We start from the raw sequence: 777,094 nt of genomic DNA on the forward strand, positions 1-777,094 counted from the left end.
GCGGGTCACCGGCGACAAGGCGACCTCGGTCAAGCCGGGCGACGTGATCATGCGCATCGACCCGCGGTATTTCCGCCCCGCCGAGGTGGACACACTGCTGGGCGATCCGGCCAAGGCCAAGGCCAAGCTGGGCTGGGTGCCCGAGATCACCACGCAAGAGATGTGCGCCGAGATGGTCGAGGCCGATCTCAAGGTCGCCCGCCGCCACGCGCTGCTGCGCGAGCACGGGCTGGAACTTCCGGTCGCGCTCGAAGGCTGACCCGGTCGCCCTCGAAGGCTGACCGGCGCGCCCGGGCGCGTGGAACGGACGGGACGGCGGAGCGATCCGCCGTCCCTTTTCTTTGCCGGTCCGCCCGGTGGCCGCTCGCATCGGTCCTGCCTGTTGCGCGCGCACGGGGCTGCCTCAAAAACGCCCCACAGCCCCTTGATTCGGAACGCATTCGACCGACACCGCCGCCCCGCGCCTTGCTCTGCCGAAACGGCCCATCGCACCCGGCCCAAGGTCGCGCCGCAACCGCCTGTCGCCGCGGCACAAAGACCACTTCCGGGGCATATCGGCCACCACCGCGCGGCCAGCCGCGCATTTGCGGCCTTCCCGCTTTACCCCGGCTGCCGGCCATGGCCATATCCCCGCGAACCGCAACCGAACGCGCCCCGAAGGGCGCCGTCCGCAACACACCCATGACGACACCTGCCACCAGGACGACCACAACATGACCCGCATCTACATCGCCGGCCATCGCGGCATGGTCGGCGGCGCCATCCTGCGCCGCCTCGAAGCCCGCCGCGACGCCGGCGAGGATCTCGACCTGATCACCCGCACCCATTCCCAGCTCGACCTGACCGACCAGGTCCAGGTGCGCGACTTCATGGCGACCGAAAAGCCCGACGTGGTGATCCTCGCCGCCGCGAAGGTCGGCGGGATCCACGCCAACAACACCTACCCGGCCGAATTCATCTACGAGAACCTGATGATCGAGGCCAATGTCATCCACCAGGCCCATGCCAGCGGCGTGCAGCGCCTGCTGCAGCTGGGATCGTCCTGCATCTATCCCAAGGCCGTGCCGCAGCCGATGAAGGAAGACGCGCTGCTGACCGGTACGCTGGAATCCACCAACGAACCCTACGCGATCTCCAAGATCGCCGGCATCAAGCTGTGCGAAAGCTACAACCGGCAATACGGGCGCGACTATCGCTCTGTCATGCCCACCAACCTCTATGGCCCGGGCGACAATTTCCACCCCGATAACAGCCATGTCATGCCCGCCCTCATGCGCCGCTTCCACGAGGCGAAACGCGACGGGCTGGAAGAGGTCACGATCTGGGGCACCGGCACGCCGCGCCGCGAATTCCTGCATGTGGACGACATGGCCGAGGCGTCTCTCTTCGTGCTGGACCTCGACAAGGCGACCTATGACGCCAATACCGAACCGATGCTGAGCCATATCAACGTCGGCTGCGGCGAGGATGTCTCGATCCTGGAACTGGCGCAGATGGTGGCGAAGGCGACCGGCTTCAAAGGCCGCATCGAAACCGATCCCAGCAAGCCCGACGGCACCAAGCGCAAGCTGATGGATGTCAGCCGACTGGCCGCGATGGGCTGGCGCCCCAGCGTCGGTCTCGAAGAGGGCATCGCCGGGACCTACCAGTGGTTCCTCGACAACATGGACGACGCGCGGCTCTGAACGCCGTCCCCCGCTCCATGCCTCATCCGGCCCGCGCCAGGCCCCGCGCCGCACGGCCACCCCGCATCCTCCCCCGCGGCACATGGCGGGCCGGAGACAGGACCCCGACGACCCGCTCTCCGGTCAGCCACACGCCCGACTTCCGCGCCGCCATCGCGCCGGACAGCGTAGACCTGCAGGACGGTCGGCTCGCCCCGGCCTGACGGGACCCGGCGCGCAAGGGGCCCGAAGGACCGCTGGCTGAAAGGGTCCGCCGAGTATTTGGACAAAGGTGAAGACTGGGCGTGGCGCGTCAAATCCTGAACGGATCGTTAATTCGACGTCGCAACCTCTTGATTTCAAAAGGAGGGAGCAATGTCCCACGCGTGGGACAAATACAGGTCCCCTGCTTCTTCTTGGGCAAAGTACTCCAGAACCCACGCCGCAGCCCGCGCACCAATGGCAGCAGGGCACCGGCTCACTCCATGCTCCCCGGCAGGAACAGCACGATCCCCGGAAAGGCGATCAGCAGGATCAGCCGCAGCACGTCCACCGTCACGAAGGGCAGCACGCCGCGGAAGATCGTCACCAGGCTGACCCGGCGCGCGATCGAGCTGATGACGAAGACGTTCATCCCCACCGGCGGCGTGATCAGGCCCAGCTCGACGGTCATCACGATGATGATCCCGAACCAGACCGGGTCAAAGCCCAGTTCCAGCACCACGGGGAAGACGATGGGCAGCATCAGGATGATCATCGCCATCGCGTCGAGGAAACAGCCCATCACGAAGAACAGCAGCAGGATCAGCGCCAGCGTCCCGTAGCGCCCCGCGCCCAGCTCGGTCAGGAAGGCCGTCAGCTCCTGCGGGACCTGGGTCACCGCCAGGAAGTAACCGAACAGCGTCGCCCCGATCAGAACCGTATAGATCGCGACCGAGGTCCGCAGCGCCTCGACCAGGCTGTCGAGCAGGCTGGTCCAGGTCAGCCGCCCGCGCGCCAGGCCGATCAGCGCGGTCAAAAGCGCACCCGCGGCCGCCGCCTCGGTCGCCGTCACGATGCCGAAGTAGATCGACAGGATCACCGCCACGAACAGCAGGCCCACCGCCCAGATCCCGCGCAACGAGGCCAGCGCCGCGCCCAGCCGGAAGGGCTCGGCCGCCGGCAGATGGCGCCCGTACCAGATCCGGACCGTGGCCAGGTACATCACCACCGCCAGAAGCCCCGGCACGATCCCGGCGATGAACAGCGTGCCGATGTCCGTTTCCGTGATGAACCCGTAGATCGCCAGAACCACCGAGGGCGGGATCAGGATGCCCAGCGTGCCGCCCGCCGCGATGATGCCGGTGGCGGCGGCGTCGGAATAGCCGGCCTCCTTCATCTCGGGATAGGCGATCTTGGTCATCGTCGCCGCCGTCGCCACCGAGGATCCGCAGATCGCCGCAAAGCCCCCGCAGGCTCCGACCGAGGCCAGGCCCAGCCCGCCCCTGAACCCGCCCAGCCAGGCGCGCCCTGCGCGGAACAGTTCGGACGACATGCCGGAATTGGTCGCCAGCACCCCCATAAGGATGAAGAAGGGGATCAGGGTCAGGTTGAAATCGGTGATCGAGGCGATGGGCGATTGCGCCAGCAGGTTCAGCGCCGGGCCCGGCGCCACCACCGCGCCGAAGCCGCCGATGCCCACGATCCCCATGGCGATGCCGATCGGCACCCGCAGCGCCATCAGCGCAAACAGCGCTGCGAAGCCGGACAGGGCGATAAAGTCGTTGCTCATTTCCGCTGGTCTCCCAGCAACTGGTCGTCGATCCCGTCGAACTCGCCCAGGTCCCCGCCCCAGCGAAGGATCCGCCACAGCCGCAGCGTCGTCGTCAGCAGCGCCGCCATCAGCCCCAGCCAGATGCTCAGGAAGAAGGGCCAGTGCGGCAGGCGCAGGTCCATCGTGGCGTCGCCGCCCGACATGGCCGCGTTCACCCGGCCCCAGATCTTCCAGCACATCAGCGCAGTGAAGCCCAGCAGCACCGCCCAGGCAAAGGCGTTGACCCAGGCCCGCGCGCGCGGCCCCAGCGCCTGGGCCAGCAAGTCGACCTTGATATGCGTGCCGTGCCAGGCGACCGACGCCATGCCCCAGGCAATCGCCACGCCAAGGATCAGCCGCGAGAGATCGAACGCATCCGGCAACGGCCGCGCAAAGCCATAGCGTCCGATGGCCGAGGCCACGATCAGCAGCGTCACGAGGCCAAGGATGACCCCGGCGACCCTTTCGATCAGCCGGACAAGGCGCGTGACCGACCGCGCGGCGGACGGCCCGGTGGGTAAGGTGTCAGACATGTGCCGGTCCCCGGGACAGGGCGGGATCCGCCGCGCAGGACATTGTCCCGCGCGGCGTCCCCGCGCGCGCCGATCAATAGGCGGCGTCGTACTTGTCGAGAGCGGCCCTGTAGCCCTCGAGGATGGCATCCGCGTCGCCACCCTTGGCGGCCACGGCCTCCTTCCATTCCTCGATCAGCGGCGCAGCGGCGGCGCGCCAGGCCTCGACCTCTTCGGGCGTCGGCGTGTTGAAGCTCTGGCTCTCGTCCGCCATCAGCTGCGCCTTGGCGGCCATGTCGTCCTCGTGCCAGCCGGCGGCGACCGTTCCGGACCATTCGATCGAGCAATGATCGTCGATCACCGCCTTGTTTTCGTCCGACAGGCCGTCATAGCTGGCCTTGTTCATCACCAGCACCTGCGCCGACAGGTAGAACGGCATGTCCAGGTGCACGGGCACCTCGTCGGTCAGCTTGAAATCGTACATCGCGCCCCAGGGAAAGGTGACCGCCTCGGCGGTGCCCTTCGAAAGCGCCTCGCGCACCTCCGGCGCCGGCACCTGCACCGGCCCGCCGCCCAGCAGCGACACGAAGCGCGCCATGGTGGCGTGCGCCGGGCGGATGTTCTTGCCCTTGATGCCCTCGGGCCCGGTGATGTCCTCCTGCGAATGCAGCGCGCCCGGCGCGTGGGGATGGACAAAGCAGACCTTCACGTCGCCCATCTCCTGCTGGGCGCCATACTCGGCATACCATTCGTGGATCGCCTGCGCGCCCTTGACGCTGTCATCGGCAATGAAGGGCACTTCGGTCAGCGCGTAGATCGGGAAGCGCCCGGCGGTATAGCCCGGGTTCACATAGGCCAGGTCCACGATCCCCTGCGCGGCCATGTCGTAATGGTCCGGCGCCTTGCCCAGCTGCTGCGCCGGGAAGATCTGGACCGCGATGCGCCCGTCCGATGCCTCCTGCACGGACTCGGCCCAGGGATTGATACCCTTGGTGGCCGGCGAGATCGTCGGCGGCACCCAGTGCGACAGGCGCAGGGTCACCTCCTGAGCCTGCAGGGCCAGCGGTGCAAAAGCCGCAAGAATTGCGCCAAGCGCAATGGCATTCCGTGTCATGATGTCCTCCCATGGTGCCGGGTTTTCCCGGTCCTCCTCGGCCGATGGTGGGCGAGCAAGGGTCGAAAATCAACGCCAAAGTCGGTCGTTGCGCTGTGCCCCGGGCCCCGGCCACGGGCGGCCGCGCGGACATGACAGGGCGCCGGGATACATCCCGAAATCTGATCGCACAGCCCTCAGGATTGCCCCACACCACCTGCCGCCGCAGCCGGGCCAAAGTGGCACGCGCTCCAACCTCGCCCAGGCACGGCAGCCGGGGTCATGGACATTGTCGAAGCGCGCTCTTCGGGGAAATTCGTCGGGGGGAGATCTGGAGCGGGTAGCGGGAATCGAACCCGCGCGTTCAGCTTGGGAAGCTGACAGGCTACCATTACATCATACCCGCCGCAGAAAACCCTCTACCCCGGCGGCGCGGCGCGCGCAACTGCAAAGCGGCGCCTCACCTCGCGCTTGGACAAGCTCGCCATACGCACCCACACCCGCAGACCAAGCCCGAAGCGGAACCGAACGAGAAACGCCGGTCATTCCGCTTCCCCATGGCTCAGAAGACTGGCGGTGACGCTATAGATGGACGCAAACTTGCATCAGCGGGCACATACTAAGAATGAATGGCACACTCGACGTGGTGCCCCCCCGATCTCTCTGGAACAAAGCCACAGCACACACCAAAAAACGTCGCGAGTCGCCACCTCGCCTGCAGCCATGGCACATCCGGCGCTACATTAGATCCATAGTGAGACAAGCACTGATGCAGAGAAATCAAACATTTGACATGCTCAGGTTGGTGGCCATCTTCGGTGTTGTTTTTCTGCATCAGAAATTCGATGCGGTGTCCGGCCTGGACGCCAGCTCAATTCTTCGCCTGATGATGCGATGGTCCGTGCCATTCTTTTTCATGCTTACAGGGTTCTTCTTAAGCTCTTACCTTGGCTTCGCAGAAATAAGCATCTCAAGAGTCCGCCGCATCGGAGTTATCACCATTATCGCCAACTTGTTGTTCCTGCCCCTGGCGATTGCAATGAATGGGCTTGGCACTCTCACCATTTCGACCCTGGTGCTAGGGACATGGTTTCACCTATGGTTTCTAAACGCATTAATCCTGAGCCTTATTCTACTCGTTGTCCTGCCATCCCTCGCGCGTCGCCCCTCAGTCATTTCCGCGCTGAGCGTACTTATATTTCTAGCGTATTACCTGGCAGACACCCAGGCGATGTTGGACCCGAATCCCGACTATCAGCTGAATACGGTAATGCGACAATTTTCAGGATTGGCTTTTGTCTGGTTTGGATTCAGCATTGCGCAACTTGAACGCAAATCCTTCAGACCAAGGTTTGCGGCCATCTTGATCGCGGGGGGCGTCCTCTTGGTCGTTGCCGAAGCAATGCTGTGGTCTTCTCTTGGTTACTCAGTCGTTTACAGGCAACTCCCGCTGGGAGCGATTTCAATGACTTTCGGCTTTCTGATCTTGGGCATGTCGCTTCAGAAAAAAGATATTCCAGGGGCTGAAATCGGCCGGGATCAATCTCTGTCAGTCTACATCATCCACCCAATATTTCTGAAGATAGCCGGTATTTTCCTTTCAACCCTGGGAATCGTTGGCAGCAGCGCTTCCTATCTCGCCATTGCATTTGGGTTCGTGGCGTCGGTTTCGTTCTGTATGGCGCTGGATAAAATCTGGCCCTCGGCTGCAAATATACTGCGCGGCCAGCTTCCGGAATTGCACCCCGCCCCGAAAGAAAGGCAAGGACTAAATCAAGCTTGATATTCCTGTGGTCTTGCCTAATCCCGCAGTCAGCGGCCGGCCTGCCCTGCGGCCATGATACGGCACGACCCGCGCCAGCCCCGAGCAGCTCAGTGACAACAAACCGGCCGGGGTCTCCCCCGGCCGACCGCCCCGATCACAGGTGTCACACCGTCTCGGTCAGGATCTCGTTGTAGGTCTCGCGCAGGTCGCGCTTCAGCACCTTTCCGGTCGCATTGCGCGGCAGGGCATCGACAAAGACCACCCGGTCCGGGATCTGCCAATGGGCGATCTTGCCCTCGTAGAAGCCGCGCAGCTCCGCCTCGGTCGGGTCTGCGCCCTCGGCCCGGACCGCCACCAGGATCGGGCGTTCGTCCCATTTCTCGTGGTGCACGCCGACCACGGCCGCATCCGCCAGCTTGGGATGGCCGATGGCGATGTTCTCCAGCTCGACCGAACTGATCCACTCGCCGCCCGACTTGATGATGTCCTTCGACCGGTCGCGGATCGTCAGATAGCCATCGGGGTCCAGCGAGGCCACGTCGCCGGTGTCGAACCAGCCGTCCGTCAGCGTCTCGTCGCGAGTCTTGCGAAAATAGCTGTCCAGCACCCAATGCCCCCGCACGTGCAGCTCGCCCGTGGCCTTGCCGTCGCGCGGCAGCTCGGCGCCATCCTCGCCCACGATCTTCAGGTCCACGCCAAAGGGCGGCCGGCCCTGGCTTTCGCGCAGGCGGTTCTGCTCCTCTTCCGGCAGGTCCAGATGCTTGGCCAGCGGGTGGTTGACAGAGCCCAGCGGGCTCATCTCGGACATGCCCCAGGCGTGCAGTGTGTCGACACCGTAATCCTCGCGGAACTCGGTGATCATCGACGGCGGACAGGCCGAGCCGCCGACGACCGTGCGCTTCAGGCTCTCCAGCGTCGATCCCGCCTGTTTCGCATAGCCCAGCAGGCCCAGCCAGATCGTCGGCACGCCAAGCGCAAGCGTCACCTTCCAGGTGTCGATCAGCTTGACCAGCGCCTCGCCATGCAGATCCGGCCCCGGCAGCACCAGCCGCGAGCCCGACATCGCCGTGGCATAGACCGAGCCCCAGGCGTTCACATGGAACATCGGCACCACCGGCAGCACGATGTCCATCGCGGAAAAGCCGATGCAATCCGGGGTGTTGGAGGCGAAGGCATGCAGCAGCGTGGACCTGTGGGAATACAGCACACCCTTCGGGTTGCCGGTCGTGCCCGAAGTGTAGCACAGGCTGGAGGCGGTGTTCTCGTCCAGCTCCGGCCACTGGAAACCGGCCTCCCCGGTCTCGATGAAGTCGTCGTAGAACAGCAGCCCCTCGACCTGCGCCGCGGCCTCCTCGTCGCACGGGCCCATCAGGATGATATGCTTCAGCCCCTTGAGCTGGTCGCGCAGCTTGACCACCAGCGGCAAGAAGGTCTTGTCGATGAAGAGAACCTGGTCCTCGGCGTGGTCGATGATATAGACCAGCTGTTCGGGAAACAGCCGCGGGTTGATCGTGTGGCAGACGAACCCGGCCCCCGAAGCGCCGTAATAGATCTCCAGGTGCCGCCGGTTGTTCCAGGCGATGGTCGCGACCCGCGCCTGCGGGCCCAGCCCCAGCTTCGTCAGCGCCGCGCCCAGCTTGCGCGCATTGGCGGCAACCTTGCCCCAGGAGGTGACCTCGGTCCCGTCCATGGTGTTGACCGAGACGATCTCGGTGTCGTGGTGGTAGCGCTCCGCGTGATCGATGAGTGTCGAGATCAGCAGCGGCTGGGTCATCATCTGCCCGAGCATGGGTATCCTCCCGTTTCCGGCCCGGCCCCCGCGCAGGTCTCAGCGCAGGCGCCCGGCCCATCCCTCTTGTGTCCGACCGAAGAGTGCCGAGCGGCGCCGGCATTTGCAACTCCGACCCGCACGTCAGTGAACGCCCCAGCCCCCCGGACGGAACGTCACAGGACACGCCCGCGCCCCGGCCGTGGCCTGCCGCATGGCCTGCGACCGTCCCCGCATCTTCTTCTTGGCCCAAATACCTCCCGCCGGAGGCAGCTGCGCTGTCCACAGGCGCCACCGCCGGACGCCTTGCGCGGACGATCACCACCCCCCGAACCGGGCAGGACGCCAGCCCCCGGGGCGCGCACCCCTCTCTTCATCTTTGCAGAAATACCTCCCGCCGGAGGCACCGCGCCCTGCGGGCGCGGTTGCGCCGCCTTCGGCGGCGCCCGGGTGCGGGGCGGGGGCGCGCTGCGCGCGCCCCCGCCCCGCACAACCCCCGCAAAATTCCCCGGCCAACGGCCGGATCGGGACCGCTCAGGTTCCCCCGGCTGCCCCGCCATGCAGATGCACGAACTCCACCAGCGCCGCGGTAGAGCCGTCCTTGCCCTCCGCCGTCTCCTCGCCGTCGACGATCGGGCCCAGCGACGTCGCCAGTTCCTTGCCCAGCTCGACGCCCCACTGGTCGTAAGAGTTGATCCCCAGGATCACCCCCTCGACGAAGACCCGATGCTCGTAGGCGGCGATGATCTGGCCCAGCACGAAGGGCGTCAGCTGCGGGTAGACCAGCGTGACCGACGGCCGGTTGCCCGGGAACACCCTGTGGCGCGCCTGGCGGTCCAGCTCGGCGCCGGAGAACCCCTGCGCCTCCGTCCGCTTGCGCGCCTCGTCCAGCGAGCGGCCCCGCATCAGCGCCTCGGATTGCGCCAGGCAATTGGCCACCAGCAGCCGGTGGTGATGCGCCAGGTCGGGCTCGTGCCCGACGGCGGCCACCATGAACTCGCAGGGGACCACCGCGGTGCCCTGGTGGATCAGCTGGTAGAAGGCATGCTGCCCGTTGGTCCCCGGCGCGCCCCAGACCACAGGGCCCGAGGGCACGTCCAGCGCCACGCCATCCATCGTCACCGACTTGCCGTTCGATTCCATCTCGAGCTGCTGCAGATAGGCGGGCAGCTTGTCCAGCCTCTGGTCATAGGGCAGCACCGCCCGCGTGCCGTAGCCGCAGACCTGGTGGTGCCAGATCCCCACCAGCGCCAGCATCACCGGCAGGTTCTCGGACCATTTCGCCGCCTTGAAATGCACGTCCATCGCCTCGGCCCCACGCAGAAAGGCCTCGAAGGCCTTGCCCCCGATCGCGATCATCAGCGACAGCCCGATCGGCCCCCAGACCGAATAGCGCCCGCCGACCCAGTCGGCGAAACCGAAGACATGCTCGGGCAGCACGCCGAAAGCCGCGGTCTTGTCCTCGGCCGTCGACAGCGCCGCCATCTGCAACGAAGGATCCCCGCCGCCCTCGGTCATCCAGGCCCTGGCGGTGCGCGCGTTGGTCATCGTCTCGATCGTGGTGAAGGTCTTTGACGCGATGATCAGCAGCGTGGTCTTCGGATCGAGGCCCCGCAGCGTGTCGGCGATATGCGCGCCATCCACGTTCGACACGAAGTGACAGCGCGGCCCGTCGGCATAGGGCGACAGGGCCTCCACCGCCATCGCGGGCCCCAGGTCCGAGCCGCCGATCCCGATGTTGACCACGTCGGTGATCCTGCCCCCCGCGCCCGGCTTCTCGCCGGACCGCACGGCTTCGGCAAAGCGCTGCATGTCCACCAGAGTCTCGCGCACCTGGTCCATCACGTCGATCCCGTCGACCATCACCGGCCCACCATCGAGGTTGCGCAGCGCCGTGTGCAGCACCGCACGGCCTTCGGTCTCGTTGATGGGCGTGCCGCCGAACATCGCCGCGCGGCGCCCGGCCAGGTCGACCTGATCGCACAGCGCCACCAGCTCGTCGCGGATCCGGGCCGTGATCTGTGTCTTGGAATAATCCAGCCGCATGTCGCCGGTCGCCGCGCAGAACGTGGCCGCGCGGTCGGGATCCTCGGCGAACAGGTCCAGCATATGACGCTCCGCGCTTCTGGCGCGCAGCTCCACGAGGTAATCGAACATTGACGTCACTCCGCCCAGTGAATGGTCGTACCGCCGAGAATGGCCCGCACGGGCGCTTCTTCAAGCGGAAGCTGGCGCGCCCGGTCCAGGGCCTCGCGCTTGTCGGCCCCGGTGATCACCAGATGGGTCCGCATCGCATCCTGCAGCACCCGCGCGGTCAGGCTGACCCGGACCTCGGGCTGGCTTTCGGGGCGCAGCACGGCCAGCACGGGCGCATTGGGCGCCAGCGCATCGGCCAGCCCCGGCGTGCCCGGAAAGAGAGAGGCGGTATGCATGTCCGCCCCCATCCCCAGCACCACGATATCCAGCGGCAGCAGCGGCGCGATCCGGCTCTCCAGCTCGGCCAGCGCCGTGTCGGGATCCTGCGGTGCGGCGGCCATCGGCACCTGCACGGCGGCCGCGGCCCGGCCGGTCAGCAGCCGTTCGCGGATCAGCTTCGCGTTCGACCGCGGATCGTCCTCGGGCACCCAGCGTTCGTCCGTGGGCAACACCCGCACCCGGTCCCAGTCCAGGTCCACGTCGCAGAGCACGTCGAAGATCGGCCCCGGCGTCGTGCCCCCGGCCACCGCCAGCGACACGACATCCTTCTGCGCCAGCGCCGCGCGCAGCTCCGAGGCCAGCTTGTCGGCTACATCCATCGCGAGGATCTCGCGATCGGGATAGGTTTCCAAAGTCACGGATTGATCCCCCGCCATTCCCGTCCGTTCCGGCGCAGCAGCAGCTCGGCATCCGCCGGACCGGCACTGCCCGAGGCATAGCCCTTAGGCACATCGTTGCGCGATTCCCAGCCCTCGATGATCGGATCGGTCCAGGCCCAGGCCGCCTCGACCTCGTCGCCGCGCATGAAGAGCGTCTGGTTGCCCCGGATCACGTCCATGATCAGCCGCTCGTAGGCATCCGCATGGTGCCCGTCCGGCCCCAGCGCCTCGGCAAAGGTCATGTCCAGCGGCACGTCGATCAGCCGCATGCCGCCGGGCCCCGGCTCCTTGATCGTCACGCCCAGCGTGATCCCCTCGTTCGGCTGCAGCCGGATCGACAGCGTGTTCTGATGCTCGCCCGCCTCGGTGCCGAAGATCGAATGCGGCATCGGCTTGAACATCACGTTGATGACCGACGACCGCGCCTTCAGCCGCTTGCCGGTGCGCAGGTAGAACGGCGTGCCCGCCCACCGCCAGTTCGAGATCGTCGTGCGCAACGCCACGTAGCTTTCGGTGCGCGAGCGCGGATTGCCCACCGCCTCGCGGTAGCTTGGATGACGGCCCTCGTCATCCTCCAGCTCTTCGTACTGGCCGCGCACGATGTGATGCGGCGGCACCGGGTCCAGCGCGCGGATCACCTTCAGCTTCTCGTCGCGCACCGCATCAGGGTCGAACTTGGCCGGCGGCTCCATGGCGATCAGGCACAGAAGCTGCATCAGGTGGTTCTGCACCATGTCGCGCATCGCACCCGAGGTATCGTAATACTCGCCGCGCCCGCCGACGCCCACGGTCTCGGCCACGGTGATCTGGATGTGATCGACGAACTGGCTGTTCCAGAGCGGTTCGAACAGCATGTTGCCGAATCGGATCGCCATCAGGTTCTGCACCGTCTCCTTGCCCAGGTAATGGTCGATCCGGTAGATCTGGCTTTCGTCGAAATAGGACGCCATCGTCCGGTTCAGCGCCCGCGCGGTTTCCAGGTTCTTGCCGAAGGGTTTTTCCACCACGATCCGGCTGGTCGCGTCGGTCAGGCCATGCTGGCTGAGCCGTTCGGCGATATCGGCAAAAAGCGCCGGCGCCACCGAGAAATAGAAGGCGCGCACCACGTCGGGCCGCAGCTTCTCGCCCAGATCGCCCCAGCCGTCTTCGCCGCGCGCGTCGACGGTCACGTAATCCAGACGCTGCAGGAACTCGTCGACCCAGACCCGGTCCTGGCCCGGCGCGAACTCGTCCAGTGCCTCGGCCGCGAAGGCGCGAAAGTCCTCCGTCGACATCTCGCCCCGGGCGGCGCCTATGACGCGGGCCTCTGCCGGCATCTGGCCTGCGTGAAAGCGATGAAAGAGGGCAGGAAGGATCTTGCGACGGGCCAGGTCTCCGGTGCCCCCGAAGATGACCAGGTCGAAAGGATCCACGGGAATGACGCGCGATACCATATGCTTTCTCCCTTTGGCCGCCTTGATACCCGACATGTCCCTGTCGGTCGACATCGCTCGACACCGCTGCGGCCGGTTTTGCTTGGCGCTCGGCACCTGTTAGCGCAATCATGCCCGCAAACAAACCCTTATCACGTCTTTGACAGGGCGCCGGACCATTGCTTTCCAATTCCCGCGGGATAGGTAAGCTGCGCGACAGCCCGAGGAATGAGCACAGACATGAAAGACGGCACGCAGCATCCCGCCAATGCCGGCAAGTTCCGGAACCCCGCACTGACCGCGACCGGCGAGCGCCGCGCCACGGTGGCCCTGTCGCACCCCGAGACCCTGTGGTTCAACACCGGGACGCTCTGCAATATCGCCTGCCAGAATTGCTACATCGAAAGCAGCCCCACCAACGACGCCCTCGTCTACCTGACGGCCGAGGATGTCGCGGCCTTCCTAGGTCAGCTGCGCGATCGGCGCTGGCCGGTGACCGAGATCGGCTTCACCGGGGGCGAGCCCTTCATGAATCCGCAGATGATCGAGATGGCGCACCTTTCGCTGGAGGCCGGCTATCGCGTGCTCATCCTGACCAACGCCATGCGCCCGATGATGCGCCCCGCGATGCGCGACGGCCTGCTGTGGCTGCGTGACCGCTTCGGCGACAGGCTCACCCTGCGAATCTCGCTCGACCATCACGAGCCGCGCCACCACGACGCCGAACGCGGCACCGGTGCCTACGAGCGCACGCTCGACGGCATGGACTGGCTTCGCGACAACGGCTTCACCATGTCCGTCGCCGGCCGCGCGCTCTGGCACGAAAGCGACGATGCGGCCCGGGAAGGCTATGCCGCGCTCTTCGCCGCGCGCGGCTACGACATCGACGCCGCCTCGCCCGCCCAGACCGTGCTCTTCCCCGAGATGGACACCTCCGTCGAGGTCCCCGAGATCACCACCGACTGCTGGTCGATCCTGGGCAAGTCCCCCGACGCGGTGATGTGTGCGTCGTCGCGCATGGTCGTCAAACGTCGTGGCGCCGAACGCCCCGCGGTCCTTGCCTGCACGCTGCTGCCCTACGCGCCCGAATTCGAACTGGGCGAGACCCTGGCCGAGGCGGAATCCGACGTCGCCCTCAACCACCCGCATTGCGCCAAGTTCTGCGTCCTCGGCGGCGCCAGCTGCTCCGCCTGACCGCCCCGAAACCCGCGTTTCAGTTTGTACAAAATGGACAAACCCGGCGCGCGACCTTGTACAAAACGGTCAATCCGGGGCGCCGCCCCCTGCTTCATCTTTGCCCAAATACCTCCGGAGGGTCTGGGGGGCAGCGCCCCCCGGCGGACCCCCACAAGCACGCCGCTCAATGGTAGGTGAATTCCCCCACCACGTTCCGCCATTCGCCGGATTTCATCATCTTGCGATGCGAGAACCGCACCGAATGCAGCGGCCCGTCGATTTCGCGTTGCCAGAACTCGATGAATTCGAACAGCTTCGGGTGATCCGGCGCGACATCGTAGTCCTGCCACACGAAGCTGTTTAGAACATGGATATAATCCGGCATCCGGTAGAAGATTTCCGCCGTGGTCAGCCCGTAGCCTTTCAGCATCATTTCGGTCTCTGTCATCTTGTCTCGCCACCTCGATCTTGTTAGGTGCCGACGAGCTTTCCAGCGCGACATTAACTTTTCAATAAAAACAATGTGTTGGCAGCCAGCCGAGGTGGCTGCCAAATGGGGGCCCCGGCAGCCATTGCACCTTATGTTCCGGGTCTGCTAGAGTGCCGACACAAGATATTGATCCTGCCATAAGATTGGGCACGCGACGTGAGCGATACTCCCGAACCGCCTGAAAACGAAGAGGAAAAGCCGGAACGTCCAGCGTATGACGGACCGTCGATTTCCATCGAGGCCGAGATGCGGGCCTCCTACCTCGACTATGCGATGTCCGTCATCGTCAGCCGCGCGATCCCCGATCTGCGCGACGGGCTGAAGCCGGTGCATCGGCGTATTCTTTATGCAATGGACGAGGTCGGGAACACCCACGACAAGCCCTACCGCAAGTCCTCGCGCCCCGTGGCCGATGCCATGGGCAAGTATCACCCGCACGGGGATTCGGCGATCTACGACGCCCTTGTCCGGATGGCGCAGGACTTCTCGATGTCCCTGCCGCTGCTCGACGGCCAGGGCAACTTCGGCTCCATGGACGGCGATCCACCGGCCGCCTTCCGGTATACCGAGGTCCGCCTCGCCAAGGCCGCACGCGGTCTGCTCGACGATATCGACATGGATACCGTTGATTTCCAAGACAATTATGACGGCAAGGACCGCGAACCCACGGTCCTGCCCGCGCGCTTTCCGAACATGCTGGTCAACGGGGCCGAAGGCATCGCCGTCGGCATGGCCACCCGAATCCCGCCCCACAACCTGGGCGAGGTGATCGACGCCACGCTCGCGATGATCGAGGATCCCGACCTAACCTCGGAACAGCTGATCGACTATATCCCGGCGCCCGATTTCCCGACCGGCGGCCAGATCCTCGGCCGCTCCGGCGCGCGCAAGGCCTATATCGAGGGCCGCGGCAGCGTCATCATACGCGCGAAAACCCATGTGGAAGAGATCCGCAAGGACCGCTACGCCATCATCGTGGACGAGATCCCGTATCAGGTGAACAAGGCCTCGATGATCGAGAAGATCGCCGAAGCCGTGCGCGACAAGCGGATCGAGGGCATAGCCCATGTGCAGGACGAATCCGACCGCGCCGGCGTGCGCGTCGTGATCGAGCTGCGCCGCGACGCGACACCCGACGTGGTGCTGAACCAGCTCTGGCGGTTCTCGCCGATGCAGATGAGCTTCGGCTGCAACATGCTGGCGCTGAACGGGGGCAAGCCGGAACAGCTGACGCTGCGCCGTTTCCTAAGTTCTTTCATCGACTTCCGTGAAGATGTCGTCGCCCGCCGCACCGCCTACCTGCTGCGCAAGGCGCGCGAACGCAGCCATATCCTCTGCGGTCTGGCCGTTGCGGTGTCCAACGTGGACGAGGTCGTCGCGACCATCCGCGCCTCCGCCGATGCGGCCGAAGCGCGCGAGAAGCTGATGACACGCCGCTGGCCCGCCGCCGAGATCGCCAGTTATATCCAGCTGATCGACGATCCGACCCACCGGATGAACGAGGACGGCACATACAACCTGTCGGAAACCCAGGCCCGCGCCATCCTGGACCTGCGCCTGCAGCGCCTGACACAGATCGGCGTGCGCGAGGTCACCGACGAGCTGGAAGAGCTGGCCGCCAAGATCAAGGATTACCTCGACATCCTGGGCAGTCGCGAGCGGATCATGGAGATCATCTCGAACGAACTGACTGAAATCAGGGATCAATTCGCCGTTCCCCGCCGGACCGAGATCATCGACTGGGCCGGCGACATGGAAGACGAGGACCTCATCGAGCGCGAGGACATGGTCGTCACCGTCACCGCCGGCGGCTATATCAAGCGCACGCCGCTGGCCGATTTCCGGGCGCAGAAGCGCGGCGGCAAGGGTGTCTCGGGCGGCGGGCTCAAGGACGAGGACGTGGTGACCACGCTTTTCGTTGCCAACACCCATACGCCGCTTCTGTTCTTCACCACCGACGGCATGGTCTACAAGCTGAAGACCTGGCGCCTGCCGGCCGGCGGGCGGACCTCGCGCGGGAAGGCCATCGTCAACATCCTGCCGATCCCGCAGGGGATCTCCATCGCCGCGATCATGCCGGTCGACCGGGACGAGGACGAATGGGCCGATCTGAACATCGTCTTCGCCACCTCCGGCGGCGATGTGCGGCGTAACGCCTTGTCGGACTTCACCAATGTGATGCGCAACGGCAAGATCGCGATGAAGTTGCCCGAGGGCGTCGAGCTGGTGAATGCCCGCATCGCGTCCGAAGACGAGGACGTGATGCTGGTCACGGATTCGGGACGCGCGATCCGCTTCCGCACCACCGATGTCCGCGTCTTCAAGGGCCGCGATTCCACCGGCGTGCGCGGGATCAGGCTGACGAATGGCGACCGCGTGGTGTCCATGGCTGTCATCCGCCACTTCGAGGCAAGCCCGGACGAACGCGCCGCCTACCTCAAGATGCGCCGCCTGATGGCCGGCGTGGTCGAGGATACCGAGGCCGACGAGGACGGCGGCAATGCCGACAGCCTGCTGCCGCAGGAACGCTATGCCGAGATGTCGGCGTCCGAGAACCTGATCCTGACGATCACCTCCAAGGGGTCGGGCAAGCTCAGTTCCAGCTTCGATTATCCGCTGCGCGGACGGGGCGGCATGGGCGTGCAGGCGATGGACAAGGCGATGCGCGGCGGGCCTCTCGTCGCCGCCTTCCCGGTGGAGATGGACGACCAGATCATGCTCGCCACCTCGCGCGGGCAGTCGATCCGCGTGCCGGTGGACGGCATTTCGTTCCGCTCGCGCAGTGCGGGCGGCGTGAAGGTGTTCAACACCGGTGTCGGCGAAGAAGTCGTCAGCGTGGCCTGGATCGCCGATCAGGGCGAGGACGAGGCCGAAGACGGCGCCTCCGAGGGCGGCGAAGCGTAGCTTTCAGCAAAGGGGCCGCGCGGGGTGTTTCCCGCGCGGCCCCTTGCCGTTCGGGTCCCGCATCTGGTGCTCTCACGGGCGGCATGGGACCCGGTTCCGGATTGTCATCCCACGACACCGGCTGGGTTAATCCTCGCGAAACCTTCCTCTGCCATCCTCGCGCCCCGAACCGGGAGGCCGCGATGAATCTCTACACCTGCTTTATTGACCTGAAGAACGAGGCCAAGGCGCTGAGCTTTGCCATGGCCGTCGAATCCTGGATGTCCCACCTGAAGGAGAAGGGCGTGATCGCCGGCTGGGAGCTTTACCGGCGCAAGCTGAACCTGGCCTCTTCGACGCACCGGGATTTCATGCTCGAGATCGCGGTGAACGACCTGGCGCAGCTCGACCAGGCCTTTCGCATGCTGGGGCAGCAAAGCGACGAGATCGAAACGCTGTACCGCAACGTACACGAACAGATCCTGACAGCGGACTTCGGGTTGTACCGGCCGTTTCCGGATCCGGAGCGCGCGGAACGGATGGCACTACTCTAGGCTCCCTTGCGCGGGCTGAACCTGCGGGAGCCTCCGGCGGGAGGTATTTTTGCAAAGATGAAGACCATCAGGGAGTTTTGCGACACGCTCCTGTCTTCACCTTTGCCCAAATACTCGACCGAAACGGCCCAGCCAGCGGTTGGTCCGCACAGAGCACCGTCCCCGCCGTTGCCGTAGGGTGGGGTTATACCCCACCGCCCGGCTCACAGCCCATAAAGCGCGCCGAACTTGGACTCCAGGTAGTTCAGCAGCGGCCCTTCCGACGGCGCGGCACCACTTGCCCGCGCGATCACGTCGCGCGGCGTGTAAAGGCCGCCGTGGCGCTGGAGGTTCTCCTTCAGCCAGCCGGTGGCGCCCGAGGTGTCGCCGGCGGCAAGCTGGGCGTCGAGATCCGGAACCGCCGCACGCAGGGCTTCGTGCAGGCAACCGGCGTAGACATTGCCAAGGGCGTAGGTCGGGAAATAGCCGAAGAGGCCCACGGACCAGTGCACGTCCTGCAGCATCCCGTTCGACGGCTTGTCCACCGCATAACCGAAATCGGCGGCGAACCGGTCGTTCCAGGCGGCTTCCAGGTCCTTCACCGGAAGATCGCCGGACACCATCGCGCGTTCGAGGTCGAAGCGCAGCATGATGTGCAGATTGTACTGCACCTCGTCCGCCTCGGTCCGGATATAGCCGTTCTGCACCCGGTTCGCCGCCGCATAGAACGCGTCCGGACCGTCCAGGCCCAGATCGCCGAAGGCGCTCTGCACCTGGTCGTACATCCATCCTGTGAAGGCGCGCGACCGGCCAAGCTGGTTCTCGTAGATCCGGCTCTGGCTTTCGTGCACCCCCATCGAGACCCCTTGCCCCAGCGGCGTCAAAGCAAAGGCCGGATCGATGGCCTGCTCGTAAGAGCCGTGCCCGACCTCGTGGATCGTCGAGTAGAAACAGTTGAACGGATCCAGAGGGTTGGTCCGCGTCGTGATCCGCACATCCGCGCCGCTGCCCGAACTGAAGGGATGCACCGCCGTGTCGATCCGGCCGCGGGTGAAATCGTAGCCGAAGGCGCGCGCCAGGGCGTCCGACACCGCCATCTGCAGCGCCGGATCGAAGGTGCCGGTCAGGCCGGCGGGCACAGGCTTGTCCAGGATCGCCGCGCGCAGATCCACCAGCCGGGGCCGCATCGCGTCGAAGATCGCGGCGATCTCGCCGCCAGAGCTGCCCGGTTCGTAATCCTGCACCAGCGCGTCATAGGCATCGCCCCCGGCCGAGAGCGCGGCGGCCTCCTCGCGCCGAAGCCGCACCACCTCTTCCAGCGTCGGCAGGAAGGCGGCGACATCCTCGTTGGCGCGCGCCTCGGCCCAGATGCCCTGCGCCAGAGACGTCAGCCGGGCCAGCGCCTTGGCCAGGTCGGCCGGCACCTTCGTCGCCCTGTCGTAATCGCGCCGGATCTCGCGCAGCTGGGCCTGGCCCACCGCGTCTTCCGGGGCGGCCGAGGCCAGCCAGTCGCCGACCCTGGGGTCGGAGCGGCGGGCGTGCAGGATCGACTCGATCGCCGCCATCTCCTCGCCCCGCTGTTCGGCGGCGCCGCGCGGCATCATCGTCTCCTGGTCCCAGCCCAGCCGCATGGAGATCATCTTCAGCGCCTCGGTCTCGCGCGCGAAGGCCATCAGCTCGTCATAGGCGCTCATGCGCGGGTCTCCTTCAGAGAGGTCGTGATCGGGTAGAGGCTGAGGAACCGGGCGCGCAGGATCGCGACGAAGAGCGCCACGGCCACCAGTTGGTGGATGATCGCCAGCCCGACGGGCGCGGCATAGAGCACGTTCATGATGCCCAGCATGATCTGCACCGCGAGAACCGCGAACACCAGGTTGAAGGCGAAGCGGGTGCGCGGATGGCTGCTGCGCCGGCCCCGCAGCCAGACCACCACGCCGAAGGCCGCCAGCAGGTAGCCCACGATGCGGTGGATGAACTGCACCAGCCCCGGGCTTTCGAAGAAGTTGCGCCAGAGCGGCTCGGCAAAGAAGGCATTGGGCGGAAAGATCTGGCCCGCCATCAGGGGCCAGTCGGTATAGGACCGGCCCGCGTCGATCCCGGCGACCAGCGCGCCGATCAGGATCTGCAGAAAGGCAAAATGCAAAAGCCCCGTGGACAGGCCGTAAAGCTTGCGCTCGGAGATGCGGTGGGCCTGCATCAGATCGCGTTCCGTCCGGCCCAGTTTCATCGCGAACCAGGCCAGCACGCCCAGGATGACAAAGGCCAGGCCCAGATGCACCGCCAGCCGGTAGCTTGCGACCGAGGTCATGCCCTCGCCCAGGGTCACGCCCGACGACACCATCCACCAGCCGATCGCGCCCTGCAGCCCGCCAAGTGCGCCGGGAATGATCAGGCGGCCTTTCCAGCCCTGGGGGATCTTGCCCGTCAGCAGGAACCCGAGATAGCCGATCGCCCAGACCAGCCCGATTACGCGGCCCAGCTGGCGGTGGCCCCATTCCCACCAGTAGATCCGTTTGAAATCATCCAGTTCCATCCACTGGTTCTGGATGTGGAACTGGTCGATCTGCTGGTACTTGTCGAATTCCGCCTGCCAGTCCTCGACCGACATCGGCGGCACGGCCCCGGCGACGGGCGCCCATTCGGTGATCGACAGCCCGCTGTCGGTCAGCCGGGTCAGCCCGCCGACCGCGATCATGGCCACCACCAGGGCAAACAGCACCATGAGCCAGGCCCGCACCAGCCCGCGCGCCCCGCCGCGGCCCCGGTCGATGCCACCGGGGGCGGTTGCGGGGCGGGTCTGCGTTTCGGTGCCGACCTCTTCGAAGAGCTTGCGTTGTCCGGTCATCTTTGCCTCTGATCCGTTTGGCGCGAAGGTAGGGGCCCCCGGGCGCGGCGTCCAGCGGGCACCGTGCCGCCCCGGCCCGCCCTAGTCGCCGCGTTCCTTCCAGCGCACCATCTGCCGCATGATCCCGTGCAGCATCTGCACGTCCGACCGCGTCAGCCGCATCCGGCTCCAGAGGTTGCGCAGCACGATCTTCATGCCCTCGGCCTTTTCGGGCGGATAGTAAAAGCCCGCCTCCTCCAGCCGCTGTTCGTAATGCTCGGCGAGCTTCTCGATCTCGATCGATTGCGCCCAGTCGGCGCCGGCCATCTCGATGCGCTCGTGGTCGATCTCGGTGCTGGCCCGGCGCCATTCATAGCCGGTCAGCAGCACGCATTGCGCCAGGTTGAGCGAAGCGAACTCCGGGTTCACCGGGACCGAGATGATCGCATTGGCCCGCGCGATGTCGTCGTTTTCCAGCCCTGCGCGTTCGGGGCCGAAGAGCACGGCGACCTTTTCACCGGCGGCGATCTTCTCGGCGGCCATGGTCATGGCGCGTTCGGGGCTGACCACCGGCTTGGTCAACCCGCGCGAGCGCGCGGTGGTGGCAAAGACATAGGCGCAATCGCTCACCGCATCGGCGGTGGTCTCGAACAGCCCCGCGTCGTCCAGCAGCCGGCCCGCGCCGGAGGACATCGCCACCGCCTTGGGATTGGGCCAGCCGTCGCGCGGCGCGACCAGCCGCATCCGGTCCAGGCCGAAGTTCCACATCGCCCGCGAGGCGGCACCGATGTTCTCGCCCATCTGGGGGCGGACAAGGACGAAGGCGGGCTGGGGCGTGTCGGAAGGCATGGGATCGGTCCGGTTTGGGGTCGGGCCGTGCTGTACGGGCGCCGGACGACAAGGGCAAGGGGATCGCGCCGTTTCGCAGGGATCCGGGGGCATGCACGGCGCGCGCAAGGCCGGTCGCGCCCGTGGCCTCCGGGGGCGCGGCCGCCCCATGACCGGCCCACGGGGCAGCCCCTGGGTCCCGTGCGTCAGCCGTCCGGGCGTTGCCTCAAGGGTGGCATTTGCTTCCCCTCCACAATCCGTTAAACGGCAGGTCAGACCCGAATGCGATAAAAGCCACATGACCGAGCAGCCGCAGACCTACCTGATCACTCCGCCCAGCCTGGACCCCGATACCTTCCCGGATCAGCTGGCCCGCCTTCTGGATGCCACGCCGGTCGCCTGCGTGCGCCTGGCGCTCGCCACCCGCGACGAGGACGACATCTCGCGCGCGGCCGATGCGTTGCGCCTGACCTGCCATGACCGCGACGTCTGTCTCGTGGTGTCGGATCACCTGCTGCTGAGCCAGAAGCTGGGCCTTGATGGCGTGCACCTGTCCGCGGGCACCCGCGGCGTGCGCGACGCGCGCAAGGCCCTGGGGATCGAGGGCATCGTCGGCAGTTTCTGCGGCACCTCGCGCCATGACGGCATGACCGCGGGCGAGGCCGGCGCCGATTACATCAGCTTTGGCCCCGTCGGCGGCGGCGGGCTGGGCGATGGCGCCCTGGCCGAGATCGAGATCTTCGAATGGTGGTCGCAGATGATCGAACTGCCGGTGGTGGCCGAAGGCGGCCTCGGCCCGGCCGAGATCCGTGCGCTGGCGCCCTATGCCGATTTCTTCGCCTTCGGAGAAGAGGTCTGGTCGACCGAGGATCCGCTGGCCGCGCTGAAGAGCCTGCGCGTGGCGATGGCCGACGGCTAGGCCCCGGCGGCGCTGCGCCGCCGGAGATCCCGCTGTCCCATCCGCAGCGCTAGAGGAACACCCGTTCCACGAACCAGTAGGCGCCGACCAGCGCGATCACCGCCGAGGCCGGGATCGCGATCGCCGTGCGATACCAGGGCTTGTGGCCGAACCACAGACCCACGGCCAGGAAGGCCAGCGCGATCACCGTCAGCTGGCCGAATTCCACGCCGACGTTGAACCCGATCAGCGCCGGAAAGAACTGCCCGCGCGGCAGGCCGAACTCCCCCAGCACGCTGGCAAAGCCCAGCCCGTGCAGCAGGCCGAAGCCGAAAATCACCACCGGCCGCCAGCGCGTGAGATGGCCGAGAAAGATGTTCTCAAGCGCGACATAACAGATCGACGCGGCAATCAGCGGCTCCACGATCGAGGGCGGCACGTTCACCCATCCCAGCGCGCCCAGGGCCAGCGTGACGGTATGCGCCAGCGTGAAGGCCGAGACCTGCCACAACAGCACCCGCGCCGAAGTGCCCAGAAAGAACAGCCCCAGCACGAAAAGGATATGATCCAGCCCCAGCGGCACGATATGTTCGAACCCAACAGGGATGTACTGCGCAAAGACCAGCCAGCCCGAGGCCGCCCCGCCGCCATCGAGCGCGATCGGCGGCGTGCTCCCGCCGCCCTGCACGAGGCCGGTAAAGGGCTCCTCGACCCCAAGCTGCCGCAGCACCAGCGCGCCGGCGCCCGAGGGCCAGTTCAGCACCATTTCGGAGGCCAGCGCCGGGATCTCGCCCCGCACGACCAGTTCGGAGCTGCGCGCAACGCGCGGATCGCCCAGCGGCCCGGCGTTGAAACCGGTGACCTCCAGCGTCACGGGGCCGCCGATATCCACGCCGATCCGCTCGATCCAGGCCTCGGCAAACGGCAGAAACCGCGCCTCCAGGCTGTCCGGTTCCAGCCCGCGCAGATCGTCGTAGACGCCACCGCCCTCGGCCTCGTCCGTGTCCACCAGCCCGTCAAGGTCGATCCCCGCGAGGAAGGCTTCGGCGTTCAGGCGGAAGACCATCGAAAGCTCGGAGCCGTCCACCGTGAAGTCCGCCACGGTCGGGGTGACCTCGTGCGCCCGCGCCACCACGCCCCAGCACAGAAGCATTGACAAAAGCGCCGGCAGAGCCAGCTTGAGGATCGTGATTGATGGAGGTCGCCGCATGTCCCGCCCGCGTCTGATTGTCGTTCTGCTCGCCTGTATGGCAGCCGGTCCGGGCCTTGGCCATGAGTTCTGGATCGAACCGTCGGATTTCACGCCGGACGCCGGCACGCCGGTCACCGCGCAGCTGAAGAACGGTGAAGGGTTCGTCGGCAAGAACCTGATCTACTTCGACCAGCATTTCTCGCGCTTCGACATGATCCGGGACGAGCTGATCCTGCCGGTCGAGGGGCGCGGCGGCGACCTGCCCGCGCTGACCGCGCTGGTGCCCGGCGACGGGCTCTGGGCCATAGTGCACGAAACCACGCCGCGCAGCGTCAAGTACGAGACATGGGAAAAGTTCGCCCGCTTCGCCGAGCACAAGGATTTCCCCGATATCGAGGCCCGCCATGCCGAGCGTGACCTGCCGCGCGACGGGTTCTCGGAAAGCTACACCCGCCACGTCAAGGCTCTGGTCGGCGTCGGCGATGCGCGCGGAGACGATGTCTTCGCCGGGATGGAGACGGAGTTCGTGGCCCTTCTGAACCCCTATGTCGACGACCTGCGGGCCGGGTTGCCCGTGCGGCTCTTCTACCGCGACGAGCCCCGCGCGCAGGCGCAGGTGGAGATCTTCGACCGCGCCCCGGACGGCACGGTCACCGTCACCACGACCCGCACCGACGACAAGGGCCAGGCGCTGATCCCGGTGTCCTCGGGCCATACCTACCTGCTCGACGGGGTTGTGCTGCGCGCGGCCGACCCCGAGGACACCGCCGTGTGGGAGACGCTCTGGGCCGCGCTGACCTTCTCGGTGCCGTAAACCGCTGGTCACCTGTCCTCAACCCTTGGCGGACCAAGGGCTTGCGGGCGCCCCGAAATCCCTTCATGACGGCAGGCATGACGCGCGTTCCGCATCCCGATATCCTTTGCATCGGCTCCGTCCTCTGGGACGTGATCGGCCGCGCGCCCCTGCACATGCGCCAGGGCTCCGACGTGCCGGGCCGGATCACCCGCCTGCCCGGCGGCGTGGCGCTGAACATCGCCATGACGCTGGCCCGCTTCGGCATGCGGCCCGCGCTGCTGTCGGCCGTGGGCCGCGATCCGGAGGGCTGCGAGCTGGTCCAGGCCTGCGAGGGCCTTGGCCTGATGACCGGCCATCTCTACCGGTCCGAGGATCTGCCGACGGACCGCTACATGGCGGTCGAGGGGGCCAACGGCCTGATCGCGGCCATCGCCGATGCGCATTCGCTTGAGACCTCCGGTGACAAGATCCTGCGCCCGCTGCTCGACGGCACGCTCGGCAGCGAGGCCGCCCCCTACCCCGGCCCCATCGCGCTGGACGGCAATCTCACCGTCGGCCTGCTGGACGAGATCTCGCGCCATCGCGCCTTTGCCCGCGCCGACCTTCGCGTGGCCCCGGCCTCACCGGGCAAGGCCGACCGGCTTCTGCCCTTCCTCGGCACCGGCCGCGCGACGCTGTACGTCAACCTCGAAGAGGCCGGGCTGCTGGCGGGGCGGCAGTTCGACAGCTCTCCGCAGGCGGCGCAGCACCTGGTGGAGCGCGGCGCGGCGCGGGTGCTGGTCACCGACGGCGGCAACGCCACCAGCGACGCCGATCCCGACAGTTTTTACACCCAAACCCCGCCCGAGGTGCTGGTGACGCGCGTCACCGGCGCGGGCGATACCTTCATGGCCGCCCATATCGCCGCCGAGGCGCGCGGGCTGACCCGGGCGCAGGCGCTGAGCGAAGCGCTCGGCGCGGCGGCCATCTACGTCTCCGGAGGACACGAGGCATGATCGACATCGTATTCGGCGCCGAGGCCGCCGCCGCCGAGCTGGAAGACCGGCCCATCGTGGCGCTCGAAAGCACCATCATCACCCATGGCATGCCCTCACCCCGCAATGTCGAGGTCGCGCGCGGGGTCGAAGACATCATCCGCGCCTCGGGCGCCACGCCGGCGACCATCGCGGTGATCGAAGGCAAGCTGCACGTGGGCCTCGAGCCGGCCGAGCTGGACTGGCTGGGCACGGCCAAGGACGTGGCCAAGCTGTCGCGCGCCGATCTCGCCGCCTGCCTTGCCACGGGCGGCACCGGGGCCACGACCGTGGCCGCCACCATGATCGCCGCGCGGCAGGCCGGGATCCATGTCTTTGCCACCGGCGGCATCGGCGGGGTCCACAAGGGCGCCGAGACCACCTTCGACATCTCCGCCGACCTGCACGAGCTGGCGCAGACCCCGGTCACCGTGGTCGCCGCCGGCGCCAAGGCGATCCTCGACATTCCCAAGACGCTCGAGGTTCTCGAAACCCTGGGCGTGCCGGTGATCGCCTACGGGCAGGACGATGTCCCGGCCTTCTGGTCGCGCTCCTCGGGCCTGAAGGCGCCGCTGCGCATGGACGACCCCGATGCCATAGCCCGCGCCCACCTGATGCGCGGCGCGCTGGGGATCCCCGGCGGCCAGCTGGTCGCCAACCCGATCCCCGAGGCCGACGCCATCCCCGCCGAGATCCTCGCGCCGATCATCGCCGAGGCCCAGGGCGAGGCCGATGCGCGCGGCATCACCGCCAAGGAGGTCACACCCTTCCTGCTGCAGCGCATCTTCGAGGCGACGCAGGGCAATTCCCTTGAAGCCAATATCGCCCTGGTGGCCAACAACGCCCGGCTCGCGGCCCTGATCGCCCACGCGATAGGCAGGGCGCAAAGGAATTGAATGACGCGGCCCCTGCCCCCATTGTCGCAACGCGGTCGCGTTCCTAGATTAGCTTCGCCTACAATGGGATGCCGATGAAACCACCTTTCGATCCGGATGCCCCGCGCAAGACCGGTCTTTTCTACAGTCTCAGATCATCGTTCCTGACCGGGATCGTCGTCATCGCCCCGATCAGCCTGACGGTGTGGCTGATCTTCGCGGTGGTCAGCTGGTTCGACAAGGTCGTCCTGCCCTTCGTGCCGGGACGGTTGCAGCCGGAAACGCTGATCGGGATCAACTTCTTCGGTCTCGGCGTGGTGATCTTCCTGATCTTCACGATCGTGGTGGGCTGGATCGCCAAGGGGCTGATCGGCCGGTCGCTGATCCGGCAGGCGGAAAACATCGTCGACCGGATGCCGGTCGTGCGCACCGTCTACAACGGGATCAAGCAGATCTCCGAAACGGTCTTTGCCCAGTCGGAACGGTCCTTCGAACAGGCGGTTCTGATCGAATATCCCCGCCGCGGGATCTGGGCCATCGGGTTCATCTCGACCCATGCCAAAGGCGAAATCCTGCGCCGGGCCGGCACCGGCGAACGGATCGTCAGCGTCTTCGTCCCGACAACGCCGAACCCCACCTCGGGCTTCCTGCTCTACTTCCCCGAGGACGACGTGATCGAACTGGACATGTCGGTGGAAGAGGCGGCGAAGCTGGTGATCTCGGCGGGCCTTGTCTATCCCAACGGCAGCAACGAGGGCGAGGACAAGGTCGAACCCGCCGTGCTCCCGCAGCAGCACAGGGTCCGCGAACGCGCCTGACCGCCCTTCCCGCCCGCGCACGCGGTGCCGCGCCAGGACGACGCAAGCGCCCCTTCCGGGCCAGCCGTCAGCTGAACATCTCCACCATGTCCACGCTGCTGCGCGCGCCGATATCGTCGAAATGGCTCTCCAGGAAGGCCTCGGCCGAACTGCGCCCCGCCGCCTTCAGCTGGGCCAGCAGCGGCGGCGTCGGCACCAGCTTGGTCGCCTCCGACAGCATGTTCATCAGCACGTCGTCGGCAATCATGTGCAGGTAGACACGCTGCATCCGCCCCTGCGGCATGGTCCCGTCATCCAGCAGCCGCTGCACGAAGGCAATCGCCCGCATCTCCCGCAGCAGCGAGGTGTTGAACGAAATCTCATTGATCCGGTTCTGGATCTGCTGCGGCGTCACCGGCACCGCGTCCCGCACCAGCGGATTGATGTTGATCACCACGATATCCTGCGGCAGCTCCCGGTCGAACAGCGGAAACAGCGCCGGGTTCCCGGTATAGCCGCCGTCCCAGTAGGCCTCCACCTCGCCGGTCTCGGGGCTCTCGATCTCCACCGCCTTGAAGATCGACGGCAGGCAGGCTGAGGCCAGGATCGCATCGGTCGAGATCTCTTCGCCCGAGAAGATCCGGATCTTGCCGCTGCGCACATTGGTGGCACAGATGTACAGCCTCGGCCCGGCATCCGAACAGACCTTGTCGTAATCGAAGACATCCACGATGGGCCGCAGCGGATTGGTGTAGAAAGGCCCGAAGGCATAGGGCGACACGATCCGCGCCACCGTTTCCCCGAACATGTAGAACGGCGACATCCGCACCGCCCGGGCAATGCCCCGCGGGCTGACGCCTTCCATCCATTGCTCGAAGGCCCGGTCGTTGATCGCCCCCATCCGGCTCCACAGCCAGTCGAGGTTCTCGCGCGCCGCCTCCGGCCCGCCGCGCACCATGCCGGCCTTCAGCGCCGCGCCGTTCAGCGCCCCGGCCGATGTGCCGGAAATCCCCGCGATCTCCACCTCTGGCTCTTCCAGCAACCGGTCCAGCACGCCCCAGGTATAGGCCCCGTGCGCGCCGCCGCCCTGCAGCGCCAGGTTGATCCGCTTCTTCACCGTCATTTCCACCGTCCGATCCGGGCCCGACACCCCTCAAACATTCCGTTGACCGGGCGCCACGGGATCAACGGACCCCACGCCCCTGTCTTCTTCTTGGCCCAAATACCTCCGGGGGAGTCCGCCAGCGGCGGACGGGGGCAGCGCCCCCGCGCGACGGTCCGTCCCGGCTCCGTCCCCCGTCTTTCTGCACCTGCACACATCCTCCACGTCTGTCGCGCAGGCGCAATGAAAATGACCGCGCCGCCCTGCCGCAGGCCGATGACGCATAAGTCACATTGCTGTCGGAATACCTCTGCTAGAAGCAGGCCCTGACAGATCGCGCAGAGCAAGGAGCCAGAGCCATGGCCAAGCCCCCCAAGAAAGAACCCGCCCTCGACTGGCTCGAAGCCGAACTGGCCGATACGCTCGACGAGGATTACGAGCTGGAAATGTCCGAACCCGCCCTGTCGATGGAACTTCGCCGGCTCTACCGAGAGGCGCATCCGCCGACGCTGGAGCGCAAGGATTACTTCGAACAGCTCATCCGCCTGCAATCCGAGCTGATCAAGCTGCAGGACTGGGTCCAGCACACCGGCGAAAAGATCGTGGTGATCTTCGAAGGCCGCGACAGCGCCGGCAAGGGCGGGGTGATCAAGCGCATCACTCAGCGGCTCAACCCGCGCATCGTGCGCACCGTGGCCCTGCCCGCCCCCTCGGACCGCGAAAAGACGCAATGGTACTTCCAGCGCTACGTGCCGCACCTGCCGGCCGCGGGTGAAATCGTGCTCTTCGACCGCTCCTGGTACAACCGGTCCGGCGTGGAACGGGTGATGGGCTTTGCCTCGGAAGACGAGGTGGAACAGTTCTTCAACGACGTGCCCGAATTCGAACGGATGCTGGTGCGCTCGGGCATCCGGCTGGTGAAATACTGGTTCTCGATCACCGATGCCGAACAGCAGCTGCGGTTCCTGATGCGCATCCACGACCCGATGAAGCAATGGAAGCTCTCGCCGATGGACCTGCAAAGCCGCGTCCGCTGGGAGGATTACACCAAGGCCAAGGAAGACACCTTCGCCCGAACCAACATCCCCGAAGCGCCCTGGTACATCGTGCCCGGCAACGACAAGAAACGCGCGCGGCTGAACTGCATCGACCACCTGCTGAGCATGGTGCCCTACGAGCCGGTCGAACACGAGGAGGTCAACCTTCCCGACCGCGTCCACAACGAGGAATACGAGCGCGCGGTGCTGCCGCCGGAGCTTTACGTGCCGTCGAAATACTGACCGCCCCGCAGGCAGCACCCGGCCCCGGCGGACGATGGCCGATACCGGAAATTTCGAATGTCTGGTTGTGGCGCTTTCCGGGCGCGCGCGATAGAGACCCGGAGGCCGGGTCAAAGGCGGTGCCCGGCCCGCCCGCGCGGGCGCCGGAACCGACGCCGGTCACGGGCGCGCGCAGCGTCGATCTGTGCAACCGGAGACACTCGCCCGACAAAAAAAACGCCGGCACAAGGCCGGCGTTCAGTTATTGAGGCAGGTTTCATACAGGCAAGAAACCTATCGAGCAGTGCCTTAGTTATAAGCAATTTCAGGCTCGGATCCAAGCTAAAAGTTTGAAAAGACGTAAATCCGCCCCTAGTCTGAACCCACAATAAAATAAGGGCAGGACGAGATAGTGCACGCAATGCGTCGAGAATTTTTCCAAAAGAACTGCGTCGCACTGGCGCTCGCATGGGGCATACTGGCCCCTGTTACGGCGGCCGGAGAATCGGCCCATGGCATAGCTATGTACGGCGACCCGGCCCTGCCACCTGATTTTGTGTCCCTGCCCTATGCCAACCCCGATGCTCCCAGGGGCGGAACAGTCGTTTTCGCCAATACCGGAGGTTTCGATTCCCTGAATCCCTTCATCCAGAAGGGCACCGTCCCCTGGCAGTCGCGCTTCTGGGGCTACGAATCTCTCATGGGACGATCCTGGGACGAGCCGTTTACCTTGTATGGCCTGCTGGCCGAATCGGTAACCGTGCCCGAGGACCGGTCCTGGGTCGAATTCACGCTGCGTCCAGAGGCCGCGTTCTCGGACGGCAGTCCCGTCACGATCGAGGATGTGATCTGGTCCTACGAAACGCTGGGAACGCAGGGACACCAGCGCTACCGCTCGTTCTGGACCCAGGTCGAGAGCATCGAGGCCACCGGCCCCCGCAGTGTGCGTTTGACGTTCGCCAGCGACAACCGCGAGCTTGCCCTGATCGCCGGCATGCGCCCGATCCTGAAGAAGGCCCAGTTCGAGGGGCGGGATTTCACAACCTCGGGCCTGCACGAGATCCCCATCGGCACCGCGCCCTACGTGGTCACCGATTACGAGGCCGGCCGCTCGGTCACCTATACGCGCAATCCCGATTACTGGGGCAACGACATCGGCTTCCGGCGCGGCACCAACAATTTCGACGAGATGCGGATCGAGTTCTTCGGCGACGGCGTTGCCGCATTCGAAGCCTTCAAGGCCGGAGAGATTTCGGCCGTGCGCGAATACAATGCCGAGCAATGGAACACCGCCTACGATTTCCCGGCGGTCCAGCGCGGCGACGTGGTGAAATCGGAAATCCACGATCAGAAGCCCACCGGGATGACGGGCCTGGTGATGAACACGCGCAAGCCCTTCTTCGACGACTGGCGGGTGCGCGACGCGATGATCCACGCCTTCAACTTCGAGTTCATCAACGAGGCGATCACCGGGGCCGCACAGGACCGGATCACCTCGTATTTCGACAATTCCATCCTCGCCAAGCGCCCCGGCCCCGCCACCGGCCAGGTGAAGGCCTATCTCGAAGCCTGGGCCGGCGATCTGCCTCCCGGCGCGCTCGAGGGCTACGACCTGCCCGTCTCGGACGGCAGCGAACGCAACCGCGCCAATATCCGCGTGGCGCTGAAACAGCTGCAGGACGCAGGCTACACCGTCGAGGGCGGCAAGCTCACCGGCCCCGAAGGGCCCGTGACCTTCGAGATCCTGCTGCAGCAGGCCGACCGCGAGACGCGCACCGCCGTCGACATGTTCCTGCCCGCGCTGGAACGGCTGGGCATCGACGCGCGCGTCACCGTCATCGACGACGCGCAATATACGGAACGCATGCTGAACTTCGATTTCGACATGACCGCGTTCCGCCGCGCGCTGTCGCTGTCGCCGGGCAACGAGCAAAAGCTCTATTGGGGCTCCGAGGGGCGCGACACGCCCGGCTCGCGCAACATGATGGGCCTGGCCAGCCCCGCGGTGGACGGTCTGATCGACCGGATGCTGTCGGTCACGGAGTCGGAGGATTTCACCGCCGCGGTGCGCGCGCTCGACCGGGTGCTGACGGCCGAGCGGCTGGTGATCCCGATCTGGCGCTACGACGTCTCGCGCATCGCCCATGTGAAGGAAATGCACTACCCCGAGCAGCTTCCGATCTATGGCGACGGGCCAGAGTACATGCCGCAGATGTGGTGGTACGAGGAGTAAGCGCCCCAACGGCAGCGCCCCCGACGCCCAGTGTCATGTCCCTGTCATATAGCTGTGACAGGTCTGTTACGTGCCCTGACGTTCTGGTTGACGTTAGGGCGGGCGCTACGTACCCGGAGGTCAATGGAAACAGATGTAGCAGACAGGTTGTCCGCATTGGCCCATGAACGGCGTCTCGACGTCTTTCGGCTGTTGATGCGGCGTTATCCCGATGCCGTCCCCGCGGGCGAGATTGCATCGGCTCTTGGCCTGCGGGCCAACACGACCTCGGTCTACCTCTCGATCCTGCGGCGCGCCGGGCTGATCTCGCAGACGCGGTCGGGGACGTTCCAGCTTTACCAGATCCGGATGGAGTCGGTTCAGGACATGTTCGGCCGGATGCTGGGCGATTGCTGCCGCAACCGGCCCGACCTCTGCCTGCCCGGTCCGACGCAGCGGTCACTTCCCCTGCCCGATCCTACCGCGGAGCGCCCGCTACACGTGCTGTTCCTCTGCACCCACAATTCGGCCCGCTCGATTATCGCAGAGGCGATGCTGCGCGCTGCGGGCCCGCGCTTTCGGGCCCATTCCGCCGGGACAGACCCGGCCGAGGCACCGCATCCCGCCGCGCTCGACCTGCTGAGGCAACACGGGCTCGACACCTCGGGCCTCACCTCGGATCCGGTGGAAAAGATGCTCGATTGCGGGATCGAAATGGACATGGTCATCACGGTCTGCGACGACGCCGCAAATGGCGACGACGTACACTGGCCCGGCGCGCCGCTGCATGCGCATTGGGGCGTCGAGGATCCGCTCGACACCGGGTCCGAGGCAGAGCTGCGCGAGTCCATGGCCCGTGCCTTTGCCCAGATCCACCGCCGGATCACCGCCTTCACCGCGCTGCCGATCGGCACACTGCCTCCGGCCGCGCTGCAGGGCCAGCTGGACGACATCGGCAGGCTCAGGACCCCCGTGACCGCCTGAGCGCAGCGCGCTGAACCTGGGCGCGTGCGCCCCGGGAAGGCCACAATCGCGCCGGCGGGGCGCCCGGAACCCCCATCATGCAGACCACCTCGAACCGTCCAGGCCAGCGCGTCTCGCTCACATTCGGGCCGGAGGCGCCGGTTTGGACGGCGCTGCGCCGATGGTCCGGCGGCCTCGCCCGCGGGTCCGTGCCGGGGATCCGACGAAAACTGTCATGAATCAGTGGAAGATCCTGTCAGGCACCGTGCCGAAGCCTCGTCCGACATGTCATCGTCTCGTGCTTCACCGCAGAATTTGGAACGAGTCACTGATGCACTTGTGGCAGAATGACGCAACCAGTTGACCTTTTGATCAAAAAAACTCTACGTCATTCCCGACCGTCTTCCCGCGTTTCGCGACACCCCCGACACCGAAGGCGTCCGCACCCAGGGGGAAGTGATTTTCCTTGGATTTCAATCCACTGAAACCCACGCCAAGGTTTATCACCAAGCATATTTCAACCCACGCGATACCGCGCCGGACCATACACGTCTTTAGGCGGCAAGCCTTAACTCCACCGGAGCCCACTCTTTTTCTGTTTGAAGCGTGAAACGGTAAAATTTTCTGCGGTGCAGAAGGGGCTTTGCCGCAAAAGGCGACTCGGCGGGACTTTACGGCTCACCGGACGATTGTTAACGTTTCGTTACGGGAGGACGGGAAAATTAAGAAAAAGGGATGCTGCACATGTACTGGTCAGATCTGACCCAGAACTGGTCTCTTTGGTTTTCCAGGTTCAAGGCCCAATTCCCCAACCTGGATGAAGCCTCGATGCCCTTCCTCAAGCTGGATCGCATGCGTTTCGAAGCGCATCTGGCCGAGACCCACGACATGACCTTGCACGAAGCGCGCGAAGCCGTGGATGGTTTCCTGTATATCGAGACACTGGCCCGCGCCGAAGAAAACAAGCCCAGCGTCGAGGCCTGATGCCGCTGAAAGCGCGGGCTGGGCCACCCCGGCCCGCCGCACTGCCTGTCGCCGGCCCGCAATCGTGGGATGGATGGCGGCGTCCTCTCCGGCCGGCCAAGGGGATCTGCCCCGAAGGCCTGCCAGGGAGACGCGGCGCCACAGCGTCCGCGCAAGGCGGTCGATGCATGGGCTGACCCCGGCCGTCCGGCAACAAAGGCTTGTCCCGATACCGTCATCTGCATCGTCGCCGGTCTGCCACAATGTCCGGGCAGCGCGCCGGCGGGATGTCAGGCCAGCGAGGTCACCCAGAGGATGCTGGCGTCTTCCTCGCTGACCGAGATCACGTTGTGCCCCATGGTCGCATCGTAATAGGCGCTGTCGCCGCGACGCATCTCCACGGGGTTGTAGAACTCGGTATACAGCTGGATCACACCGGTCAGGACATAGAGGAACTCCTCGCCGTCATGCCGGACCCAGCCGTCGAATTCCTCCATCGAGCGCGCGCGCACATGGGCGCGGTAGGGCAGCATCCGCTTCTGCGTCAGCTGCTCGGCCAGCAGCTCGTGTTCGTAGGTTGCCGTGGGCGTCTGCGCGCCCTCGCCCGACTTGGTCACCGCCATGCGCCCGTTCACCTGGTCCCGCTGCGGCGGGGTAAACAGCTGCGGCACCGAAATCTCCAGCCCCACGGCCAGCTTCTTCAGCGCGTCGTAGGTCGGCGACATCTGCCCGTTCTCGATCTTCGACAGGGTCGAGCGCGCCAGCCCCGCCTGACCGGCCGCCTGTTCCAGCGTCCAGTTCCGCGCCTTGCGCAGCTCGCGCACGCGGGCGCCCAGGTCCAGCGGTTCGGCGCTGGCGGCCTCTCCGGAGCTGCGGGCGATCCGGATGATGGATTTCGGGTCGATCGGTGGCATGGCGACTTCAATAGGCCGCGCGGGCCGCGCTTGCAACGGCAACGCGACCGGGCTAGCCCATTGGTCCATGTTGTCGATCTTTGATCAGGGGCCGCCGCCGCCCTGCCCCGCGCCGTTCAACTTCGCCGCCCATGTCCTGGGCCGCGCCGATGCGCTGCGTGACAAGACTGCGCTGTCGGTCCTGCGCGCCGACGGGGCGGAAGACTGGAGCTTTGCCGCGCTTGAGGCCGCCGTGCGCGGCACCGGCGCGGGGCTGCTGGCGGCGGGGCTGCGGCCCGGGGACATCGCGCTGATGCGGCTGGGCAATACGGTGGACTTCCCCATCGCCTATCTCGGCGCCATCGCCGCCGGCATCGTGCCGGTGCCGACCTCGTCGCAGCTGACCGGGGACGAGGTGGCGAAGATGGTCGCCGATCTGTCCCCCGCCGCCATCCTGCGCGATCCCTCCGTCGCCTCAACCCCCGGCCCCGCCCCCGGCCCGCGCGAGATCGGGCTGGCCGAGCTGACGGCGATGCGCGACCTCGCCCCCTGCGCCTATGCCATGGGCGATCCCGAGCGGCTGGCCTACATCATCTACACCTCCGGCACCTCGGGCAAACCGCGCGCCGTGATGCATGCCCATCGCGCGATCTGGGCGCGGCAGATGATGATCGACGGATGGTACGAGCTGCACGAGAGTGACCGGCTGCTGCATGCCGGCGCCTTCAACTGGACCTACACGCTGGGCACCGGGCTGATGGACCCCTGGACCATGGGCGCCACCGCGCTGATCCCCGAACCGGGGACCGAAATCACCGACCTGCCCGAGCGTCTGCGCACCCACCGCGCCACGATCTGCGCCGCCGCGCCCGGCGTCTATCGCCGCATCCTCGGCGCACATGAGACGATCGACCTGCCCGACCTGCGCCATGGCCTGTCCGCCGGCGAGAAACTCTCCGAGCCCCTCCGCGCCGCCTGGGCCGAGGCCACCGGCACCCAGCTCTACGAGGCCTACGGCATGTCGGAATGCTCCACCTTCATCTCCTCCTCGCCGTCCGACCCGGCGCCCGCCGGTGCGCTCGGCACGCCGCAGAAGGGGCGCCGCGTGGCGATCCTCGGCGATGACGGCCCGGTCGAGACCGGCCAGCACGGCACAATCGCCATCCACCGCTCGGACCCCGGCCTGATGCTGGGCTACCTCGGCGCGCCCGAGGAGACCGAGGCGCGGTTTCGTGGCGACTGGTTCCTGACCGGTGACCAGGGCGCCATGGACGAGACGGGGCATGTCTCCTACCTCGGGCGCGACGATGACATGATGAACGCTGGCGGCTACCGCGTCTCGCCTCTGGAGGTCGAGGCGGCGCTGTCCCATGCACCCGGGATCACCCAGGTCGCGGTCACCGAGATCGAGATCAAGGCCGACACCCGCATCATCACCGCCTTCTACACCGCGCCCGCCCCGGTGGAGGAGGCCACGCTCAAGGCCTTTGCCCAGGCGCATCTGGCGCGCTACAAGCAACCCAGGGCTTACGTCCACATCGACACGCTGCCGACCGGCGCCAACGGCAAGGTGCTGCGCCGCGCGCTCAAACCCCTGTTCCCGCGAAAGACCCTATGACAACCGACACCACCGACCCGACCCAGCAAAGCGTCAAGCTCGACATCCTCTCGGACCCGATCTGCCCCTGGTGCTATATCGGCAAGGCACGGCTGGACAAGGCTCTGGCCCAGGTGCCGGACCATCCCTTCGTGATCGAGTGGCACCCGTTCCAGCTGAACCCCGACATGCCCGAAGGCGGCATGGACCGGCGCGACTACCTGGAAACGAAGTTCGGCGGCAAGGAGGGCGCGCTTGCCGCCTATGCGCCCATTGTCGAACATGCCGAGGCCGAGGGGCTGGCGATCAATTTCGACGCGATGGAACGCACGCCCAACACGCTGGATGCGCACCGGCTGATCCACTGGGCGGGGATCGAGCAGCGTCAGCAGCAGATGGTCGACGCGCTGTTTCACGCCTATTTCGTCGAGGGCCGCGACATCGGCGACCACGACACGCTGGCCGATATCGCCGACAGCTGCGACATGGACGCCTCTGTCGTCCGGCGCCTGCTGGACAGCGATGCCGATATCGATGCGATCCGGTCCCGCGATGCCCATTCGCGCGAAATGGGCGTGAATTCGGTCCCGACCTTCATCGTCGCCCAGGCCCATGCCGTGCCGGGCGCGCAGCCCACGGACCTCTGGCTCAAGGTGATCGAGGAAATCAGGTCGAGGGCGGCAGAGGCGTGAACCAGGTCAGCGTTCTCACCATGGCGGTCCGGCTGATCTTCGTGATCCTGACCGGCACAGTGTTCTTCCGGTTCGTCGAGGGCTGGGGATGGGTGGACAGCTATTTCTTCACCGTGGTGACGATCTCGACCGTGGGCTACGGCGATCCGGTTCCGGTGACGGACCTGGGCAAGATCGGCGCGACGATCCTGATCTTCGCGGGGCTCGGTGTGTTTGCCCTGTTCATCCAGCAGGTGGCGGCGCAGCACCTGGAACAGGCGGATGCCCATCCGGGGCTTTTCCAGCGGATCCTGATGCACCTGAACGAGAACCGCCGCCAGCGCCGGGCCGGTCGCGGCGGCCGCGACGACACGGGCGACGGCGACGCCTGACGCCTGCCCCCGCCGCGCGGCCGGGCGGACCGGCGTCGGGTCCCGGTGTGGCCAGACTTCCTTCGCCGCGGCGCCCGGGCCATGCGCCTGCTACGCCGCGTATTTTCACAACCCTATGGCTCATTCCCACGGGCTCTGATAGCGGATCGGGGCAACCCCGGAGCCCCCAATGTCCCCCGTCAAAGACATCCCGATGCATCGCACGGAGCTGATCGTTCTGGTCGCCTCGATGTTCGCCTGCGTCGCCTTCTCGATCGATTCCATGCTGCCGGCCCTGCCCGACATGGGCGCGGCGCTTTCGCCCGAGGATCCGAACCGCGCCGGCATGGTTCTCACCGTCTTCGTGCTGGGCCTGGGGATCGGGACCTTCGTGACCGGGCCGCTGTCGGATGCCTTCGGGCGGCGCGTTGTGATCCTGTGCGGTGCGGCGGCCTTCATCGGCGCGGCGGCGCTGGCCTGGCAGGCCGACACGCTCGAGACGCTGCTGGTCGCGCGCCTGATGCAGGGGGTGTCGGCCGCCGGTCCGCGGATCGTCGCGCTGGCGGTGCTGCGCGATGTCTTTTCCGGGCGCGCCATGGCGCAGGTGATGTCGCTGGCGATGATGGTCTTCATGATCGTCCCGGCGATCGCGCCGCTGATGGGCAGCCTTGTCATCGCGGCGCTGGACTGGCACGGGATCTTCCTGGCGTTCATGGCCTTCATGGGCGCGATCATGATCTGGGTCGCGGTCCGCCTGCCCGAGACGCTCGAGGTTGCCGACCGCCGGCCGTTCCGCGCGCCCGTGCTCTGGGCCGCCCTGCTGGAGATGGTGCAGCACCCCACGGTGCGGATCTCGATCCTGGTGCAGGCGCTGTCTATGGGCATCCTGTTTTCCATGCTGACGCTGGTGCAGCCGGTCTATGACCAGGTCTTCGACCGGGCCGGGTCCTTCCCCTACTGGTTCGGCGCCGTCGCCATCGTCGCGGGATCCGCGGCGCTGGTGAACGCGACGCTGGTGATGCGGGTGGGGATGCGGCGCATGGTGACGATCAGCTATTTCGGCCAGATGCTGATCTCGGGCGCGGTGCTGGTCCTGTTCCAGTCCGGGCTGTCGGACACGGCCATCTTCACCGTCTTCGTCGCCTGGCAGGTCAGCGTGTTCTTCATGGCCGGGCTGACCATGGGCAACCTCAACGCCATCGCGATGGAGCCGATGGGCCATATCGCCGGCATGGCCGCCTCGATCATCGGCGGCATCGCCACGGTGCTGGCCGCGCCGATCGCGACGATTGTCGGCCTGACCTTCGACGGCACGCCCAGGCCGCTGGCGCTTGGCATCCTGGTCCTGTCGATCGCGGGCTATGTGCTGATGCTGGCCATGTACCGGGTCGAGGCGCGCCAGACGGCCTGACCACCGGCCCTTTCAGCTGCGCCCGTCGACCGGCCCCGGCCCCCCGGGCCCTGACCGGCATCGCCAATAGGCCGCTCCGCCAAGTCGTGCTATCCTTCCTTCGTGGGATAGGTGAACAATCTGGGGGCTCAGCCATGAAATATTATGACCTCGGCACACATTCCCTGCCGATCTCGACCAGCCGCAGCGAGGCACAGACCTGGTTCGACCGGGGGCTGAACTGGACCTACGGCTTCAACCACGGCGAGGCGATCGCCTGCTACAAGCGGGCCTCCATGCTGGATCCCTCGGCCGCGATGCCCTGGTGGGGCGTCGCCTATGCCGCCGGACCCAATTACAATCTGCCCTGGCACCTGCTCGACCCCGCCGGCCGTGCCCGCGCCCTGGGCGAGGCCCATGCCGCCACGCAGGAGGCGCTGTCGCGCATCGACGGCGCCAGCCCCCTGGAACGCAGCCTGATCGAGGCGCTGCAGGCCCGCTATCCCCAGGCCGACCCGATCGACGATCTCTCGCCCTGGGATCATGCCTTTGCCGACGCCATGCGCGCCGCCTTCGCCGACCACCCCGACAGCCTCGATCTACGCGCGATCTACGTGGAATCCCTGCTGACGCTCACGCCCTGGCAGATGTGGGACCTGCAGACCGGCCAGCCCGCCGAGGGTGCCGCCACGCTGGAGGCGCAGAAGGCGCTGGAAGACGCCTTTGACAGCCATCCCGGCGCCATGGCCCATCCCGGCCTGCTGCACCTCTACGTCCACCTGATGGAGATGTCACCAACCCCGGAAAAGGCCCTGAAGGCCGCCGATGTCCTGCGCCGCCTGATGCCCGACGCCGGGCACCTGGTGCATATGCCGACCCATATCGACATCCTCTGCGGCGATTACCAGAATGTCGTCATCTGGAACGAACAGGCGGTAAAGGCCGACCTGAAGTTCTACCGCAACGAGGGCGCCTTCAACATCTACACCGGCTACCGGCAGCACGATTACCACTTCGTCATCTACGGCGCGATGTTTCTGGGCCAGATCGAACCGGCCCGCGCCGCGCTGAAGGGGCTTGAGGACACCACTCCCGAAGAGATGCTGCGCGTCCCCTCGCCGCCGATGGCGGATTTCTTCGAAAGCTACCTCTCGTTCGAGCCCCACGTGCTGGTCCGCTTCGGCTGCTGGGACGAGGCCATCGCGCTTCAGCCGCCCGCCGATCCCGAGCTTTACTGCACCAAAACCGCCTTCGTGCATTACGCCCGCACCATCGCCTTCGCCGCCACCGGCCGCGTGGCCGAGGCCGAGACGGAGGAGCAGGTGTTCCTCGAGGCCTGCGCCCGCGTGCCCGAGAGCCGGCTGCTGCACAACAACCGCGTCGTCGACCTGCTGGAGATCGCGAAGGAAATGGTCCGCGGCGAGGTCGAGTACCGCAAGGCCAACCACGACGCCGCCTTCGATCACCTGCGCCGCTCCGTCGCGCTGGAGGATGCACTGCCCTATGACGAGCCCTGGGGCTGGATGCAGCCGGCCCGCCACGCGCTTGGCGCGCTGCTGCTCGAACAGGGCCGGCACGACGAGGCCGAGGCGGTCTACCGCGCCGATCTGGGCCTGGGCGGCAGCCTCAGCCGGGCCTCGGTGCATCCCGATAACGTGTGGTCGCTGAAGGGGTTGCACGATTGCCTCAAGGCGCGCGGCGAAACGGTGGAGATCACGCAGATCCGCCAGCGGCTGGACCTGGCGCTGGCGCGGGCGGACCGAGCGGTCGGCGCGTCGTGCTTCTGTGCCCAGGCCGCGATGCGGGCCACGCAACAGGCTGCGGAATAGGCAGGCAACAGGCAGGACCCTCCCGAGCAACCAATTGGGGAGGACACGACATGATCATGCGCATCTTCCAGGTGCAGACCCATCCGGGACAGGAGGAGGCCTTTGCCCGCTTCTTCCACGAAATCGCCATTCCGCTGATGCGGTCGACCGACGGGCTGGTGCACGTGCTGCCCGGCGCGGCGCGGTCCGAAAGCCCGCGCGATTTCAGCTTTGTCATGGTCTGGGAGAGCCTCGAGGCGCTGAAGGCCTTCGCGGGCGAGGATTACACCGCCGCCCATATCGACCCGGCCGAGGCCGACCTGGTCGCGCATCGCACGATCCATCACTACGACCTGGTGCGCTGATCCCGGCGTCCGGGACCGGCCGGCCAAGATTATTCGACGAATAATCTCGGCCCCGCGGCGCCCTTGCCCCCCATGATCAACGGACGGACCCTGCCCGGTCTCAGCTTGCCGGCACCGACTTCTTCTTGCGGAATGTCCCGGCCTTCTCGGCCAGGTCGCGGGCAATGGCGAAGGCGCCCTTGATCTTGTCCGGTTCGGTCTTCCAGTCCCGCCGCACGATGATCTTGTTGTCCTTCACCTTGGCCAGGCCGTTCTGATCCTTGATGAAGTCGACCAAGCCCTGGGGATTGACGAACTTGTCGTTGTGGAACTGGATCGTCGCGCCCTTCGGCCCGCCGTCCAGCTTGGCAATCCCGGCCTTCTTGCACATGGCCTTGATCCGCACCACCAGCAGCAGCGTGTTGACCTCTTTCGGCAGCTTGCCGAACCGGTCGATCAGCTCGGCGGCGAAGCCTTCCAGCTCGACCTTGGTGGTCAGCCCCGACAGGCGGCGATAGAGCCCCAGCCGCACATCCAGATCCGGCACGTAATCCTCTGGAATCAAAACGGAAACGCCAAGGTTGATGTTCGGCGCCCACTGGTCGTCATCCTCGGTCAGCCCCTCCATCTCGCCCGAGCGGATCTTGGCAATCGCCTCCTCCAGCATCGACTGGTACAGTTCATACCCCACGTCGCGCATCTGGCCCGATTGTTCCTCGCCCAGCAGGTTGCCAGCGCCGCGAATATCCAGGTCCTGGCTCGCCAGCGTAAAGCCCGCGCCCAGCGTGTCGAGGCTGCCCAGCACGCGCAGCCGCTTCTCCGCCGTCGTCGTCAGCTTCACGCGCGGCTTTGTCGTCAGGTAGGCATAGGCCCGCGTCTTCGACCGCCCAACGCGCCCCCGGATCTGGTAGAGCTGCGCCAGACCGAACATGTCGGCCCGGTGGATCACCATCGTGTTCGCCGTCGGGATATCGAGGCCGCTTTCCACGATCGTCGTGGCCAGCAGCACGTCGTATTTCCCGTCGTAGAAGGCGTTCATCCGGTCGTCCAGCTCTCCCGCCGCCATCTGCCCGTGGGCGGTGACAACCGTGACCTCGGGCACCTGGTCGCGCAGAAAGGCCTCGATCTCCGGCAGGTCGGAAATCCTTGGCACGACAAAGAAAGACTGCCCGCCGCGATAATGTTCGCGCAGCAGCGCCTCGCGGATCGTCACGCTGTCGAACTCGCTGACATAGGTGCGGATCGCCAGACGGTCGACCGGCGGCGTGCCGATGATCGACAGATCGCGCACCCCCGACAGCGACAGCTGCAGCGTGCGCGGAATCGGCGTCGCCGTCAGCGTCAGTACGTGGATGTCCGAGCGCAGCGCCTTCAGCCGTTCCTTGTGGGTCACGCCGAAATGCTGTTCCTCGTCGATGATCAGCAGGCCGAGGTTCTGGAACCGGATCCCCTTGGCCAGCAACGCATGGGTGCCCACCACGATATCCACGGTGCCATCGGCCATGCCCTTGCGCGTCTCGGCCGCCTCCTTGGCCGAGACAAAGCGCGACAACTGCCTGACCTGCAGCGGAAATCCGCGGAACCGCTCCTTGAAGCCGGCGGCATGCTGGCGCGCCAGAAGCGTGGTCGGCGCGATCACCGCCACCTGCACGCCCGACATCGCCGCGACAAAGGCCGCGCGCATCGCCACCTCGGTCTTGCCGAAACCCACGTCGCCGCAGACCAGCCGGTCCATCGGCTGGCCCGAATTCAGGTCCTCCATCACCTCCGAGATCGCGCGCAGCTGGTCGTCCGTCTCCTGGTACGGGAAACGGGCGCAGAATTCCTCCCAGGCATGCGGCGGCGGATCCATCATCGGCGCCTTGCGCAGGGCCCGTTCGGCGGCCACGCGGATCAGGCGGTCCGCCATCTCGCGGATGCGTTCCTTCAGCCGCGCCTTCTTGGCCTGCCATGCGCCACCGCCAAGCTTGTCCAGCAGGCCCTCTTCATGGCCATAGCGCGACAGCAGCTCGATATTCTCGACCGGCAGGTAAAGCCTTGCATCCTCGGCATATTCCAGCAGCAGGCATTCATGCTGCGCGCCAAGCGCATCGACCACTTCCAGCCCGCGATAGCGCCCGATCCCGTGGTCCACATGCACCACCAGGTCGCCGGGGCTCAGCGATTGCGCCTCGGTCAGAAAGTTCTCGGCCCGGCGGCGTTTCTTCGGCGCCCGGATCAGCCGGTCGCCCAGCACGTCCTGCTCCGAGATCACGGTCATGTCGGGCGTCTCGAACCCGTGTTCCAGCGCCCAGACCGCCAGGTGCAGCCCGCGCTTGCCGATCCGGGTGCCGTTCGGGATCGGGATGACCTCGGCCAGGCCCTCGTCCTCGATCAGCCCGGTCAGCCGCTCGCGCGCGCCCTCGGAATAGGACGCGATGACCACCGGCCCCTTGTCGAGCTTTTTCTTAACATGATCGGCCAAAGCCGCGAAAAGGCTGATGTTTTCCTGCTGCCGCTCGGGCGAGAAGTTCCGCCCGATGCGCCCGCCCGCATCGATCACACCAGGTCCGCTCGCCTGCGCCAGAGGATGGAACTGCAGCACCCTGCGCCCCTCGACCTTCGCCTCCCAGGCATCGTCATCCAGGTACAGCATCTCCGGCGGCGCGGGCTTGTAGACGCTGTCGCGATGCGACCGGTCCTGCAATGCCAGCCGCCGGGTTTCATACTGATCCGCGATCGTCTCCCACCGCGCCAGCCGCGAGGCCGTCACCTGATCGTCCAGCGACACCGTCGCGCCCGGCAGGTAGTCGAACAGCGTCTCCAGCTTTTCGTGGAAGAAGCCCAGCCAATGCTCGATCCCGGCATGCTTGCGCCCCGCCGAAACCGCTTCGTACAGCGGATCGTCCGTCCCCGCCGCGCCAAAGGTCAGACGGTAAGTCTGCCGGAACCGCGTGATCGCCGCCTCGTCCAGGATCACCTCGGACACCGGCGCCAGCTCCACCACCTCCAGCGGCTCGGTCGTGCGCTGGGTCGCCGGATCGAACCGCCGCGCGCCGTCCAGCACGTCGCCAAACAGATCCAGCCGCACCGGCCCGCTGTCGCCCGGCGGGAAGATGTCGATGATCCCGCCGCGCACCGCGTAATCGCCCGGCTCCATCACCGTCGGGCTCTGCGAAAAGCCCATGCGCACCAGGAAGGACCGAAGCGCCTTTTCATCCACGCGCCCTCCGACAACGGCCTTGAACGCCGCCTCGCGCAGCACCTCGCGCGCGGGCACCCTCTGGGTCGCCGCGTTCAGCGTGGTCAGCAGGACGAACCGCTCCGGCATCTGATGCACCAGCGCCGCCAGCGTCGCCATCCGCGCGGCCGAGATATCGGGATTGGGCGAGACCCGGTCATAGGGCAGGCAATCCCACCCCGGAAAGACAAAGACCGGCATGTCCGGCGCAAGGAATTCCAGCGCGGCCCGCGTCGCCGCCAGCCGCTTGTCGTCGCGCGCGACATGCAGAACGGGGCCGCCCAGGCGGCCGACCTCGTCCAGGATCAGCCGGGCATCGAACCCTTCGGGCGCGCCGCCCACCGTGATGTGCTGAGGAGAAGTCATCCTGTCCTGCCGATCGAATGGCGCGCCGGGCTCAGCCGAGCACGCCGATTGTAAGGTTCTGGTACATCCCCCACAGCGCCGTGACGAAGATCGAGAGCGTCCCGATCATCTGGGTATGCAGCCGGTGTCGCAGCAACCGCTTGCACAGCACCTCCCCCATCAGCCCGTCGCGGCGGATGTGCCGCGCGGTCCGCAGGCTCAGCAGTGCCACCACCGACATCGGCAACGCCAGCAGGAACACCGCCTGGGCGAATTCCACCGCGTAGAGGAAGCCCAGCATCGCCAGCCCCGACAGCACGAAACAGCCGAACCCCAGCAGCCACAGCCCCGACACCTCTCCGATATAGAGCAGCCGGTTCACATAGACACGGGCGATCGCGTCCAGGTCCTCTGCCGCCTGCCCGCCCGCACGGCGCGCGCGGACGATCATGTCGTAGGGGATGCCCATCACCCAGTGGCTTGCCGAGGACCAGACCACCGCCAGCACGATCCAGAACCACAGGTTCGAGAACGAGCGCATGTCGATCAGCTCGAAAATTGCCTTGTACCAGTCCACTACCCGATCACACCGTCTGCCTGTTGAACCGCCCGCCCGTCCGGCGCCGCGGCGCGCCTGCCTGGGTAGAGCCCCGTCATGCCACCGCCCATGCCCGAGCGCAAGGCGCGCCCCTGTCGCGCCTCAGGCCCCCGACACCGCCATCTTGCCGCCGCCCGCATTCCATGCGACCCAAGACAGATCCTGACATCCGAGGTCCGCCATGATCCCAACGCTCGCGTCCTTTCCCGCCACCCGCCTGCGCCGCGCCCGCCAGACACCTGCCATTCGCGGCCTGGTGCGGGAAAACACGCTCAAGGCCGAGGATCTGATCTGGCCCGTCTTCGTCCGCGACGGCGAAGGGATCGAAGAGCCGGTCCCCTCCATGCCTGGTGTCGTGCGACATTCGGTCGACCGCGTGGCCGAGGCCGCGCGCCGCGCCTTTGACCTGGGCGTGCCGGCGATCTGCATCTTTCCCTATACCGCGCAAGAGGCGCGGACCGAGGATTGCGCCATGGCCTGGTCGCCCGACAACATCGCCAACCGCGCGATCCGCGCGATCAAGGCTGCCGTGCCCGAGATGGCGGTGATGACGGACGTGGCGCTCGATCCCTACAACATCAATGGCCATGACGGCTTTGTCGTGGACGGGGAAATCGTGAACGACCGCACCGTCGAGGCGCTGGTCAAGATGTCGCTGGCTCAGGCCGATGCCGGCGCGGACATCATCGGCCCGTCGGACATGATGGACGGCCGCATCGGCGCGATCCGCACCGCGCTGGAGGCGGCGGGCCACCAGCGGGTGATGATCCTGTCCTACGCGGCGAAATATGCCTCGGCCTTCTATGGCCCGTTCCGCGATGCGGTGGGGGCGTCGGGGGCGCTGACGGGGGACAAGAACACCTACCAGATGGATCCGGCCAATTCGGACGAGGCCCTGCGCCTGGTGGCCCGCGACCTGTCCGAGGGCGCCGACATGGTCATGGTGAAGCCGGGCCTGCCCTACCTGGACATCTGCCGGCGGGTAAAGGACCAGTTCGGCGCGCCGACCTTCGCCTATCAGGTGTCGGGCGAATACGCGATGATCATGGCCGCGGCCCAGAACGGCTGGATCGACGGCGACAAGGTGATGGTGGAAAGCCTGCTGGCATTCAAGCGCGCAGGCTGCGACGGGATCCTGACCTATTTCGCGCCGAAAGTGGCCCCGCTTCTTTAGGCCCGCGTCTCTGGGCCCGCGTATTGGGATCGTCATCCCGCCCTCTTCTGGCCTGCACATGCCCGGCCCGCACATGCCCGGCCGGCAAGACATCGCGCGCAGCCGCGACGGCGGCTTGGAAAAATTGCGTGACCCGGCCCCGCCTGCGCGGGTCCGACCCAGGCCGATCCTGCCCCGACAAGCGTGAACAGAAGGTTAACCCTCCTTTGTAACGCATTGAAATTCCATCTGCCGCCTGATGTCCCACGCGTGGGACATGCCGACCGGCATGGCCCCGCCTTCCCGATTCGTCGGGTCGTGACACCTTGGGGCCTTCGCGGTATAATCCACGACAAGGCCGGCAAACGGTCAGATCAGGCATATCGAGGCACGACACATGAGCAGCCCCCCCTTCACCCGCGCCACCCGGCGCGGTTTCATCCTTTCCGCGCTCGCTGGGACCGGCCTGACGGCCGCCTGCGGCAACGGCGTCGGCTCCACCGGCGACATCGAGATCGACGCGCGCGTCGACGCGACGCTGAACGAGCTTTATACCCAGTATCCCAACACGATCGAGATCGCCGAGAAATCCGTCGGCATGCTGGTCATGCCGCTGGTGACCGAGGCCAGCTTCTGGGTCGGCGGCGGTTATGGCCGCGGCGCGCTGCGCGTGGGCGGGGCGACGGTGGATTACTATTCCACCGCCAAGGCCAGCGCCGGGGTGCAGTTCGGGGCGCAGCAATATGCCCATGTGCTGTTCTTCATGACCCAGGCCGCGCTGAACGAGTTCCGCCGCTCCGCCGGCTGGACCGTGAGCGCGGATGTCGAATATGTCCTGCTCGACAAGGGCGACGGGCTCTCGGCCGACAGCAACACCCTGCGCGCGCCGATCCTGGCCGCCGTCTTCGGCCGGGCCGGGCTGCTGGTGGGCGCCTCGCTGGAAGGCGCGAAATACACGCGGATCATTCCCTGACCAACCCGCGCCGCGCGGGCTGATGCCGGGGTCGGGGGCGCTGCCCCCGTCCGGCCCTGCGGCCGGACTCCCCCGGAGGTATTTGGCCCAAGAAGAACGAGGGGCGCGCTCAGTCCAGGGCTTTGAGGCGCTTGAAGAGCGAGGACGTGTCCCAGCGGCCGCCGCCCATCTTCTGGACATCCTTGTAGAACTGATCGACCAGCGCCGTGACCGGCAGGCTGGCGGCGATCTCGTCGGCGGTGTCGAGACAGATGCCGAGGTCCTTGCGCATCCAGTCGACCGCGAAGCCGTGGTCGAAATGGTCGTCCAGCATCGTCTCGTAGCGGTTCGACATCTGCCAGGAGCCGGCGGCGCCCTGGCTGATCACCTCGACCACGTCGCGGCCGTCGAGCCCGGCCTTTTCCGCGAAATGCAGCGCCTCGGACAGGCCCTGGACCAGGCCCGCGATGGCGATCTGGTTGCACATCTTGGTCATCTGGCCCGCGCCGCTGTCGCCGATGCGGCGGCAGGTGCGGGCATAGGCGGCAATGATCGGCTCGGCCCGGTCATAGGCGCCCTGGTCGCCGCCGCACATCACCGACAGCACGCCGTTTTCCGCCCCGGCCTGCCCGCCCGAGATCGGAGCGTCGACGAAGCTGATCTGCTTGTCATCCGCCGCCGAATAAAGCTCGCGCGTGACCTTGGCCGAAACCGTCGTGTGATCGACGAAGACCGTTCCGCCGGCCATGCCGGCAAAGGCGCCCTCGTCGCCCAGGCAGACGCCGCGCAGGTCGTCGTCATTGCCCACGCAGGACATCACGAAATCCGCGCCTTCGGCCGCCTGCGCCGGGGTCTGCGCCATGGCGCCGCCATGTTCGGCGACCCAGGCCTCGGCCTTGGCGGCGGTGCGGTTGTAGACCGTTACCTCGTGCCCCTTGGCCTGCAGGTGGCCGGCCATCGGATACCCCATCACGCCAAGCCCCAGAAATGTGACCTTTGCCATCCGCTTTCCCCTCGCTTTGGGCTGTTCTACATTGCCCGGGCACCCTATCAGGCGGGGCGCGGGTTTCAATCCGGAGGACCCTATGGCAACGGTTTTTCGCTGGCTTCTCAGGCTGGCCGGCAGTCTTGTGGTGCTTATCGTGGCGGCAATCGCGATGGTCTATTACCTGGCCTCGCAATCCCTGCCCGATTACGATGACACGGTCGCGGTCGAGGGGCTGTCCGCCCCGGTCGAGATCGTGCGCGACAATGCGAATGTCCCCCATGTCTTCGGCGAGAGCGACGCGGATGTCTTCTTTGGCCTGGGCTATGCCCATGCGCAGGACCGGCTCTGGCAGATGGTCACCATGCGGCGCGTGGTGCAGGGCCGGCTTTCCGAGGTCTTCGGCACGCGGACGGTCGAAACCGACAAGCTGATGCGGCGGCTGGATCTGTATCGGCTGGCCTCGGAGTCGGTGGAGAACCAGGATCCCGGCACGCTGAGCGCGCTCGAGGCCTATGCCGCGGGGGTCAACGCACGGCTGGCCGAGATCAACGACCGCGCCCTGGGCCGCGGCGCGCCCGAGATGTTCCTGTTCCGCTTTCCCGTGGCGCCCTGGCAGCCGGCCGACAGCATCGCCATGGTCAAGCTGATGGCGCTCACGCTGAGCGGACACCTGAGCAACGAGGTGCTGCGCGCGCGCACGGCGCTGATGCTGGACGACCCCGAAAGGCTGCGCGACATCATGCCCGACACGCCCGGCAACGGCACAGCCGCCCTGCCGGAATTCGCCAGCCTCTTCCCCGACCTGCCGCGCTATGCCGCCAATACCGCCGTCGATTACGGGCCGCTCTCGCCCTTCCCGAAAGAGGGGCTGGCCGGGGCGTCGAACGCCTGGTCGGCGGCGCCGAGCCGGTCGGCCTCGGGCGGCACGCTGCTGGCCAACGACCCGCACCTTGGCTTCACCGCGCCCTCCTACTGGTACCTCGCGCGGATCGAGCTGGAGACCGGCGGGGTCATCGGCGGCACCATTCCCGGCATCCCCGCGGTGCTGGTGGGCCGGACCGCGCGGCTGGGCTGGGGGCTGACCTCGTCCTACCTGGACGATCAGGATCTCTATATCGAGAAGCTCAATCCCGAGAACCCCGAGCAATACCTGACGCCTTCTGGCTACAAGCGGTTCGAAACGCGGCCCTCGATCATCCAGATCGCCAACGAGGCCCCGATCACGCTGACCCTGCGCTGGACCGAGAACGGCCCGGTGCTGCCGCCGACGCATTACAACCTCGGCACCGTCACGCCGCCGGGCCATGTGATGGCGCTGGCCTGGACGGCGCTCGACCCCGATGACACGACCCTGTCGGCGGCGATGGGGGTGATGCGCTCCGGATCGGTCGAAGAGGCGATCGCGGCGGCCGAGGGCTATATCGCGCCCTCGCAGAACCTGTCGCTGGCCGACCAGGAGACCATCGCCATGAAGACCATCGGCTGGGCGCCGCGCCGCGATGCGCGCAGCCGCAGCCAGGGGCGGCTGCCGTCCGAAGGCTGGCGGGCCGAGAACCGCTGGCTGGGGCGCGCGCCCTACGCGGCGAACCCGGAATTCGTCAGCCCGCGCGGCGGGATCATCGGCAATACCAACAACAAGACGGTCGAGCGGCCGTTCCCCAACCATATCTCCTTCCTGTGGGGCGACACCCAGCGGATCCACCGCTGGGAACGGCTGATGCAGTCGCGCCAGGTCCATACCCGCGACAGTTTCGTCGAGGCCCAGCTGGACACGATCAGCTTCACCGCGCGGTCGCTTCTGCCGCTGATCGGCGCCGACCTGTGGTTCACCGGCGAGGCCGCGCCGGAGGGCACGCCCGAACGGCAACGGCAGATCGCCCTGTCGCTGCTGGCCGAGTGGAACGGCGAAATGAACGAACACATGCCCGAGCCGCTGATCTACGCGGCCTGGCTGCGCGCCCTGCAGGACCGGCTGATCCATGACGAGCTGGGCCAGCTGGCCGAGGAATTCGACCACGTGCAGCCGATCTTCATCGAGAGGGTCTACCGCGATATCGACGGCGCTTCGGCCTGGTGCAACGTGGTGCAGAGCGCCCCGACAGAGACCTGCACCGACATGGCGCGCATGGCGCTGGACGATGCGCTGGTGTGGATCGGCGACACCTACGGCACCAACCTCGAAACACTGCGCTGGGGCGACGCGCATCAGGCGACCCACGATCACCCGATCCTGGGCGACCTGCCCTTGCTGCGGTATTTCGTGAACGTGCGGCAATCGACCAGCGGTGGCGACAACACGCTGCAGCGCGGCCTGACCTCGGGCAGCGGGCCCGATCCGTTCCAGAACGTGCATGGCGCGGGCTATCGCGGGGTCTATGATTTCGCCGATCCCGACAGTTCGGTCTTCATCATCTCGACCGGGCAATCGGGCCATCCCCTGTCACGCCACTACGACGATCTTGCGCAGCTGTGGCGGCGGGGCGAATACATTCCGATGTCGCTGGACGCGGATCTGGCGCGGGCCGCCGCCGTCGGCATCACGCATCTGGAGCCGCGCTGACCAGGCTCCAGCGGGGTCGCGCGGGGCCGGGACGATCCGGCCGGAGGCGCGGTCGCATCCCCCTGACCGTGTCGTCTCGCGCGGGGTCATCATCAGAACAGAACGGATGGCAGATTGGCGGCACGGTCCCTCGCACGGGGGCCGCGCCGTCCTGATCACAGCGCGGCGTAGCGGCGCGCCTGTTTCTCGGTCCAGCGGACGCGGATGGTGAACCCCTCGTCGGTCTGGTCTTCCGACAGGATGACGTCTTGCTCGAACAGCCATGCCCGGCGGCGCCCGTCCTCGAAGGTCAGGTGCAGTTCGTCCTCGAACCGCCGGCCGACCAGCGCGGTGGCCACGGCCTGAAGCAGCACGTCCAGCCCCTCGCCCGTCAGCGCCGAGATCGGATAGACATGCTCGTCCCGCGCGGCGCGGGCGATGGCGGCCTCCCGGCCGTCCTCGTCCAGCTGGTCGATCTTGTTCCAGACTTCGAACATGGGCCGGTCGTCCGCGACGCCCAGATCGGCGAGTATGGTGGCCACGTCGGCGGCCTGCTCATCCGTCTCTTCATGCGAGATATCGCGGACATGCAGGATCAGGTCGGCGCCCAGGACTTCCTCCAGCGTGGCGCGGAAGGCGGCGACCAGCTCGGTCGGCAGGTCCGAGATGAAGCCCACCGTGTCCGACAGGATCACCTCGGGCCCGTCGGGCAGCGCGACGCGGCGCATAGTGGGATCGAGCGTGGCAAAGAGCATGTCCTTGGCCATCACGTCGGCCCCGGTGAGACGGTTGAACAGCGTGGACTTGCCCGCGTTCGTATAGCCCACCAGCGCGACGATCGGGTACGGCACCTTGGCCCGCGCGGCGCGATGCAGCGTGCGGGTCCTGACGACCTTGTCCAGCTGCCGCTGCAGGCGCACCAGCTGTTCGTCGATGGCGCGGCGGTCGGCCTCGATCTGGGTCTCGCCCGGACCGCCGACAAACCCCAGCCCGCCACGCTGGCGTTCCAGATGGGTCCAGGCGCGGACAAGCCGCGTACGCTGATAGCTCAGCGCCGCCATTTCCACCTGCAACACGCCCTCGCGCGTCGCCGCGCGATCGGAAAAGATTTCAAGGATCAGCCCGGTGCGGTCGAGGATCTTTACCTTCCACTCCCGTTCCAGGTTGCGCTGCTGGACCGGCGACAGCGGGCCGTCGACAAGCACCAGCTCGGCATCGGCCTCCTTGATGCGCTGCTTGAGTTCTTCGACCTTGCCGGTGCCGAACAGCAGCCCGGGATGGGGACGGGCCAGGCGCACGATCTCGGACCCGACCACGTCGAGGTCGGGCAAGGCCCGTGCCAGCGACACGGCCTCCTCCAGCGCGGGCCCGGCGACCCGGCGTTCGGGATCGCTTTTAAGTTCCGGATGGAGGACCCAGGCCCGGGTCTTCCTCCGCTCATGTTCCATCAAGAGGCGTCTTCGCCCTCATAGAGGTTGATCGGCTGTGCCGGCATGATGGTCGAAATCGCGTGCTTGTAAACAAGCTGCGATTGGCCGTCGCGGCGCAAGAGGACGCAGAAGTTGTCAAACCATGTAATAACGCCCTGAAGCTTCACCCCGTTGATCAGGAAAATCGTGACCGGAACCTTGGTCTTGCGGACATGGTTGAGGAATGCGTCCTGCAGATTCTGTCTGTCGGAAGCCATATTGGGAAATACTCGCCCTTGTTCTTGTGTTTCTTATATGCGCTGCAACCTACATACGGCGCTTGCACCGGAGTATGTCTGCGCCATTCGGGAACTTCCACCCCAAAACGGGACCGTGACCGCTCGCATAACCTCGGGTTGCGTCACTTGCGCCACAAATCGGGCGTCAGCAAGGCAATGATGGCCAGCGTTTCCAGCCGCCCGACCACCATCGCGACGCAAAGGACCAGCTTGGCGCCAGGGCCGAAGGCCAGGATGGGAATCTGCACGTCCGAGGCATGTTCGATCAGCGGGCCGGTTGTCGACAGGGTCGCGACCGCCAGCACGATCGCCTCCTCGAACTGGATCCCGTATAGCCCCAGCACCAGGGTGACCGCCGTCAGCGAGATGGCGAACATCATGAAGAAGACCCAGGCGATGAAGGCACCGTTGCTCTGCAAACGGCGCTGGCCGCGCGCCATCGAGGTGACGGAGGACGGGTAGACAAGCCGCTCCATCTCGCGCAGGCCGTTGAGGTAGAGCGCATAGACCCGCAGCAGCTTGACCCCGCCGGCAGTGGTGGCCACCCCGCCGCCGATCATCGCCAGCCCCAGGAGGATGATGCCCGAAGCGCCCAGCCCCGACCAGCTTTCCGAGGTCTGCCAGTCCGTGCTGACAAAGCCTGTCGTGGACAGGTAGGATAGCACCGTGAAGGCCCCGCCCCACAGCGCGCGCAACGCCTCGGCCGGGCGGCCGACCATGTCGATCTCGAAGGCGCCGATCCAGTGCCGCAGGAACAGCAGCAGCGGCACGCCGATCACCAGCAAGGCACCCACCCGGAACTCGGGGTCCTTCAGCAGGTTGCGCGTGCGCCCACCCGACAGCGTGTCGTCGGAGAATGTCAGTCGGCTGAGCGCGAAGATCATGAAGCAGAACATGGCCAGCTCTCCCATCCGCCCCGCGGCCGCCCCGTCAAGCCCGCCGACCGGCGAGATCCCGGAGGTCGCCATCACCGACATGGCATGGATCAGCGCCACCAGAGGCGGCTCTCCGGCGGCCAGCAGCAGCACCATCAGCACGCCGGTCAGCCCGGCGTAGATCGGCAGCAGCGTGCTGCCCACCCGGCGCAGACGCTTGGCCGGATCCGCGCGGGTCATCGCCAGGGTGCCGGGATCGGCGCGCCCCGGCTCGCCCCTCGCGGTGACCTCGAAGCCGCCCAGGCTCATCGGCGCCAGGATCGCGCCGGCCGCCACCCACATCAGCAACCCGCCCAGCCAGGCGACCTCGGCCCGCCACAGATGCAGCGCCGGCGCCAGGCGATCCGGGTCGCCGAAGAGGTCGATGCCGGTGGTCGTCACCGCGCTGACCATATCGAGATAGGCGTTGATGAAGCGGGTGTTCTGCAGCGCGTCATGCACCGGCACCGCCAGGTACAGCGGCAACAGCGCGAAGGTCCCGAACAGCGCCAGCAGCTGGCGCATCTCTTCCCGTTGCGGCCGCACCCGGCCGCGCGCCAGCGAGATCAGCGTGACCACGATCAACCCCAGCGTGCCGGCATAGAAGAAGCTGCGCGCCGAGATGTCGTCGTCCCGCATCGTCGCGAGCAGGGCCGGCGGATACATGGCCGCGGCCGCGATGCCGAAGATCAACAGGAAAAGCGTCACGCGGCTGGGGCCGGCGCGGGCCCGGGATCTTCGCTTGGCCCGCATGTCAGAAAAAGTCGATCGAGACCTGCATCAGCCGCTCGATCTCGGGAACATCATCCGACATTGCAAATATGGTGACCACATCGCCCTCGTCGATCCTGAGCGATCCGGCCGGACGCATCACCTTGTCGCCCTTCATCACCATGCCCACCAGCGCGCCCTCGGGGAAGTCGATGTCGCGCAGGCGCTGGCCGGCCATGGGCGAGGTGCCCATCACCTCGGCCTCGATCACCTCGGCCTCGGCGTCGCCAACCGAATAGACGGCGCGGACCCGGCCATGGCGCACGTGGCGCAGGATCGAGCTGACGGTGGTGGCGCGCGGGTTGATGTAGGCGTCGATGCCCAGCGGCTCCATCAGCGGCGACAGCGTCGGGTCGTTGACCAGAGCGATCGACATGCGCGCGCCCTCGGCCTTGGCGCGCACGGCGGCCAGCATGTTGGTCTTGTCGTCGTCGGTCAGCGAGATCACCGCATCCGCCTGCGCCACGCCGGCCTCGTGCAGCAGCGCCGCATCCAGCCCGTCGCCATGCAGCACGATGGTCCGTTCCAGCGCCTCGGCGGCGATCTCGGCGCGGGCCCTGTCGCGCTCGATCACGCGGGCACGGATCCGCGCCTCGCCCTTTTCCAGCGCGCGGGCCACCGTCAGGCCCACGTTGCCGCCGCCGATGATCACCACGCGGTCCTGCTTGGTCTGCGTCTTGCCCATGACCTCAAGCGTGCGCGGCACGTCGTCCTTGTGGGTGAAGACATAGACCGCATCGCCCGGAAAGATCTGGTCCCCGGCCTCGGGCGCGAACAAAGTGCCTTCGCGCCGGATGCCCACGACGACGGCCCGCAGAGTGGAAAACAGGTCGGTCAGCTGCCGCAGCGGCGTGTTCACGATGGGGCAATCGTCTTCGACCTGCACACCCAGAAGCTGGGCGCGGCCGTCCATGAAGGTCTCGATATCGAAGGTCGCTGGCGCGCGCAGGCGTTTCAGCGCGGCATTCGCAACCTCGCGTTCGGGGCTGATCACCACGTCGATCGGCAGGTGATCGCGGCGATAGAGATCGGAATAGATCGCGTTCAGATAGCTTTGCGCCCTGAGCCGCGCGATCTTGCGGTTGATGGAAAAGACCGAATGCGCCACCTGGCAGGTGACCATGTTGACCTCGTCCGAATGGGTCGCGGCGATGATCATGTCCGCGTCGCGCGCGCCTGCCCGGTCCAGCACGTCGGGATACGAGGCGAAGCCCGCGATCCCCTGCACGTCCAGCGTTTCCGTGGCGCGGCGCACCAGTTCGGGATTGCTGTCGACGACGGTGACATCGTTCAGCTCGCCCGAGAGATGCCGCGCGATCTGCCAGCCCACCTGGCCGGCCCCGCAGATGATGACCTTCATCGGTTTGCCCTCTCCGGCGATGCTGTTGAGATGACCGGAAGTTTCTGCATGGCAGAGCCGGAAACAAGTTTCAATTCAATTGTCACGCCCGGCGAGTTGCGACACTCTGGGCCCATGAAACCGATCCAATCCATTGCCATGCCCCTGGCCCTGCTGGTCGCCGCGGTCGCCTGTTCGCCGCTCTCGACCTACTACAGACCGGGCGTCGAGGTTGCGCGGCTGGAAACGGACACCACCAATTGCCAAGTCACCGCGGCTCAGGAAGTGCCTCCGAACAACCAGATTCGCTCCACCCCGACAGCCTTCTACCCCGGCGTCGCCTATTGCGGCGCCGCGGGCTGCATGTACGGCGACCCGTTCTGGTCCGACAGCTATATCTACACCGTCGACGTGAACGCGCCGCTGCGGCAGAAAGTGATCCAGCAATGCATGCGCGAAAAGGGCTACAGCCCCGTGCGCATCCCGCGCTGCCCCGTCGAGGTCAAGGCGCCGCCGGGGCGCACCACGGTGATGCCGGTGCTGACGCCCAGCTCATGCGCGGTGCGCAACCGCGACGGCAGCTACCAGATCGTCAACGTGGGCTGACGCCCGGGCGACATGTTGCATTCGATGCTTTTTCCGGCCCCCCGATTGGTCGGGGCCGGGTTCTCTTGGCCTATTGTTAAGGATTTGAGGCGAGATTGACCGCGCTCCGACCGGACCCGGGGCGTCTTGTCGAATTATGCATCCTGCAGGGGGCACGCCTTGAAGCACCTGACCATTACGCACAAACTCATCGCCCTGATTTGCGCCATGGCGCTGGTCGTGGCCTGGCTGACCTTCAACATGGTCGACCGCCTCAGCAGCACCGCCTACGACACCCGGCGCGACATGCTGCAGGCACAGGTCGAAAGCGCCCGCTCGATCCTGGAATACTATCACCAGCTGGAACTGGATGGCACGCTCAGCACCGAAGAGGCCCGTGCGAACGCCTTCGCGGCCATCGGGTCCATTCGCTTCGAACCGAACGGCTACATCTTCGGCATTCAGTACGATGGCGTCTACCTGGTCCACCCGATCGAAGCGAAGGTCGGCACGAACCAAATGACCTCGCCCGACGTCTCGCCCGAATTGCGGGCCAACACGCGCTCTCACGTCGAACTCGCCACGAGCGGTGGCGGTCTCAACGAATACGCGACGTCGATGCCGGGGGGCGAACCGGGCAAACTCTACGCCAAGCAGAGCATGATTCTGCCCTTTGACCCGTGGAACATGCTGATTGGTACTGGCGCCTACGTGAACGACATCGAGGCGATGATCGCCCGCGAGAAGCGACAGACCACGATTTTGGGTGCAGGTGCGATCGCTCTGCTGATGGTCGTCGCCATGCTCTTCGGCGCGACGATCACGCGGCCGCTGGCCCGGGTCCGCGCGGCGATCGACTCGGTGGCGCAGGACGACACAAATTACATGATCCCCTACACGACGGGCACGAACGAGACCGCGCGCATCGCGAAGTCCACCAAGGCCCTGCAGGACAAGGTGCGCGAGCGGCTTGCCCTCGAACGCCAGCAGGCAGAGGACCAGGCCGCGCTCGAAGCCGAGCGCCAGAAGAACCACGACCTGCAGAAGGCCGAGGCCGAGCGTCAGGCCCATGTCGTCGCCACGATCCGCACCGCGCTGGAGGCTGTGGCCGATGGCGACCTGACGGTGCGCTGCGCCGATCTGGGCGAGGCGGATGCGGAACTGCGGGCGCACTTCAATTCGGCCATCGGCAAGCTGGAAAGCGCCATGACCGAGGTCACCATCAAGGGCGCCGACATCACCGCCACCAAGGACGAGATCCAGCGCGCCACGATGGAACTCTCGCAGCGCACCGAGCGCCAGGCCGCCAACCTAGAGGAAACCTCGGCCGCCCTGGAAGAACTCTCGACCACCGTGCGCCAGACGGCCGAGGGCGCGCAGGACGCGGCCCGGCGCGTCGTCTCCGTCTCGCAGGAGACCGAGACCTCGGATGCGATCGTCAACGACGCTGTCGCGGCGATGGACCGGATCGAGCAATCGTCGGCCCGGATCGGCAACATCATCGGCGTGATCGAGGATATCGCCTTCCAGACCAACCTGCTGGCTCTGAACGCGGGTGTGGAAGCCGCGCGGGCCGGGGAAAGCGGCAAGGGGTTTGCCGTCGTCGCGCAGGAGGTCCGCGACCTGGCCCAGCGGTCGAGCGCCGCGGCCAAGGACGTCAAGGACCAGATCGGCGAATCCTCGACCCAGGTGGCCAGCGGCGTGCGGCTGGTGGGCGATACCGGCGAGGCGCTGAAGCGGATCTTCGAACAGATCAAGTCGGCCCGCGACATCGTGTCGAGCATCGCCGAAAGCGCCATGGAGCAGGATACGACCCTGCGCTCGCTGGCCGAGACGATCAACGACATGGACACCAACACCCAGCGCAACGCCGCCATGGCCGAGGAGACGACGGCCTCCACCATGGCCCTGGGGTCGGATACCGATGCCCTGATGGCCCTGATCCACCGCTTCCGCGTCTCCGGCCAGGCCACGGCGACCATGGCGCCGGCGGACAACGACTTCCGGATGGCGGGCTGAGTGGGCGGCCGCCGACTGTCACCCGCCGGTGTCTGACGCAACGGTCCGATGGGCTGGCGTCGGAACGGGCAAAGACCCGGACCCGGCGGACATGCGGCCCGTCATCCTGGCAGACCGATTGGCAGACCGACCGGGCTGACACCCCGGTCCGGAGGGCCCCCGGCCCTCCCGCGCGGCGGAGCTTACTCCGCCGCTTCCTGCGCTTCGTCCACGTGAGCCACGCGGGCCCCGGCCTTGTTGGTGGTGACCACGCCCAGCGACTTCAGCTTGCGGTGCAGGGCCGACCGCTCCATCCCGACGAAGGCCGCGGTCCGCGAGATGTTGCCGCCGAAACGGTTGATCTGGGTCAGCAGGTATTCGCGCTCGAAGGCTTCGCGCGCCTCGCGCAGGGGCAGCGCCGCCAGCGCGCCGGACATGACCAGCCGGCCTTCCTCGCCGCCCTTCTCGCCCTCTTCGGGCAATTCGCGCGCCTCGATCGGGCCGGTGCCCTCGCCCAGGATCAGCACCCGTTCCACCAGGTTCTTCAGCTGCCGCACGTTGCCCGGCCAGACCATGGTCTGCATCAGCGCCACCGCCTCTTCGGTCAGTTCGCGCAGCGGCAAACCCTGGGTCTGGTTGCACGAGGCGATGAAATGCTCGGCCAGCACCGGGATATCCTCGCGCCGTTCCTCCAGCGAGGGCACCGCGATCGGCACCACGTTCAGACGATGGTACAGCTCTTGCCGGAAGGTGCCGGTGGCGATCTCGGTTTCCAGATCCCGGTTGGTCGAGGAGATCACGCGCAGGTCCACCCGCACCTTGTCGGTGCCGCCGACGCGCTGGAATTGCTGATCGACCAGCACGCGCAGGATCTTGGATTGCGTGCCCAGCGGCATGTCCGCGACCTCGTCGAAATAGACGACGCCGCCATGCGCTTCTTCCAGCAGGCCGGGTTCGACGCCGCGATCCGCCGTTTCGCGGCCGAACAGCACCTCTTCCATACGCTCCGGCGCGATCGAGGCACAGCTGACCGAGACGAAGGGCGCCCCGGCGCGGTTCGAATTGGCGTGGATGTAGCGCGCGGCGATCTCCTTGCCGCTGCCGGCCGGGCCGGTCAGCATCACGCGGCCATTGGATTTCGTCACCTTGTCCAGCTGGCTCACCAACCCGCGGAAGGCGCCGGACTTGCCGATCATCTCGGCGCTGGTCACCTCGCGCCGCTTCAGCGACGAATTCTCGCGCCGCAGCCGCGACGCTTCCATCGCGCGGCGGATCACCACCAGCAGCTGGTCGATGTTGAACGGCTTCTCGATGAAGTCATAGGCGCCCTGCTTGATCGCGGCGACCGCGATCTCGATGTTGCCATGGCCCGATATGATGACCACCGGCACATCCGGATTGTCGCGCTTGACCGTCTTGAGGATGTCGATCCCGTCCATCCGGCTGTCCTTCAGCCAGATGTCCAGCACCAGCAGCGCGGGCGCCTCGGCGTTGATCTGGGCCATCGCCTCGTCCGAGGTGCCGGCCTTGCGCGTGGAATAGCCTTCGTCTTCGAGGATGTCGGACACCAGTTCACGGATGTCCCGCTCGTCGTCTACGATCAGAATGTCACTCATCTAGGGTCGCCTCTTCTTCCTGTTGGGCTTTTGTCTGGGATGCGGCGACCCCGGTGCCCAGGGGCAACCGGATCACCGCCATGGCGCCGACATGGTCCGACCCGTCAAACGACGGGGCGTCCTGAAGACTCAATGCGCCGCCATGGTCTTCGATAATCTTCTTCACGATGGGCAGGCCAAGGCCCGTGCCTTCGTCGCGGGTGGTCACGTATGGCTCGAAGAGCCGCGCACGGTCTTCTGGCAGGCCGATGCCGTTATCAGCGATCGTCAGCCGGGCAAAGGGCCCTTCGGATTTCAGCGTCACGCGAATTTCCGGGGTCACGCTGCCACCTTTTTTCAGATGAGATTCAATCGCTTCTCCGGCGTTCTTGATAAGGTTCGTCAACGCCTGCGAGATCATCGTGCCATCGAATTCGGCCAACAGCGCCTCCTGCGGCAGATCCGAACGGATGACCACATCGGGCTGCCCCGCCTGCTGCAGGATCACCACGTCGCGCACCGCCTGCACCAGGTCGGCGGCCTGCCGGTCGGGTTCCGGCATCCGCGCAAATTTCGAGAATTCGTCGACGATCCGGCGCAGGTCGTTGGTCTGGCGCACGATCACGTCGGTCATGGATTCCAGCCGCGCGGCCTCTTCCCCGACAATGGGCGAAAACTTGCGCTTGATCCGCTCTGCCGACAGCTGGATCGGGGTCAGCGGGTTCTTGATTTCATGCGCGATGCGGCGGGCCACGTCGCCCCAGGCGGCCATCCGCTGGGCCGAGACCAGATCGGTGACATCATCGAAGGCCACCACGTAGCCTTCAAGCCCGCCATCGCCCGCGCGCCGCGTGGCCATGCGGACCAGAAGATTCTCCTGCCCGTTCTGACGCACCACCTTGACCTCGCCCTGCGTGACCTCCTTCGGGCCCTTGCACAGTTCTTCGAAGAGCGCACCGAATTCCGGAACGGCCACCGACAGGGCCAGCGATTGCTCGTCTCCCGACCAGTCCAGCAGCCGTTCGGCCGAGCGGTTCACGAAGGTCACGCGCCCGCGCGGATCCAGCCCCACGACCCCGGAGGTCACGGAACTCAGCACGGAATCGAACATGCGCCGCCGTTCCTCGATCTGGCGGGTGTTGTCCAGCAGGGTCTGGCGCTGAGCCTTCAGCTGGCGCGTCATCTGGTTGAAATATCGGCCCAGCATGGCGATCTCGTCGTCGCCGCGCTCTTCCGGGACGCGCACGTCCAGGTCGCCCGAACCGACGCGTTGTGCCGCCCCGGTCAGCCGCCCGACCGGCCGGGACAGGCGTTCGGCGAACCACAGACCGGCCCAGACCGCCGCCAGGATCAGGATCAGGGCAAAACCCAGGTACAGCAGCCCGAATTCAAAAAGCACCCTGCCCCGTTCGTTTTCAAGCTGCTGATACAGACGAACCGTCTCCTGCGTCTCGTCCAGAAGGTTCAGGATCTCGCCATCCACGTCGCGGCTGATGTACAGGAACCGGTCCACGAAGGCCGTCAGCGGGATAAGCGCGCGGAATTCGTTGTTGTCCCAATCCTCGATGACCGAAATCCCCTCTTCCGAGGCCTCGATGAACTGCGCGTCGCTCGGCATCTCGAAGTTGAAGAGGTAAGAGCGTTCGCCGCGCGCGCGGATCTCTCCGGTGCCGTCGATCACATAGGCCTCGCGCAGGCCGCGCTGGATCTGCGCCTGCCCGTTGGTCAGCACGGCGCGCAGTTCCCCGTCGATCATGAAGGCCGTGGACCGGCGGGCGCGATCCAGGAAATCGGCCAGCGCCATGGCATCCTGCGCCAGGTCTTCGCGGTGTTCGGCCTCGTAGGCTTCGGCCGCGGCCAGAGATGAGCCCACCACCTGCCGCACCCGATCCGAAAACCAGCCTTCGAGCCCGATATTCACCGTCAGCCCGGCAAAGATCGCGACGGTCACGGTGGGGATCAGCGCCAACAGCGCGAAGGCCGCCGTCAGCCGCAGGTGCAGCCGCGACCCGGCGGAGCGCGCCCGCCGCGCGGCAACCAGCCGCCCGACCTGGCCCAGGACCAGCGCCGCGACGACGATGATATAGACGAGATCGGCCAGCAGGATCGCCCGCAAGGCCGGGGACGAGGCGCCCTCGTCCATGGGGCCCAGCACAAGGTAGGTGGCCAGTGCCAGGACAGGCCCCAGCACCACCAGCCCAAGGGTGGCCGCGTTCTGTGTTCGACGCGCCCGGCTCCAGCGGCCGAGCGTTGCCAGAGTTCTGTGTGACCGGGTTGCCACCCGCTGCCCTCACGAGTTGATGTGCCGCCTCTGGCGACAACCGCCATATGTCGTGGTCTTTTTCCGGTGGTGACACCGGACCGCCACGATCTGTGTCGGTTTTACATCAGTTTGCGCCGGCGTGTCACCTGTATATCCAGATCCGTGATCTTCTTTCTCAGGGTATTTCGGTTGATCCCCAGAAGATCCGCGCATTTCGCCTGGTTTCCGCCGGTCGCATCCAGCGCGATCTCGATCAGCGGCAGTTCGACCTCGCGCAGGATGCGCGCGTAAAGGCCCGGAGGCGGCAGCAGGTTGCCGTGCAGATCGAAATAGCGGCGCAGGTGGCGGGCCACGGCGGCCGAAAGTTTCTCGGTGTTGTTGCCGCCAAGCGCGGGCTCCATCTCGGGCTGGGCGCCCAGGACCACCTCGACCTCGGAGCGGGCGATTTCCTCGGCCCGCGAGGTCAGGACAAGGCGGCGCACAGCGTTTTCCAGCTGACGCACGTTGCCGGGCCAAGAATAGGCGCGGAACAGTTCGGCCGCCTCTTCGGACAGGACGCGTTTGGGCGCGCCCTCGCGTTCGGCCCGGGCCAGGAAATGTTCGGCCAAAAGCGGGATGTCGTCGACCCGCTCGCGCACCGCCGGCACGTGAATCGTGGCGCCCGACAGGCGATAATACAGGTCCTGGCGCATCTTGCCGGCGTCCATCGCCCCGGACAGGTCATGCTGCGAGGTCGCCATGAACCGCGGCGCGTGATCGCCGGGCGAATCCATCATGCGCACGATGCGGGCCTGGATCTCGTCCTCGACATCGCCGATCTCGTCGATCAGAAGCGTACCGCCCTTGACCCGCGCAAGCACCCGTGCCGGACCTTCGAGGTCGCGCAGATCAGCGCCCGTGACGGTGATGAAGGGCATGGTCCGGCGATCGCTGAAGTCGTGAATCGCCCGCGCGATCAAGGACTTGCCCGTCCCGCTTTCGCCGCAGATCAGCACCGGCAGATCGGTGTTCATCACCCGCGCCACCAGTCGGTAGAGCGATTGCATCACCTGCGTGCGCCCCACCAGAGGAAGCTCGTCCGGCCGGTCGACGATCTCGGCGCGCGGCTCGGTCGGGGTGCGGCGCTTCAGCTCCAGCGCCCGCGCGGTGCGTTTCATCAGGTCCGGCAGGTCGAAGGGCTTGGGCAGGTAATCGTAGGCTTCTGCCTCGGCCGCCTGGATCGCGGTCATGATCGTGTTCTGGGCCGAGATCACGATGACCGGCAGCCCCGGCCGGTCCTGGGCGATTTTCGGCAGCATTTCCAGGCCGTTGCCATCCGGCATGACCACGTCCGAAATCACCACGTCGCCTTTGCCCTCGCCCACCCATCGCATCAGCGTGGTCAGCGAGGATGTCGCGTGAACCTTGCATCCGGCCCGGGTCAGGGCCTGGGTCAGAACGGTGCGGATGGTGCGGTCGTCATCTGCGACAAGGACGGTGCCGTCCATGGGGCTGTACTCCTAGTTTTGCTGTTCACGCAGTTCGCGGGGAACGCGCGGCAGGGATATGCGAAAGACCGTCTTGCCGGGCACCGAGGTGACCGAAATCCAGCCGTCGTGATCGGAAATGATCTTGGACACCAGCGCGAGCCCGAGGCCTGTGCCGTTCTCGCGGCCCGACACGAAGGGATCGAAGATGTCGGCCTTGATCTTGTCGGGCAGGCCGGGCCCGTCGTCTATGATCTCCACCTGCAGCGGCAGCGACTGGCCCGAGCCGTCCGAGCGCCGCAGGCGGAAGGAATGTTCGAAGTAGCTGTGGATGCGGATCGTGCCGCCCTTGGGATCGGCCGCCTCCGAGGCGTTCTTGAGCAGGTTCAGCACCACCTGCAGCAACTGGTCGGGGTCGCCGTAGGCCATCGGCAGCGACGGGTCGTAATCCTCGATGATCTTCATGTTCGCCCCGAAGCCCAGCAACGCGGACCGGCGCGCGCGGTCCAGCACGTCGTGGATGTTGACAGGTCGGAAATCCGGAGCGCTGAGGTTGCCGAACTGTTCGACCTGTTCCAGCAGCTTCACGATGCGCCGGCTTTCGGTGACGATTAAGTCCGTTAATTCAAGGTCTTCCGGGGAAAGGTTCATGCTGAGAAGCTGCGCGGCCCCGGTGATGCCCGCCAGCGGGTTCTTGATCTCGTGCGCCAGCATCTCGGCCATGCCGATCGCGGATTTGGCAGCGGATTTCACCGAATGGCTCTGGGTCATGCGACCGGCAAGCTCGCGCGGCGAGATCAGCAGCAGCATGAAACCCGGCCGCCCGACCAGCGGCGCGATCTGCAGCGCGCATTGCAGCGGCGCCTTGTTGCCGGAGCCCACGTCGATGTCGTTGACGAAAAGCGGCGTGCCGTTCAGCCGCGCGCGGTCGAACGCCTCTTCGATCGGCGCGTCGATCATCACCTGGTCCCAGACAGGCGTACCCTTCACCGCCTTGGAGGACGCGTTCAGGAAGCCTTCGGCGGCCGAGTTGATGTCCTCGATCCGGTCATCGGGATCGATGAGGAAGGCCGGCAGCGGGAGCGAGGCCCAGATTTCCGCGTCCTGGCTCATGCCGCCACCTGGTCTTCGGGGGTCAGCGCCCGCCCCAGCAGGCGCAGCACTTCGGCCGGATCCTTTGCCGTCAGCACGGCCCGCCGCGCCGCGGCGTCAGCGGTTCCGGCATGATCCATGTACCAGCCCAGGTGCTTGCGCGCTACGCGCACCCCCAGCTCTGGCCCGTAGAAATCCAGCATCGCTTCGTAATGTTCTGAAACCATGTCCAAAAGTCGGGATCCTTCAGGGATGTCCGGGGCCAGGGCCCCGAACAGGTTGTGAGCAATTTGCGCCAGCAGCCAGGGCTGGCCTTGCGCGCCGCGGCCGATCATGACCCCGGCGGCGCCGGACGCCGTCAGCGCCTGGCGCGCAGTGTCGGATCCGGTGATGTCGCCATTGGCGATGACTGGGACAGAGACCGCCTCGACCACCTCGGCGATGGCCGCCCAGTCGGCGCGGCCCTTGTAGAACTGGCACCGTGTACGGCCATGGATCGTGACCATCTTCACGCCCGCCGCCTCGGCCCGGGCCGCGAGCTGCGGCGCGTTGCGCAGGTCATCGTCCCAGCCCAGCCGCGTCTTCAGCGTGACCGGCACCGCCACGGCCTCGACAACCGCCTCGATCAGGCGCAGCGCGTGGTCGGGCGTCTTCAGCAGGGCCGAGCCGGAATAGCCGTTGGTCACCCGCTTTGCCGGGCAGCCCATGTTGATATCGATCATCACGGCGCCCGAGCCTTCCAGCCAGCGCGCCGCCTCGGCCATCCAGTGCGCCTCGCGCCCGGCGATCTGCACGGCCGTGTTCTCCACGTTCATGCCCAGTTCGGCGCGTTCGCGCATCGCCGCCTTGGCCTGGACCATCTCCTGGCTTGCGACCATTTCACTCACCACCAGCCCCGCGCCGAAGCGCGCGACCAGGTCGCGAAACGGACGATCCGTGATTCCCGCCATCGGAGCGAGAAAGACAGGTGGTGACAATGGCTTGCCTGCGTTGAGAACGGTCACTTGATTAAACCTTGTGCACGTTTTCCCCTGCTATAGAGATTACGGGAAACGCTCAATGTTTCACGCGCCTCCAGCTGCCCGCTTTCGAAGCTATGCCCTAAATTTGAGCACCGGAATGTGAAGATTGCGTCATAGCCCGGCTGGGCCTATGAACGCGGTCGGCCGGAATGGAGGGCCTGACGTGACCAAATGTGCCGCGCTGATCGTCGCTGCCGGACGCGGCACCCGCGCGGGCGGCGGCGTTCCGAAGCAATGGCGCGACCTGGCCGGGCGCCGGGTGATCGACCATACGCTGGCCGCCTTCGCCGCGTCGGATCGTGTCGGGCGGATCTGCCTGGTGCTGCATCCCGACGACATGGGCGAGGCCAAGGCCTTTCGCAAGGCAGGTCACCTGGTGGCCACGGGCGGTGCCAGCCGGTCGGGTTCGGTGAAGGCGGGTCTCGATGCGCTGGCGGTCGGCCCCGACGGCCCGCCGGACCGGGTGCTGATCCACGACGCGGCGCGGCCCTGCGTGAGCCCGGCGCTGATCGCCGCGGTGGCGCAGGCGCTGGACACGGCACAGGGCGCGGCGCCCGCGCTCGAGGTGACGGATGCGCTCTGGACCGGGGCGGAAGGGCGGGTGACGGGAACCCGGGAGCGCGCAGGATTGTTTCGTGCACAGACGCCCCAGGGCTTCCACTTTGCCGCGATCCGCGCGGCGCATCGCACCCACCCTGCCGAGGCGGCCGATGACGTGGAGGTCGCCCGCGCCGCGGGACTGGACGTCCGGATCGTTCCGGGCGAAGAGCGCAACATGAAGGTCACGCGGCCCGAAGATTTCGCGCGGGCCTGTAAACTGCTGGAAGGTCACATGGATATTCGCACGGGCAACGGGTTCGACGTGCATCGCTTCGGACCGGGCGATCACGTGACACTTTGCGGGGTGCGCCTGCCCCACGGCCGCGGGCTGCAGGGGCATTCGGATGCCGATGTCGGAATGCATGCGGTGACCGACGCGATCTACGGCGCGTTGGCGATGGGCGACATCGGGCAGCATTTTCCGCCGACGGATCCGCAGTGGAAGGGCGCCGAAAGCCACATCTTCCTGCGCCACGCGGTGAACCTGGCCGCCGAACACGGCTTCACCATCACCCATGCCGATTGCACGCTGATCTGCGAAAGGCCCAAGATCGGCCCCCATGCGCAGGAGATGCGCACGGTGATGGCCGGGATCATGGGGGTCGGGGTCGACCGGATCTCGGTCAAGGCAACCACCTCCGAGAGGCTGGGCTTCACCGGTCGGGAAGAAGGTATCGCGGCGCTCGCCACCGCGACGCTGGTGCGCACATGAGACAATTGGCACGGCTGATCGCCACCGTCGGCGGGCTGGGATACCTCAAGCCCGCGCCCGGCACCTGGGCGTCGCTGGCGGCGCTGCCGCTGGCCTGGGCGCTGCATGTCTGGGGCGGCTTCCCGTTGCTTGCCGGGGCGACGCTGCTGGCGGCCGTCGGCGGCTACTGGGCATCGTCGGTGATGGTTGGCGAAGACCGGATCAAGGATCCGCCCGAGATCGTCATCGACGAGGTCGCCGGCCAGTGGCTCGCGCTTTGGGCGATCTCCTGCCCGGCCTGGCTGCACGGGATCGAGATCGCCGCGCTCTGGCCAGGCTGGATCTCGGCCTTCGTGCTGTTTCGGTTCTTCGACATCCTGAAACCCGGCCCCATCGGCTGGGCCGACCGGCGCGGAGGCGCCTCGGGCGTAATGATGGACGACCTGTTCGCCGGGATCGCCGCCGGCGCCGGCACCCTGTTGCTTGCCGGGCTGGCGCATGGGATCCTTGGCCTATGACCGTGACAGAGCTTCTTCAGGCCGCGCGCGAGGCCGGCGTGATGATCGCCACCGCCGAAAGCTGCACCGGCGGCATGGTCGTGGCGGCGCTGACCGAGGTGCCCGGCTCCTCCGACGTGGTGGACCGGGGCTTCGTCACCTATTCCAACGCGGCCAAGCAGGACATGCTTGGCGTGCAGCCGGGCACGCTGGCCACCCATGGCGCGGTGTCCGAGGATGTCGCGGCCGAGATGGCGATGGGCGCGCTGATGCGGTCCCAGGCGCGGCTGGCCGTGTCGATCACCGGCATCGCCGGCCCCGGCGGGTCCGAGTTCAAGCCCGAGGGCCGGGTCTGTTTCGGCCTCGCCGTGAAGGACCAGCCGGTGCAGGCGGAAACCGTTGAGTTCGGCGCCCTGGGCCGGGCCAAGGTGCGCGAAGCGGCACGGGATCACGCTCTGGCGCTGCTCGCCTCGGCGCTCAGCCCGCGATAAGCGCACCCAGCTCCGCCGCCGCGACATCCCCCTCGATCGCCCGGCGCAGAGGCGTCAGCCTCTCCTCGCCCAGCAGCGCCCCGGCCTTGGACAGGATCCGGTCGCGCCGCGCCTCGATCGGCAGCGGCGCGTCAAGGTCATGCGCGGCCTCCATCCGGTGGCCATTCTTCAGCACCACCTCCAGCCGCGCCTGCATCTCGGACAGGCCGGCATCCTCCTGCACCCGGATCCGGTCGCGCAGTTCGATCACGCGGGGATCGGCACAGGTCGCGCCCGAGAAGCTCTCAAGCTTCGCCGTGTCGTGGCCCGTGGCCGCCATGGCCAGCGCCACGCGGTAGCTGAACTTTGCGCCCAGCCCGGTGTCCGGCGCCGGCTGGTTGCAGACCGACATCCAGCGCGGATGGGTGTGCACGATCAGATCGGCGATCTCGGGCGCGGCCACGTCGACCTCGCGCAGGGCCTCAAGCGCGGCATGAAGCCCGTGGCAGCAGGCGTGGAACTTGTGGCTGACGCTTTCGAAGATCCAGGTCTCGCCCAGCCCCTCCAGCGCCGGGCCGTGCTGTTCCTGCCCGTGATGCGTGGCGCCAAAGCCGAAGGGCCCGTCCAGCGCAAGCGGATCCGAGGTAAAGCCCCGCGCCACCAGCTGCGCGCTTTCCACCCCGCAGCGTGCCGCCAGCCCGGCGTTCAGCGGCTTGCCCATGGTCCCGAACTGCGCCTTCAGCCCCGCCGCCTGCGTCGCGGCCAGACCCAGCGCCTGCGCCATGGCGCCCTCGTCCAGACCCAGCAGCCGCCCGGCCGCCGCACAAGCGCCGAAGGCCCCGGCCGTGGCGGTCTGGTGAAAGCCCACCTGGTAATGATCGCGCCCCAGCCACAGACCGACGCGGATCGACAGTTCCATGCCCACCAGCGCCGCCTCGATCACCTGCGACAGCTGTGCGCAATGCGCCTCGCCCACGGCCAGCGCGGCGGGAAAGACGGCAACGGACGGATGACCGATATTGGCGAAATGGGTGTCGTCGTAATCCAGCGCATGAGAGGTCGCGCCGTTCAGCCAGGCCGCATCGCGCGGCGGCAGCCCGTGACCATAGCCGAACCCGTGGGCCGCCCCCTGCCCGGCTTCCTCGGCCAGCATGCCTCTCAGCAGCACGGCGACCTCTTCGCCGGTCCCGGCAAGGCCCACGGCGAGCCAGTCGAGCGCGCTCAGACAGGCGACATCAAGAGCGTCGGCAGAGGGGGTCGCGGAAACGGCGAAGCGGGCCAGGGGCGGAACGATGCGAGTCATGGGCAAAGCGTAATCCGCCGCGCCCAGGGGCGGAAGCGCCAAGCGCGTCATCAGCCGCCCAGGATCCAGGGCGCCGCCGCGCGTGGCAGCGCCGGCTGTCCGTCCTCAGCCGTAGAGTTCCTGGGCCCGCCGCTCGAAGGCGCGCACGATCCGCAGCATCGCCTCGTTGAAGACCACCCCGATCAGCCGCTGCAGCACCGCGTTGCGGAACTCGAAATCCACGTGGAAGGACACCTCGCAGCCCTCGCCGGCATCGGCGAAGGCCCAGTTCGACTTCATGTACTTGAACGGCCCGTCCAGGTATTCGGTGTCGATCTTCATGTCCTCGGGCATCAGCGTCACGCGGCTGCCGAACTTCTCGCGGAACACCTTGAAGCTGATGACCAGATCCGCCTCCATGACCTCGACCGTGCCTTCACGATCACGCGACCGGATGCGCGCGGCGGCGCACCAGGGCAGGAATTGCGGATAGGCCTCGACATCCGCCACCAGGTCGTACATCTGCTGCGCCGTATAGGGCAGGCTCCGGGTTTCCGAATGTTTCGGCATGGTTACAGGCTCGGCCTCGTCATCAGGTTGCGGCACTCTCACGGGTGACAGTGGCGCGTGATGTCGTATGCTCAGGACGAAAGATCAAGGGGGCGGAATGACCGACCGGGCTTACGTGATTGACGAAATGATCTCGGCCAAGGCGATTGCCGCCCGGATCGAGGCATTGGCGAAAGAGATCGAAACCACCTATGCCGGCACGCAAAAGCTGGTGGTGGTCGGGCTTTTGCGCGGCTCGTTCATCTTCATCGCCGATCTGGTGCGCGAGCTTGGCCTGCCGGTCGAGGTCGATTTCCTCGAAGTATCGTCCTATGGCGATGCCATGGAATCAAGCCGTGAGGTCCGCATCATCAAGGACCTGCGCGGCCAGATCGAAGGGCGCGATGTGCTTGTGGTCGAGGATATCGTCGACACCGGGCACACGCTGAATCACGTGATGAACCTGCTGCGCTCGCGCCTGCCGGCGCGGCTGATGTCCATCGCCCTTCTCGACAAGCCCTCGCGCCGCGAGGTGGATTTCCGCGCCGACTGGATCGGGTTCGAAATCCCGGACAAGTTCGTCGTGGGCTACGGCATCGACTTTGCCCAGCACAACCGGAACCTCGCCCATATCGGCTCGGTCCGGTTCACCGAATAGGCGATTCGCCCAACTTTTTGCCCCGTCTTTACCGTCATCCCTTCCCGCGCCGGGCTGTTCCGTCCGACAGCCATCACAATCGCGAAGTACCCGTCCGCCCGGTTCCCTGCCCGGACCCTGTAGGTTTATGCTGACCGAAGGGACACCGGAAAGGGTCGCTCCAGTTCGCCATTGCAAGCCAACAAGAGTTTGACATGATTACACTTCTTCGCTGGACGCTCATCCTGGGGCTGATCGTCGGCGCCGCGGCCTTCGTCACAAGACCCCAGCGCGTAGACCCCGGCGTTTACTCCGGACTAACGCCCGACCCCGAGAATGGCGCACTGGTCTTCCACGCCTCCGGCTGCGCCTCCTGCCACACTGACCCGGCCGCCGAAGCCGATGAGCCCGGCGCGCCGCCGGTGCTGTCGGGCGGCTATCGAATCGAAAGCCCCTTCGGCACCTTCGTGGCCCCCAACATCACCCCGTCCGAGGCCGGCATCGCCGGCTGGACCGAGGTCGACCTCGCAAATGCCATGGTGAAAGGCACATCCCCCGGCGGCGCCAATTATTACCCGGCCTTCCCTTACACCACCTACACCCGCATGACGCCGCAGGACGTCGTGGACCTGAAGGCCTATCTCGACACCCTGCCCGCCTCGGACACGGTGGCACCAGAGCACGAGCTGAGCTTCCCCTTCACCCTGCGCCGCGGCCTCGCGCTGTGGAAATGGCTCAACCTCGACGCGGATTGGGTGCTGACCGATGCCGCGACGCCCCAGGTCGAACGCGGCCGCTACCTTGTCGAGGCGATGGGCCATTGCGCCGAATGCCACACGCCGCGCGACGTGACCGGCGGGCTGGACCGCAAGGCCTGGCTGACCGGCGCGCCTAACCCTACGGGACAGGGCCGCATTCCCGGCATCACCCCTGGTCAGCTCGACTGGTCGGAAAGCGACATCGCCTATTACCTCGAAAGCGGCTTCACCCCGGATTACGACAGCGCTGGCGGTGACATGGCGCAGGTGGTGGCCAACCTGGCCCGGATCCCGGCCGAGGATCGCGCCGCCATCGCGGCCTATCTCAAGGCTCTGCCGGCGCCGTAAGCGGCCCGGACAGCTGCGCATAAAGCGCCAGCCCGACAACCATCAGCATCGCCAGTGCCATGGCGATGTTGATCCCGCGCTGGATCCCTGGATCCAGCTCCAGCCGCCGCAGCGTCACCCCGGCCCAAAGCCAGGCCAGGTGGATCGGGATCCAGAGCGCATTGAAAATCAGGAGCTTGACCAGAACCTCCGTCCCCGGCGCCTGCGGCAGGAAGGGAAAGCCGAAGAACAGCGTCGACGACACGACATAGGCCTTCGGATTGATCGGCTGCAGCGCGAGCCCGTTCCAGAAGCCCGGCGCGCGGTCTGCATGGATAAAGGCGATCTTCGATCCCGCCAGCGCGATTTTCAGAGCCAGGTAGAGAAGGTAGGCGGTGGAGGCGAAGACCAGGACGCCCCGCAGCCCCGGCACCGCCAGAACCACCGCGGCCACGCCCGAGATCACCAGCCCCGAGACCAGCGCATTCCCGACGAAGAGCCCGCCGACATAGGCCAGCCCTGCGCGATAGCCGAATCCCGATCCGACCCCGGCGGCCGACAAGACCCCCGGCCCGGGCGTGATGATCAGAAAGAGAACGGCAAGGGCAAATTCGAACACGCAACAAGGCGTAGCAAGTGCCGGTCACACGCGCAATAAATGCCGGTTGCCGCGCGGGCAAGATGCAGGTCGTCTCCCGACCCTCTGCCTTGTGCGGGGTGCGCGGCCGAGGGCCAGCGACGACATGCGCTCTCAGGCGGTGCCCAGCCGGGCCAGCCGCGCCGCGCGCAGCCGTTCGAAATCGTCCCCGGCATGGTAGGACGACCGGGTCAGCGGCGTGGCCGAGACCATCAGGAACCCCTTGCCGAAGGCGGTTTTCTCGTAGGCGGCGAATTCTTCCGGCGTGACGAAACGATCCACCGCATGGTGTTTCGGCGTCGGCTGCAGGTACTGGCCGATGGTCAGGAAATCCACATCCGCCGCGCGCATGTCGTCCATCACCTGGTGCACCTGCGGACGCTCCTCGCCCAGGCCGACCATGATGCCGGATTTGGTGAAGATCGTCGGATCCATCTCTTTCACGCGCTGCAGCAGACGCAGTGAATGGAAATACCGCGCCCCCGGCCGGACCGAGGTATAAAGCCCCGGCACGGTTTCGAGGTTGTGGTTGAAGACATCCGGCTTCGCCTCGACGACGATCTCAAGAACCTCGGGCGCGCATTTCAGAAAATCCGGGGTCAGGATCTCGATCGTGGTCCCGGGCGCGCGATGACGGATGGCGCGGATGGTCTGGGCGAAATGATCGGCGCCGCCATCTTCCAGGTCGTCGCGGTCGACCGAGGTGATGACCACATGGTTCAGCCCCAGCTTCTCGACCGCATGGGCGACCCGCCCCGGTTCGAACACGTCGAGCGTCTCGGGCCGGCCGGTGGCCACGTTGCAGAAGGTACAGCCGCGGGTACAGATTTCGCCCATGATCATCATGGTCGCGTGGCCCTGGTTCCAGCATTCGCCCACGTTCGGGCAGCCGGCTTCCTCGCAGACCGTGGTCAGGCGATTCTCCCGCATGATCTTCGCGGTGTCCTTGTAGCCCTGCCCGACCGGCGCCTTCACGCGGATCCAGGCCGGCTTGCGGGGTTGGGCATTGTCCGGGCGGTGCGCCTTCTCGGGGTGGCGCTGGTCGGGAATTTTCAGGTCGCGCATGTCTTTGACTCCTCCGCCTTCACAGGCGTCAGACACTACCATAATGCACACCTCGGGTTACCGCCAGTGACGCATGGCCGCTATGCAGCCCTTCGCCCCCGACAGCCCGGACGTCTTCCTGGTCTTCTTCTTGGAAAAAATACCTCCGGGGGAGTCCGCCCCGGCGGACGGGGGCAGCGCCCCCATTGACCTGTCCACCCCGCGGGATCAGCCGATCAGGTAGTCCCGGGCGGTCGGCCCCGCATAATGCCGTTTGAGCCTTTGCAGCGCGATCCGCAGCACGATCTTGCCCGACCGCGCCGACCATCCCATGCGTTTCTCGGCCGTCTCAAGCCCTTCGAGCATGCAACAGCAGCGCAGCGCCACGTCGCTCAGCCCCGGGCCCAGTTCCGACAGGGCCTCCTGCACCCGGGCCCAGGCCGCTTCGGGTCCGTTGCCGCCGCCGCGCGGGCCCGGCGCGGGACGGTCCACGCCGGCCGCCAGCAAGGCGTCCCAGTCCTGGGTGACCTGCGGGCCGATCTGGGCCAGTTCGAAATCCTCGCGCAGCCGTTCGCCCGCGCGCACCAGGTCATCGCCCAGGAACGGTTTCCCGTCCTTGTCGCGCCGCCGCGACAGCGCCACCAGCGGGCTTTCCACCGCGCCATAGCGCACCCGTCGGCTGCGCGCGTCAGGCTCGAAGGGGTCGGCCCGGCGCGGCCCCGCAAAGTCCTGTGGCGCCTCGGCAAATCCGGTCTCCAGCGCGTTGCGCGCGCGGTTCGCCGTGTCGGCGAGCATGGAATTCAGCGCCGTGCGCCCGGCCGCCGTGATCATGTAACGCCGCACCCGGCCGCGCCCGGTGCCCGCGATCCAGTCGTTCAGCGCCAGGGCGCCGGCGATCTCGCGATCCACCACGGCGGTGCGCATGCCCGTGCCGGCCTCGGCGTCGCGCACGACGACGGCCTTGTCCATGTCGTCGGCCACGGCCAGCACCGCGCCGGTTTCGCACATCCGGCCCAGCACGCGCCGCGCCTCGTCATGCAGCCGGCGCGGATCGGCCAGACCCGGTGTCCCTTCTTCGTCAAGTCTCAGGTCCCGCGGCCCAAGCCGCACGGCCTGGGCCAGCGCCGCCAGCGCGGCATCGACCAGCGGGTCATCCCGCCGGTGTTCGACCTTCCGGATCTGCCGCAGCACTGTCGAGGCATGCACGCCTTCGTGCCGGGCAAGGTCGCGGATCGGACGGCCTACCTCGGTATGTGCCAGGTAATGGCGGACACCGGACGACACCCAACCGGGTAGGCTGGTCATCCTGTCGTTCGGTCTCCGTGGTCCGTTCGTCATGTCCATTCGTTTCGATGTCCCAAGGTTATCCTCATGGATATCCACAACCTAGAGGTGAAAATCCTTTCGCGGAAGTTAACACCTTCCGACATCGTTCAGCATTGTATCTAAATGATAAACAGAGATAAAACGACCGTTCGCAGGTAAAGCGAACCCCGCAACACCCGCTCAGGTTGTGTAAAGCTTATCCACAAGGCCACCACCGGCCCGACAACAGGAGACGACAGATGCATGACCTTCTGAGCATGGTTACCGCCCTTCGCCGCCCCCGGCTTTTGGTGCGTGCCGCCCGCAGCGGCGCGGCCGAGTACCGGCGCGACCGGCACCTGCAGCGGCTGCTGGGATACGGCACATTGCCCAGGCCGGCGCCGGCGCTGATGAAGCTGATGGATATCGAAAGCGAGCTCGACGGCCAGCGCCGCACGGGCGACACGGCCTATTCGCTTATCCGTCACATCGACGTGCTGATCGCCATGATGGGAGAGGCGCGGCTGATCCGGTCGGCCCAGTCGGGCGAGACGCTCGACGGGGTGCTGTGATCCTCGACGGCGATATTGCCAGGGCCCGGGTCTGCCACGCCGGGCTTCCGCTCACCGCGGATGCCGGTCTTCGTCACCGCCCCGGGCCGGCCGCCTCACGGCCGGCATCCACCGCCCCGGTCCGGGGCTCACCGATCGTGCCGGGCGCACTAAGGCGCCCAGGTACTTGCCGCCTAACGTGCCCGCGCCTTACATGAAGGCGTCGGGCATCGCGGCCTTCTTCTCGGCCACGTAGGCGTCCAGCGCCTCGGCAATCGCCGGGTCCAGCTGCGGCTGCTGGTAGGTCTCCAGCAGCTTGGCCACCCGATCGGTCGCCAGCATCTGGGTATCGCGCGCGCCCGCTTCGTCCCAGGTCTCGAACGGCTTGTAATCCAGAAGCTCGCTCCGCCAGAACGCGCTCTTGAAATTGGCCTGGGTATGGGCGCAGCCCAGGTAGTGACCGCCCGGCCCGACTTCGCGAATCGCATCCATCGCCTGGGCGTTCTCATCGACCGCGATGCCTTCGGCCAGCTTGTGCAGCGCGCCCAACTGATCGGCATCCATCACGAACTTCTCGAAAGAGCTGACCAGCCCGCCCTCGAGCCAGCCGCAGGCATGCAGCATGAAGTTCACCCCGCCCATCAAAGCCGTGTTCAGCGTGTTCGCGGTTTCATAGGCCGCCTGTGCGTCGGGCAGTTTCGACCCGCACAGCGACCCGCCCGAGCGGAACGGCAGGTTCATCCGCCGCGCCAGCTGCCCGGCGCCATAAAGGATATGGCTCGCCTCCGGCGTGCCGAAGGTGGGCGCGCCCGAATTCATGTCGATCGATGTCACGAAGGCCCCGAAGATCACCGGGGCGCCCGGCCTCACCAGCTGCGAATAGGCGATACCGGCCAGCACTTCGGCCAGCACCTGGGTCAGCGTGCCCGCGACCGAGACCGGCGCCATGGCCCCGCCCACGATGAAGGGCGAGACGATGCACGCCTGGTTGTTCTTTGCATAGACCTCGAGCGCGCCCATCATCACGTCGTCGAAGGTCAGCGGCGAGTTGATGTTGATGAGCGAGGTCATCACCGTGTTCTGCTGCACGAAATCGCGACCGAAGAGCACCTCGCACATCTCCACGCTGTCCTGCGCGCGTGACGGTTCGGTGACCGAGCCCATGAAGGGCTTGTCCGACAGGGTCATATGCGCCAGCAGCATGTCGAGGTGACGCTTGTTCACCGGCAGGTCGGTCGGTTCGCACACGGTACCGCCGGAATGGTGCAGCCACTTGGACATGTAGCCCAGCTTCACGAAGGTGCGGAAATCCTCCATCGTGGCATAGCGCCGTCCGCCGGTCGCATCGCGCACGAAGGGCGGGCCGTAGACCGGGGCAAAGACCAGACCCTTGCCGCCGATGACCACGTTCTTTTCCGGATTGCGCGCATGCTGCGTGAAGCTTTGCGGCGCGGTTGCGCACAGCTGACGCGCCAGTCCGCGGGGAATGCGCACGCGCTCGCCCTCCACGTCGGCGCCGGCCTCGCGCCAGCGCTCCAGCGCGGCAGGGTTGTTGACGAAATTCACACCGACCTCGGCCAGGACCGTTTCGGCATTGGCCTCGATGATCTCCAGCGCCTCTTCGGTCAGAATCTCGAAATTGGGGATATTGCGTTCGATATAGCGCGCGGTCTCGATCCGGACGGCGGTCCGTTCCGCCCGTCGGGCCGCACCGCCACCGCCCCTGCCCCTGCGCCGCGCTCCCGTGTCCGACATGATCCCGCACCTCATCTTGCCGCGGGCCCCGATCGGGCCCGGTTCTCTGTTTGTCTAACCGGAGCAGGCGCCCCGTCGCCTCGCATTAGCGTCATGTCCGTCGCGAAAACGACATCGCATCCTGTCACAGGAGGTATTACCCCTATGTAAAGGCGCGCGCGTCAAGTTTCCCTGATCCCGGACCCCAGACCCGGACGCGCCGCGACGCCGCTGCCGGAACGCGTGGCGCATGAGACACCCGCGCCTGGACCCGCAATCGGAGTATTGCGGTCCAGTTTGACCCGACGGCACGCGGCACCCTATGCTTTCGGAGGGCGGCCCAATGCCGCCGGGAAAGACACGCATGACCGCGCCGGATCCCAGTACGCGCAAGACCTTCAGTTCGTCCGAGATCGGCGCCATCGCCCATCTCTACCGGGGCGAGGTGTATCGCAGCACGATCTGGCGCACCCGCCTCGACACCACCACCAACTGGGCCGTGGTGACGCTCGGCGTTGCGCTCTCGATCTCCTTCGCCAGCCCCGACGCCTCGCCCATCCCGCTGGTCCTGGTCGGCGTGCTGATCGTCTTCTTCCTGATCCTGGAGGCCCGCCGCTACCGCTATTTCAACGTCTGGCGCGCCCGGGCCCGTTGGCTGGAAACACATTTCTACGCGCCCATGCTGACCGAGGGCGACCTGCACCTGGAGGAGAACTGGCAGACCGTTCTGGCCAACGACTACCTGCGCCCGCGCTATCACGTGCCGCTCATGGTCGCGATCGGGCGCCGCATCCGGCGCAACTATCTCTGGATCCTGCTGATCCAGAGCCTGGCCTATGTCGGCAAGATCACCGTCCACCCCGAGCCTGCCGAGACGCTCGACACCGTGCTGACCCGTGCCGATGCGGGCCCCGTCCCCGGCGAGGTCATTGCACTCATCGGCGCCATCTACATCCTCAGCTGGAGCGGCATCGCCCTGTGGAGCTGGCTCGACGATCAGCGCCGGTCGAAGGCGCGCGGGCGAAGGCGGGATGATTCGATGGGCTGACTGGCAGGAGCCCCTGGATCCGCCCGATCAGGCTGACGGCCTGGCAACACCGGCGCCGTGTCACCTGGCGGAGCCTTGTGGCTCTGCCGCGCATCGCCCGCGATCTTCCGGACCCTTGCCATCCGGATCGCCGGCGCCACCTTCGCCGCGCTGACGGCGCGCTGAATCTCCGGGCCGCGACCACCGGACCGCAGGCCGGACGCGCCAAGCGTCTTGCGCCGATCCCGCGGCTTGCCTAAAGGCTGGCACATGACCTCACATGATCGCCTTCTCATCATCGACTTCGGCAGCCAGGTGACGCAGCTGATCGCGCGGCGCCTGCGGGAGCTGAACGTCTATTGCGAAATCCATCCCTTCAACTCGGTCGATGCCGCCTTCCTGACGGAGTTCGCCCCCAAGGCGGTCATCCTCTCGGGCGGCCCCGCCTCGGTCTTCGCCGAGGGCGCACCGCGGCCGCCTGAAGAGGTGTTTACCCTGGGCGTGCCGGTCCTGGGCATCTGCTATGGCCAGCAGGTCATGATGCACATGCTGGGCGGCCACGTCGAACGCGGCCACGGCACCGCCGAATTCGGACGCGCCTTCGTCACGCCCAAGGACGACCGGCTGGAGCTGCTGGAAGGCTGGTTCGACGAGGGCCCCGAACAGGTCTGGATGAGCCACGGCGACCATGTCAGCCGCATCGCGCCGGGCTTCGAGGTCTTCGGCACCTCGCCCCACGCGCCCTTCGCGATCACCGCCGACACGTCGCGCAACTTCTTCGCGGTGCAGTTCCACCCCGAGGTGCACCACACCCCGCGCGGCGCCGGGCTTTACGCGAATTTCGTCCGGCTCGCCGGCTTCAAGGGCGACTGGACCATGGGCGCCTACCGCGAGGAAGCGGTGCAGAAGATCCGCGAGCAGGTCGGCGACAAGAAGGTGATTTGCGCATTGTCCGGCGGGGTCGACAGCTCTGTCGCGGCGGTGCTGATCCACGAGGCGATCGGCGATCAGCTGACCTGCGTCTTCGTCGACCACGGGTTGCTGCGGCAGGGCGAGGCCGAAGAGGTCGTGACCATGTTCCGGGACCATTACAACATGGCCCTGATCCACGCGCAGGAGCAGGATCGCTTCATAAACGCGCTCGAGAATGTTTCCGATCCGGAAACAAAGCGTAAGACGATCGGACGCCTCTTCATCGAAGTTTTCGAGTCAAATGCGAATCAAATCGGCGATGTTTCCTTCCTGGCGCAGGGCACATTGTACCCGGATGTGATCGAATCGGTCTCCTTCGCGGGCGGTCCCTCGGTCACGATCAAGTCGCACCACAATGTCGGCGGCCTGCCCGAAAAGATGGGCCTGAAGCTGGTCGAACCCCTGCGCGAGCTGTTCAAGGACGAGGTCCGCGCCCTGGGGCGCGAGCTGGGCCTGCCGGATCATTTCATCGGCCGTCACCCCTTCCCCGGCCCCGGCCTGGCGATCCGCTGCCCCGGCGCGATCACCCGCGACAAGCTGGAAATCCTGCGCAAGGCCGATGCCGTCTATATCGACCAGATCCGCAAGCACGGTCTTTACGACGAGATCTGGCAGGCCTTCGCGGCGCTGCTGCCGGTGCGGACCGTGGGCGTGATGGGCGACGGGCGGACCTATGATTACGCCTGTGCGCTGCGGGCGGTGACCTCGGTCGACGGGATGACGGCGGATTACTACCCCTTCTCCCACGATTTCCTGGGCGAGACCGCCACGCGCATCATCAACGAGGTCCAGGGGATCAACCGCGTGACCTACGACATCACCTCGAAACCTCCGGGCACAATCGAGTGGGAATGACCCGGGCACCGCTGTCCCAAGGGCCAGCCGCCTGAGCACGAGGACATCCACACGCCGACACACCCGCGCCGTCCGCCCCCGGACGGCGTTGGTCTTTCCGCATCGCAGCCGGGCCGCCAGGCCCTTGACCTTTCCGTGAATTCCGCGCCCTCTCCCGCGCGACGGAGGAGCGCATGACCCAGACACCCGACAGACCCGGACGCGCCGCCGTCTGGATGCTTGGCGCGATCGCGTGCTTTTCCTCGATGGCCGTCGCCGGACGCGAGGTCAGCGTGCAGCTCGATACGTTCGAGCTGATGATGTACCGCTCGGGCGTCGGCGTGCTGGTCGTGTCGCTGGTGCTGACGCTCTCGGGCGGTTGGAAAGGTGTCACGACCGACAAGCTTGGGGTGCACCTGATGCGCAACCTGGCGCATTTCACCGGGCAGAACCTGTGGTTCTTCGCCGTGACCGTGATCCCGCTGGCCCAGGTCTTTGCGCTGGAATTCACCCAGCCGATCTGGGTCCTGCTGCTGTCTCCGCTGCTTCTGGGCGAGAGGCTGACGCTGGTGCGCAGCCTGGCGGCGGCGATGGGCTTTGCCGGGATCCTGATCGTCGTGCGCCCGGGGGCGGAATCGCTGAACGCCGGGGTGATCTGCGCGGCCTCGGCGGCCGTCTGTTTCGCCTTCACCACGATCTTCACCAAGCGGCTGACCCGCAGCGCCACGATCGGCTGCATCCTGTTCTGGCTGACGGTGATGCAGCTGGTGATGGGCGTGGTCGCCGCCGGCTTCGACGGGGACATCGCCCTGCCCGACGCCGCCACCGCGCCCTGGGTCGTCCTGGTGGCGCTGGCCGGGCTGATGGCGCATTTCTGCGTCGCCAACGCACTGGCCATCGCGCCGGCCACCTTCGTGATCCCGATCGACTTCGCCCGGGTGCCCACCATCGCCATCGTCGGCATGCTGCTCTACCAGGAGCCGCTGGACGCCTGGGTCTTCGTGGGGGCGATCGTGATCTTCGCGGGCAACTACATCAACCTCCTGGCAGAACGGCGGGCGCGCGCGGGCCGAACCGCAACATAAGTGACAATTTAGGCGCTTACATCACTGAAACGCCTTGGTTTTGCCCGCCTTCTGGTCACCTGTCCCTCAGGCAAACCTGACACAGCCAAGACGACATCCAGGAGAAATTCATGTACCGTGTTCTGCTACTTGCTTCGGCGGGTCTCTGCCTTGCGTCCATCGCCCAGGCCGGCGGCGTCGACCGCTCCGGGCAGAGCATCCTCGCGATCTTCGAAGAGGGCGGCGCAACCGGATCCTATGCCGAGCTGTCCTTCGGCTCCGTCTATCCCGATGTGTCCGGCTCTTACATGGGCTTCGCGACCGGTGGCGTGGCAACGGACTTCGTGATGCCCGGCTTTGCCTTCAAGACCGATATCAACGACCGCATCAGCGTCGCGCTGATCTACGATCAGCCCTGGGGCGCGGCGGTGGACTACGACATCGGCACCGGCTACCCGTTCGAAGGCTCGCACGCGGCGCTCGACAGTTCGGCCCTGAGCGCGATCCTGAAATACGATTTCGACGGCGGGGTCAGCGTTTACGGCGGGCTGCGCGCCCAGTGGGTCAGCGCCGACGTGCTGTTTCCGATCATTTCGGATTACTCCGCCTCGGCGCCGTCGACCACGGCCTTCGGCTACCTGGTCGGCGCGGCCTATGAACGCCCCGAGATCGCGCTGCGCGTGGCGCTCACCTATTTCTCCTCCACCACCCATGATTTCGAGGTGACCGAGAATTCCTCTGTCACCGGCGCCGTGGTCTCGCCCTATGAACAGGTAATGCCCGAGGCGGTGAACCTGGACGCCCAGACCGGCATCGCCGAGGACACGCTGCTGTTCGGGTCGGTCCGATGGGTCAACTGGGCGGATTTCACCATCGCGCCGCCGCTGTTCGACGCGCTCGCAGGCATCCCGCTGGCCGCCTACAACGGCAATTACACCACCTACACGCTGGGCCTGGGCCGCGCGCTCACGGATCAATGGGCCGCCTCCGTGGCGCTGACCTACGAGCCGCAGGCAGGAGGCTATTCCCCGGATCTCGGACCGTTCGACGGGATCTTCGGCGTGACGCTGGGCGCGGAATACACCAACGGTCCGCTCGTGGTGTCGGGCGGGGTGAACATGTCGTGGATCGGCGATGCCCAGACGCTGGTGACCCGGGCACCGGTGGTCACGGCGGCCACCTACGAGAACAACACCTCGATCGGGGTCGGGCTGAAGATCGGCTACAATTTCTAGGCCCGCCCGTCGGACGCCGGCCCTCTGCACGCAGCTTCCTCGACGTCAAGCGAAAACTGCCCTGTGGTCACGCTTGCCTGACGTCAAGTTGACCTGATATTTCCTTCCGTCAACTGGGAGGAAATCATGCAACGTTTACTGGTACTTGCTTCGGCAGGGGTGTTGTCTGCGTCCATCGCTCAGGCGGGCGGGATCGACAGGACCGGTCAGGTCATCACGCCATTGTTCGAAACCGGCGGCGAGACGGGATCCTATGCGGAACTGTCATTCGGGTCAGTCTACCCGAGCGTGTCGGGCTCGGCCCTTGGTATCGGCTCTGGGGACATGGCCGGGCAATACCTGCGGTTCGGAGCGGCCTACAAGACCGACATCAACGACCGGGTGAGCCTGGCGGTCATCTTCGATCAGCCCTATGGCGCGGATGTCGACTACCCGACCGGCACCGGCTATCCCTTTGCCGGATCGACGGCGAGCTTCGACAGCAACGCGATCACCGGCATCCTGCGCTACAAGTTCGACAATGGCATCAGCCTGCATGCCGGCCTGCGCGCGCAGGAGGTCTCGGCCGAGGTGTCGATCCCCAGCCTCGCGGGTTACCGGGGATCGAGCCCCAGTGATGTCGGCTTCGGCTACCTGCTTGGCGCGGCCTATGAGCGGCCCGAGATCGGGCTGCGCGTGGCGCTGACCTATTTCTCGAAGGTCGAGCACGACACCGAGGCCAACGAATTCACTGCGGTGACCGGCAACACGAGCAATCCGACCAGCTTCGAGACACCGCAGGCGGTCAACCTGGACCTGCAGACGGGCATCAACGAGAACACGCTGCTCTTCGGTTCGGCGCGCTGGGTCAACTGGGGCGATTTCACCCTGAACCCGCCGGTCTACGAAAGCATCGTTGGCCTGCCGATCCTCTACTACAACGGCGACTACACCACCTATACCATTGGTGTCGGACGGAAATTCAACGAAAACTGGTCGGGCACCATCGCGCTCAGCTACGAGCCGAGCAATGGCGGCTACACCACCAACCTCGGGCCGCATGACGGGCTCTTCGGGGTGCTGGTGGGGGTGAAATACACCCAGGACCGGATCTCGATCTCGGGCGGCGTGAACATGTCGTGGATCGGCGATGCCGAAACGGTGGTGTCGCGGGACCCCTTCGCCACCTCGTCCTTCACCGACAATACCGCGATCGGTGCGGGCATCCGGATCGGGTACAATTTCTGAGCCCTCTGCGCACGGAACGCGAAAACCGGGTCGCGGCAATGCGGCGATCCGGGCCATTCAAGCGCACCCCTCGGCAATCGGCCGTCCACCCCTGCCCGCGCGTACCGGATCCGGCCTGCCGGGGTCCCCTCCTGTGACAGGCGTCACGCAGAGGCTGCGGCCGGCCCCGCGGGCCGCGTGCATGGTCGACACATGGTCCCGGAGCGCTATTTGCGCTTTGCTGCAGAATCGCGCATGACGGGATCATGACAGTGACAGAGCTCCCCGGGGCGCCGCGCAAGCGGGCGCTTTTCGTCCACCTGCTGACCGCCACCGGAGCGGTCTTTGCCATGCTGGCCATGCTTGCGGCCGTGCAGGCGCAATGGTCGATCATGTTCCTCTGGCTTGTTGTGGCCTTTGCCGTGGACGGGATCGACGGGCCGCTGGCGCGCAAGTACGACGTGAAATCCAACGCCCCGCGCTTCGACGGGGTGCTGCTGGACCTGATCATCGACTATCTCACCTATGTCTTCATCCCGGCCTTCGCGCTGTTCTCCTCGGACCTGCTGCCGGGCTGGACGGGCTGGGCCGCGATCATCGTGGTGACCTTCGCCTCGGCCATGTATTTCGCCGATACGCGGATGAAGACGGATGACAATTCCTTCCACGGATTCCCGGGCTGCTGGAACATGCTGGTCATCGTGCTCTTTGCGCTGAAGCCGGATTTCTGGGTGATCCTGGCGCTGGTCGGCGCCCTGGCGATCGCGATGTTCCTGCCGCTGAAGTTCATCCATCCGGTGCGCACGAAACGCTGGCGCGCCGTGTCGCTGCCGATGGCTCTGGCCTGGACCTTCTTTGCGGGCTGGGCGGCCTGGGTCGATTTTCATCCGCAAAGCTGGGCGCATTGGGGGCTGGTCGTGACCTCGGTCTACCTGGTCTTCGCCGGCATCGCGCAACAGGTCATCCCCGAGCGTCGCGGCTGAGCGGGAACAGACAGGTTCCCTCGCGCGTCGTACCATACTAAAGGACATCCCGCGCGACCTTGGAAGTGGAAAGACAGGCACCGATGATCTACGAAAACGCCGATGAATGGCGGGCCGCCTCGCATAAACGGATCCTCCTTTACGGCATGTCCGGGCTGGGAAAAACCCACCTCAGCCAGATCCTGCGGGACGAGGGCGACTGGTTCCACTATTCCATCGATTACCGCATCGGCACCCGTTACATGGGCGAATACATCGCCGACAATGCCAAGGCCGAGGCGATGAAGGTCCCGTTCCTGCGGGAACTGCTGATGACCGACAGCATCTACATCGGCACCAACATCACCTTCCAGAACCTCAAGCCCGTTGCCGCCTATCTGGGCAAGCCGGGCGATCCCGACAAGGGCGGGGTCGAGATCGAGGAATACCGCCGCCGCCAGGACCAGTTCGAACAGGCCGAGTACAAGGCGCTGATGGACACCGCCTATTTCATCGAGCGGGCCGAGCGGCTGTACGGCTATCCGAATTTCATCTGCGACACCGGCGGGTCGATCTGCGAATGGGTCGATCCCGACGATCCCGAGGATCCGCTGCTGACCGAATTGTCGCAGCAATGCCTGATGATCTGGATCGAAGGGTCCGACGCGCATACCGAAGAGCTTGTCCGGCGTTTCGACCGCGCGCCCAAGCCGATGGCCTACCAGCCCGATTTCCTGGCCCGGATGTGGGCCGCCTATCTGAAGGAATTCGAGGTCGCCGAGGACAAGGTCGACCCCGACAGCTTTATCCGCTGGACCTACGCCAAGGCCCTGGCCCACCGCCAGCCGCGCTATGCCGCGATGGCGCAATGGGGGGTCACTGTTTCAGCAGACGACGTGCGGGGGATCCACAGCGAGGCGCAATTCGAGGAGTTGATCGCCGACGCTCTTGAGAAGAAAGCATCTGGCGGCTAAGCGGGACATTCCGGAAATGTCCAAGGACCTGCCAAATGCCCATCAAGCTGCCCTCCGACCTGCCCGCCTACAACGTGCTGCAGAACGAGGGAGTCATGGTCATGCCGGAAGACAAGGCCGTCCACCAGGACATAAGGCCGATGCGCATCGCGTTGCTGAACCTGATGCCCAAGAAGATCCAGACCGAGACGCAGTTCGCCCGGCTGCTGGGGGCCACCCCCCTGCAGGTGGAGCTGACGCTGATTCGGATGACGGATCACCAGCCGCGCAACACCTCGTCGGAACATATTGATCTCTTTTACGAAACCTTCGCCGAGGTCGCCGAGAGCGGGCAGAAGTTCGACGGGGTGATCATCACCGGCGCCCCCGTTGAACAGCTGGAATACGAAGAGGTCACCTACTGGGACGAACTGAGCACCGTCTTCGACTGGACCCAGACCCATGTGCATTCAACCTTCGGCGTCTGCTGGGGCGCGATGGCGATGATCAACCACTTCCACGGCATCGACAAGCACATGCTCGACGCCAAGGCCTTCGGCTGCTTCCGGCACCAGAACCTGGCGCCCGCCTCGCCTTTCCTGCGCGGCTTTGCCGACGATTTCGTCGTGCCCGTCAGCCGCTGGACCGAAATGCGCCAGGACGAGATCGATCGCGGCGAAGGGCTGATCACGCTGCTGGGCTCGGACCAGGTCGGCCCCTGCCTGGTGCAGGATCCGGGGCGCCGGGCGCTCTATATCTTCAACCACCTGGAATATGACAGCGACACGCTGAAACAGGAATACGACCGCGATGTCGCGGCCGGAGAGCCGATCAACGTGCCCGCCAATTATTACCCCGACGACGATCCGACGCGCCGGCCGCTCAATCGCTGGCGCAGCCACGCGCATCTGCTCTATGGCAACTGGCTGTCCGAGATCTATCTCACGACGCCCTATGACATCTCGCAAATCGGGGTAAGCTCCACCGATCTGCGTATCTAGGGCCGGAGGCTGCCTTGCCCACCTTGTTGCTGATAGTCCTGGGCGGGGCCGTCGTCCTCCATGTGATGGTGCGCTGGCGGGCACGCCGCAACGAGGCCCGGGCCGAGGCCGCCCGCCCGCCCGAGGGGCAATTCCTGGAGGTCGAGGGCGTGAAGGTGCACGCGGTGGTCAGCGGCGCGGGCCCGGACCTGGTGCTGATCCACGGCACGGGCGGCAACTGGCGCGACATGACCCTGTCGCTGGCGCCCCTGCTGGCCGACCGCTACCGCGTCATCGCCATCGACCGTCCCGGGCTCGGCTATACCGGCAAGCCCGACAGCAGCGGCCCCTCCATCGCCGAACAGGCCCGGATCATGGCGGAGGCCGCGCGCCAGCTGGGTGCCGAACGGCCGCTGGTGCTGGGCCATTCCTATGGCGGCACCGTGGCGCTGGCCTGGGCTGTCACCCTGCCCGACCGACTCTCGGCCGTGATCCCGGTCGCAGCCCCTTCGATCCCCTGGGACACCGGGCTTTCCGCGCTGCACAGGGTCAGCTCGCGCCCGCTGGGCAAGGCGCTGGTGGTGCCCATGATCACCGCCTTTGTCACCCCGCGCGCCATCAAGCGCACCGTCGACGCGATCTTCGCTCCGCAACCCGCGCCCGAAGGCTATGCCGAGGCCGTGGGCGCCCGGCTGGCGCTGCGGCGCGCCGCGCTTAAGGCCACCGGCCAGCAACGCGCCGGTCTCCTGGACGAGGTCCGCGCGATGGAGCCGCGCTATGGCGAGATCGCCGTGCCGGTGGAACTGCTGCACGGCACCGCGGACGAGGTCGTCGCCCACGACCACCATTCCGACCAGCTGGCGCCGCGCATTTCCGGGGCCAATTACGTCACGCTGCCCGGGATCGGGCACATGGTGCAGCACGTGGCCCCCGAAGCCGTGGTCGCCGCCGTGGACCGCGCTGCCGCGCGAGCGGGTTTGCGTTAATCGGATTCACATTCCATATAGGGTGGACCATCAGACCCGAGGATCCCCCATGGCCTTGCCCTTCGACGGTGCCATCAGCGCCTTCTACGCCGCCGCCGCCCCTGACGATATCCGCGAGGCGATCAAGGGCGCCGGCAAGAAGGACATCATCGATCCGTCCTATCCCTATGACCGGCGCATGGATGGCGACAGCTATGACGCGGCGCATGAGGCGCTGCAGATCGAGCTGGTCAAGATGCAGGCCTGGGTCAAGGCCACCGGTCAGCGCATCGCCATCGTCTTCGAAGGGCGCGACGCCTCGGGCAAGGGCGGCACCATCAAGCGGTTCCGCGAAAACCTGAACCCGCGCGGGGCGCGCGTGGTGGCTCTGTCGAAACCCTCGGATGCCGAGGCGAGCCAGTGGTATTTCCAGCGCTACATCAGCCAGTTGCCGTCAGGGGGCGAGATCGTCTTCTTCGACCGCTCCTGGTACAATCGCGGCGTGGTCGAGAAGGTCTTCGGCTTTTGCGAAGAGGAAGAGCGCGAACGCTTCTTCCGCCAGGTCGTGCCCTTCGAACAGGCGCTGGTGAACGACGGGATCCGACTGTTCAAGCTTTGGCTCAACGTCGGCCGGGCCGAGCAGCTGCGCCGCTTTCTCGCCCGCGAACAGGACCCGCTGAAGCACTGGAAGCTCAGCCGGATCGACGTGGAGGGGCTGGGGCTGTGGGACGAATATTCCGCCGCCATCCTGGAGACGCTGTCGCGCAGCCACGGTGCGGCCACGCCCTGGACGGTGATCCGCAGCGACGACAAGCGGCGCGCCCGGCTGGCGGCGATCCGGCACGTGCTGGCCGGGCTGGATTACGACGGCAAGGACGCCGGTGCCGTCGGCCTGCCCGACCCCAAGGTCTGCGGCGGTCCGGACCTCTGGGATGCCTAAGAAACGCGGCTATCATCACGGCAACCTGCGCCAGGCGCTGGTCGAGGCCGCGCTCGCCCTGATCGAGGAGAAGGGCCCGACCGGCTTCACCCTGAGCCAGGCCGCGAAGGAGGCGGGCGTGACCCCGGCGGCCGTCTACCGACATTTCGAGGGGCGCGAGGACCTGATCGCCGAGGCCGCGCGCCAGGGCTACGAGATCTTCGCCGATGTGATGCAATACGCCTATGACACCGGCCAGCCCTCGGCGCTGCAGGCCTTCGAGGCGACGGGCCGCGCCTACCTGGCCTTTGCGCGGAAATACCCGGGCCACTACATCGCGATGTTCGAAAGCGGGATCTCGACGAACCGCTCTCCGGGCCTGTCGGCCGCGGCTCGCCGCGCGCGGGACGTGCTGGAGAAGGCCGCCGAGGACCTGTCGCAGCATATCCCGCCCGAACGCCGCCCGCCTCCGTCGATGTTCTCGGCCCATATCTGGGCGATGAGCCACGGGGTGGTGGAGCTTTATGCCCGTGGCCCCGGCGCGCAATCGCCCTTCCCGCCCGAGGACCTGCTGGAAAGCGGCATCGGGATCTACCTGCGTGGCCTGGGGCTGATCCCACCGGACGCCTGAGTACCTTTGCGCAGGACACAGGCCGAAGGCCGCGGCTCGTTGTTGCCTGCGAGGCGGATGCCAGGATCAGCTAGAGCGGCGAGCGCCAGGAATACTTGCGCCGCCCCTTCGCGCCGATCCAGCGCTTGCGCCAGTCGCGGAAGGTCTGGCGCCGCAGCGCCCTGGGCAACCGCGCGACGACTTCGCGGTAATAGGCCGGCACCACCCGCCGCTGCCAGGGCTTGCCCCGCCGCCCGGCGAAATGCACGATCGCCGGATCCTCGCGCGCCGCCTCCAGCTCCGCGCGGGAATAGACCGACTTCAGGTATTCCCAGTCGCGCGACGCGGTGACGTCCTCGGTCTCGAAGATATCCTCCAGCACCACGTAATCGAAGGGCAACCGATAGATCGCATCCGAGGCGATATTGAGGATGTCGAGGTCGAAGAACTTCAGCCGGGGCCCGACCGTCTCGATCACCTCGAAATAGCGCTTCACCGCGCCCGTCTCGCGCATGCGCTTCAGGTTCATCACCATGAAGCCCGAGAAGTATATGGTATCCTTTGTATTTTCCGGGAAATGCCGATGCGTGACATTGTCCGGCGTATTCCCCTCGGCCGCCACCCCGGCCCAATCATAGCCCTCAAGGTCGACCCCATAGGCGCCGCCCAGATCGCGTTTCACCAGCACATCCACGTCCGAATAGATCGCCTTGTCCAGATCGCCCAGCACTTCGGGCGCCAGCAGACGGTAATAGACGATCTCGGTCCAGCTGCCCTTGTTCTTCGGCACGCCGTCGAACCGTTCCGGCGCGATTTCGTGGAAGGTCATGGAATGCCGCGTGCCGGCCACCAGCTCTTCAAGCCCCGCGCGGATGTCGGACGAGAACCCTGGGTGAAAGATGTGGACCGCGTAGACCGTTTCGTCCGCGGCCGAGTCCAGCATCGACAGGATGCTGACCCCCGCGCCCAGCAGGATCCGGTCGTCGAAACAGAACAGAACCGGGATCTCAGTCACAGGCGAGCCCCCGCAGGTTGGCCAGCGAACGTTCGTAAAGCGCCGTCGCCGTCGCATCCATCCCGGCCTGCAGCGCGTCATAGCTTTCGCCATCCATCGCGATCGCCCGCGACATCGCCCCCAGCAAGCCGTCGTCGTCGCCATAGACCAGCGCGTTGGTTGCGTTGAACAGGTTCAGCCGGGCAAAGGACTCCTGCACGATGATCGGCTTGGTGAAGCCATAGGCCAGCTGGAACGCGCCACTGGTGCCGCCGGTCAGGTAGAAACCGTGGTCGGGATTGTCGGCCTGAAAGGAGGTCAGGAGGAAGTCCGCCGCTTCGATCTCGTCGTACATGGCATCAAAGGGCAGCCGGCCCAGGATCTTCACGTGATCGCGCAGCGCCTCGGGCACCGGGTCCTTGCCGGGCTTGCCGATCACCCGGATCTCGAATGCGGTCTCTCCCGCCTCCAGCAGTTTCTCGGCGGTCTCGTAGACCAGCGGCGCATTGCCCCGCTTGGACCGCACCGCGCCGACCATGACAAAGACGGTCCGGCCTTCGGATTTCGGCGTCACCTCGACCCTGCCGAAATCATGCGGGTTCACGACAACCGATTGCGCGCCCTTGTAATCCAGCGTCCGAAGCGTGATCGAGGACGGGTCCCAGACGCCGGCATCCACGCGCGCGCGGGCGTCATGATCCACCATCAACAGCGGTGACGGCAGGTCGGGCCCGAAGACCCGGGCAAGGTCCACGCGCCCGTCGGGCCCATCCGGCAGCTTGCCGGCGGTGGTCACCATCACCCCGGCGGCCCGCCGCAGCTCGGGCCGTTTGACGAATTGCCGGATCTGGCGCTGGCTCAGCCCGCCATGACGGATCCCGGTCCCGTCGAACCGCGAAAACAGCCCCTCGTCCAGCCGCGCCGGCGTCATCAGCACCAGCACCTCGAAGCCGAGATCCCGCAGGTACCGCGCATAACCCGGCACAACCTCGCCATGGCTCTTGGAACAGGGCTCCCAGAGCACGAAGGTGCCCGGCCCGACCTCGGGCCAGGGCGCAAAAAGCCGCTTTACCCCGTCGACGATACTGCTCATGCCGCCCCCTTTCACACGCGTCCGCGCCTGTTGCCGGTGTAGCCCGCCCATGCCCCAAGGGCCAGAGCCCGCACCCGGCCCCGGCTGGGCGTGGCAAGGCGCTGCCCAAAAAGGAAAAGGGCCGCCCGAAGGCAGCCCCAATACAGTTGGTCGTAACCGAAGTCTTAACGCTTCGAGAACTGGAAGCTCCGGCGGGCCTTCGCGCGGCCATACTTCTTCCGTTCCACCACGCGGCTGTCGCGGGTCAGGAAGCCGGCGGCTTTCAGGGCACCGCGCAGCGACGGATCGTACAGCTGCAGCGCCTTCGAGATGCCGTGCTTGACCGCACCGGCCTGGCCCGACAGACCACCGCCCTTGACGGTTGCCATCACGTCGAACTGGCCTTCGACACCGGCGACGGTGAACGGCTGGCGCAGGATCATCTGCAGCACCGGACGGCCGAAATACGCGTTGATTTCCTTGCCGTTGACGGTGACCTTGCCCGAGCCCGGCTTGATCCAGACACGGGCGACCGCATCCTTCCGCTTGCCGGTGGCATAGGACCGGCCCAGGCTGTCGCGCACGGGCTCACGGTTGATTTCTTCCTCGACACCCTGAACGGCGCCGATGTTCTCGGTCACGGCCGCTTCGAGGCCTTCGAGCGATTTGATTTCCTCAGCCATCGATCTCAGCTCCGGGTGTTTTTCTTGTTCATCGCCTTGACGTCGAGCACTTCGGGGCTTTGGGCCTCGTGGGGATGCTCGGCGCCGGCATAGATGCGCAGGTTGGTCATCTGCTGGCGGGACAGGCGGTTGCCCGGCAGCATGCGCTTGACGGCCTGGAAGACCACGCGCTCGGGGTGCGCACCGTCGAGGATCTGCTGCTTGGTGCGGCTTTTGATCCCGCCGGGGTGACCGGTGTGCCAGTAGAAGTGCTCATCGCGCTTCTTGCCGGTCATCTGCACCTTGTCGGCGTTGATGACGATGACGTTGTCGCCCATATCCATGTGCGGGGTGAAAGTCGCCTTGTGCTTGCCGCGCAGGCGCATCGCGACGATCGACGCGAGACGGCCCAGGACCACGCCTTCGGCGTCGATCAGGATCCATTTCTTGTCGATGTCTGCGTGAGTAGCAGAGTAGGTTTTCATTGCAGGACAGCCCTGATTTCTTGATTGGAAAGACCGGCGCCTTTCGGGCCGGTCCGACATTCGATTGCGGGGATATAGGGGAGAAGGACGACCAAGGTCAATAACGCAATTTCCATATTATATAAGCGTTTTCAATGGTTTAAAAATTAGGTATCTATATACCCCATGAAAACGGGGCCCCACGCCCCCGCCGCGCGCCCTTTTCTCAGACTTCGATCCGTTCGGGCGGATTGTCCAGCAGGTCCGCCAGCCGTCGCAGCGCATCCTCGAACTGGCTCAGCGGGATGCCCGCGTTGACGGCAAAGCGCACCGCGTGGGGCGTGTTGACCGAGCGCGGCGCGAAATCCTCGGCCGAACGCAGTTGCACCCCGCGCGCCTCTGCCGCCCGGCAGAAGGCGCCCGCGCGCCAGCCCTTCGGCAGCATCAGCCACAGGAACGCCGCCTCCGGCCGCCAGCGCAGATCGTAGCGACCAAGGATGTTGACCGCGCTGTGCACGTAGCGGCCGACCACATTCGCCATCTCGTCGCCCAGCCTGCGGATCTTCGGATGCGCCAGCAGCAGCGCGGTCAGGTCGGTCAGCGGCGTCGCAAGCCCGAAGAACCCGTATTCCGCCGCCCGCCGCAGCGGGGCCGCGCCTTGCTCCGGCGCCACGGCAAAGCCCACGCGCAGCGCCGGCGTGAGGCTTTTCGAGATCGAGGTCACGTACCATGTCCGCTCGGGCGCGATCATCCGGTAGGACGGCGTCTCGGCCCGCCGGATCTGATAGCAATCGTCCTCGATGATCTGCAGGTCGAGACGCCGGGCGACCTCGGCCAGGGCCTTGCGCCGGTGCAGAGGCGTGTAGATCAGCGTCGGGTTGTGGATCTCGGGCGAGGTACAAAGCACCTGGGCGTCGCAGCCGCGCGCGGCCGCCTCCACCGCCTCTGGGATCAGCCCGTCGCCGTCCATCGCCACCGGGATCACCTCGGCCCGCAGCAATTCGGCGGCACGGCGGAAACCGGGATAGGCCAGTTCCTCGACCAGGACGACCGGGCGGCGGCCGCGCAGCATCGCCTGCAGGATCAGGGAAATCGCGTTCTGTCCGCCATTGGTCAGCACGATGTCCTCCGGCGTGACGGCGCCGATCGGGGCATCCCCCAGCCAGCGCACCACCGCCTCGCGCGCGGGCAGCGATCCGATGCGGCTGGGATAATGCATCAGACCGGAGGGCGGATCCTGTGCCACCTGCCCCAGCAGATCGCGGATCAGCCTGGCCTGCCCGACGCTGGGCAGGTGCGGCGAGAAGAGGTTGACGTCGTCCCCGTCGGATCCGCCGGACCCATGGGCGATCACGTCGATCTCCAGCGCCTGCCAGGCGCGGGCATCGGGATCCATGTCATGGTCCGGGCAGATCGGGTCGTCGGGATGCGGCTCGGCCACGAAGGTGCCGCGCCCGACCTCGCCCCTCAGGATCCCTTCGTCGGTCAGCAGCCCGTAGGCGCGCGACACCGTGCCCGGCGTGATGCCCAGCCGATAGGCCAGCTCCCGCACCGGCGGCAGTTTCGCGCCCGGCTGCAGCACGCCCGAGGCGACCTGGCCGCGGATCTTCTCGGCCACCAGTTCATACTTCGGGCCCTTCACGTCCTTCAGAGGGGCCGACCAAATTGTATCCATGACAATGTTTCTCTGGAGTTGGCAGATATCCAAGCGTACCAATCCAATGTACCCAACACTTGCACATTGTGTCAATACAATTGAAAGGACGAACCAATGACACGCAGCCCCACGACCCGGACCTTGTCGCCGTTTGCCACCAGCCCCCGGCTGCCGCTGACCGCCCTGTTCGCCGTGAAGCTGGCCGCGGTCATCGTCCAGTGGGATCACCGAAAGCGCAGCCGAAACCACCTGTCCCGGCTGGAAGACCACATGCTTGAAGATATCGGCATGACCCGGGCCGAGGCGAGGAAGGAAGCGAGCCGCCCCTTCTGGTTGCCCTGACATATCTCCCCGAGGCCTTCGTCCCGAGGACCTCAACCTGGCCGGGCCCTGCCCGGCCTTTTTTTGTCCACCTGCGCCCCGCATCCCCCTGCCCGCGCCACACGGACCACCGTGGACAGGCAACGCCCCCAGATCTTTCCGTCTTATTCTTGCGCCATACCGGGGCTGAGTGATGCATTATGACCCGAAGCCCCGGCATCCCAGCGGCGCGCGGATTTTTTGGCGCGCGAGGGAAAAAAATTCTTGATTGGTTAAGACATGGGCCTTAGGTGCGGCCCCGTTGCGGAACCGATCCCAACCTCGGAAAACCGGGGGGGCGCTAAGGGACCGCCGGATTGTCATCTACTGGAACGAAGGGGAGCGCCATGACAGACGCCAACCTCTTCCAACTGGGGATCGGTCTGGAGACAGGCGCCCATGAGGAAGATACCGCCCGCGGTGTGACCGCACGCATGCACAACATTCACGTGTCCCACGCGACCGATACGGTCGATATCCGTGGCATCGTGGACGGCGACGCCACGCTTGCGGTCGCCACCCACCCCGCCAACCGCGACATCGGCACCGCCGATCTCGAGGCGCTGGCCGATGCCGACCGCGAAGATCACTTCATCCGCCGCGACGGCGCGGTCTTCGCGGGCACCCATCTGATCATCGAGGTTGTCGATGGCTACGGGCTCGACGACGAGGCCCGCATCCAGCAGGCCTTCCGCGATTGTGTCGATACATGTGGCGCCACGCTGCTGCACATTCACACGCACAAGTTCTCGCCCCAGGGTGTGAGCGGCGTGGCCGTGCTGGCCGAAAGCCACATCTCGGTCCACACCTGGCCCGAGATCGGCTATGGCGCCTTCGACGTCTTCATGTGTGGCGACGCGCAGCCGTGGAAGGCCGTCGACGTGCTGAAAGCAGCCTTCGCCACCCCCGACGTACGGGTGAAGGAGCTGCGCCGCGGTGAAGGCCTCGTGGACGGAGCCGAGGTGGCGGCATGACCAAGTTGATGATGGAAACGCTCTATCCGGAATACGCCCAGGCCCTGTCGATCGACGAGCTGCTTTATGACAGCGAGACCGATCACCAGCGGCTGAAAGTGTTCCAGAACAACCGCTTCGGCCGTGTTCTGACCCTGGATGACGTGGTGCAGACCACCGAGGGCGACAATTTCATCTACCACGAAATGCTTACCCATGTGCCGATCCTGGCGCATGGGGCCGCGAAACGCGTGCTGATCATCGGCGGCGGCGACGGTGGCATGGCGCGGGAAGTCCTGCGCCACGCCTCGGTCGACCATGTCACCATGGTCGAGATCGACGCCGGTGTGGTCGAGTTCTCCAAGACCTACCTGCCGATGCTCAGCCAGGGCGCCTTCGACGACCCGCGACTGAACCTGGTCATCGCCGATGGCGCCGATTTCATGAAGACCCCCGACGGCACCTTCGACGTGATCATCGTCGACAGCACCGACCCGATCGGCCCCGGTGAGGTTCTGTTCACCGATACCTTCTATGGTCACGCCAAGAATGCGCTGACACCAGGCGGTATCCTGGTGACCCAGAACGGCGTGCCCTTCGTCCAGGGGGACGAGCTGACCAACACGCTGCGCGCCTTCAAGGCGCTGTTTGACGACTGGGGCTGCTATCTGGCGACCGTGCCGACCTATGCGGGCGGGCCGATGGCCTTTGGCTGGGCCACCGATGGCGAGGCGCGCAACGTCGACCTCGCCACGCTGGAAGACCGCTTTGCCGCGGCCGGGATTGCCCCGGACTATTACACGCCCGAGGTGCACAAGGCGGCCTTCGCCCTGCCCGGCTACGTGAAGAAACTGCTGCCCTGAGCGACTTTTCCGGTTCCGCACCCGCGCCGGAACCGGGCTCCATCACCTTGAAAATACTCGGCTCTGTCAGCTCATCAGCGCGGCGGCAGAGCCCTCAGGCGGGATCGAATAGGTCATGCTGGCCCGCGCCACCGGCTTGTCGCTGCCCTCGGACGTCATCAGCACATCGCCCACCGCCAGCACCCGGCCCAGCTTCAGCAGACGCCCCTCGGCGATCAGCGCCTGGCCCGCAGCCGGCTTGCGCATGAAATCCATCGCGCAATTCGTCGTCACCGCCAGAGCCGCCTTGCCGATCATCGACAGAACCAGCGCATAGATCGTCACATCCGCCAGCGCGAACATCGCCGGCCCCGACACCGTGCCGCCGGGCCGCAGGTGCCGCTCGCCCGTGTTGAGCCGCATGGTGATCTGCATCGGCGACAGCGCATCCACCGTGAAATCGCCCTTCACCTGCGGAAAGACCTCATCCAGGTAAGCGGCCAGTTCGTCGCGGTTCAGTGCCAGACCCATGCTTTTCCTCTCCCTCGCTCTCGCATAGAGTGCAGGCATGGCACGGGAGGGCCCATATGACAATTCTGGAACGCCGTGACGCTGGGGCCATCGCCCATCTGCGCATGAACGCCCCCGAGAAGCTGAATGCGCTGAGCGAAGAGATGCTGGATGCGCTGCAGGCCGAACTGGACGCGATCCGCGAAGACCGGGCGATCCGCGCGGTGATCCTGTCGGGCGCGGGCAAGGGCTTTTGCGCCGGCCATGATCTGCGCCAGATGCAGGCCGGACGGCAGGCCGAAGATGGCGGCCGCGCCTATTTCACCGAGCTCTTCCAACGCTGCTCGCGCATGATGATGACGATCCGCACTCTGCCGCAGCCGGTCATCGCCCAGGTTCATGGAATCGCCACCGCCGCCGGCTGCCAGCTGGTCGCGACCTGCGACCTGGCCGTCGCCGCCGAGGGCACGCGCTTTGGCGTGAACGGGGTGACGATCGGGCTGTTCTGTTCGACCCCGATGGTCGCGCTTAGCCGCAACATCCCGGCCAAGAAAACATTCGAGATGCTGTCCACCGGCCGCTTCATCGATGCGACCGAGGCGGAAAAGTTCGGATTGATCAACAAGGTCGCACCCAGGGCCGACCTGGAGGCGGAAACCGTCGCCCTGGCCCAGGCGGTCACCGAAAAGCTGGGTGCCGTGGTCTCCATCGGAAAGGAGGCCTTTTACGCCCAGGCGGAAATGGAACTGGCCGAGGCCTATGCCTATACCGGCCAGGTCATGGCCGAGAACATGCTGATGCGCGACACCAACGAAGGCATCAGCGCCTTTCTCGAAAAGCGGACGCCGGACTGGTCACAATAATGCGTTCAACAGGCGAAGCGGAAATGAATTGTTTCCGATTTGGCCGTATCAAATCTGGCAAGTTTACGGCAAAAGAAGGTCAAGGGTGATCGCACCCGTTCGAAGTCACGGGATCGCCGCAGGCCCGCATGTCCCTCCAGCCGGTCTCTCTCCCGGCATGGCGTGAGTGCCGCGGCGATCCTGACTTCCAAGCCCCCCGTTAACAAGATGCGGCAGATCGGATGAGCGCCCCCGGTGTGCCACGCGTCGTGACGGCATGCATGGCATGCGTTGCATCACCCGCGTTGCAAAGCGCCCCGCCCGCGACTACATCCGCCTGCATGACAGACACGTTACACATCGTCGGCGGCGGCATGGCCGGCTCCGAAGCCGCATGGCAGGCCGCCCGGCTTGGCATTCCCGTGGTGCTGCACGAAATGCGCCCCAAGGTCGAAACCTTCGCCCATCGCACCGGTCACCTGGGCGAGATGGTGTGTTCCAATTCCTTCCGCTCGGACGATGACGAACAGAACGCCGTCGGGCTGCTGCACTGGGAAATGCGCGCAGCGGACGGGTTGATCATGACCACCGCCGATGCGCACCGCCTGCCCGCCGGCGGCGCCCTGGCCGTGGACCGCGATCCCTTCGCCGAGAGCGTCACCGCCCGGCTGACCGCGCTCGACAATGTCAGCGTCAGCCACGAGGAAATCACCGAGCTGCCCGACCAGGGCCAGTGGATCATCGCCACCGGCCCTCTGACCTCTGCCGCACTTGGGCAGGCCATCGCGGCCGAGACCGGCACCGACGCGCTGGCCTTCTTCGACGCCATCGCGCCCATCGTCTATGCCGACAGCATCGACATGTCGAAGGCCTGGATGCAGTCGCGCTATGACAAGGGCGAGACCGAGGCCGAGCGCACCGCCTACCTCAACTGCCCGATGGACCGCGACACCTACGAGGCCTTCATCGACGCGCTGCTGGCCGCCGACAAGACCGAGTTCCACGAAGGCGAGGCGACATCCGGCCCCAAACCCACCCCTTATTTCGACGGCTGCCTGCCGATCGAGGTCATGGCCGAACGCGGCCGCGAGACCCTGCGCCACGGGCCGATGAAACCTGTGGGCCTGACCAATCCTCATCAGCCGGACGTGAAGGCCCATGCCATCGTGCAGCTGCGCCGCGACAACAAGCTGGGAACGCTTTTCAATATCGTGGGTTTCCAGACCAAGATGAAATACGGCGCACAAACAGAAGTCTTCCGCATGATCCCGGGGTTGGAGAATGCCAACTTTGCCCGGCTGGGCGGGATTCACCGGAACACCTTCCTCAACAGCCCGACACTTCTGGACAACCAGATGCGCCTGCGGTCGCGGCCGAACATCCGCTTTGCGGGTCAGGTCACCGGGGTCGAAGGTTACGTGGAAAGCGCCGCGATGGGGCTTCTGGCCGGTCGCATGGCCGCGGCAGAGCTGCGCGGCGACAGCATTGCGCCGCCGCCGCCGACCACCGCGTCGGGCGCGCTGATCACCCATATCACCGGCGGGGCCGAGGCGAAGACCTTCCAGCCGATGAACGTGAACTTCGGCCTCTTTCCCCCGGTCGAGGGGCTGCGCGGCGGCCGCCGTGGGCGCAAGGACCGCTACAAGGCCTATACCGACCGCGCCAAGACCGACTGGCAGGGCTGGCTTTCGGCCCTCGCGGTGCCGGCTTGATCCGGCGCCCCTGGCCGCCCCTTCGCTGAACGAGGATTGATCTCTTGCTGTACCTGCTCGCCATCCTGTTGCCGCCTCTGGCGATATTCCTGTCCGGCTGGATCATCACCAGCTTCATCGTGCTGATCATCTGGATTCCGGCGATCATCCTGTCGGGCGGGCTGACCCATCCGATGTTCATCATCCTGGCCTGGCTGATGATCCACCAGTCCAAGGTGCAGCGCGAAGGCTGACACCTGTCTTCCCCCGTGCGATGACAGGCTGATGTTCACCACCCGCTTCGCCCCGTCGCCCACAGGCCCCCTGCACCTGGGCCATGCCTATTCCGCCTGCCTCGCCTCCGACATGGCGGACGCGGCGGGCGGCACCTTCCTGCTGCGGATCGAGGATATCGACACCTCCCGCGCCCGCCCCGAATGGGAGGCGCAGATCTACGATGACCTGCGCTGGCTCGGCCTCGACTGGCCCGAGCCGGTCATGAGACAATCGGAGCGCGGCAGCGCCTACGCGGAGGCCCTGGAACGGCTGGACAATATAGGCCTGACCTATCCCTGCGCCTGCCGCCGCGCCGATATCGAGGCCGCGGCCGGCGCCCCGCAGGAGGGCGTGCCCCGCTTCGGCCCCGATGGCCGGATATACCCCGGGACCTGCCGGCATCGACCGATGTCCGGGCGCACTGACGCGGATGTGATCCGCCTGAACATGGCCCTGGTGGCCGACCGCCTGCCCGATCTCGCTTTCGACGAGACCGGCCCGGCCCATGCCGGATCACATGGCGTGTCCGCCTCCGACCTTGTCACCACCATCGGCGATCCAATTCTGCAACGGCGCGGCATGGGCGGATCCTATCACCTGTCCGTGGTGGTCGATGACGCCGCGCAGGGCATTACCCACGTCATCCGCGGCGAGGACCTGTTCGAAGCGACACCGCTTCACGTGGTGCTGCAGTACCTGCTGGACCTGCCCGTGCCGACCTATCACCACCACCGCCTGATCCGGGACGAGGCCGGCAAGCGCCTGGCCAAGCGCGACGACGCCCGGGCCATCGCGACCTACCGGGCCGAGGGGCTGAGCCCCAGTGACATCCGCGCGAAGATCGGCCTTTAGATCATTGAATTTAATCCAGAATAGGCGTTCGGATCACACCTCCGGCTCCATCAGCTCCACTTCCTGCCCGTCCCGGATCGCGGTATAGAAGCAGCTTCGCCGGTTCGTGTGACAGGCCGGGCCCGTCTGCCGCACCAACACCAGCAGGCAATCGCGGTCGCAATCCACCCGCAGGTCGACCAGCTCCTGCACGTGCCCTGAACTTTCACCCTTGACCCAGAACGCCTGCCGCGAGCGCGACCAGTAGGTCACGCGCCCGGTCTCCAGCGTGCGCTCAACGGATTCGGCGTTCATCCAGGCCATCATCAGGATCTCCCCGCTTGCGGCGTCCTGCGCGATGGCGGGGATCAGCCCGTCCGCGGTGAAGGTCAGACTGTCGGTCGAGAAGGCCATGGCAAACCCCTTGTGCAATTCGGACATCGCGCACTATCTATGGGGAACGCCATCAGAGGAAAAGCGATGTCTGGGGAAAGCGATCTCATCAAGCTCTATTCGGCGCGGATCCTCGACCTTGCGGCGGATATCCCGCACCTGGGCCGGCTGGACAGCCCCGATGCCACGGTCAAGCGCCGCTCGCCGCTGTGCGGGTCGACGGTGACGGTGGATCTGAGCGTCGAGGACGGCCGGATTTCCGATTTCGCGCAGGATGTGAAGGCCTGCGCCCTGGGCCAGGCCGCTGCGGCCGTGGTGGGCGGCGCCGTGATCGGCTGCACCCGGGACCAGATCGAACAGGCGCGCGACCAGCTGAAGGCAATGCTGAAGTCCTCCGGCCCGGTGCCGGATGCGCCTTTCGACGGGCTCGACGTGCTGCTGCCCGCGCGGGATTACAAGAATCGCCACGCCTCGATCCTGCTGTCGCTGGAGGCCACGGCCGAGGCGATGGAAAAGGCCGAACAGGCCAACTGCGCCTGATCCCTGCGGCCCGGGGCCCGGGCCACCACCGGACAGACCACGCCTGGCAAGATGGCCCTCGCCTGCTTTTCGCGGGCCTTTTCCTGTTATCAAACAAAAAAACCGCCGCGCATCCGGGCGGGATGGCGGCGGAAAGTATGCGAGTATCGTGCGGATTGGCGCCGCGCAGGGACAGAGGCAGGCCCTGTGAGGGATGACAGGCGGGCCTCCCTCGGCATCAACGATGGGACAGGATGCAATAGCGGCGCCGGCACGAACGCGCAGGCAGAAACGGGTGTGGTCAGGCGATCAGCGGCAGGTGCAGGCCGACCAGAAGCATCACGACAAGGGCCGTCAGGCCAACGGCGTCCTGTGCCAGCGTGGCCTGGGAGCGCAGGATCGACTTCTTCAGTTCCTTCAACATGGCGATGACCCTCTTGAGACTGGAGATGGGGATTAACGTTTTGTTGACCCTTTGTTCTCATATTGCGCGGCAGCTGTAAAGAACTAAATGAGAACATCCGAGAACAAGGCGGAACAGAGAAGGTGAGACCAGCAGGAACAAACTGAAAACAAAGCAAAAGTCGGCCGGCTGAAATAGGGCGCGAGGGTGGCTTGTGGCCGGCCTCCGGCCAGCGTCTTCCTCATGCCAAAGGCGTTCCGCCCGGACTTGCCCGGCGGATCAGAGGTTTGATTCCGGGAAGACCGGCAGCCTCCTCAGCCAACGGTAATCAGGCGGATCGCCTCGTCCTGCCGCATCAGCCAGAGCAGGATCCGCGCCGCCTGACCGCGAGGGCCGTCCAGCGTCGGATCATCGGCCAGCAGCTTGCGCGCATCCGATTGCGCCACGGCCATCAGTGCCGCCTGCCGTTCCAGATCCGCCACCTGGAACACCGGCAGGCCCGATTGCGCCGTGCCGATCAGGTCGCCGGCGCCGCGCATCTCCAGGTCGGTCTCGGCGATGCGGAACCCGTCCTCGGTCTCGCGCAGGACCTCCAGCCGCTTGCGACCGCTTTCGTTCAGCGGCGCGCGGTAGAGCAGCAGGCAGGTGGAGCTTGCCTCGCCCCGGCCCACCCGGCCGCGCAGCTGGTGCAATTGCGCGAGGCCGAAGATTTCCGCCCGTTCGATCACCATGATCGAGGCGTTGGGCACGTTGACGCCGACCTCGATCACCGTGGTCGCCACCAGAACCCGGGTCCGGCCCCCCTGGAAATCCGCCATGGCCGCGTCCTTTTCGGCCGGCGGCATCTGTCCATGGACCAGCCCCACGACGCCCTCGCCCAGGGCGGCGCGCAGGCGCTTGAACCGGTCCTCGGCAGACGTCAGGTCCATGACCTCGCTTTCCTCGACCAGCGGGCAGACCCAGTAGCATTGCCGCCCCTCGGCCATCGCCCGGCGCAGATGGTCGATCACCTCGTCCATCCGCGCATCGCTCAGCGCGGCGGTGGTGATCGGCTTGCGCCCCGGCGGCTTCTCGTCGAGCAGGCTGACGTCCATGTCGCCATATTGCGCCAGGGCCAGCGAGCGCGGGATCGGCGTTGCCGTCATCACCAGCACATCCGCCGCCAGACCCTTCTTCGACAACTCCAGCCGCTGGCGCACCCCGAACCGGTGCTGTTCATCCACGATCGCAAGGCGCAGATCGGCAAAGGCGACATCGGCCTGGAACACCGCATGGGTGCCAACCAGGATCCCGATCTCGCCCGAGGCCAGCGCCTCCAGCTTGGCGCGCCGCTCCGCACCCTTGTCGCGCCCTGTCAGGATCTCCAGCCGCACACCGGCGCTTTCGGCCAGCGGCTGCAACCCCTCCATGTGCTGCCGCGCAAGGATTTCGGTCGGCGCCATCAACACGCCCTGCCCGCCGGCCTCCACCGCGATCAGCAGCGCGAGGAAGGCGACCAGGGTCTTGCCCGCGCCCACGTCGCCCTGCAGCAGACGGTTCATCCGCTGCGGCCGGGCCAAGTCGGCGGCGATCTCTTCGACCGCGCGGGATTGGGCGCCCGTCGGGTCATAGGGCAGCGCGGCCAGCACCTTCTTCTGCAGGTCCCCCGTGCCACGCGTCTCCAACCCCTTGCGACGCCTCTCCTTTTGACGGGCAAGCGCCAGGGTCAGCTGATGCGCCATCAGCTCGTCGTAGGCCAGCCGCTGGCGCGCGGGCGCCTCGGGCGACAGATCCGTGGGCCGGTCCGGCGCGTGGGCAAGCCGCAATGCCTCGGCCCAATCCGGCCACTCGGCCGCGGCCTTCTGCCCCGGATCGATCCATTCCGGCAAGTCCGGCACCCGCTCCAGCACCGACCGGGTCGCGCGGTACATCACCTTCTGCGTGACACCGGCGGTCAGAGGATAGACCGGCTCGGTTTCGGGAATGTCGCCGGCCTCCTCGACCGGGACGGCGTGATCGGGATGGACCATCTGCGCCATGCCGTCGAACAGTTCGACCTTGCCGGAGACCAACCGCTTCGCGCCGCTGGGCAGGATCCGCTTGAGGTACTCGGGACGCGCGTGGAAGAAAACCAGCTGAAATTCCGTCTCGGCATCCTCGACATGGATCCGATAGGCGCCGGCCCGCGTGCGCCCCGGGCGATGCTCGCCAATCGTGACCTCGACCGTCAGAACCATGGGCAGCTCGGCGCCGTTTATCGTCGCGCGGCGGCGGCGGTCGACCAGGTTGTAAGGCAGGGTGAACAGCAGGTCGCGCGGGCGCTCAACATGCATCTGGCCCATATGCTTGGCGATCTTGGGGCCGACACCGTCCAGTGTCTCCAGCTCGGCAAAAAGCGGAAACAGCTGTTCGGGGCGGCCCTTGACCGGCCCGGTCATCCCGCGCCGACCAGGTCGAGCCAGCCGTCCTCGTCCAGGGTTTCAATGCCCAGATCGGCCGCCTTCTTCGCCTTCGATCCTGCGCCCGGCCCGGCGACCAGCAGGTCGGTCTTGGCACTGACCGATCCGCTGACCTTGGCGCCCAGGGCTTCGGCCCGGGCCTTGGCCTCGGCGCGTGTCATCTTCTCCAGCGTTCCGGTGAAGACGATGGTCTTGCCCGCGATCGGGCTGCCGGTGTCGCGCGCCTCGGGCGGGATCGGGGTCAAATGGGCGAGAAGCCGGTCCATCGCGGCGCGTTCATCCGGGTTCGCAAAGGCGTCCGACAGCGAGAGCGCCATGGTCGGGCCGATCCCGTCGGCGCCGATCAGGTCGGACCAGGCCTCTTTCGCAGCCTCGGGCACGTCGCATTCGGCTTCGGCCTTCGCGCGCGCCTCGGATATCCGGGCGCGACGACCTTCATCCGAGGCTGTCGCGCGTTCCGCTTCGGCCGCGGCATCGGCGGCGCGATGGGCCAGAGCGGCGGGCCGCGCGCTGTCCAGGGCCTGCGCCATCGCCTCCCACGAGAGAAAATGCCGGGCCAGATCCTGCGCGGCGACCTCGCCGACATGGCGGATGCCCAATCCGAAGATCAGACGTGACAGCTGGATTTCCCGTTTATCCTCAATGGCCTGAAAGAGGTTCTTCGCGCTGGCCTCGCCCCAGCCGTCGCGATTGGCAAGCTTGGTCAGATTGGCGCTGTCGCGGCTTTGCAGGGTGAAGATGTCGGCCGGCTCCTTCACCGGCAACTGGTCGTCCGCATAGAAGGCCTCGACCTGCTTGGCGCCCAGCCCCTCGATGTCTAAGGCCGCGCGCGAGACGAAATGTTTCAGTTTCTCAACAGCTTTCGCGGCACAGATCAAGCCGCCCGTGCAGCGGCGGATCGCGTCGCCTTCTTCGCGGACAGCCTCGCTGCCGCAGATCGGGCAGGTTTCCGGGAAGCTGTATGGCTCTGTCCCCTCAGGGCGTTTCGCGAGGTCCACGTCCGCCACTTTCGGGATCACGTCGCCGGCGCGATAGACCTGCACCCAGTCGCCGACGCGGATGTCCTTGCCGCCGCGGATCTCGTTGCCCGAAGCGTCGCGCCCGGCGATGTAATCCTCGTTGTGCAGGGTCGCGTTGGACACGACCACGCCGCCGACGGTCACCGGGGTCAGACGCGCGACCGGGCTGAGCGCGCCGGTGCGGCCAACCTGGATGTCGATCGCCTCGAGCCAGGTCCAGGCAAGCTCGGCCGGGAATTTATGCGCGATGGCCCAGCGGGGCGTGGTGGACCGAAACCCCAGCCGGCCCTGGAGCGAGAGATCGTCGACCTTGTAGACAACCCCGTCGATATCATAGTCGAGCGTCGCGCGCTGCGCCTCGATCTCGCGGTATTGGGCCAGCATCGCATCGGGACCGTCGGCGCTGACGGTAAGGGGATTGGTCGTGAAACCAAGGGCTTGCAGCCGTTCGATGGCGCCCCACTGGGTCTCGGCCAGCGGCTCGGACAGCTCACCCCAGGCATAGGCGAAGAATTTCAGCGGTCGCGCGCGGGTGATCGCGGCATCAAGCTGTCGAAGCGAGCCCGCCGCCGCGTTGCGCGGGTTGGCGAAGGTCTTGGCCCCGGCGGCCTCCTGCCGTTCGTTCAGCGCGGCGAAATCGGCGTGGGACATATAGACCTCGCCCCGCACCTCGAGCACATCCGGCGCGCCCTTCAGCGTCACGGGGATATCGTCGATCGTCTTCGCGTTGGCGGTGACGTTTTCCCCCGTCTCGCCATCGCCCCGCGTGGCCGCCTGGACCAGCTTGCCGCCCTCGTAGCGCAGCGACAGCGACAGACCGTCGATCTTGGGCTCTGCCGTATAGGTCAGCGGCGCATCCGCAGACAGGCCCAGGTACTTGCGGATCGACGTATCGAAATCCGTGATGTCCTCATCGTCGAAGGCATTTGACAGCGACATCATCCGGACGCGGTGCGTGACCTTGGCAAACCCCTCGGCCGGGGCGGCGCCGACCTGGTCGGACGGGCTATCGTCACGCTTGAGCTCCGGGAATCGCTCTTCGATCGCCGCATTGCGCAGCTTCAACGCGTCGTAATCCGCATCGGAGATCTCCGGCGCGTCCTCCTGGTGATAAGCCGCGTTGGCGCGCCCCAGGAGGTCGGCAAGGCGCGCAAGTTCCTCGCGCGCCTCATCTTCGGTCAGCTTCTCGACCGGTGTCCCGTCTTTCATGTCAGCGCCCCCGGACCAGCATCCCGTTTCGGATCGGGTCAAGGTTTAGAGCGCTGTCCGGTCGGGGTCCAGACGTCCGGCGGCCGTGAGTGGTGACTTGCCCCTGAGGACGCCGTCCGCCGGACCGGGCCTCAGGCGCCGACGGCCATTTGCGGGCCGTTCAGCGGGTCTTCCTGAGGGTCGCGCAGCACGTAACCGCGGCCCCACACCGTCTCGATGTAGTTCTCGCCTTCGGTTGCCCGGCTGAGTTTCTTGCGCAGCTTGCAAATGAAGACATCGATGATCTTCAATTCAGGCTCGTCCATGCCGCCGTAGAGATGGTTGAGAAACATTTCCTTTGTCAGGGTCGTGCCCTTCCGAAGGCTCAGCAGCTCAAGCATCTGGTATTCCTTGCCGGTCAGGTGCACGGGCTGGCCGTCGGCCTCCACCGTCTTTGCATCCAGGTTGACCGAGATCTTGCCGGTGCGGATCACCGATTGCGAATGTCCCTTCGACCGGCGGATGATCGCATGAATGCGCGCGACCAGCTCTTCGCGGTGGAACGGTTTCGTCAGGTAATCATCGGCGCCAAAGCCGAAGCCCTTGATCTTGTTCTCGGTATCGTCTTCGCCCGAGAGGATCAGGATCGGCGTTTCGATCCGCGACATCCGCAGCTGGCGCAGCACCTCGTGCCCGTTCATGTCGGGCAGGTTCAGGTCCAGGAGGATCAGATCATAATCATAGAGCTTGGCCAGATCGATCCCTTCCTCCCCCAGATCCGTCGCATAGACGTTGAGGTTGGCATGAGTGAGCATAAGCTCGATACTTTTGGATGTGGTCGGATCGTCTTCAACCAAGAGCACACGCATCAGGGGTCTCCGCAGGGTTTCGTTTCGATTTGAAAGAAGACTGACCAGAAAAGGTTAATCGCACGTTACCATTGACATCATTTTGGCAAAACAACTTAAGGTTGTCTATATTTTTTCAAGGCGGTTGCCTTGAGCGCCTCTTCGCCATGGTTCGCGACCGCCGCCACCCAGGAGAGGAATTCCTCTTCCGAGAGCGCGTAACGCTCGAGCGCGTCCTTCTGGGAAATCAGCCCGTACAACACCCCCCGGACCACCGCCGCCTTGCGCGACGCCACCCAACGCTTGGTACTCTCCGGCGGAAGATCCGCGCGGGTCATGATCGTGCCATCCGGCAATGTCACGGCCCTGGGGCCGTCGACTTTCTTGAGAAACATGGTCTTTACCTTCGCGTGTCCATTGCCGGATATTTCCGCAATGGCGCTTAACGCGTCGTGAAGGCACATCTTGCGAGTGTCTCGGATTTTCCTATATTCTCCGGGTTCACCCCCACGAAGGTACGGATTCCATGGCTCTCGATACGCCGAAAACGAACTCGCTTGGCTTTGCGAAGGCCCCCGCCGACACCCGGGTCGTGGTGGCCATGTCGGGCGGCGTGGACAGCTCGGTCGTGGCGGCCCACCTGGCCGATCAGGGCTATGACGTGGTCGGAGTGACGCTGCAGCTTTACGACCATGGTGCGGCGCTTGCGAAGAAGGGCGCCTGCTGTGCGGGGATCGATATTCACGACGCGCGCCGCGTCGCGGAAGAGCGTGGATTTCCCCACTATGTCCTTGATTATGAAAACATCTTCAAGGACGCGGTGATCGACGAATTCGCCGACAGCTACCTGGGCGGCGCCACGCCGGTGCCCTGCATCCGCTGCAACGAACGGGTGAAGTTCAAGGACCTGCTGGAGACCGCCCGCGACCTCGACGCCGATTGCATGGCGACGGGCCATTACATCCAGCGCAAGGATGGCCCGGATGGCCCGGAACTGCACTCGGCCGAGGATGCCTCGCGCGATCAGTCCTACTTCCTGTTCTCGACCACGCCGGAACAGCTCGAATTCTTGCGATTTCCCCTGGGTCACCTGCCGTCGAAGGACGCCACGCGGGAGATGGCGGCGGAATACGGCCTGTCGGTGGCGGACAAGCCCGACAGCCAGGACATCTGTTTCGTGCCCGATGGCAATTACGCCGCGGTCATCGAAAAGCTGCGCCCGGGCTCGGTCGAACCAGGCGAGATCGTGCATGCGGACGGCCGCGTGCTGGGCACTCATACCGGCGTCATTCACTACACGATCGGCCAGCGGCGGGGGCTTGGCATCGGCGGGCTGTCGGATCCGCTTTACGTGGTCAAGCTTGACGTGGAAAACCGCCAGGTCATTGTCGGCCCGCGCGAGATGCTGTCGACCCGGATCGTCCCGGTGCGAGAGATTAACTGGCTGGGCAACGAGCCCTTCACCTCGCGAGAGGAATGGCACCTGTCGGTCAAGGTCCGCTCCACCCGCCCGCCGCGCGAGGCCGTGGTGCGCCCGCTGAGCGAAACCACCGCCGAGGTCGAGCTGCTCTCGCCCGAGGACGGGGTCAGCCCGGGACAGGCCTGCGTCTTCTACGAGACCGGTGGCAGCCGGATCTTCGGCGGCGGCTGGATCTGGAAAGGCTGAGGGCGGGGCGACACCTCAGCGAGACGGACCGGATACGGGGCGGCGAGCGGCCCCGTCGAACCGCCTCAGACCGCGTCGGTCGGCGTGTCCAGAAGGATATAGAGACCGGCCAGGATCATCGCCAGCGGACCGGCCACGTCGGTCCACCGGCGCCCCTGCAGCCGCGGGGCCAGCTTTTCGGTCAACAGCTCCAGCGACCCTGCCGTCACCGCGATCGCCGCGACGCTGCCCAGCACCGCGGGCAGACGCAGGCGGTCGGCTTCCTCGGCGAACAGCGGCACCAGAACCGCCAGCGTGTCGATCGACAGCAGGATGAAGACAACCAGCGTCGACACGAACGAGACATGCACCGCCGGCGCGTCCTCCCTCCGGCTGCGCGCGACCTTCCAGGCATCCCAGATCCCGTAGCCCAGCACCGGCCAGCCCAGCCAGCCCTCGGCCGGCAGCATCCGGTCGGCGCCCAGCCCCAGTCCCAGGGCCAGCACCACCACCAGCAACAGCGAGGCCGCATAGGCGATCACCACCGGCCGCCGGTCCCCGCCCAGGCTGAGCCCGATGGCGACGGCCATGTTCCCCAGCGAGGTCAGCAGCACCGTCGCGAAGAGCGTGCCGAAGGCGAGCAGCCAGGCCATCAGGCCGCCCCTGGCATCCGCGCCAGCACGGCACGGGCGGCGCGCAGGCCCGGGGCCTCTCCGCCGCGGCCAAGCAGTTCCATGGTCCGGGCCGTGGCCGCGCGCTGGCGTTCCGGCGCGTCCAACACGCCCCGCAGCATCGGCGTGATATGCTCGGCCGTGCAGCGCGGGCCCAGGCATTCCGGTACGACGCGGCTGTCGGTGATCAGGTTCACCAGCGTCACCGTGTCGATCAGCGTCATGCGCGAGACGATCTCCCAGGTCACGCGCGACATGCCGTAGGCGATCGCCATTGGGGTGCCCTGCGCCGCCAGTTCCAGCGAGACGGTGCCCGAGGCCGCCAGCGCGGCGTCGGAGGCGGCAAAAGCCGCGCGCTTCTCGGCTTGCGCCTGCTCCGCGGGCAGGCGGCGGGGGTCGAGGATCAGCGGCGGCTGCGCCCAGTCGGCGGTCAGCGCGCGCAGGCGCTCCGCCTGGGGGCCGGTGGTGGGCAGGATCAGCCGCAACTCCGGACGCTCCGCCAGGATCGGCGCCAGCGCGGCGCCAAAGATCGGGGCATGGCGCGTGACCTCTCCGCCGCGCGAGCCGGGCAGCACCGTCAGCAGCGGCGCATCGCCCAGGTCATGGACGGCGCGGAAGGCGGCGATCTCGGCCGCGCCCGCCACCGGCTCCCCGGCGACCGGGTGGCCCACGAAATCGCAGTCCATGCCGGCGGCCTGCATATAGGGCGGCTCGAACGGAAGCAGCGCCAGCACGTGGTCGATCATCTTCGCCATCTTGGCCGCCCGCTTCGGGCGCCAGGCCCAGACCGAGGGCGCCACGTAATGCACCGTATGCACCGGCACCTGCCTGCGCGCGCGCTTTGCCACGCGCAGGCAGAAATCGGGGCTGTCGATGGTGATCAGAACGTCCGGCATCTCGGCGATCACCGCCTGCGCCGTCTCGTCGATGCGGCGCAGCAGGTGGCGCAGGCCGGGCAGGATCTCGGCGATGCCCATGACGCTCAGTTCCTGCATGGGAAAGCGGCTCTCCAGCCCCTGCCCCTCCATCTCGGGCCCGCCGATGCCGCTGAACCTCACGTCCGGGCGCAGTTGCTTCAGCCCCTGCATCAGCGCGGCACCCAGCCGGTCGCCCGAAGGCTCGCCTGCGATGATGAAGACCCGCATCACCCGCGCTCCCGGACCCAGAGGAACAACCCCTTCGCATCGCAGGCCGCGATCACCCGTTCTTGGTGCAGCACCATGACTCCGCCCGCTTCCAGCACGATGCCGGTCAGCCCCGCCTCGGCCACCGCCTCGACCGTGTCGGGGCCGATGATCGGCAGGTCGGCGCGGCGGTCCTGCGTGGGCTTGGGGGCCTTGAACAGCACGCCGCCCTGCCCGCCATCGGGCCTCTGCCGCAGGCTCTGCAGCATCCAGTCGGTGCCATAGATGCCTTCCAGCGCCAGCGCCTGGCCGCGCCAGACGGCGCAGGCCTGGCCGATGTCGCCCTGGGCCATGGCATTGACGATGGCCTGGCCGCGCGTGGCGTCCTTCTGCGCCCTCTCATCGGGGCGGGCCCGGGTCGGAATGCCGGCCGGCGGCAGCAGGTCCGGCGCGATCTCCTGCGCGGCGCGGACCGCGAAGCCGGCCTGCTCCAGCACGGCGATCGCCGCACGCAAGGCGCCGTCGTCGCTGGAGGCCAGCGCGCGTTTCACCGTGGGCAGATAGGGCATGGTGGCGAAATCGATGGCCAGCGGGTTGATCTGCGGCCGCTTTATTCCCCCGGCAAAGCAGATCTCGGTCACGCCGTCGCGCTTCAGCTGCTTGAGAACGGACCCCAGTTTTTCCAGCCGGAACACCCGGTCCACCTCGACCCCGTCGGGCCGGTGGTCCTGCAGCGACAAGATCAGCGGACGCCTGGCGAGCCGGTCGACCAGCGCTGCCGGCAGCGCGCCCTCTCCGGCGATGATCGCCAGCATGGGTGCCTTACCTCGGCGTGAGGAAGGAGCGGTCGCTGGCGCCGAGGATGAAGTCCACGATCTCGCGCACCTGCTCGGTCTCGAAACTGTCGGACACCTTCTGCGCGCGCTCCTGGAAGCTGCCATCGCCCGAGCCGAGCGCCTTGAAGGCGGCCCGCAGCGCGTGGATGTCCTCGCGCGCGACACCGCGGCGCTTGAGGCCCACAAGGTTCAGCCCCTCGAGCCCGGCGCGTTCGCCCTGGACAAGACCATAGGGGATCACGTCGCGTTCCACGCCGCTCATGCCGCCGATCATGGCGCCATGGCCCACGCGCACGAACTGGTGCAGGGCCGACATGCCGCCGATGATGGCGTCGTCGCCGATGATGCAATGGCCGCCCATGACGGCCTGGTTCACGATGATGACCCGGTTGCCGACCTTGCAATCATGCGCCACGTGGCAGCCCGCCATCAGCAGGCAATCGTCGCCAACCGAGGTCAGCCCGCCCCCACCGGCGGTGCCGGCATTGATCGTGACATGTTCGCGGATCCGGTTGCGCGCGCCGATCTCGACGCGCGTCGTCTCGCCGGAGAATTTCAGGTCCTGCGGGATCTCGCCCAGCACGGCGCCGGAAAAGACCACCGTCTCGGCGCCCACCGTCGTATGACCGGTGACGACCACGTGGCTGCGCAGCTCCACCCCGTCGCCCAGGGTGACATCGGGACCGACATGGCAGAACGGACCGATCCGCACGCCGGAGCCGATCCGGGCGCCTTCCTCGATCACGGCACTCGGGTGAATGTCGGTCATGTCGGTCTCACTTCAGGTCAAGCATGGCGGCGATTTCAGCCTCGGCCGCGACTTCGCCATCGACCATGGCGCGGCCGTGGAAGCGCCACATCTTGCCGCCGGGCTTGCCGCGCAGGGTCTTGATCTCCAGCTCCACGACATCGCCCGGAACGACCTTGCGGCGGAACTTGCACTTATCGATGGACATGAAATAGATCAGCGCCTCGCGGTCGACGAGGTTGCCGCCCACGCCGATCATCACGCCGGCGGTCTGGCCCATCGCCTCGACAAGCGTCACGCCCGGCATGATCGGGGTGCCGGGGAAATGGCCCTGGAAATGCGGTTCGTTGAAAGTGACGTTCTTGATGCCCCGCGCCGAATTGGTGCCGTCGATGTCGACCACCTTGTCCACCAGAAGGAACGGGTAGCGGTGCGGCAGGATACGCTGGATCAGCGAGATATCTGCGGTTTTCAACTCGGCGCTTTCTGCGGTCATGGCGGATTGCTCTTGTTCTTCGTGTCTGGCGGTCTCGTTAGCAAGGGACGCCCGGATGAGCAAGCGCGCTGGACCGCGCAAGGGTCCGCCCTGGCGGTTGGCCGGCCCTATTCAGCCGGTTCCGGGTCACTCTCCGGCTGCGGAACCGGGGCGACATGCAGCGACGGTGTGCCGGGATCCGCGACAGGACCCTGTGCGGGGTCCGGCGCGGGTTCGGGCGGAGCAGGCGGCAGGTCAAGCGGGCCGTCCGGGGCGGCGTCGGCCCCGTCGCCGATGGCGGCGTCGATGCGCTCGATCGCGCGGTCGGTGATGTCGCTGGCGTTGGAGCTGAAAAAGACCGAGCCGCGTTCAAGGATGACGCTGGCCCCGGCCTCGCGCATGAGCTGACCCAGCACCGGGCGCGCGGCGCGCAAGAAGGCCACACGATCGGACTCGGCCCGCTCGGCCAGCGCGCGCGCCTTGGCCTCCTGTTCACGGCGGATGCGCTGGACGCGGGTGTCGAACGCATCGGCCAGAGGGCGGAACTCCTCTGCCGGAAGCTCGGACCGGCGGTCGGTAAGCGCCTGTTCCTGTTCGGTCAGCTGGGCCTCGATGCGGCGGTTCTCGGCGGCCAGTTCGGCGCTCTCGCTCTCGATCTCTTCGGCGACGCGGCGGCCGAAGGCGGACTCTCCGAAGAAACGGTCGGAATCGATGGTCAGGATCGGCACGACCTGCGCGCTGTCCGCCCTCTGCTCCGGGCCCGCCAGCTCCTGCGCGCCAAGTGCGCCGGGCAGAGGCAGAAGCGCCGCCATCGCAATCGCCAGCGTCAGGGCCAGCCTGAGGGCACGACGTGGCGCCGGCCCCGCTGACCGGTCCGCATCGGATCTGACCCCGCCCGGCCGGTCAGGGACCCGGGCAGTGCGTGCTCGGATCATGCCGCCTCCCCGCTCAGAACTGCGCGGAGAGGGTGAAGTTGAAGAACTGGTCCTTGTCGAATTCTTCTTTCACGATCGCCTCGGTAAAGTCGAAGCGCAGCGGACCGATGGCCGTGTCCCACAGGAACGAGAAGCCGATCACGTGGCGGAACGAGCCGCCTTCGCCCACGATGTTCGCGCCCGCGGTGTCGGCATTCGACAGGTTCCACAGGTTGCCGACATCGTAGAACAGGGCGCCGCGCAGGCCGATCTCTTCGGGCAGACCCAGGGGGAACTGCGCCTCGAACCGGGCGACGGCGTAGAAGTTGCCGCCGAGCGCGTCGTCATAGGTGCCGCCGTCCGGATTTGCCGACTGGTCGCGCGGGCCGATACCGGCCGGCTCGAAGCCGCGGAAGACCCGGGGGCCAAGGATGAACCGGTCGAGAGACCGGCTCGCCTCGCCGCTGTTCCAGGTCAGCGCGCCGCCTTCGAAGGCCGCCTGCAGCACGACCTCCTCGCTCAGCACGCGGGTCTGCGCGATCGTGGTCGTGGTGGTCTTGACGTAGGAATTGTCCCCGCCGAGCCCCGCGAACTCCGATCCGATCTCGAACAGCACACCGGCATTCGGGTTCAGACCTGTGCGGCGGGTGTCGTAGCTGTAGGTCAGGCCCACGGCCGAGCTCGTGCGCGACCCCTGCGCGATCTCGCGGCCGATGACCGGGCCGTTGTCCGGCGGATCGCGAGCGATCATCTCGGAATCGTCGTAGGAATAGCTGACATTCAGCCGGCCGTTGTCGCTGATCGGGAAGGTCAGGCCGGTCGAGAAATACAGCGCCTCGGTATCATAGGGCACAAAGCTCGAATCGGTCTCGGCATAAGCGATGTCGAAATCGTAGCGCAGCTCGCGGCCGAGCAGGTAGGGCTCGGAGAAGCCGAAGCTGTAGCGCTGTGCCTCGGTCGCGGTCGAGATGTCCAGCGCCAGACGCTGGCCCCGGCCGAGGAAGTTGTTTTCGCTCAGACCGATGGCCACGCCGACACCGGTGTTGACCGAGTAGGAGCCACCGAGCGACAGCTGGCCGGTGGGCTGTTCCTCGACGTCGACGTCGACGATGACCTGGTCGGGCGCGGTGCCCTCGCGGGTGTTGACCTCGGCCTCGGCGAAAAAGCCAAGCGCGCGGATCCGTTCGGCGGCCTCGCGCACCTCGCGCGGGTTGAAGGGATCGCCCTCGACCACGCGGAAGCGCTGGCGGATGACCCGATCGAGCGTGGTGGTGTTGCCCTCGATGTCGATGCGTTCGACGAAGACGCGGGGGCCGCGCACCAGGGCGAATTCCACGTCCAGCGTCTGGTCCGCGTCGTTGCGGGTGATCCGCGGTTCGACCCTCAGGAAATCGACGCCGCTCTGCACCGCCAGACGTTCCTGCCGCGCGATGGAGCTTTCGATCACCTGCGGCGAATAGACGACGCCCGGCTTCACCTTAAGTGCGCGCTGGTAGGCCGCGGCATCGACGCCCGGCATCTCGGACACGGTCGAGATATTGCCAAAGCGGAACTGCTGCCCCTCCTGCACATTCATGACCAGGAAGAAGGCATCGCGCTGACGAGAGAATTCGACATTGGACGACAGCACCTGGAAATCGACATAGCCCCGCGACAGGTAGAAATCGCGCAGCAGCTGCTGATCGAATTCGATCCGGTCCTGCACCAGCGTGTCGCCGCGCAGGAAGGTGCGCAGAATGTTGGCCTGCTTGGTCTCAAGCACGCCGCGCAGGCGCCGGTCCGAAAAGGCGCGGTTGCCGACGAAGGAGACGCGCTCGATCTCGGTCGTGGTGCCTTCGGAGATTTCGTAAACCAGGTCCACCCGGTTGTCCGAGCGGCGGATGATCCGCGGGGTGACCACGGCGCCGATGCGGCCGGACTGGCTGTAGGCCTCGGCGATGATTGTGGCATCCGCCTCGGCCTGGGCCGGGTCGAAGACGCGGCGTTCATCCGAGGTGACAAGCTCTGCGAGGTCGTCGTCCTTCAGGCGGCGGTTGCCTTCGAAGCTGATGCGGTTGATCGTCGGATATTCCTCGACCCGGATCAGCAGCGTACCGCCCTGGGGCACGAATTCGACCGTCTCGAAGATGCCGCTGTCGATGACGCGACGATAGGCGTCGTTCAGCTGGCCGGCCGACACCGAACTGCCCGGTTCGATCCCTGCATAGGTCAGGATCGTCGAGGTCTGGATACGCTCGTTCCCCTCAACCCGGAAATTGCTGAAACTGTAGTTCTGCGCCTGCGCCGGACCCGGGGATCCAAGTGTCATCACCGCGATCGGGGCCACCATGCAGACGCGAAGCGCAGACGACATATAGAGCCCGTTATATCTCGATACGCGAGATGTACGGGTCACGTTGAACAGCCCCATCAATCCACACCCAGTTCTTGCCTGACATTTCTGACCTGAGTACCGAGATTGATCTGGCTTGTCAAAAGCCGAAAAGACGCGTCGGGCGCTTTGCGCTCGACCTTTGGAAATCGTCAGAATACAGGCATTGGTGCCGCCGGGGGACCAGCGGGCAATCAGCCTGCCCTGTCAGAGCAGGCTGCCCACATAGGCCCCGGCCAGCAGCGCCACGACCAGCGTGACGATGTTGATCAGGCGGTCCCAGTTCAGCGTGAACACAAGGCTGAGGCCATGGTAGGAATGTTGAAGCGTTTGCATCGGTCTTGGTCCCCGGACATCGATGCCGCCGTGCTAGGCATGCATTGTGGCCAAAGAGGGGCAGGTCTTTGGCCATCCGATGCCCCTGCCCGTTGCCGCCTTACGGATGCCAGTTCCCGGATCGGCCACGCCCTGCTGCCCTGACGGGCGCCCCTCCCGGAAGGGGCGCCCAAGTGCATTTTATGGGCAGAACAGGTCGTTCCCCAGCGCGAAGACCATCATCGTCAGAATCACCGCGATGCCCGCGGCCATCATGACCCGCAGCACCCCGTCGCTGGGCGGCCGGCCGGCCACGGCCTCGTAGCCGTAGAATACAAGATGGCCGCCATCGAGCGCCGGGATCGGGAAAAGGTTCAGAAGACCCACCGCCGTCGACAGCACCGCGATGAACCACACGAAATTCTGCGCGCCCTGGCTGGCCATCGCGCCCGAGGTCTCGGCAATGCCGATCGGGCCGGACAGGTTGCAGGTGCTGATCGCGCCGGTGATCATGTGCCACAGCCCCGACAGCGATCCGTCGACGATGCGCAGCGTCTGCGTCACGCCCCCGGCCAGCGCCGCGCCCGGGCCCATCGCCTGGGTCGCCGGATCGAAGGCCATGCCGCCGGAAATGCCGATGCGCCAGTGGGTCACGAAGGCGCCATCCGCCTGCGGCTCGTCCGTGCGCTTGGGCGCCAGGGCGAAATCGCGGATCTCGCCATCGCGCCAGACCTGCAGCAGAAGCGCGCGGCCGTCCGAGCCCTCGACCTCTTCCTTGAGCTGATCGAAGGCGAAGATCGGAGTGCCATCCACCGAGACGATCACGTCCTCGGGCCGCAGCCCGGCGTCATAGGCGGCACTGCGCGGCGCCACCATGTTCACATGCGGCGGAAACAGGAACGGCCCCTCGACCACCTGTTCGTCGCCGTCGCGCAGAACGGTGTACTCCAGCACCTTTTCCAGCGGGATCGTATCGGTGAAGGCGCTCCAGGCCTCGGCATTCTCGAAACCGGGCGCATCCTCGCCTTCGATCTGCAGGACCTCGTCGCCCGGCCGCAGGTCATAGGTGCCGTCGGGCAGATCCAGCAGCTCGCCCACGGTCAGCGGCTCGCGGATCTCGCCCTGCGAGAGCATGATCGCTGCGAAGACCAGGATCGACATGATGAAGTTGAAGACCGGCCCCGCCGCCACCGTCGCCGCGCGCGCCCAAAGCGGCGCGCCATGCATGGTGCGGCGCAATTCCGCCGGGTCGGTCGCGGCCTCGGACATGGCCTCTTCGTCCTTGCCGGAAGCCGCATTGGCATCGCCCAGGAACTTCACGTAGCCGCCGAAGGGCAGCGCTGCGATCTGCCACCGGGTGCCGCGCCGGTCCACCCGGCTCCAGATCACCGGGCCGAAGCCCAGCGAGAAGGTCTCGGCATGGATGCCGGACCAGCGGCCGACGATGTAATGTCCGTATTCATGTACGGCCACGATGACCGAAAGGGCGACCACGAAGGCCAGGATTGTCCAGATGAGCCCCCCGAACTGGGGAATGAGTGTCGTTATGTCCAAGGTCTATCCTGCTCGTTCCGCCATCACGTTCCGGGCGCATTGCCGTGCGAGATGGTCCGTTCGGGTGACGTTATCAAGGGTCATCGCGGCATCGACAACATCCGTGTCCGCGTCAAGCCGGGTCAGGACCTCCTCCACGACCTCTGCCATACCGGTGAAGCTGACGCGTCCCTCTATGAAGTGATCGAGCGCCTGCTCCTTGGCCGCGTTGAACACCGCACCGGCCAGCCCGCCGCGTTCCATCGCCTGCCGCGCCAGTTTCAGCGCCGGATATCGCTCGGGCTCGGGCGTGCGGAAGGACAGCGACCCGATGCGGGCGAGATCCAGACGTTCCACCGGCAGGCCCTGCCGTTCGGGCCAATGCAGCGCGTAGCCGATCGCGTGGCGCATGTCCGCCGGGCCGACATGGGCCATCAGCGCGCCGTCACGGAACCCCACCAGCGCATGGATCATGGATTCGGGGTGGACCACGACCTCGATCATCTCCGGCGGAACTCCAAAGAATTCACGTGTTTCAATGACTTCCATCGCCTTGTTGAACATCGAAGCGCTGTCGATAGTAATGCGCTGCCCCATGTCCCAATTCGGATGGGTGGAGGCCTCGGACAGGCTGGCGCGGCCAAGGTCCTCGATCGGCCAGTCGCGGAAGGCCCCGCCGCTGGCGGTCAGGATGATGCGTTCGACCGCGTCCATATCCTCGCCCCTCAGCGCCTGGAAGATCGCCGAATGCTCGCTGTCCACGGGCAGGATCCGCGCACCGTTGCGGCGGGCCGTCTCAAGGATCAGCCCGCCGGCACAGACCAGCGATTCCTTGTTGGCGAGCGCCAGCGTCGTGCCTGTGCGCAGGGCGGCAAGCCCGGGCGCCAGCCCGGCGGCGCCGACGATGGCCGACATCACCCAGTCCGCCGGCCGCTCCGCCGCCTCGCAGAGGGCGGCGGCCCCGGCCGCGGCCTCGACCCCGGATCCCTCCAGTGCCGCGCGCAGATCGTCCAGACACTCGTCATGGGCGGTGACGGCGATCTCGGCCTTCAGCCGCCGCGCGTCATGGGCCAGCTGCGCGATGTTGCGCCCGCCGGTCAGGGCGACCACGTCATACGCCTCGGGCGCGCGCGCGATAAGATCGATTGTGTTCTGTCCGATGGAGCCGGTGGCTCCGAGTATGCTGACCCGTCTCAAGCGATCCGACCTCTGTTCAGGGACCCGGCGGATATCCTGTCGTCTGCATGACCGCAAGCACCAGGGCCGAGGCGGCGATCATCCCGTCGAACCGGTCGAAGACACCGCCATGACCCGGCAGCAGGTTCGAGGAATCCTTGACCCCGGCGCGGCGTTTCACCGCGCTCTGCGCCAGATCCCCGGCCTGCGAGGCAACCGAGGTCGCCACCGAGAGCACCGCAAGCCAGGCGCCTGCCCCGAGCACGCCCATGAAGGCCAGGCCCACGAACGCCGCCGCGATCCAGCCGGCCGAGGTGCCTGACCAGGTCTTCTTGGGGCTCACCCGCGGCCACAGCTTCGGCCCGCCGATCAGCCGGCCGGCGAAATAGCCCGCGATATCGGTCGCGGCGACCACGCAGATCAGCCAGGCCATCCACATCATCCCGAAGCTGTCGCGGACCGAGCTCATCCCGAAGGAGGCCACGAGGATCAGCAGCAGGAACGGAATGAAGATGCGGCGCTGCTCTGGCAGGGCGAACCAGCCAACGACCACCGGAACCAGAAGCGTGGGCACAACGGCGGCCGCCGGTCCCCAGATCGCGCAGTAGCCGGCCAGCCCCGTGGCCGCGCCGGTCTGCAGGGCAAAGCCGCGCTGGCCCGGCGCCAGCATCGCGGCCAGTTCCCAGGCGATCAACCCGCTGAGGATTGCAACGAAGGTGATGAAGACCCAGCCACCGGCCCAGACCGCGCCCAGACCGACGCAAGCCATCACGAGCCCCGTCGCCACGCGCAGGGCCAGGTCGGACCAGCGCCCCGATCCGCTCACGCCCTTACGGCCCCGAAGCGGCGGTCGCGCGCTCCGTAGTTGCGGCAGAGGCGAGCGAGTTCTTCGGGGCTGAAATCGGGCCAGAGCGTATCGACGAATTCGTATTCGGCATAGGCCGACTGCCAGAGCAGAAAGTTCGAGATCCGCGCCTCGCCGCTGGTGCGGATGACGAGATCGGGATCGGGCAGAACGCGGGTGTCGAGATAGCGCGTCAGCGTCTCCTCGTTGACATCCTCGGGGTCCAGCTGTCCCTGCGCCACGTCGCGGGCCAGCAGCTTGGTGGCGCGCGCCACCTCGTCGCGGCTACCGTAGTTCAGCGCGATGGTCAGGTGGACCTTGTCATTGCTGCGGGTCATCTCTTCCAGCCCGCGCATCAGATCCACCAGCTTGGGATCCAGGCGGTCGCGGTCGCCGATGAAGCGCACGCGCACCCCTTCGGAGTAGAGATCCTTTGTCTCCTTCGCGATGTAGCGGCGAAACAGGCTCATCAGCCCGGCCACCTCGACCTGGGTACGTTTCCAGTTCTCCGTCGAGAAGGCGAAGATCGTCAGGTACTTGACGCCCAGGTCCGGGCAGGCGCGGACCACTTCGCGCACCCGCCGCGCGCCGGCATGGTGCCCGAACAGCCGCGGCCGGCCCCGGGCCTGAGCCCAGCGGCCGTTTCCGTCCATGATGATGGCGACGTGGCGGGGGCCGCCCGTGAGGACGGGCTCCGTCGTCGTATCCGCAGCTGGCGACATCGGCCGGGTCACACCTGCATGATTTCGGCTTGCTTGGTCTCGAGCGCCTCGTCGACCGCAGCGATCATCTTGTTCGTCAGGTCCTGCACTTCGCTCTCCCAGAACTTCTGATCGTCTTCCGACATGCCGTCGGCCTTGGCCTTCTTGATCTGGTCCATGCCGTCGCGGCGCACGTTGCGGATCGAGACGCGGGCGTGTTCGGCATATTGGCCGGCGACCTTGGTCAGATCGCGGCGGCGTTCCTCGTTCAGCTCGGGGATCGGCAGCATGATGATGGTGCCATTGAGCTGGGGGTTGATGCCCAGGCCCGACTCGCGGATCGCCTTTTCCACCTTGCCGACCAGCGACTTGTCCCAGACATTGATGGTAACCATGCGCGGCTCGGGCACGTTCACCGTGCCCACCTGGTTGATCGGGGTGGACGCGCCGTAGGCGTCGACCATCACCGGCTCAAGCATCGAGGCCGAGGCCCGCCCGGTCCGCAGCGATGCGAATTCGGTTCTCAGGTTGGCCATGGCCCCGTCCATGCGGCGCTGTAGATCATCGGTATCGAGTTCGAAATCTTCCGACATGCTGCCCGCTCCTTCCTCGTGTGGCTTTTTGGCGTCTATAGCTGTTTCCGGCAGGGCTTGTATAGGCTTGGCGTTCGCGTCAGCGTTGCACGGCCACCCGCCCCGCCCCGGCGGCAAGCCAGGGTCCGTCCGGGACAGGATTGGCGTGTGCTGGCGAACGCGATCCGGCGACGCCGCAGCCGCGCCCGCCCTGCCGACCAGCGCCATGGGCAGTCATGGGCACAGCGCTGCGAAGCGTCCGGCATCGTGCAGCCAGGGCCCGGCCGGGTCCTTGCCCCCGGGCCCCGCGCGACGGATCAGCCCGCCACCTTCGTGTAGGTCCCTTCACCGGCGAGGATCCCCTTGAACCCGCCCGGCTCGTCCAGCGCGAAGACGATGATCGGCAGATCGTTGTCGCGGGCCAGCGCGAAGGCCGAGGCATCCATGACCTTGAGGTTCTTCAGCAGCGCCTCGTCGTAGGTGATGTTGTCGTAACGCACCGCGTCGGCGTGTTTCTTGGGGTCCTTGTCATAGACCCCGTCGACCTGCTTGCCCATGAAGATCGCCTCGCAGGACATCTCGTTCGCGCGCAGGGTCGCCGCCGTGTCGGTGGTGAAATACGGGTTGCCGGTGCCGGCGGCAAAGATGCAGACCCGCTTCTTTTCCAGGTGGCGCACCGCCCGGCGGCGGATGTAGGGCTCCGCCACCTCGTCCATCCGGATGGCCGAGATCACGCGCGTGTGGATCTGAAGCGCCTCCAGCGCCGCCTGCATCGCCAGCGCGTTCATCACGGTGGCCAGCATGCCCATGTAGTCGGCGGTTGTCCGCTCCATCCCCTGGGCCGAACCCTGCAATCCGCGGAAGATGTTGCCGCCGCCGATCACCATGCAGATCTCGACGCCCATTTCCTGGACCGATTGCACCTCTTCGGCGATGCGGCGCACGGTCGGCGGATGCAGGCCGTAGCCCTGGTCGCCCATCAGCGCCTCACCGGAGATCTTCAGCATGACCCTCCGGTACTTGGCCTTCGGATCGACCGGAGGCTTTCCGGACCCCGCTTTCTGTTGTGTCGCATCTGCGGGTCTGGGAAGGGTCATGTTGCGCTCCGCGTCGGGCCGGGTAAAGTCGCGTGCAAAATGGAGCAATCCGTGCCGAGGATCAATGCGATAGACCGGGCCGTCGCGCAGGACGCGGTCCGGACGTGACCGCCCTGCCCGACATTCCCGAAACTGCCTGCGTTCTGATCGCCGGGCCGACCGCCTCGGGCAAGTCCGCGCTGGCGCTGGAGATCGCGGCAAGTCACGGCGGTGTCGTGATAAATGCCGATGCCAGCCAGGTTTACGGCTGCTGGCGGGTGATCACCGCCCGCCCCTCGGCCGAGGAAGAGGCGCGCGTGCCCCATGCGCTTTACGGCCATGTCGACTGGCGCGAAACCTACTCCGCCGGCGCCTGGCTGCGCGACATCTCGCCTCTTGTCGCGGCTTTCCGCGCCGGCACCGGCCCGCGGCCGATCGTGACCGGGGGCACCGGCCTTTATTTCCGGACCCTGACACGGGGCATGGCCGAGATCCCCCCGACCCCGCCAGAGGTCCGCGCCGAGGGCGACGCCCTGTCCCCCGAGGCGATGATCGCCGCTCTCGACCCGCAGACGCGCGACCGGATCGACCTGCGCAATCCCGCCCGGGTTCAGCGCGCCTGGGAGGTGCAGCGCGCCACCGGCCGGGGCCTCGCCGCCTGGCAGGACGATACCCCGCCCCCGTTGCTGCCGCTGTCCCAGGCCGTTCCCATCGTCGTCGACGCGGACAAGGCGTGGCTCGAGGCGCGCATCCGCCGCCGGTTCGACCTGATGCTGGAGCAGGGCGCGCTGGACGAAGTCCGGGCCATGCGGCCCCATTACGATCCCGCCCTGCCCGCTTTCCGGGCAATCGGCGTGCCCGAGCTTGTCGCGCTGCTGGATGGCGAGATCCCGCTTGACGCGGCGCGCGAACGTGCCAGCGTCGCCACACGCCAGTTTGCCAAACGTCAGCGCACGTGGTTTCGTTCGAACATGTCGGACTGGCACCGCTACCGGCCCGCCGATTGAGGCGGCCCGCCCCGCGCGAGCCGGCCACGCCAGCGCAAAGCAAAACGCAGCCAGACACCGGGACCCATGTTCCACTATACTGCACATGATCCGCCCCATCAGGAGATCGAGGTTCTCAGCCTCGCCCAGCTGGTCCGCGACGGATCCTGGCGGCTGGGGCTGGCGCATGACCGGCCCGATCACCTGCTGATCTGGATCACCCGCGGCCAGGGCGTCGGGCTGATCGACGGCGCCCGGCGGGGGCTGGGGCTGCACAACGCGCTCTTCATTCCCGCCCGCACGCTGTTCTCGCTCGATCTCAACCGGCAGGTCTTTGGCCACGCGGTGGTGATTCCGGAACGCGCCGCACCCTCGCTGCCGGCCGCGCTGCATCACCTGCGTATTCGCGACGCGCAGGCCCAGGCCGACCTGACCGCCCTCTTCGAGGCGATCTGCCGCGAACAGGCCGCCTATCGCCCGCTGCGCCAGGCCGCGATGGCCGCCCATGTCGAGCTGATGTCGATCTGGCTGCAGCGGCAGGTGGAAAGCGGCGCCGACAGCCTGCCGCGGCCCACCGCGGCGCAGCGGCTGTCGCGCGCCTATTGCGCGCGGCTGGTGTCGCACTATGCCTCGGGTGCCAGCCTGACCGAACACGCGACCTTCCTGAACGTGACGTCGGCGCATCTGACCCGGGTCTGCAAGACCGAGATCGGCAAGACCGCAAGCGCGCTTCTGAGCGAACGGCTGCTGCATGCCGCACGGCGCCTTCTGTCGGACACGGACATGCCCGCCAAGGATGTCGCAAGCCATCTTGGATTCGGCAGCGCCGCCTATTTTACCCGTTTCATCCAACATCATACGCAAAGCAGCCCGATCCAGCTGCGGCGCAGCGCGCGGTCCCGGGTGCAATCCGGTTGATGTCGCGATCAGACAGCGGTTATGTCGGTTTTGTGCATTCAACCTTCGGTTTGCTGCATTGACGCATTGGGCAAAACCGTGCCGAATGCCTGTCGAAGGGGCCGGCCCGGACACGCCGGGCCGCCTGGAACGGGACTGAACCAGACGCGCCCCCTGAAGGGCCGCGGATAGATCCGACATATTGTATCGCAGGGAGATACACATGACAGACGAGACCATCACCGGTGACACCGTGCACTGGGCGGCCGAGATGCATGCCGAGGAATACCGCGCAGGACAGCTTAGCCGCCGCGAGTTCCTGACCCGGGCCACGATGTACGGTGTCGGCGCCGCCGCAGCCTATGGCATGATCGGCCTGCCGGCCCCGGCCCGCGCCGAGGCCCACGCCCAGGACGGTGGCACGCTGCGCGTGCAGATGTCGGTCCGGGGGCTGAAGGATCCGCGCGCCTACGACTGGTCCGAGATGTCCAACCAGACCCGCGGCACGCTGGAATACCTCGTCGAATACGAATCCGACGGGACATTCCGCGGCATGCTGCTGGAGGGATGGGAGATCAACGACGACGCCACCGTCTATACGTTGAAGGTGCGCCCCGGCGTGACGTGGAGCAATGGCGACGCGTTCACCGCCGATGACGTCGCGCGCAACATCGCGTTGTGGTGCGACCGCGACATGGAAGGCAATTCGATGGCCGGCCGCTTTGGCACGATCATCGACGAGGACACCGGCAAGGTGATGGATGGCGCGGTCGAGGTGATCGACCCGCTGACGGTGCAGCTGAACCTGCCCAAGCCCGACATTTCGCTGATTGCCGGCATGTCCGACTACCCGGCCGCCGTGGTGCATTCGTCCTTCCAGACCGACGATTTCACCGCCAACATCGGCACCGGCCCCTACCTGATCGAAGAGCTGGAAGTGGGCGTGAAATGCACGCTTGTCCGGAACCCCGATCACACCTGGTGGGGCACCGAGGTCTATGGCGGCCCCTATCTGGACCGGATCGAATACATCGACTTCGGCACCGACCCGTCCTCGTGGCTGGCGGCACTGGAATCCGACGAGGTCGACATGGTTCATGAATCCGTGGGTGAATTCATCGACGTGATGGATGCGCTCGGCTTCGTGAAGTCCGAGGTCGTGACCATGAGTACCCTGGTGATCCGGCCCAACCAGCTGGCCGAGGTCGACGGGATGAAACCCTATGCCGACAAGCGCGTGCGCAAGGCGATCCAGATGGCCGTGGACAATGCCGTCTGCCTGGAACTGGGTTATGGCGACCGCGGCGTGGTGGCCGAGAACCACCATGTCGGCCCGATCCATCCCGAATATGCCGAGCTTCCGCCGCAAACCCCCGATCCCGAGGCCGCCCGCGCGCTGATGGAAGAGGCGGGGATGATGGATTTCGAACACGAGATCATCTCGATCGACGACGACTGGCGCAAGAACACCACCGACGCCGTGGCGGCCCAGCTCCGCGACGCGGGCTTCAACGTCAAGCGGACGGTCCTGCCCGGTTCGACCTTCTGGAACGACTGGACCAAGTACCCGTTCAGCTCGACCAACTGGAACCATCGTCCGCTGGGCGTGCAGATCTGGTCGCTGGCCTATCGCTCGGGCGAGGCCTGGAACGAATTCGGCTGGGAAAACGCGGAATTCGACGCCCTGCTGGAGGAAGCGCTGGCCATCGCCGATGCCGACAAGCGCCGCGAGATCGCAGCAAAAGGCGAGGCGCTGATCCAGGAAGAGGGCGTGACCATCCAGCCCTACTGGCGCTCTCTCTACCGCCACTACCGCGAGGGGCTCGTCGGCACCGAGCAGCACGTGGCCTTCGAACACCATCACTACAAATGGGGCCTCGCAACCTAATCTGAGGTCCGGGGCCGGTCCCAAGGCGGGGCCGGCCTCTTGCTTCACCGGCACTTTCGCAAGTTCCCGGGCCGAGAACGGTCCGGACCAGCCTGACCGAAAGGGGCAAGATGGGGTCCTTCATCCTGCGACGCGTGGGGGTGATGCTGCTGACGGCGCTCTGCCTGACGTTCATCGTCTTCTGCCTCACCAATCTTTACCCGAACCTGGAAAAACTGGCCAAGACCCAGGGCAACTTCCGCATGTCGGACGAGGACGTGGCCCGCTGGCTGGACAACAACGGCTACGGCGGGCCGATGCTGGTGAAGTACGGCGAATGGCTGGGCGCCCTGCCCGGCTGGACCCGCGAGACCGAAGACGGGATGGACGGACGCTGCATCCGCGCCGCCGAGGATCCGACAGAGGCCCCGCGCTTCTGCGGGATCATCCAGGGCTACTGGGGCTATTCCACGGTCTTCAAGGAAGAGGTCGGCGGCATCGTCGCCAAACGGCTGGGGCTGACGGGCATCCTTATGTTCTGGGTGCTGGTGCTGATGGTGCCCTCGGCCCTTCTGATAGGCGTGCTGGCGGGCATGCGCGAGGGCTCGGTCACGGACCGGACGCTGTCGACCTTCTCGATCATCACCACGGCGACGCCGGAATATGTCTCGGGCGTGATCTTCATCGCGGTCTTCACCTCGTCCACCGTGGGCCTGAGATGGTTCAAGGGCACCGCGACCTCGGCGATGGAGAACCCGACCTTCGAGAACTTCTTCCTGCCGGTGCTGACAATCTCGCTTTACGGCATGGGCTATATCGCCCGGATGACCCGCGCCTCGATGGCCGAGGTCATGACGGCGCAATATATCCGCACCGCCCGGCTGAAGGGCGTGAGCTTTCCCAACATCGTGGTGAAACACGCGCTCCGCAACGCGCTGATCGCCCCCTTCACCGTGATCATGCTGCAGGTGCCCTGGCTTCTGAACGGCGTGGTCATCGTCGAGACGCTGTTCAACTACAAGGGCTTCGGCTGGACGCTGGTTCAGGCCGCCGGCAACAACGATATCGAGCTGCTTCTGGGCGTCTCGGTCGTTTCCGTCATCGTGGTGCTTCTGACACAGCTGATCTCGGACATCGGTTATGTCTACCTGAACCCGCGCATCCGGATTTCCTGAGGAGGATGCGCTGATGGAGCCCCTGTCCACCCTGCAGATCGCCCTGCGCATCCTCGGCCAGTTCCTGCCCGTCTGGATCGCTCTGGTCGTGCTCTTCGCCGCCTCGATCCGGTTCAAGCGGAACCTGGGCCTTTACGGCAAGCTCTTCGACAGCGTCATCGGCATGATCGGCCTGGGGCTGGTGATGTTCTGGGTCTTCACCGGGATCTTCGCGGCGATGGACATGATCATCACCCATGGTCCGTTGGACCAGCTTTCGGGGATGAAGAACGAGCCCCCCGGCACGCCCCTGCCCGACCCGGAAGACGGCGCCTATCCCTGGTACCTCCTGGGCGGCGACAACCTGGCCCGCGACGTGTTCTCGCGCATGGTGAAGGGCGCCTGGATCGTGGTGCAGATCGCGCCTCTGGCGACGCTCTTCGCCTTCATGGTCGGCATCACGCTGGGCCTGCCGGCGGGGTATTACGGCGGGCGGCTCGACACGGTGCTGTCCTTCCTCGCCAACCTGATCCTCGCCTTCCCGGTGATCCTGCTGTTCTACCTGCTGGTCACACCCGAGATCGTGGCGACCGGCGTGCCGCAATACATGGCGGTGGTGCTGTTCATCTTCCCGCTGGTCTTCTTCGGCGTGCTGATCAACTCGCGCTACCGGTCGCAGCCGCGGCGGAACATGACGGTGCTGGCGATCGTGCTGATCCCGCTGGTGCTGGCCTACCTGTCGCTGATCAATGCGCAGGGGACCAGGATCGACTTCTGGCCGCTCGATCTCTTCGACGTGCCGGGCGGGATCCTTGTGGTCTTCGTCTCGGTCGTCTTCGTGAACGCGCCCACGGTCTTCCGGATCGTGCGCGGGCTGGCGATGGACATCAAGACCCGCGACTACGTGGCCGCTGCCCAGACCCGTGGCGAGGGGCCCTGGTACATCATGCTGTGGGAGATCCTGCCCAACGCGCGCGGGCCGCTGATCGTCGATTTCTGCCTGCGCATCGGTTACACGACGATCCTTCTGGGAACGCTGGGGTTCTTCGGGCTGGGCCTGCCGCCCGAGAGCCCGGACTGGGGATCGACGATCAACGAGGGGCGGAAGCTGTTGTCGATCTACCTGCATCCCGCCCTGCCCCCGGCCTTTGCGCTGTTGTCGCTGGTGCTGGGGCTGAACCTTCTGGCGGATGGTTTGCGCGAAGAGAGCCTTCGGGATTGATGGCAGCCGCCCGGGGGCTCTGCCCCCGGACCCCCGGAGGTATTTGTGACCAAGAAGAAGAACAGGGAGACAGGAATGGTGAGGCAAGCCTACGACGGGCCCATTCTGGAGATCGACAATCTCTCGATCTCCTTCTTCACCCGGGCGCGCGAGATCCCGGCGGTGATGGATTTCTCGGTCAAGGTGATGCCGGGCGAGGCCGTGGGGCTGGTGGGCGAATCCGGATGCGGCAAGTCCACCGTCGCACTTGGGGTGATGCAGGACCTGGGCAAGAACGGCGAGATCGTTGGTGGGACGATCAAGTTCAAGGGGCGCGACCTGAAGAGCCTGTCGCCGAAGGAGCTTCGGGATATCCGGGGCTCGGAGATCGCGATGATCTACCAAGAGCCGATGGCCAGCCTGAACCCCGCCATGAAGATCGGCCGGCAGCTGATGGAAGTGCCGATGATCCACCAGGGGCTGAGCGCCCGGGCGGCACGGGACCGCGCCTTGCAGGTGGTGACGGATGTCAAGCTGCCGGACCCGGCGCGCATCCTTGACGCATTTCCGCACCAGCTGTCGGGCGGGCAGCAGCAGCGTATCGTCATCGCCATGGCGCTGATGTCCGAACCCTCGCTTCTGATCCTCGATGAGCCGACGACCGCCCTGGATGTGACGGTCGAGGCCGCGGTCGTGGACCTGGTGCGCGAACTGGGCGAGAGATACGGCACCTCGATGCTCTTCATCTCGCACAACCTCGGGCTTGTGCTGGAAACCTGCGACCGGCTCTGCGTCATGTATTCCGGCGAGGCGGTAGAGACCGGATCCATCGAGGACGTGTTCGACCAGATGCGCCATCCCTATACCCAGGCGCTGTTCCGGTCGATCCCGCTGCCCGGCGCGAACAAGACCGCGCGGCCGCTCAAGGCGATCCCGGGCAACTTCCCCCTGCCCCACGAACGCCCGCCGGGCTGCAATTTCGGGCCGCGTTGCGACTACTTCCAGCCCGGGCGCTGCGATGCGTCCGAGGTCCCGATGGCGCGCGTGGCGGGCGACGACCGTCATGCGACGCGCTGCCTGCGGTTCGACGAGATCGACTGGCACGCGCCGGTGCAGGCCAGCGTGCCACAGGACCGGACAGAGCCGGGCGACGTGGTGCTGAAGGTCGGCAAGCTGAAGAAATACTACGAGGTCGCGGCCAACGCGCTTTTCGGGTCATCGGGCGACACGAAGGTGGTCAAGGCGAACGAGACGATCAGCTTCGAGGCGCGCGAATCCGAGACGCTGGCCATTGTCGGCGAATCCGGTTGCGGGAAATCGACCTTCGCCAAGGTGCTCATGGGGCTGGAAACGGCGACGGACGGCGAGATCGTCCTTTACAACCAGGACATCCAGTCGACCCCGATCGAGGCGCGGTCGACCGACACGGTGCGATCGGTGCAGATGGTGTTCCAGAACCCGTTCGACACGCTGAACCCTTCGATGACCGTGGGACGGCAGATCATCCGCGCGCTTGAGGTCTTCCGGATCGGCAGGACCGATGCCGACCGGCGCGAGCGGATGCTGCGGCTGCTGGACCTGGTGAAGCTGCCCCGCGAATTCGCCGACCGGATGCCGCGGCAGCTGTCGGGCGGGCAGAAGCAGCGGGTGGGTATCGCCCGGGCCTTCTCCGGCGGGGCGAAGGTGGTGGTGGCCGACGAGCCGGTCTCGGCGCTGGACGTGAGCGTTCAGGCCGCCGTCACCGACCTGCTGATGGAGATCCAGCGCGAGGAGAAGACCACGCTGCTTTTCATCTCCCACGACCTGTCGATCGTGCGCTACCTGGCAGACCGGGTCATGGTCATGTACCTCGGCCATGTGGTCGAGATGGGCACGACCGACCAGGTCTTCGCGCCGCCCTACCATCCCTATACCGAGGCGCTTCTGTCGGCCGTGCCGATCGCCGACACCTCCGTCCGGAAGGAGCGGATCGTGCTTGAGGGCGACATCCCCTCGGCGATGAACCCGCCGCCGGGCTGCCCGTTCCAGACACGCTGCCGGTGGAAGGCCAGGGTGCCCGGCGGGCTGTGCGAGGCAGAGGTGCCGCCGCTGCGGACCATGGCGGATGGGCACCAGATCAAGTGCCACCTGGCCGAGGCCGAGCTGGCCGGGATGGTGCCGGTCATCAAGGTCGCCGCCGAATGACCGGCGGGATGTCCCACGCGTGGGACAGTCTTCCGGACATTGGGTTTCAAGGGGTTACAGAGGCGCATTAACCTTCGTTTAACCAATCTGCGCCTAGGCTCTGGCAGGGCCGCGACGGATGAGTCGGGGCGGATATCAGAGGAGGATGGCACATCGTGCCGCGCGGGATCGTGCCGTGCGGATCATTGTAGGACCCTGAGGAAGGAGGCATTACCGAGGCACCGCAGAAAGCGCGGCTTATCGGTCGCGCACGGTGCATAGGACAGATCCGTCCCATCGGCAGAGGTCATCGCGCAGGGATCTCAGCCCGATGCAAGGCGCGCAACGGTCCGGAGATACCGGAACGGTGGCAGACGTGCTGCGGCATATGGCGCCGGGCGCGTGACGGCTGGCGCGAAGGCCGGGCGTGAGGGCCGGGTGTGAAGGCTGGGCGTGAAAGCCGGGCGTGAAGGCTGGGCCTGAAAGCCCGGCATGAAGGCTGGGCGTGAAGGCCGGTTTCGTCGGGCGTGATGGCGCCTCGGGCAGCAGGCGCCCCAGGCTGACGCGGGACGGAATGGGGACGGCGTCAGAGCCTTTGTCCGCACGCAGTGGCTGACGAACCCTGATCGACTGACGACGCGCAAGGGACCGGCATTCGGGAGGACTGCCGGCCGGACCAGACGCGGCATGAAAACAGACGCAGCATCAAAACAGATCTACCGTCAAAACAGACGCATCGTCGACGCATGGATCGTCAAAACATGCACTGGCAAAACACGCGCTGGCAAAACATGCACTGGCAAAACATGCACGGTCGAACCCGATGCACCGTCAAAACAGACCTTGCGGACACCACGCGGACATCCGGGGCTCAACACCGGACGACCATAGGGTATTCAACAGGCACCATCCGATCGAGCCCGGCCGCCCTGGAGAGGCGTTCCCGGGCGCGGCTGTCCCGAGACGGACCGGCCATGGTCCGGCGAAGGGGCACATACGAAGGAGCCGGAGTGCCGGGGTTTTCCCTGCACTCCGGCCGGCCCTCGGGGCGTTCCAGTGCTCAGATGTTTTCGTAAAGCCAGACGGCCTCATCTGCAGCGCCAAGAACACCGTCGATATTCGCCGCGACCTCGTTCAGAGCGATGGAGCCGGGCGTGCCCCCATCGATCACCCGAAGGAACTGTGCCCGCATCGGGGCCCAGAGATCGCGGACATATTCCAGTTGCAGCTGCAGATCCGGGTCCGGGAAGGCCACCAGGCCCATCTCCTCGTCTCCGTTCATCAGCCCCTCAAGGGACCGGTCGAACAGCGCGACCGTCACCGCCAGCGACGCGCGCAGGGTCTCGGGTTCGATCCCGGCGGCGATCAGGCAGAATTCCTTTGCCGCGCGCTGGGTCAGCATGCGCTGTCGGCCAGCCACGTTGATCAGCCGCGCCAGTTCGGGGCTGACCCCGCTGCCAGCGTTGGAGGCTTCCAGCGCCTGGACCACGTCATTGGCCGCCTTCACCGTGGACAGCGACCGCATCGCCACCTCGGGGAGCGAGGCCGTATCCTCGCGCGCCCGGCTCAGCGCGGCTTCGTAGCCGGGCCAGACCCGGTCGACCGACGACAGCGCCTCAAGCACGTCGGGACGATCCTCGGCCCGGATTTCGAGGGTTGTATTGCCGTCCCGCAGGCCGGCCAGCGCCGTCGAGAAACTGCGGCGCGCGGCGTCCCACATCGCCTCATGGGCCTCTGCCATCACGTTCTGGGACCGGAAACAGGCCGCGCGGGCCATCCGTTCGGACAGCATGCGCTGCTTGCCTGCAATGTTGATCTTTCGCTTGAGATCCGGCGCGACCTCTGCCGCGTGAACCGAAGACACGCACAAGATCACGCCTAGCACGGCACAGCCGAGCCGGTAGCTGAAACGAACCATGAAAACCCCCACCTTGGTCGATCGCTCGCAAGGATCAGGGTTAGGCGAATCGACTTTTCAATCCGTTAACGCGGGTGGGAAAAATCCGGGAAAGCGGCCAGAAGACCATGAAGAGCACAGCACAACGCATTGGAAAAATGCACTTTCCCAGGGCGTCAGCTGCCCCAGATCTTCTGCACGTAATTTTTCGTTTCCTCGTAGGGCGGGATCCCCTTGTGCTTGGTCACCGCCATGGGCCCGGCATTGTAGGCGGCCAGCGCCAGTTTCCAGTTGCCGAACTTGCGGTATTGCCGCGCCAGATAGCGCGCGCCCCCGTCGAGGTTTTCCGCCGGAACCGTCGGGTCGACCCGCAGCTGCTTTGCGGTCTGCGGCATCAGCTGCGCCAGTCCGATCGCGCCCTTGTGGGACAGCGCCTTGGGGTTCCAGCCGCTTTCCTGCTGCACGAGGTTGAGAAAGATCGCCTCGGGGATGCCGTGCTTGCGCGCGGCGGCCCGGGCCAGGTCATAGAATTCGCCCCGGTAGCTGCCGAAATAGGGCCGCGGCCCGGAACCGCTGTTCGAGGTGATCGTGTCGGGCTGCAGCCGCGTGGAATAGGCATATTGCGAGGCGCCCCGGGTATCGAGCACGCGCGCCTGATTCGCGAAGATCGCGGTCCGGTTCTTGGTGGAGAACACCGGATCCGCCGCGACCGGGCCAGAGGCCCCCGCCAGACCGAGGATCGCGCCGCCAAACGTTGTCGAGATCAGAAGAAATGCGCCGCGCAGGCGCTGCTTCACCGCTGCCGGCGTCCGGCCTGCTGCCGGTTTCGCCGCACCTGCCCGTGCTGCTTCAGCCAAACCCTCGTGCCCCGTCTTTGTTCCGGTGTTGCGCGTCATAATGCACATTTTTCACCGCCGTGCCAGAGAGCGCGGCCCGACCGCCCCTGCGGCGTTGCGCCCGGGCGTCGCGTCGAGGGGCCAATCGCGGCCGCCAGATGCCCCGGTCCGGGCCCCGCCGGACGGGTCGGAAGGGGAAGATACGCCGCGCCCCGAACCCGGTTTCTCTCACCTGCGCGGGGGTGTAACCTCTGCCCGACGCAGCGCCCGGATTCGCCGGACGCGTGAGGCTTGAAAGGACGAGACGCCATGGCCGGCTCAGTGAACAAGGTAATCCTCATCGGCAACCTGGGCCGGGACCCCGAGGTGCGGAATTTCCAGAACGGCGGCAAGGTGTGCAACCTGCGCATCGCCACGTCGGAGACCTGGAAGGATCGCAACACCGGCGAGCGGCGCGAGCGCACGGAATGGCATACGGTGGCCATCTTCTCGGAGCCGCTGGTGCGGGTGGCCGAGCAATATCTGCGCAAGGGGTCGAAGGTGTATATCGAGGGCCAGCTGGAAACCCGGAAATGGCAGGACCAGTCGGGCCAGGACCGTTATTCGACCGAGGTCGTGCTGCGCCCCTTCCGCAGCGAGCTGACCATGCTGGACGGTCGCGGTGAAGGCGGCGGCGGCGGTGGCGGCGGCTCCTACGGGGGTGGCGGATCCTATGGCGGCGGCGGCGATTACGACAGCGGCCCGTCGGACGACCGGTACGGCGGCGGGTCGTCGTCGGGTGGCGGCAGCAGCCGCGGTCCGATCTCGAACGACCTGGACGACGAAATCCCGTTCTGAGACGACAAGGTCCGGACCAGTGAGGGAGTTTCTGGCCCGGACCTGCCTGGTCTTGGCCTGGCGCGTGGAGGTCTCCGCGCCAGGCCGATTGCACCGGGGCCGTGTTCAGTGGGAGGTGAGGGCCCGCAGCCGGTCTTCGGTCAGAACCGAGGGGCCGGTGGTGCGATAGAGCCGCGAGACCTCGAAGGCCCAGCGGATGCTTTTGATGACGCGCGCGATGGCGGGGACGATTCGCGTCGGCGCGGCGGACGGCGCGGCGTGGTAGCCCGGAAGGGAATGTGCCATGGGTCGGATCCTTTGTCGTGTTCCAGGAGCGCCAGGCTGGCGCGATACCTGTAACTAAAGGCCCTGGCGGCATTTTCTCAAATCGTGACTGCGGAAGGCGTGATCGGCTGAGCCTATCACGGTGAGAAGGTACTGCGGGTAAGGGCTATCAAGACGAGCGCCCTGCCCGGTCAGGACCGCAGCGCCCTGGACAGCGCCTTGACCGCGGCGGGGACCGGATCGCGGCGCAGGGTCAGAAGGCCGATGGGGGTGCGGACCTCGGGCTCCGTCAAAGGCAGGCGCAGGATGCCGGGCTCTTCGGCCATGCCATCGGCAAGCATGGCGGGCGCGACCGTGGCCGAGGCGCCGCTGGACACCTGGGCGAGCATCGTCAGCAGGTCGTTGGTTTCCAGCACGGGCGACGGGCGGCTGCCGGTATGGGTATCGAAGACCTCGTCGAGAAAGCGGCGGTTGCGCATGTCCTGGGTCAGGAAACACAGCGGCAGCGCGGCGGCCTCGGTCCAGGTGGCGTGGCCCGAGGCGCGCGGCGCCATGGCCGCGGGGCAGATCAGCACGTAACTTTCCTCGTAGAGCAGCTCGGCCGGGGCCAGGGCGCGGGGGCGTTCGCCTTCAAGATAGCCCACCCCTGCGTCCAGCGAGAAATCCTCGAGCCCGCGATGGATCTGGCCGGTGGACAGCGCGTAGATCCGGATGGCAAGACCGGGATGCTGCGCGCGAAGCCCGGCGGGGACGCGCGCGACGTGGGCCAGCGCCGTGGGAACCACGCCGATGGACAGCGTGCCGGTCAGTTCGCCCCGCGCCGCGTCCAGATCCTGGCGCAGGCCGTCCATGTCCGACACCACGCGGCGGGCCCATTTCAGCACCATGTCGCCTTCGGGCGTGAAGCCCTGGAACCGGTTGCCGCGCTGGACGATGGGCACGCCAAGCGCCAGTTCCATGTTGCGGATCCGGGCCGAGAACGCCGGCTGAGAGATCGCGCAGGCCTCGGCCGCGCGGGCGAAATGGCGATGATGCGCCAGCGCCACCAGCAGTTCCATGTCGCGCAGATCGGCCATGCCCTGCCCCCCTTTGACGCTGTTCACACGGTCCGGCGGCACCTCCCTGCCGCAGGATCCGGGATTTACTCTACCGGCCCTGCCGGGTCCGGCCTATGGTTAACATGGGCCGGGCGGCCTTTGGGGCAAGTACCGGGCGGGCATGGGTAAAATCCGGTCAGTCCCGTGCCGCAAGCGCGTCCTGCAGCAGGCCGCGCACCGTGTCGCGCGGCACGTCCGAGGTAACGAAGGCGTCCCCGATGCCGCGCGCCAGGATGAAGCGCAGCTTGCCGTCGATCACCTTCTTGTCCTGGCCCATCAGCTCCAGCAGGCCATCGGCATCGGGCAGGTCGCCGGGGATGTCCGACAGGTCGGTTGTCATGCCCATGGCCTTCAGATGCGCGCGGACGCGGCTGGGATCCTCTTGCGGGCAAAGGCCAAGGCGCGCGGAGAGCTCGAACGCCAGCGCGCAGCCGATCGCCACGCCCTCGCCGTGCAACAGACGGCCGGAATAGCCCGTCGCGGCCTCCAGCGCATGGCCGAAGGTATGGCCGAGGTTGAGAAGCGCGCGGTCGCCCTGCTCCGTCTCGTCGCGGACGACGATGTCGGCCTTCATCTGGACGGACCGCGCCACCGCCTCGACCCGCGCGGCGGGATCGCCGGCGGCCAGCGCGGGGCCGTTCCTTTCCAGCCAGGCGAAGAAACCGGCGTCGCCCAGCATGCCGTATTTCACCACCTCGCCATAGCCGGCGAGGAAATCGCGCGGCGCCAGTGTCGCCAGCACATCGGTATCGGCCAGCACCAGCGCGGGCTGGTGGAAGGCGCCGACAAGGTTCTTGCCGTGGGACGTGTTGATACCGGTCTTGCCGCCGACCGAGCTGTCGACCTGCGCCAGAAGCGAGGTCGGGACCTGCACGAAGCGGATGCCCCTGCGCAGCACGGCGGCGGCAAAACCGCCAAGGTCACCGATCACGCCGCCGCCGAGCGCGATCAGGATGTCGCGGCGCTCGATCTTCTCGGACAGCATCCAGTCGACGGTCTGCGTCAGGTAGTGCCAGCTTTTCGTGGATTCCCCGGCCGGCAGGGTCAGGGCGACGCTGTCGATCCCCGCGCCCGAGAGCCCGGCGCGGAGCGGGTCCAGATGCAGCCCCGCGACGGTGTCGTCGGTCAGGATCGCCACCCTGGGCCGGTGCAGCAGCGGCGCAATCAGATCGCCCGCGCGGGGCAGCAGGCCGGGGCCGATCCGCACGTCATAGGCGCGGCCCTCCAGCGGGACATGCACCGACGTGCCATCGGTGCCTTGGGTCTGGGTCGTGGTCTCGGTCATGGTGTCCGTCATCGTTGTCTTGGTGAGCCGTGAAAGGCGTGATCCGTGAATGGCCGGTCTGCGGGGACGCATGGGCCGCGTCGCGCCGGAAGGACAGGCGTGGGTCCGCCCGGGCGTGCGGCGCCGCGCCGACTTAGCCGGGTTCCAGCACGTCGGGGCGGACGGCCAGCGCCTCGATGACCCGGTCGGCCATTCCCTCGACCGACACGGTCGCATCCGAGGGGACCGTCAGATCGGCCAGCGCATAGATCGGCACGCGGTCCTCGTAGATCCGCGTCAGCGCGCCGCGCGGATCGGCGGTGCGCAGCAGCGGGCGCGTGTCCTTGTGGCGCACGCGGTTCCACAGCGTGTCGAGATCGGCGTTCAGCCAGACTGACACGCCCAGCTCGGAGATCATCCGGCGGTTGTCTTCGGCCAGGAAGGCCCCGCCCCCGGTCGACAGGATGCCCGAGCGTTCCGACAGCAGACGCGCGATCACCTGGCTTTCCTTGCGACGAAAGAACGGCTCTCCGTCGCGGGCGAAGATTTCGGGAATGGACATGTTGGCGGCCGCCTCGATCTCGGCGTCGCTGTCGGCAAAGGCCACGCCCAGTTTCTGTGCCAGGGCCTTGCCCACCGCGGTCTTGCCGGCGCCCATCATGCCGACCATTACCACGGTTTTCTTCAGCTTTCCCTTGCCCTTCGGCTGTGCAACGGTCACATCAACGTGCTCATTTCCGCTCATGGCCCTTCAATGACGTGAACTTGTGCAAAAGGCCAGTTATAGTTTGCGGAAAAAGACTCGATTGCAGGCAAAGGAACTCCATGGGCCGTCTTCTGAAACTACTTCTCGTCCTGGCGGTGCTGGGATTTGCCGCGTTGACGGTCTACGCGTATATCGGGCCCTATTTCGGGGTGGATTTCTCAGCGCCGCAGGGCGAGGTGCGCAAGCCGGTGACGTTGGATGCGGATTGACGCAGCGCTTGCGCTGATCTCCCTGTCGCTGGTGCCGCTGGCCGGCCCCGCCCCTGCGCAGGAGCCACTGTCGGCCATCGACTGGCTGCGGCGCAACCCGCCGCAGGTGCCTTTGGCCGCCCTGCCCCCGACCTATTTCGCGCCCAGCCCGGGAACGGAACCTCCGGTGACCGACGGGGTTTCGGCCCCCGAAATCGTGGTGACGCCGCTGGAGGACACGCCGGTGGCCGTGGGGCTGGTGCCCAACACGGTGACCGGACTGCCGCCGACGCTTTGGCAGGGCAGCGCGACGCCGGTGCTGGCGCGACTGGTGGCCGATGCGCCGGTCAGCCAGAGCCCGGCGATGCAATCGGTGCTGTACACGCTGATGTTGGCCGAGGCGCAGCCGCCGGCCGACAGCGGCAAGGTGCCGGGGCTGACGCTGGCGATGCTGGACCGGCTGATGGACCTGGGCGCGGTGGAGCCGGCCGAGGCGCTGGCGCGCCGGGCCGGGCCCGCGCGCTCGCCCGAGCTGTTTCACCGGTGGTTCGACGCGACCCTGCTGACCGGGACCGAGGATGCGGCCTGCGCGACGCTGGCGGTCAACCCGCACCTGGCGCCGGATTACGCGGCGCGGGTCTATTGCAGCGCGCGGCGCGGCGACTGGCCGGCGGCGGCGCTGATGCTGGATACGGCGATCGCGCTGGGGGATCTGCCCGAGGCGCGCGGCACGTTGCTCGAGCTTTTCCTGCACGGCGATCTCGACGGTGGCCTGCTGCCGCCGCCAAGCCTGCCGGTCTCGGTCGATCCGCTGGATTTCCGGCTTTACGAGGCGATCGGAGAGCCCCTGCCCGCCCAGGGGCTGCCACGGGCGTTTTCGCATGCGGACCTGCGCGACGTGGCCGGCTGGAAGGCCCAGCTGGAGGCGGCCGAGCGGCTGGCCCGCACCGGGGCGCTGAGCGCGAACCGGTTCCTGGGCATCTATACCGCGCGCGAGCCTGCCGCCTCGGGCGGGATCTGGGACCGGGTGCAGGCCGTGCAGCGGTTCGAAACTGCGCTGAACACCGGCAGCGGCGAGGCGATCGGCAAGACGCTGCGCCCGGCCTGGGACGCGATGCGCGCCGCCGGGACCGAGGTGACCTTTGCCACGCTCTTCGCCGACCGGCTGGCCGCGACCCCACCGTCCAGCCCGGCCGCCCAGGCTCTGGCCTGGCGCATCCGGATGCTGTCCGACAGCTATGAGCGCGCCGCGCGGGATGCGCCCGAAGGATCCGAGGCGGCCTTCCTGGCCGGCATCGCCCGAGGCCGGCCCGAGGCGGGCGCCGGCGCGGGCGACGTGGAGCGCGCCATCGCCGAAGGGTTCTCAGACGCGGCAGAGCTGCCGCGCCAGCTGCGCGATCTGCTGGACCGGGGCGCCCTGGGAGAGATGATCCTGCGCGCCATCGCGCTGTACAAGCAGGGCACCGACGGCAACCCCGATGCGCTCACGGATGCTCTTGCAGCGTTCCGAAGCGTCGGGCTAGAGGACACGGCCCGCCGCGCCGCCCTGCAACTGATGCTTCTGGAGCCCCGCCACCGATGACCGCCCCCTCTTCACCCGCGCTGTGGATCTCTGCCTTTCTGGAGGCCCAGGCCGCCGAGATGGGGGCCGCGACCAACACCCAGCTGGCCTATGCGCGCGACCTGCGCGACGTGGCCGAATGGATGGCCGCGCGGGATATGGATTTCGCCCGGGCGGAACGCCACGACATCGAGGATTACCTTGTCGGCTGCGACGCCCAGGGCCTGTCAAAGGCCACCCGCGCGCGGCGGCTGTCGGCGATCCGGCAGCTTTACCGCTTTGCCTTCGAGGAAGGCTGGCGCGCCGACAATCCGGCGATCCAGATCCGGGGCCCCGGGCGCGACCGCAAGCTGCCGCAGACCCTGGACGTCGACGAGATCGACCGGCTGCTGAATGCCGCCCGCGAGACCGGGCGCACCCGGGCCGACCAGCTGCGCAACACCTGCTTGATGGAACTGCTTTATGCGACCGGAATGCGGGTGAGCGAGCTTGTGTCGCTGCCCGTCTCGTCGGCGCGAGGCGATCCGCGGATGCTGCTGATCCGCGGCAAGGGCGACAAGGAACGCATGGTCCCGCTGTCGCCGCCCGCGCGCGAGGCGCTGCGCGACTGGCTCGACATGCGCGACGCGGCCGAGGACGACGGGCGGACCAAGGGGCGGCCCGGCTCGCCCTTCCTGTTCCCGTCCCGCTCGCGCGACGGTTACCTGACGCGGCACCGGTTCTACCTGCTGATCAAGGAGATCGCCGTCTCGGCCGGGGTATCGCCCGACAAGGTGACGCCGCATACCCTGCGCCATGCCTTCGCCACGCATCTTCTGGCCAACGGCGCCGACCTCCGGTCGATCCAGACGCTGCTGGGCCATGCCGACGTGGCCACGACCGAGATCTACACCCATGTGCTGGACGAACGGCTCAAGGAACTGGTGCTGGAACACCACCCGCTGGCGCGCGACGACGCGGCCAAGGCGTGACACCCTTGAACCGGGCCGGGCGCAGCCCCATAACCACCCGGTAGAAACAAAACGTTCGGGACAATGGAGACAGGTGACACGGTGCTCGACAGCGCATTCTGGCTGACTTCGGGCGGCATTCTTATGCTGCTCGTCTTTTCGGCCTTCTTTTCGGGATCGGAAACCGCGCTGACCGCGGCCTCGCGCGGGAAACTGCGCAGCCAGGCCGACAAGGGATCGCGCGGGGCGCAGAGCGCGCTGGAGATCACCGAGGACAACGAGCGGCTGATCGGCTCGGTCCTGCTGGGCAACAACCTGGTCAACATCCTTGCGACCTCGCTGGCGACGGCGCTGTTCACCTCGCTGTTCGGTGAAAGCGGCGTGGCGCTGGCCACGCTGGTCATGACGCTGATGGTGCTGATCTTCGCCGAGGTGCTGCCCAAGACCTATGCCATCACCAATGCCGAGACCGCCGCCGCGGCCGTGGCGCCGGTGATCCGGCTGGTGATCCTGGTGTTCTCGCCTGTCGTGCAGGCCGTGCGCTTTCTGGTGCGCGGGGTGCTGCGGGTCTTCGGTGTGCGGATCGACCCCGACAGCCATATCCTTGCCGTGCGCGAGGAAATCGCGGGCGCGCTGCACCTGGGCCATTCCGAGGGCGTTGTCGAAAAGGAGGACCGCGACCGGATCCTGGGCGCGCTGGACCTGGGCGACCGTTTCGTCGAGGAGATCATGCTGCACCGGTCGGGCATCGAGATGATCGACGCCTCGGCGGAGCCCGAGGCGATCCTGGAACAGGCGCTGCAAAGCCCTCACACCCGCCTGCCCGTCTACCGCGACGAGCAGGAGAACATCATTGGCGTGATCCATGCCAAGGACCTGAGCCGGGCGATGTACGCGCTGATCGGCGGGCCGTCGGGCAACCGCGGGCAGCTTTCGGATTTCGACGTGACGGCCGTGGCGATCCCGCCCTATTTCGTGCCCGAGACCACGACGCTGGATGACCAGATGCGGGAATTCCTGCGTCTGCGCACCCATTTCGCGCTGGTCGTGGACGAATACGGCAGCCTGCGCGGCCTGATCACGCTGGAGGATATCCTCGAGGAGATCGTGGGCGAGATCACCGACGAGTTCGACACCGAGGTGGAGGCGCAGATCGACAAGTCGGAGGACGGACAATTCCTGATCGACGGATCGATGACAATCCGCGACCTGAACCGCGCGACCGACTGGACCCTGCCGGACGAGGAGGCCAACACCGTCGCGGGCCTGGTGATCCACGAGGCGCAGTCGATCCCGGTGGTGGGCCAGGTGTTCTCTTTCCACGGGTTCCGCTTCGAGGTGATGGGCCGCGACGGGAACCGGGTGACGCAGCTGAAGATCCGGCCGCTCTGACAGGCGGCCTGTGGTGACCGGACGCGGCCCCTTTCCGGGGCCGCTTTTCGTTTGGGGCGCGCGCCTTCGGCGCGATCCGGCGTGGCGAGGCGCCGCCTGCGGCAGCGGGCTGCCGGTGGCGCCCTTCGGGCGGGTGTGCAAGTGGCGCCCTCCGGGCGCGGGCCGGTCCGGATCGGCATCCATGCCGGCACTGTGGCCATTACGCGCAAATCGATCCTGCCGTGTCGCCGGATTGCGCTTCGTCATTGCCGCGCGGCGGGCCACATGCTCTTGTTCCGCATACGGAACATTGCATGACGAGGACAGGACGATGACACCGAAAAGAGCCCTTAGCCCACTTGCGCTGCCCGCTGCGCTGGCGCTGTTTGCGATCCAGGCCTGCGCGCCGGCTGACACGGTCCAGGGCCAGCAGCAGCGGCACGAAGCCGCCTGCATCGGCGGCACGCTGGCCGGCGGCCTGGTCGGCGGCGTTGTCGGCAGCGCCTTTGGCGGCGGCGCGGGCCGCTCGCTGATGACCGCGGTCGGCGCCGGCGCCGGCATGATCGGCGGCAACGCCCTGACCTGCTAAAAGGAGCATTTCGATGCACATGACTTTCTTCCGCGCCCTGCCCGTCGCCTGTCTTGCCGCGCTGGCCTGCGCGACCCTGCCCGCCACGGCACAGATGGCCGAGATCAATTCCGGCCATCTTGCGATGCTCGACGCGGACGGCGACGGCGCCATTTCGAAGCCCGAGTTCGACACGTTCTCGAATTTCGCCTTTGACCAGATGGACACGAACGACAACGGCATGATCTCGGCCTCGGAATACGGGCAGGCGCTGCCGGCCGACGGGTTCGGCGACCTGGATCTCGACAACAGCGGGGATCTTTCGCAGGACGAGTTCAACATGCAGATGTCGAAGGATTTCGCGGCCGCGGATCGCGACGGCAACGGCCTGCTGGACTGACCATGGCGGGCGGCCGGGCCTTGCCACCGGCCGCCTTGCGCACCAGAGCGGACTGGCGGGCCGTCGGTGCCGAGGCTAAGTTGGGATCACGTTCTGACAGGAGATCCCAGATGACGACCCGCCGCCTGTTTCTTGGCCTGGCCCTTGCGCTGGCCGCCCCCGTTCTTGCCCCGCCCGTCCTGGCCGCCGAGCAGCATGGCAGCCGCCGGCTGGAAAACGGTTTGACGGAAATCACCGGCTTTCTTGACCGGGTCGAGACCGAGGCCAACCATTTCCAGCTTATCGTGACCGCCGACGGCGAAAAATGGACCGTCGATTTCCCGGATCCGCCGGCCAACGCCAACGACACGCCCGTCGGGCTGCAGCTGAGCGAGGGGATGGAGCTGACGATTCAGGGGCACCAGGCGCAGGACACCGCCTACCGGATGCGGGCGGATGTGCTGATCATCGACGGAACACCCTACGAATTGTGAGCACTGGCGCTCGCCCTGCGAGGCCCGGGGAGCATACGTACCCCTCTGAAACGACACAGCGGCCCGGGTGATCCGGGCCGCTTTTTCATGTCCGCATATGGACCTGCGTCAGAAGTGGATCGCGCGCCCGTAGGCGTCGAGCACCGACTCGTGCATCATCTCCGACAGCGTCGGGTGCGGGAAGACGGTGTTCATCAGGTCTTCCTCGGTGGTCTCAAGCTGGCGGCCGACCACGTAGCCCTGGATCAGCTCGGTCACCTCGGCGCCGACCATGTGGGCGCCCAGAAGCTCTCCGGTCTTGGCGTCGAAGACGGTCTTGATCATGCCCTCGGGTTCGCCCAGGGCAATGGCCTTGCCGTTGCCGATGAAGGGGAACTTGCCGACCTTGATGTCAAAGCCCAGCTCCTTCGCCTTGGCCTCGGTATAGCCGACCGAGGCGACCTGCGGCTGGCAATAGGTGCAGCCCGCGATGCTTTCGGGTTTCACCGGGTGGGGGTGCTGGCCTGCGATCAGCTCGGCCACCATGACGCCTTCGTGGCTGGCCTTGTGCGCGAGCCACGGCGCGCCGGCAATGTCGCCGATGGCATAGACGCCCTCGACCCCGGTGCGGCAATATTCATCCGTAACCACGTGGGTGCGGTCGACCTTGATGCCGGCCTCTTCCAGGCCCAGCCCCTCGACATTGCCGACGATGCCCACGGCCGAGATGACGGTGTCGAATTCGTGCTTTTCGGTCTTGCCGCCGCTTTCGATATGCGCGGTGACCTTGCCCTTGCCGCGGTCCAGCTGCTTGACGCTGGCCTTCTCCATGATCTTCATGCCCTGCTTCACGAACTGCTTCTTCGCGAAGGCGGCGATCTCGGCGTCCTCGACCGGCAGGATGCGGTCCATCACCTCGACCACGGTCGTGTCGGCGCCCAACGTGTTGTAGAAACTAGCGAATTCGATGCCGATCGCGCCCGACCCGATGACCAGAAGCTTCTTGGGCATGCGCGGCGGAAGAAGCGCGTGCTTGTAGGTCCAGACCAGATCGCCGTCGGCTTCCAGCCCGGGCAGTTCGCGGGCGCGGGCGCCGGTGGCGAGGATGATGCTCTTGGCCGTCAGCTCCTCGGTGCCCTTGTCGGTCTTGACGGTGACCTTGCCCTTCCCGGCAAGCGTCGCCTCGCCCATGATGGCCTCGACCTTGTTCTTCTTGATCAGGTGGCTGACGCCCGAGCTGAGCTGCTTGGCCACCCCGCGCGAGCGTTTGATCACCGCGTCGATGTCATAGCCGATCTTGTCCGCCGAGAGGCCGAAGTCCTTGGCGCGTTCCATCAGGTGGAACACTTCGGCCGAGCGCAGCAGCGCCTTGGTCGGAATGCAGCCCCAGTTGAGGCAGATGCCGCCCATGTGTTCGCGTTCGACGATCACGGTCTTCAGGCCCAGCTGAGCGGCGCGAATGGCCGCGACATAGCCGCCCGGACCTGCCCCGATTACGATGACGTCATAGGATTTCGCGGCCATGTCCTGTCCTCCTGAACCGGTGCACCAGAATTAGTTTAGCATTAAACTATTTGCCGGCACCCATCAATGCCGGCCAACGTGACATTTGTGGCCGTGCCTGAAAACCCCCGGGCGCCCGAAAACTGCGCCGCTTGCGGGCGATGCGTACCGGGACCGGGGCGCGCGCGCCACGGAGCGGGATGCCGGTCTTCTCTGAGTGCATTGCATGGAGCATTGCATGGCGCATTGCGTCCTCCTCCTGCCCGCGTCCCTCTGCGCGACTGCGCCGTTTCCTGCGATCCAGTGCCCCCGCGGCCTCAGGCCAAAGGCGATTCCCGGCGCCATCTTGACCCGGCGACAGGCGCGCTGAAAGGTGAATTTACCTAGTGTGGAGTGTAGGACAATGGCCCGGGTTCTCAAGGTTATCGGCAATCTCATACTGGCGTTGCTGAATGCGACGCTGATCCTCGTCGCGCTCTGCCTCTGGCTGGCGCTGCAGGTCAGCCACAGCGCCGAACGGGTGGTGGACCGCGCCAACGAGGCGGTGGCCCAGATCCACCCCGTCACGGTCGAACTGCAGGGGCTTCAGGACGAAGTCGCCGGGCTGCGCGCCGATCTCGACACGATGGCCACCGGGGCCAGCGACCAGGCGCAGGCCGCGGCGGAGGCGGCGCAGGCGCGGATCGACCAGATGCAGGCGAAGATCGACGCGGTCGAAGAACGGCTGGCCGATCTCAGGACCCTGCCCGACCAGATGTCCGGCGGCATGTCGAGCGATCCCCGCGACGAGATGCTGGAGATGCTTCAGCTGGGTCTGCGCATGATGCAGAACGCGATGCAGTCCGGCAGCCTGCCCCCGGACACGCAACCGGCCGGGGAATGACCCCGGCCAGGACGCTTGTCTGGCAAAGTCGCGGCAGCTGAACCGCCCCCGCGCGCCGGGGGACGGATTTACCCGGCGGCCTGAAGCTCGCGCACGGTGCGGCCGTAGCCGCCTTCGTTCACGTATTCGGATTCGTTGGCCGTGGTCGACCGCGACAGCGCCTCGTTGCGGTAGGGGAAGCGGCCGAACTGGCGGATCACCTGACGATGCGCCCGGGCATGCAGCATGTTGCGCGCGCCGGTCTCGGGCATGCGCTCGGCCAGCAGGCGCACACAGCGTTCCTGGTCGCACAGGCTTTCGGAATGCATCATGGGCACGTAGAAGAACTGGCGCGCGGGCTCGTCGATCTTCATGTCCCAGCCCTTGTTGATGGCCACCTTGGCGGCCGCCAGCGCCGCACGATCGGTCGAGAAGGCCTTGGCCTGCCCCCGGAACATGTTGCGCGGAAACTGGTCCGTCAGGATGATATAGGCCAGCACACCGCTGGGATGGGTCAGCCAGAGCGAATAGGACCCTTCGGCCGCCGATTGCCAGGCTGCGCCGAACCGGTCGCGAATGGTCTCATCCAGCGCGTCGTCCTGTTCGTACCATCCGTCTTCGCCGACCTCGTCCAGCCAAAAGGCCAGGACGTTCTCCGCACCCACCATCGCGACAATCCTCCGTGTTCGCGTAAAACCACTGAATCCAGTTAATGTCTTTCGACTTTGACGCAACAGTCACGATTTGCAACCGAGCTGACATATCCACAGCCCTCAGGCGGCGGCTTCTGTCTCATCCTCGTCTTCTCCGGCCTCGATGACCATTTCCTGTGCAACTTCCATGGCGACCGATGTCAGCGTGGGCGCGACCGAGGCATAAGCGCCGGCCTCGTCCAGCGGCACCGAGGCGCGCTTGGTCGAGCGGTAAGCCGCGTATCCGGACAGCGCCAGCAGCAGGCCGCCGATGAACAGGAAGAACCCCGAGGGCCCGAAGATCGCCGGGCTCATCAGCCAGCCGGTGATCAGCGGCCCGGCGATGGCGCCGCAGCCGTTGATGAAGATCAGGCCGCCGGAGGCGGAGGCCATGTCCTCGTGCGCGAGGTGGTCGTTGGTGTGCGACAGCAGCAGCGAATAGAGCGGATTGGTCATGCCGCCCACGACAAAGGCCGCGCCCAGCAGGATCGGAAACCCTTCCTCGGCCCACATGCCCAGGATCGCGGCACCGCCACCGATCAACCCGCCGATGAAGATCAGCATGCGCCGGTCCATCCGGTCCGACATCCAGCCGATCGGATACTGAAGAAACAGCGCGCCGACATAGAAAGACGCGACGAAGATCGAAATCTGGCCCAGCGTCAGCCCGACGGCGGCCCCGTAGACCGCGCTCATCCCGAAGAGGCCGGAATAGACCCCGCCCAGAAGGAAGATGCCGATACAGCCCAGCGGAGAGCTTTCGAAGAGGCGGCGCAGGGTCATCGGCTTCGATGTCTCGTAGGCCGGGGTCGGCGTGACCGACAGAAGGATCGGCGCGAAGGAGACCGAAACCAGGACCGAGGCGACGATGAAGACCTCGAACCCGGCCGGATCGCCGATCAGCAGGGCCCCCTGGGCCGAGATGATGCCCAGCGTCTGCACGATCATGTAAAGCGACAGCGACTGGCCGCGCGTCTCGTTCGTGGCGGCGTTGTTCAGCCAGCTTTCGGCGGTGACATAGACGCCCGAAAAGCAGAAGCCCACGATGCAGCGCCCCACCGTCCAGGCGATCGGATTGGTGAACACCGGGTAGGGATAGAGGATCATCACCGCCGAGATCAGCGAGGCCAGCGCCGCGAAGACGCGCACATGGCCCACGCGGCGGATCATCTCGGGCGCCAGCCGCGAGCCGCCGAGGAAGCCCAGGAAGTAGCCTGACATGACGAAGGACATCTGGAGCGTCGAGAACCCCTCGATCTCGCCGCGCACGCCAAGCAGCGTGGACTGGATCCCGTTGCCCAGCATCAGAAGCATCATGCCGAGCATCAGCGCCCAGGTGCTGGAGATCACCTTGATCATGGCGGGGCCTTTCCGTTCTTGTCCTTCGGGCCGGCGCGGGGCCGGATCGGTCTGAAGCGCGTTTCGGTGTCCCGGCCGGGATCCCTGCGCATGGTGTCCCCGGTCCAGGTGTCCGGAGGTCGGCGGTTCGGGCCGCCCGGATCGCCGGGCGGGGTGTGGTTTGGGCGAGGGCCGAAGCCCCCGGCCCGGCCGGGCCGTGCTCAGCCCTCGTCTGGGCGATTCGAGGCGTCGCCGTCCGCAGCATGAGCGACATCGGTTAAGTCGCATTTGACGCATGCGTCTTCCCGGTCCGTGTCGGGCACAAGCAGCGACGCGTCGCCGTAGGAGAAGAAGCGGTACCCCTGGGCCACCGCGTGATCGTAGACGGCGCGGATCTCCTCGATCCCGAGGAAGGCGGAAACCAGCATCATCAGCGTGGATTTCGGCAGGTGGAAATTCGTCATCAGCCCGTCGGCCACGCGAAAATCGAAGCCGGGGGTGATGAAGATGTCGGTCTCGCCCAGCCAGGGCGCGATGCGGCCGGTCTCGCGCGCGGCCGTCTCGATCAGGCGCAGCGCGGTGGTGCCCACGGGGATCACCCGGCCGCCGGCGGCGCGGGTGGCGGCGATCTCGGCGGCGGCGTTCTCGCTGACCTCGCCCCATTCGGCATGCATCTTGTGATCGGCGATGTCGTCGACCTTCACCGGCAGGAAGGTGCCGGCGCCCACGTGCAGGGTGACGCGGGTAAACTCGACTCCCATCGCCGCCAGCCTGTCCAGCAGCGGCTGGTCGAAATGCAGCGAGGCGGTGGGCGCCGCGACGGCGCCGGTGCGCGCGGCCCAGACGGTCTGGTAATCCTCGGCATCCTGCGCATCGGCGGGGCGGCGCGCGGCGATATAGGGTGGCAGCGGCATGGCGCCGGCCTGCGCCAGGGCGGCGTCGAAGGCGGCACCGTCAAGGTTGAAGCGCAAATGGCCCTGCCCGTCCCCGACGCCTTCCAGCCGGGCCGAGAGACCGGCGGCAAACTGCACCTCCTCGCCCACACGCAGCTTCTTCAGCGGCTTGATCAGGGCCGACCAGCTGGCATCGGGGCGCGGACCCAGCAGCGTGACTTCGATCTTCGCCTCCGTCGCCCCCTGCGCGCCGTCACGCCGACGCAGCCCCGAAAGCCGCGCGGGGATCACCCGCGTGTCGTTCAGCACCAGCCGGTCGCCGGGCCGCAGCAGGTCGGGCAGGTTGTGGACATGCCGATCCTCGACCCTCAGGTCCCGCGGCCCGGAGGCCGCACCGCGCGCCACCAGCAGACGCGCCGAGGATCGCGGCCTGGCAGGCCGCGTGGCAATCAGCGCCTCGGGGAGGTCGAAATCGAAATCGCTCAGTTTCATGGCGCCGCCCTAGCTGTCCCGCAGGGCCTGCGCAAGCACCCAGCGTCAGCGATCCTCGCCGCTGCGCGGACGAAAGCGCGTGCCGCGCTGCTGCGGCTCGGGCTCGGGCGGGGTCATGCCCTCTGGCAGCGGCTCGGTCCGGCTCTTGCCGACGCTGGGCGCCGGGTCGCGGAACATGTCGCGCAGGAAGCCGGGCGCCAGCGCCGACAGCGGGTTGACCGAGACCTGCGGATCCGAGGCCGGCCCGCGCAGGCGGAAATTGACCCCGATCAGCCCCTCGCCCTTGCGGGTCATGACCGAACCGATCGCATTGAGCATGTAGAGCGGCGACAGCACCCCGCGCAGGTCCAGCGTGGCCGAAGCCAGGTCATAGATCCCGTCCAGCGAGATCCCGATCGACGGCCCCACCGCCGAGGCCGACAGCAGCGTCAGCCGCGTGGGCGTGAGCCGGAAGCGCGCGTCGACCTCGGAGAAGACGATGCCGTTGCCCGACAGCTCGTCCACCAGCCCGACCAGCGAGATCGAGTTGAGCAGCGCGCCGATCCCCGTGCCGTCGCGGACATTGGTGTTGGTCACGCGAAGCGTGCCGTCAAAGCTGCCCTGTCCCTCCGCCGGCTGCAGGGTCAGGGTCAGCGCGCCGCCATAGGCCTGTTTTATGATGCCCGCGTCGCGGAACAGCCCGCCGGCATCGGCCGCCTGGATCTGGAACGCGCTGCGCCCGCCCTGCGGCGCGACCCGGCCCGAAATCGGCGTGCCGCCGTTCATCGCCCCGGTGAACGTACCGCTCAGCCCGCCCTGCGTGGTGAAATCTCCTCTCATCGCGGTCAGCGCCAGTCCCTTGGCAATCTGCAGCCGGTCCAGCGAGACCGACAGCGGCGGCGCGTCGACATTGCCGCCGCCACCGCCTTCGCCGAACTGCGCGCTCGCCAGGTTCAGCGAGCCGCCGTTGATCACCACCGCAGGCGCGCGCCCGGCGCCGCGCCCGCGCAGCTCGGCGCTGACATCCAGCCAGTTGCCCATGCGGAACCGGTCGAACCGGGCGCGGTCCAGCCCGCCGCCCGCCTGCGTCGTGACCGAGCCGGTCAGCGACAGACCGTTGCCGCTGAGCGCCACGCGGTCCAGCACCGGGCGCGGCCCCAGCCTGCCGCGCACCTCGAGCGACCCGGTCGCGCCCTGCGACAGGCGCCAGCCCAGCGGCGGCACCGACAGGCCGATCCCGTCGAGATCGGTGCGCAGCTCCAGCCGCGGCGGCTCCTTCGGGGGCAGGTCCAGCGCCACGTCGCCCCAACCCTCGCCAGTGACATAGCCCGGCGGCAGCGTCACGTTGAAGGTCTCAAGCGCCCGGGTCGACAGCCGCACGCGTCCCTCGACCCGGCCGCCGACCCCGGGCTGGCCCAGCGGCTGGGTCCAGGTGAAGCTGGCCGGGATCCCGCTGATCTGCCCGTCGCCCGAGATCTCCACGTGATCGTTGTCGACGAAAAGGTCGAGATCCTCGGCCGCAAGCTCGTGATCCGGCACCAGCACGGTGCTGCGCGCGTCGGTCACGCGGCCGCTGGCATGGTATTCCATGTCCTCGACCAGGATTTCCGGCTGCATCGGCAGCGCCAGCGTCCCGCTCAGCGCCAGATGACCGGAGGCAAGATCCACCGGCAGCCCCGCCTTGCCCAATACGTTCAGCGGCGGCCGGTCGAGCAGCGACAGCGCCGCGGTCGGCGTGCCCTGCCCCGCGATCCGCAGCACCGCCGGCGTGCTTGGCTTGGCCCGCACATCCGGCACGATGAACGCCGTGCCCGACACATCCATCGCGCCGCCCGCATCCCCCATCACGATGCCCGAGGTCGCCGTCGCCACCAGCCGGTTGTCGACAAAGCTCGCCTCTCCCGCCAGCTCCTGCAACGGCGGCAGATTGGGCGAGAACTGCACCTCGCCTCCGGCGAAATCGAAATCGGCATAGACATTGGGCTCTGCCGCGCCGGGCGCCCCGCGCACCGCCACGTCGACATCCAGAAGCCGACCGGCGCGCACGTTCTTCTCGACCCAGATCCGCGGCTTGACCAGCGCGGCGGTGGGCCAGATCTGCAGCAGCCGCGCGGCCTCGATCTCGGGGATGCGGCCGTTCAGCGCAAAGCGCCAGCCCGCCCCGGTCGCCGCCACGGACCCGTCCAGGTGGATCGGGTTGCCACCGTCGCGGATCAGCGCCTCGCCCAGCGTCAGTTCGAACGGATGCAGCGAAAGCCGGAAATCCGCCTGCGCGCCATCGAGCGAGAGCGGCTCGGGGTAGACCCCGGCGGGGTTCAGCGACAGGTCGGTTGCGCCCACCTGCCCCACCAGCGCCTCCAGCCGGCCCTGGTCCAGCCCTGACAGCCAGGCCTGGCCTTCCAGCGTGCCGCCGCCCCAGCCACTGTCGAAGGACAGCTCCTGGAAGGTCAGCCGCGCATCGGCGGGATCGAAGGAGACATAGGCCCGCGCGCCCTCGAAGGGGACGGGCCGGGTTTGATCGGTGGGCTGCAGAACGCCGGCGCCGATCCGCAGCGTGGCGTTCAGCGGCAGCACGGTGCCATCGTCGGCGGTGCCGCCGCGCAGCGCGCCCGAGATCGGCGCGCGCAGCGGTTCCAGCCAGCCAAGCGCCGGGGCCTGCAACGCGATGTCGCCGGCAGCCATGTCGTTGACCTGGATGCCGAACGCCGCCTCGCGCGTCTCGATGGAACTGTCGTAGCTCGCCTCGAGCGTCGCGGCGTAGCTGCGCCCCGACAGCAGGTTCAGCGCGGCGGCCAGGCTCAGCCGGTCGCCCCGGCGGTGCATCATCAGCCGCCCGTCGTCGACCGTCCAGCTGCGCCCCGACAGCGCATCGTCATAGCGCAGGGTCACGGCGGTCAGCTCGAATTCGGTCAGCGCGTCCAGCGGCGGCTCCAGCAGGCGTTTTTCCCAGGACTCGATCAGCTCGGCGAGGCTTTCGGCCTCCTCCACGATCTCGCCGGTGCCGCCCAGATCCAGCGCCACGCCGCCATCGGCATTGCGCCGGAAACTGGCGCGCGCGCCGGTCAGGGTGATCTTCTTCGGGTTCAGCTGGCCGCGCAGCAACGGACGCATTGCCAGGCTGGCCTCGGCGCTGGACAGGTCCAACAGCACCCGCCCGGCATCGTCGGTGACACGCAGGTCCTCGACCCCGATCCGGGGGCGCCAGCCATGGCGGATCACGAAGTGCATGTCGGCGAAATCGACGCGATATCCGGGCAGCGACCGTTCCACGGTGGCCGAGACCACGTCGCGCATCCAGGCCGGGGCGGACAGCGTCTGGCCCTTGAACATGGCCGCCAGCAGCAGCGCCAGCGCGCCCAAGATCACCAGTCGGCAGATGTGCCGCCAGAGCACGCGCAGGGTCCAGTGGCGGCGCTTGCGCGGGGGCCGTCGCATCCGGCGCGCAGCCCTCTTCTCCGCGCGGGCGGCCTTCGCCTTGGCCCGGGCGTCGTCCACGGGAACCTGGGTCCCGGGGTCCTGAGAATGCGGCATCTGCCCGTCGGCGCCCAATGCCCGGTCCTTTCTGTCCTCCGGTCCCCGACCGGAACGGCACGGCCCGCGCGCCCCTGATCTTGCGCCCGTGATCCTGCACCCGACCATCCGGGCCGGCCCCGGATGCCTGGCCTCTTGCACAGCCACCCGGCCGGGGCTTTACTCCGGCCTGGCCTGTCCCACCTTCCGCCTGCGCTTCGGCCGGCCGAAGACGACAGAGGATAACGACACAAGCAACCCGGAGGTTCCCGATGCTGGACGCAAGCGAGCCCGCACCCGATTTTACCCTGCCCCGTGACGGAGGCGGCACCGTGACCCTGAGCGACCTGCGCGGTGGCAAGGTGGTGCTCTTTTTCTACCCGCGCGATGATACCTCGGGATGCACGAAGGAATCCATCGCGTTTTCCGAAGCGCTGCAGGAGTTTGCCGACGCCGGCGCAAGTGTGTTCGGGATTTCCAAGGACAGCGTGCAGAGCCACGACAAGTTCGTCGCCAAGCACGGGCTGCAGACGGGCATGCTCTCCGACGAGGAGGGCACGACCTGCGAGGATTACGGCGTCTGGAAAGAGAAGAAGATGTACGGCAAGACCTTCATGGGGATCGAACGCTCGACCTTCCTGATCGACGCCGAGGGCAACATCGCCCGCGCCTGGCACAAGGTGAAGGTGCCGGGCCATGTCGAAGAGGTACTGGAGGCGACCCGGGCGCTCTGACCTGTAGTCGCGCCCGGGGCGATCGTTGCGGCGGAGTATTTGTCCAAAGGTGAAGACAGGGCGTGGCCGCGCAGACCATTGGGCGGCCCGTTTTGCCATCCTGCGGATCCGCCATCCGCAAACATAGCCAGGAGGCGCCGGTGTAGCGCCCCGCCCTTGTCTTCTTCTTGGACCCAAATACTCCGGCACCACTTGCGCCACCGGGCGTGACACTTCAGAAGGGGGCGCGCCCCGATCCCGACACGAGGACATCCATGCGCCCCCTGGCCGAACTTGCCACCGAGGTCCTGACCACCGCCGACGGGCGCGAGAAGACCGCGCTTTCCCGCCGCCATGCCGCGGCCTGGTTCGAGGCGCGGGACCTGGGCGAGATGCCGGTGGTGGGCACGGCCCGCCCTCCGCTGCGCCCGGCGCGCCCCGCGCGGCCCGAGCTTCTGGATCCGCGCGATGTGCCGCGGCGCAAGCCGGGGAGCGAGACGGGACGGATCGCGCTGCTGCATGCCGTGGCGCATATCGAACTGAATGCGGTCGACCTGCACTGGGACATCATCGCACGCTTCGGCCACGTGCCGATGCCACCGGGGTTCTACGATGACTGGGTGAAGGCGGCGGACGAGGAATCCAAGCACTTCAACCTGGTCAGCGATTGCCTCGAAGAGCTGGGCAGCCATTACGGCGCCCTGCCCGCCCATGCCGGCATGTGGCGTGCCGCCGAGGACACGGCCGGGGACCTGATGGGCCGGCTGGCAGTGGTGCCCATGGTGCTGGAGGCGCGCGGCCTGGATGTCACGCCGGGCATGATCGAGATTTTCAAGACGGCGAAAGTCGACCACGCGGTCGCTGCCCTGAATACAATTTACGCCGAAGAAGTCGGCCACGTGGCCTATGGCTCGAAATGGTTCCATTTCCTTTGCGGCCGCGAAAACAAGGATCCCAAGGAGGTCTTCCACGACCTGGTGCGGCACTACTTTCACGGTGCCCTCAAGCCTCCGTTCAACGAAGAAAAGCGTGCGGAAGCAGGACTTCCGCCGGATTTCTACTGGCCACTCGCAGAGGAGCCCCCTATCCGAAAGGGGTAATTGAGCACGCTACATCCTGCGGAAGGCGTCGTAAAACAGGCAAGATCTCGCCAATACCGGCTCGAAAGCGCCAATTTCCAGATCGATTAACACAATAATATTGCCGGTCGTCTAAGCGGATTGTATGCACCCGAGACAGGGCAAACCCGCCGGAAAGGCAGGGGCGCCCCCATGGGGATGGGACAGGATAAACAGTTTGCAAAAACGTCTTGCTGTAAAGCTAAACCGTGTCGTCGAGCCATGGTTCCCGGAACGTCGCGTATTTCTGAAATCGGATACCGACACACGGTTCATTCGCCTCCGCCCGGTGACGCAGCTGGCGGCCTACACGGTGGGGGGCACGGTGCTCTGCTGGGCGATCCTGGCGTCGGCCATCGTGGTGATGGACAGCCTCGGCGCCGGCAGCTACCGGGAACAGGCCAAGCGCGATCTCGAAACCTATAGTGAGCGGCTCGATGCGCTGGCGGACCAGCGCGACGCCCGCGCCGACGAGGCGCTCGCCGCCCAGGAACGGTTCAACGCGGCGCTGGTCCAGATCTCTTCGATGCAATCGGAACTGCTCGCCTCCGAAACCCGGCGGCTGGAGCTGGAGACCGGGATCGAGGTGATCCAGTCGACCCTGCGCGACACGATGAAGGACCGCGAGGCGGCGCGCGACCAGCTCGCCACGCTCGAGGCCGAGATGGCCGACGAAAACCGCATGCCGGCGACCGCCGCCGGAGACGGGGCGCCGACCGAGCTTCTGGCCGAGGCGCTGGACCGGACCGCGCGAGAGCGCGACCAGATCCGGGCCGATGCCGCCCAGGCGCTGATCCGTGCCGATGATCTGGAACGCGAGCTGGACCTTCTGCAGGACCGCAACGACCAGATTTTCCGCCAGATCGAAGAAGCCATGTCGATCTCGGTCGAACCGCTGGACAAGATGTTCCGCGCCGCCGGCCTGCCGCCCGAACGCCTGATCGACCAGGTGCGCCGCGGCTATTCCGGCCAGGGTGGCCCACTGACCCCGCTCAGCTTCTCGACCCGGGGAGAGCAGCCCTCTCCGGACGAGATCCGCGCCAACCGCGCCCTGCAGCAGATGGATCAGCTGAACCTCTACCGGATCGCCGCGTCCAAGGCGCCCTTTGCCAGCCCGGTCAAGGATGCCTTTCGCTTCACCAGCGGGTATGGCTATCGCCGCGATCCCAAGACCGGTGGCCGGCGCATGCACAAGGGCGTGGATTTCGCGGCCTCCAGCGGCACGCCGATCTACGCCACCGGCGAAGGTGTCGTGACCGAAGCCGGGTGGTCGTCGGGCTACGGCCGCATGGTCGTCGTGCGCCACGATTTCGGCATCGAGACGCGCTATGCGCATATGTCGAAAATCCGCGCCAAGGTCGGGCAAAGGGTCTCGCGCGGGGACCGGATTGGTGATATGGGAGCTTCCGGACGTGTGACGGGCGTGCATCTGCACTACGAAGTCCGTGTCAACGGGGCACCCGTCAATCCCATGACCTACATCAAGGCTGCGAAAAATGTTTTCTAAGAGCAAAATCAACGAGCCCGGCTCGAAAGCACCCGAAGGCGACAAGCCTGCCCCCGCCGCTTCGCCCGAAATGCCCTCTGCGACACGCCAGGCCGATTACAAGCCGCAGGCGCCCAAGGCCAAGCCGCCCGCATCCGTCCTGTCGTCCGATCTGCACATCACCGGCAACCTCAAGACCAGCGGCGATATCCAGGTCGAAGGCACGGTCGAGGGCGATATCCGCGCCCACCTGCTGACCATCGGCGAGACGGCGACGATCAAGGGCGAGGTCACCGCCGACGATGTCGTCGTGAACGGCCGCATCGTGGGCCGTGTCCGTGGACTGAAGGTTCGCCTGACCGCCACCGCGCGGGTCGAGGGTGACATCATCCACAAGACCATCGCGATCGAGAGCGGCGCGCATTTCGAAGGCTCGGTGCAGCGCCAGGACGATCCGCTCAGCCAGGGCCGCAAGCCCGCCGCCGGTGGCCAGGCCCCCGCAGCAGCCACGGCCGCCGCGCCGAAGACGAGCGAAGGCTGAGGCACTCCGCCGGAAACGACCAGCCTGACCAGGGTTATCCAGGGCGCCTCCACGGGGCGCCCTTTATCCTTGCGCGCCCCGCCCGACCGGCGGCGACATGCAAAAGGCGGATCCCGGGGGACCCGCCTTCGTTACGTCCCGCAGGACCCGACCGGATCAGGCGACCGCGCCCGGGGCCAGGCGGTCGCGGATCGCCTGCGGCACCATCCGGGCCGAGGACACCCGCGGCAGCGGCATCTCGGAGATCACGGCGGGTTCGCCGTAAAGCGACAGGTACTCATCGTAATTGTCGAAGGCTGCGCGGCCGACATAGTCGATGTAGCTCTCTGCCGGGGCGCCGTTGGCAAGGATCACCTCGTGCGCCTCGGTTTCCACGTGATAATAGGTCACCCGGTCCGGCAGGCTTTGCCGCGGCTCCAGCGTGATCGTGACCCCGTTGACCAGGGCACCGGCATTGATCGCCAGCCCGTCGAGGATCAGCGCGTGATCCGGTGTCAGCACCAGGTCGCGATGCGGCAGCCCCTGCCCCAGCGCGCCTTTGGCCACCCGGACCGGGCAGGCGCGGTCTCCGGCGAAACGCGGGCTCAGCACCTGACGGCCGACCCATTTCACCGCCGTTTCGCGCCCGTCGGCGGTCAGCACCGGATCGCCCGGCCGCAGATCTTCCACCGCGCGCGCACCGCTCGGTGTGGCGATCAGCGTGCCGGCACCAAAGCAGATCGGCAGCGGCGCGGCGAAGGGCGGAGGATAATCGCCGTTGCCGCTTTGGGGGAAATCGGGATCGTTGGTGACGCGCATGTCCGACAGGGCGCGAAAGGCCAGCTGTTGCGCGCGCGGGATGTCGATCTCGGTGTCCGTGTCCAGGTTGATCACTTCAATGGTCCGGGGATCGATATGCGGGCTGAACTCCGAATCCTGACCGATGTAGTCGCCGGTGATGATCACCCCGATCTCGACCTCTTCGCCGCCTTCCGTGCCATAGACCGTGAAGGTGATGCTGGTCTCTTCGCCTATGGTCAGCAAATCGTCCGCTCCGAAACTGATATCGAATGGGCTGATCCCTGTTACCGTCTCGGGAAAAGCCCCATCGAGGAAGTCGACCGCATCGACCTCCTGACCATTGGAACCCCGGAAGCCGAGGTTGTCGTAACGTCCTGTTGACATGTTCCGCCCACTTTTTGTTCAACGCAGTTGTCTGTGGTTATGAAAATCCCGACCGGCCGGCCTGATCGGGGACCGTAACCGCGCCAATCTGCGCAACCGGGCCCCGCGCCTGGGAAAAATCCGGGCGTTTGGGTGGGCAAGTGGGGCCCGAACCTTGGCCGGGCGCGGGACTCAGCCTGTCACGGAGCGATCTGAACCGCAAGTTCCACGGCGAAAACCCCGGCGCCGACGAAGACACCAGTCAGGAGCAACCCGAGAAATGCGTTCACAACCGAGAGGACCTTGGCCAGCCCGTGGGTGGGACGGAAATCGCCGTAGCCGACTGTCGTTGCATTGATGAAGGCGTGGTAGATCGCGTCGCCACGGGACCAGCCCTGCAGGCGCCCGATGATCAGGCCGTTGATCACGATCAGGGCCACAAGTGTCAGCAGGATCGGCGACAGCGCCGTCAGGCCCGCCAGCAGATGGTCGAAGAACTCGACCGTATCGGTGACCGCGTCTATCGCGGATGCCTTGAAGGCCTGCTCGTCGTCTTCCATGGCTGCCCGGCTGCGTCTGCCTGTCTCGTGACCCCGGTCGAACGGATCGGCCGGGACAGGGAAAAGCGGCGCGGATCACCCGACCCGCGCCCCTTGGTATCACTCGGTGACGGTGACCGAAACCATGCGGTCGGGCGCGCCGATGACCGCGCCGTTCGACCCTTCGCCGCGCTTGATCGCGTCGACCACGTCCATCCCGTCGGTCACCCGGCCCACCACGGTGTATTGCCCGTTCAGGTGGGGCGCCGGCGCGAACATGATGAAGAACTGGCTGTTGGCCGAATCCGGGTTCTGCGACCGGGCCATGCCGATCACGCCGCGGTCGAAATCCTCGTCCGAGAATTCCGCCGGCAGGTCCGGGTAGTCGGATCCGCCACGGCCGGCCATGCGCATGTCCTGACCTTCCTTGCCGAACTCGACGTCGCCGGTCTGGGCCATGAAGCCCTCGATCACGCGGTGGAAATAGACGCCGTCATAGGCGCCCTCTTCCGCCAGGGTGGTGATCCGCTCGACATGCTGCGGGGCCACGTCGTCGAAGAGCTCGACGGTCACGGTGCCGTTGGCGCCTTCACCGGCGATCTCGATCTCCAGCCCGGTGGCCAGGGCGGGCCCAGCCACCAGCAGGGCCAGGGCGGAGGCGCAGGCAAGCTTACGCATCTGCGGCCACCTTGACGCTGATCATGCGGTCCGGGCTTGCGGGCGGCTCGCCCCGGGTGATCGCGTCGACATGTTCCATCCCCTCGATCACGCGGCCATAGACGGTGTACTGGCCGTTGAGGAAGTGGTTGTCCTTGAAGTTGATGAAGAACTGGCTGTTGGCCGAATTCGGGTTCTGCGAGCGTGCCGCGCCCAGCGTCCCACGGTCATGCGGCAGCTTGGAAAATTCCGCCGGCAGGTCCGGCAGGTCCGAGCCGCCCGTGCCCGCCATGCGCAGGTTGAAGCCGTCTTCCATGTCGCCATGCTTCACGTCGCCGGTCTGGGCCATGAAGCCGTCGATGACGCGGTGAAAGCAGACGTTGTCGTAATGGCCGGCGCGGGCCAGCTCCTTCATCCGCTCGGTATGGGCGGGTGCCACGTCGTTGAGAAGCTCGATGACGACGTTTCCGTCCTTCAGCTCCACGATGATGGTGTTCTCCGGGTCCTTGATCTCGGCCATGGGTCTCTCCTGTCACAGTCGGACCGATACCTAAGCCCCGGGCGAGCGATTGCCAAGCCGGGCATTGACCCCCGCGCCCAGAGCGGTGAACTAGCGCTGATCATCCCGACAGGAGGACCCCATGGCCTGGAAATCCCTCGACGACATGGAACTGAGCGGCAAGCGGGTCCTGACCCGCGTCGACCTGAACGTGCCCATGGACGACGGCCGCGTCACCGACGCCACCCGGATCGACCGCATCGTGCCCACCCTGAAGGACATCGTCGCCGCGGGCGGCACACCCGTCCTGCTGGCGCATTTCGGCCGGCCCAAGGGCGCCGTGGTGCCCGAGATGTCGCTACGCCCGGTGGTGGCGGCGCTTGAGGCCGCCTCGGGCCTGCCCGTGACGTTTGCCGCCGATTGCCGCGGCCCCGCCGCGCAGGCCGCGATCGAGGCGGTCGCGCCCGGCGGCGTGGTGCTGCTGGAAAACACGCGCTTCTACCCGGGCGAAGAGAAGAACGACGCCGACCTGGCGGCGGATTTCGCCGCGCTGGGGGATATCTATTGCAACGATGCCTTCTCTGCCGCCCACCGCGCCCATGCCTCGACCGAGGCGCTGGCGCGCCTTCTGCCCGCCTGCGCCGGCCGGCTGATGCAGGCCGAACTGTCAGCGCTGGAAGCCGCGCTTGGCGATCCGGTGCGCCCGGTGGTGGCCGTGGTCGGTGGCGCGAAAGTGTCGACCAAGCTGGACCTGCTGGGCAACCTGGTGGGCAAGGTCGATCACCTGGTGATCGGTGGCGGCATGGCCAACACCTTCCTCGCCGCCCAGGGCATCGACGTGGGCAAATCGCTGGCCGAACATGACATGACCGGCACCGCGTCCGAGATCATGACCAAGGCCGAGGCCGCGGGATGCGAGATCATCCTGCCCACCGACGTGGTCGTGGCGCGCGAGTTCAAGGCCGGCGCCGAGAACGAGACCGTGCCCGCCTACGCCTGCCCCGCCGACGCGATGATCCTCGATGCCGGGCCGGACACAGTAAAGAAGATCGCCGCCACGCTGGAGAACGCCAAGACGCTGATCTGGAACGGCCCGCTTGGCGCGTTCGAGATCGCGCCCTTCGACGCGGCCACCAACGCCGCAGCACAGACGGCGGCCAAGCTGACCGTGTCCGGCAGCCTGACCTCGGTCGCGGGCGGCGGTGACACCGTCGCGGCGCTGAACCAGGCCGGCGCGGCGGACAGCTTCACCTATATCTCGACCGCCGGCGGCGCCTTCCTGGAATGGATGGAAGGCAAGACCCTGCCCGGCGTCGCGGCGCTCGACGCGGCCTGACCGCGCGCGCACCTGCCGCCCGACACGGCGGCGGGTGCCCCCTTTGCGGGCCGGGGGCTTCGGTCTTTGGTCCCGAAATCCCGTCCCCCGTGGCTTCCGCCCGGCACCGCAATACCGCTCCGGTTAGGAGCATTCGAACGAATCGGGGTACCCTTGCGCCATTCAGACCGGCCCAAGGATCATTTCGTCATGTTCATTCGTTCCAACCCTCGTTTCTCCCGCCCTCATCCCCGCCGCCTCGGCGCAGCCCTGCTGTCGCTCGCGCTTGTCCTGCCTGCGCCGCTTGTCGCGCAGGACAGTGCCGCGCCGGCCGGCCCGGCCGAGCCTTCGCAGACCACGGCGGCAGCGCGCCCGGGGCTCTTCGACATTCTCACCCTCGACCGAATCTCCACCGCCGCGATGCAGATGGTGATGAGCAGCGCGCGGCTCTTTGCCGATATCCGCTATGGCCAGGTCAGCCTTGACCCGCTGGCCGCGCGGATGACGCTGCTTGACCTCGACATCCGCCCCTACCTGCCCGGGCTGCCGCCCGGTGCCTGCATCGTCACCGCCGGCCGTGTCACCATCGCGGGCCAGCCGCTGGACCGGCCCGAGGCGATGCGCCTGCGGATGTCCCTTGACGACATGGAGCTTGGCCTGGGCTGCCTGCCGGCCGAAGCGCGGGCGCTGGTCATGGGCGTCGGGCTCGACCGGCTGACCATGCCGCGCGCCGATATCGGGCTGCGCTATGATTACGCCTCCGGCGGCGCGATCATCGACCTGGCCGGCGATCTCGACAACGTCGCCGCGATCGAGGCCTTCGTGGATGCCGATTACATCAGCTTCCGCGTCGATCCCGCCACCGAAGAGCCGCAGATGGCGCTGGAGCTGAACGCGGCCCATGTCACGCTGGACGACCGGGGCGCCTGGACCATGGCGCAGCGGCTGATGCCGCCCGACATGCGCGCGCCCGAGGCGCTGCAGGCGCTGGTCGCCGGTGCCGTGGCCGAAATGCTGGACGAGGCCAACGGGATTGACGCGGCGCAGCTTTCGGAGGCGCAGCAGCGCTTCGCGGCCGAGGCCGGCGCCGCCGCGCGCGGCTTTGCCGAGGGGAACCGCCGCGTGGTGCTGGCCACCGGCATCGCCCGCCCACCGTTCCGCATCGACGAGGACAGCGCCGCCGAATTCCAGCCGCTCTTCGACGCGCTCGCCCCGGTCGCGGGGCACCATGCGCCCCGGCTCGACCGGGTGATCCCCGTCGCCGAGCTCAGGGCCGCGCTGGAGACGGATGCGCTGCCCGACAACGCGCTGGAATTGGGCCGGGCGATGCTGACCGGCGTGGGCGCGCCGCGCAACCTGACCAGCGGGCTGAACCTGCTCGCCCAGGCCTCGCGCCAGGGCAATGCCGAGGCCGCGTTCCTCGTGGCCGAGGCGCTGGCCGCTGACGACCCCGAAACCGCCTATGGCCACGCCATGCGCGCCGCGGCCGCCGCCTATCCCGGCGCGCTGGCCGTGCTTGACCGGGCCGAGCGCGGGACCCCGTTCGCGCGGATGATGGCCATGCAGGCCGATGCCTCGCCCGCCGGACCCGATCCCGCGCTTTACGGATCGGTTCTGGAGATGCGGCGCGCGGCGCGGGGCTTCCTGACCGGCACCGGGCGATACCGCTCCTACCGCGCGGCCTGGTACTGGGCGGCGATGGCGGCGGCCGCCGGCGATGCCTCGGGTGCCGCGATGCGCGACGAGATCACCGAGCTGATGCGCCTGCGCGGCGACGCCGCGGCCTGGGCCGCCGAGGCCGCCAGCCTCGACAACGGGGTGCTGCGCGACTGGATCGACAAGGACCTGCCCGCGCAGCTGAAATAGCGGGCAGGACCAGTACGTTAGCGCCAACTCAATTGCAACGTCACCGGCGGTCGCCTAGAACCGGGCCAGACCACCACAGGCGGCAACTCCTTTTCCGGCGCATGCGCCGGGAAAAAGACAACAGGCGGACATTTCACATGCCCAATTCCACCCAGACCGACAAGATCTCGAAAGGCCAGGGCTTCATCGCCGCGCTGGACCAGAGCGGCGGCTCCACCCCCAAGGCGCTGCGCCTCTACGGCATCGAGGAAGATGCTTATGGCTCGGAAAGCGAGATGTTCGATCTGATCCACGAGATGCGCGCGCGGATCATCAAGTCGCCCGCCTTCACCGGCGACAAGATCGTCGGCGCGATCCTGTTCGAACAGACCATGGACCGCGAGATCGACGGCACACCCACCGGCCAGTACCTGTGGGAAACATGCGGTGTCGTGCCCTTCCTGAAGGTCGACAAGGGGCTGGCCGATGCCGAGAACGGCGTGAAGCTGATGAAGCCGATCCCCGGCCTCGACGCGCTGCTGGAGCGCGCGGTGGAAAAGGCCATGTTCGGCACCAAGATGCGTTCGGTCGTGGACGCGGCCGATCCGGTGGGGATCAAGGCGATCGTCGACCAGCAGTTCGAGATCGGCAAGGAGATCCTCGCGCACGGGCTGGTGCCGATCCTCGAGCCGGAAGTCACCATCTCGATCCCCGACAAGGCCGAGGCCGAGGAGATGCTGAAGACCGAGATCCTGGCCGGGCTGGACGCCCTGCCCGACGATCAGATCGTCATGCTGAAGCTGACGCTGCCCGAGGTGGCCAACACCTACAAGGTGCTGGTCGATCACCCCAAGGTGCTGAAGGTCGTGGCGCTGTCGGGCGGCTATTCGCGTGACGAGGCCAATGCGAAGCTGGCAGAGAACACCGGCATCATCGCCAGCTTCTCGCGCGCGCTGACCGAGGGGCTTTCGGCGCAGCAGAGCGACGCGGCGTTCGACAAGATGCTGGGCGAGGCGGTGGACAGCATTCACGCCGCGTCGGTGGCCGGCTGACACCTTCGCCGGGAATGCCGCTTTGCGGCATGGCCTCCGGCGGGAGGTATTTTTGCCAAGAAGAAGACAGGGGCGTGCCAGGTACGGCAGGCCCCTTTTTCCTGCCCCGGGGATGGCGTATCGGGCGGGGAGTGCGGTGCGTGGGTCCCTTGCTGGCAAGGGCGCGCGGGCCGATTTTTTGATTCACACGGCGAATCGCCTGTGCAATAGTGATCTAAAGCCCATTCGCAAAACCGGGCACAGAGGCATATGAGCGTATCCCGTAACACCCGTCCGTCCTTCGGCGCGCTGATCTATTTCGCCCTGGCCTTCGCCCTGGGGATCTACTTCACCTTTGCCGCCGTGCAGGGGGATTTCGGGCTGTTCCGACGGGTCGAGATCGCCGCCGAAGCCGAGGCGCTGAGCCAGGATCTCAAGCGCCTGCAAGCCGAGGTGGAGCGGATGGACAACCTGACCCGCCGCCTCTCGGACACCTATCTCGATCTCGACCTGCTGGACGAACAGGCGCGCTCGGTCCTTGGCCTTTTGCGCGCGGACGAGATCGTCATCCGCTGATCCCCTGCCCCGTTTGCCCGGTGAATTGCCTGGCCGCGCCACCTGTTTGCGCGGGCCCCGCGATTGCGGCTGTTGCATGAGCGATGCAGGGAAGTCATGCTTGTCTTTGCCCTTTGCGCGCTAGCTGAAAGGGCGTCACGGCCGGTCGCGGCGGGGGGATGGGACAGAGCGTCAGATTACCCCTCGCCTGTTTCCGGCTTTTACGTTAGAGATAGTTTAACGTTGAACTATTATTCTGCGGAGGGGAGCGCTCGCGATGGCAGCCCGGAGAACCACCAGGAAACCCAACGTATCCGCCGATGAGCTCAAGGCCTTTTACAAGGACATGCTGCTTATCCGCCGATTCGAGGAAAAGGCCGGCCAGCTTTATGGCATGGGTCTCATCGGTGGCTTCTGCCACCTCTATATCGGACAGGAGGCCGTTGTCGTCGGCCTGGAGGCCGCCGCCGAAGAGGGCGACAAGCGGATCACCACCTACCGAGACCACGGTCACATGCTGGCCTGCGGCATGGACCCCAACGGCGTCATGGCCGAGCTGACGGGCCGCGAAGGCGGCTATTCCAGCGGCAAGGGCGGGTCGATGCACATGTTCTCGAAGGAGAAAGACTTCTACGGCGGCCACGGCATCGTCGGCGCCAACGTGCCGCTGGGCGCGGGGCTGGCCTTTGCCGACAAGTACCTGGGCAACGACCGGGTGACGTTCACCTATTTCGGTGACGGCGCCGCCAACCAGGGCCAGGTCTACGAGACCTTCAACATGGCTTCGCTGTGGAAGCTGCCGGTGATCTTCGTGATCGAGAACAACCAGTACGCCATGGGCACCGCGCAGAAGCGCTCGACCTCCTCGGCCGACATCCACACCCGGGGCGAGGCCTTTGGCATCCCCGGCGAGGCGGTCGACGGGATGGATGTGCTGGCGGTGAAGGCCGCGGGCGAGAAGGCGGTGAAGCACTGCCGCTCGGGCGAAGGCCCCTACATCCTCGAGGTGAAGACCTACCGCTACCGCGGCCATTCCATGTCGGACCCGGCCAAGTACCGGACCCGCGAGGAAGTCCAGAAGATCCGCGAGGAGAAGGACGCGATCGAACACGTACGCGACCTGCTTCTGACCGGCGAGCACGCCACCGAAGAGGACCTCAAGGCGATCGACAAGGAAATCAAGTCCGTGGTCAACGCCTCGGCCGATTTCGCCAAGGACAGCCCCGAGCCGCACCCGGACGAGCTTTGGACCGACATCATCACCGATGTCGCACCGCAGAACGCCTGAGGAGGAGACGACAGATGGCAACCGAAATTCTCATGCCCGCCCTCTCCCCCACGATGGAGGAAGGCACGCTGGCGAAGTGGCTGGTGAAGGAAGGCGATACCGTCTCCTCCGGCGATATCCTGGCCGAGATCGAAACCGACAAGGCGACGATGGAATTCGAGGCGGTCGATGAAGGCACCGTCGGCAAGATCCTGATCGAGGAAGGCACCGAGGGCGTGAAGGTCAACACGCCGATCGCCGTGCTGCTGGAAGAGGGTGAGAGCGCGGAGGATATCGACACCGCCTCCAGCGCTCCGGCCCCTGCCCCGGCCGAGGCGGATTCGAAAGAGACCGACGAGGCAAAGCCGGCGCCCGCCGCCGCAGCCGCGCCCAGGGCGCCCGAGCCGGACACCAGCCCGGACTGGCCCGAAGGCACCGAGATGCAGAAGATGACCGTGCGCGAGGCGCTGAACTCGGCCATGGCCGAGGAAATGCGCCGCGACGACACCGTGTTCGTCATGGGCGAGGAAGTCGCCGAGTACCAGGGCGCCTACAAGATCACCCAGAACCTGCTGGACGAATTCGGGTCCAAGCGCGTGATCGATACGCCGATCACCGAACACGGCTTTGCCGGGATCGGCGTCGGCGCCTCCTGGGGCGGCCTGCGCCCGATCGTGGAATTCATGACCTGGAACTTCGCAATGCAGGCGATCGACCAGATCATCAACTCCGCCGCCAAGACGCTTTACATGTCCGGCGGGCAGATGGGCTCTCCCATCGTGTTCCGGGGGCCCAACGGCGCGGCCGCCCGCGTGGGCGCGCAGCACAGCCAGGATTACGCCGCGTGGTACAGCCAGGTGCCCGGTCTGAAGGTCGTCATGCCCTATACGGCGGCCGATGCGAAGGGCCTGCTGAAGACCGCGATCCGCGATCCCAACCCGGTCGTCTTCCTGGAAAACGAGATCCTCTACGGCAAGTCCTTCGACGTGCCGGTGATGGACGATTTCACCATCCCCTTCGGCAAGGCCCGCATCGCGAAGAAGGGCGATGACGTGACCATCGTCAGCTTCGGCATCGGCATGACCCTTGCCATGGAAGCCGCCGAGAAGCTGGCCGAGGACGGGATCGACGCCGAGGTCATCGACCTGCGCACCCTGCGCCCGCTCGACTACGACACGGTGCTCGCCTCGGTGATGAAGACCAACCGCTGCGTGACCGTCGAAGAGGGCTGGCCCGTGGCCTCCATCGGCAACCACCTGTCGGCCACGATCATGGAACGCGCCTTCGACTATCTCGATGCGCCGGTGATCAACTGCACCGGCAAGGACGTGCCCATGCCCTATGCGGCGAACCTGGAAAAGCTGGCGCTCGTGACCACCGACGAGGTGATCGAAGCCGTCAAAAAAGTCACCTATCGGTAAGGAGCAGAACAGATGCCTACCGAAATCCTGATGCCCGCCCTGTCTCCGACCATGGAGGAAGGGACACTGGCCAAGTGGCTCGTCAAGGAAGGCGACACCGTGTCGTCGGGCGACCTGCTGGCCGAGATCGAAACCGACAAGGCGACGATGGAATTCGAAGCCGTCGACGAAGGCACGGTCGGCAAGCTGCTGATCGAGGAAGGCACGGAAGGGGTGAAGGTCAACACCCCCATCGCCGTGCTGCTGGAAGAGGGCGAAAGTGCCGACGACATCGACACGTCGTCCGGCTCCGCCGCGCCAGAGCCCGCGCCTGCCGAGGCGGGCTCGTCAGAGTCCGACAAGGTGACGCCGGCGGCCACGCCCGATGCCAAGCCCGACACGCCAGCCCCCGCCGCGCCCAAGGGGGCGGACGGGTCGCGCATCTTCGCCTCGCCCCTGGCCCGGCGGATCGCGGCAGAGAAGGGTCTGGACCTCGGCTCGGTCAAGGGGTCCGGCCCGCATGGCCGCATCGTGAAGGCCGATGTCGAAGGCGCCTCTGCCGCACCGGCGGCCAAGTCCGAGGCCAAGGCCGACGCGCCCGCACAGGCCGCCACCGCCACGGCCGCGCCTGCCGGCATGTCTTCGGACGCCGTCGCCAAGATGTACGAGGATCGCGAGACCGAAGAGGTCAAGCTGGACGGGATGCGCAAGACCATTGCCGCGCGTCTCACCGAGGCCAAGCAGACCATCCCGCATTTCTACCTGCGCCGCGAGATCCAGCTCGACGCGCTGCTGAAATTCCGCGGCGAGCTGAACGCGCAGCTGGCGGACAAGGGGGTGAAGCTGTCGGTCAACGACTTCATCATCAAGGCCTCGGCGCTCGCGCTGCAGGCGGTGCCGGATGCCAATGCCGTCTGGGCCGGCGACCGGATCATCAAGCTCAAACCCTCGGACGTGGCCGTGGCCGTCGCGATCGAGGGCGGGCTGTTCACCCCGGTCCTGAAGGACGCGCATCAGAAGTCGCTGTCGACGCTGTCGGCCGAGATGAAGGACCTCGCCACACGCGCGCGCGACCGCAAGCTTGCGCCGCATGAATACCAGGGCGGATCTTTCGCGGTGTCGAACCTCGGCATGTTCGGGATCGACAATTTCGACGCGGTCATCAACCCGCCGCATGGCTCGATCCTCGCGGTCGGCGCCGGCGTGAAGAAGCCCGTCGTCGGCAAGGATGGAGAGCTGACCTCGGCCACCGTGATGTCCGTGACGCTCTCGGTCGATCACCGGGTCATCGACGGCGCTCTGGGGGCCGAATTCCTCAAGGCGATCGCCGAGAACCTGGAAAGCCCGCTGATGATGCTGGCCTGACCGGCCCGGCGATCATCCCGAACCAGAGGCGGCCGGCCCAGTGCCGGCCCCCTCACACCACCAGCGCCACGACGAGGCCCGCGGCCAGCCAGGCGAAGGACACCAAGGCCAGCCAGTACAGCACGCGGTCGAACGCGCCCCCATGATGGTGGTGATGGTGCCCTCCTCCGCCGTGGCCCTCATGCCCGCCGCTCTGCTCTGCCGCGCGCCGCTTTGCCTGCCGGATCAGCCAGCCAAAGCCCAGGCTCATCGCCAGAAACCCAATGTTCAGCCAGAAGGTCCGGTCGATGGCGAACCGCTCTGCCGGGTCCATCATCCCCTGCGGCGCCGGTTCCGGGTCCAGCCCGATCCCGGTGAACAGCAGCTGGATCACCAGCGCCGTCACCACCAGCGCCAACAGGAAGACCCCGGCGATATAGAGGGCCATTTTCCAACCGTAGAACCGGGCGTTGACCCGGATCACCGGAAAGACCACGAGGTCCGAGAAGATGAAGGCCATGACCCCGGCCACGCTGACCCCGTTCTGGAACAGGATCCCGGCCAACGGGATGTTCCCCATCGACCCGATGAAGGTGAAAAAGGCCGCAACCGGCCCGATCAGCGCCTGCGCCACCACCTGCAGCAGGGTCGGCCCCGTCTCGGTCCCGGTGCCCGGAAACAGCGTCGCGTAGAACTCCGCAGGCACGAAGGCGGCGATGATCCCGGCCACGGTGAAGCCCACGGTCACGTCCTTCCAGACCATCTGCCATTCCCCGGCATAGCGCTGCGCCATGCGTTCCCACAGGCGCCGGTCCTCCAGCAGATCGCGCGGATCCTCGGCCTCCTCCGGCTCGCCCGCCTCCAGCCGTTCGCGCACCGATTGGATCAGCTTCCGCGGCCCTGTGACCCGGATCAGCAGCCAGGTCACCCCGATCAGGATAACCCCGCCCAGGTATTCGCCCACGACGAAATGCCAGCTTAGAAAGACCGAGATCACGATACCCAGCTCGATCACCAGGTTGGTCGAGGCCAGCAGGAAGGCCATCGAGGCGATGAACCCCGCTCCCTTGGCGAACAGCGACCGCGCCGTTGCCAGCGCGGCAAAGCTGCAGGAGGACGAGATGAAGCCGAAGAATGTCGCCATCCCGATGCTTCTGGGCCCGTCATCGCCCATGTGGCGGCGCATTCGGTCGCGGCTGACGAAAAGCTGGATTGCCGCGCTGATCAGGTAGCCCAAGCAAAAGGCCCAGAAGGCAGTCCAGAAATAGCCGGCGGTGGTCAGGGCGGCGTCGCCCCAGGCATCAAGGAACTTCATAGGGGCCAAACGCACGTATCGCCGGCATGTTCCGGACAGCGGATAACTCACATCGGGGCGTCCGGCACCATTCTTTAATTTCCCGTTAATTTCCCGTTAATTTTGCCGGTTCCGCGCCCTGCCGCTTTGTCGCTTTGTGACCCGGCGTTACCCTGTGGATGTCGCGGCCCCATTTCTTAACGAGTGTCCGAGCGCCAAGTCCCGGTGTCGCGGCCCCTGTTCTCAAGACCCGCATGTCCCTCCATGGCGCCCTGGACGTCTCTCCGCGCAAGGAGGAGCCCGCCATGGCCCGCGCCAAGACCCCGACCAAGTCATCATCCGCCAAGGCCGACGCCGATCCCGTTGCCGGCCATTGCAACGCCCCGCCCCGGCCCCCACGGCCGGTGGAACCGGGGCTGCACCCGAACCGCATGTTCATGGTGCTTCGGCTGGACACCAAATGGGTCAACCACACGGTGCTGCATTACTGCTTTCTCGACACGCCGGCGCTGTGGCGCGGCTCCAATGCCGACAAGGATGTGGTGCGCGACAGCTTTCAGGCCTGGAAGGATCTGCCCATCGGCCTTGATTTCGTCGAGGTCACCGACCCGCGCGAGGCCGAGATCCGCATCGGATTCCAGCAGAATGCCGGGTCGTGGTCCTACCTTGGCCGTGTCGCGATCGATTACATCACCGATCCGGCGGAGCGCACGATGAATTTCGGCTGGGATCTGACCACGCCTTACGGGCGCGACACGGCGATGCACGAAATCGGCCATGCGCTGGGGTTCTCGCATGAACACCAGAACCCCAAGGCCGGCATCGTCTGGGACGAAGAGGCGGTCTATGACTATTTCACCGGTCCGCCGAACAACTGGTCGCGCGAAGAGACCGACACCAACGTGCTGTCGAAACTGCCCAGCTCAGAAACCGACGGGTCGGACTGGGATCCGAATTCGATCATGCACTACCATTTCCAGGCCGGGCTGATCCTGTCGCCCGAAGAATACCGCACCAGCCCCCTGATCCCCGAGCCGGGCCTTTCGGCCACCGACATCGCCACGGCCAAGGCGCTCTATCCCGCACCCGAAAACCCGGATCTGCCCGAACTGCGCCCCTACGAGTCGCATCAGCTGCGGATCGACCCGGGCGAGCAGGTGGATTTCGTGATCCGTCCCGAGTTCTCAAGGGATTACACGATCCAGACCTTCGGACGGATGGACACGGTCATGGTGCTGTTCGAGGACATCAACGGCGAGCCGCACTACGTTCAGGGCGACGACGACAGCGGCTTTTCCCTCAATGCCAAGATCACGCAGCGCCTGTTTCGGGGCCGGACCTACTACATCCGCCTGCGGCTCTATTATGCCGAAGCGCAGGGTGAAGGCGCGCTGATGATGTACTGAGCTCAAAGGAAAACGGGGCGGACCTGGCCGCCCCGTTTCCCAAAAATCCTGTCACGGCGGTCACTTGCCCGCGAACATCTGGTCCATCTTGACCGAAGGCTGATCGCAGCCCGCCTCCCCCACGATCTTCGCCGGAACCCCGGCGACGGTCTTGCAGGGTGGCACGTCGGTCAGAACGACCGACCCCGACGCCACGCGCGAGCAATGGCCGACGGTAATATTGCCCAAGACCTTTGCGCCGGCGCCGATCAGCACGCCGTTCTCGATCTTCGGGTGGCGGTCGCCGTCTTCCTTGCCGGTTCCGCCCAGCGTCACACCATGCAGCAAAGAGACATTGTCGCCCACGCGCGCCGTCTCGCCGATGACGATGGAATGGGCGTGGTCGATCATGATCCCCTTGCCGACCACGGCGGCCGGATGAATGTCGACGCTGAACAGCTCGGACACGCGCATCTGCACGAAATAGGCCAGGTCATAGCGCCCCTGCTGCCACAGCCAGTGGCCGACGCGATAGGCCTGCACCGCCTGGAAGCCCTTGAAGAACAGCACCGGCTGCAGAAGCCGGTGGCAGGCGGGGTCGCGTTCGTAGATCGCGACAAGATCGGCCCGCGCGCTTTCAACCAGCTCGGGCGCCGAGGCATAGGCCTCGTCCGCGATCTCGCGCAGGATCACCATCGACATCTCGTTCGAGCTGAGCTTCGCTGCGAATCGATAGCTCAGCGCCCGGTCGAGGGTCTTGTGGTGAAGGATGCAGGCATGGATCAGGCCGCCCATGATCGGCTCGTCCCGCACCGCCTGGTGCGCATCTTCGGTGATCTGGTCCCAGACGGGGTCGACGCGGGAAATCTTCGTCTTCGGTTCGGCCATGGTGTGCCTCCTCGGGGTTGTCCCTTAGAATAGTCACATAAGGGAGAATTCCCGAAACGCAAATCCGTGATGGCCCCGATCAGGCCTGGAAATGAGACCAAAGTCCCAGGCTTTTTATCATTTCCCGGCTGTGACCCTGCCGCCACGTCGGCGAACGGCCCGGCACCAGGCCCGCCGCGACTCCCGCCACGCGACCGGGCAGCCGGGCAAGGGACGTCAGATCCGCTCGACGTCGTGCTCGATCAGGCAGGACAGGACCGTCTCCATGCAGCGGCAGTAGTCCATGTCGTGGAACCCGGGCTCGGGCGCCAGACGCCGCTTGCGCGCCGCCGACATCAGCGATCCGTTGCCCCAGGCCGGGTGCAGCGTGCCGGTGCGGTTCACGTGGCTCAGCGCCGCGTCGGCCTCGGCGATCATGCGCCGGCACAGCCGCTCGCGGGCCTCGCTCGGCGCAGCCAGCAGGGCGCGGGCCGCGTCGCTTACGTCTCCATGCAGTATAGGTCTCATGTCAGCTCTCCCAGGCTCGCCCGGGCAAAGGGCCCGGGCCCGAACCGTTCCGATAGTTGCGCCACCTCCCAGGTGTCCGCCCCGGCCGCCAGGTCCTCTGCCAGTTCGGCCGCGCCATAGCTCCAGTCGGGGCTTTCGGTGCTGGCCTCACGCAGCACGGCCTGTCCCGCGCGGATGCGAATGCGGTATTTCTCGCTGTCTTCACCCAGCGGCACGTCCTCAAGCTCCCAGCTGTCGCCGTCGATCCGGGTCCGCCGGATCCAGCCAAGCTCCAGCCCGCCGCCCGAGGGCACAGCCGTCAGGTGACAGGGCGCATAGGGCCGCAGCCCGACGCCCTGGAAGGCGGCCACCAGGTGGCGATAGGACGGGTCGTCATAGCCACGCTGGGCCGGTCCGATCCGGTAGTGCCGCGCGTAGCGCCGCGCCGCCGCTGCTAGGTCGATCTGCGCCGGCACACCGTCCATCAGCACGACCCGCGATCCCGCCGGCCAGGCTTGCGGCATCACCCCGTCGGTGCCCAGCTGGCCACGCAGCCGACCTGTCAGCAGGTAAGTATCCGGTCCGACAAGCTGCGCCGCGCGGAACTGGAACAGCTCCCATTGGCCGCCCTCTTCGGTTCCGCTTCCCGCCTGAGGCCCGATGGCCATCAGGTTCGCCCCGTTCAGCAGCGCCGCTTCCGTCTTCGATTCCAAAGCCCCGCCATACAGGCGCACCTGCAACGCCGGACCGTTGTCCCAGATGCCCATCGGGGCGGCGTCAAGCTGGCTTTCGGTGATCCCCACGGTCGCCCGAGACTCGATCACCTGAGTCAGAGAGTACGCCTCATCCGTATCCGAAGCGTAAAGAGCCACCGCCCCCGGCCAGGGATTCGCCGTCACCGCCAGATAGGGCGCATGCGCCACCTCGTCCCCGCGCATCAGCGGCAGGTCGAGGAAGGTGGGCTCCACGGGCATCGGCGGCTGCACCTTGCGGATCCGCGGCAGGGCTTCGGGCCCTTCGGACCGTTCATAGACGCCCGGATCGATCCGCACCGCCTCGATCAGCTGCCGGTCGGTCAGCTCGACCCGGTCGACGCGATAAAGCGCCTCGGTCTCGCCGGCCTCCACCGGCAGGCGCAGCACGTCGCCCGCCCCCAGGGCCAGCGCCGAGGGCGGCAGGGCCAGGCGCAGTGTATCGCGCGCCACCCGCGCCTCGGCCAGCCAGCGTTCGGCCACGGCACGCCCCTCGGCCCGGGTCATCGACATCGGCAGGTCGTTCGACGTCACCGCATGCGTCGCATCGTCGGGCAGCACCGCCTCCTCGGCGACCACATCATAATCCGCCTCGCTCTCGACAAAGCGCAACCTGACGCGCCCGGCCAGCTCCACCTCTGCCTCGCGCGTCTGTTCCAGCCGGCCGGGGATGTCCTGGCTCTCGGCCAGCATGTCATCGGTCACCGGCACAGCCCCGCGCCCGTCGCGCAGCTTGAACTTCAGCACCCCGTCCCGCTCGATCGCGTCGAAGCCGTAGCGCAGCATCAGCGGCTGCAGCGCCGCCCGTGCATCCCCCACATCCTCGACCGCGTAGCCGCGCACGTACCCCCAAAGCTCCGACACGTCATAGGCCGTCAGCCCCGCCTTCCGGCAGATCTCGGCCACGACCGAGGCCAGCGACCGCCCCCCGATCCGCCCCGAGATCCAGTGCCCCCGGCGATAGTTCCACCCGTCCGACCACAGGTCGCCATTGTTGGGGTAGACCGGGAATGGCCGTGTGTCCCAGGACCAGACAAAGCACCGGTCCAGGTCCAGCATGGGCGCACCATATTCCGAAGACACCGGGTTGCGCGCCGGATCCTGCCAGTAGGACAGCATGACCCGCAGGTACTGCATCTGGATCAGCTCGTCGCGCAGCCCGTTGGAGAAATAGGGCAGGCTCGATTCCGAGGATTTCGGATCCAGGAACTTGTTCGGCTGGTTCGTCGCCTTGTTGATCGCGGCACAGCCCAGTTCGGTGAACCAGATCGGCTTCGACTGCGGCACCCAGCCGGTCGGCTGCGCCTGACGCACACCGCCGATACGCTCGTGATGCGGGTTCAGCCACCAGTTCCGCACATCCTTGTAGCGCCAGACCCAGGGCTCGCCATGCGCGCCGTCGCTGATCGGCGTGCGAGCCTGCGCCTTGCGGTCGGCGTCGGATTGGTAAAACCAGTCATAGCCTTCGCCGCCCTCGACATTGCCGCGCAGGTAATCGGGATTGTAGATATACCCGTATTCAGCATCGAGGTGATCCTCGCCATCGCGCCAGTCCGACAGCGGCATGTAATTGTCGATCCCGATGAAATCGATCTCGGGATCGGACCAGAGCGGATCCAGGTGAAAGTACCGGTCCCCGCTGCCATCCTCGGGCTGATAGCCGAAATATTCCGACCAGTCGGCGGCATAGCTGATCTTGGTGTCGGGCCCCAGGATCGCCCGCACCTCGGCCGCAAGCGTCCGCAGCCGGTCGACCACGACAAAGCCGCTTGCCCCCCGGATCTGTGTCAGTGACCGCAGCTCGGATCCGATGCAGAACGCCTCGACACCTCCGGCCGCGGCGCAGAGGCAGGCGTAATGCAGGATGAACCGGCGAAAGCTCCACTCGTCGGGCCCGGTATAGGTGACCTCGCCATCCCCGATGACGAAATCCGACACCTGCGCATCACCGAAAAACGCCGCGACCTCCGCCTCCGCCGCCAACGTCCCGTCCGGAGACCCCGCCTGCCCCGGCGCCGCCGAGAGCGTGATCCGCCCGCGCCAGGGCAGCGGCGGCTGCGACGCGCCGCCGGTCCAGGGATCAGGCAGTGTGTTGCCCTCCATCTGGTCCATCAGGATGAAGGGATAAAACATCACCTTCTGACCCTGGTCGTGCAGGTGCCGGATCCCCTCGACCACCGACTGGTCCGAGGGCGTCCCGCCATAGACCGGCCGGTCGTCGATCCGCGGCAGCAGCAGCGCCTCGAACCGCCCAAGCCCGGACACCAGCCAGGGCATCCCCTCGCCGTCCATCTCCTGCTGTTCGACCTTGGGCTGCAGGTCGCATGTGCCACAGCGCAGATCGTCGCCGAACCAGCAGACCACCATCGACACCATGCCGCAGGCCGGCAGTTCGTCCACCAGCGCCTCGGTCGCATAGGCCATGTCTGTCACGTGCGACACAGCGTTCAGGTTCGCGATGCGCCGCGCCCCGAACTCCGTCTTCAGGTAGACCTGCGAGGTCGCCAGCGCGTATTCGCCCGCCCCCGGGATCATCGCCACCGCCCGCGCCTCGTGCTCGGGGTCGTCGGCATACAGCTCCGCGCCCGGCTGCTCGCCCCTTATCACCTCGAAGGAGAATTGCGGCACCCGGTTGCCGAAGGCCTCCAGCTCCAGGTCCTCCATCACCACGTAAGCCGTGCCGCGATAGGCCGGCACCTGCCCCGCGCCCTCGATCGCCTCCATCACCGGGTCGGGCAGCTGATCCTTCGTGCCGGAATAAACCCGCAGGTTCAGATCCTCGCGCGCGATCTCTTCACCGTCGGCCCAGATCCGCGCGACCCGCTCGATCTCGCCCTCGCAGATCGCCACGGCGAGCGAGACCGAGTAGCTGTATTGCGTCGTCTTCGGCCCCTTCGGCATCCCCTTGCCGCCCCCGGTGGTCGAGGCGCTTTCGGAGAAATCCGAGGCCCAGATCACCTGACCGCCGACCCGCATCCGCCCGTAGACCTGCGTGATCGGCTGGCCCACCGTCGCATTGGTCAGGCGGAACCTGTCCACCTTGCCGGTCTCTACCGGCTCGGCCCCGGCGCCCAGCAGCGACTGGTCGATGACGCGGCCCACGGTGGCCCCCACCGCGCGGCCCAGGATCGTCGTGGACAGTCCCGCGACCGTGCCGCCCAGGGATCCGCCGATGGCGGCCCCGGCCGCCGAGAGAAGGATAGTCGCCATCAGCCACTCCTGTCGGGAAATGCAAACCGCGCCACGATGCGCCGCGCCCAGGGCTGGCTCATCGAGCTTTCGATCACGCCACGCCGGGTGTAGGCGTGGATGAAGCTTTCATGCGGGACCGACACGATCCCCAGGTGCTTGGCCACGGCCCCGCTGCGCATGCGAAAGAGCACCACGTCGCCCGCCTGCTGGGCCCGGCCCGCCCGTGGCACCAGATGCGCCATGGCCGCGGCCCAAAGCCGTTCCTCGCCCTGCGGCTCGGACCAGTCCATCGAATAGGCCGGCACCTGCGCCGGCTCCGGCCCTAGCAGGTCGCGCCAGACGCCCCGGATCAGGCCCAGGCAATCGGTCCCCGCGCCGTTGCACGACGCCTGGTGCCGATACGGCGTGCCGATCCAGCCGCGCGCGATCTCGACCACGCGGCTCATCTGCGGCTGCCCCCGGTATTGGGCCGGGTCGATTTCGGCACCGCCATCACCCAGTCCTCTCCCGGGATGTCCGGAAATCCTTGGAAGTTCAGAAGGTTGTCGAACTTCTCCCGGCAGGTTTCGAACCGCTTGTCGCAGCCCGCCACCAGACGGACCCGGTCGCCCACCGTCACCGGCGCACGCAGCGGCTCCCAGACTTCGATGACCCTCAGGCCATCCTTCACCACGTCCTTCTTGACCGAGGCCCAGAGCCCCTCCGCGTCGCCGTCCAGCACCTCCAGCCGGCCGCCCGCGAACCAGCCCGGGTCAAAGCCGGCAAGCTCCGGCCAGCGGAACAGGCGGGCGTCCTCCTGGTCATCCACCTCGACCTCGGTCGCGAAACCCGGCGCGGTCAGATCGAAACCGCAATTGGCGTCGCCCAGCACGGCGGTACAGGGCTTCTGATAGATCCGCCCCATCGGCCGGTTCAGCGCCGCCGTCAGCCCTCGCAGCTCGGCCGTGAACGCCCCGCCAGACCGCCGGATCTCGCCGATGGAGCCGCGGAACTGCAGCCAGCGCACATCGGGATCGGCCCAGTTCACCAGCCAGGCGCGCAGCTCGGCATCGTCGAACCGGCCCGCCTCGATATCCGCCTCGGTGACGGCCGCATCGCTCAGCGCGCCCATCGCCTCGGTGTTGTCGACCGACAGGCCGGTGCTTTGTTGCAGGGCGCGTGCCGACAGGCCTGTGTCGGCCTTGAAGGTGATCCCCTCGAAGGCCAATTCGCAATCGTGGTCGGTGAAGCCGAAGGTCACCCCGTCCTTGCGCGTCAGAGCCCAGCAGCGGGCCAGCGTGGTCAGCCCGGCCGCCACATGTGCGCGGAACTCTGCCTCCATCCCCGCCATCAGACCCGAACCTCGACCACAGGCACATTGGGCGCCTCACCGGCCTGGAACGTCGCGACCGAGACCTGCACCAGGTCCGTCTCGAACCGCACCGGCACGTCGAATTCGAACCCGGCGGTCACCTCCGCCCCCGCGGCCGGCGCCTGCGCCAGCAGCACCTCGCCGCGCGTCGCGTCCACGGTGAAATCGCTGCCCTCGGTCAGCTCCGCCCCGTCCACGCCGATGCGCACCGTCCCCGCCACCGGTTTCTTGACGGGCCGCGCATAGCTCGACCCGCCCGAGGCATAGGTCTTGACCAGCTGAAACGTATCCCCGGCCCCGTCGCCCGTGCCGATCACCTGGTCGCCGAAGCCCGGCACCGCGCTTGCCGCGCAGGATTTGAAATCGGTCCAGTCCTTCCAGCGGAACCCGTACATCTGGCCCTGCCGCGCCTCGAAAAAGGCGATCACCCGCTCGATATCGTCCAGAGACCGCATCCCCAGCCCGGCGTCGTAGCGCCTGCGGGAATGCGCCCAGGGCGTGTTGCGCTCTTCGAACCCGTTGGCCAGCGTGACGATGTCCGTGCGCCGTTCCGGACCGCCGATGGCACCGAAACTGAGCGAAGCAGGAAAGCGGATCTCGTGGAAATTCATGGGACTGTCCTCCTCACCGGTTGCGGTTGCCACGGCCAAGCGCCCGGCTCAGCTGGCTTGCGATCTGGCCCTGGCTGCGCTGGAAGCCCTGCACATCCGGGGTCTGGATGTTCATCACCACGTTGACCGGCCCGCCGCCGCCGGCGCCGCGCACGCCCAGCTTGCCATCGGGGCCGCGCGCCAGCGGCATGATCGCCTCCGGCCCGGCCTCTCCCATCAGCCCCATGCCGCCGCGCATGGGAAAACCCGTGGGCCCGTTGACCACGCCACCATTGGCAAAGGGTGTCACCCGCCCGCCGCTGAACGCCCCGCCCTTCGCAAAGGGCAGCGCCGCGCTGACAAGCCCGCCGACCGAACTGGCCAGCATGCCACCGAAATGGTCCGTCACCGGCTTCATCGCCGCCGAATAGGTCGTGCGGATCATCGACTGCGCCAGCGTGTTCATCGCGTCCGACAGGTTCTTGCCGTCAAAGATCACCCCGTCGAACGCCCGCCGCAGCCCCTTGGACAAGCCGCGCTCCAGCCCCGCGATGCCCGCGCCGGTGGCGGCGAAGGCCGCGTTGACCCGGCGCAACTCGCTGTCGAAACTCGCCGCCATCCCGGCGGCATTGCTCAGGCTGTCGCCAAGCGCGTCGGCCTGATCGTCAAGTGCTTCGATCCCGTCCAGATCCGCCATTCTCGCATCCCTTCGCATGGTCCGGGTAGGCCGCCAGAAGCGCATCCAGACCCGCACGGTTCAGCGGCTCCGCCGCCCCGGTTTGCCCCAGCATCAGCCGAAGCTCGGCCGGGGTCAGCGCCCAGAACTCGGCCGGTTTCAGGCCCAGCCCCAGCATCCCGGCCCGCATCATCGCGGGCCAGTCAAAGGCCCTCACGTCGTCTCCGGCAGGACGAAGGCCCGGGCCAGAAGCTCTGCCGCCGCCCGCGCTGCCGCCATCGGGCCGCCCTCGATATCGGCCCGCCCCAACGCCTCGGCGCTCAGGTCATGACCGCCCCCGCGCAGCCCCGCCGCCAGCAACGCCAGAACGTCGCGCGCCGAAAACCCTCCGCCTTCGAAGCGCTGCACCAGCTCCACCATGGCGCCCTCACCCAGCGCCTCCTCCAGCTCGGCCAGCGCGCCCAGCGTCAGCTTCATGACGCGCCGCTCGCCATCGACCACCAGGGCCACCTCCCCCGTCCAAGGATTGGCCATGGCTCAGATCGCCGTGAAGCTCAGCGCACCGGCGCTGGCCATCGCCATCTCGTAGGTCGCCTCGCCGTCATGGCTCCCGGCATATTCGATCGAGGTCACCTGGAACGCCCCCTCGACCACGCCGAAATCCGGGATGATGACCTGGAACTCCGGCGTCGAACCATCGAAGAAGATCGCCCGCGCCCGCTCGTCCGTCGTGGCGTCCTTGAACACCCCCGACCCCGACAGCGCCGCCGACCGCACCCCGGCGCCCGCCAACAGCTCGCGCCATCCGCCCTCGCTCTCCAGGCTGGTGACATCCACGCTCTCGGCGTTGAAACTGACCCGCGTGGCCCGCAGCCCCGCCAATGTCTCGAACTGACCGGAGCCGGTCATGTCCACCTTGACCAAAAGGTCCTTGCCGTTCTGGGCAACCATGATGGTGTCTCCCGTTATGCTTGGGGTTGATCGTCTTCCACGCGGGCGCGGAACCTCAGGTCGATCCGGCGGATGCGCCCCGCCGGACCCGTCCGCCGGGCCCTGGCGCGCTCGAACCACAGGCCCACCAGGTGGCCCCGGTCGAGCGCGGGTGCCGCGCCCTCCAGCGCATCGCTCACCGCCGTGGCGACCTCCTTGAGCGCCGCGAAACTGTCGCCTTCGCCCACCACGGACAGGGTGAACCGGTGCAGCGCGCCGCGCCCGCTCTTGTCCGAGCGGTCGCGCACCTCCTCGGGTCCCAGCGCGACGTAGATGTCGGGCACCTGCCCCGGCGGCGGCGCGTCAAAGACCTGCAACCCGATCAGCGCCGTCAGCGCAGCATCGGTCACCAGCGTCTCGTAAACCGCCTTCTGAAGGGCCACGGCCATGCCATAGCTCATGCGGTCACCTCCTCGTCGGCGTAGCAAACCAGGTAGCGGCTGCCGCTGTCGGTCTCGGTCACCGCGCGGATCGCGTAGATACGTTCACCCTCGCGGAACCGCTGGTCCGGGCGCGGCCGCGACGGGCTGCCCACCGGCGCCGCGCGCACCTTGATCTCGTAGCTGCTGCGCGACACCGGCAGCCCGGCGCTCGATCTCTCCCGCCCAGACCGCGCCGTCACCTCGGCCCAAAGCGTGCCCAGAGCCTCCCAGTTGCGCGTCTTGCCGCCCGCGCCATCCGGCACCCGGTCGCGGCTTTCCAGCACCAGCTTGCGGTTCAGCCTCGGCCGGCTCATTGGCCCGCCCCCATGGTCAGCCGCAGCGGGCGATAGCGCTGGATCAGGCTGGTGACCCCAAAGGGCATGCAACCGTCGCTCAGCGAGGTATCGTCGCGGTATTCGTAATAATGCGCGGCCAGCATCAGCACCGCGTGCCGCAGATCCGACGGCAGCCCGGCCCAATCCGCCGACATGCCCGCCGTGAACCGCACCGTGACCGAGCCATAGCCCGGCACGTTGGGCAGTAGCGCGCCACGCGGCCGCAGGATCGGGCGGTGCATGTCCGCCTCGATCCGCACGCGCGTCGTGTCCAGCACCTCCTGGCCGCCATCCGCGTCCAGTGTCCGGATCTCGACGATCGACCCCACCGGCGCCACCGGAAAAGCCTCGCCCATCGGGTTGGCCCATTCATGGATCGTCCAGGCGAAATCCCGTGCAATCAGCGCCTTGCCGGTGCGCGCCTCGATGGCGGAGAGCGCCGCGCGCAGGAAGGTGATCAGCGTCCCGTCCTGCAGGCTGTCATCCTCGAAGCCGGTCCCGACCTTCAGATGCGCCTTGAATTCCTCCACCGGCAAGACCTCGTCGGCAAAGGTGGTTTCCTCGATCAACATCATGCGTTCACTCCGCGCGTTTCGTCCCGTCCCCGGGCCGGCCAGCTCCTGGCCTCATCGCAATATGGCGGGCACGCGCCGCTCCACGCCGCTCGGACGGAGGGAAGCAGCTGGACGACGTGAAGGTCCTGTCCGACACGCACCCGCCGCGGCCGGGCCGGTTCCCCGGCCGCGGCCATCGGCGCCCCTTACGAGGTGCCGAATTTCAGCAGCTTGATCGCGGCAAAGTCCGACACGTCGCCGCCGACACGTTTGGTGGCGAAGAACAGCACATGCGGCTTGGCGCTGAACGGATCGCGCAGGATGCGAAGGTCGGGGCGCTCGGCAATCGTGTAGCCGGCCGCGAAATCCCCGAAGGCGATCGAGAAGCTGTCGGTGGCGATATCGGGCATGTCCTCGGCGATCAGCACGCGGTACCCCAGCAGCCGCGCGGGCTCGCCCGCGGCCAGGCCATCGGCCCACAGGAACCGCCCGTCGCTGTCCTTCAGCTTGCGCACCACGCCGGCGGTCTTCGAATTCATCACGAAGGTGCCGTTCGCGCGGTACTGCGCGCCAAGCGCATAGACCAGCTCGATGATCGCGTCACCGGTGCCCGCGCCACCGGCCACACCGGTCGGCACATAGCCCAGCGATTCCCAGGCCCAGCTGTCATTTGCGACCTTGGGATGGGTCAGCATGCCCTTGGGCTTGTCGTTGCCATCGCCATTGATGAAGGACTGCGCCTCGGCCCGCGAAAACTTGTCGGCGATGCGCGACGCCAGCCAGCCCTCGATGTCGAATGCGCTGTCGTCCAGCAGCCGCTGCGACGCCTTGGGCAGCGCGCTCAGCTCATGCAGCGGAATGACGATCCGGTCGATCGAGGGCGAGGCGCTTTCGGTCACCCCCCCGGTTTCCGAGGTCCAGCCCGCGCCGACATCGGTATGGTCGATCAGCACATCATACGAGGTCGCCTCGACATTGACGACCGTGGCCACCGCGCGCAGCGAGGCGGTCGAGGACAGGACCGACTTAATCGTGTCGGAGGTCGCCGGATCCACCAGGTATCCGCCGTCGCTGTTGACCGCGGTCGACAGCGACTTGCTCTCGAATTCAAGGCCACGCAGCCCGTCATCGTCGCCCGAGCGCAGATAGGCGTCAAAGGCCTTCTTGTGCGGCGCGTCGGCATCGACGGCGCCGGCCAGCTGCGGGCGCGCCGCGATTTGAGATTTACGATCCAGCATGGTCAGTCGCTCTTCCGTCTGTTGCATCTTGGTTTCAATTTCGGCCTGGAAGCCTTTGAATTCGCTCACGAAGCCGGTCACCGCCTGCTTCACCTCGTGAACAAAGGGCGCCTCAATGCGGCCCGTGGCCTGGGCCTCGGTCTTGCTCATCGGCCAGTCCTTCCTCTCAGGTGATGGGTCCGGCGCGTCACCGCCGCGCCAGCTCAAGCCGCGCGCCCTCGAAGGCGGCCGCCAATTCGCGCAAGGTCTCCTCGGCGCCGGGCACATCGCCCTTCGCCGCCACCCGCGCACTGGGCAACATCGGGAAGGTCACCAAAGACACCTCCCAAAGCTCCAGTTCCGTCAGGACCCTCTGGCCCTTGTCGTTCTTCGTGGCGCGCCGCGTGCGATACCCGATCGACAGCCCGTCGATCGCGCCCGCCTCGATCAGCGCCTTGGCCTCGCGCCCCTTCTCGACGCTCTCCAGCAGCCGCCCCGAGACGAACAGCCCCCGGCCGTCCTCGCGCACCTCGTCCCAGACGCCGATCGGCTGGGCCGGATCGTGCTGCCACAGCATCTTCACCGTGCCGCCGCGCGCCTTCAGCGCCGCCAGAGAGGCCGCATAGGCGCCCGTCTCGACCACGTCGTTGCCCTGGTCGGCGGCCCCGAACAGGCTGGCATAGCCCTCGATCCGCAGCCCGTCGCCGGCCTTGTCGTTGATCTCCACGCCTTCGCCGAACCGCGCGAACTTGTGCTCCAGCCCGGTCTCCGGGCCTGCCTCATGTGTCATGATCGTCTCTCCGACTTCAGGGATTTACCGACAGGATCGACTGGAAGGCTTGGGCCAGGATCGCCGCCGCCACGCCGTAGACGGCCAGCCACAGCCGCTTTTCCAGCCGCTCCATCATCTCCTCGATCCGCTCCAGCCGCTGACAGAGCATGTCGTGATGGATCTGGCTGACCTTCTCATGCGCCTGCAGCCGCAGCCCCGGGGCGCAGTCGAACGCCTCGAAGATGCGCCGTTCCTCAGACATCGCCCGCCTCCGGCAGGGCCGGCAGCCCCAGCAATGCGCGCTTCTCGGCGTCGGTCAGGAAATCCGCGTTGTTCACACGCGCCCATTGCGCGTCCCGTTCCGCGGCCAGTGCGGGCACCTGGTCCAGGTCCGGCTTCAGCTCCAGCATCTCGCCGGTGAACCCCGACAGCCAGTCCGCCAGCGCCGCCGCCACCCGCGTCGCCAGCGGCAGCACCGTCAGCCGATAGAACGCCCGGTTGGCCTCCTGGTAATTGGCGTAGGTCGCGTCGCCCTGGATCCCCAGCAGCATCGGCGGCACCCCGAAGGCCAGCGCGATCTCGCGCGCGGCCGCCTCCTTGGTCTTCTGGAACTCCATGTCGCTGGGCGAGAACCCCATCGGCTTCCAGTCCAGCCCGCCTTCCAGCAGCATCGGCCGCCCGGCATTCCGCGCGCCCTGGTGAAAGGTCTCGATCTCGTCGCTCAGCCTGCGGAACTGGTCATCCGCCATCTGCCCCTGCCCGTCGGACCCCTTGTAGACCAGCGCCCCGCTGGGCCGGGCCGCGTTGTCCAGCAGCGATTTCGACCAGCGCGAGGCCGAATTGTGCACATCCACCGCCATCGCCGCCGCCTGCAGCGGAGACAGCCCGTAATGGTCGTCCTGCGGATGGAAGGTCTTGATATGGCAGATATTCGGCTGCCCGGTCACGTCAAAGCGATGCTTGCGGCCCGCCACGCTGTATTCATAGGCCACCGGCCAGCCATCCGCGCCCGGCACCACCGCCATCCGGTCCGAGCGCAGCACGTGCAGCTCCACCGGCTGGCCCTCCTCGCCCGGGACCGCCTCGACATAGGCATTCCCCGACAGCAGCAGCTGGCCAAACAGCGCCTCCATAAGCTCTGCCCGCCCCTGCGCCGCGTTGGGCCGGCGCACCAGCGACAGCACGGGATGCACGTCATAGCGCTTCACCCGGTCCTGCAGCACCAGCGGCAGCGCCGCCGCCGCCTCGGCGATCAGCTTGACCGACCGGAACCCGACGGGGTTGCCGGCAAAGCCCGATTTCGTAAGCGACACGGCATCCCGCGGCGACCAGGCCACGCGGCCCTGGCTGTGCCAGGCCACGATCGGGCCCGCCGCGCTGGCCTTGCGCTCCGGCACGGCCGCCTCGGCCCGGGTGCCTCCGTCGCGACGTAGAAAGTCGAAAACCATGCGAGATGCTCCTTCCTGCGCTCCTGCGCGGCCACCCCCGGACAGGGCCGCCAACCAGGCTCGTGAAGGGTTTTCCCGCAATTTGTGTAAATCTTCCGAAACGCACCGCGCGCCGCCCCCGCAACACCCGACCCCGCCGATTCGCATGCGCCAACGGCCCCGACCGCGCCCCTCACGGACCGCGCACCCGCTGCCAGCCCACAGCAAGCAGAATTCCCCGCACGAACCCGTGGTCCTCGTCTTTCCCGCCAAACCGCGCCGGCCTCCCGCCACGGCCCGCACCCCAAAGCTCACACAGACCGCCGGTGCCCCGCTCGCACCGCCCCCCTGTCTTCACCTTTGGCCAAATACTCCATCCCGCCCCCTCAGCCCTCCGGCCCCCGGGGACAGCGCGCCATCCCCGCCGCGGGCCGTAGGGTGGGGTTTCACCCCACCGCCCCCCAAACAGCAAAACGGCGGCCCGCCTCCGCGCACCGCCGCTCCGTTCTCTTCCTGCGACCGCCCCGGTCAGCCGCTCACAACATCCGCGCCCTGGGCCTCTGGTAGGACGCCGCCGGCTCGATGATCAGCTCGTGCAGCGCCCAGACCAGCGCATCCACCCGGTCGGGAGAGCCGTTCCCCTCGAAGCCCCGCACCGTCATCTGGATCATCTGCTCCTCCAGCCGGTCCAGCCCCGCAACATGCTTCACCCGCCCCTGCTCGTATAGCGCCGCGACCGGCTCCGCCCGGGCGCCCTTGCCCTTGGCCGCATGCACGGTCTTCAGCGGCACCAGCGGGTTCACCTGTCTCAGCACCTCGTCCACCAGCTTGCCGCCCTGGTTCACCTCCGCCACCAGCCGGTCGCCCCCGAACCGCTCCATCGCGCGCAGCGCCGCCTCCGCCCAGCCGGACGGAGACGCCCCCTCCACCGTGCAATCCCCCAGCACATAGGCCCGCCACTCCACCGGCGGCCCCTGCGTCACCGCGCCCACCGCCACGATCCCGCAGGCATCCGCGCCGCCCACCGACGGGTCCAGCGCCACCACCACCCGGTCCAGCTCGGGCACCTGCTCCACATGCGCCGCATCCAGCAGCTTGCCGGTCCACAGCGCGCCATCCACGTCCGGCAGCAGCACGCCGTCCAGCTCCTGCCGCCCCAGCCGCGTGCCCGCGTATCGCGCCCGCACCTCTTCCAAGAACGAGTCGGCCAGGTTGGCCCGGTTCGCCTCGGTCGGCGCATGGGTCACCACGGTCGACGGCGTCTCCAGCAACCGCTTCAGCACCGCCACATTGCGCGGCGTCGTCGTCACGCAGACCCTCGGATCATCCCCCAGCCGCAGCGCGAACTGCAGCATGTCCCAGGTCTCCTCGCCCTTCTTCCACTTCGCCAGCTCGTCCACCCAGGCCCCGTCGAACTGCGGCCCCCGCAGCCCCTCGGGATCATGGGCGGAAAAGGCCTGCGCCACGGCCCCGTTGTGCCAGATCAGCTTGCGTTCACCCGCCTTCCACTCGGGCCGCCGGTCGGGCGGCGAACAGGCCATGATGCCGCTGTCGCCAAAGATCATCACGTCGCGCACCTGGTCGAATGTCTCGCCCACCAGGGCCAGCCGCCGTGCCGGCCCACGGTCGGTGGGCTTCGCGCCCTCAACGCGCGAGCGCACCCATTCCGCCCCGGCCCGGGTCTTGCCCGCGCCCCGGCCGCCCATCACCACCCAGGATCGCCACTGCCCCTCGGGCGGCAGCTGATGCTCCAGCGCCCAGAACTCGAACAGGTAAGGAAGGGCGCAAAGCGCGCCCTCCCCAAGGCTTTCCAGAAATTCAGCTCTCACCGCAGCAGGTGCGGAGGCGACCAAGGCGGCACCCGATCTCAGCTCGAGCGAGGTCAAGGTCGAGCGCATATCCCCCGCGCACGATCCCGGCTTTCCGGTTGCAGATTTCAGCAAGGCTCACCTCCGTTTTCATGCAGTTTCGGGCCAGCTGATCCACCGCCGCGATCTCCTTCGCGCCGGTCCCAAGATCCTGGGTCTCGCCCTCTTCGATCTTCTTGCGCAGCGCCATGGCCGTGCGGCGCAGGTCGCCCAGGCTGTCCTGCAGCGCCTTCAGCAGCTCCGCGGTGCTGTCCGTGTCCTTCGTCAGGTCCTGTTGGGTAATCAGGGTCATTCTCTGCCTCTTGGGGTTTGTTGTTATCGTTGATCCCCGTCCGAACAGGCCGTTGGTCAGAAACGAAAAAACGGCCACCCGGGGTTACCCAGGGGCCGTTTCCGACAGCTTGTCCAGCATGTCACAACTCATAGTTGCGTCCGCGCCCAAAGTCAACGCGTTGCGCAACAGCGGGCTTCAACCGCCCGATAACATTACCAAAACCTGAACAGTCCCGAAGTGGGCCAACAGATCAGTTGTTAGCCCGCTCCGCCTCGATCTCGCGCCAGCGTGCGACGTTGGAATTATGCTCCTCCAGCGTCCGGGCAAAGGCGTGCCCGCCCGACCCGTCGGCCACGAAGAACAGGTAATCCGTGTTGTCGGGATTGGCCGCGGCCTCCAGGCTCGCCATCCCCGGATTCGCGATCGGCGTCGGCGGCAGACCAAGGATCACATATGTATTCCAGGGCGTTACACCTCGAAGTTCACTTTGCCGCAGGCCCCGGCCCAGCACGCCTTCGCCCTTGGTGATCCCGTAGATCACCGTCGGGTCCGTCTGCAGACGCATGCCTTCTTCCAGCCGGTTGACGAAGACGCTGGCCACCTGGCCCCGCTCTTCCGGCACGCCGGTTTCCTTCTCGATGATCGACGCCAGGATCAGCAATTCTTCCGGGCTATCCACCGGAACCGACGGATCGCGCGATTCCCAGGCCGCGCCGACGCGCAACACCTGAACCGCTTCCATCTCGTCCAGAAGCGCCTGACGCTGGGCGCCGTTCACCACTTCGTAACTGTCGGGGGCCAGCGTTCCTTCGTCCGGAACCTCGGCGATGGTGCCTTCCAGCATGTCCATCGCCTTCAGCCCCTCGACGACCTGCCAGCTTGTCGTGCCCTCGGCCACGACCATGCGGTACCGGGTATCGGCTGTGGCGCGGGCGGCGGAATATTCCTGCGGCTGCGTGCCTTCGGTCGGGTCGAACTCGGCCGCCACGACAAAGGCGTTCTCGGCCGTGTCATAGGTCGTCACCTGGGTGGTGATCTGCGTCACGCCGATGCGGAACACCACCTCGGTGCCGCAGGTGCTGGCGCCGCCGCGGGTCACGACATCGACGATATCCTCCATCGAGGCGCCTTCCGGCAGCAGGAAGCTGCCCGCCTTCAGCTGACCGGACTTGCCGGCGTAATCCGCGCCAATCCGGAACAGCTTCTCGCTGGTCACCGCGCCTTCCGCCAGCAGGGTCTCCGACACCCGCGTCATGTTCGAGCCACGCTCCACCCGCAGGCACATCGGGCCGTCCAGCGGGCCCTCGGCCCGGTATTCACCCTGTCCCCAAAGCACCAGCCCGCCCAGCAGGAACAGCGCGATGATCAGCAGGGTCAGGACATTGGACGCAAGGCTGCGCCACATCACGCTGCCTTTCCGAAGATCACGCTGGCATTGGTCCCGCCGAAGCCGAAGGAATTCGACAGCACCACGTTGATCTCGCGCTCGACCTTGGCATTGGGCGCCAGGTCCAGCGGCGTGTCGACGGCGGGGTTGTCCAGATTGATGGTCGGCGGTGCCACCTGGTCGCGCAGCGCCAGGATCGAGAAAATCGCCTCCACGGCGCCGGCAGCGCCCAGCAGGTGGCCGATGGCGGACTTGGTCGAGGACATGGTCACCTTGCCGGCGGCATCGCCCAAGATCCGCTCCACCGCGCCCAGTTCGATCGTGTCGGCCATGGTCGAGGTCCCATGCGCGTTGATGTAGTCGATCGCCCCCGGCTCAAGCTTGGCCGAACGCAGCGCCGCCTTCATGGCGCGCTCTGCCCCGTCGCCGTCCTCGGACGGCGCGGTGATGTGATAGGCGTCGCCCGACAGACCGTATCCCAGCACCTCGGCGTAGATCTTTGCGCCGCGCGCCACGGCGTGGTCGTAATCCTCCAGCACCACCACACCGGCGCCCTCGCCCATGACAAAGCCGTCGCGCTCGCTGTCATAGGGCCGGCTGGCCATCGACGGGGTGTCGCGGTACTTCGTGGACAGCGCCTTGCAGGCGTTGAACCCGGCGATGCCGATCTCGCAGATCGCGGCTTCGGCCCCGCCGGCGATCATCACGTCGGCGTCGCCGTACTGGATCAGCCGCGCGGCATCGCCGATCGCGTGGGTGCCGGTGGCGCAGGCGGTCACGACCGCATGGTTCGGCCCGGTAAAGCCATAACGGATGCTCACCTGGCCCGAGACCAGGTTGATCAGCGCGCCGGGGATGAAGAACGGCGACACGCGCCTGGGGCCGCGGTCGCGCAGCAGGATCGAGGTCTCGGCGATGGACTGCAGTCCGCCGATGCCCGAGCCAATCATCACGCCGGTGCGCTCGCGGTCTTCCCGGTCCTCGGGTTTCCAGCCGGAATCCTCCACCGCCATCACGGCGGCGGCATAGCCGAAGAGGATGAAATCATCGACCTTGCGCTGTTCCTTCGGCTCCATCCAGACATTGGGATCGAACGTATGATCCGACCCGTCTCCGCGCGGCACCTCGCAGGCATAATTCGTCGCCAGGTGCTCTGCGTCGAACCTGGTGATCGTGCCAGCGCCGGATTGTCCGTCCAGCAGACGTGCCCAGCTGGCCTCGACGCCGCTCGCCAGCGGAGTCACCAGACCCAGCCCTGTCACAACCACTCTGCGCATGTCAGCCCTCTTGCCTCACTCTGTCTCTTGTGCGAACCGCTCATACCGCGCCGCCCGGCCCATGAGCAAGGGGAACCGGACCGCGAAACGTTCAGCGCACCGGCGGAGAATTGCGCCTGAGCAGCAGAACCGGCCCGCCGCCGTCCTCGACCACGCGCAGCCGCGCATAGCCCAGCCGCGCCGCCACCGCCGCACCTGCCCCGTCCCCGTCGCGCACGCGCGCCACCAGGGGCCCTGTTATCACCCGGTCGAACCAGTCATGCGCCGCCGTCATCGCCTCCAGCCCAAAACGCTGGTCCAGCATGTCGGGCAGCAGCAGCACCGAAGCCTCGGGATAGGCATCGAAATCCGCGCCGAGGTCGCTGACGGAATAGCGGAAACCCGCCTGCCCGATGATCTGGCGCGTGGTGCGGTCCTCGATCGCCCATTCGCCGAAGCCCGTCATGTGCCAGTGCCCGGCCACCCGCAGGAACACCCCCCAGGCCCGCGACCGGCTGAGCGGCCCGCCCGCGGCATGCCGTCCGACGATGGGCGAGGCCCAGAGATCGGCAAACCGGTCGAAATCCTCAGCGCGCATGGCGCGAAGCGTCAGACGGGAGGTGTTGATGTTGGGTATCGCTCGGATCATGCGGGAAAGGCCTGAAACGCGGGATCAAACGCCCTCAGCCTGTCCGCCTCCCGCGTGGCGCGCAAGGGGACCCCATGCCGCGCCCAAGAAAAATGGCGCCCTCCCGCCCGGGAAAGCGCCACCTCAGGGCCCACGAAGGGGCTTTTGGCCGTTCGGCCGCCGCTTACTGGGCGTCCTTGATGAACTTGACCGCGTCGCCGAAGGTCTGGATGGTTTCGGCGGCGTCGTCCGGGATCTCGATGCCGAACTCTTCTTCGAACGCCATCACCAGTTCCACGGTATCCAGGCTGTCAGCGCCGAGGTCGTCGATGAACGACGCGTTCTCCGTCACCTTCTCCTCTTCGACACCCAGATGCTCAACAACGATCTTCTTAACGCGATCTTCGACGTCGCTCATATCAGTTCCTCATTCCTTCCGGGCCTTTTTGCCCTCATGTGATGCCTGTACCCGACCGGGTGGCCTGTTGTGCCCCCCGTTGTCCGGGAGACGGCTCGTTCCCGGCAGCACCGGGGCGACCAAGGCCGGCCCTTTGCCCGCCGTGGCGAAATGTGCGTGGCCTATAGCATACCAAATGGGGAAGGCAAACGCTTATGCAACCGCCCTTTCCCTCCCCCATGTTTACCCTGATCGGGCCACATTCTGCCCTGAATTGCATGGCATTCCATACGAAAAACGCAAGAGCGGGAAGAGGAAATGTGCTTATGAAATGGGTCTCCGTTCCGCAATCGGGCGAGTTCGATGGAGCAATCCCCGCCGTGGGCGACGACCGGATGCTTCTGCTGCTCATCCTGGGCGCGGTGCTTTTGTTCATGGTCGCACGCCTTGTCCTGTCGCTGCGCACTGCGGCGCGCCCGACGCCTGCGCGACGGTCCCGCAATGGCGCGCAGCCGGCGGCCGGGCTGACCCGCCTCCGGGGGAGCCCCGGCGCATCGCCGCGCCCGACCACCGACCAGCAGACCAATGCCGCGCGATCCGACCCCACGGTGCCGCAGGACAATACCTCGTCCGTCAACCAGCAGATTGCCTACGTGGCCGCGGCCGATTTCGACCGGCAGCGATTGCTCAACCACTCCGAATATCGCCTGTTGCTGCAGCTCGAATCCATACTGCCGCGCGTCGCGCCGGACCACAGGCTCATGGCGCAGGTCAGCTTGCCCGAAGTCATTCGCCCGAGGGGGGATGCCTCCACCAGGGAGTGGAAGCGCGCCTTCCATGCGATCAACGCGAAACGACTGGATTTTGCTGTCTTCGATCGCGGCGGCTACCTCGCCTGCGCGATCGAATTCCAGGGGTCCGGGCATTACCTGGATGCGGAAAAGACCTTTGTCCGGGATGCCGTGAAACGCGAGGCATTGCGCCGCGCCGGCATCCCGCTGATCGAGATCGATCCCTCCTTCAAGGCGGAGGACGTCGAGGCCACCTTGCGCCGCCACTTCAGGGCGGCGCGGGCCTCATAGCATCGCGAGACCGCCGTTCACGTGCAGCGTCGCGCCCGTGACATAGCCCGCCTCGGGGCTGGACAGGTACAGAACACCCGCCGCGATCTCTTCCGGCGTGCCCATGCGGCCCGCGGGCACGTTGGTCAGGATCCCCGAACGCTGGTCGTCGGTCAGCTTGTCGGTCATCGCCGTCTCGATGAACCCCGGCGCCACGGCGTTCACCGTGATCCCGCGCGAGGCGACCTCGTAGGCCAGCGATTTCGACATGCCGATCATGCCCGCCTTGGCGGCGGCGTAATTGCCCTGCCCCGGGTTGCCGGTGGCGCCCACGACCGACGAGATGTTCACGATCCGGCCCCAGCGCGCCTTCATCATGCCGCGCAGCACGCCACGGCACAGCTTGAAGGTCGCGGTCAGGTTCACGTCCAGCACCTGGTTCCACTCGTCGTCCGACATCCGCATGAAGAGGTTGTCGCGGGTGATGCCGGCGTTGTTGACCAGGATATCCACCGCTCCCATGGCGGCGGCGGCGTCCTTTGGCAGCGCGGCCAGCGCCTCGGCATCGCCGAGATTGCAGGGCAGCACGAAGGCGCGCTCACCCAGTTCGGCGGCCAGCGCCTCCAGCGGCTCGGTGCGCGTGCCGGACAGGCCCACATTGGCCCCCGCCCCGTGCAGCGCCTTGGCAATGGCGCCGCCAATGCCACCGGACGCGCCGGTGACCAGCGCGCTCTTCCCCGTCAGATCGAACATGTAAGGATACTCCCTTCGGCCCATGGTGTGCCGGCCCCGCCCGTTGTCACGAGAGGTCGCCGGCCGGGCCAGACTTTCAAGAAACGGCCGCTGCGGCCCGGGTTTCGGCCAGCGCTTCGGCCGCCTTGATCACATCCTCGGGCGCGCCGATGGCACGGGTCGCCAGAGAGCGGTCGATCCGGCGGGCCATGCCGCAAAGCGCCTTGCCCGCGCCCAGTTCCCAGACCTCGGTCACGCCGTCGCCGACCATGTATTCCACGCTTTCACGCCAGCGCACGTTGCCGGTCACCTGGTCGACCAGCAGCGAACAGATCGTCGCCGGGTCGGTCACCGGACGGGCCTCGACATTGGCGACCAGCGGCACCTGCAGCGCGCCGTGCTCCACGGTCGACAGCGCCTCGGCCATGGTGCGGGCGGCGGGTTCCATCAGGTCGCAGTGGAACGGGGCGCTCACGGGCAGCATGACGACGCGCTTGGCGCCCTTGCCCTTGGCGATCTCGCCCGCGCGTTCGACCGCGTCGCGGTGGCCCGAGACGACAACCTGGCTCGGATCGTTGTCATTGGCGGCCGCACAGACCTGGCCTTGCGCGGCCTCGCGCGCGACCTCTTCGACCGCCTCGAAGCCCATGCCCAGGATGGCGGCCATCGCGCCCTCGCCCACCGGCACGGCCGATTGCATCGCCGCGCCGCGGATCCGCAGCAGCCGCGCGGCGTCGGCCACGCTGAACATGCCCGCGGCGGTCAGCGCCGAATACTCGCCCAGCGAATGCCCCGCCACATAAGACGCCCGGCCCACCGGCACGCCTTCGCTTTCCAGCGCGCGCACCGCGGCCATCGAGGTCGCGAAGAGCGCGGGCTGCGCATTCTCGGTCAGGGTCAGGGTGTCCGGGTCGCCCTCCCAGATCAGCGAGCTGAGCTTTTCGCCCAGGGCCTCGTCGACCTCGTCGAAGACGGCTCTGGCCGCCGGATATGCATCGGCGAGGGCCTTGCCCATGCCGACAAACTGGGACCCCTGTCCCGGGAACACGAATGCAAGTTTCATCTACCCTCACCCATCTGAAGATCGCGGCACCATGTAGACCGCGAACCCCCACCGCACAACCCGTGGCAATCCTGCACCGTTTATGTGCGCGGGATGCGATTGCGTGGATGCTGCGCGTGCATAGAAAAGATGTATCACTTCTGCAGCCCCGCCCGCCTGTCCGCAAAGGAGCCCCCATGCCCGCCGCCAACACCGCCCGCAGCTTCGGGTCCGTGACGAAGACCCTGCACTGGCTGACCGCCCTGCTGATCTTCGCCGCCTTCCCGCTTGGGCTGATCGCCCATGACATGTCCGAGGCGATCCTGAACCCCGACATTCCCACCACCGACGCCGAGATCTCCCGCACGATCTTCCTTTTTTCCATGCACAAAACGCTGGGCGTCACCGTGTTCTTCGTGGCGCTGATCCGGATCCTCTGGGCCCTGACGCAGACGCGGCCGGGTCTTCTGAACGGGAACAAGCCGCTGGAATCCGGCCTGGCCGAAACGATACACTGGCTGCTCTACGGCAGTCTCGTGATGGTGCCGCTGTCGGGCTGGATCCACCACGCCGCCACCACCGGATATGCGCCGATCTGGTGGCCCTTCGGCCAGTCGCTGTTCTTCGTGCCCAAGGATCCGCAGGTGTCCGAACTGTGGGGCGGCGTTCACGACGTTCTTACAAAGGTTCTGCTGGTCTCGGTTCTGTTACATATCGCCGGCGCCTTGAAACATCATGTGATCGACAAGGACGCCACGCTGCGCCGGATGCTGCCCGGCCAGGTCGACGCGCCGGTGGCGCCGGGCGCGCATCACGGGATCGTGCCGCCGCTGCTGGCGGTCGTGCTGGCGGTTCTGGCCCTGGTCGGCGGCGGGCTGGCCGGGGTCTATGGCGAGGCTCCCGCGGGCAGCGCCACGGCGGCCAATGCGCCGGCGGCCTCCGCCCCGGCCGAGGCAGGCGCCGCGAACTGGACTGTCCAGGACGGCACGCTCGAGATTACCGTGCGGCAGATGGGCTCGGACGTGACCGGCAGCTTTGCCGACTGGACGGCCGCGATCGCATTCGAGCCGCAGGACGCGCCCGGCCCGGCCGGATCGGTCGAGGTGACCGTCACGATCGCCTCGCTGACCCTGGGCAGCGTCACCTCGCAGGCCATGGGGTCGGAGTATTTCGACGCCGAAACCTACCCCAAAGCCACCTTCACCGCCGAGATCCTGCGGACCGAAACCGGCTATACCGCGCCCGGCACGCTGACGATCCGCGACACGAGCGTTCCCGCAGAGCTGCCCTTCACGCTGGAGATCGAAGGCGACACGGCGCGGATGACCGGCTCCATGCAGGTCGACCGGACGTCCTTCGGCATGGGCGAAGGCGTGGCCGAGAAAACGCTGGGCAACGGTGTCTTCATCGACGTGGCGCTCACCGCCACACGCTCCGACGCCGGGGGCTAAGCCGCCCCGCGAGACCCGCAAGATCCCGACCCCGGTGTCCGTGTCACGGATGCCGGGGTTTTCTTTTCGGCCGGCCCGGCACCGCCCCGGGAGGCGCGGACCCAGTTGCCCGGGCCACCCCTGCCGGCTTACGACGGTGCAGCCACCAGGCCCCGACGATCCGGAAGGACAGAGAACGCATGATTGCCTATGTCACGGTCGGCGCGGATGACATCGCGCGGGCGAAACGCTTCTACGCCACCATCCTGCCCGCCCTCGGCTACGGTCTGCGGGAGGGCCCCGAGGGCCTGAGCTATGCGCTGCCCGTCGCTCCGGGCCAGCGCCCGGCCCTGCCCGACTTCTACGTGAAACCGACCTTCGACGGGCGCCCGGCCTCGGCCGGCAACGGGTCCATGGTCGCCTTCGAGGCGCGCAGCCAGGCGCAGGTCCGCGACCTGCACGCCGCCGCGCTGCGCGCGGGCGGGACCGACGAGGGGCAACCGGGCTTTCGCGCCACTTACGGGCCGCATTTCTACGTCGGCTACCTGCGCGACCCGCAGGGCAACAAGATCGCGCTCTTCTCCAGCGATCCGGCCGAGCCGGGGCGGGACGACCAACGCTGACCGAAGCCGACGCGGGCCCCCTGCATGATATATGTACGAACCATCCCGCACCGGCGGAGGCGCCAAAAGAAAACCGCCGGCCCTTTCGGGACCGGCGGCGCGTCGTGCAATCCTGTCGGCCCCGGATGGGACCGCCGGTGGATCACTCGGCTTTCATCGCCTCGACCGAGATCTCGACCTCGACTTCGTCGCTGACGTAGGGCGCGAACATGCCCAGGTCGTAATCCGAGCGGACCAGCGTGGTGGTGGCGCTGAAGCCGGCCCACTGCTTGCCTTCCATCGGATGCTCGCCCGCCTGGTTCAGCACGGCGTCCAGCACGACCTCCTTGGTCACGCCGTTCAGCGTCAGGTCGCCGGTGATCAGCGCGGTGTTGTCGCCGGTCACCTCGATGCCGGTGGAGGTGAAGGTCACCATGTCCTCGTCGGTCGCACCGAAGAAATCGTCGGACATGAAGTGATCGAACCGGGCTTCCCAGCCGGTGATCATGGACTTGACCGGCATCGACACGGTCACGGAGGAATTCGCCGGATCCTCGGCGTCGTAGTCGATTTCGCCCTCGAAGCCCGAGAACATGCCGTAGCCGGTCGAGAACCCGAGGTGGTTGTAGTGGAACACGATCTGGCTGTGGCTGGAATCAAGCACATAGGCTTCGGGCTCGGCCACGGCCGCGGTTGCAACAGCAGCAAGGAAGCCGGCGGCGAGAAGCGGGGTTTTCATCACGATGTCTCCGTTTAGATCAGTTGAGATCAGAAGCTTGGTACGTGACTGGAATGTGCGATGCGTGGCTATTGCGGCAACTGCACAAATCCCAACAGGGTCTGTGGATCCGCGAACAGCTGCGACCCGATCCGAAGGCAGAAGTCCGCCGTGGCGCAGGACACGTGGCGCCTTCCCGCGGATGCGGCTTAAGGTCTGCGCGGGGCACGCCGACCGGAACGCAAAGCATCATCATGCCCCGAGCAAAGCGCCTCGCCCGGGCCCAAAGCCGGCTCAGGCGGCGCGGATCAGGCGCAGAGCGGTCCGAACTGGTTGCGCAGTTCCCTGAGCATGGCTGGCTCGGGCACCGGCAATGCCAGGAAAGGCGTGCCATCCTCGTTCCACAGCTCGATCTCGCCGGTGGAGATGTAGACCGCGCCGAAACTGTCGTAGGGGCGGCGCAGAACGGTCTCCATCCGGCCATGGGTGTTTCTCCGCGTCACGCGCAGCTCGCGCCGGGCCGGGTCGAAATGCACCTCGGGCTTGGTGTCGTCGTGATTGCGCATCAAAAGCGCCAGGCCGGTGAACAGGAAGAACAGAGAGGCGACAAGCTTCATCACGATGGCATCGGCATCGATCTGCGGATCGGGCAGCACCCACAGCCCGGCCGAGCAGATCACCAGAACCGCGCCCGCGAACTGGAACATCAGACGGGCAATCCCGCTGCCGCTCTCGAAGGTCAGTTTCAGGGGGCGCTGCCGGGCCGAGTGCGCCCGGGGGCGGCTTGGCATGACACGTTTCGTGCCCATGGCCGTGTCAGTGGCGCTCATCGTAAGGAAACTCCTGCACTCCTGTCGGAGCCACATCCTGTGCGCCCCGGAACCGCGGGTTAGCATGTCGTGACTTGGCGGCAACTTTTGGGCGGACACGAGGAATTGGAAAGGCATGGCGCGCAATCGGGACACATGCGACTGCAGCGGCGGCGCACCGGCGACCGACCGGCCCGGCGCGTGACGGGCATTCACGCTTGAACCCTGCCCAGAACCGTGTATGAGGGCACTTCCTCCGCAAGCCAGATGAACCGCGCAGTCTCTCGTGGTGGGACCGCGGAGGTCGCCTGTCCCGCCTTTGAAATGCGCCTCGATACAAACAGGAGTGCACATGCCGCTTTACGAGCATGTCTTCATTTCGCGTCAGGACCTGTCGAACACCCAGGCCGAAGGTCTGATCGAACATTTCGGCGCCGTTCTGAACGACAATGGCGGTCATATCGTCGACCAGGAATACTGGGGCGTTAAGACCATGGCCTACAAGATCAACAAGAACCGCAAGGGCCACTACGCCTTTCTCCGCACCAACGCGCCCGCGCCCGCCATCCAGGAGATGGAACGCCTGATGCGCCTGCACGACGACGTCATGCGCGTTCTGACCATCAAGGTCGACGAACACGCCGAAGGCCCGTCGATCCAGATGCAGAAGCGCGACGAGCGCGACAGCCGCCGCGACCGTCGCTGAGCCCCAGAGAAAGGACCTAAATCATGGCCGCAAAACCGTTTTTCCGCCGTCGCAAGGTCTGCCCCTTCTCGGGCGACAATGCACCCAAGATCGACTACAAGGACACACGCCTCCTGCAGCGCTACATTTCCGAGCGCGGCAAGATCGTGCCGTCGCGGATCACCGCCGTGTCCTCGAAGAAGCAGCGTGAACTGGCCCGTGCGATCAAACGCGCCCGTTTCCTCGCGCTTCTGCCCTACGCCGTGAAGTAAGGAGTACGCATCATGCAAGTCATCCTTCTCGAACGCGTTGCCAAGCTTGGCCAGATGGGCGATGTCGTCGACGTCAAGCCGGGCTATGCGCGCAACTACCTGCTGCTCCAGAAAAAGGCGCTGACCGCGTCCAAGGCCAATATCGCGGCCTTCGAAGAGCAGAAGTCGCAGCTGGAAGCCCGCAACCTGGAAACCCGCAAGGAAGCGGAAGCCCTGGGCGAAAAGCTCGACGGACAGCAGTTCATCGTGATTCGCCAGGCCTCCGACGGCGGCTCGCTCTACGGCTCGGTCACCACGCGTGACGCCGCGGATGCCGCCACCGAAGCCGGCTTCAGCATCGACCGCAAGCAGGTCAACATCCCCACCCCGATCAAGGAGCTGGGTCTGCACGGCGTGACCGTGACCCTGCACCCCGAGGTCGAGGTCACCATGAAGCTCAACGTCGCGCGGTCGCCCGAAGAGGCCGAACTGCAGGCGTCGGGCAAGTCGATCCAGGAGCTGGCCGCCGAAGAGGAAGCCGCTGCCGAATTCGAGATCGCGGAACTGTTCGACGACATCGGCTCGGCCGCGTCCGACGACGACGACCTGGCACCGGTGGCCGAGGCCGTTGGCGCCGAGGTCGACAGCGACGACGACAGCACCACCAGCTGATCCCTCTCGGATCGCAGGTAGGAACACAGGCCGCGCCAGGCAGACTGGCGCGGCCTTTTTCTTTTGCGGTGCCGTTTCCCGGGCAGGGCCGCATGTCCGGCAGGACGCTGCGCGGCACCCGGCCAGGACGGACACCCGAAGCCGGCCGGGCCTGATCCAGATCAATGCTGCCCGCCCATCCTGAACGCATGGTCGCGACCGAGGACCGGCCCCGCCGGGCCCGGCACATCGACCACAGGGCAGCGTCCGGCCCCGGGCCCTGCCGTTTCGGCGTAGGAGTAAATGTCATGGCCACCATGAAAGCCGCAGTTGTCACGGAATTCGGCAAGCCGCTGGAGATTCGCGAGGTTGAGAAGCCCACCGCCGCCCCCGGCAAGATCGTCGTGAAGATCGAGGCTTCGGGCGTCTGCCACACCGACCTTCATGCGGCGTCGGGGGACTGGCCGGTCAAACCCAACCCGCCCTTCATCCCCGGCCATGAAGGCGTCGGCATCGTCGCCGAGGTGGGCGCCGGCGTCACCGCGGTGAAGGAAGGCGACCGCGTCGGCGTGCCCTGGCTGCACACCGCCTGCGGCCATTGCCACCATTGCTGCGGCGGCTGGGAAACGCTTTGCACCGATCAGCAGAACACCGGCTATTCGGTCAATGGCGGCTTCGCAGATTACGTGCTGGCCGACCCGAACTATGTCGGCCACCTGCCCGCCGCGCTGGCTTTCGCGCCCGCCGCGCCGGTGCTCTGCGCCGGGGTGACCGTCTACAAGGGCCTGAAAGAGACCGAGACAAAGCCCGGCCAGACCGTGGCGATCATGGGCATCGGCGGGCTTGGCCACATGGCGGTGCAATATGCCAAGGCGATGGGGATGCACGTGGTGGCCGTCGACATCTCGGACGACAAGCTGGCGCTGGCCCGCAAGCTTGGCGCCGACGAGGTGATCAACGCCGCCAACACCGATCCGGCGGCCGAGGTGCAGAAGGGCGGCGGGGTCGAGGGCGTGCTGGTCACAGCCGTGTCGACCTCCTCCTTCGGCCAGGGACTGGGCATGCTGGCGCGCGGTGGCACGATGAGCCTGGTGGGCCTGCCGCCCGGCGGGTTCGAACTGCCGATCTTCGACGTGGTGCTGACCCGCAAGACCATCCGCGGCTCCATCGTCGGCACGCGCAACGACCTGCACGAGTCGCTCGATTTTGCCGCCGAAGGCAAGGTTGCGGCGCATTTCACGACCGAGCGGCTGGAAGACATCAACTCGATCTTCGACCGCATGAAGGCCGGTGCGATCGACGGCCGCATCGTGATGGAGATCTGAGAATCCCGCCCGGGGCGGTCTCCGCGCCACTCCGGGCACGAAGAAGCTCATGTACTGGCAGCACCCACTCTTACGTTGAACGGAACAACATCGCTCGCCCCTCCCTGCCCCGCGCGGCCCTGTCCCGATCTGCCTCGGCCCTGCCAGCGAGGCCCGCGCCAGCCCGGCTTCGACGCGCGCCGCTCTGTCGCAGAGCCGCGCGCACAATCGGCGGTAGATGCCCTGATTCTGACGCGAACGGGCAGAACCTTGCCGATGCGACAGAGTGGAACGGAACTCCAAGCTAGGCATGGCCGCCAAACCCGGGGTAAGGAAAACCATGACACAGGTGATGCGACCCCTCATACTGGTCCTATTGGCCGTAACCCTGGCCACCACGGGCTGTACAAGCAGCAGAACCGACGAGACGACGTCGGCCAAGCTGCAGTTCGCTGCGGACGAGCCTCCGCTTTACCCCAACGAAACGCCGGAACTGCGTGCCAAGATCAACAAGTGGGCCGATTTCTACGAGGTCCCCCGCGCGTTGGTCCATCGCGTGGTGATCCGCGAAAGCACGCACCGGCCCTGGGCGCGCAACGGCCCCTATTACGGGCTGATGCAGATCCTGCCGGCGACGGCGCGCGGCATGGGCTACAGCGGATCGGCCGACGGGCTGCTGGACGCCGATACCAACCTGGAATACGCGGTGAAATACCTGCGCGGCGCCTGGATGGTCTCGGACGGCACCCATCGCGACGCGGTCGGCTGGTACGCCAAGGGCTATTACTACCAGGCGAAGAAGCTGGGGATGCTGGAAGAAACCGGCGTCCGCTGACCGACCTTCGGGCCAGGCCTTATCCCCCGGATCGCGGCATGGCGCATCGCGCGCCGTGCCAGGTTCCATTGGAAGGCTACGCGCCGACGGGCGAACGGTCGGACAGGGGCATCGCCACATCTTGTGCGGCACCGTTCCGGTTCTGGATATCCTGCGCGCGCAGCGCGCCTGCCCCTTCTACGCGCGAAGTGCGCGGCCCGGCCGTCAGGCCGATTTACCGAACTGCTCGGGCCGGCCGCAGCGATAGCTGCTGATCCGCCAATCGGGATGAGTCGCTTTCCACTCCGCCAGGTGCGGCTGCGCATTCATAAGGCAGGCCATCGGGGTCATTTGTTCCTGGAACAGCAGGCTGTGTTCCTGGCAGACATCGGGGCTCGCCTGCAGGCAGGTCACGAATACGAGTGCGATCATCTTTCAATTCCTTTCAGGGCATCCACTGGATACGGCTTCGCAACGGCGAAACCTTCTGGCTCCTCCCCAAAATCCGGTTGATCGTGCGCACGGTCGTATCGGATCAGGACCCGGCGATGCGCAGGTTCAATCCTGAGTCTCTCTGCTTCGCGGGTTGCAATTTGCATGCTGCAGCGCAGCACGAAAGGCAAAGCCTTCCTGCGCAGGCTTACACGAAAACATCACAATCTGTTTAACGGCGCCTCGATTCTGGGCGCACGACACGGCGCCTCGATTCCGCGCGAATGGCACCAGACCAACAAAAGAAGGGCCGGCGCAATGGCCGGCCCGTTCCGATCTTTCCCCTCAGGTGCAGAAGCCGGGCTTACGCCTCGTCTTCCTCCAGTGCCTCGACGGCTTCTTTCAGCTCGTCCTTGGTCACGTCCTTTTCCGAGATCTGGGCCAGCTCGAAGACATAGTCCACGACCTTGTCCTCGAAGATCGGTGCGCGCAGCTGCTGTTGCATCTGCGGGTTCTGCTGCACGAATTCGAAGAACTGGCGTTCCTGGCCCGGGTACTGGCGCGCCTGCGTCATGATCGCCTGGGTCATCTCGGCATCCGACACCTCGACCTCGGCCTTCTGGCCCAGCTCGGCCAGCAGCAGGCCCAGGCGCACGCGGCGCTCGGCAAGCTTCACATGCTCTTCGGTCGGCTCGATCTCGGGGTGATCATGACCCTCGTGATCTGGGTTTTCCTCGTGCCACAGCTGGTGCGCGATTTGCTTGGCTTCGGCGTCCAGCAGGCTCGGCGGAAGGTCAAACGACACGACATCGTCCAGCGCGTCGAGCAGCTTGCGCTTCAGGACCGAACGCGAAGCGCCGGCATATTCGGCCTCGAGCCGTTCCTTGATCTGGCCTTTCAGCGCCTCGAGATCCTCGGCGCCGAATTTCTTGGCCAGCTCGTCGTTGATCTCGGCCGCCTTGGGCGACTTGACCTCTTTCACGGTGCAGTCAAAGACCGCTTCCTTGCCGGCCAGGTGCGCGGCGCCGTATTCCTCGGGGAAGGTCACGGTCACGGCCTTTTCCTCGCCCGCGGTCACGCCGACCAGCTGCTCCTCGAAGCCGGGGATGAAGCTGCCCGAGCCCAGAACCAGCGGGTAATCCTCGGCCGAGCCGCCTTCGAACGCCTCGTCGTCGACCTTGCCGACGAAGTCGAAGACCACCTGGTCGCCGTCCTCGGCCGCGCCGTCCTTGGCTTCGAAGTCCTGTGCGTTCTCGGCCAGGCTTTCCAGCGCCTCGTTCACCGACTCTTCGTCGGCTTTCACGACCATCTTCTCCAGCGTGATCGTCGACAGGTCGACCTCGGGGATCTGGGGCAGCGCCTCGTAGGTCATCTCGACCTGGACGTCGTCGCCTTCTTTCCAGTCCTCGTTGGTCATCTTGACCTGCGGCTGCAGCGCCGGGCGGTCGCCGCTGTCCTCGAAATGCTGGGACATGGCGCCGTCAATGCTTTCCTGCATGACTTCGCCCAGAAGACGCTGGCCGAACTGGCGCTTGAGCAGCGGCAGCGGCACCTTGCCCTTGCGGAAGCCCTTCATTTCGATGTCGGGCTGGGCCTCGACCAGCTTCTCCATGACCTTCTCGTCCAGCTCGCTGGCGGTCACGGTGATGGCATAGCCGCGTTTCAGCCCCTCGTTCAGCGTCTCGGTAACCTGCATGTCGTCTTTCCCCATGGCTCAATCCCGCGGGGAGCCCCCGCGCGGGCGCGCGAAAATTTGGCACCTTCTATTGGCGCGACCGGGACTGTGCAAGCGACTAACGCGGATTGGCCGGATTTGGGCGCTGAAATCCGCGGGAGACCGGGGTTTGTTAAGGAAATACGGGGAAACGAGGGTATCGGGCCCTGCCCTGAGGCGCCCCGGCGCCCGGCGTTCGCGATATCGCGGGTCATGGCACAGTGCAGGCCATCCCGCCCCGGGCGACAGGTCCGGGCGAGTCCCGCCCCCCGGCCCTATGATCGCGCCGCGCGCACTGCGCGGCAGGACCGCGGCCGTCGCGGTCAGAACCGCCAGCGCGCGCCCAGGATCACCGAGCTGGCGTCCTGGTAGGTCGTCGGGCTGTTGTCCTCGAATCCATAGATCCGGTAGCCGAGATAGGTCTCAAGGTCCCAGTCCTCGACCGTCTGCACCAGGCCCACCCCCCAGGCATCCGACTCCGACCGGGTCGCCCCGTTGGTCAGCGCCATGTCTGAGCCGTGGTAATAATCCACCGCCAGCGCCGTCTGCCCGATCGGCAGCCAGTCGCCCTTGTAGCCAAGCTTGGCATAACTGAAGCTGCCGTCGGTGTCGCGGTTGCCCATGGCAGCCGTGACGGTCACGCCCGAGCCATGCTCCGCCGAGGCGGAGGCGAAGACATCGTTGCGGTCCGGCCGGTCCGGCCGATGCAGGCTTTGATAGCCGAGGCCGGCGCCGATCCGCAGCGGCCCGATGTCACCCTCGTAGCGCAGCGCCACGTCCCAGATGTCGGCATCGGCATTCTCGCTCAGGATGTCCTGCCCGATGGCGGCCGAGGCGGTGAAACCGCCGAAATCCGGCGTCTGGTAACGGAACCGGCCGTAGCGGCCGCCGTCATAGCTGGCATAGGCGTCGGAGAAGGGGATCCCCGTCAGCGCCCCCTGGTCGTCGCGCAGCTGGATCCGGCCGGTGATATCGGTGACCGAGACATAGTTGGTCAGCACCGTTCCGCTGAAATCCACCTGCCCAGCCCCGTCCGAGGCCATGCTGCCCTGTCCCACGAAGACACTGCCGTAATCCGACCGCAGCCGAAGGTCGATCTTGCGGATATCGGTGCGCTGCCAGTCCATCCAGGACCGGTCGCCCTCGTTCAGCTGGCTGAGACCCGAGGTGGAGCGGAAGCCGAGCGCGGTTTCGACGTTGAACGACAGCTCGGTCCCGTTGGCGAAGGCCTGTTCGTACCAGAAGCCGACCCGCGAATTGGAAGCGGTGTTGTCGTCCAGCTCGGAAGTGGTCGCCGCGCCATCGTCGACCGACAGCCACGCCGGGTTCAGCTGGCCATAGCCCCAGACCCTGCCGCCATTTTCATTGGTGAAGATCGGTCCGGCGAGCGCCGCGCCGCCGGTCAGGGAGAGGCCGGCCGCCAGCAGCGGCAAGGAAAAACGGTGGCGCATGGACGCTCCTGTCGGGGTTACGGGTGGCCGGGACAAGACCCTGGGCACCTGGGGGAGTCGGTCTCTGCTTACCGCAGGGACCATGACACAAGCGTTAAGCGAAGGCGTGACATCGCGACGTGTTCCTGCACGTGACGTTGCATCCTGGGCACAAGCGCCCCCCGGGCCCGCCAGGACCGGCAGACTCGTGTCAGCCCCCCAAGGCGGCCCGGGGCCATCTGCTGAACCGGGTCGGCTCGTCATGGGGGACGCAGGCGCAAGGTCCGGAGCAGGCGGCGTTATCCACAGATCGGAGCCCCCCTGTGGACAAGTCCATGACCGCGCGGACCCGGGGCCGCCGATGACAGCCGCTGTCATGCGAGCTTCATAAAACCATCACGAACTCGTTTCGCAATGTGCCTAGGGACGCCGGTCAAGGGGCCACCAACGGGTCCCGCAACCACTTGGAGTCGTCTCATGACCTTTTCCTCGAAAGCTGCGGCTGCCGCCGTGGCCGTCGCGGGCCTCGCCGGCAGCGCGAGCGCACAGACAGAAATCACCTGGTGGCACGCCATGGGCGGGCACCTGGGCGATGTCGTCAACCAGATCGCGACAGAGTTCAACGCCTCGCAATCCGATTACCGGATCACCCCGGTGTTCAAGGGCGGCTACGAAGAGACCCTGACCGCCGGCATCGCCGCCTTCCGCGCGGGCGAGCAGCCCAACATCATGCAGGTCTTCGACGCCGGCGCCGCCACCGTGATCGGTGCCAAGGGCGCCACCGTCCCGGTGCAGACCCTGCTTGAAGACAACGGCGTCGATTTCGACATCGAAGACTACATCTCGGGCGTGCGCTACTTCTATGCCGACACCGACGGCACCATGATCGGCATGCCGTTCAACTCGTCCTCGCCGGTGCTGTACTACAACGCCGACGCGCTGGCCGAGGCCGGTGTCGAGGCCCCCAAGACCTACGAAGAATTCGCCGAGATCGCGCCTGCCCTGAAGGACGCCGGCTATATCCCGATGGTGCAGACGCACCTGCCCTGGGAATTCGTCGAGAACTTCCATTCGCGCCACAACCTGCCCTTCGCCAGCAACGACAACGGCTACGAGGGCGCCAACGGCACCGAGATCCTGATCAACTCGCCCGAGATGGCCATGCACTTCACCAAGGTGAAGGAATGGCTGGACAACGACCTGTTCGGCTTCTTCGGCGTCAGCTGGGACGACAACAAGGCCCAGTTCACCGACGGCAAGGCAGCGATGTACATCGGTTCCTCGGGCGATTTCGGCGGCCTGACCGCCCTGGACCTGCCGTTTGAATGGTCCAACACCTACCTGCCCTACTGGGAAGAAATCACCGCCGAGGGCTACCAGACCTTCATCGGCGGCGCGTCGCTCTTCGCCATGTCCGGCAAATCCGACGAAGAGAACAAGGCCACCGCAGCCTTCTTCGAATTCCTGACCTCGCCCGAAGTCCAGTACATGTGGCACCGCGAAACGGGCTATGTGCCGATCACCAACGCGGCCTACGAGCTGGCGAAGGAAGACGGCCATTACGACCGTTTCCCCGCCGCCGAAACCGGCATCAAGCAGCTTCAGCTGCAATCGGGCGAGAACACCCGCGGCTACCGCATGGGCTTCTACGTCCAGATCCGCGACATCGAGAACCGTGAACTGTCGCGCTTCCTCAATGGCGAGATCACGATCGAACAGGCGCTCTCGACGATCGAGACGGAAGGCAACGAGCTTCTGGCCCGCTTCGCGCAGACCGTGAACTGAGCCCGTTCCCGCTTCACCACCGGCGGCTGCCTCGCGCGGCCGCCGGTTCCCGTTCTTGCAAGACCATAATCGAGGCCGAACCTTGAAACGCGCTGGATTCACCAATCCCTGGCTGCCCGTGCTGCTTCTGCTGCCGCAGCTCGCCATCATCTGCCTGTTCTTCTACTGGCCGGCCTGGCAGGCTCTCAAATCCTCCTTCTTCCTTCAGGACCCCTTCGGCTTCGGCTCGGTCTTCGTGGGCTGGGACAATTACACCCGGTTGTTCCGCAACGAGGAATACCTGCGCATCGCCGGCTTCACGGTGATTTTCTCGGTCCTCGTGACCTTCTTTTCCCTCGCCCTCGCGCTGCTGCTGGCGGTCAAGGCCGACAAGGTGATCCGGGGCGCGAAGACCTATCGCACCCTGCTGATGTGGGTCTATGCCGTGGCGCCGCCCGTCGCGGGCTTTATCACGCTGATCATGTTCAACCAGCGCTGGGGCCCGCTGACCGAATTCTTCGCGCTGTTCGGCTGGGATTTCCGCGTGCGGCTGGATTACACCGACACCGCCATCGCACTTGTCATCGCCTCGGTCTGGAAGCAGATTCCGGTGAACTTCATCTTCTTCCTGTCGGGCCTGCAATCCATCCCGCGCGCGGTGCGCGAGGCGGCCCTGATCGACAACCGCTCGGCCTTTGGCCGGTTCTGGACGGTGACCTTCCCGCTGCTGGCGCCGACGGGCTTCTTCCTGCTGATCATCAACATCACCTACGCGCTTTTCGACACCTTCGGCACGATCGACACGATCCTGCGCAACAACCCCGGCGATAACCCGATCACCCTTGTCTACAAGGTCTATCTCGATGGCTTCCGCGGCCAGGACATGGGCGGATCCTCGGCCCAGTCGGTGATCCTGATGGTGCTCGTCCTGGCGCTGACGATCTTCCAGTTCCGGATGGTCGAACGCCGCATCCATTACACGTGAGGCCGACCATGGCAGACATGACCGACACCCGCGCCATCCCCACGGCCGCCACCCCGCGCAGGCGCCGGCTGCGCTGGGGCGCCATAGCCGATCACGCAGTGCTGATCGCCGGCGCCTTCGTGATGATGGCCCCGCTGCTGATGCTGCTGCAGATGAGCACGGTGCCCGATGCCGAGATCCTGAAATCCGGACCATCCTTGCGGATCGGCGACCAGTTCGGGCCGAACCTGGAAAAGGCGATGTTCGGGTCGATGTCGTTTTCCGGCGAGAACACCGGCCTGTCGATGTTCCGCAACTCGCTGATCCTAGGGCTGGGCTTTGCCCTGGGCAAGATCGTCATCTCGATGATGGCGGCCTATGCGATCGTCTACTTTCGCCTGCGGTTCGCCACGCTGGCCTTCTGGCTGATCTTCACCACCCTGCTGCTGCCGCTCGAGGTGCGCATCCTGCCCTCCTACGAGGTGACGCAGAAGCTGGGCCTGCTGAACAGCTACGGCGGGCTGATCATCCCGCTGATCGCCTCGGCCACGGCCACCTTCTTCTTCCGGCAGTATTTCATGTCGGTCCCAGAAGAGCTGGTCGAGGCCGCGCGGATCGACGGCGCAGGCCCGGTGAAGTTCTTCATCGACATCCTCGTGCCGCTGTCGAAGACCATGATCGCGGCGATCTTCATCATCATGTTCGTCTATGGCTGGAACCAGTACCTGTGGCCGACGATGATCGTCACCGACGAGGGCAAGATGACCCTGGTTCAGGGGATCCGGCAGATCACCCAAGGGCTTGAAGGCAACCACATTCCCGAATTCGGCCGGTCCAACCTTCTGGCGATCCTGGCGGTTCTGCCGCCCGTTCTGGTCGTGATCTTCTTCCAGAGCTGGTTCGTCAAGGGCCTCACCGAAAGCGACAAGTAAGGAGAAACGCACATGGACAAAGTCATGGACAAAGTGATGGGCAACGTGCGTCTGCAGGGGGTCACCAAGACCTATCCCAACGGAACCCTTGCGGTGCATCCCACCAGCATCGACATCGCGGACGGCGAGCTGATCGTGCTGGTCGGTCCCTCGGGCTGCGGCAAGTCCACGCTCTTGCGCATGGTCGCGGGGCTGGAGGAGATCACCGGCGGCACGGTGACGATCGGCGGACGCGCGGTCAACGACCTTGACCCGGCCGAACGCGACATCGCGATGGTGTTCCAGAACTATGCGCTTTACCCGCATATGACGGTCTACAAGAACATGGCCTACGGTCTGAAGAACCGCGGCAAGCCGAAGGCCGAGATCGACGAGAAGGTGCGCGCGGCGGCCGAGATGCTGAACCTGACCGACTATCTCGACCGCAAGCCCTCGCAGCTGTCGGGCGGCCAGCGCCAGCGGGTCGCCATGGGGCGTGCCATCGTGCGCGAACCGGCGCTGTTTCTCTTCGACGAGCCGCTGTCGAACCTGGATGCCAAGCTGCGCAACCAGATGCGGGTCGAGATCCGCGCGCTGCAGAGGCGCATCGGCGTGACCTCGATCTACGTGACCCACGACCAGGTCGAGGCGATGACCATGGCGGACCGGATCGTCGTGCTGAACGGCGGCAGGATCGAGCAGATCGGCACGCCGGCCGAGATCTATCGCCAGCCCGCGTCGACCTTCGTGGCCAGCTTCATGGGCGCGCCGCCGATGAACCTTGTGCCCGCCGATTACAGCGGCAACGGCTCGGTGCGGGTCTGCGGGACCGAGCTGCCCCTGGGGCGGTCGGCCGATTACCGCGGCGCGGTGTCGCTGGGCGTGCGGCCCGAGGACGTGGACCTTGCGACCGGCGCCGGGGACGGGCCCGCCCTGCCCTTCGACCTGCACCTGGTCGAGGAGCTGGGCGCGCACCGGCTGCTGCACGGCAAGGTCCATGCGCATCCCTTCGTGGTGAACGTGCACAATGCCACCGCGCTCTCCGAAGGCCGGATGTACCTGCGGGTGGCGCCCGGGAACCTGCACATGTTCGCCCCCGACAGCGGCCGCAGGATCTGATCGCGACCCCGGTTCAGGCAACCCCGGCGGCACTCCCGCCCCCCGAACCGGCCTGGCTGCGCCAGCCCGCCCCGGGCGTTGGGCCCGGCCGCGCGCCCTTCGGGCGCGCGGTGGTGGCACCCTGTCCAGACCGCTGCGTAGGGTGGGGTTCTACCCTACCGCCCCCTCCAGCCGGGCGCGCAGCGGCGCCATCTCGCCCGCGCGCAGCCGCCCCTCGTGCGGGATGAACAGCCCCCGGACCTCGTGCCCCTCGATCACCGGCCGTCCGTCGATCAGCCCGACATAGCCCAGCCGCAGCGCCTTGGGTCGCCAGTCTTCCAGCCGCAGTTGCAGATCCATCATGTCGCCGTCCCGCGCCGGCGCCGGAAACCGCGCGCCCACGTCCATCAGCCCGATCCCGATCGCCCCCAGCTCCTGACAGAGCGCGGCGTGCCCGCCCGTGAACCGGCGCTGCAGGAAGGAATGGAAGCAGCGGTCGAACCATCTGAAATAATTCGGATAATAGACGATACCGGCCGGATCGCAGTGGCCGAAGCTGATCTCGATCTCCAGGCTGAAATCGGGCGTTGACATGGATGGCTCTCCGGAGGCTTGGCAGGTCTCGCAGCCAAAGACAAACTGCGGGTAAGGTCAAGCGCGCGGCCAGCCGGCGCGGCCCGTCGACGGGCGGGCCGGGCGCCGGCGGCAATGGCAAGACCAGGGCGATTTTCCGAAGCAGACCGGGGTCCTGTCCCTTTGCCTGCGCGGCGCGGGGTCCGGGCCGGGGCGCGGGGAAACGACATTGCGCGAAAGCTTGAGACATGCACTATGATACGAAAAATTGATAATGCGAAAATTGGCCTGAAACGGGCATCAAGGGAGGTATTATGACACGAATTGCAACACTGGCGCTGCTCGCCAGCGTCGCCTCGACCGCCGTTCTGGCCAATGAGGCGAAGATCGGCTTTGTCACCACGCTGACCACCGGAGCCGCCGTCATCGGCAACGACATGAAGAATGCCGTGGACCTGGCGATCGAGCATCTCGACGGCAAGGCCGGCGACACCACGATCGAGGTCATCTTTGGCGACGACGGCTTCGCGCCCGAGACCGGCAAGCAGGTCACCGACAAGCTGGTCAAGCAGGACGACGTGGATTTCGTCGCCGGCTACATCTGGAGCCACGTGCTGCTGGCCTCGCGCAAGACCGTGCTGGATGCGGACAAGTTCCTGATCTCGGCCAATGCCGGACCCAGCCAGATCGCCGGAAAGCTCTGCGATCCCAACTTCTTCTCGACCTCCTGGCAGAACGACCAGACGCCCATGGCCATGGGCGAGGTGCTGAACCGGCAGGGGGTCAAATCGCTCTATGTCATGGCGCCGAACTATGCCGCGGGCAAGGACATGGTCGCCGGCGTCGAACGCACCTTCGAAGGCGAGATCGTCGGCAAGGACCTGACCAAATGGGGCGCCGACGCGCAGCTGGACTTCTCGGCCGAACTGGCCAAGGCGAAGGCCTCCGGCGCCGACGGGATCTTCGTCTTCTACCCCGGGGCCGCCGGCGGGGCCTTCATCCGGCAATACGACCAGGCCGGGCTGAAGGACACGCTGCCGCTCTATTCCGTCTTCACCGTCGATGCGCTGAGCCTGCCCAAGCTGGAGGAGGCCGATTTCCAGGCCGTCCTGGGCAGCCGCACCACCCAGCAATGGGACCCGACGCTGGACAACGCGGCGAACCAGAAATTCGTCACCGATTTCAAGGCGAAATACGGCACCTACCCGTCCTACTACGCGGCGCAATCCTATGATGCGATCATGCTGATCGCCTCGGCGATCGAGGCCGTGGGCGGCGACATGGACGACAAGGACGGCCTGCGCGCGGCGCTGAAGGCCGCCGATTTCGACAGCGTCCGGGGCGAATTCTCCTTCGGCACGAACAACATGCCGGTGCAGGATTTCTACCTGCGCGAGGTGGTCACGGACGACGACGGCACCTGGACCACCAAGGTGGTCGAGACGGTCTACGACAATGCTGTCGATCCCTATGCCGCCGATTGCAAGATGAAGTGAGGCGCAGCCTCGGGGGCCGGCCGGGACGTATCCGGCCGGCCCCTGCATGTCCGCGCCCCGGATTTCCAAACGCCAGCCAGGACCCGCTCCCTTGGACCTGACCCTGTTCACCATCCAGCTTCTGAACGGCCTGCAGCTTGGTCTGCTGCTGTTCCTCGTGGCTTCGGGCCTGACGCTGGTCTTCGGCATTCTCGATTTCGTCAACCTCGCCCATGCCTCGCTCTACATGCTGGGCGCGTTCATCTGCGCGTCGTTCACGCTGTGGCTGGGCAATTTCGTCTGGGGCGTCCTGCTGGCGCTTCCGGTCACGGCGCTGGTCGGGCTGGTGGTCGAACGGGTGGTGGCCCGGCCGCTCTACGCCCGCGACCACCTGGACCAGGTGCTGGCGACCTTCGGCCTGATCCTGGTCATCGACACGGCCGCGCAGCTGATCTGGGGCCCCGCCGGCATCGCCGTGCCCCTGCCTGACTGGCTTGAGGGCCAGGTGCAGATCGGCGCGGTGACCCTGCCGAGCTTCCGTCTGCTGATCATCGGCGCGGGCCTGATGGCCGCGGCCGGGCTGTTCTGGCTGGTCAATTACACGCGGCTGGGGATGCTGATCCGCGCCGGCGCGTCGAACCGCACGATGGTGTCGGCGCTGGGGATCGACATCCAGTCGCTTTTTGCGCTCGTCTTCGCGCTGGGGGCCACGCTGGCGGGGCTTGCCGGCATGCTGATCGCGCCGATCACCGAGGCGTCCATCGGCATGGGCAATTCGGTCATCATCACCGCCTTCGTCGTCATCATCGTGGGCGGCATCGGATCCATGAAGGGCGCTTTCATCGCCGCGCTGATGATCGGGCTGATCGACACGCTGGGGCGGTCCTTCCTCGACGACATCTTCAAGCTGGTCATGTCCACCGAAGCGGCCGAAACCTCGGCGCCGGCAATCTCAGCCATGCTGATCTACATCATCATGGCGGCGGTTCTGGCCTTCAAACCCAGCGGTCTCTTCCCGCCCAAGGTCCGCTAGGATGGCCCGCAAGATCCTGACCGTCGCGGTTCTCGCCGCGCTCGCCGTCCTGCCGCCGGTCTTCTACCTGACGGGCAATGCCTTCTACCTCGACCTCGCCACGCGGCTGGTGATCCTCGGGATCGCGGCCGTGTCGCTGAACCTGATCCTGGGCTTCGGCGGCATGATCTCCTTCGGCCATGCGGCCTTTGTGGGGCTGGGCGCCTATGCCGTGGGGATCCCCGCCTATCACTGGCTTTACTACACCGCCGGAGACTGGGCCGTATCGGGGCTGGCACAGATCCCCATCGCGGTCGCGGTGACGGCGTTGTTTGCCCTGCTCACCGGGCTGATCTGCCTGCGGACGCGGGGCGTCTATTTCATCATGATCACCATGGCCTTCGCGCAGATGGTCTATTACCTCATTGTCTCAATCGAGGAATACGGCGGCGACGACGGGCTGGTGATCGACACGCGCTCGCAGCTGCCCTTCCTCGATCTTGACGATCCGCTGCAGCTTTACGGGCTGGCCTATGTCTCGCTGCTGGTCGCGATGGGGCTGGTGGCGATGATCGTCAAGTCGCGCTTCGGCATGGTCATCCAGGGGGCGAAGGGCAATGACGAACGCATGCGCACGCTGGGGTTCAACACCTATGCCTACCGGCTGACGGCCTACGTGATCTCGGGCGCGATGTGCGGCTATGCGGGCGCGCTTCTGGGCAATTTCACCACCTTCATCTCGCCCGAGATGATGGACTGGACCCGTTCGGGCGAGCTGATGTTCATGGTGATCCTCGGCGGCGCGGGCACCGTGCTGGGCCCGGTTCTGGGCGCCACGGTCTTCATCGTGCTGGAGGAAGTGCTGTCCTCGATCACCATCCACTGGCACCTGCCCTTCGGGCTGATGCTGATCGCCGTGGTGCTCTTCGTGCGCGGCGGGCTGATGGGCCTCTTCGCCGTTCTGTTCGGGGGCCGCAAATGACCGTGCTCGAGGTGACCGGCCTGAACAAGAGCTTCGGCGGCATCAAGGCCACCGACGATCTGACCCTCACGCTGGAACCCGGAGAGCTGCACGCAGTGATCGGGCCCAACGGCGCGGGCAAGACGACGCTGATCTCGCAGCTTTGCGGGCTGCAGTTTCCCGACACCGGCGCGATCCGCTTCCTGGGCCGCGACATCACGCGCATGACGCCGCACCGGCGGGCGCGGATGGGCATGGCGCGGTCGTTCCAGATCACCTCGCTGATCATGGACATGTCGGTGGAGGACAACGTGGCGCTGGCGGTGCAGGCCCGCGCCGGCACGTCCTTCCGCTTCATCCGCCCGGCGCGGCGCATCGCGTCCCTGCGCGAGCCGGCCCGCGCGATGCTGGACCGGGTCGGATTGCTGGACAAGGCGGATCACCCGACCGTGGCGCTCAGCCATGGCGAGCACCGCAGGATGGAGATCGCCATCGCCCTGGCGACACAGGCCCGACTGATGCTGCTGGACGAGCCGATGGCGGGCCTGGGCGGAGAGGACGCGGCCGAGATGGTCGCCTTGCTGCGCTCCATCAAGGGCGACCGCACGATCCTGCTGATCGAACATGACATGGACGCGGTCTTTGCACTGGCGGACCGCATCTCGGTCCTGGTCTATGGCCATATCATCGCCACCGGCGCCCCGGACGAGATCCGCGCCAACGCGGCGGTGCAGCAGGCCTATCTGGGGGAAGACTGATGCTGCAGGTCCGCGATCTGACGGCGCATTACGGCACGTCGCAGGCTCTGTTCGGCATGGATTTCGCGCTGCAGGCGGGTCAGGTCGCGACGCTGCTGGGGCGCAACGGGATGGGCAAGACCACGACGATCCACGCGATCATGGGGATCGTGAAGGCCTCTGGCGGGTCGATTCTGTTCGACGGGCAGGAGCTGGTCGGCCGGCCGTCGTTCCGGACCGCGAACCTTGGCATCGGGCTGGTGCCCGAGGGGCGGCAGATCTTCCCGAACCTGACGCTGATGGAAAACCTCGTGGCGACGGCGTCGAACCACCTTGGTCAGGCCGATCCCTGGAGCGTGGAGAAGGTCTTTGCCCTGTTTCCCGAGCTGGAGACCAGGGTGGGGTCGATGGGCAACCTGCTGTCGGGCGGAGAGCAGCAGATGCTGGCGATCGGGCGGGCGCTGATGACCAATCCGCGGCTGCTGATCCTCGACGAGGCGACCGAGGGGCTGGCGCCATTGGTGCGGCAGAAGATCTGGGCGGCGCTTGCCCGGATCCGGGCCGAGGGGATGTCGATCCTGGTGGTCGACAAGAACCTGGCCGACCTGCTGCGGATCGCCGACCGCCATTTCATCGTGCAGCGCGGCCGCGTCGCCTGGTCGGGCACAAGCCTGGAGCTGCAGGCGGATGCCGCCGTGCGCGCGCAATACCTGGGCTTCTGACCGCCTGCCCGGCCACAGCCGCCCGCCTGCCGTCGCCGCGCGATGGGCCGATGTCGGCGGCCCGGCACGACGGGGCGGCGATCCACGCCTGGAGCCTGCCGATGATTACGGGGCGCCGACCTGGTGCGTCGCACCGGGATCAGGCGAAATCCGCCCGGGATCGCGGCATGAATTCCGTTGAAGGAAGGTCTTTTCTGATCGAAGATGCATCATGCGACCCAGATTGCGCCCCGATTTCCGACGCCTGTCCGCCGCGATCTTTCCGCCCTGTCGCGCCGTCCTTGCTCATACCCCGGTTCCACCCGCGCTGCCTTGCGCGGCGCTGGCCCTGCTGATCCCGGCCACGCCTCTGCGCGGGGCCGCGATCCAATGGCCCGAACCGCTCTTTCAGTCCATCGACCGGCGCCTGCCGGCCACACGGACGCCCTGAGGCCGGCCCATGGCAATTAATGTCGATCTCTGGCTGTGGAACCTGGACCGGCAATTCCAGGACCTCGACGCCCTGGCCCGCCCCCTGACCGAGGCCGAGCGGCGCAGGTCCGAAAGCTTCATCAAGCCGGTGGACCGCGCGCGATTCGTCGCCGCGCGCGGGCGCTTGCGCGAGATCCTGGCCAGCTACGTGGACCGCCCCGCCCATATGCTCGACTTCGAGACAGTCGGCCGGGGCAAGCCGGTGCTGCGCGAGGGGCCGGCGTTCAACCTTTCCCATGCCGGAGGCTGGGCCGCACTGGTCGTGGCCCCCGACGCGCCGCGGCTGCAGATCGGCGTGGACATCGAGGCGATCCGCCCGATCAACCCCGCCGTCGCGGTCCGCAGCTTCTCACTCGTCGAACAGGCCGAGCTGCGCCAGCTGCTGCCTGCGGGCTGGATGCGCGGTTTCTTCAACGGCTGGACCCGGAAGGAAGCGGTGATCAAGGCCACCGGCGACGGGCTGGCCGCCGACCTGCAAAGCTTTGACGTGACGCTGATGCCCGACCTGCCGGCGCGGATGCTGGACAGCCGCGGCCCCCTGCCCGGCGCCGCCAGCTGGCAGATCGTCAACCTCGACACCGGGCCCGGCTTCTGCGGCGCCGTCGCCGCCATTACCCACGGAGACCCCCTGGGCCCCATCGTGCTGCGCCAGGGCCGCCTGCCGCTGCTGGGCACACCGCTGCCCGCCCATGGCGGCGTGGGGTCTCCTTCAGGTTGATCCTGTTCCCGCAAAAGGCGCATTGACTCCGCCGGGATCATCCTCCTATCTGTGCACCATATCCGATTAAAACAATCAGATATACGGATACCGACACAAGGAAGGAACGGCGCACCCCGCGGCGCGCCGAAACTGGGAGATACGCATGTCCACATACCCCCGCCCGGCCCTTTGGGCCATCCTCGCCGCAAGCGTGGCGCTGAGCCCGGCCGCCGTGGCCGCCGAGGGCGAGGTCAACCTCTACTCCTCGCGCCATTACGACACCGATGAGCGGCTTTATTCCGATTTCGAGGAGGCCACCGGCATCACCGTGAACCGGATCGAGGGCAATGCCGACGAGCTGATCGCCCGGCTGGAAGCCGAGGGCCGCAACTCGCCCGCCGACGTGGTGATCACGGTCGATACATCGCGGCTGACCCGCGCCAAGGAGGCCGGCGTGCTGCAACCGATCGAAAGCGAGGTGCTCGAGGCGCGGATCCCCGGCTACCTGCAGGACGAGGACAACCAATGGTTCGGCTTCTCGCAGCGCGCGCGGATCATCTTCTACGACAAGGACGACGTGGAAAACCCGCCCGCCACCTATGCCGACCTGGCCAAGCCTGAATACGAGGGGATGATCTGCATCCGCTCCTCGACCAACGTCTACATGCAGACGCTGCTGGCCGCCATGATCGAGCACATGGGCGAGGAACAGGCCAAGGAATGGGCCACCGGCGTGCTGAACAACTTCGCCCGCGATCCGCAGGGCGGTGACACCGACCAGCTGCGCGGCCTGGTGTCCGGGGAATGCGACATCGTGCTGGGCAATACCTATTACTTCGCCCGCGCGATCCGCACCGATGTCAGCGGCGTGACCGAGGACATCGACCGCATCGGCTGGGTCTTTCCGGACCAGGGCGGCAACGGCGCGCATATGAACCTGTCGGGCGCCGGCGTGGCCGCCCACGCACCCAACCGCGAGAACGCGATTCTCTTCCTGGAATACCTCGCCTCCGACCAGGCGCAGCAGTATTTCTCGGCCGGCAACGACGAATACCCGGCAGTGCCCGGCGTGGGCATCAGCCCCTCGGTCGCGGCGCTGGGCTTCTTCAAGCCCGATGACGTGGATCTCTCGGCCGTGGCCGGCAACCTGGCCGACGCGCAGCGGATCTATAACGAGATCGGCTGGAAGTAAGCCGAACCGGATCAACGAAGGGCGCGCCTGTCACGGGCGCGCCCTTTTTCTTTGCGGAAGGCGCGGGTGGAGAGCCCTGATCGCGGGCAAGGCTCCCGCCCGCCCTCCCCGCCTCGCCCGCGATCCGGCGCAGGTTGCACCGACCGCGCCCGGCCACATCCGCAAGGCGAGCGGCCGGGTCCGTCAGGCCGAAAATCCTCGCCACGCCATATCCGACACAAACTCTCGGGATTGACATACCCGATTACTTCACTCAACCATCGCCCCTGCATGCCGTCCGGTCCCGATCGACCCCGATCCGGTGCGGGCGGCGGAATTGACTGCCATAACAAGGGACAGCCCACATGAACCTCAAGTCGCTCGCCATCCTGGGCACCACGGCGCTGACCGCCATTCCGGCCTGGGCCGCGACCTCGAAAACCGACGTCCTGACCACCTATGCCGATATTGCCCATGCGGGCTACGAAGACAGCTTGACCTCGGCCAAGGCCCTGCAATCCGCCGTCGACGCGCTGATCGCCGAGCCGTCGGCCCAAGCGCTGCAGGCCGCCCGCCAGGCCTGGCTCGAGGCGCGCGTGCCCTACCAGCAGACCGAGGTCTACCGCTTCGGCAACGCGATCGTCGATGACTGGGAAGGCAAGGTGAACGCCTGGCCGCTGGACGAGGGGCTGATCGACTATGTCGACCCGACCTACGGCGGCGCGACCGAGGAAAACGAATACGCCGCCCTCAACGTCATCGCCAACCCGACCTTCACCCTCTCGGGCGAAGAGATCGACGCCACCGACATCACGCCCGAGCTTCTGGAAGGCGCGCTGCACGAGGCCGACGAGGTCGAAAGCAACGTGGCCACCGGCTATCACGCCGTGGAATTCCTGCTGTGGGGCCAGGACCTGAACGGCACCGACTACGGCGCCGGCAACCGCCCCTGGACCGACTATGCGACCGGCGACGATTGCACCAACGGCAATTGCGACCGGCGCGGCGATTACCTGAAGGCGGCGACCGACCTTCTGGTCTCGGACCTGGAGTGGATGACCGCGCAATGGGCCGAAGGCGGCGAGGCGCGCTCGACCGTGCTGTCGGACGAAGACGCAGGGATCTCGGCCATGCTGACCGGCATGGGCTCGCTTTCGTACGGCGAACAGGCCGGCGAGCGGATGAAGCTGGGCGTCATGCTGAACGACCCCGAGGAAGAGCATGACTGTTTCTCGGACAACACGTTCAACAGCCATTTCTATGACGCCATGGGCGTGCGCAACGTCTACCTGGGCAGCTATACCCGCATCGACGGCACCGTCGTGTCGGGCGCGTCGCTGTCCGAGCTGGTGGCCGAGGCCGACCCGGCCGTCGACGAAGAGCTGAAGGCGAAGCTGGACGCGACGATGATCGAGATGTCCGAGATGAAGACCGCGGCCGAGGCCGGGTTTTCCTATGACATGATGCTGGCGCGCGGCAACGACGCGGGCGAGGCGCTGATCATGGGCGCGGTGAATGCGCTGGTCGACCAGACCGCCTCGATCGAACGTGCGGTGTCGGCCCTGGGGGCCAACCAGATCGACTTCGAAGGCTCCGACAGCCTCGACAACCCCGACGCGGTGTTCCAGTAACGCCGGACCGCGGGCGGCTCCTCCCCGGGCCGTCCGCCAGGCGGGCCCATCGCACGCATATCCGTCGCAGGACGTTGCGTGCGCCCGGCCCGCCTCGCCTTTTTCGCGGGTGCTCCACGAGCCCTTGGCCTCTGGCCGGTGATCATGTCCCGAAAGAAGGGCAGGCATCGCGAGGTCATCGTGGAGAAACCTTCCGAGCAGCACCGGATGGGCCGGTCCTTGCCGTCGTGCCCCGGCCCATCCGCGTTGCGCAGGGGCTTTGCCGGGGCGAGGGTCGCCAGACCGAGGCATCGCCCCAAGCCGCACGGTCCCTGCACACGGCGGCGCTTCCCGCTATATGGCCCAATGCGAAAACGGCGCGAAAGAGGTCTCTCGCGCCGCGTTGATCGCGGATGGGTCCTGGGGGCGTGGCCGGACGGCTGCCGACGGCGCTGGGGCGGGATCGGGACGATGCGGATCGCTCCGTCGTCGTCGCAGATCGCCAGGCCTGGCTACGCAGGTGGCGTGTCCTTGCTGCGGACCTGGGGTCCGGTCAGACCGGAGCGCTGGGGGACTCCGGCAAGCGCGTTAAGCGCGTGGCTGGCCCGGGCTGCAGCAGTCGTACGACGCGGCGCAAGCCCTTGAACTGGCTGGTCGAAGGCACGGGGCCTGATGTCTGGGGGTCAACGGACTGGCTGGCTGGGCCGGTGGGGCAGCTGGGCTGGCGACATCCGTTGACGACTACATATCACGGGAATTTCCGGTGCCAACCCCTTTTAGAATAATTCTAATCCAGATTAAAACACTCGGATACCGGCCCCCGCACCGTCCCCATGTCCCGGGCCTGCGTCGCTCAGCGTCCGGTCAAATCCCCGCCCGCCCCTCTTGGCATGGCCCAGGCCCTGTGGCAGGCCTGCGCCACGCGGGCCCGGTCTTCATCCGGCGCCGCGCCCGGCATTCAGACACCGAAAGGACACGCCCGGCGATCCCGCGGCCGGCCGCACCCGCCCCCTTGGCAGCCGGTCCCCGAAGACCCCGCAGTGGCACCATGCCGCAGCCCTGCCGCCCGTTTCTGGCGGGATCCCCCTCGCATTCCCCTTTTCCGACCATAAAGATAAGATTACCGAGCCAAGAGCCAATGCAAAGCTTCCACGCCGTGACCCACCGTACCCTGACCGTTTCGCTGATCGCCCTCGCGGCCCTGGCCGCCCCCCTTGCCGCGCCGTCCGCCCGGGCCGATACCGTCACCCTCGGCGCCCTGCCCGCGCCCGAGGATCTGCACATGACCGTCGTGCCCCGCACCAAGGCCGAACAAGCGCGGATCGACAAGGTCACGCGGCCCACCACCGATTTCACCGCGCCCGAAACCTACGAGACCAAGCAGGGCGGCGCCGCCTCGGTCCGCCGGGGCGACACGGCGGATGCCTTCTCGCAGCCCTCGGCCAACATGTCCTTCGAACGCGAGCTCGACTTCCGCGTCGGCAACGGCCTGTTCAAGAAGCTCTGGGTCTCCTCGCCCTCCTCGACGCTGGCCTCCGACGGGCTTGGCCCGCTTTACAACGCACGCTCGTGCCAGCGCTGTCACCTGAAGGACGGGCGCGGGCATCCCCCTGAATCGCCCGAGGATTCCGCTGTCTCCATGCTGGTCCGCCTGTCGGTCCCCGACGACGGCACCGCCGCGGTCCCCGACATCGAAGGCTATCTCGCCGACCGGCCCGATCCGGTCTATGGCGGCCAGCTGCAGGATTTCTCGATCGCCGGTCACGCCGCCGAGGCGCGGATCAGGATCACCTACACCGAGGAAGAGATCGTGCTGGCCGGCGGCGAGACCGTCTCGCTCCGCCGCCCCGATCTGCAGCTGGTCGATCCCGGCTACGGGCCGCTGCGCGACGATCTGATGGTTTCGGCCCGGGTCGCGCCGCAGATGATCGGGCTTGGCCTGCTGGATGCGGTGCCGGCGGCCGATATCCTGGCGCTGGCCGATCCCGACGACGCGGATGGCGACGGCATTTCGGGCCGGCCCAACGTGGTCTGGTCGCTGGACCACGATCGCCCGATGCTGGGCCGCTTCGGTCTGAAGGCCGGCCAACCCTCGATCCGCGAGCAATCCGCCGCCGCCTTTTCGGGCGACATCGGCATCTCGACCGCGCTGCACCCGGCGGGCTCGGGCGACTGCACCGCCGCGCAGGCCGACTGCATGGCCGCGCCCAACGGCAACGATCCCGAAAACGGCGATGTCGAGATCGGCGAAGACGGGCTGGACCTTGTCACCTTCTATTCCAACAACCTCGCCGTGCCGGAACGCGGCGACCTGGACGACCCCCAGGTCCTGCGCGGCAAACAGGTCTTCTACGAGTCCGGCTGCACCGCCTGCCACAATCCCAAATTCGTCACCCACCGGCTGGAAAACCAGCCCGAACAAAGCTTTCAGCTGATCTGGCCCTATACCGACATGCTCCTGCACGACATGGGGCCGGACCTGGCCGACAACCGCCCCGAGGCGCGCGCCACCGGATCGGAATGGCGCACGCCGCCGCTCTGGGGGATCGGGCTGACCGAACAGGTCTCGGGCCATACCTATTTCCTGCACGACGGCCGCGCGCGGTCCCTGATGGAGGCGATCCTGTGGCACGGGGGCGAGGCCGCGGCCGCCCGCGACCGGATCATTGCCACGCCCAAGCCCGACCGCGACGCCCTGATCCGTTTCCTGGAGAGCCTCTGATGCGCCGACTTGCCCTGATCCCGCTGCTGCTGCCCCTGCCCGCGCTTGCCGGGCTGGACGAGGTCGCGACCGACCATGCCCTGCCCCGCTACGAGGCGCTGGCGCAAAGCACCGAAACCCTGGCCGCGACCGCCGCCACCGATTGCCGGGGCGAGGCCACGTTGGCGGCCTACACCGCCGCCTTCGACGACTGGATGGGCGTGTCGCATATCCAGTTCGGCCCGATCGAGGATCTGAACCTCTCGCTCGCCATAGCCTACTGGCCCGATCCGAAGAACCGCACCGGCAAGGCGCTGCGCGGGCTGATCGCCGACGCGGATCCGGTCGTGAACGAGGCCGAAGACTACCGCGATGTCTCGATCGCGGCGCAGGGGTTCTATGCGCTGGAACGGCTGCTTTACGACGACAGCCTGCCGCAGGGCGATTACACCTGCGCCCTGACCGCCGCCGTCGCGCGGGGGCTGGCCGATACCTCGGCCATGCTGGCCACGGCCTGGGTGGATTACGCCGGTACGCTGACGCAGCCCGGCCCCGACAACCCCGTCTACCCGACCGGGGCCGACGCCACGCGCAAGGTCTATACCGCCCTGCTGTCGGGCCTGGAATTCACCCGCGACCAGCGTCTGGGCCGCCCTCTTGGCACGTTCGACCGTCCCCGCCCCAACCGGGCCGAGGCGCAGCTGTCGGGCCGCAGCCAGCGCAACGTGGTCCTGTCGCTGGCCGCGCTGGAAGACCTGGCGCTGGCGCTGGCCGACGCGCCGATCCCGCAGAGCCAGGCCGCCTTTGACCGCGCGCGGGCGCGCGCCGCGTCGCTTGACGACCCGGTTCTCGCCGGGGTCGCGGACCCGATGGCGCGCTTCCGGATCGAGGCGCTGCAGCAGGACCTGCGCGACATCCAGACCGAACTCGCCACCGAGCTTGGCGCGGCGCTTGGCGTCTCGGCCGGGTTCAATTCCATGGACGGCGACTGAGACGAGAGACCGAAGACCGGAGACCGACATGCCCGACAGACGCAGCTTTCTCGGCGCCCTGCTGGCCGCCGGCAGCCTTGCCACCACCGGCTGGGCCGCGGCGGGCGGGCCCGCCTACCTGGCCGCCGCGCGCAAACCCTCGGGCGATTACGCCCTCGTCGGGCTCGACACCCTGGGCGACATCGCCTTCGACATCCCCCTGCCCGCGCGCGGCCATGCCGCCGCCGCCCATCCGGTCAAGGCCGAGGCCGTGGCCATCGCCCGCCGCCCCGGCACATTCGCTCTGGTGCTCGATTGCCGCACCGGCGAGGTCCGCCACCGGATCGACGCACCCCGGGGGCGGCATTTCTATGGCCACGGCGCCTTTTCGAAGGACGGCACGCGGCTTTACACGCCGGAAAACGACATCGCCACCGGCGCGGGCCGCATCGGCATCTGGTCGCGCGACGACGGCTATGCGCGGATCGGCGACGTGCCCTCGGGCGGCATCGGCCCGCACGAGATCCTGCGCCTGCCCGGGTCGCGCCTGCTGGCCATCGCCAACGGTGGCATCCGCACCCATCCCGACACGGGGCGCGAGAAGCTGAACCTGGGCACGATGCGCCCCAACCTGACGCTGATGGACGAAGACGGCGTGATCCGCGATCAGGCCGCGTTGCCCGACGCGCTGCACCTCAACTCGCTGCGCCATATCTCGGCCGCCGCCGACGGGCGCGTCGCCTGTGCCTTCCAGTGGCAGGGCGACCCTTACGATCCCGCGCCGCTGCTGGCGGTCTATGCCGAAGGCCAGGGCCTGCGCCTTCTGGACGTGCCCGAGGGGCGGCTGATGGCGATGGACGGCTACGCGGGGTCGGTGGCCTTCTTCGACGGCGACCGCCGCATCGCGGTGACCTCGCCGCGCGGCAGCGTGCTGCAGGTCTATGACGCGCGGACCGGGTTCGAGCGGCAGGTGGCGCAGGCGGATGTCTGCGGCGTGGCGCCGGGGCCTCTGGGCGCGCTTTGCACCGACGGGCTGGGCCGCGTGAGCCGGATCGAGGCCACGGGAATCACCGGTCTGGCCCGGCATGAGCTGGCCTTCGACAACCATCTGGTGGCGCTTCCGCTTTAGGCGGCGGCGCGGGCTGATGGGTCCGGATGGAGTATTTTTGCAAAGATGAAGACAGAGGTTGCGCGACGGCCCGGCCCCCGAGATACTGACGGAAGATATTGACAGAAGGTTAAGACGCGCCTGTAACGCCTTGATTTCCTTAAGGCTGGGTGATGTCCCACGCGTGGGACACCCCTGGGCTCAGCGGGGCAGCTGGCTGTCCAGTTGCTGCAGGTTCGGATCCTCGGGCAGCACCTGAAGCGCCTCGGTCAGGACCTGCCGCGCGGCGCGGGGGCCGGCGGTGGCATGGGCCAGCCGGACCAGCATCACCCAGGCCTCGGCCCGCTGCGGATCCATCTCGACCACCTGCCGGAAGGCCGAGGTGGCGGCCTCGGCATTGCGCTGCGACAGGGCGAGGCCGGCCAGCACCAGGTGGGTTTCCGGGTAGTCCAGCCTGGTCACGAGCGAGCGCTGCCACTCTTCCATCCCGGCGCGCAGCAGGGCGACCTGCGAGGGCGCCAGCCCCTGTGGCGAAACATCGACCAGCGAGCGCGCGGTTTCGACGCGGACCATGCGCAGCGGGTCGGACAGAAGCGGCATCAGCCGCCGCACCCTGATTTCTGCCGGCGCCCCCGCCTGCAGCCGGGCCGAGGCGGCGCGGACCAGCGGGTCGGGATCCGAGACCAGCGGCAGGGCCCGGTCCGGAAGATCCGGCAGGCCGGAGGGGGCAAGCATCTCGGCCGCCGTGGCGCGCACGATGCCGGGCTGGCGCTCGTCCAGCGCAAGCGCCAGCAGCGCCTCGCCCGCCGCCGCCGGATCGGCCCGCCCGGCGGCAAGCGCCTCGCCATAATGGGGCGTGGACTGACGGCCATTCGGGAAACGCGCGGCGATCTCGGCGGCGGCCCAGTCCTGGCTCCGGTCGGCATGGCAATCGGTGCAGGTGTCCGGCGCGCCGATCCGGGCGCCGATATCCGGGCGCGGCACGCGGAAGGAATGGTCGCGCCGCCCGTCGACGCCCATGTAGACCCGCTCGGCCATGTGGCAGGAGATGCATTGGGCGCCCTGGCTCTCCGCTTCGTGGAAATGGTGGTCGGGCGTGTCGTAGGCGGCCTTGCGCAGCGTCGGGAAATCCGGGTTTCCGGCCGGCGAATGGCACTGGGTGCAAAGCGCATTGCCCTCGGCCACCAGCTCGGCGGAATGCGGATCGTGGCAATTCGCGCAGCCCACGCCCTCGGCATACATCTTCGATTGCAGAAAGGAGCCGTAGACATAGACCTCGTCCCGGATCTGCCCGTCGGGCTCATAAAGGCCGGGGCGCAGGAGCGAGAGCGTATAGGCATCGTGATAGGGCGTGCCGGGCAGCGGGTTGCCATCGGCCATGGGCTCGCGCCGGGAATGGCAGCCGGCGCATTGGCCGACATAGGCGTCGCGCTCGGCCGCGTCGAAGCTCATCGAGAAGCCGTAAGGATCAAGGCCGTCTTCCTCCACGGGCAAATCCGGGTCCCCGGCCCAGGCCAGATGCGCGGCACCGGGGCCATGGCAGGCCTCGCAGCCCACCCCGATCTCGGCCTGGGTGGAGCGGTAGCGCTGGCTCTGGATCCCGAAATTACGTTTGTAACCGGTGGCGTGGCATTCGGCGCAGCGGGCGTTCCAGTTCTTGTATGGCCCGGTCCAGTGCAGCCCGTCGTCCGGCGGCAGGTCCTGGTCGGGATAAAGGTGGAACCATGCGCCCTGCTCCACATCCCAGACCACGTCGAAGCTTTGCAGCCGGCCCGGTTCGGTCTCGAGCAGGTATTGCTGCAGGGGGGCGACACCGACGACCGAATGGATCTTGTAGTCGGTGCTGGTGCCGTCGGTTTCCGTCACCGTCACCGCGTAGGTGCCATCCGACAGGCGGAAGGCGGCGGTCATGTCGCCGAGTTCAAACCGGGTGCCGTCGAAATCGGCGAGGATGTTGGCCTCTTCCGCGTCGGTCCAGGCCAGCGCGTGGTGCGATCCCGACCAGGCCTCGGCAATATCGGCGTGACAGTCGATGCAGCTTTCGCTGCCGACGTAATCCGGGGCTGCAAGGGCCGCCATCGCCGGCCAGGCCAGCAGGAGACAGAGCAGGAGGCGCAGGCGGGCGAAAAGGGTCATGGCGGCTTGCTCCGGACCGGCGGGGTACACACCCCACCATGGCTAACAGATTGACGCGACCTTGCAATCCTTGCGCGGACCGGACGGGGCGACGCGATGTTGCGCCCGTCCGAAAGGCACCGCGGGGCCTTAGCCGTCGTGCGCGGCCTGACCGTAGAGTTTCTCGCTCAGGGCGTTGTTGAACGCGGCGCCGTAGATCAGGATCGCCGACATCAGGTACAGGAAGATCAGCGCCGACATCGCCCCGGCCAGGCCCGCATAGGTGGCCGAGTAGCTGGCGAAGTTCGAGATGTAGATCGAGAAGGCCCGCGCCACGATCGCCCATGTCACCACGGTCAGCAGCACGCCGGGCCAGATCTTGACCTTTTTGCCCACCTTGCCCGGCAGCCAGTAATGGCAGGCCGTCACCACCAGCACCGCCATGCCCCCGCCAATGGTCAGCCGCGCGGCGCGGCTTTCGAACAGCAGCTCGTAGAACCACGGCAGCGCGTTGTGCACGAAATTCAGGTAGAAGGGCAGTGCGACCGCCAGGATCGCGACCACCACGACCAGCGCGGACCCGACCAGCACGAAGATCAGGCACAGCAGGCGCTGCTTCCAGAACGGGCGGTTGTCCTCTTCGCGATAGGCGGTCGTCATCGCCTCGCGGATCGCATCCACCCCGTTGGAGGCGAAGTACAGCGCCAGCACACCACCGACCGAGATCAGCCCGCTGGTGTCCGAGGTCGTCACCGCCCGCAATTCCCGCGTCAGCGGATCGGCCACCTGCGAGGGCCAGCCGCCCATCGTCAGCTCGATCAGCCGGTTCACATCGAGGCCCTGCGCGAACTGGCCGGCCAGCGCGACCATGAAGAGCATGAAAGGAAACAGCGCCAGCATCATGGACATGGCGACATGGCTGCTCATGATCCATCCCCCCTTGTCCTGGAAGCGCAGAAAGGCGTCGATGGGAATACGTGTCATGAGAGTCCTTCTCGGATCGCGAATAATCCTTGCCCCGGCGTTAGCACGCGTCAGCAAGGTTTGGCACCCCGGCGCAAAGATTTCGGTATAGGAACGGAACTTTGGCTGGCGCGAATGGTTTCATTGACACAGATTTAAAAGGCGGTCCCAATCGGGGCAGCCCGTGATACAAAGAAGGAAAGCGGAGACAACCATGTCCAGCAAGTCCGATCTCGAAAGCGAAGTCGCAGCGCTGAAAAAGCAGCTGGCTCAAATCCGTGACCAGTCGAGCCACGTCGCCGACAGGCTGGCCGAACGCGCCAACGGCTACGTGGGAGACGCCGTGAACAGCGGCCGCAGCCGTGCGCAGGCCGCATATCAGAACGGCGTGCAAACCGCGCAGGACGCCTATGAAACCGGCGTTCAGACGGCCCATGATCTGGCCGTGGACACCGCCGTCCGCGCCCGCGAGGCCGAGGATACGATGGCAAACACCATCCGCGAACGTCCCTTCCTGTCGGTGGGCCTCGCCTTTGCCGCAGGCATGGTGCTGTGCCGCATGAGCTCGGCCGGTCGCCGTTCGTGACACTGAAGAAGACACCGGGCCGGATCAGCCGGTCACTGACCGTATTGTTGCGCGCCGAGCGGCTGATTGCCGCCCGGCGCGTCGCCGTGTTCCGCCGCCAGACCGGTCTGATGATCGTGGCGGGTGTTTTCGTGGCCGTGGCCGTGGTGATGCTGAACGTCGCCTCCTACCAGGCGCTGTCGACCATGATGTCCACCGCGTTGGCCGCGCTGTGCGTGGCGCTTGGCAACCTTGTGATCGCGGCCATCATCGGCCTGATCGCGGGCCGCATGGGGTCCGAGAAGGACCTGCGCTCGGCGACCGAGATGCGCGACATGGCGCTGGACGAGCTTGAGGCCGAGCTTGACGATCTGGTGGACGAACTGCGCGGCACCGCGCAGGAGGTGCGCCAGTTCGCGCGCGATCCGCTCGGCTCGGTCCTGCCGGGGCTGCTGAACCTGGTGCTGAACACCCTGCTTTCCGGCAAGGGCGGCGGAGGCGCCGGCCACGCGGGGGCACCGCCCAGCCCGCCACAGCCAGGCCCGGGCCCCAGCCCCGCAGCACCGCCTCCGCATCCGCCGCGCATGCAGCCCGATCCCGATTTCCCCGAGGATCCCGGCGCCCCCCGGTAGAGGCGCGACCGGGACCCGGCGAGGCCCGACCGAAGGGTCTGCGCCCACCCCGTCACGCGGTACAGACAAGATGAACCGGACACCGGACCCGCTCCGGCGTCCGGTTTTTCATTTCCCAATCTGGCCACCCGCAAACTGCCACCCCCAAACTGGCTACCGACGCGCCCGCGTCTTTCCGCTCACGTCGACGTGATTGCAAACACACCATTGATGTTAACTTAATGTTAAGAAATCATCCTATGATTGATAATGCCTTGAATAATGTGTTGGGGGGGAATCATCTTGTTCATTGAAATCGGAAAAGGCCTGCGGATCCTGTCGGCCGCGGCGGTGCTTGCCGCTGTCTCGGCAGGGGTCGGATGGGCGCAGGACACTGAAAAGCCGAACATCCTTGTGATCTGGGGCGACGATGTGGGGCAATCCAACATCTCGGCCTATACACGCGGCCTGATGGGTTACCAGACGCCCAATATCGACCGGATCGCCGAGGAAGGCATGATGTTCACCGACTATTACGGCGAACAATCCTGCACCGCCGGCCGGTCCTCCTTCATCATGGGTCAGTCCGTGTTCCGCACCGGCCTGTCCAAGGTCGGCCTGCCCGGCGCCGAGGAAGGCATGCAGGAAGAGGATCCGACCATCGCGGGCCTGCTGAAGGCCGAGGGCTACGCCACCGGCCAGTTCGGCAAGAACCACCTGGGCGACCGCGACGAACACCTGCCCACCAACCACGGCTTTGACGAGTTCCTCGGCAACCTCTACCACCTCAACGCCGAGGAAGAGCCCGAGAACCTGGATTACCCGGGCGACGCTCTCATGCCCGACGGCAGCACCTTCCGCGAGCGCTTTGGCCCGCGCGGGGTGATCCGGTCCTTCGCCGGGGGCGAGATCGAGGACACCGGCCCGCTGACCCGGGAGCGCATGGAAGTCATCGACGACGAAACCGTCGCCGCCGCCATCGACTTCATCCGCCGCCAGGAAGAGGCCGGCGTGCCCTGGTTCGTCTGGTGGTCGGGCACGCGGATGCATTTCCGCACCCATGTCTCGGACGAGAAATGGGAGATGGCCAACGAGATCGTCGGCAAGACGGTCGACGAATACACCGCCGGCATGATCGAGCATGACATGCATATCGGCGAATTCCTCGCCGTGCTCGACGAGCTCGGGATCGCCGACAACACGATCGTGTTCTATTCCACCGACAACGGGCCGCATATGAACACCTGGCCCGATGCCGGCATGACCCCCTTCTGGGGCGAAAAGAACACCCAGTGGGAAGGCGCCTGGCGCGTGCCCGCGATGGTGCGCTGGCCCGGACAGATCCCGGAGCGCACCGTCTCGAACGAGATCGTGCACCACATGGACTGGCTGCCCACCTTCCTGGCCGCCGCCGGAAACGAAACCATCAAGGAAGAGCTGCTCGACGGCATCACCGTGGACGAGGTCGGCGAGGGGCGCGACTACAGGGTTCATCTGGACGGCTACAACATCCTGCCGATGCTGACCGGCGAGGCCGAGGAGAGCCCCCGCCGCGAGATCTTCTATTTCACCGACGACGGCGACCTCGCGGCACTGCGCTACGGCGACTGGAAGATCACCTTCCTCGAGCAGAAGGAATGGGCCACCTTCCGCGCCTGGATCGAGCCTCTGACACCCCTGCGCACCCCGCTGATCTTCAACCTGCGCCGCGACCCCTACGAGCGCGGCTACCGCACGTCGAACACCTATTACGACTGGATGCTCGACCGCGCCTACATGCTGGTGCCGGCCCAGACCTACGTGGCCAATTTCCTCGCCACCTTCGAGGAATTCCCGCCCCGGCAGGAGGCCGCCTCGTTCAGCCTCGACAAGGTCATGGAGAAGCTCTCCTCGCCTCCGGGCACGCCGTGACCTGACGCGGAAACCTGATGGGACCCGGACCCTGAAACCGGCCCCGGCAAGACAGACCACCGACCGCCCCGGCATCCCCGGGGCGGTTTCGCGTTGCGGGCCCGTCCCGCGTCCTCGCGCCCCGCCATCCCCACCCGGCCGCCTGCCGCCCCTGCGCGGCAGGCGGGGCACTTGTGACCCGGGGCCGATGCGCTAGGTTGCGGGCTCGGACCAACGGGCCACGAGGCGCAGGTGCTGCTTGACATCGACGACGTGACAAAGACCTACCCGGGCGCGGACCGCCCGGTGCTGAACGGCGTGCGCCTGCGTCTTGACCAGGGCGACACGCTGGCCCTGACCGGCGAAAGCGGGTCGGGCAAGAGCACGCTGCTGCATCTCGCGGGCGCTCTGGACCGGTTCGACGGGGGCGAGATCACGCTGGACGGCACCGCGCTCTCGCGGCTCGACGACACCGGCCGCGCCCGGCTGCGGCGCCGGACGGTGGCGCTGGTCTTCCAGCAGTTCAACCTGATGCCGGCGCTGACCGTCGATCAGAACCTCGCCTTCCACGCCCGCCTCGCCGGCCGTGCCGATCCCGCCTGGATCGACCGGATCCGCACCCGCCTTGGCCTCGACGGCCTGGGCGCGCGCTACCCGGAGGCGCTGTCGGGCGGGCAGCAGCAGCGCGTCGCCATCGGGCGCGCGCTGGCCATGCGGCCCAGGCTGCTGCTGGCGGACGAGCCCACCGGCAACCTCGACGAGGACACCGGCGCCGAGGTGCTGTCGCTGATGCTGGACCTGGTCGCCGACACCGGGGCGGCGCTGTTCCTCGTCACCCATTCCGACGCCATCGCCGCGCGCGCGGCGCGCCGGCTGCACCTGCATCACGGCCGGCTTACGTGAGCGGCGCGCTCGCCATGACCCGCGCGATCCTGCTGGCGCTGCTGGCGCATTGGCGCCGCCACCCGGGCCAGGCGCTGACGCTGGTGGCCGGGCTGGCGCTGGCCACCGCGCTCTGGACCGCCGTGCAGGCGATCAACGCCGAGGCCCGCGCCAGCTATGCCGAGGCCAACAGCCTGCTGCAGCCCGCCCGCGCCGGCACGCTGACCGCGCCCACCGGCGCCATCCCGCCACGGACCTATGCCGCCCTGCGCCGCGCCGGCTGGCAGGTCAGCCCGGTGCTGGAAGGCCGGCTGGACGCCGGCGCGGCGCGGGTCACGCTTCTGGGCGTCGACGCGCTGACCTATCCGGCCCTGCCGGTGCCCGACGACACCGCCGACGCCGGCAACCCGGCCGATGTGCTGCTGCCGCCCGGCCGACTTTTTGCCGATCCCGACACCGCCGCCGCCCTCACCCGGGCCGACCTGCCGCCCGTTGTCCCGGCCTCGGACATGCCGGCAGGCGTGGTGCTGACCGACATCGCCGTGGCCGACCGGCTGCTGGAGGCCGGCGGCCGGCTCAGCCGCATTCTGGTGGCGACGGACCAGCCCGCGGGCCGTCCGCTCCTGTCCGACATCGCGCCCGACCTGGTCTATCGCCCCGCCGAGGCCCAGGCCGGAACCGAGGGGCTGACCCGCAGCTTCCACCTCAACCTCACCGCCTTCGGGCTGCTGTCCTTCGCCGTCGGGCTCTTCATCGTGCATGGCACCATCGGCCTCGCCTTCGAGCAGCGGCGCGCGATCCTGCGGACCCTGCGCGCGCTTGGCGTGCCCGCGCGCGGCCTGGCGCTGGCGATGTTCGCGGAACTTCTGGCCGCGGGGCTTCTGGCCGGGCTGGCGGGCGTCGGTCTGGGCTATGTCATCGCCGCCGCACTGCTGCCCGGCGTGGCGGCGACGCTTGGCGGGCTTTACGGCGCCGATGTCGCCGGCAGCCTGGCGCTGCGCCCCGGCTGGATCGCCGCCGGGCTTGGCATGGCGCTGGGGGGCGTTGTCCTGGCCGGGGCGCATGTGCTGTGGAAGGCGCGCGACCTGCCGGTTCTGGCGCTGACCGGGACCGAGGCCTGGCGGCTGGCCGGGGCCCGGGGGCTGCGTCTGCAACTGGCCGCCGGTGTGGCGCTGATCCTTGCCGGATGGCTGGCGGTCTGGCTTTTCGACGGGCTGCTGGCGGGCTTTGCCTGCCTCGGCGGGCTGCTGCTGGGGTCCGCGCTGCTGCTGGCGCCGCTGCTGGCCGGGCTGTTGCGGATCGGCGCGCGGCTGGCGCGGCGGCCGGTGGCCGACTGGCTCTGGTCCGACATGCGCGCGCAGCTGCCGGGGCTGTCGCTGGCGCTGATGGCGCTGCTGCTGGCGCTGGCCACCAACATCGGCGTCGGCACCATGGTGTCAAGCTTCCGGCTCACCTTCACCGACTGGCTCGACCGGCGGCTGTCGGCGGATCTCTATATCTCGACCGAGGACGACAGCCGGACCGAGGCGCTGCGCCAATGGTTGATCCCGCGCGCCGAAAGCGTCCTGCCGATCCGCTCCGCCGCGCTGCGCCTGGGCGACCGGCCCGGGCGGGTCTATGGCGTGATCGACGACCCGATCTACCGCGCCACCTGGCCCATGGTGCGCGAGACCCCCGGCCTGTGGGAACGGCTGAGCGCCGGCGAGGGCGTGATCATCAACGAACAGCTGCATTTCGGCGCCGGCATCGCCCCTGGCGACGATCTCCAACTCCTGCCGGGCTGGACCCTGCCGGTGGTCGGGATCTACGCCGATTACGGCAATCCCGATCCGCAGGCGATCACCTCACTCGACACGCTTCTGGCCCATGTCCCGGACCTGCCCGACCGCCAGCTTGCCGTGCGCAGCGCCGATCCCCCGGCACTGGCCGCCGCGCTGCGCGACGCCTTCGACCTGCCCGCCGACGCGATCATGCCCCAGGCGCAGATCAAGACCCTGTCGCTGGGAATCTTCGACCGGACCTTCCTGATCACCGGCGCGCTGAACCTGCTGACGCTGGGGGTGGCGGGCTTTGCCATCCTGACCAGCCTGCTGACGCTCTGGACGATCCGCCTGCCCCAGCTTGCGCCGGCCTGGGCCATGGGGATCACCCGCGCCCGGCTCGCCTGGCTCGAAATCCTGCGCGCCGTGGCGCTGGCCGCGCTGACCGCGCTGCTGGCTTTGCCGCTGGGGCTGCTGCTGGCCTGGACGCTGCTGTCGGTGATCAATGTCGAGGCCTTCGGCTGGCGCCTGCCCATGTATCTCTTTCCGCTGGACTGGATGCGGCTTCTGGCGCTGGCGCTGGTTGCCGCAGCCCTGGCCGCGCTGATCCCGGCGCTGCGCCTGCGGCGCCTGCCCCCGGCCGATCTGGTGAAGGTCTTTGCCAATGTCCGTTAGACGCAGCCGGCGGCCACCAGGGGCGCGCGCGCGCGGTTGCCGGTCGGGGTCTGGCCGCGCCGGGCCGGCAAGGAAATGACCATTTCGTGACCGCGCGCGCGCGTCCTCTTGGACCTGCCCGCGAAACCTGTACCTTGAGCCCGCAACCTCACCTATTCCGGCCCAAATCTTGCCCTTCCTGATCCTGCTCCTCGCCCTTTTCGCCTTTTCCGGTCCCGGCGCGGCCCAGCCCCGCGCAGAGATGGAGCTTGCCAAGGACCTGCTGCGCGGCATGCAGGCGAAATCGATCCGGGAAAGCCGCGAATATTGCGGAATGATCGGCGTCGATGCCAAGGGGCGCTACGTGGTCGGCCCGATCTCGCGCGGGACCCCGGCGCGCTGCACCTTCCGGCGCCCCAACAGCGCCAAGCGGATCGTGGCCAGCTTTCACACCCATGGCGGCTACATGGCCGGTTACGACAACGAGGTCCCGTCGATCATCGACCTCGAAAGCGAACGGGCCCATGGCCTGCGCGGCTATGTTGCCACGCCGGGCGGGCGGTTCTGGCTCGTGGACGGCCCGAAATCCAAGGTGGAACTGCTCTGCGGGCCCAAGTGCCTGCCCTGGGATCCCCGCTTCACCGATGGCGAGCTCGACCGCATCCGCGGCTCCTACTCGCGGCAGGAACTCTTCGAACGCTCACGCTAGGGCACGATGGCCCCGTCGCCGGGCGCAGCTGTGCCCGGGGGTCAGCCCGTGCGGCGCCGGCCGGCGGGTGCGCGCGCGCCCGCGCGCCCCGTGTCGATCCCTGTGCGGATCCGTCAGGACGCCAAAAGCGCCGCCCCGCTCAGCGGGCGTCGAAGCGCGCCAGCCGGTCGATCTGCGGTCCCATGGTGCACCAGCGGTCGGCCTCGTCCGCGCGGGCGACCCAGTGGACGTCGGCGGTGGTGGCATGGACGACGATCCGTCCGGGTTCCGAGGTGACGATATCGGCGCCGATGAGGTTGAGAAACATCACCAGGGCCTGGGTCGAGAGGCACATCCGCTAACTCCTGCAGCCAATCCTGCGCCAGGGCCTGCCTCCCCCACCCCGGCATGGACGATTGATAAAGATTGATACCACCGGCCCTGCCCGGCCGCCCGCGACGAATGCTGCATTGCAGAAATCTCGGTGCGACCGCCGCTGAACCGCGCGGTTTCGCACAAGATATGCGCATAATTGCTTAACATTCAGTCAAGATCGAAGCCGCTGCACCGCAATTGTACACCAGATTACGAGTCTCCGGTCAGTGAAAGGCCACCGGCGCAACCGCCAGATGGCCCGCCGCCGACCGGTCAGGACTCCTCCGCCATGGTCCGCGCCGACATCCTCCAAGTCTTAACCAATTCCTAACACGCGCCCGTAACCCGTTGTTTTCCCACACCCCACCTCCTGTCCCACGCGTGGGACATCTCCCGACACCCCTCGTTCTTCTTGGCCCAAATACCTCCGGGGGAGTCCTCCACCGGAGGACGGGGGCAGCGCCCCCAGCCCGGCCCAAAGCCCACGCCACGCCAGGAAAAAGCGCCCCCCCGGACCGCTTCTTCCCGGGATCACCCCAGTCTCGTCCAGGCCCCGTCCGCCCTGCTCGACGCGATACAGGCGGCGATAAAGCGCATCCCGTCCAGCCCGTCCTCGATCCCGGGCGCGTGCAGCCCCTCGGGCAGCGGCGTGCCGTCCCTGGCATTGGCCACGATCGCCGCCGCCTCGGAATAGATGTTGGCGAAGCCCTCGAGGTATCCTTCGGGATGCCCCGGCGGCGTGCGCGTGACGCGGATGTTGGCCTCGCTCGCGCCGGCCCCCCCACGGGTCAGGGTCCGCGTCGGCTCCCCGAACCGGGTGAAGCGCATCACGTTGGGGTTCTCCTGCCCCCATTCCAGCCCGCCCTTCGTCCCATAGACCCGAAGCCGCAGCGCGTTCTCGTTGCCGACGGCCACCTGGCTCGCCCAGAGCATCCCCTTCACGCCGCCGCCGAACCGCAGCATGACGTGGACATTGTCGTCCACCCGCCGCCCCGGCACGAAGGCGTCCAGATCCGAGGCCACGCTCTCTGCCCGCAATCCGGTCACGAAGCAGGCCAGGTTGTAGGCATGGGTCCCGATATCCCCGATGCAGCCGCCCGCGCCGGACCTGTTCGGATCGGTGCGCCAGTCGGCCTGCTTGTTGTGGACCTCCTCGGCCAGCCAGTCCTGCGGATATTCCGCCTGCACCACGCGCAGATCGCCCAGCGCGCCATCGGCGACCATCTGGCGCGCCTGCCGGATCAGCGGGTAGCCGGTGTAATTGTGGGTCAGGATGAACCGCCTGCCCGAGCTCCGGACAGCCTCCGCGATCTCGTCGGCCTGCCCGGGCGTGGCGGCAAGCGGCTTGTCGCAGATCACGTGGATCCCGGCGGTCAGGAAGGCCACCGCCGGCGCGGCATGCATGTGGTTGGGGGTCACGATCGCCACCGCGTCGATCCCGTCCTCCCGCGCGGCCTCGCCCTCGGCCATCTCCTGGAACGACCCGTAGGCGCGGTCGGGCGCCACGCCCAGCTCGGCGGCGGAGGCCTTGGATTTCTCCGGATCCGAGCTGAAGGCGCCCGCGACCAGGTCCCATTTTCCGTCGATCCGCGCGGCGATGCGGTGGACCGCCCCGATGAAGGCGCCCTGCCCGCCGCCGACCATGCCCAGCTTCAGTCGGCTCATGACGAAATCCCCAGCATCAACCGGATCGCGCCCATGTCGGTCTCGCCCCCGGCGAAATCGTCGAACGCCTTGTCCGTCACCTCGATGATGTGGCTGGCGATGAAGGGCGCGCCCTCGGCCGCGCCCTGTTCGGGCGATTTCAGGCAGCATTCCCATTCCAGCACGGCCCAGCTGTCGTAATCATAGGCGGCCAGCTTCGAGAAGATCGCGGCGAAATCCACCTGCCCGTCGCCCAGGCTCCGGAACCGCCCGGCGCGCTGCAGCCAGGGCTGGTAGCCGGAATAGACCCCCTGCCGCCCGTCGGGGTTAAACTCGGCATCTTTCACGTGACAGGCGCAGATCCGGTCGTGGTAGAGGTCGATGAAGGCCAGGTAATCCATCTGCTGCAGCAGGAAATGGCTGGGATCGTAGTTGATCTGTGCCCGCGAATGCCCGCCCAGCGCATCGACGAACATCTCGAAGGTCACACCGTCAAAGACATCCTCGCCCGGGTGGATCTCATACCCGACATCGACGCCGTTCTCGTCATAGACATCGAGGATCGGCTTCCAGCGGCGCGCGAGCTCGGCGAAGGCTTCCTCGATCAGGCCGGCGGGGCGCTGGGGCCAGGGATAGAGGAACGGGAAGGCGAGCGAGCCGGTGAAGCTGACCGAGGCATCGAGGCCCATCTTGCGGCTGACCACGGCGGCCTTCTTCAACTGGTCCACGGCCCAGTCCTGCCGCGCGGCGGGGTTGTTGTGCACCTTTTCGGGCGCGAAGGCGTCGAAGGCCTTGTCATAGACCGGGTTCACCGCCACCAGCTGGCCCTGCAGGTGGGTCGACAGCTCGGTGATCTCGACGCCGGCATCGGCGCAGATCCCCTTGACCTCGTCGCAATAGGCATCGCTTTCGGCGGCCTTGTCGAGATCGAAAAGACGGCCATCGAAGGTGGGGATCTGGACGCCCTTGTAGCCGAGGCCGGCGGCCCACCTGGTGATGTTCTCCAGCGAGTTGAACGGCGCGTCGTCGCCAGCGAACTGGGCGAGAAACAGCGCGGGACCCTTGATCAGTCCGGGCATGGGCGGTCTCCTGTGGTTGGTCGGTCTCGAAATAGCGGGCAAAGGCGAAATGGCGACCGTCCGGGCAATGGCGGCACGTGGTCTCCCTCCGGGGAAGAGCGCCGCCCCCCGTTGGCGCCGGGCGGCAGGCGGAGGCCGTCCGGCAGGATAGGCGTGTTGCCGGTGGCGTTATCGCGGCTCCCGACGGGCGAGCGCATCACGTGCCCTCCGGCGCATAGCAGAAGCGGGAGAAATCCGCCGTGCGCCCGTGGCCCGTGATGTCGAAGGCCACCATGCCCACAAAGGCCCCGGTGAAGGAGCCATGCTCGCCCCGGCCGCCCTCGTCCGAGATCACGGCGGCGTCGAGCGGCGGGCCATAGGGCGCCCAATCCCCGCCCTGGCGGAAGAAGAACTGTTGCGTGCCGTGGTCGACGCTGACGGCAAGCTCCACCGGCCCGTCCGCCAGGGCAAGGGGTGCGCAGGGGAATTGCATGCGCGCATCGGGCCAGTCGCCCGGGCATGTCATGATCATCAGGCAGCGGCCGGCGTCGGCATCGTGGGACACGGCGAGAAAATGGAACTTGTGCCGGTTGTAATAGGTCGTGAGCCCGGCGGCCTGCTGGTAGGTGGTGGGGCTGAACGCCGACAGGGTGGTTTCGGCCCGGTAGGTCAGATGCTCCTGCCGGCGGGCGACCAGAGCCTGTTCGAACCAGGAGCCGATGCTTTCCCGCCCTGTCAGACGCAGGGCAGTGCCGGTCAGGGCTATGAACCGCTCCGGGTAGGGCGTGCGCAGCCACTGGAATTCGGGCGGCAGGCGATCGCCGGTAAAGAGGCGCTCCACCCTCTGCGGCGGATGCGGCTCGGCCTCGGCGGGTGCGGGCACATCGAGGGCCGGCAACTGGTCGCCATGGGCCAGGTAGAGCCAGCCATCCTCGCGCCACTCGCATTTCTGGATCGCGGTTTCCCGGCCCAGAGGCGAACAGCGCCCCGGCAAGGGCCGCGAGCAGAGATGGGTGTGATAGGTCAGCCCATCGGGCGTCTCGGCGATCTGGCCGTGGCCCGCGCGTTGCAGCGGATGATCCGGGTGGTGGCGCGCGGTGATGAGGTGCGTCTCGGGGTGGAGTTCGTAGGGGCCGCCGATGTCGCGCGACCGGGCCATGGTCACGGCGTGGTCATAGCCGGTGCCGCCCTCGGCCACGGTCAGGTAGTACCAGCCGTCGCGTTTATGCAGGTGCGGCCCTTCGGTCAGGCCCAGGTGGCTGCCGGTGAAGATGACCTTGGGTTCGCCGATCAGCCCCTCGGCCTCGGACCATTCCTGCAGCAGGATCCCGTCGAAGGCCGAGGTTTTCGGTTTGCCGCCGACGGATGCCGAGATGTGGTTCCATTGCAGCACGAGGAACCACTTGCGCCCGTCGTCGTCGTGGAACAGCGAGGGGTCGAAGCCATGAGAGCTGACATAGACCGGATCGCTCCAGGGGCCTTCGATGTCTGGCGCCGTGACGATGTAATTATGCGCGTCCTTGAAGTTGCCATCCAGCCGTTTGACATCCGTATAGACCAGCCAGAAGCGGTCGTCGTGCCAGGACAGGCAAGGCGCCCAGACGCCGCAGCTGTCGGGATTGCCGCGCATGTCCAGCTGGCTGGCGCGGTCCAGCGGGCGGCAGGCGAGATCCCAGTTCACCAGGTCGTTGGAGCGGTGGATCTGCACGCCCGGGTACCATTCGAAGGTCGACGTGGCGATGTAATACGCGTTTCCGCGCCGGCAGATCGACGGGTCGGGGTTGAAGCCGGGCAGGATCGGGTTGCGGATCATTTTGGCATTCTCCGGCACTGCCGCCGAACGGGAAGCCGAACCGGCCGGCGGGGTGTGGCCATGGGGACAACATGGCGGGCATCGGCGCGCCCGGGGGGCGCCTGCATCGCCTCGCAACGCGGATCGCGGAAGGTCCGGGGCATCGCGGTTACACCAGAAGCGCGCGCGCGGCGTCGGGGCCCAGGGCCTCGGGCCGGTCGCAGGGGGTGGCAATGTCCTTGAACGTGCCGTCTTCGCCCGAGGCGAGGATCGCGGTCATCACGTCCACCACGTGCAGCGCGAAATCGTCCGAGCAGCGGTGCGGCCGCCCGTCCAGGATCGCCTGCGCCATGTCGGCCAGCCCCGCCGTGCGGTAATTCGAGCGGCCGTTGTCATTGGCGATGCCGAAGGGATGATCCCAGGCGACGCCGGGGTTCACAAAGGCCCCCTTCTGCGTCATCCGCACCTCGCCCCCGAAGAAGTTCGGGTCGGGCACGTGAATCGTCCCGTCGAGACCGTAGAGCTCCATGTTGGAATGGCCGTGTTCCCAGACGTCCCAGCTGGCGCAATAGGTCACCTGCGCGCCGCTTTCGAAGGACAGGATCGCATGGACGGTGGTGGGCGTGCCGACCGGGATCTTCTCGCCGAAGCGGGGCTGCGAGGTGATCGTGCGTTCACTGCGGGCCGAAGACGACATGGCGGTGACGCGCTTCACCGGGCCCAGAAGCTGGACCAGGTTCGACACGTAATAGGGACCAAGATCGAGGATCGGCCCGCCGCCCGGCTGGAAGAAGAAATCCGGGTTGGGGTGCCACATCTCCATGCCAGGGCTCTGCACGAAACAGGTGCCCGAGGCGATGCGCCCCACCGCGCCTGCGTCGATCAGGTGGCGGGCGAACTGATGCGCGCCGCCAAGGAAGGTGTCGGGGGCCGAGCCCACGCGCAGGCCCTTTTCATCCGCAATGGCCTTCAGCGCGGCGCCTTCCTCGACCGTCAGGACAAAGGGTTTTTCCGAATAGACGTGCTTGCCCGCCTGCAGGATTGCCTTCGAGACCTCGAAATGCGCGTTGGGGATCGTCAGGTTGACGATGATGTCGATATCCTCGGCGGCCAGGATCCCCTCGATGCTCTCGGCGCGCAGATTGTATTCTTCGGCCCGCGCCTGTGCCGCGACCTCGGATATATCGGCGCAGGCGCGCATTTCGATGCCGGAGAACAGCGGCGACAGGCGCATGTAGGCGGCCGAGATGTTGCCGCAGCCGATAACGCCGATGCCAAGTGGTTTGCTCATGATGGGCCTCAGTAGGTCTTGAACGCGGCGATGGAGCGGTCGGCGAAGCGCGTCGCGTCCGAAGGCTTGTCATGTTCCATGACGAACAGATCCACGCCCGCCTCGCGCAGGGCGATCATCAGTGCGGGCCAGTCCATCGTGCCGTGGCCCACGTCGGCCCAGCCGTCCTCGTCCTCGCACTCCCCCTCGGGCGCGATATCCTTGACATGGGCTGTGGTGATGCGGTCGGCATGGCGCCGGATCCAGTCCAGCGGATCGCCGCCGCCGCGCACGACCCAGGCCACGTCCATCTCCCATTCGATCGAGGGGGCCTCGTCGAGAATGATCGACAAAGGGATCTCTCCGCCGGGCAGCGGGTGGAATTCCCAGTGGTGATTGTGCCAGCCGAAGCGAAAGCCTGCGTCCTTCACCTTCTTGGCCGCGGCCTCCAGCCGCTTGGCCAGGTCGGACCAGGCATGGGTGTCGACGCCGCTGCGATAGATTTCGTCGGGGGCCGGGCAGAAGAGACGCGTCATGCCCAGGGTCTTCGCGGTGTCGATGGTATCGTCGAAGCTTTGCTCGAAACTGGCCAGCGGAAAGAAGTGGCCCGAAGGCATGGTCAGCCCGTTGTCGTCAAGCAGCCCCTTGAAGCCGGCGGCATCGCCATAGACCCCGGCGAACCCCTCCACCTGGGTATAGCCCGCCGCAGCGAGATGTTTCAGCGTCTCCGGCCAGGGGCCGGCGTCGCGCGCGGAATAGAGCTGGAAGGATACATCCATGTCGTTGGTCCTGTTCTGAACTTGTCTCTGGCCTGGGATACGGAGCCTTGCGGCTCAGAGCCTGGCCTCTGTTTGCATGTCGAAAATGTTGGCGCGTTGGGGGTCGAACCCGATCGGCAGGCTGTCGCCGGAGCGCACGGCAGACTGGCCGTCCATGCGCACCCAGAAGGATTGATCGCCCGCGTGGACCCAGGCCAGCGTGTCCGAGCCCAGCGGCTCCACCAGGTCGACCCGGGTGTCGAAGCGGATCGGCTTGGCCGCGGCCTCGGGCCCGGTCACGATATGTTCGGGCCGGATGCCGAAGGCGGCAGGCCCGCCGGCGGGACGGTCGGCAAAGCTGTAGCCGTCCAGGTCGAACGTCGCCTGGCTGCCGGCAAAGCGCGGCGCTTCCGACAGATCCACGGTGCCTTCGAGGAAGTTCATCGTGGGCGAGCCGATGAACTCGGCCACGTAGCGTGACGCGGGACGGTTGTAGATCTCGTTCGGGGTGTCGAACTGCAGCACTTCCCCGCCTTTCATGATCGCGATCCGGTCGGCCAGTGTCATCGCCTCGATCTGGTCATGGGTCACGTAGATCATCGTGTTCCGAAGTCGTTGGTGCAGCTGCTTGATCTCAACGCGCAGGTCGGCGCGCAGTTTCGCATCGAGGTTGGACAGCGGCTCGTCGAACAGGAACACGTCCACGTCGCGCACCAGCGCGCGCCCGATCGCCACGCGCTGGCGCTGCCCGCCCGAAAGCGCCGCGGGCTTGCGTTTCAGAAGCGGCTCGATCTGCAGGGTCTTCGCGGCGCGGGCCACGCGCTCCTGCACCTCGGCCTTGGGCACGCGGGCGTTCTTCAGCCCGAAGGACAGGTTCCCCTCCACCGTCATCTGCGGGTAAAGCGCGTAGGACTGGAACACCATGCCGATGCCCCGGTCCGAGGGTTCCTCCCATGTCACGTTGCGCCCGTTGATGAAGATCTGCCCCTCGGAGACGTCCAGAAGGCCCGCGATACAGTTCAGCAGCGTCGACTTCCCGCAGCCCGAAGAGCCGAGCAGCACGACGAATTCGCCCTGTTTCACATCGAGGTTGAGCCCGTTCAGCACGGTGATGGCGCCAAATCGCAGCACCAGGTCGCGGATCGAAATGCTGGGTTCCATGATGTTCCTCCCTCAGCCCTTGACCGCGCCGGCGGCGATGCCGCGCACGAAGAGCTTGCCGGACACGAAGTAGATGATCAGCGGCACAAGGCCGGTAAGCAGCGTGGCCGCCATGTTGACGTTGTATTCCTTCACCCCCTGGACCGAGTTGACGATGTTGTTCAGCTGCACCGTCATCGGGTAGAATTCGGGCTTGGTATAGACGACCCCGAACAGGAAATCGTTCCAGATCCCAGTCACTTGCAGGATCATCGCGACCACGAAGATCGGCAGCGACATCGGCACCATGATCCGGAAGTAGATCCCCCAGAACCGGGCCCCGTCGACGCGCGCAGCCTTGAACAGCTCTTCCGGCAGCGAGGTGAAGTAGTTGCGGAAGAGCAGTGTCAGGATCGGCATGCCGAAGATCGTGTGCACGATCACCAGCCCCCAGAGCGTGCCGTAAAGGCCGATCTCGCGCAGCAGGATCACGATCGGGTAAAGCATCACCTGGTACGGGATGAAGGCCCCGAAGATCAGGATGGTGAAGAACAGATCCGCCCCCTTGAACCGCCAGTTGGCCAGCGCGTAGCCGTTGACCGAGGCGATGACGATCGAGGCCAGAACCGAGGGGATGGTGATCCGGACCGAGTTCCAGAAGCCGCGCGACAGACCTTCGCAGTTCAGCCCCGTGCAGGCCTGGGCCCAGGCCTTGACCCAGGGTTCAAAGGTGATTTCGACGGGCGGGGCAAAGATGTTGCCCAGCCGGATTTCCGGCATCCCCTTCAGCGAGGTCACGACCATCACGTAGAGCGGCAGCAGGTAATACAGGCAGATGACGATCAGCGTGCCGTAGATCATGATGTTGCGCCGCGACAGGCGCTTTTTCGGTTTCGGGCCGGACGGCCCTTCGACCAGCGTGCGCGGCTCCAGCACCACGTCGGGCATGTCGATGGCGGAGGCTTTGTTACCCACGTTTCTTTCCTCCGAATTCGAGCATGGCCCAGGGGATGATGACCACGGCCACCGCCAGCAGCATCATCGTCGAAGCGGCAAAGCCCTGGCCCAGGTTCTGGCCCTGGAACATGTAGTCATAGACGTATTTGGCCGGCACTTCCGAGGCGAGCCCGGGTCCGCCGCCCGTCTGGGCCACGATCAGATCGTAAAGCCGCACGATGCCGGAGGCGACGATGACCAGCGTGGTGATGAAGACCGGCCGCATCATCGGGATGACGATGAAGACATAAGTTTTCCAGGCCGGGATGCCGTCGACCCGGCTGGCCTTCCAGATCTCCTGGTCGATGCCGCGCAGACCGGCCAGCATCAGCACCATGATCAGCCCCGTCCCCTGCCAGAGCCCGGCGATCAGCACGCCGAAGATGACGATCTTGGGATTGTAGAGCGGATCGAAGGCAAAGCTCTCCCATCCCATCGACCGGACAATGAACTGAATGCCGAAATCGGGGTTCAGGATCCATTGCCAGACCAGCCCCGTCACGATGAAGGACAGCGCGAAGGGATACAGCAGGATCGTGCGGAAGGCGTCCTCGTAACGGATCTTCTGATCCAGCAGGGCCGCCAGCAGGAAGCCGATGACAAAGCTAAGGATCAGCGAACAGATCCCGTAGATCATCAGGTTCTCGATCGACACCAGCCAGCGGCTGCTGTTCCAGAGCCGTTCGTACTGATCGAAGCCGACGAAATTCGCGCGCGGCAGCAGTTTGGAATTGGTGAAGGAATAGGTGATGGTCCAGAATGTTCCGCCGACGAAAACGACCATGGCGGTCAGGATCATCGGGATGGCCGCGATCTTGGCGGCCATGTTGCGAAACAGGCTGAGCGGACGGTCCGTCGCCATGGGCGGGTCCTTGTGGGTCTGCGGTCGTCGGGCAAGCCCCCGGCCCGCGCTATGCGGACCGGGAACGGTGAACGGGCGCGGATGTCAGTCCTTGCTCTTGACGATATCCACGTAGCGCGCCTGGGCGTCTTCTGGCGTCATCGAGGGATCGTTGAAGAACTCGACAAACAGATCGTTCAGCTGGTTGTTGGTGTCTTCGGTGTTCAGCTGCGTGGTCGAGGGCAGCGTGTTGCCGGCCTTGAGGATCTCGAGCCCCTTGTTCATGCAATCGTTGGCGGCGGTCAGGTCCACATCGCCGCGCACCGGCAGCGAGCCCTTCTTGAGGTTGAAGGCCACCTGGGTTTCGGGTGACAGCAGCGTGGCGGCCAGAACGTCCTGGGCGGCCGTGATGTCGGGATCGTCCACCACCGGGAAGTAGAAGGCATCCCCCGCCGTGTCGATCAGCGCGTTCACGCCAAGACCGGGCAGGCAGGAATAATCCTCGCCCGCGACTTCGCCCGCGACGGCGAATTCGCCCTGCGCCCAATCGCCCATCACCTGGCCGCCGGCCGTGTCGGTGATCACCATGTTGGTCGCCTGGTTCCAGTCCTGGATGTTGGAGCCCTGGGACATGTCCCGCGCATCGGCCGCCGCCTGGAAGACGCGCTCCATTTCCGGGCCTGCCGCCATTTCGGTGTCGCCATCGCCGTAGATCTTGACCAGAACGTCGGGTCCGGCCAGGGCCACGGTCAGCACGTTGAACAGGCCCGCGGCCTGCCAGGGCTGACCGCCCAGGGCGAGCGGCAGCTTGCCCGCCTCGCGCAGCGCGTCGCTTGCGGCGACATATTCATCCCAGTTGGTCGGCACGGCGACGCCGGCGTCCTCGAACGCCTTGTTCGACAGCCAGAGCCATTGCCACGAATGAATGTTGACCGGCGCGCAGTAGATCCGCCCGTCGACCGTGCAGCCATCCAGCAGCGAGGGCGGATTGACGATGTCCTTCCAGCCTTCGGCTTCGGCCACGTCGGTCATGTCGCGCAAGAGCCCTGCCTCGATCAGTTCTTCCGCCTGGCGCCCGTGATTGAACTGGAACGCGCCCATCGGATCGCCGCCGATGATGCGGCTGACGATGATCGGGCGCGCCGTGCCGCCGGATCCGGCGATGGCCCCGTCCACCCAGGTGTTGCCGGTCGCATCGAAGGCCTTGGCAAGTTCCGCCACTGCCGCCGCTTCGCCGCCGGAGGTCCACCAATGGGTGACCTCAAGCTCCGTGGCCGACACGGCAGTGCCCGCGCACAGGGCAGTGCTCGCCAAAATGGCGTTGCGCAGTGCTTTCATCTCTGTTCCTCCCTACGGGCGCATCGCCCGGGTCAATCCTGCGGGCCTCATCCCCGCCTGAAATCGTTTACATGTTTAGCTACACTTTGGCTCTTCTCGGCTGCAAACGATTACATATACCTTTTGTCGGCAAGAGATTCGTGTCAAGCCGTCGTGATACGAACAGCGAAATACCCCCTCGGCGGGCGCCAGCGGGTTTCGGACAGGACAAGGACATGGTCGATAAACCCGTCAGAATTCAGGATGTTGCGCGCGCCGCGCGGGTCTCGACCGCAACCGTCAGCCGGGCCCTTTCGACCCCGGACAAGCTGTCGGAGGAGACCCGCAAGGCGGTGTTCGAAGCGATCCGCCTGACGGGCTACCGGGTCAACCAGGCCGCGCGGAACCTGCGGATGCAACGCGCGGGCGCGGTGCTGATCCTTGTGCCGAACCTGTCGAACCCGTTCTTCAGCCAGATCCTCGCCGGCATTTCCGGCGTCTTCATGGAGACCGATTATTCCGTCCTGATCGCCGACACGCGAGCCCGCGGGGCCGATGATACTCGGCTGGTCGATTACTCGCTGGCCCGCGTCGACGGGATCATCAGCCTGGACGGCGGCCTGCGCCCCGAGATCATGGCCGAGTTCGCCGACCGCGGCGCCGGGGACCGGATGCTGTTTGCCTGCGAATGGGTGCAGGACACGCCCCTGCCCTCGGTCCGGTCGGACAACGTGACCGGCGCGCGACTGGCGATCCAGCATCTGTATGACCTGGGCCACCGCAACATCGCCCATGTCACCGGGCCCGAGGACAACGTCCTGACCCATGCCCGCCGGACCGGCATGCTGGAACAGCGCGCCCGTCTCGGCCTGCCCGTGCAAGAAGACTGGATCATCCGCGGGGATTTCTCACTCGATTCCGGGCGCGACGCGGCACGGCGAATCCTTGAGATGGCGCATCGCCCCACGGCCGTGTTCTGCGCCTCCGACCAGGTGGCCTTCGGCCTGATTTCCACCCTGACCGCGGCCGGGGTCAGGGTGCCCGAGGACCTGTCCGTGGTGGGATTCGACGATATCGAACTGTCGGAATACTACGTGCCGGCGCTGACCACGATCCGGCAGTTCCGCCGCACCCTGGGCGCCCGGGCCGCGCGGCTGCTGCTGGACCGGCTGACCGGAGCACGGCCCGACCTGCCGGACGGCGACGTGCTGATGGTCGACGTGGAACTGGTGGTCCGGGACAGTACCGCTCCGCCGCCCTCGGGTCGCTGAAAATTTGCCACATTTTCCGTGCGGGCCACGTAGGGTGGGTTTATAACCCACGGTTTTACTTGCCTTCCCCCGGCCACGCGACATCGCGTTCAGGATACCAATTCGGTTTACGATTAGACAAATGCCATCCTCTGCGCCACCATGGTTCCACATGGGAGCTTTGGGAGGGATCACATGATCGAGCGGACTGTGTCCGATTTCTGGCAGCCAGAGGTCTTGAGCGAGACCCGTCCGGACGGCACGATCCTAGTCTGGCGTGGCGATCCGCTGGCTCCCTATCCCCGTTGCTTGAGCGACCGGCTGATGCACTGGGCCCGCAGCCAGCCGAACCGCGTCTGGATCGCCGAACGCGCGCCCAACGGCGCCTGGGCCGAAATCACCTATGCCGATGCGGCCCGCGCCGTCGAGGGAATCGGCGCCACGCTGCTGGCGCACGGGCTCAGCTCGGACCGGCCATTGCTGATCCTGTCGGGCAACAGCACCGCGCATGCGCTGATGGCGCTCGGCGCGCAGCACGTGGGCGTGCCGTCGGCGGCGCTGGCGCCGGCCTATTCGCTTGGCTCCGACGACCTGGGCAAACTGCGCGACATCGCCGGTCAGTTGACCCCGGGCATGATCTTCGCCGAAGACGCGCCCCGCTTTGCCCGGGCCATCGACGCCGCCTTCGACCACTCGATCCCGGTGGCCAGCTGCACCTCGGCGCTGCCCGACCGGACTACGGTGGATTTCGCCGATGCCTGCGCCGCGAAACCGGGGACCGCGGTGCGGCTGGCCAATGCCGCGATCACCCCGGACACGGTGGCCAAGTTCCTCTTCACCTCCGGCACCACCGGATCGCCCAAGGCGGTCATCCAGACCCACGGAATGCTATGCGCCAACCAGGAGATGGTGGCCAATTGCTATCCCTTCATGCGGTCCGAGCCGCCTGTCGTCATCGACTGGGCCCCCTGGAACCACACGGCCAGCGGCAACAAGGTCTTCAACATGGTGCTCTACAACGGCGGCACCTTCTACATCGACGATGGCCGCCCGACCCCGCAGGACATCGGCAAGACCATCCGCAACCTGGCCGAGATCTCGCCCACCTGGTATTTCAACGTGCCGCTCGGCTACCAGATGCTGCTGGACGCGATGGAAACCGACGGCAGGCTGCGCGAGACGTTCTTCCGCCGCCTGCGCGTGATGATGTATGCGGGCGCCGGCATGTCGCAACCGGTGTGGGACAGGATCACCCGCATCGCCGAACGCACCGCCTCGGGCAAGGCATTGCTGTGCACGGGCTTCGGCGCAACCGAAACCGGGCCCTTCGCCCTGATGTGCACCGAGCGGCAGAGCAAGGCCGGCAACCTCGGCATCCCGGCCCCGGGCGTGACGCTGAAACTGGTGCCGCAGGGCGAGAGGTACGAGGCGCGGATCCGCAGCCCCTCGGTCACGCCCGGCTACTGGCGCGCACCAGGGATCACGGCCAAGGCCTTTGACGAAGAAGGATATTACTGTTTCGGCGACGCCATGCGCCTGGCCGAACCGGGCCGGCCCGAGAAAGGGTTCATCTTCGACGGGCGGCTGGCCGAGAACTTCAAACTTGCCTCCGGCACCTGGGTTGCGGTGGGGCCGTTGCGGTCGCGTCTGACCGATGACCTGAAGGGGCTGGCCAGCGACGTGGTCATCGCCGGAGAGGGGCATACAGAGTTGGGCGCGCTGGTGGTGCCCGACTGGGACGCGCTGCGCGATCTGGTCGGCGAAGACGGGCTGGACCGCTTCGCCTTGCTCGCGCATCCAAAGGTCCGCCGTGTCGCCGCCGCGCTGCTGGACGCCCATGCGGCGCGCGCCAGCGGCTCGGCCACGCGTGTCGCCCGGCTGATGTTCCTCGAGGCGCCGCTGTCCTTCGACCGGGGCGAGGTGACGGACAAGGGGTCGCTCAACCAGCGCGCCGTGCTGCGCCACCGCGCCGATCTGGTCGAAAACCTCTGGTCCGAGGATCCCCGCGTCATCGCGCTGAGCCGCGAGCGGGCCTGACCCGCCGCCCCGGACGACGGGCAACCTGGCCACCGGTCCCGATGGCTCCTTTCAACCCGTGCCCCGACGCCGCGCGCAGGCGCCCCGCATCCGCGTCGGCCGCCCTGCCCCGGCCTTGCGCCCGGCCACGTCTTCTGTAGGACGTCCCCATCGCCCGGCGCGCCGCGCACGGGCCTTCTGCGCACTGCAACGGGAGCCTGCACATGACCTTCAAACCCCTCTTTCACCTTGCCTATCACGTTGACGACCTCGATCAGGCCGCCGATTTCTACGAACGTGTCCTGGGCTGCAGCCGGGGCCGCAGCACCGAAAGCTGGGTGGATTTCAGCTTCTTCGGTCACCAGATCTCGCTGCATCGGGGCGCGCCCTTCGCAACCGACACCACCGGCAAGGTCGGGGATCACATGGTGCCGATGCCGCACCTTGGCGCGGTCCTGCCGCTGGAGCTTTGGCGCCCGCTGGCCGACCGGCTGACCGAGGAAGGGGTGGAGTTCGTGATCCCGCCCACCGTCCGGTTCGAAGGCCAGCCGGGCGAGCAATGGACCATGTTCTTCCGCGATCCCGCCGGCAACCCGATCGAACTGAAAGGCTTTGCCAGCGAGGACGCGGTCTGGGCCTCCTGAGCCCCACCAAATCTTTCAAAAATAAATCAATAACTTGACGTCAACTCCCTGGCCGCCCCCGCGAAAACCCGCGCGGGGCGGTTGACAGGTAATGATCCTGTCGATCAATTTGTAGGACAAATAAGGGAGGGATTCGATGAAAGTTAATGCCGCGATCCATCGCGCTTTCGAAATCGGCCGGATCGACGACCGGCTCTATGCCGCTTTCATCGAGCATATGGGCCGCGCCATCTACTCGGGCATCTACGAGCCCGGCCATCCGCAGGCCGACGCCAACGGCTTCCGCCGCGACGTGGCGCAAATGGTGCGCGACCTGAACATCCCGGCGATCCGCTATCCCGGGGGCAACTTCGTCTCGGCCTACAACTGGGAAGACGGCATCGGCCCGAAGGAAGACCGCCCCGTGCGGCTCGACCTCGCCTGGCGCAGCAAGGAGAGCAACCAGGTCGGGATCAACGAATTCGCAGTCTGGGCCGAAGAGCTTGGGCTGGACATGATGCTGGCGGTAAACTTGGGCTCGCGCGGGATCTCGGATGCGCGCAATTTCATGGAATACGTCAACCATCCCTCGGGCACCTACTGGTCCGACCTTCGCCGCAGCCACGGGGTCGAGGCGCCTTACAACGTGAAGATGTGGTGCCTGGGCAACGAGATGGACGGCCCCTGGCAGATCGGCCACAAGGAGGCCAAGGAATACGGCCGCCTCGCCGACGAGACCGCCAAGGCCCTGCGCCAGCTGACACCGGGAGCCGAGATGATCGTCTGCGGATCGTCCAACGACGAGATGCCGACCTACCCCGACTGGGAACGCGGCGTGCTCGAGGAATGCTACGAGAATGTCGACTACATCTCGCTTCACAAGTATTTCGGCAATTCCTCGCGCGACACGCTGAACTTCTTCGGCAAGGTCGAAGAGACCGGCCGCTACATCCAGGCGATCGCCGGCGTGATCGACTTCGTGAAGGCGAAGAAGCGGGCCAAGAACGACGTCTATATCTGCTTCGACGAATGGAACGTCTGGTATCACAAGCGCGCGCAGGATTCCGAGAACTGGAAAAGCTGGGACTGGCCCGAGGCGCCCGCCCTGCTGGAAGAGGATTACAACTTCGAGGATGCGCTCTTCATCGGCTGCCTGCTGAACGAGTTCATCCGCCGCTCCGACCGGGTGAAGATCGCCTGTATCGCGCAGCTGGTGAACGTGATCGCCCCGATCCGCGCCGAAGCCGACGGTCCGGCCTGGCGGCAGTCGATCTACTGGCCTTACCAGATGGCCTCGCTGTATGGTCGTGGCACGGCGCTGCGGGTCTCGGTCGACGGGCCGACCTACAATTGCACGGTGGCCGATGACGTCGATTATCTCGACGTGGCGGCCACGCATGACGAACAGGCCGGGACCGTTTCGCTTTTCATCGTGAACCGGCACCTGGATGAAACCGCGGACCTGCGTCTTGCGTTGACAGGGTTCGAGGCGGCCACGCTGATCGACCACCAGGTGATCGAGGGCCACGATCTGCGGGCCACCAACGGACCCGGCTCCGAGCCGATCGCACCGGTGAAGGGCCAGGGCGTTGCCGTCGAGGACGGAACGCTGGGTGGCGCGCTGGCGCCGCTGTCCTACCACGTGGTGCGGCTGAAGGTGTAAGCCATGTCAGGCGTCAAGCTGAGCAATGTCAGGAAATCCTTCGGGGCGCATGACGTCATCAAGGATGTCTCGCTGGAGGTGCCGAAGGGAGAATTCGGCGTCTTCGTCGGCCCTTCGGGCTGCGGCAAGTCCACGCTCTTGCGGATGATTGCGGGGCTGGAAGAAAGCAGCGGCGGCCGGATCGAGATCGGCGGCCGCGACGTGACGCAGGTGGAACCGGCCAAGCGCGGCGTCGCCATGGTGTTCCAGTCCTACGCGCTGTATCCGCACCTGTCGGTCGCCGAGAACATGGGGTTTTCCCTGCGCCTTGCCCGCGCCCCGCGCCACGAGCGCGAGGAAAAGGTGCGCGAGGCGGCGCGGATCCTGCAGTTGACCGATCACCTGGACAAGAAGCCCTCGGCGCTGTCGGGCGGCCAGCGGCAGCGGGTCGCCATTGGCCGGGCCATCGTGCGCGAGCCGGACGTGTTCCTGTTCGACGAGCCGCTGTCGAACCTCGATGCCGAACTGCGGGTGCAGATGCGGCTGGAGCTGACGCGTCTGCACAACCAGATCGGCGCGACGATGATCTACGTCACCCATGACCAGGTCGAGGCGATGACCCTGGCCGACGACATCTTCGTGCTGAAGGGCGGCCACGTGATGCAGGCGGGGCGGCCGCTGGCGCTCTACGATGATCCGGACAACCGTTTCGTGGCCGGGTTCATCGGCTCTCCGGCGATGAATTTCATCGAGGCGACCGTGACCGCCAGCGACGACACCACCGTCACCGGCCGGTCCGAGGATGGCGAGCTGACGGCGCAGCTGACCGGGCCGAAGCCGGCCGAGGGCGCGCAGATCGTCCTGGGGGTGCGGCCCGAGCATCTGGAACCGGTGGAGACCGGCGGCCTGCCGGTGACGGTCGAGGTGGCCGAGGAGCTGGGTGGCAATTCCTACGTCCACGCCCGCGCCGCATCCGGCGCCGACATCGTCTTTGAACGCCGCGGCAGCCGCGACCGGCTGGAGGGCCAGAAGCTGCACCTGGGCGCCGCGCCAGACAAGGTATTCGCCTTCACGCCCAAGGGCGAGAGGCTTCGTTAGGCCTGCCGAAGAGCAGGCCATCAGGGAGGGGATGCGCGCATCGCGCGACCCGGTCATAGGAGGAAGACCAACATGAGACTGAAGACACTGGCACGCGCCTCGGCCATCGCGGTGATCGCGGGCCTGGCCGCACCTGCCTTCGCGCAGCAGACCGTAACGTGGTGGGATTTCTTTGCCGGCGGCGACGGCGTGCGCATGAAGGCGCTGATCGACCAGTTCAACGAGGAACACGACGACATCGAGATCGAGGCGACCACCCTGGAATGGGGCGTGCCGTTCTACACCAAGATCCGCACCTCGGCCGCCGTGGGCCAGGGGCCCGACCTGATGACCTATCACCTGTCGCGCATGCCCCTGGGCCTGGCAGAGGGCGTTCTGACCCCGATCACCGCCGAGGACCTCGAGGCCGGCGGCATCAGCGAGGATGACTTCTTTGCCGGCGCGCTGGACTCGGCCAAGGGCCCGGACGGCACCCTTTATGCCGTGCCCTTCGATATCCACTCGATCGTGCTCTACTACAACAAGTCCTACCTCGAAGGGACGCGCTTTCTGGACGACAATGGCGAGCTGACCGGCATCTCCAGCCTTGCCGATTTCGAGGAAGCCCTGGCCACGGCCAAGGAAAACGGCGCCGAGAGCCCGGTCACCTACGCCACCGGCGATGACGGCGGCGTCTTCCGCGTCTTCTACACGCTGCTGTCGCAACAGGGCGGCACGCTGATCTCGGACGACGGGGAGGTGCTGCCGGGCGACAGCATGGACAAGGCCGTGAACGCCGTGGAAATCATGACCAAGTGGCACGACGAAGGCTGGCAGCCGGAACAGGCGCTTTACGAGGCGTCGGTGGCCCTGTTCACATCGGGCAAGAGCGCCTTCCAGATGAACGGTGTCTGGGAAGTGCCGACGATGAACGACCTGGCCGCCAATGGCGAGCTGGGCTTCGAATGGGGCGCGGTCGAGATCCCGCAGCTGATGGACAGCCAGACCACATGGGCCGACAGCCACGCCTGGGCGATCCCGGTGCAGGGCGACGAGGAAATGGATCCCGAGAAGCGCGCCGCCGTCATGGAAGTGATCGGCTGGATGGAGAAGCACGCGATCCAGTGGGCCGACGCGGGCCACATCCCCGCCTACAAGCCCGTCGCCGAAAGCGAGGAATTCAAGGTGATGGAGCCCAACGCCACCTATTCCACGCTTGCCGACAAGGCGACCTACGACCCGCGCAGCGAAGTCGCCGGTGTCGCCTCGCCCGCCTATGATGCGGCGCAGAACATCATCTCGCCGGCGATCCACGGCTACCTCTCGCCCGAGGATGCCGTCGCCCAGATGAAAAGCGAACTTGAAAGCCGCATGAACTGAGGAAGATCCGGGGGCCCTGACCAAGGGCCCCCGATATCGAAGGGAGGGCACGCACGTTGTCGATGATCCGAAACCGTTCGCGGCACAGGCTGGTGGCCTATACTCTGGTGTTGCCCTTCGTGGCGATCTTTGCCCTGGTCTTCGCCTACCCGGTGATCGAGGTCGTGCGCCTCAGCTTCACCGACGCGCCGCTGATCGGCAGTGGCAACTGGGTCGGCCTGGCCAACTACGAAAAGCTGTTTTCCGACCGCCTGTTCTATACCTCGCTGAAGAACAACGGCTATTTCGTCCTGCTGACAGTGGTGCCGACCACGGTGATCGCGCTGCTGATCGCGCTGGCGGTGAACCGGCTGTCGGGGCGGATGCAGGCGCTGGCGCTGGTGATGTTCTTCATGCCCTACGTGCTGCCGGTTTCGGTCGTCACGCAGATCTGGGCCTGGATGCTGGATTTCCAGTTCGGCATCCTGCAGCCCGTCATCGAATTCTTCACCGGCAAGCCGGTGCCGGTCTTCAAGAACCCGTTCTGGGTCATGCCTGCCGTCGCGGTGGTGACCATCTGGTGGACCAACGGGTTCAACGTGCTGCTCTTCATCGCCGGTCTGCGCAACATCCCCGAGGAGCTTTATGAGGCCGCGCGGCTGGATGGCGCGACCTCGCGGCAGTTGTTCTTCCGCGTGACCTGGCCGCTGCTCTGGCCGGTGACCGCTCTGGTGCTGACGCTGCAGCTGATCCTTCAGCTGAAGATCTTCGACCAGATCTACCTGCTGTCCGAAGGCGGGCCGTTCAATTCCAGCTACGTGCTGCTGCTGATGGTCTACCGTGAGGCGTTCCAGCTGAACAACGGCGGCTATGCCGCGGCGATATCGCTGGTGCTGTTCCTGCTGATCGTGGTCGTCTCGGTCCTGCAATTCCAGGTCCTGCGAGTCGGAGGGCGCAAGTGATGAACCCGATGCGACGTCTCGAGAACATCTCGCTCACCTGCATCACGCTTTTTGCCGGGCTTTTGTGGATCTTCCCGCTCTACTGGGCCTTCGCCACCTCGATCCGGACCGAAAGCCGCGTCGTCTCGGACGAGGCCGGGCTGATCCCGGACGAGTTCAACCTGAGCTCTTATATCGACGCGCTGTTCAACACCTCGCTGATCGACTGGTACATCAATTCCATCGGCACCTCGGTGATCATCACCTTTGTGGTTCTGCTGACCGGCATGATGTGCGCCTATGCGCTGAGCCAGATGGAATTTCCCGGCCGCAAGGCGTTGTACCTGGTGGTGCTGGCCAGCTTCATGGTCCCGGCGCAGGCGCTGGTGGTGCCGCAGTTCGTGCTGATGAACGACCTGGGCCTGATCAACCGCTGGGGCGGGATCATCCTGCCGCAGCTGGTCGTGCCGGTGGTGATCATCGTCTACAAGCAGTTCTTCGACGCGGTCCCGAAGGAGATGAAGGAAGCCGTGGTGCTGGATGGCGGCGGGGATTACACGCTGCTGTTCAAGGTGTTCCTGCCGCTGAACTGGGGCATCACCACGGCGCTGGGGATCATCACCTTCATCATGTCGTGGAACGCCTTCCTGTGGCCCTTCCTGGTGATCACGACCGAGGACATGATGACGATCCCCGTCGGCATCACCCAGGTCAACGACGCCTTCGGCGTGGCCTATGCGCGGATCATGTCGGTGGCGCTGCTGGCGGCGGCCCCGGTGGTGATCGCCTACCTGATCTTCCAGAAACGCGTGACCGAGGCGGTGATGATCTCGTCAGGCGTCAAGGGCTAGGTGCCTCCGACGCCCCTGCCCCGAAACGCCCCGGTTGCCTTCCACCGGGGCGTTCTTGCGTGGGTCGTCCCTCGCGCAGCTCCGTCTTGCGTTCTTGCTTTCGGGCAATGCGCCGCCCCGCCCGGAATCAAGCCGAAGGCGCCGGGCGAGCGCCTGCCCGTCCCGGCGGGCTGGCGCTTTGTCATCCGCGCGCACCCGCATCCACTTCAGAGACAAATGACGTCGATAAACCGAAGACCACGGAGGGCAGCGGCGCCACCCCACGGGCAGGCGTTCGCCCGGCTCCCGCTGTACAGGCTCACACCTTCAGCGTCGGAAGCCCCAGGTCGAAGACCGTCGTCCCCTTGCTGTCCAGCAACGCGGTATCCACCAGCTCGGTCATCAGCCGGCGCGCACCCACCGCATCCTGCGCCTGGATCCTCTCGAACACGGCGGCATGTTCGTTCACCGGGTTGCGCGTATGCGGGTTGGGCATGTCGCGGTAGCGGAAGGCCGTCGTGTAGGCCACCGCCGCGCAGATCCCCGCCTCAAGCGACAGCAGCACCGGGTTATGCGAGGCGATCAGGATCGCCCGGTGAAAGCTTGCATCCGCGTGGTGCCAGCTGTCCTCGGTCATCTCGCAATAGCGCATCGCCGTCAGCGCTTCGCTGAACAGCTGCATGTCCGCCTCGGTCCGGCGCTCGGCGGCAAAGGCGGCGGCGGGGGGTTCGATCATCGCCCGCATCTCGTAGAGCGACCGGATGTACCAGTCCGGCGGCACGCCGCTCTCGAAGCTCCAGCGCACCACGTCCGGATCCAGCAGCGACCATTTTTCCCGCGGCGCCACGCGGGACCCGCTGCGGGTCCGGGTGATGACCATGCCCTTGGCCGCGACCCGGCGCAGCGCCTCGCGGTAGGCCCCCCGAGAGACACCCGACTCGGCGATGAAATCCATCTCCTTCGGGATCGGCTCGCCGATGTCGTAGACGCCGGCCACGATCTGTCGGCCCAGCCAGTCCGCGATGGATTCGTTCTTCCGCTGTTCAGGGCGCGCGCTGGCATCGAAGGGGATGGCAACGCCGGAGGATCTGTTGGTCATGCCCGCAGTGTAGCCGGTGGCCCCGCCGGGTCAAACTGGCTTTGACCGTCCGGACCTGTCCGGGCCCGTGCCGCATCCGTCCCGCCCACCGGGGCGCCAGACGCAAAACGCCCCGCCGGTCCGGCGGGGCGTTTCGTGATCTCGATTGGGACGGCAGATCGTCAGGCCAGGTACCAGCTGGTGAAATCCGACACGTCGATCTCGTTCGGGCGTACGCCGATCAGCAGGACAGAGCCGTCGCCGCCCAGCTCGTCGAGGTCGATCAGGGTATTGCGGAAGCCTGCGCGGCTGGTGGCTGCGTCCAGATCATCGGCGAAGGTGCCCGGGTTGATCGGGATCCCGCCCAGGCCGATCACGTCCACGCCGTCCTCGAAATCGAGGATCACGTTGCGGCCACTGATGATCGGATCCCGATCTTCCGGTGCCAGCCGCCGATTGGCCATTTCGACATGCACGTCGCTCATGTTGAATTCATCAGCGCCGGCGCCACCGCGGTAGCGGTCGTTGCCCGGGCCGCCCTGCAGGAAGTCATCGCCGGTGCCGCCATCCAGCAGGTCGTTGCCCTGTTCGCCGAACAGAAAGTCGTCGCCGGCCTCGCCAAAGAGCTTGTCCGCGCCAGACCCGCCGAAGCCGATGTCGTTGCCGATCCCGCCGTAGAATTGGTCCTTCCCTTCGCCGCCGGAGGCAACGTCGCTGCCCGCTCCGCCGTACATCAGGTCGTCGTTGCGTCCCGACGCGTCCATAAGCCGGTTGTACGCGGTCTCGCCCAGGGTCTCCTTGATCTGGGCCTTCACGTCCTCACGCCACGTGTAGATGAATGCGAACGCCTCAAGCACCGGGTCACCTCCCGCGACATTCGGAGGCCAGGGCAGACCGAACTGGTTCAGCAGCGGCGCGATCAGTTCGTCGGCCACGAAATCGCCGACCAGCGTGTCGTTGCCGGCTCCGCCGTGCAGCTCGTCGGCGCCGAAACCACCGATCACCAGGTCCTCGCCGTCTTCGCCGTACAGCGTGTCATTGCCGCGGTTGCCGCCGATCACGTCGTCGCCATGACCGCCAAAGATCGTGTCATTGCCGGTGTTCTTCGGCAGGCCCGCGTCGCCGGCGATATAGTCGTTGCCGGCCGAGCCGCGCAGCACGTCGTCGCCCTTGAAGCCCAGGATCACGTTGTCGGCGAAATCGCCCGTCACATCGTCATCGCCGCGGCGGCCCAGGTACCAGTCGCGGAAGTCCGGGACCAGCTGCTCGGGCACCGGAGCGGCATAGTAGTTCGCGGTGCCCAGCACCATGTGCGTGGCGTCGCCGTCCGTCGGGATGCCGTTTTCGTCAAGGGCGATCGGCGCCATGGTGCGTATGCCATAGGCCTCGTCCTCGACATAGGCTTCCTCGACCAGCTCCCAGTCGCGGCCGTCTTCCGAACCGGCCGGCAGACGCAGCAGCCCGCCGCGGCCACCCGTGAAGGTGCCGATGTAGAGGTAGCCGTCCAGCTCGTACATTTGCCACATGTATTCCGACCTGTTGTGGCCGAAGTCGCGCAGCTCCTGTTCCAGGGCCACCTCGCCCCGGTCCTCGCCGTAGGTGTAGAAGCCGTCGGTGGTGATGACCTCCCAGCTGTCGGGATCGTCCAGGTCCTGGCTGCGGATCAGGTGGTTGCCGCTGTAGTTGGCGCTGCCGACATAGTACCAGCCGTCGAAATACTGGATCTCGATGATGCCCTGATCATAGCCCGGGCCGGTGTCCAGGTCGACGTTGGGCGTCACGCGCTCCATCGCGCCGGGGGTGCCGGCCTGCGACTGGTCGACCTTGTACATGTTGTAGTCGGTCCAGGTGGTGGCGTAGATGTCGCCTTCATCGTCGACGAAGAGAGCCGAGATGGTCGCGTCATCGACCTCACCGATCTTGGTCCAGGTGCCGTCGCTGGCATAGGTCCAGATCTCGCTCGGCGCGCCGTAGTTCGACGTGGCCATCATCAGCACGTCTTCGCCCTGGCCGTTGTCCACCACCTTCATGGTCCGGACGGAATTGTGGCCCAGCGACGGGTCCATCACGCCGCCGTAGACGCGCTCCCAGCTTTCGCCGTCTTCCGAGACGAACATCTTCACCGTTTCCGCGCTGACGTTGCCCGGCCGCGCGGTGGTGGCATAAAGCTTGCCGTCGAACTCGATGATCTCGCGGAACCCCACGTCGCCACGGCTGAGCTCGGGATGCGAGGCGTCGAGAACCGACTCCCAGCTCTCATCCTCGAAATCGTAGCGCCAGACCTGGCCGCCGTTGGAGTTCAGCGGCGAGGAAAAGTCCTGCAGACCCGGCCCGTCGAGCGGCACGTTGCCGCCCTCGACGTAGAGCGCGCGAATGGCGAAGCCGAGGGCGCCCGAAATGTCGGCCTTGGCATTCCAGGTGCCGACATAGAGTTCCTCGACGCCATCGCCGTCGCCGTCCCAGGTGTACATGCTCCAGGCGTATTTGTTGGCCGGGTCGCCAAAGCCTGCGCCAACGCCTGCGGTGAGTTCCGTGAAACCGTCCGTCGCCGGATCATAAAGGTAAATCTGAGTACCGAGCGCCATCTTATGCCCCTAAAGAATATCTGCCGTTGCAGGATCAAAACAATGTGTCCTGACATGGTTTATGGATTTGGCAGGGCGCACAAGTCAACGGCGGAACGCGGTCCCCGCCCGGAAATGTTAACCCTATCAAGTCGCAATAGTGACCGGAATGTGTACCTAAAGCTGAAGTCGCGCACCTGAATGACCGCACAGGAAGATCAGGGCGAATGGGCCGGCATTGCATCCGGCCCCCAATGACGTCTCCGATCGGCTGCACGATATCCAACCTCATGCAACCAAAGGGAAACCCTGCCATCCGGGCACAGCCTGAGGCCGCCGCCACGGCCGCCGAAGGCACCCGTTTCCCACGTCGTTGCAAGGCTCGTCTTGTCCCGCCGGCGGCGTGCCCGGGCGTCTGCGACGCGCCGTCCCGACGGCTGTCCAGACCGGCGGCCCAAGGCCATCGCCGGGCCCCCAAGTGGCCCGGTCCGGCAGGTGTCCGGCGTGCCTTTTGTCCCCCGGTGGACGGTTCAGCCGCCCGGCTGCTTGCCCAGGATGATCATCCCCAGGATGTCCTCGTCGGTCACCTCGTCCACGTTGACGGTCCCGACCAGCTTGCCGTTCTTCATCACCGAGGCCCGGTCGCAAAGCTGCATCACGCTGTGCACGTCATGCTCGATCAGGAAGATCCCGATCCCCTGCGCCTTGAGCTGCTGGATCAGCTCGGCGACCATCTGGGTTTCCTGCGGGCCAAGGGCGGCGGTGGGCTCGTCCATGATCAGGATGCGCGCGTTGAAATAGACCGCGCGGGCGATGGCCACGGATTGCCGCTGCCCGCCCGAGAGCGCCTTGACCGGATCCTGGAACTTGCGGAAATTCGGGTTGAGCCGGCCCATGATCTTGCGGGTCTCGGCCTCCATCCGCGCGTCGTCGACGAACCCCGCGGGCGTCACCAGCTCGCGGCCGAGGAACAGGTTCGAGGCGGCGTCGAGATTGTCGGCCAGCGCGAGGGTCTGGTAGATCGTCTCGATGTTGTAGCGGCGGGCGTCGCGGGGGTTGTGGATCTCGACCTTCTCGCCGTCGATCAGGATCTCGCCGGCATCCATCCTGTAGGCGCCCGAGAGGCACTTGATCAGGGTCGACTTGCCCGCGCCGTTATGGCCCAGAAGGCCCACGACCTCGCCGGGATGAAGGTCGACGCTGACATGATCCACCGCCTTGACGCCGCCGAAGGCGACCGAGACGTCGCGCATCTCGACCAGCGGGGTTCCGGTTCTGTCGATCATCACGTGTCTCCCATGTGCGTGGAGCCGGCCTTGCAGCCGGAGTGCGCGCATGCGCCATGCCCGACCTCGGGTGGGCCATGCCGCAAGCGGATCGGTTCCGCTACAAAGCCCCATTGTCGCAAGGGCTGACGGCCCATCTCCAAATGCCCTCCCGGGGGGGAGGTCGGGCATGGCGCATGCGCGCTGGTTGTGCTGGGAAGGCCACCGAAGTTAACAGGGCCGGACAGGATCGAATTCAACATTATCACGTGTCTCCCGTCCGTCGCCGATAGATGATGTCCACGAGCACCGCCAGCACCAGCACGGCGCCCACGACGATGTTCTGGAATGGCGCGTCCACGCCCACCATGGCCATGCCCGATTGCAGCGACTGCATGATCAGCGCGCCAAGGATGGCGCCGTAGATCGTGCCCACCCCCCCGGCCAGTGCCGTGCCGCCGATCACCGCCGCCGCGATCACCCGCAGCTCGTCCAGCGTGCCGATATCATTGGAATGGAACGACAGCCGCGCCGAGGCCACCAGCCCCGCGAGGCCGCAGAGCACGCCCATGATGGCAAAGACCTTGACCGTCAGAAGCCGCGTGTTGATCCCCGACAGCTCTGCCGCGTCCGGGTTGCCCCCGGCGGCAAAGATGTAGCGGCCCAGCCGCGTGCGGCGGGCGACCAGTGTCATCACCACCGCCACCGCGATCAGCAGCAGCACCGAATAGGGAATGCCGTAGCCCTCGGTATAGCCCTCGGGCATGACCTCGCCCCGCGCCTCGAAACTGCGCTGCAGCACGCGGGTCGGCACGTCGTAGGCGTTCAGCGTGGCCACGAAACCGGCGATCAGGGCGGCCGAGATGCCCATCAGCACCGCCTCGGCCCAGACCGGCTTCACCGGGAACTCGTGGCGGATGCGGGCGCGCCGGGCCTGCCAGATGGCGATCCAGGCGGCAAGGATTGCGATGATGCCGGTGATCCAGCTGGCCGTCTCGCCCATGGTGCCGCCGATCCCGCCCAGCATCTGGAACGTGTCATCCAGTGGCCCGATCGTCTGGCCGCTGGTCAGGTACCAGGCCACGTTGCGCCAGACCAGCAGGCCGCCCAGCGTCACGATGAAGGCGGGGATGGTCAGGTAGCCGATCAGCCAGCCCTGGAACGAGCCGATGACCAGCCCGGTCAGCAGCCCCACCAGGATCGCCACCGGCGCCACCAGCGGGCTGCCGTAGTCCAGCCCGATGCCCGGAAGGAATTGCGTCTGCGTGACCGCCATCATCGCCGAGCAGGTCGCCAGCAGCGAGCCGACGCTCAGGTCGATATGGCGGGTGACGATGACAAAGACCATCCCGGTGGCCATGATGGCCACGCTCACGGTCTGGATCGTCAGGTTGAAGATGTTGCGCGGTGTCAGGAAACGCCCGTCGGTCAGCACGTTGAAGACGATGCAGACAAGCACGAAAGCCCCGATCATGCCCAGCAGGCGTGTATCGAACTCGAGCGTCTGGAATATGTTCTTGCGACCGGTCGACGGATCGGAGGCGCTGGCCTCTGCCATGATGACCTCGGATTTTGAGTGCGGAAGCTGCCCCGCCGCTCCAGTATCGGGCGGCGGGGCAATCGGGTCAATCCTGTCCCGGGGGACCTGCCCCGGGGCACCGGACTATCGCATCAGTTGCAGGGGGCCGGCCCGTCGGTCACACCCTGGCAAAGCGCGTCCTTCTCGATCCAGCCGGCATCGACCACGACCGTGAGATTGTCGGCCGTCACCGGGATCGGCTCGAGGAATTCCGCCCAGAGCGTCGTGCCGGCCGGCGAGGTCCATTGCTCCGCGCCCTCGATGTCGCTCATGGCGGTGCCGCTGGCCAGTTGCACGGCGATCTCGCCCGCCGCCTTGCCCAGCTCGCGCGCGTCCTTCCAGACCGACACGGTCTGGGTGCCGCGGGCCACGCGGTTCAGCGCGGCGTGGTCGCCGTCCTGTCCCGAGACCGGGATGCCGTCCATGCCCTGCGCGGTCAGCGCGGCCACGGCGCCGCCGGCGGTGCCGTCGTTCGAGGCGACGACCGCGTCGACCTCGTTGTCGTTGGCGGTCAGGATCTGTTCCATGTTGCGCTGCGCGTTGGCGGGCAGCCAGCCATCGGTATAGGCCTCGCCCACGATGGTGATGTCACCGGCGTCGATCGCCTCCTGCAGGATCTCCTGCTGGCCGCCACGCAGGAAATCCGCGTTGGGATCGGTGGGCGAGCCCTTGATCATCACGTAATTGCCGGTGGGCTGCGCTTCGAACACGGCGCGGGCCTGCATGCGGCCGACCTCGACGTTGTCGAAGGTCAGGTAGAAGGCGCGGTCGTCCTCGATCAGGCGGTCATAGGCGATGACCGGCACGCCTTCGTTCGCGGCGGCCTGCACGGCGGGGATGATCGCCTGGGTGTCCTGCGCGAGGATGATCAGCGCGTCGACGCCCTGCGCCATCAGCGATTCAACATCCGACAGCTGCTTGGACGACGAGGATTGCGCATCGGCCGACACATAGGTCGCCCCGGCCGCCTCCAGCGCCGACTTGATCGCCGCCTCGTCCGTCTTCCAGCGCTCCTCCTGGAAGTTGGACCAGGATACGCCCACGGTCTGGGCCGATGCCGCAGCCGCAAGCCCGAGTGTCATGGCCGCAGTGGCCAGCAAGGTCTTGTACATTATGTCCTCCCATATTGCCCAATGGTGGGGCCCGACCGAGTTGACTCGCCGGCGCGGAGCAACACTGTCGCCAATATTTTTAGTTGTCAAAGTAATATTCGGTGGGCAGATTATCCGTCAGCCTGAATATTGGAGGAGCGGGCTCGGGAGTGCCGCGCCCTTCACCGAAACATGTTCAGGCCGGCGGTATTCGTCAGGCCGGTGAAGGAAACCGGCCGCCAGAAACTCAACACCGGGACAGCCCCAGGATTCAGGCCCCAGGATGCAGGACGGCGAGGACATCAAGGGTTGCGGCCCTCTCATGCAGCCGGTTGCCTCGGCTCACCGGCCGCTGCGCCAGCAGGTGTTCGAACACGTGCGCGCCCTGGGCGAGGTGCCGCGGGTGCAGGTTGCCCGTGACCTGCGCGTCAGCCCCGCCACGGTGACCACGCTGACCTCCGAGCTGATCGAGGCCGGACTGCTGGAAGAGGTGCATGACCGGCGCGACGGCGAACCGGCACGCGGGCGTCCGGCCGTGGCGCTTCAGGTGCGCGCCGGGGCGCATCACGTGATGGGGCTGAAACTGTCGGACCTGCAGCACACGGCGGTGATCGCCGATCTGTCCGGGAAGGTCCTGACCAGCGCCGTCCTGCCCCGCCGCCCCGGGCGCATGTCGCTTGATGCGATGGTCGATGCGGTCGAGACGCTCATGCGCCGCACCTGCGCCGAGCTGGGCCTGGACCCCGCCGGGCTGAGTGGCCTCGCGCTCGGCGTGCCCGGCTTCGTGGACCGGCAAAGTTCGATCCTGCGCTGGTCGCCCTTGCTCGAGACCCGGGACGTCGATCTTGCCGCGGCGCTGCAGGCGCGGCTGGGCCTGCCGATCCGGATCGACAACGATGCCAACCTGCTGACCCTAGCCGAGCTGTGGTTCGGCGCCGGGCGCGAGGTGTCGGATTTCGCCGTGGTGACGATCGAGCACGGCGTGGGCATGGGGTTCGTCATCAATCACAGGCTTTACCGTGGTGCGCATGGCATGGGGATGGAGCTGGGCCATACCAAGGTGCACCTGGATGGCGCGCTGTGCCGCTGCGGACAGCGTGGCTGCCTCGAGGCCTACCTGGCCGATTACGCGCTGGTGCGCGAGGCGCGGACGGCGCTTAACCTGCCGGATATCGAGACGCTGTCGGTCAACATGCTGCTCGACAGCCTGTTCGAGCGGGCCCGCGCCGGTGACGCCGCCGCGCAGGCGATCTTTCGCCGCGCCGGGCGCTATCTTGCGCTGGCGCTGGCCAATGTCGCGAACCTCTTCGATCCCGAGATGATCATCCTGTCCGGAGAACGGATGCGCTACGATTACCTGTATGCCGGCGAGACGCTGGAGGAGATGCGAACGATGATGGTGGACACCGGCCGCGCGTCGCCCCGGATGGAGATCCACGCCTGGGGCGACATGGTCTGGGCCAGGGGCGCGGCCGCGATGGCGCTGCAGGGCCTGACCGAAGAGCTGCTAGGCGCCGGCCGGGAGATGGCGGCGCAATGAGGCAAGGTTGCGTTTCGGGGGCGTCCGCGACCGTCCCGGTGCCCCACTTGCCCCGCCTGTCGGCGCGGCGCGTTGCGGCTGTGCTGGCCCTTGCCGGGGTTGCCGCGGCCCCTGCCCTCGCCGCGCCGGCCTTTGTCGATGACAGCGCCGGACTGCCGGTCCCGCATGTCTATTCCGGCGGCTGGGAACATTTCGTGGGCGGCGGTGTCGCGGCCTTCGATTGCAACGGCGACGCCCTGCCCGAGCTGCTGGCCGCGGGCGGCGAGGCGCCCGCCGCGCTGTTCCTGAACCGTTCGGACCCGGGCGGCGCCCTGCGGTTCGCGGAAAGCGCGCTGCCAAAGCTTGACGCGCTGCGCGGGGTGACCGGCGCCTACCCGATCGACATCGACAGCGACGGGCAGCTGGACCTGGCTTTGCTGCGGGTCGGCCCGAACCTGCTGCTGCGCGGCCAGGGCGACTGCCGGTTCGAGGACGCCACCGCCGACTGGTCCCTGCCGCGGCGCGACGCCTGGACCACCGCCTTCGCCGCCACATGGGAGGGCGACGCCGCCTTTCCCACCCTCGTCTTCGGAAACTACGTCGACCGCGCCGATCCCGACGGCCCGTTCGAAGCCTGTGACACCAGCGACGTGATCCGGCCCGCCGAGGACGGTTTCGGCGCGGCCGAGGTCATCTCTCCGGGCTGGTGCACGCTCTCGGCGCTGATCTCCGACTGGCAGCGCAGCGGCGCGCCGGAGCTGCGGCTGTCGAACGACCGCCATTACTACGTGCGCGGCGGGTATGAGCAGATGTTCCACCTCTCGCCCCTGCAAGAGCGGCAGGACTGGCGGCAGGTGTCGCTGTGGGGCATGGGCATCGCCTCGCGCGATCTGACGGGCGACGGGCTGCCCGAGGTGATGATGACCTCGATGGGCGACCAGCTGCTGCAGTTCAATCGCAAGGACGGGTTCGAGGACGCGCCCTATGCGCAGGGCACCACGGCGCACCGGCCGCATGTCGGGGACGACGGTCGGCCTTCGACCGGGTGGCACGCGGAATTCGGGGATGTGGACAACGACGGGCGCGCGGACCTGTTCATCGCCAAGGGCAACGTGGACCAGATGCCGTCGATGGCGATGAAGGATCCAAATTCGCTGCTGATGCAGCAGCCCGACGGCACCTTTGCCGAGGCGGGCGCCGAGGCCGGGATCGCCACGATGGAACGCGCGCGCGGCGCGGCGCTGGTGGATCTGAACGGCGATGGGCGGCTGGACCTGGCGGTGGTGAACCGCCGCGCCCCGATGGAGATCTGGCGCAACGTGACCGAAGGCACAGGCGGCTGGGTCGGCATTGAACTGGCGCAGCCCGCGCCCAACCGCCGGGCGGTGGGCGCCTGGGTGGAGCTGCGCGCCGGCGACCTCATCCAGGCGCAGGAGCTCACCATCGGCGGCGGCCATGCCGGGGGCAGCGCGGTGCCGCTGCATTTCGGGATCGCAGACGCCGGCACCGCCGAGGTCCGCGTGATCTGGCCCGACGGCACAACCGGCACCTGGCAGGCGGTCACTCCCGGCAAGATCACCGTGATTGCCCGGCCCGAGTAACCTCTGAACCCCTAGCGGTCCACCGGCAGGCCAGAGGGCACGCTTTGCGGCACGCCCAGCCGACCGGAGAGCGCCGCCGGATCGGTCAGCGCGTCAAGAAAGGCCATCAGCACCGCGACCTGCCCCTTGTCCAACCCGGGGCCCGGTGCGGCGGCCCCGGCGATCGCCCGCACCTGATCCGGATCGTCCAGCACCGCCCAGTCCGGCTTCGTCCCCGGCAGGTCGGGCAGAACCGCCGCCCGCCGGTAGCGGTCCAGGCCCCCGCCCGCGGCATGATCGGCCAGAAAGGCGGCAAGGTCATCATGGCCCCCGGCATGGCCCCAGGGTCCGGTCCGCGTCACGTTGCGCAGCGACGGCGTGCGGAAGGCATAGCGGTCGTCCTCGCGCCCTGTCACGCGCAGGCGGCCGTCGTCGCGGGAATGACGCTCGAACCGTTCGGCCTTGCCCGGACCAAGCTGCGGCGCGCCCATGGCGTGGAAATCGTGGTCGGTCTGGAACGGGCCGGAATGGCAGGCGGAACATCCCGCCTCGCCGTAAAACAGCGCCGCGCCCTCGGCGGCCGGGCCGGTCAGCGGCGCCTCGCCACGCAGGGCGGCGTCGAAGGGGCTGGTGTCGGAGCGCCATTCAAAGGCCACGAAGGCCGCGATGGCGTTGGAGATATCGGTGAAACGGATCGGCGCGCCCTCGGCGATATGCGGATAGACCGCCGCGAAACGGTCGGCATAGGCCGGGATCGCCGCGACACGCTTCGAGATCAGGTCCCATGCTCCATCCGGCCCGGTGATCCGGCCCGAGCGCACCGCCTTGGCCACGTCGTTTTCGGAATAATGGCCGGCCATCTCGTCGGGCGAGAGCACGGGAAACATTGTCTGGGCCGACAGCACGCCCGAGAAGCCCTGCACCATGTCGCCCTCCATCGGGGTCCGCAACCCGCCGGGGCGGGCGGGATCGGCCTCGATCCGGCCGTCGTGGAAGAGCGTGGTGAAGTCCCGCGCGCCGAGGTTGAAGAGCGCGGTGGAATTGCGGGGGATACGCTGTTCAGGAATGTTGTCGGCGGTCACGTGGCGGTCGGGGCCAAGACCCTCGGCCCCTTCGCCCAGGCCCAGGGACAGGCCGTCGGAGGTGGCGAAGCGCGGATGGTGACAGGTGGAACAGGCGATGTTGCGGTTGCCCGACAGGATCCGGTCGTAGAACAGAAGCTGGCCAAGTTCCGCCTCGGCCGGGTCCAGGGCCAGGTAATCGGCCTCGGTGACCGGAGACGGCAGACGCTCCTGCGCCAGGGCCAGGCCCGCGGTCAGAAGGGCGGCGCCCGTCAGTATCACGATGGATGTGCGCATCTGCATCCTCCCCCCGCGAAGCTATGACACGGGCGGCGGCACGGCATCAAGGATGGCGACCGGCGGCGCCCAGCAGGCCTGGCAGCGCAGGCGTCGGGCGGCGGCAGTCTGCACCGCCGCCCGGCAGGGTCACAGGCTGTCGGCGGCAACGTGCTGGATCGAGGGCCAGGTCTCTTCGGCCTTCTTCAGCGTGCCCTCGGGATCTTCCTGGTACTTGGCGAAGACCGCCGCGTTGACGAAGAGATAGAGCTTGCCGTCGACGATATCGGCATAGCGCGGATCGCCGTCCAGCTTCTTGCCCAGCGCTACGGCGAAGGCGCAGAAACCGCCGTATTGCGGCATGAAGGCCTCCGGATCGGCGGCGAAGGTTTCGGCCGAGAGGTCGGAGGCAAAGTAATAGGCGACACCGTCATGCACCACCACATGGGTGGCATCGCCCCGGGCCACGGCACCCAGGGTCGAGAGCGCGACGGTATCGACCCCGCGCAGGGCAAGCGGCACGCCGTCGAGCGTGGCACCGGTGGAGACGTTGTATTCGTCCTCGGCAAGGACCGGCGCGGCCAGGCTGATCATCGCGAGAGCGGTGAAAGCGGCGGAGGTGAAACGGGTGAACATTGGAAAGGTCCTTTGGTTGGCCCGCGGCGGGTGCCGTCGGGATCGGGGGTGGGATCCGGGCCGCGACAGGCGGTCCGGGCGGGTTGCCCGGGGACGGCGGATGCCGCCCTGCGGGCGATGGATGGGAAAACCCGCCCCGGCGCAGGAGGGTCCTGGGGGAAGCGCCGGAGCGGGAGGCCCGGCCGGCCCGGGGAAAAGGAGCAGGGCCGGCCGTGCTCCGGGACCGGCGCGACAGGAGGCCGGGCCCGGGGCATCGGGGGTGGCGGACCGGGCGGTCCGGCCGGGTGAAGCGAGGGCGTAGCCCCGGCGGACAGGATGGCCGGGGATCAGCGCGGCCGGATCACATGCCGTAGGCGGAGCGGATCGCCTCGACCGTGTTGTCGGTGTTGTCCACGGCGCTGGCGATCATGCGGAAGTTCGTCAGCGAGGCGGCATAGCCGTCGTAATGCTCGGTGATCGCGCCGGCGGTGGCATCGGTGACGACCATCACCTCGAACCCGTCCTCGATCAGCCCGCGCATGTGGCTTTCGGTGCACAGGTTCGACGACATGCCGCCCAGGATCACCTTGTCGATCCCGCGCTTGCGCAGCTGCAGCGCCAGGTCGTTGCTGTCGGGGCCGTAGACCTTGTGCGGGCTGGTGACGATGACATTGCCGCCGTCGATATAGGGCTTGTAACGCTCCAGCCAGTCCGCGCCCGAGCCGTCGAAGCCGTCCAGCGTCAGCGCATCGGGGCGGTCGAACATGCCGATGTCGTGCATCAGCCGCTCCAGCGTGCCTTCGAAATGCCATTCGTGGTCGTGTTCATAGTAGTAATGCGGCGAGACGAAGACCGGCATGCCGACCTCTTCGGCCACGGCAAAAAGCGCCTCCAGGTTCTCGACCGTTCCGTTCTCGGTGATCGACTGCCCCACCACACCCCAGGTGACACCGTCGGGCGACAGGAAATCGACCTGCGGATCGGTGATGACGATGGCGGTGGTCGCGGTGGTGATGTCAAAGCCGGGCATCGGCAGGCCGTCGTTGATCGGCGGCAGCTTGGCGCTGGCGGGGCGGGCCTCTTGTGCGGCGGCGGGATTGCCGGTCAGGCCGACGACAACGGCGCCGGTGGCCATGGTCGCGGCGGCGCCGACGAGCGCGGTGGCGAGGGTCACGCCGAAGCTTTTCACGGATCTGGTCATGGTCTTGTCCTTTCTGATGTCCCGGCGCGCGCGGCGCGGGGGATCTGCATCCAACGGTCCGGGGCGGCGCGGCGGGCGCCTTTGCCCCGGAACGCTTGCAGGTTAGGCGAGAGCGGGCGGCGCGGTATTGACCGGGCATGTCAAAGCCTTGACCCGGCACGTCAAAGCAGGAGACAAGCCGTCACGGCCCCGTGATCGCCATGGGACCGGGGGGGGATGGACCAGGGGGACGGACCGGTGATTTCCGCGCTTTACGCCAGGAAGCAGATCGCGGAGGCGATCCATGTCGCCGACCCCGCGCAGCTTTACGCGCTGATCGGCCTGACGCCCGAGCAGCTGGAGGATCCCTCCACCATGCTGCCACTGGATTCATATTACGACCTGCTGGAAGCCATCGCCGCCAGCGAAAATCCCGAGCTGCGGTTTCACATGCGGGTCTGCGCCGGGATGCGCTGCGAAGCTTTCGGCGCCTTCGGGCTGGCGTTCAAATCCGCCCCCACCCTGCGCCACGCCTTCGAGCGCATGGGCCGTTACACCCGCCTGCACAACCAGGTCTCGACCTTCCGCTTCGTGGACCGCGACGGGGTCTTCTGCTGGACCCACGAGAAGCCGAGAGATCCCCGCCTTGGCGCGCAGCTGTCGAGCGAGGCGGCGATGGGCACGACGCTGACGCTGTGCCGCGAGACGACGACGCCGGGGCTGACCCCGCTGCGGGTTCAGTTCGCCCATGAGCGCTGCGGCTCGATCGAGCCGCTGGTGGAACACTTCGGGATCGAGCCGGTCTTCGGTGCGGCGATCGACGGGATCCAGTTCGCGCTGGTGGATATCGACCGGGCGACCTCGGTGGGCGATGCGGCGATCTGGAAATTCTTCACCGACCACCTGGAAACCACTCTGCCCCGGGACGAAACCGCCGAGCCCGGGCTGGAGACGCTGGTTGTGGCAGAGATCGCCAAGCTGCTGAGCGGCGGCGTGCCGCAGCTGTCGGAGGTGGCGGCGACACTGGCCATGGGGCCGCGAACATTGCAGCGGCGGCTGTCGGAACGGGGCAAGACCTACCAGGCGCTGGTGGACGAGGCGCGGCGGCAGCTGGCGCAGCAGCTGGTCTCGGGCTCGCGCTATTCGCTGTCCGAGATCGCCTTTCTCACCGGCTTTTCCGAGCAGAGCGCCTTTACCCGCGCGTTCAAGCGCTGGTCGGGGCAGACGCCCGGGGCCTACCGGATGTCTTCGACGGCATGACCGGACCGGTCCGGTCCGGGCGCAGGAAGGCCGGGCCGGACATGTCCCGACCCTCGCGGGGGGATCCGGCCCCCGCCCTGTCGGCAATTCGGAAACGACCAGGGGCGCCCGTTGCCGGACGCCCCTGATGATCTTCGGATCAGATGCGGTGCGGGCCCGCCGGGGATTACTTGCCCCCCATCACATGGGCCCCTGTGAATGCGGCGAGCCGGGCCTCCAGCCGGGCGATGCGTTCGTCCCGTGCCGCCAGCGCGGCGGCGACATCCTCGGCCTCGAAGCGCTGCGGGATATGCTGCTGGCAATTCACGTCCCAGGTCGCCACGTCGAACAGGATCGCCCGTTCCGGCCGCCCCTCCCCGCCATCGGTACGCAGCTGCGCGACCAGCTGCGGATCGTCCTCGATCACCCGCGCCCGGCCCCAAAGCTTGATCCGTCGACGCTGGGCGTAATCGACAAGGAACAGGAAGGCCTGCGGGTTTTCCGACAGGTTGCCCAGCGTGATGTACTGCTTGTTCCCGGCGAGATCGGCAAAGCCCAGCTCGCGCTCGCCCAGCACCTTCAGGAAGCCCGCGGGCCCGCCCCGATGCTGGATGTATGGCTGCCCCGACGCGCTGGCCGTGCCGAAAAAGACGCTGGTCTGGGCGCCGATGAAGCGCGCCAGATCCTCGGTGATCGTGTCGTTCCACGGGCGCTTCTCCTCGACCCGCGCGTAGAGCTCGCGAGAGCCCCGGGCGGACTGCTGCGCCTTGACGGCGGGCGAGAAGGCGATGTCGGACGGCCTGCGGATGCCCATGGTCACAGCGCCAGCTCGGTCAGGCCCGGATGATCGTCCGGACGGCGGCCCTGCGGCCAGTGAAACAGGCGGTCTTCGGGCGAAATCGCCAGGTCGTTGATGCTGGCATGACGCTCGGCCATCAGGCCGTTTTCGTCGAACTGCCAGTTCTCGTTCCCGTAAGAGCGCATCCACTGCCCCGCCGGCGCCCGCCATTCATAGGCGAAACGCACCGCGATACGGTTGCCGGAGAAGGCCCAGAGCTCCTTGATCAGGCGGTATTCGGTCTCCTTCTCCCACTTCTCGGTGAGGAACTGCACGATCTCGGCCCGCCCCGTCAGGAAGGTGCTGCGATTGCGCCAGCGGCTGTCGGGCGTATAGGCGCGCGACACGGCCTCGGCGTTGCGCGTGTTCCAGCCGTCCTCGGCCATCCGCACCTTCTGCGCCGCCGTCTCGGCGGTGAAGGGCGGCAGCGGCGGGCGGGTTTCGGCCGGGTTCGCAGCAACGGGATGGGGGACGGGACGGTTCATGGGGAAACTCCTGCGGGCTGATGGGGCGTAATGGGAAAGCGCCGCCGGGCATGGGGGACCCGGCGGCAGGGACAGGCTCAGGCGGCGACGCCTTCGGCCAGGGGGAAGTCGATCTCGGTCTTGGCGACCTCGTTCATGTAATTGGTCCAGATGTTCAGGGCGACGTGCTGGACGATCTCGATCAGCTGGCCGTCGTCATAGCCGGCGTCGCGCAGGGTCTTGACGTCGGCATCCGTGACATGGCCGCGGGTCTCGGCGACGCGCAGGGCAAAAGCCACGGCGGCATCGGCCTTGGCATCGGTCGACCGGCCCATGCGGTTGGCCGAGATCTCCTGCGCCGACAGCCCGGCGACATGGCTGGCCACATAGGTATGGGCCGAAAGACAGTAGCCGCAGCCGTTGAACTCGGCCAGGGCCAGCGCGATGCGTTCGCGGGTGGCGGCCGGAAGCTGCCCCTTGCCGAGCGCACCGGATAGACCGAGCCAGCCTTCCAGGGCCACGGGGCTGTTGGCGACCAGGCGGAAGAGGTTCGGCACCGAGCCGAGCTGGGATTTCACCTGCTCCAGCGCGGGGCGGGCGGCGGCGGGGGCGGCCTCGATCGAGGCGGGGATGGCAATGCGGGTCATGTCGTGTCCTTGGATTGGGAGGTTTGGATGTTGCGATGACCGATCGGTGCGAAAGAGATATCCCTTCCGGAAACTGACGGCAGAGGCTAAATCTGAAAGGCACCCTCTCGGAAAATGGAAAGATGGCCGACAGACTGGACGCGATGCAGATCCTGGTGACCGCGCTGGACGCGGGGAGCCTGTCGGCCGGGGCCCGCCGGATGGGCCTGCCGCTGGCCACGGTCAGCCGCCGGGTGGCCGAGCTGGAATCGCGGCTGGGCACCACGCTGTTGCACCGCTCGGCGCGCGGGCTGGCGCTAACCGAGGCGGGCGGGGCCTATGTCGCCGCCTGCCGCCGGATCCTGGAGGACGTGGCCGAGGCCGAGCGCGCCGCGTCGGGCGAATTCACAGTGCCGCGCGGGCTGCTGACGCTGACGGCCCCGATCGTCTTCGGGCGGCTGCACGTGCTGCCGGTGGTGACGGACTTCCTCAAGGCCTACCCCGAGGTCGACGTATCGCTGGAACAGACGGACCGGCCGGTCAGCCTGCAGGAGGAGCATATCGACGCCGCCGTGCGCATCGGCCACCTGCCCGACAGCGCGCTTCGCGCAAGGCGGGTCGGCGCGGTGCGCCGGGTGGTCTGCGCCAGCCCCGCCTACCTTTCCACGCGCGGCCGGCCAGCGCGCGCCGAGGAGCTCGAGCGCCACGATTGCATCACCTTTGAAAACCTGATGCCCGCCGACCGCTGGACCTTCGGCGACGGCCGCACGGCAAGGCCGGTGCGGGTCAGGTCGCGGTTGGCGGTGAAAACGGCAGAGGCCGCCATCGACGCCTCCATCGCAGGCCTGGGCGTCACGCGGGTCTTGTCCTACCAGGTGGCCGCGGCGGTAAAGGCCGGACAGCTCGAGATCCTGCTGCCCGGGGAAGAGCCGGCCCCCTGGCCGGTCAGCCTGCTGTTTCGCGGCGGGATGACGCCGCGCAAGCTGCGCGCCTTCGTGGATTACGCCGCACCCCGGCTGGAACGCGCCCTGCCCCCGGTGGATCAGGCGCCCTGACAGGGCACCCGGATGGATCAGCCCGGTCCCGGGGCAACCGCCACGGTCTCAAGACCAGGCCGACTGCAACACTGCCCTGAGACCTGATGACCCTGGAGCCCAGGAAGCAGCCATGTCCGTGCGCACAGGGTGGTCAGACAGGTGGGTGCGGAATACCTTCCACAACAATATTGCTTTGGATTCAGCGCATTGGAAGGTACATCTGGTGCCCCCACACTGCGGCGATTACAGCACCGGAATTCGAACTATTTCATATCCTTGCTGACCATATGCGGGAAGATCTTGAGCATATGCGGGATACGTGCGCTTGAATTATCCGCCGGCCCCAAGGCGCCCGGCCCACCCCGGACCCGTGGCCCAGGATCGAGGCAAGGGCAACGACACCGCCCAACAAGAGGCAACCAGGATGCCGACTGTGCGTGTTGCCTTGCTGCCCCCTACCCACGCCCGCCCGGCAGTTCCGGCGCTGTCGGTCCAGATCTGTCAGTGCTAGAGCTAGGTCGTGCGGGATATTGGAAGGCCAGGGCATGCACCTAAATCGCTTGCCGGGGCATCAAGGGCAGGCGATCACCGCGATGATGAAACCGCTGGGAGGCGCTCGCAATCGGCCCCCGTGGCGGGGTTTACGACTGATGGAGACGATGATGAACGAGATGGTGACCATTCCCCGCGAAGAGTATGCCCGCCTTCAGCAGGCGGCCGAGGATCTCGCAGACCTGCAAGCATACGACCGCGCCATGGCTGAAGGCGGCGAAAGCGTACCGGCCGAGTACGTGAACCGAATCCTGGACGGAGAGAACCCCGTTCGCGTGTATCGAGCCATGTGCGGGATGACAGCAGCGGCCTTGGCCGATGCCTCTGGGGTAAACAGGGTCCAGATCACCCAGATTGAAACGGGCAAGCGGATCGGGACGGTGGAAACAATGAGGAAACTCGCTGAAGCGCTCGCGCTCTCCGTGGACGACCTGATCTGAACCAAGATCCACAGCCCCACTTGCTCTTCGACACGCGCGGGTCATGAAAGCGGCACATGACCGCTAGTCTGCCACAGAACAAGCTTAGAAAGCTTTCGCAGGATTGTTGTCTGCCTGCCTTCCATCTAGGTTGACTCCGCGCGGAGCTGCTGCCCTTCACTCTTCACGCCGGCATGGCAGCAACCGACCCTGTCGCACGAATGCAAGAACCCAATGAAGGCCGCTATGCACATTAGAAAACCCGGAATCGCTACAGTGTTGGGTTTCACCTGGGGCATTATACCGATGTCGTACTTGATTCCAGGCGGCCATCTCGTCATTCACTTGGTAAACATCGGAATGTGTTTGACCCACATCTTCCTACGCAAGCCGGTAACAGCAAATCTCAACTCAGTTATCATGCTTTGCGTCGGCGCTATATTCTTCACAATATCGATGCTAGGTGATAGCTTTGGAAATTTCTCCGCGATGAACTATGTGTCGCTCGTGGCATTCTCTCTTAATCTTTTTGGCGTGATGAATGTTATCAACGGCCAAAATTATCTAGACTTCTCCAAGTCGCTCTTCGAGACATCCGCATTAACCGCCATTGCGTATATTCTTATGGTTGAAAGCGGAATGATGGGGAACCATTACGGCAGATTCTATTTCTTTGGGGACAGCCACCCGAACCTCGGCGGTGAGATTTATGCAATTGCGAGCTTCGCAGGCGCACTAGCTATTAGAAAGTCAACTTTCGTTTTATTCTGCGTCCCAATGATTGCGGCGACACTGTACCTACAGTCCCGAACAGGGACAGTGATTATTTTCTCGACCATAGTCCTTAAGATCTTCTTTGAGACTAACGCAAGCGTTACGAAAAAGTCATTGCTCCTGGGCAGTATAGCGCTCGTTGTAGGGCTAGCGATTGCCATACTTCCCTCCGACTGGGCATTTAGACTGGTGGGACAGGTTCTCTTAACTGAAGATTCGCATCGGGGCGCTAGTACGGGCTACGTTTCAGGGCGAGACACCCAATGGGCTCAGGCTTGGCAATTCTTCTTAGAGAAGCCGATAACCGGGTGGGGAATGGGTCTCTATTCGGACGACGTCCGAGGAGCTCACAATCCAGTGCTGTACAGTCTGTCGATGTTTGGAGTGTTTGGGGTTCTATTCTGGGTGCTACCAGTTACATCCGCATTTAAACTGGCCAAGAATAATCTCCGTGAGTTCCTGCTCATCACTCCCGTTTCACTCATGCTCGTACTTAATGATCGCTTCATGGACAATAACACGTTCCCCCTGCTTTACTACTTCTACCTAATTCAACTTCCTTACTTTGGACTTGCAAGGGCCGGCAGAATTTCGCCAAAGGGCAAGGATTTGCGTGGCATTAGGCTTCCAAGAATTAGGTTTTCAGTATAGCGCCCCCATTGGTGCGCAAAAGCACTGCCGGCCCACTTCATCCCATCCACGCAGACAGGTCGCGGTCAATCAACTTCTCAAGTTTTCGGATATCTTCGAGGAAATAATTCACCATCTTCTTTCGGATGGTCGGATCCAGTTGTGGTTTATTATTTCTAAGAAACCTAGACAGAACGTATCTGTCTGCAACGGTTAAAGCTCCAGCCAGGCCGTACTCAAGGTAGTTCATTTTCCTTGAGTGCAGACGCGTGCGATCATCATTGTAAGTAAACATCAGAGGGTTTCGAGCGGCCAGAACCTTCAAGCGCAACGGGTTGTACACAGCCGCCATCGGACGGCCTTGCAAATTCTGGGGTGAATAGCTCACATCAACGCCGAGGAACTCATAGCTTTTGCGAATACACTCCTCCGGCTCTTTGGAAATATCTTCATGCAGGAAAACTAGCTGCCGCCCGGAACTCGAAAAGTGCTCGTATTGAGACAGATATTTGTAGTAGAGGCCGAACTCCAATATCTCCTTTGACCGCGCATACCCCGGAATGACGCCGTCGTTCTCGACCAGCTTTGACATACCTTCGTCCAGCGGCAACAGTGGCATAGTGCCGTATCGGATTTGGTGGAAATAAGCAGCGATTGCGCGATCAACAGGGTTCCTAAGGACGGCAATTATCTTTGCGTCTGGCAAGTCTCTGACGATACGCGCGGGCACTTCGGGTTTTCCGATATAATTCGGCCGCTTAATGCCGAGAATTTTTTCGTTACGACCATCAAAGCGACCAGAAAGATATGAAGCGGATTTCTGATCGTAGTCCGGATCTTCGAAATATGCTTCCTCGCCCTTCGGAATAAAGACATCCGGATGCTCCGCGACAGCATTTTGCATAAATGTAGAAGCGGACTTCTGCGCTCCAATGATTATCAAGTTCGGCATATTCGGTGAACGTGTCATGTTTCTCGCTTCTAAAAACGTCTCACTTTGCCCGACATGCCACAAGTGGCCTGCCGCTTGATGGCAAGGTCACCTGACAGGGCGGCCAGGGCAATCACTTTTCGCCCGCCTGTGGCATACCTGCGCGAAGCCGCCCAGTTTCGGCTGGCGGAGCTCAGAAGGCAGAGCCATCATCGGTCTTGTGCTGCGTTTTTCAGCGCATTGGGTATAGCCGAACAACCGGCCGCGTAGCATGCACTTCCCTGGACAATGCCGCCGACACGGCGATGTCAAACGCGCCAGCGTTAATCAGCTAGAAACTACCGCCGCCACTTGCATTGGCTGGGATAACCCAATTGCCCCGCAACAGAAAGAGCACCGAGGAGCACGCGGAAAGGGTAGTTCGATAAGCCCATGTAGGCCTCATGTCTCCATGTGTCGTTGATTGTCAGCAGGACACGCTGCCCCAGCAGAGGCTGACCACGGCCAGCAGCTCGGCGCCGGTCCGGCGCATGGCGCCTACGTCGTCACCGGCCAGCGCGGCGGCATGGGCGCGGCCGGGGCGCTCACTGGCGTCCATCACGGCCTCGGCCCTACCGGGTTCCCAGGTCTCGCAGCCAGCCACGAAGGTCGCCAGGATCATCAGGCAAATTGCGGATCGCATCGGCAGCGTCCCCCGTTCCGGCCACATACGCCGCGCATTCCGCAAGGCTGGCCCGGGCCCCGCGCGCGTTCTGGTGAGAGAGGTAGGCGGCAGCCAGCCCGCCGGCCGCGACCAGCCAGGGCGCCGCCATCAGGGCGAGGCGGTTCATTTCTCGGGGATCGCGCCGCGCAGGCCGATCCCGGCCAATCCGACATTTATCAGGACGGCCGGGTGAGCATCGCCGGTGAAGTTGTCGATGACCCGCACAACCCAGTGCAGCCCATGGACAGGCTCAAGCGCAACGATCACACCCGCCACCAGCGGAGCAAGGCTCGCGTACCAGGTGAGGGACTTCGGCTTGACGTATTTCTGCAGCTTTCCGGTCATTTCGCGCCTCCGAACAGGGCTTTGAGGAAGTTGATGATCGTGGCAATGATGTTGGGCCCCACCGACGGCGCGTGGCTTGCACCGGCCTGCGCCATCATCGCGCGGAGCTCAGCGCCAGATACCGTCTTGAGGATCCCGCGCCGCTGGCCGGATTCATCGACTTTCCAGATCGGGATCCGCCCCCCGTTCGCCTCGTACTTCCCGGTTCTGAAAAGCGCCTGCTCCGCTTCCCGGCGCCGGCGGATCTCAGGCGGACGCAGCCATCCCATGAAGCCGTCCCCGCTCATGTCGCCGCGCAGGATCTCCTGGACAAGCTGGCACGGCTTTCCGGTGCTGGGATGCTTCCAGGTAACGCCGCCTGTATTGAAGTCCCACGAGACCAGGGCGTCGAACTGGTGCGGCTTGAGCTTCACCCCGGCGAACACGCGACTCACCCGCGCTTCGTAGCCGTCCAAATCCTTGTCGAAGAGGGACAGAGCGCGCAGAACCGCTCCGTCGATGTCCTGCGGCATCCCGCGCGGCATGGCCTCGGGGTTCGGCGATCCAGCTGCTGCTGTGTGCCCGACGCCGAAGGTCCAGGTGTTCACGCTGTCCAGGTAAGGAGCCGGGACAACGCCCTCATGCTCGGCGATCTCCAGAACGCCGCGGTCGCTAATCTTCATGGTTCTCTCCAAGATGAAAAGCCCCGCATGATGCGGGGCGCTAAGTCGTCGGTCGTGGTGGTGATCAGCGGCGCAGGTTGCGCCAGAGGTCTCGCAGGCCGTCGAAGGAGAACCCGGATGACGGCCAGCAGGGCGCGGTCCAGATCGACCACCGGCCCCGCTCATTCTCCGGGATCATCAGATGCAGCAACTTCAGCCAGTGGATGGCCGACCAGATCAGGATGCTGTTGAAGACGACATTGACGTCCATGCCGCCCAGCTGCGCGCGGAACGCCCGGCGCGCCTCGGCATCAAGAGCGATCGAGACCCCCTCCCAATAAATCGAGCGGCCAGCGCCCCCGACCATCAGGAGGATCGCGGCCAGCGCCAGGTGCCATGAACGCCGGCGGTTCCAGTAGGCCAGCAGCGGGATCATGCCGCGCAGCACCCACGCCATCAGGCAAGTCGCGACGAGGCCGCTCAGCGCCGCTAGAGGGTAATCCCCCAGTAGTTCAATCATGTGCCTTCGTGCCCCGTTCGTTCTGAATTTCCTTGAGTTCCGCGATCGCCTCGTCCAAAGACCGGCGCCGGCGCTGCAGTTCTCGCGTCGCGGCCTGCTTTGCCGTCACGACCTGCCGCTCGGTGGCGCGGCGCTGCTCTTTCTGCGGGAAAAACTTCGACCACACCTTACCCATTCCGGCCCTCCACGACATCGATGGCCCGATCCATGCTGCGGACCGATTCCAGAATTTGCGCCGTGTGCTCCTTCTGGTCTTCGATGCGCCGATCCGACAGCGAGTTCGCCCGCCGCCGCTCCTGCCACAGCGCCCAGGCCAACCCGAGGATCAGCACGCCGGGCAGCGCACCGACCTCTCCGATCAGGGCGTTGGCAATCTCGGTGATGTCCATGCAGTCAAACCTTCGTCACGCTGGATAGTCTGGCTGCACGGTTACGCGATCCTCGTCATTGGCCCGCTCCACCGGACCATGGCCTTTTGAAACGACGCACCAAGTCACGGGAAGTTCGCGAGATTGAGCGACACCGTGTCCCCGGCATAGCGGCCGCCTGCCCCGAAGTAGGCCGCGTAATTCGCCGCGTCCAAGGCATCCAGTTCGGCATAGGTCATGCCGGAGAGGGCCACGTCGATCAGATGATATTGGTACAGGATGACGCTGTGCCCGATATCCGGCTGCAGGGAGTTGTAGGGTGGGATATTGCCCCAGGCCAGTTGATAGATCTGATTTTGCGCCGGGCTTCCGCTCGGGCTGCCGTTCCAGGATGACGCTTGAACCGATTGCCGTTGCGCCCCCGTGGCCGAACTCAGCGATCCGGTGAACAGCCGGTTTCCGGCCCAGGAGGCCGTCGAGCCGATGCCGAAATCGAAGTAATTGCCGCCCGCCGCTTTCGTGCGCTTGATATCCACCCAAAGGAAGACGGCAAATTCCCGGGTCGGGTTGTCCGCCACGTAGTCGATAATCGGCTGCGCCCCGTTCAGCCGGGCCGCCTGGCCGTTCTGGTTCGTGTTGCTGACGACCCCGTAGAGCGCGCCTTTCGACGTGCGCTCGAAGGCGCCATAGGGGGCTGTGAAGGTGTTGTTAAAAGCGCCCGCCAGCGAGGCCGCATTCCCTCCCCCGAGGATCCCGGCGGCCTCGCGCCAGGCGATGTTGTGAACCGCCCCGCCATCGTCGGGCACGCCCGGCGCCGTCTCCGAATTTGTGAGATCGGTCAGGATCAGCGTGCCCGGCGTGAGGCGGGGATCGGCGCTCAGATAGGGCGCGCCAGAGGCGGAGAAATCCCCGCCCACGAGAGAAGCAAATCCGGTCATCTTACCAGCTCCATTCTGTCAGAGATTGCGCCATCGCGGCCGCGAGGCGCGCGCCGCCGGTCGCGTTGAGATGCGTCCGGTCCCAGGAAAACCATTGCCAGACCCCGCCGACCCTGATCGCCAGGCTGCCGAGATCCGTTTGGGATGATCCATCGGTGCGGATGTAATAGTCACCATCCGCCCCGCCGGTCGGCAGCGCGGCCCCGGTGCGCGTGCCGCGAAAGGTCATGTCGCCCGCATCCATCGGCAATGTGCTGTCCTTGAACCACGAAAGCGGCAGGATCCCGTAGGCCTCCGCGACCTCGGCCTCGGTCTTCCCCGGAAAATGCACGCTCGGTTCAGCCTGCATCTCGGCATCCCCCACCGCCGCCGCCTGCAGGATCGCCCAGACATTGAACCAGCGGCCCCCGAACATCCGGTCATACTCGGCATGCAGCGCCGCAAGTACGCTCGACCCGTCAAACTGATCCTCCTGCTGGGGACAGATCAGGCGGCCTCCGGTGTACTCGGTAAAGTTGCGCTGCCCGCAGATACCCATGGGGGCGAAGCGAAGATCCCTGGCGCCGGCCATTGCAGAGACCTGCAGAGTCGCCTCGATGATCTGGCTCCAGTTCGAGCTTCCCACGCTGGGCGGCTGGTTGTTCTGACCATGCCACATGAACAGCGTGTCGCCGGCATAGAGGTCTCCATTGGTGATCGCGTAGTCGATCATCCCACGCACCTGGCGCGACGTTGACCCGCCATAACTCTGCTCGACAACCGTCCGCCCGGGAAATTCCGCCGACAGGTTCTCGAAGAGCTGGGCTTGCCCCGGCATACTGTCTCCGATGACGCGGATGTTGCGCGTCGGTGCCCGCTGCGATCGCTCCTGATCAGCCCGCAGGGTCAGGCCCACGATCGCGGCGCTCTTGTCGGCGCGCCGGACCTCCCATTCATCGGCCGAGGCCGCGCAGCGCAGCGCCATGCTTGCCCCGTCCCCACAGGTTGCGATCGGCTCGGTCGGCACGTGTATCCAGGCCCCATCCTCGCGCAGAAGCATGTCGCCCGCGGCAAATGTGAAGGTCGCGGTGCCCGGGCTGTCGGCCTGGTACACTTCGCCGTCGACAGGCGCGGCCGGAAGCCCGGAACCGGGCGAGAACTCGCCGCGATAGACGAGACCGGCGGCCTGCATCCACCGCTCATATTGCCAGCCCCCGCCGCCGGTCTGCCGGCCGTGATAGACAATCGCGTCCCCAGGCGAGACCCGGATCCCCTCGAACCGGCCGAAGCCCGTCACCCGCCACCAGTCGCCCTCGTCGCGCGCGCCGAAGGTGCCGGGCGCCGGCTGGATATGCCAGGCGCCGCCGTCATACACGAGGAGATCGCCCACCCGCATGCCCGCATGTGTCCCGGTCGAGACCGCGCCAGATCCGTTGACGTATTGGTAATAATCCCCGTCCGTGTAAGGCGCGCCGCTGCTCGGATTGCCCACAGACGGCCCGGAGATCTGGCCACGCAGATAGCGCGACGGATAGGCCCCCGGATCGAACGCGCCCGCATAGCCCGTGCCCTGCAACAGAAGGCCGGTTGCCTTGCGGACCTCAAGCGCCTGCCCCGATCCGTTCACGCCGCGCAGCAGGCGCACCGGCAGATCCGGGAAGGCTTGCCAGCACGACCCGTCCCGCGGGCGCGTGGTCAGCGCCACCGGCGCCGCCGCGGATCGCCAGCGTCCGGGGCGCACCGGCACCCGGTCGGCCGTGTTGGGCAGGATCTCCGCTGCGGCACTGTCGGTAAGGTTCGACACCCCGACAACCTGGCCGTTCAGCTGTTCGAGGTTAAGGATCACGCCGCCCGCATCCGTGATCAGGATCGGGAAATACCCCGGAAAAGCATCGCCCACGCCCCAGCGGTATCCACTGCCCTCGGGGAGCGCCTGCGGCAGCAGCGCCGTGACCTCCGTCGCCAGCGTGCCCAGCGTCACCGCCTCGGCCGGAACCGTGAGCGACGGGATCTCGACCGCGCCATCCACGGTCACCAGGAGCGGGAAATACCCCGGGAAGGCATCGCCGAGCCCCCAGACATAACCGCTTTCCGGCGGGATGGACTGAAACCGGAGCTCATATTGCGCGGTATCGAGCTTGGCCGCATCCGCCGCGATCCGCGCCGTCTCCTCGGCCTCGAGCTCGGCCTGATCGACCTTGACCTCAAGCTCGGTCCGATCCGCCTTGGCCGAAAGCCCGGTGCCGCCGATCCGCACCCACCGGCCCCATGCGGCATTCCAGGAATAGCGCCCCGCGTTGAGCCTCTGACCGCCGTTGTAGCCGGTCGCCGTCGCGGCGCCATGGGTGCCCGTGTCGCTGTCCAGCACCTCGCCCCCGGCGCCGTCGATCTCCGGCGTGATCGCCAGCAGATCGGACCAGGTCGCGGCCCAGACCACATCTGAGGTGACCTGCGCCTCGACCCCGTTGACTGCGGCGATCACCTGCTCCTGAAACTCCGCGATCACCGTGCGATCGGGCTGGTGCAACGGGCTGTCCCCGATCCAGACCTCACGCGCCGTTCGTGTCGTGCTGACCGGCATGTTCGTTCTCTCCTTACTCTTCCGGGACCAGGATCGGACCCGCCGCCACCGGCGCGCCGATTGATCCGTCGAATGCGATCGGCCGCAGCCAATAATAAGCCGTGCCCGACGCCACTGAGGCCGACACGTCATAAGCGGCCAGCGTCTGCACCGGGATGTTGCCGCCGACCTGAACCGCCGTGCCGAAATCGTTCGCGACCGCCCGCCAGACCGTCACGACCACCGTGTTGGCACCCGCATTGCCCTGGAACCGCACCTGCCCCGGCTCACCCGTCGCCGAGGAGATCGAAAAGGCCCCTGTCGGCGCGCCGGAGACCGTGACCTCGATCGGAACCGCGGGCGCCCAGGCGCTGACCTTGTCCGTGCCTTCGAGCCCCGAGAAATTGCGCACCTGCACCGCGTAGGTCGCGCCGACCTCGCACCCGGTGATCTCGTAGGACTCGCGCGCCGCAACCGAACGCCCGACCGCGATGATCTCCTCGAAGCCATCCGAGAGGCGCTGAAGGCGGATCTGCTGCGAATAGACCGCGTCGGCCGCGTCCCAGCCGACCAGGATCCGCCCCGCGCTGGGGCTTGAGGCCGCGACATTTGCGATCGCGGCCGTTGCATAGCCGCCGACCACCGCCTCGGCCGAGACCGCCGGGCGTTCCGGCTCCTGCGATCCTGCGTCAAAGTCCCAATCGGTCGCGGCCACCGAATTGGCCGTGACCGAGAAGGTATCCACCCCGACCCGCTCGAGCTTGCCGATCTCGAACGGCCCGTCGATCCCCAGCTCGGCATGCGAGAAGCGGAAGAACCGATGGCCGAGGAGCTCATAGCCCACCGCCCCGATCGTGCCGGAAAGCTGCCAGGCCGGCCGCTTGACCCGGCCGAGCCTTGCGGCGATCCGGATCGCCTGATTGTGCCACTTGATCCCGTGCAGCTGCGGCGTGTCCCGCACCCGCCGGCCCTCTGCCGTGACCGTCCAGACGCCCGTCGACCATTCGCGCCAGGCGTTTGCCGGCTCGACATATTCCGGCACGATCTCGGTCGGCGCGTCGCTGCCGGTCTGCCCGCCGACCAGCTCCACCGCCTCGAAATCCCCATCGGCGAGCGTCACCCCGGGCGCCATGTAGCGCCCGACATAAAACCCCACGGTGCCGTCCGCCGCCTCGTAGAGGAAGGCATCGCAGGCCCCGCAAAGCTGCGCGCGCTGCGTCTCGAAATCCTGGTCATCCGACAGGATCCCGTCGAAGCACCAGCGCGGCCCGGTGACGCCGTAGCGATCCGTGACCTCTTCGTCGCAAACATCGGCCTCGACCGCGACCAGGTCCCAATTGACCGATTGCCCCATGCGCTCGGTCAGCCACCAGGCGAGGATCAGCGCGGCATTCGACGTGAACCCGTAGCTGTCCGATCGCGGGTCATAGATCCGCGCATGCCCGTCGAGCACGGGGGCATAAGCCCATTGCCGCCCGCCGGGATAGACCTCGGAGAACCGCTCCGGCGGCACCTTCTTGGCGCGGATCACCGCCCCCGCCAGCCCCGCGAAATCATGGGCCGCCGCAATTTGCCCCGGGAACTCCGCCAGCAGATCGGCATTTGCCGCCTGACCGGCCGCGCCGAGGAAGGCCGACACCTTGGCCGTGTCGCCGATCGGATCCGTGGTCACGAGATCCGCGCCGTCGATCTCGACGGGGCGCTCGTCCAGGTAATGTTGCGCGATCCCCGCGATCTCATGCGCGGCGAGGATCGGCACGTAATAGCGATAGGTGCCTGCCGCCCCGGTGAAGCCGATCGGCCCGCCCTTGCGCACCCGGCCGAGCGCCCATTCCGCATAGGCCACGCCTTGCGCGAAATTGACCATCCGCGCGGACGGCTTGGGCAGATCGGGGCGCGGCGTGAGCGCCTGCGCGATCATCGAGAGCCCCACGCCCACCACCGTCTTGACCACGATCGCGCCAAGCGCGGTGCCCGCGAAGGCGCCGCCTGCCACAACGCCCGCGGCATAAGCCGCCCCCGCCGTGGCCGCCGCCGTGCCGCCAAGCGCGCCGATGATGAAACCGGCCGCCTGCGGCATCGCCTCGGCCGGGGCGGGGCGCACGATCGCGGTGGAGCCCAGCAGAAGGGCGATCGCAATCCTACGCCGCATAGCCGACCCCCCAGGCCGCCAGCACCCGCACCCGACCGGGTGCCGTGAAGGTCACCCCGTCGCGCCCCTTGCTGGCCCATTGCGTGCCCGTCCAGAGCCCCCCGAAGGGCCAGCGCGAGCCGGGCCGCAGGTAAACCCCCACGTCGCCGCGCGCCGGCGCCGCGACCCGCGGCAGGCCGCCGATAGTCTGGCCGCACCGATCGAGCGCGGCCACGGGATCCGACAGGAAGCGCGTCAGGCGCTCGCAGTCTGCCGGCGTCTCGTAGAGCCCGCGCAGATGCGCCGCCGGATCCCGCCCCGTCACCCGCGCGATCCAGTCACCCAGGACCAGGCAACAATCCGTCTCCCCCCACACAAACGGCAGGACAGACCAGCGGTTGAGCTCCTGGTAGAGCGGCGACACCACCACGGGCGCAGGCTCGAGCGTCATTCCCAAAGCTTTTCCTCTTCAAAATCCGTGGTCGGGATCCATTCCAGCGAGGGATTTTCCTCGCCGATCAGCGCCGCATGCCCGGCGGTGTTGAGCGCGATCCGGGCGGCCGTGCGCCGGCCCTCCGACCAGGCCTCGAGCCCGATCGAGACCTCGCGCGAAACCGGCCCCTGCGCGGCCAGCGTGAGCGTGCGCATGGTCCGCGTGAGCCAGAGTTGCGGCGGATGCACCGGCGCATAGATCTCTTCGATCCGGGCCAGCGGCTGGACGTAGAACCGCGCGGCGCGCCCGGCCAGGTACTCCGGTCCCAGCGCGCGCAGCTCGGAAACCACGCTTGGCGCGTCGGGATCCTGGATGAAGGCGGCCGAGAGCGTGCCGGCCGGCGCCACCCCGTCGATCGCGCTTTCGAGCCCGCTCGCCGACAGGAGCTGAGACCCGTACCAGGTATTGCCGTTCACATCGGTAAACCGGCCATCCGCGCCCAGCATGAACCGCATGACGCCATCGGGCGTGTCGAGCTCGACAAGATCGATCAGCCCGATCGCGTCGCCGCGCGGGTCGAAGCCTTCGGGAAAGAAACTCATCGGTTCAGCGCCTCGCGCAGCGTGACCTCGGGCCGCGCGATCCGGCCAAGCCCGTAGGACATACGCGAGGCGTCATCCTCTTCGGCCTCGAAAAGCCCGGTGCCCACCAGGGCGATCGGATCGCCGGCCGCGATCGTCGCGCGCTGCATCCGCACGCCGATCCGGTAGCGGATCCCGCCGAGCGCCTCGACCGAGATCACCCCCATGGGCCAATCATCCGCCGAAAGGATCTGCCCCCGCACCGGCACAAGGGCCGGATCCGGGATCTCGACCACGATCGAGGAGGCGCCCGGCGCGGCCCCAGCGTCTGCCAGCGCCAGGGGCCCCGGCTCGTATCCCGTGCCATCGCCAAAGGTCGCCCCGTCCGAGAACGGGATCCCCGCGTTGACGAACGCGGCCGCAAGGGTCGCATTGCGATCGAAGAGGATCGGGTCGACCATGTAGAGGCGATAGAGCCCCCGCCGCCCCTCGGCCGCCCAATGGGTCGCCCGCCATTCCCCGGCAAAGGCGCCCGGCAGCGCGAGCGAGAACTGCCCGCGCCAGATCGGCGCGCGGTTATAGACGGTTTTGGTGTTGCCGTCGTTGCGCTCCGATCCCTGCCCGCGCCAGTCGATCCACCAATCCACCTGCGTCATGCGCATGAGCGCATAGGGCACCGTCACAACCGGCCGGCTCATGCCATCGTGCCCCGCTCGAAGAACTGGTTACTCATCACCCCATGCGCCCGCCGGGTCGCGTTCGCCGCCCCCGACACCATCGGCGCCGCCGTGCCGCGCGAGATATCCGCGACGCGCACGTCAAAATACGGGCTCGGGATCACCTCGAGCCGGGTCGCCCCACCGCCGCCCAGGCCGCCGAGCTTGTGGTTCGGGATCACCTGCGATCCCTTCGGCAGGTTGACCAGCTCGCGGCCCTGCTCACCGACCCAGGCCAGCCCGCCGGGCGCCGAGTTTGTGCCGTTGGCAAAGCCCGGGATCGCCCCGGTGATCGCCCCGCCCAGCGACATGGAGACCCCAGAGAAGAGCGCCGATCCGACCTGATTGAAGAGAATGCCGGCCAGGTTGTCGAAGACCGACGCCAGCCCCTCGCCGAGGCTTTTTCCGCCCTTGAGAATATCGCTGAATGCGCCGGTGAAACTCTGATTGATCGCCTGGCTCGCCGACTTGGCGCGCTGTTCGGTCTCCGAGAGCGCATCCCCGGCCTCGCGCGCCGCCCGCGCGGCCCCGCCGCCGGATCCGCCGCCGCCATCGTCCAGAGCATCCCCAAGCCGATCCGCCGCCGCCGCGGCCCCGTCGGTCTCATCCGCAGCACCGGCCATCACCTTGCGCAAGGCCGAAAGCCCCGCGAGAGGAGAGGTTGCCAGCCGCCGCAGCGCGCCGGTCGCAAGATCCGCATCGGCCGCCGCCTGGCGCGCCGCAGCGGCCGAGGCATCCAGCCCGGACGTGTCGGGCGCGTCGAACGTGTCGGTATTGAACCCCCGGGCGAAGGCCTCGCGCGCCGCCTTGCCGGCATCTTCGGCCGCACCCGCGAAGGGGTTGGCGATGTTGTCGAGGCTGAACGGATCGACCGTGCCGATCTGGATCGTCTCGCCCTGCGTCGCCCATCTGGGAAGCCGGGCAAGCGCCGCGTTCAGGCGCGTGATGAAGGTATTGATCCGGCCCACCACCGCGTTGAGCATCGTCTCGACGCCACCGATCAGGCTTTGCGCCGCCTGATAGGCGAGATCGCCGATCGCCCGCGGCAGCGCGCCCCAGATCTCGCGGATCGCCTCGAAGGCGCCGCGGAACACCCCCACCGCGCGGTTGCCGAAATCCACCACACCCCCGAGCGTGGCCCCGATCGCGTCGATGGCGGCCGCCCGGACCCGCTGCCAGGTCGCCCCGATCGCGCTGCCCGCCGCCCCGAAGGCCAGGCCGATCCGGTCGCCGAGCTCGGCCGCAAGATCCCCGACAAGCCCCATGGCCTCGCCGAACCCACCAGCCGCCGAGACCAGGCGCGTGAACTGAAACACCGCCTCGCCGATCGCCACGACGACAAGCCCGATCCCGGATCGGATCAGCGCCCCGCGCAGCACCGCAAGAGCCCCCGACAGGGACAGGGTTGCCAGCCTGGCCGCGACCAGGGCGCCGACATAGCGCACCCCGAAGGCCGTCGCCGCCGTTGCGACGTAGGTTCCGAGCCGCTGGATATTGCCCGCGATCGCGTCGATCACTGCGCGCAGCGCGCCCCCCTCGCGCAGCGAGTCCGTCATCGCCTGCGCCATCCGCCCGAAGGCAGGAACAAGGGTCAAGGCCAGTTGCTGCCCGGCGTATTGCGAGATCAGGCCGAGCCGCGCAATCCTGTCGTTGGCGGTCTCGATCTCGGCCGCGTCGGTCGCACTCAGCGCAAGGCCGTAATCCTCGATCTCAGAGCGTGCGGCGCGGATCGCGTCGCCGCCCTGTATCATCAAGAGCGCCATTTCGCGATTGCGCACGCCGAGATCCCGCAGAACGGCCGTCGCTTCGCCCGCCGACAGGCCAAGCGCATTGATCCGGTCGGCGATCGTCGCCACCTTCTCGTCCGCATCCAGCCCCGCGAGCTCTTCGGCCGACAGACCAAGCCGCTCGAGCGCCCGGCCCGCGTTCCCGCTTGTCCCGATATTGGCAATCTCGCGGTTCATGGTCTGAACATCGTTCGTCAGACCCGACAGGGAGACACCAGCCTCGCCCGCCGCGAGCTCGAGCGCGCGGAAAGCGCCGATCGAGGCATCGAGGCGCCGGGCGGATTTGGCGGCCCGGTCGATCTCCCGCGCCCCTGCCATCGCGGCGGCCGAGATCGCGGTGCCGAACGCCGCGGCCGCAGCAGAGACCCGAAGGAACTGCGCCCGCATGGCGCGCAGTTGCGGCGAAACCCGTTTCACGCCCTTTTGAAACTGCGCGCTGTCGAGCCCGAGATTGACCCGCAGCGCGCCGATCACCGAAGATGCCATCCTGTCCCCTTCCCGACCCCGTCACGCGGCCGGCTTGGCGCCCCATTGGGCGGCCATCACGTCGAACATTGTCTGAAGATCCGCGGCGGATTGCGGCCCGCGGTCACCGCCGCCGAGGAAGGCCCTGAAGCTCGGGAGCTTCTCTTGCCGATGCAGCGCCTCGGCATGCCAGGCAAGCCAGGCGCGCCCGTCCTGCTCCGCCTTGATCCGGTCCCGCGCGCCCATCATGTGCGCGTGGTATTCGCGCAAGGTGAGCGCCCAGAAGAGCGCCGGATCGAGCCCGGCCGCCACATAGGCCCGCAGCAGGTCGAAGACCCGCAGCGGCCCGCGGTCCTCTACTTTCCCGGCGCGGCCTCGATCTCGCCAGCCTGCGGCGCGGCCGCCAGGAACAGCCGCCCCACAAGCTCGGGATCTTCCGACAGGATATCCCCGGCGAGGCGCCGATCGGCATCGGCGTGGTGCCGCGCCATGGCGCAATGCACCATCGTGATCAGATCGCGCACCCGCGCATCGCCGCTTTCGGCCTTTTCCGCCCATTCGATCGCGGCCTTGCCGGTCTGGTCCTCGAAATCCGCCATCGCGTTGAGATCCATCCGCAGCGTGTAGGCCACGCCGTCGAGCGTGACCACGATCTCGCCCCTGAAACGCTCCGCCATGATCAGGCCGCCGCCAGGAGGGTGGGTTTCACGGTCGGGCGAACCGTGACCGTCGCGGACATCTTGCCGTTGGTCAGCTCGCCCGGCTCATAGGACAGGAAGAACCCGGAAAACTGCATCCGAACCCCGTTCGGCGCCGTGATCTGGTAATTGCCGCCGCCGGCGAAGATCTCGTCAACCATGGCGTCGCTTTCACTCGGCACCCAATTGAGATCAAATTCCACCGGCGTCAGCTCCATCAGCGCCGGAATGAATTCCTTGATCATGTCGGGGCTCTGCAGATGCGTCGCATCCTCCTCTTCGCGCGTGTAGCCCACCGGCTTGATCCGCGTGACCTCGGCCACGTTGACATATGTGCCCGGTGTCTCCCCTTCGATCCCGAAGTCGGATCCGTAGCCGATATCTGCATTGCTCATGCTTCACCCTTTCCAGTTGGTGACAAAATCCACAGACGCCCGCCACGGGCGCTGCGCTTCATTCGTTCCGCCCTGGCGATCCATTCGCCGGCCGTCCTCGAAAATCCCCCGGAACCCGCCGCCGGCATAGCCGTGCAGGAGGCCCGTCACAGCGCGTCGCAGCGCCATCGCCTCGCCCGGCTCGGGCGCCCAAGCGTCCACCTGCACCCGGCAGATCTCAAGCCCGTCCCCGCCCTTGAGCGTCGCCCCCTCGCCGCCGCCGATCAAATGCAGCACCACCGCCGGCAACGGCCGGCCTTGCGGCCGTGCCCCCCAATGGACGCCGCCGATCGCCAGGGCCGACACCGCCGGCGCGCCTCGCAGGAGCGCGCGCAATTCATCTTCCATGTCAGCTCCTCGCAGCCCGCTTCGCCGCCCGCGCCTCGGCCCGCGCGACGGATTTCGACACTTCGGCCCAGAGCTCTACCCGGAGCCGATCGAGCATCGCCGCGCGGTCGCTGTCCCAGGCCGGCCGCGCCCAGGGCTGCGGCGGATGGTGGATCGTGCCGAACTCCTGCAGATGCGCCTCGGGCAGCGGCCCGGCGCCGACGAACATCTCGACCGAGGCCTTGTCATCCCGCACCGTCTTGCGGTGCAGACCCCGTTGCCGCTTCGAGAGCTTGGTGGAAACCGCAATCGACTCGACCAGATCCGGGCTGTCGTCACGCGGCGCGTTCACGCGCATCTTCTCCGCCAGCGGCTCGGCCGCCTTCCGGAGCGACCGCCGCAGGGCCCCCTTGCCCGCGGCCCGGCTCAGTTTGTCGAGCTCGCGCTCGAGCTCCGAAAAGCCCGTGAGCTTCATGGTGACGCTCATTCCAGGTCGATCCTTGCCACCGTGGAGATCTCGAAAAACCGCAGATCATCCGAGATCTCGCGCTTGCCCGTGATCTCGTATTCGACACCCCGACAGGTCAGCCGATCTTTCGGCGTGATCGCCTCGGTCACCTCATTTCGGCGGAATTGAAACCGCGCCGAGATCGAGGCGCTCACCTCGGCCGCTTTCCAGGCCTCCGCATCGCTCGCGTCGATCTTGCGCGCGCGCTGCGCCGCCCCGAAATCCTCGAAGGTCTCGACCTCCGAGATCCCGTCATCGGTCAGGAGCGGCCGGCGAAACTGCACGACCTCGATCATCTGCCCCGGCTTCGGCCCCGGCATCAGCTCAGATCCCGGTAAGGTTTGAGCATGTCGCGCACGCCATCGGAGACCGGCGCCTCGCGCTCGCGATACCACGACGCGACCAGGAGCTTGACTGCCTGGCAGCACGGTTCGGGCCAGGCGCCCGGAAACTCCGCGTCGAGATCCCGGCGGGTGTACTTCTGCACGAACTCCTCGGCCACCTTGTGCAGGTCCGCGAGAAGCTGGTCATCCGCCGAGAAATCGACCGCCTGGCAATACCGCTTGATATCGGCAAGCGCGAGCTGGCTCACTGGTCAGCAGCCCCGGCCTTGCCGGCCTTTGCCTTGTCGGCCGCCGCCTTGTCCGCCGCCGCCTTCTCCGCCGCTGCCTTGTCCGCCGCCGCCTTCTCCGCCGCTGCCTTGTCCGACGCCGCCTTGTCGGTAGCCCCGACCGCGGCGGCCTCTTCGACCTCCTGCGCCAGGATCGCCGCCCGTTCCAGGATCGGGATCGGCATGCCGGTCTTTTCGACCTCGCCGGCCGCAAGCGCCCGGGTCAGCGCGTCTAGGTCGGCCGCGTCCTTCTCGAGCTCGGCTTTCGTGACCTTCACCGCAAATTTGCGCTGGATCAGCGTTCCGGAGACATCCTTGTGCGCCGGGTTCTTCGGATCGAACAGATAGACAACGCCCATCTGCAGCCGGCCGAGCCGGGTCTTCTGTGTCCGCTTGAGTTTCAGGAGCATGATCTGCCCTCCGTGTCATGGGATGGATCACGGGCGGCCAAAGCCGCCCGCGTCAGGATCAGACGAAAGTGAAATCGCCCGTCACGAGAGCCGCGCCGCGCTTGACCGCCATGGCGAGCCGCTTGGTCGCCTTCATGGTCTTCATGCCGTCGACAAAGTTGGTGCCGTGTTCGCTCGAGATCAGCACCTCGGCCGCCATGCGGTCATAAAGCGTCGCCGCCATCATGAAGTTGCCGACCATCCACTCGCCCGCGGAATGCGAGGCCGTGGGCACCACGTCCGCGCCCCAGAGCATCGGCGAGCTCGACACGTTCGGATCGCCGAAGACATAGCGGCCCGTCGTGTCCTTCAGCAGCTCGATCGCCGCCCAGTCGGTCGGGTTCAGCGTGATCCCGGTGGTCGCGTAATTCGCCAGCGCCAGTTGCAGCATGCCCAGGCGCAGACGGTCGATCCGGGTCGCATCGGGCAGGCCCGCCGCCGCCGAGAAGGCGGTAGCCTCGGTGATCAGGCCCGAGAGATTGGTGCCCGTGCCGTCGCCGGCCAGGATCTGCGCCTCTTCCTCGAGATCGAGGCCATAGCGCATTTCCCCGTCGATCGCCGCCTCGAGCTGGCCGCTGTCGGCCAGCGCCTCGTCCGAGATATGCGTCACGTGGCTGATCTTGCGCACGTTGGCCTCGGCCTGTTCCCAGCCATAGGAGCTTTCCGGCGCCGCGCCCTCCTCCGCCACGATCGCCGCCGCGTTGGTGCGGGTCACCTGCCGGGCGAACTTCACCACGTCGCTTTCCGTGGTCGCCTGCATCAGCAGCGCGCGGATCGGCAGGCGCTGGCGCGCCATGTTCGCGGGCGTGCGGTCCTCGGTCGGCCAGATCAGGCCGCCGCCGGAGCCGGCCGCCGTGGTGATCGCCGCTTTCGGCTTGAGCGACAGGTTGCCGTTCAGGCCGCCCGACACCCAGGCCTTGAGCTCATCGGAGCCGGCCAGCTCCTGGCCCACGGTCTGCACCTGCGACCCGCCGCCCCGGCCGCCGGCGGCAACCGCCTGCTCAAGATCCAGATTGCGGGTTTCCAGCGCCTCGAGCTTGCCCTCGAGCTTGTTCAGCGCGCCCGACAGGCCGTTGAACTCGGCCAGCGCCTTGTCGGCCGTGGCCTTGGTCTCGGCGTTGAGATCCCCGGTTTCCTTGGCCTGCTTGAGCGCCTCGTCCGCCGTCTTCTGCACGCTGTCGGTCACCCGGCCGAGCTCGGATTTCACCTCCGCGAGGAGCTTCTCGACATTGCCTGCGGCCTCCATGCGCGGCGTGCCGATGACTGCGGCAGGCTTGCGGATCTGGCCCGACGCGGCCGCAGCAAGGATTGCGGCCGCCGAAGCGGCCGGTTTTGTCATGACATTCATGTGTGTGTCCTCAGATGGATTTTGCCAATTGCAGGAGCGATGCGAGCTCCTGCGTCACGTCGGCGGCGCCCGGCCGCTCGGATCCCGCATCGCCCGGATGCAGGTTTTCGGCAGCGCCAGGCATGCCGGATTTCAGGTCGCGCAGGATCTCGCGAGAGGCCGAATTGCTCAGGCCCGCGCGCCGCGCGAGAAGATCGAATTTCCGTTCCGCCCGGATCGCCGCCGAGGGCTCGCCCCCGCCGGTCTCGAGCATGTCAGATGCGAGGTAATCGTCGGCGAACCCCTGTTCGATCGCGGCCGTGCCGCCGATCCAGGTCTCGCGATCGAGCATTTCGGCAATCTCCGCCGGGTCACCGCCGGAGCGCGCGGCGTAGATCTCCGCCGCGGTTGCGTCGAAGGGCTCGAGCCAGTCGGCCACCTCGCGCATGGCGTGGCGATCACCGGCCGCCATGACCCATGTGTTGTGGATCATCAGGAAACCCGCCCGCGCGATCCGAACCTCATCGCCGGCCATGGCAATGACCGAGGCGGCCGAGGCGGCAATGCCCAGGATGTTGACCGTGACCGCGTGGCGGTGCTCGCGCAACAGGTTGTAGATCGCCAGCCCCTCGAAGAAATCACCGCCCGGCGAATTGACATTCACCGTCACCGGTCGGTCGCCGACCGATCGCAGCGCGGCCGAGATCCGGCGCGCGGTCACCCCGTCGCCCCACATGTCGGCGCCGATCGGATCGAGGATCGAGATCGTCGCCGCGTCATCCTCAACAGCCGCCCGCACATCCGGCGCCCACCGCTGCAGCGCCTTCGGAGAAATGTCACTCTGCACGCCCGGGCGCGCCGTTGCTGTCGCCTTCGGCAGGTCGCGAATTGTCATCCCTTGTCCCTTCCCAGCATGTCGATCGGCGCGGTCGCCACCTGCGCCCGGAGATCGTCGGCCGCGCCACCCCGGCGCGGCAGGTTGAGCTTGTCGCGGCTTTCGTCGCTGGACATGACACCGGCCGCGACCATGCGGGACAGGAAGTCCCCCTTGGCCCGGCTGTCCATTTGCAGCATCGCCTCGCGGTTCCACTCCACGAACCACTTGCCCCGCCGCTCCGGCGGGATCAGATCCTTCAGTACCCGCGTCTCATTGCGGCGCAGGATCGGATTGATCCCCGTGCGCAACCAGGCCAGCATGATCGCCTCGACCCCGGTCCCCCACATCGTCTGCCCCTGCCCCGCGTGGCCGATCACGACAGGGGGCGTGCCGAACCAGCGGCACACGTCTTCGACCCCGAACCGCCGCGTATCCAAAAGCTGCGCGTCTTCCGGGTTCAGCGACAGGGCCGAGTATTCGAGCCCGCTTTCCAGGACCATCGTCTTGCCGGCCTTGTTGCTGCCAACGAAGTCGGCAAGCATGTTTTGCAGCTGTCCGCGCTGATCCGGGTCAAGCTCCTGATCGGACTTCAAGAGGCCGGCCGGCATCATGCCGTTCGCGAAGACCTTCGAGGCCGTTACGTCCGCCGCCAGCGCCGCGCCGAGCGATTGCGTGCCGTACTTGATCGCCGACATGCCAAGGCCATCACCGCCGCCGAAGCCGCGCACGTGAAAGACCCGCTCAGGCGGCAGCACATGGCGGCCGCCGTCCTCGGTAAAGTGATAATCGAACTGGCCGTCATCGCGCCGCTTCGGCGTCACGTTGAAGATCGGCCGCAGGCCCACCAGGCGACGCCCGATCATCAGACGTTCCGCGTAGAAGTTGCCCCGCAACAGCAGATGCGCCGCGTTCGCTTCCCAGAACTCGAGCCCCGTCTGGCCCCGGTTCGGGCTTGTCGTCAGCACCTCCGCGAGATCCGGCTCGATCTTCTGCCGCGAGCCGTTCGACTGCTTTTCATAGACCGCGAGCGGCAAGGATCCGATCGCCTCGGAATTGCCCTTCACGCAGGCCCAGGCCGCCGAGAGCGTGAGCGCGGAATTGACCGAAACCGTCTGCCCAGAGTTGCTGGTGTAGCCCATCCCGTGCCACGCATTGGCGCTCGACACCACTTCCCAGCCGCTTTCGCCGGCCGCGAGCTCGGCCCGCACACCGCGCATGGCCGCCTTCATGAAGCGCACGACCATCAGAAGACCCCCACGGGCGCGGCCAGCATGCCCGACAGGCCCCGCCGCTTGACCGGCGCCGGGTTCAGGCTCATCAGGTACACCGCGTTGAAGGCCGCCATCAGCGGGTCAATCTTGCCGGCCCCGGAAACCGCTTTCGTCACAATCACCGCGTTTCCCCTCGGTTCCGTTTTTGCATTGCCGACGCACCAGGACATCAGCGGCTGGCCCCCGTGGGCCAGAGACCCGTCGAAGAGCTTGCGCTCGGTCCCCTTGATCGCGCCGTTCAGCTTGTAGCCCTGCGATACGCTGGCGAGCGTGTCGGCCGGGATCCCGGCGAGCTCGAGCCCATCCACGATTGCCGCCACCCCTTCCGGGTCCAGCCCGACCCCGCCGCGTTCCGGCAAGAGCCCCGCATCCTGCACCCGCTTGACCAGGGCGATCAGCTCCTCGATATCCTGCGTCGGCGTGGTGCAGATCGTCAGCGCATCCTCGCGCTCGAGGTCCCGGAGCTTTTCGGCGATCCCCTTGCGCCGCGTCAGCGCCACCTCGTGCACCCAGGCCGAACACCACAGGAGCCAGCGTTTTGTCACGCGGTCGCGGCCGAGGATCGCGAGCCCCAAAAGGTCATCCATCCCGCCGCCGTCCACCCCGATCGTGCAGACCTCCGCCCGCGCCAGGATCTCCTCGATATCAAGCGCCGGCTCGACCGCCTCGATCCAGTAGCTTGCCCCGATCCATCCGCCCTTGTGATGCCCGAGGCCGATTTGAATATTCAGATGCTGCGACGCCCACCGCGCCAGCTCATCCTCGCCGGTCTCGATCGCCTTGTGATACTCCGGCACCAGCCGCTCGACCGTGATCGACGCGCCCAGGTTCGGAAGCACCGCCGGCCAGAGCGCCGGGTCTTTCCAAGGCTGTTTCTTGTCCGCCTGCAGCGCCTCGGGAAACTCGTAGAGCACTGGCAACATGCGCACGTGATCCACGATATCGCCGTCCCGCACCCCGCGCGCATATTCCAGCTCGGCCTTGAACACCCCTTGCGGCGGGATCTCCGATTGCGTCGTGATGATCACCAGCAGCGATTGCGGGTTGGTGATCATGCCGCCCCGGATCTGCCCGATCACCCGCGTCGCGAAATGCCGCTCGGCCATCACGTGCAGCTCATCCAGGATCGCGAAGGCCGGAATGCCGCCCGTGGTCACCGCCGGATCGAAGGACGTGACCTTGCACTTGGCATTGAGCGGCCGGCCCGTGTCCGGATCCGGGTAGATGTCCGTGATCGTCTTCTTGTTCGTATCGACCTTGAACCGCTTGGTGAGCCAAGGATCCGCCTCGATCATCCCCTGCATCTGCCCGAAACAGGTATCGGCCACCGCCTGCGTCGGCCCGACCACGATCCCCCGAATGTTCGGCGTCGTGTTCATCTGCAGCGCGATAAGCCCGATGCAGGCCGCGAGCGTGGTTTTCGTGTTCTTCTTCGGCACCAGGCAGAAGATTTCCCCGACCCGGCGCGCGCCATCCGAGCCGACCGAGCCGAAGGCGGCGCGCACGATATCGCGCGCCCATTCCTCGGCCACGTCCCGCATGAGCGGCTGGCCCGGAATGTCCGGCACCACCAGCTTGTCGAAAAGCTCGACCGCGACCTCGGACAGGTCCGGATCGAGATCGAGCGGCGGGATCGGCGTTGCCCCGCGCTGCAGCTTTTCCCACCAGTCCGGGCAGGCCGCCCAGGACATATCGCTCATTGCGGCCGCGCCTTGCTGCGGATCCGATCGTAGAGATCGCCGTAATCAGCCGCCGGCTCCGCCGCGTCGGCGAGGCGCTGCTCTTTCTTGCCCATGGGCGCCGGCTTCTCGGCCCCGTCATCCGCCCCGCGCCCCTTGCCCGGCGCAGGCTGTGCCGCAACCCGATCGAGACGATCCTGCAGCGCACGCACGCTCGGCGTATGCCCCTCGCGCACCTTGCGCAGAAGAACGTCGAGGCAGATCCCTTCCATCATCAGCGCGCCGCCTGAGAGCTCACGGGAAAAATACTTGCGCAGGGTCTTCTCATCGCACCCCAGCGCCTCGGCAATGGCCGCCTGCGTCCACCCCGCCGCCGCGCGAACGGCAACAAAGTCTTGATTTTGCTTATCTTTCCTAAAGGTCGGGCGCCCGCGCCGATCGCGGATCGGCTCGATCGGATTGCCGAAGAGGTCAAATCCGTCTGCCGCGCCCGGATTTTCGCCAGCCATGGGAAAAAATCTCCGAGTGAGGGGGGCTCAGGTGTCCCTGCGCCAAACTTTCTGACTTTCGACCCACCCCCACCCCGGGCCGCAGGTCAGGACGTGAAGACGGCCCACCATTGCTCGATAGCGCGGCGCGTCCGATCCATGTCTCGGCCGCCTTGCCGCTGTGCTCGTTCGAGACAAACCGCGGTCGGCTCGGCCAGCATCACCTCGCGCGCGCCGAGCTTGCGCTTCCAGAATTCCCGTTCCGCAGCATCGGCTGCGGTCGAAATTAGCCAGGCCTCACGTCCGGGCCTGGCCTTCGCCAGATCAGCAAGCATCCGGTTCCGCTTGCGCAGCGCCGGCCCCAGCCATTCGATGCGGTCCCAATCGTGCCGCAGCTCATGGCCAGCGAGACGACAGGCAATCAGGTCAAGGTCGATCACCACGTCATCCGGCGCAGCATGCAGCGCGACATATCTTGACTTCCCGGACGCTGCCGGCCCGCACACCAGCGTGACCGGGATCGCCGGGCGCGGCATCCACTCCGGCCGACCGCTGGCCGGCCGCCGCCTTTCGATCTTCTGTTTTTCGCTGTCGTGCCATTGCTTCGACACTGCCTGCAGGTTGTTCGGATCCCAGAACAGAACCGGATCGCCCTTGTGTTCGCGGATATGGTCCGCGATCGGCGCGTCAGGATCGTCGCGCCCTCCGATCAGCGGGACGCCCGTTTGCTGGCACGTGTAGCCATCGCGCTTCAGCACTTGCCTCCGCAGATCTTTCCATCGCTTGAGGCTGTACCAGGCACGCCAGGGCTTTTCCCTCGCCCGGCTCTGGTCCTGCGCCCTGCTGTCGCCTACCGCAGCGCCGAGCCGAGGCGCAGGCGCCGCGAGGCGCTTCGGCATTGCCTTGAGGCGCCCCATCAGGAGATCGTCATGCGAAAGAACCACGCGAAGGGCAGACCCGCCCGCAGGCCGACATAGGCCAGAGCAAGCCCGGCCAGACCAGACAGACGCAGCCAGGCCCGGCGCTCGATCGAAATCGTCAAAGATGAAATCTCCATTGCCTGTCCTTCCCGATGGATGGCCACCCGCCCCGCCGCTGCAGGTGACCGCACTGTCCGTCGCGCCTGTCGGCGGGCGCGCTCTGGGTATTCGATCGGGGCCGGCGCTGCCCTGCCGGCCCCTGTCCATCGACCCCCATCCGAGGGAGGTCTGCTCGGGCCGCTGGGTCTGGAAATAGAAAGCGCCCGGTCGGATCTCTCCGCCGGGCGCAATTCGGTTCGCAGGCAAGATGTCAACGAACTGACATTCGGTCAACAGGTTTTTTCCAAGGGGCAACAGGTGGAAGGTCCTCGGTCACCTCGAACGCAGTAAGATCACTACGAGTTCTGAACGTGTCGCGCAGCATGGCCAGGGCCATTCTCCACTGCAACCATGCCCGCCGCGCCGCCGCCACTTCGGATGCCGTTCCGCGATAGGTCACCGGGCACACATAGCCATCGTCACGACCGAGCTGCGCCTCAGGCCACCGCGCCATATTCCCATCCCCGCGCCAGAATGACCGCGCCGCGAAGAGCCCGTGCTTGTTTCGCTTCCACTCGACGGGCTCGCACCTTGGTTCGACATCCGAGCCCCAGCACGGCATGAGGCGAAACCGGGAGCACTCGGCAATCTGGACAGCCATGCCCCGGCCACCAACGGCCTCCGGAAGGCTGGCCACGGCAGACGCGACGAGGTCAGCGTCCGGGTGAGATTCCGATCTACCGCCGCCGTCAACCGTGCAACCGAGCATCGCTCTCTGGATCAGCACATATTCGATCCCGAAGTTGGGGCGTGCATCTGCCATGGCGCCGAGTTCATCGAGATCCATCGACACCTTCTCGACCGCGAATGCCCAGACCAGAAGATCCCAGATCGAAACCTCACGCTTCCCACCACGCGCCGGACGCACCCCACGACCGCCGCCCAACGGCACGATCTGCCCGCGCTCATAGCTCATTGCGCTACCTCTCCTGTTTCGACAATCGCTTTCAGATCCGCCAGACGCGCCCGGTATCGGCGCGCCCAGGCCACGTCCCCCGCATCGACCGAGCGACCGAGCGCGACCCGTTCGTCGAGCACCTGCAGTCGCCGTTCGTTCTTGCGCGCCTGGTCCGAGATCAGATGCGCCTCACCCGGTCGCGTGGGCGGCCTCCGTCGCCGCTCGAAGAAGTCCGCAGTCTCGACCAGCGTCCCGGCCCTCAACGCCCTGGGCCCCTCGACCGAGGCGAACCAGCGCCGCAGCGCCGGAAGCTCATCGACCGGGCGGGGCCGCACGATCTGCGCCATCGCCCGGAAGACCCCGAGGCCCGGCCATTGGTTCCGAGCCTTCCCCTCGCCGTGGATCTCGACCATGCAGCGCAACGCTTCCAGTTCCCCGTCTCCGAGGTAAGCAAGGTCATCGGCCAGCCGATCCAGCGCCTGCCGGTGCGCCTCAGCATCTTCGCCCCGTTTCAGCCTGAACCCCAGCCGATCAAACAGCAACCTGCGCACCCGGTCCCGGTTCGTCTCTTCCCTCTCAGCAGCTCCATTTTCCATGCCTGCCTCCTGTCCGATGTCCCGACTTATCCACAGCGCTCAGCGGCGGTTTCTTCCGGCGCCTGCTGTTTTCCTTTCAGTCTCATTTCTTCTCTTTTCCTTTCAGCGGCGCGGTTCTTGGAAAAAACGAAAACTTCCAAAACCTTCCAGAAATCTTCCGCCGGAACTTCCGGTTTCTTCCGTTGGAAGTTTTTCAGCGCCTAACCCGTTGAAGATATTGCGTTCAGCGCCTCGACCACCCGCTTGCGCGTCGCGCTGCCGCCCGGAAACGCCTGCTCTATCCAGTCGCTCAGCTGGTTCACGCGCTCCTCGCTTGCCGCGATCCGATCGCCGCCGGGCAAGCTGCGCAGGTGGCCGGCGATGGTGGCCAGCCGCTTGCGCATCCGGTCATCGGCGTTCTTGGCCGCGTTGCGCCGCTTCGAGGTCAGGGCATCCAGGGCGACCTCGGTCACCACCGGATGGGCGAGCCGAACCTCGCCGTTGTCGCACATCACCGGCGACCAGCCGTGCAGCGGTGTGACCTCGCGGCGCAGGAGCGCCTGCCACCGTTCGAGGGGCAGATGCAGAAGGAACGCCAGGTCGGCGTCCTCGCGCGGAAGCGTTCCGATCGGTGTTTCGTCCTGGGCAAAGCAAAAGAGCTCGAAGCCGTAGAAGCCGACCTCAGGGTCGGCATAGGCCTTCTTCCGGAACCCGCTGCCGCGCCAGCGCTTCAGGTTCCATTGCAGGAAGTAATGCGCGTCCAGCCTGTCCGCCGAGGCGATCGGGTATTCCGGCAGATCCGCCATGTCGATCAATCGTGCCGCGCGCTCTGTCATCACGGCCCCCTCACATCGTCGCGGGGCCCAGCCTTCGCGCCGTCCTCCCTCATGCGCCGGCCGAGTTCAGCTTCCAGGAACTGATCCATAGTGATGGTGCCCCAGCCGGACCTCGTTCCGGTACAGCGTTCTCGGCGGCGCGGCGGCAAACCGAGCATCCGCCTGCGCTGCCCGACGGTCTGGGCACGGGTGTATCCGCAGGCCGCTGCTATGTCCTTCTGGCTCACCCCAGCCAACCAGAGCCGCGTGAAGTATTCCGCAGAGCACTTCTCGAGAGGCCGCCTGTTGGATGCCCGGCTCGGCAAGCCCAGAGCCTTCGCCCTCAAGCTCACGGCTTGCCGCGACACGCCAAGCGCTTCGGCGAGGCGCTTCACCGGAATGTCGTGGCGCGCCCATAGCGGTTCAAGCTGCTCGCGCGTGATGTTCCGGAGAGCGCCCGGCGTGCCGTAGGTCATTCGATGCCCTCCGGCTGCATGTCGTCAATCGCATCCGCCAGGCGCCGCAGCTGATCGGCCGTGCTCCCATCTGCAAAGCCAGAGATCAGCGCCGCCGCGATGCTCAGGTCAGGCTCATGAATCCCGATGGCAACCCCGGTCTCCGGATGCCAGGAGACCCGCCAGGTCCATTGCCCGACCGGCAAATCCACGGATCGAACCGGCGTGATGACATGTGCTCCGTTCCTCGCGGCGCGCGCCTCAGCCATCCTCGCCCCCCGTGTTCTCGGTATGTTTTCCGGAAAGTTTTTCCAGCCTGCGCGCGGCAGACCCGGCCCACCAGGTGCAGAATGTGCCCAGCCGGAGCGCCAGCCAGTCGCCGCGCGCGGCAAGCGCGACGGCGGACTGGATCTCGATCATCAAGATCGCCCTGCGCACCCGGGTCATGCCTGACCGCCCAGGTGCCTTATCAGCGCGGGACCGATCTCTTCGTTGGAAATCGCCCGCGCGATGACCCATCCCTGCGGCGCGTTCGTCCCTTCCCACCAGTTCTGGGCGGTCTTGGGATCGACATCGAACACATAGGCCACATGGGCCGGGGATCTGAAGTTGCCGCAGACGAAATCGCGCCAGCGCTTCGCGAAGCACCGGCGGTAATCCATTGATTTTAATTCGGAAAACTTTCCGGAAGACGTTTCCATGGTCCCTGCCCTATCTTGTGGGTGTGAACCGGGACTTTGGACCTGAAACTGAGAAGGAAGCGCGGGGGCGGTCATTCGGTCGCCCCCGTCGCGTTCTCGGAGGGTGGGTTCGACGCCACCCAAGACGCGACAGCAACCTTGCCTTCGGTCAGCCGCTCAATCTCAGCCGCCTTGCTCCAAGATGGCTTGGATCCACTAAGCCAGCGGTTAACGGTCGGTTGAGAGACATTCACTGCATCAGCGAACGCCTTTTGCGTCATGCCACTGGACTTGAGATATTCTGCGAGACTGCTCATGCGCAACAAATACGTCAGACGTATGCACCCGTCAATCCGCCACACGAATAATTATACAGCCATGGGGATAGCCCGAGGCAGCCACATTTGCGACACAGCGACGATGAAGAATCTGAAGCGCATACGCCTAGCCAGGAAGTGGTCCCAAGCGCGGCTTGCGGAAGCCGCGGGCGTCAAGCAGGCGACAATATCACGGATCGAAAGCGGCACGAACAACCCGTCGCTTTCTGTCGCGGACAAGATCGCAAATGCGCTAAACGTCAGCACCGTTGAGCTTTTTGGCGTTCCCGAGCTTGAGCAACGTCTTCTGGAAGCCTTTCGCTCAGCATCTCCAGAACGTCGCGCCGCGCTACTGACGCTCCTTGAGAGCGATCAAGAATAGCTGATTCACATTTTCCGGACACAACATATCGTGTCGCGGCCAAAATCTGGCTGACATAGTACGCAGGCATTTGTCCCCCTTGTCGTTCCGCAAATGTCCTAGCACATCCCATCACCACCAGGCGCGCATTTTTTCGTCATCATATACGTGCTGCGTATTTACAACGGAATACGTCTGACGTATCACTTTCCCATCACAACCTCAGACAGCCCGACTGACTGCGGCAAACCTGATGGGAGACGCATATGGCCAAACCCGAAGACCTCAACTTCCTGACCTTCGTCCAGTCGTTCCGGCGCGGCGCACTGATCGCCGAGGCCGACGACCGAATGGCCGATCTGGTTGATGCGCTCGAAGAGCGCGGCGGCAAGGGCACCCTGACGATCGACCTGTCGTTCTCCGTGAACAAGGCGGGCCAGATCGAGATCGTCCCGACCGTCAAAGCCAAGGTGCCGCCGCGCGCCATCGGCACCGGGATCTACTGGCCCCATCATGGGCGGCTGTCCCGATCCGACCCGAACCAAGCCGACATCGAAGACTACATCGGCGCGCACGATCGCGCGGCCGAGTGACCCAGAGGAGCACCCCAATGGACAAGACCGAAGACATCCCCGAGGGACGCGACCCGATCCGCGAGCTGGACGCCGTGATCGAGGCGGAACGGATCTCCGCGCCGGTGGTCGAGGGCCACAACGGCGACAAGATCCTGATGCTGCCGCGCGGCTTCACCACCCAGATCGTCGAGGATGAATTCGCCCTGCCGCCGCACATCGCCGCGAGCGTGACGGTCGACAAGGCGGACTCGCACATCGCCTATATCAACCGCTTCCGGGACGACAATTCGATCCTGCTGGCCGACCACGACAGCGGCAAGATCATCGCCCGCCTCGACTGGCACACCCACAATGCCGAGGGATCTCCACTTTCCCAGCGTCTGGAAGATGCGCCGCCGGCCCCACGCCACGAAGATGCGCCGCTGGCCCCGCGCCAGGATCGACACCGCACGACATTCATCCTGCGGGCGTCCGAGGAATACGCACGCTGGAACGAGTTCGAAGGCAAGATGCACTCGCAAGAGGAGTTCGCGCGGTTCCTGGAAGAGAACGCCGTCGATATCGGAGACCCCGAACCCAGCGTGATGATCGAGATCAGCCGGGATCTGGAAGCCAGCCAGGGCGCCAAGTTCTCCTCGAAGACCCGGCTGGAGAACGGCGACCGCGCCTTCACCTACGAGACCGAGACCCATGTGAAGGGTGACATCGTCATCCCGCGCAGCTTCTACCTGAACATCCCGCTCTACTACGGCGAGGATCCGGTGCAGCTGGAATGCCTGTTCCGCTGGCGACCCACCCCTGCCGGCCTGCAACTCGGCTTTGCCTGGCGCCGCGTCGAGTACATGCGCCGCGCCTATTTCGAGCAGATCGCAACCCGCATTTCCGAAGAGACCGGCCTGCCCCTCTTCTTCGGCCGCACAGGAGGCAACTGATCATGCCCAAGAACGCAAGCACCCGCATCCGCCGCCACGCCTATGACCTGGGCGGGCGCCTCCTTTCCGCCCACGCCGCGGCCAAGCCGGAGGCCGCGCTGATCGCGATCCTCGGCTGGCAACCGATGGACCTGGACGAGACGGAGGCCGGTTTCTGCATGAGCCTCTACGGCATCGAGACTGGCCGCCACGCCAGCCGCACCGGCGCGATCCTCGCCTGGGCCCGCCTCGCCACCGAGGATGAGGACACCACCCGCCGCCGCGCCCTGATCCGCGCGACGCCGGGCTTCCGCTCGACGGCGGCAGCGGCGTGAGCCTGTCGGTTGCGCTCTGCCGGCCCGTCTCGGCCGAGGCGCGCGTCATCGGTGGCGAGCATCGCCTGGAGATCGTGGACGAGGCCGGGATGCGCATGACCGTTCTGTTCGGGAGCCAGAGCGCGGCGGAATACGCCGCTGCCGGGATCCAGGGCGGCATGAGTGTCGATCGGCGCGCCGCCGAACCTGAATAACTGCCAGCCGCTGCCCCCTCCCGATCTGCCGGGCAGCGGCCACCTCGCCGGGGTTTCGGCCCCGGCCCTTTCCAACACCGGGATCCACGCCACCCCAGCCGGCGCGGACGAAGCGGCGGGGCTCCCCCAATCCCACCATCGCACAAGCCCCGCCGCCGAATTCACAGGCCAAGAGGAGGTCCACACCATGCGCTTCGTGAAGCTCGCCCTCTACCTCGGCAGCGCCGCCCTGATGATCGCGCTGCTCATCAAGGGCGCCGCCACGCTGGCCGCGTGGATCACCTCGGCGCCCACCCCCTAAGGAGCACAACCCATGGAGAATGACACCCCCGGCGCCCGCCTCGACGGCCCCCGCCTGCTGCTGATCATCGTCTTCGGCTGCTTCGCCGTGCTGATGCCCTATGCGCTGGCTGGCGAGGGCGCTGTGGCGACCTGCGCGATGGAGATGCAACCGTGAAGAACAAGCTCACCGACCTGAACAACCACCTGTTCGCCCAGCTGGAACGCCTGTCCGCCGAGGACATGACACCGGATCAAATCGAGCAGGAAGCGAAGCGCGCGGAAGCCATCGTGTCAGTCTCCGACACGATCACGCGGAACGCTGACCTCCAGCTGAAGGCCGCGAAGCTGTTCGCGGAGCACGGCCAGGGCGTCCTCCCCATGCTGCCCCAGATCGGGAAGAACTCCGAATGAAGGGGCGGTGGATCGAATACAGCAAGGCAGAACTGGCATGGATCCAGTCCAATGCAACCAGGCCGCGCCGGGAGGCTCACGCCGAGTTCCAGCAGCGGTTCGGCCGCGCGGACGTGTCGCTCGCCAACTTCAACTCGCTCTGCAAGCGCAAGGGCTGGATGACCGGCCGGACAGGCCAATACGACAAGGGCCGCACCCCTGAGAACAAGGGCAAGAAGTGCGCGCCCGGCACCGGGGGCCTGCACCCGAACGCCCGCAAGACCCAGTTCAAGAAAGGGCAAAAGCCGCACAGCTATCGCGGCGCCGGGCATGAGCGGATCTGCCCCAAGGACGGCTATATCATCATGATCGTGGACGAGCCGAACCCCTGGACCGGCGCAGCCACCCGGCCTGTCCACAAGCACCGCTATCTCTGGGAAAAGGCGAACGGCCCCATTCCCAGGGACCATGTCCTCAAGTGCCTGGACGGCGACAAGACCAACACCGACCCGTCGAACTGGGAAGCGATCCCGATGGCCCTGTTGCCCCGGCTGTCCGGAGGCCGCTGGTACAAGCCATATGACGCCTATGAACCCGAGATCCGCCCCACGGTGCTGGCAACGGCGAAGCTGGAGCACGCGGCGCGGGAAGCGAAGAAGGGGAAGGCAGCAGAATGACCGAAGCATCCCGAGACACCCGCCGCGCCATGGCCGCAATCAGGGAGATCCTGGACGGCCGAGATCCGGTGCGCGACCGCCCGCAGGTTCTGATCACACTCGACCACGTCGTGAGCGCGCTCCTGCTGGCAGCAATGGAGCAAGATCACAGGAAGGCGGTGGCAATGCTCAACGAGGGCACCGTGCCCCATGTGGAAGAGCGGATCGCCCTGCACGCATCCCGGACGGGAGACCGCAAATGAACGGCGACGGAATGACAAACCTTCACTGGCTCGAGAACAGCACCCCGAACGGATGGGCTTGGGCGCTGGCCGGCATCCCTGCAACCTTGGCCTGGATTGCCGCCGCGCTCTGCTGGTTCCTTGAACCCCGACTTGCCGCAGAGGTCTTACCGCTGGCTTGGGCCATGTGGGCGGCCATCGGCTGGTATGGCCTTCTGGTTGTGATCTTCGGCGGCTGGCTTGGCCTGCTGGCGATCACCGCATCAGTCTGAATCCAACAATCCCCGGAGGCACCGATGCCCTTCAACGAAATGCAGATCGTTGCCGCAGCGCGGGCGATTGACCGGATCGGCCTTCGCGAGCGCGGCTGGTCCGAGAACCAAATCGACCGGGCATTTCGGCAAGTCCCGATGCCCGCCGAGACCAGCCTGAAACTTGCACGAGCGGCACTCGAAGCTGCCGAAAACGTGCGATCCAGCTAACCCCGGGCTTGCCCGGTCCAATTACCTCGAAAGGAAAAACAATGCCGAACCCGATCATGAAATACTTTGAATACGCGCACCTGCCGGAACATTTGCAGGCGGTCAGCAAGCCCTTCGGCGACATGGCCACGCAGATGAACGATCAGCTGCCGGACGGACCGGAAAAGAGCGCTGGTCTGCGGAAGTTGCTCGAGGCGAAGGACTGCATGGTCCGCGCAGCCCTGTCCAGCTAACCCCGGAGGCCAAAATGCGAAAGTGCAACGTCAGGATCGAGGATATGCACTTCCACGAACTGCATCACGCCCTCGGATGCCCATGGCCGGATGAGGTCATGGGGGAGACATACCGCAACTACTTCGCGGCAGGGCCGGACAGCAGCACCGCCGATAGGATGCGCGCGTCTACACACTGGACGAACGGCACCGAGAAATTCGGGATGGCCTACTTCCACGTCACGGAAGCGGGGAAGCGCGCGCTGGTCGAGCACATGCGCTCGAACGTCGAAACCCCGGCACGATACGCGGTCACCTTCAGGCATCACGAAGGCTGCATCATCGTCAGCGCGCGAAGCCGATCAGCGGCCAAGTACGCGGCCTACATCCACGCCGATATAGACTGGCCCTTCATGGAATACACCGCCGAGATCAAATCGGTTCGGCTGTTCGCACCGGCCAGCGTCCCGGCACAGTCCAGCTAACCCCGGAGGCCGATATGGTAGCCTACAATTTCCAAGCGCAATTTGCGCCAGACGTTGAATCCGGTCGCAAGCGGCAGACCATCCGGCGGGACGGAAAGCGCCGCCATGCAAGGCCCGGAGAGGCGGTGCAGCTCTACACCGGGATGCGGACGAAGGGGTGCCGCCAGCTCGGCACAGGCATCTGCACGACGTCGACCTATTGCGCGATCCGCGAGGACGGCATCACGCTTGGGAACCACCCGAAGGTCAACATTGCCGAATTCGCGCGGGCTGATGGCTTTCGAGACTTCGACCACATGAAGCAATGGTTCCGCGAAACGCACGGCCTGCCTTTCACCGGGCGGCTGATCGCGTGGGAACCGCAGTCCAGCTAACCCCGGAGGCGCCATGTTCACCCCGAGCCGCGGCGAGCAACGCAAGCTCGCAGACTACCTGGACGAAATCGCAGACGAAAAGCTGATCGGGCACCCGCCTGGACCAAGTGACCCCGTATCCGCCAGCCGGATTTCCCTGGGCGCCGCGTACCGCCTTGTCGCGGCCGACATGCGCGAGCTGTCGGAGGCGCGGACGTGATGTTCGGAGGCCCCCGAGGCACAAAGCGTGACAAGAGCGCCAACGTCGAGACGCTGGCCAGAGCGCATGCCGCCGAAAAAGAGCGCGACGACGCCAAGGCCGCTCTGGAAAAGATGAAGAGGGAGCGCGACGCGGCCCGCGACAAGCTGGCCGAGCTGCGCCCGCTGCGGTGCTCCTTCTGCGCCAAGACGCACCACGAAGTCCGCAAGATGATCGCGGGGCCATCGGTGTTCATCTGTGATGAATGCGTGGATGTTTGCGCCCGCATCGTCAGCGCCGAGGCCAGCCCCGCCCTGACAGAAGAGGACTGACATGGGCCGTCTCGACTTCAAACCACGCCTCATGCAAGCCGACACCAGGAGATAGACATGGCGACACAAGTGAGCCTTGCCACGGCGGAAGACATCGCCGCCCTAACCGCCGAGATCCGAGAACTTCGGCGCCAGCTCGCAGGCAGCACCATCACGCCTCCGCCGCGGTGGGTGTCGGTTCCTGACGCCGCGCGACACTTCGGGGTTCACCGGGGAACCATCGCGCGCTGGATCGACGCTGGGAAAATCGAGGCGCGAGGATCGGTGCGCAGGCGCGAAGTCCTGCTGCCGAGCTACCATGGCGACTAGTCCATGCGCTTGGCAATGTCCTCTGCGGTCTCGTCGTAATAGGTCATGAGCATCTTGATGTCCCGGTGCCCGATCACCTTCGCCAGCGTCAGAACATCCAGCTTCCGGGCGAGACGGGTCACGGCAGCATGCCTGGAATCGTGGAACGTCAGCCCTTCCACGCCAGCCTTGTCCCGCACCTTCCGAAACAGTGAGTCCAGAGATCTGGACGACACGTCGAAACCCGGCCCCGGCAGCGCCTCCCAGAGCCGCACAGCCTCTCTGGACAGGGGCACTTCGCGCGCGGTGCCATTCTTCGTCAACGGCAAGTGAGCCACACGGCGGGCCGTGTCGACGGTCTCAGCCCCCAGCGACAGGATCTCCCCTGCCCGCATTCCGGTTTCGATAGCGAACCGAAATGCGTGGAAGGCTCGCGCCGTCGCCGTAGAGAGGTCAGGACCGGCCACATGGGCCATCCGCTCCAGCTCCGCCTCAGTGACCAGACGATCCCGCGCAGGAGGCCGTGACGGCTTGCGCACGTCCTTCATCGGGTTCTCGTGGATCATGCCCCATTCGCGCCGCGCCTGTGTCAGCACCGACGACAGCAAGTTCATCTCGCGCGCCACCGTACCGGGCGACACCTCGCGCAGCCGACTGTCTCGCCATTCCGCGAAATCCGAGGCAGCGAGTTCCCGCATCTGCCTTCGGGCGATAGGGTCTTTCTTGAACCGCTCCAGCCGGATCACCTCCCATCGATGCCCGCGCTTCCCTGGAGAAACCTCCCTGGCGTACCTGTCCAGGACATCCCCGAACGGCGCCGCCGCCGCGACCTTCTGCGCGTTCAGGATCTCGTATTCCTGCCGGGCAGCCCAATCCTTGGCTTCCTGCCGGGTCGGGAGTACCTTCGACCTGCGCTGCCCCTTGCGGACCACCTCTGCGCGCCAGCCGCTCTTGTGTTTTCGAATCGAAGCCAAATTACGCACCGTGCGTGAGGGATGCGTAAACGGGTACTCCGAAATGCGCGCACGACGCAACAAGGCGGGGCTTAGGGTGCTCTCGGGAGCCTTGTTTTGCTGGATATTGCGACGCGCTTGTCGCATGGTGATACGGCCAATGGTGCCCCCACACGGACTCGAACCGCGGACCTACTGATTACAAATCAGTTGCTCTACCAGCTGAGCTATAGGGGCGCGAGCAGTCGGATACTTGGAAAGCCGTCGCATCGCAAGCGGGAATTGGCATATGTCGATCCTGTTTGACCGAACCCCGCCAACGTACTAACCCGGAACAACGCTTTGGATTTCCGTCATAAACCGGTCACATGCAGATCATCCTCCACACCGGCGCGCACTTCACCGAAGATGACCGCCTGATCAAGTGCCTCCTGCGCAACAAGGAGGACTTCTCGCGCAGGGGTGTCGCGGTGCCGGGGCCGACCCGGTACAAGAAGCTTCTGAAGGACACCCTTAACGCGATGCGCGACACCCGGCCCGGGCCAGAGGCGCGCGATGTGCTGATGGACGCGATCCTCGACGAGGAAAAGGCCAGGCGCATGATCCTGTCCAACGCGCATTTCTTCGGTGCCCCGCGCGCGGCCCTGCGGGACGGGCTGCTTTATCCCAACGCGGCCGAGAAGGTCAGCCAGATGCGGGCGCTGTTTCCCGACGACGACCTTGAAATCTTCATGGCCATGCGCAATCCCGCCACCCTGCTGCCGGCGATCTACAAGGAATCCCCGCGCGACGAGCTGGACGATTTCCTCGAAGGCGCCGATCCGCGCCGGATCAAGTGGTCGGAAAGCATCACCGCCATGCGCGTTCTCAACCCCGCGATCCCGATCACTGTCTGGTGCAACGAGGATACGCCGCTGATCTGGGGCAGCATCATCCGCGCCATGGCCGGCCTGCCCGAGGGCGCGCGCATCACCGGCAGCTTCGACCTGCTGGGCGCGATCATCTCGACCGAGGGGATGAAACGCTTCCGCGCCTACCTCAAGGAGCACCCCGTGATGAGCGAAGCGCACAAGCGCCGGGTCATGGGGATCTTCCTGGAGAAATACGCGCTGGAGGAAGAGCTGATCGAAGAGCTGGAGATGCCGGGCTGGACCGACGAACTGGTCGAGGAGATGACCGAGGTCTACGACGCCGATTTCGCGGCCGTTCAGGGGATCCCCGGGGTCACGGTGATCGCCCCCTGACAGGCAGCTGCGCGGGTGCAGGGCGCGGTGCATGAGAGAGGGCGGCGCAGACCGCCCTGCCCCCGATCGTCATGCGGCCCGCGGCGAACGCTTGCCGCCCCGCGCCGCCGCGTGGCTCAGCCACCCATCCCAAGCGCTTCCTTGTACATTTCCAGCACCGCCTCTTCCTCGGCGATGTCGTCCTTGTCACGCTTGCGCAGCGCGATGACCTTGCGCATCACCTTGGTGTCGTAGCCGCGGCCCTTGGCTTCGGCCATGACTTCCTTCACCTGTTCGGCGATGTCCTTCTTTTCCTGTTCCAGACGCTCCACGCGCTCGATGAACTGGCGCAGCTCGTCTGCGGTCACGCGGTAATTGGCTTCGATCGAGGACTCGTCCATCGGAAACTCCGTTTTGCCTGTTCTGCCTGCTCGGGTCTTGGTGCCGGGGTGGCGTCACGGCTTACCCTCCCCGGCCCGGTGCCGCAAGCCCTTCGGGCGGCCCGCTTGCGCCCGGGTCCGCGATCGGTTAGCGGGCGGGGTGAAACCAAGGGGGCAGGCGTGATGGAGTTCCTGGTCTGGGCGGGTGCCGCCCTTTCTTTGATGGGCCTTGCAGGGCTGATCTGGTCGATCGTCAAGGTCATCTCGGCCCGTCGCAAAACACAGGACGACGCGGAGCTGCGCGCCGCGGTGCAGGCGGTGCTGCCCTGGAACATGGGCGCGCTTTTCGTGTCGGTGCTGGGGCTGATGCTGGTGATCCTCGGGATCTTCCTGGGCTGATCCGACAGCCATCGATCTTGCGGGCGCAGAGACGTGCCCGCGCCGCGATACATCGGATCAATTACGTCGGATTTTCCGGACGCCCCGTTTGGGCACCGTGCAAGCCTCTTATCCGAAAGCATCTGGCGGCTTTCGGATGGGTGCCGCGCCGGTCCCCCGGCGCGAGACCCGTTTCGCGTCTCAGAGCGGCACGTTGTCGAAGCGCGCCTCGATGACTTCGCTGATCAGCTCTTCGTCAAGATTGCGCAGCCGGGCCGGCACGCGTTGGCCGTCCCTTTCCATGAGGCGCAGCACACGGTCCAGCTCTGGCTGAAGTTCCAGCCGGCCAGACGGGCTTGCGCCGTGAATCCGCTTCTCAAGATCCTGTGCCATCCTGGTCAGGTCGCTCATGGTAGTCCTCCCCTCTACAAGGACGCGATCCGGCCGGGGCCGTCCGCGTCAGCGCATATATAAAACTAAGGTCGTAACCGTAGTTTTACAGAGTCCAAATCCGGACAAGTCGACGCAGACTTGCATCATATTCTTTTTTTGCTATATGTTTTTCAGGCCGGTGACCGGCCATGTTTCGCAATCGGGTGGCCCTGCCATGACCTTCGAACCTCCTTCTGTCGCACGTCGCGTGACACGCGCTTGGGCCCGCCGGGCTGGGCCCGGGGCGGCGTTGAACGCGCGCGGCGGAGAAGCGCAATCAATTGCTTTGAAAGGGGTTTTACTACCGCGGAGGTTGCGCCGCGCAACCGTGCGACGGCATGTCTACGCGCGTCATGATACCGGCGCCTGTCCGTCTGGACGGCCAGCGCCGATCGTCTGCATCGCCCATCTCGGCGTCCCTTTGCGCCCCGCATCACGGCCTGCACAACCCGACGCTCAACGGCGGGACATTGCGTCGCGCCTGCTCAATCCCTGTGCAGTCTTGCCCCGGCGCATCGCCCCGGCGCCCTTTCCAACTGACGGACCAGGCCGCAAGCCGCTCTGTCCCCTGCCTGAAGGACACACATCATGCATATAGACTGGATCCATGGACTGCTTGGAGGGCTGATGATCGGCCTGGGCGGCGCGGTCTACCTGCTGGGCAATGGCCGCATCATGGGAGCCAGCGGCATTATCGGCGGGCTCGTCGATGGCTCCGGCCGGGACACAGCGCGGGACCGAATCGGCTTTCTCGCCGCGCTGGTGCTGGTGCCGCTGGTGCTGAACCTGATCGCGGGCGGCACGGCCGAGACGCACCTGACCCCGAACTTCGCCGTGGTCGTTGCCGCGGGCCTTCTGGTCGGCATCGGCACGCGGATCGCCAATGGCTGCACCTCGGGCCACGGCGTCTGCGGGATCTCGCGCTTTTCCCTGCGCGGCATCGTGGCCACCGTCTTCTACATCCTTGCCGGCGGCATCACCGTCGTCCTGTTCCGTCACATCCTGGGAGTGATCTGATGCGGCTTTTCTTCTCGATCCTGGCCGGCGGGCTGTTCGGTGCGGGCCTGCACCTGTCCGGCATGACCGACACGACAAAGGTGCAGGGCTGGCTGGATGTCTTTGGCCAGTGGGACCCGACGCTCGCCTTTGTGATGGGCGGCGCAATCCTGCCCATGATCCTTGCCTGGCAGTTGACACGTGGGCGTAAACCCCTGTCGGGCGGCGATTTTCCCGCCCCGCCGCGGCACGAGATCGGGCACCGGCTGGTGCTGGGTTCGGTGCTGTTCGGCATGGGCTGGGGGCTGGCGGGGCTGTGCCCCGGGCCGTCGGTGGCGTCGCTCAGCTATGGCGGGGCCGGCGGCCTTGTCTTCCTGGCGGCGATGCTGCTAGGCATGGGCGCGGCGCCCGCCATCGGGGCGCGGATCGACCGGATAGCAGAGGCCAGCTGAATGGACGCGCGCAAACTCACCGACAAGTACAGTGTCAGCCCCCAGATCACGGTAGAGGATCTGCCGCAGATTGCCGAGGCGGGATTCACCACGGTGATCTGCAATCGCCCGGACGAAGAGAACCCCGCCGACCTGCACGCGGCCGTCATGGCGGCGAAAGCGCGCGAGCTCGGGCTGGCGTTCGAGGTGCTGCCGCTGACGCACCAGACGATGAATGCCGAGAACATCGGCCGCCAGCGCGCGCTGATCGAGGAGTCGACCGGCCCGGTGCTGGCCTATTGCGCCTCGGGCACCCGCTGCACGATCGTCTGGGCGCTTGGCCAGGCGGGCGAGATGTCGGCCGACGATATCCTGACCCGCGCGACACAGGCCGGCTACGATATAGAGAAGCTGCGCCCCGCGCTCGAGGCCGGGTGAGCCTCGCCTGACCGGGGTCATTGCGGTCCCTCGCCCATGACGCAGAGCTTCCCGATCCCGGGCCCTGAGACCAGGCCCGGGTTTTTTTGTGCCGTGCCGCGCCCGGATTGCGCCGGCCCGGCCTATGGGCCGTTGTCCTTCGCCCGCCAACCCGTGTTTGCAGGGCCCGATGGCCCGCAGCCCCGCCTATCCCTTGCTCAGGTCCGGCAGTCCGGTCATCGGCTCGGCCAACTCGCTTGTCGGGTCCAGCACGTCGCCGCCGAAGTCGGGAAGGTCAGGCAGGTCGGGGAGATCCGGCAGATCGCCCATGCCACCGCCCCCGTCGCTGTCCATGGGCAGCCCGGCAAGTTCCGAGATCTCCTCTGCCGAGGCCTCAGAGCCGAAGCCGCCCAGCTCGGGCAGCTCGCCGCCGCCGCCCAGGTCATCCAGGCCGCCCATCTCGCCAAGTTCGCCCATGCCGCCCATCTCGCCCATGCCGCCACCGTCGAACGGGGCGCCGAAATCCGGGGCGCCACCGGGCGCGAGCCGCGCGCCGCCGGAGCGGCCGCCATGGGCGGTAAAGCTCTCTTCCAGCGGTGGCGGTTTGTGCCCCACCGGGTTGATCCGCACTGCGCGGAAACCATCGGCCTGGCCCAGCCGGGCCGTCGCAACGCGGCGCCCGTCGATCGAGATCAGATCGGTCTTTTCCATCCGGGCATCGGCCAGCTTCAGCACCTGCCCGACTTCCAACGCGTTCAGCATGTCCAGCGGCAGCGACAGCCGTGCCAGCACGGCCCGCAGTTCGGCCTTCACGACCTGCGCGGTGTCCTTCATCATCGGTCGCTCCGTCGGGTCACGCTCCGGCTCTTCCTCCACGGGCGGGGGGGCGTCGGGCAGCAGGAAGATCATCCGACCCTGGTGCATCCCCACGGCGATATCCACCGTCAGCTCCGCCCGCAGGTAGGTTTCGGCATCGAAGGGCAACAGAAGGGAGCGCACGTCGGGCATCCGCCGCTCTACCCGAAGGGTGCCATAGGCGGTGGTGTCGCGGATCTTCTTGAGCAGGTCATCGACCAGCGGCGCGGCCAGCGCGGCGTCCGTCCCGGTCAGCCCGCGCGTCGAGGAGATCTCCTGTGCCACGGCACCCAGCGTCTGGTGCTGCACCAGGGCCGAGACGAGGATCGGATCGAGCAGCACGCCGGCGCGGGCCATCGTATGGGCCGACAGACCCAGCAGAAGCCAGCCGTTGTCGAGCCCGTCGGAGAGGTCGGCCAGCGACACCCGCCGCTGGTGAGCGCCGATCAGGGTGAGCGCGAGGCCGAAGGTCTCGTCCGCGACGCGCGGCAACGCCTTGCGGAAGGCGCGCAGCAGCGCCAGGTCCGCCGGCGCCGCGGCTTCGCGTCCGGTGGCCAATTTGCGCCTGACGCCCGTACCCATTCCAGCCCGCTGCCCTCTTTGCCCACATCATCCCACGGACCTTGACGGGTCCGGGGCTCGAGTCAGTCCTAGCCCCTACAGGGTTACGATCAGATTACCGCTTGATGAGTGCCCCCCCGGGACGCGGTCATATTCGTAAAAATTGTCCGAAATGAACCGGGGCCAAGGTGAGAAATTCAGCTCTGTGCCGGCGCCACGGGCCCGGGGGCTGCCCCGGCGTTCGGCCCCGGATCGCGGCACCACCCCGGGCAAGGGTCCATCGGGCCTTTTCGGCGCATTTCATCCGGTCCGGACCCGCGCCCACATCCAGGTGACGGCGGCCCCCGTCTGCCTACTGCGCCGCCACGTCCAGAGCCATCGGCAGGCTGACACGGAAGGCACCGCCGCCGCGATCCGGCAGGTAGGTCACATCGCCCCCCAGCCGCACCATGATCTCGCGGCAGATCGACAGACCCAGCCCGGCGCCACCGGCCTTCTCGGCCGCGACGCGGGCGAATTTCTCGAACACCATGCTTTGCGCGTCCGCCGGGATGCCGCTGCCATTGTCGAGGAAATCCACCGTCAGCGCCCCGCCGACGCGATGAACCGAGATGGTCAGCGCCGGGTTCGGCGCGTCGCAGTATTTCTGCGCATTGGTGATCAGGTTGATGAAGACCTGGGTCAGCCGGTCAAGATCGGTGTGCAGCGGTATCTGCTCGTCGGCCTTGCGGCGATGCACGGCCAGCTTCCGTTCCGCGCCGGTCAGGGCCGTGGCCACCGCCTGGTCCAGCACGCCCGACAGCGAGCCCTGCTTGAGGTTCAGGTTCACCTGCCCGCTTTCCAGCACGCTCAGGTCCAGAAGATCGTCAAGCAGCCGGGTCAGCCGCAGCGCCTCGTCCAGGATGATGGCGGCATAGCGTTTCTTTTCCGCCGGCTCCAGCATGTCGTCGTCGCGCAGGATCTCGGAAAACGCCCGGATCGAGGTCATGGGCGTGCGCAGCTCATGGCTGACCTGGCTCAGGAACCCGTCTTTCTGCAGAGAGATCTGGGTCAGCTTCTCGTTGGCCTCGCGCAATTGCCGCGCGGTGCGCGCCAGCTCTGCCGATTTCGCCTCGAGCTGGTTGGAATATTCCAGGATCTGCGCGGATTCGTTGGCCACGGCCATCAGGTCCTCGACCGAAACCGACGAGCCGCCGACGATCTGGCCGACCATCGCGTGGGCGGTGGCGGCCCCGACCGAGCCGCCCAGCTCGCGCTCCAGCCGCGAGAGGAAATCCGGCGTTGGGTCCGGCAGGTGGCCGGGCAGGCCCTGGCGCTCGGCCTCGCGCTGAAACAGCGCCTGGGCCTGGCTCGCGCCCAGGATCCGCTGGGACATGATCATCAGATCCTCGCTCTGCGCGGCAGAGCGGGTCCAGCCGCGCGGACCGGCGGAATGGTCGAAGACATTGACGAACTGCGCGCCCTGCAGCCGTTCCAGCGGCGAGGGAAAGGTGAAGAGCGAAACGATGCAGAAGGTCGCGGTGTTGAGCGCCAGGCTCCAGAGCGCGGAATGCACGATCGGATCCAGCCCGGCCAGGCCGAAGAGCGCGTAAGGACGCAGCCACGACAGGCCGAAGAGCCCCTCGGAGATCACCGAGGCCGGCACCAGCCCCGATCCCAGCCCCGGCAGCAGCGCGGTGTAGAGCCAGACGAGAAAGCCCACCACCAGGCCGGCCATGGCGCCCAGACGGCTGGCCCCGCGCCAGAAGATGCCGCCGACCAGGGCGGGCAGGATCTGCGCGATCCCGGCGAAGGAAATCAGCCCGATCGAGGCCAGCGCGGTGCCGCGTCCCGAAAGTTCGAAATAGAAGTATCCCAGCGCGATGATCCCCGCGATGGCGGCACGGCGCGCGCGCAGCACGATCTTGCGCACATCGCCCGACACGCTGGCCCCGTCGCGGCGCAGGCTGAACCAGATCGGCATGACCACGTGGTTCGACACCATGGTCGACAGCGCCATCGCCGCCACGATCACCATCGAGGTCGCCGAGGAAAAGCCGCCCAGGAACGACAGCATCGCCAGCCCCCCGCGCCCCTCGGCCAGCGGCACGGTCAGCACGAAGAGATCCGGGTTCGCCCCGCCGGGCATCAGGTCGAGGCCCACGACGGCGATGGGCAGGACGAAGAGGCTCATCAGCAGCAGGTAGAGCGGAAAGGCCCAGGCGGCGGTCTGCAGGTGACGTTCGTCGTCATTCTCGACGACCATGACCTGGAACATGCGCGGCAAGCAGACGAAGGCGGCGGCGGACAGGAAGATGATGGTGGTCCAGCGGCCGCCGTCCATGCGCCACTCGCCGATCTCGGAGGCGTCGATGCGGGCCAGCGTCTCGCCCACCCCGCCGGAGATGCCCCAGACCACGAAGATCCCCACCGCCAGCAGGGCCACGAGCTTGACCACCGCCTCCAGCGCGACGGCGGTGACCACGCCGTAGTGGCGTTCGTTGACGTCGAGGTTGCGGGTCCCGAAGAGGATCGCGAAGACGGCAAGCCCGGCGGCGACCCAGAAGGTGATGCCGCCCGCGACCTCGCGACTGCCGCCGTCGATGCCGGCGAAGATCCCGAAGGACAGCGTGATGGATTGCAGTTGGAGCGAGATGTAGGGGGTGATGCCGATGACGGCGAGGATGGTGACCAGCACCGCCAGCGTGTTGGACTTGCCGTAGCGCGACGAGATCAGGTCGGCGATGGAGGTGACCCTCTGGCTGCGGCCGATGCGCACCAGCTTGCGCAGGCCCCACCACCAGCCGATGATCACCAGCGTCGGGCCGATGTAGATGGTGACGAATTCCAGCCCCGAGGAGGCGGCGTAGCCCACCGCGCCGTAGAAGGTCCAGGCGGTGCAGTAGATCGACAACGACAGGGTGTAGACCAGCGGAGAGCCCAGCCAGGGCGCGCTGCCGCGCCGTGCGCGCCGGTCGGCCAGGAAGGCCACGGTGAACAGGAGCGCCACATAGGCCAGGCAGACGATGATCAGGATGTTCAGCGTGGCCATGCGCGCACCCCGTCAGATGCCGATGCCGGTCGTGGGCTCGCGCGCCTCCTCGTCCTGCCAGCGGCGGGCCGACCGGCTCAGCAGGCCCGAGATCAGGATCAGCACCGCCCAGAGGCCGAAGACGTAGATGAAGGCCAGCGAGGTCGGCACGCCGGGCTCCGCCAGGTCGGGCCGCGGCCAGAGCAGTGGCACCACGAAGAGAAGCGCGCCGAGGATCGGCAGGATACGGGCGGCATCCATCATCCTGCGGCGGCGGTAGCTGCGGCGTTCCAGGAAGATCGGCGGGCGCGCGCGGCCGCCAGGGCGTGGCCCCTCGTCGGGCTCGGCCAAGCCCGCCTCGGTCGAGGCAGGAGAGATGCCCTGCCCGTCCCCGCCGCCGGACCGTCCCGCCGGGACGCTCACGGGTCCGGCGCCTCGGCCACCAGGTCGCGCACGGCGCTCAGCACCTCGGCATTGGAGAACGGTTTGGTCATGAAGCGGCTGACCCCGGCGCGCTCGGCCATGTCGCGATCACGCGATTGGCCCCGCGCGGTCAGCATCAGCACCGGCAACTCGCTGTAATCCGGCTGCGCCCGCAGGTCGCCCAGGATGTCCATCCCGCTCTTGCCCGGAAGCATCATGTCCAGGATCACCAGGTCCGGAGCGACGCGCCGTATCACCTCCACCGCGTCGGTGCCGTCGGCATGGGTGTCCACGCGCCAGCCATCCCGAGACAGCAGGAAGCGGATCGCCTCGATGATGTTCGGTTCATCTTCGATCAGCAGAACGTGTCGGCTCATCCATTGGTCTCCTCCCGAGAAGCGGTCCGGGCTGCCCCGGTTTGACGCTCCATTTTAGGGCGCAGGTTACATGCCCGCTTTGGCATAAGTCAAAACCCTTCACTGAGAATCGACGGCTCCCTCCGCGCCGGGCAGGCGCTGCGGGGGCAGACCCTGCAGGTGCTGCCGACGGGTTCCGGCGGGGTTTCGGCGCGGCCGCCGGGGATCCGGCGCACCAGCATCGTCGCCTGGAACAGCGGATCGCGGTTGAATTCGCGCGGACCGGTAGGCTGGGCAATGGCATAGGCGTCGAACACGGCGGCCCCCCGCCCCTCCTGCGTGAGCGCCCGGCGGATCGGGGTCGAGGGCCGCGACAGGGCCGAGAACAGCGGCCAGAGCGGACAGGTCGCGCCAAAGCGCGGCACGGCGAAGCCGTCGACCGGTTTGCGGAACAGAAGACTGCCGGCGGCGTCGCAGATCACCAGCCCCACGGGGTCGGGCAGCACATCGGCCGGCAGCGCCGCCAGCCGCCGCAGGACCGACGCCAGATCGGTGCCGAAGATCTCGGACAGCGCGATGGGCGAAAACCCCACACGGTTCACCGCCTCGGTCATCCGCTCCAGCGGCATGCGCCGCGCGTCGGCGGCGTAACGCGACAGCATCTCGGCCGCGATCTGGCGCGCGGCACCGGTGGTCAGCTCGGCCGAGTCCTGCACCATCGGCTCGATCTCGGTGCCGCTCTTTTCCAGCGCCGGGAAGTGATAGGCGCTTGCCGCGACGAAGGCCTCCAGCTCCTCCTGCGGGACCCCGCGCCGTTCTTCGGCAACGCCGCTTTCGTCCAGGTAGTCCACCAGCGCCTTGCAGCTTTCGGCCAGCCGCAGGCTGTCTTCGTTCAGGTTGCGGTGGAACCGGTCGCGCCATTCCCGCTCCAGCTCGCCCGGCTCGGCCAGGATCGAGGCGGTGGAGCGGATCGCGGCGGCCGTCGACAGGAGTTCGTGGACCGAGGCCGCGAGATGCGGGTCGTGGGTCAGCCGGTCGGACAGGATCTCGACCGTGCGTTCAAGCGAGGCGATGCGGCGATGGGCGCCGGCCAGCACCTCGGCCCAGGCCGGGAAACGGCCGGCGAATTCGTCGGCGCGATCGGTCTCGTCGGCGGTGATCTCGGCATCGGCGGCGGCCTCGCGCAGGGTCGCGATCAGCGTCGCCTCGGCCCCCTCGGTCAGCATCGAGGGTTCCACCCCCAGGGCCTGGGCGATATTGACAAGCAGCTTCCCGCCGATTCTCCGGCGATTGTGCTCGATGAGGTTGAGATAAGAGGCCGAGATCCCGATCTGTCGTGCAAGGTCGGCCTGCTTCAGACCGGCCATCGAGCGCCGCTCGCGGATCCTGCTCCCTGTCAGGCTTTCGCGTGCCATGATGCCTCCCCCTCTTTCCCACGATATCTCAAGGGCTTTCCGCGCCGCAGCGTAAGAAAATTTACAGTTTCCTCGCTCCCTTGTGTATGTATTTACAAATTTTTTGTTCCTTTCAAGGGACTTATTGCGTCATTTTCTGACCCGGCGAATACTGATCCGGCACAGATGTGCACAGGGCAGCGCGGAAGAGGAGCCGTGTTACCCGCTTCACTCAAGGGAGGATTTCATGTCCAGATCCAACGTCACCCGTCGTGGTGTCCTCAAGACCGGTGCGGTGACCGGCGCCGGCGTCGCTCTGCCGACGATCTTCACCGCATCCTCAGCGGCGGCCTTTACCAACGAGCCCACCGGCTCGTCCGTGACGCTCGGCTTCAACGTGCCCCAGACGGGCCCCTACGCGGATGAAGGCGCCGACGAGCTGCGCGCCTACGAACTCGCCGTCGAACACCTGAACGGCGAAGGCGACGGTGGCATGCTCTCCACCTTCTCGTCCAAGGCGCTGCAAGGCAACGGCATCAACGGCAAGAAGGTCGAATACGTCACCGGCGACACCCAGACCAAGTCGGACGCCGCCCGCGCATCGGCCAAGTCGATGATCGAGAAGGACGGCGCCATCATGATCACCGGCGGCTCGTCCTCGGGCGTGGCCATCGCCGTGCAGGGCCTCTGCCAGGAGGCCGGCGTGATCTTCATGGCCGGGCTGACCCATTCGAACGACACCACCGGCAAGGACAAGAAGGCGAACGGCTTCCGCCACTTCTTCAACGGCTACATGTCGGGCGCCGCTCTGGCCCCCGTGCTGGCCGCGAACTACGGCAATGACCGCAAGGCCTATCACCTGACGGCCGACTACACCTGGGGCTGGACGCAGCAGGAATCGATCGCCGCCGCAACCGAAGCGCTGGGATGGGAGACCGTGAACAACGTGCTCACCCCGCTCGCGGCCACCGATTTCTCGTCCTACATCGCGCCGGTGCTGAATTCGGGCGCCGACGTCCTGGTGCTGAACCACTACGGCGGGAACATGGTGAACTCGCTCACCAATGCCGTGCAGTTCGGCCTGCGCGACAAGATGGTGGACGGCAAGCAATTCGAGATCGTCGTGCCGCTTTACTCGCGCCTGATGGCGCGCGGTGCGGGCGAGAACGTGAAGGGCATCTTCGGCTCCACCAACTGGCACTGGTCGCTGACCGACGAGGGATCGAAGGCCTTCGTGAAAAGCTTCGGCACCAAATACGGCTTCCCGCCGTCCCAGGCCGCGCACACCTGCTACGTGCAGACGCTGCTTTATGCCGATGCCGTGACGCGCGCCGGGTCGTTCAACCCTTGCGCCGTCGAAGAGGCGCTCGTGGGCGGGGACAGCTCGCTTCCGGGCATCTCGTCGGAGGCCAACCGCGGCTTCCTGTTCGACGGTCTGGGCAACGGGCAGACGCTGTATCGCGCCGACGATCACCAGTGCTTCAAGGACGTACTTGTGGTGCGGGGCAAGGAGAACCCGACATCCGAGTTCGACCTGCTCGAAGTGGTCGAGGTCACCCCGGTCGCCCAGGTCTGGTACGAGCCGGATCACCCGATGTTCGCCGGTGGCAACCTGGGCGAATGCAACCCGGGCGCCTGATCCCGGGGCCTGACGCCACGGTCTGACGCCATGGTCTGACCCAGGCGTTTCGGACCGGCCGGACCGTTTTCTTCACGGATAACGGACATGTCGCACTCGGTGTCTCCCCGGCCCATCCGCCGGGGAGAGCGCCGTCGCAAAACCACATCTTACGGGGGCACCGATGGACGGTTTCCTGCTGCAGGTCCTCAACGGGCTCGACAAGGGCTCGGCCTATGCGCTGATCGCATTGGGCCTGACACTGATTTTCGGCACGCTCGGCGTGGTCAACTTCGCCCATGGCGCGCTGTTCATGATCGGCGCCTTCTGCGCAGTGACGCTGCAACGCGTCCTCAACCTGTCGTTCGAAACCATCGACGAGACAAAGACCGACTTTCTAGGCAACCCGCTGAAGGTGAAGACGCCCTATGTCGAAAGCTGGTTCGGGCCGGAGGTCGGCGCGACCATCATCGACTGGGCGGTGCCGTTGTCGATCCTGCTGGCCATTCCGGTGATGCTGCTGATCGGGCTGGCGATGGAACGCGGGCTGATCAAGCATTTCTACAAGCGTCCCCACGCGGACCAGATCCTGGTGACCTTCGGCCTGGCCATCGTGCTGCAGGAGATCATCAAGCTGTGGTTCGGCGCCAACCCGATCCAGACGCCCCCGCCAGAGGCGCTGATGGGCGTGGCCAACGTGGGCGCGATCGTCGGGCTCGACCTGCCCTACCCGATCTGGCGGATCGTCTATTTCTGCTTTGCCGCAATCATCATCTTTGCCGTCTTCGCCTTCCTGCAATTCACCACCTTCGGCATGGTGGTCCGCGCGGGCATGGCCGACCGCGAGACCGTGGGGCTTCTGGGCATCAACATCGACCGGCGCTTCACCATCATGTTCGGCATGGCCGCCGCCGTGGCGGGGCTGGCCGGCGTGATGTACGGGCCGATCAACCCGCCGAATTACCACATGGGGATGGATTTCCTCGTGCTCAGCTTCGTCGTCGTCGTCGTCGGCGGCATGGGGTCCCTGCCCGGCGCCGTTCTGGCGGGCTTCCTGCTGGGCATCCTGGAAAGCTTCGCCTCCACCACCTGGGCCACCACAACGATCCCGGGCATCAACCAGATCATCATCTACCTCGTCGCCATCATCGTGCTGCTGACCCGTCCGCGCGGTCTGATGGGGCGCAAAGGCGTGATGGAGGAATAAGACATGTTCGGTCTCGACAAGAAAGACACCTCACTGCTGATCATCGTTGCCATCATCACCCTGCTGGCACCGTTCATCCTGAACCCCTTCCCCGAAGGCTCGGCCATGGCGCAGTTCAACGCCGGCTACCCGGACCTGATGCAGCGCTTCGTGATCTTCGGAATCTTCGCGGTGGGCTTCAACATCCTGTTCGGGCTCACCGGCTATCTCAGCTTCGGCCACGCCGCCTTCCTCGGCGTAGGATCCTACGCCTGTGTCTGGATGTTCAAGCTGCTGGGCTACAACATCCTGCCCGGCATCCTGCTGTCGCTGGTCGTCTCGGGGATCTTCGCGCTGGGGATCGGCTATGTCTCGCTTCGGCGATCGGGGATCTACTTCTCGATCCTGACGCTGGCCTTCGCGCAGATGTCCTTCGCGCTGGCCTATTCGGTGCTCTCGAACCCCAAGTTCAACCTGACCAACGGCGAGACCGGGCTGCAGGTCTATACCGACGATCCGCAGGTGCTGATGGGGCCGAATTCGCCCACCGTTCCGAACCTCTTCGGCCTGGAGATGAACGCCACCTACAAGCTCGAGCTCGGCCCCTGGCTGTTCCAGTTCAACGCAGGCTACTATTTCTGCGCCATCGTGATGCTGCTGGTGGTCTATCTGGCGATCCGGATCTTCCGTTCACCCTTCGGGCTGATGCTGCGGGCGGTGAAGTCGAACCAGCAGCGTATGGGCTACACTGGGCTGAACACCCGGCCCTACACTCTGGCCGCCTTCGTGATCTCGGGCATGTACGCGGGGCTTGCCGGCGGGCTGATGGCCTCTATGGACCCGCTGGCAGGGGCCGAGCGGATGCAATGGACCGCCTCGGGTGAGGTCGTCCTGATGACCATCCTCGGCGGCGCCGGCACCCTGATCGGCCCGATCCTGGGCGCGGGCTTCATCAAGTATTTCGAGAACATATTCTCCAAGATCAACGACAACGTCCTGCACCAGTGGTTCGCCTTCATGCCCGACTGGATGGAAAACGCGATGGTCTTCATCGTGCACCCCTTCATCGGCAAGGGCTGGCACCTGACGCTGGGTCTGCTGTTCATGCTGGTGGTGATCTTCCTGCCCGGCGGGCTGGTCGAGGGCGGGCAGAAGCTGATGCGCTGGATCCGCGGCGACCGGCGGAAGAAGAAGGCCGCAGAGAAAGCCAAGTCCACCACCACCACCGAACCGGCCGAGTAAGGAGCGCAAGCCAATGGGCATTCTCGACATCAAGGACGTAAGCAAGCGCTTCGGCGGGCTACAGGCGTTGTCGGACGTGACTCTCTCGGTCAAGGAGAACAGTGTTCACGCCATCATCGGGCCGAACGGGGCGGGCAAGTCAACGCTGCTGAACTGCCTGGTCGGCAAGCTGATCCCGGATACCGGATCGGTGATGTTCGACGGCAAGTCGGTGCTGGGACGGTCGCCTTATGAGATCAACCAGATGGGGATTTCCCGGGTGTTCCAGACGCCCGAGATCTTCGGCGATCTCACGGTGCTGGAGAACATGATGATCCCCTGCTTCGCCTCGCGCGACGGGGCGTTCGAGCTGAACGCGCTGAGCCAGTTCATGAAGCAGCGCGACGTGCTGGAGACGGCCGAGGCGATGCTGGTCGACATGAACATGGCCGACAAGCGCGGGATGCACGCGGCGTCGATGTCGCGCGGCGACAAGCGGCGGCTGGAGATCGGCATGTGCCTGTCGCAGAACCCGCGCCTTTTGCTGCTGGACGAACCCACGGCGGGCATGGCGCGGGCCGACACCAACAACACGATCGACCTGCTGAAGGAGATCAAGGAGAAGCGCGACATCACCATCGCCATCATCGAACACGACATGCACGTGGTCTTTTCGCTGGCCGACCGGATCACCGTGCTGGCGCAGGGCACCCCGCTGGTCGAGGACGATCCCCAGAACATCCGGGGCAATCCGAAGGTGCGCGAAGCCTACCTGGGCGAAAGCGCCTGATCGTACCGCCGCCCCGGGCAGGCGGTGGGTTGAAAACCCACCCTACCCCCGCCGCATCCGTAGGGTGGGTTTCCAACCCACCGCCCCTCCACCAGAGGACACCGCAATGAACGTCAAACCCGACTTTTCCAAGAACGCCAACATGGCGACCACCGCGCCGGCCTTCCTGTCGGTCTGGGACATGCATGCCTATTACGGCGAAAGCTACATCGTGCAGGGCATCTCGTTCAACGTGCACGAGGGCGAGATCCTGGCGCTTCTGGGCCGCAACGGCGCCGGCAAGACCACCACGCTGCGCTCCATCGCGCGGCTCGACAACCCCGAGGTCCGCCACGGCGAGATCTGGCTCGACCATCAGCCGCTGCACAAGATGCGCAGCCACGAGGCCGCGGTCGCGGGCCTGGGCCTCGTGCCCGAAGACCGCCGGATCATCGCCGGCCTGACGGTGGAGGAGAACCTGCAGCTCGCCCAGATCGCCCCGCCGATCGGCTGGTCGCTGGAGCGGATCTACGAACTTTTCCCGCGCCTGGGCGAACGCCGCAGGCAGGAGGGCGTTACGCTTTCGGGCGGCGAGCAGCAGATGCTGTCCATCGCCCGGGCGCTGGCCCGCGACATCAAGGTGCTGCTGCTGGATGAACCCTACGAAGGGCTCGCGCCGGTCATCGTGGACGAGATCGAGAAGACGCTGATCCACATCAAGGAACAGGGCATGACCACCGTGATCGTCGAACAGAACGCGGTCCGCGCGCTGGGACTGGCCGACCGCGCGGTGATCCTCGACACCGGCAGCATCGTCTTCGACGGCTCCGCCGCCGAGGTTCTGGAAAACGAGGACCTGCGCTCGGAATACCTGGCGATCTGAGCGCGCCTTTCGCCCCCGCATGCACAGGGGCCGGTGCCACCGCACCGGCCCGACGCGGTCCCGGATCTGTCAGCCGATATGGCCGACCATGACCTGCGGCTCGGAATTGGTGAAGTTCGGGATATCCGCCATCACCGGGCCCGAGGCGCCCAGAGCCTCGTTCAGCGCCGCCTGGTCGGCGAATTTCATCGTCGCGATGGCGTGAAACGGCGCCGGCTGGCCCGGCGGGCCCGACACCCCGCGCGACGCAAACGCCTCGGCGATATGCGCGCCCATGTGCTCTTCCACCATCTTCATGTGGGTGTCGAAGTAATAATCGTAATCGAACGTCGTGCCCTCCGTCACCGGATAGGCCACCTGCAGCGTCATCGTCATCGCATCCTCCCTGCCTGACCCGCGAAGGCTAGCACGCGGATGCGGGGGCACCAACATGATCCAGCGCCGGCCGCGCCTGCCGCGATCACCGCCCCCGGCCACGCCCCGATCCCGCGGCCACCTCCCCGGGCGCCAATCCGCCCTTCTGCTCGGCAAAGCTGCGCATTTCGTAGTGTTTGCCCTTGCGATCCGGGCCGAAATCGCCATTCTGCCGCGCAACCCGGGGCGCTTTTCACCGGCAGCGGCTTTGTCTATAAGCGCGCATCAGGCGGGCATTCCCCCCCTGGCCGCACCCCGGCCGGCGCCCGATCATATCGCTTGAGGATATTCATGACGAACGACACGCACATTGCGGACGTGGCTTTTATCAAGGCCCTTGCAGAGCTATTGCGCGAAAACGACCTGACCGAACTGGAGGTCACGCGCGATTACGGCGAGGATGACAGCCTCTCGGTCCGCGTCAGCAAGGCGCAACCGGCACCCGCCGCTGCCCCCGCACAGCAGGTCTATCATGCGCCCGCCGCCGCTGCCCCTGCAGCGGCCGAAGCCGCCCCGGCCGCCGACGCCTCCGATCCCGCGGCGCATCCCGGCGCCGTGACCTCGCCCATGGTCGGCACCGTCTACATGCAGCCCGAGCCGGGCGCACCGTCCTTCATCAGCGTCGGGGCCCAGGTCTCCGAAGGCGATACGCTTCTGATCGTCGAGGCGATGAAGACCATGAACCACATCCCCGCGCCCCATTCGGGCACCGTCAAGCGGATCCTCGTCGAAGATGGCGCCTCGGTCGAATACGGCTCGCCGCTCGTCATCATCGAGTGAGGCAGGCATGTTCAACAAGATCCTGATCGCCAACCGGGGCGAGATTGCCCTGCGCGTGATCCGCGCTGCGCGGGAGATGGGCATCGCCACCGTGGCGGTCCATTCCACCGCCGACAGCGACGCGATGCATGTGCGGATGGCCGACGAAAGCGTCTGCATCGGCCCGCCGCCGGGCACGCAATCCTACCTGTCGATCCCCGCGATCATGTCCGCCTGCGAAGTCACCGGCGCCGAGGCGATCCACCCCGGCTATGGCTTCCTGTCGGAAAACGCGACCTTCGTGCAGATCGTGCAGGACCACGGGCTGACCTTCATCGGCCCCACCGCCGACCACATCCGCACCATGGGCGACAAGATCACCGCCAAGGAAACGATGAAGGCGCTGGGTGTGCCTTGCGTCCCCGGCTCCGAGGGCGGGGTGCCGGATCTCGGGACCGCCCGGCAACTGGCGGACGAGATGGGCTATCCGGTCATCATCAAGGCGACAGCGGGCGGCGGCGGACGCGGCATGAAAGTGGCCGAGACCGCCGAGGGCCTGGAAAGCGCCTTCATGACGGCCCGGTCCGAGGCCAAGGCCGCCTTCGGCAACGACGAGGTCTATATCGAGAAATACCTCACCACGCCGCGCCATATCGAAATCCAGGTCTTCGGCGACGGCAAGGGCCACGCCGTCCACCTGGGCGAGCGCGACTGTTCGCTGCAGCGGCGCCACCAGAAGGTCTTCGAAGAGGCCCCCGGCCCGGCGATCTCGGCCGAGGAACGCGCCCGGATCGGCAAGATCTGCGCCGATGCGGTGGCCAAGATCAATTACATCGGCGCCGGCACGATCGAATTCCTCTACGAGAACGGCGAGTTCTACTTCATCGAGATGAACACCCGCCTGCAGGTGGAACACCCGGTGACGGAATCGATCTTCGACGTCGACCTCGTGCGCGAACAGATCCGCGTCGCCGCCGGCCTGCCAATGTCCTTCGGCCAGGACGACCTGTCGATCCGCGGCCATTCGATCGAGGTCCGGATCAACGCCGAAAAGCTGCCCGACTTCTCGCCCTGCCCGGGCAAGATCACGGTCTACCACGCCCCCGGCGGGCTTGGCGTCCGCATGGACAGCGCGATCTACGACGGCTACTCGATCCCGCCCTACTACGACAGCCTCATCGGCAAGCTCATCGTCCACGGCCGCGACCGGCCCGAGGCGCTGGCCCGGCTGAAGCGGGCCCTGGGCGAGCTGATCGTGGACGGCATCCACACCACCGTGCCGCTGTTCCACGCGCTGCTCGAAGAGCCCGACATCCAGACCGGCGATTACAACATCCATTGGCTCGAAACGTGGCTGGAGACTCAGCGCGCGCACGGCTGATCCGCCGGATGGTCCTGCCCGCCCGCAGCGCAGCAAGGATCGCCCGGATGTCCCCGCGCGGGCCCCGTCGGGGGCCCGCACGCCCCCGTGGCAGAAGGGCCCCGCACAGATGAGCCTGTCGCCCGAACTTCTGCTGCACGGCTATTCCATCGGCATCTTTCCGATGGCCGAACACCGCGAAGACCCCGAAATCTTCTGGGTCGATCCCAAGCGGCGCGGCATCTTCCCTCTCGACCGGTTCCACATGTCCCGTAGCCTGGCCCGGCGCCTGCGCAAGGCGGAATACCGGATCGCGATCGACACCGATTTCGCCGGCGTCGTCGACGGCTGCGCCGACCGGGCCGAGACCTGGATCAACGCCGAGATCCGCGCGCATTACCTGTCGCTCTTCACCTCGGGACATGCCCATTCGATGGAAGTCTGGGATGGCCAGACGCTTGTCGGCGGCGTCTATGGCGTCACGCTGGGATCGGCCTTTTTCGGGGAAAGCATGTTCTCGCGCCGCACGGACACGTCGAAGATCGCGCTGGCCTACCTGGTGGACCGGCTGCGGCAGGGCAATTTCACGCTGTTCGACACGCAATTCGTGACCGATCACCTCGCCTCGCTCGGCGCGGAGGAGATCTCACGCGCGGCCTATCACCGCAAGCTGCGCGATGCGCTGCTGCGCCAGGCCGATTTCACCGGCCCGGCCACGCCGACGCCTCAGGAGCTGATACAGCGCAACACCCAGACGTCGTAACGCGGGTGATCCAGCGCGTTGAGCGCGGGGGACGAGGCGATCATCCAGCCGGCGAACATGGCTTCCTGCGACTGCTCTTCCCGGATCACGAGATAGGCAAAGGCGTCGCCGGTCGGGTTGTCGGCCGGGTACCGGCAATCGGCCATCTCGACCACAAGGTTGAAGATCTCGGCGCTCTGGCCCGAGCGCACCTCGAAATCCTCGGTCCGACCGTTCACCTTGTCCAGGGCGCGCAGCACCGCGCCGCTGCCGGACACGGCGGCCTCGGCCTGGGCCTGTACCGGCGCGGCCGGCAGGACAAGCTGCGCCGCCATCAGCAGCGCCAGGGCAGCAGCGATCCGTGTCACTCGGACGATCCCGAGCCGGAAACGAACTTCACCAGCAGCGAAATCAGGCTGACCGCGCCCTGGGTATCGGTGATTTCGTCGCCGGCCTCGTAGTAGAAGGGCGACCCGCCGGGCATGATCTCGACGAAATTGCCGCCCAGCAGCCCTTCGGAGGCGATCACGGCCGCGCTGTCATCGGGGATCTCGATCCCGTTGGACACCGTGAAGGTGGTCATCGCGCGGTAGGTCGTCGGGTCAAGCTCGACACCGGTGACGGCCCCCAGCTTGACGCCGGCCAGGCGCACGTCGGTGCCCACGCTTACCCCTTCGAGAGAACGGAAGGAGGCGTTCAGCTCATAGGCGCCCCCGCCCCCGGCCCGCATGCCGGTGGTCTGGGTCGCGTAGACGGCAAACGCCACCGCCGCGGCCAGCACGACGCCGCCGACGGTGATCTCGGTCACGGAATGGGACATTATTCGGGGCTCCAGGCCTCGTAATCCGAACGGTCGACCGGGTTCACACGGCGGATCGAGCCCGGAGGCGCATAGGCCAGCGGTGTGCCGGTCAGGTTCTCCTGATGCGGCTTCTCCCAGGTCTTGTGCGCCATGGGCTTTTCGCTCGGCGGGGTGTCAAGCGTGCGGTGCAGCCAGGAATGCCACTCGGGGTCGATGCGCGAGGCTTCGCATTCCCCGTTGAAGATCACCCAGCGGCGGGCGTCGTCCGCGGTGCGGTAGAAAATGTTGCCTTGGTTATCCTCACCCACCTTGTGCCCGTGGCGACGGGTCCAGATCTGGGTGTTGATGGTCTGGCCATTCCACCAGGTCAACGCTTGGGTGAGCTTGCTCATGAACGACATGCGATACCTCTTCGGGATCCTTTGGAACAGGATATGACCCATTGGCGCCGATAGGTCCAGTGGGCAGTCGGGCGCAGGCGGAAGTCCTGCAATAGTTTGACGGCCAGGGCGCAAAGCCTGCGTTACCGCGCCCCGCCCCTTCGACCGCCGGACGGGCTCAGGGAACCCGGGCGGTCACTTCTATCTCGATCTTCATTTCGGGGGTCTGAAGCCCGGCGAAAAACACCGTGGCGGCGGGCAGCGCGGTGGCAAAGGCCTGCGACAGGATGGGCCAGCAAGGTTCCCAGTCCGCGCGGTCGGGCAGGATGTAGGTGGCGCGCACCACGTGATCGAGCCCCGTGCCCGCCTGTTTCAGCGTGGCGTCGATCGTGGCCAGCGCGTTGCGGCACTGATCCGTGATCGCCTCGGGCATGGTCATGGTCGCGTAATCGTAACCGGTCGTGCCCGCCACGTGCACCAGCCCGTCCGCCACGACGGCGCGGGAATAGCCGATCTTCGCCTCGAACGGCGACCCGGTGGAGATATGACGCACGCTCATGCCCCTGCCCCGCCCCCGGCCGTGATGTTGCGGAAAACCCTCAAGAGAACCTCCAAGAAAAAGGCCGACGCCCGGGGCGGGGCATCGGCCGTTATCCTTCTGCCGGTCGCCGGGGATCAGCCCGCGGTGGCCGAGCCCTTCTCGTCCACGTGGATCATCAGCGGGGCGGCGTCGCAATTCGCGGCTTCCTCGTTGACGACCACCTTGGTCACGCTGTCCAGCCCCGGAAGGTCGAACATCGTGTCAAGCAGGATGTCCTCCAGGATCGACCGCAGGCCCCGCGCGCCGGTCTTGCGTTCGATCGCGCGGCGGGCGATGGCAGTCAGCGCATCTTCGGTGAACTGAAGCTCGGTATCCTCAAGCTCGAACAGGCGCTGGTACTGCTTGACCAAGGCGTTCTTCGGCTTGGTCAGGATCTCGACCAGCGCTTCCTCGTCCAGGTCCTCGAGCGTGGCGAGCACCGGCAGACGGCCGACGAATTCGGGGATCAGGCCGAACTTCAGCAGATCTTCGGGTTCGAGATCGCCAAAGATCTCGCCCACGCCGCGTTCGTCATTGTCGCGCACATCGGCCCCGAAGCCCATGGCCGAGCCCTTGCCGCGCTGCGCGATGATCTTGTCGAGCCCGGCGAAGGCGCCGCCGCAGATGAAAAGGATATTCGTGGTGTCCACCTGCAGGAATTCCTGCTGCGGATGCTTGCGCCCGCCCTGCGGCGGGACGGAGGCCACGGTGCCTTCCATCAGCTTCAGCAGCGCCTGCTGCACGCCCTCGCCCGACACGTCGCGGGTGATCGAGGGATTCTCGGACTTGCGCGTGATCTTGTCGACCTCGTCGATATAGACGATGCCGCGCTGCGCCCGTTCGACATTGTATTCCGAAGATTGCAGAAGCTTGAGGATGATGTTCTCGACATCCTCGCCCACGTAGCCGGCTTCGGTCAGCGTGGTGGCATCCGCCATGGTAAAGGGCACATCCAGGATCCGCGCCAGCGTCTGCGCCAGCAGGGTCTTGCCGCAGCCGGTGGGGCCGATCAGCAGGATGTTGGATTTCGCCAGTTCGATATCGTTGCCGGCCTTCTGCGCATGGTTCAGACGCTTGTAGTGGTTGTGCACCGCCACCGAGAGAACGCGCTTTGCCGTGGCCTGGCCGATCACGTAATCGTCCAGAACCTCGCAGATGTCCTTGGGCGTGGGCACGCCGTCGGAGGATTTCAGGCCAGACGCCTTCGTCTCCTCGCGGATGATGTCCATGCAGAGTTCGACGCATTCATCGCAGATGAATACCGTCGGACCGGCGATCAGCTTGCGGACCTCGTGCTGGCTTTTGCCGCAGAAGCTGCAATAGAGGGTGTTCTTGTTGTCACCGCTGGAATTCGTCGCCATCGTCTACCTTTCGGCCGCTGCTGTCGGGCAGCCGCGTGTCCGTATCGACACGCATGTCTGCACTTCCGCCCACCTGTCAGGCCAGCTTAGGCCAGCTTGGGGGGGCTCCACAATCTTAAATTGACCTCCGCGCGGCGCACCGCGCGGACGGTCGAGGCGCTCTGCCGCCCAATCAGGCGTCAGCGGGCGCACCGGAATCCCGTGCTTCGACGATCTCGTCGATATGACCCCAGTCTTTCGCTTCTTCAGGGGACATGAAGTTGTCACGATCGAGCGCTTTTTCAACCGCCTTCTTCGTCTGTCCGGTATGTTTGACATAGATGTCGTAAAGACGGTCCTTCAGTTTCTGGGTTTCCGTCGCATGAATCATGATGTCGCTGGCCTGGCCCTGGAACCCGCCGGAGGGCTGGTGAACCATGATGCGGCTGTTGGGCAGCGAGTAGCGCATGCCCGCCTCGCCCCCGACCAGCAGAAGCGAGCCCATCGACGCCGCCTGCCCGATCACCAGGGTCGAGCATTTCGGCCGGATGTACTGCATCGTGTCATAGATCGACAGGCCCGAGGTCACCACGCCGCCGGGGCTGTTGATGTAGATCGAGATCTCCTTCGACGGGTTTTCCGCCTCCAGGTGAAGCAGCTGGGCCACCACCAGGTGGCTCATCCCGTCGTGGATCGGACCGTTGATGAAAATGATCCGCTCCTTCAGCAGGCGCGAGAAGATGTCATAGGCCCGCTCGCCCCGTGAGGTCTGTTCGACCACCATCGGGACAAGGGTGTTCATGTAGGTATCAATGGGATCGCGCATGGGATGAGGCCTGCTTTTTGACGTGTGGCGGGGGTGTTTCCCCTTTGGACTTCGGGGGATGTTAGTCACGGGGTTCGGGGGCTTCAAGGGCCAGTTGGCACAGCGGTTATCGATGAAAAACCGACGCCCCTCCACGGGTGCGCCGTGACAAGACCATTTCAGCCGCCACGGCATCACTCCTGCAGGCACATCCATCCCCATCCACGCGCCCGGACGTCCCGCTGTGGCGAGGTCATGCGCAGCAGGATCGGCACGGGCGCTTCGGAGGGTCACGCCGGCCAACCGCTCCGCACCGTCCTTCGGCCCGGCCGCTGCCGCCATCCCGCGGGTCCGCGATGTCTCACCGGTCCTGCCGGATGTAGGCCCGCCCCAGGAACCCCGGCTCTGCCTGACGCGCCCGTTTCGAGAACGCCATCAGCACCAGCACCGCGATGGTCAGCGCATAGGGCAGCATCGACAGCAGGTAGACCGGCACCTCCACCCCCATCGCCTGCAGGCGCGGAATCAGCGCCTCGGCCCCGCCGAACAGCGCCGCGCCGAAGATCGCGCGCAGCGGCGACCATTGCGCGAAGACCACCAGCGCCAGCGCGATCCAGCCGCGCCCGGCGACCATGCCTTCGGTCCAGATGTTCGACCCGCCGACCGACAGGTAGGCCCCCGCCAGCCCGATCAGCAGGCTGCCCGCCGCCACCGCGCCCAGCTGATACAGCTGGATATCCACGCCGCTGGCATCCGCCGTCGCCGGGTCCTCGCCCACCGCGCGCAGCCGCAGGCCGCCGCGCGATCGCGCCAGCCACAGCCCCAGCGCCGCCGCCAGGATCAACGCCAGCCAGACCATGCCGTCCTGCTGCATCATCCGGCCGATCACCGGCACGCCCTCCAGCTCATCGAACCAGCCCAGCACCGCAAGCCCCGCGAACGGCATGTGCGCCGCCCCGCGCCCCAGCGCCGCCGAGGCCCCCAGCGCGATCGCCGCCAGCGCCAGCCCCGCCGGGATCTGCGGCGCGCGGAAGACGATCACCGCCACCATGAACGGGACCGACACCGCCAGCCCGGCCAGCGCGCCCAGCCCCATCGCCTGGCCCGGCCCGAAACCGCCCAGCGAGGCCGCCGCCCCCACCATGGCACCCAGCGCCATCACCCCCTCGACGCCAAGGTTCAGGATCCCCGCCCTCTCGCACAGCAGCAGCCCAAGTGCTGCCAGCAGCAGCGGCGTCATGAACCCGGGCATCGCGCCCAGCCAGGCGGTCACCGCCAGCATCATGCCACCACCCCGCGCGCCAGCCGCACCCGGTAGGTCGTGACGAATTGCGCCGTCACCAGAACCAGCAGGATGATGCCCTGCGCGATCAGCACGATGCCCTCGGACACGCCATAAAACACCTTCAGCGAGGCGCCGGCCACGTAGAGCCCCGCGATGAACAGCGCGACCAGCGGGATCCACCCCGGCGCGTTGCGCGCCAGCGCGGCGATCACGATGCCGTTGAATGTCATGTTCAGCCCCACCGCCTGGGTCAGCCGATACTCAGTTCCGGCCACGATCACGCCCCCGGCCAGCCCGGCCATCGCCCCGCCCGCCAGGATCGACAGCAGCAGCACGCGACCCGCCGGAAACCCCAGCGCCAGCGCGGCCTTCGGATTGTCGCCCACGAAGCGCGCCGCGTAGCCATAGCGCAGCCGCCCCAGCGCCAGCGCCGCCAGCGCCACGGCGACCAGCGCCAGCACCAGCCCGCCGTTCACATCGCCCCAGCCGAAGCGCGCCAGCTTCTCGGCCTCCCCGAACACCGGCGAGGTGGGAAAGTTGAAGGTCGGGTCCCGGAACGGCCCGAACAGCAGGTGCTGCAGCAGCAGGAAGGCGATGTTCGACATCAGCAGCGTGACGATCACCTCCGACACGCCCAGCCACATCTTCAGCAGCGCCGAGGGCAGGATCCACAGCGCCCCGCCCGCCATCGCCGCCACCATCATCAGCGGCAGCCGCAGCGGCCCGCCGATATCGTACAGCGCCACCGCCGTCGCACAGATCGCGCCCAGCCAAAGCTGTCCCTCGATCCCGATGTTCCAGAACTTCAGCCGCAGGCACAGCGCCGCCGCCAGCGCGCCCAGCATCATCGGCGTCGCCATCGTCACCGTCCGCGCCAGCCCGGCGGGCGACAGGAACACCTGCACCACCAGCTCGTTGAACAGTGCCCCCGTCGGCACCCCGGCCGCCACCAGCACCGCCAGCGACAGCGCCAGCCCCAGCGCCAGCGCGCCCGCATAGGTCAGCGCCGCGCGCACGGCGCCCGCGCCCTGCCGCCGCTCCAGTGTCACGGTCTCAAGCATGGCCCAGCATCAGCTCCCCGATCTGCGCCCGGTCGGGCCGCCCGTCCGGCGTTGTCGCGATCCGGCCCCGGCTGATGACCGAAATCCGATCCGACAGCGCCAGCACCTCCTCCAGATCCTCCGAGATCAGCAGAACGCCCGCGCCCCGCGCCACCGCCTCCAGCAGCCGTTCGTGCACATAGGCACAGGCCGCCACGTCCAGGCCCCGGGTCGGCGAATGCGCGATGATCAGCCGCGCGTCCCTGTCGAGCTCCCGCGCCAGCACGACCTTCTGCGCATTGCCGCCCGACAGCAGCCGCACGGGCCGCCGCCCGCCGCCCGTCGCCCCGGCGATCCCGTAGGATTGCACCATCGCCGCCGCATGCTGCCGCACGCGCGACGGCCAGACCATCCGCCGCCCCAGCGCGCCGGTCCGCACCAGCGTCGCGGCCAGGTTCTCGGCCAGCGAGACATTGGGCGCCAGCGCATCCGCGCTGCGATCGGCGGGCACATAGCGCAGCCCCAGCCGCCGCCGTGCCGCCACCGACAGGCCGGTCAGGTCCCGGCCCTCCAGCGCCACCTGTCCCGTGGCCGCGCGCAGTCCCAGAATCGCCTCGGCCAGCTCGCGCTGCCCGTTGCCGCCGACCCCGGCCAGCCCGTGGATCTCTCCGGCCCGCAGGCTAAGCCCGGCGTCCGAGACATAGGCCGCCCCGCCGTCGCGCACGCCCAGCCCGGTGACCTCCAGCAGAACTGGGCCCGGCGTCGACCCGCTGCGCCGCCGCTGAGTCGTCTCCTGATCGCCGATCATTGCGCGCGACAGGTCGTCCCGCGTCACGTCCTCGACCGCGTGGCTGGCCAGCACCATCCGCCCCCGCCGCAGGACCGAGACCCGGTCGCCCGCCGCCAGCACCTCGCGCAGCTTGTGGGTGATGAAGATGATCGCATGGCCCTGCGCGGCCAGGTCACGCACCAGCGCCAGCAGCCGGTCGGCCTCGGCATCGGTCAGCACGGCGGTCGGCTCGTCCAGCACGAGGATCCGCGCGCCCAGCAGCAGCGCCTTCAGGATCTCGATCCGCTGCTGTTCCGCCACGGACAGCCGCGCCACCGGCACGTCCAGATTGACGTCCAGGGCCGAGCGCTTGACCACCGCCGCGATCTGCTCTTCGACCACGGCCCGGCGCGGCACCAGCGGCAGGCCGGCCGCCGCAAGGTGCAGGTTCTCGCGTCCGGTGAATGGCTGCACCAGCTTGAAATGCTGATGCACCATGCCGATCCCCAACGCGACGGCGGCCGAGGGTCCGGCGATGCTCACCGCCGCGCCTTCGATCTCGATCCGGCCGGCATCGGCGGTGTAGATGCCGGAGAGGATGTTCATCAGCGTCGATTTCCCGGCGCCGTTCTCTCCCAGAAGCGCATGGACCTCCCCTGCGGCGAGGTCGAAATCGACGCCGTCCAGAACCAGGTGATCGCCAAAGCGTTTCGACGCCCCGAAGATCCGGAGCGCCGAAGGCGCGCCGGGCAACGCCGGCGCGACAGTCTGGACGGGTTTTGTCACAACGTCAGCCTGGGGTCTTCAGGGCCCGTCTTCGGGCCTTTTCAGTTCAATGTGCCTTTCACGCCCTCGACCAGGAATTCCATGCCCCAAAGGCCGCCATCGTCCAGCACCTCGCCCTCGGGAACGACGACCGTACCGTCCTGCGCCACGACCGGCCCGGCAAAGACCTCGAACGTGCCGGCCTTGATCGCCTCGGCGGTCTCCTCGATCTGCGCCTTCACCTCGTCGGGCACGTCATCCGACAGCGGCGTGATCCCCACCGTCCCGTCGGCCATGCCCGGGAACGCGCCCCATTCCGACGGCTCCCAGCTGCCGTCCTGCAGCGCGGCCAGCGTCGGCACCAGGTATTCGTCCCAGTGGAAGACGACCGAGGTCAGGTGGCCTTCGGGCGCGTGTTGCGACATGTCCAGCTGGAAGCCCACGGACTTCGCCCCGGCCTTTTCGGCCGCGATGAAGGGTGCGGCCGAGGACAGGTTGTTGCCGATCACGTCCACGCCCTGGTCCAGCAGCGCCTGCGCCACCTCGCCTTCCTTGACCGGATCCCACCAGGAGTTGGTGTAGACCACGGTCGTCTCGACCTCGGGGTTCACGGCCTGCGCGCCAAGCGCAAAGGCATTCACGTCCCAGTTCACCACGCCTACGGGGAAGCCCGCGATGATCCCGATCTTGCCGCTCTCCGAGGTCGCCCCCGCCGCCATCCCGGCCAGGTACCAGCCCTGGTAGGTCCGCGTGTAGAACCCTTCGAGGTTCGCCGCGTTGGTCGCGCCCGAGGCATTGACGAAGGCAACATCGGGATGCGCCTTCGCGGCTTCCAGCACGCCCTCGGAATAGCCGTAGCCGGTGGCCACGATCACGTTGAAGCCGCGCCCGGTGAAGAGATCCACGGCGTTCTTCAGCGCGGTCGCCTCCTCGGGCACGCTCTCCACCGTGGCGATCTCCAGCCCCAGCTGCGCCTCGACCGCCATCCGCGCATTGTCGAGCGCCTCGTTCCAGCCGCCGTCGCGGGCGGTGGCGGCATAGATGAAGGCGACCTTGGGCTCACCCTGGATCTCGAAGGCGGCAAGCGGAAGCGCCTGGGTCAGGCCCGCGGCAAGGCTCGCCGCCAGAAGCGCGCGACGGGGCAGTTTCGGAAATGCGGTCATGGGTCTCTCCTGTCAGTTCGGGACGGAGCATTGCCCCATGATCCCACTTTTTCTTTTCTTATTAGATTCTTGTAAATCAAACCTAACCTGACACATCAGGCGCGGCCCGGGTCACTCCACCGTCTCGCCGATCCGATGCGCGTAGGTCGCATCGAACCGCGAGCGCACGTAGTCGCCGCAAGTGATCGGCTGGTACTTCGGCGGATTCTCGGGCGTCTGGCAGGTCGGCAGCACCTCGATGACCTCCTGGCTGTTCACCCCGAAGAAGAACGGGATCGAATAGCGTTCTTTCCCTGTCTGGTTGATCGCGCGGTGCACGGTCGACTGAAAGTAATCGTTGGTCCAGCGCGCCATCAGGTCGCCGACATTCACGATGAACGCCCCCGGCACGGGCGGTGCCTGGATCCAGTCGCCGGCCTGGTTCAGCACCTGCAGCGCCGGCTTTTCATCGGTGCAGAGGATGGTGAAGCATTCGTAATCCGAATGCGCCCCGATGCCGATCTGCTTCTCGCCCTCGGCGGCGTTCTGGTCGGGATAATGCAGCACCCGCATATGCGCCATCGGCTTGGTGATCTTGCCAAGGAAGAAATCCTCCGGCAGCTCCAGCGCCAGCGCGAAGGCGCGGAAGATCTTCTTGCCCACCTCCTGCGCCGCTGCGTGATAGGTGGTCAGCGGCCCGCGAAAATCCTCCAGCTCGGGCCACTGGTTCGGCGCATAACCGTAAACCCCGGCCTGCACGTCCGCGTCATCCTCGGGCAGGTCCAGCGCCAGGTCAAAGCCCTCGTGCAGATCGCCGTTGTTGTCGGGATCGGTGTTTTCGCCCAGCAGCGGCGTATAGCCCCGCATGGCATCGGATTTCTCGACCGAGATCGCCTGTTTCGCCTCCAGCGGCAGGTCAAAGAACCGATGCGCGGCGCCGAATGTCGCGTCGATGATCTCCTGCGGCATGCCGTGGCCCTTGGCATAGAAAAAGCCGACCTCGGTGCAGGCCTTGCGCACCGCCTCGCCCACCTTCGCCCGCTCCGCCGCATCCGCGCTGTCCATCGGCGCGAAATCGATCATCGGGATCTCTTCGAAGGGCGGCACCTTGGCCTCCGTTCCGCTGGAAAAAAACGCGCGTGGGCCGTTGCCCGTCTGAATCGTCGTCACGCTCATGCCCTGATCCCCTGTGTCCCCGTTTGTCACGACCGGACCTTTCGGCGCGGCGCCCGGCCCGTCAATCGCGCATCCCGCCTGGCCCGGCATGGCACCCATATTTCCGCCCATTCCGCAGGCAGTCTGCCTTATCCTGCGGCAAAACGTGAGTCCCTTGCCGCCGATCCTTGGCCACGCGCGCCGCTGCGCTGCCGTTTCGGAAAGCTCGGGGCAAATCTCGACCCAACAGCGGAGGCCCCTCATGACAGACATCCCGATCCTCGACTGGCAACGCTATGCCTCCGGCACGGACCCGGAGGGCTTTGTCACCGACCTGGGCCAGGCCTGCCGCGACACCGGGTTCTTCCTGCTCACCGGCCATGGCATCCCCGAGCCGCTGATCGCGGATGTCTTCGCGCAGGCCGCCGGGTTCTTTGCCCGGCCCGAGGCCGAGAAGGCGCCGCTCGACATCCGCCGTTCACCGCACAACCGGGGCTGGGCGGCGATGGGGTCCGAGGCGCTGGATGAAAAAAGCGGCCAGATGGACCGGAAGGAGGCCTTCAACGTGGGTCTCGACCTGCCCCCGGACGATCCGCGCGTGATCGCCGGAGAGCCCTTTCGCGGCGTGAATGTCTGGCCCGACCAGCCCGGGTTCCGCGAAACGATGCTGGGCTATTACGACGCGGTCCTTGGACTGGGCACAGCTCTTCATGCGGCGTTCGAGGCGGATCTTGGCCTGCCCGGGGGCCATTTCGCCCCGCATTTCTCCGCCCCGATGGCGACGCTGCGCGTCCTGTCCTACCCGGCCTCGACGGAAGGCATCGGCGCCGGGGCGCATACCGATTACGGGTCGATCACGCTGCTGATGTGCGACGGCGTGCCGGGGCTGCAGGTCAGGCCGCGCGGCGGAGGCTGGACCGACGTGCCCCATGTGCCCGGCGCCTTCGTGGTCAATATCGGCGATTGCCTCGCGCGGTGGTCGAACGACATATACGTCTCCACACCGCACCGCGTGCTGCCGCCGCCGCGCCCGCGCCGGTCGATTGCCTTTTTCCTCGATCCGAACCCGGACAGCGTGATCGCCGCGCTTCCGGGCACCGGCGCACCGAAATACCCGGCGATCACCGGCGCCGATTACCTGCGCTCGCGGCTTGATGCCACCTATACGCCCGCCCAGACATAGGGGCGGCAGGACACTTCAACATCGCACCCCAAAGCGCTGCCATAAAACAAAAACACCCCGGCAGTAACCCTGCCGGGGCGCAGATCCATCACGCCTGACGCCGGCTTACTTCCCGGCGCTCCCGACACATTCCGTCACCGCTCCTGCCATCTGCTTTAGAAGCGCCTCGTAAAAGCCTGATCCCAAATCAATATTCGACCCCAAAGGATCCAGGATCGCCACGGGAAGCCCGGCCTCTTCGGTCACGGCGTCCAGCAGGCCGGGATTGAACTGCGGCTCTGCCATGGCGCAGACCACGCGCCCCTCGCGCGCCGCGTCGCGCAGGGCCGAGACCCGCGCCGGCCCCGGATCGCTGTCGTCGGCGGCGGTAATCGCGCCCACCATGGTCAGGCCGAACCGCGCCTCGAAATACTGGAAGGCATCGTGGAAGGCGATCAGCGGCACATCCCGCACCGGCGCCATCTGCGCCTGCAGGCTGTCGGTCAGCTCGGTCAGTTCGGCCACGCCCGCCTCGGCATTGGCGCGGTAGAGCGCGGCATTCTCCGGGTCCAGCCCGGCCAGCGCATCCGCCAGCGCCGGCAGCCACACCGCCGCGTTCATCGGATCCAGCCAGACATGCGGGTCCTCGCCGCCATGGTCATGGTCATGCCCGGCCTCCTCGACGTGGCCGTCATGGGCGTGGTCCCCGAACAGCGCCGTTTCGCGGAACGCGTACAGCTGGGTCTCCGGCACCTCCATCAGCACCAGGTCCTGCGCATCGCCCGCCGCCAGCGCCCGGTCCAGCCAGGGCGACATCTCGGGCCCGATCCAGACCACCAGGTCGGCCTGCATCAGCGCCCGCGCCTGGCTGGGCTTCAGCGCCATGTCATGGGCCGACACCCCCGGCGGAATCAGCAGCTCCGGCGTGCCCGAGCCCTCCATCACCATCGACACCAGCCCGTGCACCGGGGCAATGTCGGCCACGACCCTTGGCGGCTCGGCCGCAAGCGGGCTGGCCAGAAGGCAGAAGAAAGACAGAAGGCGGCGCATGGACATCTCCGGCATGTTATACTATAACAGGTGGCGACTGCCTTAGACGGACCGTTATAACATAGCAACCCCGAAAGACGAGCCAAGAGCCTGCCCCATGTCCACAATCGGCTTCGACCGCCACGATCACACCCGCTGCATCACCGACACGATGGCCACCGCCGACGCCCATTGCGCCGAGGAAGGGCTGCAGTTCACTCCGGTGCGCCGCCGCGTGCTCGAGATACTGCTGGCCGAGCATCGCGCGCTCGGCGCCTATGACATTCTGCCGGTGCTGGCCGAAGAGGGCCTGGGCTCGCAGCCGCCGGTGGTCTACCGGGCGCTGGATTTCCTGGTGAAGAACGGGCTCGCGCACCGGATCGAGCTGCTGAACGCCTATATCGCCTGCGCCCACCTGGGCCGGTCGCACCGCCCGTCCTTCCTGATCTGCCGGGAGTGCCGGCTGGTCGCCGAGGCCGAGACGGAGCTGGCCCAGGGTCAGCTGGGCGATGCCGCGCGCGAGGCGGGCTTTTCGATCGAGCGCATGGTGGTCGAGGTCGAAGGCCTCTGCCCGGCCTGCGCCGCATGACATCCCCCCTCATCGAGGCCCAGGACCTGCGCGTCGATCTCGACGGGCGGAATGTGCTGCACGGCGTCAGCCTCGCCGTCGCCCCGGGCGAGATCATCACCATCGTCGGGCCGAACGGGTCGGGCAAATCCTCGCTGCTGCGCGCGCTGGTCGGCGCGATTCCCCCCGCCCGGGGCAAGGTGGTCCGCACGCCGGGGCTGCGCATCGGCTACGTGCCGCAGAAGCTGTCGATCGATCCGACCCTGCCGCTGACGGTGAACCGCTTCCTGTCGCTGCCGCACCGCATCCCCCCGGCCCGGGCCGCCGAGGCGCTGGAGCAGGCCGGTGCCACGGGCCTTGGCGCGCGGCAGATGACACAGCTTTCGGGGGGCCAGTTCCAGCGCGTGCTGCTGGCCCGTGCCCTGCTGGGCACCCCCCAGGTCCTGATGCTGGACGAGGCGACCCAGGGCCTCGACCAGCCCGGCGCCGCCGCCTTCTACCACCGCATCGAAGAGATCCGCCGCACGCTGGGCTGCGCCATCGTCATGGTCAGCCACGATCTGCACGTGGTCATGGCCGCCTCGGACCGGGTGGTCTGTGTCAACGGCCATGTCTGCTGCGAAGGCACGCCCGAGATCGTCGCCTCCGCCCCCGAATACCAGGCGCTCTTCGGTACCGGCACCAAGGGCACTCTGGCGCTCTACCGGCACGAACATTCGCACCACCACCACCACGACCATCCGCATGATCACGCCCACGATCATGTGCCTGCAGCCGCCGAGAAGACCCACTGATGCTTGACGATTTCCTTGTCCGCGCGGCGCTGGCCGGGCTTGGCGTGGCCGTGGCCGCCGCCCCCCTTGGCGTCTTCGTGGTATGGCGCCGCATGTCCTATTTCGGAGAGGCCACCGCCCATGCCGCCGTCCTTGGCGTGGCGCTGGCGCTCGGCTTTTCGCTGCCGATGATGCCCGCGATCCTGATCGTGGCGCTGGTCATGGCGCGGCTGGTCTCGCAGCTGGCGGGCCGGGGCCATGCGATGGACACGCTGCTGGGCGTCGCCGCCCACAGCTCGCTTGCCGCAGGCCTCGTCGCGGTGGCGCTGCTGCCCGAGGTGCGGCTGGACCCGATGGGCTATCTCTTCGGCGACATCCTCGCGGTGACGCGCGGCGATCTGGCGGTGATCTGGGGCGGCGCGGCCCTGGTACTGGCGCTGGTGTGCTGGCGCTGGCAGGCGCTGCTGACCGCCACGCTCAGCCCCGATCTCGCCTATGCCTCCGGCCTCGATCCCCGGCGCGAGGACCTGATCCTGACACTCTCCCTCGCCATCGTCGTGGCGGTGGCGATCAAGGTGGTGGGCGTCCTGCTGATCGGTGCCATGCTGGTGATCCCCGCCGCCGCCGCCCGGCCGCTGGTGCGCACGCCCGAGGCGATGGCCCTCGGCGCGGGGCTGGTGGGCGCCGTGGCGGCACTTGGCGGGCTGGGCGGGGCCTTTGTGCTGGACACGCCGACGGGGCCGACCATCGTCTGCGCGGCGGCGCTGATCTTCGCGGTGACGCTGACCCTGTCGCGGCTCAGGCGGGGCTGAAACCGGCGGCCCCTGCCCGTCGCAGGCCGCGCCCGTGGCAGGTGTCGGATTGAGTATTTCTGCAAAGATGAAGGACCGGGGCGTGCCCTTGCGGCCCGTGTGGCGCGGGCGTCAGGCGGGCGGCCAGCCCCACTTGTTCTGGCCGCGCTCGCTGGGCCGGGTCAGCCACCACAGCACCAGCAGCGGCGAGATCACCAGCACGATCAGCGCGCCGAAGGCCACCAGCCCGCCGATCGCGCCGATCGCCTCGCGCAGCTGGGCAAAGGCGACGCCGGGCTCGGTCGGCATCACGCCACCCAGAAAGCCGATGAAGCTGGTCGTGCCGATCAGCACGATCGCGGGGTAGAACAGGAAAAGGCCCGACCGCCCCGTGTCGTGCATCCGCCGCCAGCCGGCCGAGATCAGCGGAAAGCCCCCGACGAACAGAAACAGCGTCGAGGCCGGCACCGCGCCGTACTCCCCGAAGAGCGCCGTATCGATCTGACCCGCGGCGGCCGAACCCAGAACGAAGAACAGCACGAAATACCAGAATTCCGGCCGGCTCGCCCGTCCCCGGAAGGTCACGCAGCGCCGGTATCCAAGACGGATCGCCTGGCCGAAGCTCATGCCGGGACCCGGGCGGGGCGCCGCACCCTCTTGACGCAGAAATCGAACATCTCGCGGTCGGCCGGCATCGCGGTCTTCTCCCCTCACCAACTGGATACAGGGAATGTCACGGATCCCACCGCCGGTAAACATCCGCGCATCCCCCGTGGAATGTGGCCGCGATCTCGGACCCATGGCGCGGCATCGCCCCGGCAGCTCAGGGCTGCCTGGGCTGAGAGCCGGTCTAAACCCCCGGGCGCCCGATGCGATCAAGAAACCGCGATCTCGACCATGCTCCGGGGTTTCCGGCGCGGGCCGGCCCGCTTAGGTTGCCCCCAGATCCCCAGGAAGGAGGACCAGGCCATGACAGCGCTCAAGGACAAGACCATCATCATCACCGGCGCCAGCCGCGGCATCGGCGAGGCCGCCGCGCGCAATTTTGCAGACCAGGGCGCCGCCGTCGTGCTCGCCGCCCGGTCGGGCGATGCGATCGACACCATCGCCGCCGAGATCCGCGAAGCCGGCGGCACCGCCTCGGCCCTGGCCTGCGATGTGGCGGATTTCTCCGCCGTGCAGCAGCTGGTCGACCATGCCGTGGCCACCCATGGCCGGCTCGACGGGCTGATCAACAATGCGGCCGTCATCGACCCGATCGCCCATATCGCCGAGGCCGATCCCGCCGCCTGGGGCAAGGCCGTCGACATCAACGTCAAGGGCGTCTTCCACGGCCTGCGCGCGGCGCTTCCGCCGATGCTCGACCAGGGCGGCGGCACGATCGTCAACATCTCCTCGGGCGCGGCCACCGGCGTGCTGGAGGGCTGGAGCGCCTATTGCTCGACCAAGGCCGCGGTTCTCTCGCTGACCCGCGCCACGCACCTGGAATACGGTGACAGGGGCATCCGCGTCATGGGCCTGTCGCCCGGCACGGTGGCGACCCAGATGCAGCGCGAGATCAAGGCCTCGGGCCTGAACCCGGTCAGCCAGCTCGACTGGGAGGATCACATTCCTCCCGAATGGGTTGCGCAGGGCCTGGCCTTCCTGTTCGAGCCCGCCGCCAACGACTGGCTTGGCACGGATTTCTCGCTGAAGACCCCCGAAGGCCGCGCCGCCGCCGGCCTGCCCGCCGCCTGAGCTGAAGCTGGGCCGCTCCTGACACCCACCTGACGGGCTCCTGACATCCCAATTCAGGGGCCCGGTCACGTCCTGACAGACAGAAAGCACCCCGCGCCGTCCACGGACCTCCGGGTGCCCACCCCATGTCTTCTTCTTGGCCCAAATACCTCATTCCCCGGCCGGCCACCCGTCACATCCACCGGCAGCAGGGCACTGCCCCCTGTCTTCACCTTTGTCCAAATACTCAACCCGCAGCCGGCCACCCCGCGCAGGTGCCCGCAGCAGGGCACCGCACCCGGGAAATCCCTAAGACTTCCCTAACACGCGCCTGCAACCCATTGAAAAATATAGACCCGCCAAGTGTCCCACGCGTGGGACACCCCTCAGCCGCGCGGCCCCGCCACGGGCCCCGGAGGATAGATCGCCACCCCGGTCATCGTGTGGTTGACGTGCAGCCCGTCAATCTGCTCGCCGTAGCTGGAAAACCCGACCACCCGGAAACTGCGCAGGATCTCGGACACCTTCGCCGTCAGCTGGTGATCCTCCGCCTCGATCCGGCGCAGGATGCAATCGAAGGCCAGGATCGCCTCAGGATGCACCTCGTCGGCCAGGCCCGACAGATGGCTTTCAAGATGCGCGGCGATTTCCGTGGGCTCGCCCAGCGACAGAACCAGCCCCTCGTCGATGGCCGATCCCATCGACAGCGACCGGTCGTCCAGCCGCTCCTGGATGCCGCGCACGTAATGCCGGTCGCCGAAGCGGACCACCAGCGGATGCGCCGCGAAGGTCGACAGGCTCACGTCCTGCGGATCCAGCCCCAGCAGGCGGGCATATTCCTCGATCGCCGGCGCCGCGTTGATCTCGTGCACGATCCGCTTGCCCGGCTCCGCCCCGGTCACCACCAGCCGCCGGTCCGTGGGCGAGAAATGATCCAGGCTGAACACCCGCACCGGACAGGCCGAGCGCACCAGCGCGATCACCGCGCCCCCGGTCGAAACCTTGCCGCCATGGGCGATATAGGTGGTGCGGAAGGCGCGCCCGTCCCCGGCCGAGCCGCCGAAGAACGGCATCCCCGCCAGCCCCGGCGCCAGTTGCCGCAGCAGCGCCTCCTCGCCCATCGACACGCCGTCGATCAGCCCGTAGGCGAATTCGGACAGCCAGTTCGGGTGATCCGCCGCCAGCGCGTTGCGCTTGGCCACGATCGCGTTGATCAGCCCCTGGGTGTCGATATTTGCCAGGTCCGCGACCTCGACACATTCCACGGCGAAATGCCGCGCTGGAAAGCCCACCGCCACGGTCGAGCCCTCGCAATAACCCTCGGGAGAGATCTCTCCGGCGGTCGTGCAGGCGCTGAGCGGGGCGGCGCAGGCATCGGTGGCAGCCTCCACCAGCCCGGCAAACCCGGGTCCGGGGGCCGAGAAGATCAGAACATGCGCGAAAGGGCCCTGCCCCAGCGCGGCGATCAGGTCATGTGCCACGCCCGGGCCGGTCCCCGCAACCGAGGCCGTCCGCACCACGTCGGACGGGCCGCGACTAGGATCCAACTCCTCCACCATGGCGGCAGTTGTTCGGGTTTTGCCGCCAAGGTCAAGCGGTTCAGAGCCGGCGATAGACGAAGTCCGGTTCCGCCGCATCGACCACGTCGATCTCCAGCGCCGCGTCGACCAGCGCGCGGTGCGGCGATTTCCGGCACACCGGGTCGGTCGCGGTGGGATCCCCGGCGATGGCCATGGCCTGGCAGCGGCAGCCGCCGAAATCCACGTCGCGGCGGTCGCAGGTCTGGCAAAGCTCGGGCATCCAGTCGGTGCCGCGAAAGGCGTTGAAGGCCGCGCTGTCGTACCAGATCTCGCGCAGACCGGCCTCGGCGATGGTGCGAAAGGTCAGGCCCGGGATCGTCTCGGCCGCATGGCAGGGCAGCACCTTGCCATCCGGCGCGATGTTCAGCCCCGTGGAACCCCAGCCGCCGCCCATGCAGGCCTTGGGGTAGTCGGCGTAATAATCCGGGGGCACGAAATCGATGGCCAGCCTGCCCTTCAGCTCTCTCCGGGCGCGGGCGACGATGCGCTTGGCCTCGTCCACCTGGTCGCGCGAGGGCTGCAGCATGGCGCGGTTCTTCAGCGCCCAGCCCTGGAACTGCACGCAGGCGACCTCGATCCGCCGGGCGCCGAGCCGGACGGCCATGTCCAGCGTCGCGGGCAGATCGTCAAGGTTGTGGCGATGCATCACCGCGTTCAGCGTCAGCGGAAAGCCCATCTGCCCGATCCGCTCGGCCACGTGCATCTTGCGCTCGAACCCGCCCGTGTAGCCGCCGATCCGGTCGGCCACCGCCGCAGTCACCCCCTGCAGCGACAGCTGGATATGGTCCACCCAGGGCTCCAGCGCCTGCAGCCGCGCATCGGTCAGCCCGATGCCGGAGGTGATGAGATTGACGTAAAGCCCCGCCTCCCGCGCGCCTTTCGCCAGCTCCACGATATCGCGGCGCGACACCGGCTCGCCCCCCGACAGATGCAGCTGCAGCACGCCCATCTCCGCCGCCTCGCGGAAGGCGCGCAGCCAGGTCTCGGTATCGAGCTCGGCCTCGCGCCCCGTCATCTCCAAAGGGTTGGAGCAATAGGGGCAGGCCAGCGGACAGCGATGGGTCAGTTCGGCCAGCATGGCGATGGGCGGCTGGACGGATATGCGGGCGGTGTCAGGCATAGGCGATCAGCATCTGGTCGGCGAGACCGTCGAGAAAGGCCACCACGTCGGGTTCGATGACGTCGCGTGGCGCGTTGTAGGTCTGCGCAAGCTGGCCTGCGATGTCGGAAAGCGAGCGCTGCCCGTCCACCTCCGACAGGATCGCCACCGCTGTCTGGTCCAGCATCAGCGCGCGTTCGGGGCCCAGAAGGACCTCTTGCCCGCGCACGGCATCGTGGTGGCGGCGCACGCCACGGGGCAGCACGGGGATGCGGTCGTCGCTCACAGCAGGCCCTCGTGCGTGTTCCAGCCGCCGGGCGGGATGCGTCCGGGTTCGACATAGGCCGACCACAGCGCATCGAGCTGGGCCCAGAGCACATCCGTCTTGAACGTCAGCGCCGCGGCGGCCTCGTCCTGTTTCTCGGCGGTGTCGGCATGGTCGATCACCCATTGCAGGCCAAAGGCCACGTCCTTGGGCGCCTCGGTCAGACGGTGCCGGAAATAGGCGATCGTGTCGGGATTGGCGAAACCGTAATGCTCAAGCAGCCCGGCGATGCGCTGTTCGTGGATCTTGGGCGCAAAGAGCTCGGTCAGCGAGGACGCCACCGCCTGCAGCAGCGGCATGTCGCGCACATAGCGGACATAGGCATCCACGGCGAATTTCGTCGCCGGCAGGATGCCCTGTTCCGAAGCCACGTACTCCGGATCCAGCCCCACGCCCTCGGCCAGCTTCAGCCAGCGCTCGATCCCGCCCATGCGGCCCTCGGCCCCGTCGTGATCCTCGATCCGCGAGCGCCATGCGCGGCGCAGCTTCGGATCGGTGACGCGGCTCATGAAGGCGGCGTCCTTCATGGGGATGCGGCTTTGGTAATAGTAGCGGTTGATGACCCAGGCGCGGACCTCGTCCATGGTGCACTGGCCGGAATGCAGACGATGATGGAACGGGTGCTTGTCATGGTAGCGTTCGGCGCCGATCCGGCGCAGGCGGGCCTCGAAGGCGGAGGCGTCGGGGATGTCCTTCATGGCGTGAACCTCGTGCCGTCCCCGGCAACGGTCCAGCCGGCGTCCCGCGCGATGGCGCGTTCGGGACCGTCGGGCTGCAGCACCGGGTTGGTGTTGTTGATGTGGATGAAGACCTTCGTCGCCGAAAGCCCGGCAAGCCGCGCGATGCTGCCCTCGGCGCCCGACATCGGGACATGGCCCATGCGCGCCCCGGTTTTCCGGCCGGTCCCTGTGCGGGTCATCTCGTCATTTTCCCAGACCGTGCCGTCGAACAGCAGCAGGTCGGCGTCCGACAGACGGTCGACCAGCCAGTCCGGCACCTCGGCGCAGCCGGGGATGTAATAGGCGGTGGTCGTCCCGTCGGTGATCCGCAGGCCGATGGTCTGCTCGCCCATGGCCCTGAGCGCCTCGCTGTCATCGGCGATGCCCTCGGCTTCAAGGTAGAGAGGGATCTTCCCCGGCACGGCGAAAGGCAGGATGGTGAGCCCGGCGGCCTCGAACGGGGTCTCGAGGCGTATCGTGTCGAAGGACACAAGCGCCCGGTCGAGCACACCGAAGACCGGGTTGGCCTCGATCACGCCGGCGGTCTCGGCGGTGGCGGCCACGCGGAACGCTGTCTTCTCGCGCAGCGTCAGCAGCCCCGCGACATGGTCGATATCGCCGTTCGTCAGGACCACCGTGTGGATCGGCGTATCCCGAAGCGCGCGCGGGTGGAATTCGGGTGTCCGGGCCAGCTGGTCGCGGATGTCGGGCGAGGCATTCAGGACGACCCAGTCGGTGCCGTCCAAAGAAACACCCACCGACGACTGGGTCATCGGTGGGATCTTGCCGGACCTGGCATCCGAGCAATTGGCACAGCCGCAGTTCCATTGCGGCAGGCCCCCGCCTGCCCCGGCCCCAAGGACCGTGACATGCATGGCTCGATCAGAACAGGTCGTGATCCTCGTCTTCCGCGGGTCCGTACATGTTGATTTCCATCCCGCAGGCGATCGAAGTGGCGGTCGGCTTGGTCCATGCCATGGTTGATGTCCTCCTCATGAACTTTGGCTTTCGGTGTCGCGTCCCAGATAAGGGCCGCTGTGGGAAGAGCGTAGACCCGGCCGAGCGACCTGTCATTTTCCGTGGATGGCATTCTCAGGTTCTGAGAAAACCGGGCCTGCGCCTACGACCTTTGTCTGCCGAAACGCCCCGAGACGGCCCGAAAGGGCCGGCGAGGAGCCCTCAGCCGGCCTCCATCAGCCGTTTCGCGGCACTTACCTCGTTGAGGAAATCCAGCAGTTGCGCCCGGTCGATCGGCTTGTTGAGAATCTCCAGCCCGTGGTCCGTGCAATAGCGGCGCAGGTTGCGCGACCGGTCGGCGGTGACGATGCGACAGGCGCAGGGCCCGTGCTGGCCCGCGATCCGGTGATAGACATCCAGCCCGGTCGGACCCTCGCCCAGGTGATAATCCAGCAGCAGCGCATCGGGCACGATCCCGGCCTCGTTCATCAGCTCCACCGCGTCCTCGGCCGATTCCGCAGGCACCACCAGCCCGCCCCAGCCCTCGATATGCAGCGACAGCGCGCGGCGCAGCTGGCGGTCGTTTTCCACCAGCAGCACGATGATCCCGTCGCAATTGGGCTCGGCCAGGACCGGGCTCTCGGCGATCATGCCCCGGTCCGAGCCCCAGTAGGCATCAAGGATCGGCACCGAGACCGAGAAACAGCTGCCCTCGCCCGGGACCGATGTCACGCTCAGCGGATGGTCCAGCGAGGCGCAGGCGCGTTCCACGATGGCCAGGCCCAGTCCCAGCCCCTGGGCGGGGCCGGAGCCGGGATCGAGCTTGCGGAACTCCTCGAAGATGACGCGCTTTTCGTCTTCGGTCATGCCGCGCCCGGTGTCGCGCACCTCGATCCGGGCGCTGTTGCCCTGCCGCCGCACGCCGACCACGATCCGCCCCCGGTCGGTGTAGCGCACCGCGTTCGAGATCAGGTTCTCGAGGATCCGCCGCAGATAGCCCGGATCGCTCTCGACCAGCAGCGACGAGGGCACGACCGTAAGGCCCAGCCCCTTGGCCACGGCCTGCGGCGTGAACTGGTCGCGCAGGATGCCGAATATGTTTTCCAGCGGGATCGGCCGGCGGTCCATCACCACCTTGTCCGCGTCCAGCTTGGAGATATCCATCAACGCCTCGATGATCTGTTCGAGATGCGCCAGCGAGGTCTCGGCCTTGCCGATGACGTTCAGGATCTGCTCGTCCTCGGAGGTGTCGGCGATCGACGAGATGAACAGCTTGGCCGAGCTGAGCGGCTGCATCAGGTCATGGCTGGCGGCGGCCACGAAGCGCGATTTCGACGCGGTGGCCCGCTCGGCATCGCGCAGCGCCTCCCCCAGCGCCTTGGTGCGTTCCTCCACCCGGCGCTCCAGCCCTTCGTTCAGGTCTCGCAGCGCGTTGTTGGCCAGCCGTTCGGCGGTGACATCGGTGAACGACATCACCACGCCCCAGCTGGGGATGTGCCGGCCGAAGACCTTCAGGAAGATACGCCCGCCCTGCCTGACCTCGAATGCGATGGGCGGCTGAGTAGCGGCATTGCGCATCCAATCGCCCAGGTCGTCCGCGCCAAAACCGTGCGGAAAGGTCATGGTGCGGCCCATGTGCTCCTGCATCACCTCGGCCGAGAGTTTCTTGCCGGACAGCTGCGGCGGCAGGTGCAGAAGCTCCACCAGGCGTCGGTTCTGCCCGACCGCGCCGCCATCCTCGCCGAAGATGCAGACCCCCTGGTCCAGGTGATCCAGCGTCGCCTGCAGCAGCATCGCCTGCCGGTCCATCAGCGCGTCGCGCTCCTGCCGCTCGACCCGGATCAGGTCGGTCACGTCGGAATGCATGATCACCGTGCCGCCGGTCGCGGTGCGCTGGGACGAGGTCTGGAAATACCGGTCGCCCATCAGGGTCACGTTGAAGCTGGCGGTGTTGCTGTCGTGCAGCGCCAGGCGCCAGTTCATCCAGTCCTCGGGCGAGCGGCGGTGCCCGAGATCCAGGAATTCGGACTCGCTCACCAGCTGCAGGTAGCGCCGGAAGGCAAGGCCCGGGCGGATATGCGGGGTCACGTCCTTGAGGTTCACGCAGAACCGCGAATTGGCCAGGATCAGCCGGTCGTCGGGGCCGAACAGCGCGAAGCCCTCGGCAATCGCCTCGATCGCTTCGGACAGGTGCGCGCGGGCGGCCCGGGCTGCGACATTGGCGACGCCCAGCTTCTCCTTGCTCTCGCTCAGCTGGTCCAGCGTGCGTTCCAGCGCGCGGGTCTGCTGCAGCATCTGCGCCTCGAGATAGGCGGCGCGCTCGAACTGGGCATAGGCCAGCTCGGACGGCGCGCTGGCCTGCTCCACGCGGCGGATCAGGCTTTCGACGATGCGCGACAGCTTGTCGTTCTGAACCTCGACCGGATCCTTCGGGTCGACGAAATCCATATGCTCCTCCTGCGGCGGAGCGGTCGTCTGCCGGCCCCCCGCCACGGGCAACAATGGGACGTTACTCGGTCTCAGGCAAGACGCTGGAGAATTTCGCCTGCTGCGCGACCAGAACCGCCTGCGTCCGGCTCTGCACGCCCAGCTTGCGCATGATCGCGGTGACATGGGCCTTCACGGTGGTCTCGGCGATCGACAGTTCATAGGCGATCTGCTTGTTCAGCTTGCCCTCGCAGATCAGCTCGAGGATGCAGGTCTGCTGCCGGGTGAGCGAGGCGAGCCGTTCGACCGTGTCGAGCTTGTCGTCCATGTCGGGTGTCTCGACATAGCCGGGGGGCTTGTAGACCTCGTGGTTGCCGACGGCCTGCAGCGCCTCCTTGAAGACGGCGCGGCGGCTGTGCTTCGGCACGAAACCCGAGGCGCCGGCATGCAGCGCGGCCGAGATCATGGCGTTCTCGCACATCGACGAGACCACGATGATCGGGCACGGGCCGACGGCGGCCTTCAGCTTGACCAGCCCGTCAAGGCCGCTGACATCGGGCAGGTTCAGGTCCAGCACAATAAGCGAGGGTTTCGAGCGGGCCGATATCGTGTCCATCGCCGAGGCCATGCAATCGGCCGTGGCGATGTTCTGCAGGGAGGAGACCGCTCTCAGCGTCAGTTCGAGGGCATCGCAGAACAGAGGGTGATCGTCGATAATCAGCGCCCAGTCCGATGTCTTCTCCTGGCTCATGAAAAATGCCCTGTTCCCCGCTAAATACCAAAGCATAGCCATAGACCGGAATGGGGTCCCTAGGCAAAAGGTCTTACGCGTCGGCGAACGGCCCGGTTGACGCGGTACAAATGCCCTGATTCCACGCAGCCGTCGGCCTGGCTTAAGCGCGCCTGGCTCAGTCGTCGTCGTTCAGGATGCGCCAGGCGTCTCCGTCGGGGTCGTCGTACTGGTCCGACCGGATCGTCCAGAGAAAGCCCGCCAGGGCCAGGCCGCCCAGGGCCAGCGACACGGGAATGAGGATGACGAGCACGTTCATGGTTCAGCGAAGCCTCATGGCATTCAGGATGACGGTGACCGAGCTTGCGGACATGGCCAACGCCGCCCAGAGCGGGGTGACGAAGCCGAGGATCGCGAAGGGCACGGCGATGAGGTTGTAGACGGCGGCCTGGCCGAAATTCTCCAGGATCAGCTTGCGCGCCTTGCGGGCGGTGGCGATCGCGTCGTCGATGCCCGAGAGCGCGCCGGTGACAAGCACGATATCGGCCACGTTGCGCGGCGCCTCCAGCGCCGAACCCGGCGCGATGGAGGCATGGGCCGAGGCCAGCGCGGCGGTGTCGTTCAGCCCGTCGCCGACCATCAGCACCTTGTGCCCCTGCCCCTGCAGCTCGGCCAGGTAGGCCTGCTTGTCCTCGGGCGTCATCCGCGCGCGGGCTTCGGTCGCGCCAAGTGCCGCGCCGATGGTCGCCGCCTTGTCGGGCGTGTCGCCGGTGAGGATATGCACCGGCAGGCCCCGCGCGGCCAGAGCGGCCACGGCCTCTGCCGCATCGGGCAGCAGGTGTTCGGTGGGCGCCAGCGGCCAGTTTTCGCCGTCTACGGCAAACGCCGTGCCCTCGCCCGGCGCCCCGGCCCAGCCGGCGCGGCCCAGCCGGACCTCGCGGCCCGCCCAGATCGCGCGGACGCCGTTGCCGGCCTCTTCCACGATACTGTCCAGCTGCGCCGGCTGCAAAGGCGCCAGATGCGCCGCCAGCCCGCGCGACAAAGGGTGGTCCGAGGCCATGGCCAGCGCCATCAGCACCGGGGCCAGGTCTTCGGGCAGATCCTCGGGCGGGGTCAGCGCCGCGCGGGTCAGCGTGCCGGTCTTGTCGAAGACCACCATGTCGATCTCGGCCAGCCGCTCCAGCGCGGTGTCGGATTTCACCAGCAGCCCGCGCCGGAACAGCCGACCCGTCGCCGCCGTGGCCACCGCCGGCACGGCAAGGCCAAGCGCACAGGGACAGGTGATGATCAGCGTGGCGATGGCCACGTTCAGCGCCTGCCGCAGGTCCCCGGTCAGCACGACCCAGCCCAGGAAGGCCAGGAAGGAGACCAGGTGCACCGCCGGCGCGTAGATCTTCGCCGCGCGGTCGGCGAGGCCGGTGTAGCGGCTGCGCGCGTTTTCCGCGACTTCGACCAGGCGGGTCATGCGGCGCAGGGTCGTGTCCTCGCCCACCGCCGTCGCGGCGACTTCGATCGGGCCGGTCAGCGTGACCTCTCCGGCCGACAGCCGGGCGCCCCGGCCGCGCGCGACCGCCAGGCTTTCGCCGGTGATGGCGGATCGGTCGACCTCGGCCCCGTCCGACAGCAGCTCTGCATCCACCGGCAGGCGTGCGCCGGCGGCCAGCCACAGCCGGTCGCCCACGGCGATCTCGGTCAGCGGGCGGCTCACATGGGCGCCGTCCTCGATCCGGATCACGCGGGAGGATTCGAGCGCGGCCAGATCCTGCGCGGCGGAGCGCGCGGCCCGGCGCATGCGCTGGTCCAGCACGCGGCCCGCCAGAAGGAAGAAGGTCAGCGACAGCGCCGCGTCGAAATAGGCATGCGCCCCGCTTTGCGTCGTCTCGTACAGCGACATGCCGCAGGCCAGCAGGATCGCCAGCGAGATCGGCACATCCATGTTCAGCCGCCCGGCCTTCAGCGCCGACCAGGCGTTGGAGAAGAACGGCTGAGCGGCGAAGAGCGCTGCGGGAATGGCGATGGCAGCCGAGATCCAGTGGAACATGTCCCGCGTGGCATCGGCCGCGCCGGACCAGACCGCCACCGACAGGAGCATGACGTTCATCATGGCAAAGCCGGCGACGCCCAGCCGCACGATCAGCATCCGCGTGCCGTCATCCGGCAGGTTCAGCTCCTGCGCCTCGTGCGCCTCGAACCCGCCCTCGGCCAGGGCGCGGATCCAGGGCGTCGGATCGGCCTCCGGGTCGGCGGTGATCGAGGCGCGCTTCATCGTCAGGTTCACCCGCGCGCCCGAAATGCCGGGCTGCTGCGCCAGGATCCCCTCGACCGAGCGGATGCAGCCGGCGCAATGGATGCCCGGCAGGACCAGGTGATGCGTGGCCGGGCCATCGGCCTGCCCGGCCGCCGCGGCGACCGGCGCCGCCGCGATACATCCGGGACAGGCCGCGACACTCACAGGCGGTGCTCCATTTCAAAGCGGCGGCGATAGCGCGTGCCGTCATCGGCCACGGCCTCAAGCCGCAGGTCCCACTTGCCAGCGCCAAGCGCGGGCACATGGGCGACATAGGCCTCGCCGTCCCAGGCGAAGACGGGCGTGCGATCCTCGCCCACATGGGTGGCGCGGCCCAGCGTCGCCTTGGTGATCGTCGGCATGGCCGGCCCGTTCACCGTGTCGAAGCGCAGCACCAGGAAATCGTCCTGGATCACCGCCGAGGCCTGCCATCCCAGAGCCTCCTGCGCGGCGCGGTCGGCGTTGAAGGTCTGGCTGGCGACGTAGGAGTTCTTCGTCTCCAGCCCCGGAAAGGTGCGCACGGCGTTGTAGGCCAGGGTGAGGTTGACGGCGATGATGATGCCGAAGCCCAGGCCGAAGATCATCGCCACATGGCGGCCCTTCAGGGTGAACTCGCTCATTGATCGTCCCTTCCGTTGAAGATCGTGTCGTGATGCGTCCGCTCGCCCGAGGCGAGATCCTCGATCCAGAAGCGGATGTCCGTGCGGTCGGCCTGCGACGGGCCCGCGTCGCGCGGCGCGATGACATAGACCCGCTGGGTCATCGTCTCGTTCGCGGGCACCATCACGGTCTCATAAACCGTGCCTTCAAGCGAGACCCGAAGCGTGTTGTCGCCCTCGACATGGATACGATAGGGGCGATCCTCGCCGTTCTTGTTGCGCAGGCGCATGTCGTAGGAATTGCGGATCGAGCCGTCGGACATGGTGACATAGGTGGGGTTGCGGATCGGCGAGACGTTGACGTCGAAATCCGACCGCACGAAGAGCGCCCAGACCAGGCCCACCCCCACCAGCGACCAGAGCGCGGTGTAGATGATCGTTCGGGTGCGGAAGATATGCTGCCAGACCGGGCGCGGCTTCTCGCCCGCCTCCTCGCGGGGCTGGTCCGACAGGGCAAGGTAGTCGATCAGTCCCCGCTCCTTGCCGACCTTGGCCATGATGTCGTCGCAGGCGTCGATGCACAGCGCGCAGGTGATGCATTCCATCTGCTGGCCGTCGCGGATGTCGATCCCCATGGGGCAGACGTTGACGCAGGCCATGCAGTCGATGCAATCGCCCAGCTGTTCCGACCCTTCCGCCTTGCGATGCTTGCCGCGCGGCTCTCCGCGCCATTCGCGGTAGGCCACGGTCAGCGTGTCCGAATCCATCATCGCCGCCTGGATACGCGGCCAGGGGCACATGTAGATGCAGACCTGTTCGCGCATGAAGCCGCCGAAGATGAAGGTTGTGGCGGTCAGGATCAGCATCGTCGTGTAGGCCACCGGCGGCGCGCTGAAAGTGACCAGCTGGCTTGCCAGGGTGGGCGCATCCGCGAAGTAGAAGATCCAGGCGCCACCCGTTGCCAGCGCGATCAGGAACCAGGCCGCGAACTTGATGGCGCGAAGGCGCACCTTCTTCGCGGTCCAGCCGGACTGCCAGAGCCGGACGCGCGCGTTGCGGTCGCCCTCGATCCAGCGTTCGACCAGCATGAACAGGTCCGTCCAGACCGTCTGCGGGCAGGTATAGCCGCACCAGACCCGCCCCAGCGCCGAGGTGAACAGGAACAGCCCCAGCCCGGCCATGATGAGCAACCCGGCCACGAAATAGAATTCATGCGGCCAGATCTCGATCCAGAAAAAGTAGAAACGCCTCCCGGCAAGGTCGATCAGCACGGCCTGGTCGGGCAGGTTCGGCCCCCGGTCCCAGCGGATCCAGGGGGTCAGGTAGTAGATGCCCAGCGTGATCCCCATGATCCACCATTTCAGCGTGCGGAAGCTGCCCTTCACGCGGCGGGGAAAGATCGGCTCGCGGGCGGCATAGAGGCTGTCGGGTGCGGAATTGCTCATGGAACTGGCGGCCTTGTGGTTGCAGGGGTCGGCACGGCTCCGGACCTATCGGCGGGCGGTGAAGCCAGCCTTGACATAGGTCAACCGGAATGTGTGGAGCCGTCGACCTTGCATGCAGTCTATGCCTCTGAACGCCGGCCGAAAGGTCCTGCGACAATGCGCGACACGGGTTTCGGGGCCGGTGTCACGCGCCCGTGATCGCAGCTGCGGCATGGCGTCCCGCCGTTTTCGGCAAGAGGTGTCGAACGAAGCGTAGCGCGGCGCCGGCATCCGGGCAAGCGTCCCTGCCGGGGGCGTCGCGAAGGGCAAACCCGGCCCAGCGGCCGACTCAGGTCCGGGGCCCGAAACGGGCCGGATCGCTCACTGCGCGGCCGGAACCCAAAAAGGCGCCGGATGATCCGGCGCCTTGTTGCTTTGGTTGGCCTGTCGCTTTGGTTGGATCGTCGGGATCCCATCGTCCCGCCGGGCCGGCCTTGCGGCCTCCTCGGGCGGATCCGTTTCACAGGGATCCCGACACGGGGCGGACCCTCATTCCTCCTCAGGTGCCGCCTCGCCTCCCCCAAGGCCGTGGACATAAAGCGTCACGGCCTTGATCTCGGCATCGCTCAGGCGCGGGCCCCAGGGGGGCATCACGCCGAAACGCGCATCATGGATCGTCTCGGTGATCGTATCGCGGTCGCCGCCGTAAAGCCAGATCGCATCCGTGAGGTTCGGTGCGCCCTGCATCCGGTCGCCGGTGCCGTCGTCGCCATGGCACGCCGCGCAATTGTCGGCGAAGAGCTCGGCCCCGGTGTCGGCCATCCCGGCATCGTATTCCTGCCCCGAGATTTCCAGCACGTATTCCGTGATCGCCGCGATCTCGCCCGTCGACAGTATTTCGCCAAAGGCGGGCATCTGCGAATAGCGCGCATCCGGATCGGCCTCGTTGCGGATGCCGTGGCGCACGGTGTATTCGATCGAATTCAGATCGCCGCCCCAAAGCCAGTCGTCGTCCAGCAGGTTCGGATAGCCGCGCGCGCCGGCCGCCCCTGCCCCGTGGCATTGCGAGCAATTGGCCCGGAACACGGCGGCGCCGCCGGCGATGCCGTAGCTGTGCGCGGGGCTGGACGGATCCAGCGTGTTCAGATCCGCCGCGGCAAGCTGGGCAGCCACCTCGGCGTTCTGCGCCTCGACGCGGGCGATCTCCTCGGCGACCTCGCCGCGGGTCGAATAGCCCAGCAGGCCGCCGGTCGCGCGGTTGACCATGGGCCAGGCCGGGTAGGCGATGGTGTAGAGCAGCCCGTAGACGATCGTGGCGTAGAACAGCCACAGCCACCAGCGCGGCAGCGGGTTGTTGAGTTCGCGGATGCCGTCCCACTCGTGACCCGTCGTTTCCACGCCGGTGACGTCGTCCTTCTTGTTGTCAGCCATCACGCTGTCTCCGATGTCTTGGATTCACTGGCAGTGTCGCCGCTGTCGCGGCGGCCCGGCTTGTCGTCACGCAACGGGATGCTGGCGGTGTCGCGATAGGTCTTGCTGGCGCCGGGGCGGAAGACCCAGACCACGACGCCGATGAAGAAGATGAACATCGCCAGCAGCATCCAGCTGTCCGCGAAGTGCCGGAAGATGGAATATGTGTCGTCCATGGTTCCCCCCTATCGGCTCTCGTCCACGGTGAAGGTCGAGAAATCGACCATCGTGCCCAGCACCTGGAGATAGGCGATCAGCGCGTCCATCTCGCTTACGCCCGGCTGGCTGTCGAAGTTCGACACCGCCGCGCCCGGGTAGCGTTCGAGCATCCCGTCGTAATCGCGGTTGGGATCGGCCTGCGCCAGCAGGTCGGACTGGGCGTTCTCCAGCATCTCGTCGGTATAGGGCACGCCGACCATCGCATGCGTGCGCATCAGGTCCTCGACCCGGGCGAACTCCAGCGGGGTGTCCAGCAGGAAGCCGTATTTCGGCATCACGCTTTCGGGCACCACCGATTGCGGATCGACCAGGTGATCGACATGCCAGGCGTCGGAATACCGCCCGCCCACGCGCGCCAGGTCCGGCCCGGTCCGCTTGGACCCCCACTGGAACGGGTGGTCGTACATCGACTCCGCCGCCAGCGAGTAATGCCCGTAGCGTTCCACCTCGTCGCGCATCGGCCGGATCATCTGGCTGTGGCAGACATAGCAGCCTTCGCGCACATAGATGTCACGGCCCTTCAGCTCGAGCGGGGAATAGGGCCGCACCCCTTCCACTTCCTCGATCGTGTTCTCGAGCCAGAACAGCGGCGCGATCTCGACGATGCCACCGACGGTGACCACGAGGAAGGAGAAGATGAAAAGCAGCGTCGGGCTCTTTTCGAGGATCGCGTGCTTGTTGATGAAGGCCGAATGGTGGGGCAGTTCGTTGGGGATTTCCTCGGGGAAATCCTTGAGCTGGCTCACCTTGGGGTCTTCGTCGGGGCTCGGGATCTTGTCGTTTTCGTTCTCAGCCATGACTTGTCCTCACTCGGCCGGGGTTGCGACGGCGGACTTGGCCGGCGCCTTGCCACGGATCGTCATCCAGATGTTCCACACCATGATCAGGCCACCCGACAGGTACAGGATGCCGCCAAGCGCACGGACGACGTACATCGGGAATTTCGCGTCAACGGTGTCGGCGAAGGAGTTGACCAGGAAGCCCTGGGCATCGACTTCGCGCCACATCAGGCCTTCCATGATACCGGTGACCCACATCGACGCGGCGTAAAGCACGATGCCAATGGTGGCGAGCCAGAAGTGCCAGTTGATGGCCGAGGTCGAATACATCGCCTCGCGGCCCCACAGGCGCGGCGTAAGGAAGTAGAGCGCGCCGAAGGTGATCATGCCGTTCCAGCCAAGCGCGCCGGAGTGGACGTGACCGATGGTCCAGTCGGTGTAGTGCGACAGCGAATTGACCGCGCGGATCGACATCATCGGGCCTTCGAAGGTCGACATGCCGTAGAAGGCAAGCGAGATCACCAGCATCCGCATGATCGGGTCGGTGCGCAGCTTGTCCCAGGCGCCCTGCAGGGTCATCAGGCCGTTGATCATGCCACCCCACGAAGGCATCCACAGGATGATCGAGAACACCATGCCCAGGGTCGAGGCCCAGTCAGGCAGCGCGGTGTAATGCAGGTGGTGCGGACCGGCCCAGATGTAAAGGAAGATCAGAGCCCAGAAGTGGATGATCGACAGCTTGTAGCTGTAGACCGGGCGTTCGGCCTGTTTCGGCACGAAGTAGTACATCATGCCCAGGAAGCCCGCGGTCAGGAAGAAGCCCACGGCGTTGTGGCCGTACCACCATTGCGTCATCGCGTCCTGCACGCCGGCAAAGACCTGCACCGACTTGGATCCGAAGATCGACACCGGGATCGACAGGTTGTTGACCAGGTGCAGCATCGCGACGGTGATGATGAAGCTCAGCAGGAACCAGTTCGCGACGTAGATGTGCTTTTCCTTGCGGCGCACGATGGTGCCCAGGAAGGCCACAAGGAAGGCCACCCAGACGATGGTCAGCCAGATATCGACGTACCATTCCGGTTCGGCGTATTCCTTGGATTGCGTGGCGCCCAGCAGGTAGCCGGTGGCGGCCAGCACGATGAACAGCTGATAGCCCCAGAAGACGAACCAGCCCAGGTTACCGCCGAAAAGCCGCGCTCCGCTCGTGCGTTGCACGATGTAGAAGGACGACATGATCAGCGCGTTGCCGCCAAAGGCGAAGATCACCGCGCTGGTGTGCAGCGGGCGCAGACGGCCGAAGTTGGTATAGGGCTGCCCCCAGTCGAAATTCAGCTCGGGAAAGGCCAGCTGAAGGGCGATGAAGACACCGGCGAGGAAGCCCACGACACCCCAGAAGGTGGTGGCGATCACCCCGGCACGGACGACATCGTCCATGTAGCCGTCGGCTGGGGCCGCGCCGTAATCGGCCTTCGGCTCGCCGGCGTGGCGGATATGATAAAGACACAGGCCGCCGGCGATGAGCATCACCAGCAATGCATGCACCTGGTAGGCCAGGTCATGGGCCCAGTTGGCAGCGATGGCCGCCAACAGGGCGACCACCCCTGACAGGACGATCTTAAGTACTTCCCACATAGCTTTTCCCATAGCTCGGGCGCACGGGCGTCACACACCCCGTGCACGAATTCTCCACGCCGTCATGCAGTCTTCGGCCTTGCCCCTCCTTGATTTACATCAAGAAGCTCCCATGAACCTTAGCAGATGCGACAGCGTCGCGGCACCTCCCTGCGCGTCACGATGTCCGCGGCGCGCCAAGGGGTCGCAGGAGGCGCGGGCCCGCCGCCTGGCCCGGCGCGCCTGTCCGGACGGGCGCGTCCCGCAGGACACGGCAGCCCGGAAATTTTGGGATATCATGCACTTGCAGCATGAAATCTTCTTTGTACGACCGCGACCCGCGCCGTAGCATCGGTGCCGTTGAACCAGAAGCGCAAGCGTTATCCAGGGAGATCGCCATGAGCGAATTCACCAAGACAAACGACACCGTGGAATGGCTGGGGACGTTCTACAAGACGATCCTCGATCCGGCCGCGACCGGCGCGGGGATGTCGATCGTCGACAGCCTCTCGCCCCCCGACAGCGGCCCGCCGCGGCATGTTCACCATGCCGAGGACGAGATCTTCGTGATGCTCAGCGGACAGTGCCGCTTCTGGCTGGAGGGGACGGAAACCGTGGCCGGCACCGGCGAGACGGTCTTCATCCCACGCGGCAAGGAACACACGTTCAAGGTCGTGGGCAACGAGCCCTCGCGCCACCTGATCATCCTGACGCCGGGGGGATTCGAAGGGTTCTTCCACGACATGGCCAGCGGCGCCTTTGCCATTCCGGCCGACATGCCGGCCATCGAAGAGAGCGCCAAGCGCCACAACATGTCATTCACCGGGCCGCCGCTGGACTGACCCCGGCGGATGCGCCGTGTGCAGGCGTCCCGGCGCCTGCACGACTCCGCAGGTTTATGAAGTTAAGGACTATGCAAGGAGCCCCGCCTCCGGCCACCCATCGGCGCCATACGGCAGAACAGGGCCGGATCAGAAGATCATGCCACCGTCGTCGTCGTCGCCCGTCTCGGCCAGCAATGCGCCGAAATCCGGGATCAGGATGGTGCGCTTGCCCTCGAGCTGGATGATTCCATCCTTGCGCAGCTTCGTCAGCTGGCGGCTCACCGTTTCGATCGTGAGGCCGAGGTAATTTGCCATCGTCTCGCGCGTGATCGGCAACTCCACCCGGCCCTTGTCGCCGAGGATCCCGCCATCGGGCCTGATCGACCGTTTCACGATCAGCGCCAGCAGGCTCGAGATCCGCTCGCGGGCCGTCTTGCGGCCCAGCAGCAGCATCCAGTCACGCGCCGCGTCAAGCTCGTCCAGCGCCATCTCAAGCAGCCGCTCGCGGACATGCGGCATGTCCTCCAGCAGCTCCTCGAACGGCCTGCGGTGGAAACAGCACAACGTCAGCTCGGTCACCGCGGTCACGTCGTACTGCGCTTCGGACCGGCCCGGGCGGCCGATGAAATCCGACGGCAGAAGCAGGCCGACAAGCTGCGTGCGCCCGTCCTCGATCGAGCGGGTCAGCGTGGCCGTGCCCTTCACGATGGAGGCAACGGTTTCCAGAGGTTCGCCCCGGATCGCGATGGTCTGGCCAGCGGCGTAAGTCTTGTAGAACTTGATCCGGGACAGCGCGTCCAGCTCTTCGGGTTCGCAGCGCGCACAGACCGCCCTGTGCCGGATCGGGCAATCCGAACATTCGGGAAGAGCGGCAGATGCGATGGCCATGTGGGGGTCGTGTCCGGGTTGATCTGTATCAATGCGATCCTGCGCGCCGGAGCTAGGGTCTGCTCATGACCGACCTGTATCCCCGCCTGCGCCGTTACGGCCTTTTTAACGCGAAAGTTCCGCGTTTTACAAGCTATCCTCCGGCCAATCGTTTCTCCGAGACAGTCTCGGGCGATGTGGCCGGGCCGTGGCTCTCGTCGGTGCCCTCGGGCGCAGACATCTCTCTATATGTCCATATCCCCTTCTGCCGGCGGTTGTGCTGGTTCTGTGCCTGCCGCACCCAGGGGACCAAGACCGACGGCCCGCTGGCCCGCTATGTCGAGACCCTGCTGGCGGAAATTGCCATGGTCCGCGACCAGTTGCCGCGCGATCTGCGCGTGGCGCGGCTGCACCTTGGCGGCGGCACGCCGACGATCCTGCCGCCCCACCTGATGGAGCGTCTGCTGGGCGCGCTGGACGACCGGTTCGGCCTGTCGGAGCGCGACGAATTCTCGGTCGAGATCGACCCGGTGGAGATCGACCGCCCCCGGCTCGAGGTGCTGGCCCGCTTCGGTCTGAACCGCGCCAGCCTCGGGGTGCAGGATTTCGATCCGAAGGTGCAGGAGGCCATCGGCCGGATCCAGAGCGTGGACGAGACAGACGCGGCCGTCTCGATGCTGCGCGAGCTTGGGGTCGAGGATCTGAATGTCGACCTGCTCTACGGCCTGCCCTTCCAGACCGAGGACAGCCTGCTGCGCACGCTGGACCGGGTGCGGGACATGGCACCGGGCCGCCTTGCGCTTTACGGCTATGCCCATGTGCCCTGGATGTCGAAGCGCCAGATGGTGATCCCGGTCGATGCGCTGCCGGGGCCCGAGACGCGCTATGAGCTGTTCGAGACCGCGCGCAAGCGGCTGGTGGCCGACGGCTATGCCCAGATCGGCATCGACCATTTCGCCCGCCCCGGCGACGGGCTGGCCCGCGCGCTGGTCGAACGGCGGCTGGCGCGGAACTTCCAGGGCTATACCGAGGACCGCGTGCCCTACCTGATCGGGCTTGGCGCCTCGTCGATCTCGCGCTTCCCGCAGGGCTACGCGCAGAACCAGCCGGCGACGGCGCTCTACCAGGCGGCCATCGTATCGGGCCGGTCCGCGACCGCGCGCGGCATCACCCTGACGGCCGAGGACAAGGCCCGCGCCGAGGCGATCCAGCAGCTGATGTGCTATCACGCGATCCGGCTGGACGATCAGATGCTGCGCCGGTCCGAGGTGCGCGGATGGCTGGAGGCCCTCGTGGAGCAATACCCCGACGCAATGCGCTTCGACGGGCAGATGCTGACGATCGAGCCCTGGGCGCGGCCATTGGTGCGGATCTTTGCCGCCCGCCTGGGCGAAACGCGGCCGGCGGAACAGAGTTTCAGCGCGGCGATCTGAGCCGCGCTGTCACGGATCCCGCACAGGGCGGTCCGGTCGGGGAGAGGCCCGGCCGTCCGGCGCGGGCGACCTGAGGGAGACCAGGTCGAAAGCCGCGGATCGGGTGAGGGCCCGGTCCGCGGCGCATCTGCCCGTGCCCCTGCCCAAATCCTGCGCCGGCCGCGGCGACCGGAAACGGGCGACGTCCCGCGCTCACCGCGCCGTGAGCGCGACACCCCGCCACGGCGTATCCGCCGGCGCCGGACGTATCTAGGCGGCATGAGCATTCTGACACCGATCCCCCCCGCCCTTCCCTGGTACGCCCGCCTGTTCTTCGCCATCCCGCTGCTTGGCTGGATCGCAAGGGACGTGGCCTTCGGCCATCCCGAGAACCTCTATTACGCGCTGGGTGGGCTTCTGGCCGCCTGGATCATGGCGATCATGAGCTTCGGCGTGGTCGCCGTCTACCTGCCCATGGTGGTGCTGACGCCTGTCTGCCTGGGCATGCTGATCGTCATCTCGCGCGGCTAGGCGGCGCCGGGAGCCCCCCGACGGGTTCCGGCGACATGTCCGGGCCGGCATGTCACGGCCCGGTTTTCAGATTTGTACCGCATGCGCCCCCGCGCTAAGCCTGACGCAGGTGGACAACACGAGGGGGAGTTCATGCGCAATATCGTCGCCATCCTGAGAGGCGTGCAGCCCGACGAGGTCACCGCCGTGGCCGAGGCGCTGATCGGCGCCGGCATCACCAAGATCGAGGTGCCGCTGAATTCGCCGGATCCGATGGTCTCGATCGAACGGCTGGCCCTGGCCCATGGCGACAGGGCCCTGATCGGGGCCGGCACGGTGCTAAGCCCCGCCGACGTGGCCGCAACCAAAGCCGCCGGCGGCAGGCTTGTCGTCTCGCCCGATTGCAACCCCGACGTCATCGCCGCGACCAAGGCCGCCGAGATGCTGTCCTATCCCGGGGTGATGACGCCCACCGAGTGTTTCGCCGCCCTGCGCGCCGGGGCCGACGGGCTGAAGATCTTTCCCGGCTCGCTGATCGGCCCCGAGGGGCTGAAGGCGATCCGCGCCGTGCTGCCGGTGGGCACCGAGGTGCTGGCCGTGGGCGGTGCCGGGGCGGAGAACCTGGCCGAATGGATCGATGCGGGCGCCAGCGGCTTCGGCATCGGCAGCGCGCTCTACAAGCCCGGCGACAGCGCCGCCACCGTCGCCAGCCGCGCAGAGCGGCTGGTTGCGGCCTATGACAAGGCCACCACCGGGATCGAGGAGGCACTGACATGACCGCAGAAAACACTTCAGAAAGCACTGGGGCACAGGTTGCCGACCCCCGTGTCTGCCAGCTGGGCGAAGGGCTGTTCTGGCATCCCGAGCGGGATCAGCTGTTCTGGTTCGATATCACCGGCCACCGGCTGCTGTCGGTCGAGGACGGCGCGCCGCGGGAATGGCCGATGGGCGAATGCGCCTCGGCCGCCGGCTGGTTCGACCGGGATCACCTGCTGATCGCGACGGAAACGGGGCTTTACCGCTTCGCGCTGGCCGACGGCAGGCGCGAGCTGATTCTGCCGCTGGAGGCCGACCGGCCCGAGACACGCTCGAACGACGGACGCACCGACCCGATGGGCGGGTTCTGGATCGGGACCATGGGCAAGGCGGCCGAGCCGCAGGCCGGCGCGATCTACCGCCTCTACCGGGGCGAGCTGCGCACGCTTTATGACGCGGTGTCGATCCCCAACGCGATCTGCTTCTCGCCCGACGGGCGGCGCGGCTACTGGGCCGATACACCGACGGGGATCATCATGGCCCAGGCGCTGGATGCCGAAGGCTGGCCCGAGGGCGAGCCGGAGGTGTTTGCCGACCTGCGCACCGAAGGCCTGCGCCCGGATGGCGCGGTCACGGATGAGGACGGCGCGCTCTGGAACGCGCAATGGGGCGCGGCGCGGGTGGCGCGCTACCTGCCGGACGGGACATTCGACCGGGCGATCGCCGTGGGCGGGCAGCATTCAAGCTGCCCGGTCTTTGCCGGCCCTGGGCTGGACCGTCTCTATGTCACCACCGCCTGCCAGGGGATCAGCGATCCGGATGCGGCGCAGGGGCTGCTTTACGAGGCCGATCCGGGGGTTGTCGGCCGCGCCGACCCGCCGCTTCGGATCGAGGCGGACTGAAGGCCGGATGTCTCAGGCGCCGCTCGCCGGGCCTGACAGCCCGTCTCGCTGCCGAAACGGGCAGCGGGCGCGGGGCCGGCGGTGTTCGGAGCACGAAAGTCACATGCGGGCTGTCGCCCGGTCGCAAGGGTCCTAGTCTGGCGCCGTCCGGCCAGGCGCCGGGCGGAACCAGACGACAGGAGACCCCCATGAAAGCGGTTCAGTTCCTCAAGCCCGACGGGGCGCCCGAGAGCATGATCCTCACCGACCTGCCCATCCCCGAGCCGGGTCCGGGCCAGGTTTCGGTCGACGTGGCCTATGCCGGGCTGAACTATGCCGACCTCATGATGAAGACCGGGATCTACCCGCATCCCAAGGGCTACCCGCTGGTGCCGGGGCTGGAGGCGTCAGGCACCGTCCGCGCCATCGGCGAAGGCGTCACCGGCGTGGCGCCCGGCGACCGCGTGTCGACCTTTGTCGAGGAGGCCGGCGGCTTTGCCGAGGTCTGCGTGGTGCCGCGCGACTGGCTGATGCCCCTGCCCGACGGCATGTCCTTCGAGACCGGCGCTGCCTATCCGATCCAGGGCGTGACCGCCTGGAACCTGCTGCACGGGGTGGCCGACACCCAGCCGGGCGAGACGCTGCTGATCCACGCGATCGGCGGCGGCGTGGGCCTTTACCTGACCCAGATCGCCAAGATGGCCGGTGCGACGGTGATCGGCACCGTGGGCACCAGGGGCAAGGAGACGCGCGCGCTGGACTACGGTGCGGATATCGTGGTGAACCGGGACGAGCAGGATTTCGTCGCCGTGGCGCTCGAGGCGACCGGCGGGCGCGGCGTGGACAAGGTGATCGACAGCACCGGCGCCTCGATCCTCGACCGCAGCTTCGACGCGATCCGCCCGCTGGGCCACGTGGTCAGCTATGGCGAGGCCGAGGGCAAGCCTTGGGACAACCTGTGGGAACGGCTGGTGCGCAAGTCGCTGACCTTCACGCGGATGCACCTGGGCCACCTGGACCATTCCACGGAAAGCTGGGCCCGCGGCGTGGACGCGGTGGTCAGCGGCATCGTCGCGGGCGACATCAAGGTGCCGATCGAGGGGATCTATCCGATGGAAGAGGCCGCCGCGATGTTCGACGCGCTGGCCTCGCGCCAGACCGCCGGCAAGCTGATCATGAAGGTCTGAGCCACCGTCGCACCACGGCATTGGTGCGCGGTCAGGGCGGCAAGGGCAGCGGGTCCTGACCCACCGCCCTGCCCGACGTCCGGGTTCAGCCCTCGCGGCCCGCGCGTTCGGCCTCGGTCGCCGCGGCATCCAAGGCACCGCCCGCGATCACCACGCCGTAATCCGCCTTTGCGGTCTCGGGCGTCAGAAGCTCGTCCAGCACGTCCTCCAGCACCAATGCCGGATCGCGTTTCAGCGGATCGCCATAGCCGCCGCCGCAGGGCCCCTGCGCGATCAGCGAATCCCCGGCCTTGACCCTGCGGTAGGGCAGTTTCGACGGCAGCGACACGTCCTCGCCCTGCTCGGGATCCAGCGTCAGCGCGGCAACCTCGCCGTCGGCCCCGCCCGCGAAGCCCCAGGGTTTGAAGCGATGCCCCTCGCCCTCGATCGAGATCCCTGCATCCTCGAGGAACCGGAACACCCGGGTCGCCCCCAGCCCGCCGCGATACTCGCCCGCGGCCATGCGGTTCTCGCGCAGCTCGTAGGCCTCGACGCGCACGGGGATATGGCTTTCGATATCCTCGATCGGGTTGTTGCGGGTGTTGGCGTAAAGCGTGTCCACCGCGTCCATCCCGTCCTTGCCATGGCGCCCGCCGTAGGCGCCTTCCATGATCTCCATATGCACCCAGTGCTGGCCCTCTTTCATGCCCGAGACCGCGACGACACGCAGGTTGCCGATCCCGGCCGACACCTTTTCGGGCACCACCTGCGCCAAGGCCTTCATCACCGTGTCGGCCAGCTGGTTGCCGGGGCAGAAACGCGCGATCACCGGCGCCGGGAAGGTCGGGTTGGCAAGCGAACCCTCGGGCGCCACGATCTCGATCGGGCGCGTCAGGCCAGCGTTCTGCGGGATTTCGCCATAAAGCGCACTGTCCAGCAGGATCGACCGGATCGTCAGCCAGATCGCGCAGTCCACGGTGCCCACCAGCGGCATGTTGATCGGCTTGTCATCGACCTGCGGCGCGGTGCCCTCCAGATCCACGATCAACCTGTCCCCGCGCACCTTGACGGTGGCCACGATCGGCAGTTCCATCCGGGTGCCGGTGGGATCGTCGAGATAGCCGTCGATCTTCGTCTCGGCCCGGTAATCGCCGTCCGGCAGGTCCGAGATCGCCTGGCGCATAAGCTTTTCCGAGTAATCCATCAGGTCCTCGAAGGCCGCGACCACGGTATCGTGGCCATGGGCCTCGACCAGGGCCAGGAACCGCGCGGCGCCAATGCGCCCGGCCTCGATCTGTGCCTCCATGTCACCCACGACCATGTCGGCGGCGCGGATGTTGCCGCGCAGGATGTGCCAGACGGCATCGACACGGCGCCCTTGATCGAAGACCTTGATCGCCTTGAACTGCAGCCCCTCGGCATAGGTATCCACCGCATCCACGATCCCGCAGGAGCCGGGCGTCAGCGCGCCGATGTCCAGGTGATGCGCCGTGGTGGCCGACCAGCCGATCAGGTGGCCGTCGTGAAAGACGGGGATGCAAAAGGCCACGTCGGGCCCGTGCGACGCGCCCCCATAGGGGTCGTTGTGCATGATCACGTCACCCTCGCGGATGGTCTCTCCACGCGCGGCCATCACCTTCAGGATGTTCGAGATATAGCCCGGGATCGGCCCCGATTGCAGCGGCGTGGACATCTTGCATTCGCACATCTGCCGCCCTTCGGCATCGGTCAGCGCCGCGCCGAAATCCTCGGATTCGCGAATGATCGAGGAATAGGACATGCGCATCAGCTTGTGCCCCATCTCGACCGCGATGTTTTCCAGCGCGCCCTGGATGACGGCGGCCGTGACAGGATCGACGGATTTTGTCATTCTGTTTCTCCCGAGATATCTTTCAGCCGGATCAGGATGCTGCCTGAGGTATGAATTTCGGCCTCGGCCCCCGGCGGGACAACGGTGGTGCTGTCGGTCTGCAGCAGGATCGCGGGCCCGTCGAAGGGCGTGCCCACGGGCAGCTTCACCCGGCGGTAGACGGGGGTATCGAAGGTCTCCAGCCCCGCATCGGTACGAAAGACCGAGGGCTTGCGCCGCACCAGCGCCGCCTCCAGCGATCCGCCTTCGGGCGCGGAGAGGCGTTCGAGCTTGGGCAGAGAGGCGGTGCCGACCAGCCGGATGTTGACCAGCTCGATCGGGCTGTCGGTGAAGGCATGGCCGTATTCGCGCGCATGGGCGGCGTGGAAATCCGCCCAGAACTGCGCCAGCATCGCCTCGTCCACCGGCCCGTCGCCCAGTGGCACACGCAGTTCATAGCCCTGGCCCACGTATCGCAGATCGCCCAGCCGCTGGAACGCACGGCTTTCGGCCGGAACGTCATCGGCGTCGAAACGCTCGGTCAGATCCTCGAACATCGCGTCAAGATCGCGGCCCAGCCGGTCGGCGTCGAACCCGGTCGACACCTGGAACTGCGTCCGGATCGCGTCGTATTTCAGATCGGTGGTCAGCAGCCCCATGGCCGAGGTGATGCCCGGATAGGGCGGCACCAGCACCTCGGGGATCGACAGCATCTTCGCCACCTCGGCGCCCGACAGCGGCCCGGCCCCGCCCATCGCCACCAGGGCGAAGCCGCGCGGGTCGATGCCCTTCTGCACCGTGCGCGAGCGGATCGCGTTGGCCATGTTGGCATTGACGATGGTCAGGATGCCTTCGGCCGCCTCGTGCAAGGAAAGCCCCATCGTCTCGGCAAAGCCCGCCACCGCACGTTCGGCCGCCTCCGCGTCCAGCGCCATGGCGCCGCCAAGGAAGTCCTCCGGCTCCAGCCGGCCAAGGACAAGGTTGGCATCGGTCACCGTGGGCTCCGTGCCGCCATGGCCATAACAAGCCGGCCCCGGCACGGCACCCGCCGATTGCGGGCCCACGCGAAAGGCGCCGCCCCGGTCCACATGCGCGATCGAGCCGCCCCCGGCCCCGATGGTATGAATGTCGAGCATCGGCTGCAGCAGCGGGAAGCCGGCGATCTCGGTCGAGCGGGCATCGGCCTCGGCGACCTGCCCGTCCACCACGATGCCGATATCGGCCGAGGTGCCGCCGATATCGAATGTGATCAGCCGGTCACGCCCGCATTGCGCGCCGATCCAGCCGCCGCCCAGCACGCCGGCGGCGAGGCCCGAGAGCAGCGTCAGCGCCGGTTTCTCCGACACCATGGCGGGCGTCGAGGCACCGCCGTTCGACGCCATGATCCGCAGCTCGCCCTTGACGCCCAGCGTGGTCAGCGCATCGCCCAGGTCTGCGATGTACTTCTTCACCTTCGGCCCGACGAAGGCGGCGAGCGAGGCCGTGGTGAACCGTTCGAATTCGCGGAATTGCGGCGAGACCAGCGCCGAGGTGGTCACGAAGGCGTCGGGCATCACCTCTTCGACGATCTCCTTGGCGCGCAGCTCATGCGCCGGGTTGAGGTAGGAAAAGAGAAAGCAGATCGCCACGGCCTCAACGCCCTCGGCCTTCAGCTCTTCGGCGGCCTGGCGCACGCCGGCCTCGTCGAGCGGCTCCAGCTCCTGCCCGCTGGGCGGGGCGAGACGCCCCCCGACGGTCTTGCGAAAGCGCCGTTTCACCAGCGGGCGCGCCTGCCAGGGAATGTCCTGCTGGATCGAATAGTGCTGCGGGCGCTGGTGGCGGCCGATGTGGATGATGTCGCGGAAGCCGTCGTTGGTGATCATGCCCGCGACAGCGCCCTTGCCTTCCAGCGCCGCGTTGGTCGCCGTGGTGGTGCCATGGAACACATGCGCGATCTCGGACGGGTCCACCCCGTTCTGCGCACAGATCTCACCCACCCCCTGCATCACCCCGCGCGAGGGGTCGTCGGGCGTGGTGGCGACCTTGTGAATCGCCAGCTCTCCGGTTTCGAGGTTGCAGTAGACGAGATCCGTGAATGTCCCGCCTACGTCGACACCGATGGTTTTCATGAATCCCGTCCCTGGTCTGAGCCTTGTCGTAATGCGGGCAGCTAGATCGCACCGCGGCACGAACCGCGAGCGACACCGCCCGGCCGCGCCGCTTGCGACGCGCCCGATCCTGACGCCGTGCCCCAAGCTTGGGCGCGACGCCCGGAACTTGAGCAGAACGAGATCGCGCCTGTCCCCGCAAATTGATGTCATGAGCACGATTCTGCCACCGACCGGGGCCTAACTGCCCTGCGCAGGTCGTTTATGACACGCCGGCTGCCCGTTAAGTGCTCAAAAATCAGAATGCCGCTATCCTTAAGTATATTTTCTGAGCATTTTTTCTGGTGTGATGGCCCGAAGCTGGCGAAGGCTTGGAACCCTGGGGTGATGGAACACATGATCCTGCCGAACGCGCTTCAGGCGTGAACGAAAAGACGAATTGGGGATGACACGTGCGCAATCCGCTCGACCTTGAACTGGTGTCGGTGACCAAGAGCTATGGAGACGTGGTGGCCGTCGATACCGTGTCTCACCTGTTTCACCAGGGCACCTATGCCTGCCTGCTGGGCCCCTCGGGCTGCGGCAAATCCTCGACCCTGCGAATGATCGCCGGGCATGAAAGCGTCAGCGACGGCGCCATCCTGCTGAACGGCAAGGACATCGCGCATCTGCCGCCCGCCAAGCGCGGCACGGCGATGATGTTCCAGAGCTACGCGCTGTTCCCGCACATGTCGGTGCTGGACAACGTCGCCTTCTCTCTGAAGATGAAACATGTCGACAAGGCCGAGCGCCACGCCAAGGCGCGCAAGATGCTGGAACTGGTCAGTCTCGACACATTCGCCGACCGCCTGCCGGCCCAGCTGTCGGGCGGACAGCAGCAGCGGGCCGCGCTGGCCCGGGCGCTGATTACCGACCCACAGGTTCTGCTGCTGGACGAGCCGCTGTCGGCGCTGGACCCGTTCCTGCGCATCCGCATGCGGGCCGAGCTGAAGAAGCTGCAGCGCGAACTGGGGATCACCTTCATCCATGTCACCCACGGCCAGGACGAGGCGCTGGCCCTGGCCGACGAGGTGGTGGTGATGAACAACGCCGTCATCGAACAGGCCGGCCCCGCCCGCGAGGTGTTCAACGCGCCCGAGACCGAGTTCGTCGCGCGCTTCCTTGGCGGGCACAACGTGATCACGCTGGCCGGAAAGCCCTATGCGATCCGCTCCGACCGTGTTCGCCAGGTGGCCCCCGGTGCCGAGGGCATCGACACCAACGTGACCTCGGTGGAATTCCTGGGCACCCACGTGGCCGTGCAACTGGCCGCGCCGGACGACACCGCGATCACGGCAATGGTCCCAGAAGAGACCTTCTATGCCGCGCCGCTCGAACCCGGCGGCGCCTTCCGCGCCGGCTGGGCCTCGGACGACCTGCATCCGCTGTCGGCCTGATCCCCGGGATCGGGCCACGGCCACAAAAAATCCAACAGAGGAGTTTCCAATGAAAGACATCAAGAAAGCCGGCCCCAGCCGCCGCACCGTCCTGAAGGGCGCGGCCGCCACGGTGACCGCCGCCGGCGCATCGACCCTTGGCGCACCGATGATCTGGGCGCAAAACATCAAGGACGTCGTCCTGCGCCAGTCCGGCACCGGCGTTTCTGCCTTCAACGAGATCGCGCAGAAGGTGAAGGAAGATCTCGGCTTCACGCTGGAAATGACCGCGCTGGATTCCGATGCGGTGGCGCAGCGCGTCGCGACGCAGCCCGGCTCCTTCGACATCGCCGACATCGAATACTGGATGTGCAAGAAGGTCTGGCCGGTCGGCAACCTGCAAGCCATGGATGTCAGCAAGATCGCCAATTACGACCAGATCGTCGGCATCTTCAAGGACGGCAAGCTGACCCCGGAATCCGAGATCGCCCAGGGCACCGCGCCCCACACCGTGGGCTTTGTCGAAAGCGTGGACGGCACCGCCTTTGCCGACAGCCCGACCGAGTGGATGACCCTGATCCCCACGATCTACAACGCCGACACGCTGGGCATCCGCCCCGACCTGATCGGCCGTCCGATCAACAACTGGTCGGAACTGCTGAACCCCGAATTCGCCGGCAAGGCCTCGATCCTCGACGTGTCGTCGATCGGCATCATGGACATGGCCATGGTCTGCGAATCCATGGGCGAGATCCAGTACGGCGACAAGGGCAACATGACCCGAGAGGAGATCGACAAGACCATCGCGATCTTCACCGAAGCCAAGCAGAACGGCCAGTTCCGCGCCTTCTGGAAGACCTTCGACGAAAGCGTCAACCTGATGGCCTCGGGCGAGGTCGTGATCCAGTCCATGTGGTCGCCGGCCATCACCGCCGTGCGCTCGCAGGGCATCCCCTGCGTCTACCAGCCGCTCGAAGAGGGCTATCGCTCCTGGGGCGGCGGCATTGGCCTGTCGGCCGCGCTGTCGGGGCTGGAGCTGGAAGCGGCCTACGAATACCTCAACTGGTACCTGTCCGGCTGGGTCGGCGGCTTCCTGATGCGCCAGGGCTATTACTCGGCCGTTCCGGAGACCTCGAAAGAGTTCATGACCGACAACGAATGGGGCTACTGGTTCGAAGGCAAGCCCGCCGAAGAGCCGATCGTCAACCCGCAGGGTGTCACCATGGAAGAGGCCGGCGCCGTGCGCGACGGCGGGTCGTTCTACGACCGCATGGGCTCGGTCGCGTGCTGGAACGCCGTCATGGACGAAAACCAGTACATGGTCCGCAAGTGGAACGAATTCATCGCATCGTGATCCATACATGACCGCATCAGACCATACGGTCGCGAAAGATGCCGTCCCCCCTTCCGGGGGGGCGGCATCAACCGCAAGGCCGAGCCTCGCCCGCCGGGTATTGTCCGACGGCTTCACCAGCTGGGCCCTTGCCACGCCGGTGACGCTGGTCCTGGCCTTCTTCCTGCTTGCCCCCATCGCGATGATCGTCGCGGTCAGCTTCTGGGGCTCGACCTCGTTTTCGATCTACCCGGATTTCATCTGGGACAATTACGATTATCTTCTTGGCTCTTCAGTGACTTACAAGGTGTTTCTCACCACACTGAAATTCGCCTTCATGACCTGGATCATCTCTTTGGTGGTGGGCTTCACGGTGGCCTATTACCTGACCTTCCACATCCGCTCGCTGACCTGGCAGATCGCGCTGTTCCTGTTGTGCACGATCCCGTTCTGGACCTCGAACATCATCCGCATGATCTCGTGGATCCCGTTCCTGGGCCGCAACGGCATCGCCAATCAGACGCTGATGGATCTGGGCTTTACCACCGAGCCTCTGGAATGGCTGCTGTACTCCGAGTTCTCGGTGACGCTGGCCTTCGTGCACCTTTACACGCTTTTCATGGTGGTTCCGATCTTCAACACCATGATGCGCATCGACAAATCCCTGATCGAGGCGGCCTATGACGCCGGCGCATCGGGCTTTCAGATCCTGACCAACGTGATCATTCCGCTGTGCAAGCCCGGCATGATGATCGGATCGATCTTCGTCGTGACGCTGGTGATGGGCGATTTCATCACCGTGCGCTTCATGTCCGGCAGCCAGATCGCCAATGTCGGGCGCCTGATCTCCAACGACATCGCGCTGCTGGCCTATCCAAGCGCCGCCGCCACGGCGGTCGTGCTGCTGATCACCGTGCTGATCATGGTAGCGGTGATGCTGCGCTTCGTCGATATCCGGAAGGAGCTCTGACATGTCGGACGGCAAACGCCCCCCTTCCTTCTACGTGCTCACGGCGGTCTTCGCGCTCTTCGTGCTGTTCCTCTACGGGCCCACCATCACCATCGGGATCCTCAGCTTCCAGGGCCCCGATGGCGGCCTGACCTTCCCGATGCGCGGCGTCTCGCTGCACTGGTTCGACCAGCTGTTCCAGCAACAGGCCGTAGGCGACATCTGGGGCTCGTTCCGGCGCAGCTTCGTGCTGGGGATGATGGTCATGGTGACCACCGTGGTCCTGTCGGTCATGGGCGGGCTCGCCTTCCGCCGCCGCTTTGTCGGCTCGACCGTGCTGTTCTACATCATCATCGCCTCGCTGGTGATCCCGTCGATCCTGGTCTCGCTGGGCGTCGGCCTGCTGTTCAGCCAGATCCTGGGATGGGAGGTCCACTGGGCCACCTCGGGCTATGGCGCGCAGTTGACATGGACCCTGCCCTTTGGCCTCTTGATCATGTTCGCCGTGTTCAACCGCTTCGATCCCTCTTACGAGGAAGCGGCCCGCGACCAGGGGGCAAACCCGTGGCAGGTGTTCCGCCATATCGTGCTGCCGCTGATCGCGCCGATGCTGATCGGGGTCGCGCTTTTCGGCTTCACGCTCAGCTACGACGAATTCGCCCGGACGCTGATGACCGCCGGCTCGCGCAACACGCTGCCGCTTGAGATCTACGGGATGACGACCAACGTCACCACGCCGGTGATCTATGCCCTTGGCACGCTGACGACGATCTTCTCCTTCCTCGTGATCGGCACCTTCCTGGTGATCGCGGTGGTGGCGCAGAGGCGCCGGGCACGGCTGGCCTCGGACGCGGGCAAGGGAATGGTCTGAGCCATGACCACGAAGATCAGCGTCATCAACCCGAACTCAACGGTGTCGATGACCGACAAGATCGCGCAGGCGGCCCGCGAAGCCGCCCCGCCCGACGTCGAGATCGAAGGCCGCACCTGCGCCGGCTCCCCGCCCTCGATCCAGGGGGCCGCGGATGGCGAACTGGCCGCGCCGCACCTGCTGGCCGAGTTGCAGAAGGCCGAGGCCGAGGGCGCCGATGCCGTGGTCATTGCCTGTTTCGACGACACGGCGCTGGCGGAGGCGCGCAAGCTCTCCGACCTGCCGATCGTCGGCATCGGAGAGGCCGGCTATCACGCCGCGATCCTGATGGGGAAAAAGTTCAGCGTCGTCACGACCCTTTCGGTCTCGGTCCCGGTGCTGGAACAGAACCTTGAGGATTACGGCCTCACCTCGCACTGCCTGAAGGTGCGCGCGAGCGAAGTGCCCGTGCTCGACCTTGAAAAGGAAGGCTCGGACGCGCGGGCGAAGATCTCGGACGAGATCGGCCGCGCGATCGAGGAAGACGGCGCCGAAGCCATCGTGCTGGGCTGTGCCGGCATGGCGGACCTGGCCGCCGCGCTCAGCCAGCACCACGGCGTCCCGGTGATCGACGGCGTCGCAGCCGCCACCGGGCTGGCCCGCATGCTGATCGGCCTGCGTCCCTGAGCGGACGGGCCACCCGAGAAGGAGAAAGAGATGTCCCGCTACGTGATGACCGCCTCGGCCCAGATGGGCCCGATCTCGAAATCCGAGACCCGCGCCGACGCGGTGAAGCGCCTGGTCGAGATGATGCGCGAGGCCAAGGGCCGCGGCTGCGAACTGGTGGTCTTTACCGAACTTGCGCTGACCACCTTCTTCCCGCGCTGGGTGATCGAGGACGAGGCCGAGCTCGACAGCTACTACGAGACCGAGATGCCGAGCGCCGCGACCCTGCCGCTGTTCGAGGAAGCGTCGAAGCTCGGCATCGGTTTCTACCTGGGCTACGCCGAGCTGGTGATCGAAAATGGCGTCAAGCGGCGCTACAACACCTCGATCCTGGTGGACCAGACCGGCACGATCATCGGCAAGTACCGCAAGGTCCACCTGCCAGGCCACTCCGAACCGCAGGAGGGCCGCGCCTTCCAACACCTGGAAAAGGCCTATTTCGAACCCGGCGACCTGGGCTTCCCGGTCTGTCGCGGCTTCGGCGGCGTGATGGGCATGGCGATCTGCAACGACCGCCGCTGGCCCGAAACCTACCGTGTCATGGGCCTGCAGGGCGTCGACATGGTCATGCTGGGCTACAACACCCCCTTCGGCCACACCGGCAAGCACGAAACCGACGCGCTGACCAACTTCCACAACCACCTGTCGATGCAGGCCGGCGCCTACCAGAACGCCACCTGGGTCGTGGGCACCGCGAAATGCGGGGACGAGGAAGGCTCGGTCATGGGCGGGCAATCGGTGATCGTGGCGCCCTCGGGCGAGATCGTCGCGCAATCCTACACGATGGAGGACGAGGTCATCACCGCGAAATGCGACCTCGACGCCGGCAACATCTACCGCGAGACGGTGTTCAATTTCGAAATCCATCGCCGGCCCGAACATTACGGGCTGATCGTGGAACGCACCGGCGCCGTCCTGCCGGCTGCGGAATAACCCGCCGAACAATCCGGAGACTACAATGCCCAAGAAGATCATGTGCGCTTTCGGCACCGACATCGACTCGGTTGCCGGCTGGATCGGTTCCTACGGGGGCGGCGACAGCCCCTCCGACATTCAACGCGGCATCTTCGCGACCGAGGTCGGCATCCCCCGCCTGCTGCGGCTGTTCAAGAAATACGACATGCCGACCACCTTCTTCATTCCCGGCCACTCTTTGGAGACCTTCCCGGACCAGATGAAGATGATCGTGGACGCGGGCCACGAGATCGGCGCCCACGGCTACATGCACGAAAACCCGGTCGCGATGACCCCGCAGCAGGAAGAGGACGTTCTGGTCAAGTCGATCGAGCTGATCGAGGGACTCACAGGCCAGGCGCCCCGCGGCTATGTCGCCCCCTGGTGGGAGATGTCGAACGTCACCGCCGCGCTGCTGGCCAAGCACGGGTTTTCCTACGACCACAGCCAGATGTACCGCGATTTCCAGCCCTTCTATGCCCGTGTCGGCGATGAATGGACGGTGATAGACTACACCAAGCAGGCCGGCGAGTGGATGAAGCCGCTCAAGCACGGCAAGGAGGTCGACCTCGTCGACATCGCCGCCAACTGGTACACCGACGACCTGCCGCCGATGATGTTCATCAAGAAGTCGCCGAACTCGCACGGCTTCGTCGATCCGCACGTGATCGAACAGATGTGGAAGGACCAGTTCGACTGGGTCTACCGCGAGATGGACTACGCCGTCTTCGCCTTCACCATCCACCCCGATGTCTCGGGCCGGCCGCAGGTTCTGCTGATGCTGGAACGGCTGATCGAGTACATGAACGGCCACGAGGGCGTGGAATGGATGAAGTTCGAGGACATCGCCGCGGATTTCCGCGCGCGCTACCCGTTCGACAGCGACAAGCGCCCCGAGGTGATCTGATGTGCTCCTCCTGCGGCTTCCCCTCGGCCCCCGGTCACTGGACCGAGGCCGGGGCGACCACGCCGGGGGACCGGATGCGGGCACGGCTGCGGCGGGCGCAGGCGGCGACGGTGCTGCTGAGGCCCTTCGGCCTGTCGGCCCGCGACGATGGCGCGGTGCCGGGTGTGCAGCTGTCGTCGGCCTTCGGCGCGACCGAGATCGTGCCGGATTTCGACGCCGTCTGGTCGGCCGCGGCGCGCATGGCCGGCAAGCCCATCGACCCGCTGAGCGACCGTTTCCTCGGTGACCGCTGAGCCCGGCGCAGACCGGCTGAAACTGGTGATTGTCGGCGGCTACCTGGGCGCCGGCAAATCCACCTGGCTGCGCCACCAGCTCTACGCCGGCGCCTTCCCCAATGCCCATCTGATCATCAACGAGGCCGCCGAGCTGGCCGTGGACGACGCCATATTCGGCGCGCGCTATCCCCTCACGCTTCTGTCAGGAGGCTGCGCCTGCTGCGAGGGACAGGCTGCCTTCCTGACATCCCTGCGTCAGCTGTGCGATGACAGAAGCCGCGCGGCCGGACCGCAGGGACGGACAAGCATCGCCGTGCTGGAAACCTCGGGCCTCGCCGATCCCGCCGCCATCGCCGCCAGCCTGCGCGCCGATCCGATGCTGGCCTTCCACCTGGCCCTGTCCGAGATCATCGTGCTGGTCGACGCCCGCAATGCCGCGGCCCAGCTCTCAGCCGATCCGCTGGGACGGGCGCAGATCGAGGCCGCCGACCGGCTTGTGATCACAAAGTCCGACCTCGCGCCCCCGTCTGACACCGCCCGCCTTGTCGCGACGCTGCAGCGCCTCAACCCGGGCGCCACGATCACCGCCGAAACCCGGGGAGAGCCGGTGCCCCTGCCCGACGCCACCGGCGCCGATCCCCTGCCGCTCGCCGATCACGCGACCGCGCCGATCCGGCCCGTCCAGATCGACCTGCCCAAGGGGCTTGACTGGGCCTCCTTCGCCGTCTGGCTCTCGGCCCTGCTGGCGGCCCATGGCGACGACATCGTGCGCGTCAAGGGCACGGTCCGCACCCCCGCCGGGCGCCTCTTGCTGCAGGGCATCCGCGATCATGTCCAGCCGCCCGAGATCCTGCCAGACAGCGACATGGCCCGCGACGGCACCATCGTCCTCATCGGCCGCGAAATCGATGCCGACCGCGTGACCCGGTCGCTTACCCGGTTCGCCGGGGATCTTTTGTGATCACATCCGGCGCGCGCAAGGCCTCCGCACAGGGCGCACCCGGGCCGGATGGCCAGAGAACCGTCCCCAGGTGCCGCGCAAGACGCGGCATTCCCGCGCAATCGCCGCCTTCCGGTCCCTGCGAGCGCCAACAGCCCCGCGCATCACGTTGATCCCGCCGCGCCGCCCCGATAAGAGCGGTGCCAAGACCTGTTAACCGGAATCCCCCTGCGGCCCGACGCCCCGACACGACGGCCCGGCCCGCAGGACCCAGCCACCCGAAGTTGAAAAAAGGGAACACACCATGGCCGCAGATACCTTCCCGGATATTGTGTATACCACGGTAGACGAAGCGCCGGAGCTGGCCTCCGCCTCGCTTCTGCCGATCATCCAGGCCTTCGCCAAGGCGGCCGACGTGACCGTGGACACCCGCGACATCTCGCTCGCCGGACGGATCATCGCCACCTTCCCCGACTACCTGACCGACGCGCAGAAGCAGACCGACGACCTCGCCGCGCTTGGCGAATGGGTCAAGACGCCCGAAGCGAACGTGATCAAGCTGCCGAACATCTCGGCCTCGGTCCCGCAGCTGGTCGCCGCGGTCAGGGAACTGCAGGGACAGGGCTATGCGCTGCCCGACTACCCCGAAGAGCCCAAGACGGACGAGGAAAAGGACGTCCGCGCGCGCTATGACACGATCAAGGGCTCGGCCGTGAACCCGGTCCTGCGCGAAGGCAACTCGGACCGTCGCGCCGCCAAGGCGGTGAAGGCCTATGCCCAGTCCAACCCGCACCGCATGGGCGAGTGGACCGCCGACAGCAAGACGCGCGTGGCCTCGATGGACGGCGACGACTTCTTCTCGAACGAAGTGTCCGCAACCCTTCCCGCCGCAGCCACGGCCAAGATCGTGCTGGAAACCGCGTCCGGTGACGAGATCGTCCTGAAAGACGGCGTCTCCTACCCCGCCGGCACCGTTGTCGACGCGACCTTCATGTCCGCCAAGGCGCTGGATGCCTTCCTGGAAGACGAGATCGCCAAGACCAAGGACGAAGGCGTGCTGTTCTCGCTGCACATGAAGGCCACGATGATGAAGGTCTCGGACCCGATCATCTTCGGCCACGCGGTCAAGGCCTGGCTCAAGCCGGTGTTCGAACAGTACGGCGACAAGATGAAAGCACTGGGCGTGGACCCGAGCTCGGGCATGGGCGACCTGCTGGAGCGCGTGAAGGACGAGCCCGAGATCATGGAAGCGATCGAGGCCTGCCGCGACGCGCGTCCGCCGATGTACATGGTGAATTCCGACAAGGGCATCACCAACCTGCACGTGCCGTCCGATGTCATCATCGACGCCTCGATGCCCGCGCTGATCCGCGGCGGCGGCAAGGGCTGGGGCCCGGACAACAAGGAACACGACACCAACTGCGTGATCCCCGACAATTCCTATGCCCCGGTCTATGACGAGACGATCAAGTTCTTCAAAGCCAACGGAAAGCTGAACCCCGCCACCGCCGGCACCGTTCAGAACATCGGCCTGATGGCGCAGAAGGCCGAGGAATACGGGTCCCACCCGACCACTTTCGAACTGCCCGAAGCCGGGACCGTGAAGATGGTGCTGGACGACGGCACGGTGCTGCATTCGCACGCCGTCGAGGCCGGCGACATCTGGCGCTCGGCCTCGGCCCGCAAGGCGCCGATCGAGGATTGGGTGAACCTGGCCATCGACCGCCAGAAGGCCGAAGGCTGCCGCGCGATCTTCTGGCTGGACGAAAACCGGGCCCATGACGCCGAGCTGATCAAGTACGTCACGCCGATCCTGGAAGCCAAGGGCGTGGCCGACAAGTTCGAGATCATGGCGCCGCGCGAGGCCACCCGCGCCTCGTTCGAGACGATCACCAAGGGCGAGACCTGCATCGCGATCACCGGCAACGTGCTGCGCGACTACCTGACCGACCTGTTCCCGATCCTCGAACTGGCCACCTCGGCCAAGATGCTGTCGATCGTGAAGCTGATGCAGGGCGGCGGCCTGTTCGAAACCGGTGCCGGCGGCTCGGCCCCCAAGCACGTCCAGCAGCTGATGGAAGAGAACCACCTGCGCTGGGACAGCCTGGGCGAGTTCTGCGCGCTGGGGGAAAGCCTCAAGTTCCTGGCCGATGCCAAGGGCAACGCCAAGGCGAAGGTTCTGGGCGACGCCGTGGACAAGGCAACGCAGGGCGTGCTGGACGACAACCGCTCGCCCAGCCGCAAGGTCGGCGAGCCGGACAACCGCGACAGCCACTACTGGTTCGCCCGCTACTGGGCCGTGGCCCTGTCCGAGCAGACCGAGGACGCGGAACTGGCGGCGCATTTCAAGCCGATCGCCGAGGCGCTGGTGTCGAAGGAAGCCGAGATCACCAGTGAACTGGCCGCCGCGCAAGGCAAGCCGGTGGACCTGGGCGGTTATTACCATGGCGACGCGGAGAAGACCGCGTCGGTGATGCGCCCCAGCGCCACGCTGAACGCCATCTTCGGCTGATCCGGCCGCCCCCCTGAAGACCAAAGGCCGCCCGCTTGCCGTGGGCGGCCTTTTCCTTTGCCCCGCGGCGGGCGCCGTCGCTTAGTATGCCCTGGCGTGGCCTGCTCCCTACGCCCGGCTCACTGGGCCTCGATGATGGCGGTGACCGAGATCGGCTTGCCGTCCTTCGCGTAGATCCTGTGATCGTTGGTGTTCAGCGTCACCCGTACGGTATAGCGCCCGGGCAGCAGCGCCCCGATACGGGCGTCGCGCTGGTAGAGCCGCTGCAGTTTCAACCCGTCGAGATAGAGATGCGCGTGCCCCACCCCGGGCACGTGCGGCCCGTCGGCGAGATCCTCGTTGAAGGTGAAATTCTCCGTCTCCACCCGCAGGACCCAGCCGTCGCCATCCGGCGTGGCCGTCAGGGCAAGGTCCGGCGCAGGCCGGTCGCCCGGCACCGGGGCCAGCGTGTCATGCGCCTTGCCGGGCATCGCGTGGCCGGCATGATCGCTCATCCCGCCCGAGGCCATCGGCGCGGCGATGTCGCCCACACTCTCTGCCTGTGATCCGGCCTTGGCGGGCGTCGGCGCCGGTCCGGCCACGCGGGCCTGGGTGGTGACCGGCCCCGCGCCTTCGAAGGTCAGGGTCAGGGGCACCAACTGACCGGGGGCGAAGGGGCCCTGCCCTTCGAGCAGGATATAGGCCCCGTCCTCGGAGAGCTGCGGGCTGGTGCCGGCGGGGATCGGCAGCGCCGTCGTGCCCTCGATCGACACGATCCGCGCCGCCTGGCCGGCGCCTTCGGCCGACACCAGCCGGTCGGGCCCGCCGCTGTTGCCGATCTGCAGCGTCACGACCGGACCGCCCGGCCCGTCCTCGATCCGGGCACCGGAGAGCAGCAGATGCGCCGCCGGCGGCGGCCGCAAGAGCAGCCAGGCACCGGCCACAAGTGCCAGGAAAAGAAGCCCCGCGGCCAGCCGTTTCACCCCTGTCATCCCCAACGCCCCGCGATATTGTTCCCGCATGTCCGGGAAAATTATACATCGGATCCAACCATGTGGGCAGGAATGACAGGGATCAAGCGTTTGGCGGCCCTCGGGGCCATGACATCTGCGGCACCGGCTTGGGCGCATACGTCCGAGGGTGGCTTTGTCCTGCTGCTGCCCACGGACCTTTATGCCGCCGGCGGGGTGATCGCCGTGGCGGCGACGGTGATTCTTCTGGCGCTGCTGCCGGGCGGCGCCGCTGAGCGGATGCTGCGGCCCGTCGGTTTGATGCGCCTGCCCCGGACGCCCGTCGCCTGGCGCCACGTGACAAGCCTTTGCGCGGCGATGCTTCTGGTCTTCGCGCTCTGGGCCGGACAGGCGGGGCCGCGCGATCCGCTGGCCAATCCGCTGCCGCTGCTGGTCTGGAGCGTGTTCTGGATCGCGATGGTGACGCTGCAGGGGCTCTTGGGCAACCACTGGCGCTGGACCAGTCCCTGGACCGCGCCGGCGGCTCTGTTGCGCTGGCTTCTGGGGCCGCCGGTGCTGCGGTATCCCCGGAGGCTGGGCCATGCGCCGGCGATCGTGACCTTCCTGGGCTTCGCGGCGATCCTGCTGGCGGACGTGGCGCCGTCGGATCCGGCGCGTCTGGCGGGCTACGTGGCGGTCTACGCGGTTCTGACGCTGGGGCTTTGCGCGCTGTTCGGGCCGGCCTGGCTTGTGCGGGGCGAAGGGCTGACGGTGCTGATGCGGGCCTATGCGCGGGTCGCGCTCGTCGGACGCTCGCGCGGCCGCCTCGCCATCGGCCTGCCCGGCTGGCGCGTGATGACCGGGCCGCGGGTGTCCATGGGGCTGGCGCTGTTCATGGTGATCCTGCTGGGCACCGGAAGTTTCGACGGGCTGAACGAGACCTTCTGGTGGTTCGGCCGGATCGGCATCAACCCGCTGGAATTTCCCGGCCGCTCCGCCGTCATCGGATCCAGCCTTGGCGGCCTGCTCGGCGCCAATATCGCGCTGCTGGCGGTCTTCGCGCTGTCGCTTTTGCTGGGGCTGAGGCTGGCGGGCAGCGCCATGGGGCTGGCAGAGGCCTTTCGCCTCTTCGCGCCCGCGTTGCTGCCCATCGCGCTTGGCTACCATGTCGCCCATTACCTGAGCGCGGCCCTGGTCGAGGCGCAATATGCGCTGGCCGCGCTCAACGATCCCCTGGCCCGGGGGCAGGATCTGCTGGGGCTGGGACAGGTCCAGGTGACCACCGGCTTCTTCAACGAACAGGGCTCCGTCCGCCGGATCTTCCTGGCGCAGGCCGGCGCCGTGGTGCTGGGCCATGTGACAGCGATCCTGCTGGCCCATGCACTGGCCGTGCGCGCCTTCGGCACCTCGCGCCGCGCCGCGCTAAGCCAGGCGCCTCTTGCAATTTTCATGATCGCCTACACGCTTTTCGGACTGTGGTTGCTTGCCTCCCCGCGCGGGGTCTGAGGAAAAGGCTGGACAGGCCGCCCCCCGCGACGCAGGCTCTGCCGCGAAGAGGCCCGCCAGCGGCCCCAGGACCAGTGACCGACAGACAGGGAGCGCAACGCATGACGCTGAAACCAACGGATCTTACGCGCCGGGGCGCATTGAAGGGCCTTGGCGCCGCCGCCACCCTGCCGCTCTGGACCCGCTATGCCGGCGCACAAAGCGCCGAGCCGATCAAGATCGGGTTCCAGGTCCACCGCACCGGCATCGGCGCCGCCTACGGCCGCTGGTACGACCGCACCACCCAGGCCGCCGTGGCCATGATCAACGAGGCCGGCGGCATCAACGGCCGCCCCGTCGAGATCATCGCCGAGGATGACGGCACCGACGCCAAGCGCGGCGCCGAGGTGATCGAGAAATTCGCCACCCAGCACAATTGCGACATCGCCTACGGCACGCTGTTCAGCCACGTCGTCATCGGCTCCGCCCCCCGCGCGGGCGAGCTGAAGCTGCCCTATTTCGTGGTCTCCGAAGGCCATCACGTGGCCTCGGGCATGCTGAACCGCTACACGCTGCAGCCCGGCATCACCGACGTCAAAAGCCAGGTGCAGGCGATGGCGCCCTTCATCACCGACCAGCTTGGCAAGAAGGTCACGATGATCTTCCCCGATTACGGCTTCGGCTATGACCACCGCGACAATCTGGTCCCCGCCATCGAGGCCAACGGCGGCGAAGTGATCGAGCTGATCGCGATCCCGCCGACCGAGACCTCGTTCACCAAGTATTTCCCCAAGATCCCCCGCGAGACCGAGGTGCTCTACCACGTGATGGTCGGCCCCGCCGTGCTGACCTTCGTCAAGGAGCTGGGCGAATTCTTCGGCCCGCAGGCGCCCGAGATCTTCGGCTTCATCGACTCGCTGGAGGCGGTGAACATCGGCTCGCCCGGGCTTGAATTCCTCGAAGGCACCTATTTCTGGGAGGGCATGTGCCGCCACGCGCAGCCCGATCAGTCCGAGTTCGAGACGCTCTATCGCGAGAAGGTCGGCGTGGACGATCGCGGCGCCTCGCTGGCCGATCCGAAGGACGTGTCGACCTATGCGCACATGTTCGGCTGCTGGGAGACGCTGAACGTGATCAAGGCGGGGATGGAGGCCTCCGGCTACAGCGGCCCGTCGGACCGTGCCGCGCTGATCGAGGCGGTCGAGGCGATGACCGACATGCCCGAGGGGGTCGAACATCCGCAGGGGCCGAAGCTGTTCAACGGCAAGACCCACCAGGTCTTCGGCCAGCAATACATCAGCCAGGTGCAGGACGGCGTCCTGACCAGGGTGCACACGACCTCCATCGAGGACGGGATGTACCCCGACGAGGTCGATTACACGACGCAGAGCTTCTGATCGGCAGGGGGCCGCCGGGCCCCGCTCCGGCCGCGGGCGCCCCCCGCGGCCGGGTCGCGAGACGGGCCGGCAACGGCCCGGCAAGCCCCGCGCCCCCTTTCGCCCGACGGAACGCCCCAAGCAGAACGACCTGAATGGAACTTGGACCCTACCTCGTGCTGGCCACGCTCGAAGGCGCGGTGATGGCGGCCGTCCTGGCCCTGACCGCCTGCGGGCTCAGCCTCGTCTTCGGCGTCATGCGCGTGGTCAACGTGGCACATGGCGAATTCTTCATGCTGGGCGCGGTCTTTGCCTGGTGGATCGCCAGCCATATCGGCGGCGCCCCGGCCTGGGGGTTCGTCGCCGCGCTGATCCTGGCGCCGCTGATCGTGGGCGCGATCGCCGCGGCCGCCGACATGACCGTGCTGCGCCGCATCGACTACGACCCCGAGCGCACCATCGTCGCCACCATCGGCCTGCTCTACATCCTGCAGCAGGCGACACTGATGACCTACGGCCCCGATGCGCGGCCCGTCGAGGCGCCCTTCAACACCCGCATCGCCATCCCCTGGGTGGAATGGACCGAGGCCGGCTGGGCGCTCTACTGGCCCTGGGGCGTGGCCACGACCTCCTACAAGATGTTCGTGATCGCGGCCGCCGTGGCGGTGCTGGCCGGGCTCTGGGGGCTGATGACGCGCACGCGGATCGGGCTCTTGATGCGGGCCACGCAGCTGGACCGCGACATGGCGCTGGCCTTCGGCATCCCGGTCGAGCGGGTCTATGCGCTGGTCTTCGGACTGGGCGCGGGGCTGGCCGCCCTTGCCGCCGTGCTGATCGTGCCGATCCAGCAGGCGCATTACCTGATGGGCCACGACCCGCTGCTGCTGTCCTTTATCGTGGTGATCATCGGCGGGCTGGGCTCCCTGCCCGGCACGATCCTCGCCGCGATCCTGATCGGGCTGACCGACAGCCTGGTGTCGGTGTTCTTCTCGCCCACGCTGGCCAAGATCCTTGCCACGCTTCTGGTGGCCCTGGTGCTGGTCTTCCGCCCGCAGGGTCTGTTCGGGAGCCGCGCATCATGAGCCGGGTCCTCGCGCTGCATCTCGGCCTCGTGGCCCTTCTGCTGGCGATGCATTTCGTGCTGCCGGCCTATCACCATGGCAACCTGGCCCGCGTCATGGTGCTGGCCTGCTACGCCATCGGCTTCAACATCCTCTTCGGCTACACCGGGCTGCTCAGCCTCGGGCACGCGCTGTTCTTCGCCGCCGGCATGTACGGCATGGGGCTGGCGATCACGCAGCTGGGCGCCGCCCCCGCGCCCGCCCTGCTGGCGGGCCTGATCGCGGGGCTGGTGGTCGCCGGGATCACCGGGGCGCTGGCGCTGCGGACCGTCGGCGTGGCCTTCATGATCGTGACGCTGATGTTCGCGCAGGCGGGCTATCTGACGATCCTCTATTTCGGCGACATCACCCATGGCGACGAGGGCTTCGTCATCCAGCCCGCGCAGCGCGTCCTGTGGGGGCTGGACCTGTCGGACCCCTCGTGGCGCTACCTGGCGGCCTGGGCGCTGTTCTCCGCCTGCCTGATCGCCTCGCTGGCGCTGGTGCGCCATCCGTTCGGCCGCACCCTGACGGCCATCCGCGAAAACGAGGAGCGTGCGCGCCTTCTGGGCTATGACGTGGCCCTGCGCAAATGGGTCGCGGTGGTGATCTCGGGCGGGATCTCGGCGCTGAGCGGGGCGGCTTACGGGCTGCTTTTCGGCTATGCGGGGGCGAGCTTTGCCTCGGTGCAATATTCGATCTTCCCGCTGCTCTGGGTGCTGCTGGGCGGGGCCGGCACGGTGCTGGGGCCCTTCATCGGCACGCTCTTCATGTTCTACCTGATCGACCTGACCAGCGGCATCACCACCGCCTACATGCTGCTGGCCGGCGTGGTGCTGGTGCTGCTGACGCTGTTCGCGCCTCAGGGGCTGGTGGGCGAAGTACGGCGCCGCGGCTGGGGATGGCTGCCATGAGCGCGATCCTGCAGACCTCCGGCCTGACCCGCCGCTTTCACGGGCTGACCGCCGTGGACGCGGTCGATTTCACGCTGGAGCGCGGCGAGGTGCGCGCGCTGATCGGGCCGAACGGCGCGGGCAAGACCACCTTCGTCTCGCTGCTCTGCGGCCGCATCCCGCCCAGCTCGGGCAGCGTCCGCTTCGACGGCGCCGACATCACCGCCCTGCCCGCGCACCGGCGCATCCGGCTGGGCATGGCCTACACGTTCCAGATCACCTCGATCTTTTCGGGCCTGCCGGTTGCCGAGAATCTCTCGCTCGCCGCCCGTGGCCGGGACGTCTCGCTCTCGGCGGCGCTGGAGCGCGTGGGCCTGCCCGAGCGCGAAGAGACGCTGGCCGGCGATCTGTCCTACGGCCACCAGCGCCTGCTGGAGATCGCCATGGGCCTGGTGCAATCGCCCCGCCTGCTGATCCTGGACGAGCCGACCCAGGGCCTGTCCGACGCCGAGATCGCCCGCTTCAAGGCGCTGATCCGCGATCTGGCCGGAGAGACCACGATCCTGCTGATCGAACACAACATGTCCGTCGTGATGGAGACCGCCGACCGCGTCACCGTGCTGAACTTCGGCCAGGTGCTGGCCGAGGGCACGCCGGCCGAGATCCACGCCAATGCCGATGTCCAGGCCGCCTATCTGGGCACCGGGGGGGCCGCCTGATGCTGGAGCTTGACCAGATCGACACCGGCTACGGCCGCGCGCAGGTGCTGCGCGGCTTCTCGCTGCGCGTCGAGCCGGGCGAGATCCTGTGCCTCTTCGGCCGCAACGGCGCCGGCAAGACCACGGTGATGAAGGCGATCATGGGCCTCCTGCCGCTCTGGTCCGGCGAGGTCACGGTCGATGGCACGCCCACAGGACGCCTGCCCGCGCACAAGGTGCCGCTGCAGGGCGTGGGCTATGTGCCCCAGGGGCGGCGGTTGTTTTCCGAACTGACGGTGGCCCAGAACATCGAGATCGGACTGCGCGCGCGGGGCTCGGGGCCGGAGGTCGAGGAGGAGGTGCTGGCACTTTTCCCCCGCCTGCGCGAACGCTATCGCCAGCGGGCCGAAACACTGTCGGGCGGGGAACAGCAGATGCTGGCCACGGCCCGCGCGCTGTGCCTGCGGCCCAAGGTGCTGCTGCTGGACGAGCCGACCGAGGGGCTGCAGCCCTCGATGATCGAGGCGATCCGCCAGGTGATCACGGCGATGCGCGACCGGGGTGTCGCGGTGCTGCTGGTGGAACAGCGGGTCGATGCGGTCCTGACCGTGGCCGACCGCGTGGCCTTCATCGAGAACGGCCGCAACGGAGAGGTCATGTCGGCGCAGGCCCTGCGCACCGATCATGCCATCGTGGAACGCTACATCGGGGTCTGATCGCCCCGCGGCCTGCCCGCCGGACCCGTCCCGGTTAAGCGATTGATAAGACATCCCCTCCTATCCTGCCGGCCACGGCCGGGCCCGCGCGCGGCCGGGCAGCGGCAAACGCCACGGGGGATCCGGCAAGGGATGAAGGACGACAGGCAGTTCGAAGAGCATGTCGCCGGGGGCGGCACGCTGGACAGCCCGGTGCACATGCCGCAGGACTGCCGCGAGGAGCTGGTGAAGCTCATGACCGGCTTCGCCGACAGCCAGCTTGCCGCGGCCGCCGGCCTCGCCCGGGTGCTGAACGAAGGGCCCAGCCTGCGCGAACGCATGGCGCTGGCCAGGATCGTCTATGAAAAGATCCAGATCGCCGAAACCGTGCTGGAGATCGCCTCCACCTTCGGCGCCGACATCTCGCGCTATGCCGCATATCACGCCTGGGACTCCCGCGTGGACCGCGACGCGGACCTGCCCCCGGCCCGGAGAGAGGGCGACCGCAGGCTGGCGGTCTTCCACTTCCCGATCGCGAACTGGACCGACGGTCTGGTGATGCACCACCTGATGAGCCAGGTCACGCTGGTCCAACTCGAGGAATACGCCCATGTCTGCTATGAGCCGCTGGGCACGGCGCTGCGCGGGCTGATCCCGGTCGAGACCCGCCATGCCATGCTCGCCCGCGAAGGTATCGCCCATGAACTGGCGCGCGGGCATCGCGACATGGTGCAGGCCGCGCTGGACTACTGGTGGCCGAAGGCAGGCGCCAGTTTCGGCGCCCGGCGCTCGGCAAAGTACCGCGAGCTGCGCCGCATGGGCCTGCGCCGCCGCCCGAACGAGACTCTCCTGAAGGACTGGACCACGCTGATGCGCGCCTACCTGGACCGCATGCATCTCGACCCTCCGATGAGCGTCTGAGGCGCGTGCCCCGGCGCCCCGCCGCCGCGCCGGGACCGGAGAATGGGATTGTCTCGACACCCCCTCGAAGGCATGGTCTGCCTGACCGCGCGGCCCGGACCGCGCCACGAGGAGCAAGGACACAGAGACATGCAGCGCCACGGCGGACAACTTCTGGTCGAGAGCCTGGTCGCTCTCGGCGCGACTAAAAGCTTCGGGATCCCGGGAGAGAGCTACCTCGCCGTGCTCGACGCGCTGCATGACAGCGCCGGGGCGCTGGATTTCGTGCTCTGCCGGAACGAAGGCGGCGCCGCCTTCGCCGCGGCCGCCTGGGGCAAGCTGACCGGATCGCCCGGGATCTGCTTCGTCACCCGCGGCCCGGGCGCCACCAATGCCTCGATCGGGATCCACACCGCGATGCAGGACAGCGCGCCGATGCTGGTCTTCGTGGGCCAGGTCGGCACCGACATGCGCGAGCGCGAGGCCTTCCAGGAGGTCAATTACCGCGCGGTCTTTGGCACCATGGCCAAGTGGGCGACCGAGATCGACGATGTCGGGCGCATCCCCGAGATCCTCGCCCGCGCCTGGACCACGGCCACCACCGGCCGCCCCGGCCCGGTGGTCATCGCCCTGCCCGAGGACATGCTGACCAGCCTCACCGACACCGCGCCGCTGACCGGGCCCGCCGAGATCTCGGAACCCGCGCCCGATGCCGCGGCGGTGGACAAGGCGCTCACGCTGCTTTCGGCCGCGGACCGGCCGGTGGTGCTTGTCGGCGGCTGCAACTGGCAGGCCGATGCGCGGGCTGCGCTGAAAGACTTCGCCGAAAGCTCGGACATCCCCGTGGTCGCCGCCTTCCGCTACCAGGACCAGTTCGACAACCTCTCGCCGGTCTATGCCGGCGAGGCCGGTGTCGGCATGCCGCCCAACGTCCGCAAGCTGCTGGAAGACGCCGATGTGGTGCTGGCGATCAACGTCCGCTTTGGCGAGATGACGACCGGCGCCTACGAGATCTTCGAGGTGCCGGTGCCACGCCAGACCATCGTGCATGTCCATGGCTCGGACCGCGAGATCGGCAAGATCTACCAGCCGCGCCTGGGCATCCAGGCCGGCCCCAACGCCTTCGTGCGCGCGCTGCGCCCGGTGACGGGCGACTGGTCCGGCTGGACCCGCGCGGCGCGGGCGGCGTTCCTCGCCTCGCTCGAGGCGCCGGACCAGCCGTCGCCGGTGGACATGGTCAAGGTCTCGGCCCACCTGCGCGACGTGCTGCCCGAGGATGTGATCGTGACCAACGGCGCGGGGAATTTCGCGATCTGGCCCAACAAGTTCCTGACCTACGGCCCCGATGCCCGGCTGCTGGCGCCGCAATCGGGAGCCATGGGCTACGGCCTTCCGGCGGCGGTGGCGGCCAAGGTCGCCTGCCCCGACCGCATGGTGCTGTGCTTTGCCGGCGACGGGGATTTCCAGATGACCTGCAACGAGCTTGGCACCGCGATGCAGGCCGGCGCCCAGCCGATCGTGCTGATCCTGAACAACGGCACCTACGGGACGATCCGGGCGCACCAGGAAAACCACTACCCGGCGCGCGTCTCGGGGACCGATATCGTCAACCCGGACTTCGTGGCGCTGGCGAAGGCCTACGGGTTCCACGCCGAAAAGGTCGAGCGGACCGAGGAGTTCGCCGCCGCCTTCGACCGCGCCGCGGCGAGCGGGACCGGGGCCGTGCTGGAGCTGAACGTCTCGGCCGAGGCGATCACGCCGCGGCGGACGCTCAGCCAGATGCGGGAGGCGGCGCTGGCGAAATAGGCGTCTGATCCTGGCTCTGGCGGCCGGGGTCGGATGAGGTATTTGGGCAAAGATGAAGCAGGGGGTCGCGCCGTGTCCCACGCGTGGGACATGTATCCACCCTTTTGAAATCAAGTGGTTGCAACGGCGAATTAACGAACCCGCAACGATTTGCAGAGCCGCGCCCCTGCTTCTTCTTGGGAGAAATACTCCGGAAATCCCCTGCCCGCCCACGCGACGGCAGCAGCAGGGCGCCCCCCACAACCAGCCGGTCCTGGCCGTGACGAAAGCGGCCGGGCGCGGTCAGCGGCGCGGCGATGCTCCCTTTGCCCGCCTTGTGGCAGCGGTGCAGAGCGGCTAAGGCGGCGCGGGAGCATCCGGGGAGACGACCATGATATTTGCCGACAGCCTGACGCGGCTTGGAACGGAATCCGCCTTTGTCGTGCTGGCACGGGCGCAAAAGCTGGCGGCCCAAGGGCGCGATATCATCAACCTCGGGATCGGTCAGCCGGACTTTCGCACGCCACAGCATATCGTCGAGGCCGGGATCCGCGCGCTGCAGGACGGGCATCACGGCTACACCCCCGCCAACGGGCTGCCGGTGCTGCGCGAGGCGGTGGCCGCCGACCTCGAGGCGCGGCACGGCACGAAGGTGGATCCGGACCATGTCGTGGTGGTCCCGGGCGGCAAGCCCACGATGTTCTTTGCCGTGCTGATGTTCGGCCAGCCGGGGGACGAGATCATCTGCCCCAACCCGGGTTTCCCGATCTACGACAGCGTGATCCGCTATTCCGGCGCGACCCCGGTGCCGATGGCGCTGGAAGAATCCAACGGCTTTGCCTTCTCGGCCGAGGCGGTGCTGGCCCAGATCACCGGGCGCACGCGGCTGATCATCATCAATTCGCCCGCCAACCCCACGGGGGGCGTGACCCCGAAGGAAGAAATCGACAGGCTGGTCGCCGGGCTGGCCGACTGGCCCGACGTGGCGATCCTCTCGGACGAGATCTATTCGCGGATGCTGTACGACGGGCGCGAGCACGTCAGCCTGCTGCAATACCCCGAGATCCGCGACCGGCTGATCATGCTGGACGGCTGGTCCAAGACCTATGCCATGACCGGCTGGCGGCTGGGCTATGCGGTCTGGCCCGAGGCGGCGGTGGACCATGTCACGCGGCTGTGCATCAACGACCATTCCTGCGTGAACGCCGCGGCGCAATATGCCGGGCTGGCCGCGTTGCAGGGGCCGCAGGACGCGGTGGACGAGATGATGGAGGCCTTCGACGCGCGCCGGAAAGTGATCGTCGCGGCGCTGAACGGCTTGCCCGGGGTCCGCTGCACGGATCCGGCCGGGGCGTTTTACGCCTTTCCCAACATCTCGGGCACCGGGCTGAACGCGGCGCAGGCGCAGGATCTCTTTCTCGACAAGGCCGGGGTAGCGACGATTGCCGGGACCGCCTTCGGCACGTGGGGCGAAGGCTACGTGCGGTTCTCCTACGCCAATTCGACGGAGAATATCGAGAGGGCGATCGAGCGGATCGCGGGCGTGCTGAGCTAGGGCAACGAGGCGTGGGCTGCCTGGGTCATACCGGGACGCCGGTCATGCGGCGCAGGACGTGAGACAAGCGCGCAACGGGGCACGCCGCGGCGCCGACCCTGCCGCAAGCCCTAGGGCTCAGCCGTAATCGGGCCAGGGCGCGCGGGAGAAGACGCCGCCGTCGACCATCAGGGTCTGGCCGGTGATGAACCCGGCGCGATCGGAGGCCAGGAAGATCACCGCCTCGGCCACGTCCTCGGGCAGGCCGATACGGCGCAGCGGCGTGATCTCGGCCCATTTGCCGGCATAGTCCGGGGTTTCGGAGCGGGTGCGGTCGGTTTCGATGGCGCCGGGGGCGACGCAGTTGACGCGGATGCCATGGGGCCCGAGTTCAAGCGCGGCGGAGCGGGTGAACTGTTCGATCCCGCCTTTCGAGGCGCCGTAATCCACCAGCTTCGGGAAGGCGAGCCGGTTGCAGCCCGAGCCGATGTTGATCACCGCGCCTTGGCGCCCCGCCGCGATCATGTGGCGCGCACCGATGCGGGTGTTCAGAAAGGTGCCGCGCAGGTTGGTGGCGATGACCTCGTCCCAGTCCTTGGCCGACAGGTCCATCAGCGGCGCCCAGGTCTGCCGGCCGGCATTGTTGACCACGACCGACGGCGTGCGGCCGTAGGTCTCGCGCAGGTTGGTGAAAAGCGTTTCGACCTGGGCCTCGTCGGCGGCGTCGCAGGTGAACACCCCGATGCCGTCGTCGCCCGGCGCCTCGGCCCCGGGCGGCACGGTCACCGCCACCTCATAGCCTTCGCGGCGCAGGGATCTGGCGATCTCGCGTCCGATGCCGGACCCGCCGCCTGTCACGATTGCCAATGTCATGATGTCACCTCCCCTTTCCTCGCTAACACAGCGCCAGAGGAGCTACAATCGGATCGATCACAGACGCGCGAGCACCTCGGTCAGGACACGGTCGACGGCGGTTGAAAACTGTCGGGCGCGGTTGCGAATGATAAAATACGGCGTCACCGCGATGGGCCGGTCGACGTCCAGCCGGCGCAGGCGCGCGCCGATGCCGGGGCGGGTCAGAAGGGCTGCGACCTCTTCGGCGACGGGGGCGATGACGGCGGAGTTTTCCAGCAGCGCCAGCATGACCAGCAGCGAGGAGGAATTGGTGATGCCCGAGGGCACCGGCACGGCGGCCTCGTGGAAGGCGGCCTCGACCGCCGCGCGGATCGGGGAGCCGCGTTCCTGGATGACCCAGTCGTGTTCGGCGAGCCGGTCGAGCGTCAGCCCGCGCTGCCCGGCGAGCGGATGGCTGTCGTGGACCAGAAGGGCCACCCGTTCGAACCGCGCCGGCTGGATGTCGAAGGCGCGCGGGTCGTAGTCCTGCGGCAGGCGGGCGAGGACGAATTCGAACCGCCCCTCTTCCAGGCCGCGGACAAGTTCGGTCGAGGGGCCGACCTCGATCGTGACCTCGACGCCCGGGGAGGCCGCGCGCACCGCCTGCACCGCCGGGACCAGGCATTGCACCGCCGGGCCGGTGACCGAGCCCACGCGCACCTCGCCGGACTGGCCCTCCTTCAGATCCTCGACCTCGGTCTCAAGGCTGTCGAGCGTGGCGAGGATGGCGCGGCCGTGTTGCAGGAAGGCCTGGCCGATGGCGGTCGGAACCATGCCCTTGGGGTGGCGATCGAAGAGCTTCGTGCCGAGGTCGGTTTCGAGTTCCGCGAGGATGCGCGAGGCGGCGGGCTGCGAGATCGCGAGCGCACCGGCGGCGATCTGGAGCTTGCCGCTTTCGGCGATCTTCACGATCAGGCGCAGGTGCTGGGGCTTGAGACGGCGGGCAAGGTCCAAGGGCGGCGTCCGGTTGCGGGATCTGGGCGGCGGTGCGCAGAGAGGCACATACCGATTGTGTTATGCGGATTGCGGCTAATGCAATTTGAAGGACATGTAAAGCTAGGCTACCCCGACGGCGGGGTCGGAGGCCCCGTCACATTCGCAAGAACCGCGCGGCGGCCGGCATCATGAGCGGCGCGCGCAAGGGAGGCATTCATGAAATTGAAAATGGTCCTGGCTTCGGCCACGGCAGTCTTTGCGCTTGCCACCGGCGTGCTGGCCGAAGGTACGGTGGGCATCGCCATGCCGACGAAATCCTCGGCGCGCTGGATCTCGGACGGCAATTCGATGGTCAATCAGTTCCAGGAGGCCGGATACGACACGGACCTGCAATATGCAGAGGACGACATTCCGAACCAGCTGGCGCAGATCGAGAACATGATCACCAAGGGCGTCGACGTGCTCGTGATCGCGGCGATCGACGGCACGACGCTGTCGAACGCGCTGGAGAACGCGCATTACGCCGGGATCAAGGTCATCGCCTATGACCGGCTGATCCGCGACAGCGAATACGTCGACTATTACGCGACCTTCGACAACTTTCAGGTGGGCGTGCAGCAGGCGACCTCGCTGGTGGAAGGCCTGGAAGAGCGGTTCGGCGAAGGCCCCTACAACGTCGAGCTCTTCGGCGGCAGCCCGGACGACAACAACGCGTATTTCTTCTATGATGGCGCGATGTCGGTTCTGCAGCCGCTGATCGACGACGGCACGATCAACATCGTGTCGGGCCAGATGGGCATGGACACCGTCGGCACGCTGCGCTGGGACGGATCGGTTGCTCAGGCGCGCATGGATAACCTGCTTTCGGCCCATTACACCGATGCCCAGGTGCATGGTGTGCTGTCGCCCTACGACGGGCTGTCGATCGGGATCCTGTCGTCGCTGAAGGGCGTGGGCTATGGCTCGGGCGATCTGCCGATGCCGATCGTGACCGGCCAGGACGCCGAGGTCCCCTCGGTCAAGTCGATCCTCGCGGGTGAGCAGTATTCGACCGTGTTCAAGGACACGCGCGAGCTGGCACGTGTCACCGTGGGCATGGTGGACGCCGTGCTGGAAGGCGGCGAGCCGGAGATCAACGACACCGAGACCTATGACAACGGCATGAAGATCGTGCCCTCCTACCTGCTGGAACCGGTGGCAGTGGACGCGTCGAACTGGGAAGAGATCCTGATCGGCTCGGGCTACTACACCGAAGACCAGGTCAAGTGACCTCCTCCACTTGATCTCCCCCCTGCCCGCGCCAACCATCGCGGCCGCGGCGGCGGGCAGGGGGACCATTCCTGAAGAACAAGTCGCGAAAGATGTTCCCTGAAGATCTTTCCACCGCTTCCGGTCGAGGGGCACCGATGCAGAATTCCACACAGCCATTGCTTGAAATGCGCGCGATCACCAAGACCTTTCCGGGGGTGAAGGCGCTGGACGAGGTCAACCTCTCGGTCCGCAAGGGCGAGATTCACGCTCTGGTCGGCGAGAACGGCGCCGGCAAATCCACCCTCATGAAGGTGCTGTCGGGCGTCTACCCGGCCGGAACCTACGAGGGCGAAATCCATTACGATGGCGCACTGGCCGAATTCGCCTCGCTCAGCGACAGCGAGGACCGCGGCATCGTCATCATCCACCAGGAACTGGCGCTTGTGCCGCTGATGTCGATTGCCGAGAACCTGTTTCTGGGCAACGAGATCGCCGAGGGCGGCGTGATCCAGTGGCAGGAAACCTTTCGCCGGACCGAAGAGCTGCTGGCCAAGGTCGGCCTCAGGGAGGCCCCCGGCACGCTGATCGACAAGCTGGGCGTGGGCAAGCAGCAGCTGGTCGAGATCGCCAAGGCGCTGTCCAAGGACGTGCGGCTGCTGATCCTGGACGAACCGACCGCGGCCCTGTCGGAAAGCGACAGCCAGGCCCTGCTGGACCTGATCCTGGAGCTGAAAGAGCGCGGCGTGACCTCGATCATCATCAGCCACAAGCTGAACGAGGTGCGGCGCGTGGCCGACAGCGTGACGGTGATCCGAGACGGATCGACCGTGTCGACCATGGACGCCAAGACCGACGAGATCACCGAGGACCGCATCGTGCGCGACATGGTCGGCCGGGACATGGCGCATCGCTATCCCGACCGCGAGCGCCGCGCAGGCCCCGTGCTGATGGAGGTCAAGGACTGGAACGTCTGGCACCCCGAACATGCCGACCGGCAGGTGATCCGCGACGCCAACATCACCGTGCGCGCCGGCGAGGTCGTGGGCATCGCAGGCCTGATGGGCGCGGGCCGGACCGAGCTGGCGATGTCGATCTTCGGCCGCTCCTACGGGCGCAACATCACCGGTACGGTCGAGATGAACGGCAGGACGGTCGATACCTCGACCGTGTCCAAGGCGATCGAGGCCGGGCTGGCCTATGTGACCGAGGACCGCAAGTCGCTGGGCCTGATCCTGGACGAGACGATCCAGCGCAACATCACGCTGACCAACCTGCCCGCGGTGTCGACCAACGGCGTGATCGCCGAGAATGCCGAGACGCAGGTCTCCGAAAGCTATCGCAAGGCGATGAACATCCGCACGCCCAGCGTCTTCCAGAAGGTCGTGAACCTGTCGGGCGGGAACCAGCAGAAGGTGGTCCTGTCGAAATGGCTCTTTGCCGAGCCCGAGGTGCTGATCCTCGACGAGCCGACACGCGGCATCGACGTGGGTGCGAAATTTGAAATCTACGGCCTCATCAACCGGCTTTCCGCCGATGGGAAGGGGGTCGTCATGATCTCGTCGGAGATGCCCGAACTGCTGGGCATGTGCGACCGGATCTATGTCATGGGCGAAGGCCATTTCGTCGGTGAACTTACCGCCGAAGAGGCAAGCCAGGAGCGCATCATGTCGCTCATCGTGAACGACTGAGGAGAGACAAGCCATGGACCTGGCGGATCAGACCAAGACATCCGGACAGCCGAGCATCGGCCATTATCTTCTGGGACACCTGCGCGAATTCGGGCTGCTGTTTGCCCTGATCGCGATCATGATCTTCTTCCAGATCGTGACCGACGGCACGCTGCTGCGCGCGGTGAACCTGACCAACCTGTTCCTGCAGAACAGCTATATCATCATCATGGCGCTGGGGATGCTCATCGTCATCGTCGCCGGCCATATCGACCTGTCGGTCGGTTCTGTCATGGGCTTCATCGGCGCGCTGGCCGCGGTGATGATCGTGGAATGGGAGCTGGCGGTGCTGCCGGCGATCCTGCTGTGCCTGGTGGCCGGCGCCCTGATCGGCGCCTGGCAGGGGTACTGGGTCGCCTACTGGAAGATCCCGTCCTTCATCGTGACGCTGGCCGGCATGCTGGTGTTCCGGGGCATGTCTCTGTGGCTGCTCGAAGGGCAGTCGGTCGGGCCCTTCCCGAAATCCTTCCAGCTGCTGTCGACCGGGTTCATCCCCGACATCTTCGGCATCGACCGGCCCAACGGCACGGCGCTCGCCGCCGGGGTGATCGCGGCGATGCTGATCATCTGGCTGGGCCTGCGCGCCCGCGCCCGCAACAAGCGCTACGGCATCGAGGGCGAACCCCTGCCCTTCTTCGTGGCGCGCACCGGCATCGTCGTCTGTGCCGTGCTCTTCATCTTCTACAAGCTGGCCGAATTCCGCGGCATGCCCAACGTGCTGATCACCATGGCGGTGCTGACGGTGATCTATGCCTTCGTGACCGAGAACACGACGCTGGGCCGGAGGGTCTATGCCCTGGGCGGCAACGAGAAGGCGGCGAAGCTTTCGGGCATCAAGACCGAGCGGCTGACCTTCCTGGCCTTCGTGAACATGGGGCTGCTGGCCGCGCTGGCGGGGCTGATCTTTGCCGCGCGGCTGAACACGGCGACGCCCAAGGCCGGCTTCGGTTTCGAGCTCGACGTGATCGCGGCGGTCTTCATCGGCGGTGCGTCCATGTCCGGCGGGGTCGGCAAGATCGTCGGCGCCGTGGTGGGCGCCTTCATCATGGGCGTGCTGAACAACGGCATGTCGATCATGGGCATCGGCATCGACTACCAGCAGGTCATCAAGGGGCTCGTGCTGCTCGCCGCCGTGTTCTTCGACGTCTACAACAAGAGTAAGGGTTAATTCATGTCCTTCACCCCCGCCCCGTGGCCCCGCAAGCTGCGTTCCCAGGAATGGTATGGAGGGACGACCAAGGATTCCATCTATCACCGGGGATGGCTGAAGAATCAGGGCTACCCGGATGACCTGTTCGACGGGCGCCCGATCATCGGGGTGCTGAACACCTGGTCGGATCTGACGCCCTGCAACGGCCACCTGCGCGAGCTGGCCGAGAAGGTGAAGGCCGGGATCTGGGAGGCCGGCGGCTTCCCGGTCGAGGTGCCGGTGTTCTCGGCCTCCGAGAACACGTTCCGGCCCACCGCGATGATGTTCCGCAACCTCGCCGCGCTGTCGATCGAAGAGCAGATGCGCGGGCAGCCCATCGACGGCGCCGTGCTGCTGGTGGGCTGCGACAAGACCACGCCCTCGCTGCTGATGGCGGCCGCTTCGGTGGACATGCCGTCGATCGTGGTGACCGGCGGGCCCATGCTGAACGGCTGGTTCCACGGCGAGGCGGTGGGTGCGGGCACGCATCTGTGGCGGTTCTCCGAGGCGGTGAAGGCCGGCGAGATGACGCAGCAGGAATTCCTGGATGCCGAGAGCGCGGTGACGCGGTCGTCGGGGACCTGCAACACGATGGGCACGGCCTCGTCGATGGCGTCGATGGCCGAAGCGCTTGGCATGGCCCTGTCGGGCAATGCGGCGATCCCGGCAGTGGACAGCCGGCGCCGGACCATGGCGCAGCTGACCGGCCGGCGCATCGTGCAGATGGTGAAGGACGATCTGAAGCCCTCCGACATCCTGACCCGCGAAGCGTTCGAGAACGCGATCCGCGTGAACGGCGCGGTGGGCGGGTCGACCAACACGGTGGTGCACCTGCTGGCCATCGCGGGCCGCGTAGGCATCGATATCACGCTGGACGACTGGGACCGGCTGGGCCGCGACGTGTCGACCATCGTCGATCTGCAGCCCTCGGGGCGGTTCCTGATGGAGGAATTCTACTATGCCGGGGGTCTGCCTGTGGTGCTGAAGCGGCTGGGAGAGGCCGGGCAGCTGCACAGGGAGGCCCTGACGGTCTCCGGAAGCACGATCTGGGACGAGGTCAAGGGGGCGGTGAACTACAACGAAGAGGTCATCCGCCCCGCCGACAGGCCCCTGACCGACAAGGGCGGGATTGCCGTGCTGCGGGGCAATATCGCCCCCAACGGCGCGATCCTGAAGCCCTCGGCGGCCTCGCCCGCCCTGATGCAGCACCGGGGACGCGCGGTGGTCTTCGAGGATATCGACGACTACAAGGCGAAGATCAACGACGACGCGCTCGACATCGACGAGACCTGCATCATGGTGCTGAAGAACTGCGGGCCGCGCGGCTATCCCGGCATGGCCGAGGTCGGCAACATGGGCCTGCCGCCGAAGGTCCTGAAGAAGGGCATCACCGACATGATCCGCATCTCGGATGCGCGCATGTCGGGCACGGCCTATGGCACAGTCATCCTGCACACCTCGCCCGAGGCCGCCGTGGGCGGGCCGCTGGCGGTGGTGCGCGACGGCGACATGATCGAGGTCGATGTCGCGGCACGGCGTCTGCACCTGGACATCAGCGAGGAGGACCTTGCCGCGCGCCTGGCCGGATGGGCGCCCAGCCACGAGCAGGCGACATCGGGCTACGAATGGCTGCACCAGACCCATGTGGGCGGGGCGGACACGGGCGCGGACCTGGACTTCCTCAAGGGCTGCCGTGGCGCGGCGGTCGGAAAGGATTCACATTGATGCAGATCGCGCTTGTGGGCATCGGCAAGATCGCCCTGGACCAGCATGTCCCCTCCATCGCCGCCTCCCCCGACTGGGAGCTGGCGGCCACCGTGTCGCGGCACGGGACGGTGGACGGGGTCGAGGCCTTTACCGATTTCGACGCAATGCTCGCCGCCCGTCCCGACATCCGGGTCGTTTCGCTCTGCATGCCGCCGGTTCCGCGCTATGATTACGCGGCCAAGGCGATCCGGGCCGCGCGGCACGTGATGCTTGAAAAGCCCCCGGGCGCCACCCTGTCGGAATGCCATGCGCTGGCCGACATGGCGGCGGCGCAGCGGGTGTCGCTTTATGCCACGTGGCATTCGCGGTCGGCCGACAAGGTGCAGGCGGCGAAGGCCTGGCTGGCCGGCAAGACGCTGCGGAAGTTCACCGTCACCTGGAAGGAGGACGTGCGCCGCTGGCATCCCGGGCAGGAGTGGATCTGGGAGCCCGGCGGCATGGGGGTCTTCGATCCCGGGATCAACGCCCTGTCCATCGTGACCGAGATCCTGGCCGACCCGATCCACGTGACCTCGGCCCTGCTGGAGGTGCCGGAGAACCGGCAGGCACCGATTGCCGCGAAGATGGCCTTCCACCATCCCACCGCAGAGGTCGCGATGGAGTTCGACTGGCGCCAGGAGGGCGACCAGACCTGGTCGATCGAGGCGGAATGCGACGAAGGCACGCTTGCGCTGCACGACGGCGGCGCGCGGATGCTGGTCGACGGGGCCGAGACCGGCGACGAGACCAGCGCGGCGCTCTCGGGCGAATACCCGCGGCTTTATGCCCGGATGTCCGAGCTGGTGCGCGCGGGCACCTCGGACGTCGACCTTGCGCCGATGCGCCATGTGGCCGATGCCTTCACCCTCGGACGGCGCGAGCTGGTCGCGCCCTTCACGGAGTAACCCATGGCCGAGCATTTCGCAGACACGCCGGAGGGACTGCCGGTCGACGTGATCCGCCTGCAGGCGGGCGGCACGCGGGCGCAGATTCTGACCTGGGGCGCCACGCTGCAGGATCTGCGGCTTGATGGCGTGGACCATGGCCTGGTGCTGGGCGCGCCACAGCTGGCGCCCTACCTTGGACCGATGCGCTATTTCGGCGCCATCGTCGGGCCGGTGGCCAACCGCATCGCGGGCGGCACGGCCGAGCTGGACGGCACGCGCCACGATTTCGAGAAGAACGAGGCCGGGCGCACCACGCTGCATGGCGGGCACATCGGCACCGATGCGCGGCTCTGGCAGCTGGAGGAGGAGAGCGACAGCCATTGCCGCCTGTCCCTGCGGCTGGCCGATGGCGAGGGCGGGTTTCCGGGCAACCGGGTGCTGTCGGCCGAGTACCGGCTGGGCGATGACGGTGCGCTGACGCTGACGCTGACGGCTGTCAGCGATGCGCCGACTTGGATGAACCTGGCCAATCACGCCTACTGGAACCTGACGGGCCGGGACGGGCTGGAAGATCATGCGCTGAGCATCGCCGCCTCCAGCTACCTGGAGGTCGACGACCACCTGATCCCCACCGGCGCCCCGGTGCCGGTGGCGGGCACGCGCTTTGATTTCCGCGCCCCCCGCCCCGTGCGGCGCGAGGGCGAGGCGATGGTCGATCACAACTTCTGCCTCGATCCCGGCGCGCGGCCGTCGCTGGTGCTGACCGGCGGTGGGCTTCGGCTTGAGATCACCACCGATGCGCCCGGCGTGCAGATCTTCGACGCCACGGGCCTGACCCCCGGCCCCGGCCATGACGGGCGCCAACACGGCCCCCATGCCGGCCTCGCGATCGAGCCGCAGTTCTGGCCCGATACGCCCAACCATCCCGATTACCCTTCGATCCGGCTTGACCCCGGCGCGACCTGGTCCCAGGTCAGCCGGTACCACGCCACGGTCGAGAGCTGAGCAGAGAAAAGGACGATTGCCCATGAAATCCCCCCTGACAGGCATCCTGCCCGTGGCGCCCACACCGTTTCACGCCGATGGCCGCGTGGACGAAGAGGGCATGCGCCGTGTGCTCGACTGCATGATCGACCAGGGCGTCGACGCGATCTGCATCCTGGCGAATTATTCAGAGCAGTTCCTGCTGTCCGATGCCGAACGCGACCTGCTGATGAAGATCAGCCTTGAGCATGTCGCCGGCCGGGTGCCGGTGATTGCCACCATCAGCCATTTCGCGACCGAGGTGGTCACCGCCCGGGCGAAGGCGGCCGAGGCGATGGGCGCGGCCATGGTGATGATGATGCCGCCCTATCACGGTGTGGGCCTGGTCCCGGCCGAGGCGGGCATCTTCGAGCAGTTCGCCGCCGTCTCGGATGCGATCTCGATCCCGATCATGGTGCAGGACGCGCCGCTGTCGGGTGTCTCGCTGCCCGTCCCGCTGCTGGTGCGGATGGCGAAGGAGATCGAGAACGTCTCTTACTTCAAGATCGAAACGCCCTTTGCCGCCGACAAGCTGGCCGCGCTGATCGAGATGGGTGGCGAGCATATCGTCGGCCCCTTCGACGGCGAAGAGGCGGTGACGCTGCTGGCCGACCTGGACGCGGGCTGCACCGGTACCATGACCTCGGCCTTGCAGCCCGAGCTGATCCGGCCCATCGTCACCGAATTCCGCGCCGGCAACGAGGCCGCCGCGCTGGAGCGCTGGCAGATGTGCCTGCCGCTGATCAACCACGAAAACCGTCAGTGCGGCCTGCGCGCCGCCAAGACGGTGATGATGGAAGGCGGCGTGATCGGATCCGATCACGTGCGTCATCCGTTGAAACCCATGTCCGACCGCACCCGCGCCCGGCTGCTTCAGCTTTCCAAAGAGCTGGACGTGATCGCGCTGCGCTGGGGCAAATAGAAAGGATCGAACGATGACCACCTTCACACCGCACGGCAAGAACCTGATCGCAGGGGAATGGGTCGCCGGAGAGGCCACCTTTGCCTCCGCGCCCGTCTCGGGCCCGTCGCACAGCTTCACCGACGGCTCGCCCGCGCTGGTCGATGCCGCCGTCAAGGCCGCCGAAGAGGCGTTCTGGACCTACGGCTATTCCAGCCGCGAGGACCGCGCCGCCTTCCTGAACGCCATTGCCGACGAGATCGAGGCCCGCGGCGAGCAGATCACCGAGATCGGCACGCAGGAAACCGGCCTGCCCGAGGCGCGCCTTCAGGGCGAGCGCGGACGGACCACCGGCCAGCTGCGCATGTTCGCCGATCACATCATGAAGGGCGATTACCTGGACCGCCGCCATGACGAGGCGCTGCCCGACCGCGCGCCCCTGCCCCGGCCGGACCTGCGCATGGTCCAGCGCCCGATCGGCCCGGTCGCCGTCTTCGGCGCATCGAACTTCCCGCTGGCGTTCTCGACAGCGGGCGGCGACACGGCCTCGGCGCTGGCCGCCGGCTGCCCGGTTGTCGTCAAGGGACACCCGGCCCATCCCGGCACCGCCGAGATCGTGGCCGAGGCGATCCATGCGGCGGTCGCCAAGACCGGGATGCCCGCGGGCGTCTTTTCGATGGTGCACGGCGCGGCACACGAGGTCGGCGGCACGCTGGTGAAACATCCGCTGATCAAGGCGGTGGGCTTCACCGGGTCGCTGAAAGGCGGCAAGGCGCTGTTCGACCTTTGCGCGCAACGCCCCGAGCCGATCCCCTTCTTCGGCGAGCTGGGCTCGATCAACCCGATGTTCATCCTGGCCGAGGCCGCCAAGGCCCGGGGCGAGGAAATCGGCAAGGGCTGGGCCGGCTCGCTGACCATGGGCGCGGGCCAGTTCTGCACCAACCCCGGGATCGCCGTCGTGGGCCAGGGGCCGGAGGGCGACGCCTTTGTCGCCGCCGCCAAGTCCGCCCTGGAGGAGACCGCCCCGCAGGTCATGCTGACCGACGGGATCGCATCGGCCTATCGCGACGGCAAGGCGACGTTCGACGCCTCGAACGCCGCGCGGCCGGTGATGACCAGCGAGAGCGAGGGCCGCAATGCCGCGCCGAACCTCTACGAGACGGATGTCGAGGCCTTCCTCAGCGATCATGCGCTCGAGCAGGAGGTCTTTGGCCCGCTCGGCGTGGTGATCCGCGTGGGATCGCAGGACGAGATGGTGGAGCTGGCCAAGGGCTTCGAGGGTCAGCTGACCGCGACGCTGCACATGGACGACGGCGACACCGACGCGGCGCGGCAGCTGATGCCGGTGCTGGAGCGCAAGGCGGGCCGGGTGCTGGCCAACGGCTTCCCCACGGGGGTCGAGGTCTGCGATGCCATGGTCCATGGCGGCCCCTACCCCGCGTCGACCAACTTCGGCGCGACCTCGGTCGGGACGCTGGCGATCCGGCGCTTCCTGCGCCCGGTCTGCTACCAGAACCTGCCCGAGGCGCTGCTGCCCGAAGACCTGCGCTGACCGCGGAAAAGCAGTGGTATATGGCATACCACATGCAGTAAACTTTTCGTGAACGCCTTGTGAGCAAGGGCGTTCACGCAATTCCAGGTGCTTGCGGCCTCCGGTCTTTCCTGACACTCTGCACAAGCTACGACGCGGGGGGAACGGGGTGCCGCAGCACGACACGCATATCGACACGGCGCGGTTTCATGCGCTGATCGCGACGGACACCGTCCGTGCGCGTGACCTGTCGACAGCGTCGGACGTGGCCATCATCGCCGATCCCCACGCCGGTATCCGCATCCGCCGCGCGATCCGCAAGCAGACCCAGCGCGATCCCTGCAGCGCGCGCGACGTGGCCCAGACCCAGGCTCCGGCCCGGGCTTTGACCACGTGATCCGGACCGTGACCGGTCAGGCAAGGCTGCTGCCGAAACGGCAGACCTGTGCCGGGTGTCACGGCGGTCGCATAGTTTTTCGGCAGTCCTGAACGGTTTGCACTCCACAAGTGGGGTGTGACCCTTTACGCCGAGTTTCAATATCCTTCTTCGGCCCCGGGAGTAACGCGCGCCCATGAGCGATCAGACCCCCCTGCTACTTGTCATCGCCCTTCTGCCCTTCATAGGCGCATTGATACCCGGGCTGATGATCCGCGCCGGCCGGAATGCCTGCGCGATCTTCACCGCCGCGCCGACGGCGCTGGCCTTCATCATGCTTCTGCTGCTGGCCCCCGCGGTGTTCCGCGGCGAGGTGCTGCATTTCCGGCTGGACTGGCTGCCGCAGCTGGGGCTGCAGGCGAGCTTCTTCCTCGACGGGCTCGGGCTGCTCTTTGCCTGCATGATCACGGGCGTCGGCCTGCTGATCACGCTTTACGCGCGTTTCTACCTGTCGGGCGAGGATCCGATGGGGCAGTTCTATACCTTCCTGCTGCTGTTCCAGGGCGCGATGCTGGGCATCGTCCTGTCGGACAACATCCTGCTTCTGCTGATTTTCTGGGAGCTGACGTCGCTGTCGTCCTTCCTGCTGATCGGTTACTGGAAGCACCTGCCCGATGGCCGCCAGGGCGCGCGCATGGCGCTGGCGGTGACCGGCGCGGGCGGGCTTGCGATGATCGGGGGGATGCTGATCCTCGGCAATATCGCGGGCAGCTACAACCTCAGCGACATCCTGCAGGCCGGCGACGCGATCAAGGCGTCGGACTGGTACCTGCCGGCGCTGATCCTGATCCTGCTGGGCGCCTTCACCAAATCGGCGCAGTTCCCGTTCCACTTCTGGTTGCCGCATGCGATGGCCGCGCCGACGCCGGTCTCGGCCTATCTGCACAGCTCGACCATGGTGAAGGCGGGCGTCTTCCTGATGGCGCGGATGTGGCCGGCGCTGGGAGGCACGCAGGAATGGTTCTACATCGTGACCTCCGTGGGCCTGATCACCATGGTGATCGGCGCGGTCGTGGCGCTGTTCAAGGATGACCTGAAGGGGCTGCTGGCCTTCTCGACGGTCAGCCACCTTGGCCTGCTGACGGCGCTTCTGGGCTTTGCGACGCCCATGGCGGCGGTCGTCGCGGTGTTCCACATCATCAACCACATGACCTTCAAGGCCGCGCTCTTCATGACCGCCGGCATCATCGACCACGAGGCGCATACCCGCGACATCCGCCGGCTGGGCGGCTTGCGGACCCTGATGCCGATCACCTTCGTGATCGGAACGATCGCGGCGCTGTCGATGGCGGGTGTGCCGCTGACCAACGGGTTTCTGTCGAAGGAGCTGATGCTGGAGGAGGCCTGGCACGCGCATCTGTTCGAGAACCACTACGCCGCCGCCGTCCTTGCGACGCTGGGCGCGGTGTTCTCGGTGGCCTATTCGCTGCGCTTCATCTTCCACGTCTTCTTCGGCCCCGTGCGCGACGACTACCCGCACAAGCCCCACGATCCGCCCTTCGGCATGTGGGCCGCGCCCGCGCTGCTGGTGGTCTTCGTGGTGGCCATCGGCCTCTACCCGCCGCTGGTCGAGCCGCTGGTCAAGGTGGCCGGACAGGCCGTCATCGGCGATGCCGAGATGCCCTATTTCCACCTGGCGATCTGGCATGGCGTAACGCCCGCCCTGATCATGTCGGGCATCGCCCTGGCCGTCGGTGCGATCATCCTGATCGCCTTCACCCCGGTCGACCGGCTGTGGCTGGCGCTGAAGGTCCCCTATGCCAAGGCGATGTTCGACGCGCTGATGGCGCGGCTGGTGGGCTTCAGCACCTGGCTGACCGCCGGCATGCACAACGGAGCGATCAGCCGCTATCTGGCGATCTTCACCGTGGCCACCGTCCTGCTGGGCGTGATCGCCTACATGGGCGGCGGGCTTTCGGCGCCGGATCGCACGCTGCTGCCGATCCCGCCGGTTGTCTTCATCGGCTGGGTCCTGCTGGTCGCCGGCGCGATCGCCGTCGTGGCGCTTCACCGGCACCGGTTCCGGGCGCTGGTCGTGCTGGGGATCATCGGCCTGATGATCTCGGCCGGGTTCATCTATCTCTCGGCGCCCGACCTCGCGCTGACGCAGATCTCGGTGGAGACGGTGACGATCATGCTGCTGCTGCTCGCCCTGCACTTCCTGCCGAAGGAGACCCCGAACGAAAGCGGCCAGGCCCTGCGCATCCGCGACGGGGCGATCGCCCTGGTCGCGGGCGTGGGCGTGGCGGCACTGTGTTATGCCTTCATGCTGCGCGGCGTACCGACGATCTCGGATTACCACCTGGCCAATTCGTACATCGGCGGTGGCGGCACCAACGTGGTCAACGTGATCCTCGTGGACTTCCGCGGCTACGACACCTACGGCGAGATCATCGTGCTGGGCATTGCCGGCCTGACGATCTACGCCCTGATGGAGGCGCTGCTGAACGGGCCCGCCGCACGGCGGCTGCGCAACACCGACTACAGCCAGGACCGGTCGCGCGACCGTCACCCGCTGATGATGGTGATCGCGACCCGGGTGATGATGCCCATCGCGCTGATGGTGGGGATCTACATCTTCCTGCGCGGCCACAACCAGCCGGGAGGCGGCTTTGTCGCCGGGCTTGTCGTGTCGATCGCGCTCCTGATGCAGTACATGGCCTCGGGCTTTGCCTGGACCCAGGAGCGGCAGAAGATCGAGTATCATTCGCTGATCGGCTGGGGCGTGGTGATCGCCGGTCTGACCGGCGCAGGTGCCTGGCTGGCGGGCAAGCCCTTCCTGACCTCGGCCTATGGCTACCTGGAATTCCCGCCGATCGAGGAATTCGAATGGGCCACGGCCATTGCCTTCGACCTGGGCGTGTTCCTGACCGTGTTGGGGGCCGTGATGCTGATGCTCTACTCGCTCAGCCGGATCGCGCGCTACGCCGGCGAGACCGTGAACGTCGAGGCCATGGACTACGACCCGACCGACCGAACCACAGACCGAACGACCGACCAGAAGGAGGCGCGCTGACATGGAATTGCTTGTTGCCAGCGCCGTCGGCGTGCTGACCGCCGGAGGGGTCTACCTGATCCTGCGGCTGCGCGCCTTCCCCGTGATCCTCGGCCTGTCGCTGCTGTCCTACGCTGTGAACGTCTTCCTGTTCTCCAGCGGAGGGCTTGCGGTGAACCTGCCGCCGATCCTCAACAAATACGCGCCCGATCAGGCCTATACCGACCCGCTGCCCCAGGCGCTGGTGCTGACGGCGATCGTGATCTCCTTCGGGATGACGGCGCTTCTGGTGATGGTGGCGCTTGGCGCCTACCTGGAATCCGACACCGACAAGGTGGACATGGACGCGCCTGACGCCTCCGGCGACGAGGAGACGTCCAAATGAACCACTGGATCATTGCTCCCGTCGTTCTGCCGGCGCTGATGGCGCCGCTGATCGCCTTCGTGATGCGCTATGACATCGTGCTGGCGCGGGCGGCCTCCTTCGTGTCGACGCTGGGCCTGCTGGCGGTGTCGATCGCGCTTCTGGTGATGGTCGGGGATGGCGACATCCTGGTCTATCGCCTGGGCGACTGGCCGGCACCCTTCGGCATCGTGCTGGTGGTCGACCGGCTGTCGGCGCTGATGGTGCTGCTGACCTCGATCCTGGCGCTGCTGACGCTGACCCATGCCGCCGCCACCGGATGGGACGCGCGGGGCCGGCATTTCCACGCCCTGTTCCAGTTCCAGCTGATGGGGATCTGCGGCGCCTTCCTGACCGGCGACATCTTCAACCTCTTCGTCTTCTTCGAAGTGCTGCTGATCGCCTCCTACGGTCTGATGATCCATTCCGGCGGGGTCCAGAGGATCCGCGCAGGCCTGCAATACGTGGTCATCAACCTGGCGGGCTCGACCCTGTTCCTTTTCGCGCTGGGAACGCTTTATGCCTCCACCGGGACGCTGAACATCGCCGACCTGGCAGTGCGCGTGCAGGAGATCCCGGCCGAGGATGCCGCGCTGGTGCGGGTGGCGGCGATCCTGCTGATGACCGTCTTCGCGGTGAAGGCGGCGGTCTTCCCGGTGCAGTTCTGGCTGCCCGGCACCTATGCCAACGCCCCCGCCCCGGTCGCGGCGCTGTTCGCGATCATGACCAAGGTCGGCGCCTATGCCATCCTGCGGGTTCATGCGCTGGTCTTCGGGCCGCATGTGGAGGCGATGCAGGACATGCCGGGCGATCTGCTGTTCATCGGCGGCATCGTCACCGTGGCCATCGGCGCCTTCGGCGTGCTGGGCGCGCGGCGGCTGATGCCGCTGATCGCCTTCTCGGTCGTGGGCTCGATGGGGACGCTGATCACCGCGCTGGCGGCCTTCCGGCCCGAGGCGGTGACCGCAGCGCTTTATTACCTGGTGCATTCCACCTTCGCCGCCGCGGCGCTGTTCCTGGTGGCCGACCTGGTGGTCGCGCGCCGGACCGACGACCGCCTGACGGCGCAGCCGCCGACGGTGCAGAACGGGCTTTTTGCCGCGCTGTTCTTCGGCGGGGCCATCGCCATGGCCGGGATGCCGCCGCTGTCGGGCTTCCTGGGCAAGCTGGTGATCCTCGACGCGCTGCGCGAACCGGGCGAGATCTGGGCCGCATGGGTCGCGATCCTGGCGGGGTCGCTGCTGACGATCATCGGCTTTGCCCGCGCGGGCAGCATGATCTTCTGGCGCTCCACCGCGACCGAGGCACCGGTCCCGACCGAGGCCGCGCCCGCCCCCGATGCCACCCCCGCCACGCCGATGCAGCTTGCACCCAGCATGGCGGCGATGGCGCTGCTGGCGGCGCTGGCGGTCTTCGCCGGGCCGGTGACGCGTTACCTGCAGGGGGCGACGGACGAATTGTTCGACTATACCGCCTACGTGACAGCCGTTCTTTACGTCGACAACGAGGGCAAGGACCTGAGCAAGGGACACGGCGATGACCATGGCGACAGCTACGGCGAAGACCATGGCGAAGAGGGATACGGCGACGACGGCCATGGCGAGGCGGACTCGCCAGAGGCCGACGAGCTGCCAGCCCATCGCGCCAACGATGCCGAGGCCCACGGGGCCGAAGCCGAGCATGTGGAGGACTAAGTCATGATAAAGCGTCTCTTCCCCCACCCGCTGCTCAGCCTCATGCTGGTCTTCGTCTGGGCCGGGCTGGTCAACAAGGTCACCCCCGGCAACCTGCTGCTGGGCGCGATCCTGGGCGTGCTGGTCCCGCTGATCTCGTCGCCCTTCTGGCCCAACCGGGCCAAGCTGCGCCGGCCCGGCATGGCGATGATCTACGTGCTGATCGTGCTGTGGGATATCGTCGTGGCCAACGTGCAGGTTGCGCTGATCATCCTGTTCAAGCGCAGGGAGGACATCCATTCGAAATGGGTCTGCGTCCCGCTCGACGTGACCTCGCCCGAGCCGATCACCGTGCTGGCCGGCACCATTACCATGACCCCGGGCACCGTTTCGGCGGTGCTGTCGGCCGATGCCAGCTGCATCCTTGTCCACTGCCTGCACACCGACGACCCCGACGGCGTCCGCGACGACATCAAGCAGCGCTACGAACGCCGCCTGAAGGAGATCTTCTGATGCTGACCTATGCGCTCTACTTCGCTTTCGGCTGCTACGGGCTGGGCCTGCTGTTCTGTCTCTGGCGCATCGCCAAGGGGCCGGATTCGGCGGACAGGATCCTCGCGCTCGACACGATGGTGATCAACGTGATCGCCCTGCTGGTGCTCTACGGCATCTGGCGCGGCACCGCCGTCTACTACGAGGCCTCGATGCTGGTCGCCATGGTCGGCTTCGTCTCAACCGTCGCCTATTGCCGCTTTGTGCTGCGCGGCGACATCATCGAATGAGAGGGAGACGCTGATGGACACCCTGGCACAAATAGAGCTGGAACCCTGGGCCGAATACCTGGTCTGCTTCCTCCTGGTGGTCGGCGGGCTTTTCGGCATCGTCGGCTCCTTCGGACTGATCAAGCTGACGGACACGCTGCAACGGCTGCATGCGCCGACCAAGGCCACGACGCTGGGCGTGGGTGGCGTGCTGCTGGCCTCGATCTCGTATTTCTGGCTGGCCGAGCACGTGATCACCTTCCACGAACTGCTGATCACGCTGTTTCTGTTCCTGACGGCCCCGATCACGGCGAACTTCATCGCCAAGACCTACATGGCGCGGAACATGCCGCCGTCCGATGTGCCGCAGACAGAGGGCGATTACGGCTGGTCGATCTACGACGATCCGCCGCCGCCGCCCCGGCATTCCAGCCATGGCGCCACCCCCTCGCGGGACTGACGGCGCCACATGCCGCACCCCCCTGCCCGCCGCGCCCCTCGCGCGGCGGGCTTCGTTTCGGCCCCCTGTCGTCAGACCGGCGCCACCGGCGTGACCGGAGAGCCCACCGCCCCCGGCAGCCGCAGCGGCGGCGTCGTCAGCAGGACACGCGAGCGCCCGTTTTCCCGCAGCCACCCAGCCAGCGACGTCAGGTGCCAGCGGGATGCCGTTCCGCCGGGGCCATCCGCAACATGTCGCGCGGCCGTGCAGCTGGCATGGGTTGAATTGCCGGGTGGGTCTCCTCGGCCGGTCGATCATAGCGGTCGATCGACCCGCTCATGCGCCGCGCGGTCATGACATGCCGACGGGCCTCCTGCCCGCCGACACGCCCATGTCGCGCCTGTGACCATCCCGGGGAGATCCAGCGAAATAGCCGGTCCGACGCGGGTTCATGCGCCGGTCTCCTTGTCCACAAGCAGTCGATGTCACGCCGAACCGCGTCCTGCGGCCGATCGCGCGAAACTCGGGGATCCTGCGCGCCGTGCCCCGGCGTGATCGCGAGGGTCCCCAGGCATCCGAAACGCAATCGCGCCGCGCCCGAAGGAAAAGGCGCATACCGGATACCCGGGTCATGTTGCACGATTTCCGGGCAGCGGCAACCGGGATCGGCGCGCCGGCACCGCGACGGGGCCGGAACCGGCTCAGATCTCCTTGCGCATGGCCCAGGACGCGACGTTGCGCTCGATCAGCGAGAAGACCGCGTAAAGCGACACGCCCATGATCGCCAGCACCATCAGGCCGGCAAAGACCAGCGGTACGTTGAACGAGGACGAGGCGATCAGCATCAGGTTGCCCACGCCCTTGTTGGCGGCCACCGTCTCGGCGATGACAGATCCCACGAAGCTGAGCGTGATCGCCACCTTCAGCGAGGCGAAGAAATAAGGCATCGAGCGCGGCAGCCCGACGTTCCACAGGATCTCGCGCTTGGTGGCCTTGAGCGAGCGCATCACGTCCTCCAGTTCCGGTTCCACCGTGGCGATGCCGGTCGAGACATTCACGACGATCGGGAAGATGCAGATGATCATCGCCGTCAGGATCGCCGGGATCGTGCCCGCCCCGAACCACAGCACGAAGATCGGCACCACCGCCACCTTGGGGATCGACGAGATGCCCACCAGCAGCGGATAGGCCGTGTCATAGGCCAGCTTCGACGACCCGATCAGCACGCCCAGCCCCAGCCCGATGGCCACGCCGCAGACGAAGCCCACCATCGTGGTGTAGAAGGTCTGCCAGACATGCGGCCAGATCGCGTGCTGATATTCTATGAAGGCCGCGATGATGCGGCTGGGCCGGGGCAGGATCAGTTCCGAGATCCCCGCAAGCAGGCAGAACAGCTCCCAGAAGACGAAGACGCCGACGATCAGCCCGGCGGAGGCAAGCTTCTGTTGACGCGGGCTCATGCGGCGCTGCCTCCGATGGATCCCGTGACGGGGGTATGGACGATGCGGCCGCGCAGCTCCTGCACCAGGGCGGTGAAGCCCGGATCGAAGGTCAGGTCGATGGGGCGCGGGCGGGCGAAGGTCACGGCGCGGTCCTCGATGATGCGCCCCGGGCGCGGGGACATGACGCAGATGCGCGAGGCCAGATAGGCCGCTTCGCGCAGGTCATGGGTCACCAGCAGCACCGTCGGCGACCGGTCGAGCCAGAGATCCTGCAGCGTCTGCCACAGCTCTTCGCGGGTGAATTGATCGAGCGCGCCGAAGGGTTCGTCGAGCAGCAGAAGATCCGGATCGTGGATCAGCGCGCGGCAGAGATTGGCGCGCTGCATCATCCCGCCCGAAAGCTGCCAGGGGTTCTTGTCGGCAAAGTCGATCAGGCCCACGCGTTCCAGCAAAGCATCGGCGCGGTCGCGGTATTCGCCCGCCTTCTTGGCGCGAAACCCGGCCTTGAAGGGCGGCACGATCTTCAGCGGCAGCATGACGTTCTCGCGGATCGTCATCCAGGGCAGCAGCGAGGCGCTTTGAAACGCCATGCCCACGCGCACCGGCTCGGCGCCCAGTTCGCGGCCCGAAAACAGGATCCGGCCCTCGGTCGGCTCCAGCAGTTCGGCCACTAGCTTCAGGATCGTGGACTTGCCGCAGCCCGACGGCCCGACAAGCGCCAGGAAATCACCCTTTGCGATCCGCAGAGAGGTCGGCATCAGCGCCTGGGTGCGTTCGGCGTCGCGCCCGTAGGTCAGCCCGACGCCGTCGAATTCCACGAAACGCGCGCTCTGGTCGGCCCGGTTCATAGCGCCGCCCACCCGCCGTCGACCGGCAGGTCCACCCCGGTGATCTGCCGCGCCCGGTCCGAGGCCAGGAACAGCACAGCCGAGGCCACGTCGTCATCCGTGGTGATCCGCCCCAGCGCGTAGTCCGAGGCATGTTTCGCCGCCGCCGCGTCTTCCGAGATCCCGTATTGCGCGGCGACCTGCGGCACGACCTTCTCGCGAAAGCGCGGCCCGTCGACCATGCCGGGGGCCACGAGGTTGACGTTGATGTTGTCGGGGCCCAGCTCAAGCGCGAAGCTCTTGGTGATGCCGCGCAGGCCCCATTTGGACGAGGAATAGGCCAGCCGCATTGCCCGGCCGCGCATCCCGAAGGTGCCGCCGACATTGACGATCTTGCCGCCGCCCTGCGCGGCCATCACCGGCGCCACCGCGCGGATCAGGTTGAACGGCCCGCGCATGTTCAGCTGCGTGATCTCGTCGAATTCGGCCTGCGTCGTCTGCACCCCGGTCTTGCCGATCGGGCCGGTGCCGCCGGCGACGTTGACCAGGATGTCGATCCGCTCAAAATCTGTGGCGATGCCGGCAACCACGGCATCCACCGCTGCGCCATCGGTCACGTCGCAGCCAATGATATCCGCGCGAACGCCCAGGTCCCGCGCCTCTGCCGCCACCGGTTCGATGGCGCCCGTGTCCCGCCCCAGCAGCGCGAGGGCACAGCCCTCGGCCGCGAAGCCCAGCGAGATCGCCGCCCCCATGCCCTTTGCCGGGCCGGTGATGACGGCGACCTTGCCCTTCAGTCCAAGTTCCATGTCAGAGCAGCTTGTAGATCCGGTCTTCGGGCGCGGGCAGGAAGGCGTCGGTATAGATCTCCGACGGCTCCGGCGTGCGCGGCAGGTCGTTGGCCTCGACCACGATGTCGATGGCGGTCTTGAAGCGTTCGGGGTCGACCGCGCCCAGCCCGTGTTCGGCCACCTCGGGGTGGTTCATCTCGTCCTGCAGGGTCGCGACCAGGCGCTCCTTCTCGACCGTCTTGTTGATCAGCGGCTCGCGCTCGGCGACCGATGCGACGGCGGCATCCAGGTCGGCGATGGCATCCTTCACGCCCTCGTTGATCGCCCAGTTCATGCCCTTGACCAGCTCCGAGTCGGTCTCGGCCATCGATTTGGGCACGATGATCCCGTTGGAATAGAGATCCATGCCGTAATCGCCGTAGGAGATGAAGCGGATCTCCTCCTCGGGGTTCATGCCCGACAGCTTCGCCGAGAACCGGATCGTGTTGACGTAGCCGAAGACGCCCTCGACCTGTTCGGATTTCAGCATCTGCTCACGCAGGTTGGATTTGAAGTTCAGGATCTCGATGCCGCTGGTGTCGATGCCGGCCACGTTGGCGAAGGCCGGGAACAGTTTCAGCGCGCCGTCATTGGCGGCCCCGCCCAGCTTGCGACCCTCGAGATCCTCGGCCGACATGATGTCGGAGCTTTGCAGCACGGCGACCGTGAAGGGCGGCTTGTTGTACATCTGGTAGACGCAAAGCGGCGCCTCCTCCGGGTTGGTGCCCGCGAGCCGGATCAGCGCGTTCACATCGCCGAAGCCCACGTCATAGGCGCCCGAGGCCACCTGCCCCACCGCCGCGCCGGACCCGTTGCCCTGGTCCATCACCATCTCGATCCCGGCCTGGTCGAAATAGCCCTTGTCCTGCGCCAGGAAGAACCACGCCTGCGGACCCTGGTAGGTCCAGTTCAGGATCATGCGAAGCTTGGTCTTGCCCTGGCCGATGGCCGGGGCGGCAAGCGTCGTGGCGGCACCGGCCAGCAGGGCCTTGTTGAAATTGCGGCGGGTCAGGGACTTGGGGTCTCTCATGGGATCTCTCCGGTCGGACTGGATGCGTCTGCGCGCTCTGGGCGGTGCCCCCGCGTGCTTGCACGGGGCACGCGGGGGACTTTGGCGAGGAAACGTGACCCGGCCGAGGAAGAGGACGACTCGGGGCGCGGGCCCGCTGTGACGTACCTTCGCAAGCGGGTGTGTTGCTGTCTTGTGCTGATTTTTCCGCATGGCGTTGCTTGAAATGCACCACCTGTCTAATCTGACCGGATGAAACACCTCACCACCTTCCGCCTGATCGACGCGATTGCGCGCACCGGATCGATCCGGTCGGCGGCCGAACAGATGGCGCAGACGCCCTCGGCCGTGCAGCGCCGGCTGCAGGCCTACGAGGAGGAACTGGGCTACCAGATCTTCGACCGATCCCCGGGCGGCGTGCGGCTGAACGCGGCCGGGGAGCTGGTGATCCAGCACGTGCGCGAGACCATGGCCGAGACCGTGCGCCTGCGCTCGCGCATCGCCGACCTGTCGGGCAACCGGCGCGGGCATGTCAGCCTTGGGTGCAGCCAGGCGCTGGTGCCCTATTTCCTGCCCGCCCGGATCAGCGCCTACCAGGCCGAATTCCCCCGCGTGACCTTTGACGTGCAGGTGCTGGAACACCGTGCCGCGGCCCTGGCGCTCGAGGATTTCACGGTGGACGCGGTGCTGGTCTTCTCGGACGGGGGCGTGCCGGAATACGAGGTCATCCTCGCCGTGCCGCAGACGCTGGCGGCGGTGATGGCGCGGGATCATCCGCTGGCCCGGCACGACAGCCTGCGGCTGTGGCAATGCTACGACTACCCCGTGATCGCGGCCAACCGGGGCTTTGGGGGGCGAACCCTGCTGGAGCGGTCCCTGTACGACAAGACCTTCGCTCGCGCGCCGGTGCTCGAGACGAATTCCTTCGAATATCTCAAGGCCCACGTGGCGGCGACGGATGCGGTCACCTTCCAGATCCAGATCGGCGCGCCCGATCCGGGCGGAACCGGAGAGATCGTCAGCCGTCCCATAGATGCGCGCGACGTGCCGGGCGGGCAGCTGCTGCTGGGCAAGAAACACGGGCGCAACCTGTCGGTGGCCGCCTCCCGGTTTGTAGAGGACATCCGCAAGCAGCTGGCAGAGGCCTATCCGGACTGACCGGGCAGGATCCCGGGGCGCACCTCAGAAAGCGCTGTCTGTTGAGCCGGCCAGGCGGTATTCCAGGCATCGGAAAGGGAGGACAACATGGACAAGAGGATTGCGTCCACGGCCGAGGCGGTCGCCGGCATTCCGGACGGCGCCACGGTGATGATCGGCGGGTTCGGCGGCTCCGGCGCCCCGATCGAGCTGATCCACGCGATGATCGACCGCTACCGTGCCACCGGCAGCCCGGCGCGGCTGACGGTGATCAACAACAATGCCGGCAACGGCGGCATCGGCATCGCGGCGATGATCAAGGCGGGCATGATCGCGAAGATGATCTGTTCCTTCCCGCGCTCGTCCAATGCCGAGGCATTCAACACCGCTTACCTAGCGGGCGAGATCGCGCTGGAGCTGGTGCCGCAGGGCACGCTGGCCGAGCGCATCCGCGCCGCCGGCGCCGGCATCCCGGCCTTCTACACGCCCACGAGCTATGGCACCGAGCTGGCCGAGGGCAAGCCGGTCGCCGAGTTCGACGGGACGTCTTACGTGCAGGAACGCTGGCTGAAGGCAGATTTTGCCCTGGTCAAGGGCGAGCTGGGCGATCCGATGGGCAACCTGACCTACCGGCTTGCGGGCCGCAACTTCAACCCGCTGATGTGCATGGCCGCGGCCACGACCATCGCCCAGGTCCGCCAGCTGGTCGAGACCGGCGGGATCGAACCGGAAAGTGTGATCACGCCCAGCATCTTCGTCGATGCCGTGGTGGAAGTGCCCGCACCGCAGCAGGAAGAGCAGTTGGTGCGCGACGGGGTGGAGTATTGAGCATGGACAAGCTGACCAACGCACAGATTGCCTGGCGCGCGGCGCAGGACATCGACGACGGCGCCTACGTGAACCTCGGCATCGGCTTCCCCGAGATGGTGGCGCAATACGCGCCCGAGGGGCGGACCCCGGTCTACCACACCGAAAACGGCGTGCTGGGCTTCGGCCCCGCCCCGGCCGAGGGCGAGGAGGACTGGGACCTGATCAACGCCGGCAAGAAGCCGATCACGCTGAAGCCCGGCGCGGCCTTCTTCCACCATGCCGACAGCTTCGCCATGGTGCGCGGCGGGCATCTGGATGTGGCGATCCTAGGCGCCTACCAGGTGGCGCAGAACGGCGACCTCGCCAACTGGCGCGTGGGGACAAAGGGCGTGCCGGCGGTCGGCGGCGCGATGGACCTGGTGCATGGCGCGGGCCGCGTGGCGGTGATCACCGATCATGTCACCAAGGACGGCCAGCCCAAGCTGGTGGAGGCCTGCACCTTCCCGCTGACCGGCGTCGGCTGCGTGACGCGGGTCTATACCTCGCTTGCCGTGGTGGACATCGAGGATGGCCGTTTCGTGCTGCGCGAAAAGCTGGCGGGCCTCGCGCTTGAGGATCTGCAGGCGGTGACCGGCGCCAGGCTGCACCTGGACGGCCCGGTCGCGGACCTGATCGTGCCGGAGGCGCCGTAAGCCCCGGACCCGGCGGCGCTTAGCCCGCCGGGTCGATCACCTCGATCAGGCGCAGGCCCTCCGGCGTTTCGCGCAGGCGCAGGATCGGCGCGGTGCTGCCCGGGTCAAGTCGCCCGGCCCCGCCGATCCCGGCAAATTCCGCCGGCACCCGCGTGGCCATGGCCAGCGCCCGGTCCAGCGGCACGCCGCAGTCGCGCACCAGCACCGTGACCGCCCGCGTCAGGTCAAGATCCGCCCCCGCCAGCGTGCCGTTCTCCAGCTCCAGCCGCCCGCCGGCGCGGTGGATCATGCGGCCCCCCAGGGTGAAGTCCGCCAGGTCCGTTCCCGCAACCGCCATGGCGTCGCTGACCAGGAAGATCCCGTCCGTCCCCGCCTTGGCCGCCAGAGCCGCGCGGATCGTGGCGGGATGCACATGCACCCCGTCGGCGATCAGCCCGGCGGTCAGCCCGGGGCAGTGCAACGTCGCCCCCACCAGCCCCGGCGCCCGGCTGCCCAGCTGGCTCATCGCGTTGAACAGGTGCGTCACCCCGCGCGCGCCGGCGCGATGCCAGGCGAGGCAGGTCTCGTAATCCGCATCCGTGTGGCCAAGGCTGACCAGCGCCCCGGCCCGCGTCAGCGCGGCGACCTGATCGGGCGTGGTGCTTTCGGGCGCCAGCGTGATCAGCAGCACCGGCAGGGTCCGCGCGGCGTCACAGAGAAGCGCCAGGTCCTCCGCCGTCATCTCACGGATCAGCGCGGCGTCATGGGCGCCCTTGCGCGGCAGCGACAGGTGCGGGCCTTCGAGGTGCAGACCGCCGATGCCGGGCGTACCCTGCTGCACGGCGTCGGTCACGGCGGCGATGGCGCCGCGCGTGGCCTCGGGCCGGTCGGTGATCAGCGTCGGCAGGATCGTCGTCGCGCCCAGCCGCCGATGCGCCCCCGCGATGCGCCGCAGCCCCCCGACCGACACGGCATCGCCCAGCATCACCCCGTCGCCGCCATTGACCTGCAGGTCGACGTAACCGGGGCAAAGGATGTCTCCGCCCAGGTCGGTCGACGTGGCGGGCGGCGGCGCGGTGGATATCCCCGCGATCAGGTCGTCTTCCAGCCTGAGTGTCGCGCCGTCGTGAAGCTGCGTGCCGTCGAAAATGCGGCCGCCATGGTAGCTGCGTGTCATGTGTCTTTGCGTCCTGGGGTCAGGGCTCGGTTCGCGGGGGTCGGCTCAGGTCACGGGATCCAGCGGGTTGGTCTTCATCTCGGCCGCGATCGCGTCGTCGACGGGGGTGTCGAAGCTCATCAGGATGTAGCCCAGCACGGAATAGAACCCGACCGTCGCGATCAGGTCGAAGACGCCCTTGCGCCCCAGCGCCGCCGCCAGCTCTGCATCCAGCTCGGGCGACAGACGCCTGTCGTCGATCAGCGCATCCACGGCCCGCGCGATCAGCCCGTCCTCGCCCTCGGGCATGCCCCGCAAGGCGGCAATGCGGGCGTCCGGGAACCCCAGCTTGCGCGCGCGTGAGACATGGTGCGCCCATTCGTAATCCGAACCGAACCGGTGGGCCGTGCGCAGGATCACCACCTCGCTGCGGTCGGGGCCCAGGGCGCTGTTCTTCACCACATGGGCGCGCAGCGGGGCCCAGGCGTTCAGCAGCCCGGGGTGATGCGCCATGACGCGATAGACGTTCAGCTGCCCGGCAAAGCCCTCGCGCAGCGCGCGCGCTGCCTCGGGCCAGTCGGCATCGGACAGGGGCTGGGGACGGTCTGTGGGCATGGCGGCCTCCTGGGGTCTTTTGCGGCAGAGGCTAGGCGCCCGGGACGCGAGGCTCAAGCCCGGGTCGCGCCACCGGTCACAGACCGTCGAACGCCACCCAGAGCGCGGCATGGTCGCTGGCATGGGGCCGGTGCCAGCCGACGGGGCCGAGGCGCTCTGCCTTCACCGGCGTGATCTCGTGCCCCATGCCCTTGCGCAGCACCTGCGGGCGCGCGCGCGGAAAGCGGCGCGCCAGCGCGGGCGAGGCCAGCATCGCATCGGGGCGCGAGACGCGGCCCAGTTCCGGCGCGAAATAGGTCCAGCGCTCGCGCGGCGGTAGACGGGTCAGCAGATCCACGCTGAACGGGGCCAGCAAGGGCGCTATGGCGGCGGCCTCGCCCTCGGGGTCGGGTTCGTTGAGATCGCCCAGGATCAGCCAGTGGCCCTCTCCCCCGGGAAAGCGCCGCTCGATCAGCCGGCGCACCACCTGCGCCTCCTGCCGGCGCGTGGTCCAGGCGGCAACGGGGTCCGGCCAGGGCGCCTTGAAATGGCAGATCACCAGCGTCAGCCCCCCGGTTGTCACCAGCAGGCAATCGCGGCGCAGGGCGGGCGCGTCGGGCTTCTCTCCGCTCAGGTCGAGGTCGCGCAGGGTGACATCGGCATGGCTGTGCACCTCGTCCAGCGGCCGGCGTGACATCACCGCCACGTCAAGGCCGCGCCCGTCGTTGCCGGGCAGGCAGATGCGGTGCGGATAGGGGCGGACCCCGTCGGCCAGAAGATAGCGGTCGTGGAAATGGTCCAGCGTGTCCTGGTCGAACACCTCCTGCAGGGCCACCACGTCGGCGTCGATCTCGCGCAGCAGCACGGCGGCCAGGCGGCGATCCATGCGGTTGAGTTGCGCGGCCGCCGGCGCGTGATCCGACGCCTCGGGCCCGTCTTCGGCCCCGTCGAGGCGCGGCTGCCCGTCGGGATGGCGCAGGCGCATGTTCTGGATGTTGAACGTCGCGATCCGCACGCGCCTGCCTTTCGGGTCCTGGCGCCCCGGCCAGACCGGCGCGCCGCTTTGGGCGGACCGTATCAGGGGCGCCGCGCTTTGACACCCCGGCCGGGGAATCACCCGGTTGGGTCCGATTTGGGCAGGGGCCCGGGTCCTGGGCCGACTTCACAGCCCGTTCCCGCCGGGGAAACAAGTATCGAAGGAGAAATGTTCTCTGAAAAACAATCCCTTGCCGGTCTTCTTCGCGGCCGGCGGTCCGACCTGCTTGCAAAATTGAAGTAATACTAAATTATAGTATAGGTAACATTTTCATGGCGACATCACGACAGGCGGGGATGACATGGCGGGATACAGGGTTGGCATCGACATCGGCGGAACCTTCACCGATCTGTTCCTGAGCGCGCCGGAGACCGGCTTTTCCGCCCTGCACAAGACGCTGACCACGCCCGACGACCCCTCGCGCGGGGCTCTGGGCGGGTTGACCGATCTGCTGGACCGCGAAGGCCTGCAGATGTCCGACCTGGACGAGATCGTCCACGGCACCACGCTGGTCACCAATGCGGTGATCGAACGCCACGGCGCCCGCGTCGGCCTTCTGACAACCACCGGGTTCCGCGACACGCTCGAGATCGGGAACGAGCAGCGCTACGACATCTACGACCTCGACCTCGCCTTTCCCGAGCCGCTGGTCAGCCGCGACCTGCGCCGGGAGGTGGCGGGCCGGATCGACGCGCTGGGACGCGAGGTGACGCCGCTGGACGAAGCCGGGCTGCGCGCCGAGCTGGACGCGCTGGTGGCCGAGGGCTGCGATGCGATCGCGATCTGCTTCGTGCATTCCTATCGCAACCCCGCGCACGAGCTGCGCGCGGCCGAGATCGTGAAGGCGGCCCATCCGGAGCTGGCCGTCTCCGTCTCCTCCGCCGTGGTGGGCGAGATTTCCGAATATCCGCGCTTCGTGACCACCTGCGCCAATGCCTTCGTGCAGCCGCTGATGGCGGAGTACCTCGCCCGGCTGGAACGTGTGCTGGCCGAGAAGGGCTTTGCCGGGGCGCTGCGGCTGATGACCTCCGCCGGGGGGCTGGTCCCGGTCGAGACGGCGCGCGCCCTGCCGATCCGGCTGCTTGAAAGCGGCCCCGCCGGCGGCGCGCTGGCCACGGCGTGGTTCGCGCGGGCGGCCGGGCTGTCGGACGTCCTCAGCTTCGACATGGGCGGGACCACGGCCAAGGCCTGCCTGATCGAGGGCGGCGCGCCGCATATCGCGCCGGTGCTGGAAGCGGGCCGCGAGCATCGGTTCAAGAACGGCTCCGGCCTGCCAGTGCGCGCGCCCACGGTGGACATGATCGAGATCGGCGCCGGCGGCGGATCCATCGCCGCCATCGACGCGGTCGGCCTGCTGAAGGTCGGGCCGCGCAGCGCCGGAGCGGCCCCCGGCCCCGCCTGCTACGGGCGCGGCGGCTTGGACCCCACGGTGACCGACGCCTCCGTCCTGCTGGGCTATTACGACCCCGACCGTTTTCTGGGCGGCAAGATGGCGCTGGACCGTCCGGCGGCCGAAGCCGCGATGGGCCGGATCGCCGAACCGCTGGGCCTCAGCCCGGTCGAGGCGGCCTGGGGCATCCACCAGACGGTGGCGGAATCCATGGCCTCGGCGGCGCAGATCCACATGGTCGAGAAGGGCCGCGACCCGCGCCGCTATGCCATGATCGGCTTCGGCGGCGCCGGCCCGGCCTTTGCCGCCCGTGTCGCGCGGATCCTCGGCGTGGGCGAGGTCATCATCCCGCCCGCCTCCGGCGCGGCCTCGGCCCTTGGCTTCCTGTCGGCGCCCCTGGCGGTGGACCTGGTCCGGTCACGGCCCATGCAGATCGACGAGGCGCTTTCGGGCGGGATCGAGGCGCTGGCCGCCGAGATGCGCGCCGAAGCGATGGCGGAGCTGACGGCCGCCGGGGTTTCGGACACCGAGGCCAGCTTCGAGATCACGCTCGACATGCGGCTGAAGGGTCAGCTGCACGTGGTGGCGGTGCCCCTGCCCTCCGGCGTGCTGGATGCCTCGGCGGAGCCCACTCTGCGCGCCGGGTTCGAAACCGTCTATCTCGACCGCTATTCCCGCCGCCCGGCCGATGCGCCGCTCGAGGTCCTCTCGCTGCGGCTGCGCGCGCGCGGTCCGGCCCCGCGGCTGGCCGTGGGCAAGGCAGGCGACACGGCATCCACCGCCGCGCCCGCCACCCGCCAGGTCTGGACCGGCGACGTCTGGGAGACGGCGACGATCCACCTGCGCGCCGAGCTGGCCGTGGGACAGGAGATTGCCGGCCCCGCGATCATCGAAGAGCCGGAATCGACAACGCTGATCCCCAAGGGCGACCGCGCCGCGCTGGACGCGGCCGGCAACCTGCGCATCACCATCGGCCTCGACGCCGAGACGGACGTGAAGGTCACCGGCGACCTGCCGCTGGCCGAGGCCAGGGCCCGGCTGGAGGCCGATCCGATCGCGCTGGAGATCATGTGGGCCCGCCTGGTCACCGTGACCGAGGACATGTGGCAGACCGTCTGCCGCACGGCGTTTTCGCTGATCATCTCGGAAAGCCAGGATTTCGGCTGCGCGCTTCTCGATCCGACGGGCGAGACCATCGCCCATTCGGCCCGCGTCATGCCGGTCTTCAACATCACCCTGCCTCGCGCGGTGCGCCATATCCTGAAGACCTACCCGGCCGAGCAGATGCAGGAGGGCGACGTCTATGTCACCAACGATCCCTGGGAATGCGCGGGCCACCTGTTCGACATCGCCGTGGTCACGCCGGTCTTCTCCGAGGGGCGCGTGGTGGCTCTGGCCGCCACGGTGGGCCACGTGGCCGACATCGGCGGACTGCGCAGCGGGCTGGCGGCCACAGAGGTCTTCGAGGAAGGGCTGCAGATCCCACCCATGCGCCTGCTGCGCGGCGGCGAGGAGAACGAGGACATTTTCCGCCTGATGTTCCACAACGTGCGCGAGCCGAACCAGGTGCTGGGCGACGTGCGGTCCCTGGTCACGGCCAATGCGCGGGGCGCGGCCCAGGTGCGGCGGTTCCTGTCGGAATACGGGCTGCGCGACCTGCGCGGGCTGGCCGCCGTGCTGCAGGACAGATCCGAAACCGCGATGCGCGCCGCGATCACCGCCCTGCCCGACGGCACCTATCGCTCGACGGTGGAATTCAACCCGCTGGGCGAGCGGATGACGCTGCCGATGGCGCTGACCGTCTCGGGCGACAGGATCGAGGTGGATTTCGACGGCGCCCCCCCGCAGGTTCCCCGGGGCGGCATCAACTGCACCCTGAGCTACACCGAGGCGCATGCGACCTATCCGCTGAAATGCATGCTGACCCCGGGCGTGCGCGGCAACGCGGGCTGCTACCGCGCCTTCACGGTGAAGGCGCCCGAGGCATCGATCCTGAACTGCACCCACCCCGCCCCGGTCAGCTTGCGCACGCGGACCGGCTGGTATGCCTCGCCCAACATCTTCCGCGCCATGGCGGAAACCGTGCCCGGCGCGGTGCGGGCCTATTCGGGCCTGCCCAGCGTGCTGACCTTCTGGGGCACGGATGCCGAGGGCAAACCCTATTCCGAGATGCTTCTGATGGGCGGCGGACAGGGCGCTGGCCAGGGGCTGGACGGACGCGGCGCGCTGCTGTGGCCGACCTCGGCGGCGTCGTCTTCGCTGGAGCTGCTGGAACAGCGGCTGCCGATCGTGGTGCAGGAGAAGGGCTTTGTCACCGACAGCGGCGGGCCCGGCGCGGCGCGCGGCGGGCCGGCGACGCGGATCCGTGTGCGGCGGCGCGACGCGGGCGGAGAGATGACCTGCCAGGTGGCGCCCGAGGGCGTGGACCTGCCCGTGAGCGGGCTGCATGGCGGCGCCGCGGGGCTGAGCGCGCGGGCGACGATCACCCGGGGCGGCACGGTCACCGACTGCGGCACCGGCGGGATCTTCCCGCTCGCCACCCTCGACGACGAGGTGGAGCTGATCCTGTCCGCCGGCAGCGGCTTTGGCCCGGCGCAGGAGCGCCCGGTCAGCCAGGTGGAGCGCGACCTGCGGCTTGGGCTAATCTCTCGCGAGGCGGCCGAGGCCACCTATGACCTGAGCGCGCGGAAAGAGAAAGCCGCCTGAGGGCGTGGCCCCCCCTTGACCTCACCGGGCGATATGGGTCAGAATTTTAGTATTACTTAAAAACAGACGGAAGCAGACGTGGCAGGCGAACCGAAATCAGACACAGGCCCTGGCGACGGCAAGCCCGCCATCGGGGCCAAGCTGCGCGCCCGTCGGCGGGCGCTGAAGCTGACCCTGCAGGAGGTGGCCGAGCGCGCCGGCCTGTCCACCGGCTTCATGAGCCAGGCGGAACGCGATATCGCGGTGCCCTCGCTGACCTCGCTGCACAGGATCTGCGCGGTTCTCGGGATCGCGGTGCAGGACGTGCTGCCCGGCACTGGCCCCGCGCCCGAGGCCACGCGCCGCGACGCGCGGCCGAAGCTGTCGCTCCGTCAGGACAGCGACCCGGCCCTGGCCTACGAGCGGATCTCGACCACCTTCCCCGGCTCGGTGCTCAACAGCGTCATCATGCGCGAGGCGCCGGGCTACCGGAGCGAGCCGCAAAGCCACGAGGGCGAGGAGATCTTCTTCGTGCTCGACGGCGCCCTGACCGTGGAACTGGAAGGCGAACGGTTCGAGCTGGAGGCCGGCGACAGCCTGCATTTCTCATCGCGGCGGCTGCATTCCACCTGGAACCACACCGACAGAGAAACGGCGATCCTGCACGTCTGCACGATGGATGTCTTCGGCGACCGGATCGCTGCCGCCGAAGACATCCCCGGCAGCCATGCCGGACATGAAACAGCCCTGATGAAAGCCGCCGAGGAAGAGCAATGACCGCCTGGACCACCTTTGCCAAAGCCGCCGCCGGCGACGATCTGAACGCCATGTTCGCAGCCCTGTGCGAGCTGACGCAGCAAGAGATCGGCGCCAAGCTCTTCACCGTGATGACCTTCGACCCCGAAACCCGGCTGGCCAGCCGGCGCTGGTCGAACATGCCGGTGGAATATCCGCCCGGCGGCACCAAGCCGATGCAGCCCACCGACTGGGGCGCGCGGGTGCTGGACCGGCACGAGCCCTTCGTCGCCCACGTTCCGGACGATTTCCGCGACTATTTCCCGGACCACGAGCTGATCGTCAGCCTGGGCTGCGAAAGCTGCCTGAACCTGCCCGTCGTCTTCGGCGGCGAGGTGCTGGGAACGCTCAACTGTCTCGATCTCGCGCATCACTACACGCCCGATCGCGTCGCTCACGCCGCACGGCTGGTCGCGCCGGGCGCGCTGTGCCTGCTGATGGAACGCAAACTCGCCCATGGAGGAGAGGCCTGATGTCCCGCAAAACCACCCGCGTCGCCACCGATGTCGGAGGCACCTTCACTGACATGGTCTGCTTCGAGACCGATCTCGACACCGGCGAAAGCCGCATCACCACCGCCAAGTCGGACACGACGCCGCCCAATTTCGAACAGGGCGTGCTGAACGTGATGAAAAAGGGCGGCGTCGATCCGGCGGCGGTCGATTTCATGGCCCATGGCACCACGGTCGTCATCAACGCCCTGACCGAACGCAAGGGCGTGAAGGTCGGGCTGATCACCACGGAGGGCTTCCGCGACACGCTGGAAATCGCGCGCGGCAATCGCCCCGATTTCTTCAATCTGCATTACGAAAAGCCCCGCCCCTTCGTCCCCCGCTACCTGCGCCAGGAGGTCCCGGGCCGGATCAGTTACATGGGCGAGGAAACGCAGCCGCTGGACCTGTCGGGGCTGAACCAGATCCTCGCGGACTTCAAGGCCGATGGCGTCGAGGCCGTGGCCGTCTCGCTGCTGCATTCCTATGCCAACCCGGCCCATGAAGAGGCGGTGCTGGCCGAGATCCGCAGCCTCTGGCCCGAGGTCTCGGCCGTGGGGTCGCACCAGATCAGCCGCGAATGGCGCGAATATGAACGCGGCAATTCCGCCGTGCTGTCGGCCTATGTGCAGCCTGTCGCCGAACGTTACCTGCGCCGGCTGGAGAGCGGGCTGACCGAGGGCGGCTTCGACGGCCAGCTTTACGTGATGCAGTCGAACTGCGGCGTCGACACGCTGGACGCCACCTCGCGCATCCCGATCACCATGGTCGAAAGCGGCCCGGCCTCGGGCTTCTGGGGCGCGGCCGAACTGGGCAAGCTGATCGGAGAGCCGAACGTGCTGGCGCTCGACATCGGCGGGACCACTGCGAAATGCTCGCTGATCGAGGATGGCGAGGTCAAGATCATGACCGACTACTGGATCGAGCGGGACCGGACCTCGGCCGGGTATCCGATCATGGTGCCGGTCGTGGACCTGGTCGAGATCGGCAACGGCGGCGGCTCCATCGCCTGGGTCGACGATTTCGGCAAGCTGCACGTGGGCCCGCAATCGGCTGGCGCCATGCCGGGGCCGGCAGCCTACGGCAAGGGCGGGACGCAGGCCACCACCACGGATGCCAACCTCTGGCTGGGCCGGATCAACCGCGACTATTTCTGCGGCGGATCGGTCGAGGCCGACATGGAGGCCGCGGGCGCGGCACTTCAGAACGTCGCCGACAACCTCGGCGTCGACCGGGACCAGGCGGCGCAGGGCATCGTCCGGATCGCCAACAACAACATGGTCAACGCGCTGAAGCTTGTTTCGCTCAACCGCGGCCATGACCCGCGCGACTTCGTGCTGGTCGCGTTCGGCGGCGGCGGCGCGATGCATGCCGTGGCTCTGGCGCAGGAGCTGGGCGTGAAGAAGGTGGTCATCCCCACCGGCGCCTCGGTCTTCTCGGCCTGGGGCATGATGATGTCGGACCTGCGGCGTGATTACTTCCTGACCGCGCTGGCCGACATGGGCGACGGCGCGGCCGAAGGGCTGGAGGCGCGCTTTGCCGCCACCGAGGCCCAGGCGCGCGAGCAGTTCGCCGCCGAGGGCGTGGCGGCCGACAAGGTCGCGATGAAGCGCTTCGGCAAGTTCCGTTACCAGAACCAGGAACACACCGTCGAAGTCCCGATCGAGGGCGCGGTCACCGAGGACAAGCTGGCGCGGATCGCCGCCGATTTCCACGAGGCCTACGAGAAAGAATACACCTACCGCCTGGACGCCCCGGTCGAGATGGTCGGCATCCATGTCATCGCCTCGGCCGAGGTCGGCAAGCTGAAACCGGTGGAACGCGAGCTGACCGATGCGCCGGCCAGCGAAGCCTCGAAAGGCCGCCGCCGCGTGGATTACGCGATGGACGGCACCCACGAGGCCGACATCTACGACGGCGAAAAGCTTCTGCCGGGTATGCGTTTCGACGGCCCCGCCATCGTCGAGGACCCGGGCACCACGATCGTCATCCACCCCGGCAACCGGGTCGAGGTGGACCGCTGGGGCAACCTGCACGTGCTGCTGACCGTCCCGGCCGAGACCCCCGAGATGGAGGCCGTCTGATGGCGCTTGATCCGATCACCAGCGAGATCATCCAGAATTCGCTGCAGGCCGCCGCGGACGAGATGTTCGTGGCGATGAAGAAAACCGCCATGTCCTCGATCATCTACGAGGTGCTGGACATGGGCACCGGGATCCTGGACGCCAAGGGAGAGATCGCGTCGTCCGGCGCGGGCATCCCCGCCTTCGTCGGCGTGCTGGACAAGGCGGTGAAGGTCATCGCCGCCAAGTTCCCCGCCGATGCGGTGAAGGAGGGCGATGTCTTTGCCACCAACGATCCCTTCTACGGCGGGGTCACGCATCTCAACGACATCATCGTCGCCATGCCGGTCTTTGCAGAAGGCAGGCTGATCGCCTGGACCGCGAACATCGCGCATAATTCCGATGTCGGCGGCATGGCCCCCGGCTCTCTCACCGGCGAGGCAACCGAGATCTTCCAGGAGGGCCTGCGCCTGCCCGCGATCCAGCTGGTCGAGGCCGGCAAGCCCATCGCCTCGGTCTTCGAGATCCTGAAGGTCAACAGCCGCATGCCCGACGTGCTGGAAGGCGATGTCTGGGCGGCGATTTCCTCGGTGCGCGTGGGCGCGCGGCGGCTGACGCAGCTGGCCGACAAATACGGTGTCGACGCCTTCGAACAGGCGCTGGCCGATTTCATGGACCACGGCGAGAAGGTTTCGCTGGCCGCGCTGGCGGACCTGCCAAAGGGCCGCTACGAGCTGGACGAAGAGCAGGACGACGGGTCGATCTTCAACGTCAAGATCGAGATCACCGACGAGAAGTTCATCATCGACCTGCGCGACAACCCTGATCAGTCCCCGGGGCCGACCAATTCCTGCCGCGACGGGGTGATGGTCTCTGCCCAGATGCTGTTCAAGTCGCTCACCGATCCGCGCGGGCTGGCCAACGCGGGCAGCTTCCGGCCCATCGAACTGCTGACCCGCAAGGGCTCGGTCTTCGACGCGCAGGAACCGGCGGCGATGGGCTTTTACTACGAGCTTGAACTGCGCGCCTACGACATCATGTGGCGCTGCCTGGCGCCCTACATGGCCGACCGCCTGGGCGCGGGGCATTTCGCCTCTGTCTGCGGGACCTTCATCGGCGGCATCCACCCCGACACGGGCCGGCAATACACGATCATCGAACCCCAGGTGGGTGGCTGGGGCGCGGCCGCCGGGCGCGACGGCAATTCGGCGATCTTCTCGTCCTTCCATGGCGAGACCTACAATTGCCCCGCCGAGATAAACGAGGCCCGCAACGGCGTCATCATCGACCGGATGGAGCTGAACACCGCACCCGGCGGCGAAGGCTGCCTGACCGGGGGGCGCGGCGTGGTGATCGATTACCGCACGCGGTCCGAAGACGGCTATGTCACCATCGGCTACACGCGGTCGAAATTCCCGGCCTGGGGGCTGGATGGCGGGCATGACGGCTCTTCCAACTACGTGCGCTTCATGCCCGTCGAAGGCGAGGCCAGCGCGTTCGCCTTCATCTCGAACAAGAAGACGAAACCGGGCGACGTGATCCGTGTGGTCACGGGCAACGGCGGCGGTCTCGGAGATCCGAGGGACCGCCCCCGCGAGAAAGTCGCCGCAGACCTGCGCGACGGGCTGATCAGCCCAGAGACCGCCCGCGACGTCTATGGATACGAAGGAGAGGCATGATGCCCGGCGATGTGATCACAAACCGGATGGCGGACCTGCGCGCCGCGATGAAGACCGAGGGCGTCGAGCTTCTGGCGCTTGGACCCGGCCCGCATATGCAATGGCTGCTGGGCTTCCAGCCGCATGGTGACGAACGGCTTCTGCTGTTGCTGGTCACGCAGGACGCGGCCGAATTCTGCATGCCCGCGCTGGAGGCCGACAGCGCCGGCCAGCACACCGATCTGCCGATGCACAGCTGGGCCGATGCCGAAGGCCCCGGTGCCGCTCTGGACGCCACGCTCGCGTCGGTGAAGGGCAAAGGCGCCATGGTCGTGGCGCTGGACGAGGCGATGCGCGCCGATTTCGCGCTCGCGCTGCTCGACCGGCTGCCTGGGGCGAGGCATGTCTTCACGCCGTCGACGCTGGGCCGTCTGCGGATGAAGAAGGACGCGGACGAACGCGCCCGGCTCAAGGCCTCGGCCCTGCTGGCCGACGAGGCGATGAAGACCGCCTTCGCCGCGATCAGGCCGGGCATGACCGAAAAGCAGGTCAAACAGATCGTCACCGACCGCTTCGCCGAAGGCGGGGCCAAGCTGGAATTCGGCATCATCGGCACGGGCGGCAACGGCGCCTTCCCGCATCACCAGACCGGCGAGACCGTCATTCAGAAGGGCGACGCCATCGTCATCGACATCGGCGCGCGGCTGAACGGCATGCCGTCGGATATCACCCGCATGTGCGTGGTGGGCGAAAAGCCCGAAGGCTATGACGAGATCCACGCCATCGTCGAGGGCGCCGTGCAGGCCGCCATGCGCGCCGCGAAGCCCGGCGTCACCGCGCGCGAGATCGACGCGGCCGCGCGCAACCACATCGCGCAGGCGGGCTATGGCGATTACTTCCTGCACCGCACCGGCCACGGCCTGGGCATCGAGGTGCACGAGCCGCCCTACATGACCGGCTCTTCCGACACGGTGCTGGAGGAAGGCATGGTCTTTTCCATCGAACCGGGCATCTACCTGAACGGGCGCTTCGGGCTGCGGCTGGAAGAGATCGTGTACCTGACCGCCGAAGGCGCCGAGCGGTTTTCGGAGCTGAGCCGCGACGTCGCCGTGGCGGAGGCCTGAGATGCAGCGCGCCCCGCAGATCCACGCCTGGTCCGGCCGCGGCGCCCGCCGCGCCCTGGCCGGAACGGAGGCCTGACCATGACAGACGATCCCTTTACCCGCGCGGTCATCCAGGCCGGCCTGACGGCGGCGGCGGACGAGATGTTCGCCGTGCTGAAGAAGACCGCGATGAGCCCGATCATCTACGAGGTGCTCGACGTCGGCACCGGCATCACGGATGCGGACGGAGAGATCGTGTCCTCGGGCGCGGGCATCCCGGGCTTCGTCGGTGTGCTCGACAAGGCGGTCAAGCGGATCGTGGCGCTGCACGGGGACACTGTGAGAGACGGCGATGTCTTCGTCACCAACGATCCCTACTGGGGCGGCGTGACCCATCTGAACGACGTGGTCGTGGCACAGCCGGTCTTTGTCCGGGGCGAGCTTCTGGCCTGGACGGCGTCGATCGCGCATTGGAACGACGTGGGCGGGATGACGCCCGGATCGATGCCGGCGGACGCGGTCGAGATCTTTCAGGAAGGGCTGCGCCTGCCCTGCATCCGGCTGTTCGATGCGGGCCGCAAGATCGACGCGGTCTTCGACATCATCGCCGCCAATTCCCGGCTGCCGGATTTCTGCATGGGCGATCTCTGGGCGCAGATCTCGGCCGGGCGACGGGCGGCGAAACCGATTGCCGAGATGGCCGCGACCCACGGCACCGACACCTTCCGCGCCGCCATCGCCGCCGCCTTCGCCGAGGGCGAGGCCCGGGCGCGGTCCGGGCTGGCCAGCCTGCCCAAGGGCCGCTTTCCGGTGGCGCAGGCGCAGGACGAGGGCGAGACCTGGCACGCGGTCATCGAGATCACCGACGACGCCTTCGTCATCGACCTGCGCGATGCGCCCGCGCAGAAGCCGGGGCCGTTCAACACCTCGCGCGATGGGGCGCTGATCGCCTGCCAGCTGATCTTCAAGGTGCTGACGGATCCCGAGCTTTATGCCAACGCCGGGTCCTTCCGACCGCTGCAGGTGATCACCCGGCCGGGCACGATCTTCGAGGCCACCTCCCCCGCCCCGCATGGATATTACTCGGAAACCCGCATCCGTCTGGCGGACATGCTGTGGCACACCATGGCCGAAGTCATGCCCGAGCGGCTGCCCGCCGGTCATTTCGCCTCGATCTGCGGGACGGTGATCGCGGGTGTGCATCCCGACACCGGGCGGCGCTACACGATGGTGGAGCCGCAGATGGGCGGCTGGGGCGCCACCGCGACGCGCGACGGGCTCGACGCGATGTATTCGACCAACCACGGCGACACGTTCAACTGCCCCGTCGAAATCTGCGAGGCCCGCTATGGCATCGACGTCGGCTGGCGACGCCTGTCCGACAGCGACGCGGGCCAAGGTCTGCACAGGGGCGGGCGCGGCATGTCGACCTGCTATCGCCCGCGCGGACCGGCAACGCTGTCGGCCGGCTACAGCCACGTCCGCGTGCCCGTCTGGGGCGCCAACGGCGGCGCGGACGGCGGGCTGAACCGGATCTCGGTGCACCGTCCCGGCGGCGCCACGCAGGACTTCTCCTTCGCGTCGGGTGTCACGCTGGACGCGGGCGACGCATTGCTGATCGAAACGGCGAATGGCGGAGGATGGGGCAGCCCTGCCCCCAATGAAAAAGAGCCAGACCAACCACTTACAGACCAACAGAGGACTTGAACAGATGAAGACCATGACGAGGCTGGGCCTCCTTGCCTGCTCCACCGCGATGCTCCTCGCGGCCCCGCTTGCCGCCCCTCTCCTTGCCCAGGAGAGGCCCCTGCGCCTGGACGAGGCCGCCGTGGGCGAGATCGACCCCGCCAAGGGCGCGGATTATGCCGATACCGTGCTGGGCGTGAACCTTTACGAGGCGCTGGTCTACCCGAAACAGGGGGCCGCCGGTGTGCAGCCGTGGCTGGCCAGCGACTGGACGATCGACGGGCTGACCTACACCTTCACGATCCGCGACGGCGCCACCTTCGCCTCGGGCAATCGGGTGACGGCCGATGACGTGATCTATTCCTTCAACCGCCTGATGGCGCTTGGCCAGGGGCCGTCGTCGCTTTTCGAAGGCCGGGTCGACAGCATCGAGGCGGTGGATGACAGCACCGTCGCCTTCACCCTGACCGAGGCCTTCGCGCCCTTCCTGGCCGCGCTCGTGCAGCTGTCTGTGGTCGACAGCAAACTGGCGATGGAAAACCAGGGCGAGGGCGAATTCGGCGAATTCGGGGATTATGCCTCGGCCTGGCTGTCGTCGGCCTCGGCCGGTTCGGGCGCCTACATGACCCAGGCGCATGACCCGCAGGTCGAAACCGTCATGGTGCCGAACCCGAATTACAACGGCGCGGCGATGGACCCGCTGGCCCCCGACGAGGTGACCTACCGCTATTCGCTGGAAGCCTCGACCGTGCGCGCGCTGATGGGACGGGGCGAGCATGACATCTCGTCGCTCTGGCTGCCGCCGGAAGTGCTGAAGGCGATGGCCGCCGATGGCACCGTGCACCTGGCCGCCGAGCCGGGCGGGACGGGCGAGTACATCATGCTCAACACCCAACGCCCGCCGCTCGACGACGTGCATTGCCGGCTGGCGCTGACCTCTGCCTACGACTACGCCACCACGCTGCAGCTGCTGGCGGTCACCGACGACATGGCGCAGGGCATCCCGATGAACGGGGCGCTGCCGAAGGGCTTGTATGGCGCCGATCTGGACCGCCCGATGCCCAGCCAGGACATGGAGAAGGCCAGGGAAGAGCTGGCGGCCTGCCAGTACGATCCGAAGGACTACCCGCTGGATATCGCCTGGATCGCCGAGGTGCCGGCGCGCGAGCGCCTTGCGCTGCTGATGCAGGCGACATTCACCCAGCTGGGCATGGACGTGAAGGTGACCCGAACCCCCTGGGCGCTGATCACCCAGCAGGTGACAGAGCCGGACACCGCGCCGCATGCGATCGAGATCGCCGTTTCGGCCCGCACCCCGGATCCGGATTCGCTGGTCTACAACATGTACAGCTCGACCGTGCCGCACACCTGGATGTCGGCCTCCTACCTCGCAGATGACGAGGTCGACGGCTATCTCGAAGCGGGCCGGACCGAGACCGATCCGGAGACCCGGGCGCAGATCTACCGCGACCTGAACGCGCGCCTGCGCGATCTGGCCCCGGCGATCTACGCCTACGAGTTCACCGGCGTCTACGGCATCCGCAACGGCATCGAGGTCCCGAACCTGGAGGAAGAGGGCAAACTCTATCCGACTTCCGGTTTCTCGATGCTGTTCAAGGACATCCGCGTCACCGACTGACTTTGATACCGGCCCCGGGCCTGATCCCGGGGCCCCCGATTACCAGGAGAACGACATGCAAGATCCGCGGCTTGCCCCGGTTGCGACACATGCCCCTGCGGCCCACGGGGGCGGCTCTGCCGCCCCGACAAGCGGGCTCGCTGCGACGGTCTGCGGCAGGGACACTGCCGCCGGAAGGGAGCTCTGACACCCATGTCCCCCGTTCTCCGCCTGCTTCTGCAACGGCTCGCCATATCGGTCCTGGTGCTGATCGGCGTGTCGATCCTGATCTTCTTCATCGCCCGAATCGTGCCGGGCGACCCCGCCCGCATCGCGCTTGGCCCCAATGCCAGCCAGGCGCAGATCGACGCCCTGCGCGAGGCGCGGCACCTCAATGACCCGATCGTCGTGCAATACGGCTGGTTCATCCGCGACCTGCTGCACGGCGATCTCGGCACCTCGCTTTACACCAAGCGGCCCGTGGCGCAGGACGTCGCCACCTATTTCCCCGCCACGCTCGAGCTGGTGCTTTACGCCGGCGCGATGATGATCCTGCTGGGCCTGCCGCTCGGCCGGCTTGCCGCCCGGTTTCAGAGGCGTTGGCCCGATCACGTCGCCCGCCTGCTGTCGGTCATCGCGGTCTGCACGCCGGCCTTCGTCTGGGGTGTGATCCTGCAGCTGACCTTCGCCTATATCTGGCCGATCTTCCCGCTGGAGGGCCGGCTGTCGAACGGCATCGACGCCCCGCCCCTGATCACCGGCTTCTACACGATCGACGCGCTGCTGAACGGACAGATCTCGACCTTCTTCAACGCGGTCTATCACCTGATCCTGCCGGCCACGGCGCTGGCGCTTTCGGGCATCGGGCAGACCGCGCGGCTGACGCGCTCGTCGATGATCGAGACCTACCGCCGCCCCTTCATCGGCATGTCGCGCGCCTACGGGTTCCGCGAGGATCGCATCTCGCGCCGGTTCGCCTTCTGGCCCTCGCTGATCCCGACGCTGACGATCCTCGGGCTCGACTTCGCCACCATGCTGGCGAACGCCTTCCTTGTCGAACGCGTCTTCGTCTGGCCGGGCCTGTCGCGCTATGGCGTCGAGGTGATCATGCGCAAGGATCTCGATGCCATCGTCGGCGTGGTCCTCGTCATCGCGGCGATGTTCCTGATCACCAACCTGGTCGTGGATCTCATCGTCTCCATCATCAATCCGCGCATCCGCCTGGCCGAAAGAAAGGCGAAAGCATGAGTGCGAAATCCTCCTCCGTCGCCTGGACCGAATTCCGGTCCAACCCGATCTCGATCCTCGGCCTGATCCTCGTGGTGTTCTGCATCGCGCTGGCGCTGTTTGCCGATGTCATCACCCCCTACCCCGAGCATGTCGGCCCGATCGGCGATTTCACCGCGATCAACCAGGCGCCCTCGGCGGCGCATTGGTTCGGCACCGACACGATCGGGCGCGACCTGCTGACCCGGATCATCTACGGCTTCCGCCTGTCGCTGCTGATGGCGGTGCTGGTCCTGTCGATCTCGATGCCCGTGGGCGTGATCCTGGGCCTTCTCGCCGGCTATCTCGGCGGCTGGGTCGAATTCGTGCTGATGCGGCTGACCGACATCTTCCTGGCGATCCCGCCGCTGGTGCTGGCCATGGCGATCATGGGCTTTCTGCCCGCCACGCTGACCAACGCCATGCTGGCCGTCACCGTCATGTGGTGGCCCTGGTACACGCGGCTGGTCTACAACGTCGTCCGCTCCGAGGCGCGTGAAGGCTACGTGCTGGCGGCCGAGGTGATCGGCGCGTCCTCCCCGCACGTGATGTTCCGCGAGATCCTGCCGAACTGTGCGCCCGCCGTGCTGACCAAGCTGACGCTGGATATCGGCTTTGTCGTGCTGATGGTGTCGTCGCTGTCGTTCCTCGGGCTGGGGGTGCAACCGCCCACGCCGGACCTCGGGTCGATGGTGGCCGATGGGGCCAAGTACATGCCCGACGCCTGGTGGCTGTCGATCTTCCCCGCGCTCGCCATTATGGTGCTTGTCCTCGGCTTCAACCTGCTGGGCGACGGGCTGCGCGAAGCCTTTGACGCGGAGGTGTAAGCGATGACATCCGTTCTGAAAATCCGCGACCTGACGCTGGGCTTCCGCAAGGGGCGCCAGACCGCGCAGGTCCTCCACGGCATCTCGATGCACGTCAACGCCGGCGAAAAGGTCGCGCTGGTGGGCGAAAGCGGCTCGGGCAAATCCGTCACCGCGCAGCTGGCCCTGGGCCGACTACAGCAGGAACGTGGCACGCTGACCTCCGGTGAAATCGAGGTTGTGGGCCATGACCTGATCCGCCACCCCGAGGCCATGGCCCCCGAGCGTGGCCACCGCGTGACGATGATCTTCCAGGATCCGACCTCGGCCCTGAACCCGGTGTTCCGCATCGGCGAGATCTTTACCGAGGTGCTGCGATCCGGCGGGCGCAAGGTCACCGCGGCCGAGGCCCGCGACCGCGCGCTCAAGGCGCTGGCCGAGGTGCATATCCCCGATCCCGCCCGCGCGCTGGACAGCTATCCGTTCCAGCTGTCGGGCGGCATGAACCAGCGGGTCATGATCGCCATGGCGCTGGCCAATGAGCCCGAGCTGCTGCTGGCGGATGAGCCGGGCACCGCGCTCGACGTGACGGTGCAGGCGCAGACCCTGCGGCTGATGGACGATCTGGTGACGGAAAAGGGCACCTCCGTGCTCTTCATCTCGCACAACCTCTCTGTCGTGCGCGAATTCGCCGACCGGGTCTATGTGATCTACCGGGGCAATATCGTCGAACACGGGCGCACCGACCAGCTGTTTGCCAATCCGCGCCATCCCTACACGCGCGCGCTGCTGTCTGCCGCGCCCAAGCTGATCGGCGGCGGGCTGCCTGATCTTCCCGAACATTCCGACGCCTTCCGCGATCCGCTGATCGTGCATCCGGGCTGCGGCGAACCGCATGAGGTAAGCGCATGAGCGACGTCCTTCTTCGCACCACGCGGCTGAGCAAGATCTTCCAGACCGGCGATCACCAGGTGAAGGCGCTGGACGACGTGGATTTCGACGTTCGGCGCGGCGAATGCCACGCGGTCGTCGGCGAAAGCGGCTCGGGCAAGTCGACGCTGGCCAACATCATCCTCGGCATTCACCATTCGACCTATGGCGAGCTGCATTTCGACGGCAAGCCGCTGCACCAGGACCGCCCGCGTGCGATGAAGCGGCGGATCCAGCTGGTGCAGCAGAACCCGCTGTCGTCGCTGAACGGGCGGCGGCGGATCGGCAAGTCGATCCGGCTGCCGATGGATGTGCACGGGCTGGGCGCGGCGGCAGAGCGCACCCGCAAGGTCGAGGAGCTGCTGGTCGAGGTGGGGCTGGAGCCCGAAATGGCCCGCCGCACGCCCGCCTCGCTGTCCGGCGGGCAGCGGCAGCGTGTGGCCATCGCACGCGCGCTGGCGGCCGAGCCGGACCTGATCGTGCTGGACGAACCGACATCCGCGCTCGACGTTCTGGTGCAGGCCCGGGTGCTGAAGCTTTTGGACAGGCTGCGGCGCGACCGGGGGCTGACCTATGTCTTCATCACCCATGACCTGGCCGTGGTCCGCGCGCTGGCTGACCGGATCAGCGTCTTTGCCGAGGGCAAGCGGGTCGAGACCGGCACGGCGGACGAGATCTTCAGCGCGCCTCAGGCCGAATTCACCCGCCAGCTGATCGGCGCGGTCCCGGTGGCCAGCGCCGAAGAGGAAAAGATGCGCGACAGGATCAGAAATTCGGGCCGCCTGACGGACGGCGCGCCGGTGGGCTGAGGGCCGGCTGGCCCCGCCCCGACAGGCCGGGTCCCGGCTCAGGCCGGGACCGCCGTCAGCATCTCCATCCGGGGCATCAGGTCCAGCAGGTGGCGCGAATAGGGATGCTGCGGGGCGGCGAAAAGCTGATCGACCTCCGCCACCTCGCAGATCGCGCCATGGCGCATCACCGCGATCCGGTCGGCCATCTGGCGGATCACCGGCAGGTCGTGGGTGATGAACAGCATGGTCAGGCCCAGCTCTTCCTGCAGGTCCTTCAGCAGGTTCAGGATCGTCGCCTGAACCGACACATCCAGCGCCGAGGTCGGCTCGTCGCAGATCAGGATCTCGGGCCGTGAGGCCAGCGCCCGGGCGATCGAGATCCGCTGCCGCTGCCCGCCGGAAAACTCGTGCGGATAGCGCTCGGCGGCCTTCGCCCCCAGCCCGACGTGATCCAGCAGGTCGCCCACGATCCTGCGCGTCTCGGCTTCGGATCCGGTGGTGCGGTAGAAGCGGATCGGCTCGGCCACGATATCGCGCACCGACATCCGCGCGTTGAGCGAGGAATAGGGATCCTGGAAGATCATCTGCACCATGCGCCGGGCGCGCTTTGCCTCGGGCGTATTGGGCTTCGATGTCACATCCTGCCCCGCGACCCGGATCGTCCCCGCATCGGCGGTGTAAAGCCCCGCGATCAGCCGCGCGACCGTGGACTTGCCCGAGCCGCTTTCGCCCACCAGCCCCAGCACCTCGCCGCGTTTGACCGTGAGGCTCACGTCATCCACCGCATGCACCATCTTGCGGTTCCGCTTCAGCAGCGCGCCCTGCAGGGTGAAGGACAGGTTCAGCCCGTCGATCTCGATCATCGCGTCGTCGGACGGATCGGCGCGGCGCCCCTGCCCCAGCCAGTGATGGCGGATGTCGATCCGCGTGGCCTCCGACGCGCCGCCCTCAATGTAATCGACCGAGGTGAAGCGATCCAGACGGATGTCAGCGCGTGGCACGGCGGCGATCAGGCTCTTGGTATACTCGTGCCGAGGCGCGCCCAGCACCTGGGCGACCTGCCCGGTCTCCACCACCTCGCCGCGGAACATCACCGCCACGCGGTCGGCGATATTGGCAATGACGCCGATGTCATGGGTAACGATGATGACGCCCAGGTCCCGCTCGCGGCAGAGCTTTTTCAGCAGGTCGAGGATCTGCGCCTGGATCGAGACGTCAAGCGCGGTGGTCGGCTCGTCCGCGATCACAAGGTCCGGATCGCCGGCCAGTGCCAGGGCGATCACCACGCGCTGGCGCATGCCGCCGGAGAACTGATGCGGATAGGATTTCAGACGCGCCCGCGCCTCGGTGATGCCCACCGCCTCAAGCAGGCTGATGGCATGGTCCACGGCCGCCGCCCCCTTGTGGTCGGTCGCCTTCTGGATCGTCTCGACAAGCTGTGCGCCGACGGTCAGCAGCGGGTTCAGCGAGGTCTGGGGATCCTGGAAGATCATCCCGATCTTCGCACCGCGCACCTTGCGCATCTCCTCCTTGTCCAGCTGACGCAGGTCGCGCCCCTCGAACAGGATCTCGCCCCCCGCCACGCGGCCGGGGCGTTCCAGCAGGTCGATGATGGCATTGCCGATGGTCGACTTGCCCGCGCCGCTTTCGCCCACCAGCCCCAGCACCTCGCCGGGCGCCACGCTCAGCGAGACATGCCGCGCCGCCAGAACGGTGCCGCGGCGGGTGGGAAATTCGACGTCGAGGTCGGTGATCTTCAGAAGGTCGGTCATCGCAGCTTCGGGTTGAGGGCGTCGCGCATCCAGTCGCCCAGAAGGTTGACGGAGAAGACCAGCACGACAAGCGTCAGCGCCGGGAAGAAGGTGATCCACCACAGGCCCGAGAAGAGATATTCGTTGCCCACCCGGATCAGCGTGCCCAGCGACGGCGTGGTCGGCGGAATGCCCTGACCCAGAAAGCTCAGCGTGGCCTCGGCGATGATGGCAAGCGCAAGGCCGATGGTGGCGATCACGAGAACGGGGCGCAGCGTGTTGGGGAAGATGTGGCGCAGCATGATCAGCCAGCCGGGCAAGCCGATGACGCGGGCGGCCTGGACATATTCCTTGTTGGCCTCCACCAGCGTGGCGCCGCGCGCGACCCGGGCGAATTGCGGCCAGTCGGTCAGGCCGATGGCGATGATCACCACGTAGATCGCGAAATCCTCGCGCAGCTCCAGCGGCAGGATCGCCCGGCCGATGCCGTTGATCAGAATCGCCAGCAGGATGCCCGGAATGGTCAGCTGCACATCCGCGATGCGCATGATGATCGCATCCGTGGCCCCGCCCACATAGCCCGAGATCACGCCAAGCCCGACGCCCAGCACCATGCCAAGGCAGACCGCGGCCAGCCCCACCATGATCGACAGCCGACCGCCATACAGGATGGTCGACAGCATGTCGCGGCCCTGGTTGTCGGTGCCCAGCCAGTATTGCGGCTGCCCGCCCTCGGCCCAGGCGGGGGGAAGCTTGCCATCCCAGAGCGAGATCTGCGCGGGATCGAACGGGTTGAAGGGCGCGATCAGGGGCGCGGCGAAACAGGCGAGGATGCACAGCAGCGTCACCGCCGCCGCGATCATCGCGCCCGGGGAATGGATGAAGGACCAGAAGATGTCGTTGTCGGTCATCCTCTGCCAGCGCGTGGGGCGCTCCGGCGGTCTGGTTTCGGATATGTCGGCCATGTCAGCCTCCCAGCCGGATGCGGGGATCGACGACGAAATAGAGGATGTCGACGATCAGGTTGATCAGGACGAAAAGCAGCGCGACGAAACACAGATAGGCGGCCATGATCGGCACATCGACGAAATCCACCGCCTGGATGAACATCAGCCCCGTGCCGGGCCATTGAAACACCGTCTCGGTGATCACCGAAAAGGCGATCAGCCCGCCGATGTTCAGCCCGATGACCGTGATCACCGGCACCAGCGTGTTGCGCAACGCATGGACGAAGTGGATGGATCGATCCGACAGGCCGCGCGCGCGGGCAAACTTGACGTAATCGGTGCGCATCACCTCCAGCATCTCGGCCCGGACCAGCCGCAGGATCAGCGTCAGCTGGAACAGCGAGAGCGTGATCGCCGGCAGGATGATCGACCGCCAGCCGTCCACCGTCAGCAAAGAGGTCGTCCACCAGCCCAGGTCCACCGTCCCGCTGCGCCCCGAGGAGGGCAGCAGGCGCAGCTGCACCGCAAAGAGGTAGATCAGCGAGATACCGATGATGAAGGTCGGCAGGCTGACCCCGATCAGCGAGATCGACAGGATCGCCCGTGACAGCACCGTGTTGCGCCGGATCCCCGTGTAGACCCCAAGCCCGATCCCGAAGACCAGGGCGATGACGGCCGAGACGAAGACCAGCTCGATCGTGGCAGGCAGGCGTTCGAGGATCAGTTGATCGACAGGCCGCCGGATCCGGTAGGAGAGCCCGAAATCACCGCGCACCGCGTTGCCCATGAAGCGGACGTATTGCGTCAGGATCGGATCGTTCAGGCCCAGCTTCTCGCGGATCTCGACCCGCTGTTCGCGGGTGGCATCCTGGCCGACCATGTTGCTGACCGGATCGCCCACGAAGTTGAAAAGCGAAAAGGAAATGGCCGAGACAACGGCCATGACCAGAAGCGACTGTCCCAGCCGCTTGAGAATGAAGAGAAACATGTAGTCCGCCCGCGCCTGCCTGGGTGCGGGACGGCGCCGGGGCCGTCCCGCGAAGGGCTTTACTTCTTGACGACGTAGCGCGGACGCAGACTGTCATCCGAGGCGATCGGGATCTCGAAATCGTCCGACATCGCCCAGGCGATCACCTGGTGGTGGATCGGCAGGTAAGGCTTTTCCTCCTGCACGATCTTCCAGGCCTCGTCGATCAGCGCGGTGCGCTTTTCAAGATCGGTCTCGGTGGTGATCAGCTGCGTGATCTCGTTGACGCGGGCGTTGTCATAGCCGCCGGCATTCCACGAGCCGTCCTTCTCCAGCAGGTAGGCAAAGACGTAATGGCTGTCGAGCGTCGGCACGCCCCAGCCCAGCATGTAGAAATCCGTGGTCCGGTTCTGGATCTTCGGGAAATGCTGCGCCTTCGGGATCGCGTCCAGCTTTACGTCGACGCCGATCTTGGCCAGCATCGCAACGGCGGCCTGGCAGATCTTCTCGTCGTTGTTGTAGCGGTTGTTCGGGCAATCCAGCTGCACCGAGAAGCCGTCGCCATACCCCGCCTCTTCCATCAGGGCCTGCGCCTTTTCCAGGTCAAAGCCGAACTGCTCGTCAAGCTCCGGCGTGTTGCCCAGAACGCCCGGCGGCGTGATCATCGCGGTCGGATAGGACAGCCCCTCCATCACCACGCGCTGGATCGCGTCCTTGTCGATGGCCAGGTTCATCGCCTCGCGCACCTTGGGATCCTGGAACGGGTTGCCCTCGACGCTGGCGGTCCGCAGATCGTCCGAGGCCACGTCGAAGCCGAAGAAGATCGACCGGATCTGCGCGGCGGTCTTCACCTCCAGCCCTTCGGTCGCCTTGATCCGTTCGAGATCCTGCAGCGGCGGGTCCAGCACAAAATCGACCTCGCCCGACAGCAGCGCCGCGACGCGGGTGGCGGCGTTCGAGATCGGGCGGTACTCGATCTTGTCGAGATTGCCGGGGAACTCGTCCTTGCCCCACCACTCGGGGTTGGCGGTCAGCACGGTCAGCTCTTCGGGCGCGCGGCTTTCGACGACGAAGGGCCCGGTGCCGTTGGCGTTGCGCACGGCGTGGGTTTCCTGGTCGGCGGCATAATCCTGCGGCTCGGCGACGTCATTGGCCTCGGACCAGTCCTTGTCCATGATCATGATGCCGGTCAGCTGGTTGGCAAGGATCGGGTTGGGCCCGTCGGTGATCAGCTTCACGGTGTAATCGTCGATGACCTCGACCGAGGCCACGGCCTTGGCCTGTTCCTTGAAGTCCGAGCTTTCGGCCATGGCGCGTTCGAACGAGAACACGACATCCTCTGCGGTGAAATCCGCGCCATCGTGGAATTTCACGCCCTCGCGCAGCTTGAAGGTCCAGCCGTCCGGCCCGGCCTCCCAGCTTTCGGCCAGCTCGGGTTCCAGCTCGAGATCCGGGTTTCTAGTGACCAGCGATTCGTAGATCAACGAATTCATCGAGTTGGTCGGGCCTTCGTTCTGCGAATGCGGATCAAGCGTCAGCGCGTCGCCCTGGCTGGTCCAGCGCAGCACGTTCTCGGCGCTTGCCGCCACCGGCAGAGCGGTGGCGATGGCCGATACGGTGAAGGCTGCGGCCAGGTCCCTGGTCAGCGTCATGGTGATCTCCCTGTTGTCTCTTTTCGGTTGTGCGCGGTGCTCCGCCCCGATGGATGGGCCCACGCTGGTCTTCAGGCTCCCCGGCTCGCGCTTTGCGATCAAACCTTTTCGGTACTTTCCGTCAGGTCTCGCTCAAATTTTACAACCCATGCGCGAAATTATTATGCAATGCAGTCTGAAAAGGAGGCATTCAGGCCCTTTCCGATCATACGAAGCCGGGAGTCGCCCATTACCTGGGCAGCGATCCGGAAGGGGGTAAGCTTTCTCCGGTTGCCGTGCTACCCCTTGGCGCGACGCGGCCCGGGGGCCGGGACAGGACGATTCCAGTACGGATTTGGCCCGGGACCGGCGCAGGGCCGCTTCGGATGAAAGGAGAGCAGGATGCGCGGATCGGCGGGGCCGGACGGGCCCGGAACGGGGAAGGGCCGCGCATGGGTCGCGGGGCTGCTGGCGGCGCTGGTTCTGACCGGCTGCGAGACCGTCGAGCTGAACCCACCCCCGGCCGACCAGATCCGCGCCGATGCCGGCATGGTCGTGGATGACCGCGAGATCGTGGCGCTGGTGGCCTCGGAGGCCGCCGCCGACCGGCTGGGCGCCGGGGCCGCAGCCGAGGGTTTCACCCCGCGCGAGGTCACGCGGCTGGGCGGCATCGGGCTCTGGATGCTGCGGTTCGAGATCCCGCAGCCGCTGGACGGGCCCGGCGCCATCGCCGCGCTGGAGACGATCGAGCCCGGTTCGACGGCGGGAGTCAACCACGCCTACCGCACGGCTGCGGTCAGTAGCACGGACCGGCTGGACTATGCTTCTGCCCTGATGAACTGGCCCGAGACCGCCTGCCCCGCCGCCGGCCCGATCGGCATGCTCGACACCGGCGTCGACTCGGCGCTGGCCCAGGCCACCGGGGCGCGGATCCTGGGCGAAAGCTTTGCCCGCGGCGCCCCGGCGCCGTCGCGGCACGGCACGGACGTGGCCGCCTTGCTGGTCGATCCGCGACGCCTGACGGGGGCCACGCTTTATGCGGCGGACGTCATCGGCACCTCGGCGCGGGGCCAGCAGGAGGCTGGCGTGGACAGCCTGCTCAAGGCGCTGGACTGGCTGGCGGCGCAGGATGTGCGGCTGGTGAACATCAGCCTCGCAGGGCCCTACAACAAGCTTTTGGACCGGGGCGTGGACAGGGCGGTGGCCGAGGGCATGACGCTGGTGGCCGCCGTGGGCAACGACGGGGCCGGCGCGGCGCCGCGCTACCCGGCGGCCCTGCCCAATGTCATTGCGGTCACGGCCGTGGATGCCGATCGCCGGATCTACCGGCGTGCGGTGCGCGGCCCGCATGTGGATGCTGCGGCGCCGGGCGTCGACATCTACGTCGACGAAGGCGGCGGGCATTTCGTCTCGGGCACCTCGATGGCCGTCCCCTTCGTCACCGCGCGCATTGCCGCCGATCCGGGGCTGTACACGGCGCCCACGGCCATGATCCGCCGGAGGTTGCAGGACAGCGCGCAGGACCTCGGCCCGCCGGGGCGCGACACGGTCTATGGCGCGGGTCTGGTGGTGGCCGGGCCGGGCTGCTGAGGCCGCGCGGCACCGCCATCCGCAAACTGGCCGGTTGAAATCTGAACCGATGGCACCTTTGATCCGACAAAGACTTGCAGCGCGATCGGGATGGGCGATCCGCCGCGGTGAAAGGAGGCCCGCTCATGGCCAGCATCAACGACAGACCCGATGACGACAGGCTGCTGGACTATGTCTCCGGCCGGCTTCCCGCGGCCGAGGCCGCGCAGATCGAAACCGCCGCCGGGGATCCCGACCTGGCCGCCGATATCGCGCTGATGCGCGGCATGCGGGCGGCGCTGCGCGACGGCACCGAGAGAGAGGCGCCGGGAGAGCTGGGCTGGAAGCGGCTGGAACGGGCGATGGATGCGGCCGGGCCACAGCGGGCGCCCCTGCCCCGCCGGACGCCGCTCTGGCAGGTGGCGGCGGTGACCGCCGTGGCCGCCGTGCTTGGCTGGCAGTTCGTGGCCCTGCCGATGCTGGGCGGCCCGCAGGCGGGCTATGGCACCGTCAGCGAGGCTCCGGCGGAGGCCCACAGCCTGACGCTGGCCTTCGCGCCGCAGGCGACCGAGGCCGAGATCCGCGCGCTTCTGGCCGAGGCCGGTGGCCGGATCACCGATGGGCCAAGCGCGCTTGGTCTCTGGCAGGTCAGCTTCGACGACGCCGGGGCGCGCGACGCGGCCCTGGCCGCCTTCGGCGCGGTGCCCGGCATCGTGGAGCACGTGCAGGCAAACTGACCCCGCCCGCTTGCCGGGCCCTTGCAGGCCCGTCTGGCAGCTTACACCGCCGCCCGGATCACTTCGTGCCGGACGTTGCGCGTGTCAGGCAATGCATCAGAAGCTTCTTGGCATGGTGGATCCGCGTCTTGATCGTGCCCACCGGCACGCCTTCGACCTCGGCCGCCTCCGGGTATGACATATCGTCAAAAAATGTCAGTCTGATCGCGCTCAGCTGCACCTTGGGCAGCTTGTCCAGGCAATGGCGCACCCGGGCCGCGTCGCTGGCGGCCTCCAGCACCGCCTGGGCCGAGGGGCCGTCATCGGCCACCGTGTCGTCCGGACTGTCGCGCAGGGTGACCCGCGCGGATTTCCGCACCCTGTCCACCGCCTTGTTCCGCGCGATCCCGTACAGCCATGTCTTGGCCGAGGACTGCCCCCGGAACCGCTCCGCCGCCTTCCAGACCTCCAGGAACGCCTCCTGCATGACATCGGCGGCCTCGAAGGCATCGCCAAGCCGGCCCCGGATGAAGTGGAACAGCCCGGCCTGATGCCGCTCGTAGAACGCCTTCATGGCGGTGCGGTCCCCCTGCCCGATGCGTCTTATCAATTCCACGTCCTGCACCGGGTCCTCCCGTTATTGGTGCGGCCACCGTTGCGCCCTGCATAGGCCGGAACCTGGCCGCGCGACAAGAACGTCCCCGTCGGACGGATGCCGACGGGGATCGTTCGGCCCCGGGTGCCGTGGATTGTCCCGGGACCGCCCGACCGTTGTGCATGTCCGGTCAGAGCAGGAAGTCTCCTGCCCCGAAATCGGCCAGCGTCTGGTCCGCGAAGGTCAGGGTCTCGTCGCCGATGGTCAGGACCACGTCCGCGCCCACCTGCGCCAGGCTCTGGCCCAGGTCGACGCCCTGGGCCAGCCCGCCGCCAAGCTTGACCTTGTCGGTGCCATGTTCGAAGTCCGCGATCAGGTCGTCGCCGCCGTTGAAGACGAAGACATCCGCGCCGGCGCCGCCGATCAGCACGTCGTCGTCGCTGCCGCCGTTCAGGCGATCGTCGCCGTCGCCACCGATCAGCGTGTCGTTCCCGTCGCCGCCGTCAAGCTTCAGCTTGATCAGCCCGACCAGGCCGGTGCCGCCGCGGATGAAGTCGTTGCCGCCGCCGCCGTTGACCTCCAGCACCTCGGTCGACCCGATATCCAGCGTGAACTCGCCGAAGTTGGTCCGGGCGAAATCGACCCGGCCGTCCTCGCCCGCGCGGATGCGGAACGCGTCGCCGGAACTGTCGGACCCGTTGACCTCGGCGGTGTCGTAACCGGCGCCGCCGTCCATGATGTCCGACCCGTCGCCGTTGTTCCAGATCATCCGGTCGTTGCCGCCGTTGCCCCGCATGACGTCGTTGCCACGGTCACCCACCAGCACGTCGTCACCGGCGCCGCCGCTCAGCGTGTCATCGTCGTCGCCGCCGCGGATGTAATCGTCGCCGTCGCCGCCGCTGATCCTGTCTTCACCGGCCCCGCCGTCGAGCTTCAGCTTGATCAGGCCGGCAAGACCGGTCTTGCCCTGGATCACGTCATCACCGCCGCCGCCGTTGACCTCCAGCACCTCGGTCGAACCGATGTCGAGAGAGAAGTTGCCGAAATTGGTCCGGGCGAAATCGACCCGGCCAGTGTCGCCGGCGCGGATCCGGAAGGTGTCGCCCAGGCTGTCGGACCCGTTGACCTCGGCGGTGTCGTGACCGGCGCCGCCCTCCATCAGGTCCGATCCGTCGCCGTTGTTCCAGATCATCCGGTCGTTGCCGCCATTGCCCTTCATGACGTCGTTGCCCCGATCACCGATCAGCACATCGTCCCCGGCAGCGCCCTTCAGAATGTCGTTGTCGTCCCCGCCACGGATGTAATCGTCGCCGTCGCCGCCGCTGATCGCATCTTCGCCGGCCCCGCCGTCGAGCTTCAGCTTGATCAGATCCGCAAGACCGGCCTTGCCTTTGATCACGTCATCGCCACCGCCGCCGTTGACCTCCAGCACTTCGGTCGAACCAATGTCGAGGGCGAAGTTGCCGAAGTTGACGCGGGCCAATTCGACCCGGCGATTGCTCTCGGCGCCGATGCGGAACACGTCGCCAAAGCTGTCCGACCCGTTGACCTCGGCGGTGTCGTAATCGGCGCCGCCTTCCATCAGGTCCGAGCCGTCGCCGTTGTTCCAGATCATCCGGTCGTTGCCGGCACCGCCGTCCATCTCGTCCGAACCGCGATCGCCGATCAGGGTGTCGTCGCCTTCTTCGCCAAAGAGCTGATCATCGCCGTCGCCGCCGTTGACCTTGTCGTCGCCGTCCCCGGCGCGCACCACGTCATCGCCTTCCAGCGCGTCGATGATATCGGCATCGTCGGTGCCGTGGACCATGTCGTTGAGGCTGCCTTCGCCGCCCGGAACTGTAACGTTCTCAATCGCCATAAGAAATACTCCTGAGGTTCAAGAGCAATGCTCTCGCATCGCCATGTCTCTCAGTCGCGGCGCGGTTCAGGACGGTTCAAAGCTTTTTACGATTTTTCTTAAAATCTTTGAGAGTCAGATAAATAGCCACGGCCAGCAAAGCCGCCGCCTCAGGCCGCCCGCGCCCGGCGGCGGGTGACCAGCCGCACGGCGGCGCGCATCAGGGCAAAGCCTGCCTGGAAGACGATCCCGAAGGCCAGCACGCCGATGCCGAAGACCACCAGCTTGTCGCTCAGGGCCTCCCAGCGCTCGGCCTCGCGCAGGACAACCGCGACACCCTCGTTCACGCCGATGGCGGCCCCGGTCGAAGACGACATCACCAGGACGAAGAAGGCGCGCAGCAGGTTCGGCCCGAACAAAAGCGCCGCCTCGGACGAGCCGCGGCGCAGGGAGGTCAGCGCCTCGGCCCCGTTGTCGGCCACGTAGGCGGCGGCATAGGGCACCAGCGACAGCGCCACGATGGTCGCGGCCGAGGGCGTGACGACGCGGCCCGCGAAGAGGAATTCGTAGGGAATGATGTTCAGCAGAAAGAACATCACGACGAAGGTCGGTGCCGCCCGCATCAGCCCCATCAGCGGCGCCACCATCCGCCGCCACCCGCGCCCGCCCGCCAGCGCCACGGCCAGCGGCAGGCCCAGCAGCAGGCCGAAGAGCAGAGACAGCCCGGCGATGCGGAAGTTCACCACCATCGCGCGGGCCAGGTCAGGCGGATAGTCGGATTGCATCAGCTCGAGGAAGGTGCTCATGCCGCCGCCTCCGCCCGGTCGATGCGCGCCTTCACGCGGTTGCACAGGTAAACCACCAGCGTGACGACGCCCAGGTAGAACAGCAGCACGATCGTGTAGGTCGTCACCCGCCCCGACGCGAAAGAGGTGATGTCGGTCAGCGCGGCCAGCAGCTCGGGCGCGCCGGTGAAACTGGCGATGGGTGTGCCCTTGGCGGCGTTGACCAGAAACGACATCAGCTGGCTGATCGACCGCCCCGCCGCCGCCCAGAACAGCGGCCAGGTCAGCGCGGGGCCAAGGCCCCTCTCGCGGCGCAGGCTGTCGGCGGCCTCTCCGATGGCCTGGCCGGCGTTGCACCCGTTCATCAGCCCCAGCGCCACGATGGCGGCCCCCAGCGCCACGGCCGAGGAATAGGCGAACATCGCATGCGCCACCGCCGTCACCACCACCAGCGTCAGCAGGACGGGCGAGGATTGCAGCACCACGACCACGGCCCAGGCCGCCGCCCGCGCCAGCCGGAAGGGCGAGGCCGAGATCAGCCCGACAAACAGCGCGAAGACCAGCGTCGCGGCCAGCGCGCCGGTCACCAGGACGATCGAATTGATCATCCCGTCCAGGAACAGGCCCCAGGCCGGCTGCGTCATCAGCATCGGCAGCGAGGGCGTAAAGCCCAGCGTCTCCTCGCTCCAGGCAAGCGCGGCTTCGACCTGGGGCAGGAAATCGGTCGGCGGCGGCACCGTGTTCAGCGCCGGGATCAGGCAGGCCGAGGCATCCGGTCCGCTGCATTCGGCGCTCGACCACAGGGCCTGCTGTTCTTCCAGGAACTCGGTGAAGATCCCGTTTTCGCGCGCGATCTCAAGAAACAGCCCCTCGCGGTGCATGATCCGGCTGACCAGCTCCAGCGCCTGCGCCAGCCGATCGGTCCCGTCCAGCCCCACGGCCATGCCCCAGGGCACCGGGTCGAAGCCGAACTTGCGTTCGAACTTGTCGCCGAACTCGGGATCCGACAGGTAGAAGGCGAAGAAACTGTCGTCATGCGAGGCCAGCCGGCAGGTGCCGTCGCGCAGCGCCTCGGGCAGGCGGCTGGCGCTGTCCCACAGCATCACCCGCACGTCCCTGGACACGATATGCGCGTTGGCGTAATTGCCGATGGTCGTGCAGTTGGTGCGGTTGAACAGGTCCTCCCACCCGGCGATCTTCAGGTCCTTCGGCCCGACGATGATCGTCTCGGACCGGTAGTAATGCGGCCGGATGAATCGCGCCTCGGCGTCGCGGCGGGTGTTGTGGCCCATGGTCGCGATGACCACGTCGGCGCCGCCTTCGGCCAGGGTGGAAATCCGCGTCGCGGGGCGCACCGGCACGAATTCCCGCGCCACGCCCAGCCCGTCGGCGATTACCCGGGCGACGCCGATGTCATAGCCCTCGCGCCGCCGGTCCACGTTGGTGGCGAACAAAGGGTAGTTCTCGCGCACGCCGATCCGAAGCTTGCCGGTGCAGAGCACGCGGGTCAGCGCATCGGCCGTCTCGTCGCAGGGATCGGTGCGGGCCTCGTTCAGCAGGGCGACCAGCGCCGCCTCCGGGGTCCAGTCCGCCGGGGCGCTGCCCTGCGCGGGATCCTCGGGCGCCACCTGGGCCAGGGCCCGGCCGCCGCCGACAGGGGCCAGCGCAGCCGCCACCAGCAGAACCAGCGGCAGCAGGGCCAGGTGGATCAACCGGCGCGCCAGGCTCACGCGGCGGTCCCGGAGGCCAGGTGGCGCAGGTGCAGCACGGCAACCTCGGCAAAGACGTGATCGGCGAAACGGTGGATCGTCCGCCCGATCTCGCGCTCCAGCACCTCCGCGGTCATCCAGGCCAGCTTGCGCGGCTCCAGCGGCACGAGGATCGTGTCGACCACCCGCGCCTCCAGCCCCTGCGCGGCGGCGCGCTCGCGGGTGGCGTCCAGCCCGATGAAGGCATTATGCGCGATCAGCGCCCAGCCCCCGGGCACCAGATGCGCGCCGATCCCGTCGATCACCGGGTCCAGAAGCCGCCGGCCGTCGTCCCCGCCCGAACTCCAGGTCGCCAGGCGCTCTTCGATCGGCACGTGGTCCATCGGGAAATGCGGCAGGTTGGCAAGGATCACGTCAAAGGTCCGGCCCGCCACCGGCTCGAACAGGCTGCCCTGCAGCACCTCCTTGTGCGCCCCGGCGAAGCGCGCGGCGCCGGGGCCGGTCAGCAGCCGCCGGGCCTCGTTCACCGCGGCCGGTTCGATATCGACGCCGCACAGCGATGTGGCCCCCATCTCGCCCGCGCCGGCCAGCAGGATGCCGCAGCCGCAGCCGATGTCGAGCACGCTGGCATCCTTCAGGAAGACCCGCCGCTCCAGCAGCTGACGCAGCACGGCGGCAGTATAGGCGCTTGGCCTGAAGGCGGCGGCCACGGGCAGGCCGTCATGGTTTGTCATGGGAAATCTCCGCGATCTGCAGCGGCGCGCCCTGCCCCTCGGCCACCGACAGCCGCGCCGCGTGGAGCCCGGCCACCTGGTCCTGCGGATGCCGCTCCAGCACCTTGCGATAAAGCGCCAGCGCCTCGGCCCTGTCCCCCGCCACCAGCGCATCGAAGGCGGCGCGGGTGTCGCGGGCCAGGTCGACCATCTCGGGCGTGGGCTCCAGCTCGGGTCCGGCCTCGTAGGCGCCCAGCAGTTCATAGACCGTGATCCGCGCGCGCCGGCCCTTGACCGAGACCTCGTCGATCGGACGCACGCACAGCCGGTCGCCGGCCTCGCGGAAGGTGTCGTGGCTGATGGTGATCAGCGTGCCGTATTCCTTGTTCAGCGATTCCAGCCGCGCGGCGATGTTCACCCCGTCGCCCAGCACCGTGTAGCTCATCCGCTCGCGCGAGCCGACGTTGCCCACCAGCACCGCGTCGGAATGGATCCCCACCCGCAGCCGCATCTCCGGCGCCTCGGCGCTGCGCCATGTCGAATTGAGCCGGTCCAGTTCCTCCTGCACCCGCAGCGCCGCGACACAGGCATGCCAGGCGTGATCCTCCAGCGGCGCCGGCGCTCCCCAGAAGGCCATGACCCCGTCGCCCACGAACTTGTCGATCGTGCCGCGTTCGCGGTGAACCGACCGCGACACCAGCTCCAGCATGGTCGAAATCCGCTCCAGCAGCTCGCGCGAGGCGATACGTTCGGCCAGGGCCGAGAAGCCCTCCATGTCGGAAAAGAAGATCGTCAGGAACTTGCTCTGCCCGCCGATGTCCAGCTTGTGCTCGGACGACAGCAGCTCGCGCACCAGCCCCACGGGAACGAACCGGGCAAACGCCTGCACGGCGATGTCCAGCGTCTCGATCGCGCGGCTCAGCACGGCGATCTCGCGGACCGAAGATTGCACGGGGGGCAGATCGTCGGCCGGCTCCAGCGCGCGGATGCGTTCGACCTTGGCCGACAAGAGCCGCAGCGGCTGCGCCATCCGGCTGGCGATGATGTAGATCACCAGCAGCTGCACGGCCACGGCGACCAGGCCGAAGATCACCATGTGGCGGTTGTTCTCGGTCAGCTCGGCGGTGAAATCCGACAGCGGCGTCAGCACCATCAGCCGCCAGGGCTTGCCCGCGTCGCCGGCAAAGCTTGACAGGCTGACCAGGTAATCCTGCCCCTCGAAGCTGAAGGGATAGACATCTTCCGCCGCCTCGCCCGGCCGCAACAGGTAGGCCAGCGACACCAGGCGCTTGCCCAGATCGGTGATATGCGGCAGCCGCACATCGTCGTTCTCGCCGCCATAGGTGGTGGCCCGGTCCGAGGCGGCCAGCACGTTGCCCCGGTCGTCCAGCAGGTAGCTCAGGCTGTTGGGGCTGAGCGGGTTGCGCGCGAGGTAGTCCGAGAAGCTGTCAAGCGTGACGTCCACCGCGACCACCCCGTTCAGGGTCCCGTCGACCACGATGGGCTCGGCCACGGTAAAGCCCACCAGCCCGAAGGCATAGAAGACCTCGGCATCGGTGGTGATCATCCGGTCGGCCTGCACCGCCTGCCGATACCAGGGCCGCACGCGGGGATCGTATTCGGTCGGCGCGGCCAGCTCGCCCACGATCTCTTCCTGCGCGTTCAGAAAGAAATAGCGGTCCAGCAGCGGCGCCTCGGGGTCCAGCGGATCGGTCTCGATCACGCGAAAGGCGTTCACGGCGCCGTCGGGCGGGGGCTGGTCATGGATGGCGACGGTCGGATCCTGCAGCCGCCGGGCCTGCCGGAATGACCCGTCCTCGAGCCCGGCATAGACGTTCAGCGCGGTGTCGCTGTGCAGCAGGACCCGCAGGAAATAGGGCAGCGACCGGCCATCGGTGAAGAACGACGGTTCCTGGCGGCCAAGTTCGGCGGCGGTGGCGATCTGGGCCTGAAGCTCGTCGAACTCGCTTTCGATATCCTCGATCGCCTCGGCCCGGAACCGTTCGACCAGCGCAAAGGCATGGTCGGTCACGACGCGGTCGGTGGATTGGTAGTTGATCACCATGATCGCCAGCAGAACCGGCACGGTCAGCAGCATCGCCACCAGCAGCACCGCCGGTTTCAGCGGCACCGAGAAGCGGCGCGCGCCCGACTCGACACCCGGCCCGGCCCCGGCATCGCCGGCAAGCCGGTCGCCGCCGCGCGGCCCTTGGGCGCGATCGGGCCCGGTGGAATGGCTCTGGCGCTGCATGATCGCGTTCCGGATACTGGACGGACCGGCCTGATGCCGGACCATGAACCTCTGGGGCGGGCAGCCGAAGACCGGATGGCCTGGCCGTTGCCGGGCCCGGCCGCACCCTGCCCGAAAACAGGCGCGTCGCGCCGGAGACGTCCTAGCAGGCAAGCGTGAACCTGCCTAGCCATGCGCGAAATTTCGCGCCCCGCCGGGTCCCCGCTGCAACGCTTCGCCCGGGACACGCACGGGGTCAAAGGCGTTTCGGCCGCCCCGGGCACAGGTCGTGGACGACCGGCGCTACCAGACGACCGGATGCGTCTCGCCGGTCTGGACGTTGACGAACCCCTCCGGCGCATGATCCGACGGCGCCACGAGGTTCCAGCGCCAGGGCGAACAGGTCAGCGTGGCGAACGCCAGCCGCTCGGGGAAACCGGGGGCCCAGCGGGGGTGGAACGACGGCTCGAACAGCCAGTCGACCTGTTCGCCCGCGGCATAAAGCGCCTGCATCTCCGCGTGCAGCTCTTCCGCCGGACGGGCCGTCATCAGGCCCGCGATCTCGTAGGCGACCCTCGCCACGACCGCGCCGCGATGCACCAGCACCCAGCCGCCGCCCATCTCGGCACAGCTGTTCACCGCCAGCGCCATCGCCGCGTCGCTGGATCCGACACACCAGATGTTGTGCTTGTCATGGGCCATCGAGCAGCAAAGCGCCGTGTCGTCGTCCCGCGGCCCGCAGCCCAGCCAGAACATCCTGGCCACCGCGCCCTGCCCCGAATAGCGGTCGACGATGGAAAACTTGGTGATGTTGCGGCTGGCATCGCGTTGCACCTTTCCATCCGCCACGGGCAGTTCATAGGTCAGGAACCCGTCCTCCCAGTGGAAGGGGCGCAGCACGGCGGCCTGCATGGTCTCGCGGCCTTCACCGGCGGGTATCGCGAAATCCTCCGCCGTCAGCGCCCGGCCGACATTGACCGTCTGCCGCGCCCAGTCGGGCCAGTCGATCCGGGGCAGCGGGCCGGTATAGGTGGTACCGGTCGAGACCTGAGCCCCGTCCGCCCAGACCTCGGCAATCTCGAAGCTGCCGGTATCCGACAGCAGCAACAGGTCGGCGAACCGCCCCGGCGCGACCGACCCGACCCAGGGCGTCAACCGCATGTGCCGCGCCGGGTTGATCGTGACCAGCTGCACCGCCGTCTCCATCGGCAGGCCCGCGTCGATCGCCATCCGCAGGTTGCGATCCGTGGCGCCGGTCGCCAGCACCTCGGAGGCCGGGCGGTCATCGGTGGCAAGCGCGACCTGTGACCAGTCGCGCAGCCCGCGTTCCAGCAGGCCCTTGACGATCTCCGCGCCAGTATGGATGCGGATCTCGACAAACAGCCCGGCCTGAAGCTTGTCAAAGGCCTCCTCTGCCGTCCAGGCCTCGTGGTCCGAGGCGATGCCGGAGGCCGCGAAGGCGTTGATATTGGGCAGATCGCGGATCCCGGCGGCATGGCCTTCGACCACGGCGCGGGCATCCCACGTGGCGGCGATCATCGACCACAGGCGGTCATGCGCGGGGTTGTCGCGGTCGCGCAAGGCGGGCCAGTCCATGACCTCGTCCAGCCCCGCGACCATTGGGCTTTCGGTCAGGAACCGGGTCTGATCCACCCCGTCCAGATGCGCGCCATGCTCCCATGCGGTGGGCGGCACGGCCGATCCGGGCAGCGGAAAGATCTTCAGCGGCGATCCGGCGCGCCGGGCGGCCAGCCAGAAGTCCAGCGTGCGGTCGGGCACCACGTTGGAAAACTCGTGGCTCGCCTCGCAGGTCCAGGTGTTGCCGCGCGGCAGGACCAGCGCGGCCTCGTATTCCGGTGTGACGTGGCTGCTTTCGATATGCTTGTGCACCTCGCCCAGCCCCGGAACGGCGGCGAGGCCCGGGCGCTCCACTGTTTCGGCGGCGGTCCCGGCAAAGCTGCCTCGCGGCCCCACATAGGCCACCCGGCCCGCATGGATCGCCACCTCGACCCTGTCGCGCCACAGGCCGGTATGGGTGTCGAGCAGCCGGTCCAGCCGCAGCAGCGTATCGGCCGGGCGCCGGCCCAGGGCCACGTCGATCAGGTCGCGGCGCAGATTGGCCTCGCCTTCGGTGGTGATTTCGCCGTTCATCGTGTCGGATGGCATCGTATCGTGTGGCATCTGTCTCTCCCCAGGGGGCCTGTCATGGAAGGTGCCAGCCGTCCGGTGCCTTTGCCAGGATCGGCGTGCGGAAGGCGCCATGGACGGGTACGGCGCCAACCCGCCCGGTCCAGCCCTCGCCCTGCAGCATGGCCGCGCCGATGGCCAGCGGGTCGACCCCGGCGGTCTCAAGCAAGGCCAGCACCGCCGCCATCGAACTGCCCGTCGACAGCACGTCATCCACCACCGCCACGCGTGCGTCCAGCAGGGGCCGCATGCGCGGATCAAGGTACAGCCGCTTGCCGCCCCCCGGCGTGGTGATCGAGGACATCGGCACCGACAGGTCGTCGTCGTACCAGAACTTCCGCGAATTCCCCAGCGGCACCAGCCGGTCATGGCCCAGCCGCCGCGCCACCGCCTCGGCCAGCGGCAGGCCCAGCGTGGGCACGGCGACGATGACCTCCGGATCGTAGGGGCGCAGCTGCTCCGTCACCACGTCGGCCAGCGCGTCCAGCACCGCAAAGCTCGCCTGGTTCAGGATCAGCGAGGCCACGCCCCGCTCTCCGTCCGGCAAGGTCCTGATCGGCAACAGCAATTGCCGGTCCCCCAAGGCCACGGCAAAGCTCTCCTGATCCGGCTGGACACCAGGTGTCAGAGTGTCATGCAGCCTTTGCCAGACATCCAGCCGCATGGGGTCAGCCCGCCAGACCGTCGCGCAGACGCGCGCGCAGGGCATCCGCATCCAGCCCCATGGCCACGCGGATCGGGTTGGGCCCGGGATCCAGCGCGCCGGTCTCCAGCTCGACCTCCAGCGACCGATCCTCGGTGCGGAACAGTTCCTCGTGGCAGGCCAGCAGCGGCACGCAGGGATCATGCAGGGGCCGGCTTTCCGACCCCTTGGCCTGATGTTCCGTCTGGGTGAAATAGGCGTCGATCAGGTCGGCGCAGGCCACGGCGGCCTCCGTCCCGGTGGCGCGCAAGGTCTCCAGATAGGCCGCATCGGCGCGCAGCTGGCGCGTGGCGTCCAGCGGGATCAGCGTGATGTCGAGCTCGGCGGAAAAGACCCGGGCCGCGGCATCCGGGTCATGGGCAATGTTGAACTCGGCCCGCGGTCCCATGTTGCCGGGCTCGTCAATCGCGCCGCCCATGGCGATCACCCGGCGGATGCGGGCCGCGGCGTCGGGCGCGGCCTCCAGCAGCAGGGCGATGTTGGTCAGGGGGCCGAGGCAATGCAGGTCGATGGTCTTCTCCGGCGCCGCGCGCAGAAGGCGGGCCATGGCCTCGACCGCAGGCTCGTCCGAGGGCGCCAGCGCGGGCTCGGGGAAGACCACCCCGCCCAGCCCGTCATCGCCATGGATCGCGGTTTCCGACCGGGCCTCGCGCCCCAGCGGCGCATTGGCGCCCGGGTGCACCGGGGTCGGCACGCCGGCCAGCGTCACGATGCGCCCGGCATTGCGCGTGGTGACATTGAGCCCCACGTTCCCGCCCAGCGTGGTCAGCGCCAGCACCTCGACGCCCGGATGGCGCAGCGCGTAGAGAATGGCGATGGCGTCGTCGATACCGGGATCGGTGTCGATGATCACTTGCATGTGGACAGCCTTTCGATGATCCGGACCCAGCTTCGCATACCCTTGTGAAAGCTCGACAGGTCGTATTTCTCGTTCGGGGAATGGATGCGGTTGTCGAACCGGCCAAAGCCCACCAGCAGGGCATCCACGCCCAAGGCCGCCTTCAGCGCGCCGATGATCGGGATAGACCCGCCCGTGCCGCAGGTGGTCGACCGGCCCCATTCGTCCGACAGCGCCTCCAGCGTGGGCGCAAGAAAACGGTTCTCCCGGTCCATCGCCCAGGCGGGCGAAAGCCCGTGATCCTCGAAGCGCACGCTGCAATCCTCGGGCAGGCGCGCGCGGACATGCGCCAGAAAATTCGTACGAATTTTCTCGGGGTCCTGCCCGGCCACCAGGCGAAAGGACAGCTTGGCATGGGCCTGACACGGGATCACCGTCTTGAAGCCCGGATCGGTATAGCCGCCCCAGATCCCGTGGATCTCGCAGGACGGCCGGGCCCAGACCTGCTGCAGCACCGACCGGCCCGCCTCACCCGCCGGCACCTTCAGCCCGACGTTGGTCAGAAAGCCCTCTTCGTCAAAGGGCAGCGCGGCCCATTCGGCGGCGGTCTCGGGCGACAGCTCCTCGACATCGTCGTAGAAGCCCTCGATCGCCACCCCGCCATCCGGTGTCCGCAGGCTGGCCAGCACATCCGACAGCACCGCCAGCGCATTGGCCGCCGCATTGCCGAACATGCCCGAATGCAGATCGCGGTCCCCGGCGGTCACGGTGATCTCCTGCCCCACCAGACCGCGGAACATGGTCGTCACCGCCGGTGTCTCGCGGTCCCACATATCGGTGTCGCAGACCAGAACGATGTCACATTCCAGCTCCTGCGCGGCCCCCTTCAGGAACCCGGGCAGCGAGCGCGAGCCGCTCTCCTCCTCGCCTTCGAACAGGAAAGACACCCGGATCGGCAGCGTGCCTTGGGTCTCGATGAACGCCCGGCAGGCCTCGACAAAGGTCATCAAGGCGCCCTTGTCGTCCGACGCGCCGCGCGCGACGATATGGGTGTCGCCCTCGACCGGGCGCAGCACCGGCTCGAACGGGTCCGAATTCCACAGCTCCAGCGGATCGGCCGGCTGCACGTCGTAATGGCCGTAGAACAGCACATGCGGCGCCTCGCTGGGCCCCGGCAGATGGCCCACCACCATCGGGTGGCCCGTGGTCTCGCGCGTCGAGGCCTCGGCGCCCATCTCGCGCAGGGTTCCGGCCAGCCATTCGGCACAGCGCGCCACATCCCCGGCATAGGCCGGATCGGTCGACACCGAGGGGATGCGGATCAGCTCGAACAGCCGCTCCAGCCGCGCGTCCAGCGTGGCGTCGATATGGGAAAGGATCTGGTCGGTCATGTCTTCGTCCTGTCGATCTCTTCGATGCGCGCCCTGAAGCGCTGCGCCACCTGCAGCGCATCGGCCAGCGCCTTGTCGGCATCCATCGTGGTCAGCTGACGGTCTTCCATCAGCCAGTGCCCGGCGACCATCGTGCCCCGCACGTCGCTTGGCAGCGCCGCAAAGACCAGCGCCGAGGTCAGGTCATAGATCGGGTGCAGGCGCGGGTCGTCCAGCGAGATCCGGATCAGATCCGCCTGCTTGCCCGGCTCCAGCGAGCCGATGCGGTCATCCATGCCCAGCACCCGCGCCGCCTCGATCGTGCCCATGCGCAGCACGTCCACGCAGGGCAAGGGCTTGCGCGAGCCGCCGGCGATCTTCTGGAACATCGCCGCGGGGGCCATCTGCGCGAAGAGGTCCAGCGTGTTGCCCGACATCGGCCCGTCCGTTGCGAGGCCGACGGAAACGCCCGCCGCGCGCAACGCCGTCACCGGCGCGATCCCCCGCCCCGCCTTGCCGTTCGACCGCGCATTATGCGCCACGCCCACGCCGCGGTCTGCCAGCAGCGCGATATCCGCCTCACCGGGATACATCACATGCGCCGCCACCAGCGCCGGCGTCAGCAGCCCGGCCCGGTCCGAGACCTCGACCGTCGTGCAGCCATGGGTCTTCTGCGCCCAGTCCAGCTCTGCCTGGGTTTCGGCCAGGTGCATCTGCACCGGCAGGCCCGGGTGATCGGCGGACCATTGCGCGACCCGGGTCATCACCGCCAGATCGGTGGAATAGGGCGCATGCGGCGCGGCACTCGCGGTGATACGCGGATGATCGGCATAAAGATCCGCAAGCGCGTCCAGCCGGGCAAAGCCTTCGTCCATGCTGCCGTGATCGGGCGCCTCGAAATTCGCCAGCGTCTGCCCGACCACGCCCCGCAGCCCGGCCCGGTCCAGCACCGACCCCACCCGATCCTCGAAGTAATACATGTCGGCCACGGTCGTGACCCCGCCCCGGATCGTCTCGACCGCCGCCAGCGCGGTGCCGATCTCCACCACCTCCGCCGTCACCAGCGCGCGTTCCAGCGGCAGGATGTAACGGAAAAGCCGGTCGTCCACATCCTCGCCCAGCCCCCGGAACAGGGTCATCGGCAGATGCGCATGGGTGTTGACCATGCCGGGCATCAGCAGGTCGCCGCCCATGTCCTGCACCGCGCCAAGATCGGAGGGAGCATCCCCCTCCCCCAGCGACACGATCCGGCCGTCGTCCAGCGCGATCCAGCCGCGCCCGATCTCGCGCATCCCCGCATCCATCGGCAGGATGCGGGCGTTCGCCAGAACCTGCCTCATGCCTCGACCGGCAGCAGGCAGCACTGATCCGGTTGCGGCACCAGCGTCACCGCCGCGCCCGCGTCGAACGGGGCCGACAGCGGCCCGTTGGCCATGACCGAGCCCGCCGGCGTGTCGCATTGGTACTGGTACGCCCGGCCCAGATAGGTCCGCAGGCCCAGCTTCGCCGGGATCCCGGGCGCCGAGCCCTCGGGCGCCACCAGCAGCCCCTCGGGCCGCGCGGCCAGGATGAAATCCCGCCCCGGCACGTCGAAGGTCCCCCTGGGCAGATCCATCGTCGCCCCGCCTTCCATCTCGGCCCGCACCGCATCGCCGGCCTCGGCCACGACGCGCATGGGGATCATGTTTTCGAACCCCACGAAATCGGCGACAAAGGCATTGGCGGGTTTCGAATACAGCACCTCGGGCGTGTCCAGCTGCATGATCCGCCCCGCGTTCATGATCGCCACCCGGTCCGAGATCGAAAACGCCTCCTCCTGGTCATGGGTCACATAGACCGCCGTGGTCCCGTTGGCCTGCTGCAGCCGCCGGATCTCCACCCGCATGTCCACGCGCAGCTTGGCGTCGAGGTTCGACAACGGCTCGTCGAACATCAGCAGCGGCGGCTCGATCACCAGAGCCCGCGCGAGCGCCACCCGCTGCCGCTGACCGCCCGACAGGTTCGCCGGATGCCGGTCCGCCAGCGCGTCGAGCCCGACGCGCGCGATCATCTCGTCAGCCCGCCGGTCGCGTTCCTTCCGCCCCATGCCGCGCTGCTTCAGCCCGAAGGCCACGTTGTCGCGCACCGTCAGATGCGGAAACAGCGCATAGGTCTGGAACACCAGCCCGATATTGCGCGCATGCGCCGGCAGCCGCGTCAGGTCGCGATCGCCCAGCCGGATCGTGCCGGCGGTGGGCTGCAGGAACCCCGCCACCAGCCGCAGCGTCGTGGTCTTGCCGCAGCCGGACGAGCCCAGAAGCGAGATCAGCTCGCCCTCGGCCACATGGAGCGAGAGATCCTCCAGCACCTGGGTGGAGCCATAATGGGCGGAAACGTTGTCGAGGGTCAGGGATACGGTCATTTTGTCAGGAAGGTCAGGCCGAGCGTCCGCTCCACGATGGCCATGACGGCCACGGTGACAAGCATCAGCAGAACCGAAACCGACGCGATGGTCGGGTCAAAGAACTGCTCCATATGCGCGAGAAGCTGGATCGGCAGGGTTGAGACGCCGGGGCCGGTCAGGAAGATCGACACCGAAACGTCGTTCAGCGAGGTGATGAAGGCCAGGATGAACCCGGCGATGATGCCGGCCTGGATATTGGGCAGAACCACCGTGAAGAACGCCTTGGCCCGGGTGCATCCCAGCGACACGGCCGCCTCCTCGATGGAAAAGTCGAAATTGTTGAGAGAGGCGCCCACGACCCGCACGCAATAGGGCAGCACCAGCAGCGCATGCCCCACCAGCAGCGACAGCGTGATCGGCAGGCCAAGGCCCGTGGCCAGCGATTTCATCAGCGAAAAGCCCAGCACGATTTCCGGGATCAGGATCGGCAGCACGTAGACATTGCCCAGGAACCGCGGGATCTCGACCCGGTAGCGCGCCAGCGCGTAAGCCGCGGGAATGCCGATCAGCATGGACAGTGCCGTGCCGCCCACCGCCAGCATGAACGAGGTCGCCATGGTGCGCCGGAAGGCCGAGATTTCGAAGATGTTCTCGAACCAGTGCAGGGTCAGCCCCTGCGGCGGGAAGGTCAGATAGCTGGTCTCGGACAGGGCCGAGCCGATGATGATCACCAGCGGGCCCAGCAGGAAGAAGAACACCAGCACGGCGAAGGCGATCAGAAGGGGATGGGTCTTGTTCTGCATCAGCCGGCCACCGGGTTCAGCTTGCGCGCCAGTTTCGACATGAACAGCACGGTGGTCAGCGTCACCACCACCATCACGGCGGCAATGGTCGAGGCCCCGACCCAGTCGAATGTCACCATGGCGCGTTGATAAAGGAAGGTCCCCATCATCATCTGCCGCTCGCCGCCCAGCAATTGCGGCGTGGCATATGACGTGAAGGAGCCAGTGAAGACCAGCACCGAGCCCACGATCAGCCCCGGCACCGCCATCGGCAGGATCACCTGCCGGAAGGTCGCCGCCGGCGTCGCCCCCAGCGAGGCGGCGGCATCGGTCAGATCCTGCGGGATGCCTTCAAGCACGCCGACCAGCGTCAGGATCATCAGCGGCACGAAGAGATAGATCATCGCCACGATGACCGACCCTTGGGTATACAGCATGCTCAGCGGCTCGGAAATCAGGCCGGTCCAGATCAGGAAATTGTTCAGGATCCCGTTTTTCCCCAGGATCACCAGCCAGGCAAAGGACCGCACCACCACGCCGGTCAGCAGCGGAAAGACCGCCGCGATGATCAGCAGGCTGCGCGCCCGTCCCGGCGCCTTGGCCACGACCCAGGCGGTGGCAAAGCCCACGGCGACCGAGACGATTGTGGTGATCACCGCCACCTCCATCGTGCGCCACAGCACGGTCATCCGGAAGCGGGAGTTGAAGAAGGTGGCATAGGGCGCGAAGACGCCCTTGGGGTCGCCGAAGGTGGTGGCGAGCGTCGACAGCACCGGCAGAACCAGGAACAGAACGACAAGCAATGTCGCGGGGGTCACGAGCAGCCAGGCGCGCAGGCGGGCAGACATCAGGTACCTCGGGGGCAGCAGTTCAGCAAAACGAAACGGGCGGTCACAAAGGCCGCCCGTCCGCAGGTCAATGGCGGGTCAGCCTTACATGCCGAAGATTTCGTTCCAGCGATCGATCCAGTCGGTCTTCGCCGCGTTCATCTTCTCGTAATCCATGCGGTTCAGCGCGGCAATGGCCTCGGGCCCATAGGTCCAGACCGATGCCTGCTCGGGCGTCAGTTCGACCTCGGTGTTGACCGGGGCATCGACGCCCTGCTCGCCGTTGATCTGCTGCACTTCGGTCGACAGGACGAAGTTGATGAACTCATAGGCCAGGTCCACGTTCTCGGCGCCAACGGGGATGTTGATCGTGTTGAGCGTGGCGATGTCGCCATCCTCCAGCTCGGCCCAGGTCATCGTGGGCACGGCGGCCTTCAGCGAGGACAGCGTGAAATCCTGCGCGATGGCGACCGAGGCTTCGCCGGTCGAGATCAGGTTCACCATCTCGGACCCGGTGTTGTAATTCTTGACCGTGTTGGGCTCCAGCTCAGCCACCGCCTCGAAGGCCGCGTCGGGGTCGTCGTAGGCGTCCACGCCGGCATGCTTGCCGGCCATCACCACGACCATCGGGCCGGCGGTTGTGGTGATCCCGGGCAGGCTTACGCTGCTTTCCAGGTCCTCGCGCCACAGGTCGCCCCAGGAGGTGATCGGCTCAACCGCTTCGCTGTCATAGACGATGCCGGCGCGGCCCACGGTATAGGCCGGGCCATAGGGACCCTGCGGCGCCTGCGCGATCTCGTAGAGCTTTTCGACATTGGGGATGCGCGACCGGTCGATCTCCTGGAAGATCCCGCTTTCGATGCCCAGCTGGCTGTAGCTGTCGGTGAGGTAGATGACATCGACGCCCTTGCCGCCGCGCGCGGTCAGCTTGCCCAGGCGGTCGGCGTTGTTGCCGGTCTCGAACACCACGTCGCAGCCGCATTGCTCCTTGAAGGGTTCGATGATGTTGGCGTTGAGCTTGTCGCCGTTGTAGCCCCACCAGGAGATGGTGAGCGTCTCGGCCTGCGCGGCGGCGGCCGAGGCGAGAAGGGCGATCATCGAGATCTGCAGTGACGTTTTCATGAGTGGGTCCCCGACACGTTTTCTGAATGGGCGAATACTGCGCCAGTACTTTTCCGAACCTGATGCCGGAACAACCCCCGGCCCACAGCCCACGCCCCGCTGACAGGGCGACCCGGTCCTCATCGCCCGTTTTTTGGGCAGGATCAAGCGGCAGTATGAAGCCGGGCCGGGCAAGTTTGACGTCACGGCAGCGCTGCGGCGGAAACCGGCATTCTCTGACCGGCGCACTCCGGGGATCCGGGACAGCGCCCGGCCGGGGCCGTGGGATGGAGTATTTTTACCAAGGTGAAGACAGGGGCGTGGCACGCCGGATCATGAACGGATCGTTAATCCGCGCTTGCAACCTCTTGATTTCAAAAGACTGGCATCCTGTCCCACGCGTGGGACATGTCGCAGCCCCCTGCTTCTTCTTGGCCCAAATACCTCAATCCGACACCGGCCATCCAGAGCCGCCCCAACCGGTGGAGCGCCTAGGACGCATCCGCCAGAACCATGTCTGCGGCCTTTTCGCCGACCATGATCGCCGGCGCGTTGGTATTGCCCGAGGTCACGGTGGGAAAGATCGAGGCATCGGCCACGCGCAGCCCCTGCAGCCCATGGACCTTCAGCCGCGCGTCGACCACGTCGCAGGCCGGGTTCGGCCCCATGCGGCAAGTCGCCACCGGGTGGAACACGGTCCCGGCGCGAGCGCGGATGTCGGCGATCATCTCCTCGTCCGACTGGACCTGTCTGCCCGGCAGGATCTCGGTCTCGATCAGCTTCGCAAGCGCCGGCGCGGCGGCGATCCGGCGGGTCAGTCGCGCGGCCTCCAGCATCTCCTGCAGGTCGTGATCGGTATCAAGGTAGTTGGGGTGGATCGCCACCGGCTCCAGCGGATCGGACGAGCGGATCTCCAGATGGCCGCGGCTGGTCGGGCGCGTGGGCTGGGTGCCCATCAGGAAGCCCGGGAACGGATCGGGGTTCATCAGCGGCCGCTTGCCCGGCGGCGCCTTGGTATAGCTGACGGGCGAGAAGAAGACCTGCATGTTGGGCCGCGCCAGCTCGGGCCGCGACTTCAGGAAGCCGCCGGCCTGGTTCACGCCCAGAGACAGCGGCCCGCGCCGGGTCAGCACATAGCGCAGCCCCTGCCAGAGCTTGCCGTACCACGGGTAGAGCTGATCGTTCAGCGTCGGCACCTTCGAGCGGTAGAGGAAGTCGATCGCCAGGTGGTCCTGCAGGTTCCGGCCCACGCCGGGCAGGTCGTGGCGCACCTCCACCCCCCTGTCGCGCAGCAGCGCCCCGGGACCGATGCCCGACAGCTGCAGCAGCTGCGGAGAGTTGATCGCCCCGGCCGAGACGATGACCTCGCGCCGGGCGCGCGCGGTTTGCAGGCGGCCGTTCTGGCGGTACTCGATCCCGGTGGCGCGGGTGCCCTCGAACAGAAGCCGCGTGGCATGGGCGCGCGTTTCGACCGACAGGCTCGCGCGGCCCCGTGCCGGGCGCAGGTAGGCCCGCGCCGTGGACATCCTCATGCCCCCCTTCGCGGTGTTCTGGTAGAACCCCAGCCCCTCCTGCGTGGCCCCGTTGAAATCGGGGTTGCGCGGATATTGCAGCGCATCCCCCGCGGCCAGGAACTCCTGGCAGAGCGGATGCAGGTCGCGGTCCATCGAGGCCACGTGCACCGGCCCCGCGTCCCCGCGCCAGTCATCCCTGCCGCGGTCGTTGGTCTCGGAGCGTTTGAAATAGGGCAGCACGTCGTCCCAGCCCCAGCCGGGATTGCCCATCGCCTTCCAGTCCTCGAAATCCTCCGGCTGGCCGCGGATATAGACCATCGCGTTGATAGAGCTGGACCCGCCCAGCACCTTGCCGCGCGGCCAGTAGGACGTCCGACCGTCCAGCGACACCACCGGCTCGGTCTGGTACATCCAGTTGACGGAGCGGCGGTAGAAGGTCTTGCCGTAGCCGATCGGCATCCAGATCCAGAAGCTCAGATCGCTGCCCCCGGCCTCCAGCAGCAGCACGGAATGGCGTCCGCAGGCGCTCAGCCGGTTGGCCAGAACGCAGCCCGCCGAGCCTGCGCCGACGACGATATAGTCAAATTCCGACATTCCGGCCTTTCATCCGTTCTTTCCCTGCCCCGGGCGCTGGACCACGGGGTCACACCCCGCTCACCGTGCAGCAGGCATCGGGCGAGCCTAGGCGCCGATTGGTCTGGCGGGGAGATCCATTTCCAATTCGTCTCCACACCAATTCACCCGGTCGGAGCAGCATCCGCTCCTGCGTTGCCCGGGCCATGGGCCGCGAGGCCGACCGGACCGGTCGGACAAGCCAGACCCGCCGAATAGACCTGACACCGGTTTGAAAACAAAGCTATCCTTCCGGCGACAGGGTAACGGGGCGTCAGGACATGCAGGACAGGACCATCGTCATCGTGGGCGCGGGCATCACCGGGGTGGCGGCCGCCGAATGGCTGCGGCGCGACGGCTGGGCGCCTGTCCTGGTCGATCCCATCGCGCCGGGCGCTCGGGGCCAGACGAGCTATGGCAATGCCGGCCTGCTGGCGCGCACCTCGGTCGTGCCGGTGGCCACGCCCGCGCTCGTGCGCAAGGCGCCGAAGATGGTGCTCGACCCCGGCTCGCCGCTTTACCTGCGCTGGAGCTACCTGCCCCGCCTGATGCCATGGCTTTTGCCCTTCCTGCGCAACGCCACGCCCGACCGCATGCGCGAGCTCGCCGGACCGCTGTCCGAGATGACCCATGACACCAACGACCAGCACATGTCGCTGGCCGCCGGCACCGGGGCCGAGGCCTTCATCCGCCATGGCGAGTATGTCTGGCTGTTCCGCAACCGCGCGGAGTTCGAGGGGGACGCCTTCGGCGCCGATATCCGCAAGCGCTTCGGCCTGGAGCCCGAGCAACTCAGCCGCGACCAGCTGCAGGAGCGCGACCCGAACCTGGGTCCTGCCTATACCTTCGGAACGCTCTATCGCGATTTCGCCTGGCTGGGCGCGCCCGGGGGCTATGTCGCCGCACTGTTCGACCATTACCGGCGCGAGGGCGGCGCGTTCCGGCAGGCGAAGGTGGTCGACATCCGCCCCGGCGAACACCCCCAGGTCACGCTGGAGAGCGGCGAGATCCTGCGCGCCGCCAAGGTCGTGCTGACCGCCGGGGCCTGGTCGCGGCGCTTTGCCGAGGCGCTGGGGATGACAATGCGGCTGGAGGCCGAACGGGGCTATCACGTCAGCATGGCGGGCCCGTCCTTCACCGCGCCGCATCCCTACATGGTGGCGGATGCGAAATTCGTGCTGACGCCGATGGACGGCGCCCTGCGCGCGGCGGGGGTGGTGGAATTCGCGGGGATCGACGGGCCGGAAAACCCGGAGCCGCCGAAGTTCATCGCGAAGGCCATCAAACAGGTCTACCCGGGGCTGGAGTTCGAGACCTCGACCACCTGGATGGGCCGCCGCCCCACCACGCCCGACAGCCTGCCGGCCATCGGCGAGGCCCCGGGCGCGCCCAATATCCTGCATGGCTATGGCGGCCAGCACGTGGGGCTGACCATCGGGCCCAAGATCGGGCGGCTGATCGCGGATCTCGCCGGGGGCCGTGTGCCGAACATCGACCTCGCCCCCTACCGTCCCGACCGCTTCGCGGGGCGCTAGGCTACGCCTGCGGCGCGGCGTCGATCACGAAGAGCTTCCGGACATGTTCGTGGATCACCCATTCGCCCGTCCAGCCCTGCGGCAGAACCAGCAGGTCGCCCGGCCCGATCTCTTTCGTGCCCGTGCCATCGGCATTGGTGACCGACGCGCGGCCCGACAGGATGTGGCAATATTCGCCCGCCGCCGTCCGGTCGGCGGTGAAATGGCCCGGCGTGCATTCCCAGACCCCGATCGTCAGGTGCCCGTCGGGCGATTGCCAGAGCACGGCAGAGGCCTCCTCCTGCCCGTCGGTCAGCGAGGTCGGCTTGGGCGCGAAAGCCCCCAGCGGGGTCTTTGCCAGGTCGGCGAATGTCTTCAGGTCGATCATCTTCGGTCTTTCTTGCGGCGGTGGGACAGGATCACTTTGGTCTACGGTCGCGGCCAAGGGTCTGGGCCAGCACCATCATGCAGGTGGTCACCAGGATCATGATGGTGGAGATCGACGCGATCGTCGGGTCGATCTGATCCCTGAGCGCATTGAACATGTTCCGCGTCAAGGTCGGATTGTCCCCGCCCGAGATGAACATCGCCACCACGACCTCGTCGAACGATGTCAGGAAGGACAGCAGCGCCGCGGTGATCACCCCGAACTTGATCTGCGGCAGCGTCACGGTCATGAACGCCTTCCACCGGGGCGCGCCCAGCGACCGCGCGGCATTCTCCTGCGCCATGTCGTAGCTCTTCAGCGCCGAGCCCGTAACGATCACCACCAGCGGCAGCGCCAGCACCGTATGCGCCAGCACCAGGCCGGTCACGGTGTAGAGGATCTTCAGCTGGACATAGGCATAGAAGGCCCCGATCGCGATCAGCACCAGCGGCACCATCATCGGCGTCAGCATCAGCACGAAGGCCGCGCGCACGAAGGCCACGTTGGACGCATGCAGCCCGTAGGCCGCCAGCACGCCGACCGGCGTCGCCACCAGCATGGTCAGCACCGCAACCTTCAGCGAGGTCGCCGTCGCCCGCATCCATTCGGGCGAGCCGAAATAGCTGTTGTACCAGCGGGTCGACCAGGTCTCGGGCGGGAATTCCAGGTACTGGCTGTCCGAGAAGGACATCGGGATCACGATCAGCGTCGGCGTCACCAGCAGGATCATGATGATCACGGCGAGGATATAGAGCCACAGCCGCTGGCCATGGGTGATCTGCGTCTCGGTCGCGGGTTTGTTCAGCCAGCTCATCCGTGGCCTCCCCCGGCAAGGTTCTCCAGCTTCAGGAAGCGCGAGGCGATCCAGAGGATCGCCATGGTCAGCACCAGCAGCACCACGCCAAGCGCGCTCGCCGCGCCCCAGTTCACGAAGAGCTCGATGTTGCGCACGATCTGCATCGACACCATGATCACCTTGCCCCCGCCCAGCACGGCGGGCGTCACGAAGAAGCCGAGGCACAGGATGAAGACCATCAGTGCACCGGCGCTCAGCCCGGGCATGGTCAGCGGAAAGAACACGTCCCAGAAGGCGCGGCGCGGATGGGCGCCCAAGTTGGAGGCCGCCTTCATCAGGTCGCGGTTGATCGCCTTCATCGACCCGTAGACCGGCAGGATCAGGAACGGCAGCATGATATGCACCATGCCGATCAGCGTGCCGGTCATGTTGTGCACCAGCTTCAGCGGCTCCTCCCACAGGCCCAGGGATATGCCCCAGTCGTTGACCAGTCCCTGCCGCTGCAACAGCACCAGCCAGGCGTAGGTGCGCACCAGAAGCGAGGTCCAGAACGGCAGCAGAACGGTGATCAGCGCGATATTGGCCAGCCGGTCGGGCAGCTGCGACATGAAATAGGCCAGCGGATAGCCGATCAGGATGCAGATACCGGTTGTCAGCAGGCTGACCTGAAAGGTCGTCACGAAGATCCGCGCATAGGATTTGCGCGAGATCATGCGTTCGTAATTCTCCAGCGAGAAACTTCCGTCCGCGCCCAGGAAGGACACGTAGAACAGCCAGCCCACCGGGATCACGAGGATCACCAGGATCAGCAGCATCGCCGGAGAGGCCAGCCCGAAGAGCGCCAGCCGTTCCAGCCGTCCGTCGCGGCGCAGCCCCGCCTCGTTCAGCCGCTCCGGCGCGGCGGTGCCCGGCGGCGCGGTGTCACTGTTCGCTTGCATCGATCACCACCGTGTCCTCGGGCGCCAGGCCCAGCGTGACCGCCTGCCCTTCCTCGGGCAGAGCCGCCGTTCCGCGCATCGGCCCGCGCAGGGCGATCCGGGTGCCGTCGGCCAGCCGCGCATGCAGAAGATAGCTGTCGCCCTGATAGACGACATCGGTCGCCGTGGCCTCGAAGGTGTTCATCCCCCCGACAGGCCCGTCGCGCAGCACGATCCGCTCGGGGCGGATCATCAGCTGCAGCTCGGCCGCCTCGGGCACCGCATGGGCGGTTTTCAGAGCCATGCCGTTCCACGCCACCCCGCCGTCGCCGCGCGTGACATCCAGAAAGGTGCTCTCTCCGATGAAATCCGCCACGAACCGGTTCGCGGGGCGTTCATAAAGATCGCGCGGCGTGGCCAGCTGCATGATGCGGCCATGATTCACCACGGCGATCCGGTCCGACATGGTCAGCGCCTCGCGCTGGTCATGGGTCACGTAGACCGTGGTCATGTTCAGCTGCTCGTGCAGGTGGCGCAGTTCGATCTGCATCTGGTCGCGCAGCTTCTTGTCCAGCGCCGAGAGCGGTTCGTCCATCAGCAGGATGCGCGGCTCGAACACGATGGCGCGGGCCACGGCCACGCGCTGGCGCTGCCCGCCCGACAGCTGGTCGATCCGCCGCTCGCCAAAACCACCCAGCTGCACGGTATCCAGCGCCTTCGCCACCCGCTCGGCGATCTCGGCCTTCGGGCGTTTGCGCAGCTTCAGCGGATAGCCGACATTGCCCGCCACGGTCATGTGCGGGAACAGGGCATAGCTTTGAAAGGTCATGCCCAGATCGCGCAGATGCGGGGGCGTGCGGATCACCTCGTCGTCGCCGAAGCGCAGGCTGCCGCAATCGGGCCGGGTGAACCCCGCCAGCACCATCAGAAGCGTCGTCTTGCCCGAACCGGAGGGGCCCAGCAATGTCAGGAACTCCCCGCTCCTGACGTCGATCGAGACATCGTCCAGCGCATGAACGGGCCCGTAGGTCTTGGTCACGTTGCGCACCGTAATCGGCAGCGCGTCCTTGGTCGGCTCGGTCAATGGAAGCTCCTGGTCGTTCCGTCCGGCGGGCCACGGGGGCCCGCCGAAAATACTGTCAGTTCCCTGTCAGGAGGCCCCTGTCACTTGCATGTCAGGAGCCGATCACTCGGTCAGCATTTCCTGGTACATCTCGGCCGCCACGGTTTCCCATTCGGCATACCAGTCCAGAGAGATCGGCAGTTGCAGCGCCGCGTTCTCGGGCGAGGACGGCAGCGTCGCCGCGGTCTCGGCCGAGATCTCGCCGGTCTCGTAGGCCGCCTTGTTGGTCGGCCCGTAGGTGATGTATTTCGGCAGGTCGTCCTGATACTCGGGCTTCGAGATCTCGGCCAGGAAGGCCATCGCGGTGCCCTTGTTCGGCGCGCCCTTGGGGATCGCGAAGCAATCGTAATCCAGCAGCGCCTGGTTGAAGGAATAGGCCACCTTGGCCCCGTCCTTCGCCGCATTGTCGAAGCGGCCGTTCCAGCCGGTGGTCATGTCGACCTCGCCGTCCTTCATCAGCTGCGCGTGCTGGGCGCCCGAGGACCAGAAGACTTCGATGTTGGGCTTCAGCTCGCGGATCTTGTCGATCGCGCGCTCGATCCCTTCCTCCGAGGAAAGCACCTCATAGACCTCTTCCATCGGCACGCCATCGGCCATCAGCGCCGGTTCCAGCGCGCCCGCGACCGAACCGCGATAGGCACGGCTGCCGGGGAAATTCTCCACGTCCCAGAAATCCGCCCAGCTTTGCGGGCCATCCTCGCCGTAGGTATCGGTGTTCCAGGCATAGACGGTCGAAAACACGTCGCCGCCCACGCAATAGGTGGATTTCAGCGTCGGGTAGAAGTTCGAGACGTCGATGACGTCGTAATCCAGCTCTTCCAGCAGCCCTTCGGCGCCGGCCCGTGCGGCCGAGCCGGAGCCCGAGGCCACGATGTCCAGCGTCACCTGCCCCGTCGAGACCTGAAGCCGCACGTCGGACATGCCGCCATAGGTTTCCTGCTTGACCTCGATGCCGGTGGCCTCGGCCGCCGGTTCGAAAAGCGCCTTGCTCTGGGCGTCCTGGTAGGACCCGCCCCAGGAGGCGATGGTCACCTCGCCCTCGGCCATGGCCGTGCTGGCCAGCAGCGCGGCCGTCAATGTCAGTGTCGCTGTCCGTTTCATCTTCGATACTCCTGTTGGGTTCCGCGGATGGCGCGGATCGGCCGATATGGTTGAACTTCGCTGGCGCTCGGCCTTGCACCGCGAAGCATCACGTCAGGAACTCGCGGCGGCGGCGGCCCGGCATTGCCTTGCATCGACCCAGCGGTAATACCCGACCGCCGCTGGCAGGAACCATGGTCTGCCCGTGTAAAACGGACGTGTCGGTTTCGGCAGATCGTCGAAGGCGGTCTTGCCCTCGTCCAGGCCCAGCACCTTCTGCCCTGTCCTCATCCCGAGGTAGCCGGCCATCGACACGCCCGAGCCGCAATAGCCCATGGCATAGTGGATCCCGTCATGGACGCCGGTATGGGCGAGTTCATCGAAAGTATAGGCCACGGTGCCGTTCCAGCTGTGGCTGATGCCGGCGCCGTCGAGATCGGGGAAGATGCGGCACATGGACTGGCGCAGCCGCTCGGCGCTGTCGGCGGTGTCGGTCTCTCCGGTGGTCACGCGCCCGCCGAACAGGATCCGCTTCCGGTCCGGCGTGGCGCGGTAGTAATAGACCACCTTGCAGGTGTCGCTGGCCATGCGGTCGGTCGGGAACAGCCGGTCCACCACCTCCTGCGGCAGCTCCTCCGTCACGATGATATAGCTGCCGATCGGGATCACCCGGCGCTGCATCCAGGGCGTGATGCCCCCGGTATAGCCGTTGGTCGCCACGATCACGTCACGCGCCTGCACGCGGCCCTTCCCGGTGGCCACGGTGAAGCCCTGCCCCGTTTTCTCGATGCCCGTGACCTTGCACTGGCCCACCACTTTCGCGCCGGCCGCCATCGCGCGCCGCAGCAGCGCCCGGTGCAGCTTTGCCGGATGAACCGAGCAATGCCTGGGGTAAACGACGCCGCCGAAATAGGTATCCGTCCCCAGCTCGCTGCGCTGTTCGGCGCGGGGGACGGCAAAGCTCTCGATCCCCTCCGCGCGCTTCATCTGCTCCGCCTCGCGGGTCAGGGTTTCGTAATGCTGCGGCGTATGGGCGGCATGAAAGCGGCCGCAGCGGCGGAAATCGGCGTCCAGCCCCTCGCCCTCGATCAGGTCGCCCAGCCACTCCAGCGCATCCGCGCCGGTCTGCCGGATCGCGCGCGCCTTGTCCTCGCCGAACCGCGCGGTCAGCGCGGCCAGCGAGGGTTTCACGCTGGTGCTCACCTGCCCGCCATTGCGGGTGGAGCAGCCAAAGCCGGGATCGCCGGCATCCACCACCAGCGTGTCGCGCCCGCCCGCGGCCGTCACCTGCGCCGCGTTCAGCCCGGTATAGCCCGAGCCGATCACCAGCACGTCCACCGTCGTGGGCAGCGGCCCGCCGGTCTGCGGCGCCGCGCCCAGGTCTTCCAGCCACCAGGAGCGGTGGCGCATCTCTTTCGTCAAAGCCTGACCCATCAGGGACCTTTCACTGCAGTGCGGATCCCCCGCGGCCCCGCTCCGGCACGCTGGGCGCGAAGGGGGCGCCGATGCGGAACGCTAGGGCAGGATTGGTCGCAGGATGATATCCAATGTGACAAAACGATCAGTCCAATTCTCATTGGTCCAGTTGCGCCGCGATCTCCGGCAGCCCGCGCAGCACAGAGATCCCGTGAGAGATATCTTCGGGCGTGGCGCAGCCGAAGCCAAGCACGAGACCGGCCTTGTCCAGCGGGGCGAGGCAATATCGTGCGAGCGGCACGAGCGTGACGCCTTTCTGGGCGGCCTGGGCCACGACGCGGGCCTCGTCGATACCCGGCGCCAGGCGCGCGGGCGTGTGAAATCCGCCCGAGGTCTGCTGCACCTCGACGGCCCCGCGCAGCTGCGCCGAGGCCTCCATCAGCGCCTCGTAGCGCGCCTTGTAAAGCCGGCGCATCAGGCGGATGTGGGTGGCGAAATGGCCCTCGTCCATGAAATCGGCGGTGATCGCCTGGGTCATCGTTGGCGGCCCGCTCGCCCAGTCCATGAACAGCCGGTCGAAGGCCTCGACCATGCGCGGCGGCACCACGATGAAACCGAGCCGCAGCGCCGGGAACAGCGACTTTGAGAAGGTGCCCACGTAGATCACACGCTCATTCGCGTCGATGCTCGACAGCGCCGGCTGCGGGGCGCTGCCGAAGTGGAACTCGCTGTCGTAATCGTCCTCGACCACAAGCGCCTGCGCATCCTCGGCCGCCTTCAACAGCTCGAACCGGCGGCTAAGCGACATCACGTGGCCCAGCGGCTGCTGATGCGAGGGCGTGACGAAGGCCAGCCGGAAATGCGGCGCCTTCTGCAGCCCGTCGCTGACGACAAGTCCTTCGTCATCCACGCGCACCGGCACCAGGTCCGCGCCCTCGGCCAGAAAGGCGTTGCGCGCGCCCGAGGCGCCGGGGTTCTCCATCCAGACCCGGTCGCCGGGGTTCAGCAGAAGCTGCCCGATCAGCGAAAACGCCTGCTGCGCGCCGGAGGTGACAAAGATCTGCCCCGGATCGCAGTTCATCCCCTTCAGGACATTGAGATGCATGGCAATCGCGCGGCGCAGCGGCGCATAGCCCTTGGGCTCGCCATAACCCATCATCACGCCCCTCTCGGCCCGCATCAGCCGGGCCGAAATGCGCGACCAATGCGCCATCGGAAAGGCCTCGAGCGCGGGCAGCGCGGTGACAAAGGCCCCGCCCCGGTGCGGCAGCCAGGAGCGCCGCGCGAAATCGGCACCGGCATGGCCGATCGCGTAGGACAGTCGCGGCTGTTTGCCGCCCGAGGGGCGCGCGGCATCGCCGACGGGCGGCGGGCGTTCACGGTCGAGCGTGTCGCTGACGAAGGTGCCCGCCCCCACGCGCGAGACCAGCATGCCCTCGGCCACCAGCCGGTCGATGGCGTCGATCACGGTGGTGCGCGACACGCCCGTTTCTTTCGCAAGGGTGCGCGTGGCGGGCAGCCGTTCGCCCGCGCGCAGGCCGCCCGACAGGATCACGTCGCGCAGGCCCTGGTACAGCTGGACGCTGATGCTGCGGCGCGAGCTGCGATCCAGCCGGATCGACGACAGCAATGCACCGGCGGTCTGCTTCATCTGGTCCCCGATCCTGCCCTTGCGCCCCGGTCCGGGCCTGTGACGGGGCCGGATTGGACCAGAAGCATTCGCGAAATGGATATGTTCATCAGTCCATTTTCTGTAGAGCGTGCCGCGAGACTTTTCAATTCGCGCTTTGGACGGGCCCCATGAAACTTAACTCTATCGAAACCTTTGCGGACGAATTTGTCTGTTTTGTACAGGTCACGGCGGAGGATGGTACAAAAGGGACAGGCCAGGTCGCGCCCTATAATGCCGATATCACGGCCCGGGTTCTGCACCGTCAGGTGGCGCCGCATGTGCTGGGCGGCGACATGGGTGGTGACGGGGGTGGTGACGGGGTTGGCGACGGGGGCGACGACATGGCCGCGCTCGACGCGATGCTCGACCTGGTGCGAGACCGCGAGCACAAGTTCCCCGGCGCCTACCTGCGCCGGGCGATGGGCGGGCTTGACACCGCGATCTGGGACTGGCGCGGCAAGCGCGAAGGCAAGCCGGTCTGCGAGCTGATCGGCGGCACGCCCGGAGAGGTGCGGGCCTATGCCTCGTCGATGAAGCGCGACATCACGCCCAAGGACGAGGCCGAGCGTTTTCTGCGCCAGCGCGACGCGCATGGGTTCGACGCCTTCAAGTTCCGCATCGGCGCCGAGGTTGGCCATGACCGGGACGAATGGCCCGGCCGCACGGAAGAGATCGTGCCGACGATCCGCAAGGCTCTGGGATACGACGCCGCGCTGCTGGTCGATGCCAATTCCTGCTATTCGCCCGCCAGGGCGATCGAGGTCGGCCGGATGCTGATCGACAACGGCGTGTCGCATTACGAAGAGCCCTGCCCATACTGGGAGTTCGAGCAGACCAAGGCGGTCACCGACGCGCTTGAGATCGACATTACCGGCGGCGAGCAGGATTGCATGATGGCCAACTGGAAAGGCATGATCGACGGCCGCATCGTCGACGTGCTGCAGCCCGATGTCTGCTATCTGGGCGGGATCGCGCGCAGCCTGCGGGTGGCGAAGATGGCCGAGGCGGCGGGCCTGCCGGTGACGCCTCATGCGGCGAACCTGTCGATGGTGACGCTTTTTACCATGCACCTGCTGCGGGCGATCCCGAACGCGGGCAAGTACCTGGAATTCTCGATCGAGGGCGAGGATTACTACCCCTGGCAGGAGGGGCTCTTTACCTCCGATCCCTACAGGATCACCGACGGCAAGGCCACGGTCACCGACGCGCCCGGCTGGGGGTTGGAGGTGAGCCCCGAGTGGCTGGCGAAGTCGCGCTATCAGGTGAGCCGGCTGTGATCCGGCCGGGCGTGCGCGCGGCCTGAGGCACGGCCGGGCTGCGGCGACGGCCTCTTGGTGCGTGGCGCGGATCGCCGGTGAAAGGCGCCGCGCTTACGCCACGCACGGGCCGCACATAGGCCGCGAAACCGGCGGCGCTACCCCACGGTCGACAGCATCTGGCCCGAGGCCGCCAGCCGTTCGCCGTAGGCCTCCAGCAGCTCCTCGCCCGTCACCAGGAACGACGGCCCGCCCACGTTCAGCGCGTAAAGCCGGTCTCCGGCCGGGGCGCGGACGGGCACGGCGATGCCGTTGACCTCCTTGCGCCAGTCCCCGAAGGACGTGACCACGCCATGTTCGGCAAAGCTGTCCAGCGCGTCGCTCACGCTCTTGCGCAGCTGCTGTTCGCTTTCGGGGCGGTCCTCGATCGCCATGTGCAGCAGATGCGTGCGTTCCTCCTCGGACATGCCGACGAGGATGGCGCGGCCGATGGCGGACTGGAACAGCGGCAGGCGCGCGCCCACCTCCATGGTCAGCGACACCGCCTGGTTGGTCTGGCGCACGGCGAGATAGACGACCTGCAGCCGGTGCCGTTCGCCCAGCGCGGCGGTGACATAGGGGTTGGGGCCCTCGCAAAGGCGGGCCATCTCCTCCTTGGCGCGGTCGGCGATTTCCATCTGCGCCAGCACGGAATAGCCCAGCGACAGGACCCCGGCGCCCAGCCGGTAGCTGCCGTCGGTGTCCGACTGGACCAGGTAGCCCAGCTTGCGCAGGGTATAGGTCAGGCGGCTGACGGTGGGTTTCGGCAGCCCGGTGCGCGAGGCGATCTGCTGGTTGGTCAGGCGGCGTTCGTCGGGGCGGAAGCATCGCAGCACGTCGAAGCCGCGCGCAATGGACGAGACGAAGTTGCGGTCGGTGGCCGTGCCGCCCTCGCCGGTGTCCGGCGTGTCGTCCCCGTTGCCCTCCGTCTGGGCCTCGTCCGGTTGCATCGTCCGATCCTTCCCGCAAATTGGATGCGGGCACGGCACCCGCAGGCCGGTACTATGCGGCAACATTCTGCTTTGCGAAAGCCCATTCCGCAAATGCGACCCCGGTGTACTCGGGATCGGGCGCGCGACCGCGCCGTCTTCGCGCGGGGTCTCCGGGTTCATCCTTCGGTCCCGCGGCGTGCCTGATCGCCCCCCGCGTCCGCGTTCCGCCCTGCGGCAGACGGTTCCACGGGTGGCCCGCCCACAGCATGGCGGACACGGCGGCCATTGCCGTAGGGTGGGGTTACACCCCACCGCCTCTTCTCAATCGTAGAACAGCCCCGGCAGATACAGCGCAATCCCCGGCACCAGGATGATCAGCACCACGCCCAGGAAAGTCACCAGCACGTAGGGCGTGACCGAGGCATAGATGTCCCCCATGGTCACATCCGGCGGCGCCACGCCCTTGAGGTAGAACAGGTTGAACCCGAACGGCGGCGTCATGTAGCCGACCTCCATCATGATGATGAAGAGGATCCCGAACCAGATCGGATCGAACCCTGCCTCGCGCACCACCGGCAGGAAGACCGGCAGCGTGATCAGCATGATCCCCACCGGGTCCAGCACCATGCCGAAGATGAAGAGCACCAGCAGCATGAAGGCCAGCGCGCCCCAGCGGCCGCCGGGGATAAGGCTCATCAGGTTGGAAATGAACCCCTGCGCGCCCAGCGCCGTATAGGCGGTGGAAAAGGCATGCGCGGCGAACAGGATCCACATCACCAGCGCGGTCAGCTTCAGGGTCGAGATCGCCGCCTCGTGGATCACGCCCGGCGTCAGCTGACGGTTGATCCCCGTGGCCACCAGCGCGCCGAAGACGCCGATCGCCGCCGCCTCGGTCGGGGTGGCGAAGCCGCCGAAGATCGCGCCCAGCACGATGGTCACGATCAGGATCGGCAGGATCACGGCCCGCAGCGAGGCGATCTTGCGGCCCCAGTCGGCCCGCTCCTCCGGCGGCAGCGCCGGGCCGAGTGACGGATTGCGCCAGCAGCGCACACCGATGTAGATCGACACCAGCACGAAGAGCAAAAGCCCCGGCCCGATCCCCGCGGCGAACAGCCGGCCGACCGAGACCTCGGTCAGCAGCGAATAGAGCACCATCAGGATCGACGGCGGGATCAGGATGCCCCAGCCGCCGCCGGCATTGATCGCCCCCAGCGCCAGCTTCTTGTCATAGCCACGTTCCAGCATCTTGGGCAGGGCGATGGTGCCCATGGTCACGACGGCGGCGCCGGAAATCCCCGACATGGCGGCGAAGATCACGCAGATCAGAACCGTGCCGATCGCAAGCCCCCCGCGCAGCCCGCCCCACCATTGGTGCATCATGTCGTAAAGGTCGTTCGCCACCCCCGATTTCTCCAGCAGGATCGCCATGAAGACGAACAGCGGCACCGCCATCAGCGTCGGCGATTGCATCGTCTCCCACATCTTCGAGGCCAGCAGGTAGAAGCCGATCGGCCCCATCTCGAACCACAGGAAGATGACCGAAACGCCCCCCAGAACGAAGGCCAGCGGCGTGCCCAGCAGGACGAACAGAAGCAGGCTGCCGAAGAACAGCAGCGTGAGGATCTCGACACTCATTCCTGCACCGCCTCCGGTGCGGCGGGATCATCCGGCGCCCCCGGCCGGCCAAAGACATCGTCCGGCACAGGCAGGCCCAACAGCACCCGCACATCCGACCAGACCCGCACGACCCCCTGCGCCAGCAGCAGCGCCGCCGCCACCGGGATCAGCGCCTTGGTGGGCCAGAGCGGCGCCTTCCACACGGAATTCGACCGCTCCATGTCCTCGATCGCCTCCACCGCGATGTCCCAGCCCTGCCAGAGCAGCACCACGACGAACAGCAGGAACAGCGGCCAGGTCAGGATATCCAGCAGCGCCCGGCGCCGGCGCGAGAGGTGCCCGTAGAGGATATCCACGTTCACATGCCCCCGCTCGGCCAGCAGGAAGCCGCCGCCGATGATGGCGTAGACGCCGAAGATCAGCGTCGCCAGCTCGGCCGTCCAGATCGCGGGCCGGCCCACCATGTAGCGCAGCACCACGTCGGCCAGCAGCAGCGCAAAGATCGCCAGCACCGCCAGCGACGCCCAGCGGCCAATGAAGCGGTTGAGGCGCGTGATCGCGCGCGCGACATGCATCATGTCGGGCATCATGTCAGGACTCCTGTCAGGATCGGACCGGGAAGATCGGCGGGCCGCCCGGACAGATCCGGTCCGCACCGCCAGGGCATTGGCGCGGCCCCGTCCAGCCCCCCGGACAGAACCGCGCGGATGAGGGATCAGACGTAGCCCAGATCGCCCATCAGCGTCTGGTAGATCGCCGCCGCCTGCGCGGCCTTCTCACCCTTCTGCCCCTCGGTCTCGAGGACCTGGGTCGAGGCCTCGGCCAGCATCTGCAGCACGTCGTCCGGCAGGGTCACGACCTCGATCCCCTCGTTGGCCACCCCTTCGGTCAGGGCGATCGCCTCCTTGTGCTGGTATTCGGCCGAGCGCAGGAAGAACCTGTTGCCGATCGTGTCGAGCAGCACGCTGCGCAGGTCGTCGTCCAGCTCTTCCAGCGCCTCGATATTCAGGATGTAGCTGTCGGTCGTCTGCGCCAGCACCGGCTTGTAATGATACTTGCAGACCTCCCAGAGCGACATCGACTGCGCCCCGATCGCCGCCCCCCAATGGGCCCCGTCCACCACGCCGGAGCTGAGCGACTGGTACAGTTCCGATCCCGGAATGTACTGCGGCGCGGCCCCTGCGGCGGCCAGGTAATCCAGCATCGAACCCGAGGAGCGGATCTTCAGCCCCTGGAAATCCGCAGCCGAGGTGATCTTCTTCGACGACACCATCTCGGTCGGCAGCACCTTCTCCGACAGGATCAGCACGCCTTCGGGTTCCAGATCGACATTCACCAGGTCTTCGAGGCCAAGGTTCTTGACCGCGTGCTCCATCTCCCAGGCGGCGCGCAGCGTGCCGGGGATGCCGTAGAGGAACGCCGCCGCCTCGGCCTGATCGTTGATGTAGGACGGGCTGATCGTGCCCATCGGCACCACGCCCTTGCGCACGATGTTGTAGATATCCGGCCCCTTGGCGAACTCGCCGGCGCCCAGCATCTCCAGCTTCAGCGCGCCGTCGGTGCGTTCCTCCACCAGCGCGGCCAGCACGCCGAGGCTGTCGGTGAACGAGCTTGACGCCTTGGGCCAGTGCGATTGCACCCGCCAGGTCGCCGCGCCCTGCGCGATGCCCTTGCCGATCAGCGCCGGCGTGGCCAGAGCGGCCAGGGCGCCGCCACGCAGCAGCGCACGGCGGTTCGGTAGATTGGTGTCTTGGGTCATGTGTGTCTCCTCCCGGGGCGGGTCTGCCGTCGTTGGCCATGGCCGCCCCGATCCTCCATCCGGGCGGCGGGCGCAGATGCCACGGCCATCCTGACAAATGTCCGGTTTGAACTCAACGACTTCTTCGCGATCACCGGCCATGGCGGCCCGGCGGGCGTCGCGCCCCTTGCCTGCTTGGCTGTTGTACGGCCAGGCCGATCTGTCTAACCTGCGTCGGCGGCACGAAAACAGGAGGCCACGTTGACCGAAGCCACGCAAAACAAGCGCCTGCGCGCGGCCCGGTCCGAGCTTCTGGAAGAGGCCGAGATCGGCACCGTGCGCAACGAGACCCTCATCCAGCAGCGCCGCCAGCAGATCTGCGACGCGGCGGTGGAACTGTTTCTGGAAAAGGGGTTCGCCGCGACCACGATCCGCGACATCTGCGCCCGGTCCAAGGTGAACCAGGCCAGCATCTACGATTACGTGGCCAACAAGAACGACATCCTGCGCCGGGTGCTGAACCAGCTGTGGTTCCGCGAGGACGTGCCGACCCTGCCCGAGATCCTGCTGGACCGCGAGCTGCCGCTGGAGGACGCCATCGCGCGCTATTTCCGCGAGAGCTGGCGGCTGAAGCGCAAGGCCTCGTTGCTGGCCTATCGCACGATCCCGCATCTGCCGCCCGAGGACCGCCGCGCCATGCGCCTGCGCGAGATCGCGGTGATGAAGGACCTCGCCGACCAGCTGCAGGGCCGGCTGGGGCTGGAGGACGAGGACAAGCGGCTGGAAATCGTGGCCAACGTGCTGGTTTTCCTGTCGGCCTTCGCGCCGATGCGCGACTGGCTCAACCGCGACATCCCCGACGAGACGCTGGTGCGCACGCTGGCCGCCGGGGCCACGGCGATGATCCGCGCCTCGGTCGAAGGGCCGATGCCCGGACCGGCGGCAGAGCCTGCGCCGGAGGTGGCCACAGGGCCCGACACCGCCCGCCACGCCTGAGCGCCGCGACATCCCCCGTCCCGACCGGTGCGCCCGGTCCCGAACCGCCCATCCCGGCCGCTCTCCCACGCATCGCCGCGGGCGCCCGTGCACCTCTGCCGGGCGCCCCCGTGGCGCAGTGGCCAAGCGATGATCCGCATGCGAAACGACGTTCCGTCATGCGGTATTGGCACAAGTCATTTTGCCGCCTATCCTGCGCCTGTCGAAGCACCGACAGGGCGGCCATGGACCGGGGAGGGTTCAGCGGCCGGAGGGAGGAAATAACATGATGGCAGGCCGGCCACCCGGGTCTGACGCCAAAGCCGCGCCCGCGGCTGCGATGTCCTACGACGACGCCGTGGACCACGTATTGCGCACCGATCCCACATGGGCCTACGACACGGCAGAGATCCGCGGCGTGACCTACCGGGTCTTCCGCAACGCGCCGGCCCATGTGCCCGCGCTGCTGCGGCAATCGAGGGGCAAGCATGACGGCGGCGCGGCCGATTTCCTGGTCTACGGCGACGAACGGCTCAGCTATGACGCCACCCTCGCCCAGGTCGATGCGCTGGCCGATGCCCTGCGCACCCGCATGGGGCTGGGCCCCGGCGACCGCATCGCCATCGCCATGCGCAACTACCCGGAATATCTGGTCACCATGCTCGCCGCCGCCTCGATCGGCGCGGTCACCGTCTTCCTCAACGCCTGGTGGACGGAGGAAGAGATGGACTATGCGCTCCTCGACAGCGGGGCCCGGGTGGTGGTGGCCGACGGGCCCCGGCTGGCCCGGATCTCCGGTCTGATCGCGCCGCTGGGCCTTCGGGTGATCGGCGTGAGGGATGGCGAGGCCGGCTGTCAGGCCGGACGAGCGCTGTCGCCCTATTCGACGCTGATCGCTGCGGGCGATCCGGCCCGGGCCCGGGACGCCGACATCGACCCCGACGACGATTTCGCGATCATGTATTCCTCGGGCACAACCGGTCACCCCAAGGGCGTGGTGCTGACCCATCGCGGCGTCATCACGGCGGTCTGGTCCTGGGCCATGCAGACGGTCGTGCTGCCGCTGGTCACGCCGCCCGCCCCCGATGCGCCCCCGCCGCTGCGGCCGGCCATGCTGATCACCACGCCGCTCTTCCACGTCACCGCGCTCTTCCCGCAATTCATGCTGACCATCCCGATGGGCGCCAAGACCGTGCTGATGCACAAGTGGGACGCGCAGGAGGCCCTGCGCCTGATCGAAACCGAAGAGATCACCCGCTTCCTCGGCGTGCCCACGCAATCCGCCGACCTGCTCGCCGCCGCGCGCGAGACCGGCGCCACCCTGCCCAGCCTGCGCTACATGGGCTCCGGCGGGGCCAAGCGCCCGGCCGCCCATGTCCCCGGTCTGGCGCAGACCTTCCACAACGCGGGCGTCGCCACCGGCTGGGGCATGACCGAAACCACCGCCCTTGGCATCGGCATGGTCGGCGCCGCCTACGAGGCCCGCCCCGACGCCGCCGGCCGGCTTTATCCCCCGGTGCAGGAGTTGCGCATCGTCGACGATGCCGGCCGCCCCCTGCCCAACGGCGAACTGGGCGAGATCATCGTCAAGAGCGCCGCCGTCATGCGCGGCTATCTCAACCAGCCCGAGGCCACGGCCGAGACACTCCGCGACGGCTGGCTTTACACCGGCGACCTCGGCATCCTCGACGACGAGGGCTTCGTCACCATCCTGGACCGCAAGAAGAACATCATCATCCGTGGCGGCGAGAACATCGCCTGCCTCGATGTCGAAGGCGCGCTGGCCGCCCATCCCGACGTGATCGAGGCCTGCGCCTTTTCGATCCCCGACGACCGGCTGGGCGAGATCGTCGGCGCCGCGCTGCAACTGCGCCCCGGCGCGTCGCTTTCGCAGCAGGATCTTGCAGCCTTCCTCGACGGCCGCATCGCCCATTTCAAGATCCCCGAACGGATCTGGTGCCAGGAGGCCCCGTTGCCCCGTGGCGCGACCGACAAGACCGACCGCCGCGCCGTGCGCGCCGCCTGCCTGGGGGGCTGACCCCCGGGGCCGGCGGGCGGGCTGGAGGACGGGCGGACGGGCCGCGTCAGCGGATCGTCTCGCCCCCGTCGGCGACGATGGTCTGCCCGGTGACATAGGCCGAGGCCTCGCTGGCCAGGAACAGCGCCGTGCCCGCGATATCCTCGGGCCGCCCGATCCGGCGCAGCGGCGTCTGGCGCTCCACCCGCTCCAGCCGCTCCGGATCCTCCCATAGCGCGCGGGCGAAATCGGTCTTCACCAGCCCCGGCGCGAGGGCATTCACCCGGATGTTCCTCGGCCCCCATTCCACCGCCAGGTTGCGGGCCAGCGCCGCCTCCGCCGCCTTTGAGATCCCGTAGGCCCCGATCACGGCGTTGCCCCGGATCCCCGCGATCGACGACAGCAGCACCACCGCCCCGCCGCCATTGTCGGCCATCCCCGGCAGCACCATCTGGCACAGCTGCCAGGTCGAGCGCACGTTGGTCCCCATGATCTTGTCGAAGACCTCCGGCGTCAGCTCCGACATCGACCCGTAGACCGGGTTGATCGCCGCGTTGCAGACCAGCACGTCGATCCGCCCCCAGGCGGCCAGCGTCTCGTCCACCAGCCGCTGCAGCTCTTCGACCTTGCCGATGTGGCAGGGCACCACCATCGCCTCGCCGCCCGCCTGCCGGATCGCATCCGCCACTGGCGCGCAAGCCTCTTCCGTGCGGCTCGAGACGACAACCTTCGCCCCCGCCTTCGCAAACAGCTCTGCGATCGCCCGCCCGATACCCCGGCTGGAGCCCGTGACCACCGCCACCTTGCCTGTCAGATCGAACATCGTTCCCTCCCTGTCCTCACCTTGACAGGAAGTATCACACCGTTGTCCCGCCCCGGTCAATCCGCGCAGAACCCCATTCCGCACTGCGAAACACGAGGGACGGAGACGGCCTGTCAGGGCCGGCGACGGGGCCGCTCAGACCAGAACCACCGGCCGCCCGTCGACCAGATCCACCCGCGCGTCGGTGTTGAACACCTCGCGCAGCAGCGTGGCATCGACGATCTCGCCCGGCGCGCCTTCGGCCACCACGCGGCCGCCGGCCAGCGCCACGATCCGGTCGGCATAGGCGCTGGCGTAATTCACGTCATGCAGCACGATCACCACGGTCTTGCCATCCGCCTCCGCCATCTCGCGCAGGTGCCGCATCAGGCTGCGCGAGGCCGCGATATCCAGGTTGTTCAGCGGCTCGTCCAGCAGCAGGTAATCGGTGTCCTGCGCATAGGTCATGGCGATCAGCGCCCGCTGCCTCTGCCCGCCCGACAGCGTATCCAGCATCCGGTGCCGCAGCTCCTCCAGGTCGAACCGCCCGATCGCCTGGGCGATCTTCGCGCGGCAGGCGTCGGTCAGCCGCCCCTTGGAATGCGGATAGCGGCCGAAGCCCACCAGCTGTTCCACCGTCAGGCGCGGCGCGATCTCCGAGCTTTGCGGCAACACCGCCAGCCGCCGCGCCATCTCGTCGTTCGGGCTCTCGGCCACCGATTGCCCGTCCACCTCGATCCGCCCGGATTGCAGCGGCATCAGCCGCGCCACCAGCGACAGCAGAGTGGATTTCCCCGCCCCGTTCGGCCCGATCAGCGCGGTCACCCCGCCCTTCGGCAGATCGACCGAGACATCGCGCAGGATCCGCGCCCCGCCGATCGCATGGGACAGCCCCTCGACACGGATCATTTCGCGGCTCCTTTCAGGATCAGGGCGAGGAACACGATCCCGCCCAGCACGTCGACGACCACCGACAGCGGCGTCGCCAGCTGCAGCACGCGTTCCAGCACGGTCTGCCCGCCGACCAGCACGATAATGGAAATCAACCCCGCCGCAGGCAGCAGCTGCGCATGGTAGGGCGTGGGCAGGATGGCATGGGCCAGGCTCACCACCAGAAGGCCCAGGAAGGCCACCGGCCCCACCAGCGCGGTCGAGACCGAGACCAGCAGCGCCACCAGGACCAGCACCTGCAGCTGGCGCCGCCCCGGCCTCTCGCCCAGCGTGATCGCCGTATCGGTGCCCAGAGACACCACGTCCAGCGCACGGCGCATCCGCCAGGCCAGCGCCAGCGCGCCCAGCGTCAGCGGCGCGGCCAGCCACAGCAGCCCCGTCTCGATATCGGTGAAGCGCGCGTAGGAGGCGACCTGCACCACGGCGAATTCATTGGGGTCGATCATCCGCTGCAGGAACCCGGTGAGCGAGCGGCACAGCACGCCAAAGATGATCCCCGTCAGGATCATCCGCATGATATCGGCCCGCGCCTGCCCCAGCAGCGTGCCGAACAGCGCCAGCGAGGCCAGGATCATCGCGCCCCCCGTCACGGCGAAACTCACGACGGGCGGCATCCGCATCACCGCGATGCCTCCAAGCGCCCAGACCGCACCGGTCAGGATCAGCACGTACAGCGCGTCGAACCCCATGATCGACGGCGTCAGGATGCGGTTGAAGGTGATCGTCTGGAACAGCACCGTCGCGGTCGAGACCGAGACCGCCACCAGCACCAGCGCCACCAGCTTCTCGCCCCGGTAGGGCAAAAGGAAGCTCCACGGCGCCTTCGCGCCCAGCGTCATGTAGCCAAGCACCGCCACCAGTGCGAGCGCGCCGAGCACAAGAAGGACATTGCGCGGCTTGGCCAGGGCTTCGGCCGCCGGCGCGCCACGGCCGGACCCGCCGGCCGGGGTGGTCGGCTCAGCCGGCGCCATTGGGCCGCCGCGCGTAAAGGAGGAACAGGAAGATCACCGTGCCGATCACGCCAAAGACAGTGCCCACCGGGATCTCGAACGGATGGCGCAGCAGCCGGCCCAGGATGTCCGACACCAGCACCGCGCCTGCGCCCCACATCGCGGTCAGCGGCAGGGTCTGGCGCAAATGGTCTCCGTAAAGGCGCGAGACGATGTTGGGCACGACCAGCCCCACGAAGGGGATCATCCCCACCGTCACCACCGTCAGCGCGGTGACGATCGACACGCACAAAAGCCCCAGCCCCATCACCACGTCGTAGTTCAGCCCGAGATTGATGCTGACGGTCTTGCCCATGCCGATGATCGCGAACTGGTCGGCGATGATATAGCTCAGCGCCGCCACCAGTGCCGCGATCCACAACAGCTCGTAGCGGCCCACGAGGACGCCCGAGAACTCTCCGTTCATCCAGACGCCGATATATTGCAGCATGTCCGCCTGCCAGGCGAAGAAGGTGACCGCGGCGCCGATCAGCCCGCCGTAGATCAGCCCCACCAGCGGCACCAGAAGCGGCTGCGTCGCCGGCAGCCGCCGTACCATGGCAAGAAACCCGACAGAGGCGATCAGCGCCAGCGCGGCGGCCAGCATCATGCGCGCCAGGATCGGCGCGCCGGGAAAGATCAGCGTCGCGACAAGGATGCCCAGCGCCGCGCCCTGCCCGGTGCCGGCGGTCATCGGCTCGACGAAGCGGTTGCGCACCAGCATCTGCATGATCGCCCCCGACACCGCCAGCGCGGCGCCCGCGATCACCACCGCCAGCGCGCGCGGCACGCGGCTGATCATCAGCACCCCGATAGCATCGGGATCGGACCGCAGGTCGATCACGCCAACCCCCAGCGACAGCACGAAGACCACCGCCAGGGCCACAAGGCTTCCCGCCAGCCGCAAGGCTCAGCCGCCGGTCACGTCGAAGGCGGCGATCACCTGATCGAGGATGCGATTCATCGACTGGACCCCGCCGCCCGCGATGTAAAGCGCGCCGCTGTCGATGTAGATGACCCTGTCGTTCTGCCAGGCGGCGGTGTCCCGCACCAGCGCGTTGTCCAGCGTGGCCTGCGCGCTCGCCCCGTCCTGGCCGATGGCGGCCAGCCGGTCGATCACGATCAGCACGTCGGGATTGGCCTCCTTGATGAACTCGAAGCTGATCGCCTCGCCGTGGCTGCTCTGCTCCACGCCGGCGATCGCCTCCTCGAGGCCCAGCGCCGTGTGCAGCCAGCCAAAGCGCCCCTCGGCGCCATAGGCCGCGACCTTGGGCCCGTTCGTCATCACGATCAGCGCCCGGCCCTGCCCTTCGGCCGCCGCACGGGCGGCCTCCAGCCTGGCGGTCAGCCCGGCGCGCAGCTCGGCGGCCTCGGCCTCCTTGCCGAACAGCGTGCCATAGGCGTCCAGCCGGTCCAGCCCCTGGCCTACCGGGTCTTCCCAGATCGTCATGTCCAGCGTCGGCGCCAGCCTGGCCAGCTGCGGCACCGCCTCCTGCGAGCGGCCCCCGGCGATGATCAGGTCCGGTGCCATCCCGGCCAGCGCCTCGTAATCCGGCTCGAACAGCGACCCCACGGTCACCGCCCCCGCGCCGGCCTCGGCCAGATAATCCAGATAAAGCGGCGCCACCGCGCCATCGGCCGTCACGCCCAGCGCATCCAGCGTGTCCAAAGCGGCCAGGTCGAAGACGGCGATGCTGTCTGGGCGCCGGTCCACCTCGACCGGGCCGGCGTAGGTGTCGATCGTGACGGGATCGGCCAATGCGGGCGCGGCCATAAGCGCGCAGGCAAGCGTGAGCTGTCGAAACATGGAGAGGTCCTTTTCCGGCTGCCGCTTGGCTGGCGTCATGCGTGGCGAGCGTGTCCGGAGCTGGATAATACCTGACAGAAATACTGTCTAGGTCGCGCCGGCGCGTCGTGGCGCGATTGCGCCACCGCACACGGCCTTGTGTGGACAGGCGAAATTCCCGGAACGGCGCTCAAGGGTCCGGGATCCCGACTGCCCGGCCGCCGGTCAGACCATGAAGTCCCCGATGCCCAGCCCGGTCGCATCCAGCGCGATCAGCCTCATGTCCGCGCGCCCGTCGCCATCGGCATCGACCGTGACGATCGTGTTGCCGTTGGCGGTCTCCAGCGTCGCGACAGAGGGGCCGTCGCGCAACAGGCCCCGCCCGATCACCACCTCCAGCCCGTCGGCAATCTTGCGCAGGTCGATCCGGTCCAGCCCCGGCCGGAAATCCAGGATCCGGTCATTCGCCCCGTCCACCGGGCTATCCGAGACGCGGTTGAACTGGAACCGGTCCGCCCCGGCATGGCCGCGCAGCAGGTCCTGCCCGGGGCCTCCGATCAGAACGTCCGCGCCGCGCCCGCCCCTCAGGTCGTCGGCGCCCCCGTTTCCCCGCAGCCGGTCGGCCCCGTCATCGCCCAGCAGGCGGTCCTGCCCGCCACCGCCGGACATCGAATCGTTCCCGCCGTTGCCGCGCAGCAGGTCGCCATCCTGCTGCCCGTGCAGCAGGTCGTCCCCGCCCCGGCCCAGGATCGTGTCGCGCCCGCTGCCGCCCTGCACCCGGTTGTCCGCCTGGTTGCCGAAGATCCGGTCGTCCCCGCTGCCACCGATCGCGTTCTCGATCAGCGCGCGCAGGTCGCCGTCGACCAGCCGTGCATTGGCCAGATTGCCCCGCGCCTCGCGCGCCGGATCGCCCGAGCTGCTGTCCAGGTCCGAAATCTGCGCCTCCGAGAAGGTGGACCAGTTCCCGGCCCGCAGGTCGATCGTCAGCGGCCCGGCGTAATTCGACAGGTCATAGGTGTCCTTGCCATGGCCGTCCCAGATCGTGCGGAAGATGCGGTTGTCGGCCGGCGCGCCCTGGCCCGCGCCGTTGATGAACATCTCGCCCGACCCCGGATCGAAGCTGTAGGTGGTATTGCCCGACCAGACCTCGCCCCGCGGGGCGTAATTGGCGCCATAGAGGAACTGCAGCGCCGCTATATCCAGCTGCATGTACCCCTGGGCATAGCCGCCCGGCTCGCCCACATAGATCGTGCTCCGGTCGCCCGGAAAGGACGCGTAGGTCATGATCGTGAACTCGGAGCTGTTCAGAGGTCCCGAGGCAAAGCCCGCCGCCTCGTGCGCATGCTCCAGGCCCAGCATGTGGCCCGTCTCGTGGAGGAAGGTGAAATCGGCGTAATTCCCGATCACCGGGTTCAGCGTGTCGTAGCCGAAAAAGCCATCGCCGCCCTCTTCGCCGGCATAGGGAAAATAGGCCAGGGCCGTGGCCTGCGCCGAGTCATACACGTAGCGCAGGGTGGCGGCGGTATGGCTGTCGCTTTCCTCGAACCGCAGGTTGGTGAAGCTTTCGACCTGCGCCAGCGCACGGCGCGCGGCCTGCATCTGCTGCCAGTTCAGGGAGGACAGGCTGGCGGCATCGGTATAGCCGAAATCGGCCGCGCTGTCGGGAAACCCGAAGCTGAGCACCGGGTCGGCCCATTGGTAATCGTAAAGCCAGGCGCCGAATGGCGCGCTGCTCTCGGCGGTGCGGACGACGGATGCCATGGTCAAATCCCTCCTGCTCGGGCCTGTCGCGAGGCCGGTATCGGGGCCGGTTCAGCGACCGGTATCGGGGCCTGTACCCCGGACCCTCATCGCCCCGTCCTGCGCGTCCCAGTTAAACAACAACGCTCACAGTATGAAATCACTTTCGTTAAGGTCGAGTGTCTTGGAAAGAAAGATCCGCATGTCCACGCCCCGGTCGCCGTCAACGTCGACAAGAACAAGCGTGTTGCCGTTGCCCTCGCGCGTGGCCACGCCGGCGGCGCCGCCGGTCAGCCTGCCATTCAGCGTCAGCTCCGGCTCCGGGCCGCTCAGCCACCGCAGGTCCAGCCGGTCGACACCCGGGGTGAAATCCACAATCCGGTCCGCCCGTTCCCCGACCGGACTGTCCGAGACAGAGCGAAACCGGAACACGTCCGGCCCGCCGCCCCCGCGCATCCGGTCAAAGCCCGCGTCCCCCAGCAGAACGTCGGCCCCGGCCGAGCCCACCAGCACATCGTCGCCATCGCCGCCGAACAGCGTGTCGTTGCCGCCCTGACCCACCAGCCGGTCGCTGCCGGGCCCGCCGCGCAGCATGTCGTCGCCGCTGCCGCCCTTGAGAGCGTCATTGCCGGTGCCGCCGAAAATCGCGTCGTTCCCGCCGCGCCCGGCCAGCAGGTTGTCGACGTGATTGCCCAGGATGACGTCATCGCCCGCGCCGCCGCGCGCGTTTTCGATCAGCCCGCGCAGGTCGCCGTCGACCAGACGCGCATTGGCGACATTGCCCCGCGCCATCCGCGCGTCCGAATTCGAGAACTTGTCCAGATCCGCAAGCTGCGCCTCGGAAAAGGTCGAAAACGCCCCCGGGTTCAGGTCGATCCGCAGATCCGTCCTGTAGCCGTGCAGGTCATAGGTGTCCTCGCCATGGCCGTCCCAGATGGTGCGGAAGATCCGGTTGCCCGCGGGCGTGCCCTGGCCGATGCCGTTGACCGACATCTCGCCAGTGTTGGGGTCGAAGGTATAGATCGTATTGCCGGACCAGAGCTCTCCTGCCGAGGCGTAATTGGCGCCATAGAGGAACTGCAGCGCCGCGATGTCCAGCTGCTGGAAGCTGTGGGCCCAGTCGACGGGGCCGGAATCATAGGAAAAGGTCGCGCTGTCGCCGACGAAATCGGTGTAGGTGACCACGGTGAATTCCTGGCTGTCCAGCCCGGACGCAACGAAGGCGGGGAATTCGTGGCCATGTTCCAGCCCCATGGCATGGCCGATCTCGTGCAGGAAATACAGATAGGCTTCGCTGCCCAGATCCGGCGCGGTCGTGCCCGAGCCGAAGAAGACATCCCCGCCATGGCTCGAATTGGTCGGCAGGTAGGCATAGGCGCCGCCAAGGTACTTCTCGTTGGCGAAGCGCAGCACGCCTCCGGTTCGGCCGCTCTCGCTGACCTCGACGAAGTCCAGCCCCGTGAAACCGGCGATCTCGTCCAGCACCCGGCGCACGGCGGCCTTCTGGCTTGCGGTCAGCGCCGAGACATCGCCCGTCGACTGGTAGCTGTAGGCGCTGCCATCCTCGGGAAAGCTGTAGCTGAGGGTCGTGTCGGACCATTTCACGGTCCAGATCCAGGGGTCGAATACTGCGCCGGCCAGGCCGGACGCCGTCACTGCTGCCATATGTGGTCTTCCCGATATGCCTGATCTGCCGCACGGTCGTTGCCGGTCGGCCGTTGCCTGTGGTCTCGCGGTCGCGGCCCGCGGCTTGTCACCGCGGCCCGGTCCGACGGGGCGGCCCGCCGGTCCGTCCGGCCGGTCCGGGCCTGCCCGTCCGCCCGGTCGCACCGCCCGCTCCGACCGGCCCCGCGACCGTCACTGCCCGACAGCCCGAAGCCGTCTTGGTTATCGGCACCTCACCCCGCCGCGGCAACGAAGGCTAAGCTCAAATACATGATGAAACAGCGACAAAACGGGACTGTTTGAGAAGGCAAGTTTAACCAATCTCCGGCCAGCCCCTCGTCCCGCCCGGCCAGGTGTCCGCGCCGGCACGCGGCCAATCGCACCCCTGTCCAGCGGCTTGCCCCGCATCGCTCACCGGCGGCGCCGCGCCCCTCACCCCGGCGCGGCCCGCGGAAGGGTTTCCCCCCTTTAACCAAGGTTGAAATCCGCGCCCCCTGCGCCGCCGAAACCCGCTCGGATTGCCTCAAATGCGCGGCTTTCCCCAACGCGCCCCACGGCGCCGGGCCCCTGCATCCGGGCCGAGCGGACCCCTCCCGGAGCGCCCGGGCGCGCGGCACCTCCTGCAACGGGCTCAGCCTCGCCGCCCGAGTTCGCCTGCACAAACGCCAAGGGGGGCCGACAGGCCCCCTCAAACGCAAAGCGGGGGCCGAAAGGCCCCCGCGTCGGGCGGGCCGCGTCAGCGGCCCGCAACACCTCTGTCAGCCTCAGCCGACGATTTCGCAGCCTGCGAAGAAATAGGCGATCTCGACAGCCGCCGTCTCCGGTGCGTCCGAGCCATGGACCGAATTCTCGCCGATCGACTCGGCGAATTCCGCCCGCACCGTGCCCGGCGCCGCATCGGCCGGGTTGGTCGCGCCCATCACTTCGCGGTTCTTCGCGATGGCATCCTCGCCTTCCAGCACCTGCACCACGACGGGGCCCGACGACATGAACTCGCAGAGTTCGTCGTAGAACGGACGCTCGGCATGCACGCCGTAGAACACGCCGGCCTGTGCCTTGGTCATGTGAATGCGCTTCTGCGCGACGATGCGCAGGCCCGCCTCCTCGAACTTGGCATTGATCTTGCCGGTGAGGTTGCGGCGCGTTGCATCGGGCTTGATGATCGAGAAAGTGCGTTCCAGAGCCACCGGGGTCTCTCCTGTCCTGAGGGCGCCCGGGAAGTCGGGCCGGCCCTGCGTTCAAATCGGCGCCCGCCTAGCATGGGGACCGGCGCATGGGAAGGGCAAAACCCCGGCCTCCGCCCGCGGAGATCCGCCAGCCGTCCACCATCGAGGGAACCCGGGCGGCCTGCCCGGCATTCCCCCTGTGCAGCATCGCGCCCCGCGCGGCACTGCCACGGCCTGCTTCTCTGCCCGCAACCAGGTGCCGCCCCATGCTCACGATGCCCCGCCTCCTTCTCGCGCTTCTGGCCACGGCCGGCGCTGCCACCGCGCAGGAGGCCCCGCAGATCGAGCGCAGCTTCCCCGCCCAGAGCTTCACCCTCGATCCCGCCCATGCCTCGGTGATCTTCTCGGTCAACCACATCGGCTTCTCCAACTACACCGCCGGGTTCGACGACATATCCGCCATCCTCGTCCTCGATCCCGACGCCCCCGAAACCTCGCTGCTGGAGGTCACAATCGACATCGCCTCGCTCGATCTGCCCCACCCGCCCGAGGGCTTCCGCGAGATGCTGCTGTCCCCCGACTGGCTCGATGCCGCGGCCAACCCCCGCATGACCTATATCTCCGACACCATCACCCTGACCGGCGAGGACACCGCCACGATCACCGGCGATCTCACCCTGCGCGGCATCACCGCCCCGGTCACGCTTGCCGCCACCTACAACGGCGGCTGGGGCAAGCAGCCGTTCGAACCCCATGCCCGGGTCGGCTTCTCGGCCAGCGGCACGCTGAACCGCTCCGATTTCGGCCTGACCACCGGCCTGCCGCCCGCGGGAAGCGACTTCGGCGTGGGCGATACGGTCACCCTCACCATCGAAACCGAATGGATCGGCGAACCCTTCGAGTAACCCCGCTTCACCCTGACCAGCGCCTCTGCTAAAGGCGCCCCATGCTCAGGATCGACAACATCACATACGCCGTCGAAGGCCGCCCCCTGTTCGAGGGCGCCTCGGCCGTCATTCCCGAAGGCCACAAGGTCGGCGTCGTCGGCCGCAACGGCACCGGCAAGACCACGCTGTTCCGGCTGATCCGGGGCGAACTCGCGCTTGAGGGCGGCGATATCTCCCTGCCCAGCCGCGCCCGCATCGGCGGCGTCGCGCAAGAGGTCCCCTCCTCCGACATTTCGCTGCTCGACACGGTGCTCGCTGCCGACACCGAACGCGCCGCGCTGATGGCCGAATCCGACACCGCGACCGACGCCCACCGCATCGCCGAGATCCAGACGCGGCTCGCCGATATCGACGCGTGGTCGGCCGAAGCCCGCGCCGCCTCGATCCTCAAGGGGCTGGGATTCGACGATGACGAACAGCTCATGCCCTGCTCCGACTTCTCCGGCGGCTGGCGCATGCGCGTCGCCCTGGCGGCGGTCCTTTTCGCCCAGCCCGACCTGCTGCTGCTCGACGAGCCGACCAACTACCTCGACCTCGAAGGCGCGCTCTGGCTGGAAACCTACCTGGCGAAATACCCGCACACGGTGCTGATCATCTCGCACGACCGCGGGCTGCTGAACCGCGCCGTGGGCTCCATCCTGCATCTCGAGGACCGCAAGCTCACGCTCTACCCGGTCCCCTACGACATGTTCGCCAAGCAGCGCGCCGAAAAGATCGCCCAGGCCGAGGCCATGGCCAAGAAGCAGGAGATGCGCCGCGCGCACCTGCAATCCTATGTCGACCGCTTCCGCTACAAGGCCGACAAGGCGAAACAGGCGCAATCGCGCCTCAAGATGATCGCCCGGATGGAGACGATCACCACGCCGCAGGAAGCCGCCCTGCACGCCTTCTCCTTCCCCAAGCCGGAAGAGCTGTCGCCGCCCATCATCAATCTCGAAGGCGGGATCACGGGCTATGGCGACCGCGCCGTGCTGTCGAAGCTGAACCTGCGCATCGACCAGGATGACCGCATCGCTCTGCTGGGCAAGAACGGTCAGGGCAAATCCACCCTGTCCAAGCTGCTCTCGGACCGCCTGCCGCTGATGGCGGGCAAGATGACCAAGTCGTCCAAGCTGCGCATCGGCTATTTCGCCCAGCACCAGGTCGACGAGCTCCATGTCGACGAGACCCCGCTCGACCACCTCCGCCGGCTGCGCCCGACCGAGGCACCGGCGCGCTGGCGTGCCCGTCTCGCCGGTTTCGGCCTGGGTCCCGCCCAGGCGGAAACCGAGGTCGGGCGGCTCTCGGGTGGGCAGAAGGCGCGCCTGTCGCTGCTGATCGCCACGATCGACGCCCCGCACATGCTGATCCTGGACGAGCCGACCAACCACCTCGACATCGAAAGCCGAGAGGCGCTGGTCGACGCGCTGACGGACTATTCCGGCGCGGTGATCCTGGTGTCGCACGACATGCACCTGCTGTCGCTGGTGGCCGACCGGCTCTGGCTGGTCTCCGGCGGCACGGTGCGCGACTTCGACGGCGACCTGGAAGCCTATCGCGATTTCCTTCTGCAGCGCGACAAGCCCGCTTCGAAACAGGTCGCCAAGCCGAAACCCCGCCGCCCCTCCAAGGACGAGATCACCGCCCTGCGGTCCGAAGTCCGCAAATGCGAAAGCCGGATGGAAAAGCTGGAAGAGATGCGCGAGGAACTCGCCCGCCGCCTCGGCGACCCCTCCGCCTACCAGGAAGAGAACGCCACCAAGCGCGAGGTCTGGCAGTCGAAATACGCCGAGGTCATGAACGCGCTGGACCGCGCCGAAACGCTCTGGGTCGCCGCCGCCGAGAAGCTGGAAGCCGCCCAACAATAGCCGCGCGGCCCCTTTCAACCACGCTCTGACAGCCCCTGTCAGTTTGTACAAAACGGAAGAAACGCCCTGCGATGGATGTACAATTCGTACTATCTGCCTTCGTCACGCTCTTCGTGATCATCGACCCGCTCGGCATGACCCCGCTTTTCGTGGCCCTGACCCGGGGCGCCAGCCGCGAGGCCCGGCGCAGCATTGCCCTCCGCTCCTGCTTCGTCGCCTTCCTGGTGCTCACCCTCTTCGCCGTCCTCGGCGACAAGATCTTGAATTACGTGGGAATTTCCATGCCCGCCTTCCGCGTCGCCGGCGGCATCCTCCTCTTCCTGACCGCGCTCGACATGCTCTTCGAACGCCGCACCAAGCGCCGCGAAGACCAGGCCGGCCCCTCCGCCGCCGACCCGACCGATGACCCGTCCGTCTTCCCCCTTGCGATCCCGCTGATCGCCGGCCCCGGCGCGCTTGCCTCGATGATCCTGCTGACCGGCGAACACCCCGGGATCGAAGGTCTCGCCGTCACGCTCGGCGTCATGATGGCGGTCTTAGCCCTTGTTTTCCTTCTGTTTCTCGTCAGCAGCCTGCTGGAACGTGCGATGGGACAGACCGGCACGAACGTGGTGTCGCGCATCCTCGGGATGCTTCTGGCCGCGCTCTCTGTTCAATTCGTGATGGACGGCCTCGCCGCCTTTGGCATCGCCTCCTAGCGGTTGCGCGGCATCGCGCCTATATCCATCAGCATGAGTGAGTTTCAGTCCGGCAACCTGATCTATCTCGTCGTGCTCGGCACGGCGCTGATCGTGATGTTCATCGTCAACAACCGCCAGGGCATCGGCGCCACGCTGCGCCAGCTCGTGACCTGGGGGCTGATTTTCCTTGCGGTTCTCGCCGCTTACGGGCTCTGGGAGGATGTCCGCCGCACCGTCGTGCCGACCCAGACGGTCATCGCCTCCGAAAACCGCATCGTCGTCCCGCGCAGCGCCGACGGTCATTTCTACCTGACGCTCGAAATCAACGATCGCCCCCTGCGCTTCATGGTCGACACCGGCGCCACCGACCTCGTGCTCAGCCGCAGGGACGCGGAAGCTGCCGGCATCGACCCCTCGGGCCTTGCCTTTTACGGCCGCGCCCGCACCGCCAACGGAGAGGTCCGCACCGCACCCGTCACGCTCGACCGCGTGGCGCTTGGCCCCTACGAGGACCGCAACGTGGCGGCAAGCGTGAACGACGGCGCCATGGACGGATCGCTGCTGGGCATGCGCTATCTCGACCGCTGGAGCCGGATCGAAATGGGCGGCGGAGAGATGGTCCTGACACGTTGAGCGCGCTTGTGGCCACATGGACCAAGCACCGTATGCCGTTACTTTAAAACAGATTTCCTGGGAATGTCAGGAGGCGGGTCAGGACCTTGTCTAGCCGCCGGACTCCGCCTTCTTCTCCCAGCGACCGCTTTCCTCGGACCAGTATTGCGCTTTGCACCCTGCCGTGGTCAGCGCCTTCCACTGCCCGCGCGCTTTCTGCAATGCCATCTCGTCCCCGCCGTCGAACAGGATGCAGGCCCGGTCCAGCGCGGTCACCTCTTCGGCAGAAAGCTCCGCGCCGTCTACTGACATGACACAGCGCCGATCCCCCGGCTCCTGACGTTCAGATGTCAGGAGAACAGGCTGCAGCGCGTCATGCGGCCCACCGGCCAGACCATGCGGCAGAAAGCTCTCCTCGGGCCCCTGCCAGAGTTTGTCATCCAGCCAGGCCATGCGGCGCGGATCCGTTCCGCGAACGTCGATCTTCCAGCCGGCCTGCAGCGCCCGCTCCAGCAGCATCGACAGGGCCGCCTCCAACGGGCGGCGCGTCAGGTGGTAGAAATAGACATCGCCCATGGCGGCCTAGCCTCTCGGATCGTACGTGCCGATCGTCCAGACATGGCCCTCGGGATCTCGAAGGGAATACTGCAGCCCGCCATGGGGCCGTTCCTCGAGCGGCAGGATGATCGTCGCGCCGGCGGCCATGGCCTTGGCGTTATGGGTCTCGACGTCCTTGACGATGACATACATCGTCGTCGTCTCGCGGCCGCCGGTGTCCCGGGGGGCCGTCATGTAGCGGGCAAAGGGGGTCTCGGCCTCGGGGCCGAACATGAAGAGGCTGTCGCCCATCTTCATCTCGACGTGCTGGATCACGCCGGCCTCGTCGCGGTGCACGGCGAGTTCCTCCATCCCGATGACCTTCTTGAGGAAGGCGAGCGCGCCTTCGCAATCGGAATACCGGGTCGCGGGGATCAGCATCTTGTCGGTCTCCCGGGCAGGTCCGCCCTGTTCACTCCGCCTCGTAAACGTCTGACACCAGACGATTAAGCGCCGCCACACCCCAGCCCGTCGCGCCCTTGGGCGCAAAGGCGGTATCCGCCTTGACCGAGGCCACGCCGGCGATGTCGAGGTGGATCCAGGGCATGTCGTCCTTGATGAACCGCTTCAGGAACTGTGCCGCGGTGACCGAGCCCGCCGCGCGTCCGCCGACGTTCTTCATGTCCGCGATCTGCGACTTCAGCAGGTCGTCATAGCCCTGGCCCAGCGGCATCCGCCAGGCACCTTCGCCCTCGGCCTCGGCCGCCTTCAGGAACTTGCCGCAGAAGGCGTCGTCGTTGGAAAAGACGCCCGCGTTCTCGTTGCCGAGCCCCACGATTATCGCGCCGGTCAGCGTGGCCAGGTCCACGATCCCCGCCGGTTCAAAGCGTTCCTGCGCGTACCAGAGCACGTCGCAGAGCACGAGCCGCCCTTCGGCGTCGGTGTTGATGATCTCGACCGTGTCGCCCTTCATGGATTTCACCACGTCGCCGGGGCGCGTCGCCCGGGCCGAGGGCATGTTTTCCACCAGTCCGACAAGGCCCACGACATTCGCCTTCGCCTTGCGCAGCGCCAGCGCGCGCATGGTCCCGGCCACGACGCCCGCGCCGCCCATGTCCATGGTCATGTCTTCCATGCCGCCCGCCGGTTTCAGCGAGATGCCGCCTGTGTCGAAGACGACGCCCTTGCCCACAAGGGCCAGCGGCGCATCGCCCTCGGCGCCGCCTTTCCACTGCATCACCACCACTTTCGACGGGCTGTCAGAGCCATGTCCGACGCTCAGCAGCGTGCGCATCCCCAGCTCGGCCAGCTGGTCTTCTTCCAGCACCTCGACCTCCAGCCCGATCTCGCGCATCGCGTCCAGACGGTTGGCGAATTCGGTGGTGGTCAGCACGTTGGCCGGCTCGTTCGTCAGGTCGCGGGTGAAAAAAGCGCCCTCGGCCACGGCCTGCAGGGGGGCAAAGGCGACTTCCGCCTCGTCCGGTTTCGTTACGTGGACCTCGATACCGTGCATCTCGTCGCCCGCGTCCGAGCCGGTCTTGTGTTCGGTGAAAGCATAGGCGCGCAACTGGGCGCCAAACGCAATTTCCGTGATTTTAGAGTGATTTCCGGCCATCAGTTGAAGCGGCTTCCTGCCCTTCAGCTTGCCCAGGTTCGCGCCGGCCTTGCGCGCCTCGACGGCGCTGGCACGACGGCCCAGCACCAGGATGTCGAGCGCCTCGGCCGCCATGCCGGTGGGCCACGCAAGGCTCACCGTCTTGCCCGAGGAGAGCTTGTCAAAAGCGTCACTGTCCAGCAGTCTCTGCACTGCGCCCTTCGTCAGGCGGTTCGCACGCCGCCCGGCCGGACCCAGCTTTCCATCGGGGCTGACAAGGATCGCGACACGGCCTTCGAAGGTGGCCATGCTGTCCAGGTCGGTGTCCAGAAAACGGATTGCTGCAACGGCGCTCATGTCATTCTCCTAGAAATCACAGTTCTGACCTAGCCTGTGCCCCGCTTCTTGACCAGAGAGCAGTTTTCGCGTCAGGGCAATTGGACTAGGATTTGGCGGCATGAAGGCCCCAAGGGGAAGGCATTGTCAAAATTCGACCGCTACGTTCTGTCACAATACCTGCTGTTCTTCGGGTTCTTCTCGCTGATTCTGGTGGCCGTCTTCTGGCTGAACCAGGCGGTGATCCTGTTCGACGTGCTTGTCGGTGACGGCCAGAACGCCCTCGTCTTCCTTGAATTCACCGCACTGGCGCTGCCTCGGCTGATCCGGATGATCCTGCCCATGGCGGCTTTCGCCGCGGTGCTCTACTTCACGAATCGGCTCAGCAACGAAAGCGAGCTGACGGTGATGAAGGCCACCGGCGCCAGCCCCTGGCAGATGGCGCGGCCCGCCTTCTGGTTCGGCGCCAGTGTGGCGCTCATGATGGCGGTGCTGACGAATTTCCTGCTGCCCGCCTCGACCAGCCGGCTGAGCGTGCGCGAAGCGGAGATTTCGCAGAACATCGCCGCGCGGCTGCTGACCGAGGGGACCTTCCTGCATCCGACCGACGGTGTGACATTTTACATCCGCGAAATCGGACTGGACGGGGCGCTGAACGACGTCTTCCTGTCGGACCGGCGCGATCCGGAACAGACGATGCTGTTCACCGCTGCCCGCGCGTTCCTGGTCCGGGAAGATGGCGGCGCACGGCTGATCATGGTGGATGGCATGGCCCAGGGGCTGGAAACCGAGCGGCAGGCGCTGTCCATCACCTACTTCGAGGATTTCTCGTATGACATCAGCGCCTTGATGCCGTCTGGCGTGGCCGGGGCGCGCAGCCACAGGGCGATCCCGACGCTGGAGCTGCTGACATCGCGCGACAGGATCTCGGCCGAGGAAGGCATAAGCATGGGCACGCTGACCGAAGAGCTGCACGTGCGCTTTACCCGGCCGCTGAACTGCCTGGCGGTGGCGATGCTGGGCTTCTCGACACTGCTGCTGGGCGGCTTTTCGCGCTTCGGGCTCTGGCGGCAAATGGTGGGCGCCTTTTTCCTGCTGGTGCTGCTGGAAACATTGCGCGGCACCGTGTCGCCCCCGGTCGAGGCCAACCCGGCAATCTGGCCCCTGCTCTACCTGCCGCCGGGGCTGGCGCTGGGACTGTCGGCGGTGTTTTTGTATATCTCCGGCCGTGCCGGACGCCTGTCCCGCAAAAGCCCCGGAGTGGCAGCATGATACTCGACCGCTACTTCGCCCGCCGGTTCCTGCTGCAGATGGGGATCATCATGGTGGTCTTCCTGACGCTGATGTTCCTGATCGAGCTGATCGAGCAGATCCGCCGCTTCAGCAACAGCGACATCGGGCTGACAAAAATCCTCTACCTTGTCAGCCTCAACATCCCCGCCGCGATGTCGACGATCCTGCCGCTGATCACGATCCTGGCGACCGTGTCGCTGTTCATCGGGCTGGCCCGCAGCTCGGAACTGGTGGTCACCCGGGCGACAGGCCGCTCCGGCCTGCGGGCGCTGCTGGCGCCGGTCATTGTCTCGATGATCCTGGGGCTGTTGTCGGTGGCGATGCTGAACCCCATCGTGGCTTCGACGATGAACCACTACCAGAGGGTGGCCGAAATCTACCGCTCGGGCGAGGCCGCGGCCGCGTCCGCGTCGCTTTCGGGCGAAGGGCTCTGGCTTCGGCAAGGGGGCGCCGACGGACAATCGGTTATTCATGCCGCCGGCTACGTTCCCGAGGATTCCCGCATTTTCGACGTCACCGTTCTGAGCTATGCCCCCGGGGGTGGCCCCTCGCAGCGGATCGAGGCCGAGGCCGCCACGCTGGAAAACGACGGCTGGACACTTGAGAACGTGAAGATCTGGAACCTGACGGTGGAGGGCAACCCCGAGGCCATGGCCGAAACGGCCGAGACCTGGCGCCTGCCCTCCTCGCTGACACCCGAACGTATCCGGGAAACCATCGGCGGGCGCATGAACATCTCGGTCTGGGACCTGCCCGGCACGATCCGGCAGCTGGACCAGGCCGGCTTTTCCACGCTGCGCCACCGCGTCTGGTATCAATCCGAGCTGTCGCGGCCGCTGTTCCTGATCTCGATGGTGCTGATCGGCGCGGCCTTCACCATGCGGCACGTGCGCTTTGGTGGCACCGGTTTCGCGGTGCTGGCCGCCGTGCTGCTGGGCTTCGGCCTCTATTTCATCCGCAACTTCGCCGAGATCCTCGGCGAGAACGGCCAGATCCCGGTGGCCATGGCCGCCTGGGCGCCGCCGGTGGCCTCGATCCTGCTGGCGCTTGGCCTTCTGCTGCACGCGGAGGACGGATGAGAGGCGCGGCCACACTGGCCCTGCTGGCCGCGCTGTGGCTGGCGCCGGGGCCGGCGGCGGCTCAGGTGCCCATGGGCGAGGGTCCGGCGATCCTTGTCGCGGATTCGGTCTATGTCACGGCCGACCGCAAACTGGTGGCCGAGGGCCGGGTGGAGGCCTTCCAGGGCGAGACCCGGCTGACCGCCGAGCGCATCGTCTACGACCAGGCCTCGGGGCAGCTGACGATCGACGGGCCGATCCGGATCGAGGACGCGGACGGCAGCGTCGTGCTGGCCTCGGCCGCCGAGCTGGACGACCGGCTGGAAAGCGGGCTGCTGACCGGCGCGCGGCTGGTCTTCAACGAACAGGTGCAGCTGGCCTCGACCCAGATGACACGGGCCGGCGGGCGCTACACGCAGCTGTTCAAGACCGCCGTGACCTCGTGCCATGTCTGCGACGACGGCCGGCCGCCTCTTTGGTCGATCCGCGCCCGCAAGGTGATCCACGACGAGCAGGAGCGGCAGCTTTACTTCGAGGATGCGCAGCTGCGGGTGCTGTCGGTGCCGATCTTCTACCTGCCCCGCCTGCGCCTGCCGGATCCGACCCTGCGCCGCGCACGCGGCTTCCTGATCCCCGAGATCCAGACCACCTCGCAGCTGGGAACCGGGGTGAAGGTGCCGTATTTCATCCCGATCGGAGACAGTGCCGACCTGACGCTGACACCCTACTGGTCGCCCGGCACGCGGACGCTGGACTTCCGCTATCGGCAGGCGTTCTGGAACGGCGACATGGAATTCGAGGGCGCGGTGACCCGGGACGACCTGCTTCCGGGCGAATTTCGCGGCTATCTCTTCGGCTATGGCTCATTCGAGCTGCGCAACCGCTTTCGGCTGACCTTCGATTTCGACGCGTCTTCGGACGATGCCTACCTGAAGGACTACGGGATCTCCGATGCCGACCGTCTCCGGCGCGAAATCGAGCTGTCGCGCAGCACCCGTACCACGTTCTTCGGCGCCACGGCGGTGAACTTCAACTCGCTGCGGGACAGCGAGAACGACTCGTTCCTGCCGACCAACGTGCTGGACCTGCGTTATCAGAAACGGTTCTACCCGTCCTGGCTGGGCGGAGAAATGCGCGCCTCGCTGGTGGGGCACAGCCATACCCGCGATTCGAACGCCGATATCCTGGGCCGCGACATGACGCGAACCACCGCCGAGCTGATGTACCTGCGCAGCTACATACTGCCCTCCGGGCTGCGGTCCGATTTCCGTCTGGGCATCTCGGGCGACGCCTTCGGCATCCAGCAGGACAGCACGGCGGGCGACACCGCCTCGGTGGTGACGCCGCAGACCGCCGTGACGCTGAGCTACCCGGTGATGAAAGCCACGGCGCGGGCCAGCCAGATCATCGAGCCGGTGGTGCAGCTGGCCTGGTCCGACGTCAGCGGCGATCCGGTGCCGAACGACGAAAGCAACCTGGTGGAATTCGACGAGGGCAACCTGCTGGCCCTGTCACGGTTCCCGGCCGCCGACCGGCGCGAGGACGGGCTGGTACTGGCCTATGGCCTGAACTGGACCCGGACGCCGCGCGACACCGGCTGGGGGGCCTATGCCAGCTTCGGCCACGTGATCCGCGACTACGAGAACGTCGATTTCTCCAGCTCCTCGGGGCTGTCGGGGACGCGGTCGGATTTCCTGGTCGCCGGGCAGCTTCTGTATGGCGACGACCTGATCCTGTCGGCGCGGACGCTCTTCGATGACGAGTTCGAGTTCACCAAGGCCGAGGTGATCGGCGCCTGGGTCACGCAGCGCAGCGCGCTGGCCGGCAGCTACCTCTGGCTGGACGCCGATCCGATGGAGGGGCGCGTGAGGGACGCGCACGAGGTCTTCCTCGACGGGGCCTACGATATCGACCGGCACTGGACCGCCTCGGCCAATTGGCGCTATGACATCAACGACACCCGCCCGACGAATGCCGGTATCGGACTGGGCTACCGAAACGAATGCGTCGAGATCGAGCTGACCGTGGACCGCCGGTACACTTCCTCGACAACGGTTGAGCCCTCGACGATTTTCGGCTTTACCATCTCGCTACGCGGGTTCGGAACCGCGGACGGAGCAGAAAGATACCCATCCCAATGCCAGACGTAACGATCAGAGCCCTGCGCGGGCTGGCCCTTGCCACGCTGACCGCGCTTGCGGCGCCCGCAGCCCTGACCGCCCAAAGCCTGTTTTCCCCGGCCATTACCGTGAACGGCGACGTGATCAGCTACTACGAGCTGGACCAGCGCGCCCAGTTCCTGCGCCTTCTGGGTGCCCCGGCAAACCCCGAAGAGCTGGCCCGCGAACAGCTGATCGAGGACCGGCTGAAGTTCCAGGCCGCGGCCGAGATCGGGGCTTCCGTCGGGCCCGAGGACCTGCGCGCGGGCATGGAGGAATTCGCCGCCCGCGCCGACCTTCAGGCCGACCAGTTCATCGCCCAGATCGGGCAGGCCGGCGTCTCCGAAGAAACCTTCCGCGATTTCGTCGAGGTCGGGCTGGTCTGGCGCGACGTGGTGCGCGCCCGCTTCCTGTCGCAGGCCCGCCCCAGCCAGGCCGAGATCGACCGGGCGCTCGGCACCGGGGGCCAGGGCGGCCTGCGGGTGCTGCTGTCGGAAATCATCATGCCGCTGACGCCCAACAACCAGGCCGCCGTCCGCGCCCGGGCCGAGGAAATCGCCCAGATCAAGAGCTTCGACGCCTTCTCGGCCCAGGCGCGCGAAGTCTCGGCCACCAACACCCGGGATCAGGGCGGCCGCATGGACTGGGTCGCGCTGAACGAGCTGCCGCCGGCGCTGCGGTCCTCGATCCTGTCGCTGTCGCCCGGCGACGTGACCCCGCCGCTGCAGCTGCCCAACGCCATCGCCTTGTTCCAGCTGCGCGACCTGGCCGAGATCACCGGCAGCGCGCCAACCTATTCGGCCATCGACTACGCCATGTATTTCATCCCCGGCGGCCGCACCGCCGATGCGCTCGCCACCGGCCAGCGCATCGTGAACGAGACCGACACCTGCGATGATCTCTACGGCGTGGCCAAGGGCCAGTCGCCCGATGTGCTGCGCCGCGAGTCCCTGCCGCCGTCGCAGATCCCCGATGACGTTGCGATGGAACTGGCCAAGCTCGACCCGGGCGAGACCTCGCTGGCGCTGACCCGCAACAACGGCACCTTGCTGGTGCTGCTGCGGCTGTGCGGCCGCACGGCGCAGGCCAACGAGGATGCCTCGCGCGAGGACGTGGCCAACGCGCTGACCGCGCAACGTCTCGAGGCGCTGGCCGCCTCTTTCCTCGACCAGCTCGAGGCCAATGCGCTGATCGAGGTCAAATGACGCTCATGCTGCCTCCGGTCCTGTCCTGCGGCGATCCGGCGGGGATCGGGCCGGAACTGGCGGCCAAGGCGTGGGACCAGCTGCGCGCCGACCTGCCCTTTGCCTGGATCGGCGATCCGGCGCATCTGCCCGAAGGCACGCCCGTCACCCTGATCGACACCCCGGCCGAGGCGGCGGCGGTGGCCTCTGACACCCTGCCCGTGCTCGCGCATCGCTTCCCCGCCCCGGCCACGCCCGGCCAGCCCGACCCGGCCAATGCGCCCGCGGTGATCGAGGTGCTGGACCGCGCCGTCGACCTGGTGATGTCGGGCGCGGCCGGCGCGCTTTGCACCGCGCCGATCAACAAGAAGGTGCTGATCGACGGCGCCGCCTTTGCCCATCCGGGCCACACCGAATACCTGGCCGCCCGCGCCGGGGTGGACCGCGTGGTGATGATGCTTGCCGGTCCCGACCTGCGCGTCGTGCCCGCCACGATCCATATCGCCCTGTCGGACGTCCCCCGCGCCCTGACGCCCGCGCTCCTGCGCGAGACGATCGAGATCACCGCCCGCGACCTGAAGGACCGTTTCGGCCTGCCCGCGCCCCGCATCGCGGTCTCCGGGCTGAACCCCCATGCCGGCGAAGGCGGGGCCATGGGGCACGAGGAACTCGACTGGATCGCCGGGCTGATCGCGGAGATGGCGGCCGAGGGTCATGCCGTCACCGGCCCGCATCCCGCCGACACGATGTTCCACGCCGCCGCCCGCGCGCGCTATGACGTGGCGATCGCCATGTACCACGACCAGGCGCTGATCCCGATCAAGACGCTGGATTTCGACCGGGGCGTGAATGTCACCCTCGGGCTGCCCTTCATCCGCACATCGCCCGATCACGGCACCGCCTATGACATCGCGGGCCAGGGCATCGCCGCGCCGACCAGCCTGGTCGAGGCGCTGAAACTGGCCGACCGGCTGTCGCGCACATGACCGGCCCGCGTTGCCCGCGAGGCCGCGGATGACCGCCATTGACAGCCTGCCGCCCCTGCGCGAGGTGATCGCCAGCCACGGGCTCTCGGCCCGCAAATCGCTGGGGCAGAACTTCCTTCTCGACCTCAACCTGACGGCCAAGATCGCGCGGCAGGCCGGGGATCTTTCGGAATGCGACGTACTTGAGATCGGCCCCGGCCCCGGCGGGCTGACCCGCGGGCTGTTGTCCGAAGGGGCACGCCGGGTCGTTGCGGTCGAGAAGGACAGCCGCTGCCTGCCTGCTCTGGAAGAGATCGCCGCCGCCTATCCCGGCCGGCTGGAGATCCTGCAGGGCGATGCGCTGGAGATCGACCCGCTGCAGCACCTGACCCCGCCGATCCGCGTGGCGGCCAACCTGCCCTACAATGTCGGGACCGAGCTGCTGGTGCGCTGGCTGACGCCGAAGGACTGGCCGCCCTACTGGCAAAGCCTGACGCTGATGTTTCAGCGCGAGGTGGCGGAACGGATCGTGGCGGCGCCGGGATCGAAGGCCTACGGGCGGCTTGCGATCCTGTCGCAATGGCGGTCCGAGGCGCGGATCGTGCTGTCGCTGCCGCCCGGCGCCTTCACCCCGCCGCCCAAGGTGTCCAGCGCGGTGATCCATGTCACGGCCCTGCCCGAACCGCGCTTTCCGGCCGACCCGCAGGTGCTGTCGCGCGTGGTGGCCGCCGCCTTCAACCAGCGGCGCAAGATGCTGCGCGCGGCGCTGAAAGGGGTGGCCCCGGATATCGAGGACCGGTTGATGGCCGCGGGGATCAAACCCACGGACCGCGCCGAAACCGTGTCTCTGGAGGCCTTCTGCGCCCTTGCACGCGCCGTGGCCGCGGGCTGACCGGGTCGGCTGAGGCTGACGCCGGACATCAGCGCCCATTCCCCTGAAATGACAAAGCCCCGCGCCCGGATCCCGGGGCGGGGCCTTGGTCTGGCGCCGGTCGCACGACGGGCGTCAGCCCGCCGCGGCCGTGCTTGGCGGTGCCTGGTCGTCGCCCGGCGTCTCGGACGAAGAGCCATTGTCGGCGCCCGCATCCTTCGACCCGGCATTTTTCGCCGCGCTGGAGCGCGAGCGGGATCTCGTCGCGGGCTTCGCCTCGGCCTTGTCGGATTTATCGTCCGACTTGGTCTCGCCGCTGTCGCCCTCGGCCTTCTTCGCCGTGGGTTTCTTGCGCGTGCTGGTGCTGCGCGTGCCCGAGGATTTGGACCGGCTCGAGGTCTTTTTCGGTGCGCTTTCCGGGGTTTCCACAAGCCCGCTGTCCGCATCGGCGGTGTCGTCCTGGGACGACATCACGTCGATGACATCGGGCTGCGGCGCCTCGGCCGGGTCGGACGACGCGGGGGCGGAGGACCGCCCGCCCGAGCCGTTGGAATCCCGTTCCTGGCGCTCGGCGCGTTCCCGGTCGCGTTCGGCCTGGCGTTCGCGGTTCTGCCGCTCCTGCTCTTCCCGGCGCTGGTCCTGCTCGCGCTGCGCTTCGCTCAGCAAGCGCAGGTAATGCTCGGCGTGCTGCTGAAAGTTCTCGGCAGCAACGCGGTCATTACCCAGCTGGGCATCGCGGGCAAGCTGGTTGTATTTCTCTATGATCTGTTGCGGGGTGCCGCGCACCTTGCCTTCGGGGCCCGAGCTGTCGAACACGCGGTTGACAACGTTCCCGCCAGAAGGACGGTTGCGGCTGGATTTTGACCGCGAACGTGATTTGGACGATCTCATCTATATGCTGTCAATTTTTTTCTACCGTGTGTCGACCCGCTTCGCGCCTCGCGCGCTCTGAGTGTTCCAGGTCGACGACTTGTTGGCTTGGCGTTGCGCGGGAGCGTAGGAAGCATCCAGCGCAGCAACATCCCCGACTAAGCATGTCCCGGCGGCCGAAACAAGTCCCCCATGGCCACAATCCGGCCTTTTCCTTTCAAATCGGCGTATTTTCCGGTGTCGACCTCGGGTAAACTGGCCCCAAAAGGCCGCTCAATTCCCGGCAACGGGCGTGATTGTTTCGACGGAGTCGCGGGGTTTCCGGGCCGGGACTGCGGCGCAGTCTTCGCGGCACGCAGGCTTGCAGGGTCGCGCTTGGGGGCATTCAGCCCAGGCCGCAGGCCCGGATCACCCGGTCGCGCCCGTCGAGGTCGGGCAGGATCTCGACCTCTCCGAAACCGGCGTCGAGACAGATCTCGGCCACCGACTCTCCCTGGGTCGGGCCGATTTCCATGATCAGGCGGCCGCCGACGGCCAGGTGTCCGGCCGCATCGGCGCAGATCGCGCGGTAGGCCCCAAGCCCGTCGCCGCCATCGGTCAGCGCCATGCCGGGTTCGTGGTCGCGCACCTCGGGCGCCAGATCGGACATTTCCGACCGCGCGATATAGGGCGGATTCGACACGATCAGGTCAAAGCGCCCGTCGACATGGGAAAACCAGTCCGACACGACGATCCGCGCGCGTTCCTGCACGCGGTGCAGCACCGCGTTGGCGCTGGCCTGCAGGCAGGCGGCCTCGCTCAGGTCCACGCCCATGCCGCGCGACGCGGGGCGTTCGGCCAGCAGCGTGACCAGGATACAGCCCGACCCGGTCCCGAGATCCAGCACCTTGTCATAGGGTTCGGCCAGCGCCGCCTCGATCAGCGCCTCGGTCTCGGGGCGCGGATCCAGCACGTCGCGGCTGATCTTGAAGCGGCGGCCGTAGAAGGCGCGTTCGCCCACCAGGTGCGACACCGGCACCCGGACCGAGCGCAGGGCGATCAGCCGGTCGTAGCGCTCGGCGATTTCGGGCTCCAGGTCCTCGGGGGCGATCAGGGTGACGCGCGCGGCTTCGATCCGGGCAGCATGGGCCAGCAGCAGCCGGGCATCGCGCGCCGGATCCTGCACGCCGGCGGCGCGCAGCCGCGCGGTGGCGGTGGCCATGGCTTCGGCGGCCGTGGTCATGTGCCCATCTCCGCCATGCGCCGCGCCTGGTCGTCGGCGATCAGCGCGTCGATCACCTCGTCCAGGTCGCCGCCCATCACCTGGTCAAGCTTGTAGAGCGTCAGGTTGATGCGATGGTCCGTCATCCGGCCCTGCGGGAAATTGTAGGTCCGAATCCGTTCCGACCGGTCCCCGGTGCCCACCTGCGCCGCCCGGTCGGCGGAGCGTTCGGAGGCCAGCCGCTGGCGTTCCCGGTCATAAAGCCGCGCGCGCAGCACCTGCATCGCCAGCTCGCGGTTGCGATGCTGCGATTTCTCGGAGCTGGTGACGACGATCCCGGTGGGAATATGGGTGATCCGCACGGCGCTGTCGGTTGTGTTCACGTGCTGCCCGCCGGCGCCGGAGGCGCGCATCGTGTCGATCCGGATGTCCGCGGGGGCGATGTCGATATCCACGGCCTGCGCCTCGGGCAGGACCGCGACGGTCGCGGCCGAGGTATGGATGCGCCCGCCGCTTTCGGTCGACGGCACGCGCTGCACCCGGTGCACGCCGCTTTCGAACTTCAGCCGGGCAAAGACCCCCTCGCCCTTCACATGGGCGGTCATTTCCTTGATCCCGCCCAGCTCGGTCGCCTGTTCGTCAATGATCTCGAAGGTCCAGCCATGCGCGTCGGCATAGCGTTGATACATGCGCAGCAGATCCGCGGCGAACAGCGCGGCCTCGTCCCCGCCGGTGCCCGGCCGGATTTCCAGCATGGCGGGCCGCGCGTCGGCGGCGTCCTTCGGCAGAAGGGCCACCTGCAACGCCTTTTCAAGCTTCGGCAGCTTCGCGCGCAGGATCGGCAGCTCTTCCTCGGCGAGCGCCTTCATGTCGGGATCGTCCAGCAGCGCCTCGGCCTCTTCCAGGTCTTCGCGCAGCCCGCGCCACAGGGTGATCTGTTCGACCACGGGCTTCAGCTCGGAATACTCGCGGGCCATTTCGACGATATCGCCGGACCCGTCGGCCATGGCGGCCTCGAGATACTGGAACCGCTGGGAAATCTGTTCAAGACGTTCTTCCGGGATCATTGACGTTCTCTGTGCCATCGCCGGGCTTTGGTCAAGGGCTCGCCCGTGGTAGCGTTCCGTCATGAAGATTTCATGTGCGATCCTGCTTGGCGTGCTTGTCGCGGGGCCCCTGGCCGCCGACGTGACCGGGCCGGGCGGCAAGAAGATCGATTGCTATTGCACCGATCAAAGCGGTGGCCGGATCGAGCTGGGCGAGATGATCTGCCTGCATGTCGACGGCACGATCTTTACCGCGCAATGCCAGATGTCGCTGAACGTACCGATGTGGCGCAAGGTGCAGGACGGCTGCACCACCGCGCGGCTGACCGCACCGATGTCAAAGCCGATATCAAAGCCGGGCGATCCACCCGTCGACCCTGGCCTTGTTGACGCCAAGATCTGACGACCCGAAGCGCTGGCGTGCGTAGATCAGCAGCGTGTCGCCGTCCTGCTTCGCCGTGGTGTAGTCGGGAAAGCCCCAAAACTTGGACCGGGTGATGAAGGTCATCATCCCCTCGCCCACCGATCCGGCCAAAAGCACGGTGCGCGGCGTGGCCAGCGCCACCTCGGCCAGCCGGGCCAGGCCTTCGGGGCCGGTGGGCACCACCCGTTCGACGCCGTTGGCCATGTCGGTGTCACGGGTGACATCCGGCATGTCGTGCCAGACGGCGGGATCGCTGGGCGCGAGGCGGACATAGCCGACCACGATGGCCAGCACGGCGATGATGATGATGAAAACCATGAGGTATCTTGCCATTGGTCTGACTGGTTGTCCGTTTCCGGTCCGCCAGTCGCAGGTCGCCGGCAGGATGTTATCTGTAGGTCACTCCCGGCAGGACGCAGAGCAGTTCGAACAACAGGTTTGCGGCCGTCAAAGCGGTATTGCCCGACGGATCGTAGGGTGGCGACACTTCGACCATGTCGCATCCCACGATGTTCAAACCACGCAGCGCGCGGATCAGTTCCATCGCCTGTGCCGTCGTCAGCCCCCCGATCTCGGGCGTGCCGGTGCCCGGCGCATAGGCCGGATCAAGACTGTCGATATCATAGGAGACGTAAACCGGAGCTTCCCCGATGTCGCGGCGTATCTCCGCACCCAGGGGCGACAGCGACCTGTGCCAAAGCTCGGGGGCCACGAACTGCTGGAATCCCCAGCCCTGTGCCTCGGTGAAATCGGTGGCGGCGTAGCCGGTGCCGCGCAGGCCGATCTGGTAGGTTTTCCGGGGGTTTATAAGCCCCTCCTCGTAGGCGCGGCGGAACACGGTGCCATGGGTCTCGCGCTCTCCGAACATCTCGTCGTTGACGTCGGCATGGGCGTCCACATGCACCAGCGCGACCGGCCCGTGACGTTCTGCCACGGCCCGCAGGATAGGCAGCGTCAGCGAGTGATCGCCGCCGATCGCCATGGGAATCACGCCCGACGACAGGATCATCGCATAGCTTTCGCGGATGATTCGCAGGCTGTCGGGAAGCGAGAAGGTGTTGATCGCGAGATCCCCGATATCGGCCACGTTCAGGCTGTCGAACGGCGCGGCGCCGGACTGGATATTGTAGGGCCGAATCATCGCGCTTTCGGCGCGCACCTGTTTGGGCCCGAACCGCGTGCCCGACCGCCACGAGGTGCCGATATCCATCGGAATGCCCAGGATCGCCACGTCGACCCCCTCCAGCACGCCGGCCTGGGGCAGCCGCATGAAGGTGTTCGGCCCCGAGAACCGGGCCAGGTCGTTGCCGGAGATCGGTTGGTTCGGTGTACTCATGTGCGCGCGTTCCATCCCAGAAGGCAGATGATCTCGACCGCCACATGGGCGCCGGCGATCGCCGTGGCCCCGGTGGTGTCGAAGGGGGGCGAGACCTCGACCACGTCGCCGCCCTTGATGTTGATGCCGGCCAGGTCGCGCAGCAGGATCGCCGCCTGCCCCGAGCTGAGCCCGCCCCAGACCGGCGTGCCGGTGCCGGGCGCGAAGGCCGGGTCGAGCCCGTCGATGTCGAAGGTCAGGTAGACGGGTCGGTCGCCGACGATCTCCTTCGCCGCCTTCGCAATATCCGAGGGGCCGCGCTCATGCACGCTGCGCGCGTCGAAGGTGGGCACGCCCAGATTGTCGGGGTTGTGGGTCCGGATGCCGATCTGGACCGAGGTCGCAGGGTCGATATAGCCGCATTTGACCGCCTTGTAGAACATCGTCCCGTGGTCGATCCGGGACATGTCGTCATCGGCCCAGGTGTCGGAATGGGCGTCGATATGGATCAGCGAGAGCGGCCCGTATTTTTCGTGCATCGCCCGCAGGATCGGGAAGCTGACGTAATGGTCCCCGCCCAGCACCACGGGCGCCGCACCGGCCTGCAAGATCGTTCTGACATGATTTGTCAGAGCGTCAGGAAAGGCCGGAACATTGGCATAATCGAACGCCAGGTCGCCGTAATCCACGATCGCCAGCTCGGAAAACGGGTCATAGCCCCAGCCATGCGGCGCATCCGGCGCCTGCAGGGCCGAAGCCTCGCGGATCGCGCGGGGCCCCAGGCGCGTGCCGGGCCTGTTGGTGACGGCCTGGTCGAAAGGCACGCCCGTCACGGCAACATCCACCCCGGACAGATCCTTGCTGTAGCGTCGCCGCATGAACGAGGTCGCCCCGCCAAAGGTGTTCTCGAACGACGGGCCTTTCAGATCGTCGCGGGTGAAGGCCTGATCGACCTGGTGCTTTGCGTCTTCCAAGCTCATGTCACGGATGCCTCTTCATCTGTCGGGGAATGGCGGATCGGAACGGTGCCGAGTCAGGCCGCCGGCTGCGCCCGCTCGACGAGCCGGGCGAAAAACGAGGCGCCCACCGGCGCCACCGCGTCGTTGAAATCATATTCGGGGTGATGCAACCCGGCGCCGCTTCCCTGCCCGAGGAACAGGTAGGCCCCCGGCCGGGCCTGCAGCATATAGGCGAAGTCCTCGGCGCCCATTTCGCGCCCGGCCTCGGCCTCGACCTGCGCGGCGCCCGAAACCTCGCGCGCCACCTCGGCGGCAAAGGCAACGCGGCCCGGGTCATTCACCGTGGCCGGGTAGCCCATGACATAGTCGAACTCGGCCTCCACCTCGAAGCTGGCGGCATGGCCGGCAACGATGGCCTGCATCCGCCGGCGCACCATGTCCTGCACCTCGGGATCGAAGGTGCGGATCGTGCCGTTCATATAGGCCCGGGCGGGGATCACGTTGTCGGTTGTACCGGCGTGGATCTGGGTGATCGAGATCACCAGATCATCGCGCGCGGCGACATTGCGGCTGACGATGGTCTGGAAGGCCTGGCCGATCGCCATGGCCGCGACGATCGGATCGCGCGTCTCCTGCGGCATGGCCCCGTGACCTCCGACGCCCTTCAGGTGCAGCTCGAACGTGTCGACCGCCGCCATGATCGGCCCCGGCGTGGTGCAGAAACTCCCCTCCGGCAGGCCCGGCGCGTTGTGCAGCCCATAGACCTCGTCGATCCCGAAACGTTCCATGATGCCCTCGCGCACCATGACATCGGCGCCGCCGCCGTTCTCTTCGGCCGGCTGAAAGATCAGCGCCACACGGCCCGAGAAATTCCGCGTCTCGGCCAGGTATTTCGCGGCGCCTAGCAGCATGGTGGAATGGCCGTCATGGCCGCAGGCATGCATCCGTCCGGGATGGTTGGAGGCATGGGCCGCGCCCGTGGCCTCCTCGATCGCCAGGGCGTCGAAATCGGCGCGCAGGCCGATGCAGGGCCCCGGCCCCTGCCCTTCGATGATCGCAACGATTCCAGTCTGCGCGATGCCCTCGTGAATCTCGTCCACGCCGAAGTCGCGCAGACGCGCGGCCAGGAAGGCCGCCGTCAGCGGACAGTCGAAGCCCAGTTCGGGGATGCGATGCAAATGCCGGCGCCAGGCTGTCATCTCCGCGGCGAAATCGGCAATTCTGTTGACAACAGGCATGGCATTTGTCCCTCGGGCGGCGCTAGGAATGGGCGCATCTGACACCGAACCGAAGGCCGCCGCAATGCCCGATGACGCCCCGCACCCCAGGCCCGATGCCGCGCCCACCGAGGAGCTGATCCACGACCGCGACGCCGGGATCGAGCGGCTGCTGGAGATCATGCGCCGCCTGCGCGACCCCGAAACCGGCTGCCCGTGGGACATCGAACAAAGCTACGCCACCATCGCCCCCTACACGATCGAGGAGGCCTACGAGGTCGCCGACGCCGTGGAACGCGGCGCCATGGACGAGCTGGAGGGCGAGCTGGGCGACCTGCTGCTGCAGGCGGTCTATTTCGCGCAGATGGGCGCCGAGGACGGGCATTTCACCTTTCAGTCGGTGGTGCGCAGGGTCGCCGACAAGATGGTCGCGCGCCATCCGCATGTCTTCGGCAATGAAAGCCGCGACAAATCCGCCGAGCAGCAGACCCGCGACTGGGAAACGATCAAGGCCGCCGAACGGGCGGGCAATGCACAGAAGGGTGCGCTGGACGGGGTGGCGGTGCACCTGCCTGCCCTGCTGCGCGCGCTGAAGCTGCAGAAACGCGCCGCCCGCGTCGGCTTTGACTGGGCCGATACCGGCGACGTGCTGGCCAAGATCACCGAAGAGGCCGCCGAGCTGGCCGAGGCCCGCGATACAATGGGCCCCGACGAGATCGAGGATGAATTCGGCGATCTGCTCTTCGTCATGGTCAACCTCGGCCGCCACCTGGGCCTGGATCCGGAAGCCGCCCTGCGCCGGACCAACGCCAAGTTCACCCGCCGCTTCGAGGCCGTCGAGGCGCGGCTCGCCGAACGCGGCCGCAGCCCGGCGACCAGCGATCTGGCCGAGATGGACGCGCTGTGGGATGCGGTGAAGGCACAGGAGAAAGCGGCGAAGGCCTCCCGGGGCTGAGCCGCCGGTCTCAGGCCATCTCAACCCCGTCCATCGCCGCGATCCGGTCGAGGTCGCGCGCGTAGCGGTCGCGCAGGACGGCCCGGTCGGCCTCGGTGAACCGGGTGAGCCCGAGGTCATCGCGCTCTTCGGCATATCTCCTGACAACCTCCTGCCATTGCTCGCGGCTCAGCGTCTCACCCGCCCGATACCGGTCCTGCAGCGCGGTGATCCCCGCATCCGTGGCGCTGAGGTTCAACTGCGCCTCCGGCTCGTTCAGATCCGCGCCCGCAAGGTCTGGCAGGAGCCGTGTCAGGAGTTCGCGGCTGCTGCCGCGCGCCTCATAGGGCAGCAGCACCATCCGCGCGGGCCTCAGGATCTCGCGCATCTCCGCCATCAGCTCGGGCCAGCCACGGTCCATGTCCAGGAAACGCGGGGCAAGGGACTGAAAATCCTCGACCTTGTTGTCTTCTGCCCGCTTCCGCCAGGCCGAGGCGAAGATCTCGTCATAAGAGCGCAGGACGTAGAGCAGGTGCAGTTCCGCGTCCTCCAGCCCCTCGCGCAGGCAGCGAAGGCGCATGGCGGAGGCTGGCAGGAAGCGGCCCTGGAAAAAATGGAACATCCGCCCCGGCACGTTCTCTTCCGAGATCACCAGTGCGCGGCCGGGATCGGGGCTGAACTGCTTCACCGCGCCCCGGACCGAGCCCGCGAAACGCCCCATCCGCGCGCCCTCGTGGCGCGGCGCCGGCAGGCGCAGCCTAAGTTGACCGCCCGGCACGCCGTCGCGGCCGGGATAGGCGACGTCATATCCATGAGCCTCCAGCACGGCCCGGTTGTCATGCAGACACAGCTGGAAGGAGCTCGACCCGGTCCGATGGGCGCCCGCATGTAGGTAGATCCGCTTGGCCATTCCGGTCCCTTTCAGCGCGACGATGCGCATTTCACCGGGCCGGGGCAATGGCTGCTGGACAATGTGTCCGGGCCTTGTCACTTTCCGACCTCACCGACCCGGAGCATCCATGTCCCCCAGTACTTCTCCCCGCAAGATCATCATCGACACCGACCCCGGCCAGGACGACGCCGTCGCGATCCTGCTGGCGCTGGCCAGCCCCGAAGAGATCGAGGTGCTGGGCCTCACCGCCGTGGCCGGCAACGTGCCGCTGCCCCTGACGGCGCGCAATGCGCGCATCGTCTGCGAACTCGCCGGCCGCCCCGAGATCCGCGTCTTCGCCGGCTGCGATGCCCCGCTAAAGCGCAAGCTGGTGACGGCCGAACACGTGCACGGCAAGTCCGGGCTGGACGGGCCCGAGCTGTCCGAGCCGACCATCGCGCTGGAAGACCAGCACGCGGTCGGTTTCATCATCGAGACCCTGCGCAACGAGCCCGCCGGCACGGTGACGCTTTGCCCGCTGGGGCCGCTGACCAACATCGCCAAGGCATTTGCCAGCGCTCCTGACATTGTCGAGAAGGTGCAGGAGATCGTCCTGATGGGCGGCGCCTATTTCGAGGTGGGCAACATCACCCCGGCGGCCGAATTCAACATCTACGTCGATCCGGAAGCCGCTGATATCGTGTTCAAATCCGGCGCGCCGATCGTGGTCATGCCGCTGGATGTGACGCACAAGGCGCTGGTGACGTCCGAACGCAACGACGCCTTCCGCGCGCTTGGCACGCCCGTGGGCCTCGCCGTGGCGCAGATGACCGATTTCTTCGAACGTTTCGACAAGGAGAAATACGGCTCCAACGGCGCGCCGCTGCACGATCCCTGCGTGACCGCCTACCTGCTGCAGCCCGATCTCTTCTCGGGCCGGCGCATCAATGTCGAGATCGAGACGACATCCGAGCTGACGCTGGGCATGACGGTCGCCGATTGGTGGGGCGTCACCGACCGGCCCGCCAATGCGACCTTCATCGGGGATCTCGACGCGGACGGCTTTTTCGCCCTGCTCACCGAGCGCCTGGCCCGGCTGTGAAGGCCGCGCTGCACCTGGCGCAGACGCCGGATGCCGACCGGCTCGAGGCGCTTGTCGCCGCCTGCCACGCCGAAACCGGGATCACCCAGACCGAAGAGGAGCGCCGCGCGGCGCTCCTTCCACTTCTGGAAGGCTCTCCCCATGGTGCCATCTACCTGATCGGCCCGGCACGGGCACCGGTGGGCTATATCGTCCTGACATTCGGCTGGTCGCTGGAGGCCGGCGGGCTCGAAGGCTATGTCGCAGGGCTATATATCCGCCCGCCGGTGCGCGGCCGTGGTCTCGCGACCGAGGTGCTCTTTACACTGCCCCCGGCACTGGCCGAGGCCGGGTTGCGCGCGCTTCACCTGCGACTGCCGGCCGGGGCCGACAGCCTGCACCGGCTCTGCGCCAAGGCTGGATTCCGCGACGAAGACGCTTACATGATGGTCAAGAGACAGCTCTCCTGACAGGAACGACAACAGCACCTCATGTCCTTGCACTTTCCCTTCGACAATACCTATGCCCGCCTGCCCGAAGGCTTCTTTTCGGCCCAGTCGCCGACGCCGGTGTCGTCCCCGGACCTCATCGCCTACAATCAGCCGCTGGCCGATCTGCTGGGCATAGGCCGCGCCGATCCGGGGGAGCTGGCCGAGATCTTTGCCGGCAACCGCGTCCCCGAGGGCGCCGAGCCTCTGGCGCAGCTTTATTCGGGCCACCAGTTCGGCCAGTACAATCCGCAGCTGGGCGATGGCCGCGCCGTCCTGCTGGGCGAGATCGTGGGCTCCGACGGCATCCGCCGCGACATCCAGCTGAAGGGCGCCGGCCGCACCCCCTATTCACGCGGCGGTGACGGGCGTGCCTGGCTGGGACCGGTGCTGCGCGAATACATCGTGTCTGAGGCGATGCATGCGCTGGGGATCCCCACGACACGTGCTCTGGCTGCCGTTTCCACTGGCGAGCCGGTCTACCGCGAACGGGTGTTGCCCGGCGCCGTGCTGACCCGTGTTGCCAAAAGCCACCTGCGCGTCGGCACCTTCCAGGTCTTTGCCGCACGAGGAGAGCTCGACCGCCTGCGCCAGCTGACCCAATACGCCATCGACCGGCATTACCCCGACGCCGAGGGCGCCATGGGCCTGCTGGCCGCGGTGCGCGATGCGCAGGCGCAGCTGGTGGCGCAATGGATGGCCGTGGGGTTCATCCACGGGGTGATGAACACCGACAATTGCGCGATCTCGGGCGAGACGATCGACTATGGCCCCTGCGCCTTCCTCGACACCTATCACCCGCAGACGGTGTTTTCCTCGATCGACCAGTTCGGCCGCTATGCCTATGGCCAGCAACCGGAAATCGCCGCCTGGAACATCGCCCAGCTGGCCACCGCGCTGATCCAGCAGATGGAGGATCCACAAGCCGCCGTCGGCGAGGCGACCGAGATCGTCCATGCCATGCCCGACCTGGTCCGCGATCACTGGTCGCGCCTCTTCCGCGCCAAGATCGGCCTTGGCACCGCCGAGCCCGACGACCTGGAACTGATCGCCGATCTTTTGCGGCTGTTGGCCACCGACAAGGCGGATTTCACCAATACCTTCCGGGGCCTCGCCACCGGCACCGCCCGCGACCAGCTGACCGACATGGCGGCCTTCGACGCATGGGAGGCCCGATGGCAGGCAAGGCTGGACCGCGAGGTCGCGCCGCTGGCGCGCATCCGCTCGGCCAACCCGGCCTTCATCCCGCGCAACCATCGCATCGAAGAGGCGATCTCGGCCGCGCTCGAGGCGGATTTCGCACCGTTCGAGCGACTGATGGCGGTCCTGGCCCATCCCTACGATGACCAGCCCCACGCGCAGGATCTCGCCGCGCCGCCGACCGCGGACGAGGTGGTACAGGCGACCTTCTGCGGCACCTGACATTTCAGGACAAAAGTGTCAGCGGCGGTTGATCAGCGTGATCCCCGCCGCGACCAGCACAAGCGCGCCCCAGACCTGCGGCTGGATTTGCTCGTCCAGCAACAACCAGCCCAGCAGCACCGCCAGAACCGGCGAGAGGAAGCTGAACGAGGCGACATCGCTGGAGCGGTAGACCGCCAGTAGCTTGAACCACGCCAGAAAACCCAGGCCCACGACGCAGACGAACTGGAACGTGAGCCCGGCGTAGTGGATCAGCCCCGGATCGCGCAACAGCGTCCCGAACAGCGGCGAAAGACCAAGCAGCACGACCGCCGACACCACCACCTGGCAGAGCAGCTGCACCTCGGGCGGCGCGGTGCCAAAGGGCGTGATCCGCACCAGCAGCGCGATGGCCGCCCAGCTGAGGGCCGCGCAGAGCGCCAGCAGGTCACCGCCCAGGTGCGCTCCGCCTTCGGGCCGGGTGAACAGCGCGGCCGCGACGCCCGCCATGGCCAGCACCAGCCCCAGGGACCGGATCCGTGTCAGCCGCTCGCCCGGCAGAAGGAAATGGCTGGCCAGCGCCATCCAGACCGGCATCGAATAGAAGATGACCGAGGACCGCGCCACGGTGATCGTGTCCAGTGCGGTGAACAGGCAGAGGAACTCGACCGCAAAGATCACCCCTGCCAAGATCCCCCAGGGCAGCACGCGCCGGTCGATCCGCAGCGGCACGCCGAAGGTCAGGATCCAGGCCAGCACCACCAGCGACGCGCCGACCGAACGCAGAGCGGCCTGGAAGACCGGCTCGAACCCGCCGCCGGTGACCTTGACCACCACCTGGTTGAAGGCCAGCAAAGCCGCAAACCCGATCAACGCGATCGCGCCCCTGGTATCAACTGGGCGTCTCTCCTCCACGCGCGGCTCCTCTCTGCGCCGCGTCGCGGGCGCCCTTGCTTCGCGCGGCCAAGGGAGGCCGGGCGCGTCCCGGTGTCAAGGCGGCCGGTCGGTGCGATGCGCGGGACCGGGCCGGAGATATCGAATACCGGAACTTGCCCGTTGGCAGAGACCGGTCGAACAGGCTACACCGCCTAGACCTGTAAACCTCCCCGTTGCAACCGGCCGCCCGCATGACCGACACCATCATTTCCCGCTGCGAGGCCAAGGGCCTGCGCATGACAGGCCAGCGCAGGATCATCGCCCGGGTGCTGGAGCAAAGCGACGATCACCCCGATGTCGAACAGCTCTATGCCCGCGCCGTGGCCACCGATCCGCAGATCTCGATCGCCACCGTCTACCGGACCGTGAAGCTTTTCGAAGAGGCCGGGATCCTGGAGAAGCTGGAATTCGGCGACGGCCGCGCGCGCTATGAAGATGCCGACCGGGATCACCACGATCACCTGATCGACCTGTCGACCGGAGAAGTGATCGAATTCGTCGACCCCGAAATCGAGGAATTGCAGGAGCGCATCGCGCGCAAGCTTGGCTATGAACTGCGCGGCCACCGGCTCGAGCTCTACGGCGTGCGCAAGAAGCGCTAGGCCCGGGCCCGGCGACCGGCGCGGGCCAGGAAGAGCGGGACCAGAACCGTCAGGATCAGCAGCCGCATCAGGTGGCACGCAGCGACCAGCCCGGGATTCGCCCCCAGAACGGCGCCAAGCGCGATCATCATCTCGAACCCGCCGGGGGCAAAGCCCGCGACCGTGCCCATGAACGGCATGTCGAGCCAAAGCGCCACGGGAAAGGCCGCCGCGGCGGCGAAGACCGATCCGATCACCGTCGTTGCCAGGCCGGCGCCCATCGCCTGCACGATCGCGCCCGGGCGGACGCCGGTAAAGCGCGTACCGATCAGCGTGCCGAGCACGATGAAGCCCACGGTCGCGACCCCGGGGCTCAGCCCGCCATGGATCCAGCCCAACCCGTGCGCCACGGCCGAAACCACCATCGCGCCGATGATCAGCGCCGCCGGCATGTGCAGCCGTGCAAGCCCCCACCCCGCGGCGCCGGCCACGAGTATCAGCGCCGCGAAAGGCAGCGGCGCCATCGGCGCCTCGCTCGACACCGCGCCCAGCGTGACCTGGATCCCGAAGACCAGGGCGAACATCGGCACGGCCAGGCTCATCGTCAGCAACCGCAGCGATTGCACGATGGTCACCCGGGCCATGTCCACGTTCAGGCTGGTGCCCAGCCCGATGACGAAGCTCAGATGCCCCGGCGTCGCCGCCAGAACCGCGCCGCGCCTGTCGAAATCGAAGAACCGGCACAGCACCCACTGGCTGACCGCCATGGTCGCCACCAGCCCGACGGCGAGCACGACGATGGCCAGCGGCCAGCGGGTCAGCGCCTCGGTCGTCTCGTCGGTGACGATCGCGCCAAGCCCGGTCCCCACCACAAGGAAGGCCGCGGCCCGGATCAGCGGGATCACGTCCAGTCGCAGGCCCCAGAGGCTGGCAAGCGTGACCGCCACGGCGGGGCCGGTCAGGGCGGGGGCGGGAAAATGGATGAGCGCGCCGAGCCCGGCACCGGCGGCCCCGATCCCCAGGGTCAGCACGGTCTGGCTCAGCTCGGGGAACGTCGGCAACCATCGCATGCCATCGTGCTAGCAGGCCCCGTGGGGAACCGCCATAGAACAGCGCGCAAGGCCGGGTTTCGCAAATGCCGCTTGCGTCTTTCGCAGGCTTGGATAGACGCCCCCGAGGGGCGGGCGAAAGGGACGGACCATGGACAATGCGCGCGGCGCGGCGCTGATGACCGTCGCCATGCTGGGCTTCGCGGTCGAAGACATGTGCGTGAAGCTGATGTCCGGCCTGCTGCCGACCTGGCAGATCATTCTGTTCCTGTCGCTGGGCGGCGCGGTGATCTTTGCCGCGCTTCTGTTGCGCCAGGGCCGCGGGCTGATCACCGCCGAGATGTTCGTGCTGCCGTTGCATCTGCGCAATCTGGCCGAGGTTCTGGGCAGCATCTGTTTCGTCACCGCCCTGTCGATGGCGCCGCTGTCTAGCGTCTCGGCGATCCTGCAATCGACGCCGCTTCTGGTGACCTCGGGCGCGGCGCTGTTCCTGGGCGAACAGGTCGGCTGGCGCCGCTGGAGCGCCGTGGTCGTGGGGTTCTTCGGCGTGATGCTGATCGTGCGGCCGGGGACCCAGGCCTTCGATCCCGCGGCGCTTTTCGCGTTGGCCTCGGTCGTGGCGTTGGCGGTACGCGAGCTTGCCACGCGGCGGGTGCCCGCGACCGTCAGTTCCCTGCAGGTCAGCTTCTTCGCCTTCCTGGTGCTGGTGCCCACGTCGGGGATACTCGCCCTGATCACGGGCGCGCCCTATGTCGCGCCGCCGCCCGAAACCTGGCTGCTGATCGGGCTGGCGATGGTGCTGGGCGTCGCGGCCTATTACGCCGTGGTGGCCGCGATGCGGGTCGGAGAGGTCGCCTTTGTCACGCCCTTCCGCTACTCGCGCCTGGTGTTTGCGCTGGTGCTGGGCGGGGTGGTCTTTGCCGAGCGGCCCGACCTGCCGATGCTGGCCGGTGCGACCCTGATCGTCGGCTCGGGCATATTCACCTTCTGGCGGGAACGACAGGTCCGACATATGCGCCGGGCGCCGTAGGTACTCCACCAGGGCCCCGCCCACATATGGACCCGCAACTGGGCCCCGAGCATAGTCTTGTCCGCCCCAGCCCGGCCCCGACCAGGTCCCTACCAGGCCCCGTCCATGGCGCCGGCCTCCGGCCGCGCCCGGGGCGCCGTCTTGGCCGACGTCGCCGCCGCATGCGCGGCGGTCCCGCCTTTCAGACGCGGCTCCCTCGCGGCCTTGCGCCGGTCGCTGTCGCCACGCGGCTTCATCTCGTCCGGCGTGTCCGAGAAATTCGCCGCCAGCTTTATCATCAACCGATGCGCGTTGCGGCACTCGGTGTCGATATTCTCGATACAGCCCATGACCTTGGTCTGGAATTCCAGCAACCGCCGCACGATGTCTGCAATGCCGCCCGAATCTCCGGACAGGCCCGCCTCCTCGATCCGGCACATCACCCGCGCCACCGCCAGCCCCGAGACGATCCGCTGGAGCTGGTGCACCTGGGTCACAAGGTCTTCCGTCCGCTTCAGCATCACGTCGGCGCGGGCGCCGAAATTCCGGGTATGCGGCTGGATGATCTTCGCCTCCTGCTCCATCGAGACCCCGTCGGGCAGGCTGTTCTCTTCCTCGAAGCGGCGGAACGCCTCGTGCAGCAGGGACACGGCGGCCAGTCCGAAGGAATCCTCGTCCAGCACCCGCAACAGGTCCTGATAGATGCCGCTCATGGTCTTGTTGGCGGCCTCGATATCCTTCGTGAGCACGTCGTAATTCTGCGAGATGATCTGGATCGTGATCGCCTTGTCCCCAAAGCGCGTGGCCTGGATGCGCAGGTTCGTCGGCGTGCCGCGAATGCTTTCGAAGGTGGCGCCGATATCGGCCAGTTCCTTGCCGATCTTCAGCACGCAGCCCTTCAGCTCTTCCAGTCCCCGCAACACCGGATCGGGCTTGCGCCCCAGCGCCACCCGGCGTGCGGCGATCTCGCTGCGGACCCAGGCGGCCATGGCATCGCGGTAGGACGTGCAGCCGAACTTCCCGAGGGAACCGTCGAGCGCCTCCAGCCCCTCTTCGATCGAGGCGCCGTTGCGCTCGGCCTCGACCAGTTCCGCATACATGCCACGGATGCGGTCGAAGACATTGCTCGTCGGTTTGAGCCGGACGGACACGTACCCGCCCTCGACCGGAAGGGCGATGGCGAAGACCCAGTAATACCGCCCCTGCTTCGACCTGTTCTTCACGTAGGCGCCGACCGGCCGTCCGTCTTTCAGCGTGTCCCAGAACAGGCGGAATATGCACTTGGGCATGTCCGGATGCCGGATCACCTTGTGCGGGGCGCCAAGGATCTCGTCCCATTCGAAGCCCGAAAGGCGCTGGAACGTCTGGTTGCCGGACAGGATTACACCGCGCTCGTCGGTGCGCGACATGAACAGGTCGTCGATTCGGAAATCCGACACCTCCTGGTCCGTGAGCGTCTTGTCCTTGAACGTCGTGTCCTTGAACGGTGTCTTCGGCGCGCTGTCGGTCAAGATCGTCCCCAAAAGCTGGCATTACCCTTGGCGGGATAGCTACACGTCATTCGCTAACGCTCCCTTACCGGCCGTGGAAATTGCGGGGCGCGCCGAAACCCGTTAGAGCGGTGGCGAGCCAGGGACTTGGAGTGAGCATGAGCACCATCATCGACATTTTCGCCCGCGAAATCCTCGACAGCCGGGGCAACCCGACCCTCGAGGCCGAAGTGACGCTGGAAGACGGCACCACGGGCCGGGCCGCCGTGCCCTCGGGCGCCTCGACCGGCGCCTACGAGGCCGTCGAGAAGCGCGACGGCGACGCCGCCCGCTACAAGGGCAAGGGCGTGCTTGAGGCCGTCGCCGCCGTCAACGGCGAGATCGCCGAGGCGCTGGTGGGCTTCGACGCCACCGAGCAGGTCGCCATCGACACCACGATGATCGAACTGGACGGCACCGACAACAAGGCCCGGCTGGGCGCCAACGCGATCTTGGGCGTTTCGCTCGCCGTGGCGCGCGCGGCGGCGGATTTCTCGGCCATGCCGCTCTATCGCTATGTCGGCGGCACCTCGGCGCATATCCTGCCGGTGCCGATGATGAACATCATCAACGGCGGCGAACATGCCGACAATCCGATCGACATCCAGGAATTCATGATCATGCCGGTCTCGGCCCCCACGATCCGCGACGCGGTCCGCATGGGGTCCGAGGTGTTCCACACGCTGAAGAAGGAACTTTCGACCGCGGGCATGTCCACGGGCCTCGGCGACGAGGGCGGTTTCGCGCCCGAGCTGGGATCGACCCGCGAGGCGCTGGATTTCATCCTGAAATCGATCGAGAAGGCCGGCTACAAGCCGGGCGAAGAGATTTACCTCGCGCTCGATTGCGCGGCGACGGAATACTTCAAGGACGGCAAGTATGTCCTTTCCGGTGAAGGCAAAACGCTCGATGCGGCCGAGAACGTCGCCTACCTCGAAGCGCTGGTGAAGGACTATCCGATCATCTCGATCGAGGACGGCATGTCCGAGGATGACTGGGACGGCTGGAAGATGCTGACCAACGCCATCGGCGACAAGGTGCAGCTGGTCGGCGACGACCTCTTCGTGACCAATCCCCTCCGCCTCGCCGACGGTATCAGGAAAGGCTGCGCCAACTCGATGCTGGTGAAGGTGAACCAGATCGGCTCGCTGACCGAGACGCTTCGGGCGGTCGATATGGCCCACCGTGCCGGCTATACCAACGTGATGTCGCACCGCTCGGGCGAGACCGAGGACACCACGATCGCCGATCTCGCCGTGGCGACCAATTGCGGTCAGATCAAGACCGGTTCGCTGGCGCGCTCGGACCGGCTGGCGAAGTACAACCAGCTGATCCGCATCGAGGAAGGGCTGGGCGAGGTCGCCGAATATGCCGGCACCTCGATCCTGAAGGGCTGAGCGCCGGCGGTGCTGACGATCGAGGACCCGCAAGGCCCGGAGGCGCTCGACGCTGTCCGGGCCCTGTGCTGGGACTACCTCGACGTGCTGCGCGGTCTCGGCGGCATCGACGCCGAGATCGTGACCCAGGCCTATCCGCCCGAGAAATACGCCGCGATCATGGAGAACCTGGCGCTTGAACATGCCCCGCCCGCCGGCGGCATCCGTCTCGCCCGGCTGAACGGGCGACCGGTGGGCTGCGGCATGTTCCACACGCTCGCTCCCGGCACGGCCGAGATCAAGCGCGTCTACGTGGCGCCCGCCGCCCGTGGCACCGGCGCCGGCCGCGCGCTGATGGAAGAGCTCATCGCCACCTGCCGCGCCTCCGGCTTCGAGCGCATCCTGATGGACACCGGCCGGCCCCTCGTCGCGGCGCAGCGGCTCTACGACGCCCTCGGCTTTCGCCGCCGCGGCCCGTACCAGGAGATGCCCGGCTGGGTACGCGACAACCTGATCTACTTTGAAATGGAGCTCGCCGATGACCGCTGACGACATCATCGCCCACCTCGGCCTGACCGCCCACCCCGAGGGCGGCCATTACCGCGAAACCTGGCGCACCGGGGGCGACGGCCGCCCCCATGCGACCGGCATCTACTTCCTGCTGAAGGCCGGAGAGCGCAGCCACTGGCACCGGGTCGATGCGGACGAGGTCTGGCTCTACCATTCCGGCGCGCCCCTGACCCTGTCGATCGCCGCCACCGAAGCCGGCCCGGCGCAGGATCACACCCTGTCCCCCGATCTCGCGACCGGCGCGCCTCAGGTCGTTGTACCGAAAGACCACTGGCAGGCCGCCGAAACCACCGGCGACTGGACGCTGGTCAGCTGCGTGGTGGCCCCCGGCTTTTCCTTCGACGGCTTCCTGCTGGCCGAACCGGACTTTGACATCCCCAGGGCCTGAGCCCCGACCGGGCCGGCATCCTTCCTCGACCCCGGTCGCAGGAGTATTTTACCCAAGGTGAAGACAGGGGGGCAGCGCCTTCGGCCTGACTTCCTCGACGTGTTTGCAGATGTCGGATCCCCGGGCCGGCAAACAAGTCGCCTTGCGGCGGCATTGCGCCAACGTCCTTCTTCACCTTGGGAAAAATACCTCCGGGGGAGTCCTCCAACGGAGGACGGGGGCAGAGCCCCCACCTTCCCGAAGTCGCCAGCCGCGCCACGCTCCCTGCAACTTGGCCGCGCCACTCAAGCGCGCGTCGGTTCAGGTCACGGTCGCCGGCGAACTCACGATCCCGCCCCCCACCAGCGCGCGCACCCCGGTCGTCGCGGCGCAGGAGGTGGCCATGCCCCGCGCCACCCGCACCGCGAGAAAGCCGAACGCCTGCGCCTCCAGCATGTCGCCGTCGAGCCCGGCGGCCTCGACCGGCTCCACCGGGCAGTCGAGCGCCGCGCGCAGCATTTCCATCATCACCGGGTTCTTGCGCCCGCCTCCGGTGACCAGCAGCCGTTCGGGCGGCGCGGGGCAATGTTCAATCCCCTGCAGGACGCCCGCGGCGCTCATCCCCGTCAGGGTCGCGGCGGCATCGGCATCGTCCAGTTCCGACACCAGCTCGATCATCTCGGAGAAATCGTTGCGATCGAGGGACTTCGGCGGCATTCGGGTGAAATAGGGCTCGGCCAGGAACAGCTCAAGCGCGCCCGTCTCCACCCGGCCCTTCGCCGCCAGCGCACCATCCATGTCGCAGGCCTGGCCCAGCCGCGTCTGCACAAGATCGTTGATCGGCGCGTTGGCGGGCCCCGTGTCGAAGGCCAGCAGCGCGCCCGGCACCTCGGGCCCGGGCTTGCGCGGATCCACCCAGGTCAGGTTCCCTACCCCGCCCAGGTTGAGAAAGCCCAGAGGCCCCGTGGCCCCGATCCAGCGCGCGCAGGCGAAATGATAAAACGGCGCCAGGGGCGCGCCTTCGCCGCCCATGCGCACATCGTCGCTGCGAAAATCCCAGACCACGGGCACGCCCAGTGTCTCGGCCAGCCGTCCACCGTCACCCACCTGCAGCGTGCCCTGGTGGCGCGGCGCATGGGCCAGGGTCTGGCCGTGAAAGCCCACCAGATCGATGTTCCCGAATTGCGACAGGATCTCGGCGTGGACCGCATCGGTCAGCGCCGCGGCCTTCTCCACCTCCGGCCCCGACCATTGGCCGAGGGCCGCGCGCAGAACCGCCTGTTCGGCCTCGGAATAGGGGCGGTACGCCGTCTCTCCGAAGCTTGTGATCACATGCCCGTCGGTCTCGATCACCGCGGCATCCACGCCATCCAGCGAGGTCCCCGACATCGCGCCCAGGGCCCGAAGCGGTCCCTTCCCCCGAATGGCCTCTTTCATGGCCTTATTCATGGCCTTTTCCTTTGCCTGACTGCCGCCTATACACTGCCTCGCATTTCAAACCCGAGGCAAGCCATGACCTACCATCCGAAATCGGACTTCATGCGCATCCTGATGGAGCGCGGTTTTCTGGCGGACTGCACCGATTATCAGGGGCTCGACGACGCCCTGATCTCGGGCACGCAGGCGGCTTATATCGGGTATGATGCCACGGCGAAATCGCTGCACGTGGGGCATCTGCTCAATATCATGCTGCTGCGCTGGCTTCAGAAGTGCGGACACCGGCCGATCACCCTGATGGGCGGCGGGACCACCAAGGTGGGCGATCCGTCGTTCCGGTCAGACGAACGCCCGCTGCTGGACGAGGCCGCCATCGCCGGCAATATCGACGGCATGCAGAAGGTCTTTGCCCGCTACCTCGAGTACGGCGAGGGCGCGTCGGACGCGCTGATGCTCAACAATGCCGAATGGCTCGACGGGCTGAACTACCTGGAATTCCTGCGCGATATCGGGCGGCATTTCAGCGTGAACCGGATGCTGTCCTTCGAATCGGTGAAATCCCGGCTGGACCGCGAGCAATCGCTGTCCTTCCTCGAATTCAACTACATGATCCTGCAGGCCTATGATTTCCTGGAGCTCAACCGCCGCTATGGCTGCATCCTGCAGATGGGCGGGTCGGACCAGTGGGGCAACATCGTCAACGGGATCGACCTGACCCGCCGCGTGGCGGACCGCGAGATCTTCGGCCTGACCACGCCGCTGCTGACCACGTCGGACGGCCGCAAGATGGGCAAATCGGCCGGGGGCGCGATCTGGCTGAACGGTGACATGCTTTCGCCGTACGAATTCTGGCAGTTCTGGCGCAACACCACCGATGCCGACGTGGGCCGCTTCATGAAGCTTTACACAGAGCTGCCGGTCGAGGAATGCGACCGCATGGGCGCGCTGCAAGGGGCCGAGATCAACGAGGCCAAGATCCGGCTGGCCAACGAGGTCACCACGCTCCTGCACGGGGCCGAGGCCGCGGCGGCGGCCGAGGCGACCGCGCGCGAGGTCTTCGAGAAGGGCGGCGTGGGCGACGACCTGCCGACGCTGACGCTCAGCCCCGCCGAGCTTGGCGACGGGATCTCGATCGTGCAGCTGATCGTGAAGTCGGGGCTGGCGAAATCCGGCAAGGAAGCCAAGCGTTTGATCGCCGAGAACGGCGCCCGGATCGACGACGCGCCGCTGACCGACGCAGGCCTGATGCTGGACGCCGCGGCGCTGGCGTCGCCGATCAAGCTGAGCGCCGGCCGGAAGCGCCACGCGCTGGTTCAGCTGGACGGCTGAGCCCTGGATCCCTGGCGTGTCCCACGCGTGGGACACGCCACCACCTGAACGATATCAAGGGCTTGCAGGCGCGGTTTAACCTTTCGTCAGGATTTGCGCCTGACACGGGCAAGGTTCCATTAACCCTGCGTTAGGACTTGTGGCGCTCTTATGAGCCCATGTTCGATTCCGCCCCGATCCTTCCCCAGACACGGCCGCTGCTGCAAAGCCCGGCCTTCTTCCGGGCGCTCACGGCCGCCGGCCAGACGCCCTGCCGCCTTTCCGACGGCACGATCCTGATGACCCGCCGGTTGCCCGGCGGGTTGCGCCTTTCGCATGTGCACCGGGCCGAGCTTGATCCGGCCCGCCTGCCCGGCCTGGTGGCCGAGGCCGGGCTGCGCCGCCGGCCGATGCTGCTGCAGCCAGACCGGCCCTGCCCCGGGCTGAAACGGATCGGTGCGCTGCCGCTGAGGCGCGGCGCGCAGGCTCTTGAACTGCCGCTTGATGGCGATCTGGAGGCCGGGCTGGCGCCGATCTGGCGGCACCGGCTGGGCCATGCCGCCACACAGGGGCTCAGCGTGACGCAGACCAACCTGCCAATGGACCCGGGCCACTGGATCTTTGGCGCCCTGCCGCCCGGGCGCAGGTCGCGAATGCCCGTCAGCGTGCTGACCCTGGCCTATGCGGCAGCCAATCCCGGCGATGCGAAACTGTTCACCGCCCATGTGGGGCAGACCCGGATCGCGGCGATCCTGCTTCTGCTGCATGGCGAGGGCGCGACCTGGCACATGGCGCGCACGACCCCCCATGGCCATGCCCGTGCCGCCCATTACCTGCTGTTGTGGCAGGCGATCCGATGGCTGGCCGATCACGGCTATGCCCGGCTGGATCTGGGGCTGATGGGCGGGCCGGCACCGGAAAGCGATGCCTTCCGGCTGGGCACCGGCGCGCTGACACGTCAATTGGGAGAGACCTGGGCCTGGTGGCCGCCCATGGCGCGGATCAGACTGCCATGGCGGGCCCGGCACCGGGCGGGGCAGCCTTCCACAGGCCCGGCCACGCCGGCGCGGTAGGAGAGGCCAGTGGGCCGCCGCCATACCTGCCGACACCTGCCCGCCCCGGCAGCCGCAGGCCCAAAAAGTCCTTCGGGACCGAGGGTTGCCCCGGTTTGCCGAAAGGCACGCGCAGATCCCCGGCCAAAGCGACACACAGGCGCCGCGTCGTGCGCCGCTTTCCCTCAGAGGCGGCAGGCCCGCGCGGGCTTCGTGGGCGTGCCGCCCCGGCCGGCCCTATCCCTGCGCTTCGGCTTTCTCTTCCAGCAGCAGCCATTCCTCTTCGGCGTCCGAAAGCTTCTCCTGCCGCAGGGTCAGCGCCTCGGTCGCCTTGCGGAACTTCACCGGCTCGCGGGTGTAAAGCTCCGGATCCGCCAGCAGCTCGCCCAGCTTGGCGATCTCGGCCTCCAGCCGTTCGATCTCGGCCGGGAGTTCCTCCAGCCGGTGCTTTTCGGTGAACGACAGCTTTGCCGCAGGTTTGGCCGGGGCCGCCGCCGGTTTTGCCGCTTTCGGAGCGGCCGGTTTCGCCCGCTCGGCCGGGGCCTCCGCCCGCTCGGGGCGTTGCGAGAGGTAATCGCTCCAACCCCCGGCATAGGCCGTGGCATTCCCGTCGCCTTCCATCGCCACCGTGGTTGTCGCCACCCGGTCCAGGAAATCCCGGTCGTGGCTGACCAGCAGCACGGTGCCGTCGTAATCGTCCAGCAGTTCCTGCAGCAGGTCCAGCGTCTCGATATCCAGGTCGTTGGTCGGTTCGTCCAGAACCAGCACGTTCGACGGCTTTGCCATCAGCCGCGCCAGAAGCAGCCGCGCCTTTTCGCCGCCCGACAGCGACCGCACCGGCGCTCGCACCTGGCGTTCGTCGAACAGGAAGTCCTTCAGGTAGCCCACCACGTGCCGCGGCTGGCCGCGCACCATGACCTGGTCGGCCTGGCCCGACACGTTCATCGACGGGTCCGTCGTCAGGCTGTCCCAAAGCGTCGCATCCGGGTCCAGCTGCGCGCGCGCCTGGTCGAAAACCGCGATCTCCAGGTTGGTGCCGTGTTTCACATGGCCGGCATCGGGCGCCACCTCGCCCAGCAGGATCTTCAGCAGGGTGGTCTTGCCCATCCCGTTCGGCCCGACAAAGGCCACGCGATCGCCCCGGTTCACCAGGATCGAGAAATCCTTCGCGATCGGCTGGTCACCAAAGGCCTTGGCAATGGCCTGCGCCTCGATCACCTTCTTGCCGGATTTCGGTCCGGCATCCAGCGCGAAATCCGCCGTCCCCTGACGCCGGATCTGGCTGGCCCGGTCGGCGCGCAGATCCTGCAGCGCCCGCACCCGGCCCATGTTGCGCTTGCGCCGGGCAGATATCCCTTCGACGGCCCACCGCGCCTCGGCCTTGATCTTGCGATCCAGCTTGTGGCGCGCGCTGTCCTCTTCCTCCCAAACCTGGTCGCGCCAGGCCTCGAAGGCGTCGAACCCCTTGTCCTGGCGCCGCACCGCGCCCCGGTCGATCCACAGCGTGCCGCGGGTCAGCGCGCGCAGGAAGGCGCGGTCGTGGCTGATCAGAACGAAGGCCTCGCGCGATGATTTCAGCTGGTTTTCCAGCCAGGCGATCGCCTCGATATCGAGGTGGTTGGTCGGCTCGTCCAGCAGCATCAGGTCGGGCGCCTCGGCCATCAGCCGGGCCAGCGCCGCGCGCCGCCGCTCCCCGCCCGAGGCGGTCTCGACCGCGCGGCCGGGATCGAATTTCAGCCCCTCGGCCACGGTCTCCACCTTGTAAAGCTCGCCCGGGTCGAGAGAGGCCGAGGCGAAATCGCCCAGCGTGGCAAAGCCCGCCATGTCGGGCTCCTGCTCCATGTAACCGACCGAGGTGCCCTGCGGCACGACGACGGCGCCGGTGTCGGGCTCCACCAGGCCGGCCATGACCTTCATCAGGGTCGATTTGCCCGAGCCGTTGCGCCCGACCAGCGCCAGCCGGTCGCCTTCGTGCACAACAAGATCGAGGTCGGAAAACACCGGTTCTCCGCCGAAGGTCAGGGAGATATCGGTGAGCTGCAGAAGCGGGATACGAGCCATGATCGCCAGCTAGCCTGACCGCGCGGGGGCGTCAATCCGGCTTGAGGGCCGCCGCCCCGCCCGGCGCGGGACCTTGGCGCGCGGCCGGGGCGTTGCCGCCGCGCCGTGCCGGGGATGTAGGGTGGGGTTTTACCCCACCGCCTGCGCCGGGGTCAGCCCGCCACGGCGCGCAGAAGCTTCTTGCGGGCCGGCGGAATGGCCCCGATCTCGAGCCCGGTGAAGACATGCAGCGTGTTCATCTGCCGGTCGACCACCGCGTGATCGCTGACCCAGCCGCCCATCACCAGGTAGGTGCGCAGAAGCGGCGGCATCTTCCGCATCGCCGTCTTCGCATCCGGCGTGCGCCGCAGCCGCGCCGCATAGCGGAAGATCTCGGGCGCCTTGACCCGCGGCAGCCAGCGTTTCGGCGCCAGGTGGCGCGCCTTGAGCATGGCGAAGGCATCGAGGTAGGCTTCGGTCTCGGTCCCCGCGAAAGAGGAGCAGCCGAACAGGAGTTCCACCCCCGCCTCGTCCACCAGCCGGGTCATGGCGCCCCAGGCGACGCGCAGGATATCCGGATCGGTCCAGTCGGGGTGGATACAGAACCGCCCCATCTCGGCCATGCGCCCCTGGAAAGCGGACAAGCCGGACAGTCCGTAGTATTGCGCGGAATAGCTGCGTTCGACCTCGCCACCGCTGTCGAGCAGCAGAAGGCGGTAACAGCAGACCAGGGTGCCGGAGCGGATCTCGCGGATCAGGACATGCTGACAGATATCGTCAAAGATGTCGCAATCCGGTGTGGACCTGCCGAAACAGAGCCCGCGCAGCGCCTGCGCCTCGGCCAGCTCGTCCGGGCTGGCGGCTATGGATGCGGTGTAGGCTCCGCGTGTGAGCGAGGGCAGTTTGAACGGCATGGGCGCATTCGTCCTGTCTGGCGCAGCAATGTCCGGCCCCTGCACGACGACCCTCATATGACCTCACGCCGGGAGAGGGCCGGCCCGCCGAAGGCCGCGCCGGCGCCCGGGATCAGACCCCGCCGGGACGGAAGTTGCCGATATTGCCCAGCAGCTGGCGCAGGAAGGTCTTGTCGGTGATGCCGGTATTGGTGACGCGGCGTGTCAGCGGGACGACCCGGCCATCTTCCAGCGCGTAGGTCTCGATGTTGCGGACCACGCCGCCGTCGTCGAAGCTGATGGCGACGAGCTTGCGCTCGACCTCCTTCGGGGCGGCGGCACCGAAATGGCGCACCTTGCTGGACACGTAATAATAATCGCTGCCGGCGAGAATGCCGGCAGAGGTGGGCGCGCCCACGGTTTCGGCCACGCTGTCGCGGGTGTCGACGCCGACGACGATCTCGGACAGCTGCGCGTCCGACGGCGTATAGCCGTGGTTGCGATACTGCGCGGAGCAGGCGCCCAGCGACAGGCCAAGCCCGGCCACCAGGGCCAGGCGCAGCAACGGGCGCCGCATGGACACAGAAGCTGACGTGGAAGCAGACGATGAAACAGACACGGGCCCGGACGGCGCATCGCACCGGTCCCCGGTCCGGACATCAGCCCGGACAGCTGTCGCGCGCAGGATCATGGCTGCCTCTTGTGTTGCCCCAACATGCCTTTTATCCCGATACCCCAATCCGCCCATTGGGTTCAAGGAACGAAAAGAGGCCCGGCATGACAGAAGACACGCCCAAAGGAGGCAAGCTCCGCGTGGCCGACCTGAGCCAGTCGGCCGCCACCGGATTCGCACTCCACCCCGACGCCGCGCAGATGAAACAGATCGCGACCGAGCTGGAGCTCGACGGGCTGCGCAAGATGCGGTTCACCGGCGAGGTGACAGCCGACGGTACGCGCGACTGGCTGCTGACCGGCAAGATCGGCGCCACGGTGGTGCAGCCCTGCGTGGTGACACTCAAACCGGTCACGACCCGGATCGAGGCCGATGTGCGCCGGCTGTACGTCCCCGATTTCACCGAACCGCAGGGCGAAGAGGTGGAAATGCCCGAGGATGACGAAATGGAGCCGCTGGGGCGCGAAATCGACCTGAACGCGGTTATGATCGAGGCGCTGTCGCTTGCCCTGCCCGTCTATCCCCGCGCCGACGAGGCCAAGCTGGACGAGACCAATTTCACCGAGCCCGGCAAGCAGGCGATGACGGATGACGACGCCAAACCCTTTGCCGCGCTGGCGGCCCTGAAGGCGCAGCAGCGCGACGACGACTGAGCCGCGGCAGACTCGGCCGGGAATCAGGCGGATCCCGAAGGGCGGGCCCCCGATCGGCCGGATCCCGCGGCCCCGCGTCCCGCCCCGCCCCTGCCCCAACGACCGCGCCCGGCCCCGGCAGAGCCATGACAGAGCGGCCTTCCGCCGCCTGCAAGCAGGACGACGCTGCGGAAATCCGGGAAAACCGGGGCGGTACCCCCTACTTTACCCTTGCACCTGAAATGCATTTCCGTATTTTCGCGCCTTCATCGAATTTAGGGTTGGACAAGCTGGTGGCCGCGGCCTAAACGCTCGTCACGCCCGACAAGTGTGACATACGCAACGCGGCCCGCGGGAACGCCTGGGCCCAAGAAAAGGTAAGGTTGAGACATGGCCGTTCAGCAGAACAAAGTCTCCAAATCGCGCCGCAACAACCGTCGCGCACATGACGCGCTGGTCGCCGCGAATCCGAACGAATGCCCGAACTGTGGTGAGCTGAAGCGCCCGCATCACGTCTGCGCGTCCTGCGGCCATTACGATGACCGCGAAATCGTCGCGATCGGCGACGAGATCGACCTCGACGAAGACGCCGCCTGAAGGCTGAACACCCTTCTCCAGGATTCCGTGACACCATTGCCGTGACGCCTCCCGCTTCTCCGATGCCCGACCGGACAGATCGTATCGTGATTTCGGTCGACGCCATGGGAGGAGACCAGGGCCCCGCGGCCGTTGTCGCGGGCCTGGCCCAGTCGATTCAGAAGAATCCCGACATCGCCTTTCTCCTGCATGGTCCGCAGGATGAACTGGAAAAGCTCTTGTCCCGGCGCCGCAACCTGCGCGACCGGGTCGAGATTCGTCACGCCGCCGAGGTGGTGACGATGGAGGACCGCCCCAGCCACGTGATGCGCACCGGCAACGGCACCTCGATGTGGTCCGCGCTGGAATCGGTACGCAACGGCGAAGCGACGGTCGCGGTCAGCTGCGGCAACACCGGCGCGCTGATGGCGCTGTCGATCGTGCGCCTGCGCCGCCTGCCCGGCGTGTCGCGCCCGGCGATCGCGGTGCTCTGGCCGTCGCGCAATCCCCAGGGCTTCAACGTCATGCTGGATGCCGGCGCCGATATCCGCGCCGACGCCCATGACCTGCTGCAATTCGCCCTCATGGGCACCTCTTACGCCCGCAACGGGATGGAGGTGAAACGCCCCCGCATCGGCCTGCTGAACGTCGGCACCGAACAGGGCAAGGGCCGTCCCGAGCTGCAGGAAGCGCACAAGCTGATCTCGCAGCATGCGGAAGACGCGCAATACGATTTCGTGGGATTCGTCGAAGGCCGGGACCTGCCCGGAGACGTGGCCGACGTGATCGTCACGGACGGGTTCACCGGCAACGTGGCGCTGAAGACCGGCGAAGGCACCGCCGGCCTGATCGGCGACCTGCTGCGGCAAAGCTTCCGCGCCTCGCCGATGTCGCGGCTGGCGGCGATGATGGCCTATACCTCTCTGCGGCGCCTGAACAAGCGGATCGACCCGCGCCGGGTGAACGGCGGCGTGTTCCTGGGCCTGAACGGCACCGTGGTGAAATCCCACGGCAGCGCCGACGCGACCGGTGTATCGGCCGCGGTGAAACTGGCATTCCTGCTGGCACAGTCGCAGTTTTCGGAAAAGGTTGCCGCACGGCTTGCATCCGTCGGGCAGCTTGACCATGATGCGCCGAACGAGCCCGGGAGTGCTCATCAAAATACAAAAAAAGGGCAGTCTTGACAAATGGTTAGCCGTGCGGTGGTCCAAGGTGTCGGGCATTATTTGCCAAGCCGGGTCGTTCCCAACAGCCATTTCGAGACGTTCCTCGATACCAGCGACGAATGGATTCGGACCCGCTCGGGGATCGAGCGCCGGCACTTTGCGGCCGAGGGCGAGACAACGTCAGAGCTGGCCACCCGCGCCGCGCGCGCCGCGCTGGACGACGCGGGGATGGAGGTGTCGGATATCGACGCGATCATCGTCGCGACCTCGACCGCCGATCTCACCTTCCCGTCCGCCGCCACCATGGTGCAGGCCGAGCTGGGCATGACCCAGGGCTTCGCCTTCGACGTGCAGGCGGTCTGTGCCGGGTTCATCTTTGCGCTGGCCAACGCCAATGCGCTGATCGTGTCGGGCCAGGCGAAATCGGTCCTGGTGATCGGAGCCGAGACATTCTCGCGCATCATGGACTGGACCGACCGGTCGACCTGTGTCCTGTTCGGCGACGGCGCCGGGGCGCTGGTGCTGAGCGGCGAAGAGGGCGAAGGCACCTCGCAGGATCGCGGGATCCTGTCGACCGATCTGCATTCCGACGGGCGCTATCGCGATCTGCTGTATGTCGACGGCGGTGTCAGCACCCAGACCACGGGCCACCTGCGGATGCAGGGCAACCAGGTCTTCCGCCACGCGGTGGAGAAGCTGACTTCGACCGCGCGGGCCGCGCTTGAGAAGGCGGGGCTGGAGTCCGGCGATCTCGACAAGATCGTGCCGCACCAGGCCAATATCCGCATCATCCAGGGCACCGCGAAGAAGATGGGCCTGCCGATGGACAAGGTTGTCGTCACGGTCCAGGACCACGGCAACACCTCGGCCGCCTCGATCCCCATGGCCTTGTCGGTGGGCGTCGAACGGGGCGAAATCAAGCGCGGCGACCTGCTGGTGACCGAAGCCATCGGCGGCGGGCTGGCCTGGGGGTCGGTCGTCCTGCGCTGGTAATCCGTGCGGCCCGTCCAACTGGGCGGCTGCATTTAGCATGGGCGAAAGCGCGCCTGGCGGGACCCTCCGCAACGCCGGATCACTGCCCCGCGCACCCGTGTTTGCGCCGGTTGGAATGCGACCCGCGACACCGGTTTGATCCACAGGTATTTCCCCGCCAAAGCCGCTTGCTGCAATTCGTTGATATTGACAGGTAAATTCGCTTCACCCTATCCTCGTAAAAAAGCGCGGGGAACGGTATGGGTGAAAAGACACTGACGCGGATGGATCTGAGCGAAGCGGTTTTCCGCGAGGTCGGCCTGTCACGCAACGAAAGTTCCCAGCTTGTGGAAAGCATGCTGGAACATATGTCCGATGCCTTGGTGCGGGGGGAGCAGGTGAAGATCTCTTCGTTCGGTACCTTCACCGTGCGCGAAAAATCCGCGCGGGTCGGGCGCAACCCCAAGACCGGGGAAGAGGTGCCGATTCAGCCCCGCCGGGTGCTGACCTTCCGGCCCTCGCATCTGATGAAGGACCGCGTTGCCGCCGGCAACAAGTCGTAAAACTACAAACATCCAGGGGCCTGCCTGATGGATAAGTCGCCCGATGCCTTTCGCACGATCAGCGAGGTCGCCGACTGGCTGGGGATCCAGGCGCATGTCCTGCGGTTCTGGGAAAGCAAGTTCACCCAGGTGAAGCCGGTCAAGCGCGCCGGCGGACGGCGGTATTACCGGCCCGCCGACATGATGTTGCTGGGCGGCATCAAGAAGCTGCTGCACGAGGACGGGATGACCATCAAGGGCGTCCAGAAAGTCCTGCGGGAACAGGGCGTTCAGGTGGTCTCGGACCTGTCCCAATCGCTGGATGACGTGGCCGTCAGCGCCGGCCGTCCGCGACGGGCGCACACTGTGGTGCCGTTCCAGGGACGCGCGACGCTTCTGGACACGGCCCGCGCCGACCGCGACCCCCGGGAGGAGACATCCCGCACGGGTCAGGCCGGGCGGGACTTCGGACAGGACGACGCCGGGGATGTCATCGACGGCAGTGCAACGCCGTTCGAATCGTCCCCGCCAGCGCCGCACGACCGGGAAGCACAGGTCCCGCATGCGCAGCTGCCCGAGGCCGACATCACCATCCCCGGGCCATCCGACGAGACCGAAGCCTCCGTGCCCGAGCCTGATGCGGCAGACGTCTTCGCCCAGGACAGGCAGACATCCGAGTCTGCCGATCCCGAGAGCGCCGAGCCTGTGATGGACGCGCCCGAGGGGATCGCCCCCGAGAGTGCCAAGCCGGAAATGGATGCGCCCGATGCGGCGGAGCCGTCTGTCTCCGAGGTCCCGGAGATGCCGGAGGACGGACCCGAAGCTGCGGTCGGGAGCCCCGAGGCCGATCCGGAGCCCGTGCCCACCTTCCGCCGCCGTGGCAGCGCGCGCTTCACGCCCATGGCCGCGGAGCCGGAAGACAGCGCAGAAGACGCGCCTTTCGAAGAGCCCGAGACGGACCCCGAAGCGGACCCGCCAGTCGAAGCGGCCGAGCTGGCCGACATACCTGCGGAAGAGCCGGCCGAGGCGCCCGACCTCGTCTCCGGACTGCCGGAGCCGGAAGAGGAGCCTTTGCCCGAGCCGGCCGACATGGCCGACATGGCCGACATGGCCGACATGGCCGAAGCTGACGAGACGGACGAGGCTCCGCAAGAAGATCCCGAACCGCTGGCCGGGTCCGAGCCGGAAGCAGAACAGGAGCGGGCAGAGCCCGAGCCGGAGGCGAACGCGGCCGAGCCGGAACCGGAGCTTGCAGAGCCGGAGGTGGCCGCGGCCGAGCCGGAGCCTGCCTCAGCACCGCGCCCGGCCATCGTCGATGCGCCCGATCCGCCCGACGAATCCGAGATCGCCGCCGATCCAGGCCTGCTCTCGCAGGTGTCCCGGATCGGTCGCCTGCCGCCTGCTCAGCGCGAGGAGATTGCCGCCCTGGCCGAGGCGCTCGAAGCGTGGCGCGCCGCCCGGACCGGTCAGATCCTCTCGCAGTGAGGGGCGCCGGATTTAGCTTCGATTCGGGCCGGATTTCCCCTTGCCCCTGCCGGCAGAATCTTTATGAACACCTCAACGTCGGGCTATGGCGCAGCCTGGTAGCGCGTCCGTCTGGGGGACGGAAGGTCGCAGGTTCGAGTCCTGCTAGCCCGACCAAATCAGCCGATCCTTGCAGGGGACGTCCCTTGGATCTTGGCCGATTTGCCGACGTTTTCACCCCACCTGTTCCACGCATCCCATGGGGGTCCTGATCGCATGAGTGGCGTGCTTCCCGACAGTTCCATCCGCGAACTTGTCGCCGCCGATGGCCTGAGCGCCGAACCGGCACTTTTGCCTGACCAGATCCAGCCTGCCAGCCTCGACCTTCGGCTGGGCAGCACGGCGCATCGCCTGCGGGCGTCCTTTCTGACCGGCCAGGACGCGACCGTGGCCGACCGGCTGGACGAGCTTGAGATGCACCGCATCGATCTTTCCGAGGGCGCGGTGCTGGAGAAGGGCTGTGTCTACCTCGTGCCGCTGATGGAGCGTCTCGCCCTGCCCCCCGGCATCTCGGCCGCCGCCAATGCCAAGAGTTCGACCGGACGGCTGGACCTGCTGACGCGCATGGTAATCGACGGCGGGACCGAATTCGACCGCGTGCAGGACGGCTATCACGGCCCGCTCTATGCCGAGATCTGCCCGCGCAGCTTTTCGGTGCTGGTGCGGCCTGGGATGCGGCTGAACCAGATCCGCTTCCGCGCCGGGCAATCGGTGCTGAGCGACGACGAGCTGCGCGCGCTGCATGCCGAAAGCCCGCTGGTCGACAGCGACCCGTTGATCCAGGACGGTCTGGGCTTTTCGGTGGACCTCAAACCCGAAGGCTCGACGCTGGTCGGCTATCGGGCAAAGCCGCATACCGGGCTTGTGGACCTGGACCGGATCGGCGCCTATGACGCGGCGGATTACTGGGAAGAGGTCCATTCCGACACCGGACGGATCATCCTGGATCCGGGCGCGTTCTATATCCTTGTCAGCCGCGAGGCGGTGCATATCCCGCCGCGCTATGCTGCTGAAATGGCGCCCTATCTTGCGATGGTGGGCGAGTTTCGCGTGCATTACGCAGGCTTCTTCGATCCCGGTTTCGGCCATGCGGCCGCCGGCGGCGAAGGCGCGCGCGGGGTGCTTGAGGTGCGCTGCCACGAGGCGCCGTTCGTGCTGGAGCACGGGCAGGTCGTGGGCCGGCTGGTCTATGAGCGGATGGCCGGGGAACCACAGGCGCTGTATGGCGCCGGGATCGCCTCGAACTACCAGGGCCAGGGGCTGAAACTGGCCAAGCATTTCCGGGATCCCGCGGCCTAGTGCCGGCAAGGCGCGCCTTCGGCGCGGGGTATCCGTGGCGCCTTCGGCGCAATCACGCGCGCGGCTGTAGCGCCTTGCCAAAGGGCGCACGCACCTTCCCGATCAGGATCCGACCGCGCGCCGTGCGCCCCGTGCGGCGAGGCGCGCCTGCTCTGCCTTGCCGAGAGGCTCTTGCGTGGTCGTGTCGCCGTGCCCGGCCTGGTCCCCGGGATCGTTCTGCGCCATCGGGTCCGCACTGGGCAGGTCTGGCATGTGCTCGGGCGCGTCGTCCTGGCCCTCCTCGGCGCGGATCCGGGCCAGCTGTGCCTCGAACGCCGCATCCCCGTCGGACGCCATGACCGGTTGCCGCGCGGGCGTTGCCTCTGACGCCCGCTCCACGCTGCGCAGATGTGAGGCGCGGGCCGGCTGGGGGGCCGGCGGCGGTGGGACAAGGTCCGGCTCTGCCATGGGACGCTCCGGACCCGCCTGCCAGGGGCCGGAGGACGGGGCCGCGCGGTGCTCTGGCGCGGGGCCGGGCTGTGGCGGCACCGGCCAGGACCGCGGGCCCGGCTTGGCGTGGCGGTCGTCCGCTGGCGGGCGCGGCCGTTCGGGATGGGCTTCGTGCGTCTCGAGCCGGGGCGCGGCGCCGCCACGCCTGCCCCTGGACTTGCCAAGCGCGTCGAACCCGGCGCGGATCCCGCGAGTCATGACCTGGCGCATGAAGACGCGCACGAACATGTTGACGTATCTATCCATTGGACGCTCCGCTGATCGGGGGGGATGTAATCCCTAATCGCGTCAATTTCTGGGCGGGCGCGAGGCGTTTCACTCCTCGAACATTTCGGACTGGTCCTCGCCCCCGATATCGTCCTCGTCGTCTTCGTCGGGCTCGCCCGCGCCGGGAACGGGGCGGTTCTCGAGCAGGCCGGCAGCGCGAAGTTCCTTGACGCCGGGCAGGTCGCGGGCGCTTTCCAGCCCGAAATGGTCGAGGAAATCGGGTGTCACCACGAAGGTCACGGGCCGGCCCGGGGTCATGCGGCGGCGGCCCAGGCGGATCCATTCCTGTTCCAGCAGCTGGTCGATCGTCCCGCGCGAGACGGAAACACCGCGGATCTCCTCGATCTCGGCGCGGGTGACGGGCTGATGATAGGCGATGATCGCAAGTGTCTCGATCGCGGCGCGCGACAGCTTGCGCGTCTCGACCGTTTCCTTGCGCATCAGGAAGCCGAGGTCGGGCGCCGTCCGGAAGGCCCAGGCATCGCCCACCCGCACCAGCCGCACGCCGCGCCCCTCGTAGCGCTTGCGCAGGTGGACCAGCGCCTCGGCCGCGTCGCAGCCATGGGGCATGCGCGCCTCCAGCTCCCGGCTCGAGATCGGCTCGGCCGTTGCAAAGAGGATCGCCTCGACCATGCGTTCCTGCTCGGCCATTGGGGGCGCGTCGAACAGGCTGCCCTCCTCGTCTTCGGGCAGCTCGGGGCGCGCGTGGTCCTGGGCCATATCTTCGGGAAGATCCCCGGGGATCTCCCCGGGCGTCTCGGGTGTGTCGCTCATCTTTCGTCCTTGCGGCGGCGCAGCTCGATCGGCGCGAATGTCTCGGTCTGGCGGATCTCCAGCTTGCCCTCCTTGGCCAGTTCCAGCGAGGCTGCGAATGTCGCGGCCGTGGCCGAACGGCGGCGGACCGGGTCATTGTCCCAGCCATCGGGCAGGTAGGAGGTCAGGTCGGTCCAGGTGCCGGCGAAGCCGATCAGCCCGCGCATCCGTTCCAGCGCCTGTTCCATGGTAAAGACGGAATCTCGGTCCATGACAAATGGACGAAATTCGTCACGAGTGCGGATCCGGGCATAGGCCTGCATCAGGTCCAGCAGCGTCGCCGAATAGGTGACGGTGCGGATCCGCATCACGTCCTCGGGCAGGCCGCGGGCAAAGATGTCGCGGCCCAGCCGATCGCGCGCCATAAGCCGGGCGGCGGCGTCTCGCATCGCCTGCAGGCGTTCCAGCTGGAAGGCCAGGTGTGCGGCCAGTTCCTCGCCCGAGGGGCCCTCCTCCTCGGGGTCGGGGGGCAGCAGCAGGCGGGATTTCAGGAAGGCAAGCCAGGCAGCCATCACCAGGTAATCGGCGGCGAGCTCGATCCGCAGCGCCTTGGCCTTCTCGACGAAGGCCAGGTATTGCCTGGCCAGTTCCAGGACCGAGATCTTGCGCAGATCCACCTTCTGCGTCCGCGACAGGTTCAGCAGCAGGTCGAGCGGGCCCTCGAACCCGTCGACATCGACGATCAGCGCCTCGGCGGCAAGGCGGTCCTCGACGCTCTGACCGCCCTGGGTCTCGTCTCCGAAATCCAGCCCGCCCTGCGCCTCTCCGTCCTCGTTGCTGTCCTCAGTCATCACCCGGCCCGCGCCTCATGAGGGCGTCAAGCTCTTCCTCGGCCGCGGCGATGTCAAGCGGCTTGGGCGCCAGCCGGGCGGCCAGAGCGCGCCCGGCGCGGGTCATGGCGGCATCGGTCATCGCTCCGGCGGCTTCGGCCACCTGCATCCGCTCGGGCAGCGGCTGGTTGCAATGCAGGACCAGGTCGCACCCCGCCTCCAGCGCCCGGCGCGTGATCTCGGCCGCCGAGCCCGACAGCGCCTTCATCGAGATGTCGTCGGTCATCAGCAGCCCGTCAAAGCCGATATCCTCGCGGATCAGCCCGATGATATGCGGCGAAAGCGTCGCGGGCGCCGCGTCGATACCGTCAAAGACGATATGGGCGGTCATGCCCAGCGGCAGGTCGTTCAGGCTGCGGAAAGGCGCGAAATCGAGGTCCGAGAGCTCTTCGAGCGGCAGGCGCACGGTGGGCAGGTCATGGTGGCTGTCGGCGCGGGCCAGGCCATGGCCCGGCATGTGCTTCACGACCGGCAGCACGCCACCGTCCAGAAAGCCCTGCGCGGCTTCGCGTCCCAGCGCGGCGACCACGTCCGGGTCGCTGCCATAGCAGCGGTTGCGCAGGAAAGGGTGGGTTTCGTCGCGCGCCAGATCCAGCATCGGCGCACAATTGGTGTCGATCCCGTAGCCCTTCAGCTCATCGGCGATCAGGCGCGAACGCAGGTACATCGCCCGCGGCGCATCCTCTTTTGCCGCATCCACGAAATCCAGCGGCGGCAGCCACTTGCGCGCCAATGGAGGCCAGAGCCTTTGCACGCGTCCGCCTTCCTGGTCGATCAGGATCGGCGCCTCGCGGCCCACGGCCTCGCGCATCTCTCCGGTCAGGGCGCGCAGCTGGTCGGCCGTGTCGACATTGCGCGCAAACAGGATGAAGCCGAAGGGATCGGCCGCCCGGAAAAAGGCTTTCTCATCCGATGTCAGGCGCAGCCCGTCGGCATCGAGGATCGTGGCGCCGGGTCGGCTCATGACATTATCCGTTCAGTTTGTCAGCGGGTGACGACAGGGATGCAATCCGCGCCTTCGGCCACCAGGGCCGAGCAGAAACGGCGGGCATCGGCGAGATCCTCGAAGCCCATGGCGCGCAGGCGGTAGAAGGTGCGTCCGCCGCTGGCAGCCTTCTGCACAACGCGGGATTTTCCGTCGAGGTAATCCCCGAACCGGCCGGCAAGCTTCACCCATTCGCTGCGCGCGACCTCTTCGCTCTCGAAGGCGCCAAGCTGCGCCAGGCGGGTGCCCGGTGCAACCTTGTCGGCATCGACCTCGGCTACCGGTGCCGGTTGCGCCGGCGCAGCGGTCTGCGGTGTCGTCGAGGGCCGGGTCAGCGCCGCGGGGCGCGGCAGCGGACGCGGGGACCGGCTGACACCCGGGGCGACGATGACCTCGGCCGGGATCTCGATGCTCTCTTCGTCCTCTTCGGGGATGTAGCCTTCCTCGTCTTCCAGCGGTTCCTCGGGCCAGTCGACATCGGGCGCCAGCGCGGCCAGGTCGTCGCCAACCTCGCCCAGCGGGTCGACACCCTGCGTCAGTTCCTCGACCAGCGCGGCGATGGCATCCTCGTCCAGCTCCTCGGGGCGGCTTTCGTCGTCGGCAAGCGCGTCTTCCTCGACCGGGCCCTCGGCCGAGGCCTGCTGGATCCTTTCTTCCTCGGCTTGCGCGAGCGCGGTCAGCGGCATGTCCTCTTCGGTCAGGGACACGGGGCGCGGCGCCAGGACCAGCCGGTCCGGTGTCGGCGCGGCCTCGCCCACGGCGGCGACGGCATTGACGGCCAGGCCCTGGTGATCGGCGGGGCGGCCGCCCGGATCCTCGGGCTGGACCCGCATCGGGCCTTCGATCGCGCGGACCACGGGCACGCCGCTGACATCGCGCATCATCAGCTTGTATCCCCAGACCCCAAGCCCGGTCATGAAGGCCAGCGACAGGATCGCGCCCGCCACCGTCACCGCACGCCCGACGCCGGGATGCGCGTCATCCTGTGCATGGTCGCCCAAGTGGTGCCCGCCGGCCTGATCCCAGTCCATACGGTTGCCCGAACGATCATACGACACGCCTGCCGGCGGCGTGTATTCCACATCTGCCATGTCCGCCTCGCTGCCCCGGGATCGCGCATCGGATGCGACCGGGGTCCTTGCCTCTGCCTCGACCCGGCGGACCGGACGACGATCGGGATCATGATGAAAGCTCGGAACGCGGGCCCATCTTTGCGTGGGATCACCGCCGGCCGGTCACGGCCTGGTTCGTCTGTGCCTGCTCATCACTGCCTGTTCGTCACCGCATTTCGTCCGCCGGCGTTACCCCAAGAATACCAAGTCCGGCCGCAATAACAACCGCGACAGACTTGGCCAGGGCAAGTTTGGACTGGCTTGTGGCAGGATCGTCCTCCTGCAGAAAACGCAGCGACGTCTCGTCGTTGCCCTTGTTCCAGAGCGCGTGGAAATCGCCGGCCAGCTCGTAGAGATAGAAGGCAACGCGGTGCGGCTCGTTGGTGCGCGCGGCGATATCGACCAGGCGCGGCCATTCCGACAGTTTCTTGGCGATGCCCAGCTCGGCCTCGTGGTCGAGCTTCGTCAGATCCGCCGAGTTGAGCACCGCGTCGTCACAGGCGACACCGGCCTCCTCGGCGCGGCGCAGCACGGAATTCACCCGGGCGTGGGCATATTGCACGTAGAACACCGGGTTCTCGCGGCTTTGTTCCAGAACCTTGTCAAAGTCGAAATCCAGCGGCGCGTCGTTCTTGCGGGTCAGCATGACAAAGCGGGTCACGTCCGGACCGACCTGGTCGACCACGTCGCGCAGGGTCACGAAATTGCCCGCGCGCTTCGACATCTTGAAGGGCTCGCCGTTCTTGAACAGCCTGACAAGTTGCGTCAGCTTGATATCCAGCGGCACCCGGCCATCCGACAGGGCCGAAACCGCCGCCTTCATCCGCTTGACGTAACCGCCATGATCGGCGCCGAAAACGTCGATCAGCATGTCGAAACCGCGGCTGATTTTATCGTAGTGATAGGCAATGTCGGGGGCGAAATAGGTCCAGGCGCCGTCCGATTTCTTCACCGGGCGGTCGACATCGTCGCCATGGGCGGTGGAGCGGAACAGCGTCTGTTCGCGCGGCTCCCAGTCTTCGGGAGTCTTGCCCTTGGGCGGCTCCAGCACGCCGTCGTAGATCAGGCCCTTCTCGTCCAGCTCCGCCAGCGCCGCCTCGATCCGGCCGGTTCCGTAAAGCGATTTCTCGGAATAGAAGACATCCATCTTCACACCCAGCGCGGCCAGATCGCTGCGGATCAGGTCCATCATCGCCTCGGTGGCGAAGTCGCGGATGTCTTCCAGCCAGACCTCTTCGCCCTTGCCGACATAGGCGTCGCCGACCTTGTCCTTCAGCGCCTGCCCGACCTCGATCAGGTAGTCGCCGGGATAGGTGCCATCGGGGAATTCGACATCCTGCCCATGGGCTTCCAGGTACCGCAGATAAACGGACCGCGCGAGCACATCGACCTGCGCGCCACCGTCGTTGATGTAATATTCGCGCGTGACGTCATAGCCGGCGAAATCCAGCAGGCTGGCCAGCGCATCACCAAAGACCGCGCCGCGCGTGTGGCCCACGTGCAGGGGCCCGGTCGGGTTGGCCGAGACATACTCGACGTTGACCTTCGTCCCCTGCCCCATGGCCGAGCGTCCGAAATCCGTGCCCTGCGCCAGCACGGCGCCAAAGACACCCTGCCAGACCGACGGGTCCAGCCGCAGGTTGAGGAACCCGGGCCCCGCCACGTCGGCCGAGACGATGCGGCTGTCGGCCGCCAGCCGCGCGGCCAGCTTGTCGGCAATGTCGCGCGGTTTCTGTTTCGCGGGCTTGGCCAGCACCATCGCGGCATTGGTCGCCATGTCGCCATGGGCGGCGTCGCGCGGCGGCTCGACCGTCACGTTGTCCAGGCTCAGCCCCTCGGGCAGGTCACCGGCCTCGACCATGGCAGAAAGCGCATCGAGCACGACGGCACGGATGTCGGCAAACAGGTTCATCTCGGGTTTCCTCGCGGCGTTTCGCGCGATGTATCATCTGGGCGGGTACGGTCAACCATGGCGGGGCCGACAGGGCCCGCGCCAGGGGCTTGCCCGGCGCCCAGCCCCTCAGGCGGCGGCGCCCCGGATCAGCCTTTGATGTTCCTGCAGCGCGAACCGGTCGGTCATCCCCGCGATGTAATCGCAGACCAGCCGCGCCAGCGTGGTGTCGTCGGCCGCCTGGGCCACGGCCTTCTGCCAGCGCGCCGGCATCAGGTCGGGATGCGCCATGAACAGCGGAAAGAGATCGTTGACCACGCAGGTGACCTCCTGCCGCTTCTTCATCACCTCGGGCGCACGGTACATGTGGCCGAAGAGAAAGGCGCGGATCTCTTTCAGGTCGGCCCAGAGCGCGTCGGAAAAGGCGATCACCGGGGTGCCGTTGTGGCGGATCTCTTCCACCGACTGTGCTCCGGAGGCGTCGAGCAGCGCGCGCGACGTGTCGATCACGTCGCCCACCATCACGCCGAAGACCCGGCGCAGCGCCTCGTGCCGTCTCCGGTTGGGCTCCAGCCCCGGAAACAGCGCGTCGACCTCGGCATAGGCGGCGCCGACGATCGGCAGTTCCGCAACGTCATCGTCCGAGAACAGACCGGCGCGCAGCCCGTCCATCAGATCGTGGTTGTTGTAGGCGACATCGTCGGCCAGAGCCGCCACCTGCGCCTCGCCGCTGGCATGGGTGTGCAGTTCCAGGTCGTGCAGGTCGTTGTATTCGGCCAGCGCCCAGGGCAGATCGCCGACCACCGGGCCGTTGTGCTTGGCGATGGCTTCCAGCGTCTCCCACGTCAGGTTGCAGCCGTCGAAACGGGCGTAATGCTGTTCCAGCTTGGTGACGATGCGGATCGCCTGCGCGTTGTGATCGAACCCGCCATAGGGCGCCATGAGCCCGTGCAGCGCGTCCTCTCCGGTGTGGCCGAAGGGTGTGTGGCCCAGGTCGTGGGCCAGGGCCACCGCCTCGGTCAGCTCTCCGTTTAGGCCCAGGGCGCCGGAAATCGTCCGCGCCACCTGCGCCACTTCGATCGAATGGGTCAGCCGCGTGCGGTAATTGTCGCCTTCGTGCTCGACGAAGACCTGGGTCTTGTGTTTCAGCCGGCGAAAGGCGCCGGAATGGATGATGCGATCCCTGTCCCGCTGGAAGCAGGACCGGAAACTGCTGTCCTCTTCCGCGACCAGCCGTCCCCTGCTGGCCCCCGGATCCGAGGCATAGGCCGCGCGCATGTCGGTCTCTCGTTCTTGTCGCCCGTCTTTGCGACTTCTATATTACGGGAAGAGCTTGATGAAAACCGATAGGGTGACCCCATGCAACTGCCTCCAAAAGTGACGGACCGTGCCTTTGCCCGCCTGGCCGAAATCGGCGCGGCGGACCAGGGCCAGGCCCTGCGGGTGGCCGTCGAGGGCGGCGGCTGTTCCGGCTTTCAGTACGAAATCGCGCTGGACGCGCCCGGCACCGATGACCTGGTTCTGGAAGGCCAGGGCCAGAAGGTGGTGGTGGACACCGTCTCGCTGCCGTTCCTTGAGAACGCGGTGATCGACTTCACCGAGGAACTGATCGGCGCGCGTTTCGTGATCGAGAACCCCAACGCCACATCCTCCTGCGGCTGCGGCACGTCCTTTTCGATCTGACGTCCGGCACCGGCGCTCCGCTTGAATTGCGTCAACGCGAAGCATCGCCGCCCGGTGTACCGTTCCCGGAGCCGCCGCAGGATGCGGCGGCGACAAACCGGAGGGTCCGCCATGTATCGCAATATCCTGATACCCGTCTCGTTCGATCAAGACCGCGACCGGGACGGCGCGTTCCGCGTGGCCACCGCGCTGGCTGACGAAGGGGCCACGATCACCCTGCTGCACGTGATGGAGCCGATCCCCGGCTATGTCGCCGCGCAGATCCCGGCCGAGATCATGGCGGAATCGCGGGTCGAGGCCGAGAAGCGGATGACCGCGCTGGCGCAGGGCATGCCCGGGGCGAAGACCGCGATCATGTCCGGCCATGCGGGGCGCAACATCGCCGCCTTTGCCAAGCGTGAAGCGGTCGATTGCCTGGTGCTGGCCTCGCACAAGCACGGGGTCGGAGATTACTTCATCGGCTCGACCGCGGATTGGGTGGTTCGCCACGTGGATTGCTGCGTGCACGTCATCCGCTGAGACCGCCACAAGGATCCGCGCGCCGGGCCGTCGTCATGCCGGGCCCGGCCGTGCCTTGGGTCGCGGCGACGTGTCAGGTACGGGCGGCCTCCTGCTGCCGCCGCAGTTCGGCGTCGATGACCAGAAACAGGCCCGAACCCACCACGATCGTCACGCCCAGGTAGGTGCCCGGTGCGGGATATTCGCCGAAGACCAGCGCGCCAAGCGCCACCATCCAGACGAATTGCAGGTTCATCAGCGGCGTGACCACGTAGGCCGCCATCATCCGCAGCGCCACCACCAGCACCCAGCGCGCCAGGAACAGCGTGCCGGCATAGGCGGCGACCCAGCCCAGGTCGGCCAGCGGCATCGGCACCCAGACGAAGGGCAGCGCCAGGGCCATCACCGCGGCCAGCGCCGCGTTGGGATAAAAGACCTGCGCCAGCGCGTTGCGCTCGGTCCGCCCGATCAGCCGCGCCATCACCATCGACAGCGTCCCCGAAACCGAGGCCAGCATCGCCCAGCCATGGCCGGCGGAGATGGCGGCGAAGCCGTCGGGGAAGAGGCACAGCATTCCGACGAACCCCGCCGCCAAGGCCACCCACGCCGCCGGGCGCACGTGCTCGCCCAGGATCGGCCCCGACATCAGGCCCGCGATCAGGGGCATCAGGCCGATGAACAGGAAAACCTCGGCGAAGGGCAGCAACCGGAAGGCATGAAAGAAAGACAGCGCCGCCACCACCGTCGCGGCACAGCGTACGGCCATGGCCACCGGTCGCCGCGTGCCCAGCCCCTGGCGCTGCGCCGGGTGCCGGTCGGCCAGCAGGCTCAGCCCCATGACCATCAGCCCGCTCAGCGCATACATCTGCGGCGCGGCATAGCCGCCGGCGATCAGCTTGGTGATCGCATCCGCCGACGAGATGAAGCCGGTGTAAAGCACCACCAACCCTGCGCCGGCCCAGGCGATGCGCCCGGCCCGGCCGCCCAGGGTCTCGGCCAGGCTCATGACGCGATCCCCCGCAGCCCGGTCCGGGCAAAGCCGGCGAAGAAGGCGTCGAACTTGTCGGTGCTCTGCTCGGCGGCGATCAGCACGTCATGGCTGTCTTCCTCCAGCGCGCCGGCCACAAGCTCGCGCATCGCGCCCCAGTCGCCGCTGCGCCGGTCGTCCAGCCGGAACAGGCAGTCCGACAGCTGCCGCAACGGCGCCCGCCCCTCCCGTGGCGCGTGGAAGGCCATCGCGCCCTCGGCCATCGGCCGGGCAAAGGGCGTGCCACCGGCGCAGGCCAGCGCCCAGTTCGACACGAAGTATTCATGGTAATCGTCGTTTGGACTGGCCCCGGGCCCGGTCTCCACCGCGAAGCGCGACGTGGTCCCGGCAATCCAGTCCTCCCAGATCGGCGATGGCACCCGCCCCGCATAGCGCAGGGCCACGCAGACCTCGGCCAGCAGGTCCGCGTTCTGCTCCAGCCAGGCCAGGATGCCCGCGTATTCCAGCGAGGTCACCGCCTCTTCCGACAGCTGCGGATCCTGCCGCCCGTATCGGCTGAGGTAGAAGACGATATGCGTCAGCTCGTACGCCGCCTTCTTGTTCGGCAGCTGGAAGGTCGCGGAGCGTTCCATGAACCGGTGCAGCCGCTCGGTCAGCCCGGTGTCGTCCTTCAGCGGATCGGCCCCGCGCCGCGCCATCAGCCGCCGCGCCTCGGCCCTCTGCAGGTCCGACATCTCGGCCTCGGCCAGCCCTTCGCGTGCGGCCCAGTCGACCAGCGCCTCGCCCTTGGTTCCGTCCATGCCCAGATCCTCGAGATCGAGGCAGATGGACAACAGGAACCGGTAATATTGCGGAAAGAATTCAATCCGTTGCACGACCCGGTCATAGAAGCCGCGATGCGAGTCCAGCGCCGCCTCCGGCAGGTCCCGGCCCGTGCATTCGAGGATGTTCAGAAGCTCGGCATTTTCCTTCAGCCAGAACACGTCGTCGCCAAAGCGGCGGTGACTGGCAAAGCCGTCCAGCAGGGCGCCCAGGCGGGCGCCCTCTGCTTGCCGCCGGGACGGGACGTTCAGGCGAATGACATTCGACATGAGGGGTCTCCTTTCGTGGAACGGCGCTTCGTGAACGCCCCGTGGCCCGGATCAACGATGCCGGCGGGTCAGCTGCCCGACGAGAACATGTGGGTGGCGTCACCGTCGGTTGCCGCGGCGGAGGTCGCCGGGGCCGAGCCCGAAGAGAACATCTGCGTACCTTCGCCTGCGCCGGCTTCGGCCGAGGCGACGGGAGCGGAGCCCGAGGAGAACATTTGCGTGCCCTCACCGGTGCCGGCTGCGGCCGATGCCACCGGAGCGGAGCCGGATGAGAACATCTGCGTGCCCTCGCCGGTGCCGGCCTCGGCCGATGCGGCGGGTGCGGAGCCCGAGGAGAACATCTGCGTGCCCTCACCGGCGCCGGCTTCGGCCGATGCGACCGGAGCGGAGCCCGAGGAGAACATCTGCACAAGTTCGCCGCTCATCACGTCGCTGCGCTGCGGTGCGGACCCGGACGAAAACATCTCTGTCCCTTCGCCGGTAAGAGAGCCCGCGGACAGGCTGGGCGCCGAGCCCGAGGAGAAAAGCTGCGTCTCGGCACCACCGAACATGTCGCCCATAAGGGTCGGTGCGGAGCCCGAAGAGAACATCTCGACGCCGTCGCCGACGAGCGTGCCCGAGGTCGGTTCGATAACGTCTGCGCGGTAGGATTTCAGCAAGGATTTCATGACAGTGTCTCCGTTGAGGCAGGTTGATCGTGCCTCAACGCTTACACGGAAAACATGATCCGAAAAGCGCAATTTCTACCCAGGGTTGTTTCCTGCAAGACTTATCCACATGAGCGTCATCCGGCAATTGGCTGTTCGGAATTCCAAACAAACTGTCACAAATTCTAATAAAAAAAGTTATCCACAGGTGGGTTTGAGCCTTGCTCCGTCACGTTCCCGACCGAATCCGCCTGCGAATCATGCGAATGAGAGTCCGGTCAAGACAAGGCTACGGACAGAATCGGGCAGTTTCGCGTCAGCCCCCGCCTTGCCCCCGGACCGTCGCTGCGCGATAGATTCGCGGCAATCGGAAAAGGCGGGAGACGGGCATGAAGATCGCGACATTCAACATCAACGGGATCCGCGCACGGGCCGAGGCCCTGCCCACCTGGCTGGACGAGGCGCAGCCGGACGTGGCGCTGCTGCAGGAGATCAAGTCGGTGGACGAGAGCTTTCCGCGCGAGCTGTTCGAGGACCGCGGCTACAACGTCGAAACCCACGGACAGAAAAGCTTCAACGGCGTGGCGATCCTGTCGAAGCTGCCTCTGGAAGATGTCACCCGCGGGCTACCCGGCGATGACGACGACGACCACGCCCGCTGGATCGAAGCCACGGTCGTCGGCGAGAAGGCGGTGCGGCTCTGTGGTCTCTACCTGCCCAACGGCAACCCGGTGCCCGGCCCGAAATACGACTACAAGCTCGCCTGGATGGAGCGCCTGCGCACCCGCGCGTCAGAGCTTCTGGCATCCGAGGAACTCGCGGTGATGGCCGGCGACTACAACATCATCCCCCAGGCCGAAGACGCCGCCCGCCCCGACGCCTGGCGCGAGGACGCGCTCTTCCGCCTCGAAAGCCGCGAGGCCTTCCGCCGGATCCTCGCCCTGGGCTTCACCGACGCCTTCCGCGCCACCAACCAGGCGCCGGGGCATTATTCCTTCTGGGATTACCAGGCCGGCGCCTGGGACCGGAACGACGGGATTCGCATCGACCACCTGCTGCTGACCCCGCAGGCCGCCGACCGCCTCACCGATTGTGGCATCGACGCCGAAATCCGCGGCCGGACCAAGCCTTCGGACCACGTGCCGGTCTGGATCGAACTCGACGCCTGACGCCCCTGCCCTTGGGCGGTCCGGGCTGACAGGACGGTGTCGGAGTATTTTCATCCAAGAAGAAGCAGCAGGACGCGCCCCCGGCTTCTTCTTGGTCCAAATACCTCCGGGGGAGTCGCGGCTTGCCGCGGCGGGGGCAGCGCCCCCTATTGCGTGACGTCGCAGCCGTAGATCCAGTCGAACTGCTGCAGCATCTTCTCCGGCGCCAGCGCGCCCAGCATCCGCAACCCGGTATGGCCGATGGCCCGCGCCGGGCCGAACCGCACATGGTACTTCCAGGCGTTCCGGTTCGCGGCCGAGATCACTTTCTGCGCCCGGTCCCGCCGCCGCGCCTGGTAGCGGGACAGCGACGCCTCGGTGCCGTCCCAGCTGTCGGCCAGAACCCAGGCGTCTTCCAGCGCCAGGTTCGCCCCCTGTGCCAGGAAGGGCAGCGTCGGATGGGCCGCGTCGCCCAGGATTGCCACACCCGCGCCGTGCCAGGCCGCCGCCACGGGGTGGCGGAAGAGCCCCCAGAGCCCCACCTGGGTCACCGCGTCCAGCAACGGGCGAGCGGGGCCGCGGACATCGGCGAAAGTGGCGCGCAGCGTCTCGGGGTCGTCGGCGTGGTGCCAGCCCTCTTCGGTCCAGGCGCTGCGCTCACGGATCGCGACGAGGTTGGCCTGGCGCCCGTCCCGCAGGGGATAGAACACCAGGTGCCTGCCCGGCGCCATGACCACCCGCGCCTCGCGCGGCAACGGCGCCTGCAGCGGCACGACGGCGCGCCACGCGACCTGGCCGGTGAAAAAGGGGCTGTCCGCACCGTTCAGCGCCGCACGGGTCGGGGAATGCAGCCCGTCGGCGCCGACGACCAGGGCGGCCCGCTGGATTGAGCCGTCAGCAAAGACCACCTCGGGCCGCGCGCCGGGGCGCACTTCGGTGACCTCACGGCCCAGGGCGATGGGAATGCCCGCCGCCCGGGCCGCCGCCTCCAGAAGGCCGATCAGGTCGGCGCGATGCATCAGGGCGAAATACTGGTCGGGCCGCCGCCGCAGGTCCAGCCGCAGCACATCGCCCGGACGCCGGTAATCGCTCAGCACCACCGCCTCGGCGCGAAGCGAGGCCGCCTCCAGAGCGGGGCCGAGGCCAAGCGCGCGCAGCACCGCGCCGCCGTTCGGGCTGATCTGCAGGCCGGCCCCCACCTCGGTGATCGCCGGCGCCCGCTCCACCACACGGACCGGGACACCGCGCTGGCGGAAGCAGAGCGCCGCGGCCAGCCCGCCTATGCCCGCGCCCACAACCAGGACCTCGCCGCGCCCGCCCGTCGTACCTTCTGCTGCCTCGGTCATGCGCCTCTCCGTCGTTTCGGCTGTCCCAACCGCGCCTGTCTTCAACGAAAAAGGCGCCCGGACCCTGGGCCCCGGCGCCTTTCAATCGTGTTGTCGCAAACCCGGACCGAACCGTCATTCGGTCCGGCCCCGCCCAGGCGCCGATCGCGCCCGGCGGGTCAGTCGTCGCGATGCACCTTTTCGCGGCGCTCGTGCCGTTCCTGGGCCTCAAGGCTCATGGTGGCGATCGGGCGGGCATCCAGGCGCTTCAACGAGATCGGCTCCCCGGTGACATCGCAATAGCCATATTCGCCCTCGTCGATCCGCCGCAGCGCGGCATCGATCTTGGCGACAAGCTTGCGCTGACGGTCCCGGGTGCGCAGTTCAAGCGCGCGGTCGGTCTCTTCGCTGGCGCGGTCGGCCACGTCGGGGATGTTGCGGGTGCTGTCCTGCAGCCCCTCGATCGTGTCGCGGCTTTCAGCCAGCAGTTCAGTCTTCCAGTTCAGCAACTTGCGGCGAAAATACTCGAGTTGCCGGTCGTTCATGAACGGCTCATCCTCAGCCGGTCGATAATCTTCCGGGAGAAAGACTTCCTGCTTCATTTTGGCTCCCTCGGACTGGCCATCAACGTCCGTCAAATTCAGTTCCTTAGACATCAGGCTCTCCACTGTCGCAGCGTTTATCCGAGGCGTTAAAGATTGTCACTACACATTCACGCCGCGCTCGGGCTAAAACGCTGGGCAGACCGGCACCCGGAGCAGGGCAAAGCAAGGGATTGTAACTCAATGAGATTTCAGGGCACCGACAGCTATGTTGCACCCGAGGACCTCACGGTCGCCGTGAACGCCGCGGTGACGCTTGAAAGGCCCTTGCTGGTCAAGGGTGAACCCGGCACGGGCAAGACGGAACTGGCCCGCCAGGTTGCCGATGCCCTTGGGCTTACCATGCTCGAATGGAACATCAAGTCCACCACGCGCGCCCAGCAGGGGCTTTATGAATATGACGCGGTCAGCCGCCTGCGAGACAGTCAACTGGGCGAGGAACGCGTACATGATGTGCGAAATTACCTTAAGAAAGGTAAATTGTGGGAGGCCTTCGAAGCCGGCGAAAAGGTTGTCCTGCTGATCGACGAAATCGACAAGGCCGATATCGAGTTTCCCAATGACCTTCTTCAGGAACTCGACAAGATGGAGTTCCACGTTTACGAAACAGGTGAGACAATCCGTGCAACTCACCGTCCTATCGTCATAATTACGTCCAACAACGAAAAGGAGCTGCCCGACGCCTTCCTGCGCCGCTGCTTCTTTCACTATATCCGCTTTCCCGACACCGAGACAATGAAACAGATCGTCGAGGTGCACCACCCGGGAATAAAGGACGCCCTTCTGACGACCGCGTTGACTCAATTTTACGAAGTTCGCGACACCCCCGGCCTGAAGAAGAAACCCTCCACCTCCGAAGTGCTCGACTGGCTGAAACTGCTGCTGGCCGAAGATCTCTCGCCCGAGGATCTCAAGCGCGACGGCGCCTCGGCCCTGCCGAAGCTGCACGGGGCGCTTCTGAAGAACGAGCAGGACGTGCACCTGTTCGAACGCCTGGCTTTCATGGCGCGTGGTCAGCGCTAGGCCGAGCCGGCTGACGCAACGTCATGCGGGGCCTGCGCCCGTCGCCGGGCAATTGTTCCCCGGCAATGGCCGAACCCGCCCGATCGCCGCAATTGTGTCACGGACGCCGATCAAGTCGCGCGCGCGCGCAGGCGGGCGTGGATTGCCGCCCGCGGCTCTGGCAGAATTCGATCCATGACCGACACGACCAATATCCGCGTCCGCCCCCTGCGCGCCGAGGATCGCCCCGCCTGGGACGAGATGTGGCGCGCCTATCTCGCGTTCTACGAGACCGAGTTGCCGGAGGAGATCTATGACAGCTCCTTCGCGCGGATGCTGGGCGACGATCCCCGGGATTTCCACGGCATGATCGCCGAGCAGGACGGCGTTCCGGTCGGGATCGTCCACTACGTTTTTCACCGCCACGGCTGGAAGATCGAGAACGTGTGTTACCTGCAGGATCTCTATGCCAGGCCCGAGGCCCGGGGCACCGGGGTCGGCCGCGCGCTGATCGAGGCGGTCTATGCCGCAGCCGACGCGGCCGGCGCGCCTTCGGTCTACTGGATGACGCAGGAGTTCAATCACACCGCCCGGCAGCTTTACGACCGCATCGGGCAGCTGACGCCGTTCATCAAGTACCAGAGACCCTGATGCGGGCGCCGCTTTATCTGGCGATCGGCGCCATGGTGATTTCCAGCTGCACCACGCCGCCGGATCGCGGCATGCCGACGCGCGCCGTCATCGCCGAAAGCACCCTGCCGCCGATGAAGACCTTCGCGGCCCCCCGGCCGCAGCCGCCGATCACGTCCAATGCCGATATCGCCGGGGATTTCATCGACCTCCACTTCCAGCTGGAAAGCGGCCGCACGCTCGACACCTTCACCCGCTTCGAAGGCCCCGTGACGGTCCGCGTCACCGGCGACCCGCCCGCCAGCCTGGGCCCGGACCTGCGCCGCCTGCTGCAGCGCCTGCGCAGCGAGGCCGGGATCGACATCCGCGAGATCACCTCGGGCACCGCCAACATCACGATCGAGGCCGTCCCGCGCGAAGAGATCCGCCGCGCCCTGCCGCTTGCCGCCTGTTTCGTGGTGCCCAATGTCTCGTCCCTGTCGGAATTCCGCCGCGACCGCCGCAAGGCCAGGACCAACTGGGCGCAGCTGGACCGCCGCGAACGTCTGGCCGTCTTCGTGCCCAACGACACCTCTCCGCAGGAGGTACGCGACTGCCTGCACGAAGAGGTCGCCCAGGCGCTGGCCCCGCTGAACGATCTCTACCGGCTGCCGGATTCGGTGTTCAACGACGACAACGTGCACCGGGTGCTGACCGGCTACGACATGGTGATCCTGCGCACCGCCTATGCGCCCGAGCTGGTCACCGGCATGTCGCGCGATCAGGTCGCGGCGCAGCTGCCGCGCATCCTGGCGCGCACCAATCCCGGCGGCGCGGGCAAGCCCCTGGCGCGGGTCGACCCCACCCCGCGCAGCTGGATCGACGCCGTGCAGACCGCGCTTGGCCCCGATGCCAGCCCGCAGGCGCGGCACGCCGCGGCCAACACCTCGCTGACCATCGCCACCGAACGCGGCTGGCAGGATCACCGCCGCTCCTTCAGCCATTACATGGTCGGCCGCATGGCCCAGATCACCGACCCCGAGCTTGCCGGGCGGCATTATGCCTCGGCGCTCTACTACCTTGGCGACCGGCCCGGCACGCAGCTGCAGGCCGCCTATATCGTCACCCAGGTCGCCGCGCTGGACATCAGCCGGGGCGATCCCGCCACCGCCCTGGCCCGCCTGAACCCCGCGATCGAGACCGCCGCACGGGCCGAAAACGCCTCGCTAATGTCGACTCTGATGCTGCTGAAGGCCGAGGCGCTGGAACTGCTCGGCCGCCCCGACCAGGCGCGCGCCGTCAGGCTGGACAGCCTCGGCTGGGCACGATACGGCTTCGGAGCGGACTGGGCCGTCAAGCAGAAGATGCGTGAGATTTCGGCCCTGAACCCGCTGAAAGGGAGCGACGGGCAAATATGATCATTCTCGGCAGCGCGGGTCTCGGAGCCATCGTCGGCGTGTTGACGGCCCGCAAACGGGGCGGCGCGCGGCTCGACATGGCGCAATACGGCGCGGGCTTTGCCATCGCCTTCGCCCTGATCGGCCTGATCGCCACGGTTTTCATCGACCGCATGGTGTAAGACCATGTTCCTGCCCTTCTTCGAAAACCTTCGAAAGGGCGGCGTCCCGGTCAGCCTGCGCGAATACCTGACCTTCCTCGAAGCGATGGGCCAGGGCCTCGTCACCTATGACGTGGAAGGCTTCTACTTCCTCGCCCGCACCGCCATGGTCAAGGACGAGCGCAACATCGACAAGTTCGACCGCGCCTTCGCCGCCACCTTCGAGGGGCTGGCCTCCATCTCCATCGACCAGGTGCTGGACGCCGTCGACATCCCCGGCGACTGGCTTGAGAAGATGGCCGAGAAACATCTCTCTCCCGAGGAGAAGGCGAAGGTCGACGCGCTCGGCGGCTTCGACAAGCTGATGGAGACGCTGAAGAAGCGACTCGAAGAGCAGAAGGAGCGCCACCAGGGCGGCAACAAGTGGATCGGCACCGCCGGCACCTCGCCTTTCGGCGCCCATGGCTACAACCCCGAAGGCGTGCGCATCGGCCAGGACGAAAGCCGCCACCAGCGCGCGGTCAAGGTCTGGGACAAGCGCGAATTCCGCAATTTCGACGACACGGTCGAACTGGGCACCCGCAACATCAAGGTCGCGCTGAAACGCCTCCGCCGCTGGGCCCGCGAAGGCGCCCATGACGAGCTCGACCTCGACGGCACGATCCGCTCGACGGCCGAAAACGGCTATCTCGACGTCAAGATGCGCCCCGAGCGGCACAACGCGGTGAAGGTCGTGCTGTTCCTCGATGTCGGCGGGTCGATGGATGCCCATGTGAAGGTCGTCGAAGAGCTCTTCTCGGCCGCCCGGACCGAGTTCAAGCATCTCGAGCATTACTACTTCCACAACTGCCTTTACGAAGGCGTCTGGCGCGACAACCGCCGCCGGTGGAACGAACAGATCCCGACCGAAGAGATCCTGCGCACCTACGGGCCGGACTACAAATGCATCTTCGTCGGCGACGCCTCAATGTCGCCCTATGAGATCGCCTATCCCGGGGGCGCCAACGAACACTGGAACGCGGAGGCCGGCCAGGTCTGGCTGCAGCGCGCGCGGGATCAGTGGGCGTCACATGTCTGGATCAACCCGGTGCCCGAGAAATACTGGGGCTACACCCATTCCATCCAGATGATCTCCGAGATCTTCGAAGGCACCATGGTCCCGATGACGCTCGCCGGGCTGGAAAAGGGGATGAAGGACCTCACCCGCTAGCCCTGCGCCCAACGAAAACGCCCGCCAAACCGGCGGGCGTTCCCAAATCTCACAGGCCGCGCCCCGTCACACCAGCAGTGTCACCAGAGCATCCGGCAGCGACGGGATGGCGTTGTAGACATCCACCAGGTCGTCCGCCACGACGATATCGTCGATCACGAAGCGCGTGTCGCTGTCGCCCGAGGCCGTGAAGACCACCTCATCGACCGAGCTGAAGATGGTCGGATCCAGCACGAAGGGCTCGTCGGCCATTTCGCCCGCCGCCAGTTCGAAGACCTGCGCGCCCATCTCCTCGTCGTCGTCGAACGCGGTGACCGTCAGCGTCAGCGCCTCGGTCAGCCCGCCGGCGTTGAACGAGACGAAATCGAAATCCGTGTCGAGGTTCACGTCGATCCCGTCCGGGAAATCGTCCGGCAGCAGGTCGATGATGTCGTCGATCGTGTCGTTGATGAAGGTCGGATCCAGCGCCGAGAACGACGCATCGTTGCCGCCCTTGTTGAAGGCCGCGTTGTCGCCAGAGGCGGTGAACCACGGTGCGCCGCGCTCGTTCACCTCGACGAAGTTGAAATTGTCCCAGCCCATAAGCGAGGTGATCTCGATCACCGGCGCGGCCGAGCGCACGTCCGGGAAGTTCGGGAAATTGCTGAAATCGCTCAGATCCAGTTCGATCACCGCCTGGTTGGTGTCGAAATCCAGCGTCCGCGTGTCCCTGGGCGCAAAGATGAAGTCATTGGCATCCAGCGGTTCGACATTGCCGGTCACCGCGATCTGCAGATCGCCCATGACGATAAGCGTGGCGCGCTCCTCGGGCAGCACGATCAGCTGGTTGAAGCCGGTGACCCCGAAGGCCGACAGGTCGATCTTGTCGATCCCGTCCTGGAAGCCGAGAACCGTGGTCAGGCCGGAGGAATCGGCAAGAAAGCGGAAGGTATCCGCGTCTTCGTCCCGGCCGCCAAAGAGGAAATTGGTACCGCTGCCGACGATGATCGTATCGCTGCCCGCTCCGGCCAGGACCAGGTCGGTGCCGCCGCCGACTTCGACCGTATCGTCGCCCCCCAGCCCGACGACGAGATCATTCTCGTCCGAGGCGCCGAAGAAATTGGACAGGTTGTCGCCGAGTCTGAAACCCATGAAGTGCTCCTTTAAGTGCCGGTCTTTTCACCGGAAAAGGCAGGAGTGAGAGGATTTGCACTGGTACCGACTACATGAACACAACATCACCAAGTTCACTCTCGCAGAGATTTCGGATCACCTCCCGATTGAATGGTTAACGCGAGAGACCCGTAGTTAACGATTAAGTGATTGCATGGTGAGCGCCCTGCACCAAGAGCAGGCTCGGTTGACCTCGGGTCAACCTGCGGGCGTGGTGTGTTAAGGTCACGCTTTCCGGGCATCCCGGGTCGGGCGGACGCCGACAGGCCGCCGGGTCACTCCGGCCTGTCGCGCACCATCAGCAGGGCCCGGCCATGGTCCGTCTCGACCTCGCGCGTCTCGCGAAACCCGGCCTTCTCATAGGCGCGGATGGCCGGTGCATTGTCGGGATGCGGATCGATGCCCAGCGCCGGGGCGCCCTCGGCAAAGCAGCGCGCGGCATGGGCGCGCAGATAGGCCGGGCCCAGCCCCCGGCCCATCGCCGTCTCGGAGCCGACGAAGGTATCGATGCCCCGCGCGCCCTTCGGAAGGAAATCCAGCGGATGCGGCTGCCAGGCGTGGATGTCGTAATCCTGCAGGTAGGCCAGCGCCACGCCCTCCAGCGTGACGATCCAGCAGCGCAGCGCAGGGTCGTCCAGCTGCCGCATCACGACCGAGGCGTAATCCGGTTCGTCGAACCACCGGCTGACCCGCGGCGCCTCCAGCCAGCCGCGCAAAAGCGGCGCATCCGCCGGCGTCACCCGCCGGAAGCCAAAGACCGGATCCTTCTCCATGCCTGCCCTGCCCTTTGCCGTCACCAGATGGCGATCAGACTATCACGCAGGCCAGCGCGGCAGAAGCGGCCCGGCCGTCGCGGGCCCCGGCGCCTAAAGCCCCAGCGCCATGTTGATCAGCAGAAAGACCGCCAGCCAGAAGGCCGCGCCAAGCGCGATCAGCGGCACGATCCACCAGCCGGAAGGCGGGCGCCAGTCCAGCCTCTGGTCGGCGCGTCTGAGCATGCGAAGCCGGTAGCCCGGCCTGTCCCAGTTATGAGACCGGGACCCGGAGGGCTCGATCGGGCTCCCTAACGCAAGCCGATCGAGCCGTTCCTGCACCGTCTCGGACATGCGTCCTTTCCCCACGGTTACCCCCTCCAGGAAATGTAACTCGGATAACATTTAACGTTACGTCAATCTTGTCCGAGTCGCAAGTTCGGGGGCGGCGGCCTGGCCGGGCCGCGGCGGCCCCGGCGCGCTGTGGCGCCAGGGCAAATCCTTGCCGAAAGGTAAATGCGCCGCTGTAAGCCCTTGAAATCACGTGGGGTGGCGCCTGTCCCACGCGTGGGACATCACCTGAGCCGGGCCAGCAGCTCTGCCGTGCCCTGCCCCGTCACCGGCAAGCCATTGGCGGCCTGGTAGGCCGAGATCGCCGCCTGGCTCTTCGGCCCCAGCACCCCGTCGTCTCCCCCGGTGTCATAGCCCGCGCGGGTCAGCCTGCGCTGCAGCTCCTGCCGGTCGGCCTGGGTCAGCCCGCCGGCATCCGGCCCGAAGGGCGTCTGAAGCGGCCCGCCCCCCGCGATCCGGTTGGCCAGGTAGCCCACCGCGAGCGCATAATTGGTGGAATTGTTGTAGGTCTTGATCGTGTTGAAATTGGCATAGGTCCGGAACGACGGCCCCGGACGCTGCGGCTGGATCACCGATCCTCCGGAGGTACCCGGCAGCGCCTCCACCACCCAGGGCTGGCCATAGCGCCAGCCGTTGCGGTCCAGGTAGGCCGCCGCCGAGGCCAGCGCGTCGGTCGGATCGTCCGACCAGATGTCGCGCCGCCCGTCGCCGTTGAAATCCACCGCGAAGGCCAGGTAGGAGGTCGGGATGAACTGGGTATGCCCCATGGCGCCCGCCCAGGACCCCACCAGCCCCTCGGGGCTGACATCGCCGGCCTGCAGGATCTTCAGCGCCGCGATCAGCTGGTTTTCGAACAGCTGCCGCCGCCGCCCGTCATAGGCCAGCGTCGCGGCGGCCGAGATCACCGGCACATCGCCGCGCCGGGCGCCGTACTGGCTCTCGATCCCCCAGATCGCCACGACGATCTGTTTTTCCACGCCATACCGGCTTTCGATCGCGCTCAGCGTCGCATTGTGACGCGCCATCATCTGCCGCCCCGTCGCGACCTTTTCGTCGCTGGCGGTCAGGGCAAAGTAATCTTCCAGCGAACGGCGGAATTCCGTCTGGTTGCGGTCCCGCTCGATCACCTCGGGCAGGTAGCCGGCCGAGCGGAAGGCCCGGTCGATCGTCGTCGACGACACCCCGTTCGCCGCCGCCCTGCCCCGGAACCCGTCGAGCCAGGCGTCGAAGCCCGCGTTGGGCACCGCCTTGTACTGCGTCCGTGTCGCCGGTGCGCCGCCACCGCCCGCGCAGGCCGAAAGCCCCGTCGCTGCCAGCCCAGCCAGCACCCATCTCCTGTCCGTGATCATTGTCGCTCCTGCCCGGATTCGATTTGCCTCGGCGCCATTGTGCCGAAGGAGCGGGGCGCCGTCCAACGATGCGCGCAACCCCGGCGTCGCATGGGCGGAGATCGCCCGCAGGAGTATTTGAGACAAAGGTGAAGACAGGGGCGTGGCGCGCTGCCCGGTACGGCCCTATATCTGGACCATGTTGAAGCTGACCCCGATCCTGCTGGCCATCATGTACGGGCTCGTCTCGTACCAGTTCTCCGTCTGGCGCACGAAGGGCGAGCTGGACCAGAAATCGACCGAGCTGGCCGATGCACGGCTGCGCGCGATCCTGGACCGGATGGCGCGGGCGCTGGATGTCGAGCGGATCAAGGTCTTCATCTACGAGATCGACCCGGTCAACGGGCTGGCCGCGCCCGACGGGCGGATCTTCATCACGCGCGGGTTCTATCGCAAGTTCGCCAATGGAGAGGTCTCGGCCGAGGAGATGGCCTCGGTCATCGCGCATGAGCTGGGGCACGTGGCGCTGGGGCATGCGCGCCGCCGGATGATCGATTTTTCCGGTCAGAACGCGCTCAGGACGGCGCTGGGGATGATGCTGAGCCGGCTGATCCCCGGGGTGGGCATGATCATCGCGGGCGCGCTGAGCACGCTGCTGTCGGCCAAGCTGTCGCGGTCGGACGAATACGAGGCGGATGCCTATGCCGCCGCGCTGCTGACCAAGGCGGGGATCGGGATCCGGCCGCAGATCTCGCTGTTCCACAAGCTCGACCGCCTGACCGAAAGCCGCGCGGGCGTGGTGCCGGCCTGGCTGATGAGCCATCCCAAGACCGGCGAGAGGATCGCCGAGCTGGAGAAGCTTGAAGCGCGCTGGATCGAGCAGAGCTGAGACGGGCGGAAGCGGCCCGGCCAGGGGCCGATGACGCCGCTACCCCAGCACCTTGCCCAGGCGCGGCAGGCGGGCCTTTTTCATCAGCGCGCGCATCTGCCAGTCCGGATCGCCGTGGCGGGCGGCCGACAGCACCGATTGCGCCGCCGCCGCGATGGCCTCGGGCTCGGCGTTGAAGCAGGAGACCAGGAAAGTGTCGGGGTCGAACCGCTGAAGCCCCTCTTCGGCCAGGGTGCCACGCGGGAAATCCTTGGCATTCACCGTCAGGATCGCGTCGGCCGACCCGGCCACCGCCACCGCCAGCACGTGGATATCCGCCGGATCCGGCAGCCACAGACGCGATTCCACGCCCGGGGCGGCAGGCAATTCCGCATCAGGCCAGGCCGCGCGCAGCAGGGCGATCTCTCCGCGCGCCTGAGCCTCGCCCAGGGGGCCCAGCTTGATCGCCGCCCGCGCCCATTCTTCCAGGATCCGTTCCGACCAGAGCGGGGTGAAGGCGCCGGTGCGCGCGGCGCCCAGAAGCATCTCGCGCATCACGTTGGGGTAAAGGACGCAGGCGTCGAGGACGATCTTCATAGCGCGTAGAACAGCGCCTTGAGATAGCCGGATTCCGCCAGCAGCGGGTGCTGTGGATGGTCGGGCCCGGCAAAGCCCGTGTGGATCAGCCGCCCCTCGCGCCCCGCCCGGCCGATGCCGCGGGTGCAGGCGGTGCGGAACTTGGACAGGTCCGCCGCGTGCGAGCAGGAGCAGAGGCCCAGCACCCCGCCCTCGGCCACCAGCGGTGCCGCGAGGCGGGCGATGCGCTCATAGGCGCGCAGGCCGGCCTCAAGCGATTGCTTCGAGGGGGCGAAGGCCGGCGGGTCGCAGATCACCACGTCGAATGTCGCGCCTTCCTCACCGAGGGCTGTCAGCACGTCGAAGGCATCGCCCTGGCGCGTGTCGAACCGCGCGGCCATGGCGGAGGCTTCGGCCCCGGCCCGGGCCAGCTCCAGCGCGGGGGCCGAGCCGTCGACCGCGAGCGCCGTGCCCGCGCCGGCGGCCAGCATCGCCAGGCCAAAGCCGCCGACATGGGAGAAGACGTCGAGCACCGCCGTCCCCTCGCGCACCAGCGAGGCGGCGAAGGCGTGGTTGGGGCGCTGGTCGTAGAACAGGCCGGTCTTCTGGCCGCCGGTCAGGTCGGCCATGTAGGTGGCGCCGTTCATCGGCACCGGCACCGGGCCGTCGGGGGCAACGCCCAGCAGGACCCCGCTCTCCTCGTCCAGCCCCTCCAGCCCCCGGGCGCGGCCCGAGGCGTTCTTCAGGATCGTCGAGACACCGGTGACCTCGGCCAGCGCGCCGGCCAGCTCGGGCAACAGGGCATCGGCCCAGGCGGCGTTGGGCTGGATCACGCAGGTGTCGCCGAAACGGTCGATGATGACGCCGGGCAGGCCATCGGCCTCGGCGTGGATCAGCCGGTAGAAGGGCGCGTCGAACAGCCGGTCGCGCAGCGCGAAGGCACGGGACAGGCGCGCGGCGAACCAGGCGCGGTCGATCGTGGCCGACGGGTCGCGGTCCAGCATCCGGGCGATGATCTTCGATCCCGGGTTCACCGCGACCAGGCCCAGCGGCTCGCGCCCGGAATCCTCCAGCAGGGCGATCCGCCCCGGGGCCAGCGCCTTGGTGCGCCGGTCGGTCACAAGGTCCGAGGCATAGACCCAGGGAAAGCCGTGCCGGACCGGCCGGGCGTTGACCTTGGGTTTCAGGCGGATGACGGGACGGTCGCCGGAGGTCTCGGCGGGCGCGTCGGAGGAGGGATCCGCTGCGGGATCATGGGAGGGCGCTGTCATGGCGGTCTCATAGCGTCCCGGATCGCCCCCGGCAATCGCGCGTGATGCGGCCCGTGCCACCATGGGCCGCGCCCCGGGTCCGCCACGGGACCCCGTGGCCGCGATCGGCGTGCCCCCGTTCAGCCTGCTGGCCCGCCCGGCCAGACCCGTTCAGCTTGTCGTCTTGCGGTCGCGCGCGCGCCATCCGCCCCGGCGGCGGCCCCGGGCGGGCGGCTCGCCCATTCCTTCCAGCAGCACAAGGGTCATGGGGTGATCGGGATGCTCGGGCCGGTAGCGCGTCAGCAGACCCTGCCGCGCGTCCTCGGTATCGGTTTCCAGCGGCAGGCCCAGGGCCCAGTCCAGAAAGATCGACCGGCACTCGGCCGTGGTGATGCCCTCGATCCGATAGCTTTCCCGGATCAGCCCCTTGGGATCCAGCGGGTCAGTTGTCCGATCCATTCTCCGTCCCTCCGCGCAGCAAGGCCGCCTTGATGATGGCGGCGCTTTCGTCGTAGCGTGCCTCAAGCAGGGCCTGCAAGGCTTCCATGTCCGCCACACCGCCGCTGCGGCAGAGGAAATCGGCCGCCCCCTGCCCCGGCGCGCCGGACTCTGCCGGGCCCATGCCGATCAGCCGGGTGGCGGTGTGCAGCGCCCAGAACAGCTCGTAGACCTCTGTCAGCGTGGCGGCCTCACCGGGGCTCAGCCAGCCGGCGTCGCGCGCCTCGGCCAGGCCCAGCCGCGCGCCCCGGGTCGGCTGGCCGGCCAGCAGGTGGCCGGCCTGGGCCAGCAGCTCCAGGTCCTGCAGCCGCCCCGCCCCGTTGCGCAGATCGAGCCAGCCGGCAGGCGCCTTGGCCGCCGCCAGCCGGGCGCGCATCTCGGACACCTCGCGGACGATGTCGGGCAGCGCCCTCGGACGGGCGATGATCTCGGAGCGGAAGCTTTCGATATCGGCCAGCAACGCCTCCGGCCCGACGATCCCGCGCGCGCGGGTCAGCGCCAGATGCTCCCACAGCCAGGCCTCGGTCTGCTGGTAGTTGCGGTAGGCCGGCCAACTGGTCGCGACAGGACCCTGCTTGCCCGAGGGACGCAGGCGCATGTCGATCTCGTAGAGCCGGCCCTGCGCCATCGGCGCCGTCATCGCGGTGATCAGCGCCTGGGTGAGGCGCGCGTAATAGGTCCGCGTGGCCAGCGGCCGGCGGCCATCCGAGCTGTCGACATCGCCGGAATCGTAGATCACGATCAGGTCCAGGTCGCTGGCCGCATTCATGTGCCGCGCCCCGACCGAGCCCATCCCGAGGATCGCAGCCCCCCGCCCCGGCGGCGCCCCGTGCTTGCGCGCGAATTCCGCGACCACCGCCGGGCCCACCGCGCGGATCACCGCATCGGCCAGATCGGCGTAATGCTGCCCTGCGGTTTCGGCGTCGATCAGGCCGCGCAGGTGGTGCACGCCCACCCGGAAATGCCATTCCTTCTTCCACCGCCGTGCCGCGTCGAGCTTCAGCTCGTAATCGTCCTCGTCGGCGATATGCCCGGCGATCTCGGCGGCCAGCGCCTCGGCCCCCGGCCAGGGCGCGAAGAAGGCGCCGCCGATCACCGCGTCCAGCACACCGGCGTTGCGCGACAGGTAATCCCCCAGCGCCGGGGCCGTGCCGATGACGTCGATCAGCAGGTCGATCAGCTCGGTATTGGACTGGAACAGGGAAAACAGCTGCACCCCCGCGGGCAGCCCGGCCAGGAACCGGTCGAAGGCCAGCAGCGCCTCGTCGGGCCGCACGGCGCGCGACAGCCGTTCCAGAAGCTGCGGGCGCAGGCGGCCAAAGATCTGCACCGCCCGGTCCGAGCGCAGCGCCGGATAGGTGGGCCAGCGCGCCAGCACCTCCTTGTCGAACTCATGCTGCGCCTCGGGCGCAGGTTTCGCCGGCGTGTCGGGGGCAAAGAAATCCTCGGTCAGCTCGGCCACCTCGTCGAGCCTGCGGGCAATGCCCTTCAGCATCTCGCGCGGCTCCAGCCCCATCAGCCCCGCGACCCGCGCGATCCCCTCCTCCGAGGTCGGCATCTTGTGGGTCTGGGCATCGTTGACCATCTGGATCCGGTGCTCGATCTCGCGGAAGGCGCGGTAATGGTCGCGCAACCGGGTCGCCACGTCGCCGGGGATCCAGCCCTTCTCGGCAAGCGCCAGCAGCGCCGGGACCGTTCCCCGCATCCGCAGCTCGGGGTCGCGGCCCCCGGCGATCAGCTGACGGGTCTGGGTGAAGAACTCGATCTCGCGGATGCCGCCCCGGCCCAGCTTCATGTCATGGCCCGGCACCTCGACCTTGCCATGCAGGCGCTTGGCGTCGCGGATGCGCTGGCGGATCGCATGGGCATCCTCGATCGCGGCGAAATCCAGGTGGCGGCGCCAGATGAAGGGGCGGATGTCCTCGAGAAACCGCGCCCCGGCCTCGACATCGCCCGCCGCGGGCCGCGCCTTGATCATGGCGGCGCGTTCCCAGGTGCGGCCGAAGCTTTCGTAGTAGCTTTCCGCCGCGGCCATCGACAGGCAGACCGGCGTGACCGAAGGATCGGGCCGCAGCCGCAGATCGGTGCGGAAGACATAGCCCTCCGCCGTGCGTTCCGACAGCAGCGAGGACATGTTGCGCGTCACCCGCACCAGCACCTGCCGCGCGTCATGCACATCCGCATCGTCGTAAAGCGTGTCGTCGAACAGGCAGATCAGGTCGATGTCCGAGGAATAGTTCAGTTCGTGCGCGCCCATCTTCCCCATGGCCAGCACACACAGGCCCCAGGTCCCCGCCCCATCCTCGCGCACCGGCGCGGGCAGCTTGCCGCGCCGGTCCAGCGTGGCCAGCTCGGCGCGGATCGCCGCGTCGCAGGCCAGCCCGGCCAGGTCGGTCAGCCGCCCCGTCACCGTTTCCAGCGGCCAGGCCCCGGCGATATCCCCCAGCGCGGTCATCAGCGCCACCCGCCGCTTGGCCCGCCGCAGCGCGCGGGCAAGATCCTCGCCCGAGGTCTCGCGCAGGTCGGTCATCACCTGGTCCAGGGCCGCGTCGGGCGCTTCGAGCGCGGCGCCCAGCCACTCGGCCTCGCGTGAAATCAGCCCGTGCAGGTAGGGGCTGCAGCCGGCAGCGCCTTCGATCAGGGTGGCAAGATCGCCGGTCAGCCCGGGCAGGCGCGCGGCGGCCTCGGCGCCAAGGTCCGGGTCCAGCGGGCGGGGCAGTCGGGTGATCCGCGCGGCAAGCGGCGCGTCGTCGTCTGGGCATGTCATGGCCGCAAAGTGCGGCGCGGGGGGCCGGGCGTCAACGGCACTTGGCGGCCCGCCCGCGCCCCGCCCGGCGGCCTGCTGGACGCCACGCGCGGATCGGTCCATGGTCCGCCCGACAGACACGACCCGGATCCGTTCCATGAGCAAAAGCAAGAACCGCGTGCGCGCCGCGCTGGATGCGGCCGGCCTGACCGCCGAGATCATCGAGACCCCGCTGGCCCGGACCGCCGCCGACGCGGCCTCGGCGCTGGAGGTCGAGGTCGACCAGATCGCCAAATCCATCATCTTCCGCGCCGAGACCAGCGGCGAGGCGGTGCTTTTCCTGACCGCCGGCGGCAACCGGGTCGATACCGACCGCGCCGCGGCCCTGGCCGGAGAGCCGTTGGGCAAGGCCGATGCGGCGCTGGTGCGGGCGCAGACGGGCTTTGCCATCGGCGGCGTCTCCCCTGTCGGGCACCTCTCGCCGATCCGCGCCTGGATGGACCCGCGCCTGACCGCGTTCGACGTGGTCTGGGCCGCGGCCGGCACGCCGCATCATGTCTTCCCCGCCAGCCCGCAGGCGCTGCTGAAGCTGACCGGCGCGACGCTCGCGGAATTCACCGTGGCGTGAGCCGCCTTGGCCTCGAGTCGCCCCGTTTTGGGCTGCCTTCGGGCCATTTCTGCTGCGAAAACACCCGGCCGGGCCCCCTTAAACATCCGATTTTAATATTTAAAATCAAACGCCTGCGCGATTAATGTAAAAAACGTTCACATCCCCTCTTGCGGGATGGGTGGGGAATTCCGATCTTCTGTAATGTGAAAAGGCTTCACATTGACCCAAAAGACCGGAGAGACACCACGATGACACCCGCATATCCTCAAACCACCCCGGATACCCCGATGGGCTGGTTTTCCCGGGCCGAGGCCTGGCTCGACGCCAAGGGCAAGGGCGCATGGATCGCCTGCATGGTCCTGGGCTTCGTCTTCTTCTGGCCCGTCGGGCTCGCCATTCTGGCCTATATGATCTGGAGCAAGAAAATGTTCGGAAGCTGCCGTAAATCCCGCCGCATGGGCCGCCACGCACAGATGCGCGCCTACATGTCCGGATCTTCGGGCAACAGCGCCTTCGATGCCTACAAGGCCGACACGCTGGAACGCCTGGAGCGCGAACAAAGCGAATTCGAGGACTTCCTTCAGCGCCTGCGCGAAGCCAAGGACAAGGCCGAGTTCGACCAGTTCATGAACGACCGCGCCCGCGCCGCCGCCGAAAGCGACAGCGACGCCGGCGACAGCGGCTCCGAGCCGCGGGGCCAGGCCCCGGCCTGAGCCACCCGTACCGAAGCCTCGCCCCCGTCCGCCTCTCCGGCGCGGGGGCGCCAGGCCCCTTCCCCCGAACGCCGGCCGAGGCCGCGCGGACACCATATCCGGGCGACACCGGCGCCCCTTCCCGGAACTTTCGAATTTCCAGTCCCGTTTTCCTTCCGGATCACGGTATCCCCTGACACACCCCATCCATCCCAAGGACCAGAACCCCCGCGATGCACTTTCCCGACCCCGAGACTCAGCCCGATTTCTATACCGGCGTGCCGTCCAAGCGCCTTGTGGCCTGGTTCATCGACACGGTCCTGATCGCGGGCCTCGTGCTGATCGCCCTGCCCTTCACGGCCTTCACGGGGCTGTTCTTCCTGCCCTTCCTGTTCCTCGCGCTCAGCATGGCCTACCGCTTCGTGACCATCGCCGGGTCCTCGGCGACCTGGGGCATGCGTTTCGCGGGGATCGAGCTGCGCGACCAGTCCGGCGCACGGCTGGACACCACCGCGGCCTTCCTGCACTGCCTGGGCTACATCGTCTCGGTCTCGGTGCCGATCCTGCAGCTCGCCTCGATCGTGATGATGCTTGCCAGCTCGCGCGGACAGGGCCTGACCGATTCGCTGCTGGGCACCACCGCACTGAACCGCCGGGCGCATTTCTGACCCGCAGGGCGGCCCGGCGGCCCTGCCCAGTCAGCCCGGGCCGCCCGGCACCCGGTCCCGCCGGGGCCAAAGCGTCGCGCAATCTCGGCTTGGCGCGACCTGACGCCGGCGTTATCATCGCCTTCGCGTCACGTCAGGAGCCACATGCGACACACGCTTCCCATCGCGCCACAGTTCTATGTTACCGCGCCCCAGCCCTGCCCCTATCTTGAGGGCCGGATGGAGCGGAAGTTGTTTACCGCGTTGCAGGGCGAAGGGGCCGAACGTCTGAACAATTCCCTGTCGCAACAGGGCTTCAGACGGTCGCAAAACGTCCTCTACCGGCCCTCCTGCGCCGAATGCAACGCCTGCCTCTCGGCGCGGATCGATGTCTCGGCCTTCACGCCGTCGAAAAGCCAGGCCCGCACCGCCAGGCGCAACGGCCACCTGGTCCGCAAGGCGACCTCGCCCTGGGCGACCGAGGATCAGTACGCGCTGTTCCGCCGCTACCTCGATGCGCGGCATGCCGATGGCGGCATGGCGGACATGGATGTCTTCGAATTCGCAGCAATGGTCGAAGAAACGCCCATTCGTTCCCGGGTCATAGAATATGCCGATCCCGACCGCGACGAACTGGTCGGCGTCAGTCTGACCGACGTGCTCGAGGACGGGCTGAGCATGGTCTACAGCTTCTACACCCCCGACCGGCCGAAAGCCTCGCTGGGGACCTTCATGATCCTCGACCATATCGAGATCGCGCGCGAGGCGGGGCTGCCTTACGTCTACCTGGGCTACTGGGTGCCCGGCAGCCAGAAGATGGGCTACAAGGCCAAGTTCTCGGGGCTCGAGATCTACGTGGGCGGCGAATGGCAGAAGATGCGCGACCCGGCCGCCTTCTACCCCGAAACGCACCCGCTTTCGACCGATCCGATTGCCGAGCAGGTGGCCAATATCTCCCTCCCGGACCGGCGCCCGACGTCGAAATGAACCTCCGGGCGGTCGTGTCGCGCGGGGCTGTCCCGCCGCGTTCAGATGTCGCGGCCGCCGTGCGCGCGCCTTGACCGGAGCGACAGGCACCAGCCTCTGGGCGATCACCCTCGTGGTCCCGGATTACGACGCGGCCATCGCCTTCTACGTGGGCAAGCTGGGCTTTATCCTGGCCGAGGACATTGCCCAGCACTCCGAGAGCGGCCCAAAGCGCTGGGTCCGGATCGTGCCGCCGGGCGGCGGCTGCAGCCTTGTGCTGGGCCGCGCGGTCGGGGCCGGGCAACAGGCCGCGATCGGCAACCAGACCGGCGGCCGGGTCGGCTTTTTCCTGCAAACCGATGATTTCGAACGCGATCACGCCGCGATGCTGGCCAAAGGCGTGATCTTCGAGGAGGCCCCGCGCCGCGAACCCTATGGCATCGTGGCCGTCTGGCGCGACCCGTTCGGCAACCGGTGGGACCTGCTGGAGCGTTGGGACGCGCCCAACGGCTGAGCACCTCGGCCAGAGACGTGCGTGGTCAGCGCCGCCTGCAGGCGTCCCACTGAACGATCACGGGCATCGCTCGGGACCATCCCGCCGGACGGCACAACTTACATAGCCGATTCTATATATGTGGCGCTCCGGTCCGCCGTCCCCGCACCGCCGAGCGTTCCGGGGGCCTCGAAATCTTGCGCAGGATCTCGCAGACAGGGCCCGAAACCGGCTTGCGATCACCGCCCTCGGGTCCCGGTCCCCGCATGCGGCCAGCACTGTGACGACCGATCCGGAAGGGTAGTTTCGCGGGCAGTCTGTTCACCGTATGAATTGTTACAGGACATCGCGCCGCCCGGGGCAGATGCGGGGCAGGCATTGTAAACTCCGCCACATTTCAAGAGCATCGCGACATTATGCCGCCGCGCACAACTGATATCGGCGGCTTTTTGCCGAACCCGTCGCGCGACCGTGCCGCAGCGTCAGCCCCGCTTGGATCAACCAACGCGGGAATCGATTCACGAAATCTTCGCCGCCTGGCGCAGGGCGCCGCGTTCTCCGGCGTCCGGCCCGCCGCTGCCGCCGTAAAGGGCGACGCCACGCAACCCACGCAATTTCCTCAAATTCCCTGCCTCGGCTGTTGCATTCGGCACGGTTCTGAATACCAATGTCGACAGGGGGGGCAAGGTGCGCGACTGCACGCGTCCACCACAACAGACGATTAAAAAAACGTCCGACAGGAGGAGAGAAACACTCATGGAACGTCGCAAATTCCTGGCCGGTGCCGCACTGGCCGGCACCGGTACCGTACTCGCCGCGCCCATGGTCAACGCGCAGAATGCCAAGACCATGACAATCGTGTCGACCTGGCCGCGGGACTTCCCGGGCCTCGGCCTGTCCGCGCAGCGGCTCGCCGCCCGCATCACCGAAGTCTCCAATGGCGCGATCCAGACCGAATATTTCGCCGCCGGTGAGCGCGTCGGCGCTTTCGACAGCTTCGACGAAGTGGCCTCCGGCAACAGCCAGGCCTATATCGGCGCCGATTACTACTGGGTCGGCAAGCACCCCGCATATGCCTATTTCACCGCCGTGCCCTTCGGCATGACCACGGCCGAACAGAACGCCTGGGTCAAGTTCGGCGGCGGACAGGAGCTGTGGGATCAGCTGGGCGCGGAATTCGGTGTGAAGGGCCTTCTGGCCGGCAACACCGGCACGCAGGCCGGCGGCTGGTTCAACAAGGAAATCAACAGCCCCGACGACCTGCAGGGCCTGAAGATGCGGATCCCGGGCCTGGGCGGCAACGTGATGTCGAAGCTCGGCGCCTCGACCGTGTCCCTGCCCGGCGGCCAGATCTACGAAAACCTGGTGTCCGGCGCCATCGAGGCCACCGAGTGGGTCGGCCCCTACAACGACTACTTCATGAAGTTCTACGAGGCCGCGAAGTACTATTACACCGCCGGCATGCACGAGCCCGGCTCGGCGCTCGCGCTTGGCATGAACGCGGACTGGTGGGGTGGCCTGTCGGATTACGAGAAGGCCGTGATCACCGCCGCCTGCATGGAAGAGAACGCCGCGCAGTACGAAGAAACCGTCGCTCTCAACGGCGTCTACCTGCAGCGCCTGATCGACGAGCATGGCGTCGAGATCAAGTCGTTCAACGACGACGTCTGGGATGCCTTCGGTGAAGCGTCGGAAGAGGTGACCGAGGAAGTGCGCGAGCATTCCGAGATGGCCGCGACCATCAACGACAGCTACCAGGACTTCATCCGCAGCGCGGGCGGCATGATGGCGCAGTTCGAGGTTGCCTTCGTCAACCAGCGCAACCGCTACCTGGGCCTGACCGACTAAGTCTGACGTCACGACATAATGGCGGGAGCCGGTCCGCGAGGCCGGCTCCCAGCTTCCATTCCGAACACGCCGTCGTTAGCACTGCGTGATCGCGGCCTTATCCGGATCGCAGCCGGACCGCCAATCGCAACAAGAACAATTCAACGGGGGATCCTGTGAGTAGCCTTACTGATCCGGACGCCATTCAGCCATTCGGGCCACCCGCCCCGGTGGTGCGCTTCTTCGGCTGGGCCACGCTGTTCATGCTCGCCGCCTTCCTCATCAACAACATCCTGGTCTCCTGGTTCGGCTTTCCCGGCCTGGGCTCGCTGTCGCAGGGCGGCGCCGATCCCAGGGCCTTCGTGGTGATCGGGCTGTACCTGGCCGCGCTGATCCTGGCCGTGCTTTATGTCTGGAAGACCGGCAACGTCGCCCTGCGCTGGGACGCGCTGGCGATCACCGCCTTCAACGCCTACCTGATCCGGGCCTGTTTCTTCGCGGTACTCTTTGTCGGCATCGCCGATGCGGCCATCGCCTTCCTGCGGGTGGAGGGGCTGTTCACCGGCCTCGTCTCGGACAACATGGTCAGCGAATTCAACCGGGTGCAGTTCCTTGCGCCCTGGATCCACTTCCCGCTGATCATCCTGGCCTTCATCGTCGCCATCTTCACGCGCACGCTGGGCTTTCACTGGCTGGCGCTGATGATCGTCGCGGCCGAGCTGCTGATCGTCGTGTCGCGCTTCGTGTTCTCCTATGAACAGGCGCTGATGGGCGATCTGGTGCGCTACTGGTACGCCGCGCTGTTCCTGTTCGCCTCGGCCTACACACTGCTGGAAGAGGGCCACGTCCGCGTCGACGTGCTTTACGCCGGGTTCTCGCCGCGCCGGAAGGGCGCCGTCAATGCGATCGGCGTCATCCTCTTCGGCATGACCACCTGCTGGTGCGTGCTGATCATGGGCATGGGCTCGCCCCAGGCGATCATCAACGCGCCCGTCCGCAATTTCGAGATCTCCCAGGCCTCCACCGCCGGCATGTACGTGAAGTACCAGATGGCCGCCTTCCTCGGCGTCTTCGCGGTCACCATGCTGATCCAGTTCGTGGCCTACCTGTTCGAGGCCGTCGCCGACAAACGCGGCGAGCCCGGACACAAGGACCATCTCGGCGCATCGCCATCGTAGGACAACAGACCCATGGAACTCTTCTTTCTCGCCCTGCTGATCCTGATCATGGCAGCCGCGCTCGGTTCCGGCTTCCCGGTGGCCTTTGCCCTGCCCGGCGCCGCGATCATCACCATCACGCTGGCGGCCGTCTCGGGCCATTACTTCGCCGGCAACACCGATGCCTTCTTCCACTCCGGCGGACCGCAGCAATGGCTGACGGCGGGGGTGACCAACCTCCGAGGGGTCTACTGGGAGGTCGAGAGGGATACGCTGATCGCCATCCCGCTCTTCATCTTCATGGGCATCATGCTGCAGCGCTCGAAGATCGCCGAGGACCTTCTGGTCACCATGGCGCAGCTCTTCGGGCCGGTCCCGGGCGGCCTTGGCATCTCGGTCGTCTTCGTGGGCGCGCTGCTGGCGGCCACCACGGGCATCGTGGGCGCGACCGTCGTCGCCATGGGCCTGATCTCGCTGCCCGCCATGCTGCGCAACAACTACTCGCAGCCGCTGGCCACCGGCACCATCGCCGCCTCCGGCACGCTGGGGCAGATCATCCCGCCGTCGATCGTGCTGATCATCCTGGCCGACCAGCTGGCCTCGGCCACCGACCAGGCCTCGACCATGCGCAAGGCGCTGCACAAGGAAGCCACCGGAGAGCTGTCGATGCCGTCCGTCTTCGACGTGACCTCGACCTCGGCGGGAGAGATGTTCCTTGGGGCCTTTGTCCCCGGCATCGTGCTGGTGCTGATCTACATGGCCTTCATCCTGATCTTCGCGATCCTGCGGCCGAAACTGGCGCCGGCCGTGCCCTACACGGGCCATCGTGACGCCGCCTTCTGGGGCCAGGTCTTCCTCACGCTGGTGCCGCCGCTGGCGCTGATCTTCCTCGTGCTGGGCTCGATCATCGCGGGCATCGCAACCGTCAACCAGGCCGGTGCCATCGGTGCCGCCGGGGCGCTGATCATGGCCGGCTACCGCCTGCCCGACAAGGACACGCCCGGCCTCTTCATCCCGGCGCTCATTGGCGCCGTGGCGCTGGGGCTGATCGCCTTCGCGCTTTCGACCTACAACATGAACGTCAAGGCCGTGCTCTCGATGGGCACCGACATGACCGGCATCTGGATCGGCGCGCTGGCCACCGTGCTGCTGCTGATCTCGCTGATCTGGTCGGGCGCGCGCGTGCTGAAGATCGAGAACACCATGCACGAGGTGATGATCGAAACGGCGAAGACCACGTCTCTTGTCTTCATCATCCTCCTGGGCGCCGCGATGCTCACCGCCGCCTTCCGCGCCTTCGGGGGCGAGGAGCTGGTACGCGAGTTCCTCAACTCCCTCCCCGGCGGCTTCTGGAGCCAGTTCGTCATCGTCATGGCGGTGATCTTCATCCTCGGCTTCTTCCTCGACTTCATCGAGATCGCCGTGGTCGTGGTGCCGATCGTGGCGCCGATCCTGCTGGCCGACCCGCAGGCGAACATCACCGCCGTCTGGCTGGGCGTGATGATCGGTCTGAACATCCAGACCTCGTTCCTCACTCCACCCTTCGGCTTCGCGCTGTTCTACCTGCGCGGGGTGGCGCCACCAGAGGTCAAGACGACCTCGATCTACAAGGGCGTCATCGCCTTCATCGTCCTGCAGCTCGCCGCACTGGGCATCGTCGGCTACATGCCGTCGCTGGTGAACTACCTGCCGAACCGTGTCAGCCTGCTGTCGGAAACCGCGCCGCCGCCGCGCAATCCCAAACTGCAGCTGTGCCTTGAGGATTACGTCTGGGACAAGCTGCAACAACAGGAGGACGCCCTGCGCGGCGCGATCTCCCAGGCGCGCGGGCTGAACGTCGACGTGCTGCCGCGCCGCATGGCCGGCGACATCACCGAAGCCTTCGACGACGCGGAAACGGCAATCGACACCATGTCGGAAATCATCGCCGCCGAGGCAGCCGTGGACGCGGCGGCCCCGGACTTCCGTCCGCTGCTGACCGAGGTGCGCGGGATCCAGAAGCAGGTGCGCGACCGCCGCACCCATGCCGACGACCTGCTGCAACGGGCGCGTTACATGAACAACGAAAGCCAGGCAGAACGCCGCGCAGAGCTGGAGGCCGAGGCCGCCGAACTGCAGGCCGAAGCCGACGCGATCGAGGCGACGATCCCCGACGAATGGGCGGACGCCTATGCCACGTTCAACGCCCTGGTCCAGGCCGAGCAGCGCGCGCGCAACACCTATCGCCGCGCCGCAGACGGCTCGGTCGAGCCGGTGATGGAGCTGATGTCCGTGCTGGGCTCCAACGCCGCCTTCGCCGAGCTTGAAGACCGGCTGCGCGGCATGGAGGAGATCATCCTCAATGCGACGCCGGAAGAGGCCGAGGCCGCGCTCGACGGGCTTGGCAGCGCCTTCAACGACGTGCAGGGCGCAAGCGGCATCGCCTCCGCGCTGTCCTCGGCGCGGCGCGACATCAGCCGCGGGCGCACCGACGACGCGCTCGAGGAATGGCGCGAGGCGATCGAGGAATACGACGAGCAGGCCAGCTGGCGCGGCCCCGCCGCCGATGCGCTGGCCCCGGGCCTCGCCTCCTACCTCGACACGATCTCCGACACGATCGGCGCGCGTCAGCAGCCCGAGTTGAGCCGCGACCAGGCGCTTTACCTGGCCAGCTGCAATTCGCATCACCGCGACCTGTCGCTGAACTTCTGATCCCCGCCCCGGCCCGCTCCGGGCCGGGCGCGCACCGGACAGACCCCGAAACCGGGGCGGGCCTTCCCGCCCCGGTTTTCTTTTTTCCACGCCCGCCGAAGCATCGAAGGCCCGACTCCCCCGGGCACCCCATGCGCTGCGCCCCGCTCCCAGGGGCACAAAACCGGCCTTTCCGGGCCAGTCGATCCGCAATCTTCCGCCACGGCACCGCCACCAGCAACAAAATGTCGCGAAATACCCTGGTAAGGGTTACATTCTTCCGGCTTTTGCCGGTTGACGCCCCCGTCCCTGCCCCCTAATGTCCCCCGCAGCACGAAGAGGATGCTCCAATGAACACGCTAGTCGTAATCGTAGGATCAACGCGCATGGGCCGGTAAACGGTTTACCCAATCCACGACCCATGCGCCCCCGACATCCTCGGGGGCTTTTTTGTGCCGAAACGGGCGGTTTGCCCAAACGCTGTGTCGAGACCGGAGAGCACGACAATGACACAAGACATGACCGGAGCGAAAATGGTCGTCCAGGCCCTCAAGGACCAGGGTGTGGACACGGTATTCGGCTACCCCGGCGGCGCCGTGCTACCGATTTACGACGAGATCTTTCAGCAGAACGACATCCGCCACATCCTTGTCCGCCACGAGCAGGGCGCGGTCCACGCGGCCGAAGGCTATGCCCGCGCCACCGGCAAGCCGGGCGTGGCGCTTGTCACCTCCGGCCCCGGGGCGACCAACGCGGTCACCGGGCTGACCGACGCGCTGATGGATTCGATCCCGATCATTGTCCTGACCGGCCAGGTCCCGACCTTCATGATCGGCTCCGACGCCTTCCAGGAGGCCGACACCGTCGGCATCACCCGCCCCTGCACCAAGCACAACTGGCTGGTGAAAGAGACCGACCGCCTGGCGTCGACGATCCACGAGGCCTTCCATGTCGCCACCTCGGGCCGCCCCGGCCCGGTCCTGGTCGACATCCCCAAGGACGTGCAGTTCGCCAACGGCACCTATACCGGCCCGCGCCCCTCGGCCTCGCATTACCAGCCGCAGGTCAAGGGAGACATGGAGTCGATCACCGAACTGGCCGCCGCGATCGAGACGGCGAAACGCCCGGTGTTCTACACCGGCGGCGGTGTCATCAACTCGGGCCCCCATGCCTCCGCGCTCTTGCGCGAGCTGGTGGATGCGACCGGCTTCCCGATCACCTCCACGCTGATGGGGCTCGGCGCCTATCCCGCCTCGGGCAAGAACTGGCTTGGCATGCTGGGCATGCACGGTCTCTACGAGGCCAACATGGCGATGCATGACTGCGACCTGATGATCTGCATCGGCGCGCGGTTCGACGACCGGATCACCGGCCGCATCGACGCCTTCTCGCCCGGTTCGGTCAAGGCGCATATCGACATCGACCCGTCCTCGATCAACAAGGTTGTCAAGACCGACATCCCGATCGTCGGCGACGTGGCCCATGTGCTGGAAGACCTGCTGAAGGTCTGGAAATCGCGTGGCCGCAAGACCGAGGTCGAAGCCGTGCGCAAATGGCACGGCCGGGTCAACGAATGGCGCAAGGTCAATTGCCTCGCCTATGCGAGCAGCACCAAGACCATCAAACCGCAATATGCGCTGGAACGGCTCGAGGCCCTTACCAGGGACCACGACCGCTATATCACGACCGAGGTCGGCCAGCACCAGATGTGGGCCGCGCAGTTCCTCAACTTCGAGGATCCCAACCGCTGGATGACCTCCGGGGGCCTGGGCACCATGGGCTACGGCTTCCCGGCCTCCATCGGCGTGCAGATCGCCCATCCCGACGCGCTGGTCATCAACGTCGCGGGCGAGGCCTCCTGGCTGATGAACATGCAGGAGCTGGGCACCGCGGTGCAGTTCCGCGCGCCCGTGAAGCAGTTCATCCTGAACAACGAACGGCTCGGCATGGTCCGCCAGTGGCAGGAGCTTCTGCACGGCGAACGCTATTCCCACAGCTGGTCCGAGGCGCTGCCCGATTTCGTCAAGCTCGCCGAGGCCTTCGGCGCCAAGGGCATCATGTGCACCGATCCGGCCGACCTGGACGACGCGATCATGGAGATGATCAGGCACGACGGTCCGGTGGTCTTCGACTGCCTGGTGGAAAAGCACGAGAACTGCTTCCCCATGATCCCCTCGGGCAAGGCCCACAACGAGATGCTGCTGGGCGAGGCCGAGACCAAGGGCGTCATCGACAGCAAGGGCTCCGTGCTCGTCTGATCCCTCCGGCGGCGTCGTCTTCGCGGAGGACGCGCCGGATCACGCGAAATTCCCGGCCCCGGCGATACACCGCCGGGCCGTTCCATCCTTCAAGAGGCCGCCCATGTCCGCCCTACAGATCAAGAAAGGCTCCACGAGCCATTCCGCCTACAACCTGCGCCCGAATTTCTCGGACGTGCAGGAGCAGCACACGCTTGCCGTGCTGGTCGAAAACGAACCGGGCGTCCTGGCCCGCGTGATCGGCCTCTTCTCCGGGCGCGGCTACAACATCGAAAGCCTGACGGTGGCCGAGGTGGACCACACCGGGAAACTGTCGCGGATCACCATCGTCACCACCGGCACGCCGCAGGTGATCGAACAGATAAAGGCGCAGCTGGGCCGGATCGTCTCGGTCCGCGACGTGCATGACCTCACGGTCGAGGGCCGCTCGATCGAGCGCGAACTGGCCATGCTGAAGGTCCAGGGTACCGGCGAGAAACGCGTCGAAGCCCTTCGCATCGGCGAGATCTTCCGCGCCAACGTGGTCGACAGCACTCTGGGCAGCTTCGTCTTCGAAATCACCGGCGCGCCGGAAAAGATCGACGCCTTCGCCGATCTGATGCGACCGCTGGGCCTTGTGGAAATCGCCCGCACCGGCGTGGCCGCCCTGTCGCGCGGCGAACTGGCCGCCCAAGGGTGACCATGTCCCGGGGGCTCTGCCCCCGGACCCCCGGAGGTATTTTTCCAAGGTGAAGAAGGGGCGTGGCCGCTCCTGATCAGGGGGCGGCTAGTTTGGCCCACCTGCGGATCCGACATCTGCAAACAAGTCAAAAGAGGCAACTCTCGCGCTGCCCTCCTGTCTTCACCTTTGTCCAAATACCTCAAGACCGACACCGGCCAAAGTCGCGACATCGGCAAGTTGTGCGCAACCTGCTGCTTCTTCTTGGGAAAAATACTCCCCCGACATCGGACACAGGCACCAGGGCTCAGAGCGGCTCGATATCGCCTTCTGCCCGCGTCGCGTGGAATTCGGCCTGCCAGGCCTCGAAGCGCCCCGCCGAGATCGCCCCGCGCATCCCCTCCATGATCTCCTGGAAGTAATGCAGGTTGTGCCAGGTCAGCAACATCGACGAGATGATCTCCTGGCTGCGGAACACGTGGTGCAGGTAGGCGCGGGAATAATTCAGGCAGGCCGGGCAACTGCAGGCCTCGTCCAGGGGCCGCGGGTCGTCCATGTGCCGCGCGTTCTTGATGTTGAGCACACCACGCCGGGTGAACACCTGCCCCGTCCGTCCCGACCGGGACGGCAGCACGCAATCCATCATGTCGATCCCGCGCGCCACCGCGCCCACAATGTCATCCGGCTTGCCCACGCCCATCAGGTAGCGCGGCTTGTCCTGCGGCAGCATCTCCGGCGCATAATCCAGCACGCCGAACATCGCCTCCTGCCCCTCGCCCACGGCCAGCCCGCCGACGGCATAGCCATCGAAGCCGATCTTCGTCAGCGCCTCGGCACTTTCACCGCGCAGCTCCTCCGTCACCCCGCCCTGCTGGATGCCGAAGAGCGCATGCCCCGGCCGGTCGCCGAACGCCTCCCGCGACCGCGCGGCCCAGCGCATCGACATGCGCATGCTCTCGGCCACCACGTTTTCCTCCGCCGGCAGCGCCGGGCATTCGTCGAAACACATCACGATGTCCGAGCCCAGCAGCCGCTGGATCTCCATCGACCGTTCCGGCGTCAGCTCGTGCTTTGACCCGTCGATATGGCTCTTGAAGGTCACGCCCTGCTCGGTCAGCTTCCTGAGCCCCGCCAGGCTCATCACCTGGAAGCCCCCGGAATCCGTCAGGATCGGCCGCTCCCAGTTCATGAACCGGTGCAGCCCGCCCAGCCGGTCGATCCGCTCGGCCGTGGGGCGCAGCATCAGGTGATAGGTGTTGCCCAGCAGGATATCGGCGCCAGTGGCGCGCACGCTCTCGGGCAGCATCGCCTTGACCGTCGCCGCGGTGCCCACGGGCATGAAGGCCGGTGTCCTGATCTCGCCCCTGGGGGTCGTGATGGTGCCGGTGCGGGCGCGGCCGTCGGTGGCCGCGAGGGAGAAGGAAAAGGTGCTCATCCGCGCCCATTACCGCGCGGCCCGCGATTTGCAAAGCCCGCCGGTGGCCGCGGCGATCCTGCGCCCTGCCCGCTCCCCGGGCCATTCCTCGAAAAATTGCCTTTTCGGCCCAGTTCTTGCATCCCGAAGCCTCCCGGCCCAGTCTGTCAGGCAATAGCCTGATCGCAGCACTGGCCATCATCCCGATGGCGACGTATGACCCGCCCGACCGACATTGGAGCCAGATATGACGGATACCGCCCCTGACCCCACGCCCCTTACATTCGGATGGGAAGAGTGGGTCGCCCTGCCGGACCTCGGCCTGCCCGCGATCTCGGCCAAGGTGGACACCGGCGCGCGCACCTCTGCGCTCCACGCCTCCGATATCGAAACCTTCGGCCCCTCCTCGAAGCCCAAGGTCCGCTTCAACGTGCACCCGATCCCCGGCCATTACGAGCTGGCCATCACCTGCTCGGCCGAGATCGTCGACCGGCGCGAGGTGACCTCGTCCAACGGAGAGGCCGAGCTGCGCTATGTCGTGCGCACGCCGATCTCGGTCGCCGGCCAGACCTGGCCGGTCGAGATCACGCTGACCGACCGCTCGGGCATGGCCTCGCGCATGCTGCTGGGACGCCAGGCCCTGCAGGATCATATCTCAATCACCCCCACCGAACGGCACCTGCAGCCCCTGCTGGATTACGACGTCTACCATTCGTCGAAGATGCGCACGATCGCCCCCAACCGCGCCCTGCGCATCGCCGTGCTCAGCCGCGAGGCCAATTATTCCACCCGCCGGCTCGTGGAAGAGGGCGAGAAGCGCGGCCACACGGTGGAGGTCATCGACACCACGCGCTGCTACATGGCGATCAACCCGATGATGCCCGAGGTGCATTATGACGGCAAACGCCTGCCCCGCTACGACGCGGTGATCCCGCGCATCGGCGCCTCGATCACGCCCTACGGCACCGCCGTGGTGCGCCAGTTCGAGACGATCGGCACCTTCGTGGTCAACAATTCCGCCGGCATCTCGGCCAGCCGCGACAAGCTGCACGCGCACCAGATCCTCAGCCGCTACAAGATCGACATGCCGACCACGGCCTTCGCCGCCTCGCCCAAGGACACGTCCAACCTGATCGGGCTGGTCAGCTCGGCGCCGCTGATCATCAAGCTGCTGGAATCGACGCAGGGCAAGGGCGTGGTGCTGGCCGAAACCAAGAAGGCGGCCGAATCCGTGATCTCGGCCTTCCGGGGGCTGAAGGCGAACTTCCTCGTGCAGCAATTCGTCAAGGAAGCCGCGGGCGAGGATATCCGCTGCCTCGTGGTCGGCGGCAAGGTCGTGGCCTCGATGAAACGCACGGGGGCCGAGGGCGATTTCCGCTCCAACCTCCACCAGGGCGGCAGCGCCGCGTCGGTGCGCATCACCCGCACCGAACGCGACATGGCCGTCCGCGCCGCCCGCGCCTTCGGGCTGGGGCTGGCGGGCGTCGACCTGCTGCGCTCGGAAAACGGCCCCAAGGTGCTCGAGGTCAATTCCTCTCCGGGCCTCGAGGGCATCGAGACGGTCACGAAGAAAAACGTGGTCGAGAAGCTCTACGACGAGATCGAGGTCAACGTCCGCCCCCGCCCGGCCCGCCGCCGCAAGGGCGAATAGGCCGGTCCCGCGCCCGGCGCCTCCTTACCGGCGTCGGCCCCCCTGGCTGGCGTTGCGTCGGAGTATTTGGACAAAGGTGAAGACAGGGGCGGCGCCACCATGTCGCCCCTTCGGCCTGTTTGCAGATGTCGGATCCGCAGGCTGGCCAGACGGGCCGCCCCGTCCCCTTCCAAAACCACGCCCCTGTCTTCACCTTGGGAAAAATACCTCCGGGGGAGTCCGCCAGCGGCGGACGGGGGCAGCGCCCCCCTGCCACGCCTGCCCTCCCGCGCCGCCTTTTCCCTTGCCATGCCGCGCCCCGGAACCCAATTATTCGTAACCCCACCGCGACCGACGCAGGCCCGACATGACCGAAGACCAGATCGCCGACCTCGCCTCTTCCGGCCTCCTCTATCTCCTGGGCGCGATCCTCCTGATCCTCATTGTCGTGAAGGGCGTGAAGATCGTGCCCCAGTCCGAGAAATACGTCGTCGAACGCTTCGGCCGCCTCTCCGCCGTGCTGGGCCCCGGGATCAACATCATCGTGCCCTTCATCGACCATGTCGCGCACCGGATCTCGATCCTCGAACGCCAGCTTCCGGCGATGAGCCAGGATGCGATCACCGCCGACAACGTGCTGGTGCAGGTCGAAAGCTCGGTCTTTTTCCGCATCCTGCACCCCGAAAAGACCGTCTACCGGATCCGCGACGTGGACGAGGCGATCGCCACCACCGTCGCCGGCATCGTGCGCTCGGAAATCGGCCGGATGGAGCTGGACGAGGTGCAATCCAACCGCTCGCAGCTGACCGACACGATCAAGCAATCGCTGAAGGAGGCGGTGGATGACTGGGGGATCGAGGTCACCCGCGCCGAGCTGCTGGACGTGAACCTCGACGAGGCGACCCGCGCCGCGATGCTTCAGCAGCTCAACGCCGAACGCGCCCGCCGCGCCCTGGTGACCGAGGCCGAGGGCAAGCGCCGCGCGGTCGAGCTGCAGGCCGACGGCGAGCTTTACGCCGCCGAGCAGATCGCAAAGGCGCGCCGGATCCAGGCCGATGCCGAGGCCTATGCCACCGGCGTCGTCGCCCAGGCGATCAAGGACAACGGCATCGAGGCCGCGCAATACCAGGTCGCCCTGAAACAGGTCGAGGCGCTGACCGCGCTTGGCACCGGCGACGGCAAGCAGACCATCGTCCTGCCCGCCGCCGCGATCGAGGCCTTCTCGGATGCCTTCGGCCTGCTTGGCGGGCGAAAGGGGCCGTGATGCTGTCGATCTGGTGGGTCTGGGGTGCCGCGGCGCTGGTGCTGGCCATCCTCGAGGTGGTGGTGTCCGGCTTCGTCTTCCTGGGCTTTGCCATCGGCGCCTTCCTGGTGGCGATGCTGCTGCTGAACCTCGGGCTGGTGCTGTCGCTGCCGCTGTTGCTGCTGATCTTCGCCGCGCTCTCGCTGGTGGCCTGGCTGATCCTGCGCCAGCTTTTCGCCCTGCCGCGTGGCCAGGTCAAACGCTTCCACGACGACGTCAACGACTGATCCGTCACGCCGCGACCGCCCTGGCCCCGGCGCCGTTTCACACCCTGTTGCCGGCCAGACCGCCGGGCCGGATCATCCCGCAGGCCGCCCGTGCCCACGGCGGCGATCCGCGCCGCCCCCTCCGGCCGCCGGACGGGACCGCCCTGCCCTCCGCCAGCCCGGGCCGACACCCGCCGCCCCAGAGGCTTTTCCCTAATTTTCATTGATCCCACCCGGATACGGGCTAAACATCCCTTTGGGTCCGCAGCATCCCGCGCGGTCACCCCAGGGGAACAGACATCACATATGGCCGCACGCCACTCCACCCGCACCACGGGCCGCCCTCCGAGCGCGGAGCCCGGCCCGGCCGGCTCCCTCACCCGGCCTGCGCAGACATGACCCACCCCTTTCCTGCCGACGCCCCGAAGGACCACACCAGCCGCCTGCGCGCGCCCGGACGGCTCTCGGCGCTTGACGCCACCGACCTTCTCGACACCGCGCCCGAAGAGGTCTTTGACCGCGCCGTGCGCCTGGCCACCCGGATCACCGGCACCCCCGTGGGGCTGCTGTCGCTGGTCGATGGCCAACGCCAGTTCTTCAAGGCCCAGACCGGCCTGACCGGCGACGCCGCCCGCGACCGGGGCACCCCGCTGTCGCATTCCTTCTGCCAGTATGTCGTCACCGCCGACACGCCGCTGGCGGTGTCGGACGCGCGCGACCACAAGCTGCTGCGCGACAATCTCGCCGTCGAGGAGCTGGGCGTCGTCGCCTATCTCGGCGTGCCCGTGCACGGCCCCAGCGGCGAGACCCTGGGCTCGTTCTGCGCCATCGACGATTCGCCCCACGACTGGACCGAAGGCCAGGTCGAGGCGCTCAAGGACCTCTCCGCCATGCTGGAGACCGAGATCGCCATGCGCGAGATGCTGGCCGACCGCCAGATGCTGCTGCGCGAGATGAACCACCGCGTGAAGAACATCTTCTCCATCATCTCGGGCATCATCCGCCTGTCGCGCCGGCAGGAAAGCTCGCTCGACGATCTTGCCACGGCGCTGGAAAGCCGCGTCCAGGCCCTGGCCCAGGCGCATGAGCTGATCGTGCCGGTGGTGGTGGCCCATGAACAGGCCGGGCCGCAGATCTCGCTGCAGAAGCTGATCGCCACGCTGCTTGAGCCGCACCTGGACCGCGAGATCGAGCGGGTGACGATCGACGGTCCGAACCTGATCCTGGGCCAGAAGGCGGTGACCTACCTGGCCCTGGTCTTCCACGAGCTGGCCACCAACGCCGCCAAGTACGGCGCCCTGTCGGATACCGAGGGCCGGCTGACGGTGTCCTGGCACACCGCGGGCGACCGTATCGTGATCGACTGGCTGGAAGAGGGCATCACGCCCCCCTCCGATCCGTCGGGCAGCAATTCCTCGCCCTCGGGCCACGGCTTCGGCACCGAGCTTCTGCAGATCTCGGTCGAACGCCAGCTCGACGGGACGCTGGACACCAGATACGCCGACCGGTCCCTGTCGCGCCGGATCTCGCTGCCCGAAGCCAGCCTGCGGGTGTGACCGGTGGCGGTGGGGTGTAACCCCACCCTACGGGGCCCGCCGGCGAGGCCGCGCCTGAGAGCCCGTAATCGTGTGGACGGCATGACGGGGGCACGGGGCGCGCGTGACCCGTAACAGGCCCCGGGTCCGGGTGGCGGCCTGACCGCGCCCGGGTTTTGTACAAAACGGACAATCCGCCCCCCGGCCCCGGTACAAAACCGACCATCCCTTGGGCACGCCGTCCCTTTACGCTCACCGCCGATTTCCTATATGTTCAGTCAGGAACCCCGGAAGAGGATAATCATGACCCACTCGCCCGAACCGATGGAAGGCACGCCGCTGATCCCTCCGTCAAGCACCGATCACCCGCTCTACGAGCAGATCGTCGATGCTTGCCGGACGGTCTACGACCCTGAAATCCCGGTCAACATCTACGAGTTGGGCCTGATCTATACCATTGATATTTCTCCGGAAAACGAGGTGAAGATCCTCATGACCCTGACCGCCCCGGGCTGCCCGGTGGCCGGCGACATGCCCGGATGGGTGGCCGATGCGGTCGAACCCATCGGCGGGGTCAAGCAGGTGGATGTCGACCTGACGTGGGAACCGCCCTGGGGCATGGAGATGATGTCCGACGAGGCGCGCCTCGAACTTGGCTTCATGTAGGTCAGCGACCCTTATCCACAGGAAAAAACGCCAGCGTTTCAAATCTGTTACGCGGCCGTCACCGCCACGTCATCCGCAGCGCCTAGCTCTCGGCCAGCACTTGCGGCAGGTGCGCTCCGGCCCCGTCCGGACCCGCGCCGCGCCTCTGGTTCCGGGCCATCCCAGCTGTCCCCTCGGCGCAATTCGGGCCCGTTCTGGGCCGCCCGGCACGTGAACCGGGCGGCCATTTTCCCTGACGACCCGTTCTGCCCGCCCCCTGCGCCCCGAATCCTGCCTCCGGTGCTTGAGCCGATCCGACCAAGCCCCTACATTGCCTGCAAAGGAGCATGTTCAGATGTTTTCAATACCCGGCAAACAGGCGGTCACGATCACGCCGCGCGCCGCTGCCCAGATCCGCAAGCTGATGGAATCCGGCGACAAGACCGGGTTGCGCATCGGTGTGAAGAAGGGCGGCTGCGCCGGCATGGAATACACGATGGAGTATGTGGCCGAAACCGACCCCCACGATGAGGTGGTGGAACAGGAAGGCGCCCGCGTGATGATCGCGCCCATGGCGCAGATGTTCCTCTTCGGCACAGAAATCGACTACGAGGTCTCGCTGCTCGAGGCCGGCTTCAGGTTCAACAACCCGAACGTGACCGAAGCCTGCGGCTGCGGCGAATCCATCAAGTTCGCCGACATGTAACGCCCCGGGCGCGGCCCCCGCGCCCGTCGTGCTACGCTCGCGGGGTGGGGCCAGGCCTCACCGCACCTGGCCGCATAGAGCTGCCCCCGACATGCACGCCGATCGGCCTCGATCCCTGCCGTTTCCCACCTGAACCACGCCGCGGTCCCTTCCGGGTTTGTCTCGCCCCTGCGCGGGTGCTACCCATGCGGCATATAAACGAATTCAGCCAACGGATTGGGGGCAGCGATGCGGCGGAAACTGGCAGCAGGAAACTGGAAGATGAACGGAACCGGCGCGGCCCTGGCCGAGCTGGCGGCACTGGCCGAACGGCCCGCCCCCACCTGCGAGGTGCTGATCTGCCCGCCCGCGACCCTGATCGCCCGGGCCGCCGTCAGCGCCGGCGGAACCGTCGCCCTTGGCGGCCAGGATTGCCATTTTGCCACCTCCGGCGCCCATACCGGCGACGTCTCGGCCGAGATGCTGGCCGATGCCGGCGCCACCTATGCCATCCTGGGCCATTCCGAACGCCGCGCCGATCACGGTGAAACCGATGCCATCGTGAAATCCAAGGCCGAGGCGGCCATCGCCGCGGGCCTGACCGCCATCGTCTGCGTCGGCGAGGATCTCGACCAGCGCGAAGCCGGCAGCACCATCGACGTCATCACCGCCCAGCTCGCAGGCTCCCTCCCCGAAGGCGCCACGGGAGAGACCCTTGTGATCGCCTATGAGCCGGTCTGGGCGATCGGCACCGGTCTGACGCCCACGACCGACCAGATCGCCGAAGTCCATGCCGCGCTCCGGTCCGAACTCACCGGCCACCTCGGCGCCCAGATCGCTGGCGCGATCCGCCTGCTCTACGGCGGGTCGGTGAAACCCTCCAACGCGGCCGAGATCTTCGCCGTGGCGGATGTCGACGGCGCGCTGGTCGGTGGCGCCAGCCTCAAGGCCTCGGATTTCGGCGGCATCATCGACGCGCTCGACGCCGCCTGACAGCCCACCCTCGGCCAGTGGTGACGACATGGCCCAGGGTGGCATATCCTTGTCAGGGCGCGTTCAGGGGTGAGGCGGGTCAGACGTCGGTCCAGTGGACCGACGTCCCGCCGAACGTTGCCCCTGAACCGTGTCTCAGCGGACACCCCGGCACCGGCAAAGGGCACACCGCCCGCAGCAAGGCGTCGCCTCTCCCTCCCGCAATAATCAGCAATGCGCGGCAGCGCACCGCTGGATCACGCCTCCGCCAAAGGCAAAAGGTTGCGAAAGGGTTAAACCGCCCCCGCAACCCCTTGTTTTTCCAATACCCGGGGGGAGTCCCACGCGTGGGACACCCCCCCCGGGCCGCATTCAGTTCGTGATGATCTCCGGCCCCATCAGGGCCGTCGGCAGGAAGGTCGAGATCCAGGGCACGTAGGTCACCAGGATCAGGAAGACGAACAGCACCGCGAGGAACGGCAGCGCCGCCTTCACCACCCGCATCATCGGCATCCCCGCCACGCCCGAGGTCACGAACAGGTTCAGGCCCACGGGCGGCGTGATCATCCCGATTTCCATGTTCACCACCATGATGATGCCCAGGTGGATCGGGTCGATCCCCAGCTCGATGGCGATCGGAAAGACCAGCGGCGCCACGATCACCAGAAGCCCCGAAGGCTCCATGAACTGCCCGCCGATCAGCAGGATCACGTTCACGATCACCAGGAACATCACCGGCCCCAGCCCGGCCGCCAGCATGGCGCTCGCGATCTGCTGCGGGATCTGCTCGTCGGTCAGAACATGCTTCAGGATCAGCGCGTTGGCGATGATGAACATCAGCGTGATCGTCAGCTTGCCCGCCTCGAACAGCGTCTTCTTCGTGTCCGGATGCACCAGCGCCGTCACCAGCGCCCAGGGTTTTTCCAGCAGCGTGTGATTGCGCTCGCCCTCCGGCGTCGCCAGCGGCCCCATGTCGCGGTAGACGAAGACCGCCACCAGGAAGGCATAGACCGAGGCCACGGCGGCGGCTTCCGTCGGCGTGAAGATCGCGCCGGTGATGCCGGGAATGCCATAAATGCCCACCATGATGATCACGATCAGCATCAGGCCCCAGAAGGCATCCTTGAACGCGGCCCAGATCTCGCCCCAGCCGTGCCACTCGCCCTTGGGCATGCCCTTGATCCCGGCCATGATGTAGATGGTGATCATCAGCATGACACCGGCCATGATGCCCGGGATGACCCCGGCCAGGAACATCCGCCCCACCGACACATCGGTGGCCGAGGCATAGACCACCATCACGATCGACGGCGGGATCAGGATGCCCAGGGTGCCCGCGTTGGCGATGACCCCGGCGGCGAAATCCTTGGTATAGCCCGCCTGCCGCATCGCCGCGATCACGATCGACCCGATCGCCACCACCGTCGCAGGCGACGACCCCGACAGGGCCGCGAAGAGCATGCAGGCGAAGACCCCGGCAATCGCCAGCCCGCCGCGCAGGTGGCCGACGCAGGCAATGGAAAACCGGATGATCCGCTTGGCCACGCCCCCCGTCGACATGAAGGACGACGCCAGGATGAAGAACGGGATCGCCAGCAGCGTGTAATGCCCGGCCATCGCCTGGTAGAAGCTCTGCGCGATCGAGGCCAGCGAGGTGTCCGAAAACGCCAGCAGGAACAGGATCGACGACAGGCCCAGCGACACGGCGATCGGCACCCCGATCAGCATCAGCCCGATGACGAGGGCGAAGAGAAGTGCGACATCCATGGGATCAGTCTCCGCGGTTCATGGCGGCGACATCCTCGACCGCGTCTTCGGCTTCGTGGCTGACGATCAGGCTGGCGCGGCTGCCGTTCAGCACGCCGATCCCGGCCTGGATGAACCGGTAGAGCAGCAGCGCCGTCCCGAAGGGCAGCACCGCGTAGGGGATCACCCGGGGCAGCTTGTCATAGGTGTCGCCGTAGTTGATCGCCTCCTCCAGCCAGCGGAAGATGCCCAGCATCGGCACCTGATCGGTGGTATAGAAGGCCCGGTCGCGCACCCCTTCGGTGAAGCCCATCGGGAACCAGCGCCCTTCCGTCGGCTGCAGCGCCGCGAAGGGGGCCCAGTAATCCCAGGCGCCCTTGAACAGCAGCAGCCCGTAGACGATGCAGACCGCCGCGGAGATCAGCGCGACGGTCCGGCGCGGCCCCGCCGGCATCATGTTGGTGATAGCGTCCACGCCCAGATGCGCGGTGATCTTGACGCAATAACTCACGCCCAGGATCACCAGCCAGGCAAAGAGGATCAGCGTGACCTCCAGCCCCCAGATGAACGAGGAATTGAAGCCGTAGCGCAGCACCACGTTTATGAAGGTGACCAGCGTCATCAGCCCCAGGATCAGGGCGATCAGCGTCTCCTCGAGCGTGTTGATCGCCCGGGCCAGCCCGGACCGCGGTTTATAGGTCTGCCCGCTCATGGGTCCCCTCCCTCACGATGCGCGCCGGACCGACCCGGGCCCGGCGCCAAAAACGATACGACCGGCGGGCCCCCGCCCGCCGGCCGGACCCCGATCACATCGAGGCGTTGATCTCTTGCGCGGCGGCGATGTTGTCGGCGCCCACGTCGCCTTCGAACTGCTCCCAGACCGGCTTCATCGCGTCGACCCAGGCCTGGCGCTGCTCGGGTGTCAGTTCGCGGATCACGGCGCCGGTATCCAGGATCGCCTGGCGGGCTTCCATGTCGACCTGGCCCACCGCGGCGTTCCGCTCGGCGGTCACCTCCTGCAGGATGGTCAGGAACTGATCGCGCACCTCCGGGTCGAGACTGTCGAGCCAGTCGACCGAGGTCACCACCAGATAGTCGAGCACGCCGTGGTTGGTCTCGGTCGTGCCGTCCTGCACTTCAAAGAATTTCTGGCCATAGATGTTGGACCAGGTGTTCTCCTGCCCGTCGACGACGCCCTGCTGCAGCGCACCGTAGACTTCCGAGAAGGCCATCGGCTGCGGCGAGGCATCCAGCGCTTCCATCTGCGCCACCAGCACGTCCGACGGCTGCACCCGGAACTTGAGGCCCGCGGCATCGGTGGGCTCGATCAGCGGCTTGTTGGCCGAAAACTGCTTCATCCCGTTGTGCCAGAACTCCAGCCCCTGCAGGCCGCGGCGGGTCATCGAATCCTTCATCGCCTCGCCGGTGTCCGAGGCCTGGAAGGCGTCGACCGCGTCGATGTTCTTGAACATGAACGGCAGGTCGAAGATGCGGAAGACCTTGGTGAAGGTCTCGAATTTCGACAGCGAGGGCGCGGCCAGCTGCACGTCGCCCTGCAGCATCGCCTCCAGCACCTGGTCGTCGTTGTAAAGCGTGGAGTTCGGATAGACCTCCATGCACATGGTGCCGTTCATCTCGTCATTGACACGTTCTTGCAGCAGCGAGGCCGCGATGCCCTTGGGATGGCGGTCGGTGTTGGTGACATGGGCGAACTTGACGACGATCTCGCCGTCCTCGCAGGCCGCGATGGCCGAGTTGGCGGTAAAGCACAGCGCCAGGGCTGCGGTGGCTTTCAGGAACGTCTTCATGGGTCTCCTCCCGGGTGAATGTCCGATCTCGGCGCGGAATGCCGCGCGCTGATCCCGCATCATGCAAAGCCGCAATGCACTGACAACAAAACTTGATTAACCGGTCTCTCGGCCACCTTAACCTTTTGTTATCCACGCCTTAGGGTGGGTCCGCCGGTCCGGACCGCCCCGGCCTGTGCGAAGAACCGCACAGCGCCTGACGAGATATGTGCGGAAAACCACACAGATCGCGGGGCGAGTCCCCCTGCTTCATCTTTGCCCAAATACTCCGACACAACGGCTCAGCCGCCTCAGCGCCGGAAATCCTCGGGCCGGATGCCGTACTTGGCCAGCTTGTCGTAGAAGGTCTTGCGCGGCAGTTTCAGCGCCCTGGCGGCCTCGGAGGCGCGCCCGTTCTGCCGCCCCAGCGCCGCGATCAGCAACGAGCGTTCGACACGCGCCATCTGTTCCGCCAGCCCCAGCTCGGCGGCGGAGGAGACCTCGTCCGACATGCCCAGCACGAAGCGCATGGCCGACGACATCAGCGAGCGCGCGTTGCCCGGCCAGTCCTGCACCATCAGCGCCGCCATGTGATCGGCGCGGATCTCGGGCGCCCGGATGCCGGCCTGTTCGGCGGCCTGGGCCACGTAATTGCGGAAGAGCACCGGGATGTCCTCGGGCCGCTCCGCCAGCGACGGCACCCGCAGGCCGGTGACCTGCAGGCGATAATAAAGCTCGGGGTTCAGCCGTCCGGCATCCTGCAGCACCTCGCTGTCCTGCGAATTGCCGGCCATGATCCGGGCCACCGGCGCCTCCTCCAGCGCCTCGATCAGGGCGATCTGGGTGTCGGCCGGCAGCTGCACGATCTCGTCGAGAAAAAGCGCCCCGCCCGAGGCCGCCGCCAGCGCGGCGTCCAGCCCCTCGCGGTCGAGCCCGGCGCTGGCGCGTTTCTCGAACGGCCCCTTGGAGCGGGCCGAACACAGGTGAATGACCTCGGCCACCTTGGAGATCCCGGTGCCCGGCGCACCCTCGATCAGCACCGGCGTCTCCAGCTCGGCCAGCCGGCGCACCCGGGCGCGCAGCCCCTCGGCCAGGTCCGAGACGCCGAAGATCAGCCGCGCCGCCGGATCGCCCGTCTCGGCCCGGGCCCGCGCGGCGCGCTGGCTCAGCACGCCAAGGCGCGCCTCAAGCGCCCGGCTCAGCGTCTGCACCAGCTCGGCCGGCGCGCAGGGCTTTTCAAGGAAACCGAAGGCGCCGCGTTCCATCGCGCGCACGGCCATCGGGATGTCGCCCTCGCCGGTCAGCAGCACCACGGGCAGCTCGTCATCCACGTCGCGCGCGTAATCCAGCAGGTGGAACCCGTCGCGCCCCGGCATCCGGATGTCCGACAGGATCACCCCGGGAAAATCCCGCGTGATCCGGTCCTTGGCCGCCACGAAGGACCCCGCCTGGATCGGCTCCAGCTCCGCCAGCTCCAGCGTCTGGGCCAGCGCCTCGCGGACCGAGGCATCGTCTTCCACCAGAAGCACCCTGCCGTTCATGCCGCCTCTCCCGTCGCGCCCGGTTCGTCCCAGCTTTCCAGCTCGACGGTAAAGACCGCCCCGCCGCCGTCGGCATTGGCGCCGCGAATGTCACCGCCAAAGCTTTGCACCAGCCCGTAGGAGATCGACAGGCCCAGGCCAAGCCCTTCGTCGCTGCCGACCTCGCGGGTGGTATAGAACGGCTCGAAGATGCGGTCGGGATCGGCGATGCCGGGCCCGATGTCGCGCAGGCGGACGGAAATGCGCGCGCCCTGCTCCAGCGTGATCGCGATGGCGCGGTCCTCCTGCGCCATCATCGCATCGGCGGCATTGGTGATCAGGTTGACGAAGACCTGCACCAGCCGCACCTCGCCGCCCCGCACCGGCACCGGCGCCTGTGGCGGGGTCCAGTCCAGCCGCACCGCGTCGCGGGTCAGCCGCGCCTCGGTCATCTCCACGGCCGCATTGATCACCTGCACCACGTCCACGCGGCTCATCGGCTCGCTTTCGTTGCGGGCAAAGGCGCGCAGGTTGCGGATGATCCGCGCGGCGCGCTGTGCCAGCGCCGAGATCTTGTCGAGATTGCCGCGCGCCATGTCGGGCCGGTCGCGGTCGAGGAACGCCGCGCCATTCTCGGCAAACTGCCGGATCGCCATCAGGGGCTGGTTCAGCTCGTGGCTGATGCCCGCGCTCATCTGGCCCAGGGCCGACAGCTTGCCGGCCTGGATCAGCTCGGCCTGCGCACGTTTCAGCGCGGCCTCGGCCTCCTCGCGTTCGGCCACCTCGCGCCGCAGCCTGGCATTGGCCTGGGTCAGCGCCCGGGTCCGCGCGGCCACACGCGTCTCCAGCTTGGCATTGGCCAGCGCCAGCGCGCGGCGCCGTTCGGTGGCCAGCTTCAGCATCAGCCCGAAGGCCAGGCAGATCGCGGCCACGGCGGCGCCCTGTGTCAGCGCCAGCCGCCGCGCCGGGGCAAGATCGACAAGGATGTTCGCCGTCAGCCCGATCACCGGCAGCGGCTGCGCCAGGTGCAGGGCGTGGCGCGGGACGTAAGGGCTCCATCCCATGCGCCAGACCTCGTGCCCGCCCACGTCGCGCGCGCGGGTCTGCGGCACCGGGCCGTTCGGCGGCTGCAGCCCGGGCGTCCCCGGCACCTGTTCCCAGAACAGAAGCTCCGACCGGTTGGTGATGAAGACCATGCCATCGGCGTCGACGAAATAGACCGGCGCGCGCCCCCCGCGCCAGTCCTCCTCCAGGTCATCCACGTCGACCGTGACCACAACCGCCCCCCGGATCCGGCCCCCGGGCGCAAAGACCGGCGCGGCAAAGGACCATTCCCGCCTCGCCTCGCGCCCCCTGCGGCCATGCGCATCGCCAAGCGCCCCCTGCATCGCGCGCCTGAAATCCGCCGCCGTCGCCAGGTCGCCCCCCGCGCCGCTGGCCGACACCACGATCGCACCGCCGGCATCGGCAAAGACCAGGTCCAGCGCCGAGGTCTTGTCCGCGACCGTCCGCAGCACCTCCTGCGCGGCGGCGCGGGCCGCGGGGCTGTCGAGATCCTCGAGCACCGGGTGATCGGCCATCAGCACGGCAAGCTCGCGGTAGGTCTGCATCTGCGAGGTCAGGCTGTCGGCGGCCAGCGCCATGTCGGACATGCCCCGCCGCGCCAGCTGATCCACCGCCTGCCGATAACCCAGCTGCCCGGCCAGCGCGGCCAGAAGGGCCACGACAGCCAGGAAGATCGCCACACCGGCGCGGTTCTCCTCGGTCAGATCGCTCATCGGACGAAACGGTAGCAAAGGCCCCCTTGCATTGACCAGTGCGCCCGGTCATCTGGTGCCATGCAGCGCCTCGTCCAGTCCCCCACCGACCCCGCCTTCGTCCAGGACCCCTACCCGGTCTATGACCGCGCCCGCGCCATGGGGCCGCTGGTGTTCTGGGAAGACTACGGCATGGTCGCCGCCTTCGGCCAGCCCCAGGTCCACGCGCTGCTGCGCGACCGCCGCTTCGGCCGCGAACGCCCCGCCGAGATGCCGGAGGACCGGCCCGCCCATCTCGCCCCCTGGCTGGCGGTCGAGGACACCTCGCTGCTCGATGCCGAACCGCCGCGCCACACCCGCCTGCGCGGTCTGGTGCTGCGCGCCTTCACCTCGCGCCGCATCACCGCCATGGCGTCCGACATCACGCAGCTTTGCCACGACCTGGTGGACCGGTTCCCCGAGGGCCCCTTCGACCTGCTGCCCGCCTATTGCACCGCCGTGCCCGTCACCGTGATCTGCCGCCTGCTGGGCGTGCCCGAGGCCGACGCCGACCGGCTGCTGGACTGGAGCCACCGCATGGTCGCCATGTACCAGGCCAGCCGCACCCGCGCGACCGAGGACAGCGCCGCCGCCGCCTCGGCCGCCTTCACCGCCTACCTGCGCGACTATATCGACGACCGCCGCAAGACCCCCTCGGACGACCTGATCTCCAGCCTGATCGCGGCCGAGGAGGACGGCACGAAGCTCTCCACCGACGAGCTGATCGGCACCTGCATCCTGCTGCTGAACGCGGGCCACGAGGCGACGGTGCACGGTCTGGCCAACGGGGTGAAGACGATGCTGCGGCTGGGCCTCGACCCGGCCTGGATGGCGCCGGACACCATCGCCGCCACGGTCGAGGAGATCCTGCGCTACGACCCGCCCCTGCACATGTTCACGCGCTACGCCTACGAGGACATGGAGCTTTTGGGCCATGCCTTCCGCCGCGGCGACGAGGTCGCGCTGATGCTGGCCGCCGCCAACCGCGACCCCTCGGTCTGGCCCAACCCGGAGGTGTTCGACCCGTCACGCGCCCAGACCACCCACACCAGCCTCGGCGGGGGCCTGCATTTCTGCGTCGGCGCGCCGCTCGCCCGGCTGGAGATGCAGATCGCCCTGCCCGTCCTGTTCGACCGCTGCCCCGGCCTGCACCTTACCGAGACGCCAGACTTCGCCGACACCTACCATTTTCACGGGCTCACACGGCTGGTGGTGGCGCGCTGAACGGGGACCTGCGCCGGTTGCAGGCGTTGCGTCGGAGTATTTTTCCCAAGGTGAAGACAGGGGCGCAGCGCGACGCCCCCCACCTTCGGCTTGTTTGCAGATGTCGGATCCCCTGGTTGCAAACTCCGGCACCATAGGGCCAGCGTGCGCACCCCATGTCTTCACCTTGGAAAAATACCTCCGGGGGAGTCGCCAAAGGCGACGGGGGCAGCGCCCCCTTCTACCCGTCCAGAGGCAGCATCGTCGTGGACTTGATCTCTTCCATCGACAGAAGCGCCGTCACGTTGTGCACCCGCACCTCGGAAATCAGCGCCTGGTAGAAGGCGTCATAGGCCCGCGCGTTTCGCACCCGGACCTTCAGGATATAGTCGATGTCACCCGCCAGCCGGTGCGCCTCCTGCACTTCGGGGCGCTCCTGCAACGCCTTGAGGAACTGGCGCTGCCAGTCGGCCTCGTGCGCCGAGGTGCGGATCAGCACGAAGAAGGTCGCCTCGAACCCCAGTGCCTCGGCATCGAGGATCACCGTCTGCTGGCCGATCACGCCGGCCTCGCGCAGCTTGCGGATTCGGTTCCAGACCGGTGTCTTGGACGACCCGACCGCAGTCGCGATCTCCTCCAGCGACTGGCCCGCGTCGCGCTGCAGTTCCGCAAGGATTTTCCGATCCGTCTCGTCGATGCGCACCGTCATTCCGTCTCTCCCGGCATTCGCAAATCTTTTGCCTCCGCAGCATCGCATCTTGGAACACATGTCCTTATTTGGCCAGAGGCCTAGTGGGAAAGGGGGATTTTTTCCTACATTGAATGGCAGAACAGCCATGGACGCCGCAATGCAGCACTTTCCGATCTTCCTCGCGCTTTCCGAACGCAGCATCGTCCTCTCCGGCGGCGGCGAGGCCGCGCTGGCGAAGCTGCGGCTTTTGATGAAATCCGAGGCCGCGATTGTCGTCCATGCCGAAGCGCCCGAGGACGAGATCGTCCGCTGGGCGGCCGATGGCCGGCTGACGCTGGTGCGCCGCCCGCTGGCCGAAGGCGACGTGAAAGGCGCGGCGCTTTTCTATGCCGCCGACGAGGACGAGGCCGAGGACAAGCGCACCGCCGCGATTGCCAAGGCAGAGGGCGCGCTGGTCAACATCGTCGACAACCTCGCCGACAGCGAGTTCATCACCCCCGCCATCGTGGACCGCGATCCGGTCACCGTGGCCATCGGCACCGAGGGCGCGGCCCCCGTTCTGGCCCGCGCGATCAAGGCCGATCTGGAGGCGCGCCTGCCCGCCACGCTGGGCCCGCTCGCCCGCATCGGCAAGGCCTTCCGCAAGATGGCCGAGGCCCTGCCTCATGGCCGCGCGCGCCGGGATTTCTGGCAGGATTACTATTTCGACGCCGGCCCCCGCGCGATTGCCGAGGGCGAGGACAAGGTCGATGCCGCGCTGGACGACCTGCTGACCCGTCATCTGGGCCGTGAGGCGGCGCCGGGCCACGTGGCCTTTGTCGGCGCGGGCCCCGGCGATCCGGAGCTTCTGACGCTGAAGGCGCGCAAGGCGCTCGATGCCGCCGACGTGGTGATCTACGACCGGCTTGTCAGCGGCGAGATCCTGGAACTCGCCCGCCGCGAGGCCGTAATGATCGACGCGGGCAAGGAGGCCTATGGCCCCTCGACCCCGCAGGACCAGATCAATCAGCTGATCACGAAACATGCCGGTGAGGGCCACCAGGTGGTGCGCCTGAAATCCGGCGACGCCACCGTTTTCGGCCGGCTGGACGAAGAGATCGAGGCCTGCGAGGCCGCCGGTGTCAGCTGGCATATCGTGCCGGGCATCACCTCGGCCTCGGCCGCCGTGGCCGGGATCGGACAGTCGCTGACCCGGCGCGGGCGCAATGCCTCGGTCCGGTTCCTGACCGGGCATGACATGAAGGGCTTTGCCGAGCAGGAATGGTCTGACCTTGCCAAGCCCGGCCAGGTCGCCGCGATCTACATGGGCAAGCGCGCCACCCGCTTCGTGCAGGGCCGGCTGCTGATCCATGGCGCCGACCGCGCCACGCCCGTCACCTTCGTCGAAAACGCCTCGCGCGTGGACCAGCGCGTTGTGTCCTCCACCATCGGGACCATGGCCGACGATCTCGCCAAGGCGGATCTGACCGGTCCCGCCCTCACCTTTCTCGGCCTGGCGCCGCGCGCCGCGCAAGGCGCCCTGGCCGACAATCCCCATGCCCTTCAAAAGGAGCTCGCCTGATGCCGCCACGCCCCTTCACGCCCAAAGTGGTGACCGCCAATGACCTGCTGGAGGGTGATGTCGTCTACCTCGCCGAGGACGGCAGCTGGACCCGCATCCTGTCCGAGGCCGCGCTGCTGACCGAGGAAGAGCACGCCAAGGCGCGCCTGGCCGAGGCCGAGACACAGCCCGAGAAGGTCGTGGGCGCCTACCTGACCGACATGAAGGCCGGAAAGAACGGCCCCGAACCCGTTCATTTCCGAGAAGATTTCCGCCGCACCGGCCCCAGCAACTATGCCCATGGCAAGCAGGAGGACCTGCAGCATGTATAAGTACAACGAATTCGACGAAGCGTTCCTTGCCGAACGCAACGCCCAGTTCCGCGCCCAGGTCGAGCGCCGCATCGGCGGCTCGCTCACCGAGGACGAATTCAAGCCCCTGCGCCTGATGAACGGTGTCTACCTGCAGCTGCATGCCTATATGCTGCGCGTCGCGATCCCCTACGGGACGCTGAACAGCGCGCAGATGCGCCAGCTCGGGCTGCTGGCCGAGAAGTGGGACAAGGGCTATGGCCATTTCACCACGCGCCAGAACATCCAGTACAACTGGCCGAAACTGCGCGATATTCCGGACATGCTCGACGCCCTGGGCGAGGTCGGCCTGCACGCGATCCAGACCTCCGGCAACACGATCCGCAACGTGACCGCCGACCATTTCGCCGGAGCCACCGCCGAAGAGGTCGCCGATCCGCGCCCCGTGGCCGAGCTGATCCGGCAATGGTCGACCGACCACCCGGAGTTCCAGTTCCTTGGCCGCAAGTTCAAGATCGCCATCACCGGCGCCGAACATGACCGCGCCGTCATCAAGGCCCATGACATCGGCCTGCGCCTGGTCGAGAAGAACGGCCAGCGCGGCTTCGAGGTGCTGGTGGGCGGCGGCCTTGGCCGGACACCGATGATCGGCAAGGTGATCCGCGATTTCCTGCCCCAGGCGGACCTGCTGCCGTACCTGGAGGCGATCCTGTCGGTCTACAACCTGCTCGGCCGGCGCGACAACAAGTACAAGGCCCGGATCAAGATCATGGTCCACGAGCACGGCATCGACGAGATCCGCGCCCGGGTCGAGGAACGCTTCGCTGCGATCCGTCCGACCTTCTCGGGCGTCGACCAGGAGATTCTGGCCGGGATCGAGGAGATGTTCGCGCCGCCAGCCTTCCGCAACGTGTCCGACGCGCCATTCAAGGCGGCCTATCACGAGGATCCGGTGTTCCGCTCCTGGTGCGACACCAACCTGTCGGCCCACAAGGCGGACGGCTATGCGATCGTGTCGATTTCGCTGAAGAAACAGGGCGCCACCCCCGGTGACGCCACGGCGGACCAGATGCGCCTGATGGGCGACCTGGCCGAAAAGTACGGCCATGACGAGCTGCGCATCAGCCACGAGCAGAACGTGATCCTGCCGCATGTCCACAAGTCCGACCTGCCGGCGCTGCACGCGGCGCTGAAGGAGGCGGATCTGGCCACGGCGAACATCGGCCTCGTGTCCGACATCATCGCCTGCCCAGGCATGGATTACTGCGCGCTGGCCACGGCCCGCTCGATCCCGATCGCACAGCAGATCGCCACCCGCTTCGAAGAGCTGAAGCTGGAACACGAGATCGGCGAGATGAAGATCAAGATCTCGGGCTGCATCAACGCCTGCGGTCACCATCACGTGGGCCATATCGGCATCCTCGGCCTCGATCGCGCGGGCGTCGAGAATTACCAGATCACGCTGGGCGGCGACGGCACCGAAACCGCGAGCCTGGGCACGCGGACCGGACCGGGGTTCTCTTACGAGGACATCGTGCCGGCCATCGAGCGCATCATGCGGACCTACCTGGACCTGCGCGAGGGCGAGGACGAGACCTTCCTCCAGGCCTATCGCCGGCTGGGCATGGATCCGTTCAAGGCAGCGCTTTACGAACAGGAAGCCCTCGCGGCGGAGTAAGCAGATGATGCATCCAGCCAACTCACTGAGAGACGACGCGGCCATCCCTTTCGAGACCCCGGAAGAGAAGGTCGCCGCTCTCAACAATCGCTACCGGCATCACTCGGCCACCGACGTGATGCAGGGGGCGCTGCGCGATGCGGGCCGCATCGCGCTGGTGTCGAGTTTCGGCGCGGAATCGGTCGTGCTGCTGCACATGGCGGCGGTGGTGGACAAATCCACCCCGGTGCTTTTCATCGACACCGAGATGCTGTTCACCGAGACGCTGGAGTACCAGCAGGAGGTGACGGAACGGCTTGGGCTGCGCAATGTGCGCGTGATCCGGGCGGCCGACATCGCGGAAAAGGATCCCTACGGCGCACTGCGGTTCTCGGACACCGATGCCTGCTGCGCGCTGCGCAAGACGATCCCGCTGCAACGGGCGCTTGACGGCTACGACGGCTGGATCACGGGCCGCAAGCGGTTCCAAAGCTCGACCCGTGCCGCGCTCGATTTCTTCGAGGTCGAGGACGGCACCGGCCGGATCAAGGTGAACCCGCTTGCCCACTGGGCGCCGGAAGACGTCCGCGCCTACATGGACGAGAACCGCCTGCCCCGGCATCCGCTGGTGGCGCAGGGCTATCCCTCGATCGGCTGCTGGCCCTGCACGTCGAAGGTCGAAGAGGGCGAAGACCCCCGTTCGGGCCGCTGGCGCGACAGCCAGAAGGACGAATGCGGGATCCATTTCGTCGACGGCAAGGCGGTACGCGGGCCGCTCTGACCCCGCGTCGCGCCCCCGGCCGGCGTGGCAAGTGAGTATTTGGACAAAGATGAAGGCACGGGCCTTCGCGAGAGGATGACAATGACGGTGCTTGTGACCGATACCGGGTTCGGCCCGGAGACATGGACGACGGGCTTTTCCGAGGCGGGCTCGCGAGAGACCGACGAGGGGCTCGACCTGGCCTCGGACGTGGATCCGCTTGAAGTCGAGCTTGACGGCGTGCCCGCGATCCGCGTGGATTTCCCCAGCTTCGCCGACGGGCGCGGTTTCACCATCGCGCGCCAGCTGCGCCTGCGCGGCTTTCAGGGCCGCCTGCGGGCGAAGGGCCACGTCCTGGCCGACCAATACGCCATGGCCCGCCGCGCGGGTTTTGACGAGGTCGAGATCGACGAAACCCTCGCCGAGCGCCAGCCGGAGGATCAATGGGTCTTCCGCGCCGACTGGGCTGCGCATAACTATCAGGCGCGCCTGCGCGGCTAAGCGCCGCGACCTGATTCAGATCAAGACGAACACAAGGAGACCGGTTTACCTCGGGCCGGTGATGCACAGAATGACGAACATGACACCCGTGACCCAAGGCGACCCCGCCGACAAACCCGCCGACAAGCCTGCCGTGAAGGCCCTTCCCGACGCACAGACCGTGACCGCGGTCGAGCATTGGACAGACCAGCTGTTCTCGTTCCGCGTGACGCGCCCGCAAAGCCTGCGCTTCCGGTCGGGCGAATTCGTGATGATCGGCCTGATGGGCGATCCCGACCCGAAGACCGGCAAGCAAAAGCCGCTGCTGCGCGCCTATTCCATCGCTTCTCCCGCCTGGGACGAAGAGCTGGAGTTCTACTCGATCAAGGTGCAGGACGGCCCGCTGACCTCCCGGCTGCAGCATATCAAGCCGGGCGACCAGATCATCCTGCGCCCCAAGCCCGTCGGCACGCTGGTGCATGACGCGCTGCTGCCCGGCAAGCGGCTGTGGTTCTTCGCCACCGGCACCGGATTCGCGCCCTTCGCTTCTCTCCTGCGCGAACCGGAAACCTTCGAGAAATACGACGAGATCGTCATCACCCACACCTGCCGCGACGTGGCCGAGCTGGAATATGGCCATCGCCTGATCGAGGCGCTGAAGGAAGACGAACTGCTCAACGAGGTGATCGGCGAGGGATTCTGGAAGAAGATTCGCTATTACCCGACTACGACCCGCGAAGAGAGCCCGAAGATGGGCCGGATCACCGATCTGCTGACCAATGGCACCGTATTCTCGGACCTCGGCATTCCGGCAATCACCCCGGACACCGACCGCGCCATGGTGTGCGGATCGCTGGGATTCAACACCGACATGAAAGACGTTCTCGAAGGATTCGGCCTGCGCGAAGGGGCCAATTCCGACCCCGCCGAGTACGTCGTCGAAAAGGCCTTCGTGGGCTGAAAAACACTCTCCAAACACGTCCCGATGCCGCCTGGTGTGGCATCGGGGATATACCTTACGGGCTGGGTATTTTTCTGACTATCTACGCTTGATTTGAAGAAACTCTTACGTTAACCACAAAGTTACCAAACGTTAAATATCCTGAGGGACCAATCATGTTCAACCTGCGACTCGGCACCATTTTCAACGACAATCTGTCGGCTGGCGGCCCTGCAAACATCTTCGTCGGCCTGTCCGGCGCTGATACCATCACCACCGACGGCTTCTTTGATTTCGCCTATGGCGGTTACAACAACGACACCATCATAATGGGCACTAACGGCGGCTACGCCCGTGTCTTCGGCGGCGCCGACAACGACAACTTCGTCGTCGAAGCCAGCCCGACCTCCTTCAGCTGGACCCGCATCGGCGACTTCCGCGAGGAAGGCGACGACCTGATCTACACCGGTCTGACCGACGCAGGTGAAGCCCGCGACCTCAACTATCGCGAGTATGACGGCAACCTGCTGATCAACGTCGACGGCCACCGCCTGTTCCTGACCAACACAACCTGGGCGGAAGTCGAAGACTACATCGTCTACGACGAAGTGCCGTTCGCCTGATAGGCGACATCGGGAATACCCTTTGGAAGCCTCCGGTCAATTTCGGCCGGGGGCTCTCAATATGTTGGCCAGAGACCGGAACAATAGTCATTCGAAAACAGGGCCCTTTTCATTTGGCCCGGGACAGCCTGGAATTATAAAATCGAATCCCGCATTGGGCGCCCGTTGATTTCAGGATATGGATGCCACCCAGGCGAGCAATACCCCCGATGCTTCGGCAATTGGGCCTGTTCGCTTTTACAATTTTGTTTCATTTCAAATTGCAGAAGTATGGGAATCAGAATTCCGCTGTCTTTCTCACAATGACGTCCGGGCCGTTCCGGAAGTTCCCTCCGTTAGATCCCTTTTTGCCGTGGCGTGCCGGCCACAGAGCGTTGGAGCGCGCGCCAGGCTCTCCCCTGCGCCGTCCCAGCCCCTCATCCGGGTCAACCGTTCAACGCCCCTCCGCGTCCCCCCTGCCCCGGGGCCGGCTGGACCTCTTCTCCAGTCCCGCATGCCCCGCGACGCGGCAAGCCGCCCGCCGCCGACCCGAGGACGCAGCAGCGACGGCCTCGCGCTGCCGCCCCGTCGCGAGCGCCTGGACACGCTTTCACCACGGCCTCTCGCCCCTGGCCCCGCTTTCGCCCCTCCGCGACGCCCCGCATGACGCCCGGGGCGACGTTTTTCACCTCCAGCCCCGCGGTTCCCGCTTGAAAGAAACCCGCTCCGGGATTACGTTCCGCATCCAGCAATTTATGGCAACTGAACAAGGATTGTCCCAATAGCCCGCAGACCGCACAACGCGCCGCCGACCCGAGACACTGGCCCGCGCGTGAACGACAAGATCCGCGCCCCCGAAATCCGGCTGATCGGCCCGGAGGGGCAGAACGTCGGGGTCGTCGCCCCGGCGAAGGCCCTCCAGCTGGCGGAGCAGGTCGGTCTCGACCTGGTCGAGATCTCGCCGAACGCGACGCCGCCCGTGTGCAAGATCATGGATTTCGGCAAGTTCAAGTACGAGACCCAGAAGCGCGAAGCCGAGGCCCGCAAGAAGCAGAAGATCATCGAGGTCAAGGAGGTCAAGTTCCGCCCGAACACCGACGTCCACGACTACGAGGTCAAGATGCGCAACGTCTTCAAGTTCCTCGAGAACGGCGACAAGGTGAAGGTCACCCTGCGCTTCCGCGGCCGCGAGATGGCCCACCAGAACCTTGGCCGCGAGCTTCTCGAACGGGTCGCCGACGACGTCAAGGAAATCGGCAAGATCGAGAACATGCCGAAGATGGAAGGCCGCCAGATGGTCATGATGATCGGGCCCGTCCCGGCCAAGTGATGCGGATCACGCGTGCCCGGGCGGTGCGCCGACACGGACAACAAAGCGCCCTGCCCGTCCGGCAGGGCGTTTTTCTTTGGTCTCTCCGGTCCCGACCAAACCCAAGTATCCGGGCGCACCAACGTCTGCGCCCGGCCGCCGGAGATGTCAGGAGCACCCTGTCAGCAGCATATGTCAGGAGCCCCACGCGCACACCGCACCCCTGTGCGTGACCGCGCACGCAAGGATCACAAAGCCAAAGGCAACATTGTCAGGAGCACCCTGTCAGGAGCCGTGCCGAACCCTCTCTTCAGAGCTTCTGGAACGGCATCAGCCAGGCTCTCGAACTCAGCTCCACCATCTTTCCGGTCTCTTCGGTATAGCGGTTGATCATGCGCTGAATGAACTCCGCCTGCAGCCTGTGCAGTTCGGTCATGTCGCGGCAATGGAGCAGCTTGTGCTGGAACTGCACGTCCTCGTGCACCCGCTCGGCCAGGAAATCCAGCACCTCGCTGCCCAGGTCCGCCATGCGCTCGGCGTATTCGGTGCCCATCCAGGGCATGGCGGCAAACCCCATCTGCTGCAGCTTCGCCACGGTCTCGTGGACGGCCTGCGTGGCCTCTTCGCTCGCCTTCGACGTCTGTGGCATCGGGGTCCCTCCTTCATCCATGTTCCGACGGGCAGCTTCGCATCAAATGCCGGGATTTGAATTGATCCCGATCAAGTGCCACCCGCGATCCCCGCCATCTTTGCCCGGAGCGCCCTCCAACGCAAAAGCGCCCCGGCCATCACGACCGGGGCGCCATGTCCCTTCACGAAAACAGGCTCAGCCGGCCGCCGCCACCGCGCGCCTGGTCATCACACCGACCAGATGGGCGCGATAGGCCTTGGTGCCGTGGATGTCGCCGATCATGTTGTCGGCCAGGATCGACAGGTCCGTCAGCGCATCGGGCCGGAATTCCTTGCCCAGCGCCTCCTCAGCTTCGGTCCAGCGGAACACCCCGTCTTCCGAGGCTCCGGTCACCGCCACCCGCACGCCGTCGGCGAATTTCGCCACGAAGACACCGACCATGGGAAAGCGCGAGGCGGGCTGTTCGAACTTCTGGTAGTTTGCCGCCTGCGGGATCGGAAAGCGCACGCCGGTGATGATCTCGCCCTCGTTCAGAGCCGTGGTGAACAGGCCCTGGAAAAAGTCATCCGCCGCGATCTCGCGGTTGTTGGTCATGATCGTCGCCCCCGAGGCCAGCGCCGCCGCCGGATAGCAGGCGGCGGGATCGTTGTTGGCGAGTGACCCGCCGATGGTGCCGCGGTTGCGCACCGCCGGATCGCCGATCTTCAGCGCCAGCGCCGCCAGCCCCGGATAGGCCCCGGCCTCGGCCGCCACGGTGGCATGGGTGGTCGCCCCCCCGATGGTCAGCGTGGCACCATCCGACGACACGCCCTTCATCTCGGCGATCCCCGCCAGCGACACCAGCTTCGACGGCATCGCCAGCCGCTGCTTCAGCGTCGGGATCAGCGTCTGCCCGCCGCCCAGCGCCTGGGCTTCCTCCGCCCCCAGCGCCGTCACCGCATCGGCGATCGTGGCCGGCTTTTCGAACTCGAAATTATACATCTCTCGGTCTCCCCGAAGAGGCCGGGCGACACGCCCCCCTCTTCTTCTTGGTCCAAATACCTCCGGGGGGTCCGGGGGGCAGCGCCCCCCGAAACCGGGCCCGGTCCTAGCCGTTCATCGCCGCCCAGACGCGCCCCGGGGACAGCGGCATGTCGATATGCGTCACATCCTTGCCGCCCGACTGCAGCGCGTCAATCACCGCGTTCACCACCGACGGGGGCGAGCCGATCGCCCCAGCCTCGCCACAGCCCTTCACGCCCAGCGGGTTATGGGTGCAGGGCGTCTGGCAGGAATGATCCACCGCGTAGAACGGCACGTCATCTGCGCGCGGCATGGCGTAATCCATGTAGGACGCGCTCAGCAGCTGGCCGTTCTCGTCATAGACGGCGCCCTCCAGCAGCGCCTGCCCGATGCCCTGGGCGATCCCGCCGTGCACCTGGCCATCGACGATCATCGGGTTGACCACGTTGCCGAAATCATCGGCCGCCGCGAAACGTTCGATGGTCACCTTGCCGGTCTCCGGGTCGACCTCGACCTCGCAGGCATAGGCGCCCGAGGGATAGGTGAAGTTCGACGGATCGTAGAACGCCGTCTCCTCCAGCCCCGGCTCGATATCCTCCAGCGGATAGTTGTGCGGCACGTAGGCCGCCAGGCAGACATCGCCCCAGGCCACCGACTTGTCTGTGCCCGCGACCGAGAACTGGCCGTCCTTCAGCTCGATATCGCCTTCGGAGGCCTCCATCAGATGCGCCGCGATCTTCTTCGTCTTGTTGATGATCTTCTCGGCCGCGCGCACCATGGCCGAGCCCCCCACCGCCAGAGAGCGCGACCCATAGGTGCCCATGCCCATCGGCGTGTTGGCGGTGTCGCCATGCACGATCTCGACCATGCTCTCGTCGATGCCGATCATCTCGGCGATCACCTGCGGGAAAGAGGTCTCGTGCCCCTGCCCGTGGCTGTGCGAGCCGGTCATGACCACGAGGCCCCCCGTCGCATTCACCCGCACCGTGGCGCTTTCATAAAGCCCCGCGCGCGCGCCCAGCTGGCCCACCAGCTGCGAGGGTGCGATGCCGCAGGCCTCGATATAGCAGTTCACGCCAAGACCGCGCAGCTTGCCCTTCGCCTCGCTCTCGGCACGGCGGGCGGCGAAGCCTTTGAGATCGGCGATCTCCTCCAGCTTGTCCATGGTCGCGACATAATTGCCGGTGTCGTATTCCACGGCCACGGGCGTCGCATAGGGGAACTCGGTGATGAAGTTCTGGCGGCGCAGCGCGATCGGGTCCACGCCCAGCTCGCGCGCCGCCTTGTCGATGACCCGCTCCAGCTGGAACGTCGCCTCCGGCCGCCCCGCACCGCGATAGGCATCCACCGGCACCGTGTTGGTAAAAACCGCCTTCACGTTCACGTAGATCAGCGGCGTCTTGTAATTGCCGGCCATCAGCGTGCCATGCAGCCAGGTCGGCACCGAGGGCGCGAAGGTCGACAGATAGGCGCCCATGTTGGCGTAGGTTTCGGTGCGCAGCGCGGTGAAGTTGTTGTCCGCATCCAGCGCCAGCTCGATCTTCGTCACGTGATCGCGCCCGTGCGCGTCCGAGACAAACGCCTCCGACCGCGACGACGTCCATTTCACGGGCCGGTTCAGCGCCTTCGCCGCGAAGGTGCAGAACGCCTCTTCGGCATAGTGGAAGATCTTGGTGCCAAAACCCCCCCCCACGTCGGGCGCGACGACGCGCAGCTTGTGCTCGGGGATTCCCAGCACGAAGGCCCCCATCAACAGCCGGATCACATGCGGGTTCTGCGAGGTCGTGTACAGCGTCGAATCCCCGCTCGCGCGGTTGAAATCGCCCACCGCCACGCGCGGCTCCATCGGGTTGGCGATCAGCCGGTTGTTCACCAGTTCCAGCGTCGTCACATGCGCCGCCGAATTGATGGCGGCGTCCACCGCCTCGCGGTTCTCCTCGACGAAGCCCCAGTCATAGCAGAGGTTCGAGGTCAGATCGTCGTGCACCTTGGGCGCATCGGGCTGCACGGCGGCCTTCATGTCGATGACGGCGGGCAGCTCTTCGATGTCGAACTCGATCGCCTCGGCGGCGTCGCGCGCCTGGGCCGCGGTTTCGGCCACGACGGCGGCAATCGGGTCGCCCACATGGCGCACCTTGCCCTGGGCCAGCACCGGGTGGGCGGGTTCCTGCATCACCTCGCCGTGGCGGTCCGTCACCTGCCAGCCGCAGGGCAGCCCGCCGATGCCTTCGAAATCCGCCCCGGTGAAGACCTTCAGCACGCCGGGCATCGCCTCGGCCGCCGCGGTATCAAGCGAATTGATCCTCCCGTGCGCCAGATCCGAGCGCAGGAAATGGACATAGGCCTGGCCCCGGATGTTGATGTCGTCGGTGTAGTTCCCGGTTCCGGTCAGGAACCGCACGTCCTCGCGCCGCTTGTTGCTGGCGCCGATGCCATGATCTTTCGGCATGTCCAATCCTCCCTGATGCGATGCGTGCAGCCACGCACCCTGTGCCCACAGTCCGTCCCGTCCTCCACGGTCCGGCCGCAGGCTTACTCCGCGGCGATGGCCGACACGTCCTGACCCGACGCGGCCATGATCGCCTTGACGATGTTGTGATACCCGGTGCAGCGGCAGATGTTGCCCTGCAGGTAGGCGCGGATCTCGGCCTCGGTCGGCTGCGGATTGTCCTTCAGCAGCGCCGCCGCCGACATCACCATGCCCGGCGTGCAGAACCCGCATTGCAGCCCGTGGTGATCCTGGAACGCCTGCTGGATCACGTTCAGCGATCCATCCGCGTTGGCCTGCCCCTCGATCGTGGCCACCTCGGCCCCCTCGGCCTCCAGCGCCAGCATCGTGCAGGCTTTCACCGCCGCGCCGTCCACATGCACCACGCAGGCGCCGCACTGGCTGGTGTCACAGCCCACGTGCGTGCCGGTCAGCCCCAGCCCGTCGCGCAGGAACTGGACCAGCAGCGTGCGGCCCTCCACGTCGCCGGACATGGCCTTGCCATTCACGGTCATCGAGACCTTTGTCATGGGATCCTCCCCTTGTTTCGATCCTCTTGGGACCGACTTAAGCACGGGGCGGAACCTTTGAGAAGGACCCGATTACAAGCGCTTAGGTCGCATATTCCCGATGGAAAGACTCGGATTTCGGCGCAGGATCGGCGCCCACCCTCCGGCACCGCAAGGGGATCGCACGGGGGGTCCGCGGGGGCTGGCAGCGCCCCGCCCGGCACCGGCTCAGCCCTTCGCCGCCTTGCCGGCCCTGGGCTGCGGCCGCGTCGGGATCTCTTTCAGAAGCCCGCCAACCCCCATGTCGGCGATATCCTCGCCCGTCACCTTCAGCCCGCAGACCACCCGGCTCAGCACCCAGTCCGCACCGTTCAGCGCGGGCGAGCGCGCGCAGCCCGGCAGCCCGATCACCGGCCGCCCGTCAAGCGCGCCCAGGAACAGCAGGTTGCCCGGATCCACCGGCATCCCGAAGCGGTCCACCCTCCCGCCCGCGTCGCGCAGGGCCGTGGGCGCCACGTCGGCGGGATCCGAAGTCGCCGAGGCCGTCAGAATCAGCAGGAGATCCCCCTGCAGCCGGGCCAGGGCCGCCCCCAGCGCGCCGGCCTCATGCGGCACCTCGACCACCTCGGCCATCTCCAGCCCCAAAGCGCGCACCCGGCCCTCGATCGCCTTGCGCCCCTTTGCATTGTTCGGGCCACCCGGAATCACCGTCATCGCCAGGCCAGCGGTCGCGCACCGCGGTGGCGCCAGCCGGAGCGCCTCTCCTCCGGCCGCGGCTTCGGCCCGGGCAACCGCATCGCCGGCCACCCCGTAGGAAATGATCTTGATCGTCGCGACCATGCCGCCCGGCGCCATCTGCTGATGCTGCGCAACGGTGGCCAGGGTGATCATCGGGTCGATCCGGTTCACCGCGCCCACCACGGCCTCGTCCAGCACGACGACCCCCGGCCCCCCGGCCAGCAGGTTCACCCGCCCCGTGAACGGTTCGCTCACCGTCAGCCCGGCCGCCGCCGGATCCCGCACCAGCGCCGCCGCGATCCGCCGCGCCGCCTCGTTCTCGCCCACGTCGCCCGGCTCGAACCTTGCGGCAATGACCTCCTCCAGCCCCGCCGCCCGCAGCTTCGCCACGTCGTCGCCATCCAGCAGCTTGCCCTTGCGAAGCCGCCCGCTGTCCAGCTTCACCGAATGCGCCAGCACGGCCCCCGCCGCCTGGTCCAGCGGGACCGTCCCGAAGATCATGGGCGTTTCCCGCGCAGCACCGCCGTCATCTCGGCCAGGATCGACACCGCGATCTCGGCCGGTCCGGCCGCGCCGATATCCAGCCCGATGGGCCCGTGGATGCGCCCGATCTGCTCCTCGGTGAACCCCGCCTCCTGCATCCGGGCCGTGCGCTTTGCATTGGTCCGGGTGGAGCCCAGCGCGCCGATGTAGAAACACGCGGCCTTCAGCCCGGCCTCCAGCGCCGGGTCGTCGATCTTGGGATCATGCGTCAGCAGCACCAGCGCCGTGCGCGCATCCAGCCCCAGCTGCGCCACCGCCTCGTCGGGCCAGTCGTGCAGGATGGTCTCGCCGGGAAAGCGCGCCTGCGACCCGAAGGCCTCGCGCGGGTCGATGATCACCGGGTCATAGCCCGCCAGCCGCGCCATCGGCACCAGCGCCTGGGCGATATGGACCGCGCCCACGATGATCAGCCGCAGCGGCGGGTTGTGGATGGCGACAAAGGTCTCGCCGTCCTCTTCCACGCCCGAACGGTCCATCCGGAACCTCTGGTCATGGCCGTCGCGCACCAGCCGCCGCGCGCCGGTTGTCAGGTTCACCTCGTAGGCCACCGCCTCGCGCCTTGCCCTTGCCGCGACCAGCTCGGCCAGCATCTCCTCGGGCAGCGCGTGGCCCACCGGCTCTACCAGCACGCGGATGGTGCCGCCGCAGGCCAGCCCCACGGCAAAGGCGTCGTCATCGCTGACCCCGTATTCCAGCAGCCGGTGCTTGCCGTCGTCCAGCGCTTCCAGCGCCTCGACCAGCACCGCGCCCTCGACACAACCGCCCGAGACCGAGCCCTCGATCCGCCCGTCGCCGGCGATCACCAGCTGCGATCCGGTCCGGCGCGGCGCGCTGCCCCAGGTCTCGACCACGGTGGCCAGCGCGGCGCCCGCGCCCGCGCGATGCCAGTCCAGGGCTATTTCGGGGATGTTGAAATGGTCGCTCATGCGCGTCCCTCCGCTGCTTTTTCAGATTTGGGCGGCGCGCGCGCGAAGGTCAACCTGTGCCGGCACGCGGCCCGGGCCGGTGCCCTGCGCAAGGCGGTCCGCGCCGCACCCGGCGCAGCCACAGCCCCGCGGCGCCCCGCCCCGAAGCCGCCGGCGCCCGGTTCAGACACGTGCCCGCATCCGCCGGAAACCTTGACACATCGTTAATGCGCCGCTGCAAGCCATTGATTTCGCTGAACCGGCCAAGTGTCCCACGCGTGGGACACCCCTTACAGCATGCGCATCAGCCGGGCCTTCTCGCCCGCATCCTCCCAGCGCGAGATCACCTTCGCCAGGTCCTCCAGCGAGGCGATCGAATGGCCCGCCCGAAAGCTGTCCACATGGGGCAGCATCGCCGCGATCCCCTTCGCCTTCGGCGCGAACCCCTCCCACCGCAGCAGCGGGTTCAGCCAGATCAGCCGGCGGGCACTCAGGTGCAGGCGCTGCATCTCCTTGGCCAGATCCTCGGGCGCGCCCCGGTCCAGCCCGTCGCTGACCAGCAGCACCACCGCGCCCTGCCCCGTCACCCGCCGCGACCAGTCGCGGTTGAAGGCATGCAGGCACTCCCCGATCCTCGTGCCGCCCTCCCAGTCCTGCGCCTCGGCCCCGGCGGCCTTCAGCGCCGCATCCACGTCGCGCTGGCGCAGATGCCGGGTCACGTTGGTCAGCCGGGTGCCGAAGGTGAAGGCATGCACCTTCGCCCAGCCCTGCCCCTTCGCATTGGCCACGGTATGAACGAAATGCAGGATCAGCCGGGAATACTGGCTCATCGAGCCCGAGATGTCGCAGAGCACCACAAGGTTCGGCCAGCGCTCCCTCGGCGCCTTGCGGGCCAGGTCGCGGATCTCGCCCCCCTGCCGCATCGAGGCGCGCATCGTCCGCCGCCAGTCGATCTGGCTGCCCCGCAGCGCCGCCTGGCCGCGCCGCGACGGGATCGGATCCACCGGCAGGTCCAGCCGCGCCAGCATCCGCTTTGCCTGCGCCACCTCCTCGGTCGACATCTGTTCGAAATCCAGGCTCTTCAGCCGCTCCTCCGCCGACATGGTGAGCGTCGCGTCGATCTCGATCTCGGTGCCCTCGGGTTCCTCGAACTCATCGGGCATCTCCGGCTGCATGCCGTCCAGAAGCGCCTGCGCCGCCCGCTTTTCAGCCGATTGCCCGGCCCGCTCCTCCTGCACGCCGCGTATGGCGGGCAGCATCATGGACATCATGTGCTCCATGTAGCGCGGGTCGCGCCAGTAGAGGCGGAAGACCTGTGCAAAGACCACGCGATCCTCGGGGCGCGAGACAAAGCAGGCGTGCAGGGTCCAGTAGAAATCGGTCTTCGATGTAAAGCCCGCCGCCTCCACCGCGCGGATCGCGTCGATCACCCGGCCCGTGCCGACCCGCAGCCCGGCCTTGCGGAGCGCGCGGGCGAAATGGGTGATGTTGCCCGCGAGTTTCGGGTTCTCGGGGAGGTCTAGCGCGGGGAATTCTGGCATGCGTCGAGCCGGGGGCGCTGCCCCCGGACCCCCGGAGGTATTTTTACAAAGATGAAGGACATGGGGTGGTCTCTTCGGTGAGGTCGAGCGCGTTCTGGATGGCGGTGGCTGCGTCCTTCGGGGTGAGATGCGTGATGTCGAGCGTGACGGCGCCTTCGGGGTGCAGCAGGGTATGGCGGGCGCGCAGGGTATCGAGGATGGCGGGGTCGGTGAGCTTGGCGCGGGAGGCCCGGGACGGATCGGTGAGACGGCGGCGGTTTTCCTCCGCCGACAGGTCCAGCGTGATGCAAAGCAGCGGGGCGCCGCGGCTGTGGGCCAGAGCGCGGGTCGGCTCGAACAGGGCGTCATCCTCGGGGCTGTCCGAGAGCGCGTCGGTGACGATCAGCGGCACCTCGGGCGGGAGGGTCAGGGCGGCGGCGTCAATGGTGGAGCGGAGGCGCGCGCGGAGCGGGCGATGACGCGGATCGGAGCGGTCGAAGAGCGCGCTGGCCGGATCGAGCGCGAGGTGATTGTCGATCAGGCGTCCGCCGAGACGCCGTGCCAGGATCCGGCCGATCGTGGCCTTGCCGGCGCCGGGCCAGCTGCAGATATGGATGACCGGGCCGGTCACGCGGGCTCGAGAGAGGCGCGCGCCTCGTCGAGGAGGCGCTTGGCCTCGGAGCCCTGCAGCTTCTGGATGTCGTCCTGGTACTTCAGCACCGCGCCGAGCGTGTCCGAGATCACCTCTGGCGAGAGGTTGATCATGTCGAGCGCGAGCAGGCATTTGGCCCAGTCGATGGTTTCGGCCACGCCGGGCTTCTTGAACAGGTCCTCGGTGCGCAGGCGCTGCACGAAGGCCACGACCTCGCGGCTGAGCGCCTCGGAAGCTTCGGGGGCGCGGGCCCGCAGGATCTCCATCTCGCGGTCGAAATCGGGATAATCGACCCAGTGATAGAGGCAGCGGCGCTTGAGCGCATCATGCACCTCGCGCGTGCGGTTGGAGGTCAGGATCACGATGGGCGGTAACGGCGCGGTGATCGTGCCAAGCTCGGGGATGGTGACCTGGAAATCCGACAGCGCCTCGAGCAGGAAGGCCTCGAAGGGCTCGTCCGTCCGGTCAAGTTCGTCGATCAGCAGGACCGGGGCGCCGGCGGGATCGGGGCGCATGGCGTCCAGCAGCGGGCGCTCGATCAGGTATTGATCCGAGAACAGCTCCTCCTGCAGGCCGGTGCGGGTGGTGCCGCCCTCGGCCTCGGCGGTGCGGATCGCGACCATCTGCGCCGGGAAATTCCATTCGTAGACGGCCGAGGACGCATCGAGCCCCTCGTAGCATTGCAGGCGGATCAGGCGCCGGCCGAGACCCGCGGCGATGGCCTTGGCGATCTCGGTCTTGCCGACGCCGGCCTCGCCTTCCAGGAAGAGCGGCCGGCCAAGCTTCAGCGACAGGAAGACCACGGTGGCCAGCGCCCGGCCGCAGACATAGCCCTGGGCCGCCAGCATGGATTGCACGGCGTCGATTGTGTCCGGCAGGCTCTGGGGATCTGTCACGTGTCGCTCCTCCTTGGGGTGATCCGGAGGAGACCGGTCCGGGCGGCCGCCGTCAAGTCGGGCCTTTGTCGAAGTTGCTGGCCGCCGGCCTGTCCACGGGCGCGGCACGGGCGGATCGTGGCTTAACCGAGGCAAATCCCGCCGCATTGACCCGCTTCACAGTGACGTCATAGTTTCGGCAAGATATCGCGATAGCTCGCCGCCAGGCACAAGACGAGCAGACAAAGGGGCACGGGGCCCATGACCACAAAGACCGGCGGCGGGCAGGCACCGCAGGACGGGGATCTTCACGGGGATCTTCGGATCACCGCCGTCACCTGCGTCAAGAACGAAGGGCCCTTCCTGCTGGAATGGATCGCCTTCAACCGGCTGATCGGGGTCACGGATTTCCTTTTCTATTCCAACGATTGCACCGACGGGACCGACAGGCTTCTGGATGCGCTTCAGGCGCGCGGAGGCGTGACGCACCTGCCCAACCCGGCCCAGGGGCGCAATTACCAGATGGAGGCGCTGAAGGACGCGGCCCGGCAGGAGGTGGTGCGCGCCGCCGACTGGGTCTGGATCGCCGATGTGGACGAGTTCCTGAACATCCACGCGGGCGATCACACAATCCCCGCGCTGATCGCGGCTTGTGGCAATCCGCAGGCGATTTCGGTCACGTTCCAGTTCTTTGCCAATGACGGGGTCGACGGGTTCGTGGATGCGCCGGTGATCGGGCAGTTCACCCGCAGCCACAACCCCGACATCTGGTGCGCGGAGACCGCGATCGAGGTGAAGACGCTGATGCGCCGGGATTTTCCGCTGCAATATTTCGGCGCGCACCGCCCCTTCCACAAGGTCGCGAAGGTAAAGGTGCCGCCCAGCTGGACCGACGGCTCGGGCCGTCCGGTGCCGGAGAAGTTCCTGGAGGCCGACAATCCGCGCCGCATCCGCCGTTTTCCGGCGGCCGGTGCGCGGGACCATGCCACGCTGAACCATTACGCGCTGCGCTCGCTGGACAGTTACCTGGTCAAGAACGACCGGGGCGACGTGAACCGCGAGGGCCGCGCGTTCGACGACACCTATTGGCGCGAGCGCAACGATCCGGCCTGGGAAGACCTGTCGATCCGGCGCTACCTGCCGGCGCTGGAGGCGGCGCTGGCCGAGCTGAAGGCGGATCCGGAGATCGCCGCGCTGCATGACTCGGCCGTGCGGCTGCATGTCGAAAAGCGCGATGCGCTGCTGGCGCACCCCGACTACCGCGAGATGCAGGCCCAACTGCGCGCCGCCCCTGCGCTGCCGCCGCAGGAAAGCGCGCTGATGGACGCGCTGGGGATCGACGCACCGGGGATCGGGGCATGAGCCTGAAGGTCATCAACCTCGGCCTGCCGAAATCGGGCACGACCACGCTGGCCCGGGCCCTGCGCCGGGCCGGGATGCGCGTCGCCGATCACCGGGTACGCAAGAAGCAGACCGACGACGAAACGCTGCAGGGCGCGAGCGTCGCGGTCCTGCTCTACGAGGGGTATTTCGCGGGGGGCGATCCGGCTGCGCGGCTTGGGGACTTCGATGCGCTGACCGAGCTCTCGATGCTGGGCGCGGGGCGGTCGCTGTGGCCGCAGATGGATTTCGCGCTGATCGACCGGCTCAGGGCGCATCATCCGGGGGTGAAGTTCCTGGGCTCGCGCCGCGACGCGTTCGAGATGTCTCAATCCATGCTGGCCTGGTCGGACCTGGGCGTGGCGCGCCTGCCGAATGCCGCGGTTCCCGGCCTGCCCAAGGGCTATGGCGAGACGGGCAAGGAACGGATGCAGTGGATCGAGGGGCATTACGCCGCGCTTGCGCACTGGTTCCGCGACGATCCCTATTACCTGGAATACGACGTGGCCGATCCGCAGGCGCCGGTGAAGATCGGCGCCCATATCGGCCGCAACCTGCCCTGGTGGGGCAAGGCCAATGTCAATCCGCTGCGGCACCACAAGGAAGGCGCCTGATGCGCATCATTCTTCACATCGGACCCGAACAGGTCGGCGCCGAGCGGCTGCAATCCCTGCTGGCCGAAAACCGCGAGGCGCTGGCCGCGGACGGCGTGCTGGTGCCGAAGTCGCCGGGCGCGCGCAATCACACGCGGCTTTACATGGCGGTGACGGATCCCGATCACGTGGATCCGCTGCGGTTCAACCGGGGCTACGGGCATCCGGGCCGGCAGGCCGGCCTGCTGGCCTCTGTCCGGGCGGACCTGACGCGCGAAGTCGCGGCGACGAAGCCCGAGGTCATGATCCTGACCTGCGCGCAGCTGGGCGCCTCGCTGCACCGGCTGTCCGAGCTGGAGCGGCTGAAGGCGCTGCTGACACCGCTGTCGGATGACATCCGGGTTCTGGCGCATCTGGACGAGCCCGCCCGCCTGCTTTCGCGTCACTACGCCCGGCAGGTGCTGGACGGGCGCGCGGTGTCGCTGGCCGAGGAGCTGGCGCTGGCGGGGGAGCCGGACTGGTGGGACGGCGCGATGGCGCGGATGCCGCAGATCGCGCCGGCACATGGTGTCTTCGAGGAGACCCAGGGCCTGCCCTTCTGGATGGATTACACGCGGCTGGCGGATCACTGGGAGGGGGTCTTTGGCCCCGGTTCCGTGATCCTGCGCGGCTTTGAAGCAAAGCGCTTCGACGGCAAGGGGATCCTTGGCGAGGCGGCGGAGGGCTTCGGCATCACCGCCGATCTGCAGGGGCTGAAGACGCACAAGGCCGGGCCAGGGCCCGCCGCGCCCTGGCTGACCCGGGCGCGGCTGATGAATGGCCTCTTCCTGCGGATGCTGGCCCAGGGCGACCGGATGCTGCCGCGCAAGCTGTGGCGGCAATTGCTGGACGAGGTCGCGGTGCCGGGCGATCCGATCGACCCGGGCAGCCTTTCGCTCGTCTCGGACCGGTTCGCGGCCGCCAATGCCGCGCTGGCCGACCGCTTTGCGGGCCTGTCCGACCGGCTGCAGCACCGGCCCGTGCCCTGCCCCGACTGGCAGGAGGCGGATCCGACCAAGGGTTTCCGCGCGACGCAATACCTGTCGGCCTTCCTGCCCCGCATCGACCGGGTGACCCGGCAGGAACGCAAGCTGGCCGCCAGGACCAAGGGCACCAACGCCCAAAGCGGCGCGCCGCAGCTGACCGAGGCCGGGCGCAGCCTCCTGCCCGCCTCGGCCATCGCGCATTTCGAACAGCTCAAGACCTCTCCCTATGCCCCGCACAACCGCATCGGCGCGGTGAACGAGGAAGAGCTTGCCGCCGCCTTCGCCCCCGCGCCTTCGCGTGTCCTGCCAACAGGATCGACCGGCAATGTCATCGTCGGATGCATGAAGAACGAGGCGCCCTATATCCTGGAGTGGGTCGCATATCACCGCGCCATCGGCGTCGACAATTTCCTGATCTACACCAACGGATGCGAGGACGGCACCGACGAGATCCTCGGCCGGCTCGACGCCATGGGGATCGTCCATCACCGGAAAAACGATGACTGGAAGGGCAAGTCCCCCCAGCAGCACGCGCTGAACCAATCGCTGAAGGAGCCCGTGATCGTCAACGCCGAGTGGATCATCCATATCGACGTGGACGAGTTCATGAACATCCGCTGCGGCAACGGCACGCTGGACGATTTTCTGGCCCATGTGCCGGAGGCGACCAACGTGGCGATGACCTGGCGGCTCTTCGGGCACAACGGGGTGACGGCGCTGGAGGACCGCTTTGTCATCGACCAGTTCGACACCTGCGCCCCGAAGTTCTGTCCCAAGCCGCACACGGTCTGGGGGTTCAAGACCATGTCGCGCAACATCGGCGCCTACAAGAAGATCTCGTGCCACCGGCCCAACCAGCTGCGTGACGACTTCCGCGATCAGGTGAAATGGGTCAACGGGTCGGGCAAGGACATCACGCGCGACGCGGCCGAAAACGGCTGGCGCAGCTCCAAGCGGTCGATCGGATATGACCTGCTGCAGCTGAACCATTATGCGCTGCGCTCGGCCGAAAGCTACCTGATCAAGCGGCAGAGGGGCCGCGCGCTGCATGTGGACCGGTCGATCGGGATCAACTACTGGATCCGGATGGACTGGTCGGATCATCGCGACATCACCATCAAGCGCAATATCCCCCGGGTCCGCGAGGAATACGAAAGGCTGCTGGCCGATCCGGAGCTGCGCGCCTGGCACGACAAGGGCTTTGCCTGGCACCGCGCCAAGGCCGAAGAGCTGCATGCCAATCCCGAGTTCGAGGACCTGTACCAGCAGGCGCTGGAGCTGAAGCTGACCGGGACCGAACGCGCGGCCTGGGCGCTGACCCTCGACATGGAGAGCTGAGGCCGGATGCGCGTTCTGGCGATCCTGACGGTCCGGAACGAGGCCGCCTTCCTGCTGGACTGGCTGGCCCATCACCGGGCCGCCGGGGTGACGGATTTCCTCGTATTCTCAAACGATTGCCAGGACGGCACCGATGCGATGCTGGACCGGCTGGCCGAGATGGGCGAGCTCACGCATCTGCGCAACGATGGACCCCACGACAAGGGCGGCATCCAGTTCACCGCGCTGAAACGGGCCGACAAGCTGGAGATCGTGAAACAGGCCGACTGGATCCTGCCGCTGGACGTGGACGAATTCGTCAACATCCACGTGGGCGACCGGACGATCCCCGCGCTGCTCGACGCGCTGCCGGAGGCAACGGCGATCACCCTGACCTGGCGGCTGTTCGGCAATGCCGGCGTGGTCGAATACGAGGACCGGCCGGTGCCGCATGTCTTCACCCGGACGGCGCCGGTGGTGATGTACTGGCCCTGGCGGTCGGCCATGTTCAAGACGCTCTACCGCAACGACGGCACCTACCGGAAGGTCGGTGTGCACCGGCCCCGCAACCCGGACCCGGACCGCGTCGGTGCCGCGCGCTGGTTCGACGGCGAGGGCCGCGAGCTGGGAGACCAGTTTCGCAGGCGGCGGATCTTTTCTAACTACGGGCGGTCGAACTATGCCCTGGCGCAGTTGAACCATTACCCGCTGGGCGCGATGCAAAGCTACGTGCTGAAGGCCGACCGGGGCCGCGCGGTGCATTCGGATCACCTGCTGGGGCTGGACTACTGGATCGAGCGGAACTTCAACACCCAGGAAGACACCTCGATCCGGGCGCTGGACGACCGCGTGGCACCGATCCGGACGCGGCTGGGCGAAGATCCGGTCCTGGCGCGGCTCCATGCCGAGGCGGTAGCCTGGCGCCATGCAAGGTTCGAGGCGCTGATGGACGAAGAGCCCTACCGCGCGCTGTTCGGGCGGCTGTTGATGACCCCGCCGTCACGGCCTTTGCCCTTTCCCGTGGCGCGGCAATTGCTGAGATACGCCCAGCGATCCGCGCCGGATTGACCGCCGGAAACCCACGGGGGACACGGAAAGCGGCAACGGGATCTGCGCGAAAACCGGCCAGAAGCTTGCCAAATTTTGCCGCAAATCAAAGATAGGTCATGGGCCAACGGCCGTGTGCCCCTCTCAGGGCTCGATGACGAGGAGACCGAAATGCAAGAGGAAGAGGACAGCCTCGACACGTCCCTGGCGGGCCTGGACGTCCAGGACTGGTTGGCGGGGCTGGCCGAGATGGCCGATGCCGAAGGCATGTTCGAAGAGCTGGGCGACCATCATTTTGCCACATTCATCGAACGCGACAACACGCTGCTTGTCACCTTCGAAACCGTGCATGGCATCCGCAACCTGTCGTCCCGCGCGCAGCCTCTGGGCTTCGACATGGTGCGCGCGCAGGACTGGTCGCATCTCTGCCTGGTCAGCGACGGCGACACCTGGTTCCGCGACCCGGTGCTCTACGAATTCTTCGACCGGCTGATCGACGACGGGTTCTTCGAAAGCTACCACCGCATCGTCTTCTACGGTGCCGGCCCCTGCGGCTATGCGGCGGCGGCCTTCTCGGTCTCTGCGCCGGGGGCCACCGTGCTGGCGGTGCAGCCACAGGCGACGCTGGACCCGCGCATGACCGAATGGGATCCGCGCTTCCCCGAGATGCGGCGGACCTCCTTCACCGACCGGTACGGCTATGCGCCGGACATGGTGGATGCGGCGGATTCGGCCTTTGTCTTCTATGACCCGCGCGAGACGCTGGACGCGATGCATGCCGCGCTGTTCCGACGGCCCAACGTGACGCGGCTGCGGATGACACATATGGGCGATGCCCTGCAGACCCGCCTGGTCGAGATGGGCCTTTTGTACCAGGTGCTGCTGCTGGCCGGCACCGGACGGCTGACCGAGGCAGCCTTTGCCAGGCTTTACCGCGCGCGCCGGGAACACCCGCCCTACCTGCGCAACCTGATGACACGGCTCGATGCCGAGGACCGGCCCTACCTGAACGCGCTGCTCTGCCGCTCGGTGACCGAACGGATGAACGCGCCGCGCCTTTACCGCCGGCTGAACGCGCTGAAGGCGGCGGCCGATACGGGCAGCTTCCGGTTTCCGCCGCAGCGCAAGGCCAGCTGAAACGGGCGCGGCCGGCCGGGCCTCCGCGATGGGCGCTCCTGCCCCGCTGCGCCAGGCTCTGCCCTGCCAGCCAGGGCCCCCATAACGGCTGATCTGGAAGCGGCGCGCGCTTCGTGCTAGCGGCATGTCCATGAGCGATATCCTGACCCTCCCGCGTCCCGACGACTGGCATCTGCATCTGCGCGACGGCGCCATGCTGGAGGCCGTCCTGCCCGAAACAACCCGCCATTTCGCCCGGGCGATCATCATGCCCAACCTGGTGCCGCCCGTGGTCACCGGGGCGCAGGCGGCCGCCTATCGCGACAGGATCCTGGCGGCGATGCCCGAGGGCGCCGATTTCACCCCGCTCATGACGCTCTACCTGACCGAGGAGACCGATCCGGCCGACGTGGCCGCGGCCGCCGAAAGCGGGCTGGTGACGGCGGTGAAGCTTTATCCTGCCGGTGCCACGACCAACTCGGCCAGCGGCGTGCGCGACTTCGACAAGGTGCGCGGCGTGCTCGAGAAGATGGCCGAGATCGGCCTGCCACTCTGCGTGCATGGCGAGGTCACGGACAGCGACATCGACATCTTCGACCGCGAGGCAGTGTTCATCGACCGCGTGCTGGACCCGGTGCGCTGGGCGACGCCGGGGCTGAAGGTGATCATGGAACATGTCACCACCAGGGACGCGGTGGACTACGTGCGCGGTGTCGACAGCGGCCTGGGCGCCACGATCACCGCGCATCACCTGGTGATCAACCGCAACCACATCCTGGTTGGCGGGATCCGCCCGCATTACTACTGCCTGCCCGTCGCCAAGCGTGAACTGCACCGGGTGGCACTGGTCGAGGCCGCGACCTCGGGCGACAGCCGCTTCTTCCTGGGCACCGACAGCGCCCCGCATGTGGTCGCCGCGAAGGAGACCGGCTGCGGCTGCGCGGGCTGCTTCACCGCGCCCAATGCCGTGGCCGTGGTCGCCGAGGTCTTCGACGAGGCCGGGGCGCTGGACAAGATCGAAGGGTTCCTGTGCCGCAACGGCGCCGACTTCTACGGCCTGCCGGTGAACGACGGCACCATCACCCTGACCCGCGCCGAGCCGCAAAGCTGGCCCGCCAACGTGGCCTCCGGCGACGGCACGGTCACGATCTTCGACCCGGCCCGCCCGATCCACTGGTCGGTCACCGCCGACACCTGAGCCCGAGAAAATTCGCCGAATTTTCTTGTCCGCATCCGCCACCAAGGACCTTGCCCATGATCCCGTCGAGCTTCCCCTCCCAGGAGGAAATCGCCCGCCTCACCGCTTCGATGTTCCTCGAGATCGAGGCCGTGCACCTGAACGCGGCGCAGCCCTTCATCCATGCTTCCGGCCTGCCGGCGCCGACCTATATCGACTGCCGCAAGCTGATCTCCTTCCCGCGCCTGCGCTCGACCCTGATGGATTTCCTGACGGTCACCATCCTGCGCAACGCGGGCTTCGAGGCCTTCGACGTGATCGCCGGCGGTGAAACCGCGGGCATCCCCTTTGCCGCTTTCGTGTCCGAGCGCATGGCGCTGCCCATGGCCTACGTGCGCAAGAAGCCCAAGGGATACGGCCGCAACGCGCGGATCGAGGGCGTGGTGAAGGAAGGCGACCGGGTTCTGCTGGTCGAGGATCTGACCACCGACGGCGGCTCGAAACTGTCCTTCGTGGATGCCATCCGCGAGACCGGCGCCAGCTGCGGGCACACCGCGGTGATCTTCTACTACGACATCTTCCCCGAGACCCGGCAGGTGCTGGGCGATCATGGCATCGAACTGCATCACCTGTGCACCTGGTGGGACATCCTGGCCGTTGCCCGCGAGAAGGGCAGCTTTGACGCCGCCACGCTGGACGGGGTCGAATCCTACCTCAACGATCCGCGCGCCTGGCAGGATGCCCACAAGTAATCCCAAGGCACCGAATCGCGACCCCCGACGCGGACGTGACACAGATCTTGTGTTGTGAGCCTCACGTGCTACCCTATCTGCACGTCACAGGCTTACCCACAGAGTTGTTCAACGGTTAATCCCCAAGGGATCCGCGAATAATCCACAGAGATATCCCGAGTGCATTCGTGGTGCCGAAGGATTATGCCTGACCCTCACCAGCGGGCGGGAGAGCAGTCATGAACGAAGTCGCGCGGTTCAACGCGAACGGACCGGATACGGAAGAAACCGAAGGCACGGGCCCCGAGGCCCTGCCGCATTCGATCGAGGCCGAGCAGCAGCTGCTTGGCGCGATCCTGACGAACAACGACATCTACGACCGCATCGCCTCGATCGTGCGGGCAGAGCATTTCCACGACCCGGTCCACTCGCGGATCTTCGAGATCGCGGCGGCGCGCATCGCGCGCAACCAGCTGGCCTCGCCGGTCACGCTGAAGGCCTTCATGGAAGACGACGAGGGGCTCAAGGCCCTGGGCGGCGCATCCTACCTGCTGAAGCTGGCCGGTTCGGCGATCTCGACCTTCGCGGCGCGCGACTATGCGCAGATGATCTACGACATGGCGATCCGGCGCGAGCTGATGGTACTGGGACGCGAGATCGCGGCCAAGGCGGCGCGGGTCGACGTCAAGAGCGAGCCCAAGGACCAGATCGTCGAGGCGGAGCAGTCGCTTTACAAGCTGTCGGAACAGGGCAAGTCCGACAGCGGCTTCCAGTCCTTCCTGAAGGCGGTGACCGAGGCGGTGAACTCCGCCAATGCCGCCTACCAGCGCGAGGGCCAGCTGTCGGGGGTCTCCACCGGGCTGATCGACATGGACAAGAAGCTGGGCGGCCTGCACAAGTCCGACCTTCTGATCCTGGCCGGCCGGCCCTCGATGGGGAAGACCTCGCTGGCGACCAACATCGCCTTCAACGTAGCCAAGGCCTATCGCAAGGGCACCCTGCCCGACGGGACCGAGGGCAATATCGCCGGCGGCGTCGTGGGCTTCTATTCGCTCGAGATGAGCGCCGAGCAGCTGGCCGCGCGGATCCTGTCCGAGGCGGCCGAGGTGCCGTCGGAGAACATCCGCCGCGGCGACATGACGGAGACCGAGTTCCGCCGCTTCGTCGAGGCGGCCAAGGAGCTGGAATCCTGCCCGCTTTATATCGACGATACGCCTGCCCTGCCGATCGCCCAGCTTTCGGCGCGCGCTCGGCGGCTGAAGCGGACGCACGGGCTGGACGTGCTGATCGTCGACTACCTGCAGCTGGTGCGCGGCACCGCCGACAACCGGGTGCAGGAGATCGCCGAGATCTCGATGGGCCTGAAGGCCATCGCGAAAGAGTTGCAGATCCCGGTCATCGCGCTGTCGCAGCTGTCGCGGTCGGTGGAAAGCCGCGAAGACAAGCGGCCGCAGCTGTCGGACCTTCGGGAATCCGGCTCGATCGAGCAGGACGCCGACGTGGTGATGTTCGTGTTCCGCGAGGAGTATTACGTCGAACGGGAAAAGCCCTCGGACGACCGGCTGGAAGAGATCGCCGCCTGGCAGGAACGCATGGAACGCCTGCACGGCAAGGCCGAGGTCATCATCGGCAAGCAGCGGCACGGCCCCATCGGCACGGTGGAGCTGAGCTTCGAGGGTCAGTTCACCCGCTTCGGCAACCTCGTGCGCCCCTGGCAGCAGAACGACGATCCGGGGTACTGATCCGACCGCGCCCGCCACATCGGCGGGCGTTGTCCGCCTGCCCCGCCCGCCCGGGCCACCGCGGAAAGCTTCTGCCCAGGAAATCGCCAATTGTGCCGCGCCGGGCCCGGCCGCGGCCTCGGCGGCGCGCCACTGCACCAATGTGTGACTGGACAGGTGCGCGATTCTCGGGCCCCATTCGGACATGCGTATTTTCATAGCCATCGCGGCCGTTCTGATCGGACTGCGACCGGCGCTTGCCCAGGACATCGAGGTCGATGTGGAACTGGTGCTTGCGGCGGATGTCTCGCGCTCCATGTCGCCCCACGAGCTGGAAATCCAGCGCCGCGGCTATGCCGAGGCGATCGCCAGCGACGAGGTCATGGGCACCATCGGCAACGGCATGATCGGGCGGATCGCGGTCACCTTCATGGAATGGGCCGGAAGCGACCTGCAGACCGTGGTCGTGCCCTGGACGCTGATCGACAGCCGGGAGGACGCGCAGGCCGTGGCCGACCTGCTGACCGCCGAGTTCCACGGCAACATGCGCCGCACCTCGATTTCCAGCGCGCTGACCCAGGCCGCGACGCTGTTCGACGACAACGGGTTCCGCGGCCTGCGCCGGATCATCGACGTCTCGGGCGACGGGCCGAACAATTCCGGCAGCCCCGTGGTGCCGGCGCGCGACGCGGTGCTGGCCCGGGGCATCATCATCAACGGCCTGCCGCTGATGACGACGGACGGGTTCAGCTATCGCTGGGGGATCGAGGACCTGGATGTCTATTATCTCAATTGCGTGATCGGGGGGCCGGGCGCCTTCGTGATCCCGGTCCATGACTGGTCCGAATTCGCCGAGGCCGTGCGTCGCAAGCTGGTGCTGGAAATCGCGGGCGGTCCCGGCGGGTCCGATACCGCCACACTGCGGCGGGCCAACGGCTACGACTGCCTCGTGGGCGAGAAGATCTGGCAGCGGAACCGCACCATCTGGATGGAGCCGTAGGCGGATCGCGGACGGAACCTGCGCGCTGACCGCCCGGCGGCGCGGGGGGATCTTGACGTCGCGCCCGATCCTGTCATGAACAGCGCATGAGTACCGGACGGCTGCACATCGACCTCTCTGCCATCGCCGACAACTGGCGCGCGCTGGCTTCCATGTCCCAGGGCGAAACGGGTGCCGTGGTCAAGGCGGATGGCTACGGCATGGGCGCGGGCATCGTCGCCAGGACCCTGGCCAAGGCCGGCTGCCGCCGTTTCTTCGTCGCCATGGCCGAAGAGGGGGCCGCACTTCGCAAGGAGCTGGGGCCGGGCCCGATGATCGGCGTCTTCTCCGGCCACATGGCCGGCGATTCGGATCTGATCCGGGACAACCAGCTGGCGCCGATGATCAATTCCGTCGACCAGATGCTGCGCCATGTCGAGGCGCTGCCCGGTCATCCCTTCGGCATACAGCTCGACACCGGCATGAACCGGCTGGGCATGGAGGCCGGCGAATGGGCCGCGCTGCGCGACATCGCGCTGTCGCAGAAGATCGTGCTGATCATGTCGCACATGTCCTGCGCCGACGAGCCCGGCCATCCGATGAACCAGCAGCAGTTGCAGGCCTTCACCGAGATGACCGAGGGGCTGCAGGTTCCGCGCTCTCTGTCGGCCACCGCCGGGCACCTGCTGGGCAAAGATTACCATTTCGAACTGACGCGCCCGGGCATCGGGCTTTATGGCGGGCTGCCCTTCGCGGATGCCAAGCCGGTCGTTTCGATCGAGATGCCGGTGATTCAGGTGCGCGACGTGGAAGCCGGCGAATCCGTGGGATATGCCAATGCCTTCACGGCGCCCCGGCCGATGCGGGTCGCGACGGTGTCGTCGGGCTATGCCGACGGTCTAATCCGCGCGCTTGGCGAGAACGGGCGCGGCCGGCTCTTTGCCGGGGACCAGCCCTGCCCCACGGTGGGCCGGGTCTCGATGGACCTGATCTGCGCCGATGTCAGTCACCTGTCGGACATCCCCGAGACCCTGTCGATCCTGGGCCGGCACCAGTCGATCGACGATGTGGCGGATGCGGCGCTGACCATCGGGCACGAGATCCTGACCTCGCTGGGCCACCGCTACGCCCGGAGCTACAGCGAATGACCCTTCTTGCCCCGCTCGGCGCCCTTGGCCGGGCCGTGCTGACCTTCATGGCCACCGTCGGACGCGTCTCGATCTTCGCCGCCCGCGCGCTGAGCCATATCTTCCGACCGCCCTGGTACCCGCGCGAGCTGTTCAGTTCGCTTCTGACCATCGGCTGGTTGTCGCTGCCCGTGGTCGGGCTGACGGCGATCTTCACCGGGGGCGCGCTGGCGCTGCAGATCTACGCCGGCGGCGCGCGCTTCAACGCCGAGGCCGTGGTGCCGCAGATCGTCGCCATCGGCATGGTCCGCGAGCTGGGCCCGGTGCTGGTCGGCCTGATGATCGCCGCGCGCGTCACCTCGTCGATTGCCGCCGAGATCGCCACGATGAAGGTGACCGAACAGATTGACGCGCTCACCACGCTGTCGACCAACCCGATGAAATACCTGGTCGCGCCCCGCGTGCTGGCCGCGCTGATCACCGTGCCGCTTCTGGTGGGCATCGGGGACATCATCGGCATAGCGGGCGGCTTCGGCGTGGCGGTCCATTCGCTCGACTTCAACCCGGCGACCTACCTGATGAACACGGTCAATTTCCTCGAGACGCGCGACGTGGTGTCGTCGCTGGCCAAGGGCGCGGCCTTCGGGCTGATCGCCGCGCTGATGGGGTGTTTCTACGGCATGGAATCGGGCCGCGGCGCCCAGGGCGTGGGCCGGGCCACCAAGGGCTCGGTCGAGGCGGCGGCGGTGCTGATCCTGGCCGCGAACTTCGTGCTCACGGGGGTGTTCTTCTCGATATGATACGGATGGAAGGCGTCACCAAGACCTTCGGGGACCATGCCGTGCTGCGCGGGGTCGACCTGAACGTGGAAAAGGGCACGTCGATGGTGATCATCGGCGGCTCGGGCACCGGGAAATCCGTGGCTCTCAAGTGCATCCTGGGCCTGATCCGGCCGGACCGGGGCAAGATCCTGGTGGACGGGACCGAGACGACGACGGGCGACCGCGATGCCTTCCTCGCCCGCTTCGGCATGCTGTTCCAGGGCGCGGCCCTCTTCGACAGCCTTCCGGTCTGGCAGAACGTGGCCTTCCGCCTGCTGCGCGGATCGCTGAAACGCCCCCAGGCCGAAGCGCGCGAGATCGCGATAGAAAAGCTGCGCCGCGTCGGCCTGAAACCGGACGTGGCCGACAAGTTGCCCGCCGAGCTTTCGGGCGGCATGCAGAAACGCGTGGGCCTTGCCCGCGCCATCGCCGCCGAGCCCGAGATCATCTTCTTCGACGAACCGACCACCGGGCTCGACCCGATCATGGCCGGTGTCATCAACGACCTGATCCGCGAGATCGTGGTCGAGATGGGCGCGACGGCGATGACCATCACCCATGACATGTCATCCGTCCGCGCGATCGCCGACAACGTGGCCATGCTGCACGACGGGGTGATCAAATGGACCGGCCCGGTGGCTGAGATGGACCAGAGCGGCGATCCCTACCTGGACCAGTTCATCCACGGCCGCGCCGAGGGCCCGATCCAGGCGGTCCGGTAACGCCGGCGCCCCAAAAGTCTCCCCGAGACTTTTGCCAAAACTTTCCGGGAAAGTTTTGCGTTCCGCGGGTCAGCCCCCAGATACCCACAACCATGATCCTGCGCCTCGTCACCCTCTCGCTGCTCGTCCTCTATCCCGTGGCCTGGGCCGCGCCCCTGATGCGCGCAGGCGTCCTGCCGCTCTTCGGCCTGTCCGAGATTTCGGTCCTCACCGGCATCCGCTCGCTCTGGGGCAGCGACATCTTCCTTGCGCTCGTGGTCGCGCTCTTCGCGCTGATCGCCCCCTATGCCAAGACGCTGGCGCTGGTCGGCGTGCAATGGGGCCGCCTGCCCCGCCGCGCGCTGCCGCTGCTGAATGGGCTGGGGCGGCTGGCGATGGCCGATATCTTCCTGATCGCGCTCTACATCACGCTGGCCAAGGGGATCGGCGTGGGCCGGGTCGAAACCGCCTGGGGTCTTTACCTTTTCACCGCACTGATCCTGGTCAACCTGGCCTGTTCCTGGGCGACCGAGCGCGAGGCGGCTTGAGGCCGGCCGCGCCGTAGGGCAGGAAGAGTCATGGCCAAGACCCCCAGCTATACCTGCACCGCCTGCGGTGCCACCCACACCAAGTGGTCCGGCCGCTGCGACGCCTGCGGCGCCTGGAACACGATCACCGAGGCCGAGACGCTCTCGCGCACGCCCGGCAAGTCCGGCCTGGGCACCGCGCGCGGCCGGACGCTGGAGCTGTCCGATCTCGGCCGTGACGAGGTGCCACCGCCGCGCACCGCCTCCGGCATCGACGAGCTGGACCGGGTGCTGGGTGGCGGGCTTGTAGAGGCCAGCGCGATCCTGGTGGGCGGCGATCCGGGTATCGGGAAATCCACCCTGCTGCTGCAGGCGGCGGCCAGCTTCGCGCGCACCGGGCTCGACACGATCTATGTCTCGGGCGAAGAGGCCTCGGCCCAGGTGCGGATGCGCGCGCGCCGCCTTGGGCTGGCGGACGCGCCCGTGCGTCTGGCGGCCGACACCAACCTGCGCGACATCCTGACCACGCTGGATACCGAGCGGCCCAAGCTGGCCATCATCGATTCGATCCAGACCATGTGGCTCGACAGTGTCGAGGCCGCACCCGGCAGCGTGTCACAGGTGCGCGCGGCGGCGCATGAGCTGACCGCTTTCGCCAAGCGGCGTGGCATTTCGGTCATCATGGTGGGTCACGTCACCAAGGACGGCCAGATCGCCGGCCCCCGCGTGGTCGAACACATGGTCGACACGGTTCTCTATTTCGAAGGCGAGCGCGGCCACCAGTTCCGCATCCTGCGCGCGGTCAAGAACCGCTTCGGCCCCTCGGACGAGATCGGCGTCTTCGAGATGACCGGCGCCGGCCTGTCGGAGGTCGCCAACCCCTCGGCGCTGTTCCTCGGCGCGCGCGAAACCCAAAGCCCCGGTTCCGTCGTCTTTGCCGGGATCGAGGGCACGCGCCCGGTTCTCGTGGAACTTCAGGCACTTGTGGCGCCCTCGCCGCATAGCCAGGCGCGCCGCACCGTGGTCGGCTGGGATGGCAGCCGGCTGGCGATGATCCTCGCCGTGCTCGAGGCGCGCTGCGCGATCCCCTTCGCCGGGCTCGATGTCTACCTGAACGTGGCCGGCGGGCTGAAGATTTCCGAGCCGGCCGCCGACCTGGCCGTGGCCGCCGCGCTTCTGAGCGCGCGTGAAGACGTGACCCTGCCCCCCGAAACCGTCGTTTTCGGAGAGATCTCTCTCAGCGGCGGGCTAAGGCCCGCCACGCAGACGGAAAACAGGTTGAAAGAGGCGCAAAAACTTGGTTTCACCGCAGCCATCGCTCCGACCGGTGGCAAGGCGGCGGCGCAGAAGGGCATCACCCTGCAGCGCGCGGCCGATCTGACCACATTCGTCGGCGATTTCTTTGGCGCCGGCTAGGACGGCGTCTCTGGGCAGGCTCCGGCAGAACGGAAAGAAGGCGGGCGGGACATGGAAGGCTTTACCTTAATCGACGGCGTCGTGGCGCTGGTCATCGTGGTATCCGCGTTGCTCGCCTATTCCCGCGGCATCGTCCGCGAGTTGATGGCGATCCTCGGCTGGATCGGCGCGGCCGTCGTGGCGTTCCTTTTGGCGGACGAGGTCGAACCGCTGGTGCAGGAAGTGCCCGTGCTGGGCGATTTCATCGCCGACAGCTGCGAATTGTCGATCATCGCGGCCTTCGCGGCCGTCTTCGCCGTGGCATTGATCGTGGTAAGCTTCTTCACGCCCCTGTTCTCGTCGATCGTGCAGCGCTCGGCGCTTGGCGGGGTCGACCAGGGGCTGGGCTTCCTCTTTGGCGTGGTGCGCGGCGTGCTGCTGGTGGCCATCGCCTTCTTCATCTACGATCAGGTCATCACCGGCACCGCCTACACGATGGTGGACGACAGCCGCTCGGCCCTGGTGTTCGAACGGTTCACCGACCAGATCGCACAGCAGAACCCCGAAGACGCCCTGGGCTGGATCACCACCCAGTACGAACAGCTGGTCGGCACCTGCACGCCCAGCTGATCCCGGGCCCTGCGCGACCCAAGGCGGAACAATCGGCCCTGCGCCGGACGCGGATCATATCGGCGTGAACGGTCAGGCGCCGCCGTCGGCAAGCGTACGCGCTGCGCCCCCCTCCGTCCCCCGATACTGCCGCCTTTACGGCCGCCTGGGCCCCTTACGGATCGTTTTGCCCGATCGGCCCCCCTGACTCTCAAATCTTGCTGCAAGTGCAAAAACCTTTGTGATCCTTTGATGACACCGCGCCCGGGAACCGTTAAGGAGAGGGCATTCCAGCGCATATAGACTCGGAGCTGCCAGCCTCGTGCAACAGCCGCAGATGCCCCCGGCCCATCCTTTCGACGACGACAAGCTCAAGGAAGAATGCGGTGTATTCGGAGTGCTTGGCGTCAAGGACGCCGCCAATTTCGTCGCCCTCGGCCTTCACGCCCTGCAACATCGCGGGCAGGAAGCGGGTGGCATTGTCACCCACGATCCGGAGCAGGGGTTCAACTCGGCCCGCCGGTTCGGCTATGTCCGTGACACCTTCACCTCGCAATCGGTGATGGAAACGCTGCCCGGCCCGCTGGGCATCGGCCATGTGCGGTACTCGACCGCAGGGTCCAAGGGCAACACCCAGATCCGCGACGTGCAGCCGTTCTTCGGCGAATTCTCGATGGGCGGCGCCGCCATTGCCCACAACGGGAATATCACCAATGCCAATGCCTTGCGGCGCGAACTGATCGAGCGCGGCTCGATCTTTCAGTCGTCGTCGGACAGCGAATGCATCATCCACCTGATGGCGCGGTCGCTGCAGAAGGGCATCCCCGAACGCATGGAAGACGCCCTGCGCCGGGTCGAAGGCGCCTTTTCGGTCGTGGCAATGACCCGCACGAAGCTGATCGGCGTGCGCGACCCGCGCGGCGTGCGGCCGCTGGTGCTGGGCAAGCTTGGCGACGGCTGGGTTCTCAGTTCCGAAACCTGCGCGCTGGACATCATCGGCGCCGATTTCGTGCGCGAGATCGAGCCGGGCGAGATGGTCGTCATCACCGAGGACAAGGGGGTCGAGAGCATCTTCCCCTTCCGCCGCCAGAAATCGCGGTTCTGCATCTTCGAACATGTCTACTTCTCGCGCCCCGATTCGATCCTGGGCGGGCGGTCCGTCTATGAAACCCGCGAGGCGATCGGGCGCGAGCTTGCCAAGGAAGCCCCGGTCGAGGCCGACCTGGTCTGCCCGGTGCCCGACAGTGGCACCCCGGCCGCCGTGGGCTTTGCCGCGGAAAGCGGGATCCCCTTCGGCCTTGGCATCGTGCGCAACCAGTACATGGGCCGCACCTTCATCGAACCTTCGGAGCAGATCCGGAACATGGGCGTGCGGCTGAAGCTGAACGTCAACCGGGCCCTGATCAAGGACAAGCGGGTCATCCTGGTCGACGACTCGGTGGTGCGCGGCACCACCAGCCGCAAGATCAAGGAGATGATCCTCGACGCCGGCGCGGCCGAGGTGCATTTCCGCATTGCCTCCCCGCCGACGGCCTGGCCCTGCTTCTACGGAGTCGACACGCCGGAACGCGACAAGCTGCTGGCCGCCACCATGAGCGAGGACGAGATGCGCGATCACCTGAAGGTCGACAGCCTCAAGTTCATCTCGCTCGACGGGCTGTACCGCGCCGTCGGTGTCGGCGAAGGCCGCAACAACGCCAGCCCGCAATATTGCGACGCCTGCTTCTCGGGCGAATACCCGGTAGAGCCGGCAGACATGATCGCACAGGGCTTCCAGATGAAGGCGGCCGAGTGAACCTTCTGGACCTCGACGCCCGCTGGCGCCGGTTCCACGACGAAGACCGCGCCTGCCCCTGTTGCGGGCGCCACTTCAACGGGGTGTTCGACCTTGGCTTCGATCACCCCGATGCCTGGCCCTTCGGCCCCCTTCCCGAGGGTGAGGCCGAGGTGCAGTTCGGCGAGGACAAGCTGGGCACCGATCTCTGCCGCCTGGGCGAAGTGCGCTTCATCCGCTGCATCCTGCCGCTGCCGATCCAGGGCAGCGACGAGGTGTTCAATTTCGGCACATGGGCCGCCGTCGCGCCCGGCGATTTCTACGCCTATATCGACGCCTGCTTCGGCGAGGGCCGCTTTGACGGCTGCGCCGCGCTGCTGATGAACGCCCTGCCGGGCTTTGACACAGAGGGCGACACGCCCTGCACCCTGTTGCCGGGACCCGAGGGCGAACGCCCCCGGCTGATGGCGCAGGAGGGCCCCTTGATGGCCGCGCAGGAGGACGGGATCTCCTTCGATCACCTTCTGGACATCTACGCCGCCTCGGGCAGCGATATCCGGCCGCACCTGGCCGCCTGAGCCGCCCCTTCGGCTGCATTCCGCCAAGGCTGGCAGCGCCTGTCCGCCCAATTTCGCCCATGCCCCAGCGTCGCCGACCGGCCCGCCTTTCAGGGCCGGAAAAGCCCTGATAGGCCCCTGGTTCGACGGAAATCCCGATACGAATCTCGGACCGCGACATCCGCGGCAGGCAGAGTGAATGACCCAAATGAACGCCGGCGGGACCACCCCGCCAAACGTGGCCAGCAAGGCCACGACCAGAGTCCCCATGTCGAAGAACCGCCCCATGGTGATCGGCATCTTCGGCCCGGAAAACGACCTTACCGCCCTGGTCCGCTTGCCCGGTGGCAAGACCACCAAGGTTCAGCGCGGCGAGCGGCTGACCGGCAAGCAGGTCGTGCGGATCGACAGCGAAGGGCTGGTCCTGGCCCGAGGCGGACGCGAGGAGCGGCTGGCGCTGCCCTGAGCGACAACCCGCCGTGACCTTGCCGCATTGGGGATCCAACGAGGACCCCGCCGCCCGGCCAGGGGCTTCCGTTTCGGGGTTGGAAACGGTCCTTTCGAATTCCCCGACGTGGGCCTTGACCTGAGCGACGGCATTGGCCACACGGCTGGCACATGACCCAGATCGCACTCATCACCGGCGCCTCGCGCGGCCTTGGCGCCGCAATAGCCCTGGCGCTTGCGCCGACCCATCACATCGTCGCCGTTGCGCGCACCATCGGCGGGCTCGAAGAGCTCGACGACCGCATCCGCGCTCTTGGCGGGACGGCCACGCTGGCGCCGATGGACGTGACCGTGGACGAGGCGATGGCCACGCTGTGCCGTGGCATCCACGACCGCTGGGGCAAGGTGGATGTCTGGGCCCATGCCGCGATCCACGCCGCGCCGCTGACGCCGGCCCAGATGATCGACGCCCGCGACTGGGACAAGTCCATGTCGATCAACCTCGAGGCCGCGCGCCGGCTGATCGCCTATGTCGCGCCGCTGCTCGGCACGTCCGGGCGGGCGCTGTTCTTCGACGACCCGCACGGAGGCGAGAAGTTCTTCGGCAGCTACGGCACCTCGAAGGCCGCGCAGATCGCGCTGGCCCGCAGCTGGGCGGCCGAAACGGTGAAGACTGGACCCAAGGTTTCGGTGCTGGAACCCCGGCCGATGCCCACCGCCACCCGTGCCCGGTTCTTCCCCGGCGAGGACCGCGAGACGCTGACGCCCACGGCGGACGAGGCGAAACGGCTCTTGGCCGACATCGGTCTGGTCAGCGCCTGACCTTCAGTCACGGGATGGCTTCGGAGGCTGCAATGCCTTCGGCAGAGGTATTTTTGCAAAGATGAAGACGGGCATGTCGCCCTGACCCGGCCAAGTGCTTGCTGCTGCGGGCGGGCTCTTCTAAGGACGTAGTGGGGTTACGGGGCTTTTCGCGATGCGCATTCTCATTACCAACGACGACGGGATCAATGCGCCGGGCCTGAAGGTGCTGCACGCCATTGCCGAGGAGCTGGTGGGCCCCGAGGGCGAGGTCTGGACCGTGGCGCCCGCGTTCGAGCAATCGGGCGTGGCGCACAAGATCAGCTATACCCATCCGATGATGGTCTCGGAACTGGGCGAGCGGCTTTACGCGGCCGAGGGCAGCCCGGCGGATTGCGTGCTGACCGCGCTGCATGACGTGATGCCCGATTGCCCGCCCGACCTGGTGCTGTCGGGCGTGAACCGGGGCAACAATTCCGCCGAGAACGCGCTGTATTCCGGCACGCTGGGCGGCGCGATGGAAGCGGCGCTGCAGGGCCTGCCGGCGATGGCGCTCTCGCAATATTACGGGCCGGAGAACCGCGCGCTGGACGATCCGTTCGAGGCGGCGCTGGCCCACGGCGCCGCCCTGATCCGCCGGATCCTAGAGGCCACGCCCCCGCACGAGGGCGATTACCGACTGTTCTACAACATCAACTTCCCGCCTCACCCGGCCTCTGCGGTCAAGGGCACGAAGGTTTCGCGCCAGGGTGCGCGCGAGGGCACCGGCTTTCATACCGAACCGCTGATCTCGCCCTCGGGGCGGCGGTTCCTGTGGCTGCGCGGCGCCGACCAGACGGTGCGCACCGCGCCGGGCACCGATGCCGCCGTCAACCTCGACGGCTATATCTCGGTCACGCCGATGCGCGCCGACCTGACCGCCCATGACACGCTGGACGCGCTGAAGGTCATCGAATGACCAGCGACGCAGAGACCAAGATGCGCTTTCTCTTCGCGCTGCGCTCCAAGGGGGTGACGGACCCCAGGGTGCTGAACGCGATGGAAGAGATCGACCGCGGCGCCTTCGTGAAGGGGCTGTTCGCCGAACGCGCCTACGAGGACATGCCGCTGCCGATCACCTGCGGCCAGACCATTTCCCAGCCCTCCGTCGTCGGGCTGATGACCCAGGCGCTGGAGTTGACCGGCCGCGACAAGGTGCTGGAGGTCGGCTGCGGCTCGGGCTACCAGGCCGCGATCCTGTCGCGGCTGGCGCGCCGGGTCTATACCGTCGACCGTCATCGCCGCCTGGTGGCCGAGGCGCGCCTTGCCTTCGACGCGCTGGGGCTGGCCAACATAACGGCCTTCACCGCCGACGGCTCGCGCGGGCTGGAAGACCAGGCGCCCTTCGACCGGATCCTGGTCACCGCCGCCGCCGAGGATCCGCCGGGGCCTCTCTTGGCCCAGCTGCGAATTGGCGGTATCATGGTCCTGCCCGTGGGCCAGTCGGATGCGGTTCAGACGCTGATCCGGGTGCGGCGGCTGGAGACAGGGTTCGACTACGAAGAATTGCGGCCCGTTCGCTTCGTGCCGCTTCTCGAGGGTCTTGGAAAAGAGACCTGAGAGCTGAAATTGTCGCGCCAAGCCCCCGGACAAAAGGGGGCGAGCATGAGGATATCGAGATGCCGCGTCCCGCCTTCAAACTTCCCGGAACCGGGCTGCTCCTCTTTGGCGGCCTCGCCCTGCTGAGCGCCTGTTCCGAGCCTCTGGACATGGATCTGCGGGGCAATCTTGGCGGGTTTTCCACCGCACCGGCCGCTCAGGCCGCCACCGCGAACCGGCCCAGCCCGGATGCGCGGGGGGTGATCACCTATCCGAATTACCAGGTCGTCGTGGCGCAGAGGGGCGAAACCGTCTCCTCCATCGCGGCACGGCTGGGCTTCACCGCCGACGAGCTGGGGCGGTTCAACGGCATCGACCCGAACGTGGCGCTGCGCGACGGTGAGGTCGTCGCCCTGCCCCGGCCCCTGCCCTCCCTGTCCGGTGCTCCGGGCAGCGCGGCCCCCGGCTCCGTGGATATCGAGGCGCTGGCCAACGCCGCGATCGACGCCTCGGCCGAAACGCCCGCCATCGAAGTGGTCGAGCTGGAGCCCGCCGGGCCGGAGCCCGTGCGCCACAAGGTCGAACGCGGCGAGACCGCCTATACCGTCGCGCGGCTCTACGGCGTGTCCGTGCAATCGCTTGCGGAATGGAACGGGCTCGACGCCGATTTCGACATCCGCGAGGGGCAGTACCTGCTGATCCCCGTCGCCCGCAGCGCGCCGCCCTCCGGCGTCGCCGCCGCCGCCGTCGAGGTCGAGGAAGTCACCGAGCCCGGCGCGGGCTCGCCCACTCCGACGCCGCCAAGCGCCAGCCAGCCCCTGCCCGAGAATGACACGATCATCGCGGCCGAGGTCGAGGCGCCCGACGTCACCGCCGAGCCGCAGACCATCCCCGCGCCCGCGGGCGCGATGTCCTATCCCGTGCAGGGCAAGATCATCCGCGCCTATGCCAAGGGCAAGAACGAGGGGATCGACATCGCCGGCTCGCCCGGTGGATCGGTCGGCGCCGCCCAGTCCGGCACTGTCGCCGCGATCACCGAGGACCAGGACAAGGTGCCGATCGTGGTGATCCGCCACAGCGACAACCTGCTGACAGTCTATGCCAACGTGACCGACATCGCCGTGGCCAAGGGCCAGAGCGTGAACCGCGGCCAGACTATCGCCAAGCTGCGGGACGGCGATGCCTCCTACGTGCATTTCGAGGTGCGGGACGGTTTCGAAAGCGTCGATCCCTCGTCCTACCTGAACTAGGCCGGGGGTCCGGCAATCCGGCATTGGACCGAAAAAAGGCCGGCGGGTGTCCCCGCCGGCCTTTTCGCTTTGCAGATCCGAAAAGCGGTCAGATGCTGACGCCCTGGCGCCCGGCCAGGTCGGTGAAGAACTGCCAGGCCACGCGGCCCGAGCGCGCGCCCCGGGTCGCCTGCCATTCGATCGCCTCGGCCCGCAGCGTGTCGGCATCCACCGACACGCCATAGGCCGCGCAATAGCCGTCGATCATCGCCAGGTACTCGTCCTGGGTGCAGGGGTGGAAGCCCAGCCACAGGCCGAACCGGTCCGACAGCGACACCTTCTCCTCCACCGCTTCGGACGGGTTGATCGCCGAAGAGCGCTCGTTCTCGATCATGTCGCGCGGCATCAGGTGGCGCCGGTTCGAGGTTGCGTAGAACACCACGTTGTCCGGCCGCCCCTCGATCCCGCCGTCCAGGACCGCCTTCAGCGACTTGTAATGCTGGTCGTCATGGCTGAACGACAGGTCGTCGCAGAACAGGATGAACCGGTGCCGCGACGACCGCAGATGTGTCAGGAGCCGCCCGACGCTGGGCAGGTCCTCGCGCAGCAGCTCGATCAGCTTCAGCTGTGAGTGCGACGCATTAACAGCCCCGTGCACCGCCTTGACCAGGCTTGATTTTCCCATCCCGCGCGAGCCCCACAGAAGGGCGTTGTTCGCGGGCAGCCCTTCGGCAAAGCGGCGGGTGTTGTCCAGCAAGGTGTCACGAGAGCGGTCGATCCCGATCAGCAGTTCGATCTCGACCCGGTTGATGGTCTCGACCGGCACCAGCCGGTCGGGATCCACGTGCCAGACAAAGGCCGGGGCCGCATCGAAATCAGGCGCGGCCAGCGGCGCCGGAGACATCCGCTCCAGCGCCGCCGCGATCCGGTTCAGGGCGTCGGTGTCGGACAGGGTCATTGAGGAGTTTCCATCCGCCATCACTTGTCGTCCCCGAATTCGGCCGCCATCGGATCTTCGTCCTCGTCGTCATAGAAACCATCCTCGCGCAGCTGCTGCTCGCGCTTGGCATCGACGCGCCGCACCAGGAAGATCGAGATCTCGTAGAGCCCGTAGACCACGACGAACAGGATCGCCTGTGTGATCACATCCGGGGGCGTGACCAGGGCGGCCAGCACCAGGATCGCCACGACGGCGTATTTGCGGACCGAGGCCAGCCCCGCCGCATCGACCAGACCGGCCTTGCCCATGAGTGTCAGGAGCACTGGCAACTGAAAGCACAGACCGAAGGCCACGATGAGCTTCAGCGTGATGTCCAGCGTTTCGTTGACCTTGCCGTTGAAGACGATGTCGATGCCCCGTTCGGTCACTGGCGGCGCGATCTCTTCGACCTCGACAACGCCTTCGGCAACGCCATCCGCCACCGTGGCAACGAAGGTCGAGATCATCGAGGCCGCGTCGGCAAAGCCGAGGAAGAACTGCATCGCCAGCGGCGTCACCACGTAATGGGCAAAGGCCGCGCCCAAGATAAACAGCCCCGGAGAGGCCACCAGGAAGGGCAGGAACGCATTCTTTTCAGAACGGTACAGCCCCGGCGCCACGAAGCGCCACATCTGGTAGGCAATCACGGGGAAGGCCAGCGCAAGGCCGCCCACCATCGAGATCCGCACCAGCGTGAAAAAATATTCCTGCGGCGCGGTGTACTGCATCACAGGGTTCGGATCGCCGAGCGAGCGCATCGTCGACTCGATCGGGACCAGCAGGAAATCGAGGATCTGCCCCCCCACCGTGAAACAGGCCACCATCGCCACGAGAAAGGCGACAACGGACCAGATCAGCCGTTGTCGCAACTCTGTCAGGTGCTCGATCAGCGGCGCGGCGCTGTCCTCGATCTCGTCATCATGGGTCGTGCTCATGTTTCGGCCTTCTTCTCTGCCGATTGCTCCGCGGCCTCGTCCGCCGTCAGTGCAGCCTCGGCGGCCTCGGCCTTGGCCAGCGCCTCGGCGGCTTCGCGTGCCTTGCGGTCGGCCGCGGCCCGGGCGGTCTGTGCCTGGATCTTCTTGGCCTGCTCGGCCCGGTCGGCCGCCAGCTTGCCGGTGGCGCTGCCCTTTTCATACTTGGACGGATCGACCGAAGACGTCACGTCGCGCGCGATGTCCTTGACCCCGTCCATGGCGGACCCGATCGGATTGGTGGCCGATTTCAGCCCCGAGGCCACGTCCCGCAGCCCGGTTTCATCCGCCGCGTCGTTCATCGCGCGGCTGAAATCGCGCGCCATGGCCCGCGCCTTGCCGACGAACCGCCCGACATTGCGGAACAGCACCGGAAGATCCTTGGGCCCGACCACGATCAGCGCCACGATCCCGATGACCAGGAGCTCGCTCCAGCCCAGATCGAACATGTCGGATTACGCCTTGGTCTTGTCGGTCTCGGCCTCGGGCGTCACGTCCTTGGCGTCGTCGCCCGGGTCGTTCTCAAGCTCCTTGGCGCCCTCGTTCATACCTTTCTTGAAGGACGTGATGCCCTTGCCCACTTCGCCCATCATCGAGCTGATCTTACCGCGCCCGAAAAGCACCAGCACCACGACAGCAATCAGAAGAAGACCCGGAAGTCCGATATTGTTGAGCATTTGAAAACTCCTTTCCCCGCGCGAACCCCGCGCCATGTATCTCGATCCCCGTGATAGAATCGCCGCCCGCCCGAGGGAAGCGTGCCAGCCCAGTTCGGGGCCCCCGGCGCCCGGTTGGACGGGCAGTTTTTTGTGAGATCGCGGCTCCTGACAACTTTATGTCAGTAATTCACCTCGATACACTATGCTTGGAAGGAGATGCCATGCGCCGCAGTGACCGATTGCTTGAACTGATGACCCGTCTGCGCGACGGGCGTATCCACCGGGCCGAGGATCTGGCCGCACGTTTCGGCGTCTCGGTCCGCACGATTTACCGGGACATGGACACGCTGGCGGCCTCGGGCATCCCTGTCGAGGGCACGCGCGGTTCGGGCTACCGCGCGCTCGACACGCTCACCCTGCCCCCGCTCAGCCTGACCCCGGCCGAGATCGAAGCGCTGCAGCTGGGCCTGGCCATCGTGGCCGAGGCACCGGATCCCGACCTGAAGGCCGCCGCGCTGTCGCTGACCGAGAAGATGGATGCCGCCCTGCCGAGCGAGGCGCCGACGGACCGCGATGCCGCGCTGGCGGTCTATCCATTCTCGGACGCCGCGCGCGGCTTTTCGCACATGTCCACGATACGTGCCGCCATCCGGGGCCGGCAGAAACTGCGCCTCAGCTACCGGCGCCCCGACGATGTCTGGAGCTTCCGCACCATCCGCCCCCTGCAGATCGACCATTTCGGCCGCGTATGGTCGCTGACGGCCTGGTGCGAGTTGCGCAACGATTTCCGTGTCTTCCGCTTGGACCTGATCGAAAGCGCCGACATCCTGCCAGAGCTCTTCGTCGACGAGCCGGGCAAGAGCCTGGCCGATTACCGCGCCGCCGGCTGACCCGCCCCCCCGGTCAGGCCGGGAAGACGAAGCATTTCTCGCGCGGGATCGTCAGCCACATGGGCTTGCCCGGCTTCGGCATGAAGACCCCCGGCACCGTCGCCTTCAGCAGCATCCCGTCGTGGTCCATGCGGAATTCGACAAGGCTTTCGTGCCCCATGAACCGCGAACGTTCCACCAGCCCCCGCGCCGCAACGCCGTCGCGCGGTGTCGGCAGGGGACCACGTCCGTTGCGATCGAAATCGATCCGCACGTGCTGGGGCCGAAACACGATCTCAACCGCCGTCCCGTCGGGCACGCCCGGCGCAAGGAAACGGCCAAAGACCGTCGTGGCCAGTGCGCCGTTCACCTCTGCCCGGATCACGTTGGTGTCCGAGAAGAACGAGACCGCCGCCCGGTCCGCGGGCCTGGTATAGACCGTGTAGGGCGCGCCGCGCTGCACGATCCGGCCCTGCCGCATCAGCGCGATCTCGTCGGCCATGCGCATCGCCTCGTCCGGTTCATGCGTCACCAGCAGGACGGCGGCATCCTCGGCTTTCAGCAGATCCAGCGTTTCGTCCCGGATCCCGTCGCGCAGACGGTTGTCGAGGCCTGAGAAGGGTTCGTCCATCAGCATGATCCGCGGCCGGGGCGCGATGGCGCGGGCCAGGGCCACCCGCTGCTGCTCGCCGCCCGAGAGCTCGTGCGGATAGGAATCGATGAAGCGCAGCAGGTCGACCCGGTGCAACAGCTCCTCGACCCGGGCGCGGCGTTCCTCGCGGCTGCCGCTGCGCAGGCCGAAGGCCACGTTGTCGGCGACGCTCAGGTGCGGGAACAGGGCGAAATCCTGGAACATCAGGCCGATGCCGCGCCGTTCGGGCGGCAGATCGCGCCCATCGCCGCTGATCAGCTTGCCATCCAGAAGGACCTCGCCGGTTTCCTGCCGTTCGACCCCGGCGATGATCCGCAGCGTCGTGGACTTGCCGCAGCCCGAGGGCCCCAGCAGGCAGGTCACCTGCCCCGGCTGGATGCTGAGGGACACGTGATCGACCACCGGCCGCCCGTTGAACCGGCGCACGAGGTTGCGCACCTCGAGCCGGGGCACGGGGGTGTCGGGAAGATGTTCGGGTGTTGGCTCGGAACTCACGCCGGGTCTCGTACCGCATTCTGGCCGCAGGATCCCGCCCCGATAACAACGCCCCGGGGGCGAGGCAAGCGGCAGGTCGCCTCACATGGATGGCACAGCGGGCGGCTCAGTTGTCCAAAAGCTCGAAACCGGCCTCGCCCAGCACGCGGCCATTGACCTGCAGCGCGATCTTCTGCGCCCCGGGATACAGCCGGTAGGTCGTGGCGTCCCCTTTCAGCCCGTGCCGTTTCACGATGGTCTGAGGGGTACCGGCGGCCAGCTGCAGTGTCTTCAGCTTGTGCACCTTGGGCGCCAGCTCGCCGTTGGCGCGGCGGCGCCAGAAGACGTAATCGACGATGGCCCCGGCCGACACATCGCAGTGCAGCGTCACCGCAAGTTCCATCACATCGCCGATCCGCGCCTGGGCAGGGATGTCGAACTGCAGCAGCTTGATCGGAGCGTCAGGGTCGAAGCCCAGGAGCGCCATCGCCCGGGGATCGCCCGCCTTGACCAGCCCGCGCAGCGCGTGCCCGGTCATCCACTGCAGCTCGCGCGGCGCCTGCCGCCCGGCCTGCCCCCAGGCGTTCAGCCGGTCCAGCGCCAGCTCGGGCCGGATCTTGGTGATGTCATTGAGGTGGTTGGCCACCGATCTTGTCACGTAGCGCGTCGGGTCCGCATGCAGCCGGTCCAGCAGCGGCAAAGCGCGGTCCGGGTCCAGCCCGATGGCCGGCGCCCAGGGCAGCTTGGGCCGCGTGCCCTCACTCACCAGCCGCCGCACGTGGTAATTCGGGTGCTGCGCCCAATCCTCCATCCGTTCCAGAACCAGGTCCGGGTAGCGGATCAGGAAGGCGCGGATCGACATCTCCATGCTGAACCGCTGGGTGATCTCCTCCATCAGGTCCAGCGACAGGTCCGGATGCTCCTCAAGCCCCAGCGCCGTGACAACCTCGCCCAGGGGTGCGTGGATGAAGCGGCCGAAATCGTCATCCGTCCGGGTCGGGTCCAGCGGCGGTGGCAGGGCCGCGCGCAGGATCGGCGCGGCCTCCGGCAGGTTTCCGGGCAGCTCTTGCAGCAGGCATTCGGCGATCCAGGCGATCCGCGCCTTCAGCTCCAGCTCGGGCAGGCGCGCCAGCACGGCGGCCTCGAACCGGTCGGCGTCGATCGCCCCGGTGGCCCGGAACTGCGCGGCAAGGTCACCGATCGTGGACGGGTTGAAGAGATCGTCCTTCAGAGAGAAGCCTGACGCCATGACTTACATTGTCAGATTGTTCAGCCCGCCGTCGAGCAGGATGTTCTGCCCCACGATGAAGCCGGCATGTTGCGAGCAGAGAAAGGCGCAGGTCTGGCCGAACTCCTCCCTGGTGCCGATACGCCCCACGGGGATGTTGGAGGCGCGCTCGGCGCGGACCTCTTCGGCGCTCTGACCGGTCTGTTTCATGATCGCGGCGTCGGTTGTGCGGATCCGGTCGGTGTCATGCACGCCCGGCAGCAGGTTGTTGATCGTCACGCCGCTGCCGGCCACTTGCCGCGCGGTTCCGGCGACATAGCCGGTCAGCCCGGTGCGCGCGGCATTCGACAGGCCCAGCGTGGCAATGGGCGCCCGCACAGATTGCGAGGTGATATTGACCACGCGTCCCCAGCCCCGCTCCATCATGCCCGGCAGAACGGCCTTCATCAGCGCGATGGGCGTCAGCATGTTCGCATCCAGCGCCTTGACGAAATCCTCGCGGTCCCAGTCCGACCACATCCCCGGCGGCGGGCCGCCATTGTTGTTCACCAGGATATCCGGCGCGCCGCCGGCGGCGCCCAGAACCTGCGCCTGCCCCTCGTCCGACCCGATATCGCAGGCCACCGCCGTGACCTCGACCCCGTAGGTGTCGCGCAGCCGCGCGGCCTCGGTCTCCAGCAGGTCGGCGCCCCGGGCATTCATCACCAGATTGACGCCGGCCTCGGCCAGCGCCTCGGCACAGCCCAGGCCAAGCCCCTTGCTCGATGCGCAGACGATGGCGGTCTTGCCGCGAATTCCCAGGTCCATGATGGTCTCCTTGCCCTGCCTCGCCGCGATCCGGCCGCGGTGCCCCGGGGTACCATCCCCGCCACGGGGGACGCCAGCAAAACACCGTCGCGTTGACCCGGCTTCGCCATAATCCTAGCGTACCGGGGCATATCAAACCCTGTTCTTCTTCGCGCCCGGCTTTCCCATGTCCCTTGCCCCCGTTCAATCTGTCCTGGTCCACGAGGCCGGCGCCTTCCGCGTCGCGCTTGGCGCCAACATGGGCGATCCGGTCTCGATCCTGGACGAACTCACGCTGGACGACATCTATGAACTTGCCCCCGACAGCGAGCGGCAGCGCATGGCCCTGCTGATGGGCCGTGACGGCACGCTGAGCATCGCAAGCTCAAGCGATGCGGGCCAGCCCGGCGCGCGGCTGCACCTGGATTGCACGCTGCTGCTGATGTCGCCCGACGGCGAGACGACCGATGCGCTGGTGCTGGTCGAGGTCGACGACGAAGGCCATATCGAAGAGATCTACCTGCTTCCGCTGGGCCCGCTTGCGCCCCGCACCGGCTACACCCTGGTCGGCGCCGACCGCGACAGCGTGACGGCCAAATTCGCCCAGATCGCCTGCGTCTCCTTCACGCGCGGCACGCATATCACCATGGCCACCGGCCGGCAGGTCCCGATCGAACAGATCCAGCCGGGCGACCGTGTCCTGACCCGCGACGATGGCGTGCGCGAGGTCCGCTGGATCGGCCAGACCACGGTGCGCGCGGTCGGGGATTTCGCGCCGATCCTGGTAAAGAAGGGCACGCTCAACAACGCCAACGACCTGCTGGTCAGCCCCGATCACCGGCTGTTCATCTACCAGCGCACCGATCAGCTGGGCGCCGGGCGCGCCGATTTGCTGGTCGCCGCGCGGCACCTGGTGAACGACGACACGATCGTGGTGCGCAATGGCGGCTTCGTGGATTACTTCCAGATCCTCTTTGACCGGCACCACATCATCTACGCCGAGGGGATCGCCGCGGAATCGACGCTGGTGAACCCGCGCACCCGCCCCGCCCTGCCCGACAGCCTGGCCGAGGTTCTGCAGGCCATGCTGCCCCGCAACGACGACCGGGAGAGGCATGGGCTCGACGTAGGCAAGGCCCTGCTTGACCGCCCCGACGCAATCGAGCTGCTGCTGCGCGCCTCTTCCCGCTGACCGTCAACGACAGCAGCCGCGAGACGGGCCGGCAACGTCCCGACGAGCAGCCCATCCGCCGCAGCCAAATTCTTGCGCGACACCGCGTATCCGCGCAGCCAATTTCTTGCGCGCAGCCGCGCAGCCAATTATAGCGCGGTCATGTTGGACACCGCTTCAAACCGCCCCGACCTGCCGCCCGAGATCGCGCGGCGCCGGACCTTTGCCATCATCTCGCATCCCGATGCGGGCAAGACGACGCTGACCGAGAAGTTCCTTCTCTACGGTGGCGCCATCCAGATGGCCGGACAGGTGCGCGCGAAGGGCGAGGCGCGGCGCACGCGGTCGGACTTCATGCAGATGGAAAAGGATCGCGGCATCTCGGTCTCGGCCTCGGCCATGTCCTTCGACTACCGCAACTTCCGCTTCAACCTGGTCGACACGCCGGGCCACTCGGATTTCTCGGAAGACACCTATCGCACGCTGACAGCGGTGGATGCGGCGATCATGGTGATCGACGGCGCCAAGGGCGTGGAAAGCCAGACCCGGAAATTGTTCGAGGTCTGCCGCCTGCGCGACCTTCCAATCTTGACATTTTGCAACAAAATGGACCGCGAAAGCCGCGATGTTTTCGAGATTATTGACGAAATCCAGGAAAACCTCGCAATCGACGTGACCCCGGCCTCCTGGCCCATCGGGCAGGGCCGCGACTTTGTCGGATGCTACGATATCCTGCGCGACCGCCTGGAGCTGATGGACCGCGCCGACCGCAACAAGGTCGCCGAAAGCATCGCGATCGAGGGGCTCGATGATCCGAAACTTGCCGAACATGTGCCCGCCCACCTGCTCGACCAGCTGAAGGAAGAGCTTGAGATGGCGCGCGAACTGCTGCCGCCGCTGGATCCGCAGGCGCTGCTGGATGGCACGCTGACCCCGATCTGGTTCGGCTCGGCGATCAATTCCTTCGGCGTGAAAGAGCTGATGGACGGTATCGGCACCTACGGTCCGCAGCCCCAGGTGCAATCGGCCGAGCCGCGGCAGATCGCACCCGAGGAAACCAAGGTTTCGGGCTTTGTCTTCAAGGTGCAGGCCAACATGGACCCCAAGCACCGCGACCGCGTGGCGTTCGTCCGCATGGCCTCGGGCCATTTCAAGCGCGGGATGAAGCTGACCCATGTGCGCTCGAAGAAGCCCATGGCGATCTCCAACCCGGTGCTGTTCCTCGCCTCCGACCGCGAACTGGCCGAGGAGGCCTGGGCCGGCGACATCATCGGGATCCCGAACCATGGCCAGCTGCGCATCGGCGACACGCTGACCGAAGGCGAGATGCTGCGCGTGGCGGGCATCCCCTCCTTCGCGCCGGAACTGCTGCAGGGCGTCCGCGCGGGCGATCCGATGAAGGCCAAGCACCTGGAAAAGGCGCTGATGCAATTTGCCGAGGAAGGCGCGGCAAAGGTCTTCAAGCCATCGATCGGCTCGGGCTTCATCGTCGGCGTCGTCGGGCAGTTGCAGTTCGAGGTGCTCGCCTCGCGGATCGAGATGGAATACGGCCTGCCCGTGCGGTTCGAGCAGTCGCAGTTCACCTCGGCCCGCTGGGTGTCGGGCGAGAAGGCGGCGGTTGAGAAGCTCGTCAATGCCAACAAGCAGCACATCAGCCACGACCATGACGGTGACATCGTCTACCTGACGCGGCTGCAGTGGGATATCGACCGGATCGAGCGCGATTATCCTGACGTCAAGCTGACGGCGACCAAGGAAATGATGGTCTGACGGATGGCCGAGGCTCTGCCGCGCTGGGGCCTCGCGTCCACCATAAAGGCACCGGATGCGGAGATCCTCCGCTTTGCCGCCTGGCACCTGGAGCAGGGCGCACACCGGCTCTACATCTATCTCGACGATCCCGACAGCACGGTCTACCCGCTGCTCAAGGCGCATCCCCGTATCCGAGTACGCCGCTGTACCGAGGGCTGGTGGAAAAAGCTGCAGGGCAAGCGCCCCGTCAAGCACCAGGTCCGGCAATCGCTCAACGCCACCCATGCCTATGCCCGCCCGGCCGAGGTCGACTGGCTGATCCACATGGACGCGGACGAATTCCTGCAGCCCGACATCTCTGTGGCGGACACACTGGCCGGCCTGCCGGCTGACGTTCTGACAGCGCGTGTCAGGCCGGAAGAATCACTTGCCGGCAGCGCGGAATGCTTCAAGGCGTTCATTCCGTCGGGCCCCGACCGCCAGGCCATCGTCAACCGGCTTTACCCGACCTTCGGATCCTACCTGCGCGGCGGCTTCGTCAGCCACACCGCCGGCAAGCTATTTGTCCGCACCGGGCTGGGCGACCTGACGATCCGCATCCACAACGCCTTCCGAGGCGAGGACATGAACCCGTCCGAGGCCGAGCCGGGCGACATAGCCCTGCTGCATTGCCATGCACGGGACTGGGACGACTGGCTCGCGCATTACCGCTATCGCCTTGCCCATGGTTCCTATCGTGCTGACTTGCCTGGGCCCCGTCCGGCCGAGAAGGGTGGCATGTCCCTACACGACCTGTTCCGCTGGCTCGAGGCGGACGCGGGTGAGGACGGCCTGCGCGCCTTCTACGACGAGGTCCTGTCCGACGCGGCCGGCCTGCCCGACCGGCTGTCGGCCGAGCGCCTCCTGCGCCGCCATGACCTGCAGCTGGACCGGCTCGTGCGGAAACACTTCCCGGGCTAGCCCCCCAGAATGTCGTCTTTTCGGCAACATCCACCCCGCAATCGCAACGATGTTTGACCGGGGCGCAAGAATTTGCTATGCGCCCGGCAGGAGAGCGATGTCTCCTGTGCGTCACCATCCGGGTGATGCGCCCCATAGACGTGCGGGCCAAATCAGTGTCCGCGACCAACGGACACATATGACAAAATTTTCTGATCTGAACCTGAACCCCAAGGTCCTGAAAGCCGTGGAAGAGGCGGGCTATGAAACGCCCACGCCGATCCAGGCCGGGGCCATTCCGCCGGCGCTCGAGGGCAAGGATGTCCTGGGCATCGCCCAGACTGGCACCGGCAAGACCGCAAGCTTCGTTTTGCCGATGATCACCGCACTTGCCCGCGGCCGCGCCCGCGCGCGGATGCCGCGCAGCCTGGTGCTGTGCCCGACGCGCGAACTCGCCGCGCAGGTGGCAGAGAATTTCGACACTTATACCAAGCACCTGAAGCTGACCAAGGCGCTGCTGATCGGCGGCGTGTCCTTCAAGGAACAGGACCAGTTGATCGATCGGGGCGTCGACGTGCTGATCGCCACACCCGGCCGCCTGCTGGACCATTTCGAACGCGGCAAGCTTTTGCTGACCGGCGTGCAGATCATGGTCGTGGACGAAGCCGACCGGATGCTCGACATGGGGTTCATCCCCGATATCGAACGCATTTTCTCGCTGACGCCCTTCACCCGGCAGACGCTGTTCTTCTCGGCCACGATGGCGCCCGAGATCGAGCGGATCACCAACACCTTCCTGTCGAATCCCGAGAAGATCGAGGTTGCCCGCCAGGCCACCGCGTCGGAGACGATCGAACAGGGCGTGGTGATGTTCAAGGCCTCGCGCCGCGACCGGGAAGCCAGCGAGAAGCGGAAGCTGCTGCGCGCCCTGATCGACGCCGAAGGCGACAAGTGCACCAACGCGATCGTCTTCTGCAACCGCAAGTCGGATGTGGATATCGTCGCGAAATCGCTGAAGAAATACGGCTATGACGCGGCCGCGATCCATGGCGACCTGGACCAGAGCCAGCGCACCAAGACGCTGGAACAGTTCCGCGACAAGACGCTGCGATTCCTGATCGCCTCCGATGTCGCCGCCCGCGGGCTCGACATCCCATCGGTCAGCCACGTGTTCAATTTCGACGTCCCCTCTCATTCCGAGGATTACGTGCACCGGATCGGCCGCACCGGTCGCGCCGGGCGCGACGGCAAGGCAGTGATGATCTGCTCTGCCCGCGACGACAAGTACCTCGATTCGATCGAGAAACTCCTCCAGAAGGAGATCCCGCGCATCGAGAACCCGCTGAAATCCGAGGCTGCGGCTGAGGCGCCAGCGCCGAAGAAGACCGAAGCGAAGAGCACCGAGCCGAAGCAGACCGAATCGAAGCAGACCGAATCGAAATCGAGCGCCCGCTCGACGGAGCCGAAGGCCGAGAGCACCGCGAGCAAGCCGAAATCTTCGTCCTCGTCGCGCACGCGCAGCAACAGCAGCCGCTCCGGCCGCAGCCGCGACGATCAGCATCACGGCAACAAGGTCGTGGGCATGGGCGATCACCTGCCCAGCTTCATCGCGATGAGCTTCGAGGAACGCCGGGCCAGCTGAACCTGCCCCGGGATGGACATGCAAAAAACGGCGGAGCCTTGGCTCCGCCGTTTTTTTGTCGTGTTCGGATGAACGGGGCAAGCGGTGGGGTACAACCCCACCCTACGCAGCTGGTGTAGGGTGGGGTTATACCCCACCGCCACCGAGCCGTTCCGGGCCTATCCCAGCCGGCTGATGACCACCATCGCTTCCGGCTTACGCCCGATCTCGTCCATCGCCGTCTTACGCGCCTGCTTGCGCAGAAGCTCTTCCAGCGCATCGTCGTTCATCAGCGTCTTCGCCCCGGCCCGGCCGACAGCCTGGGCCAGGTCGGCCTCCAGCACCTCGGCCAGCGCCGCCTTGGACCGTCCCGTTTCCGGCAGCCCCATCAGTTCGACCCAGGGTTCGCCCAGCGGTTCGTCGTCCTCCAGGATGATCGTCACCACGACGATCCCGTTCAGCGCCATGCGGATCCGGTCGCGGACGACCCCGTCCAGCGCGCCGATCTTTATCGACCCGTCCAGGTAGGTCTTTGTCACGTCGATGTATTCCTCGACGGTCGGCGCATTGCCCGACAGGTTCAGCATGGTGCCGTTGGTCGCGATGATCCCCATCCGGCCCTTGCTTTCGGCCAGGCGCACATGTTCGCGCAGATGGCGATGTTCGCCATGCATCGGGATCACCATCTGCGGCGCCACGATATCCTGCAGACGCTCCAGGTCGGGACGGTTCGCGTGCCCGGAGACGTGGTAGCGGCCCGAGGTATCGTCGACGACGTCGATGCCCTTCTCGGAGAACTGGTTGATGATCCGGATCACACCGGATTCATTGCCCGGAATGGTCTTGGAGGAGAACAGGAACAGGTCGCCCTCCTTCATCTCCAGCCCCAGGTACTTGCCCCGCGCCAGCTGCGCCGAGGCCGCCCGCCGCTCGCCCTGGCTGCCGGTGACCAGCAGCATCAGGTTCTCCCGCGGGATCTGGGTCGCGTCTTCCGGGCTGACCACCGAGGGGAAATCGCTCAGCACGCCGCTTTGGACGGCCGCCTCGACCATCCGACGCATCGCGCGGCCCAGCAGCACGATCGACCGGCCGGCGCGATCCCCGGCCTCGGCCAGGGTCTTCAGCCTCGCGACGTTGGACGCGAAGGTGGTCGCCACGACCATCCCGGGCGCGCTGGCCACCAGCTCTTCGATTGCCGGTCCGACCTCGGATTCCGACCGGCCCGGATGGGTCGAGAACACGTTGGTGCTGTCGCACATCAGCGCCCGCACCCCGACCGAGGACACCTCGGCCCAGAGGTCCGGGTCAAAGGCTTCGCCCACAACCGGGTTGCTATCGATCTTGAAGTCGCCGGAATGGATCAGCCGCCCCTCGGGCGTGTCGATCACCAGCGCGGCGCTTTCGGGGATGGAATGCGACACCGGCAGGAACCCCACCGTGAAGGGGCCCGCCTGCACCGTCTCGGGCCAGGCCGAGGCAAGGTGCACCGCATCCTCCGGGTGGCCCTGTTCGGCCATCTTGCGCCGGGCGATGTTGCCGGTGAAGGCCCGCGCGTAGATCGGTGCCTGCAACGCCTCGTAGTGATGCGCGACCGCGCCCACGTGATCCTCGTGGGCGTGGGTGATAAAGATCGCCTCCAGCCGGTCGGCACGTTCCGCCAGCCAGGCGATATCGGGCAGGATCAGGTCCACGCCCGGGGTTGTCTCCATATCGGAGAAGGCCACGCCGAGATCGACGAGGATCAGCCGTTCCTCGCCCTTCTTCCCGTAGCCGTAGACATAGGCATTCATGCCAATTTCGCCTGCCCCGCCAAGGGGGAGGTATATCAATCGTTCACCGCTCATGGCTTATGGAATTTTCCTTGTTATGCTTATGGATGACAGTCAAGCCATGCATTGTCAGATCGTCTTCGTAGGCATCGAACAGGTCGACGCTTTGCTGGAACAGGGGCGCCAGCCCGCCCGTCGATATCACCCGCATGTCGCGGTCGCGCTCGCCCTTGATGCGCGCGCAGATTTCCTTGACCAGGCCCACGTAGCCCCAGAATACGCCAGATTGCATGCAGGCCACCGTGTTGGTGCCCACCACCCGCTGCGGTTTCGAGATGTCCACATGCGGCAGCGCTGCCGCCGCCTGGTGCAATGCCTCGAGGCTGAGGTTCACGCCCGGGGCAATCACGCCCCCCACGTAGGCGCCGTCTTCCTCGACCACGTCGAATGTCGTGGCGGTGCCAAAGTCCACGACGATGATGTCACCGCCGTACTTGTCATAGCCAGCCACCGTATTCACCAGCCGGTCCGGCCCGACGGCGGTGCCGGCATCCACGCGCACATCCACCGGCAGCAGGCAGTCGGGCCGGCCGACCACGATGGGGCGCGTGTTGAAATAGCGGTCCGACAGGACCCGAAGGTTGAAGACCACGCGCGGCACGGTCGAGGACACGATCACATCGGTGATATCCGCCTCGATCCCCTGGAATTCCATCAGGGTCGACAGCCACACGTAATACTGGTCTGCCGTGCGCTGCCATTCGGTCGCCGTCCGCCACGTGGCGACAAAAGCGGTCCCGTCCCAGATGGAGAACACGGTGTTGGTGTTGCCGCAGTCGATGGCCAGGAGCATCGCACCCCTCCTCTTCAGAAGAAGACATCCGCCGCCGGAATGGCGACAACGCCCCGGGCGGTCTTTAGGACAAGATTGCCGGCGTCGTCCACCGTCTGAAACGTGCCAGAGGTTTCCGACGTTGCGGTCCGCGCGGTAATGACCTCGCCCAGCCGGGCCGCGCGGTCAAGCCAGGCGGTGCGGATTGGGCCGAAGCCATAGGTCGTGAAGTCCCTCTCATGGCGGTCATAGGCGATCGCCAGGTGGTCCAGCAGGGTCTCGGACTCAACCTGTGCGCCGGTCTCGGACAGCAGGGACACCGGGCGCACGGCGCCCGCCTCGACGTCGGAGGCTGGCGGCGCATCCACAAGGTTCACGCCGATACCGATCAGCAGGTGGCTCATCGCCGTCCCCTGCCCCGCGCTTTCCAGAAGGATGCCCGAGACCTTGCCGCCGTTCAGCAGCACGTCGTTGGGCCATTTCAGAGCCAGCCCCTGCGCCCGGCCCGACACCGCGGCCAGCGCATCAAAGAGCGCCAGGGCCGTCACGAAACTGCGCAGGGCCGCGACCTGAGGCGGCTCAGCGGGGCGCAGCACGAGGGTCGCCGCGAAATTGCCAAGGGGGTTTTTCCAGGCCCGGCCGCGCCGCCCACGGGGCGCCGTCTGTTCATGCGCCAGGATCCATTCCGGACCGGAAAGAGACGGCGCAAGCCGCGCCGCCTCGTTCAATGTGGAATCAACCGATTGCAGGATCCGCCGGCCATAGCCGGCGGGCCAGCCATCAATGGACAAGCGTTGCCGCAGCGGCCGCGGCCGCGCCTTCGATGCCGAAGAGGTTCACGATACCCAGCAGCATCGCCGCCGCCGAGGCTGCCAGGAAGACCGACAGCACCGGTGCCTCGGTCCGGTCCAGCTCCTCTCCGGTGTCCGAGCCGAAGTACATGTAGTAGACGATGCGCAGGTAGTAGAAGGCGCCGATCACCGAGGCGACCACGCCGGCAACCGCCAGCCATGCCAGCCCGCCTTCGTAGGCGGCGCGCAGCACGTAGAGCTTCCCGATGAAGCCCAGCATCGGCGGCACACCGGCCAGCGAGAACATCAGCACCAGCATCGCCAGCGCACGCCCCGGCTCCTTGCGGGCATAGAGGTTCAGCGCGTTGATATCGGTAACCGGCTGGCCGTCCTTCTCCATCATCAGGATGAAGGCGAAGGTGCCGACGTTCATCGCGACGTAGATGGCCATGTAGACCAGCATCGCCTGCACGCCGAATTCGGTCCCCGAGGCCAGGCCCATCAGGGCGTAGCCCATATGCGCGATCGAGGAATAGGCCATCAGGCGCTTGATGTTGGTCTGTCCGATGGCCGCGATCGCGCCCAGGAACATCGACAGCAGCGACAGCATCGCGATCACCTGCTGCCAGTCGCCCACGGCCCCGCCAAAGGCATCGAACAGCACCCGCGCGAACAGCGCCATGGCGGCGATCTTCGGCGCTGTGGCGAAGAAGGCGGTGATCGGCGTCGGCGCGCCTTCGTAGACATCCGGCGTCCACATGTGGAACGGCACGGCCGAGACCTTGAACGCCAGGCCCGAGATCACGAAGACCAGGCCAAAGAGGAAGCCCACCGGCAGTTCCCCGGTATGCGCGGTCTCCACGATGTTCGAGAACAGGGTCGAGCCCGAGTAGCCGTAAACCAGCGAGGCCCCATAGAGCAGTAGGCCCGACGACAGCGCGCCAAGCACGAAGTACTTCAGGCCGGCCTCGGTCGATTTCACGCTGTCGCGGCGCAGCGAGGCCACCACGTAAAGCGCCAGCGACTGCAGTTCGAGCCCCATGTAAAGCGCCATCAGGTCCCCGGCGGAAACCATGACCATCATCCCCACGGCGGCCAGCGCCACGAGGATCGGGTACTCAAAACGCAACAGCCCGCGGCGCTGCATGTATTCCTGGCTCATCACCAGGATCGCGGCGGCGGAGCCCAGGATCGCGACCTTGGCAAAGCGCGAGAAGGCGTCATCGTGGAACATGCCGTTGAAGGCCACATGCGTGGCACCGTCAGAGCGCGTCACGATCCAGATCGCCAGCACGAGCATGAGCCCGGCCGTGCCCCAGACGAGGCCCGGTGCCAGCTTGTCCTTGCCGGTGTAGACCGCGACCAGCATGGCCGCCATCGCGGCCAGCGCCAGGATGATCTCTGGCATGATAATGTTCAGATCAGCTGAGATGGAGGACATGTCGTCGGCTCCTTAGTGCGAGGAGGCGACCTGACCGGCGGCATCTGCCGCGGCCACAGCCGTCTCGACGGAGGATTGCAGTGCTGCCGTCGCGGGCCCGATCACATCGGTGACCAGCGACGGGTAGACGCCAAGCAGAAGGGTCATGGCGACGAGCGGGGCAAAGATCCACTTCTCGCGCGCGTTCATGTCCTTGATGGTCTTCAGGCTTTCCTTGATCAGGTCGCCGAACACGACCCGGCGGTACAGCCAGAGCGCATAGGCGGCCGAGAAAATCACGCCGGACGCGGCCACGGCCGTGACCCAGGTGTTGACCTGGAAGGCGCCCATGAGCGTCAGGAATTCACCGACGAAGCCGGAGGTGCCCGGCAGGCCCACGTTGCCCATGGTGAAGAACATGAAGACAAGCGCATAGGCCGGCATCCGGTTCACAAGGCCGCCGTAGGCGTCGATGTCGCGGGTGTGCATCCGGTCATAGATCACGCCGACGCAGAGGAAGAGCGCGGCCGAGATGAAGCCGTGCGACAGCATCTGGAAGATCGCGCCGTCGATCCCCTGCTGGTTCGCGGCAAAGATCCCCATGGTGACAAAGCCCATGTGCGCGACCGAGGAATAGGCGATCAGCTTCTTCATGTCCTCCTGCACCAGCGCCACGAGCGAGGTGTAGACGATCGCGATCGCCGACAGCCACAGAACGAAGGTCGCCATCACGTCGGACCCCACCGGGAACATCGGCAGGCTGAAGCGCAGGAAGCCGTAGCCGCCCATCTTCAGCAGGATCGCGGCCAGTACGACCGACCCCGCGGTCGGCGCCTGCACGTGCGCATCCGGAAGCCAGGTGTGCACCGGCCACATCGGCATCTTCACCGCGAAGCTGGCGAAGAAGGCCAGGAACAGCAGGGTCTGCATCCCGCCGATGATCTGGACTCCGAGGATCGAGAAGGTCTCCGACGCGAATTCATGGGTCAGCAGCGTCGGGATGTCGGTGGTGCCGGCATCCGAGAACATCGCCACCATCGCGACCAGCATCAGGACCGAGCCGAGGAAGGTGTAGAGGAAGAACTTGAACGAGGCGTAGATCCGATCCTTGCCGCCCCAGATCCCGATGATCAGGAACATCGGGATCAGCCCGGCCTCGAAGAAGATGTAGAACAGCACCAGGTCCAGGGCCATGAACACGCCCAGCATCAGCGTTTCCAGCGCCAGGAAGGCGATCATGTATTCCTTCACCCGGTCCGTCACGTTCCAGCTGGCCAGGATGGTCAGCGGCATGATGAAGGTGGTCAGCAGTACGAACAGCACCGAAATCCCGTCGACGCCCATCTTGTATTTCAGGCCAAGAAGCCATTCGCCCTCTTCCACGAACTGGAAGCCGGTGTCGGAGGGGTCGAAGCCGAACAGGATGAAAAGCGAGACCACGAAGGTCGCCGAGGTCGCAAAGAGGGCCACCCATTTCGCGTTCCGCTGGGCGGCCTCGTCGTCCCCGCGCAGGAACAGCGCGAGGATCACGGCCGCGACGGCGGGAATGAAGGTGGTAATGGAAAGGAGGTTATCCATCAGTTCGCTCCTCCGCCGAGCGTCATCCAGGTGATCAGAAGCGCGATGCCGATCACCATCGCGAAGGCATAGGTGAAGATGAAGCCCGATTGGGCCCGTCCGGCAAGCCGCGTGAAGAAGGGCACGACGCCCATGGCGATCCCGTTGAGGAAGCCGTTGATGATACCGACATCCCCGCCTTTCCACAGTACACGGCCGATGGCCACGGCCGGCTTGACGAAGACCGCGTCGTAAAGCTCGTCGAAATACCACTTGTTCTTCAGGAACAGGTACAGCGGGCGCTGGTTCTCGGCCAGTGCCTTGGGCAGCGCCGGGTTAACCATGTAGAACAGGTAGGCCACGCCGAAGCCAAGCAGCATCGCGATGAAGGCCGACAGCTTCACCCAGACCGGCGAGGCATGGGCATCGTCCAGCACGTGGTTGTCGGGCGCCATGTAAAGCGCGCCCTCGCCCGGTTCGCCGGCGAAGACATAATGATGTTCGCCGCCATGGGCCGCATCGCCGCCTTCCGCGTCGGCATGCGCCTCGTCGGCGGTGCCGTGCTCTTCGCCCGTCTCTGCGCCATGGCCCGTATCGGCCGCCGCATGACCGTCTTCTTCATGCGCACCGGCCTCGGCCACGGGGATCCCGTAGAACTTGCCGACCTGATCGGCATGGCCGAAGAAGTTGGAATACCAGATCATCCCGGCGAAGACCGCCCCGAAGGACAGCACGCCCAGCGGGATCAGCATGGTCATCGGGCTTTCATGGGCATGTTCATGGGTATGCTTGTCGCCCCGCGCCTCGCCGAAGAAGGTCAGGAAGATCAGGCGCCACGAATAGAAGCTGGTCAGCGCCGCGGCGATCACCAGCAGCCAGAAGCCGTAGCTGGAGCCACCCGCCCAGCTGCTTTCGATGATCGCGTCCTTCGACACGAAGCCGGCAAAGCCGAACCAGCCGGTCAGCGGGATGCCGACACCGGTGATGGCCAGCGTGCCCATCATCATGCCCCAGAAGGTATAGGGCATCTTCTTGCGCAGGTTGCCATAGTTCATCATGTCCTGCTCGTGGTGCATCCCGTGGATGACCGAGCCGGCGCCCAGGAACAGAAGCGCCTTGAAGAAGGCATGCGTCAGCAGGTGGAACATCGCCGCCGAATACATGCCGACGCCCGCGGCCACGAACATGTAGCCCAGCTGCGAACAGGTCGAATAGGCGATGACGCGCTTGATGTCCGTCTGCACCAGGCCGATCGTCGCCGCGAAGAAGGCCGTCGTCGCCCCCAGCACGGTGATGAAGCCGGTCGCATGCGGCGCGAATTCATAGATCGGCGACATGCGGCAGACCAGGAAGACCCCCGCGGTCACCATGGTCGCGGCGTGGATCAGGGCCGACACGGGCGTCGGGCCTTCCATCGCGTCCGGCAGCCAGGTGTGCAGGATCAGCTGCGCCGATTTACCCATCGCGCCGATGAACAGAAGGATGCCGATCACCTCGGCCGCGTTCCATTCGGCCCACAGGAAGGTGATCTGCGTTTCCGCGATGGTGGGCGCCGCCGCGAAGATGTCCGAGAAGGAGATGCTGTCGACCAGGAAGAACAGGGCGAAGATCCCCAGGGCAAAGCCGAAGTCTCCGACCCGGTTGACCACGAAGGCCTTCATCGCCGCCTTGTTGGCCGAGGGCTTGCGGTAATAGAAGCCGATCAGCAGGTAGGATGCGAGGCCCACGCCTTCCCAGCCGAAGAACATCTGCGCCAGGTTGTCGGCCGTCACCAGCATCAGCATGGCGAAGGTGAACAGCGACAGATAGGCGAAGAACCTCGGACGATAGCTTTCGTCGTCGCGGAAGTTCTCGTCATGCGCCATGTAGCCGAAGCTGTAGAGATGCACGAGCGACGAGACCGTGGTGATCACGATCAGCATGATCGCGGTCAGGCGGTCCAGCCGGATCATCCAGTCGATCGAGAGCGTGCCGCTTTCGATCCAGCGCATGATGGTGATCTGTTCGGTCACGCCATCGAAGCCGATGAAGGTGATCCACGACAGCAACGCCGACAGGAACAGCAGCCCGGTGGCGGTCCACTGGGCGGCCTTTTCGCCGATCAGAGGCCAGCCGAAGCCGCAGATGATGGCGCCCACCAGGGGCGCGAACAGGAGAATGGTTTCCATGAGCCCCTCAGCCTTTCATCATGTTTGCGTCTTCCACGGCGATCGTGCCGCGGTTGCGGAAGAAACAGACGAGGATCGCAAGCCCGATCGCCGCCTCTGCCGCGGCCACGGTCAGCACGAAAAGCGTGAAGACCTGGCCAACCAGGTCGTCCAGGTAAGACGAGAAGGCCACGAGGTTGATGTTCACCGCCAGAAGGATCAGCTCGACGCTCATCAGCAGGATGATGATGTTCTTCCGGTTCAGAAAGATCCCGAAGATGCCGATGACGAAAAGCGTCGCCGCCACCGTCAGGTAATGTTCAAGTCCGATCATGTGTTCACCATTCCAGTAGCGGGTGGCCGTGTTTCGCGCAGGCATGCTGAGCGAGCGGGGCAACGGGGTCGCCCTGCTCGAACGTCGCTTCCTGCTGTTCGGTTACCGGCACCGGAAACGCATCCGGTGCAACGGTGCCCTCGAAGGGCGTCGTGAAGGTCTTGTTGACGCAATCGAACTGGTGCACCGCGTATTGCGGCCCCGCGTCCGTGTCCTGACGGGAGCTCAGCTGCACCTTGCCATCGCCGAAATACTCGCTCGCCACGTCGAAATGCTTGTCGATATCGGCGATCTCGGTGTCCTGCGCCAGGGCCGGCCCGGCCAGCATCAGGCTGGTCAGGATCGCCCCGGTACCGGCCGGAATGATCCGATCTGTCAGAAAGCTTTGCATCCGTCAGCCCCTCCGCCGTTCGAGCGCATGAAATTCGTCGCGGCGCGTCGCCCGCACGGGCAGGCTCTGTCGCTTCGGCAGGTCCCGCAGGCCCGCACCGGTCATCGGCAGCATCACCAGCAGAAGCGCCGCGATTGCAAGGATGTGCTCAACTCCGCTCATTCCCGTCCTTCCGGCCCGCCCTTGGGCCTGTCCGTCTCTCGTCCGTGGCAGGCCTGGGCCCGCTCTTTCATGCCGGGCGCCGCGGCGCCCGTTGCGTTCCAAGAGGCGCGCTCAGCGCCCGTTCGTTCCGTTCGGCATCCGCCGCCGCAGCAGCCAGGGTCCGACGCGTGCGCCCATCCGGCCGGGGATCCGCGGCATGAACCGCGCCGCCATCAGCGGCATCCGCCCCCCGGACCGTCTTTGGTAGACGCGGAAGACCAGCGCGGTCAGACCGGCCTTGACCAGCCAGAGCCCGGCAAGGCCGGCCACGCCGACGGTCTGCAGGACCTGCTCGGCCATGCCGAAGAGACCGCCGGTCATGCTCAAAGACCCTGCCCCGGTTTCACGTCGCGCAGCTCAAGCGCCTTGGCCGGATCGCGATAGATCTGGGCCAGGATGTTCTGGCGCTTGACGTCCTGGCGGTGGCGCAGCGTCAGGACGATCGCCCCGATCATCGCCACCAGCAGGATCAGGCCTGCCAGCTGGAACAGCAGGAAGTACTGGTCGTAAAGGATAAGCCCCAACGCTTCGGTGTTGTGCCGGTCGACCGGCATCGGCTGCGCGCGCATCGCCTCGGCGGCGCTGTTGGCGTCCCAGGCACCGAAGGCCATGGCAAACTGCATCAGGATCACGACCCCGATCAGCAGCGCCAGCGGCATGTATTTCGCCATCTCCGCCTTCAGCTCGGCAAAGTCGACATCCAGCATCATCACCACGAACAGGAACAGCACGGCGACCGCCCCCACGTAGACGATGATCAGCAGCATCGCGACCAGTTCCGCGCCCAGCAGCACGAAAAGCCCCGCCGCCGACAGGAAGGCAAGGATCAGCCACAGCACCGAGTGAACGGGCTGGCGGCTGATGACGGTGAAAAGCCCGCCCGCAATCACGCCAAGCGCGAAGAGGTAAAAGGCAAAGACGGTCATGGCTGATCTTCCTCCTTGTCGGCCATTGCCTCCTGCGCAAGCTCCAGCGCGCGGGACATCGCCGGGATCCCGGCGAAAAATGACATCTGGCCGATGGTCTCGACGATTTCCTGTTTGCGGGCGCCCGCCTCGACCGCGTGTTTCACGGTCTGGCGGACGGCGCTGTCATTCTGCGCGCCCTGCATGGTCAGCCCGGCCAGAGTGAGCAGCAGGCGCGTCTTGGCGTCCAGCCCCTCGGTGTTGACCTTGTTGCCGAACCACAGCTCCATGACGTCCTTGGGCATGGTGGGCCACAGTTGCTCGAACCCCTTGGGCGAGAAATGCTCGAGCGCCGGGTTCATGGCCTTGGCCATGTCCCGCGCCTGCTGCATCATCAGCTCGAAAGGGTTCGAGGGTGTCTCGCTCATCTGTAGGGCGCGTCCAGTTCCAGGTTGTGCGCGATCGCGGCTTCCCAGCGTTCGCCGTTCTCGAGAAGCTTGGCCTTGTCGTAGAAGAGCTCTTCGCGGGTCTCGGTCGAGAACTCGAAATTCGGCCCCTCGACGATCGCATCCACAGGGCAGGCTTCCTGGCAGAAGCCGCAGTAGATGCATTTCGTCATGTCGATATCGTAGCGCGTGGTGCGGCGGCTGCCGTCCTCGCGCGGCTCGGCGTCGATCGTGATCGCCTGCGCGGGACAGATCGCCTCGCACAGCTTGCAGGCGATGCAGCGTTCCTCGCCGTTGGGATACCGGCGCAGCGCGTGTTCGCCGCGGAAGCGGGGCGACAGGGGGCCCTTCTCATGCGGGTAGTTCACGGTGGCCTTGGGCCCGAAGAAGTACTTCAGCCCCAGTTGGAAGCCCTTGAAGAAATCGGCGAGCAGGAAGTATTTCGCCGCGCGTCCATAATCGATCTGCGTCATGTCTGCTCCTTATCCCTGCGGGCCCGGCGCGGGCGCCGGGGGCGTGGGGATGCGTGCGATGAGGTCTGCCGGCGATATCATCCCGAGGCCACCGGCGTCCGCGATTGGATTGATGCGATCGGCCACCTCAGCCCCCTGTGCCCCAGCGGGCGAAGGTGCCCCAGAACCATTCGAACTTGGCGGCGAAGGCCACGAAGACGACCCAGGCCAGCGACATCGGCAGGAAGACCTTCCAGCCCAGGCGCATCAGCTGGTCATAGCGGTAGCGGGGCGTGATTGCCTTGACCATCGCGAAGACGAAGAACATCAGCAGCATCTTGATCAGCATCCACAGGATACCATCCGGCAGGCCCGGGATCGGGGACAGCCAGCCGCCGAAGAACAGCAGCGTGATCAGCGCGCACATCAGCACGACCGCCACCAGTTCGCCGATCATGAAGAGCAGGAAGGGCGTCGACGAATATTCCACCTGGTAGCCGGCCACCAGTTCGGATTCCGCTTCGGGAAGGTCGAAGGGCGGGCGGTTGGTCTCGGCAAGGGCCGAGATCAGGAAGAGGAACAGCATCGGCAGGTGCGGCAGCCAGTACCACGAGAAGAACCCGAAGCGGCCGTCCTGAGATTCAACGATGTTGCCGAAGTTCATGGAGCCCGAAGAGATGATGACGCCGATGATGATCAGGCCGATCGACACCTCGTAAGAGATCATCTGCGCGGCAGAGCGCAGCGAGCCCAGGAACGGGTATTTCGAGTTCGACGCCCAGCCGCCCATGATCACGCCGTAGACCTCGAGAGAGGAGATGGCGAAGACATAGAGGATCGCGACGTTGATGTCGGCCACGACCCAGCCGTCGTTGAACGGGATCACCGCCCAGGCGACCAGCGCCATGACAAGGCTGATCATCGGCGCCAGCAGGAACACCGCCCTGTCGGCACCAGCCGGGATCACGACTTCCTTCACGATATACTTGAGGAAGTCCGCGAAGCTTTGCAGCAGCCCGTAGACCCCCACAACGTTGGGGCCGCGCCGCATCTGGACCGCGGCCCAGACCTTGCGGTCAGCATACATCAGAAAGGCGAGCGCCACCAGAAGGGGGACAACCAACAGGAGAACCTGTCCGATCAGGGTCAATGCGATCCCGAGGCCCGTGGAGGTAAAGAATTCAGCCATGCTTCCTCACACCGTAGGTATTCCGTTTTCCGCGCAATTCTGGACGACGACTTCTGCGTCGAGAGTCCTGAGACCGCGCGGCAGAGATGGCGAGATGGTGTAAACAGCATCTCCTGCCCACACGCCACCCTTTTCCTGCACATTCGTGCGTAAATGCCGCGTAAATCCGTAACCCCGGATCAGCGCGTATTGCGCGGCGGCACACTCGATATACCGTTCCACATCCCCGCCATCCCGGGCGCCCGTCATGGACACGCGAAACTCGACAAGATCCCCGTCCAGCAGCCGGGTTTCGACCCCGCCGTAGCCGGGCCGAAAGGGGGTGTCCTCCGCCTGGGGCGATGAACAGGCGGTCAAAGCCGCCCCCGTCGCGATATGAGCGATGGCCACCATCCCTCTTCTCATTCCGCCGCGATCGGCGCTTCGCGGCGGGCCTTGGCATTCGCCGAGAGCTCCGCCATCAGGGCCGAGGCCCGCGCGATCGGGTTGGAGAGATAGAAATCCCGGACCGGGGACAGGAACGCGCCCTCGCCCAGGTCGCCGCTTTCGGGCAGCTGCCAGTCGTTCTCGGCCACCTGGTCCAGCTTGCCCAGATGCGGATGCGCCTTCACCAGCGCCTGGCGCAGCTGCGCCACCGAATCGAAGGGCAGCGTCGCGCCCAGCTCGGCCGACAGCGCCCGCAGGATCGCCCAGTTTTCCTTGGCCTGGCCCGGCGGAAAGGCCGCGCGCAGCGCCAGCTGAGGACGGCCCTCGGTGTTGACGAACAGCCCCGATTCCTCCGGATAGGCCGCGCCGGGCAGGATCAGGTCCGCGCGGTGCGCGCCCCGGTCGCCATGGCTGCCCTGGTAGATGACGAATGGGCCATCCGCGATCTCGATCTCGTCCGCGCCAAGGTTATAGATCACCTCCGCGCCCTCGATCGCCTCGGCCATGCCGCCTTCGGTCACCGCGCCCACATCCATCGCGCCCACGCGGGCGGCGGCGGTGTGCAGGATCAGGACCTTGGCGCCGGCGGCCTCGGCCGTCTTCATCGCCAGAGCCAGCACGGCGCCGCCATCGGGCCCCTGCAGCGCGCCCTGACCGATGATCATGACACCGGGGACGTCGGTCTTGTCGGAATGATCCATCTCGGCCAGCTTGGCCAGCGCCTCGCGGCCCGTGCCGATCTCGGACACGTCATATGTCAGATCCGCCTGCTCGCCGATCCGAGCCACCTTGGCGCCCATGGTCCAGGCTTTGCGGATGCGCGAATTCAGCACCGGCGCCTCGACGCGCGGGTTGGTGCCGATCAGAAGGATGTTCTTCGCGTGGTCGACATCCTCGATCGTCGCGGTGCCGACATAGGCCGAGCGGTTGCCGATGGGCAACTTGGCACCGTCGGTCCGGCATTCCACCGTGCCGCCCAGCCCTTCGACCAACTGCTTGAGCGCAAAGATCGCCTCGACCGGGGCCAGATCGCCGATCAGGCCGGTCACCTTCTTGCCCTTCATCGCCTCTGCCGCCGCCGACAGCGCCTCGGGCCATTCAACAGGGGTCAGCTTGCCGTTCTTGCGCAGGTAGGGCTTGTCCAGCCGCTGCCGACGCAGGCCGTCCCAGACAAAGCGCGTCTTGTCGGAAATCCATTCCTCGTTCACGCCGTCATGGTTGCGCGGCAGGATCCGCATGACTTCGCGGCCCTTGGTGTCCACCCGGATGTTCGACCCAAGCGCATCCATCACGTCGATGGTCTCGGTCTTGGTCAGCTCCCACGGGCGGGCGGTAAAGGCATAGGGCTTCGACACCAGAGCGCCCACCGGGCACAGGTCGATGATATTGCCCTGCATGTTCGAATCCAGAGTCTCGCCCAGGTAGGCGGTGATCTCGGCATCCTCGCCACGCCCGGTCTGGCCCATCTGGTGAATGCCGGCCACCTCGGTCGTGAAGCGGACGCAGCGCGTGCACGAGATGCAGCGCGTCATGTGGGTTTCGACCAGCGGGCCGAGGTCCAGGTCGTCCACGGCGCGCTTCGGCTCGCGGTAGCGCGAGAAATCCACGCCATAGGCCATCGCCTGGTCCTGCAGGTCGCATTCGCCGCCCTGGTCGCAGATCGGGCAATCCAGCGGGTGGTTGATCAGGAGGAACTCCATCACCCCCTCGCGGGCCTTCTTCACCATGGGCGAATTGGTCTTCACCACCGGCGGCTGGCCGTCCGGGCCGGGCCGCAGGTCGCGGACCTGCATGGCGCAGGAGGCCGCCGGCTTCGGCGGGCCGCCCACGACCTCGACGAGGCACATCCGGCAATTGCCGGCAATCGACAAGCGCTCGTGATAGCAGAACCGGGGAATCTCGATACCCGCCTGTTCGCAGGCCTGGATCAGGGTCATTGCCGGATCCACCTCGATTTCCTGGCCGTCAATGATGATCTTGCGGAGGTCAGACATGGGTCAGTTCTCTTTCAGATACACGCCGATGGCGCTGTTTCGTTCGATTTCCACGTGCCCACGGGCACGGGTGTAAGGGGTCAGGGCCGCCGTGTCCGGGCCGGCCGCAGGGCGGTGCGGGCATGGGCCGCCCTGCTCCGCCGGATATGCGCCGCCACAGCTCACGGGTTACACCGTCCCACGAGGGTAAGCGTGTCGTTTTCGACCGGCACGACCTCGGCCTCCGGGCCGATCTGCCACTTGATGTCGGAATTGCCGAAATTGTTGATGCAGTAGCTCGTGCCTTCGTATTTCCCGGCCCGGCGCGCCGCCGACATCGAGGCCGAGACCGGGCGCACCGTCACCTGGAAGGATTTGCGATCGTTGCGGTCGGGCGTCTTTGCCTTGCGGCGGAAGTCGATCCCGTCGAACAGCACGGCCTCGCGGCTGCTGAAGAAGCCCGACGAACAGCCGCCGGTCACCGTGACCGCGACCAGCGCACAGCACAGGATGGCCTTGCGTGCCTTCATGCCGCGCCCCCGGTCCGCGCAGGGCCCCGCCACGGGGCGGCCGGCGCCGAAATCATGTTGCAATTCAGTTCGTTCATCTCGTCCGTCATGTGCCGCGTCGCGCGGTCAACGTCCGGGCAGATCCTGCCCGCAGTCGTGGCGGCCCGCGCTGCGGCCCCGCCGTGATATGCTCTGGCCGGCCTCATCCGAAGGCCGATCCGCAATGGTTCTGCACCCGCCACTGCCCCGGCAGCTGGCTGACCGTGCCCGCTGCGGGCGCTTTGGGCAGGCCATAGGCCTCGCAGAAGGCGCTGGCGATGGCGATCGCTTCGGTCGGGCCGATGCCCTGCATGGGCTGGCCGTCGGTACGCACGATGTCGATGATCGACGCGTCGAACCGCGCCTCGGTGGCGCCGCCCGAGGACGCGATCACCTCGGTCACCTCGCGCACCGCGAAATCCACCGTGTACTCGGTCCCGTCGAAGGTGACCGGTCGGCTGACGCCCGAGGCCGATTCCGGCAGACCTTCGCAGCCCGCAAGCACAAGGCCCGAGACCGCAGCCGCCAGGACGAGGGCGCCGCGCCGCATCATGCCGCATCCCCCTGCCCGGCCGCCCGCGCCGCGCGCAGATGCGCCCAGCCGAATGCGTAGTCGCTGTCGCCATGTGCGGCCAGATGATCCAGCCGCGCCTTGGCGTCGCCGATCGTCGGCCGCTCGCCCTCAGCCAGCCACCACATCACCAGCCGCGGGCCCGTGTTCTCGGCTTCGTCGTACCATTCGCCGCGCCGGTCGTAGAACCGCTTGTGCACCGTGTTCCACACGAAATGCTCCAGCGATTCAACGTCTTCCCAGACCGAAAGAGTCGATGCGGTCCGGGGATTGCCCCCCAGCACGCCGCCCGTATCCTTCTGCGCCGCGTCCATGTCGTCGTCGGTCATCCGCCAGACAAAGCCCGGGCTGCGCGCAGCCACGGCATTCACGCGATCCAGATTGTTCACGAAATCCGCCACGCGCGGATCGTCCCAATCATGGGCCAGCGTGCCGATGTTGAACTCGGCGATATGATGACCGACGGGCTGCAAGGTTACTCTGCCGCCACCGCTGCGCTGATCCGGCCGGCCTTCTGGGCCTTGATCCGGTCCTCGATCTCGTCCCGGAAATTGCGGATCAGGCCCTGGATCGGCCAGGCCGCCGCGTCGCCGAGCGCACAGATCGTGTGGCCCTCGACCTGCTTGGTCACGTCGAAGAGCATGTCGATCTCCTCGATCTCGGCCTCGCCCTTCACCAGGCGGTCCATGACCCGCATCATCCAGCCGGTGCCTTCTCGGCAGGGCGTGCACTGGCCGCAGCTTTCATGCTTGAAGAATTTCGACAGCCGCCAGACCGCCTTCACGACGTCGGTGGACTGGTCCATCACGATCATGCAGCCGGTCCCGAAAGACGACTTGTTCTCGCGCATCCAGTCGAAATCCATGATCGCGCCGTCCAGCTGGTCGGCCCGCAGGATCGGGCAGGACGCACCGCCCGGAATGATCGCCTTGAGGTTCTTCCAGCCGCCGCGGACACCGCCGCCGTGCTTTTCGATCAGCTCTTCGACCGGCAGCGACATCTCTTCTTCGAAGACGCAGGGGGTGTTCACGTGGCCGGTCAGCGCGAACAGCTTGGTGCCCGCGTTGTTCGGACGCCCGAAGCTGGAAAACCAGTCGGCCCCGCGCCGCAGGATCGTCGGCACAACGGCGATGGATTCCACGTTGTTCACCGTGGTCGGGCAGCCGTAAAGGCCGGCACCGGCCGGGAACGGCGGCTTCATGCGCGGCATGCCCTTGCGACCCTCGAGGCTTTCCAGCAGCGCGGTTTCCTCGCCGCAGATATAGGCCCCGGCCCCGTGATGAAGATACAGGTCGAAATCCCAGCCCGAGCCGGCCGCGTTGGCGCCCAGCAGGCCGTCGTCATAGCAGGCATCGATCGCCGCCTGCAGCGCCTCGCGCTCACGGACATATTCGCCGCGGATATAGATGTAGGACGCATGCGCCCCCATCGCGAAAGAGGCGATCAGCGCGCCCTCGATCAGCGTGTAGGGGTCGTGCCGCATGATCTCGCGGTCCTTGCAGGTCGCGGGTTCGGATTCGTCGGCGTTGATGACCAGATAGGCCGGGCGCCCGTCGCTTTCCTTGGGCATGAAGGACCATTTCAGGCCCGTCGGGAAGCCGGCGCCACCACGGCCGCGCAGGCCGCTGTCCTTCATCGTCTGGATGATCGAGTCGCGACCGCGCGCGATCAGATCCGCCGTGCCGTCCCAGTGGCCCCGTTTCTTTGCACCTGCGAGCGTGCGATCGTGCATGCCGTAGAGGTTGGTAAAGATGCGGTCTTCGTCCTTGAGCATGAGCCCGTTACCCCTGGTTCTCCTGGCGCATGCGCCAGATCTGGAAGATGTTCACGCCGGCATAGACGAATGCCGCCAGCGCTGCAAAGTCGAATAGAAGCAGATACCTGTCGGACAAGCCGACCGACGGCGCGACCACCTGGATCAGCAGCCACAGCACCGCGGCGCCGGCAATCACCAGCGCGACGTGCCGGCCCTTGCGGGCGATGGCCTTGTCCTGGTCGGTCTCCCGTCCGGTATCCACGTCTCTCGTGCTCCATCCCGGCTGGGCCGGGCGTTTCGTTTTCCCGGCCAGGCGGCCGGGACCCAATGAACGACGGCATGCCGGCAATGCCGGACCCGTCTGTCATCCCCGGTCTGCGCCGGGGCTCTGTCCCTGTGCCCCGATCCTGCCGGGGCCGTCTTGTCCCGCGCGGTTCAGGCGCCGCCGGGCGTGTATTTCCATGTGCCCTTGCGGGCGGCCAGCTCGGCCTCGCCGGGCAGCGGCGTGCTGGGCTTGACCAGCATCGCCCCCTCGGGCGTCCCGGCCTTCGGCACCTCGGCCGGGGCGGTGTCCGCCACCGGGGCCGCAGGGGCCACCGGGGCAGGTTCGGACGACGGAGCAGGCGCCGGTTCGGCCTGCGGCGCGGCGGAGTGCGGAGCGGCAGCGGTGGCCTGCACCGTCCCTGCCCCGCTCTCCTGCGCTGTCTTGCGGCCGCCGACCCGGCTGAAGATCAGGTGGCCGATACCGACGGCGGCGATCCCCGCAATCAACGACCTGCCCAGGCCTGTTCCGGTCATCAGGAGAAGCACCGTGACGGCCCCTCCCAGGATCACCGGCTTCTTCCAGATTGCTTGTGCGTCATCCGCCATCCGTCGTCCTCCCCAACCTCAGTTAATCCCCGTCGTAAATTCCCTCGTCCTTGGCGCGCTTGGCAAAGTCGGTTTCCTCCCCCGACGCCAGCTGCTTGGCCTGCGACACCCAGTCGTCGCGCGACACGCGGCCCCGGAAGCCTTCCAGGTTCTCGTCGACCCAGGCGATCTCGGCCTCGGTCCAGCTGGCGATCTGGTCGAAATGGTAGAACCCCATCTCGTGCAGCAGCTCTTCCAGCTTGGGGCCCACGCCCTTGATCATCTTCAGGTCGTCGGGCTTGCCGTCGCGCGCGCCGTCCAGCGTATCGGGCTTGCTGGGCGTGGCTTGTGCCCCCGGCGCCGGTTCCGGCGCACTCTGCTGGGTCGGCTTCGTCTCGGCCTTCATGTCGGTCTTCGGGGCGGCCTTGGTCTTCACCTGCGATGCGCCGTCCTTCAGCCAGGGCGTCAGCAGCGGCACCTCGGTCCCGTCGATGCGCTTGACCGTGTCGCCGATCTCCATCGCCAGCGCGACGGAGGCGTTGTACTCTGCCCTGTCCCCGGCGCCCTCGGCCAGGCTGGTCAGCCCGTCCTTCGGCTCCGAACTGTAGCGGCCGTTCTGCGGGCCGGGCACCGGCACCTCGCCAGCCACCAGCGCGTCAAGCAGCTTGCCGAAGCTCTCGGCGGTCAGGTCCTCGTAGTAATCCTTGCCGATCTGCGCCATCGGCGCATTCGCGCAGGAGCCGAGGCATTCTACCTCTTCCCAGGACAGTTTGCCATCGGCCGAGATCCCGTGCGGCTTCGGAGAGATCTTCTCCTTGCAGACGGCCATCAGATCCTCTGCCCCGCAGATCATGCAGGAGGTCGTGCCGCAGACCTGCACATGCGCCACCGAGCCCGTCGGCTGCAGCTGGAACATGAAATAGAACGACGCCACTTCGAGCGCGCGGATATAGGCCATGTCGAGCATGTCGGCGACATGTTCGATCGCCGGGCGGGACAGCCAGCCCTCCTGCTCCTGGGCGCGCCACAGCAGCGGGATGATCGCGCTGGCCTGGCGGCCTTCGGGATACTTTGTGATCTGACCTTCGGCCCAGGCCTGGTTGGCCGGGGTGAAGGCGAAGCTTTCGGGCTGTTCGGGATGAAGACGACGCAACATCAGGCTTTTCCTTCCGCAACCGGGGGGCAGACGGCACAGGCCGTGTGCTGCGCGCCCGGACATTCTTTCGACTTGGCACGGGCCGCGTCGATTTCGTTGTTCATCCGGCCCTGAGCGGCCCGGGCCCGGACCATGTCCGTCCCCCGGGGCGACAGGCCCGTAAATTCCCGCGCCGCCAGGGCGCGCCACGAGACCGGCAGGCCACCAGAGGCAGCCCGGGGCAGGATATGACCCGCCACCCCGCTCACGCCGAACAGGGCCCCGTGGTGATCCGGACGCCGCCCTCTTCCATCCGTTCGGCACCGCCGAAGGCCAGATAGAACTGGGTGATCTCGATCACCTGCTCGCGGGTCAGATTGGCCTGGAATTCCACCGCGCCGAACTGGCGCTGGTCGATCAGCACGCAATCGGTCGTCGCCACGGCGGCCAGGTAATCATCGCGCTGCTCGGCCGAGCTGGTCGCACCGCCGGCCGCCATTGCATTCTCGTCACAAGCCGTCAGGGCCGAGAGCGCCGCGATCAGCATCGCGCCGCGCATCAGCCGGCGCCCTTTCAGGCCGGTCATTGCCGTCGTCGTCTTCGTCACCGGTCCACCTCGCCGAACACGATATCCATGGTGCCGATGATCGCCGCCACATCGGCCAGCTGGTGGCCGCCCGCCACGTAATCCATCGCCTGCAGGTGCAGGAAGCCCGGCGCCCGCAGCTTCGCGCGGTAGGGCCGGTTCGACCCGTCCGCCACCAGGTAGACGCCGAATTCGCCCTTGGGCGCCTCGACCGCGGCATAGACCTCGCCTGCGGGGACGTGGAAGCCTTCGGTGTAAAGCTTGAAGTGGTGGATCAGCGCCTCCATCGAGGTCTTCATGTCCGACCGCTTCGGCGGGGTGATCTTGCCACGTGCCAAGACTTCGCCCGGCTCGGCCCGCAGCTTGGCCACGCATTGCTTGATGATCTTGGTCGATTCGCGCATCTCGGCCATCCGGACGAGATAGCGGTCATAGCAATCGCCGTTCTTGCCGATCGCCACCTTGAAATCGAACTCGTCGTAGCATTCGTAGGGCTGCGAGCGCCGCAGGTCCCAGGCCAGGCCCGAGCCGCGCACCATCACCCCCGAGAAGCCCCATTCCTGGATGTCCTCTTCGGTCACGACGCCGATGTCGACGTTGCGCTGCTTGAAGATCCGGTTCTCGGTCAGCAGCCCGTCGATGTCGTCCAGCTTCGACGGGAATTCATTCGCCCATGCCTCGATATCGTCGACCAGCTGCGGCGGCAGGTCCTGGTGCACGCCGCCCGGCCGGAAATAGGCCGAGTGCAGGCGCGCGCCGCAGGCGCGTTCGTAGAAGATCATCAGCTTCTCGCGTTCCTCGAAGCCCCAGAGCGGCGGCGTCAGCGCGCCCACGTCCATGGCCTGCGTGGTCACGTTCAGCAGGTGGTTCAGCACGCGGCCGATTTCCGAATACAGAACCCGGATCAGCGAGGCCCGGCGCGGCACTTCCACACCCGTCAGCCGTTCGATCGCCAGGCACCAGGCATGTTCCTGGTTCATCGGCGCCACGTAATCCAGCCGGTCGAAATACGGCAGGTTCTGCAGGTAGGTCCGGCTTTCCATCAGCTTCTCGGTGCCGCGGTGCAGCAGGCCGATATGCGGGTCGCAGCGTTCCACGATCTCGCCGTCCAGCTCCAGCACCAGCCGCAGCACGCCGTGCGCGGCCGGGTGTTGCGGGCCGAAGTTGATGTTGAAGTTCCGGATCTTCTGTTCGCCGGTCAGGGCGTCTTCGAAGCCTTTCGATCCGTCCATGTCAAATCTCCTGAGCCAGGGAAGCCGGTCGGGCGACTGCGTGCAGCGCGCCAATCTGGTCAGACATCACGATGCTCCTTCCATATTGTGCGCCCATGCCTTGGGCAGTCCGCCGAATCTTTCGGCAACGAATGTGTATTGCGGGCCAAGCACCTCGGCCGCCGCGCGGGTATAGACCTCGGGCATCGCCCTGTACTGGCCGACATTCACCCGATTATCGGGCTGGCCGGGCCGCGCGTTGATCCCGAGGAAATCCGTGATCCGCCCAAGCGTTTTCTCTTCGAAGAGGTCTTCGTAGAAGAGATAGAGACGATCCTCTTCCGGCACCTCCGCGTCCAGCCGTGACACCGTGCCCGCGTAATCGGACAGCTGTATCAGCTCCGGATCCAGAATCGCCTGCCAGTTGGCGGCGAAATCCTCGATCGGCATCGGAGACTGCTGGTTGACGTATTCGTAATACATCCGCAGCGCCGACCAGAGCCGGTCGACCGGGTCGCGCATGATGTAGATGAACCGCGTGACCGGGGCCATGGCCCGCATGCGCGCGATCCCCTCGGCCTCGACGGTCGCGTAGCCGGGCGTCACGTCTGCGATCACGGGCTGGCCCCTGTAGCCGTCCATCAGCACACCCTGATAGGCCTCGTCCGTGGGCATTTCATGCATCGCCACGATCTTCCGAAGCACCGAGCAGCGCTGTTGCAACGCCGCGTTCTCCGGATCGCCCTTCAGCCTGGCTTCGGCCTCGGCCAGCTGCGACTGGCGCCAGCCCGTCACAAGGTCCTTGCCATAGGTGTTCCCGTGCAGGAAGTCGAAGTAATTCAACTCCTTGATCACCGGGCTGTAGCATTGGGGATGGCGGCGCAGATAGCCGTGAAGCCAGCTGGTCCCGGCCTTCTGCGCGCCCACGACGTAGGCGATATGCGGTGTCTGCGTGGTCACGCGTGGACCTCCGAAGTCAGAATGACAGCCGGCTGCATGGCCCGATGCGATTGCCCGGCCCGGCAGTGCGTCCTTGTGGTGGCTCGTGCGGTCACAGCTTCTCCAGATCCTGTAGTTTCAGGCCCATCCACCAGATCATCGCGATGGTGCCCAGCGGGATGACGCAGACGGCGGCCCAGTATTTGCTGATTCCGAAATGCGGCAGCAGTTTCAGCATCGGGATGGTGGCAGAGGCCATGACGGCCCAGGCGAGGAATTCCATCAGGCTCCCTCCACCGGGGGCGCGAACATGGCCATGACTTCGGCGCCGGTCATCTTCTTCGTGTCGCCGGCCAGCGCGTAGCTGCCGGGTTTCTCGTCGTAGAATATTTCCGACACCAGCGGGAAGGCCGAGGGATCTTCGAACGTCTGGACCGACACGACATTCATCTTGCGGTCTGTCGTGCGCCAGGCCAGCGTCGAACCGCAGGTGGCGCAGAACAGCCGCTCGCCCCAGTCCGAGCTTGCGTAGACACCGACCGGCGCGCCATCGGAGAAGGACAGGCTGTCACCGCAGCCCACGCCGATGAACATCCCCCCGGACCACGTCCGGCACATGCCGCAATGGCACACGCCCGACGTCGCCTCAGGCACCGCCGTGAAGGTGCAGGCGCCACACAGGCAGGATCCGGTCAGGGCGGTGCTCACTTGGCGCCCTCCTCCTGCTTCTCGTCGCCGGGCAGGATGTAATGGGCGCCCTCCCAGGGGCTCATGAAGTCGAACTGGCGGTATTCCTGCACCAGGCTGACGGGTTCGTAGACCACGCGCTTGAGCGCCTCGTCATAGCGGACCTCGGTATAGCCGGTGGTCGGGAAATCCTTGCGCAGCGGGTGGCCGCGGAAGCCGTAATCGGTCAGCAGGCGCCGGAGGTCCGGGTGGCCCGAGAACAGGATGCCGAACATATCGAATATCTCGCGCTCGAACCAGTTGGCGCTGGGATGCACCGAGATGATCGAGGGCACCAGGTCCTCTTCGCGGACCTGCAGCCGCAGGCGGATGCGCTGGTTCTGGTACATCGACAGGAAGTGGTAGACCACGTCGAACCGCTTGGCGCGTTCGGGGTGATCGACCGCAGTGATATCCACCAGCGAAGAGAACTTGCACGAGGCATCGGATTTCAGGAAGTCGACGAAGCCCACGATCGAGGCCGGGGCGACGGTGATCGTCAGCTCTCCGAACGCGACCTCGTAGCCCAGCACGCAATCCGGGCGCTTCATCTCGATATGGGCGCCGAGTTCCTTCAGGGCGTCACTCATCGCATGGCCTTTCCTTCTTGCCGGGCGTCCCCGGAGTGGGTCTGTGTCGGCCCGTCTCCGGCCCTTGCGGGCCGGCTCCGGACCCCGGTCCGGGGCATGTGCCGGAACCGGAAATACGGGCGGGGCCGGTGCTCCGGCCCCGAAGATCAGCGGGCCAGGGTGCCCGTGCGGCGGATCTTGCGCTGCAGTTGCAGGATTCCATAAAGCAGCGCCTCGGCCGTCGGCGGGCAGCCGGGCACGTAGATATCGACCGGCACGATCCGGTCGCAGCCGCGCACCACCGAGTAGCTGTAATGGTAATAGCCGCCGCCGTTCGCGCAGGATCCCATCGAGATCACGTAGCGCGGCTCGGGCATCTGGTCGTAGACCTTGCGCAGCGCCGGCGCCATCTTGTTGGTCAGCGTGCCGGCAACGATCATCAGGTCCGACTGGCGCGGAGAGGCGCGCGGCGCGGTGCCGAAGCGTTCCACGTCATACCGCGGCATCGAGGTGTGCATCATCTCGACCGCGCAGCAGGCCAGCCCGAAGGTCATCCAGTGCAGCGAGCCTGTCCGGGCCCAGTTGATCGCATCCTCGACAGAGGTCAGCAGGAAGCCCTTGTCGGCCAGTTCCTTGTTCAGCGCCTGGGTTGCCGTCTCGGGCACGTAGCCCGGCGCTGCGGTTTCCAGCGGGGCCGAGGCAGATGGCCCCGATTTCACCCGCGGCGCCTGCACGCCCATGCCCTGGGTTTCCGTCACGTGTGCGTCGGTTTCGTCGCTCACTCCCATTCCAGGGCTCCCTTCTTCCATTCATAGGCAAAGCCCACGGTCAGGACGGCCAGGAAGGCCATCATCGACCAGAAGCCCACCATCGAGACATCCTTGAACGCCACCGCCCATGGGAACAGGAAGGCGATTTCAAGGTCGAAGATGATGAACAGGATCGACACCAGGTAGAACCGGACGTCGAATTTCATCCGCGCATCGTCGAACGCGTTGAAGCCGCATTCGTAGGCGGAGACCTTTTCGGGATCGGGATTGCGAACGGCGATCACCACGGCCGCGAGCATCAGGACAAGGCCAAGTCCGATGGCAACGACCAGGAACACCAGGATCGGGAGGTACTCCCGCATCAACTCTTCCACGCGCTGGCTCCTTCTCTGCGCGACCTTGCGGACGCGTCGGTCGTAAAGTCTGGCTGTGACGAGTCTCTACTCCCGCCTCCCCCAAGGGTCAACCAAAGGCGGCCCCTTAAGGATGCGAGAATCGCCGCAGGCGCCGGTTGTGATCACAAAGCAGCCCGGTGTTAATCTTTCCTTATTGCGCGACCCACTTTGCGGAGCGTTTTGCAAAAAATGCGGCGATCCCCTCGGGGGCTTCATCGCCTTCCCAGCAGTCGACCAGGGCCGCGATCGTGTGGTCGATCACGCGTTCGTCAATGGGCGGGGCCAGGTCGGCGACCAGTTTCTTGGCCGCGGCAACAGCGCCGGGCGCGGCCGAGAGGTAGGGCGCGATCTCTGCCTCGACCGCCGCGTCGAGCGCATCAGGAGGCACCGCGCGGGACAGCAGCCCCAGGTCCACCGCTTCGGCCGCTCCGAAAAGCCGCCCCGAAAAGAACACGCGCCGCGCCCGCGCCGGCCCCATCCGCGCGACGACATAGGGCCCGATGGTGGCCGGGATCAGGCCCAGCCGCACCTCGGTCAGGCCCATCTTCAGCCCCTCGGCCCCGATCGCCACATCGCAGACCGACGCCAGCCCGACACCGCCGCCAAAGGCATTGCCCTGCAGTTTTCCGATCAGCGGCACCGGCAGCCCGTCAAAAAGCGACAGCATCTCCGCCAGACCCCGCGCCTGCCCGGCCCGCGTCTCCGCATCGGCCGCCATCTGCTCCTGCATCCAGCCAAGGTCCGCCCCGGCACAGAAGCTCTTGCCCGCCCCGGTCAGCACCACGGCGCGCAGGGCCGGATCGCGCCCGATCTTTCGCGCGGCCGCGCGCAACTCGTCCAGCATCGCGGCATTCATCGCGTTGTGCCGCTCTGGTCGGTTCAGCGTCAGCGTGGCGACCCCGCGGTCGTCGGTCTCCAGCCGAATGGTCTCGAACATGTTTGCTCCCTTCCCCGGGCCCCGAAGCGATTCGAACGGCGGGCCCGACCGTTACCCGTCCCGCAGCGCACGCGCCATGGACGCCGCCTCGGCCAGCACCTCGGCATCCAGCCCGGTCTCGTATCCCAACCGCTCCAGATGCGCGGCCACCACCTCTGTCGCCACGTTGCCGGCCGCGCCGGGCGCATAGGGGCAGCCGCCCAGCCCCCCGGCCGCGGCGTCGAAGACGCGCAGCCCAAGGCTCAACGAGGCGTCGATGTTCTCGACCGCGTGGCCGCCCGTGTCATGGTAATGCCCCGCCAGCCGTCCCACCGGCACAACGTCGCGCACCTTCAGAAGCATCCGCGCGATACTGTCGGGCGTCGCCTTGCCGATCGTGTCACCCAGCGAGATCTCGTAGCAGCCCATGGCAAACAGCCGGTCCGCCACCTTCGCCACCGCCTCGGGCGCCACCGCCCCGTCATAGGGGCAATCCGTCACGCAGGAGACGTAGCCCCGCACCGGCATGTCCCTGTGCCGCGCGTCTTCGAGGATCGGCAGGAACCGCTCCAGGCTCTCTTCGATGGTGGCATTGATATTGGCCTTCGAAAATCCCTCGCTGGCCGAGGCAAAGACCGCGACCTCGTCCGCGCCCGCGGCCAGTGCCGCCTCGTAGCCCTTCATGTTCGGCACCAGCGCCGCATAGCGCACGCCGGTCGCGCGCGTGATCCCGTCCAGCACCTCGGCGCTGCCGGCCATCTGCGGCACCCATTTCGGGCTGACGAAGGCCGCGCATTCGATCCGCGCAAAGCCCGCCCGGCTCAGGCAATCGACAAGGTCCACCTTGTCGGCGACCGGGATCTCCCGCGCTTCGTTCTGCAGCCCGTCTCTCGGACCGACCTCGAAAATCTCGACCCTGTCGCCCATGGGCATCCTCCCCTGTGATCGCCCCTTGCCGGGGCATTCATGTTGGTTACCGGACGCCCCGGGGCCTCCTCCGCCCCCGGTGATCCGGCCTCAGTCCTGCGGCTCCAGCCGGATCAGCGCGGCGCCGCCCTCCACCTGATCACCTTCCGTCACAAGCACCTCGGCGACAACCCCGTCGCGCGCCGCCAGCAGCGCATGTTCCATCTTCATCGCCTCCAGCACGGCCAGCCGCTGGCCCTCGGACACCGCCTCGCCCGCCTTTGCCGTGACCATCTTCACCAGCCCGGGCATCGGCGCCTCGATCAGCGTGCCGTCGCCTGACGCGGCACTGCCGCGCTCCAGCGGGTCGGACAGGGTGAAGACATGAGGATCCCCGTCGAAGACCGTGATCTCGTTGCCATTCCGGCTGATCTCGGCCGCGAGCCGCGCGTCCCCGACCAGCCAGCCGCCTGCCTTGCGCGCCAGCTCGACCGTGCGGCCGTCCAGCATCACCTCGAACGCATCCGCTCCCCGCACCGCGACCTTCGCAGCAATCTCCTGACCCTGATGTGTCAGGAGCACCGGCCAGGCCATCGGCCCCCAGAGCGTGAAGCCCCCCATCGGCCCGGCCCCGTCCTGCAGCCCCAGCGCCGCGATCGCCGCGATCGCCATGGCCCCCGGCCCCGCCGCCGGCTCGGCCGTCAGCTCCTCAAGGTTCCGCTCGATCAGCCCGGTATCCACGTCTCCTGTCTGGAAGTCCGCCTGTCCTGACAACCGCGCCAGGAAGGCGATATTGGTCACCGTCCCGCCCACCTGCGTCCGGCGCAGCCCGCGCTCCAGCATCTTCAGCGCCGCACCCCTCGTGGGGCCATGCACGATGATCTTGGCGATCATCGGATCGTACCAGGGGCTGATCACATCGCCCTCGCGCACGCCGCTGTCGGCGCGGACATCCCCGGGAAAGGCCAGCCGGGACAGCCTGCCCGTCGCCGGCAGGAAGCCCTTCGCCACATCCTCGGCGTAAAGCCGTGCCTCGAACGCATGTCCGGAGAGTGTCAGTTGCTTCTGCCGCAGCGGCAGTGCCTCGCCGGCGGCAACACGCAGCTGCCATTCCACCAGGTCAATGCCGGTCACCGCCTCGGTTACCGGATGTTCCACCTGAAGACGTGTGTTCATCTCCATGAAATAGAACCGGTCTTTCCGCAACCCGTCCGAGGCGTCGACGATGAATTCGATGGTCCCCGCGCCCGAATAGCCGATCGCGCGCGCCGCCCTGACCGCCGCCGCGCCCATCGCCTCGCGCATGTCAGCAGTCATGCCGGGCGCCGGCGCCTCCTCGATCACCTTCTGGTGCCGCCGCTGCAGCGAACAATCCCGTTCGTAAAGGTGTACCGCCTCGGCCCCGTCGCCGAAGACCTGCACTTCTATATGGCGCGGCTTCTCGACGTATTTCTCGATCAGCACGTCCTCGTTGCCGAAGGCCGTCCGCGCTTCGGCCCGGGCCGAGTCCAGCGCCTGCAGGAAATCCCCGGGCCGCTCGACCCGCCGCATCCCCTTGCCGCCGCCGCCGGCCACGGCCTTGATCAGCACCGGATACCCGATCCGGTCGGCCTCCGCCTCCAGGTGCCCGGGATCCTGGTCCGCCCCGTGATAGCCCGGCACCACAGGCACCCCGGCCTTTTCCATCAGCGCCTTGGCCGCATCCTTCAGCCCCATCGCCCGGATCGCCCTGGCCGAGGGGCCGATGAAGATCAGCCCGGCGGCCTCCACCGCCTCCACGAAATCGGGGTTCTCGGACAGGAAGCCATAGCCGGGGTGGATCGCCTCCGCCCCGGTCTCCAGCGCCGCGGCGATGATGCGGTCGCCGCGCAGATAGCTGTCGGCCGGGGCCGCGCCGCCGATATGGACGGCGGCATCGGCCATGCCGACATGTTTCGCGCCCGCATCCGCGTCGGAATAGACCGCCACGCAATCGACCCCCAGCCGATGCGCCGTCTCGATCACGCGACAGGCAATTTCGCCCCGGTTTGCGATCAGTATTCTGGAAAACATCCGCCCCGTCCCATCGCCTGTTCGGCCCTTGTCGCGCCTTGCCTCATCGCCCGGCCTCCAGATCCTCGACCACCCGGAACCGTTCGCAGATCAGCACCATCTGCGGATCGAACCCGCCGTTGCGCTCGAAATAGGCCTGGTGGTCGCGCTGCCAGCCGGCCAAGTCGTCGTTCTCGCCCTCGGCCAGGGCAAAGTCCTCGTCCATGTCGCAGAACCGTTTCCGTTCCACCCTCAGCGTCTCGATCACCAGCGCGGGCGTGCCGTCCCAGTTCAGCACGATGTCGCGCCGCCCGACCACCGGCACCGCCTCAAGCCCTTCGTCAAAGATCGCCGCCGACGCGCAGGTCGCCGTCTTCTTCCCCGCCCGCACAAGTGCCACCAGCTCCTGACACAGCGCCTCGCCATCGCCGAAGCGGAAACGCTCCGCCCCTGGATAGCGCGCCGTCACCTGTTCCAGCGTCTCGGTCATCGTCTCCATCCTCCGTCCAGCAGCGCCCTTGCGTCCCGCACCAGCGTCTCGATCACCGCCGCCGCCGGCGGGCGCGAGCGGATCAGCCCGATCGCCTCGCCCACCACGGGGTTGCCGGTCTCGGCATCCCCCGCGGCAAAGGCCGCCTGCCAGCGCGGACCTTCGGTGGCCCGCGCCGCGCGCAGGCCCTCCAGGTCGCCATGCCAGCGCTCGGTAAAACGGTTGCCCAGCACGCGGATGTCATAGGGCTCCGGCCAGGGCAGGTCCCGCACCACGTCGACGGCGCGGGTGCGCAGGGTGGCATCGCCACTGGCCTGCATCGCCGCCTCGATCTGCCCCTCCGGCACCAGCGCCTCGGCACTCGCCCACAGCCGCGTGCCCAGCATCACCCCGTCCGCGCCCAGCATCAGCGCCGCCGCAAGGCCCCGCCCGTCGGCGATCCCCCCCGCCGCCACCAGCAGCGCATCAGACCCCTTCGCCGCCAGCAGATCCGCAACTTCCGGCACCAGCGTCATGGTCGCGCGGCGGGCGCCATGCCCCCCGGCCTCGCCGCCCTGCGCCACGATCACCTCGGCGCCCTCTTCCAGCGCCACTTCGGCATCCGCCCGGCTCTGCACCTGGCAGATCAGCGTCACGCCGGCGGCCCGGATCTTCTCCGCAAACGGCGCCACCTCGCCAAACGACAACAGCACCGCCCTCGGCTTCCGCTCCAGCACATGGTCCAGCACCTCCGGCGCCCCCGCCAGCCGCCATGTAATAAAGCCACAGCCCACAGCCGCATTCCCGGCCTCGCCAAACTGCGCGTCGATCCAGGCCGCATCGCAATAGCCGCCCCCGATCAGACCCAGCCCCCCGGCCCTGTTCACCGCCGCGGCCAGCCGCCCCCCGGCCACCCCCGCCATCGGCGCCAGGATCACGGGATGGTCCAGCCCCATCCTCCGGGTCAGCCGCGTCTCGATCATGACATCGCTCCTGACATCTCCACCGGCGCCACACCTGACATAGCTCCTGACAGAGCGCGCCCGCCCCGGGCAGAGCGCTCGGGTGGGCGGGTGGGAGCCGCTCTGAGCGGGGCGGGCGCGCGGCTCACATGCGGAACACGCCGAAACGTGTCTCCCTCACCGGGGCGTTCAGCGCCGCCTGCAACGAAAGCGACAGCACCTCCCGAGACTTGCGCGGATCCACGATCCCGTCGTCCCACAGCCGGGCCGAGGCATAAAGCGGATGCGACTGCTCCTCGAACATCTCCAGCGTCGGACGCTTGAACGCGGCCTCCTCCTCAGCCGACCAGGACCCGCCCGACCGCTCGATCGCATCCCGCTTCACCGTTGCCAGGACCCCTGCCGCCTGCGGCCCGCCCATCACGGATATCCGCGAATTCGGCCAGGTCCACAGGAACCGCGGCTGATAGGCCCGCCCGGCCATCCCGTAATTCCCCGCGCCAAAGGACCCGCCCACCAGCATGGTGATCTTCGGCACCGAGGTCGTGGCCACCGCCGTCACCATCTTCGCCCCATGCCGCGCGATGCCTTCGTTCTCATAGCGCCGCCCCACCATGAACCCGGTGATGTTCTGCAGGAATACCAGCGGGATCCGCCGCTGCGAGCACAATTCCACGAAATGTGCCCCCTTCTGCGCGGCTTCCGAAAACAGCACACCGTTGTTCGCCACGATCCCCACCGGCCAGCCGTCCACATGGGCAAAGCCGGTCACCAGCGTCTCGCCGAACCGCGCCTTGAACTCGTCAAAGCGCGAGCCGTCCACCACCCGCGCGATCACCTCGCGGATGTCATAGGGCGTGCGCAAATCCCCCGGCACGACGCCCAGGATCTCTTCGGGATCATAGGCGGGCGGCTCGGGCGCCTGCCGTAGGGTGGGGCTTGCCCCACCGGCCAGCGAGCCGACCGCCCGCCGCGCCATGGCGAGCGCATGGGCATCGTCCTCGGCCAGGTAATCGGCCACGCCCGACAGCCGCGTATGCACGTCGCCGCCGCCCAGGTCCTCGGCCGAGACCACCTCGCCCGTGGCCGCCTTCACCAGCGGCGGGCCGGCCAGGAAGATCGTGCCCTGGTCGCGCACGATGATCGTGACATCCGACATCGCCGGCACATAGGCGCCGCCCGCCGTGCACGAACCCATCACCACGGCGATCTGCGCGATCCCCTGCGCCGACATATGCGCCTGGTTGTAGAAGATGCGGCCAAAGTGGTCCCGATCGGGAAAGACCTCGTCCTGGTTCGGCAGGTTCGCCCCGCCACTGTCCACCAGGTAGACGCAGGGCAGATGGCATTCCGCGGCGATCTCCTGCGCGCGCAGGTGTTTCTTCACCGACATCGGGTAATAGGTGCCGCCCTTCACCGTGGCATCGTTGCACACGACCATCACGTCGCGCCCCGCGACCCGGCCGATCCCGGCGATCACCCCGGCACAGGGCGCCGCGCCGTCATAAAGCCCATGCGCCGCCGTCGCCCCGATCTCGAGAAACGGCGCGCCCGGATCCAGCAGCGCCGCCACGCGGTCGCGCGGCAGCATCTTGCCCCGCGACAGGTGCCGCTCGCGCGCCTTTTCTCCGCCCCCCGCCGCGGCCATGGCGGCGGCGGCGCGGGTGGTCTCCAGCGCGTCGAGATGGGCGGCGCGATTGGCCTGGAAAACCTCCGAGGACGGCACTGCGGACGAGCTCAGCTTCATGGGGCGGACTCCAGCTCGGCGCGGGCGCGCGCCTTCAACTCCTTGCGGATCACCTTGCCGGTGACGGTCATCGGCAGTGTGTCCAGCATCTCAATCTCGCGCGGGTAGGAATAGCTGGCAAGCCGCTCCTTCACCCAGGCCTGCAACTCGGCCGCATCGGCCTGCGCGCCCGGCTTCAGCACGACATAGGCCTTCACGATCTCGGTGCGCAGCGGATCTGGCTTGCCGACGACGCCGACGGTGGCGACGGCCGGGTGGGTCAGCAGGCAATCCTCCACCTCCGCCGGGCCGATCCGGTATCCGGCCGAGGTGATCACGTCATCCTCTCGCCCGACGAACCTTATATACTCGCCCTCGCGGCACCCCCGGTCGCCGGTCAGCAGCCAGTCGCCCCGGAACTTCTCCGCCGTGGCCTCGGGGCGGTTCCAGTAGCCCAGGAACATGGAGGCCGATCCGCGCCGGACCGCGATATCCCCCTCGCCCGTCGCGGGCGCTCCGGTCTCGGAGATCACCTCGACCACGTGCCCCGGCACCGGACGACCGATGCAGCCGCGCCGCGCAGGAAAATCGGCGCCGCAGGACGACACGATCATGTTGCATTCGGTCTGGCCGTAGAACTCGTTGATCTCGAGGCCAAAGGCCCGCCGCCCCCAATCCAGCATCTCGGCGCCCAGAGGCTCTCCGCCAGAGGCGACCGAACGCAGCCCCGGGATCGTCGCATCAGCTGCCTTGAGCATCCGCAGCGCAGTCGGCGGAAAGAAGACAGTCCGAATCCCGGCCTGCGCAATCAGCTCCGCCGTCGCCCCCGCATCGAACTTCGCCGCGCGCGCGGCCACCACCGGCACGCCCATCGCCAGCCCCGGCATCAGCACGTCGAAGAGACCGCCGATCCAGGCCCAGTCCGCCGGGGTCCAGATCACGTCACCGGGCTGGCCCAGGTGATCATGGCTGAGCGCCACGCCCGGCAGGTGCCCCGTCAGGACGCGGTGGCCATGCAGCGCGCCTTTCGGCGTTCCCGTTGTGCCGGAGGTATAGATGAGCACCGCCGGATCCTCGGGCCCGGTGTCGGCAAAGGGCACCGGTGCGCCCGCCGTCCCGGCCTCCGCCGCCAGCACCGAGGGCGCGAGATCGCCCAGCAGCGCCGCGCCGTCCGGATCGGTCAGCACCAGCGCCACGCCCGCATCGCTGACCCGGCTGGCCAGCGCGTCGCGCTTGAAGAGCTTGAACAGCGGCACCGAGATCGCCCCGATCGTCCAGGCCGCCAGGTGCGCCGCCGCGCAAAGCGGGTCCTGCCCCAGCAGCACGCCGACCCGGTCCCCCGGCCCCACGCCGCGCGCCAGCAGCCCCCGAGCCAGTGCCTGGCTCATCTCGCGCAGCGCGTCGCGCGTGATCTCGGCCGGTCGCGCGCCGGTCCGGTCAAGGATCGCGACCGCCCCGCCCGGATGATCCCCGGACAGCACCTGCGCCGCCATGTTCAGACGGTCGGGCAGGTCCCAGCCTTCATCGGCGCGCAAGCCGGGTATGCGCCGGGCGAGGGTCAAAACAGGCCTTTTCCGCCAGAGACTTGATGCAGATCAGGTCGCGCCGCCGCGACCCGTGCGACACCCGGCCGGCAAGACACGAAGTGGACAGAACCATGAAGACCATCATCGCCACACTCGCCATGACAACCGCGCTGGCCGGACTGGCCGCGCCGCTCGCCGCGCAGTCTCAGGGAGACTGGACCCTCGGCCTCGGCCTTGGCTACGTCGTGCCGAAGGACGACAACGCCTCGGTCGGCACCAGCACGATCGACGTGGGCGACAGCCTGCGCCCGACCCTGACGGTCGAATATTTCTTCCGGGACAATATCGGCATCGAACTGCTGGCCGCCTGGCCCTTCGATCACGATATCGAGATTGACGGGACCAAGATCGGCTCCACCCAGCAGCTGCCGCCCACCCTGTCGGTGAACTATCACTTCCCGACCCAGACGGCGTTCAAGCCCTTCGTCGGCATCGGCGTGAACTACACCACCTTCTGGGATACCGAATCCTCCCTCGGCGACCTGGACCTCGACGACAGCTGGGGCGTCGCGCTCCATGCCGGCGCGGATTACCAGCTGACCGAGGCCGGCGCCCTGCGCGTCGACGTGCGCTGGATGGACATCGACACCGACGCCACGCTGAACGGCGCGCCGCTGGCCGGCGTGGACATCGACCCCTGGGTGTTCGGCGTCTCCTACGTGCATCGCTTCTGATCCCCCTGCGGCGGTCCCCTCCGGGGGGCCGCCCGCCCCTTTGGGCCTCAGCCCATCGCCTCCATCAACTCGCGCCCCACCAGCATCCGCCGGATCTCGGACGTGCCCGCCCCGATCTCCATCAGCTTGGCATCGCGAAAGATCCGGCTGACCGGCGCATCCGCCAGGAACCCGGCCCCGCCCAGCGCCTGCACCGCCTGATGCGCCTGCACCATCCCCTGTTCCGAGGCATAAAGACAGCACGCCGCCGCATCCTGCCGCGTCACCTGCCCCCGGTCACAGGCCTTCGCGACCTCGTACAGATAGGCCCGCGCGGAATTCATCGCCGTGTACATGTCGGCGATCTTGCCCTGCATCAGCTGGAAATTCCCGATCTTCTGGCCGAACTGCTCGCGGGTGGAGACATAGGGCATGACCTCGTCCATGCAGGCCGCCATGATTCCCGTGCCGATGCCCGCCAGCACGACACGCTCGTAATCCAGCCCCGACATCAGCACCGCGGCCCCGCGCCCCTCTTCGCCCAGCACATTCTCGAACGGCACCTCGACATCGTCAAAGATCAGCTCTGCGGTGTTGGACCCGCGCATGCCCAGCTTGTCGAAATGCGGGCTGGTCGAAAACCCTTTCATGTCCTTCTCGACCAGGAAGGCCGTCAGCCCCTTGGCCCGCGCCGCCGGGTCGGTCGAGGCATAGACCACCAGCGTATCGGCATCCGGCCCGTTGGTGATCCAGTACTTGGCGCCGTTCAGCCGGTAATGATCGTTGCGCCGTTCCGCCCTGAGCTTCATCGATACCACGTCCGACCCCGCCCCGGCCTCCGACATGGCCAGCGCACCGACATGCGCGCCCGACACCAGCTTCGGCAGGTACCGCTCTTTCTGCTCGGCCGTGCCGTTCAGCCGGATCTGGTTCACGCAGAGATTGGAATGCGCGCCATAGGACAGCGCGACCGAGGCCGAGGCCCGCGCCAGTTCCTCGACCGCGATGACATGGGCCAGGTAGCCCATCCCCGCGCCGCCATACTCCTCCGGCACGGTGATCCCCAGAAGGCCCAGATCCCCCATCTCGCGCCACAGCTCGGACGGAAAGGCGTTGGACCGGTCGATCTCCTGCGCCATGGGGCGCAGCCGCTCCTGTGCCCAGCGATGGATCATGTCCCTGAGGGCTTTGACCTCCTCGCCCAGGTCGAACTGCATCGATGCCGCGAACATGGACCCCTCCCAAAGTTAATGAACGCGCGTTCAATAAATGGATAGCAGCGCCGGTTTTCTCCGTCAACAGACAAGGCTGGCCCCGGCACCCCGCCGCCGCCCCGGAGCGCGTGCCACCCCACCTCCCCCGGCGGACCTGCCGCGTTGACAGCCCGCGCCGCCCCTGCACAGGTAGGCGTGCACCCCAGACCGGAGACCACCATGACCCGTCCCGCCCGCTTCGCCCTCGCTCTTGCCCTCTCGGGCCTCGCACAGGGTGCCACCGCACAGGTCACCACGGACGGCCAAAGCGCCACGCCCTATGACGACGTGCGCGGCTGGTCGGTCTTCGCGATCGCCTCGGGCGGCACGGTGGTCTCCTGCCAGGCGGTGACCGGATCCGGGGCCGACACCCTCGTGCTCGCCGATGACGGCGGGCTTTCGCTGATCGTGCCCAGCACGCAGACAGGCGAGAACGTCGATGCAACCCTCTGGATCGACGGGCTGTCCAGTCCGCAGCAGGCCACGCTGTCCGGCGGCTACGCCACGGTCGCGGTCAATGCCGTGGCCCAGAGCGGGCTGGAAAAGGGCCGCGAGATGGCCCTGCAGATCAGCGACGGCAAGAAACGCAGCTATGCGCTGGCCGGAACCACGGCGGCGATCCTCAAGGCCCAGGCCTGCTATGCCGAGAAGACCGGCGCCCCGGCCCCCGAAGCGCCCCCCGCGATCACCGGCGAAAACGTCGGCATGGCCTATTTCGACGGCGGCCGGTTCCGCCAGCGCGTCGATGGCAGCTGGATCGAGGAAGACGTGGGCGGCGCCACGCGCGAGTTCCAGGAAAGCGCCCGCACCGCCGACAGCGTCACGCTCACGGACGGCGACACCCGCATCCGGATCGACACCACGTCGATGCAGATCCTGCAGGCCAGGGGCAACGGCGCCTTCGCCGAGATCCACGCGATCACCGGGCTCGACACCTACGTCTCGCCCCGCGCCGGCTGACCGCCCGGCTCAGGCCCCGGCGCCCGGCGCGGGTTTCCACTCGAACCCCACGCGGATGATCCCGTGATCATTCGTGCCGCTCACCTTGTGATCGTCGAAATTGAGATGGTCGTTCTGCACGATCATCTCGTCGAAGGCCCAAAGCCGCTTCTTCGAATTGTCATAGAATTCCTGGCTGAACATGATGTGATCCAGGCTCTCGCGCTGCCCCTCGTAGACATGGGTGTAGTATACATCCCGGGTCGAGCGGTATTCCTGGATGGTCTGGGCGGTATAAAGAGCATTGTCCCCGCCCCCGGTCGACAGCGGGCCCAGGTAATTGGGCTGTTCGGACAGCACGTTCAGCGTGTTGCTCTCCTTGCCGTCGTTCATGTCGCCCAGCAGCACGACGGGCGTGTCGGTCTTCTTCATCAGGTCGGTCAGGATCACGCGCAGCGCCGCCGCCTCCGCCGTGCGCCGGATGGTCGAGACGGCATAGCCCAGCGCCTCTTTATGCGGCCCGTGTAGGTCCTTGTCGTACCAGGCCCGCTCGCGCCAGATATCCGCCGGGCGGCGCGACTTGAAATGACAGACGAAGACATGGATCACCGGCGTCCGCGGATCGGGCCGCACCTGCAGATGCATGACAGGGCGGGAAAAGCCCGATAGCCGGACCGAGATCTCGGGCTGCTGCGGGTCGTCCCCGGTGGAGCGCAGGACACAGGCCTCGGGGAACTCGGTGATCCATCGCGGCGCCTCCACCAGCATGTCGCGGCGCACGGCGGCGGCACAGATGATCCGGTCGTCGCCATGGCCCTCGGGCACCAGCAGGTCATGGGTGGCGTCCAGGCCCGACCGCTCCATCGCCGGGGCCAGGGCCTCTTCTGACCAGAGCTCCTGAAAACCAATGACATCGGCGTCCAGCTGACGCAGCACCTGTGCCGTGAACGCGACCTTCCGGTCGAACACCTCCTGCGGCCAGCCGTCGGAATCGAAATAGATCCGCCGCCCGGGACGTTGGAGATTGAGAAGATTGAAACTGGCGAATGAGATATCTCTCGCGGCCATGGCACCCTCCGACGCGTTACGCCCCCACCCTACCAGAGATCGCGCGCTGGCTTCGTGACAGTTTCACGGACCCGGGGGCCGCGCGAAGAGGGCCTGTTGAGAGCGCGGAGGTCAGACCCCGCCGTCGCGTAAGCCGCGACCGTGTCGACGGAGTATTTGGACAAAGGTGAAGACAGGGGGACGGCGCGAGACGGGATGGGGCAGCCCCGGTTGAACCGTTGCGTTCGAGGTATTTGGGCCAAGAAGAAGACAGGGGGATGGTGCGCCGCTCCGGAGCCATGGCGCCACGTCCCCTGCTTCATCTTTGTAAAAATACTCCACTCCGTCCCCTCCACGAGCGCCGCCGCCAGACGGTCTTACCCGCCGTCGCTGCACGAAGATCAGGCCCGTCCCCCGATGCGGCGCCCCTGTCTTCTTCTTGGACAAAAATACTCCATCAGGACCTCGCCGCCGGCGCCGCCCCCGATCCTCTCGCGCCCCGCGGGCAACAGCACCCGCCAACAGGCCCGAATCCTAAGATCCGGTTAATCCGCGCCTGCAAGCCCCTGATTTCACTGGAGCCGAAACATGTCCCACGCGTGGGACATCTCAGGCCGCCTGGTAGACCGCGCCGACCTCGGCCCGGATGATCCGGGCGATCAGCGCGCAATCCTCTTCCGAGAAGGTCAGCGGCACCCGCATGTCCAGGATCGCCCTGAGCACCCGGTCGCTGTCCGGCAAAGGCTCGGACGGCGCATAGCGCCAGTGCCCGTAGGTGGAGGTAAACGCCGCAGGCTCCGGCGCGCCGAACCACTTCAGCTCCACCCCCCGGCGGCCACAGCGGGCGACCACCTCGCGGATCGCATCGTCGGCCCAGTCCAGCAGCAGGAACTGAAAGGACGACCCCACATAGGCCTCCTTCTCGGGCCGCGCGACCAGGCGCAGCCCGGCAGTGTCGCGCAGCTCCTCGTCCAGCACCCGGTAGCGGTCGTTCCACCGCGCGATCTGGGTCTCGAGATCCTTCAGCTGCGGCCGCAGGATCGCCGCGCGCAGGTTGTCCATCCGGCCCGAGATATTGGGCATGTCATACTTGTGCCGCTCGAACACCTCGGGTCCCGGCGCCGCAAGGTGGCGCTCGTACAGCATGTAGGACCCCGACAGCAGCACCGCCCGCGCGGCGATGTCCGCGTCATCGGTGACCAGCAGCCCGCCCTCGCCGGAATTCATGTGCTTGTAGGTCTGGGTCGAATAGCAGCCTACCGCCCCGTGCCGCCCCGAGGCGACGCCGTTCCAGCCGCCCCCCATCGTATGGGCGCAATCCTCGATCACGGTGATCCCGGCGCCGTCGCAGATGGCCATGAGCCGGTCCATGTCGCAGGTATGCCCGCGCATGTGGCTCAGCAACAGCACCTTCGCCTGCCCCGCCCTGGCGGCGAGGTCGTCGAGGTCGATGGTCAGATCCTCGGTCACGCCGACGAAGACCGGCCTGCCGCCCACCGCGGCGATGGCCCCCGGCACCGGCGCCAGGGTGAAGGCATTGGTCAGCACCGGATCGCCCGGCCCCACGCCCACGGCCCTGAGCGCCGTGGCGATCGCGTAGCCACCCGATGACACCGCCAGGCAATAGCGCGCGCCGGTCCAGGCGGCGAACTCCTGTTCCAGCAGCGCCGCCTGCGACAGCTCTCCGGCGGCGACGTTATAGCGGTGCAGGCGCCCGTTGCGCAGCACGTCCAGCGCGGCCGCGATCCCGTCTTCGGGAATCGGTTCCTGCTGGGTGAAGGATCCGGTGAAATGCTCGGTCATGCGCGCTTTGTGCGCCGCCGCCCGGCCAGCGTCAATCGGGCACGCGCGCGGATCCCGCCAGGCGCGGGCGGCCGCTTGCCGCAGGCGGTCTAGACGATCAGCCGATCGGCCATCGCGGGCAGTGCGGCGAACTCTTCGAGCAGCCCCTCCGGCGCCAGCGCGGCCATGTCCTCGCCCGATGGGCCGAAGGTCACCAGCGCGCAGGGCACCCCGGCGGCGGCGGCCGTCCGCCGGTCGGTGATCGAATCCCCCACCAGCAGGCACCGCGCCGGATCCCCGCCCGCGTCGCGGGCCGCGGTCCGCAGGGGCTCCGGGTCGGGCTTGCGCACCGCCAGCGTGTCGGCCCCGATCAGCGAGCCGAAGGCGTCAAGGATGCCCAGCCGGGTCAAAAGCTGCCGGGCCAGCGCCTCGGGCTTGTTGGTGCAGATCCCCACAGCGTAACCGGCGGATTTCAGCGCCTCGACCGCCTCCATCGCTCCGGGATAAAGCACAGTGTGGCGGTCGATCTCGGCACCATAGGCCTCCAGCAGGATCGGATAGCCGCGGTCGATCAGCGCCACGTCCACGGCGCCCTGCCGCTCAAGCCCCAGCGTCAGCATGGCCCGCCCGCCCCGCAGCGCGGTGCCCGCGTCGCGCGCTGGATCCAGCCGGACCTCCAGCCCCAGCGCCGCGAAGGCCGCATTGGCCGCGGCGATCAGGTCGCCCGATGTATCGGCCAGCGTGCCGTCCAGGTCGAAGATCACGTTTCGCATCATCTGTCTTTCCATTCGCGGCCGACCCGTGGGATTGTCCCGTATTGCAGCGCCGAAACCTTCTTTGATACCCACCCGGCTTGCACCATCGGGTCAGCCCGATAAAACCGCGGTAAGCTTTTATTAAGGGAACTTCTCCATGGAGACGAGCCTCGTCATCCTTGCGGCCGGCAAGGGCACGCGGATGCAATCGGACCTGCCAAAGGTCCTGCACCAGGTCGCCCATGCGCCGCTTCTGGCCCATGCGATGCGCGCCGGCGCGGCGCTGCAGCCCGCGCGCACGGTTGTGGTCGCGGGCCACGGCTCCGACGCCGTTGCGCAAGCGGCGGACGAGGAGGATCCCGATGCCACCGTTGTCCTCCAGCAAGAGCAGCTGGGCACCGGCCATGCCGTCCTGCAGGCCCGCGCCGCCTTGGAGGGGTTCGAGGGCACGGTTATCGTGCTTTACGGCGACACGCCCTTCATCCGGCCCGAGACGCTGGAGGCGATGATCGCCGCCCGGGCCACCCATGACGTGATCGTTCTGGGCTTCGACACGCCAGACCCGGGCCGCTACGGCCGGCTGAAGATGGAGTGCGACCAGCTTACCGCCATCGTGGAGTTCAAGGACGCCTCGGCCGAAGAGCGCGCCATAACCCTTTGCAATTCCGGCGTCATGGCCTGCGATGCGGCGCTGCTGTTCCAGTTGCTGGACCAGGTGTCGAACGACAATGCGGCCGGGGAATACTATCTGACGGATATTGTCCAGCTGTCACGCGCCGCCGGGAAATCCGCCACCGTGGTGGTCTGCCCGCAGGAGGAGACGCTGGGCGTCGACAGCCGCGCGGGCCTTGCGCGGGCCGAGGCGCTGTTCCAGGCGCGCGCCCGGGCCGAGCTGCTGGAGATCGGCGTGACGCTGACCGCGCCCGAGACGGTCTTCCTCGCCCATGACACGGTGATCGGCCGCGATGTCTCGGTCGAGCCGAACGTCGTCTTCGGCCCCGGCGTCACGGTCGAGACCGGCGCCACGATCCGTGCCTTTTCGCACCTTGAAGGGTGCCATGTCAGCCGTGGCGCGGTGGTCGGCCCTTATGCCCGCCTGCGCCCCGGCGCCGAGCTGGGCGAGGACAGCCGCGTCGGCAATTTCGTCGAGATCAAGAATGCCACGATCGACGAGGGCGCCAAGGTCAACCACCTCAGCTACATCGGCGATGCCTCGGTCGGGAAAGGCACCAACATCGGGGCCGGCACGATCACCTGCAACTACGACGGCTTCATGAAGCATCATACCGAGATCGGCGCCGGCGCCTTCATCGGCTCGGACACGATGCTGGTGGCCCCGGTCCGGGTCGGCAACAACGCGATGACGGCCACCGGCTCGGTCATCACCCGCGATGTCGAGGACGGCGCCCTGGCGCTGGCCCGCGCGCGGCAGGAGGTCAAGCCGGGCCGGGCGCTGAAGCTCTTCGAGTTTCTCAAGTCCCGCAAGGAGCAGAAGCGCAGGGAAAAAACGCAGCAGGAGCAGGCATAATGTGCGGTATCGTCGGCGTTCTGGGCAACCACGAGGTCGCCCCCATCCTGGTCGAGGCGCTCAAACGGCTTGAATATCGCGGCTATGACAGCGCCGGTATCGCCACGGTCAACGATGGCCACCTGGACCGGCGTCGCGCGGTGGGCAAGCTGATCAACCTGTCGGACAAGCTGGTGCACGAACCGCTGCGCGGCAAATCCGGCATCGGTCATACCCGCTGGGCCACCCATGGCGCCCCGAACGAGGGCAACGCGCATCCGCACAAGGCCGGGCCCGTGGCCGTCGTCCACAACGGGATCATCGAGAATTTCGGCAGGCTGCGGGACGAACTGCAGGCAGCGGGGTTCACCCCCGAAACCCAGACCGACACCGAAACCGTCGCGCTCATGGCGCAGATGTTCATGGACGGCGGCATGAAACCGGTCGAGGCCGCATTCGCCGCCATCGACCGGTTGGAGGGCGCCTTTGCGCTCGCCTTCCTCTTCGACGGCGAGCAAGACCTGATCGTCGCCGCCCGCAAGGGCTCGCCCCTGGCGATCGGCTGGGGCGATGGCGAGATGTTCGTGGGCTCCGACGCCTTCGCGCTGGCCCCGATGACTGACCGGGTGACCTATCTGGAGGAAGGCGACCGCGCCGTCGTCACCCGCAAGGGCGCCGATATCTTCGACGCGCGCGGCCACCTGGTGAGCCGCGCCAGCGTGCGGATCGAGGACAACGACGGTCAGGTCGAAAAGGGCGGCCACAAGCACTGGATGTCCAAGGAGATCGCCGAGCAGCCCTCGGTCCTGGCCGATGTGCTGGCACATTACCTGCCCGGCGGGCAGCTGACCTTCCCCGGCGATGCGCTGGATTTCACCGGCATCGACCGGGTGGTGATGGTCGCCTGCGGCACCGGATTCTACAGCTGCTTCGTGGCGAAATACTGGCTGGAGACGCTGGCGCGGATCCCCGTGGAGGTCGATGTCGCGAGCGAGTTCCGCTATCGCGAGCCGCCGCTGTCGGAGCGCACGCTGGCCATCTTTGTCAGCCAGTCGGGCGAGACCGCCGACACGCTGGCCGCCATGCGCTTTGCCGCCGGCAAGTGCCGGATTGCCAGCGTCGTGAACGTGGCGCAAAGCACCATCGCGCGGGAATCCGACCTGGCCCTGCCGATCCTCGCGGGGCGCGAGATCTCGGTCGCCTCGACCAAGGCCTTCACCTGCCAGCTGATGGTTCTGGCGCTGATGGCGATCAAGGCGGCCTCGGACCGGGGGACGCTGACGCAGGACGCGCTGAAGGGCCGGATCGCGGCGCTGTCGTCGCTGCCCGCGCTGGTCAGCCAGGCGCTGGCCGTGGGCCCGCAGATCAACGACCTGGCGCAAGAGCTGTCGGAGGCGCATGACATCCTCTTCCTGGGCCGGGGCGCGATGTATCCTCTGGCTCTGGAAGGCGCGCTGAAACTCAAGGAACTCAGCTATATCCACGCCGAGGGCTATGCCTCCGGCGAGCTGAAGCACGGGCCCATCGCGCTGATCGACAGCCATGTGCCGGTGATCGTGATGGCGCCGTCGGATGCGCTTTTCGACAAGACGATCTCGAACATGCAGGAGGTCATGGCGCGCGGCGGCAAGGTGCTGCTGGTCACCGATGCCGCCGGCGCCGAGATGGCCGGCCACGGCTGCTGGGGCGTGATCCGCATGCCCGAGGCCGATCCGATGTTCGCCCCCGTCCTTTATGCCATCCCGGCGCAGCAGATCGCCTATCACACGGCCATCGCCAAGGGCACCGACGTGGACCAGCCGCGCAACCTCGCCAAGTCGGTCACGGTGGAGTAGGCTTTCTCCGTAAACGGTATCAGGCATCGGTTGCAGGCCCGTCAGGTTGCAGGCCCGCCAGGAGGACCACATGGCAAAACAGTTCGATCACATCACCGAGGATCAGAAGGCTTTCGTCGAAGCGCAGCATATGTTCTTCACCGGCACGGCGGCGCCGGACGGGCGGGTCAATGTCTCGCCCAAGGGGCAGGACAGCCTGCGCATTCTCGGGCCGAACCGGGTGGTGTGGATGAACCTCACCGGATCGGGGAACGAGACGGCGGGCCACCTGCTGGAACATCCGCGCATGACGCTGATGTGGTGTTCCTTCGAAAAGCGTCCGCTGATCTACCGCATGTACGGGACAGCCCGGACGATCCACCGGGGCGATCCCGACTGGGCCGAGATGTCGGAGCTGTTTCCGACACAGATGGGCGCGCGTCAGGTCTATGACATGTCGGTCGAGATGACGCAGACCTCCTGCGGCTATGCCGTGCCCTTCATGGAGTTCGTATCGGACCGCGACACGCTGCATCGCTGGACCCTCGACAAGGGCGAGGACAAGCTGCGCGATTACTGGGCCGAGAAGAACACCGTCACACTGGACGGCAAGCCCACGGGCCTGCCCGCCGGGATGACCCGAACGGACGCCTGATCGCGGTGACGTGCTGGCTTGACCGGTTGCGCGCGCTGGAGGATCCGGAGCGCGCCAAGGGCGCGGCGGCCTATCACAAGGCCCCCCGCACCTATCTGGGCGTGCCGAACCCGGTTCTGAACGATCTGGCAAAGGAGGCGCGCCAGACGCTGTCCGTCGCGGACCGGGTGGCGGTGGCGCGGGAACTCTGGGCAAGCGACATCCACGAGGCGCGGATCCTCGCCGCCAAGATCCTGACCCAGGCGCGGATCCGTCCCGATGACGCGGTGTGGGAGACCGTCCGAGGCTGGGTGCCCGACTTCGACGCCTGGGCCATCGCCGATCACGCCTGCATGGCCGGGCAGAAGCGGCTCGTGGCCGACCCGGCGCGCCTGGACGAGATCGAGCGCTGGACCGCGTCGGACCACATGTGGACCCGTCGCGCGGCGCTGGTCATCACCCTGCCCTGGACCAAGCAGAACCACCCCAAGCCGGAAGAGCTGGCCGCGCGCGACCGCGTGCTGGGCTGGGCGGCGGGCTATGTGGACGACCGCGACTGGTTCATCCAGAAGGCCGTGGGCTGGTGGCTGCGCGACCTGTCGAAACACGATCCTTCGCGCGTGCGCTCCTTCCTCGATGAGAATGGCGGGCGAATGAAGGCATTTGCACGAAAAGAAGCCTCGAAATATCTCGATTGAGTCGCCGGACGCGGCCCTGTCGTAATCCTTCGCCAACCTGCCTGCGTCAGTCTGCTTCGACGCGACCCGGGACCATTCCGGCCCGAAGCAGGAGACACGCCATGGAGATCACCGCCCCCGCAGACAGTCCCGCGCCCACAGGCCCCGGCCGCAGCGCGCAATCCACCGGCCACCAGGCAAAGGCCGCCGTGGCCGCGGCCCGCGAGGCGGGCATCGAGCTGCCGAAGAACGCCCAGGGCCTTGCCGCGTCGCAGATCGCCCGGGGGGTCGAGGCGGCGCTGGTCTTCCAGCCGCCCGAGCCGCCCGCCCCGGATGCCGCGCCCGGGACGGACCCTGTCGATGGCACCGCGCCGACCGGGACGGACATGCCCGATGCCGCGCCCGAGGCCGGCGGCACGAATGATGCAGAGATGGCCCTTGCGCTGCTGACCGCCGCCGCCGGATACGATGCCGCCGCCGAGGCTCTCGCCCCGCAGTGATCCTGCCCGGTGACCACGGGGATACGGCGGCCCGGCGAGGTCAAACTGCCCGGTCCTGAGACCCAATTCGCGCGTCAGCGCGCGCCGGTCACGCTGACCTCGATCAGCTCGGTCAGGGGCGCGCCCAGCGCCTGCATCGCCAGCAGCGACAGGCGGCTGCCGCTGCCCGGCTCTCCGCCCGTGGGCCGCAGCGTCAGGGTCACGGTGGAGCCCTGGTAGCGCACCTCGCCAGTCTGTTCGCGCCTGGTCAGGGGCGTTTCCATCCAGAGCCCAGGGCTTGCCGGGTCGCCCAGCGAGGCCACCGTCGTGCCCAGCGATGCGCTGCCCGACACCGGAAGCGCCACGGGCACTTCGGCCTGGGGCGCCGTGTCCGCCGCATCGGCCGGCGCGGCCGCCCCGACCACGGGCGTCGTGCCCTGCGCGGTGCCATTCGTACCGGGGCCACCGAAGATGCCGTCGGACACCCCCTTGACCGTATCGCAGCCCATCAGCGCCAGCGGCGCCACGAGCGTCATTGCCATCCAGAGTTTCATGCCCCCCTTTCTAGGGCCCTGCACCCCGCAGGTCCATCGCGTCGCGCATGGAAATGGCGGATCGCTGCCACGCCCGGGCGCCCCCTCCGCCCGCCGCACCATTCGTTAACGCCCCTTGTCGCAACCTTCGCGGAGGTTTACCTCTTGCCCCATGACACAGGCGCCCCTCATCGATCCCTTTGCCCGCGCGATCACCTATCTGCGCGTTTCGGTCACCGACCGCTGCGATTTCCGCTGCGTCTATTGCATGGCCGAGAACATGACCTTCCTGCCGAAGAAGGAGCTTCTAACGCTGGAAGAGTTGGACCGCATGTGTTCGACCTTTGTCGGCATGGGTGTCGAGAAGCTGCGGATCACCGGCGGCGAGCCCCTGGTGCGGCGCGACATCATGACCTTCTTCCGGTCGATGTCTCGGCACCTGGACAGCGGGGCCCTCAAGGAGCTGACGGTCACGACCAACGGCTCGCAGCTGGGCCGCTTTGCCAGGGACCTCGCCGATGCGGGGGTGAAACGGATCAACGTCTCGCTCGACACGCTGGACGAGGAAAAATTCGCCCGCGTGACCCGCTGGGGCCGGCTGCCGCAGGTGCTCAAGGGCATCGATGCCGCGCTGGACGCCGGGCTGAAGATCAAGATCAACGCCGTCGCGCTGAAGGGCTTCAACGAGGAAGAACTGCCGCGCATCACCGAATGGTGCGCCGAGAAGGGCATGGACCTGACCTGGATCGAGGTCATGCCGATGGGCGATCTGGGCAACGAGGACCGCGTGGGCCAGTTCTGGTCGCTCAAGGATGTGCGCGCCCGGTATGAAGAGCACTATACCGTCACCGACCTGGCCGAGCGCACCGGCGGCCCGGCGCGCTACGTGCGGCTGGAGGAGACGGGCCAGAAGATCGGCTTCATCACGCCGCTGTCCCACAATTTCTGCGAAAGCTGCAACCGCGTGCGGCTGACCTGCACCGGCGAGCTTTACATGTGCCTGGGCCAGGAGGACATGGCCGACCTGCGCGCGCCGCTGCGCGACTGGCCCAACGACGACCGCCCCCTGCAGGAGGCGATCCGCGCGGCGATCGGGCTGAAGCCCAAGGGCCATGATTTCGATTATTCGCGTCGCCGGGCGGACGGCCAGGTGTCGCGCCACATGAGCCACACGGGCGGCTGATGTCCCGCAAGGGTGGCAAAAGGCCGTCACCGACACCGCTTTACAAGGTCTATTCCGGGCTGACCCGTCTTGCCGCGCCCATGGTGCTGGCCCATGTCGGCCGCAAGCTGGCCGCGCAGGGGGTGGAGCCCGAGCGGATCGACGAACGCGCCGGCCATGCGACACTGCCCCGCCCCGAGGGCGAGATGATCTGGTTTCACGGGGCCAGCGTGGGCGAGAGCCTGTCGGTCCTGTCTGTCATCACGCGGCTGGGCCAGAGGCTGCCGGGGGCAGAGTTCCTGATGACCTCGGGCACCGCCAGCTCGGCCCAGATTGTCGGCCGCCGGCTGCCGCCGCGTACCCGCCACCAGTTCGCGCCGATGGACGCGCCGCAGGTGCTGGACCGCTTCCTGGACCACTGGCGCCCGCGCGCCGGGGTCTTCGTGGAAAGCGAGCTTTGGCCCGGGATGCTGATCCGCGCCCGCGACCGGGGGGTGAAGCTGGCGCTGCTGAACGCGCGGCTTTCGGCCAGGTCGGCACAGGGCTGGGCGCGGTATCCGGACACGGCGCGCTTCGTGCTGGACGCCTTCGAGGTGATGCTGACCCAGAATGCCGAGATCGCGCAGCGCCTGCGGTCGATGGGCGCCGATCCGGACCGGCTGCAGGTCGGTGCGAACCTCAAGGCCACGGCCGAGCCGCTGCCGGTGGACGAGCTGACCCTGTCCGAGCTGCACGAGGCGGTGGGCCCCCGCCCGCTCTGGGTCGCGAGTTCCACCCATCCTGGCGAGGAAGAGATCGTCCTGGAGGCGCAGTCGCGTATCCTGAGCCAGCGCCCCGGCGCGCTGCTGATCCTGATCCTGCGCCATCCCGAACGCGGCGATGCGGTCGAGGCGATGGTCCGCGAGGCTGGCCTGACCTGCGCACGCCGCAGCACGGGCGAGCCGATCGGGGCGGAGACGCAGGTCTATCTGGCCGACACCCTGGGCGAGACGGGCACCTGGTACGCCGCGGCGCCGATCGTGCTGCTGGGCGGCTCGCTCCTGCCGGAGATCGGCGGGCACAACCCGTTCGAGCCGGCGGGCTCCGGCGCGGCGGTGATGAGCGGGCCGCATGTGGTCAATTTTAGCGAGACCTTCGGGCCGATGTTCTCGACCGGGGCCGCGACCGAGGTGGCAACGGCGGAGGATATCGCCGGCGTGGTCCTGGGCTGGCTGGGGGATGCGGCGCGTCTGGAGACCCGGCGCGAGGCGGCGCGGGATTTCGCGCGGTCAGGGGCGGCGGCGCTGGATCACGTGATCGACGTGCTGGTCGAGCAGCTGGGGCTGTGAGCGTGGTGCCCTGCAGCGGCGTGGCGCCGGTGGCGGGCGGCGCGTCGAAGTATTTGGACAAAGATGAAGACAAGAGGGCGCGCCACGTGGTCTGGCGGAGCGCGGGGGGGCTCGTGGTCGGGGATGCCCCTGGCGGCGGGCGGCCTCTTCGGGGGACCGGCGCGAAACCGGGATGTCGGATGAGGTATTTGGGCCAAGAAGAAGACAGGGGGTGGGCCCCGCGGCTGCGTGGCGCCTGTCGAGATCAGTCTTGATGGCTGAGGTTCGGTTGTAGTTAAGACGGTCCATCCGCGGTCGTGGTGGCAGCGGATGGACCGGTGATAGAGGGCTGGGCTCAGGCGGCGGGCATGCGCTTCTCGGCGATCTCGGCGTACCAGCTGCAGCCGGCGGGGATGATCTCGTCGTTGAAGTTGTACTTCGGGTGATGCACCGGCGAGGTATCGCCATTGCCGACGAGGATGTAGGCGCCGGGGCGTTCCTCGAGCATGAAGGCGAAATCCTCGCCGCCCATGACCAGCGGTGCATCTGCGCACTCGCCCGAAACGGAGCGGGCGACCTCGACGGCGAAATCGGTCTCCTGCTCGGAATTCACCATCACCGGGTAGTTGCGGACATAGTCGATCTCCACCGTGCCGCCGAAGGTTGCGGCGATGCCGTTGCAGATCTCGATGATCCGCGTCTGGGCCAGGTCGCGCGTCTCGGGCGCCAAGGTGCGCACGGTGCCGCGCAGCGACACGCCCTGAGGGATGACGTTGAAGGCCTTGGACGAGGTTTCGAAGGAGGTGACCGAGACCACGACCTGGTCGACCGGGTCGGCGTTGCGGCTGGCGATGGTCTGCAGGGCCAGGATCGCCTGCGCCGCCATTACCGTGGTATCGACCGTCTCGTGGGGTTTGGCCGCGTGGCCGCCCTTGCCCTGGAAGTCGATCTCGAACACATCCGTCGCGGCGAAGAAGGCACCGGGGCGGATCGAGAAGGTGCCGGCGTCCTGGCCCGGCCAGTTGTGCATGCCATAGACCTCCTGGATGCCCCAGCGGTCCATCAGGCCGTCGTCGCACATGGCCTTGCCGCCGGCGCCGCCCTCTTCGGCGGGCTGGAAGATGACCACCACGGTGCCGTTGAAGTTGCGGGTCTCGGAGAGGTATTTCGCGGCGCCCAGCAGCATCGCGGTATGGCCGTCATGGCCGCAGGCATGCATCACGCCGGGGGTTTTCGACGCGTAGGGCACGCCGGTGTCCTCGAGGATCGGCAGCGCGTCCATGTCGGCGCGCAGGCCGATGACACGGCCCGAACTGTCGCTGTTGCCCTTGATCACTCCGATAACGCCGGTACGGCCGATGCCGGTGACCACCTCGTCGCAGCCGAATTCCGTCAGCTTGTCGGCCACCAGCGCCGAGGTTCGGTCGGTTTCGTAGAGCAGTTCGGGATGTTCGTGGATGTCGCGGCGCCAGGCGGTGATTTCGTCGTGGAGCTCGGCAAAGCGGTTCTTGACGGGCATGGTCGTGGTCCTTCTCGGTCGTCTCAGGCGGGCATGCGGCGTTCGACCAGTTCGGCGAACCAGCTTGCCCCCAGGGGTATGGCCTCGTCATCGAAGACGTAAGCGGGGTGATGGCACATCGGCGTGTCGCCGTTGCCGAGGAAGAGGTAGGCGCCGGGGCGTTCCTCGAGCATGTACGAGAAATCTTCGGATGGCATGATCGGGTCGCAGGCCTCGTCCACGTCGGGCGAGACGGCGCGCGCGGCTTCGGCGGCAAAGGCCGCGTGGTCAGGGGAATTGACCGTGACCGGGTAGCCCGGTTCCCAGATCAGCTCGGCCGTGGCGCCAAAGGCGCTGGCGGTGTCTTCGACCACCCGGCGGATGCGGGTCTCTGCCAGCTTGCGGACCTCCGGGTCCAGGGTGCGGACGGTGCCGGTCAGGCGCGCGGTCTGCGGGATGATGTTCGAGGCGCCGCTGTCGGTCTCGAAGGTGCCGACGGTCAGAACGGTGGGTCTCAGCGGGTCGACGTTGCGCGACACGATCGAATGCAGGGTGACGACGATCTGGCAGGCGACGAGGGTGGTGTCGATCGCCTCCTGCGGGGTGGCCGCGTGGCCGCCGCGGCCGGTGACCCGGATCTCGAATTCGTCCGAGGAGGCCTGAAGTGGACCCGGGCGCGTGTGGAAGGACCCCACCGGCAGGCCCGGCGCATTGTGCAGGCCATAGACTTCCTGAATGCCCCAGCGGTCCATCAGACCGTCGCGGCACATCGCCAGCGCCCCTGCCCCGCCCTCTTCGGCAGGCTGGAAGATCAGCACGACCCTGCCGTCGAAATTGCGCGTCTCGGAGAGGTATTTCGCCGCGCCGAGCAGGATCGAAGTGTGGCCGTCGTGGCCGCAGGCATGCATCACGCCGGGGGTGTGCGAGGCATAGTCCACGCCAGAGGCTTCGGTGATCGGCAGGGCGTCCATGTCGGCGCGCAGGCCGATGACCTTGCCGGACGTGTTGGACTTGCCCTCGATCACCGCGACGACGCCGGTGCGGCCGATGCCGGTGGTGATGTCGGTGAGGCCGAAGTCCTTCAAGCGCTCGACGACGAAGGCCGCGGTCTCGTGCACCTCGTACATGAGCTCGGGATGCTGGTGCAGGTGGCGGCGCCAACCGGTGATCTCGTCCTGCATCTCGGCGAGGCGGTTCTTGATGGGCATGGGTGTCGTCCTCGCAATGGGCGTAGGGTGGGGTTACACCCCACCGCCCGCGAGAGGGTGCGGCGGCGAGGCGGTGGGTTGAAAACCCACCCTACGAAAGTCGCTCCAGCAGGTTTTCCATAAACGCCTGCCCGGCTTCGAATTCGGCGATGGAGAGGAACTCGTTCTCCTGGTGCGCCTGTTCGATATTGCCGGGGCCGCAGATCACCGCGGAATAGCCGGCGTTCTGGAAATGGCCCGCTTCGGTGCCGTAGCTTACCACATGTGTGCCGTTGTCGCCTGTCACCTGTCGGACGAGCGCCTCGGCGCTGCCGTCGGTCTCGGGCATCAGCGGCGGCACGGTGAAGAAGGGCTCCAGCTCGATCCAGGCTTCGGGGCGCACCGCCTGCATCTGTGCCTGCACCTCGGCCACGGCGGCTTCGAACCCGGCGCGCCAATCGTCCAGATCCTCGCCCGGGACCAGGCGGCATTCCACCGCGAAGGTGCAATCGCGCGCGGTGATGTTATGCGCCGTGCCGCCCTGGATCATGCCAACATGCTGCGTCGTCCAGGGCGGGGTGAAGAGCGAGGCGATCTCGGACGGGGTGCGCGCCATGTTGGCCGCGTTGCGGTCGTTGACCCATTCGATCAGCTTGGCGCCATACATGATCGCCGACACGCCGGTGTGCACCAACGAGGAATGCACCTCGAACCCGTGCACATGCACATGGTAACCGGTGCCGCCCTTCTGGCCGGTCACCGCCTTCATCAGCGAGGGTTCTCCGATGATCGCATCCGTCCCGCGCGGCAGCACGGCGGCCATTGCCTCGATCAGGGGCATGGCCCCGGTGCAGCCGATCTCCTCGTCATAGCTCAGCGCGATTTGCAGGGGCCGCTTCAGGCCGCGTTTCGCGCCCTCGACCAGCGCCCAGATCGCAAGCGCGTCAAAGCCCTTCATGTCGCAGCAGCCACGGCCGTAGAGCAGCCCGTCCTTCTCGACCACCTCGAAAGGGTCGGTATCCCAGGCCTGGCCCTTCACCGGGACCACGTCGGTATGGCCCGAGAGCACGACGGCGCCCTCTTCCATCGGCCCGACATGGGCGAAAAGCGCGGCCTTTCGTGGGTCGTCCGGCTTCACGAAGCGGTGGCTCTCGATCCCGTGGGAGGAGAGGTAGTCCTGCACCCAGTCCACCAGCGGCAGGTTGGTCTGGTCGGAAATCGTGGGAAACGAGACCAGCGCCTCGAGGATGGCGCGGGGGCTTAAGGTATCAGTCATGTTGGGTCAGTAACCGCTGTCGGTGGTCAGCACGAAATGCCCCGGCTCGACCTCGCGGTAGACCGAGGGTTCCGGTTCATATTCCACCGGGTGGATGGGCGACGGGATCGGCTTGAAGTTCAGGTCCCGTTCGGATTTGCGCCGGTGCGGATCGGCGATCGGCACGGCCTTCATCAGCGCGCGGGTATAGGCGTGCTGGGGGTTCTCGAAAATCTTCTCGCGCGGGCCCATCTCGACGATGCGGCCCAGGTACATGACGCCCACATCGTGGGACACCCGTTCGACGACGGCCATGTCGTGGCTGATGAAGAGGTAGGACAGCTGCAGCTCCGCCTGCAGTTCCATCATCAGGTTCAGGACCTGCGCCTGTACGCTGACGTCGAGCGCCGAGACCGCCTCGTCCGCGACGATCAGCTTCGGCCGCAGGGCCAGCGCCCTGGCGATGGCCACGCGCTGGCGCTGGCCGCCCGACAATTCATGCGGGTAGCGGCGCATGAAGCTGCGCGGCAGGTGGACCCGGTCGAACAGGCTTTCGACGCGCTCGCGGATATCCACCCCGGGGTTGGGGTAGTTGTAGAGTGGCTCGGCCACCTGGTCCGACAGCTGCATCTGCGGGTTCAGCGAGGCAAAGGGATCCTGAAAGATCATCTGCATGTCCACGCGGGCGTCGCGCAGGGCACGATCGTCCAGCTCGGTGATCTCCAGCCCGTCGAGGTTCACGCTGCCCGAATTCGGCTGCACCAGCCGCAGCAGCGAGCGGCCCACCGTGGACTTGCCACAGCCGGATTCCCCCACCAGCGACAGGGTCCGGCCCTTGTTGATGGTGAAGGACACGTCCTCGACCGCGTGCACATTGGCCACGGTGCGGCGGAAGAAGCCGCCCTTCACCGGGAAGCGGGTGACCAGGTTCGACACCTTCAGCAACTGGCGTTCGGTGCCGGGGATGGGCTCGATCTTCTGGCCCTCGACGCCCATCAGCTTCATCGGCTCGGGCGCCGCCTTGCCCCGCATCTCGCCCAGCTTCGGAACCGCGGCCAGCAGGGCCTGGGTATAGGGGTGCTGCGGCTTCTCGAAGATCTCGGTGACGGTGCCCTCTTCGACCTTCTCGCCGCGGAACATGACGACGACGCGGTCGGCCATCTGGGCCACGACCGCCATGTCATGGGTGATGAACATCACAGCGGTCCCGGTCTCGCGCTTGAGCCGGTCCATCAGCGCGAGGATCTCGGCCTGGATCGTCACGTCGAGCGCGGTGGTGGGTTCGTCCGCGATCAGCAGCCGCGGTTCGCAGGCCAGCGCCATGGCGATCACCACGCGCTGGCGCATGCCGCCGGACAATTCGTGCGGGTATTGCTTCATGCGGCGCTCGGCTTCGGGAATGCGCACCTGTTTGAGCAGTTCCAGCGCCCGCGCGGCGGCGGCTTCGCGGCTGAGCCCCTTGTGCACGCGCAACCCTTCCGTGAGCTGGCGTTCCACCGTGAAGACCGGGTTCAGCGCGGTCATCGGCTCCTGGAAGATCATGCCGATCTGGTTGCCGCGGATCTTGCGCATCATGTCCTGTTCGGCGCTCGCCACGTCGAACTCGGCACCGGGCTTGTCATCGCGGTCGAACAGCAGCTGACCGCCGGTGATTTCACCCCCGCCGAACTCCACCAGCCGCATCAGCGACAGCGATGTCACCGACTTGCCGGACCCGGATTCGCCAACAACGCAAACGGTTTCGCCCGGATATATGTCAAAAGACACACCCTTCACGCCCTCGACCGGGCCATCCTTGGTCTGAAACCCGACCCTGAGACCCTTGATCTGTGCAATCGGCTGATCCAGCACGTCCGATACTCCCGTTCTTCAATGCTGAACGCTATGGCGGCGCCTGCGGCAGTGTCAAACCCCAGAGACGCTTTCCCCGTCGCCACCCTTGCAATTTTCCGAATCTCTGTTTCGATAATCGGCGTATCTGGTGCAGGGGAGACCGACCGGCGCGGCACCGGGCCATTGGCCCGTGACATCCCGGGCGGACGCACGCATCGGAAACGAACGGCCGCCGTCAGAGCGGCCCGGAAAAGGCACGAAAATCGTGTCCAACATGGAGTGTAGTATGACCCTCAGAACCCTATTGCTCGGCGCGACAGCCACGTTTGCGCTGGCCGGAACGGCATTTGCCGAAGGCCACGAAGGCGAGCGCGGGCGCGATGGCAATGTCAGCATCATCTACTGGCAGGCCCCGTCGATCCTGAATCCCTTCCTGTCCGGCGGCACCAAGGACATCGAAAGCTCGTCGCTCGTTCTCGAACCGCTGGCGCGCTATGACGAGGCCGGCAACCTCGTGCCCTGGCTGGTGGACGAAGTGCCCACGGTTGCCAATGGCGGGGTGAGCGAGGATCTCACCACCATAACCTGGAAGATCTCGGAAGGGCTGGTGTGGTCGGACGGCACGCCGCTGACGTCGGCCGACGTGAAGTTCACCGCCGAATACTGCATGCATCCCGAGGGCGGCTGCGCCCAGGGCGCGTTCTTCGACGGCGTGGAAACGGTCGAGGCGGTCGATGACCTGACCGTAAAGGTCACCTTCAACCAGCCCAAGCCTAACCCCTACGGCCCCTTCGTGGGCGGCCAGTCGCCGATCCTGCAGGCGGCGCAATTCTCGGACTGCCTGGGCGCCCGCGCCCCCGAGTGCACCGAGGCGAACTTCAACCCGATCGGCACCGGCCCCTTCAAGGTGGTCGAGTTCAAGCCGAACGACGTGATTACATTCGAGGCGAACGAGAACTTCCGCGAGGAAGGCAAGCCCGCCTTCCAGACCGTGACCTTCAAGGGCGGCGGTGACGCGGCCGCGGCCGGTCGCTCGGTGCTGGAAACCGGCGAATTCGACTATGCCTGGAACCTGCAACTGGCGCCTGACGTCATCGCCTCGATGGAAGCCGCCGGCAAGGGCGTGGCCATCGCCGGCTTCGGCCCGCTGGTCGAACGGATCGAGATGAACCTGACCAACCCCTCGCCCGACCTGCCGCCCGAGACGCGCGCGACCGTGGCCGAGCCGCATCCCTTCCTGAGCGATCCGGTGGTGCGCGAGGCGCTGTCGATGGCCATCGACCGCGAACTGCTGGTCGAAGTGGGCTATGGCAAGGCCGGCAAGCCGACCTGTGACCTGGTCCCGGTGCCTGACAATTACGCCGCGCAGAACACCGGCTGCTTCGCGCAGGATATCGCCGGCGCCAGTGCCATGCTGGACGAAGCCGGCATCGTCGACACCGACGGCGACGGCATCCGCGAGAAGGACGGCGTGCCGCTGGAAATCCTCTACCAGACCTCGACCAACGCCGTCCGCCAGGACTTCCAGGCGCTGATCAAGCAGTGGTGGTCGGAAATCGGTGTGGAAACCGAACTGCGCAACGTCTCCGGCTCGGTCTTCTTCGGCGGCGACCCGGGCTCTCCGGACACGTTCCAGAAGTTCTATGCCGACGTGGAAATGTACGCCAACACCTTCAACGGCACCGATCCGCAGCAGTATCTTGCCCAGTATCGCTGTGGCAACGAACCCAAGCCGTCGTCGCAATGGCAGGGTGAGAACATCAACCGCTTCTGCGAGGAGGAATACGACGCCCTGATCGACGAGCTGGCCCGAACCGGCGACATCGAGAAGCGCGGCGAGATCGCCAAGAAGATGAACAACATGCTCACCGTGGACAGCTGGACCATCGTTCCGCTGGTGCACCGCGGCCGCGTGTCGGCGCATTCGCTCGATCTGGGCGGTGTCGTGCTGAACACCTGGGACAGCGAGCTGTGGAACGTCGCTGACTGGTATCGCAAGAAGGGCAGCTGATCGTCTGCCCACGGCCGGTCCTTTTGTCAGGGGCCGGCCGTATTGTTTCTACTGCCGCCGCAATGCTGGCCATTGCCCCTGCACTGAACGCAAAGGCATCCTCCAAGAATGCTGACATACACAATTCGAAGGCTGGTCCTGGCCATACCGACGCTGATGTTCATCAGCCTGGTCATCTTCCTGCTGCTCGAACTCGCACCCGGGGACCCGATGGCCCAGGTGCCGCTGACGGTCCCGCCGGAGGTCAAGGAACGCATGCGCGAGGCGCTGGGGCTGGGCGAGCCCCTGCACGTGCGCTTCGTCAAATGGCTCTACCAGTTCTTCGTGATCGAGCCGGCCGTCTTCATCGACACGATGTTCGGCACCGACTGGGCCGAGGGCCAACAGCGCGTCATCTCGTGGCAGACCCGGTCGCCGGTGATGGAGATCGTCGTGCAGCGCCTGCCGCAGACCCTGACCGTCGTGGGGCTGGCCTATCTGGTGGGCGTGCTGATCGCCCTGCCGATCGGGATCTATTCCGCCTACAAGCAATATTCGGTCTTCGACCAGGCCGGGACCTTCATCTCGATGGTGGGCTTTTCCGTGCCGCCGTTCTTCTCGGGCGTTCTGGTGATCGTGATCTTCTCGGTCCAGCTGGGCTGGTTGCCGTCGATCTACGACACGACGCTGACGGTCAACAGCTGGGAGACGTTCTGGCAGCAGGTGCGGCAGATGGTGATGCCGGTCATGGTGCTGGCGCTGCAGACCACGGCGCAGATCTCGCGCTTCATGCGGGCCTCGATGCTGGACAACCTGAACCAGGATTACGTGCGCACCGCCCGGGCCAAGGGGCTGTCGGAGGCGACCGTGGTGCTGATCCACGTGCTGCGCAACTCCATGATCCCGGTGATCACGGTCATCGCGCTTGGCGTGCCCGCGATCTTCGGCGGCGCCATCATCACCGAGCAGGTCTTCAAGGTGAACGGGATCGGCCAGCTGCTGATCACCGCGATCGAGGCCAACGACCTGCCCATGGTCCACACGCTGACCTTCATCTTCGCCGTGCTGATCGTGACCTTCAACCTGATCGCCGATGTGCTCTACGGCGTGCTCGACCCGAGGATCCGCTATGACTGAGGGCAACGAAAGCCGCGTCACCGCCGTCACCTCGGCCATGGTGACAGAACCGCTGACCGATCCGGTCCCCTCCGCTCCGCCGCGCAGCCAGTGGGTGGATGTCTGGGCGCAGTTCCGCCACCACCGGGGCGCCTTTGCCGGGCTGATCGTCTTCATGACGATCATCCTGGGCGTCTTCCTGGGGCCGCTGCTCTATGCGCAGGACGCGCAATACGTTCCCACGGGCCGCGACTTCCTGCGGCTGAAGGATATGCGGCCGGCCTACATGCTGCTGTGGGACAGCGGGGTGAAGGCCGAATGGGCGCATCCGCTGGGCACCGACAACATCGGCCGCGACACGCTGGCCCGGCTGATGCAAGGCGGACAGGTGTCAATCACCGTGGGGCTGGCCGCGATGCTTCTGTCGCTGTTCCTGGGCACGCTGATCGGGACGATGGCGGGCTATTTCCGCAAGCTTGACGGGCCGCTGATGCGGCTGACCGACCTGTTCCTGGCCCTGCCCCTGCTGCCCCTGCTTCTGGTCACCGTTCTGCTGTTCCGCGAGCCGCTGAAGCAGGCCTTCGGGCCCGAGGGCGGGATATTCGTGCTGATCGTCTTCATCGTCGGCGTCACCTCCTGGATGCAGACCGCGCGGATCGTGCGGGGCGACGTGCTGGCGCTGAAAGAGCGGGAGTTCGTCCTGGCGGCGCAGTCGATCGGAACGCGCAGCGGCAAGATGGTGATCCGGCATATCCTGCCCAACGTGCTGTCGCCGATCATGGTCTCGGCCACGCTGGGCATCGCCACCGCGATCATCACCGAATCCGCGCTGTCCTTCCTGGGCTTCGGCTTTCCGCCGGATTTCCCGACCTGGGGCCGGCTGTTGAACGACGCGGTCGACCGGATGACGCTGTTCCCGGAACGCGCGATCTTCCCGGGTGTGCTGATCTCGCTCACGGTGCTGAGCGTGAACTACATGGGTGACGGGCTGCGCGACGCGCTCGACCCGCGCATTCGCGGACGCTGAGACCGCCCGGCGGCAGGGGCGGTGCGCCCGTCCCTGCCCTCATGCCTTGCCGGCCACCAGCCCCGCGCCGACCGCATGGCCCGTCTGCACGTCGCGCATAGGTATCGCGCCAGGTGGCAAGACACCGCTCAGGTTGAAAAGCGTATTTCCGCACACCGCGAGGCAAGGGATTCCAGGCGGGCCGTGACGGCCCGAATCTGACCCAACGCTGGTCATCGGAAACAAAGAAGGCGCAGATGGCCCTCCTCGGATCATCTGCGCCCTGCCGCTTCAACTATTTGATTTCCCGCACTTTTCGCGGGGCGCCACCCCGGCGGGGGCAGCCTGAGAACGACTGTGCCGGGCGATCCGGTTCTATCTGAAAGTAATGTAATCTTCTAACGACCCCCAATCCCCGAGATCGTACTTTCACTTATAAGAGATTCGCCCTCTCGGCGCTAAACCACTTATTGCCGCAACGTCGCATTCGGCGGATAATTGCCCATTGACGTAACGTAATATTGTATTTCCCTGCACGGTTCCTAGTGCAGGGATTTCCGGACACGCCGCAACGCCAGCCAGACTCCCAGCACGACCGGCACCGTGACCAGTGCGGTCAGCGCGCCCTTGGACAGGTCGAGCGCCCCGGCCAGCGGATACAGCAGGTAGCTGACCAGCGACACGGCGTAGTAGCTGATCGCCACCACCGACAGCCCCTCGACCGTGTGCTGCAGCCGCAGGGCCATGTCCGCGCGGCGGTCCATGCTCTCCAGCAGGGCCTGGTTCTGCGCGCTGCGTTCGACGTCGACCCGGGTGCGCAGCAGGTCGCCGGCACGGATCGCCCTGTCGGCCAGACGCTGCAGCCGCGCCTCGGTCGATGTGACGGTGCGCATCGCCGGATCGAACCGGCGGCCCATGAACTCGCCAAAGGTCGGGCGGCCGTTGAACCGCACCTCGCACAGGGCGACGATGCGTTCTTCGACGATTGCCCGGTAGGCCCCGGTAGCCCCGAACCGGAAGGACGCCCGCGCGGCCATCGTCTCCAGCTCGGAGGAGATCGCCAGCAGCTCGGTCAGGATGCGATCGGCGGGCTCGGTGCCCTCGGTCATCTCCATCATCACCTCGGTCAGGCGCGTGTCGAGCTCGCCTATCCGGTCCGACAGCGACCGCGCGCGGGTAAAGCCCAGCAGGGACATGGTCTTGTAGGTCTCGATCTCCAGCAGGCGCTGCACGGTGCGCCCCACCCGGCGCGGCCCCGCCTCGGGGCGGGTGAAGACGGCCAGCCGCACGTGGCCCGCCGGGTCGATCCGGTAGTCGCTGGCCACGATGGCCGTGTCATCCAGCACCTGGCTGACCACCGTGCTTTCCGGCACGAACCAGCGTCCCAGCGCGTCGGTGACCGCCTCGTCGGTCTCGGCCGCGCAGATCCGCACCAGCGCCGAGGTCAGCCGCTGCCCCGGCGCGCGCGACAGCCAGTCCTCGGGAAAGACCTCGAACTCCGCCGGGTCGAAGGGCCTTGGGCTGACCCCGTCGCAGAACGCGGTGTAGGTGACGAACTCGGTATGCTGCTCCCATTTCAGCAGGTGGCGCCCGATCTGCACCGAATGATGCGTGGCACCCGGCTGCGGATGCGCGGCGCCGTGGCGGTCAAGCAGCTCGGTCAGATGCGCAAGATCCACGCCCCGATCGCGCGCCACCGCTTCCGTGGGCTGCTTGATCGCCAGGAAGACCGCGGTGGTCGGGGTCTCAAGGCTGGGGAACGGGCGCGCGTGCAGCTCGTTGGCCAGGCGGTAGCGCAGCGGGTGGTCTTCGATGGGCATGCCGGTCCTCTCCTGGGCATCATCCCCGCAGCATAGCAGGATCGCGCCCCTGAGAGGACCTGAAAAAACGCGTTAAATCATCGCGTTACAGAAATACCTTGGTATACATCACCCCGCCTCCGCGCCAAAGACCTCAAGCGCGGCGTTCAACCCGTTGATCGCGGCGGGCATCCCGCCATAGACGGCCATCTGCCAGATCACCTCGAGGATCTCCTGCTTTGACGCGCCGGCGGCGCGGGTGTGTTCGATGTTCACCTTCAGCTGCGGCCCGGTCTGCCCGCCAAGCGCCGTCAGTGCCGCCACGGTGCACAGCTGCCGCGTCTTCAGATCGAGCCCCTCGCGCGTGTAGTGGCGGCCATAAGCCCATTCCACCAGCGTTTCGGCCATCCCCGGCACGGCGCCGTCGTAGCGCTCGGCCAGAGCGGCCTCGAGCCCCGGGTTCATCTCGCGCAGCAGCGCGCGGCCCTTGTCCAGCGCCTCAGACATCGGCCACCTCCATCGCGGCCTCCGCCTCCAGCTGGCGGTACATCTCCACCTTGCGGTCCATCAGCGCGCGGGTCTCCTCCAGCTCGGCCTGCCGCGCGATGACCACGTCGCGGTGCAGCTCGAGCATCCGCCGCCGCTCGGCATAGCTGGCCTCTCCCTGCCGGCGCAGGGCGGCATAGCGGATGCGGTCCGCCTGCTTCATGCCGGTGGCGTTGAGCTTGTCGAGAAAGCCGATCCAGGTCAGCACCTCCTCGGGGTAGTCCCGCCGCCCGGCGGCGTCGCGCGGGGGCGGGTCGATCAGGCCGATCCGTTCATAGAAGCGCAGCGTATCGATGCTGAGCCCGCTGCGCGCGGCCACCTCGGATATCTTCATCGGCTCTCTCCTTGATGAGTCGCAGACAGCGTAGCGGCTGGAGTGCACTCCAGCTCAAGCGTTTTCTTCAGCCCGGCGGCGTTGCCGGTTCCCACAGCTCGACCGGGTTGCCCTCGGGGTCGGCGATGCGGGCAAAGCGGCCGATGTCGCTGTCCCACTCGGGCCGGGTCTCGACCGCGATCCCCGCCTCCGTCAGCTGGGCGGTCATCGCATCGAGGTCATTGACCCGGAAGTTGATCATCCAGCCCTGTTCGGGCCGGCCAAAGTAATCGGTGTCCTCCGGGAAGGGGGCGAGCACGGTATAGCCCTCCTCCTGCCGCCAGGGCGCGGTGCTGACCGGCGTGACGCCCAGGTGCCGGTCGTACCATGCCATCAGCGCCTGCGGGTCCTTTGCGCGAAAGAACAGGCCGCCGATGCCCGTGACCTTCTCCATGCCGTTCCTCCCCCCTTTTGTGCCCCGAGGCTACGTGAGCCGCGAGGCCGGCCGCAAGGCTGGACAAGCACGCCGCCCGCACACGAAAAAGGGCGCCCCGAAAGGCGCCCTTTCCGAAAGGTATCCGCGTCAGGTCAGTCGATCATCGGCAGCAGCTTGTCCAGCGAGGCCTTGGCGTCGCCGTAGAACATACGCGTGTTGTCCTTGAAGAACAGCGGGTTCTCGATGCCCGAATAGCCCGTGCCCTGGCCACGCTTGGAGACGAATACCTGCTTCGCCTTCCAGCATTCCAGCACCGGCATCCCGGCGATGGGCGAGTTCGGATCGTCCTGCGCCGCCGGGTTCACGATGTCGTTCGACCCGATCACGATGACAACGTCCGTCTCCGGGAAGTCATCGTTGATCTCGTCCATCTCCATCACGATGTCATAGGGCACCTTGGCCTCGGCCAGCAGCACGTTCATGTGCCCCGGCAGACGGCCCGCAACGGGGTGGATGGCGAAACGCACTTCCTTGCCCGCCGCGCGCAGCTTCTTGGTCAGCTCACTGACCGCGTTCTGCGCCTGAGCCACCGCCATCCCGTAGCCGGGGATGATGATGACGCTGTCGGCCTCGTTCAGAGCAGACGCCACGCCGTCGGCCTCGATGGCGATCATCTCGCCCTCGACCGCCATCTGCTCGCCCGCCGGACCGCCGAAGCCGCCCAGGATGACCGAGACGAAGGACCGGTTCATGGCCTTGCACATGATGTAGGACAGGATCGCACCCGAAGAGCCCACCAGCGCACCGACCACGATGAGCAGGTCGTTGCCCAGCGAGAAGCCGATCGCCGCCGCGGCCCAGCCCGAGTAGCTGTTCAGCATCGAGACCACCACCGGCATGTCGGCGCCGCCGATGCCCATGATCAGGTGATAGCCGATGAAGAACGCCAGAAGCGTCATCAGGATCAGCGCCCAAAGCCCGCCACCGGCGAGGTAGACGAACAGCAGGATCAGCGAGACACCCGCCGCCGTGGCGTTCAGGATGTGCCCGCCCGGCAGTTTCTTCGCCGCCGAGGTCACCTTGCCCGCGAGCTTGCCGAAGGCGATGACCGAGCCGGTGAAGGTCACGGCACCGATGAAGACACCCAGGAACAGCTCGACCCGCAGGATGCCGATCTCGACGCCGGACTTCTTGGCCAGCAGCGCGGCAAAGCCCTCAGCCGCATAACGCTCCTCTTCGCTCATGGTCATGACATGGCCCAGCTCGATATGGGCGTTGTAGCCCACGAAGACCGCGGCCAGGCCGACCAGCGAGTGCATTGCGGCGACCAGCTGGGGCATTTCCGTCATCTGCACGCGCTTGGCGACGACGAAACCGATGGCCCCGCCCGCGATAATCAGCAGGATCGACAGCCACCACAGCCCCGAACCGGGGCCGATGAGCGTTGCGAAGACCGCCAGCGCCATGCCGGCAATCCCGTACCAGACCGCGCGCTTGGCGCTTTCCTGGCCCGAAAGTCCCCCCAGAGAGAGGATGAAGAGAACGGCCGCGACCACGTAGGCCGCCGTGGTAAATCCGAATTCCATTGCTCTGCTCCCCCCTTAGGATTTCTGGAACATGGCGAGCATGCGCCGTGTGACGAGGAAGCCGCCGAAGATGTTGATGCCGGCCATGAAGACCGACAGGGCGGCAAGCAAAACAACCCATCCCGCACCGGACCCGATCTGCATCAGGGCGCCGAGGATGATGATGGACGAGATCGCGTTGGTCACGGCCATCAGCGGGGTGTGCAGCGAATGCGCCACGTTCCAGATCACCTGGAAGCCCACGAAGACGGCCAGCACGAAGACGATGAAGTGCTGCATGAAGCTGGCCGGCGCCACGAGGCCCAGCAGCAGCATCAGCACGGCGCCGATACCGATCAGCGTGACCTGGTTCTTGGTCTGCGCCTTGAAGGCGGCGACCTCTGCGGCACGCTTCTCTTCCGGCGTCAGCTCCTTCACCTTCTCCTTCGGCTTGGCCGCGATGGCGGCCACCTTGGGCGGTGGCGGCGGGAAGGTGACTTCCTTCTCGTGCGTGATCGTCGCGCCGCGGATCACGTCGTCTTCCATGTTGTGATTGACCACACCGTCCTTCTCGGGCGTGAGGTCGGTCATCATGTGACGGACGTTGGTCGCGTAAAGCGTCGAACTCTGCGTCGCCATCTTGCTGGGGAAGTCGGTGTAACCGACGATGGTCACGCCGTTGTCGGTGACGATCTTCTCGTCCGGCACGGTCAGGTCGCAGTTGCCGCCGCGCTCGGCGGCCAGGTCGACGATGACCGATCCGGGCTTCATCATCTTGACCATGTCCTCGGTCCAGAGCTTGGGCGCCGGACGGTTCGGAATCAGGGCGGTGGTGATGACGATGTCGATGTCGGGCGCAAGCTCGCGGAACTTGGCCAGCTGGGCCTCGCGGAACTCGGGGCTGGACGGGGCGGCATAGCCACCGGTCGTGGCGCCGTCGGTCTGCTCTTCGTCGAACTCCAGGAAGACAAACTCGGCGCCCATGGATTCGATCTGCTCGGCCACTTCGGGCCGCACGTCGAAGGCCAGGGTGATCGCCCCGAGCGAGGTCGAGGTCCCGATGGCGGCAAGCCCGGCCACGCCGGCGCCGACAACCAGAACCTTCGCGGGCGGCACCTTGCCGGCCGCGGTCACCTGGCCGGTGAAGAACCGGCCAAAGTTGTTGCCGGCCTCGATCACGGCCCGGTAGCCGGCGATGTTGGCCATGGACGACAGCGCGTCCATCTTCTGGGCGCGGCTGATCCGCGGCACCATGTCCATCGCGATGACGGTGGCGCCCTTCTCGGCGGCCAGCTCCATCAGCTCCTGGTTCGATCCCGGGTAGAAGAACGAGATCAGGGTCTTCGAGGGCCCGAGCCGCTTGACCTCGGTCTCGCTGGGCGGACGCACCTTTGCGATGATGTCCGCCGACTTGTACAGCTGCGCTGCGGTCTTGATGACTTCGACGCCGGCCTCTTCATAGGCCTCGTCCGAGAAGCCGGCCGCCATGCCGGCGCCGCTTTCGATCAGGCACTCATGCCCCAGTTTCTGTAACTGCCGGGCACTGTCGGGCGTCATGGCCACCCGGGCCTCGCCCTCGAACACTTCCTTCGGTGTGCCGATTTTCACTCTGGATCCCCCTTGCCTGCGGTCCGCTTGTTGTGGATTGGCGCGCAACTCCGTCTGGTAACGCGCGCAAGATAATTGCGCAAGCGCACCCGTACCTTCCGTACGAAACTGTCACACACCATTGCGGTCGTGATGATTGTTTTCCGGGCAGTCCCGAGACGCGCAACTCCCCCGCCGCGCCGTCTTTCGGGCCCTGCCCGAAACCGCGAATATCCGAACGACGCTTGGCATTCCACCCGGGCTCGTCCAGATTGCCCGCGGCCAAGCGGCCAAGCCCGGGCGCCTTGCAGGAGACCACATGACCGACTTCGATGCCACCCGCGCGCAGTTCGATCTGCCGGAGGGTGTGATCTATCTTGACGGCAATTCGCTGGGCCCCCTGCCCCGCGCCGCGACCGAACGGGTCGCCCGGGCAATGACCGGGGAATGGGGCGGCATGCTGATCACCGCCTGGAACAAGGCCGGCTGGATGGCGCAGCCCGAGGTGCTGGGCGACCGCATCGGCCGGCTGATCGGGGCCGAGCCGGGCCATGTGGTGATCGGCGACACGCTGTCGATCAAGGTCTACCAGGCCCTGGCCTCCGCGCTCGAAATGCGGCCCGACCGCCGCGTCGTGCTGTCGGACAGCGGCAACTTCCCCTCGGATCTCTACATGGCCGAGGGGCTGCTGGGCTCGCTCGGCCCGGGGTATCAGCTGCGCTGCGTGGCCCCCGAAGAGGTCGAGGCCGAGCTGACCGAGGAGGTCGCGGTGCTGATGCTGACCGAAGTGGATTACCGCACCGGTCGGCTGCACGACATGGCCGCGCTGACCCGCAAGGCGCAGGCCATGGGCGCGCTGACGGTCTGGGATCTGGCGCATTCCGCCGGGGCGCTGCCGGTGGATGTCGCGGGGGCGGGCGCGGATTTCGCGGTGGGCTGCACCTACAAGTATCTCAACGCCGGCCCCGGCGCGCCGGCCTTCATCTACGTCGCGCCCCGCCATGCCGAGGCCGCGCGGCCCGCGCTCTCCGGCTGGCTGGGCCATGCCGCGCCCTTCGGGTTCGAACCCTCCTACCGTCCCGGCTCCGGGATCGCGCGGATGCGCGTCGGCACGCCGCCGGTCCTGCAGATGGCCGCGCTGGAGGCCGCGCTGGACATTTGGGACGGGGTCGATCTTGCCGATCTGCGCGCACGATCCATCGCGCTGTCAGAGGCCTTCATCGCCCGGGTCGAGGCCACCTGCCCGCAGCTGACCCTGGCCAGCCCCCGCGATCCTGCCGCGCGCGGCAGCCAGGTGTCCTTCCGCTTCACAGAGGGCTACGCCGCGATTCAGGCCCTGATCGCGCGCGGTGTGATCGGCGATTTCCGTGCCCCGGACATCATGCGTTTCGGCGTCACGCCGCTCTACCTCGGGATGGCCGAGGTCGAGGCGGCGGCGGATATCATGGCCGAGATCATGGACCAGCAGCTTTGGGACGATCCGGCCTACCACACGCGCGCTGCGGTGACCTGACCGGCCGGGCCGGCCGGCGGTTCCGCCCCGCGCCCGCGCGGGCGGCGCTCAGCCGCGGGTCAGCCCCGCGCCCACCAGCACGGCCAGCGTCTCCACCCGTGCCTGGTACTCCGCCAGGTCGGCGCCGCGCTTTTTCAGACCCTTCATCGCCGCCGTCAGCGTCTGCGCGACATGGTCAGGCGATTTCAGCAGATCCACCCGGCCCGCCGACATCTCGGCGGCCAGCCAGTCGGCGTAAAGATCGCTCAGCCGCGCCTCGCCGGCCTCGACCAGGTCCATGGCCACGTCGGCACCGGAGTCCATCAGCTCCATCCCGTGGGGCGATTTCAGCAGCAGCTCGGTGATGCGCCCCGACTGGGCGAGCAAGGCATTGCGCAGCCGCATCGCCACGCTGCCGTCGGCCTCGAGCGCGGCGCGCACGCCATCGGCGGCTTCAAGGTATGTCATCTCGACCAGCGACCGGAGGATGTCCTCCTTGTTGCGGAAATGCATGTAAACCGCCGGGCGTGACATGCCCGCGCCCCGGGCGATGTCATCCATGGAGGTCTTGCGAAAGCCGTAACTGGCAAAGGCCGTCATGGCCGAGCCCAGGATGGCATCGCGTTTCGGATCCGCAGAAATCTCGTTCATGATCAGGAGCGTGGCGTTTGGAACAGCGGATGTCAACTGACACGCTGACACTTCGTGACTTCTTTGTTACTTGACGTACTGACGAAATCCGCGAAATCTGTCAGAAACCGACCCACCGAATCCCGCCAGCCTGTTGGAGCCCGCCATGACGATTCCGCTTACCGTGAACAGCACGACCCATCAGATCGATCTGCCCGGCGATGTGCCCCTGCTTTGGGTGCTGCGGGACGAAATCGGCCTGACCGGCACGAAATTCGGCTGTGGCGTCTCGGCCTGCGGCGCCTGCACCGTGCATATCGACGGCGAGGCGGTGCGCGCCTGCCAGGTCGCGCTACGCGATGTCTGGGGCGAGGTCACGACGATCGAGGCGATGGGCACGCCCGGCGCGATGTCGATCCTGCAGCAGGCCTGGGTCGATCATCAGGTCGCGCAATGCGGTTATTGCCAGTCCGGCCAGATCATGCAGGCCGCCGCCCTTCTGGCCGAAACGCCCCGGCCCGGCGATGCGGATATCGACGCGGCGATGGAGGGCAACCTCTGCCGCTGCGGCACCTACCCCCGGATCCGCGCGGCGATCCACGCCGCCGCCGCGAAGATGAGCGAGGTGTAGGCCCATGTCACGTCTTGGAACCATCGCCCGCCGCAGCTTTCTGATCGGCTCGGCCGCCATCGCGGGCGGCGTCGCCTTCGGGGTCTGGAAGCTGAACCAGCCGCTCGCCAACCCGCTGCAGCCCGGCCCGGGCGAGGCAGCGCTGAACCCCTTCATCTTCATCGACGGATCGGGCGTGACCATCATCACGCCCAAGGCCGAGATGGGACAGGGCGTGCAGACCACGCTCGCCGCGCTGGCCGCCGAGGAACTCGACCTCGACTGGGAACAGGTGCGCGTGCTGCACGGCCCCCCGGCGGCCGCCTATTACAACAGTGTCATGCTGGGCAATGTGCTGCCCTTCAAGGACTATGCCATGTCCGATTTCCAGCACAGGCTGGCCGAAGAGGTCGGACGCTTCGGCAAGGTCGTGGGGCTGCAGATCACCGGCGGGTCGACCTCGATGACCGACGGGTTCGTCCGCCTGCGCGAGGCCGGCGCCACCGCGCGCGAGACGCTGAAGCTGGCCGCCTCCGCGCAGTTGAACGTGGCCCCCGCCTCGCTGCGCACCGAAAGCGGACAGGTCATCGCGCCGGACGGAACCGCGATCCGCTACGAAGACCTCGCCGAGGCCGCGGCGCAGATCGATCCGCCGAAGGTCACCCTGCGCGACCCGTCGCACTGGCGCTACATCGGGCAGTCCATGCCCCGGCTCGACCAGGTGGCCAAGGCGACCGGCACCGCCACCTTCGGCATCGACGTCCGGATGGAGGGCCAGCGCTTTGCCACGCTGCGCATGAACCCCAACCTGGGCGGCGGCATGGTTTCGTACGACGCGACCAGGGCCGAGGCCATGCCGGGGGTCGAGAAGATCATCGACCTTGGCAACGGCATCGCCGTGGTGGCGCGCAACACCTGGCTGGCGTTCAGAGCCGCCGAAGCGGTCGAGATCACATGGCAAAGCGCGCCCTACCCGCCCGAGCAGGCGCAGATGTGGGAGGCGATCGAGGCCTCCTTCGCCGATGCCCCCAATTCGACCATGCGGGACGACGGGGACACCACAAATGGCATCGCCGGCGCGACCGAGGTGACGGCGGAGTACCGTGTCCCCTTCCTGGCCCATGCGACGATGGAGCCAATGAATGCCGCCGCGCTCTATACCGGGGAGGCGCTGCAGATCGCCTGCGGCAACCAGGTCCCGACGCTGGTGCAGAGCCATTGCGCCGAGGCCGTGGGGCTGGAGCCCGAACAGGTCAGCGTGGAGACGACCTTCCTTGGCGGCGGATTTGGCCGGCGCGGCGAATACGATTACGCCGTCTACGCCGCCCGGGTCGCGAAGGAGATGCCCGGCACCCCGATCCAGGTGACCTGGACGCGGGAAGAAGACATGGGCCACGATTTCTATCGCCCCGCCGCCATCGGCCGGTTTCGCGGCGCGGTGCAGGACGGACGGGCGGTGATGCTGGACGGGCAGATCGCCGGGCCGTCGGTCACGGCCAGCGCCATGCCCCGGCTGACGGGGATGCAGGCCGCCGGGCCCGACCGCGTGCTGGTCGAGGGCGCCTATGACCAGCCCTATGCCATCCCGAACTACCGCATTCGCGGCCACATCACCGACCTGGGCCTGCCGATCGGCTTCTGGCGCTCGGTCGGGGCCAGCGTGAACGGCTTTCTGCACGAGTGTTTCCTGGACGAGATGGCCCATGTCGCCGGACGCGATCCGCTGGACTTCCGACTGGAGATGATGCGCTCTGAACATGCGCCCTCGGCCGGTTGCCTGGAGAAGGTCGCCGAGATGTCGGGCTGGACCGGGCAGACGCCCGAGGGGATCGGGCGCGGTGTCGGCTTTACCTATTCCTTCGGCACGCCGGTCGCACAGGTCGTCGAGGTCGCGCAGACCGACAGCGGGATACGCATCGCCCGCGCCTGGATCGCCTGCGATGTCGGCCTCGCGCTGGACCCGGAGATCGTGAAGGCGCAGATGGTCTCGGGGCTGGTCTACGGGCTTTCGGCGGCGGTGATGGGAGAGATCACCTTTGCCGGCGGCGCGGTGGAGCAGCAGAACTTCTGGGATTACGACGCGCTCAGGATGCACACCATGCCGCAGGTCGAGGTTGCGGTGCTGGAGGCCAACGGCCACATGGGCGGCGCCGGAGAGCCGGGCACGCCGCCTTCGATGCCGGCGCTGGCCAATGCGCTTTATGACCTGACCGGGACGCGCGCGCGGGAATTGCCGCTGAACCGCAGCTTCGATTTCGTGGTCTAGGGCGCGGGCGCCTCAGCCCGCCGTCTTGGCCCGCTCCGGCAGGGGCGCGGCGGCGGCCTGCCACTTGGTGATGACGGCGGCCAGCCCGGCCCAGTCGGTGTATTCGCGATCCTCGTGGGCCTTGATCTCTTCGCCCTTCTGCCAGGCGATCCAGCGCATCGCCAGCGTGCGGAAGAAATCGTATTCCGAGAACTTGAAGGCCCCGGCCACGTGCTCCACCTGCCCCGGGGTCCATCCGGCCTCGGCCGCGAAAGCGGCGGCGATCCGGTCCAGCTCCTCCCGGTCGTTCGGGTCGTCCCCGGCAATGGCCAGCGACACCACGATCAGCATCGTCGGCATCCCGTTCAGCGCCTGGGCATGGGTTTCGGCAAAGCGGGCCAGCGGCTCTTGCAGCTTGCCGATATGGACCGACCCGGCCAGCAGCACCGTGTCGAAGACCGCCAGTTCGATATCGCCGGCATCCTCCACGCGCAGCAGCTCGACGCTGTGCCCGCGCGAGATCAGCTGGTCGGCGCAGAACCGCGCGATCTTGCGCGTCTGGCCTTCGGTGGTGGCATAGGTGATCAGGATACGCATCGCATCTCTCCCTCGTCATGCGGCCGAGTCTTGCCTGCATTTGACCCGCTCACCATGAGCGAGGTCAATTTGCGCGACATATCGATGCGGATTTCCGGCCGATACCGGCCGGCGCTCAGGCGGTTTTCTGCAGGTAGGGCCGCCGTCCGGCCGCCCAGTCGCGCACGGCATCGCCGAAGGCCTCGAACAGCGGGCGCGAGACCGGATCGTTGTCGGCGTTCCACTCGGGGTGCCACTGCACCGACAGGGTGAAGCCCGGCGCGCCCTCGACATAGATCGCCTCGGGCGTGCCGTCGGGGGCGTGGCCGTCGATGACGATGCGCTTGCCCGGGGTCTTGATCCCCTGGCCATGCAGCGTGTTGGTCATCACAGCGGAGGACCCGAAGAGCCGGTGAAACGGCCCGTTCTCGGTAAATGTCACCTGATGGCGCAGGGCGAATTTCTCTTCCATCGTGCCGTCGGGGGGCATGCGATGGTTCATCCGGCCCGGCAGGTCGCGGATTTCCGGGTAGAGCGTGCCGCCCATGGCGACGTTGACCTCCTGGAAGCCGCGGCAGACGCCCAGGAAGGGCTGGCCGCGCGCCACGCAGGCCCGCACCAGCGGCAGGGCGATGGCATCGCGGGCGCGGTCGAAGGTGCCATGCGCCTCGGTCGCCTCCTCGCCGTATTCCTCGGGGTGGACATTGGGCCGCCCCCCGGTCAGCAGGAAACCGTCGCAGGTCTCCATCAGTTCGTCGACCGACATGTAGCGCGGATCGGCCGGGATCAGCAGCGGGATGCAATTGGCCACCGCGGCCACCGCCGAAGAGTTCATCGAGCCGCCCGCGTGCACCTCGTACTGATCGTTGATCAGGTGTGAATTGCCGATGATGCCGACTACCGGACGCGTCATGCCGCCTGTCCCGTTTCTGAAAGGAATATGGTAACCTTAGGAAGGATACAGGGCCGCCGCGACGGCCGCAACAGCGGCGCCCGGTCGGATGGTTCGAATTCGCAGGACTGCCCGGCTGCTGGGCGTCGGTGGTCGTCACGCGGACAGGACCGGAGCCGGATGTTTGTGGCGTTGGCCGCATGCGGCACACCGGAGTCAGCCCGGTATCGGCTCGGTTCAGGCAGATCTGAAGTCAGGCGTCGGCATCGCCGGATGGCAGATGACCGCCGGGGGGTGCCGTTCCTCCTCCTCGACGACGGCCCACCCCGGCGCCACCGAGATCACGCCGAAGTCTCGGCGGATCTCTAACACGGGACTGGCAGACCGGGCGCGCTCTCGCAGCTATCTGCCCCACCCCAAGCGCAGGACACTTCTAGGGGGACTCACCCCTTGGTTGCAACACCCAAACCCGTGACCGAAGAGAGAAACTTCCCTCACCGCACAATGAAATCGAAACCGGACAAGCCCCACCTTCGCGGCGCGCGCCCGACCCCATGCAGGGACGGGCCAAACTGCGCTCCGCGATCTTATCCACAAGCCTACGCTACGGAGGCCTTCAACTCAAGCCGCCGCGCATGCAGAACCGGCTCGGTATAGCCCGAAGGCTGGACCCGGCCGCGGAACACCAGGTCGCAGGCGGCCTGAAAGGCGATCCCGTCGTAATCCGGCGCCATCGGGCGATAGGCGGGATCGCCGGCGTTCTGCTCGTCGACCTTCGCCGCCATGCGCCGCATCGCGTCCATCACCTGCGCTTCCGAGACGACGTCATGATGCAGCCAGTTGGCGATATGCTGGGCCGAGATCCGGCAGGTCGCGCGGTCTTCCATGAGGCCCACGTCATTGATGTCCGGCACCTTGGAACAGCCGACGCCCTGGTCGATCCAGCGCACCACGTAGCCAAGGATGCCCTGCGCGTTGTTCTCGACCTCGCGGGTGCGCTGTGCGTCGGTCCATTTCTGGTAGGAGGCCAGCGGGATATCCAGCACGGCATCCACATAGGCGCGCCGCCCGCCGGCCTTCAGCTTTTCCTGCACTGCAAAGACATCGACCTTGTGGTAATGCAGCGCATGCAGAGTGGCGGCGGTCGGGCTGGGCACCCAGGCGGTATTGGCGCCGGCCTTGGGGTGTTCGATCTTCTGCTCCAGCATCGCGGCCATCATGTCGGGCATGGCCCACATGCCCTTGCCGATCTGCGCGACCCCGGACAGGCCGCATTCCAGGCCGATATCCACGTTCTGGTTCTCGTAGGCGGTGATCCAGCCCTTGCGCTTGATGAAATCCTTGCGGCTGAAGGGCCCCGCCTCCATCGAGGTGTGGATCTCGTCGCCGGTCCGGTCGAGGAAGCCGGTGTTGATGAAGGCGCAGCGGTGCTTGGCGGCGCGGATGCATTCCTTGAGGTTCACCGACACGCGGCGTTCCTCGTCCATGATGCCGATCTTCACCGTGTATTGCGGCAGGCCGAGGATCTCTTCGACCATGGTGAAGGTCCGGTCGGAGAAGGCGACCTCGTCCGGCCCGTGCATCTTCGGTTTCACCACATAGACCGATCCGGTTTCGGAATTGCCGCCGCCCTTCGACAGGTCGTGCATGGCAATGGCCACGGTGACCAGCGCGTCCAGCAGGCCCTCGAAGACCTCGTTGCCATCCGCGTCCAGCACGGCCGGGTTGGTCATCAGGTGGCCGACATTGCGGACCCACATCAGGGCGCGGCCCTTGAGCGTGACCTCGCCGCCGTCGGGCGCGGTATAGGTGCGATCGGGCGCCACGGTGCGGGTGATCGTCTGGCCGCCCTTGTCGAACGACGCTTCGAGGTTGCCACGCATCAGGCCCAGCCAGTTGTCATAGGCCAGGACCTTGTCCTCGGCATCGACACAGGCGACCGAATCCTCGCAATCCATGATCGCGGTGATCGCGCTTTCGATCCGCACGTCGGCCAGGCCCGCCTGGTCGCGGCTGCCGATCGCATTGGTACGGTCGAAGACAAGCTCGACATGCAGCGCGTTGTTGACAAGCACGACCGCATCGGGCGCCTTGGGGTGGCCGCGATAGCCCACGAATTTCTCGGGCTGCATCAGCGGCATGTCGTCGATCAGCAGCTGACCGTCATGGATGTAATAGCGCCGGGCATCGGCGTGGCTGGTGCCGTCGATGGGAAAGGCCTCGTCCAGAAACACCCGCGCCCGCGCCACGACCCGCGCGCCGCGCCCCTTGTTGTAAGGCCCCTTGGGCGGGACAGAGCCCATGGCATCGGTGCCGTAGAAGGCATCGTAAAGGCTGCCCCAGCGCGCATTGGCCGCGTTCAGCGCATAACGCGCGTTGGTGATCGGAACCACCAGCTGCGGCCCGGGGATCGTGGCGATCTCGGGGTCGACATTCTTCGTCTCGATCTCGAAATCATCGCCCTCGGGCTTGATATAGCCGATCTCTTCGAGAAAGGCGCGATAGGCCTTGTGATCATGCGGCTGATTGCGCCGCGACAGGTGCCAGTTGTCGATCTGCTGCTGCAGCGCTTCCCGCGTGTCCAGCAGCGCGCGGTTCTCCGGCGTCAGCTCGGCCACCATGCGCGCAAAGCCGGCCCAGAAGGTGTCGGCCGAGACGCCGGTGCCGGGCAGCGCCCGGGTTTCAATGAAATCCGCCAGTTCGGCGGCGATCTGAAGGTTCTCAATGGAAATCCGCTCGCTCATGGCATCAGCCTCCGTATACATTCGCACACCGAACTAGGGCAAAAGTTTCCTATCGGCAACACGATTGGTCGATCGGCAACCCTGCGCTGCAGGATCCGCGCTGACCTGAGTTTAGCGCATTTCCGGCGCGCGCCCTGCGGGTTTTCCGGCTTTTCTGTCCTGTCCCTTGGCCGCGCCGGGAAAATGCTGCGATTTTGGGATGTTGCGCGGCGCGACGTCCGGATGCCGGCGGGTCAGGAGCCTGTCAGGTGGCGCGCGATGTGTTGTCAGGAGAGCGTCAGGAGCGCCTCAGCCGTTCGGCCCGGGGCGCAATCCCTGGGCTTCCATCGCGGCATAGAAGGCGCGCAGGGTCTTGTCGTTTTCCAGTTTGAATCGCACCCCGGTGCGCGCCATGGACACGATCCGGTCCAGCCGGAACATCCGGAAATCCTCGCGCAGCTCGCACCAGGCGATCAGGGTCCAGACCTTGCCCCAGAACCACAGCCCCAGCGGCCGTATCACCCGTTCGCTCGGCGTGCCGGCCGCATCGGCATAGGACAGGCGCAGGCTGGCCCGGTCCGACACGGCGGCCTCGATCGCGTCGATCCGCTCACGGACCTCGTGGGTCATGCCAGGGGAAAAGGAATGGATTTCAACCGCCTGCGCCTGGGTCCGCGCATCGGGCGGCAGCACCTCGGAGATCTTGATCAGAGCCTCTTCGGCCGCCCGCGCCATGGTCACCCCACCCCAGGCCCGGGCGATGCGGGCGCCGGCGACCAGCGCCACGATCTCGTCCCGCGTGAACATCAGCGGCGGAATGTCGTGGCCCGCCTCCATCACATAGCCAAAGCCCGCCTCGCCCGAGATCGGCACGCCCGTGGCCATCAGATCGGCGATGTCGCGGTAGATCGTCCGCGGGCTGACCTCAAGCGCGTCGGCCAGGGCCCGCGCCGTGGTGCGCCGACCGCCCCTGAGATGCTGGATGATCTCGAACAGGCGGTCGGCGCGCCGCATCAGCCGCGCTCCATCATGCCGATGGAATTGCCGTCGAGATCCTCGCAATAGGCAAAGCGTCCGGCGGGGATGGTGATGATCGGCGACACGACGGTGCCGCCGGCGGTCTTCACGCGTTCCAGGCTGTCTTCCAGCGGGCCGGGCGCGTTGAAATGCACCGTCGGGCCCGCACCGCGCGCGGCCGGAATGCCGGGGTAGATATGCCCGGCCGTCCCACTGCCCGGGGTCTGGGTCCGGAAGATGGCGATGGGGTTCGGCCCGGTGTCGTCGACTGTCAGCTCGGTCTGGAGGACCGCCTGGTAAAAGCCGATGGCGCGGTCCATGTCCGTTGTCGGGATTTCGGTCCAGACCACGAAATTGTCGGGATGGTAGGTCATCGTCATACGCTCCTTGTTACGCGATGACCTTGATGTCGCACAGACCTGCTGACAGCCTTCTGTCAGCATCTGTCATGGAAGCCGGGAATTCGCACAGCCACCTGCCAGACATGCAAACGCCCGCCTCCTGGAAACGGGGCGGGCGGAGCACGATAGCGTCCTGCGCATCTGGCAGGTTTTGTCGGGACTCATGTCATGTGTCGGGGATCAGTCGCCGGTGACGGTCTGTTCCTGTGCGGCCGGTGCCGCATTGTCTTCGATCGCGTCGTCCCAGTTCGACATGGCATAAAGACCGAAGCCGGCGATCAGCAGCGCCACGACTCCGAGAGACACGGCGATCCCGCCGAGGGCTGGTTTGTGACGCTTCGCTTCTTTTTCAACATTGGTGTCGGGGGCGGACATGCCGTCTCCTTTCAGTTGGCTACGTGTCGCAGGGTCAACGCAAAGCTTGGCACAAGGTTGCATCAAGCAGGACACGTCGCATCACGGCCGCGTGAGATCCTGACGAAAAGGCGTCAGGAAACCCTGCGCCGCACCGCGCGGCGATGGCGCGCCTTTTGGCGACGGGCGAGTGATGATACTCGGGACTGGAACGCCGGGATCGCTTGCGGGTCCGGCAGCAGGTTTCACACAGGAACGGATCACACGATGCGCGACGCGGCCCCCCAGACCATTCTTCTTTCGGACTACACCCCTTTCGGATGGCAGCTGGAGAAGGTGGAGCTGACCTTCATCCTCGCGCCCCGCGCGACGCGGGTTAAAAGCCGCATCGCCTTCGTGCCCAACCCGGGTGCCCCAGCGCAGGACTTCTTCCTGCATGGCGAAGAGCTGACGCTGATCTCGGCCACGATCGACGGCACCCCTGCTGACACGCACCTGACATCCGAAGGCCTGACCGCCAAGGTGCCCGACGGCGCTTTTACCTGGGAAGCGGAGGTGGAGATCGATCCGGCGAATAATACCGCGCTGGAAGGGCTTTACATGTCGAACGGCATGTATTGCACGCAATGCGAGGCGGAAGGGTTCCGCAAGATCACCTATTACCCGGACCGCCCCGATGTCATGAGCGTCTTCAGCGTCCGGATCGAGGGCGATCTGCCGGTGATGCTGTCGAACGGCAATCCGGGCAAAAAGGGCGACGGTTTCGCCGAATGGCACGATCCCTGGCCCAAGCCCGCCTATCTCTTTGCCCTGGTCGCCGGAGAGCTGGTGGCCCATTCCGACCATTTCACCACCCGATCAGGCAAGCCCGTTGACCTGAACCTGTGGGTGCGTCCGGGCGACGAAGGCAAATGCGCCTTCGGGATGGAGGCGCTGAAGAAGTCGATGACATGGGACGAAGAGGTCTATGGCCGGGAATATGACCTCGATGTCTTCAACATCGTGGCGGTGGACGATTTCAACATGGGCGCGATGGAGAACAAGGGGCTGAACATCTTCAACTCCTCCGCCGTGCTGGCCTCTCCCGAAACCTCGACCGACATGAATTTCGAACGGATCGAGGCGATCATCGCGCATGAGTATTTCCACAACTGGACCGGCAATCGCATCACCTGCCGCGACTGGTTCCAGCTGTGCCTGAAGGAAGGGCTGACCGTCTTCCGCGATGCGCAGTTCACCTCGGACATGCGCTCGGCCCCCGTCAAGCGGATCCAGGACACGATCGACCTACGCGCGCGGCAGTTCCCCGAGGATAGCGGCCCGCTCGCCCACCCGGTGCGGCCCGATCATTACCAGGAAATCAACAACTTCTACACCGCAACGGTCTATGAAAAGGGCGCCGAGGTGATCGGCATGCTCAAGACGCTGGTGGGCGATGACGCCTACAAGGCGGCGCTGGATCTCTATTTCGACCGTCACGACGGGCAGGCCTGCACGATCGAGGACTGGCTGAAGGTGTTCGAGGATACGACTGGCCGCGACCTGACCCAGTTCAAGCGCTGGTACACCCAGGCCGGCACCCCGCGGGTCACCGTGTCGGAGGCCTGGGACGATGGCACCTACACGCTTACCTTCCGGCAGGAAACGAAGCCCTCGGCCGCAACCCCCGCGCCTCAGCCGCAGGTGATCCCGATGGCCTTGGGCCTTCTGAATCCCAACGGGGACGAGGTGCGGCCCACTGAAGTGCTTGAGATCACGCAGGCCGAGCAGAGCTTCGTCTTTGAGGACCTCGCGTCGAAGCCCGTCCCGTCGCTGCTGCGCGGCTTTTCGGCGCCGGTGACGCTGGATCGCGAGAGCACGACCGAAGAGCGCGCCTTCCTGCTGGCCCATGACACCGACAGTTTCACCCGCTGGGAGGCTGGCAATGCGCTGGCCCGGCAAACCCTGCTGGACATGGCGGCCAAGGGGGCCGCGCCTGAGCCAGCGTATCTCGACGGGATCCAGGCGGTGCTGCGGGATGCGTCGCTGGATCCGGCCTACCGCGCGCTGATGCTGGCTCTGCCGACGCAATCGGACCTGGCCGGTACGCTGAAGGACAAGGGCATCACCCCGGACCCTGACGCGATCTGGCAGGCGGTGGAAACGCTGCGCCAGGCGCTGGCCGAGCACCTGCAGGATCTGCTGCCCCGGCTGGCCGCCGAGACGCATGTGGACGCGCCCTACAGCCCCGACGCCGAGCAGGCGGGCAAGCGCGCCCTGGGCGGCGCGGTGCTGCGCCTGCTGACTCGGCTGGATGGCGGCAAGGCGGCGGCCGCGCAATATGCAAAGGCCGACAACATGACGCTGCAGCTTTCGGCGCTTGGCTGCCTGATCTCGGCCGGCAAGGACGAGGCCGAGGTGCAGGCCTTCTACGATCAGTGGAAGCACGACCGGCTGGTGATCGACAAGTGGTTCGGGCTGCAGATCATGCAGGCCACGCCGGAGGCCAGCGTGCCCACCGCGAAGGCCCTGACCGAGCACCCGGATTTCAACATGAAGAACCCCAACCGCTTCCGCGCCACGCTGGGTGCCCTGGCGGGGCACCATGCCGGGTTCCATGCCGCCGACGGATCGGGCTACGCGCTGCTGGCCGACTGGCTGATCCGGCTGGACCCGGTGAACCCGCAGACCACCGCGCGGATGAGCACCGCCTTCCAGACCTGGACACGCTATGACGCCGGGCGCCAGGCCCATGCCCGCGCCGCGCTGGAGCGTATCGCCGCCACGCCGGGTCTGTCGCGCGACACGACCGAGATGGTGCAGCGCATCCTCGCCTGATCCGATGCCCGCGCCCTTTCTGCATCGCCAGAGGGGGCGCCGGCCCGCACCCCTCGCCGCCCTTCTGGCGGCCTGGGCCGGGCTGATCGCCCTGTGGCTGGGCCTGCAGGCCAGCCCCTGGATCCTGGCGCCGCTGGCGCTGGCCACCCTGCCCGCCCTGCGCGACGTGATCGCCGATCCACGCGCCACGCTGACGCTCGACGACACCAGGCTGCACTGGCAGTCCGGGCGGCGCGAGGGCACGCTGGCGCTGGCCAAGATCGAACAGGCAAGGTTCCACACCGCCTGGGATTTTTCCGTCCTGGTCAGCTTCCGCATGCGGGACGGGCGCAACGTCCAGCTTCCCCCGGACATCCGCCCTCCGCATCGCCTGTTCGAGGATGCCCTCGCCACGCGCGGCGTTGCGACCGTGCGCCACCATTTCACGCTGCGGTCGCACCGCGCCGGACGGGACGGCTGAATTCGTGTCATCGAAGCCGCCGAATAGCGCCGAAAGCTCCGCCGCGGCGCCATGATTGCGCCTTAAATCCGGGCGATCACCACATATGCACCTTCCGCTGCCGAGTTGAGAATGCACCTGAGCTTGAATACCACCATACAGACTGTCCGCGGCTCGGTTCTTGCGCTTCTGCGCCGGCCCGATCTGCCGCCTCTCGCCCTGCCGGCGCCGCGCGGCCCCTCGCCCGACCTCAATCCCGAGGAGTGCCTGGATATCCCGGTCCGCGACGAGGCCGACGACCAGATCGCGCGGGAAGCGGCGGTGGCGCGCGGCCGGTTCCTGGCGCGGCAGGAGGAATGGGGACAGCTGTCGGTCGAGCTGCGGGTGGCGGAAGAGGCGCGCCGGGTGACACCGGCGGGGATGCCGGTGGCGGATCTTCTGGCCTATGGCGCGCGGTCCGACGTGGTGATGGCGGCGGAACATGCGCTGCTGGATGGCCGCCCGCCCCGCGACGCGCAGCTGAGCGCCGGGGTGCAGGCGCTGGAAGGCGTGCTTGAGGAGATGCCGGGCGATTACGCCGCCGCGCTGGTCATCGCGCTGAGCCATATCGACATCGGCTGGGCCTGGCGCGGCACCGGCTGGGACGCGACCGTGCCCCGCGCCAACCGCGCCGCCTTTTACCGGCATTTCGAACGGGCCGAACGGATCCTGGCGCCGTATTCCGGGCTTGAGATGAACAGCCCCGGCCTTGCCGCCGCGCGTTGCGCGCTGCTGGCCGCCGATAGCGACCCGCAGGCGCGCTTTGTCGACGATTACGAGGATCTGATCGACCTCGACCCGCACAACCACCGCCACATGCGCGCGCTTGGTCTGCACCTGTTGCCGCGCTGGTTCGGCAGCCATGACCAGCTGGAGCTGGAGGCCCGCCGCACCGCCGCGCGGACCCAGGACATCTGGGGCGCGGGCGGCTACACCTGGGTCTACATGGACGCGGTGGCGATGGACGAGGAGGCCTGTGCCAGGGTCGACATGGAGTTCTTCATCGAAGGGCTGCACGACATCGTGGCGGTTTGCCCGGACCAGTCGATGATCAACCAGCTGACCGCCTTCTGCGCCGTCACGATGCAGCAGCGCATGGGCTTCGATTCCACCGCCGATTACGCGCGGACCCGCATCGCCGATTGCACCCGCTGGCTGATCCGCGACCACCTGACCGAGGTGCATCCGCTGATCTGGGCGGGCGCGGCCGAAGGCGCCGATACGCTGGCGCGCACCACCTCCAGCAGCCGCTTTGCCGCAAGGGGCCGGTCGGACGCGTTGCAGGCGATCTGCGACAGCTTTGCCGACGATATCCTCTCGGGCCACCGGGTGCGCTTTACCGAGAGCGGGCCCGAGCTTCTGCGGCCCTGAGCCCGCTTGCTCCGCCCGCGCGGCTGGCTTAGAACGCGAGCCAGTCCCGCAAACCCGGAGCCAGCGCCATGCTCGATCTCACCTACGACGCCCCGAAGCCGAAGACCATTGCCGGTGCCAAGCACGATTGGGAGCTGGTCATCGGGATGGAAGTCCATGCGCAGGTGAGCTCCAGGGCGAAGCTGTTCTCGGGCGCCTCCACCGAATTCGGGGCCGAGCCGAATTCGAATGTCGCCTTCGTGGATGCGGCGATGCCCGGAATGCTGCCTGTTATCAACGAGTTCTGCGTCGAACAGGCGGTGCGGACCGGGCTGGGGCTGAAGGCGGAGATCAACCTGGTGTCGGCCTTCGACCGCAAGAATTACTTCTATCCCGACCTGCCGCAGGGCTACCAGATCTCGCAGCTGTATCACCCGATCGTGGGCGAAGGCGAAGTGCTGGTCGAGCTGGGCGAAGGGCTGGGCCGCAAGGTGCGGATCGAACGCATCCATATCGAACAGGACGCGGGCAAGTCGATCCACGACATGGACCCGAACATGTCCTTCGTCGATCTCAACCGCACGGGCGTCGCATTGATGGAGATCGTGTCGCGCCCGGACATCAGAAGCCCTGAAGAAGCAGCGGCTTACATCGCGAAGCTAAGGCAGATTCTGCGCTATCTCGGCACCTGCGACGGCAACATGCAGAACGGCAACCTGCGGGCCGACGTGAACGTGTCGATCTGCCTGCCGGGCGCATACGAGAAGTACCAGGAAACGCAGGACTTTGCGCATCTGGGCACGCGCTGCGAGATCAAGAACATGAACTCCATGCGCTTTATCCAGCAAGCCATTGAAGTTGAAGCGAAACGCCAGATTGCCATCGTGGAAGCGGGCGGCAAGGTGGAACAGGAAACCCGCCTTTATGACCCCGACAAGGGCGAGACGCGGTCGATGCGGTCCAAGGAAGAGGCGCATGATTACCGCTACTTCCCCGACCCCGACCTGATGCCGCTGGAGATCGAGCAGGCCTGGGTGGACGGCATCCAGGCCTCGCTTCCGGAGCTGCCGGATGAGAAGAAAGCGCGCTTTATCAAGGACTTCGGCCTGACCGATTACGATGCCTCGGTGCTGACCGCCGAGGTCGAGGCCGCCGCCTATTTCGAGGCCGTGGCCGCGGGACGCGACGGGAAGATGGCCGCGAACTGGGTCATCAACGAACTGTTCGGCCGGCTGAAGAAGGAAGACCACGCGATCACCGACAGCCCGGTGAGCCCCGCGCAGCTGGGCGGGATCATCGACCTGATCGCAAAGGGCGACATTTCCGGCAAGATCGCCAAGGACGTGTTCGAGATCGTCTATAGCGAAGGCGGCGATCCCGCTGTTATCGTTGAGGAAAAAGGCCTCAAGCAGGTCACCGATACGGGCGCCATCGAGGCCGCCGTGGACGAGGTCATCGCGGCCAACCCGGCGCAGGTCGAGAAGGCGAAACAGAACCCGAAACTGGCGGGCTGGTTCGTCGGCCAGGTGATGAAGGCGACCGGCGGCAAGGCCAACCCCAAGGCGGTGAACGAGCTGGTGGCGGCGAAGCTGGGGCTTTGAGCCCGTCGCATCTGACAGGCATTTTGTCCGTTTTGTACAAACCCCGGGACGGTGTTTTCCGGGGTTTGTCCTTTTTGTACAACGGCTGAACGGGCCGTCTCACCGAGGTCCGGCGGGCCGCCCGGCGCCAACGGGCCGCCCGATGGCCCGGCACCGGCACCCTCGTGCGCGGCGGGGTGAACCCCGCCCTACATGTCTGGCAGAGCGCACGGCCTGCGGGTAGGGTCACCACGATTGAACTCAGGAGCATCCCACACCATGTCAGACACCACAGCCCGGCCCGCCCCGTTCATGTCCTCGGTCATGGAGATCTTGCCGGAGTGGATCGACTACAACGGCCATCTCAACATGGCCTATTACAACGTGCTGTTCGACCGCTGCGGGGACGAGGCCTATGAGATCCTGGGCTTTGGCCCGGACTACGCCGAGCGGGGGTTCACCACCTACACGGCGGAATTCCACCTGTGCTACGTGCGCGAGCTGCACCTGGGCGACAAGGTGCGGGTCAGCCTGCAGCTGCTGGATCACGACGAGAAGCGGTTTCACACCTACCAGGAGATCCACCACGAAGACGGCTGGCTGGCGGCGACCGGAGAGGCCCTGGCGCTGCATATCGACCGGTCGGGGCCGAAGGTGGCGCCGTTTCCCGACGATATCGCGGCGCGGCTGCGGGCGATGAAGGCCGAGCATGACGCGCTGGGGTGGCCCGAGCGGGCGGGCCGCAAGGTGGGGATCACGCGCAAGGGCTGAAACGCGCGGCGATCGCGGAGGCCGGCGGACAACAACGCGCGAGATTCGGCCGCATCCGCGGTTACTGGGCTTTCTTCGGCGCGTGGGTCTGGTAGTCTCCCCCGGGTTCTGCAGAAAGGTCCCCAAACGATGGCTCAATTCGAGTACAAGGTCGTCCCTGCCCCCACGCGCGGGGACAAGGTCAGGGGCGTCAAGCAGCCCGAGGCGCGCTTTGCCAATTCGGTCGAAGCGGTGCTGAATCGCATGGCCGAGGGTGGCTGGGAATACGTGCGGGCCGAGATGCTGCCCAGCGAGGAACGCTCGGGGATCTCGAAGACGACGCGCGAATGGCGCAACCTGCTGATCTTCCGCCGCGAGCGCGTGGCGCCGGGCACGATGCATGCCGACCAGGTCGCAACGCCCGAGGCGCCCGCCCATCCGGCAGTGCCCGTGACGCCCCCCGCCGTGACGGCCGACCCGGTGGCACCGGCGGCCACGGTGGCCGCACCGGCCGCTGTTGCCCGCGACGCCAAGGTCTCGGAGCCGGGCTTCGCGGAGGCGCCCGCCGCTTTTGACGGGGCGCACGGGGCGGAGGACACGGCCGAGCGCCCGGAGGGCGGCACGGCTGAGCGCCCCAAGGGCGACTTTGCGGAGCGCCCGAAGGGCGACGGCCCGATCCCGCTGCGTCCGCTGCGCGGCTCGCGCGACGGGAGCTAGGTCCCGATGTCGAGGCTCAGCGCATGAATGTCGCTCATCAGCGCCGGGCCAAGCGCCGCATGCACCGCCCGGTGACGGGCGATGCGCGACTTGCCTTCGAAGGCGGGGGCCCGGATCGCGACGTGGAAATGGCTTTGCCCGCCCTCGCGGTATCCCGCGTGGCCCCTGTGTTTCTCGCTCTCGTCGAGGACCTGAAGTTCGCTGGGTGCAAAGGCCTGGGTCAGGCGCTCGCGGATCTCGGCCGTAACGGCACCTTCGCCGGTATAGGTCACCATTTTTTCAAACGCCCCCTTCTATCTGGTGCGACAAAGTTTAAACTCTGCAGTCCGAGTCGAAAAGGTGCCCGCCCATGACAAAGTCTGACCCCTTCGGTTTCGATATGTCCGTTTCCGCGTCCAAGAAGAAGAACCCGCGTGGTCGGCGGGGCATGTCGGGTGCATCCGAGACATCGACCCGCGTCTGCGACCACGAGGGCTGTGAAGAGCCGGGCAAGTACCGTGCGCCCAAGGCACCGGACGTGTTGGACGATTACTTCTGGTTCTGCCAGAAGCACGTGCGGGAATATAACCTGAAGTGGAACTTCTTCGACGGCACGACCGAGGCCGAGCTGAACGCGCAGCGGACCAAGGACAAGGTCTGGGAGCGCGAGACGAAGCCGCTGGGCGACCCGGAGGCGCGGGCCTGGGCCCGGCTGGGCATCGACGATCCGCACCAGGTGCTGGGCGCCAACGCGACCAAGAACAAGGGCCGCAAGGTGTCGGGGCGCAAGCTGCCCCCGACCGAGCGCAAGGCGATCGAGATCCTGGATGCCAAGGACAACTGGACCAAGGCCGAGGTGCGCCGCGCCTACAAGAAGCTGATCAAGGTGCTGCATCCGGACATGAACGGCGGCGACCGCAGCCAGGAAGAACAGCTGCAGGAAGTCGTCTGGGCCTGGGACCAGATCAAGATCAGCCGCAATTTCAAGGAATGACCCGGTAGGGACATGACCCGGCAGGGGCCGGCCGCCTGAGACCAGGCGTCCGGTCGCCGTTTGCCGACGGGGATGGTCCGGCAGCGCGCTGGCGCGGGGTCTGCCCGGCCGCCGGGGCGTCTGGATGTCCGCTGTGTTCAGGGCGCCTGCCGCCGGTGGACCGGGCGGTTGCCTGGAGACATGACCGTGATTGTTCGGTCGTGTGCGGCGCGTGCCTTGGGCCGGGCGTCCGGTGGCACGCATTCGAAAGCGGGGGCAAATCGGTCGGATTGCCCCATTTCGACTCACCCCGGATCGGCGCGCGCGGCCCCGGGCCTTGGGATCGCCCAAGGTTTCCTTTGTTTCAAACGGGTTACACGGCGTCACGCTGGCGTGAGAAAGCGGTAACGCCGCCGTGAGCGGCTATGTTTCAATATCCTCACGGCGGGCCGAATCCTGTCACATCGCCGTCATGATGGCATTCCTCCGCAGAAATCTGGCAGAAATTCGAAATACAGCCCCCCGCCTTCGCCGTCTTATCCCGTCAGCACGACTGTCCCGGCCGCACCCATGGCCGGAGCCTGCGGCCCGGCCTGTCGGGCCTGTGCGACGTCAGAAAGGAGAAGACATGAGATCTATCATGCTGGTCGATCACGACCGAAGCGCGCTTCAGGCGCTGTCGCAATTGCTGGAGGGAGAAGGCTATCACGTCGAGACCTTCGTGGATCCGACCCTGGCCCTGCGCTCGCTGCGCCGGCTGCGACCGGACATGGCGGTGATGGACATGCGGATCCCGCGTGTCGACGGGCTGGAGCTGCTGGCGCAGATCCGCGCGCAATCGGACCTGCCGGTGATGGTCATGACCTCCCGCGCCTCCGAGCTTGAAGAGGCGATGGGCCTGCGGATGGGGGCCGACGATTACGTGGCCAAGCCGTTTTCGCCCCGCGTCATGGTGGAGCGGATCGGCGCGCTGGTGCGGCGCCACAAGGGCGAGCTGACCCGCCCCGGCGACAAGGTGCTGGAGGTTGGACCGCTGGTCATCGACCCGAACCGGCACTGGGCCCTGTGGCGCGACCATCCGCTGGACCTGAGCGCGACCGAGTTCCGCCTGTTCACCTATCTGGCCGAGGCGCCGGGCTACATCCGGACGCGCGAGCAGATCATGAAGCGGGTCTATGGCGACAGGATCTGTGTCGAGGACCGCACCGTGGACAGCCATATCAAGCGGCTGCGGACCAAGCTGAAGGCCGTGGATCCGGCCTGCAAGGCGATCGAGACGGTCTATGGCGTGGGCTATCGGCTGACCCTGCCGGAGGACTGAATCGGGGTCCGGAGGGCGAGGGATACGCCTTCTGACAGTATGACACTTCACTCTCAAGATGTTAAACGGTTGAAGATCCGGGGCGTTTGCCCGGAAAGCCTGCGCGAAGGACCGTCGGGACCGGTCCGGGCGCGGAAGGCCGCCGGCACATGACGCCGGGGCACCGAACGCGGTAGCAGATGCGCCAGGCGTTTCGGGGCAAGCGGTTCGGGGAGCACGGTCAGCCGAGGACGGTCAGCGCGGCGATGTCCGCCTTTGCCGGGGCGGGGCGCGCGCAGGGCCGGGCATGAAGGCCATGGCGCAAAGCAAAGGGCCGGGCATGATGCCATGACCCGGGGCGCACGCAGGCGGGAGGATGACCCGGTTCAGGGCGCAGCGGCGAGTTGCCGACGGCGGGCAGATCCGGCGCAAGGTCGCGCAGTACGCGTTACATCCCTGTCACGCCGCCATGCTGTAAGCGTTGAATAGATGCCGGGGGGCCTTTTACACTTCCGGCGATTTCCGTTTTGCAGCAGCTGAAAGCCATGACCGAGGTCCTGACGTTCCTTCACACCGCATCGGCCTGGGCCGCCGTTCTCTCCGCGCTTCTTCTGGGCGGCGCGCTGGCCTACAACCTGAAAACCCCCGCCTTCGGCTTCTGGCCCGCCGCCTCGGGCTGGCGGCACGCCACGGCCTTCGGGATCTTCCGCCTGTTCTGCGGGGCCACGGTGGTCTTTGCCCTGGCCGAGATCTGGGCCCATGGGCTGGGCCACTGGCTGCGCTACGCCCTGGGCGTGCCTGTCACCGTCGTGGCCTTCGGCATCACGCTTTGGGGCTACCGGTTCCTGGGGCTCGACAACACCTATTGCGAGGCCGACGGGCTGGTGACCGGGGGCATGTACGCCTATTCGCGCAACCCGCAATACGTCACCTCGGTGCTGGCGACCGTGGGGCTGGGGATCGTGGCCGCCTCGCCGCTGACGCTGGTCTTCGCGGTGGTGCTCTTCGTGCTGTATTTCCTGTTCATCCTGAACGAGGAACGCTGGCTGGCCGAGGGCTACGGCCGGGCCTTCCTGGAGTACATGGCCACGACCCCGCGTTTCATCGACGAACGCAGCTTCATGCGGCTGCGCGCGGACGTGCTGGCGAAGGGCTGAGGGCCCGCGCCCCCCCTGCCCCGCCGGCGCCAAGGCTTGTCCGGCGAACCGTACAGGCTTGCCGGACAAGCCGCATCTCCAAAAAAACGCCCCGCAGGAATATCCGCGGGGCGTTTGTCATGTCAAAAAGGGGCCCGAGCCTACGATGCCAGCGCCGCCAGCCCGGCCTGGTCGAGATCGGTGATCGCGATCGAGGCCGGGTCGATCGTGTCGGCCTGCACCCCCATCAGCTCGGCCACCAGGATCGAGCCGTTGGGCGCGGTCACCCGGACCTCGACATTGTCGCCGTTCTGCACCAGCGCGATATCCTCCGGGGCCGGAAGCTCTGCGCCTTCGGGGAAGTTCAGCACCAGCGCATCCTCGGCCGGATCGAAATCGGTGATCTGCAGCATCTCGTTGCGGTCGTGGTCGGCATCCTGGATCACGAAGACATCGTCGCCCTCGCCGCCAGTCATAGCGCCCTCCTGCAGGATCAGCACATCGTTGTCCGCCCCGCCGTCCAGCACGTCCACGCCCGAGCCGCCGTTCAGCACGTCGTTGCCCGCGTCGCCCGAAAGCGTGTCGTCGCCCTCGCCGCCCAGCAGGGTGTCGTCGCCGTCGCCGCCCGAAAGCGTATCCATGCCGCGCTGCCCTTCCAGCCGGTCGTCGCCGGTGCCGCCCGAGAGCGTGTCGCAGCCGTCACCGCCCAGCAGCCAGTCGTCGCCCTGCCCGCCGAGAAGCTCATCGTCATCGGCGCCACCGTCGATGTAATCGTCGTCCACGCCGCCATCGATGTAATCGGCGCCCGCGTCGCCATAAAGCCGGTCGTCGTCGTCCTGGCCGAAGATCCGGTCGTCGCCCGCGCCGCCGTGGATCTCGTCCTGGCCGTTGTTCGTGACCGGGTCCGGATCGCCGGCGCTGCCGTCGTCGGGTATATTGGCAAAGTCGGGATAGGCCGGGTCGAGCCCGCCGTAGATCGTGTCATTGCCGTCCTGGCCGTGGATCAGGTCATCGCCCTCGCCGCCGATGATCGTGTCATCGCCCGAGCCGCCATAGATCCGGTCGCGGTCAAAGCCGCCATCGAGGTAATCGTCGCCCTCGCCGCCGTCGATGTAATCGTCGTCGTCTCCGGTGAAGATCGTGTCGTCGCCCGCGCCGCCCCAGGCCCTGTCGCGGTCATCGTTCGGATCCGGGTCCCCCGGCACGCCGGGCAGGCCCGCGTAGGGCGGGAAGCCGAGATCGGGCACCTGCTCCTCGAGCGGCATGGAGGTGTCGATGTAATCGTCGCCGTCGCCGCCATGGGCCTCGTCATTGCCGATGCCGGTATAGATCGTGTCGTTCTGCGCGCCGCCGTCGGCAAAGTCGTTGCCGGGACCGGTGTCGATCAGGTCGTTCTGCGGCCCGCCCCAGGCGGAATCGTTGCCAAGGCCGCCACGGAGCGTGTCGTGCCCCTGCTGGCCCAGCAGGGTGTCGTGCCCGGCGCCGCCGTAGAGAGAGTCATTGCCCGGCCCGCCCCAGAGCTCGTCGTCGCCGTCGTTGCCGTAGACCTCGTCGCGGCCACCTTCGCCCTTGACGAAATCGTCGCCGTCTTCGCCGTACATCATGTCCTGGCCGGTGCCGCCGGCAAGCCAGTCGTCGCCGTCCCCGCCCCGGATCGTGTCGTCGTTCTGTGCGCCGTAGATCGTGTCGTTGCCCGCGCCGCCGTTCAGCGTATCGTGGCCCTGGGCGCCATAGATCTCGTCGTCGCCGGGGCCGCCGTTGACCTCGTCATCGCCCTGGCGGACCTGGATGAAATCGTCGCCCGGGCCGCCATCCACGATGTCGTTCTCGCCGGTTCCGTAAACTTCGTCGTCATCGTCCGTGCCGACAAAAACGGCACCCGCGGCAAGGCCCATCAGGGCCAGAAATGTGAGCATTCGCCACACCCCCAGGTCAAAATGCACTAAAACAGAGGCGACCTTTCACTTGTGTCGAAATTAAGTCAAGGAAATCGGGGCCGGCCGCCGGATGGAAAGATTTTCGAATACAATGACTTGAAAAGCAGGCGGACTGTCCCGCGCTCCGCGACAGACACCGCCCCGCCCCCCGCCGCGCCGCCGCAATCCGCGCCCGCTCCGGCGCCCGGCGTGGCGCCGCAGGACCCGGCACCAAGTCGCACGCGGGCCGAGGGAATTTCGCCTTTCCCTTGCCCTCGGTCTCTGTATGGTGCAGATCGGTTCCGCCCATCCGGGCACCAGGACGAGGGACAAGGACATACGTAATGGCCGACGGCAGCATTGAACCCACTGCGAAACCGACCGAGGAAATCTCTGTCCGCGATGTCTTTGGCATCGACACGGACATGACGGTTCGCGGGTTCGCCGATGCGACGGACCGGGTGCCCGACCTGGATCCGACCTACAAGTTCGACCCGGACACCACGCTGGCGATCCTCGCCGGCTTCTCGCGCAACCGACGCGTGATGATCCAGGGCTATCACGGCACCGGGAAATCGACCCATATCGAACAGGTCGCGGCGCGTCTGAACTGGCCGGCCGTGCGGGTCAACCTGGACAGCCACATCAGCCGGATCGACCTGATCGGCAAGGACGCGATCAAGCTGCGCAACGGCATGCAGGTGACCGAGTTCCACGAGGGCATCCTGCCCTGGGCGCTGCGCAACCCGGTTGCCATCGTCTTCGACGAATACGACGCCGGCCGCGCCGACGTGATGTTCGTCATCCAGCGGGTGCTGGAGCATGACGGCAAGCTGACGCTGCTGGACCAGAACGAGATCATCACGCCGAACCCGTTCTTCCGCCTCTTCGCCACGGCCAACACCGTGGGCCTGGGCGACACGACGGGCCTGTATCACGGCACGCAGCAGATCAACCAGGCCCAGATGGACCGCTGGTCCCTGGTGGCGACGCTGAACTATCTCAGCCATGACGCCGAGGTGGCGATCGTCCTGTCGAAGAACCCGCATTACAACACCGAGAAGGGCCGCAAGACCGTCAGCCAGATGGTGACGCTTGCGGATCTGACGCGCACGGCCTTCATGTCGGGCGATCTGTCCACCGTGATGTCGCCGCGCACGGTGATCACCTGGGCCGAGAACTCCGAGATCTTCCGCAACGTGGGCTATGCCTTCCGCCTGTCGTTCCTGAACAAGTGCGACGAGCTGGAGCGTCAGACCGTGGCCGAGTTCTACCAGCGCTGCTTTGACGAGGAGCTGCCCGAGAGCGCGGCCTCGACCGCGCTGACCTAAGCGCCCCCGCGCCGCCGCCGCGCGCGGCGTTAGACCAAAATCAAGACATTGATGCGAGCGTCCGGTCCCCATGATCGGACGCTTTTCCATTCCGGGCCGTTGCCCTTCCCCGTGCCTGACGCGGTGCCTGATCCTGTGCCTTGCACTTGTTGGCCTGCCCCTGCCCCTGCCGCCCGCCCCGGCGGCGGCCCTGCCCCATGCGCCGGTGGACCAGGTGCGGCTGTTTGCGCAATGCGCCGGGCGCTACTCGGCCCTGGCCGAGCACGAGGCGCTGTTCGATGGCGCGGCCTCTGAACGGGCGCAGGCGCGGCGGGACCTTTACGTCGAACTGATGGAGGCGGTCCTGCCCGATGCCGCCGCGCTCTCGGGCGGCACGGCGCTGGCCTGGCGGATCGCGGCGAAACACGCGCAATCGGTGCTGCTTCGCCGGGCGACCTTCCTGGAGGATCCGGCGGCGGCGGCCCGGTCGCGCCGCGCGGCGGAGTATCATTTCGCCGAATGCCGGGCGAGCATCCTGGGCGGGTAGCGCCCGCGCCCGGTCCGGCATCGGATCGGGAAAAAAGTGCATCAAATGTATTTCAAATGTATATACGTCATTGACTGGTAACCAATCCGTCATAAAATCGTTACATGAGACATTGTGTAGCGATCCTTGCGATGACCGCGGCGCTGTCCGCACCAGCCCTGCAGGCCGCCCCGGCGATGCCGGTCTATTCCCACCAACGCGCCCATCTCTTCGCGGTCTGCGCCGGCCGCCTGGCCGCGCTGGCCCTGCACCAAAGCTCCACCCGTCACGCGGCCGCGCCGGAAAGCCGCCGCCTGCAGGAGGAGTTCGACATGCTGCTGGACGCGGTCCTGCCCGACGCCCGGGACCAAGGCGTGCCGGACGGACAGGCCGTGCGCTGGCGGTCCCAGGGATGGAGCGAGATCGCCGGCTTCCTGGCGGATCAGACCTATTCCTTCGACGCGCGGATCGCCGATCTGGCGCGCAATGCGGCAGCGGAACGGATCGAAGAATGCCGCGCGCTGCTGCTGCCCACGACCTGAGGCATCGGGCGTCGGGCCGGTATGGTAAAGGCCCGGAATAGGGTCTAGGGTGCGGGCGCGAACGAGGTGAGCCTGCGAAGACCCATGACCAAGCCCGACAATCCCGCCGATCCGTTCAAGAAGGCCCTGGCCGAAGCCACCAAGGTGATGGCCAACGATGCCGAGCTGAACGTCACCTACTCGGTCGACCCGGCCGGCCTGTCCGGAGATTCGCTGCGCCTGCCGCAGGTGAGCCGGCGCATGTCCAGGCAGGAGGTGCTGCTGGCGCGCGGTACGGCCGACGCCCTGGCGATGTACCGCAAGTACCACGATGCCGGCGTCCACACCCGCTATGCGCCCCCGGGCGACATGGCGCGGGACCTGTACGAGGCGATGGAAACCGCCCGCTGCGAGGCGATGGGCGCGCGCGACATGCCCGGCACCGCCGGCAACATCGACGCCAAGATCGGCCACGAGGCCTCGCGCCGGGGCTATGACCAGATCCGCCAGGCCGCCGACGCGCCCCTGCCGGCCGCCGCCGGCTACCTGATCCGTCACCTGGCCACGGGCCGCGACCTTCCCGAGGGCGCGCAGAACGTGATGGACCTGTGGCGCGGCTTTATCGAGGAACAGGCCAGCGAGACGCTGGACGACGTGAACGCCATGCTCTCGGACCAGGCCGCCTTTGCGCGCCTGGCGCGGCGGGTGATCTCGGACCTGGGCTATGCCGACCAGCTGGGCGAGGATCCCGACAGCCAGGACGAAGACCAGCAGGACCAGGCCGAGGATCAGCCGGAGGAAGAGGAACAGCCCGATTCGACGGGCGACGACGACCAGGACGAGGACCAGGCCGACGCCGATGCCGAGCAGTCGCAGGACGACCAGCAGGACGCGGCCGAGGCGCAGGTCTCGATGGACGAGATGGCCGACCAGGAGCTGGGCGAAGAGGCCGAGATGCCCGAGGGCGAGGCACCGCTCGATCCGCCGCCGCCCCCGCCGGTGTCCGAGGCCGATCCGCAGTACAAGGTCTACCTGTCCACCCATGACGAGGAGGTCGCCGCCGAGGACCTGGCCGAGCCGGCCGAGCTGGAACGCCTGCGCGCCTATCTCGACCAGCAGCTTGAGCCGCTGAAGGGCGCGGTGAGCCGGCTGGCCAACAAGCTGCAGCGGCGGCTTCAGGCCCAGCAGAACCGCAGCTGGGAATTCGACCGCGAGGAAGGCATCCTGGATGCCGGCCGCCTGGCGCGCGTGGTCGCGAACCCGACGACACCGCTGAGCTTCAAGGTCGAGAAGGACACCGAGTTCCGCGATACCGTGGTGACGCTGCTGCTGGACAACTCGGGCTCTATGCGGGGCCGCCCGATCTCGATCGCGGCGATCTGCGCGGATGTTCTGGCGCGGACACTGGAACGCTGCAACGTGAAGGTCGAGATCCTGGGCTTCACAACCCGCGCCTGGAAGGGCGGGCAGGCGCGCGAGGCCTGGCTGAACGACGGTCGCCCACAGACGCCCGGGCGGCTGAACGACCTGCGGCACATCATCTACAAGGGCGCCGATGCGCCCTGGCGCCGGGCGCGGCCGAACCTTGGCCTTATGATGAAGGAAGGCCTGCTGAAGGAGAACATCGACGGCGAGGCGCTGGAATGGGCGCACCGCCGGATGCTGGCCCGGCGCGAGCAGCGCAAGATCCTGATGGTGATCTCCGATGGGGCGCCGGTCGACGATTCGACGCTGAGCGTGAACCCGGCCAATTACCTCGAGAAGCACCTGCGCGACGTGATCTCAATGGTCGAGAAGCGCAAGATGGTGGAGCTGCTGGCGATCGGCATCGGCCACGACGTCACGCGCTACTACGACCGCGCGGTGACGATCACAGACGTGGAGCAGCTGGCCGGCGCCATGACGGAACAGCTTGCGGCACTGTTCGACAGCGACCCGCGCGCTCGCGCCAGGGTGATGGGGATCAGGAAGGCCAGCTGACGCTGGCCTTGCCTCCGGCGGGAGGTATTTGGGCAAAGATGAAGACAGGGGCGCTGCACCCAGTATCTTCACCTTTGTAAAAATACTCCAGCCTGCCCTCTCCCCCCAGCCGATACGCTTCAGAAAAAGGCACCCCCGAGTCCGATCCGGCACGGGGGTTGCGCTAACGCGCGGGATCGTATGGTATCGCGCAGCCAAGTACCGGAGACGCATGACATGTTTCAGACCTTCGAGGTAACCGCCCGCCCCGAACAGGGGCCGCCGCGCCTGGCCGCCCTGCGTGCCGAGATGGCCGCGGACGGGCTGGATGGCTACCTCGTGCCGCGGGCGGATGCGCATCAGGGCGAATATGTCGCCGCACGGGACGCGCGCCTGTCCTGGCTGACCGGGTTCACCGGCTCGGCCGGGTTCTGCGTGGTGCTGGAGGGCAAGGCCGGGGTCTTTGTCGACGGGCGCTATCGCACCCAGGTGAAGGCGCAGGTGGCCGATGTCTATACCCCCGTGCCCTGGCCCGAGGTGACGCTGGCGGGCTGGCTGAAGGAGCAGTTGCGGCGCGGCAGCCGGGTCGGGTTCGACCCCTGGTTGCATTCGGTGGCGCAGCTGCGCGATGCGCGGCTGGCGCTGGAGGGCACCGGCATAGCGCTGGTGGCGCATGACAACCTCGTGGACCGGATCTGGGAGGACCAGCCGGGGCCGCCGATGGCCCCCGCGCGCGCGCATCCGCTGGAGTTCGCCGGCGAAAGCGCGGCCGACAAGCGCCGACGGCTGGCAGCGCAGCTGGCCGAGGCCGGGCAGAAGGGCGCGGTGCTGACCCTGCCCGACAGCATCATGTGGCTGCTGAACATCCGCGGCTCGGATATCGAGCGCAACCCGGTCGCCCAGTGCTTTGCCGTGCTTTACGATACCGGGGCCGTCGATCTTTTCATCACCCCCGCCAAGGTCGCGGATCTGGCGGATCACCTGGGCTCCGACATCACGGTCTGGCCGCCCGATGCGATGATCGACGCGTTGGAGGTCATGGACGGCCCGATCCGCTTCGACCCGGCCTCGGCGCCGCAGGCGGTGGCCGAGGCGCTGGGATCGCGTGGGGTGGAAGGGCCGGACCCCTGCCTGCTGCCAAAGGCCTGCAAGAACGCCGCCGAGATCGCCGGCAGCGAGCAGGCGCATCTGCGCGATGCGGCCGCCGTCGTCGAGTGCCTGGCCTGGCTAAACGCTCAGGCGCCCGGCACCGTGACCGAGATTGACGTGGTCCGGAAGCTGGAGGCCTGCCGCCGGCAGGACAACAGCCTGCAGGATATCTCGTTCGAGACGATTTCCGGCACCGGGCCCAACGGCGCGATCATGCATTACCGCGTCACCGACGAGACCGATGCCACGCTGGAGGCCGGCCACCTGCTGGTGCTGGACAGCGGCGGACAATACCTGGACGGCACGACCGACATCACCCGCACCATCGCCGTGGGCGAGGTCGGGACCGAGGAGAAGGCGGCCTTTACCCGCGTGCTGCAGGGCATGATCGGCATGAGCCGCCTGCGCTGGCCGCGCGGGCTTGCGGGCCGCGACATCGAAGCCGTCGGACGGATGCCGCTCTGGCGCGCGGGGCAGGATTTCAACCACGGGCTTGGCCATGGCGTCGGCGCCTATCTCAGCGTCCACGAGGGGCCTCAAAGGTTGAGCCGGACCTCGGACGTGGCGTTGCAGCCGGGCATGATCCTGTCGAACGAACCGGGGTATTACCGCGAGGGCGCTTTTGGCATCCGGATCGAGAACCTGCTTGTGGTGCAGGAGGCCAAGCCCCTGCCCGGAGGCGATGCGGAACGGTCGATGTATGACTGGCGCACCCTGACCTGGGTCCCCATCGACCGGCGCTGCATCCTTGCGGATCGGCTGTCGGCGGAGGAGCGGGACTGGTTGGATCGCTATCACGCAGAGGTATTCAAGAAGATCGGACCCAGGGTGGACGCAGATGTCCGCGCCTGGCTCGAACGGGCCTGCGCGCCGCTCTAGGCTGTCACGCGGGCGTTACACGCAGCGGGCAAATCGCTGGACAAGACAAGAGGGAAGGACGGGACATGGCGGATCATATCAGGATACGGAAAGCGGACGGGGTCTGGACGGTGCGGTCCGGAGGCGCCGTGCTGGCAGAGAGCAGCAATGCGCTCGAGGTGACCGAGGGGGACTATCCGATGGTGATCTATTTCCCGCGCTCGGACATCGCCATGGCCTTCCTGGAGCGGACCGACAAGGTGACGACCTGCCCGTGGAAGGGCGATGCGAACTACTACTCGATCATGAACCGGTCGGCGACGATCGAGAACGGCGCCTGGACCTACGAGAACCCCGTGGACGCGGTGGCGCAGCTCAAGGACCACGTGGCCTTCTATGCCACCGACGACGTGACGGTGGAGCGGATCTGATCCGACTGCGCCCGCGCCTGCGCCGGCGCGTCAGTCCCCGGCGCCGGTGACGTCCAGCTCCACCCGCAATCCGCGGTGGTTGGAGCCAAGCTCTTCTCCCCATGGGTCGACCCGTGTGACGGCGATATCGCCGCGGGTGAAGACATGGTCGATCGGCACGCCCAGGGCGCCGAGCCGCGCGGGCCATGTGGCGGTGGGCAGCCGCGGGTGCGACAGGTTGCGCGCGATCTCCAACTTGCGGATGCGGCGGCTCCAGGGGGCGGCGTTGAAATCGCCGATCAGGACCTGGCGGTCCGAGGTGGCGGCGCGCAGGCTGTTGTGGAGGCGGAGATCCTCGAAGTTCCGAACCGACTCGTACCAGGGCTTGGTCAGGTGGACGGCGTGGATCGGTACGGGGCCGGCGTCGGGGTGCTCGACAGTGAAGCGGAGCATGCGGTTGAGCCCGCTGGGCAGGTCGGAGCTGCGCAGGTCCGTGATCGGCAGGCGCGATATCACCTGGATGCCGCAGTTCACGACGCCGTCGCAGGAGTGACCATACGGGTAGATATCGGAGAGCGCCTGCAGCGCCTCGGTCGCGGGAGCGGATTCGGCGAAGGCGATGATGTCGGCGCCGCTGGCGCGGATGGCCTCTTCGATCCGTTCGGGCGCGATGCCGTTTTCGCCGAAGATGTTGAACCAGATCACCGTCAGGTCGGCCTCTGACCCCACCGGGGCCACGCGGCTGCGGTAATCGATGGCAAGGGACACGAGCCCGGCCAATGCCAGCACGACACAAAGGCCGCCGATCCAGCGGGCGCCGGCGAGCGCGAGGCTCAGGCCAAGCGGGATCGAGAGCAGCAGCAGCCAGGGGCGCAGGCCGTCCGCAAGGCGGGCCAGGGTGCCGAACGCCTGGTGGCTGCCGTCGACGAGATGCGAGAAGAGGCCGAAGCCGAGGGCGACCGCTGTCAGCACAAGCAGCACGCCGACCAGCCGTTCGCGCCAGACCGGAAGCCAGGCCGCGCGGCGCGTAACCTGTCCGAGGGGGTTGTCCGTCATGCCATCGCGCCCATTGCTTCGCAGACCTCCACCGGGACGGCTGCGCCCGGGCCTCTCCCCCTGCCCTTTCGATAGCGGCTTCGCCGGGGCGCGTCAGCCTTTTCCCGACCCGGGCCGTCCTGCCAGCGCGGAAATGCTCAGGAATGTTCCTCTGCCGCCGTCGAGGCCAGCGCGCGGTTATAGGCCTTCAGCGCGTCGACATGGAACAGCGCCCCGCGCAGCTCGGGCGCGCTGTTCTCGCCGGTCAGCGAGACCACCGGCAGGAAGGGCACCGTGGCGCGGTCGAAGATCGGCATGGCGGCCTCGAGCGTGGCGTTGATGTCGAGATAGAGGCCTTCGCCGATCATCTCCCAGCAGCGGTCGGCACTGGCGGCGCGCGGATCGTCGGGCTTGCGCATCACGCGCTCGGCGCGGAACATCGCCAGCAGATAGGCCTGCGGCCCGGCGGCCAGGTGCAGGCCGCGCCGCTCCAGCACCGTCAGGAAGAAGCTGCGGTCCACCAGCCGCGTGGCCAGCGCGGTGGACATCGACACGGAGACCATGACCGCGATGCCGATCTGCCAGTCTCCGGTCAGTTCGAACACGATCAGCGTGGTCGAGATCGGCGCGCCCAGCACGGCCGCCGTCACCGCGCCCATGCCGGCATAGGCATAAAGGGTCGCGGTTCCCGAGACATCGGGCAGCACGCCGGTGGCGATCAGCCCGAAGGCCAGCCCCGACACCGCGCCGATCATCAGCGAGGGCGAGAACATGCCCCCGCCCATGTGCCCGGCGATGGTGATGGCCACGGCGATCACCTTGACCATGGTGAAGATCACCGCCGTCGACAGCAGCAGATCGCCTTCCAGCGCGCGCAGGGTGGTTTCGTACCCCACGCCGATGATGTGGGGAAAGCCGATGGCAATGATCCCCAGCAGCAGCCCGGCAAAGCCCGGGCGCGCCCAGCGGGGCACAGAGAGCTTCCGTTGCAGGTGGTTGCCCAGGTCCTCGGCGAAGAAGATCGAGCGCATCAGCACCACGGCGATCAGCCCCGAGATCAGGCCAAGGATCAGGAAGGCGGGCAGTTCGACGTAGAATTGCAGCTGGCCCGGGGTCTGCAGGACGAATTCCGTCAGCCCCCCGAATTCCAGCCGGTTGATCACCGTGCCCGCGACCGAGGCGATGACGATCGGCGCGAAGGCATGGACGGCGAAGTGGCGCAGCACCACCTCGAGCGCGAAGAGCGCGCCGGCGATGGGGGCGTTGAAGCTGGCCGAGACGGCGGCCGCCACGGCGCAGCCCAGCAGGTCGCGCCCGGTGATCCCGTCGGCATTGATGCGTTCCGACACCCACGAGGAGATCACGCCGGCCAGGTGCACCACCGGCCCTTCCCGCCCCGAGGATCCGCCCGAGGAGAGCGTTATCAGGCTGGCCAGCGCCGAGGCAAAGCCGGCCTTCGTCTCTACCCTGCCGTCGTGCAGGGCGGAGCCCTCGATCACGTCGGCGACGCTGCGCAGGCGGCCGTCGGGGGTGAACCAGTGCAGGATGACGCCCACGATCAGCCCGCCGCAGACCGGGATCAGCACCACAGGCCACCAGGCCATGCCCGCGGCGTGGCTGTGGATCATGTTGGGATCATCCACGCCGTAGAGAAACGCCTGCAGCGCGAAGATCCCCTTGCGGAACAGCAGCGCGGCGAAGCCCGCCGCGACACCGATGGCCAGCGCGATGAACCAGAACTGGATCTGGCTGGGCCCCCTCTTGCGCAGCACGTGCCAGCCGTCCCGGGCCGCCGAAACGGCCTGGCGCAGCTGGGCGGAGAGGTCAGGTGTCTTGGGCTCGGCCATCGACGCGTCCGGGGTTTGTCTGGGTACTCTCTAGGTCAGCGGCGTCCGGGACGGAAGGGCGCAGGGCGCGATTGCGGCCGCATCGTGCGGTTCGGTCGCGCCTGGGGCGGCGGGGCGGCGGTGTGCCTGTGTGCCGCGATCAGTCGTGGCCGCGCGCGCGGCGGGCCAGCAGATGGGTGACGACCATGAGCACCGCCCAGACCGCGATCATCACCGGCCGGCCGGCCATGGCCAGCGGGATCAGGACGAGCCCGAAGGCGATCGAGATCACCTCTGTCATGTTGAACCCTCCGGCGGCCATGTCGGGGACCTGGCCGATGGCGCTGCCGATCAGACCGGCAAGCAGGCTTGCCAGCACCGCGCCCAGCAGGCCCAGCACCCAGCCGCCCACCCCGTGGCGCCCGAACAGCCCGGCGCAGACCAGCCCCGACAAGGCACCACCGATCGCCATCGCGACGATATAGCGGATGATCAGCTCCTGCGGGACGGACTGGGCCTGTTCCGGTGTGACATGGCCCAGCTCTTCGGTCAGGAAGCCGAAGAAGAAGGCGGCCCCGGTGATGGCCATCATGATCGTGACGAGGCCCCGGGCCTTGCGCGAAGCTGTCATGGGCTGTCGCCCCCCATTGCCGTGAGATCTTGTGGTGACATGGACCGATGATGGCAGGCCAAACCGTCCGCGTCGAGGAAAAGGCCCGCTGTGGCGGGCAGTTCGCCGTCGGCCGTGTCCCCGGCGCCCCGCCCCTGCGGCCCGGGACCAGCCGGCGGCGGTGGGTTGAAAACCCACCCTACGGCTGCTGCCCTGCCCGAACCTAGCTGCCCAGCAGGGCGCGGGCGGCGGCGCGGGCTTCGTCGGTGATCGTGTCCCCGGCGAGCATGCGGGCGATCTCGTCCACCCGTTCGGGCGTGTCGAGAGGCGTGACGGTCGAGAGCGTGGCCTCGTCGCGCACCGCCTTGGCCACACGCCAGTGGTGCCCGCCGCGCGCGGCGACCTGGGGCGAATGGGTCACGACAAGGACCTGGCCGTCGCGGGCCAGCGATTCCAGCCGGCGGCCCACCGCATCGGCGGTGGCCCCGCCCACCCCACGGTCGATCTCGTCGAAAATCATGGTCAGCCCGCTGGATTCGCCGGCAAGGCAAACCTTCAGCGCCAGAAGGAACCGGCTGAGCTCGCCGCCCGAGGCGATCTTGTTCAGCGGCCCCGAGGGCGCGCCCGGGTTCGTCGCCACGGTGAAGGCCACCGCGTCGCGGCCCTCGGGGCCCGGGGCCTCTTCGGTCATCGTGGTGGTGAAGACCGCGCGATCCAGCTTCAGCGGTGCCAGTTCGGCCATCACCGCCGCGTCGAGACCTGTCGCGGCCTTGCGGCGCGCCTCGCTCAGCGCAGTGGCGGCTGTGTCATAAGCGGCCTCGGCCTTGGCCAGCGCCTTGCGGCGGTCCTCCAGGTCCTGTTCGCCGCCGTCGAGCGCGGCCAGCCGGTCGCGCAGGTCCGAGGCGAAGCCGGCCAGGTCGTCGGGCACGAGGCTGTGCTTGCGCGACAGGCGGCGGATCTCGAACAGGCGCTCCTCGGCCTGTTCCAGCTCTCGCGGGTCGAATTGCAAAGCATCGAGCACGCTTTCGATGCCCGAGAGCGCATCGCCCAGCTCGATCAGCGCGCGGCCAAGTGCTGCGACGGGGGCGTCGATCGCCTCGATCTCGGCCGTGGCGGCGGCCCCTTCCAGCCAGCGCAGCGCATCGCCCGCTGCACCTTCGGCGCCGTCGCGGCCCACGGCCTGATGGGCGCGCATCACGTCGTCGCGGACCCGTTCGGCGGCCTGCATCAGGCGGCGGCGGGTGTCCAGTTCCGCATCCTCGCCCGGCTGCGGATCGAGCGCATCGAGCTCGGCCACGGCATGGCGCAGGAAATCCTCTTCGGCGCGGACCTCGTCCAGAGCCCTGGTCGCGGCATCCAGCGCGGCGGCGGCCTTGCGGCGCGCGGCCCAGGTCTCGCGGACATCGGCGCGCAGAGCGTCGTGGCCGCCATAGGCATCCAGCAAGGCCCGGTGCCCGCGCGGGTTCAGCAGCCCGCGGTCGTCGTGCTGGCCGTGCAGTTCGACCAGCGTGTCGGAGAGCTGCCGCAGCACCTCTCCCGAGGCGCGGCGATCGTTGATCCACGCCGTCTTGCGCCCGTCCGAGCGGTTCACGCGGCGCAGAATCAGCTCGTCCTCGGCCGGCAGGCCGGCCTCGTCCAGCACCGCGCGGGCCGGGTGATCGGGGGCCAGGTCGAAGACGGCGACAACCTCGCCCTGCTCGGCCCCGGCGCGCACCAGCTCGGCCCGGCCGCGCCAGCCGAGGACAAAGCCCAGACTGTCCAGCAGGATCGACTTGCCGGCCCCGGTCTCGCCGGTCAGCACGTTCAGACCCGGCTGGAACGCAAGCTCCAGCCGGTCGATGATCAGAATGTCGCGAATATCAAGCGAGCGCAGCATGGGATCCCACCACGGGGCGGGGTTGCCCCCGCCGCTTCCTCAGAGCCACTCACCCCTGATCGATTGCCGATAGATCTGGCTGAGCCAGTTGTTGCCGCGATCCTTCAGCTCCAGCCCCTGGCTGGTCAGCAGGCGATAGCTGTCCTCGTACCACTGGGTGGAGCGGTAGTTGTAGCCCAGGATCGCACCGGCGGTCTGCGCCTCGTCCACAAGGCCAAGCGACAGGTAGGCCTCGACCAGGCGGTGCAGCGCCTCGGGCGTGTGCGAGGTGGTCTGGAAATCCTCGACCACGACGCGGAACCGGTTGATCGCGGCGGCATAGTAGCCCCGGCGCAGATAGTAGCGGCCGATCTCCATCTCCTTGCCGGCGAGATGATCGAAGGCGAGGTCGAATTTCAGGATCGCCGAGGTGGCGTATTCGCTGTCGGGGTAGCGTTCGATCACGGCGCGCAGCGCCTGCAGCGCCTGGAAGGTCAGGCCCTGGTCGCGCCCGACCTCGTCGATCTGGTCGTAATAGGACAGCGCCAGCAGGTAGGCCGCATAGGCGGCATCCTCGTCGGCCGGATAGAAATCGATGAACCGCTGCGCCGCGGCGCGCGAATTCTCGTAATCCCGGTCCTGGTGGTAGGAAAACGCCTGCATGATAAGCGCGCGCTGCGCCCAGGCCGAATAGGGATAAAGCCGCTCGATCTCGCCGAAATAGAAGGCCGCGTCATCGGCCCGGTTGCGGCTGAGTTCGTATTCGCCGCGTTCAAAGATCTGCTCGGCCGTGTAGCCTTCGAGGTTCTCGTCACGGTCTGCACCGCCACCCCCGAAGATCCCGTCACCACCGCTGCAACCGGCCATCGAAAGCGCCAGAATCAATACAGCCGCCTTCCGGAACGCCGACCTGCCGCCTGTCATTCTCGATTATCCTCACCGCAGAAGTCCCGGGAGTGTGCCCCGCTTTTGAGTGGGTCTAGCACAATAAAATCTGGTGCAAAACGCCTTATCGCCCATCCGGAGCGACCTTGATCACCGCGCGATCTTGCGGTCATCGTCTCATCGTCCACCGTATCCGGGGCCCGATGCGACACCCGGTCCCTTCTACGCAAAACCGCGCCGGGGGAGCCGGCGCGGCTGAATTTCCGCTGTTTCCCGTGTCAGGCGACCTGCGGGACCTCGCGCGCGGCAAGGCCTGCGCCCGGCAACCGGGCGGCGAGCTCGTCGTCACAGACCACCATGCGCAGGGCATCGGGCGTGGCGAAAAGCTTGCGCAGCAGCGAATTGGTCACCGAATGGCCGGCGCGGTTGCCCACGTAGCGGCCAAGGATCGGGCCGCCGGCCAGGGCAAGATCGCCCAGGGCATCCAGCATCTTGTGGCGCACCGCCTCGTCTTCGTGGCGCAGGCCGCCGGGGGTCAGGACCTCGGCCCCGTCGACCACCACGGCGTTGTCCAGCGAGCCGCCCTTGATCAGACCGGCCGCGCGCATCTGGTCGATGTCTTCCTTCCGGCAGAAGGTGCGGCAATCCGACAATTCGCGCACGAAGGCACCGTTGGCCATGTCGAGCACCCGCGCCTGGGCGCCGATGGCGGGATCGGGGAAGTCGATGTGGAAATCGATCACCATGCCGTCCATCGGTTCAAGCCGCGCGGTGGCGGAGCCAACAGTGACCTCGACCGGGGCCAGCACCTTGAGGGCGCGGACCGGCGCGGTCAGGGCACGCAGGCCACGGTCCATGATGCCCTTGACGAAGGGCAGCGCAGAGCCGTCCATGATCGGGGCCTCGGGGCCGTCGATGTCGATCAGCGCGTTGTGCACGCCGCAACCGGCCAGCGCGGCCATGACATGTTCGACGGTCGAAACCGAAGCGCCGGCGGCATTCACCAGCCGGGTGCAGAGCGGCGTCTGGTCGACAACGTCCCAGCGGGCCGGGATCAGGGTGTCGCCCAGCTTGATGTCGGTGCGACGGAACCAGATCCCGTGCTCGGCCGAAGCCGGACGGATCGTCAGCCGGGCGGGCCGGCCGGAGTGCAGACCGACCCCTTCAAAGGTCACCGGTGCCTTCAGCGTCTGTTGCATCTTTCCCCTTTCGAGCCCACCCAGGCCCTATTTCCACGCTGTTTACAGGTTGTTCACGGGTCCGCGGTCCACTGACCCTGCCCATGTCAACGTCGCAACGCTCGATTCGGTCCCCGTATCGGGACGCTGTCGTCGAGCGGCAGCGCGGCGAAAATTGTTGATTATCAAGTAGTGAAGCGGGGAATTCATCTCAATTCAAAGTTTGCAACCAAATGAAACATCGCCGGGAAAGCTGGGCGGGGGCTCGCCCATTGGCCACCAAGTATTTGATTACAAAGAAAAAGGGGCCGCAAGATGCGACCCCTCGAGTGCTTGGGTTGTGATCCCGGTCAGTTGGCCTGACGGCGCAGGAAAGCCGGGATTTCTATCCGATCCTGATCCGGATCGTTCGAGGGTTGAGTTTGCACGCCGGCACTGGGCTTGTGCACCGGCGGCTGGGCCCGGACGGTATTGCCGTGGTGCGTCTCGGGCGTGTCGCCGGCATGGCCGGTCATGCGGTTGATCAGAGAGTTGATGCCAAAGCGCTGGCGGTCGCCCTGCGCGGCCGGGGCCTGCTTCTGGGTCGGCGCGGGGCGCGGGGCCTGGGGCGCATCCTGGGCACGGGCCGCGGCGGCGCGCAGGCGGTCCATCATCTCGGGCGTGGGCGTGCCGGCGGTGGGCGCCTTGGGCGCGACAAAGCTGTCGGGCTCGGCTTCCAGCGAATGCGACTGCGGTTCGAACGCGGCCACCTGCGGCTGGTAGGCCGGCGGCGGCAGGTCGTCGTCCGAGAGCGAGTCGGGCTCGTCCTCGTAGAAGCCCTGGTCGGCCCGGTCACGACGCGAGCTGTCGCTTTCGATTCCGTCGAACAGGCTCGGCTCTTCGCCTCGCCCATGATCCTGCGCCGACATGACCGGCTCGGCCATGGGCTCGGACTCGACGGCGGCGATGGCGGGGCGCTGCGCCTCTTCCACCGAGGTGGTCGACGTCAGCGGGCGCGACATCGGGCGGCGCGGCACCGGGACCTCGGTGTTCACGGAGGCGTCGATGCCGGTGGCAACAACGCTCACGCGCATCACGCCATCCATGGTCTCGTCCAGAGTGGAGCCAACGATGATGTTGGCATCCGGGTCCACCTCTTCGCGGATCCGGTTGGCGGCTTCGTCCAGTTCGAACAGCGTCAGGTCGCCGCTGCCGGTGATGTTGATCAGCACGCCCTTGGCGCCGCGGAGCGAGATTTCGTCCAGCAGCGGGTTCGCTATGGCCTTCTCGGCCGCCTGGATCGCGCGATCTTCGCCCTCGGCCTCGCCGGTGCCCATCATCGCCTTGCCCATCTCGTCCATCACGGCACGAACGTCGGCGAAGTCGAGGTTGATGAGACCCGGACGGACCATCAGGTCGGTGACCCCCTTCACGCCCTGGTACAGGACGTCATCGGCCATCGAGAACGCCTCGGTAAAGGTCGTCTTCTCGTTGGCGAGACGGAAGAGGTTCTGGTTCGGGATGATGATCAGCGTGTCGACCATCTTCTGAAGCTGTTCGACGCCTTCCTCGGCCTGGCGCATGCGCTTGGCGCCTTCGAACTGGAAGGGCTTGGTCACCACACCCACGGTCAGCACGCCAAGTTCGCGCGCCGCCTGGGCGATGATCGGTGCCGCACCGGTGCCGGTGCCGCCGCCCATGCCGGCGGTGATGAAGCACATATGCGCGCCAGCGAGGTGATCGACGATCTGTTCGATGCTTTCCTCGGCGGCCGAGGCGCCGACGCTGGGCCGTGCGCCCGCGCCCAGCCCTTCGGTGACCTTCACGCCCAGCTGAACGCGGGCGGGCGCCGAGCTTTGCTGCAGCGCCTGAGCATCGGTGTTGGCCACGACGAAGTCGACCCCGTCGAGCTCCTTCTCGATCATGTTGTTGACCGCGTTGCCGCCGGCGCCCCCGACACCGAACACGGTGATCCTGGGCTTGAGTTCTTCCTGGCCTGGCATCGAAAGGTTCAATGTCATCTGTCTGTCCGCCTGTCTGCTGCGACCCATTCGGGCGTTTTTTCTACCTGTCCAGCTATATCCTATCCCCAGAAGGGCGGATCGTCACCCAAAAAACACGCTGCAAATACAAAATAGCGGGCAAAATTTGCCCGTTAACCGCTGTATTTCGCCGATCCACCCCAGATCTTGGGGAAACACGGCGGATGGATACAAAACTACAACGGGCTGCGCCGCGATCGCAGCACAGTCAGGGCGTTTTTCGGTACGGGGTCCTGCTCGACCCTCTGGCTCTGCGCGCGCCTCTGACGGGTGCGTCGCTGACTTATCGGTAACAGGTCGCCGGGCGGCTGTCATCCGGATTTATGGGGCGGGTTCACGACTTGGGCGGAAATTTGACGACGCGGGCGAAGGGGAGCGCACAGGCAGGACCCGGTGGGCGCCCCTGCCCGCCCGGTCCGCCGTGCCTGTGCCTTACCAATTGTCCCGGAACCAGCGTACCGCGCGTTTCAGCGAGCGCGCCGGATAGCGGTCGACCGGGATCTCGAAATCCCACCATTCGTCCTGTGGATGCGCGGCAAACAGCGACAGCCCCACGGCCCCGGCAAAGCCCGGCCCCGTGGCCGCCTGCGGCAGGCCATGCACGCGCAGCGGCCGGCCCAGGCGGACCTGCTGGCCCAGGATGCGGCTGGCCAGCCCGTCGAGCCCGGGGATCTGGCTGGCCCCACCGGTCAGCACGATCTGCTGGCTGGGCAGGTGATCGAACCCGGCGGCATCCAGTCGCTTGCGGACCTCTTCGAGGATCTCCTCGACCCGGGGGCGCATGATGCCGATCAGCTCGGCCCGGCTGACGGTGCGGCGGTCGTGTTCCCAGTCGCCCGTGTCGCCGCCGATCTCGATCATCTCGCGATCGTCCATGCCGGTGGCGTGCACGCCGCCATGCATGGTCTTGATCCATTCCGCCTTGGCCATCGGCACGCCGAGCCCCATCGAGATATCGCCGGTGACGTGATCGCCGCCCATGCGCACGGTGTCGGCATAGATCATGTGCTTTTTCATGAAGATCGACAGGCCCGTGGCCCCGCCGCCCATGTCGATGCAGGCCGCGCCCAGCTCCTGCTCGTCCTCGACCAGCGCGGAAATCCCGGCCATGTAGGAAGACGACGCGATGCCGGCCAGTTCGAGGTCACAGCGCTTGATGCAATGGGCCAGGTTCTGCACGGCGGTGGCATCCACCGTCAGCATGTGCAGGTCGACCGACAGCTCCTGCCCCAGCTGGCCACGCGGATCGGCCAGGCCCGAGCGGTGGTCGAGCGCGAAATTCACCGGCTGGGCATGCAGCACCTCGCGGCCCGAGCCGTAATCGGGCACCTCGCAGGCGGCCAGCACGCGGGCGATCTCGTTCTCGGTGACCTCTTGGCCTTCCAGTTCGACCCGCGCGTCCAGCCCGTAGCTGCGCGGACCCGCGCCCGAGAAACAGGCGATCACGTGGTCGACGCGGATCTCGGCCATCTTCTGCGCGGCCTGCAGCGCGGTGCGGATCGCGCGCTCGGTCTCCTGCATGGCGGTGATCTCGCCGAACTGCACCCCGCGCGAGCGGGTCGTGGCAGCGCCGACCACGCGGAAACCGGTCTGCCCCGCCAGCGAGCCGATGGAATTGTCCTCGCTCAGCCGGCCGGTGCCGTCGAAGCGCAGCACCAGACAGGCGATCTTGGACGATCCCACGTCCAGGATCGCCACCACCCCGCGCTGCATCGCCATGCGCCGCATCTGCCGCATCGCCCGTTGTGACTGATAGAGATCCGTCATAGTCCGTCCGCCGCCCCGTTATTGCCCCGTGTTCGTTGTCGTCTGATGCCGGGCCTGCCACCAATCGGCCTGCGCGCCTTCGCTCATGCGCAGCGTGGGCCGCGCCGACAGGCGCATGTCCACGGCCACCACGTCGCGCGCCAGCAGATCCTTGGCTTCGCTCAGCACGATCACCCGCTCCAGCGCGCGCACCGGGTTCACCTCCGGCAGGAGGATCCTCTGGTCGCGGTCCAGCAGCACATCCCAGCGCCGCTCGCCCATCCGGACGAGGCCACGCAGGCGATCGGAAATTTCATCGGCCGCGGCGAGGATTTCCATCGCTTCGGCCACACGCGCATCGGCCCCCTCGCCCGCGATCAGCGGCAGGTCGGCGCGGTCGGCGCGGCTGGCCACGCGGCCGACGCGGGTGCCCGTCGCGTCCAGCAGCAGCACGCCGCCCCGGTTGCGCCAGACCACCACCGGGATCCGCTCGGTCACGTCGACCTGCAGGATGCCGCCGGGGCGGATACGCACCGTGGCCGATTTCACCGGATCGAGCATTTCGACCGTGTCGCGGATCACTTCGAGGTCGAGATCGAAGGAGGAAACCGGGAAGTCGATCGGAAGGATCTCGCGGATCTCGTCCGACACGCCCGAGCCGGCGCCATCGATGGCCATAAGATTGACCATGAACTCGGGTCGTTCCTCGATCGAGGCGCGGGCCTCGACGATATAGGTGCGCAGCGCCTCGCGCCGGTCTTCCCCGGCCAGGAAGATCGACACGGCGGCAAAAATGATCAGCGCCGGAAGACCGGCGCGCAGAAGAAGTCGGATGCCCGGCGTCAGCAGCCAGCGCTGCATCCGGAACTGCAGACGCGACGGCGCCGGATCGTGGCTGGCCGATCTCACCGGTTGCACGACGCGTCCTCCACCAGCCAGCGGCAGAGCGCGCCAAAGTCCATGCCCACATGCTGCGCCTGTTCGGGCGCCAGCGAGGTTGGGGTCATGCCCGGCTGGGTGTTGGTTTCCAGCAGGAAAAGCCCTTCCATACCGAGCTCTTCGTTCCAGCGGAAATCGGTGCGGCTGAGCCCGCGACACCCCAGGACCTGATGCGCGCGCAGGGCGTAATCCATGCAAAGGTCGAAGATCGGCTTCGGCACGTCCGCCGGGATCTGGTGGCGCGAGCCGCCGGGCTTGTACTTGGCGTCGTAATCGTACCAGCCATCGGTGAAGATGTCGGTCACGGTCAGGGCGCGGTCGCCCATCACCGTCGTCGTCAGTTCGCGGCCCGGCACATAGGCCTCGACCATCACCATCTCGGGCATCTCGTCCGACAGCTGCGGGGGGGCGTTCGACATCTCGTGCACGAGGTAGACCCCGACCGAGGAGCCTTCGTTGTTGGGCTTCACCACGTAGGGCGGGATCATCATGTGCCCGGACTTCACCTTGTCCTTCGGGCAGATCATGCTTTCGACAACCGGCAGGCCGGCGTTCATGTAGATCGACTTGCTGCGCTGCTTGTCCATCGCCAGGGCCGAGGCCAGCACGCCGGAATGGGTGTAGGGGATGCGCAGCCATTCCAGGAGGCCCTGCACGCAGCCGTCTTCGCCCCAGCGGCCGTGCAGCGCGTTGAAGACCACGTCGGGCTTGAGGTCCAGCAGGCGTTCGGCAACGTCCGGACCGGCGTCAAGCTCGGTCACGTCAAAGCCTTCGCTCCGCAACGCGGCCGCGCATTCCGTGCCCGAAGACATGGAAACCTCGCGCTCCGCCGAGGGACCGCCCATAAGAACAACGATAGAGCTGGCTGCCCTGCCCGACATGCCGCACCTGCCACTCCGCGCGTGCCTTTTCGGCCCGTCGCTTTTACTGCCCGATTGCGCGCCCCGGTTTTTTTCTGCTCCAGGGTCACGAAGAAATATCCTACGGATCGCCGATCCGCATGATTTCCCAATGTAGCTCTATGCCGCTGGCATGGTAAACCTTTTTTCTCACCTCTTCGCCCAAAGCTTCCAGCTCCGTGGCCGTCGCGCCGCCGGTGTTGACGAGGAAATTCGAGTGTTTCGGGCTCATCTGCGCGCCGCCAAGGGTCGCGCCGCGCAGTCCCGCGTCGTCGATCAGCTTCCATGCCTTCAGGTCATGGCTGTCATCCGAACGGCCGGTCGAAGAGAACCCGGCCGGATTGCGGAAGGTCGAGCCCGCCGAGCGGTCCTTCGTCGGCTGGGTGGCGTCGCGTTTGGCCAGCTGGTCCTCCATCCGCGCGGCCAGGGCGGCGGGCTCGCCCGGCTGTCCCTCGAACACGGCCTCCACCAGGACCGCGCCCTCGGGCCAGTCCGTCTCGCGGTAGCGGAAGTTGAGGTCGTCGGCGGTCAGCGTGACCGTCTCGCCAGTGCGCAGGATCGCGCGGGCATCGATGAAGTGATCGGCGACATAGCTGCCGTAGCAGCCGGCATTCATCCGTACCGCGCCGCCGATGGCCCCGGGGATGGTGCGCAGGAAGGTCAGGTCCACCCCCTGCTCCGCCGCCTTGCGCGCCACGTGGGCGTCCAGCGCGGCGGCCCCGGCGGTGACACGGGTGCCGTCGACCGAGATCGAGTTGAAGCCGCGGCCCAGCCGGATCACCACGCCGCGCAGCCCCCCGTCGCGCACGATCAGGTTCGACCCGACGCCCATGGGAAAGACCGGAACATCCGCGTCCAGCGCGGCGAGAAAATCGGCCAGGTCCGCCGCATCGGCGGGCTGGAACAGCCAGTCTGCCGGGCCGCCGACGCGCAGCCAGGTCAGTTCGGACAGCGGTTTGTCGGCGGTCAGCCGGCCGCGCGGGGTGGGAAGCCTTGTCATGGGGCCGTGGTATATTCGGGCAGCGGCGGCGGCAAGCGTTCGGACCGCCACCTCACCGGCCCAGCTTCTCTTTGACCCATCGGGTCAGCATGACCAGCGGCCAGCGCAGCACCGACATGCCGGCAACCAGCCCGATGAAGCCCACGATCGGCCCGTTCTGCCAGGTCAGATAGCCCAGCAGCGGGATCCCGACGACGATCAGGATATAGGCGGCCGTCCAGTGCCCGTCCCGGCTGGGCAGCATGGCGACGACATTGGCCGCCACGACCCAGAGACAGAACAGGACGATCGACGTCATTCGGCAGGCCCTTCGTCCAGCCTGCTGCGCATCCGCGCCCAGAGGAACCGCAGCGGGTTGCGGTACATCGACACGAAGGCGCCAAGCGCCAGGATCCCCGCGACCGGGCCGAAATCCCGCGCCAGGCCCCAGATCAGCAGCGGCGCGGTGGCCAGCAACAGGCCGCCGGGCCTGAACTGCCGTTCCACCGGAAGGAAGGCGACGATGGTCGAGGCAAGAACCCAGATCAGGGCAAGCGTCAGGCTGAGTGTCATGGCCGGACTCCGATAGACATGAGAAGGGCGCCGGCCGAAAGGCACAGGCCCAGGACGGGAACCGCCAGCGGCACGTGGAAGGCGGCGCGCGGGGCATCGGGGGCGCGCAGCTTCAGCACGATGAGAGAGAGGTTCACCAGGATGAAGATTGTGAGCAGAAGGCTCGACGTCAGTTCCGCAAGCGTGGCGACCTCGCCGCCAAGCGCCAGCGCGATCACCGCCACCCCCACCAGCAGCGTGGCCAGCAGCGGCGTGCCGAAGCGCGGGTGGGCATGGTGGAATATGGCCAGCACGCGGCTGCGGGCGCCGAGGCCAAAGAGCACGCGGGCCGCCATGACGATCTGCGCCAGGATCCCGTTCATCGCGGCAAAGACCGCGATGGCCGACAGGAACCCGGCATCGCCGCCGCGCGCGGCCTGCCAGACCAGCGCCAGCGGAGAGCCGCTTTGCGCCAGGAGGGCGGGCGGCACCGCGCGCGTGGCGGCCCAGGCGACGGCGGCATAGATCGCCGTGGTGATCGCCAAAGCCGCCAGGATCGCCAGAGGCAGGGTGCGGTTGGGCTTGCGCACCTCTTCGGCCATGTTGACGATGTCCTCGAAGCCGATGAAGGCGAAGAAGGCCAGCACCGCGCCAAAGCCCACCCCCGCCACATGCAGCGGCGCGGGCGCCAGCGCCTCGGGCGTGGCCGGCGCCGAGAGCCCGGCCCAGATCACCAGGCCCAGCCCGGCGAGCTCCACCGCCGTGAAGAGCGCCGCGACCGACAGGCTTTCCAGCACGCCGACAGCCGCCACCGCGATGAGCAGGACGCCAAGGACCAAGATCGCCGCCCATTCGGGCACCGACACCGCGTGCACCAGGTAGCCGACACCGCCGCGCAGGACGGCCCCCGCCGACAGGCTGCCGCCGGCGACGATGGCCAGCCCAACGATCACCGCCAGCGTGCGGGAGTTCAGCCCCGCACCGACAAAGGCGGCCTCGCCCGCGGCCTCGGGGAAGCGGGTGGAGAATTCGGCATAGGCCAGCGCCGTCGGCGCCGCGACCATTGCAGCCAGAAGGAAGGAGACCGGCGCCCAGACCCCGGCCACCCCGGCGACGGCCCCCGTCAGCACGTAGATCCCGGCGCCCACCATCACACCGACGCCATAGGCGATCAGAAGCCCCGGCCCGATGCGACGTTTCAGGCTCTCGGTCATGACGCTCGCCCGCACGCACGGGGCACCAGCGGGCACCGGCACGGAACCCGCCGCGCGCGGCCGCCGATCCCTTCGATTGCCACGCTCCCTGTGATCCGCCCTGTCATCGCTGTCAGCCCTTCAAACGGTCCGGCAATCCGTTGGCCCAGGCGCTGATCGTGCCAGCGCCAAGGCAGACCACCATGTCGCCCGGCCGGGCCTGTTCGCGCACCAGCCGCACGAGGTCGTCCTCGTCGAGGATGGCGCGGGCATGGCGATGGCCATGGCGGATCATGCCCGCCACCAGGTCATCGCGCGACGCGCCTTCGATCGGGTCTTCGCCGGCGGCGAAGACCTCGGCGATGGCGACCACGTCGGCCTCGTTGAAGCAGGCGCAGAAGTCGTCGAACAGCGACGACAGGCGGGAATAGCGATGCGGTTGATGAACGGCGATGATGCGGCCCTCGGTCGCCTGACGCGCGGCCTTCAGGACGGCGGCGATTTCCACCGGATGATGGCCGTAGTCGTCGATGATCGTTACACCGTCAACCTCGCCCACTTTGGTAAAACGACGGTTAACGCCGCCGAAACTGGCCAGGGCCTCGCGGATCTCGTCCAGTTTCATGCCCAGGTGCCGCGCCACGGCCACCGCCGACAGCGCGTTCGACACGTTGTGATCGCCCGGCATCGGCAGGGTGCAGCCCTCGATCACCTTGTCCTCGGCCTGCAGCGCGATGTCGAAATGCGCCGAGCCCGCCTTGTAGGTCAGGTTCATGGCGCGCACGTCGGCCTGGGCGTTGAAGCCATAGGTGATCACGCGGCGGTCGGTGATGCGGCCGACCAGCTTCTGGACCTCTTCGTGATCGGTGCAGCAGACCGCCACGCCGTAGAAGGGGATGTTGGAGACGAAATCGTAGAACCCGTTGCGCAGGCGGTCGAAATCGCCCCAGTGCTCCATGTGCTCGGGGTCGATATTGGTGACGATGGCCACGGTCGCGGGCAGCCGGTTGAAGGTGCCGTCGCTTTCGTCGGCCTCCACCACCATCCATTCGCCCTGCCCCATCCGCGCGTTCGAGCCATAGGCATGGATGATCCCGCCGTTGACCACCGTCGGGTCGAAATCCCCGGCATCGAGCAGCGTGGCCACCATCGTGGTCGTCGTCGTCTTGCCGTGGGTCCCGGCCACGGCGACGTTGGATTTCAGCCGCATCAGCTCGGCCAGCATCTCGGCCCGGCGCACGACCGGAAGGCCGCGCAGACGGGCCTCGTCCAGCTCGGGATTGCCGGGCTTGATCGCCGAAGAGATCACGACGACAGCGGCATTCTCGAGGTTGCCGGCGGTCTGCCCCTCGAAGATCGTCGCGCCCAGCCCGGCCAGCCGGTCGGTGATCTTCGAGCGTTTCAGGTCCGAGCCCTGCACCTGGTAGCCGAGGTTCAGCAGCACCTCGGCGATGCCGGACATGCCGATGCCGCCAATGCCCACGAAATGGATGGGGCCCACGTCGGTGGGAAGCTTGGTGGCAGGGGTCATTCGGCGTGTGTCTCCTGGGGGTTGGCAAGGTCCTCGACCAGCGCCACGAGCCGTTCGGTCGCATCCGGCGCGCTGACCGAAAAGGCGGCCCGGGCCATGGAACTGGCGCCCTGGGGCTGGGTGAGGATGGTGGCGATGCTCTCGGCCAGGCTTTCGGATGTAAGCTGGCTTTCGGGGATCCGGATGGCGCCGCCGGCCTCGACCAGGCCGCGCGCATTGGCGGTCTGGTGATCACCGGCGGCCACGGCATAGGGAATCAGGATCGACGGCCGCCCGATCACCGAGACATCGGCGACCGAGGAGGCGCCTGCGCGCGAGATCACGAGCTGCGCCTCGGCCATGCGGTTGGGCACGTCGTGGAAGAAGGGGCGGACATCGGCATGGATGCCGTGTTCGGCATAAAAGGCGGTGACCCGGTCATGGTCCTCGGCCCGCGCCTGGTGGCTGACCCGGATGTTGCGGCGCAGGTCGTCCGGCAGCGCCGCCACGGCGCCGGGCACGATGTCCGACAGGATCCGCGCACCCTGGCTGCCGCCCATGACAAGAATCGACATCGGGTAATCGCCCGGAGGGATATAGGGCGCATTGGCGCGCTCCAGCACGGCGCCGCGCACCGGATTGCCGGTATGGATCCCCTCGACCCCGTCGGGCAGGGTCGTGGGCCAGGTGCCGCAGGCGACCCGGTCGACCCGGGTCGAAAAGATCTCGTTCACGCGGCCCAGCACGCCGTTCTGCTCGTGGATCATGCGGGGCAGCCTCATCAGGTAGGCGGCACTCAGCGCCGGGATCGACGGGTAGCCGCCAAAGCCCACCACTGCATCGGGCCGGTCGCGGCGCATCTTGGCCATGGCCGACAGGATGCCGCCCGCCACGCGGAACGGCACGCCGGCCTTGGCCATCGCGCCCCCGCGCGCAAAGGTGGCCGAGGGCACTTCCTCGATCTCCACCGTATCCGGGAAGGCACCGGTATAGCGCGCCCCGCGCGCATCGGTCGACAGTTTCACCCGCCAGCCGCGCGCCAGCATTGCCTCGGCCAGGGCCTGTGCGGGAAACATGTGCCCGCCGGTCCCCCCGGCGGCCATCAGAAGCAATCTGGTCACCGGCTCCGTCCCCGCAGGATATCGCCGATCTCGCCCTGCGGCCGCGACCGGGTGAAGGCCAGCAGCATGCCAAGCGCGATGCCACCCGCGATCAGCGACGAGCCGCCGTAGCTGACGAAGGGCAGCGTCATGCCCTTGGCGGGCAGCAGCCGCACGGCCACGCCCATGTTGATCATCGCCTGCACGCCGAACATCGCGGCCAGGCCCGTGCCGGCGAGGCGGATGAACGGATCGCGTTCGCGCATCAGCCGGAACAGCGACCGCACGACGATGATGGAATAGAGCGCGATGATGATCAGCACCAGGATCAGCCCGTATTCCTCGGCCGCCACGGCGATGATGAAATCGGTATGCGCATCGGGCAGCGACCATTTCACCTGCCCCTCGCCCACGCCGACACCGAACAGCCCACCTTCGCGGATTGCGTTGGTGGCATAGCCCAGCTGAGTCGTCGGATCGACCTCGGGGTTCAGGAACCCGTCGATCCGCCGCGCGAAGTGGTCCGAACTGGAATAGGCCAGCGTCCCGCCCAGCACCACCAGTGCCGCGATTATCACCAGCAGCAGCATCGGCGCCCCGGCCACGAAATACATCACACCCCAGCCGAACAGCACCAGGCAGGCCTGGCCAAAGTCCGGCTGCACCACCAGCATGGCGACGATGATCATCGCCAGGATGAAGGAATAAAGCCGCCCCGGCGGCCCGTTGATCTGCTGGCTCGCCGACAGCATCCAGGCCGCGACGACGACAAAGGCCGGCTTCAGGAATTCCGACGGCTGCACGCTGGCAAAGCCGAGAGAGAACCAGCGCACCGCGCCCTTGCCGAAATCCGTGCCGAAAACCGGCAGCAGCGCCAGCGCCACGAAGGCCGCCAGGAAGCCCAGCGTGCCCAGCCGCCGCACCATGACCGGCGACATCATCGACACGCAGATCATCGTGATCAGAGCCAGCCCGCCGAAGAAGGCCTGCCGCTGCACGTAGTGGAAAGGCTGGAAATTGTTCCGCTCGGCCAGCGGCACCGAGGCGGCAAGCCCCAGCAGCAGCCCGATGAGGAACAGGATCAGCACGCAGCCGATCGACCATTTGTCCAGGGTTCGCGCCCATTTGGGCAAGATCGGTTCGCTGTCCCGCACGGGAAGCGCGCCATAGACCATCTCAGTCATGGGAAATCCGCCGCTCGTCTGCCTCTGTCCGCCCCTTTGCGGGGTCTGATGACAACCGTACCGCGAAAGCTGGCGGCTGACCAGCCTTTAGAGGACCCAATTCGGCGTGATCGCCCTTGAAAACATCGCTCTGCCGGGTCAACGGGGGGCATGGACATCGATACCCTGATCCTTGGCGCCGGCGCGGCCGGCCTGTTTGCCGCGGCCCATGCCGGTGCGGCCGCCGGCCGGCGCGTGCTGGTGGTCGATCACGCCCGCGCCCCGGGCGAAAAGATCCGAATCTCCGGCGGCGGGCGGTGCAATTTCACCAACATGTTCGCGTCGCCCGAATGCTACCTCTCCGCCAATCCGCATTTCTGCAAATCCGCCCTGGCCCGCTATACCCAGTGGGACTTCATCGCCCAGATGGACCGGCACGGCATAGACTGGCACGAAAAGACCCTGGGCCAGCTCTTCTGCGACGGCTCGGCCCGGCAGGTGATCGACATGCTCCTGGCCGAGATGGCCCCGGCCGAGCTCTGGCTGAACACCGCCCTGCGCGACCTCTCCCACGACGGCAGCCATTTCACCGCCACGCTGGACCACGACGGCACCCGCCAGACGGTCACCGCGCGCCAAGTGATCGTGGCAACGGGGGGCAAGTCGATCCCGAAGATGGGCGCCACGGGGCTCGCCTACGACATCGCCCGCCAGTTCGGCCTGCCCGTGACCGAGACCCGCCCCGCGCTTGTCCCCTTCACCTTCCCCGAAGGCCGGTTCAAACCGCTCTCCGGCGTCTCCCTCCCCGCGCGTCTGTCCAACACCCGCACCAGCTTCGACGAGGCGCTGCTCTTCACCCATCGCGGCCTCTCCGGGCCGTCGGTGCTGCAGCTCTCCTCCTACTGGCGCGAGGGCGAGGAGATCCGCGTCAACCTCCTGCCCGACCGCGACGCCCTCGACTGGCTCCGCGCCGAACGCGCCACCGCCGGGCGTCGCCAGCTCGGCACCGTCCTGGCGCAGGCCCTGCCCTCACGGCTGGTCCCGCATCTCGACCTGCCGACGGAAACCCGCCTCGCCGATCTCTCCGACAAATCCCTCTCGGCCTTGCTCCCACAGCTCACCGACTGGCGACTCACCCCCTCGGGCACCGAAGGCTACCGCACCGCCGAGGTCACGCTGGGCGGCATCGACACCGACGCCCTCTCCTCCCGCACGATGGAGACCAGGGCTCGGCCCAACCTCTTCTTCATCGGCGAGGCGGTCGATGTCACCGGATGGCTCGGCGGTTACAATTTCCAATGGGCCTGGTCCTCGGCCCATGCGGCCGCAACCGAGATCGCCCGCCGCATGTAACCCCTGCCAGCCATCTTCGCGGAGCCGCCGTCGCGATACCGTCCCGGGGACAGGAGGGGTCTCGTGTCAAGGATTTACCGGCGTGCCGGCGCCGCAGGCGTCCTTGATGCGAGGCCCCTCCTGTTCCAGGTATCAATTGCGACGGCGGGTCCGTGAAGATGGCGGGGTCATCTTCGTGGTGAGCCCTGAGCGTCCTCTGCTCACAATCGACGCCACGCCCGGCACGTCTCTCGTACATCGCCACAGGCACCAATCCAGCATGTCGTGCGCGCCGCAGGCGCGCTCCGCCGGGTCACGTCCGGATCAGCCCAGCCGCTTGGTGACCTGCTCGACGAAATCCGTCCCGCGCTGTTCGAAATTGTCGTATTGGTCGAACGAGGCCGCCGCGGGCGCCAGCAGCACCGTGTCGCCCGGCTCGGCCTCCGCCATGGCGCGCGAGACGGCGTTTTCCATGGTCGTGCAGACCTCGGCCTCGACATCCAGCTGCATCGCGAACTGCGCCGCCTCGCGCCCGATGACATAGGCCTTGGCCACCGCCCCGGTCGCGCCGGACAGCGCGTCCAGCCCGCCTTCCTTCTCCAGCCCGCCACAGATCCAGCGGATCCGCTTGAAGGCGCTGAGGGCCCGGGCCGCGGCGTCGACATTGGTGGCCTTGCTGTCGTTGACATAGACGATGCCGTTCGCCTCGGCGACCCGCTGGCTGCGATGCGGCAGGCCCGGGTAGGACTGCAGCGCCGTCTCGATCACCCGGGGCGCCAGCCCCAGCGCGCGGGCCACGGCATAGGCGGCGCAGGCGTTCTGATGGTTATGGGCGCCGGGCAGCCCCTTGATCTCGCGCAGGTCGATCGAGGCCGTCTGCCGCGCCTTGCGCCATTCGGTCAGGAACCCCTTACGCGCGAAGACGTTCCAGCCCGCGCCCGACAGCTTCTGCCCCGAGGACACCCGGATCACCCGGTCATCCCCGGGCCCTTCGGACAGTTGCCCGGCCAGGTACAGCCCCTCGGCCTCGTCCACGCCGATCACCGCGCGGTCCGGCCCGCCCTCGGCGAAAAGCCGGCGCTTGGCCGCGAAATAGCCACCCAATCCGCCGTGCCGGTCCAGGTGGTCCGGAGACAGGTTCGTGAAAACCGCGATGTCCGGCGTCAGCGCCCGCGCAAGGTCGGTCTGGTAGGACGACAATTCCAGAACCACCACGTCGCCATCGGCCGGCGGATCCAGGTCCAGCACGCCGCGTCCGATGTTGCCCGCCAGCTGCGCGGGCCGGCCGGCCTGTTCCAGGATGTGATGGATCAGCGCCGAGGTGGTGGATTTGCCGTTCGACCCGGTCACGGCCACCACGCGCGGCGGGGTGTCGAAATTGTCCCAGTCCGGCGTCGCGAAGGACCGGAAAAAGAGGCCGATGTCGTTGTCCACCGGCACCCCGGCCTCCAGCGCGGCCAGAACGACCGGATTCGGCGCAGGGTAAAGATGCGGGATCCCCGGCGACACGATCAGGGCCGAGATCGCCTCGAACGCGCCCTGTCGCCTGAGATCCAGCGTCTCGATCCCCTCGGCCTCGGCCGCCTCGCGCGCGGCGGGGTTGTCGTCCCATCCGACTGGGATGCCCCCACCCGCGCGGATCGCCCGCGCCGCAGTCAGGCCGGAGCGTCCAAGCCCCAGGACCGCCAGTCTCTGTCCTTCAACGCCTCTGACCGGAATCATCGCCTGTCGCCCCCTTTGTCCTTGTCGTCCTGGTCCAAAGCAGCGCCACCCGGGGTCTGTTCCGCGATGCCCGACGCCGCGATCGCCTTGTCGTCCTGGCGCAGGCGCCAGCGCCGCAGCGCGTACCACCCGGCCCCGGCCAGCACGAGAAAGACCACCAGCGCGACGGCGGCATGGCTTTCCAGCTTCATGCGCCCGAAGAGCGCCTCGATCGCCGTGCCGACGCCGTAGCCCATGGCCACCCAGAGATGCGCCCAGACCAGCACCGCCAGCGCATCGAGCAGCGCGAACCGCGCCCAGCTGACCGGAGAGGACCCGATCAGGATCGGGCCCACGGTCTTCAGCCCGTAGACGAAGCGGAAGCCCAGGATGACCTTGGTCTGGTGCCGGTCCAGCATCTCGCGCAGACGCGCCACGCGACGATGCGACAGAAGCTTCTGCGCATAGCCCGACCGCCCGCCGTAACGGCCGATGGCGAAGGTCACGTTGTCGGTGATCACCGCGCCGAGGGCCACGGCCAGCGCCGCCGCCTCGAAATGGAAAATGTGCCGATGGGCAAAGACGCCGGAGAGAAAGGCCACGCCCTCCCCTTCCAGGGCAGCACCGATCACGACCCCAGGCAGGCCGAGCGTCTGGACGAGGTGCTCCAGCGACATTCCCGGCTTACCTGACCTTCAGCGTCGCCAGCCCGATCAGTGCCAGGATGAGCGAGATGATCCAGAAGCGGATCACGATGGTGGGCTCGGCCCAGCCCTTCTTTTCGTAATGGTGGTGGATCGGCGCCATCAGGAAGACCCGCTTTCCGGTGCGCTTGTAATACAGGACCTGGATGATGACCGACAGCGCCTCGACCACGAAGATGCCGCCGACGATGGCCAGCACGATCTCGTGCTTGGTGGCGACCGCGATGGCGCCAAGCGCCCCGCCCAGGGCCAGCGAGCCGGTATCGCCCATGAAGACGGCCGCCGGCGGGGCGTTGTACCACAGGAACCCGAGGCCCCCGCCGAAAAGCGCGGCGGTGAAGATCAGGATCTCGCCGGTGCCGGGCACGTAATGCACATCGAGGTATTCCGAGAAGTCGACCCGCCCCACCGCATAGGCGATCACGCCAAGCGCGCCGGCGGCGATCATGACCGGCATGATCGCCAGCCCGTCCAGGCCATCGGTCAGGTTCACCGCGTTGGCGGCACCGACGATGACGATCGTGCCGAAGACCACGTAGAAGGCCCCGAGGTTCAGCAGCACGTCCTTGAAGAAGGGCATCGCAAGCTGGTTCTTCAGCTCGATGGGATGGACCTGCGTCGCCAGAAAGGACGCCGTCAGCGCGATGAAGATCCCCAGCGCGAGCCGCAGCTTGCCGGGCACGCCCTTGGTGTTCTGCTTCGACACCTTTGCGTAATCGTCGGCAAAGCCGATGGCCGCGAAGGACAGCGTCACGCCCAGCACGATCCAGATGTAGAGATTGTCGAGCCGCGCCCAAAGCAGCGTCGCCGTCACCAGCGCGCCGACGATCAGCAGCCCGCCCATGGTCGGCGTGCCGGCCTTGGAGAGATGCCCCTCCGGCCCGTCATCCCGAATCGGCTGGCCCTTGCCCTGGGACCTGCGCAGCACGTCGATCAGCGGGCGCCCGAAGACGAAGCCGAAGACAAGTGCGGTCAGGAAGGCACCGCCGGCGCGAAATGTGATGTACCTGAAGAGGTTAAAGAAGTCGCCGCCATCCGACAGTGCCGTCAACCAATAGAGCATTCTCGCCTGTCCTACTCATCATATTGTGTGTCGGGATGGCCCATTTTCCGGATCGCGTCAACGACCCGGGACAGCCCCATGGACAGCGATCCCTTGACCAGGATGACGTCGCCGCCATCGATCCGGCCGCGCAGGCCGCGCAGCATCGGCTTGGTCTCCTCGTGCCACATGCCGCGATGCGCCGGCGGCAGCGCCGCGTGCAGGGCCTTCATCAGCGGCCCGACGCAATGGACCACGTCGATCTTGCGCATCGAAGGCAGCTCGACCAATCCGGCATGCAGCGCCTCGGCCTCCGGTCCCAGTTCCTTCATGTCGCCCAGGATCGCGATGCGGCGGCCCTTGGCGATGCGCCCCAGCCCGTCGCGCGGATCGGCGGCGGCAAGCACCTCCAGCGCGGCGGCCATCGAGGTCGGATTGGCGTTGTAGGCGTCGTCGATCAGTTCCAGCGCCAGGTGCCGGTCCACCGGGTCCAGCACGACCGTCATCCTCTGGCCGCGCCCGGACACGGCGCTCCAGCCCGCCAGCGCCAGCACGGCGCGGCCCCGGTCGGCCTTCAGCGCGAAGACCGCGGCCAGCACCGCCAGCGCGTTGATCGCGTAATGACGCCCTTCGGCACCGACCTTGTAAAGCAGCGGCGTCCGCCAGGCCCGCGCCTGCACCACCGTCGCACCCGAGGCGATGTGCACATCGGTCGCGCGATGGTGGCAGCGGCTGCTTTCGCCGAAGGTGACGATCCGCGCCGTCTTCGCCCGCGCCGCGGCCTCGAGGATCGGATAGGTGTCGAGATCGCCGTTCAGGATCGCCGTGCCGCGCGGCTCCAGCCCCTCGCAGATCGCGGCCTTCTCGGCGGCGATGCCCTCGATGTTCTCGAAGGCCTCCAGGTGGGCGGCGGCGACGGTGGTGACGATGGCCACGTGCGGCTGCGCCATCTTCGCCAGAGGCGCGATCTCGCCGGGGTGGTTCATGCCGATCTCGATCACGGCATATTCGGTGTCGGCCGGCATCCGCGCCAGCGTCAGCGGCACGCCCCAGTGGTTGTTGTAGCTGGCGACCGAGGCATGGGTGCGGCCCTGGTCCGAGAGCACCTCGGCCAGCATCTCCTTGGTCGAGGTCTTGCCGACCGACCCGGTGATCGCCACGACCCTGGCCTTCGTCCGCTTGCGCCCGGCGCGCCCCAGCGCCTCGAGCGCGGTCTGCACGTCGTCGACGATCAGCAGCGGCGCATCCTCGGCCACGCCCTCGGGCACATGGGTGACAAGGGCTGCGGCGGCGCCCTTCTCCAGCGCCTGGGCCACGAATTCATGCCCGTCCCGCGCCGCCTTAAGGGCGACGAAGAGGTCGCCCGGCTGGATCGTGCGCGTGTCGATCGACACGCCATCGGCCTCCCAGGCCACGGTGGACCGGCCCCCGGTCGCACGTGCGGCGTCGCGGCTGGTCCAGAGGCTCATGCCCGCCCGCCTTCCAGGGCGACAACGGAAATGCTGGCCTGTTCGGCATCGTCGAAGGGCAGGACCTGGTCGCCCACGACCTGCCCTGTCTCGTGCCCCTTGCCGCAGATCAGCAGCGCGTCGCCCGGCCCCAGCGCATCGACACCGCGCAGGATCGCCTCGGCCCGGTCGCCGACTTCCCAGGCGTCCGGGGCGCCTTCCATGACGGCCGCGCGGATCGCGGCGGGATCCTCGCTGCGCGGGTTGTCGTCGGTGACGATGACCATGTCGGCGGCGGCAGCGGCGGCCTTCCCCATCAGCGGACGCTTGGCGCGGTCGCGGTCGCCGCCTGCGCCGACGATGGCGATCAGGCGGCCCATGACATGCGGGCGCAGCGCGGCAATGGCCGTGGCCACCGCGTCGGGCGTATGGGCGTAATCGACGAAGACGGACGCGTCGTTGGCCCGACGCGCGGCCAGCTGCATCCGGCCGCGCACCGTTTCCAGCTGCGGCAGCACGCGGAACACCTCGGCCGGGGTCTCGCCACTGGCGATGGCAAGACCGCAGGCGATCAGCACGTTCTCGGCCTGGAAGCCGCCGATCAGGTTCAGCCGCACCTGCTGGGGCGCGCCACGCCATGCAAAGCGCAGGTCCTGGCCGGTGGCATCGAAGCGTTGCGCCAGCAAGGACAGCTCGCCTGTGCCCCGGCCCACGCCGATCACCTCCTGCCCGCGGGCGGCGGCGATGGCGCGCATCTCGGTTCCGCGCGCGTCGTCCAGGTTGACGACGGCGGTCCCCTCCTCGGGCAGGACACGGCGGAAGAGCCCGGCCTTGGCGGCGAAATAGGCGTCGAAACTGTCGTGATAGTCCAGGTGATCCTGGGTCAGATTGGTGAAACCGGCCGCGGCCAGCTGCACGCCGTCCAGCCGGCGCTGTTCCAGCCCGTGCGAGGACGCCTCCATCGCCGCATGGGTGATCCCGGCCTCGGCCGCGCCGGACAGGACACGGTGCAGCGTGATCGGCTCGGGCGTGGTGTGGGCAAGCGGCGTGTGCCAGTCGCCCTCGACCCCGGTGGTGCCGACGTTGACGGCGGCATGGCCCAGCCCCTGCCAGATCTGGCGGGTGAAGCTGGCCACGGATGTCTTGCCGTTGGTGCCCGTCACCGCGACCATGGTGCGCGGCTGTCCGCCGAACCACAGCGCCGCCGTGTAGGCCAGCGCCTGGCGGGGATCCTCGGCCACGATCAGCGCGGCCCGCGAGGCGGCGAGCGCGTCGCGTGCGAGGGCGGCGCCCTCGGCATCCGTCAGGATCGCCACCGCGCCCCGGGTCAGCACCTGCGCGATGTACTCGGCCCCGTGCACCCGGGTTCCGGGCAGCGCGGCAAAGAGAAATCCGGCCTCGACCTTGCGGCTGTCGACGGCCAGCCCGGTGATCACCGGGTCTCGTCCGCCCTGTGCGGTCAGCGCCAGTTGGGAAAGGGGTACCGGTCCCGCTGTCATGTCGTCACCCAGACCCTTCTGCCGTGGACTCAGTTGCTCGAGGTCAGCTGTATACCCTCGAGCTTGGAAGGTTCAACGGTCGGCCGGAGCCCCAGCAGGGGTGCGACGCGCCCGATCAGCTCGGCGGCGACGGGTACGGCGGTCCAGCCCGCGGTGCGCCGGGTTTCGCCGTAGGCCTCGATCGAGGGCTCGTCCAGCGTCACAATCAGCACGTATTTCGGATCATGCGACGGAAAGATCGTCGCGAAGGTCGAGATCAGCCGGTCCTTGTAATAGCCGCCGCGGGGCTTCGGCTTGTCGGCGCTGCCGGTCTTGCCCCCCACCGAATAGCCTTCGACATCGCCGAAGCTCGCGGTGCCGTCGGTGACCACCTTGCGCAGCATCTTGCGCGCCGCCGAGGCCGCCTTTTCCGACATCACGCGCGGACCCAGCTGCGGCGTGGTCTGCTTGAGAACCGTGGGGCTGACGTAGTGGCCGCCGTTGGCGATCGCCGCGTAGCCCGCCGCCAGGTGCATGGGGCTGGTCGAGATGCCATGGCCGTAAGAGATCGTGACCGTGGACAGGTCGGTCCAGCGTTCGGGCAGCAGCGGCTTGCCGCCGGCGGCCTCGACGATCTCGAACGGGGTCGGGTCGAACATGCCCAGCGAGCCCAGGAAGGCCTTCTGCCGGGTGCTTCCGATCTGCAGCGCCAGCCGCCCGGTGCCCCGGTTCGACGAATGCACGATGACGTCCGCGACCGAAATCTCGCCATAGTTCTTGCCCTGGAATTCGCTGATCCGGTGCCCGCCGACGATCAGCGGGCCGGCGGTCTGGATCATCGTGTCCGCCGTCACGAGGCCAAGGTCGATGGCCTGTGCCACGGCGAAGATCTTGAAGGTCGAGCCAAGCTCGTACACGCCCTGCACCGCGCGGTTGAACAGCGGGCTGACCGAGGGGTCGTTGCCCGACACCGGCGGGCGCGGGCGGTTGTTCGGATCGAAATCGGGCAGCGACACGACCGAGATCACCTCGCCCGTGTGCACGTCCATCAGGACCGAGCTTGCGCCCTTGGCATTCATCAGCGTCATGCCGCCGGCAAGAACCCGTTCCGCCGCGGCCTGAACCGTCAGGTCGATAGACAGCTGCAGCGGGCGGGTTCCGTTGGCCGGGTCGCGCAGGTAGCCGTCGAACTGCTTTTCCACGCCGGCGATGCCGATCACCTCGGCGGCGTTCACGCCCTCGCGGCCGTATTGAGTGCCGCCCAGGATATGCGCGGCCAGCTTGCCGTTGGGATAAAGCCGCATCTCGCGCGGGCCGAACAGCAGTCCGGGATCGCCGATGTCATGCACCGCCTGCTTCTGCTCGGGCGATATCTTGCGCTTGATCCAGTCGAACTTGCGCTTGCCGGTGAACAGCTCCAGCAGCTTCTCTTCCTCCAGGTCGGGGAAGATCTTCACCAGTTCCTGTGCCGCATATTCCGGATCGATAAGGTTGGGCGGCTGCACGTACAGCGAATGGGTCTCGAAATTGGTGGCCAGGATGCGACCGTGCCGGTCGGTGATGTCGGCGCGCTGCTGCGCGATCACGGCACCATGGGCCGAGGCCACCGGCTCCACCGCTTCGGAGGTGGCCAGATGCCCCATCCGCACACCGATCACCACGAAGGCCGTGACGAAGAAGACTGACAGCACCAGAAGCCGTCCCTCGGCCCGGGCGCGGGCCTTGTCCTGCATCTCTTCATGCCGGCGGCGCAGGTTCTCGCGTTCGATCACGTCGGGGTTCTCGCCCTTGTCCCGGGCGGGCAGGATACGGGCAAGCGGGCGCAGGGGAATGCGGCTCATGGGATCTGCATATCCTTGGTGTTTGAGACGTCGACCGCGCTGTCGATGTCGAACAGCGGGCTCTCGCTGGCGGGTTTGGGATAGCCGACCTCGTCCACATAGCCGAACTGGTCGGGACGCAGCGGCAGCAATCCAAGCCGGTCAAAGTTGATCTCGGCCAGCTCGCGCAGCCGGTCGGGGCGGTTGAGATAGGCCCATTCCGCCTTCAGCACCGCCAGCCGGGCCTGGGCCGAGCCGATCTGGCGCTGCAGCGACTGGGTTTCCGACAGCACTTCCTGGGTCGCGTAATTCTCGCGGTAGGCCCAGAAGGCCAGTCCGAAGACGGCAAGAGCGGTCAGGATGTAGAGCAAGCCCTTCACCTGCGGGTCTCCTTCAGTTGCGGCATGCCAATGGATTTCGCGTCGATCCCGCCGGCCGGCGCATCGGTGCGCCGCGCCACGCGCAGCTTGGCCGAGCGCGACCGGGGGTTTTCCGCCAGCTCCTCGTCATCCGGCCCGATGGCCCGGCGCGAGAGCAGCTCGAACTGCGGCGCGGCCTCTTCCAGCTGCGGCGCATAGCGGTTGGCCCGCCCGGTCTGGCCCGCCCGCGATTGCAGGAAGCGTTTGACCATGCGGTCCTCGATGGAATGGAACGTCACGACAGCCAGCTTGCCGCCGGGTTTCAGCGCGCGTTCGGCGGCCATGAGCCCTTCGTAAAGCTCTTCGTATTCCGCGTTCACCGCGATGCGCAGGCCCTGGAAGGAACGCGTCGCCGGGTGGCTTTGGCCCGGCTTGGCGCGCGGCAGGCAGCCTTCGACGATCTCGGCCAGGCGCAGGGTGGTGGTGATGGGCGCCTTCTCGCGCTCGCGCAGGATGGCGCGGGCGATACGGCGGCTGGCGCGTTCCTCGCCGAACTGGAACAGGATGTCGGCCAGCGCCGCCTCGGGCAGCTCGTTGACCAGATCGGCGGCCGAGGGCCCCTCCTGCGACATCCGCATGTCGAGCGGGCCGTCGCGCAGGAAGGAAAAGCCGCGCTCTGCCTGGTCAAGCTGCATGGAGGAGACGCCAAGATCGAGGACCACGCCGTCGAGATCCTGCGCATACTCGTCCATGCGCGAGAAAACGCCCTGCTGCAGCACCAGCCGGTCGCCATAGTCGGACACCCAGGGCGCCGCCATTTCGAACGCCAGCGGATCGCGGTCGACACCGATCACGCGGTCGGCCCCGGCCTCCAGCAGTCCCTTGGTGTAGCCCCCTGCCCCGAAGGTGCCGTCCAGCCATGTTCCGGAGACCGGAGCAACCGCGGCAAGCAGCGGTCGCAGCAGGACGGGAACATGGGGGGCATCGGATGGGCTCTGCTCTGCCGATGCCATGGTCTAGCCCGCCTCCGGCTTTGGCTGCAGCGCCTGTTGCGCCAGAACCATGTCGAGCGCGTCGAGCGGGTTGGTCCCGGGCGCCAGCCCGAAGCCCAGATCCTCGTCCGCCTCATTCTCGTCGAGATAATCCTCGTACTGCTCTTCGGACCACACCTGGAACGTGCCCAGCGTGCCGACAAAGACGGCGTTGGCCTCAAGCTCGAGCCCGATCATGTCGCGGTAGCGCTGCGGGATGACCAGGCGGCCGTCCGGGTCGATCTGTATGGGAATGGACTTGGAAATGTACTGCCGGATCAGGCGCCGCCTGAGGTTGGATTCAGGAAGACGCTCGATCTTCTCGGCGCGCGCGTCGGCGGCGGCCACGGTGTAGCCTTCGAGATAGCGGTTGTCGGCGCCGCCGTAGACCAGCACCAGATTGGGACGCAGACCTTCGGCCCAGGCGGGATCACCGGTTTCCAGCACACGGCGGAAGTCGGCCGGTATGGACAACCGGCCCTTCTTGTCCACCTTGTAGGTGTGCTCGCCTCGGAACCTGGGGTCCACGAACCTTTCCCTTCGCCTGCGCCGCCTTCTCTGCTAGGATTGCGCCTGTACGTCCCCCGTGGTCGTTGCCGTAAACGCAAGACGGCAGGTCGAACCGCTGCCACTGTTCAACCTGCCGCCTCGCCCCGCTTTGAGCGGGAGTGTCCAGCAACGCGCGCCACCTGGGGGGATGTCTGCTCGCTCGCGCGCCGGAACCTTCTTTTGGTCAAATGAAAGGGGGTTGCCCGTATGTTTTTTGCCTACCAGTCGGGCTCTAAGTGGCCCTTTGTTGGTGTGTCTGCCCCGTCGCATCTGACAGGTATGTTGTCTCATGGTGAGCTTTGGAAATCAAGGGAAAAGGCGCCACTTTGGGGGAACGACTGGGCATCGCCGGGAAAATGCGGACCCCGGCGAAAGGCACCCCGCCCCGCGGCGCAACATGGGGACGAAAGGTCGACGCGAAACACCAGATGTAGTGGCCGGATCGCATCCCCCTGAATTCCCGGAAAATCCCGGTCTGACCCGGGAACAGGCCACCCAGAGGCCACGCCAGAGAAAAAATTTACCCTGGGGAAGATTAATTCTGGTGTGACTCGACTGACTCGGCGTCGATTCCATGTGTCGAATGACGAATCACGGACGCTCAAGGCGCCGTGTACGGCGGTGAACGGAGCAAAAGACCCGAAATCCCGTCGCGGGCCGGAAAAAGACGAACCCGGCGCAGCTCTCGCCACACCGGGTCCCGTCTATTCCCATGTTTTTTCCCATAGGCTCCCGTGACCCGCCTTTTGCAGCTTTGACCCCGGTTTCGGGGCCGTTTGCACGGGTTCCAACGGGATCAGCGCAAATCAGGCCATTCCGCCCGCCACCAGCCCGGCGGCGATCCGGCCATAGGCCTGAGCCATGGGACCGTCGCCCGCGGCCACCGGTTCACCCTTGTCGCCCGCAAGCCGGGTATCCAGGTCGATCGGCAGCAGGCCCAGCAGCGGCACGCCCATTGCCTCGGCCTCGGACCGCACGCCGCCATGGCCGAAGATCTCGGTCTCCTTGCCGCAATGAGGACAGACGAAGCTCGACATGTTCTCGATCAGGCCCAGAACCGGGGTCTTCAGCGTCTCGAACATGTCGATCGCCTTGCGCGCATCCAGAAGGGCGACGTCCTGCGGGGTGGAGACGACGATCGCCCCGGTCAGCTGCGCCTTGGTCGACAGCGTCAGCTGGATGTCCCCGGTGCCGGGCGGCAGGTCGACGATCAGAACGTCAAGCTCGCCCCAGGCCACCTGCCCCAGCATCTGCTGCAGCGCGCCCATCAGCATCGGACCGCGCCAGATGACGGCCTTGCGCTCTTCGACCATCAGGCCAAGCGACATCAGGGTCACCCCATGGGCATGCAGCGGCATGATCGTCTTGCCGTCGGGCGAAGCCGGCTTGCCGCTGACCCCCATCATCCGCGGAATCGAGGGACCGTATATATCGGCGTCCAGCAGCCCCACCTTGCGCCCCGCCCTGGCCAGCGCCACGGCGAGGTTCGAGGCCACGGTGGATTTGCCCACCCCGCCCTTGCCGGATCCCACGGCGATGATCCGGTCCACACCGGCAGGCTTCATCGGGCCGTCCTGCGGCTTCGCGTGGCCGCCGACCTTGAGCGTGGGCGGCTGCTGGCCGCCCGGCTGACCCGCGGGCGGGCCGGCGGGCCGGGAACCCTGCGCGGGCTGGTGCGCGGTGAGCGCAACGCTCACCTTCTCCACCCCGTCGAGAGCGGCCACCGCGGATTCGGCCGCCGCGCGGACCGGCTCCATCCCCCGGGCCGCGTCGGGATCAGAGGCCTCGATGACGAACCGCACCGTGCCGCCGTCGACCTGGATCGCCCGGACCATGTCGCGGCTGGTCAGGGTGCCCCCGTCGGGCAGGCTCACCGCGGCCAGCGCCGCTTCGATCCGCTCTCGTGTCACTGTCATGTCATTCTCCTGGCTCCGTCGCCGGACTATCGGCACGCGCCCGCCGGATGACAAGCAGATGACCCTGCCGGCGAGGGGGCCCAGGGCCGGGATGTCCCGGCCGGCGCGAAGCAATGAACCACAAGTATGCATATAGTGATGCACATGCCGATGCACGGGGCCCCCGGGCGTCCGGAGGTCGCATGCCCCGGTGGCCCCGGCGGGCTGCGCCGCCTGTCGCTCGCTGCAAGCCAATGGGCGGCCTGCTCACGCCTTCGTTTACACGCGTCAAGGTTCATGCAGTTTCTGCATAGCAGCATTGTAGAGCTGTGCGTTGTGCAGGTGCAGCATGAAATCTATGTTCGCCCTAACAGAAACGACGCAACATCACTCTAACCCACGAGGATCCGAGCATGAGCAAGCAAATCGCACTTACGGCCCCGATGGCCCACGAGCCCGCTCTTCTTCGCACCCTGGTGGACCGCTTCTCGGCGCGCCGCGCCCGCAACAAGGTCTACCGGGAAACGCTCGCGGAACTCCGCGCCCTCAGCGACCGCGACCTGCGCGACCTGGGCATGTCCCGCGCCAGCATCCACAGCGTGGCCTGGGAGGCCGCAGCCGGGGCGCGCTGAGCCCCACAGAGTTACCGAGATCAGGTTTCCTCCTCCTCCCTTGGGAACCTGAACTTAGCGGCGGCATCCTCCTCCTCCCTGATGTCGTCGCGCTTTTTCACCGGCCCCGAAGGTCGGAACCAGATTGCACCGGAGACTTCCTCCTCCCTCGCTTCGGTGTTTCGGCGGTCGGTGCCACTCCTCCTCCCAGGCGCCGCCGCCACCCCATACCGGCCTGGATAGCCGGAACCAGACGCACCGGGGCTTCCTCCTCCCTCAGCTCACGGTGTTTCGGCGGTCGGTGCCACTCCTCCTCCCAGGTGCCACCGCCACCCCATACCGGCCTCGACAGCCGGAACCAGACGCACCGGGGCTTCCTCCTCCCTTAGCTCACGGTGTTTCGGCGGTCGGTGCCACTCCTCCTCCCAGGTGCCACCGCCACCCCATACCGGCCTCGGGCCGGGTTCGGATGTACCAGCCGCTTCCTCCTCCCTCGCGGCCTGGTACTGTAGCAAGCGGCGGCGCCCCT

General features: G+C 67.0%; 748 protein-coding genes and 3 tRNA genes (1 of these 751 cut by a window edge). 343 read left to right on the forward strand and 408 right to left on the reverse strand.

Annotation, left to right across the window (positions count from 1 at the left end; translation table 11 throughout):
* Positions 1-259: the 3' portion of a GDP-mannose 4,6-dehydratase gene (gene gmd, locus ATO3_RS01330; RefSeq protein ID WP_088647992.1), read on the forward strand. Its footprint begins 863 nt before the window's first position; the window shows 259 of its 1,122 coding nt (coding positions 864-1,122); the start codon falls outside the window, past its left edge; its stop codon occupies positions 257-259.
* Between the two features lie 454 nt (positions 260-713).
* Complete coding sequence (gene fcl / locus ATO3_RS01335; protein ID WP_088647993.1) at positions 714-1,685, forward strand: GDP-L-fucose synthase; 972 nt, start codon at positions 714-716, stop codon at positions 1,683-1,685.
* A 457-nt stretch (positions 1,686-2,142) separates the two neighbouring features.
* Here fcl and ATO3_RS01340 read toward each other — a convergent pair whose 3' ends face one another.
* From ATO3_RS01340 to ATO3_RS01355, 4 genes are all read right to left on the reverse strand, one after another.
* Complete coding sequence (locus ATO3_RS01340; protein WP_088647994.1) at positions 2,143-3,435, reverse strand: TRAP transporter large permease; 1,293 nt, start codon at positions 3,433-3,435, stop codon at positions 2,143-2,145.
* Positions 3,432-3,989: a TRAP transporter small permease gene (locus ATO3_RS01345; RefSeq protein WP_088647995.1), complete on the reverse strand. Its 558-nt coding sequence runs from the start codon at positions 3,987-3,989 to the stop codon at positions 3,432-3,434. Before ATO3_RS01345 ends, ATO3_RS01340 begins: the two co-directional genes overlap by 4 nt.
* Before the next feature lie 73 nt (positions 3,990-4,062).
* Complete coding sequence (locus tag ATO3_RS01350; protein ID WP_088647996.1) at positions 4,063-5,082, reverse strand: TRAP transporter substrate-binding protein; 1,020 nt, start codon at positions 5,080-5,082, stop codon at positions 4,063-4,065.
* Between the two features lie 311 nt (positions 5,083-5,393).
* Positions 5,394-5,467 (reverse strand) — tRNA-Gly (locus tag ATO3_RS01355).
* A 363-nt stretch (positions 5,468-5,830) separates the two neighbouring features.
* Between ATO3_RS01355 and ATO3_RS01360 the strand changes: the two genes are divergently transcribed.
* Positions 5,831-6,844, forward strand: a complete 1,014-nt coding sequence (locus ATO3_RS01360; protein WP_158217887.1) for an acyltransferase family protein — start codon at positions 5,831-5,833, stop codon at positions 6,842-6,844.
* Between the two features lie 145 nt (positions 6,845-6,989).
* On the opposite strand, the gene ATO3_RS01365 is transcribed toward ATO3_RS01360, so the two are convergent.
* From ATO3_RS01365 to zwf, 4 genes are all read right to left on the reverse strand, one after another.
* Positions 6,990-8,615, reverse strand: a complete 1,626-nt coding sequence (locus ATO3_RS01365) for a long-chain-fatty-acid--CoA ligase (RefSeq protein WP_088647998.1) — start codon at positions 8,613-8,615, stop codon at positions 6,990-6,992.
* A 513-nt stretch (positions 8,616-9,128) separates the two neighbouring features.
* Positions 9,129-10,751 (reverse strand): glucose-6-phosphate isomerase, encoded by a 1,623-nt coding sequence (pgi, locus tag ATO3_RS01370; protein ID WP_088647999.1) that lies wholly within the window; start codon positions 10,749-10,751, stop codon positions 9,129-9,131.
* 5 nt (positions 10,752-10,756) lie between these two features.
* Positions 10,757-11,428, reverse strand: a complete 672-nt coding sequence (pgl, locus tag ATO3_RS01375; RefSeq protein WP_088648683.1) for a 6-phosphogluconolactonase — start codon at positions 11,426-11,428, stop codon at positions 10,757-10,759.
* Positions 11,425-12,882, reverse strand: a complete 1,458-nt coding sequence (gene zwf, locus ATO3_RS01380; RefSeq protein WP_088648000.1) for a glucose-6-phosphate dehydrogenase — start codon at positions 12,880-12,882, stop codon at positions 11,425-11,427. Before zwf ends, pgl begins: the two co-directional genes overlap by 4 nt.
* A 219-nt stretch (positions 12,883-13,101) precedes the next feature.
* Here zwf and ATO3_RS01385 point away from each other — a divergent pair, with 219 nt between their 5' ends.
* On the forward strand, positions 13,102-14,055 hold the full coding sequence (locus ATO3_RS01385; protein WP_088648001.1) for a radical SAM protein: 954 nt from the start codon (positions 13,102-13,104) through the stop codon (positions 14,053-14,055).
* Between the two features lie 166 nt (positions 14,056-14,221).
* Here the strand turns inward: ATO3_RS01385 and ATO3_RS01390 are convergent, their stop codons facing one another.
* On the reverse strand, positions 14,222-14,485 hold the full coding sequence (locus ATO3_RS01390) for an usg protein (RefSeq protein ID WP_088648002.1): 264 nt from the start codon (positions 14,483-14,485) through the stop codon (positions 14,222-14,224).
* Positions 14,486-14,683: 198 nt separating this feature from the next.
* On the opposite strand from ATO3_RS01390, the gene gyrA reads away from it, so the two are divergent.
* Entirely contained in the window at positions 14,684-17,431 is a 2,748-nt protein-coding gene (gene gyrA / locus ATO3_RS01395; RefSeq protein WP_088648003.1) for a DNA gyrase subunit A, read from the forward strand.
* Positions 17,432-17,613: 182 nt separating this feature from the next.
* Positions 17,614-17,964 (forward strand): DUF6614 family protein, encoded by a 351-nt coding sequence (locus ATO3_RS01400; RefSeq protein ID WP_088648004.1) that lies wholly within the window; start codon positions 17,614-17,616, stop codon positions 17,962-17,964.
* A 203-nt stretch (positions 17,965-18,167) separates the two neighbouring features.
* On the opposite strand, the gene ATO3_RS01405 is transcribed toward ATO3_RS01400, so the two are convergent.
* The 3 genes from ATO3_RS01405 to ATO3_RS01415 all read right to left on the reverse strand — a co-directional run bounded on the left by ATO3_RS01405 (position 18,168) and on the right by ATO3_RS01415 (position 21,616).
* Positions 18,168-19,637, reverse strand: coding sequence for a carboxypeptidase M32 (locus ATO3_RS01405; RefSeq protein ID WP_088648005.1), 1,470 nt, complete (start codon positions 19,635-19,637; stop codon positions 18,168-18,170).
* The gene (ctaA, locus tag ATO3_RS01410) at positions 19,634-20,788 is read right to left on the reverse strand and encodes a heme A synthase (protein WP_088648006.1); all 1,155 of its coding nucleotides are present in this window, start codon (positions 20,786-20,788) and stop codon (positions 19,634-19,636) included. Before ctaA ends, ATO3_RS01405 begins: the two co-directional genes overlap by 4 nt.
* A gap of 81 nt (positions 20,789-20,869) precedes the next feature.
* Entirely contained in the window at positions 20,870-21,616 is a 747-nt protein-coding gene (locus tag ATO3_RS01415) for an RNA methyltransferase (protein WP_088648007.1), read from the reverse strand.
* A gap of 277 nt (positions 21,617-21,893) precedes the next feature.
* Between ATO3_RS01415 and ATO3_RS01420 the strand changes: the two genes are divergently transcribed.
* Positions 21,894-22,514 carry a thiamine phosphate synthase gene (locus tag ATO3_RS01420; RefSeq protein WP_088648008.1) on the forward strand — a complete coding sequence of 207 codons (621 nt, stop codon included), beginning with the start codon at positions 21,894-21,896 and terminating at the stop codon, positions 22,512-22,514.
* Between the two features lie 49 nt (positions 22,515-22,563).
* Here ATO3_RS01420 and ATO3_RS01425 read toward each other — a convergent pair whose 3' ends face one another.
* Positions 22,564-23,703 carry a HupE/UreJ family protein gene (locus ATO3_RS01425; RefSeq protein WP_088648009.1) on the reverse strand — a complete coding sequence of 380 codons (1,140 nt, stop codon included), beginning with the start codon at positions 23,701-23,703 and terminating at the stop codon, positions 22,564-22,566.
* Between ATO3_RS01425 and ATO3_RS01430 the strand changes: the two genes are divergently transcribed.
* From ATO3_RS01430 to ATO3_RS01445, 4 genes are all read left to right on the forward strand, one after another.
* Positions 23,702-24,499 (forward strand): DUF4198 domain-containing protein, encoded by a 798-nt coding sequence (locus ATO3_RS01430; protein WP_088648010.1) that lies wholly within the window; start codon positions 23,702-23,704, stop codon positions 24,497-24,499. The genes ATO3_RS01425 and ATO3_RS01430 overlap by 2 nt on opposite strands.
* Before the next feature lie 77 nt (positions 24,500-24,576).
* Positions 24,577-25,476 (forward strand): PfkB family carbohydrate kinase, encoded by a 900-nt coding sequence (locus ATO3_RS01435; protein WP_088648011.1) that lies wholly within the window; start codon positions 24,577-24,579, stop codon positions 25,474-25,476.
* Positions 25,473-26,390 carry a pseudouridine-5'-phosphate glycosidase gene (locus tag ATO3_RS01440; protein WP_088648012.1) on the forward strand — a complete coding sequence of 306 codons (918 nt, stop codon included), beginning with the start codon at positions 25,473-25,475 and terminating at the stop codon, positions 26,388-26,390. Before ATO3_RS01435 ends, ATO3_RS01440 begins: the two co-directional genes overlap by 4 nt.
* Before the next feature lie 74 nt (positions 26,391-26,464).
* Positions 26,465-27,187 (forward strand): DUF502 domain-containing protein, encoded by a 723-nt coding sequence (locus ATO3_RS01445; RefSeq protein ID WP_088648013.1) that lies wholly within the window; start codon positions 26,465-26,467, stop codon positions 27,185-27,187.
* A gap of 67 nt (positions 27,188-27,254) precedes the next feature.
* Here ATO3_RS01445 and ATO3_RS01450 read toward each other — a convergent pair whose 3' ends face one another.
* Positions 27,255-28,289 (reverse strand): patatin-like phospholipase family protein, encoded by a 1,035-nt coding sequence (locus ATO3_RS01450; protein ID WP_408630795.1) that lies wholly within the window; start codon positions 28,287-28,289, stop codon positions 27,255-27,257.
* 338 nt (positions 28,290-28,627) lie between these two features.
* Here ATO3_RS01450 and ppk2 (ATO3_RS01455) point away from each other — a divergent pair, with 338 nt between their 5' ends.
* The 4 genes from ppk2 (ATO3_RS01455) (at position 28,628) to ATO3_RS01470 (ending at position 33,686) form a co-directional block, all read left to right on the forward strand.
* On the forward strand, positions 28,628-29,548 hold the full coding sequence (gene ppk2, locus ATO3_RS01455; protein WP_088648014.1) for a polyphosphate kinase 2: 921 nt from the start codon (positions 28,628-28,630) through the stop codon (positions 29,546-29,548).
* A 400-nt stretch (positions 29,549-29,948) separates the two neighbouring features.
* Entirely contained in the window at positions 29,949-31,760 is a 1,812-nt protein-coding gene (locus ATO3_RS01460; RefSeq protein WP_198963185.1) for an extracellular solute-binding protein, read from the forward strand.
* Positions 31,761-31,916: 156 nt separating this feature from the next.
* Positions 31,917-32,723 (forward strand): arsenate reductase/protein-tyrosine-phosphatase family protein, encoded by an 807-nt coding sequence (locus ATO3_RS01465; RefSeq protein ID WP_233151992.1) that lies wholly within the window; start codon positions 31,917-31,919, stop codon positions 32,721-32,723.
* Positions 32,724-33,446: 723 nt separating this feature from the next.
* The gene (locus ATO3_RS01470; protein WP_088648017.1) at positions 33,447-33,686 is read left to right on the forward strand and encodes a hypothetical protein; all 240 of its coding nucleotides are present in this window, start codon (positions 33,447-33,449) and stop codon (positions 33,684-33,686) included.
* A gap of 269 nt (positions 33,687-33,955) precedes the next feature.
* Here the strand turns inward: ATO3_RS01470 and ATO3_RS01475 are convergent, their stop codons facing one another.
* Positions 33,956-34,579 (reverse strand): helix-turn-helix domain-containing protein, encoded by a 624-nt coding sequence (locus ATO3_RS01475; protein WP_088648018.1) that lies wholly within the window; start codon positions 34,577-34,579, stop codon positions 33,956-33,958.
* Between the two features lie 67 nt (positions 34,580-34,646).
* On the opposite strand from ATO3_RS01475, the gene ATO3_RS01480 reads away from it, so the two are divergent.
* From ATO3_RS01480 to ATO3_RS01505, 6 genes are all read left to right on the forward strand, one after another.
* The gene (locus tag ATO3_RS01480) at positions 34,647-36,176 is read left to right on the forward strand and encodes a class I adenylate-forming enzyme family protein (protein WP_088648019.1); all 1,530 of its coding nucleotides are present in this window, start codon (positions 34,647-34,649) and stop codon (positions 36,174-36,176) included.
* Positions 36,173-36,847, forward strand: coding sequence for a DsbA family oxidoreductase (locus ATO3_RS01485; RefSeq protein WP_088648020.1), 675 nt, complete (start codon positions 36,173-36,175; stop codon positions 36,845-36,847). Before ATO3_RS01480 ends, ATO3_RS01485 begins: the two co-directional genes overlap by 4 nt.
* Positions 36,844-37,218 carry a potassium channel family protein gene (locus ATO3_RS01490; protein WP_233151993.1) on the forward strand — a complete coding sequence of 125 codons (375 nt, stop codon included), beginning with the start codon at positions 36,844-36,846 and terminating at the stop codon, positions 37,216-37,218. The genes ATO3_RS01485 and ATO3_RS01490 overlap by 4 nt, the downstream gene beginning before the upstream one ends.
* A 169-nt stretch (positions 37,219-37,387) precedes the next feature.
* On the forward strand, positions 37,388-38,608 hold the full coding sequence (locus ATO3_RS01495; RefSeq protein ID WP_233151994.1) for an MFS transporter: 1,221 nt from the start codon (positions 37,388-37,390) through the stop codon (positions 38,606-38,608).
* 134 nt (positions 38,609-38,742) lie between these two features.
* The gene (locus tag ATO3_RS01500; protein WP_088648021.1) at positions 38,743-40,416 is read left to right on the forward strand and encodes a tetratricopeptide repeat protein; all 1,674 of its coding nucleotides are present in this window, start codon (positions 38,743-38,745) and stop codon (positions 40,414-40,416) included.
* A gap of 50 nt (positions 40,417-40,466) precedes the next feature.
* Entirely contained in the window at positions 40,467-40,760 is a 294-nt protein-coding gene (locus ATO3_RS01505) for an antibiotic biosynthesis monooxygenase family protein (RefSeq protein WP_088648022.1), read from the forward strand.
* Positions 40,761-40,860: 100 nt separating this feature from the next.
* Here ATO3_RS01505 and mfd read toward each other — a convergent pair whose 3' ends face one another.
* Both mfd and ATO3_RS01515 read right to left on the reverse strand, forming a co-directional pair.
* Positions 40,861-44,325, reverse strand: a complete 3,465-nt coding sequence (gene mfd, locus ATO3_RS01510; protein ID WP_088648023.1) for a transcription-repair coupling factor — start codon at positions 44,323-44,325, stop codon at positions 40,861-40,863.
* Positions 44,326-44,356: 31 nt separating this feature from the next.
* A complete protein-coding gene (locus ATO3_RS01515) occupies positions 44,357-44,881 on the reverse strand; it encodes a component of SufBCD complex (RefSeq protein WP_088648024.1) in 525 nt (174 codons plus the stop codon).
* 202 nt (positions 44,882-45,083) lie between these two features.
* On the opposite strand from ATO3_RS01515, the gene hemB reads away from it, so the two are divergent.
* Entirely contained in the window at positions 45,084-46,076 is a 993-nt protein-coding gene (hemB, locus tag ATO3_RS01520; protein ID WP_088648025.1) for a porphobilinogen synthase, read from the forward strand.
* Between the two features lie 376 nt (positions 46,077-46,452).
* Positions 46,453-47,028, forward strand: a complete 576-nt coding sequence (locus ATO3_RS01525) for a lipid-binding SYLF domain-containing protein (protein WP_088648026.1) — start codon at positions 46,453-46,455, stop codon at positions 47,026-47,028.
* A 109-nt stretch (positions 47,029-47,137) separates the two neighbouring features.
* On the opposite strand, the gene ATO3_RS01530 is transcribed toward ATO3_RS01525, so the two are convergent.
* The gene (locus tag ATO3_RS01530) at positions 47,138-48,010 is read right to left on the reverse strand and encodes an NAD(P)-dependent oxidoreductase (protein ID WP_088648027.1); all 873 of its coding nucleotides are present in this window, start codon (positions 48,008-48,010) and stop codon (positions 47,138-47,140) included.
* 82 nt (positions 48,011-48,092) lie between these two features.
* Between ATO3_RS01530 and ATO3_RS01535 the strand changes: the two genes are divergently transcribed.
* A complete protein-coding gene (locus ATO3_RS01535) occupies positions 48,093-50,555 on the forward strand; it encodes a penicillin acylase family protein (protein ID WP_088648028.1) in 2,463 nt (820 codons plus the stop codon).
* 155 nt (positions 50,556-50,710) lie between these two features.
* Here ATO3_RS01535 and hflX read toward each other — a convergent pair whose 3' ends face one another.
* The 4 genes from hflX to trkA form a co-directional block, all read right to left on the reverse strand.
* On the reverse strand, positions 50,711-51,982 hold the full coding sequence (gene hflX, locus ATO3_RS01540) for a GTPase HflX (protein ID WP_088648029.1): 1,272 nt from the start codon (positions 51,980-51,982) through the stop codon (positions 50,711-50,713).
* On the reverse strand, positions 51,982-52,221 hold the full coding sequence (gene hfq / locus ATO3_RS01545) for an RNA chaperone Hfq (RefSeq protein ID WP_088648030.1): 240 nt from the start codon (positions 52,219-52,221) through the stop codon (positions 51,982-51,984). The genes hflX and hfq overlap by 1 nt, the downstream gene beginning before the upstream one ends.
* A 143-nt stretch (positions 52,222-52,364) precedes the next feature.
* Complete coding sequence (locus tag ATO3_RS01550; protein ID WP_088648031.1) at positions 52,365-53,909, reverse strand: TrkH family potassium uptake protein; 1,545 nt, start codon at positions 53,907-53,909, stop codon at positions 52,365-52,367.
* 1 nt (position 53,910) lies between these two features.
* Positions 53,911-55,287, reverse strand: a complete 1,377-nt coding sequence (trkA, locus tag ATO3_RS01555; protein ID WP_088648032.1) for a Trk system potassium transporter TrkA — start codon at positions 55,285-55,287, stop codon at positions 53,911-53,913.
* A 114-nt stretch (positions 55,288-55,401) separates the two neighbouring features.
* Here trkA and ATO3_RS01560 point away from each other — a divergent pair, with 114 nt between their 5' ends.
* Both ATO3_RS01560 and ATO3_RS01565 read left to right on the forward strand, forming a co-directional pair.
* Complete coding sequence (locus ATO3_RS01560; RefSeq protein WP_233151995.1) at positions 55,402-55,872, forward strand: hypothetical protein; 471 nt, start codon at positions 55,402-55,404, stop codon at positions 55,870-55,872.
* Positions 55,873-56,031: 159 nt separating this feature from the next.
* Complete coding sequence (locus tag ATO3_RS01565) at positions 56,032-57,870, forward strand: methyl-accepting chemotaxis protein (protein WP_088648034.1); 1,839 nt, start codon at positions 56,032-56,034, stop codon at positions 57,868-57,870.
* Positions 57,871-58,052: 182 nt separating this feature from the next.
* On the opposite strand, the gene ntrX is transcribed toward ATO3_RS01565, so the two are convergent.
* From ntrX to dusB, 5 genes are all read right to left on the reverse strand, one after another.
* The gene (gene ntrX, locus ATO3_RS01570; protein WP_088648035.1) at positions 58,053-59,465 is read right to left on the reverse strand and encodes a nitrogen assimilation response regulator NtrX; all 1,413 of its coding nucleotides are present in this window, start codon (positions 59,463-59,465) and stop codon (positions 58,053-58,055) included.
* Complete coding sequence (locus ATO3_RS01575) at positions 59,458-61,725, reverse strand: sensor histidine kinase NtrY-like (RefSeq protein ID WP_088648036.1); 2,268 nt, start codon at positions 61,723-61,725, stop codon at positions 59,458-59,460. The genes ntrX and ATO3_RS01575 overlap by 8 nt, the downstream gene beginning before the upstream one ends.
* 101 nt (positions 61,726-61,826) lie before the next feature.
* Positions 61,827-63,194 (reverse strand): response regulator, encoded by a 1,368-nt coding sequence (locus ATO3_RS01580; protein WP_088648037.1) that lies wholly within the window; start codon positions 63,192-63,194, stop codon positions 61,827-61,829.
* 12 nt (positions 63,195-63,206) lie between these two features.
* Complete coding sequence (locus ATO3_RS01585; protein ID WP_088648038.1) at positions 63,207-64,286, reverse strand: two-component system sensor histidine kinase NtrB; 1,080 nt, start codon at positions 64,284-64,286, stop codon at positions 63,207-63,209.
* Positions 64,283-65,215, reverse strand: coding sequence for a tRNA dihydrouridine synthase DusB (gene dusB, locus ATO3_RS01590; RefSeq protein ID WP_233152026.1), 933 nt, complete (start codon positions 65,213-65,215; stop codon positions 64,283-64,285). Before dusB ends, ATO3_RS01585 begins: the two co-directional genes overlap by 4 nt.
* A 235-nt stretch (positions 65,216-65,450) precedes the next feature.
* Here dusB and ATO3_RS01595 point away from each other — a divergent pair, with 235 nt between their 5' ends.
* From ATO3_RS01595 to ATO3_RS01605, 3 genes are read left to right on the forward strand one after another with little or no spacing between them, the layout of a single operon-like run.
* Entirely contained in the window at positions 65,451-66,599 is a 1,149-nt protein-coding gene (locus ATO3_RS01595; RefSeq protein WP_233151996.1) for a bifunctional 2-C-methyl-D-erythritol 4-phosphate cytidylyltransferase/2-C-methyl-D-erythritol 2,4-cyclodiphosphate synthase, read from the forward strand.
* Complete coding sequence (locus ATO3_RS01600; protein WP_088648041.1) at positions 66,596-67,096, forward strand: phosphatidylglycerophosphatase A family protein; 501 nt, start codon at positions 66,596-66,598, stop codon at positions 67,094-67,096. Before ATO3_RS01595 ends, ATO3_RS01600 begins: the two co-directional genes overlap by 4 nt.
* Positions 67,093-67,566, forward strand: a complete 474-nt coding sequence (locus ATO3_RS01605) for a CinA family protein (RefSeq protein ID WP_088648042.1) — start codon at positions 67,093-67,095, stop codon at positions 67,564-67,566. Before ATO3_RS01600 ends, ATO3_RS01605 begins: the two co-directional genes overlap by 4 nt.
* Here ATO3_RS01605 and ATO3_RS01610 read toward each other — a convergent pair.
* Together ATO3_RS01610 and ATO3_RS01615 are read right to left on the reverse strand one after the other, a co-directional pair.
* Positions 67,553-68,848, reverse strand: a complete 1,296-nt coding sequence (locus ATO3_RS01610; RefSeq protein ID WP_088648043.1) for an MmgE/PrpD family protein — start codon at positions 68,846-68,848, stop codon at positions 67,553-67,555. The two genes, ATO3_RS01605 and ATO3_RS01610, sit on opposite strands and share 14 nt — an antisense overlap.
* A gap of 105 nt (positions 68,849-68,953) precedes the next feature.
* Positions 68,954-69,397, reverse strand: a complete 444-nt coding sequence (locus tag ATO3_RS01615; RefSeq protein ID WP_088648044.1) for a type II toxin-antitoxin system RatA family toxin — start codon at positions 69,395-69,397, stop codon at positions 68,954-68,956.
* 97 nt (positions 69,398-69,494) lie between these two features.
* Here ATO3_RS01615 and hpt point away from each other — a divergent pair, with 97 nt between their 5' ends.
* Together hpt and ATO3_RS01625 are read left to right on the forward strand one after the other, a co-directional pair.
* Complete coding sequence (hpt, locus tag ATO3_RS01620) at positions 69,495-70,034, forward strand: hypoxanthine phosphoribosyltransferase (RefSeq protein ID WP_088648045.1); 540 nt, start codon at positions 69,495-69,497, stop codon at positions 70,032-70,034.
* Positions 70,035-70,228: 194 nt separating this feature from the next.
* Positions 70,229-71,119 carry a cytochrome c gene (locus ATO3_RS01625; RefSeq protein ID WP_088648046.1) on the forward strand — a complete coding sequence of 297 codons (891 nt, stop codon included), beginning with the start codon at positions 70,229-70,231 and terminating at the stop codon, positions 71,117-71,119.
* Here ATO3_RS01625 and ATO3_RS01630 read toward each other — a convergent pair.
* The 3 genes from ATO3_RS01630 to ATO3_RS01640 all read right to left on the reverse strand — a co-directional run bounded on the left by ATO3_RS01630 (position 71,097) and on the right by ATO3_RS01640 (position 74,084).
* Positions 71,097-71,717 carry a LysE family translocator gene (locus ATO3_RS01630; RefSeq protein ID WP_088648047.1) on the reverse strand — a complete coding sequence of 207 codons (621 nt, stop codon included), beginning with the start codon at positions 71,715-71,717 and terminating at the stop codon, positions 71,097-71,099. The genes ATO3_RS01625 and ATO3_RS01630 overlap by 23 nt on opposite strands.
* A gap of 132 nt (positions 71,718-71,849) precedes the next feature.
* Positions 71,850-72,800: a lipoyl synthase gene (gene lipA, locus ATO3_RS01635; RefSeq protein ID WP_088648048.1), complete on the reverse strand. Its 951-nt coding sequence runs from the start codon at positions 72,798-72,800 to the stop codon at positions 71,850-71,852.
* Between the two features lie 207 nt (positions 72,801-73,007).
* The gene (locus ATO3_RS01640) at positions 73,008-74,084 is read right to left on the reverse strand and encodes a DUF6456 domain-containing protein (RefSeq protein ID WP_088648049.1); all 1,077 of its coding nucleotides are present in this window, start codon (positions 74,082-74,084) and stop codon (positions 73,008-73,010) included.
* Between the two features lie 260 nt (positions 74,085-74,344).
* Here ATO3_RS01640 and ATO3_RS01645 point away from each other — a divergent pair, with 260 nt between their 5' ends.
* Positions 74,345-74,656 (forward strand): DUF6477 family protein, encoded by a 312-nt coding sequence (locus ATO3_RS01645; protein WP_088648050.1) that lies wholly within the window; start codon positions 74,345-74,347, stop codon positions 74,654-74,656.
* 189 nt (positions 74,657-74,845) lie between these two features.
* On the opposite strand, the gene ATO3_RS01650 is transcribed toward ATO3_RS01645, so the two are convergent.
* Complete coding sequence (locus ATO3_RS01650) at positions 74,846-76,390, reverse strand: trimethylamine methyltransferase family protein (protein WP_088648051.1); 1,545 nt, start codon at positions 76,388-76,390, stop codon at positions 74,846-74,848.
* Positions 76,391-76,733: 343 nt separating this feature from the next.
* Between ATO3_RS01650 and ATO3_RS01655 the strand changes: the two genes are divergently transcribed.
* From ATO3_RS01655 to ATO3_RS01705, 11 genes are all read left to right on the forward strand, one after another.
* A complete protein-coding gene (locus tag ATO3_RS01655) occupies positions 76,734-77,417 on the forward strand; it encodes a DUF2270 domain-containing protein (protein WP_088648052.1) in 684 nt (227 codons plus the stop codon).
* A 249-nt stretch (positions 77,418-77,666) separates the two neighbouring features.
* Positions 77,667-79,223 carry a glutamine-hydrolyzing GMP synthase gene (gene guaA, locus ATO3_RS01660; protein WP_088648053.1) on the forward strand — a complete coding sequence of 519 codons (1,557 nt, stop codon included), beginning with the start codon at positions 77,667-77,669 and terminating at the stop codon, positions 79,221-79,223.
* A 173-nt stretch (positions 79,224-79,396) separates the two neighbouring features.
* A complete protein-coding gene (locus tag ATO3_RS01665) occupies positions 79,397-80,287 on the forward strand; it encodes a DMT family transporter (protein ID WP_088648054.1) in 891 nt (296 codons plus the stop codon).
* Between the two features lie 110 nt (positions 80,288-80,397).
* Entirely contained in the window at positions 80,398-81,501 is a 1,104-nt protein-coding gene (locus ATO3_RS01670; protein ID WP_088648055.1) for a hypothetical protein, read from the forward strand.
* A gap of 126 nt (positions 81,502-81,627) precedes the next feature.
* Entirely contained in the window at positions 81,628-82,728 is a 1,101-nt protein-coding gene (locus ATO3_RS01675; protein WP_143747203.1) for an outer membrane protein transport protein, read from the forward strand.
* Between the two features lie 245 nt (positions 82,729-82,973).
* On the forward strand, positions 82,974-83,690 hold the full coding sequence (locus ATO3_RS01680) for a CDP-alcohol phosphatidyltransferase family protein (RefSeq protein ID WP_088648057.1): 717 nt from the start codon (positions 82,974-82,976) through the stop codon (positions 83,688-83,690).
* Between the two features lie 83 nt (positions 83,691-83,773).
* The gene (locus tag ATO3_RS01685; protein ID WP_088648058.1) at positions 83,774-84,643 is read left to right on the forward strand and encodes an ATPase; all 870 of its coding nucleotides are present in this window, start codon (positions 83,774-83,776) and stop codon (positions 84,641-84,643) included.
* A gap of 35 nt (positions 84,644-84,678) precedes the next feature.
* Complete coding sequence (gene metA / locus ATO3_RS01690; protein WP_088648059.1) at positions 84,679-85,623, forward strand: homoserine O-acetyltransferase MetA; 945 nt, start codon at positions 84,679-84,681, stop codon at positions 85,621-85,623.
* Positions 85,624-85,637: 14 nt separating this feature from the next.
* The gene (locus tag ATO3_RS01695) at positions 85,638-86,588 is read left to right on the forward strand and encodes an alpha/beta fold hydrolase (RefSeq protein ID WP_233151997.1); all 951 of its coding nucleotides are present in this window, start codon (positions 85,638-85,640) and stop codon (positions 86,586-86,588) included.
* Positions 86,589-86,637: 49 nt separating this feature from the next.
* The gene (gene ppk2 / locus ATO3_RS01700; protein WP_088648060.1) at positions 86,638-87,507 is read left to right on the forward strand and encodes a polyphosphate kinase 2; all 870 of its coding nucleotides are present in this window, start codon (positions 86,638-86,640) and stop codon (positions 87,505-87,507) included.
* Complete coding sequence (locus ATO3_RS01705; protein WP_088648061.1) at positions 87,500-88,117, forward strand: TetR/AcrR family transcriptional regulator; 618 nt, start codon at positions 87,500-87,502, stop codon at positions 88,115-88,117. The genes ppk2 (ATO3_RS01700) and ATO3_RS01705 overlap by 8 nt, the downstream gene beginning before the upstream one ends.
* Before the next feature lie 70 nt (positions 88,118-88,187).
* Here ATO3_RS01705 and ATO3_RS01710 read toward each other — a convergent pair whose 3' ends face one another.
* The 5 genes from ATO3_RS01710 to ATO3_RS01725 form a co-directional block, all read right to left on the reverse strand.
* Positions 88,188-89,111, reverse strand: coding sequence for a glycosyltransferase family 8 protein (locus ATO3_RS01710; RefSeq protein WP_158217888.1), 924 nt, complete (start codon positions 89,109-89,111; stop codon positions 88,188-88,190).
* On the reverse strand, positions 89,104-90,183 hold the full coding sequence (locus ATO3_RS28740) for a hypothetical protein (RefSeq protein ID WP_158217889.1): 1,080 nt from the start codon (positions 90,181-90,183) through the stop codon (positions 89,104-89,106). The genes ATO3_RS01710 and ATO3_RS28740 overlap by 8 nt, the downstream gene beginning before the upstream one ends.
* Positions 90,184-90,347: 164 nt before the next feature.
* The gene (rpsI, locus tag ATO3_RS01715) at positions 90,348-90,845 is read right to left on the reverse strand and encodes a 30S ribosomal protein S9 (protein WP_088648063.1); all 498 of its coding nucleotides are present in this window, start codon (positions 90,843-90,845) and stop codon (positions 90,348-90,350) included.
* Positions 90,846-90,850: 5 nt separating this feature from the next.
* A complete protein-coding gene (rplM, locus tag ATO3_RS01720; RefSeq protein ID WP_088648064.1) occupies positions 90,851-91,309 on the reverse strand; it encodes a 50S ribosomal protein L13 in 459 nt (152 codons plus the stop codon).
* A gap of 205 nt (positions 91,310-91,514) precedes the next feature.
* Positions 91,515-92,963: an aminotransferase-like domain-containing protein gene (locus ATO3_RS01725; RefSeq protein ID WP_088648065.1), complete on the reverse strand. Its 1,449-nt coding sequence runs from the start codon at positions 92,961-92,963 to the stop codon at positions 91,515-91,517.
* 96 nt (positions 92,964-93,059) lie between these two features.
* On the opposite strand from ATO3_RS01725, the gene ATO3_RS01730 reads away from it, so the two are divergent.
* The 3 genes from ATO3_RS01730 (at position 93,060) to speE (ending at position 95,121) form a co-directional block, all read left to right on the forward strand.
* Positions 93,060-93,287, forward strand: coding sequence for a DUF1127 domain-containing protein (locus tag ATO3_RS01730; protein WP_088648066.1), 228 nt, complete (start codon positions 93,060-93,062; stop codon positions 93,285-93,287).
* 365 nt (positions 93,288-93,652) lie between these two features.
* On the forward strand, positions 93,653-94,279 hold the full coding sequence (speD, locus tag ATO3_RS01735; RefSeq protein WP_233151998.1) for an adenosylmethionine decarboxylase: 627 nt from the start codon (positions 93,653-93,655) through the stop codon (positions 94,277-94,279).
* On the forward strand, positions 94,276-95,121 hold the full coding sequence (speE, locus tag ATO3_RS01740; RefSeq protein WP_088648067.1) for a polyamine aminopropyltransferase: 846 nt from the start codon (positions 94,276-94,278) through the stop codon (positions 95,119-95,121). The genes speD and speE overlap by 4 nt, the downstream gene beginning before the upstream one ends.
* Positions 95,122-95,187: 66 nt before the next feature.
* On the opposite strand, the gene ATO3_RS01745 is transcribed toward speE, so the two are convergent.
* Positions 95,188-95,631 (reverse strand): PaaI family thioesterase, encoded by a 444-nt coding sequence (locus ATO3_RS01745; RefSeq protein ID WP_088648068.1) that lies wholly within the window; start codon positions 95,629-95,631, stop codon positions 95,188-95,190.
* 56 nt (positions 95,632-95,687) lie between these two features.
* Here ATO3_RS01745 and ATO3_RS01750 point away from each other — a divergent pair, with 56 nt between their 5' ends.
* From ATO3_RS01750 to gluQRS, 4 genes are all read left to right on the forward strand, one after another.
* A complete protein-coding gene (locus tag ATO3_RS01750) occupies positions 95,688-96,473 on the forward strand; it encodes an enoyl-CoA hydratase (RefSeq protein ID WP_088648069.1) in 786 nt (261 codons plus the stop codon).
* A 320-nt stretch (positions 96,474-96,793) separates the two neighbouring features.
* Positions 96,794-98,164: a methylenetetrahydrofolate--tRNA-(uracil(54)-C(5))-methyltransferase (FADH(2)-oxidizing) TrmFO gene (trmFO, locus tag ATO3_RS01755; RefSeq protein ID WP_088648070.1), complete on the forward strand. Its 1,371-nt coding sequence runs from the start codon at positions 96,794-96,796 to the stop codon at positions 98,162-98,164.
* Positions 98,165-98,208: 44 nt separating this feature from the next.
* Positions 98,209-98,397 (forward strand): hypothetical protein, encoded by a 189-nt coding sequence (locus tag ATO3_RS01760; RefSeq protein WP_088648071.1) that lies wholly within the window; start codon positions 98,209-98,211, stop codon positions 98,395-98,397.
* A 28-nt stretch (positions 98,398-98,425) separates the two neighbouring features.
* Positions 98,426-99,271 (forward strand): tRNA glutamyl-Q(34) synthetase GluQRS, encoded by an 846-nt coding sequence (gene gluQRS / locus ATO3_RS01765; protein ID WP_088648072.1) that lies wholly within the window; start codon positions 98,426-98,428, stop codon positions 99,269-99,271.
* A 33-nt stretch (positions 99,272-99,304) separates the two neighbouring features.
* Here gluQRS and hisI read toward each other — a convergent pair whose 3' ends face one another.
* Entirely contained in the window at positions 99,305-99,664 is a 360-nt protein-coding gene (hisI, locus tag ATO3_RS01770; RefSeq protein WP_088648689.1) for a phosphoribosyl-AMP cyclohydrolase, read from the reverse strand.
* Positions 99,665-99,730: 66 nt separating this feature from the next.
* Between hisI and ATO3_RS01775 the strand changes: the two genes are divergently transcribed.
* Positions 99,731-100,183, forward strand: a complete 453-nt coding sequence (locus ATO3_RS01775) for an iron-sulfur cluster assembly scaffold protein (protein WP_088648073.1) — start codon at positions 99,731-99,733, stop codon at positions 100,181-100,183.
* A gap of 280 nt (positions 100,184-100,463) precedes the next feature.
* On the opposite strand, the gene ATO3_RS29440 is transcribed toward ATO3_RS01775, so the two are convergent.
* The 5 genes from ATO3_RS29440 to sciP all read right to left on the reverse strand — a co-directional run bounded on the left by ATO3_RS29440 (position 100,464) and on the right by sciP (position 106,453).
* Positions 100,464-100,586, reverse strand: a complete 123-nt coding sequence (locus tag ATO3_RS29440; protein ID WP_269845398.1) for a hypothetical protein — start codon at positions 100,584-100,586, stop codon at positions 100,464-100,466.
* Between the two features lie 293 nt (positions 100,587-100,879).
* Positions 100,880-102,982, reverse strand: a complete 2,103-nt coding sequence (gene recG, locus ATO3_RS01780; protein WP_088648074.1) for an ATP-dependent DNA helicase RecG — start codon at positions 102,980-102,982, stop codon at positions 100,880-100,882.
* Complete coding sequence (gene ligA / locus ATO3_RS01785) at positions 102,979-105,231, reverse strand: NAD-dependent DNA ligase LigA (protein WP_088648075.1); 2,253 nt, start codon at positions 105,229-105,231, stop codon at positions 102,979-102,981. Before ligA ends, recG begins: the two co-directional genes overlap by 4 nt.
* A 131-nt stretch (positions 105,232-105,362) precedes the next feature.
* Positions 105,363-106,079 (reverse strand): response regulator transcription factor CtrA, encoded by a 717-nt coding sequence (gene ctrA / locus ATO3_RS01790; protein ID WP_088648076.1) that lies wholly within the window; start codon positions 106,077-106,079, stop codon positions 105,363-105,365.
* A 95-nt stretch (positions 106,080-106,174) separates the two neighbouring features.
* Positions 106,175-106,453 (reverse strand): CtrA inhibitor SciP, encoded by a 279-nt coding sequence (gene sciP / locus ATO3_RS01795; RefSeq protein ID WP_088648690.1) that lies wholly within the window; start codon positions 106,451-106,453, stop codon positions 106,175-106,177.
* A gap of 131 nt (positions 106,454-106,584) precedes the next feature.
* Here sciP and mnmA point away from each other — a divergent pair, with 131 nt between their 5' ends.
* Positions 106,585-107,724 carry a tRNA 2-thiouridine(34) synthase MnmA gene (gene mnmA, locus ATO3_RS01800; RefSeq protein WP_088648077.1) on the forward strand — a complete coding sequence of 380 codons (1,140 nt, stop codon included), beginning with the start codon at positions 106,585-106,587 and terminating at the stop codon, positions 107,722-107,724.
* A 65-nt stretch (positions 107,725-107,789) separates the two neighbouring features.
* Here the strand turns inward: mnmA and ATO3_RS01805 are convergent, their stop codons facing one another.
* The 14 genes from ATO3_RS01805 to pyrH all read right to left on the reverse strand — a co-directional run bounded on the left by ATO3_RS01805 (position 107,790) and on the right by pyrH (position 120,990).
* Positions 107,790-108,356 (reverse strand): hypothetical protein, encoded by a 567-nt coding sequence (locus ATO3_RS01805; protein WP_088648078.1) that lies wholly within the window; start codon positions 108,354-108,356, stop codon positions 107,790-107,792.
* Entirely contained in the window at positions 108,356-109,519 is a 1,164-nt protein-coding gene (lpxB, locus tag ATO3_RS01810) for a lipid-A-disaccharide synthase (RefSeq protein ID WP_088648079.1), read from the reverse strand. The genes ATO3_RS01805 and lpxB overlap by 1 nt, the downstream gene beginning before the upstream one ends.
* Positions 109,519-110,313, reverse strand: a complete 795-nt coding sequence (locus tag ATO3_RS01815) for an LpxI family protein (RefSeq protein WP_088648080.1) — start codon at positions 110,311-110,313, stop codon at positions 109,519-109,521. The genes lpxB and ATO3_RS01815 overlap by 1 nt, the downstream gene beginning before the upstream one ends.
* A 7-nt stretch (positions 110,314-110,320) precedes the next feature.
* Positions 110,321-111,103, reverse strand: a complete 783-nt coding sequence (lpxA, locus tag ATO3_RS01820; protein ID WP_088648081.1) for an acyl-ACP--UDP-N-acetylglucosamine O-acyltransferase — start codon at positions 111,101-111,103, stop codon at positions 110,321-110,323.
* Between the two features lie 7 nt (positions 111,104-111,110).
* The gene (gene fabZ / locus ATO3_RS01825) at positions 111,111-111,578 is read right to left on the reverse strand and encodes a 3-hydroxyacyl-ACP dehydratase FabZ (RefSeq protein WP_088648082.1); all 468 of its coding nucleotides are present in this window, start codon (positions 111,576-111,578) and stop codon (positions 111,111-111,113) included.
* 107 nt (positions 111,579-111,685) lie between these two features.
* Positions 111,686-112,369 carry an OmpH family outer membrane protein gene (locus ATO3_RS01830; RefSeq protein ID WP_088648083.1) on the reverse strand — a complete coding sequence of 228 codons (684 nt, stop codon included), beginning with the start codon at positions 112,367-112,369 and terminating at the stop codon, positions 111,686-111,688.
* 136 nt (positions 112,370-112,505) lie between these two features.
* Positions 112,506-114,824: an outer membrane protein assembly factor BamA gene (bamA, locus tag ATO3_RS01835; protein ID WP_408630796.1), complete on the reverse strand. Its 2,319-nt coding sequence runs from the start codon at positions 114,822-114,824 to the stop codon at positions 112,506-112,508.
* Between the two features lie 225 nt (positions 114,825-115,049).
* Positions 115,050-115,178, reverse strand: coding sequence for a hypothetical protein (locus tag ATO3_RS29445; protein WP_269845399.1), 129 nt, complete (start codon positions 115,176-115,178; stop codon positions 115,050-115,052).
* Positions 115,179-115,358: 180 nt separating this feature from the next.
* Positions 115,359-116,711, reverse strand: coding sequence for an RIP metalloprotease RseP (gene rseP / locus ATO3_RS01840; RefSeq protein ID WP_088648084.1), 1,353 nt, complete (start codon positions 116,709-116,711; stop codon positions 115,359-115,361).
* Positions 116,712-116,714: 3 nt separating this feature from the next.
* Entirely contained in the window at positions 116,715-117,887 is a 1,173-nt protein-coding gene (gene dxr, locus ATO3_RS01845; RefSeq protein ID WP_088648085.1) for a 1-deoxy-D-xylulose-5-phosphate reductoisomerase, read from the reverse strand.
* 16 nt (positions 117,888-117,903) lie between these two features.
* Positions 117,904-118,692, reverse strand: coding sequence for a phosphatidate cytidylyltransferase (locus tag ATO3_RS01850; protein ID WP_088648086.1), 789 nt, complete (start codon positions 118,690-118,692; stop codon positions 117,904-117,906).
* A complete protein-coding gene (gene uppS, locus ATO3_RS01855) occupies positions 118,689-119,432 on the reverse strand; it encodes a polyprenyl diphosphate synthase (protein ID WP_088648087.1) in 744 nt (247 codons plus the stop codon). The genes ATO3_RS01850 and uppS overlap by 4 nt, the downstream gene beginning before the upstream one ends.
* Before the next feature lie 8 nt (positions 119,433-119,440).
* The gene (gene frr, locus ATO3_RS01860) at positions 119,441-120,004 is read right to left on the reverse strand and encodes a ribosome recycling factor (RefSeq protein ID WP_088648088.1); all 564 of its coding nucleotides are present in this window, start codon (positions 120,002-120,004) and stop codon (positions 119,441-119,443) included.
* Positions 120,005-120,300: 296 nt separating this feature from the next.
* On the reverse strand, positions 120,301-120,990 hold the full coding sequence (gene pyrH, locus ATO3_RS01865; RefSeq protein ID WP_233152027.1) for a UMP kinase: 690 nt from the start codon (positions 120,988-120,990) through the stop codon (positions 120,301-120,303).
* Positions 120,991-121,184: 194 nt separating this feature from the next.
* Here pyrH and miaA point away from each other — a divergent pair, with 194 nt between their 5' ends.
* From miaA to ATO3_RS01895, 6 genes are all read left to right on the forward strand, one after another.
* Positions 121,185-122,066 carry a tRNA (adenosine(37)-N6)-dimethylallyltransferase MiaA gene (gene miaA / locus ATO3_RS01870; protein WP_198963186.1) on the forward strand — a complete coding sequence of 294 codons (882 nt, stop codon included), beginning with the start codon at positions 121,185-121,187 and terminating at the stop codon, positions 122,064-122,066.
* 66 nt (positions 122,067-122,132) lie between these two features.
* Positions 122,133-122,963, forward strand: a complete 831-nt coding sequence (locus ATO3_RS01875; protein ID WP_088648090.1) for an AraC family transcriptional regulator — start codon at positions 122,133-122,135, stop codon at positions 122,961-122,963.
* A gap of 202 nt (positions 122,964-123,165) precedes the next feature.
* Positions 123,166-124,830 (forward strand): ABC transporter substrate-binding protein, encoded by a 1,665-nt coding sequence (locus ATO3_RS01880; protein ID WP_088648091.1) that lies wholly within the window; start codon positions 123,166-123,168, stop codon positions 124,828-124,830.
* A 110-nt stretch (positions 124,831-124,940) separates the two neighbouring features.
* Entirely contained in the window at positions 124,941-125,984 is a 1,044-nt protein-coding gene (locus tag ATO3_RS01885; protein WP_088648092.1) for an ABC transporter permease, read from the forward strand.
* A 13-nt stretch (positions 125,985-125,997) separates the two neighbouring features.
* A complete protein-coding gene (locus ATO3_RS01890; RefSeq protein WP_088648093.1) occupies positions 125,998-127,185 on the forward strand; it encodes an ABC transporter permease in 1,188 nt (395 codons plus the stop codon).
* A gap of 75 nt (positions 127,186-127,260) precedes the next feature.
* Complete coding sequence (locus ATO3_RS01895) at positions 127,261-129,348, forward strand: dipeptide ABC transporter ATP-binding protein (protein WP_088648094.1); 2,088 nt, start codon at positions 127,261-127,263, stop codon at positions 129,346-129,348.
* A gap of 1,039 nt (positions 129,349-130,387) precedes the next feature.
* Here ATO3_RS01895 and ATO3_RS01900 read toward each other — a convergent pair.
* Positions 130,388-131,245: a type IV pili methyl-accepting chemotaxis transducer N-terminal domain-containing protein gene (locus ATO3_RS01900; RefSeq protein ID WP_088648095.1), complete on the reverse strand. Its 858-nt coding sequence runs from the start codon at positions 131,243-131,245 to the stop codon at positions 130,388-130,390.
* 155 nt (positions 131,246-131,400) lie between these two features.
* Positions 131,401-131,964, reverse strand: a complete 564-nt coding sequence (locus ATO3_RS01905; RefSeq protein WP_233152028.1) for a lytic transglycosylase domain-containing protein — start codon at positions 131,962-131,964, stop codon at positions 131,401-131,403.
* Between the two features lie 405 nt (positions 131,965-132,369).
* Between ATO3_RS01905 and ssb the strand changes: the two genes are divergently transcribed.
* A complete protein-coding gene (gene ssb, locus ATO3_RS01910) occupies positions 132,370-132,897 on the forward strand; it encodes a single-stranded DNA-binding protein (protein ID WP_088648097.1) in 528 nt (175 codons plus the stop codon).
* Positions 132,898-133,002: 105 nt separating this feature from the next.
* Here ssb and ATO3_RS01915 read toward each other — a convergent pair whose 3' ends face one another.
* The 4 genes from ATO3_RS01915 to ATO3_RS01930 all read right to left on the reverse strand — a co-directional run bounded on the left by ATO3_RS01915 (position 133,003) and on the right by ATO3_RS01930 (position 136,267).
* Entirely contained in the window at positions 133,003-133,182 is a 180-nt protein-coding gene (locus tag ATO3_RS01915) for a hypothetical protein (RefSeq protein WP_088648098.1), read from the reverse strand.
* Between the two features lie 170 nt (positions 133,183-133,352).
* Entirely contained in the window at positions 133,353-134,237 is an 885-nt protein-coding gene (locus ATO3_RS01920; RefSeq protein WP_088648099.1) for a LysR family transcriptional regulator, read from the reverse strand.
* A 157-nt stretch (positions 134,238-134,394) separates the two neighbouring features.
* Positions 134,395-135,543: a 3-dehydroquinate synthase gene (aroB, locus tag ATO3_RS01925; RefSeq protein ID WP_088648693.1), complete on the reverse strand. Its 1,149-nt coding sequence runs from the start codon at positions 135,541-135,543 to the stop codon at positions 134,395-134,397.
* Between the two features lie 133 nt (positions 135,544-135,676).
* Entirely contained in the window at positions 135,677-136,267 is a 591-nt protein-coding gene (locus tag ATO3_RS01930; protein ID WP_088648100.1) for a shikimate kinase, read from the reverse strand.
* A gap of 80 nt (positions 136,268-136,347) precedes the next feature.
* Here ATO3_RS01930 and ATO3_RS28955 point away from each other — a divergent pair, with 80 nt between their 5' ends.
* The 7 genes from ATO3_RS28955 (at position 136,348) to ATO3_RS01960 (ending at position 141,799) form a co-directional block, all read left to right on the forward strand.
* Complete coding sequence (locus tag ATO3_RS28955) at positions 136,348-136,497, forward strand: hypothetical protein (RefSeq protein WP_198963187.1); 150 nt, start codon at positions 136,348-136,350, stop codon at positions 136,495-136,497.
* A complete protein-coding gene (locus ATO3_RS01935; RefSeq protein WP_088648101.1) occupies positions 136,487-138,058 on the forward strand; it encodes a hypothetical protein in 1,572 nt (523 codons plus the stop codon). Before ATO3_RS28955 ends, ATO3_RS01935 begins: the two co-directional genes overlap by 11 nt.
* Positions 138,055-139,008 carry a site-specific tyrosine recombinase XerD gene (locus ATO3_RS01940; protein ID WP_088648102.1) on the forward strand — a complete coding sequence of 318 codons (954 nt, stop codon included), beginning with the start codon at positions 138,055-138,057 and terminating at the stop codon, positions 139,006-139,008. Before ATO3_RS01935 ends, ATO3_RS01940 begins: the two co-directional genes overlap by 4 nt.
* Before the next feature lie 63 nt (positions 139,009-139,071).
* Positions 139,072-140,379, forward strand: a complete 1,308-nt coding sequence (locus ATO3_RS01945; RefSeq protein ID WP_088648103.1) for an HlyC/CorC family transporter — start codon at positions 139,072-139,074, stop codon at positions 140,377-140,379.
* A 310-nt stretch (positions 140,380-140,689) separates the two neighbouring features.
* Entirely contained in the window at positions 140,690-140,947 is a 258-nt protein-coding gene (locus ATO3_RS01950; RefSeq protein ID WP_233152000.1) for a glycine zipper 2TM domain-containing protein, read from the forward strand.
* Positions 140,948-140,960: 13 nt separating this feature from the next.
* Positions 140,961-141,326: a CREC-EF hand family protein gene (locus ATO3_RS01955; RefSeq protein WP_088648104.1), complete on the forward strand. Its 366-nt coding sequence runs from the start codon at positions 140,961-140,963 to the stop codon at positions 141,324-141,326.
* 110 nt (positions 141,327-141,436) lie between these two features.
* Positions 141,437-141,799, forward strand: coding sequence for a hypothetical protein (locus ATO3_RS01960; RefSeq protein ID WP_088648105.1), 363 nt, complete (start codon positions 141,437-141,439; stop codon positions 141,797-141,799).
* Between the two features lie 108 nt (positions 141,800-141,907).
* Here ATO3_RS01960 and lpdA read toward each other — a convergent pair whose 3' ends face one another.
* A complete protein-coding gene (lpdA, locus tag ATO3_RS01965) occupies positions 141,908-143,302 on the reverse strand; it encodes a dihydrolipoyl dehydrogenase (RefSeq protein WP_088648106.1) in 1,395 nt (464 codons plus the stop codon).
* A 382-nt stretch (positions 143,303-143,684) separates the two neighbouring features.
* On the opposite strand from lpdA, the gene ATO3_RS01970 reads away from it, so the two are divergent.
* On the forward strand, positions 143,685-144,164 hold the full coding sequence (locus ATO3_RS01970) for a hypothetical protein (RefSeq protein ID WP_088648107.1): 480 nt from the start codon (positions 143,685-143,687) through the stop codon (positions 144,162-144,164).
* A 68-nt stretch (positions 144,165-144,232) separates the two neighbouring features.
* Here the strand turns inward: ATO3_RS01970 and ATO3_RS01975 are convergent, their stop codons facing one another.
* From ATO3_RS01975 to ATO3_RS01990, 4 genes are all read right to left on the reverse strand, one after another.
* Positions 144,233-144,811: a DUF924 family protein gene (locus ATO3_RS01975; RefSeq protein WP_088648108.1), complete on the reverse strand. Its 579-nt coding sequence runs from the start codon at positions 144,809-144,811 to the stop codon at positions 144,233-144,235.
* Positions 144,812-144,916: 105 nt separating this feature from the next.
* On the reverse strand, positions 144,917-146,194 hold the full coding sequence (locus tag ATO3_RS01980; protein ID WP_088648109.1) for an MFS transporter: 1,278 nt from the start codon (positions 146,192-146,194) through the stop codon (positions 144,917-144,919).
* A gap of 200 nt (positions 146,195-146,394) precedes the next feature.
* Entirely contained in the window at positions 146,395-147,558 is a 1,164-nt protein-coding gene (gene queA, locus ATO3_RS01985) for a tRNA preQ1(34) S-adenosylmethionine ribosyltransferase-isomerase QueA (RefSeq protein WP_088648110.1), read from the reverse strand.
* A 45-nt stretch (positions 147,559-147,603) separates the two neighbouring features.
* Positions 147,604-150,972 (reverse strand): YhdP family protein, encoded by a 3,369-nt coding sequence (locus ATO3_RS01990; protein WP_158217890.1) that lies wholly within the window; start codon positions 150,970-150,972, stop codon positions 147,604-147,606.
* Between the two features lie 347 nt (positions 150,973-151,319).
* Here ATO3_RS01990 and ATO3_RS01995 point away from each other — a divergent pair, with 347 nt between their 5' ends.
* The 4 genes from ATO3_RS01995 (at position 151,320) to ATO3_RS02010 (ending at position 154,905) form a co-directional block, all read left to right on the forward strand.
* The gene (locus ATO3_RS01995; RefSeq protein WP_088648112.1) at positions 151,320-151,781 is read left to right on the forward strand and encodes a peroxiredoxin; all 462 of its coding nucleotides are present in this window, start codon (positions 151,320-151,322) and stop codon (positions 151,779-151,781) included.
* Between the two features lie 254 nt (positions 151,782-152,035).
* Positions 152,036-152,860 carry a ferritin-like domain-containing protein gene (locus tag ATO3_RS02000; RefSeq protein WP_088648113.1) on the forward strand — a complete coding sequence of 275 codons (825 nt, stop codon included), beginning with the start codon at positions 152,036-152,038 and terminating at the stop codon, positions 152,858-152,860.
* 196 nt (positions 152,861-153,056) lie between these two features.
* Positions 153,057-154,385, forward strand: coding sequence for a M23 family metallopeptidase (locus ATO3_RS02005; protein WP_088648114.1), 1,329 nt, complete (start codon positions 153,057-153,059; stop codon positions 154,383-154,385).
* Positions 154,375-154,905, forward strand: coding sequence for a bactofilin family protein (locus ATO3_RS02010; RefSeq protein WP_088648115.1), 531 nt, complete (start codon positions 154,375-154,377; stop codon positions 154,903-154,905). Before ATO3_RS02005 ends, ATO3_RS02010 begins: the two co-directional genes overlap by 11 nt.
* A gap of 156 nt (positions 154,906-155,061) precedes the next feature.
* On the opposite strand, the gene ATO3_RS29095 is transcribed toward ATO3_RS02010, so the two are convergent.
* The 4 genes from ATO3_RS29095 to ATO3_RS02030 form a co-directional block, all read right to left on the reverse strand.
* Positions 155,062-156,069: a Hint domain-containing protein gene (locus ATO3_RS29095; RefSeq protein WP_233152001.1), complete on the reverse strand. Its 1,008-nt coding sequence runs from the start codon at positions 156,067-156,069 to the stop codon at positions 155,062-155,064.
* A gap of 179 nt (positions 156,070-156,248) precedes the next feature.
* Positions 156,249-156,608, reverse strand: coding sequence for a potassium channel family protein (locus ATO3_RS02020; RefSeq protein ID WP_088648116.1), 360 nt, complete (start codon positions 156,606-156,608; stop codon positions 156,249-156,251).
* Positions 156,609-156,707: 99 nt separating this feature from the next.
* Positions 156,708-157,265: a peptidylprolyl isomerase gene (locus ATO3_RS02025; RefSeq protein ID WP_088648117.1), complete on the reverse strand. Its 558-nt coding sequence runs from the start codon at positions 157,263-157,265 to the stop codon at positions 156,708-156,710.
* Entirely contained in the window at positions 157,258-157,764 is a 507-nt protein-coding gene (locus ATO3_RS02030; RefSeq protein WP_088648118.1) for a peptidylprolyl isomerase, read from the reverse strand. Before ATO3_RS02030 ends, ATO3_RS02025 begins: the two co-directional genes overlap by 8 nt.
* A gap of 121 nt (positions 157,765-157,885) precedes the next feature.
* On the opposite strand from ATO3_RS02030, the gene ATO3_RS02035 reads away from it, so the two are divergent.
* The 7 genes from ATO3_RS02035 (at position 157,886) to ATO3_RS02065 (ending at position 166,521) form a co-directional block, all read left to right on the forward strand.
* Complete coding sequence (locus ATO3_RS02035) at positions 157,886-159,079, forward strand: phosphoglycerate kinase (protein ID WP_088648119.1); 1,194 nt, start codon at positions 157,886-157,888, stop codon at positions 159,077-159,079.
* A 189-nt stretch (positions 159,080-159,268) separates the two neighbouring features.
* Positions 159,269-160,924 (forward strand): hypothetical protein, encoded by a 1,656-nt coding sequence (locus ATO3_RS02040; RefSeq protein WP_088648120.1) that lies wholly within the window; start codon positions 159,269-159,271, stop codon positions 160,922-160,924.
* Positions 160,925-161,061: 137 nt separating this feature from the next.
* A complete protein-coding gene (locus tag ATO3_RS02045; RefSeq protein WP_088648121.1) occupies positions 161,062-161,955 on the forward strand; it encodes a fructose bisphosphate aldolase in 894 nt (297 codons plus the stop codon).
* A gap of 249 nt (positions 161,956-162,204) precedes the next feature.
* Complete coding sequence (locus tag ATO3_RS02050; RefSeq protein ID WP_088648122.1) at positions 162,205-162,510, forward strand: FtsB family cell division protein; 306 nt, start codon at positions 162,205-162,207, stop codon at positions 162,508-162,510.
* 256 nt (positions 162,511-162,766) lie between these two features.
* Entirely contained in the window at positions 162,767-163,777 is a 1,011-nt protein-coding gene (pdhA, locus tag ATO3_RS02055; protein WP_088648123.1) for a pyruvate dehydrogenase (acetyl-transferring) E1 component subunit alpha, read from the forward strand.
* A gap of 14 nt (positions 163,778-163,791) precedes the next feature.
* The gene (locus ATO3_RS02060; protein ID WP_088648124.1) at positions 163,792-165,177 is read left to right on the forward strand and encodes a pyruvate dehydrogenase complex E1 component subunit beta; all 1,386 of its coding nucleotides are present in this window, start codon (positions 163,792-163,794) and stop codon (positions 165,175-165,177) included.
* 12 nt (positions 165,178-165,189) lie between these two features.
* On the forward strand, positions 165,190-166,521 hold the full coding sequence (locus ATO3_RS02065; RefSeq protein WP_088648125.1) for a pyruvate dehydrogenase complex dihydrolipoamide acetyltransferase: 1,332 nt from the start codon (positions 165,190-165,192) through the stop codon (positions 166,519-166,521).
* 52 nt (positions 166,522-166,573) lie between these two features.
* On the opposite strand, the gene ATO3_RS02070 is transcribed toward ATO3_RS02065, so the two are convergent.
* Complete coding sequence (locus tag ATO3_RS02070) at positions 166,574-167,815, reverse strand: permease (RefSeq protein WP_198963188.1); 1,242 nt, start codon at positions 167,813-167,815, stop codon at positions 166,574-166,576.
* Between the two features lie 284 nt (positions 167,816-168,099).
* On the opposite strand from ATO3_RS02070, the gene ATO3_RS02075 reads away from it, so the two are divergent.
* On the forward strand, positions 168,100-169,200 hold the full coding sequence (locus tag ATO3_RS02075) for a M12 family metallopeptidase (RefSeq protein WP_088648696.1): 1,101 nt from the start codon (positions 168,100-168,102) through the stop codon (positions 169,198-169,200).
* Positions 169,201-169,260: 60 nt separating this feature from the next.
* On the opposite strand, the gene cysE is transcribed toward ATO3_RS02075, so the two are convergent.
* The 23 genes from cysE to ATO3_RS02190 form a co-directional block, all read right to left on the reverse strand.
* On the reverse strand, positions 169,261-170,067 hold the full coding sequence (gene cysE / locus ATO3_RS02080) for a serine O-acetyltransferase (protein WP_088648127.1): 807 nt from the start codon (positions 170,065-170,067) through the stop codon (positions 169,261-169,263).
* A 216-nt stretch (positions 170,068-170,283) separates the two neighbouring features.
* Positions 170,284-170,574 carry a DUF7742 family protein gene (locus tag ATO3_RS02085; protein ID WP_088648128.1) on the reverse strand — a complete coding sequence of 97 codons (291 nt, stop codon included), beginning with the start codon at positions 170,572-170,574 and terminating at the stop codon, positions 170,284-170,286.
* A complete protein-coding gene (locus ATO3_RS02090; RefSeq protein WP_088648129.1) occupies positions 170,571-174,515 on the reverse strand; it encodes a baseplate multidomain protein megatron in 3,945 nt (1,314 codons plus the stop codon). The genes ATO3_RS02085 and ATO3_RS02090 overlap by 4 nt, the downstream gene beginning before the upstream one ends.
* Entirely contained in the window at positions 174,515-174,943 is a 429-nt protein-coding gene (locus ATO3_RS02095) for an NlpC/P60 family protein (protein WP_088648130.1), read from the reverse strand. The genes ATO3_RS02090 and ATO3_RS02095 overlap by 1 nt, the downstream gene beginning before the upstream one ends.
* Positions 174,940-175,827, reverse strand: a complete 888-nt coding sequence (locus tag ATO3_RS02100) for a DUF2163 domain-containing protein (protein WP_088648131.1) — start codon at positions 175,825-175,827, stop codon at positions 174,940-174,942. Before ATO3_RS02100 ends, ATO3_RS02095 begins: the two co-directional genes overlap by 4 nt.
* Positions 175,827-176,459 (reverse strand): DUF2460 domain-containing protein, encoded by a 633-nt coding sequence (locus tag ATO3_RS02105; RefSeq protein WP_088648132.1) that lies wholly within the window; start codon positions 176,457-176,459, stop codon positions 175,827-175,829. Before ATO3_RS02105 ends, ATO3_RS02100 begins: the two co-directional genes overlap by 1 nt.
* A gap of 13 nt (positions 176,460-176,472) precedes the next feature.
* Positions 176,473-177,135 carry a phage tail tape measure protein gene (locus ATO3_RS02110; RefSeq protein ID WP_088648133.1) on the reverse strand — a complete coding sequence of 221 codons (663 nt, stop codon included), beginning with the start codon at positions 177,133-177,135 and terminating at the stop codon, positions 176,473-176,475.
* A complete protein-coding gene (locus ATO3_RS02115; RefSeq protein ID WP_088648134.1) occupies positions 177,104-177,331 on the reverse strand; it encodes a rcc01693 family protein in 228 nt (75 codons plus the stop codon). Before ATO3_RS02115 ends, ATO3_RS02110 begins: the two co-directional genes overlap by 32 nt.
* On the reverse strand, positions 177,328-177,648 hold the full coding sequence (locus tag ATO3_RS02120) for a gene transfer agent family protein (RefSeq protein ID WP_088648135.1): 321 nt from the start codon (positions 177,646-177,648) through the stop codon (positions 177,328-177,330). The genes ATO3_RS02115 and ATO3_RS02120 overlap by 4 nt, the downstream gene beginning before the upstream one ends.
* 3 nt (positions 177,649-177,651) lie before the next feature.
* Entirely contained in the window at positions 177,652-178,065 is a 414-nt protein-coding gene (locus tag ATO3_RS02125) for a phage major tail protein, TP901-1 family (protein WP_088648136.1), read from the reverse strand.
* Between the two features lie 14 nt (positions 178,066-178,079).
* Entirely contained in the window at positions 178,080-178,505 is a 426-nt protein-coding gene (locus ATO3_RS02130; RefSeq protein WP_088648137.1) for a DUF3168 domain-containing protein, read from the reverse strand.
* Complete coding sequence (locus tag ATO3_RS02135; RefSeq protein ID WP_088648138.1) at positions 178,502-178,840, reverse strand: phage head closure protein; 339 nt, start codon at positions 178,838-178,840, stop codon at positions 178,502-178,504. Before ATO3_RS02135 ends, ATO3_RS02130 begins: the two co-directional genes overlap by 4 nt.
* Entirely contained in the window at positions 178,837-179,436 is a 600-nt protein-coding gene (locus tag ATO3_RS02140; RefSeq protein ID WP_088648139.1) for a head-tail connector protein, read from the reverse strand. The genes ATO3_RS02135 and ATO3_RS02140 overlap by 4 nt, the downstream gene beginning before the upstream one ends.
* A gap of 185 nt (positions 179,437-179,621) precedes the next feature.
* Positions 179,622-180,803, reverse strand: a complete 1,182-nt coding sequence (locus tag ATO3_RS02145; RefSeq protein ID WP_088648140.1) for a phage major capsid protein — start codon at positions 180,801-180,803, stop codon at positions 179,622-179,624.
* 37 nt (positions 180,804-180,840) lie between these two features.
* A complete protein-coding gene (locus ATO3_RS02150; RefSeq protein ID WP_088648141.1) occupies positions 180,841-181,422 on the reverse strand; it encodes an HK97 family phage prohead protease in 582 nt (193 codons plus the stop codon).
* A 16-nt stretch (positions 181,423-181,438) separates the two neighbouring features.
* Positions 181,439-181,666, reverse strand: a complete 228-nt coding sequence (locus ATO3_RS02155; RefSeq protein ID WP_088648142.1) for a GTA head formation protein, RCAP_rcc01685 family — start codon at positions 181,664-181,666, stop codon at positions 181,439-181,441.
* Positions 181,659-182,852: a phage portal protein gene (locus ATO3_RS02160; protein WP_088648143.1), complete on the reverse strand. Its 1,194-nt coding sequence runs from the start codon at positions 182,850-182,852 to the stop codon at positions 181,659-181,661. The genes ATO3_RS02155 and ATO3_RS02160 overlap by 8 nt, the downstream gene beginning before the upstream one ends.
* Positions 182,853-183,367: 515 nt before the next feature.
* Positions 183,368-184,729: a DNA-packaging protein gene (locus tag ATO3_RS02165; RefSeq protein WP_088648144.1), complete on the reverse strand. Its 1,362-nt coding sequence runs from the start codon at positions 184,727-184,729 to the stop codon at positions 183,368-183,370.
* On the reverse strand, positions 184,650-184,991 hold the full coding sequence (locus tag ATO3_RS02170) for a hypothetical protein (protein WP_088648145.1): 342 nt from the start codon (positions 184,989-184,991) through the stop codon (positions 184,650-184,652). Before ATO3_RS02170 ends, ATO3_RS02165 begins: the two co-directional genes overlap by 80 nt.
* Before the next feature lie 232 nt (positions 184,992-185,223).
* Positions 185,224-186,378: an endolytic transglycosylase MltG gene (gene mltG, locus ATO3_RS02175; protein ID WP_088648146.1), complete on the reverse strand. Its 1,155-nt coding sequence runs from the start codon at positions 186,376-186,378 to the stop codon at positions 185,224-185,226.
* Positions 186,378-187,637: a beta-ketoacyl-ACP synthase II gene (gene fabF, locus ATO3_RS02180; protein ID WP_088648147.1), complete on the reverse strand. Its 1,260-nt coding sequence runs from the start codon at positions 187,635-187,637 to the stop codon at positions 186,378-186,380. The genes mltG and fabF overlap by 1 nt, the downstream gene beginning before the upstream one ends.
* A 91-nt stretch (positions 187,638-187,728) precedes the next feature.
* Positions 187,729-188,265: a GNAT family N-acetyltransferase gene (locus tag ATO3_RS02185; protein WP_088648148.1), complete on the reverse strand. Its 537-nt coding sequence runs from the start codon at positions 188,263-188,265 to the stop codon at positions 187,729-187,731.
* A 163-nt stretch (positions 188,266-188,428) separates the two neighbouring features.
* Positions 188,429-188,662, reverse strand: coding sequence for an acyl carrier protein (locus ATO3_RS02190; RefSeq protein WP_088648149.1), 234 nt, complete (start codon positions 188,660-188,662; stop codon positions 188,429-188,431).
* A 374-nt stretch (positions 188,663-189,036) separates the two neighbouring features.
* Here ATO3_RS02190 and ATO3_RS02195 point away from each other — a divergent pair, with 374 nt between their 5' ends.
* Complete coding sequence (locus ATO3_RS02195) at positions 189,037-189,723, forward strand: DUF2726 domain-containing protein (RefSeq protein ID WP_158217891.1); 687 nt, start codon at positions 189,037-189,039, stop codon at positions 189,721-189,723.
* Here ATO3_RS02195 and fabG read toward each other — a convergent pair.
* Together fabG and fabD are read right to left on the reverse strand one after the other, a co-directional pair.
* Positions 189,718-190,455 (reverse strand): 3-oxoacyl-[acyl-carrier-protein] reductase, encoded by a 738-nt coding sequence (gene fabG, locus ATO3_RS02200; RefSeq protein WP_088648151.1) that lies wholly within the window; start codon positions 190,453-190,455, stop codon positions 189,718-189,720. The genes ATO3_RS02195 and fabG overlap by 6 nt on opposite strands.
* A gap of 76 nt (positions 190,456-190,531) precedes the next feature.
* The gene (gene fabD, locus ATO3_RS02205; protein WP_088648152.1) at positions 190,532-191,497 is read right to left on the reverse strand and encodes an ACP S-malonyltransferase; all 966 of its coding nucleotides are present in this window, start codon (positions 191,495-191,497) and stop codon (positions 190,532-190,534) included.
* A 176-nt stretch (positions 191,498-191,673) separates the two neighbouring features.
* On the opposite strand from fabD, the gene ATO3_RS02210 reads away from it, so the two are divergent.
* Together ATO3_RS02210 and ATO3_RS02215 are read left to right on the forward strand one after the other, a co-directional pair.
* The gene (locus ATO3_RS02210; protein ID WP_088648153.1) at positions 191,674-192,927 is read left to right on the forward strand and encodes a cytochrome b/b6 domain-containing protein; all 1,254 of its coding nucleotides are present in this window, start codon (positions 191,674-191,676) and stop codon (positions 192,925-192,927) included.
* A 179-nt stretch (positions 192,928-193,106) separates the two neighbouring features.
* A complete protein-coding gene (locus ATO3_RS02215) occupies positions 193,107-193,529 on the forward strand; it encodes a VOC family protein (RefSeq protein WP_088648154.1) in 423 nt (140 codons plus the stop codon).
* Between the two features lie 142 nt (positions 193,530-193,671).
* Here ATO3_RS02215 and ATO3_RS02220 read toward each other — a convergent pair whose 3' ends face one another.
* A complete protein-coding gene (locus ATO3_RS02220; protein ID WP_088648155.1) occupies positions 193,672-194,247 on the reverse strand; it encodes a YceI family protein in 576 nt (191 codons plus the stop codon).
* Between the two features lie 287 nt (positions 194,248-194,534).
* On the reverse strand, positions 194,535-195,056 hold the full coding sequence (locus ATO3_RS02225) for a hypothetical protein (RefSeq protein ID WP_088648156.1): 522 nt from the start codon (positions 195,054-195,056) through the stop codon (positions 194,535-194,537).
* Between the two features lie 331 nt (positions 195,057-195,387).
* On the opposite strand from ATO3_RS02225, the gene rpsF reads away from it, so the two are divergent.
* The 5 genes from rpsF to ATO3_RS02250 all read left to right on the forward strand — a co-directional run bounded on the left by rpsF (position 195,388) and on the right by ATO3_RS02250 (position 198,761).
* Complete coding sequence (gene rpsF, locus ATO3_RS02230; RefSeq protein WP_088648157.1) at positions 195,388-195,741, forward strand: 30S ribosomal protein S6; 354 nt, start codon at positions 195,388-195,390, stop codon at positions 195,739-195,741.
* Positions 195,742-195,764: 23 nt separating this feature from the next.
* Positions 195,765-195,992, forward strand: a complete 228-nt coding sequence (rpsR, locus tag ATO3_RS02235; RefSeq protein ID WP_075781999.1) for a 30S ribosomal protein S18 — start codon at positions 195,765-195,767, stop codon at positions 195,990-195,992.
* Between the two features lie 12 nt (positions 195,993-196,004).
* On the forward strand, positions 196,005-196,643 hold the full coding sequence (rplI, locus tag ATO3_RS02240) for a 50S ribosomal protein L9 (protein ID WP_088648158.1): 639 nt from the start codon (positions 196,005-196,007) through the stop codon (positions 196,641-196,643).
* A gap of 287 nt (positions 196,644-196,930) precedes the next feature.
* On the forward strand, positions 196,931-197,947 hold the full coding sequence (gene adhP / locus ATO3_RS02245) for an alcohol dehydrogenase AdhP (protein WP_088648159.1): 1,017 nt from the start codon (positions 196,931-196,933) through the stop codon (positions 197,945-197,947).
* Between the two features lie 331 nt (positions 197,948-198,278).
* A complete protein-coding gene (locus ATO3_RS02250; protein WP_233152002.1) occupies positions 198,279-198,761 on the forward strand; it encodes a lytic transglycosylase domain-containing protein in 483 nt (160 codons plus the stop codon).
* A 204-nt stretch (positions 198,762-198,965) separates the two neighbouring features.
* Here ATO3_RS02250 and ATO3_RS02255 read toward each other — a convergent pair whose 3' ends face one another.
* The 3 genes from ATO3_RS02255 to ATO3_RS02265 all read right to left on the reverse strand — a co-directional run bounded on the left by ATO3_RS02255 (position 198,966) and on the right by ATO3_RS02265 (position 202,337).
* Positions 198,966-199,172, reverse strand: a complete 207-nt coding sequence (locus ATO3_RS02255) for a hypothetical protein (protein WP_088648161.1) — start codon at positions 199,170-199,172, stop codon at positions 198,966-198,968.
* A 364-nt stretch (positions 199,173-199,536) separates the two neighbouring features.
* On the reverse strand, positions 199,537-200,868 hold the full coding sequence (tig, locus tag ATO3_RS02260) for a trigger factor (RefSeq protein ID WP_088648697.1): 1,332 nt from the start codon (positions 200,866-200,868) through the stop codon (positions 199,537-199,539).
* A 341-nt stretch (positions 200,869-201,209) separates the two neighbouring features.
* A complete protein-coding gene (locus tag ATO3_RS02265) occupies positions 201,210-202,337 on the reverse strand; it encodes a porin (protein ID WP_088648162.1) in 1,128 nt (375 codons plus the stop codon).
* A 456-nt stretch (positions 202,338-202,793) separates the two neighbouring features.
* Between ATO3_RS02265 and ATO3_RS02270 the strand changes: the two genes are divergently transcribed.
* The 4 genes from ATO3_RS02270 (at position 202,794) to ugpC (ending at position 207,074) form a co-directional block, all read left to right on the forward strand.
* The gene (locus ATO3_RS02270) at positions 202,794-204,101 is read left to right on the forward strand and encodes an extracellular solute-binding protein (RefSeq protein ID WP_088648163.1); all 1,308 of its coding nucleotides are present in this window, start codon (positions 202,794-202,796) and stop codon (positions 204,099-204,101) included.
* Between the two features lie 82 nt (positions 204,102-204,183).
* Entirely contained in the window at positions 204,184-205,065 is an 882-nt protein-coding gene (locus ATO3_RS02275) for an ABC transporter permease subunit (protein ID WP_088648164.1), read from the forward strand.
* Positions 205,066-205,073: 8 nt separating this feature from the next.
* Positions 205,074-205,976, forward strand: a complete 903-nt coding sequence (locus ATO3_RS02280; protein WP_088648165.1) for an ABC transporter permease subunit — start codon at positions 205,074-205,076, stop codon at positions 205,974-205,976.
* 36 nt (positions 205,977-206,012) lie between these two features.
* Positions 206,013-207,074 carry a sn-glycerol-3-phosphate ABC transporter ATP-binding protein UgpC gene (ugpC, locus tag ATO3_RS02285; protein WP_088648698.1) on the forward strand — a complete coding sequence of 354 codons (1,062 nt, stop codon included), beginning with the start codon at positions 206,013-206,015 and terminating at the stop codon, positions 207,072-207,074.
* 150 nt (positions 207,075-207,224) lie between these two features.
* On the opposite strand, the gene ATO3_RS02290 is transcribed toward ugpC, so the two are convergent.
* The gene (locus tag ATO3_RS02290; RefSeq protein WP_088648166.1) at positions 207,225-207,647 is read right to left on the reverse strand and encodes an acyl-CoA thioesterase; all 423 of its coding nucleotides are present in this window, start codon (positions 207,645-207,647) and stop codon (positions 207,225-207,227) included.
* A 293-nt stretch (positions 207,648-207,940) separates the two neighbouring features.
* On the opposite strand from ATO3_RS02290, the gene ATO3_RS02295 reads away from it, so the two are divergent.
* The 11 genes from ATO3_RS02295 (at position 207,941) to ATO3_RS02350 (ending at position 221,286) form a co-directional block, all read left to right on the forward strand.
* Complete coding sequence (locus tag ATO3_RS02295; protein ID WP_088648167.1) at positions 207,941-209,122, forward strand: ABC transporter substrate-binding protein; 1,182 nt, start codon at positions 207,941-207,943, stop codon at positions 209,120-209,122.
* 91 nt (positions 209,123-209,213) lie between these two features.
* Positions 209,214-210,134, forward strand: coding sequence for a branched-chain amino acid ABC transporter permease (locus ATO3_RS02300; protein ID WP_233152003.1), 921 nt, complete (start codon positions 209,214-209,216; stop codon positions 210,132-210,134).
* A 1-nt stretch (position 210,135) separates the two neighbouring features.
* Positions 210,136-211,095 carry a branched-chain amino acid ABC transporter permease gene (locus ATO3_RS02305; RefSeq protein ID WP_088648169.1) on the forward strand — a complete coding sequence of 320 codons (960 nt, stop codon included), beginning with the start codon at positions 210,136-210,138 and terminating at the stop codon, positions 211,093-211,095.
* Positions 211,092-211,832, forward strand: a complete 741-nt coding sequence (locus tag ATO3_RS02310) for an ABC transporter ATP-binding protein (protein ID WP_088648170.1) — start codon at positions 211,092-211,094, stop codon at positions 211,830-211,832. Before ATO3_RS02305 ends, ATO3_RS02310 begins: the two co-directional genes overlap by 4 nt.
* The gene (locus ATO3_RS02315) at positions 211,832-212,533 is read left to right on the forward strand and encodes an ABC transporter ATP-binding protein (RefSeq protein ID WP_088648171.1); all 702 of its coding nucleotides are present in this window, start codon (positions 211,832-211,834) and stop codon (positions 212,531-212,533) included. Before ATO3_RS02310 ends, ATO3_RS02315 begins: the two co-directional genes overlap by 1 nt.
* Before the next feature lie 439 nt (positions 212,534-212,972).
* Positions 212,973-213,722, forward strand: a complete 750-nt coding sequence (locus tag ATO3_RS02325) for a 4'-phosphopantetheinyl transferase family protein (protein WP_088648173.1) — start codon at positions 212,973-212,975, stop codon at positions 213,720-213,722.
* A 145-nt stretch (positions 213,723-213,867) separates the two neighbouring features.
* Positions 213,868-214,896 (forward strand): Fe(3+) ABC transporter substrate-binding protein, encoded by a 1,029-nt coding sequence (locus ATO3_RS02330; protein WP_088648174.1) that lies wholly within the window; start codon positions 213,868-213,870, stop codon positions 214,894-214,896.
* A 344-nt stretch (positions 214,897-215,240) separates the two neighbouring features.
* Complete coding sequence (locus ATO3_RS02335) at positions 215,241-216,506, forward strand: imelysin family protein (RefSeq protein ID WP_088648175.1); 1,266 nt, start codon at positions 215,241-215,243, stop codon at positions 216,504-216,506.
* Between the two features lie 1,135 nt (positions 216,507-217,641).
* A complete protein-coding gene (locus ATO3_RS02340) occupies positions 217,642-219,207 on the forward strand; it encodes a di-heme oxidoreductase family protein (RefSeq protein WP_408630797.1) in 1,566 nt (521 codons plus the stop codon).
* Positions 219,207-220,178, forward strand: a complete 972-nt coding sequence (locus ATO3_RS02345) for an imelysin family protein (protein ID WP_088648177.1) — start codon at positions 219,207-219,209, stop codon at positions 220,176-220,178. Before ATO3_RS02340 ends, ATO3_RS02345 begins: the two co-directional genes overlap by 1 nt.
* A gap of 28 nt (positions 220,179-220,206) precedes the next feature.
* Positions 220,207-221,286, forward strand: a complete 1,080-nt coding sequence (locus ATO3_RS02350) for a DUF1513 domain-containing protein (RefSeq protein ID WP_088648178.1) — start codon at positions 220,207-220,209, stop codon at positions 221,284-221,286.
* Between the two features lie 180 nt (positions 221,287-221,466).
* Here the strand turns inward: ATO3_RS02350 and ATO3_RS02355 are convergent, their stop codons facing one another.
* Both ATO3_RS02355 and ATO3_RS02360 read right to left on the reverse strand, forming a co-directional pair.
* The gene (locus tag ATO3_RS02355) at positions 221,467-223,401 is read right to left on the reverse strand and encodes a multiheme c-type cytochrome (protein ID WP_088648179.1); all 1,935 of its coding nucleotides are present in this window, start codon (positions 223,399-223,401) and stop codon (positions 221,467-221,469) included.
* A 129-nt stretch (positions 223,402-223,530) separates the two neighbouring features.
* A complete protein-coding gene (locus ATO3_RS02360; RefSeq protein WP_088648180.1) occupies positions 223,531-224,364 on the reverse strand; it encodes a YihY/virulence factor BrkB family protein in 834 nt (277 codons plus the stop codon).
* 193 nt (positions 224,365-224,557) lie between these two features.
* Between ATO3_RS02360 and ATO3_RS02365 the strand changes: the two genes are divergently transcribed.
* The 6 genes from ATO3_RS02365 to ATO3_RS02390 all read left to right on the forward strand — a co-directional run bounded on the left by ATO3_RS02365 (position 224,558) and on the right by ATO3_RS02390 (position 231,414).
* Positions 224,558-224,929: a hypothetical protein gene (locus ATO3_RS02365; RefSeq protein ID WP_088648181.1), complete on the forward strand. Its 372-nt coding sequence runs from the start codon at positions 224,558-224,560 to the stop codon at positions 224,927-224,929.
* A complete protein-coding gene (locus ATO3_RS02370) occupies positions 224,926-225,540 on the forward strand; it encodes a hypothetical protein (protein ID WP_143747204.1) in 615 nt (204 codons plus the stop codon). The genes ATO3_RS02365 and ATO3_RS02370 overlap by 4 nt, the downstream gene beginning before the upstream one ends.
* A 330-nt stretch (positions 225,541-225,870) precedes the next feature.
* On the forward strand, positions 225,871-227,430 hold the full coding sequence (locus ATO3_RS02375) for an arylsulfatase (protein ID WP_233152030.1): 1,560 nt from the start codon (positions 225,871-225,873) through the stop codon (positions 227,428-227,430).
* A 231-nt stretch (positions 227,431-227,661) separates the two neighbouring features.
* The gene (locus ATO3_RS02380) at positions 227,662-228,312 is read left to right on the forward strand and encodes an ABC transporter ATP-binding protein (RefSeq protein WP_198963189.1); all 651 of its coding nucleotides are present in this window, start codon (positions 227,662-227,664) and stop codon (positions 228,310-228,312) included.
* A gap of 14 nt (positions 228,313-228,326) precedes the next feature.
* Positions 228,327-230,726, forward strand: coding sequence for an FtsX-like permease family protein (locus ATO3_RS02385; protein WP_088648700.1), 2,400 nt, complete (start codon positions 228,327-228,329; stop codon positions 230,724-230,726).
* Positions 230,727-230,895: 169 nt separating this feature from the next.
* On the forward strand, positions 230,896-231,414 hold the full coding sequence (locus tag ATO3_RS02390) for a DUF4329 domain-containing protein (protein WP_088648184.1): 519 nt from the start codon (positions 230,896-230,898) through the stop codon (positions 231,412-231,414).
* A gap of 139 nt (positions 231,415-231,553) precedes the next feature.
* Here ATO3_RS02390 and ATO3_RS02395 read toward each other — a convergent pair whose 3' ends face one another.
* The 10 genes from ATO3_RS02395 to ATO3_RS02440 form a co-directional block, all read right to left on the reverse strand.
* Positions 231,554-231,748, reverse strand: coding sequence for a hypothetical protein (locus ATO3_RS02395; RefSeq protein ID WP_088648185.1), 195 nt, complete (start codon positions 231,746-231,748; stop codon positions 231,554-231,556).
* Positions 231,749-232,299: 551 nt separating this feature from the next.
* Positions 232,300-233,433, reverse strand: a complete 1,134-nt coding sequence (locus ATO3_RS02400; protein WP_233152004.1) for a Gfo/Idh/MocA family protein — start codon at positions 233,431-233,433, stop codon at positions 232,300-232,302.
* On the reverse strand, positions 233,430-234,491 hold the full coding sequence (locus tag ATO3_RS02405) for a sugar phosphate isomerase/epimerase family protein (RefSeq protein ID WP_088648186.1): 1,062 nt from the start codon (positions 234,489-234,491) through the stop codon (positions 233,430-233,432). Before ATO3_RS02405 ends, ATO3_RS02400 begins: the two co-directional genes overlap by 4 nt.
* Positions 234,492-234,687: 196 nt before the next feature.
* A complete protein-coding gene (locus ATO3_RS02410) occupies positions 234,688-236,283 on the reverse strand; it encodes a glycoside hydrolase family 43 protein (RefSeq protein ID WP_088648187.1) in 1,596 nt (531 codons plus the stop codon).
* 148 nt (positions 236,284-236,431) lie between these two features.
* Positions 236,432-237,553, reverse strand: coding sequence for a Gfo/Idh/MocA family protein (locus ATO3_RS02415; RefSeq protein WP_088648188.1), 1,122 nt, complete (start codon positions 237,551-237,553; stop codon positions 236,432-236,434).
* 8 nt (positions 237,554-237,561) lie between these two features.
* On the reverse strand, positions 237,562-238,311 hold the full coding sequence (locus tag ATO3_RS02420) for a sugar phosphate isomerase/epimerase family protein (RefSeq protein WP_088648189.1): 750 nt from the start codon (positions 238,309-238,311) through the stop codon (positions 237,562-237,564).
* 54 nt (positions 238,312-238,365) lie between these two features.
* Positions 238,366-239,451 carry an ABC transporter ATP-binding protein gene (locus tag ATO3_RS02425; RefSeq protein WP_088648190.1) on the reverse strand — a complete coding sequence of 362 codons (1,086 nt, stop codon included), beginning with the start codon at positions 239,449-239,451 and terminating at the stop codon, positions 238,366-238,368.
* A 12-nt stretch (positions 239,452-239,463) separates the two neighbouring features.
* Complete coding sequence (locus ATO3_RS02430; RefSeq protein WP_088648702.1) at positions 239,464-240,378, reverse strand: carbohydrate ABC transporter permease; 915 nt, start codon at positions 240,376-240,378, stop codon at positions 239,464-239,466.
* A 19-nt stretch (positions 240,379-240,397) separates the two neighbouring features.
* A complete protein-coding gene (locus ATO3_RS02435; RefSeq protein ID WP_088648191.1) occupies positions 240,398-241,288 on the reverse strand; it encodes a carbohydrate ABC transporter permease in 891 nt (296 codons plus the stop codon).
* 84 nt (positions 241,289-241,372) lie between these two features.
* On the reverse strand, positions 241,373-242,605 hold the full coding sequence (locus ATO3_RS02440; protein WP_088648192.1) for an ABC transporter substrate-binding protein: 1,233 nt from the start codon (positions 242,603-242,605) through the stop codon (positions 241,373-241,375).
* Between the two features lie 215 nt (positions 242,606-242,820).
* On the opposite strand from ATO3_RS02440, the gene ATO3_RS02445 reads away from it, so the two are divergent.
* The 8 genes from ATO3_RS02445 (at position 242,821) to ATO3_RS02480 (ending at position 252,343) form a co-directional block, all read left to right on the forward strand.
* Positions 242,821-243,855, forward strand: a complete 1,035-nt coding sequence (locus tag ATO3_RS02445) for a LacI family DNA-binding transcriptional regulator (protein ID WP_088648193.1) — start codon at positions 242,821-242,823, stop codon at positions 243,853-243,855.
* Between the two features lie 174 nt (positions 243,856-244,029).
* The gene (locus ATO3_RS02450) at positions 244,030-245,871 is read left to right on the forward strand and encodes a feruloyl-CoA synthase (protein ID WP_088648194.1); all 1,842 of its coding nucleotides are present in this window, start codon (positions 244,030-244,032) and stop codon (positions 245,869-245,871) included.
* A gap of 203 nt (positions 245,872-246,074) precedes the next feature.
* On the forward strand, positions 246,075-246,494 hold the full coding sequence (locus tag ATO3_RS02455) for a VOC family protein (RefSeq protein WP_088648195.1): 420 nt from the start codon (positions 246,075-246,077) through the stop codon (positions 246,492-246,494).
* A 136-nt stretch (positions 246,495-246,630) separates the two neighbouring features.
* Entirely contained in the window at positions 246,631-248,136 is a 1,506-nt protein-coding gene (arfA, locus tag ATO3_RS02460; RefSeq protein WP_088648196.1) for an arabinosylfuranosidase ArfA, read from the forward strand.
* 3 nt (positions 248,137-248,139) lie between these two features.
* On the forward strand, positions 248,140-249,213 hold the full coding sequence (locus ATO3_RS02465; RefSeq protein ID WP_088648197.1) for an ABC transporter ATP-binding protein: 1,074 nt from the start codon (positions 248,140-248,142) through the stop codon (positions 249,211-249,213).
* A gap of 72 nt (positions 249,214-249,285) precedes the next feature.
* A complete protein-coding gene (locus ATO3_RS02470) occupies positions 249,286-250,572 on the forward strand; it encodes an extracellular solute-binding protein (RefSeq protein WP_088648198.1) in 1,287 nt (428 codons plus the stop codon).
* A gap of 62 nt (positions 250,573-250,634) precedes the next feature.
* Entirely contained in the window at positions 250,635-251,513 is an 879-nt protein-coding gene (locus tag ATO3_RS02475; RefSeq protein WP_088648199.1) for a carbohydrate ABC transporter permease, read from the forward strand.
* A gap of 8 nt (positions 251,514-251,521) precedes the next feature.
* Entirely contained in the window at positions 251,522-252,343 is an 822-nt protein-coding gene (locus ATO3_RS02480; RefSeq protein WP_198963190.1) for a carbohydrate ABC transporter permease, read from the forward strand.
* Positions 252,344-252,641: 298 nt separating this feature from the next.
* Here ATO3_RS02480 and ATO3_RS02485 read toward each other — a convergent pair whose 3' ends face one another.
* From ATO3_RS02485 to xylF, 5 genes are all read right to left on the reverse strand, one after another.
* Complete coding sequence (locus ATO3_RS02485) at positions 252,642-253,421, reverse strand: FadR/GntR family transcriptional regulator (RefSeq protein WP_088648201.1); 780 nt, start codon at positions 253,419-253,421, stop codon at positions 252,642-252,644.
* A gap of 161 nt (positions 253,422-253,582) precedes the next feature.
* Positions 253,583-255,985: a calcium-binding protein gene (locus ATO3_RS02490; RefSeq protein ID WP_088648202.1), complete on the reverse strand. Its 2,403-nt coding sequence runs from the start codon at positions 255,983-255,985 to the stop codon at positions 253,583-253,585.
* A gap of 509 nt (positions 255,986-256,494) precedes the next feature.
* Entirely contained in the window at positions 256,495-257,250 is a 756-nt protein-coding gene (locus ATO3_RS02495) for an ATP-binding cassette domain-containing protein (protein WP_088648203.1), read from the reverse strand.
* 244 nt (positions 257,251-257,494) lie between these two features.
* Positions 257,495-258,787, reverse strand: a complete 1,293-nt coding sequence (locus ATO3_RS02500) for a sugar ABC transporter permease (RefSeq protein WP_088648204.1) — start codon at positions 258,785-258,787, stop codon at positions 257,495-257,497.
* Positions 258,788-258,900: 113 nt separating this feature from the next.
* Entirely contained in the window at positions 258,901-259,920 is a 1,020-nt protein-coding gene (gene xylF / locus ATO3_RS02505; protein ID WP_088648205.1) for a D-xylose ABC transporter substrate-binding protein, read from the reverse strand.
* Between the two features lie 262 nt (positions 259,921-260,182).
* On the opposite strand from xylF, the gene ATO3_RS02510 reads away from it, so the two are divergent.
* Together ATO3_RS02510 and ATO3_RS02515 are read left to right on the forward strand one after the other, a co-directional pair.
* The gene (locus tag ATO3_RS02510) at positions 260,183-261,439 is read left to right on the forward strand and encodes an ROK family protein (protein WP_088648206.1); all 1,257 of its coding nucleotides are present in this window, start codon (positions 260,183-260,185) and stop codon (positions 261,437-261,439) included.
* A 56-nt stretch (positions 261,440-261,495) separates the two neighbouring features.
* Positions 261,496-263,019, forward strand: coding sequence for a CRTAC1 family protein (locus ATO3_RS02515; protein ID WP_233152031.1), 1,524 nt, complete (start codon positions 261,496-261,498; stop codon positions 263,017-263,019).
* A gap of 11 nt (positions 263,020-263,030) precedes the next feature.
* On the opposite strand, the gene ATO3_RS02520 is transcribed toward ATO3_RS02515, so the two are convergent.
* The 3 genes from ATO3_RS02520 to ATO3_RS02530 all read right to left on the reverse strand — a co-directional run bounded on the left by ATO3_RS02520 (position 263,031) and on the right by ATO3_RS02530 (position 266,151).
* Complete coding sequence (locus ATO3_RS02520) at positions 263,031-264,356, reverse strand: cytochrome-c peroxidase (RefSeq protein WP_088648208.1); 1,326 nt, start codon at positions 264,354-264,356, stop codon at positions 263,031-263,033.
* A gap of 129 nt (positions 264,357-264,485) precedes the next feature.
* Complete coding sequence (locus ATO3_RS02525; RefSeq protein ID WP_088648209.1) at positions 264,486-264,971, reverse strand: YHS domain-containing (seleno)protein; 486 nt, start codon at positions 264,969-264,971, stop codon at positions 264,486-264,488.
* Between the two features lie 340 nt (positions 264,972-265,311).
* Positions 265,312-266,151 (reverse strand): cysteine hydrolase family protein, encoded by an 840-nt coding sequence (locus tag ATO3_RS02530; RefSeq protein ID WP_233152005.1) that lies wholly within the window; start codon positions 266,149-266,151, stop codon positions 265,312-265,314.
* Between the two features lie 216 nt (positions 266,152-266,367).
* On the opposite strand from ATO3_RS02530, the gene ATO3_RS02535 reads away from it, so the two are divergent.
* On the forward strand, positions 266,368-267,390 hold the full coding sequence (locus ATO3_RS02535; protein ID WP_088648210.1) for an AraC family transcriptional regulator: 1,023 nt from the start codon (positions 266,368-266,370) through the stop codon (positions 267,388-267,390).
* A gap of 166 nt (positions 267,391-267,556) precedes the next feature.
* Here the strand turns inward: ATO3_RS02535 and ATO3_RS02540 are convergent, their stop codons facing one another.
* The 3 genes from ATO3_RS02540 to ATO3_RS02550 form a co-directional block, all read right to left on the reverse strand.
* Entirely contained in the window at positions 267,557-268,183 is a 627-nt protein-coding gene (locus tag ATO3_RS02540) for a pyridoxamine 5'-phosphate oxidase family protein (RefSeq protein ID WP_088648211.1), read from the reverse strand.
* 2 nt (positions 268,184-268,185) lie between these two features.
* The gene (locus ATO3_RS02545; protein ID WP_088648212.1) at positions 268,186-268,692 is read right to left on the reverse strand and encodes a nuclear transport factor 2 family protein; all 507 of its coding nucleotides are present in this window, start codon (positions 268,690-268,692) and stop codon (positions 268,186-268,188) included.
* Between the two features lie 77 nt (positions 268,693-268,769).
* Positions 268,770-269,318, reverse strand: coding sequence for a carboxymuconolactone decarboxylase family protein (locus ATO3_RS02550; protein WP_088648213.1), 549 nt, complete (start codon positions 269,316-269,318; stop codon positions 268,770-268,772).
* Between the two features lie 122 nt (positions 269,319-269,440).
* Between ATO3_RS02550 and ATO3_RS02555 the strand changes: the two genes are divergently transcribed.
* From ATO3_RS02555 to ATO3_RS02565, 3 genes are all read left to right on the forward strand, one after another.
* The gene (locus ATO3_RS02555) at positions 269,441-270,352 is read left to right on the forward strand and encodes a LysR family transcriptional regulator (RefSeq protein ID WP_088648214.1); all 912 of its coding nucleotides are present in this window, start codon (positions 269,441-269,443) and stop codon (positions 270,350-270,352) included.
* Between the two features lie 632 nt (positions 270,353-270,984).
* A complete protein-coding gene (locus ATO3_RS02560; RefSeq protein WP_233152006.1) occupies positions 270,985-271,326 on the forward strand; it encodes a helix-turn-helix transcriptional regulator in 342 nt (113 codons plus the stop codon).
* 213 nt (positions 271,327-271,539) lie between these two features.
* A complete protein-coding gene (locus ATO3_RS02565) occupies positions 271,540-272,730 on the forward strand; it encodes an O-antigen ligase family protein (protein ID WP_088648215.1) in 1,191 nt (396 codons plus the stop codon).
* 37 nt (positions 272,731-272,767) lie between these two features.
* Here ATO3_RS02565 and ATO3_RS02570 read toward each other — a convergent pair whose 3' ends face one another.
* The 37 genes from ATO3_RS02570 to ATO3_RS02740 form a co-directional block, all read right to left on the reverse strand.
* A complete protein-coding gene (locus ATO3_RS02570; protein ID WP_088648216.1) occupies positions 272,768-273,679 on the reverse strand; it encodes a sulfotransferase family protein in 912 nt (303 codons plus the stop codon).
* Between the two features lie 427 nt (positions 273,680-274,106).
* Positions 274,107-274,322 carry a hypothetical protein gene (locus ATO3_RS02575; protein WP_143747205.1) on the reverse strand — a complete coding sequence of 72 codons (216 nt, stop codon included), beginning with the start codon at positions 274,320-274,322 and terminating at the stop codon, positions 274,107-274,109.
* A gap of 144 nt (positions 274,323-274,466) precedes the next feature.
* Positions 274,467-274,688, reverse strand: coding sequence for a hypothetical protein (locus tag ATO3_RS02580; protein ID WP_088648218.1), 222 nt, complete (start codon positions 274,686-274,688; stop codon positions 274,467-274,469).
* Positions 274,685-275,350, reverse strand: coding sequence for a lysozyme (locus tag ATO3_RS02585; RefSeq protein WP_088648219.1), 666 nt, complete (start codon positions 275,348-275,350; stop codon positions 274,685-274,687). The genes ATO3_RS02580 and ATO3_RS02585 overlap by 4 nt, the downstream gene beginning before the upstream one ends.
* A gap of 64 nt (positions 275,351-275,414) precedes the next feature.
* The gene (locus ATO3_RS02590) at positions 275,415-275,849 is read right to left on the reverse strand and encodes a hypothetical protein (protein WP_143747206.1); all 435 of its coding nucleotides are present in this window, start codon (positions 275,847-275,849) and stop codon (positions 275,415-275,417) included.
* Complete coding sequence (locus ATO3_RS28385) at positions 275,842-276,024, reverse strand: threonine/serine exporter family protein (RefSeq protein ID WP_143747207.1); 183 nt, start codon at positions 276,022-276,024, stop codon at positions 275,842-275,844. Before ATO3_RS28385 ends, ATO3_RS02590 begins: the two co-directional genes overlap by 8 nt.
* Positions 276,017-276,238, reverse strand: coding sequence for a hypothetical protein (locus tag ATO3_RS02595; RefSeq protein WP_088648221.1), 222 nt, complete (start codon positions 276,236-276,238; stop codon positions 276,017-276,019). The genes ATO3_RS28385 and ATO3_RS02595 overlap by 8 nt, the downstream gene beginning before the upstream one ends.
* Before the next feature lie 104 nt (positions 276,239-276,342).
* Positions 276,343-277,155 carry a hypothetical protein gene (locus tag ATO3_RS02600; protein ID WP_088648222.1) on the reverse strand — a complete coding sequence of 271 codons (813 nt, stop codon included), beginning with the start codon at positions 277,153-277,155 and terminating at the stop codon, positions 276,343-276,345.
* Between the two features lies 1 nt (position 277,156).
* The gene (locus ATO3_RS02605) at positions 277,157-279,715 is read right to left on the reverse strand and encodes a hypothetical protein (protein WP_088648223.1); all 2,559 of its coding nucleotides are present in this window, start codon (positions 279,713-279,715) and stop codon (positions 277,157-277,159) included.
* A 13-nt stretch (positions 279,716-279,728) separates the two neighbouring features.
* Entirely contained in the window at positions 279,729-281,846 is a 2,118-nt protein-coding gene (locus ATO3_RS02610; protein WP_088648224.1) for a phage tail protein, read from the reverse strand.
* Positions 281,836-282,276 carry a DUF6950 family protein gene (locus ATO3_RS02615; protein ID WP_233152007.1) on the reverse strand — a complete coding sequence of 147 codons (441 nt, stop codon included), beginning with the start codon at positions 282,274-282,276 and terminating at the stop codon, positions 281,836-281,838. Before ATO3_RS02615 ends, ATO3_RS02610 begins: the two co-directional genes overlap by 11 nt.
* A complete protein-coding gene (locus ATO3_RS02620) occupies positions 282,273-282,860 on the reverse strand; it encodes a hypothetical protein (RefSeq protein ID WP_088648225.1) in 588 nt (195 codons plus the stop codon). Before ATO3_RS02620 ends, ATO3_RS02615 begins: the two co-directional genes overlap by 4 nt.
* On the reverse strand, positions 282,857-283,537 hold the full coding sequence (locus tag ATO3_RS02625) for a hypothetical protein (protein WP_088648226.1): 681 nt from the start codon (positions 283,535-283,537) through the stop codon (positions 282,857-282,859). The genes ATO3_RS02620 and ATO3_RS02625 overlap by 4 nt, the downstream gene beginning before the upstream one ends.
* The gene (locus ATO3_RS02630; RefSeq protein WP_088648227.1) at positions 283,534-285,828 is read right to left on the reverse strand and encodes a hypothetical protein; all 2,295 of its coding nucleotides are present in this window, start codon (positions 285,826-285,828) and stop codon (positions 283,534-283,536) included. Before ATO3_RS02630 ends, ATO3_RS02625 begins: the two co-directional genes overlap by 4 nt.
* Positions 285,829-285,849: 21 nt before the next feature.
* Positions 285,850-286,119 (reverse strand): hypothetical protein, encoded by a 270-nt coding sequence (locus tag ATO3_RS02635; protein WP_088648228.1) that lies wholly within the window; start codon positions 286,117-286,119, stop codon positions 285,850-285,852.
* A 44-nt stretch (positions 286,120-286,163) separates the two neighbouring features.
* Complete coding sequence (locus tag ATO3_RS02640) at positions 286,164-286,484, reverse strand: GTA-gp10 family protein (RefSeq protein ID WP_088648229.1); 321 nt, start codon at positions 286,482-286,484, stop codon at positions 286,164-286,166.
* A 2-nt stretch (positions 286,485-286,486) separates the two neighbouring features.
* Complete coding sequence (locus tag ATO3_RS02645; protein ID WP_088648230.1) at positions 286,487-286,900, reverse strand: phage tail tube protein; 414 nt, start codon at positions 286,898-286,900, stop codon at positions 286,487-286,489.
* A gap of 3 nt (positions 286,901-286,903) precedes the next feature.
* On the reverse strand, positions 286,904-287,287 hold the full coding sequence (locus ATO3_RS02650; protein ID WP_088648231.1) for a DUF3168 domain-containing protein: 384 nt from the start codon (positions 287,285-287,287) through the stop codon (positions 286,904-286,906).
* A 1-nt stretch (position 287,288) separates the two neighbouring features.
* A complete protein-coding gene (locus tag ATO3_RS02655; RefSeq protein ID WP_088648232.1) occupies positions 287,289-287,753 on the reverse strand; it encodes an HK97-gp10 family putative phage morphogenesis protein in 465 nt (154 codons plus the stop codon).
* Positions 287,750-288,094, reverse strand: a complete 345-nt coding sequence (locus tag ATO3_RS02660) for a phage head completion protein (protein WP_088648233.1) — start codon at positions 288,092-288,094, stop codon at positions 287,750-287,752. Before ATO3_RS02660 ends, ATO3_RS02655 begins: the two co-directional genes overlap by 4 nt.
* Entirely contained in the window at positions 288,094-288,366 is a 273-nt protein-coding gene (locus ATO3_RS02665) for a head-tail connector protein (RefSeq protein ID WP_088648234.1), read from the reverse strand. The genes ATO3_RS02660 and ATO3_RS02665 overlap by 1 nt, the downstream gene beginning before the upstream one ends.
* Complete coding sequence (locus tag ATO3_RS28960; protein WP_088648235.1) at positions 288,363-288,794, reverse strand: hypothetical protein; 432 nt, start codon at positions 288,792-288,794, stop codon at positions 288,363-288,365. The genes ATO3_RS02665 and ATO3_RS28960 overlap by 4 nt, the downstream gene beginning before the upstream one ends.
* A gap of 58 nt (positions 288,795-288,852) precedes the next feature.
* On the reverse strand, positions 288,853-290,181 hold the full coding sequence (locus ATO3_RS02675; protein WP_088648236.1) for a phage major capsid protein: 1,329 nt from the start codon (positions 290,179-290,181) through the stop codon (positions 288,853-288,855).
* Between the two features lie 10 nt (positions 290,182-290,191).
* On the reverse strand, positions 290,192-291,055 hold the full coding sequence (locus ATO3_RS02680; protein ID WP_088648237.1) for a head maturation protease, ClpP-related: 864 nt from the start codon (positions 291,053-291,055) through the stop codon (positions 290,192-290,194).
* A complete protein-coding gene (locus ATO3_RS02685) occupies positions 291,052-292,281 on the reverse strand; it encodes a phage portal protein (RefSeq protein WP_088648238.1) in 1,230 nt (409 codons plus the stop codon). The genes ATO3_RS02680 and ATO3_RS02685 overlap by 4 nt, the downstream gene beginning before the upstream one ends.
* Positions 292,281-294,008 (reverse strand): terminase large subunit, encoded by a 1,728-nt coding sequence (locus ATO3_RS02690; protein WP_088648239.1) that lies wholly within the window; start codon positions 294,006-294,008, stop codon positions 292,281-292,283. The genes ATO3_RS02685 and ATO3_RS02690 overlap by 1 nt, the downstream gene beginning before the upstream one ends.
* Positions 294,005-294,496, reverse strand: a complete 492-nt coding sequence (locus tag ATO3_RS02695; RefSeq protein ID WP_088648240.1) for a helix-turn-helix transcriptional regulator — start codon at positions 294,494-294,496, stop codon at positions 294,005-294,007. Before ATO3_RS02695 ends, ATO3_RS02690 begins: the two co-directional genes overlap by 4 nt.
* Positions 294,497-294,582: 86 nt before the next feature.
* A complete protein-coding gene (locus ATO3_RS28390; protein ID WP_143747208.1) occupies positions 294,583-295,392 on the reverse strand; it encodes an AAA family ATPase in 810 nt (269 codons plus the stop codon).
* Complete coding sequence (locus ATO3_RS28745) at positions 295,392-295,532, reverse strand: hypothetical protein (RefSeq protein ID WP_158217892.1); 141 nt, start codon at positions 295,530-295,532, stop codon at positions 295,392-295,394. Before ATO3_RS28745 ends, ATO3_RS28390 begins: the two co-directional genes overlap by 1 nt.
* Before the next feature lie 233 nt (positions 295,533-295,765).
* Positions 295,766-296,470, reverse strand: coding sequence for a hypothetical protein (locus ATO3_RS02705; RefSeq protein WP_088648241.1), 705 nt, complete (start codon positions 296,468-296,470; stop codon positions 295,766-295,768).
* Positions 296,467-297,048, reverse strand: coding sequence for a hypothetical protein (locus ATO3_RS02710; protein ID WP_088648242.1), 582 nt, complete (start codon positions 297,046-297,048; stop codon positions 296,467-296,469). The genes ATO3_RS02705 and ATO3_RS02710 overlap by 4 nt, the downstream gene beginning before the upstream one ends.
* 200 nt (positions 297,049-297,248) lie before the next feature.
* Positions 297,249-297,863 (reverse strand): hypothetical protein, encoded by a 615-nt coding sequence (locus tag ATO3_RS02715; RefSeq protein ID WP_088648243.1) that lies wholly within the window; start codon positions 297,861-297,863, stop codon positions 297,249-297,251.
* On the reverse strand, positions 297,863-298,318 hold the full coding sequence (locus ATO3_RS02720; RefSeq protein WP_088648244.1) for a hypothetical protein: 456 nt from the start codon (positions 298,316-298,318) through the stop codon (positions 297,863-297,865). Before ATO3_RS02720 ends, ATO3_RS02715 begins: the two co-directional genes overlap by 1 nt.
* Complete coding sequence (locus ATO3_RS02725; RefSeq protein ID WP_143747209.1) at positions 298,315-298,566, reverse strand: hypothetical protein; 252 nt, start codon at positions 298,564-298,566, stop codon at positions 298,315-298,317. Before ATO3_RS02725 ends, ATO3_RS02720 begins: the two co-directional genes overlap by 4 nt.
* Positions 298,559-298,744 (reverse strand): hypothetical protein, encoded by a 186-nt coding sequence (locus tag ATO3_RS02730; RefSeq protein ID WP_088648246.1) that lies wholly within the window; start codon positions 298,742-298,744, stop codon positions 298,559-298,561. The genes ATO3_RS02725 and ATO3_RS02730 overlap by 8 nt, the downstream gene beginning before the upstream one ends.
* A complete protein-coding gene (locus ATO3_RS02735; protein ID WP_088648247.1) occupies positions 298,741-298,959 on the reverse strand; it encodes a hypothetical protein in 219 nt (72 codons plus the stop codon). Before ATO3_RS02735 ends, ATO3_RS02730 begins: the two co-directional genes overlap by 4 nt.
* 110 nt (positions 298,960-299,069) lie before the next feature.
* Positions 299,070-299,294 (reverse strand): helix-turn-helix domain-containing protein, encoded by a 225-nt coding sequence (locus ATO3_RS02740; RefSeq protein WP_088648248.1) that lies wholly within the window; start codon positions 299,292-299,294, stop codon positions 299,070-299,072.
* A 103-nt stretch (positions 299,295-299,397) separates the two neighbouring features.
* On the opposite strand from ATO3_RS02740, the gene ATO3_RS02745 reads away from it, so the two are divergent.
* From ATO3_RS02745 to ATO3_RS02820, 18 genes are all read left to right on the forward strand, one after another.
* On the forward strand, positions 299,398-299,676 hold the full coding sequence (locus tag ATO3_RS02745) for a helix-turn-helix transcriptional regulator (RefSeq protein WP_158217893.1): 279 nt from the start codon (positions 299,398-299,400) through the stop codon (positions 299,674-299,676).
* Between the two features lie 245 nt (positions 299,677-299,921).
* On the forward strand, positions 299,922-300,248 hold the full coding sequence (locus ATO3_RS02750) for a hypothetical protein (protein WP_088648250.1): 327 nt from the start codon (positions 299,922-299,924) through the stop codon (positions 300,246-300,248).
* A gap of 17 nt (positions 300,249-300,265) precedes the next feature.
* The gene (locus ATO3_RS02755; RefSeq protein ID WP_088648251.1) at positions 300,266-301,162 is read left to right on the forward strand and encodes a DUF2303 family protein; all 897 of its coding nucleotides are present in this window, start codon (positions 300,266-300,268) and stop codon (positions 301,160-301,162) included.
* Positions 301,163-301,164: 2 nt separating this feature from the next.
* On the forward strand, positions 301,165-301,476 hold the full coding sequence (locus ATO3_RS02760) for a hypothetical protein (RefSeq protein WP_088648252.1): 312 nt from the start codon (positions 301,165-301,167) through the stop codon (positions 301,474-301,476).
* Positions 301,473-301,670 carry a hypothetical protein gene (locus tag ATO3_RS02765; protein ID WP_088648253.1) on the forward strand — a complete coding sequence of 66 codons (198 nt, stop codon included), beginning with the start codon at positions 301,473-301,475 and terminating at the stop codon, positions 301,668-301,670. Before ATO3_RS02760 ends, ATO3_RS02765 begins: the two co-directional genes overlap by 4 nt.
* A complete protein-coding gene (locus tag ATO3_RS28395) occupies positions 301,639-301,971 on the forward strand; it encodes a hypothetical protein (RefSeq protein WP_143747210.1) in 333 nt (110 codons plus the stop codon). Before ATO3_RS02765 ends, ATO3_RS28395 begins: the two co-directional genes overlap by 32 nt.
* 12 nt (positions 301,972-301,983) lie before the next feature.
* Entirely contained in the window at positions 301,984-302,127 is a 144-nt protein-coding gene (locus ATO3_RS28750) for a hypothetical protein (protein ID WP_158217894.1), read from the forward strand.
* Entirely contained in the window at positions 302,124-302,363 is a 240-nt protein-coding gene (locus ATO3_RS02770) for a hypothetical protein (RefSeq protein ID WP_088648254.1), read from the forward strand. The genes ATO3_RS28750 and ATO3_RS02770 overlap by 4 nt, the downstream gene beginning before the upstream one ends.
* A complete protein-coding gene (locus ATO3_RS02775) occupies positions 302,360-303,019 on the forward strand; it encodes an HNH endonuclease (RefSeq protein ID WP_088648255.1) in 660 nt (219 codons plus the stop codon). The genes ATO3_RS02770 and ATO3_RS02775 overlap by 4 nt, the downstream gene beginning before the upstream one ends.
* On the forward strand, positions 303,016-303,261 hold the full coding sequence (locus ATO3_RS02780) for a hypothetical protein (protein ID WP_088648256.1): 246 nt from the start codon (positions 303,016-303,018) through the stop codon (positions 303,259-303,261). Before ATO3_RS02775 ends, ATO3_RS02780 begins: the two co-directional genes overlap by 4 nt.
* Positions 303,258-303,512 carry a hypothetical protein gene (locus ATO3_RS02785; RefSeq protein WP_088648257.1) on the forward strand — a complete coding sequence of 85 codons (255 nt, stop codon included), beginning with the start codon at positions 303,258-303,260 and terminating at the stop codon, positions 303,510-303,512. The genes ATO3_RS02780 and ATO3_RS02785 overlap by 4 nt, the downstream gene beginning before the upstream one ends.
* Before the next feature lie 24 nt (positions 303,513-303,536).
* Positions 303,537-303,722 (forward strand): hypothetical protein, encoded by a 186-nt coding sequence (locus tag ATO3_RS02790; protein WP_088648258.1) that lies wholly within the window; start codon positions 303,537-303,539, stop codon positions 303,720-303,722.
* Positions 303,723-303,763: 41 nt separating this feature from the next.
* Positions 303,764-303,955 carry a hypothetical protein gene (locus tag ATO3_RS02795; RefSeq protein ID WP_088648259.1) on the forward strand — a complete coding sequence of 64 codons (192 nt, stop codon included), beginning with the start codon at positions 303,764-303,766 and terminating at the stop codon, positions 303,953-303,955.
* Between the two features lie 98 nt (positions 303,956-304,053).
* Positions 304,054-304,419 (forward strand): hypothetical protein, encoded by a 366-nt coding sequence (locus ATO3_RS02800; protein ID WP_143747211.1) that lies wholly within the window; start codon positions 304,054-304,056, stop codon positions 304,417-304,419.
* A 14-nt stretch (positions 304,420-304,433) separates the two neighbouring features.
* Positions 304,434-304,793 (forward strand): ASCH domain-containing protein, encoded by a 360-nt coding sequence (locus tag ATO3_RS02805; protein ID WP_088648261.1) that lies wholly within the window; start codon positions 304,434-304,436, stop codon positions 304,791-304,793.
* Positions 304,794-304,806: 13 nt separating this feature from the next.
* On the forward strand, positions 304,807-304,992 hold the full coding sequence (locus ATO3_RS02810; protein ID WP_088648262.1) for a hypothetical protein: 186 nt from the start codon (positions 304,807-304,809) through the stop codon (positions 304,990-304,992).
* Positions 304,992-305,303, forward strand: coding sequence for a ClpX C4-type zinc finger protein (locus ATO3_RS29635; protein ID WP_456298932.1), 312 nt, complete (start codon positions 304,992-304,994; stop codon positions 305,301-305,303). Before ATO3_RS02810 ends, ATO3_RS29635 begins: the two co-directional genes overlap by 1 nt.
* 57 nt (positions 305,304-305,360) lie before the next feature.
* Positions 305,361-305,612, forward strand: a complete 252-nt coding sequence (locus tag ATO3_RS02820; protein WP_088648263.1) for a helix-turn-helix domain-containing protein — start codon at positions 305,361-305,363, stop codon at positions 305,610-305,612.
* On the opposite strand, the gene ATO3_RS02825 is transcribed toward ATO3_RS02820, so the two are convergent.
* Positions 305,609-306,691: a tyrosine-type recombinase/integrase gene (locus ATO3_RS02825; RefSeq protein ID WP_233152008.1), complete on the reverse strand. Its 1,083-nt coding sequence runs from the start codon at positions 306,689-306,691 to the stop codon at positions 305,609-305,611. The two genes, ATO3_RS02820 and ATO3_RS02825, sit on opposite strands and share 4 nt — an antisense overlap.
* A gap of 14 nt (positions 306,692-306,705) precedes the next feature.
* A tRNA-Thr gene (locus tag ATO3_RS02830) sits at positions 306,706-306,781 on the reverse strand.
* A gap of 131 nt (positions 306,782-306,912) precedes the next feature.
* On the opposite strand from ATO3_RS02830, the gene ATO3_RS02835 reads away from it, so the two are divergent.
* Positions 306,913-307,788 carry a hypothetical protein gene (locus tag ATO3_RS02835; RefSeq protein WP_088648265.1) on the forward strand — a complete coding sequence of 292 codons (876 nt, stop codon included), beginning with the start codon at positions 306,913-306,915 and terminating at the stop codon, positions 307,786-307,788.
* Between the two features lie 116 nt (positions 307,789-307,904).
* Here ATO3_RS02835 and ATO3_RS02840 read toward each other — a convergent pair whose 3' ends face one another.
* On the reverse strand, positions 307,905-308,168 hold the full coding sequence (locus ATO3_RS02840; RefSeq protein ID WP_088648266.1) for a DUF2312 domain-containing protein: 264 nt from the start codon (positions 308,166-308,168) through the stop codon (positions 307,905-307,907).
* Positions 308,169-308,327: 159 nt separating this feature from the next.
* Between ATO3_RS02840 and ATO3_RS02845 the strand changes: the two genes are divergently transcribed.
* The gene (locus tag ATO3_RS02845) at positions 308,328-308,546 is read left to right on the forward strand and encodes a hypothetical protein (RefSeq protein WP_088648267.1); all 219 of its coding nucleotides are present in this window, start codon (positions 308,328-308,330) and stop codon (positions 308,544-308,546) included.
* Positions 308,547-308,726: 180 nt separating this feature from the next.
* Here the strand turns inward: ATO3_RS02845 and ATO3_RS02850 are convergent, their stop codons facing one another.
* Positions 308,727-308,936, reverse strand: a complete 210-nt coding sequence (locus ATO3_RS02850) for a hypothetical protein (RefSeq protein ID WP_088648268.1) — start codon at positions 308,934-308,936, stop codon at positions 308,727-308,729.
* A gap of 609 nt (positions 308,937-309,545) precedes the next feature.
* Here ATO3_RS02850 and ATO3_RS02855 point away from each other — a divergent pair.
* Genes ATO3_RS02855 through ATO3_RS02865 form a run of 3 tightly spaced genes read left to right on the forward strand, consistent with a single transcriptional unit; the run spans position 309,546 to position 310,822 of the window.
* Positions 309,546-309,974, forward strand: coding sequence for a YeeE/YedE family protein (locus tag ATO3_RS02855; RefSeq protein WP_088648269.1), 429 nt, complete (start codon positions 309,546-309,548; stop codon positions 309,972-309,974).
* A complete protein-coding gene (locus ATO3_RS02860) occupies positions 309,974-310,405 on the forward strand; it encodes a DUF6691 family protein (protein WP_088648270.1) in 432 nt (143 codons plus the stop codon). The genes ATO3_RS02855 and ATO3_RS02860 overlap by 1 nt, the downstream gene beginning before the upstream one ends.
* Positions 310,406-310,822 carry a TIGR01244 family sulfur transferase gene (locus ATO3_RS02865; RefSeq protein WP_088648271.1) on the forward strand — a complete coding sequence of 139 codons (417 nt, stop codon included), beginning with the start codon at positions 310,406-310,408 and terminating at the stop codon, positions 310,820-310,822. It begins immediately after the preceding gene.
* A gap of 186 nt (positions 310,823-311,008) precedes the next feature.
* On the opposite strand, the gene ATO3_RS02870 is transcribed toward ATO3_RS02865, so the two are convergent.
* The 5 genes from ATO3_RS02870 to ATO3_RS02890 form a co-directional block, all read right to left on the reverse strand.
* The gene (locus ATO3_RS02870; RefSeq protein ID WP_158217895.1) at positions 311,009-312,214 is read right to left on the reverse strand and encodes a FliM/FliN family flagellar motor C-terminal domain-containing protein; all 1,206 of its coding nucleotides are present in this window, start codon (positions 312,212-312,214) and stop codon (positions 311,009-311,011) included.
* Positions 312,215-312,569: 355 nt separating this feature from the next.
* Positions 312,570-315,248 carry an ATP-binding protein gene (locus tag ATO3_RS02875; RefSeq protein ID WP_088648273.1) on the reverse strand — a complete coding sequence of 893 codons (2,679 nt, stop codon included), beginning with the start codon at positions 315,246-315,248 and terminating at the stop codon, positions 312,570-312,572.
* A 12-nt stretch (positions 315,249-315,260) separates the two neighbouring features.
* The gene (locus ATO3_RS29525; protein ID WP_332888687.1) at positions 315,261-315,650 is read right to left on the reverse strand and encodes a hypothetical protein; all 390 of its coding nucleotides are present in this window, start codon (positions 315,648-315,650) and stop codon (positions 315,261-315,263) included.
* Positions 315,647-316,027, reverse strand: a complete 381-nt coding sequence (locus tag ATO3_RS02885) for a response regulator transcription factor (RefSeq protein WP_088648274.1) — start codon at positions 316,025-316,027, stop codon at positions 315,647-315,649. The genes ATO3_RS29525 and ATO3_RS02885 overlap by 4 nt, the downstream gene beginning before the upstream one ends.
* Positions 316,028-316,116: 89 nt before the next feature.
* Positions 316,117-317,421, reverse strand: a complete 1,305-nt coding sequence (locus ATO3_RS02890; RefSeq protein WP_088648275.1) for a helix-turn-helix domain-containing protein — start codon at positions 317,419-317,421, stop codon at positions 316,117-316,119.
* A 226-nt stretch (positions 317,422-317,647) separates the two neighbouring features.
* Here ATO3_RS02890 and ATO3_RS02895 point away from each other — a divergent pair, with 226 nt between their 5' ends.
* The 5 genes from ATO3_RS02895 to ATO3_RS02915 all read left to right on the forward strand — a co-directional run bounded on the left by ATO3_RS02895 (position 317,648) and on the right by ATO3_RS02915 (position 323,077).
* Entirely contained in the window at positions 317,648-319,039 is a 1,392-nt protein-coding gene (locus tag ATO3_RS02895; RefSeq protein ID WP_088648276.1) for a substrate-binding protein, read from the forward strand.
* Between the two features lie 163 nt (positions 319,040-319,202).
* Complete coding sequence (locus tag ATO3_RS02900) at positions 319,203-320,225, forward strand: branched-chain amino acid ABC transporter permease (RefSeq protein WP_088648277.1); 1,023 nt, start codon at positions 319,203-319,205, stop codon at positions 320,223-320,225.
* Positions 320,226-320,228: 3 nt separating this feature from the next.
* Positions 320,229-321,446 carry a branched-chain amino acid ABC transporter permease gene (locus ATO3_RS02905; protein WP_088648278.1) on the forward strand — a complete coding sequence of 406 codons (1,218 nt, stop codon included), beginning with the start codon at positions 320,229-320,231 and terminating at the stop codon, positions 321,444-321,446.
* A gap of 13 nt (positions 321,447-321,459) precedes the next feature.
* A complete protein-coding gene (locus tag ATO3_RS02910; RefSeq protein ID WP_088648279.1) occupies positions 321,460-322,215 on the forward strand; it encodes an ABC transporter ATP-binding protein in 756 nt (251 codons plus the stop codon).
* A gap of 106 nt (positions 322,216-322,321) precedes the next feature.
* A complete protein-coding gene (locus ATO3_RS02915) occupies positions 322,322-323,077 on the forward strand; it encodes an ABC transporter ATP-binding protein (RefSeq protein WP_088648280.1) in 756 nt (251 codons plus the stop codon).
* A gap of 69 nt (positions 323,078-323,146) precedes the next feature.
* Here ATO3_RS02915 and ATO3_RS02920 read toward each other — a convergent pair whose 3' ends face one another.
* A complete protein-coding gene (locus ATO3_RS02920; protein WP_088648281.1) occupies positions 323,147-323,452 on the reverse strand; it encodes an EthD family reductase in 306 nt (101 codons plus the stop codon).
* A 330-nt stretch (positions 323,453-323,782) separates the two neighbouring features.
* Between ATO3_RS02920 and accB the strand changes: the two genes are divergently transcribed.
* The 3 genes from accB to aat all read left to right on the forward strand — a co-directional run bounded on the left by accB (position 323,783) and on the right by aat (position 326,373).
* A complete protein-coding gene (accB, locus tag ATO3_RS02925; RefSeq protein WP_088648282.1) occupies positions 323,783-324,271 on the forward strand; it encodes an acetyl-CoA carboxylase biotin carboxyl carrier protein in 489 nt (162 codons plus the stop codon).
* A 7-nt stretch (positions 324,272-324,278) separates the two neighbouring features.
* Positions 324,279-325,631: an acetyl-CoA carboxylase biotin carboxylase subunit gene (gene accC / locus ATO3_RS02930; RefSeq protein WP_088648283.1), complete on the forward strand. Its 1,353-nt coding sequence runs from the start codon at positions 324,279-324,281 to the stop codon at positions 325,629-325,631.
* A 109-nt stretch (positions 325,632-325,740) separates the two neighbouring features.
* Positions 325,741-326,373 carry a leucyl/phenylalanyl-tRNA--protein transferase gene (gene aat, locus ATO3_RS02935; RefSeq protein WP_088648284.1) on the forward strand — a complete coding sequence of 211 codons (633 nt, stop codon included), beginning with the start codon at positions 325,741-325,743 and terminating at the stop codon, positions 326,371-326,373.
* Here the strand turns inward: aat and ATO3_RS02940 are convergent.
* The 11 genes from ATO3_RS02940 to ATO3_RS02990 form a co-directional block, all read right to left on the reverse strand.
* Positions 326,337-326,687: a DUF2155 domain-containing protein gene (locus tag ATO3_RS02940; RefSeq protein ID WP_088648708.1), complete on the reverse strand. Its 351-nt coding sequence runs from the start codon at positions 326,685-326,687 to the stop codon at positions 326,337-326,339. The genes aat and ATO3_RS02940 overlap by 37 nt on opposite strands.
* Before the next feature lie 29 nt (positions 326,688-326,716).
* Positions 326,717-327,172 carry an outer membrane lipid asymmetry maintenance protein MlaD gene (gene mlaD, locus ATO3_RS02945; RefSeq protein WP_088648285.1) on the reverse strand — a complete coding sequence of 152 codons (456 nt, stop codon included), beginning with the start codon at positions 327,170-327,172 and terminating at the stop codon, positions 326,717-326,719.
* Entirely contained in the window at positions 327,172-327,555 is a 384-nt protein-coding gene (locus ATO3_RS02950; protein ID WP_088648286.1) for an NADH:ubiquinone oxidoreductase subunit NDUFA12, read from the reverse strand. Before ATO3_RS02950 ends, mlaD begins: the two co-directional genes overlap by 1 nt.
* Positions 327,556-327,712: 157 nt before the next feature.
* Positions 327,713-328,093: a RidA family protein gene (locus ATO3_RS02955; RefSeq protein ID WP_088648287.1), complete on the reverse strand. Its 381-nt coding sequence runs from the start codon at positions 328,091-328,093 to the stop codon at positions 327,713-327,715.
* A 116-nt stretch (positions 328,094-328,209) separates the two neighbouring features.
* Positions 328,210-329,475, reverse strand: coding sequence for an ATP-dependent Clp protease ATP-binding subunit ClpX (clpX, locus tag ATO3_RS02960; RefSeq protein ID WP_088648288.1), 1,266 nt, complete (start codon positions 329,473-329,475; stop codon positions 328,210-328,212).
* A 172-nt stretch (positions 329,476-329,647) separates the two neighbouring features.
* Positions 329,648-330,280, reverse strand: a complete 633-nt coding sequence (locus tag ATO3_RS02965) for an ATP-dependent Clp protease proteolytic subunit (protein ID WP_088648289.1) — start codon at positions 330,278-330,280, stop codon at positions 329,648-329,650.
* Positions 330,281-330,620: 340 nt separating this feature from the next.
* Entirely contained in the window at positions 330,621-331,544 is a 924-nt protein-coding gene (locus tag ATO3_RS02970; protein ID WP_198963191.1) for an ABC transporter permease, read from the reverse strand.
* Positions 331,541-332,605: an ABC transporter permease gene (locus tag ATO3_RS02975; RefSeq protein ID WP_088648290.1), complete on the reverse strand. Its 1,065-nt coding sequence runs from the start codon at positions 332,603-332,605 to the stop codon at positions 331,541-331,543. Before ATO3_RS02975 ends, ATO3_RS02970 begins: the two co-directional genes overlap by 4 nt.
* Complete coding sequence (locus tag ATO3_RS02980; RefSeq protein WP_088648291.1) at positions 332,598-334,139, reverse strand: ABC transporter ATP-binding protein; 1,542 nt, start codon at positions 334,137-334,139, stop codon at positions 332,598-332,600. The genes ATO3_RS02975 and ATO3_RS02980 overlap by 8 nt, the downstream gene beginning before the upstream one ends.
* A gap of 41 nt (positions 334,140-334,180) precedes the next feature.
* Positions 334,181-335,281: a BMP family ABC transporter substrate-binding protein gene (locus ATO3_RS02985; protein ID WP_088648292.1), complete on the reverse strand. Its 1,101-nt coding sequence runs from the start codon at positions 335,279-335,281 to the stop codon at positions 334,181-334,183.
* Positions 335,282-335,392: 111 nt separating this feature from the next.
* Entirely contained in the window at positions 335,393-336,436 is a 1,044-nt protein-coding gene (locus tag ATO3_RS02990) for an isopenicillin N synthase family dioxygenase (RefSeq protein WP_088648710.1), read from the reverse strand.
* A gap of 241 nt (positions 336,437-336,677) precedes the next feature.
* On the opposite strand from ATO3_RS02990, the gene ATO3_RS02995 reads away from it, so the two are divergent.
* On the forward strand, positions 336,678-337,598 hold the full coding sequence (locus tag ATO3_RS02995; protein WP_088648293.1) for an isopenicillin N synthase family dioxygenase: 921 nt from the start codon (positions 336,678-336,680) through the stop codon (positions 337,596-337,598).
* 105 nt (positions 337,599-337,703) lie between these two features.
* On the opposite strand, the gene ATO3_RS03000 is transcribed toward ATO3_RS02995, so the two are convergent.
* A complete protein-coding gene (locus tag ATO3_RS03000; protein WP_088648294.1) occupies positions 337,704-338,627 on the reverse strand; it encodes a zinc ABC transporter substrate-binding protein in 924 nt (307 codons plus the stop codon).
* A 97-nt stretch (positions 338,628-338,724) separates the two neighbouring features.
* Here ATO3_RS03000 and ATO3_RS03005 point away from each other — a divergent pair, with 97 nt between their 5' ends.
* The 3 genes from ATO3_RS03005 to ATO3_RS03015 are packed head-to-tail and all read left to right on the forward strand — an operon-like array spanning position 338,725 to position 340,759.
* Positions 338,725-339,195, forward strand: a complete 471-nt coding sequence (locus tag ATO3_RS03005) for a Fur family transcriptional regulator (protein WP_088648295.1) — start codon at positions 338,725-338,727, stop codon at positions 339,193-339,195.
* Positions 339,192-339,968: a metal ABC transporter ATP-binding protein gene (locus tag ATO3_RS03010; protein ID WP_088648296.1), complete on the forward strand. Its 777-nt coding sequence runs from the start codon at positions 339,192-339,194 to the stop codon at positions 339,966-339,968. The genes ATO3_RS03005 and ATO3_RS03010 overlap by 4 nt, the downstream gene beginning before the upstream one ends.
* Positions 339,968-340,759 (forward strand): metal ABC transporter permease, encoded by a 792-nt coding sequence (locus ATO3_RS03015; RefSeq protein WP_088648297.1) that lies wholly within the window; start codon positions 339,968-339,970, stop codon positions 340,757-340,759. Before ATO3_RS03010 ends, ATO3_RS03015 begins: the two co-directional genes overlap by 1 nt.
* Before the next feature lie 111 nt (positions 340,760-340,870).
* Here the strand turns inward: ATO3_RS03015 and ATO3_RS03020 are convergent, their stop codons facing one another.
* Positions 340,871-341,365 carry a DUF805 domain-containing protein gene (locus ATO3_RS03020; RefSeq protein WP_088648298.1) on the reverse strand — a complete coding sequence of 165 codons (495 nt, stop codon included), beginning with the start codon at positions 341,363-341,365 and terminating at the stop codon, positions 340,871-340,873.
* A gap of 342 nt (positions 341,366-341,707) precedes the next feature.
* Here ATO3_RS03020 and ATO3_RS03025 point away from each other — a divergent pair, with 342 nt between their 5' ends.
* A complete protein-coding gene (locus ATO3_RS03025) occupies positions 341,708-342,475 on the forward strand; it encodes an SDR family oxidoreductase (RefSeq protein WP_088648299.1) in 768 nt (255 codons plus the stop codon).
* A 365-nt stretch (positions 342,476-342,840) separates the two neighbouring features.
* On the opposite strand, the gene ATO3_RS03030 is transcribed toward ATO3_RS03025, so the two are convergent.
* From ATO3_RS03030 to ccoN, 16 genes are all read right to left on the reverse strand, one after another.
* Positions 342,841-344,013, reverse strand: coding sequence for an FIST signal transduction protein (locus ATO3_RS03030; RefSeq protein WP_088648300.1), 1,173 nt, complete (start codon positions 344,011-344,013; stop codon positions 342,841-342,843).
* Positions 344,014-344,053: 40 nt separating this feature from the next.
* Complete coding sequence (gene pqqE / locus ATO3_RS03035) at positions 344,054-345,154, reverse strand: pyrroloquinoline quinone biosynthesis protein PqqE (RefSeq protein WP_088648301.1); 1,101 nt, start codon at positions 345,152-345,154, stop codon at positions 344,054-344,056.
* Entirely contained in the window at positions 345,147-345,419 is a 273-nt protein-coding gene (pqqD, locus tag ATO3_RS03040; RefSeq protein WP_088648302.1) for a pyrroloquinoline quinone biosynthesis peptide chaperone PqqD, read from the reverse strand. The genes pqqE and pqqD overlap by 8 nt, the downstream gene beginning before the upstream one ends.
* Positions 345,416-346,156, reverse strand: coding sequence for a pyrroloquinoline-quinone synthase PqqC (gene pqqC, locus ATO3_RS03045; RefSeq protein WP_088648303.1), 741 nt, complete (start codon positions 346,154-346,156; stop codon positions 345,416-345,418). Before pqqC ends, pqqD begins: the two co-directional genes overlap by 4 nt.
* Positions 346,153-347,052, reverse strand: coding sequence for a pyrroloquinoline quinone biosynthesis protein PqqB (gene pqqB, locus ATO3_RS03050; protein WP_088648304.1), 900 nt, complete (start codon positions 347,050-347,052; stop codon positions 346,153-346,155). The genes pqqC and pqqB overlap by 4 nt, the downstream gene beginning before the upstream one ends.
* 7 nt (positions 347,053-347,059) lie before the next feature.
* Entirely contained in the window at positions 347,060-347,155 is a 96-nt protein-coding gene (gene pqqA, locus ATO3_RS03055; RefSeq protein WP_088648305.1) for a pyrroloquinoline quinone precursor peptide PqqA, read from the reverse strand.
* A gap of 201 nt (positions 347,156-347,356) precedes the next feature.
* Complete coding sequence (locus tag ATO3_RS03060) at positions 347,357-349,582, reverse strand: hybrid sensor histidine kinase/response regulator (protein ID WP_088648306.1); 2,226 nt, start codon at positions 349,580-349,582, stop codon at positions 347,357-347,359.
* A 61-nt stretch (positions 349,583-349,643) separates the two neighbouring features.
* Positions 349,644-350,312 carry a LuxR C-terminal-related transcriptional regulator gene (locus ATO3_RS03065; RefSeq protein ID WP_088648307.1) on the reverse strand — a complete coding sequence of 223 codons (669 nt, stop codon included), beginning with the start codon at positions 350,310-350,312 and terminating at the stop codon, positions 349,644-349,646.
* A 157-nt stretch (positions 350,313-350,469) separates the two neighbouring features.
* Positions 350,470-350,610 carry a cbb3-type cytochrome oxidase assembly protein CcoS gene (gene ccoS, locus ATO3_RS03070; RefSeq protein ID WP_088648308.1) on the reverse strand — a complete coding sequence of 47 codons (141 nt, stop codon included), beginning with the start codon at positions 350,608-350,610 and terminating at the stop codon, positions 350,470-350,472.
* Between the two features lie 3 nt (positions 350,611-350,613).
* A complete protein-coding gene (locus tag ATO3_RS03075) occupies positions 350,614-352,743 on the reverse strand; it encodes a heavy metal translocating P-type ATPase (protein WP_088648309.1) in 2,130 nt (709 codons plus the stop codon).
* Complete coding sequence (locus tag ATO3_RS03080) at positions 352,740-353,198, reverse strand: FixH family protein (protein ID WP_088648310.1); 459 nt, start codon at positions 353,196-353,198, stop codon at positions 352,740-352,742. The genes ATO3_RS03075 and ATO3_RS03080 overlap by 4 nt, the downstream gene beginning before the upstream one ends.
* Positions 353,195-354,622: a cytochrome c oxidase accessory protein CcoG gene (gene ccoG / locus ATO3_RS03085; protein ID WP_088648311.1), complete on the reverse strand. Its 1,428-nt coding sequence runs from the start codon at positions 354,620-354,622 to the stop codon at positions 353,195-353,197. Before ccoG ends, ATO3_RS03080 begins: the two co-directional genes overlap by 4 nt.
* Before the next feature lie 528 nt (positions 354,623-355,150).
* The gene (gene ccoP, locus ATO3_RS03090) at positions 355,151-356,032 is read right to left on the reverse strand and encodes a cytochrome-c oxidase, cbb3-type subunit III (RefSeq protein ID WP_088648312.1); all 882 of its coding nucleotides are present in this window, start codon (positions 356,030-356,032) and stop codon (positions 355,151-355,153) included.
* On the reverse strand, positions 356,032-356,247 hold the full coding sequence (locus ATO3_RS03095) for a cbb3-type cytochrome c oxidase subunit 3 (protein ID WP_088648313.1): 216 nt from the start codon (positions 356,245-356,247) through the stop codon (positions 356,032-356,034). The genes ccoP and ATO3_RS03095 overlap by 1 nt, the downstream gene beginning before the upstream one ends.
* A gap of 9 nt (positions 356,248-356,256) precedes the next feature.
* Positions 356,257-357,087, reverse strand: a complete 831-nt coding sequence (ccoO, locus tag ATO3_RS03100; protein ID WP_088648314.1) for a cytochrome-c oxidase, cbb3-type subunit II — start codon at positions 357,085-357,087, stop codon at positions 356,257-356,259.
* Between the two features lie 9 nt (positions 357,088-357,096).
* The gene (gene ccoN / locus ATO3_RS03105; protein ID WP_088648315.1) at positions 357,097-358,704 is read right to left on the reverse strand and encodes a cytochrome-c oxidase, cbb3-type subunit I; all 1,608 of its coding nucleotides are present in this window, start codon (positions 358,702-358,704) and stop codon (positions 357,097-357,099) included.
* 377 nt (positions 358,705-359,081) lie between these two features.
* On the opposite strand from ccoN, the gene ATO3_RS03110 reads away from it, so the two are divergent.
* Complete coding sequence (locus ATO3_RS03110) at positions 359,082-359,525, forward strand: cupin domain-containing protein (protein WP_088648316.1); 444 nt, start codon at positions 359,082-359,084, stop codon at positions 359,523-359,525.
* Between the two features lie 129 nt (positions 359,526-359,654).
* On the opposite strand, the gene fnrL is transcribed toward ATO3_RS03110, so the two are convergent.
* Positions 359,655-360,395 carry a transcriptional regulator FnrL gene (fnrL, locus tag ATO3_RS03115; protein WP_088648317.1) on the reverse strand — a complete coding sequence of 247 codons (741 nt, stop codon included), beginning with the start codon at positions 360,393-360,395 and terminating at the stop codon, positions 359,655-359,657.
* 65 nt (positions 360,396-360,460) lie between these two features.
* Here fnrL and hemN point away from each other — a divergent pair, with 65 nt between their 5' ends.
* From hemN to ATO3_RS03140, 5 genes are all read left to right on the forward strand, one after another.
* A complete protein-coding gene (gene hemN, locus ATO3_RS03120) occupies positions 360,461-361,807 on the forward strand; it encodes an oxygen-independent coproporphyrinogen III oxidase (protein WP_088648318.1) in 1,347 nt (448 codons plus the stop codon).
* Positions 361,808-362,065: 258 nt separating this feature from the next.
* Positions 362,066-362,317 carry a hypothetical protein gene (locus ATO3_RS03125; RefSeq protein WP_088648319.1) on the forward strand — a complete coding sequence of 84 codons (252 nt, stop codon included), beginning with the start codon at positions 362,066-362,068 and terminating at the stop codon, positions 362,315-362,317.
* A gap of 132 nt (positions 362,318-362,449) precedes the next feature.
* A complete protein-coding gene (locus ATO3_RS03130) occupies positions 362,450-363,073 on the forward strand; it encodes a 2-dehydro-3-deoxy-6-phosphogalactonate aldolase (RefSeq protein WP_088648320.1) in 624 nt (207 codons plus the stop codon).
* Positions 363,070-363,954 carry an SMP-30/gluconolactonase/LRE family protein gene (locus ATO3_RS03135; RefSeq protein WP_088648321.1) on the forward strand — a complete coding sequence of 295 codons (885 nt, stop codon included), beginning with the start codon at positions 363,070-363,072 and terminating at the stop codon, positions 363,952-363,954. Before ATO3_RS03130 ends, ATO3_RS03135 begins: the two co-directional genes overlap by 4 nt.
* Positions 363,955-364,142: 188 nt before the next feature.
* The gene (locus ATO3_RS03140) at positions 364,143-365,120 is read left to right on the forward strand and encodes a quinone oxidoreductase family protein (protein WP_088648322.1); all 978 of its coding nucleotides are present in this window, start codon (positions 364,143-364,145) and stop codon (positions 365,118-365,120) included.
* 85 nt (positions 365,121-365,205) lie between these two features.
* Here the strand turns inward: ATO3_RS03140 and ATO3_RS03145 are convergent, their stop codons facing one another.
* Both ATO3_RS03145 and ATO3_RS03150 read right to left on the reverse strand, forming a co-directional pair.
* Complete coding sequence (locus tag ATO3_RS03145; RefSeq protein ID WP_088648323.1) at positions 365,206-366,969, reverse strand: hydantoinase B/oxoprolinase family protein; 1,764 nt, start codon at positions 366,967-366,969, stop codon at positions 365,206-365,208.
* Positions 366,966-369,056, reverse strand: a complete 2,091-nt coding sequence (locus ATO3_RS03150; protein ID WP_088648324.1) for a hydantoinase/oxoprolinase family protein — start codon at positions 369,054-369,056, stop codon at positions 366,966-366,968. The genes ATO3_RS03145 and ATO3_RS03150 overlap by 4 nt, the downstream gene beginning before the upstream one ends.
* Positions 369,057-369,487: 431 nt before the next feature.
* On the opposite strand from ATO3_RS03150, the gene ATO3_RS03155 reads away from it, so the two are divergent.
* From ATO3_RS03155 to ATO3_RS03200, 10 genes are all read left to right on the forward strand, one after another.
* Complete coding sequence (locus ATO3_RS03155; RefSeq protein ID WP_088648325.1) at positions 369,488-370,471, forward strand: ABC transporter ATP-binding protein; 984 nt, start codon at positions 369,488-369,490, stop codon at positions 370,469-370,471.
* Between the two features lie 58 nt (positions 370,472-370,529).
* Positions 370,530-371,804, forward strand: coding sequence for an ABC transporter substrate-binding protein (locus ATO3_RS03160; protein WP_088648711.1), 1,275 nt, complete (start codon positions 370,530-370,532; stop codon positions 371,802-371,804).
* A gap of 100 nt (positions 371,805-371,904) precedes the next feature.
* Positions 371,905-372,753, forward strand: coding sequence for an ABC transporter permease (locus ATO3_RS03165; RefSeq protein WP_088648326.1), 849 nt, complete (start codon positions 371,905-371,907; stop codon positions 372,751-372,753).
* Position 372,754: 1 nt separating this feature from the next.
* The gene (locus ATO3_RS03170; protein ID WP_088648327.1) at positions 372,755-373,603 is read left to right on the forward strand and encodes an ABC transporter permease; all 849 of its coding nucleotides are present in this window, start codon (positions 372,755-372,757) and stop codon (positions 373,601-373,603) included.
* Between the two features lie 3 nt (positions 373,604-373,606).
* Positions 373,607-374,269 carry an aspartate/glutamate racemase family protein gene (locus tag ATO3_RS03175; RefSeq protein WP_088648328.1) on the forward strand — a complete coding sequence of 221 codons (663 nt, stop codon included), beginning with the start codon at positions 373,607-373,609 and terminating at the stop codon, positions 374,267-374,269.
* Between the two features lie 30 nt (positions 374,270-374,299).
* Positions 374,300-375,241 carry an N-carbamoyl-D-amino-acid hydrolase gene (locus ATO3_RS03180; protein WP_088648329.1) on the forward strand — a complete coding sequence of 314 codons (942 nt, stop codon included), beginning with the start codon at positions 374,300-374,302 and terminating at the stop codon, positions 375,239-375,241.
* 25 nt (positions 375,242-375,266) lie between these two features.
* On the forward strand, positions 375,267-376,169 hold the full coding sequence (locus tag ATO3_RS03185; RefSeq protein ID WP_088648330.1) for a polysaccharide deacetylase family protein: 903 nt from the start codon (positions 375,267-375,269) through the stop codon (positions 376,167-376,169).
* Positions 376,169-376,462, forward strand: a complete 294-nt coding sequence (locus tag ATO3_RS03190) for a hypothetical protein (RefSeq protein ID WP_088648331.1) — start codon at positions 376,169-376,171, stop codon at positions 376,460-376,462. Before ATO3_RS03185 ends, ATO3_RS03190 begins: the two co-directional genes overlap by 1 nt.
* On the forward strand, positions 376,452-377,405 hold the full coding sequence (locus ATO3_RS03195) for a CobW family GTP-binding protein (RefSeq protein ID WP_233152009.1): 954 nt from the start codon (positions 376,452-376,454) through the stop codon (positions 377,403-377,405). Before ATO3_RS03190 ends, ATO3_RS03195 begins: the two co-directional genes overlap by 11 nt.
* 283 nt (positions 377,406-377,688) lie before the next feature.
* Positions 377,689-379,896, forward strand: coding sequence for an NADP-dependent isocitrate dehydrogenase (locus ATO3_RS03200; protein WP_088648332.1), 2,208 nt, complete (start codon positions 377,689-377,691; stop codon positions 379,894-379,896).
* A 119-nt stretch (positions 379,897-380,015) separates the two neighbouring features.
* On the opposite strand, the gene ATO3_RS03205 is transcribed toward ATO3_RS03200, so the two are convergent.
* The gene (locus tag ATO3_RS03205) at positions 380,016-380,867 is read right to left on the reverse strand and encodes a copper chaperone PCu(A)C (RefSeq protein WP_088648333.1); all 852 of its coding nucleotides are present in this window, start codon (positions 380,865-380,867) and stop codon (positions 380,016-380,018) included.
* A gap of 108 nt (positions 380,868-380,975) precedes the next feature.
* Here ATO3_RS03205 and ATO3_RS03210 point away from each other — a divergent pair, with 108 nt between their 5' ends.
* The 9 genes from ATO3_RS03210 (at position 380,976) to ATO3_RS03250 (ending at position 391,312) form a co-directional block, all read left to right on the forward strand.
* Entirely contained in the window at positions 380,976-382,331 is a 1,356-nt protein-coding gene (locus ATO3_RS03210; RefSeq protein ID WP_233152010.1) for a hypothetical protein, read from the forward strand.
* A gap of 101 nt (positions 382,332-382,432) precedes the next feature.
* Positions 382,433-383,707, forward strand: coding sequence for an ABC transporter substrate-binding protein (locus ATO3_RS03215; protein ID WP_088648335.1), 1,275 nt, complete (start codon positions 382,433-382,435; stop codon positions 383,705-383,707).
* A 134-nt stretch (positions 383,708-383,841) separates the two neighbouring features.
* Positions 383,842-384,768, forward strand: a complete 927-nt coding sequence (locus ATO3_RS03220; RefSeq protein ID WP_088648336.1) for a branched-chain amino acid ABC transporter permease — start codon at positions 383,842-383,844, stop codon at positions 384,766-384,768.
* Positions 384,765-385,700 (forward strand): branched-chain amino acid ABC transporter permease, encoded by a 936-nt coding sequence (locus ATO3_RS03225; RefSeq protein WP_088648337.1) that lies wholly within the window; start codon positions 384,765-384,767, stop codon positions 385,698-385,700. The genes ATO3_RS03220 and ATO3_RS03225 overlap by 4 nt, the downstream gene beginning before the upstream one ends.
* On the forward strand, positions 385,697-386,398 hold the full coding sequence (locus ATO3_RS03230) for an ABC transporter ATP-binding protein (protein ID WP_088648338.1): 702 nt from the start codon (positions 385,697-385,699) through the stop codon (positions 386,396-386,398). Before ATO3_RS03225 ends, ATO3_RS03230 begins: the two co-directional genes overlap by 4 nt.
* The gene (locus ATO3_RS03235) at positions 386,398-387,093 is read left to right on the forward strand and encodes an ABC transporter ATP-binding protein (protein ID WP_088648339.1); all 696 of its coding nucleotides are present in this window, start codon (positions 386,398-386,400) and stop codon (positions 387,091-387,093) included. The genes ATO3_RS03230 and ATO3_RS03235 overlap by 1 nt, the downstream gene beginning before the upstream one ends.
* 132 nt (positions 387,094-387,225) lie before the next feature.
* The gene (locus ATO3_RS03240) at positions 387,226-387,993 is read left to right on the forward strand and encodes a Phenylacetic acid catabolic protein (RefSeq protein ID WP_088648340.1); all 768 of its coding nucleotides are present in this window, start codon (positions 387,226-387,228) and stop codon (positions 387,991-387,993) included.
* Positions 387,994-388,122: 129 nt separating this feature from the next.
* On the forward strand, positions 388,123-389,778 hold the full coding sequence (locus ATO3_RS03245) for a thiamine pyrophosphate-dependent enzyme (RefSeq protein WP_088648341.1): 1,656 nt from the start codon (positions 388,123-388,125) through the stop codon (positions 389,776-389,778).
* A gap of 370 nt (positions 389,779-390,148) precedes the next feature.
* Positions 390,149-391,312: a pyridoxal phosphate-dependent aminotransferase gene (locus tag ATO3_RS03250; RefSeq protein WP_088648342.1), complete on the forward strand. Its 1,164-nt coding sequence runs from the start codon at positions 390,149-390,151 to the stop codon at positions 391,310-391,312.
* Between the two features lie 117 nt (positions 391,313-391,429).
* Here the strand turns inward: ATO3_RS03250 and ATO3_RS03255 are convergent, their stop codons facing one another.
* Positions 391,430-392,164 carry an SDR family NAD(P)-dependent oxidoreductase gene (locus ATO3_RS03255; RefSeq protein WP_233152011.1) on the reverse strand — a complete coding sequence of 245 codons (735 nt, stop codon included), beginning with the start codon at positions 392,162-392,164 and terminating at the stop codon, positions 391,430-391,432.
* 57 nt (positions 392,165-392,221) lie between these two features.
* On the reverse strand, positions 392,222-393,139 hold the full coding sequence (locus ATO3_RS03260; protein ID WP_088648344.1) for a LysR family transcriptional regulator: 918 nt from the start codon (positions 393,137-393,139) through the stop codon (positions 392,222-392,224).
* A 198-nt stretch (positions 393,140-393,337) separates the two neighbouring features.
* Between ATO3_RS03260 and chvE the strand changes: the two genes are divergently transcribed.
* The 15 genes from chvE to ATO3_RS03335 all read left to right on the forward strand — a co-directional run bounded on the left by chvE (position 393,338) and on the right by ATO3_RS03335 (position 410,104).
* Positions 393,338-394,390 carry a multiple monosaccharide ABC transporter substrate-binding protein gene (gene chvE / locus ATO3_RS03265; RefSeq protein WP_088648345.1) on the forward strand — a complete coding sequence of 351 codons (1,053 nt, stop codon included), beginning with the start codon at positions 393,338-393,340 and terminating at the stop codon, positions 394,388-394,390.
* Between the two features lie 137 nt (positions 394,391-394,527).
* The gene (gene mmsA, locus ATO3_RS03270; RefSeq protein ID WP_088648346.1) at positions 394,528-396,060 is read left to right on the forward strand and encodes a multiple monosaccharide ABC transporter ATP-binding protein; all 1,533 of its coding nucleotides are present in this window, start codon (positions 394,528-394,530) and stop codon (positions 396,058-396,060) included.
* A gap of 13 nt (positions 396,061-396,073) precedes the next feature.
* Positions 396,074-397,267 (forward strand): multiple monosaccharide ABC transporter permease, encoded by a 1,194-nt coding sequence (mmsB, locus tag ATO3_RS03275; RefSeq protein ID WP_088648347.1) that lies wholly within the window; start codon positions 396,074-396,076, stop codon positions 397,265-397,267.
* Between the two features lie 3 nt (positions 397,268-397,270).
* Complete coding sequence (gene araD / locus ATO3_RS03280) at positions 397,271-399,013, forward strand: L-arabinonate dehydratase (RefSeq protein WP_088648348.1); 1,743 nt, start codon at positions 397,271-397,273, stop codon at positions 399,011-399,013.
* Positions 399,013-399,939, forward strand: a complete 927-nt coding sequence (locus ATO3_RS03285) for a Gfo/Idh/MocA family protein (RefSeq protein WP_088648349.1) — start codon at positions 399,013-399,015, stop codon at positions 399,937-399,939. The genes araD and ATO3_RS03285 overlap by 1 nt, the downstream gene beginning before the upstream one ends.
* A 3-nt stretch (positions 399,940-399,942) precedes the next feature.
* The gene (locus tag ATO3_RS03290) at positions 399,943-400,926 is read left to right on the forward strand and encodes an aldose epimerase family protein (protein ID WP_088648350.1); all 984 of its coding nucleotides are present in this window, start codon (positions 399,943-399,945) and stop codon (positions 400,924-400,926) included.
* 22 nt (positions 400,927-400,948) lie between these two features.
* The gene (locus ATO3_RS03295; RefSeq protein WP_088648351.1) at positions 400,949-401,866 is read left to right on the forward strand and encodes a dihydrodipicolinate synthase family protein; all 918 of its coding nucleotides are present in this window, start codon (positions 400,949-400,951) and stop codon (positions 401,864-401,866) included.
* 13 nt (positions 401,867-401,879) lie between these two features.
* Positions 401,880-403,397, forward strand: coding sequence for an aldehyde dehydrogenase (NADP(+)) (locus ATO3_RS03300; protein ID WP_088648352.1), 1,518 nt, complete (start codon positions 401,880-401,882; stop codon positions 403,395-403,397).
* Between the two features lie 148 nt (positions 403,398-403,545).
* Positions 403,546-403,773 carry a hypothetical protein gene (locus ATO3_RS03305; protein WP_088648353.1) on the forward strand — a complete coding sequence of 76 codons (228 nt, stop codon included), beginning with the start codon at positions 403,546-403,548 and terminating at the stop codon, positions 403,771-403,773.
* A gap of 175 nt (positions 403,774-403,948) precedes the next feature.
* The gene (locus ATO3_RS03310) at positions 403,949-406,828 is read left to right on the forward strand and encodes a monovalent cation/H+ antiporter subunit A (RefSeq protein ID WP_088648354.1); all 2,880 of its coding nucleotides are present in this window, start codon (positions 403,949-403,951) and stop codon (positions 406,826-406,828) included.
* A 1-nt stretch (position 406,829) separates the two neighbouring features.
* Entirely contained in the window at positions 406,830-407,192 is a 363-nt protein-coding gene (locus tag ATO3_RS03315; protein WP_088648355.1) for a Na+/H+ antiporter subunit C, read from the forward strand.
* Complete coding sequence (locus ATO3_RS03320) at positions 407,189-408,904, forward strand: monovalent cation/H+ antiporter subunit D (protein ID WP_088648356.1); 1,716 nt, start codon at positions 407,189-407,191, stop codon at positions 408,902-408,904. Before ATO3_RS03315 ends, ATO3_RS03320 begins: the two co-directional genes overlap by 4 nt.
* A 3-nt stretch (positions 408,905-408,907) precedes the next feature.
* Positions 408,908-409,396, forward strand: a complete 489-nt coding sequence (locus tag ATO3_RS03325; protein ID WP_088648357.1) for a Na+/H+ antiporter subunit E — start codon at positions 408,908-408,910, stop codon at positions 409,394-409,396.
* Positions 409,396-409,665, forward strand: coding sequence for a K+/H+ antiporter subunit F (locus ATO3_RS03330; RefSeq protein WP_088648358.1), 270 nt, complete (start codon positions 409,396-409,398; stop codon positions 409,663-409,665). Before ATO3_RS03325 ends, ATO3_RS03330 begins: the two co-directional genes overlap by 1 nt.
* 13 nt (positions 409,666-409,678) lie before the next feature.
* Positions 409,679-410,104, forward strand: coding sequence for a Na+/H+ antiporter subunit G (locus tag ATO3_RS03335; protein WP_088648359.1), 426 nt, complete (start codon positions 409,679-409,681; stop codon positions 410,102-410,104).
* A gap of 680 nt (positions 410,105-410,784) precedes the next feature.
* On the opposite strand, the gene ATO3_RS03340 is transcribed toward ATO3_RS03335, so the two are convergent.
* From ATO3_RS03340 to ATO3_RS03355, 4 genes are read right to left on the reverse strand one after another with little or no spacing between them, the layout of a single operon-like run.
* Positions 410,785-411,543 carry an ABC transporter permease gene (locus ATO3_RS03340; RefSeq protein ID WP_088648360.1) on the reverse strand — a complete coding sequence of 253 codons (759 nt, stop codon included), beginning with the start codon at positions 411,541-411,543 and terminating at the stop codon, positions 410,785-410,787.
* The gene (locus tag ATO3_RS03345) at positions 411,540-412,373 is read right to left on the reverse strand and encodes an ABC transporter ATP-binding protein (RefSeq protein ID WP_088648361.1); all 834 of its coding nucleotides are present in this window, start codon (positions 412,371-412,373) and stop codon (positions 411,540-411,542) included. The genes ATO3_RS03340 and ATO3_RS03345 overlap by 4 nt, the downstream gene beginning before the upstream one ends.
* Positions 412,370-413,161 (reverse strand): SDR family NAD(P)-dependent oxidoreductase, encoded by a 792-nt coding sequence (locus ATO3_RS03350; RefSeq protein ID WP_088648362.1) that lies wholly within the window; start codon positions 413,159-413,161, stop codon positions 412,370-412,372. Before ATO3_RS03350 ends, ATO3_RS03345 begins: the two co-directional genes overlap by 4 nt.
* 1 nt (position 413,162) lies before the next feature.
* Entirely contained in the window at positions 413,163-414,212 is a 1,050-nt protein-coding gene (locus ATO3_RS03355; RefSeq protein WP_088648363.1) for an ABC transporter substrate-binding protein, read from the reverse strand.
* 231 nt (positions 414,213-414,443) lie between these two features.
* Between ATO3_RS03355 and ATO3_RS03360 the strand changes: the two genes are divergently transcribed.
* The 3 genes from ATO3_RS03360 (at position 414,444) to ATO3_RS03370 (ending at position 416,830) form a co-directional block, all read left to right on the forward strand.
* Entirely contained in the window at positions 414,444-415,349 is a 906-nt protein-coding gene (locus ATO3_RS03360) for a LysR family transcriptional regulator (protein WP_088648364.1), read from the forward strand.
* Positions 415,350-415,436: 87 nt separating this feature from the next.
* Entirely contained in the window at positions 415,437-416,156 is a 720-nt protein-coding gene (locus ATO3_RS03365) for a 3-oxoacid CoA-transferase subunit A (RefSeq protein WP_088648365.1), read from the forward strand.
* A 2-nt stretch (positions 416,157-416,158) separates the two neighbouring features.
* On the forward strand, positions 416,159-416,830 hold the full coding sequence (locus ATO3_RS03370) for a 3-oxoacid CoA-transferase subunit B (protein ID WP_088648366.1): 672 nt from the start codon (positions 416,159-416,161) through the stop codon (positions 416,828-416,830).
* 19 nt (positions 416,831-416,849) lie between these two features.
* Here the strand turns inward: ATO3_RS03370 and nagA are convergent, their stop codons facing one another.
* The 3 genes from nagA to ATO3_RS03385 form a co-directional block, all read right to left on the reverse strand.
* Positions 416,850-417,986, reverse strand: a complete 1,137-nt coding sequence (gene nagA / locus ATO3_RS03375) for an N-acetylglucosamine-6-phosphate deacetylase (RefSeq protein ID WP_088648367.1) — start codon at positions 417,984-417,986, stop codon at positions 416,850-416,852.
* Positions 417,987-418,031: 45 nt separating this feature from the next.
* The gene (locus ATO3_RS03380; protein WP_088648368.1) at positions 418,032-418,580 is read right to left on the reverse strand and encodes a carboxymuconolactone decarboxylase family protein; all 549 of its coding nucleotides are present in this window, start codon (positions 418,578-418,580) and stop codon (positions 418,032-418,034) included.
* Between the two features lie 76 nt (positions 418,581-418,656).
* Positions 418,657-419,574, reverse strand: a complete 918-nt coding sequence (locus tag ATO3_RS03385) for an endonuclease/exonuclease/phosphatase family protein (protein ID WP_088648369.1) — start codon at positions 419,572-419,574, stop codon at positions 418,657-418,659.
* 322 nt (positions 419,575-419,896) lie between these two features.
* Between ATO3_RS03385 and ATO3_RS03390 the strand changes: the two genes are divergently transcribed.
* The 12 genes from ATO3_RS03390 (at position 419,897) to ATO3_RS03445 (ending at position 436,895) form a co-directional block, all read left to right on the forward strand.
* Positions 419,897-423,691 (forward strand): hydantoinase B/oxoprolinase family protein, encoded by a 3,795-nt coding sequence (locus ATO3_RS03390; protein ID WP_088648370.1) that lies wholly within the window; start codon positions 419,897-419,899, stop codon positions 423,689-423,691.
* Between the two features lie 78 nt (positions 423,692-423,769).
* Positions 423,770-424,447, forward strand: a complete 678-nt coding sequence (locus ATO3_RS03395) for a helix-turn-helix domain-containing protein (RefSeq protein WP_088648371.1) — start codon at positions 423,770-423,772, stop codon at positions 424,445-424,447.
* Entirely contained in the window at positions 424,444-424,938 is a 495-nt protein-coding gene (locus ATO3_RS03400) for a GAF domain-containing protein (RefSeq protein ID WP_088648372.1), read from the forward strand. The genes ATO3_RS03395 and ATO3_RS03400 overlap by 4 nt, the downstream gene beginning before the upstream one ends.
* On the forward strand, positions 424,938-427,040 hold the full coding sequence (locus ATO3_RS03405; protein WP_088648373.1) for a hydantoinase/oxoprolinase family protein: 2,103 nt from the start codon (positions 424,938-424,940) through the stop codon (positions 427,038-427,040). The genes ATO3_RS03400 and ATO3_RS03405 overlap by 1 nt, the downstream gene beginning before the upstream one ends.
* Positions 427,040-428,698, forward strand: coding sequence for a hydantoinase B/oxoprolinase family protein (locus ATO3_RS03410; RefSeq protein WP_088648374.1), 1,659 nt, complete (start codon positions 427,040-427,042; stop codon positions 428,696-428,698). The genes ATO3_RS03405 and ATO3_RS03410 overlap by 1 nt, the downstream gene beginning before the upstream one ends.
* Complete coding sequence (locus tag ATO3_RS03415; RefSeq protein ID WP_233152012.1) at positions 428,695-429,801, forward strand: M24 family metallopeptidase; 1,107 nt, start codon at positions 428,695-428,697, stop codon at positions 429,799-429,801. The genes ATO3_RS03410 and ATO3_RS03415 overlap by 4 nt, the downstream gene beginning before the upstream one ends.
* A 78-nt stretch (positions 429,802-429,879) precedes the next feature.
* Positions 429,880-431,487 (forward strand): hydantoinase B/oxoprolinase family protein, encoded by a 1,608-nt coding sequence (locus ATO3_RS03420; protein ID WP_088648713.1) that lies wholly within the window; start codon positions 429,880-429,882, stop codon positions 431,485-431,487.
* Between the two features lie 4 nt (positions 431,488-431,491).
* Positions 431,492-433,105 (forward strand): ABC transporter substrate-binding protein, encoded by a 1,614-nt coding sequence (locus ATO3_RS03425; protein ID WP_158217896.1) that lies wholly within the window; start codon positions 431,492-431,494, stop codon positions 433,103-433,105.
* A 192-nt stretch (positions 433,106-433,297) separates the two neighbouring features.
* On the forward strand, positions 433,298-434,332 hold the full coding sequence (locus ATO3_RS03430; RefSeq protein ID WP_088648377.1) for an ABC transporter permease: 1,035 nt from the start codon (positions 433,298-433,300) through the stop codon (positions 434,330-434,332).
* Positions 434,329-435,177 carry an ABC transporter permease gene (locus ATO3_RS03435; protein WP_088648378.1) on the forward strand — a complete coding sequence of 283 codons (849 nt, stop codon included), beginning with the start codon at positions 434,329-434,331 and terminating at the stop codon, positions 435,175-435,177. Before ATO3_RS03430 ends, ATO3_RS03435 begins: the two co-directional genes overlap by 4 nt.
* A gap of 3 nt (positions 435,178-435,180) precedes the next feature.
* Positions 435,181-436,068 carry an ABC transporter ATP-binding protein gene (locus ATO3_RS03440; RefSeq protein ID WP_088648379.1) on the forward strand — a complete coding sequence of 296 codons (888 nt, stop codon included), beginning with the start codon at positions 435,181-435,183 and terminating at the stop codon, positions 436,066-436,068.
* On the forward strand, positions 436,065-436,895 hold the full coding sequence (locus ATO3_RS03445; protein ID WP_088648380.1) for an ABC transporter ATP-binding protein: 831 nt from the start codon (positions 436,065-436,067) through the stop codon (positions 436,893-436,895). Before ATO3_RS03440 ends, ATO3_RS03445 begins: the two co-directional genes overlap by 4 nt.
* Positions 436,896-436,933: 38 nt before the next feature.
* On the opposite strand, the gene ATO3_RS03450 is transcribed toward ATO3_RS03445, so the two are convergent.
* From ATO3_RS03450 to ATO3_RS03465, 4 genes are read right to left on the reverse strand one after another with little or no spacing between them, the layout of a single operon-like run.
* The gene (locus ATO3_RS03450; protein ID WP_088648381.1) at positions 436,934-438,649 is read right to left on the reverse strand and encodes a dipeptide ABC transporter ATP-binding protein; all 1,716 of its coding nucleotides are present in this window, start codon (positions 438,647-438,649) and stop codon (positions 436,934-436,936) included.
* A complete protein-coding gene (locus tag ATO3_RS03455; RefSeq protein WP_088648382.1) occupies positions 438,646-439,593 on the reverse strand; it encodes an ABC transporter permease in 948 nt (315 codons plus the stop codon). Before ATO3_RS03455 ends, ATO3_RS03450 begins: the two co-directional genes overlap by 4 nt.
* Before the next feature lies 1 nt (position 439,594).
* Complete coding sequence (locus ATO3_RS03460) at positions 439,595-440,563, reverse strand: ABC transporter permease (protein ID WP_088648383.1); 969 nt, start codon at positions 440,561-440,563, stop codon at positions 439,595-439,597.
* 59 nt (positions 440,564-440,622) lie between these two features.
* Positions 440,623-442,194, reverse strand: a complete 1,572-nt coding sequence (locus ATO3_RS03465) for an ABC transporter substrate-binding protein (RefSeq protein ID WP_088648384.1) — start codon at positions 442,192-442,194, stop codon at positions 440,623-440,625.
* A 381-nt stretch (positions 442,195-442,575) separates the two neighbouring features.
* Between ATO3_RS03465 and ATO3_RS03470 the strand changes: the two genes are divergently transcribed.
* Both ATO3_RS03470 and ATO3_RS03475 read left to right on the forward strand, forming a co-directional pair.
* The gene (locus ATO3_RS03470; protein ID WP_233152013.1) at positions 442,576-443,763 is read left to right on the forward strand and encodes a S8 family serine peptidase; all 1,188 of its coding nucleotides are present in this window, start codon (positions 442,576-442,578) and stop codon (positions 443,761-443,763) included.
* Positions 443,764-443,888: 125 nt separating this feature from the next.
* Positions 443,889-444,479, forward strand: coding sequence for a hypothetical protein (locus ATO3_RS03475; RefSeq protein WP_088648385.1), 591 nt, complete (start codon positions 443,889-443,891; stop codon positions 444,477-444,479).
* A gap of 58 nt (positions 444,480-444,537) precedes the next feature.
* Here ATO3_RS03475 and ATO3_RS03480 read toward each other — a convergent pair whose 3' ends face one another.
* The 16 genes from ATO3_RS03480 to ATO3_RS03555 all read right to left on the reverse strand — a co-directional run bounded on the left by ATO3_RS03480 (position 444,538) and on the right by ATO3_RS03555 (position 464,626).
* Entirely contained in the window at positions 444,538-445,074 is a 537-nt protein-coding gene (locus ATO3_RS03480) for an RNA polymerase sigma factor (protein WP_143747212.1), read from the reverse strand.
* A gap of 169 nt (positions 445,075-445,243) precedes the next feature.
* Entirely contained in the window at positions 445,244-446,911 is a 1,668-nt protein-coding gene (locus tag ATO3_RS28965; protein WP_088648387.1) for a calcium-binding protein, read from the reverse strand.
* Between the two features lie 149 nt (positions 446,912-447,060).
* Positions 447,061-447,696 (reverse strand): hypothetical protein, encoded by a 636-nt coding sequence (locus tag ATO3_RS03490; RefSeq protein WP_088648388.1) that lies wholly within the window; start codon positions 447,694-447,696, stop codon positions 447,061-447,063.
* Positions 447,693-449,405 carry a transporter substrate-binding domain-containing protein gene (locus ATO3_RS03495; protein WP_088648389.1) on the reverse strand — a complete coding sequence of 571 codons (1,713 nt, stop codon included), beginning with the start codon at positions 449,403-449,405 and terminating at the stop codon, positions 447,693-447,695. Before ATO3_RS03495 ends, ATO3_RS03490 begins: the two co-directional genes overlap by 4 nt.
* Positions 449,402-450,118 (reverse strand): 50S ribosomal protein L11 methyltransferase, encoded by a 717-nt coding sequence (locus tag ATO3_RS03500; RefSeq protein WP_158217897.1) that lies wholly within the window; start codon positions 450,116-450,118, stop codon positions 449,402-449,404. Before ATO3_RS03500 ends, ATO3_RS03495 begins: the two co-directional genes overlap by 4 nt.
* Positions 450,105-452,348, reverse strand: a complete 2,244-nt coding sequence (locus ATO3_RS03505) for an adenylate/guanylate cyclase domain-containing protein (protein ID WP_143747213.1) — start codon at positions 452,346-452,348, stop codon at positions 450,105-450,107. The genes ATO3_RS03500 and ATO3_RS03505 overlap by 14 nt, the downstream gene beginning before the upstream one ends.
* Before the next feature lie 282 nt (positions 452,349-452,630).
* Positions 452,631-454,508 carry an adenine deaminase gene (locus tag ATO3_RS03510; RefSeq protein WP_233152014.1) on the reverse strand — a complete coding sequence of 626 codons (1,878 nt, stop codon included), beginning with the start codon at positions 454,506-454,508 and terminating at the stop codon, positions 452,631-452,633.
* A gap of 22 nt (positions 454,509-454,530) precedes the next feature.
* Positions 454,531-455,178 (reverse strand): phosphoribosyltransferase, encoded by a 648-nt coding sequence (locus tag ATO3_RS03515; RefSeq protein ID WP_088648715.1) that lies wholly within the window; start codon positions 455,176-455,178, stop codon positions 454,531-454,533.
* A gap of 4 nt (positions 455,179-455,182) precedes the next feature.
* Entirely contained in the window at positions 455,183-456,076 is an 894-nt protein-coding gene (locus ATO3_RS03520; protein ID WP_088648393.1) for a nucleoside hydrolase, read from the reverse strand.
* The gene (locus ATO3_RS03525; protein ID WP_088648394.1) at positions 456,067-457,446 is read right to left on the reverse strand and encodes a M20/M25/M40 family metallo-hydrolase; all 1,380 of its coding nucleotides are present in this window, start codon (positions 457,444-457,446) and stop codon (positions 456,067-456,069) included. The genes ATO3_RS03520 and ATO3_RS03525 overlap by 10 nt, the downstream gene beginning before the upstream one ends.
* Positions 457,443-458,765 carry an amidohydrolase family protein gene (locus tag ATO3_RS03530; RefSeq protein ID WP_088648395.1) on the reverse strand — a complete coding sequence of 441 codons (1,323 nt, stop codon included), beginning with the start codon at positions 458,763-458,765 and terminating at the stop codon, positions 457,443-457,445. The genes ATO3_RS03525 and ATO3_RS03530 overlap by 4 nt, the downstream gene beginning before the upstream one ends.
* Positions 458,762-459,826 carry an ABC transporter ATP-binding protein gene (locus tag ATO3_RS03535; RefSeq protein ID WP_088648396.1) on the reverse strand — a complete coding sequence of 355 codons (1,065 nt, stop codon included), beginning with the start codon at positions 459,824-459,826 and terminating at the stop codon, positions 458,762-458,764. The genes ATO3_RS03530 and ATO3_RS03535 overlap by 4 nt, the downstream gene beginning before the upstream one ends.
* Entirely contained in the window at positions 459,823-460,611 is a 789-nt protein-coding gene (locus ATO3_RS03540; RefSeq protein WP_198963194.1) for an ABC transporter permease, read from the reverse strand. Before ATO3_RS03540 ends, ATO3_RS03535 begins: the two co-directional genes overlap by 4 nt.
* The gene (locus ATO3_RS03545; RefSeq protein WP_088648398.1) at positions 460,611-461,438 is read right to left on the reverse strand and encodes an ABC transporter permease; all 828 of its coding nucleotides are present in this window, start codon (positions 461,436-461,438) and stop codon (positions 460,611-460,613) included. The genes ATO3_RS03540 and ATO3_RS03545 overlap by 1 nt, the downstream gene beginning before the upstream one ends.
* An 84-nt stretch (positions 461,439-461,522) precedes the next feature.
* Positions 461,523-462,539: an ABC transporter substrate-binding protein gene (locus ATO3_RS03550; RefSeq protein ID WP_088648399.1), complete on the reverse strand. Its 1,017-nt coding sequence runs from the start codon at positions 462,537-462,539 to the stop codon at positions 461,523-461,525.
* Positions 462,540-463,009: 470 nt separating this feature from the next.
* Positions 463,010-464,626, reverse strand: a complete 1,617-nt coding sequence (locus ATO3_RS03555) for a GMC family oxidoreductase (protein ID WP_088648400.1) — start codon at positions 464,624-464,626, stop codon at positions 463,010-463,012.
* 299 nt (positions 464,627-464,925) lie between these two features.
* On the opposite strand from ATO3_RS03555, the gene ATO3_RS03560 reads away from it, so the two are divergent.
* Positions 464,926-466,179, forward strand: a complete 1,254-nt coding sequence (locus ATO3_RS03560; protein ID WP_088648401.1) for an NAD(P)/FAD-dependent oxidoreductase — start codon at positions 464,926-464,928, stop codon at positions 466,177-466,179.
* 1 nt (position 466,180) lies between these two features.
* Here the strand turns inward: ATO3_RS03560 and ATO3_RS03565 are convergent, their stop codons facing one another.
* From ATO3_RS03565 to pdxR, 7 genes are all read right to left on the reverse strand, one after another.
* On the reverse strand, positions 466,181-466,546 hold the full coding sequence (locus tag ATO3_RS03565; RefSeq protein WP_088648402.1) for a cupin domain-containing protein: 366 nt from the start codon (positions 466,544-466,546) through the stop codon (positions 466,181-466,183).
* 31 nt (positions 466,547-466,577) lie between these two features.
* A complete protein-coding gene (locus ATO3_RS03570; RefSeq protein ID WP_088648403.1) occupies positions 466,578-467,399 on the reverse strand; it encodes an ABC transporter permease in 822 nt (273 codons plus the stop codon).
* Entirely contained in the window at positions 467,396-468,319 is a 924-nt protein-coding gene (locus ATO3_RS03575; protein ID WP_088648404.1) for an ABC transporter permease, read from the reverse strand. Before ATO3_RS03575 ends, ATO3_RS03570 begins: the two co-directional genes overlap by 4 nt.
* Entirely contained in the window at positions 468,303-469,382 is a 1,080-nt protein-coding gene (locus ATO3_RS03580; protein WP_088648405.1) for an ABC transporter ATP-binding protein, read from the reverse strand. The genes ATO3_RS03575 and ATO3_RS03580 overlap by 17 nt, the downstream gene beginning before the upstream one ends.
* Before the next feature lie 102 nt (positions 469,383-469,484).
* Positions 469,485-470,522, reverse strand: a complete 1,038-nt coding sequence (locus ATO3_RS03585) for an ABC transporter substrate-binding protein (protein WP_088648406.1) — start codon at positions 470,520-470,522, stop codon at positions 469,485-469,487.
* Positions 470,523-470,615: 93 nt separating this feature from the next.
* Positions 470,616-471,935, reverse strand: a complete 1,320-nt coding sequence (locus ATO3_RS03590) for an NAD(P)/FAD-dependent oxidoreductase (RefSeq protein ID WP_088648407.1) — start codon at positions 471,933-471,935, stop codon at positions 470,616-470,618.
* Between the two features lie 139 nt (positions 471,936-472,074).
* The gene (gene pdxR, locus ATO3_RS03595; protein WP_088648408.1) at positions 472,075-473,568 is read right to left on the reverse strand and encodes a MocR-like pyridoxine biosynthesis transcription factor PdxR; all 1,494 of its coding nucleotides are present in this window, start codon (positions 473,566-473,568) and stop codon (positions 472,075-472,077) included.
* 149 nt (positions 473,569-473,717) lie between these two features.
* On the opposite strand from pdxR, the gene ATO3_RS03600 reads away from it, so the two are divergent.
* Complete coding sequence (locus tag ATO3_RS03600; RefSeq protein ID WP_088648409.1) at positions 473,718-474,866, forward strand: mandelate racemase/muconate lactonizing enzyme family protein; 1,149 nt, start codon at positions 473,718-473,720, stop codon at positions 474,864-474,866.
* A gap of 137 nt (positions 474,867-475,003) precedes the next feature.
* On the opposite strand, the gene ATO3_RS03605 is transcribed toward ATO3_RS03600, so the two are convergent.
* The 4 genes from ATO3_RS03605 to dctP all read right to left on the reverse strand — a co-directional run bounded on the left by ATO3_RS03605 (position 475,004) and on the right by dctP (position 479,192).
* The gene (locus tag ATO3_RS03605; RefSeq protein WP_088648410.1) at positions 475,004-475,834 is read right to left on the reverse strand and encodes an IclR family transcriptional regulator; all 831 of its coding nucleotides are present in this window, start codon (positions 475,832-475,834) and stop codon (positions 475,004-475,006) included.
* Positions 475,835-476,137: 303 nt separating this feature from the next.
* Complete coding sequence (locus tag ATO3_RS03610; RefSeq protein ID WP_088648411.1) at positions 476,138-477,451, reverse strand: TRAP transporter large permease; 1,314 nt, start codon at positions 477,449-477,451, stop codon at positions 476,138-476,140.
* Complete coding sequence (locus ATO3_RS03615) at positions 477,448-478,023, reverse strand: TRAP transporter small permease subunit (RefSeq protein WP_233152015.1); 576 nt, start codon at positions 478,021-478,023, stop codon at positions 477,448-477,450. The genes ATO3_RS03610 and ATO3_RS03615 overlap by 4 nt, the downstream gene beginning before the upstream one ends.
* A gap of 125 nt (positions 478,024-478,148) precedes the next feature.
* Positions 478,149-479,192 (reverse strand): TRAP transporter substrate-binding protein DctP, encoded by a 1,044-nt coding sequence (dctP, locus tag ATO3_RS03620; protein WP_088648412.1) that lies wholly within the window; start codon positions 479,190-479,192, stop codon positions 478,149-478,151.
* A gap of 240 nt (positions 479,193-479,432) precedes the next feature.
* Between dctP and ATO3_RS03625 the strand changes: the two genes are divergently transcribed.
* Both ATO3_RS03625 and ATO3_RS03630 read left to right on the forward strand, forming a co-directional pair.
* Complete coding sequence (locus ATO3_RS03625; protein WP_088648413.1) at positions 479,433-480,167, forward strand: TetR/AcrR family transcriptional regulator; 735 nt, start codon at positions 479,433-479,435, stop codon at positions 480,165-480,167.
* A gap of 319 nt (positions 480,168-480,486) precedes the next feature.
* Positions 480,487-482,184, forward strand: a complete 1,698-nt coding sequence (locus tag ATO3_RS03630; RefSeq protein ID WP_088648717.1) for a class I adenylate-forming enzyme family protein — start codon at positions 480,487-480,489, stop codon at positions 482,182-482,184.
* Positions 482,185-482,230: 46 nt separating this feature from the next.
* Here the strand turns inward: ATO3_RS03630 and ATO3_RS03635 are convergent, their stop codons facing one another.
* The 8 genes from ATO3_RS03635 to ndk all read right to left on the reverse strand — a co-directional run bounded on the left by ATO3_RS03635 (position 482,231) and on the right by ndk (position 491,283).
* Entirely contained in the window at positions 482,231-482,986 is a 756-nt protein-coding gene (locus tag ATO3_RS03635; protein ID WP_088648414.1) for an SDR family NAD(P)-dependent oxidoreductase, read from the reverse strand.
* 135 nt (positions 482,987-483,121) lie between these two features.
* Complete coding sequence (locus ATO3_RS03640) at positions 483,122-483,874, reverse strand: iron ABC transporter ATP-binding protein (RefSeq protein WP_088648415.1); 753 nt, start codon at positions 483,872-483,874, stop codon at positions 483,122-483,124.
* Entirely contained in the window at positions 483,871-484,887 is a 1,017-nt protein-coding gene (locus ATO3_RS03645) for an iron chelate uptake ABC transporter family permease subunit (RefSeq protein ID WP_198963195.1), read from the reverse strand. Before ATO3_RS03645 ends, ATO3_RS03640 begins: the two co-directional genes overlap by 4 nt.
* Positions 484,874-485,812, reverse strand: coding sequence for an ABC transporter permease (locus tag ATO3_RS03650; RefSeq protein ID WP_088648416.1), 939 nt, complete (start codon positions 485,810-485,812; stop codon positions 484,874-484,876). The genes ATO3_RS03645 and ATO3_RS03650 overlap by 14 nt, the downstream gene beginning before the upstream one ends.
* Positions 485,813-485,815: 3 nt before the next feature.
* Positions 485,816-486,712: a siderophore ABC transporter substrate-binding protein gene (locus tag ATO3_RS03655; RefSeq protein ID WP_088648417.1), complete on the reverse strand. Its 897-nt coding sequence runs from the start codon at positions 486,710-486,712 to the stop codon at positions 485,816-485,818.
* A gap of 204 nt (positions 486,713-486,916) precedes the next feature.
* Positions 486,917-488,452 (reverse strand): M10 family metallopeptidase, encoded by a 1,536-nt coding sequence (locus tag ATO3_RS03660; RefSeq protein WP_088648418.1) that lies wholly within the window; start codon positions 488,450-488,452, stop codon positions 486,917-486,919.
* A 126-nt stretch (positions 488,453-488,578) separates the two neighbouring features.
* Positions 488,579-490,096: a M10 family metallopeptidase C-terminal domain-containing protein gene (locus tag ATO3_RS03665; RefSeq protein ID WP_088648419.1), complete on the reverse strand. Its 1,518-nt coding sequence runs from the start codon at positions 490,094-490,096 to the stop codon at positions 488,579-488,581.
* A gap of 764 nt (positions 490,097-490,860) precedes the next feature.
* Positions 490,861-491,283 (reverse strand): nucleoside-diphosphate kinase, encoded by a 423-nt coding sequence (gene ndk / locus ATO3_RS03670; RefSeq protein ID WP_088648420.1) that lies wholly within the window; start codon positions 491,281-491,283, stop codon positions 490,861-490,863.
* Positions 491,284-491,528: 245 nt separating this feature from the next.
* On the opposite strand from ndk, the gene ATO3_RS03675 reads away from it, so the two are divergent.
* From ATO3_RS03675 to ATO3_RS03690, 4 genes are all read left to right on the forward strand, one after another.
* The gene (locus ATO3_RS03675; protein WP_158217898.1) at positions 491,529-492,167 is read left to right on the forward strand and encodes a YceI family protein; all 639 of its coding nucleotides are present in this window, start codon (positions 491,529-491,531) and stop codon (positions 492,165-492,167) included.
* Positions 492,168-492,208: 41 nt separating this feature from the next.
* Entirely contained in the window at positions 492,209-494,056 is a 1,848-nt protein-coding gene (locus tag ATO3_RS03680) for an ABC-F family ATP-binding cassette domain-containing protein (RefSeq protein ID WP_088648422.1), read from the forward strand.
* 71 nt (positions 494,057-494,127) lie between these two features.
* Positions 494,128-494,754 (forward strand): MarC family protein, encoded by a 627-nt coding sequence (locus tag ATO3_RS03685; RefSeq protein WP_088648423.1) that lies wholly within the window; start codon positions 494,128-494,130, stop codon positions 494,752-494,754.
* Between the two features lie 33 nt (positions 494,755-494,787).
* Positions 494,788-495,369, forward strand: coding sequence for a retropepsin-like aspartic protease family protein (locus ATO3_RS03690; protein ID WP_088648424.1), 582 nt, complete (start codon positions 494,788-494,790; stop codon positions 495,367-495,369).
* Positions 495,370-495,459: 90 nt separating this feature from the next.
* Here the strand turns inward: ATO3_RS03690 and ATO3_RS03695 are convergent, their stop codons facing one another.
* From ATO3_RS03695 to ATO3_RS03705, 3 genes are read right to left on the reverse strand one after another with little or no spacing between them, the layout of a single operon-like run.
* Entirely contained in the window at positions 495,460-495,924 is a 465-nt protein-coding gene (locus ATO3_RS03695) for a DNA polymerase III subunit chi (protein WP_088648425.1), read from the reverse strand.
* Between the two features lie 6 nt (positions 495,925-495,930).
* The gene (locus tag ATO3_RS03700) at positions 495,931-496,326 is read right to left on the reverse strand and encodes a VOC family protein (RefSeq protein WP_088648426.1); all 396 of its coding nucleotides are present in this window, start codon (positions 496,324-496,326) and stop codon (positions 495,931-495,933) included.
* A gap of 31 nt (positions 496,327-496,357) precedes the next feature.
* Positions 496,358-497,836, reverse strand: a complete 1,479-nt coding sequence (locus ATO3_RS03705) for a leucyl aminopeptidase (protein WP_088648427.1) — start codon at positions 497,834-497,836, stop codon at positions 496,358-496,360.
* A gap of 123 nt (positions 497,837-497,959) precedes the next feature.
* Here ATO3_RS03705 and lptF point away from each other — a divergent pair, with 123 nt between their 5' ends.
* The 6 genes from lptF to rsmA are packed head-to-tail and all read left to right on the forward strand — an operon-like array spanning position 497,960 to position 505,366.
* Complete coding sequence (gene lptF, locus ATO3_RS03710; RefSeq protein ID WP_088648428.1) at positions 497,960-499,087, forward strand: LPS export ABC transporter permease LptF; 1,128 nt, start codon at positions 497,960-497,962, stop codon at positions 499,085-499,087.
* Positions 499,084-500,187 carry an LPS export ABC transporter permease LptG gene (gene lptG, locus ATO3_RS03715; RefSeq protein ID WP_088648429.1) on the forward strand — a complete coding sequence of 368 codons (1,104 nt, stop codon included), beginning with the start codon at positions 499,084-499,086 and terminating at the stop codon, positions 500,185-500,187. Before lptF ends, lptG begins: the two co-directional genes overlap by 4 nt.
* A complete protein-coding gene (locus ATO3_RS03720; RefSeq protein WP_088648430.1) occupies positions 500,184-502,316 on the forward strand; it encodes an LPS-assembly protein LptD in 2,133 nt (710 codons plus the stop codon). Before lptG ends, ATO3_RS03720 begins: the two co-directional genes overlap by 4 nt.
* On the forward strand, positions 502,304-503,530 hold the full coding sequence (locus tag ATO3_RS03725; RefSeq protein ID WP_088648431.1) for a peptidylprolyl isomerase: 1,227 nt from the start codon (positions 502,304-502,306) through the stop codon (positions 503,528-503,530). Before ATO3_RS03720 ends, ATO3_RS03725 begins: the two co-directional genes overlap by 13 nt.
* The gene (gene pdxA / locus ATO3_RS03730; protein WP_088648432.1) at positions 503,527-504,495 is read left to right on the forward strand and encodes a 4-hydroxythreonine-4-phosphate dehydrogenase PdxA; all 969 of its coding nucleotides are present in this window, start codon (positions 503,527-503,529) and stop codon (positions 504,493-504,495) included. The genes ATO3_RS03725 and pdxA overlap by 4 nt, the downstream gene beginning before the upstream one ends.
* Positions 504,496-504,523: 28 nt before the next feature.
* Entirely contained in the window at positions 504,524-505,366 is an 843-nt protein-coding gene (rsmA, locus tag ATO3_RS03735) for a 16S rRNA (adenine(1518)-N(6)/adenine(1519)-N(6))-dimethyltransferase RsmA (protein ID WP_088648433.1), read from the forward strand.
* A 114-nt stretch (positions 505,367-505,480) separates the two neighbouring features.
* Here rsmA and ATO3_RS03740 read toward each other — a convergent pair whose 3' ends face one another.
* The 3 genes from ATO3_RS03740 to prfA all read right to left on the reverse strand — a co-directional run bounded on the left by ATO3_RS03740 (position 505,481) and on the right by prfA (position 508,483).
* Entirely contained in the window at positions 505,481-506,236 is a 756-nt protein-coding gene (locus ATO3_RS03740; RefSeq protein ID WP_088648434.1) for a DUF4167 domain-containing protein, read from the reverse strand.
* A 364-nt stretch (positions 506,237-506,600) separates the two neighbouring features.
* A complete protein-coding gene (prmC, locus tag ATO3_RS03745; RefSeq protein ID WP_233152016.1) occupies positions 506,601-507,437 on the reverse strand; it encodes a peptide chain release factor N(5)-glutamine methyltransferase in 837 nt (278 codons plus the stop codon).
* Positions 507,434-508,483, reverse strand: a complete 1,050-nt coding sequence (gene prfA, locus ATO3_RS03750) for a peptide chain release factor 1 (RefSeq protein ID WP_088648435.1) — start codon at positions 508,481-508,483, stop codon at positions 507,434-507,436. The genes prmC and prfA overlap by 4 nt, the downstream gene beginning before the upstream one ends.
* Positions 508,484-508,544: 61 nt before the next feature.
* Between prfA and ATO3_RS03755 the strand changes: the two genes are divergently transcribed.
* Entirely contained in the window at positions 508,545-508,865 is a 321-nt protein-coding gene (locus ATO3_RS03755) for a hypothetical protein (RefSeq protein WP_088648436.1), read from the forward strand.
* Here the strand turns inward: ATO3_RS03755 and ATO3_RS03760 are convergent.
* The 4 genes from ATO3_RS03760 to ATO3_RS03775 form a co-directional block, all read right to left on the reverse strand.
* Positions 508,812-509,204, reverse strand: a complete 393-nt coding sequence (locus tag ATO3_RS03760) for a DUF1499 domain-containing protein (RefSeq protein ID WP_088648437.1) — start codon at positions 509,202-509,204, stop codon at positions 508,812-508,814. The two genes, ATO3_RS03755 and ATO3_RS03760, sit on opposite strands and share 54 nt — an antisense overlap.
* A 70-nt stretch (positions 509,205-509,274) precedes the next feature.
* Complete coding sequence (speB, locus tag ATO3_RS03765) at positions 509,275-510,222, reverse strand: agmatinase (RefSeq protein WP_088648720.1); 948 nt, start codon at positions 510,220-510,222, stop codon at positions 509,275-509,277.
* A complete protein-coding gene (speB, locus tag ATO3_RS03770; RefSeq protein WP_088648438.1) occupies positions 510,219-511,181 on the reverse strand; it encodes an agmatinase in 963 nt (320 codons plus the stop codon). The genes speB (ATO3_RS03765) and speB (ATO3_RS03770) overlap by 4 nt, the downstream gene beginning before the upstream one ends.
* 53 nt (positions 511,182-511,234) lie before the next feature.
* Positions 511,235-512,398, reverse strand: a complete 1,164-nt coding sequence (locus ATO3_RS03775) for a M20 aminoacylase family protein (protein WP_088648439.1) — start codon at positions 512,396-512,398, stop codon at positions 511,235-511,237.
* Between the two features lie 64 nt (positions 512,399-512,462).
* Here ATO3_RS03775 and mazG point away from each other — a divergent pair, with 64 nt between their 5' ends.
* The gene (mazG, locus tag ATO3_RS03780) at positions 512,463-513,332 is read left to right on the forward strand and encodes a nucleoside triphosphate pyrophosphohydrolase (protein ID WP_158217902.1); all 870 of its coding nucleotides are present in this window, start codon (positions 512,463-512,465) and stop codon (positions 513,330-513,332) included.
* Positions 513,333-513,342: 10 nt separating this feature from the next.
* Here the strand turns inward: mazG and ATO3_RS03785 are convergent, their stop codons facing one another.
* On the reverse strand, positions 513,343-514,221 hold the full coding sequence (locus tag ATO3_RS03785; protein ID WP_143747215.1) for a hypothetical protein: 879 nt from the start codon (positions 514,219-514,221) through the stop codon (positions 513,343-513,345).
* A gap of 109 nt (positions 514,222-514,330) precedes the next feature.
* Between ATO3_RS03785 and ATO3_RS03790 the strand changes: the two genes are divergently transcribed.
* The 3 genes from ATO3_RS03790 to ATO3_RS03800 are packed head-to-tail and all read left to right on the forward strand — an operon-like array spanning position 514,331 to position 517,173.
* On the forward strand, positions 514,331-515,284 hold the full coding sequence (locus tag ATO3_RS03790) for a nucleoside hydrolase (protein ID WP_088648442.1): 954 nt from the start codon (positions 514,331-514,333) through the stop codon (positions 515,282-515,284).
* The gene (locus ATO3_RS03795; RefSeq protein ID WP_088648443.1) at positions 515,281-515,733 is read left to right on the forward strand and encodes a GNAT family N-acetyltransferase; all 453 of its coding nucleotides are present in this window, start codon (positions 515,281-515,283) and stop codon (positions 515,731-515,733) included. The genes ATO3_RS03790 and ATO3_RS03795 overlap by 4 nt, the downstream gene beginning before the upstream one ends.
* Before the next feature lie 21 nt (positions 515,734-515,754).
* A complete protein-coding gene (locus tag ATO3_RS03800; protein ID WP_088648444.1) occupies positions 515,755-517,173 on the forward strand; it encodes a protein adenylyltransferase SelO in 1,419 nt (472 codons plus the stop codon).
* Positions 517,174-517,191: 18 nt separating this feature from the next.
* Here the strand turns inward: ATO3_RS03800 and ATO3_RS03805 are convergent, their stop codons facing one another.
* A complete protein-coding gene (locus ATO3_RS03805; RefSeq protein WP_088648445.1) occupies positions 517,192-518,067 on the reverse strand; it encodes a DMT family transporter in 876 nt (291 codons plus the stop codon).
* Between the two features lie 212 nt (positions 518,068-518,279).
* On the opposite strand from ATO3_RS03805, the gene ATO3_RS03810 reads away from it, so the two are divergent.
* Positions 518,280-518,690 carry a Fur family transcriptional regulator gene (locus ATO3_RS03810; RefSeq protein ID WP_088648446.1) on the forward strand — a complete coding sequence of 137 codons (411 nt, stop codon included), beginning with the start codon at positions 518,280-518,282 and terminating at the stop codon, positions 518,688-518,690.
* On the opposite strand, the gene ATO3_RS03815 is transcribed toward ATO3_RS03810, so the two are convergent.
* Complete coding sequence (locus ATO3_RS03815) at positions 518,687-519,739, reverse strand: AbrB family transcriptional regulator (RefSeq protein ID WP_088648447.1); 1,053 nt, start codon at positions 519,737-519,739, stop codon at positions 518,687-518,689. The two genes, ATO3_RS03810 and ATO3_RS03815, sit on opposite strands and share 4 nt — an antisense overlap.
* 130 nt (positions 519,740-519,869) lie before the next feature.
* On the opposite strand from ATO3_RS03815, the gene ATO3_RS03820 reads away from it, so the two are divergent.
* Positions 519,870-520,748 carry a DMT family transporter gene (locus tag ATO3_RS03820; RefSeq protein WP_088648448.1) on the forward strand — a complete coding sequence of 293 codons (879 nt, stop codon included), beginning with the start codon at positions 519,870-519,872 and terminating at the stop codon, positions 520,746-520,748.
* 89 nt (positions 520,749-520,837) lie between these two features.
* On the opposite strand, the gene ATO3_RS03825 is transcribed toward ATO3_RS03820, so the two are convergent.
* Positions 520,838-522,238, reverse strand: a complete 1,401-nt coding sequence (locus ATO3_RS03825; RefSeq protein WP_143747216.1) for a PAS domain-containing protein — start codon at positions 522,236-522,238, stop codon at positions 520,838-520,840.
* Between the two features lie 137 nt (positions 522,239-522,375).
* Here ATO3_RS03825 and eno point away from each other — a divergent pair, with 137 nt between their 5' ends.
* From eno to ATO3_RS03840, 3 genes are read left to right on the forward strand one after another with little or no spacing between them, the layout of a single operon-like run.
* A complete protein-coding gene (gene eno / locus ATO3_RS03830; RefSeq protein ID WP_088648450.1) occupies positions 522,376-523,653 on the forward strand; it encodes a phosphopyruvate hydratase in 1,278 nt (425 codons plus the stop codon).
* A gap of 9 nt (positions 523,654-523,662) precedes the next feature.
* Positions 523,663-524,181, forward strand: coding sequence for a GNAT family N-acetyltransferase (locus ATO3_RS03835; RefSeq protein ID WP_088648451.1), 519 nt, complete (start codon positions 523,663-523,665; stop codon positions 524,179-524,181).
* Entirely contained in the window at positions 524,171-524,590 is a 420-nt protein-coding gene (locus tag ATO3_RS03840; protein ID WP_088648452.1) for a cupin domain-containing protein, read from the forward strand. The genes ATO3_RS03835 and ATO3_RS03840 overlap by 11 nt, the downstream gene beginning before the upstream one ends.
* A gap of 300 nt (positions 524,591-524,890) precedes the next feature.
* On the opposite strand, the gene ATO3_RS03845 is transcribed toward ATO3_RS03840, so the two are convergent.
* Positions 524,891-526,018 (reverse strand): anhydro-N-acetylmuramic acid kinase, encoded by a 1,128-nt coding sequence (locus tag ATO3_RS03845; protein ID WP_408630798.1) that lies wholly within the window; start codon positions 526,016-526,018, stop codon positions 524,891-524,893.
* A gap of 63 nt (positions 526,019-526,081) precedes the next feature.
* On the opposite strand from ATO3_RS03845, the gene tyrS reads away from it, so the two are divergent.
* Positions 526,082-527,335: a tyrosine--tRNA ligase gene (tyrS, locus tag ATO3_RS03850; RefSeq protein WP_088648453.1), complete on the forward strand. Its 1,254-nt coding sequence runs from the start codon at positions 526,082-526,084 to the stop codon at positions 527,333-527,335.
* 158 nt (positions 527,336-527,493) lie between these two features.
* Positions 527,494-528,387 (forward strand): GNAT family N-acetyltransferase, encoded by an 894-nt coding sequence (locus ATO3_RS03855; RefSeq protein ID WP_088648454.1) that lies wholly within the window; start codon positions 527,494-527,496, stop codon positions 528,385-528,387.
* A 216-nt stretch (positions 528,388-528,603) separates the two neighbouring features.
* Here ATO3_RS03855 and ATO3_RS03860 read toward each other — a convergent pair whose 3' ends face one another.
* From ATO3_RS03860 to ATO3_RS03870, 3 genes are all read right to left on the reverse strand, one after another.
* Entirely contained in the window at positions 528,604-530,427 is a 1,824-nt protein-coding gene (locus ATO3_RS03860) for an ABC-F family ATP-binding cassette domain-containing protein (protein ID WP_088648455.1), read from the reverse strand.
* 152 nt (positions 530,428-530,579) lie between these two features.
* Positions 530,580-531,320 (reverse strand): GNAT family N-acetyltransferase, encoded by a 741-nt coding sequence (locus ATO3_RS03865; protein ID WP_088648456.1) that lies wholly within the window; start codon positions 531,318-531,320, stop codon positions 530,580-530,582.
* Positions 531,321-531,432: 112 nt separating this feature from the next.
* Positions 531,433-531,876, reverse strand: a complete 444-nt coding sequence (locus tag ATO3_RS03870; protein ID WP_088648457.1) for an outer membrane protein assembly factor BamE — start codon at positions 531,874-531,876, stop codon at positions 531,433-531,435.
* 200 nt (positions 531,877-532,076) lie between these two features.
* On the opposite strand from ATO3_RS03870, the gene ATO3_RS03875 reads away from it, so the two are divergent.
* From ATO3_RS03875 to ATO3_RS03910, 8 genes are all read left to right on the forward strand, one after another.
* Entirely contained in the window at positions 532,077-532,625 is a 549-nt protein-coding gene (locus ATO3_RS03875; RefSeq protein ID WP_088648458.1) for a YceD family protein, read from the forward strand.
* Between the two features lie 369 nt (positions 532,626-532,994).
* The gene (rpmF, locus tag ATO3_RS03880; RefSeq protein ID WP_088648459.1) at positions 532,995-533,201 is read left to right on the forward strand and encodes a 50S ribosomal protein L32; all 207 of its coding nucleotides are present in this window, start codon (positions 532,995-532,997) and stop codon (positions 533,199-533,201) included.
* Positions 533,202-533,263: 62 nt separating this feature from the next.
* On the forward strand, positions 533,264-534,364 hold the full coding sequence (gene plsX / locus ATO3_RS03885; protein WP_088648460.1) for a phosphate acyltransferase PlsX: 1,101 nt from the start codon (positions 533,264-533,266) through the stop codon (positions 534,362-534,364).
* Positions 534,365-534,367: 3 nt separating this feature from the next.
* Positions 534,368-535,339: a beta-ketoacyl-ACP synthase III gene (locus tag ATO3_RS03890; RefSeq protein WP_088648461.1), complete on the forward strand. Its 972-nt coding sequence runs from the start codon at positions 534,368-534,370 to the stop codon at positions 535,337-535,339.
* A gap of 239 nt (positions 535,340-535,578) precedes the next feature.
* Positions 535,579-535,881, forward strand: a complete 303-nt coding sequence (gene ihfA / locus ATO3_RS03895) for an integration host factor subunit alpha (protein WP_088648462.1) — start codon at positions 535,579-535,581, stop codon at positions 535,879-535,881.
* A 27-nt stretch (positions 535,882-535,908) separates the two neighbouring features.
* Positions 535,909-537,345 (forward strand): MerR family transcriptional regulator, encoded by a 1,437-nt coding sequence (locus tag ATO3_RS29100; RefSeq protein ID WP_233152017.1) that lies wholly within the window; start codon positions 535,909-535,911, stop codon positions 537,343-537,345.
* Between the two features lie 79 nt (positions 537,346-537,424).
* A tRNA-Pro gene (locus ATO3_RS03905) sits at positions 537,425-537,501 on the forward strand.
* A 99-nt stretch (positions 537,502-537,600) separates the two neighbouring features.
* Positions 537,601-538,683 (forward strand): 2'-deoxycytidine 5'-triphosphate deaminase, encoded by a 1,083-nt coding sequence (locus tag ATO3_RS03910; protein ID WP_088648463.1) that lies wholly within the window; start codon positions 537,601-537,603, stop codon positions 538,681-538,683.
* 102 nt (positions 538,684-538,785) lie between these two features.
* On the opposite strand, the gene ATO3_RS03915 is transcribed toward ATO3_RS03910, so the two are convergent.
* The 7 genes from ATO3_RS03915 to ATO3_RS03945 all read right to left on the reverse strand — a co-directional run bounded on the left by ATO3_RS03915 (position 538,786) and on the right by ATO3_RS03945 (position 546,348).
* Positions 538,786-539,418, reverse strand: coding sequence for a hypothetical protein (locus ATO3_RS03915; protein ID WP_088648464.1), 633 nt, complete (start codon positions 539,416-539,418; stop codon positions 538,786-538,788).
* A gap of 69 nt (positions 539,419-539,487) precedes the next feature.
* Positions 539,488-540,159 (reverse strand): SMC-Scp complex subunit ScpB, encoded by a 672-nt coding sequence (scpB, locus tag ATO3_RS03920; RefSeq protein WP_088648722.1) that lies wholly within the window; start codon positions 540,157-540,159, stop codon positions 539,488-539,490.
* Between the two features lie 50 nt (positions 540,160-540,209).
* Entirely contained in the window at positions 540,210-541,043 is an 834-nt protein-coding gene (locus ATO3_RS03925; protein ID WP_088648465.1) for a segregation and condensation protein A, read from the reverse strand.
* Positions 541,036-542,046, reverse strand: coding sequence for a beta-N-acetylhexosaminidase (gene nagZ, locus ATO3_RS03930; RefSeq protein WP_088648466.1), 1,011 nt, complete (start codon positions 542,044-542,046; stop codon positions 541,036-541,038). Before nagZ ends, ATO3_RS03925 begins: the two co-directional genes overlap by 8 nt.
* Positions 542,047-542,066: 20 nt before the next feature.
* Complete coding sequence (locus ATO3_RS03935; protein ID WP_088648467.1) at positions 542,067-543,158, reverse strand: SPOR domain-containing protein; 1,092 nt, start codon at positions 543,156-543,158, stop codon at positions 542,067-542,069.
* A gap of 187 nt (positions 543,159-543,345) precedes the next feature.
* The gene (gene argS / locus ATO3_RS03940) at positions 543,346-545,091 is read right to left on the reverse strand and encodes an arginine--tRNA ligase (RefSeq protein WP_088648468.1); all 1,746 of its coding nucleotides are present in this window, start codon (positions 545,089-545,091) and stop codon (positions 543,346-543,348) included.
* Between the two features lie 108 nt (positions 545,092-545,199).
* Positions 545,200-546,348, reverse strand: a complete 1,149-nt coding sequence (locus tag ATO3_RS03945; protein ID WP_088648469.1) for a deoxyguanosinetriphosphate triphosphohydrolase — start codon at positions 546,346-546,348, stop codon at positions 545,200-545,202.
* Positions 546,349-546,429: 81 nt separating this feature from the next.
* On the opposite strand from ATO3_RS03945, the gene ATO3_RS03950 reads away from it, so the two are divergent.
* Together ATO3_RS03950 and ATO3_RS03955 are read left to right on the forward strand one after the other, a co-directional pair.
* Positions 546,430-546,753, forward strand: a complete 324-nt coding sequence (locus ATO3_RS03950) for a HesB/IscA family protein (protein ID WP_088648470.1) — start codon at positions 546,430-546,432, stop codon at positions 546,751-546,753.
* 111 nt (positions 546,754-546,864) lie between these two features.
* Entirely contained in the window at positions 546,865-547,272 is a 408-nt protein-coding gene (locus tag ATO3_RS03955) for a universal stress protein (RefSeq protein ID WP_088648471.1), read from the forward strand.
* A gap of 73 nt (positions 547,273-547,345) precedes the next feature.
* Here the strand turns inward: ATO3_RS03955 and ATO3_RS03960 are convergent, their stop codons facing one another.
* From ATO3_RS03960 to ATO3_RS03970, 3 genes are all read right to left on the reverse strand, one after another.
* Positions 547,346-548,257, reverse strand: coding sequence for a DMT family transporter (locus ATO3_RS03960; RefSeq protein WP_088648472.1), 912 nt, complete (start codon positions 548,255-548,257; stop codon positions 547,346-547,348).
* The gene (locus tag ATO3_RS03965) at positions 548,254-549,330 is read right to left on the reverse strand and encodes a DUF6902 family protein (protein ID WP_088648473.1); all 1,077 of its coding nucleotides are present in this window, start codon (positions 549,328-549,330) and stop codon (positions 548,254-548,256) included. Before ATO3_RS03965 ends, ATO3_RS03960 begins: the two co-directional genes overlap by 4 nt.
* 68 nt (positions 549,331-549,398) lie before the next feature.
* The gene (locus ATO3_RS03970) at positions 549,399-549,998 is read right to left on the reverse strand and encodes a DUF6749 family protein (protein WP_143747218.1); all 600 of its coding nucleotides are present in this window, start codon (positions 549,996-549,998) and stop codon (positions 549,399-549,401) included.
* Positions 549,999-550,366: 368 nt separating this feature from the next.
* On the opposite strand from ATO3_RS03970, the gene xth reads away from it, so the two are divergent.
* Positions 550,367-551,146, forward strand: a complete 780-nt coding sequence (gene xth, locus ATO3_RS03975) for an exodeoxyribonuclease III (RefSeq protein ID WP_088648474.1) — start codon at positions 550,367-550,369, stop codon at positions 551,144-551,146.
* A gap of 146 nt (positions 551,147-551,292) precedes the next feature.
* On the opposite strand, the gene ATO3_RS03980 is transcribed toward xth, so the two are convergent.
* Positions 551,293-552,471 carry an FAD-dependent monooxygenase gene (locus ATO3_RS03980; protein WP_088648475.1) on the reverse strand — a complete coding sequence of 393 codons (1,179 nt, stop codon included), beginning with the start codon at positions 552,469-552,471 and terminating at the stop codon, positions 551,293-551,295.
* Between the two features lie 158 nt (positions 552,472-552,629).
* On the reverse strand, positions 552,630-553,052 hold the full coding sequence (dksA, locus tag ATO3_RS03985) for an RNA polymerase-binding protein DksA (RefSeq protein ID WP_088648476.1): 423 nt from the start codon (positions 553,050-553,052) through the stop codon (positions 552,630-552,632).
* Positions 553,053-553,235: 183 nt separating this feature from the next.
* On the opposite strand from dksA, the gene ATO3_RS03990 reads away from it, so the two are divergent.
* The 5 genes from ATO3_RS03990 to ATO3_RS04010 all read left to right on the forward strand — a co-directional run bounded on the left by ATO3_RS03990 (position 553,236) and on the right by ATO3_RS04010 (position 557,431).
* Positions 553,236-554,075 carry an AAA family ATPase gene (locus tag ATO3_RS03990; protein WP_088648477.1) on the forward strand — a complete coding sequence of 280 codons (840 nt, stop codon included), beginning with the start codon at positions 553,236-553,238 and terminating at the stop codon, positions 554,073-554,075.
* 174 nt (positions 554,076-554,249) lie between these two features.
* On the forward strand, positions 554,250-554,705 hold the full coding sequence (locus ATO3_RS03995; protein WP_088648478.1) for a GNAT family N-acetyltransferase: 456 nt from the start codon (positions 554,250-554,252) through the stop codon (positions 554,703-554,705).
* Positions 554,705-556,081 (forward strand): DUF2927 domain-containing protein, encoded by a 1,377-nt coding sequence (locus ATO3_RS04000; protein ID WP_088648479.1) that lies wholly within the window; start codon positions 554,705-554,707, stop codon positions 556,079-556,081. The genes ATO3_RS03995 and ATO3_RS04000 overlap by 1 nt, the downstream gene beginning before the upstream one ends.
* Positions 556,078-556,242, forward strand: coding sequence for a hypothetical protein (locus ATO3_RS28970; protein ID WP_088648480.1), 165 nt, complete (start codon positions 556,078-556,080; stop codon positions 556,240-556,242). The genes ATO3_RS04000 and ATO3_RS28970 overlap by 4 nt, the downstream gene beginning before the upstream one ends.
* A 4-nt stretch (positions 556,243-556,246) precedes the next feature.
* Positions 556,247-557,431 (forward strand): vWA domain-containing protein, encoded by a 1,185-nt coding sequence (locus tag ATO3_RS04010; protein ID WP_088648481.1) that lies wholly within the window; start codon positions 556,247-556,249, stop codon positions 557,429-557,431.
* Between the two features lie 66 nt (positions 557,432-557,497).
* Here the strand turns inward: ATO3_RS04010 and ATO3_RS04015 are convergent, their stop codons facing one another.
* The 4 genes from ATO3_RS04015 to ATO3_RS04025 all read right to left on the reverse strand — a co-directional run bounded on the left by ATO3_RS04015 (position 557,498) and on the right by ATO3_RS04025 (position 561,035).
* Positions 557,498-558,562, reverse strand: a complete 1,065-nt coding sequence (locus ATO3_RS04015; RefSeq protein WP_088648482.1) for a calcium-binding protein — start codon at positions 558,560-558,562, stop codon at positions 557,498-557,500.
* 296 nt (positions 558,563-558,858) lie between these two features.
* The gene (locus tag ATO3_RS04020) at positions 558,859-559,356 is read right to left on the reverse strand and encodes a GNAT family N-acetyltransferase (protein WP_088648483.1); all 498 of its coding nucleotides are present in this window, start codon (positions 559,354-559,356) and stop codon (positions 558,859-558,861) included.
* A 93-nt stretch (positions 559,357-559,449) separates the two neighbouring features.
* Positions 559,450-559,689, reverse strand: coding sequence for a hypothetical protein (locus ATO3_RS28415; RefSeq protein WP_143747219.1), 240 nt, complete (start codon positions 559,687-559,689; stop codon positions 559,450-559,452).
* Between the two features lie 221 nt (positions 559,690-559,910).
* Positions 559,911-561,035, reverse strand: a complete 1,125-nt coding sequence (locus ATO3_RS04025; protein ID WP_088648484.1) for a lytic murein transglycosylase — start codon at positions 561,033-561,035, stop codon at positions 559,911-559,913.
* Positions 561,036-561,213: 178 nt separating this feature from the next.
* On the opposite strand from ATO3_RS04025, the gene ATO3_RS04030 reads away from it, so the two are divergent.
* Positions 561,214-561,903, forward strand: coding sequence for a M48 family metalloprotease (locus ATO3_RS04030; RefSeq protein WP_088648724.1), 690 nt, complete (start codon positions 561,214-561,216; stop codon positions 561,901-561,903).
* 39 nt (positions 561,904-561,942) lie between these two features.
* Here ATO3_RS04030 and ATO3_RS04035 read toward each other — a convergent pair whose 3' ends face one another.
* The 4 genes from ATO3_RS04035 to ATO3_RS04050 form a co-directional block, all read right to left on the reverse strand.
* Entirely contained in the window at positions 561,943-562,479 is a 537-nt protein-coding gene (locus ATO3_RS04035) for an RSP_2648 family PIN domain-containing protein (RefSeq protein WP_088648485.1), read from the reverse strand.
* The gene (locus ATO3_RS04040) at positions 562,476-563,729 is read right to left on the reverse strand and encodes an RSP_2647 family RNA methyltransferase (protein WP_088648725.1); all 1,254 of its coding nucleotides are present in this window, start codon (positions 563,727-563,729) and stop codon (positions 562,476-562,478) included. Before ATO3_RS04040 ends, ATO3_RS04035 begins: the two co-directional genes overlap by 4 nt.
* Before the next feature lie 150 nt (positions 563,730-563,879).
* Positions 563,880-564,167, reverse strand: a complete 288-nt coding sequence (locus ATO3_RS04045; protein WP_088648486.1) for a hypothetical protein — start codon at positions 564,165-564,167, stop codon at positions 563,880-563,882.
* A complete protein-coding gene (locus ATO3_RS04050) occupies positions 564,151-566,973 on the reverse strand; it encodes a [protein-PII] uridylyltransferase family protein (protein WP_088648726.1) in 2,823 nt (940 codons plus the stop codon). Before ATO3_RS04050 ends, ATO3_RS04045 begins: the two co-directional genes overlap by 17 nt.
* A 136-nt stretch (positions 566,974-567,109) precedes the next feature.
* Here ATO3_RS04050 and ATO3_RS04055 point away from each other — a divergent pair, with 136 nt between their 5' ends.
* The 5 genes from ATO3_RS04055 to ATO3_RS04075 all read left to right on the forward strand — a co-directional run bounded on the left by ATO3_RS04055 (position 567,110) and on the right by ATO3_RS04075 (position 570,381).
* The gene (locus tag ATO3_RS04055) at positions 567,110-567,580 is read left to right on the forward strand and encodes a YbaK/EbsC family protein (protein ID WP_088648727.1); all 471 of its coding nucleotides are present in this window, start codon (positions 567,110-567,112) and stop codon (positions 567,578-567,580) included.
* A 269-nt stretch (positions 567,581-567,849) separates the two neighbouring features.
* On the forward strand, positions 567,850-568,275 hold the full coding sequence (locus ATO3_RS04060; RefSeq protein ID WP_233152018.1) for a DUF2852 domain-containing protein: 426 nt from the start codon (positions 567,850-567,852) through the stop codon (positions 568,273-568,275).
* A 212-nt stretch (positions 568,276-568,487) separates the two neighbouring features.
* Positions 568,488-568,922: an RDD family protein gene (locus tag ATO3_RS04065; RefSeq protein ID WP_088648488.1), complete on the forward strand. Its 435-nt coding sequence runs from the start codon at positions 568,488-568,490 to the stop codon at positions 568,920-568,922.
* Between the two features lie 144 nt (positions 568,923-569,066).
* Positions 569,067-569,888, forward strand: a complete 822-nt coding sequence (locus tag ATO3_RS04070) for an arginyltransferase (protein ID WP_088648489.1) — start codon at positions 569,067-569,069, stop codon at positions 569,886-569,888.
* 70 nt (positions 569,889-569,958) lie between these two features.
* Entirely contained in the window at positions 569,959-570,381 is a 423-nt protein-coding gene (locus ATO3_RS04075; RefSeq protein ID WP_088648490.1) for a VOC family protein, read from the forward strand.
* Positions 570,382-570,878: 497 nt separating this feature from the next.
* Here ATO3_RS04075 and ATO3_RS28420 read toward each other — a convergent pair whose 3' ends face one another.
* The gene (locus tag ATO3_RS28420) at positions 570,879-571,118 is read right to left on the reverse strand and encodes a hypothetical protein (RefSeq protein WP_143747220.1); all 240 of its coding nucleotides are present in this window, start codon (positions 571,116-571,118) and stop codon (positions 570,879-570,881) included.
* On the opposite strand from ATO3_RS28420, the gene ATO3_RS04080 reads away from it, so the two are divergent.
* From ATO3_RS04080 to ilvN, 5 genes are all read left to right on the forward strand, one after another.
* Positions 571,117-572,208, forward strand: coding sequence for a TRAP transporter substrate-binding protein (locus tag ATO3_RS04080; RefSeq protein WP_088648491.1), 1,092 nt, complete (start codon positions 571,117-571,119; stop codon positions 572,206-572,208). The two genes, ATO3_RS28420 and ATO3_RS04080, sit on opposite strands and share 2 nt — an antisense overlap.
* A gap of 155 nt (positions 572,209-572,363) precedes the next feature.
* Entirely contained in the window at positions 572,364-573,365 is a 1,002-nt protein-coding gene (locus ATO3_RS04085) for a TRAP transporter small permease subunit (protein WP_233152019.1), read from the forward strand.
* A 12-nt stretch (positions 573,366-573,377) separates the two neighbouring features.
* Positions 573,378-576,035 (forward strand): TRAP transporter large permease, encoded by a 2,658-nt coding sequence (locus ATO3_RS04090; protein WP_088648492.1) that lies wholly within the window; start codon positions 573,378-573,380, stop codon positions 576,033-576,035.
* A gap of 485 nt (positions 576,036-576,520) precedes the next feature.
* Positions 576,521-578,272 carry an acetolactate synthase 3 large subunit gene (locus ATO3_RS04095; RefSeq protein ID WP_088648493.1) on the forward strand — a complete coding sequence of 584 codons (1,752 nt, stop codon included), beginning with the start codon at positions 576,521-576,523 and terminating at the stop codon, positions 578,270-578,272.
* A gap of 103 nt (positions 578,273-578,375) precedes the next feature.
* Positions 578,376-578,951 (forward strand): acetolactate synthase small subunit, encoded by a 576-nt coding sequence (ilvN, locus tag ATO3_RS04100; RefSeq protein ID WP_088648494.1) that lies wholly within the window; start codon positions 578,376-578,378, stop codon positions 578,949-578,951.
* 286 nt (positions 578,952-579,237) lie between these two features.
* On the opposite strand, the gene tgt is transcribed toward ilvN, so the two are convergent.
* Complete coding sequence (gene tgt / locus ATO3_RS04105) at positions 579,238-580,365, reverse strand: tRNA guanosine(34) transglycosylase Tgt (protein WP_088648495.1); 1,128 nt, start codon at positions 580,363-580,365, stop codon at positions 579,238-579,240.
* 226 nt (positions 580,366-580,591) lie between these two features.
* Between tgt and rimK the strand changes: the two genes are divergently transcribed.
* The 7 genes from rimK (at position 580,592) to tpiA (ending at position 587,341) form a co-directional block, all read left to right on the forward strand.
* The gene (gene rimK, locus ATO3_RS04110; protein WP_088648496.1) at positions 580,592-581,995 is read left to right on the forward strand and encodes a 30S ribosomal protein S6--L-glutamate ligase; all 1,404 of its coding nucleotides are present in this window, start codon (positions 580,592-580,594) and stop codon (positions 581,993-581,995) included.
* 346 nt (positions 581,996-582,341) lie between these two features.
* Entirely contained in the window at positions 582,342-583,238 is an 897-nt protein-coding gene (locus tag ATO3_RS04115) for an SPFH domain-containing protein (protein ID WP_088648497.1), read from the forward strand.
* Positions 583,238-583,504 carry an NfeD family protein gene (locus ATO3_RS04120; protein ID WP_088648498.1) on the forward strand — a complete coding sequence of 89 codons (267 nt, stop codon included), beginning with the start codon at positions 583,238-583,240 and terminating at the stop codon, positions 583,502-583,504. Before ATO3_RS04115 ends, ATO3_RS04120 begins: the two co-directional genes overlap by 1 nt.
* 374 nt (positions 583,505-583,878) lie before the next feature.
* Complete coding sequence (locus ATO3_RS04125) at positions 583,879-585,039, forward strand: HWE histidine kinase domain-containing protein (protein ID WP_088648499.1); 1,161 nt, start codon at positions 583,879-583,881, stop codon at positions 585,037-585,039.
* A 282-nt stretch (positions 585,040-585,321) separates the two neighbouring features.
* Positions 585,322-585,684 carry an SUF system Fe-S cluster assembly protein gene (locus tag ATO3_RS04130; RefSeq protein ID WP_088648500.1) on the forward strand — a complete coding sequence of 121 codons (363 nt, stop codon included), beginning with the start codon at positions 585,322-585,324 and terminating at the stop codon, positions 585,682-585,684.
* A 334-nt stretch (positions 585,685-586,018) separates the two neighbouring features.
* The gene (locus ATO3_RS04135; protein ID WP_088648501.1) at positions 586,019-586,369 is read left to right on the forward strand and encodes a HesB/IscA family protein; all 351 of its coding nucleotides are present in this window, start codon (positions 586,019-586,021) and stop codon (positions 586,367-586,369) included.
* A 228-nt stretch (positions 586,370-586,597) separates the two neighbouring features.
* Positions 586,598-587,341: a triose-phosphate isomerase gene (gene tpiA / locus ATO3_RS04140; RefSeq protein WP_088648502.1), complete on the forward strand. Its 744-nt coding sequence runs from the start codon at positions 586,598-586,600 to the stop codon at positions 587,339-587,341.
* 351 nt (positions 587,342-587,692) lie between these two features.
* Here tpiA and ATO3_RS04145 read toward each other — a convergent pair whose 3' ends face one another.
* The 5 genes from ATO3_RS04145 to ATO3_RS04165 all read right to left on the reverse strand — a co-directional run bounded on the left by ATO3_RS04145 (position 587,693) and on the right by ATO3_RS04165 (position 594,151).
* A complete protein-coding gene (locus tag ATO3_RS04145; protein ID WP_088648503.1) occupies positions 587,693-589,087 on the reverse strand; it encodes a TRAP transporter large permease in 1,395 nt (464 codons plus the stop codon).
* 4 nt (positions 589,088-589,091) lie between these two features.
* Complete coding sequence (locus ATO3_RS04150) at positions 589,092-589,778, reverse strand: TRAP transporter small permease (RefSeq protein WP_088648504.1); 687 nt, start codon at positions 589,776-589,778, stop codon at positions 589,092-589,094.
* Positions 589,779-589,872: 94 nt separating this feature from the next.
* Positions 589,873-590,874 (reverse strand): DctP family TRAP transporter solute-binding subunit, encoded by a 1,002-nt coding sequence (locus ATO3_RS04155; protein ID WP_088648505.1) that lies wholly within the window; start codon positions 590,872-590,874, stop codon positions 589,873-589,875.
* A 290-nt stretch (positions 590,875-591,164) separates the two neighbouring features.
* A complete protein-coding gene (locus ATO3_RS04160; RefSeq protein ID WP_088648506.1) occupies positions 591,165-592,394 on the reverse strand; it encodes a sigma-54-dependent transcriptional regulator in 1,230 nt (409 codons plus the stop codon).
* Positions 592,391-594,151 (reverse strand): sensor histidine kinase, encoded by a 1,761-nt coding sequence (locus ATO3_RS04165; protein ID WP_088648507.1) that lies wholly within the window; start codon positions 594,149-594,151, stop codon positions 592,391-592,393. Before ATO3_RS04165 ends, ATO3_RS04160 begins: the two co-directional genes overlap by 4 nt.
* Before the next feature lie 60 nt (positions 594,152-594,211).
* Here ATO3_RS04165 and ATO3_RS04170 point away from each other — a divergent pair, with 60 nt between their 5' ends.
* Positions 594,212-595,393 carry a cytochrome P450 gene (locus ATO3_RS04170; protein WP_088648508.1) on the forward strand — a complete coding sequence of 394 codons (1,182 nt, stop codon included), beginning with the start codon at positions 594,212-594,214 and terminating at the stop codon, positions 595,391-595,393.
* Positions 595,394-595,613: 220 nt separating this feature from the next.
* Here the strand turns inward: ATO3_RS04170 and ATO3_RS04175 are convergent, their stop codons facing one another.
* Positions 595,614-596,081 (reverse strand): Lrp/AsnC family transcriptional regulator, encoded by a 468-nt coding sequence (locus ATO3_RS04175; RefSeq protein ID WP_088648509.1) that lies wholly within the window; start codon positions 596,079-596,081, stop codon positions 595,614-595,616.
* A 139-nt stretch (positions 596,082-596,220) separates the two neighbouring features.
* On the opposite strand from ATO3_RS04175, the gene cysG reads away from it, so the two are divergent.
* The 8 genes from cysG to infC all read left to right on the forward strand — a co-directional run bounded on the left by cysG (position 596,221) and on the right by infC (position 603,683).
* Entirely contained in the window at positions 596,221-597,624 is a 1,404-nt protein-coding gene (gene cysG, locus ATO3_RS04180; RefSeq protein ID WP_088648729.1) for a siroheme synthase CysG, read from the forward strand.
* A complete protein-coding gene (locus ATO3_RS04185; RefSeq protein WP_088648510.1) occupies positions 597,624-597,935 on the forward strand; it encodes a DUF2849 domain-containing protein in 312 nt (103 codons plus the stop codon). The genes cysG and ATO3_RS04185 overlap by 1 nt, the downstream gene beginning before the upstream one ends.
* Complete coding sequence (locus ATO3_RS04190) at positions 597,928-599,592, forward strand: nitrite/sulfite reductase (RefSeq protein WP_088648511.1); 1,665 nt, start codon at positions 597,928-597,930, stop codon at positions 599,590-599,592. The genes ATO3_RS04185 and ATO3_RS04190 overlap by 8 nt, the downstream gene beginning before the upstream one ends.
* Before the next feature lie 7 nt (positions 599,593-599,599).
* Positions 599,600-600,352: a phosphoadenylyl-sulfate reductase gene (locus ATO3_RS04195; RefSeq protein WP_233152034.1), complete on the forward strand. Its 753-nt coding sequence runs from the start codon at positions 599,600-599,602 to the stop codon at positions 600,350-600,352.
* Between the two features lie 81 nt (positions 600,353-600,433).
* Positions 600,434-600,832: a DUF934 domain-containing protein gene (locus ATO3_RS04200; RefSeq protein ID WP_088648513.1), complete on the forward strand. Its 399-nt coding sequence runs from the start codon at positions 600,434-600,436 to the stop codon at positions 600,830-600,832.
* Between the two features lie 70 nt (positions 600,833-600,902).
* Positions 600,903-601,772, forward strand: coding sequence for a ferredoxin--NADP reductase (locus ATO3_RS04205; protein ID WP_088648514.1), 870 nt, complete (start codon positions 600,903-600,905; stop codon positions 601,770-601,772).
* Between the two features lie 155 nt (positions 601,773-601,927).
* Positions 601,928-602,374 (forward strand): hypothetical protein, encoded by a 447-nt coding sequence (locus ATO3_RS04210; RefSeq protein ID WP_088648515.1) that lies wholly within the window; start codon positions 601,928-601,930, stop codon positions 602,372-602,374.
* 811 nt (positions 602,375-603,185) lie between these two features.
* Complete coding sequence (gene infC, locus ATO3_RS04215; protein WP_233152021.1) at positions 603,186-603,683, forward strand: translation initiation factor IF-3; 498 nt, start codon at positions 603,186-603,188, stop codon at positions 603,681-603,683.
* A gap of 289 nt (positions 603,684-603,972) precedes the next feature.
* On the opposite strand, the gene ATO3_RS04220 is transcribed toward infC, so the two are convergent.
* The 9 genes from ATO3_RS04220 to ATO3_RS04260 all read right to left on the reverse strand — a co-directional run bounded on the left by ATO3_RS04220 (position 603,973) and on the right by ATO3_RS04260 (position 613,498).
* Positions 603,973-604,311, reverse strand: a complete 339-nt coding sequence (locus tag ATO3_RS04220; RefSeq protein ID WP_158217899.1) for a phasin family protein — start codon at positions 604,309-604,311, stop codon at positions 603,973-603,975.
* Positions 604,312-604,488: 177 nt separating this feature from the next.
* Entirely contained in the window at positions 604,489-605,274 is a 786-nt protein-coding gene (locus ATO3_RS04225; RefSeq protein WP_088648518.1) for an FAD binding domain-containing protein, read from the reverse strand.
* A 106-nt stretch (positions 605,275-605,380) separates the two neighbouring features.
* Positions 605,381-607,744 carry a xanthine dehydrogenase family protein molybdopterin-binding subunit gene (locus tag ATO3_RS04230; protein WP_088648519.1) on the reverse strand — a complete coding sequence of 788 codons (2,364 nt, stop codon included), beginning with the start codon at positions 607,742-607,744 and terminating at the stop codon, positions 605,381-605,383.
* Between the two features lie 83 nt (positions 607,745-607,827).
* Complete coding sequence (locus ATO3_RS04235; RefSeq protein WP_088648520.1) at positions 607,828-608,313, reverse strand: (2Fe-2S)-binding protein; 486 nt, start codon at positions 608,311-608,313, stop codon at positions 607,828-607,830.
* 207 nt (positions 608,314-608,520) lie between these two features.
* Positions 608,521-609,531 (reverse strand): molybdopterin-binding protein, encoded by a 1,011-nt coding sequence (locus ATO3_RS04240; RefSeq protein ID WP_088648521.1) that lies wholly within the window; start codon positions 609,529-609,531, stop codon positions 608,521-608,523.
* Positions 609,528-610,499 carry an XdhC family protein gene (locus tag ATO3_RS04245; protein WP_088648522.1) on the reverse strand — a complete coding sequence of 324 codons (972 nt, stop codon included), beginning with the start codon at positions 610,497-610,499 and terminating at the stop codon, positions 609,528-609,530. Before ATO3_RS04245 ends, ATO3_RS04240 begins: the two co-directional genes overlap by 4 nt.
* A 269-nt stretch (positions 610,500-610,768) precedes the next feature.
* Positions 610,769-612,019: a vWA domain-containing protein gene (locus ATO3_RS04250; protein ID WP_088648523.1), complete on the reverse strand. Its 1,251-nt coding sequence runs from the start codon at positions 612,017-612,019 to the stop codon at positions 610,769-610,771.
* Between the two features lie 43 nt (positions 612,020-612,062).
* Positions 612,063-612,629 (reverse strand): nucleoside kinase, encoded by a 567-nt coding sequence (locus ATO3_RS04255; protein ID WP_088648524.1) that lies wholly within the window; start codon positions 612,627-612,629, stop codon positions 612,063-612,065.
* Complete coding sequence (locus ATO3_RS04260) at positions 612,626-613,498, reverse strand: AAA family ATPase (RefSeq protein WP_088648730.1); 873 nt, start codon at positions 613,496-613,498, stop codon at positions 612,626-612,628. The genes ATO3_RS04255 and ATO3_RS04260 overlap by 4 nt, the downstream gene beginning before the upstream one ends.
* A 288-nt stretch (positions 613,499-613,786) precedes the next feature.
* On the opposite strand from ATO3_RS04260, the gene ATO3_RS04265 reads away from it, so the two are divergent.
* From ATO3_RS04265 to ATO3_RS04370, 22 genes are all read left to right on the forward strand, one after another.
* Positions 613,787-614,887, forward strand: a complete 1,101-nt coding sequence (locus tag ATO3_RS04265) for a glycosyltransferase family 2 protein (RefSeq protein ID WP_088648525.1) — start codon at positions 613,787-613,789, stop codon at positions 614,885-614,887.
* Positions 614,884-615,519: a sulfotransferase family protein gene (locus tag ATO3_RS04270; RefSeq protein ID WP_088648526.1), complete on the forward strand. Its 636-nt coding sequence runs from the start codon at positions 614,884-614,886 to the stop codon at positions 615,517-615,519. The genes ATO3_RS04265 and ATO3_RS04270 overlap by 4 nt, the downstream gene beginning before the upstream one ends.
* Entirely contained in the window at positions 615,519-617,861 is a 2,343-nt protein-coding gene (locus ATO3_RS04275; protein ID WP_088648527.1) for a glycosyltransferase family 2 protein, read from the forward strand. Before ATO3_RS04270 ends, ATO3_RS04275 begins: the two co-directional genes overlap by 1 nt.
* A 6-nt stretch (positions 617,862-617,867) precedes the next feature.
* Entirely contained in the window at positions 617,868-618,908 is a 1,041-nt protein-coding gene (locus ATO3_RS04280) for a glycosyltransferase family 2 protein (RefSeq protein WP_088648528.1), read from the forward strand.
* Between the two features lie 150 nt (positions 618,909-619,058).
* Positions 619,059-620,024 (forward strand): phosphoadenosine phosphosulfate reductase, encoded by a 966-nt coding sequence (locus ATO3_RS04285; protein WP_088648529.1) that lies wholly within the window; start codon positions 619,059-619,061, stop codon positions 620,022-620,024.
* A 130-nt stretch (positions 620,025-620,154) separates the two neighbouring features.
* A complete protein-coding gene (gene pyrC / locus ATO3_RS04290) occupies positions 620,155-621,201 on the forward strand; it encodes a dihydroorotase (protein WP_088648731.1) in 1,047 nt (348 codons plus the stop codon).
* Between the two features lie 56 nt (positions 621,202-621,257).
* A complete protein-coding gene (locus ATO3_RS04295) occupies positions 621,258-621,932 on the forward strand; it encodes an orotate phosphoribosyltransferase (protein ID WP_088648530.1) in 675 nt (224 codons plus the stop codon).
* A 218-nt stretch (positions 621,933-622,150) separates the two neighbouring features.
* Positions 622,151-623,653, forward strand: coding sequence for a replicative DNA helicase (locus ATO3_RS04300; RefSeq protein ID WP_088648531.1), 1,503 nt, complete (start codon positions 622,151-622,153; stop codon positions 623,651-623,653).
* Between the two features lie 184 nt (positions 623,654-623,837).
* Positions 623,838-624,632 (forward strand): DUF1194 domain-containing protein, encoded by a 795-nt coding sequence (locus tag ATO3_RS04305; RefSeq protein WP_088648532.1) that lies wholly within the window; start codon positions 623,838-623,840, stop codon positions 624,630-624,632.
* Positions 624,633-624,718: 86 nt separating this feature from the next.
* Positions 624,719-625,759: an alanine racemase gene (gene alr, locus ATO3_RS04310; RefSeq protein WP_088648533.1), complete on the forward strand. Its 1,041-nt coding sequence runs from the start codon at positions 624,719-624,721 to the stop codon at positions 625,757-625,759.
* The gene (locus tag ATO3_RS04315) at positions 625,756-626,538 is read left to right on the forward strand and encodes an MlaE family ABC transporter permease (RefSeq protein ID WP_088648534.1); all 783 of its coding nucleotides are present in this window, start codon (positions 625,756-625,758) and stop codon (positions 626,536-626,538) included. Before alr ends, ATO3_RS04315 begins: the two co-directional genes overlap by 4 nt.
* The gene (locus tag ATO3_RS04320; protein WP_088648535.1) at positions 626,535-627,281 is read left to right on the forward strand and encodes an ABC transporter ATP-binding protein; all 747 of its coding nucleotides are present in this window, start codon (positions 626,535-626,537) and stop codon (positions 627,279-627,281) included. Before ATO3_RS04315 ends, ATO3_RS04320 begins: the two co-directional genes overlap by 4 nt.
* A gap of 92 nt (positions 627,282-627,373) precedes the next feature.
* Positions 627,374-627,808, forward strand: coding sequence for a paraquat-inducible protein A (locus ATO3_RS04325; protein WP_088648536.1), 435 nt, complete (start codon positions 627,374-627,376; stop codon positions 627,806-627,808).
* A gap of 30 nt (positions 627,809-627,838) precedes the next feature.
* Entirely contained in the window at positions 627,839-629,203 is a 1,365-nt protein-coding gene (radA, locus tag ATO3_RS04330; RefSeq protein ID WP_088648537.1) for a DNA repair protein RadA, read from the forward strand.
* A gap of 51 nt (positions 629,204-629,254) precedes the next feature.
* Positions 629,255-629,812 carry a CvpA family protein gene (locus ATO3_RS04335; RefSeq protein WP_088648538.1) on the forward strand — a complete coding sequence of 186 codons (558 nt, stop codon included), beginning with the start codon at positions 629,255-629,257 and terminating at the stop codon, positions 629,810-629,812.
* A 316-nt stretch (positions 629,813-630,128) separates the two neighbouring features.
* Complete coding sequence (purF, locus tag ATO3_RS04340) at positions 630,129-631,586, forward strand: amidophosphoribosyltransferase (protein WP_088648539.1); 1,458 nt, start codon at positions 630,129-630,131, stop codon at positions 631,584-631,586.
* Positions 631,583-632,143 (forward strand): DUF2199 domain-containing protein, encoded by a 561-nt coding sequence (locus tag ATO3_RS04345; protein ID WP_233152022.1) that lies wholly within the window; start codon positions 631,583-631,585, stop codon positions 632,141-632,143. The genes purF and ATO3_RS04345 overlap by 4 nt, the downstream gene beginning before the upstream one ends.
* A 178-nt stretch (positions 632,144-632,321) precedes the next feature.
* The gene (pilP, locus tag ATO3_RS04350) at positions 632,322-632,588 is read left to right on the forward strand and encodes a type IV pilus biogenesis protein PilP (protein WP_088648540.1); all 267 of its coding nucleotides are present in this window, start codon (positions 632,322-632,324) and stop codon (positions 632,586-632,588) included.
* Between the two features lie 152 nt (positions 632,589-632,740).
* Entirely contained in the window at positions 632,741-633,391 is a 651-nt protein-coding gene (locus tag ATO3_RS04355) for an SDR family NAD(P)-dependent oxidoreductase (RefSeq protein WP_088648541.1), read from the forward strand.
* Positions 633,392-633,545: 154 nt separating this feature from the next.
* Positions 633,546-634,328, forward strand: coding sequence for a 5'/3'-nucleotidase SurE (gene surE / locus ATO3_RS04360; RefSeq protein ID WP_088648542.1), 783 nt, complete (start codon positions 633,546-633,548; stop codon positions 634,326-634,328).
* Entirely contained in the window at positions 634,325-634,969 is a 645-nt protein-coding gene (locus tag ATO3_RS04365; protein WP_088648543.1) for a protein-L-isoaspartate(D-aspartate) O-methyltransferase, read from the forward strand. The genes surE and ATO3_RS04365 overlap by 4 nt, the downstream gene beginning before the upstream one ends.
* Before the next feature lie 59 nt (positions 634,970-635,028).
* Positions 635,029-636,198, forward strand: coding sequence for a peptidoglycan DD-metalloendopeptidase family protein (locus tag ATO3_RS04370; protein WP_088648544.1), 1,170 nt, complete (start codon positions 635,029-635,031; stop codon positions 636,196-636,198).
* A gap of 88 nt (positions 636,199-636,286) precedes the next feature.
* Here ATO3_RS04370 and ATO3_RS04375 read toward each other — a convergent pair whose 3' ends face one another.
* The 4 genes from ATO3_RS04375 to tatA are packed head-to-tail and all read right to left on the reverse strand — an operon-like array spanning position 636,287 to position 638,804.
* Complete coding sequence (locus ATO3_RS04375; RefSeq protein WP_088648545.1) at positions 636,287-637,135, reverse strand: ATP-binding protein; 849 nt, start codon at positions 637,133-637,135, stop codon at positions 636,287-636,289.
* A 20-nt stretch (positions 637,136-637,155) separates the two neighbouring features.
* On the reverse strand, positions 637,156-638,091 hold the full coding sequence (gene tatC / locus ATO3_RS04380; RefSeq protein WP_088648546.1) for a twin-arginine translocase subunit TatC: 936 nt from the start codon (positions 638,089-638,091) through the stop codon (positions 637,156-637,158).
* Complete coding sequence (tatB, locus tag ATO3_RS04385) at positions 638,088-638,576, reverse strand: Sec-independent protein translocase protein TatB (RefSeq protein ID WP_088648547.1); 489 nt, start codon at positions 638,574-638,576, stop codon at positions 638,088-638,090. Before tatB ends, tatC begins: the two co-directional genes overlap by 4 nt.
* 6 nt (positions 638,577-638,582) lie before the next feature.
* Positions 638,583-638,804, reverse strand: a complete 222-nt coding sequence (gene tatA / locus ATO3_RS04390) for a twin-arginine translocase TatA/TatE family subunit (RefSeq protein WP_088648548.1) — start codon at positions 638,802-638,804, stop codon at positions 638,583-638,585.
* Between the two features lie 203 nt (positions 638,805-639,007).
* On the opposite strand from tatA, the gene ATO3_RS04395 reads away from it, so the two are divergent.
* On the forward strand, positions 639,008-639,676 hold the full coding sequence (locus tag ATO3_RS04395) for a helix-turn-helix transcriptional regulator (RefSeq protein WP_088648549.1): 669 nt from the start codon (positions 639,008-639,010) through the stop codon (positions 639,674-639,676).
* A 13-nt stretch (positions 639,677-639,689) separates the two neighbouring features.
* On the opposite strand, the gene ATO3_RS04400 is transcribed toward ATO3_RS04395, so the two are convergent.
* The 3 genes from ATO3_RS04400 to ATO3_RS04410 form a co-directional block, all read right to left on the reverse strand.
* Positions 639,690-640,802 carry an ABC transporter ATP-binding protein gene (locus ATO3_RS04400; RefSeq protein WP_088648550.1) on the reverse strand — a complete coding sequence of 371 codons (1,113 nt, stop codon included), beginning with the start codon at positions 640,800-640,802 and terminating at the stop codon, positions 639,690-639,692.
* 106 nt (positions 640,803-640,908) lie between these two features.
* On the reverse strand, positions 640,909-642,030 hold the full coding sequence (locus ATO3_RS04405) for a hypothetical protein (protein WP_088648551.1): 1,122 nt from the start codon (positions 642,028-642,030) through the stop codon (positions 640,909-640,911).
* Positions 642,031-642,033: 3 nt separating this feature from the next.
* On the reverse strand, positions 642,034-642,816 hold the full coding sequence (locus tag ATO3_RS04410) for an SDR family oxidoreductase (RefSeq protein ID WP_088648552.1): 783 nt from the start codon (positions 642,814-642,816) through the stop codon (positions 642,034-642,036).
* A gap of 166 nt (positions 642,817-642,982) precedes the next feature.
* Between ATO3_RS04410 and ATO3_RS04415 the strand changes: the two genes are divergently transcribed.
* The 4 genes from ATO3_RS04415 (at position 642,983) to ATO3_RS04430 (ending at position 648,299) form a co-directional block, all read left to right on the forward strand.
* Entirely contained in the window at positions 642,983-643,987 is a 1,005-nt protein-coding gene (locus ATO3_RS04415; protein WP_088648553.1) for a Hint domain-containing protein, read from the forward strand.
* Positions 643,988-644,128: 141 nt separating this feature from the next.
* Positions 644,129-645,736, forward strand: coding sequence for a peptide chain release factor 3 (locus tag ATO3_RS04420; protein WP_088648733.1), 1,608 nt, complete (start codon positions 644,129-644,131; stop codon positions 645,734-645,736).
* Between the two features lie 3 nt (positions 645,737-645,739).
* A complete protein-coding gene (locus tag ATO3_RS04425) occupies positions 645,740-646,678 on the forward strand; it encodes a glycosyltransferase family 2 protein (RefSeq protein WP_088648554.1) in 939 nt (312 codons plus the stop codon).
* Positions 646,679-646,856: 178 nt separating this feature from the next.
* The gene (locus ATO3_RS04430; protein ID WP_088648555.1) at positions 646,857-648,299 is read left to right on the forward strand and encodes a DEAD/DEAH box helicase; all 1,443 of its coding nucleotides are present in this window, start codon (positions 646,857-646,859) and stop codon (positions 648,297-648,299) included.
* A gap of 158 nt (positions 648,300-648,457) precedes the next feature.
* On the opposite strand, the gene ATO3_RS04435 is transcribed toward ATO3_RS04430, so the two are convergent.
* The 38 genes from ATO3_RS04435 to ATO3_RS04610 form a co-directional block, all read right to left on the reverse strand.
* A complete protein-coding gene (locus ATO3_RS04435) occupies positions 648,458-650,122 on the reverse strand; it encodes a ribonuclease J (RefSeq protein ID WP_088648556.1) in 1,665 nt (554 codons plus the stop codon).
* Positions 650,112-650,900: a type III pantothenate kinase gene (locus ATO3_RS04440; protein ID WP_088648557.1), complete on the reverse strand. Its 789-nt coding sequence runs from the start codon at positions 650,898-650,900 to the stop codon at positions 650,112-650,114. Before ATO3_RS04440 ends, ATO3_RS04435 begins: the two co-directional genes overlap by 11 nt.
* 14 nt (positions 650,901-650,914) lie before the next feature.
* Positions 650,915-651,664, reverse strand: coding sequence for a biotin--[acetyl-CoA-carboxylase] ligase (locus ATO3_RS04445; protein WP_088648734.1), 750 nt, complete (start codon positions 651,662-651,664; stop codon positions 650,915-650,917).
* The gene (gene nuoN, locus ATO3_RS04450; protein ID WP_088648558.1) at positions 651,660-653,111 is read right to left on the reverse strand and encodes an NADH-quinone oxidoreductase subunit NuoN; all 1,452 of its coding nucleotides are present in this window, start codon (positions 653,109-653,111) and stop codon (positions 651,660-651,662) included. Before nuoN ends, ATO3_RS04445 begins: the two co-directional genes overlap by 5 nt.
* Positions 653,112-653,123: 12 nt before the next feature.
* Complete coding sequence (locus ATO3_RS04455; RefSeq protein WP_088648559.1) at positions 653,124-654,668, reverse strand: NADH-quinone oxidoreductase subunit M; 1,545 nt, start codon at positions 654,666-654,668, stop codon at positions 653,124-653,126.
* Complete coding sequence (gene nuoL, locus ATO3_RS04460) at positions 654,668-656,815, reverse strand: NADH-quinone oxidoreductase subunit L (protein ID WP_088648560.1); 2,148 nt, start codon at positions 656,813-656,815, stop codon at positions 654,668-654,670. The genes ATO3_RS04455 and nuoL overlap by 1 nt, the downstream gene beginning before the upstream one ends.
* A 7-nt stretch (positions 656,816-656,822) precedes the next feature.
* Positions 656,823-657,128 (reverse strand): NADH-quinone oxidoreductase subunit NuoK, encoded by a 306-nt coding sequence (nuoK, locus tag ATO3_RS04465; RefSeq protein WP_088648561.1) that lies wholly within the window; start codon positions 657,126-657,128, stop codon positions 656,823-656,825.
* Between the two features lie 4 nt (positions 657,129-657,132).
* Positions 657,133-657,519, reverse strand: a complete 387-nt coding sequence (locus tag ATO3_RS04470; RefSeq protein WP_088648562.1) for a hypothetical protein — start codon at positions 657,517-657,519, stop codon at positions 657,133-657,135.
* Positions 657,520-657,522: 3 nt separating this feature from the next.
* On the reverse strand, positions 657,523-657,681 hold the full coding sequence (locus ATO3_RS28770) for a hypothetical protein (RefSeq protein WP_158217900.1): 159 nt from the start codon (positions 657,679-657,681) through the stop codon (positions 657,523-657,525).
* A gap of 111 nt (positions 657,682-657,792) precedes the next feature.
* A complete protein-coding gene (locus tag ATO3_RS04475; RefSeq protein WP_088648563.1) occupies positions 657,793-658,041 on the reverse strand; it encodes a hypothetical protein in 249 nt (82 codons plus the stop codon).
* 2 nt (positions 658,042-658,043) lie between these two features.
* The gene (locus tag ATO3_RS04480) at positions 658,044-658,646 is read right to left on the reverse strand and encodes an NADH-quinone oxidoreductase subunit J (protein WP_088648564.1); all 603 of its coding nucleotides are present in this window, start codon (positions 658,644-658,646) and stop codon (positions 658,044-658,046) included.
* Positions 658,643-659,053, reverse strand: a complete 411-nt coding sequence (locus ATO3_RS04485; protein ID WP_088648565.1) for a carboxymuconolactone decarboxylase family protein — start codon at positions 659,051-659,053, stop codon at positions 658,643-658,645. The genes ATO3_RS04480 and ATO3_RS04485 overlap by 4 nt, the downstream gene beginning before the upstream one ends.
* Complete coding sequence (nuoI, locus tag ATO3_RS04490; protein ID WP_088648566.1) at positions 659,050-659,544, reverse strand: NADH-quinone oxidoreductase subunit NuoI; 495 nt, start codon at positions 659,542-659,544, stop codon at positions 659,050-659,052. Before nuoI ends, ATO3_RS04485 begins: the two co-directional genes overlap by 4 nt.
* 127 nt (positions 659,545-659,671) lie before the next feature.
* Positions 659,672-660,712: an NADH-quinone oxidoreductase subunit NuoH gene (nuoH, locus tag ATO3_RS04495; RefSeq protein WP_088648567.1), complete on the reverse strand. Its 1,041-nt coding sequence runs from the start codon at positions 660,710-660,712 to the stop codon at positions 659,672-659,674.
* Between the two features lie 6 nt (positions 660,713-660,718).
* Positions 660,719-661,105, reverse strand: a complete 387-nt coding sequence (locus tag ATO3_RS04500; RefSeq protein ID WP_088648568.1) for a hypothetical protein — start codon at positions 661,103-661,105, stop codon at positions 660,719-660,721.
* Between the two features lie 8 nt (positions 661,106-661,113).
* Positions 661,114-663,132 carry an NADH-quinone oxidoreductase subunit NuoG gene (gene nuoG, locus ATO3_RS04505; RefSeq protein ID WP_088648569.1) on the reverse strand — a complete coding sequence of 673 codons (2,019 nt, stop codon included), beginning with the start codon at positions 663,130-663,132 and terminating at the stop codon, positions 661,114-661,116.
* A gap of 161 nt (positions 663,133-663,293) precedes the next feature.
* Entirely contained in the window at positions 663,294-663,641 is a 348-nt protein-coding gene (locus ATO3_RS04510; RefSeq protein WP_143747221.1) for a hypothetical protein, read from the reverse strand.
* 181 nt (positions 663,642-663,822) lie between these two features.
* Positions 663,823-664,212 (reverse strand): dsRNA-binding motif domain-containing protein, encoded by a 390-nt coding sequence (locus ATO3_RS04515; RefSeq protein WP_088648571.1) that lies wholly within the window; start codon positions 664,210-664,212, stop codon positions 663,823-663,825.
* Positions 664,209-664,703 carry a DUF3291 domain-containing protein gene (locus ATO3_RS04520; RefSeq protein WP_088648572.1) on the reverse strand — a complete coding sequence of 165 codons (495 nt, stop codon included), beginning with the start codon at positions 664,701-664,703 and terminating at the stop codon, positions 664,209-664,211. Before ATO3_RS04520 ends, ATO3_RS04515 begins: the two co-directional genes overlap by 4 nt.
* Positions 664,704-664,705: 2 nt before the next feature.
* Positions 664,706-666,004: an NADH-quinone oxidoreductase subunit NuoF gene (gene nuoF, locus ATO3_RS04525; RefSeq protein ID WP_088648573.1), complete on the reverse strand. Its 1,299-nt coding sequence runs from the start codon at positions 666,002-666,004 to the stop codon at positions 664,706-664,708.
* A gap of 7 nt (positions 666,005-666,011) precedes the next feature.
* The gene (locus ATO3_RS04530; protein WP_088648574.1) at positions 666,012-666,248 is read right to left on the reverse strand and encodes a DUF5337 domain-containing protein; all 237 of its coding nucleotides are present in this window, start codon (positions 666,246-666,248) and stop codon (positions 666,012-666,014) included.
* 173 nt (positions 666,249-666,421) lie between these two features.
* Positions 666,422-666,856: a hypothetical protein gene (locus ATO3_RS04535; RefSeq protein ID WP_088648575.1), complete on the reverse strand. Its 435-nt coding sequence runs from the start codon at positions 666,854-666,856 to the stop codon at positions 666,422-666,424.
* A gap of 22 nt (positions 666,857-666,878) precedes the next feature.
* Positions 666,879-667,991, reverse strand: coding sequence for an NADH-quinone oxidoreductase subunit NuoE (gene nuoE / locus ATO3_RS04540; RefSeq protein WP_088648576.1), 1,113 nt, complete (start codon positions 667,989-667,991; stop codon positions 666,879-666,881).
* A 244-nt stretch (positions 667,992-668,235) separates the two neighbouring features.
* Positions 668,236-668,556 (reverse strand): hypothetical protein, encoded by a 321-nt coding sequence (locus ATO3_RS04545; RefSeq protein WP_088648577.1) that lies wholly within the window; start codon positions 668,554-668,556, stop codon positions 668,236-668,238.
* A gap of 17 nt (positions 668,557-668,573) precedes the next feature.
* Positions 668,574-669,788, reverse strand: coding sequence for an NADH-quinone oxidoreductase subunit D (locus tag ATO3_RS04550; protein ID WP_088648578.1), 1,215 nt, complete (start codon positions 669,786-669,788; stop codon positions 668,574-668,576).
* Positions 669,789-669,854: 66 nt separating this feature from the next.
* Entirely contained in the window at positions 669,855-670,727 is an 873-nt protein-coding gene (locus tag ATO3_RS04555; protein ID WP_158217901.1) for a sulfotransferase family protein, read from the reverse strand.
* A gap of 91 nt (positions 670,728-670,818) precedes the next feature.
* Entirely contained in the window at positions 670,819-670,989 is a 171-nt protein-coding gene (locus ATO3_RS28975) for a hypothetical protein (protein WP_198963197.1), read from the reverse strand.
* Positions 670,989-671,414, reverse strand: a complete 426-nt coding sequence (locus ATO3_RS04560; protein WP_233152023.1) for a GFA family protein — start codon at positions 671,412-671,414, stop codon at positions 670,989-670,991. Before ATO3_RS04560 ends, ATO3_RS28975 begins: the two co-directional genes overlap by 1 nt.
* Positions 671,411-672,022 carry an NADH-quinone oxidoreductase subunit C gene (locus tag ATO3_RS04565; RefSeq protein WP_088648580.1) on the reverse strand — a complete coding sequence of 204 codons (612 nt, stop codon included), beginning with the start codon at positions 672,020-672,022 and terminating at the stop codon, positions 671,411-671,413. Before ATO3_RS04565 ends, ATO3_RS04560 begins: the two co-directional genes overlap by 4 nt.
* Before the next feature lie 146 nt (positions 672,023-672,168).
* A complete protein-coding gene (locus ATO3_RS04570) occupies positions 672,169-672,789 on the reverse strand; it encodes a NuoB/complex I 20 kDa subunit family protein (RefSeq protein WP_198963198.1) in 621 nt (206 codons plus the stop codon).
* Positions 672,780-673,145: an NADH-quinone oxidoreductase subunit A gene (locus ATO3_RS04575; protein ID WP_088648581.1), complete on the reverse strand. Its 366-nt coding sequence runs from the start codon at positions 673,143-673,145 to the stop codon at positions 672,780-672,782. The genes ATO3_RS04570 and ATO3_RS04575 overlap by 10 nt, the downstream gene beginning before the upstream one ends.
* A 172-nt stretch (positions 673,146-673,317) precedes the next feature.
* Entirely contained in the window at positions 673,318-674,103 is a 786-nt protein-coding gene (locus tag ATO3_RS04580; protein ID WP_088648582.1) for a crotonase/enoyl-CoA hydratase family protein, read from the reverse strand.
* A 51-nt stretch (positions 674,104-674,154) separates the two neighbouring features.
* Complete coding sequence (locus ATO3_RS04585) at positions 674,155-675,009, reverse strand: hydroxymethylglutaryl-CoA lyase (RefSeq protein WP_088648583.1); 855 nt, start codon at positions 675,007-675,009, stop codon at positions 674,155-674,157.
* Between the two features lie 90 nt (positions 675,010-675,099).
* Positions 675,100-677,040 (reverse strand): acetyl-CoA carboxylase biotin carboxylase subunit, encoded by a 1,941-nt coding sequence (locus ATO3_RS04590; RefSeq protein ID WP_088648584.1) that lies wholly within the window; start codon positions 677,038-677,040, stop codon positions 675,100-675,102.
* 43 nt (positions 677,041-677,083) lie between these two features.
* On the reverse strand, positions 677,084-677,509 hold the full coding sequence (locus ATO3_RS04595; RefSeq protein WP_088648585.1) for an ASCH domain-containing protein: 426 nt from the start codon (positions 677,507-677,509) through the stop codon (positions 677,084-677,086).
* The gene (locus tag ATO3_RS04600) at positions 677,506-678,471 is read right to left on the reverse strand and encodes an NAD(P)H-dependent flavin oxidoreductase (protein WP_088648586.1); all 966 of its coding nucleotides are present in this window, start codon (positions 678,469-678,471) and stop codon (positions 677,506-677,508) included. Before ATO3_RS04600 ends, ATO3_RS04595 begins: the two co-directional genes overlap by 4 nt.
* A gap of 124 nt (positions 678,472-678,595) precedes the next feature.
* On the reverse strand, positions 678,596-680,197 hold the full coding sequence (locus ATO3_RS04605; RefSeq protein ID WP_088648587.1) for a carboxyl transferase domain-containing protein: 1,602 nt from the start codon (positions 680,195-680,197) through the stop codon (positions 678,596-678,598).
* Positions 680,194-681,669, reverse strand: coding sequence for an AMP-binding protein (locus ATO3_RS04610; protein ID WP_088648737.1), 1,476 nt, complete (start codon positions 681,667-681,669; stop codon positions 680,194-680,196). The genes ATO3_RS04605 and ATO3_RS04610 overlap by 4 nt, the downstream gene beginning before the upstream one ends.
* A gap of 164 nt (positions 681,670-681,833) precedes the next feature.
* Between ATO3_RS04610 and ATO3_RS04615 the strand changes: the two genes are divergently transcribed.
* A complete protein-coding gene (locus ATO3_RS04615; protein ID WP_088648588.1) occupies positions 681,834-682,436 on the forward strand; it encodes an OmpW/AlkL family protein in 603 nt (200 codons plus the stop codon).
* 47 nt (positions 682,437-682,483) lie between these two features.
* Here ATO3_RS04615 and ATO3_RS04620 read toward each other — a convergent pair whose 3' ends face one another.
* Positions 682,484-683,647 (reverse strand): isovaleryl-CoA dehydrogenase, encoded by a 1,164-nt coding sequence (locus ATO3_RS04620; RefSeq protein WP_088648589.1) that lies wholly within the window; start codon positions 683,645-683,647, stop codon positions 682,484-682,486.
* 201 nt (positions 683,648-683,848) lie between these two features.
* Here ATO3_RS04620 and ATO3_RS04625 point away from each other — a divergent pair, with 201 nt between their 5' ends.
* On the forward strand, positions 683,849-684,628 hold the full coding sequence (locus tag ATO3_RS04625; protein WP_088648590.1) for a hypothetical protein: 780 nt from the start codon (positions 683,849-683,851) through the stop codon (positions 684,626-684,628).
* A 9-nt stretch (positions 684,629-684,637) separates the two neighbouring features.
* Here ATO3_RS04625 and ATO3_RS04630 read toward each other — a convergent pair whose 3' ends face one another.
* The 3 genes from ATO3_RS04630 to ATO3_RS04640 all read right to left on the reverse strand — a co-directional run bounded on the left by ATO3_RS04630 (position 684,638) and on the right by ATO3_RS04640 (position 688,209).
* Entirely contained in the window at positions 684,638-685,675 is a 1,038-nt protein-coding gene (locus ATO3_RS04630; RefSeq protein WP_088648591.1) for an endonuclease/exonuclease/phosphatase family protein, read from the reverse strand.
* A 588-nt stretch (positions 685,676-686,263) separates the two neighbouring features.
* Positions 686,264-687,457: a DegT/DnrJ/EryC1/StrS family aminotransferase gene (locus tag ATO3_RS04635; RefSeq protein ID WP_088648592.1), complete on the reverse strand. Its 1,194-nt coding sequence runs from the start codon at positions 687,455-687,457 to the stop codon at positions 686,264-686,266.
* Between the two features lie 89 nt (positions 687,458-687,546).
* The gene (locus ATO3_RS04640; protein ID WP_088648738.1) at positions 687,547-688,209 is read right to left on the reverse strand and encodes an HAD-IA family hydrolase; all 663 of its coding nucleotides are present in this window, start codon (positions 688,207-688,209) and stop codon (positions 687,547-687,549) included.
* Between the two features lie 139 nt (positions 688,210-688,348).
* On the opposite strand from ATO3_RS04640, the gene glmU reads away from it, so the two are divergent.
* The 5 genes from glmU (at position 688,349) to ATO3_RS04665 (ending at position 693,323) form a co-directional block, all read left to right on the forward strand.
* Positions 688,349-689,719, forward strand: a complete 1,371-nt coding sequence (gene glmU, locus ATO3_RS04645; RefSeq protein ID WP_088648593.1) for a bifunctional UDP-N-acetylglucosamine diphosphorylase/glucosamine-1-phosphate N-acetyltransferase GlmU — start codon at positions 688,349-688,351, stop codon at positions 689,717-689,719.
* Positions 689,719-691,533, forward strand: coding sequence for a glutamine--fructose-6-phosphate transaminase (isomerizing) (gene glmS, locus ATO3_RS04650; RefSeq protein WP_088648594.1), 1,815 nt, complete (start codon positions 689,719-689,721; stop codon positions 691,531-691,533). The genes glmU and glmS overlap by 1 nt, the downstream gene beginning before the upstream one ends.
* Before the next feature lie 70 nt (positions 691,534-691,603).
* Complete coding sequence (locus tag ATO3_RS04655; RefSeq protein ID WP_088648595.1) at positions 691,604-692,167, forward strand: pyridoxamine 5'-phosphate oxidase family protein; 564 nt, start codon at positions 691,604-691,606, stop codon at positions 692,165-692,167.
* Positions 692,168-692,172: 5 nt separating this feature from the next.
* On the forward strand, positions 692,173-692,844 hold the full coding sequence (locus ATO3_RS04660; RefSeq protein WP_088648596.1) for a DNA alkylation repair protein: 672 nt from the start codon (positions 692,173-692,175) through the stop codon (positions 692,842-692,844).
* A 101-nt stretch (positions 692,845-692,945) separates the two neighbouring features.
* Positions 692,946-693,323: a hypothetical protein gene (locus tag ATO3_RS04665; RefSeq protein WP_088648597.1), complete on the forward strand. Its 378-nt coding sequence runs from the start codon at positions 692,946-692,948 to the stop codon at positions 693,321-693,323.
* A 74-nt stretch (positions 693,324-693,397) separates the two neighbouring features.
* Here the strand turns inward: ATO3_RS04665 and ATO3_RS04670 are convergent, their stop codons facing one another.
* Positions 693,398-693,856 carry a hypothetical protein gene (locus ATO3_RS04670; RefSeq protein WP_143747222.1) on the reverse strand — a complete coding sequence of 153 codons (459 nt, stop codon included), beginning with the start codon at positions 693,854-693,856 and terminating at the stop codon, positions 693,398-693,400.
* A gap of 151 nt (positions 693,857-694,007) precedes the next feature.
* Here ATO3_RS04670 and moaA point away from each other — a divergent pair, with 151 nt between their 5' ends.
* Positions 694,008-695,018: a GTP 3',8-cyclase MoaA gene (gene moaA / locus ATO3_RS04675; RefSeq protein WP_088648599.1), complete on the forward strand. Its 1,011-nt coding sequence runs from the start codon at positions 694,008-694,010 to the stop codon at positions 695,016-695,018.
* Entirely contained in the window at positions 695,018-696,325 is a 1,308-nt protein-coding gene (locus ATO3_RS04680) for a 3-deoxy-D-manno-octulosonic acid transferase (protein WP_088648600.1), read from the forward strand. The genes moaA and ATO3_RS04680 overlap by 1 nt, the downstream gene beginning before the upstream one ends.
* Before the next feature lie 334 nt (positions 696,326-696,659).
* Here the strand turns inward: ATO3_RS04680 and ATO3_RS04685 are convergent, their stop codons facing one another.
* The 4 genes from ATO3_RS04685 to ATO3_RS04700 form a co-directional block, all read right to left on the reverse strand.
* A complete protein-coding gene (locus ATO3_RS04685) occupies positions 696,660-697,823 on the reverse strand; it encodes a M20 aminoacylase family protein (RefSeq protein ID WP_088648601.1) in 1,164 nt (387 codons plus the stop codon).
* 23 nt (positions 697,824-697,846) lie between these two features.
* Positions 697,847-699,010 carry a M20 aminoacylase family protein gene (locus ATO3_RS04690; RefSeq protein WP_088648602.1) on the reverse strand — a complete coding sequence of 388 codons (1,164 nt, stop codon included), beginning with the start codon at positions 699,008-699,010 and terminating at the stop codon, positions 697,847-697,849.
* A gap of 91 nt (positions 699,011-699,101) precedes the next feature.
* Complete coding sequence (gene argE / locus ATO3_RS04695; protein WP_088648603.1) at positions 699,102-700,265, reverse strand: acetylornithine deacetylase; 1,164 nt, start codon at positions 700,263-700,265, stop codon at positions 699,102-699,104.
* A gap of 6 nt (positions 700,266-700,271) precedes the next feature.
* Positions 700,272-702,095 carry an ABC transporter ATP-binding protein gene (locus ATO3_RS04700; protein ID WP_088648604.1) on the reverse strand — a complete coding sequence of 608 codons (1,824 nt, stop codon included), beginning with the start codon at positions 702,093-702,095 and terminating at the stop codon, positions 700,272-700,274.
* A 268-nt stretch (positions 702,096-702,363) separates the two neighbouring features.
* Here ATO3_RS04700 and ATO3_RS04705 point away from each other — a divergent pair, with 268 nt between their 5' ends.
* The 3 genes from ATO3_RS04705 (at position 702,364) to ATO3_RS04715 (ending at position 706,210) form a co-directional block, all read left to right on the forward strand.
* Positions 702,364-704,088: a peptide ABC transporter substrate-binding protein gene (locus ATO3_RS04705; protein WP_088648605.1), complete on the forward strand. Its 1,725-nt coding sequence runs from the start codon at positions 702,364-702,366 to the stop codon at positions 704,086-704,088.
* Between the two features lie 108 nt (positions 704,089-704,196).
* Entirely contained in the window at positions 704,197-705,204 is a 1,008-nt protein-coding gene (locus ATO3_RS04710; RefSeq protein WP_088648606.1) for an ABC transporter permease, read from the forward strand.
* A gap of 37 nt (positions 705,205-705,241) precedes the next feature.
* Positions 705,242-706,210 carry an ABC transporter permease gene (locus ATO3_RS04715; protein ID WP_233152035.1) on the forward strand — a complete coding sequence of 323 codons (969 nt, stop codon included), beginning with the start codon at positions 705,242-705,244 and terminating at the stop codon, positions 706,208-706,210.
* A gap of 521 nt (positions 706,211-706,731) precedes the next feature.
* Here ATO3_RS04715 and ATO3_RS04720 read toward each other — a convergent pair.
* The 6 genes from ATO3_RS04720 to ATO3_RS04745 all read right to left on the reverse strand — a co-directional run bounded on the left by ATO3_RS04720 (position 706,732) and on the right by ATO3_RS04745 (position 712,456).
* Positions 706,732-708,009, reverse strand: a complete 1,278-nt coding sequence (locus tag ATO3_RS04720) for a DUF3422 family protein (protein ID WP_088648607.1) — start codon at positions 708,007-708,009, stop codon at positions 706,732-706,734.
* 108 nt (positions 708,010-708,117) lie between these two features.
* Positions 708,118-708,495 (reverse strand): carboxymuconolactone decarboxylase family protein, encoded by a 378-nt coding sequence (locus ATO3_RS04725; protein ID WP_088648608.1) that lies wholly within the window; start codon positions 708,493-708,495, stop codon positions 708,118-708,120.
* The gene (locus tag ATO3_RS04730) at positions 708,488-708,868 is read right to left on the reverse strand and encodes a MerR family transcriptional regulator (protein ID WP_088648609.1); all 381 of its coding nucleotides are present in this window, start codon (positions 708,866-708,868) and stop codon (positions 708,488-708,490) included. Before ATO3_RS04730 ends, ATO3_RS04725 begins: the two co-directional genes overlap by 8 nt.
* Before the next feature lie 67 nt (positions 708,869-708,935).
* Positions 708,936-709,301, reverse strand: a complete 366-nt coding sequence (locus tag ATO3_RS04735) for a VOC family protein (protein WP_088648610.1) — start codon at positions 709,299-709,301, stop codon at positions 708,936-708,938.
* 134 nt (positions 709,302-709,435) lie between these two features.
* The gene (locus ATO3_RS04740) at positions 709,436-710,869 is read right to left on the reverse strand and encodes an NAD(P)(+) transhydrogenase (Re/Si-specific) subunit beta (protein ID WP_088648611.1); all 1,434 of its coding nucleotides are present in this window, start codon (positions 710,867-710,869) and stop codon (positions 709,436-709,438) included.
* Between the two features lie 15 nt (positions 710,870-710,884).
* Positions 710,885-712,456 (reverse strand): Re/Si-specific NAD(P)(+) transhydrogenase subunit alpha, encoded by a 1,572-nt coding sequence (locus ATO3_RS04745; protein WP_088648612.1) that lies wholly within the window; start codon positions 712,454-712,456, stop codon positions 710,885-710,887.
* A 298-nt stretch (positions 712,457-712,754) separates the two neighbouring features.
* Here ATO3_RS04745 and kynU point away from each other — a divergent pair, with 298 nt between their 5' ends.
* Positions 712,755-713,948 carry a kynureninase gene (gene kynU / locus ATO3_RS04750; protein ID WP_088648613.1) on the forward strand — a complete coding sequence of 398 codons (1,194 nt, stop codon included), beginning with the start codon at positions 712,755-712,757 and terminating at the stop codon, positions 713,946-713,948.
* A 48-nt stretch (positions 713,949-713,996) separates the two neighbouring features.
* On the opposite strand, the gene ATO3_RS04755 is transcribed toward kynU, so the two are convergent.
* Positions 713,997-714,578, reverse strand: a complete 582-nt coding sequence (locus tag ATO3_RS04755) for a TetR/AcrR family transcriptional regulator (RefSeq protein ID WP_088648614.1) — start codon at positions 714,576-714,578, stop codon at positions 713,997-713,999.
* 145 nt (positions 714,579-714,723) lie between these two features.
* On the opposite strand from ATO3_RS04755, the gene ATO3_RS04760 reads away from it, so the two are divergent.
* Entirely contained in the window at positions 714,724-715,188 is a 465-nt protein-coding gene (locus ATO3_RS04760) for a (2Fe-2S)-binding protein (RefSeq protein ID WP_088648615.1), read from the forward strand.
* Between the two features lie 4 nt (positions 715,189-715,192).
* On the forward strand, positions 715,193-717,433 hold the full coding sequence (locus ATO3_RS04765) for a xanthine dehydrogenase family protein molybdopterin-binding subunit (protein WP_088648616.1): 2,241 nt from the start codon (positions 715,193-715,195) through the stop codon (positions 717,431-717,433).
* A 12-nt stretch (positions 717,434-717,445) separates the two neighbouring features.
* Here the strand turns inward: ATO3_RS04765 and ATO3_RS04770 are convergent, their stop codons facing one another.
* From ATO3_RS04770 to ATO3_RS04795, 6 genes are all read right to left on the reverse strand, one after another.
* A complete protein-coding gene (locus tag ATO3_RS04770; RefSeq protein ID WP_088648617.1) occupies positions 717,446-718,009 on the reverse strand; it encodes a flavodoxin domain-containing protein in 564 nt (187 codons plus the stop codon).
* A gap of 115 nt (positions 718,010-718,124) precedes the next feature.
* Positions 718,125-718,901, reverse strand: coding sequence for a gamma-glutamyl-gamma-aminobutyrate hydrolase family protein (locus tag ATO3_RS04775; RefSeq protein ID WP_088648618.1), 777 nt, complete (start codon positions 718,899-718,901; stop codon positions 718,125-718,127).
* 578 nt (positions 718,902-719,479) lie between these two features.
* The gene (locus tag ATO3_RS04780; RefSeq protein ID WP_088648619.1) at positions 719,480-721,624 is read right to left on the reverse strand and encodes a malate synthase G; all 2,145 of its coding nucleotides are present in this window, start codon (positions 721,622-721,624) and stop codon (positions 719,480-719,482) included.
* Positions 721,625-721,912: 288 nt separating this feature from the next.
* Positions 721,913-722,617 carry a helix-turn-helix transcriptional regulator gene (locus tag ATO3_RS04785; RefSeq protein WP_088648620.1) on the reverse strand — a complete coding sequence of 235 codons (705 nt, stop codon included), beginning with the start codon at positions 722,615-722,617 and terminating at the stop codon, positions 721,913-721,915.
* Complete coding sequence (locus ATO3_RS04790; RefSeq protein ID WP_198963200.1) at positions 722,617-722,994, reverse strand: VOC family protein; 378 nt, start codon at positions 722,992-722,994, stop codon at positions 722,617-722,619. The genes ATO3_RS04785 and ATO3_RS04790 overlap by 1 nt, the downstream gene beginning before the upstream one ends.
* Before the next feature lie 207 nt (positions 722,995-723,201).
* On the reverse strand, positions 723,202-723,396 hold the full coding sequence (locus tag ATO3_RS04795; protein WP_088648622.1) for a hypothetical protein: 195 nt from the start codon (positions 723,394-723,396) through the stop codon (positions 723,202-723,204).
* A 246-nt stretch (positions 723,397-723,642) separates the two neighbouring features.
* On the opposite strand from ATO3_RS04795, the gene pepN reads away from it, so the two are divergent.
* The 6 genes from pepN to ATO3_RS04825 all read left to right on the forward strand — a co-directional run bounded on the left by pepN (position 723,643) and on the right by ATO3_RS04825 (position 731,067).
* Positions 723,643-726,192, forward strand: a complete 2,550-nt coding sequence (pepN, locus tag ATO3_RS04800; RefSeq protein ID WP_088648623.1) for an aminopeptidase N — start codon at positions 723,643-723,645, stop codon at positions 726,190-726,192.
* 4 nt (positions 726,193-726,196) lie between these two features.
* On the forward strand, positions 726,197-726,652 hold the full coding sequence (locus tag ATO3_RS04805; protein WP_088648624.1) for a hypothetical protein: 456 nt from the start codon (positions 726,197-726,199) through the stop codon (positions 726,650-726,652).
* Between the two features lie 123 nt (positions 726,653-726,775).
* Positions 726,776-728,041, forward strand: a complete 1,266-nt coding sequence (locus ATO3_RS04810) for a hypothetical protein (protein ID WP_088648625.1) — start codon at positions 726,776-726,778, stop codon at positions 728,039-728,041.
* Positions 728,042-728,109: 68 nt separating this feature from the next.
* Positions 728,110-729,621, forward strand: coding sequence for an Asp-tRNA(Asn)/Glu-tRNA(Gln) amidotransferase subunit GatB (gatB, locus tag ATO3_RS04815; protein ID WP_088648626.1), 1,512 nt, complete (start codon positions 728,110-728,112; stop codon positions 729,619-729,621).
* Between the two features lie 258 nt (positions 729,622-729,879).
* On the forward strand, positions 729,880-730,371 hold the full coding sequence (locus ATO3_RS04820; protein WP_198963201.1) for a thioesterase family protein: 492 nt from the start codon (positions 729,880-729,882) through the stop codon (positions 730,369-730,371).
* A 129-nt stretch (positions 730,372-730,500) separates the two neighbouring features.
* On the forward strand, positions 730,501-731,067 hold the full coding sequence (locus ATO3_RS04825) for a DUF4177 domain-containing protein (RefSeq protein ID WP_088648627.1): 567 nt from the start codon (positions 730,501-730,503) through the stop codon (positions 731,065-731,067).
* Here the strand turns inward: ATO3_RS04825 and ATO3_RS04830 are convergent.
* Entirely contained in the window at positions 731,064-731,342 is a 279-nt protein-coding gene (locus ATO3_RS04830; RefSeq protein ID WP_088648628.1) for a BolA family protein, read from the reverse strand. The two genes, ATO3_RS04825 and ATO3_RS04830, sit on opposite strands and share 4 nt — an antisense overlap.
* Positions 731,343-731,416: 74 nt before the next feature.
* Between ATO3_RS04830 and ATO3_RS04835 the strand changes: the two genes are divergently transcribed.
* The 3 genes from ATO3_RS04835 (at position 731,417) to ATO3_RS04845 (ending at position 734,476) form a co-directional block, all read left to right on the forward strand.
* Positions 731,417-732,040 carry a J domain-containing protein gene (locus ATO3_RS04835; protein ID WP_088648629.1) on the forward strand — a complete coding sequence of 208 codons (624 nt, stop codon included), beginning with the start codon at positions 731,417-731,419 and terminating at the stop codon, positions 732,038-732,040.
* A 607-nt stretch (positions 732,041-732,647) separates the two neighbouring features.
* Positions 732,648-733,340 (forward strand): response regulator transcription factor, encoded by a 693-nt coding sequence (locus ATO3_RS04840; RefSeq protein WP_088648630.1) that lies wholly within the window; start codon positions 732,648-732,650, stop codon positions 733,338-733,340.
* A gap of 524 nt (positions 733,341-733,864) precedes the next feature.
* Positions 733,865-734,476 carry a methyltransferase family protein gene (locus ATO3_RS04845; RefSeq protein WP_088648631.1) on the forward strand — a complete coding sequence of 204 codons (612 nt, stop codon included), beginning with the start codon at positions 733,865-733,867 and terminating at the stop codon, positions 734,474-734,476.
* 140 nt (positions 734,477-734,616) lie between these two features.
* Here the strand turns inward: ATO3_RS04845 and ATO3_RS04850 are convergent, their stop codons facing one another.
* On the reverse strand, positions 734,617-736,371 hold the full coding sequence (locus tag ATO3_RS04850; RefSeq protein ID WP_088648632.1) for a calcium-binding protein: 1,755 nt from the start codon (positions 736,369-736,371) through the stop codon (positions 734,617-734,619).
* Positions 736,372-736,715: 344 nt separating this feature from the next.
* Between ATO3_RS04850 and cobS the strand changes: the two genes are divergently transcribed.
* The 6 genes from cobS to ATO3_RS04880 all read left to right on the forward strand — a co-directional run bounded on the left by cobS (position 736,716) and on the right by ATO3_RS04880 (position 743,125).
* Positions 736,716-737,702, forward strand: a complete 987-nt coding sequence (cobS, locus tag ATO3_RS04855) for a cobaltochelatase subunit CobS (protein WP_088648633.1) — start codon at positions 736,716-736,718, stop codon at positions 737,700-737,702.
* 70 nt (positions 737,703-737,772) lie between these two features.
* On the forward strand, positions 737,773-738,228 hold the full coding sequence (locus ATO3_RS04860) for a hypothetical protein (RefSeq protein WP_088648634.1): 456 nt from the start codon (positions 737,773-737,775) through the stop codon (positions 738,226-738,228).
* Positions 738,229-738,332: 104 nt separating this feature from the next.
* Positions 738,333-738,749: a hypothetical protein gene (locus ATO3_RS04865; protein WP_143747223.1), complete on the forward strand. Its 417-nt coding sequence runs from the start codon at positions 738,333-738,335 to the stop codon at positions 738,747-738,749.
* 84 nt (positions 738,750-738,833) lie between these two features.
* The gene (gene cobT / locus ATO3_RS04870) at positions 738,834-740,708 is read left to right on the forward strand and encodes a cobaltochelatase subunit CobT (protein WP_088648636.1); all 1,875 of its coding nucleotides are present in this window, start codon (positions 738,834-738,836) and stop codon (positions 740,706-740,708) included.
* A gap of 216 nt (positions 740,709-740,924) precedes the next feature.
* Positions 740,925-742,715 carry an aminopeptidase P family protein gene (locus tag ATO3_RS04875; protein WP_088648637.1) on the forward strand — a complete coding sequence of 597 codons (1,791 nt, stop codon included), beginning with the start codon at positions 740,925-740,927 and terminating at the stop codon, positions 742,713-742,715.
* 65 nt (positions 742,716-742,780) lie between these two features.
* Positions 742,781-743,125 (forward strand): DUF427 domain-containing protein, encoded by a 345-nt coding sequence (locus ATO3_RS04880; RefSeq protein WP_088648638.1) that lies wholly within the window; start codon positions 742,781-742,783, stop codon positions 743,123-743,125.
* Between the two features lie 30 nt (positions 743,126-743,155).
* On the opposite strand, the gene ATO3_RS04885 is transcribed toward ATO3_RS04880, so the two are convergent.
* From ATO3_RS04885 to ftsW, 17 genes are all read right to left on the reverse strand, one after another.
* On the reverse strand, positions 743,156-744,160 hold the full coding sequence (locus tag ATO3_RS04885) for an endonuclease/exonuclease/phosphatase family protein (protein WP_088648639.1): 1,005 nt from the start codon (positions 744,158-744,160) through the stop codon (positions 743,156-743,158).
* A 137-nt stretch (positions 744,161-744,297) separates the two neighbouring features.
* Entirely contained in the window at positions 744,298-745,986 is a 1,689-nt protein-coding gene (locus tag ATO3_RS04890) for a chloride channel protein (protein WP_088648640.1), read from the reverse strand.
* A 139-nt stretch (positions 745,987-746,125) separates the two neighbouring features.
* Positions 746,126-746,596, reverse strand: coding sequence for a hypothetical protein (locus ATO3_RS04895; RefSeq protein WP_088648641.1), 471 nt, complete (start codon positions 746,594-746,596; stop codon positions 746,126-746,128).
* A 202-nt stretch (positions 746,597-746,798) separates the two neighbouring features.
* Positions 746,799-748,451 (reverse strand): DNA repair protein RecN, encoded by a 1,653-nt coding sequence (recN, locus tag ATO3_RS04900; RefSeq protein WP_088648642.1) that lies wholly within the window; start codon positions 748,449-748,451, stop codon positions 746,799-746,801.
* A 39-nt stretch (positions 748,452-748,490) separates the two neighbouring features.
* Positions 748,491-749,354: an outer membrane protein assembly factor BamD gene (locus tag ATO3_RS04905; protein ID WP_088648643.1), complete on the reverse strand. Its 864-nt coding sequence runs from the start codon at positions 749,352-749,354 to the stop codon at positions 748,491-748,493.
* A 239-nt stretch (positions 749,355-749,593) separates the two neighbouring features.
* Complete coding sequence (gene lpxC / locus ATO3_RS04910; protein ID WP_088648644.1) at positions 749,594-750,514, reverse strand: UDP-3-O-acyl-N-acetylglucosamine deacetylase; 921 nt, start codon at positions 750,512-750,514, stop codon at positions 749,594-749,596.
* Positions 750,515-750,843: 329 nt separating this feature from the next.
* Positions 750,844-752,493 (reverse strand): cell division protein FtsZ, encoded by a 1,650-nt coding sequence (ftsZ, locus tag ATO3_RS04915; RefSeq protein WP_088648645.1) that lies wholly within the window; start codon positions 752,491-752,493, stop codon positions 750,844-750,846.
* Between the two features lie 453 nt (positions 752,494-752,946).
* On the reverse strand, positions 752,947-754,281 hold the full coding sequence (gene ftsA / locus ATO3_RS04920; protein ID WP_088648646.1) for a cell division protein FtsA: 1,335 nt from the start codon (positions 754,279-754,281) through the stop codon (positions 752,947-752,949).
* Between the two features lie 18 nt (positions 754,282-754,299).
* Positions 754,300-755,121, reverse strand: a complete 822-nt coding sequence (locus ATO3_RS04925) for a cell division protein FtsQ/DivIB (RefSeq protein ID WP_088648741.1) — start codon at positions 755,119-755,121, stop codon at positions 754,300-754,302.
* 44 nt (positions 755,122-755,165) lie between these two features.
* Positions 755,166-756,080 (reverse strand): D-alanine--D-alanine ligase, encoded by a 915-nt coding sequence (locus tag ATO3_RS04930; RefSeq protein WP_088648647.1) that lies wholly within the window; start codon positions 756,078-756,080, stop codon positions 755,166-755,168.
* Positions 756,081-756,180: 100 nt separating this feature from the next.
* Positions 756,181-757,098: a UDP-N-acetylmuramate dehydrogenase gene (gene murB / locus ATO3_RS04935; RefSeq protein ID WP_088648648.1), complete on the reverse strand. Its 918-nt coding sequence runs from the start codon at positions 757,096-757,098 to the stop codon at positions 756,181-756,183.
* Between the two features lie 52 nt (positions 757,099-757,150).
* Entirely contained in the window at positions 757,151-757,396 is a 246-nt protein-coding gene (locus tag ATO3_RS04940; RefSeq protein ID WP_088648649.1) for a DUF2484 family protein, read from the reverse strand.
* Complete coding sequence (locus ATO3_RS04945) at positions 757,393-757,650, reverse strand: DUF2484 family protein (protein WP_088648650.1); 258 nt, start codon at positions 757,648-757,650, stop codon at positions 757,393-757,395. Before ATO3_RS04945 ends, ATO3_RS04940 begins: the two co-directional genes overlap by 4 nt.
* On the reverse strand, positions 757,647-758,843 hold the full coding sequence (locus ATO3_RS04950; RefSeq protein ID WP_088648651.1) for an APC family permease: 1,197 nt from the start codon (positions 758,841-758,843) through the stop codon (positions 757,647-757,649). The genes ATO3_RS04945 and ATO3_RS04950 overlap by 4 nt, the downstream gene beginning before the upstream one ends.
* A gap of 112 nt (positions 758,844-758,955) precedes the next feature.
* The gene (gene murC, locus ATO3_RS04955) at positions 758,956-760,353 is read right to left on the reverse strand and encodes a UDP-N-acetylmuramate--L-alanine ligase (RefSeq protein ID WP_088648652.1); all 1,398 of its coding nucleotides are present in this window, start codon (positions 760,351-760,353) and stop codon (positions 758,956-758,958) included.
* The gene (gene murG, locus ATO3_RS04960) at positions 760,350-761,435 is read right to left on the reverse strand and encodes an undecaprenyldiphospho-muramoylpentapeptide beta-N-acetylglucosaminyltransferase (protein ID WP_088648742.1); all 1,086 of its coding nucleotides are present in this window, start codon (positions 761,433-761,435) and stop codon (positions 760,350-760,352) included. Before murG ends, murC begins: the two co-directional genes overlap by 4 nt.
* 14 nt (positions 761,436-761,449) lie before the next feature.
* Positions 761,450-762,616 (reverse strand): putative lipid II flippase FtsW, encoded by a 1,167-nt coding sequence (gene ftsW, locus ATO3_RS04965; protein WP_088648653.1) that lies wholly within the window; start codon positions 762,614-762,616, stop codon positions 761,450-761,452.
* A 150-nt stretch (positions 762,617-762,766) separates the two neighbouring features.
* Here ftsW and ATO3_RS04970 point away from each other — a divergent pair, with 150 nt between their 5' ends.
* The gene (locus ATO3_RS04970) at positions 762,767-763,948 is read left to right on the forward strand and encodes a BaiN/RdsA family NAD(P)/FAD-dependent oxidoreductase (RefSeq protein WP_088648654.1); all 1,182 of its coding nucleotides are present in this window, start codon (positions 762,767-762,769) and stop codon (positions 763,946-763,948) included.
* A 303-nt stretch (positions 763,949-764,251) separates the two neighbouring features.
* On the opposite strand, the gene murD is transcribed toward ATO3_RS04970, so the two are convergent.
* The 10 genes from murD to ATO3_RS05020 form a co-directional block, all read right to left on the reverse strand.
* Positions 764,252-765,649, reverse strand: coding sequence for a UDP-N-acetylmuramoyl-L-alanine--D-glutamate ligase (gene murD / locus ATO3_RS04975; RefSeq protein ID WP_088648655.1), 1,398 nt, complete (start codon positions 765,647-765,649; stop codon positions 764,252-764,254).
* On the reverse strand, positions 765,646-766,305 hold the full coding sequence (locus ATO3_RS04980) for a DedA family protein (protein WP_088648656.1): 660 nt from the start codon (positions 766,303-766,305) through the stop codon (positions 765,646-765,648). The genes murD and ATO3_RS04980 overlap by 4 nt, the downstream gene beginning before the upstream one ends.
* A 7-nt stretch (positions 766,306-766,312) precedes the next feature.
* Positions 766,313-767,395 carry a phospho-N-acetylmuramoyl-pentapeptide-transferase gene (gene mraY, locus ATO3_RS04985; RefSeq protein ID WP_088648657.1) on the reverse strand — a complete coding sequence of 361 codons (1,083 nt, stop codon included), beginning with the start codon at positions 767,393-767,395 and terminating at the stop codon, positions 766,313-766,315.
* A gap of 11 nt (positions 767,396-767,406) precedes the next feature.
* Positions 767,407-768,843, reverse strand: coding sequence for a UDP-N-acetylmuramoyl-tripeptide--D-alanyl-D-alanine ligase (locus tag ATO3_RS04990; protein ID WP_088648658.1), 1,437 nt, complete (start codon positions 768,841-768,843; stop codon positions 767,407-767,409).
* Positions 768,840-770,321, reverse strand: coding sequence for a UDP-N-acetylmuramoyl-L-alanyl-D-glutamate--2,6-diaminopimelate ligase (locus ATO3_RS04995; RefSeq protein ID WP_088648659.1), 1,482 nt, complete (start codon positions 770,319-770,321; stop codon positions 768,840-768,842). Before ATO3_RS04995 ends, ATO3_RS04990 begins: the two co-directional genes overlap by 4 nt.
* A 29-nt stretch (positions 770,322-770,350) precedes the next feature.
* Positions 770,351-772,141 (reverse strand): peptidoglycan D,D-transpeptidase FtsI family protein, encoded by a 1,791-nt coding sequence (locus tag ATO3_RS05000; RefSeq protein ID WP_088648660.1) that lies wholly within the window; start codon positions 772,139-772,141, stop codon positions 770,351-770,353.
* Entirely contained in the window at positions 772,138-772,500 is a 363-nt protein-coding gene (ftsL, locus tag ATO3_RS05005; protein ID WP_088648661.1) for a cell division protein FtsL, read from the reverse strand. The genes ATO3_RS05000 and ftsL overlap by 4 nt, the downstream gene beginning before the upstream one ends.
* Positions 772,497-773,492 carry a 16S rRNA (cytosine(1402)-N(4))-methyltransferase RsmH gene (gene rsmH, locus ATO3_RS05010; protein WP_088648662.1) on the reverse strand — a complete coding sequence of 332 codons (996 nt, stop codon included), beginning with the start codon at positions 773,490-773,492 and terminating at the stop codon, positions 772,497-772,499. The genes ftsL and rsmH overlap by 4 nt, the downstream gene beginning before the upstream one ends.
* 3 nt (positions 773,493-773,495) lie before the next feature.
* Positions 773,496-774,038, reverse strand: a complete 543-nt coding sequence (locus ATO3_RS05015; RefSeq protein WP_088648663.1) for a division/cell wall cluster transcriptional repressor MraZ — start codon at positions 774,036-774,038, stop codon at positions 773,496-773,498.
* Between the two features lie 827 nt (positions 774,039-774,865).
* Positions 774,866-775,975, reverse strand: a complete 1,110-nt coding sequence (locus tag ATO3_RS05020) for an Mrp/NBP35 family ATP-binding protein (RefSeq protein ID WP_088648664.1) — start codon at positions 775,973-775,975, stop codon at positions 774,866-774,868.
* A gap of 392 nt (positions 775,976-776,367) precedes the next feature.
* On the opposite strand from ATO3_RS05020, the gene ATO3_RS05025 reads away from it, so the two are divergent.
* Positions 776,368-776,586, forward strand: a complete 219-nt coding sequence (locus ATO3_RS05025; RefSeq protein ID WP_233152024.1) for a DUF1127 domain-containing protein — start codon at positions 776,368-776,370, stop codon at positions 776,584-776,586.
* Positions 776,587-777,094: the final 508 nt, after the last annotated feature.

The sequence above is a fragment of the Marinibacterium profundimaris genome (assembly GCF_002210095.1).
In the GTDB taxonomy this organism is placed as follows: domain Bacteria; phylum Pseudomonadota; class Alphaproteobacteria; order Rhodobacterales; family Rhodobacteraceae; genus Marinibacterium; species Marinibacterium profundimaris.

Excerpts from the sequence above, each read along its gene's own strand:
- fcl (WP_088647993.1), top strand. The coding sequence starts at position 714 with ATGACCCGCATCTACATCGCCGGCCATCGCGGCATGGTCGGCGGCGCC.
- ATO3_RS01340 (WP_088647994.1), bottom strand. The coding sequence starts at position 3,435 with ATGAGCAACGACTTTATCGCCCTGTCCGGCTTCGCAGCGCTGTTTGCG.
- ATO3_RS01345 (WP_088647995.1), bottom strand. The coding sequence starts at position 3,989 with ATGTCTGACACCTTACCCACCGGGCCGTCCGCCGCGCGGTCGGTCACG.
- ATO3_RS01350 (WP_088647996.1), bottom strand. The coding sequence starts at position 5,082 with ATGACACGGAATGCCATTGCGCTTGGCGCAATTCTTGCGGCTTTTGCA.
- ATO3_RS01360 (WP_158217887.1), top strand. The coding sequence starts at position 5,831 with ATGCAGAGAAATCAAACATTTGACATGCTCAGGTTGGTGGCCATCTTC.
- ATO3_RS01365 (WP_088647998.1), bottom strand. The coding sequence starts at position 8,615 with ATGCTCGGGCAGATGATGACCCAGCCGCTGCTGATCTCGACACTCATC.
- pgi (WP_088647999.1), bottom strand. The coding sequence starts at position 10,751 with ATGTTCGATTACCTCGTGGAGCTGCGCGCCAGAAGCGCGGAGCGTCAT.
- zwf (WP_088648000.1), bottom strand. The coding sequence starts at position 12,882 with ATGGTATCGCGCGTCATTCCCGTGGATCCTTTCGACCTGGTCATCTTC.
- ATO3_RS01385 (WP_088648001.1), top strand. The coding sequence starts at position 13,102 with ATGAAAGACGGCACGCAGCATCCCGCCAATGCCGGCAAGTTCCGGAAC.
- ATO3_RS01390 (WP_088648002.1), bottom strand. The coding sequence starts at position 14,485 with ATGACAGAGACCGAAATGATGCTGAAAGGCTACGGGCTGACCACGGCG.
- ATO3_RS01400 (WP_088648004.1), top strand. The coding sequence starts at position 17,614 with ATGAATCTCTACACCTGCTTTATTGACCTGAAGAACGAGGCCAAGGCG.
- ATO3_RS01405 (WP_088648005.1), bottom strand. The coding sequence starts at position 19,637 with ATGAGCGCCTATGACGAGCTGATGGCCTTCGCGCGCGAGACCGAGGCG.
- ctaA (WP_088648006.1), bottom strand. The coding sequence starts at position 20,788 with ATGACCGGACAACGCAAGCTCTTCGAAGAGGTCGGCACCGAAACGCAG.
- ATO3_RS01415 (WP_088648007.1), bottom strand. The coding sequence starts at position 21,616 with ATGCCTTCCGACACGCCCCAGCCCGCCTTCGTCCTTGTCCGCCCCCAG.
- ATO3_RS01420 (WP_088648008.1), top strand. The coding sequence starts at position 21,894 with ATGACCGAGCAGCCGCAGACCTACCTGATCACTCCGCCCAGCCTGGAC.
- ATO3_RS01430 (WP_088648010.1), top strand. The coding sequence starts at position 23,702 with ATGTCCCGCCCGCGTCTGATTGTCGTTCTGCTCGCCTGTATGGCAGCC.
- ATO3_RS01425 (WP_088648009.1), bottom strand. The coding sequence starts at position 23,703 with ATGCGGCGACCTCCATCAATCACGATCCTCAAGCTGGCTCTGCCGGCG.
- ATO3_RS01435 (WP_088648011.1), top strand. The coding sequence starts at position 24,577 with ATGACGCGCGTTCCGCATCCCGATATCCTTTGCATCGGCTCCGTCCTC.
- ATO3_RS01440 (WP_088648012.1), top strand. The coding sequence starts at position 25,473 with ATGATCGACATCGTATTCGGCGCCGAGGCCGCCGCCGCCGAGCTGGAA.
- ATO3_RS01445 (WP_088648013.1), top strand. The coding sequence starts at position 26,465 with ATGAAACCACCTTTCGATCCGGATGCCCCGCGCAAGACCGGTCTTTTC.
- ATO3_RS01450 (WP_408630795.1), bottom strand. The coding sequence starts at position 28,289 with ATGACGGTGAAGAAGCGGATCAACCTGGCGCTGCAGGGCGGCGGCGCG.
- ppk2 (WP_088648014.1), top strand. The coding sequence starts at position 28,628 with ATGGCCAAGCCCCCCAAGAAAGAACCCGCCCTCGACTGGCTCGAAGCC.
- ATO3_RS01460 (WP_198963185.1), top strand. The coding sequence starts at position 29,949 with ATGCGTCGAGAATTTTTCCAAAAGAACTGCGTCGCACTGGCGCTCGCA.
- ATO3_RS01470 (WP_088648017.1), top strand. The coding sequence starts at position 33,447 with ATGTACTGGTCAGATCTGACCCAGAACTGGTCTCTTTGGTTTTCCAGG.
- ATO3_RS01475 (WP_088648018.1), bottom strand. The coding sequence starts at position 34,579 with ATGCCACCGATCGACCCGAAATCCATCATCCGGATCGCCCGCAGCTCC.
- ATO3_RS01480 (WP_088648019.1), top strand. The coding sequence starts at position 34,647 with ATGTTGTCGATCTTTGATCAGGGGCCGCCGCCGCCCTGCCCCGCGCCG.
- ATO3_RS01485 (WP_088648020.1), top strand. The coding sequence starts at position 36,173 with ATGACAACCGACACCACCGACCCGACCCAGCAAAGCGTCAAGCTCGAC.
- ATO3_RS01495 (WP_233151994.1), top strand. The coding sequence starts at position 37,388 with ATGTCCCCCGTCAAAGACATCCCGATGCATCGCACGGAGCTGATCGTT.
- ATO3_RS01500 (WP_088648021.1), top strand. The coding sequence starts at position 38,743 with ATGAAATATTATGACCTCGGCACACATTCCCTGCCGATCTCGACCAGC.
- ATO3_RS01505 (WP_088648022.1), top strand. The coding sequence starts at position 40,467 with ATGATCATGCGCATCTTCCAGGTGCAGACCCATCCGGGACAGGAGGAG.
- mfd (WP_088648023.1), bottom strand. The coding sequence starts at position 44,325 with ATGACTTCTCCTCAGCACATCACGGTGGGCGGCGCGCCCGAAGGGTTC.
- hemB (WP_088648025.1), top strand. The coding sequence starts at position 45,084 with ATGATCCCAACGCTCGCGTCCTTTCCCGCCACCCGCCTGCGCCGCGCC.
- ATO3_RS01525 (WP_088648026.1), top strand. The coding sequence starts at position 46,453 with ATGAGCAGCCCCCCCTTCACCCGCGCCACCCGGCGCGGTTTCATCCTT.
- ATO3_RS01530 (WP_088648027.1), bottom strand. The coding sequence starts at position 48,010 with ATGGCAAAGGTCACATTTCTGGGGCTTGGCGTGATGGGGTATCCGATG.
- ATO3_RS01535 (WP_088648028.1), top strand. The coding sequence starts at position 48,093 with ATGGCAACGGTTTTTCGCTGGCTTCTCAGGCTGGCCGGCAGTCTTGTG.
- hflX (WP_088648029.1), bottom strand. The coding sequence starts at position 51,982 with ATGGAACATGAGCGGAGGAAGACCCGGGCCTGGGTCCTCCATCCGGAA.
- hfq (WP_088648030.1), bottom strand. The coding sequence starts at position 52,221 with ATGGCTTCCGACAGACAGAATCTGCAGGACGCATTCCTCAACCATGTC.
- ATO3_RS01550 (WP_088648031.1), bottom strand. The coding sequence starts at position 53,909 with ATGCGGGCCAAGCGAAGATCCCGGGCCCGCGCCGGCCCCAGCCGCGTG.
- trkA (WP_088648032.1), bottom strand. The coding sequence starts at position 55,287 with ATGAAGGTCATCATCTGCGGGGCCGGCCAGGTGGGCTGGCAGATCGCG.
- ATO3_RS01560 (WP_233151995.1), top strand. The coding sequence starts at position 55,402 with ATGAAACCGATCCAATCCATTGCCATGCCCCTGGCCCTGCTGGTCGCC.
- ntrX (WP_088648035.1), bottom strand. The coding sequence starts at position 59,465 with ATGAGTGACATTCTGATCGTAGACGACGAGCGGGACATCCGTGAACTG.
- ATO3_RS01580 (WP_088648037.1), bottom strand. The coding sequence starts at position 63,194 with ATGGACGGCACCGTCCTTGTCGCAGATGACGACCGCACCATCCGCACC.
- ATO3_RS01585 (WP_088648038.1), bottom strand. The coding sequence starts at position 64,286 with ATGAGCCAGGACGCGGAAATCTGGGCCTCGCTCCCGCTGCCGGCCTTC.
- dusB (WP_233152026.1), bottom strand. The coding sequence starts at position 65,215 with ATGGCGGGAATCACGGATCGTCCGTTTCGCGACCTGGTCGCGCGCTTC.
- ATO3_RS01600 (WP_088648041.1), top strand. The coding sequence starts at position 66,596 with ATGAGACAATTGGCACGGCTGATCGCCACCGTCGGCGGGCTGGGATAC.
- ATO3_RS01605 (WP_088648042.1), top strand. The coding sequence starts at position 67,093 with ATGACCGTGACAGAGCTTCTTCAGGCCGCGCGCGAGGCCGGCGTGATG.
- ATO3_RS01610 (WP_088648043.1), bottom strand. The coding sequence starts at position 68,848 with ATGACTCGCATCGTTCCGCCCCTGGCCCGCTTCGCCGTTTCCGCGACC.
- ATO3_RS01615 (WP_088648044.1), bottom strand. The coding sequence starts at position 69,397 with ATGCCGAAACATTCGGAAACCCGGAGCCTGCCCTATACGGCGCAGCAG.
- hpt (WP_088648045.1), top strand. The coding sequence starts at position 69,495 with ATGACCGACCGGGCTTACGTGATTGACGAAATGATCTCGGCCAAGGCG.
- ATO3_RS01625 (WP_088648046.1), top strand. The coding sequence starts at position 70,229 with ATGATTACACTTCTTCGCTGGACGCTCATCCTGGGGCTGATCGTCGGC.
- lipA (WP_088648048.1), bottom strand. The coding sequence starts at position 72,800 with ATGCGCGACCTGAAAATTCCCGACCAGCGCCACCCCGAGAAGGCGCAC.
- ATO3_RS01640 (WP_088648049.1), bottom strand. The coding sequence starts at position 74,084 with ATGACCAGCCTACCCGGTTGGGTGTCGTCCGGTGTCCGCCATTACCTG.
- ATO3_RS01645 (WP_088648050.1), top strand. The coding sequence starts at position 74,345 with ATGCATGACCTTCTGAGCATGGTTACCGCCCTTCGCCGCCCCCGGCTT.
- ATO3_RS01650 (WP_088648051.1), bottom strand. The coding sequence starts at position 76,390 with ATGTCGGACACGGGAGCGCGGCGCAGGGGCAGGGGCGGTGGCGGTGCG.
- ATO3_RS01655 (WP_088648052.1), top strand. The coding sequence starts at position 76,734 with ATGACCGCGCCGGATCCCAGTACGCGCAAGACCTTCAGTTCGTCCGAG.
- guaA (WP_088648053.1), top strand. The coding sequence starts at position 77,667 with ATGACCTCACATGATCGCCTTCTCATCATCGACTTCGGCAGCCAGGTG.
- ATO3_RS01665 (WP_088648054.1), top strand. The coding sequence starts at position 79,397 with ATGACCCAGACACCCGACAGACCCGGACGCGCCGCCGTCTGGATGCTT.
- ATO3_RS01670 (WP_088648055.1), top strand. The coding sequence starts at position 80,398 with ATGTACCGTGTTCTGCTACTTGCTTCGGCGGGTCTCTGCCTTGCGTCC.
- ATO3_RS01675 (WP_143747203.1), top strand. The coding sequence starts at position 81,628 with ATGCAACGTTTACTGGTACTTGCTTCGGCAGGGGTGTTGTCTGCGTCC.
- ATO3_RS01680 (WP_088648057.1), top strand. The coding sequence starts at position 82,974 with ATGACAGTGACAGAGCTCCCCGGGGCGCCGCGCAAGCGGGCGCTTTTC.
- ATO3_RS01685 (WP_088648058.1), top strand. The coding sequence starts at position 83,774 with ATGATCTACGAAAACGCCGATGAATGGCGGGCCGCCTCGCATAAACGG.
- metA (WP_088648059.1), top strand. The coding sequence starts at position 84,679 with ATGCCCATCAAGCTGCCCTCCGACCTGCCCGCCTACAACGTGCTGCAG.
- ppk2 (WP_088648060.1), top strand. The coding sequence starts at position 86,638 with ATGGCCTTGCCCTTCGACGGTGCCATCAGCGCCTTCTACGCCGCCGCC.
- ATO3_RS01705 (WP_088648061.1), top strand. The coding sequence starts at position 87,500 with ATGCCTAAGAAACGCGGCTATCATCACGGCAACCTGCGCCAGGCGCTG.
- ATO3_RS28740 (WP_158217889.1), bottom strand. The coding sequence starts at position 90,183 with ATGAGCAGTATCGTCGACGGGGTAAAGCGGCTTTTTGCGCCCTGGCCC.
- rpsI (WP_088648063.1), bottom strand. The coding sequence starts at position 90,845 with ATGGCTGAGGAAATCAAATCGCTCGAAGGCCTCGAAGCGGCCGTGACC.
- rplM (WP_088648064.1), bottom strand. The coding sequence starts at position 91,309 with ATGAAAACCTACTCTGCTACTCACGCAGACATCGACAAGAAATGGATC.
- ATO3_RS01725 (WP_088648065.1), bottom strand. The coding sequence starts at position 92,963 with ATGGATACAATTTGGTCGGCCCCTCTGAAGGACGTGAAGGGCCCGAAG.
- ATO3_RS01730 (WP_088648066.1), top strand. The coding sequence starts at position 93,060 with ATGACACGCAGCCCCACGACCCGGACCTTGTCGCCGTTTGCCACCAGC.
- speD (WP_233151998.1), top strand. The coding sequence starts at position 93,653 with ATGACAGACGCCAACCTCTTCCAACTGGGGATCGGTCTGGAGACAGGC.
- speE (WP_088648067.1), top strand. The coding sequence starts at position 94,276 with ATGACCAAGTTGATGATGGAAACGCTCTATCCGGAATACGCCCAGGCC.
- ATO3_RS01745 (WP_088648068.1), bottom strand. The coding sequence starts at position 95,631 with ATGGGTCTGGCACTGAACCGCGACGAACTGGCCGCTTACCTGGATGAG.
- ATO3_RS01750 (WP_088648069.1), top strand. The coding sequence starts at position 95,688 with ATGACAATTCTGGAACGCCGTGACGCTGGGGCCATCGCCCATCTGCGC.
- trmFO (WP_088648070.1), top strand. The coding sequence starts at position 96,794 with ATGACAGACACGTTACACATCGTCGGCGGCGGCATGGCCGGCTCCGAA.
- hisI (WP_088648689.1), bottom strand. The coding sequence starts at position 99,664 with ATGGCCTTCTCGACCGACAGTCTGACCTTCACCGCGGACGGGCTGATC.
- ATO3_RS01775 (WP_088648073.1), top strand. The coding sequence starts at position 99,731 with ATGTCTGGGGAAAGCGATCTCATCAAGCTCTATTCGGCGCGGATCCTC.
- ATO3_RS29440 (WP_269845398.1), bottom strand. The coding sequence starts at position 100,586 with ATGTTGAAGGAACTGAAGAAGTCGATCCTGCGCTCCCAGGCCACGCTG.
- recG (WP_088648074.1), bottom strand. The coding sequence starts at position 102,982 with ATGACCGGGCCGGTCAAGGGCCGCCCCGAACAGCTGTTTCCGCTTTTT.
- ligA (WP_088648075.1), bottom strand. The coding sequence starts at position 105,231 with ATGAAAGACGGGACACCGGTCGAGAAGCTGACCGAAGATGAGGCGCGC.
- ctrA (WP_088648076.1), bottom strand. The coding sequence starts at position 106,079 with ATGCGTGTGCTCTTGGTTGAAGACGATCCGACCACATCCAAAAGTATC.
- sciP (WP_088648690.1), bottom strand. The coding sequence starts at position 106,453 with ATGTTTCTCAAGAAAGTCGACGGCCCCAGGGCCGTGACATTGCCGGAT.
- mnmA (WP_088648077.1), top strand. The coding sequence starts at position 106,585 with ATGGCTCTCGATACGCCGAAAACGAACTCGCTTGGCTTTGCGAAGGCC.
- ATO3_RS01805 (WP_088648078.1), bottom strand. The coding sequence starts at position 108,356 with ATGGCCTGGCTGCTCGCCTTCGGCACGCTCTTCGCGACGGTGCTGCTG.
- lpxB (WP_088648079.1), bottom strand. The coding sequence starts at position 109,519 with ATGCGGGTCTTCATCATCGCAGGCGAGCCTTCGGGCGACCGGCTGGGT.
- ATO3_RS01815 (WP_088648080.1), bottom strand. The coding sequence starts at position 110,313 with ATGCTGGCGATCATCGCCGGAGAGGGCGCGCTGCCGGCAGCGCTGGTC.
- lpxA (WP_088648081.1), bottom strand. The coding sequence starts at position 111,103 with ATGACCGACATTCACCCGAGTGCCGTGATCGAGGAAGGCGCCCGGATC.
- fabZ (WP_088648082.1), bottom strand. The coding sequence starts at position 111,578 with ATGACCGCAGAAAGCGCCGAGTTGAAAACCGCAGATATCTCGCTGATC.
- ATO3_RS01830 (WP_088648083.1), bottom strand. The coding sequence starts at position 112,369 with ATGGCGGCGCTTCTGCCTCTGCCCGGCGCACTTGGCGCGCAGGAGCTG.
- bamA (WP_408630796.1), bottom strand. The coding sequence starts at position 114,824 with ATGTCGTCTGCGCTTCGCGTCTGCATGGTGGCCCCGATCGCGGTGATG.
- ATO3_RS29445 (WP_269845399.1), bottom strand. The coding sequence starts at position 115,178 with ATGCAAACGCTTCAACATTCCTACCATGGCCTCAGCCTTGTGTTCACG.
- uppS (WP_088648087.1), bottom strand. The coding sequence starts at position 119,432 with ATGTCGCCAGCTGCGGATACGACGACGGAGCCCGTCCTCACGGGCGGC.
- frr (WP_088648088.1), bottom strand. The coding sequence starts at position 120,004 with ATGTCGGAAGATTTCGAACTCGATACCGATGATCTACAGCGCCGCATG.
- pyrH (WP_233152027.1), bottom strand. The coding sequence starts at position 120,990 with ATGCTGAAGATCTCCGGTGAGGCGCTGATGGGCGACCAGGGCTACGGC.
- ATO3_RS01875 (WP_088648090.1), top strand. The coding sequence starts at position 122,133 with ATGTTCCACTATACTGCACATGATCCGCCCCATCAGGAGATCGAGGTT.
- ATO3_RS01880 (WP_088648091.1), top strand. The coding sequence starts at position 123,166 with ATGACAGACGAGACCATCACCGGTGACACCGTGCACTGGGCGGCCGAG.
- ATO3_RS01885 (WP_088648092.1), top strand. The coding sequence starts at position 124,941 with ATGGGGTCCTTCATCCTGCGACGCGTGGGGGTGATGCTGCTGACGGCG.
- ATO3_RS01890 (WP_088648093.1), top strand. The coding sequence starts at position 125,998 with ATGGAGCCCCTGTCCACCCTGCAGATCGCCCTGCGCATCCTCGGCCAG.
- ATO3_RS01895 (WP_088648094.1), top strand. The coding sequence starts at position 127,261 with ATGGTGAGGCAAGCCTACGACGGGCCCATTCTGGAGATCGACAATCTC.
- ATO3_RS01900 (WP_088648095.1), bottom strand. The coding sequence starts at position 131,245 with ATGGTTCGTTTCAGCTACCGGCTCGGCTGTGCCGTGCTAGGCGTGATC.
- ssb (WP_088648097.1), top strand. The coding sequence starts at position 132,370 with ATGGCCGGCTCAGTGAACAAGGTAATCCTCATCGGCAACCTGGGCCGG.
- ATO3_RS01915 (WP_088648098.1), bottom strand. The coding sequence starts at position 133,182 with ATGGCACATTCCCTTCCGGGCTACCACGCCGCGCCGTCCGCCGCGCCG.
- ATO3_RS01920 (WP_088648099.1), bottom strand. The coding sequence starts at position 134,237 with ATGGCCGATCTGCGCGACATGGAACTGCTGGTGGCGCTGGCGCATCAT.
- aroB (WP_088648693.1), bottom strand. The coding sequence starts at position 135,543 with ATGACCGAGACCACGACCCAGACCCAAGGCACCGATGGCACGTCGGTG.
- ATO3_RS01930 (WP_088648100.1), bottom strand. The coding sequence starts at position 136,267 with ATGAGCGGAAATGAGCACGTTGATGTGACCGTTGCACAGCCGAAGGGC.
- ATO3_RS28955 (WP_198963187.1), top strand. The coding sequence starts at position 136,348 with ATGGGCCGTCTTCTGAAACTACTTCTCGTCCTGGCGGTGCTGGGATTT.
- ATO3_RS01935 (WP_088648101.1), top strand. The coding sequence starts at position 136,487 with ATGCGGATTGACGCAGCGCTTGCGCTGATCTCCCTGTCGCTGGTGCCG.
- ATO3_RS01940 (WP_088648102.1), top strand. The coding sequence starts at position 138,055 with ATGACCGCCCCCTCTTCACCCGCGCTGTGGATCTCTGCCTTTCTGGAG.
- ATO3_RS01945 (WP_088648103.1), top strand. The coding sequence starts at position 139,072 with ATGGAGACAGGTGACACGGTGCTCGACAGCGCATTCTGGCTGACTTCG.
- ATO3_RS01950 (WP_233152000.1), top strand. The coding sequence starts at position 140,690 with ATGACACCGAAAAGAGCCCTTAGCCCACTTGCGCTGCCCGCTGCGCTG.
- ATO3_RS01955 (WP_088648104.1), top strand. The coding sequence starts at position 140,961 with ATGCACATGACTTTCTTCCGCGCCCTGCCCGTCGCCTGTCTTGCCGCG.
- ATO3_RS01960 (WP_088648105.1), top strand. The coding sequence starts at position 141,437 with ATGACGACCCGCCGCCTGTTTCTTGGCCTGGCCCTTGCGCTGGCCGCC.
- lpdA (WP_088648106.1), bottom strand. The coding sequence starts at position 143,302 with ATGGCCGCGAAATCCTATGACGTCATCGTAATCGGGGCAGGTCCGGGC.
- ATO3_RS01970 (WP_088648107.1), top strand. The coding sequence starts at position 143,685 with ATGGCCCGGGTTCTCAAGGTTATCGGCAATCTCATACTGGCGTTGCTG.
- ATO3_RS01975 (WP_088648108.1), bottom strand. The coding sequence starts at position 144,811 with ATGGTGGGTGCGGAGAACGTCCTGGCCTTTTGGCTGGACGAGGTCGGC.
- ATO3_RS01980 (WP_088648109.1), bottom strand. The coding sequence starts at position 146,194 with ATGATCAAGGTGATCTCCAGCACCTGGGCGCTGATGCTCGGCATGATG.
- queA (WP_088648110.1), bottom strand. The coding sequence starts at position 147,558 with ATGAAACTGAGCGATTTCGATTTCGACCTCCCCGAGGCGCTGATTGCC.
- ATO3_RS01990 (WP_158217890.1), bottom strand. The coding sequence starts at position 150,972 with ATGCGACGGCCCCCGCGCAAGCGCCGCCACTGGACCCTGCGCGTGCTC.
- ATO3_RS01995 (WP_088648112.1), top strand. The coding sequence starts at position 151,320 with ATGCTGGACGCAAGCGAGCCCGCACCCGATTTTACCCTGCCCCGTGAC.
- ATO3_RS02000 (WP_088648113.1), top strand. The coding sequence starts at position 152,036 with ATGCGCCCCCTGGCCGAACTTGCCACCGAGGTCCTGACCACCGCCGAC.
- ATO3_RS02010 (WP_088648115.1), top strand. The coding sequence starts at position 154,375 with ATGTTTTCTAAGAGCAAAATCAACGAGCCCGGCTCGAAAGCACCCGAA.
- ATO3_RS29095 (WP_233152001.1), bottom strand. The coding sequence starts at position 156,069 with ATGTCAACAGGACGTTACGACAACCTCGGCTTCCGGGGTTCCAATGGT.
- ATO3_RS02020 (WP_088648116.1), bottom strand. The coding sequence starts at position 156,608 with ATGGAAGACGACGAGCAGGCCTTCAAGGCATCCGCGATAGACGCGGTC.
- ATO3_RS02025 (WP_088648117.1), bottom strand. The coding sequence starts at position 157,265 with ATGCGTAAGCTTGCCTGCGCCTCCGCCCTGGCCCTGCTGGTGGCTGGG.
- ATO3_RS02030 (WP_088648118.1), bottom strand. The coding sequence starts at position 157,764 with ATGGCCGAGATCAAGGACCCGGAGAACACCATCATCGTGGAGCTGAAG.
- ATO3_RS02035 (WP_088648119.1), top strand. The coding sequence starts at position 157,886 with ATGGCCTGGAAATCCCTCGACGACATGGAACTGAGCGGCAAGCGGGTC.
- ATO3_RS02040 (WP_088648120.1), top strand. The coding sequence starts at position 159,269 with ATGTTCATTCGTTCCAACCCTCGTTTCTCCCGCCCTCATCCCCGCCGC.
- ATO3_RS02045 (WP_088648121.1), top strand. The coding sequence starts at position 161,062 with ATGCCCAATTCCACCCAGACCGACAAGATCTCGAAAGGCCAGGGCTTC.
- ATO3_RS02050 (WP_088648122.1), top strand. The coding sequence starts at position 162,205 with ATGAGCGTATCCCGTAACACCCGTCCGTCCTTCGGCGCGCTGATCTAT.
- pdhA (WP_088648123.1), top strand. The coding sequence starts at position 162,767 with ATGGCAGCCCGGAGAACCACCAGGAAACCCAACGTATCCGCCGATGAG.
- ATO3_RS02060 (WP_088648124.1), top strand. The coding sequence starts at position 163,792 with ATGGCAACCGAAATTCTCATGCCCGCCCTCTCCCCCACGATGGAGGAA.
- ATO3_RS02065 (WP_088648125.1), top strand. The coding sequence starts at position 165,190 with ATGCCTACCGAAATCCTGATGCCCGCCCTGTCTCCGACCATGGAGGAA.
- ATO3_RS02070 (WP_198963188.1), bottom strand. The coding sequence starts at position 167,815 with ATGAAGTTCCTTGATGCCTGGGGCGACGCCGCCCTGACCACCGCCGGC.
- ATO3_RS02075 (WP_088648696.1), top strand. The coding sequence starts at position 168,100 with ATGGCCCGCGCCAAGACCCCGACCAAGTCATCATCCGCCAAGGCCGAC.
- cysE (WP_088648127.1), bottom strand. The coding sequence starts at position 170,067 with ATGGCCGAACCGAAGACGAAGATTTCCCGCGTCGACCCCGTCTGGGAC.
- ATO3_RS02085 (WP_088648128.1), bottom strand. The coding sequence starts at position 170,574 with ATGAGACCTATACTGCATGGAGACGTAAGCGACGCGGCCCGCGCCCTG.
- ATO3_RS02090 (WP_088648129.1), bottom strand. The coding sequence starts at position 174,515 with ATGGCGACTATCCTTCTCTCGGCGGCCGGGGCCGCCATCGGCGGATCC.
- ATO3_RS02095 (WP_088648130.1), bottom strand. The coding sequence starts at position 174,943 with ATGAGCCGCGTGGTCGAGATCGCGCGCGGCTGGATCGGCACGCCGTAT.
- ATO3_RS02100 (WP_088648131.1), bottom strand. The coding sequence starts at position 175,827 with ATGGCGGGGATGGAGGCAGAGTTCCGCGCACATGTGGCGGCCGGGCTG.
- ATO3_RS02105 (WP_088648132.1), bottom strand. The coding sequence starts at position 176,459 with ATGAATTTCCACGAGATCCGCTTTCCTGCTTCGCTCAGTTTCGGTGCC.
- ATO3_RS02110 (WP_088648133.1), bottom strand. The coding sequence starts at position 177,135 with ATGGCGGATCTGGACGGGATCGAAGCACTTGACGATCAGGCCGACGCG.
- ATO3_RS02120 (WP_088648135.1), bottom strand. The coding sequence starts at position 177,648 with ATGGCCAATCCTTGGACGGGGGAGGTGGCCCTGGTGGTCGATGGCGAG.
- ATO3_RS02125 (WP_088648136.1), bottom strand. The coding sequence starts at position 178,065 with ATGGTTGCCCAGAACGGCAAGGACCTTTTGGTCAAGGTGGACATGACC.
- ATO3_RS02130 (WP_088648137.1), bottom strand. The coding sequence starts at position 178,505 with ATGAGCTATGGCATGGCCGTGGCCCTTCAGAAGGCGGTTTACGAGACG.
- ATO3_RS02135 (WP_088648138.1), bottom strand. The coding sequence starts at position 178,840 with ATGAGCCGGCCGAGGCTGAACCGCAAGCTGGTGCTGGAAAGCCGCGAC.
- ATO3_RS02140 (WP_088648139.1), bottom strand. The coding sequence starts at position 179,436 with ATGATGTTGATCGAGGAAACCACCTTTGCCGACGAGGTCTTGCCGGTG.
- ATO3_RS02145 (WP_088648140.1), bottom strand. The coding sequence starts at position 180,803 with ATGAGCAAGACCGAGGCCCAGGCCACGGGCCGCATTGAGGCGCCCTTT.
- ATO3_RS02150 (WP_088648141.1), bottom strand. The coding sequence starts at position 181,422 with ATGACACATGAGGCAGGCCCGGAGACCGGGCTGGAGCACAAGTTCGCG.
- ATO3_RS02155 (WP_088648142.1), bottom strand. The coding sequence starts at position 181,666 with ATGTCTGAGGAACGGCGCATCTTCGAGGCGTTCGACTGCGCCCCGGGG.
- ATO3_RS02160 (WP_088648143.1), bottom strand. The coding sequence starts at position 182,852 with ATGGTTTTCGACTTTCTACGTCGCGACGGAGGCACCCGGGCCGAGGCG.
- ATO3_RS02165 (WP_088648144.1), bottom strand. The coding sequence starts at position 184,729 with ATGCGCTCGACCTTGACCTCGCTCGAGCTGAGATCGGGTGCCGCCTTG.
- ATO3_RS02170 (WP_088648145.1), bottom strand. The coding sequence starts at position 184,991 with ATGACCCTGATTACCCAACAGGACCTGACGAAGGACACGGACAGCACC.
- mltG (WP_088648146.1), bottom strand. The coding sequence starts at position 186,378 with ATGTGGCGCAGCCTTGCGTCCAATGTCCTGACCCTGCTGATCATCGCG.
- fabF (WP_088648147.1), bottom strand. The coding sequence starts at position 187,637 with ATGCGCAGAGTGGTTGTGACAGGGCTGGGTCTGGTGACTCCGCTGGCG.
- ATO3_RS02185 (WP_088648148.1), bottom strand. The coding sequence starts at position 188,265 with ATGATCCGAGCGATACCCAACATCAACACCTCCCGTCTGACGCTTCGC.
- ATO3_RS02190 (WP_088648149.1), bottom strand. The coding sequence starts at position 188,662 with ATGAGCGACGTCGAAGATCGCGTTAAGAAGATCGTTGTTGAGCATCTG.
- ATO3_RS02195 (WP_158217891.1), top strand. The coding sequence starts at position 189,037 with ATGCTTCTGCTGCTCATCCTGGGCGCGGTGCTTTTGTTCATGGTCGCA.
- fabG (WP_088648151.1), bottom strand. The coding sequence starts at position 190,455 with ATGTTCGATCTGACGGGGAAGAGCGCGCTGGTCACCGGCGCGTCCGGT.
- fabD (WP_088648152.1), bottom strand. The coding sequence starts at position 191,497 with ATGAAACTTGCATTCGTGTTCCCGGGACAGGGGTCCCAGTTTGTCGGC.
- ATO3_RS02210 (WP_088648153.1), top strand. The coding sequence starts at position 191,674 with ATGCCCGCCGCCAACACCGCCCGCAGCTTCGGGTCCGTGACGAAGACC.
- ATO3_RS02215 (WP_088648154.1), top strand. The coding sequence starts at position 193,107 with ATGATTGCCTATGTCACGGTCGGCGCGGATGACATCGCGCGGGCGAAA.
- ATO3_RS02220 (WP_088648155.1), bottom strand. The coding sequence starts at position 194,247 with ATGAAAACCCCGCTTCTCGCCGCCGGCTTCCTTGCTGCTGTTGCAACC.
- ATO3_RS02225 (WP_088648156.1), bottom strand. The coding sequence starts at position 195,056 with ATGAGCGCCACTGACACGGCCATGGGCACGAAACGTGTCATGCCAAGC.
- rpsF (WP_088648157.1), top strand. The coding sequence starts at position 195,388 with ATGCCGCTTTACGAGCATGTCTTCATTTCGCGTCAGGACCTGTCGAAC.
- rpsR (WP_075781999.1), top strand. The coding sequence starts at position 195,765 with ATGGCCGCAAAACCGTTTTTCCGCCGTCGCAAGGTCTGCCCCTTCTCG.
- rplI (WP_088648158.1), top strand. The coding sequence starts at position 196,005 with ATGCAAGTCATCCTTCTCGAACGCGTTGCCAAGCTTGGCCAGATGGGC.
- adhP (WP_088648159.1), top strand. The coding sequence starts at position 196,931 with ATGGCCACCATGAAAGCCGCAGTTGTCACGGAATTCGGCAAGCCGCTG.
- ATO3_RS02250 (WP_233152002.1), top strand. The coding sequence starts at position 198,279 with ATGCGACCCCTCATACTGGTCCTATTGGCCGTAACCCTGGCCACCACG.
- ATO3_RS02255 (WP_088648161.1), bottom strand. The coding sequence starts at position 199,172 with ATGATCGCACTCGTATTCGTGACCTGCCTGCAGGCGAGCCCCGATGTC.
- tig (WP_088648697.1), bottom strand. The coding sequence starts at position 200,868 with ATGCAGGTTACCGAGACGCTGAACGAGGGGCTGAAACGCGGCTATGCC.
- ATO3_RS02265 (WP_088648162.1), bottom strand. The coding sequence starts at position 202,337 with ATGCGCCACCGTTTTTCCTTGCCGCTGCTGGCGGCCGGCCTCTCCCTG.
- ATO3_RS02270 (WP_088648163.1), top strand. The coding sequence starts at position 202,794 with ATGACCTTTTCCTCGAAAGCTGCGGCTGCCGCCGTGGCCGTCGCGGGC.
- ATO3_RS02280 (WP_088648165.1), top strand. The coding sequence starts at position 205,074 with ATGGCAGACATGACCGACACCCGCGCCATCCCCACGGCCGCCACCCCG.
- ugpC (WP_088648698.1), top strand. The coding sequence starts at position 206,013 with ATGGGCAACGTGCGTCTGCAGGGGGTCACCAAGACCTATCCCAACGGA.
- ATO3_RS02290 (WP_088648166.1), bottom strand. The coding sequence starts at position 207,647 with ATGTCAACGCCCGATTTCAGCCTGGAGATCGAGATCAGCTTCGGCCAC.
- ATO3_RS02295 (WP_088648167.1), top strand. The coding sequence starts at position 207,941 with ATGACACGAATTGCAACACTGGCGCTGCTCGCCAGCGTCGCCTCGACC.
- ATO3_RS02305 (WP_088648169.1), top strand. The coding sequence starts at position 210,136 with ATGGCCCGCAAGATCCTGACCGTCGCGGTTCTCGCCGCGCTCGCCGTC.
- ATO3_RS02310 (WP_088648170.1), top strand. The coding sequence starts at position 211,092 with ATGACCGTGCTCGAGGTGACCGGCCTGAACAAGAGCTTCGGCGGCATC.
- ATO3_RS02315 (WP_088648171.1), top strand. The coding sequence starts at position 211,832 with ATGCTGCAGGTCCGCGATCTGACGGCGCATTACGGCACGTCGCAGGCT.
- ATO3_RS02325 (WP_088648173.1), top strand. The coding sequence starts at position 212,973 with ATGGCAATTAATGTCGATCTCTGGCTGTGGAACCTGGACCGGCAATTC.
- ATO3_RS02330 (WP_088648174.1), top strand. The coding sequence starts at position 213,868 with ATGTCCACATACCCCCGCCCGGCCCTTTGGGCCATCCTCGCCGCAAGC.
- ATO3_RS02335 (WP_088648175.1), top strand. The coding sequence starts at position 215,241 with ATGAACCTCAAGTCGCTCGCCATCCTGGGCACCACGGCGCTGACCGCC.
- ATO3_RS02345 (WP_088648177.1), top strand. The coding sequence starts at position 219,207 with ATGCGCCGACTTGCCCTGATCCCGCTGCTGCTGCCCCTGCCCGCGCTT.
- ATO3_RS02350 (WP_088648178.1), top strand. The coding sequence starts at position 220,207 with ATGCCCGACAGACGCAGCTTTCTCGGCGCCCTGCTGGCCGCCGGCAGC.
- ATO3_RS02355 (WP_088648179.1), bottom strand. The coding sequence starts at position 223,401 with ATGACCCTTTTCGCCCGCCTGCGCCTCCTGCTCTGTCTCCTGCTGGCC.
- ATO3_RS02360 (WP_088648180.1), bottom strand. The coding sequence starts at position 224,364 with ATGACACGTATTCCCATCGACGCCTTTCTGCGCTTCCAGGACAAGGGG.
- ATO3_RS02365 (WP_088648181.1), top strand. The coding sequence starts at position 224,558 with ATGTCCAGCAAGTCCGATCTCGAAAGCGAAGTCGCAGCGCTGAAAAAG.
- ATO3_RS02385 (WP_088648700.1), top strand. The coding sequence starts at position 228,327 with ATGACCCGCGCGATCCTGCTGGCGCTGCTGGCGCATTGGCGCCGCCAC.
- ATO3_RS02395 (WP_088648185.1), bottom strand. The coding sequence starts at position 231,748 with ATGTGCCTCTCGACCCAGGCCCTGGTGATGTTTCTCAACCTCATCGGC.
- ATO3_RS02400 (WP_233152004.1), bottom strand. The coding sequence starts at position 233,433 with ATGAGCCGACTGAAGCTGGGCATGGTCGGCGGCGGGCAGGGCGCCTTC.
- ATO3_RS02405 (WP_088648186.1), bottom strand. The coding sequence starts at position 234,491 with ATGCCCGGACTGATCAAGGGTCCCGCGCTGTTTCTCGCCCAGTTCGCT.
- ATO3_RS02410 (WP_088648187.1), bottom strand. The coding sequence starts at position 236,283 with ATGATCCGCAACCCGATCCTGCCCGGCTTCAACCCCGACCCGTCGATC.
- ATO3_RS02415 (WP_088648188.1), bottom strand. The coding sequence starts at position 237,553 with ATGAGCAAACCACTTGGCATCGGCGTTATCGGCTGCGGCAACATCTCG.
- ATO3_RS02420 (WP_088648189.1), bottom strand. The coding sequence starts at position 238,311 with ATGGATGTATCCTTCCAGCTCTATTCCGCGCGCGACGCCGGCCCCTGG.
- ATO3_RS02425 (WP_088648190.1), bottom strand. The coding sequence starts at position 239,451 with ATGGAACCCAGCATTTCGATCCGCGACCTGGTGCTGCGATTTGGCGCC.
- ATO3_RS02430 (WP_088648702.1), bottom strand. The coding sequence starts at position 240,378 with ATGCCCGACGTGGTGCTGGAGCCGCGCACGCTGGTCGAAGGGCCGTCC.
- ATO3_RS02435 (WP_088648191.1), bottom strand. The coding sequence starts at position 241,288 with ATGGCGACGGACCGTCCGCTCAGCCTGTTTCGCAACATGGCCGCCAAG.
- ATO3_RS02440 (WP_088648192.1), bottom strand. The coding sequence starts at position 242,605 with ATGAAAGCACTGCGCAACGCCATTTTGGCGAGCACTGCCCTGTGCGCG.
- ATO3_RS02445 (WP_088648193.1), top strand. The coding sequence starts at position 242,821 with ATGGTCGATAAACCCGTCAGAATTCAGGATGTTGCGCGCGCCGCGCGG.
- ATO3_RS02450 (WP_088648194.1), top strand. The coding sequence starts at position 244,030 with ATGATCGAGCGGACTGTGTCCGATTTCTGGCAGCCAGAGGTCTTGAGC.
- ATO3_RS02455 (WP_088648195.1), top strand. The coding sequence starts at position 246,075 with ATGACCTTCAAACCCCTCTTTCACCTTGCCTATCACGTTGACGACCTC.
- arfA (WP_088648196.1), top strand. The coding sequence starts at position 246,631 with ATGAAAGTTAATGCCGCGATCCATCGCGCTTTCGAAATCGGCCGGATC.
- ATO3_RS02465 (WP_088648197.1), top strand. The coding sequence starts at position 248,140 with ATGTCAGGCGTCAAGCTGAGCAATGTCAGGAAATCCTTCGGGGCGCAT.
- ATO3_RS02470 (WP_088648198.1), top strand. The coding sequence starts at position 249,286 with ATGAGACTGAAGACACTGGCACGCGCCTCGGCCATCGCGGTGATCGCG.
- ATO3_RS02475 (WP_088648199.1), top strand. The coding sequence starts at position 250,635 with ATGATCCGAAACCGTTCGCGGCACAGGCTGGTGGCCTATACTCTGGTG.
- ATO3_RS02480 (WP_198963190.1), top strand. The coding sequence starts at position 251,522 with ATGCGACGTCTCGAGAACATCTCGCTCACCTGCATCACGCTTTTTGCC.
- ATO3_RS02485 (WP_088648201.1), bottom strand. The coding sequence starts at position 253,421 with ATGACCAACAGATCCTCCGGCGTTGCCATCCCCTTCGATGCCAGCGCG.
- ATO3_RS02490 (WP_088648202.1), bottom strand. The coding sequence starts at position 255,985 with ATGGCGCTCGGTACTCAGATTTACCTTTATGATCCGGCGACGGACGGT.
- ATO3_RS02495 (WP_088648203.1), bottom strand. The coding sequence starts at position 257,250 with ATGATCGACAGAACCGGAACCCCGCTGGTCGAGATGCGCGACGTCTCG.
- ATO3_RS02500 (WP_088648204.1), bottom strand. The coding sequence starts at position 258,787 with ATGGCAGAGGCCAGCGCCTCCGATCCGTCGACCGGTCGCAAGAACATA.
- xylF (WP_088648205.1), bottom strand. The coding sequence starts at position 259,920 with ATGTACAAGACCTTGCTGGCCACTGCGGCCATGACACTCGGGCTTGCG.
- ATO3_RS02510 (WP_088648206.1), top strand. The coding sequence starts at position 260,183 with ATGCAGGACGGCGAGGACATCAAGGGTTGCGGCCCTCTCATGCAGCCG.
- ATO3_RS02520 (WP_088648208.1), bottom strand. The coding sequence starts at position 264,356 with ATGCGCACATCCATCGTGATACTGACGGGCGCCGCCCTTCTGACCGCG.
- ATO3_RS02525 (WP_088648209.1), bottom strand. The coding sequence starts at position 264,971 with ATGTTCACCCGTTTCACCTCCGCCGCTTTCACCGCTCTCGCGATGATC.
- ATO3_RS02530 (WP_233152005.1), bottom strand. The coding sequence starts at position 266,151 with ATGACCAGATCCGTGAAAAGCTTCGGCGTGACCCTCGCCACCGCGCTC.
- ATO3_RS02535 (WP_088648210.1), top strand. The coding sequence starts at position 266,368 with ATGGACCAGGGGGACGGACCGGTGATTTCCGCGCTTTACGCCAGGAAG.
- ATO3_RS02540 (WP_088648211.1), bottom strand. The coding sequence starts at position 268,183 with ATGGGCATCCGCAGGCCGTCCGACATCGCCTTCTCGCCCGCCGTCAAG.
- ATO3_RS02545 (WP_088648212.1), bottom strand. The coding sequence starts at position 268,692 with ATGAACCGTCCCGTCCCCCATCCCGTTGCTGCGAACCCGGCCGAAACC.
- ATO3_RS02550 (WP_088648213.1), bottom strand. The coding sequence starts at position 269,318 with ATGACCCGCATTGCCATCCCCGCCTCGATCGAGGCCGCCCCCGCCGCC.
- ATO3_RS02555 (WP_088648214.1), top strand. The coding sequence starts at position 269,441 with ATGGCCGACAGACTGGACGCGATGCAGATCCTGGTGACCGCGCTGGAC.
- ATO3_RS02560 (WP_233152006.1), top strand. The coding sequence starts at position 270,985 with ATGGAGACGATGATGAACGAGATGGTGACCATTCCCCGCGAAGAGTAT.
- ATO3_RS02565 (WP_088648215.1), top strand. The coding sequence starts at position 271,540 with ATGAAGGCCGCTATGCACATTAGAAAACCCGGAATCGCTACAGTGTTG.
- ATO3_RS02570 (WP_088648216.1), bottom strand. The coding sequence starts at position 273,679 with ATGACACGTTCACCGAATATGCCGAACTTGATAATCATTGGAGCGCAG.
- ATO3_RS02575 (WP_143747205.1), bottom strand. The coding sequence starts at position 274,322 with ATGCGATCCGCAATTTGCCTGATGATCCTGGCGACCTTCGTGGCTGGC.
- ATO3_RS02580 (WP_088648218.1), bottom strand. The coding sequence starts at position 274,688 with ATGACCGGAAAGCTGCAGAAATACGTCAAGCCGAAGTCCCTCACCTGG.
- ATO3_RS02585 (WP_088648219.1), bottom strand. The coding sequence starts at position 275,350 with ATGAAGATTAGCGACCGCGGCGTTCTGGAGATCGCCGAGCATGAGGGC.
- ATO3_RS02590 (WP_143747206.1), bottom strand. The coding sequence starts at position 275,849 with ATGATTGAACTACTGGGGGATTACCCTCTAGCGGCGCTGAGCGGCCTC.
- ATO3_RS28385 (WP_143747207.1), bottom strand. The coding sequence starts at position 276,024 with ATGGGTAAGGTGTGGTCGAAGTTTTTCCCGCAGAAAGAGCAGCGCCGC.
- ATO3_RS02595 (WP_088648221.1), bottom strand. The coding sequence starts at position 276,238 with ATGGACATCACCGAGATTGCCAACGCCCTGATCGGAGAGGTCGGTGCG.
- ATO3_RS02600 (WP_088648222.1), bottom strand. The coding sequence starts at position 277,155 with ATGACCGGATTTGCTTCTCTCGTGGGCGGGGATTTCTCCGCCTCTGGC.
- ATO3_RS02605 (WP_088648223.1), bottom strand. The coding sequence starts at position 279,715 with ATGCCGGTCAGCACGACACGAACGGCGCGTGAGGTCTGGATCGGGGAC.
- ATO3_RS02610 (WP_088648224.1), bottom strand. The coding sequence starts at position 281,846 with ATGCGGCGTAGGATTGCGATCGCCCTTCTGCTGGGCTCCACCGCGATC.
- ATO3_RS02615 (WP_233152007.1), bottom strand. The coding sequence starts at position 282,276 with ATGACGCTCGAGCCTGCGCCCGTGGTGGTGTCGCCGCTCTACCAGGAG.
- ATO3_RS02620 (WP_088648225.1), bottom strand. The coding sequence starts at position 282,860 with ATGAGTTTCTTTCCCGAAGGCTTCGACCCGCGCGGCGACGCGATCGGG.
- ATO3_RS02625 (WP_088648226.1), bottom strand. The coding sequence starts at position 283,537 with ATGAGCCGGCCGGTTGTGACGGTGCCCTATGCGCTCATGCGCATGACG.
- ATO3_RS02630 (WP_088648227.1), bottom strand. The coding sequence starts at position 285,828 with ATGGCATCTTCGGTGATCGGCGCGCTGCGGGTCAATCTCGGGCTCGAC.
- ATO3_RS02640 (WP_088648229.1), bottom strand. The coding sequence starts at position 286,484 with ATGGCGGAGCGTTTCAGGGGCGAGATCGTGGTCACGCTCGACGGCGTG.
- ATO3_RS02645 (WP_088648230.1), bottom strand. The coding sequence starts at position 286,900 with ATGAGCAATGCAGATATCGGCTACGGATCCGACTTCGGGATCGAAGGG.
- ATO3_RS02650 (WP_088648231.1), bottom strand. The coding sequence starts at position 287,287 with ATGGAAGATGAATTGCGCGCGCTCCTGCGAGGCGCGCCGGCGGTGTCG.
- ATO3_RS02655 (WP_088648232.1), bottom strand. The coding sequence starts at position 287,753 with ATGAGCGTCACCATGAAGCTCACGGGCTTTTCGGAGCTCGAGCGCGAG.
- ATO3_RS02660 (WP_088648233.1), bottom strand. The coding sequence starts at position 288,094 with ATGCCGGGGCCGAAGCCGGGGCAGATGATCGAGGTCGTGCAGTTTCGC.
- ATO3_RS28960 (WP_088648235.1), bottom strand. The coding sequence starts at position 288,794 with ATGCTCCTGAAACTCAAGCGGACACAGAAGACCCGGCTCGGCCGGCTG.
- ATO3_RS02675 (WP_088648236.1), bottom strand. The coding sequence starts at position 290,181 with ATGAATGTCATGACAAAACCGGCCGCTTCGGCGGCCGCAATCCTTGCT.
- ATO3_RS02680 (WP_088648237.1), bottom strand. The coding sequence starts at position 291,055 with ATGACAATTCGCGACCTGCCGAAGGCGACAGCAACGGCGCGCCCGGGC.
- ATO3_RS02685 (WP_088648238.1), bottom strand. The coding sequence starts at position 292,281 with ATGGTCGTGCGCTTCATGAAGGCGGCCATGCGCGGTGTGCGGGCCGAG.
- ATO3_RS02690 (WP_088648239.1), bottom strand. The coding sequence starts at position 294,008 with ATGAGCGATATGTCCTGGGCGGCCTGCCCGGACTGGTGGGAAAAGCTG.
- ATO3_RS02695 (WP_088648240.1), bottom strand. The coding sequence starts at position 294,496 with ATGGCTGGCGAAAATCCGGGCGCGGCAGACGGATTTGACCTCTTCGGC.
- ATO3_RS28390 (WP_143747208.1), bottom strand. The coding sequence starts at position 295,392 with ATGGGGCGCCTCAAGGCAATGCCGAAGCGCCTCGCGGCGCCTGCGCCT.
- ATO3_RS28745 (WP_158217892.1), bottom strand. The coding sequence starts at position 295,532 with ATGGAGATTTCATCTTTGACGATTTCGATCGAGCGCCGGGCCTGGCTG.
- ATO3_RS02705 (WP_088648241.1), bottom strand. The coding sequence starts at position 296,470 with ATGAGCTATGAGCGCGGGCAGATCGTGCCGTTGGGCGGCGGTCGTGGG.
- ATO3_RS02710 (WP_088648242.1), bottom strand. The coding sequence starts at position 297,048 with ATGGAAAATGGAGCTGCTGAGAGGGAAGAGACGAACCGGGACCGGGTG.
- ATO3_RS02715 (WP_088648243.1), bottom strand. The coding sequence starts at position 297,863 with ATGACAGAGCGCGCGGCACGATTGATCGACATGGCGGATCTGCCGGAA.
- ATO3_RS02720 (WP_088648244.1), bottom strand. The coding sequence starts at position 298,318 with ATGACCTACGGCACGCCGGGCGCTCTCCGGAACATCACGCGCGAGCAG.
- ATO3_RS02725 (WP_143747209.1), bottom strand. The coding sequence starts at position 298,566 with ATGGCTGAGGCGCGCGCCGCGAGGAACGGAGCACATGTCATCACGCCG.
- ATO3_RS02730 (WP_088648246.1), bottom strand. The coding sequence starts at position 298,744 with ATGACCCGGGTGCGCAGGGCGATCTTGATGATCGAGATCCAGTCCGCC.
- ATO3_RS02735 (WP_088648247.1), bottom strand. The coding sequence starts at position 298,959 with ATGGATTACCGCCGGTGCTTCGCGAAGCGCTGGCGCGATTTCGTCTGC.
- ATO3_RS02740 (WP_088648248.1), bottom strand. The coding sequence starts at position 299,294 with ATGAGCAGTCTCGCAGAATATCTCAAGTCCAGTGGCATGACGCAAAAG.
- ATO3_RS02745 (WP_158217893.1), top strand. The coding sequence starts at position 299,398 with ATGAAGAATCTGAAGCGCATACGCCTAGCCAGGAAGTGGTCCCAAGCG.
- ATO3_RS02750 (WP_088648250.1), top strand. The coding sequence starts at position 299,922 with ATGGCCAAACCCGAAGACCTCAACTTCCTGACCTTCGTCCAGTCGTTC.
- ATO3_RS02755 (WP_088648251.1), top strand. The coding sequence starts at position 300,266 with ATGGACAAGACCGAAGACATCCCCGAGGGACGCGACCCGATCCGCGAG.
- ATO3_RS02760 (WP_088648252.1), top strand. The coding sequence starts at position 301,165 with ATGCCCAAGAACGCAAGCACCCGCATCCGCCGCCACGCCTATGACCTG.
- ATO3_RS28750 (WP_158217894.1), top strand. The coding sequence starts at position 301,984 with ATGGAGAATGACACCCCCGGCGCCCGCCTCGACGGCCCCCGCCTGCTG.
- ATO3_RS02775 (WP_088648255.1), top strand. The coding sequence starts at position 302,360 with ATGAAGGGGCGGTGGATCGAATACAGCAAGGCAGAACTGGCATGGATC.
- ATO3_RS02780 (WP_088648256.1), top strand. The coding sequence starts at position 303,016 with ATGACCGAAGCATCCCGAGACACCCGCCGCGCCATGGCCGCAATCAGG.
- ATO3_RS02785 (WP_088648257.1), top strand. The coding sequence starts at position 303,258 with ATGAACGGCGACGGAATGACAAACCTTCACTGGCTCGAGAACAGCACC.
- ATO3_RS02790 (WP_088648258.1), top strand. The coding sequence starts at position 303,537 with ATGCCCTTCAACGAAATGCAGATCGTTGCCGCAGCGCGGGCGATTGAC.
- ATO3_RS02795 (WP_088648259.1), top strand. The coding sequence starts at position 303,764 with ATGCCGAACCCGATCATGAAATACTTTGAATACGCGCACCTGCCGGAA.
- ATO3_RS02800 (WP_143747211.1), top strand. The coding sequence starts at position 304,054 with ATGGGGGAGACATACCGCAACTACTTCGCGGCAGGGCCGGACAGCAGC.
- ATO3_RS02805 (WP_088648261.1), top strand. The coding sequence starts at position 304,434 with ATGGTAGCCTACAATTTCCAAGCGCAATTTGCGCCAGACGTTGAATCC.
- ATO3_RS02810 (WP_088648262.1), top strand. The coding sequence starts at position 304,807 with ATGTTCACCCCGAGCCGCGGCGAGCAACGCAAGCTCGCAGACTACCTG.
- ATO3_RS29635 (WP_456298932.1), top strand. The coding sequence starts at position 304,992 with ATGTTCGGAGGCCCCCGAGGCACAAAGCGTGACAAGAGCGCCAACGTC.
- ATO3_RS02820 (WP_088648263.1), top strand. The coding sequence starts at position 305,361 with ATGGCGACACAAGTGAGCCTTGCCACGGCGGAAGACATCGCCGCCCTA.
- ATO3_RS02825 (WP_233152008.1), bottom strand. The coding sequence starts at position 306,691 with ATGCGACAAGCGCGTCGCAATATCCAGCAAAACAAGGCTCCCGAGAGC.
- ATO3_RS02835 (WP_088648265.1), top strand. The coding sequence starts at position 306,913 with ATGCAGATCATCCTCCACACCGGCGCGCACTTCACCGAAGATGACCGC.
- ATO3_RS02840 (WP_088648266.1), bottom strand. The coding sequence starts at position 308,168 with ATGGACGAGTCCTCGATCGAAGCCAATTACCGCGTGACCGCAGACGAG.
- ATO3_RS02850 (WP_088648268.1), bottom strand. The coding sequence starts at position 308,936 with ATGAGCGACCTGACCAGGATGGCACAGGATCTTGAGAAGCGGATTCAC.
- ATO3_RS02855 (WP_088648269.1), top strand. The coding sequence starts at position 309,546 with ATGCATATAGACTGGATCCATGGACTGCTTGGAGGGCTGATGATCGGC.
- ATO3_RS02860 (WP_088648270.1), top strand. The coding sequence starts at position 309,974 with ATGCGGCTTTTCTTCTCGATCCTGGCCGGCGGGCTGTTCGGTGCGGGC.
- ATO3_RS02865 (WP_088648271.1), top strand. The coding sequence starts at position 310,406 with ATGGACGCGCGCAAACTCACCGACAAGTACAGTGTCAGCCCCCAGATC.
- ATO3_RS02875 (WP_088648273.1), bottom strand. The coding sequence starts at position 315,248 with ATGGCCACGCTGAACATCCTGATCATCGTCTGCCTGGCCTATGTGGCG.
- ATO3_RS02885 (WP_088648274.1), bottom strand. The coding sequence starts at position 316,027 with ATGAGCCGACACGTTCTGCTGATCGAAGATGAACCGAACATCATCGAG.
- ATO3_RS02890 (WP_088648275.1), bottom strand. The coding sequence starts at position 317,421 with ATGGCACGCGAAAGCCTGACAGGGAGCAGGATCCGCGAGCGGCGCTCG.
- ATO3_RS02895 (WP_088648276.1), top strand. The coding sequence starts at position 317,648 with ATGTCCAGATCCAACGTCACCCGTCGTGGTGTCCTCAAGACCGGTGCG.
- ATO3_RS02900 (WP_088648277.1), top strand. The coding sequence starts at position 319,203 with ATGGACGGTTTCCTGCTGCAGGTCCTCAACGGGCTCGACAAGGGCTCG.
- ATO3_RS02905 (WP_088648278.1), top strand. The coding sequence starts at position 320,229 with ATGTTCGGTCTCGACAAGAAAGACACCTCACTGCTGATCATCGTTGCC.
- ATO3_RS02910 (WP_088648279.1), top strand. The coding sequence starts at position 321,460 with ATGGGCATTCTCGACATCAAGGACGTAAGCAAGCGCTTCGGCGGGCTA.
- ATO3_RS02915 (WP_088648280.1), top strand. The coding sequence starts at position 322,322 with ATGAACGTCAAACCCGACTTTTCCAAGAACGCCAACATGGCGACCACC.
- ATO3_RS02920 (WP_088648281.1), bottom strand. The coding sequence starts at position 323,452 with ATGACGATGACGCTGCAGGTGGCCTATCCGGTGACGGAGGGCACGACG.
- accB (WP_088648282.1), top strand. The coding sequence starts at position 323,783 with ATGACGAACGACACGCACATTGCGGACGTGGCTTTTATCAAGGCCCTT.
- accC (WP_088648283.1), top strand. The coding sequence starts at position 324,279 with ATGTTCAACAAGATCCTGATCGCCAACCGGGGCGAGATTGCCCTGCGC.
- aat (WP_088648284.1), top strand. The coding sequence starts at position 325,741 with ATGAGCCTGTCGCCCGAACTTCTGCTGCACGGCTATTCCATCGGCATC.
- ATO3_RS02940 (WP_088648708.1), bottom strand. The coding sequence starts at position 326,687 with ATGGCGGCGCAGCTTGTCCTGCCGGCCGCGCCGGTACAGGCCCAGGCC.
- mlaD (WP_088648285.1), bottom strand. The coding sequence starts at position 327,172 with ATGTCCCATTCCGTGACCGAGATCACCGTCGGCGGCGTCGTGCTGGCC.
- ATO3_RS02950 (WP_088648286.1), bottom strand. The coding sequence starts at position 327,555 with ATGTCGTTCATGAGCAAGCTCACCCAAGCGTTGACCTGGTGGAATGGC.
- ATO3_RS02955 (WP_088648287.1), bottom strand. The coding sequence starts at position 328,093 with ATGAGCGTGCGTCATATCTCCACCGGGTCGCCGTTCGAGGCGAAGATC.
- clpX (WP_088648288.1), bottom strand. The coding sequence starts at position 329,475 with ATGGCGACGAATTCCAGCGGTGACAACAAGAACACCCTCTATTGCAGC.
- ATO3_RS02965 (WP_088648289.1), bottom strand. The coding sequence starts at position 330,280 with ATGCGCGATCCCATTGATACCTACATGAACACCCTTGTCCCGATGGTG.
- ATO3_RS02970 (WP_198963191.1), bottom strand. The coding sequence starts at position 331,544 with ATGATGCTGGCGGTGACCGCCTGGCTGGGCGCGATGCCCGGGTTCATG.
- ATO3_RS02975 (WP_088648290.1), bottom strand. The coding sequence starts at position 332,605 with ATGCTTGAGACCGTGACACTGGAGCGGCGGCAGGGCGCGGGCGCCGTG.
- ATO3_RS02985 (WP_088648292.1), bottom strand. The coding sequence starts at position 335,281 with ATGACCGCATTTCCGAAACTGCCCCGTCGCGCGCTTCTGGCGGCGAGC.
- ATO3_RS02990 (WP_088648710.1), bottom strand. The coding sequence starts at position 336,436 with ATGAGCGTGACGACGATTCAGACGGGCAACGGCCCACGCGCGTTTTTT.
- ATO3_RS02995 (WP_088648293.1), top strand. The coding sequence starts at position 336,678 with ATGACAGACATCCCGATCCTCGACTGGCAACGCTATGCCTCCGGCACG.
- ATO3_RS03000 (WP_088648294.1), bottom strand. The coding sequence starts at position 338,627 with ATGCGCCGCCTTCTGTCTTTCTTCTGCCTTCTGGCCAGCCCGCTTGCG.
- ATO3_RS03005 (WP_088648295.1), top strand. The coding sequence starts at position 338,725 with ATGTCCACAATCGGCTTCGACCGCCACGATCACACCCGCTGCATCACC.
- ATO3_RS03010 (WP_088648296.1), top strand. The coding sequence starts at position 339,192 with ATGACATCCCCCCTCATCGAGGCCCAGGACCTGCGCGTCGATCTCGAC.
- ATO3_RS03015 (WP_088648297.1), top strand. The coding sequence starts at position 339,968 with ATGCTTGACGATTTCCTTGTCCGCGCGGCGCTGGCCGGGCTTGGCGTG.
- ATO3_RS03020 (WP_088648298.1), bottom strand. The coding sequence starts at position 341,365 with ATGAGCTTCGGCCAGGCGATCCGTCTTGGATACCGGCGCTGCGTGACC.
- ATO3_RS03025 (WP_088648299.1), top strand. The coding sequence starts at position 341,708 with ATGACAGCGCTCAAGGACAAGACCATCATCATCACCGGCGCCAGCCGC.
- ATO3_RS03030 (WP_088648300.1), bottom strand. The coding sequence starts at position 344,013 with ATGGTGGAGGAGTTGGATCCTAGTCGCGGCCCGTCCGACGTGGTGCGG.
- pqqE (WP_088648301.1), bottom strand. The coding sequence starts at position 345,154 with ATGCCTGACACCGCCCGCATATCCGTCCAGCCGCCCATCGCCATGCTG.
- pqqC (WP_088648303.1), bottom strand. The coding sequence starts at position 346,156 with ATGAAGGACATCCCCGACGCCTCCGCCTTCGAGGCCCGCCTGCGCCGG.
- pqqB (WP_088648304.1), bottom strand. The coding sequence starts at position 347,052 with ATGCATGTCACGGTCCTTGGGGCCGGGGCAGGCGGGGGCCTGCCGCAA.
- pqqA (WP_088648305.1), bottom strand. The coding sequence starts at position 347,155 with ATGGCATGGACCAAGCCGACCGCCACTTCGATCGCCTGCGGGATGGAA.
- ATO3_RS03060 (WP_088648306.1), bottom strand. The coding sequence starts at position 349,582 with ATGGATTTCGTCGACCCGAAGGATCCGGTCGAGGTTCAGAACGACAAG.
- ATO3_RS03065 (WP_088648307.1), bottom strand. The coding sequence starts at position 350,312 with ATGAGCCAGGAGAAGACATCGGACTGGGCGCTGATTATCGACGATCAC.
- ccoS (WP_088648308.1), bottom strand. The coding sequence starts at position 350,610 with ATGAACGTGCTCGTCATCCTCATTCCCGTGTCGCTGGCCCTGGGCGGC.
- ATO3_RS03080 (WP_088648310.1), bottom strand. The coding sequence starts at position 353,198 with ATGAGCGAGTTCACCCTGAAGGGCCGCCATGTGGCGATGATCTTCGGC.
- ccoG (WP_088648311.1), bottom strand. The coding sequence starts at position 354,622 with ATGAGCAATTCCGCACCCGACAGCCTCTATGCCGCCCGCGAGCCGATC.
- ccoP (WP_088648312.1), bottom strand. The coding sequence starts at position 356,032 with ATGGCTGACAACAAGAAGGACGACGTCACCGGCGTGGAAACGACGGGT.
- ATO3_RS03095 (WP_088648313.1), bottom strand. The coding sequence starts at position 356,247 with ATGGACGACACATATTCCATCTTCCGGCACTTCGCGGACAGCTGGATG.
- ccoO (WP_088648314.1), bottom strand. The coding sequence starts at position 357,087 with ATGGCTGAGAACGAAAACGACAAGATCCCGAGCCCCGACGAAGACCCC.
- ccoN (WP_088648315.1), bottom strand. The coding sequence starts at position 358,704 with ATGTGGGAAGTACTTAAGATCGTCCTGTCAGGGGTGGTCGCCCTGTTG.
- ATO3_RS03110 (WP_088648316.1), top strand. The coding sequence starts at position 359,082 with ATGAGCGAATTCACCAAGACAAACGACACCGTGGAATGGCTGGGGACG.
- fnrL (WP_088648317.1), bottom strand. The coding sequence starts at position 360,395 with ATGGCCATCGCATCTGCCGCTCTTCCCGAATGTTCGGATTGCCCGATC.
- hemN (WP_088648318.1), top strand. The coding sequence starts at position 360,461 with ATGACCGACCTGTATCCCCGCCTGCGCCGTTACGGCCTTTTTAACGCG.
- ATO3_RS03125 (WP_088648319.1), top strand. The coding sequence starts at position 362,066 with ATGAGCATTCTGACACCGATCCCCCCCGCCCTTCCCTGGTACGCCCGC.
- ATO3_RS03130 (WP_088648320.1), top strand. The coding sequence starts at position 362,450 with ATGCGCAATATCGTCGCCATCCTGAGAGGCGTGCAGCCCGACGAGGTC.
- ATO3_RS03135 (WP_088648321.1), top strand. The coding sequence starts at position 363,070 with ATGACCGCAGAAAACACTTCAGAAAGCACTGGGGCACAGGTTGCCGAC.
- ATO3_RS03140 (WP_088648322.1), top strand. The coding sequence starts at position 364,143 with ATGAAAGCGGTTCAGTTCCTCAAGCCCGACGGGGCGCCCGAGAGCATG.
- ATO3_RS03145 (WP_088648323.1), bottom strand. The coding sequence starts at position 366,969 with ATGACAAAATCCGTCGATCCTGTCACGGCCGCCGTCATCCAGGGCGCG.
- ATO3_RS03150 (WP_088648324.1), bottom strand. The coding sequence starts at position 369,056 with ATGAAAACCATCGGTGTCGACGTAGGCGGGACATTCACGGATCTCGTC.
- ATO3_RS03170 (WP_088648327.1), top strand. The coding sequence starts at position 372,755 with ATGTCGGACGGCAAACGCCCCCCTTCCTTCTACGTGCTCACGGCGGTC.
- ATO3_RS03175 (WP_088648328.1), top strand. The coding sequence starts at position 373,607 with ATGACCACGAAGATCAGCGTCATCAACCCGAACTCAACGGTGTCGATG.
- ATO3_RS03180 (WP_088648329.1), top strand. The coding sequence starts at position 374,300 with ATGTCCCGCTACGTGATGACCGCCTCGGCCCAGATGGGCCCGATCTCG.
- ATO3_RS03185 (WP_088648330.1), top strand. The coding sequence starts at position 375,267 with ATGCCCAAGAAGATCATGTGCGCTTTCGGCACCGACATCGACTCGGTT.
- ATO3_RS03190 (WP_088648331.1), top strand. The coding sequence starts at position 376,169 with ATGTGCTCCTCCTGCGGCTTCCCCTCGGCCCCCGGTCACTGGACCGAG.
- ATO3_RS03200 (WP_088648332.1), top strand. The coding sequence starts at position 377,689 with ATGGCCGCAGATACCTTCCCGGATATTGTGTATACCACGGTAGACGAA.
- ATO3_RS03205 (WP_088648333.1), bottom strand. The coding sequence starts at position 380,867 with ATGACAGGGGTGAAACGGCTGGCCGCGGGGCTTCTTTTCCTGGCACTT.
- ATO3_RS03210 (WP_233152010.1), top strand. The coding sequence starts at position 380,976 with ATGACATCTGCGGCACCGGCTTGGGCGCATACGTCCGAGGGTGGCTTT.
- ATO3_RS03215 (WP_088648335.1), top strand. The coding sequence starts at position 382,433 with ATGACGCTGAAACCAACGGATCTTACGCGCCGGGGCGCATTGAAGGGC.
- ATO3_RS03220 (WP_088648336.1), top strand. The coding sequence starts at position 383,842 with ATGGAACTTGGACCCTACCTCGTGCTGGCCACGCTCGAAGGCGCGGTG.
- ATO3_RS03225 (WP_088648337.1), top strand. The coding sequence starts at position 384,765 with ATGAGCCGGGTCCTCGCGCTGCATCTCGGCCTCGTGGCCCTTCTGCTG.
- ATO3_RS03230 (WP_088648338.1), top strand. The coding sequence starts at position 385,697 with ATGAGCGCGATCCTGCAGACCTCCGGCCTGACCCGCCGCTTTCACGGG.
- ATO3_RS03235 (WP_088648339.1), top strand. The coding sequence starts at position 386,398 with ATGCTGGAGCTTGACCAGATCGACACCGGCTACGGCCGCGCGCAGGTG.
- ATO3_RS03240 (WP_088648340.1), top strand. The coding sequence starts at position 387,226 with ATGAAGGACGACAGGCAGTTCGAAGAGCATGTCGCCGGGGGCGGCACG.
- ATO3_RS03245 (WP_088648341.1), top strand. The coding sequence starts at position 388,123 with ATGCAGCGCCACGGCGGACAACTTCTGGTCGAGAGCCTGGTCGCTCTC.
- ATO3_RS03250 (WP_088648342.1), top strand. The coding sequence starts at position 390,149 with ATGATATTTGCCGACAGCCTGACGCGGCTTGGAACGGAATCCGCCTTT.
- ATO3_RS03255 (WP_233152011.1), bottom strand. The coding sequence starts at position 392,164 with ATGACATTGGCAATCGTGACAGGCGGCGGGTCCGGCATCGGACGCGAG.
- chvE (WP_088648345.1), top strand. The coding sequence starts at position 393,338 with ATGAAATTGAAAATGGTCCTGGCTTCGGCCACGGCAGTCTTTGCGCTT.
- mmsA (WP_088648346.1), top strand. The coding sequence starts at position 394,528 with ATGCAGAATTCCACACAGCCATTGCTTGAAATGCGCGCGATCACCAAG.
- mmsB (WP_088648347.1), top strand. The coding sequence starts at position 396,074 with ATGGACCTGGCGGATCAGACCAAGACATCCGGACAGCCGAGCATCGGC.
- araD (WP_088648348.1), top strand. The coding sequence starts at position 397,271 with ATGTCCTTCACCCCCGCCCCGTGGCCCCGCAAGCTGCGTTCCCAGGAA.
- ATO3_RS03285 (WP_088648349.1), top strand. The coding sequence starts at position 399,013 with ATGCAGATCGCGCTTGTGGGCATCGGCAAGATCGCCCTGGACCAGCAT.
- ATO3_RS03290 (WP_088648350.1), top strand. The coding sequence starts at position 399,943 with ATGGCCGAGCATTTCGCAGACACGCCGGAGGGACTGCCGGTCGACGTG.
- ATO3_RS03295 (WP_088648351.1), top strand. The coding sequence starts at position 400,949 with ATGAAATCCCCCCTGACAGGCATCCTGCCCGTGGCGCCCACACCGTTT.
- ATO3_RS03300 (WP_088648352.1), top strand. The coding sequence starts at position 401,880 with ATGACCACCTTCACACCGCACGGCAAGAACCTGATCGCAGGGGAATGG.
- ATO3_RS03310 (WP_088648354.1), top strand. The coding sequence starts at position 403,949 with ATGAGCGATCAGACCCCCCTGCTACTTGTCATCGCCCTTCTGCCCTTC.
- ATO3_RS03315 (WP_088648355.1), top strand. The coding sequence starts at position 406,830 with ATGGAATTGCTTGTTGCCAGCGCCGTCGGCGTGCTGACCGCCGGAGGG.
- ATO3_RS03320 (WP_088648356.1), top strand. The coding sequence starts at position 407,189 with ATGAACCACTGGATCATTGCTCCCGTCGTTCTGCCGGCGCTGATGGCG.
- ATO3_RS03325 (WP_088648357.1), top strand. The coding sequence starts at position 408,908 with ATGATAAAGCGTCTCTTCCCCCACCCGCTGCTCAGCCTCATGCTGGTC.
- ATO3_RS03330 (WP_088648358.1), top strand. The coding sequence starts at position 409,396 with ATGCTGACCTATGCGCTCTACTTCGCTTTCGGCTGCTACGGGCTGGGC.
- ATO3_RS03335 (WP_088648359.1), top strand. The coding sequence starts at position 409,679 with ATGGACACCCTGGCACAAATAGAGCTGGAACCCTGGGCCGAATACCTG.
- ATO3_RS03340 (WP_088648360.1), bottom strand. The coding sequence starts at position 411,543 with ATGAGCCCGCGTCAACAGAAGCTTGCCTCCGCCGGGCTGATCGTCGGC.
- ATO3_RS03345 (WP_088648361.1), bottom strand. The coding sequence starts at position 412,373 with ATGAACCGGGCCGACCAGAGCGCGCGTTTCGTGGAATTCGACGGCGTC.
- ATO3_RS03350 (WP_088648362.1), bottom strand. The coding sequence starts at position 413,161 with ATGGAACTTGGACTGAAGGGCAAGGTCGCCGTCATCACCGGCCCGGCA.
- ATO3_RS03355 (WP_088648363.1), bottom strand. The coding sequence starts at position 414,212 with ATGAGAGACCCCAAGTCCCTGACCCGCCGCAATTTCAACAAGGCCCTG.
- ATO3_RS03360 (WP_088648364.1), top strand. The coding sequence starts at position 414,444 with ATGAAACACCTCACCACCTTCCGCCTGATCGACGCGATTGCGCGCACC.
- ATO3_RS03365 (WP_088648365.1), top strand. The coding sequence starts at position 415,437 with ATGGACAAGAGGATTGCGTCCACGGCCGAGGCGGTCGCCGGCATTCCG.
- ATO3_RS03370 (WP_088648366.1), top strand. The coding sequence starts at position 416,159 with ATGGACAAGCTGACCAACGCACAGATTGCCTGGCGCGCGGCGCAGGAC.
- nagA (WP_088648367.1), bottom strand. The coding sequence starts at position 417,986 with ATGACACGCAGCTACCATGGCGGCCGCATTTTCGACGGCACGCAGCTT.
- ATO3_RS03380 (WP_088648368.1), bottom strand. The coding sequence starts at position 418,580 with ATGCCCACAGACCGTCCCCAGCCCCTGTCCGATGCCGACTGGCCCGAG.
- ATO3_RS03390 (WP_088648370.1), top strand. The coding sequence starts at position 419,897 with ATGGCGGGATACAGGGTTGGCATCGACATCGGCGGAACCTTCACCGAT.
- ATO3_RS03400 (WP_088648372.1), top strand. The coding sequence starts at position 424,444 with ATGACCGCCTGGACCACCTTTGCCAAAGCCGCCGCCGGCGACGATCTG.
- ATO3_RS03405 (WP_088648373.1), top strand. The coding sequence starts at position 424,938 with ATGTCCCGCAAAACCACCCGCGTCGCCACCGATGTCGGAGGCACCTTC.
- ATO3_RS03410 (WP_088648374.1), top strand. The coding sequence starts at position 427,040 with ATGGCGCTTGATCCGATCACCAGCGAGATCATCCAGAATTCGCTGCAG.
- ATO3_RS03415 (WP_233152012.1), top strand. The coding sequence starts at position 428,695 with ATGATGCCCGGCGATGTGATCACAAACCGGATGGCGGACCTGCGCGCC.
- ATO3_RS03420 (WP_088648713.1), top strand. The coding sequence starts at position 429,880 with ATGACAGACGATCCCTTTACCCGCGCGGTCATCCAGGCCGGCCTGACG.
- ATO3_RS03425 (WP_158217896.1), top strand. The coding sequence starts at position 431,492 with ATGAAGACCATGACGAGGCTGGGCCTCCTTGCCTGCTCCACCGCGATG.
- ATO3_RS03430 (WP_088648377.1), top strand. The coding sequence starts at position 433,298 with ATGTCCCCCGTTCTCCGCCTGCTTCTGCAACGGCTCGCCATATCGGTC.
- ATO3_RS03435 (WP_088648378.1), top strand. The coding sequence starts at position 434,329 with ATGAGTGCGAAATCCTCCTCCGTCGCCTGGACCGAATTCCGGTCCAAC.
- ATO3_RS03440 (WP_088648379.1), top strand. The coding sequence starts at position 435,181 with ATGACATCCGTTCTGAAAATCCGCGACCTGACGCTGGGCTTCCGCAAG.
- ATO3_RS03445 (WP_088648380.1), top strand. The coding sequence starts at position 436,065 with ATGAGCGACGTCCTTCTTCGCACCACGCGGCTGAGCAAGATCTTCCAG.
- ATO3_RS03450 (WP_088648381.1), bottom strand. The coding sequence starts at position 438,649 with ATGACCGACCTTCTGAAGATCACCGACCTCGACGTCGAATTTCCCACC.
- ATO3_RS03455 (WP_088648382.1), bottom strand. The coding sequence starts at position 439,593 with ATGGCCGACATATCCGAAACCAGACCGCCGGAGCGCCCCACGCGCTGG.
- ATO3_RS03460 (WP_088648383.1), bottom strand. The coding sequence starts at position 440,563 with ATGTTTCTCTTCATTCTCAAGCGGCTGGGACAGTCGCTTCTGGTCATG.
- ATO3_RS03465 (WP_088648384.1), bottom strand. The coding sequence starts at position 442,194 with ATGACGCTGACCAGGGACCTGGCCGCAGCCTTCACCGTATCGGCCATC.
- ATO3_RS03470 (WP_233152013.1), top strand. The coding sequence starts at position 442,576 with ATGCGCGGATCGGCGGGGCCGGACGGGCCCGGAACGGGGAAGGGCCGC.
- ATO3_RS03475 (WP_088648385.1), top strand. The coding sequence starts at position 443,889 with ATGGCCAGCATCAACGACAGACCCGATGACGACAGGCTGCTGGACTAT.
- ATO3_RS28965 (WP_088648387.1), bottom strand. The coding sequence starts at position 446,911 with ATGGCGATTGAGAACGTTACAGTTCCGGGCGGCGAAGGCAGCCTCAAC.
- ATO3_RS03490 (WP_088648388.1), bottom strand. The coding sequence starts at position 447,696 with ATGAGCACCTTCCTCGAGCTGATGCAATCCGACTATCCGCCTGACCTG.
- ATO3_RS03500 (WP_158217897.1), bottom strand. The coding sequence starts at position 450,118 with ATGACAAACCATGACGGCCTGCCCGTGGCCGCCGCCTTCAGGCCAAGC.
- ATO3_RS03505 (WP_143747213.1), bottom strand. The coding sequence starts at position 452,348 with ATGCAGCGCCAGAGCCATTCCACCGGGCCCGATCGCGCCCAAGGGCCG.
- ATO3_RS03510 (WP_233152014.1), bottom strand. The coding sequence starts at position 454,508 with ATGCCACACGATACGATGCCATCCGACACGATGAACGGCGAAATCACC.
- ATO3_RS03515 (WP_088648715.1), bottom strand. The coding sequence starts at position 455,178 with ATGCGGCTGGATGTCTGGCAAAGGCTGCATGACACTCTGACACCTGGT.
- ATO3_RS03520 (WP_088648393.1), bottom strand. The coding sequence starts at position 456,076 with ATGCAAGTGATCATCGACACCGATCCCGGTATCGACGACGCCATCGCC.
- ATO3_RS03525 (WP_088648394.1), bottom strand. The coding sequence starts at position 457,446 with ATGACCGACCAGATCCTTTCCCATATCGACGCCACGCTGGACGCGCGG.
- ATO3_RS03530 (WP_088648395.1), bottom strand. The coding sequence starts at position 458,765 with ATGAGGCAGGTTCTGGCGAACGCCCGCATCCTGCCGATGGATGCGGGG.
- ATO3_RS03535 (WP_088648396.1), bottom strand. The coding sequence starts at position 459,826 with ATGACCGTATCCCTGACCCTCGACAACGTTTCCGCCCATTATGGCTCC.
- ATO3_RS03540 (WP_198963194.1), bottom strand. The coding sequence starts at position 460,611 with ATGCAGAACAAGACCCATCCCCTTCTGATCGCCTTCGCCGTGCTGGTG.
- ATO3_RS03545 (WP_088648398.1), bottom strand. The coding sequence starts at position 461,438 with ATGTCTGCCCGCCTGCGCGCCTGGCTGCTCGTGACCCCCGCGACATTG.
- ATO3_RS03550 (WP_088648399.1), bottom strand. The coding sequence starts at position 462,539 with ATGAAAACGTCACTGCAGATCTCGATGATCGCCCTTCTCGCCTCGGCC.
- ATO3_RS03555 (WP_088648400.1), bottom strand. The coding sequence starts at position 464,626 with ATGTCGGAATTTGACTATATCGTCGTCGGCGCAGGCTCGGCGGGCTGC.
- ATO3_RS03560 (WP_088648401.1), top strand. The coding sequence starts at position 464,926 with ATGCAGGACAGGACCATCGTCATCGTGGGCGCGGGCATCACCGGGGTG.
- ATO3_RS03565 (WP_088648402.1), bottom strand. The coding sequence starts at position 466,546 with ATGATCGACCTGAAGACATTCGCCGACCTGGCAAAGACCCCGCTGGGG.
- ATO3_RS03570 (WP_088648403.1), bottom strand. The coding sequence starts at position 467,399 with ATGAGCTGGCTGAACAAACCCGCGACCGAGACGCAGATCACCCATGGC.
- ATO3_RS03575 (WP_088648404.1), bottom strand. The coding sequence starts at position 468,319 with ATGCAAGCGAACAGTGACACCGCGCCGCCGGGCACCGCCGCGCCGGAG.
- ATO3_RS03585 (WP_088648406.1), bottom strand. The coding sequence starts at position 470,522 with ATGAAACGGACAGCGACACTGACATTGACGGCCGCGCTGCTGGCCAGC.
- ATO3_RS03590 (WP_088648407.1), bottom strand. The coding sequence starts at position 471,935 with ATGGGTCAGGCTTTGACGAAAGAGATGCGCCACCGCTCCTGGTGGCTG.
- pdxR (WP_088648408.1), bottom strand. The coding sequence starts at position 473,568 with ATGAAGCAGACCGCCGGTGCATTGCTGTCGTCGATCCGGCTGGATCGC.
- ATO3_RS03600 (WP_088648409.1), top strand. The coding sequence starts at position 473,718 with ATGAAACTTAACTCTATCGAAACCTTTGCGGACGAATTTGTCTGTTTT.
- ATO3_RS03605 (WP_088648410.1), bottom strand. The coding sequence starts at position 475,834 with ATGCAACCGGACGAGGCCCAGACGGAGGGCAACGGGGACGACACGCCG.
- ATO3_RS03610 (WP_088648411.1), bottom strand. The coding sequence starts at position 477,451 with ATGAGTGTCGAGATCCTCACGCTGCTGTTCTTCGGCAGCCTGCTTCTG.
- ATO3_RS03615 (WP_233152015.1), bottom strand. The coding sequence starts at position 478,023 with ATGATGCCCGACATGATGCATGTCGCGCGCGCGATCACGCGCCTCAAC.
- dctP (WP_088648412.1), bottom strand. The coding sequence starts at position 479,192 with ATGACCCAAGACACCAATCTACCGAACCGCCGTGCGCTGCTGCGTGGC.
- ATO3_RS03630 (WP_088648717.1), top strand. The coding sequence starts at position 480,487 with ATGTCCTACGACGACGCCGTGGACCACGTATTGCGCACCGATCCCACA.
- ATO3_RS03635 (WP_088648414.1), bottom strand. The coding sequence starts at position 482,986 with ATGTTCGATCTGACAGGCAAGGTGGCGGTGGTCACGGGCTCCAGCCGG.
- ATO3_RS03640 (WP_088648415.1), bottom strand. The coding sequence starts at position 483,874 with ATGATCCGTGTCGAGGGGCTGTCCCATGCGATCGGCGGGGCGCGGATC.
- ATO3_RS03645 (WP_198963195.1), bottom strand. The coding sequence starts at position 484,887 with ATGGCGCCGGCTGAGCCGACCACCCCGGCCGGCGGGTCCGGCCGTGGC.
- ATO3_RS03655 (WP_088648417.1), bottom strand. The coding sequence starts at position 486,712 with ATGTTTCGACAGCTCACGCTTGCCTGCGCGCTTATGGCCGCGCCCGCA.
- ATO3_RS03660 (WP_088648418.1), bottom strand. The coding sequence starts at position 488,452 with ATGGCATCCGTCGTCCGCACCGCCGAGAGCAGCGCGCCATTCGGCGCC.
- ATO3_RS03665 (WP_088648419.1), bottom strand. The coding sequence starts at position 490,096 with ATGGCAGCAGTGACGGCGTCCGGCCTGGCCGGCGCAGTATTCGACCCC.
- ATO3_RS03675 (WP_158217898.1), top strand. The coding sequence starts at position 491,529 with ATGCTCACGATGCCCCGCCTCCTTCTCGCGCTTCTGGCCACGGCCGGC.
- ATO3_RS03680 (WP_088648422.1), top strand. The coding sequence starts at position 492,209 with ATGCTCAGGATCGACAACATCACATACGCCGTCGAAGGCCGCCCCCTG.
- ATO3_RS03685 (WP_088648423.1), top strand. The coding sequence starts at position 494,128 with ATGGATGTACAATTCGTACTATCTGCCTTCGTCACGCTCTTCGTGATC.
- ATO3_RS03690 (WP_088648424.1), top strand. The coding sequence starts at position 494,788 with ATGAGTGAGTTTCAGTCCGGCAACCTGATCTATCTCGTCGTGCTCGGC.
- ATO3_RS03695 (WP_088648425.1), bottom strand. The coding sequence starts at position 495,924 with ATGGGCGATGTCTATTTCTACCACCTGACGCGCCGCCCGTTGGAGGCG.
- ATO3_RS03700 (WP_088648426.1), bottom strand. The coding sequence starts at position 496,326 with ATGCTGATCCCCGCGACCCGGTATTCCGATTGCGAAGGCGCGCTCGCC.
- ATO3_RS03705 (WP_088648427.1), bottom strand. The coding sequence starts at position 497,836 with ATGAGCGCCGTTGCAGCAATCCGTTTTCTGGACACCGACCTGGACAGC.
- lptG (WP_088648429.1), top strand. The coding sequence starts at position 499,084 with ATGATACTCGACCGCTACTTCGCCCGCCGGTTCCTGCTGCAGATGGGG.
- ATO3_RS03720 (WP_088648430.1), top strand. The coding sequence starts at position 500,184 with ATGAGAGGCGCGGCCACACTGGCCCTGCTGGCCGCGCTGTGGCTGGCG.
- ATO3_RS03725 (WP_088648431.1), top strand. The coding sequence starts at position 502,304 with ATGCCAGACGTAACGATCAGAGCCCTGCGCGGGCTGGCCCTTGCCACG.
- pdxA (WP_088648432.1), top strand. The coding sequence starts at position 503,527 with ATGACGCTCATGCTGCCTCCGGTCCTGTCCTGCGGCGATCCGGCGGGG.
- rsmA (WP_088648433.1), top strand. The coding sequence starts at position 504,524 with ATGACCGCCATTGACAGCCTGCCGCCCCTGCGCGAGGTGATCGCCAGC.
- ATO3_RS03740 (WP_088648434.1), bottom strand. The coding sequence starts at position 506,236 with ATGAGATCGTCCAAATCACGTTCGCGGTCAAAATCCAGCCGCAACCGT.
- prmC (WP_233152016.1), bottom strand. The coding sequence starts at position 507,437 with ATGACCACGGCCGCCGAAGCCATGGCCACCGCCACCGCGCGGCTGCGC.
- prfA (WP_088648435.1), bottom strand. The coding sequence starts at position 508,483 with ATGATCCCGGAAGAACGTCTTGAACAGATTTCCCAGCGGTTCCAGTAT.
- ATO3_RS03755 (WP_088648436.1), top strand. The coding sequence starts at position 508,545 with ATGAAGATTTCATGTGCGATCCTGCTTGGCGTGCTTGTCGCGGGGCCC.
- ATO3_RS03760 (WP_088648437.1), bottom strand. The coding sequence starts at position 509,204 with ATGGTTTTCATCATCATCATCGCCGTGCTGGCCATCGTGGTCGGCTAT.
- speB (WP_088648720.1), bottom strand. The coding sequence starts at position 510,222 with ATGAGTACACCGAACCAACCGATCTCCGGCAACGACCTGGCCCGGTTC.
- speB (WP_088648438.1), bottom strand. The coding sequence starts at position 511,181 with ATGAGCTTGGAAGACGCAAAGCACCAGGTCGATCAGGCCTTCACCCGC.
- ATO3_RS03775 (WP_088648439.1), bottom strand. The coding sequence starts at position 512,398 with ATGCCTGTTGTCAACAGAATTGCCGATTTCGCCGCGGAGATGACAGCC.
- mazG (WP_158217902.1), top strand. The coding sequence starts at position 512,463 with ATGCCCGATGACGCCCCGCACCCCAGGCCCGATGCCGCGCCCACCGAG.
- ATO3_RS03785 (WP_143747215.1), bottom strand. The coding sequence starts at position 514,221 with ATGGCCAAGCGGATCTACCTACATGCGGGCGCCCATCGGACCGGGTCG.
- ATO3_RS03790 (WP_088648442.1), top strand. The coding sequence starts at position 514,331 with ATGTCCCCCAGTACTTCTCCCCGCAAGATCATCATCGACACCGACCCC.
- ATO3_RS03800 (WP_088648444.1), top strand. The coding sequence starts at position 515,755 with ATGTCCTTGCACTTTCCCTTCGACAATACCTATGCCCGCCTGCCCGAA.
- ATO3_RS03810 (WP_088648446.1), top strand. The coding sequence starts at position 518,280 with ATGACCGACACCATCATTTCCCGCTGCGAGGCCAAGGGCCTGCGCATG.
- ATO3_RS03815 (WP_088648447.1), bottom strand. The coding sequence starts at position 519,739 with ATGCGATGGTTGCCGACGTTCCCCGAGCTGAGCCAGACCGTGCTGACC.
- ATO3_RS03820 (WP_088648448.1), top strand. The coding sequence starts at position 519,870 with ATGGACAATGCGCGCGGCGCGGCGCTGATGACCGTCGCCATGCTGGGC.
- eno (WP_088648450.1), top strand. The coding sequence starts at position 522,376 with ATGAGCACCATCATCGACATTTTCGCCCGCGAAATCCTCGACAGCCGG.
- ATO3_RS03840 (WP_088648452.1), top strand. The coding sequence starts at position 524,171 with ATGACCGCTGACGACATCATCGCCCACCTCGGCCTGACCGCCCACCCC.
- ATO3_RS03845 (WP_408630798.1), bottom strand. The coding sequence starts at position 526,018 with ATGAATAAGGCCATGAAAGAGGCCATTCGGGGGAAGGGACCGCTTCGG.
- tyrS (WP_088648453.1), top strand. The coding sequence starts at position 526,082 with ATGACCTACCATCCGAAATCGGACTTCATGCGCATCCTGATGGAGCGC.
- ATO3_RS03855 (WP_088648454.1), top strand. The coding sequence starts at position 527,494 with ATGTTCGATTCCGCCCCGATCCTTCCCCAGACACGGCCGCTGCTGCAA.
- ATO3_RS03860 (WP_088648455.1), bottom strand. The coding sequence starts at position 530,427 with ATGGCTCGTATCCCGCTTCTGCAGCTCACCGATATCTCCCTGACCTTC.
- ATO3_RS03865 (WP_088648456.1), bottom strand. The coding sequence starts at position 531,320 with ATGCCGTTCAAACTGCCCTCGCTCACACGCGGAGCCTACACCGCATCC.
- ATO3_RS03870 (WP_088648457.1), bottom strand. The coding sequence starts at position 531,876 with ATGCGGCGCCCGTTGCTGCGCCTGGCCCTGGTGGCCGGGCTTGGCCTG.
- ATO3_RS03875 (WP_088648458.1), top strand. The coding sequence starts at position 532,077 with ATGACAGAAGACACGCCCAAAGGAGGCAAGCTCCGCGTGGCCGACCTG.
- rpmF (WP_088648459.1), top strand. The coding sequence starts at position 532,995 with ATGGCCGTTCAGCAGAACAAAGTCTCCAAATCGCGCCGCAACAACCGT.
- plsX (WP_088648460.1), top strand. The coding sequence starts at position 533,264 with ATGCCCGACCGGACAGATCGTATCGTGATTTCGGTCGACGCCATGGGA.
- ATO3_RS03890 (WP_088648461.1), top strand. The coding sequence starts at position 534,368 with ATGGTTAGCCGTGCGGTGGTCCAAGGTGTCGGGCATTATTTGCCAAGC.
- ihfA (WP_088648462.1), top strand. The coding sequence starts at position 535,579 with ATGGGTGAAAAGACACTGACGCGGATGGATCTGAGCGAAGCGGTTTTC.
- ATO3_RS29100 (WP_233152017.1), top strand. The coding sequence starts at position 535,909 with ATGGATAAGTCGCCCGATGCCTTTCGCACGATCAGCGAGGTCGCCGAC.
- ATO3_RS03910 (WP_088648463.1), top strand. The coding sequence starts at position 537,601 with ATGAGTGGCGTGCTTCCCGACAGTTCCATCCGCGAACTTGTCGCCGCC.
- ATO3_RS03915 (WP_088648464.1), bottom strand. The coding sequence starts at position 539,418 with ATGGATAGATACGTCAACATGTTCGTGCGCGTCTTCATGCGCCAGGTC.
- scpB (WP_088648722.1), bottom strand. The coding sequence starts at position 540,159 with ATGGCCCAGGACCACGCGCGCCCCGAGCTGCCCGAAGACGAGGAGGGC.
- ATO3_RS03925 (WP_088648465.1), bottom strand. The coding sequence starts at position 541,043 with ATGACTGAGGACAGCAACGAGGACGGAGAGGCGCAGGGCGGGCTGGAT.
- nagZ (WP_088648466.1), bottom strand. The coding sequence starts at position 542,046 with ATGAGCCGACCCGGCGCCACGATCCTCGATGCCGACGGGCTGCGCCTG.
- ATO3_RS03935 (WP_088648467.1), bottom strand. The coding sequence starts at position 543,158 with ATGGCAGATGTGGAATACACGCCGCCGGCAGGCGTGTCGTATGATCGT.
- argS (WP_088648468.1), bottom strand. The coding sequence starts at position 545,091 with ATGAACCTGTTTGCCGACATCCGTGCCGTCGTGCTCGATGCGCTTTCT.
- ATO3_RS03945 (WP_088648469.1), bottom strand. The coding sequence starts at position 546,348 with ATGCGCGCGGCCTATGCCTCGGATCCGGGGGCCAGCAGGGGACGGCTG.
- ATO3_RS03950 (WP_088648470.1), top strand. The coding sequence starts at position 546,430 with ATGCAACTGCCTCCAAAAGTGACGGACCGTGCCTTTGCCCGCCTGGCC.
- ATO3_RS03955 (WP_088648471.1), top strand. The coding sequence starts at position 546,865 with ATGTATCGCAATATCCTGATACCCGTCTCGTTCGATCAAGACCGCGAC.
- ATO3_RS03960 (WP_088648472.1), bottom strand. The coding sequence starts at position 548,257 with ATGAGCCTGGCCGAGACCCTGGGCGGCCGGGCCGGGCGCATCGCCTGG.
- ATO3_RS03965 (WP_088648473.1), bottom strand. The coding sequence starts at position 549,330 with ATGTCGAATGTCATTCGCCTGAACGTCCCGTCCCGGCGGCAAGCAGAG.
- ATO3_RS03970 (WP_143747218.1), bottom strand. The coding sequence starts at position 549,998 with ATGAAATCCTTGCTGAAATCCTACCGCGCAGACGTTATCGAACCGACC.
- xth (WP_088648474.1), top strand. The coding sequence starts at position 550,367 with ATGAAGATCGCGACATTCAACATCAACGGGATCCGCGCACGGGCCGAG.
- ATO3_RS03980 (WP_088648475.1), bottom strand. The coding sequence starts at position 552,471 with ATGACCGAGGCAGCAGAAGGTACGACGGGCGGGCGCGGCGAGGTCCTG.
- dksA (WP_088648476.1), bottom strand. The coding sequence starts at position 553,052 with ATGAAGCAGGAAGTCTTTCTCCCGGAAGATTATCGACCGGCTGAGGAT.
- ATO3_RS03990 (WP_088648477.1), top strand. The coding sequence starts at position 553,236 with ATGAGATTTCAGGGCACCGACAGCTATGTTGCACCCGAGGACCTCACG.
- ATO3_RS03995 (WP_088648478.1), top strand. The coding sequence starts at position 554,250 with ATGACCGACACGACCAATATCCGCGTCCGCCCCCTGCGCGCCGAGGAT.
- ATO3_RS04000 (WP_088648479.1), top strand. The coding sequence starts at position 554,705 with ATGCGGGCGCCGCTTTATCTGGCGATCGGCGCCATGGTGATTTCCAGC.
- ATO3_RS28970 (WP_088648480.1), top strand. The coding sequence starts at position 556,078 with ATGATCATTCTCGGCAGCGCGGGTCTCGGAGCCATCGTCGGCGTGTTG.
- ATO3_RS04010 (WP_088648481.1), top strand. The coding sequence starts at position 556,247 with ATGTTCCTGCCCTTCTTCGAAAACCTTCGAAAGGGCGGCGTCCCGGTC.
- ATO3_RS04015 (WP_088648482.1), bottom strand. The coding sequence starts at position 558,562 with ATGGGTTTCAGACTCGGCGACAACCTGTCCAATTTCTTCGGCGCCTCG.
- ATO3_RS04020 (WP_088648483.1), bottom strand. The coding sequence starts at position 559,356 with ATGGAGAAGGATCCGGTCTTTGGCTTCCGGCGGGTGACGCCGGCGGAT.
- ATO3_RS28415 (WP_143747219.1), bottom strand. The coding sequence starts at position 559,689 with ATGTCCGAGACGGTGCAGGAACGGCTCGATCGGCTTGCGTTAGGGAGC.
- ATO3_RS04025 (WP_088648484.1), bottom strand. The coding sequence starts at position 561,035 with ATGATCACGGACAGGAGATGGGTGCTGGCTGGGCTGGCAGCGACGGGG.
- ATO3_RS04030 (WP_088648724.1), top strand. The coding sequence starts at position 561,214 with ATGTTGAAGCTGACCCCGATCCTGCTGGCCATCATGTACGGGCTCGTC.
- ATO3_RS04035 (WP_088648485.1), bottom strand. The coding sequence starts at position 562,479 with ATGAAGATCGTCCTCGACGCCTGCGTCCTTTACCCCAACGTGATGCGC.
- ATO3_RS04040 (WP_088648725.1), bottom strand. The coding sequence starts at position 563,729 with ATGACAGCGCCCTCCCATGATCCCGCAGCGGATCCCTCCTCCGACGCG.
- ATO3_RS04045 (WP_088648486.1), bottom strand. The coding sequence starts at position 564,167 with ATGGATCGGACAACTGACCCGCTGGATCCCAAGGGGCTGATCCGGGAA.
- ATO3_RS04050 (WP_088648726.1), bottom strand. The coding sequence starts at position 566,973 with ATGACATGCCCAGACGACGACGCGCCGCTTGCCGCGCGGATCACCCGA.
- ATO3_RS04055 (WP_088648727.1), top strand. The coding sequence starts at position 567,110 with ATGAGCAAAAGCAAGAACCGCGTGCGCGCCGCGCTGGATGCGGCCGGC.
- ATO3_RS04060 (WP_233152018.1), top strand. The coding sequence starts at position 567,850 with ATGGGCTGGTTTTCCCGGGCCGAGGCCTGGCTCGACGCCAAGGGCAAG.
- ATO3_RS04065 (WP_088648488.1), top strand. The coding sequence starts at position 568,488 with ATGCACTTTCCCGACCCCGAGACTCAGCCCGATTTCTATACCGGCGTG.
- ATO3_RS04070 (WP_088648489.1), top strand. The coding sequence starts at position 569,067 with ATGCGACACACGCTTCCCATCGCGCCACAGTTCTATGTTACCGCGCCC.
- ATO3_RS04080 (WP_088648491.1), top strand. The coding sequence starts at position 571,117 with ATGGAACGTCGCAAATTCCTGGCCGGTGCCGCACTGGCCGGCACCGGT.
- ATO3_RS28420 (WP_143747220.1), bottom strand. The coding sequence starts at position 571,118 with ATGAGTGTTTCTCTCCTCCTGTCGGACGTTTTTTTAATCGTCTGTTGT.
- ATO3_RS04090 (WP_088648492.1), top strand. The coding sequence starts at position 573,378 with ATGGAACTCTTCTTTCTCGCCCTGCTGATCCTGATCATGGCAGCCGCG.
- ATO3_RS04095 (WP_088648493.1), top strand. The coding sequence starts at position 576,521 with ATGACACAAGACATGACCGGAGCGAAAATGGTCGTCCAGGCCCTCAAG.
- ilvN (WP_088648494.1), top strand. The coding sequence starts at position 578,376 with ATGTCCGCCCTACAGATCAAGAAAGGCTCCACGAGCCATTCCGCCTAC.
- tgt (WP_088648495.1), bottom strand. The coding sequence starts at position 580,365 with ATGAGCACCTTTTCCTTCTCCCTCGCGGCCACCGACGGCCGCGCCCGC.
- rimK (WP_088648496.1), top strand. The coding sequence starts at position 580,592 with ATGACGGATACCGCCCCTGACCCCACGCCCCTTACATTCGGATGGGAA.
- ATO3_RS04115 (WP_088648497.1), top strand. The coding sequence starts at position 582,342 with ATGACCGAAGACCAGATCGCCGACCTCGCCTCTTCCGGCCTCCTCTAT.
- ATO3_RS04120 (WP_088648498.1), top strand. The coding sequence starts at position 583,238 with ATGCTGTCGATCTGGTGGGTCTGGGGTGCCGCGGCGCTGGTGCTGGCC.
- ATO3_RS04125 (WP_088648499.1), top strand. The coding sequence starts at position 583,879 with ATGACCCACCCCTTTCCTGCCGACGCCCCGAAGGACCACACCAGCCGC.
- ATO3_RS04130 (WP_088648500.1), top strand. The coding sequence starts at position 585,322 with ATGACCCACTCGCCCGAACCGATGGAAGGCACGCCGCTGATCCCTCCG.
- ATO3_RS04135 (WP_088648501.1), top strand. The coding sequence starts at position 586,019 with ATGTTTTCAATACCCGGCAAACAGGCGGTCACGATCACGCCGCGCGCC.
- tpiA (WP_088648502.1), top strand. The coding sequence starts at position 586,598 with ATGCGGCGGAAACTGGCAGCAGGAAACTGGAAGATGAACGGAACCGGC.
- ATO3_RS04145 (WP_088648503.1), bottom strand. The coding sequence starts at position 589,087 with ATGGATGTCGCACTTCTCTTCGCCCTCGTCATCGGGCTGATGCTGATC.
- ATO3_RS04150 (WP_088648504.1), bottom strand. The coding sequence starts at position 589,778 with ATGAGCGGGCAGACCTATAAACCGCGGTCCGGGCTGGCCCGGGCGATC.
- ATO3_RS04155 (WP_088648505.1), bottom strand. The coding sequence starts at position 590,874 with ATGAAGACGTTCCTGAAAGCCACCGCAGCCCTGGCGCTGTGCTTTACC.
- ATO3_RS04160 (WP_088648506.1), bottom strand. The coding sequence starts at position 592,394 with ATGAACGGCAGGGTGCTTCTGGTGGAAGACGATGCCTCGGTCCGCGAG.
- ATO3_RS04165 (WP_088648507.1), bottom strand. The coding sequence starts at position 594,151 with ATGAGCGATCTGACCGAGGAGAACCGCGCCGGTGTGGCGATCTTCCTG.
- ATO3_RS04170 (WP_088648508.1), top strand. The coding sequence starts at position 594,212 with ATGCAGCGCCTCGTCCAGTCCCCCACCGACCCCGCCTTCGTCCAGGAC.
- ATO3_RS04175 (WP_088648509.1), bottom strand. The coding sequence starts at position 596,081 with ATGACGGTGCGCATCGACGAGACGGATCGGAAAATCCTTGCGGAACTG.
- cysG (WP_088648729.1), top strand. The coding sequence starts at position 596,221 with ATGCAGCACTTTCCGATCTTCCTCGCGCTTTCCGAACGCAGCATCGTC.
- ATO3_RS04185 (WP_088648510.1), top strand. The coding sequence starts at position 597,624 with ATGCCGCCACGCCCCTTCACGCCCAAAGTGGTGACCGCCAATGACCTG.
- ATO3_RS04190 (WP_088648511.1), top strand. The coding sequence starts at position 597,928 with ATGTATAAGTACAACGAATTCGACGAAGCGTTCCTTGCCGAACGCAAC.
- ATO3_RS04195 (WP_233152034.1), top strand. The coding sequence starts at position 599,600 with ATGCATCCAGCCAACTCACTGAGAGACGACGCGGCCATCCCTTTCGAG.
- ATO3_RS04200 (WP_088648513.1), top strand. The coding sequence starts at position 600,434 with ATGACGGTGCTTGTGACCGATACCGGGTTCGGCCCGGAGACATGGACG.
- ATO3_RS04205 (WP_088648514.1), top strand. The coding sequence starts at position 600,903 with ATGACGAACATGACACCCGTGACCCAAGGCGACCCCGCCGACAAACCC.
- ATO3_RS04210 (WP_088648515.1), top strand. The coding sequence starts at position 601,928 with ATGTTCAACCTGCGACTCGGCACCATTTTCAACGACAATCTGTCGGCT.
- ATO3_RS04220 (WP_158217899.1), bottom strand. The coding sequence starts at position 604,311 with ATGCCACAGACGTCGAAGGCGAGCGAAGAGGCCACGCAGGCCGTCCAC.
- ATO3_RS04225 (WP_088648518.1), bottom strand. The coding sequence starts at position 605,274 with ATGTATAATTTCGAGTTCGAAAAGCCGGCCACGATCGCCGATGCGGTG.
- ATO3_RS04230 (WP_088648519.1), bottom strand. The coding sequence starts at position 607,744 with ATGCCGAAAGATCATGGCATCGGCGCCAGCAACAAGCGGCGCGAGGAC.
- ATO3_RS04235 (WP_088648520.1), bottom strand. The coding sequence starts at position 608,313 with ATGACAAAGGTCTCGATGACCGTGAATGGCAAGGCCATGTCCGGCGAC.
- ATO3_RS04240 (WP_088648521.1), bottom strand. The coding sequence starts at position 609,531 with ATGATCTTCGGGACGGTCCCGCTGGACCAGGCGGCGGGGGCCGTGCTG.
- ATO3_RS04245 (WP_088648522.1), bottom strand. The coding sequence starts at position 610,499 with ATGAGCGACCATTTCAACATCCCCGAAATAGCCCTGGACTGGCATCGC.
- ATO3_RS04250 (WP_088648523.1), bottom strand. The coding sequence starts at position 612,019 with ATGCCAGAATTCCCCGCGCTAGACCTCCCCGAGAACCCGAAACTCGCG.
- ATO3_RS04260 (WP_088648730.1), bottom strand. The coding sequence starts at position 613,498 with ATGCTGGCGGCCCAGGGCTATGTCTGCGGCCGGGCGCTGGCCACCGTG.
- ATO3_RS04265 (WP_088648525.1), top strand. The coding sequence starts at position 613,787 with ATGACCACAAAGACCGGCGGCGGGCAGGCACCGCAGGACGGGGATCTT.
- ATO3_RS04270 (WP_088648526.1), top strand. The coding sequence starts at position 614,884 with ATGAGCCTGAAGGTCATCAACCTCGGCCTGCCGAAATCGGGCACGACC.
- ATO3_RS04275 (WP_088648527.1), top strand. The coding sequence starts at position 615,519 with ATGCGCATCATTCTTCACATCGGACCCGAACAGGTCGGCGCCGAGCGG.
- ATO3_RS04280 (WP_088648528.1), top strand. The coding sequence starts at position 617,868 with ATGCGCGTTCTGGCGATCCTGACGGTCCGGAACGAGGCCGCCTTCCTG.
- ATO3_RS04285 (WP_088648529.1), top strand. The coding sequence starts at position 619,059 with ATGCAAGAGGAAGAGGACAGCCTCGACACGTCCCTGGCGGGCCTGGAC.
- pyrC (WP_088648731.1), top strand. The coding sequence starts at position 620,155 with ATGAGCGATATCCTGACCCTCCCGCGTCCCGACGACTGGCATCTGCAT.
- ATO3_RS04295 (WP_088648530.1), top strand. The coding sequence starts at position 621,258 with ATGATCCCGTCGAGCTTCCCCTCCCAGGAGGAAATCGCCCGCCTCACC.
- ATO3_RS04300 (WP_088648531.1), top strand. The coding sequence starts at position 622,151 with ATGAACGAAGTCGCGCGGTTCAACGCGAACGGACCGGATACGGAAGAA.
- ATO3_RS04305 (WP_088648532.1), top strand. The coding sequence starts at position 623,838 with ATGCGTATTTTCATAGCCATCGCGGCCGTTCTGATCGGACTGCGACCG.
- alr (WP_088648533.1), top strand. The coding sequence starts at position 624,719 with ATGAGTACCGGACGGCTGCACATCGACCTCTCTGCCATCGCCGACAAC.
- ATO3_RS04315 (WP_088648534.1), top strand. The coding sequence starts at position 625,756 with ATGACCCTTCTTGCCCCGCTCGGCGCCCTTGGCCGGGCCGTGCTGACC.
- ATO3_RS04320 (WP_088648535.1), top strand. The coding sequence starts at position 626,535 with ATGATACGGATGGAAGGCGTCACCAAGACCTTCGGGGACCATGCCGTG.
- ATO3_RS04325 (WP_088648536.1), top strand. The coding sequence starts at position 627,374 with ATGATCCTGCGCCTCGTCACCCTCTCGCTGCTCGTCCTCTATCCCGTG.
- radA (WP_088648537.1), top strand. The coding sequence starts at position 627,839 with ATGGCCAAGACCCCCAGCTATACCTGCACCGCCTGCGGTGCCACCCAC.
- ATO3_RS04335 (WP_088648538.1), top strand. The coding sequence starts at position 629,255 with ATGGAAGGCTTTACCTTAATCGACGGCGTCGTGGCGCTGGTCATCGTG.
- purF (WP_088648539.1), top strand. The coding sequence starts at position 630,129 with ATGCCCCCGGCCCATCCTTTCGACGACGACAAGCTCAAGGAAGAATGC.
- pilP (WP_088648540.1), top strand. The coding sequence starts at position 632,322 with ATGACCCAAATGAACGCCGGCGGGACCACCCCGCCAAACGTGGCCAGC.
- ATO3_RS04355 (WP_088648541.1), top strand. The coding sequence starts at position 632,741 with ATGACCCAGATCGCACTCATCACCGGCGCCTCGCGCGGCCTTGGCGCC.
- surE (WP_088648542.1), top strand. The coding sequence starts at position 633,546 with ATGCGCATTCTCATTACCAACGACGACGGGATCAATGCGCCGGGCCTG.
- ATO3_RS04365 (WP_088648543.1), top strand. The coding sequence starts at position 634,325 with ATGACCAGCGACGCAGAGACCAAGATGCGCTTTCTCTTCGCGCTGCGC.
- ATO3_RS04370 (WP_088648544.1), top strand. The coding sequence starts at position 635,029 with ATGCCGCGTCCCGCCTTCAAACTTCCCGGAACCGGGCTGCTCCTCTTT.
- ATO3_RS04375 (WP_088648545.1), bottom strand. The coding sequence starts at position 637,135 with ATGACCCTGTCCGACACCGACGCCCTGAACCGGATCGCGGCGGCGCTG.
- tatC (WP_088648546.1), bottom strand. The coding sequence starts at position 638,091 with ATGAGCACGACCCATGATGACGAGATCGAGGACAGCGCCGCGCCGCTG.
- tatB (WP_088648547.1), bottom strand. The coding sequence starts at position 638,576 with ATGTTCGATCTGGGCTGGAGCGAGCTCCTGGTCATCGGGATCGTGGCG.
- tatA (WP_088648548.1), bottom strand. The coding sequence starts at position 638,804 with ATGCTCAACAATATCGGACTTCCGGGTCTTCTTCTGATTGCTGTCGTG.
- ATO3_RS04395 (WP_088648549.1), top strand. The coding sequence starts at position 639,008 with ATGCGCCGCAGTGACCGATTGCTTGAACTGATGACCCGTCTGCGCGAC.
- ATO3_RS04405 (WP_088648551.1), bottom strand. The coding sequence starts at position 642,030 with ATGGCGTCAGGCTTCTCTCTGAAGGACGATCTCTTCAACCCGTCCACG.
- ATO3_RS04410 (WP_088648552.1), bottom strand. The coding sequence starts at position 642,816 with ATGGACCTGGGAATTCGCGGCAAGACCGCCATCGTCTGCGCATCGAGC.
- ATO3_RS04415 (WP_088648553.1), top strand. The coding sequence starts at position 642,983 with ATGTCCCTTGCCCCCGTTCAATCTGTCCTGGTCCACGAGGCCGGCGCC.
- ATO3_RS04420 (WP_088648733.1), top strand. The coding sequence starts at position 644,129 with ATGTTGGACACCGCTTCAAACCGCCCCGACCTGCCGCCCGAGATCGCG.
- ATO3_RS04425 (WP_088648554.1), top strand. The coding sequence starts at position 645,740 with ATGGCCGAGGCTCTGCCGCGCTGGGGCCTCGCGTCCACCATAAAGGCA.
- ATO3_RS04430 (WP_088648555.1), top strand. The coding sequence starts at position 646,857 with ATGACAAAATTTTCTGATCTGAACCTGAACCCCAAGGTCCTGAAAGCC.
- ATO3_RS04435 (WP_088648556.1), bottom strand. The coding sequence starts at position 650,122 with ATGAGCGGTGAACGATTGATATACCTCCCCCTTGGCGGGGCAGGCGAA.
- ATO3_RS04440 (WP_088648557.1), bottom strand. The coding sequence starts at position 650,900 with ATGCTCCTGGCCATCGACTGCGGCAACACCAACACCGTGTTCTCCATC.
- nuoN (WP_088648558.1), bottom strand. The coding sequence starts at position 653,111 with ATGTCCTCCATCTCAGCTGATCTGAACATTATCATGCCAGAGATCATC.
- ATO3_RS04455 (WP_088648559.1), bottom strand. The coding sequence starts at position 654,668 with ATGGATAACCTCCTTTCCATTACCACCTTCATTCCCGCCGTCGCGGCC.
- nuoL (WP_088648560.1), bottom strand. The coding sequence starts at position 656,815 with ATGGAAACCATTCTCCTGTTCGCGCCCCTGGTGGGCGCCATCATCTGC.
- nuoK (WP_088648561.1), bottom strand. The coding sequence starts at position 657,128 with ATGATCGGACTTGAACATTACCTGACGGTGGCGGCGACGCTTTTCGTC.
- ATO3_RS04470 (WP_088648562.1), bottom strand. The coding sequence starts at position 657,519 with ATGCAAAGCTTTCTGACAGATCGGATCATTCCGGCCGGTACCGGGGCG.
- ATO3_RS28770 (WP_158217900.1), bottom strand. The coding sequence starts at position 657,681 with ATGAGCGGAGTTGAGCACATCCTTGCAATCGCGGCGCTTCTGCTGGTG.
- ATO3_RS04475 (WP_088648563.1), bottom strand. The coding sequence starts at position 658,041 with ATGACCGGCGGTCTCTTCGGCATGGCCGAGCAGGTCCTGCAGACCGTC.
- ATO3_RS04480 (WP_088648564.1), bottom strand. The coding sequence starts at position 658,646 with ATGACCGTCTTTGCCTTTTACCTCTTCGCGCTTGGCGTGATTGCGGGC.
- ATO3_RS04485 (WP_088648565.1), bottom strand. The coding sequence starts at position 659,053 with ATGAGCGAGACACCCTCGAACCCTTTCGAGCTGATGATGCAGCAGGCG.
- nuoI (WP_088648566.1), bottom strand. The coding sequence starts at position 659,544 with ATGACGCAGATCGATTATGGACGCGCGGCGAAATACTTCCTGCTCGCC.
- nuoH (WP_088648567.1), bottom strand. The coding sequence starts at position 660,712 with ATGGCTGAATTCTTTACCTCCACGGGCCTCGGGATCGCATTGACCCTG.
- ATO3_RS04500 (WP_088648568.1), bottom strand. The coding sequence starts at position 661,105 with ATGGTGGCCATCGCTCATATCGCGACGGGGGCGGCTTTGACCGCCTGT.
- nuoG (WP_088648569.1), bottom strand. The coding sequence starts at position 663,132 with ATGTCTGACCTCCGCAAGATCATCATTGACGGCCAGGAAATCGAGGTG.
- ATO3_RS04510 (WP_143747221.1), bottom strand. The coding sequence starts at position 663,641 with ATGAAGGCACGCAAGGCCATCCTGTGCTGTGCGCTGGTCGCGGTCACG.
- ATO3_RS04515 (WP_088648571.1), bottom strand. The coding sequence starts at position 664,212 with ATGATGCGGCGCGGCGCCCTCGTCCTGGCGGCTGCGGTCTCGGGCCTT.
- nuoF (WP_088648573.1), bottom strand. The coding sequence starts at position 666,004 with ATGCTCAAGGACGAAGACCGCATCTTTACCAACCTCTACGGCATGCAC.
- ATO3_RS04535 (WP_088648575.1), bottom strand. The coding sequence starts at position 666,856 with ATGGCGGATGACGCACAAGCAATCTGGAAGAAGCCGGTGATCCTGGGA.
- nuoE (WP_088648576.1), bottom strand. The coding sequence starts at position 667,991 with ATGTTGCGTCGTCTTCATCCCGAACAGCCCGAAAGCTTCGCCTTCACC.
- ATO3_RS04545 (WP_088648577.1), bottom strand. The coding sequence starts at position 668,556 with ATGACCGGCCTGAAAGGGCGCCGGCTGATGCGCGGCGCGATGCTGATC.
- ATO3_RS04550 (WP_088648578.1), bottom strand. The coding sequence starts at position 669,788 with ATGGACGGATCGAAAGGCTTCGAAGACGCCCTGACCGGCGAACAGAAG.
- ATO3_RS28975 (WP_198963197.1), bottom strand. The coding sequence starts at position 670,989 with ATGGAATTCCTCGCCTGGGCCGTCATGGCCTCTGCCACCATCCCGATG.
- ATO3_RS04565 (WP_088648580.1), bottom strand. The coding sequence starts at position 672,022 with ATGAGTGACGCCCTGAAGGAACTCGGCGCCCATATCGAGATGAAGCGC.
- ATO3_RS04570 (WP_198963198.1), bottom strand. The coding sequence starts at position 672,789 with ATGGGAGTGAGCGACGAAACCGACGCACACGTGACGGAAACCCAGGGC.
- ATO3_RS04580 (WP_088648582.1), bottom strand. The coding sequence starts at position 674,103 with ATGTTCGAGACCATTCGGCTGGAGACCGACGACCGCGGGGTCGCCACG.
- ATO3_RS04585 (WP_088648583.1), bottom strand. The coding sequence starts at position 675,009 with ATGGGCGACAGGGTCGAGATTTTCGAGGTCGGTCCGAGAGACGGGCTG.
- ATO3_RS04590 (WP_088648584.1), bottom strand. The coding sequence starts at position 677,040 with ATGTTTTCCAGAATACTGATCGCAAACCGGGGCGAAATTGCCTGTCGC.
- ATO3_RS04595 (WP_088648585.1), bottom strand. The coding sequence starts at position 677,509 with ATGACCGAGACGCTGGAACAGGTGACGGCGCGCTATCCAGGGGCGGAG.
- ATO3_RS04600 (WP_088648586.1), bottom strand. The coding sequence starts at position 678,471 with ATGATCGAGACGCGGCTGACCCGGAGGATGGGGCTGGACCATCCCGTG.
- ATO3_RS04605 (WP_088648587.1), bottom strand. The coding sequence starts at position 680,197 with ATGAAGCTGAGCTCGTCCGCAGTGCCGTCCTCGGAGGTTTTCCAGGCC.
- ATO3_RS04610 (WP_088648737.1), bottom strand. The coding sequence starts at position 681,669 with ATGGCGGCGCAGGTGCTGTCCGGGGATCATCCGGGCGGGGCGGTCGCG.
- ATO3_RS04615 (WP_088648588.1), top strand. The coding sequence starts at position 681,834 with ATGAAGACCATCATCGCCACACTCGCCATGACAACCGCGCTGGCCGGA.
- ATO3_RS04620 (WP_088648589.1), bottom strand. The coding sequence starts at position 683,647 with ATGTTCGCGGCATCGATGCAGTTCGACCTGGGCGAGGAGGTCAAAGCC.
- ATO3_RS04625 (WP_088648590.1), top strand. The coding sequence starts at position 683,849 with ATGACCCGTCCCGCCCGCTTCGCCCTCGCTCTTGCCCTCTCGGGCCTC.
- ATO3_RS04630 (WP_088648591.1), bottom strand. The coding sequence starts at position 685,675 with ATGGCCGCGAGAGATATCTCATTCGCCAGTTTCAATCTTCTCAATCTC.
- ATO3_RS04635 (WP_088648592.1), bottom strand. The coding sequence starts at position 687,457 with ATGACCGAGCATTTCACCGGATCCTTCACCCAGCAGGAACCGATTCCC.
- ATO3_RS04640 (WP_088648738.1), bottom strand. The coding sequence starts at position 688,209 with ATGCGAAACGTGATCTTCGACCTGGACGGCACGCTGGCCGATACATCG.
- glmU (WP_088648593.1), top strand. The coding sequence starts at position 688,349 with ATGGAGACGAGCCTCGTCATCCTTGCGGCCGGCAAGGGCACGCGGATG.
- glmS (WP_088648594.1), top strand. The coding sequence starts at position 689,719 with ATGTGCGGTATCGTCGGCGTTCTGGGCAACCACGAGGTCGCCCCCATC.
- ATO3_RS04655 (WP_088648595.1), top strand. The coding sequence starts at position 691,604 with ATGGCAAAACAGTTCGATCACATCACCGAGGATCAGAAGGCTTTCGTC.
- ATO3_RS04665 (WP_088648597.1), top strand. The coding sequence starts at position 692,946 with ATGGAGATCACCGCCCCCGCAGACAGTCCCGCGCCCACAGGCCCCGGC.
- ATO3_RS04670 (WP_143747222.1), bottom strand. The coding sequence starts at position 693,856 with ATGAAACTCTGGATGGCAATGACGCTCGTGGCGCCGCTGGCGCTGATG.
- moaA (WP_088648599.1), top strand. The coding sequence starts at position 694,008 with ATGACACAGGCGCCCCTCATCGATCCCTTTGCCCGCGCGATCACCTAT.
- ATO3_RS04680 (WP_088648600.1), top strand. The coding sequence starts at position 695,018 with ATGTCCCGCAAGGGTGGCAAAAGGCCGTCACCGACACCGCTTTACAAG.
- ATO3_RS04685 (WP_088648601.1), bottom strand. The coding sequence starts at position 697,823 with ATGCCCGTCAAGAACCGCTTTGCCGAGCTCCACGACGAAATCACCGCC.
- ATO3_RS04690 (WP_088648602.1), bottom strand. The coding sequence starts at position 699,010 with ATGCCCATCAAGAACCGCCTCGCCGAGATGCAGGACGAGATCACCGGT.
- argE (WP_088648603.1), bottom strand. The coding sequence starts at position 700,265 with ATGACTGATACCTTAAGCCCCCGCGCCATCCTCGAGGCGCTGGTCTCG.
- ATO3_RS04705 (WP_088648605.1), top strand. The coding sequence starts at position 702,364 with ATGACCCTCAGAACCCTATTGCTCGGCGCGACAGCCACGTTTGCGCTG.
- ATO3_RS04710 (WP_088648606.1), top strand. The coding sequence starts at position 704,197 with ATGCTGACATACACAATTCGAAGGCTGGTCCTGGCCATACCGACGCTG.
- ATO3_RS04715 (WP_233152035.1), top strand. The coding sequence starts at position 705,242 with ATGGTGACAGAACCGCTGACCGATCCGGTCCCCTCCGCTCCGCCGCGC.
- ATO3_RS04720 (WP_088648607.1), bottom strand. The coding sequence starts at position 708,009 with ATGCCCATCGAAGACCACCCGCTGCGCTACCGCCTGGCCAACGAGCTG.
- ATO3_RS04725 (WP_088648608.1), bottom strand. The coding sequence starts at position 708,495 with ATGTCTGAGGCGCTGGACAAGGGCCGCGCGCTGCTGCGCGAGATGAAC.
- ATO3_RS04730 (WP_088648609.1), bottom strand. The coding sequence starts at position 708,868 with ATGAAGATATCCGAGGTGGCCGCGCGCAGCGGGCTCAGCATCGATACG.
- ATO3_RS04735 (WP_088648610.1), bottom strand. The coding sequence starts at position 709,301 with ATGGAGAAGGTCACGGGCATCGGCGGCCTGTTCTTTCGCGCAAAGGAC.
- ATO3_RS04740 (WP_088648611.1), bottom strand. The coding sequence starts at position 710,869 with ATGGAATTCGGATTTACCACGGCGGCCTACGTGGTCGCGGCCGTTCTC.
- kynU (WP_088648613.1), top strand. The coding sequence starts at position 712,755 with ATGACCGACTTCGATGCCACCCGCGCGCAGTTCGATCTGCCGGAGGGT.
- ATO3_RS04755 (WP_088648614.1), bottom strand. The coding sequence starts at position 714,578 with ATGAACGAGATTTCTGCGGATCCGAAACGCGATGCCATCCTGGGCTCG.
- ATO3_RS04760 (WP_088648615.1), top strand. The coding sequence starts at position 714,724 with ATGACGATTCCGCTTACCGTGAACAGCACGACCCATCAGATCGATCTG.
- ATO3_RS04765 (WP_088648616.1), top strand. The coding sequence starts at position 715,193 with ATGTCACGTCTTGGAACCATCGCCCGCCGCAGCTTTCTGATCGGCTCG.
- ATO3_RS04770 (WP_088648617.1), bottom strand. The coding sequence starts at position 718,009 with ATGCGTATCCTGATCACCTATGCCACCACCGAAGGCCAGACGCGCAAG.
- ATO3_RS04775 (WP_088648618.1), bottom strand. The coding sequence starts at position 718,901 with ATGACGCGTCCGGTAGTCGGCATCATCGGCAATTCACACCTGATCAAC.
- ATO3_RS04780 (WP_088648619.1), bottom strand. The coding sequence starts at position 721,624 with ATGAGCGAGCGGATTTCCATTGAGAACCTTCAGATCGCCGCCGAACTG.
- ATO3_RS04785 (WP_088648620.1), bottom strand. The coding sequence starts at position 722,617 with ATGCGGCGCGCCGACCGCCTGTTCGAGATCATCCAGCATCTCAGGGGC.
- ATO3_RS04790 (WP_198963200.1), bottom strand. The coding sequence starts at position 722,994 with ATGACCTACCATCCCGACAATTTCGTGGTCTGGACCGAAATCCCGACA.
- ATO3_RS04795 (WP_088648622.1), bottom strand. The coding sequence starts at position 723,396 with ATGTCCGCCCCCGACACCAATGTTGAAAAAGAAGCGAAGCGTCACAAA.
- pepN (WP_088648623.1), top strand. The coding sequence starts at position 723,643 with ATGCGCGACGCGGCCCCCCAGACCATTCTTCTTTCGGACTACACCCCT.
- ATO3_RS04805 (WP_088648624.1), top strand. The coding sequence starts at position 726,197 with ATGCCCGCGCCCTTTCTGCATCGCCAGAGGGGGCGCCGGCCCGCACCC.
- gatB (WP_088648626.1), top strand. The coding sequence starts at position 728,110 with ATGCTCGATCTCACCTACGACGCCCCGAAGCCGAAGACCATTGCCGGT.
- ATO3_RS04820 (WP_198963201.1), top strand. The coding sequence starts at position 729,880 with ATGTCAGACACCACAGCCCGGCCCGCCCCGTTCATGTCCTCGGTCATG.
- ATO3_RS04825 (WP_088648627.1), top strand. The coding sequence starts at position 730,501 with ATGGCTCAATTCGAGTACAAGGTCGTCCCTGCCCCCACGCGCGGGGAC.
- ATO3_RS04830 (WP_088648628.1), bottom strand. The coding sequence starts at position 731,342 with ATGGTGACCTATACCGGCGAAGGTGCCGTTACGGCCGAGATCCGCGAG.
- ATO3_RS04835 (WP_088648629.1), top strand. The coding sequence starts at position 731,417 with ATGACAAAGTCTGACCCCTTCGGTTTCGATATGTCCGTTTCCGCGTCC.
- ATO3_RS04840 (WP_088648630.1), top strand. The coding sequence starts at position 732,648 with ATGAGATCTATCATGCTGGTCGATCACGACCGAAGCGCGCTTCAGGCG.
- ATO3_RS04845 (WP_088648631.1), top strand. The coding sequence starts at position 733,865 with ATGACCGAGGTCCTGACGTTCCTTCACACCGCATCGGCCTGGGCCGCC.
- ATO3_RS04850 (WP_088648632.1), bottom strand. The coding sequence starts at position 736,371 with ATGCTCACATTTCTGGCCCTGATGGGCCTTGCCGCGGGTGCCGTTTTT.
- cobS (WP_088648633.1), top strand. The coding sequence starts at position 736,716 with ATGGCCGACGGCAGCATTGAACCCACTGCGAAACCGACCGAGGAAATC.
- ATO3_RS04860 (WP_088648634.1), top strand. The coding sequence starts at position 737,773 with ATGATCGGACGCTTTTCCATTCCGGGCCGTTGCCCTTCCCCGTGCCTG.
- ATO3_RS04865 (WP_143747223.1), top strand. The coding sequence starts at position 738,333 with ATGAGACATTGTGTAGCGATCCTTGCGATGACCGCGGCGCTGTCCGCA.
- cobT (WP_088648636.1), top strand. The coding sequence starts at position 738,834 with ATGACCAAGCCCGACAATCCCGCCGATCCGTTCAAGAAGGCCCTGGCC.
- ATO3_RS04875 (WP_088648637.1), top strand. The coding sequence starts at position 740,925 with ATGTTTCAGACCTTCGAGGTAACCGCCCGCCCCGAACAGGGGCCGCCG.
- ATO3_RS04880 (WP_088648638.1), top strand. The coding sequence starts at position 742,781 with ATGGCGGATCATATCAGGATACGGAAAGCGGACGGGGTCTGGACGGTG.
- ATO3_RS04885 (WP_088648639.1), bottom strand. The coding sequence starts at position 744,160 with ATGACGGACAACCCCCTCGGACAGGTTACGCGCCGCGCGGCCTGGCTT.
- ATO3_RS04890 (WP_088648640.1), bottom strand. The coding sequence starts at position 745,986 with ATGGCCGAGCCCAAGACACCTGACCTCTCCGCCCAGCTGCGCCAGGCC.
- ATO3_RS04895 (WP_088648641.1), bottom strand. The coding sequence starts at position 746,596 with ATGACAGCTTCGCGCAAGGCCCGGGGCCTCGTCACGATCATGATGGCC.
- recN (WP_088648642.1), bottom strand. The coding sequence starts at position 748,451 with ATGCTGCGCTCGCTTGATATTCGCGACATTCTGATCATCGACCGGCTG.
- ATO3_RS04905 (WP_088648643.1), bottom strand. The coding sequence starts at position 749,354 with ATGACAGGCGGCAGGTCGGCGTTCCGGAAGGCGGCTGTATTGATTCTG.
- lpxC (WP_088648644.1), bottom strand. The coding sequence starts at position 750,514 with ATGCAACAGACGCTGAAGGCACCGGTGACCTTTGAAGGGGTCGGTCTG.
- ftsZ (WP_088648645.1), bottom strand. The coding sequence starts at position 752,493 with ATGACATTGAACCTTTCGATGCCAGGCCAGGAAGAACTCAAGCCCAGG.
- ftsA (WP_088648646.1), bottom strand. The coding sequence starts at position 754,281 with ATGACGGATCTCTATCAGTCACAACGGGCGATGCGGCAGATGCGGCGC.
- ATO3_RS04925 (WP_088648741.1), bottom strand. The coding sequence starts at position 755,121 with ATGCAGCGCTGGCTGCTGACGCCGGGCATCCGACTTCTTCTGCGCGCC.
- ATO3_RS04930 (WP_088648647.1), bottom strand. The coding sequence starts at position 756,080 with ATGTCGGGCAGGGCAGCCAGCTCTATCGTTGTTCTTATGGGCGGTCCC.
- murB (WP_088648648.1), bottom strand. The coding sequence starts at position 757,098 with ATGACAAGGCTTCCCACCCCGCGCGGCCGGCTGACCGCCGACAAACCG.
- ATO3_RS04940 (WP_088648649.1), bottom strand. The coding sequence starts at position 757,396 with ATGACGTCGATCGTCCTGTTCTGTCTCTGGGTCGTGGCGGCCAATGTC.
- ATO3_RS04945 (WP_088648650.1), bottom strand. The coding sequence starts at position 757,650 with ATGACACTCAGCCTGACGCTTGCCCTGATCTGGGTTCTTGCCTCGACC.
- ATO3_RS04950 (WP_088648651.1), bottom strand. The coding sequence starts at position 758,843 with ATGACCGAGAGCCTGAAACGTCGCATCGGGCCGGGGCTTCTGATCGCC.
- murC (WP_088648652.1), bottom strand. The coding sequence starts at position 760,353 with ATGACCCCTGCCACCAAGCTTCCCACCGACGTGGGCCCCATCCATTTC.
- murG (WP_088648742.1), bottom strand. The coding sequence starts at position 761,435 with ATGGCCGCCGGGGGGACCGGCGGGCACATGTTTCCCGCACAGGCCCTG.
- ftsW (WP_088648653.1), bottom strand. The coding sequence starts at position 762,616 with ATGACTGAGATGGTCTATGGCGCGCTTCCCGTGCGGGACAGCGAACCG.
- ATO3_RS04970 (WP_088648654.1), top strand. The coding sequence starts at position 762,767 with ATGGACATCGATACCCTGATCCTTGGCGCCGGCGCGGCCGGCCTGTTT.
- murD (WP_088648655.1), bottom strand. The coding sequence starts at position 765,649 with ATGATTCCGGTCAGAGGCGTTGAAGGACAGAGACTGGCGGTCCTGGGG.
- ATO3_RS04980 (WP_088648656.1), bottom strand. The coding sequence starts at position 766,305 with ATGTCGCTGGAGCACCTCGTCCAGACGCTCGGCCTGCCTGGGGTCGTG.
- mraY (WP_088648657.1), bottom strand. The coding sequence starts at position 767,395 with ATGCTCTATTGGTTGACGGCACTGTCGGATGGCGGCGACTTCTTTAAC.
- ATO3_RS04990 (WP_088648658.1), bottom strand. The coding sequence starts at position 768,843 with ATGAGCCTCTGGACCAGCCGCGACGCCGCACGTGCGACCGGGGGCCGG.
- ATO3_RS04995 (WP_088648659.1), bottom strand. The coding sequence starts at position 770,321 with ATGACAGCGGGACCGGTACCCCTTTCCCAACTGGCGCTGACCGCACAG.
- ATO3_RS05000 (WP_088648660.1), bottom strand. The coding sequence starts at position 772,141 with ATGAGCCGCATTCCCCTGCGCCCGCTTGCCCGTATCCTGCCCGCCCGG.
- rsmH (WP_088648662.1), bottom strand. The coding sequence starts at position 773,492 with ATGGCATCGGCAGAGCAGAGCCCATCCGATGCCCCCCATGTTCCCGTC.
- ATO3_RS05020 (WP_088648664.1), bottom strand. The coding sequence starts at position 775,975 with ATGACAGTGACACGAGAGCGGATCGAAGCGGCGCTGGCCGCGGTGAGC.
- ATO3_RS05025 (WP_233152024.1), top strand. The coding sequence starts at position 776,368 with ATGAGCAAGCAAATCGCACTTACGGCCCCGATGGCCCACGAGCCCGCT.